The 733,335-nt window shown below is 62.2% G+C and carries 639 protein-coding genes, 5 tRNA genes, 1 pseudogene and 1 CRISPR repeat array (1 of these 646 running past the window's edge); of the genes and pseudogenes, 320 read left to right on the forward strand and 325 right to left on the reverse strand.

The features are described 5' to 3' along the window. On the reverse strand, positions 1–1,355 hold the 5' portion of the coding sequence (locus KF712_07455) for a hypothetical protein (GenBank protein ID MBX3740808.1). 451 nt of this gene lie to the left of the window's left edge; 1,355 of the gene's 1,806 nt are visible here — the first part of the coding sequence; the start codon lies at positions 1,353–1,355; its stop codon lies off the left edge, out of view. A 106-nt stretch (positions 1,356–1,461) separates the two neighbouring features. Between KF712_07455 and KF712_07460 the strand changes: the two genes are divergently transcribed. Continuing rightward, positions 1,462–1,875, forward strand: a complete 414-nt coding sequence (locus KF712_07460; GenBank protein ID MBX3740809.1) for an acyl-CoA thioesterase — start codon at positions 1,462–1,464, stop codon at positions 1,873–1,875. 124 nt (positions 1,876–1,999) lie between these two features. On the opposite strand, the gene mnmG is transcribed toward KF712_07460, so the two are convergent. Continuing rightward, complete coding sequence (gene mnmG / locus KF712_07465; protein MBX3740810.1) at positions 2,000–3,874, reverse strand: tRNA uridine-5-carboxymethylaminomethyl(34) synthesis enzyme MnmG; 1,875 nt, start codon at positions 3,872–3,874, stop codon at positions 2,000–2,002. 146 nt (positions 3,875–4,020) lie between these two features. On the opposite strand from mnmG, the gene KF712_07470 reads away from it, so the two are divergent. From KF712_07470 to KF712_07530, 13 genes are all read left to right on the forward strand, one after another. Continuing rightward, complete coding sequence (locus KF712_07470; protein MBX3740811.1) at positions 4,021–4,590, forward strand: hypothetical protein; 570 nt, start codon at positions 4,021–4,023, stop codon at positions 4,588–4,590. A 54-nt stretch (positions 4,591–4,644) separates the two neighbouring features. Further along, positions 4,645–5,721: a pyruvate dehydrogenase (acetyl-transferring) E1 component subunit alpha gene (pdhA, locus tag KF712_07475; GenBank protein MBX3740812.1), complete on the forward strand. Its 1,077-nt coding sequence runs from the start codon at positions 4,645–4,647 to the stop codon at positions 5,719–5,721. Between the two features lie 37 nt (positions 5,722–5,758). Beyond that, the gene (locus tag KF712_07480; protein MBX3740813.1) at positions 5,759–6,745 is read left to right on the forward strand and encodes an alpha-ketoacid dehydrogenase subunit beta; all 987 of its coding nucleotides are present in this window, start codon (positions 5,759–5,761) and stop codon (positions 6,743–6,745) included. A 104-nt stretch (positions 6,746–6,849) separates the two neighbouring features. Next, positions 6,850–7,077 carry an AbrB/MazE/SpoVT family DNA-binding domain-containing protein gene (locus KF712_07485; protein ID MBX3740814.1) on the forward strand — a complete coding sequence of 76 codons (228 nt, stop codon included), beginning with the start codon at positions 6,850–6,852 and terminating at the stop codon, positions 7,075–7,077. A 5-nt stretch (positions 7,078–7,082) separates the two neighbouring features. Next, positions 7,083–7,484 carry a type II toxin-antitoxin system death-on-curing family toxin gene (locus KF712_07490; GenBank protein MBX3740815.1) on the forward strand — a complete coding sequence of 134 codons (402 nt, stop codon included), beginning with the start codon at positions 7,083–7,085 and terminating at the stop codon, positions 7,482–7,484. A 41-nt stretch (positions 7,485–7,525) separates the two neighbouring features. Continuing rightward, positions 7,526–7,825, forward strand: a complete 300-nt coding sequence (locus KF712_07495) for a hypothetical protein (protein MBX3740816.1) — start codon at positions 7,526–7,528, stop codon at positions 7,823–7,825. Between the two features lie 166 nt (positions 7,826–7,991). Then, entirely contained in the window at positions 7,992–8,381 is a 390-nt protein-coding gene (locus KF712_07500) for a hypothetical protein (GenBank protein MBX3740817.1), read from the forward strand. A gap of 138 nt (positions 8,382–8,519) precedes the next feature. Further along, complete coding sequence (locus KF712_07505; protein MBX3740818.1) at positions 8,520–9,833, forward strand: 2-oxo acid dehydrogenase subunit E2; 1,314 nt, start codon at positions 8,520–8,522, stop codon at positions 9,831–9,833. Between the two features lie 73 nt (positions 9,834–9,906). After that, entirely contained in the window at positions 9,907–10,236 is a 330-nt protein-coding gene (locus tag KF712_07510; protein MBX3740819.1) for a low molecular weight protein tyrosine phosphatase family protein, read from the forward strand. A gap of 292 nt (positions 10,237–10,528) precedes the next feature. After that, positions 10,529–11,170, forward strand: a complete 642-nt coding sequence (locus tag KF712_07515; protein ID MBX3740820.1) for an SDR family NAD(P)-dependent oxidoreductase — start codon at positions 10,529–10,531, stop codon at positions 11,168–11,170. Between the two features lie 104 nt (positions 11,171–11,274). Then, positions 11,275–13,119, forward strand: a complete 1,845-nt coding sequence (locus KF712_07520; protein ID MBX3740821.1) for an FAD-dependent oxidoreductase — start codon at positions 11,275–11,277, stop codon at positions 13,117–13,119. After that, a complete protein-coding gene (locus tag KF712_07525) occupies positions 13,070–14,764 on the forward strand; it encodes an FMN-binding protein (protein ID MBX3740822.1) in 1,695 nt (564 codons plus the stop codon). Before KF712_07520 ends, KF712_07525 begins: the two co-directional genes overlap by 50 nt. Beyond that, positions 14,761–15,579: an FAD:protein FMN transferase gene (locus KF712_07530; protein MBX3740823.1), complete on the forward strand. Its 819-nt coding sequence runs from the start codon at positions 14,761–14,763 to the stop codon at positions 15,577–15,579. Before KF712_07525 ends, KF712_07530 begins: the two co-directional genes overlap by 4 nt. A 172-nt stretch (positions 15,580–15,751) precedes the next feature. Here the strand turns inward: KF712_07530 and KF712_07535 are convergent, their stop codons facing one another. The 7 genes from KF712_07535 to rlmN (KF712_07565) all read right to left on the reverse strand — a co-directional run bounded on the left by KF712_07535 (position 15,752) and on the right by rlmN (KF712_07565) (position 25,757). Continuing rightward, entirely contained in the window at positions 15,752–17,254 is a 1,503-nt protein-coding gene (locus KF712_07535; GenBank protein MBX3740824.1) for an SUMF1/EgtB/PvdO family nonheme iron enzyme, read from the reverse strand. Positions 17,255–17,273: 19 nt separating this feature from the next. Then, entirely contained in the window at positions 17,274–18,419 is a 1,146-nt protein-coding gene (locus KF712_07540) for a tetratricopeptide repeat protein (GenBank protein ID MBX3740825.1), read from the reverse strand. A 296-nt stretch (positions 18,420–18,715) separates the two neighbouring features. Continuing rightward, a complete protein-coding gene (locus tag KF712_07545; protein ID MBX3740826.1) occupies positions 18,716–20,479 on the reverse strand; it encodes a HAMP domain-containing histidine kinase in 1,764 nt (587 codons plus the stop codon). Next, positions 20,479–21,165: a response regulator transcription factor gene (locus tag KF712_07550; GenBank protein ID MBX3740827.1), complete on the reverse strand. Its 687-nt coding sequence runs from the start codon at positions 21,163–21,165 to the stop codon at positions 20,479–20,481. Before KF712_07550 ends, KF712_07545 begins: the two co-directional genes overlap by 1 nt. Positions 21,166–21,224: 59 nt before the next feature. Then, complete coding sequence (locus KF712_07555) at positions 21,225–22,388, reverse strand: VWA domain-containing protein (GenBank protein ID MBX3740828.1); 1,164 nt, start codon at positions 22,386–22,388, stop codon at positions 21,225–21,227. A gap of 127 nt (positions 22,389–22,515) precedes the next feature. Further along, positions 22,516–24,654 (reverse strand): hypothetical protein, encoded by a 2,139-nt coding sequence (locus KF712_07560; protein ID MBX3740829.1) that lies wholly within the window; start codon positions 24,652–24,654, stop codon positions 22,516–22,518. A gap of 20 nt (positions 24,655–24,674) precedes the next feature. Continuing rightward, on the reverse strand, positions 24,675–25,757 hold the full coding sequence (rlmN, locus tag KF712_07565) for a 23S rRNA (adenine(2503)-C(2))-methyltransferase RlmN (GenBank protein ID MBX3740830.1): 1,083 nt from the start codon (positions 25,755–25,757) through the stop codon (positions 24,675–24,677). 176 nt (positions 25,758–25,933) lie between these two features. Here rlmN (KF712_07565) and KF712_07570 point away from each other — a divergent pair, with 176 nt between their 5' ends. After that, on the forward strand, positions 25,934–29,128 hold the full coding sequence (locus KF712_07570) for a choice-of-anchor D domain-containing protein (protein MBX3740831.1): 3,195 nt from the start codon (positions 25,934–25,936) through the stop codon (positions 29,126–29,128). Between the two features lie 115 nt (positions 29,129–29,243). Continuing rightward, a complete protein-coding gene (locus KF712_07575; protein ID MBX3740832.1) occupies positions 29,244–29,903 on the forward strand; it encodes an intradiol ring-cleavage dioxygenase in 660 nt (219 codons plus the stop codon). On the opposite strand, the gene KF712_07580 is transcribed toward KF712_07575, so the two are convergent. Further along, positions 29,884–30,168 (reverse strand): hypothetical protein, encoded by a 285-nt coding sequence (locus tag KF712_07580; GenBank protein MBX3740833.1) that lies wholly within the window; start codon positions 30,166–30,168, stop codon positions 29,884–29,886. The genes KF712_07575 and KF712_07580 overlap by 20 nt on opposite strands. Positions 30,169–30,201: 33 nt before the next feature. Between KF712_07580 and KF712_07585 the strand changes: the two genes are divergently transcribed. Further along, positions 30,202–30,459, forward strand: coding sequence for a hypothetical protein (locus KF712_07585; protein MBX3740834.1), 258 nt, complete (start codon positions 30,202–30,204; stop codon positions 30,457–30,459). Here the strand turns inward: KF712_07585 and lepA are convergent, their stop codons facing one another. Further along, positions 30,460–32,259 carry a translation elongation factor 4 gene (gene lepA / locus KF712_07590; protein ID MBX3740835.1) on the reverse strand — a complete coding sequence of 600 codons (1,800 nt, stop codon included), beginning with the start codon at positions 32,257–32,259 and terminating at the stop codon, positions 30,460–30,462. Between the two features lie 350 nt (positions 32,260–32,609). Here lepA and KF712_07595 point away from each other — a divergent pair, with 350 nt between their 5' ends. Next, positions 32,610–33,704, forward strand: a complete 1,095-nt coding sequence (locus KF712_07595) for an HD domain-containing protein (GenBank protein ID MBX3740836.1) — start codon at positions 32,610–32,612, stop codon at positions 33,702–33,704. A gap of 12 nt (positions 33,705–33,716) precedes the next feature. Then, the gene (locus KF712_07600; protein MBX3740837.1) at positions 33,717–35,105 is read left to right on the forward strand and encodes a hypothetical protein; all 1,389 of its coding nucleotides are present in this window, start codon (positions 33,717–33,719) and stop codon (positions 35,103–35,105) included. A gap of 16 nt (positions 35,106–35,121) precedes the next feature. Here KF712_07600 and KF712_07605 read toward each other — a convergent pair whose 3' ends face one another. After that, positions 35,122–37,221 (reverse strand): M3 family metallopeptidase, encoded by a 2,100-nt coding sequence (locus tag KF712_07605; GenBank protein ID MBX3740838.1) that lies wholly within the window; start codon positions 37,219–37,221, stop codon positions 35,122–35,124. Between the two features lie 141 nt (positions 37,222–37,362). Here KF712_07605 and KF712_07610 point away from each other — a divergent pair, with 141 nt between their 5' ends. Further along, positions 37,363–37,815: a hypothetical protein gene (locus KF712_07610; GenBank protein MBX3740839.1), complete on the forward strand. Its 453-nt coding sequence runs from the start codon at positions 37,363–37,365 to the stop codon at positions 37,813–37,815. 4 nt (positions 37,816–37,819) lie between these two features. Here KF712_07610 and KF712_07615 read toward each other — a convergent pair whose 3' ends face one another. From KF712_07615 to KF712_07630, 4 genes are all read right to left on the reverse strand, one after another. Continuing rightward, positions 37,820–38,605, reverse strand: coding sequence for a helix-turn-helix transcriptional regulator (locus KF712_07615; protein MBX3740840.1), 786 nt, complete (start codon positions 38,603–38,605; stop codon positions 37,820–37,822). Between the two features lie 71 nt (positions 38,606–38,676). Then, a complete protein-coding gene (truA, locus tag KF712_07620) occupies positions 38,677–39,432 on the reverse strand; it encodes a tRNA pseudouridine(38-40) synthase TruA (GenBank protein MBX3740841.1) in 756 nt (251 codons plus the stop codon). Between the two features lie 23 nt (positions 39,433–39,455). Beyond that, positions 39,456–39,899 carry a Holliday junction resolvase RuvX gene (gene ruvX / locus KF712_07625; protein ID MBX3740842.1) on the reverse strand — a complete coding sequence of 148 codons (444 nt, stop codon included), beginning with the start codon at positions 39,897–39,899 and terminating at the stop codon, positions 39,456–39,458. Between the two features lie 3 nt (positions 39,900–39,902). Beyond that, a complete protein-coding gene (locus KF712_07630) occupies positions 39,903–40,985 on the reverse strand; it encodes an NTP transferase domain-containing protein (GenBank protein ID MBX3740843.1) in 1,083 nt (360 codons plus the stop codon). Between the two features lie 106 nt (positions 40,986–41,091). Here KF712_07630 and KF712_07635 point away from each other — a divergent pair, with 106 nt between their 5' ends. Then, positions 41,092–41,415 (forward strand): hypothetical protein, encoded by a 324-nt coding sequence (locus KF712_07635; protein ID MBX3740844.1) that lies wholly within the window; start codon positions 41,092–41,094, stop codon positions 41,413–41,415. Between the two features lie 6 nt (positions 41,416–41,421). Here KF712_07635 and KF712_07640 read toward each other — a convergent pair whose 3' ends face one another. Then, complete coding sequence (locus tag KF712_07640; GenBank protein ID MBX3740845.1) at positions 41,422–42,324, reverse strand: endonuclease/exonuclease/phosphatase family protein; 903 nt, start codon at positions 42,322–42,324, stop codon at positions 41,422–41,424. 147 nt (positions 42,325–42,471) lie between these two features. On the opposite strand from KF712_07640, the gene KF712_07645 reads away from it, so the two are divergent. Both KF712_07645 and KF712_07650 read left to right on the forward strand, forming a co-directional pair. Further along, positions 42,472–42,855, forward strand: a complete 384-nt coding sequence (locus tag KF712_07645; GenBank protein MBX3740846.1) for a hypothetical protein — start codon at positions 42,472–42,474, stop codon at positions 42,853–42,855. Positions 42,856–42,918: 63 nt separating this feature from the next. Beyond that, complete coding sequence (locus tag KF712_07650; GenBank protein MBX3740847.1) at positions 42,919–43,281, forward strand: antibiotic biosynthesis monooxygenase; 363 nt, start codon at positions 42,919–42,921, stop codon at positions 43,279–43,281. 5 nt (positions 43,282–43,286) lie between these two features. Here the strand turns inward: KF712_07650 and KF712_07655 are convergent, their stop codons facing one another. Next, a complete protein-coding gene (locus KF712_07655; protein MBX3740848.1) occupies positions 43,287–43,913 on the reverse strand; it encodes a DUF1080 domain-containing protein in 627 nt (208 codons plus the stop codon). A gap of 36 nt (positions 43,914–43,949) precedes the next feature. On the opposite strand from KF712_07655, the gene KF712_07660 reads away from it, so the two are divergent. Beyond that, positions 43,950–44,534, forward strand: a complete 585-nt coding sequence (locus KF712_07660) for a hypothetical protein (protein MBX3740849.1) — start codon at positions 43,950–43,952, stop codon at positions 44,532–44,534. Positions 44,535–44,696: 162 nt separating this feature from the next. Here the strand turns inward: KF712_07660 and KF712_07665 are convergent, their stop codons facing one another. Beyond that, positions 44,697–46,394, reverse strand: a complete 1,698-nt coding sequence (locus KF712_07665; GenBank protein MBX3740850.1) for a hypothetical protein — start codon at positions 46,392–46,394, stop codon at positions 44,697–44,699. Positions 46,395–46,555: 161 nt separating this feature from the next. Here KF712_07665 and KF712_07670 point away from each other — a divergent pair, with 161 nt between their 5' ends. Beyond that, positions 46,556–47,224 (forward strand): hypothetical protein, encoded by a 669-nt coding sequence (locus tag KF712_07670; protein MBX3740851.1) that lies wholly within the window; start codon positions 46,556–46,558, stop codon positions 47,222–47,224. 40 nt (positions 47,225–47,264) lie between these two features. Beyond that, positions 47,265–48,899: a DNRLRE domain-containing protein gene (locus tag KF712_07675; GenBank protein MBX3740852.1), complete on the forward strand. Its 1,635-nt coding sequence runs from the start codon at positions 47,265–47,267 to the stop codon at positions 48,897–48,899. A gap of 41 nt (positions 48,900–48,940) precedes the next feature. On the opposite strand, the gene KF712_07680 is transcribed toward KF712_07675, so the two are convergent. The 4 genes from KF712_07680 to KF712_07695 all read right to left on the reverse strand — a co-directional run bounded on the left by KF712_07680 (position 48,941) and on the right by KF712_07695 (position 52,973). After that, entirely contained in the window at positions 48,941–50,572 is a 1,632-nt protein-coding gene (locus tag KF712_07680; GenBank protein MBX3740853.1) for a LamG domain-containing protein, read from the reverse strand. 3 nt (positions 50,573–50,575) lie between these two features. Further along, a complete protein-coding gene (locus tag KF712_07685) occupies positions 50,576–51,124 on the reverse strand; it encodes a sigma-70 family RNA polymerase sigma factor (GenBank protein MBX3740854.1) in 549 nt (182 codons plus the stop codon). A 69-nt stretch (positions 51,125–51,193) separates the two neighbouring features. Beyond that, a complete protein-coding gene (locus tag KF712_07690) occupies positions 51,194–51,895 on the reverse strand; it encodes an rRNA pseudouridine synthase (protein ID MBX3740855.1) in 702 nt (233 codons plus the stop codon). Positions 51,896–51,905: 10 nt separating this feature from the next. Further along, on the reverse strand, positions 51,906–52,973 hold the full coding sequence (locus KF712_07695) for a class I SAM-dependent methyltransferase (protein MBX3740856.1): 1,068 nt from the start codon (positions 52,971–52,973) through the stop codon (positions 51,906–51,908). Positions 52,974–53,108: 135 nt separating this feature from the next. On the opposite strand from KF712_07695, the gene KF712_07700 reads away from it, so the two are divergent. From KF712_07700 to KF712_07740, 9 genes are all read left to right on the forward strand, one after another. Then, a complete protein-coding gene (locus KF712_07700; GenBank protein ID MBX3740857.1) occupies positions 53,109–54,107 on the forward strand; it encodes a 2-hydroxyacid dehydrogenase in 999 nt (332 codons plus the stop codon). A gap of 60 nt (positions 54,108–54,167) precedes the next feature. Further along, a complete protein-coding gene (locus KF712_07705) occupies positions 54,168–54,959 on the forward strand; it encodes a PEP-CTERM sorting domain-containing protein (GenBank protein ID MBX3740858.1) in 792 nt (263 codons plus the stop codon). An 83-nt stretch (positions 54,960–55,042) separates the two neighbouring features. Continuing rightward, complete coding sequence (locus KF712_07710) at positions 55,043–57,520, forward strand: TonB-dependent receptor (GenBank protein ID MBX3740859.1); 2,478 nt, start codon at positions 55,043–55,045, stop codon at positions 57,518–57,520. Between the two features lie 2 nt (positions 57,521–57,522). Further along, the gene (locus KF712_07715; GenBank protein ID MBX3740860.1) at positions 57,523–59,058 is read left to right on the forward strand and encodes a hypothetical protein; all 1,536 of its coding nucleotides are present in this window, start codon (positions 57,523–57,525) and stop codon (positions 59,056–59,058) included. After that, positions 59,055–62,153 carry a lamin tail domain-containing protein gene (locus KF712_07720; protein ID MBX3740861.1) on the forward strand — a complete coding sequence of 1,033 codons (3,099 nt, stop codon included), beginning with the start codon at positions 59,055–59,057 and terminating at the stop codon, positions 62,151–62,153. The genes KF712_07715 and KF712_07720 overlap by 4 nt, the downstream gene beginning before the upstream one ends. An 85-nt stretch (positions 62,154–62,238) precedes the next feature. Next, positions 62,239–62,889 (forward strand): lamin tail domain-containing protein, encoded by a 651-nt coding sequence (locus tag KF712_07725; GenBank protein ID MBX3740862.1) that lies wholly within the window; start codon positions 62,239–62,241, stop codon positions 62,887–62,889. A gap of 118 nt (positions 62,890–63,007) precedes the next feature. Continuing rightward, positions 63,008–64,843 carry a molecular chaperone HtpG gene (htpG, locus tag KF712_07730; GenBank protein MBX3740863.1) on the forward strand — a complete coding sequence of 612 codons (1,836 nt, stop codon included), beginning with the start codon at positions 63,008–63,010 and terminating at the stop codon, positions 64,841–64,843. Between the two features lie 297 nt (positions 64,844–65,140). Beyond that, the gene (locus KF712_07735; GenBank protein MBX3740864.1) at positions 65,141–66,514 is read left to right on the forward strand and encodes an Nramp family divalent metal transporter; all 1,374 of its coding nucleotides are present in this window, start codon (positions 65,141–65,143) and stop codon (positions 66,512–66,514) included. An 84-nt stretch (positions 66,515–66,598) separates the two neighbouring features. Next, a complete protein-coding gene (locus KF712_07740) occupies positions 66,599–67,360 on the forward strand; it encodes a hypothetical protein (GenBank protein MBX3740865.1) in 762 nt (253 codons plus the stop codon). Here KF712_07740 and KF712_07745 read toward each other — a convergent pair whose 3' ends face one another. Further along, the gene (locus tag KF712_07745) at positions 67,361–69,538 is read right to left on the reverse strand and encodes an FUSC family protein (protein ID MBX3740866.1); all 2,178 of its coding nucleotides are present in this window, start codon (positions 69,536–69,538) and stop codon (positions 67,361–67,363) included. Between the two features lie 287 nt (positions 69,539–69,825). Here KF712_07745 and KF712_07750 point away from each other — a divergent pair, with 287 nt between their 5' ends. The 5 genes from KF712_07750 (at position 69,826) to KF712_07770 (ending at position 74,981) form a co-directional block, all read left to right on the forward strand. Further along, a complete protein-coding gene (locus KF712_07750; protein ID MBX3740867.1) occupies positions 69,826–71,385 on the forward strand; it encodes a SulP family inorganic anion transporter in 1,560 nt (519 codons plus the stop codon). A gap of 84 nt (positions 71,386–71,469) precedes the next feature. After that, a complete protein-coding gene (locus KF712_07755; protein MBX3740868.1) occupies positions 71,470–71,610 on the forward strand; it encodes a hypothetical protein in 141 nt (46 codons plus the stop codon). Positions 71,611–71,688: 78 nt separating this feature from the next. Next, entirely contained in the window at positions 71,689–73,101 is a 1,413-nt protein-coding gene (locus KF712_07760; protein ID MBX3740869.1) for a PQQ-dependent sugar dehydrogenase, read from the forward strand. A 10-nt stretch (positions 73,102–73,111) separates the two neighbouring features. Then, on the forward strand, positions 73,112–73,984 hold the full coding sequence (locus KF712_07765) for an alpha/beta hydrolase (GenBank protein MBX3740870.1): 873 nt from the start codon (positions 73,112–73,114) through the stop codon (positions 73,982–73,984). Between the two features lie 244 nt (positions 73,985–74,228). Then, positions 74,229–74,981 (forward strand): dienelactone hydrolase family protein, encoded by a 753-nt coding sequence (locus KF712_07770; GenBank protein ID MBX3740871.1) that lies wholly within the window; start codon positions 74,229–74,231, stop codon positions 74,979–74,981. A gap of 167 nt (positions 74,982–75,148) precedes the next feature. Here KF712_07770 and KF712_07775 read toward each other — a convergent pair whose 3' ends face one another. Beyond that, the gene (locus tag KF712_07775) at positions 75,149–76,663 is read right to left on the reverse strand and encodes a sulfatase-like hydrolase/transferase (protein ID MBX3740872.1); all 1,515 of its coding nucleotides are present in this window, start codon (positions 76,661–76,663) and stop codon (positions 75,149–75,151) included. A 164-nt stretch (positions 76,664–76,827) separates the two neighbouring features. Here KF712_07775 and KF712_07780 point away from each other — a divergent pair, with 164 nt between their 5' ends. Then, positions 76,828–77,025 carry a hypothetical protein gene (locus KF712_07780; GenBank protein MBX3740873.1) on the forward strand — a complete coding sequence of 66 codons (198 nt, stop codon included), beginning with the start codon at positions 76,828–76,830 and terminating at the stop codon, positions 77,023–77,025. A gap of 21 nt (positions 77,026–77,046) precedes the next feature. On the opposite strand, the gene KF712_07785 is transcribed toward KF712_07780, so the two are convergent. Continuing rightward, positions 77,047–77,511: an NUDIX domain-containing protein gene (locus tag KF712_07785; protein ID MBX3740874.1), complete on the reverse strand. Its 465-nt coding sequence runs from the start codon at positions 77,509–77,511 to the stop codon at positions 77,047–77,049. Positions 77,512–77,616: 105 nt separating this feature from the next. Between KF712_07785 and KF712_07790 the strand changes: the two genes are divergently transcribed. Then, a complete protein-coding gene (locus tag KF712_07790; GenBank protein MBX3740875.1) occupies positions 77,617–78,156 on the forward strand; it encodes a hypothetical protein in 540 nt (179 codons plus the stop codon). Positions 78,157–78,199: 43 nt separating this feature from the next. On the opposite strand, the gene KF712_07795 is transcribed toward KF712_07790, so the two are convergent. Further along, positions 78,200–79,795 (reverse strand): hypothetical protein, encoded by a 1,596-nt coding sequence (locus tag KF712_07795; protein ID MBX3740876.1) that lies wholly within the window; start codon positions 79,793–79,795, stop codon positions 78,200–78,202. Continuing rightward, positions 79,792–80,379 carry a sigma-70 family RNA polymerase sigma factor gene (locus tag KF712_07800; GenBank protein MBX3740877.1) on the reverse strand — a complete coding sequence of 196 codons (588 nt, stop codon included), beginning with the start codon at positions 80,377–80,379 and terminating at the stop codon, positions 79,792–79,794. The genes KF712_07795 and KF712_07800 overlap by 4 nt, the downstream gene beginning before the upstream one ends. Before the next feature lie 178 nt (positions 80,380–80,557). Here KF712_07800 and KF712_07805 point away from each other — a divergent pair, with 178 nt between their 5' ends. Next, positions 80,558–81,301, forward strand: a complete 744-nt coding sequence (locus tag KF712_07805; GenBank protein ID MBX3740878.1) for a PEP-CTERM sorting domain-containing protein — start codon at positions 80,558–80,560, stop codon at positions 81,299–81,301. Positions 81,302–81,326: 25 nt separating this feature from the next. Here the strand turns inward: KF712_07805 and KF712_07810 are convergent, their stop codons facing one another. After that, on the reverse strand, positions 81,327–81,716 hold the full coding sequence (locus KF712_07810; GenBank protein ID MBX3740879.1) for a VOC family protein: 390 nt from the start codon (positions 81,714–81,716) through the stop codon (positions 81,327–81,329). A gap of 175 nt (positions 81,717–81,891) precedes the next feature. On the opposite strand from KF712_07810, the gene KF712_07815 reads away from it, so the two are divergent. From KF712_07815 to KF712_07830, 4 genes are all read left to right on the forward strand, one after another. Then, positions 81,892–82,512: a hypothetical protein gene (locus KF712_07815; protein ID MBX3740880.1), complete on the forward strand. Its 621-nt coding sequence runs from the start codon at positions 81,892–81,894 to the stop codon at positions 82,510–82,512. After that, positions 82,509–82,808, forward strand: coding sequence for a transcriptional regulator (locus KF712_07820; GenBank protein ID MBX3740881.1), 300 nt, complete (start codon positions 82,509–82,511; stop codon positions 82,806–82,808). The genes KF712_07815 and KF712_07820 overlap by 4 nt, the downstream gene beginning before the upstream one ends. A gap of 126 nt (positions 82,809–82,934) precedes the next feature. Beyond that, a complete protein-coding gene (locus tag KF712_07825) occupies positions 82,935–83,783 on the forward strand; it encodes a hypothetical protein (protein ID MBX3740882.1) in 849 nt (282 codons plus the stop codon). A gap of 159 nt (positions 83,784–83,942) precedes the next feature. Then, the gene (locus KF712_07830) at positions 83,943–84,392 is read left to right on the forward strand and encodes a universal stress protein (GenBank protein MBX3740883.1); all 450 of its coding nucleotides are present in this window, start codon (positions 83,943–83,945) and stop codon (positions 84,390–84,392) included. Positions 84,393–84,399: 7 nt separating this feature from the next. Here the strand turns inward: KF712_07830 and KF712_07835 are convergent, their stop codons facing one another. Beyond that, a complete protein-coding gene (locus KF712_07835) occupies positions 84,400–86,469 on the reverse strand; it encodes a S9 family peptidase (protein MBX3740884.1) in 2,070 nt (689 codons plus the stop codon). A 157-nt stretch (positions 86,470–86,626) separates the two neighbouring features. Between KF712_07835 and KF712_07840 the strand changes: the two genes are divergently transcribed. After that, a complete protein-coding gene (locus tag KF712_07840; protein MBX3740885.1) occupies positions 86,627–87,586 on the forward strand; it encodes an N-acetylmuramoyl-L-alanine amidase in 960 nt (319 codons plus the stop codon). A gap of 91 nt (positions 87,587–87,677) precedes the next feature. Here KF712_07840 and KF712_07845 read toward each other — a convergent pair whose 3' ends face one another. Further along, positions 87,678–88,292 (reverse strand): L,D-transpeptidase, encoded by a 615-nt coding sequence (locus KF712_07845; GenBank protein MBX3740886.1) that lies wholly within the window; start codon positions 88,290–88,292, stop codon positions 87,678–87,680. A gap of 222 nt (positions 88,293–88,514) precedes the next feature. On the opposite strand from KF712_07845, the gene KF712_07850 reads away from it, so the two are divergent. Further along, a complete protein-coding gene (locus KF712_07850) occupies positions 88,515–90,779 on the forward strand; it encodes an autotransporter-associated beta strand repeat-containing protein (protein MBX3740887.1) in 2,265 nt (754 codons plus the stop codon). A 133-nt stretch (positions 90,780–90,912) separates the two neighbouring features. Further along, on the forward strand, positions 90,913–91,872 hold the full coding sequence (locus tag KF712_07855) for a PEP-CTERM sorting domain-containing protein (protein MBX3740888.1): 960 nt from the start codon (positions 90,913–90,915) through the stop codon (positions 91,870–91,872). A 74-nt stretch (positions 91,873–91,946) separates the two neighbouring features. On the opposite strand, the gene lpdA is transcribed toward KF712_07855, so the two are convergent. The 3 genes from lpdA to KF712_07870 form a co-directional block, all read right to left on the reverse strand. Beyond that, on the reverse strand, positions 91,947–93,329 hold the full coding sequence (gene lpdA / locus KF712_07860; protein ID MBX3740889.1) for a dihydrolipoyl dehydrogenase: 1,383 nt from the start codon (positions 93,327–93,329) through the stop codon (positions 91,947–91,949). Positions 93,330–93,422: 93 nt separating this feature from the next. Further along, a complete protein-coding gene (locus tag KF712_07865; protein ID MBX3740890.1) occupies positions 93,423–94,319 on the reverse strand; it encodes a hypothetical protein in 897 nt (298 codons plus the stop codon). Continuing rightward, a complete protein-coding gene (locus tag KF712_07870; GenBank protein MBX3740891.1) occupies positions 94,316–97,219 on the reverse strand; it encodes a tetratricopeptide repeat protein in 2,904 nt (967 codons plus the stop codon). The genes KF712_07865 and KF712_07870 overlap by 4 nt, the downstream gene beginning before the upstream one ends. Before the next feature lie 115 nt (positions 97,220–97,334). Here KF712_07870 and KF712_07875 point away from each other — a divergent pair, with 115 nt between their 5' ends. Further along, entirely contained in the window at positions 97,335–97,970 is a 636-nt protein-coding gene (locus KF712_07875) for a hypothetical protein (protein MBX3740892.1), read from the forward strand. Here the strand turns inward: KF712_07875 and KF712_07880 are convergent. Genes KF712_07880 through KF712_07905 form a run of 6 tightly spaced genes read right to left on the reverse strand, consistent with a single transcriptional unit; the run spans position 97,965 to position 104,106 of the window. After that, on the reverse strand, positions 97,965–98,618 hold the full coding sequence (locus tag KF712_07880; protein ID MBX3740893.1) for a hypothetical protein: 654 nt from the start codon (positions 98,616–98,618) through the stop codon (positions 97,965–97,967). The two genes, KF712_07875 and KF712_07880, sit on opposite strands and share 6 nt — an antisense overlap. Further along, a complete protein-coding gene (locus tag KF712_07885; protein ID MBX3740894.1) occupies positions 98,615–99,361 on the reverse strand; it encodes a hypothetical protein in 747 nt (248 codons plus the stop codon). The genes KF712_07880 and KF712_07885 overlap by 4 nt, the downstream gene beginning before the upstream one ends. Then, complete coding sequence (locus KF712_07890) at positions 99,354–100,478, reverse strand: glycosyltransferase family 4 protein (protein ID MBX3740895.1); 1,125 nt, start codon at positions 100,476–100,478, stop codon at positions 99,354–99,356. The genes KF712_07885 and KF712_07890 overlap by 8 nt, the downstream gene beginning before the upstream one ends. Beyond that, positions 100,475–101,446, reverse strand: coding sequence for an SDR family NAD(P)-dependent oxidoreductase (locus KF712_07895; protein ID MBX3740896.1), 972 nt, complete (start codon positions 101,444–101,446; stop codon positions 100,475–100,477). The genes KF712_07890 and KF712_07895 overlap by 4 nt, the downstream gene beginning before the upstream one ends. A 42-nt stretch (positions 101,447–101,488) precedes the next feature. Next, positions 101,489–102,628 carry a hypothetical protein gene (locus KF712_07900; GenBank protein ID MBX3740897.1) on the reverse strand — a complete coding sequence of 380 codons (1,140 nt, stop codon included), beginning with the start codon at positions 102,626–102,628 and terminating at the stop codon, positions 101,489–101,491. After that, positions 102,628–104,106, reverse strand: a complete 1,479-nt coding sequence (locus KF712_07905) for an MBOAT family protein (GenBank protein ID MBX3740898.1) — start codon at positions 104,104–104,106, stop codon at positions 102,628–102,630. Before KF712_07905 ends, KF712_07900 begins: the two co-directional genes overlap by 1 nt. Before the next feature lie 142 nt (positions 104,107–104,248). Between KF712_07905 and KF712_07910 the strand changes: the two genes are divergently transcribed. Beyond that, entirely contained in the window at positions 104,249–104,914 is a 666-nt protein-coding gene (locus KF712_07910) for a hypothetical protein (GenBank protein ID MBX3740899.1), read from the forward strand. Here KF712_07910 and KF712_07915 read toward each other — a convergent pair. The 3 genes from KF712_07915 to KF712_07925 are packed head-to-tail and all read right to left on the reverse strand — an operon-like array spanning position 104,911 to position 108,103. Beyond that, positions 104,911–106,062 carry an aminotransferase class I/II-fold pyridoxal phosphate-dependent enzyme gene (locus tag KF712_07915; GenBank protein MBX3740900.1) on the reverse strand — a complete coding sequence of 384 codons (1,152 nt, stop codon included), beginning with the start codon at positions 106,060–106,062 and terminating at the stop codon, positions 104,911–104,913. The genes KF712_07910 and KF712_07915 overlap by 4 nt on opposite strands. 4 nt (positions 106,063–106,066) lie before the next feature. After that, entirely contained in the window at positions 106,067–107,065 is a 999-nt protein-coding gene (locus KF712_07920; GenBank protein MBX3740901.1) for an NAD-dependent 4,6-dehydratase LegB, read from the reverse strand. Between the two features lie 12 nt (positions 107,066–107,077). Beyond that, positions 107,078–108,103, reverse strand: a complete 1,026-nt coding sequence (locus tag KF712_07925) for a nucleotidyltransferase family protein (GenBank protein ID MBX3740902.1) — start codon at positions 108,101–108,103, stop codon at positions 107,078–107,080. A gap of 189 nt (positions 108,104–108,292) precedes the next feature. Here KF712_07925 and KF712_07930 point away from each other — a divergent pair, with 189 nt between their 5' ends. Then, complete coding sequence (locus KF712_07930) at positions 108,293–109,216, forward strand: Gfo/Idh/MocA family oxidoreductase (protein ID MBX3740903.1); 924 nt, start codon at positions 108,293–108,295, stop codon at positions 109,214–109,216. Next, a complete protein-coding gene (locus KF712_07935) occupies positions 109,200–109,940 on the forward strand; it encodes an SDR family oxidoreductase (GenBank protein ID MBX3740904.1) in 741 nt (246 codons plus the stop codon). The genes KF712_07930 and KF712_07935 overlap by 17 nt, the downstream gene beginning before the upstream one ends. Before the next feature lie 74 nt (positions 109,941–110,014). Here the strand turns inward: KF712_07935 and KF712_07940 are convergent, their stop codons facing one another. From KF712_07940 to neuC, 8 genes are all read right to left on the reverse strand, one after another. Next, on the reverse strand, positions 110,015–111,418 hold the full coding sequence (locus KF712_07940) for a hypothetical protein (protein MBX3740905.1): 1,404 nt from the start codon (positions 111,416–111,418) through the stop codon (positions 110,015–110,017). Beyond that, positions 111,418–112,125 (reverse strand): acylneuraminate cytidylyltransferase family protein, encoded by a 708-nt coding sequence (locus KF712_07945; protein ID MBX3740906.1) that lies wholly within the window; start codon positions 112,123–112,125, stop codon positions 111,418–111,420. The genes KF712_07940 and KF712_07945 overlap by 1 nt, the downstream gene beginning before the upstream one ends. Then, on the reverse strand, positions 112,122–113,351 hold the full coding sequence (locus KF712_07950; protein MBX3740907.1) for an N-acetyl sugar amidotransferase: 1,230 nt from the start codon (positions 113,349–113,351) through the stop codon (positions 112,122–112,124). Before KF712_07950 ends, KF712_07945 begins: the two co-directional genes overlap by 4 nt. Positions 113,352–113,354: 3 nt before the next feature. Then, entirely contained in the window at positions 113,355–114,059 is a 705-nt protein-coding gene (gene hisH / locus KF712_07955; protein ID MBX3740908.1) for an imidazole glycerol phosphate synthase subunit HisH, read from the reverse strand. Continuing rightward, positions 114,056–114,934 (reverse strand): imidazole glycerol phosphate synthase cyclase subunit, encoded by an 879-nt coding sequence (locus KF712_07960; GenBank protein ID MBX3740909.1) that lies wholly within the window; start codon positions 114,932–114,934, stop codon positions 114,056–114,058. The genes hisH and KF712_07960 overlap by 4 nt, the downstream gene beginning before the upstream one ends. Positions 114,935–115,037: 103 nt before the next feature. Further along, positions 115,038–115,676 (reverse strand): acetyltransferase, encoded by a 639-nt coding sequence (locus KF712_07965; protein MBX3740910.1) that lies wholly within the window; start codon positions 115,674–115,676, stop codon positions 115,038–115,040. Then, entirely contained in the window at positions 115,673–116,740 is a 1,068-nt protein-coding gene (gene neuB / locus KF712_07970) for an N-acetylneuraminate synthase (protein ID MBX3740911.1), read from the reverse strand. Before neuB ends, KF712_07965 begins: the two co-directional genes overlap by 4 nt. Then, positions 116,737–117,870 (reverse strand): UDP-N-acetylglucosamine 2-epimerase (hydrolyzing), encoded by a 1,134-nt coding sequence (gene neuC / locus KF712_07975; protein MBX3740912.1) that lies wholly within the window; start codon positions 117,868–117,870, stop codon positions 116,737–116,739. The genes neuB and neuC overlap by 4 nt, the downstream gene beginning before the upstream one ends. A gap of 185 nt (positions 117,871–118,055) precedes the next feature. Between neuC and KF712_07980 the strand changes: the two genes are divergently transcribed. Together KF712_07980 and KF712_07985 are read left to right on the forward strand one after the other, a co-directional pair. Next, positions 118,056–118,796 carry a class I SAM-dependent methyltransferase gene (locus KF712_07980; GenBank protein MBX3740913.1) on the forward strand — a complete coding sequence of 247 codons (741 nt, stop codon included), beginning with the start codon at positions 118,056–118,058 and terminating at the stop codon, positions 118,794–118,796. 66 nt (positions 118,797–118,862) lie between these two features. Continuing rightward, positions 118,863–119,579 (forward strand): FkbM family methyltransferase, encoded by a 717-nt coding sequence (locus KF712_07985; GenBank protein ID MBX3740914.1) that lies wholly within the window; start codon positions 118,863–118,865, stop codon positions 119,577–119,579. On the opposite strand, the gene KF712_07990 is transcribed toward KF712_07985, so the two are convergent. Then, positions 119,548–120,672 (reverse strand): glycosyltransferase family 4 protein, encoded by a 1,125-nt coding sequence (locus KF712_07990; GenBank protein MBX3740915.1) that lies wholly within the window; start codon positions 120,670–120,672, stop codon positions 119,548–119,550. The genes KF712_07985 and KF712_07990 overlap by 32 nt on opposite strands. A 74-nt stretch (positions 120,673–120,746) precedes the next feature. Between KF712_07990 and KF712_07995 the strand changes: the two genes are divergently transcribed. Continuing rightward, positions 120,747–121,673 carry a glycosyltransferase gene (locus KF712_07995; GenBank protein MBX3740916.1) on the forward strand — a complete coding sequence of 309 codons (927 nt, stop codon included), beginning with the start codon at positions 120,747–120,749 and terminating at the stop codon, positions 121,671–121,673. Between the two features lie 5 nt (positions 121,674–121,678). Here the strand turns inward: KF712_07995 and KF712_08000 are convergent, their stop codons facing one another. The 4 genes from KF712_08000 to KF712_08015 form a co-directional block, all read right to left on the reverse strand. Then, positions 121,679–122,362, reverse strand: coding sequence for a DUF4190 domain-containing protein (locus KF712_08000; protein MBX3740917.1), 684 nt, complete (start codon positions 122,360–122,362; stop codon positions 121,679–121,681). A gap of 61 nt (positions 122,363–122,423) precedes the next feature. Then, entirely contained in the window at positions 122,424–123,419 is a 996-nt protein-coding gene (locus KF712_08005; GenBank protein MBX3740918.1) for a beta-lactamase family protein, read from the reverse strand. Further along, complete coding sequence (locus KF712_08010; GenBank protein MBX3740919.1) at positions 123,416–123,979, reverse strand: AAA family ATPase; 564 nt, start codon at positions 123,977–123,979, stop codon at positions 123,416–123,418. The genes KF712_08005 and KF712_08010 overlap by 4 nt, the downstream gene beginning before the upstream one ends. Beyond that, positions 123,976–124,374, reverse strand: a complete 399-nt coding sequence (locus KF712_08015; GenBank protein ID MBX3740920.1) for a VOC family protein — start codon at positions 124,372–124,374, stop codon at positions 123,976–123,978. Before KF712_08015 ends, KF712_08010 begins: the two co-directional genes overlap by 4 nt. 123 nt (positions 124,375–124,497) lie before the next feature. Here KF712_08015 and KF712_08020 point away from each other — a divergent pair, with 123 nt between their 5' ends. Beyond that, positions 124,498–124,896, forward strand: coding sequence for a BlaI/MecI/CopY family transcriptional regulator (locus KF712_08020; protein MBX3740921.1), 399 nt, complete (start codon positions 124,498–124,500; stop codon positions 124,894–124,896). Next, positions 124,893–127,010, forward strand: a complete 2,118-nt coding sequence (locus tag KF712_08025) for a M56 family metallopeptidase (protein ID MBX3740922.1) — start codon at positions 124,893–124,895, stop codon at positions 127,008–127,010. Before KF712_08020 ends, KF712_08025 begins: the two co-directional genes overlap by 4 nt. A gap of 160 nt (positions 127,011–127,170) precedes the next feature. On the opposite strand, the gene dnaE is transcribed toward KF712_08025, so the two are convergent. Both dnaE and KF712_08035 read right to left on the reverse strand, forming a co-directional pair. Further along, a complete protein-coding gene (dnaE, locus tag KF712_08030; protein MBX3740923.1) occupies positions 127,171–130,650 on the reverse strand; it encodes a DNA polymerase III subunit alpha in 3,480 nt (1,159 codons plus the stop codon). A 67-nt stretch (positions 130,651–130,717) separates the two neighbouring features. Next, positions 130,718–131,497 carry a M23 family metallopeptidase gene (locus KF712_08035; GenBank protein MBX3740924.1) on the reverse strand — a complete coding sequence of 260 codons (780 nt, stop codon included), beginning with the start codon at positions 131,495–131,497 and terminating at the stop codon, positions 130,718–130,720. A 261-nt stretch (positions 131,498–131,758) separates the two neighbouring features. Between KF712_08035 and KF712_08040 the strand changes: the two genes are divergently transcribed. The 3 genes from KF712_08040 to KF712_08050 all read left to right on the forward strand — a co-directional run bounded on the left by KF712_08040 (position 131,759) and on the right by KF712_08050 (position 137,243). Next, on the forward strand, positions 131,759–133,846 hold the full coding sequence (locus tag KF712_08040; protein ID MBX3740925.1) for a TonB-dependent receptor: 2,088 nt from the start codon (positions 131,759–131,761) through the stop codon (positions 133,844–133,846). A gap of 121 nt (positions 133,847–133,967) precedes the next feature. Beyond that, entirely contained in the window at positions 133,968–136,472 is a 2,505-nt protein-coding gene (locus tag KF712_08045; protein ID MBX3740926.1) for a S8 family serine peptidase, read from the forward strand. 3 nt (positions 136,473–136,475) lie between these two features. Continuing rightward, complete coding sequence (locus KF712_08050) at positions 136,476–137,243, forward strand: murein L,D-transpeptidase (protein ID MBX3740927.1); 768 nt, start codon at positions 136,476–136,478, stop codon at positions 137,241–137,243. Between the two features lie 17 nt (positions 137,244–137,260). On the opposite strand, the gene KF712_08055 is transcribed toward KF712_08050, so the two are convergent. The 6 genes from KF712_08055 to KF712_08080 form a co-directional block, all read right to left on the reverse strand. Beyond that, positions 137,261–140,080: an autotransporter-associated beta strand repeat-containing protein gene (locus tag KF712_08055; GenBank protein ID MBX3740928.1), complete on the reverse strand. Its 2,820-nt coding sequence runs from the start codon at positions 140,078–140,080 to the stop codon at positions 137,261–137,263. A gap of 101 nt (positions 140,081–140,181) precedes the next feature. Next, positions 140,182–141,261 carry a peptidylprolyl isomerase gene (locus tag KF712_08060; GenBank protein ID MBX3740929.1) on the reverse strand — a complete coding sequence of 360 codons (1,080 nt, stop codon included), beginning with the start codon at positions 141,259–141,261 and terminating at the stop codon, positions 140,182–140,184. A gap of 69 nt (positions 141,262–141,330) precedes the next feature. Next, positions 141,331–142,455: a L,D-transpeptidase family protein gene (locus KF712_08065; protein ID MBX3740930.1), complete on the reverse strand. Its 1,125-nt coding sequence runs from the start codon at positions 142,453–142,455 to the stop codon at positions 141,331–141,333. Positions 142,456–142,470: 15 nt separating this feature from the next. Next, entirely contained in the window at positions 142,471–143,772 is a 1,302-nt protein-coding gene (hflX, locus tag KF712_08070; protein MBX3740931.1) for a GTPase HflX, read from the reverse strand. A gap of 63 nt (positions 143,773–143,835) precedes the next feature. Continuing rightward, positions 143,836–144,180, reverse strand: a complete 345-nt coding sequence (locus KF712_08075; GenBank protein ID MBX3740932.1) for a hypothetical protein — start codon at positions 144,178–144,180, stop codon at positions 143,836–143,838. Then, the gene (locus KF712_08080; GenBank protein ID MBX3740933.1) at positions 144,164–144,580 is read right to left on the reverse strand and encodes a hypothetical protein; all 417 of its coding nucleotides are present in this window, start codon (positions 144,578–144,580) and stop codon (positions 144,164–144,166) included. Before KF712_08080 ends, KF712_08075 begins: the two co-directional genes overlap by 17 nt. Positions 144,581–144,969: 389 nt before the next feature. On the opposite strand from KF712_08080, the gene lysS reads away from it, so the two are divergent. Further along, positions 144,970–146,445, forward strand: a complete 1,476-nt coding sequence (lysS, locus tag KF712_08085) for a lysine--tRNA ligase (protein MBX3740934.1) — start codon at positions 144,970–144,972, stop codon at positions 146,443–146,445. A gap of 192 nt (positions 146,446–146,637) precedes the next feature. Here the strand turns inward: lysS and KF712_08090 are convergent, their stop codons facing one another. Continuing rightward, positions 146,638–147,432 (reverse strand): metallophosphoesterase, encoded by a 795-nt coding sequence (locus KF712_08090; protein MBX3740935.1) that lies wholly within the window; start codon positions 147,430–147,432, stop codon positions 146,638–146,640. A 138-nt stretch (positions 147,433–147,570) separates the two neighbouring features. Here KF712_08090 and rplU point away from each other — a divergent pair, with 138 nt between their 5' ends. Then, positions 147,571–147,885 (forward strand): 50S ribosomal protein L21, encoded by a 315-nt coding sequence (gene rplU, locus KF712_08095; protein MBX3740936.1) that lies wholly within the window; start codon positions 147,571–147,573, stop codon positions 147,883–147,885. A 27-nt stretch (positions 147,886–147,912) separates the two neighbouring features. After that, complete coding sequence (gene rpmA / locus KF712_08100) at positions 147,913–148,167, forward strand: 50S ribosomal protein L27 (protein MBX3740937.1); 255 nt, start codon at positions 147,913–147,915, stop codon at positions 148,165–148,167. 294 nt (positions 148,168–148,461) lie between these two features. Here rpmA and KF712_08105 read toward each other — a convergent pair whose 3' ends face one another. Then, a complete protein-coding gene (locus KF712_08105) occupies positions 148,462–149,373 on the reverse strand; it encodes a hypothetical protein (protein MBX3740938.1) in 912 nt (303 codons plus the stop codon). Positions 149,374–149,378: 5 nt separating this feature from the next. After that, positions 149,379–149,963, reverse strand: a complete 585-nt coding sequence (locus KF712_08110; GenBank protein ID MBX3740939.1) for a DUF4254 domain-containing protein — start codon at positions 149,961–149,963, stop codon at positions 149,379–149,381. Positions 149,964–150,045: 82 nt separating this feature from the next. On the opposite strand from KF712_08110, the gene KF712_08115 reads away from it, so the two are divergent. Next, entirely contained in the window at positions 150,046–151,020 is a 975-nt protein-coding gene (locus KF712_08115; GenBank protein MBX3740940.1) for a glycosyltransferase family 9 protein, read from the forward strand. A gap of 46 nt (positions 151,021–151,066) precedes the next feature. Next, on the forward strand, positions 151,067–151,927 hold the full coding sequence (locus tag KF712_08120) for a C40 family peptidase (protein ID MBX3740941.1): 861 nt from the start codon (positions 151,067–151,069) through the stop codon (positions 151,925–151,927). 81 nt (positions 151,928–152,008) lie between these two features. Here the strand turns inward: KF712_08120 and KF712_08125 are convergent, their stop codons facing one another. The 3 genes from KF712_08125 to KF712_08135 form a co-directional block, all read right to left on the reverse strand. After that, a complete protein-coding gene (locus tag KF712_08125) occupies positions 152,009–154,375 on the reverse strand; it encodes a hypothetical protein (protein ID MBX3740942.1) in 2,367 nt (788 codons plus the stop codon). After that, positions 154,372–154,755, reverse strand: coding sequence for a BlaI/MecI/CopY family transcriptional regulator (locus KF712_08130; GenBank protein MBX3740943.1), 384 nt, complete (start codon positions 154,753–154,755; stop codon positions 154,372–154,374). Before KF712_08130 ends, KF712_08125 begins: the two co-directional genes overlap by 4 nt. Before the next feature lie 141 nt (positions 154,756–154,896). Then, positions 154,897–157,002: an FAD-dependent oxidoreductase gene (locus KF712_08135; GenBank protein ID MBX3740944.1), complete on the reverse strand. Its 2,106-nt coding sequence runs from the start codon at positions 157,000–157,002 to the stop codon at positions 154,897–154,899. A 206-nt stretch (positions 157,003–157,208) separates the two neighbouring features. On the opposite strand from KF712_08135, the gene KF712_08140 reads away from it, so the two are divergent. Continuing rightward, complete coding sequence (locus KF712_08140) at positions 157,209–160,238, forward strand: hypothetical protein (protein MBX3740945.1); 3,030 nt, start codon at positions 157,209–157,211, stop codon at positions 160,236–160,238. On the opposite strand, the gene KF712_08145 is transcribed toward KF712_08140, so the two are convergent. Next, positions 160,235–161,101: an alpha/beta hydrolase gene (locus KF712_08145; GenBank protein ID MBX3740946.1), complete on the reverse strand. Its 867-nt coding sequence runs from the start codon at positions 161,099–161,101 to the stop codon at positions 160,235–160,237. The two genes, KF712_08140 and KF712_08145, sit on opposite strands and share 4 nt — an antisense overlap. 47 nt (positions 161,102–161,148) lie before the next feature. Next, positions 161,149–161,976, reverse strand: a complete 828-nt coding sequence (locus tag KF712_08150; GenBank protein ID MBX3740947.1) for a LamG domain-containing protein — start codon at positions 161,974–161,976, stop codon at positions 161,149–161,151. A gap of 311 nt (positions 161,977–162,287) precedes the next feature. Here KF712_08150 and KF712_08155 point away from each other — a divergent pair, with 311 nt between their 5' ends. After that, complete coding sequence (locus KF712_08155) at positions 162,288–163,550, forward strand: SGNH/GDSL hydrolase family protein (GenBank protein ID MBX3740948.1); 1,263 nt, start codon at positions 162,288–162,290, stop codon at positions 163,548–163,550. Continuing rightward, positions 163,537–164,298 (forward strand): hypothetical protein, encoded by a 762-nt coding sequence (locus KF712_08160; GenBank protein MBX3740949.1) that lies wholly within the window; start codon positions 163,537–163,539, stop codon positions 164,296–164,298. Before KF712_08155 ends, KF712_08160 begins: the two co-directional genes overlap by 14 nt. A gap of 7 nt (positions 164,299–164,305) precedes the next feature. Here the strand turns inward: KF712_08160 and KF712_08165 are convergent, their stop codons facing one another. After that, positions 164,306–165,157, reverse strand: coding sequence for an RNA polymerase sigma-70 factor (locus tag KF712_08165; protein MBX3740950.1), 852 nt, complete (start codon positions 165,155–165,157; stop codon positions 164,306–164,308). Positions 165,158–165,176: 19 nt separating this feature from the next. Next, positions 165,177–165,647 carry a carboxymuconolactone decarboxylase family protein gene (locus KF712_08170; GenBank protein MBX3740951.1) on the reverse strand — a complete coding sequence of 157 codons (471 nt, stop codon included), beginning with the start codon at positions 165,645–165,647 and terminating at the stop codon, positions 165,177–165,179. Between the two features lie 121 nt (positions 165,648–165,768). Here KF712_08170 and KF712_08175 point away from each other — a divergent pair, with 121 nt between their 5' ends. Further along, entirely contained in the window at positions 165,769–166,722 is a 954-nt protein-coding gene (locus KF712_08175; protein MBX3740952.1) for a hypothetical protein, read from the forward strand. A 22-nt stretch (positions 166,723–166,744) separates the two neighbouring features. Here the strand turns inward: KF712_08175 and KF712_08180 are convergent, their stop codons facing one another. Next, positions 166,745–167,884: a hypothetical protein gene (locus KF712_08180; protein ID MBX3740953.1), complete on the reverse strand. Its 1,140-nt coding sequence runs from the start codon at positions 167,882–167,884 to the stop codon at positions 166,745–166,747. Between the two features lie 106 nt (positions 167,885–167,990). Between KF712_08180 and KF712_08185 the strand changes: the two genes are divergently transcribed. Then, positions 167,991–168,404 carry a hypothetical protein gene (locus KF712_08185; protein MBX3740954.1) on the forward strand — a complete coding sequence of 138 codons (414 nt, stop codon included), beginning with the start codon at positions 167,991–167,993 and terminating at the stop codon, positions 168,402–168,404. Between the two features lie 31 nt (positions 168,405–168,435). Here the strand turns inward: KF712_08185 and KF712_08190 are convergent, their stop codons facing one another. Together KF712_08190 and KF712_08195 are read right to left on the reverse strand one after the other, a co-directional pair. Next, on the reverse strand, positions 168,436–170,016 hold the full coding sequence (locus tag KF712_08190) for a hypothetical protein (GenBank protein ID MBX3740955.1): 1,581 nt from the start codon (positions 170,014–170,016) through the stop codon (positions 168,436–168,438). A 163-nt stretch (positions 170,017–170,179) separates the two neighbouring features. Beyond that, the gene (locus KF712_08195; GenBank protein MBX3740956.1) at positions 170,180–171,754 is read right to left on the reverse strand and encodes a hypothetical protein; all 1,575 of its coding nucleotides are present in this window, start codon (positions 171,752–171,754) and stop codon (positions 170,180–170,182) included. 95 nt (positions 171,755–171,849) lie between these two features. Between KF712_08195 and KF712_08200 the strand changes: the two genes are divergently transcribed. The 7 genes from KF712_08200 (at position 171,850) to KF712_08230 (ending at position 178,815) form a co-directional block, all read left to right on the forward strand. Continuing rightward, the gene (locus tag KF712_08200) at positions 171,850–172,863 is read left to right on the forward strand and encodes a hypothetical protein (protein ID MBX3740957.1); all 1,014 of its coding nucleotides are present in this window, start codon (positions 171,850–171,852) and stop codon (positions 172,861–172,863) included. A gap of 210 nt (positions 172,864–173,073) precedes the next feature. Next, positions 173,074–174,165 carry a hypothetical protein gene (locus KF712_08205; GenBank protein ID MBX3740958.1) on the forward strand — a complete coding sequence of 364 codons (1,092 nt, stop codon included), beginning with the start codon at positions 173,074–173,076 and terminating at the stop codon, positions 174,163–174,165. A gap of 61 nt (positions 174,166–174,226) precedes the next feature. Then, positions 174,227–174,466 (forward strand): hypothetical protein, encoded by a 240-nt coding sequence (locus KF712_08210; protein MBX3740959.1) that lies wholly within the window; start codon positions 174,227–174,229, stop codon positions 174,464–174,466. After that, entirely contained in the window at positions 174,457–174,864 is a 408-nt protein-coding gene (locus tag KF712_08215) for a PIN domain-containing protein (protein MBX3740960.1), read from the forward strand. The genes KF712_08210 and KF712_08215 overlap by 10 nt, the downstream gene beginning before the upstream one ends. 126 nt (positions 174,865–174,990) lie before the next feature. Next, positions 174,991–176,253: a hypothetical protein gene (locus tag KF712_08220; protein MBX3740961.1), complete on the forward strand. Its 1,263-nt coding sequence runs from the start codon at positions 174,991–174,993 to the stop codon at positions 176,251–176,253. A 342-nt stretch (positions 176,254–176,595) separates the two neighbouring features. After that, positions 176,596–177,579 carry a TIM barrel protein gene (locus tag KF712_08225; protein ID MBX3740962.1) on the forward strand — a complete coding sequence of 328 codons (984 nt, stop codon included), beginning with the start codon at positions 176,596–176,598 and terminating at the stop codon, positions 177,577–177,579. Positions 177,580–177,663: 84 nt separating this feature from the next. Then, entirely contained in the window at positions 177,664–178,815 is a 1,152-nt protein-coding gene (locus tag KF712_08230) for a Gfo/Idh/MocA family oxidoreductase (protein MBX3740963.1), read from the forward strand. A 69-nt stretch (positions 178,816–178,884) separates the two neighbouring features. Here the strand turns inward: KF712_08230 and KF712_08235 are convergent, their stop codons facing one another. Then, positions 178,885–180,156, reverse strand: coding sequence for a valine--pyruvate transaminase (locus KF712_08235; GenBank protein ID MBX3740964.1), 1,272 nt, complete (start codon positions 180,154–180,156; stop codon positions 178,885–178,887). 74 nt (positions 180,157–180,230) lie between these two features. On the opposite strand from KF712_08235, the gene KF712_08240 reads away from it, so the two are divergent. Further along, on the forward strand, positions 180,231–180,722 hold the full coding sequence (locus KF712_08240; GenBank protein ID MBX3740965.1) for a redoxin domain-containing protein: 492 nt from the start codon (positions 180,231–180,233) through the stop codon (positions 180,720–180,722). A gap of 51 nt (positions 180,723–180,773) precedes the next feature. Here the strand turns inward: KF712_08240 and KF712_08245 are convergent, their stop codons facing one another. After that, entirely contained in the window at positions 180,774–183,011 is a 2,238-nt protein-coding gene (locus tag KF712_08245; GenBank protein MBX3740966.1) for a choice-of-anchor D domain-containing protein, read from the reverse strand. A gap of 145 nt (positions 183,012–183,156) precedes the next feature. Here KF712_08245 and KF712_08250 point away from each other — a divergent pair, with 145 nt between their 5' ends. Continuing rightward, on the forward strand, positions 183,157–183,669 hold the full coding sequence (locus KF712_08250) for a DUF1003 domain-containing protein (protein ID MBX3740967.1): 513 nt from the start codon (positions 183,157–183,159) through the stop codon (positions 183,667–183,669). 17 nt (positions 183,670–183,686) lie between these two features. Here the strand turns inward: KF712_08250 and KF712_08255 are convergent, their stop codons facing one another. From KF712_08255 to KF712_08270, 4 genes are all read right to left on the reverse strand, one after another. Then, on the reverse strand, positions 183,687–184,610 hold the full coding sequence (locus KF712_08255; GenBank protein ID MBX3740968.1) for an alpha/beta fold hydrolase: 924 nt from the start codon (positions 184,608–184,610) through the stop codon (positions 183,687–183,689). A 45-nt stretch (positions 184,611–184,655) separates the two neighbouring features. Beyond that, entirely contained in the window at positions 184,656–186,059 is a 1,404-nt protein-coding gene (locus KF712_08260; GenBank protein ID MBX3740969.1) for an arylsulfatase, read from the reverse strand. A gap of 109 nt (positions 186,060–186,168) precedes the next feature. Next, a complete protein-coding gene (locus tag KF712_08265) occupies positions 186,169–186,828 on the reverse strand; it encodes a hypothetical protein (protein MBX3740970.1) in 660 nt (219 codons plus the stop codon). A 197-nt stretch (positions 186,829–187,025) separates the two neighbouring features. Then, complete coding sequence (locus KF712_08270; protein ID MBX3740971.1) at positions 187,026–188,099, reverse strand: VWA domain-containing protein; 1,074 nt, start codon at positions 188,097–188,099, stop codon at positions 187,026–187,028. A gap of 207 nt (positions 188,100–188,306) precedes the next feature. On the opposite strand from KF712_08270, the gene KF712_08275 reads away from it, so the two are divergent. The 3 genes from KF712_08275 to KF712_08285 all read left to right on the forward strand — a co-directional run bounded on the left by KF712_08275 (position 188,307) and on the right by KF712_08285 (position 191,111). Further along, entirely contained in the window at positions 188,307–189,029 is a 723-nt protein-coding gene (locus KF712_08275; GenBank protein MBX3740972.1) for a PEP-CTERM sorting domain-containing protein, read from the forward strand. Between the two features lie 48 nt (positions 189,030–189,077). Next, a complete protein-coding gene (locus tag KF712_08280; GenBank protein MBX3740973.1) occupies positions 189,078–190,187 on the forward strand; it encodes an AAA family ATPase in 1,110 nt (369 codons plus the stop codon). Between the two features lie 375 nt (positions 190,188–190,562). Then, complete coding sequence (locus KF712_08285) at positions 190,563–191,111, forward strand: hypothetical protein (GenBank protein MBX3740974.1); 549 nt, start codon at positions 190,563–190,565, stop codon at positions 191,109–191,111. Between the two features lie 81 nt (positions 191,112–191,192). On the opposite strand, the gene KF712_08290 is transcribed toward KF712_08285, so the two are convergent. From KF712_08290 to KF712_08315, 6 genes are all read right to left on the reverse strand, one after another. Beyond that, positions 191,193–192,236 carry a spermidine/putrescine ABC transporter substrate-binding protein gene (locus tag KF712_08290; GenBank protein MBX3740975.1) on the reverse strand — a complete coding sequence of 348 codons (1,044 nt, stop codon included), beginning with the start codon at positions 192,234–192,236 and terminating at the stop codon, positions 191,193–191,195. Between the two features lie 52 nt (positions 192,237–192,288). After that, complete coding sequence (locus tag KF712_08295) at positions 192,289–193,068, reverse strand: ABC transporter permease (protein ID MBX3740976.1); 780 nt, start codon at positions 193,066–193,068, stop codon at positions 192,289–192,291. Beyond that, complete coding sequence (locus KF712_08300; protein ID MBX3740977.1) at positions 193,065–193,892, reverse strand: ABC transporter permease; 828 nt, start codon at positions 193,890–193,892, stop codon at positions 193,065–193,067. The genes KF712_08295 and KF712_08300 overlap by 4 nt, the downstream gene beginning before the upstream one ends. Beyond that, positions 193,889–195,025 carry an ABC transporter ATP-binding protein gene (locus KF712_08305; GenBank protein MBX3740978.1) on the reverse strand — a complete coding sequence of 379 codons (1,137 nt, stop codon included), beginning with the start codon at positions 195,023–195,025 and terminating at the stop codon, positions 193,889–193,891. Before KF712_08305 ends, KF712_08300 begins: the two co-directional genes overlap by 4 nt. A 54-nt stretch (positions 195,026–195,079) precedes the next feature. Then, complete coding sequence (locus tag KF712_08310) at positions 195,080–195,397, reverse strand: hypothetical protein (GenBank protein MBX3740979.1); 318 nt, start codon at positions 195,395–195,397, stop codon at positions 195,080–195,082. Positions 195,398–195,709: 312 nt separating this feature from the next. Further along, positions 195,710–197,602, reverse strand: coding sequence for an ABC-F family ATP-binding cassette domain-containing protein (locus KF712_08315; GenBank protein ID MBX3740980.1), 1,893 nt, complete (start codon positions 197,600–197,602; stop codon positions 195,710–195,712). A 187-nt stretch (positions 197,603–197,789) separates the two neighbouring features. On the opposite strand from KF712_08315, the gene KF712_08320 reads away from it, so the two are divergent. From KF712_08320 to KF712_08330, 3 genes are all read left to right on the forward strand, one after another. Next, a complete protein-coding gene (locus KF712_08320; GenBank protein ID MBX3740981.1) occupies positions 197,790–198,125 on the forward strand; it encodes a hypothetical protein in 336 nt (111 codons plus the stop codon). 576 nt (positions 198,126–198,701) lie between these two features. After that, entirely contained in the window at positions 198,702–199,481 is a 780-nt protein-coding gene (locus KF712_08325) for a DUF4339 domain-containing protein (protein ID MBX3740982.1), read from the forward strand. Between the two features lie 105 nt (positions 199,482–199,586). Next, a complete protein-coding gene (locus tag KF712_08330) occupies positions 199,587–200,435 on the forward strand; it encodes a hypothetical protein (GenBank protein MBX3740983.1) in 849 nt (282 codons plus the stop codon). A gap of 324 nt (positions 200,436–200,759) precedes the next feature. Here the strand turns inward: KF712_08330 and KF712_08335 are convergent. From KF712_08335 to KF712_08350, 4 genes are all read right to left on the reverse strand, one after another. After that, positions 200,760–200,836, reverse strand: a tRNA-Pro gene (locus tag KF712_08335). A gap of 86 nt (positions 200,837–200,922) precedes the next feature. Then, the gene (locus KF712_08340) at positions 200,923–201,747 is read right to left on the reverse strand and encodes an HAD hydrolase family protein (GenBank protein MBX3740984.1); all 825 of its coding nucleotides are present in this window, start codon (positions 201,745–201,747) and stop codon (positions 200,923–200,925) included. 12 nt (positions 201,748–201,759) lie between these two features. After that, positions 201,760–202,119, reverse strand: coding sequence for a hypothetical protein (locus tag KF712_08345; protein MBX3740985.1), 360 nt, complete (start codon positions 202,117–202,119; stop codon positions 201,760–201,762). A gap of 23 nt (positions 202,120–202,142) precedes the next feature. After that, positions 202,143–202,820: a hypothetical protein gene (locus tag KF712_08350; protein ID MBX3740986.1), complete on the reverse strand. Its 678-nt coding sequence runs from the start codon at positions 202,818–202,820 to the stop codon at positions 202,143–202,145. Positions 202,821–202,870: 50 nt separating this feature from the next. On the opposite strand from KF712_08350, the gene KF712_08355 reads away from it, so the two are divergent. Further along, positions 202,871–203,143, forward strand: coding sequence for a TM2 domain-containing protein (locus tag KF712_08355; protein MBX3740987.1), 273 nt, complete (start codon positions 202,871–202,873; stop codon positions 203,141–203,143). 109 nt (positions 203,144–203,252) lie between these two features. Here the strand turns inward: KF712_08355 and KF712_08360 are convergent, their stop codons facing one another. Further along, positions 203,253–203,528, reverse strand: a complete 276-nt coding sequence (locus KF712_08360) for an HU family DNA-binding protein (protein ID MBX3740988.1) — start codon at positions 203,526–203,528, stop codon at positions 203,253–203,255. A 234-nt stretch (positions 203,529–203,762) separates the two neighbouring features. On the opposite strand from KF712_08360, the gene KF712_08365 reads away from it, so the two are divergent. The 9 genes from KF712_08365 to atpC all read left to right on the forward strand — a co-directional run bounded on the left by KF712_08365 (position 203,763) and on the right by atpC (position 211,997). Continuing rightward, positions 203,763–205,115: a hypothetical protein gene (locus tag KF712_08365; protein MBX3740989.1), complete on the forward strand. Its 1,353-nt coding sequence runs from the start codon at positions 203,763–203,765 to the stop codon at positions 205,113–205,115. Between the two features lie 125 nt (positions 205,116–205,240). Further along, positions 205,241–206,113 carry a F0F1 ATP synthase subunit A gene (gene atpB / locus KF712_08370; GenBank protein ID MBX3740990.1) on the forward strand — a complete coding sequence of 291 codons (873 nt, stop codon included), beginning with the start codon at positions 205,241–205,243 and terminating at the stop codon, positions 206,111–206,113. A gap of 74 nt (positions 206,114–206,187) precedes the next feature. After that, complete coding sequence (locus tag KF712_08375; protein MBX3740991.1) at positions 206,188–206,382, forward strand: ATPase; 195 nt, start codon at positions 206,188–206,190, stop codon at positions 206,380–206,382. A gap of 67 nt (positions 206,383–206,449) precedes the next feature. Continuing rightward, positions 206,450–206,992 (forward strand): ATP synthase F0 subunit B, encoded by a 543-nt coding sequence (locus tag KF712_08380; protein MBX3740992.1) that lies wholly within the window; start codon positions 206,450–206,452, stop codon positions 206,990–206,992. 29 nt (positions 206,993–207,021) lie between these two features. Then, on the forward strand, positions 207,022–207,414 hold the full coding sequence (locus tag KF712_08385; GenBank protein MBX3740993.1) for a F0F1 ATP synthase subunit delta: 393 nt from the start codon (positions 207,022–207,024) through the stop codon (positions 207,412–207,414). A 39-nt stretch (positions 207,415–207,453) separates the two neighbouring features. Then, a complete protein-coding gene (gene atpA / locus KF712_08390) occupies positions 207,454–208,995 on the forward strand; it encodes a F0F1 ATP synthase subunit alpha (protein MBX3740994.1) in 1,542 nt (513 codons plus the stop codon). 53 nt (positions 208,996–209,048) lie between these two features. Beyond that, positions 209,049–209,894 (forward strand): ATP synthase F1 subunit gamma, encoded by an 846-nt coding sequence (gene atpG / locus KF712_08395; GenBank protein ID MBX3740995.1) that lies wholly within the window; start codon positions 209,049–209,051, stop codon positions 209,892–209,894. 130 nt (positions 209,895–210,024) lie between these two features. Next, on the forward strand, positions 210,025–211,488 hold the full coding sequence (atpD, locus tag KF712_08400; GenBank protein ID MBX3740996.1) for a F0F1 ATP synthase subunit beta: 1,464 nt from the start codon (positions 210,025–210,027) through the stop codon (positions 211,486–211,488). A gap of 95 nt (positions 211,489–211,583) precedes the next feature. Next, positions 211,584–211,997, forward strand: coding sequence for an ATP synthase F1 subunit epsilon (gene atpC / locus KF712_08405; protein MBX3740997.1), 414 nt, complete (start codon positions 211,584–211,586; stop codon positions 211,995–211,997). A gap of 213 nt (positions 211,998–212,210) precedes the next feature. Here atpC and KF712_08410 read toward each other — a convergent pair whose 3' ends face one another. The 9 genes from KF712_08410 to KF712_08450 form a co-directional block, all read right to left on the reverse strand. Continuing rightward, entirely contained in the window at positions 212,211–214,241 is a 2,031-nt protein-coding gene (locus KF712_08410; protein ID MBX3740998.1) for a hypothetical protein, read from the reverse strand. Between the two features lie 116 nt (positions 214,242–214,357). Then, positions 214,358–215,692, reverse strand: coding sequence for a hypothetical protein (locus KF712_08415; protein MBX3740999.1), 1,335 nt, complete (start codon positions 215,690–215,692; stop codon positions 214,358–214,360). A gap of 47 nt (positions 215,693–215,739) precedes the next feature. Then, positions 215,740–217,794 carry a TonB-dependent receptor gene (locus tag KF712_08420; protein ID MBX3741000.1) on the reverse strand — a complete coding sequence of 685 codons (2,055 nt, stop codon included), beginning with the start codon at positions 217,792–217,794 and terminating at the stop codon, positions 215,740–215,742. A gap of 1 nt (position 217,795) precedes the next feature. Further along, entirely contained in the window at positions 217,796–218,851 is a 1,056-nt protein-coding gene (locus KF712_08425) for a Gfo/Idh/MocA family oxidoreductase (GenBank protein ID MBX3741001.1), read from the reverse strand. A 26-nt stretch (positions 218,852–218,877) separates the two neighbouring features. After that, a complete protein-coding gene (locus KF712_08430) occupies positions 218,878–219,849 on the reverse strand; it encodes a metallophosphoesterase (protein ID MBX3741002.1) in 972 nt (323 codons plus the stop codon). 24 nt (positions 219,850–219,873) lie between these two features. Continuing rightward, positions 219,874–221,436, reverse strand: a complete 1,563-nt coding sequence (locus tag KF712_08435) for a hypothetical protein (GenBank protein MBX3741003.1) — start codon at positions 221,434–221,436, stop codon at positions 219,874–219,876. Between the two features lie 64 nt (positions 221,437–221,500). Further along, entirely contained in the window at positions 221,501–222,772 is a 1,272-nt protein-coding gene (locus KF712_08440; protein ID MBX3741004.1) for a polysaccharide pyruvyl transferase family protein, read from the reverse strand. Positions 222,773–222,854: 82 nt separating this feature from the next. Then, on the reverse strand, positions 222,855–223,664 hold the full coding sequence (locus tag KF712_08445; GenBank protein MBX3741005.1) for an alpha/beta hydrolase: 810 nt from the start codon (positions 223,662–223,664) through the stop codon (positions 222,855–222,857). A gap of 105 nt (positions 223,665–223,769) precedes the next feature. Beyond that, entirely contained in the window at positions 223,770–225,863 is a 2,094-nt protein-coding gene (locus tag KF712_08450; protein ID MBX3741006.1) for a S8 family serine peptidase, read from the reverse strand. 300 nt (positions 225,864–226,163) lie between these two features. Here KF712_08450 and KF712_08455 point away from each other — a divergent pair, with 300 nt between their 5' ends. Next, complete coding sequence (locus KF712_08455; protein MBX3741007.1) at positions 226,164–227,129, forward strand: alpha/beta fold hydrolase; 966 nt, start codon at positions 226,164–226,166, stop codon at positions 227,127–227,129. A gap of 109 nt (positions 227,130–227,238) precedes the next feature. Further along, a complete protein-coding gene (locus KF712_08460) occupies positions 227,239–228,561 on the forward strand; it encodes an FAD-dependent oxidoreductase (GenBank protein MBX3741008.1) in 1,323 nt (440 codons plus the stop codon). A gap of 227 nt (positions 228,562–228,788) precedes the next feature. On the opposite strand, the gene KF712_08465 is transcribed toward KF712_08460, so the two are convergent. Then, positions 228,789–229,307, reverse strand: a complete 519-nt coding sequence (locus KF712_08465) for a C40 family peptidase (protein ID MBX3741009.1) — start codon at positions 229,305–229,307, stop codon at positions 228,789–228,791. A gap of 43 nt (positions 229,308–229,350) precedes the next feature. Next, positions 229,351–229,947 carry an RdgB/HAM1 family non-canonical purine NTP pyrophosphatase gene (gene rdgB, locus KF712_08470; GenBank protein ID MBX3741010.1) on the reverse strand — a complete coding sequence of 199 codons (597 nt, stop codon included), beginning with the start codon at positions 229,945–229,947 and terminating at the stop codon, positions 229,351–229,353. A gap of 79 nt (positions 229,948–230,026) precedes the next feature. On the opposite strand from rdgB, the gene KF712_08475 reads away from it, so the two are divergent. From KF712_08475 to KF712_08490, 4 genes are all read left to right on the forward strand, one after another. Further along, positions 230,027–230,485, forward strand: a complete 459-nt coding sequence (locus KF712_08475) for a thioredoxin family protein (protein MBX3741011.1) — start codon at positions 230,027–230,029, stop codon at positions 230,483–230,485. A 14-nt stretch (positions 230,486–230,499) separates the two neighbouring features. Further along, entirely contained in the window at positions 230,500–230,937 is a 438-nt protein-coding gene (locus tag KF712_08480) for a thioredoxin family protein (protein MBX3741012.1), read from the forward strand. Between the two features lie 111 nt (positions 230,938–231,048). Next, the gene (gene leuS, locus KF712_08485) at positions 231,049–233,583 is read left to right on the forward strand and encodes a leucine--tRNA ligase (GenBank protein MBX3741013.1); all 2,535 of its coding nucleotides are present in this window, start codon (positions 231,049–231,051) and stop codon (positions 233,581–233,583) included. Between the two features lie 3 nt (positions 233,584–233,586). Beyond that, positions 233,587–236,958, forward strand: a complete 3,372-nt coding sequence (locus KF712_08490; GenBank protein ID MBX3741014.1) for a DEAD/DEAH box helicase — start codon at positions 233,587–233,589, stop codon at positions 236,956–236,958. 13 nt (positions 236,959–236,971) lie between these two features. On the opposite strand, the gene KF712_08495 is transcribed toward KF712_08490, so the two are convergent. The 3 genes from KF712_08495 to KF712_08505 are packed head-to-tail and all read right to left on the reverse strand — an operon-like array spanning position 236,972 to position 241,022. Beyond that, a complete protein-coding gene (locus KF712_08495; GenBank protein ID MBX3741015.1) occupies positions 236,972–237,706 on the reverse strand; it encodes a rhomboid family intramembrane serine protease in 735 nt (244 codons plus the stop codon). A 51-nt stretch (positions 237,707–237,757) separates the two neighbouring features. Beyond that, complete coding sequence (locus KF712_08500; GenBank protein ID MBX3741016.1) at positions 237,758–240,307, reverse strand: ABC transporter permease; 2,550 nt, start codon at positions 240,305–240,307, stop codon at positions 237,758–237,760. Beyond that, the gene (locus KF712_08505) at positions 240,294–241,022 is read right to left on the reverse strand and encodes an ATP-binding cassette domain-containing protein (protein MBX3741017.1); all 729 of its coding nucleotides are present in this window, start codon (positions 241,020–241,022) and stop codon (positions 240,294–240,296) included. Before KF712_08505 ends, KF712_08500 begins: the two co-directional genes overlap by 14 nt. Here KF712_08505 and KF712_08510 point away from each other — a divergent pair. The 7 genes from KF712_08510 (at position 241,016) to KF712_08540 (ending at position 248,276) form a co-directional block, all read left to right on the forward strand. Further along, positions 241,016–241,669 (forward strand): arylesterase, encoded by a 654-nt coding sequence (locus tag KF712_08510; GenBank protein MBX3741018.1) that lies wholly within the window; start codon positions 241,016–241,018, stop codon positions 241,667–241,669. The genes KF712_08505 and KF712_08510 overlap by 7 nt on opposite strands. Positions 241,670–242,046: 377 nt before the next feature. Further along, the gene (locus KF712_08515; protein ID MBX3741019.1) at positions 242,047–243,729 is read left to right on the forward strand and encodes a DUF262 domain-containing protein; all 1,683 of its coding nucleotides are present in this window, start codon (positions 242,047–242,049) and stop codon (positions 243,727–243,729) included. Then, on the forward strand, positions 243,726–246,065 hold the full coding sequence (locus tag KF712_08520; protein ID MBX3741020.1) for a DUF262 domain-containing protein: 2,340 nt from the start codon (positions 243,726–243,728) through the stop codon (positions 246,063–246,065). Before KF712_08515 ends, KF712_08520 begins: the two co-directional genes overlap by 4 nt. 91 nt (positions 246,066–246,156) lie before the next feature. Then, complete coding sequence (locus tag KF712_08525; GenBank protein ID MBX3741021.1) at positions 246,157–246,498, forward strand: TM2 domain-containing protein; 342 nt, start codon at positions 246,157–246,159, stop codon at positions 246,496–246,498. Positions 246,499–246,521: 23 nt separating this feature from the next. After that, the gene (locus KF712_08530; GenBank protein ID MBX3741022.1) at positions 246,522–246,773 is read left to right on the forward strand and encodes a hypothetical protein; all 252 of its coding nucleotides are present in this window, start codon (positions 246,522–246,524) and stop codon (positions 246,771–246,773) included. Between the two features lies 1 nt (position 246,774). Then, on the forward strand, positions 246,775–247,740 hold the full coding sequence (locus KF712_08535) for a WYL domain-containing transcriptional regulator (GenBank protein ID MBX3741023.1): 966 nt from the start codon (positions 246,775–246,777) through the stop codon (positions 247,738–247,740). Then, on the forward strand, positions 247,737–248,276 hold the full coding sequence (locus KF712_08540; GenBank protein MBX3741024.1) for a 3'-5' exonuclease: 540 nt from the start codon (positions 247,737–247,739) through the stop codon (positions 248,274–248,276). The genes KF712_08535 and KF712_08540 overlap by 4 nt, the downstream gene beginning before the upstream one ends. Here the strand turns inward: KF712_08540 and KF712_08545 are convergent. From KF712_08545 to KF712_08580, 8 genes are all read right to left on the reverse strand, one after another. Further along, on the reverse strand, positions 248,270–248,758 hold the full coding sequence (locus KF712_08545; protein MBX3741025.1) for a hypothetical protein: 489 nt from the start codon (positions 248,756–248,758) through the stop codon (positions 248,270–248,272). The genes KF712_08540 and KF712_08545 overlap by 7 nt on opposite strands. 50 nt (positions 248,759–248,808) lie before the next feature. Beyond that, a complete protein-coding gene (locus KF712_08550; GenBank protein ID MBX3741026.1) occupies positions 248,809–249,348 on the reverse strand; it encodes a hypothetical protein in 540 nt (179 codons plus the stop codon). A 55-nt stretch (positions 249,349–249,403) separates the two neighbouring features. After that, positions 249,404–250,552: an FtsX-like permease family protein gene (locus KF712_08555; GenBank protein MBX3741027.1), complete on the reverse strand. Its 1,149-nt coding sequence runs from the start codon at positions 250,550–250,552 to the stop codon at positions 249,404–249,406. A gap of 60 nt (positions 250,553–250,612) precedes the next feature. Beyond that, the gene (locus KF712_08560) at positions 250,613–250,987 is read right to left on the reverse strand and encodes a four helix bundle protein (GenBank protein MBX3741028.1); all 375 of its coding nucleotides are present in this window, start codon (positions 250,985–250,987) and stop codon (positions 250,613–250,615) included. Positions 250,988–251,036: 49 nt separating this feature from the next. After that, the gene (locus KF712_08565; GenBank protein MBX3741029.1) at positions 251,037–252,176 is read right to left on the reverse strand and encodes an ABC transporter permease; all 1,140 of its coding nucleotides are present in this window, start codon (positions 252,174–252,176) and stop codon (positions 251,037–251,039) included. A 24-nt stretch (positions 252,177–252,200) separates the two neighbouring features. After that, on the reverse strand, positions 252,201–252,968 hold the full coding sequence (locus tag KF712_08570; GenBank protein MBX3741030.1) for an ABC transporter ATP-binding protein: 768 nt from the start codon (positions 252,966–252,968) through the stop codon (positions 252,201–252,203). Positions 252,969–252,980: 12 nt separating this feature from the next. Next, positions 252,981–254,366 (reverse strand): efflux RND transporter periplasmic adaptor subunit, encoded by a 1,386-nt coding sequence (locus tag KF712_08575; protein MBX3741031.1) that lies wholly within the window; start codon positions 254,364–254,366, stop codon positions 252,981–252,983. Positions 254,367–254,445: 79 nt separating this feature from the next. Further along, positions 254,446–254,853, reverse strand: a complete 408-nt coding sequence (locus KF712_08580) for a hypothetical protein (GenBank protein MBX3741032.1) — start codon at positions 254,851–254,853, stop codon at positions 254,446–254,448. Positions 254,854–254,922: 69 nt separating this feature from the next. Between KF712_08580 and KF712_08585 the strand changes: the two genes are divergently transcribed. Beyond that, entirely contained in the window at positions 254,923–255,564 is a 642-nt protein-coding gene (locus tag KF712_08585) for an HAD-IA family hydrolase (protein ID MBX3741033.1), read from the forward strand. A 3-nt stretch (positions 255,565–255,567) separates the two neighbouring features. Here the strand turns inward: KF712_08585 and lptB are convergent, their stop codons facing one another. From lptB to KF712_08610, 5 genes are all read right to left on the reverse strand, one after another. After that, complete coding sequence (gene lptB, locus KF712_08590) at positions 255,568–256,332, reverse strand: LPS export ABC transporter ATP-binding protein (protein ID MBX3741034.1); 765 nt, start codon at positions 256,330–256,332, stop codon at positions 255,568–255,570. Positions 256,333–256,363: 31 nt separating this feature from the next. Beyond that, a complete protein-coding gene (locus KF712_08595) occupies positions 256,364–257,686 on the reverse strand; it encodes a hypothetical protein (GenBank protein MBX3741035.1) in 1,323 nt (440 codons plus the stop codon). A gap of 14 nt (positions 257,687–257,700) precedes the next feature. After that, positions 257,701–258,516: a 3-deoxy-8-phosphooctulonate synthase gene (kdsA, locus tag KF712_08600; protein ID MBX3741036.1), complete on the reverse strand. Its 816-nt coding sequence runs from the start codon at positions 258,514–258,516 to the stop codon at positions 257,701–257,703. Between the two features lie 46 nt (positions 258,517–258,562). Beyond that, on the reverse strand, positions 258,563–258,823 hold the full coding sequence (locus tag KF712_08605) for a DUF1844 domain-containing protein (protein ID MBX3741037.1): 261 nt from the start codon (positions 258,821–258,823) through the stop codon (positions 258,563–258,565). A 66-nt stretch (positions 258,824–258,889) separates the two neighbouring features. Further along, positions 258,890–261,409 (reverse strand): insulinase family protein, encoded by a 2,520-nt coding sequence (locus KF712_08610; protein MBX3741038.1) that lies wholly within the window; start codon positions 261,407–261,409, stop codon positions 258,890–258,892. A 45-nt stretch (positions 261,410–261,454) separates the two neighbouring features. Between KF712_08610 and KF712_08615 the strand changes: the two genes are divergently transcribed. Continuing rightward, positions 261,455–261,925, forward strand: coding sequence for a hypothetical protein (locus tag KF712_08615; protein MBX3741039.1), 471 nt, complete (start codon positions 261,455–261,457; stop codon positions 261,923–261,925). Positions 261,926–261,935: 10 nt separating this feature from the next. Here the strand turns inward: KF712_08615 and KF712_08620 are convergent, their stop codons facing one another. Both KF712_08620 and lptD read right to left on the reverse strand, forming a co-directional pair. Continuing rightward, complete coding sequence (locus KF712_08620) at positions 261,936–262,580, reverse strand: NAD(P)H-dependent oxidoreductase (GenBank protein ID MBX3741040.1); 645 nt, start codon at positions 262,578–262,580, stop codon at positions 261,936–261,938. Between the two features lie 7 nt (positions 262,581–262,587). Then, positions 262,588–265,107, reverse strand: a complete 2,520-nt coding sequence (lptD, locus tag KF712_08625) for an LPS assembly protein LptD (protein ID MBX3741041.1) — start codon at positions 265,105–265,107, stop codon at positions 262,588–262,590. A gap of 129 nt (positions 265,108–265,236) precedes the next feature. Here lptD and rfbB point away from each other — a divergent pair, with 129 nt between their 5' ends. The 9 genes and pseudogenes from rfbB (at position 265,237) to KF712_08670 (ending at position 276,315) form a co-directional block, all read left to right on the forward strand. Then, on the forward strand, positions 265,237–266,286 hold the full coding sequence (rfbB, locus tag KF712_08630; protein ID MBX3741042.1) for a dTDP-glucose 4,6-dehydratase: 1,050 nt from the start codon (positions 265,237–265,239) through the stop codon (positions 266,284–266,286). Between the two features lie 218 nt (positions 266,287–266,504). Next, the gene (gene urtB, locus KF712_08635; GenBank protein MBX3741043.1) at positions 266,505–268,241 is read left to right on the forward strand and encodes an urea ABC transporter permease subunit UrtB; all 1,737 of its coding nucleotides are present in this window, start codon (positions 266,505–266,507) and stop codon (positions 268,239–268,241) included. A gap of 4 nt (positions 268,242–268,245) precedes the next feature. Next, on the forward strand, positions 268,246–269,367 hold the full coding sequence (urtC, locus tag KF712_08640; GenBank protein ID MBX3741044.1) for an urea ABC transporter permease subunit UrtC: 1,122 nt from the start codon (positions 268,246–268,248) through the stop codon (positions 269,365–269,367). A 21-nt stretch (positions 269,368–269,388) separates the two neighbouring features. After that, positions 269,389–270,159 (forward strand): urea ABC transporter ATP-binding protein UrtD, encoded by a 771-nt coding sequence (gene urtD, locus KF712_08645; protein ID MBX3741045.1) that lies wholly within the window; start codon positions 269,389–269,391, stop codon positions 270,157–270,159. A gap of 39 nt (positions 270,160–270,198) precedes the next feature. Then, positions 270,199–270,921, forward strand: coding sequence for an urea ABC transporter ATP-binding subunit UrtE (gene urtE, locus KF712_08650; protein MBX3741046.1), 723 nt, complete (start codon positions 270,199–270,201; stop codon positions 270,919–270,921). Positions 270,922–271,218: 297 nt separating this feature from the next. Then, the gene (locus tag KF712_08655) at positions 271,219–272,076 is read left to right on the forward strand and encodes a hypothetical protein (protein ID MBX3741047.1); all 858 of its coding nucleotides are present in this window, start codon (positions 271,219–271,221) and stop codon (positions 272,074–272,076) included. 195 nt (positions 272,077–272,271) lie between these two features. Then, a pseudogene (gene urtA, locus KF712_08660) lies at positions 272,272–273,456 on the forward strand (urea ABC transporter substrate-binding protein). 119 nt (positions 273,457–273,575) lie between these two features. Beyond that, positions 273,576–274,472: a TIGR01777 family oxidoreductase gene (locus tag KF712_08665; protein ID MBX3741048.1), complete on the forward strand. Its 897-nt coding sequence runs from the start codon at positions 273,576–273,578 to the stop codon at positions 274,470–274,472. A 97-nt stretch (positions 274,473–274,569) separates the two neighbouring features. Beyond that, positions 274,570–276,315 (forward strand): cation:proton antiporter, encoded by a 1,746-nt coding sequence (locus KF712_08670; GenBank protein MBX3741049.1) that lies wholly within the window; start codon positions 274,570–274,572, stop codon positions 276,313–276,315. A 54-nt stretch (positions 276,316–276,369) separates the two neighbouring features. On the opposite strand, the gene KF712_08675 is transcribed toward KF712_08670, so the two are convergent. After that, positions 276,370–277,722, reverse strand: a complete 1,353-nt coding sequence (locus KF712_08675; protein ID MBX3741050.1) for an amino acid permease — start codon at positions 277,720–277,722, stop codon at positions 276,370–276,372. A gap of 110 nt (positions 277,723–277,832) precedes the next feature. On the opposite strand from KF712_08675, the gene KF712_08680 reads away from it, so the two are divergent. From KF712_08680 to KF712_08705, 6 genes are all read left to right on the forward strand, one after another. Beyond that, on the forward strand, positions 277,833–279,320 hold the full coding sequence (locus tag KF712_08680; protein ID MBX3741051.1) for a DASS family sodium-coupled anion symporter: 1,488 nt from the start codon (positions 277,833–277,835) through the stop codon (positions 279,318–279,320). A gap of 33 nt (positions 279,321–279,353) precedes the next feature. After that, on the forward strand, positions 279,354–280,496 hold the full coding sequence (locus KF712_08685; protein ID MBX3741052.1) for a hypothetical protein: 1,143 nt from the start codon (positions 279,354–279,356) through the stop codon (positions 280,494–280,496). 61 nt (positions 280,497–280,557) lie between these two features. Beyond that, positions 280,558–281,439, forward strand: a complete 882-nt coding sequence (locus KF712_08690) for a haloacid dehalogenase-like hydrolase (GenBank protein ID MBX3741053.1) — start codon at positions 280,558–280,560, stop codon at positions 281,437–281,439. Between the two features lie 133 nt (positions 281,440–281,572). Beyond that, positions 281,573–282,598 carry a Fe(3+) ABC transporter substrate-binding protein gene (locus KF712_08695; GenBank protein MBX3741054.1) on the forward strand — a complete coding sequence of 342 codons (1,026 nt, stop codon included), beginning with the start codon at positions 281,573–281,575 and terminating at the stop codon, positions 282,596–282,598. A gap of 14 nt (positions 282,599–282,612) precedes the next feature. Then, entirely contained in the window at positions 282,613–284,247 is a 1,635-nt protein-coding gene (locus KF712_08700; GenBank protein ID MBX3741055.1) for an iron ABC transporter permease, read from the forward strand. Continuing rightward, positions 284,244–285,239, forward strand: a complete 996-nt coding sequence (locus tag KF712_08705; protein ID MBX3741056.1) for an ABC transporter ATP-binding protein — start codon at positions 284,244–284,246, stop codon at positions 285,237–285,239. The genes KF712_08700 and KF712_08705 overlap by 4 nt, the downstream gene beginning before the upstream one ends. 161 nt (positions 285,240–285,400) lie before the next feature. Here KF712_08705 and KF712_08710 read toward each other — a convergent pair whose 3' ends face one another. After that, complete coding sequence (locus tag KF712_08710) at positions 285,401–288,007, reverse strand: hypothetical protein (protein MBX3741057.1); 2,607 nt, start codon at positions 288,005–288,007, stop codon at positions 285,401–285,403. Positions 288,008–288,226: 219 nt separating this feature from the next. Here KF712_08710 and mpl point away from each other — a divergent pair, with 219 nt between their 5' ends. From mpl to KF712_08725, 3 genes are all read left to right on the forward strand, one after another. After that, on the forward strand, positions 288,227–289,612 hold the full coding sequence (gene mpl, locus KF712_08715) for a UDP-N-acetylmuramate:L-alanyl-gamma-D-glutamyl-meso-diaminopimelate ligase (GenBank protein ID MBX3741058.1): 1,386 nt from the start codon (positions 288,227–288,229) through the stop codon (positions 289,610–289,612). 283 nt (positions 289,613–289,895) lie between these two features. Further along, a complete protein-coding gene (locus KF712_08720) occupies positions 289,896–293,729 on the forward strand; it encodes an autotransporter-associated beta strand repeat-containing protein (protein MBX3741059.1) in 3,834 nt (1,277 codons plus the stop codon). A 93-nt stretch (positions 293,730–293,822) separates the two neighbouring features. After that, positions 293,823–294,680: a sugar phosphate isomerase/epimerase gene (locus KF712_08725; GenBank protein MBX3741060.1), complete on the forward strand. Its 858-nt coding sequence runs from the start codon at positions 293,823–293,825 to the stop codon at positions 294,678–294,680. A 308-nt stretch (positions 294,681–294,988) separates the two neighbouring features. On the opposite strand, the gene KF712_08730 is transcribed toward KF712_08725, so the two are convergent. The 4 genes from KF712_08730 to KF712_08745 form a co-directional block, all read right to left on the reverse strand. Next, a complete protein-coding gene (locus KF712_08730; GenBank protein ID MBX3741061.1) occupies positions 294,989–295,450 on the reverse strand; it encodes a hypothetical protein in 462 nt (153 codons plus the stop codon). After that, complete coding sequence (locus tag KF712_08735; protein MBX3741062.1) at positions 295,447–295,989, reverse strand: GNAT family N-acetyltransferase; 543 nt, start codon at positions 295,987–295,989, stop codon at positions 295,447–295,449. Before KF712_08735 ends, KF712_08730 begins: the two co-directional genes overlap by 4 nt. Before the next feature lie 130 nt (positions 295,990–296,119). Next, positions 296,120–297,751: an FAD-dependent oxidoreductase gene (locus KF712_08740; protein MBX3741063.1), complete on the reverse strand. Its 1,632-nt coding sequence runs from the start codon at positions 297,749–297,751 to the stop codon at positions 296,120–296,122. Next, on the reverse strand, positions 297,748–298,467 hold the full coding sequence (locus KF712_08745) for a hypothetical protein (protein MBX3741064.1): 720 nt from the start codon (positions 298,465–298,467) through the stop codon (positions 297,748–297,750). Before KF712_08745 ends, KF712_08740 begins: the two co-directional genes overlap by 4 nt. Positions 298,468–298,581: 114 nt before the next feature. On the opposite strand from KF712_08745, the gene KF712_08750 reads away from it, so the two are divergent. Both KF712_08750 and KF712_08755 read left to right on the forward strand, forming a co-directional pair. Further along, on the forward strand, positions 298,582–300,627 hold the full coding sequence (locus KF712_08750) for a sensor histidine kinase (protein MBX3741065.1): 2,046 nt from the start codon (positions 298,582–298,584) through the stop codon (positions 300,625–300,627). Continuing rightward, positions 300,624–301,253: a response regulator transcription factor gene (locus KF712_08755; GenBank protein MBX3741066.1), complete on the forward strand. Its 630-nt coding sequence runs from the start codon at positions 300,624–300,626 to the stop codon at positions 301,251–301,253. Before KF712_08750 ends, KF712_08755 begins: the two co-directional genes overlap by 4 nt. Positions 301,254–301,260: 7 nt before the next feature. Here the strand turns inward: KF712_08755 and rnc are convergent, their stop codons facing one another. Further along, positions 301,261–301,944: a ribonuclease III gene (gene rnc, locus KF712_08760; protein ID MBX3741067.1), complete on the reverse strand. Its 684-nt coding sequence runs from the start codon at positions 301,942–301,944 to the stop codon at positions 301,261–301,263. Positions 301,945–302,009: 65 nt separating this feature from the next. Next, positions 302,010–302,085: transfer RNA gene (locus KF712_08765), tRNA-His, on the reverse strand. A 154-nt stretch (positions 302,086–302,239) separates the two neighbouring features. On the opposite strand from KF712_08765, the gene KF712_08770 reads away from it, so the two are divergent. Beyond that, entirely contained in the window at positions 302,240–302,926 is a 687-nt protein-coding gene (locus KF712_08770) for an SGNH/GDSL hydrolase family protein (GenBank protein ID MBX3741068.1), read from the forward strand. A 15-nt stretch (positions 302,927–302,941) separates the two neighbouring features. Continuing rightward, complete coding sequence (locus tag KF712_08775; GenBank protein MBX3741069.1) at positions 302,942–303,637, forward strand: hypothetical protein; 696 nt, start codon at positions 302,942–302,944, stop codon at positions 303,635–303,637. A gap of 83 nt (positions 303,638–303,720) precedes the next feature. Here the strand turns inward: KF712_08775 and KF712_08780 are convergent, their stop codons facing one another. Together KF712_08780 and KF712_08785 are read right to left on the reverse strand one after the other, a co-directional pair. Further along, positions 303,721–305,835, reverse strand: a complete 2,115-nt coding sequence (locus KF712_08780) for a carbon starvation protein A (GenBank protein MBX3741070.1) — start codon at positions 305,833–305,835, stop codon at positions 303,721–303,723. A gap of 46 nt (positions 305,836–305,881) precedes the next feature. Next, on the reverse strand, positions 305,882–307,345 hold the full coding sequence (locus KF712_08785) for an MFS transporter (GenBank protein MBX3741071.1): 1,464 nt from the start codon (positions 307,343–307,345) through the stop codon (positions 305,882–305,884). A gap of 158 nt (positions 307,346–307,503) precedes the next feature. On the opposite strand from KF712_08785, the gene KF712_08790 reads away from it, so the two are divergent. The 3 genes from KF712_08790 (at position 307,504) to KF712_08800 (ending at position 310,421) form a co-directional block, all read left to right on the forward strand. Continuing rightward, on the forward strand, positions 307,504–308,859 hold the full coding sequence (locus tag KF712_08790) for an HlyC/CorC family transporter (protein MBX3741072.1): 1,356 nt from the start codon (positions 307,504–307,506) through the stop codon (positions 308,857–308,859). 21 nt (positions 308,860–308,880) lie between these two features. Further along, positions 308,881–309,954, forward strand: a complete 1,074-nt coding sequence (locus KF712_08795; GenBank protein MBX3741073.1) for a TerC family protein — start codon at positions 308,881–308,883, stop codon at positions 309,952–309,954. A gap of 101 nt (positions 309,955–310,055) precedes the next feature. Then, positions 310,056–310,421 carry a hypothetical protein gene (locus KF712_08800; protein MBX3741074.1) on the forward strand — a complete coding sequence of 122 codons (366 nt, stop codon included), beginning with the start codon at positions 310,056–310,058 and terminating at the stop codon, positions 310,419–310,421. A gap of 21 nt (positions 310,422–310,442) precedes the next feature. Here the strand turns inward: KF712_08800 and KF712_08805 are convergent, their stop codons facing one another. Genes KF712_08805 through KF712_08815 form a run of 3 tightly spaced genes read right to left on the reverse strand, consistent with a single transcriptional unit; the run spans position 310,443 to position 313,983 of the window. Beyond that, complete coding sequence (locus KF712_08805; GenBank protein ID MBX3741075.1) at positions 310,443–311,882, reverse strand: GTPase/DUF3482 domain-containing protein; 1,440 nt, start codon at positions 311,880–311,882, stop codon at positions 310,443–310,445. Further along, positions 311,879–313,258: a hypothetical protein gene (locus tag KF712_08810; protein ID MBX3741076.1), complete on the reverse strand. Its 1,380-nt coding sequence runs from the start codon at positions 313,256–313,258 to the stop codon at positions 311,879–311,881. Before KF712_08810 ends, KF712_08805 begins: the two co-directional genes overlap by 4 nt. Before the next feature lie 59 nt (positions 313,259–313,317). Then, positions 313,318–313,983 (reverse strand): hypothetical protein, encoded by a 666-nt coding sequence (locus KF712_08815; protein MBX3741077.1) that lies wholly within the window; start codon positions 313,981–313,983, stop codon positions 313,318–313,320. Positions 313,984–314,052: 69 nt separating this feature from the next. Here KF712_08815 and KF712_08820 point away from each other — a divergent pair, with 69 nt between their 5' ends. The 4 genes from KF712_08820 to KF712_08835 all read left to right on the forward strand — a co-directional run bounded on the left by KF712_08820 (position 314,053) and on the right by KF712_08835 (position 316,929). Then, positions 314,053–314,862, forward strand: a complete 810-nt coding sequence (locus KF712_08820; GenBank protein MBX3741078.1) for a DUF1287 domain-containing protein — start codon at positions 314,053–314,055, stop codon at positions 314,860–314,862. Positions 314,863–314,981: 119 nt separating this feature from the next. Continuing rightward, positions 314,982–315,746 carry a hypothetical protein gene (locus tag KF712_08825; protein ID MBX3741079.1) on the forward strand — a complete coding sequence of 255 codons (765 nt, stop codon included), beginning with the start codon at positions 314,982–314,984 and terminating at the stop codon, positions 315,744–315,746. Between the two features lie 91 nt (positions 315,747–315,837). Then, positions 315,838–316,437 carry a redoxin domain-containing protein gene (locus tag KF712_08830; protein MBX3741080.1) on the forward strand — a complete coding sequence of 200 codons (600 nt, stop codon included), beginning with the start codon at positions 315,838–315,840 and terminating at the stop codon, positions 316,435–316,437. A gap of 198 nt (positions 316,438–316,635) precedes the next feature. Then, complete coding sequence (locus tag KF712_08835; GenBank protein MBX3741081.1) at positions 316,636–316,929, forward strand: hypothetical protein; 294 nt, start codon at positions 316,636–316,638, stop codon at positions 316,927–316,929. A 34-nt stretch (positions 316,930–316,963) separates the two neighbouring features. Here the strand turns inward: KF712_08835 and KF712_08840 are convergent, their stop codons facing one another. The 3 genes from KF712_08840 to KF712_08850 are packed head-to-tail and all read right to left on the reverse strand — an operon-like array spanning position 316,964 to position 319,023. Next, on the reverse strand, positions 316,964–318,190 hold the full coding sequence (locus KF712_08840) for an aspartate kinase (protein ID MBX3741082.1): 1,227 nt from the start codon (positions 318,188–318,190) through the stop codon (positions 316,964–316,966). A 36-nt stretch (positions 318,191–318,226) separates the two neighbouring features. Then, a complete protein-coding gene (locus tag KF712_08845; protein MBX3741083.1) occupies positions 318,227–318,553 on the reverse strand; it encodes a hypothetical protein in 327 nt (108 codons plus the stop codon). A gap of 8 nt (positions 318,554–318,561) precedes the next feature. Then, positions 318,562–319,023, reverse strand: coding sequence for a GNAT family N-acetyltransferase (locus tag KF712_08850; protein MBX3741084.1), 462 nt, complete (start codon positions 319,021–319,023; stop codon positions 318,562–318,564). A gap of 206 nt (positions 319,024–319,229) precedes the next feature. On the opposite strand from KF712_08850, the gene murJ reads away from it, so the two are divergent. Beyond that, positions 319,230–320,828, forward strand: coding sequence for a murein biosynthesis integral membrane protein MurJ (murJ, locus tag KF712_08855; GenBank protein MBX3741085.1), 1,599 nt, complete (start codon positions 319,230–319,232; stop codon positions 320,826–320,828). A 2-nt stretch (positions 320,829–320,830) separates the two neighbouring features. Here the strand turns inward: murJ and KF712_08860 are convergent, their stop codons facing one another. After that, positions 320,831–323,485 carry a hypothetical protein gene (locus KF712_08860; protein MBX3741086.1) on the reverse strand — a complete coding sequence of 885 codons (2,655 nt, stop codon included), beginning with the start codon at positions 323,483–323,485 and terminating at the stop codon, positions 320,831–320,833. A gap of 177 nt (positions 323,486–323,662) precedes the next feature. On the opposite strand from KF712_08860, the gene KF712_08865 reads away from it, so the two are divergent. Genes KF712_08865 through KF712_08880 form a run of 4 tightly spaced genes read left to right on the forward strand, consistent with a single transcriptional unit; the run spans position 323,663 to position 326,566 of the window. Then, positions 323,663–324,295, forward strand: coding sequence for a hypothetical protein (locus KF712_08865; GenBank protein MBX3741087.1), 633 nt, complete (start codon positions 323,663–323,665; stop codon positions 324,293–324,295). After that, positions 324,292–324,819, forward strand: a complete 528-nt coding sequence (locus tag KF712_08870) for a type II secretion system protein (GenBank protein MBX3741088.1) — start codon at positions 324,292–324,294, stop codon at positions 324,817–324,819. The genes KF712_08865 and KF712_08870 overlap by 4 nt, the downstream gene beginning before the upstream one ends. Positions 324,820–324,824: 5 nt before the next feature. After that, positions 324,825–325,715 carry an ABC transporter ATP-binding protein gene (locus tag KF712_08875; GenBank protein MBX3741089.1) on the forward strand — a complete coding sequence of 297 codons (891 nt, stop codon included), beginning with the start codon at positions 324,825–324,827 and terminating at the stop codon, positions 325,713–325,715. A gap of 2 nt (positions 325,716–325,717) precedes the next feature. Further along, a complete protein-coding gene (locus tag KF712_08880) occupies positions 325,718–326,566 on the forward strand; it encodes an ABC transporter permease (protein MBX3741090.1) in 849 nt (282 codons plus the stop codon). Between the two features lie 3 nt (positions 326,567–326,569). Here KF712_08880 and KF712_08885 read toward each other — a convergent pair whose 3' ends face one another. From KF712_08885 to murG, 10 genes are all read right to left on the reverse strand, one after another. Then, positions 326,570–326,833, reverse strand: a complete 264-nt coding sequence (locus tag KF712_08885; GenBank protein MBX3741091.1) for a hypothetical protein — start codon at positions 326,831–326,833, stop codon at positions 326,570–326,572. Positions 326,834–326,923: 90 nt separating this feature from the next. Further along, a complete protein-coding gene (locus KF712_08890; GenBank protein MBX3741092.1) occupies positions 326,924–327,610 on the reverse strand; it encodes a hypothetical protein in 687 nt (228 codons plus the stop codon). Positions 327,611–327,798: 188 nt separating this feature from the next. Further along, positions 327,799–329,490 carry an apolipoprotein N-acyltransferase gene (gene lnt / locus KF712_08895; protein MBX3741093.1) on the reverse strand — a complete coding sequence of 564 codons (1,692 nt, stop codon included), beginning with the start codon at positions 329,488–329,490 and terminating at the stop codon, positions 327,799–327,801. A gap of 116 nt (positions 329,491–329,606) precedes the next feature. Further along, a complete protein-coding gene (locus KF712_08900; GenBank protein ID MBX3741094.1) occupies positions 329,607–331,298 on the reverse strand; it encodes a cell division FtsZ family protein in 1,692 nt (563 codons plus the stop codon). A 62-nt stretch (positions 331,299–331,360) separates the two neighbouring features. After that, positions 331,361–331,732 (reverse strand): four helix bundle protein, encoded by a 372-nt coding sequence (locus tag KF712_08905; protein ID MBX3741095.1) that lies wholly within the window; start codon positions 331,730–331,732, stop codon positions 331,361–331,363. Positions 331,733–331,772: 40 nt separating this feature from the next. Next, complete coding sequence (ftsA, locus tag KF712_08910) at positions 331,773–332,984, reverse strand: cell division protein FtsA (protein MBX3741096.1); 1,212 nt, start codon at positions 332,982–332,984, stop codon at positions 331,773–331,775. A gap of 15 nt (positions 332,985–332,999) precedes the next feature. After that, positions 333,000–333,971 (reverse strand): FtsQ-type POTRA domain-containing protein, encoded by a 972-nt coding sequence (locus tag KF712_08915; protein ID MBX3741097.1) that lies wholly within the window; start codon positions 333,969–333,971, stop codon positions 333,000–333,002. 31 nt (positions 333,972–334,002) lie between these two features. Next, positions 334,003–334,923 (reverse strand): D-alanine--D-alanine ligase, encoded by a 921-nt coding sequence (locus KF712_08920; protein MBX3741098.1) that lies wholly within the window; start codon positions 334,921–334,923, stop codon positions 334,003–334,005. Between the two features lie 5 nt (positions 334,924–334,928). Continuing rightward, positions 334,929–337,229: a UDP-N-acetylmuramate--L-alanine ligase gene (gene murC / locus KF712_08925; protein ID MBX3741099.1), complete on the reverse strand. Its 2,301-nt coding sequence runs from the start codon at positions 337,227–337,229 to the stop codon at positions 334,929–334,931. After that, positions 337,226–338,323 carry an undecaprenyldiphospho-muramoylpentapeptide beta-N-acetylglucosaminyltransferase gene (gene murG, locus KF712_08930; protein MBX3741100.1) on the reverse strand — a complete coding sequence of 366 codons (1,098 nt, stop codon included), beginning with the start codon at positions 338,321–338,323 and terminating at the stop codon, positions 337,226–337,228. Before murG ends, murC begins: the two co-directional genes overlap by 4 nt. A 290-nt stretch (positions 338,324–338,613) precedes the next feature. On the opposite strand from murG, the gene KF712_08935 reads away from it, so the two are divergent. Further along, complete coding sequence (locus tag KF712_08935) at positions 338,614–339,333, forward strand: 1-acyl-sn-glycerol-3-phosphate acyltransferase (GenBank protein MBX3741101.1); 720 nt, start codon at positions 338,614–338,616, stop codon at positions 339,331–339,333. Positions 339,334–339,391: 58 nt separating this feature from the next. On the opposite strand, the gene KF712_08940 is transcribed toward KF712_08935, so the two are convergent. The 4 genes from KF712_08940 to KF712_08955 all read right to left on the reverse strand — a co-directional run bounded on the left by KF712_08940 (position 339,392) and on the right by KF712_08955 (position 343,370). Next, positions 339,392–340,147 (reverse strand): PEP-CTERM sorting domain-containing protein, encoded by a 756-nt coding sequence (locus tag KF712_08940; GenBank protein ID MBX3741102.1) that lies wholly within the window; start codon positions 340,145–340,147, stop codon positions 339,392–339,394. A gap of 196 nt (positions 340,148–340,343) precedes the next feature. Next, positions 340,344–341,159, reverse strand: a complete 816-nt coding sequence (locus tag KF712_08945) for a hypothetical protein (protein ID MBX3741103.1) — start codon at positions 341,157–341,159, stop codon at positions 340,344–340,346. A 57-nt stretch (positions 341,160–341,216) separates the two neighbouring features. Then, positions 341,217–342,407, reverse strand: coding sequence for a hypothetical protein (locus tag KF712_08950; protein ID MBX3741104.1), 1,191 nt, complete (start codon positions 342,405–342,407; stop codon positions 341,217–341,219). A 96-nt stretch (positions 342,408–342,503) separates the two neighbouring features. Then, complete coding sequence (locus KF712_08955; GenBank protein MBX3741105.1) at positions 342,504–343,370, reverse strand: MYG1 family protein; 867 nt, start codon at positions 343,368–343,370, stop codon at positions 342,504–342,506. A gap of 139 nt (positions 343,371–343,509) precedes the next feature. On the opposite strand from KF712_08955, the gene KF712_08960 reads away from it, so the two are divergent. From KF712_08960 to vsr, 5 genes are all read left to right on the forward strand, one after another. Next, positions 343,510–344,103: a hypothetical protein gene (locus tag KF712_08960; GenBank protein MBX3741106.1), complete on the forward strand. Its 594-nt coding sequence runs from the start codon at positions 343,510–343,512 to the stop codon at positions 344,101–344,103. A gap of 107 nt (positions 344,104–344,210) precedes the next feature. Next, a complete protein-coding gene (gene typA / locus KF712_08965) occupies positions 344,211–346,055 on the forward strand; it encodes a translational GTPase TypA (protein MBX3741107.1) in 1,845 nt (614 codons plus the stop codon). Positions 346,056–346,269: 214 nt separating this feature from the next. Beyond that, entirely contained in the window at positions 346,270–346,800 is a 531-nt protein-coding gene (locus KF712_08970) for a hypothetical protein (GenBank protein ID MBX3741108.1), read from the forward strand. A 200-nt stretch (positions 346,801–347,000) separates the two neighbouring features. Continuing rightward, a complete protein-coding gene (locus tag KF712_08975) occupies positions 347,001–347,141 on the forward strand; it encodes a hypothetical protein (protein MBX3741109.1) in 141 nt (46 codons plus the stop codon). A 62-nt stretch (positions 347,142–347,203) separates the two neighbouring features. Beyond that, complete coding sequence (vsr, locus tag KF712_08980; protein ID MBX3741110.1) at positions 347,204–347,647, forward strand: DNA mismatch endonuclease Vsr; 444 nt, start codon at positions 347,204–347,206, stop codon at positions 347,645–347,647. Between the two features lie 71 nt (positions 347,648–347,718). Here vsr and KF712_08985 read toward each other — a convergent pair whose 3' ends face one another. From KF712_08985 to KF712_09010, 6 genes are all read right to left on the reverse strand, one after another. After that, entirely contained in the window at positions 347,719–348,630 is a 912-nt protein-coding gene (locus KF712_08985; GenBank protein MBX3741111.1) for a choice-of-anchor A family protein, read from the reverse strand. A gap of 188 nt (positions 348,631–348,818) precedes the next feature. Continuing rightward, complete coding sequence (locus KF712_08990) at positions 348,819–350,342, reverse strand: RtcB family protein (protein MBX3741112.1); 1,524 nt, start codon at positions 350,340–350,342, stop codon at positions 348,819–348,821. Between the two features lie 101 nt (positions 350,343–350,443). Beyond that, a complete protein-coding gene (locus KF712_08995) occupies positions 350,444–351,049 on the reverse strand; it encodes an HNH endonuclease (GenBank protein MBX3741113.1) in 606 nt (201 codons plus the stop codon). A 479-nt stretch (positions 351,050–351,528) separates the two neighbouring features. Next, on the reverse strand, positions 351,529–352,941 hold the full coding sequence (locus tag KF712_09000; protein MBX3741114.1) for a hypothetical protein: 1,413 nt from the start codon (positions 352,939–352,941) through the stop codon (positions 351,529–351,531). 116 nt (positions 352,942–353,057) lie between these two features. Then, a complete protein-coding gene (gene trxA, locus KF712_09005) occupies positions 353,058–353,378 on the reverse strand; it encodes a thioredoxin (GenBank protein MBX3741115.1) in 321 nt (106 codons plus the stop codon). Positions 353,379–353,629: 251 nt separating this feature from the next. Then, positions 353,630–354,262 carry a hypothetical protein gene (locus KF712_09010; GenBank protein ID MBX3741116.1) on the reverse strand — a complete coding sequence of 211 codons (633 nt, stop codon included), beginning with the start codon at positions 354,260–354,262 and terminating at the stop codon, positions 353,630–353,632. A 200-nt stretch (positions 354,263–354,462) separates the two neighbouring features. Here KF712_09010 and proS point away from each other — a divergent pair, with 200 nt between their 5' ends. The 4 genes from proS (at position 354,463) to KF712_09030 (ending at position 358,995) form a co-directional block, all read left to right on the forward strand. Then, on the forward strand, positions 354,463–355,998 hold the full coding sequence (gene proS / locus KF712_09015) for a proline--tRNA ligase (GenBank protein MBX3741117.1): 1,536 nt from the start codon (positions 354,463–354,465) through the stop codon (positions 355,996–355,998). 12 nt (positions 355,999–356,010) lie between these two features. Beyond that, a complete protein-coding gene (locus tag KF712_09020; GenBank protein ID MBX3741118.1) occupies positions 356,011–356,511 on the forward strand; it encodes a hypothetical protein in 501 nt (166 codons plus the stop codon). Between the two features lie 138 nt (positions 356,512–356,649). Then, complete coding sequence (locus KF712_09025) at positions 356,650–357,723, forward strand: hypothetical protein (GenBank protein MBX3741119.1); 1,074 nt, start codon at positions 356,650–356,652, stop codon at positions 357,721–357,723. 42 nt (positions 357,724–357,765) lie between these two features. After that, the gene (locus tag KF712_09030; GenBank protein MBX3741120.1) at positions 357,766–358,995 is read left to right on the forward strand and encodes a hypothetical protein; all 1,230 of its coding nucleotides are present in this window, start codon (positions 357,766–357,768) and stop codon (positions 358,993–358,995) included. A gap of 11 nt (positions 358,996–359,006) precedes the next feature. Here KF712_09030 and KF712_09035 read toward each other — a convergent pair whose 3' ends face one another. After that, the gene (locus tag KF712_09035) at positions 359,007–361,241 is read right to left on the reverse strand and encodes a GAF domain-containing protein (GenBank protein MBX3741121.1); all 2,235 of its coding nucleotides are present in this window, start codon (positions 361,239–361,241) and stop codon (positions 359,007–359,009) included. Beyond that, entirely contained in the window at positions 361,241–361,792 is a 552-nt protein-coding gene (locus KF712_09040) for a biliverdin-producing heme oxygenase (GenBank protein ID MBX3741122.1), read from the reverse strand. The genes KF712_09035 and KF712_09040 overlap by 1 nt, the downstream gene beginning before the upstream one ends. A 195-nt stretch (positions 361,793–361,987) precedes the next feature. On the opposite strand from KF712_09040, the gene KF712_09045 reads away from it, so the two are divergent. From KF712_09045 to KF712_09070, 6 genes are all read left to right on the forward strand, one after another. Further along, the gene (locus KF712_09045; GenBank protein ID MBX3741123.1) at positions 361,988–362,866 is read left to right on the forward strand and encodes a LysR family transcriptional regulator; all 879 of its coding nucleotides are present in this window, start codon (positions 361,988–361,990) and stop codon (positions 362,864–362,866) included. Positions 362,867–362,936: 70 nt separating this feature from the next. Then, entirely contained in the window at positions 362,937–363,608 is a 672-nt protein-coding gene (locus tag KF712_09050; protein MBX3741124.1) for a hypothetical protein, read from the forward strand. A gap of 149 nt (positions 363,609–363,757) precedes the next feature. Further along, a complete protein-coding gene (locus KF712_09055; GenBank protein MBX3741125.1) occupies positions 363,758–364,909 on the forward strand; it encodes a homoserine O-acetyltransferase in 1,152 nt (383 codons plus the stop codon). A 30-nt stretch (positions 364,910–364,939) separates the two neighbouring features. Continuing rightward, positions 364,940–365,536: a 23S rRNA (guanosine(2251)-2'-O)-methyltransferase RlmB gene (rlmB, locus tag KF712_09060; GenBank protein ID MBX3741126.1), complete on the forward strand. Its 597-nt coding sequence runs from the start codon at positions 364,940–364,942 to the stop codon at positions 365,534–365,536. Further along, positions 365,533–366,357: a metallophosphoesterase family protein gene (locus tag KF712_09065; protein MBX3741127.1), complete on the forward strand. Its 825-nt coding sequence runs from the start codon at positions 365,533–365,535 to the stop codon at positions 366,355–366,357. Before rlmB ends, KF712_09065 begins: the two co-directional genes overlap by 4 nt. Positions 366,358–366,434: 77 nt before the next feature. Beyond that, the gene (locus KF712_09070; GenBank protein MBX3741128.1) at positions 366,435–367,214 is read left to right on the forward strand and encodes a PEP-CTERM sorting domain-containing protein; all 780 of its coding nucleotides are present in this window, start codon (positions 366,435–366,437) and stop codon (positions 367,212–367,214) included. Between the two features lie 12 nt (positions 367,215–367,226). Here the strand turns inward: KF712_09070 and KF712_09075 are convergent. Next, positions 367,227–367,301: transfer RNA gene (locus KF712_09075), tRNA-Val, on the reverse strand. 98 nt (positions 367,302–367,399) lie between these two features. On the opposite strand from KF712_09075, the gene KF712_09080 reads away from it, so the two are divergent. The 5 genes from KF712_09080 (at position 367,400) to KF712_09100 (ending at position 372,084) form a co-directional block, all read left to right on the forward strand. Next, complete coding sequence (locus KF712_09080) at positions 367,400–367,864, forward strand: hypothetical protein (GenBank protein MBX3741129.1); 465 nt, start codon at positions 367,400–367,402, stop codon at positions 367,862–367,864. Positions 367,865–367,943: 79 nt separating this feature from the next. After that, positions 367,944–369,515, forward strand: a complete 1,572-nt coding sequence (locus KF712_09085; GenBank protein MBX3741130.1) for a trypsin-like serine protease — start codon at positions 367,944–367,946, stop codon at positions 369,513–369,515. 44 nt (positions 369,516–369,559) lie between these two features. Beyond that, complete coding sequence (locus tag KF712_09090) at positions 369,560–370,213, forward strand: hypothetical protein (GenBank protein MBX3741131.1); 654 nt, start codon at positions 369,560–369,562, stop codon at positions 370,211–370,213. Between the two features lie 33 nt (positions 370,214–370,246). Further along, positions 370,247–371,278, forward strand: coding sequence for a permease (locus tag KF712_09095; protein MBX3741132.1), 1,032 nt, complete (start codon positions 370,247–370,249; stop codon positions 371,276–371,278). Continuing rightward, a complete protein-coding gene (locus KF712_09100; protein ID MBX3741133.1) occupies positions 371,275–372,084 on the forward strand; it encodes a DUF1980 domain-containing protein in 810 nt (269 codons plus the stop codon). Before KF712_09095 ends, KF712_09100 begins: the two co-directional genes overlap by 4 nt. Before the next feature lie 332 nt (positions 372,085–372,416). Here KF712_09100 and KF712_09105 read toward each other — a convergent pair whose 3' ends face one another. From KF712_09105 to KF712_09135, 7 genes are all read right to left on the reverse strand, one after another. Further along, positions 372,417–372,875, reverse strand: a complete 459-nt coding sequence (locus KF712_09105; GenBank protein ID MBX3741134.1) for a cupin domain-containing protein — start codon at positions 372,873–372,875, stop codon at positions 372,417–372,419. Between the two features lie 73 nt (positions 372,876–372,948). Continuing rightward, on the reverse strand, positions 372,949–374,790 hold the full coding sequence (locus tag KF712_09110; GenBank protein MBX3741135.1) for a heparinase II/III family protein: 1,842 nt from the start codon (positions 374,788–374,790) through the stop codon (positions 372,949–372,951). 337 nt (positions 374,791–375,127) lie between these two features. Continuing rightward, the gene (locus KF712_09115) at positions 375,128–375,598 is read right to left on the reverse strand and encodes a single-stranded DNA-binding protein (protein ID MBX3741136.1); all 471 of its coding nucleotides are present in this window, start codon (positions 375,596–375,598) and stop codon (positions 375,128–375,130) included. A 64-nt stretch (positions 375,599–375,662) separates the two neighbouring features. Beyond that, positions 375,663–375,950, reverse strand: coding sequence for a 30S ribosomal protein S6 (gene rpsF / locus KF712_09120; GenBank protein MBX3741137.1), 288 nt, complete (start codon positions 375,948–375,950; stop codon positions 375,663–375,665). After that, on the reverse strand, positions 375,886–376,527 hold the full coding sequence (pth, locus tag KF712_09125) for an aminoacyl-tRNA hydrolase (protein ID MBX3741138.1): 642 nt from the start codon (positions 376,525–376,527) through the stop codon (positions 375,886–375,888). The genes rpsF and pth overlap by 65 nt, the downstream gene beginning before the upstream one ends. 82 nt (positions 376,528–376,609) lie before the next feature. Further along, the gene (locus KF712_09130) at positions 376,610–378,337 is read right to left on the reverse strand and encodes a chloride channel protein (GenBank protein MBX3741139.1); all 1,728 of its coding nucleotides are present in this window, start codon (positions 378,335–378,337) and stop codon (positions 376,610–376,612) included. Further along, a complete protein-coding gene (locus KF712_09135; GenBank protein ID MBX3741140.1) occupies positions 378,334–378,738 on the reverse strand; it encodes a MarR family transcriptional regulator in 405 nt (134 codons plus the stop codon). The genes KF712_09130 and KF712_09135 overlap by 4 nt, the downstream gene beginning before the upstream one ends. A gap of 93 nt (positions 378,739–378,831) precedes the next feature. Between KF712_09135 and KF712_09140 the strand changes: the two genes are divergently transcribed. Then, positions 378,832–379,626 carry an HPP family protein gene (locus tag KF712_09140; protein MBX3741141.1) on the forward strand — a complete coding sequence of 265 codons (795 nt, stop codon included), beginning with the start codon at positions 378,832–378,834 and terminating at the stop codon, positions 379,624–379,626. Here KF712_09140 and KF712_09145 read toward each other — a convergent pair. Continuing rightward, positions 379,568–380,158, reverse strand: coding sequence for a 50S ribosomal protein L25 (locus tag KF712_09145; GenBank protein ID MBX3741142.1), 591 nt, complete (start codon positions 380,156–380,158; stop codon positions 379,568–379,570). The genes KF712_09140 and KF712_09145 overlap by 59 nt on opposite strands. A gap of 163 nt (positions 380,159–380,321) precedes the next feature. On the opposite strand from KF712_09145, the gene KF712_09150 reads away from it, so the two are divergent. Continuing rightward, positions 380,322–380,990: a class I SAM-dependent methyltransferase gene (locus KF712_09150; protein MBX3741143.1), complete on the forward strand. Its 669-nt coding sequence runs from the start codon at positions 380,322–380,324 to the stop codon at positions 380,988–380,990. A 12-nt stretch (positions 380,991–381,002) separates the two neighbouring features. On the opposite strand, the gene KF712_09155 is transcribed toward KF712_09150, so the two are convergent. Further along, the gene (locus KF712_09155) at positions 381,003–381,926 is read right to left on the reverse strand and encodes a ribose-phosphate pyrophosphokinase (GenBank protein ID MBX3741144.1); all 924 of its coding nucleotides are present in this window, start codon (positions 381,924–381,926) and stop codon (positions 381,003–381,005) included. Positions 381,927–382,017: 91 nt separating this feature from the next. Between KF712_09155 and KF712_09160 the strand changes: the two genes are divergently transcribed. Then, a complete protein-coding gene (locus KF712_09160) occupies positions 382,018–383,025 on the forward strand; it encodes an exosortase/archaeosortase family protein (protein MBX3741145.1) in 1,008 nt (335 codons plus the stop codon). Continuing rightward, complete coding sequence (locus KF712_09165) at positions 383,022–383,756, forward strand: exosortase-associated EpsI family protein (GenBank protein ID MBX3741146.1); 735 nt, start codon at positions 383,022–383,024, stop codon at positions 383,754–383,756. The genes KF712_09160 and KF712_09165 overlap by 4 nt, the downstream gene beginning before the upstream one ends. Here the strand turns inward: KF712_09165 and KF712_09170 are convergent, their stop codons facing one another. From KF712_09170 to cysC, 20 genes are all read right to left on the reverse strand, one after another. Next, entirely contained in the window at positions 383,757–385,835 is a 2,079-nt protein-coding gene (locus KF712_09170) for an O-antigen ligase family protein (protein ID MBX3741147.1), read from the reverse strand. A 180-nt stretch (positions 385,836–386,015) separates the two neighbouring features. Beyond that, positions 386,016–387,422, reverse strand: coding sequence for a sugar transferase (locus tag KF712_09175; protein MBX3741148.1), 1,407 nt, complete (start codon positions 387,420–387,422; stop codon positions 386,016–386,018). A gap of 131 nt (positions 387,423–387,553) precedes the next feature. Further along, on the reverse strand, positions 387,554–388,435 hold the full coding sequence (locus tag KF712_09180; GenBank protein MBX3741149.1) for a glycosyltransferase: 882 nt from the start codon (positions 388,433–388,435) through the stop codon (positions 387,554–387,556). 68 nt (positions 388,436–388,503) lie between these two features. Then, on the reverse strand, positions 388,504–389,664 hold the full coding sequence (locus tag KF712_09185) for a glycosyltransferase family 4 protein (protein MBX3741150.1): 1,161 nt from the start codon (positions 389,662–389,664) through the stop codon (positions 388,504–388,506). 47 nt (positions 389,665–389,711) lie between these two features. After that, positions 389,712–390,773, reverse strand: a complete 1,062-nt coding sequence (locus KF712_09190) for an FkbM family methyltransferase (GenBank protein MBX3741151.1) — start codon at positions 390,771–390,773, stop codon at positions 389,712–389,714. Next, entirely contained in the window at positions 390,724–391,902 is a 1,179-nt protein-coding gene (locus KF712_09195) for a glycosyltransferase (GenBank protein MBX3741152.1), read from the reverse strand. The genes KF712_09190 and KF712_09195 overlap by 50 nt, the downstream gene beginning before the upstream one ends. Further along, positions 391,899–392,648 (reverse strand): class I SAM-dependent methyltransferase, encoded by a 750-nt coding sequence (locus KF712_09200; protein ID MBX3741153.1) that lies wholly within the window; start codon positions 392,646–392,648, stop codon positions 391,899–391,901. The genes KF712_09195 and KF712_09200 overlap by 4 nt, the downstream gene beginning before the upstream one ends. 35 nt (positions 392,649–392,683) lie before the next feature. Beyond that, complete coding sequence (locus tag KF712_09205; protein ID MBX3741154.1) at positions 392,684–394,066, reverse strand: hypothetical protein; 1,383 nt, start codon at positions 394,064–394,066, stop codon at positions 392,684–392,686. Between the two features lie 89 nt (positions 394,067–394,155). After that, on the reverse strand, positions 394,156–394,668 hold the full coding sequence (locus KF712_09210) for a GtrA family protein (protein MBX3741155.1): 513 nt from the start codon (positions 394,666–394,668) through the stop codon (positions 394,156–394,158). Further along, positions 394,665–395,474 (reverse strand): glycosyltransferase family 2 protein, encoded by an 810-nt coding sequence (locus tag KF712_09215; protein ID MBX3741156.1) that lies wholly within the window; start codon positions 395,472–395,474, stop codon positions 394,665–394,667. The genes KF712_09210 and KF712_09215 overlap by 4 nt, the downstream gene beginning before the upstream one ends. Beyond that, on the reverse strand, positions 395,471–396,466 hold the full coding sequence (locus tag KF712_09220) for a glycosyltransferase (protein ID MBX3741157.1): 996 nt from the start codon (positions 396,464–396,466) through the stop codon (positions 395,471–395,473). Before KF712_09220 ends, KF712_09215 begins: the two co-directional genes overlap by 4 nt. A gap of 11 nt (positions 396,467–396,477) precedes the next feature. Next, on the reverse strand, positions 396,478–397,578 hold the full coding sequence (locus KF712_09225) for an FAD-binding oxidoreductase (protein ID MBX3741158.1): 1,101 nt from the start codon (positions 397,576–397,578) through the stop codon (positions 396,478–396,480). Between the two features lie 5 nt (positions 397,579–397,583). Continuing rightward, positions 397,584–398,396, reverse strand: a complete 813-nt coding sequence (locus KF712_09230; protein ID MBX3741159.1) for a sugar phosphate isomerase/epimerase — start codon at positions 398,394–398,396, stop codon at positions 397,584–397,586. A gap of 3 nt (positions 398,397–398,399) precedes the next feature. Continuing rightward, positions 398,400–399,164, reverse strand: a complete 765-nt coding sequence (locus KF712_09235; GenBank protein MBX3741160.1) for an NAD(P)-dependent oxidoreductase — start codon at positions 399,162–399,164, stop codon at positions 398,400–398,402. A gap of 19 nt (positions 399,165–399,183) precedes the next feature. Further along, positions 399,184–400,887, reverse strand: coding sequence for a hypothetical protein (locus KF712_09240; protein MBX3741161.1), 1,704 nt, complete (start codon positions 400,885–400,887; stop codon positions 399,184–399,186). A gap of 264 nt (positions 400,888–401,151) precedes the next feature. Then, on the reverse strand, positions 401,152–402,672 hold the full coding sequence (locus KF712_09245; GenBank protein ID MBX3741162.1) for a hypothetical protein: 1,521 nt from the start codon (positions 402,670–402,672) through the stop codon (positions 401,152–401,154). Between the two features lie 104 nt (positions 402,673–402,776). Next, the gene (locus KF712_09250) at positions 402,777–403,367 is read right to left on the reverse strand and encodes a glycosyltransferase (protein ID MBX3741163.1); all 591 of its coding nucleotides are present in this window, start codon (positions 403,365–403,367) and stop codon (positions 402,777–402,779) included. A gap of 710 nt (positions 403,368–404,077) precedes the next feature. Beyond that, positions 404,078–405,322 (reverse strand): sulfate adenylyltransferase subunit CysN, encoded by a 1,245-nt coding sequence (gene cysN / locus KF712_09255; protein ID MBX3741164.1) that lies wholly within the window; start codon positions 405,320–405,322, stop codon positions 404,078–404,080. 55 nt (positions 405,323–405,377) lie between these two features. Next, positions 405,378–406,283 (reverse strand): sulfate adenylyltransferase subunit CysD, encoded by a 906-nt coding sequence (gene cysD, locus KF712_09260; protein ID MBX3741165.1) that lies wholly within the window; start codon positions 406,281–406,283, stop codon positions 405,378–405,380. A gap of 109 nt (positions 406,284–406,392) precedes the next feature. Then, positions 406,393–406,986 carry an adenylyl-sulfate kinase gene (gene cysC, locus KF712_09265; protein MBX3741166.1) on the reverse strand — a complete coding sequence of 198 codons (594 nt, stop codon included), beginning with the start codon at positions 406,984–406,986 and terminating at the stop codon, positions 406,393–406,395. Between the two features lie 117 nt (positions 406,987–407,103). Here cysC and KF712_09270 point away from each other — a divergent pair, with 117 nt between their 5' ends. From KF712_09270 to KF712_09285, 4 genes are read left to right on the forward strand one after another with little or no spacing between them, the layout of a single operon-like run. Continuing rightward, positions 407,104–407,796, forward strand: a complete 693-nt coding sequence (locus KF712_09270) for a hypothetical protein (GenBank protein ID MBX3741167.1) — start codon at positions 407,104–407,106, stop codon at positions 407,794–407,796. A gap of 12 nt (positions 407,797–407,808) precedes the next feature. Further along, positions 407,809–408,549 (forward strand): hypothetical protein, encoded by a 741-nt coding sequence (locus KF712_09275; GenBank protein MBX3741168.1) that lies wholly within the window; start codon positions 407,809–407,811, stop codon positions 408,547–408,549. Next, on the forward strand, positions 408,549–410,093 hold the full coding sequence (locus KF712_09280; GenBank protein MBX3741169.1) for a HAMP domain-containing histidine kinase: 1,545 nt from the start codon (positions 408,549–408,551) through the stop codon (positions 410,091–410,093). Before KF712_09275 ends, KF712_09280 begins: the two co-directional genes overlap by 1 nt. Positions 410,094–410,097: 4 nt before the next feature. Then, positions 410,098–410,775: a response regulator transcription factor gene (locus tag KF712_09285; protein MBX3741170.1), complete on the forward strand. Its 678-nt coding sequence runs from the start codon at positions 410,098–410,100 to the stop codon at positions 410,773–410,775. Here the strand turns inward: KF712_09285 and KF712_09290 are convergent. From KF712_09290 to KF712_09325, 8 genes are read right to left on the reverse strand one after another with little or no spacing between them, the layout of a single operon-like run. Next, the gene (locus KF712_09290) at positions 410,772–412,160 is read right to left on the reverse strand and encodes a UDP-glucose 6-dehydrogenase (GenBank protein ID MBX3741171.1); all 1,389 of its coding nucleotides are present in this window, start codon (positions 412,158–412,160) and stop codon (positions 410,772–410,774) included. The two genes, KF712_09285 and KF712_09290, sit on opposite strands and share 4 nt — an antisense overlap. A gap of 44 nt (positions 412,161–412,204) precedes the next feature. Further along, positions 412,205–412,984: a WecB/TagA/CpsF family glycosyltransferase gene (locus KF712_09295; GenBank protein ID MBX3741172.1), complete on the reverse strand. Its 780-nt coding sequence runs from the start codon at positions 412,982–412,984 to the stop codon at positions 412,205–412,207. Positions 412,985–413,008: 24 nt separating this feature from the next. After that, positions 413,009–414,010 carry an NAD-dependent epimerase/dehydratase family protein gene (locus tag KF712_09300; protein ID MBX3741173.1) on the reverse strand — a complete coding sequence of 334 codons (1,002 nt, stop codon included), beginning with the start codon at positions 414,008–414,010 and terminating at the stop codon, positions 413,009–413,011. A 36-nt stretch (positions 414,011–414,046) separates the two neighbouring features. Continuing rightward, on the reverse strand, positions 414,047–415,165 hold the full coding sequence (gene gmd / locus KF712_09305; GenBank protein MBX3741174.1) for a GDP-mannose 4,6-dehydratase: 1,119 nt from the start codon (positions 415,163–415,165) through the stop codon (positions 414,047–414,049). 16 nt (positions 415,166–415,181) lie between these two features. Next, positions 415,182–416,123, reverse strand: a complete 942-nt coding sequence (locus KF712_09310; protein MBX3741175.1) for a GDP-L-fucose synthase — start codon at positions 416,121–416,123, stop codon at positions 415,182–415,184. Between the two features lies 1 nt (position 416,124). After that, on the reverse strand, positions 416,125–417,300 hold the full coding sequence (locus tag KF712_09315; protein ID MBX3741176.1) for an FAD-dependent oxidoreductase: 1,176 nt from the start codon (positions 417,298–417,300) through the stop codon (positions 416,125–416,127). A gap of 12 nt (positions 417,301–417,312) precedes the next feature. After that, on the reverse strand, positions 417,313–417,867 hold the full coding sequence (locus KF712_09320; protein MBX3741177.1) for a hypothetical protein: 555 nt from the start codon (positions 417,865–417,867) through the stop codon (positions 417,313–417,315). After that, positions 417,864–418,379 carry a hypothetical protein gene (locus tag KF712_09325; GenBank protein ID MBX3741178.1) on the reverse strand — a complete coding sequence of 172 codons (516 nt, stop codon included), beginning with the start codon at positions 418,377–418,379 and terminating at the stop codon, positions 417,864–417,866. Before KF712_09325 ends, KF712_09320 begins: the two co-directional genes overlap by 4 nt. Before the next feature lie 99 nt (positions 418,380–418,478). On the opposite strand from KF712_09325, the gene KF712_09330 reads away from it, so the two are divergent. Then, on the forward strand, positions 418,479–419,411 hold the full coding sequence (locus KF712_09330; protein MBX3741179.1) for an SDR family oxidoreductase: 933 nt from the start codon (positions 418,479–418,481) through the stop codon (positions 419,409–419,411). A gap of 10 nt (positions 419,412–419,421) precedes the next feature. Here KF712_09330 and KF712_09335 read toward each other — a convergent pair whose 3' ends face one another. From KF712_09335 to KF712_09350, 4 genes are all read right to left on the reverse strand, one after another. Further along, positions 419,422–420,303, reverse strand: a complete 882-nt coding sequence (locus KF712_09335; GenBank protein MBX3741180.1) for a polyprenyl synthetase family protein — start codon at positions 420,301–420,303, stop codon at positions 419,422–419,424. Further along, the gene (locus tag KF712_09340; protein ID MBX3741181.1) at positions 420,294–420,602 is read right to left on the reverse strand and encodes a type II toxin-antitoxin system RelE/ParE family toxin; all 309 of its coding nucleotides are present in this window, start codon (positions 420,600–420,602) and stop codon (positions 420,294–420,296) included. The genes KF712_09335 and KF712_09340 overlap by 10 nt, the downstream gene beginning before the upstream one ends. After that, complete coding sequence (locus KF712_09345; protein ID MBX3741182.1) at positions 420,599–420,799, reverse strand: addiction module protein; 201 nt, start codon at positions 420,797–420,799, stop codon at positions 420,599–420,601. Before KF712_09345 ends, KF712_09340 begins: the two co-directional genes overlap by 4 nt. A gap of 74 nt (positions 420,800–420,873) precedes the next feature. Then, entirely contained in the window at positions 420,874–421,872 is a 999-nt protein-coding gene (locus KF712_09350) for an aspartate-semialdehyde dehydrogenase (GenBank protein MBX3741183.1), read from the reverse strand. 813 nt (positions 421,873–422,685) lie between these two features. On the opposite strand from KF712_09350, the gene KF712_09355 reads away from it, so the two are divergent. From KF712_09355 to KF712_09375, 5 genes are all read left to right on the forward strand, one after another. Next, entirely contained in the window at positions 422,686–423,831 is a 1,146-nt protein-coding gene (locus KF712_09355) for a hypothetical protein (GenBank protein MBX3741184.1), read from the forward strand. Between the two features lie 11 nt (positions 423,832–423,842). Next, entirely contained in the window at positions 423,843–425,234 is a 1,392-nt protein-coding gene (locus tag KF712_09360; GenBank protein ID MBX3741185.1) for a hypothetical protein, read from the forward strand. A 109-nt stretch (positions 425,235–425,343) separates the two neighbouring features. Continuing rightward, positions 425,344–426,132: a helix-turn-helix transcriptional regulator gene (locus tag KF712_09365; protein MBX3741186.1), complete on the forward strand. Its 789-nt coding sequence runs from the start codon at positions 425,344–425,346 to the stop codon at positions 426,130–426,132. Positions 426,133–426,209: 77 nt separating this feature from the next. Continuing rightward, a complete protein-coding gene (locus KF712_09370; GenBank protein ID MBX3741187.1) occupies positions 426,210–426,989 on the forward strand; it encodes a helix-turn-helix transcriptional regulator in 780 nt (259 codons plus the stop codon). A gap of 94 nt (positions 426,990–427,083) precedes the next feature. Further along, positions 427,084–428,760 (forward strand): putative manganese-dependent inorganic diphosphatase, encoded by a 1,677-nt coding sequence (locus tag KF712_09375; GenBank protein MBX3741188.1) that lies wholly within the window; start codon positions 427,084–427,086, stop codon positions 428,758–428,760. Here the strand turns inward: KF712_09375 and KF712_09380 are convergent. From KF712_09380 to rmuC, 3 genes are read right to left on the reverse strand one after another with little or no spacing between them, the layout of a single operon-like run. Beyond that, a complete protein-coding gene (locus KF712_09380) occupies positions 428,732–429,415 on the reverse strand; it encodes a hypothetical protein (GenBank protein ID MBX3741189.1) in 684 nt (227 codons plus the stop codon). The two genes, KF712_09375 and KF712_09380, sit on opposite strands and share 29 nt — an antisense overlap. Next, positions 429,412–430,566, reverse strand: a complete 1,155-nt coding sequence (gene rlmN, locus KF712_09385; protein MBX3741190.1) for a 23S rRNA (adenine(2503)-C(2))-methyltransferase RlmN — start codon at positions 430,564–430,566, stop codon at positions 429,412–429,414. The genes KF712_09380 and rlmN (KF712_09385) overlap by 4 nt, the downstream gene beginning before the upstream one ends. Further along, positions 430,511–432,112 carry a DNA recombination protein RmuC gene (rmuC, locus tag KF712_09390; GenBank protein MBX3741191.1) on the reverse strand — a complete coding sequence of 534 codons (1,602 nt, stop codon included), beginning with the start codon at positions 432,110–432,112 and terminating at the stop codon, positions 430,511–430,513. Before rmuC ends, rlmN (KF712_09385) begins: the two co-directional genes overlap by 56 nt. Before the next feature lie 107 nt (positions 432,113–432,219). Here rmuC and KF712_09395 point away from each other — a divergent pair, with 107 nt between their 5' ends. The 4 genes from KF712_09395 (at position 432,220) to KF712_09410 (ending at position 434,748) form a co-directional block, all read left to right on the forward strand. After that, positions 432,220–432,843, forward strand: a complete 624-nt coding sequence (locus KF712_09395) for a superoxide dismutase (GenBank protein MBX3741192.1) — start codon at positions 432,220–432,222, stop codon at positions 432,841–432,843. Between the two features lie 343 nt (positions 432,844–433,186). Continuing rightward, positions 433,187–433,993 carry a TIGR00730 family Rossman fold protein gene (locus tag KF712_09400; GenBank protein MBX3741193.1) on the forward strand — a complete coding sequence of 269 codons (807 nt, stop codon included), beginning with the start codon at positions 433,187–433,189 and terminating at the stop codon, positions 433,991–433,993. A 30-nt stretch (positions 433,994–434,023) separates the two neighbouring features. Next, positions 434,024–434,281 (forward strand): hypothetical protein, encoded by a 258-nt coding sequence (locus tag KF712_09405; GenBank protein MBX3741194.1) that lies wholly within the window; start codon positions 434,024–434,026, stop codon positions 434,279–434,281. Then, on the forward strand, positions 434,278–434,748 hold the full coding sequence (locus KF712_09410) for a PIN domain-containing protein (protein MBX3741195.1): 471 nt from the start codon (positions 434,278–434,280) through the stop codon (positions 434,746–434,748). Before KF712_09405 ends, KF712_09410 begins: the two co-directional genes overlap by 4 nt. Here the strand turns inward: KF712_09410 and KF712_09415 are convergent. Continuing rightward, positions 434,727–435,620 carry a uracil-DNA glycosylase gene (locus tag KF712_09415; GenBank protein MBX3741196.1) on the reverse strand — a complete coding sequence of 298 codons (894 nt, stop codon included), beginning with the start codon at positions 435,618–435,620 and terminating at the stop codon, positions 434,727–434,729. The genes KF712_09410 and KF712_09415 overlap by 22 nt on opposite strands. A gap of 78 nt (positions 435,621–435,698) precedes the next feature. On the opposite strand from KF712_09415, the gene KF712_09420 reads away from it, so the two are divergent. After that, positions 435,699–436,400, forward strand: a complete 702-nt coding sequence (locus KF712_09420) for a hypothetical protein (protein MBX3741197.1) — start codon at positions 435,699–435,701, stop codon at positions 436,398–436,400. Positions 436,401–436,409: 9 nt separating this feature from the next. On the opposite strand, the gene KF712_09425 is transcribed toward KF712_09420, so the two are convergent. Next, complete coding sequence (locus KF712_09425) at positions 436,410–437,294, reverse strand: tyrosine recombinase (GenBank protein MBX3741198.1); 885 nt, start codon at positions 437,292–437,294, stop codon at positions 436,410–436,412. Positions 437,295–437,388: 94 nt separating this feature from the next. Here KF712_09425 and KF712_09430 point away from each other — a divergent pair, with 94 nt between their 5' ends. After that, positions 437,389–437,541: a hypothetical protein gene (locus tag KF712_09430; GenBank protein MBX3741199.1), complete on the forward strand. Its 153-nt coding sequence runs from the start codon at positions 437,389–437,391 to the stop codon at positions 437,539–437,541. Here the strand turns inward: KF712_09430 and tsaE are convergent. Further along, positions 437,531–437,914 (reverse strand): tRNA (adenosine(37)-N6)-threonylcarbamoyltransferase complex ATPase subunit type 1 TsaE, encoded by a 384-nt coding sequence (gene tsaE / locus KF712_09435; protein MBX3741200.1) that lies wholly within the window; start codon positions 437,912–437,914, stop codon positions 437,531–437,533. The genes KF712_09430 and tsaE overlap by 11 nt on opposite strands. Before the next feature lie 43 nt (positions 437,915–437,957). Beyond that, entirely contained in the window at positions 437,958–438,668 is a 711-nt protein-coding gene (locus KF712_09440; GenBank protein MBX3741201.1) for a prepilin-type N-terminal cleavage/methylation domain-containing protein, read from the reverse strand. Between the two features lie 209 nt (positions 438,669–438,877). Here KF712_09440 and KF712_09445 point away from each other — a divergent pair. After that, positions 438,878–438,953 (forward strand) — tRNA-Ala (locus KF712_09445). Between the two features lie 234 nt (positions 438,954–439,187). Next, the gene (locus tag KF712_09450; protein ID MBX3741202.1) at positions 439,188–440,615 is read left to right on the forward strand and encodes a sulfatase; all 1,428 of its coding nucleotides are present in this window, start codon (positions 439,188–439,190) and stop codon (positions 440,613–440,615) included. Between the two features lie 272 nt (positions 440,616–440,887). Here the strand turns inward: KF712_09450 and KF712_09455 are convergent, their stop codons facing one another. The 5 genes from KF712_09455 to queF form a co-directional block, all read right to left on the reverse strand. After that, positions 440,888–442,312: a sulfatase gene (locus tag KF712_09455; GenBank protein ID MBX3741203.1), complete on the reverse strand. Its 1,425-nt coding sequence runs from the start codon at positions 442,310–442,312 to the stop codon at positions 440,888–440,890. A gap of 8 nt (positions 442,313–442,320) precedes the next feature. Continuing rightward, positions 442,321–444,390, reverse strand: a complete 2,070-nt coding sequence (locus tag KF712_09460) for an arylsulfatase (protein ID MBX3741204.1) — start codon at positions 444,388–444,390, stop codon at positions 442,321–442,323. A 16-nt stretch (positions 444,391–444,406) separates the two neighbouring features. Beyond that, the gene (locus tag KF712_09465) at positions 444,407–445,867 is read right to left on the reverse strand and encodes a sulfatase (protein ID MBX3741205.1); all 1,461 of its coding nucleotides are present in this window, start codon (positions 445,865–445,867) and stop codon (positions 444,407–444,409) included. 334 nt (positions 445,868–446,201) lie between these two features. Further along, on the reverse strand, positions 446,202–446,888 hold the full coding sequence (gene queC, locus KF712_09470) for a 7-cyano-7-deazaguanine synthase QueC (protein ID MBX3741206.1): 687 nt from the start codon (positions 446,886–446,888) through the stop codon (positions 446,202–446,204). Further along, positions 446,885–447,307 (reverse strand): preQ(1) synthase, encoded by a 423-nt coding sequence (gene queF, locus KF712_09475; protein ID MBX3741207.1) that lies wholly within the window; start codon positions 447,305–447,307, stop codon positions 446,885–446,887. Before queF ends, queC begins: the two co-directional genes overlap by 4 nt. Positions 447,308–447,448: 141 nt before the next feature. Between queF and galE the strand changes: the two genes are divergently transcribed. Beyond that, positions 447,449–448,462 (forward strand): UDP-glucose 4-epimerase GalE, encoded by a 1,014-nt coding sequence (gene galE / locus KF712_09480; GenBank protein ID MBX3741208.1) that lies wholly within the window; start codon positions 447,449–447,451, stop codon positions 448,460–448,462. Positions 448,463–448,469: 7 nt separating this feature from the next. Here galE and KF712_09485 read toward each other — a convergent pair whose 3' ends face one another. The 3 genes from KF712_09485 to KF712_09495 form a co-directional block, all read right to left on the reverse strand. Next, complete coding sequence (locus KF712_09485; GenBank protein ID MBX3741209.1) at positions 448,470–449,237, reverse strand: hypothetical protein; 768 nt, start codon at positions 449,235–449,237, stop codon at positions 448,470–448,472. 108 nt (positions 449,238–449,345) lie between these two features. After that, positions 449,346–450,785 (reverse strand): DUF1501 domain-containing protein, encoded by a 1,440-nt coding sequence (locus tag KF712_09490; GenBank protein ID MBX3741210.1) that lies wholly within the window; start codon positions 450,783–450,785, stop codon positions 449,346–449,348. 4 nt (positions 450,786–450,789) lie between these two features. Further along, positions 450,790–454,320 (reverse strand): PSD1 domain-containing protein, encoded by a 3,531-nt coding sequence (locus tag KF712_09495; GenBank protein MBX3741211.1) that lies wholly within the window; start codon positions 454,318–454,320, stop codon positions 450,790–450,792. A 205-nt stretch (positions 454,321–454,525) separates the two neighbouring features. On the opposite strand from KF712_09495, the gene KF712_09500 reads away from it, so the two are divergent. Continuing rightward, the gene (locus KF712_09500) at positions 454,526–454,951 is read left to right on the forward strand and encodes a hypothetical protein (protein ID MBX3741212.1); all 426 of its coding nucleotides are present in this window, start codon (positions 454,526–454,528) and stop codon (positions 454,949–454,951) included. 9 nt (positions 454,952–454,960) lie between these two features. On the opposite strand, the gene atzF is transcribed toward KF712_09500, so the two are convergent. The 8 genes from atzF to KF712_09540 form a co-directional block, all read right to left on the reverse strand. After that, positions 454,961–456,694, reverse strand: coding sequence for an allophanate hydrolase (gene atzF / locus KF712_09505; GenBank protein MBX3741213.1), 1,734 nt, complete (start codon positions 456,692–456,694; stop codon positions 454,961–454,963). Positions 456,695–456,700: 6 nt separating this feature from the next. Beyond that, complete coding sequence (gene uca / locus KF712_09510) at positions 456,701–460,279, reverse strand: urea carboxylase (protein ID MBX3741214.1); 3,579 nt, start codon at positions 460,277–460,279, stop codon at positions 456,701–456,703. Between the two features lie 4 nt (positions 460,280–460,283). Beyond that, complete coding sequence (locus KF712_09515) at positions 460,284–460,883, reverse strand: DUF1989 domain-containing protein (protein ID MBX3741215.1); 600 nt, start codon at positions 460,881–460,883, stop codon at positions 460,284–460,286. Beyond that, entirely contained in the window at positions 460,880–461,599 is a 720-nt protein-coding gene (locus KF712_09520) for an urea carboxylase-associated family protein (protein MBX3741216.1), read from the reverse strand. Before KF712_09520 ends, KF712_09515 begins: the two co-directional genes overlap by 4 nt. 25 nt (positions 461,600–461,624) lie before the next feature. Beyond that, positions 461,625–462,095, reverse strand: coding sequence for a nickel-responsive transcriptional regulator NikR (nikR, locus tag KF712_09525; protein ID MBX3741217.1), 471 nt, complete (start codon positions 462,093–462,095; stop codon positions 461,625–461,627). 95 nt (positions 462,096–462,190) lie between these two features. After that, entirely contained in the window at positions 462,191–463,096 is a 906-nt protein-coding gene (locus KF712_09530) for an ABC transporter ATP-binding protein (GenBank protein ID MBX3741218.1), read from the reverse strand. Continuing rightward, positions 463,093–464,487 (reverse strand): ABC transporter permease, encoded by a 1,395-nt coding sequence (locus tag KF712_09535; protein ID MBX3741219.1) that lies wholly within the window; start codon positions 464,485–464,487, stop codon positions 463,093–463,095. The genes KF712_09530 and KF712_09535 overlap by 4 nt, the downstream gene beginning before the upstream one ends. 19 nt (positions 464,488–464,506) lie before the next feature. Beyond that, complete coding sequence (locus KF712_09540) at positions 464,507–465,487, reverse strand: ABC transporter substrate-binding protein (GenBank protein ID MBX3741220.1); 981 nt, start codon at positions 465,485–465,487, stop codon at positions 464,507–464,509. 236 nt (positions 465,488–465,723) lie between these two features. On the opposite strand from KF712_09540, the gene KF712_09545 reads away from it, so the two are divergent. Together KF712_09545 and KF712_09550 are read left to right on the forward strand one after the other, a co-directional pair. Continuing rightward, entirely contained in the window at positions 465,724–468,873 is a 3,150-nt protein-coding gene (locus KF712_09545; GenBank protein MBX3741221.1) for a PSD1 domain-containing protein, read from the forward strand. 3 nt (positions 468,874–468,876) lie between these two features. Further along, entirely contained in the window at positions 468,877–470,289 is a 1,413-nt protein-coding gene (locus tag KF712_09550) for a DUF1501 domain-containing protein (GenBank protein MBX3741222.1), read from the forward strand. Between the two features lies 1 nt (position 470,290). On the opposite strand, the gene KF712_09555 is transcribed toward KF712_09550, so the two are convergent. Continuing rightward, entirely contained in the window at positions 470,291–471,733 is a 1,443-nt protein-coding gene (locus KF712_09555; GenBank protein MBX3741223.1) for a hypothetical protein, read from the reverse strand. 170 nt (positions 471,734–471,903) lie between these two features. On the opposite strand from KF712_09555, the gene KF712_09560 reads away from it, so the two are divergent. After that, positions 471,904–472,554 carry a hypothetical protein gene (locus KF712_09560; protein MBX3741224.1) on the forward strand — a complete coding sequence of 217 codons (651 nt, stop codon included), beginning with the start codon at positions 471,904–471,906 and terminating at the stop codon, positions 472,552–472,554. Positions 472,555–472,574: 20 nt separating this feature from the next. After that, a complete protein-coding gene (gene rimO / locus KF712_09565; GenBank protein MBX3741225.1) occupies positions 472,575–473,978 on the forward strand; it encodes a 30S ribosomal protein S12 methylthiotransferase RimO in 1,404 nt (467 codons plus the stop codon). 9 nt (positions 473,979–473,987) lie between these two features. On the opposite strand, the gene KF712_09570 is transcribed toward rimO, so the two are convergent. The 8 genes from KF712_09570 to KF712_09605 form a co-directional block, all read right to left on the reverse strand. Further along, entirely contained in the window at positions 473,988–474,698 is a 711-nt protein-coding gene (locus KF712_09570) for a DUF1275 domain-containing protein (GenBank protein MBX3741226.1), read from the reverse strand. A 36-nt stretch (positions 474,699–474,734) separates the two neighbouring features. Beyond that, positions 474,735–480,005 carry an autotransporter-associated beta strand repeat-containing protein gene (locus KF712_09575; GenBank protein ID MBX3741227.1) on the reverse strand — a complete coding sequence of 1,757 codons (5,271 nt, stop codon included), beginning with the start codon at positions 480,003–480,005 and terminating at the stop codon, positions 474,735–474,737. 76 nt (positions 480,006–480,081) lie between these two features. Next, positions 480,082–480,600, reverse strand: coding sequence for a hypothetical protein (locus KF712_09580; protein MBX3741228.1), 519 nt, complete (start codon positions 480,598–480,600; stop codon positions 480,082–480,084). Between the two features lie 10 nt (positions 480,601–480,610). Then, positions 480,611–480,781 carry a hypothetical protein gene (locus tag KF712_09585; protein MBX3741229.1) on the reverse strand — a complete coding sequence of 57 codons (171 nt, stop codon included), beginning with the start codon at positions 480,779–480,781 and terminating at the stop codon, positions 480,611–480,613. Between the two features lie 36 nt (positions 480,782–480,817). Next, positions 480,818–481,318: a DUF1643 domain-containing protein gene (locus KF712_09590; protein MBX3741230.1), complete on the reverse strand. Its 501-nt coding sequence runs from the start codon at positions 481,316–481,318 to the stop codon at positions 480,818–480,820. 20 nt (positions 481,319–481,338) lie between these two features. Further along, positions 481,339–481,476 (reverse strand): hypothetical protein, encoded by a 138-nt coding sequence (locus KF712_09595; GenBank protein ID MBX3741231.1) that lies wholly within the window; start codon positions 481,474–481,476, stop codon positions 481,339–481,341. Between the two features lie 340 nt (positions 481,477–481,816). Continuing rightward, complete coding sequence (locus KF712_09600; protein ID MBX3741232.1) at positions 481,817–482,668, reverse strand: hypothetical protein; 852 nt, start codon at positions 482,666–482,668, stop codon at positions 481,817–481,819. A 36-nt stretch (positions 482,669–482,704) separates the two neighbouring features. Further along, positions 482,705–483,763, reverse strand: a complete 1,059-nt coding sequence (locus KF712_09605) for a hypothetical protein (protein ID MBX3741233.1) — start codon at positions 483,761–483,763, stop codon at positions 482,705–482,707. 158 nt (positions 483,764–483,921) lie between these two features. Between KF712_09605 and rpsO the strand changes: the two genes are divergently transcribed. From rpsO to KF712_09640, 7 genes are all read left to right on the forward strand, one after another. After that, positions 483,922–484,176 carry a 30S ribosomal protein S15 gene (gene rpsO / locus KF712_09610; GenBank protein MBX3741234.1) on the forward strand — a complete coding sequence of 85 codons (255 nt, stop codon included), beginning with the start codon at positions 483,922–483,924 and terminating at the stop codon, positions 484,174–484,176. Positions 484,177–484,380: 204 nt separating this feature from the next. After that, positions 484,381–486,540 (forward strand): polyribonucleotide nucleotidyltransferase, encoded by a 2,160-nt coding sequence (locus tag KF712_09615; GenBank protein ID MBX3741235.1) that lies wholly within the window; start codon positions 484,381–484,383, stop codon positions 486,538–486,540. Between the two features lie 554 nt (positions 486,541–487,094). Then, a complete protein-coding gene (locus tag KF712_09620; GenBank protein ID MBX3741236.1) occupies positions 487,095–487,811 on the forward strand; it encodes a hypothetical protein in 717 nt (238 codons plus the stop codon). A 12-nt stretch (positions 487,812–487,823) separates the two neighbouring features. Next, positions 487,824–488,378, forward strand: a complete 555-nt coding sequence (locus KF712_09625) for a hypothetical protein (GenBank protein ID MBX3741237.1) — start codon at positions 487,824–487,826, stop codon at positions 488,376–488,378. Further along, positions 488,375–489,394 carry a hypothetical protein gene (locus KF712_09630; GenBank protein ID MBX3741238.1) on the forward strand — a complete coding sequence of 340 codons (1,020 nt, stop codon included), beginning with the start codon at positions 488,375–488,377 and terminating at the stop codon, positions 489,392–489,394. The genes KF712_09625 and KF712_09630 overlap by 4 nt, the downstream gene beginning before the upstream one ends. A gap of 57 nt (positions 489,395–489,451) precedes the next feature. After that, positions 489,452–489,814 carry a (2Fe-2S) ferredoxin domain-containing protein gene (locus tag KF712_09635; protein MBX3741239.1) on the forward strand — a complete coding sequence of 121 codons (363 nt, stop codon included), beginning with the start codon at positions 489,452–489,454 and terminating at the stop codon, positions 489,812–489,814. 55 nt (positions 489,815–489,869) lie between these two features. Further along, positions 489,870–492,389 (forward strand): BNR-4 repeat-containing protein, encoded by a 2,520-nt coding sequence (locus KF712_09640; GenBank protein MBX3741240.1) that lies wholly within the window; start codon positions 489,870–489,872, stop codon positions 492,387–492,389. A gap of 312 nt (positions 492,390–492,701) precedes the next feature. Here KF712_09640 and KF712_09645 read toward each other — a convergent pair whose 3' ends face one another. Then, complete coding sequence (locus tag KF712_09645) at positions 492,702–493,412, reverse strand: YebC/PmpR family DNA-binding transcriptional regulator (protein ID MBX3741241.1); 711 nt, start codon at positions 493,410–493,412, stop codon at positions 492,702–492,704. Positions 493,413–493,472: 60 nt separating this feature from the next. Further along, a complete protein-coding gene (locus KF712_09650; protein ID MBX3741242.1) occupies positions 493,473–494,672 on the reverse strand; it encodes a 1-acyl-sn-glycerol-3-phosphate acyltransferase in 1,200 nt (399 codons plus the stop codon). Positions 494,673–494,760: 88 nt separating this feature from the next. Between KF712_09650 and KF712_09655 the strand changes: the two genes are divergently transcribed. Continuing rightward, positions 494,761–495,798, forward strand: coding sequence for an LLM class flavin-dependent oxidoreductase (locus KF712_09655; protein ID MBX3741243.1), 1,038 nt, complete (start codon positions 494,761–494,763; stop codon positions 495,796–495,798). Positions 495,799–495,970: 172 nt separating this feature from the next. On the opposite strand, the gene KF712_09660 is transcribed toward KF712_09655, so the two are convergent. The 3 genes from KF712_09660 to KF712_09670 form a co-directional block, all read right to left on the reverse strand. Next, entirely contained in the window at positions 495,971–497,461 is a 1,491-nt protein-coding gene (locus tag KF712_09660; GenBank protein ID MBX3741244.1) for a homoserine dehydrogenase, read from the reverse strand. Further along, positions 497,388–498,332, reverse strand: coding sequence for an endonuclease/exonuclease/phosphatase family protein (locus KF712_09665; GenBank protein ID MBX3741245.1), 945 nt, complete (start codon positions 498,330–498,332; stop codon positions 497,388–497,390). Before KF712_09665 ends, KF712_09660 begins: the two co-directional genes overlap by 74 nt. Before the next feature lie 94 nt (positions 498,333–498,426). Further along, complete coding sequence (locus tag KF712_09670; protein ID MBX3741246.1) at positions 498,427–498,696, reverse strand: hypothetical protein; 270 nt, start codon at positions 498,694–498,696, stop codon at positions 498,427–498,429. Positions 498,697–498,778: 82 nt separating this feature from the next. Between KF712_09670 and KF712_09675 the strand changes: the two genes are divergently transcribed. Beyond that, positions 498,779–500,170, forward strand: coding sequence for an OmpA family protein (locus tag KF712_09675; protein ID MBX3741247.1), 1,392 nt, complete (start codon positions 498,779–498,781; stop codon positions 500,168–500,170). Positions 500,171–500,243: 73 nt separating this feature from the next. Continuing rightward, positions 500,244–502,682 (forward strand): hypothetical protein, encoded by a 2,439-nt coding sequence (locus KF712_09680; GenBank protein ID MBX3741248.1) that lies wholly within the window; start codon positions 500,244–500,246, stop codon positions 502,680–502,682. A gap of 44 nt (positions 502,683–502,726) precedes the next feature. Here KF712_09680 and smpB read toward each other — a convergent pair whose 3' ends face one another. The 3 genes from smpB to KF712_09695 all read right to left on the reverse strand — a co-directional run bounded on the left by smpB (position 502,727) and on the right by KF712_09695 (position 504,017). After that, positions 502,727–503,185 (reverse strand): SsrA-binding protein SmpB, encoded by a 459-nt coding sequence (smpB, locus tag KF712_09685; GenBank protein MBX3741249.1) that lies wholly within the window; start codon positions 503,183–503,185, stop codon positions 502,727–502,729. Between the two features lie 22 nt (positions 503,186–503,207). Further along, positions 503,208–503,420: a DNA-directed RNA polymerase subunit omega gene (locus tag KF712_09690; GenBank protein ID MBX3741250.1), complete on the reverse strand. Its 213-nt coding sequence runs from the start codon at positions 503,418–503,420 to the stop codon at positions 503,208–503,210. Between the two features lie 201 nt (positions 503,421–503,621). Continuing rightward, positions 503,622–504,017 carry a DUF3147 family protein gene (locus tag KF712_09695; GenBank protein ID MBX3741251.1) on the reverse strand — a complete coding sequence of 132 codons (396 nt, stop codon included), beginning with the start codon at positions 504,015–504,017 and terminating at the stop codon, positions 503,622–503,624. A gap of 43 nt (positions 504,018–504,060) precedes the next feature. Here KF712_09695 and KF712_09700 point away from each other — a divergent pair, with 43 nt between their 5' ends. Both KF712_09700 and KF712_09705 read left to right on the forward strand, forming a co-directional pair. Further along, complete coding sequence (locus KF712_09700) at positions 504,061–504,888, forward strand: hypothetical protein (GenBank protein ID MBX3741252.1); 828 nt, start codon at positions 504,061–504,063, stop codon at positions 504,886–504,888. 361 nt (positions 504,889–505,249) lie between these two features. Then, complete coding sequence (locus tag KF712_09705; GenBank protein ID MBX3741253.1) at positions 505,250–505,669, forward strand: Dabb family protein; 420 nt, start codon at positions 505,250–505,252, stop codon at positions 505,667–505,669. Between the two features lie 19 nt (positions 505,670–505,688). On the opposite strand, the gene mutS is transcribed toward KF712_09705, so the two are convergent. Then, the gene (gene mutS / locus KF712_09710) at positions 505,689–508,145 is read right to left on the reverse strand and encodes a DNA mismatch repair protein MutS (protein MBX3741254.1); all 2,457 of its coding nucleotides are present in this window, start codon (positions 508,143–508,145) and stop codon (positions 505,689–505,691) included. Between the two features lie 231 nt (positions 508,146–508,376). On the opposite strand from mutS, the gene KF712_09715 reads away from it, so the two are divergent. After that, complete coding sequence (locus KF712_09715; protein ID MBX3741255.1) at positions 508,377–509,186, forward strand: PEP-CTERM sorting domain-containing protein; 810 nt, start codon at positions 508,377–508,379, stop codon at positions 509,184–509,186. Positions 509,187–509,244: 58 nt separating this feature from the next. Here KF712_09715 and KF712_09720 read toward each other — a convergent pair whose 3' ends face one another. After that, entirely contained in the window at positions 509,245–510,822 is a 1,578-nt protein-coding gene (locus KF712_09720; protein MBX3741256.1) for a glycine--tRNA ligase, read from the reverse strand. Between the two features lie 143 nt (positions 510,823–510,965). Between KF712_09720 and KF712_09725 the strand changes: the two genes are divergently transcribed. From KF712_09725 to KF712_09750, 6 genes are all read left to right on the forward strand, one after another. Further along, complete coding sequence (locus KF712_09725; GenBank protein MBX3741257.1) at positions 510,966–511,544, forward strand: DNA-3-methyladenine glycosylase I; 579 nt, start codon at positions 510,966–510,968, stop codon at positions 511,542–511,544. 300 nt (positions 511,545–511,844) lie between these two features. After that, the gene (locus KF712_09730) at positions 511,845–512,099 is read left to right on the forward strand and encodes a hypothetical protein (protein MBX3741258.1); all 255 of its coding nucleotides are present in this window, start codon (positions 511,845–511,847) and stop codon (positions 512,097–512,099) included. Between the two features lie 85 nt (positions 512,100–512,184). Next, positions 512,185–512,550 (forward strand): hypothetical protein, encoded by a 366-nt coding sequence (locus KF712_09735; protein MBX3741259.1) that lies wholly within the window; start codon positions 512,185–512,187, stop codon positions 512,548–512,550. A gap of 120 nt (positions 512,551–512,670) precedes the next feature. Further along, the gene (locus KF712_09740; GenBank protein ID MBX3741260.1) at positions 512,671–512,988 is read left to right on the forward strand and encodes a DUF485 domain-containing protein; all 318 of its coding nucleotides are present in this window, start codon (positions 512,671–512,673) and stop codon (positions 512,986–512,988) included. Between the two features lie 13 nt (positions 512,989–513,001). Continuing rightward, positions 513,002–514,582, forward strand: a complete 1,581-nt coding sequence (locus KF712_09745; GenBank protein MBX3741261.1) for a sodium/solute symporter — start codon at positions 513,002–513,004, stop codon at positions 514,580–514,582. Between the two features lie 102 nt (positions 514,583–514,684). Beyond that, entirely contained in the window at positions 514,685–517,204 is a 2,520-nt protein-coding gene (locus tag KF712_09750) for an autotransporter-associated beta strand repeat-containing protein (protein MBX3741262.1), read from the forward strand. A gap of 23 nt (positions 517,205–517,227) precedes the next feature. Here KF712_09750 and KF712_09755 read toward each other — a convergent pair whose 3' ends face one another. Together KF712_09755 and KF712_09760 are read right to left on the reverse strand one after the other, a co-directional pair. Continuing rightward, positions 517,228–519,924 carry an ATP-dependent DNA ligase gene (locus tag KF712_09755; protein MBX3741263.1) on the reverse strand — a complete coding sequence of 899 codons (2,697 nt, stop codon included), beginning with the start codon at positions 519,922–519,924 and terminating at the stop codon, positions 517,228–517,230. Between the two features lie 68 nt (positions 519,925–519,992). Next, on the reverse strand, positions 519,993–520,181 hold the full coding sequence (locus KF712_09760; protein MBX3741264.1) for a hypothetical protein: 189 nt from the start codon (positions 520,179–520,181) through the stop codon (positions 519,993–519,995). A gap of 121 nt (positions 520,182–520,302) precedes the next feature. Between KF712_09760 and KF712_09765 the strand changes: the two genes are divergently transcribed. From KF712_09765 to KF712_09775, 3 genes are read left to right on the forward strand one after another with little or no spacing between them, the layout of a single operon-like run. Continuing rightward, the gene (locus KF712_09765; protein ID MBX3741265.1) at positions 520,303–521,034 is read left to right on the forward strand and encodes an ABC transporter ATP-binding protein; all 732 of its coding nucleotides are present in this window, start codon (positions 520,303–520,305) and stop codon (positions 521,032–521,034) included. Positions 521,035–521,040: 6 nt separating this feature from the next. Then, a complete protein-coding gene (locus tag KF712_09770) occupies positions 521,041–523,404 on the forward strand; it encodes an ABC transporter permease (GenBank protein MBX3741266.1) in 2,364 nt (787 codons plus the stop codon). A gap of 14 nt (positions 523,405–523,418) precedes the next feature. Next, the gene (locus KF712_09775) at positions 523,419–524,639 is read left to right on the forward strand and encodes an HlyD family efflux transporter periplasmic adaptor subunit (GenBank protein ID MBX3741267.1); all 1,221 of its coding nucleotides are present in this window, start codon (positions 523,419–523,421) and stop codon (positions 524,637–524,639) included. A gap of 590 nt (positions 524,640–525,229) precedes the next feature. Here the strand turns inward: KF712_09775 and KF712_09780 are convergent. After that, positions 525,230–525,415: a hypothetical protein gene (locus tag KF712_09780; GenBank protein ID MBX3741268.1), complete on the reverse strand. Its 186-nt coding sequence runs from the start codon at positions 525,413–525,415 to the stop codon at positions 525,230–525,232. Positions 525,416–525,682: 267 nt separating this feature from the next. On the opposite strand from KF712_09780, the gene KF712_09785 reads away from it, so the two are divergent. Further along, on the forward strand, positions 525,683–526,306 hold the full coding sequence (locus tag KF712_09785) for a DDE-type integrase/transposase/recombinase (protein MBX3741269.1): 624 nt from the start codon (positions 525,683–525,685) through the stop codon (positions 526,304–526,306). Between the two features lie 496 nt (positions 526,307–526,802). Here the strand turns inward: KF712_09785 and KF712_09790 are convergent, their stop codons facing one another. Beyond that, the gene (locus tag KF712_09790) at positions 526,803–527,228 is read right to left on the reverse strand and encodes a hypothetical protein (GenBank protein MBX3741270.1); all 426 of its coding nucleotides are present in this window, start codon (positions 527,226–527,228) and stop codon (positions 526,803–526,805) included. Next, the gene (locus KF712_09795) at positions 527,225–527,431 is read right to left on the reverse strand and encodes a hypothetical protein (protein MBX3741271.1); all 207 of its coding nucleotides are present in this window, start codon (positions 527,429–527,431) and stop codon (positions 527,225–527,227) included. The genes KF712_09790 and KF712_09795 overlap by 4 nt, the downstream gene beginning before the upstream one ends. Before the next feature lie 292 nt (positions 527,432–527,723). On the opposite strand from KF712_09795, the gene KF712_09800 reads away from it, so the two are divergent. Beyond that, on the forward strand, positions 527,724–527,981 hold the full coding sequence (locus KF712_09800; protein MBX3741272.1) for a helix-turn-helix transcriptional regulator: 258 nt from the start codon (positions 527,724–527,726) through the stop codon (positions 527,979–527,981). Here the strand turns inward: KF712_09800 and KF712_09805 are convergent. From KF712_09805 to KF712_09845, 9 genes are all read right to left on the reverse strand, one after another. Then, the gene (locus tag KF712_09805) at positions 527,956–528,201 is read right to left on the reverse strand and encodes a hypothetical protein (protein ID MBX3741273.1); all 246 of its coding nucleotides are present in this window, start codon (positions 528,199–528,201) and stop codon (positions 527,956–527,958) included. The genes KF712_09800 and KF712_09805 overlap by 26 nt on opposite strands. A gap of 251 nt (positions 528,202–528,452) precedes the next feature. Continuing rightward, on the reverse strand, positions 528,453–528,764 hold the full coding sequence (locus KF712_09810) for a hypothetical protein (GenBank protein ID MBX3741274.1): 312 nt from the start codon (positions 528,762–528,764) through the stop codon (positions 528,453–528,455). A 105-nt stretch (positions 528,765–528,869) separates the two neighbouring features. After that, a complete protein-coding gene (locus KF712_09815) occupies positions 528,870–529,688 on the reverse strand; it encodes a hypothetical protein (GenBank protein MBX3741275.1) in 819 nt (272 codons plus the stop codon). A gap of 17 nt (positions 529,689–529,705) precedes the next feature. Next, positions 529,706–530,434, reverse strand: coding sequence for a hypothetical protein (locus KF712_09820; protein MBX3741276.1), 729 nt, complete (start codon positions 530,432–530,434; stop codon positions 529,706–529,708). A gap of 68 nt (positions 530,435–530,502) precedes the next feature. After that, positions 530,503–531,429, reverse strand: a complete 927-nt coding sequence (locus KF712_09825) for a family 43 glycosylhydrolase (protein MBX3741277.1) — start codon at positions 531,427–531,429, stop codon at positions 530,503–530,505. Between the two features lie 4 nt (positions 531,430–531,433). Beyond that, a complete protein-coding gene (chrA, locus tag KF712_09830) occupies positions 531,434–532,741 on the reverse strand; it encodes a chromate efflux transporter (protein MBX3741278.1) in 1,308 nt (435 codons plus the stop codon). Continuing rightward, positions 532,738–535,110 (reverse strand): MMPL family transporter, encoded by a 2,373-nt coding sequence (locus KF712_09835; protein MBX3741279.1) that lies wholly within the window; start codon positions 535,108–535,110, stop codon positions 532,738–532,740. The genes chrA and KF712_09835 overlap by 4 nt, the downstream gene beginning before the upstream one ends. A 9-nt stretch (positions 535,111–535,119) precedes the next feature. Further along, positions 535,120–535,752 (reverse strand): hypothetical protein, encoded by a 633-nt coding sequence (locus KF712_09840; GenBank protein ID MBX3741280.1) that lies wholly within the window; start codon positions 535,750–535,752, stop codon positions 535,120–535,122. Positions 535,753–536,154: 402 nt separating this feature from the next. After that, positions 536,155–536,448, reverse strand: a complete 294-nt coding sequence (locus tag KF712_09845) for a hypothetical protein (GenBank protein ID MBX3741281.1) — start codon at positions 536,446–536,448, stop codon at positions 536,155–536,157. A gap of 219 nt (positions 536,449–536,667) precedes the next feature. Here KF712_09845 and KF712_09850 point away from each other — a divergent pair, with 219 nt between their 5' ends. Beyond that, positions 536,668–538,305, forward strand: coding sequence for a PAS domain S-box protein (locus tag KF712_09850; GenBank protein ID MBX3741282.1), 1,638 nt, complete (start codon positions 536,668–536,670; stop codon positions 538,303–538,305). A 17-nt stretch (positions 538,306–538,322) separates the two neighbouring features. Here the strand turns inward: KF712_09850 and KF712_09855 are convergent, their stop codons facing one another. Then, a complete protein-coding gene (locus KF712_09855; GenBank protein MBX3741283.1) occupies positions 538,323–538,703 on the reverse strand; it encodes a hypothetical protein in 381 nt (126 codons plus the stop codon). Positions 538,704–538,834: 131 nt separating this feature from the next. On the opposite strand from KF712_09855, the gene KF712_09860 reads away from it, so the two are divergent. Beyond that, a complete protein-coding gene (locus KF712_09860) occupies positions 538,835–539,494 on the forward strand; it encodes a response regulator transcription factor (protein ID MBX3741284.1) in 660 nt (219 codons plus the stop codon). A gap of 260 nt (positions 539,495–539,754) precedes the next feature. On the opposite strand, the gene KF712_09865 is transcribed toward KF712_09860, so the two are convergent. Next, the gene (locus KF712_09865; protein MBX3741285.1) at positions 539,755–542,244 is read right to left on the reverse strand and encodes a DUF1592 domain-containing protein; all 2,490 of its coding nucleotides are present in this window, start codon (positions 542,242–542,244) and stop codon (positions 539,755–539,757) included. Beyond that, on the reverse strand, positions 542,244–543,512 hold the full coding sequence (locus KF712_09870; protein ID MBX3741286.1) for a DUF1552 domain-containing protein: 1,269 nt from the start codon (positions 543,510–543,512) through the stop codon (positions 542,244–542,246). The genes KF712_09865 and KF712_09870 overlap by 1 nt, the downstream gene beginning before the upstream one ends. A gap of 905 nt (positions 543,513–544,417) precedes the next feature. Here KF712_09870 and KF712_09875 point away from each other — a divergent pair. From KF712_09875 to KF712_09910, 8 genes are all read left to right on the forward strand, one after another. After that, positions 544,418–545,113 (forward strand): hypothetical protein, encoded by a 696-nt coding sequence (locus tag KF712_09875; protein MBX3741287.1) that lies wholly within the window; start codon positions 544,418–544,420, stop codon positions 545,111–545,113. After that, complete coding sequence (locus tag KF712_09880) at positions 545,107–547,296, forward strand: hypothetical protein (GenBank protein ID MBX3741288.1); 2,190 nt, start codon at positions 545,107–545,109, stop codon at positions 547,294–547,296. The genes KF712_09875 and KF712_09880 overlap by 7 nt, the downstream gene beginning before the upstream one ends. A 48-nt stretch (positions 547,297–547,344) precedes the next feature. Next, entirely contained in the window at positions 547,345–548,256 is a 912-nt protein-coding gene (locus KF712_09885) for a type I CRISPR-associated protein Cas7 (protein MBX3741289.1), read from the forward strand. Further along, a complete protein-coding gene (locus KF712_09890; GenBank protein MBX3741290.1) occupies positions 548,253–550,562 on the forward strand; it encodes a CRISPR-associated endonuclease Cas3'' in 2,310 nt (769 codons plus the stop codon). Before KF712_09885 ends, KF712_09890 begins: the two co-directional genes overlap by 4 nt. A 10-nt stretch (positions 550,563–550,572) precedes the next feature. After that, positions 550,573–551,211 (forward strand): CRISPR-associated protein Cas4, encoded by a 639-nt coding sequence (gene cas4 / locus KF712_09895; GenBank protein ID MBX3741291.1) that lies wholly within the window; start codon positions 550,573–550,575, stop codon positions 551,209–551,211. Then, on the forward strand, positions 551,208–552,248 hold the full coding sequence (gene cas1c, locus KF712_09900) for a type I-C CRISPR-associated endonuclease Cas1 (GenBank protein MBX3741292.1): 1,041 nt from the start codon (positions 551,208–551,210) through the stop codon (positions 552,246–552,248). The genes cas4 and cas1c overlap by 4 nt, the downstream gene beginning before the upstream one ends. A gap of 18 nt (positions 552,249–552,266) precedes the next feature. Continuing rightward, positions 552,267–552,557, forward strand: coding sequence for a CRISPR-associated endonuclease Cas2 (gene cas2 / locus KF712_09905; GenBank protein MBX3741293.1), 291 nt, complete (start codon positions 552,267–552,269; stop codon positions 552,555–552,557). Positions 552,558–552,788: 231 nt separating this feature from the next. Next, positions 552,789–558,276: a CRISPR direct-repeat array (repeat unit 31 nt; unit sequence GTCGCCCCTTCACAGGGGCGCGGGTTGAAAC). Between the two features lie 65 nt (positions 558,277–558,341). After that, a complete protein-coding gene (locus KF712_09910) occupies positions 558,342–558,593 on the forward strand; it encodes a hypothetical protein (GenBank protein MBX3741294.1) in 252 nt (83 codons plus the stop codon). A 106-nt stretch (positions 558,594–558,699) separates the two neighbouring features. Here KF712_09910 and KF712_09915 read toward each other — a convergent pair whose 3' ends face one another. Genes KF712_09915 through KF712_09925 form a run of 3 tightly spaced genes read right to left on the reverse strand, consistent with a single transcriptional unit; the run spans position 558,700 to position 560,723 of the window. Next, positions 558,700–559,491 carry an iron-containing alcohol dehydrogenase gene (locus KF712_09915; GenBank protein ID MBX3741295.1) on the reverse strand — a complete coding sequence of 264 codons (792 nt, stop codon included), beginning with the start codon at positions 559,489–559,491 and terminating at the stop codon, positions 558,700–558,702. 45 nt (positions 559,492–559,536) lie between these two features. Then, positions 559,537–560,172 carry an aldehyde dehydrogenase family protein gene (locus KF712_09920; GenBank protein MBX3741296.1) on the reverse strand — a complete coding sequence of 212 codons (636 nt, stop codon included), beginning with the start codon at positions 560,170–560,172 and terminating at the stop codon, positions 559,537–559,539. Beyond that, entirely contained in the window at positions 560,109–560,723 is a 615-nt protein-coding gene (locus KF712_09925) for an aldehyde dehydrogenase family protein (GenBank protein MBX3741297.1), read from the reverse strand. The genes KF712_09920 and KF712_09925 overlap by 64 nt, the downstream gene beginning before the upstream one ends. A gap of 435 nt (positions 560,724–561,158) precedes the next feature. Here KF712_09925 and KF712_09930 point away from each other — a divergent pair, with 435 nt between their 5' ends. The 4 genes from KF712_09930 (at position 561,159) to KF712_09945 (ending at position 567,243) form a co-directional block, all read left to right on the forward strand. Further along, positions 561,159–561,977 carry a sensor histidine kinase gene (locus KF712_09930; GenBank protein MBX3741298.1) on the forward strand — a complete coding sequence of 273 codons (819 nt, stop codon included), beginning with the start codon at positions 561,159–561,161 and terminating at the stop codon, positions 561,975–561,977. Beyond that, positions 561,977–562,582 carry a response regulator transcription factor gene (locus KF712_09935; protein ID MBX3741299.1) on the forward strand — a complete coding sequence of 202 codons (606 nt, stop codon included), beginning with the start codon at positions 561,977–561,979 and terminating at the stop codon, positions 562,580–562,582. The genes KF712_09930 and KF712_09935 overlap by 1 nt, the downstream gene beginning before the upstream one ends. A 73-nt stretch (positions 562,583–562,655) precedes the next feature. After that, a complete protein-coding gene (locus tag KF712_09940) occupies positions 562,656–562,826 on the forward strand; it encodes a hypothetical protein (protein MBX3741300.1) in 171 nt (56 codons plus the stop codon). Positions 562,827–562,914: 88 nt separating this feature from the next. Further along, positions 562,915–567,243: an alpha/beta fold hydrolase gene (locus KF712_09945; GenBank protein MBX3741301.1), complete on the forward strand. Its 4,329-nt coding sequence runs from the start codon at positions 562,915–562,917 to the stop codon at positions 567,241–567,243. An 894-nt stretch (positions 567,244–568,137) separates the two neighbouring features. On the opposite strand, the gene KF712_09950 is transcribed toward KF712_09945, so the two are convergent. Continuing rightward, positions 568,138–568,212 (reverse strand) — tRNA-Cys (locus tag KF712_09950). 49 nt (positions 568,213–568,261) lie between these two features. After that, on the reverse strand, positions 568,262–569,554 hold the full coding sequence (gene bioA, locus KF712_09955; protein ID MBX3741302.1) for an adenosylmethionine--8-amino-7-oxononanoate transaminase: 1,293 nt from the start codon (positions 569,552–569,554) through the stop codon (positions 568,262–568,264). Between the two features lie 220 nt (positions 569,555–569,774). Here bioA and KF712_09960 point away from each other — a divergent pair, with 220 nt between their 5' ends. The 5 genes from KF712_09960 (at position 569,775) to KF712_09980 (ending at position 575,545) form a co-directional block, all read left to right on the forward strand. After that, on the forward strand, positions 569,775–571,418 hold the full coding sequence (locus KF712_09960) for a peptide chain release factor 3 (GenBank protein MBX3741303.1): 1,644 nt from the start codon (positions 569,775–569,777) through the stop codon (positions 571,416–571,418). Between the two features lie 80 nt (positions 571,419–571,498). Next, positions 571,499–572,023 (forward strand): DUF2062 domain-containing protein, encoded by a 525-nt coding sequence (locus KF712_09965; GenBank protein ID MBX3741304.1) that lies wholly within the window; start codon positions 571,499–571,501, stop codon positions 572,021–572,023. Between the two features lie 83 nt (positions 572,024–572,106). Next, entirely contained in the window at positions 572,107–573,585 is a 1,479-nt protein-coding gene (locus KF712_09970) for a hypothetical protein (GenBank protein ID MBX3741305.1), read from the forward strand. A 32-nt stretch (positions 573,586–573,617) separates the two neighbouring features. Then, positions 573,618–574,664, forward strand: coding sequence for a hypothetical protein (locus KF712_09975; GenBank protein MBX3741306.1), 1,047 nt, complete (start codon positions 573,618–573,620; stop codon positions 574,662–574,664). A gap of 41 nt (positions 574,665–574,705) precedes the next feature. Next, positions 574,706–575,545 (forward strand): alpha/beta hydrolase, encoded by an 840-nt coding sequence (locus KF712_09980; protein MBX3741307.1) that lies wholly within the window; start codon positions 574,706–574,708, stop codon positions 575,543–575,545. Between the two features lie 155 nt (positions 575,546–575,700). Here KF712_09980 and KF712_09985 read toward each other — a convergent pair whose 3' ends face one another. The 9 genes from KF712_09985 to KF712_10025 all read right to left on the reverse strand — a co-directional run bounded on the left by KF712_09985 (position 575,701) and on the right by KF712_10025 (position 585,386). Beyond that, positions 575,701–576,678, reverse strand: coding sequence for a 6-phosphofructokinase (locus tag KF712_09985; protein ID MBX3741308.1), 978 nt, complete (start codon positions 576,676–576,678; stop codon positions 575,701–575,703). A gap of 144 nt (positions 576,679–576,822) precedes the next feature. Continuing rightward, on the reverse strand, positions 576,823–578,124 hold the full coding sequence (locus tag KF712_09990; protein MBX3741309.1) for a hypothetical protein: 1,302 nt from the start codon (positions 578,122–578,124) through the stop codon (positions 576,823–576,825). Then, a complete protein-coding gene (locus KF712_09995) occupies positions 578,121–579,266 on the reverse strand; it encodes a hypothetical protein (GenBank protein ID MBX3741310.1) in 1,146 nt (381 codons plus the stop codon). Before KF712_09995 ends, KF712_09990 begins: the two co-directional genes overlap by 4 nt. 140 nt (positions 579,267–579,406) lie before the next feature. Continuing rightward, complete coding sequence (locus KF712_10000; GenBank protein MBX3741311.1) at positions 579,407–580,735, reverse strand: hypothetical protein; 1,329 nt, start codon at positions 580,733–580,735, stop codon at positions 579,407–579,409. A gap of 15 nt (positions 580,736–580,750) precedes the next feature. After that, the gene (locus KF712_10005) at positions 580,751–582,034 is read right to left on the reverse strand and encodes a hypothetical protein (protein ID MBX3741312.1); all 1,284 of its coding nucleotides are present in this window, start codon (positions 582,032–582,034) and stop codon (positions 580,751–580,753) included. Between the two features lie 257 nt (positions 582,035–582,291). After that, positions 582,292–583,248, reverse strand: a complete 957-nt coding sequence (locus tag KF712_10010) for a histone deacetylase (GenBank protein ID MBX3741313.1) — start codon at positions 583,246–583,248, stop codon at positions 582,292–582,294. A gap of 599 nt (positions 583,249–583,847) precedes the next feature. Next, the gene (locus KF712_10015; protein MBX3741314.1) at positions 583,848–584,090 is read right to left on the reverse strand and encodes a toxin-antitoxin system HicB family antitoxin; all 243 of its coding nucleotides are present in this window, start codon (positions 584,088–584,090) and stop codon (positions 583,848–583,850) included. A 5-nt stretch (positions 584,091–584,095) separates the two neighbouring features. Beyond that, positions 584,096–584,503, reverse strand: coding sequence for a putative toxin-antitoxin system toxin component, PIN family (locus KF712_10020; GenBank protein MBX3741315.1), 408 nt, complete (start codon positions 584,501–584,503; stop codon positions 584,096–584,098). 79 nt (positions 584,504–584,582) lie between these two features. Beyond that, positions 584,583–585,386, reverse strand: coding sequence for a hypothetical protein (locus tag KF712_10025; protein ID MBX3741316.1), 804 nt, complete (start codon positions 585,384–585,386; stop codon positions 584,583–584,585). A gap of 245 nt (positions 585,387–585,631) precedes the next feature. On the opposite strand from KF712_10025, the gene KF712_10030 reads away from it, so the two are divergent. The 4 genes from KF712_10030 (at position 585,632) to KF712_10045 (ending at position 589,570) form a co-directional block, all read left to right on the forward strand. After that, the gene (locus tag KF712_10030; GenBank protein MBX3741317.1) at positions 585,632–585,910 is read left to right on the forward strand and encodes a hypothetical protein; all 279 of its coding nucleotides are present in this window, start codon (positions 585,632–585,634) and stop codon (positions 585,908–585,910) included. A 188-nt stretch (positions 585,911–586,098) separates the two neighbouring features. Continuing rightward, positions 586,099–586,461, forward strand: coding sequence for a hypothetical protein (locus tag KF712_10035; protein MBX3741318.1), 363 nt, complete (start codon positions 586,099–586,101; stop codon positions 586,459–586,461). 153 nt (positions 586,462–586,614) lie between these two features. Beyond that, a complete protein-coding gene (locus tag KF712_10040; protein MBX3741319.1) occupies positions 586,615–587,301 on the forward strand; it encodes a tetratricopeptide repeat protein in 687 nt (228 codons plus the stop codon). Positions 587,302–587,308: 7 nt separating this feature from the next. Next, a complete protein-coding gene (locus KF712_10045; protein MBX3741320.1) occupies positions 587,309–589,570 on the forward strand; it encodes a ComEC/Rec2 family competence protein in 2,262 nt (753 codons plus the stop codon). A 12-nt stretch (positions 589,571–589,582) separates the two neighbouring features. Here the strand turns inward: KF712_10045 and trmB are convergent, their stop codons facing one another. Continuing rightward, positions 589,583–590,191, reverse strand: a complete 609-nt coding sequence (gene trmB, locus KF712_10050) for a tRNA (guanosine(46)-N7)-methyltransferase TrmB (GenBank protein MBX3741321.1) — start codon at positions 590,189–590,191, stop codon at positions 589,583–589,585. Between the two features lie 202 nt (positions 590,192–590,393). Between trmB and accB the strand changes: the two genes are divergently transcribed. The 10 genes from accB (at position 590,394) to KF712_10100 (ending at position 600,048) form a co-directional block, all read left to right on the forward strand. Continuing rightward, a complete protein-coding gene (accB, locus tag KF712_10055) occupies positions 590,394–590,861 on the forward strand; it encodes an acetyl-CoA carboxylase biotin carboxyl carrier protein (protein MBX3741322.1) in 468 nt (155 codons plus the stop codon). 91 nt (positions 590,862–590,952) lie between these two features. Then, complete coding sequence (gene accC / locus KF712_10060) at positions 590,953–592,302, forward strand: acetyl-CoA carboxylase biotin carboxylase subunit (GenBank protein ID MBX3741323.1); 1,350 nt, start codon at positions 590,953–590,955, stop codon at positions 592,300–592,302. A 161-nt stretch (positions 592,303–592,463) separates the two neighbouring features. Next, positions 592,464–593,090, forward strand: coding sequence for a thiamine phosphate synthase (gene thiE, locus KF712_10065; protein ID MBX3741324.1), 627 nt, complete (start codon positions 592,464–592,466; stop codon positions 593,088–593,090). Positions 593,091–593,098: 8 nt separating this feature from the next. Further along, positions 593,099–594,037 (forward strand): carbohydrate kinase, encoded by a 939-nt coding sequence (locus KF712_10070; GenBank protein ID MBX3741325.1) that lies wholly within the window; start codon positions 593,099–593,101, stop codon positions 594,035–594,037. Between the two features lie 299 nt (positions 594,038–594,336). Further along, a complete protein-coding gene (locus KF712_10075) occupies positions 594,337–595,428 on the forward strand; it encodes a TIGR02597 family protein (GenBank protein MBX3741326.1) in 1,092 nt (363 codons plus the stop codon). Positions 595,429–595,445: 17 nt separating this feature from the next. Further along, on the forward strand, positions 595,446–596,099 hold the full coding sequence (locus KF712_10080; GenBank protein MBX3741327.1) for a PEP-CTERM sorting domain-containing protein: 654 nt from the start codon (positions 595,446–595,448) through the stop codon (positions 596,097–596,099). 235 nt (positions 596,100–596,334) lie between these two features. Beyond that, a complete protein-coding gene (lepB, locus tag KF712_10085) occupies positions 596,335–597,552 on the forward strand; it encodes a signal peptidase I (GenBank protein ID MBX3741328.1) in 1,218 nt (405 codons plus the stop codon). 4 nt (positions 597,553–597,556) lie between these two features. Beyond that, positions 597,557–598,387 carry a squalene/phytoene synthase family protein gene (locus KF712_10090; protein ID MBX3741329.1) on the forward strand — a complete coding sequence of 277 codons (831 nt, stop codon included), beginning with the start codon at positions 597,557–597,559 and terminating at the stop codon, positions 598,385–598,387. A gap of 35 nt (positions 598,388–598,422) precedes the next feature. Further along, positions 598,423–598,878, forward strand: coding sequence for a hypothetical protein (locus tag KF712_10095; protein ID MBX3741330.1), 456 nt, complete (start codon positions 598,423–598,425; stop codon positions 598,876–598,878). A gap of 123 nt (positions 598,879–599,001) precedes the next feature. After that, the gene (locus KF712_10100; GenBank protein MBX3741331.1) at positions 599,002–600,048 is read left to right on the forward strand and encodes an N-acetylmuramoyl-L-alanine amidase; all 1,047 of its coding nucleotides are present in this window, start codon (positions 599,002–599,004) and stop codon (positions 600,046–600,048) included. Positions 600,049–600,056: 8 nt separating this feature from the next. Here the strand turns inward: KF712_10100 and folP are convergent, their stop codons facing one another. After that, the gene (gene folP / locus KF712_10105; protein MBX3741332.1) at positions 600,057–600,911 is read right to left on the reverse strand and encodes a dihydropteroate synthase; all 855 of its coding nucleotides are present in this window, start codon (positions 600,909–600,911) and stop codon (positions 600,057–600,059) included. A gap of 53 nt (positions 600,912–600,964) precedes the next feature. Here folP and KF712_10110 point away from each other — a divergent pair, with 53 nt between their 5' ends. After that, positions 600,965–601,546, forward strand: coding sequence for a hypothetical protein (locus tag KF712_10110; protein MBX3741333.1), 582 nt, complete (start codon positions 600,965–600,967; stop codon positions 601,544–601,546). 12 nt (positions 601,547–601,558) lie between these two features. Then, complete coding sequence (locus KF712_10115; protein ID MBX3741334.1) at positions 601,559–602,878, forward strand: hypothetical protein; 1,320 nt, start codon at positions 601,559–601,561, stop codon at positions 602,876–602,878. On the opposite strand, the gene KF712_10120 is transcribed toward KF712_10115, so the two are convergent. Further along, positions 602,864–603,427, reverse strand: coding sequence for a cytochrome c (locus tag KF712_10120; GenBank protein ID MBX3741335.1), 564 nt, complete (start codon positions 603,425–603,427; stop codon positions 602,864–602,866). The two genes, KF712_10115 and KF712_10120, sit on opposite strands and share 15 nt — an antisense overlap. Before the next feature lie 66 nt (positions 603,428–603,493). Continuing rightward, positions 603,494–607,438, reverse strand: a complete 3,945-nt coding sequence (locus tag KF712_10125) for a c-type cytochrome (GenBank protein ID MBX3741336.1) — start codon at positions 607,436–607,438, stop codon at positions 603,494–603,496. A 290-nt stretch (positions 607,439–607,728) separates the two neighbouring features. On the opposite strand from KF712_10125, the gene KF712_10130 reads away from it, so the two are divergent. From KF712_10130 to KF712_10140, 3 genes are all read left to right on the forward strand, one after another. Next, on the forward strand, positions 607,729–610,032 hold the full coding sequence (locus KF712_10130; protein ID MBX3741337.1) for a DUF1343 domain-containing protein: 2,304 nt from the start codon (positions 607,729–607,731) through the stop codon (positions 610,030–610,032). A 70-nt stretch (positions 610,033–610,102) separates the two neighbouring features. Continuing rightward, entirely contained in the window at positions 610,103–610,996 is an 894-nt protein-coding gene (locus tag KF712_10135; GenBank protein MBX3741338.1) for a neutral zinc metallopeptidase, read from the forward strand. A 23-nt stretch (positions 610,997–611,019) separates the two neighbouring features. Further along, positions 611,020–612,111, forward strand: a complete 1,092-nt coding sequence (locus KF712_10140; protein MBX3741339.1) for a Gfo/Idh/MocA family oxidoreductase — start codon at positions 611,020–611,022, stop codon at positions 612,109–612,111. A gap of 155 nt (positions 612,112–612,266) precedes the next feature. Here KF712_10140 and KF712_10145 read toward each other — a convergent pair whose 3' ends face one another. Next, positions 612,267–613,517, reverse strand: coding sequence for a rhomboid family intramembrane serine protease (locus KF712_10145; protein ID MBX3741340.1), 1,251 nt, complete (start codon positions 613,515–613,517; stop codon positions 612,267–612,269). A 13-nt stretch (positions 613,518–613,530) separates the two neighbouring features. Continuing rightward, on the reverse strand, positions 613,531–614,112 hold the full coding sequence (gene secG, locus KF712_10150; protein MBX3741341.1) for a preprotein translocase subunit SecG: 582 nt from the start codon (positions 614,110–614,112) through the stop codon (positions 613,531–613,533). Between the two features lie 133 nt (positions 614,113–614,245). Between secG and KF712_10155 the strand changes: the two genes are divergently transcribed. From KF712_10155 to KF712_10175, 5 genes are all read left to right on the forward strand, one after another. Beyond that, positions 614,246–615,262: a polysaccharide deacetylase family protein gene (locus KF712_10155; protein ID MBX3741342.1), complete on the forward strand. Its 1,017-nt coding sequence runs from the start codon at positions 614,246–614,248 to the stop codon at positions 615,260–615,262. A 16-nt stretch (positions 615,263–615,278) separates the two neighbouring features. Beyond that, positions 615,279–616,400, forward strand: coding sequence for a HupE/UreJ family protein (locus tag KF712_10160; protein MBX3741343.1), 1,122 nt, complete (start codon positions 615,279–615,281; stop codon positions 616,398–616,400). A 36-nt stretch (positions 616,401–616,436) separates the two neighbouring features. Continuing rightward, on the forward strand, positions 616,437–617,648 hold the full coding sequence (gene lpxK, locus KF712_10165) for a tetraacyldisaccharide 4'-kinase (protein ID MBX3741344.1): 1,212 nt from the start codon (positions 616,437–616,439) through the stop codon (positions 617,646–617,648). Between the two features lie 191 nt (positions 617,649–617,839). Beyond that, positions 617,840–619,036 carry an MFS transporter gene (locus KF712_10170; protein ID MBX3741345.1) on the forward strand — a complete coding sequence of 399 codons (1,197 nt, stop codon included), beginning with the start codon at positions 617,840–617,842 and terminating at the stop codon, positions 619,034–619,036. An 11-nt stretch (positions 619,037–619,047) separates the two neighbouring features. Further along, positions 619,048–620,469 carry a mandelate racemase/muconate lactonizing enzyme family protein gene (locus tag KF712_10175; protein MBX3741346.1) on the forward strand — a complete coding sequence of 474 codons (1,422 nt, stop codon included), beginning with the start codon at positions 619,048–619,050 and terminating at the stop codon, positions 620,467–620,469. A gap of 562 nt (positions 620,470–621,031) precedes the next feature. Here the strand turns inward: KF712_10175 and KF712_10180 are convergent. The 5 genes from KF712_10180 to KF712_10200 all read right to left on the reverse strand — a co-directional run bounded on the left by KF712_10180 (position 621,032) and on the right by KF712_10200 (position 626,180). Beyond that, positions 621,032–622,540, reverse strand: coding sequence for a hypothetical protein (locus tag KF712_10180; protein ID MBX3741347.1), 1,509 nt, complete (start codon positions 622,538–622,540; stop codon positions 621,032–621,034). Next, positions 622,537–623,406 (reverse strand): hypothetical protein, encoded by an 870-nt coding sequence (locus tag KF712_10185; protein ID MBX3741348.1) that lies wholly within the window; start codon positions 623,404–623,406, stop codon positions 622,537–622,539. The genes KF712_10180 and KF712_10185 overlap by 4 nt, the downstream gene beginning before the upstream one ends. Before the next feature lie 86 nt (positions 623,407–623,492). Then, positions 623,493–623,957 (reverse strand): rRNA maturation RNase YbeY, encoded by a 465-nt coding sequence (ybeY, locus tag KF712_10190; protein ID MBX3741349.1) that lies wholly within the window; start codon positions 623,955–623,957, stop codon positions 623,493–623,495. Between the two features lie 23 nt (positions 623,958–623,980). Then, positions 623,981–625,582, reverse strand: coding sequence for an HDIG domain-containing protein (locus tag KF712_10195; GenBank protein ID MBX3741350.1), 1,602 nt, complete (start codon positions 625,580–625,582; stop codon positions 623,981–623,983). A 277-nt stretch (positions 625,583–625,859) separates the two neighbouring features. Then, complete coding sequence (locus tag KF712_10200; protein ID MBX3741351.1) at positions 625,860–626,180, reverse strand: hypothetical protein; 321 nt, start codon at positions 626,178–626,180, stop codon at positions 625,860–625,862. 198 nt (positions 626,181–626,378) lie between these two features. Here KF712_10200 and KF712_10205 point away from each other — a divergent pair, with 198 nt between their 5' ends. Together KF712_10205 and KF712_10210 are read left to right on the forward strand one after the other, a co-directional pair. Continuing rightward, on the forward strand, positions 626,379–627,389 hold the full coding sequence (locus KF712_10205) for a D-2-hydroxyacid dehydrogenase (protein ID MBX3741352.1): 1,011 nt from the start codon (positions 626,379–626,381) through the stop codon (positions 627,387–627,389). A gap of 2 nt (positions 627,390–627,391) precedes the next feature. Next, entirely contained in the window at positions 627,392–627,808 is a 417-nt protein-coding gene (locus KF712_10210) for a hypothetical protein (GenBank protein MBX3741353.1), read from the forward strand. Positions 627,809–627,824: 16 nt separating this feature from the next. Here the strand turns inward: KF712_10210 and plsX are convergent, their stop codons facing one another. From plsX to KF712_10225, 3 genes are all read right to left on the reverse strand, one after another. Beyond that, positions 627,825–628,868 (reverse strand): phosphate acyltransferase PlsX, encoded by a 1,044-nt coding sequence (gene plsX, locus KF712_10215; GenBank protein MBX3741354.1) that lies wholly within the window; start codon positions 628,866–628,868, stop codon positions 627,825–627,827. Positions 628,869–628,971: 103 nt separating this feature from the next. Next, positions 628,972–629,154 carry a 50S ribosomal protein L32 gene (gene rpmF / locus KF712_10220; protein MBX3741355.1) on the reverse strand — a complete coding sequence of 61 codons (183 nt, stop codon included), beginning with the start codon at positions 629,152–629,154 and terminating at the stop codon, positions 628,972–628,974. A gap of 12 nt (positions 629,155–629,166) precedes the next feature. Further along, positions 629,167–629,667 (reverse strand): hypothetical protein, encoded by a 501-nt coding sequence (locus KF712_10225; protein ID MBX3741356.1) that lies wholly within the window; start codon positions 629,665–629,667, stop codon positions 629,167–629,169. A 521-nt stretch (positions 629,668–630,188) separates the two neighbouring features. Here KF712_10225 and KF712_10230 point away from each other — a divergent pair. The 4 genes from KF712_10230 (at position 630,189) to KF712_10245 (ending at position 638,277) form a co-directional block, all read left to right on the forward strand. Beyond that, positions 630,189–631,277 carry a ribonucleotide-diphosphate reductase subunit beta gene (locus tag KF712_10230; GenBank protein ID MBX3741357.1) on the forward strand — a complete coding sequence of 363 codons (1,089 nt, stop codon included), beginning with the start codon at positions 630,189–630,191 and terminating at the stop codon, positions 631,275–631,277. A gap of 98 nt (positions 631,278–631,375) precedes the next feature. After that, complete coding sequence (locus tag KF712_10235) at positions 631,376–634,657, forward strand: ribonucleoside-diphosphate reductase subunit alpha (GenBank protein ID MBX3741358.1); 3,282 nt, start codon at positions 631,376–631,378, stop codon at positions 634,655–634,657. 59 nt (positions 634,658–634,716) lie between these two features. Beyond that, on the forward strand, positions 634,717–637,080 hold the full coding sequence (locus KF712_10240; protein ID MBX3741359.1) for a protein kinase: 2,364 nt from the start codon (positions 634,717–634,719) through the stop codon (positions 637,078–637,080). A 231-nt stretch (positions 637,081–637,311) separates the two neighbouring features. Continuing rightward, the gene (locus KF712_10245) at positions 637,312–638,277 is read left to right on the forward strand and encodes a hypothetical protein (protein MBX3741360.1); all 966 of its coding nucleotides are present in this window, start codon (positions 637,312–637,314) and stop codon (positions 638,275–638,277) included. Positions 638,278–638,429: 152 nt separating this feature from the next. Here KF712_10245 and KF712_10250 read toward each other — a convergent pair whose 3' ends face one another. From KF712_10250 to KF712_10265, 4 genes are all read right to left on the reverse strand, one after another. Continuing rightward, entirely contained in the window at positions 638,430–638,837 is a 408-nt protein-coding gene (locus KF712_10250) for a DUF533 domain-containing protein (protein ID MBX3741361.1), read from the reverse strand. A 30-nt stretch (positions 638,838–638,867) separates the two neighbouring features. Continuing rightward, complete coding sequence (locus KF712_10255) at positions 638,868–639,530, reverse strand: c-type cytochrome (protein MBX3741362.1); 663 nt, start codon at positions 639,528–639,530, stop codon at positions 638,868–638,870. 508 nt (positions 639,531–640,038) lie between these two features. Next, entirely contained in the window at positions 640,039–640,788 is a 750-nt protein-coding gene (locus tag KF712_10260; protein ID MBX3741363.1) for a PEP-CTERM sorting domain-containing protein, read from the reverse strand. A gap of 143 nt (positions 640,789–640,931) precedes the next feature. Continuing rightward, positions 640,932–641,333 carry a translation initiation factor gene (locus tag KF712_10265; protein MBX3741364.1) on the reverse strand — a complete coding sequence of 134 codons (402 nt, stop codon included), beginning with the start codon at positions 641,331–641,333 and terminating at the stop codon, positions 640,932–640,934. A gap of 339 nt (positions 641,334–641,672) precedes the next feature. Here KF712_10265 and KF712_10270 point away from each other — a divergent pair, with 339 nt between their 5' ends. Together KF712_10270 and KF712_10275 are read left to right on the forward strand one after the other, a co-directional pair. Then, positions 641,673–642,257 (forward strand): hypothetical protein, encoded by a 585-nt coding sequence (locus KF712_10270; GenBank protein ID MBX3741365.1) that lies wholly within the window; start codon positions 641,673–641,675, stop codon positions 642,255–642,257. Between the two features lie 56 nt (positions 642,258–642,313). Further along, a complete protein-coding gene (locus tag KF712_10275) occupies positions 642,314–642,910 on the forward strand; it encodes a hypothetical protein (protein ID MBX3741366.1) in 597 nt (198 codons plus the stop codon). Between the two features lie 21 nt (positions 642,911–642,931). Here KF712_10275 and KF712_10280 read toward each other — a convergent pair whose 3' ends face one another. After that, positions 642,932–644,605 (reverse strand): hypothetical protein, encoded by a 1,674-nt coding sequence (locus KF712_10280; GenBank protein MBX3741367.1) that lies wholly within the window; start codon positions 644,603–644,605, stop codon positions 642,932–642,934. A 100-nt stretch (positions 644,606–644,705) separates the two neighbouring features. Here KF712_10280 and KF712_10285 point away from each other — a divergent pair, with 100 nt between their 5' ends. Further along, complete coding sequence (locus KF712_10285; GenBank protein MBX3741368.1) at positions 644,706–645,668, forward strand: diaminopimelate dehydrogenase; 963 nt, start codon at positions 644,706–644,708, stop codon at positions 645,666–645,668. Positions 645,669–645,710: 42 nt separating this feature from the next. Here KF712_10285 and KF712_10290 read toward each other — a convergent pair whose 3' ends face one another. Continuing rightward, positions 645,711–646,391 (reverse strand): SDR family oxidoreductase, encoded by a 681-nt coding sequence (locus KF712_10290; protein ID MBX3741369.1) that lies wholly within the window; start codon positions 646,389–646,391, stop codon positions 645,711–645,713. Positions 646,392–646,495: 104 nt separating this feature from the next. Here KF712_10290 and KF712_10295 point away from each other — a divergent pair, with 104 nt between their 5' ends. Together KF712_10295 and KF712_10300 are read left to right on the forward strand one after the other, a co-directional pair. Further along, complete coding sequence (locus KF712_10295; GenBank protein MBX3741370.1) at positions 646,496–647,374, forward strand: aminoglycoside phosphotransferase family protein; 879 nt, start codon at positions 646,496–646,498, stop codon at positions 647,372–647,374. Between the two features lie 91 nt (positions 647,375–647,465). After that, the gene (locus KF712_10300) at positions 647,466–649,454 is read left to right on the forward strand and encodes a sulfatase-like hydrolase/transferase (GenBank protein MBX3741371.1); all 1,989 of its coding nucleotides are present in this window, start codon (positions 647,466–647,468) and stop codon (positions 649,452–649,454) included. Positions 649,455–649,464: 10 nt separating this feature from the next. Here KF712_10300 and KF712_10305 read toward each other — a convergent pair whose 3' ends face one another. Then, complete coding sequence (locus KF712_10305; protein MBX3741372.1) at positions 649,465–650,322, reverse strand: prolyl oligopeptidase family serine peptidase; 858 nt, start codon at positions 650,320–650,322, stop codon at positions 649,465–649,467. 108 nt (positions 650,323–650,430) lie between these two features. Here KF712_10305 and trxA (KF712_10310) point away from each other — a divergent pair, with 108 nt between their 5' ends. Genes trxA (KF712_10310) through KF712_10320 form a run of 3 tightly spaced genes read left to right on the forward strand, consistent with a single transcriptional unit; the run spans position 650,431 to position 653,263 of the window. Further along, positions 650,431–651,111, forward strand: a complete 681-nt coding sequence (gene trxA, locus KF712_10310) for a thioredoxin (GenBank protein ID MBX3741373.1) — start codon at positions 650,431–650,433, stop codon at positions 651,109–651,111. Positions 651,112–651,152: 41 nt separating this feature from the next. Further along, positions 651,153–652,265 (forward strand): exo-alpha-sialidase, encoded by a 1,113-nt coding sequence (locus KF712_10315; GenBank protein ID MBX3741374.1) that lies wholly within the window; start codon positions 651,153–651,155, stop codon positions 652,263–652,265. A gap of 14 nt (positions 652,266–652,279) precedes the next feature. Continuing rightward, entirely contained in the window at positions 652,280–653,263 is a 984-nt protein-coding gene (locus KF712_10320; GenBank protein ID MBX3741375.1) for an amidohydrolase, read from the forward strand. 5 nt (positions 653,264–653,268) lie between these two features. Here the strand turns inward: KF712_10320 and KF712_10325 are convergent, their stop codons facing one another. Beyond that, positions 653,269–653,949, reverse strand: coding sequence for a hypothetical protein (locus tag KF712_10325; protein ID MBX3741376.1), 681 nt, complete (start codon positions 653,947–653,949; stop codon positions 653,269–653,271). A gap of 105 nt (positions 653,950–654,054) precedes the next feature. Next, a complete protein-coding gene (locus KF712_10330) occupies positions 654,055–654,933 on the reverse strand; it encodes a DUF2236 domain-containing protein (protein MBX3741377.1) in 879 nt (292 codons plus the stop codon). Positions 654,934–655,034: 101 nt separating this feature from the next. Here KF712_10330 and KF712_10335 point away from each other — a divergent pair, with 101 nt between their 5' ends. Beyond that, the gene (locus tag KF712_10335; protein ID MBX3741378.1) at positions 655,035–655,337 is read left to right on the forward strand and encodes an N-acetyltransferase; all 303 of its coding nucleotides are present in this window, start codon (positions 655,035–655,037) and stop codon (positions 655,335–655,337) included. Between the two features lie 34 nt (positions 655,338–655,371). Here KF712_10335 and KF712_10340 read toward each other — a convergent pair whose 3' ends face one another. Genes KF712_10340 through KF712_10355 form a run of 4 tightly spaced genes read right to left on the reverse strand, consistent with a single transcriptional unit; the run spans position 655,372 to position 658,081 of the window. Beyond that, positions 655,372–655,965 (reverse strand): methyltransferase domain-containing protein, encoded by a 594-nt coding sequence (locus tag KF712_10340; GenBank protein MBX3741379.1) that lies wholly within the window; start codon positions 655,963–655,965, stop codon positions 655,372–655,374. A gap of 5 nt (positions 655,966–655,970) precedes the next feature. Next, complete coding sequence (locus KF712_10345; GenBank protein MBX3741380.1) at positions 655,971–656,549, reverse strand: hypothetical protein; 579 nt, start codon at positions 656,547–656,549, stop codon at positions 655,971–655,973. A 60-nt stretch (positions 656,550–656,609) separates the two neighbouring features. Then, positions 656,610–657,374 (reverse strand): tRNA pseudouridine(38-40) synthase TruA, encoded by a 765-nt coding sequence (gene truA, locus KF712_10350; protein ID MBX3741381.1) that lies wholly within the window; start codon positions 657,372–657,374, stop codon positions 656,610–656,612. A gap of 2 nt (positions 657,375–657,376) precedes the next feature. Next, on the reverse strand, positions 657,377–658,081 hold the full coding sequence (locus tag KF712_10355) for an MOSC domain-containing protein (GenBank protein MBX3741382.1): 705 nt from the start codon (positions 658,079–658,081) through the stop codon (positions 657,377–657,379). Between the two features lie 55 nt (positions 658,082–658,136). Here KF712_10355 and KF712_10360 point away from each other — a divergent pair, with 55 nt between their 5' ends. Together KF712_10360 and KF712_10365 are read left to right on the forward strand one after the other, a co-directional pair. Beyond that, positions 658,137–659,090 carry a ThuA domain-containing protein gene (locus tag KF712_10360; GenBank protein ID MBX3741383.1) on the forward strand — a complete coding sequence of 318 codons (954 nt, stop codon included), beginning with the start codon at positions 658,137–658,139 and terminating at the stop codon, positions 659,088–659,090. Then, positions 659,090–659,437: a glyoxalase gene (locus KF712_10365; protein ID MBX3741384.1), complete on the forward strand. Its 348-nt coding sequence runs from the start codon at positions 659,090–659,092 to the stop codon at positions 659,435–659,437. The genes KF712_10360 and KF712_10365 overlap by 1 nt, the downstream gene beginning before the upstream one ends. On the opposite strand, the gene KF712_10370 is transcribed toward KF712_10365, so the two are convergent. The 3 genes from KF712_10370 to KF712_10380 all read right to left on the reverse strand — a co-directional run bounded on the left by KF712_10370 (position 659,438) and on the right by KF712_10380 (position 663,555). Then, positions 659,438–661,606 carry a YXWGXW repeat-containing protein gene (locus KF712_10370; protein ID MBX3741385.1) on the reverse strand — a complete coding sequence of 723 codons (2,169 nt, stop codon included), beginning with the start codon at positions 661,604–661,606 and terminating at the stop codon, positions 659,438–659,440. 32 nt (positions 661,607–661,638) lie between these two features. Next, positions 661,639–661,878: a hypothetical protein gene (locus KF712_10375; protein ID MBX3741386.1), complete on the reverse strand. Its 240-nt coding sequence runs from the start codon at positions 661,876–661,878 to the stop codon at positions 661,639–661,641. 183 nt (positions 661,879–662,061) lie between these two features. Further along, entirely contained in the window at positions 662,062–663,555 is a 1,494-nt protein-coding gene (locus KF712_10380) for a malate:quinone oxidoreductase (protein ID MBX3741387.1), read from the reverse strand. A 100-nt stretch (positions 663,556–663,655) separates the two neighbouring features. Here KF712_10380 and KF712_10385 point away from each other — a divergent pair, with 100 nt between their 5' ends. Beyond that, the gene (locus KF712_10385) at positions 663,656–664,345 is read left to right on the forward strand and encodes a hypothetical protein (GenBank protein MBX3741388.1); all 690 of its coding nucleotides are present in this window, start codon (positions 663,656–663,658) and stop codon (positions 664,343–664,345) included. Positions 664,346–664,354: 9 nt separating this feature from the next. Here KF712_10385 and KF712_10390 read toward each other — a convergent pair whose 3' ends face one another. Next, entirely contained in the window at positions 664,355–664,735 is a 381-nt protein-coding gene (locus tag KF712_10390) for a hypothetical protein (protein ID MBX3741389.1), read from the reverse strand. Positions 664,736–664,943: 208 nt separating this feature from the next. Here KF712_10390 and KF712_10395 point away from each other — a divergent pair, with 208 nt between their 5' ends. The 3 genes from KF712_10395 to KF712_10405 all read left to right on the forward strand — a co-directional run bounded on the left by KF712_10395 (position 664,944) and on the right by KF712_10405 (position 667,707). Further along, entirely contained in the window at positions 664,944–665,504 is a 561-nt protein-coding gene (locus KF712_10395; GenBank protein ID MBX3741390.1) for a hypothetical protein, read from the forward strand. A gap of 18 nt (positions 665,505–665,522) precedes the next feature. After that, on the forward strand, positions 665,523–667,040 hold the full coding sequence (locus KF712_10400; protein MBX3741391.1) for a flotillin family protein: 1,518 nt from the start codon (positions 665,523–665,525) through the stop codon (positions 667,038–667,040). A gap of 130 nt (positions 667,041–667,170) precedes the next feature. After that, positions 667,171–667,707 (forward strand): tyrosine-protein phosphatase, encoded by a 537-nt coding sequence (locus KF712_10405; GenBank protein ID MBX3741392.1) that lies wholly within the window; start codon positions 667,171–667,173, stop codon positions 667,705–667,707. Here KF712_10405 and KF712_10410 read toward each other — a convergent pair. Next, the gene (locus KF712_10410) at positions 667,691–667,879 is read right to left on the reverse strand and encodes a DUF4250 domain-containing protein (protein MBX3741393.1); all 189 of its coding nucleotides are present in this window, start codon (positions 667,877–667,879) and stop codon (positions 667,691–667,693) included. The two genes, KF712_10405 and KF712_10410, sit on opposite strands and share 17 nt — an antisense overlap. A gap of 259 nt (positions 667,880–668,138) precedes the next feature. Here KF712_10410 and KF712_10415 point away from each other — a divergent pair, with 259 nt between their 5' ends. Next, positions 668,139–668,999, forward strand: a complete 861-nt coding sequence (locus tag KF712_10415) for an alpha/beta hydrolase (GenBank protein ID MBX3741394.1) — start codon at positions 668,139–668,141, stop codon at positions 668,997–668,999. 9 nt (positions 669,000–669,008) lie between these two features. On the opposite strand, the gene KF712_10420 is transcribed toward KF712_10415, so the two are convergent. Further along, complete coding sequence (locus tag KF712_10420) at positions 669,009–669,428, reverse strand: DUF3127 domain-containing protein (GenBank protein ID MBX3741395.1); 420 nt, start codon at positions 669,426–669,428, stop codon at positions 669,009–669,011. 292 nt (positions 669,429–669,720) lie between these two features. Here KF712_10420 and KF712_10425 point away from each other — a divergent pair, with 292 nt between their 5' ends. The 3 genes from KF712_10425 (at position 669,721) to KF712_10435 (ending at position 672,263) form a co-directional block, all read left to right on the forward strand. Next, entirely contained in the window at positions 669,721–669,861 is a 141-nt protein-coding gene (locus tag KF712_10425) for a hypothetical protein (protein MBX3741396.1), read from the forward strand. 111 nt (positions 669,862–669,972) lie between these two features. Further along, positions 669,973–671,259: a PepSY domain-containing protein gene (locus tag KF712_10430; protein ID MBX3741397.1), complete on the forward strand. Its 1,287-nt coding sequence runs from the start codon at positions 669,973–669,975 to the stop codon at positions 671,257–671,259. Then, positions 671,256–672,263 carry a hypothetical protein gene (locus KF712_10435; protein ID MBX3741398.1) on the forward strand — a complete coding sequence of 336 codons (1,008 nt, stop codon included), beginning with the start codon at positions 671,256–671,258 and terminating at the stop codon, positions 672,261–672,263. The genes KF712_10430 and KF712_10435 overlap by 4 nt, the downstream gene beginning before the upstream one ends. A gap of 3 nt (positions 672,264–672,266) precedes the next feature. Here KF712_10435 and KF712_10440 read toward each other — a convergent pair whose 3' ends face one another. From KF712_10440 to KF712_10450, 3 genes are all read right to left on the reverse strand, one after another. Then, positions 672,267–672,956, reverse strand: a complete 690-nt coding sequence (locus KF712_10440) for a Fe2+-dependent dioxygenase (protein ID MBX3741399.1) — start codon at positions 672,954–672,956, stop codon at positions 672,267–672,269. A gap of 102 nt (positions 672,957–673,058) precedes the next feature. After that, positions 673,059–675,356 (reverse strand): TonB-dependent siderophore receptor, encoded by a 2,298-nt coding sequence (locus KF712_10445; protein MBX3741400.1) that lies wholly within the window; start codon positions 675,354–675,356, stop codon positions 673,059–673,061. A gap of 189 nt (positions 675,357–675,545) precedes the next feature. Then, complete coding sequence (locus tag KF712_10450) at positions 675,546–677,897, reverse strand: TonB-dependent receptor (protein MBX3741401.1); 2,352 nt, start codon at positions 677,895–677,897, stop codon at positions 675,546–675,548. A gap of 241 nt (positions 677,898–678,138) precedes the next feature. Here KF712_10450 and KF712_10455 point away from each other — a divergent pair, with 241 nt between their 5' ends. The 9 genes from KF712_10455 to KF712_10495 all read left to right on the forward strand — a co-directional run bounded on the left by KF712_10455 (position 678,139) and on the right by KF712_10495 (position 686,926). Then, positions 678,139–679,383: a hypothetical protein gene (locus KF712_10455; GenBank protein MBX3741402.1), complete on the forward strand. Its 1,245-nt coding sequence runs from the start codon at positions 678,139–678,141 to the stop codon at positions 679,381–679,383. A 68-nt stretch (positions 679,384–679,451) separates the two neighbouring features. After that, positions 679,452–680,261, forward strand: a complete 810-nt coding sequence (locus tag KF712_10460; GenBank protein ID MBX3741403.1) for a phosphate ABC transporter substrate-binding protein — start codon at positions 679,452–679,454, stop codon at positions 680,259–680,261. A 98-nt stretch (positions 680,262–680,359) separates the two neighbouring features. Then, complete coding sequence (gene pstC / locus KF712_10465; GenBank protein MBX3741404.1) at positions 680,360–682,261, forward strand: phosphate ABC transporter permease subunit PstC; 1,902 nt, start codon at positions 680,360–680,362, stop codon at positions 682,259–682,261. Between the two features lie 3 nt (positions 682,262–682,264). Continuing rightward, positions 682,265–683,392: a phosphate ABC transporter permease PstA gene (locus KF712_10470; protein MBX3741405.1), complete on the forward strand. Its 1,128-nt coding sequence runs from the start codon at positions 682,265–682,267 to the stop codon at positions 683,390–683,392. After that, positions 683,386–684,207 carry a phosphate ABC transporter ATP-binding protein gene (pstB, locus tag KF712_10475; protein MBX3741406.1) on the forward strand — a complete coding sequence of 274 codons (822 nt, stop codon included), beginning with the start codon at positions 683,386–683,388 and terminating at the stop codon, positions 684,205–684,207. Before KF712_10470 ends, pstB begins: the two co-directional genes overlap by 7 nt. Beyond that, on the forward strand, positions 684,185–685,009 hold the full coding sequence (locus KF712_10480) for a phosphate ABC transporter ATP-binding protein (protein MBX3741407.1): 825 nt from the start codon (positions 684,185–684,187) through the stop codon (positions 685,007–685,009). Before pstB ends, KF712_10480 begins: the two co-directional genes overlap by 23 nt. Before the next feature lie 17 nt (positions 685,010–685,026). After that, positions 685,027–685,707 (forward strand): phosphate signaling complex protein PhoU, encoded by a 681-nt coding sequence (gene phoU / locus KF712_10485; protein MBX3741408.1) that lies wholly within the window; start codon positions 685,027–685,029, stop codon positions 685,705–685,707. 266 nt (positions 685,708–685,973) lie between these two features. Then, positions 685,974–686,408: a hypothetical protein gene (locus KF712_10490; protein MBX3741409.1), complete on the forward strand. Its 435-nt coding sequence runs from the start codon at positions 685,974–685,976 to the stop codon at positions 686,406–686,408. Further along, positions 686,384–686,926: a hypothetical protein gene (locus tag KF712_10495; protein MBX3741410.1), complete on the forward strand. Its 543-nt coding sequence runs from the start codon at positions 686,384–686,386 to the stop codon at positions 686,924–686,926. Before KF712_10490 ends, KF712_10495 begins: the two co-directional genes overlap by 25 nt. A 143-nt stretch (positions 686,927–687,069) precedes the next feature. On the opposite strand, the gene KF712_10500 is transcribed toward KF712_10495, so the two are convergent. Continuing rightward, positions 687,070–688,920 carry a hypothetical protein gene (locus tag KF712_10500; protein MBX3741411.1) on the reverse strand — a complete coding sequence of 617 codons (1,851 nt, stop codon included), beginning with the start codon at positions 688,918–688,920 and terminating at the stop codon, positions 687,070–687,072. Positions 688,921–689,276: 356 nt separating this feature from the next. Here KF712_10500 and KF712_10505 point away from each other — a divergent pair, with 356 nt between their 5' ends. Then, positions 689,277–689,879: an HNH endonuclease gene (locus KF712_10505; GenBank protein ID MBX3741412.1), complete on the forward strand. Its 603-nt coding sequence runs from the start codon at positions 689,277–689,279 to the stop codon at positions 689,877–689,879. A 6-nt stretch (positions 689,880–689,885) separates the two neighbouring features. Here the strand turns inward: KF712_10505 and asnS are convergent, their stop codons facing one another. Further along, complete coding sequence (gene asnS / locus KF712_10510) at positions 689,886–691,247, reverse strand: asparagine--tRNA ligase (GenBank protein ID MBX3741413.1); 1,362 nt, start codon at positions 691,245–691,247, stop codon at positions 689,886–689,888. 71 nt (positions 691,248–691,318) lie between these two features. Next, a complete protein-coding gene (locus tag KF712_10515; protein ID MBX3741414.1) occupies positions 691,319–692,011 on the reverse strand; it encodes a YdcF family protein in 693 nt (230 codons plus the stop codon). A 230-nt stretch (positions 692,012–692,241) separates the two neighbouring features. Here KF712_10515 and KF712_10520 point away from each other — a divergent pair, with 230 nt between their 5' ends. After that, complete coding sequence (locus KF712_10520) at positions 692,242–694,941, forward strand: c-type cytochrome (protein MBX3741415.1); 2,700 nt, start codon at positions 692,242–692,244, stop codon at positions 694,939–694,941. Between the two features lie 88 nt (positions 694,942–695,029). Here the strand turns inward: KF712_10520 and KF712_10525 are convergent, their stop codons facing one another. Then, complete coding sequence (locus tag KF712_10525; GenBank protein ID MBX3741416.1) at positions 695,030–695,599, reverse strand: LysM peptidoglycan-binding domain-containing protein; 570 nt, start codon at positions 695,597–695,599, stop codon at positions 695,030–695,032. A gap of 203 nt (positions 695,600–695,802) precedes the next feature. On the opposite strand from KF712_10525, the gene KF712_10530 reads away from it, so the two are divergent. From KF712_10530 to KF712_10540, 3 genes are read left to right on the forward strand one after another with little or no spacing between them, the layout of a single operon-like run. Beyond that, the gene (locus KF712_10530) at positions 695,803–696,807 is read left to right on the forward strand and encodes a metallophosphoesterase (GenBank protein ID MBX3741417.1); all 1,005 of its coding nucleotides are present in this window, start codon (positions 695,803–695,805) and stop codon (positions 696,805–696,807) included. Continuing rightward, on the forward strand, positions 696,807–697,979 hold the full coding sequence (locus KF712_10535; GenBank protein ID MBX3741418.1) for a prolyl oligopeptidase family serine peptidase: 1,173 nt from the start codon (positions 696,807–696,809) through the stop codon (positions 697,977–697,979). The genes KF712_10530 and KF712_10535 overlap by 1 nt, the downstream gene beginning before the upstream one ends. Beyond that, complete coding sequence (locus tag KF712_10540; GenBank protein MBX3741419.1) at positions 697,976–698,974, forward strand: right-handed parallel beta-helix repeat-containing protein; 999 nt, start codon at positions 697,976–697,978, stop codon at positions 698,972–698,974. Before KF712_10535 ends, KF712_10540 begins: the two co-directional genes overlap by 4 nt. Before the next feature lie 188 nt (positions 698,975–699,162). Here the strand turns inward: KF712_10540 and KF712_10545 are convergent, their stop codons facing one another. Both KF712_10545 and KF712_10550 read right to left on the reverse strand, forming a co-directional pair. Further along, a complete protein-coding gene (locus KF712_10545; protein MBX3741420.1) occupies positions 699,163–699,816 on the reverse strand; it encodes a hypothetical protein in 654 nt (217 codons plus the stop codon). A 2-nt stretch (positions 699,817–699,818) separates the two neighbouring features. After that, positions 699,819–701,807: an alpha amylase C-terminal domain-containing protein gene (locus KF712_10550; GenBank protein MBX3741421.1), complete on the reverse strand. Its 1,989-nt coding sequence runs from the start codon at positions 701,805–701,807 to the stop codon at positions 699,819–699,821. A 127-nt stretch (positions 701,808–701,934) separates the two neighbouring features. Here KF712_10550 and KF712_10555 point away from each other — a divergent pair, with 127 nt between their 5' ends. From KF712_10555 to KF712_10575, 5 genes are all read left to right on the forward strand, one after another. After that, the gene (locus KF712_10555; protein ID MBX3741422.1) at positions 701,935–703,608 is read left to right on the forward strand and encodes a sodium:solute symporter; all 1,674 of its coding nucleotides are present in this window, start codon (positions 701,935–701,937) and stop codon (positions 703,606–703,608) included. 353 nt (positions 703,609–703,961) lie between these two features. Then, a complete protein-coding gene (dnaA, locus tag KF712_10560; protein ID MBX3741423.1) occupies positions 703,962–705,401 on the forward strand; it encodes a chromosomal replication initiator protein DnaA in 1,440 nt (479 codons plus the stop codon). Between the two features lie 112 nt (positions 705,402–705,513). Further along, entirely contained in the window at positions 705,514–706,611 is a 1,098-nt protein-coding gene (gene dnaN / locus KF712_10565) for a DNA polymerase III subunit beta (GenBank protein MBX3741424.1), read from the forward strand. A 126-nt stretch (positions 706,612–706,737) separates the two neighbouring features. Continuing rightward, positions 706,738–706,980, forward strand: coding sequence for a hypothetical protein (locus KF712_10570; GenBank protein MBX3741425.1), 243 nt, complete (start codon positions 706,738–706,740; stop codon positions 706,978–706,980). Further along, positions 706,977–708,083: a HupE/UreJ family protein gene (locus KF712_10575; protein MBX3741426.1), complete on the forward strand. Its 1,107-nt coding sequence runs from the start codon at positions 706,977–706,979 to the stop codon at positions 708,081–708,083. Before KF712_10570 ends, KF712_10575 begins: the two co-directional genes overlap by 4 nt. Here KF712_10575 and ruvA read toward each other — a convergent pair whose 3' ends face one another. Continuing rightward, positions 708,084–708,680, reverse strand: coding sequence for a Holliday junction branch migration protein RuvA (gene ruvA / locus KF712_10580; protein ID MBX3741427.1), 597 nt, complete (start codon positions 708,678–708,680; stop codon positions 708,084–708,086). Positions 708,681–708,711: 31 nt separating this feature from the next. Next, positions 708,712–709,590 (reverse strand): hypothetical protein, encoded by an 879-nt coding sequence (locus KF712_10585; protein ID MBX3741428.1) that lies wholly within the window; start codon positions 709,588–709,590, stop codon positions 708,712–708,714. A gap of 177 nt (positions 709,591–709,767) precedes the next feature. On the opposite strand from KF712_10585, the gene KF712_10590 reads away from it, so the two are divergent. Both KF712_10590 and KF712_10595 read left to right on the forward strand, forming a co-directional pair. Beyond that, positions 709,768–712,188 carry a DUF1592 domain-containing protein gene (locus tag KF712_10590; GenBank protein MBX3741429.1) on the forward strand — a complete coding sequence of 807 codons (2,421 nt, stop codon included), beginning with the start codon at positions 709,768–709,770 and terminating at the stop codon, positions 712,186–712,188. 5 nt (positions 712,189–712,193) lie between these two features. After that, complete coding sequence (locus KF712_10595; GenBank protein ID MBX3741430.1) at positions 712,194–713,477, forward strand: DUF1552 domain-containing protein; 1,284 nt, start codon at positions 712,194–712,196, stop codon at positions 713,475–713,477. 6 nt (positions 713,478–713,483) lie between these two features. Here KF712_10595 and KF712_10600 read toward each other — a convergent pair whose 3' ends face one another. Continuing rightward, complete coding sequence (locus tag KF712_10600) at positions 713,484–714,296, reverse strand: PEP-CTERM sorting domain-containing protein (protein ID MBX3741431.1); 813 nt, start codon at positions 714,294–714,296, stop codon at positions 713,484–713,486. A 139-nt stretch (positions 714,297–714,435) separates the two neighbouring features. Between KF712_10600 and KF712_10605 the strand changes: the two genes are divergently transcribed. The 8 genes from KF712_10605 to KF712_10640 all read left to right on the forward strand — a co-directional run bounded on the left by KF712_10605 (position 714,436) and on the right by KF712_10640 (position 725,907). Then, entirely contained in the window at positions 714,436–715,779 is a 1,344-nt protein-coding gene (locus tag KF712_10605) for a Gfo/Idh/MocA family oxidoreductase (protein ID MBX3741432.1), read from the forward strand. 131 nt (positions 715,780–715,910) lie between these two features. After that, positions 715,911–716,879 (forward strand): bile acid:sodium symporter family protein, encoded by a 969-nt coding sequence (locus KF712_10610; protein ID MBX3741433.1) that lies wholly within the window; start codon positions 715,911–715,913, stop codon positions 716,877–716,879. Between the two features lie 9 nt (positions 716,880–716,888). Then, on the forward strand, positions 716,889–717,965 hold the full coding sequence (locus KF712_10615; protein ID MBX3741434.1) for an aminoglycoside phosphotransferase family protein: 1,077 nt from the start codon (positions 716,889–716,891) through the stop codon (positions 717,963–717,965). A gap of 13 nt (positions 717,966–717,978) precedes the next feature. Then, positions 717,979–718,710: a hypothetical protein gene (locus KF712_10620; protein ID MBX3741435.1), complete on the forward strand. Its 732-nt coding sequence runs from the start codon at positions 717,979–717,981 to the stop codon at positions 718,708–718,710. Further along, the gene (locus KF712_10625) at positions 718,707–721,484 is read left to right on the forward strand and encodes an exo-alpha-sialidase (protein ID MBX3741436.1); all 2,778 of its coding nucleotides are present in this window, start codon (positions 718,707–718,709) and stop codon (positions 721,482–721,484) included. Before KF712_10620 ends, KF712_10625 begins: the two co-directional genes overlap by 4 nt. Positions 721,485–721,504: 20 nt before the next feature. Further along, positions 721,505–723,334, forward strand: coding sequence for a right-handed parallel beta-helix repeat-containing protein (locus KF712_10630; GenBank protein ID MBX3741437.1), 1,830 nt, complete (start codon positions 721,505–721,507; stop codon positions 723,332–723,334). 54 nt (positions 723,335–723,388) lie between these two features. After that, the gene (locus KF712_10635) at positions 723,389–724,159 is read left to right on the forward strand and encodes a helix-turn-helix domain-containing protein (GenBank protein ID MBX3741438.1); all 771 of its coding nucleotides are present in this window, start codon (positions 723,389–723,391) and stop codon (positions 724,157–724,159) included. A 104-nt stretch (positions 724,160–724,263) separates the two neighbouring features. Beyond that, entirely contained in the window at positions 724,264–725,907 is a 1,644-nt protein-coding gene (locus KF712_10640) for a leucine-rich repeat domain-containing protein (protein ID MBX3741439.1), read from the forward strand. 136 nt (positions 725,908–726,043) lie between these two features. Here KF712_10640 and KF712_10645 read toward each other — a convergent pair whose 3' ends face one another. After that, positions 726,044–727,366: a DUF1552 domain-containing protein gene (locus KF712_10645; protein MBX3741440.1), complete on the reverse strand. Its 1,323-nt coding sequence runs from the start codon at positions 727,364–727,366 to the stop codon at positions 726,044–726,046. Between the two features lie 83 nt (positions 727,367–727,449). Next, positions 727,450–729,645 (reverse strand): DUF1592 domain-containing protein, encoded by a 2,196-nt coding sequence (locus tag KF712_10650; GenBank protein ID MBX3741441.1) that lies wholly within the window; start codon positions 729,643–729,645, stop codon positions 727,450–727,452. Positions 729,646–729,701: 56 nt separating this feature from the next. Here KF712_10650 and KF712_10655 point away from each other — a divergent pair, with 56 nt between their 5' ends. The 4 genes from KF712_10655 (at position 729,702) to KF712_10670 (ending at position 732,818) form a co-directional block, all read left to right on the forward strand. Further along, positions 729,702–729,983 carry a hypothetical protein gene (locus tag KF712_10655; GenBank protein MBX3741442.1) on the forward strand — a complete coding sequence of 94 codons (282 nt, stop codon included), beginning with the start codon at positions 729,702–729,704 and terminating at the stop codon, positions 729,981–729,983. Between the two features lie 201 nt (positions 729,984–730,184). Beyond that, positions 730,185–730,550 (forward strand): metallopeptidase family protein, encoded by a 366-nt coding sequence (locus KF712_10660; protein ID MBX3741443.1) that lies wholly within the window; start codon positions 730,185–730,187, stop codon positions 730,548–730,550. A 108-nt stretch (positions 730,551–730,658) separates the two neighbouring features. Beyond that, positions 730,659–731,720, forward strand: coding sequence for an SPFH domain-containing protein (locus KF712_10665; GenBank protein MBX3741444.1), 1,062 nt, complete (start codon positions 730,659–730,661; stop codon positions 731,718–731,720). Positions 731,721–731,726: 6 nt separating this feature from the next. Beyond that, entirely contained in the window at positions 731,727–732,818 is a 1,092-nt protein-coding gene (locus KF712_10670; GenBank protein MBX3741445.1) for a zinc ribbon domain-containing protein, read from the forward strand. Positions 732,819–732,833: 15 nt separating this feature from the next. Here the strand turns inward: KF712_10670 and KF712_10675 are convergent, their stop codons facing one another. Continuing rightward, positions 732,834–733,133 (reverse strand): helix-turn-helix transcriptional regulator, encoded by a 300-nt coding sequence (locus KF712_10675; GenBank protein ID MBX3741446.1) that lies wholly within the window; start codon positions 733,131–733,133, stop codon positions 732,834–732,836. Positions 733,134–733,335: the final 202 nt, after the last annotated feature.

The raw sequence follows: 733,335 nt of genomic DNA on the forward strand, positions 1-733,335 counted from the left end.
GCCAGCCTCTGGCGCACGAACCGGTTGGTCACGTACTGACCGATCGGCAGGGTCGCTCCCTTGGCCCGCACTTCCTGAAAGCGGGCCAGGATTTCCGTGAGCGGGCTTTCGGTCGCCGCGGCGGACCGTTCGACCAGCTCCTGATGGTTGGACGCGAGCAGGACGTCGTACTTCAGGAAAAACTCCGGATTCTCCAATGCGAGGATCCAGGGCAGGTATTCGGCGGCATCCGCCGGGATCACCAGACGTCCGCCGGGGCCAGCGGACAAGGCGCGCAGCCGGTCCCAGACATCCGGTGGCGACTTGAACGAGCCATCCGGTTCCAGCCTTCCGATCACGATCCCGGCGGGAGCTTTTCCGGAAAGGGCTGCATCCAGCAACACGGCCGCCGATCCGGACAACGCATCGCGGTCCCGCGCCGGAAGGTAGGCGGTTTCCTCCCCCAGATTCAGGGTGACCTGGGATCCAGCCGGGAGCGCACCGTACTGCTTCACCAGCACCGCGTGCAGGGTGCGGTTCATCCGGTTGACCTGCGCGTTCTCCAGCGTGAAATCGATGGCAAAGGTCATGGGCTTCACAACGGGAGCCTCCGGTGGCGGAGATGGCAGGATGGAGGCCTTCATCCCCACGGTGGTAAGCTGGAGGCGTTCGTCGCCGGTGTCCTTGTCCAGCCCCCACAGGGGAGTCAGGATGGAGGTGGATTCCAACTGAAGCTTGGCTTGGGGCAACGGTACCTGCGGGGTCTGGGGAGTTCCATTCTCCGGGGTCGGCATGTTTTCTGCAACAACCTCTTTTTCAGTTGGTTGTATCTGATCAAAAGCCTTGAGGTCCGCGACCCAGGATTTCCAGGCACCCTTCTCCCCTTTTTCGAGCAGGGAAGCGGCATCCGGATGGGTGGGATCCGCCATGGAAATGACATCTCCAAGGCAAGCGGCCAGTGCCTGACCGTCCGGACCTGCCTCCGGGGACCGCAACCATTTGAGGGCGCCCCAGATCTCGGTGCGGCTCCGCTCCAGTTCGCGCTTCCCGGCCCTGCCACCCTGTGCGCCCTTGGCGGCTGCAGCCAAAGCCACACGAGCCTCGTCATTGGCGGGATTCAAGGCGAGGGCGAGAGCCAGCATCTGGGCCACGATCCTCCGGTCCGCCGCATTCTCCCGCCGCTGCGCGTGGCTCAATGACACCAGACCGGAAGAGAGACTGGTCATCAGATCCACCTCGATGGGCAGGCGATCCCGCCGGAAAGCCACCGGACCTTCCTTCGGCAATTCAAAGTGTCCCGCGGCGGCGGCCACATCCCCCACCGCCAGCACTCCGGCGATGATCCATCCTCCGCAACTGATTCGCCACGCAGCCATTTTCAAACGAGACTGGCCACTCCTACGACGAACCTCAAGCGAACATTGCAGCGGCATGGCGCAATCTCCTGATGACGATCCCTTGGCAAACGCCGCCCTTTGCGGCATGGGTTCTGCCATGCCGATTTCATTCCCGACGATGGAGACCCGCGAGGAGGTCATGTTTTTCGACACGGACTGCGGGGGTGTGGTCCACAACATCGCCTACCTGCGGATGATCGAAACCTGCCGCACCCGCCTGGCGGCAGGCATGGGCATGGATCTCCGCAGCATGTCGGAAACCCAGCTTTTCCCGGTGGTGACCCGGACGGAGATCGACTACCGCCGGCCCGCGAGGCTGGGTGACTGGCTGACCATCCGCGGGTCCGTGGCGGAGATTTCCAAAGCCCGGTTCTGGTGCCAGTTCGAGATGATCCGGGAAAGCGACGGCATCACCTTGGTCACCGCGCGGCAGTCGCTCGCACTGGTGCAGATGCCGGAAGGCAAGCCTGTCCGCCTGCCTGCGGAGTGGGTCGGATAGGAAGTTTCATCAACCACAGATGAACGCAGATAAACACAGATTGAAGACACAGATCTAATTTCTTAATCCGTGTTCATCTGCGTTCATCTGGGATTGATGATCTCCATTTGAGGAGGTGGCAGCTTCACTTATCTGTAGTCTCGCGTTCCAGCTTCTCCAGCCAGACGACCAGCATGGCGACATCCGCAGGGGTGATACCCGGGATGCGGCTGGCTTGGCCGATGGTCAGGGGCTTGACCTCGGTGAAACGGACCTGTGCTTCCTTTTTCAGACCACGGATTGACGCGTAGTCGAGATCCCCGGGAAGCCTCCGGTTCTCCTGCCGGGACATGCGGTTGATCTGCGCCTGCTGCCGTTCGAGGTGCCCTTCATACTTGAAATTGGTCTCGATCAGCGGCCAAAGTTCCACGTGGAACTCTTTAAGGAGGGCTTCCGGAAGGGTTTCCCATTGGTTCTCATTGCGGCGAAGCCAGAGATCCAGCTTCACTCCCTCGTGGGACGTCTGCCGCACCCATGGCTCCGCTCTGGCGAGTTCCGCCTGCTTTTCTTCGATCCGCCGCACCCTCTCCCCCGCCACGAGGCCGATCTCAGCGGCCTTCGGGGTGAGCCGGAGGTCGGCATTGTCCTGACGGAGGAGCAGCCGGTATTCAGCGCGGCTGGTGAACATGCGGTACGGCTCCGTGCAGCCGCGGGTCACGAGATCATCCACCATCACCCCGAGATAGGCTTCATCCCTGCCGAGGACGAAATCAGGGCGTCCCAAGGCTTTCAGCGCGGCATTCGCCCCGGCGATGAGTCCCTGCCCTGCCGCCTCTTCGTAGCCGGATGTTCCGTTGATCTGGCCTGCGAAATACAGACCACCGATCCGCTTTGTCTCAAGTGTTGGCAGCAACTGGGTGGGCGGGCAGTAATCATACTCCACCGCGTAGCCGGGCCGGAGGATCTCACATTTCTCAAGACCGGGGATGGTCCGCAGGAAAGCGAGCTGAACTTCATAAGGCAGGGAGGTGGAGACCCCGTTGACGTAGTATTCCAAGGTGTGCCGTCCCTCCGGCTCCAGGAAAACCTGATGGCGTTCCTTCTCGGCAAAACGGACCACCTTGTCCTCGATGGAGGGACAATATCGTGGCCCAACCCCCTCGATCACCCCGCAATACATGGGGGATTGGTCGAGGTTTCCCCGTATGATGTCGTGGGTGGCGGGGTTGGTGTAGGTGATCCAGCACGGCATTTGTTCCACGTGGAACGTCGGATCACCCCATGGATTCAATGTGAAAAGGTCGTCGTCCTGCCTGAGCAGGGTGTCGGCGATGTAGCTGAACTTCGGAATGGGACTATCCCCTTCCTGGCGTTCGCACTTGGAAAAGTCGAGGGAGCGGCCATTCAAGCGGCAGGGCGTGCCGGTCTTGAACCGCTCGACTTGGAAGCCGAGGCGCTTCAGCGAGTCGGACACGGTGGAGGTGGCGTCCCCCATCCGTCCGCCCTTTTCATTCCGCAGGCCGACGTGCATGAGGCCGCGCATGAAGGTCCCGGCACTGAGGATGACGGATTTCCCAACCAGCTCCATACCGAGCGATGTCATCACACCCGTGATGTGATCGTTCTCGACCAGAAGATGCGCCACATTGCCTTGATGGAGATCCACCCCCGGCATGCCCTCCAGCTCCCGCTTCATCCGGAACTGGTAGGCCTTCTTGTCGCATTGTGCGCGGGGCGCCCGGACGGAAGGCCCCTTGGAGGCGTTGAGCATGCGCCACTGGAGGGCGGTCGCGTCCGTATTCAGACCCATCGCACCGCCGAGGGCATCGATCTCCCGGACCATGTGGCCCTTTGCCAGACCACCGATCGCGGGGTTGCAGGACATCTGGCCGACCGTGTCCAAGTTCTGGGTAAGCACAGCGACCTCGCAGCCGAGACGGGCCGCCGCCAAGGCCGCCTCCACCCCGGCATGGCCGGCACCAATCACAATCACATCGTAGCTCTTCGGGTATCTGAACATCGGCCGGGGGCGCAGTTTAGCCGCAAACTTCCCCACCTCAAGCACCGATCCGGTCATGTTCCACGTGGAACATAAGTGGAGGCGAATCCTTTCAAACACAGGATTTTCCCCTCGCTCATGCCCGGGAAATCCTCCATCGTCGCCGCATGCACCGCTGGGTTCCCGTTCTCATCCTGATCGCCTTGCTGGCCGTCTTCCGCGTGCTGGGCAGCACCTTCTCGACGGTTCTTCCGAACTTCCAGCCGCTACTCGCACTGTTCTTGTGCAGCTTCATCTTTCTCCAGGGAAAACAACGCTGGCTGGTCCCCGGCATCGTCTGGCTGGTTACGGACCCGTTCACCAGCCTGCTCCAAGGACATGCCGTTTTCGGTTGGCACCACCTCGCCGTGGTCGCGGGCATCGCCACCACCCTCGGCGTTGCCGGGCTGATCCGCCGCAAGCCGACCGCTGGTCCGGTGCTGGCTGGCGCCGCCGCCTCCGCGGTCGTGTTCTATTTCCTGACGAACCTCATGGCTTTCGTCGCCGATCCACTCTACCCGAAGACCTTCGCCGGATTCATCCAGGCGCAGTGGAGCGGCCCCGTCGGCTTTGGTCCGACGTGGATCTTCCTGCGGAATCTGGTGGCCGCGAACGTGCTGTTCACCGCCCTCTTCCTCGCCGCCCGCTGGTCGGTGCCAGTCCCTGCCACCTCCCCTTCCCACATCCCTGCAAGATAAGTCTTGCCCACGCCTCCGCCGCTTTCTAAGTCCCTTTCTCCCAAACGCCAGTCCATGTCCAGCGCCACCTCGACCCCTCTCGATTTCTCGACCGCCGCGATCAACAAGAGCCTCACCGCTGAGCAGAAGATCGACCTCTTCACCCAGATGGTCCGCATCCGCCGGTTCGAGCAGGCTTCGCTCAAATACTACAATGCGGGCAAGATGGGCGGCTTTCTCCACCTTTACATCGGTCAGGAGTCTGTCGCCGTCGGCACCATCTCCCTCTGCGGCAAGGATGACCACGTGATCACCGCCTACCGCAACCACGGCCACGGCCTCGCTTCCGGCATGGGCATGAACGAGTGCATGGCGGAGAACTACGGCAAGCAGACGGGCTGCTCGAAAGGCAAGGGCGGTTCCATGCACTACTTCGCGCCGGACAAGAACTACTGGGGTGGCCATGGCATCGTCGCCGGCCAGACCCCGCTCGGTCTCGGCCTCGCCTACGGCGTGAAATACCTCGGCAAGAAAGGTGCCTGCCTTTGCTACCTCGGTGACGGCGCGGTCAACCAAGGTGCCTTCCACGAGTCCCTCAACCTCGCCTCCCTTTTCGACATCCCGGTGATCTTCGTCATCGAGAACAACGGTTACTCGATGGGCACCTCCCAGAAGCGTTCCTCCGCCTACAAGGGTTGCCTCGCCCAACGGGCCGAAGGCTACGACATGGAGTGGGACGTCATCAACGGCTCGGACGTCTATGAGGTCCGGGCCAAGACCCAGATCGCCCTGGAGCGTGCGCACAACGAAAGCCGCCCCACCCTGCTGGAGATCGACACCTACCGCTACTACGGCCACAGCGTCGCGGACGCCAATGCCAAGAAATACCGCACGCCGGAGGAGATCGAGAACTACAAGCAGAACCACGATCCGATCAACCTGTTCCGCAGCAAGCTCATTGCCGAAGGGGTTCTCACCGAAGAATCCGCCGAGGAGATCAGCAAGGCTGCCCAAGCTGAAGCCGCCGACGCCGTCAAGTTCGCGGAGGAGTCCCCGCCGCCGACCGTCGCCGACATCATGACCGACGTCTATTGGGAGACCGACAACAACACGGAAGCCTCCAAGATCGGCCGCCACTTCTTCAACGACTGATTTCCCATCAACCTTCACACCTCTCTCTTTTACTTACATGTCACGCATTCTTACCTACCGTGAAGCGCTCCGCGAAGGTCTCGATGAGGAACTCGCCCGCGACGAGAACGTCGTCCTGATGGGCGAGGAGGTCGCCCAATACAACGGTGCCTACAAGGTGACCGAAGGCCTCTGGAAAAAGTGGGGTGACAAGCGCATTGTCGATACCCCCATCTCCGAAGCTGGCTTCATCGGCATGGGCATCGGTGCCTCCATGCTGGGCGTCCGTCCGGTCATGGAGCTGATGTTCTGGTCCTTCCACTCCGTGGCCTTCGACCAGCTCGTCAACAATGCCGCCTGCGTCCGCTACATGTCCGGTGGCCTCGCCAACTGCCCGATCGTCGTCCGCGGTCCTGCCAACGGCGGCACCGGTGTGGGTGCCACGCACTCCCACATTCCGGAAGGCCTTTTCGCCGCATTCCCCGGTCTGAAGGTCTGCGCACCCGCGACCCCGGCTGATGCGAAAGGTCTGATCAAGGCCGCCATCCGCGACAACGACCCCGTCTATGTCATGGAGAACACCCTTCTCTACGGCACCACCGGTTCCGTGCCGGATCCCGCCGACGGTGACTTCGTCGTGCCGCTCGGCCTGGCCGACATCAAGCGCGAAGGCTCCGATGTCTCGCTCATCGCCCACGGCCGCTCCGTGATCCAAGCGCTCGCCGCCGCGGAGATCCTCAAGGAAAAGCACAACATCAACGCCGAGGTGCTCGACCTCCGCTCGATCCGCCCGCTCGACCAGGACGCCATCCTCAAGACCGTCAAGAAGACCAACCGCGTCGTCTTGGTGGATGAATCGAAAGGCTTCGGCGGTGTCTCCGCGATGGTTTCCCACCTCATCCAGGAACACGCCTTCGACTACCTCGACGCGCCGATCAAGCGGGTGACCACTATCGATGCGCCTGCGATCTACTCGCCGCACATTGAGAACGAACAGCTTCCGAATCCACGCCGGATCGTGGAGAAGGTGCTGGCCCTCGGTTGATCAATCGGCTGAAGCTCCAGAATTTCAAGACCCGGCGCGCTTTCCGTGTGCCGGGTTTTTTAGCATCTTGATTCCGTTTGAACATGAGTTATAACTCAACGGACATGAATGCGACTCTGAAGATCACAACCATCGGAAACTCGGCTGGAGTCATCCTTCCCAAGGAGGTTTTGGAAAAACTCCGGGTGAGCAAAGGCGACAGCATTACCCTTACGGAGACCCCCGATGGCCTTCTTCTGACTCCTTTCGATGAAACCGTCGCCCGCCAGATGGAGGTGGCTGAGCGGATCATGCGCGAGAACCGGAACATGCTCAGGAAACTCGCCCAGTAATCATTATGAGTGCTCCAGAACCTGAGTGGGTGGCGGGGACAACCTTGCGCCTCGTTCATCAGCGGCAGCTCGCCGAGCACGGTGGACTGCCGGGAATCCGGGACGAAGGACTCTTCCTCTCCGCCATCGCACGGCCGCAGCAACTTTGGTGCTACGGGGATCCGCCACCGGATCTCTGCCAGCTCGCCGCCAGCTACGCCCACGGTCTTGCCAAGAATCATCCCTTCCTCGACGGCAACAAGCGAACCGCTGCCATCGCCTGCGAACTTTTCCTCAACCTGAATGGTATCTTCTTCCTTGTGGGAGAAGAGGAGAAGTATCCCCACTTTCTCGCCCTCGCCGCCGGCGACCACACGGAGGAATCCTTCGCCGCCTGGCTGCGGTCGGTCACAGCGCCGGCCGCTTGAAAATCCTTGCACCCCGAACCTTCCATCCGAATTTAGGAGTTATGAAAGCGTCCCTTTTCCTGCCCCTCGCCCTGCTCACCGCCGCCTGCCAGCCGAAGAACGCTCCGGATCCACCACCGCCGGATGCCGCCGAAAAGCAGCCTTCCGATGCCGTCCCCACACCGGATTCTTTCGTCGGACTGACCCTTGAGGCGGCCGAGGCGAAGGCGAAGGAGGCCGACCTCCCCTGCCGTGTTGTTAGAAAGGACGGCGAGGACTTCCCCGTCACCCGCGACTACCGGCCGGAGCGCCTCAACTTCACCGTTGAAAAAGGAGTGGTGACAAAGGTGACCACCGGTTAGATTCAGGCCCTGCCATGGTGCTTTTTCATTGCCAAGACATCCGCGGCTTCTAGCATTTCCACCAATATGAAACGCATTGCCGTCCGTCTCGCACTCGCCGCCGTGGCGATCGCCCTCAGCTCCTGCTGCTGTCTCTTCTGATTTCCAACAAAAACTCGAACCCGTCATGAAAAACCTGCTGCTCCTCGTCTCCCTCGTCGCCGTTTCCCTCGGCTTCTCCTCCTGTTGCTCCATGTTCGGTGGTGCGCCAACCGCCGACTACCGCACCGTCACCAAGAAGGTGAAGACCTGCGGCTACGACATTGTCACCGAGCAAGTCCACACTCCGGGTGCCAAAGGCGGCATCACCGAGACCGTCGAGAAGAAGGTCCCCCGCTACAAGACCGTCACCAAGAAGGTCAAAGTGAGCTGCGGTTCCTGCGTCCGCTTCTATTGCCCGAAGAAAGGCTGCTGCGGCACCTCCCATGACAAGTTCCTCAAGATGGCGACCGTCCAGGGCGGAACCGGCAGCCCCCACATGGGCCTCGTTCCTTCCATGAAGCCACTGGCTCCCTGAGGCACCGGCCAGAACCCATCTCCAAAGCGCGGCGGCGATCCAAAGCCCCGCGCTTTTTCTTTTCCCCCTAGGCCTGAAAAGGCTGGAAAACCCCCGTTATTCTCCCATCTTCACCCCGACCCCATTTTCATCCAAGCCATGTCAGTGAACATCGAAATGCCAAAACTCTCGGACACCATGACCGAGGGCACCCTTATCAAATGGCACAAAAAAGTCGGCGATAACGTCGAGATCGGCGACATCCTCGCGGAGGTCGAAACTGACAAGGCAACGATGGAGATGGAAGCCTTCGACGAAGGCGTGCTGACGGAGATCCGCGTGCAGGAAGGCGACAAGGCGACCATCGGTTCAGTCCTGGCCGTTCTCGGTGGGGAATCCGGTGGCAGTGCTCCCGCACCTGAGAAAGCCGCCGCACCTGCCGAAGAAAAGGCAGCCGAGCCAAAAGCCGAAGCGGCACCTGCCGAAAGCGCTCCCGCACCGGCAGCCGCAGCCCGTGAAGACGGTGAGCGGATCAAGGCATCCCCTCTCGCACGCAAGATCGCCGCAGACCTCAATGTTGATCTCGGCAATGTCACCGGCAGTGGCCCGGCCGGCCGGATCGTGAAGAAGGACGTCGAAAGCGCCTCCTCCTCACCGGCGAAGAAACCTTCCAGCGACGCCGCAGCCGCAGCCGCCCTGGCCGCCTCCGCGAAAGGCAAGGCCTCCGCTCCTGCCGCAGCACCGGCACCTGCCGCCCAAGCGATCCTTCCGACCGCAAAAGAAGGCGACGAACGCATCGAACTTTCCAGCATGCGGAAGATCATCGCATCCCGCCTGCTGACTTCGAAGGTCACCATCCCCCATTTCTACCTCCACCTGGAAGTGGACGCCTCCCCGCTCATGACCCTCCGAAAGCAGGTCAACGACCAAGCGGAGAAAACCCACGGCAACAAGTTCTCCGTCAACGACTTCATCCTCCTGGCCACCATCCGTGCGGCAGAGGCGGTGCCCGCCATCAATGCTTCCTTCGCCGGTGACCACATCGTGAAGTTCAAGCACGTCGGCCTTTCCGTCGCCATCGCCATCGAGGACGGCCTCGTCACCCCGGTCATCAAGAAGGCGGAAACCCAGTCGCTGCTCGCCATTTCCCAGGCGGTCAAGGACTTCGCCAAGCGCGCCAAGGAGAAGAAACTCAAGCCGGACGAATTCGACGGCGGCACCATCACCGTCTCGAACCTGGGTGCCTGGGGCATCGAGTCCTTCGACGCGATCGTCAACCCGCCGCAAGCCGCCATCCTCTCCGTGGGAGCCGCCATCGAGAAGCCTGTCGTCAAGAACGGCCAGATCGTCCCCGGCCTCCGCATGAACATCGGCCTCTCCTGTGACCACCGCGTTGTCGATGGTGCCGTGGGAGCCGAGTTCCTCGCCCAGATCAAGAAGCTGCTGGAGCAACCCGCTCTCATGCTCCTCTGATCCCGGGAACGGATTCACCAATTCCCCAAGCGGCGGCTCCTTTCCGGGACCCGCCGCTTTCCGCATTCCCCCCATGGCCGCCAGAAAGCTCCTCTTCATCTGTTCGCAGAACAAACTCCGCAGCCCCACCGCGGAAACGATCTTCTCGGACACCCCCGGGATCGAGGTGGACTCCGCCGGACTGAACCATGACGCCATCGTTCCACTCAGCCCCGAGCAACTGCGTTGGGCAGACCTCATCCTGGTGATGGAGTCCACCCACCGGAACCGGCTGGCGAGGCACCACAGCGCCTCCCTGAAGGGCAAGCGGGTCGTTGTCCTGGGTATTCCGGACGACTACGACTACATGGATGAGGAGCTGGTCAGGATCCTGAAAGTGAAGTGTGCCCGTTATCTGCCGTGAGCCTCCCGTTTGATCCGCTCTCTGATGAATTCTTCATTTTTGACCTCATAAGATCATCTTCTTAATCGTGTGAACAACCTCCCGGAACGGCTGTTCCCCATTGCAGTGACCGGCGTTCCACGGAAAGAATAACGTGGGCAGTAACCTGCACCCTCCGGGAAAAAGTGGCTTTGGAAGGATCTGACAAACTTCCTTTTCCCAGACATTCGGAGGTTATCCACAGCCTTTGAACGGATCTCTGGGAATATCCCGGTGCTTGCCGCTCCGTGCCGTTCGTTGCAGCGTCGCGTTGGTGAAGAGAATCGTCATCACAGGTGGCCGGGGAGATCTCGGAAAGGAGATCGCCGCTGTGTTCAGCGAAGAAGGGTGGCAGGTTGATGCCCCCGGCCGCGACGTATTGGATGTCTCCGACGCGGCAAGGGTTGCGGAGTATTTCCAGTCTGGTCCGGTGGATCTCCTGGTGTGTTGCGCGGGGGTGATCTCTGACGCACTGGTGGCGAGAACGTCGCCGGAGGACTGGGACCGGATCGTGAAAGTGAACTTCGATGGAGCTGCCGCCGCGGCTGCCGCGGTATTGCCGGGCATGAGGGACCGGAGGGAAGGTCACATCGTCTTCATCTCCAGTCATTCCGCCATCCACCCGCCCGCGGGCCAGGCTGCCTATGCCACGGCAAAGGCCGCGTTGCTCGGACTGACAGCTTCCCTGGCCCGGATCCATGGTGGGGCGAACGTGCGGGTCAATGCCATCCTGCCTGGTTTTCTCGAAACGAAAATGACGGATGATGTCACACCACGCAGGCGTCATGAAATATCGGGCGAACACTGTTTGGGCCGTTTCAACACGGTCGGGGCGGTGGCTGGATTCGTCCGTTACCTGCATGACGGTCTGCCGCACACCAGCGGCCAGATCTTCCGGTTGGACAATCGGCCTTAGTTTCCACTTGCCGATGATTCGGCTTTCCCTGCTTTCTTTTTTTGAAAAACTAGCACTCCGCGTCGAGTATCACCACGCTCCTTAACCAAGCCCAGAGACAACACATGAAATTTCTTTTACCCATATGCCTCTCCGCCGCGTTGCCGTTGCACGCCGGCACTTTCCTCGTTGAAGCGGAACAGTTCACCGACAAGGGAGGCTGGGGAGTCGATACCCAGTTCATCGAGACCATGGGTTCTCCCTACCTGATCGCCCACGGCCTCGGCAAACCGGTGGCGGATGCCAACACCGAAGTCGAGGTCAAGGAAGCCGGCAACTACCGTGTCTGGGTCCGCACCATCGACTGGACCAAACGCCTCGGCCAGAAGGACAGCGCCGGACGCTTCCAAATCTCCATCGACGGCAAGCCGCTCGTCGCGGAACTCGGCAAGGACGACACCAAGTGGACCTGGCAGCCCGCCGGCAAGGTGGACCTGAAGGCCGGCAAGGTGAAGATCGCGCTCAAGGACCTCACCGGCTTCGACGGCCGTGCGGACGCAGTCCTTTTCAGCAGTGATGAGGCGTTCACCCCGCCGGGCGACGCCACCTTTGAGGAGCGGACCGCATGGAAGATCCCGGGTGTGCCAAGCGCCATCGAGGACACCGGGAACTACGACCTCGTCGTCGTGGGTGGTGGTTACGGCGGTCTGGGCGCTGCGATCTCCGCAGCCCGTATGGGTGCGAAGGTCGCGCTCATCCAGAACCGCCAGGTTCTCGGCGGCAATGGTTCCTCCGAGATCCGGGTCTGGGCGATGGGCAACTATCCGCCGAGCGAGTATCCGCTGGCCGACATCATCAAGGAGTTCGAGGACAAGGCATCCGCCTCCCCCGCTCCGGCGAAGGAATTCGTCGATGACAAGAAGATGGACGCCGTGAAAGCGGAGAAGAACATCACCCTTTACCTCGGCCACCATGCCTACGGCGTGGACATGAAGGAAGGCAAGATCGCCTCCGTCAAAGCCGTCGATGTGGAAGCCGGCAAGATCAAGCGCATCAACGGCCGTCTCTTCGCGGACTGCACCGGTCACGGTTTCATCGGCCTCTGGTCGAAAGCCGACACCGAGATGGCTGAAAAGGGCCGCATGGGCATGAGCAACATGTGGATGTGGGAGAACCAGGCCGAGCCGGTGAAATTCCCCGACCAGCCATGGATGCTGAAGTTCGACGCCAACAGCTTCCCTTATCCCCGTATCCGCCACGGCTTCGGCCACGCGGAATGGTTCTGGGAGAGCGGTTATGACGATCACCCGATCAACGACCTCGAAAACATCCGCGACCTGAACCTGCTCGCCTCGTTCAGCGCCTGGAACGCCATCAAGAACCACGGTGCCTACGCCGACCGTGACCCGAACAAGCACGAGAACGCCGCCCTCACCTGGCTCGCCTACGTGGGTGGCACCCGTGAAACCGTGCAGATCCTCGGTGATGTGGTGCTCTCCGGTGAGGAAATCGTCGGCAAGAAGGAATTCAACGACGCGACGGTGCTGACCACCTGGTCGATCGACCTCCACTACCCGCTTGAGAAGTACAAGGACTCGATCCCCGGCCGGCCGTTCATCTCCCGCGCCGTGCACGGCAAGGGTGTGGACAAGAACGTCGGCTACCCGATCCCCTACCGCACGCTCTACTCCCGCAACGTGCCGAACCTGTTCATGGCAGGCCGCAACATCAGCGTGAACCGCGACGCGCTCGGCACGATCCGCGTGATGAAGACCATCGGCATGATGGGTGTGACCGTCGGCCGCGCCGCCGCCCTGGCGACCGCGCGTGACTGCATGCCACGCGACATCTACACCAAGCACCTCGATGAAGTGAAGACGCTCTGGAAAAAGCCAGGCAAAGAACGCGTGGAGAACATCGATGAGCTGCGCAAGTCCCTCGACGACAAAGCCAAAACGCCTTCCCTCTGAGGGCAGGCGGCGGCTGAAAAAGTGGGCGATCGCCTGCTACCGGCTCGGCATCATTCTGGCGGCGCTCGCATGTCTGCGGGCGCTGCCGAAGGCCGGGCCTTCGCTTGACCCGGACCGCCTCCTCACGGAGGCGAAGTCCGTTTTCCCGAACACGGCATCGGTCGGGAACCCCAGCGAAGGGATCTATCCCCTGCTGGACGCCAATGGCGACACCCCAATCGGGTGGGCCACCTCGAATTTTCCCCAGGGAGCGAAGATCCAGGGCTACTCCGGACCGAGCGAGGTCCTCGTGATCTTTGACGCCAACCGCGCCGTGAAGGCGGTGCGTTTCCTGGACAGCGCGGACACCGCCGGACACGTGAAGATGGTCCGTGATGACCTCCCTTTCTGGGAACAGTGGACCGGCAAGGCGGAATCCACCCTCGGCAAGCTGCAGAGACCGCGCGTGGTTTCCGGCGCCACCATCACCAGCGAGGCCATCGCCCGCGGGATCGCGGCGCGTTTCGGTGCGGAGGGCATGGACGAATGGTTCCCGGAACCCCTGAAGCTGGAGTGGATCGCGAAGTGGTTTCCGGGAGCGGATGCCATCGCGGAAACCCGCGAGCCGGGTGCCTTCCACATCCTCAAGGGCGGCACTACGATGGGCACCGTACTCCGCAGCAGCCGGATGGGTGTTTCCGCCCGCGGTTTCAATGGCACCTCGGATGTCATCGTCTGTCTGGACGCATCCGGAGGGAAGATCCTGGGTGTGGGTTTCCTGGGGAGCCGTGACAACGTCCCGTACATCGATGATGTGCGGGAGGAGATGAAGTATGGTGACGGCTTCGCCGGAAAGAATGTGGCGGACGTCATGAAGGAGGATCCGGAGCAGTCGGAGAGCCTCTTTGTCAGCGGAGCGAGTGTCACCACCTACGCGGTGATCGAAAGTGTTCACGAAATGCTCCGCCGGCATGCCGCGGAGGAGGGCAAACATGGCTTTCCCTGGAAAAGCGCGCTCGCCTTCTCATGGATCGGCCTCGGTGTGGTGGTTGGCCTGGCGAAGTGGGGCAACAAGGCGAAGATCCGGCTCGGCTTCGCGGTCATTTCCGTGGCGGCCGGTGTGACGTTGGGCTGGATGGTCAGCCAGGACCAGTTGGTCGGCTGGGGTGAGAATGGCTTCAACCTGCGCGGCGCGCTGCCGCTGCTGGTGCTGACCGCAGTGGCGATGGTGGTGCCCGCCTTCACGGGAAAGAACATCTATTGCGCCCGGATCTGCCCCCATGGAGCCGCACAGACCCTCGCCGGGCAGGTGATCAAGAAGCGCTTTCCCCTGCCGCGGAAGGTCCATGCCGTCATGGAGCGGGTGCCGTGGCTCACGCTCGGCGTGATCTGGGTGCTGGCGTTCCTTGGCAGTGGCATTCCATTCGCCTACTTCGAGCCTTTCGAGACGTGGAGCAGCGGGTTCGTCGCTTTCATCCCGGCTGCCATTTTCACCATCGGCATCATCGGCGCGTTCTTCCTCCCGCAGGCGTATTGCCACTATGGCTGCCCCACCGGCGCCATGTTCAAGTTCCTGACCCATGCCCCGGGGAGGTGGACATCGAAGGATTCCATCGCGGGGACGCTTGTCCTCGCTTCCGTCGTGCTGGTAATCATCAAGCGATGAGCGGAAGGTCCATCGTGCTGCCGGGCTTCGTCCTGTTGGTGCTGGCGATGCTCGCCGTCATCCTGATCCGGAAATCCGGTGGTGGTGCGACCGCCATCCATGGATCGGCGATGGGCACCCGCTGGACGCTGGAGTGGCGGGGAAAGGCGCCGGAACCCGTCGCCCTGAAAGCCGAAGTCGCCGCCACGCTGGAGAAATGGGAGCAGGTGCTCAGCCAGTGGCGGGGGGATTCGGATCTTTCACGGTTCAACCGCGGGGAACCCGCCACGGTGGAGCTGTCACGGGTGCTGGAACTGGCGGACGGGATCAAACGGAAATCAGGGGGGGCATTCGACCATCATCTCCTGGCGGAGGTGCATGCGGCGGGATTCGGACCGGCGGGAAAAGGGGTGGATCTTTCCTCCATCGGCAAGGGATTCGCCGTGGACCGTGTTTGCGAACGTCTCCGCGGGCTGGGGATGGGTGACTTCGTGTTCGCCCTCGCCGGAGAGGTACGGGCCGTTGGCGGGCCGTGGCCGGTGGAGATCGAGAAGCCGCTGGTCGCGGAATCCGTGGCGGATCATGTGGTGATGCTGGAGAACCAGGCCGTTGCCACCAGCGGCAACTACCGCCAGTTCCGGCAGACGGACGCGGGGCTGGCCACCCACATCATCGATCCCGCGACGGGCCGGTCCGTCATCCGCCCGCCGTCATCTGTGACGGTCATCGCCGGGGACTGCGCGACGGCCTCCGCATGGGCTACTGCGGTTTTCGTACTAGGACCGGAGTACAAGGGGGATCTGCCGGAACTCCGGGTTTCCTGGCAGCATCCGTGAGGTGGAGGTGCCGGATGGGTCGCGGATTTCAGTCCGCCACGGAGAATCCTGCCAGCGAAGCCAAGCCGGCTGAAGCCGGCGCTCCGTCCGGGGGGAAGTCCTCCGGGGACCGGAGCTTGTCCGGCAGGGGCCATGCACCCCGCCGAAGGTCTTACGACCTTCGCTACGCCCGTCAGTTCTGGTCCGGGTCGAACACGACGCGGAAGCCCAGGTCCGGGCGGCGGAGGGAACGGTCCGCCGTCCACTCGCGGGAGAGCGCTCCCTGTGCGGGTTTCAGGTAGGAGCCGCCGATGATGACGCGCAGGCTTTCGCCCAGCGGGTTCGACGGATCGGGCGCGGGGAGGAGGATCCATTCGGAAACGGAGCCGGCCATGCCGACGATGCCGTCCGGAGTGCGGTCGGGCGTCTTGTCGGTGACGGCGGAGAGCCAGTTGCCGATCGGCAGCGAGGTGGGCTTGGCGACGGACTTGCGGAGTGCGGCGAACCATTCCTCCTGCGTTGGCAGGCGGGCGCTCTTCCACTCCGCGTAGGTCATGGCGTCCCACCAATCGACCCCGACGACGGGTGACTGCAGGGTGACGTTCCTGCCCTGCCAGGTGCCGTTGCCCTTTGCGGCGGCGAGGAGTGCGGCCCAGTCATCCGGCTCGTGGCCGTTCTTTTCCGCCGGCTGGCCTTCCGGGTCGAACAGTTTCTCGCGGCCCGACTTGGCGAGGATGGTCAGGGCGTCGAGAAATTCCTGGTATTCGCCGATGGTGGTTTCATGGGCGGAAATGCGGAAGGAACGCAGCGTTTCCTCCGTGCCATCCGGTGTGGGGTAGGTGCCCTCGGGGACCAGCACGGGGGCGGGCAGCGGGAGGCGGGCGGTTTGTTTGGTGACGGGCGGCTTGGTTTTGAAAGCGATGAACGCGATGGCGGCGAGGGCGGCACCGGTGATGATGGAGATCATCAGGATGGGCTTCCGCTTGGTGATGTCCCGTTTGCCGTAAGGCGCGCTGATGTTGGAGAGCGGTCCGGTGAGCTGTTCCTCGATCTGCTCGCAGAACGTCCTGACGTCCTGCCAGCCGATGGGTTCGACGATGCCCTCCCCCCTCATCCAGCCGAGCACGGACTGGATGCGGGTGGTGCCGGGCTGGTCCGGGGCGACCAGCGTGCGCAGCGCTTCGCCCATCTTCCGGATGTCGCGCAGGGACTGGTCCGGTGTCCGTCCTCCGGCGATGACCAGGTTCTTCAGGCGGATGACGTTGTGATCGTCCAGATGGATGGAATCCAGGTTCAGGTGGGAAGTGGCGAAACCGTGGGACTCATGGTACAGGTTCGCCTCCGCGATGCGGCGGAGGAACACGGCCATCTTTTCCGGAACAAAAGTCTCCTCCGCCAGCCGCCGGTCCTCGAAGGTGGCGCCGGGCAGGAACTCGTGGGCATAGAAGCACAGATCCCGCTCGATGACGGCTTCATAGACGGTCCCCACGTGGGGATGGTCCACGGCGGCCTTTGCCCGGATGTCCGCCAGGAAGGCGGCGCTGCGGGACGCCCGCTGCGGGTCCAGTTCATCCACCAGCACGCGGCGGCCCACGGAAACCTGCTCCGCGAGCCAGGTGGTGATGAGGGGGGTTTCGACCAACCGTTCGATCAGCAGATAGTCGCCGAGGCGGCGTTCTTCGTGGGAGGCATCCATGGGTGGCGGGTCGGAGAGATCAGTTGCCGGGGAGCGGAGGGAGCGATTCGATCGGGGGCACTTCCAGCGTCGGGAGCAGGGGCGCGTTGTAGTTGATGTCAGGCGGAAGCTGGTCGAAGGAAGGTTCCTGCGAGGGCATCTGCTGCGCGGGCTGGACCCTGGCGCGTCCCGCCAGATCGCGCGGCCAGGCCTGCACGTCGAGGATCTCACCCTTGTAAAAGAGGGAGACGATCTGGCCGTAGTATTTCTCCTGGCCGAAGAGGTGTCCCGTCGCGCCTTCCTGGGGCTGGATGGTGTAGGTCACACGCAGCGGTTCCTCGCCACCGGCGAAGTCGATGGGCATGGAGGGCCACTCGTCCTTGCTGGACTCCATGGCGGGGGAATCGGCCGCCTTCATGATCTCCCCCCTTGAGTTGCGGTTGAAGAACTCCACCTCCACGGAAATCTCAGCCGGGTCGATCTCCGCGTCGGGGCTTTTCTGGACGGGGATGGTGAGGATCACCCGCTCCCCTTTCTCCACCCGCGTGTCCTTGAAGATGCGCACGCGTCCGAGGGCCAGCTTGCCGAGGGCGTCGCCGGGTTGCTCGAAGCCGTCCCGCAGTTTCCCTGCGGCCAGTTCATAGAGTGCGCCCGCGCCGGAGACACCCATCTGGAAGACTTTTTCGTAGTGGGCGGAGGCTTTGTAAAAGGTGCCCATGGTTTCATGCATGAGGCCCAGCTCGTAGTGGACGCTCGGATCATCCGGCGACTGTTTCAGGGCTTCATCCAGCTTGGTGATGGCGGCCATGACGTCCCCTGCGACGCGGGCTTTCCGCGCCTCCCGCACCAGCCGTTCGGAAACCGGATCCGCGATCGCCGGTGCGGCGATGGGGGTCGGTTCGGGTGCGGGCACTGCGGGAGGTGGAGGGGCCGGGGCGACCGGTGGCCGGGCGACGATGGAGGCTTCATCCGGCACGGCCGGGTGTTTTGCCGGAACCTCCACCGGGACGATCTTCGTCACCTCCTTTTCGACGATGCGGACCTGCTTCGACTCCTCCAGCCTCGTGGCGAGGGCCATGCCCGCGATGACAAGCTGGCTGAAGCACACGACCCCCATCGCCCAGCAGGCGATCGGGAAAATCGGGGCTTTTGACGCCACAGGAGCTTTGCCTTCGGGTCCGGGCATTGTCGGGGGAAGATGGCAGGTAGGAACACGGTGTCAATCCGCCGTGGGAGGGATTCTAGGGCTGCCTTGCTTTGGAATCCGCCGGGATTTCAGAAGGAGCATCATGCGTGAAGAAGGTTCTGAAACCACTGATTGCACTGATTTACCGATTTCAGAAGAGTGGATGGAGCGTCAATTCCCACATTCCAGCCATGTTTGTAGGTCTTGGATCAGTAAATCAGTGCAATCAGTGGTAATCCTTTTCAAATTTTCCAGGGAGCTTCCAAAACGAGGTAGTCGTGGAAGGGATTCCGCCGTCAGGCCGGCAGGGAAAGGATGAAGGTCGCTCCCTGGCCGGGCGTGGATTCACAGGTGAGATCCCCGCCCATGCCCCGGGCGAGGCGGCGGGAGAGGGCGAGGCCCAGCCCCACTCCGGGCCGGCTTTCCGCCGCCTCGCGCGCGGACTTGTGGAAGGCGCGGAAGATCCGGCGGTGTTCGTCCGGCGGGATGCCCGGCCCATGGTCGGCTACGCGGATTTCGAGTTTCCCGCGGTTGCGGGCGATGGAAATGTCCAGGATGGCGGGGGAACCCGCGGCGGCGTATTTCGCGGCATTGTCCACGAGGTTGAAGAGGATGTGCTCGATGGCGGTGGAGTCGGCGCGCAGCGTTTCCGCCGCCGCCGGTCCGTCCAGTGGCATGTGCAGGGACATCCCGGCGGTGGCGAGGCGGGCTTCGAAGCGTTCCCTCATGGATGCGAGCAGATCCCCCGCCCGGCTGGAGGAAACGGCGGAGCGGGCGCTGCCGCGCTCGATGCGGGAAAAGGCGAGCACGTTTTCCACAAGGTGGGAAAGCCGGTCCGCCTCCCGGGACAGGACGCGCAGGTAGTCGCCGCGCTTTTCCGGCTTCACCGCGTTGCTCTCCAGCATGTCCGAGTAGAGGCGGAAGGTGGTGAGGGGTGTCCGCAGTTCATGGGTGACGGCGGAGACGAACGATGCGCGCCGCTCGCTGAGCCGCATGATGCCGAAGACCAGGAAGGACGCCGCCAGGATGGCCAGCAGCGCCGCCGCCCAGCCTGTACCCAGCGAGAGCAGGACCGCTGGTGCCGGGGTGGCGGGCATGCTCCGGAAATCCAGCGGCCCCGGCTCCAGCCGCAGTGGCAGGGAGGCCAGCACCAGTCCATCCGCCGAGGGTGCCATCGCGGGGATGAGGCGTGCGGCGGGGAGAAGGTCGCTGATTTCCCCGAGCAGCCGGGTTTGCAGGACATCCAGCCGCATCCAGGAACCGGTGATCGCACGCTGCGGGCCGGAGACCGAGCGCAGCAGGAACAGCTCCCCGCCGATCCAGACCGGCTTGGTGGCGGACATGATCTCCGTCGGCGGCGGGGCGGCGGCGGGAGGGTCCGGTGCCGGAAGGGATTCCGCCGGTGCCCCGGCGGCGGGAGCGGGAACCGTCTCCGCCAGGAGCGAATCCGCCAGTTCGGCCTCCGCTTTGCTTTCTTCGGCCTTCCTGCGCACGGGAGCCTTCTTCGGTGCCTGCGCGATTTCCTCGATGATCGCTTTCTGGCGCATGTTCGCGCCGTCGATCGCACGGTTGCGGCGTTCCAGGTCCAGATGGCCGGTGGCTTTCAGCGCACCTTCGTTTCTTGGTGCGGGAGCCTGCGCTTCATCTGGAGCGGCGTCGGTCCCGGCGGGGATGGATTTCCAGGTCGGCGAGGCATTCCCCACGCGGACGAAATAGCGCTCGAAGGATTCGCCGGGTTGGGTGATCGCCCGCTGCAACTCACCGGAGGCGGGGGTGCCGTCCGGCTGGGTGAGCTGGCCGTTGTCCTTCCACAGGAGCCGGGCGCGGATGAACTCCGCGGGGCCGCCGAGGCCTTCCTCCAGCAGCACGTCCGCGCCCATGGTGTCCATCCGCCACAGGGCCAGGCGCATCTTTTCCTGCAAGTCCGCCTGCCGCACCGCGGCGATGCGCTCCCGCTCGGACGCCATGGCATTCCGCGTCTGCCACGCCATCGCGCCGAGGATGGTGGCCGCGCAGAGGGCGAAGGCCGCCCAGACGAGCCATGTGCGTGGGGATCTCATCAGGTGGTCAGTTGGTAGCCCTTGCCGCGGATGGTTTTCAGATACGCCTGCTCCTTGTCCCCCAGTTTCGTCCGGAGGTGCATGATGTGCATGTCGATGGTCCGCGTTTCCGTCCGGTCCGGATCCAGCCCCCAGAGCTGGCGCAGGATTTCCTCCCGCGAGACGATCCTCCCGTTGGCGTCCAGCAGGTAGCGCAGCAGTTCCGCCTCCTTGTCGGAAAGATCCTCCCTGCGGTCCGGAAAGGCGAGCTGGCGGCGGCGGAAGTCCACCGTCCCGCCCGGGACGGCGCGTTCATCGGTGGGGGCGGCCCGCTCGCAGGTGCGCCGCAGCACGGCGTCCACACGGGCGAGCAGTTCCTTCATGCTGAACGGTTTCACCACGTAGTCATCCGCACCGGTGGTCAGGCCGCGCACGCGGTCATTCTCCTCCCCCCGTGCGGAGAGGATGATGACCGCCTGCCCGGGCCGCTTTTTCTTCAGCGCCTGCAGGATCTCGAAGCCGGACGGGCCGGGCATCACCAGATCCAGCAACAGCAGCCGGTAGTTCGACTTCAGCGCCATTTCCATCCCGACATGCCCGTCCGGTGCCTCCAGAGTACGATAACCGGCGTACTCCAGCACATCCACGATGCCCTGGCGGACGGCGGGGTCGTCTTCTACGACGAGGATGGGGATGTCGGGGAGCATGGGATGAAAGCCGGAACGAGGTTCACCATGGGAAATGTCCGGAGCAAAGTCGATCTTCCTCAGTTGCCGAAGACATAGCCTACCCGGCCAGCCTGTTCACGGGTGGTTTCCACCATCGCCTCATCCAGCGTTTTCTCCCCGGCCGTGGCCTGCTTCGCGCGTTCCTTGGCGATGAATCCATCGCGTGCGGCGCCGAGGTCGGCGATTTTCTTCTGGATGGCGGCGCGTTGCTTCGTCGCTTCCTCCACAAAGGCGGTGCGTTCTTCCGGCTTCATGCCACGCATGTTTTCCGGCAGGTCTTCGGCGGGGACCTTGGCCAGATCGATCGTCTTTTCCCGGACCGCATCGACCAGATCCCAGCTACGGTTGTCGTAGTTTTTGCTCGCCTTGGAAATGGCGCGCTCGACCGGAGCGGCGGCGGCGGTCTCGCTGGCGGCGTCGGTGTCCGCGGCGACCTGCTTCAACCTCGCCTCCTCACGTTTCCTGCCGTAGCCGATGTAGGTCTTGTTCAGTTCGATGCCGAGGTCGGAGATCTCCTTGTCCTGGGGCGCGGGGATGCTGGCAATCTTCCGGTCCTGGTCGATGACAAGGAATTTTCCCTCCGCGATGGCCGCGCCGTCATGCCAGGAACCCTGCATGCCTTCCTCCCGGCTGCCGCAGTGGATGGTGTTCACGACGATGCCCTTTGCCAGCGCGTCCTTGCAGGCCTGGCGGGCATCCACGGACCCCTGGGTGAACGGCTCGTTGCCAGCGATGAAGATGGCCTTGTAGGTGTTTTTGGACAGATCCCAGTTCAGGTCGGAGAGCGCGCGCTGGATCACCGCGCCGCAGTATTCCTCACCGCCGTTCGTTTTCAGGGAGAACAGCTCGCGGCTGAGTTCGTCCAGGTCGCGGCCCATCGGTTCAACGAGGCGGATGTATTGGTTCGCCACGCTGAGGCCGCTGTTGCCGTATTCGTAGAGGGCCACCTCGACGAAAGGTGTCTGGCCGTCGCGCTTCGCCTCGGTGAAGGAGTTGACGACTTTCCAGAGCTGGCTTTTCGCCTGGTCGATCAGGCCGTCCATGCTGCTGGAGGTATCGAGCAGGATGGCGATCTGGACCTTGTTGGACTCCGGCTTCGGGTCGGTCGGTTTTTTGTCTCCGGGCTTCGGATCTTCCGCAGCGTGCAGAGGGAGGGCGAGGGCGGCGAGAGCGCCGAGGATGTAGGTGTAGGTCGTTTTCATGACGACCGCATGATGGGGCCGCCCGCCGGTGCCGTCCGTAAAGGGAGTGTAAATTCGCTTCAGATCCGCGGTGGCGCTGGAACCACGTGGAATGCGGTCCCTGCCACCCGCTCCGGCAGAGTGAAACTCAGCGGTGCTCCTTCTCCAGCACCGCCGCCTTTTCCCAGGCGAACGGCGGGCGGTTGCCCAGGATCACGTCGTAGATCCCGTGGTTGGTCTTCGCCATCTCCTCCACCATCGGCTTCCATGGACGGTCGGCGACGCTGAAGATCCCGGAGTTCGCGCTTTCCCCGTTGTACTGGCTGAACCACCTGCCGGTCGCAGCCTGGTCGATGAGGGTGAACCACTCGATGCCGATCACGTTGCCGAGCGCGGCGGCCTGCTCGACGTAGTTGCGGTAGATGAGGCCGCGCTCCTGCTGGTTCCCCACCTGGCGGCCGCCGGAAAGACCGGAGTCCTTCGAGGAGGTCCAGTAGAACTCGGACAGCATGATCGGCTTGCCGCCGGTCCATTGGTGGATCTGGTTCAGGTGCTCCTTGTCCAGCTCATGGGTGTAGTAGTTGTAGGAGTTCACATCAACGTGTTTGCCGACGATCTCGCAGAGCTGCTGGTCTTTGATGGTGATCGGCTGGAAGCGGTAGCCGATGTTCATGTGGTTCTTGTCGTACTTGCGGAAGGTGGTGTTGATGAAGCTGAAAAGCTCCTCCAGGAAGACACCGGTGAAGGCCTTCACATCTTCCTTCGCCGCGGGAGTGGCGACGGCGAGACCCTTCGCGTTCAGCTCGTCGAAAGAAGCGGCGGTGGCTTTCCAGGCGGTGTTGTAGGCGGCGATGTCCGTGTATTTCTTCTTCAGGAAATCGACCAGGGCGCGCTTGCACGCGTGGTCGGCATTCAGGGACGGAATGACTTTCGGAAGCTCGTCATAGCGCGGCTCGTTGACGACGAAGTAGCCGATCAGCAACGGATCATCCGCCTTTGCGGGAAGTTTCTCGGCAAGGGTCTTCTCGATGATGGCGCGGCTTTTTTCATCGAAGGGATCCCAGACCTCGTGGGCACCGGGGATGGTCTTGAGGCCGGTGCTCCATCTGCCGAGCGGCAGGCTGGTCACGTAGGGGAAAGTCTTTTCCTTCGAGGCCGCAGGAACGGAGGAGAATGCGCCGATGCCGTTGAAGCCGAACTTCCGCACCCGGTCGATCATGCGGGAGCCGAAGGCCTGGTAGTCGTAAGGCTCGCCATACTTGCGGATGGTATTGGCGACGTAGAAGGAGAATGCGGTCGGGTCGTCCTTGCGGAAGGCGGTGGCGAAAAGCGGATCGTTCGCCTTCGGCAGCCACGCGTAGATGTTCTCACGGCCCTTGATGTAGGTGTAGTCGTCGCTGGGTTGGAAGCCGCAGAGGCCGAGGTGGAAGTGGAGGTTGCCTTCCGGATCGACCAGGTAGGATTTACCGCCCTTGGTCTCGATGTGGAAGAAGCCGGTCTTCTTGAAGCCGAGCTTCGCACCGCTGCCGGGGAGGCTGCCATAGGCTGTCAGAGCCGGTGGCTTGAAGCCTGCATAATAGGCGGCCTCGCCGGCGGCATCCGCCTTGAGTTCCGCCTCGTCCTTCACTTTGGCCGGCCAGTCTTCCTTGGCGAGCTGGCCGAAGGCATCGAGCACGGTGGTGTCGCCCTGGCCCCGGAGGAAGCCGATCTTGAGCTTCGAGGTCTTCGTCGAAGCGTTGATGTTGACGAAGGTTTTCAGCGAATAGGCCGCCATGCCCCACTCGCGGTTGTCGGTCAGTTGGATGAACGAATGGTCCGGGATCTTCAGGTCGAAGGTGTCTCCCGCCGCGTTGGAGAAGGAAACCGAGTTCCCGTTCGCGCTGAGGAAATGAGGTGGCGAGGCCTTCTCCAGAGGGAAGGCGCCTTCCTTGCCGCCGCCCTTCCACTTTCCGCCCCTGCCGAACGAAATGTTGATGGAGGTGGAGGTGGAGAAGGATTTCACATCATCCGTGAGGCCGGAAAAGGTGTAGGTGATGTCGCCCGCCTTGGTCGTTGCCACCTCGATGGTCGCTCCGCCTTGGTACTTGAGCGTGGCGGAGGCACCAACAGGACGGGCCTCGATGAGCGGCAGCGACTTGTTCGACTTCGTGCCGAGCGCGGGGTAGGAAAGATTGAAGTCCCCCATGCTTCCGGCGTCGATGCGGATGCCGCCGGTGCCGGGTTTCAGTTCCAGGGCGGATGCAACGCAGGTGATGCCGGCGAGCGCGGCGAGCGTGTGGGCTTTCATAAGAAAAAGGGAGCTGGCCTTTACGAAGCGGCGCGTGCCTTTTTATCGGCCTTCAACTGCCCGCACCCTGCCGCGACGTCGATGCCGCGGCGCTGGCGGAACGTGCAGGGAAACCCCGCTTCACGCAGGATGCGCTGGAATTTCACCCCGGCGGCATTGGCGGAGGTCCGCCCGTCGAAGCCGTTCGTCGGGTTGAGCGGGATGAGGTTCACGTGGGCGTCGATGCCCTGCAGCAACGCGGCCAGACGATGGGCGGTTTCCTCCGAATCGTTCTTTCCGGCGATGAGCGTCCAGCCGAAGAAGATGCGCCGCCCGGTGATGGAGCCGTATTGGCGGCACGCGTCGATCAAGGATTCCAGCGACCAGCGCTTGCTCACGGGGATGAGGGAGGAGCGTTCTTCCTCGGTGGAGCCGTGCAGGCTCACCGCGAGATTGTAGGGCCGGCCCTCCTCCGCCATCCGCAGGATGGAAGGGATGACGCCGACCGTGCTGACGGAAATCTTCGCCGGGCCGATGCTCGCCCCGCGCACGTCGGAGATGGTGGCGAGCGCGTGCATCACGGCGTCATAGTTATGGAGCGGCTCGCCCATGCCCATCATCACCAGGTTGCGCAGCCGCTTGTCCGGGGCGCTCTGTTTCAGCACGCGCCGCACGTGGTTCACCTGGGCGACGATCTCCCCGGGCCGCAGGTGGCGGACGAAGCCCATCTGCCCGGTGGCGCAGAACACGCAGCCCATGGCGCAACCGGCCTGGGTGCTCACGCAGGCGGTCTGGCGGCCATCGTAGCCCATCAGCACCGTCTCGATGGTCTGGCCGTCGCGCAGCCGGAGCAGGAATTTTTTCGTGAGTCCGTCCGAGCTGTGCGTTTCGTCCACGACTTCCGGAACATCCAGGAAGAAGCGCTTTCCCTCGCCCACGTTCCGCCCGATCCACTCCCGCAGCGGAGGGGAAAAATCCGCGCGCGCATGCAGGTCCGTCTCCGCCTCCCGGTGGAGCGCGCGCCACAGCGCCTTCGCATGGATGGGGTTCACGCCATCGGCGCACAGGATCCCTTCGAGTCCGGAAAAGCCGGGATCGTGGAGGGATAGCGGAGCGGCGTCCATGGGCGCAGTTGAATGCCGGAATGCGGGGGTATCAAGCGGAGAAAACCACCACCGGCATGGGAACCGTGCAAACGGACGTTTCCCGGATATAGGCAAAAAATAGCCGAAATCCCCGTGAACGGCTAAGATCCCAACCACCACTTGCGTTCAACACCCCGACCCCACACGCGAAACCGATGACCCCTCGCCGAATCATACCTCCCATTGCCCACGGTGCGCTGGCAGCATCCTTCCTGGCAGCTTTCCCCGCCTCCACCGCCCGCGCCCATGAGACCTGGGATCTCAGGAGTGGTGTGCTTTCCGGCAGCAGCGGCCCCACCCGTGCGGTTCATTCAGGCGGGCGGTTCCTTCTCTTCAGCTCCGGGGCAACCACCACCAGCACCTACTGGCACAGCGCCGCTGGCACGGCGGCCTGGTCGTTCGCCTCCCTGCCATCCCCTCCGAGCAACTACAATGTCCAGGGGGCGGCGGCGGGCAATGGCATGGTGGTCATCAGCGGACCCTCCAACACGATCTACACCACGACTACCGCATCCGTGGCCGGCCTCCCCGATACGGCGATCGACTGGACCAAGCGCAATCCCGTCTCCCGCTTCTCCTTCAACCCGGACCTCTACGGCGTGCGCTTCCTCAACGGCAGGTTCATCATGGGTGCGGCACCCTACACCGAGCCGAACCTCCCCCTCCAGTACAGCGAGATCCTGACCAGCACCGATGGCGAAACATGGACTTCCCACAGGATCATGGCGACGGCCCTGGGGAACACGACGTTCCAGCCGAGGGACTTCGCGTTCATGCCCGGCGGCTCACCCGGGACGGGCACCTGGATCGTCACCGCGAACAACAGTGAAAGGATCTACCGGCTTCCGGAGAACCTTTCTTCCGCCGCGTCGGTCACCCTGGCTTCCATAGGACTTTCCCAGCGCGTGGTCTTCGCCTCGGGGAAATTCGTCATGGTCAGCGCCAACGGAACCCTCCGCACCAGTACGAACGGGACAACGTGGACCACGCGCACTTTGCCAGTGGCCAGCTCCTCCCTCAATGACGTGTTCCATGACGGCGCACGGTTTGTGGTGGTCGGTTCCACGGTGACCGGAAGCAACCCGCAGCGGCCGGCCATCCTGCACAGCACGGACGGGGAGACATGGACGGAGGCCGCGACAGTTCCCTCGACAACCGCGGGCCTCACCAACGTGATCAGGGCCGACGGACTCTGGCTGGCGACGAGCGGGAACCGGACGGTGATCACCAGCGGCACCGCTTCCGTGGGACTGCCGGTCATCTCGGACGGACCGTTCCCGCAGGAAGCGAACGCCGGACAGACCGTGACGCTCTCCGCCACGGTGACCGGAAATCCGGCGTCCACCTATCAGTGGCTCCGGAATGGCACGGTGGTGGCGGACGGAACGACCGCCACCGGGTCCGTGGTCTCCGGCGCTTCCACCACCAGCATCACCATCACCGGCGTATCGGTCCCCGACGCGGGGGAATACATGCTGCGCGCCACGAACAACGTCGGTGTGACGAACTCCACCGCAGTCAGGCTCTCCGTTTCCGTCGCTTCGAATGGAGCCGTCCTGACCCCCTACGGGACTTCGAACACCCTTGGCGGAACGCTCGTTCCGGGGGCCTCACCGGTGCAGGCTGTGGGGGTGGCGGGATCGCCGGCCACATTCACCATCGGGTCCGGCATCGATTACCTGCCAAACACCTTCGTCAACCCTGTTACGTACAATCAGACGGGTGGAACGAATCCCGCCGGGACGAAGGTTCTGCTCGGAACCAGTTCCGGTGCCAACCCGCTGATGGTCTATGATCTCGCCACACGGAGCGGAACTTTGCTTCCTCCCGCCCCGCTTCCGCTGGGACCGGTGACGGCCGTGAACCTCTACCTGCCCATTTCCCTTGCGGAGAACGGGGATGTCACCGGCATCCTCCAAGACTCCATGGGACAGAACCGCGCGTTCCATTTCTCCGCCGCGACCTCCACCTACACCCTGCTCGGCAACGTGCCGAACGCGGGGAATGACATCGCCTCCAATCCCGGCGGCATCTCGGCGGACGGCCAGTCGATCTCCGGCTATGAACGCACCTCGTTTTTCGACGGGCCGTTCGTGTGGACCACCACCGGCGGATTCACCCTGCTGCCGTCACCGGCGGGCGGTGCGGCCAATGGTGACGTGCGCGGGATTTCTCCGAACGGCCGGTGGATCACAGGGTATGGCAACGCCTCCGTGCTCGCGGGATCGGGCCAGGGCGCGATCCGTTGGGACAGGGGCTCCCCGGTGGCTGGCCCACCAAAGGCGCTTGGCCTCCAGAAACGCGCGGGGGATACCTTCGCGGACGGACGCACGGTGAACGATGACGGCACGGTGGGCGGCAACGTCAGGGCGGGCTGGAGTTTCGCCGACAACCGCGCGGCGGTCTGGCTCCCGGACGGAGCGCTCGTGGTGATCCCCGACTACCTCCAGTCGAAGTACGGCCTCACCACCCCCGGCTTCACGCTCAGCCAGGTGACATCCATCTCCGCCGACCTGAGGACCGTGGCAGGCACGGCGAACAACTCCGCCGGGATGAGCGAAGGGTGGATACTCCGCCTTCCCGAACCCATCTCGGTGACCAGGGTTCCGGACATCGTGGTCCGCGCCAACACCGGATTCCTGAACAGCGGGATGCCGGTCAACTTCGGCACCCAGGCGGTCGGCGGCAGCCCCGGCCAGCAGACGCTCCAGGTGAGGAGCGATGGCAGTGGCACCCTCTCCTCCATCTCGATCTCGATCACCGGCGCGAACCACGGGGACTTCACCTATGTGCTTGATGGCGGGGCAAGTTCCTTCCCGGCCTCCATGCTGGTGGGCGAGCAGGCCCCCATCCACGTGAGATTCTCCCCGTTGCCGGGTGCGGCGGGAGCGCGGAGCGCCACCCTCACCATCACCAGCGATGATCCGGATGAAAATCCGTTCATCATCAACCTCAATGGGACGGCCACCGTCCCCGCGCCAACCGCCGCGGAGACGGCCATGCGTGACTACCTTGCCGCTGCCGGCGTGCCGGAGGACAAGCGTGGACCCCTGGATGATCCGGATCACGACGGGGTGGTGAACCTGATGGAATTCGCACTGGGACAGCCGCCGATGGGACAGTCCGCGCCGCTGGCATCCACCACCGCCGGAGGGAACCTCACACTCACCTACACCCGCGCGCGGCCGGACGTCGTGGACTATCTTGTCGTCTTCTCCTCCACGCTCGCCTCATGGAGCGAGGCGGGTGTTGACCAAGGGACACCCGATGGCGCGGGCGTGACCACCGCCACCATCCCGATGGGTTCGGGCCCGGGGTTCCTGAGGCTGCGCGTTTCCCTCAAGCCATAGGCACCGGTTGATTCTCCGGTCGGGAGTCCGGCATCATGCCGGACTCCCTTTTTTTGCATCCCGATGGAATAAATTTCCGGAGGACTTTCGCGCGGGATCAGTGTTGAATGCCGATATGCACACCCCCTTTCCCGGACGCCGGACCTTCATGCGGAACTTCGTGGTGGGTGCCGCGGGACTTTGGATCCCCGGAGCCTTCGCCGAGGCGCTCACGCTCACGCCACGCCAGACGGAGGGGCCGTTCTATCCCACGGATCTGCCGCTGGATACGGACAACGACCTCATCATCATCAATGATTCCACCAACCCGTCGCTCGGGGAGATCACCCATCTCAGCGGGCGCGTGCTGGACGAGAAAGGCGCTCCCATCCGCAACGCGCTGGTGGAGATCTGGCAGGCCGACCAGAACGGGGTCTATCTCCACAAGGGGAGCGATGGCGCGGAAAAGCGGGACGGAAACTTCCAGGGCTTCGGCCGGTTCCTCACCGGCTCCGCGGGCGAGTATTATTTCCGCACCATCAAGCCGGTGAAATATCCCGGCCGCGTGCCCCACATCCACTTCGCCGTGAAGATGAAGGGCCGCGAGAAATGGACCACCCAGCTCTACGTGAAGGGTGACCCGGCGAACGAAAAGGACTTCGTGATCCGCAACATCAAGGACGCCGCCCAGCGCGAGTCCGTCATCCGCGAGTTCAAGCCCATCCCCGGCAGCAAGGCGGGTGAACTGGCCGTGACCTTCGACATCGTGATGGGCTTCACGCCGCAGGATGGGTGAGTAAGGAGGAGGCACACTCCTGTGCCTCGGCGGCATTGGCGATGGGCGTGAGGGGCGGATCCTGGCAGGAAATCACTGTCTGCCTTGCGTTCCCATCGCAGCCGTTGAACAGGAATGGCAGAGCGACATCGAGCTGGTACTGGAGTTCGGATCGGACGACGTGGTCCGGGTCGAGGAAGTGCTGGGGCAGGACTACTATGTCTCCGCTGCACTGGGCGCGGGAATCCGGATCGGATCGGCAGCTCGCGGATGTGGAAAACCTCATTGCGACCGGTTGCGATACCGATTATCTGAGGACATGGTCAGCCGCATTGAACCTGACAGATACGCTGACACGGGTTTTGCCGTGAAAGACACCGCTCCGGAGATCAATGCCATGATCTTCGCCGCGATGATGCGCAGGACGCCGGAGGAGCGGCTGCTGATGGGCTTCGACATGATGGCCACCGCGCGGGAAATGGTCTGGAGCGGGATCGGCTCCCAGGGAACCGAAGAAGAGAGAAGGGACCGGTTCATGCAGCGGTTCCACGGAACGTCCCGCGCCGGGTGCCCGTGATCAATCCCCGCTCTTGAGCACGCGGATGAAGGCGTCCTGGGGGATGTTCACCTTGCCGAACATCTTCATCTTCTTCTTACCTTCCTTCTGCTTTTCCAGCAGCTTGCGCTTCCGGGAAATGTCACCGCCGTAGCACTTGGCGGTCACGTTTTTCCGCATGGCGGAGATGGACTCACGGGCGACGATCTTGCCGCCGACCGCAGCCTGGATGGCGACGACGAAAAGGTGCGGGGGAATGACATCCTTCAGCTTTCCGGCCAGCAGGCGGCCATAGGACTCCGCCTTGTCGCGGTGGACGATGGTGGAGAACGCCTCCACCGGATCCCCGGCGATGAGCATGTCCATCTTGACCATCTTCGCGGCGCGGTAGCCGGCGTGCTCATAATCCATGGAGCCGTAGCCGCGGGTCATGGACTTCATGCGGTCGTTGAAATCGACGAGGATCTCGCCCAGCGGCAGCACGCAGGAAAGCATGACGCGCATGTCGTCGATGGTTTCCGTGTTGGTGACATCACCGCGCTTTTCCATGACGAGCTGCATCATGTCGCCGATGTACTCGCCGGGCACCATGAGGTACACGTTCACGACCGGCTCGCGGATTTCCTGGATGGTCTGTGTTTCCGGGAAAAGGGTGGGGTTGTCCACGATCACCTCCGTGCCGTCCGTGAGCGTGACCTGATAGATCACGGACGGGTAGGTGGAGATGACGTTCATGTTGAACTCCCGGCGCAGACGCTCCTGGATGATCTCCATGTGCAGCAGGCCGAGGAAGCCGCAGCGGAAACCGAAGCCGAGCGCGGTGGAACTTTCCGAGGAGAAGGTGAAGGCGGCGTCGTTGATCTGGAGCTTCGCCATCGCGGCCTTCAGCGCCTCGTAGTCGGAGGATTCGACGGGATAGATGCCGGAGAAGACCATCGGCTGGATCTCCTTGTAACCCGGCAGCGGCTCCGGAGCCGGGTGGGTGTTGTCGGTGATGGTGTCGCCGATCTTCGCCTCATCGGCGGATTTCATGTTGGCGATGACGTAGCCCACATCCCCTGCTTGCAGCACGGTGCGGGCGGTCATTTTCGGGGTGAAAACCCCCACTTCCTTGACCTCGTAGGTCTTGTCCGTGGCCATCAGGCGCACCCGCTGTCCTTTCTTCACCGTGCCGGAAAAGACCCGGACATAGGAAACGACGCCGCGGTAGGTGTCATAGATCGAATCGAAAACGGAGCAGCGGAGGAGCTTGTCCTCGTTCTCCACCGGGGCTGGCACCCGTTGGACAACCGCTTCCAGGATATCCTCAATGCCGATGCCGGCCTTCGCGGAGGCCGGGATGGCGTCCTCTCCGGGAATGGCGAGGATGTCCTCGAGCTGCCTGCGGCACTTCGCGACGTCCGCCGCGGGAAGATCGATCTTGTTGAGGACCGGGATGATGACGAGATTCTGCTCGTGCGCCAGATGGAGGTTGGCAACCGTCTGTGCCTCAACGCCCTGGGCGGCGTCCACCATCAGTATCGCGCCTTCGCAGGCAGCCAGCGAGCGGGCGACTTCGTAGGAGAAATCGACGTGGCCGGGCGTGTCCAGCAGGTTGAGCTTGTAGGTCTTACCATCCTTCGCCTTGTACTCCATGGCGACGGGGTGGGACTTGATGGTGATGCCCTTTTCCCGCTCCAGATCCATGGCGTCCAGGAGCTGGGCCTTTTCATCCCGCTCGGCCACGGTGTTTGTCGCACCCATCAGGCGGTCGGAGAGCGTGGTCTTCCCGTGGTCGATGTGGGCGATGATGGAGAAATTTCGTGTCAGCTCGGTGGACATGGGCGGAAAACGGGATCGGCGCGGGGATGGAAAGCACGGATTACCGCACTTGGCACGAAAAATAAAGGGCGCAGGGGTGGGCGGGGGAGCCGGGAACCCCATTCTGCGACTGATTGAACCGCAGATGAACGCAGATGAACACGGATCAAGATTAAGATGTCCGGCTCTCCAAGATTACCGGCCCGATTGAGCGAGATGGACCGGGATTTTTTCATTCCAAACATTCACCTGCGTTTATCTGCGGTTGAAATACGCATCCCGCGCAGCTCCCGCTCCGGGTCCTCCAGCGTGGGGGGCAGATCCTTCGTGACAGGGAGATGGGTGCTGGCATGCTCCGGGGTGTGAGTCCCATGACCATTGCCGCCATCAAGGATCTGGCGGGCGAGATCCCCGTTTCCGCCGCCATCCATGCCCAGCTCCAGTCCCGGGCCACGAAGATGACCAAGGGAGGGAAGCCCTACCTGGAAGCGGTCTTCGCGGATTCCACGGGAAATTTCACCCTCAAGCTGTGGTCGGACTCCGTAGCGTTCGATTCCGCCTCCGCGCTGGAGGAAGGCGCCATCCTCCGGCTGGAAGCCGCCTGGACGCAGAACCAATACGGTGTCAACGCGAACGGGCTGGAGTGGTTCCGCCCGGATGGGGACGCCATCGCGGATTTCCTTTCCGGCGATCCCACCCTGCGGGCGAAACAGGAGGCGGACTACGGGCGGATCACCGCACTGTGTGACTCCATCCTCGACCCCCGTCTGCGGACCCTGTGCTTCCATTTCCTCGACACGATGGGGGACCGGTTCCGGAGAACCGGGGCGGCGAAGAAAAACCACCACGCCCGGCGCGGCGGTCTGGTCGAGCACGTTTCCCAGATGATGGCTTCCGCGGACGCGCTCTGCCCCGTCTATCCGGAGTTGAACCGTGACCTGTTGCTGACGGGAGTGCTGTTCCACGACAGCGGCAAGCTGTGGGAGAACACCTACCCGAAGTCCGGCTTTGCCCAGCAGATCAGCGTCTATGGGGAAATGCTCGGCCATATCCCGCTGGGGATCGAACTGGTGAACAAGCTGTGGCACGACATCTGTGCATCGGAGGAAGCATCGGGCTGGGAAGCGCTGGTGCCGAAAACGGAAAGCGTCCGCCTGCACCTGCTGCACCTCATCGGCAGCCACCACGGGCAGCTTGAGTTCGGCTCGCCGGTCCTGCCGCGCACCCCGGAGGCGCATGCCCTCCATTACATCGACAACCTGGACGCGAAGATGGAGATGATCCGCGAGGCCTATACCACCTCGAACGAGATCGCCCCCGGCATCTACGACCGCATGTTCCCCCTGCCCGCGAATCTCATCGAACCGCTGGAGGTGTTCGTGCCAGCGGAAACGGAAGCCGGTCCCGATTCCGCCGCCGGAGAAGCACGGGAAGAGAACGCGCCGGATGAGGTGGAGGCCGTCTAGCGGGAACGGGAAATGAAAGAGATGACCACCGGGGAAAATACGGCGTTCCGCGAAATCGAACTGACGGCACCGGCCCGTGCCTACCGGGCGGTGTCATTCATCCGTGAGCTTGCGCGGGTGGTCTGTTTTTTCGGCAGCCCGCTGGTGGCATGGATGTTCATCCAGCATTTCTTTCCGGATCTGCCCGGTGGGGGCAAATTCTGGGGCTGGCTGGCCGGGACGGTGTTCCTCTACCTCGTTTCCTATCTGGGGCTGACTTTTTCCGCCCTGACGATGAGGCCGGGATTGGCGGTGTTGTTTCTCGCCATCGTTGCCGGGCCGGCATTGTGGACGGTCGTCCCCTATGTATGGCAGACGAAGGACGCGCAGAGTTACGCGATCGTTTTCGGCGGGATCACCGTTCTGGCGCTGCCGTTCCTGTGGGCGGGACTGCAGACGGTGCGCCTCGGTCGGGCGGGGAGGGAGATCGCGCGGCCAAGTCCGCCGATCCGGTCGTTTTCCGGCTTTCTGAGGGAGGTTTTCGTCGTCTGGCCGGGCTTGAAGCGGTCTTTCTGGCGGATGGTAGGGGCTGACATCCTGACCTATACGGCGTCGCTGGCGCTCTGGACCGGCACGATGCTGCTCGCGATCTTGGGCTTTCTGGTGATCTGCCTGTTCCCTGTCTTTCTCCAGACCCATGGCCTCGGGGAGGTGACGGCGCAGGTGGCCGCGCTGGTGGTGCTGGCCTTCGTCACCGGGGCGGTCCAGAGCCTGCTCCGGAGTGCCGCCCGGTGGTTTTCGCGGGCGTCCTATGCCGACCAGGTGGAGCGCGACGGACGACCGCCGATCCTGTTCCTGCGTTCCTTCCAGGATGACCAGGTGCGGTTGCCGGAGCGCGGGTTCCTGCCCCGGTTCTGGCGGGCGGTCTTTTCCCCGGGCATCCGCGGGCGGCGGCTCGACCATTTCCTCATCGAGGGATTCAGCCGCTACGGTCCGGCGCTGGCGCTGGGGAACCCCGGGGAAAAAAACCTGCCGTTCGGCGCGGCGCGGGTTTATTGCACCCATGATACCTGGAAGGACAAGGTGGCGGAGATCGCGAACCGGGCGGACCATGTGCTGCTGGTCGCGGACAGCACGCCGGGGGTGGAGTGGGAGATCTACCATTTCCTCAAGCCGCCATGGCGGGAGAAAACGCTGTTCATCGTCGCGCCGAAATCGGCGGATCTGCGCGAGGCCCCGACGCTTGCCGCCGCCATCGCGAAAGAAGGTGTCGCTGATGGCGGGCCGCCGATCCTCGCCTGCTATTGGGACGACGATGGCCACCTGACGGTCCTCCGGGCGGACATGCCCAGGAGTCCGGAAGCGTTCATCGTGGCCATGCAGACATTCTTCCGGGCCAGGGCGAAGGCCCTGGCCACCTGATGAGGGAAAGACGGTGTCACGCCAGCACCGGCTCCGCGAGGCCGGCGCGGACGAGCAGCGGCTCCAGTTCCGGATCCCGGCCCATGAAGCGGCGGTAGAGTTCATCCGGGGCGAGGGAGTTCCCCTTGCTCAGGACGTGCTCGCGGAAGGCGCGGCCGGTTTCCCGGTTGAGGATGCCTTCCTTCTGGAAGCGGGTGAAGGCGTCCGCATCCAGCACCTCCGCCCACTTGTAGGAATAGTAGCCCGCGGCATAGCCGGTGGGGCTGCTGAAGAGGTGGCCGAAACGCCGCATCATCGACGGCGCGTCCGTCTTCAGCGGGGCGCGGTAGTCCGCGAGGATCTCCCGGTCCACTTCGTCCAGATCCTTGCCCGCATAGCGGTCGAGGTGGATGTGCAGTTCCAGGTCCGCCTTGGCGAAGCCGAGCTGGCGCATGAAGCCGGAGCCGCTCATGTAGTTCTTCGCCGCGATCATCTTGTCGAAGAGTTCCTTCGGGATCGGCGCGCCGGTTTCGTGGTGGCGGGCGAAGAGGTCCAGCGACTCCCGGTCCCAGCAGAAGTTCTCCATGATCTGCGACGGCAGCTCGACGAAATCCCATGCGACGTTCGTTCCGGCGAGCGATTTCACCGGCACGTCACTCAGCAGGCCGTGCAACAGATGGCCGAATTCATGGAAAATGGTCTCCACCTCATTGTGGGTCAGCAGGGCCGGATTCCCGTCCACGGGCGGGCTCATGTTGCCGATGATGAGGCCGAGGTGCGGCTCGCCTTCGCCGCCGGTGTGCAGGGAGTTCATCCATGCTCCGCCACGCTTCGACTCGCGCGGGTGCCAGTCCGCGTAGAACGAGCCGAGGTGCGCGCCCGTTTCCGCGTCATGGATCTCATAGAAGGCCACCTCCGGGTGCCAGACCTCCACAGCATCACCCTTCTCCTCCGGCGCGGTACCAGGTTCATAGTACACGGACTCCAGCTTTTTGATGGTGATGCCGAACAGCTTGGTGGCGATCTCGAACATGCCCGTCATCACGCCGTCCACGGGGAAATAGGGACGCAGCGCCTCGTCATCCAGGTCGTAGTTCTCCTTCCGCTGGCGCTCCGCCCAGTACGCCACCTGCCATGGTTCCAGCGGGCCTTCCGGCTCACCGGTCTTCCCGGCCTTGAACGCGGCGAGCTGGCGGTATTCCGCGAGGAACGCGGGCTTCACCCGTTCGTGGAGGTTCTCGATGAAGCCGAGGGCGGACTCGCCGGTGCGGGCCATGCGGCGCAGCAACGTGAGGTCCGCGAAATGTTTCTGGCCGAGGATGGCCGCCTTTTCCTGCCGCAGTTGCAGGATCTTCCAGACCAGCGAGGTGTTGTCGTACTCGCCGTAGCCACCCACCTTCGAGGAGGCCTCCCATACCTGCCTGCGGATGGAGTCGTCATGCAGGTGCTGCATGACGGGGAACATGGAGGGGAACTGGAGCGTGAAGCGCCACGCGGGCTTGTCATCGGTCGCCACGCCCTTCGCCTTGGCGTTCGCCAGCGCGCCCGCCTTCGCGGAGTCCGGCAGGCCGTCCAGCTTCGCCTCGTCATCGATCACCAGCTCCCATGCGTTGGTGGAGTCGAGCACGTGCTCGGAGTATTCCTTGGTCAGCTTGGAAAGCTCCGCCTCGATCTCCGCGATGCGCTTCTTCTCCGCTTCCGGAAGGTCCGCGCCGGATTGCCGGAAATCCGCCAGTGTTTCCTCCACATGGCGCTGTTTCACCGGGTCGAGCCGCTTCACGGCGTCGTTTTCCCCATACTCTTTCAGCACCGCCCACAGCTTGTCGTTGAGCGCGATGGAGGAATAGAAATCCGTCACCTCCGGCAGCATCTTGTTCAGCGCCTCCCGCTGGGCCGGAGAGTCGGACACGGAGTCCAGATGGTTCAGCCTGCCCCAGCCATGGTTGAGCGCGGTGCTGGCTTCCTCCAGCGCGAGGAAGGTGTTCTCATAGGTGGCTTCGTCGGCCCGCACCTCGCAGACCTTCGCGATGTTGGCCTTCGCGATCTCCAGCCCCAGGCGGATGTCAGGCTCCACCGCCTCCGGGACGAGCGTGGACCAGCGGACGTGGAAATCGGGCGCGAGGAATGGATTCATGATTCGTGAAAAGGGACGGGGAGGAGTTCCCCGCCATTCTCCGCGAGGATTCCCGTTTGTCGATTTTCTTTAGGTCCTTCCCGGAGCTGGCCGGCACACAACGTTTCTTGAAAATATCCGGCCACCGCCGTAGCAATCCATCCCATGAAGCTCCCTGTCATCCTGCTCGCCGCCGTTGCGATTCTCTCATCCTCCTGCGCGACACGCACGGCGTTCACTCCGGAGCGGAGCCAGATCACGGTGGGAATGCCGGCCAAGCTGTCCGACCGCGAGCGGTCCTACATTTCCAGTGTGGATGGCAGCCTGCGCGGGCAGGGCTACCTGCCGGTGCGCCACGGCACGGGGGACATGCGGCTTGATTTCGGGATCAGCGAAGGCCCCATCAACACGGACACCAGCATCCGCCTGATCGAAGGCCGGACGGTCATCGCCGAAGGTGAAGGCAGGGCTGCGGGCGCACCATTGATCGGGCGCGACAAAGTGGCGGAAAGATCCTTCAACCGCGCGTTCGAGGCATTCGAGGCGTCCCTTCCGCATTCCTCCTCCGCCGACCAACGCAGTGCGGAGGCGAAGGGGGATCAGGAATACGTTTATTGATCCGTCAGCGGTCCCCGCCGTCCCCCTTGCCGAGCTTGGCGATCAGCTCGGACTGGGAGTGGACGTCGAAATGGCGGAAGATTTCCTTCACGTAGCCGTTCACCGTCTGGAGGCTGATCCCCAGATGCGCCGCGACTTTCTTCCGGTCCCATCCGTCACAGAGTAGGTTGAGTACCGTCCGGTGCCGGGGATAGAGCCGGCTGATGATGCTCTTTTCCGGAAACTCCTCGTAATGCAGCCATGGCACCTCCGTGAGCAGGATATGGGCAATGCGGATCTCCCGCTCATCGAAATCCGGCCGTCCCCTCCGGCGGTAAAGGCCGATGCCGGTGGCTCCGCCGGTCTCCATGGGACGGAGGGAAAGCATGAGTGTGCCGATGTCCGCCCTTTCCCAGAACGGACCGGCATCCGATTGGAAGAGCGGATATTCCGGATCCTCGATCTGGCTGAGATTGCGGGTGATGTGGCTCCCCCGTTCGATCAGTTCCGATGCGATCCGGCGGTTCGCGTTGCCCAGAGCCGGATGGTTGATGGCCTGGAGGAACCATGAGAAGCGTTCGTCATCGAACCCGCCATGCAGGATGCCGGAGTGGCCGAGCCGTTTGCCCGGCTCGATGTCCGCCATGCACCACAGCCAGGAGTCCGCGCCGACGATGGGACACAGACCCTCCATCAGCCGCCTGCGGCAGGCATTGATGTCCCCGCGCATCGCGATCACCTCACCAAGCAGACGGACAATCGCGCGGATATCCTCCTCACTCAGCAACTGCTCGGGGGTGACGTCACGCATCCTGCCAGGATCATCTCCCGCAGGGGTTCATCCAAGAAGATTCAACGCACGTTGCAAATGCCACGATCACCTCAGTAAAGGACTTCCTGGAGGAAGAGTCCGTCCGAGGGAGCGCAGAGAGGGGATTTGCCGAGCGGCAGCCCCGCAGGCTGGTCGAGCATGGCCGCCAGGTCATCGATCCGCATCCTGCCTCCCGCGGCGTGGAGGGCGGCGCCGGTCATCAGGCGGACCATCTTGTAGAGGAAGCCATCGCCTTTCCAGGTGATGCGGTAGCCATCGGCAAGGGTTTCCAGATCCGCAGCGAGGATGGTGCGGGTGTAGTCCGTGTCCGGCAGCTCATTGCCACGGTACGCGGCGAAGGCGTGGAAATCATGCCTGCCGACGAAAAGGGCCAGCGCTTCCCCGAGCACACCGGCATCGAACAACCGCGGGATGTGCCATGCCGTCCCGGCCTTGAGCGGCGGCAGGACGGGATCCGTGCAGATGTCGTAGCGGTAGATCTTTCCGGTCGCCGAAAAGCGGGCGTGGAAGTCCGCGTCCACCTCCACGCACTCCATGACGCGCACGCTGGCGGGCAGCTTCGTGTTGAGCGCGGGCACCCAGTTGAAAGGGTTCATCGAAAGCTCCGGCGGAGCATCGAAATGCGCGGTCTGTCCGAGCGCATGCACCCCGGCATCCGTGCGGCCCGCGCCGTGGAGCCGGACCGGCTTCTTTGCAACCTCCTCCATCGCCTTCTCGATGAGGTCCTGCACGGTGTTGCCGCAGACCTGGGACTGCCAGCCGTTGAGGGCGCGGCCGTCGTAAGCGATGGTGAGTTTCAGGCGCATGATGTTCCGGAAAAATGGGGCGGTTAAAGGCCGCCGTATTCCATCCATGAGTTCAGGATCTCCACCGCCGCGGCTTGGTCGATGATGCCTTTCTGGTTCTTCGCTTTCTTCCCTGCCTCGCGCAGCTTCGCGGAGGCGGAGGAGGTCGTCAGTGTTTCATCGACGAAGACCACCGGGATTTCCGGCAGGCGTTCACGGAGTTCCTTGGCGAACTTGCGGACCTTGATCGAGGACGCGCCCTCACCACCATCCATCCGCAACGGGAGGCCGACGACCAGCGTGCGGATCTTCCGCATCTCCACGAGTTGGGCGATGCGCCCGATGGGGGCCGTCTTCGCCCGGTCGATGGTTTCCACCGGATGGGCGAGGATGCCGAAGTCATCCGTCGCGGCGATGCCGATCCGCGCGTCGCCATGATCGATCCCGAGGGCGGGATGCGGGCTTTGCGGATCGGATGGGTCCAGCATGGTTCAGAGCAGTTCCGGAGGCAGCAGGTCGGACAGCTTCTTGATCGCGTCCGCCTGGTGGCGGTTGGCGATGAGGAGGGCGTCATCCGTCTGGACGACGATGAGGTCGTCCACACCGAGCAGGGCGATATGGGTGCCCTTGCGCGCGTTGAAGACGATGTTGTTCTCGGAATCCAGTTCGGACACCGGTTGGTTGACGCGGTTGTTGTTCTTCGACTCCTGGAGGTAGTTGGCCACGGAGATCCATGAGCCGACGTCGTCCCAGTCGAAGGTGGCCTCGATGTTCAGCACACGATCCGCGCTTTCCATGAGCGCGTAGTCGATGGAGATGGGGGTCAGCTTCGGGAACTGGGCCTCCACGGTGGCCGGGATGTCCTTCGAGCGGCGGATTTCGGAAACGAAACCGGCGAGCTGCGGGGAGTGCTTCACCAACTGGTTGATGACGGTGGGCAGGGACCAGACGAACATGCCGGCATTCCAGGAGAATCCGCCCGCGGCGAGGAATTGCTCCGCCAGTTCCGGGTTCGGCTTCTCGCGGAAGCGTTTCACCTCGAAGGGGGAGTGCTCGCAGACCAAGCCGACGATGGAGGCGCGTTCGCCGCGCTCGATGTAACCGTAGGACGGGCAGGCCCAGGTGGGGCGCAGGCCGATGGTCACCAGGCCGTCCGCCTTTTCCGCGGTGGCCAGGGCATCCCGCATGACGGCTTGGTAGGCGTCCACATCCTGGATGAGCTGGTCCGCGGGCAGCACCATCATGACGGCCTCCGGATTCCGCGCGGCGATGAGGCCGATGCCCAGCGCGACCGCCGGTGCGGTGTCGCGCTTCGCGGGTTCCGCGAAAATGTTCTCCGGAGGGAGCTGGGGGGCGGCCTCGCGCACACCCTCCACCTGCTGGGTGTTGGTGAGGATGATGATGTTTTCAATGGGGACCAGGCCCTCCAGGCGGGCGATGGTCTGGGCGAGCAAGGTGCCGTTGTTGAAAAGATCCAGGAGCTGCTTCGGCTTGTTGTTCCTGCTCAGAGGCCAGAAGCGGGTGCCGGAACCACCAGCCAGAATGAGAGCGTACGTATCTTGGGGCGAAGGCATGTCGCCGGGACGCTAGGGAATCAAAGGATGGTGGAAAAGCGGGAATCCGTGGCGATTTGCTTTTTCCGGAGTTGTCGGAAGGCCGGGTTGGGGTTAACTCTCCCCCATGGCTGACGAGCACACCGACACGACCCCAGTTTGGATTGAAACCAGCGCGCTGACCGCACCTGCCCTGCTGGGCGCGGCCGCCGGTTTCCTTCTCGGGGACCTCATGCACCGCGGGGCACGCCGCGGCGTGGGCATCGGTCTGGCGGCAGCCGGAGTCGCCGCCCTTCTCCCGTTCGCTTTCGGTGGCGTGAAGGGCCTCGTCACCGGTCCGCGCAGCAAGCTGGGCGTCCGCCGCAAGATCCAGCGCATCCGTGACGCGGGCATCGGCACTCCGGATGTCGATCCGGTGGAGGAGGAACTGCGCGAGCAGGGCTTGCTCTGAGGTCACTCACGGGAAAACCACCCTGGCGATGACGGGGAAGTGGTCTGAGGAATAGGGAGGTGGTTCCAGCACGGCGCCTGCCTCCGTGACCTGTGCTCCTTTGGAAACGAAGATGTGATCGACCTTCCACCCGGCGTCCTTCCGGCCCCACAGGTGGAGCGTTTTCGGGGAGGTTCCTGACGGATGCAGCATGCGGAACGTATCGGTCATTCCGTTTTTCCACTGTTTCCGGCCCCCCGCGAGGTTCGCGGACACACCCCGGAGGTAATAGACGGCGGGGTTGGTTTCCACCGCGTTGAAGTCACCCAGCAGGATCACCGGTTCCTCCGGATGCTTCCGCGCGTCGATCCGGCTGGCGATGAAAACCGCCGCTTGTTCCCGCGAGCCTTGGTGCTGGTGGTCGAAATGGGTGTTCACCACATAAAAACCACGCCCGGTCGCCAGATCCACCAGCCGCATCCAGGTGGCGATGCGCGGCAGGGTGTTCCCCCAGGTGGCGGAACCCGGCTTTTCCGGCGTGCCGGAAAGCCAGTAGGTGCCGCCTTCAGCACGGTCTCTGGAAAAGCGGTCCTGCAGGTAGAAGATGCCGGCGTATTCACCCTGCGTCCGTCCGTTCTCCCGGCCCACGCCGAAAAATTCGTAATCCGGGAGGGAAGCGCGAAGGTCGGCCGCCTGGCCGTGGGTGAGTTCCTGCATGCCCATCACATCCGGCTGGATGCGCCGGATGAGGCGCACCGCATTTGCCACCCGCCGGGGCCATGCCCGGTCATCCAGGTCACGGGCGTTCTCGTTCCGGATGTTGAACGTGGTCGCCAGGATTTCGATTTTTCCGTCCTCACGGACCGGCACGGCCTTCGGCGCCTGCACCGCTTCCCGGCGGCGGCAGGATCCACACAAGGCCAACGCCATCAACAGGCAGGGAAGAATCGCACCATTTCTCATCACGGACCCGGCCCCACTGTCATCCGATTCTCCGATCTGGAAAGGGGGAATCCGGTCTAACGGAAAAATTCCCCGGCAACTTGCAAACCGCCCGCTCGGGGGATATTCTGGAGAATGACTGTCAATCTACACGAAGCCAGTTCCGAAGTGACCCGTGACCTTTCCCCCGAGTGGCTCGACCTCAGTTCCCGCGTCCGCCGTCTGGCGGCTGCCTCGTCCACGCCGGACGGCGCGCTCGCCCAGGAAGCCCTGCGGCTCTGCGAACATGTCGAGCGGCTGCACGCGGATGTGGAGCAACTCCTGGGTTCCCTGAGAGCAGGGACCGATCCGCTGCTCGGCTCCCTGGAGGCCCGTGCGTATGAGCCGGATGTCATCGACAAGGCGAACATCGAGATCCAGCGTGAGATGCACCAGAAAAGCGACCTCCAGCACATCATCAAGGCGCTGTTCATGTGGAAGGACGATCCCGTCCAGCGCGTCCGAGAGCGCGCGGACTGAGGCGGCAATGAGCCGGATTTCCCGCTTGGCCTCCGGCCCCGGGCGGTTGAGGTTGGAGGGACCATGAGTTCCCTATCGACCGCCGTCACCCTGCACCCTTACTTCCAGATCCATCCCGGCAAGGTGGAGGAATTCACCGCCGGATTCCCCGCGTTCATCGAGCGGACATCCACGGAAGCGGGCTGCCTCTACTACGACTTCACCTTGAACGGTGACCAGGCGTTCTGCCGCGAGGCCTACACCGATGGCGACGCCGCGCTGAACCACCTGCAAAACGTGGATGATCTGCTGAAGAAGGCGCTCTCCATCGCCACCCTGGTCCGTCTGGAGATCCATGGTCCCGAGAGTGAACTGGCGAAGATGCGCGGCCCGCTCGTCGGACTGAATCCGGCGTGGTTCGTCCATCAGGGCGGCCTGCCGAAGTAAGCGGCTCAGAGGTTTTTCCAGCGGGCGCCGCGGATCTCCGCGGCGCTCTGCCAACTGCCGAAGCCGAATGGCGCGCAAGCCGTGATCGGCCCGGGGCGCAGGGAGAGCTTCCGGTTGTCCGTGGAGACATCCACGACCTTCCCGCCGTCGATCCATGCTTCGATCTTGTCCGATGTGCAGACCAGGCGGATGCGGTACCATTTCCCGTTCTCGAACTGCATGGCGCTTCCGGTTTCGTTCTCGGCGGCATCCAGATCATCCAGCGAGGAAATCCCGACCAGTCCGCCGCCCCAGCCGCCGATGATGAAGGTCACGCAGTCCTCGCCCCGGGCGGGAAAGGTGACCGCGCCGAAGAAGTCGGTGCCATTCACGCGGCGGGCTTCGTACTCCAGTTCGAAGGGCGCGGCGGGAAGACCGCCGGTCCATTTCGCGGCGGTGAGTTGCTCGCCGAAGGGAAGCTGGAGCACGCCATTTTCCTCCGTCACCTCACCGCCTTCCGTGCCGGTCCATTTTCCGGTGAGGGGGATCCAGGCTGCGGCTGCAGGGGTCTCAGGCGGGGCCGGGGTGCCGCGCTTTTCACAGGCTCCGACAAGCGCCCCGGCGGTGAGGATCATCCAAGTTCTCCGTTTCATTCCCGCGAGAATAGGCGATGCTGCGCCAGAGAAAAGATGAACCCGCTGCATCTCCAGCTCCGCGATGGCACACCGGTCGTCATCCGCGCCCTTGTGCCGGACGACCGCGCCAGCCTGGCGGAGGCCTACCGGCGGGTGTCGGACGAGGCGCGCTACAACCGCTTCTGGACGCACACCGGCGAGGTCATCGGCGACGCGATGCTGGACCGCATCCTCGACCAGGATCCCATGCGGCACGTCACCTGGACGGTCCTGGATCCGACCCGGGAGTTCCCGCCGATGGGCGGCGCGAGCTGGTGGCGGAACGCGAACCGGCCGGAGGAGGCGGAGATTTCCGCACTGGTGCTGGATGACGACCAGCGGCGGGGGATCGGCACGTTGTTGCTGGCGATCATGTGGCTCACCGCCTTCCGCGCGGGGGTGAAGGAACTGGTGGGATACGCGCTGGTGGACAACCGCCAGGCTGCCGACTGGATGCTGGACTGCGGGGCCGCCGGAACCTGGGACGGCTACAAGCTCGTTTTCCGCTGGGATCTGGAAGACCTCGACCGGCTCCCGGAGACGCCGCGGGCCGCGGAGCTGGCCGGGTGGCTGGCGAAGCTGTCGCCGGAGTTTTTGTAAGGGGGGCATGGGGGCAGAACCCGCCATGTCCGCTTCGTTCCCATTCTTGTCCACCGGAGGTATTGGCGAATCAAGGGGGAGAGGTTTTCAGCTTTCAGGGAACAGAAGAGAACGGACCGCTCATCCGCCAATGCCGCCGGTGGACAGGAGTGTCCACCCTCCTTATTTCACCACCGGCTCGTTCACGAAGGTGCCTTGGTTCTCGATCCGGTTGCCTTCGTATTTCACGCCGGAGCTTTCCTTGATCCACACCACGGAGTCCTTGGGAATACGGTAGCTGGCTCCGGTGTCCGGCGCGGCTTCGGTGAGGGGGGAAACGAAGCGGTTGTTCCTGACGGTGAGTCCCTCGGCGGAGGAGACGACCAGATGCGGGCCCTGGCCGCCTTCGATGACGTTGTCCTCGATGACCACGTTCTTGAAGACGGGGGCGGAGCGCAGTTGGTTCTTCTCCCCGGTGGCGGTAAGCGAAAGGGCGCCGGCCTGGCTGGACCATGGTGCGGGACAGAACCACCCGGCGTTGCGGATCACGTTCTTCCGGATGACCAGATCCTCAATGCCCGCGGCGGCGCTTCCCGGCAGTTCGGGGCAGACGATGAAGGCGTGCGGGGTGTCCAGCGTGTTGCCCTCCACCAGGCCACCGGCTTTCAGCAGCAGGCGGCCCGGGCTGTGGAGGTGGTTGTTCCGGAAGACGAAGCCCTGGCCCATGCGGTCCGGGGAATAGACGGAATCCCCGGGTTTCAGGTCGGACGGCTGGTCCAGCGTCAGCACGATGCACTTCGGGCTCACCTTCCAGGCGTCCCAGGTCTTCGCGCTCGTGAGCTTTTCCGCGACTTCCGGCGCGAGACCGGCGTCCTTGCGCGGCACCACCTTGCGGGAGGTGATCTTCCATTCCGGCCCGTTCACACCGGCGCGGATGCGGTCGCCGTTCCGGACGCCCTCGGTGAATTCGTCACGGCTGGCGATGATGACCGTGCCGCCTTCGTTCTTCACCACCAGAAAATCGGATGACTGCACGCTCCAGGAGTCATCCCCGGCGTGGCTGATCTCACAGCCCTCCACCAGCGGACCCTTGCGGATCGTCTTGCTCTGGAACGCATCCCAGGAACTGCTCAGAAGGCGTTCCTCCGTCGCACCCTCCGGCTTCGGCCCGGGGACGATGCGGCATTTCGTGAAGGTCGATCCGCCCTCGCCATCCGCCTCCAGGATGCCCATGCCGGGAGCGCTGTGGACCGTCACATTGTGAAGGTGGATGCGCTCGGACTGGTCGATGGAAATCGCGTGCGGCGCACCCGCTTCCTGGCCGGTGCTGAGGGATGCCAGATCGCCGGGTTTAGCGGCCTTGGCGATGCCGTTGAGTTTCACCCGCACCACATCCCCGCCCACCATCTCGGCCGTGGTGCCCCAGAGGAAGGGCATGCCCTTTTTCCGGAAGCGGGTCTTCGGATCGATCACATCGATCCGTGAGTAGGGCTTCTTCGGGTAGCCCGCGTGGATCTTCACATCGATGGAGTTCCCATCCTCCGCCGCGGCGATGACCTCGCCCTGGGTGAAGGGCAGGGGATCATAGTCCACCGTCAGGCCCTGGAGGGTCACGCCGGCGCATTTGTCCATGCTGATGGCCCGCATCAGTTTCGTGCCCACCATGGTCACGCCGTCCGCGATGATCTCCACATCCTTCGCCCCGCTGATGGCCCACAGCTCACCGCCGCCACCCTTCGGGGTGATGCGGTAGGTTCCCGGCGGGATGACGACGCGTTTCTCGCCGCGCTGGATCGCGTCGTTGACCAACGGACGGAAATCCTCCTGCGCGGAAAGCAACGCCGCGGAGAGAAACAGGATCAGGGAGGTGAGTCGGTTCATCCTGAACCTGATTTCGCGGAATGGTGTCATGTGAAATGATTGTCGTGATCTCCCCGACCTAGCACATCCCGGCCATGGGTGCCGCTCCCTGCTTTCCCCGGGGTGGATGGATTTCCAAAATTTTTTGCTAAATTCCGCACGCTTCGGGCCATTACCGCTATATGAACCCATCCGGCGTTTTCCTTGCGGTAGTCCTTTTCGTCGCGTCCATCCCTTTCGCGGATGCAGCCACCACCCTTTCCCCCTCCACCCGCGGACGGGTCGGCTTCGTCGGCCCCCTGGACAGTCCCACGGGCTACATGGTCGCAACGGAATCTTCGGCGAGCCTCCCTGTCGGGGATGGAGCGACGAACAACACCGTCTTCTCCGCCCTGTTCAACTTCACGCTCAGCGCCCATACGGCCGAAGTTGCCAGCGCCACCCAGATCCTCTTCAACGTGACGATCTCCAGCATCAGTGCGAATCCTCCCTCGGAGATCCGGCTGGTGGCGTTGAGCAGCGATACCAATACGGTGTTCGGTTCCAGATCCACCGCCGCAGGGGATGTCGTCGCCACCCTCAACGTATCCACCCTCGCCATCGGCCAGACGATCTCCTTTGATGTGACCAGCTTTGTGAAGGCCGACGCTCTGGCCGGGGACTTCTCGTCCTACCGCCTGGAAAGCAACTTCACCGCCAACAACACGAATGGCGTCGGAGATATCCTTGTCTTCGGCACCATCGGCTCGAATGACGCGCACCTTGAGATGATCCCGGAACCCGGTTTGTCCGGCCTGCTGGCGGGTGCGGCGGCCGCTGTCCTGATGTTGAGGAAACGCAGGCTTTCCTGACCGTCCGTCCATCCCCAGGTCCCCACCAGCGTTCCTTCCCATGCCCGCCATCATCCGTTGTTTTCTGGCCGCGGTGGCGTTCACCGCAGCCGTCCACGCGAAAGTCTCCGTAACTCCCGTTGCGGACGGCCATGTGATGAATACCAGCGCGACGACCAGCTACGGATCGTCAGCCACGTTGGTGGCCAACAGCAGCAACGGCGTCCGCGTCATCTACCTCCGCTTCGACCTTTCCACGGTCAACCTCCCCGCCGCCCGCATCACGCTCGATCTGTTCTCCAATGGGGTGGGATTCGATTCCTTCAACCTCTACGGCCTCGTCACCGGGGAGGATTGGCAGGAGTCCTCCCTCCGCTGGAACAACGCGCCGGGCATCAAAAACGCCTACACGACCAACAGCGGCACGCTTTCCCAGATCATCGAGCCGGCGGCCCTCTACCTCGGGGGCACACCGCTCGCCTCCTTCAGCGCCCCCGGTGCGGCGGATTCCCGCAACCGCGCTTTCGACGTCACCTCCGGACCCGTCCATGACTTCATCGCCGCGGATGCCGACAAGGTGGTGACCTTCCTCATCGTGGAGCAGGACCCGCCGGACAGTTCCGGCCTGAGCTGGCATTCGCGCGAGGCTGCGAACGCCGCGCTGCGTCCCACGCTTTCCTTTTATCAGGCGGGAGACACGTGGGACCATCTCCGCGTCGTGCTGCTCGGCGGACAGTCCAATATGGATGGCCGCGCCGCCGGATCCGGCCTGCCCGCCCATCTCCAGCAACCTCAGGAAGATATTCCCTTCTACTATCATACCCATGGTTCTTCAGCGAATGCCGACTCTTCGCTGGGGCAACTCACCACCCTGCGTCCGGGCGCGACACAGATGCCCGCCGGAGGATTCGGCCCCGAAGTTTCCCTCGGCTACCATCTTTCCCGTGCCATCGGGGAGGCACCGCGCACCCGTCTGGCCATCATCAAGTATGCCCGTGGCGGGACGAACCTCCACACCCAGTGGAAGGCGGGCGGGGACTCCTCCGTCACCGGGGATGGGGATGTCTATCAGGTCTGGCAGCGTGTCGTCCGCAACGGGGTCTCCGGGCTTTCCAACGCGTTCCCCGATGCCCGGCTCGACATCGCCGCCATCGTCTGGATCCAGTCCGGAAGCGACATCACCTCCAGCCAGGCGGCCTCCGCGGCCTATGGCGACAACCAGCGCGCCTTCATCCATGATGTCCGCGCCACCATCCGGCCGAATCTGCCGTTCTATCTCGCCAGGGTTTCGGACCAACTCTTCGCCCACTCGAATCCTTCGGGACCGAACTACCAGAACTACCTCCTCGTCCGTGCCGGACAGGAAGCCGTCGCCGGAGACACCGCCGGAGTCCACCTTCTGGAGTTCGACGGCTCCTCCTACCCGGTCCTCAGTGATGGCCTCCACTTCGCGGCCGGAGGGTTGGTGAAAATCGGCGAGGAATACGCGGATCACCTCGCGCGCACCATCATCCTCCGTTCTTCCATCCTGCCCGGACCGACACTCCGCTGGAACGCCATTCCCGGCCGCGCCTATCAGGTGGAGCACAGCGGGGATCTTTCCTCCTGGTCCTCCATCTCCGCCGGTCCTGTCTCCGAATGGACGGATCCCGCACCTCCAGCCAGACGGTTCTACCGCATCGCCGAGGCTGACTGAGGTAAAGTGGCTTGGCAGGATGGTCCAGCCACTTTCCGCCATCACCACTGGATCGGTTCGGCAAGTTGGCCCGCCTCCGCCCGGCCCGCCACATAGTGCGCCCGGATCTCCTCCGTGGTGAAGGCCCGGCCCGCCACGGCCACTTCATCCACCTTGCCCCCCAGGCTTCTGCTGCCGCCGCGTTCGCTGTTATCGCCCGCAAGCGCGCTGCCGATCTGGGAGATCCCCGGAACCGCGGGGATGCGATGGCGCAACGGTTTGGTGGCGATCAGCCGCCCGTCCATCCATAGGGTGATCCGCTGCGCCCGTGAGTCGTACACCCCCGCGAGGTGGGTCCATTTTCCGAGCGCCTTGCCCATCACGCTCCCGCTCAGCGCGAGATCCCACCCGCTCGCCCAGCCGTCCGGTGAGAGGAATTCCTCGGCACCGGTCATCACCCCCATTCTCACCCGGCCCAGTTGGTCGATGTTCCAGTGGATGCAGCCCCGCTGCTTGTCCGCTTCCCCTCTCCAGATCGGGGCCAGGGCGGTTGGCAGATCCTCCAGCCGCAGCCACACCAGAAAGGTCATCGCGTCATATTCTCCGGGCAAGGACAGTCTCAGGCGGTCCTTGCTGGTGCGGAAGGTGACCGCGGACTTCTCCCCCCAGCGGCCGGTGTTCCACTCTCCGCCGATCAACGAGCCATCCGCCTGCGGTGCGGCACCCGGCACCATGTTCGGGACGCGCCCCTCCGGATTGCCCGGGTGGAAGAGATAATGCACCAGCATCCCCGGCTGGGTGCTGAACTTTTCCGTGAAGGCCTTCCAGGCTTCGAGATCCGCCTTCGCTTTTCCGGACACCTGGTTCCACACCGCCGCCGGATCGGGGAAGACGGCTGCGATCGCCGGAACGCCGCTCCAGTTCTTGCCCTCCATTTTCAGGGCCTTGCCGCTGCCCAGCCGCATCCCGGTGATCCCCAGTTCCGGTTGTTCGACGGAAACCTCGCCGTTGAAAACATGAACTTCCTTTCTTCCGTCCGCTTCCGCCATCAACCCGAACTCGGTCCCGAGGTCCGTCACCCCGAGTTCTCCGGAGGTCACCCTGAACCCCACGGCCATCGGCGGAACATTCATCCGCAGCGTGCCCAGGTTCATCTTCATCTCCATGGGTGAAACGAGCTGGAATTCCGCCGGCCCCTGGATCCATCCCCGGGTGCCGTTGTAGAAGTCGATCCGCACTGTTCCCGCCTTCAGCCTCAGGTTGCCGGTGGGCAGGGTGTCCCCGCTCAGCCGGTTGGCTCCGTCCTCCCACACCGCTCCGGAACTGAGGCCGAGCAGCGCCACCGGTTCCACCTCCACCGTGGTCTCCACCGCCGCCATTTCTCCGCCGTCATCCTTCAAGGCCAGCCAGAGAGGCAGTCCCGCCATGGCCGCGATGCCCGCGGCGACCGCCAGCTTCACCCATCCTCTTCCGCGGGTCCGCTCCCGCGTTTCCTCGACCATCATCAGCTCCCGGCCCAGCGAGGCCAGCGCCCACTCCGTTCCCAGCGCGTGTTGCTCCGCAGCCTCCCAGAACAGCTCGCGGGCCCGTGCCGAGGACAGCACCATCCTCTCCAGTTCCAGACGATCCTCCCCCTTCAGCGACTCATCGAAGTAATCGCCCAGCAGTACCCTGAATCGTTCTTCGTGAAACATGATCTATTCCCGTGCCTCCCATTTTCTCGCCACGCACTCCTGCAGCAGCGCCCGTGCCCTTGAAATGGCGACCCGCACCGCGCCCAGGCTCCATCCCATGAGCCGGGAGATTTCCTCCGGCAGATGTTCCCCGCGGTAGCGCAGCTCCATCACCTGCCGCGCTTTCGGCGCCAGATCCTCCATGCATTCCTCGAACAACCCCAGCCGCTCGGCCAGGTCGCTGCGGTCCGGCTCCGAAGCCATCAGGGCGGACATCGCCTCTTCCGACAGCGGCTCGAACCGCCGTGCCCCCGCCTTCAGCGCCTCAAGCGTCTTGTATGCGGCGATCCGGCATACCCATGCAGGAAAGTTCGAATCCTTCTCGAAGTCGCCCGCCTTCCGGCAAACGGTGAGGAAGGTTTCCTGCACCACATCCTCCGCCCAGTGCGCGTTGGGGATCCGCGCGAGGACGGAGGCCCTCACCACCGGCAGATACCTCACGAAAAGCCTCTGGACCCGTTCCAGTGCCTCCTCGTCCACCGCTGCGGCGGTGATTGTGTTCCGCTGGCCCATCTTATCAGGGTTAAATGGCCCGTGTTCCGGCGCATTTAGCAAAAAATCGTCAGGACGCCCACATTTCGCTCAGGTGAACAGATGGCGGTGATCCTCCGCGGACAGCACCCGCCATTCACCTTCTTCCAGATCGTCCGGCAGTTTCAGCCCGCCGATGGAAATGCGCTCCAGTTCCAGCACGTGGTTGCCCACGGCGGCGAACATGCGGCGCACTTGGTGGTAGCGGCCCTCATGGAGCGTGATGAGCGCTTCCTTTTCCCCGGTGACCTCCAGTTTCGCGGGCAGCAGCGGCTTTGTTTCGCTGTTCAGCATCAACTCTCCGGATGCGAAGATCTCCGCTTCATGGCCTTCCAGCGGGCGGTCGAGCGTCGCCCGATAGACTTTGAGGCAGTTCGATTTCGGGTGGATGATCTTGTGGAGCAGCTTCCCGTCATCCGTCATCAGCAGCAGGCCGGTGGTGTCCTTGTCCAGCCTGCCGATGGGATTGAGTCCCGGGTTGCGGTGGGCGAAGCGCTCCGGCAGCAGGTCGTAGATGGTGCTGCCGGGATCCTCCGCGCTGCACGTATAGCCGTCCGGCTTGTTGAGTAGGATGGTCAGCGGGGCCGGCGGATCGAGGGGTTCCCCGCGGAAAAGGATCCGGTTGTGGCCGGGCACTTCGCTTTCGCCCAGCACCCTCCCATCGGTGTCCGTGACAGCGCCGGTCCTGATGAGGCGCTGGACTTCCTTGCGGGAGCCGTAACCGAGGTTGGCGAGCAGTTTGACGAGTTTCATGACAGAGGGATCAGCGGCGGTCGGCGGAGAGGATCTTATAGACGGTGTCCTCCGCCAGCTTGCGGGCGGGCATGCCGAGCGCGGTGAGTTCCGCTTCGTAGGGAAGCTGGCGGTTGGCGACCAGCAGCAATTTTCCGCCACGGTTGAGGGAAGCCGCCGCCGTCCTGATGAACGTGCGGCCGAGATCCACATCCGTCGCCTGGCCGCTGTGGAACGGCGGATTCATGATGATGATATCATACTTCTCCGGCAGACCCTTCGTCACATCATGCCAGTGGAAGGCGAGGGGGATCTCATCCGCCACCATGCAGGCGGGGGACTCCAGTGAAAGCGGATCTTCCTTCGCTCCGATGCCGCGCTGATGTTCCGCAAGGTTCCGTTCCGCGCAGGCCAGCGCACGGGCGTCGGCTTCGTAGAGATCCACGGAGGTGATCTTCGGGCATCGTTTCAGGAGGGCGTCCGTGAGGTAGCCCCACCCCGCACCCAGATCCGCGGCCTTCCCGCGCAGCGAGGCGGGAAGCTGCGCCGCCAGCAACAATGAGCCGGGATCGATGTGGTCCGCGCTGAAGATGCCCGCCTCCGTGGTGAAGCGGGTGTCCGGGATGTTCCTCCGCCCTCCGAGTGACCGCCATTCCTCCAGCAGGCCCTGGTCCCATGACGGCGATTTCACCGCGTGGAACGCACGGCATTTGTGCTTCTGGATGGACCGGATCTCCCGGGCGGCGTGGGAAAGTTCCTTTTCAAAACGCGCCGCGCCCGCCGTGTTCGGCATCGCCACCAGCAGCGTGCCGCCCGGCTCCAGAAGATCATGGCCGAGCGCGAACCAATGGAGCGCCTCGTCACGGGACTTTCCCGGCAGGACCATCACCAGCGGCCAGGTGCCTTCCGGAGCGGCGATGCGGGGGAGGCCCGCGTTGTCCCACGCATCCGCCTTCGGCTTGAAAGGCTGCCAGCCGGTGACCTGCGGCCACCCCGCCAGGTCCGGGTGTGGTTCCGCGCCCAGGAACAACGCCCGCTCCGGGACGGGGAGGCCGTCCGCGGCGAACGCGAGCATCAGGGTTTCCAGCGCGGGATTCATGGGCGCAGGCTCTGGTTTCCGGCCCGCTTTGGCGAGAGCAAGTTGTGACGCATCCGTCGGACGGATGGTGGAAAATGAGCGGTTTTTGAAACGTGGCGCATTGTTTCACGGAGCCGCTGCTGGGATAGTGGCGGCATGATCTGCGCTGTCTTCGACACCAAGCCCTATGACCGTGAATTTCTCTCCGCCGCTGCTTCCGGCACGGCTCTGGAGCTGCGCTTCCTGGAGTTCCGTCTCGGGCAGGAGACGGTGTTTTCCTCTGAGGGAGCGCAGAGCGTCTGCGTGTTCGTGAACGACCGCGTGGACCGTCCGGTGGTGGAAGCCTTGGCGGAGAAAGGCATCCGCCACATTGCGTTGCGCTGCGCCGGATTCAACAATGTCGATCTGGAGGCGGCGAAGGAACACGGCATCACCGTCACACGGGTGCCCGCCTACTCCCCCCACGCCGTGGCGGAGCACACCGTGGCGCTGCTGATGACCCTCAACCGGAAGATCCACCGTGCGTACAACCGTGTGCGGGAGCAGAACTTTTCGCTCAACGGACTGGTGGGGTTCGACCTGCATGGAAAGACGGTGGGCATCGTCGGCACCGGGAAGATCGGCAGGATCACCGCCGCCATATTCCGCGGCTTCGGCTGCCGGGTGCTGGCGCAGGATCCGTATGAAAGCAAGGAGTGGGCCGCGGAGAACGGCGTCACCTACACCTCGCTCGATGAACTGCTCGCCGCGAGTGACATCGTCTCGCTCCACTCGCCATTGTTTCCGGAAACCTACCACCTGCTGGATGCCGGCCGGCTCGCACGGATGAAGCGCGGGGCCTACCTCATCAACACCAGCCGCGGGAAGCTGGTGGACACCGCTGCCCTCATCGGTGCGCTGAAAAGCGGCCACCTCGGCGGGGTTGCACTGGATGTGTATGAGGAGGAGGAAGGCATCTTCTTCGAGGACCACTCCGGCCATGTCCTGGGGGATGACATCCTCGCCCGTCTGCTCACGTTCCCCAATGTGCTCGTCACCTCCCACCAGGCATTCCTGACCCATGAGGCGCTGGAGGAGATCGCCCGCGTGACGGTGGAGAATTTGACCCGGGTAGTGGCAGGGAAGAATCCGTTGGAAAACACCTCGCTCGGGTGAGAGAATGAACGGCCCGCTCCGTAGGAGCTCCGCCATCCCGGTCACATCATGTTGTTTGTCATGAAAGCCCTTTTCTCCACCCTCCTCCTCGGCCTCGCCGTCCTTCCCGCTTCCGCCGCCACCGTCACCTTCGGCTTTGAGAGCAGGGATTTCACACCGGTATCCTCAGGTTCCGGCTACACCACGACGAATCTCAGCGAGGCGGGAGACCTCGCCACCAATGCCGTCTTCGGCGGTTTCACCGGGACCCTGGCGCCCACCGCCACCACCATCGTGCGCGCCTACCGGCCGACGAATATGGCGAATAGCGAAACACCCGACATCAACACCCACGTTTCCTATCTGACCTTCACCATCACCCCGGATGCCGGGCAGATGCTGGATCTCTCCACCGCCACCTTGTCTTTCAACCTCGGCTCCTTCACCGGCTTCTCCGCCAACCAGGACATGAAGGCGTTCGCGCGGGCGGGCTATTCGGTCAACGGGGGAACCTATACCGCCCTTGGCAGTGTCGTCAGTGCCATCGCCCCCCCGTATGCGGACGCGGCGGACAACTGGACCGGACAGAGTTCGTTCAACTCCACCGCCAACAAGTTCAAGATCGTGCAGACCTCTTCCGGAGCGCTGTCCTTGTCCGGCATCACCGGCCTCGCGGCAGGGGACTCCGTGACGTTCAGGATCGCACTGGGTGATACCTCCAGCTCGAATGCTTCCCTGACGGGCACCAGCCAGATCAAAGGGATCTACGTCGACCAGATCTCCGTGGACGGTTTTTCCGTGATTCCGGAGCCATCCGCGATGGCCCTGGTGGCGATGGGAGGCCTGGCCTTTTCGCTCCGCCGGCGGAGATAATGTGCGATTCCCCGGGAGGGTGTGTCCGAATCGTCACCTGCGGTGAATTGTGACGATCGCGACAGAAGGGCACCTAGTCCGGGTTGAAACGTATTTCCCCCGCGTTGCTGTTAATGGGTCTGGCGGCCGGTCAGGCTGTCCGGGCGCAGTCCGATGATCTGCTTGGCGGACTGGTCACGCCGGGCCTCGGCTTCCTTCCCCGGGAGATCCGGGAACTGATGATCTACGAGGAGCCGTGGCTGGGACGGACTTTCGCTCCCGCGGAATGGCGGACGGACTTCAGCGAGCGGGATGTCCGCAGGCGTGCGGCGGATGCTTATGCCATCGACCAGGCGGAGCTGAGGCGTCGCAGGATCGGCGGGTTGGCGGATATTCGCCTGCAGACCGATGAGGATCTGGATGGCCGGTGGTTCGACCTGAAGACGCACGCGGAATGGTTCGACCAGCGGGGTGGGGATCCATCCTGGCAATCGCGGCTCCGGTTCAAAGTGGAACTGCCGGAGATCGATGCGGGCATCATGTTCTTTTACCGGCACCGGGAGCGGAATGACTCCGCGCAGAGCGAGCGCTCGAAATGGGCGGGAGCCGTGAACATGCCGGAGGGCCGGGACACCGGCTTCATCTATGAGCACGAGCAGCGGTCCAGCCTGGAGGATGAGGTCATGGACGAAGTGGGTGCGGTTTTCCGGTGGGAACCGTCCGCCGCCACGCGCCTGCTCATCGGCGGCGTCTACCGCCAGCAGGAGGACCATCTCATCGAGCAGCGGCTTGAGTTCGATACCCGGGCGGGGACGGCGGATCTGCCGGGGAGTCCGCCACGGCGCGGCTATCCTTACCAGAGCGCGACAGACGTGGTGGAGGACGGCGTCGTGACGGGGGCGACCCTGATTCCGGGCTTCGGGCGGCTGGAACGCCAGCTCAAGGATGAGGTGGAGGACAAGGAGCGCATCTCCGGTTTCATTGATTTCCACCATGAATACGCGCCGGATTCATGGTTCGGTGTGAAAGGGGAATACGCCCGCCGCACGAACCGGGAGCCGAACCGCTTCGACATTGAGTTCGCCGAGAGGACGGACGCCATGTGGTCCTACCACATGGACGGGGACCGTCCGGTGTTCGTGCCCGGGCCGCTCGCGCCGAACTCGCTCGGCCTGAGGAAAGCGGAGTTCGAGAACAACCTGAAGCGGCGGGAGCACGCGGAGCTGGAGGCTCTGGTCCACCACGCCCTCATGCCAGGCCATTCCATCGAGGCGGGGATCTTCGCGCAACGCACGTCGGATTTCCGCGACATCGGCTACCAGCGGTGGGAGCCGCCGGTTTCACCGATGGCAGACGGCTTCGATCAGGTGGCGGGCGACGACATCGGTGACGTGCTGGGCATACCGCTGGGAGTGGGGATCGATCCTGACAAGGCACGTGCCTATTTCGCCTCCCTCGCCGGTGCGCTGCGGCTGATGAACGCGGAGACGCTGCTGAAAAACTTCGGCGAGGATTACGACATGACCCGGGACATCACCGGGGGCAATCTGCTATACCGCTGGGACCGCATGAACTGGCGGCTGCACGCCGGCGTCCGCTATGAATCCGCGCGGACCTACGGCAGCGCCTATGACGCCCAGTGGACCGGGGTGGAACCGGCCCTGCGTCCGCCCACCGTCCAGGCAGCCGTCCGCCGCACGGAATCCTCGAAGACGGAGAACGACCTGCTGCCCGCCGTGCTGCTGGAGTACCAGCCGGAGACTTCCTGGCACTTCGCCGCGAATCTCCGCCAGACCCTCCAGCGTCCCACGCTGCGGGAGTCCGCGCCTTCCTCCTACGTGCACGGGGATGACGGAGTCGCGCCGCTCGCGCGCCTGGGGAATCCCAATCTGGACTCCTCCCGGCAGACGCAGCTCATCCTCACGGCGAACCACGCCTTCGCCCCCGGCTCCATGATCCGGGTGAAGGCGGAAGCGTGGAAGGTGGACCAGCCGCTCACCTCCGCCTCCTGGTTCCAGTCTTATCAGCCGGACAACCCGGCCCTCAGCACCAGGCCGACCGCCAACTACCGCTTCGATCAGACGCTCAACGCGGACGATGGCGAGCTGCTCCGCCTCGGCCTCCACTACGCGCAGACCTTCCATTTCCTGCCGCACCCGTTCGACCAGATCGGTGCCTTCGCCTCATACGACTATACCCATAGTAGCCAAGAGCTGGAAGTGAACGGGACCCGGCGGGACACGCCGCTGAGCCACCAGCCGCGCCACCGCGGCGTGGCGGGCTTCTTCTACCGCAGCCACCGCTGGAAGGGCTTCGTCTCCGCGGACCTCCACAGCGACTACCTCGTCTCTGCCGGTGGTTCGCGCGAGGGCCTCTCCGGAGCGGGGGACCTGTGGGTGGACCAGCGCATCACCCTGAACGCCGGCCTTTCCTGGATGTTGAGGCCGGACCTGGAGATCTACACCGAGTTCAACAACATCACCAACGCCGCGTTCCGGATGTACGAGGGAACCCCGCGCCGCCAGACGCTGCTCGAGGAAACCGGTCCCTCCATGCGGATTGGCGCACACTGGACTTTCTGACGATGATCCCACGACTCACCGCGATTCTTCCGATCTGCCTGGCTCTGGCGGGACCTGCCAAGGCCGCCCTGGAGCTTGTTTCCGAACTGCGCCTGCCGAAGGGTGCCGGGGAGATCCTCACGCTGGATCCCGCGGGCGGGAATGTGTTCGGAACGGACGGCGCGAAGGGGCTGGTGAGGATCTCCCTTGCGGATCCATACAACCCGAAAGTGGAGGGAACCATCGACCTGCGGAAGATCCATCCCGGCGGACTCTCCGCGGTATCCTCCGTGGCGGCGGACCCCGCCGGGCGTGGGCTGGTGGCCGCCGCGCTGATCCCAAAGAACCCGATCTGTGATCGCGGTCTAGTCGTCCTCATCGACAGCCGCAGCGGCGAGGTGATCCACCGGATGGAAAGCGGCTGGCATCCAGACTGTGTCAGTTTTTCCAAGGACGGCCGCTGGCTGCTGGTCGCGAACGAAGGGGAGTTCCGGAAGTTCCAGCCGCAGACACCCGGCTCGCTGGGCGTCTGCGACCTTTCCGCTCTCAAGGATCTTTCGGGCGTTGGGAGGCTGGTGCTGAAGGATCATCCGCTGGGGCCGCGCGAGGTCGTCGCGGGCGTGCGGACACCGCATGAAAGCGATCCGTCACGCCGCCATCTGGATCTGGAACCGGAGTATGTCACCTCGGACGGCAGGCACGCCTACGTCTCCCTCCAGGAGAACAACGCCATCGCCGTGTTCGACCTGCGGGCCGGGGCCTGGTCACGCGTCATCCCGCTCGGTTCATGGCCGGTGCGGATGGACGTGTCCGACCGGGATGGCCCGTGGGGACGGCGGGCGGTCAATGTCACGAATCTCGTCGAAGCGATGCCCATGCCTGACACCATCTCGGTTATCGAAGCGGGTGGTCGCCTCCTGATCGCCTCCGCGAATGAAGGCGAAGGGGAGGAAGTGGCCCGCGTGAAGCATCTCGGCACGGACGGTCCCGCGCTGGCACCGGAGCTGAGGGCGGAACTGAAGAAGCAATTCGGGATCGACCCCCAGCAGGACGCCGCGTTGGGCAGACTCCAGGTTTCCAAGATCGACGGGCTGGATGCCAGCGGCCGCATCTCGAAGCTCCACGCGGCGGGAACACGTTCCTTTTCCCTGTGGGATGCCGCCACGGGCAGGCGCGTCTATGATTCCGGTTCCTATTTCGAGGACTTCGCCGCGGGCAACGATCCGGCCTCCTTCAACACCAACGGCGGAAAGTATTCCGAATGGGACCGCCGCTCCGACAACCGTGGCCCGGAGACCGAAGCCATCGCCACCGCCAGGGTGCGCGGCGTGCCGATGGTCTTCGTCGCGAACGAACGCCAGAACGGACTCTTCGCGTTCAACCTCTCCTCTCCTTCGAAGCCATCTCCGGTCGGCTACTACAACGGCAGGAGCGGCCGCCACTCCGCGCCTGAATGCATCCTGCCGGTCCCGGCGAAGGCCACGCGCCTCGGCCGGGATCTCGTCATCACCGCTTGGGAGGGCAGTTCCTCCATCACCATCCACCTCGTCACGCCATGATCCGCATCCTTTCGCTCCTCGCCCTCGGCGTCCCGGTCGCGTCGGCCAACATCCTCATCACGGAGGTCAACTCGAACGCCGCCGCCCCCGCCAGTTCGGACTTCTTCGAACTCCACAACCACGGCTCCGCTCCGGTCAACCTCAACGGCTGGCGGTGGAACGACAGTGACGGCAGGTTCTCCGAGGGCAAGGCCTTCGGAAACGTGACGATCCCGGCGGGCGGCGTGCTCGTCGTCTTCACCAGCAATGCGGGCGCTGCGACCTATCCCGCGGAGTCCGCGTTCCGCTCCGCCTGGAACAATCTCACGGCACCTGTCTATTACGACACGAACTTCAGCATCGGCCTCGGGGGAGGGGATGCGGTGATCCTTTTCAACGCCAGCGGCGTCGTCGCCGCCCACCTGAACTACGGCACCGCGAATGTGACCGCGGTCCAGGGTGACAACTCGACAATCTCCATCCCGCCGCTGACGAGGATCAACGGAAACACATCCGCCGGTGGTCACGCGGGTGTGTCCGTGGGTGGCACGGCCCAGGTTTCCGCCGTGTGGAGTCCGGGTTCCGGAACCACCAGCCCACGCTATGCCGCTGCCGCCGTTGACAGCCTCTCGGCCTTCGCGCAATCGGCCAACCCGGGCACCATCGGTTCGCCGGGTGTCGTGGGATCCGGCACCATCGGAAACGTCGCGCCGACTTTCTCCAGCGCACCGGTGATCTATGGAGTGGAGGGATTCGACCTCAGCAACTCCCTCCACCTGATCTCCGCCAGTGACCCGAACCCCGGGCAGACGGTGACCCTTTCCGTGGTCTCGAAACCCGCTTGGGTGACCGTCAACACGGGCAATGGATCCGTGGCCGGGATCCCGCCTGCGGCAGGTGACTATGAGATGGTGGTGCGCGCCACGGACAATGCCTCGCCCCCGCTGTCCGCGGACCAGACGATCACGATCACCGTTTTCGCGGAGAGCGCGCCGGTCCTGCTCAACGAATACAGCGCGGTCGCGGCAGGTGAATTTCTAGGCGGTGAAACCAGCACGGCGGTGGATACTTACTTCGGCCGCGTCGCCGGAAATGGCGGCGAGTGGTTCGAGCTGGTGGTGGTGGGGAACGGTACCGCGAACTCCAAGGTGGACATGCGCGGATGGAAGCTCGATGTGCTCGGCGACCTCGGCACACGGACCCTGGTGCTGAGCAATGATGCCTACTGGTCGAATGTCACCGCGGGTACCATCCTCACCTTCACCACCTCCAACACCGCGCAGGGCGGACTGGACACGCAGATCCACAAGACCAGTGCCCTCACCTCCACCGGCGTGCTGTGGTCGAACATCTGGATCTTTGATCCCTCCTTCATCTCCCAGCAGGAATCCACAGTGAACAACCGCATGGGCATCAGCAGCTCGAACACGCGCTTCGTGATCCGCGATGCGGCAGGGCGCGTGGTATTCGGTCCCGCGGGCGAAGGAATCGCCACCGGCGGCGTGCCACCGGACACCGTGGGTGTGAACTCCGGGGAAGTGGTGAAGCTGGAGGCTGATCCCATCCCTTTCATCGATCCCTATTACAGCCCGTACAATGATGGCACCACCTCGTCCTTCGGCGCGCCGAATCTGTGGGGCGGCGGTGGATCCGATCAGAAGTTCACCGCGTACCGGACGGCCAACAGTCCTCCGAGGTTCACTTCCTCCCCTCTGACCCGGGCCTACGGCAGCTACAGCCACACCTTCACCACCGCGGATCCGGACGGAAATGCGGTCACGCTCAGCGCGACGGGGCTTCCTTCCTTCCTCACGCTGACTCCGGGCGCTGGCGGCACCGCGACCCTGTCCTCCAATCGACCGCTCACGCTGGATGACGCCGGATTCCACACGGTCCGGATCGTCGCCAACGACGGCCAGGCCTCTAACAACATCACGCCCCAGGTCTTCACGCTCACGGTGTTCCACGACAAGCCGGCGGTGATCCTCAACGAATACAACGCGGTCTCCGCCGGGAGCCTGCTGGGTGGTCCGGAAGAGTCCTCTTCGGACACCCACTTCGGCCGCATCGCGGGGAACGGCGGCCGTTGGTTCGAGCTGGCAGTGACGGGCAACGGCGGGCCGGGAACGGTCGACCTGCGCGGATGGAGGATCGAGATCGGCTCCTCGCGCGGGGGTCATCCTTTCACGGCGGCCAATGTCATCACCCTCGCCGCCCATGGAGACTGGTCGGCGGTCCGGGCGGGTTCCCTGCTCACGTTCATCAATGCGAACACCGCCGGTGGCGGACTCGATACCCACATCCTGCGCCGTGACCGTTCGTCAACGCTGGGGGACTCTTGGTCGAATGTCTGGCTGGGCGACAGCGCCCGCCTGTCCGTCACCGGGGCAACGGTTTCCGGGAATGTCGTCGATGGCATCGCCATCGGAAATGATGACACGCAGTTCCTGATCCGGGACGCGTCCGGACGGATCGTCTTCGGCCCGGTGGGTGAGGGCATCGCTCCGGTCTCCGGCATCAGCGCGACGGAAGTGTTCGAACTGGAAGGGCATCCGTCGCCAGCCGTCGCCCCTTTCATCACCTCGGATGACACCTCAGTTCCACCGCGGGAAGGCTACGACGATGGAGCCTCCGGCTCCACCTTCGGCTGGCCGAACGAGTGGCACCGCGGTACCGGCGGCCCGCTGACGCTTCAGGATTTCACGCCGTATATCGGCGGTATCCCTGCCAGCGGATTCAGTCTCTGGATCTCTGCGTTCCCCGCCCTTGCGGACAAGACGGCCCGGGGGGACTCCGACCTGGACGGACGGGTCAACTACGCCGAATACGTCTTCGGCGGAAATCCCGGCGTGGCGGATGGTCCTTATGCACAGACTTTCGCCTCTGCGGCAGGCTCCGCCACCTGGGGCTTCGTCATGAGGGACGACAGTTCGATCCGCTACGTCCTGAAGCGTTCGGCGAATCTATCCGTCTGGACCCTGGCGGATGATCTCGCCGTTTCCTTCGCTCCGCATCCGGACATCCCCGGCTTCCTCCGCGGCACGGTGGCGCTGCCGCCGGTGCCCGCCGCCGGGAAAGAGTTCTTCCGCATCGAACTGGAGATCCCCGCGGAGTGATCCGTGGCGGATTCGTCACATGACGGCGATTCCCCGCATACGCGAAAAGCCGGTTGATACCCGCATCCGGATTCCCCGACCGAATATGAAAAAGAAAACACTCGTCTTCTGCCTGTCCCTGATGGGCGTTCTCACGCTCTCGTCGAACGCGGCGATGGTCATCACCGAATGGATGTACCAAGGCACCGGAACCGGCGGAGCCGGGGAGTTCATCGAGTTCACCAACACCGGGTCGAGCGCCATCGACATGAATGGATGGAGCTTCTGGGATTCCGTCACTCCGGTCCCGACCACCAGGATCGATCTTTCCGGATTCGGGATGGTTGCGCCGGGTCAATCGGTGATCCTTACGGATGCGACGGCGGAGGATTTCCGCACCGCATGGGGACTGGGAGCAGGTGTCGCGGTCATCGGCAGCCTCAGCCAGAACCTGGGACGTGCGGATGCGATCCAACTCTACAACGCCGCAGGCAGCCTGGTGGACCAACTGGTCTACAACGATCAGGGCACAGGCAATGTCAAAGGCCCCCGCACGCAGGGCACCAGCGCGATCACCACCCCTGCCAACTATGGGACGGACAACGCATCCGCATGGGTTCTTTCGACCGGCGACAGCCTGACCTGGACATCGACTCTCGGCACCGGCAGTCCCGGCGTCGCCGCCATCCCGGAGCCGTCTTCACTCGCCCTGCTGGGTTCCATGGGTGCGCTGGCGTTTCTCCGCCGCCGCCGCTGAATCGCGGAAACCGCATCTTTCATTCACCACGGGACGTTTCCGGAAGGGGGCGTCCCGTTTCCCGTGCTTGCCATAGCGGGCATGATGCGGTTTTTTCCGGCCACGAAACTCTCCCATCATGTCCACCGCATCCCCGCAGCAGCACACTTTCCAGGCCGAGGTCAAACAGCTCCTCGATATCGTCATCCACTCCCTCTACACGGATAAGGAAATCTTCGTCCGGGAGCTGGTTTCCAACGCGTCCGACGCTCTGGAGAAGATGCGCCTCAAGGAGCTGACCGAGTCCGATGTCTTCGAGAAGGGCAAGGCGCTGGAGATCACCATCACCGCGGATGAGGAGAACAAGACCCTCACCATCGCGGACTCCGGCATCGGCATGACGGAGGAGGAACTGGTGCGCAACCTCGGCACCATCGCCCACTCCGGCACGAAGGCCTTCCTCCAGGCGATGAAGGAAAAGGGCGAGGCCGGTCCTGAGGTCATCGGCCAGTTCGGCGTCGGCTTTTACAGCGCCTTCATGGCGGCGGACCGCGTGGAGGTCTACACCCGCTCCTGGGAGCCGGGCGCACCGGGCCTGAAGTGGGAGAGCGACGGCCAGGGCGGATATACGATCGAGCAGGCGGAGGACGTTTCCCGCGGCTCGAAGATGGTCCTGCACCTGAAGGACGAAGCTTTCGCGAAAAAGCACAAGGTCGAGGAGCTGCTGAAGAAATACTCGAACTTCGTTTCCTTCCCGATCCTCGTTGAAGGCGAGCGCGTCAACACCGTCGGCGCGATCTGGCTGAAGTCGAAGAACGAGGTGTCCAAGGAGGAATACGCGGAGTTCTACAAGTTCATCGGCCACGCGTGGGACGAGCCGTTCTACACCATGCACTTCAGCGCGGACGCGCCCATCACCATCAACGCGCTGCTCTTCACCCCGGGTGAGAACAACGAGCGCTTCGGCATGGGCCAGATGGAGCCGGGCGTCGCCCTCTACTGCAAGAAGGTGCTCATCGACCCGAAGCCGAAGGGCCTGCTGCCGGAGTGGCTGCGCTTTCTCAAGGGCGTGATCGACTCCGCCGACCTGCCGCTCAACATCTCCCGCGAGTCCATGCAGGACAGCGCGCTGGTGAAGAAGCTGAACCAGCTCATCACGAAGCGTTTCCTCAAGTTCCTCGAAAAGCAGGCCACGGACGAGCCGGAGAAATTCCGTGAGTTCCACGAGAAGTTCGGCCGCTTCCTCAAGGAAGGCATCGCCACCAGCTATGAGCACCAGGAAGCCCTCGCCGGGCTGCTGCGCTTCGAAAGCTCCATGACGGAGGCCGGCACGCTCACCAGCTTCGCCGACTACAACACCCGCGCGAAAGAAGAGCAGAAGGAGATCTACTACCTCACCGGTCCGTCCCGCGAGGTGATCGAGAGCGGTCCGTATCTGGAGGCGTTCAAGGCTCGCGGGCTGGAGGTCGCCTTCTTCACGGATCCCGTGGACAGCTACGTGCTCCAGTCGCTGCCGGAGTTCGCGGGCAAGACGCTCGTCGCCGCCGACCGCGCGGAGATCGAACTGGATGACCTTTCCGATGAGAAGGAAAAGCTCGGCGAAGCCGAGGCCAAGTCCCTCACCGAGTGGCTCCAGGAAAAGCTGGGCGGCAAGGTGGCATCGGTGAATGTCGGCAAGCGCCTGGTCGAAAGCCCGGTGGTCGCCCTCACGCCGAAGGACTCCCTCAACCCGCAGATGCGCGCGATGATGAAGTCCATGGGCCAGGAGATGCCGGAGGAAAAGCCGACGCTGGAGATCAACGCCGGGCACGGTCTGGTGAAGAAGCTTTCCTCGCTCAAGGACAGCGATCCGGAACTGGCGGAGGCCATCGGCGTCCAGCTCGCGGACCAGGCGCTGCTTGCCGCTGGTCTGGTGGAGAACCCACAGGCCGTCGCCGCACGGATGAACGCGCTGCTGGAGCGGGTTATCAAGTGAGGTTGCCTCCAGGCAACGGAACATTCCCTGCCGCCTCCATTTCACGCGACAGCGTCATGGAGTGCGGCGGCCCTCCGCCGCTTTGGGGGGAGGACGTCGCCCAGCCTTTGGAGGTGGCAGCCACTTGGGATGCCGAAATCATCCTTTGTTCCGGGAGAGTGGTGCCCGCCGCTGGAAAGCGGCAGAAGACTGCCGCCCTCCATGACGCTGCCGCGCACGGGGAGGACGCCCCGGTTGATGGTGACTGCCCCATGATTATTTCCTGCCCATCGGTTTGGGACTGGCTATGAAGGCATCATGCCAGATGCGCACGACAACCCCTACGTCCTGACCGCCGAACGCGCGGAGGCACCTCCTGCCACCTGGCTCGGGCGGACGAGATACCTCGGCCCGGGGTTGATCCTCACCGCCTCCATCGTCGGTTCCGGCGAGCTGATCGGCACCACCATCTTCGGCGCGCGCGCGGGCTTCATCTGCTTCTGGGTGATCCTGGTGAGCTGTCTGGTGAAGGTGGCGCTCCAGATCGAGTTCGGGAAATACGCGCTCTACACCGGCAAGAGCACCATGGCGGCGCTCAACGGACTGCCCGGCCCCAGGTTCGGCCGCGCGGGATGGGCCATCTGGGTGTGGCTGCTGGTCATGATGGTGAAGCTGCTCCAGGTCGGCGGCATCGTCGGTGGGGTGGCGACCTTGCTCGCCATGGCATTCCCCGCCGTGCCCGTGCTGGTGTGGCTGCCGGTCATCGTCGTCATCAACTGCGCGTTTGTTTCCCGGGGATATTCCGCCATCGAGAAGGGGTCCATCGTGATGACGGTGCTGTTCACCATCACCACCCTGCTTTCCTTGCTCGCGCTGCAATGGACGGGCCTCGCCGTCACCGGGGAGGAGCTGCTTTCCGGCCTCGCCTTCGGCCTGCCGAAGGAGGTGGTCTTCTATGCGTGGGCGGCCTTCGGCATCACCGGCATCGGCGGAGATGAGATCCTGGTCTATAACTACTGGCTCATCGAGAAAGGCTACGCCGCGAAGACCGGCCCGCGGGACGACTCGCCGGAGTGGGTGGCCCGTGCCAAAGGCTGGATCACCGTCATGAAAATGGACGCCCTCATTTCCATGGTGGTCTATACCGTGGTCACGGCGGCGTTCTACCTCCTCGGTGCGGCGGTACTCCACCGTCTCGGCCAGCTTCCCGAGGACAAGGACCTTTTGCAGCAGCTCAGCCTCATCTACACCCATTCGCTCGGCCCATGGGCGAAGTGGGTGTACCTCGTCGGCGCGATCGTCGTGCTGGCCTCCACCATGCTCGCCGCCACCGGTGCGTGGAGCCGCCAGTTCGCGGACGCGGCCGGACAGTTCGGCTTCATCAACTTCCTGGACAAGACGCAACGGGACAAGCTGGTCAGGATCTTCACCTGGCTCTTCCCATGCCTGTGGGCGCTGGTCTTCGTGTATTTCCGCAACAGCGCGATGATGGTCCTCATCGGCGGTGCGGCGACCATGGCGGTGCTGTTCGTCGTGGTATTCGCCTCCATCTGGTTCCGCTTCAGGACGTTGCCCGCATCGCTGAAGCCGGGCCGCGGCTATGACATCGCGCTGGCAGTCAGCATCCTCGCCATCCTTGCGGTCGGGGTGCAGGCGCTGGCCAGCGCCCTGCAGAAGATCCTGCAGGAGTGAACGGCATCGCGGCCAACTGCGGTTTGCTGCTTTACTTCTCATATTCCGGTCATTTGAATGGTGGGAAACCCATTTGATACCGGCATGCTACGACAAATCGCCCCCCTCTCCCTGCTTGGCCTGCTCCCTCTTCCGGCCGCCACCATCAGCTTCCAGGAGGGTGTCGGCCCGACCGTGGGATATGACCACATTTCGAAGGATATCCGGAGCCAGCCGGCCACCAACAACGGTTCGCAGACGCTGGTCGGCAACCAACCAGCCGGTGTCGGCCTGATCCGCACGCTGATGTCGTTCGGCCTGTCGGCGATTCCGGCGGGTTCGACCATCAACGGCATCAGCCTCACCCTCGTCACCGACGGCCAGGACCAGGGGGGGAACATGGCGGGGGTGGGTATCGTCAATCTGCATGAGATCATCCCGAATGGTCTCGCCGCCAACAACATGATCGATGGCGCCACCTGGAGCAACTGGTCCGCCACCGGTACCTGGACGACAGCGGGCGGTGATTACAGCCCCACGCCGCTGGCTTCCTCGACGCTCAACGACGCGAACAGCAACGGCAAGCTGGAGTGGGGGGAAACCGCCGTCTTTTCATCGACCCCGGCCTTCGTTGCCGCGGCACAGTCCGCATTCGATGCCGGCCTGCCGCTCGAGTTCATCCTCATCGCCCCCACGGCTGAGGCGGGTACTTCCAGTCAGAATTTCTTCCGGTTCGTCTCGGACAACCACACGACCACGAACCTCCGGCCGCTGCTGGTGATCGACTACACCATTCCGGAGCCATCCACGGCGGTTTTCGCATTGCTTTCGGCGGGCCTGCTCGTCCGCCGTGGACGCCGCCGTTGATCATCCCTCGTTTCCTGAACGGACGATCAGCAGCATCGCCTCCAGTTCCGTGACGATGCGGGCGAGCTGCGGGAAAATCCACGGCTCGCGGTGGCGGGCGGGGTCCGTGTGGAGCGGGTTGATTTCCGGAAGCCGGAATTTTCCGAGCCGTTCCAACCGTGCTTCGACGGATGAGGGGAGGACTCCGGTTTCCTCCCATTTGATGAGATCTTGGTACCCTCCGGTGCAGAGTTCCCTGAACTCGTCCAGAGCCTCCGGGTGGAGCGTTTTCTGGTTGTCCAGATGCAGCACGATCACGGAGAGCGCCTGGGTGATGCGCTGGTTGCCGTTGGCGAGCGCCGCCGCCTGCTGGAGGCCTGCCTGCTGGTTCTTCGGGTCCGCGATCATCCGCTTGAGCGAGGAAAAGGCGTCCGTGTTGGCTGACTCCGCGGCTTGGATGGCTTCCACCAGCGGTTCGTCATGCGGGCCGCCGTCCCGCAGGCGTTCCACGGTGAGCTGCAGGTAGGAAAGGTTCGAGCGCAGCGCCTTTTCCATGATGCGGGGGAAACGGCTGCGTTCCCACGCGGGCCAGAAGATCAACGCGGCCACCAGCGCGAGGATGCCCCCGGCCAGCGTGCTGCCCATCCGCTCCAGGGTGAATGCCAGCGTGACCGGTTGATGGGACTCCATCAGCAGCACGACCATGAGCGTGATGAAAATGACCGCGATGCCGTAGCGCCGCTTCTGGAAAAACCCGAACAGGGCGATGGTGATGGCGATGGCAGCCAGTACGACCGGCTTCGGCGGATGCAGCCAGAGGATGCTGCTGGCGATGAGTCCGCCGGCCAGGGTGCCGGACATCCGCTGGAACGCCTTTTCCCTCGTCGAGCCGAAGTCCGGCTGGAGTACGACGAGCATGGTGAATGGAACCCAGTAGCCGTGCGGGAAGCCGCTGAACTTGAAGAAGACCACGCCGATGAGGGCGAGCATGACCGCGCGGAACGTGTGCCGGACCAGCGCGGGATCCGGCTTTCCGGCGAAGTTGAGGCTGGCGGCGAGCGGCCGGAGCGCGAGGGTGCGGAGATCCTGAAGCTCCATCGGGAACGCGGCGCGGGAATCCGTGCGGTCCATCGTTTTCCCCAACGCGTCCCGGACGATGGGCAGTTGCTCCTCGATCTTGAGGACCAGGTGGGCGAGCTGGCGGGAGGAGGCGGGATCGTCGATGTGTGAGAGAAGCCGCGCACGGCTGGCGGCCAGCAGTTGTCCCACCCGCTTCATCCGCACCTCGAAGAGATTCCACTGTGAAGCCTGCCGGGACACCACGGCGAGGGCGACGGACCGGACGAGGTTCGTCAGCGAGTCCAGGGCGGGACTCATGCTTTGCGAGAGGGATTCCGTGCGTCCGTCATCCGGGAGGGAGCGGAACGCGGCCTTGAACGCGATGATCCGGAACCCGAGGCGCACGGCGGCGATGTTGAGCAGCTCCAGTTGCCGCAGCATGCCGCCGGAGGTGTGCTTCGCCGCGTGGAGCGTCGCCTGGGTGCGGTTGAGCGTGGCACGCAGCTCCACCTCGCGCTGGGTGATCATTTCACCCCCGGCACCGCGCTCCGGTGACATGGCCTCCAGCAGATCGGCGAGGGCCATCCAGCTCTCGGCCACCGTCCGGCGGAGCGGGTGCTGGGGATGGATCGGCCAGAGGATGACCTGCAGCAGGGTGCCGAAGAGGGCACCGGCGAGGGTGGCGGTGACGGGATTCAGCGTGGCATCCCCGGGGTCCGTCAGCGGAGGGGCCAGGGAGATGAAGAACAGCAGGCTGCTGGAAACCGCCAGTCCCGGCCCATAGTCCGTGCTGAGGTGCCGCCAGTATCCGCCCAGCGCGACGATCACCGCGGTCCCGAGCATTGCGATCACAAGGCTGGATACCCCGGGAACCGCGAGCGAAACCGCCAGCGTCAGGATCACGGAAATGGCGAGCAGCAGCCCCAGGCGGAGCGAGTAACCGCCGCGCACATCCACCAGCGCGATCGTGTTCGCCGCGATGCAGGCGTGCACCGGGTCCATGTGGATCCATCCCGCGGAAGTGGCGATGAGCGGGATCATGAAGGCCACGGTCGCGCGGATCGCCCGGTTCAGATCCGGTGACATCGACTCCCTTTCGAGGAAGCCAGCCAGCGATTGCCTCAGATCTTGGATGCGCATTTTCTTTCCCTTCCCAGCCTGAACCACAATCCGTTGGGCGCAAGGGGGGAATCCACGTGATCCTTCCGCAGCAAGTCGGAGCTTGACCCTGCCGCTCCCACGGTGCCTGCTGCGCGCCTTCCTTCCATGAGCGGCCACCCATGCATTTCCGGCGCTCCACACCTGTCCGGCGGCGGACAGGTCGGTCCCCCGTGACCGGATCATGATGATTCCCACTCCGGGCCGGGTTGGTCCGGTCCCTTGTTTCCGCGGACATGCGTCCGCAACTCTCCCATTTTCGAAGAATCATGTTTTCCAATTTGTTCCAAAAGAAGCGCGGCACGTGGAAGGACGACGCGCTGGCCGGCCTGACCACCGCGTTCGCACTCGTTCCCGGCTCCATCGCCTTCGCCTTCGTGGCCGGTGTGCCACCCATCTCCGGCCTCTACGCCGCCTTCCTCATCTGCCTCATCACGGCGGCCACCGGTGGCAGGCCGGGTATGATCTCCTCCGCGGCAGGATCGCTCGCCGTGGTCATGGTCGCGCTGGTGGCGGAGGGCAACCGCCGCGGCGGGGATGGCGCGGGATTCGAGTATCTCCTGCTGGCCGTCGTGCTGATGGGCGTGATCCAGGTCATCATCGGCGCGCTGAAATTGGGCCGCCTGATCCGGCTGGTGCCGCATCCGGTGATGATGGGTTTCGTCAACGGCCTCGCCATTGTCGTGTTCCTGTCCCAGCTCAAGATGTTCCGTGAGCGCGACGGCGCGGTGGTGGGGGATTGGCTGCAAGGCATGCCCCTGCTGGTCATGGGCGGGCTGGTCGTCCTGACCATGGCCATCGTCTATGTGCTGCCCAGGTTCACGAAGAAAGTGCCGTCGTCGCTGGTGGCCATCATCGTCGTCAGTCTGGTCGCCGCGTTCGGCATTTCCACCCAGACCGTCGGTGACCTTTCCAGCGTGAAAGGTGCTTTTCCCACGCCGCACCTGCCGAAGGTGCCGTGGACATGGGACACCTTCGCCTTCGTCCTGCCCTATGCCTTCATCCTCGCACTGGTGGGCCTCATCGAGACGCTGATGACGCTGCAGCTCATCGACGAGATCACGGAGACACGCGGCAAGGGCAACCGCGAGGCGCTGGCGCTCGGCGGCGCGAACATCGTTACCGGCTTTTTCAAAGGCATGGGGGGTTGCGCGCTGGTGGGGGAAAGCCTGATCAACATCGGCTCCGGCGGCCGGGGGAGGATGTCCGGCGTGTTCGCGGCGCTGGCGTTGCTCATCTTCATCCTGTTCGCGTCACCGCTCATCGACCGCATCCCCATCGCGGCGCTCACCGGCGTGATGTTCGTGGTGGTGATCGCGACGTTCGAGTGGTCCACGTTCAGGACCATCGGCAAGGTCCCGCTCAGTGATGTGCTGGTGATCGTGGCGGTCACCGCCATCACCGTGTGGCAGGATCTGGCGGTCGCCGTCATCAGCGGCGTGATCCTTTCCGCGCTGGTCTTCGCGTGGAAGAGCGCCAAGCACGTTCACCTCTCCGTGATGGCTGATTCGGAAGGGGAGAGGATCTACCGGATGGAGGGTCTGCTGTATTTCGGCTCGGTGCGGGACTTCGCGGAAAAGTTCAAGCCGTCGTTCGATCCGCAGCGGGTGGTGCTGGATTTCCATGACGCCCGGGTTTGCGACATGTCCGCGCTGGAGGCCATCCGTTCCCTCGCATCACGTTACCAAACGCTCGGGAAGACGCTGGAGGTCCGGCACCTTTCGCCCGACTGCCGGCGGATGCTGGACGGAGCGGGCGGGTTGATGACCATCGCGGTGGCGGAGGATGATCCGGAATACCTGGTGGCCCGGATCAACGGGAAGGTGTGAGCGTTTTCCCGGTGCGGGGAGATTCCCGCGCTCTCCCGCGCATCATGGCGGTGGCTTGTTCGTCTCCATCAGGCGGTGGATGTCTTGCTGTGGAAGCGCGGCATCGAGGAGATATGGAGCCTGCGCGAGCGCCTGGAACAGGCATCAGGGGAGGAAAGCGGCCTTGCGGAAGAATGGAACAAAACAACCACCCACAACCAAGACGCGATGGTGTCCGAATTGTGAGGCAACGGGGGGGCGAAGCGTGGTGGCCCGCCAAGATGGAAGATTGCCATCCGCCGCCGGTCCGGTAGGAATATCCGGATGCGTGCGATGCTGATGATCCTGGCGGCTTCGGGCACCCTGGCTTTTGGCCAGAAGGTGGAGGAGATTTATGGCAACTACTGCTCCGGATGCCACGGGGCGAAATTCGAGGGCGGGCAGGGCGGCTCGCTGGTGGACGGGATCTGGAAACACGGCGGCACGGACGCGGAGATTTTCAAATCCATCGCGAAGGGGAACCCGCCGCTGGGCATGACGCCATGGGAAGGCACGCTCACCAACGAGCAGATCCGCTCCATGGTCGTCTATCTCCGGGAACAGGAACGGAAGGCGGCGGTGCAGGGCATGGAGTTCCCCAAGCCCTCACCGGACACCGTGACGAAGACGGAGCTGCAGGACTACAAGATCGAGACGGTGGTCGCCAGCGGCCTCGAGATTCCCTGGGCCATCGCCTTCCTGCCGGATGGCCGGAAGCTCGTCACCGAGCGGCCCGGACGGCTCCGCATCCTGGACAAGGACGGGAAGCTGCAGCCGGAACCGGTGAAAAACACGCCGGAGGTCATTCATCACGGTCAGGGCGGATTGATGGAGGTCGCCCTGCACCCGGACTACGAAAAGAACGGCTGGGTCTATCTCGGCTTCGCGGACGGCACGGTGGAGAAGGTCGAGGGCAAGAAGGACCAGGCGAAGGTGATCACCTCCGTGGTGCGCGGGCGCATCAAGGACGGCACGTGGACGGACCAGGAGTGGATCTACCGCGCGGACCCGAAGTTCCGCAGCGGATCGGGCGTCCACTTCGGCACCCGCTTCATCTTTGACAAGGGCTACATCTACTTCGTCGTCGGTGAACGCGGCGGCATGATGGAGGCGCAGGACGTCACCCGTCCCAACGGAAAGATCTTCCGTCTGCATGACGACGGCCGCGTGCCGGAGGACAACCCGTTCGTGAAGACGAAGGACGCCATCCCCGGCATCTGGAGCTACGGCCACCGCAACCCCCAGGGCCTGGCGATGGATCCGCGTGACGGCGCGCTCTACAACACCGAGCACGGCCCGCGCGGCGGTGACGAGCTGAACCTCGTCCAGCCCGGCAAGAACTATGGCTGGCCCGTCATCACCTACGGCATGAACTATAACGGCACCCCCATCACCGGCATCACGGAGAAGGAAGGGATGGAGCAGCCGGTCATTTACTGGGTGCCGTCCATCGCCGCCAGCGGTCTGGATTTCTACACCGGAGACAAGTTTCCGAAATGGAAGAACGACCTCTTCGCCGGTGGTCTCGCCGCTCAGGAAGTGCGCCGCCTGAGGCTGGAGAACAAGAAAGTCGTCTCCCAGGAGATCGTCCTCAAAGGCATCGGCCGCGTGCGGGATGTCGCGGAAGGACCGGACGGCTTCATCTACGTGCTGCTCAACGGGCCTGACAGCATCGTCCGCATGGTTCCCGCGAACTGATTCCATTTCCATGAAACGTCTCTTCCTTCTGTTACTTGCCGCCGCGCTGCCGTTGTCCGCCCAGGACAAGCCGAAGTGGGTTCTCGTGAAGCCCGCGCTTCCCGAGGGCATCACCCTGCATGAGAATGTCGAGTGTTCCCACCCGGGTGACTTCTCCGTGCTGGTCAATGTCTATGTCCCGAAGAAGGCAGGGACCTACCCGGCCATCCTGCTCATCCACGGCGGTGGCTGGCAGAAGCGCCAGATCGAGCCTGACAAGCCGCTGGCCGAGAGGCTGGCGGAGCGTGGCTACGTCGTGACCCAGGTGGCCTACCGCCTTTCCACCGATGCGAAGTATCCCGCCGCCATCCATGACTGCAAGGCGGCCCTCCGTTTCATGCGGGCGAACGCGGCGAAGTACCGCCTCGATCCGGACCGCATCGGCGTGATGGGTGGGTCCGCCGGCGGTCACCTCAGTGCGCTGATGGGCATGACGGGGGACGTCAAGGAACTGGAAGGCAGCGGTGGAAATCCGGACCAGCCGACCAAGCTCAAGGCCTGCGTGGTGATGGCTGCGACCATGGACCTGCTGGAGGCCAACAAGGACAAGAACAGCGAAGGGCACGTGCTGTTCTTCGGCCCCATCTCGGAGAACCGTCCGCTCTACGCCCAGGCCTCGCCCATCGAGCATGTTTCCAAGGACAGCCCGCCGACGTTTTTCATCGAGGGGGAGAAGGACAGCCTGAAGATCGGCCGGGCGGCGATGCAGGAGAAGCTCCGGGCCGCAGGTGTCGCCACGGACCTCATCACGCTGAAAAATGCGCCGCACCCTTTCTGGATGAGCCAGCCTTGGCTGGATGAGACGGCGAAGGTGGCGGCGGATTGGTTCGACAAACACCTTTGAAGAGCACCCGCCATGGCGGCATTCGGTTTCAGACTCCGGCTGGGAAACGAGGATGTGGAGATCCGCGGGAATCTTCCGGAAGCAGGAGCACCCGCAGGCGGAACTGGGCTTCTTCCTCTCCCAGCCCGGGCGGGACTGATGGATGGCCATCATGTGGCTGGGCCATCTTGACCCTCGTTGCTTTCGCCCCCGCTGCGATTCACTTTCCCCTTCCTTCTATCAACGGAAAATCCACCATCCGGAGATGCGCCTGCTCCAGAGCCTGCTCGCCATGTCCCTCTCATCCACTGGATTCGCCGCTGAAACCATCGCCAGGGAGTGGGATGCGCCCAACGGCATCCACATCCCTTACCGCCTCGCCGTTCCGGAGAAGGTGGAGGAGGGGAAAGTCTATCCGCTCGTCCTTTTTCTCCATGGTGCGGGTGAGCGCGGTGACGACAACAAGAAGCACCTGAAGCACGGCATCAGCTCCATCCTCGCCGGTGCGGAGAAGCTCAACGAGCCTTGCTTCCTCATCGCGCCCCAATGCCCCGCCGAGCTGTGGTGGGCGGATCTCGACGCGGAGAAGCGGCGGCTGGTCGCGGCCAAGGAGCCGAACCCGCGGTTGGAGGCCGTGCTCGCGCTGGTGGAGGAATTTTCAAAAACCCACCCCGTAGATCCGAAGCGCTTCTATGTCACCGGCATCTCCATGGGTGGCTTCGGCACCTGGGACCTGATGGGCCGTGCGCCGGAGAAAATCGCCGCCGCTCTTCCCATCTGCGGCGGCGGGGATCCATCGATCGTTTCGCGTTACAAGGATGTGCCGGTCTGGACCTTCCACGGTGATGCGGACCCCACGGTGCCGGTTGCGGCGACCACGGATCTCATCGAGGCTCTGGAAAAAGCGGGCGGCAAGCCGAAGCTCACCATCTACCCTGGCGTGAAGCACGACTCCTGGACGATGACCTACGACAATCCGGAGGCCATCCGCTGGCTGTTTTCGCAGAAGCGGAAGTGAGCGCAGTGTAGCGTAATGGCTGCGCCATTACGGCTGGGAAGATTCTCCTCTCTCCCTGCAATGCAGCATGGAACGGATGATATCCATGATGGATTGAAATCGGGAGATCACACCGGTTCACCCAGCCGGAACGGCGCAGCCGCCCCGCTACGGAGAATGGGAATACTCTACGGCACCACCGGCTTCACCGGAGCCCCCGCCTCATCCACGGGATAGAGCGCCTTCTCCTCCTCCAGCGCGGTTGCGAGCGCCTTCATCATCCGGCTGAGGTTGGCGGGGTCGGATGAGGAAAGATCCTCCTGCTCGAAGGGGTCGTTCTTCAGATTGAAGAGCTGGTAGCGGGTGTTCCCGTTCTCAGCGTCGGGGAAATAGTGATAGGCCACTTTCCAGTCCCCTTCACGGTAGGTGGTGAAATGGTTGCTGCGGTGCGGCGCGTGCGGGTAGTGCATGAGGAATGCATCCGGATGGCTCCCGTCCGCCGCGCCCGTCAGCAGGGTATCGAGCTTCCGTCCGTCCATCTCGTAGGCTTCCGGAGCCGCAACCCCTGCAAGACCGGTGAGGGTGGGGAAGATGTCATGGATCGCCGCGAATTGTGTCTGCACCGCTCCCTGCTTCACGGGCAGTTTCTTCTGGTTCGCATTATCGGCGGACGGCTTTGCCCACGCGGCGATGAACGGGCTGCGCATGCCGCCCTCGTAGTGGGAGCCTTTCTTGCCGCGCAGCGGGGCGGCGCTGCCCACGTTGTGGGCCTCGCCCAGCGGGGAGTCCGAGCCGTTGTCACCCAGAAAAACGATCAGCGTGTCCTCCGCCACGCCCAGCTTTTCCAGATGGTCCATCAGGTCGCCCAGGGACTTGTCCATGCCCTCGACCAGCGTGGCGAACGCCTGCGCCTTCGGCGGTTTTCCACTATCCTTATAGTGGTCGGCGAACCTGGCATCGGACTCGAACGGAGTATGGACCGCGTAGTGTCCCAGATGGAGGAAAAACGGCTTCTTGTCCTTCACCGCCAGCTCCACCTGGGCGTTGGCTTCCAGCGTGAGCGCCTCCGTGAGGAAGATGTCCTGGCCGTGGTATTTCTCCAGGCCCTTCACGGCATTTGCCACCTGCTTCGTCTTCGCGCCGAAATCCAGAGTCCCCTTGTAGCTCGCGGGATGGCCGATGGGTCCACCGGCGATGTTCACATCAAACCCGAGGTTGAGCGGATCCGCGCCCTCGGAGTCCCCGGGACCGAAGTGCGCCTTGCCAACCTGGATGGTGCGGTAGCCGGCCTTTTGCAGCAGGCGCGGCAGGGTCACATCATCCTTCCGCAGCCCTTTCCAGTTCCACTCCGGCGGGCCGTTCGGTCCGCGGTTGTCGGTGGACTGGTTGATCCAGTTCGTCGTCCGGTGGCGGGCCGCGTTCTTTCCGGTGATGAGGGAGATGCGGCTCGGCGAGCAAAGGCTCATCGCGTTGAACTGGTTGAAGCGGATGCCCCGTTCGGCCAGGCGCTCCATGGAAGGTGTGCGGAAATAATCGTTGAGCGGATAGCGCTGCGGCTTGCCGGATACATCCGTCAGGAAGGGAACCGATGTGTCCATCACCCCCATGTCATCCACCAAGAAGATGATGATGTTCGGTTGGGCGGCGGAAACCGTGGCGGAAAGACAGAGGGCGAGGAAAAGGGCTTTCAGGAAATTCATCATCGGAAGGGGGGAAGGGTGGAGGGATACGGTTGCCGTTGCACGCACTCTTTCCCTGAGGGCGGAGGTGGAATGTGCGAATCCTTTTCCAACTGCGGCCCATGCGCGGTCCGGATAGGATGCCAGCGGATGGCGGGATCATCCGCCATGCCAAACCTTGGAAAGCCATGGAATGGATTCTGATCATATCAACCGGCTTCATCCTGTTCTTCGGTTTCGTGGTGTTCATCCTGAGACGCTTGACCGGAGAGGCCCGGGAGACCGGGAAGCACGACGGCTGGACCCCGGATAGCCAGGGATATTCCAGCACGGGTGGATCCGGCGGAACGTGGGATGGGGACTCCGGCGGTGGCGGCGATTGCTGACAAAGACAGCATCGGAGCCGGTCACAGCTCCACATCGAAGAAATCCAGCATCACCTGCCGGTACACGTCGCGCTTGAACTCCGGCAGCCACTCCAGGTCGAACTCCGTCGGGTGGATCCAGCGGTGGGCGCGGAACTCCCGGGGCCGTTGGTTCACGTTCACCGGTGGTGCGGAGTCCAGCAGCTCACAGAGGTAGTAGGTCTGCTCCTGGCCCTGGTTGCCGTGCTTCTGCAGCTTCTTCTGCCGCACCTGCTCCGGGTAGAGATAGCGGTAGCCGCTGCGCTTTTTCACGATCCGGAGATGCTTCGGCCCGATGCCGATCTCCTCCTTCACTTCGCGGAACAGCGCGCCTTCCAGTGACTCCCCCGCGTCCACTCCGCCCTGCGGGAACTGCCATGCCCCGGGGATGGTCCACCGCTCGCAGATCAGCAAGGAACCGTCAGCCCTCACGATCAGCGCGGCGACGTTCGACCGGTAGCGGACCATGGCTGGAACCCTGTGGGATTTCCGGAATCGTGACAATATTTAACTTGTCCGAAGCACTTTCCGAATGCTGGCCATCGCCACCGGATCCTGCCACATCTGTCAGGGATGAAGACCCATGCCCTTGTCCTGTCTGCGGTCCTTGCCGCATTCGTTTCCGTGGAGGCCCAGGTGACCCCGCCTTTCCAACCGAAAGACGATGCGGATCCGTCAAAGCCCTCCGAGGAACAGTCCGCGGTGAAGGGCTTCTGGCAGGCCCGGCTTGCCGGAGGGGAGTATGCCGTCGCCACCGAGCGCATCACCTCGGTCAGCCGCCATAGCTACGTGCTGGATGGCACGGTGCTTGTCGATGAGGTCACCATCGACACCACCGGGCAGGCGCTCGCCCGGTTCTATTTCCTGTCACCCCGCTCGGCGAAAAGCGGCGGCACGGCGGCGGAGCAGGGAAAGGGCTTTCTGGACGCAGGCGGCCAGGCGTCCGGAGCGGACGAAGATCACATGGTCATCAAGAAATACCCGGACACCACCCACGCGAAAACCATCGAATACCGCCTCGGCAGCGAGGCGGAGCTGACGAAGCTGTTCAACAGCGCGAAGCAGGCGTGGCAGTCCGGAAAGGGCGGGCAGTTCAGCGCGCGGATCAAGTGAGCGGGAGAGCCTGGTGATCCCATTTCATGGAAATCCGCGCGATTCAACGGAGGGTGTTGTGGCGCATGAGGCGGATCACTTCTTCGGAGGAAAGGGCGGAGTCGAAGATGAAGACTTCATCCACCGAACCGCGGAAGAAGCGTTTCGCATATTTGGAGGTGGCTGACGCGGCGTTCCGGCCGAGGCGGACGCCTTCGCCGGGAGGGGCGGAGGCGGTGTCGATGGGGGTGAAGGTCCGCCGTGAGACGCGCTCCAACCGACCATCCACGTAGAGGAGAACGTTGGTGGAGAGGTTGGGCTTGTCCCCGCCATACATGACGACGGCGACGTGATGCCAGCGGTCGTCGCGCAGGTCCGTGGTGCCGATGATCATTCCGCGGTTGAAAGTACCGACGCGCAGGGCGCCGGGGGCTCCGTCGTCCGCCACGCCATTCGCGGAAAGCTGCCAGATCGAGCCTTGCCTCGAGGTTCCCCACGAAAGGAAGCCGTGGCCCTGATCCGGACTGACATCCGGGGGAATCCGCACCCACATCGAGATGCTGCGGGTGGCGGAGCCGAGGATTCCGGGGAAGTCGGACTCGGCGGAAGCTCCGTCACCGTTGAAATAGAGCGCGGAGCCGAATTTGCCGGTGACCCAGGATGGCCCCTTGAGCGGGACCGGTGTGCCTTCCGGGTAGGCGCGGAATCGCAGTTCGGCCTCGCCGGGGGTGGCCAGGCCATTTCCGGAATCCGCGGAGATGAGGCCGTCGCCTTCGTCAAGACGCCAATGGATGAAGGGCCGGGGACGATTTTCCGGAGATTTCTCCGGGAGCGAATTCAGGAAAATGCCGGCATTGATCGGGATGGAGCGCGGGCCGGAGGATTCCAGCCGCGCGGCTTCGCCTTCGCGGAGCGACGAGGTGATGTGGTTTTCCGGCCTGACATCGACGAGGCCTTCGATGACATGGACCGAGGGATCGTCTCCCGAGGCTTCGATGCCGAAGGTGGTGCCGCGGTCAACGATGATGCCGCGGGTCGTGCGGACTTCGAGCCCATGGGCGGTAGGCGGGCAATGGACGACCAGCAGTCCGCGGTTGAGATCAATGGCCATGGGGCTGCGGATTTTGAAATCGAACGGGGCTTCGGCGAGAAGGGTGGCTCCGTTTTCCAGAAGAATCCGGGCGAGTCCGCTGCGGGCGCGGAGATGGGTGCCGGGAACGAGCGGGCCGGGGGGCCGGTCGCCGGTGTCCCATTCGATGGCTTCCGAGCCGGTGAGTTCCCCGGCCGGCCGGGCGGCGGATTTTTTCATCAGGGCCAGTGGAACGCACCCCAGGGTGATCGTGGCCGCGGCGAGTGAAATGCGTTTCACCATCGTCCCGCGGCGGGAATGGCGGAGCCGGATGACCGTCTGCTCCGCCAATGTGGCGGCTTCGTCCGCGCGGTGTTTTTGCAGGCTCTGGGTTACCTCGTCGGCTGCGGTCGCGGGCGCGGATGACTTGAGAACCACCGGCAGCAACCGGTCGACGAGGAGAGCCCGGAGGAGTTCGTCACGAGCGGCGGTGTCCTCGTGCCAGTGGCGGAGGATGCGGGCCGCGTCTTCGGCGGTGAGACGGTTTTCCGCCGTCTCCCGGGTGAGCCGATGCCATTCCTCCGGGTTCATAGCGGGCGGGGGGTGGGGGGCTGCGGGGAAAGTTTTTCCCGGATGCAATTGCCGATGAGATGCCGGAGGCGGTGGAGCTGCATGGAGACGGCGGAGGTTTTCCGCTCGAGCAGCGCGGCGAGCTCGTCGAGTGAAAGCTCATCCGCGTAACGGGCGAAGAGAAGCTGCCGGGCGGGTGATTCCAGTTGATCCAGGCAATGCCGCAGGGCTTCCAGCGGCGTCCGTTCGTCGAGGGGCTCGATCCATTGGCGGAGCGAGTCGTCGATCAGGTTCTGGAGTTCCTCGATGGCCCCCACTGGCAGCGCGCGGAATTTCCGGCGGTGGTTTCCGGAGAGATTGACGGCGATGCGCCGGAGCCAGGGGCGCATCGGCCGGCCGGGGGTGCACTGGTCGAGCTTTTTGAAGGCGAGCAGAAAAACCTCCTGGGTGAGGTCCTCGGCGTCGTGGGCATTTCCCATGCGGACGGCGAGGCAGGCGCGGACTGCGGCGTAGTGGTGTTCCACGAGGATTCCGAAGGCGGCGAGGTCGCCGTTTTGCGCCGCTGAGATCAGGCGGGATTCTTCGTTGGCGGCGATTTCACTCATAGGCGGAGGCGTGTAGTACTTCCTGATGTGTTGGGAAGAGGGATTCAGCACAATTTGCGATTTTTTTCCGTTCCGCCGTGCTGAAAAGGCTGCCCGAAAACATGTAGCCCTGACCACGGGGATAAAAATTCCGCAGGGTCATCCTCCTCTGCCAATCATTTCCAAACCTGAACCATCCATGATCCCCAAGACATCGCATCGTTTCTCCGGACTGCCGTCGCGTTCGATTCCCGTGTTCGCGGCTTTGCTCGCGGCATTGCCGCTGAAGGCCGCCGTCCTCCAGCCGGTTTCCTCTTCGGGGCTTGCGAAGAACGGGACATTGGTCACGACGACCGCGGCCACCCACCGCGTCGGGTCTGCGGCCACCGACGGGAATGGGCGTAACATGCTGGTGAGTTTCCAACTGCCGGATTTCGGGGCGGTTGCCAATCCGTTCACCTCGGCGAGTCTGGGCTTGTATCTGGACGGGAAGAGCGGCACCCCGTTTTCCTTCAATGTCGATCTTTACGGCCTTGCGGCGCAGGGCACTTCGGCTCTGCCGACGGGCGCGTATTACGAGGGGGCGACTGTCGATTCCAGTCCCGGCGTCAGTTTGATTCAGCAGGATTTTGCCATCACGACCACGAGCAACGGGTCGTCTGTCACGACCAGCGCCATCGTCGGCAATGTCAATCTGCTGAACTATCTCAATGCCCAATACGCGGGCGGTGCCGGCGCGCTGCAATATGTCGTTTTCCGGCTCAATCCGGATGTGGGAAATCCCGGAACTGCGGCGATCGGCTACAATTTCGGGTCCGCACAGAATCCAGGCAGTGCGGGCCTTCCTTCACTGACTTACGAGGCGATCCCGGAGTCGGCGACGGGGGCATTGCTGCTGGTTTCCGGCGGCTTTGTGATAGTCCGCCGCCGCCGGCGGAACTGACCTCACGCGAATTGCCGATCCTTGGTCAGACCACCTTTGCGCCACGCTCCAGGATCTCGACTTCATAGCCGTCGGGATCCGTCACGAACGCCATCTTGCGGCCGCCGGAGGTGAACTTCTCCCTCCAGCCGTCCGGCCAGATCTCGATGCCGGATTTCTCGACGCCGTCGCAGTACTCCACGATGTCCTCCACACCCAGACACGTGTGCATGAGGTCCTCCGGGCAGGTCGCCGTGTAGTCCGGTGAATAGGTCAGCTCCAGGAACACGTCGTTGCCGGGCAGGTTGAGGAAGGCCAGCTTGTTCCCTTGCGGGGAGTCTTTGAACTCGCCCAGCTCGTAGCCCAGCTTCTTGTAGAAGGCGATCGAGTTGTCGAGGTCACGGACACGGATGCGGGTATGCAGGAAACGGATCATGGGGGGAAGATGGAACATCGAACATCGAACGTCCAACATTGAACGTCGAAGAGACGATCAGGACGCGAACGCCAGGCGGACGCATTTGCATCACCGCCATTCTTCAATTCGACGTTCGATGTTGGACGCTCAAGATAGCTTGCCATCCTGCGGCTTTGTGTGGCAAAGCCTTGTCATGACGACACGCGAAGAAGCCGCCGAGCAGTTGCGGGTGATCCGGACCATGATGGAGCGGGCGACGATCTTCCGCGCGCTGTCCGGAGAGACGGCGCTCATCGGCGGTGCGGCGGCCCTTGCGGCGGCGTGGTTGTCCGAGGGCAGGCAGGGCTGGGCATGGGCCGGGTGGTGGCTTTTCGGAGCGGCGATGGTCCTGTTGTTCAACGCATGGCAGATCTTCCGCGCCAGCTCCTCCCACGCGAAACCGTTCTGGAACACCGGTCTCAAGCTGGCCATCCGCGGTGCGCTGCCCTCCATCGTCGCAGGAGGCTTTCTCGGGCTGCTCTTCGTCAGGGCGAAGAACGAGCCGGCGGCCGCGTGTCTATGGAGCCTCCACTATGGCCTGGCGCTGCTCGCCATCCGGGAGTTCGCGCCGCGTTCCATGGTCTGGCTCGGCTGGGCTTTTGTGATCTTCGGGGTGACCGGCCTGGCCGGGGTGGCTCAGGTCGTGGAGAGCATCGCCGGGCTGGCACCCATCAAGAACGGATCGCGGCTCATGGCGATTGCGTTCGGGGGTTTCCATCTGATTTATGGGGCTGTGATCGTCACGACGAAGGGCCGTGAGGAATCCGAAGCATGATCGATTTTTCCCAGCTCGACCGCACCATCCACGAAAAAGGCCGTCTCTCCATCATGACGCTGCTGGCTTCGAGGGCGGAGCCATGGGCATTCCAGGACCTCAAGGGGCAGCTCGACATGTCCGACGGGAACCTCATCACCCACCTCCGCACGCTGGAGAAAGCCGAGTTCATCTCCGGCGAAAAGCTCACCGGGGACGGCCGGCCCCAGACGCTCTATGCGCTCTCGGACGCCGGAAAGAAGGCCTTCGTCGCCTATCTGGGAGTGCTGGAGCAGATCCTGGATCTGGGCAAATGAGTTTTCCGCTTGCCTTCACCTAACTTTGTGGAGCAAAGTTAATCCATGGCAGGCACGTCCAACCTTGTGAAACCGAAACCAGCGGTGCCCCTTTTTTAACCAATTACTTTGTAGGACAAAGAAAAAATGAAAACAATGACGGAACCTTCGGTCAGACTGGCACCGGTCTTTGGCATGGATGTGGAAACGCGGAGCGCGCTCTGGCAGCTGGAGGAGCTGGCGAAGACCGACCGACTGGGCGTGGCGGGCCGTTTCATGCCGGATGTGGAAATCAGCCGCAGGCTGGCGGGGATCGGGATCATGGAGGACGTGGAGGAAGCGGACTTTTTCCGCTTCCGGAAGATTGTCATTCCTTTCTGTGGCATGTCACCGCTCAGGAGGAGGGAGTGGGAGAAGGCGGGCGTGCATCTGGTGGATCTCACCTCCCCGCAGGTGAAGCGGGCCCAGGTGGCGCTGGGGCTGCTGAGGATGGACGGGGCGCAGCCGCTGGTCATCGGCAGGCATGCGGATCCGGAGAGCAAGGGACTGGCGGGCGGGCATCCCAGCACCCGCATTCTTGAAGATACGACGGACACGGCGCGGCTGGTCTTTTCGCCTGCGTTCGGGGTGGTGTGCCAGACCACCCTTTCCCCGCGGAAGGTTTCGTGGCTCGTGCAGCAGCTCCGGCACCGCTACAACGATGCGAAGGTCACTTTCCTGGATACCCTTTCCCCCGGGATGTCCGCGCGGGAGCGGGCGCTGGAAAAGCTCATGGCGCAGAGTGACCGCGTGGTGATTGTCGGGCAACCCGGTGAGGCATCCTGTGAGGCGCTTGCGGAGACGGTGCTGAGGAAAGGCAGGACCGCGGAGGTGGTCGCATCCGCCGCGGAGGCCGCCCTCCTGCGCGTGGAGGGCGGGGAGAGGGTCGCGCTGACGGCCGGTGCATTTGCCCTGGATGAAACGATCCGTGCGGTGGCGGATACGCTGGCAGGGTAGCGAAGCCCGTGAGAGCTTCGGCAGGGTGGACGTCCTCCAACAAACCGGTTCCGGTCCTCCATGGGCTTCCCCCCCAACCGGAAGTCTCACGACTTCCGCAACCCTGCCGCTTCATGCCGGGTTGCGGAATCCGGTCAGCCGGGTTACGGTCAGGACGCCATGAAAATGATCGTCGCAGCCGTGGACTTCTCGAATGCAACTCCGGGCGTGCTCGCCACCGCCGGGAAGCTGGCGAAGGCGTTCGGTGCACAGCTCCACCTCATCCACATCATCGAGCCCCAGGTACCGTTCACCGCCTACGGCTTCACCCCGGAGGAATTCCCCGCGATGCCGCTCTATGACACGCAGGTCCGCACCCGTGCGGAGAAGAAGCTGGAGGAACTCCGCCAGGAACTCGGTGACGTCCCGGGGGTGAACACGCAGCTCGTGGACGGAAGCCCGCTCCACGCGACCATCGACTACGTGGAAAAGACCGGCGCCGACCTGGTCGTGCTGGGTTCGCACGGCCACGGCGTGGTGGCATCGCTGTTGTTGGGGAGTGTCGCGGAGGGGATGGTTCGGAAAGCCGTCATCCCCACACTGATCGTTCCCGTCAGGGAGAAGGAATGACCGCCGGTCATTTCCCGAGAACGTGTTCGAGGAACGCCCACTCGTCCGCCGCGCGGTCGATCACCTTTGACAGTGCGGTTCCAGCCCCGTGTCCGGCGCTGGTATCGATGCGGATGAGCACCGGCGGGCCGTCCTCTGCTTGGCATTCCTGCAGCCGTGCGGCGAACTTGAAGCTGTGGGCGGGCACCACCCGGTCATCATGGTCCGCCGTGGTGACCATCGTGGCCGGATAGCGGGTGCCGGGCTTCAGCGCGTGGTAGGGCGAGTAGCGGTGGAGCAGGGGAAAGTCCTCCGCGTTGTCAGAACTGCCGTACTCCTTCTCCCACGCCCAGCCGATGGTGAACTTCTGGAAGCGCAGCATGTCCATCACCCCCACCGCAGGCAGGGCCGCGCCGAACAGTTCCGGCCGCTGGGTCATGCACGCGCCCACCAGCAGCCCGCCGTTGCTGCCGCCCTGGATCGCCAGCTTGGACGGCTTCGTGTAGCCGTCCGCAACCAGCTTTTCCGCCGCGGCGATGAAGTCGTCGAAGACGTTCTGCTTGTTTCCCTTTCTGCCGCCCTCATGCCACTCACGGCCGTACTCGCCGCCACCGCGCAGGTTCACCGTCACCGAGATGCCGCCGCGCTCCAGCCACACCGCGCGGGAGATGGAGAAGCCGGGCTGCATGCTGATCTGGAAGCCGCCGTAACCGTAGAGCAGCGTCCGGTGGGAGCCATCCAGCTTGATGCCTTTCTTGTGGACGATGAACATCGGCACCCGCGTGCCGTCCTTGCTGGTGAAGAAAACCTGCTTCGTTTCATAGGCACTCCCGTCGAAGTCCACCTCCGGTTTCCTCCACAGCGTGCTTTCGCCCGTGGCGATGTTGAGGCGATAGACGGACGCCGGCTCCGTGAAACTGGTGAAGGCATAGAACACCTCCTTGTCCTCCTGCTTTCCGCCCAGCCCGCCGATGGAGCCGATGCCCGGCAGTTTGATCTCCGTCTTTCCGGTTCCGTCCGTGTCAAAGCGGTACAGCCGGTCGCTCGCGTCCTTCATATAGACGCAGAGCAGTTTCCCGCCGGACATGCTGACGGTATCCAGCAGATCCCCGGACTGCGGGATGATCTCCTTCCACGCGGATCTCTCCGGAGTCCGGGTATCGATGGCGATCACCCGTTTCCGCGGCGCGTCCAGATCCGTGTGGAAGTAGAAGACGGGGCCGATGTTGCCGATGAAATCATACTCCGCATCCCCATCCGGCAGCAGCACGGTGACCGGTGCTTGCGGATCACCCGCCGGGCGGTAGGCGATGCGGTTCTTCGGGTCCGTTCCCTGGGACAGATGGATGAGCAGATACGCGCCGTCCTCCGTGATCCATCCGCCCATGCCCCAGCGCGGCTGGTCCGGACGTTCATAGACCAGCACATCCTTTTCCTGCGGGGTGCCCAGCGTGTGGAAGTAGAGCTTCTGATTCTCGTTCACCTGGGTGAGTGCCGCGCCTTCCGGTGGGGTGGGGTAGCGGCTGTAGAAAAACCCGCTGCCATCCTTCGCCCAGGAGATGCCGCTGAACTTCACCCATTTCAGGTGATCTCCGTGGTCCTTGCCGGAGGAGACGTCGCGGATGCGGATCTCGTTCCAGTCACTGCCCCCGCCTGAGGTCGCGTAGGCCAGCAGCTTTCCGTCCTCGCTCGGCTCATAGCGGGAGAGGGAAACCGTGCCTTCCTTGGAAATCACATTCGGGTCCAGCAGCACGCGCCGTTCGCCCTCCAGCGAGGGGGCCGTGTAGAGCACCGCCTGCTCCTGGAGGCCGCTGTTCATGTTGTAGAACCACTGCCCTCCCTGTTCCTGGGGCAGCCCCATCCGCTCGAAGTTCCACAGATTTTTCAACCGCTCCCGGATGGTGTTCCGCTGCGGGATGGCGGAAAGGTATTTCCCCGTGACGGCGTTCTGGGCGGTCACCCAGGCTTTCGTTTCCGGGGAGTTGTCATCCTCCAGCCAGCGGTAGGCGTCCTCCACCTTCACCCCATGGTAGGTATCGGTGACGGGTTCTTTGCGGGTCGTGGGGTAGGAGATGGATTCGGCGTGCAGGGAAGCCATGAGCAGGAGTGGGACGCTGGTGGAAAGAGAGCGGATATCCATGGGATTGCCGTTGAGCGATACACCAGCCCACCGGGTTGCGACAGGGAAATGGTCCGTCGTCGCGAATACGATTTTGATCGATTCCAGCGGCGGATGCGGTATTCCCATGAATGCCATGAAAACCGCATCACTTGTTCTTGGATGGATGGGGGCACTTTTGTTGTCCGCCGTGACATCGGATGCCCGTGACCTCGGGGAGGAGTGGGATTGGGACGTGAAACGGGTCGGCGAGAACGACTACATCCCGTTCGGGAAGTTCGGGGAATTCTACGGCTTCGGTGATCTGGAGAGAAATGGCGGTGAGATCCGCCTTGAGAAGCGCGGCGCTCAGAGAAGCGAGATCGTGGTGAACTTCAGCGTCGGCTCGAAGGAATGCCACTTCAACAAGGTGAAGATCATCCTCAACAGGGAGATCATGGAGGAGGGCGGCGAGGTGTTCCTCTCGCGGGAAGATCTCAGCCGTCTCATCGACCCCATCTTGCGGCCCCACCAGATCGGAGGTTCCGGGGTGCCCCGTACCGTGATCCTGGACCCGACAGGTGGGGGAGATGCGGCGCGCCACGCTTGGGAGATCGCCGGGAAGGCGAGGACCAAGCTGGAGGAGCGCGGGATCAAGGTCGTCATGACCCGCGGGGAGGAAAAGGCCATGACGGTGGAGGAGCGCGTCGGTGCCGCCAACGAAGTCCAGGAGCCCGCGGTTTTCGTCAGCATCAATTTCCTGGATGAAAAGGACGGACCCAAGGGCATGCGAACCTCGGTGCTGGTGCCGCCCGTTGTCGGAACGGGGGAGGAAGCTGGAGAGATTTCCCGGCTCGGTGCTGCCTTGGGAATCAGCATTCATGGCGGCGTGCTGCGCAACCTGGGAGTGAACACCCAGGACAACGGCCTTTCATCGGACAAGCAGTCCGGCTTTGTCGGCCTCCGGCATCCCGCCATCACGCTGACGGCGGCCAACCTCGCGGACGAGTATCAGGCGAGACTGGCCGCGAACGAAAAATTCCAGGATGCGGTGGCCGATGGGATCGCCCTTGGCATCACGAAATACCAGATCGCCGTCAGCAGGAAACGGGAGTGATCGGGTTGCTGTGTTCCCTCCGGTGTGCCGGAAAGAAAAAACCTCCGCCGGTATCCGGTGGAGGTTTTCAAGTTGGATCGGGCGGCGTGGCTCAGAAATTCCACATCTTGCCCTTTTCCGCGTCCCTGAAGACCTGCGGGCTGAGCATGTAGGAATTCGGCGGGTTATCCAGCTTGCTGTCGTCGAGCACCGGCAGGGTCTTGCCGATGGTGGCATCTTCCGGCTGGGTGGTGGCGACGTTGATCGGCGTGCCGACACGGACGAGGTTGAACACCTTCCGGGCGGAGTTCAGTGGCATGCGGACGCAGCCGTGGGTCGCGGGGTAGGGTTTGATGAAGCCCCAGTGCGCGCCGTAGGACGGGCTGTAGAACTGGATCCAGTAGGTCATGGGGTAGCCCGCGCCCGGGCTGCTGACCCGGCGGCGGTTGGCGACCTTGGCCTGGACGGGGAAGGTGCCCTTCGGCGTCGGCGCGGAGGCGGTGCCCACGCATACCGGGGTGGCGAGCAGGACCTCACTGCCCTCCACCACATAGAGTTTCTGCGCGCTGGTGCTGATCTTCACCCGCACGGCGGACGGATTCGTCGCCTTCTTCACCGGTGGGTCGAAGGTGAAGGAACTCTTCGGTCCCTTGGAAACAGGGGCGGTACAGGAACTGAGGGCGGCGGCTGCGGCAGCGGCGAGGAGGAGACAGGGAAAGGATTTCATGGTCGGATGCGAGCGAGGGATGGGGTCTTCCGGGGAGGGGAAGGCGACGGGATATGGTGCCGCAATCGGCGTATTCTGCAAGGAGAAGACTCCGGGAAGTGCGCCAGTTGTAAGAAGAAGGGCCATCCTGCCGGGCAACTCTTTGCGTTCTATGGCCTTGGCAGGCGGGGCAAAGGTTTGGTAGCGGTAGCCCGCGTTTCCAAACCCCCTTCCCTCCGAGCCATGAAATTTTCACGAAATCCACTGCTCCTCCTCGCCGCCGTGGCGTCCCTTGCCGGGATCGCGCCCGTTGCCGCGCAGACCTATTATTGGAGAGGTGGAGCGGGGGAATGGACGACGGCGGGCAACTGGTCGGGTGCGGCTGATGGCAGTACCGCCGGAGCGGTTCCGGCAGGAGCCAACGCCGTGTTCAATACCGACGGCGTCTCCGGCGACCAGACGATCACGTTCGGCACGGACGGGTCGGTTGCTTCGCTGTTGTTCAGATCCGCAGGCATCACTTCCATCCTTGGCCCTGCCGCCGCCACCAACCTGGAGGTGGGTACCGGAGGCATCACCCTGGGAGCCGGTGCGGGTGGAGCCATCATCGGATCGGGGGCCAATGCGGGCGGCGTGCGGCTGCGGGTCGGCGCGGACCAGACGTGGTCGAACCAATCTTCCGGTGAGTTGCTGGTCAGGAACAGCGTCACCCCTTCCACCGCCACCGGCGGCGACAGGATCCTCACCCTTGGTGGCACGGGTATCATCCGTCTCAGCCAGCTCATCGAGGACACCGTGGACGGGTCGAACCGCGCGAAGCTCTCATTGGTCAAAACCGGGAGCGGTCTGCTGGATCTTTCCGGATCCAGCGCCACGACCTTTACCGGCGGCCTCACGATCCGGGGTGGCACGGTGAGCGTGAATGCCGACAACCGGCTCGGGGCCTCCAACTCCCTCGTGACCATCGATGGCGGGACGCTGCAGGTTACGGGCAACATCACCACCGGTACCGGCGTCCGGCCGATGACCATCGGCGCGGCGGGTGGAACCATCGAGGTCACCGGAGGCAACCAATTCCGGCATGACGGCACCATTGATGGTGCGGGGATGCTGACCAAGACCGGCGGCGGCACCCTGTGGCTGGTGAACGCAAAGACGCACGCTGGCGGCACCGCCTTCAACGGTGGGGACATCTATATTTATGACGACAACCGCCTTGGCAGTGGCGGGCTTTCTTTCGATGGCGGCACCCTGCGTTCCAGCGGTACCTTCACCATGAACCGGGCCACCGTGCTGAATGCCGGCGGCGGCACGTTCAACATCGAAACCGACAAGGTGGTGACCCAGCAGGGGGCGATCACGGGAGGGGGAAGCCTTTCAAAGACAGGCACCGGTGTGCTGGCCCTCCGGGCTGCCAGCAATTACACCGGAGGAACGACGATCAGCGAGGGGGTTCTCGACGTTGACGGCACCAACCGCCTGGGAACAGGCACGCTGACCATCAACGGAGGACGTCTCAGGTTGTCCTTCGGCACCGGCGAAGGTCCATTTTTCACCCAGTCCACGGTGCTCGGCGCGGCGGGGGGAAGCATCGAGGTGACCGGCTCCAACACCGTCCGCTATGATGGCGCCATCAGCGGTGGCACGCTTACCAAAACCGGTGGCGGCACCCTGTACTTGGTGGGGGCGAAGGCCTACTCCGGCGGAACGGTCTTCGGCGGTGGTACGGTGCTGGTGTATGACAACGACCGCCTTGGTACGGGAGGCCTCACCTTCAACGGCGGCGCGCTCCGCTCGAACGGGAATTTTGAAATGAACCGCGCCACAACCCTCCTGGCCGGTGGTGGCACCTTGAACATTGATACGAACTTCACCGTCACGCAGCACGGCGTGATCACGGGAGAAGGGAACTTCAACAAGAGCGGTGGCGGAACCGCGGTGGTGACCGCCGCCAACACCTACACCGGCACCACCACGGTCAACGCCGGTGTGCTGGAATCCAGGGGCTCCCTCAACTCCTCCACCGCCCTGCGGGTGAACGGTGGCACCTTCCGCTTCGGCGCGAGCGACATCATCGGCAATACCGCCGAGGTGACCCTCGGGGCCGGCTCCCTCCAGGTGGGCAACTTCAGCGACACGCTCGGCAAGCTTGCCGTCACGGCCGCCGCCACGGTGGACTTCAACGGAAACGTCGGCTCCACCATCGTTTTCGCGGACTCCCGCGACAAGGCGTGGACCGGTTCGCTGACGGTCCTGGGCTGGACCGGCCTGGTTGACGGCGGGGGGCTGGAGCGCCTCATGTTCGGGGATGGGTCCGGTGGCTTGGAGCAGGCCCAGGTGGATTCCATTTTCTTCTTCAACCCATCCGCACCGGGCCTGGAGGCCGGGACCTACAGCGCGAAGATCCTGTCCACCGGTGAGGTCGTCCCCCACGCCCTGATTCCGGAGCCATCAGCGGCATTGCTGGCGGTGCTGGGGGCCGGGCTGGCCATGCGCCGCCGCCGCTGAGAAAGTTTTGTCCGGATGAAAACCTCAGCCGTCAGTGGAGGGTGTTCCTTTTCCGGGAAAGTCGGGATCCGGCGCACGGTTCTCCTGCGGATTATGATGGAACTCCTTTTTCCTCTGCTGTAGTAGACCGAAAATGAATCTGCCGCTCCGTCCCTCCGGGTTGCTGCCAACCGCCCTCATTTCGGTCTGCGCCGCCGCCAGTGCCTCCGCCGCCTTGTTGGTGAACGAGACATATGACAGCTACACCCCCGTCAACTTTTCCTCCACAGGTACCGCCGCCATCGATACCGGCGTCGCCGCCAGCGCCCAAGGCCTGCAGGGGAACTACATCGTCAACAATCCCGGCGGGGGCAGCGGTTATTCCTTCGCCGCCGGTGGGCTCGCCTTCAGCACCTACAACACCACCAGCGGCAACCGGATGATCTACCGTGCGAACACCGGTGGCACCACCCTGGCCGTGCAGCTCAACCTCACCTCTTCCGTGAGCGGCACGCTTTACTCCAGCTACCTGTTCCGGGTGGACAATGCCGGGACCATCACCACCGGCAACGGCAGCTTCACCGAGGTGCGCGTCGCCACCAACCCCGGAGATGGCGGCGGGTCGAGCCGCTTCCGTTCCCAAGTGGAGGACAACAGCGCCCTCACCAGCATTGGCTTGGGCGTGTCCTATGCCGGATCGGCCACAACTACCGGCTCCTCCATCATACCCGCCACCGGCACCGTCTATATGGCCATCAATGTGTTCACGAATGTGGGCGTCACCGGTGCCACCGGCACGGCCACCCAATACGTGCTCACCGCCGCCCAGTACGACCAGTTCGCCATCAACGGCTATACGCTGGGCTTTCTCGATGGAGCGGGAAATGTGACCTCCAAGCTCTCTGCCAGCACCACGACCGTGGCGGGGCAGACTTTCGCCAATAACCAATACGTCCAGATCGGCGGCATCGGCAACACCTCCGGAGTCACCAACTTCGACGCCCTCAAGTTCGGCACGGACCTGCTCTCCGTCGTCACCATCCCGGAGCCTGCCTCCTCTTCGCTCGTCCTCCTCGGCGGACTGGGCTTTCTCATCCGCCGCCGCAGGCACTGAGTGGCTCACCTGAAACGGAAAAGCCCCCGACGGCGGACCGGCGGGGGCTTTCGTGAGTGATGGTGCGGTGGATCTCAGAAGTGGATCGCGTGGCCGTCGGCGGCCAGCGTTGCTTCGTGGATCACCTCCGACATGGTCGGGTGGGCATGGATGGTCGAGTGAATCTCCTCGGCGGTGAGTTCCTGGTCGAGCGCCAGGCCCATCTCCGCGATGAGTTCGGTGGCGTTGTCACCGATGAGGTGGGCGCCCAGCAGTTCGCCGTGCTTCTTGCCATAGAGCAGCTTGGCGAAGCCGTCCGGCTCACCGGCGGCGATGGCCTTGCCAATGGCGACGAACGGGATCTTGCCGACCTTGTATTCGATGCCTTCTTCCTTCAGCGCGCGCTCGGTCTTGCCTACGGAGGCGATCTGCGGGTGGCAATAGGTGCAGCCCGGGAAATTCGTCACCTTGCGTGGGGTGTGGCCGTCCACGTAGAGGCCTTCCACGCACTGGATCGCCTCGAAGGAAGCGGTGTGCGCGAGCAGCGGCGGTCCGGTGATGTCACCGATGGCGTAGACGTTGGCGAGGGAGGTCTCGTAGCGGTCGCCGACCCTGACGAAGCCACGGTCGGTCAGTTCCGGCTGCTGTCCTCCCGGGAGGACCGGCTGCACGCCGATGGCGACGAGCACGACGTCCGCGGAGAGCACGCCGTTTTCCTTCGCCCCTTCGACGGTGACCTCGACATGGGAACCCTTGTCCTCGGTCTTGGTGATCTTGTGGTTCGCCAGGCAGCGGATGCCCTGCTTGATGAAGGACTTCTCCAGCGCGTCGCCGATCTCGTCATCCTCGACGGGGACGAGGCGCGGTGCCATCTCGACGAGGGTCACCTTCGTGCCGAAGGCATTGTAGATGTAGGCGAACTCGACGCCGATGGCCCCGGCACCGATGATGATCATGCTCTTCGGCTGGTTGCCGAGGACCATCGCTTCCTTGGAGCCGATGACCGTAGTGCCGTTGAAGGGCAGCGGTGGCAGCGGGCGGGACTTCGCACCGGTGGAGATGATGATGTCCTTGGTGTCGGCGGTGCTCTTGGAGCCGTCGGCGGCGACGACCTCGACCTTGCCCGGAGCGACGATGGAGCCGTAGCCGCGGATGTAGTCCACCTTGTTCTTCTTGAACAGGAACTCGATGCCACCGGCCAGACGCTCGGACACCTTGCGGGAGCGGCCGATCACGGCGGACCAGTCATACTGGAGATTGTCGAAGGAGAAACCGAACTCCTTCGCGCGATGGGCGAGGGTGTGGTACAGCTCGGCGTTTTTCAGCAGGGCCTTCGTCGGGATACAGCCCCAGTTGAGGCAGGTGCCACCGGCGCGGTCCGCTTCGACACAGGCGACTTTTTTTCCAAGTTGGGCGGCGCGGATGGCGGCGACGTAGCCGGCCGGGCCGCCACCGATGACAATGAGATCGTAGGCCATGGTTTCGGAGGAGAGGTAAGTTTCGGCGGCAGCGTGGCGGGGGGACCCCGGCTTGTCAAAGGGGGATATGCCGGGAAAACGATCCGCCGGGGGTCATTTCAGCAACATCCCGAACTCCTCCGGCAGCGGGTCTCCGGCCCCCAGGGAAAGCTCGAACAGCTTCGCCACCGCACGGGCTTCCGCCAGGCGGGTCTGGCCGGGCGTCGGCTCCGCGGTGGCGGGTGGCTGTTTGAGGGCCTCCTTCACCGCCGGATCGGCCAGATGGATGCGCAGGATCGCCAGCGCGGACTTGCGGGCGATTTCCTCGGACGCCCCCACATCCGCCACCAAGGACGTGTTGTAGGCGTCCAGCGCTTCACCGGGACGGCCCAGCGCCTCCAGGGCCAGGGCGTGGCAGTAGGAAACCTGTGCCCGCTGGTAGCCGGGGAGACGCTGCTTCGCGCGGTCTTTGGCGAGGGTGTCCAGGCGGCCCCAGTTCTTGGTCCGCACCGCGTCCCAGAACACGTACATCTCGATCTGACGGAGGTGGTTTTCCCGCACCAGCGGGTCCTTGTTGAACGTCTTCAACTGCTCGGAGAGTCCTTCCAGGTCCCCCAGCTTCCGCAGGCACTCCAGTTCATGGAATGCGGAGAGCGTCCCCGGGTTGTCCGGCAGGTTGGATACGGGTTCCAGCGCCTTGGTGAGCGCGGCGAACGCGAGCTTCGCCTCCCGGTAACGGCGGTCCTGGAAAAGGTCGATCGCAGCCGCGTAGCCAGGCGGCTCGATGACGTGGACGGCGGCCAGGTCGGAAACCTTGAGGTCCTTCACCTCGTTGCTGTCCCGCGCCTCCCGGTAGCGGATGGAGACCTTGGTCGCGGTGACGATGTAGGCGCGCTGGCTGGACCCGTCAGGCCGGGTCAGCAGCGCCTCGAACGCAGCCTCGTTGGGGGCGGCGTGGACGCCTGCCGCCCATGCGGACATGAGCAGGAAATGGAGGATACCGCGCTTCATTTCACATCAGGTGAGGATCCATAGGTCCGGACGAGCTGGTCGATTTCCTTCCAGAGAGCGGATTCGTCCGCGGACATGCCGGGGATGTTGGGACGGGTCGCGTCCAGGTAGCGGGTGCCGCTTTCCAAGGCGATGTTGCGGTCGCCGGGCTGGTTGCGCGCCCACAGCAGTTCCATCCATGATTTGATGGCGAGCGCGGTCAGCCGCACCGCCGCATCCGGCGTGGACCAGACCTTGGAATAGGCGGAAATGGCTTCGTCCAACTTCCCGGTTTCCCGGAGGGAGCGGGCCAGGCACAGATTCACTTCCGGCGCGAATTTCGTGAAGTGGAGCTTCGCGTCATTGTAAAGGTGGGCGTTCTCCACCGCGGCGGCATGGTCGCCTTTCGCCACCATGGTCTCCACCATCCGGAACAGTGCGTATTCCCGTTCCGCACGGTTCTTCGACTGCCGGTGGATGGTTGTGAAATCGTCGATGGCCTTCTGCTTTTCCTCCGGTGAGGAGGAACGGGACCACGTGTCCCCGCGTCCGAAGAGGGAGGGGAAACGGTAGGTCGGCTCATTGCGGGAAATCGCCTCCTCATAGAACGGCAGGGCCTCGCGCGGGGCGGAGGTGTTTTCCCGCAGGTGGTCGGCAAGCTGGAGCAGGATGGGGGTGGGAAGCTGCTTCGGGGAGAGGGAGGATTTCAACTCCTGGAACAGCTTCATGATCCGGCCGTTGCACGCCTGCTGCACCGCCAGTTCCTTCGACTCGCTGCCCAGCCGCTCATAGGCGCTGATGACGGCCATCCGCAGCAGGGCGCGTGTCGCCTGGTCTTCCGGCGGGATGCCGGGGAACTCCGCGAAGTGCTTCTCAAGCTGCTCCGGGGTGTGGCGGGTGAGATAGGCCTGCGCGTATTCCTTGATGGCATTCTCCAGCGCGTAGGCACGGTCCGTTTTCGCCAGTTCACCGATGATGCCGGCCAGCCGTTCGAGCGCCTCGTTCTGGCGGTTGGCCGCGGTGAGTGGTTTCAACTGGGCGACCGCCATCTGCGGGCGGAAGGTGGAGGCTTCAGCGAAGTCCTTCCAGTAGCGGTCCGCGTATGCGGCGGCTTCCTTCGGGGAGCGTTCCCCGAGCATGGAAACCAGTTCGAAAAGCACCTCACCCGCCATCGGCCGGTTGTTCCGCTTCCCGGCGGCTTCCAGAGCCTTGAGGTAGGCCTTCTTTGCTTCCTCCGGCTGTCCCCTTGAGCGCTGGATGTTGCCTTCCAGGGCCAGTGCGGCCTCGGTGACCGCACTGTCGGGGAATGCTTTCCCTGCCACCGTGTCGGCCAGCGCTGCATCAAGCTCCCCGTTCGCGAAATGACAGGTCGCCCGGTCATGGAGGGCGAAGGGCATGAACGGATTCGTGCGCGGGTCCGGATACTTGGCGAGGAACGCGTCCAGCAGCGGCGTGGCCTCATCCCATTCCCTCAGCTTCGCCAGGTTCGCGGCGCGGAAATATTCCGCCGCCTGGGCGTTCGGACTGCCGGGGTATTTTGTGACATGCTCCTCCAGGGGTGTCTTCGCCTTGCCATACTGGCCCAGGTAGTGGAGCGAACCGCCGATGACATGGAGGCAGTGGTCATGCTCCGGAGTTCCCTCCTTCACCGTGCCGACGGTTGCGGAAGCGAGCTTCAGCGCGTCCTGGTACTTTCCACTCTGGAAAAGCGAGGAAAGCGTCAGTTGGCGGGCGATCGGCGCGCTGGCGGACGACGGGAATTCCTGGATGAACCGGGAGGTGCTTTCCGCCGTCGTCTCCATCGGCTCTCCCAGCGCGATGCCCAGGCGGATCAGGTTGAAGAGGTAGTCCTCCCTCCGGGCGGCGTCGGGAAAGTAGGAGACGAGCTGCCCGTAGGCGGCATGCGCACCGCGCAGGTTGCCGGCCTTTTCATGGATCATGGCCGCGGCCGCCAGCTTGACGATCTCGGCGGCACCGGCACCCCGGTAGTCCGCCTCCGTGGCGGCGAGCCGTGTTTCAAGTGATTTCCTGGTGATGAGTTCGTTGCCCTCGCTCATTTCCGCCAGCGGACCCAGCGACGCAATGCGGGCCCGCAGGTCATCCACCACGGACTCGCTCGACGGGACCAGCTGGTAGATTGCCAGCGCCGCCGCGGGCATCTCCGCCGCGAACACATCCGCGCCCAGTTTCATGTAGATGCTGGAAAACGTGCCCATCTCATACGGCTCGAAGGTGATGCCGCCACGGTTCTTGCCGATGAAGTCCAGCAGCGCCCGTTCGTTCTTCGTGGTGATGGCCGCCCCGACCAGCGCCTCGAAACCGGCGACGATCCCCGTATCCGGCGTCGGGAACTGCTCCTTGTTGCTGATGGCGATCTCCAGGTTCAGGTTTCCCGCCGGGATGCGGCCGAGCTTGTAGCTGCAGATGGCCACGTTGACGTAGAGCGCGCCCGCCGGATAGGTGTCCGTCACCTTGTCCCGTTCCTCCAGGAACTTGCGGAACTGGTTGACCGCCGTCTCCCACTGGCCCGCGCCCATGGCGGCCTCACCCCATTTGAGCAGCGCGCGTTTCTGGAAGACGTTGGCGTTTCCGTTCGACTGGCCGGGAGGGTTGGGAAAGTCGCGGTAGCAGGTCTCGAAGGATTTCGCGGCCTCCGCCCATTTGCGGAGCTTCAGCTCACAGAGCCCCTTGCGGAACCAGATCACGCCGAACTGCGGGCCGATGGTCCGCAACGGCTCCGCTTGGCCGAAGCGGGCGATGATCTGGTCGAGTGTCGCCAGCGCCTCCGGCCATTTGTCCGCGTTCATCTCCGCCATCGAGCGGTCCGCAAGCGCCGGGAATCCTTCCTCCTGGGCGCAGCCGGCCTGCGTCGCCACAATGGCAACGGGAATCGCCGTCAGCAGATGGAGGTGGGCCTTCATGTGAGCCGACCCCACAAAAACCTCCCCGGGGTGGACCCGCAAGGTTGTAACGGGCGTGGGCGAGGAATTTCGTCTTCCCTTGCATTCACCCCCGGCAGGCTTTAGCACCGGGCCAGTGGCAGGTGCGAAACTGATCAACCCCGGGAAGCCGTCCTGGAAGAAGACGCTGGTCCGGGCGATGATGATCTGCGCCGGGTCCGTGGCCATCCTGCTGCCCGCCTGGCTGCCGGGGCGCAGCGGGGCACCCATCGAGCGGGGCACGGTGGAGTTCCTGCAGGCTTCCCTGCTGGCGGCCGCCGCAGCCGTCATGCTGGGTGCGCTCGCCCACGCCGGACCGTTCCGGCCGGTCTGCCGGGTGCTCGCCTTCGGTCTGCTCGCCGCCGTGGTGGGGGAGCTGGAGGATTTCATTTCAGGCATCCTCGGCTGGCCGTTTCCGGAGGCATGGATCATCGGCGTGATCCTGCTCGCAGCCCTGATCACGGCCATGAAGCACCGCAAGGCGATGATGCTCTTTTTCGGCACGCTGGGCTATCATGCGGCGTCCGGCCTCATCGGCTCCGCACTGCTCATCCTCTACGTGTTCAACCGCGTGGTCGGCAGCAAGCGGTTCTGGCAAGCGTCGCTCGGGGATGCGTTCGACCCGAACATCCCCGTGATCTGCAAGAGCTACCTGGAGCTGCTGGCCTGCTATCTCATCTTCATCGGCTCCATCGGCTATGCGGTGACCCTGGCGCGCAGGCCCCCGCTATGACGCTCCGGCGATCCTCCGCAAGTTGCGGTCGATGCGGGCATACATCCGTTTCACCCGGCCCCGTTTGCTGAACCGGTTGAATGCCCGGCTCAGGGTCTTGAACGGAAGGATGGTCGAAAGGCCCAGCCCGTCGATCAGCACGAAGTGGTCCCCATGCCGTTCGTCGTGGCCATAGACGATGTTGTGGAGGTTGAAGTCGGCGACGATGAGGTCGCTGTCCACCACGGCGGTGACGAAGGTTTCCAGATCTTCCTTCACCTTGGCATTGAGGCCGCCTCGCACGACGATCTGGCCCAGGGTGGGAGCGGGATTGCCGTCCCGGTCGAGCACCGCCCGGACCACCATGCCGAGGCCGTAGTCGGTCTCCACGTAGCCGAGGATCTTCTGCGCGAAGGGCGGTGCGTCACCTCCACCCGCACACCCGGCGATGTATTCCTCCGTCTCACGGATGAAGGAGATGTATTGCCCGAACCGGCGGCGCTTCTTGTACCACGGCGCACCGGAACCCCAGCGCTCGTCGAGGATGTCCGGCCGGATGACCTTGACCAGCAGGGCCGGATCCCGCGGATGGCGGAAGACGAGGCGCATCCTGCCCTGGGCGAGCGGGGTTTCACCCTTGAGTTCCAGAAGTTCCGCCGGAGAGGTCATGCGTCGTCGAACACGTTGCGGAACGCCGCCGCCAGATGGGGCGTGTCATTCCAGTTTTTCATGAATCTGCGGCGGTCGCGGTCCCACAGTTGCTTCCATTCTTTCTCCGGTAGCAGGAAAGCGGTGGCGTCCAGGTCGATGAACGAGATGCGCCCGTCCGGCGTGACGATGATGTTGTTCTCCTTCAGGTCACCGTGGACCGCGCGGTGTCCCGCCATGATGGAGAAGGCTCCGCGCAGGGATCCGGCGACCCGGTGGAGGAGGGGATCATCCGCCGCCAGCCCGGCGGCGAACTCCGCCAGCGGAACACCGGCGGCGTGGCGGGTGGCCAAAAACGACCGGGAAAGCCAGAGTCCGCCGAGGGATTTCCATTCCGCGACCATCAATGGGGCCGGAGTGGGGATGCCGAGGAAACCGAAGGCCAACCCCGCGACCCAACTGCGGTGGCAGCGGGAGCCGAGCATGCCGTAGGTCAGGTGCTTCATGATGCTGGCAGGCTCGTAATACTTCAGCACCACCGGCTCTCCGCCGATGGGATAGGAACCGACGATGGCGCGGCTGCCGAACTTCAGGATTGTCATCCCGGCGGGGACACGGGAGGCGGCGTCTTCCAATTTCCCGGGCACTTCACCGGGAAAGATGGCGGAGTTCACCGCTGCCGTCGCCTTCCCCAGCGGGAGGGGTCTGGCGGAGGGGAGTTCCTTGAGAAAGGCGGCGAGGTCCGCCCGGGCCGCATCACCCACGCGTGGCCTCCTTCCTTTGGAGGAGTTCCGCCACCTTGCCGGCATTCGCTTCCGTGGTGTAGTTCAGCGCGGTTTCCCTGGCGGCCTTCCGCATCGCATCCCGGAGCTGCGGGTTCAGCCCGCAGAAGGCGGCCACCTTCGCGGCGATGGACTCCGCGCGCGGGGTGGGTTCCCCGGAGATCACATAGCCGTCGATTCCGTCCGTGATGACTTCGGACGAACCGTTCGTCGTGGTCGTCAGGGCGGGCAGGCCGCAGGCCAGCGCCTCCAGACACACGTTGGCGAAGGGGTCGTAGAAGGTGGGGAAAACGAAAAGGTCGGCCTCCTGATAGGCCTTGTGGATCTCCTTGGACGGCCCTTCGAAAGTGACGAGATCCGCGACGCCCAGACGTGCGGCGAGCCTCCGGTAAGGCTCCGGATTGTCCCTGCCGATGATCCGCAGCATGCATGGACGGGAGCGTTGTTTCAGCAGCGCGAGCGCCTCGATGAGCGTCCGCAGTCCCTTGCGCTGGAAATCCTGGCCGACGAAAAGGAGGCGCACTTCCCTGGATGAGGTGAGGCGCGTCCCGTCCGGCCGGAATTTCTCCAGATCCACGCCGTTGTAGATCACGTGGATGCGGTCCTCCGGGTAGTCGTAGTGCTCGCGGATGATGGTTTTCGAAAGCCGCGAGTTGGTGATGATCATCCGGGTGTTCGCCGGATCGAGGATGGCGCTCTCCAGCTCCAGGATGGCGCGGTGGCGGGGGTTCAGCGTCTGCAGGAAACGGTGGAGTTTCCCCGGGTAGCGGATCTTCATCCAGTAACGGTGGAGCGGGTCCGACACGCGGAACGCATCCGATGGGAAGGACCGCGAGAGGGCGAGGACGGCGTCCACTTCCAGCCCGGCCAGCGCCTTCTGGCTGTTCGCGTTGAAGGACCGGTTGCGGTTCCAGGAGGTGGACCGGTCCACCCCGATGGGGATGTGGACGAGGGCCGGATGGATGTCCGGGTCGAACTTCTCCGCGAGCACCCACACCTCATGTCCCATTTCCGCGAGCGAGCGGCAGAGATTGGCGGCATAACGCTCCGCACCGCCCTTGCGGTAGGAACATTCGGAGCGGATGACGGCGATCTTCATTTCAGGTCCGTGGAAGCCTCCTGCCACGCAGCGTATTTGCGGATTCCTTCGCGGATGGGGGTCCGGGGTTCGTAGCCCAGCACGCGGTGTGCCTTGGACACATCCGCGTAGGTTTTCGGCACGTCGCCCTGCTGGTCCGGAAGCTGGCGGATGGTCGCCTTCTTGCCGACGGCATCCTCCACCAGGGAAATGAGTTCCGCGAGGGTGGTGGTGGCGGAACCGCCCAGGTTGAAGATCTCGAACGCGGACACCTCAGTGTAGGCGGCGGCGGCGAGGATGCCCTCCACGATGTCCTCGACGTAGGTGTAGTCCCGTGCGGTGCTGCCGTCCCCGTATTGGTCGATGGGCTGTCCGTCCCGGATGCAGCGGGTGAACTTGGAGATCGCCAGGTCCGGGCGCTGGCGCGGACCATAGACGGTGAAGAACCGCAGGCAGGCGCAGTGGATGCCGAAGAGGTGGGAGTAGTTCGAGCAGATCTGCTCGCCCGCGATCTTGGTCGCGGCGTAGGGGGAGATGGTCCGGACGATGGGGTCCGTCTCGGAAAACGGAACCTTCTCGTTGATGCCATAGACCGAGGAGGAGGAGGCGAAGATGAACCGCTTCACCCCGTGATGGCGGCATGCGTCCAGCAGGTTGAAGGTGCCGTCGATGTTGGTGGTGAAATAAAGCTTCGGGTCGGAAATGGATGGCCGGACACCCGCCCGTGCCGCGAGGTGGATGACCGCGTCGAAACGGTGGGTGGAGAACATTTCCCCGACCAGGTCCGCATCCCGGATGTCTCCGCGGACGAGCGTGATCCTATCCCTGATGGCGGCGATGTTGCCCTCCTTGATCGCAGGATCGTAGAAGTCATTGAAATCGTCGATGACCACCACCTCGATCCCGCGGGCGAGCAGGGCCTCGCTGACGTGGGAGCCGATGAATCCGGCTCCGCCGGTGACGAGGACTTTGTGGAAGGGCAGCTTCATGCGTTCGCGGGACCCGGATGATGATCCGGGTGCCTGCCCGGGTCAAGGGACCAGAACGAGGGGGTCGGTGGAGGCGGACAGCAACGACCGGATGCTTTCGGTGTCGATGATTTCCGCTGCCCGTGGATCCGTCCCGGCCATCCGCAGCAGCATGTGGCCCGCCACCCGTTCCGATGAATGGAAGCCATCGATGAACTGCTCGTCGGTGGCTCCCTCCACGTTGGTGAAATCATGGAGCTGGAAGCCGTGGCGGGTGAAAATTCCGGAAAGGCGGGCCGCCAAGCCATCCATATATCCGTAGCGGGTGGGGGTTTCACGCATTTCCGCCACGACCGACGGGGCGTAGGCAGGCAGATAGCCGATCACCCGGATCTTCCGGGAGGCGCACCACGCCAGCAGCCTCTCCACCTCCTCGACGGATTCGGTTTTGATGGAATCCCCGTGGATGAAGCTGTCATCGGATTCCTCGATGCGTTCGAAGGTATCCGCGAGCCGGGCGTCGGTGGATCTCCCGGACGGAGGCACATCGATGACCGCCCCATAGCGGTAGGAACCGTCCTTGCGGAAGCCGCTGGCCTGCATCATGGCCGCCATCCCGATGCCGGGGGCGGCATCGTCCCCACGCAGGTGGATTTTTCCGCGTGTCAGGTCCTTCAGGACGGACGGCCAGACCCGCGCCAGCCGACCCCAGCGGTCTTCCCCATCGGTGAACTTTGCTTCGGCGATTTCCGGTGTGATGAGATCGGATTCGTAGTCGGAGCAACTGGAGTTGAAGTCGTATTGGTCCAGCGCCAGGAGGAGGTGCTTGGGCAGTGTATCCGGGGGCAGCCGTTCCAGCGCCTGGCGCGTGACCCAGACGTCATTGGAAAGCCGGCCTCCGTTGTAGAAGGAACGGCCGGGTTTGAAGAACTCACGCCGCATGTCCAGTGTGCGGGACGAGCCGACGACCAGAATCTCAGCTTTCTCCTGCCGGATGCGGGTGAACTTGTAGGGAGTATCCGGGCTGCTGTAGGCCACACCGAAGAGCATCTCCCCGGACGCACGGTCCTGGACCTCCACCGCATCGGTGAGATTGAACAATTCGCCAGCCGCCGCCGCAATGACCGAGGGGACGCCAACCGCCAGAACCGGCGGCAGAAGCAGGGAGCAGATCCAGAGGGTGTTGCGTTTTCCGGATTTCATCAGAACTGGAAGTAAATGAATTCGCTCACCCGCGGCATGTTCAGCAGAACCACGATCAGGATGATGCCCATGGCAAGGGCACCGGCGGGGGAGAGGATGGGGAGCAGGCGGAAGCGTCCGCGTTTTGCGAAGCGCTCCGGCTGATGGTCCAGCAAGGGGCGGAAATGCCGCAGCCACTGCTGGCTGTTCGGCGCGGAGAGAACGATCAGGAAGAGAATCCCCGTCATGGCGAACTGGTTCTCCTTGATGATCGACCACATGGGCCCCGGCGTGAATCCGTTGAGTCCCACCATGCCCTTGAGAATCGCCCCGGCGCTGTGGAAATCAGGGGCACGGAAGAACACCCACGCACCCATGACCCACAGGAAGGTCAGCCCCCAGCCGATGGGTGTGGGCAGGGCGGGGAGACCTTTTTTCTTCCTCAGTCCGCGCCACGTATGGTTGACCACCAGGCCGAAGCCGTGGAGGGCGCCCCACAGGACGAAGGTCCAGCCCGCGCCGTGCCACAGCCCGCCGATGAGCATGGTGCCCATCAGGGTGAGTGCGGTGCGGCTCGGGGTGCCGCGGCTGCCACCCATCGGGATATAGACATAGTTCCGCAGGAAGCGGGACAACGTGATGTGCCAGCGCCGCCAGAAGTCCACGATGCTGCCCGATTTGTAGGGTGAGTTGAAGTTCACCGGCAGCCGGAAGTTGAACATCAACGCCAGTCCGCAGGCCATGTCAGAATAGCCGGAAAAGTCGAAGTAGAGCTGCAGCGTGTAGGCGGTCACCCCCATCCAGGCGTCCGCCATGGCGGGTGCGCCACCCGCCGCCGCGGAGTCGAACAGCAGGTTGGAGATGGGGGCCACCCGGTCGGCGAAGACACCCTTCTTGCACAGGCCGATGAGGAAAAGGGCGACGCCGGGAGCGAAACGCCGCAGCCGCCAGACGGTGATGCGGTTTTTCACCTGCGGCAGCAGCTCGTTGTGATGGACGATGGGACCCGCGACCAGTTGCGGGAAGAAGGCCACCAGGAACGCATAGTCCAGGAACCTGTAGTCCGTCTTCGCCGGATCCCTCCTCACGTCACAGAGGAAGGCGATCTGCTGGAACGTGTGGAATGACAGGCCGATGGGCAGGATGATGGAAGGCAGCGTGCCGAACCCGCCGAACAGCGGGGACACCATCCCCAGCACGAAGAGGGCGTACTTGAAGTAACCCAGCACCAGCAGGTTCGCGATGATGCCCGCCGCGCACAGCATGCCCCGCGTCTTGTCGCCGCTGCGGATCATCACCCTGCTGAGCGCGTAGTTGCAGACGATGTGGGCGATGAGCAGCCACAGGAACCCCGGGTGCCAGTAGCCGTAGAAAAACAGGGAGGAGAACGTCAGCCACGCGATGCCCGCCGACTTCCCCACCTTGTTGCCCAGAAAATAGAACCCCGCGATGACCAGGGGAAGGAACAGCAGCAGGAACGGATAGGAATTGAAGAGCATTGTTGGAGCTCCGGGGGATTGGCGGATCGGAGGGGGGTCAAAAGGCAGCGGAGTCTCTTCCTGTCAGGCTTTCCCCGTCAATGCGATTCCGGTGGATGGGAGGGCTTGCATCCCGTGGCCGGAGGCCGGAGGCTTCCCGCACATGGACGTGAACGGGGACTACCTGTCATTGAAGGATTCCAGCCCCATCGCCAAAGGCGGCCTGCGGCTGGTCTTCCCCTATCCGGGTGATCCTTCGCGGTTGGTGAAGGTGATGCGTCCGGACAAGGTCGCCTCCCGTTATGGGGATGAGGGCGGGACTTGGTTCCGCAGGAACCGCCGCCACGGGGAGTACATCCTGTTCGTCCGGGAGATCCGCGAATACATCGCCGCCTATGCCAGCCATGGCAGGAGCCTGCCCTTCGTCCAGCGCATCCGCGGGATGGTGGAGACGGACCTGGGGTTGGGGCTGGTGCTGGATGCCGCCCGTGACCGGGAAGGGAATTTGGCCCCCACCCTGGCCAAAGTGATTTTCAACGGTGCGTTCAACCGGGAGGCCGAGGAGGCGCTGGCGACCTTTCTGCGCGAGATGCTGGAGTGCGACGTCGTTTTCGCGGACCTCCATGAGCGGAACCTAGTCCATGCCGCCGGGGAGGACGGAAAGCTCCGGTTCGTGATGATCGACGGGCTGGGGGAGTCGAATCTCCTGCCGCTGAAAAGCTGGTTCCCATCCCTCAACCGCAGCAGCAAGCGCAAGCGCATCGAGAGATTGGAGAAAAGGGTGGCAGGGCGCCTGGCGGCGTTCCGCTCCGGAAACCCCATCCCCTAGAATGCCTTGATCGCGGCGATGACGGTGGCCTGGTCTTCCTCCGTCAGGCTGGTGCTGCACGGGATGCTCAGCGCGTTCTCCACCAAGTGGCGGGAAAATTGGTCCGAGTGGATGTGGCAGGATGAAAGGAACGGCAGGCTGGACAGCAGCTTCCACAGCGGCCGGCTCTGGATGCCCTGCGAGGCGAGGTGCTGGAGCAGCGGCCGGGAGTTCCGGTCCAGCAGGATGGTGTGCAGCCAGTGATTGGAGGAAACATGGGGCACCGCCGGAACGCTGCCGAGGATGCCGGGGGTTCCACGGAACGCCTCGTCGTAGGCCGCGGCGATCCGCCGCTTGCTGGCGACGAAGCCGTCCATCTGGGCGAGCTGGGCCACGCCGAGCGCCGCCGCCATGTTCGTGAGGCGGTAGTTGTAGCCCACCTCGTCATGGTCGAACTCGATGACATTCGTTTTCGCCGTGGTGGAAAGATGGCGCGCCCGTGCCGCGACCGCAGGGTCGTTGGAGAAAATGGCGCCGCCACCTCCCGTGGTCATGATCTTGTTGCCGTTGAAACTGGTGCAGACCAGCCGCAGGATGCGGTCGTCGCCCTCCACCGGCGCACCGATGCCGCCGCCGTTCCATCTGGCTCCGAAGGCTTCCGCCGCATCCTCGATGAGCGGCAGGCCGAACTCCGCGGAGAGTGCCACCAACCGGCTGACATCCGCCATGCTGCCCAACAGGTGCACCGGGAGAAGCGCGGCCACGCGGCGGCCGGTGTGGCGGTTGGCCAGTCCGTCCGGGCCGGGGGAGCAGTCCTCGCGGAGGAACTTCTCCACCAGATCCAGGTCCCACTGCCAGGTGTCCGGGGAAACGTCGATGAACGTCGGCCAGGCGTGGCAATGGCGGATCGCGTTCGCCGGAGCCACGAAGGACAGCGCGGGCATCAGCACCTCGTCATCCGCCTCCACCCCGGCGAGGATCAGGGAAAGGTGCAGCGCGGAGGTCCCGGAAACGGTGACCACCGCCTGCGCGGCACCCACGTACTCCGCGGACATCGTCTCGAACTTTCCGACGAACTCCCCGGCGTAGGAGACCCATTCGCCTTCCACGCACTGCCTGACGAGTTCCCACTCGGCACCGCGGAGGTTGGGCACGCAAAGGGGGATCATGGCGTCAGTAGTTGTAGATGTTCGTCTTGTAGCCGGCCAGGTTCCCGGGTTCGCGGAACCATGCGATGGTTTCGTCCAGGCCGGATTCCAAGGTGTGGCCCGGTGCCCAGCCCGTCAGTTCCTTCAGCTTCACATTGCTGCCGAAAAGTCGCTCCACCTCGCTGTTCTTCGGGCGGATCCGTTCGTCGCTGGAGCGGATCACCGCCGCGGGGTTGATCCTGGCGATCAGCGATTGCGCGAGGTCGCCGACGGAGATCTCCGACTGGGTCGCGATGTTGATTTCCTGGCCGATGGCGGCGTCGCACTCCGCGATGGTGCGGAACCCGCGGGCGGTGTCCTTCACATAGACCAGATCCCGCGTCGGACTCAGGGAGCCGAGGGAGATCTCGTCCGCGCCGTTGAGGAGCTGGCCGATGATGGTGGGGATGACGGCCCGGGCGGACTGCCGTGGTCCGTAGGTGTTGAAAGGACGCACGATGGTCACCGGCAGCTCGAAGCTCCGGTAGTAGGCCTCCGCCATCCGGTCCGCGCCGATCTTGGTCGCGGAATATGGTGACTGCCCTTGGTAGGGATGGTTCTCATCGATGGGGACGTAGCGCGCGGTGCCATAGACCTCCGAGGTGGAGGTCACCAGGATCCTCTCCGTGCCCAGCCGCTTTCCTTCCTCCAGCACGTTGAGCGTGCCGGTGATGTTCGTGCCGACGTAGCTTTCCGGAGAGTAGTAGCTGTAGGGGATGCCGATCAGCGCGGCGAGGTGGAACACCACCTGGATGCCTTCCATCGCCCGCGCGACCGATCCGCGGTCGCGGATGTCCCCGCTGATGACCTCGATGCGGGAAAGGGTGTCCTTCCCCAGCGTGTCCAGCCAGCCCCAGGAGTTGAAGGAATTGTAATAGACGAAGGCGCGGACATCACATCCGGCGGCCAGCAGTTCCTCCACGAGGTGGCTGCCGATGAATCCGTCAGCACCGGTGACGAGGACTTTTTTGTTGGAGAGATCCATAAAGGTAAGGGTTCAGAAGTTGCCGCGGGCGGCATGCAGTTCCTCCGGCACGCCGACGTCCGCCCAGCCTTCCTCGATGACGTAGCCGCCGATCGGCTCGCCGTTCTCGAGGCAGGACTCGAACAGATTGGTGATCGGATAATGGTCGCCGGTCACCCGCGGGAGGATCGCGGGGGAAAACGCATAGATGCCCGCGTTGACGATCTCGCTCAGCAGCGGCTTTTCGCGGAACGCGGTGATGCTGCCTTCCTCCAGCGTGACGCAGCCGAAGGGAACCGTGTGTTGGTAGGGCGTCAGGCCCATCGTCGCCATGTAGCCGCCCTTTTCGTGGTGGCGGAGCAACCGGCGGATGGGGAAGTCCGTCACCAGGTCGCCGTTCATGACCAGCACGGGATGGGATGGCGCCTCAGGCAGCAGGGAGAGGGCGCCGCCACTGCCGAGGGGCTTTTCCTCCCGCAGGTAGTCGATCGAGCATCCGAAATGCGTTCCGTCGCCGAAGTGCTGCTCGATGACGTGGCTCAGGTAGTTCACCGAGATGTAGATTTTCCGGATACCGGCACCCACCAGATGGAGGATGATGCGCTCCAGGATGGGCCTGCCCGCCACCTTGAGCATCGGCTTCGGCACATCCTTGGTCAGCGCGCCCAGCCGTGTGCCTTTGCCGCCCGCCATGATGACGGCGACATTCGGCAGCACGCTTTTCGCCAGGATGTCCCCCAGACGGTGCACGCCCTGGAGGCGCATCTGGGCGTCCACGATCGGGATGTGCTCGATGCTCCGGGCACGGATCAGGTCGAGCACATGGGCGCGTGAGGTGTTTTCACCGACCCAGGTGAAGTCCCGGTTGATGTGGGGGGCGATGGGATCGTCCATGCCGGCTCCGTTGAGAAGCATGCGCCGCAGATCGCCGTCGGTCATCAGACCGACGAGCTGGCCCTCCGCATTATTGACCATCACGGCACCCGAAAGGTCGCCGGTGTTGATGCGATCCATTGTTTCCCTGACGGTGGAGGTCTCTGAAACAGTGCAGTTTTTCAAGGATTCCGTCATCCGCCCGGGAAGCTTGGGGAAGCGTTCCGGCAGTGTCAATGCCGCTCGGAATCCGTCGGTCGCGCCATAATGCCGTGGCGGGACTTGGGGGAGCGCCATGCCGGGAAATGTGTCCTTGGCAACCTCCCGGCGCGGGCTAGCCTCGGTGCGGTTGCGCGGCAGCATCCGGTCCAAATCATGAACGCGCTCATCATCGGATTCGGGTCGATCGCCCGCAAGCATCTCGCTGCTTTGCATGGGATCCATCCCGGAGCGACTGTCACCGCGCTGCGTTCCTCCTCCGCCCATGACCCGGTCCCCGGCGTGACCAGCATCGTTTCGCTGGACCAGCTCCCGCAGAGGCCGGACTTCGTCATCATTTCGAACCCGACGTCCCTGCATGGTGACTCCATCAGGAAGGCCGCGGAACTGGGCTGCCCGCTGTTTGTCGAGAAGCCGGTCCTTTCCAGCCTTTCCGACGCCCCGGACATCCAGCGGCTGGTCCGCGAAAGGAACCTGCTCACCTACACCGCGTGCAACCTCCGGTTCCACCCGGTCGTCCGTTTCCTGAAGCAATATCTGCAGGATCAGGCTCTGCGGGTGAACGAGGTGAACCTTTACTGCGGTTCCTACCTGCCGGACTGGCGGCCAGGCAAGGACTACCGCACCATCTACAGTGCCAACGAGGAGATGGGGGGCGGGGTACATCTCGACCTCATCCATGAGATCGACTGCTGCACCTGGTTGTTCGGCATGCCGGATTCGTCGGAGCGCCTCATGCGGCGGTGTTCCTCACTGGAGATTTCCGCAGCGGACTTCGCCTCCTACCGTCTGCTTTATCCCGGCTTCACCGCGGGCATCACCCTCAACTACTACCGGCGCGACCCGAAAAGGGAGATCGAGATCGTGACCGGATCCGGCACCATCCATGCGGACCTCCTCGCCTGCCGGGTGGAGGGGAATGGTGAGGTCCTTTTCCAGGCGGAGCCGGACATGGCGGGAACCTACACCGCGCAGATGCGCTATTTCCTGGAGCACCTTGAAAGCGGCTCGCAGCCGATGAATTCCATCGACGAGGCAATCGGAGTTCTTAGAATAGCGTTGCATGAGCAGGCTTCGTGACAAGGTGGTGGTGGTGACCGGGGGCAGCGGCCTGATCGGCCGGGCGCTTCTGGAGAACATCCGCCGGGAAGGCGGCACCCCGGTGAATGCGGACCTCAATCCCGCCGCGGGCGATGACTGGGACTTCGTCCGCTGCGACATCACCTCGGAGGATGACATCCGCTCGCTGGTGGAGCAGGTCGTGGCCCGCCACGGCCGGATCGACGGCTGGGTGAACAACGCCTACCCGCGCACGAAGGACTGGGGCGCCCATTTCGAGGACATCCCGGATGCTTCCTGGAAGCGGAACGTGGACGTCCAGATGAACAGCGTCTTCACCTGCTGCCAGCACGTGCTGAAGCACATGGGTGCCCGTGGCGGCGGCAGCATCGTCAACATCGCCTCCGTTTACGGCGTTGTCGGCCCGGACTTCGGGGTCTATGACGGCACGCCCATGACCATGCCGGCCGCGTATTCCGCCATCAAGGGCGGCATCGTGAATTTCACCCGCTACCTGGCCTCCTACTATGGTCCGCGGGGTGTCCGGGTGAACTGCGTGTCACCGGGTGGCGTGTTCGACCACCAGCCGGAAGAGTTTGTGAACCAGTATGTGAAGAAGACGCCGCTGCGCCGCATGGCCGCTCCGGAGGACATCACCCCGGCCGTCGCCTTCCTCCTCAGCGATGAGGCTTCCTACGTGACCGGCCACAACCTGATGGTCGATGGCGGTTGGACCTGTATCTGAGGAAGGGCTTCCGGCTCCCATGGTCCACGAACCCGCAACATCGGGCCTGAGCGGGGAACCTCCGCGCGGAGCGATCAGGACTGTGGGCCGGCTTGTCGGGAAGTCAGGGAGATCAGCCTCGGAGAGTGGAAGTGGACGTCCGGGCTGACGCCGAGAATCGACTCAAGCAGATCGAGCTTGGACCGGATCATGGCGGGATCCAGGGGAGGGAACTTGTTGCTGTCGCGCCGGATGCGGGGGAAAAGCGAGCTGATGGCCCGTGGAATCAAGGGGGAGTAGCGGATGGGATCGGAAAAGCGATGCCATCCCAGCAGCGGTGAGGAGCCGATGATGCCGACATCTTCCGCCTCCTCCTGGCATTGGTTGATGATCCTGGTGAACGCGGCGAAGGAGTCCCAGTTGGGATCGAAGTTGCGGATCATCGAGATGAGATGCTCGAGATTCCCGGGAGTGGTGGCGGAGACGTCCCCATGCCGGTCGATCCTGTGCACGGCCTCCGTGACCTCCTCCGGAGTGGTGCATGTCGTGCCCACGAGGTTGGGAAGGGTGAGCTCGAACCGCGGATCCCGGGTCGGCGCGAAGTTGATCACCGGAGTGTTGCTGAGGTGCGCCTCGATGGCGGTGGTGCAGCCGTTGTGGACGAGGATCTGGCAACTGCGCAGCCAGGCATTCAGCGAACCCTGGCGGGTGATGGTCACCCGGGGGATGTATTTCAGCAGCGACTCGTAGGCGTGGAGGTCCTCGCTGGGATGGGGCCGGAATACGATCCGGTGATCCGGGCAGGTGTTGCTCAGATGGTTGATGAGTTCGATGAAGGCGGCCTCGCGGCGGGCCTCGTGGCAGTATTGTTCGATGTAGTGGGTGCGGGTGGCGGTATCCTCCGGCTCCACTTTGTAGAACCGGAAGTTGACGTCACGTCCCGACACGTTGCTCGCCAGGATGTTGGTGTTGACGAGGATGAACTTCCCGTAAGTGGCACGGAGCTGGAGAACCTCCTCCTCGTAAAGCTTGTCGAAGGCGGGGCGGCAGAGGTCAAAGCGCGGATGGCCGGTGGCGGTGACATTGTCGGCGCATGCCGGCCGGAGCGAACGGTAGTGTTCCGCCTGGAAGGATCCCCAGGTACAGATATGCTCCCCGGCGTCAAGTTCCCGGATGATCAGTCGGTTGTCCAGGTCCACCTTCCAGCGGTCCGGGCCATGTTCGTAAATCGCACCTTCCTCGTCGAGATGGATGATGCGGTGGTTGAGATCCTTCCAGCGGCGATATTTCCACGGATACTTGCCGCCGGTGACGTTCTTTAGGACGGATACCACATTCCGGAGGCGGAGGGACAGTTTGAGGAGCACCTCATGATCCCCGATGATGATCTGCCAATCCGGCCGCAACACCATCAGGCCGAGGATCATGCGGAAATCGAGTTCCCTGACGATTGTTTCGACCGGGAACAGAAGGACTTTCCTGCGGAGGATGAGACCCATTAGTCTTGGTGTTGGCGTTTGAGGGCAAGGAACTCGGCGAACTCGAAATCCAGTGGTGTGTCGATGTCGATGGCCCGCTCCGCCGGGATGATCACGGCTTTCGTCACACCATCGAAGACGCCGTTGCGGGAAAGGATGAAGCCGGGTGTGGTGACGTAAGCCACCGTGGTGATATCGTACACTTCCGGCACGTCCTGCCGCCGGATCACCTCCCCCACTGGCTTGATCACCAATTCGGCCCGGTGTTCTCCATCGAGCTTCACCATGTTGAAATAGGGACTGCGGGCGGAGGGTGTCACGCAGAACACCAGATCCGCTCCGCCTTCCCCGAAGCGGGCGAAGCAGTTGGTGACATCTTCCGCGGAACGGAGCGGAGCGGTGGCGGGCAGGCTGATGAAACGGTCGAAGGATTCACCGAGTTTCTCCTGCACATGGGTCACCGCGTGCTGCCACGCCTTCCACTCCGACGCATGGTCGCCCGCAAGTTCCGCAGGCCTGAGAAAGGGAACCTCCGCGCCATGCTCCCGGGCGACGGCCGCGATTTCGGGATCATCGGTGGAGACGATGACTTTGGAGATTTCCGGGATGGAGAGCGCCAGATCAATGCTGTGCGCGATCAGCGGCTTTCCGGCAAGCAGGCGGACGTTCTTGCGCGGCACGCCTTTCGAGCCGCCCCGCGCGAAGATGAAGGCGAAGGTTTTCTTCATGCCCCGGCGGTTGCCGCTTCATCGCTCCAGACGGTCTTCCGGAGCGCCCACTGGCCGTCCTTCTTTTCCCAGAGGTGGGGGGAGCGGAACTCGTCGCAAAGACGGTCGAACTCCTCCTTGGTCATCTCAAGGTACTCCATGATCTCGTCGAAGTAACGGTCCGGGAACTCCCCGTCGAAGCGCTTGACGAGGGCGACGCCCTCCTCGCGGGTCAGGTGGTTGTTGCGGATCTCCTGGGATGCGTCGTAGCTCGCGCGGCCCAGACCGTATTTGATGTGGGTCGTGTAGTAGTGGAGGTCGTCGATCTTGTCGTCCAGGCTGTTGTACTTGCTGTAGGTGCCCTGGGTGCGGAAAGGACGGGCCTTGAACGCCGTGTGTTCGGCGGAATAGTAGTAGGCCTCCTGGGGCGTCCACTTCAGGTAGTAGCCGAGGTAGTGAACCTGGATGCCGGAGTTTTCCAGCACCGCTGGCTCGACCGGCAGGTAGGGTGCCAGGTCCCCCGGGGTGAGGCCGTGCTTTTCCTCCAGATCCTTCAGGCTGGTACCGGCGAGGTAGGTGTTCGCCGGGTCCTTCATGGCGTAGTAGTTGTTGCTGCGGAGGGAACTTTCGTTGTCGGCGACCGGGTTGCCGTACTCCGCTTCGTTCTCCCCGAAGAACACCAGCGGGATGCCCCACTTCGCGGCGATGCGGGGAGCCAGGTTTTTCTGTCCGAGGATGAAGGTCTGGAACGGGTGGAGCAGGTTCTGGATGGAAAGCCGGGTGAGGGTTTTCTGGACGCGGCCGTTCTGGTTGAAGCTGATGTTGTCGAAGCCGCCAACCTTGATCCAGTTCATGAAGTTCTCATAACCATAGGTGGTGTAGAGGATCGGCGGCCAGGTGACCGTCAGCGGGTTCATCTTGTACTTGTACTTCAGGACGTGGGCTGCATACACGCTGTCCTTGCCGCCGCTTCCCGGGCAGATGCAGTCGTAGCTGCCATCCTTGCTGCGGTGTTTGTCCAGCAGGGCCAGCAGTTCCTCCTCACGTTTCGTCCAGTCGATGACCGGCTTGTTCATCGCGTGGCGGCAGGCATCGCAGATGCCTTCTTCATCGATATGGAGGTAGGTCGCACCCTTGCGCTCCCGCGTGTGGGTGAACTCCGGGATCGAGCAAGGTCTCTGGTTGCTCATGACGCACCGGCGGCAGAAGCGGATTTCCGACGGCAGGTTGAAGTAGGTTTCGGACATGGCTTAGGAAATGGTGGAAGGGGAGTTGCTGATGATTTCTCGGATCTTGCGGTAAAATTGGATGCCTTGTTCGCCGCTGCGTTCCGGATGGAACTGGAAGGCAAAGGTCCGGTCCTTGTGGATGGATGAGCAGAATTCCTGATCCCCGTAGGTGGTTTTGGAAAGGATGATCTGTTCGTCCTCCGGGGTCACATAGAAGGAATGCACGAAGTACATCATCGCCTCGGTTCCGATGTCCTCCAGCGGAGTGCCCTGCCAGCGGGCGGCATTTCCGCCGGGTGGCACGGCCAGGTTCCAGCCAACGTGGGGGATCTTGAGCCGCCGGCCATCGGCCCCGGTCATGTCATGGAGCCGTTTCACGCTGCCCGGGACGATGCCCAGCCCTTTGGTGGAGCCGAACTCCTCGCTTTCGCTGAAGAGGAGCTGGAGGCCCAGACAGATGCCGAACAGGGGCTTTCCGGATTGTGAGTAATCCCTGAGCGGCTGGGAAAGATCCAGCCGGTTCAGGCATTCCATCGCATCAGCGAAGGCACCCACTCCGGGGAGGATCACCGCTTCAGCGGCTTCGATTTCCTTGGGTGAGGAGGTGATGAAGGCGTCGATGCCGCTGTGGCGGCACGCATGGAGCACGCTGAACAGGTTGCCGAGGCCGTAGTCGACAATCGCCGCCCGGACCGAAGGTTCGTTGACAGGAGTTCCAGCGCTCATCGGACAAGGGAAAGGTTGCGGCAGGCGATGCCCGCCGAGTGGAGGTGATCCTTCAGTTCAGGAATACCGCACGGCGTCAGCCGGCCTGCGGAAATGGGACCGCGCCTCCCTTGGAGGAACTCCACGTTGCCTTCGGTGGCAAACAGGGATTCGTCCGCCTTGGTGATGCGGGAGATCGTGTCGTAGTGGAACATGCCGGCGATCGCCACCGCGTCCGCCTTTCCTTTTTCGACCACCTCCTGCACATGCCGGGCGGAGCCGGCTCCACCCCCGGCGATCACGGGGATCGAAAGGCTGGAGGCGATTTGTCCGGTGATATCCAGGTCGAACCCCTCGCCGGTCCCCTCGCGGTCGATCGAAGTGATCATGACTTCGCCGGCCCCCAGATCCTCGGCCCTGCGCGCCCAGTCGTAGGCATCCACCCCGGAGGTTTCACGGCCGTAGTCGGTCAGGCACTCGTAGCGTCCGTTCGGTTGGCGGACCGCTTCGATGGAGATCACGATGGTGGACGAACCGAATGCCCGTGAGGCTTCGGAAATGAGTTTGGGGTCGGCGATGGCGGAGGTGTTGAGGGAAACCTTGTCCGCGCCCGCCCTCAGAACCTGGCGGATGTCATCCACCGACCTCAGCCCGCCGCCCACGCAGAAGGGGATGAAGATCTCTTCGGAAGTCCGCTTTACGATGTCCAGCAGGCTGTTGCGGCCGTAAAGGCTTGCCACCGCATCGATGTAAAGAAGCTCATCCGCGCCCTGTTCGTAGTAGAAACGGGCGAACGCCTCGGGTTTTCCCATGACCCTGAGGCCTTCAAAATGAATGCCTTTGACGAGATTCGGCCCCTTGATGTCCAGCCGGGGGATGATTCGGAGATTTTGCATGACAAAGCTGCCGGTGCCTTGGAAGCAGCGGCAAGAATGGGAAACCGGAGTCAAAGGCAGGCGGCAGGCGAATTCAAGAGGTATATCGCCGGGGCGGGTATCTTCACGCCCCCCCGCCCGGGATGGGTCTCGCCGGCACGCCGAACACCCGGTGGCCGGCTGCGACATCCCGCACCACCACGGATCCGGCTCCCACAAGTGCCTCTCCGCCAATGGTCAAACCTTGGATGATGGTGCATCCGACCCCAAGATGGGCTCCATCACCAACAACGACCGCTCCGGACAACACGGCCCCGGGAGCGATGTGAACATGGGAGCCGATCCTGCAGTCATGATCCACGGAGGACCGGCTGTTCAGGATGGTATTCACACCGATCCGGGTGCCTGGCTGGACGATCGCTCCCGCGAAAACAACGGTTCCCTCGCCTATCTCAACGTCGGGAGCCACCCAGGCGGTGGGATGAACCACGGTCCTGAAATCGTATCCCATGCCTTTGAACCGATGAAAAATTGCGGCACGGGCCGGGCCGGGCTGGATGCACCCGATCCCGAACACCAATTCCACCGACGATGGATCGTATCCGGCGATTGCCTCATCCCCGCCCAGTTGGGGGATCCCTGACATTTCGGGACGTGCCCCGCCGGTATCGGTGAAGCCGAGAACCGGCTGCCCGGCTGCCTGAAGGGTGCTCGCGACCACCTTGGCATGCCCGCCTCCGCCGATGATGATGACCGGCTTCATGAGGCTTCGATGGGTTCGTCCGGCAGGTAGTCCCTGGTCGCCGTCTTTTCCAGATAGGACCAGTAATGGAGCGGTGAAATGCCTCCGCCCGGACGCTTTGCGGTGAGATTCGCCGGGGTGAATGCCTCCCCTTTGCGGATGGCGGCTGCGGCCACCAGGCTCTTGCGGACGATGGGGAGGTTCTTCGCTTCCGATGGGGTGGGTTGCTTGGAGGCGCTTCCCAGTGCCACGCTGACCTGCCGCACACCCTCCACCAGCCGGGTGAACTCGGCGGGATCGAGGGAGGCCTTGTGGTCCGGGCCGGGAAGGTTGCGGTCCAGGGTCATGTGTTTCTCGATGATCGCGGCACCGCGGGCGGCGGCGGCGATGGCGACGGAGATGCCCGGCGTGTGGTCTGACAGGCCGCATGGCAGGCCAAAGGTGTCACGCAGCGTGTCCATGGCCCGCAGGTTGGTGTCCGGGAACGGCGACGGATACTCCGTCGTGCAGTGCAGCAGCGTGAGTTTCCCTTGCAGCGGCCTGAAGTCGGTGATGGCTGCGAAGTCCTGCACGGACGGATTGCCGGAGTCCGGGCTGTAGCCGTGGGCCAGCACGGAGACCGCCGTGTGGACCTCCTCCAGGGTGGCCATTCCGGTGGAAAGGATGACCGGCTTTCCGGAACGGGAGGCGGCATGGAGCAGCGGCGCGTTCGTCAGCTCGCCTGAGGGGATCTTCAGTTTCGGCACGCCCAGCTCCACCAGCAGGTCCAGGCTGCCGAGGTCGAACGGGGTGGAGATGAACTCGATCCCTTTTTCCCGGCAGCGGGCGATGAGTGCGAGGTGGTCCTCCCGGGAAAGCTCCAGTTTCTTCAGCATCTCGAGCTGGCTCTCGCTGGCCGAGGTGTTCTCCTGCTGGTAGTCCGCTTTCGACGCGGTGGCCGTCACCAGGCTGGCGCTGTTGAACGTCTGGAACTTCACCGCATCCGCGCCGGTCTCCGCCGCCGCATCTACCAGTTGCAGGGCGAGCGCCAGGGAGCCGTTGTGGTTCACGCCGGCCTCGGCGATGATGAAAACCTCGTCGTTCATGGGAGGGAGTGGAAGTGCTTGCGCAGCAGCGATGAGGGGGCCTCCAGGGAGCGGAGTGCTTCTACGATCCGTCCGGCGGACTGACCGTCCCCGTAGGGATTGGTGGTGGCGCTAGTGTCCATGCCGAACGCCCGGTGGATGGTAGTGGAAATGGCATCGGCATCCGCGGGGCAGTGGAGCACGGAGGAAGCATGAAGCCTGCCTTTCTGCCGGTCGCCGATGTTCACTGTCGGCGTCCGCAGCGTGGGCGCTTCATAGAGGCCGCTGGAGGAGTTCCCCACCACCGCATCCGCATGGGAGACCAGGCTCAGGTAGCGGACCAGGCCGAGGCTGGCGAAGGCCCGCGTGTGCTCCCGGGTGCCGGTGTATTCCTGCACCATGGCGGTGAGGGTGCGCCCGTCCGCGTCCGCGTTCGGCATGGTGAAAATGATGGTCGTTTCCGCGGGGTCGAAGGTGTCCAGCGCGTCGAGCAGTCGCTGCATCTGGGCGGACTGCGGCGCATCCTCCAGCGTGGCCGGGTGGAAGGTGACCGCCAACAGCCTGCGGTGGAGCGGGATGCCGAGCGATGCGGCGAGTTCGTCCCTCGACAGCAGCCGCGTGGAGAGGATGGCGTCGATACCCGGACTGCCGGTGACGATGACCCTCCGCGGATCCTCGCCCATCTGCCGGACCCTGGCAGCGGACTCCTCATTGGTGACGAAGTGGAGATGCGCCATCTTGGTGATGGCGTGGCGGATGCCCTCGTCCACCGCGCCTTCCGTCGTGTCCCCTCCGGCGATGTGGGCCAGCGGGATGCGGAGGAAGAGGCAGGCCTGCGCCACCGCCAGGATTTCAAAACGGTCCCCCAGCACCACCACGATGTCCGGCGGTGATTGGGAAAAGGCTTCCGCAAAGCCGATCAACCCGAGGCCGGTGGACTTCGCGATGGCCGCGGGGCTGTCTCCGGCCAGCAGCATCTCCACCCGGTCCTGGATCGGGAATCCGTCTTCCTCGATCACGCGGACGGTGGAACCGAACTCCGGGGCGAGGTGCATGCCGGTCACGTAGAGCCGCAGCTCCAGATCATCCGCCGCCTTGATCGCCCTCAGGACGGGAAGCAACAGGCCGTAGTCCGCCCGGGATCCGGTCACGACTCCTATTTTCCGCTTGGTTGCCACTGGTTTGCCCACCCGCTTTAACACCCTGATGCCGGATGCGACAACGTGAATCTGCCAGTGCCTCCGCCGCTTGCCGGGCGTTGTCCCTTGCATTCCGGGCTTGATAAGTTAAGGCCGCTTCACAACGCTCTGCCTTTCCCTAAGACAAATCCGCCACAATGAGTGTAGAGTCCAAAAAGGCCTTTGATCCCGCGCGTTATTTTCGAAAGCTCGGACGCTCGATCAAGAAGCGGATCTATTGGTGGAAGCTGAAGCGGAAGTTCACCGGCGGCTGGACACCGGGCACCGATGAGAAGGAATTCTCCCGCCGTTCCTATAACTCCTATGATGAGTATCTGGAGCACCAGCGCTCGAAGCTGAACATCATCGATCTCAAGACGTATGATGAGAAGTTCCGCGCCGCCCTCGGGAAGCGCCTCGCCGGATGGGGGATCCCGCTCCAGGGAAAGACGGCCCTCTGCCTGGCCGCGCGCATCGGCAGTGAGGTGAAGGCCTTCATCGACAACGGATGCTTCGCCATCGGCATCGACCTCAACCCCGGGGAGAACAACCACTACGTGGTGCATGGTGATTTCCACGCCCTCCAGTATGCGCCGGAGTCGGTCGATTTCGTGTTCACGAATTCGTTGGACCATGCGTTCGACATCAGCCGGATCGCCAAGGAGGTGCGGAAGGTGCTGAAGGCGGACGGACGCCTGATCATCGAGGCCATCGACGGCGAGGCGGAGGGCGAGCAACCGGGTTTCTTCGAGAGCTTCTCATGGTCCACCACGGATGACCTGGTGAGGTTGTTCGAGCGGGAAGGCTTCAAGCTCGTGAAGCGCGAGCCTTTCGAGTATCCATGGAAAGGCCGCCAGCTCCACCTGGTGAAAGCCGCGGATGCCCCCGTGGCGGGATGAACCCGGCCACCGCATGATCCGCAGGCTGGTGCCTGCGGCAGACCCTTATAAACAGATTTTACGAAGATGAGTTTGCGTGACCTTCCAACCCGCATCGGGCTGTGGCCCGAGTTCGCCCTGCTGGACGGGGTGAAGGTGCCCATCCGGGGATCTTTCCTCGCTCCCAGGATGCGCCGCCACCTCATGCGGGGTGGCTATGAACGGGCGGAGCGGAAGTTGCTCGCGCAGTTGATCGGGCCGGGCGACCGGGTGATCGAGCTGGGAGCTTCCCTGGGCATCGTTTCGACCCTTTTGGCGAAGAAAGTAGGGAAGGCCGGTGCGGTCTTGTCGGCCGAACCGAACAGCTTGCTGAAGCCCCATTTCGAACGCCAGCTCTCGGTGAACGGGGAGAAGGTGGAGCTGCTGGGTTTGCTGGGATGCCCCCTGTGGGATGGGCCGGTGCCGGAGGAGGTGGCGAGGCAACGGTTTTCCGCGGTGGCGAATTCCCTGTCCGGCCGGGCCGCAGGGGATGGGGGGGACTCCGTGCCATGGGTGACCTTGAAGGAACTGGCGGAACGCGGAGGCATGCCGGAGCCGACCGCCCTTGTCATCGACGTGGAGGGTGGGGAGCAGGTCTGGTGCGACCATGCGCCGAACTTCCCGCCGTCACTCCGAAAGATCATCGTCGAGGTCCACCCCCACCTGATCGGTGAGGTGAAGGCCGGAACCTGCATCCAGGCGCTGGTGCGCGAGGGCTTCGGGATCGCCGCGTTCAGCGGGACGGTGTTCGGCCTGACCCGCTGAGCAGGGAGAGGAGCCGCCGCGCGTGCTCCTGCGGTGAGAACTGCCGGAGGACGTGCTCACGCACCTTGGCGAATGCCGCCGAAGTGGACTCCGGATTTTCCCACGCGTGACGGATGACGGCGGTGAGGGAGGCGGCGGTGGATTCCGCGCTGACGAAGGTGGGCAGATGCCCGCCGTAAATGTCCTCCACCCCTTCGCAGGGGAAAGCGAAGGCGGGCTTGCCCGCCGTGACCGCCTCGACGAGGGAGCGGGGCAGGCCTTCGCGGAAGCTGGGCAGCAGCAGGGTATCCGCACGCTCCAGCAGGGAGGAAAGGCCTTCGAAGTTGCCGATCATCGCCACCCGGTCCTGGAGGCCGTGGGTGGAGATGGCCTTTTCCATCTGCGGCAGGTAATCCGGCTCGATGTCCCCGGCCAGCAGCAGGCCGAGACCGGCATGGCCCGCATCGGTGAGGGAACGCAGGACGTGCACTGCATCCACTTGGTTCTTCCGCGGGCTGAGTTTTCCCACGACCAGCAGCCAGCGGCGGACATCCGGGTAGGGCTGGAGGAGCTGGTCCAGCCGCCGGGTGTCCTCCGGGTTTTCAGCCGGGACGCTGACGGAGTTGAAGAGCACATGCACCTTGGGGGAGAACTCCGGATGCGGAGTGAGCGCTTCCGCGATGGTGGAGGAAACAGGGAGGATCAGCTCGTGGTCCTGCAACCGGTACTGGAGGGACTTCCGGATGGTGGCGATGCCGTCCCGCAGGATGACGGCGGAACGGCAGCCCAGCTCGCGGGAAAGGGCCGCCGCTTGGGGCGCCCACCACATTTCGTTGCTGATGATCCAGTCCGGCTTCGGGCCGGACAGGTTGCGGGCGATCGAGCGGATGGCGCCCTTGAACCGCAGGCGGTCGAAGAATTTCCGCCACTCCGGCAGTGGCGTGATGGTGACCGGCACGCCGATGCGGCCGCAGCGCTCGGTGAACTGGCCTTTTTCCGAGGAAATCACCCGCAGGCGGACGGAGCCGTCCGCGGACAATGCGGCGAGGCTTTCCGCGAGGCTGTTCTTCGAGCCGCCCCTGCCCGCGAATTTCTGGATGAAGACGATGTCCATTTCGTGCTGCGGGCATGTTGGGGACGGAGCAAGCGGTCTTGCAAGACCGGGGAAATATCAGAGACTGCCGCCGGATGAGGAAGGCATTGATCCTGGGGCGTAGCAACGGCGTGGGCCTGGACCGCGACGCGGCCCTGCTGGGCGCGGCTCTGGAAGGTGCGGGGATGACGGTGAAGACACCGCCCCTCAAAGGTTTGGGCGCGCTGCTTTCGCGTGAGTTCAAGGCGGACGCCGCCTTTCATCTGGAGCGCGTGGCCCCTTGGTGGAAACGCAAGGCGGGCTGCCATTTCCTGATCCCGAACCAGGAACGGTTCCCGGAGCGGTTGTTGGGCCGTCTGAAGATGATCGACCGGGTGCTGTGCAAGTCCCGGCATGCGGAGGAGATTTTCTCAAGGCACCATCCCGCGGTTTCCTACATCGGCTTCACCGCGGATGACCGGGTTCTGGAAAGTATGGCTCCGGACTACGGCCGGTTTTTCCATCTGGCGGGAAAGAGCACGCTGAAGAACACGGGGGTGTTGCTGGCACTCTGGGCCCGCCATCCGGAGTGGCCGGTGCTGACGCTCGTCCAGCATCCGGACAACGCACCCGCGTCCGTCCCGGCGAATGTGGAGTTGGTGAGCCGCTACCTGCCTGATGCGGAGCTGAGGGAGATGCAGAACCGCTGCGGCATCCACCTCTGCCCGTCGCTGTCGGAGGGATGGGGGCACTATATCACGGAGGCCATGTCATGCCGCGCCGTGACCGTGGTGACGGACGCCCCGCCGATGAACGAGCTGGTCGATGCCACCCGTGGAGTCGTCGTCCCCTACGGAAAGACCGAGGCCCGGCACCTGGGAACGAATTTCCATATCCGGGAAGATCTGCTTGAAGAAGCGATCTCACGCTTGATCGCCATGCCAGCGGAGGAAAAGGCCGCGCTGGGCACCGCCGCGCGGGCATGGTTCCTTGAGAACGACCGTGCGTTCCGGGAACGCGTCGCGGCGGTGGTGCGGGGGTAGAATCCTCAGCGCTCCGGAGCGGGAACTTTCACCGGAGGCTCCGGGGATGCCTTCAGTGCGCCGTCCACCACATACGGTTCCACGATGCGGACGGCACCGGCGGTGGTGAGGAGGATATGGTTCGCGTTCACGTCCGACAGGTGGCTTTTCAGTGGTGGTGAGATGAGCAGCGCGGCGGATGGATCCTCCGCATCCGCCGACCAGAAGTAGAGCCAATCCCCCGCATGGAGTCTGCGGACGGTGAGCAGCTCGCTCACGTTGGTGGTGTAGCCCATCGGGTCGAGCTGGCGGATGTCCGATGGGTAGGGGGCGGTGTCGGTTCCCTCTGCCTGGTGGTAGGCGACCAAGGCCGTGCCGATCTGGCGGACGTTGTTGAGGTAGGCCACTTCATGAGCCTTCTGTTGCGAGCGGATGAACAGCGGGGTGAGAAGCCCTGCCAGGAACGCGCCCACAAAGATCAGCACGAAGCTGCCGTAGCCCAGCCACAGGCCGGCCTTCGCCTGCCCCCTGCCTCCCAGCGCGCCGCCCGCCTTGCCGATCTGCGACAGGGCGATGTGGCCGAGGATGACCGCGGGCAGGAAGGTGGCCGCACAGGTGAGCGGGGAAAGGATGCCGCAGACCATGCTCGCCGTGGCCAGGCCGGATTTCGGAGCGGCGGGTGACACGGGCGCGATGGATGGCGGATGCATGGTGATAGGATTGGCGGGAAGTGGCGGAAATGTCGAGCCGGTGTCCCCGCCTTCCTCCCGCTCAGGACGCCAGCGCATTCAGATGTTCCATCGCGAGGCGGAAGACATCGAATGCCACCTCATCGCGATTGCAGAGGACGATGATGGAGGAGTTCGAATGGGGTGAGAATGCCACCCGTGCCGACACGCCCGGATCGCTGCCCGTGTGGCCCGGCCACATCCCGCCGCAGATGGGGGTGAGGTAGAAGCCATGTCCGTAGTCCGAGATCGCATTGATTCGGCCCTGCTCCTGCCACAGGAAGCTGCGCGCGGACTGGCTGAGAAAGTCTCCGCTCCGCAGGCAACCGAAGAAACTCTGTAGGTCGGCGGCCGTGGTCACGATCCCGCCATCCGGTCCGCCGATCCGCGGAAGGTGGCCCGCATTGGTCCTCCCGTCGGGCAGATAGCCGTTGGCGAAATCCGTTGGCGGGTCATCCATCGGCGGAAAGCCCGTGGACCGCAGGCCGGCGGGTTCGAGCACCCAATGGTCCATCGCCTCGGGATAGGACATCCCGGTCAGTTCCTCGATGGCCAGTCCCAGCAGGATGAATCCGGCCGAGCTGTAGGAGAACTCCCGCGGCGCTCCTTGCGGCGCTTTCAGGACGTAGGGCAGGAATGCTCCGGGGCGGTCCAGGCGGGCCACATCCATTCCGGCGAATGGCAGGTCCGAATCATCATTGATGTAGTCGCCAAGGCCCGAGCGATGGGAAAGCAGGGAGGCGAGCGACATCCGCTTATCGAAGTGTGCCGCAAGGGAAGGCACGACGTCGGCCAACGGTTGTGACAGTTGGCAGAGTCCCGCGTCCTCCAGCCTGGCGAGACAGGTTGCGGTGAACATTTTTCCGACGGATGCCGTGGCGAAACGTGTGACCAGGGTGTTGGGTCTGCCGGTGTCCCGGTCCGCCAGCCCACCCGCGAACTTCACAAGCGTTTCCCCATTGTGACGCACAACGGCGACGCCGCTGAATGCTTCCGAGAGGAGCAATGCGGTCAGGTTGCTTTCCGTCGAGATGTTCATGTAGGGGCCGTATCTGTCTGGTTGCGGATTCGCTCAAGCGCCTGCGGCTTCTTTCCCGAGTAAAAAAGCTGTTTCAGCTGTTCCACGTTCTGCTCCGTGGTGTGGGTGAAGGTGTTCACCTCATTGTCATAGTCTCCATGGCGGTGAACCCAGCCGAGCTGCATCTTAGCGAAACCAAGCTGGCGGTCGCCACGTGCTGCCTCACGACGTTCCAGTTCTTCGAGTGGACACCCGACTTTCACGAAAAACACATCGAAACCGCGTAATGCCTGTGCGATTTCGTCCATCCAGTCCGTGCGTTCGATGACATGATCAATGATCATCGGAAAGCCGCAGCCTGCGATGAGCGGCAGCGACCGATGGAAAGCCGAAAGCAGCGGCATGAGCAGTTTCGGGCGGATCAGGTCATCCTTGAGCGCCTCGTCTGGAGCCATGAAGATGAATTTGTCATTCGAGACATAAAGCGTCGGCTCGGGCATCGCCCGCTGGAGTGCGGTGGCAAGGGTGGTTTTTCCGGAACTGGAAGTTCCATTGAGAAGGATGGCGTGGGCGCGGTTCATGATGCGGGGGAGTGGGAGGGATCGCCAATGATCACCGCCTCGATGCGGTAGCCGTCCGGGTCGATGGCAAAGGCGGCGAAGTAATCCGGCCCGTATTCCGGATGGAGCCCGGCCCCGCCGTTGTCCGTTCCGTCGTGGGCGAGTGCGGCTTCATGGAAACGCAGGACCGCTTCCCGTGATGGCGCGCTGAAGGCGAGGTGGAATCCGTCGCCCGGCACGCTGGCATTCCCAGGTCGGAGCTTGAGGGCGAAAAGATCCTCCCGGTCGTTCAGCCCGTAGCCGATGAAGGTCGTGTCCTCCCACACGCGCCGGTAGCCGAGCGTCCGGAGCACGGCGTCATAGAATCCGGCGGAACGGTTGAGATCCGTCACGGCAAAGGAGAGATGGTGGATCATGTCCCCATCGTTTCCGGTCCGGGGAAAAATGTCGAGCGGCGGGATGGTGTGGATGATCAACTGACGACAAGTGTCGTCATTTTCGGATTGACGATGACGACAAATGTCGGCATTCCATATTCCATGAGTGGAAATTTCCTTCCCGCGTTGTCGGCGGCGGAACAGGCGCTGATGGATCTGGTCTGGAAGCACCAACCCGCTACGGTGGCCCGCCTGCTGGAACTGGTGAATGCCTCCCGCCCGGAGCCGATCACGCGCAACACGCTGCAGACCCAGCTTTCCCGGCTGGAGGCGAAGGGATGGATCCGCCGGGCGGAAGGGGAGAAGTCACTGGAATACTCCGCGGTGGTGAAGGAGAAGAAAGGCCGTGTCGGACTGCTGAAGGATCTGAAGGGCCGGATGTTCGGTGGCTCCGCCTTGTCGATGATGCGCTGCCTCGTGGAGGAGGGCGGGATTTCAAAGACGGAGATCGCCGAGCTGCGGAAGCTGTTGGATGAACATGGAAAGGGAGGAAAGCCATGAGCATGCTTTCTGAACTTCCAGCCTATTGGCTGAACTTCCTGCTGCACACCGCGCTGTTGTCGGTGTTCGTCGGCGGGTTGTGTCTCTTGCTGCGTGATCCCGGCAGGCGTGCTTTTGCCGCCGCAGCGGGCGCCCTTGCCATCGTGGTTCTGCCGTGGGTTTCGGCGTTGGGTTGGTTTCAGGAAATTCCTTCCCCGGCAGCCGGGCCTGCCGCTCCGGCGGAGGAACGCCCATGGAGCGGTTGGGTCATCCGGATCGACGGGACTTCTACGGCAAATACAGTAGTGGCGGATCCCATGCGGGAAGATCCTGTCCCGCGGCGCACATCGTTCGATTGGAAAGAAGGTATTGCGGGCGTGTGGATTGCCGGTGGTCTGGCCGGATTGGTGGTGGTTGCGGTGAGGACGGCCCGGCTCCGCAGGTGGACGGCTTCATTGCGCGGGCCGACGGATGGGGAATGGGCTTCGCTGGTGCCATTCGCATCCGGAGCGCGGAGCGGATTTCTCATTTCAGGAAACGGAACCGGACCGTGCGCGGTGGGCTTTTCCCGGATGCGGATGGTCGTGCCGGAATCGGTGTTGGGAGATGGATGCCACGGGAAGCTGCGCTGGGTGGTGCGGCATGAGGCGGAGCACATCCGTGCCGGGGATCCGTGGCTGGCGGTGCTCCTTTCCTTGGCGAAGTGCGTGGCATGGTGGAATCCTGTGGTCCACCTGCTGGCCCGGCGGTGGGCGGAGGACCGCGAGCGGGTTTGCGATGCACGTGCGCTCGCCATGCCGGACGAGGGACGGAGCTATGGTGAATTCCTGCTGGATCTGACAGAGGCATGGACCGCCCCGGCCGGTGTGCCGATGGCGGCCAGCGGCGGGGCGAAGCGACTGGCGAAACGTCTCCGCGCATTGGTGCGTGGGGAACACGTCGCCGCGCGTTCGGCTGCTTCGGCGGTGCTGACGCTGTTGTTCATCGCGGGCGGTGGACTGCTGGCTTCCTGTGCGGGAGTGAAGACCGGCGGGGGAGAAGTTTCCACAGGTGCGGCGGCAAAGCCGGATACCGAATATTGGATGAGGGTCGGAAACCCTGCGAAAGAACCCAAACCGACGCGTTCCCCACAGATCAGGATCACCGCAAGTTTCCTCCAGTCCGATGACCCATTCCCCGAGGCGGGATCCATCCTGAGCAACCTTGAGTGGCAGCTCATGATGCGCCGCGCGGTTCAGAAAGCGGGCACCCACTTGATGACCGCACCCTCCGTAATGGCGAAGGATGGAATGGCGACCTCGACCTATATCGTGCATACCGAACCCGGCAACAAAGACATCCCCGATGTGCGCAAGGTGCCATTCGTCGGACTATCGTTGGAGTCGGTCCCTGTGATCAAGGGCAGGGAGGTAAGTTTGTCCGTCGATTGCCTGTGGAACTACGAGCCGGGCCGGTCGCCCATGGAACTTACTGCCAGCTTTGATGGCAAATGGCCGGCACCTTCCAAAGATTTCGACTGGAAGACCGTCCGCTCGGCTTCCGCGAAGCAGACCCGGTTGTTGTCAGCGGGGGAGTACATGCTGATCTCCCTGAAAGGTCTGCCGGAGGGCGTCCACATCATGGCGATGTTCAAGGCGGAGCCGATCGATGCCGCCGGGAACGTGGTGAAGGATTTCGGCGTGAGAATCGAGGTGCCGCATCATGTCCAGGAAATGCCGGACTTCCGCATCCGGGGCGGCATTCTGGAGGTGCCCGATGACAAAGATGCCATGGACTATCTTCCCGTCCCCAAGGGGGACCTGAATACCGGAAAGGGTGAGCTATGGCGGAAGCAAACTCCAGAGCAGGTCCGGAAGCATGTCCAGCAACACCACAAGGATGCGAAGTGGACGGATCTGGAGCCGGTCATGATCCTGGGAGGTCTGCCGGAGGCGCGGTGGAGGGTTTCAGATTTCAAGATGAAGCTCGCTCCAGGGCAACGAAGCCGTGGCTTTGACGACCTGATGAGGACCTCGGCACCACTTGATCCGGCAAATGCCGCGATGCAGGGCTTCAACCGGTTGGAATACGTGAAGGAGGCCAAGGGGCAGCCCAACGAAACGCTCTTTTTCGTGATAGAAAGGTTGCCGCGGTGAGCGGGCAGGGGCCGCATTGCGGCATAGCCGCTATGTCAGCTTCGCTCCCATTCCATGCGGTCCGCTGGGGTGAATGTTTTCTCAGGTAGCAAGCTCCGGTTTCCTGCGGACTTCCCCACCACCGGAAGTCTCACGACTTCCGCTACGTTTCTCTGCCCGCTCAATCCTCCAGCCAGCGGTCGAGCTTTTCCTCCAAATCCAGGCCGCGTTTCACGGTGAAGGATTCGCCGACCTCCACGGTCACGCGCTTGCCCGCGCTGTTCTGGAAATGGAGATGGACCGGGGTGGTGCCGGGATGGGCGGCGAGGGCTTCCTTGATCTCGATGAGATCCCGCTCGCCATGGCGGGTCGTCCACAGCATCAGCTCGATGGGACCCTTTCCATTGGAGGCGGCGGTGCGGCGGGCCTTCAGTTCGGAAAGCTCGTAGCCGGTCAGGCGGCGGCCGCCGGTGCGGTCGTCCACCTGCACCGCGCATTTGAGGCGGATGATCTTTCCGGGGTCCACCAGTCCGGCGTCACGGGCGGGGACAAAGGTTTCCCCCCACAGCATGACTTCGGCGATGCCGGTGAAGTCCTCCAGCTTCATCACGCCGAAGGGTTTGCCGGTTTTCGTGACCTTCGACTCCAGGGAGCGCACCATGCCGGCGAAGGGGAAACGCTCGCGGGCGTTGGAAAGATCGAGATCGTCGATCAGGCCGATGCGGCGGTACTTCTCCGAGTCGATCACCTTGCGGAACTTGTCGAGCGGGTGGCCGGTCACATAGAAGCCGAGCAATTCCTTCTCGTGGGCGAGGCGGTCGTCTTTCGGCCATTCCTCGACGGCGTTTTCGCTGCGGCGTGACTTCACCGCCGGGGCGGAGGGGGCCATGTCCATCGCATCAAAGAGGGACACCTGGCCGGAGGCACGGTCTTTCTGCGCGGAGGAGGCGGAGGCGACCACCTGCTCCAGGCGGTTGAACATCCCGGCGCGGGTTTCGCCGGTCCAGTCGAGTGCCCCGGCCTTGATGAGGTTCTCGAGGATCCGCTTGTTGATCACCTTCGAGTCCAGCCGCGAGGCGAAGTCCTCCAGCGAGGTGAATGGCCCCTTCTTCTCGCGTTCCTCGATCGCCTGCGCCATCGCGCCCTCGCCGCAGTTCTTGATCGCGGCCAGGCCGTAGCGGACGCCGTCGGTGCCGCCCTTGGTCTTTTCCGGGGCGAAGCGGAGCTGCGACTGGTTGATGTCCGGCGGCAGGATCTCGATCTTCATACGGTGGCACTCGGCCACGAAGACGGCGATCTTGTCCGTGTTGTTGATTTCGTTGGAAAGCAGGCCGGCCAGGAACTCGACCGGGTGGTTCGCCTTCAGGTAGGCGGTCCAGTAAGAGATGTGGCCGTAGCAGGCGGAGTGGGACTTGTTGAAGCCGTAGCCCGCGAACATCTCGATCTTCTCGAAGATCTGGTTCGCGAGCTTCGCCTCGATGCCGTTGGTGCGCGCCGCGCCTTCCACGAACTTCGAGCGCTCCTCCGCCATCTTCTTCGGGTCCTTCTTGCCCATCGCGCGGCGGAGAAGGTCGGCGCCGCCGAGGGTGTAGCCCGCCAGCAGCTTCGCCGCGTTCTGCACCTGCTCCTGGTAGATCATGACGCCGTTGGTCGATCCGCAGACCTTCTCCAGCAGCGGGTGCTCGTACATCGGCTTCGTCCGGCCCTTTTTGACGTCGAGCATCTGGTCGATGAACTGCATCGCGCCCGGACGGTAGACGGCGATCAAGTCGATGATGTCGTCGATACTGGAAATGTCGTACTTCCGGCAGGTCTCCACCATGCCGCCGGATTCAAGCTGGAACACGCCCATCGTTTCGCCGCGGTTCAGGACGTCGAAGGTCGGCTGGTCGTCCAGCGGCACTTTCTCGATCTCGAAGCCCGGCGTGTGCTTCCTGATGTGCTCCACCGCATCCTGGATGACGGTAAGGTTCTTCAGACCCAGGAAGTCCATTTTCAGCAGGCCCACCTCGGTGATCGCGCCCATGTCATACTGGGTCACGACTTCGCCTTCGTTGCCGCGGGTCAGCGGCACGTGCTCGTCCAGCGGCCTGTCGCCGATCACGACGCCTGCGGCGTGGATGCCCACGTTACGGGTCAGGCCTTCCAGCTTCAGCGCGTATTCCCAGAGTTCCTGGTAGGTCGTGGAACTGGCGACCAGTTCTTTCAGGTCCGGCTTCGAGTCATACTCGCCCTTCAGCGAGACACCCGGCTTCGCCTCGATCATCTTCGCGATGCGGTCGGCCTCGCCGTAGGACACACCCATGACCCGCGCCACGTCCCGCAGCACACTCTTCGCGCCCAGGGTGCCGTAGGTGATGATGTGGGAAACACTGCGTTCACCGTACTTCTGGCGGACGTATTCAATGACCTCCGGGCGGCGTGACTGGCAGAAGTCGATGTCAACGTCGGGCGGGCTGACCCGCTCCGGGTTGAGGAACCGCTCGAACAGCAGGCCGAAACGCAGCGGGCAGATGTCGGTGATGCCCATCGCATAGGACGCGAGCGATCCGGCGGCGGATCCCCGCCCGGGGCCGACGGGGATGTTGTGGTCCCGCGCCCACTGGATGAAGTCCGCGGTGATGAGGAAGTAGGAGGCGAAGCCCAGCTTGTTGATGATGTCCACCTCATACTTCAGCCGCTCCTGCACCTCCGCCTCGCCGGCGCGCTCCACGCCATAGCGGCGCACCAGGCCGTCCTGGCAGATCTTCATCAGATACTCTTCCCGCGGGCTGCCGTCCGGCGTGCCGAACTGCGGGTATTTTTCGGACGAGGTGGAGTCCAGTTTGATGCTGACGTTGCACCGTTCCGCGATTTCCAGCGTCGCATCGCACGCACCGGGAACGTCCGCGAAAAGTTCCCGCATCTGCTCCGCCGTCTTGAAATAGACCTCCGGAGTGTAGCGCATCCGGTTCTCGTCGATGAGGAGGTTGCCGGTGCCGATGCAGATCATCACGTCATGGGCCTCATGGTCGTCACGGTTGAGGAAGTGGACGTCGTTCGCCGCCACTGGCTTCAGGCCGAACTCCTTTGCCAGCGCGAGCAGGCCGGGCCGGACCAGTTCCTGCTGCTCCAGTCCGTGGTTGTGGATCTCCACATAGACGTTGTTCCGGCCGTAGATATCGACCAGCTCCGCCATCGTCTCGCGGGCCTTGTCCATGTCCCCGGCGCGCAGCCATTCGTTCACCGGTCCGGAGATACAGCCCGTCAGGCAGATGATGCCCGCCGCGTGTTTCCGCAGGACGCTCCGGTCCACCCGCGGCTTTCCGTAGTAAAGTCCCTCCAGGTGGCCGATGGAGGTCAGCTTGCTCAGGTTGTTCCAGCCCTCATCCGTCTCAGCGAGGAGGGTCATGTGGGTTGCCCGCTTCCGGCCGACCAGCTCCTTCTTGTCCTCCATCGACTGCGGGGCGAGGTAGATCTCGCAGCCGAAGATCGGCTTCACGCCGCCTTTCTTGCAAGCCTGGTAGAACTCGATCGCGCCGTAAAGGTTGCCGTGGTCCGTCATCGCCACCGCCGGCATCCCCAGCTCCGCCGCCCGCTTGACCAGATCCTTGGTGCGGATCATGCCGTCGAGCAGGGAGTATTCGGTGTGCAGGTGGAGGTGGACGAAGGAATCGGACATCGGGCGGCCCGAGGATGGGGCAGACCGCCGGAACGTCCAAGCAGGATTGAAAGCAAGTTGTTCCCGCCTAGGGAGCCAAGGCTTTCGCCAGCGGGGAGGGGGAAATGGCTTCCAGCAGCGCCTTGCGGCGTTTGCCGATGGTTTCAGCCGGGTTCAGGAGGTCACCCTGCTGTTTCGCATAGCCGCCACCGGCGTCCACGACGTCTCCGGCGCGCAGCTCCAGGTGCAGATGCGCGGGGTATTGGCCGTCCGCCGTGCCGATGGTGCCGATCTTCGTCCCACGGGCGACCAAGGCGTCCTTCTTGACCTCGACTTTGTCCAGATGGCCATACACCGACTGCAGGGGTTTTCCTTCCGCGTCCTTGTGGGCGATGATCACGACGTTCCCCCAGGCGGGCGTGGAGGCTCCCGCGAAAACCACCAGCCCGTCGCCGATGGCGAAGACCGGATCCCCCAGGTTGGTGTTGTTGCCACCGATGCCGTAGAGGTCATCCCCCGTATGGTTGGCTCCACGTTTCTCGTTTTTCGCCCAGAAGGGCTGGGCGTTGTGGGTGAAGGCTCCGTTTTCGGTGCCAGCGGGAGGGTCCAGACGGATGGCCGCCGGGACGCTCATGGACTGCCATGGGGAAAGAGGGCGGAAATTCAGGTCCGGCGCTCCTTTTTCCGGCATTACCAGCGGGGAATCCGCGCTCTGGCTGCCGAACCGGGGGATCCGCCCCGCGCTGCCGCCGCTCACCTGCCAGATCGCGGTGCCCGTGATGGCCAAGGCCACGACCGCAGTGACGATGAAGGCCGGAACCGCGCTGGGGGAGGAAGGGGTGGTGTTTTCCATGATGAACGTGCTCATGGCACTACGCACCCGCCCGTCCGGAACTTTCCCAAGTCTTGATTTCCCAAGCTGGAAAGAAAACGCAGGCCTGCCCGCCGGTCAGCCCCCGGACTCCACATCCGGGGACGATGAGCTGTTGATCCGGTGAGCAGGCCTCCTAGAATTCCAACATGCCATGGCGGAGGGTTTCCGGCTACCCCCCAAAATAGGGGGTGAAATTCAGCCTTTCCGCAAGTTGAGCTAGAAACCGGTTGCGGAATGCAGGTATGGTCCGTCTTGATGAGCAAAGTACCGAAGTGGGCGGGACGGGGGATGGTTCCATTGGCGGCGGGGCTTTTTTTTCCAGGGGGGCTGCCGGCGGCGGAGGAGCAGGGAGGCAAGCCGCAGGAACTCGCCACACTGGAGGTCACAGGCACGCGCGGGGATGCATCCGCGGTTCCCGCGCCCATTTCCCCGTCAACGGCCCAGGTGGTTCCGGAGGGGATCATGAAAGACCTGGACCTGAAGGATCTGTCCGATGTCTCCCGGCTGGCTCCGAATGTGTCGGTAAGCCAGTCGGAAGTGAGCCGCGCCCCCAGCTTCGGCATCCGCGGCACCCAGGAACTCACCTTCCATGAGCTGGACGGAGGCCGGACCAGCGCCGCATACTACATTGATGACGTTCCTTTCCAGGACGCCTACGGACGGGAGTTCGGTATGTTCGCGGCGTCTGGCATCACGATCCACAAGGGGCCGCACGGCACACTTTTCGGAGCACCGGGACCTGCCGGTGTTTTCGATGTGACCACCCGCCGCCCGGAGGCCGGGCTGGAGGGGGAGGCCTCCTACACCTATGGCAGCCACGCCTTCCACCGCGGCACCCTGCACACCAGCGGGCAGGTGCGTCCGGGCCTGCTTTTCGGGGTCGATTTCCTCTACTCCGAGAGCGAGGGATGGTTCAGGGACCGCCTGACCGGAGACCCCTACGGAAAGTCCGAAAGCGCGGCGCTGCTGGCGAAGCTCATCTGGCAGGCCACCGACCAGCTCGAGTTCACCCTCACCGCCGGGCTGCAACGCCATGATGACGATCCTCCGGTGTTCATGCCATTCGGCAGCTCCGTTCCCCGCGACGTGAGCGCGGATCCGGATGCCTCCGCCACCGGCTGGGGGGCATTCCAGGCACTGCGGGCCGTGTGGAGGGAAGACGACTGGCAGATCAAATCCATCACCTCCCACCGGGATTCGCATTCCGAAGATGAGGATGCCGCCCTGTTGTTCGAAATTTTCAATCCGGGCACCCTGTTCCGGGACCGGGATCAGAATGTATCCGCGTGGACGCAGGAAATCCGTGCCGAATCGACGGACCCCTCCGCGCGCTTGCGCTGGCGGGCCGGCCTGTTTTTCTCCAACCGGAACTCCTACCTGGAGCATTTCATCCGCGGTCTCGGTCCGTGGGAGGGGCTCAATGAATTGCAATACGACCACCAGGAATGGGCCGCCTATGGTGAGATCACCCGTTCCATCGGGGACCATCTGGAACTGAGCGGCGGACTGCGGCTCCAGCTTTCACGCGACCATACCCGGTCTTCGTTCGATCCGTCGGCGGCCGCTGCGGGCCTCGGTGCCGTCGCCTTCACCACGGATGGCCGCGAGGACTACACCGCCGCCCTGCCGATGGCCGCGGTGGCGTGGAAATGGACGGAGACGCAGCGTTCCTACCTCCGTTTCAGCACCGCCATGCAGCCCGGTGGCCTCGCCATCGCGGCGGGTTCGTCCAACGAATATGATGCCCAGCACTCCGTCCACTATGAGCTGGGGCATGACAGTTCTTTCCGGGATGGAACGGTGGAGCTCCATGCCGCCGCCTACTACACGGACTACCGGGACTACCAGGCCTTCCAGTTCCACCCGGCCGGGCAGACGATCTTCAATGCGGAGGATGCCCATGCCTGGGGCCTGGAAGCGGAACTGCGGATCCGTCCCGCCGCCGGGCTCGAACTCTTCGCCGGAGCCGGATACACACACGCCCGCTATGATGACTATGATTCCTTCATCGGGGATTTTTCCGGCAAGCGCGTCGCCAAGATCCCGGTCTGCACCGTGAACGCCGGTGCCAGCTACCGGGCGGCATGGGGAGGCATGGCGGCCATCAACTGGCGTCTGGTCGGGAGGACTTCATTTGATGATGCCAATAATGTGACGCAGGGTTCCTATTCGCTGCTCGATGCGCGCCTCGGGTTCGAGAAAGGGAACTTCGGCATCTACGTTTTCGGCAGGAATCTGACGGATGAAGAATACTTCACCCACAGTTATGTCTTCTTCGGCCAGCCCGCCGCCAGCCCGGGTGCTCCGCGGATGATCGGCACGGAAATCCGGGCAACCTTCTGAGGGTTCGCACGATTGGCGTGGCGTTCGTCAGGAGGCTGGATGCCATGAAATCCACGTAAAATCCGGCAATGATTGCCATGCTTTCTAATATTCGTTAGGTCGGAGGCGTTCTTTCCCAAAGATGATGATGAGATTGCCGAATTTGTTGCTGGGTTCCGCGTTGGCCTTCCTGCCCATGCTGGTGGTGGCCGGAGAGGCTGAAGATTCACTGTTGGACGCTGCGGCGAAAGGGGACGCCCCGCGCATCGTCCTCGCGCTGTCGGAGGCAGGGCCGGACATCCGGGACGCGCAAGGACGCACCCCGCTGATGCTGGCCGCCCAGTCGGGTGATTTCGAGTCCGTCCGGCGGCTCCTCTGGGGCAAGGCGGACGCACGGCTGAAGGACAACCAGGGCAAGATCGCCCGCGACTATCTGGACATCAAGGGGGAGGCCTTCGCGCCGCTGGCGCTCATCCTCCGCTGTCATGCCTTCTGCCAGGAATACGGCCGCCCCGGTGGGAAGGCGAAGCACCCGAACCTCACGCTGGTGAACGACTTGTGGGTCGATCCCTCCCACCCGAAGCTCAAACCGCTCTACGCCGTCAACGAGGCGGAACTGAACGGGAAACCCGGCGTGGATGACGACAAGAACGGCTTCATCGACGATGTCTATGGCTGGAATCTCCGCCATGATGAGCCGCTGCGCGCGCCCCAGCTTTCCATCGACTCCTCCGAAGACACGCGCAACTACCTGGGCGGCCTGCTGAGGGACTTCGACGCGGCTTCCTCCGGCGGTGACCAGAAAACCGGGGCCATCCTCCGCGGCAGTTACAAGAACCCGCTCATCCGCCAGATCGGCTTCGACACCTTCGCGAACGTCAACATCGACCTCAACGACTTCGCCTACGCGGCGATGCTCCACTCCGCTTCCCACGGCACCCACGTCGCGGGCATCGTTGCGAACTACAGCGACCGGAAGGCCCGCATCATCGGTGCGGCCATCGGTTCCTCCGCGCCGACCACCAACCGGGTGTTCGATGACTTCGGGGCCATCGTGAAGCTGGCGGAGAAAACGCCCAGCTACGCGGAGTTCGTCTCCCTGGTACTGGACAGTTACCGCGGCCAGGCCATCGCCCAGGGCCGCCGTTCATCCGACTACCTCCGCGCCTGTGGAGCCGGGGTGGTGAACATGAGCTGGGGCTGGCCGCGCACCATCCATGAGAACATCGCGAACGCCCTTGCCGCCGCGTACAAGGAACACGGCCAGAACCCGGACACCATCGACAAGCCGGCCAATGCCCAGGACGCGCTGTTGATCGCGAACCTGCCGCTGGAGCTGACCATCGCCCATGCCGCCGCTTTCGCCCTGGCGTTCCATGAAAACCCGGACGTGCTCATCGTCATGGCCGCCGGAAACTCGAAGGAGAACAATGACGAGTTGCTGCCATCCCCGCAGTATCTCTCCCGCTTCTTCCCCCACGTGATGACCGTGGCCTCGGTCAATGAAAAGGGAACCCCATCCCCGTTCACGAACCACGGTGTGCGCTCCGTCCAGATCGCCGCGCTCGGTGAGCGGGTGGTTTCCACCATGCTCGCCGGTCTGGAGTGCCCGATGGACGGCACCTCGATGGCGTCCCCCGTGGTGGCTGGAACCGCCGCCGGGATCCGCGCGGATTTCCCGAATCTCTCCGCCACGGATGTGCGCCGCCTGCTCGAGGCGTCCGTCACGAAGTCCGAGGCGCTCTCCACGCTTGTCTCCACTTCCGGCATCCTGAACCCGGCGGCCGCCCGCCAGATGGCGTCGTCCTGGAGCCAGGACAACCTCGCCATGCTGGTGGAGGAAACCCGCCGCGCGAAGGTGGAGGGCCGGGACGGTCCGCAGCTCAATGTTCCTTTCCTTGCCAGTGAAAAATCCGGCAAATCTCCGGAAAAGGGCGCACCGCGCCGGATCACCTCCGTGGCGGGCTTTGGCAAGAACTGGAGGGCGGTCATGTCCCGCGGCACTCCGTACAACAACCAACGCCAGCTCGGTGTAGGGCCGTGGCCCACCGAGGAGGTGGACAAGGGCTGGAAGGAAGGCCTGCGCATCACCTCCGTCGCGGGTGAGCAGGGGGCGTGGAACGTCGTGATGAGCAGCGGGGTTCCCGGCATCCAGTCCGTCTTCGGCTTCAACCTCGACCAGGCGAAGATCTCCACGGCCATGGAGGAAGGCTACCGCATCACCGGCGTCGCCGGCTGGAAGAACGACTGGGTCGTCGTGATGAGCACGGAGACGAACCTCGGCCAGCAACGCTACACGCTGCCATCCCCGCTCAACGACAGCCGCAAGCAGTGGATCAAGGAACGCTGGGATGAGGGCTACCGCATCACCTCCGTGGGCGGGGATGATGATCCCCAGCACCCGGACGACGGCTGGTTCTTCGTCCTCACGAAGAACTCGGGAATCCAGGAGCAGGCGTACTCGGAGCCCGGCCCGTGGCCTGCCGAGTGGATCGCGGAGAACACGGAGAAGGGCTTCGCCATCACCTCCATCGCGGGTGCCGCCAACCACATGATCGTGGTCATGTCGAAGGGATCGCAGCTGACCGGCCAGGACAGTTCGCCCGAGGGAAGCTATCCCGTGCAGTGGATCCAGGAACGCTGGTGAACTTTGAAAACGCCGTGGCTTCTCCCCGTCCTTCTCATCCCCTGCTTCGCGCAGTGCGAGGACAAGCCGCGGCCACGCCCTGACTTCGTGCCTGCGGAGGTCCGCCTTTCCGCACACCCCCGCGCCGCCGCGGCGGCCGCCCGGGTGCGGCCCGTGCTTGAAAGGGACCTGTGGGAGAAGGACATGCGCCTCGGAGAGCCGGTGTTCCTCCGGGCCTTCAAGGAGGAACGAGTGCTCGAGGTGTTCGTGAAACGGAAAGGGGCGGAGAAATATGAGCTTTTCCGCAGTTACCACGTCGCCGGCACGTCAGGCTCGCCGGGGCCGAAGCTGGCGGAGGGCGATGGCCAGGTGCCGGAAGGTTTTTATTACACCGGTCTGAGGTCGCTGAACCCGGACAGCATGTACCACCTTTCGTTCAACATCGGCTACCCCAACGCCTACGACAGGTTCCACCAGCGGACGGGAAGCCATATCATGATCCATGGCAGCAACATCTCCATCGGCTGCCTGGCGATGACGGACGAAAAGATCGAGGAGATCTACACCATGGTGGATGCCGCGCTCCGCAACGGGCAGCCGTTTTTCCGCGTCCATGTCTTTCCGTTCCGCATGACGGAGGAACGCATGGTGCGGGCGGCGGAAGATCCCAACAAGCCGTTCTGGGACAACCTGAGGGAGGGCCATGACCTCTTTGAAAGGACCGGCCTCCCGCCCGAGACGGGCGTGGAGGAGGGGCGGTATTCTTTCAAAGCGGGGCCGTCCGCCCGGTGAGCCGCACCCGGCCCGGATCAGCGACGGCGGCGCACCAGCAACCCGGCCATGCCGGACAGGAGCAGCAGCGACGCGGATGGTTCCGGAATGAGCGCATCGGGAACCAGCTCCGTGCCGACGAACTTCGCGCTGTAGAGGCCTGCGGCCAGGCCATCCGGATTGGTGAAGGTTACGTCGGAAAGCGAGCCGGAGAGGCCGCCGGTGAAGACCAGTTTCTCACTGCCTCCGCCTGCGGTGTTGCCGTTCCAGTTGAGGATGTTCAGGGCGCCGCCCAGCGAGATCGTCCCGCTCGTGAAGGTCAGGTTGTTGTTGTCGCCGAGCAGATCCAGGATGCCTGCGCCGCTGACCGAAAGTACGCCCATGGAGTCGGTGAAGCCGGCGATCCGGAGGACGCCTTCCGCACCCAGGGTCACGGAGGCGTCATTCTTCACGACATTGTCGGCTCCGATGACAAACGTGCCACCCGTTGCGGAAATGGAAGAAGAGTTGGTCAGCCCGGTGGTGACGTTGAGCACCCCGCCGGTCACCGTGGTGGAACCTTCGTAGGTCTTCGCCGCGCCGGAGATCGTCCACGTTCCGGTTCCCGCCTTGGCGATGTGGGTCACACCTGTGCCTGCTGTATCCGCGATGGTTCCGGCCAGCTCCCCCGTGCCGGAGGTGCTGCCCTGGAGCGTGAGGGTTTTCGCACCGGTTGTGGAGTTGCCGGTGACGCCACCGTTGATCCTGAGATGGCCGGAGCCGGACTGCTCGATGATCCCGCCCCCGGTCGTATCCGAGCGCAGGACGATGCCGCGGGAGGTCGTCTCATTTGATGCTCCGGTGTAGAGGAGGCGGCCGGTGCCCCCGCCCTCGCCCAGGCTGATCGAGCTGGTGGTGGTGCTCCCAAGCTGTTGGGAAATGGAGGCAACGGAGACGGTCCCGTTGTCGATGCGGGTGGAGCCCGCGTAGGTATTGGTGCCGGAGAGCACCCACGTGCTGCCTCCGTTCTGGATGAGGGCGGAAGTGCCGGTGATGTTGCCGCTCACCGTTCCGTTGCCACCGCCCGTCAGAACGACGGCGTTGGCACCGGTGGTCGTGATGTTGCCGCTGACTTTGATGGAACCGCCCGAGTTGACGTTGATCCGTGCGTTGTCGGAAGTCGTGTTGATGCTGACGGCACCGGTCCATTCGTTGTCTCCCGAGGTGCTGGAAAGTCCTGCGATGACGCTGTTGACCGTGGCCGTTGACCCCGTGCCCAGGAAGGACAGGGATTCGCCGGCGATGGTGATGCCTCCACGGAGTTCCACGCCGCCGCCGCGTTCGACCGTTATGCCCGCCGCGTCGGAACCGAGGGCGCCGGAATGCTGGACAATGAGGGTGGTCCCGCCCTTGACGGTGGTGGCACCGGAGTAGTCGTTCGCGGAATTGAGGATGACCTTGCCGCCGCCCCCGTTCCCGACGGTGACGGTGTTGCCGCCGGAAAAGGCGTTGTCATTTCCAAAGGTGATGGTCCCGCCACCGCCGCCGATGAAGTAGCCGGATGATCCCGGAGTGATGGTGCCGGTGTAGGTCACGGGTGAACTGCCGACGTCCGCCCCCAGCGAAAGCGTCTGGAACTTTGCCGACGCGTCGAAATTCACATCCGAGTCCACCTGTAGGGCGAGGGCGCCGGTGGATGCGCCGGAAAGCCGTTCGTCCGCCAGGATGGGGGCAAGGGCGGTGGTGAACGCCCCGGCGACGGAAACCGCGCCGTTGTCGCCGATGACAAGGCTGTTCGCACCATTGGAGGGCAGCGACGCGGCATTGATGAACCGGACCAGTCCGCCGTTGATGGTGGTTGTTCCGCCATACGTATTGGTTCCCGCGACGCGGAGGACCGTGCCGATGCCGGGGCCGCTGCTGGTGGTGGTGAGCGAGAAGGTGTCCGCCCCGTCAGTGATGGCGCCATTGAGGGTGAGCGTGCCGACGGCCGCGGTGCCGGGACCATTCAGGGCGATGGAACGGTCCCCGGTCATCGCCAGTGCTCCGGACAGGACGAGGGTCTGGTTCCCCGTGTAGCCGAAGTCACCCGCCCAGTTGATGGCGTTGTTGATCGTGAGTGATGCGGTCCCCGAGGTATTGCCGATGTTCCCCCCGTTGATGGTGAACGTGCCACTGCCGAGGGCGTTGGCATTGTTGATGTTCAGGGTGCCGGCGTTCAGGGTGACTCCTCCGCCCATGGAGGAATTATTACCGGACAGGGTGAGCGTGCCGCTGCCGGTCTTGTTGAGGGCGATGACGCCCGGGCCGTTGCTGACCACTCCGCTGAGGTTGATGCCCGATGAGGCGATGTCGGTGAAGAGTTCCAGGGTTTTGGTCCCGGCGTTGCCTGCCGTAATCGCGCCGGAAAGGGTCAGGGTCCGGGCGGTCCCGGTCGTTATTGCGGCGAGGTTGCTGATCTTCACCGAAGCGCTGTCCAGCCTCAACGGAGCCGCGATCGTCTGGGCGGTGCTGCCCGACAGCGACTGGATCTCAGCGGTCGATGCGCCATTGTCCAGGATCAGGGTGGACCCCGCGGTGGTGCCGAAGGTGAAGCCGTTGGAATTGTTCGTATCGCCGATCTGCAGGATACCCACCGTGCGGTTGCCGCCGGTAAAGGTGATGGTGCTGGCGGCGGTGATGTTGGTGTTGATGATGGCCGTCGCGCCCTGTGCGTTCGGCACGACACCACCCACCCAGTTTGTGGCCGTGTTGTAGTCGCCTCCTGCGGTGGGGCTCCAGGTCTGCGCGGAAGCACCCGCGTTCAGGAAAATTCCGGCCGTGGCATAGCCGAGGATGGCCGTCCTGCGGGACAGGAGGAAAAGGGATTTGGGTTTCATTTTTTTGGGACGGGAGTCCGGGTAACGCCGTGGGATGAGCCGTGCTCCCGCGCGGAACACCACAGTGTCACCAGACAATCCGGTCCCCCGGCAATATCAAGCTATTTCACGGCCTCTGCCGTCGCCGGGCTGGAGTTTTCCTCTGGCTCCAGGATCCGGATCGGGACGGTGGCGGAAGCCCGCAGTTTCTCCCGGTGGGCCTTCACCGCGTCGTGGCGTTTCACCGTTTCCAGGGCGGAAAGGATCTCGGCCTTCGCATCATCAAAGGACCGCGGCTCGGCTCCCTTCCGGGTCATGATTTCCACCAGGTGCCATCCCAGCCGGGAACGCACGAGGGTGGGCTGCCCCACGGGCAGTGAGAACAGGGGTTCCGCCAGATCCGGGGAGAGCCGCGCACGGCTCATCCAGCCCAGATAGCCGCCCTCGTCCTTGGTGGACGGGTCCTGGCTGAATTCCTTCGCCAGGTTGGGGAAGTTCTTCTGCTTCGCATTCAGTTGCGCGAGCGCCTCTTCGAGCTTCTTCTTCGCTTCCTCCGGCTCGGTCTGGACGGTGGGGATGAAAATGTGGCGGGCCTCCACCCGCTCCGGCAGGGCCAGATCCTTCTCATGGGCCGTGAACCATTTCTTCGCCTCCTCCTCGGTCGGCGGAGCGGGGGTGACCTTTGCGGCCACGTATTTCTCGATCCGTATCTGGGATGCGATGCGATCCCGGAGATCTTTTTCGGAAGCAATTCCTTGGGCCTTCATCGTCGCATCGAGCGCTCCCTTGTCCCCGCCGAAGCGGGCGGTCAGCCGGCCCAGCCGCTCGTCGATTTCCGCGGCAGGTACTTCCGCGGGCTTTCCGGCGGCGTTCATTTCCGCCAGCAGGAGTTCGGATTCGATCAACTCTTCCAGGGCGGCCTTCTTTGCCGCGGTCTGTTCCTCAGGCGAAAGGCCGTCGAGGGTTTTCCCTTCGAGGGCCAGTCGCTCGAACACCGCCCGGTCGAGCTGGCTGCGGGAGATTGGTCGGTTCCCCGCCCGGGCGACCACGCCTTCCTTACGGGCTTTCTCGAGCGCCTGCGGGGTGTCAGGGCTGAAGGCTTGGCCAACCGCCCGGTTCAACGGGCCGTTGAAGAGGAAGAAATCCCCCGCCAGATAGGCGAGGAATGCGGCGCAGAGGGTGAGGCGGGCTTTGTGGGTCATTTCCGGGTGCGGGAAATGAACGCATCCACCGGCCCGAATGTTTCACCACGGAGTGGTGAAGGTTTCATTTCAGCGGATCTCCACCGTGCTGCCGGGGCGGATGATGTTCGGCAGGCGGATGGCGTCCCAGTTCGCCAGACGGATGCAGCCCGCGCTGCGTGCGCGGCCGATGGTCTCCGGGTCGGACGTCCCGTGCATGCCAATGCCGGAGCGGCTGGTGCCGCACCAGATGACGCCCACCGGGCTGTTGGGGCCGGCGGGGATCATGAGCGCGTTGGAGCTGCGCTTCCCGGTTTTGAGCAGGGATTCGTCGTACCGCCACCACGGGAGGACCACCATGTTTTTCAGTTCCCATGTGCCGAAGCGGATGAACTTCGGCTGTCCCGGGGTGATCGGGAAGGAGGCGACCAAGCCCTTGTTGCCACGTTTGGGGACGGGTGCGGCGTTCGGATTGTCGGGATCCGCGACGATCAGGGCGACCGGGGTTGCCTCGAAGATCCGCACCTGGTTGATCTTGGTATCCACCACCACGTGGCGCGCGCTCAGGTTGGGGTCCGCCTCGAATTTCGTTTCGACGAGGGCCTCCGCATGGAAGGGAGTCACGTTCGGCACCACGATGCTGTCGCGGGCCTTGAGGGAATAGATTTTTTTTCCGGGATTGAGCGCGACGAGGTAGGGGACATCACAGTGGTAGCGCTCTGACATGAACTCAGCGATGCTGCGGTAGGACATGCGCTTCCGCTTCGCTTGTTCGCTGCGGGAGGTGGGCAGCGTGGGATCCACCCAGTCCTTTACGGAGTCCGGCACCACGGCCGTGGCGAAGGGATTGGGGACAGCCTTGCGGGCGGCCTCCATCACCGCGTGCCAGTCGTCCGACGGGTGGCCGTTGACTTCATTCCACGCGAGCACCGCCAGCTCCGTGAAGCGGCCCGGCTTGCCATCGACGATGCCCGGGCCGAAATGGTTCTGATCAAGGAAAATCTGGAGCCGCACCGCATCGTCGCCGGTCGGTTTCCCTTCGGCGGAGGGCAGCGGGCCATCCAGTGCAGCGGTGGCCGGAGCGGCCTTGGATGGCGCGTTAGGGTCGCCCTCGGCGGGCAGCGCCTTTAGCACCGGATTCGGCTCCGGCACCGGTTGGGCGGTGGCGAGTGCGGTGAAGCCGGAGATGACGGCGAGCAGGGTGAGTCTCAACATGGAGGGATTCGGTGGTTAGACGGGGGCGGTGGAGAAAGATTCGAGGCGGCCGGAGATGGCGGCGGGGACCACGGCGCTGACCAGGATGTCATCCCCCTCATAGTCGGTGGAGAGCACCTTGGCATCCCGGTGCAGCAGGCTCACCAGATCCGCCCGGTGCTGGGGGATGCGGTAGTGCTGGCGGCGCACGCGGTCAGCAAGTTCACGGGAGCAGGCTTTCAGGATCTCATCCATGCCCAGGCCGTTGCGGGCGGAAACATGGAGGGCATCCGGGAACTTCAGGCGGAGTTCGGCCAGCGCTTCCGGGTCGGTGACGGCGTCGATCTTGTTCAGGACCGTGACCACGCGCTTTTCCTCCGCGCCCAGTTCCTTGAGCACTTCCAGCGTGGTGTCGTGGAAGCGGTGGATCTCCGGTGCGGTGGCGTCCAGCACATGGATCAGGAAATCCGCCAGCACGGCCTCCTCCAGCGTGGCCTTGAACGCCTCCACCAGCCGGTGGGGAAGGTTGCGGACGAAGCCGACCGTATCGGTGAGCAGCAACGGCTGGCCGTCCGGCAGCTCGATGCGCCGGGTGGTGGTGTCCAGAGTCGCGAAAAGCATGTCCTTCGCCAGCACTTCGGCGCCGCTCAGTTGGTTGAGCAGGGTCGATTTGCCGGCGTTCGTGTAGCCGACGATGGCGGCATGCGGAGTCTCCAGGCGCTCGCGTTCCTTGCGCTGGGTTTTCCGCTGCTTGCGCACGGCTTCCAGTTCCCGCTTCGCGCGGTCGATGGTGAGGTGGGCCAGGCGGCGGTCGATCTCGATCTGCTTCTCACCCATGCCCCGGGAGGCTCCGCCACCGGCGGCACCGCCGGAACCCGCGCCCTCGCGGTCGAGGTGCCCCCACATCCGGGCCAGCCGTGGCAGCGCGTACTGCATCCGCGCCAACTCCACCTGCAGGCGGGCTTCCTTTGTCTGCGCCCGCTTCGCGAAAATATCCAGGATGACCTCCTCACGGTCGATCACGCAAAGGTCTGCCAATTTTTCCCACTCCCGCTGCTGGGAGGGGTAGAGCGCGTTGTCGAAGACGATGACATCGCACTCATGGGCCTTCGCCAGTGCCACGATCTCATCCGCCTTGCCGGTCCCGCAGAGGAATTTCTTGTGCATCTCCCGGCTGCGCGCGAGGACCGACTCCACGACCTCGATGCCCAGCGTACGCACCAGTTCCCCCAGCTCCTCGAGCAGGGATTCCGATTCCGCCTCTTCGCGCGGGTCGAAATAAAGGCGCACCAGCAAGGCGCGCTCGACCATATCGGGTTTCTGTCTGACCTCGAACATCCGCAGGATTCCTACCACCGGTGGGAAGGTGGTGCGATGCGAATTTTTCGATCCGGATGGGGATCAGCGCCGCGACATTTCCCGCAGCCAGCGTTCGTGCGCCCAGATGCCCCAGACCACACCTGCGAGGCCGATGGTCAGGAGGAACGTCGGCAGGACAAAGGCCAGTTGAGCCAGGGAGTCTCCGGAAAGATCCAGCATCCCGGCGGCCAGCAGATGGGTGCGGAACAGCACGATGAGACGGGCTGCCAGGAGGGCGATGGCACCGGCTGCCATGGTGGAGCCTCCCCAGGATTTCCGCTGTTGGGCCAACCGGACCGCGGAAAGGCTGATCAGGCCGAGGCCGATCACTCCGAGACAGTCCATGAGAAAGCTGCCTTTGACGATGGTCTCAAACAACAGGCTCATGGACGGATACCGTGGGGGAATCGGGTGATACGGTGGCTGCAGCCTTCCGCGGGACGGGCTGGGGGAGAATCTTCGCGTGCATGGCCACGCCGATGCCGAATACCAACCAGCCGGTGTTCATCAGCACCAGCCGCACCGTGTGCCAGGCGAGTGCGACTTCCATATTGACGGTGTGCGGGTTGTGGATCGACTCGATCAATCCGGCCTCATAGGCGGGGAGAACCACGGCATAGCCGGCACCGAGCATCAGGCTGCCGGTGATCATCAGCCGTGTGGACCATTCCCGGGCGGTTCCTGCCAGCCGGAGCACGAAGACCACCAGCGAGATGCCCATCACGATCAGAAAGACCGGCCGCGCCGCGTCAATCGATGCAAGGGTTCCTATCGCTCCAGCGGCCATTCGGACCTACGTGATCACGTTATAACTCATTGAGCAATAATATATTATAAGGCAATACCTTGATTTCAATCCATCCATAAAATAAGGATGTATGAATGGATGGCTGGATGCTGAAATTGAGTTTTTCCTAAAGAGGTTCCCCGGACTCCTAGAGGTCAGAGGAATGCTCGACGTTGCAGAACCCTTCCCGCGCCTTGGATTTCGGACGAAATGAAGGCCTTGATCCCGGACGGGATGGGTTTCGGACATCTGATAATTTTTTATGGCAAGGGGGCTCGCCGGGCTGTCCTCGCGCGGCGAGAAGGGGGACTCCCAAGCGATCCGTCATGACCGCCCGTCCAGCAAACCCCTTGCGTCCTGTTGGAATTCCGCCTAAGCCCCGTCCCGTCATGAGCGAAGCCGCCCCGCAGCAGCCCCAATCCACCGAAGCCGAACTGATCGCCGTCCGCCGTGAGAAACTGGCGAAACTGCGCGAGCTGGGTGTGGATCCGTACGGTGCGCGCTTTGAGACCACCACGACTCCGGAGGCCCTGCGGGCTGAATTCACCGAAGGGGTTCAGGTCAAGGTGGCCGGTCGCCTCACCGCCATCCGGGACATGGGGAAATCCGTCTTCTTCCAGATCGCGGATGTGCACGGCTCGATCCAAGGCTACCTCGGCATCAAGGGTCTGAGCGAGGAAAAGGCCGCCGCCTGGAAGTGCCTGGACCGGGGTGACTGGATCGGCATCGAGGGAGAGACTTTCATCACCCGGACCGGGGAGCCGACCATCAAGGTGGCCGACTTCACCGTGCTTTCCAAGGCGCTGCGCCCCATGCCGGACAAGTGGCACGGCGTCGCCGACCGCGAGATCAAGTACCGCAAACGCCACCTCGACCTGATGGGGAATGAGGAGAGCGCGAAGCTGTTCGTGACCCGGTCGCTCATGCTGGCGGAGATCCGCCGCTTCTTCCAGGACCGTGGTTTCCTGGAGGTGGAGACGCCGATGTTGCAGGACGTGGCCGGTGGCGCAGCCGCCCGCCCGTTCGAGACGTTCCACAACGCGCTCGGCATGCCGCTGACCATGCGCATCGCGCCGGAGCTGTTCCTCAAGCGTCTGCTGGTCGGGGGGTTCACCAGGATTTTCGAACTCAACCGGAACTTCCGCAACGAGGGCATCTCCCGCCGCCACAACCCGGAGTTCACCATGCTGGAGGCTTACTGGGCCTTCTCCGACTTCACCGAAATGGCGGATCTCGTCGAGGAAATGACCTGCCATCTCGCGGAAAAGTTCTGCGGCGGCCTGAAGATCGAGCACAAGGATGAGGAGGGCAACGTGACCCGCACCATCGACCTCAGCCGTCCTTGGAAGCGCGCGCGGTATGATGATCTCATCGCCGGAGCCGCCGGTGCGGACTTCTTCACCATCACGCCGGAAGGCCGCCGCCAGCGTTGCGAAGAGCTGGGCGTGCAGATCTCCCCGGAGATGGAGGATCATGAGGTGGTCCAGCAGGTCTTCGAGAAGCTGGTGGAGGAAAAGACCTTCGACCCTTGCTTCGTCACCCATGTCGCCAGCGAGCTGGTGCCGCTGGCGAAGGTCTCACCGGGCGGCAAGACCGTGGAGGTCTATGAGCTCATCATCAACGGCCAGGAGATTTCCCCCGGCTACTCTGAACTCAATGATCCGGATGTCCAGCGGGAGCGCCTGGAAGTCCAGTCCGGCGAGGAGACGCACAAGATCGACTATGATTTCATCGAGACACTGGAGCATGGCATGCCACCCGCCGGGGGCATCGGCATCGGCATCGACCGTCTGGTGATGATGCTGACCGGCGCGCCGACCATCCGCGACGTGGTGCTGTTCCCGCTGCTGAAGCGGAAGGAGTAGGGAGGGTGGACATTGCGGCAGAGCCGCTATGTCCGCTTCGTTCCCATTCTTGTGCCCCGGCGGCAACGGAAACCATCAGCAGAGGCACTTTCTGATCCGCGTCCCTCATTCTCCATCACGACGGATGATGGTGGGTTCCCACGCATTCGCCAATGCCGTCGAGGGACAGGAGTGTCCCTCCTCCTTACTGCCTCAGTGCTTCAGCATCCGCTTGGCGGTGGACTCATCCAGCAGGCGTACGGCGGAAATTTCCGGCAGGCGGGCCTCCAGGATCTGGCGGGCGGTCTCCAGCGCGGGATAGGGTGTCCGGCGGAACTCGACGATGCGGGTGTCCGAGTCCCAGGTCACCCATGCCGCCCGCTCGTCCAGGTCGCGTGGCTGGCCGACCGAGCCGACCAATACCGCGCAGACCGCGCCTTCCGGCAGCAGGATCTTGGAGTAGTCCACCCGCTTTGCGATCACTCCCGCGGATGAGCGGCGAGTGAAAAACGTCTGCTGGTGGGTATGGCCGAAGAAGCCGATGCCGTAGCCCTTTTCTTCCAGGATGTCCATGGTGGGAGCCGCGTCCCCTGAGGTATGCAGGTAGGGCCAGGTTTCCGCGAAGTGCAAAGAGGCGTGGCTGAGGATGCCACCGGGAATCTCCATGTAACCGGGCAGTTCCGCCAGCCAGCGGGCATTGTCCGGGCTCAGGGTGCGCGCCGCATGGACCACGCCCGCCCACACCGGATTGTGGGTCCAGCCGTTGCCGCCGGGGATGTTCTCCTCATTGGCGATCACCGCGTTGGTGTAGTAGTCGTGGTTGCCCAGCACGCTGCGGCCGCCGTGGTGGCGCACCAGATCCACGCATTCCTCAGCCTTGGCGGCGTAACCCACCGTATCCCCTCCGAAATAGATCTCCGTGATCCCGGACTTCCGCACCTCTTCCAGAACCGCGGTCAGGGCCGGTAAATTTGCGTGGATGTCAGAAAGAATCGCGATTCTCGGCATTGCCAAGACCATAGGGGGGAGGTCCAGCCCATGCCAAGAGCGAGATTCTAAAAAAAATCCTTGCCCGCCCGCGGGGGTCGTGTTCTCTTCCCCGCCCCGTCCGAAAAGGCGGGGCTGAATTCTTTTCCCTATCCGGCCATGGCCTACGCAGTGATCAAAACCGGCGGTAAGCAATACCGCGTCCAACAAGGCGACACCCTCGACGTCGAGAAGCTCGATGTCGAAGTCGATTCCGAAATCACCTTCGATGAGATCCTTCTCTTCGGCGAAGGCGACAGCGTGAAAATCGGAGCCCCTTCGGTTGCCGGCGCTTCCGTCACCGCAAAGGTCATCAGCCAGGTCCGCGGACCCAAGGGCGTCGCTTTCAAATTCAAGCGCCGCAAGGGTTTCCACAAGACCATCGGTTTCCGCCGTGCACTCACCCGCCTGGAGATCACCTCCATCGCAGGCTAATCCTGAAACTTCCCACCCTCTCCTGACATGGCCCATAAAAAAGGACAAGGTTCCGTCAAGAACGGACGCGACTCCCGCAGCAAGCGCCTCGGCGTGAAAAAGTACGGCAACCAGGCTGTCATCGCCGGTAACATCCTCATCCGCCAGCGCGGAACGAAGGTGCATCCGGGTGTCGGCGTCGGCATCGGCCGCGACCACACGCTCTTCGCCCTCGTCGATGGCCGCGTCGCCTTTGACCGCGAAGGCCGCCGTGTGAACGTCGTCGCCGCCGCTGCGAACTGAGATCAGGAATTTCCTGAATTTTCCAAAAGCCGCTTCCTGGAAAGGAAGCGGCTTTTTTGTGGCTGGCCCATATTGGCCCAACCAAAGGAGCGCGGCGACATGGGGGCCTGACTACGGCCAATCTCTCGCCGCAAACCGTTGCCGGAGCATCTTGCCACGGTCTTTGATCCATGACCGTATCCGGATGGGGCATACTATTTTTGAAACACTCTGAGGGGTGAAATTTTGGATTTGCCGATCATCGCTTCAGGCTGATGATCGGTGCCTTTTGGGCATTTATCATTCCCTCCACCCTCAGCGATAGACATTCGGCAGTCCTTTGCCGCGCTTTTTGAATCGTCGGTGCATCCAGAAGTATTGTTCCGGCGCGCGCTGGATCTGTTCCTCGATCAGGCGGTTGATGCGGATGGCGTCCTCATTCGCGTCATCGGTCGGGAAATTTTCCAGGGCGGGCAGGATCTCCAGCCGGTAGCTGCCATCCGCCATGCGGAAGCCGAAGTAGGGGACCACGGCGGCCCCGGACATCTGGGCGATCTTGCTGGTGGCGGTGTTGGTCAGTGCGGGCACGCCGAAGAACGGCAGGATGGCGGCGAACTTGCTCTTTTTCCCCTGGTCCGGGGCATACCAGATGGTGGCGCCATCCCGGAGGCCGCGCAGCAGGCCGCGCAGGTCATCCATGGGGATGGCGGGCTTCATCTTGGCCACCCGGTGCTTGAACATCTCATGGGCGATGACCCGGTTGTCCGGCTCCCGGTAGAGGCCGCCCATGGGGATGTTGTCCACGAAGAAGCGTCCACAGATTTCTAGGGTGGTGAAATGGGCGGTCAGCAGCAGGACACCGCGTCCACCTTCGGAAGCGGCTTCCAGATGCTCCCGGCCGACGATGCTGAACGACGGCAATTTTTCATCGGGGCCCCACCAGGCCATCCCGGTTTCAAAAATTCCGATGCCCATCGATTCGTAATGGGCGAGTGCAAGGGCGCGGCGCTCCGCAGGGGACTTCTCTGGGAAGCACAACTCCAGGTTCACGGAGACGATCTTGCGCCGCAGCCGGATCACATGGAAAATGAGCCGGCCGAAGAATTTGCCAAGCCGCACCTGCGCGGGCCATGGCAGCTTGCATAGCTGCCGGAAAAGCCACACACCCGCCCAAGTGGGCCAGAGGGTGGGGCTGTGCAGGGGGACGGATCGGTCGCGGGACGCCATGGCGGTTACGCCTTTGCTCCGTAGAGCTGGGGATTGAGCGCCGGGTCGTTGTACATCTTGAACTGGTAGTAGACGCCGAAGGTCCGGCGGCCGGCGGCCACTTCATAGAGCAGTTCCGACAGGCTCTGCGTCAGGTCCGACCGCTGGAGGCGGATGCGGGCCAGCTTGGCGGAGCAGTTCGAGCGATGGGCGTCGTCCACGTCCGTCCGCACCGTTTCCTCGTGCATGTGGAAATCCTTGAGGGCGAGGATGGAAAGCCGGTCGATGATCATGCCGGGAGTCTCCGAGTTCCGGGGGACGCCGGATTCGGCGGGTTCCAGTTCGTTGACCAGCACCTCGTCCATTTTCTCGATGAAGTTGTTCCGTTCCTGGTTGTAGCGGTCGATCGCGCGCTTCGCCTGGTGGACCCGTTCCGATCCCAGATCATCCCGGCGGGCGATGTCCTCCTCATGCCAGAGCTCGAAGTTCCGCTGATGATTTTCCTGCACGAGCCGGAGGAATCCCTCGCCGGCGGCGGCGGGTGCGACTTCATGCCAGCGGGCGGTGAGGTCGAGCTGGAGGGCTGCGATTTCGTTGGGATCGAATTTCATCATGGGCTGGGAAGCGGCCGTTTGTCGGTCGTGGCGGGGCTTTAGGATTGCAGGCCCGGTGGGGGGAGGCAAGCCTGCGTCCGTGCCCGGAAACGAGAAGCCCGCCACCCCGAAAAGCCTGCTGGTCATCAAACCGTCGTCGCTCGGTGACATCGTCCACGGCCTCCAGGTGGTGCAGAATGTGGCCCGCCAGTGGCCGGACTGCCGGATCACCTGGGTGGTGAGGGACCGCTTCGCCGGATTGGTGGAGGCCGCCCCATTCGTCCACGAAACCATCCACTACCACCGGAAGGAAGGCGTCCGCGGGCTGTGGAACGTGATGAAGACGCTGCGCGGCCGGAAATTCGACCTCGCCTGGGACATGCAGGGCCTCGCCCGCTCCGGGCTGATGATCGCCGCCGCGAGGGCGCGGCAGAAGTGGGGCCGTGCGGACAGCCGCGAAGGTGCCTCCCTTTTCTATGATGAAGCCGTGGATCTGCCCGCAGGAGCCGGACCGCACCATGCGGTGCCGATCCTCCAGGGCTTCCTGAAGGCGGCGGGACTGGAACAGGAGATCCAGTACCCGCTGGAACTCAACGCCGGACCGTCTTTCCCATGGGCACCCTTTTTCGAGGAGGATCCCCGGAAGCTGTTCGTCATCTTCACGGACAGCCGTGGTGTGGGCAAGGAGTGGCCGAAGTTCGGCCAACTGACGCACCTGATCTGGCAGCACATCCCCGGCAGCCGGGTGGCATGGTGCGCCGGAAAGCCGGCCTCTCCCGGCGGAGACATCCCGGAAGGGCGCTTCCTCAACCTGACCGGCTGCCCGATGGATGAGATGATCGAGCTGGTCCGCCAGAAATCGACCTTCATCGGAAATGACAGCGGGCCGATGCATCTTTCCGCGGCCCTCGGCAACCGGGTGCTGGCCATTTTCGGCCCCACTTCGCCCTCGCGTTTCGGCCCGTGGCCGCCGGGATCCCCTCGCACCGAGTCGGTTGTGGCTCCGGGTGGGGTGCTGATGGACCTGACCCCGGAAACGGTGCTTGAAGCGGTGGAGCGGCTCATCTTCCGCTAGATGATCGCAGGTTGCGCGGAGCATCCGCCCGGCTTACGGTTGTTAGATGAAGGCTTGTCTCGCACTGCTGGTTCTCGCCGTGCTGCCGCTGCATGCGGAGACGACGAAGAAGAAGGCCGCGCCTTCAAAACCGAAGACGACGGCCACGACCAGCACCACCAAAGCAAAGGCGGTTCCGGCGGTGAAAAAGCCCGCCGCATCCACCAAGACCCCGGCGGAGAAAAAAGTCACCAAGCCGGACGGAAAGGTGACACCACCTGCCGGGGACAGCGCGCCGACGGAAGGCGCGGAGGCGGGAAAGAAAAGCCCGCACGGACCACCGGCGGTCATCGCCGCCACTGACCTTCTGGATTTCGACACGCTTCCGGAAGACCGCAGGAAGCTGATCGAAGGGGCGATCCGTGTGGCGAAGGAATCGCCATGGCTTCCCTACAAGTTCGGCGGATCAAGCCCGGCGGATGGCGGCTTCGACTGCTCCGGCGCGATGTATTTCGTGATGAACAAGGCGGGCCTGAAACCGCCGCGCACCTCCGCCGACCAATACCTGTGGGTAAAGGAAGCGGGTGGCCTCCATGAGACGTCGGGCACCGCGTTGACGTTGGAGCATCCATCCCTAGCGGCGCTGAAACCGGGGGACCTGCTTTTCTGGGAAGGTACTTACGCTCCGTCCGATGGACGGCCGGTGAACATCACCCACGTGGCCATTTATCTGGGCCGGGAGAAGAAGGACAAGCGGCCGGTCATGATCAATGCGACGGACGGCCGGTCCTACCGCGGCAAGCAGGCGAACGGCTATGGCGTGTATGATTTTTACCTGCCGAAGGAAGGTGGCAGGGCCAGATTCGCCGGATACGGAGCGCCGCCGGGAATCGAGGAGATCAAGGACGGAGCGGGGGGAACTCCGTGAGCGCGTGCATCGCCTCGTTGAAATATAGGTGGCTGCGGCGGGACGCCGAAGCCACGGTCCTGATGGCATTCCAACAGGCTCTCATGGGGTCATGTGCATCATGTCCTCCGATTCCAACCGGCGGGTATGACCTTCGTTCGGTTCCTGGACCACGGGTGGCGGCAACTCTCCGGTGATGGTTTCCAGAATCCTGCGGGCGACCGGACCCGCCACACCGGCACCGGATCCCGCGTGCTGCACCATGACGGCGATGGCATAGCGGGGTGCCTCCGCGGGGGCAAAGCCGGTGAACCAGGCGTTGTGGGATCTATGTCCCTTGAGCAAAGTTTGGGCGGTGCCGGTGGTTCCGGCGATCGCGACTTTTTCGCTCCGCATCCGGAAAATGGTGACACGCTCTTTCATGCCTTCCTGCAATTCCTTGATGCGGCTCTCCCTGATCTGATGTTCCCGGAGATCCGCCGACCACGTGACGGGCGAGGCCATGTCGAGCCGGGGAACAAAGACCTTCCCGCCATTGGCCACCGTGGCACTCATCGAGGCGATCTGGAGAGGTGTGGCGAAAGAGTAACCCTGGCCGATGCCCAACATCACCGTATCCATCTGATACCATCTGCCATCCGTGCGTGCACGTTCGGGGCGGTCCGGAGACGGGTAGAGGCCCGGTTGCTCCCGATTGAGACGGATGCCGGTTTTGCGTCCCAGGCCCAGCAGGCCGGCGGTAGCAGCGAGATCCGTGATGCCGACATCCAGGGAGAGCTGGTGGAAGTGGGAGCCGCAACCACAGGCCAGAGCCTCGCTGAAGTTCTGGTCACCATGGGATTCCTTGCTCTTGTTATGGAGCCAGCAGTTCAGCTCATGATTTCCGACTTTCACGGGGGCGCATCGGTACCGCTTGTGCTCGATGTTCCGCCGCGAGGCTGCCAGGGATGTGACGATCGTGAACGTGGAGCCTGGTGAAAATTCACTGATCGCACGGTTGAGGAATGGTTGTGTCGGATCCCGGGAGAGATCCTGGAAGTTCTCCATCTCATGGAAGCCAGCCGGATCAAATGACGGGACCGACGCGCTGGCCAGCACATCGCCGTTCGCAGGGTCCAGGATCACCACCGCGCCACGGCCGATGCCGGACTCCCGCAGCGTGCTTTCCACCACCGACTGGATGCGGGCATCCATGGTGGTCTTCACATCCTGCCCGGCCTGGAGTTCCGCATCATAGGACTCCTCGATCCCGGCGGTCCCTTTGCCACCGGCTTTCGGATTGCTCACGCCGATAAGGTGGACACCAAGTGCCTTGAATGGATGATGGCGAACCTTTTCATCCCCTTTGGTTTCCGCGAGGACGATGCCGTTGCGGTCGAGGATCCGCCCTCTCACGGCGGGTTTCATGATGAGGTCCGCCGCGCCGAGGATGGCGAGCGGGGCCGCCAGCAGAGTCGCCAGCAGCACGATGTTCCCAGCCCCACGCGGGGAGAGGGGGCGGCGGTTGAGCGTGCCATCCAGGATGCCGCGGATGCGCCGCTCCAGTCCGCTTTCACGCAGCATCATGGTCGCGGGGAGAAGGGCGGAGGCGGAAGGAAGATTGGCGGAGAAATCCAGCATCTCATCCGCATAGTCCGGCGCGGTGATGCCATGGGAGAGGACGAGGTCATCGCATGCGCATTCCTGCTCGGCGCGGAGCTGGTGGTGCGCCACCCAGGCGAGGGGGTTGAACCAATGGAGCGCGAGGGCGAAACGGGCGATGAACAGCGAGGCCGGGTCGTGCCTGCGGAGGTGGGAGAGTTCGTGCAGCAGGACGATGCGCAGCTTTTGTTCCGGCCATGAGGCGGCGGAAGCGGGCAGCAGGAGGCGGTGGCGGAAGACTCCCCACACCATGGGCATCCTGTCTTCCTGGGAAATCAGGACATTGATCTTCCGGTGGAGGCCGTGTTCCCGGGCGAGTGAGACGACTGCGTCGTGAAGTGGTCCCGCCTCGCAGCGGATGGCACGCCTGCCCAACCGCCGGAGCAGAAGCATGCCGCCAAGGGAGAACGCCAGCATGATCGCCGTGCCGCCCAGCCAGACCATGGCGGCGGCTTTTTTCCAGGAAAGGTCCGCCACTGTCTTCGTGGAGGCGGGGGCTGCCGCCTCTTGTGCGGGCGCCGACGACGGAAGGGGCAGCACCGTCTTTCCGGACGGAGCCGAGCTTGCATGGATGGAAGTGGGATAGACCGGCTCAGGAAGAGGTGCCACCGCCTGCGGGTCCGGCTGCCAGCGTGGCACCACCTTCCACTTCGGGATGACCGCCGCTGCCAGTGGGATGACGATGGCAGCCACCAACGTGCACAGAAGCACATGGTGCCTGGTGGCGGCGGAGGCGGCGCGCATCAGCAGGACCACGGCGCAGCCGGCGGTGAGGATTGCCAGGCCGCGCAGGGCGGTTTCGAGGGACAGGATCTCGGTCGGGTTCATGGGTTGCCTTTCTTCCTGGAGTCTTCGATGAGGGCCTTCATCCGGGCGAACTGCTCCGCGCTGACGTCCCGCTTCTTCGAGAAATGCGCGGCCAGCGCCTCGTCCACCGCGCCACCGAAGAAGGTGTCCAGCACGTGCTGCAACGCCTGTAGGCCCACCCGCGCCTTCGACTGCACTGGCAGATACACCACCTCCCGGCCTTCCTGCCGGCGGTTGAGGAATTTCTTCTCCTCCAGGATGTGCATCATCCGCCGCACCGCCATGGGCGTGGGGGGATCCGGCAGGCCCTCGGCGATCTGGTTCACCGTCGCCTCACCGAGCGAGAACACCAGGTCCATGATCTGCCGCTCACGGCGGCTGAGTTCCGATAAATCCGACATGCGTTAATTTCTTAACGCATGTCCGTGTGGCGGCAAGCCATTTCGTTAAAAAATTAACGGATGCGGGAGTGTCCCGCATCCATCCAAAAAAAGAGGCGGCAGGCAACCATGTCGCCTGCCGCCTGTCGGAACAAAGAGGGATTACTTCTTCAGGATGCGGACGGCGTCCACGATCACGAATCCGTCCGCGCCTTCGTTGCTGATGACGACGGAGATGCGCTGGTCTTCCTTGAGGCTGAGTTTGGTGACTTCCGTCCAGATGCCGTCGATCTTCGGGGCCGGGCGCTGGTCCACGGTGTGGGCCGAGGTCTGGTCCCCCACGATGATGTCCACCTTGGTTTTGGTGGAGCGGTTGTTGTTCGGCACGCCGGCGATCTGCACGGAGTATTCCCCTTCCTCCAATGAGGTGAGGTCGAAGGTGGCCTTCGCCTTGCCGTCCTTGGCCGCGCCGTCATGGCGGTAGCCGTCGTCAACGCCGCCGGGGATGATGCTCACTTCCCAGGTGCCTTCGAACCTTGCCTTCGAGTCATCGACGACGACGCCGTCCATCTTGGCGGAGGCGTTCGCCCCCGGACGCTTGCCGCTGGAGGCGTGGTCGAGGACCTGTTTGTCAGCAAGAAGGCGCTCCTTCAGCTTCGCGTAGTCCACCTTCTGGAGGGAGACGCCGTCCTTGATGGCGTGCATCACGGCGGTCGCGCCGCTCTGGCCGAGGATCATGAACACCGGCTCCATCCGGATGCTGCCGAAGGCGATGTGGCTGGAGCTGAGGGCGATGGGCACCACCAGGTTCGATGCCTCATCTTCTTTAGGGATGATGGACTTGTAGCTGATGGGGTAGGGCCTCACGCCGACCTCGATGTTGCCTTCGTTGCGGGCGTGGCCGTCCTTCGTCACGTAGCGCTGGGTGTTGTGGGAGTCCATGTTGTAGGCGCCCATGCCGACGGAGTCCTCCGCGCGCTCGAACTGCTGGCAGTACTGCTGCGTCATCACCACGTCGGAGATCATCCGCCGGCCCTCACGGACGTAGAGCTGCTCCTGCCAGCCACCGCCTTCCGGGAACTCGTCCTTGGTCATGCCCCACTTGGAGACGATGTTGCGGACCTTCTCCGGCACGCGCGGGTGGTTCGCCAGCGACCACATCAGGCCCTGGTGGTAGTTCAGGTGGGCCTCGCGGATCTGCTTCCGCTCGTCATAGGAACCCTGCGGCCATTCGTAGTTCTGGCCGATGAAGTCGGAGGCAACACCGTCGCGGTTGTTGGTGTCCGTCTTCTTGTTTGGCATGGAGGAGTTGATCCACGGGGTGCCGGCGTAGCCCGCCTCGTAGTTGCGGAAAAGCAGCTCGTACCATCCCTCGTTGTAGGGTTCCGGCTTCTTGAAAGGGATCCGGTTCGGGTCATGGTTTGTCAGGCACATGCGGAAGCAGTAAGCCTGGATGCGGTGGTCGCTGGCGTATTCCTCGCCCGGGCCTTTCGGGTCGATCCCGAAGAGGAGGCCGCTGGCCGGATCACCCGGCTTCACGTAGGGATCGACGCCTTTGACAATCTGGTGGTGGGTGGACTTCGCGATCTGGACGCCGTTGAGGGTCTCCCCGTAGATGGCCTTGCCCTCGCGGCCGATGGTGAAGCCCACGCCCGCCACTGCGAGCAGGTCACCCTCATAGGTGGCGTCCATGAACGCCTTGCCCTCATATTTCTTACCGGACTCCATCACGATCGCCGTGATCTTGTTGCCCTCTTTGACCACGCCCTTGCCGACGGTGCCGGGCTTGGCGATCCAGAAGCCGTCGCCGCGGTCCGTGGCCTTCCCTTCCCCGGTACGGTCCAGGCGCTCGTTGTAAACGATCTCCAGGTTGAACTCCTTCACCCAGTTCTTGTAGATGCCCAGCGCCGCGCTCGGCTCGAAGCCCCACTGGGTGTCCTCATGCGCTTCGGTGACGCTCTGGCCGTCTCCCTTGAAGTTGCCTTCCGGCTGCGGCATTGCCGTCCAAGCCTCCGGCCGGGCATACCATGATTTCACGTCTTGGTAGAATTTACGGGAAATGCCGCCGATCACCTGCTTGTTGCCGATGTCCGTCTGTCCCAAGCCCCCCGTGGTCAGGCCGCCGATCCGGTCCGTCGGCTCGATGATGATTACGGATCCGCCCATTTTTTTGACCTGCACCGCCGCCGCAATCGCCGCCGAGCTTCCACCGTAGATGACGAGGTCATGGACCTCCGCCGCGCCCGCCATCGCACATGATAGCGGCAAAATTTTGAAAATCAGAGACTTGTGCATACGGAGAAACTTGTAGTTCCAGATTATGGGTGCGTCAAGGTAACGATCGTTTGAAAGCGCCTGGCAACCAGGACTCCGGGTCCATCGGGAAACTGCAAAAGTAACGACACTTACGAGGTTGAAATGTGCGGCAAATGGTCCAAGATTGGCTTCTCAGCTCATTTTCTAAAAAAACCCCTATGAAAAATTCCGGCTCCCAACTGACCCGGGCGGCGTTCATTGCCCTCGGGTCGTCCGTGGCGTTATCGCTGCCACCCAGTGCCCAGGCACAACCTTCGTCCGCTTTCATTTTCGAGAATTACGACAACAACCCGACCGGGCGGGTGTTCCCGAACATTTCGACGATTTCGACCACCGCCACCTTCACGGGCGGCTATGGGTTGTCGGGGCGCTACACGTCAGGAGGAACGGCTTACAACGATGCCTTTCTGATCGAGGAAGGCGGTCTTCAGTTCGGAGCGCTGGCGCCGACGACCGCGGGAAAGAAGCTCCGCGCCAATGCATTCAACGCCAATGCGACCGCGATGTTTGTCAACATTGACGGGGGGCGGGCGGCGGGTGACACCTCGTTCGATTACTATCACCGGGTGTATTGCAGCTATCTGATCAATTTCAACCGGATCAGCACGCTGGCCGCGGCGCGGGCCGAAGTGCGCATCGGAGGCAATGCGACGAGCGCCTTCGAGATGCACGTGGACGGGCCGGCCAGCCCTGCATCCACCACGCTGGCCCAGCCGCGTCTGGGCTACCAACTGAACAATTTCAAATCCGCTCCCAGCCCCGCGACCCAAGGGTTGTCGGTGAACACAACCTATCTGATGGTCGGAAGGTTCACCCAAGTGGGGAATTACCTAGGGGCGAGCGGAAACTTCATTTTCGCCAATAATTCGAACAGTCTGGTGCTTCCGTCCACCGTTACCGCCTTCCCCAGCGGTTTGGAAGTGGGCCACCTCATCAAGGGTGATCCCGGTGCCGGAATCCCGGACAACTCGATCGTCACCGGCCTGGTGACCACTACTGAAGGCAGTGTCACCACCCGGACGGTTCTCATCGACAAGAACACGACCGCGGCCTCTCCGATGACCACGGACGAGACGCCGGTCCCCATCCCGGTGACGCTCAGCACCGCCACTATCGTCCAAGATCGTACTTTCACCTCCGTCGCACGGACGACGGCGGGCAGCAATATCCTCTCCAACCTTCCGTCGGGGCACAGGCTCGCCGTCGGGCAGATCGTGACTCATGCGAACCTCCCTCCAGGCACCATGGTGACCGGTATCTCGACCGCCACCTCCGTCACACTGAATAACCAAGCGACCATCACCGCGTCCGCCGACATCACGGTTACGTTGAGAAGCATCAATCCGGTGCGGGCCGAAATCACGTCAGGATCCCTGACCCTGACGGTGGATCGCATTCCCGAGATCGTTGAAGGCCCCAACTCGATTCCCGGGATCAGGGAGGGCCAGCTGGTTGAGGGGCCGGGTATTGACGAGGGTACCGTCGTCACCGCAGTGAACCATGAAACCCGGGTCATCACCCTCAGCAAGCAGACGACCGTCTCCGGTTCAGGTGTTGCGGTGAGATTCTTCGCCCGTTTCGCCGTTGCGGACATGTGGGCGCTCACGGAGGCGCAGTACGCCAACTTCATCGCAGCGGGAGGGACGGATGCCGTGTTGAATGCAGCGACGATCGGCAGTGCCGCCAACCAGGTCACCGTGAGGATTTCCGGCATCCAGTCGGTGGGAAGCTGGGAGTTCAACCAAGGAAAGAGATTTGAGATCGTGGCACACGGAAGCTCCGGCTCCCCCCAGACCTTCTTCCTGGATGAAATCCGTTATGGATGGAACATGCAGGCGGTTACCAGAAATACCCCCTATCTCGCCCAACCGGTTTCAGAGCCGAACACGGCGGGGGATGACATGAGCAGGAATTTCCTCGAGGTGAATGACGATGGTTTCGGTTGGAAATCCGGCTGGTACGAGGTTGAGGAAACCACGGGCACCCCGGGAGCTTATGTTTCCAGCCAAACCGATGGCGGCCCGCTCACGCCGGGTTCCGGAAGTTATCTGCAGATCTACCACCGGCCGGCTGTCAGTGCGGATCAAGGCACCAGAAGGAGACCGAACCCTGCGGTGGTGGACATGAGCCAGCCCTATACGGTGAAGTTCGACTACAAAACGGTCAGCGGCGATGGTGTGACCCAATTCGGAGACCGGATCCAGATCGGTGCGGACGGCCCCGCCGGAGTTGGGAGTAATCTCGGTCCGAATCCCTCGGATGCCACCAACCTCACTTGGTTGGTGGGCGTGGTTGGGGGAAATGACGGCACAAACCGCGTTTTCAATAGTGATGAAACGACGAATCCTGACGGAAATGCCAAGAATATCAACGTCGGCGGGGTGCCACATTGGTATTTCTTTGATTTCGATGCCGCGAATTTCATCACTCCCGCGACCCCGAACTATTTTGTTCCGAGAAACATGCAGAGCAGCGGTGTTCCCTACCAAGCGGGAATCACCTATTCGTTCCAGATCGAGGTCAACCCGCTGACCAACACCTACAAGGCCACGGTGACGGACCGGAGTCCCGGTGGCAAAACGGGGACTGTGTCCTATCTGAAGTTCCGCCGGCAGGTACCCGCCCATACCCTCTTCTGGGGAATTTCAAAACCCGCCAACAAGAGTCGTGTCGCTGCCTTGGACAATCTCCGGGTTTCCCAAGGGGTGCCCTATGTGGATCCGTTCCCGGAGTGGGCTGCGACTCCGGGCTTCGGCGTGCCGAGCGGATTGCGGGGGCGCAATGTCGATGCGAACGGCGACGGCCGCCTGAACTTCCTGGATTTCGCGCTTGATGGGAACCCGATGAGCGGTGCCCGCAACGCGAAGGAGATCCACGCGATCAGCAACGTGGGTGGGACGAACTACTACACCCTCACCATCCCTGTCCGAATCGGAGCGACGTTCAGTGCGACCACCGGCCCGAGCATTTCGACCCAGGTCGATGGCATCACCTACCGGATCCAGGGCAGCTATGATCTGACGAACTGGACGACCGGCCCGGATGTGGTTCCGCTGGCCTCGCCGCTCACCACCACCCCGGCCCTCAGCAGCGGATGGGAGTACAAGAGCTTCCGCCTGTCCTCCTCCACCACCGCCCAGCCGAAGGCATTCATCCGCGCGGTGGTGGACAACACCGTCACCCCTTAGTCGAGGAGTCCGCTGGACTTGAGCCAGTCTCCCACACGATCCGGCCAACTGTTCACCGGTTGGCCGGATTTTTTCATGCCATAGCCATGGCCGCCCTTCGCGTAGATGTGGAGTTCCGCGGGGAGGCCCAGCTTCTTGTATTCCAGATAGAGCAACGCGCTGCCTGCGGAGGTGATGCGGTCGTCATGGGCATGGACCAAGCAGATGGCGGGTGATTGTGGGGTTACGGCGAAGTCCGGCTTGAGCTGGAAGGAATCCTTCTCCGTCAGGTAGGCGGGATAGACGGGGATCGAGAAATTGGGGGTGGCATTCTCCGCTTCCAGCGCGGCGTCGCGCTGGTAGGTCCGCTCGTTCGCATGCAGGGTGGTCATCACACAGAGGTGGCCGCCGGCGGAAAAGCCCAGGATACCGATGCGGTCCGGCTTGATGCCCCACTCCGCCGCGCGGTGGCGGACGATACCCATCGCCCGCTGGGCGTCCTGGAGCGGGATCTCCCCCTGCTTGGTCCCCTTGCGGTCGGGCACGCGGTATTTCAGCAGCACGCCGGTGACGCCCAGGGTGTTCAGCCACTCGCAGACCTGGGTGCCTTCGTGCTCGATGGCGAGGATGTTGTAGCCACCGCCCGGGGCCACCAGCACGGCGGTGCCGTTCGGTTTCTCCGGCTTGTAGATGGAGATGGTCGGGTCGCTCACATCCGTGACCCGCAGCACGTCTGTCTCGTTCTTCGGCGGGATGGACTTCTCCGGCCCCATGGTGAATCCGGCGGGTTCCGGGGCGCCATCCGGCCACAGTTTGACGACGACGGGTTCGGCGGCCTGCAGGGCGCAGGCGGACGCGAGGAAGAGAAGCGGGATGAGTTTCATGGGAAGGGTGCCATACGATCCCCTCCCATTCCATCCTTCAAGCAATCTCAGCGCCCGGCCTCCGCCAGTGCGGCGATCTCCTCCTCCGCCAGCGCCCGCTTGAACACGGCCAGGCCGCCAATGGTTCCGCCGAAAAAATTCCCCCAGGAGCCGCCGCGGTGCACCGCGCCTACGGTGAAGTCGGAGCCGTCCGCGCCGCCGTCGAAGAGGCCGTCGGCATAGGGAAGCGGATTCCGCTGTTCCCAGGCATCCAGCTTTCCGTTCACGAAAACGCGCGAAGCCTTTCCGTCATAGCTCATCGCCAGACACTGCCATTCGCCGAGAGGGATCTTCGTCGCTCCGCTGGAGTAGGTGATGCAGTACTTGTTGCCGGGGGTGCCGCCGCCGATGGCGGAAACATGGCCGTGGATTCGGTTGTCCACCGGGTAGCGTTTCATTTCATCTGCCCGGGTGGCGGTGGGTGCGTTGAGGAAAAGGCAGTATTGCCGCTTCGCGCGGGTTTCATCCCACAGTCCGGCGATGGCCTGCCAAGCCTGCTTGTCGCGGCGCTTCACCCATGCCACCACGGTCACCTGCGCTTCCTTTCCGTGGAGATCGAGCGGCCCCACGTCCTTGCGGTCGATCTGGAAACGCTGGCCGTAGGCGATTTCCGCGGCGTGGGGGCCGAAGACCCCGCCCTCCACGCGTGCGACCTCGCCCTTCTTCTCCACCAGCGAGAGTGCCTGCGTGCCGCCCTTGGAGACGCGGGGGCTGCCCGCTGGTTCCTGGAAGTCCCAGAAGGCGATGAGATCCGGCGTCTTCAGCACACGGTCGGCATCGCCCGCGCACGCCATGCCGCCCAACAACACCAGAAAAGATCCGACCAGCAGTTTCATCCGGGAAGCTTGCATGATTCATGGCGTCCGCACAATCACCCGGAAGTGGCGTAGCAAGGTTTCCCCATCATGGGGGTTACTCTGGGGATTGAGGATGATTACCACTGATTTCACTGATTTACTGATTGAGAATGAGGATAATATTTCCGGAATGCTTCTGCTCCCATGCAGGATTTCTTCTGGAATCAGTAAATCAGTGAAATCAGTGGTATCGAAATCGGCCCATATCCGTTCGGACCCGAAATGAGGGAACTTGGGGTGGCGTCCGTGGCCGCTGGACAAGTCCGCCACCAGCAGCCAGAACTCCGAACATGCGAATCCTTCCCATCATCGCCGCGGCAGTTGCCGCCATCTCGCCACTGCATGCCCAGGAGCAGGCAAAGGCCAATGAACTGTCCGTCCGTGGCGGACTGCCGAACTTCTTCGACAAGCTGAAGAAAGGGGAGGAAGTCCGCGTCGGCTACCTGGGTGGCAGCATCACCGCCGCGAACGGCTGGAGGGTGAAATCCCTCAAGTGGCTGAAGGAACAGTATCCCGACGCGAAACTGTCCGAGATCAACGCGACCATCGGCGGCACGGGTTCCGATCTGGGGGTGTTCCGTGCCGACCAGGATGTCATTTCGAAGAAGCCGGACCTCTTGTTCGTCGAGTTCGCGGTGAATGACGGTGGCCCTGCGGAAAAGGTCCAGCGCTGCATGGAGGGGATCGTCCGGCAGACCTGGAAGGCGGACCCCACGACGGACATCTGCTTTGTCTATACCCTGTCCGAGCCGATGCTCCCGGCTTACAAGGATGGGAAATTCACCACCGTGGCGACCGCCATGGAGGGTGTGGCGGACCACTACCGGATCCCCAGCATCGCCTTCGGCCCGGAGGTCACGAAGCAGGTGCTGGACGGCTCCCTCATCTTCACCGGCAAGCCGGACCCGGCGAAGCCCGGCCAGCGCTTCTTCACCGGCGATGCCGTCCACCCGAATGATACCGGCCATGAGGTCTATCAGACCGTCATCGCCCGCAGCCTCACCGCCATGAAGGACTCCGGTACCGGTGGTCCGCACAAGCTCGCCGGGATGGAACCGCTGCGCGCGGACAACTGGGAGAACGCGAAGATCGTCCCCATCACCCAGTCGATGCTGAAGGGCAAGTGGACCAAGCAGGATCCCACCCAACCCGGACCGGCGAAAACATTCCATAACCGTGTGCCGGAACTCTGGAAAGCGGAGGAACCCGGTGCCTCCATCGAGTTCATCCTGGAAGGAACGGTCGCGCAGGTCTATGGACTGGTTGGCCCGGATGGCGGGGAAGTGGAGATCAAGGTGGATGAACTGGCTCCGAAGAAGGCGCTGCTCTTCGACAAGTACTGCACCTACCACCGCCTCGGGAAGATGGACCTTTTCTCCGCCCCGTCCGCCGACCGCCACACGATCTCCGTGACGCTCACCGCGAACATGCCGGACAAGGCGAAGATCCTTTCCGAGGAGAACCGCAAGAAGATGGAGGCGAATCCGGAGCCGTATGCGAAGGCGGTCTGGTATGCGGGATCCCTGCTGGTGCTGGGTGATGTCGCGGAGTGATGCCGCCGCCTGTTTCCTGATGATGAAAGCCGCGCTGTTCCTGTTTCCCGCTGTTTTCCTCGTTTCCTGTGCGGGACCCGGCGGCACCACCGCCAGTTCCCCGCTGGTGCTGCTGCCGGCGGAGCCGGAGAAGGGCACGGTTTTCAAATACTACCAGCCGCGCGCCGAATCCCCACGACGGAACAACTGGGCCGCCCCGCTCGATTTCTCCGGAGTCTCCTGGAATGATCCGAGATGCGCCACGCTCATCTCGCCTTCCCATGTGGTGATGGCCGCGCATTTCATCCGCGACGCCCATACGCCGGCCATGTTCCATGACCGGCTGGGCCAGCCGGAGGAGCGGTTCATCGTCTCCCACAAGGTGCTCACCGGTGTCGGCGACATCGCGGTGGGGAAGCTGAACATGCGCCTGCCGTCCGGATACAAGGCCTACCGCTTCGCCAACCCGGCGGACGTCACACCGGGTACGCCCGTCATCACCACGGACCAGACGCTCACCGCTTCCATCCACCAGGTGCGCGGGGTGTTCGGGAAAGGCATCGCGTTCGACTGGGTGCCATCCCTCGACCCCATCTACCGCCGGAATCTCATCCCGGGGGACAGCGGTCATCCGACTTTCATCCTGAAGAACGGGGAGCTGCTGCTGGTGGAGACCCACACCACCGGGGGGCCGGGTGCCGGGCCTTTCTACGGTGACCCGGAGGTCCAGCAGGCGATCCGCGCGGCGATGGCCGAGCTGGGGGATTGAGCGTGGCTCATGGAGCCACGCCCGCCAGTTTGTCGGGATTCCGGACGATGTAGATGGCCTTCAGCTTTCCGCCGCCGAAGGCGAATGTCATCGCACTGAGATTGCCGTCGCCGCCGCGGATGATGACGCCGGGCGATCCGTTGATGCGGACGAACCTCGCTGGCGGCGGGCTGTCCGGATGGAAGCGCCGCAGGCCGATGAACATGCGGCCGATCTTGTCCGGGCCGTGGATCGGCAGGATGGCGGCGCGCACCTTTCCCCCGCCATCGCTGTAAAGGACGGCATCCTCCGTCAGCATGGCGATCAGTTCCGTGAGTTCGCCGGTCTGCGTTGCCTGGATGAATTCCTTCACCAACCGCTCCGCCTCCTCGGTGGCGGTGGGTTGGGCCTCCTCGGCGCGGCTCAGGCGGGTCTTTGCCCGCGACACCATCTGGCGGCAATTCGCGGCGGACTTGCCGACGATCTCCGCGATGGCGTCGTAGTCGTGGCCGAAAGCCTCGCGCAGCAGGAACACCGCCCGCTCCACGGGCGACAGTTCCTCCAGCATCATCATGAAGGCGGTGCCCAGAGAGTCGGCCAGATCAACGGGGGAGCCGTCATTTTCCCCTATGATGGGTTCCGGCAGCCAGGTGCCCACGTACTCCTCCCGCTGGCGGCGGGCGGAGCGCATCTGGTCGATGCACAGGCGGGTGAGCGCGGTGGTGAGCCAGGCCTTCGGCTCCCGGATGGTTGAGGTATCCTCCAGCCGGTGCCAGCGGAGGTAGGTTTCCTGCACCATGTCCTCCGCCTCCGCCACGCGGCCGAGCATGCGGTAGGCGATGCTGAAAAGCAGGGCGCGGCACTCTTCGGGGGCTGACATCGTATCGCGCGGTTGGGGTTCACTGCAGCGGGGCCACGGGCAGGCGGAAGCCGACGCCGAAGCGATTCCACGCGTTGATGGTGGCGATGGCGAGGGTGATCTGCGGGATCTGTTCCTCGCTGAAATGGGCGCGGAGTTCGGCGAAATCGTCATCGGTCACACGGCCGCCGGGAAGTTCCGTGAGCAGCTCCGTCCAGCGCAGCACGGCCCGCTCCGCCGGGGTGTAGAGGTGGCGGACTTCCTGCCATACCGGCAGGAGGTTCAGCCGCTGGATGCTCTCCCCGCCTTTCAGCAGGTCGTTGAAATGCATGTCCATGCAGTAGGCGCAACCGTTGATCTGGGAGGCGCGGAGCTTGATGAGTTCGTAGAGCTTCGGGTCGATGCCCGAGGAACGGACGGCGCCTTCCAGAGCGATCATGGCCTTCATGGTGTCCGGCGCGGTTTTCCAGTGTTCGATACGGGCCTTCGGAATGGTGGCTTCTTCGTTCATACAACCTGATGACGGAACAGCCCGTGGGTTTGTGACAGGGGTGGTGGGAAATTTTCCGGCTCCGTGCCGGGATATGGAATTCTGTTTCCTCCACCCGTGGTTGGTCATAGGATGGCGGGACGTGAGTGGTACGACGACGAAGGGACAGATGCTGGTGGCCGCGCCGGTCCGGTGGGATGAGGCCTGCTTCTCCGTGCCGGCGGTGAGGGCGCTGGTGGCGTCCGGCCTGGCGGTCGGCGTGCTCTGCGAGGAACGGCAGGTGCCTTTCTGGGAAAGGCTCACCGGCATCCGTGTGACCGGCTTTCCTCCGAAGCCGGATGTGAAGAAGCTGGCCGCCGGGCTCGCGGGGGACTGGTCCGCTGCCCTGATCTGGGAGCCTGGCATCGCGGCGGACATCATCGTCCGCGCGCAGATCGCCAAACGCATCGGGCCGGAAAGCAAGGGCCTGCGGAAGGTGACGACCCATCCGGTGAATCTGGCGAAGGAACCCGGGCCGGTGGAACACCGCGTGCGGCTCTACCTTTCGCTGGTGGAGAAGCTGGGTGTCATCACGTCACGGCCGGAGTTTTTCGCTGCTTTGGAAAGCGTTGCGCCTCCCGTGGCCGGGAACGTCATGCTCTGCCCGGACTCCGACCTGGGCGTGACCTATGAGTGGCCGCTGGAGCGTTGGGTGGAGCTGGCCGGTGCGCTGAAGGAGGAGGGGGCAAAGCTGACCATTGCCGGGCTTTCCGGCACCCGCGGAAAGGGCAGGCTGCTCGCGGAAAAACTGGGGGAGAGCGAACGGTTCCTGGAGGCGCGGCCACTGGCGGGCGCTCTCGATCTGTTTGCCGCGCATGAGGTGGTCATCGCGGCGGAAAGCTCGCTGCCCCATGTGGCCGCCTTTGCCGGGGCCACCTGTGTGACCCTCTTCGGTCCCGGGGATCCGACTTCGCGCAGGCCGCTAGGCAGGCAGCACGGCATCGCCCGCCGCCATGTGGAATGCACGCCCTGTTTCCTCGAAAAATGCCCCATGGATCTGCGCTGCCAGGAGGAACTGGACGTGCAGCGGGTGATGGGTGTGGTGGGGGCGCTGTAGGGATTGCCACGACGCTACCCTTTCACCGGCGTGATTTCCGTGCCGCGGCGATCTGGGCCATCAGGCGGTGGAGGATGAGGCGGTGGTCGAGGCCGGTGGTGACCAGGGCCTGGTCGGCGGTGAGTGTCGCTTCCAGCACCTGCTGGAGTCCGCCCAGCTCGAAGTTCCCGGCGCTCTGGACCGCGAGGAAGATGGGGAAGACGTTCACGCCGGTGCCGTCCTTTTTCTGTGGCAACCACGCGCGGTCCGCCTCCGGCAGCCGGTTCAGCCCGCCGGCGAACGATTGGTAGTTGCCCGCCGGGATGTTGAGTTTCTCCACGATGAGCTTCGCCATGTAGAGGTTGCGGATCGTCGGGATCACGGATGCGCGCATGATGCCGATGGCGGATTCATCCGCCTCAAGTTGCTGGTCGATCAGCTCGATGGCGCGGAGGGCGTCGCCTTTCTGGATCGACTTCCCGATTTCGAAAACGACGGCGGCCCGGCTCAGCGGCACCATCTGACGGACATCCTCCTCCGTGACGGTGCGGCGTTCCTCGCCTAGGAAAAGATCGAGCTTCTCCAGCTCATTGCCGATCTGCTGGGACTGCTCGCCCGCGAGCAGGACGAAGAGTTCCAGCGCTTCAGGCTCGAACTTCAGGCCGAGTTCGGCGGAGCGCTTCGAGACGAGATGGCCCACCTGGTCCATCCAGTCGTCGCGGGAGGTGTCGATGCGGTCGTAGGTCTGCACGTCCGCCGCTTTTTCGATGAACTTCCAGAAGCCGCGGCGCTTGTCCACGCCCATGGCGGTGAGGAGGAACTTCACGCCGTCCGGCAGACCCTTTTCCAGCGTGGCACGGAGGGACTCGATGCCGGCCTCCGTCCGTTGGGACCGGCCGGTTACCGTGTCCGAGAAAAAGTTGGCGTTGCGCAGCCAGACCACCTTGTCCCCGCCGAACATGGGGATGGTCAGCAACGCCTGCACGGTGGAGGCGCAGATCTCATAGGCGGAGTCCGAATTGTCAGCGATGCCATCGATCGTCTCATGGGTGAAGCCATCATCCAGGCCGCCGGTCAGATCGTTGTGGAGGTGCAGCGCCTTTTCCCGGACCAAGCCTTCGTCCGTGCCGACGATGGCGAAGAAGTTGCCGGATTTCGGGGATGCTTTCGGTTTGGCGGCCACGGCGGGAGATTGGACGGTGCGCGCCGGACATCCAACTCCGAAGGTGTCCCGCCGGAAAACTTTCCGTTGAAAACCGGAGGGGCTTGGGCCGTAGTGGAGGTGACGTATGAAGAACCCCATATTCTCGATCGTTTTCGCCGCCCTCGCCCTGATCCCGGTGGGCGCATCCGCCGCCGAGCCGAACAAGGTGCATGAGCAGATGGAAAAGATGGACGACGCCTACAAGGCGTTCCGCAAGGAGACCGACCCCGCGAAAGGCGCGGAACTCGCCCGTGAGGCCCAAGCCTACGCCATCCAGAGCCTTTCCGAAGTGCCGCAGATGGTAAAGGACATCGCGGACCCTGCGGAGAAGGCGAAGGCGCTGGCCACCTACAAGAAGATGATGGCAAAGCTGGTCGCCTCCCTCTGCGAGGTGGAGGAAGCCTTCCTCAACGGCAAGATCGAGGACGTGGAAACCATCGTCGATTCCCTCAAGGACCAGAAGAAGGAAGGCCACGAAAAGTTCGTTCCTGAGGAGTGAATCCCCGCAGGACGGTGACTGCCTGGTGCCCTCAGCGGAGGTGCAGCTTGAGGATGCGTTTGATTTCCTCCGAACTCACCGGGCAGTCGGTCACGCCGTGACCCCATGGGACCACCTTTTCGGATTCCACGGGGTTCACGCAGGAGGAATGGTAGGGGACGACTCCGTCGGAACAGTCGGGGATCTGTCCCTTGCCCCGGTTGCCGACGATGGAGTGGAAGTGGATGTTCCGCGGCAGGGGCATCTTTGCCAGCGCCTTGATGCCACGGCTTTTGGGTGACAGGCTGCTGATGGAGGTGGGCATGCGGGGGGCGGCGCTCCCGGCTTCGGCGGACTCCTGCGCGGCATGGAGCGTGGCATCCAGCAGGTCCACGGTGAGGACCTTCGGCAGGCGGATGAAGTTGGAGGTCATCATCGCGAAGCGCATGTTCGCCATCGGGCTGCCCTGGTGGGGGACGGCGAGGAAGACGACGCGTTTCGGCTCCTTGAGCGGCTTGTAGAACATCCCGGCGCGGATGAGGTCGCGGGTGCTTTCGTTGACCTTCAGGTGGTCGAGCGGTTTGTCGAAATGCTCGTCATAAATCACGCGGCCGGGGTCGGTGATGCTGGAGCGGGTGATGAGGCCGCCCATGGAGTGGGCCAGGATGACCATCTTGTTGAGCTGGGTGTCATCCCCCCGGGTGCGGGCGTATTCCGTCGCGGCGTTGATGTACTCGCGGAAGCGGATGCCGGTGTAGAGCCAGGGATTTCCGGTGGGATAGTTGAACAGCCAGACCTGGTATTTCTCCCGGAACCATGGCTCCGGGGAGAGGTCGTTGATGATGTAGCGGAAGGCGTCCGGGCTGGATTTCAGTCCGTGGACCATCACGATGGGGATCTTCTTCGGATCGTAGGGCTGGAGGAAGTAGAGGCCGGTTTCCTCCATATAGCGTCCGGGCAGCAGCACGTTCTGGATGGTGAGGTCATCCAGGTTGCTCATGTTCCAGTAGAACACGTTGGGCGCGGTCCAGTCCGCGGCGAGCGGGCGGCGGGTTTCCGCGTAGTAGAAATCATCGTCGATCCAGCGCTTCACGAAGTGCCAGACCGGCTTCCCGTCCTTGTCGAAGCGGAGGGTGGCATTGACCGCATAGGGCATGCCGGTGGGCGGCTGGAACGCGGGGCGGGGGACATTGATGGGGGTGGTCTCCTTCCATCCGACCAGCGCGACGCCGATGCCGGGGGTGAGGTGGCGCCGCTTCTCCCGCCGGATCTTCACATCCGTGGCGGGGAAGAGGGCGTCGAACTCGCCGGGGTCCGCCTTGTGCCGCTTTGCGGGGAAGATGGTGGTGTCCATGGCGGCAGCCCTGTCTTGCCAGGAACCCCGGCCGCAGCGGAGCTGGTCGAACAACCGGGCGACGGCGGTGTTGTACTCCGCCTCCGCCTTCGGCCAGTCGGCCTTGCGCGATCCGTCGGCGAGCACCTGCCAGGAAGCTCTCGCGGACTCGACCAGCGTCGTGGCGGGTGCCCGGGACGCCCGCGGAACGCGGTGGCACTGCGGAGGCTGTGGAGCACCGCAGTGGGTGAGGCAAACGACGGCCAGAAAAGGCAGCGCGAAACGGACGATGACTTTCATTTGGCGGAGCGGTCGGAGAATGGAGGAGGAAAGGGAGGATTCCAAGATCGGATCTCATCTTGTAGCGGAAGTCGTGAGACTTCCGGCTGGGGGGAAGTCCATTGAAAACCGGAGCCAGTCTGGTCGTGGTGAACCCGCCCCGCCGAACCTCTCACGAGGTTCGCTACCGGACCGTGTCCCATGAGGAGATGCCGATGGTTTTCAGATAGGGGGCGCAGGCTGCGTCCTCCTTATCGGTTCCCAGTGCCTGATAGAGGTGCCAGATCGGCTTTTTCCCGTGCGGGTCGCCGGGTTCGTCGGGGAATTTCCGCAGGCCGATGCGGAGGCCGTATTCGTGGCGGTTGTCGATCCAGTTGTGATATTCCCATGCCTTGATGGAGGAGAGGCCGGACAGTTTCTTCCACGCATAGGCCATGCCCGCGGCCTGTTCCGCCAGGACGGCATCGGAGTAGTCCTTCGAGTTGAAGCCATTCTCAGAGAGGTGGACGGGGCGCACGTTTCCATGGTGGAGCAGCCGGGGTTGCTTCATGAAGACGTCCAACACCTCCAGATTCTTGGGGGTGATTTTCGCGGTGTCCGGGCTGTGGGTGGCTTGGTCATCCTCCCAGGTGCGGGGATTGAGCAGGGACTGGGGGTAGGGGTGGTAGGCCACGCCCCATGGGAAATCCCCCTCCGCCTCCCCGAAGCGGACCAGCAGATCGAGGAGGTTTTTCGAGCCATACCACTCCTTCTTCCCGGGATCCGCCCAGTGGTGCGTGAGGGAAATGAGGACGCGGGCGTGCGGGTCATACTGGCGTGCGATGAGATCCATCATCCGCATGGAGCGCAGGTAGAGGTCCATGAACTCGACGGCGGACTTGTCGCCCGCATTCGTCCACTCCTGGCCCGCATCCACCTCGTTGTGCATGATCCACTGGTGGACCCGGCCGTGCGGGGTGCCTGCCTTCGACCACCGCTCCGCCATCAGATTGAGGACCGCTCCGTAGAGGGAAATACCGTCCGGGGAGGTGACGTTGGGCATGGCGAAGATGCCCTCTTTCGTGGCGTCCGGGTGGCCCATCAGACGGACGACGTCGCTGTTTTCGCGCGCGGGGTTTCCCACCAGCAGGATGGCGGAAACCATCACGCCGTTCTTCTCCGCTTCCGCGAACGTCCGGTCGAGTTCGGCAAGACGGTCCTCCCGCGCGTGCCACGTCCGGCCATTCCTCTGGAACGGCACGGTGCCGGGACCGGGCTGGAGCGCGACGAGCGTATCGATCTTCACGTTCACGGTGACGGAGGAAATGCCCAGCGCCTCCAGCTCCCCGGGGATGCGGCCGGCGTTCCAGCCGCCGAGGCCTTTCTTCGACTTCAGGACGGCCGGTGGCAGGTCCGGTGCGCGGCAGGCGACCTCCTCCGCGTAGCGGGCGTGGGAGATGGCTTTCCCGTCCGCCACCAACTGCCAGCGGTGGGTCAGGCGGTCGCCACGGGGAACGGTCAGGCTGAACTTCCCCGGCTGGATGGTGGCGAGGATCTGCGGTGCCGTGGCGTCGTCATGACACCGTTCCATTGGCAGTGAGGCCAGGGATGCCTCCCGGTCGCTGGTGCCGGAAATGGTAATCTCCTTTTCCCCGACGGCCACCTGTTCGATCCGGGCGGAAAATTTCGCCGCCAGATACGACTCCAGGCGCTCGGACAGGTTCTCCGCTCCGGCAAGTGTGGCGGCCAGCGCCCAGCCGAGCGCCGCGATGGTTGGCATCCTCATGACGCGGCTCCCAACGCACGCGGGTGGGCCGATATTTCACCACACTTCCCGCTTCCCCCGGGCAAAGTTCCCGATAGTTTCTCCGGACCATGTCCGCGACACTTTCCCTCATTCCGAAAATCGAACTCGGCGTCGTGCCGACCCATATCAAATTCGTCGGCGGCCTCGTGCCGGATGACAAAGGTTCCTTCCCGCGCGACGAGGATGGCGTGGTGCTGACGGTGGCCGAGATGCGCCGCCTTTGTGAAACCTCCCCGGTGAAGATTTCCTGCGTGCAGATCCCCTACTTCGCCGGTGCTCGCGCCACCGAGGTGGACGAGCTGATCAGCGGCCTCCGCGAGCTGGATCTGGAGGTGCACCTCATCCTGATGGTCGGCGGAGCGAATCCGATGAACCCTGCGGACGAGGATGCCGTCGTCGCCCAACTGGTGCCGGCCCTGAAGGCCGCCGCCGAACACGGCGTGGCCCATGTTTCCTCCACCTCCATCGAAGAATGGATGAGCACCAACGAGACCCGCCGCGAAGGAGCGGACTATCAGGCAGCCATCGAGCAGAACGTGAAAGTCCACCTCCGCGCCTACAAGGAAGCGGGTCTGGCCGGTTCCGAGGTGAAGAACTGGCACATCGAGTTCCTGCGCCCGGGCGAGTTCAAGACCTTCAGCAGCATCCAGCGGGGCTGGGACTTCGTCGCCGCGGCGAACAAGGCGCTCGGCAAGAAGTTCTTCAAGCTGCTGGTCGATGCCGCCCACTGCGGTGATTCCGGCCTCAGCATCCCGGAAAACGAAAAGATCATCGCCGGCCTCGCCGCCGCGGATGAACTGGGCATCTTCCACTGCTCCTGCCCGACGACACGTGGCTGCTTCTCCACCGACGACGGCTGGATCGGCGCGCTGCTCGCCGCCGCCGCGAAGACCGGCAAGCTGGAGCACGTCTTCGTCGAGTTCTTCCACCACGAGGACCCCGCGCTGGAGCTTCTCCGCAATCTCGACCCCGGACACGGCATCGATACCCGCGACGGCCGCAGCTACACCGAGCTGACCGTCGATGGTCTGGTGCAGACCGCCCACCGCCTGAACAACTACGTGGCGCGCGGGGTGTTGTAAGGAGGAAGGACACTCCTGTCCTTCGGCGGCATTGGCGAATGAAGAAAAGGGTGAATCTTTCGCGGAGTGCTTTTTCTCGGCGCCCCGCTGCAAGCGGTGGACAAGAATGAGAGCGAAGCGGACATAGCGGCTTTGCCGCAATGTCCACCCTCCTTACTCTAGGCATCTTGATGCTTGAAACCCGCCGGGGAACTCCGAAGTCTCCCCACCATGGAAAGAATTCACGGTGCCGCATCTTATGTGTTGAAGTCGGACTTGGTGGAGGTGGCGGTCACGGGGGATGGCGGTCATCTCGCTCCGGTGAGCTTCAGGTTGGGGGACCGTGTGGTGTCCCCGTATGCGCTGGCGCCGTGGCTGCCGGATGAGGTGGACCAGGATCTGCCCGTACTGCTCAAAAATCTCCGCGGCGATTTCCTCTGCCTGCCCTTCGGCCCGCAGGAAGGCGGCCAGCCCCATGGTGAGACAGCGAATTTCCCGTGGGAGGTGCTGGAGAAAACCCCCGATACGTTGCTCCTTCATATGGATGCCGGGGACATCGGCGCGTGCGTGAAGAAAGCCATCACGCTCAAGCCGGGCCACACCGCACTTTACATCGACCACCGGATCAAGGGGCTGGAGGGAGATTTCAACTACGGCAACCATCCCATCCTCGACCTGTCCGGCGTGAAGGGCCGCGTGACCGTCAGCCCCTTCCGCTGGGCGTCCGTCTATCCGCCCTATTTCTCCGATCCGAAGGACGGCGCGAGCCAGGCACTCCGGCGCAACGCCACCTTCACGGATTTGAAGCACGTCCCGCTGCAAAACGGGCAGACCACGGACCTGACCCACTACCCGGCCCGCGCCGGAAATGATGATCTGGTGATGATGGTCAGCGTGCCCGCGACCGCGGAACAGCCGTTCGCCTGGTCGGCCGTGGTGTTCGACGGCTACGTCTGGTTCCAGCTCAAGAATCCCGCGGACTTCCCCGCGACCCTGTTCTGGCTGTCGAACGGTGGCCGCTCCGCCGCTCCGTGGAACAGCCGTCACACCGGCAGGCTGGGCGTGGAAGAGGTCTGCTCGCATTTCTGCGATGGCGTGGATGTCTCCCGCCAGGATCTGCTCAAGGAGCATGGCATCCCCACGACCCGGCATTTCTCGAAGGACGAAAAGGTTTCGCTCCGGATCATCCAGGGCGTTGCGGCGGTGCCGGAGGGCTTCGGCGCGGTGGCGGAGATCGTTCCTGCTGGAGATGGCACCATTTCCATCGCTGGGGAACACGGCCAGAACGTCAGCGCGGCGGTCGATTGGAAATTCGTGCTCTGACATTATTTGGAAAAAGTCAGACAATTCTTGAAAAAGATCTGACAAGCTGGATATTGGGAGCATGAAAATCAGCGTCGATCTATCCGAGGAGGAGCTGGAGGAAATCAGCCGGGTCACCGGCATGTCCAAGAAGGGTCCTGCCATCCGCAAGCTGGTGGTGGACGCCCTGCAGCTCCGTCGTCGCGCGGAGATCTCCGCCAAGTTCTTGTCCGGCGAATATTCCACAGAGTTGGAAGGCTACGAAGAAGCGAAAGCCTCCGACCGGTCGGAAGCATCTGACTTTGCCACCCTATGGCGCTGATCCTTGATTCCTCATTGTGGGTTGATTTCACCCGGAGAAAATCACCCGCCGCCCTGAAGGCGAAGATCCATCCATGGATCATGGATCCGCGCGCGGTTCTGTGCGAGATGGTTGCGTTCGAGGTGCTGCGGCACGCCACGGTCGCCGAGCGTGGTCCGCTCACGGCGCAGTTTTCCACTCTCCCGTTGCTGGCGACTCCGCCTACCCTCTGGCGGGAGGCCGCAAAGCTGGGCCAGGATTGCCGCGACAAGGGAACCAATGCGGGATCGATGGATCTTCTGATAGCCACCATCGCCCTTCATCACCGTGCGGAGCTGGTGACTTTTGATGCTGACTATCACGCGATCTCCGCTGTTTCAGGGTTGAAGGTCACGGTTCTCAGCAGGGCGATACCCTGATCAGATCCGAGAATGATGTCCCCGATCCTTTCCACTTGCGAGAAAACGGCTTGCCTCCGCCCGTCCATCCGCTGAAATACAGAAATACACGAAAAAAACCACGTTTTCCCACATTGCCCAAAATCCATGAGCCATCCGCGCACCACCGAAGACCTGACGACCACTTCGTCGAATCTCAAGGCCCTCATCGACGGCCATCTCGAAGACACCGGCGGCCTGCTCCGCCTTTCGCCGAACTGGGTTCCCCGTTCCTTCCTCCAGCCGGGCCGCCGCATCAAGCTGCACCCGGACGACACCTACGCCTACGGCCTGAGCCGCGGCGGCATCGACGAGCGCTGGTTCGGCTCCACCACGGAGACCGCGAACGAAGGCCGCGATGGTGACGAGGGACTGTCCTACGTCGTCGTGGGCAAGCAGCGCTTCACCCTGCGCGACGCCATCGCGGAGTCCGGCGCGGGCATCATCGGCAGCGCGCTTTGGGACAAGTACTCGAAGTGGCCGGTCTATTCGAAGTTCTTCGACAACATGGGGCCGATCCCGCACCACATGCACCAGAGCTCGGAGCAAGCCGCTCTGGTCGGTCAGGAAGGGAAGCCGGAGTCCTACTACTTCCCGCCTCAGCACAACAACGTCGGCAACAATTTCCCCTACACCTTCATGGGCTTCGAGCCCGGCACCACCCGCCAGCAGGTCTATGACTGCATCAAGAACTGGCACAAGGGTGACAACAAGATCCTCGCGCTTTCGAAGGCCTACAAGCTGGAACCCGGCACCGGCTGGCTGATCGATCCTTGTATCCTCCACGCCCCGGGTTCCCTCTGCACCTACGAACCACAGTGGGGTTCCGACGTGTTCGGCATGTACCAGAACCTCGTCGAAGGCCGCGAGGTGCCATGGTCCCTCCTTGTGAAGGACATGCCCGCCGACAAGCACCAGGACATCGACTTCATCATCGACCAGCTCGACTGGGAGAAGAACGTGGACCCGAACTTCAAGGACAACCACTACCTCGAGCCGGTCACCTCCCAGAAAGGCGAAGGCTACCACGACAAGTGGATCGTCTACGGCAAGGTGGACGGCTTCCAGTACTTCACCGCGAAGGAACTCACCGTCGAGCCCGGCCACAGCGCCACCATCAAGGACAACGGCGCGTCGTCGTCGATCGTGGTTCAGGGCGAGGGCTACGCCAATAAGCTGCGTCTCACCTGCCCGAAGCTGCTTCGTTTCAATGAGCTCTCGCAGGACGAGTTCTTCGCCACCGAAGAAGCATCGAAAGCAGGCATCACGTACAAGAACACTTCGGACACCGAGCCGCTGGTGATCCTCCGCTACTTCGGACCAGAGGTGAACCCGGATGCTCCTGCAATGGGCGCATATAAGAACAAGTGAGATACCTCCTCACATTCGCGGCGGCTCTCCTCGCTTGCTCCTGCGCTTTTCATGAGCCCAGGAGTGAGCGCGTGACTTTGCGCGAGGGCAGTGAGGTGGCGAGGATCAAGATCCGCGACGTTTACCCTGACAGTGTGGTCGTCTCGTGGCCTTACAGCGTGAAGCCCTCCCTGCTCAAGCCGGGACAAGCCGCTGAATACGATGAGCATCGCCTAACCTTGATCCGAATCAATCCCCGCGGACGCAGCGCTGATTTCGAACACACTTGGCGGTGATCCCGTCCGCATTTCATTTCGCTTCAAAAACACAAAACGAATCCTTCCCATGAAACTCCATAACGCCATGTGGCCCGGCCTTGTCGGGAAAGAACCCGGCACCGACCACCCGCCGATCCCGCTCGACCGCATGATCGAGCTGACCGTCAACGCGTCCGTCAACGGCCGCAAATTCGACGGTATCGACCTGTTCCTGTTCCATCCTCATACGGACCCGGACATTTCCGAAAGCGACCTGCGCGCCATGGCGGACAAGATCGCCGCCGCCGGCCTGAGCGTCGGTTCGCTCGTTGCTCCGGTTTGGCCGGGCACCGTCGGTGGCAGCGCCTTCGGCTCCGCGGAGGACCGGAAGAACTTCGTGCTGGCCATCGAGAAAGCCTGCCGCATCGCGAAGATCCTCAATGACCATGGCGTGCGGAAGTCCGGCGTGCTCCGGATCGACACCGCCGGCGGAGTGGATGCTTTCCTGGAAGACCCTGCGGGCAACACGAAGAAGATCGCCGAGACCTTCCGCGAGGCGGGCAAGATCGCCCAACAGAACGGTGAGCGCCTCGCCGCCGAGGGTGAGATCTGCTGGGGTGGCATGCACTCGTGGAAAGCGATGCTGGATACGCTGGAGGCGACCGGCATGCCGGACGTCGTCGGCTTCCAGGCGGACCTCGCCCACACCTACCTTTACCTCATGGGCTACAACGCCCCGGAGGCCGCGCTGCTCCAGCCCGGCTACACTGACGAGGAGTTCTGGCCGGCCTACAAGACGCTGACCGACGCGCTGCGCCCGTGGACCATCGACTTCCACGTCGCCCAGAACGACGGCACCGTCCACGGCACCGGCTCCCACGACAAGACGGGCCGCCACTGCCCGGCGGACGATCCGAACGGCAAGCTGGATATCGCGAAGGCCTCCACCTACTGGCTCAAGGACGCGGACAAGCGCGGCATCAAGCACATCTGTTGGGACGGCTGCATGTTCCCGAACGAGACGCTCGAGAAGCAGGAAACCTGGAACACCATCCTTGGCGCGATGATCAAGGTGGACGAAGCCATCTGATCACTGGGACCGCGGAATTCATTCCGCTCTTCCTTCCTTACCCAACCATCCAAGCGGACTGAAGTCCGCGCTCCATCCATTCCAATGTCCAAAAAAGAAATCCGCATCGGCCTCATCGGCTACGGCTTCATGGGCCGCACCCACTCGAACGCCTACTCCCAGCTCTCCCATTTCTTCGATACCGAGCACGTGCCCGTCCGCCAGGCGGTCTGCGGCCGTGACGAGGCGAAGGTGAAGGCCTTCGCCGAGAAGTGGGGCTACGCTTCCTACGAAACCGACTGGCGCGAGCTGGTGAAGCGCGAGGACATCGACGCCGTCGATATCTGCACGCCGAACGACTCCCACGCCGAGATCGCGCTCGAGTGCATCAAGCACGGCAAGATGATCCTCTGTGAGAAGCCGCTCGCGCTCGATGGTGTGCAGGGTGAGAAGATGGTCGAAGCCGTCGAGGCATCCGGCCTGCCGAACCTCGTCTGGTACAACTACCGCTTCCTCCCGGCTGTCACGCTGGCGAAGAACATCGTGGATGCCGGTGAACTCGGCCGCGTGTTCCACTACCGCGCGAACTTCCTGCAAGACTGGACCATTTCCGAAGAACTGCCGCAGGGTGGTGCCGGACTCTGGCGTCTGGATGCGGCGGCCGCAGGCTCCGGTGTGACCGGCGACCTGCTCGCCCACTGCATCGACACCGCCCGCTGGATCAACGGTGACATCGTCTCCGTGTCCGCGATGACGGAGACCTTCATCAAGGAGCGCGTCCACACCGCCACCGGAGAGAAGCACCCGGTGACCATCGACGACGCGTGCGCGTTCATCGCCCGCTTCGAGAACGGCTCGCTGGCGATCTTCGAATCGACCCGCTACGCCCGCGGCCACAAGGCGCTCTACACCTTCGAGATCAACGGCGAGAAGAAGTCACTGGCGTGGGATCTCCACGACATGAACTACCTCTCGTATTTCGACCACGGCGTTCCCGGCGACCGCCGCGGCTGGACGAACATCCACGCCACGGACGGGGACCATCCGTATTCCGGCAACTGGTGGGTTCCGGGCCTCTGCCTTGGCTATGAGCACTCCTTCACCCATGAGCTGGCGGAGTTCTTCAAGTCGCTCGACGATCCATCGGCGGAGAAGCGCTACCCGGACTTCCGCCACGCGCTGGGCACCCAGTACGTGTGCGACGCCGTGCTTGAGTCCGCGAAGACCAAGCAGTGGGTGGATGTGAAGAAAGCCTGAGGGTATTCTTTTCGACTGTCTTCATGGCCCCGGTCCGGTTCTTCCGGTCCGGGGCTTTTTCTCGCTCCATCAAGCCTCCTTCCATGCCCGCCGGACTTCCTCCGCGATGATGCGCAGGCCGTCACGGACGACCGCTTCATCCATCGCGTAGGACACGCGGATGCATTCGTGGCGGTGCTTCCAGTCCTGGTCATCGTCGCCGAAGAAGAAGTAGTGGCCGGGGATGACGAGCACCTCGCGTTGCTTGAGGCGCTGGTAGAGTTCCATCGAGGTGATGGGCAGACCGGGGAACCAGAACCACAGGAACAGCGCGCCCTCGCTGCGGTGCATGCGCCATGCGATGTCATCGCCGAAGGCCTCCTCCGCCGCCTGCCGGGCGAGCCGGTTTTTCTCCAGATAGAACGGCCCGACGACTTCCTTGCTCAGGCGGAGGATCTCCCCGGATTCGACGAGGGGCAGGGCGACCTGCTGGCCGATGTTCGGGTTGGACAGTCCCGCGATGGCACTGATGGATCCCAGCGCCCGGATGATCTGCAGAGGGCCGACGACGATGCCGGTGCGCGCGCCGGGCAGTCCGATTTTCGACAGGCTCAGCGTGAGGATCACATGCTCATCCCAGTGCGGGTTGATGTCGGAAAAGAGGATGCCGGGAAACGGCGCGCCGTAGGCGTTGTCGATGATGAGCGGGATGCCGTGGGCTTTCGCCAGGTCGGACAGGTGCCGGATCTCTTCATCGGTGAGAACGTTGCCGGTGGGGTTGGTGGGGCGTGAGGCGCAGATGGCGGCGATGTCGGGCGTGATCTCCAGCTTGTCGAAATCGACGCGGTATTTGAAACCGTGCTCGCTTTCCTCCTCGATGATGGGGCGGACCGCGCGGAAGAGACCCCCGCCGTGTCCCTGGTCCGCGTAGCCGATGTATTCCGGTACCAGGGGCAGCAGGATTTTTTTACGAGTGCCGTCCGGCATTTCGCCCGCCAGCAGGTTGAAGAGGAAGTAGAAGGCGGTCTGGCCACCGCTGGTGATGCCCACGTTTTCCGGCGTGATGTTCCAGCCGAACTGCTCCCGCAGCAAGGTGGCGATGGCGCGGATGAACTTCGGGTTTCCGTTCGGCGGATCATAGGAGGTCAGCGCGCGGTCAATGCCGCCCGGTTCATCCAGCAGTTCCTCCAGCCGCCTGCGCCAGACGGACTCCATCTCCGGGATGCGGGCCGGTTGTCCGCCGCCCAGCATCTTCAGGTCCGGGCCGCCGCCCGCGAGTGCGTGGCCGAGGTCGTCCATGAGTTCACCGATGCCGCTGCCACATCCGAGGCGGCGGCCGAAGTTGGAAAATTCGTATGACATGGGGATAGCTGGTTTGACCGGTGGTGAACCGCTTCTATACTCCGGGTCCAATCCCGAACAACTCCGAAACCACCATGTCCATCAAAGCCGGCGACCAAGCCCCTGATTTCACACTCGTCACGCTCGCCGAAGACGGGCCGCAACTCGTCAAACTGTCCGATGAGTACGCGAAGTCGAACGTCGTCCTCGTTTTCGTTCCCGCCGCGTTCACCGGCGTCTGCACCACGGAGCTGTGCGACCTGACCTCCGGCCTCTCCGCCTATGAGGAACTCGGCGCGAAGGTGTTCGGCATCTCCGGTGACAGCCCCTTCGCCCAAGGCGAGTGGGCGAAAAAGGAAGGCATCACCATCCCGCTGCTGAGCGACTACGAACACAAGGTGGCGGAAGCCTACGGCATCGCCTACACCAGCTTCCTGCCGGAGAAGAATCTCATCTTCGGTGGTGTGGCGAAGCGTTCCGCCTTCGTCATCGACAAAAACGGCGTCGTCCAATACGCCGAGGTTCAGGAGCATCCGAAGGACCTGCCCGACTTCGAAAAAGTGAAGGAAACCCTCAAGGGTCTCTGAACGACTTTTTTCCATGGGAAAGCCGCGGGTGCCCCCCGTGGCTTTTTCATTTTACGGGCGGATGATCTTCACCCGGTAGAAGCGCTTGGTGCCGGAGGCATCGGAGTCCGTGAAGGTCCGCTGGGTGCCGATGGCGGTCGTGGAGCCGACGGCGGGTGCCCAGTCGCCATTGAGGGAGGTGCTGGACCACACCTCATACGTCCGGTTGTTCAGGCACGGACCGAAGATGGCCTTGGGATAGGTGCCGGATTTGTCCACGCGGCAGGTGAAGGTGGAGGTGCGGTCGGTGGGGTTCATGCCGGCCACGAACTCGAAGAAGTTCGTCAGCCCGTCTCCGTCCGGGTCCTTGTCATCGGCGGCGTCACCGGTGTTGGCCGTCGTGTTGAAATGGGTCAGGCGGAAATATTCGAGCGCGGTGATCGCGGTGCCCGTGACGTTGAACTTGAAGGCGGGCAGAAACGGATCGTTCGTGTTGACGGTGACGACGGCGGACTTTGCCCCCGGGCTCGTCGGGTTGAAACGGATTTCCATCACTGCCGATCCACCCGCGGCGATGGGAGCGGCCGGGGGGATCAGGACGCTGAATTCGGACGCATTGGCGCCGGAGATTTCGACATCGACCGGAGTCATTTCCCCCTGGCCAATGTTCTGCAGGGTGAAGGCGGCATCCATCGGGGAACCGACGCCGGTCGTGGGGAAGGAGGTCGTGCTGTTGTGGATGATGGCCGAAGGTGGGTCGTCCCGCATCAGGCTGAGCTCCGGCATCATGTAGCCGATGGTGGAGGAGACGATGCTGGTGGATGCGTTGGCTTGACCAACCGCGATTCTAGCAGAGGCCCGTATCAGGGAGCCGGGAGGAATTGCCGCAGCCTTTGTCCAGTTTGCAGTGGCAGCTTCACGAGTCGCCATTCCGTCCGTATCCACGGGTTCCCATTTAAAGTCCGTATGCACAGATTGTTGTTCGAAGAGAACATTCTGGGTTTCGGGAGCGCTGCCACCGCGCACCCAGCGAATGATGCCATCCTCATAGGTGAGATTCTGAGTGGCGGAATAGTTGGTGAGCCGGGCAGCTCCTCGGCGGTTGGATCCATTGAAGGTGACGAACTCGCCGTGGAGCAGGATTTTTCCGTCAGCTTGCAATGAAATACCATAGACCCGCGGCGTACCATTGTGTACGGAATCAATCTTGGCATCAAAGGTTTCATCGAATGAGCCATCCGGGTAAAGTCGGGCAATTCCCCTACGAACCGCTGTAATCCAAAGCCCTCCTTGTTTCACTGGAGTTCGGATGTTAGTGAAATCCCCCGCGATAAGGATCCTTCCGTCGGCTTGGATTGCGATGCTTCTCACCGCGCCGTCGACGAAGGCAGAGCCGGAACTGAATTGATGGCGTGCGATGAAGTCCTCGTCGGGCTCGCCATTTGGCATAAGACGGGTAAGCCCTGCGGTCGGATATGCCGGAGTATTGAAAGGACCAAATATTCCACCCACAAGGATTCTCCCGTCAGCCTGAACCGCTGAACAATAAACTTGCTGGTTGACGCCATGGGTAAATGCCGGGGTGGTTACTCCTCCGTCGGGTGCAAGACGCTCCAGAAACCCGCTATTTACCCCTGACCCATTTAGGCCAACTAGTCCAAACGGTCCGTTGATAAGGAATTGACCTCCCTGAAGGAGAGTTGTGCTGTTAACGGAACCGCGCAGATAATATGGTTTGAAGGTAGAATCATTTACGCCGGTTCTGCTGATGCGTAGCAATCCTGCGTCCGCTGACAGAAGATAGCCGTTGCGGTGGCTGGTGACGCTTATGACATTTGCGAGTCCGTTCCAAGGTGAACCAAGCGTGAAGCTTGTATCCAAGGAACCGTCCGAGAAGTACCTTGCCACCAGTCTGCGAGGGGTATCGTTCGCTGATGTAAACAGGCCGGCAAAGAGAACTGTTCCGTCCGGTTCCGCCGAGGCATTAAGTACCCGACCTGCCAAATTGGGAGCGAAGCCAGTTAAAGCACCCCCATTTGTGAATTTGGCAACCCTTGACCGGGTCGAAAATGTTGGCTCCGTTGAGGATTTGATCTGAGTGAAAGTTCCGGTGGCAATAATATCCCCGTCTGAGGTAGTTACGAGGGACTCAATGATTTGCGGGTTCCCTGGAGTATCAGGAGTGACGGGGCTAAATGAGCTGTCCAAATTTCCATCCACAGTCACCTCTTGGGCTACGGCAGGGTGGATGGCCGCCGAGATCGCGATCATCGTGAGCAATCTGCTGGCTCTTGGAAGGCGGGTTTTCATAAAGTCATTGTATGGACATTTGAAGTCGTCCGGGCATGCAGCCTCCCGTTCTTCGGGGAGCCTGTCAAGGCGGGGAAATGGGCGGATTTGCCCCGGTCCCCGCGCTGCCCCTCGACGCGGAGTCTGCGGGAAGATACCATCAGACATGGAAAAGTCCGCTCCTTCCGGTCCGCCGCATCATTTCCGGTTCCACCGGTCGCTGTCCAATCTCGCACCGGTCTTCGGGGACGACTGGTTCTCGCTGAAGGCGGAGGGGTTCGCCCGCTTCTTCGGCACGCCGAAGTTCCTGATCGGCCAGACGACCTTTGTCGCTACCTGGATCATCCTCAACCTGACGGGCGTGGTCCGGTTTGATATCTATCCGTTCATCCTGCTGAATCTGGCGTTCAGCCTGCAGGCGGCGTATGCGGCGCCCCTCATCCTGCTGGCACAGACGCGGCAGGCGGACCGGGACAAGGCGCATGCGGACGCGGATGCCCGCCACCGGGAGGATCTGGCGCTGGCCACCCAGCAGCGGCAGGAGCAGGTGGCGGAGCTGTCCACGCAGATGCTGGAACTCCTGAAGCGGAACACGGAGCTGACGGCGATGACGAAGGCGATGAGCGAACGGATCGAGATCCTGACCGTCGAGATGCACGGCCGCATTTCGGGGAAATGACGGTATGGGGCCGCCGGTCAGCCCTTGAGGCTGGCCTCCAGCCAGGCGAGCACCTGCTTCCGGTAGGCGCCGTTGTCGCGGACGAGGGAGCCGCCGTGGGTGCCCTCCTCCACGGTGAACATGGTCTTCGGCTCATGGGCGTTCTCGAAGAGCGAGAGGCCCTGCTTGTAGGGCACCACCTCATCCTTGGTGCCATGGACGACGAGGAAAGGGACGGTGGGCAGCTTCGGGACGAAACCCAGCGGTGACAGCTCGTCGGTCACCAGGTCCTCCCCGAGCTGGCCGCCCACCACACGGGCCATCGCCCGGTAGGAGGCGAAGGTGCCGTCGATGATGATGGCGCACACGCCCGTGACGGGGCTTTCACCCAGCGCCGTGATGGACTTCGCGCCGCCGAGGCTGTGGCCGAAGGAAATGAGCCGCGTCCGGTCAACGTCCTTGCGCTGGCCGACGTAGGTGAAGGCGGCTTTCACGTCATCGATCATGCCGCGGCGGTCCACGGCCCCGGCGGATTTCCCGAAGCCACGGTAGTCGTACATCAGCACGTTGTAGCCTCCCTCCACCAGCCACATGGTGAAGCCCAGGTGGTGTCCGACGGACCCCGCGTTGCCATGGGAAAAAACGATGGTGCCCTTCGGCCGTTTCCCGCGGGCGGGCATGAACCAGCCGTGGAGGGCGGTGCCATCGGCGGAGTCAAAGCGGACGTCCTCGTATCTGAAGCCCCAAGTTTCCGGCGTGGCGGGTTCATCGTGTGTGGGCAGGTAGAACAGATGGTTGCCGCCCTTTTTCCCGAGGAGGGAGGTGGCCAGTTTCGAAAGCTGGCTGTCCGGCTTGTCGAGCGCCTTGCGGATCTCCTCCGCGGAGTCCAGCGGCTGGGGCGGAGCCTGGCCCTCCACCATGCCGGGGACCAGCAGGCCCGTAGCGAGAAGCCATCGTTTCATGATGGAAAATCGACACCCGGTTCCGCGATTTGTCGAGGAAAAGTCCTACTCGGCGCCAACCTGGGATTCATCCATCAGTTTCCGGAAGCGGGCGGCCAGTTCTTTCAGACGCCCCGGTTCCGAGGCGGCGAGGTCCGTCTTTTCGGAGGGATCCACGGCCAGATTGTAGAGTTCCTGCGCGTTGTTCTTTCCTCCGCGTTTCACATATTTCCAATCTCCCTGGCGCAGGGCGCCGTCCGGTTGGGATGCTCGCATGACCACTTCATTCCGGATGGGTTCCGCGGGTGTCTCGCCGAGCAGGAGCGGGGAGAGGTCCAGGCTGTCCGGAGCGGCTCCCGGCGGGATGTCCCCACCCGCGAGCGGCGCGAGGGTGGCGGGCAGGTCATTCAGCGCCAGCAGTGCGTCGGACACGGTCCCGGCCGGGATCCTGCCGGGCCATGAGACCATGAAGGGAGTGCGCACGCCCCCCTCGTAGATCACCCACTTGCCGCCGCGCAGGTGGGCGTTGGGGCGGTGGCCGTCGCCTGTGGTTTCGAACTGGGAACCGTTGTCAGAGGCGAAGATGACGAGCGTGTTCTCCCGCTGCCCGGTCTTTTTCAGTGCCGCCAGCAGCAGCCCGATGTGATGGTCAAGCTGGTGGACGTAGTCGCCGTAGTCACCGGCCTTGGTTTTCCCGCGGAACTCGGCCCCGACGGCGAGGGGGATGTGCGGCACATACGGCGCGAAGTAGAGGAAGAACGGTTCCTTTTCCTTCGCCCTGCGTCCGATGAAGCCGATGGCTTGGCTGGTGGCCAGCGGCAACAGGTCCTCCAGGTTCAGTGCCGGCAGGTCCTTGAATCCGGCGATCTCCAGCGGCTTGTAGAGTTCATGCTGGATACGGGCGGAAACGTGCCTTCCGTCCACCATCAGCAGCTCGCTGGAGCAGATCATGCCGCGCCATTCATCGAAGCCCCGGTCCATCGGGCCTTCCGTGATGGGGCGCTTCAGGTCGATGTTGGTGCCCTTGCCCTTGAAGTCGCCGCGGCCTTCCGGCGGTTTCCCGTCCGTGGTTGGGTATTCCGCGCCGAGGTGCCATTTTCCGAATCCGCCGGTGGCATAGCCCGCTTTCTTCAGCATGCCTGGCAGGGAGAGCTGGCCTTCCGGGATCATCGGGCGGTCCCAGTTCCCCAGCACGCCGCGTTTTTTCCAACTGCGCCAGGGATAGGCTCCGGTCATCAGGGCATAGCGGCTGGGTGAACAAACGGAGACCGGGCAGTAGGCGTTCGTGAACCGCATGCCGGAGGCGGCCAGCTTGTCGAGGTTCGGCGTGGGAATCCCGGACTCCAGCGCATAGCAGCCGGCATCCCCCCAGCCCAGGTCATCCGCCAGGACGATGACGATGTTCGGCCGCGGGGCATCCGCCGCCACCAGATGACCTGTCACGAAAAGCCAGAGCGGCAACCATTTCATGATCCGGGAGGATGGCAGGCAGGCTGGGAAACGGAACACGAAAAAGCCGGACGGTCGCCCGCCCGGCTTTCCCACAAATCAATGGATGCGCTGCTCCAGTGAAAATTCCTCAGAAGCTGAAGCGGAGGCCGGCGGAATAGAGGACCTGGTCCTTCACGATGTTGTCGTTCGAGCTGTCCAGTTCATAGGTGATGCCACCGAACGGCTGCACGTAGTCGAACGCTGTGACGAACACGTTGATGCCCACGGTGGCCACGTCCACCGCCCCGAGGACATCGTCGCTATCGACGCCGATGCTGTAGCCGAAGTGCGGGTTCAGCTCGACCCATGAGAAAGGAGCCCAGCGGAGGCCGATGTGGAGATCGACGTTGCCGAGGTTCTGGTCACCCAGAATGCCGAAGTCGAGGTCCGTGTACTTGTAGCCGATGCCGTAGTAGACATCGAGGGTGTCGGCCAGCGGGAGTGCGCCGCCGAAGCCTGCTTCGGCGCGCCACACGTCGACGTCGAAGTTGCCTCCGCCGATGAAGTTGGTGCGGATCTCCCCGTTTTCATAACGGACATAGCCGAAGAAGTTGTCGGTGAATTCGAAACGGCCGCTCACATAGAAGCCTTCGGTATCGAGGTCATCATCGAGGGCGAGAAGGGTTGCGAAGTCCCTGGGGAGGTCCGCTTTGCCGTTGAGGTAGCCGATGTCGATGTTCGTGTAGTTGAACTCGGTGGCCATCGCGGAGGCAGTCATCAGGGAGGCGAGCAACAATACTTTCTTCATGTATGGCAGGGGCTTTGGATATGGGTTGGATTTCCCGCACAACCGGCGGCGGGGGATAGGAAGACTACCTGCCATCTAACAGATTTGTCGATTATCTATTCGATCATAAAATACTCATTTTACGTCAGTTGACGCACTAGTGACTAAAAATTTCAGGAGGGCGCGGTGGAAGTTTTTGGAATTCCTCCGAAGAAGGTTCAACGCCCCGCCTTGCGGACCTTCCCATCCTTGCCGACGATGGTGAACGATCCTCCGGTGCGTTTGGCGAGGTCGGCCATGGGTTCTTCGGCTCCGGGTTCCATCATGGCGACGGTGTTGATGGTCACCTTCCGCGCCTTTGCCTTGGCGGCGATGCCTCGGGTGAGGCGCATCATGTCACGCTGTTCCATCACTCCGTCGGTCATGAAGAACACGACGTCAGGCGGTGGGTTCATGGCGATGGCCATTTCCAGCGGTCCTTCCCAGTCGGTGCCGCCGATGGTCTTCACGTCATCCACCAGGGACAGCGTGCGCTTCACTTCGGAGGGCTTCGCGTCCAGCCAGGGGACTTCCATGGTAGGGCCGCGGTGGGTCCATTCCCACAGGCTTTTGGAATCCCACTGGTAGGTCTTGCCGCGGGATTTCACGATCCCTCCATTCACCTCGTCACCGGGCAGCCAGACCGGGCCGGAGAAGCAGATGACGGAGTAGCGGGCGGTGGTGGGGAGTGCCTTGAGGGCTTTTGTGAGTTCGGAACGCATCAGCGCATCCTTTTCACCGGCCATGGTGACCGAGAAGTCGAGCACGTAGGCGATGCGGCCGGCGGGACGCATGTCGGCGATGGTGAAGATCCCCGGGCCGACACCATCACCGGCGACCTGCATTCCGCCTGTGCCGCCGAGATTGTCGGAAAGGTTTCTTCCGGGTTGGAACCCTCCACCGGATGCGGAACTGATGGAGCCGAGCGCGCTCAGTCCGGCCATGGTCTCCGGTTCCGGCAACGTGAAAGAGGACACCGTCCCCATCGCGGAGACGCGTGAAAGATCCGGGCGGGAGAGTGCCTCACGCTGCTTGCGGGAGGCCGTCTTTTCCCCCGCTGGCGGGCCTCCTTGATTCCCGAAGCGGATATCGGCCCTCGTCTCCTCCTCGGGGATCACCTGGAGGATCCAGACCACGCCGACCGCGAGCAGGGCACCATGGACGGCGATGGAGGTGATGAGCGATCCGCCGCCGATTTTCGAGCGGAAGGATTCGCGTGCGGGTTCAGTGTGGAGGTCGTTTTCCTGTTTCATGGAATTTGGGTTTCAGGGGAGAAACGACCACAGGCGGATTATCTTAGGATCATGACGCTTCCCAGCCCCCTGAGGAAATCCGTGAGAGTTTGGGATGGCCTGGAAGGTCAGTTTTGGGAAAATCGTGTCCAATTTTCGGTGCTGCCGTCCTTTATCCCGTGCATCCGCCGCGAAAAAGTGGTTGAAGCATCAAAACCCCTCCTCCCGATGATCCGAAAAATCCCTCTGTCCCTCCCGGTGCCGGCCGCCTTGGTTCTCGCCGTCTCATCCGCTTCCGCGACGATCGTCTTTCCCTTCGATAACACGGCCGCCACCTACCGGCCCGCCAATTTCATCGGCTGGAATTCCTACCATCTGAATGGAACGACGGTCACGGATCTCACCGCCACCGCGCCGGACGGGAGCACGGGTGGCGCCAATCAGATCGGAATCGGCAGCGCGAACGGAGTGGGCGGCACCCTCAGCTACCTCTTCTCGATCAGCGATGGTGCCAACCAGCGGTTCGCCGCGGTGGAATCCGTCTCATCGCCCGCCACCACCAGCGTGACCTGGCAGATGGGGAACAGCACCAACTCCACCACGGTGCGCCTCGTCGTCCAGACCGCCGGAAGCTGGTATGCCACCCAGACAGGCTACTCGACCGCCGCCACCACATTGGCCCAGTTCCAAGGCACCGGAGGTTCCGCGACATTGGTGAGCGTGGATTTCAGCACCGCCACCTGGTTTTCCTATGATCTCACCACGATGGTAGTGGGATCGACCGGGGTGGCCCTGCCTTCCAACGATCTCGCCGGCGTCGGGTTCCACATCTTCAACTCGGCGGACAACGCCGTCACCCGCCTCGACAATCTCACGCTCGTTCCGGAGCCATCCGCGGCCCTGCTTGGAACCCTCGCCGGATTTGGTTTTGCAATCCGGCGGAGGCGCTGACTACCGCGGGGAAGTTGACTTCCACGGTGGCGGGGGATTGATGAAGGCATGCTGGAAAGCCTGCACATCCGTGGCTACCGCTCGCTGCGGGATTTCCGCCTGCGGCTGGGTGGGGTGACGCTCGTCACCGGACGGAATGGGGTCGGGAAATCCAACCTTTACCGTGCGCTGTCCATGATCCAGCGGATGGCGGACGGCAGGTTCGCGGAGACCATCGGGGCGGAGGGTGGCATGCCCGCCATCCTGTGGGCGGGGGACCTGAGGAAGGATGAACCGCGGCGGGTGATGTGGAACCTGAAGCACAGTGACTTTGAGTTTGGCATCGAGTGCGGGCTGATCCCGGCGACTCCGGGAGATCCGTCCAAGTTCAAGACAGACCCTGACATCAAGATCGAGACGCTGCATTTCACGGCGAAAAGCCGGTTGATGGCGAAGCGGAAAGGACCGGCCATCGAGCTGCGCAATCCGGCGGGAAAGATGGAGCAGTCACCACTGCCATTCCATGCGCCGGAGTCGATGTTGTCGGAGGTACGGGATGCCATCAGCTACCCGGCCTTGGCGGCGGCGCGGGAGACCTTTCTGGAGTGGCGGTTCTACCATCAGTTCCGCTCGGATGCGGATTCGCCCATGCGGAGGCCTCAGGTGGGCTTCTGGTCGCCGGTGCTGTCCCATGACGGGGTGAACCTGGCGGCCACGCTCCAGAGCATCCGCGAGTCGGGAAAGGGAGGGCGGCTGGATGAAATCATCGGCTCCGCGTTTCCGGATGCGGAATGGAGTGCCGTGGACGGGCAGGGGAAATTCCAGCTCCATCTTGGCCAACCGCATGTGAAGCGCAGCTTCGATGCCAGTGAGCTGTCCGATGGCACGCTGCGCTTTTTCTGCCTCTGCGCCGCGCTGCTGACGGAGAAGTTACCACCTTTCCTGGTGCTCAACGAGCCGGAGACCAGCCTGCATGCGGATCTGCTGGAACCGCTGGCGGATCTCATCGCCGGAGTGCCGGAAACCACGCAACTGCTCATCGTCACCCACTCGGCGGCACTGGCGGATCTCATCGCGGAGAAGCGGGAAGCGCGCAGGGTGGAGCTGGTCAGCTACGAAGGTGAGACCCGTCCGGCGGATGAGGCGACGGGGCGCAGGGTATGGACGTTTGGTAATTAAATTACTAAATTGCCTAATTTAATAATTTAATGGTTGACGGACGGTCGATCCGCCGCTTTGTTTGCGCCGTCGCCCGGTTCGCCGCAGTGACGCACCCCAACCGCCACGTTCAATGAAACGCTCCTTCAAGTCCGCATACTCCATGCCCGCCGCCGTGGCCTGGATGTGTCGATGTGCTTGAAGCCGGGTCCGCGGCACCTTCGCCGCCCACCCATCCTTTTTTTCCTGAGGAACTTTTCCTCACACCCGTTTTCCGGGGATTCCATGGTTAGTCAGCGTGATTGGAGATCCGCCCCGGTGACCCCGGGGCGGATCCTCCAGCAAAGCCGGAACCCCACTTCTGTTTTCCGAATCATTTCCAACCAATCCAATTTCATGAACCTTCCATCTTTCCAATTCCTGCAACTCACCGAGTCCACCCTCACCACCATCTCCTCCCCGAAGCTCGATCTCATCGCGCGGACCTGGGAGCACATCGCCAGCCGCTATCTCCGCCGCCTGGAATCCAACCGCATCCTCGCCGGGCGCGTCCGCTCGATCCGCCTGCTGGCGGTGCATGACGCGATCCACGGCGTGATCGATCCGGGCAACGGCCACATCTACAAGAGTCCGTCCGAGGGCTACACCACGGAGGCGGCCTTCGCGGCGGCAGTGCGGGCATCCCACGATGTGCTGGTGTCCGTGTTCAATGATCCCGCCAGCGTCAGCGATCTGGGCCACCTGCTTGAGGAAAGCCTGGCGCTTGTCGGGAATGAAATCGAAAAGGCCGCGGGCGAAACCAGCGGGGCGGAGAGCGCGGCGGCGTACCTCCAGACCTTCGCGCCGTTGCTGGTGAACCACCACACGGCGGTGCGCCGGGCACCCGCGCTCCGGCCTGTATCGACACGCGAGCTCGCCGGGGTCGGGTGGCGCAGGTCCGCGTGATGGCGTGAAATCCCAACCTTCGTCCGAGGCCTCCATCCATTGGTGGAGGCTTCGTTCGAGGGTTGCTTCCTTTGCAGCGGATCAACTGTTCTTCACGCGGTCCCATTCCTTTGTCCACAGGGGCAGCTTGTCCCCGAGGTCGGCGATGGGTTCGCACTTGGCAAAGACCGCATCCGGCGGGAACAGCACTTCGCTGCCGCGAAAGTCTTCGGTGAGATGGGAATAGGCGGCTGAGTTCGGCGCGCGGTAGCCGATGGACTCCATGTTTTCCGCCGCGATCTCCGGACCGCTGACGAAGTCGATGAACTGGTGCGCCAGCGCGGCGTTTTTCGCGTCCCTCGGGATGCAGAGGTCGTCACAGGAGAAGGCGGCGCCTTCCTCCGGGATGAAAATGCGCACGTCCTCATTCTCGTCCGCCGCCTGCATGAGATCGCCCGCGTAGCCTTGGACGAGGAAGAATTCACCGGAGGCGATGCCGGACTTGTACTGCTCGTTCTCGAACTTCGCGATGTTCTTCTTCCAGGCGATGGCGATGTCCGCGGCCTTCGCGAGCTGCTCCGGATCGGTGGAGTTCAGCGATTGGCCCAGCACTTTGAGCGCGGCGCCGATGACTTCCCGCATGTCATCCAGCAGGGTGATGCGTCCTTTGAGATCCGCCCGGTCGAGGATGGCCCAGCTGTGTTTCGCGTCGCTGACCTTCGACGCCAGGTAGCCCAGACAGGTGGGGGCGGTCATGTAGGGGACGGAGATCTCCATCTTAGGGTCGAGTGCTTTGGGTAGATAGGCGGCGTCAATGTTCTTCAGGTTGGGGAGCAGGGAGTGGTCCAACGCTTGCAGCAGGCCCTTCCGCTTCAGGGCCTGGACGGCGTAGGAGGAGGGGACCAGCAGGTCGTAGCCGGAGGCACCCGCGTCCAGCTTGGCGAGCATCGCTTCGTTCGAGTCAAAGGTGTCGATCACCACCCGGCAGTTGTGGGCTTTCTCGAACTTCTCCTTCACCTCCGGCTTCAGGTAGTCGGACCAGGTGAAGATGGTGAGCGTTTGCGCGCCTCCGCTTTTCTTGCAGGACGGAAGGGTGGAGAGCGCGGCGAAAGCGGCGGACGAAGCGATGAATCGGCGGCGGTTCATGGTGATATGGGCGATAGGATATCAGGAGGGGAAAGTGGAGCAGGAAACGCACCTAATTTTCCACCTGCCGCCGCAGCAACCGGTGGGAAAGGGCGACCGCGGCGAAAGTGACGACCAGCATGAGGGAGGAAAGCGCGTTGATGACGGGCAGGTCCCGGCTTTTCTTGATCATGGAATAGACCAGCGTTGGCAGGGTGTCCGCCCCGGGGCCTTTGACGAAGAAGGTGACGACGTAGTCGTCGATGGAGAGGGTGAAGGCGAGCAGCCCGCCGGCGAGGATGCCCGGGGCGAGCAGGGGCAGGGCCACCTTCGTGAAGGTCTGGAAGCGGGACGCGCCGAGGTCGCGCGCGGCTTCCAGCAGGGTGAAGTCGAAGCCCTCCAGCCGCGCCAGCACCACCAGCGTGACATAGCTCATGCAGAAGGTGATGTGGGCCAGCGTGATGGTGGACATGCTGAGATCCACGCCGAGGGCGATGAACAGCAGCAGAAGGCTCATCCCCATCAGGATGTCAGGGATCACCAGCGGCACCGTGACCAGCAGGCGGTGGGCGTCCTGCAGGCGGGAGCGGTGGCGGTGCAGCGCGAAGGCGGCGGCGGTGCCGAGTGCCATGGAGGCGATGGCGGAAAGCACGGCGATCTTCAGGGAGGTGCCCAGCGCGGTGATGATGTCATCCCTTTCTGCGAGGCGTTCATACCACCGGAACGAAAAGCCCTGCCATTTCGCGGCGAAGCGCGACGAGTTGAAGGAATTCACCACCAGACCCAGGATGGGGAGGTAGAAGAACACCATCACGGCGATGGTGACGAGAAGCGGAACGCGGCTCTTTCTCATGCCTCCCTCCTTTTCCGTTTCAGGGCCATGGGTGCCATTACCAGCAAGGTCAGCGCGGCGGAGAGCGCGGCGGCCTGCGGCAGGTTCCTGTCGCTGAAGTTCCGCTGGGCGATCTTGTTGCCGATCATCTGGGAGTCCGCGCCGCCCACCATGTCCGGCACGACGTAGGAGCCCAGCATGGGGATGAAGATGACGATGAAGGCCGTGATGAGTCCCTGCCGGATGCCTGGGAGAAAAACGGAGGTGAAGGCGGTCATCGCCCTCGCCCCGAGATCACGGGCGGCGTCGAGGAGGCCGAAGTCGAATTTCTCCGCCGCAGCGAACAAGGGCAGGATGGCGAAGGGAAGGTAGGTGTAGATGCTCACCAGGATGACGGCGAACGGTCCGCCGAGCAGCCGGTCGTTTTCACCGAGCAGCCAGGTGGCGCGCAGCGCCTCCGCCAGCCATCCCTGGGCATGGAGGATCTGCTGCCAGGCGAAGACGCGGATGACGAAGTTCGTCCAGAACGGGACGATCACCAGCAGCAGCATGCGCGCCCGCCAGGCCGGACCCATGCGCACCATGGCATAGGCGACTGGCAGCGCGAGCACCAGGCAGAGGACGGTGACGGTGGCGCTCACCCAGACCGTCCGCCAGAGCAGCACGAGGTAGGAGGGATCCAGCAAGGCCCTGACGGCATCCAGGCTCCAGCCCGTCCCGACCTCGCCGCCATGCGCCGCCGGCTTGAAGGCGATGGCGAAAATCATCACCAGCGGGACGAGTACGAACGCCGTGAGCCAGAGGAAGCTCGGCGCGCTGTCCAGCCACTCGCGGGTGCGTTTCATGCTTCCGGCAGGGTCAGCAGGTTCTCGTCCTCCTCGCGGTACTGCTCCAGCAGGAAGCCATCGTTCGCGTGCCAGCGCAGCCAGACCTCGTCCCCCCATTTCGGCGGCGTTTCATCGAGCAGGAAATTCCGGTGCTGGACCTCCGCACAGAGCCTCAGTTCCCCGCAGCGGACCCAGTAGCGGGTGTGGGAACCAAAGTAGATCACATCCTCGATCTTTCCCTGCACGCTGTTTTCCAGGGGCGAGTCCGCAGGCTTTTTGCAACCCACCACGATCTTCTCCGGGCGGAGGGAAAGATGCACCCGGTCGCCTGCGCGGACGGGCTTGTCGTTGTCGATGATGATGGTTCCCAGTCCGTCCACACCGCAGCGGGAGAAGCTGCCGTCGATGACGCAGGTGACCTTTCCCTCGATGAAGTTCGTGTCCCCGATGAACGCGGCGACGAAGGAACTACGGGGAGTCTCGTAGATTTCGGCGGGCGGCCCGATCTGCTCGATGCGGCCCTTGTTCATCACGGCGATGCGGTCGGAGAAGGACATCGCCTCGCTCTGGTCGTGGGTGACGTAGATGAAGGTGATGCCCACCTCGTCATGGATGGCGTCCAGCTCCACCAGCAGGCGCTGGCGCAGTTTCAGGTCCAGCGCGGCCAGCGGTTCGTCCAGCAGGAGGACCTGCGGCTTGTTCACCAGCGCGCGGGCGATGGCCACGCGTTGCTTTTGACCGCCGGAGAGCTGGGCCGGTTTCTTATCCGCGTGGGCGGTCAGGTCCACCAGGGCCAGCATGCGGTCCACCTCCCTTTTGATCTCAGCGGCCGGGCGCTTGGCGATCTTCGGGCCGAAGCCGATGTTATCCCGCACGCTGAGGTGGGGGAACAGCGCATAGTTCTGGAACACGGTGTTCACCGGCCGCTGTTCCGGCGGCAGGTGGGTGATGTCCTTTCCATCGAGGAGGATCCGCCCGCTGTCCGGTGTCTCGAAGCCCGCCGCCATCCGCAGCAGCGTGGTCTTTCCGCAGCCGGAAGGACCGAGCAACGAAAAGCTCTCCCCCTTGCCGATCTCCAGAGTCACATCGGAAACAGCGGTGAACGAGCCGAAGCGGCGGGTGACGTTCTCGAAGATCAGGTGGCCGGGCATCCGGCAGCAGACTGGAGCACAAATGGGTCCATGTTAAGTAATCTTTGATGGACTCTAATATTCCAAAGAGCGGCAGAACTCGCGGAACGCATTGACTTCATCCTCGCTGGCGACTCCGGCGACGATGTGACCCGCAAGGCTCCGAACCACGATGCCCTGCGTCTCCTCTATCTCAATTCCCGTGATAACGTCGCGGATGATCGCCGTGAAAGTGTTGCCATTATAAAAACAAAAGGGTGCCATGCGGTGGCAGCGGCGACAGATTTCCACAGCCTCGGGAAGATCCATCGATTTCCGGTGCTGATCCTCCCATAGCTTGCGCGTCGCTTCGTAGCCATCGGATGTCGGCTTGTGCAGGGCATGTTTGGCCAAACAGAGGACCGCGTTCTGAGCCACCACGAAGTCCCATGAATAGAGGGCTAGCCAATCCCGTTCCGGCCCCATTACCTGGCTTTCCTGGATGTCTTGGCTTCCCGCAATTCGTCCACCCCGCTGCTTCTCAGAAACCCTCTGCCAGTCGTTGCATAGATTGGTGCGGCTGAGAACCGATCTTGGATCGCCAGGGCATCGGCCATCACCCTCTTGAAGACGGGATCCTCCAGAAGTTTGGGATCAATCGAAGGTGGATTGGCTTCCGACATGAATGAAGAATAGCTGCAATCCCTCTCCGGCGCAATCCGCGTTTCAGTTTGCCGCAGCCACCGCCTCCAGCTCCTCCCACCGTGCATAAACGGCCGCTGCCTTCGCTTTCGCGGCGTCGAGCTTTTCCACCAGTGCGGGAATGTCGTTGAAGTTCTTTGCCTGGAACTCGGGGTCGTTGAGTTGGGCTTCCAAAGTCGAAACATCCTCTTCGGCGGCGAGGATGGTGTCCTCGATGGACTCCAGTTCCTTCCGCTCCGCCAATGTCAGCTTGCGGGGTTTTCCGGAAGAAGTGGCGGTCTTCTGCTTTGAGGAGGTGAGCTGTGCATAGGCCGCGGCCTGGGCGCGCTGGGCGGCTTCGCGGGCCTGCCGCTTTTCCAGATAGTAGGAGTAGTTCCCCGCCTGGACGGTCACGCCATCATCCTCGAAGGAGATGATCTGGTCGCAGATGCGGTCAAGGAAGTAGCGGTCGTGGGAAACGACGAGCACGGAACCGTCGAAGTCGGCCAACGCCTCTTCCAGCATCCGCAGCGACTGGAGGTCCAGATCGTTGGTCGGCTCGTCCAGGACGATGAGGTTGCCGCCGTTCTTCAGCACCTTCGCGAGCATCAGGCGCGCGCGCTCGCCGCCGGAGAGGAGATCGACGCGCTCGTTGATGCGCTGGTCATTGAAAAGGAAACGCCGGAGATAAGCGCGGGCACCGAGTGTCTGGTTGCCGAACTGGACCTTCTCGTTGCCGTCGGAAATTTCGTCGAGCAGCGAGCCGGTGCCGTCGAGCTGCATGCGTGTCTGGTCGATGTAGTTCACCTTCACGCGCTTGCCGGTTACCGCGCTGCCTTCGGTGGGCTGGATCTGGCCGAGGCAGAGCTTGAGCAAGGTGGTCTTGCCGACCCCGTTGCGGCCGACGATGCCGGTGCACTGGCCCGGACGCAGGGAGAAGTCGAGGTGCCGGAACAACCAGCGGGGATGCGCGGCGGTGCCCACGTTCACGCCCGCGCCTTCCAGCTCGACGACGACATTTCCGAGATCGGGGGCGGGCGGGATGAGCAGGTCCATCTCCCGTTCCTCGGGCGGTGCCTCCAGTCCTTCCACGGCATAGAACTGGTCCATCCGGTGGCGGGATTTCGTGCCGCGTGCCTTCACCCCGGAGCGCACCCACTCCAGTTCGGTGCGGAGGAACCGCTGGCGGCGGCGCTCCGTCTGTTCTGCGATTTGCTGGCGGACGGCCTTCGACTCCAGGTAGGCGGTGTAGTTCCCGGGATGGGAGTAGGCCTTGCCGTTGTCGATCTCGATGATGCGGGTGGCGATCACGTCGAGGAAATAGCGGTCGTGGGTCACGAAGATGACGGCTCCGGGGAAAGTTTTCAGATAATCCTCCAGCCAACGGATGGACTCCGCGTCCAGATGGTTCGTCGGCTCGTCCAGCAGCAGCAGATCCGGTTGGCAGGCGAGCGCGCGGCACAGGGCGACGCGGCGTTTTTCACCACCGGAAAGCGGGGCGACGGGTGCCTCCAGCGGCGGCGCGCCGAGGGCGGTGACGGTGGCCTTGATGCGGGCGTCGAGATTCCAGCCGTCCGTGTGGTCGATGAAATGGAGGAGGTCCGCCAGTTCCGCCTCGGAGCCCTCGCCGTTTTCATAGCGGCGGATGGCGTCGACGATGTCGGCGGCCCCAGCGGCGATGTTCTCGTGGACGGACAGTCCGGGATCCAGTTCGAACTCCTGCGGCAGATAGCCAACGCGGATGCCGCGGCGGAGGGAAAGATCCCCGGAGTCCGCCTTCTGCTGGCCGGTGAGGATCTTCAGCAGGGAGGTCTTTCCGCAGCCATTCCGCCCCACCAGGCCGACCTTTTCCCCGGCGGAAACCGCGAGCGTCACGCCATCGAGGAGATTCTGGTATCCGTAGGACAAGCGGATTTCGTTGGCGGAGAGCAGGGACATGGGCAGCGGAGAGTGGAGGTGTCCGGCGGAAACGTCCATCGCGGAGATGAGGGGGGGGTACTTCCGGCCGGAAGCTTCAGGCCACAGCGTGATCTTGCAATCGGCGTGCCTTTGCCACAGAGTCTGATCCACATGCCAACCCATGCGGCACCCCGCTGTTGACGTTCGGCCAATCCACCAAGACGTCATGCCCGATCCCGCTCCGCCCGCCACCTACCGTGCCAGGGGAGGCGCGAGGATTGGCTGGGTGAACTATTCCTGGCCGCTGGCATCGCTCTCCGTGGATTCGTCGGGCCTGACGATCGTGACCTCGATGCTCGGGTTGTTCGAGACAGGACGTTATCGCTTCACCCCTGACCAGGTGACCCGGATTGAAAAATATGGCTTCATTCCTTTCGTTGGTGAAGGCATCCGGCTGCACCACACCGTGGCCGGCTACCCTGCGAAGATCGTTTTCTGGTGCAGGCCGGCTTCCGTGCTGGAGGGTATCGCTTCCACTGGCTGCTTCCAGGTGAGCGAATAACCTCAGGATTTCACCTCCCGATGGTCGGGCGGCGGGATTGCCTGCACTTCGCTCCGGCCAAGCGGAGTGTGGCTCCGCCGATTTTTTCTGAGGATGCTGCGAGCATCCGAAGGCTTTCGAATCCACGGCCTCTCCGTCCCGAACGAAACGCCAGAAATCGGTCATGATGTTTGGTTATCAGTGGGTTAGAATTCGGGAATTGAGAAAAAAGGAGGGATTCCCCTCTCTCTCTTTGATAGATCGTAACTTATTCGTTTTCAGTTCATGCTGAGTCAACTCGCCTCCTTCTTCCCCGTCCAAACCATCATGAAGAGGCCTATTCTCCACTTTCGAACGCTAATGGGCCTCCGTATCCTCGTCCTCCACTACGACCGGCGGCATCCCTCTCACGGGCTGAAACGAAAATGACCTGCGGCCAACCTTCCCTCATGGCCGAGTGCCCTTTGTTCTCCGTAATATTTCGACCAATTTAGCCATTGCCGATTGAGATTGAATCTCTCAGAGAGAATTTTCATATTTTCGTTAATCCGATATGGGAACTGCCGAGTTCCCTTGATAACACTGTTCGCCACATACATGAACTCCCCACACGCTTCCTTCCCTAAAGATACGGACCATGGTGTTGAGTGGCATACCTCGACAGATGGAAACCAAGCAGGACCATTCACTAGAGAAGAGATACACGATTTAATCGAACAACGTGACCTTTCCCGAAATACGCTCGTCTGGAACCGGGATCTTCCAGATTGGCTTCCTATTCTGAGCAGCGAGTTTGTAACCTTTTTCTCTACGCCCCCTCCTTTACCAAGCTCTACCACTAAACGAGAAAACACCGATAAGAAGTCATCCGGCAACAGCAATAAGATTCTCTCGCTCATTGGATCGGGATCTCTACTTTTGATTGCCGTTCTCCTGAGCCGATCATGTGGTGGTATGATTGGACAAAAAGCTGCCGAGAAGCATCTCGCAGATAGAAATAGAAATTCCATTCCTTCCAATCGCCCTTCCGGACCCGATCCTTTTGATTTGAGCGTGGAATCCATGCTTCCACAGATTGTTACTGAGATGAATGAGCGCCTCCCTATTAACGTGGATCGCGAGACACGTTTAGATCGACTATCAGCAGGTCCAGGGAAGAAAGTCACCTACCACTATTCTCTAATAAATCTTAGAATTTCTCAAATCGACGAGGGATCGTTTATACCACAACTGAGGGAGCAACTTGTAAATGGATACAGAAACGAGAAGGGAATGAGTTACTTTCGAGATAATGATGTCTCAATGGATTTTAAATACACAGACCCCGATGGCGCTTATTTCACAACAATCTCCGTAGGACCAAGTGACTTACGCTGAACCTCAATATCAAGATCCTGCAACTTGCGAATAAGTCGGTGGAGGCAACCGGCTAAAGCCGGTGCCTCACTCTGACGTTAGGCAGAACCATCAAGACGACAACTTATGAACGACGCGCTGATTACAGCCATAGCGACTGCACTCTTGGTCTTTGTGGGATTGGTTCAAGCTTGGATTTTATCCTCACAGAAGCGGCAAGTAAGGCTTCAGCTGATTACGGAATACCGAAAGCGATGGCAAGATAGTTACGAGGACTGGGCCAAGGTAGTTTTCATCGGGCACGGCCCAACCGAATTCTACCAGATCGTTGACGAAGCCTCTGCAAAAATACTTCAAGACAAAATCCAGTCTTCGGGCATGAGTGGACCGACTATTTGGGCCCTCGACAGCATTCGATCTGCATGTGGAGTAATGAGCGATGTTTCAATGCGCATAGTCCAGGGACAGCTTCATATTTCCGATGTATACCCAGTATTTGGGACAGAATTACTACGTCACAGCCGCCCTTTACGGAAGATTCTCGACTCTGACTACCGAGACGACTATTTTGACGAACAATTATCTCCCGAGCACTCGAAGGTTCGAAACGAGTTGCAAGATTGGTTGATTTATCACGACGGATCTCGGCGACGATGTCTGATTCTACTTGATTTGCTATGGGCTGAAGCGACTCGCCTAGAAGATTTACCTCCTTCTGATATTCGAAGTGCAGCGGAAGCAAAAATGAAAACTGGATACATCAATCGAACGCGTGTCTTCAGAGAAGCAATTCGACTAAACGGTGTTGTTTATATTTTTATGGCATGGAGATTGTCTAGATTCTTGTGCCGCGCCGAATATAAATCTCAATGGAATCGCTTGGGAATTGACAGGAGAAGACTTGATATCTTGGAATCAGCGTGGACCGAACGCCTACTTCGCAATCATCAAATTCAATCAAGCCATAACCAATAAGAACGGGTTCAAGGGTGAAGTGCAACGGAGTAAGTTCGGTTATGTCTTTTCCTCGACCCGTTTTTATCCGTAAGCTTCGGGAATTGTCTTGGGAAAGAGATTCCGCAGGCTGATCAAGGGTCGGGGCGGCGGGATTGCCTGCGCTTCGCTCCGGCCAAGCGAGGTGCGGCTTCGCCGGAGTTTTTTCCGAAGATGCTGCGAGCATCCGAAAGCTTTCGAACCCGGCTCCGCTTTGCTGCGCTTGGGTTCTCATCCCGCCTTGGGTGGAATGGGCGGGGGCGCGTTGCAAGATAGGAGGCGTGCTTCCCCACTGATGTTGTTTATTGGTCGGGGCGGCGGGATTCGAACCCACGGCCTCTTCGTCCCGAACGAAGCGCGCTACCAGGCTGCGCCACGCCCCGACACTTTGGGCTGACTTCTGGTCGGAAGTATCCCGGCCCAAATCTTGGAATTTTCGCCGCTGGTGCAAGCGGAAATTTTGATGAGATCACACCGGGCTTCCGTTCGCCCTGCCGTCGTCTCCGGTGAAGAAGTGACGCAGCGCTTCGATGGCTCCCTGGGCGTGGGAAGTGGTGCAGGGATAGCCCCCGGTGGCGGCGATTTTGCGGCGGATGGCCTCGACGGCGTTCGCCGGGCAGGCGGCCATCCTGGCGTGGGCGGGGTCGAGCATCTCGAAGTCGTTGTGGCTGTCGCCGATGGCGAAGCACCGGTCCGCTCCGAGGCCGTTCAGACGGGCGATCTCGGAAAGGCTGCTGCCTTTCTGGTAGTCCCGGTGGCCGAAGCGGAGGTAGATGGAGTTGCGCTGCCAGCCGAGGCGTGGTTCCGCCGCCGCCAACGGGGTGATGCGGCCGAGGATCCATTCCATTTCCTCATCGCTCTGGGAGATGATGCCGGCAGGGTCTCCCTGCAGTTCGATCCATTGTGCGCCGGTGTGTTCCTCGACTTCCTTGCGGATGGCCTTGAGAAGCTTCTTCGTGCTTTTGAAAAGCCGGTGGATTTCCTTTTCGCAGGTCTTGTTCCATTTCTCATGGGGCAACCAGCGGCCGAAAGGGTTGGGGAAATAGATCTCTCGTTCCCGGGCAACAACGTAGTCGGGAAGAAACGGAAAGCGGCTTTCGATGAAGCCCTCCACCATCTGCGCCATGGAGCGCCCGGTGTTGATGCCCCACACCGCACCGTGCGTCCCGCGCAGCGACTGGATGAGCGTGAAGAACTCCCCGGGCACCGGAGGCTCCGCCGCGGGGTCGTGGAGGGTGCCGTCGAAGTCGAATGACAGGATGACGGAGGGGGAGATGGGTGGCAGGGCTCGCATGGTGGGACGCGCTCAAACGTCGATGGCATCCACCACGCTGTCCACGATGGAATGGAGGATGTCCGTGGAGAGGCGGTCTGCCAGCCCGGAAAGCGTGCGGCGCACGCCAAGCAAGGAGAAGAACGCAAGGAACAAGCCTGCGAGGGCTTCGATCATCCGGACCCATTCTTCGTCCGACGGCCAGCCGGCGCAGGCGGATACGAACAGCAGCACCGCGGCAACGCCCATGGCGATGCGGGCGAAGGCGGGCAGGACCTGCACCTTCAGGGAGAGGATTTCCTCCGGCTGGAGGGGATGGTGGAGCTTTCCCGATTTCCTGATTCCCGCCTTGACCGCACGGCGGCGGATGGCCTCGACCCGGGCGGCTTTCATCGTCGGTGTGGGGATGCTACGGCTCAATCGACCGGGCGGCCTTTGCGGGCGAGCCAGATGGGCTGCATGCGCGGCCGCTTTGCATTGGGGGAGACGGGCACGGCGTGTTCCGCCACGTCGAATCCCGCCTGTTGCAGGCGCTTGTAGATGGTCGCGTGCGGGCGGGAGCTGGCGATGGCCAGCAGGCCGCCGGGCTGGAGTGCCTGATAGGCGGAGGAAAGCCAGGAACGGTCCTCCGGCCACGGGCGGTTCTTGGAATTGAGGGGGGCGGCATCCATGTGGATGAGGATGGCGTGGAGAGTGCCGCTCTGGCGGGCCAGCGCGGCGGGTCCGGCATCCGTCTCCAGGGAGACGCGGGCGTCGGTCTTGAACGCGCCGTCCGGGATGTGACGATGATGCCACGCGGGGATTTCCGGCAGCGGCTCGATCACGGTGAAAGTGCCCCGCTTCTGTGGCAGTTCTTTGGTGATGGCATCGAGGGCCTGGCCGAGCCCCAGGCCGATCAGCCAGATCTTCGGCTGACGGGCGGGGCGGAATGGTGCAGCGGCAAGGAATGCCAGCTCCTTTTCCGCGGCGGCGGTGGAGGGGCCGCAGATCTGCTGGCCGTGGACTAACAGATAGAGCCGGCCGTCATGCTCCTGGAGCAGGAGGTTGGTTCCGTCCTGCAGGGTGGTTTCTTCGAGGTTGTTTCTTGGCTTCATCGAGCTTGCGGCTTGCTTTCTTGGTGTGGTTCTAGTAGATGGCGGATACTATGTCCACAGAACCTGCTACTCCAGTTCCCGGAGCTGAAAAAAAGTTGGTCGCCGGCCTGCTCGGGATCTTCCTCAATTGCCTCGGGATCCACAAATTCTATCTCGGTTATAAAAAGGAGGGTTTGATCATGCTGCTGGTCAGCGTTCTTACCTGCGGAATCGGGGCCGTCGTCATGTGGCCCATCGGTCTTATTGAAGGTATTATCTACCTGACCAAGAGCGATGCGGAGTTCGTCGCCACGTATGTCACGGGCCGCAAGGGCTGGTTCTGACGCCCTCCGTGGCTGTTCCGGTTTTTGACATGACTTCCAAAATGAAAACCCCGGCCGGGTGGCCGGGGTTTTTCGGTATGGGTTTTTCAACAACGGATGTTTCCGCGGATCAAAGGCTGGCTTTGAGGACGGAGGATGGCTTGAAGCCGACGGACTTGGAGGCGGCGATCTTCATGGACTCTCCGGTCTTCGGGTTGCGGCCTTGGCGTGCGGCGCGCTTTTTCACCTCGAAGGTGCCGAAACCGATGATCTGGACCTTCTTGTCTTTCTTGACGCCCTTGGCGATGGAGTCGAGGACGGCCTCGACGGCTTCGTCGGCGGCGCGCTTGGTGACGTCTTTTCCGAGGGCTTTCTGGACGGCTTCTACGAGTTCGGCTTTGTTCATGGCAGACGTGTTTGTGAGAACGGGCCGGAAAATTGGCAAGAGAAAAGCTGATAGGCTGCGGGAGAATTTTTCCTAGAGCCTGCTTGACTTTCAGGGGGGGACGGACGTATGCGCGGACCTCCGGGCCGGGCGGGGAGGGCATCGCGCGGGATGGCGTGATTCTGTTAGATTCTGTTAGATTGGCTCATGCCGCGGAACATGGGGCCTGCTTGACCGCGGGTTTAGCATGCGGGGATGAAGGGAGCGCCGGATGGGCCTGACATCCTGGGCCGCGGGGTGTCCGCCGTCCTGGCGGCGGCGCGCGCGGTTCCGGAGCCGGAGGAGCTGGATGCGGAGCTCGCGTCCGCGGAACGGGCGGCGGCCAGGGGTTATTTCCTGCCTGACGAGGATGAGGCGGTGCGGCTACGGTATTTCCAGTACTTATCCGTCCGCGGCGCGCTGCTGGTGACGCTGGAGGACCTGGCGGTGGCGGCGGGGGACGGCGGCACGGACTGGCGGGGACGGCTGCCCGTGTTCGTGACGGCGTTCGCGGCGGCCTGCGTGCTCATGCGTGCGTCCGGATACGTGGTGAGGCTGGCGAAGGACCGGCCTGTGGTGTGGAAGAAGCTGGATGAGGGGGGTGCGGCGGCTGGCATCCCGCGGAAGACGTTCACCGCATTGTACAAGTCCGTCTCGGCCCGGAGGAATTGGCAGCGTTTCATCGCGGCGGCGGATTTCTATTTCAGGAACAGGGAGGAGATCAGGTCCCTGGCGGGAGATCCGGTGGTGGGGCGCATGGTCGCGCTGCTGGAGAAAGAGGAACCCATGATCGAGCGGCGGCGGAGCGAGGCGCTGAAGCGTTTCTTTTCCTACCGTTGGTTTTCCTTCCTGCGGCGTCACCGTTCCGCGTGGCGGCAGGTGATGTACGGTCTGTTCAAGGTGTCCGGCAGCGCCATCGCGGAGCTGCGGCAGCCGGGGGTGAAACCGGCGGGTGCGCCAAAGCGGATCACCTCCGGATTGCGGGAGGAGATCCTGGCGAAGGCAAAGCCGGGGGATGTCTTCGTGACCCGGCATGACGATGCGGTGAGCAACCTGTTCCTGCCGGGATTCTGGCCGCATGCCGCCCTTTACCTCGGTTCCTCCCGGGAATTGGAGGAGCTGGGCATCCTCCCCGGCCTGCCGGATGACGGGAGCAAGTGGTTCCTGGAGGCGAAGAAAGACGGCGTGAGGCTCCGTGCCTGCTCTGAAACGCTCGCTGTGGATGCTTGTGTGCTGCTGAGGTCCCCGCTCGCACCGGAGGAGCTGGCGGCCGCGGTGAAACGGGCGTTGCTCCATGAAGGGAAACCGTACGATTTCCTGTTCGACTACCGTTTCCAGGATGTTGTGGCCTGTACGGAGGTCATCTATCGTGGATTCCATGGGGTGGGGGTAGTTGCTTTTCATCTGGAGGAGGTGGGCGGGAGGCTCTGCCTGCCGGCGGAGGAGATGCTGAACCAGGCCTTGGATGCTGGTTTCAAAGTCATTGCGGCGGCGGGCTTGGGCGGAGGGAAAGTTCTGGCCGGGATCAAGGCGGAAGTGGCCTTCCATGGCAGTCGCCAGCCATTATAAAGTTATGTTAAATAACTGGGATTCAAACGTTTGTCCGAGCTTGTGAAAAATTTCACAAATAGGCCTTGCGAAAGATCTGGGCGTTATCATATGACCCACGCGCCCGACGCAATCGGGCTCACCACATGCGATTTTTCCTCACCTCATCGGCTGTCTGGCTCACAGGCCTCGTCTCCGCTTCCGCGGCTGCAGGTGGTCACCACGTTCTCCCGCTCGACGCGCAGCGGCTCCATGAGACCCTCCCGATCAACAACTCCATTCTGATGGTGTGGCTGGCGGTTGGATTGATCGTTCTGTTCTGCAAGGCTGCCACCCATAAGCTCGCCTTCATCCCTGTCGGTATCCAGAACGTGGCGGAGTGGGCCATGGAGTCCCTCTATAACTTTCTGGAAGGCCTGATGGGCGCGCACCTGATCAAGCGCACCTTCTGGTTCTTCGGCACGATCTTCTTCTTCATCCTGACCTCGAACTACCTGGGCCTCATCCCCGGTGTGGGAACCGTGGGACAGCACCTAGTGGATGCGCAGGGCAACCACGTCGGGTTCCTGCCATGGCTGCGCGGCGCCAACGCCGACCTCAACATGACCGCGGCGATGGCCTTTTCCTTCGCTGCCCTCTGGTTCTACTGGGCGGTCACCGAGAACGGCGTGAAAGGCTTCCTTTCCCACATCTTCGCGCCGAAGGGTGTCAGCGGCATCCTTTTCTGGCTGATGGTGCCTCTCTTCTTCTTCGTCGGCATCCTGGAGGTTGTCTCCATCGGCATCCGTCCGGTCGCCCTCAGCTTCCGTCTCTTCGGCAACATCTATGGTGGTGAGCAGACTCTGGAGGCGCTCATGGCGCTGGTCCCCATCAAGTGGCTCCACTTCCTGCCGGCGCTGCCATTCTACTTCATGGAGCTTCTGGTCGGATTCGTCCAGGCGCTCGTCTTCACCCTTCTCTGCGCCATTTTCCTCAAGCTGATCTGCGACCACGGCGATCACGACGAAGCGCATCACTGAAAAATTTCAGTGGTCTGACCATGGCAAAGACCGTGGGGGCCGCCGGAAACCAACATCAAACACAACACAAGATAATGTTTACCAAAGCATTCGCAGTCGCCGCCGCAGCAATCGCCGGTGGTATCGGTATCGGTCTCCTCGGCGCAAAGGCCGCTGAAGCCACCGGTCGCAACCCAGGTGCAGCCACTCCGATCCTCGTGATCTCGATCATTCTGGCCGCTCTTATCGAGGGTATCTTCATCCTCTCGGCCTTCGCTGTTCCGTTCTAAGTATTGCAAGTCCGCACACGCCCGATGAGGGCGTGTGCGGCACCCTTCTCCGCCGAACCCTCACGATATGAATCTCCTGCTCGCCGCCGCCGCTGACAATCCAAACGTCCTGGAAGGAATCTCCAAGACCTTCGGTTTGAATGTGCCTTTCTTCGCCGCCCAGGTGGTGAATTTCATCCTCGTGATCTGGGTGCTGAAGAAGTTCGCGTTCGGCCCGATCCAGCAGATCCTCAACGAGCGCCGTGAGCGGATCATCGCCGGTGAAGAGAAAGTGAAGCTCATCGAGAAACAACTCGCCGAGTCCGAAATCACCACCGCCGCCGCCATCGCCAAGGCAAACGAGGACGCATCCCGCCTCATCAACGAAGCGAAGGAAAGCTCCGCTGCATTCTCCGCCCAGAAGACCCAGGAAGCCATTGCTTCCGCCCAGCAGATCCTCGCCAAGGCTGAGACCGCCGCCCAGGCCGAGCGTGCCGCCATCAAGGCGGAACTCAAGGCGGAGTTCGGCCGCCTGGTGGCCGCCACGACCTCCCAGGTCACCGGCAAGGTCCTCAACGACGACGACCAGCGCCGCATCAACGACGAGGCGCTCGCCAAAGTCGAAGGCTGATCTTCCTCCACCCTTTCCGCCGCGCCTTCATGAAAGTTTCGAAAACCGCCGCCACCGCCGCCCGCCGCCTGTTCGGCCTCAGCCACACCGACGGCAGGCTGGACAACAACAAGCTGCGCACGGTTTTCACCCGGCTGGCCGAGGACAAGCCGCGCGAGTACCGCGCGATCCTCGCCGCCCTCCACCGCCTGGTCCGTCTCGATGTCGAGAAGCGCAAGGTGACCGTGGAAAGCGCCGTCGAACTGGACACCATCACCCGCCAGCGGGTCTTCAACGATCTTGCCCGCAAGTATGGCAATGATCTGGATGTCCAGTACCTCATCAACCCCGTCCTCCTCGGAGGACTCCGCATCCGCGTCGGTGATGACGTGTTCGACGGTTCCGTCCAGGGCCGCCTCGACCGCCTCGCCAAAGCATTCTGATTTCCGACCCTTCGCCACCGCCAACCAGACCCGTCTCCCATGAGCAGCATCCTCCAAGAACTCGAACAACAGATCGCCGGCATCACTTCGTCGGTCGAAAAAACCAATGTCGGCATCGTCCGCCAGGTCGGTGACGGCGTGGCGAAAGTCGAAGGTCTGTCCGACGTCTCGCTGAACGAAATGATCGAGTTCGACGGTGGTGTCACCGGCATCGCGCTCAACCTTGAGGAAAGCGAAGTGGGTGTCGTTCTTCTCGGCGACTACTCCGCCGTGACCGAAGGCGCGGAGTGCCGCAGCACCGGCAAGCTCCTCTCCGTTCCTGTCGGTGAAGCCCTCCTCGGCCGCGTGGTCAACGCCATCGGCCAGCCGATCGACGGCAAGGGTGAGATCGCCGCCTCCGCCAACTACCCGATGGAGAAGATCGCTCCGGGCATCATCAAGCGGAAGTCCGTTTCCGTCCCGGTGCAGACCGGCATCATGTCCATCGACGCGATGATCCCGATCGGCCGCGGCCAGCGGGAGCTGATCATCGGTGACCGTGCCACGGGCAAGACCACCATCGCGGTGGACACCATCATTTCCCAGGCGATCCAGAACAAGGCCGCCGAACAGGGCAAGCTGCAGAACCACAAGCCTCTGTATTGCATCTACGTCGCCATCGGCCAGAAGCTCTCCAACGTCGCCCGGACCCAGAAGATCCTCGAAGACGCCGGCGCGATGGAATACACCACCATCGTCTCCGCCTCCGCTTCGGACGCAGCCGCGATGCAGTTCCTGGCTCCCTACGCCGGTTGCGCCATCGCCGAATACCTCATGGACAAGGGTCAGGACTGTCTGATCGTGTTCGATGACCTTTCCAAGCACGCCGTCGCCTACCGCCAGGTGTCCCTGATTCTCCGCCGCCCATCCGGCCGCGAAGCTTATCCGGGTGACGTGTTCTACCTCCACAGCCGCCTCCTCGAGCGCTCCGCCCGTCTCTCCGAGAACGCCGGTGGTGGCTCCCTGACCGCGCTGCCGATCATCGAGACCCAGGCCGGTGACGTTTCCGCCTACATCCCGACCAACGTGATCTCCATCACCGACGGTCAGATCTTCCTGGAAACCGACCTCTTCTACCAAGGCATCCGCCCCGCGATCTCCGTGGGTCTCTCGGTGTCCCGCGTGGGTTCCGCCTGCCAGACCAAGACCATCAAGTCCGTCGCCGGTACCACCAAGCTGGACCTCGCCCAGTTCCGCGAGCTGCAGGCCTTCGCCCAGTTCGGCTCCGACCTGGACGCCTCCACCAAGAAGAAACTCGACCGCGGTGCCCGCATCGTGGAGCTCTTCAAGCAGAACCAATACAGCCCGCTCTCCATGGAGCTGGAGTCCGTGTATCTCTTCGCGATGCAGAACGGCTACTTCGACGACGTCGCCGTCGCCGATGTGAAGCGCTTCCAGCTCGCCCTCGGTGAATTCCTCACCACCCGCAAGAGCGAGCTCCTCGACAAGATCCGCAACGAAAAGCCGGATCTCAAGAAGGACGCGGCCTCCGTGGACGCCGTGAAGCAGGCCATCGCCGACTTCAAGACCTCCTGGAAATAATACGTCTCCCAGTTCCCCGGTTCCCCGCTTCCTGATTCTACCTTTCTCCCAAAATGGCAAACCTCCGCGACATCCGCCGGCGCATCAAGTCGGTCAAAAACACCGCGCAGATCACACGCGCGATGCAGCTTGTCGCAGCCGCCAAGATGAAGAAGGCGCAGGACCAGGCGCTGGCCGGACGTGACTACGCGACACAGCTCAACGGTGTCCTCCAGGACATCAGCGAGGGCTTCAGTGAGACGACCCACCCGCTCCTGGAAAAGCGTGAGGGCAACCGCGAGCTGGTCCTGGTGATCTCCACCGACAAGGGTCTCTGCGGACCGCTCAACACCAACCTTTCCCGGAAGCTCCGCGATTCGGTTTCCCCGGACGCGGACTACGTGACCGTCGGCCGCAAGCTGCGCATCATGCTGGAGAAGCTGGGCAAGGACATCATCGCCGACTTCTCGGTGAAGGACCCGGTTCCGTTCGCGGACGCCCGTGCCATCGCCAAGCTGCTGGCAAAGCAGTTCCTCGACGGCAAATACGACAAGGTCTCCATCGCCTACACCAAGTTCGTCAACACCCTCAGCCAGACGCCGGAAGTCGTCCAGCTCCTGCCGGTGGAGCCGCCGACCGGATATGCCGACGCGACGGATACCAACGAGTATCTCTTCGAGCCGACCACGGAGGAGGTGCTGGGTGCGATCCTGCCGCTTTACGTGAACTTCCGCGTGTTCCAGGCCCTCGTCGAGTCCCGCGCCTCCGAGCACTCCGCACGGATGGTTGCCATGAAGGCCGCCACCGACAACGCGAAGAAGTTCATCAAGGAACTCACCCTCGAATACAACAAGCTCCGCCAAGGCGCGATCACCGCCGAGCTGCTTGAGATCACCACTGCCATGAAGGCCATGGAGTAAGGAAGTTTATCAGTTGCCAGTTTTCGGTTTTCAGGGAAAACCGAACATTGTCAGCCGCTCCCGATCCACCTGCCCCTCCTGAAAACTTCGAACTGAAAACCAGCCAACTCCATCTTCTCCCTCTCTTCCCATGAGCAACCAAGGAACCATCGTCCAGATCATCGGCGCCGTCATCGACGCGGATTTCTCGAAAGCCGCCAAGCTGCCTGAAATCTACAACGCGCTGGAAATCCAATACGTCCTCAACGGTGTGGACACCAAGCTCGTGCTCGAGGTGCAGCAGCACCTTGGTGACGGATGGGTGCGCGCGGTCGCCATGTCCACCACGGACGGCCTGAAGCGCGGCATGGCCCTCACGGATACCGGCAAGGCCATCGCCGTGCCTGTCGGCAACCAGGTTCTTGGCCGTATCTTCAACGTGACCGGTGACCTCGTGGACGAAAACGTGCCGCTGGCCGACGCGAACTTCCGCTCCCCGATCCACCGCCCCGCGCCGACGCTCACCGAGCAGTCCGCGACGGCCGAAGTTCTTCCTACCGGCATCAAGGTCATCGACCTCATCTGCCCGCTGCTCAAGGGCGGCAAAGGCGGCATGTTCGGTGGTGCGGGCGTCGGCAAGACAGTCGTCATCATGGAGCTCATCAACAACATCGCGAAGGCGCACGGTGGTTTCTCCGTGTTCGCCGGTGTCGGTGAGCGGACCCGTGAGGGCAACGACCTCTACTGGGAAATGATCGAAGGCAACGTCATCGCCACCGAAAAGGACGAGAACGGCCACGTGAAGCTCAACGCCGACGGCACCCCGGTCCTCGCCGAAGGATCCAAGGTGGCCCTCTGCTACGGCCAGATGAACGAGCCTCCGGGTGCCCGTCTCCGCGTCGCGCTCTCTGCCCTGACCATGGCCGAGCACTTCCGTGACGAAGCCAACCAGGACGTGCTTCTTTTCGTTGACAACATCTTCCGTTTCTCCCAAGCCGGTTCCGAAGTGTCCGCGCTTCTCGGCCGGACGCCGTCCGCCGTGGGTTACCAGCCAACCCTCTCCGAGGAAATGGCCGGTCTCCAGGAGCGGATCACCTCCACCAACAAAGGCTCCATCACCTCCATCCAGGCGGTGTACGTCCCTGCGGACGACCTTACCGACCCGGCTCCGGCGAACACCTTCGCCCACCTTGACTCCACCGTCGTTCTTGAGCGCTCCCTCGCTGAGCAGGCGCTCTTCCCGGCCGTGGACCCGCTCGCCTCCACCTCGAAGGCACTCGCCCCCGAGATCGTTGGTGAAGAACACTACCGCGTCGCCCGTGGCGTCCAGCAGGTGCTCCAGCGCTACAAGGACCTCCAGGACATCATCGCCATCCTTGGTATGGACGAGCTTTCCGACCAGGACAAGCTGAGCGTGTTCCGCGCCCGGAAGATCCAGCGCTTCCTCACCCAGCCGTTCCATGTGGCGGAAGTCTTCACCAACGTCCCCGGCGTGCTCGTCTCCATCGAGGACACCGTCAAAGGCTTCGCCGAGATCCTCGACGGTAAGCTCGACACCGTGCCGGAAGGCAACTTCTACATGAAGGGCGGCATCGACAGCGTCGCACGCGACTAATCATCGGGTTTGCTGGTTTTCCAGTGTCCGGCTTTCAGGAAGGGATTCCCGGGGCCGGACCTGAAAACTGAAAACTAGGAACTGAAAACTTATCCATGTCTCTTCACCTCGAAATCGTCACCCCTGAGAAGAAGATCTTCTCGGACTCCGTTGATAACGTCTATCTGCCAGGTGCGGATGGCGAAATGGGCATCCTGCCCCAGCACGCGGGGCTGGTGACGGCTTTGAAGGCCGGTGAGCTTCGCTACCAGAAAGGCGGCGTCACCTCCACCTTGGCGATCGGCTCCGGCTTCGCCGAAGTGGACCAGAAGAAAGTCATCGTCCTGACGGACTCCGCCCTCGGTGAGGACGAGATCGACGAAGCAGCGACCGAAGCCGCCATGAAGCGTGCCGAGGAACAGCTCGCCGGTGTCGAACACAACCTCGACGCCGAGGAGGTTGCCCACCTGCAGAACGTCATCGCCCAGGCGGCGGCGGCCCTGCACTTCAAGCGCAAGCACCGGAACTGATTTCCGGAAAGCGGAAGATTCGAACAAAGGCGGCGGTCATCACGACCGCCGTTTTTGTTTTGGGGTTGTCGCTGAATGTTTGATGGAGATGGAGAGGGACTCCACCAGGTGCGGTCATGATCTGGTTGTTGGAACGCAGGTCCGGCATTCACATTTTTGGTGCCGATGGATTTGGGGATCTTTCCGTGAACCGCATCGGACACGACCCGGAAATCACTCGTGTCCCAGCGCCTCGCGCAGCTCCTCGTTGAGGCGGAGTGCGAGGGTCCGTTCATAGGTGAACTTGTAGCCGGGATCCCGGGCATCGATAAGGAATCGGTCCTGCGCGGTCCAATGATCGTCTTCTGCTTTGAACACTTGCATCAGGGCCATCGCCCAGATCATCGCCATGCCGAACATGGGTATCAGAATCCGCACCATCGTGGCGCCGTTCACGCGATCGGTCATCGTGCCGAACGGCCCCCTGAAAAATATAACCAGCAACCAGATCACGCAGGCTATCACCGGCAGGGCCATCATGCATGCGGCCGTTTTCCCGAAGCGTTGGGCTTCCACCCACCAACCGACGAGGGGAATATGCAAGAGGATGCCCAGCAGGCAGAGCCAGCCAATCCATGAGGTTCGGGACTGTCCCAGTCCGAAGACCCTGCCGAGACGATGGAGGCGCCAGCGCGTTGTCAGAACCGTGAGGGCAACCATTGCGAGGAAAAGGTCGATGAAATGTGCCGTTGGCAGGAGGTAATAAGTGCCGGTCAGATTATACTCGCGGGCACCCAGCGGGGTGAGCCTTGAAAAGGCGAGTACATACAGTGTTGGAAGGACGCAGGAGATACCCGCAATGATCGCCAGATCCTTCCAGCCCACCAGGCGGCTCATGCGGGTTCCGATCAACCGCACCGTCCGTGATGCGATGGCGCGGTGAAGGAGCAGGAGTCCGGCGCAGAGGCCGGAGAGAGTCCAGATGCCAAAGCACAGAGCGCGGGAGAAAAAGGCATGGTCGGCGTAGGTTCCGGGCAGGAGTTCGCCCAAGCGGATGTCAGGTGGCTCCTTTGCGCGGAAATGTGAAAATTCGATCAAATGCTGTCCGATCGGGAGTCTGATGGCCAGAGGGCCGCGCAAGTCTCGTGTCTTCTCCCTTTGGCTGATGAACTCGCGGCGGTCCTCCAGCCGTCTGTTCACTTCCCTGAAACGGGCGGCTTCCTCCTCCAGGCCCAGGACTCCGGCCGCGGTTTCCATCTGTCCGGAGATCCTTGTGATTTCCGTCTGCAGAATGATCGCCCCGAGGATGGTGGGATCATTGTCGGCCAGACGTTGCCGGATCATGATTTCCACGGCAGTGGCCAATTCCAGAAATGCCTTGCGGTCACCAGTGGCTGCCAGCCGCTCGGCTTCCGCTGAAACTGCCTGACCCAGACCATTGAGCTGGAAGGTGGTGAAGCCGGGAAAAACAAAAAATCCTGAATAGAAGCGCTCTTCCCGCGTGCTCCATGGTAGCAGTCCCATGCGTGCTTCGCTCATCTCACCCACACGGCTGCGGAAGTCCGGCTTCCGGCTTCCTTGCATCATCAGGCGGATGGCTTCCGCCAGCTTGGCTTCATCGTTGATTTTCCAAGCCACGGATTTGCCCGCCTTGATCTCCGCGCGGGTCCTCGGGATCTCTTTGACGATGTCCCGCGCCTCGCGCGCCGCTCTGAGATAGTCATAAAGTGAGTTGTCCGGATCGAACTCGGCCGCAAGTGATTCGAGGTCCGCCGGGAGCGATCCCTTCTCATTGGAGTGGACTGTCACATACTCCGCGAGAAACACAGGATCTGACGACGCCATCCGACGGAAAGTCTCCAGCCGCTGGTCAATGGAGACGTTCGACAGCGGTCCGAACAAGAGGATCCGATCCTGTTGGGACCACGGTTGCTCCTTCAGCTTCTCCAGGGCTCTGGCTTGCGACTTTTCATAATTGATCCAGATAGTTCCGTTAACCAACTGCCTGTAACCGTAGATATTGAGCGCATGGGGTATCGCAACGGCGATGCTCACAAGAACCACTAGTCCCGCGAGAATCCACCGCCATGGAGTTTTTGATGGATGGTGGTCAACCTCATTGAAGCGATCCATTACTTGCCGGATGATCCCCTGTCCCTGTTCGCGCAGGCATCCCCGCAGTTCACGGTCCGCCGCCAACCGCAGCTCCAGATCCGGAATTCCCCTGACCACGGTGGAGATGAGGTTCTCTGTGTCGTCCGGCATGGAGGGAAAGTTATGCCGTCGCCTTCCAATGATGAAAAGGCCAATACGGAATGTACCACGGTGCGCATGACGATGTCCGCCAAGCTGGTCCAGTGTCCGGTGCGGGCACTATATGTTCATTTCACGCCCAGCCGCTTTTCATGGGCTTTCCTCCAATCGTCGCCGAGTTCCTCGACGGACTTACCGGTCCATTCTTTCCACAGATCCGTGGAGTAGCCCTTGTGGATCGACAGGTTGAGCTTCCGCATCAGGTCCTTCTCATGGTTCCTGATCACCCAGTCCATGAAGTTCGCGCTGATGCGGTAGCTGCCGTCATACTTCGCGCGGGCGATGTTGCCCTTGGTGATCTCCGCGCCTTTCACCTCCGGTTCGTAGAGGAACCAGCGGATGTAGTCGCACGCGCCTTCCGTAACCCAGGTGGGCGGACGCTCGATCTTCGGCCGGGGATCTCCCGCGAACTGGACCACGTGGACGATCTCATGCACCGCACAGCCGATCGCCTCGCCAGTCCGGTTGTCGCGCATGAAGCTCGCGTTCAGGGTGATGCGGTTGCCGGTCGCATATCCCGGCACACCCTGTGCATGTCCCGGCAGGTTGGTGGCGTTCTTCAGGGCGAAATAAACGGTGTCCGGCGGGGTGTAGCCTTCCACCGGGATCATCCCGATGATCTTCGGATACCAGACCTCCATCACGGGTAGCAGCTTCTCCAGCGTCCATGCCCGCAGGTCGGGGGCTTCGGTGGAGTCGAGGATGTAGCGGTATCTCCCGTCCTTTGAGGTGACCGTGTCCACCAGCTTCCTCGGGATGTCCTCGGCTGGGGCGTTGGCATCGATGACATAGATCTCGTTGTAGAACGTGTTGGAAAGGGAGCCCGCGGGATCCGGTCGCTTGATGTCGAAAAGCAGGTGGCGGAATTTGGTCTTCTTGAAAATTCCGCCTTCAATAGAAACCTGATGACCCGGGCCACCGCCCGAGCGGGTATCCGCCGAGTGGACGAGCTGCCAGCCGCAGGACGTGGGATCCACACCCCGCTTCGGAGAAGCGGAGAAATTGACGGCGGTTCCTTGCGAAGCGTAGAGCTGATAGACCTGCGGTCCGCGCGACCCCGGATGGAGCGATGAAGTCCTGATCGTCCTGATCTGGATGGCCGATCCCAGGTCGACGGAGATCCGGCCGCCATCGGTGCCCGGCGCGAAGAAGAAGCTCGCACGGGGATCGTCGTCTTTCGTGGGCGGTTTGCCATCGTGGAGAACTTCAGGGGAAGCGCTGTTCCGGTCCGCGGTGCCATCCACGATTTTGAAGGTGGCTCCCGTCGCCGCGTCACTTTTCGCCGGCAGGAAATCCTGGCCGCAGGCCAATGTGGGCCAGAGTGCGACTATGGCAACGAACGGCAGGAACAGCGACGGGAAGGAGCTGGATTTCCGATATGAATGATTTCCGGTCGTCGGCATAGGGATAAGGCTATCCCGGGAAGCGATGCCGCCAATGGTTTTCGCTTTCAGAAACTCCACTCCACGCTCGCCCACAGCGCACGGGGTCCGGCGATGCTGCGTGTGCCGTCGCTGGCAAGGCCGGTCATGATTTCCTCATCGAGGAGGTTCTCCACCCGCAGGTGGTAGAGCAGGTTTTCCGATGCCTTCCACGTCGCGCCGATACGCGCGCTGGTGTAATCGCCGATGCGCCGCTGGACGAGCGCGTCGTCGAACTGGGACGCTCCGTATTCGTAACCAGCGGTGAGCGTGAGGCGTTCGATGGGCCGCCAGTCGAGGCCCGCGATGAGCCGCAGATCCGGTGCCTGGGGGAAGGGTTTGTCTTCGAGCAGAGGCTGATCGCTGGATTCGTGGAAATTGGTTTCCGTCCAGATGCCATCGAGGCGGACAGTCACCTCATCACTGGCTTTCCATTCGGCACCGACCTGGGCACCGAGCACGCGGGCTTTATCGACGTTCCGCCGCTGCGAGCCGGAACCACCGGCAGGAATGGTGCCGAAGATGGCGGCGATCTCCGCGGGATCGGTGACGGGCACGTTGGCGATGGCGTCCCTGATCCAGTGATGGAAGAGGGAGGCGCGGAAAGTGAGGGCATCCGCGGGCTTCCATTCAACGCCGCCTTCGATGCTGATGAAGCGCTCCGGGTCGAGCGCGGCGTTCGCTTCCACGATGTCGTTTTTCACACGAAACGGCCGGTGGAGTTCGTTGAGGGTGGGAAGGCGGAAGCTGGTCCCGGCGGAGGCGAAAGCCTCCACGCGGTCGTTGAACGCATGGCTGAAGGCGAGGGCGAAGGACGGCTCGATGCCATCGCGGTCATGCTGGCGGTCGTTGCGGAGAGTCGCACCGGTCAGGAGGGATTCCTCGATCCGGCGGCCATCGCGGAGCCACCAGGCATCGAGGCGGGCGCTGGCATCCAGGGTCGTTCGTGTGTCGATCTGGTAGCTGCCTGCGGCGAAGATCCCGGCGAAGCTCTGCTCACCTCCCGCCTCGCGGGCGCGGGTGAACCGTCCGGCCATGAAGGTGGCGTCTTCGTTCGTTTCGCCGGTGATGTGGCGGAAGTCCGCGCCACCCGTGACGGACCATTTTCCGCCCGGCTGCCAGTGGAGGGTGAGCGCGCCGCCGCTGCCGGTGGCGGGGACGTCATGCTGGTCGAGCGACGGCGTCTCCGTGGTGCGGGTGGCATCGACGGAGCTGAAGAATGAGGAGAAACTACGATGTTGGTAGTAGCCGAGCGCCTGCCAGGACAGCACGGGGTCCTCCGCCGTGACGCGCAGGGCCAGGTCCATTGCCTCCGTGGTGTTTCCCGTGAGGGGAGTGCCGTTGCCGCGTTCCTCCTCATACCATGAGATCATCGGCTCGACGGTGAGTCCGGGGCGGGGCTTCCATGCGAGCTTCAGGTCCGCGCTGAAAAGATCCAGATCCAGCCTGCGGTCCACGGCTCCGCGCTGGCTTTCCGCCACGCCGAAGAATCCGTCGGAACGCAGGGCGGACGCGTTGAAGAAAACGCCGAGGGTGCCGTCCTCATTGACGAACTGGTTCGCCGTGGAGCCGCCCAGGGTCCCGTGGCTGCCGCCACCGAGGCGCAACGTGTGCGCCTCCGTGAACGCATCCCGTGAGGAAAGCTGAACCACCCCGGCGGGGCTCTGATTCCCCCAGACGGCGGCTTTCGCGGACGGGATGATCTTCACGGAATCCACCGCCGCCGCATCGTAGCGCGCCCAGTACACCCAGCCGCCGAAGGGATCGTTCTGCGGCATACCGTCCAGCAGGACCAGCGTGCGGGATGCGGCGGTCGCTCCCGTGTTGCGGAGGCTCACCCCGGCGGATGTGGGATTGCCGAAGAGGGCGGTCTGCCTGCGGTAAAGCGAGAAGGATGGCTCCGAGGAAAGCATCTCATCCAGCGTGCGGGGGGAGCTTTCCCGGATGGCAGCGCGCTCCCACTCCGCGAGCGGCGCGGCGGCGGATGAGGTGGAGGGGAGACGCTCCGCCATCACCGTGATCTCGGGCAGCTCCCGTGCGGCGGCGGGGAGAACGGTGATCAGCAGGAAGGCGGCGTGTTTCATGTCATGGAACATCCATCCCGGATGACCGGAGGACGGTTTCGTGAACCACGATGTCGTGCATCGCGTCCCATGCCAGCGGTTTTTCTCCGCGGATCGCCTTTGCCATGTCGATGAACTCGGCGTCGTAGCGGCCCTTCGGCACCTCCAGCTTCAGCGTGTTGCGGCCTTTCCCGTAGGGTGGATGATCCTCCGTGAATGAGAGGATGACATTGCCGGACTCCAGCGGGGAGATCTCCATGCTGCCCTTTGTACCGATGACATGAAAGGCGCGGTGCGGCGAGCCGAAGGGATCGGCATGGTTGCAGCGCAGCGTGGCGGTCGCCTTCGCGTAGGATAGCACCGCGAGCTGGTTGTCCTTCATGCCGTCGTCCCGGGTGGGGGTGGAGAAGGCATGCACCGCCTGCGGCTTGCCGAGGAGGGTGACGACGGCGTCCGTGAGATGGCAGGCCAGCTCGAACATGCCGCCACCGGCCAGTGACGAGAGTTCCTTCCGCAGGCCAGCTTCCGCGAGCTTGCCCATAGAGGCGTCGATGCTGGCGATCTCTCCCAGCCAGCCCTCGCGGTGGGCTTGGAACAGCAACTGGAACGCCGGGTTGTAGCGCAGCATGTAGCCCATCTGCAGGTGCAGACCTTTTTCCCGCGCCAGCAGGCGGAACTTCCTGAAGTCCGCGTGGGACAGCGCCCCCGGCTTGTCGAGATGGACGTGCTTGCCCGCTTCCAGGCAGCGCATCGTCATCGCGGGAGCGTCCCCCAGCAGGGTCTCCACCGCGACGAGCTTCACATCAGAGGAAAGGAGCTGCTCCAGCGACAGCCGTGGCAGATCCGCATAGGCCTTGTTCCTCGCCGCACGCTGCCACAGCGCGTCATCCGGCTCACAGATGCCGGTGACCTGATAGAGGTTCGGCAGATTCCGCATCGCCTGCATCTTTCCGGCGGCATGGGAATGCCCGGTGCCGATCTGTGCGGCGGGGATGCGCGCGCCCGCAGGCTGTGCCGCCACCGTGCCCGCCCCCGCGAGAGCGAGCGCGGTGGTGGAAAGGAACTGGCGGCGCTGCATGGTGACGGGAGGTCCCAAAGTTTTGGTCAGCCGATGGTCACCTTCCCATCGGTATCCCGGCGGAAGGTGTGGAGGAGGTTGCCTTTCTCATCGATGAACCGCGTCGTGACCGCCTTGCGGTCCACATGGATGTGGTTGAAGCCGAGCTGCGCCCGGGCGAAGCCACGGTCCGTTTCCTTGACCTCGTGCAGGGCGCGCCCGCCTCCACCGGAGACGATGAAACTCGTCTCATATCCATCCACCTCCAGATGTTGCAGCGTATGGTCGTGCCCGGCGATGCAGTGGGAGATCCGGTGCTTCTTCAGGTGGGGACCCCATTCGGCGATGAGCTTCTCATTGTCCTTCCGCTTGCTGCTGGAGGTGAACAGCGGGAAATGGTTCACCATCCAGGTCCAGGGGGCGGTGGTCTTGCGTTGCAGCTCCTTTTCGAGGAACTCCCTCTGGGCCAACTGTTCCTCTTTGGTGATGATGGGATTCCCGTCGAGGACGATCATCCTCACCAACGGGCCGGTGGCGTCCTTGAGTTCCTCGACGTACCATTTCGCCGGGAGCTTCCAGCGCGATTTCGGGTTCTCGGCGGCATACCGGAGCTGCCAGTCCGCCTTGGTGAGCTGCGGCTTCTCCTTGCCGACATGCTCGTAGTCGTGGTTGCCGAGGCAGGCGTAGAAATTGCAACCCAGCGTCTTCTCCGGATACATCTCCTCGAAGCCGGTCCTGAACCGGTCCATGGTGAACTTGCCGTAGAAGTTGTCGCCGAGCGCGAGCACCCCCGCGAGCGGGGTTTTCAGATCCCGCGCATACGCGGACATCTGGTTGGCGACTTCGATCTGCTCCTTGTTGGCGGAGCCGAAATCGCCGAAGGCCAGCAGATGGAGGCCACCCTGTTTGGCAGGAAAGGCCCCGGGCTGCGCGCCCACACGGGATAACAGGTTCCCGGCGATGACGGCCGAGCTGAAGCAAACGGTCTTCCGGATGACGTCACGCCGGGTGATGTTCATGGTGGTGGGTTTTTGGATAGGTCGTTACTTCGGTTGGGTGACCAGCGGGAAGTCATCCGTGCGGAACGGGGTGAGCGGCAGGCCTTCCTGGCTGAAGATGTTGCACACCGGATTGTCCGCCCACGCGTAGCGCACGGCCACCGGGTTCGGCACCTTCGCGCTGCTGACGATGATGTTGGTCTTCACCGCGCCGGGCGCGAACTTCGCATCCGCCCAGACCCACTTCTTGTCCTCCCCGCAAATCGCGAAGCCCTTCAGCTCGTTCACATCCACCGTGCGGAGACCGGCTCCGGAGCCGATGTGGTCGATGGTCACGTTCACCTTGCCGTCCTTGATCTCATGGCCCTTGTACTCCGGGCTGCGGTGCGGGATGTCCTTGATGCCATAGTCCTGCACCAGTGCCCAGCGGGCCAGCCGCTCCGCCACATCACGCTTGTTGCGCGGGTGGATGTCGTTCGCCTCGCCGAGGTCGATGATGACCGCCTGCCCGGTGTTCTTCAGCGTGTTCATCGTCTTCGTCTGGGACTCGCGCAGTTCGGCCCACGCGCTGTCGCCCGGCTCCGGCTTCTCCGCCATGTAGTCGGCCAGTTGGACGAAGTAGAAAGGGAAATCCCCCTGCTTCCAGTCCTTGCGCCACTCGGAGATCATGAGGGTCATCAGCTCGTTGTACTGGTAGGCGCGTCCGGCGTTGGACTCACCCTGGTACCAGATCGCGCCCTTCATGCCGTAGCCGATGATCGGGTTGAGGCAGCCGGCGTAGAGGTTGCCCGGGCGGCCCTGGCCCTTCAGTTGGTTCTGCGGTGCGCGCGGTGCGGTGGGTGGATCCTCCCCGGCGGCCTTCGCGGCATCCCGCTTCGCTTCCCAGGCCTTCTTCTGCTCGTTGTACTTCGCGACGGCTTCGTCGTGGTTGTAGGTCGCTTCGATCTTCTTCCAGTTGTCCATCACGGCCTTGAAGCGTGGGTCCGCGTCGATCACGTCGCGCTTCACCCAAGCTTCCGCTGCGGAGCCGCCCCAAGCGTTGTCGATCAGGCCCACCGGCACGTCCAGGATCTTCTGGAGCAGGTTGCCGTAGAAATATCCGACCGCTGAGAAATCCGGCACGCTGTCCGGACCGGCGACGGCCCAGTTGCCCTTGAAGTCATCCTGCAGCTCCTGGGTGCCCACGTTCGGCACGGAAATGAGGCGCAGGTTGCCGTTCTTCGAGGCCAGCTTCTCCAGGTCGAAGTCCCAGCACATCCGCACCGACCAGCCCATGTTCGACTGGCCGGAGCATAGCCACACCTCACCGACGAGCACGTTCTTCACCTCCGCGGAGGTGGTGCCCTTGAAGGTCATGGTGGCGGGGGTGGCGTTCGCTGGCAGCGCGTCCAGGGAGACGGTCCACTTCCCCTTGTCGTCGGCCTTCGCCTTCTTCGTCTGGTTGCCGAAGGTGACGGTCACCTCGGTGCCGGGGGTATCCCAGCCCCAGATGGGGTTCGCCTGCTTCTGCTGCAGGACCATGTTGTCACCGATGATGGCGGGCAGTTTCAGCTCGGCGTGCGCCGCCAGGGCGGACGCGAGCAACAGCGTGGGGATGGTTTTTGTCATGGGATTGGGAGAATCAGGGGAAAAGGAAAACGCCGGTGCGTGACCGGCGTTTTCCGTTGGGGGATCAGGCGTTGATGACGCCCTTGAGGACGGTCATCTGGGATTTGGCACGCTCTTCCACGTAGGCCATCGCCTTCTTCACCTTCGCCTCGGCGGCGGGGTAGTCCTTGTGGATGCCCATCAGGATGTCGAACATCTTCGAGGCCGGGGTGCTGTCGAACTCGGGCGCCCATTCCTCCAGGCCGATGTCCTTGAACATCCAGCATTTCGGCGAGTGGAACTCGGAGAAGGTGTGCATCATCGGTGTGCCCATCGCCAGCGCCATGATCGGCGTGTGCGGCTCATGGCAGATGACGGTGTGGGCGCGCTGGTAGAAGGAGCAGGCTTCATCGACGTTCCAGAACTCATCGAAGTTGACGACGTGCTTCTTCAGGTCGTCCGGCAGCGGGTCATAGACGAACTGCTTGTTGTACTGCATCTCCTTGTAGACCTCCGGGGCGATGACGACCTTGTAGCCGGTCTCCTTCACCCACATGGCGATGAGATCCTGATAGACCTTCGCGCGGCGCACGTCGTCGGCGATCATCTCCGGGGTCGGGTTGAGGGGGTTGAGCTTCTGGGGCCGCTTGTCATCCACTCCGGGGGTCGTCGGGGAGTGGGTGCGGAGCTGGATGGTGATGAACTTTTTCGGCTCCAAGCCGTGTTTCGCCAGCCGGGCGAGGGCTTTTTCCTCGTCGCGCACGTCGATGCCGAAACAGCCGTCGGGACAGAACTCCATGACCGGCGGCTTGACCCCCGCGTCCTGGAGGGTCTTCAGCGTCGTCGAGTCACGGCAGTAGATGAAGGCGGCGCTGTTCAGCAGGGCGATGCGTTCTTCGGCGCCCTTTCCGGTCACCATGTCCGGGAAATACGACTGACCCTGCAGGCCCCATGGCTTGCCGATCTTGTTGCAGTATTTCATGAAGTCGGTGGGCTGGCCCATGCCGGGGCCGCGCAGGAAGAAGTCGGAGCGGGCGATGGCCTGCTGCACCGCGCCGTCCTTCTCGGACAGGGAGCCTTTCACGATCTCCACCTTCGGGAAGCGCTTCGCCAGCATGGCGTCCACTTCCTTGTTGGTGTGGGCGGCCCACAGGATGACGTTGGCCTCCGGGAGGTATTGTTCGAGGAAACGGAGTGTGCCGGGGGTGTGCCCGATGTCACCGATGTTCTTGGTCGCCCATGCGCTGTGGAGCAGGACGGTCTTCTTTTTCGTCTCCTGGGAATAGGCGACGGCTGGCAGGGATGCCGCACCGAGGGCGAGGCCGGAGGTTTTGAGGAAATTGCGTCTTGAGGTCATTTTTTGGAATGGGATTGAACGGGGAATAGAAGAAGAATCTTCCAGAAAAGTGAATGTCCGCAGGAGGAGGAAGGTCACATTTTCATTTCGCGGCGACGCGCTTGATGAAAGCGGCCACGGCGGGCATGGAACCCTTCCCGACCGTGCCGTGGTCGAAGCCCGCCAGCTCGTGGAACTCCGCGTCCGGGTGGCCCAGGTTCTTCAGCGTGATGTGGAACAGGTCGTTTTCCTCCACGCGGCTCTTGTATTCGATCTTCCGGTCGCCGGTGATCAGGCAGATCGGCGGCAGGTTCTTCGAGGCGAAGTAAAGCGGCGCGAATTCGTCGATCAGCGGGCGCAGCGCCTCTCCCGTGTCCCCGCGCAGCTTCTTCACGTGGAAGTGCGTCGTCACCTGCGCGCTCACCGGGATGATGCCGGCCAGCGATTGGTTCGAGATCTGGTGGGCGGCCAGCCACTTCGGGTCCATGCCCACCATCAGGGCCAGGTAGCCCCCGGCCGAGTGGCCGGAAATGAAGATCTTCTCCCGGTCACCGCCGTACTCCGCCGCATGGCGGAAAGCCCACGCCGTCGCGGCGGCGGCATCCTCCAGGGAGCAGGGGAACTTGCCCGGTGGGTCGAAGCGGTAGCTGGCCGTCACCACCACCACATTTTCATCCGGCAGGGCGGGAAACCCTCGCTTGCCGGAGGTCAGGCCACCGCCATGGAACCAGATCAGCACCGGCAGGTCTTTGGCCCCCGCCGGGCGGCGGACGTCCAGCTTGCACTGGGCTTTCTGGTATTCATCCGCCCGCTCCAGAGCGGCACCTTCATAATATGAGATGGCCTTGTCCGTGACCGGTTCGGCATGGGTGAGAGTGGCCATGGCCACGAAAAGGAGAAACAGGGCTTTCACTGCCTGCCAGTTGAGGGGAGCGGCCCCGGTGCGTCAAGCGGGCTGGAAAAATGGTAGGACCGGTCCGGACGGCTGCTACCGGCGTTCGGGCACATCCTTTGCATCTCAGTCCGCCAGCAGGTTCAGCCGGTAAAAACGCCTCGGCGTATCTTCCAGCGCATCCGGGTCCGTGACCTGGATGGTGGAGCCGGTGCCGGTCACGGGACCACCCAGCGGTGTCCATGGCGGAGCCAGCGTGTCGCTCCACTCGATCTGGTAGCGGCGCTCCGCGTTCGCGGAAAAGCCCAGCACCATGCCCGTCCCCGACGCCTGGAGGGAGGCAAACCCGAGACGGCTGCCGCCCGACCTCGGGTCCGTCCCACCGAGGAACTCCGCCAGGTTGTTGAAGCCGTCCCCGTCCGGATCTTCCGTGGCGGTCTGGGCCAGCGTGCCCAGCTTCTCCGTCTCCCACCAGTCCGGCAGGCCGTCGTTGTCCGTGTCGATCATCTTCAGCAGATCCAGCCTGCCTCCGCGGATCGTCCTGCCGGCCAGAGCCGGGACGGTGGTGGTGTGGTCCAGGATCCGGGAGATCCGTTGGGCCATGGTTTCCGTCGGGAAATTCAGCGCCGCAAAGGCGACCGCCGCGCTCACGTGGGGCGTCGCCATCGACGTCCCGCTGATGAACCGGTAGGCCACGGAGGGATGCGGTGCGTTCACCAGATTGCCCGTGGCGGGGAGGGAGGCCAGGATGGCATTGCCGGTTGCCAGCGTGACCTGCAGGGCGGGCAGCCAGTTTCCCGCCGCACCGAGTGTCCAGCCGCCCGTGTCGTCCACGTTGTTGTAGATGATGACGCCCACCGCTCCGGCTGTCCTTGCCCGCGTCACCTTGTCCGCGAACGTGTTGTTGCCCCTCTGGATGAGGGCGATGTTTCCGCTGACGGCGGGGGGAAAGGCGGCGCTGGTTTCCCCCGTGCCGCAGTGGTGGATGGTGCGTGTCAGGCCCGCCGGAGGGGTCAGGCCGGAAAACTCGATCTCCGCCGCCAGGTGGGTCGTGGAACCGATGGTGACGGTGGAGAGCCTCCCGCCCAGCGACACGGGCACGGTCGAGTAGATGTCCGTCCCCGGCGCGGCCAGATCCACCGTCGTCGCCCCGTAGTTGGAAAAGCTGGAAAGCCCGTTCCGTGGGTCGATGGACGCCACGGTGATGATATTTGGAAGCGCGTAGTTCGCCGGATACTGCGGGATCGCGTCGTTGTTGGTGGTGTCGTTGCCCGCCGCCGCGCACAGGACGATGCCCGCGTTCCCCAGCGCGGCGATGGCATTGAATTCCGCGGTGGTTTGGGAAAGCCCACCGTAGGAGGCGTTGAACGCCACGATGTTCACGCCCCGCTGCTTCTGCGCCACAGCGTAGTTGTACGCCGCGATGATGGCGGAGGTGGACATGTTCTCACCGTCCGTGGACAGCTTCATCGGCAGGATCTTCGCCTTGAACTGCAGGCCGATCACGCCCTGCGCGTTCCTCCCCGTGGCGGCGATGGTCCCCGCCACATGCGTCCCGTGAAAGCCGGAGTCCGTCATCGATGCCGTATTGGCGGCGAAGTCATAGCCATGCACGTCGTCCACGTAGCCGTTGCCGTCGTCATCGATGCCGTTGCCCGGGATCTCCGCCGGATTTGTCCACACATTCGGCGCCAGGTCCGGGTGGGTGATGTCCACGCCGGTATCCGCCACGCACACCACGATGTCCTGCGCGGGCGTGGTGGTCCGGGAAAGGTTCCACGCCTGGATGAAGCGCGTGTCCACCCCGCTGGTACCCGCGCTCAGGTTCGCCACCTGTCCGGTGTTCTCCAGTCCCCACAGCTTCGGGAAATGCGGATCGTTCGGGCGGATGAAGGAAACTTTCCGCAGATAGTTCGGCTCCGCCGTTTCCACGCTGGGGTCCGCTTTCAGTTCCGCGATCAGCGCGGCGGTCGTCCGGCTCTTGTCGCGGACCATCCCGTGCAGCTTCCCGCGGGACGCTCCCACCCGGTCATAGGTCTCCGCCAGCCGCATCTTCCGCCCCGCCATCTTCGTGCGGGCGGCCGCTTCCGGCACATCCGCACGGAAGGTCACCAGCACCTCCCCCTCCACATACGGATCCTCTTTCGCCGACGCCATCATCGAAAAGGCGGTCGCCAGCAAGGTCAGGCTGCGGAAAAGGATGGAAGCGTGTGGACGCATGGAACGGAGATCCGGAGCAGGTCATCTCCCGGAAGCGGACGGAACTTGCGCCGTTTTTAATGTAATTACAATGACAATTAGATTTCTCCGGATCGCCAACCCGTAGCACCCGAATCCGTGCAATCCGTTAATCCATCTGAAATCCGTGGTCAAAAAATGCCCGTCAGCCTGATACCCGCTCAGACCTGAAGGCATCCCATTTCAGCGAGCAGCAAAAATCCTGCCCCAATTTCATACATTCGCGTCCATTCGCGTTGATTCGCGGTTGAAAACCAAAAGCCGTCCCCGGATGCTCTCTCCGTGCCGCTGATCGAGCATTCCACCTACCGCGCCCCATGGTGGCTGCCGGGCGGCCACTTGCAGACCATCGTCCCCGCCCTCTTCCGGCGGGTGAAGCCGGTCACCACCCTGCGGGAGCGGCTGGAACTGGACGACGGGGACTTCCTCGACCTCGCGTGGGCGGGAAAAACGTCCAGACGCCTCGCCATCCTCTCCCACGGCCTGGAGGGCAGCAGCGATGCCGCCTACATCCAGGGCATGGCCCGCTCATTGGTCGCCGCCGGTTGGGACGCCCTCGCGTGGAACTTCCGCGGCTGTGGCACGGAGCCGAACCGGCTGCTCTCCTTCTACCACAGCGGCGCCACGGAGGACCTGGACGCCGTCATCCGCCACGTGCTCGCCGTCCACCCGGCGGAGGAGATCGACCTCATCGGCTTCAGCCTCGGCGGGAACCTCACGCTGAAATACCTCGGCGAGCCGCGCGAACGGCCGGAGCAACTCCGCCGCGCCCTCGCCTTCTCCGTCCCGTGCGATCTCGCGGACTCCGCCCGCAAGCTGTCGGACCCCGCCAACCGCCTCTACATGCGGCGTTTCCTGCGCTCCCTCCGCACCAAGCTCCGCGTGAAGGAATCCCTCTTCCCCGGCTCCCTCGATCTCGCCGGGCTGGACCAGATCGCCGACTTCCTCCAGTTCGACGACCGCTTCACCGCGCCCCTCCACGGCTTCAGGAACGCGGAGGACTACTGGATCCGCAGCAGTTGCCGCCAGTTCCTACCGCACATCCGCATCCCGACGTTGCTGGTGAATGCGCTCAACGATCCGTTCCTGGGGGAGAGATGCTATCCGAGGGAGGAGGCGCGGGAGAGCGAGTGGTTCTCGCTGGAGACGCCAGGGGATGGGGGGCACGTGTCATTCCCATCCCGAAATGGATCGTGGCCCCATGACCGGGCGCTGGAGTTCCTGGGGCGCCACGGGGTGCCCAGATAGGATGTTGGTTTCTTTATAAGAATTCATGCGGTGATCCGGTATCTGTAATTCTATGGGGCCATCACATGCTTCCCGGCGTCACTTCGTGAAAGTCTCGACAATCGCCGCGATGACGGCGGCTTCGGGACAAGCCCAGGCGGCACCGGTCGCGGTCGTGCCCAAGCGAAAGATATCCACCGACATCCTCATCTGCGGTGGTGGTTGTGCCGGAACCGCCGCCGCTCTTGCTGCGGCCCGGACAGGCGCGAAGGTCGTTCTCGTTGAAAAGGCTCCGTTCGCGGGAGGGATCATCACCAGCGTGGGGCTGCCGTATTTCGATGGCATCGCGGACATCAAGACGAAGCGGGTGGTGGTGAAGGGGATCGCGCTGGAGCTGCTGTCGAAGTCAGGCGTCTGCGCACCGGATGCGAAGACGGTGAAGATCCACAACCCGACGATTCCGAACACCTTCGAGTTCAAGATCCTCCTTGATCGCCTGCTGAAGGAGCGGAAGGAGAACCTGACCGTGCTGTTCAACACGATGGTCTGCGGGGTGAATTCCGATGGCGGACGGATCCGGAGCGTCACCGTGGCGAACAAGGACGGGCTGACCGAGATCGAGGCGAAGACGGTGATCGACTGCAGCGGCGACGCGGATGTGGCGGCGTGGGCGGGCGCGCCGTTCGAGCAGAACAAGGAGGTGCAGCCGCTGACGCTGCACTTCCGGATCGGCCATGTGAAATCGACCGCCACGTTGGGGAAGGACTGCAGGGAAGCGCTGGCAAAGGCGCAGGCGGCGGGTGAGCTGCCGCACTACTACGGACCTGGTATCATGTTCCTTTTCGGCAAGGATGAGATCTACGTCCACGGCGTGCGTGTCCCGGCGGACCCGACGAATGCGGCGGACCTTTCCCGCGCGGAGATGCAGGGCCGGGCGGATGCCCACGCCATGTTCCGCGCCTGGAAGCGGGACATACCCGCGTTTTCCGAATCCTATTTCCTGGAAGCCTACCCGTGGATCGGCGTGCGGGAATCCCGCCGCATCACCGGCCAGTATGTGCTCAACGAGGACGACCTGATGAAGGGCAATCGTTTCGACGACGCCATCGCCACCGGTTGCTGGTACCTGGACCTGCACCCGAACAAAACCACCGTCGGCAGTGCCAATGACTTCGCTCCGGAGAAGGTCCAGCCCGCGCCGTATGACATCCCCTACCGGTCCCTGCTGCCGCAGAAGATCGAGAACCTGCTCGTCGCGGGCCGTTGCCACTCCGCCACGCGCGGCGCGCACGCCTCCACCCGCGTGACCGTCACCGCCATGGCCATGGGCGAAGCCGCCGGTGTCGCCGCCGCGATGGTGGTGAAGGGAAACACCTCCGTACAGGAAATCAGCGGCGTCAATGTCCGTGAGGCCTTGGAAAAAGTCGGCGGCGGCCCCTTCACGGAGGCCTGACCATCCGGGAGTAGCGTCATGGCTGCGCCATGACGGCTGGGAGGATGTCAGCAGCCAACCGGTTCCGGCCTGCTCTCAAAATCCTCAGAAAAGGAATGCCGCTCACACCGATGATCCATGACGTCGTGGGATTGGGATCGATTATTCCAACCGTCATGGCGCAGCCATGCCGCTACCTCGGAGGAGAAAAGAAAAAGGGCGACAGAAGTGTCGCCCTTCTTTGCTGATCAGTATCCCGATGGATGCCGCATCACATGGCCCTTCCCGGCGCGGGTCTGTGGCTTCCAGCGTGGGCCGGAGCGTCCGCCGGGGCCGCCCGTGTCCAGGCGCAGGCCGGCGACGGTCATGAAGACGTGGCCTTTCCGCGTGTAGACCGTGATCCAGTCGCCTTCGCCTTTCTTGCCGTAGTTGAAGTAACCGCTGGAGGGCATGGAGCCTTTCAGCAGACCGGCCTCGCGGAGGACGTAGGAGACGGTGCCGGAGCAATCGTAGCCGGTATCGTTCTTCTTCGCATGGCCACCGCCCCATTTGTAGGGCTTGCTCTGGAGGCGGTTGCCTGCGGCGATCGCGCGCTTCACGGCGTCCGGAGCTTTGCGCGGGGCATAGGCCATACCGTCTTTGAGCAGGGCGGTTTCACCATGGCTGAAGCGGTAGGAGACAGGCTGCTTGGCCTTGACCTGGCTGGAGCAGGAAACGGCTCCGCCAACGAGGGGAAGGAGGGCGAGGAGTGTCAGAAAGCGTTTCACGATGGGGAAATTACTTAAATTGTTTTATATCGGCAAATATTTTTTAAAAATTAATATCCAACCAAGCGGTAATTTGTGATAGAGCGCGAGAGCGATGGCTCAGGGTGTTCTTCACCGCATCGCCGAGCTCGGAAAAAGTCCGGTCGTAACCCGTTGGTATGAAAAGGGGATCGTAACCGAAGCCCTCGCTGCCACGGGGTTCATCGATGATGTCGCCCTCGACCGCGCCGCTGAAGTTGGCGCGCTCTTTCCCGTCCTTCGCCAGGACCATGGTGCAGACGAAGCGGCCGCCGCGCTCGGTTTTCCCGGCCATTTCCGTCATCAGGCGGGCGTTGTTTTTCTCGTTGTTGCCCTCCTCGCCGCCGTAGCTGGATGACCAGACGCCGGGCGCACCGCCCAGGGCATCCACCTCCAGGCCGGAATCGTCTGACAACACCCAGCCGTCGATCAGGCGGCTGATGCCCTCCGCCTTCAGCCGGGCATTCTCCAGAAAGGTCGTTCCAGTCTCCTCGATCTCAGGGAATTCCGGAAATGCGGTCGCGTCCACGACCTCGAACCGTCCGCCCAGCATGGAGCGGATTTCGGCGGTTTTATGGGCGTTGCGGGTGGCGACGATGAGGCGCGGCGCGGGGGACGGCATGCCGCGTGGCTAGCGTTCCGGGCGCGGATGGCCAAGATTTTTTGAATAATATGGCCCTTTGCAACGCTATATAGGCACCATGAAAGCTGTCACCTGGCTTGCCGCGACCACCATGAGCCTCGCGGCCATCACCTCCACCGCCTTTGCCAATACCCTGGAGGGCTGGTCCACCGATGTGGAGGCGGCGCTCGCCGTTGCGAAAAAGGAGAAAAAGTCCGTGCTCGTGGAGTTCACCGGCTCCGATTGGTGCCCTCCTTGCATCATGATGCGCAAAAACGTCTTCTCGAAGAAGGAGTTCGTTGAGAAAGCGTCGAAGGACTACGTGCTGGTCGAGATCGATCTGCCGAAAGCGGACAAGGCGCTCGCCGCCCGCAACCAGATCGTCGCGGAGAAATACAAGATCGACGGCTTTCCGACGGTTGTCCTCCTGAACGGCGAGGGCAAGGAGTTCAGCCGCTTCTATGCGTCCGAGTATCCCGAAATGGACAAATTCCTGGCCCACATCGACAAGAAGCTGGAAAGCAAGAACCTGGACTGATAGACGCAGTGCCGATGAAAACCTTGTTCGCTTCCGTCGTGGCGCTGGTCGCCACCGCCGCCCTTTCCTTTTCCGCCGAGGTGGAATGGATGACCGACTTTGACGCCGCCAAGGCGAAGGCAAAGGCGGAGAAAAAAGTCCTGTTCGTGGATTTCACCGGCTCGGACTGGTGCGGCTGGTGCATCCGCCTGGACAAGGAAGTCTTCGCCCACAAGGAATTCCACGACTACGCCGCGGAGAACCTGGTGCTCGTGAAGCTGGACTTCCCGCGCAAGCTGAAACTCTCCCCTGAGCTGGAGAAGCAGAACAAGAGTCTGGCGAAAAAATACGACGTCCAGGGCTACCCGACCGTCAAGCTGCTGAAACCCAGCGGCAGTGAGATCGCGGAAACCGGCTACCAGGAAGGCGGCCCGGCCAAGTACGTCGAGCATCTCAAGAAGCTCCTGAAATAACCCGCCTGCCCGGGATCGTTTTTCCACCCACCCCGTCCGGCCCGGAGCCGCGGCGGGGTTTTGCTTTCCAAGCGGGGGCGGATTTCCCACAGTCCGCGACCTTTTCCCGCCATGTCCGACCGCCGCAAACCATTCCCATTCGACGAATTCGAGCCCAAGTGGCAGTCCCGCTGGGAATCCGAAAAGACCTTCCGTACGCCCGGACCGGGTGATGAGGGCTTTGACGCCAGCAAGCCGAAGTACTACGTGCTCGACATGTTCCCGTATCCCAGCGGCGCGGGCCTACACGTCGGCCACCCGGAGGGCTACACCGCCACGGACATCATCGGCCGCTACAAGCGGAAGAACGGCTTCAACGTCCTGCACCCCATGGGCTACGACTCGTTCGGACTGCCGGCGGAGCAGTATGCCATCAAGACCGGCCAGCACCCGGCCATCACCACCGCGGCGAACATCGAGAACTTCCGCCGCCAGCTGAAGTCGCTGGGCTTCGCCTACGACTGGGACCGCGAGATCGCCACCACCGATCCGGAATACGTCCGGTGGACCCAATGGATTTTCCTGCAACTGTATTCCTCGTACTTCGACGAGGAAGCGGGCAAGGCGAAGAACGTCTCCGAGCTGGAGGCGAAGGGCTGGACCCGCGCGCAGATCGATGACGTCCGCCTGGCCTACGTCGCCAATACCCCCGTCTGGTGGTCCCCGGACCTGGGCACCGTGCTGGCGAACGAAGAGGTGGAAGAGTGGAAATCGAAAGGCCACACCGTCGAGCGCCGCCCGCTGCGCCAGTGGATGCTGCGCATCACCAAGTACGCCCAGCGCCTGATCGATGAACTGGACACGCTCGACTGGCCGGATGGCATCAAGCTGCTGCAGAAGAACTGGATCGGCCGCAGCGAGGGCGCGGAAGTGAAGTTCGATGTCGGAGGCCGCGAGGTCGTCGTTTTCACCACCCGCCCGGACACCCTGTTCGGAGCCACCTACATGGTGCTGGCACCGGAGCATCCGTTCGTCCCCGAGATCACCACCGCGGAGCAGAAGGAAGCGGTGGAGGCCTATCAGAAAGCCATTTCCTCCAAGTCCGACCTGGATCGCGGTGACCTGAACAAGGACAAGTCCGGTGTCTTCACCGGCGCGTATGCGACCAATCCGGTGAACGGCGAAAAGATCCCCGTGTGGATCGCTGACTACGTGATGATGGGCTACGGCACCGGCGCGATCATGGCCGTGCCCGCGCATGACGAGCGCGACTACGAGTTCGCGACGAAATTCAGCCTGCCGGTGATCCAGGTGGTCCAGCCGGGAGACGATTCCGACTGGCAGGGCTACACCGCTCACGGCACCGCCGTGAACTCCGGCTTCCTCGACGGTCTCCCCACCTCCGAAGCCAAAGCAAAGATGATCGCCTGGCTGGGTGAAAACGGCAAAGGCACCAAGCGCGTGCAGTTCAAGCTGCGCGACTGGCTGTTCTCCCGCCAACGTTACTGGGGCGAGCCGTTCCCGATCACCTGGAAAGACGGCAACCACCACGCCATCCCGGAAAGCGAGCTGCCGCTGCTGGCTCCGCCGCTGGAGGACTACAAGCCGAGCGGCACGCCGGATCCGCTGCTGAGCAAGGCAACCGAGTGGGTCGAGCTGCCGGATGGCTCGCTGCGCGAAACGAACACCATGCCCCAGTGGGCGGGTTCGTGCTGGTACTACCTGCGCTACTGCGACCCGGGCAACACCGGCCGTTTCATTTCCAAGGAAGCCGAGGACTACTGGACGGACGACAAGCCGGGGATGGTCGATCTCTACGTCGGAGGTACGGAGCACGCCGTACTTCACCTGCTCTACGCCCGCTTCTGGCATAAGGTCTTGTTCGACCTCGGCCACGTCCGCACGCCGGAGCCGTTCCAGAAGCTGGTCAACCAGGGCCTGATCCTCGGTGAGGATGGCCAGAAGATGTCGAAGTCCCGCGGCAACGTGGTGAACCCGGACGACGTTGTGAAGGAATACGGCGCGGACGCGCTGCGCCTCTATGAAATGTTCATGGGTCCGCTGGAACAGGTGAAGCCATGGCAGATGAAGGGTGTGGAGGGTGTTGCACGCTTCCTCGCCCGCGTCTGGCGCGTCGCCTTCGAGGAAAAGGACGGTGACTGGACCGTTTCTCCGAAGATCCAGGACGTGCCCTGCACGGACAAGGAGCTGCTGCGCGTCGTCCACGAAACGATCAAGAAGGTCGGCGAGGACATCGAGAAGCTGAACTTCAACACCGCCATCTCCCAGATGATGATCTGCACGAACGCCTTCACCCAGGTGGAGGTCGTGCCGCTGAAGGAGTTCACCCAGTTCCTCACCGTGCTGGATCCCTTCGCCCCGCACCTCGCGGAGGAAATCAACGCCCGCCTCGGTTCCAGCGCCCAGCTTTCCGAGCTGCCATGGCCTGCCTACGATCCCGCCGCGCTCGTCCGCAACGAGATCGAGATCGTCGTCCAGGTGAACGGCAAGCTGCGCGACCGCCTGAGCGTCTCCAAGGACGCGGACGAGGAAGCGGTGAAGGCCGTCGCCTTCGAAAGCCCGAAGGTGAACGAGCATCTGGACGGCAAGACGATCCGCAAGGTCATCTACGTTCCTGGCAAGATCCTGAACGTCGTCGTAGGCTAGTCCATGAAACGGCTGGCCGCCATTGTCCGGAAGGAGCCGACCTTGGTCGAGTGGCTCCGTTCCGGGTTGTGGCGTTCCGGCTTTGACCGCGGCTCCCTCGGGAGGGCGCAGGGCTACCTTGATTTCGTTTCGGTCGTCGATACCGAACATGTTCCCGGGGAATCCGTGTCCTGCGCGGCCCGGGTGGAGGGCAACCGCGCCACCCCGTACCGGTCGCACGTCACCTTTGTCAGAACCTCCCGCGGATGGTTTCTCGATGCACTCTGTTCCTGTCCGGTGGGACTTTATTGCAAGCATGATGCGGCCATCATCCTGGCAATGCTCGAGGATGTCTCTCCGCCACCCCCGAGCGCGCCTGCAATGGTGAAAGTACCCATGCTGGAGCCGGGCATCCTCGACTGGCTGGGGGAGATGGGATCTGGGTTTTCATCCGCTGAGGGCGGGAAGAAGCTTTCCAAGGCCAATGAGGCCCGCTTCCTCGCGTTCTGTCTGAGGGAGGAGCGGTATTCGCTGGCCGGGCGGCGCACGTGGTATCTTTCGATGCGGGTCGGCCTCCGGAAGCGCGATGGGGTCACCATCCAGGAAACGATGGCGAATGCGGACCCTTCCAATCCGCCGAAGTACATGGCGAGGGAGGATTTCATCCCCGCGTCCCTCTACCACCAGCTCAAGAGACGGACCGGTGCGTGGAACGAGCTGCGGTGCGAAGGGAAAGGGTGGGAAGAGATGCTGGACGCCATGCTGGCGACGGGGAGATTTTATCTCTGGAACTCCCGACGCGCGGAGTGGCGGAATGCCGCCCAAGGTCCGGAGGTCGATGTGAAACCCGGATGGACCAGCGAGAAGGATGGAGCCATGAGGCCGGTGCTGGAATTCGCCGATGACCATCCGCGGTCCGTCCTGCCCTTGGTGCCGCCCTACTATGTCGATGAGGAGGCCGGGGAAATCGGCAGGCTGGCCGGTGGGCTGTCGCCGGGCTTGCTCACCTCCTGGCTGAAGGGGCCGAAGGTCGCCCCATCCCAGGTGGATTTGCTTTCCGCCCGGCTTTCCGAAATGTCGGCTGAACTGCCTGCCCCGAAACCCATGGAGACGGTGGAGCTGCCCGCGGTGGCACCCGTCCCCCATCTGCGGATCATCAGGAAGGGCATCTTCTCCTACGGATCTTCCTCTTCTGTCATCGCCGCGGAACTCCGCTTCCGCTACGGGGCGGGACCATTGCTGGAGCCGCTCGCGGCTTCCGGCGGCGGCGCGTCCCATTCGGAAGTCCAGGAAGGGAAAATCCGCATCCAGCCCCGCAGCGACAAGGCGGAGAAAGCCGCGCGTAGTTTCCTCATCTCTTCGGGCTTCCTGCCATTGCCGGAGGTCCTGCCCGCCAGTCTGCGTGACGCGGGCGCCGCATCCACCTATCTGCTCGCGGGGACCGACCCACACGACAAGGATGCCTGGCTCGATTTCGTCGAAAGGAAAGGAAAGGCCGCCCTGGTGGATGCCGGCTGGGTCGTCGAGGTCACCCGGGAGTCAGGGTTGATCGTGCGGGATGCCGGTGAGCTTTTCGCCGAACTGGAGGAGTCACCTGACCATGGCATCGACTGGTTCCGGTTCGATGCCGCCTTCGAGCTGGATGGGAAGCGGGTGACCCTCATCCCCATCATCGCGTCAGCCATCCGGATGAATCTCCCCACCGCGGACTCTCCGGATCTGCCGGAGCATTTCATGTTCCCGGCAGGTGATCTGGAGGATGGCATGATCCGATTCCCGGCGAAGCGCCTGCTGGAGTTCGTGGATCAGGTCAGGCACCTGTTCCAGGGAAATGCGGCGGAGGATGGACCTGTGCGGATCGACCGCCTCGCGGCGGCGGGCATCGCGGATTCCTTCGCGATGGATGACAGCGGGACGCTGCGTGCGCTCGCTGAGCTTTCGCGGAACCTGCGCGACATCAAAGGTCTTCCCGAGATCGCGGTTCCGGATGGGGTGCAGGCGGAGCTCCGTGAATACCAGAGGGAGGGCTTTCGCTGGCTGCGGTTCCTGGCGGACCATGGCTTGAACGGCATCCTCGCGGATGACATGGGCCTCGGGAAGACACTGCAGACGCTGGCGCACATCGCCGCGGAAAAGGAGCGGGGCGGCGGCCTGCCCTCGTTGGTCATCGCGCCGACGTCCGTCGTGCCGAACTGGCTGGCGGAAGCCGGGAAATTCACCCCGCATCTGAAAGTCATCACCCTCCATGGAAAGGACCGCGCCGCTTTGTTCTCCGGGATGGAGTCAGCGGATCTCGTCATCACGTCCTATGCCCTGGCGCACCGGGACATCGAGGTGTTGGCGGCCCGGGAGTGGGACCTTTGTGTCCTGGATGAAGCGCAATACATCAAGAACTCCAAGGCCGTCACCACCCGCAGCATCCGGCGGCTGAAGGCCCGCCAGCGCCTGTGCCTTTCGGGCACGCCCATGGAGAACCACCTCGGGGAGCTGTGGAGCCTCATGCACTTCCTCATGCCCGGCTTCCTGGGGGATGAAAACCATTTCAACTCGGCTTTCCGCCGTCCCATCGAACGGGACCGTTCCTCCGGCGTGCAGCGCGCCCTCAACCGCCGGATCGCGCCGTTGGTCCTGCGGCGGACAAAGGACCAGGTGGCGCGCGATTTGCCGGCGAAGACGGAGATCCTCCACACCATCGCGTTGTCGAAGAAGCAGACCGACCTCTACGAAAGCGTCCGCGCGGCCATGGACAGGCGGGTGCGGGATGCCATCGCGGAAAAGGGCCTCGCGAAGTCACACATCATCGTCCTGGATGCCCTCCTGAAGCTGCGCCAGATCTGCTGCCATCCGCCGTTGTTGAAAACCCCGGCTTCGGCGAAGGCGGACTCCGCGAAGCTGGATTTCCTGATGGATGACCTGCTCCCTACGTTGGTGGAGGAAGGTCGCCGCATCCTGCTTTTCTCCAGCTTCACCACCATGCTCGCGGAGATCGGGAAACGGCTGCAGAAGCTGGAGGTGCCGTTCCTCACCCTCACCGGCAGCACCCGGAACCGTGCGGAACTGGTGGGTGAGTTCCAGGAAGGCCGCATCCCCGTCTTCCTCATTTCGCTGAAGGCGGGCGGCACCGGCCTCAACCTGACTGCGGCGGATACCGTCATCCACTACGATCCGTGGTGGAATCCCGCGGCGGAAAACCAGGCGACCGACCGTGCCCACCGCATCGGCCAGGTGAAGCCCGTGTTCGTTCACAAGCTCGTCTGCGGAGGGTCCGTGGAGGAGCGCATCATCGAGCTGCAGAAGCACAAGGCCGCCCTCGTCCAGGCGCTGCTGGAGGAGGAAACAGCCAAGTTGAAGATCGACACGGAGACCCTGTCCCATCTTCTGGCTCCGCTGGCGTGAGGAAACTTCCGCCTCACGGCAGCCAGTTCTTTTTCCATGCCCACCAGATGACGACGCCGGCCAGCCCGCCGCCCAGGTGGGCGAGGGCGGAGACCGTGCCGTTCAGGAAGATCTGCTGGTGCAGCAGGAGGAACTGGAGGGCAAAGTAGAGGATGATGAAGGCCTTCACCGACATGCCGCGGGCGACGAACTTGCGGCCGAGGAGCAGCATTCCCGCATTCACCATCCAGCCGAACGGCAGCCACAGGATACGGGCATGTGGAAACAGCAGGGCGTAGAAGGTGACCACGCCAAAGACACCGCCGCTCGCACCGATGAGCGGGTGCACATTCGCGAGGCCGTGGAGGAAGGCTCCGGTGACGGATGAAGCGAAGAAAAGCCCCATGGTGCGCCTGCGGCCGAAGCGGCATTCCACGTTGTTGCCGAAAATGAGGAGGAAGTAGAGGTTGCCCGCCAGGTGGAGCGGATCCGCGTGGAGAAAGGTGTAGCCGAAGGCCCCCAGCCACCAGGTCAGTCCGGTGGATGCCGGATGGAAAACGAGCGGCCGCCAGACATCCGGATCCACCCAGAAGGCGATGCTGCAGAGCACCAGCAGGCTGGAGAAAATCCACGTGAACCAGGGCTTCTTGACCGTGATGGTCTGGCGGATCTCGACGGGCATGCCGACGAGGAACAGCCCATGGCGGAACCACTTGTTCTGGCTGGGGATGCGGTATCCTTCCGGGGGAAGCGACGGAGGGTTGCTCACGGCGGGAGGATGACCGGAACTTTTCCGCAGGGCAAGACAGCCGGAAAGGGATCAGGAATGGCGCAGGATCTCCAGCGGCGGATGGTTGGACACCCCGCGGCTCAGCCCCAGCCCACCGAGGATGGAAACCCCGATCACGGTGCCGAAGGTGGAAGCGATGAGAACGGGATCCGGCCACGGCGACGTCTTGAAGACATACACCGCCAGCGCCGCGTTCGCGCCCGCCGCCAGCACCACGCCGGTCAGCGCGGAAAGGAATCCGAGCGTCGCATATTCGACCGTGAGGATCGAGCGCACCTGCTTCGCGGACGCACCCAGCGTGCGGAGCAGCACGCTTTCCTTCAGCCGGACATCGCGGCCATTGAGCAGCGTGCCGATGACGATGGGCAGGCCTGCCAGCAGGGTGAAGCCGCCGAGGATCGTCACGACGAGCGAGATCTTCGAAAGGATCTCCTGCACGGTTTCGAGGATCTGCGTGAGGTCGATGGGCGTGACGTTGGCGTGTTCTCCGGCCAGCGCGCGCTGGAGTTTTCCGGACGCCGCCGCATCCGGCGTGCGGGTGGTGACCACGTTGAAACCGGGCGCGCCCTCCAGCGCGCCGGGCGGGAAGATCATGAAGAAATTCAGATTGAAGCGGCTCCAGTCCACCTTGCGGATGCTGGTGACCTTCGCCTCCACCGGCACGCCCTGCACATCCAGCGTTACGGCATCGCCCAGGTTCACGCGCATGTCCTTCGCGACCTTTTCCTCCAGCGACAGCGGCACGGGTCCGCCCGGCTCGGGGATGGTCTTGTGCCACTCTCCGGCGATGAGCTTCTCGGTGGGGTTGAGGTAGTCGCGGTAGGTGGAGCGGAACTCGCGGTTCGCCACCCATCGCGGGACTCCCTTCGCCTTTGCGGCGGGCACGCCGCGGATGGCCTGCACGCGCATCGTCACCATCGGTGCGTTCTCCAGCACCGGCAGCCCCTGGCCTTTCACCAGTGAAACGACGCCATCGACCTGATCCGGCTGGACGTCGATGAGGTAAAGGTTCGGATTCTCCGCGGAGTGGGTGATGCTCAGGCGCTGCTGGACCAGATTCCCTGCGAGCAGGATGGTGAGCAGCAGGAACGTGCCAAGGCCCAGCGAAAGCAGGAACAGCAGCGTCTGGTTGCCCGGCCGGTGGAGGTTGGAGATGCCCTGCCGCAGCAGGTAGGGCCACGACGGCCGGACGATCCGCCGGGTGATCGCCATCAGCCCGCGCGCCACGCCGATGATGACGAGGAACGCCGCCGCCAGTCCGCCGATGAGCGCCAGCCCGCGTTTCCAGTCCGGGTCATTCGTGAAGGCCAGCAGCGCCATCAGCCCGGCGAGCAGCAGATAGACAGGCAGCGTCCGCAGCGTGCCGCCGGTCAATGTGGCACCGGAGCGCAGCGTCGCGGCAGGGGACACCTGCCGGATCTTCAGCAGCGGGATGAGGGCGAAGCCGCAGCATACGGCGAACCCGGCCAATCCGGTGCGGGCGACCACCGCCCACTCCGGTGCGGGAGCCACGGAAATGGGCAGGCTGTCCTTGAACGCGGACAACACCCCGACCTGCAGCGCCACGCCGATGCCCGCACCCAGCGCCGCTCCCAGCATACCGAGCGCCGCCGTCTGCGCGATGTAGATGGCGGAGGCGAGCTGCCCCGGCGCGCCCAGACAGCGCAGGATGGCCACTGTGGGGATGCGCCGGTTCACATGCGACTGCACCGCACCCGCCACGCCCAGCGCACCCAGCGCCAGTGATGAAAGGGCGAGGATGCCCAGGAACCTTTGGAACAGATCCAGCGCATCGCCCAAATTTTCCTGCCGGTCCTCCGGCGTTTCCAGACGCCACGGCGTGCCGGGAAATTCCTTCCGGATATCGCGCTTCAGCTTTTCGGCGGAGGGCACCACGGGGATCTCCAGGTGGAGCTGGTGGGTCGCCATGCTGTTCGTCCCCAGCAGGCCGCTCTGCCGCAGGTCATCCAGCCGGACGTAGGCTTCCGGGGCAAAGCCGCTGAACCGGCTGGGCCGCGGCGCGCCCTTGTCGATCACGCCCAGGACTTTTAGCCGCAAGCTGCCGAGCCTCACCTCGTCGCCCACCTTCGCCTGGAACTGGTCGAGCAATGCCGGCTCCACCAGTACCCCGGACCTTTCGGAAAGACGCGCCCACGCATCCGCCGGAGTCGTCTTCACCGTTCCGTAGAACGGATAGCCGCCCTCCATGCCGCGCACCTGCACCAGCTTCGCACCCCCTGCGGGGAAAATCATCATCGAGGGAAACGCCGTCTCGCGGGCTACCCGCGTGGCCCGTCCGGACAGCCGCGTGATCGCGTCCTCCGCGATGGGTGAGCGGGAGGAGACCTGAAGATCGGAGCCGAGCAGCTCCTTTGCCTGGGTCGCGATGCCGGTCTGCACGCTGGCCTTCAGCGAGTGGATGGCCACCAGCGCGGCGATGCCGGAAACGATGGCCATCGAGAAAATCAGCAGGCGCACGCGCTGGGTGCGGCTGTCCCGCCATGCCATCCGCCATGTCCACGGATGGAGCAGCGCGCCGATGAGGGAGCCGGGCAGCGGACGGGGATCAGTCGATGGCATTTTGTTCCTCCGCGATGATGGTTCCGCCGCTCATCTTCACCACCCGCCGCGTCTTCGCCGCCAGCGCCGGATCATGGGTCACCAGCACCAGCGCCGTCCCCGCCTCACGGTTCAGGCGCAGCAGCATCTCCACGATCGGGCCGCTCGTTTCCGCGTCCAGGTTCCCCGTCGGCTCATCCGCGAAGAGGATCTTCGGCCGGTGGATGAAGGCACGGGCCAGAGCCACCCGCTGCTGCTCCCCGCCGGAAAGCTGCAGCGGATAGTGATCCAGCCGGTCGCCCAGTCCTACCTGGCGCAGCAGCTCCTCCGCCTCCTTCGGCCTTCCGCTTTCGCCGCGCAGTTCCAGTGGCACCAGCACGTTCTCCACCGCCGTGAGTGTGGGGATGAGCTGGAAGCTCTGGAAAACGAAGCCTACCAGCCGGTTCCGCAGCGCGGCCCGCGCATCCTGCGAAAGTTCGCCGAGCGCCTGCCCGTCCAGTTTCACCGTCCCGGCGGTGGCATCATCCAGTCCGGCGCAGAGACCTAACAAAGTCGTCTTCCCGCTCCCTGACGGCCCGATGATCGCCAGAGTGTCGCCCTCCTCCAGGCTCAGGTGGACGTCCCGCAGCACGGTCAGTTCATGGGAGGCGGTGCGGTGGACCTTTTTCAATCCATGGATCTCGAGAATGGGCGGTTTGACAGCCACTGGGGACGATTCTAGTCTGGCGGATGGCATGGATGAAATGGCTGGCGTTGGCGTTGCTGGTGGTGATCGGAACGGGCGCGGGAGTATCCACCGCGGCGGCGCAAAATGCAAACGGCGGAAAAAAGCGCCTCGTCGTCCTCGGTGACAGCATCACCGCCGGTTACGGCCTCGACGGCGGCACCTCGGAAGCCTACCCCGCCCTCATCCAGAAAAAGATCGATGATGCCGGCCTTGCCTGGACCGTCGCCAACGCCGGAGTCAGCGGAGACACCACCGCCGGCGGCCTGCGCCGGATCGACTGGGCGCTCGGCAAGGATGGCGCGGACGTCCTGCTCATCGCCCTCGGCGGCAACGACGGCCTGCGCGGCATCTCCCCGGAACAGACGGAGAAGAACCTGCTCGGCATCGTCGCCAAGGCGCGCGCGAAGAACCCGGACATGAAGATCGCCATCGCTGGCATGCAGATGCCCGCCAACATGGGCCAGGACTACACCGACTCATTCAAGGCCGTGTTCCCGAAAGTCGCGGAAACAGAAAAAACCGCTCTGATCCCGTTTTTGTTGGAAGGCGTCGGCGGCAACCCGGAACTGAATCAGGACGACCGCATCCACCCCACCGCAGAGGGGCAAAAGATCATCGCCGGGCATATCTGGGAAATCCTCAAGGGGCTGTTGTGAGACAAAAACCGCGCCGGTCGCCGGGTTTATGGAAACCCCGGACCGATTTTGACCGGGATCGTCTGATAGACAGGTCCCGTGAATTCATCGGAGCGGGATTGTTATACCATGGCCCTTATATCTAGCCACAATTCTGAATGGGTTCCCGGGGCTATTCGCGAACTCCCCGACGAAAACGAAAGTGGCGACTCTGCTGGCTGAAAAGGAGAAGATCGGAAAAGGAAGGAAGCCTTCCGCCAAGGAGCGGAATGAAAAGGCGGAGAGGAAAGTGAAACGCTTGGGCGAGTTGACTGGACCTTGCGGGAGAGCGCCGGATATCAATGCAAAACCGAATGTCCGAGACCATGGGAGGTGAAGTCAGAACAATTGAAAATTTGGTGAGGTGGCGCTTTCTCGTCCCTTTTTATCAGCGCGGATACCGCTGGCGGGAGCCGCAGGTGAAACAGCTTTTGGAAGATATCCACGAAGCCACCTCCAAGGATGCGAATGTCTTCTATTGCATTCAGCCGATCGTCGTTGCCCACCGCGATGGGGATTCCTGGGAACTCATCGATGGCCAGCAACGGCTCACGACCATCAATCTCATCCTGGCTGCTTATGGGGAGACGCCTCTTGAGATCCGCTATGAACGGTATGGTGTTGGCGGAGGGCCTGAAAGCTTTGACCTGCCGTTCGGGATGGAACCGATACCAGACTGGCATACCTTCGTGGAGCTTCACCCAGCGAAGAACACGGTGGACTATTTCCACCTTCATGAGGCTTGGAAAACCATCGGAGCATGGAAACAACAGCATGGGGGACGGGAATGGGTGGCCGCCGTTCTGAAGCGAACCAACGTGATCTGGTACCAGGTGGCCGGAGGGCATGCCATTTCCGAATTCATCCGCTTCAACAGCGGGAAAATCTCCCTGACGCCCTGTGAACTGCTCAAGGCTCTTTTCCTGTCCGTCGGCGGAGGCCCGGAGCGCGGGCGCAGTGAGGAGGAGATTTCCGGAGAGTGGGATCAGATGGAAGCGGCGCTGCACGACGAGGATTTCTGGCATTTCCTCAAACCCGGAGAACTGGCCTTACAGGCCCCTAACAGGATTGCTGTGGTCTTCGAATTGCTCCGTCCTTCATCGAAAGAGGACGGTCGCGCCGGGGACGCCTACTTCACGAAAGTTTCGAAGCATGTTGATGGTGCCTGCCTCATCGGGGATTGGCTGGAGGTAAGACACTGCTTCCTGACCTTGCAGGAGTGGTTCGCCGATCGGGACACCCGCCATCTCGTGGGTTTTCTTCGTTGGGCGCGTGGACGGGAAACCAGCCTGCGTTCCATGTGGGAAGCAGGGAAATCCGCCACCCGCGGGGGGTTCAGAGATTGGCTGAAGGGACGGATGCGGGAAATCATCCACCGTGGAGGACGGTCGGCCTCCTGGAAGGACGCGATCTACGGTCCTGATTCACATTACATCCAGGACCTGCTTCTCTGGTTCAACATCCGCAATCTGCCGCCAGGCATGAGCTATCCGTTTTCATTGCATGCCCGGGTGAAAGGTTGGAGCTTGGAACACATCCACGCGCGGAGTTCGCCGGAAGATGCGAACAAGGAGCAACAGCAAGAGTGGATCAACGGATGTATCAAACTGCTGGAGCGGACGAAAGCGGGTGCGTCTGACATGGGAGAGGAAATTGGACGACTCATCTCGCGGTTCGAAAAGCTGGCATCCGGTTATCCTGCCGCCGGAGATCTCCCGGAGGAGTTGAAGAAAGAGATGAATGACCTTTCCTCCCGGATCGGTGAATTCATTCCCTCCGGGATCGAGGAGGATCTGGACAGGGTGTGGAACCTCGCCCTTCTCGGTCGCTCTGAAAACAGTTCACTCTCCAACAATTTCTTCCATCAGAAGCGGGAGAAGATCCTGGGATTCGAAGGTGATCCGGAGAGGTTCATCCCTCCGGCCACCGTCCGCGTCTTCCTGAAGGCTTGGTCCGATGATCCGGGGGATCTGATGCTGTGGGCGGACAATGACCGCAAGGGTTACAAGACGTCCCTGGAGGCTGTTTTTGAAAATCCATGAATACGATTTCGGATATCACTTTATGGGAATTGCTTTCCGGTCATTCCGGCGGGCGGCACATCTCCCCGCGGATCCTCATTCCCCGCATCCAGCGCGACTACGCGCACGGTCGGGAAGACAAGGCTTCAGGGGAAATCCGTGGGGTTTTGCTGGATGATCTGGTCCGTTCGTTGCAACCCGATGGTGCCGATAAGACTCACGTGAAGTTGGGGCTGGTCTTTGGGGAGGAGAACGGCGGCGCGATCATTCTTTATGATGGCCAGCAGCGTTTTACGACCCTCTTCCTCCTTCATTGGTATGTGGCATGGCGGGCGAGGAAATTGGATGAGGCCGGGTCGGCCCTTTCTCACTTTTCCTACGACAGCCGCCTGCATTCCAGAGATTTCTGTCACATGCTGTGCAGCCGGTGGCGAGTCCCCGCGGTTGCGGGCCAGTCGCCCAGTGAAGGATTCATCGAATCCCCCTTGTTCAGCCTTGCGTGGCGGGCGGATCCCACGGTGAAAGGCATGCTCGTGGTTTTGGATGAGCTTCATTCCAAACTCAGCGGAGAAGATGCCTCCGCCTTATGGAAGGCGTTGAAGTCGGATCGGGCCCCCGGATTCAGTTGGCTCAAGCTTGAGGGGCAGACCAGCAGCGGAGATCTCTATATCCGTCTGAACAGCCGGGGGCGTCCGCTATCGGATTTCGAGAAGCTGAAAGCTTGGCTGGAAGACCATGCAAAGAAAGGGGGCTGGTCTGGCTTGCCTGAGGGTTGGCTGCACAAGCTGGACAACGAGTGGCTGGATCTCTTCTGGAAGCGGTCCGGATCGGATCCCCAATCCATGGATCGTGCCATGTTGGCCTTCTTTACGGGTAATGCCGTGTGTCTTACCCTCCGTGCTGGAGCAAAGATGGACGAAGGTCTGATAAAAAACGTCTACGACCAAAGTTTCCTTTCGGAAGACGAATGGTCGGTGATTTTCACCCAGCGGAGTGTCCGGGAACTTTTCGCGGTTCTCGAGCTGCTGGAGGATCCGGATGTCATCCAGAAAATGGATGAGTGGGGGGAACGTGGGAATGTCTTCCGGTTCGCCAAGCGGAATGACCGCCTCTCTGATCGGTGGATCGGCCGGATGCATGACGGGATGACTTATCAGGAATGGCTCCTGCTCCACGGCTTGCTGCACTTTTTGCTCCTGGATGCATCGTCGCCCGCGGAGTGGAATGAAAGCACGTTCGTGGGTTGGATGAGATTCGTCCGCAACCTCGCGTGGAACACTGAGCCTCTTGGACAAGGGACATTCGGGAATGCCGCCGTGGCCATCTCCGGCCTGGAGCCCTATCATCTCGATGACCGGTTGTTGGAAAAACCTCCCGGCCCTGTCGGCTTGTCCAAGAATCAATGGAGGGATGAGGTCTTGAAAGCAGATGTCCGCAGGGGGGGAAATGCCGATCCCGAAGTCTTGGCCAAAGCCGAAGATCAGGTCTTCCTGCGAGGGCAAATCGGATTTTTGATCGAGTTCTCGACCGAGGGAGGGAATTTCGATCCTGGGCGTTTCGCGTCTTATGTCGATACGATGGCGAGGCTGTTTCCAACCGGAAACGGACCCGACAACCGGATCCTGCTCCAGAGGGCATTGCTCTCAGCAGGGGACTTCGTGGCTGAATACTCGAACCATAAATGGACTCTTGGCGGTAACCGGGAGGAATGGCGCTGGATTTTCCGTGATCAGGCGGACCGCCACAAGAAGGACGGGACGAGAGCCGATCGTCCTATGGGTATCCTGCTGGACGAAGGGCCTTCGGTGGACCTCGAAGACTTCCTGAACGGGCATGAGAAAAATCTGGGCTGGGAGAACTGGCGGAAATGGATGGTCCGAACCCCCGAACCGATCGGGTTTTGCGGAGGTTCCCTTTTCGGATGGAAAGAGGAAGGCCACACCGTGATTCTGGTTCCCAATGTCAATTTCAGCTCCACGGCGGAACTCCGGACATACGTCCTTTTCAAATCCCACTTGGAGGGAGAAGGATCGGGATATCACTACGCTTATGGTAGAAACGAGCGGTCGCACCTGTATTGGCAGAGTCATTCCCACCGGTTGGAGCTCAGGTATATCGGGTATCTCGATGCCGCGGAGCCGTTCGCTTTCCGATTGCTTGGTAGGCGCGATGGCGAAGTGAGGCTGGACGGATTCAGAGAGGATGAGCGGTCACTGCTGCCTCTCGACGGATATGAGAGGGAAAACAAGTGGGCTTCCTACGGAATCCGGAGAACATCGGCCGTAGATCCATCTCTGCTTGCGGAAGAAATTAGGAAGATTGTGGGGACTCTCTCAAGGATGGAGGATGCCGGGTGAGCTGCCGCTGGTGGGTCCATTTTCTCATCTCAGGAATTTTCCATCCCGGACACCTTCTGTCCGCCACCGCCGGTTAGAAGTCGTCGCGAACATGACAACACCGACCGACGACGACATCCCGATCTTCATCCAGAAACAACTCCCCGATTCCCTGCTCCGGAAGATCCGCGGCATGGATGGGGTGGTCCGCCTTGACTTCGTGGAGGAGTTCAGGAAGCGGCGGAAGTCGCTGGGCCTGGCCTTCGTCCTGTTGGGTGCGGGATTCCATCGTGCCTACCTCGGGCAGATTTGGCTCACCCTTTTGTTCCTTGCGACCTTCGGCGGGTTTTTCGCATGGTGGATCATCGATCTCCTGCGCTTGCCGAGGATCGTGAAGGAGAAGAACCGTTCGATCGCCATCGAAGTCCTGCGGGATCTCCAGGTTCTGAATTGAAACCCCCACCAACCCACGAAGTTATGGCCAGATATTACTGCAAGTACTGCGGGCGCGACACATCAAGCGTCCAGTCCCTCACCTCCGCATCCTGCCCGCGTCACCCGGATGGCGCGAGCAAAGGGAAGCATGCCTTGTATGAGGGAGAGGAAAAATCCCGCTACACCTGCAAAAACTGCGGCAGGGACAGTTCATCACTTTCCTCCCTTGTCTCCGCATCTTGTCCGCGTCACCCGGACGGCGCGAACAAGGGAAAGCACCAGCCCGCACTCTGAGATGCCGAAAGCCGAGGCCATCCATCTCCTCAAATCCCTCTTCCGCGAGCGCGCACGTTGGAAGGCGCACGAACTCGCGGAGAGAATGGAGTGCAACGAACGCACCGTGCGGCGCTACATCCTGCACCTGACGGATGCGGAGCGGTGGCCCATCGACGCTGGAAAGAACGGTTACGCTTTGCGCGAGCCGTCGCGTGCGGAAACGAAACTCGTGGGGCCGGGCGAGGTCGCGTCGTTGGTGATGGCCCATGAGGCGCTGCGTGCCCTGGGTTCCTCGGAACTGGCGGGAAATCTCCGGGACGAACTCATGCACCTATGCCGGGGTTCCAGGGATCTCGGCAACACGGGCTGGCAGAACCTCGGGACAACCGTCCATCACGAGGCTGTTAGAGGAGAGGCCGTCATGGATGCGGATCTCTACGGTCGGATCACCCTGGCGATGTTGCAGCGGCAGATCCTCGACATCCGCTACCGCAGGATGGAGGAGAGCGGATCATTCACCGTGAGGATTTTTCCCCACAAGTGGATCTCGCGGGACCAGTGCTGGTATCTCATCGCGGAGGATCTGGAAAGGGGCGGGCAGCGGGCCTACGCGCTGCCACGCGTCTCGGGTGCTGCTGCGGTGGCGCGGCCTGCGGGATTCGTGGAGCCGGTCTTCGTGGACCACTATGAACACGCCTTCGGCATCTGGACCCCGTTCGATGCCGATGCGCCCTTGCACGAGGTGTGTGTGGAACTGACGGACTACTGGGCGGGCATCGCGCGGGAGCGGTGGTGGCATCCCAGCCAGAGGCTGGAGGAAATCTCACCTTCAAAGGTGCGCGTGCACTTCCGTGTGAACGAACTGGTGGAGGTGAAAAGTTGGGTCTTGAAATTCGGCGGTGCCGCGACCGTCATCGCTCCGTCAGCCCTTCGGGAAATGGTTCTGGAGGAAATCGCGGGAATGAAAGGCAACTACGACCTATGAGAGGTAATTTCAGATTTGGAGCATCACCGTTCTGTGTGGTGGACATCGAGACCACCGGCTTCTCCACGGACTACAACGAGATCACGGAAATCGCCGCCATCCGGGTGGACGAGAGCTTCGGGGTGGTGGAGGAGTTCAGTTCCCTGGTAAGGATTTCAGGGGCGGTGCCATGGCGGATCACCCAACTGACGGGCATCACCGGCAGGATGCTGCATGCCCATGGCAGGCCGCTGGATGCGGTGCTGCGGGAAGTCCACGCGTTCCTCGGTGGAAACGTCATGTTCGCCCACAATGCCGGCTTTGACAGCAGGTTCCTGGATGCGGGAGCACGCCGGAGCTCGCTCGGGTTCGGTTTCCCACTGGAATGTTCCATCCCCGTTTTCAAAAGGATGCTGCCGGGCCGGAGCAAATACGGCCTCCCTGTGCTGGCGGAGGCGTTGGGGGTGCCGGGTGGCGGGGAACACCGAGCGCTCGGCGACTGCCGGGTGCTGCTGGAGTGCCTGAAGAGAGCGTGCTCCGCCGTGCCGCGTCAGTGATGCACGAAGTTGTTCCGCTCCGGTCCGGCCCGGAACAGCTCCTGGACGGATGGCCGGAGCAGCACGATGAACGTGAAGACCCCCAGGATGGTGCCGAGCGGCATGTTCAGGCACGCCAACCCGCCGATCACCAGGCAGAATACGGGATACTTCCTCGCCGAAACCCAGCGGGCGGTGAGCAGACTGAGCACGGCCATCGCGATGATGATGAGAAAAAACACCAACCCGAATCCGAAGAAAAATCCTCCCATCATCTGATCGGGAAACGACCCTCCCGGAGGCGGGGTGGCCCCCTTCGGCGACATCGGGATCTTCCCGCTCATGATCGCTCCGCCGATCCCCATGTAGAGCAGCGCGAAGAGCGAGAAAAACGCGGTCAGGCCGGCATACACATAGAAGCCGATGGAAAGCATCCGCAGGTGGCTGGCATCCTGCATCATCTGGTAGGACGGCGGCTGCGGAGGGAGCGCGGGTGGATTCATCGCCGGGATTCAATCACATCCCGCGCGGCGTGCGAGGCGATTCGTCAATCTCACTCCGCCACATGGAGCGCGGTCGCGTTGATGATCAGCGCCTCCGGGGTGGAGGACTTGTCCACGGTGCCGGTCAGGGTCACGGTGCTCAGTTCCTTCAGGCCGTGCTCGCCCTTGATGGATCGCTTGAGGACCCGCTGGTCCTCCCCCAGCAGTTGGACGGTGGCGGTGCCTTCCCGCTTTGCTTCCGGAGTGTCGCAGCACGCGTCCCATGGGGTCTTGCAGTGATCGTCTGGCATCTTGTTGCACGGGGTGATCTTCGCCGGATCACCGAGGATGAATGCGGCGCGCCCCTCCACGAACGGCTTCTCACGGCCCATCACCAGACCGGTGAGGGTCACGGAATCGCCCGGTTTCGCGGAGGTCCGGACGGAGCTGATTGCCTGGGCGTCGGCAGGGGCGGTCGCGGTGAAATAGGTATCCAGCGAAATGGCCGGGGTGGCCTCCGCCTGGGTCTCCGCTTTCTTTTCACAGGAAGAAAGGAGGATGGCGCAGGCCGGGAGGATTGCGGAGGAAAGGTATCGGAAGAAAGGTTTCATGGCGCGGTGGATGGAAGGAAGCTAGTGGAGGTTTGCGGGGATTGCAGCGGTTTATTCAGGAGCGCAGGGCGGAGGGGAGAGGGGGTTTCAGGCAGCGGAAAGCAGGTGGCAGTGCCCCGACGATGCCCAGCAGCACACCCGTGACGATGCCCAGCAGGGCGATGCCCGGCGTGATGGTCACCGTGAACGCACCGATGGAAAACGGGATCGTCCGGCCATCCAGCAGCACCAGCGCCGCCGCCGATGCGACCAGCGTGCCGGTGAGGCTGGCCAGCACGCTTTCCTGGATCAGGCTCGCGAGGATGGCCGTGCGCGTGTAGCCGATGGCCTGCAGCGTCGCCAGTTCCTTGATGCGCGAGGCAAAGGCGGCGTAGAGCGTGTTCAACCCGCCGAAGATCGCCCCGGCGGCGACCAGCCCCGCGGTGATCCATGTCATGATCCGCAGCGGTTTGAAAAAGTTCGCCAGGTGGGCGTAGTAGTCGGACTCACGGAGCGCGGTCAGTTCCAGATCGAGCCGCTGCTTGGAAAACAGATCCGCTTCGGCGAAGTCATCCGGATCATCCAGCCGCAGCACCACGCAGGACACCGTTTCGCGCTGCGCCAGCATCCGGATGTCGGACAGCGGCGCCCAGATCTCCGATTCCATCACCGTGCCCGGTGCGGCGAAAACACCGGAGATGGTCACATGGGAGCCGTCGAGCAGCGCGGACGTCCCCGGGGTGAGATCTCCGGGCTTCAGTCCCAGCTTGCGGAAGGCCAACTTCCCCACCATCACCTCTCCGGCTTGGGGGAAGGTGCCTTCCAGCAGGCGCACCTCCGGGTGCACCTGCAGCGCCGCCGGAGTGACCCCGCGGAACAGCGCCTGCGCCTTGGATTTCCCCGCCACTTCCAGGTAGGTCATGTAGTGGATCTCCGTTGAGACAGCGGGACTGCCGAGCGTCTGCGAAACACCCGCCACCGCCGCACTGGCGATGCCCGCCGTGCGCTCCGCGATCTCGCTGCGCTGGATGGACTCCTCGCTGCCCGCTCCCAGCAGGATCGCGTTGCGCGCTGAGCCGGAAGCGGAAAGAACTTGCTTCATCCCTCCATTGAGCGCGGCCGCGGCCATCACCAGCAGCACGACGAGCGCGCTCCCGCCGACGGTCTGTGCGAGGCGGGACTTGTCACGGAACAGATTCCGGATGGCGTAGGTGAGGGGGAGCAAAGGAAGAGATGCGGGGTTCAGGTTACAGGATGCAGGTCACATGATGCAGGATGAAGAGCATCATTCGGAGCGATGGGATTTTTCGACGGATTGGATGAAACGGTTCAGCTTGGCACCCAGAAGTTCACAGTCAGCTTTCAGTTCGGAATAAAGATCTTCGGAGACCAGAGATCCGGTTTCGTGGAGGCATTCGATGTGATCGAGCGTCTCGTCGCAGGAGGCATGGGCATACACCAGAAACTTGATGAAATCCGCCTTGTAGCGACGCCGCCCGTAGCCTTCGACCAGATTTGAGCGGATCGACTTCACCGAACGCCTGATTTGCGAACCCTCCTCGTAAAGTTCGAACCGCGGCAGATCCTGCAACGTCATCCGATGGATCTTCACGGAAAGCTCCCGGGCCAACTGATAGATATCCAGATCCCGATAGCTCATAGGTCTGATAAGTAATCTTCATCCTGCATCTTGAATCCTGAAACCTGCATCATCCTCTGAGGCTTTTGACAATCGGTTGCCGCATCGCTTGGAACGCGGGATAGATCGAGGCAATCACACCCAGCGCCAAGGCTGCTGCGACGGCATACGCGGCGGTGATGAGATCCGGTCGGACGGCCAGCGTGTGGCCCTCGCTGCCCAGGGTGAAGCTCTGCCAGCGCAGGAATCCCCAGGCCAGCGCGGTGCCGGTGAAGCCTCCCAGCAGACCGAGCAGTCCTCCTTCGCTCATCACCAGGAAAAGGATGGCGCGGGAGGGATAGCCCAGCGTGCGGAGCACCGCGTTCTCCTTCACCCGGCCGCGGACCACCAGCAGGATCGAGTTCGCCACCAGGCCGATGACCGCGAGCACCGCTCCCAAGCCGAGCCAGCGGGTGAAGCCGATCAGCTCGATAAGCTGCCCCGCCGTCTCCGCGAAGAAGGCTTTCTCCGGCCGCGTGTTCGTAGGTTGCTGGTCGGACTTGAATCGTTCGTCGATGGCCTTGGAGACCGGCTTCAGATCCGCGGATGTTTCAACGCGGACGTTGAATTGCGTCACCACGCCCAGTCCGGTGCGGGAGGCCTGCTGCAGGAAAGGCAGCTTCACATAAGCCACGTTGTTGTCCTGGGCGAAGGGACTGGTGATGATGCCGGCCACGTGCACCGTGATGCCCACGGCATCGAACTTGTCGCCCGGCTTCAGGCCACGGCGGCGGGCGAACTGCTCGCCGAGCAAGGCTCCGTCGTCGCGCTTGTCGAACTCCGCCTGTGTGCCTTCGACCAGCTTGATCTCGGGCGCGAACTTCGTGAGCTGGCCTTCCGGCACCCCGCGGAAAGTGATGACGTCCAGGCTGGCCCCGCAGTTGTTGACGATGATCTGGATCGGGATGGCCTCACGCACTCCGGGGATGCGGCGGATCTCATTCACATAGTGTTCCGGCAGCCGTGAGGTCGCGGGACAGAATCGGTTTTCCCGATAGACGACCAAGGTCGTGTCCGCCGCGGTTTCCTCCGTCGCGGCGGCGAGCGAGCGCTGCAGCGTTTCCACCGCGGTGAAAAGGAACATGCCGGAGGCCACGCCGAGGATGGTCAGCAGCGTCCGCAGCCGGTGGCGGCTGAGCTGCTTCCATGCGAGTGGGATGAGATTGAACATGAAGAACGATCCAGGATGCGGGATTCAGGATGCAGGATGGAGGGATGCGGAGTTTGATCCTGCATCCTGTGGCTTGGATCCTGCATCGGCGGAAGATGCGGAGTGATCTCCGCCTTCCAGCAGGACACCCTTCTCAAGATGCAGCGTACGATCCGCCGCCGCCGCAGCGTTGGGGTCATGGGTGACCATCACGATGGTCTTGCCATGGTCCCGGGCCAGCGCGCGGAGCAGGCTGAGGATGTGGTTGGCGGATTCCCGGTCGAGGTCGCCGGTCGGTTCGTCCGCCACCAGCAGCGCCGGGTCAGCCACCAGGGCGCGGGCGATGGCGACGCGTTGCTCCTGCCCGCCGGACAGTTCGCCCGGGTTGTGGTGGCTGCGGTCCGCCAGACCCACCAGTGAAAGCGCGGCATCCACCTTCGCGCGGCGTTCCTTTTTCGACAGCGGGGAAAGCAACAGCGGCAGCTCCACGTTTTCGAAGGCGGTCAGCACCGGCACCAGGTGGTAGAGCTGGAAGATGTAGCCCACATTGGCCGCCCGCCATTTCGTGAGCTGGCGGCGGTTGAGGGTGGAGATGTCCGTGCCGCCGATGGTGAGGGTGCCTGCCGTCGGCGAGTCGATCCCGGAGATCAGGTTGAGCAGGGTGGTCTTGCCGGAGCCGGAAGGTCCCATCAGCGCGAGGAACTCGCCGCGCGGGACATCCAGATCCAGCTTCTCCAGAGGCGTCACCAGACTGGTGCCCTTTTTGTAGGACTTGGTGATGCCCCGGCAGGAAATGAGAGGTGGGTTGGACATGGTGCGGATGGCTCAGGGTTTTTGCCGTGGGTGGAGACGCTGGTTTTCCCGCAGGCCGGACGGGTCGAGGATGACCCATTCACCCGGGAGGATTCCTTGGTCGATGCGGTGGAGATTTTCCCGGCTGCCGGAGGAGACAACCTGCCTGCGGGACGCGCGTTTCGTGTCCGGATCGCAGACCCACACCGCACCTTCCTTGAGGGCATTGTCCGGGACATAGACCGCGACGGAGGTCGCCTCACCGGACGGTCCGGATGCCGTCGCGGTATCCAGAAATTCGACGCGGCACAGCATCTCCGGCCGCAGCCGGTCATCCGGCGCGGTGATGCGCACCTTCGCCTGCAGCGTGTTCCGCTGGAGGTCCGCTTCACCGGTGATGCGGGTCACCTCGCCTTCGAAGACCTGGTCCGGCAACAGGTTGCAGCGCACCTTCGCCTTCTGGCCCACGCTCAGTCCGGCGGCATCCGCCAGCGGCACATCCACCCGCACCTGGAGATGGGCCGGATCATAGAGCACCGCGATGGTGGAGCTGTCCTCTTCCTCCATGATCAGCATCTTCTTCTGCCCGGGGGCGGCGGTCAGCCGGAGCACGCGTCCATCCACCGGCGCGGTGATGCGGGTCCGGGAATGCATCAGCTTTGCCTTCTCCAGCGCCGCTTCGGCGGTATGGACCTTCGCCAGCATCGCGGCCGCCTCGTAGGCGATCTTCGTCAGTTGGTGCGTCATCTCCTCGATCTTCGCCTTGCGTGCGGTGAGGGCGGACTGGCGGCGGGAGTTCTCGAACCGGGCATTGATCCGCTCCAGTTCCACGGAACTCGTCTCCGCCTGCTCGAACCTGCGGAGCCTTTCCGCCGCCTCGTCCGCATTCGCCTGGTCGGCGGCCTGGCCGGCTCTTTCCGCCTCCAGTTGCGACAGCGTGATCTGTGTGTTCGTGCAGTGCGCCTCGAACTCGGCTTTCGCCATCTCATGCTCGGCGGTGGCTTCCGTCACCTCCAGCTTGGCGTCCGCCTCGATGAGAGTGGCCAGCAGGTCGCCTTTCTTCACGGTCTGGCCCTCCAGGACGTTCACTTGATCCACGACCCCGTCGGTCAGGGCGGTGGCCTTGATCGGCAGGGGATCCGGCTCGATCCAGCCGGACGCCTGGAAGATCATCCTGCCGGACTTGGCGGAAGCGGGGGAGGCCGTGGAGGATTTCTCCTCGACCGCGATTGCCGGAGTGACCCGTACGACCGTCGCCGGGATCAACCGGTCACGGAAAAGAAGCAGGAAAAGGAGGACGAAGCCCGCCAGGATGGCCAGTGGCAGCAGCAGCGCGGTGCGGCGCGCACGGGCGGCTCCGCCGGCCTCGGGTGCCGCCGGTTGGCTCAGGGTGGAAAGTTGGGAATGGATTTCAGACATGAAGTCGCTGGGAGAATGGTGAAACGAAGCCGTTTCCGGAACAACGGATACGGGGTGGACGGGTAAAATCCCGCACGTTTCAGATCAACAGCGACCGATGGGTCAGATAAAGCCGCGCCGGTTCCCCGGGTGGGGCACGGTCACGGGAGGAGGCATTCAGGCAGAGGGTCACGCCGATTTCCACCGGATCCGGCAGGGAAAAGGATGGCAGCGGCACCGCGAACAGGGCCGGGAGTGACGGCTGGTGGTCCGGATGGACCCCGTCCGGCACCACCTTGGCGGTGGCCACACAGGACGGATCCGCCGGAGCTTTTTCATCCGGGCAGTGGGAGCAGTCCTTTTTCTGGCTGCAGCAGTCATGTTCCATGAACGTCTGCGTGCGCGTGCAAAAACGCTGTGGTGATCCCGCCGCGGGCAGAACCAGCCCGAGGATCAGGAGCATGAACAACGCTTTCAGGCGGCGGGCCATCGCAGGAACGGCTAGCACGGAATGGGACGGAGGGCAAGAACCGGATATCGGCTTGCCGGGGCGGGCGGACGGGGCGAAACAACGGGCATGGCGATTGCGGCGGTATTGTTCGATTTCGATGGGGTGCTCGTGGATACGGAGTGGGCGATCTATGATGCGTGGCACCGCACTTTTATTTCAAATGGTCACCCGCTGCCGCTGGAAATCTACACCCAGTGCATCGGCTCGGACTTCGCCACCTGGTCGCCGAAGACCCATCTGGAGGAGCTGACCGGCTCCGCCTTCGACTGGCATGACCTCGACCGCCGCAGGCAGGAGGAAATCGTCCGTGACCTGGCGGATGAGGGGCCCATGTCCGGTGCCGTGGCCTTGCTCGGAAAGCTGAAGGCGCAGGGCATCCGGACCGCCGTGGTCTCCAGTTCCTCCCATCACTGGGTGGACGGATGGCTGGAGCGGCTGGATCTCACCGGCTGGTTCGAGACGGTCGTCTGCCGTGGCGACGCGGAGCGGATCAAGCCCGCCCCGGACCTGTATCTGGAAGCCATCCGCAGGCTCGGCCTCGCGGCGGACGAATGCCTCGTCATCGAGGACTCGCTCAATGGCATCAAGGCGGCGAACGCGGCGGGCATCCCCGTCTGGGCGGTGCCGAACCGGGTCACGGCCTGCCTCGACTTCTCGCTGGCGACACGCGTCTGCGCCTCGCTGGATGAGATCGCGGACGCCTTCTGAGGCTCACATGCTGAAGCCCTCGCCCAGGTAGTACTTCCGGGCGATCGGGTCGTTCACCAGTTCATCGGAGGCGCCCTCCAGGATCACGCGTCCGTCATGGATCAGGAACGCCCGGTCCGTGATGGTGAGCGTTTCCCGCACCGAGTGGTCCGTGATCAGGATGGCCAGGCCGTCCCTTTCCCGCAGTTCGCGGACGATCCGCTGGATGTCCTCCACCGCGATCGGGTCGATGCCCGCGAACGGCTCGTCCAGCATCAGCAGGGAGGGATCGGTGCAGAGCGAGCGGGCGATCGCCAGACGGCGTTTCTCACCACCGGAGAGGGTGATCGCCAGCGACTTCGCCAGTTTGGAAATCTTGAACCGTTCCAGCAGGTCGTGCGCCCGTTCGAGCCGTTGCTTCCGGTTCAGGTTCGGGCGCGTTTCCAGGATGGCCAGCAGGTTGTCCAGAACGGAGAGCTTGCGGAACACGGACTCCTCCTGCGGCAGGTAGCCCAGACCCAGCCGCGCGCGCCGGTGCATCGGCAGGCGGGAAATGTCGTGGCCGTTGAAGCTGACCGAACCCGCGTCCGGTGGGACCAGTCCGGCGATCATGTAGAAGGAAGTCGTCTTGCCCGCACCATTCGGGCCGAGCAGGCCGACGATCTCGCGCGGCTTCACCGAGATGGAGACACCATCCACCACCGCGCGGCCTGAGTAGGTCTTGCGCAGCCCGGAGGCGAAAAGCAGGGAGTCCTTGGCGTTGGAGCAGGTCGAGCCGGGATCGTGCATTGGGGAAAATATCAGGCGTTGGGGGAGGGACTCACTTCTTCTGTGGGACCACGAACTTCTGCTCGAATGGGGAGTTATCCGTGGTGAAGGTCATATCCTTCTTGATATAGATGCCGGCGTTGGGATCCTTGGCTTGCATCATGGATGTCCCTTGGATGATCCATGCATATCCGCCGCGCAGAACGATGTCACCGGTGACCAGATCGTAGCTGAAGTAGCTGGCGCTTGCCATGATGGACTCCTTTCCATTCCTGCCGGGAATCTCGATGGCCACCGCACCGGTGGCGACGATCTTCCGCGGATCACCGAGGTTCACACCTCCGAAATTCGCTTTCTCATCCTTTTTGTCAGCGTCGGCGGTAGGCGTCTTTTTGGGTTTGTTCGGGTCTTCGGGCTTCCGGTCGAAGAAAACCTTCAGTTCGTTCGCGCCTTTCAGGTTGATCTGCGGATTCTTGACCGTCACGCCCTTCAGATAGACGAGAACCGCGCTGGTCGGTGTCAGGTCAGGGTCCAGGTAGATGCCTCCCTGGCAGTTGATGACCGTGGCTTCCTCACCTGACTTGATTTCCGGGGGGCTGGGGAGCTGCACCTTCTCGGCAGGCGCGGCGTCGTTCGCGGCCAGCAGGTCCGCTTCCTCGAGGAACTGTGCGGTCGCCTTGTTCGCCTCTTCGGACGCCTGGAGGATCGAGCGCAGGTCGTTGCGCGCGTTCTTGGTCGCTTCCGCCGCGTCGGCGGCCATGGGCGCGGCATCTTCCGGCAGCGGGCCGGGAGCCTTGGGGGTCTGGGCGGCGAGCGGGAGGATGGCCGCGCCGAGGAGCGCGGTGGCGCGGAACTTCGGCCGGGAGGAGTTCATGGCGGTGGAGGGTGGGTTGGAGATGGTGGTGGAGGCGGGGCCTTTCAGGAAGCCCTTGTGGCGGTCCAGGGCGTAGATCAGGCCGGTGCCTTCGGCGACGACCCGTTCGGAGGTGATGACGACCTTTTCATCCGCATGCAGCAGGCTCTTTTTCTGGTCGTAGAGCGCATTCATCAGGTTGAGCCGGCCTTTCACCGACCGGTCCGGATTGAACGCCTCGATCAGAACGTCCTTTCCGGAGATGATTTCGGAGGAAACAAGGATCATTCTCTCGCATCTCAGCACGCTGGTGATCTTCCGGTTGCGGTCGTAGCGGGGGAACATGACCTTCTCCAGGATGCTTCCGTCCGGCAGCACGGAGATGGCTGGAATGGGCGAAGAGGATTCCTCCGCGCCCGGCTTCCCGGGAAGAAGGGAGCGCACCGAGCCGGAGCGGGGTGCCTCCTCCGCGGCGAGGATGCCGGGGACGAGAAGCAGCAGGGCTGGAAGGACGGAACGCAAAAGGGGTGGCGGGATCAGTGGGAAGCGTGATGGATCGAGATCAGTTTGACGAGCAGGTCTTCGATAAATTCGAGCGGGATCTGGTTCGGGCCGTCCGACACCGCGTTCGCCGGGTCCGAGTGGACCTCCATGAACAGGCCATCCACGCCGGTGGCCACCGCCGCACGGGCCAGGACCGGTGCCAGCACGCCGTCACCGCCGGTCGCTCCACCCAGGCCGCCCGGACGCTGGACCGAGTGCGTGGCGTCGAAAATGACCGGCAGGCCCTCTTCCCGCATCCAGTAGAGGGAGCGCATGTCCACCACCAGGTTGTTATAGCCGAAGGTGGTGCCCCGCTCCGTGAGGAGGAACTTCTCGCAGCCGAACGATCGCAGTTTGTTGGCGATGTTGACGGTGTCGAGCGGCGCGAGGAACTGCCCTTTCTTGACGTTCACCGCCCGCCCGGTCTTCGCGGCCGCTTCCAGCAGGTCCGTCTGGCGGCACAGGAAGGCGGGGATCTGCAGCAGGTCGATGTGGGCGGCGGCGATCTCCGCCTGGGCCTCGTTGTGGATGTCCGTCGTCACCGGCACGCCGAGCTCCCGGCTGATTTCACCGAGGATCCGGCAGCCTTCCTCGACCCCCGGGCCGCGGAACGACGAAACGGAGGTCCGGTTCGCCTTGTCGAAGGACGCCTTGAAAATGAAGTGGATGCCCGTCCGGTCGGCGATTTCCTTGAGGGATCTGGCCATGTCCCAGGCGAATTCCTCGGACTCCAGCGCACACGGGCCGAGGATGAAAAACGGGGCGGGGCCGCCCACCGGGACATTGCCGATTTGGAAAGGGGTGAACATGGATAAGTGGATGGTTTTCAGGTTTTAGTCCGAAGGGAAAGAAGGATCACTCATCCTCCGCGGCCTCGTAAAGGGGGCGCAGGTTGTTGAGCGCCATTTTGAGGAGCTGGTACTCGGTCGCGGTGAGGTTGCCCTGCGTTTTGTTCTCCAGCATCTCCAGCGAATCGATCACGGACTTCGCCGCCCGCAGGTTCACTTCCTTTTCCCCGGAAACCGGATTCGGGATCTGTCCCAGGAACAGGCCCGCGTTCTGGGCCTGGAGAATGACGAATTCGTTGAATCGGGCGTCCGGTTCGGGGGTGGGCATGGGGGGAATATGAACGTCCGGCGGCGGACGTCCAACTTTTGAAATGGGAAACGGAATGGGCGGGGATCAGCCGCCCGCCGCTTCCGGGAGGACCGTGATCCTGACGGGGGCGGCGGACAGCAGCCGTGCGGCGATTTCCTTCACCTTATCAGGTTCCAGCTCCTTGTAGATGGCCGCCTGCTTCCGGAATTGCTCCGCCTCCTGTCCGAACAACAGGTCGAGCGCGACCTGCCGGGCGGTCGAGGCGGGTGACTGCTGCTGGATGGCGAGGCTGCTCAGCACGGTGGCCCGGACCCGCCCGAAAGCGTCCTCCGGGATCCCATGTTCGGCGATCTTTTCGATCTCGGCCATCAGTTCGCGGCTGGCGAACTCCGCTTGTTCCGGGGAAGTGGCGAGGTAGAAGGTGAAATACCCGGCATCGAATCCGAGGAACTGGGTGGCACCCACCCGGTAGGCCAGGCCGAGTTCCTCCCGGATGCGGGTGAACAACGGACCCGCCATGTCCGTCGCGTATTCCTGGATCATGGAGAGCGCGTAGCGGTCCGCGCTGGTGACCGAAGCTCCCGGAAAGCCGATGGCCAGCACCGCCTGCTTCTTCGGCAGGTGCGCGGTGGCTTCCTGGCCGGTGGCCGGAAGGTTGCCCGGAGGCGTCCATGCCTCCCCGGAAGGAAGCCCGGTGAAGGCGGAGGAAAGGATGGATTTCGCCCGTTCCGGGTCAAAGTCACCGGCGATGGCGAGCGTCATGTTGCTGGCGGTGAAGTGCCTGGCATGATGGACCGCCAGTTCGGCACGGCCGAGTTGCGGCAGGCTGGCGAGGCTGCCGAGCGGATCGAGTCCGTAGCCCTCCCCTTGGAAAGCGAGCTGCCGGAGTTGGGAGAAGCCCGTGTGGAGCGGATCCTGCAGGGCTTCCTCCAGCGCGGCGAGCTGGCTGGCCTTTTCCCGTGCGATGGCGTCTTCCGGCAGTGACGGCCTTTGGATGACCTCCGCGAAAACTTCCGCGATGGTCTGGAAATCCGGGGCAAGCCCCCCTGCGGAAACCAGCAGGGCGTTGTTCCCCACACTGGCTCCGATGGATGCGCCGATGGACTCCAGGGTGCGGGCGATTTCCTCCGCGCTCCGGGTGGCCGTGCCCTTCGGCAGGCTGGAGGCGAGCAACTGGTTGATGCCGTTGGTCGCGGGGGTTTCCGACGGCAGTCCTGCCCGGATGGCAGCCTGCAGGTGGATGAGCGGCACCCGGTGGTCCGGCAACAGGGCGATCTGCAGGCCGTTGGGGAGGGTGAAGGTTTCGATGGCAGCCTTCGCCTGGGTGGACTTCGAGTGGCGCACAGGGGCGGGCGAGCCTTCCGGGTCGAGCAGGGTGAGGGTCACGCGGTCCCGGGTCAGGGTGGCCGCCGCACGGCGGACATCATCCGCCGTCACCTGCTGGATCTGGGCGAGGTAGCGCCGGGTGAAATCCAGGTCGCGGGTTTCATGCCAGTTGGACGCCAGATCGGACGCCCGGCCGGATGCCGTGGTCAGGGAGCGGAACTGGCTGGTGGCGGTCTGCCGTTTCGCCTTGGCCAGATCTTCCTCCAGATCCGCGTCCGGGATCAGGGAAAGCTCATGGTGGATTGCCTCGATGAGGGCATCCCGGTTTTCCAACGCCGCATCCGCACTGACGCCGAAGATCCCTTCGTGGCCGGGGCCGGTCCAGGCGTAGGCGGAGATTTCCAGCGCGAGTTCCTTCCGCTCCCGCAGGGCGAGGTGGAGGCGGGATGAACGGCCGCGCCCTAGGATGGCGGCCAGCAGGTCGAAGGCGGGGGAGTCCGCATGGTCGAGGGCGGGGGATTTCCACGCCAGGGAGATGCGGCTGGTGGGGATGGCGAAGGTTTCGCGGGCGAACCGCGGGCCGAGCTGCAGGTTGTCCTGCGGCACGACCGGATCCCGCCCGGCCGAGACCGTCCGGTCCGCCGTCAGTTCCGTGATCTGCCGGAGCGCTTCCGCGGGATCGAAGTCCCCCGAGATGACCAAAAAGGCCCGGTCTGGTGTGTAGCGCGTCCGGTGGTAGTCCAGCATGTCCTCGTGGGTCAGCGTGTCGAACAGATGGCGGTGGCCGATCACCGGGTGCCGCCGCGGGTCCCGGGTGAAGGCGGTGGACAGCAGCAGGCGCGTGGAGGCGTTGTCCGGATCATCCAGACCCATGTCGATCTCCCGCCGGATCACGTCCTTTTCCCGCTCGAACTCGGTCTGCGGGATCGTCGGATAAAACACCAGCCCGGTCAGGGTTTTGAGGAAGGTGGCCAGGGATTCGGACGGTCCGTCGATGTAGTACACCGTCCGGTCGAAGGTGGTGTAGGCATTCCAGTGCCCTCCGGCGGCCTGCACGGTGTCCGCCAGTTCATCCGCGCTGTGGTCACGGGTGCCTTTGAAAACCATGTGCTCCAGGAAATGGGACAGCCCGCTCCCCAGGTGGCGGTCTTCATGCACGCTGCCGGATTCCACCCAGATCTGCGCGCTCACCACGGGGGCGGCGGGATCCGGATCGAGGATGACCGTGAAGCCGTTCGGCAGGGTATCGACGGTGGCGGTGGTGGGCGGGTATTCCATGGATTTCAGCTTGGAGAGGGAATCGGAGATGCGTAGAAGCTCCCTATGCAACGATGGATCGTGATTGCGGTGGTGGGAGCGCTGTTGTTCGGGCTGGGCGGAGGATTCGCGTTGTGGAACTACCGGGAGAACCGGCCGAAGAAAGTATGGGTTCCGCTGGTTCTGAATGAAGAACTGCCGGAAGAGAAGCGCACGGAGCTGGCCGCGAAGATCAAGGCCGGGTTGCTGGAGGGTGCCATCCTGCGTGACGCCGTGAAAGACACCGGTCTCGCCGCAAAGCTGAAGCTGCCTTCGGATGAGGCTGCGGAAGCGGAGGTGAGGAAAAGGCTCATGGTGGAAGTGGGTGAGGCGGATGTTCCCACCGAGGCGGGGATCACCCGCAGGATGCCTTCCATCAACATCGGCATCAACGCCCAGCGGAAATCCTACGGTCCGATGGGCGAGGTGGCGATGCGGATCATGAAAGACGTTTGGAAAATGCTGGGCATCAAGGAGCCGGCGGCGCCGACGATCTGAGGCGTGGGGTTCAGATGTGGCGGATCACCGCCTCGCGGGCGAAACGGGCCTTGGGCATGCTGGCGTAGCGGTCGTCCTCCGCGCGGTATCCCGCCGCGCAGGCGACAACGGTTGCGTAGTCGGTTTCCTCCAGGCCCAGCACCCGGTCATATCCCGCCGGATTGATCCCTTCCAGCGGACAGGTGTCGATGCCGAGGACGGCGGCCGCGGCCATGAACTGGCCCAGGGCGATGTAGATCTGCCGGGTGTTCCACGCCCGCCGCTGGTCGTCATCCATCGGTGCGACGAAGCCGGAGATGATCGACTGGAGCGGTGCGAGGACCTCCAGCGGGGTGGACTGGACTTCCGCCAGCCGGGCGACCCAGCGGCTGATGTCCTCCTCGCCCAGATTCTTCTTCACCGTGAACACCACCAGATGGGAGGCGTCCGTCAACTGGGCCTGACCCCAGGATTCGGTGCGCAGGGCCGCGCGGATCTCAGGATTGCCGATGACGAGGAACTGCCACGGCTGGAGCCCGAAGGAGGATGGAGTGAGCGAAAGTGAATGCTCCAGCGTCTCCCAGATCTCCTCCGGAATGCGGCGGGTGGGATCGAACTTTTTCGTGGCATAGCGCCACTTCAGCGCGTCGAGGAGCGGAGTCTGGGATGGGGTCACGCCCGGATTATTCCGCATCAAGGGTGAAAGGCAAGGAGGCCGACGGCAAATCGCGCAGAGTGAGGCTGAACATGATGCCGAACTCGTCTTTCAGGCGGTTGTCCCGGTGGGTGATTCCCACTCCGGCGATCCATTTTCCGAGATCGCGGTGGAGGGTGTATTGCTGGACCTCCAGCGTGTTGTCATCCAGTTCCAGGATGTGTTTCGTGCCGACACCCCAGTTCTCCGCGATGCGGGTGTAGGTGCGGAGATCGATGCGGTTGGAGTCCTGGAACACCGGGTGGTTGTCCAGCGTCCGGTAGCCGATGGAAAAGTAGAAGTCCTGGGTCGCCTGGAAGGTCACCGACGTGGCGAACTCGGTGAAGCCCGATCCTCCGTCGAACAGCGGGAACTGGGTTTCCAGGTTCACCGTCATCCATGGCAGGGGTCTCCAGCCGAGGTCGTTGTAGAGGTTGGAGAAACTGCTGCCGGACTGCTCATCCTCCAGGAAGGTGTCCATGTAGGTGTCCAGGAACAGCCACTCGTAGGACTGGCCGTCCCGCTTGGTGATCAGCCGGTTCCTCGCACCCAGCCGGAGCGTGTTCCAGTCCTGGAAGTCATCGATGGCGGTGTAGCGGTTCGGTGAGAGCGGCCGCGGGCGGGTGGTGAAGGTGAGGCGGTCGATCTTCGGCTGCAGCTCGTCCAGTTCATCCGCGGAGAGGAGCGACCAGTTCGCGTAGGGCTGGAGGACGTGGAGCAGGCCGTCGATGCCCCACTTGTGGTTCTGGATGGAGACATAGTCCTTGGAGAACTTCAGCGACGCCTCCGCGCCGAGGTGGTAGATCATCCGGTCGAAGTTGCTGGCCGGGCCGTCCACGGAGTCGTAGCGGGTGTAGCCGATGCCGGCGTGCGGGACGAAGCTCAGCCAGCCGCCGAAGTTCATCGGCATCGAGAAGTCATGGAACGTGTGGAGGCGGGTGAAGCCGGTGTCGATCAGTTGGTGGCGGAGGGCATCCGCCTTGGCTAGGTTCACCGCCCCCCCGGCGTCCTGATAGGCGAGGATCTGGCGGGCCAGGATCAGCTCGTAGCCGCCCAGTTGGCTGAGGTAGCGCGGGCGGTCACCCACCGGGCCATCCAGAAGCGGCCGGATGATCGAATTTTTCCGGACATCGGATGTCTGGTCACCAAGGACCGAGAAAGACGTGCTGCCCTCGTGCAGGATCGGCAGCCCGAACAACGGGCCGCGCGCCTGGTCGTAGGCGATTTCCGGATGGCGGGTGTCCGTCCGGTAGAAATCATTCAGGCGGAAGCGCCCGTAGAGGGAGAGCAGGGATTTCTCATCCCGGCGGAAGATGCCCAGCGTGTTGTCCGGGAAAGGATCCTCACCATAGTTTTTCGGGTCGAAGTCCTCCAGATAGTAGAGGTCGCTGAGAAAGGTCAGGTTGGCGTCCGCGTGCCATTCCGCCTGGTCGGGGACTTCAAATGGAAAGCGCTGCTTCAACTGGAGCTGGTAGCGGTCCTCGTTCACGGAGTTCCGGTTCACCCCGGAGCGGGAGATGTCCGGGTTGAGGTCGTTCAGATAGTAGAGGCTGAGGCCCGTGATGTTGGTGTTCGAAGTGTCCGTGGCATCCTTCAGGGCGAGGCCGAACCCCACACCCCGGCGGGCGCGGAAGTCGAAATGCCATTTCGAGAGCAACCAGGGATCCGCCCCGGTGGACTCATCCCCGCCCAGCATGATGCCGTAGCTGTTGAGCAGGTAGGGACCCCAGTTCGTCCGGGCTCCGGGGATGAAATGGTAGCCCAGTTCGGAGTCGAGGGGCTGGCTGAGGTAGGGCAGCCAGAACACGGGCGTGTCCCCCGCGTAGAGCTTCATGTTCCGGAAGACGATCTTTTCCCCCGGATAGACATTCGTCTGACCGGCCCGCACCCAGTAGCTGGGGTCCTGGGAGTCGTCGGTCGTGATCCCGGCGTCCTCCCCCACGAAGACCTGCTTGCCGTTGATGGTCTGGACCTGGAATTTTCCGGCTTCGAGGAAAATGGGATCGACCGAGGCGCGCAGGCCGGTGGTGTCGAGCTGCTTGGTCTCGTAGAAATAAACCGTGCGGTCCCCTTTCTGGGCGAGATTGCCTTGATAGAGGGTGACGTTGCCCTCGAAGGTGATGGACTTCGCGACCATGTCCAGCACCGCGCTGTCGGCGAAAATCTCCAGCCCGTTGTCTCCGGTCAGCTTCACCGGTCCGCGGGCGCGGATCTTGTCCTTCACGTTGCCTTCCAGTCCGTTGTTGGTGAGTTTGATGTTCTCCGGCAGGGATGCCATCCCCTCCACCTGGGTGCCGAAGGCGATCTCCGGAGCGGGCACCGGGGTGATCATGTCCACGGCGGGGCCGACGTTGCCATCCGGCTGGATTTCAGGGGGATTCGGCGTGGCGGGCAGCGGTGCGGGAGCCGGGGCAGGCACTGCCGGGACGGGTGCGGGAACCGGCGCATCCTGTGCGTGGAGCGGGGAAAGGAGCAGCGGACCGGAGATCAGCGCGACGAGCTTGGACATCGCCGTGATAAGAGTTTGACGGGGGGCCGAAGTAAAGAGGGAAAGCCGGACGAACCCTGCGTCCGGCTGGTGGTCCTGTCTTGCCGCGCTCGATTTCTTACGGAGTTGTCCGGTGGAGGGAGAGGGGGAATGGCTCCGTCCCCTCTTTTCATTTGCCGGGAAGCCGCCTATGAATGTCCCGCCGTGAGCATCGCCACCCGTTCCATCATCGTCACCGGAGGCGCGGGCTTCATCGGCTCCCATCTCGTCCGCCGCCTGCTCGCGGACGGCCACCGCGTCCTGAACATCGACAAGCTCACGTATGCGGGGAATCTCCTCTCGCTTGCGGATGTCAGCGGCCACCCCGCCTACTCGTTCCTCCAGGCGGACATCGCCGACGCCCGCGTGATGCATGAGGCATTTTCGTCGTTCCGGCCGGACGTCGTTTTCCACCTCGCGGCGGAAAGCCATGTTGACCGGTCGATCACCGGGCCGATGGCGTTCATCGAAACCAACGTCACGGGGACGGCCACGCTTCTCCAGGCGGCCCTGGAGACATGGCACCGTCATCCGCGCCCGGAGGATTTCCGTTTCATCCACGTTTCGACCGACGAAGTGTTCGGTGCGCTGGGCGACGAAGGCGTGTTCACGGAAAGCAGCCCTTATCAACCGCGCTCACCCTACTCCGCCAGCAAGGCCGCCAGCGACCACCTGGTGCGCGCCTGGGGGGAAACCTACGGCCTGCCCTTCATCATCACCAACAGCTCCAACAACTACGGACCCAGCCAACACCCGGAAAAGTTGATCCCGCTGGCGATCACCCGCGCCCTCCGCGGCGAGCCGATCCCCATCTATGGCAACGGCACCCAGGTGCGGGACTGGCTGCACGTTCTCGACCACTGCGATGCCCTCGTCCGCGTGGCCACGCTCGGCCGCAACCACGAAACCTACCTCATCGGCGGTGGCAATGAGTGGCGGAACCTCGATCTCGTCCATGAACTGTGCCGGATTCTGGACCGGCTGGCCCCGAAGTCCTCCGGGGGCAGCTATGCGGAACAGATCACCTTCGTGGCGGACCGCCCCGGGCATGACTTCCGCTACGCGCTGGACGCCGCGAAGGTCCGTGCCCACACCGGCTGGGCACCGGATGTCACGCGCGAGGGATTCGCCTCCACCGTGGAGTGGTACCTCGGAAGGTAGCGGAGGTTGTGAGACCTTCGGTTGGGATGCTTTTCTATCATCCCACGATGCCGCAGCAGATGGATGCCGTCCATTTCCTGACGATAGCCGCAAGGCGGATGCCATTCACCCAGCCGAAGGTCTCACGGCCTCCGCTACCTCCATTGGTGCCTCATGAATTTCTTTCATCCTCCATAACAGGCTCATGGCATAGGCCATGCTAACTCCGGCATCTTCCGATGCTGAAGAAACTGTTCCACCTCGGCTCCGCCTTCGCGCCGCTGCTCGTCGCCTGTGTCCTCGCGGGGCATCTGCGTGCGCAGGAAGCGCCCTCCGCATCCCCGCGCCAGCTCATCGCCAACGCGGTTTCCGCCGCCACCCCGGATGAGCAGAAGGACCTGATCCTGGCGATGAGGGGCACTCCTTCCCCCGAGATTGTCGGGTGGCTGGAGAAGTGGAAGGGCGGGGAAATCTACGTCCACACCAGTGATGACGGGACGGCGGTCACCGCATTGCTCCTCACCGGCCAGCCGAATGCCGATGGGGCCAGCGCCGCGGTGAAGGTGGCGGACGGCACGCCCTTCACCGGCGCTGACGGGCAGCCCATTCTCATCAATCCGGATGAAGTCCCCGCAGCCGACACCACCTCCGCCATCCGCCGGGCGATGAAGGAAGTCTCCGATCTCGCCGCGCTCGCGGACCCGGATCCGGTCCGCCGCCTGCGTGCCGTCAAGGACTCCGCCATCGGCCAGAATCCGGAAAAGCTCCCCGGCCTGCAACTGCTGGAAAAGACGGAGAAAGACGGAAAAATCCAACGGGCGCTCCGCGAATCCATCGCTCTCATCCAGCTCAAATCTTCCGTTCCCGCGGAAAAAATCTCCGCCTGCAAGACCTTGGGCGAACTCCACTCCCTCGCCGCACAGGATGCCCTGCGGACGCTGCTCAAGGAGGCCCAGACCGCCAATGACAAGCCCCTCGCATCCGCCGCGCAGACCGCCATTGATTCCATCAACGGCCACGTTTCACGGATCAACGCCGCGGGAACCGCCTTCCGTGGTCTTTCCCTTGGTTCGGTGCTGCTGGTGGTCGCCATCGGCCTGGCCATCACCTTCGGCCTCATGGGGGTCATCAACATGGCCCACGGCGAGTTCATCGCGGTGGGGGCCTACACCACCTATGTCATCCAGAACGTCTTCGCCGCCGGCCTGAAACTCTCGCCCTTCGGCTTCTCCCTCAGCATCCCCGGCTTCAATGTGGCGGGCGGGGACAACACCTACTTCATCCTCGCCATCCCCGCGAGCTTCCTCATCGCCGCGCTGGTGGGCATCCTGCTGGAACGTTCTGTCATCCAGTTCCTCTACAAGCGGCCGCTGGAGTCCCTGCTGGCCACCTGGGGCATCTCGCTGGTCATGCAGCAGATCCTCAAGTTCGTTTTCGGGTCGAACAACGTGCAGGTCAACAGCCCCGCATGGCTCTCCGGGAACTGGACCGTGAATGACGTCATCTTCGGCTGGAACCGCCTGTTCGTCATCGGCTTCGCCGTCCTCATCATCGCCGGCACCTGGCTGGTGCTCAACAAGACCTCCCTCGGCCTGCTCATCCGCGCGGTGATGCAGAACCGCAACATGGCCGCCTGCATGGGCGTGAGGACGGAACGGGTGAACACGATGACCTTCGCCTTCGGCTGCGGCCTGGCCGGGCTGGCGGGCGCGTTCCTTTCCCAGATCGGCAACGTGGGGCCGACCATGGGCCAGCTCTACATCGTGGATTCCTTCATGACCGTCGTCGTGGGCGGTGTCGGCAACATCGTCGGCACGGTGATCAGCGCGCTGGGCATCGGCGTGGCGGACCAGACCTTCCAGCAATACCTCGGCAATCCGGTGATCGGCAAGATCCTCGTCCTCGGTGCGATCATCCTCTTCCTGCAATGGCGTCCCGCAGGCCTCTTCGTCACCCGGTCCCGCAGCCTCGACTAACCCAATGACCAAAACACCGCTCACCAGCCGGATCCATCTCCCGCTCCTCATCGCCTGCGCGATCATCCTCGTCATTGTCATCCCCCTGCTGCATTCGTTCGGGTTCATCTCGGACTTCACGCTGGGGAACTGGGGGAAATATCTCTGCTACGGCATCCTGGCGATCTCCATTGATTTGCTCTGGGGCTACACCGGCCTGCTCTGCCTGGGACAGGCCCTCTTCTTCACGCTGGGCGGCTACATGATGGGCATGCACCTCGTGCGCATGGCGGGGACCACGGAGCTGCCGACCTTCCTGACCATGGTCGGGCGCAATGACTGGCCGGTGTTTTTCCAGCCGTTCTCCAGCTTCACCTTCGCCCTGCTGGCCATGGTGCTGGTGCCGGGCGTCCTGGCCTACATCTTCGGCTACCTCGCCTTCCGGTCGCGCATCAAGGGCGTGTATTTCTCCATTCTCACCCAGGCGCTCACCTACGGCGCTGCGCTGCTGTTCTTCCGCAACGAACTGCTGATGGGCGGCAACAACGGCTTCACCAACTTCGACACGCTCCTCGGCTTCTCCCTGCGCGAAGTCGGCACCAAGCGCGGCCTCTACATCGCCACCGCCATCCTCCTGATCTCCGTCGTCGCGCTCTGCAAATGGCTGACCGGTTCCCGCTTCGGCCTGATCCAGCGGGCGATCCGGGATTCGGAAAACCGCGTGTTGTTCTCCGGCTACTCCACGGCGAACTTCAAGCTGTTCGTGTTCGTCATCAGCGCGGTCATCGCCAGCTTCGCGGGCGCGCTGTTCGTTCCACAGGTGGGCATCATCAACCCCAGCGAGATGGAGACGGGCAAGTCGCTGGAGGCCGTCGTCTGGGTCGCCCTCGGTGGGCGCGGCACCATCATCGGGCCGGTGCTGGGGGCGATCAGCGTGAATGCCCTCAAGAGCTGGGCATCCTCCGGAGCCACGGCGGATTTCTGGCCGCTGATCCTCGGCGGCTCCTTCGTCCTCGTCGTCCTTTTCATGCCAAAGGGGATCGTCGGCATCCCCGGCCAGGTCCGCGGACTGGTCACCAGACTCACCCGCAAGAAGGAAGAGGAGAAGCCCGCTCCCATCCCCACCTCCGCAACCCTGAAGCCCTGAGCCATGGACGTCTATCCCACCCTGCCACGCAAACCCTTCCTCCTCGCCGCGGAAGGCCTCACCCGCTCCTTCGACGGATTCAAGGCCATCAACGACCTGAATTTCTATCTGGATGAAGGGGAACTCCGCACCGTCATCGGCCCCAACGGAGCGGGCAAGACCACCTTCCTCGACCTGATCACCGGCCGCACCAAGCCGGACGTGGGCACCCTGAAGTGGGACGACGGCCAGCACGATCTGCTGAAGATGAGCGAGTATGAGATCTACCGCCTCGGCATCGGCAGGAAATTCCAGACGCCGACCGTCTACAACGACCACACCGTCACGGAGAACCTCATTCTCTCCCTCGCCGGCTCGCGCGGCATCTGGCACTCCCTTTTCGGCAAGGTGACCGCAGCGCAGAAGGAACGCATCGCGGAGATCCTCTCCATCATCAAGCTCTCCGACCACGCCCACCGCAAGGCCGGGATCCTCGCCCACGGCCAGAAGCAATGGCTGGAGATCGGCATGCTCCTCGCCCAGGACGCGCGCCTGCTGCTGGTGGATGAACCCGCCGCCGGCATGACGGATGAGGAAACCTACCGCACCGGAGAACTCCTGCTCTCCCTGGCGGGCAAGCACACCATCGTCGTCATCGAGCATGACATGACCTTCGTCCGCCAGATCTCCCAGGGCCGGAAAGTCACCGTCCTCCACCAGGGCCATGTGCTCTGCGAAGGCCCCGTCGATCAGGTCCAGTCCGATGAGCGCGTCATCGAAGTCTATCTCGGTCGCAAGTCCAAGGCCGCCTGATCCCAATCATCCCCTTCCCAATCCCCAATCTCTTTTCCGATGCCCGCCACCGCCATCCAGGAAAGCCTCCGCATCTCCAACCTCCGTGTCTCCATCGGCGGCAGCGCCATTCTCCGTGGCATCGATCTCTCGATCCGTCCCCAATCCGTGTTCTGCCTGATGGGCCGGAACGGCGTGGGCAAGTCCACCACCCTCAAGGCACTCACCGGCCTCTATCCGGCGGACTCCGGCAGCTTCATTCTGGATGGCCGGGACATCACCCGCCTCCCGGCCGCGTCCCGCGCCCGCACGGGCCTGGGCTATGTGCCCCAGGGGCGTGACATCTTCCCGCTGCTCACCGTGGAGGAGAACCTCTTCATCGGCGTGAAAGCCCGCGGGGAGAAGATCGACAAGGCCGAAGTGGACCGCATCTACACCCTCTTCCCCATCATCCGCGAGTTCCTCCACCGCAAGGGAGGCATGCTCTCCGGCGGCCAGCAGCAGCAACTCGCCATCGGCCGCGCCCTGCTCACGAAGCCGAAACTCCTGATCCTGGACGAGCCGACGGAGGGCATCCAGCCGAACATCATCGACCAGATCGGCGACGCCATCAGGATGCTCCGGGAAGAGGGCCGCATGAGCATCCTGCTCGTCGAACAGTACCTCGACTTCTGCAAGGAGCTTGGGGATGACTTCGCCATCCTGGAGCGTGGATCCGTGGCCGTTTCGGGAACGATGGACGAACTCACCGATGGCGTGGTGAAGGAGTTCCTCACCGTCTAGACAAGCCTCCCCCTTCCTTCCTCCTGATCTCCAGAGGGACGCATCCGCGTCCCTCTTTCCGTTTCCACGCCATCGCGGGAACGATTGCCAAAGTCACGGCATATCCGCCATTTCCACGCTTCATGCGCCAGATTCATATCAGGCGGAGCTACGGATGAATTCCTCTGATGGAAGGCTCTAACAACTACTATAAATTTAATAGAATCAGCCTTCCGTGGAAAATCATGGCACGGATCAAGCATTACACGGGAGCCAGACGATCAGACTGATCGCGCCATACCAATAAGCAGCCTAACCATGAAAAAACATCACAGTCGCACCCGCTTCGTCACCCCGCTCCTTGCGCTCGCCCTCTCCGCCGGGGCCATGGCTGGAGTCGTGGAAAGCACCACCACCACCACCACCGTCACCGCCGCCGAAAAGGAGGATTTCCTCACGGGAACCCTGAGCTTCGACGCGAATTCGCACTTCATCTCCTATGGATGGGATGTCTGGGGGGACGGCAGCTCCCTTTCCCGCTACGCGTTCAATCCGTCCCTTGAATTCGCATGGGAACTTCCCGGCGGCTTCACCGCGACCCTCGGCACCTGGTGGGATGTCAACGCGAAGCCCGTTGGCCTCGCTCCCGGCACTCCGGAATCGCCGATCGGCGGCAAGATCCAGGAGATCGATGTCTGGGCGGGCCTCGCCTACAACGTCGGGGACTTCACCGCCAAGGTCACCTACCAGAACTGGTTCTACGGAAGCGAGACAGAGGAAGTCCTTGATGTGGCTTTCTCCTATGACACGTTCCTCTCCCCGTCCCTCACCATCCACCAGCGTCTTGATGAAGGTGCGTCCGGCGGAAACACCGGCACCGTTGCCGTCCTCGGTCTCTCCCACAGCGTTGAGGCGGGTCCCGTGACCTTCTCCTTCCCGTTCAACGTCGCTTATTTCTTCCAGGACGACTATCATCCTGGCAGCACGGACAGCGGCTTCGGCTACGGCTCCCTCGGTGTCACCGCCTCCATGCCCATCTCCTTCATCAGCGATGCCTACGGTGACTGGTCCATCCACGCTGGCCTCACCTACTACGTGACCTCCAGCGATGTCGTCGGAAACGGCCGGAAGAACGACTTCCTCACCGCGAACGTCGGCGTCTCCATCGGCTTCTGATCCCATTTGTTTGTTGCGCTATCGGTTGCCACGGGGAGGGCTTGTTCCCCCACAGGGGCCGCAGGCTCTCCCCGTGTGTTTTTCCGTCCCACTCCAACTCCCTTCCCTCTTCTTCCAAGATAAACCATGATCTCCCGAATCGTACCCGCCGCCTTCGCGGCAGTCGCCCTCTCCGCCTCAGCCGTCCAGGCCCAGGAAACCGTCAAGGTCGGCGTCCTCCACTCCCTCTCCGGTACCATGGCGATCAGCGAAACCTCGCTGCGCGACGTGTTGCTCTTCACCTTCGATGAAATCAACGCCAACGGTGGTGTCCTCGGCAAAAAGATCGAGCCGGTGGTTGCGGACGGAGCATCGAACTGGCCGCTCTTCGCGGAGAAGGCGAAGCAGCTCCTCGACCAGGACAAGGTGGCCGTGACCTTCGGCTGCTGGACCTCCGTTTCCCGGAAGTCCGTCCTCCCTGTCTATGAGGAGAAGAAGGGCCTGCTCTTCTACCCGGTGCAGTATGAGGGTGAGGAGATGTCCCCGAACATTTTCTACACCGCGGAGGCGGTCAACCAGCAGGCCACCCCGGCCGTGGACTACCTCCTCGCGGAAGGTAAGAAGAAATTCTACCTCCTGGGTTCCGACTACGTCTATCCGCAGACCACCAACCTGGTTCTCCTCGAGTATCTCCTGAGCAAGGGAGTGCCGCTCGAGAACATCGGCGGGGGCTTCACCAAGGATGGTGACGGCAAGATCATCTCCGCCGGCAAATACACGCCCTTCGGCCACACCGACTACCAACAGATCGTTTCCGAGATCAAACAGTTCTGCGCCTCCGGTGACGCCGCCATCATCAGCACCCTGAACGGCGACACCAACGTGCCCTTCTTCAAGGAATACGCCGCCGCCGGCCTCACCGCCGAGACCGCCCCGGTCGTCTCCTTCTCCATCTCCGAGGATGAGTTCCGCGGCCTGCCTGCGAAGCAACTCGTCGGTCAGCTCGGCTGCTGGACCTACTTCCAGTCCATCAAGAGCCCGGCCAACGCCAAGTTCGTGAAGGACTTCGAGGCATGGCTGCAGAAGACCGACGTTCCCGGCATCGTCAAGGAAGGCCGCGTGACCTGCTCCCCGATGGTGCTGTCCTACAACGGTGTCTATCTCTGGAAAGCCGCGGTCGAGAAAGCCGGCAGCTTCGACGTGGACAAGGTTGTCGCGGCCCTCGAGTCCGGCATCTCCTTCGACGGTCCTGGCGGCAAGGTGACCACCCAGAAGAACCACCACCTCACCAAGAACGTGTTCATCGGCGAGTCCAAGGCCGACGGGCAGTTCAAGATCCTCAAGGAATACAAGGACGTTGTCGGTGAGCCCTTCCTGAAGGGCACCTTCAAGGCCAAGTAATTCCGGACTGCTTCACCCTCACACCCCTGTCCGGGTTATCCGGGCAGGGGTTTTTCGTGCCTGTCCTCCCGGGAATGATTCCGATTTACCCCGGGCGGAATCGGGCGATGCTAGCCGGTATGGCAGGGAAAACGAAAGCTGCGGTCGCAGGGGTGACCGGTTTGGTCGGGCGCGGTCTCCCCGTGCTGCTCGCGGAGCGGGGTTTTTCCGTCACGGGGATCAGCCGGGCCGGAACCGGGGATGTCCCGGGAGTGGATTGCTGGCAAAGGCCGGACGCCCTGGACCTCTCCGGCCATCAGGCGGTCATCAACCTGGCGGGCGAACCCGTGAACCAGAGATGGACGGAGGAGCGGAAGAAGCGCTTCCGGGAAAGCCGGGTTGCCTACACCGGAAAGCTCGTCGCCGCCATCGGCCGGCTGCCGGAAGGGGAGCGGCCGGAGGTCCTGGTGAATGCCTCCGCCGTCGGCTACTACGGCAACCGCGGGGATGAATTTCTGGCGGAATCCGCCGGACCCGGTGACGGCTATCTCGCGGACCTCTGCAAGGACTGGGAGGCCGCCGCCTTGGGGGCCGAAAAATTCGGCGTACGGGTGGTCATGGTCCGCATTGGGCTGGTTCTCGGAAAAGAAGGTGGGGCCTACCGGCAGTTGCGGGGCATTTTCCGCCTGGGGATCGGCGGCAGGCTGGGGGATGGCCGGCAGTGGATGCCATGGATCCACGTTGACGATCTCCGCCGGGGGATCGTCCACGCGGTGATCTCCCGTACCATCCACGGTCCCGTGAACGGCACCGCGCCCACACCGGAACGGAATGCGGATTTCACCAAAAAATTCGCCGCCGCCGTGCACCGGCCCGCATTTCTTCCTGTGCCTGGCTTTGCCCTGAAGCTGGCTTTCGGGGAGTTCGCGCAGGCCCTGCTGGACAGCAGCCGGGCGGTGCCCTCCGCGCTGGTGGCGGACGGTTTCGTGTTCCGCTTCGGCGCGCTGGAGGATGCCCTCGCCGATCTGGCGGAGTAGCATCCAGGTTCATGCCGGGCGGAGCGGTTCATAAGATTCCCTCATCCGGACGTTTTTGCTTTTCACAAGTTGGCTTGCCGGGGAATGATTTGAGACGATGACCGTATTCTCGATTCTGGCCGCGGGTGCGACCGATGTCTCGCCCCTTTTCGCCTTGCTCAGCCTGGTGCTGATCTTCGCGGTGCTGATGTCCCTGTTGCTGGCGAAGTTGAAACAAAACTTCCTCATCGGCTACCTGATCTGCGGCGTCATCATCGCGAACGCCGGCCTGCTGGGCTTCATCCCCGGGCAGGAGGCGGAGATGGACAAGGTCATCTCCCACCTCGCGGAACTGGGCATCATCTTGCTGATGTTCACCCTCGGGATCGAGTTCTCCCTTGCCGAGCTGAAGCACCTCTGGCGGGTGTCTTTGATGGGCGGCGGCATCCAGGTGGGCACCATCTCCCTGGTCGGCGCACTGATCATCTGGGCGTCCACCTCGTTTCCCGGAGCGGAGATCATCGTGCTCGCGGTGTCGGTGGCGCTCAGCTCCACCGCCGTGTCCATGAAGTCCTTCCAGGACATGGGCCAGCCGAACAATCCTTCCGCCAGGACCGCGCTGGCCATCGCCCTGTTCGATGACATCGTGGTCATCCTTTTCCTGCTCATCCTTCCTGCTCTCTATGGTGCCAGCAGCGACCATCCGGTGCCGGTGGAAATCGCGCTGGCCATCGGCAAGGGCGTGCTTTTCCTCGGCGGTGCGCTGCTCATCGGGAAATTCGGCATCACGCCGCTGCTGCACGCCGTCGCCCGCACCCGCAGCCGCGAGCTGTTCACGCTCGCCGTGGTCGCCCTCTGCGCGGGCATCGCCGTGCTGGGGGCGGCGCTGAACCTGTCGCCCGCGCTCGGCGCGTTCGCCGCCGGTGTGGTCGTCAGCGAGTCCATCTACCGCCACCGCATCATGGCGGACATCATGCCGTTCAAGGACCTGTTCCTTGCCATCTTCTTCGTCTCCGTCGGCCTCCAGATCAACCTGGAGATCGTGGTCGGTGACTGGATGCGGATCGTCGGCTTCAGCATCCTGATCCTGATGGTGAAAGGTTTCGTCGCCTACAATGTCGCGCGGATCTTCAAGCTGCGGCTGCGTCCCGCGCTCCTCACCGGTGCCGCCCTCGCCAGCTCCGGGGAGTTCTCCCTCGTCCTGCTGGCAAAGGCGGCGGACTACCGCCCGGCGGACGAGTCCATCCAGCAGCTCCTCCTCAGTTGCGCCGCGCTCACCATGGCCACCGTCCCGCTCCTCATGCGGGGCAGCGGCGGCTTCGGAAAGTTCCTGGAGACGAAATTTGGCCTCGATCAGCGAAAGCACCCGCAGGCGGAGAACCTCACCCCCTCCAGCCACATCAAGGAAATCTCCGACCACGCCGTGATCTGCGGTTACGGCCCGGTCGGCCAGGCCCTCAACGAGGCGCTGAAACGCTCCGGCGTGGAAACCCTGATCATGGAGCTGAACGCGGACACCGTCCGTTCCCTCAAGGCGAAGGGGCAGCCGGTCCTGTTCGCGGATGCCACCCATCCGGAGGCGCTGGAACTGGCGGGCATCCACCGCGCCCGCATGGTTGCCTTCACCTTCCCGTCCGTGGAGCTGACGAACGCGGCTGTCCCCATCGTCAGGGAGCACAACCCGGGCATCGTCATCATGGGACGGGTCAAGTTCGCTTCGGAGATCGAGGCGCTCCGCGACCTCGACATCGACGTCATCCACGACGAGGCGGAAAGCGCCGTCGCCATGATCCACTCCGCGAGGGAAATCTACCAGCGCGTCACCCTGACCGACCGGGAGATCCGCGAGATCGCCACGCAGTGATTTTCATGACCGTGGCTGCGGCGTCCCGCCGCAGCCACTTCCCGCCCCGCCGTTTCAGCGGACAGCCTTCGGCTTCAGCACCGCATGCATCACCAGGCTGGCGGCGATGATGGCGCCCGCCACCAGCGGGGCCACGTGGGCCGTCTGATCCGTTCCGGTGACGGCCCCATGGATGCGGGTCACGATCAGCACCAGGCACACCACCGACCCCAGCGCGGGCACGAACAGCGGGATCTCAAAGCCACCTTTCTCCTCGCCTTTCCGCAACTTCAGGATGACCAGCGAGGCATTCACGATCACGAAAACGGAAAGCAGCAGCAGCACGGTCGCCTCCGCGAGCTGCTTCACCCCTCCGGCGAGGATCAGCACGGTGACGATGCCCAGCAGCACGAACACCGCGATATGGGGCGTTCTCCGCACGGCATGCACCTTTCCCAGCACTTTCGGCATCAGCCCTTGGTGGCTCATGCCGTAGAGCAGGCGGGAACCCATCAGGTTGTTGAGCAGCGCCGTGTTGCCGATGGAGAAGATGGTGATGAACAGATAGACCCGGTCCAGTCCCGTGAACCACGGCGCGGCGCGGTGGGCCACCTCCATCAGCGGCGCGGGGCTTTTCGCCAGTTCCTGCCACGGCATCACGGATACCGCGGTGATGGCGACCGCCATGTAGATCACCGTCGCGCCGATCATCGCCCCCACCAGCCCGAAGGGGATCGAGCGGCGCGGATCCTTCACCTCCTCGCTCACGTTCAGGATGTCCTCGAAGCCGATAAACGAGAAAAACGTCAGCACCGCCCCCTGCAGGATCACGATGAAGCTGATGCCCGCGATGCCGATGCCCTCCGCCTGCGGTGGCACCTCCAGATAGTCCACGCTCCCCCAGAATTTCATCCCCACCGCGATGATGAACACCAGTCCCCCCACCTCGACGATGGTGCAGAAAAGGTTCGCCCACATGCTTTCCCGGATGCCCCGGTAGATCACCGCCGCGATGAACACGGCCAGCAGGATCGCCATCAGTTTCACCGGCAGGGCGATGCCCAGCTTGATGACCAGCGCCTCCGCGATGGCCTGCAGACCCGTGGCCATGCTGGTCAGGCCGCTCATCATCACGGAGATGCCCACCGCGTAGCTCAGCCAGCCTTTCCGCATCGCGCGGTCCGTGATGTAGGCCGCCCCTCCCGCCTTCGGGTAACGGCTGCCCAGGCTGGCGTAGGAGAGGCCCGTCAGCAGCGCGGCCACCATCGCAGCGATGAACGCCAGCCACACCGCGTTCCCCAGCGCTCCCGCCGCCTTGCCGATCAGCGCATAGACTCCTGCCCCCAGCATCGAGCCGAGGCCATAGAAGAGGATCTGCCACGGGCCGATCGTTTGCGCGAGTTTCGGTGAACCATCCGGACAAGACATGGGGCCACGCTAACGGATGTGTGCCGCCGCTGGAACGCAAATCGCCCCCATGGAGCCAAAAGCCATCGACTTCCGGTCCGGAATCCGTTCTTTCCTCACCAGCCAACGCCATGTCCCAGATGCCGACCATGCCCCCCATCCCAGATGATTCCGATGCCGAGGAAGGCTTCGGCTTTGTGAAAATCGCGGGCTGGGTTGGCGGACTCGGACTGCTGGCCGCCGCGTTTCTCAGCCCGCCGGTGCTCGGGCTTTCCCCGGAAGGCTCGAAGGTCGCACTCCTGTGTTTTGCCATGGCATTGCTGTGGATCACGGAAGGTCTGCCCATCCCGGCCACCGCGCTGCTGCCCATCGTGATGCTGCCTTTGTTGGGTGTCTCCACCGTCCGGGAGGCAGCCGCACCCTATGCGGACCCCATCATCTATCTCTTTATGGGCGGCTTCATGCTTTCCATCGCCATGGCCCGCTGGAACCTGCACCGCCGCATCGCCCTGCGCATCATCCGCATTTTCGGAACGAAGCCCCGCGCCCTGGTCCTCGGCTTCCTCGTCTCCGCCACCTGCATCAGCTTCGGCGTCAGCAACTCCGCCACCGCCATGATGCTGCTGCCCATCGCGCTGTCCGTCTATGCCCTCATCAAAGAGTCGCAGGGAGAGACGGCGAGCAAGCACTTTGGCGCGGCCCTCGTGCTCACCGTGGCATACGGCGCGAACATCGGCGGCATGGCCATCCTCACCAGCACCCCGCCCAACCTCATCCTCAAGGGTTACATGGAGAAGACCCACGGCATCGAGGTGTCCTTTTTCCAGTGGATGAAGCTCGGCATCCCGCTGGCGATGATCTCGCTGCCGCTGGTCTATTTCATCATCACCCGCTACTGCTTCAAGGTGGTCAACACCGAGGTCCCGGGGCTGAAGGAGGCGCTGGACAAGGAGGTGGAAAGCCTCGGCCCCATCACCAAGCCGGAGTTGGCCGTGCTCGGCGCCTTCATCCTCGCGGTCACCTGCTGGGTCAGCCGCGAATGGTGGAAAGGCATCTATCCCAACATCACGGATGAGGTCATCGCCATCGGCTCCGCCTGTTTGCTTTTCCTCATCCCGGTGAACCTGAAGAAAGGCATCTTCATCCTCGATTGGGAAAGCGTGAAGAAGCTCCCGTGGGGCGTGCTCGTCATCTTCGGCGGCGGCCTCAGCCTCGCCTCATCGTTCGAGAAAACGAAGCTCGCCGTGGCCATGGCATCCGCACTCCACGGCATGGCCGGCTGGCCTCCGCTGGCCATGGTCTTCCTGGTCGTCGCCATCATGATCGCCGCCACCGCGGTCACCAGCAACACCGCCACCGCCGCGGCCTTCCTTCCTGTCATCGGCGCATTGGCCGTCGCCATCGACCAACCGGTGCTGCTGCTCGCCGTGCCCGTCGCCATCGCCGCCAGCGCGGACTTCATGCTGCCGGTGGGCACCCCGCCGAATGCCATCGCCTACGGCTCGGGCCTCGTCAGCCTGCCGGAAATGATGCGGGCCGGCTTCCGTGTGAACATCCTGTTCGCCATCCTCATCCCCATCCTCATGTGGACCGTCGGCCGCTGGGCGTTCGGGATTTGATAGATCCCCGGCATTCCGGCCTTATCGTCCGGGATGAAACCCTTGCTCGCCCTCCTTCTTGGCATTTCCACCGCGCATGCGGACCTGGAGGCATGGAAGCACGCGGAGAAAAGCGCGGTGGCTCCGGACCAAGCCCGTCATTCCATCCATTCGTATTTCAACGTCTGCCCGGAAAGCCCGGACGGAAAGCACGTCCTCTACTACACCTCCGCCACGCCGGACGGGGAGAAAGGCGATCTGCGCATCCTCGAGCGGGCGACGGGGAAGGAAACCGTCATCGCGGAGGGCATCACCTGTGAGGACGCCCACCGCGCCGCCTGCCAGCAGTGGTCCGGCGGCGGGAAATACGTGCTCTACCACACCCTCACCGACGGCCGCTGGAGCGTCCGCGCTGTGGACATTTCCACGAAACAGGAACGGATGCTGGCGATGGACCGGCAGCTCGGCTACGGCTCCGCCACCGGGAAATACGCACCCGTCTATGGCTGCCACTGGAACCCCGGCGCGCACCGGAACCTGGAGATGATCGATGTGGCGACGGGAGAGATCACCACTCCCGTCACCGCCGCTCAGACCGTTGCGGAGTATGGGGACTGGATCGACAAAAAGCTCGGCTCACGGGATCTCACCATCTTCTTTCCCGTCGTCAGCCCGGACGAATCGAAGGTGTTTTTCAAACCGTGCATCCCCGGTGGCGGCGACAGCTACAAGGGCATGTCCGTCAGCAAGCGTGATGGAAAGGCGGTCTTTGACCTGAAGGAAGGGAAGTTCATCCGCATGGTGGAATCATGGGGGCATCCCTCCTGGTCGCCGGATTCCATGGGTATCTTCGAGAAAGCGAACATCCTGATGGATGTGGCCACCGGAAAGAACGGCCCGCGTTTTTCACCATCGTGCTTTTCGGACCATCCCACGCTCGCTCCGGATGCCTCCGTCTTCGTGACGGATGCGGATGTCACGAAACGTCCCTTCGGAAAACCCGGCCACTGGGCCATCGGTGTCGGCTCCACAACGGCGGATGAGTTCGTCGTGGTTGATCTTTTCGACAACACGAAGGGAGCGAAAAGCTGGCGGCGCAGCCACCCGCACCCCGCCTTCAGCGCCGATGGGAAGCGGATCTACTACAACGTCAGCGACGGACCCTGGACCCGCCTGATGGTGGCCGAGGTGAAGTGACTGGGACCGCGGAATTCATTCCGCTCTTGGCGTGCGGCCTTGGTGCTGGTTCGCTCTGCGCATGGCCGCCCCGCAGAACATCATCGCGCTGGTATATGACTATGACCAGACGCTCAGCCCCCGCTACATGCAGGATGATGTCTTGTTCCCGCAGTTCGGCATCAACCCGGAGCAATTCTGGAAAAAGTGCAACGCCCTGGTGAGCGACCAGAAATGGGACGGCGAGCTGGCCTACATGAAGTGCCTGCTCGACTACCTGGGCATGGACAACGTGACCAATGGCCGCCTCAGCGAGCTGGGCGGCGGGCTGCGCTTTTTCCCCGGCCTGCCGGAGCTTTTCGAGGAACTGCCGAAGGCCGCGCTGCGCCCGGAACATGAGATGGCGGGCATCAAGGTGGAGCACTACATCATCTCTTCCGGACTCAAGGCGCTGCTGGACGGCTCCCGCCTGAAGGACCACGTCCGCGCCATGTTCGGCTGCGAGTTCGGCGAGGATGCGGAGGGCCGCATCAGTTTCCCGAAGCGCGTCATCTCCCACACCTCGAAGACCCAGTTCCTCTTCCGCATCAACAAGGGCATGCTCCGCTATGATGAGGATGTGAACGATCACATGCCTGCCGACCAGCGGCCCATCCCCTTCGAGAACATGGTCTATGTGGGTGACGGCCCGACCGATGTTCCGTGCTTCACCGTCATGGCCCGCAACGGCGGCCAGGGCATTGCGGTTTATAACCCGGAGGACCCCTCCGGGCGTTCCTTCCGGAAATGCTTCCAGCTTTCCACCCACGCCGGGCGCGTGAAACACATCGCCCCGGCCGACTACCGCCAGGGCTCCCACCTCTGGCTGCTGCTCCAGGAAATGGTCACCGAGATCGCCGACCGTATCCTCTCCCGCCGCATCGACGAGCGCGAACGCTCGACGGTCGCCGCACCGAAGTTCTGAGGAGTTCCGGCCCGGGGAGGCATCGTGCGCCGCGGTTCGGATGCGGGGGTGAAACACCAGCCGCTTGGGAAAAGCAATCCACCGTCAAGGTTTTGGTTTGCCCGAATGGCATTTCGCGGCTCGATTCCGGGTGATGAAACCATCCCGCAAGCCTCTCCTCGTTCTGGCCGCCGTCACCGCGGCGTCATCCTTCTTCGGAGCACGTGCCGATGAACTCAACGTCTACTCCCACCGCCACTACACCGGGGACCAGGCGATCAACCGCCTCTTCACCGAGAAAACCGGCATCAAGGTCAACGTCGTGAACGCGGATGCGGACCAGCTCATCGAGCGGTTGAAAACCGAAGGCGCGAACAGCCCGGCGGACCTTCTCGTCACCGTGGATGCCGGACGTCTCCAGCGCGCCAAGGCGGAGGGCCTGCTCCAGCCTCTGGATTCGGAAGTGCTGAAAAACGCCTCCCCGAAGGAACTGCGCGATCCGGAAGGCTACTGGTATCCCTACACGCTCCGCGCCCGCGTCATCCTCGCCGCGAAGGACCGCGTGAAAGCCGGTGAGATCAAGACCTATGAGGACCTCGCGAAGCCTGAGTGGCGTGGCCGCCTGCTGGCGCGTTCCTCCACCAGCAGCTACAACCAGTCCCTGCTCGCCTCCATCGTGAGCGCGAACGGCAAGGATGAGGCCGCGAAGTGGGCGAAAGGCGTCGTCTCGAACTTCGCCCGCCCGCCGCAGGGTGGTGACCGCGACCAGATCAAGGCCGTGGCCTCCGGTCTGGCGGACGTCTGCATTTCCAACACCTACTACCTCGGACTGCTTCTGAACTCGAAGGACGAGGCGGACCGCAAGGCGGGTGAAGCCGTCACCGTGATCTTCCCGAACCAGGATGGCCGCGGCGCCCAGTGCAATGTCAGCGGCGCGGGTGTGACGAAGCACGCCAAGAACGTCGCCCAGGCGAAGGCCTACCTGGAGTTCCTCGTCAGCCCGGAGATCCAGAAGATGATCGCCAACAGCACCTACGAGCATCCGGTCAACGGTGACGTCACCCTCAGCCCGACCCACGAAAGTTGGGGCAAGTTCAAGATCGACACGGAAACCTTTCCGAAAATGTCGGAAAGCCAGCCGGAAGCGACAAGGATCTTTGACCAAGCGGGCTGGAAGTGATTCGGATGGGGCGGATGCCTGCCGATCGTTCCGCGAAACCCCTCCCGCCGCGCCATGCGGCCGGGAGACGTTTCGTGGTTGCCGGGGTCTGGCTCCCCGCCTTGGTGGTGCTGGTGCCCGTGCTGGTCGTCCTCTGGCGCGCGGGCATGCCCGGCGGGGAGGAGTGGACCCGCATCTCTGAGGAGCGTCTGCCCGGCTACCTGCGCCAGACGCTGATCCTGGTCGCCGGGGTCACCTCGCTCTCCATCGTTTTCGGGGTGCCCGCCGCGTGGTTCGTTTCCACTTGCCGTTTCCCGGGCCGCAGGTTTTTCGAGGTGGCCATGCTGCTGCCCATCGCCATGCCTGGCTTCATCGCCGCCGTGGCCTATGTCGATGCCTTCCGCGGGTTGATTCCTTTCTACATCTGGATCCGGAAAAACTTCGGAGTGGATGCCTTCCTGAAGTCGCAGGAGATCATGCCGTGGATCTTCGCCACGGTCGTCCTCGCGGCCACGCTGTTCCCCTATGTCTATCTGAGCTGCCGGGCGGTCTTCGCGCGGCAGGCGGCCGGTCCGCTGGAGGCGGCGCGCCTGCTGGGTGCGGGTGCCTTCCGCAGGTTCCTCACCATCGCGCTGCCGATGGCCCGCCCCGCTGTGGCGGCGGGTGCCGCGCTGGTGGCGATGGAGGCCGTGAATGACTACGGCGTGGTTTCCCATTTCGGCCTGTCGCCTCTCACCCCCGGCGTTTTCCGGGCGTGGAATGAAGGCCAGCTCGTTTCCGCCATGCGGCTCGCCGTGGTGCTCATGGCGGTGGTCGTCGTGCTGCTCGCCGCGGAGCGCTGGCAGCGTGGAGGGAAGAAATTTTCGTCGGACTCACCGGACATGCCGCTGACCCGTGCGGACGCCGGCATCACCGGAACGGCGCTGGCGTGGCTGGCCTGCGGCCTGCCGCTGGTCCTCGGCTTCGTCATCCCAGGCTGGCGGCTGCTGCGTTGGACCCTCGCTTCATGGGATGTCATGAACTGGCCGGACAACCTCCGCGCCGCGGGAAATTCCTTCCTGCTCGCCTCCGGTGCCGCCCTGCTGGTGGTGGTCGGGACCATCATCCTCGTCGGTGGCTGCCGCGCGTATGGCGGCCGGTGGTTGGTGCTCGCCCGACAGACCGGCATCCTCGGCTACGCCTATCCCAGCGCGATGGTGGCGGTGGGCACTGGAGTGCTCGTTTCCGTCCTCGCCTTCGACTTTCCCGGCTGGGCGTGGCTCGCGTTGAGCGCCTCCACCTTCGGCCTGTTCCTCGCCTACTTCATCCGCTTCCTCGCCGTGGGCATCCAGCCCGCGGCCGCCGCGTTCGAGCGCCTGCCCGCCAGCCTGCATGAGGCGGGCCGCATGCTCGGCACCGGTCCGCTGCGCACGCTGCGGGTGGTGGACCTGCCGCTCATCCGTCCCGCGCTGGTTGCCGGGGCCACGCTCGCGTTCATCGATGTTTTCAAGGAACTGACCATGACGCTGGTGCTGCGCCCGTTCAACTTCGAGACCCTCGCCACGCTCACCTTTCGCCTCACCGATGAGAGCCGCATCCCGGAAGCGGCGCTGCCCGGCCTGCTGATGGTCGCGCTCGGCCTGCTCGGCCTCATCCCACTCGTCCGCCTGATGCGCCCCGCCTCGAAATGAATCTCCTGGAAATCCACAACCTTTCGAAAACCTACCGCGGCGGAGTTCGGCCCGCCGTCCACGGCGCGTCCTTCGCCTCGGCTCCGGGGGAGATCATCTCGCTGGTCGGTGAGAGTGGCAGCGGGAAGACCACGCTCCTCCGCCTGATCGCCGGGCTGGAGTCGCCGGACGAAGGAACCATCACCCTGGCGGACCGCGTCATCTCCTCGCCAGGTCGTGGCATCCAGCCGGAGAAGCGCGGCATCGGCATGGTGTTCCAGCACCACGCGCTGTTCCCGCATCTCACGGTGGAGAAGAACATCTCCTATGGCATCCGCAAGCTGCCCCGGGCGGAGCGCGCGGAAACCGTCCGCTCCCTGCTGGAGCTCGTCGGCCTGCCCGGCTTCGGTGGCCGCTATCCGCACCAGCTTTCCGGCGGCGAACGCCAGCGTGTCGCCCTTGCCCGCGCCCTCGCGCCAAAGCCGGAACTCCTGCTCCTCGACGAGCCGTTCGCCAGCCTGGATGCGGGCCTGCGCGAGGAACTCCGTGAGGAAACCCGCCGCGTACTGAAACGCCACGGCAGCAGCGCCGTCTTCGTCACCCATGACACCGCGGACGCGCTCACCGTCGCCGACCGCATCGTCGTGCTCAACCAGGGGACCATCCAGCAGATCGGCACCCCTGCGGAAATCTATGGCCGCCCCGCGAATGCCTACGTCGCCTCCTTCTTCGGAGCCTGCAACTTCGTGCCGCCCGGGCAGTTGGCCACCTGCCTCCACATCGGCCCCGGTCCGGAAGCGGAAGGCCTCTGGCTCAGGCCGGAATCACTCGCCCTCGTCCAGTCCGGCGAAGGCATCACCGGAGTCATCACCACCGTCCGCTTCCGGGGCACCCACCATGAGATCATCCTCGACTGCCGTTGTGAGGTCCATGGTGTGTTCACCATCCAGCTCCACCACCCGGGAGACCAGCCGGTCGCGGTCGGCGAGACCTGGCTGATCGCCCGGCGGTGAACGTGGCTGCTGCGTCCCGCAGCAGGCCGTGACATCGGCGTCCCGCCGATGATCCATGGCAGCCATCCGGTTGCGGGGCCGCTGCCGCGTGATCTCGGCGCAAAAGCAAAGGGGCGGACGGTCATGGACCATCCGCCCCGGGAGGTGTTTGGCAGGGAGTGTTACTGCTTCGTCTTGTAGAGTCCCACACCGGCGGCCCACAGCTCGCGGGTGGCCGGGTTGAAGCGCAGCACCATCGGCTTCACGAAAGGGATGTCGCCGGTGATGTCGGTCCAGGTCGCGCCGTGGTCGGTGGACTTGTGGATGCCACCGATGGCCGTGTTGCCCCAGTTGATGTTGGAAACCCAGATCGTCTTCGGGTCGCCCGGATCGACTTCCAGTCCGACGGTGGACATGTGCTGCGGGAAGTTCGTCAGCTTCTTCCAGGTCTTGCCATGGTCGGTGCTGCGGTGCAGTTGCGCGCCGGAGGCATAGATGGCCCCGTCCGTGGAGACGTGGAGGTTCCAGACGAAGTTCTCGTTCGCAAAGACATTCTGCCAGGTGTTGCCGCCATCCTCGCTGCGCCAGATGCCTCCGCCCGCGCCGCAGGCACCCCAGAAGATCCGCTTGGAGTCCGTCGGGTCCACGGCCAGGCCGTAGAACATCCGGCGGCTGCCGGGCTGGTTGGGCATCTGCTTCCACGAAGCACCGCCGTCCGTCGATTTGAAGATCCCGCCGCCATTGTGGCCGTCCTCCGCATCACCATCGAGGCCCATGTAAACGATGTTGGGATCCTTCGGATCCACCGCCAGCGCGCGCGGGTAGCCCCGGCCCCACATTGTGCTTTTCTTCAGCCGCTTTTCGGGAAGCCCCTCCTTGATGATCTTGAACGTCTTGCCGCCATCCTCGCTGAGGACCGTGCTCTGGCTGCCATCGTCCCATGGGGAAACGGTGGCGATCACGCGTTCCTTGCCTGCCACTTCATTGACGGCAACGCGCCAGTTGTGGCCGCTGAAACCGCGCACATGGGAGAGCGGCCAGAGCTGCTGCCAGGTCTTTCCGCCGGAGTCGCTCACCAGCGTGCCCTCGTCCATGACCGAAACGAAAGTCCGGCCCTTGGAAAAGCGCACGTCCGTGATGACGGAGATGTCCGCCCCCGCGTCGCGCTCGGTCCAGGTCACGCCGCCGTCCGTGCTATGCGGGCACCGCCAGTTCGCGCTGATGAACAGCTCCTTCCCGTCGCGTGGATTCACCGCGATGTTGGTCGGCGCACTGAGCGCCGACATGCCGTTGAAGACGTTGTCCAGCGTCGGGTTCCCCACCGGATCCACCTTCAGCCTCGATGAGGATTTCCACGTCTTCCCTCCGTCCTCGGAGCGATAGAACTTCCCATTCCAACTGATGCTGCCGATCGCATAGACATGCAGCGGGTTCGTCGGGCTGACGACCACCTCCATGATTTCCATGCCCTTCTCGATGCCTTCCGAGGATGGCGCCCAGGTCTTGCCGCCGTCGGTGGACTTGTGGATGCCGTCCTTGTGGAAGGCCCCGTAGATGATGTCCGGGTTCGTCGGGTCGAAGGCGGAGCTGCCGGCCTGCGGCGGCGTGCCCACCCGGTTCCAGGTCTTGCCCGCATCCTTGCTCAGCAGCAGTCCGTCATTCTGGGTTCCTGCCAGCACCAGCGACGGGTTCTTCGATGAAATGTTCACCGCATACACGGTCCCGGCCGCCACCGGGCCGAGCTTGATGTTGCCGAAGAACTGCAGCGTCTTGTCCGTCTTGAAATCACGGATGGTCGCCTTCACCGGTTTGTCCGCCGGACCGCTGGTGAAGAAAAATTCTTTCAACTCCAGCACCGTCTGCTCCGCAGGCAGGTTGCCGGAAATGGCGAGATCGAAACGATCAATCGCCGCCCAGTCTGGGGTGGGGTTTTTCGCCGCCGCGTCCGGGTTCTTCTTCGCGTAGCCCGGCTCGACGATGAAATCCGCCGCGCCCATGACGATGTCCTGCCACTCCGTGCTTTTGTAATGCGGGGCCAGGTTCTTGCTCCGGTAGGTGATGCCGGACTTCGTCCGTGCCGTGAAATAGGAATCCTTCGCGGTCGATCCGTCGCCCTTCACCGTGAAGCCGACTCCGGAAAGTTCCGACGTGTTCGCCGTCGCCGGGACCGTCACCGGGATGGCGATGTCACCGAAGAATTCGGCGTTCACCTTCCCGTACTGCACGCGCAGCGAATCCCCGCCGCTTTCAGTTTCCTTCGACCAGGAGACGGTCCACGTCTCCCCGCCGTCCACGGATTTATAGACCTTCCCACCCGGACTCGCCGCGTAGAGGTTCTTCCCATTCGTCGGGTCCACCGCCAGCGCGCGCACGCTCTTGTCGCGCTCCGCGGTGATGCGGAGTTCCTTTTTCCCGGTGTTGGGCAGTGTCTTCCAGTTCTCCCCCGCGTCGGTGCTCTTGCTCACCCCGTCCTCGGTGATGGCATAGACCGTGTCGGGATTCGTCCGGTCCACGGCGACCGAATAGACGGCATAGGAAACCAGGCCGTTGTTGATCATCTTCCACTGCTTGCCGTGGTCGTCCGTCCGGTAGATCCCCGCGACATCGCCGCCGAGGTAGATGGTCCCTTTCTTCGTCGGGTGGTACTCCGCTGCCCAGAAAAAGCCGCCGCCGCCCCAGCCCGCCTGCTCCCATTTGGTTTCCGCGGCGATCAAGTGGCCGGGGGAGAGGATCGTGGAGGCCAGCAGCCCCCATTTCAGTGGTTTGGGTAGGTTTCGTAGCGAGGACATGGAGGATCGGGTTGGGGCAGTTGTCAGGGTCAGCCGTAACCTTCCGGAAGCGGAGATTCTTTCACAAATGGCTGCCGGGATCGCCCGACCTGCCCATATGGCCAAGAAGCCTGTTTTTTGATGGCCTCCGGTGTCCATTCCCAAAATGACGGGGAAACGGATGATTGACGTCCGGGCAGGGGCATCCACCATCCCGCGACTCACGCATTTTACCGCTACATGGCAGACAAGACCCGCTTCCACTTCACCGGCATCTGTGGCACCGCCATGGGGGCTGTCGCCGCCGCCATGAAACAACGCGGTTTCACCGTGACCGGTTCTGACGCCGCGGTGTATCCGCCCATGTCCGACTTCCTGCGGGGCCAGGGCATCACCATCGCGGAAGGCTACAAGGAGGAGAACATCCCGGCGGATGCGGATGTGGTCATCATCGGCAACGCCATTTCCCGCGGGAATCCGGAGGCGGAAGCCGCGCTCGACCGCAAGCTGCTCTACCATTCCCTGCCGGAGGTCATGAAGGAGTTCTTCCTCCGCGGGAAACGGAACCTCGTCGTCTCCGGCACCCACGGGAAAACCACCACCTCCTCCATGCTGGCGTCGGTCCTCCGTGACGCGGGGAAAAACCCCGGCTTCATGATCGGCGGCCTGCCGAAGAATCTCGGCTGCGGCGCTTATTTCCCGGACTCCGAATTCAACGTGCTGGAGGGCGACGAGTACGACACCGCCTTCTTCGACAAGCGCTCGAAGTTCCTCCACTACCTGCCGGACTGCGTCGTGGTGAACAACATCGAGTTCGACCACGCGGACATCTACAACTCGTTGGACGAGATCAAGCTGACCTTCCGCCGCCTGCTCAACATCGTCCCCCGCAGCGGTCGCGCCTTCGTCAATGGCGACGACCCCAACTGCCTGGACGTCTCCGCCAACGCGCCATGCCCGGTGACCCGCGTGGGCCTCGGCGAGAACTGCGACCTGCGGATCGAAAATGTAAGCTATGAGCCGGAGCGCAGCTCGTTCACCCTCGGTGGCGTGCCCTATTCCGTCCGCATGACGGGCGAATTCAACGTCCGGAATGCCGCGATGGCCGCCGCCGCCGCCACCTTCGCCGGGCTTTCCGCGGAGGAAATCCGCGCCGGGCTGGAGAATTTCGAGGGCGTCGCCCGCCGCCAGGAACTCAAGGGCGAGGTGAACGGCATCAAGGTGGTCGATGACTTCGCCCACCACCCCACCGCCATCAAGCTGGCGGTGCAGAGCCTGCGCCAGAAATTCAACGGCGACCGCCTGTGGGTGCTTTTCGAGCCGCGCTCGAACACCACCCGCCGTGCCGTTTTCCAGAATGAGTTGGCCGAAGCGCTGGCCACCGCCGACTGTGCCGTGGTCGCTGCCATCCCGGATCTCCACAAGATCCCGGAAAACGACCGCCTCGACCCCGTGAAGCTGGCGGACGACATCAGCCGACTGGGCGGCGAATGCGCCTACCTCGCGGATGTCGATGCCATCGTCGCCTACGTATCCGAGCGGGCCGCCAGCGGGGATGTCATCGCCGTCCTCAGCAACGGCGGCTTCGGCGGCATCCACGGCAAGCTGCTGGACGCCCTGGCCTGAAAAGGTAGGGCGCACTGGTGTTCGTGCCCGGCATCTCCGGCGGTCCGGAGTGAATTTATTCCCCACAAGTGGCCGGGCATCAGGAGCACCCGTTGGTCCAGCCCCGGGGGGAACGTCCCGGGAAACTTCGCGGTGGATGATGCTTTCGCCGGATTGCGGACGCTTATTTCCGCTGTTTTCCCCTTATTTGGCTGGAAAATTTGATTGCCGGGGGGCCGGTGAAAGATTGGGGTTGGGATCAAGCCCTTTTGGTGTATATACATTTCGAAAACCCCAAAACCCCATGAAACCCTCTCGTCTTCCCGCCTTCCTCCGTCGTGTCCTGGCGTTGGCTGCCCTGCCCCCCCTTGCTTCGTCCACGGCTCTGGCCGCCACCTGGTATTGGGATACCGACTCGGTCACCGCTGAAGCCCAGCAGGCCGCCGGGACATGGACCAACGGCGGCTCCACCTGGTGGGACGGCGCCGCCACCGTGCCGTGGAATAATGCGGCCGGAAACATCGCCCATTTCGGAACCAATACCGGCGCGGGGATCTCCGGTACGACCGATGCGAGCCGGTTGATCACCGTTTCCGGCACCGTGAACGCCGCGGGGCTGATTTTCAATGCGACGAGCTTGTCCAGCTACATCCTGAGCGATGGGCAGATTGCTTTGGCGGCCGGATCGACCATCGACGTGAAGGGATCAGATGGCACTGATACGAATACCAAGCGCCATCGGATCACCGGCGTCATTTCAGGGAACAACATCAACATCGCGCGCACAACGACAGCTACCCTGGCCATGCTCCGGTTGTCCGGCGGCAACTCCTGGACGGGAAACCTGACGCTCTCCGCGAACACGGGGAACGAGGGGATGTTTGTCGAAGCCCTCAACCCAGCCGCCCTCAACAACCTGTCCAGCGTCACCGTCGGGGAGCGTTCGAGCATGATTCTCGCCTCCGCGGCTCAATTCACCCCGAATTTCTCCATCACCGGCCTCGGCGCGGGCGGCAACCGGGGGGCGATCCGCTTTGATACCATCGGCGCCAGGCTCTCCGGCTCCGTGACCCTCACCGGAAATGCGACCGTCAACGCCAGCAGCGGCATTACCGCCACCATATCGGGGCCCATCATCCAAGGTAGCAACACACTGGACGTCAACAGATCAGGTGGTGGTATTCTGATCCTGAGCGCGAACAACAACCTCACCGGGCCGGTGACTGTATGGACCGGGAATCTGGCGTTGTCCGGCAACAACACGATTGCAGGAACCATTGCGGTCGGGGCCAACAGTCTGTCTCTCTCCGGTGACAACCAATTCGTCGGAACAGGGCAGATCACTCTCAACGGAGGATCGCTCACGCTCACCCGGCCGACTTCCGTTCAGGCCGCCGGGTCGATCCCGAATCCCATCATCCTTACCGGAGACGCCAACACCATTGTCGCCATGGTCGGCCCGGGTGGTTTCTCCGAGAGTGAGTATGCCGCCCTGCCCTCCATGGCAATCGGCGGCGGCGGGTCAGCCGCCTACGGTATGGGCGCTCTGGCAGACTTCACGTGGGACGGTGCTCTCTCCGGCACCCGGGCCTTTGCCAAGAGTGGCCCTGGCACCCTCACCCTTTTGGGGAGTCGCAGTGACAGCGGTGGAATCGTCATTCGTGAAGGCCCGCTCCGGTTCTACCACATCGCCAATGGAGGCCAGAACTCCTCGATCGGACGCTCCCCCTCCGCTGCGGCAAACCTGGTCCTCAGCGGCGGGCGCCTGATGTACGTCGGACCGGAAGCCCAGACCGACCGGCTGTTCACTCTGAGCGGCAATTCCGTGATCGATTCGTCCGGCCACGGTCCCCTCCGTTTCACCAATCCCGGCAGCATTGTCACCAGCGGCGCGAACCGCAACCTTACTCTCACCGGCTATGCACCGGGTGAGAACAGGATCGACAGCATCATCCCCAACACGGGCGGCGGGGTGTCCATCACCAAGCAGGGCACGGCGTCGTGGACGCTCACCGGCACGAATGCCCATACCGGCACCACCCGCAACAACGGCGGACTCCTCACATTGGACTATACCAACGGAGATCCCATCAGCACCGGTCAGGTGCATCTCAACGCGGGGGAGATCCGCATCAAGGGCAAACCGTCCGGCACCGAGGAAACCTTCAGCACGTTCCGGCTGGCGGTCAACCAGCACACCGCCGGCACGCTGAGATTCGAGGGAAGGGTGAACCTTACCATGACCTCTCTCGACGGTGCGGGACAGACCCAGCGGAATGACCTCATCGATATCTCAAGCAATCCGAACAATTCCATTTCGGTGGGGAGCACCACCAACCCCATCAGGGTGGTGGGCGGGGTGCTGCAGGCGAATACCTCCACCGAGACGAATGGACGCGCCAACATCATCCTGCGGGACAAGGATGGGACCTACGGCTTCCCGACATTGAGCGGAATAACCACGGGCAACCTGGTCAAAGCCACCCTGACCAACATCCCATCCGGCTCGACCGCCGCCTTCAACGATCTCACAAAGAATTACAGGGTCACGAAAGGGGACTATTCCGCCACCGGCGTTTGGAGCGGCAACCTTGAGAATCTGCTTTTCCACACCATCACCTTTGACTCAACCGCTCCCGATGTCTCCACCGACAATGAGATCATCCTGAACATGAATGGCACCCGGATGACGCCCACCTCGACCGGAAAAGGCATCCTGATCACGGGAAACAACAATGTGACGATCAACAACATTGACGATTTCAATTCCAACACCCAGCCGATCTGGTTCCACAACTATCTCCAGCCGAACGCCACCTTCAAGATAACCGGGGATTTCGACCAACAGTTCCTTATCATCGGCGGAAGCGGATTCACCGAATATTCAGGTTTCCTGCAAAAGACGGACAATTTCTTCGTCCATGGCTCCGCGGTGCGGATCTCACGCAACCAGATCCTTTTCGCGACGCAGGGGAACTTCCGGGTGGCCGCGGGTGGTGTCCTCGAGCTGGGCGCGGACTTCTTCCGGCTGGGGCTTTATCCCGAATGGGATGAGGTGGATTTCACGAAGCCGTTGAGGACCAGCCAGACCGGCGGCATCGCATTTTACGGGGATTCCGGGCTCAGCGCTTATTCCAATGCTGCGCCGACCCCTACGGTGCCGATCCCCAGGAGGGTGGTGCACTTCGCGAACACGGATAGCAGCGGCGTTCCGATCAGCCAGGATCTCACTTGGGGGGCTGAGCGCTTCCTCACCCAGCCGGATTCCGAGGCGGATGGGGACTACACCTTCAAGCTGTCCTCCGCCAGATCGAACGCCATGCTGGAACTGCGCAACAACATCAACCTGAACGGCCGCAGCCGGAACATCGAGGTGGCGAATGGCAGTGCGGCCGTTGACGCGCTGCTCAAGGGGGTCCTCAGTGGCAGTGATGCCTCAGGGATCATCAAGTCCGGAGCCGGCACGCTCCAGCTCGCAGGCCAGAACACCTACAAGGGGGAGACCCGCATCCAGGAGGGCAAACTCATCGCAGGGACCGGGAACCTGCATTCATCCTCCAGAATCTCCATCGCCACACCGGCCTCCGGCGGCACCGGCACGCTCCAGGTGACCAGTGATCTCTCCGTCGCCGCCGTCATGATCGACGGGGTTGCCCAGCCTGCGGGCAAGGTGACGCATGCCAGCGTCGACGGAGCCGGATCGCTCTATGTCGGCGCGATCATGACCCCCTACCAGCAGTGGGTCAGCAACAACAACCTGGGCACGGGTGAGTCCGCCGCCGACTACGACGCGGACTTCGACGGTGTGAAGAACGGCATCGAGTATGCCGTGGGCAGCAACCCGAAGGGTTCCACTCCATCGGTTCTGACTCAGGTGGCCGGCAGCCCCAGATCTGTCAGATTCAACCGTGCGACCAGCCCGGTCCGCAGCGACCTGACCCTCTATCTGGAAGCCAGCCCGGATCTGACGTCGTCCTCTTGGACGGTGTTGGCGACGAGCACCGCGGGTGCCGCGATGATCAGCAGCGTGGGCGCGAGCGCGACCGTGTCGGAGTCCGCAGGCACCGTCACCGTCACTGACAACAGGACTCCCGTTCCGGGGAAGGTGTTCTATCGCCTGAGGGCCCAAATCCCCTGACGCGGGGAGGATTCCCGGCATTTCAGCGGCGCGGCTCCCGGATTCGGGAGTTGCGCCGCTTCTCTTTTCGCTCACTCTTCCCCCGCAAATCCTATGAACCGACGCAAACTCCTCACGATGGTGCCTGCCGCTGCGGCCCTTCTTTCGCTCCGCTCGAAAGCCGCCCCCATCCCGGCCTCCGCCGCCACCCAGGCCGGCTTCGCCATTTCCGTCCAGTGCTGGTCGCTGAAGGAATTCACCCTTTTCGAAGCCATCGAGAAAGCCGCCTCCGCCGGTGCCACCGGAGTCGAGATCTTCCCCGGCCAGAAGCTCTCCCCCGAGGATGAGACCAAGGTGGGACCGGACATGGCGGATGACAAGATCGAGGCGCTGAAGGCCCATCTGGAGAAGAACAAGATCGCCGCCGTCAACTTCGGCGTCACCGGCATCGACAAGGATGAGGCAAAGGCCCGCCCGGTGTTCGAGTTCGCGAAAAAGCTCGGCCTCTACGGCGTCACCACCGAGTCGCTCGGCTCCCTTGATACCCTTGAGAAACTGGCGAAGGAATACGACGTGAAGGTCTGCTTCCACAACCATCCGAAGCCCACCGCCCTCTGGAACCCGGACACCATCTGGGACGCCATCAAGGACCGCCATGAGAACATCGGCTTCTGCGCGGACCTCGGCCACTGGGCCACCTCCGGGCTGGACCCTCTGGAGGTCATCAAAAAGATCGCCCCGCGCGTCCGTTCCTTCCACATGAAGGACCGCGAGATCGTCGGCAAGCCGAGCCGTGACCGTCCGTTCGGCACCGGCGTGATCGACAACTTCGCCATCCTCGATGAGGTCCGCAAACACGGCTTCGCCGGCAACGTCACCATCGAGTACGAATTCAACTGGAAGAACAACGTGACGGAGATCGCCCAGTGCGTCGGCTACCTCCGCGCCTACTCCGCCACCCGCAAGGGCTGATCCGCCCGCCGCATTCACGGAGCCCCGCCCGCGCCACCCCGCGGCCGGGGCTTTTTTATATCAACGGAGCGCGGACTTCAGTCCGCTCGGTTTCGCAAAGCCCTATCCTGGGTTGAGCCGAGAACTCGCGTGAGTGGCAGGGACCGCATTCCATGCGGTCAGGTTGGGGAAATGTCCCTCATCCCGGGATACCATCCATGTGGGCATCATCCCTGATTCTCTCTGAAAGAGGCCCATCAGCCACTGTCATCCCAAGGCATCAGCCGCCGTCCCCAGCCTGACCGCATGGAATGCGGTCCCTGCCACTGTCACTTATCCGTGATCCTCCTCAGCTTCGGCTTGAGCACCGTTCCATCCATCAGCACCACCCGATGGCTTTCGGCGTTATCGTCCACCTTCAGGGTGATGAGATAGTAACTGATCCTTTTCCCGGCCTTGTTGTCCTCCAACAGGTCGAGCTTCCGGACAGGCAGTCCACCGGATTCCGGCTTCGGCTCCACCGAAGCGGATGCCAACTCGATCGCCTTCGCGGCGGAAAGCGGGGGCATGCCCGATGCGTGGGGCAGCCGCGCGAGCAGCTCGGGGCTGATGAAGAATTCATAGATGAACTGGAGGTCATCCCCCTTCGGATCGGCCTTCAGTGTCGGGTCCAGCATCACTGCATCCGGCACCGCGACCGTAGGTCCTGCATGGAACAGGATCTCCTCCGCATGCGAGGAGCACGGGAACACCAAGCCCAGACATGCCAACGCTGGAATGAACGATTTCATGGTTCTGCCATCCTTTGCCAAATTTCCCGTGGAGTCCATTCCTTCCGCAGGCGGATCTCCGCCACCTCAGCCCCGCCGATTCGGATTTTCTTCGATGCGCCATCTGCCGTGAAGCCCAGCCGTTGGTAGAAACCGATCCCTCGTTGATTCTGTTCCAGCACCCACAGTGTGGTGGGAGATCCGGAGGGGAAATGGCCCTCCATGGCCTCCATCAATTTCTTTCCGCTGCCGCCGCCCCAGCAATCAGGGGAGACATAGATGGCGTGGATCTCGGATGTCGCCGCCCCATCGTCATCGCGGCTGCCGCCACCGGAAACCCAGCCGGTGATCGATCCTCCCCGAACGGATACCAGTGTGATACTTCCGCGTCCGGCGAGCTCGCGTTCCCAGAACGCGGTGTGTTTTTCGACGGAGAGAGCGGCAAGGTGTCCATCCGGCAGGATTCCGGCATACGCAGCCTGCCACGATTCAACGTGGATCTCCGCGATGGTCGGTGCATCGGCGGGAACGGCGTCGCGTATCTGGATTTCATCCGGCATTCGCATTCATTGGGAAAATCCGCCGGGCGGAAAATTTGTCTGCATGACGGTTGATGCTGGTGCGCCATGCGAAAGAAAAACCCGGACCCCTCGCGGAGGCCGGGTTTCGGGAAAAGTTGGTGAAGGACTCTTACTTCGGCTCCCACGCCAGCACCTGCCCGCGCTCCTTCAGGCGTGCCTGGAGTTTCGGGACATCCACTTCCTGCACCTTCTGTCCGGCCTTGACCGCCTGGGCCGCGGCGACGCCGGAGGACTCGCCCAGGACGGCGAAGACCGGCTCCATCCGCGCGGAGGCGTAGGCGATGTACGTGGCGCTGAAGCAGACGGGGACCAGCAGGTTCTCACATTGCTCCGCCTTCGGCGTGATCGAGCGGTAGGGAACCGGATAAGGATGCCCGGTGCCTTTCGGTCCGCCGATGAACATATTGCCCTCGGTGGCGACGCCGATCTCTCCGCTCTCCGGGTGCTTCGCCACGTAGCGGCGCGGCGGGTAGGTGTCCACGCCGTAGAGGGCGAGGCCGACGGCATCCTTCTCGTCCGTCTTGTTGAGCACGTCCTTGTGGGAAAGTTTGTAGGGAGCGTCCATCCGGCGGCTGATGCGGACATACAGTTGGTTCGGCCAGCCGTTGGTGTCCGGGTGCGTTTCCAGCTTCAGTCCCAGCTTCGCGGTTTTCTCCCGGAACTCCTGCGGAACGCGCGGGTCGGTGGACATGAAGTGGTGCAGTCCGGCGAGGTAGTCGCGGTGCTGCCTCCAGACCTTGGATTTGGTGGCGTAGTCGCCATCCTGATAGAAGCGGGAGAGGTTCAGCGGAGCCATCGTCACCAGCGAGTTGCGCTGGTAGTTGTATTCGCCGGAGTTCATCCAGCCGGGGAAGATCGCGGAAAGCCTCTCGTCGAGCTTCTTCGGATCAGCGGCGTGCTGCTTCTTCAGGTGCTCCACAAAGCGTCCCACCAGCTCGAACTGCGCCGCGTCATATCCCTCCGGGACGCCGAACTCCGCGCGCGCTTCGGGATCATCGGTGACGTAGAACCGGTAGTTGTAGGCTTGCGTGTAGTCGTCCGCAGCACCCAGCGGCTTGCCATGATCGGCATCGACCAGTGGCAGCACGCCGCTGGTGGGATCGCCGGGTTTCACGTAGGGATCGATGGGGGTCCAGTTGGTCTGCTTGCCCACGCCCGCCGGTTCCTCGTTGAACTCGGAGGCGGCTTCGCGGCCCACGGAGTAGGAAACCCCGGCCTTTGCCATCAGGTCGCCTTCATAGGATGCATCGATGAAAACCTTCGCCTGGATCTGCTTTTCAGGGGAACCGGGGAGCGCTTCCGGGATCGGGATGCCTTCCTTGTCGGGCGGGGCGTTCTCCAGCGTGAGCGTCGTGATTTTCGCTCCTTCCTTGGTGGTGGATTTCACCCGGTGCTCGCGGACGATCTCGATGTTCTCCGCCTTCAGCCATGCCTCGAAATCGCGGCGCAGCAGGCTGGGGAAATTCCCGAAGGTGAAAATCTTCGACTGCGTGAGGCCGCCGACGGCCCTCGGTTCCGGACAGTCCTGCTTCGTCTTGATGCCCGCGCCGAGGATGCCTCCGACCCAGCGGGACGGCTCGATGAGGATGACGCTCGCGCCTTCCTGCTTGGCCGCGATGGCCGCGTTGATGCCGGCGGGCGTCGCGCCATAGACGCAGACATCAGCCTTGATGGTGTCCTGGGCGTGGGCGGCGGCGATGAGCGCCGCGAGGAAAGGGATGGTTCGTAGGGATCGGATCATGATGTTCTGTGGATGCGTCTGCGGGTGAAGGGAAGAAGGAAAAGGAAGCCGGCGGTGAGAAGGGCGGAGGGTTCCGGAATGGTGGTGAGCTGCACGTTGTCGATCCGCACTCCGCCCGTGTCCGTGGTGGTCGAGCTGTTGTCGAAGCCATAGAGCCGGAACTCGACGGAGGTGAGGCCCTGGTAGGCGGGATTGGAAGCCAGGTTGATGAGGGCCAGGTGCGGCGACGAGCCGCCGGGCGGGGTGAAGCCATTGACTCCGGCGCCGCTGGCGACGAGGTAGGCCCCGGTGGTATAGATCGTGGTCGCGAAGGCATCGACACTGGACCGGACGAAGATGGTGCCTTCGATGTTGATGGAGCCGCCATAGTTGAAGCTCAGGGTGTCCAGGTTGAGCGTGCCGGTGACCGCCGTGACGGTGAAGGTCCAGTAGTCGTTGGCGGCGACGGTGGAGATTTCATCGGTGCCGTTGGTTTCCGCGGTGAACATCGCCGCGGAACGGTTGCCGGTGGTATAGTTGTAGGTGGAGTAGCGGAGGGCGCCACCGTTGATGCCGGAGCCGACGCCGAACGGCTGCGCCGTCGAGTTCGGATCCGTGTCCGATGATGTGGGGGTGGCGCTGCCACCATCGAACTGGTAGGACGCCACGGTGGCAGCGGGGGACATGGCAACCCCACCGAGGCAGGCCATGAGAATGAGGGCGGAGGTTTTTTTCATGGGTTTGCGGAACAGGATTCCGGAAGCTTGGATCAGGATGGTATTCCATGGGCAAGTGGTCCACTACACGGACGTGTAGTGGGCAGCCGCGAGATGATCCGTGATGTTCCTCCGATGCTCCGTGCCCTGAAGATCCCAGCCATCTTCGCCTGCCTGCAGGTGATGTCCGCGGGGCAGGTGCTGACCACCTCCGCGGAACTGCGCGCCATGGCACCCACGCGGCTGGCGGAGAAGCTGCCGGTGAAAATTTCCGGCGTGGTGACATCCGTGCGCGGGAAGGAGTATCCGGAGTTCATCATCCAGGATGAAACGGGAGGACTGGTCGCCAGCCTGAATGAGCGGGTGGGCGACAAGGTGGTGGCCGGGCAGCGGGTGGAGATCGAGGGCGTGACGAACGAACAGACGCCCAGCCCGCGGGTGAGGGTGAGAAAACTGTCGGCCGGACCCATCGTCGGACTGCCGGAGCCGATGAAGGTAAGCCCGCTGGAACTGAGGGACGGATCGAAGGACGCGAACTACATCGAGTTCCAGGGAGTCATTCGTGCTGCGAAGATCGAGGAAGGCGTGCCGCCGACGAGGTTGGTGCTGGATTTCGGCCCGGAAAGCAGGCGGCTGCGGGTGTGGGTATCGCACTTCGACGACGCGGTGCGGGCGAAGTTGGTGCCGGACGTGGAGGTGAGGGTGAGGGGCGTGTGCAACTCCTGGCGCGGGCCGAATTTCCAACCGTTCAGCACCTTCGTGACGGTGTCCGATCCGCAGGAAATCAAGGTGCTGAAAGAGGCGCCGGACGACTGGGAAAAGATGCGGGAGCGATCTCTGGAGGAGCTGCTGGTGCTGCCGGTGGATGATTTCATGGCGCACCGGGCGGTGGCGGGCGGGGTGGTCACGCTTTCGTGGCCCGACGGGCAGTTGGTCCTGCAGCGGGGCGGGCACGCCATCCGGCTGCGGACGGATGCGGCGGCCGCACTCCGGCTGGGGGACCGGGTGGTGGCGGCGGGATTCCCCTCGCTGGCGGGGGGCAGGGTGGTGCTGGAGAATGCGGAGGTGGAGCGGACCGGTGCGGCGGGTCTGGTGGAGCCGGAGGAGATTTCCCCCCAGCGGTTGCTGGACGAAAGCGGCGGCACGGACCGGGAGGCCCGGCTGCTGAGGATGGCGGGGAGATTCAAGGAAACGATCCGGGAGGGAGGCCGCCAGACGCTGGTGATCGCGGCGGAGAAGCGGGATTTCCGGGCGGTCCTGCCGGAAGGCGAAGTCCTGCCTGAGGGCTTGGAGCCCGGCGTGGAGGTGGTGGTGGAAGGCGTGTGCCGCGTGGGCTTCAGCGATGTGGCGGGACGCTACGGAAAGGGCGCGGATGTGTTCGACCTGCAACTGCCCGACGCGCGGGCCATCAAGATCGGCGGGAACCGGTCATGGCTGACGGTGGGCGGCGTGCTGATGGCGCTGGGGCCGGTGCTCGCGGGGGCGCTCCTGTGGGTGGTGGTGCTGCGGAGGAGGGTGGGGAAAAGGAGCGACCTGCTGGTGAGGGAAATCCGCGCGCGGCATGACGCGGAGCTGGTGGCTGCGGAGCGGATGCGCCTCGCCGCGGACCTGCACGATACGATTTCCCAGTCCCTTTCCGGAGCCGCGATGCAGCTTGAGGTCGCCGGAAACCTGGCGGAGGAGGGGATCGGTGCGGAGGATCATCTGGCGTTGGCGAAGCGGCTGCTCGACCGGGGCAGGGAGGATCTGCGGAGGACCGTCTGGGACCTGAGCCCCAGTGCCCTTGCCGGTGAGGATCTGGGCACCGCGCTCGAAAAGGTGGCGCGTGAAAGCGGTGCGGGTTGTGAGGTCACCGTCAACAGGTCCGGCGACATAGACTCCCTGCCGGAGCGGATCCGCATCCACCTTTTCCGTGCCGGGCAGGAAGCGTTGGCCAACGCACTGCGGCATGGCGGCGCGCGGAGGCTTGGGATCTCGGTCGGTGTGTCCGGCGGCATCGCCACGCTGGAGATCGTGGACGATGGCTGCGGCTTCGACCCCGCGACGGTTCCGGGACCGGATGAGGGGCATTTCGGCCTGCGTTCGCTCAAGGAAAGGATCGCCCGGCTGGGCGGCGCTCTGGAAGTCGCCAGCTCCCCGTCAGGCACCCGCATCACCGCCACCGTCCCGCTGGAATCATGAGTGCCTCACCCGTCATCCGTCTGCTGCTCGCGGACGACCACTACATCGTCCTGATGGGTCTGAAGTCGCTGTTGAAGCTGCGGAAGGAGTTCAAGGTGGTGGCCACCGCCGGGGACGGGGAGGAGGTCGTCGCGCTCTACCGCGAGCACCAGCCGGACATCGCCCTGCTGGACCTGCGGATGCCGAAGCTCGACGGCATCCAGGCCACGGAGCGGGTGCGCGCGGAGTTTCCGGATGCCAGGATCATCCTGTTGACCAGCTTTGACCGGGAGGAGGAAATCCACCAGGCGCTGAAGGCGGGGGTGGCCGGTTACCTTCTCAAGGAATCAAAGCTCCCGGAGCTGTCGGAGGCCATCCGGACCGTGTTTCGTGGAGGGAAGTGGTTTCCCAAGGAAATCCTCGACCTGGCAAGGGAGCGGGCCGCCCTGCCGGAGCTGTCGAAGCGCGAGGTGGAGGTTCTCGACCTCGTGGCGAAGGGCCTCACCAACAAGGAAATCGCGGGCGTGCTCGGCTTCAGTGAGGACGGGGCGAAGCACCACCTGCGGAAGATCTACGAAAAGCTGGGCGTCAACGTCCGTGCGGAGGCCATCAGCGAAGCCCTGCGGCGCGGCATCCTGCGGGAGTAGATCCCGTTCATTCCTCCCACATGCGGGAGCGCAGTGCCTCGGCGGCGGCGCGGGCCTCCGCTTCCTTTTTGCTCTTGCCCTTGCCGGTCGCGAGGATCTTGTCCCGCCAGGAAACCTCCGCCTGGAACACCCGGCGGTGGTCGGGCCCCGTCTCGCCGATGATGCGGTAGGAGGGGGCCTGCGGATGGAGGGCCTGCAGGCATTCCTGCAGTTCCCCTTTCGGATTGCGCTCCTCCGGGCTGGACGCCATCGCGCCGATCTCGCTTTCGAAAAGCCGCAGCACCAGCTTCGTCGCCGGGCCGGGGCCGGCATCCAGATAGACCGCGCCGATCAGCGACTCAAAGGCATCCGCCAGCGTCGAGAGACGGCGGCGGCCGCCGGTCGCTTCCTCGCCTTTCCCCAGCAGCACGTAGTCGCCCAGGTGGATCGCCATTGCGAAACGGGCGAGCGCGCGGCGTGAGACCACGCGGGAGCGCAGTTTGGTGAGCTTCCCTTCGGTGAAGTCAGGGAACATCCGGTAGAGTTCCTCCGTGACGATCAGTTGGAGGACGGCATCACCCAGGAATTCCAGCCGCTGGTTGTCGAAATGGGGCCTCTGTGACTCGTAGGCCAGACTGGGATGGGTAAGCGCTTCCGCCAGCAGAAGTGAATTGCGGAATTTGTATTGAATCCTGCTCTCTAGAGGCTGCATCGTTCAGTATCCAGGGGGTTCCTTCCCCCTTGTCCGGGACCACTACGGGTCCCCGATAAGAAAGATGGGGTGATCGACGGGACTCGAACCCGCGACAACCGGAATCACAATCCGGGGCTCTACCAACTGAGCTACGACCACCATTTGTTTCAGGCGGACGGGAGGACTAAGGGATGATCCCCGGTTTGCAAAGTGAAAAATATGAGGTTCATGGATTTCCCCCGGTGAAGTTCCGGCGGCGTCCTCCAAATCCCTCTCGACGGCGGCGGGAGCAGGTGGCATCCACTTGGATCTCATGAAACTCCGGCTCTGTCTCCTTCTCTGTCTTTTTACCGCCACTCCGGCCTTCGCCTCGAAGCTGGTCGATAACCTGAAGGCCGGAAAGGACCAGACCGTCGTCGTATATGGCACTAGCCTCACGGCGGGTGGAAAGTGGGTGGCCTCCACCAAGGAGTGGCTCTCCTCCATCAATCCGGACGCGAAGGTCAACATCATCAACGGCGGCCAGTCCGGCCAGAACTCGCTCGTTGGCTTGGCAAAGCTGGATGACGTGGTCATCGCGAAAAAGCCGGACACCGTGTTCATCGAGTTCGCCGTGAACGACGCCTTCCTTTATCCCGAGGAACAGAAGCGGGTGTCCGCAAAGCAGAGCGGGGAGAACCTCGAAACCATGATCAAAAGGATCCGCAAGGCGCTGCCGGATGCGGAGATCATCATCCAGACCATGAACCCGGCCTGGGATTCCCCGAAAGGCAACGGCTCCGCCTCCAAGCGCCCCGACCTGGCGGCTTGCTATGAGAGCTACCGGAAAGTCGCCGCCAAGCACGGCCTGCTGCTCATCGACCACCACAGGAACTGGGAACAGATCCGCGCGGAGAACGAGGACCTGTTCCGGACCTACGTCATGGACGGCATCCACCCGACGGCGGAGGCCTCGGTGAAAGTCACCTTTCCTGAAGTGAAGAAGATGCTGGAAAAATAATCCACCGGACGTCCCATGAAACCCAGATTCCTGATATCCGCCGGAGCCCTCCTGCTTGCCATGTCGGGCCTTTGCCCCGCCTCGCAGCTCGTTGACAATCTCAAGGCCGGAAAAGCCCAGACCGTCGTCGTCTATGGCACCAGCCTCACAAGGGGCGGCGAATGGACCAAGGCCCTGGAGGCCTGGCTGGTGACGGTGAATCCGGATGCGAAGGTCACCTTCATCAACAGCGGGCAGTCCGGGAAAAACTCGATCGTCGGGCTGCAGAAGCTCGACGAGGCCGTGATCGCGAACAAGCCGGACACGGTGATCATCGAGTTCGCGGTGAACGACGCGGGCAAGCATGAGGGTAAGCCAGCCGCCGTTTCGCAGGAGCAGTGCGGTAAGAACCTCGGAGAGATGATCGACCGGATCAAGAAGGCGCTGCCGGGCACGGAGATCGTCCTACAGACGATGAATCCGGCGTGGGACGCGCCGAACGGCAACCGCTCCGGATCCATTCGTCCGGAACTGCCGTCCTACTACGAGGTCTACCGGAAAGTCGCCGCGGAGCGCGGGCTGTTGCTGGTCGATCACCACAAGAACTGGCTGAAGATCCGCGAGGAGGACGAGGAGCTGTTCAAGACCTACGTCAAGGACGGCGTCCACCCGACGAAGGAGGCATCGGTGAAAGTCACCTTCCCGGCGCTGAAGGCGGCGCTGGAGAAGTGACCGGCGGAACTTCTCTCCCTATCAAATGAAAAAGGCGCGGTTCGCACCGCGCCTTTTTTTTGTGATTGGGACCGGGATCCGGATCAGGCCTTCTCGCCGTCGAGCGCGACGTAGGGGCCTTCGTGGAGGACCGGCTTCTTGGTGCCGTTGATGATCTTGATCCACTCGCGGGCGCAGCCGATGACGATGACCGCGACCAGCACCATGAACAGGGCCGTGATGCCGATGTCCATGCGGGCGTTGAACAGCGCCGTCTCCGCCGTCTTGATCTGTGCGGCGGTGAGGTTGGCGGCATTCTCCAGGATGGCCTTCTGCTTGCCCACTTCAGGCAGGAATCCGGCCGCCTTCGCGGAGAAGATCTTCATGTAGCCGGCGGTGAAGGTCACGCAGACCAGGAAGGCCAGCGGCACTCCCGTGCACCATGCGTACTTCGCGCGGCCCATCTTGATGATGACCGTGGTCCCCAGCGAGAAGGCGATGACCGCCAGAAGCTGGTTGGCGATGCCGAACAGCGGCCACAGGCTCTTCGCGATGCCGTTCGGGTCGATGGCTCCCTGGTAGAGGAAGTAACCCCAGGCCGCGACCAGCAGGCCGCTGGTGAGGACGTTGGCGCCCCAGGACTTCGTGTTGCCCAGCGGCTTGTAGAAGCCGCCCAGCAGGTCCTGCATGATGAAGCGGCCCACCCGGGTGCCGGCATCCAGCGTGGTGAGGATGAACAGCGCCTCGAACATGATGGCAAAGTGATACCAGAGGCCCAGCAGGCCGTGGCCGAGGCCGAACTTCTTGAAGACGGAGTCGAACATCACCGCCATGCCGACGGCGAAGGTGGGCGCGCCACCTGTCTTGCCGATGAGCGTGGGTTCCTCCATGTCGGCCGCCATCGTGTTCATCCGCTCCATCGTGATGGGGAATGCGGCGGTGCCGTCAGGATTCTTCACTGAGTTCACCCGGTCCACGGCCCCCTGCAGGGCGGCCTGGTTTTCCGGAGCGGAGATCGGCGCGTCGCTGAGGGCGACCGGCGTGTTGATGGCGAAGTATTCACCCGGCTGCAGGGAGCAGGCGGCGATGATGGCCATCAGCGCGACGAGCATCTCCGTGACCATGGAGCCGTAGCCCACCAGCCGGATGTGCTTTTCCCTTTCCAGCAGCTTCGGCGTCGTGCCGGAGGAAATCACCGAGTGGAAGCCGGAGATGGCACCGCAGGCGATGGTGATGCAGACGAAGGGGAAGACCGGACCGGGCACCACCCAGCCGCTGCCGTCCACGAACTGCGTCACGGCGGGCATCTGCAGCTTCGGCGCGATGATGACGACGAAGATCCCGAGGATGGCAACGGTCCCCAGCTTCATGAAGGTGCTGAGGTAGTCACGCGGCGCGAGCAGCAGCCAGACCGGCAGCACGGAGGCGAAGAAGCCGTAGATCATGATGGCCCAGGCCAGATCCGTGGAGGACCAGGTGAGGCTTTGGTAGAGGGCCGTTCCCGGCTTGATCAGGCCCCCGGCCCACACGCAGACCAGCAGGCCGATGACACCGGCGATGGTGACGGACTTCACGCTGACACCGCCGCGGATGGCCAGGCCCATGATCATCGCCAGCGGGATGGTCATCGCGATGGTGAACAGGCCCCACGGGCTGTGGGAGAGCGCCTTGACCACCACCAGGCCGAGCACGGCGAGGATGATCGTCATGATCGCCAGCAGGCTGAAGAGGGCGACGACGCCCACCACGGGGTTCACTTCCTCCTTGAGCATCTGGCCGAGCGACTTGCCCTCGCGGCGCATGGAGGAAAAGAGGATCACCGCGTCATGCACGCCGCCACCCAGCGTGGCGCCGATGAGGATCCAGAGCGTGCCGGGCAGGTAGCCGAACTGGGCGGCCAGCACCGGGCCGACAAGCGGGCCAGGACCGGCGATGGCGGCGAAGTGGTGGCCGAACACGACCCACTTGTTCGTGGGCACGTAGTCCTTGCCGTCCGCCTTGGTCACGGCAGGGGGGGCGCGGCGGTCATCGAGCACCAGCACCTTGGCCATCAGCCAGGCACTGTAGAAGCGGTAACTGACGGCGAACGCGCAGGCACCGGCCACGACGAGCCAGAGGGCGTTGACTTTCTCTCCGGTCTGGAAGGCGGCGATCGCCACGGCGGCGACGCCTAGCAGGGACACGGCGATCCAGATCAGGATCTTGACGAATTTGGGCATGGGAGCGGTTTTTAGTGGGATTCCAAGGCGGCGCAATGCGGAAATATCAGTCCTCAGGCAGCGGCTGGCCTTTCGTTTCCGGGAGGAACGGCAGGACGACCACGCCGAGCAGGAAGATCACGCACATCCAGGAGGCGGCGTCGCGGAAGGCATCGATCTTCGCGGCGGCCTTCAGCGCGGCGAGCGCGGAGTCCGATGCGGAGGCACCGGCGGCTTTCACCGCTTCCGCTTCCGCGGTTTTGGCGAAGGTGGCGATCATCGTGCCCAGCAGCAGCGGACCGAGCGCGGCCAGATAGCGGCCCACGTTGTAGCAGAAGGAAACACCCGTCGCGCGCAGGCGGGTCGGGAACAGCTCCGGAAGATAGATGGAGAATCCGGCGAACACCGTGAGGTGGAAGAAACCCATCAGGGGGGTCATCCACAGGATGTCCCAGCGGCCGTTGATGGTTCCCAGCTTCTGGAAGACGAAGACCGTCACCAGCAGGGAGCCGATGAATGAGATGGCGAAGGCTTTTTTCCGCCCCCAGGCTTCCGTGGCGCGGGTGAAGGCGAGCATCCCGGCGAACGCGCCGACGTTGAACACCAGCAGGTTGATGGACATCCAGGTCTGCTTGCCCTTGCTGATTTCCTGTGCTCCGGCTCCGGCTTCGCGGAGGCTGTTGGTGATGATGTCACCGACCAGATCGCTCGAGAAAACCCCGATGCCCCACAGGCCGACGACACCGGCACAGGAGAGGGTCATGCCCAGCAGCGCATGCTTGCGCCAGGTCGGGTGGCCGAAGAGGTCCTTGTAGGAACCGGCCTTTTTGCCCTGCGCGGTTGCCCGCTCGCGGGCCTCCAGCCATGCCGGCGGCTCTTTCATCCGCATCTGGATCACGGCGACCAGGAAGGCGGGCAGCGCGCCGATCACGAACAGCCATTTCCAATAGGTCGGGCTGTCACCGAAGTGGGTGAGGGCGATGGTGAGGCCGATGAGGCCCGCGCTCACGTTACCCACCGCTGAGAAGGACTGGAGCACTCCGAGCGCCCGCGGACGGACTTCACCGGGAACGGTATCCGCGACCAGAGCCACGGCCAGACCGAACACCCCGCCGACACCCAGACCGGTGATGAAACGGTAGATGCAGAAGTCGATGAAATGGACCGAAAGCGCCGAAAGTCCCGTCGCGATCGAGTAGAGCAACACGCAGGTGGAGAGCATCTTGGCCCTGCCGAACCGGTCACCGAGCGAACCGAAGATCATCCCGCCCGTGGCCCAGCCGAGGATGAAGATGGAGGTGGCGAGCGTTCCCGCCGTGGTGGTGATGAATCCCAGCTCGATGGTTTGGTTCTGGCCCAGCAGCGAGGTCATCGCGGGGCTGCGCGCCAGGTTGAAAAGCTGTTGGTCAAGGCAGTCGAAAAGCCACGCCAGGGTGGCTACGACGAACACGAGACGCTGATAGGGGCCGAGCTTGCCCCACCAGCTTTTGCCGGTGGGTACGGAGGGATGGGAAGGGTAGGGCTGTGACATCGTTCGGGGCTTCGTTTCAGGACTCCAGAGTGCCGGAGAGGTTCCGGCAAGTCCGAAAGAACGCCCATTCGGGGTGGTAGCTTTCGGGCGGGGGTGTAAAACCAAGGAAAAATTCAAATTGAAATGAACCCGTTCCGGGCCGACAATCGACGTCTTCAATGAGCTCAGTCCTGTTTGAGATCGTCCTGATCTTCGTCCTCCTCCTCGCAAACGGCGTGTTCGCCATGACGGAAATCGCGATCGTTTCCTCCCGCCGGGGAAAACTCCAGGCCATGGCGGAAGGCGGGAACAAGGGCGCGGCGAAGGCGCTGGAGCTGGCGGATACCCCGGAGCGCTTCCTTTCCACCGTCCAGATCGGCATCACCCTGATCGGCATCCTCGCCAGCATATTCGGGGGTGCCCGCATCGCGGACAAGCTCGCGGTCAGCATGGAGGGCATCCCCTGGCTCGGCCAGTTCGCGGACAACACGGCTTTCATCATTGTCATCGGCGCCCTGACCTATTTTTCACTCGTCATCGGGGAACTGGTGCCGAAGCGGCTGGCCATGCAGTATCCGGAGTCCATCGCCAGCGTCATGGCCAGGCCGATGGCGTTCATATCGAGGATCACCGCGATTTTCGTGTATTTCCTTTCCGGCTCCACGACTTTCATTCTCAGATTGTTGGGTCTGGGGTCGGCAACCGCCGAGGGAATGTCCAAAGATGAGTTCCGCGTGCTGATCCGCGAGGGCGTCATCGCTGGCACCATCGAGCAGGGCGAGTCCACCATGATGGAGGGCGTGCTGGCATTCGAGAAACTGGACGTCTATGACCTCATGATCCCGCGTCCGAAGGTGGTCTGGATCGATGTGGAGTCCAAACATGAGGACACCTGGCCGGTCATCGTCCGCAGTTCCCAGAGCTTTTTCCCCGTCTATCAGAAGGACCGGGACAACCTGGTGGGGGTGATTTCGATCAAGGATTGCTACGCCCAGCTTGCCGCCGGGGTGCCCATTTCCTTTCGCCACCTCATGCGCCCGCCGCTCTTGGTTCCGGAAGTGCAGAAAGCCAGCGCCACGCTGGAAACCTTCCGCGCCACCGGGGACCACGTCGCCTTCGTGGTGGATGAGTTCGGCGGTGTCATCGGCATGGTGACCCTCATCGACCTGATGGAGTCCATCGTCGGTGACGTGCCATCGGTGGAGGAGAGGCGGACGTTGTCGATCCAGCAACGGACCGACGGAAGCTGGCTCATCGACGGGCTTTTCGAGATCGAGAAACTCGGCCGCCACCTCGCCGGTTTCACCCATCCGGTGGAGGCCGGGGACGAATACCAGACCGTCGCCGGATTCTTCGGCGCGAAGCTGGCGCGGGTCCCCGTCGAAGGCGACATCATCCGCGACAGCGGCTGGATCTTCGAGATCGTGGACATGGACGGCATCCGCGTCGACAAGGTGATCGCCAGTGTCGATCCGGACGCGGTGAAGGAGGAGGAAGTGGAAAATGTGGAAGAGATTACAGTGGCGGGGAACTGAACCTGAGGGCAGCGTTCCGCAATGATTTGGGCCTGGTTGATCTTCCTCGGTTTCGTGTTACTCATGCTCGCGCTGGACCTCGGCGTGTTCCATCGCAAGTCCCACGTGGTGGGGATGAAGGAAGCCCTCAGTTGGTCCGCGGTGTGGATCACCCTCGGCCTCGCGTTCTCCGTGGCGGTGTATTTCGCCTATGAGAACCATTGGTTCGATCTGGGGAACACCCGCGACGCGGTGGACGGGGTGGTGAACAACGGCCGGTTGGCCGCCACCAAGTACCTCACCGGGTATGTGGTGGAGAAGTCCCTCAGCGTGGACAACATCTTCGTCATCGCCATGGTTTTCGGCTCGCTGGCGGTCCCCGCCCAGTACCAGCACCGGGTGTTGTTCTGGGGTATCCTCGGCGCGCTGGTGATGCGCGGCGCCATGATCGGCATCGGCGCGGCCCTCGTGCAGAATTTCCACTGGATCCTGTATGTCTTCGGTGTGTTCCTGATCATCACCGGACTGAAGATGCTCTTCATGAAGGAGAAGGAGGAGCACCCGGAGAACAACGCGCTGGTCCGCTTCCTCAAGAAACGCTTCCCCATCACCCGGGATTTCCACGGCCAGCACTTCCTCGTGAAGGCGGGCGCACCCACCTCCCAGGAGCCGGAGACCCCCGGTGCGGTGGTCGTTCCGGATCCCGTCGTGCAGGCGGCTCCCGCCGGAAAATGGCTGCTCACCCCGCTCGCGGTGGCGCTCATCCTGGTGGAGTTCACGGACGTCATCTTCGCGGTGGACTCCATCCCCGCCATCTTCGCCATCACGGCGGATCCCTTCCTGGTCTTCACCAGCAACGTCTTCGCCATCCTCGGCCTGCGTTCGCTCTACTTCGCCCTGGCGGGGATGATCGCGAAGTTCCGCTACCTCAAGCCCGCCCTCTCCCTCATCCTGCTGGTGGTCGGTGTGAAGATGCTCACCGCCAAGTACCTCAAGGCCTGGCTCGGGGAGTCCTTCAACTTCGTGGTGCTTGGCGTCATCCTCGCCCTCCTGGTGGCGGGTGTGGTCACCTCGCTCGTTGTGGGTGCGGAGGACGATGAAAAGAAAGGCGCTTGATCCGGGTGGTTGCCCCGTTTTCTCCACGCCAGCGTGGTCCGTTTTTCATGCGCTCGCGGGGGAGATTGACCGGACGTCCCGGCTCATCTAACACATGAGCCATGCGTCCTTTCTCTCTCATTGTGGTGGCGGCCTTGTGCCTGGGTTCCGTCGGTTGCCTGACCTCCGCTTCCAGCTCGGAGGCCGGTGATCAGGCGGTGCTGGACCGCTATGCGGAGGGCTTCGGAAGCCGCACGAAGGCGTTCCAGCCGAAGGGCTTCCGCTGGCCGAATGGCAAGGGCTACAGCACGGACGAGAAGGTGGTGGAAATCAGCCGTGTCGATTCCCGCACCAGCAGCTTCGGAAAACGTGAGATCAAGGCGCGTTTGACCATCGAAACCTCTCGCTGGGTGGAAGTGGACGGAAAAAGGCAGGGAAGCCCGAAGGTCAGCAAAAGGACCGAGGAGCGCTGGCTGCCCGCGGAGTGATGGTCATGGGGTGACTCCCTTTCAGACCTCCTCGAGCGCGGCGACCAGCGCTTGGAATACCTCCGGCTCCAGCGCGCGGTTCGGAGAGCCTTTCAGGCAGGAGTTGAACCACTTCGCCAGGACATCCCGGCGCTCGCGCGGGAAATGCCGTGTGAAGCCCTCCCCGGTGCCTTCCAGCACTTCCACATCCCGGCGCCCATGCGCACGGGCGAGCATCTGCCGGTAGCGGCTGAGGATGCCGTCCAACAGCACCCAGGGGAAATTCGGGTTCTTCGGCGGACCCATCGAGAGAGTCTTGCCTTCCCCGGCACCCAGCTTGATGCCGCCGGTCAGATCGATCCGCAGGTCCGGCAGGCTGCCGCCCTTGAACCACGCGGCGGCCCCTCCCAGCAGTCCGCCGAGGACGGTTCCCGCACCATGGGTCAGTCCGCCCGTCGCGGCATCCACCGCCAGACCTCCCGCCGCGCCGGTCAGGGCGGAGACGAGCGCCAGTTGGCCGCGCTTCAGGCCCCACTTCGTCCATGTTTCATCGCTTTCCAGGTCGATGCCATGGAAGGCATCGATGTTCGTGTCCGCCTTCAGCAGGTGATGGCGGTGGATCTTCAGCAGCGCGGCGAAGCAGTCCTTCTCGAGCGCGGACAGCTTTTCGAAGTACTGCTTTCCCAGCAGCTCCGCCTTCCGTTCCCGCCGGGATGGCAGGGTCAGGTCCCTCTCCTCCAGCGTCGCCTCCACCCGCAGGGAGAGTGCTTCCTCGAAGAAGCCGATGATGATCTCCGCGGATTCCTCCCGCCTCCGCTCCCACTCATCCTCCACCAGGCGGATGGTCTCCTCCAGTTTCCCCCGGTGGCGTTCCTCGATCTCCAGCAGGGACTTGAGAAGCCTCAGCCGTTCCTCGTAGCGGGCTTGGTGGGCGTCGAAGCTGCGGACGAGATTGAAGGTCCCGCCCAGGCTGGTCCGCCAGGCTTCCTCATCTGGTCCGGTGGCATCGGCACGCCGGTTCAGCAGCGCCAGCCGCGGCCGGCCGGTCCAGCGCAGGATCTCCATTTCCGCCAGGAAGTCATCCCGCAGCGGCTTCGCCGGATCGACCACATAGAGAACGCCCGCGCCTTCCAGCAGCGGCTCCAGCAGGCGCTTCTCGTCCCCGAAATCCTCGCCCGCCTCCGCCACGAAGCGGCGCAGCGTTTCCAGGTTCGGCGTGCCCTCCCCATGCAGGGAACGGATGACCCGCAGCGCCTCCACCGGCCGGGAGAAGCCCGGGGTGTCGATGAAACGGATGCACTCCCGGCCTCCGAAGATCACCCGGTGGGGCTGGCAACGCGTCGTTTCACCCGGGGTTGCGCTCACCCGGACCACGTCCTGGTCATCGATTTCCAGCAACGTGGCGATCACGGCGGACTTGCCCATGTTCACCCGCCCGACCACCGCGAACGCGGGGACGTCAGAGGTCACCAGGCCGTTCATGGCACCACCGTGATGGATTCCCTCCCGAAAATCTGGATCTTCGGGCGTTTGCCGAATTTGCCCGCTCCCACGCCGACCTTGCCGCGGATGCGGATCGTTTTGCCCACCAGTTTCGTAAGTTCATCAAAATCCAGCGGGCCGGTGGCATCCCTTGACATGACGAAGCCGCAGGCATCGTTGCGCTCGGTCATCTCGAACTGGAGGAAAATCTGCGTCTTGTCCGGATTGCGGGACACGCCTGTCAGCTTGCCCTCCAAGGTCACGTTCTGGTTGAGCTTTTTCAGCACCTCGTCGGAATCCTTCACCTGATACACGGTTCCGGAAGATGAATCTGCCGCGGGTGGGGTGGATGTGGGAGCCGGTTCCGCCGCCGCTGCGGCAGGAGCTTCTTTCTCTTCCTCTTCGTCGTACTGCGACGGCAACGGCGGGGCGTAGTCGAGCGCGGATTTGCGGACGGGTGGCTGGGCTGCCGCGGCGCGGGCCTGGAAGAACTTCTTGAATGGGACTTCGCCGGTTTTCGCGATCCATCCGCCGATGCCCAGGGCGATGAGGAGGCCGGTCACGCCCAGGATTGCCGGGGTCTTGGAAGCCTTTGCTTTTTGGATCGGGACCATCTGCACCTGGACGGTGGCGGCGCGCGGCACCATCGGACGGGTCGATTGCCGGACGAGGCGGGAAGTGGGAGGTGGTGGCGGAGCGCCCGTCGCGGCCGCCAGATTCTCACGCGTCTCCGCGAGGGTGGCCTGGAAGGCATGCTGTTTCAGCCATTTCAGCCACAGGGCGAGGCCGTTGCCCGTCTGGTCGTTCACCAGCTTGTTCTTCCACCCCATCAGGTCCTCGGTGAGCTGGATGAGGGGCTTCAGGCTGCGGCGTTCCTCATCGGACCCCAGCCATTTGAACGGGGAGATGCCGAAGGTGGTCCCGCGCTTTGCGTCATCCGGGGCTTCGATGATGGACGCGGGATCCGTTTCCACCCACACCGCCTGCTCCGCGAGCAACTCGGAAATCACCTCTGAAACCTCCAGGGCGCCCATGAGGATGTCGATGGCGCGGCGGGTCTGCAGCGGACCGCCGGCGAGTTGCTGTGAGATGGGGGTGCCTTCCACCCATTCGCTGACGATGAACGGCACGCCGTCCACCGGATCACAGCCGCCTGCGATGACACCCCGCAGGGCCGGGTGGATGGCGCAGGTGAACCGCTGCACCGCGATGTCGAAGGCGGTCCGCTCCTCTTCCTGCAAGCCTCCTTCACCCATCCCGCGCGGAAAAAAGCGGCGGACGGTCACATCGGTGCCAGCCTCCAGGTCCTTGGCGCGGAAAATCACGCCGGACGAATCCTGTGAGATGAGTTCCTCGATGTGGAAGCGGGCTGCCAAGGGAGATGAAATTACTGTTTTTCGCGGCCAAGCCAAGCGATCTTTGAGCCTCCTGCCAATCAGCGTGGAGGCACCGGCGCGAACTGGAGCTTACGGAAAAGGGACGGTTGGTGGAAATCCGGCTCCCCGCCCCCCAGGTCCGCCACGCTCATATACCGGGGTTCCGGATGGCCGAGGATGAAAGTCACATTGCCAACGGATTGCGGCCCGAAGTCGATCCGGGCGCGGAGCAGGTCCAGCGGGATGGAAAGCGCGGCCACCCATCCCCCGTCGGGAGCCAGTTCGGAGAACGCGGCGACCTCCGGCATGACGATGTCAGCCTCTTCCTCCCGGATTCTCGGCCCCTTGAACTCGCAGCTCCACCAGGCGGCGTTGGGGGAGAGGTTGAACTCGAAGTAGCGGTCCCCAGCCGGCGTCGCCAGGAACAGCTCCGCCACATCGTGCTGCCAGAGACCGGGCATGAACTTTCCGGGGCGCGACTGGGAGTGGAGAGAGGCCGGCTTCCGGTGCGTGGCGATGAACCACAGCCGCCGTCCGTCCATGGCCAGGGAGAACCCCGCCGGATCCTCCAACGGAACTCCATGCCAATCCTTTGTCAGACCCAGCAGCGGGACATCGAGGGAGCCCCAAGCGAGAGGGGTTTTGCTTTCGAAAACGGTCACATTCCGTGTCTGTCCTGCCGCGCCCGCCGTGTCCAGACCGGGGGTCTTAAAAAAATCTCGCACATCTTGGAAAATCATGGTCATCCGGTCCCGTAAATGCTACTGCGTCCCCGACCCCCAGAAGCATCGATCATGGCCCGCAAAGGATCAGGTTTTTACAATACCATCGAGTACATCGGTCCCCGTCCGCAGAAGCCCAAACGGCCGAACATTTTCGGCGGCTGGGTCATTCTGGTGATCGCGGGCGGCATCGCCTTCTGGTTCGGCAAGCCTCTCGTCCAGTCCCTCCAGGCGGCGCAGAACGGGACCACCCAGGAAGACACGAACTCCGTCATCGCGCGCCTGAGTGAATCCTCCTCGCCGGGCGACCGTCTCGCCGAAGTGGCCATCTCGCATTCCCGGGAGTCCGTTTCCTTCGATGCTTCCTACTACAAGATCGATTTCCCCGGCGGTGACGTGCCGGCCAACAAGGGCAAGGCGGAGGACGTGATCGTCCGCTGCTACCGCCGCCTGGGAGTGGACCTGCAGGCGCTGGTCAACCAGGACATGACCGCCAACTTCCAGGACTATCCGCCGCTTTTCGCAGCGACCGCCCCGGACCCGAACATCGACCACCGCCGGGCCGCGAACCTCCACCGCTTCTTCAGCCGCCATGGCGAAAAGCTGGAGAACACCCGGAATCCGGCGGATTACCGTCCCGGTGACATCGTCGTCTGGTCCCTTGCCAACGGCAAGACCCACATTGGCATCGTCGTCCCGAACCCTACCGGCAAGGCGAATGATCCATGGGTTGTCCATAACAACGGCGCTGGCGTGAAGTGGGAGAGCGGCCTGTTCGACTCCACCATCACCGGTCATTTCCGCTACTCCCCGAAGAGCCGTGACACCGCGTCAGCCCTCCCGCAAAAGGACGCGGACGCTCCGGAAATCGAAAGCTTCTGATGGTTTTTCCTGGAAGACGGGTTTTTCCTGGAAGACGCGGGGAAATCCCCGGCGGACTTCGCTTGCGAACAGGCCGCAGCCGCGCATGGTAGTGGTCGATGACCGCCCGTTCCCTGCTCATGTTCCCGTTTCTCGCGGCGCTTTCCCATGCCGCTCCCGTGAAATCCGGCCACGCCACCGCGGAGTGGATCACTGCTGCGACCACCATCGAAGGTGGGAAACCCATCCAGACCGGCATCCGCATGGTGATCGAGGAGGGTTGGCACAGCTATTGGACCAACCCGGGGGAGTCCGGCATGAAGCTGAAAGTGGCCTGGGATCTCCCCGAGGGATGGACCGCGGGCGAGGTGGGGTATCCGGCCCCGAAAAAATTCCTCACCGGTGAGCTGCCGGGCTATGGATACGAGAGGGAGGTGATCTTCCCCGTGACGCTCACTCCGCCTGCGGGAGCCTCCGGCTCCGTCCAGCTCGGCGCGAAGGTGTCGTGGCTCACCTGCAATGACGCTTCCTGCATCCCGGGCAAGGCGGAACTGAAGCTTTCACCTGCCGCTGGATCCGCGGAACATGCCGCTGCCATCGACAAGGCGCGTGCCCTGGTCCCAAAACCACTGGAAGGCCTGAAGCTGGAAGTTTCCGAAACGGCGGACGCCGTCGGCCTCACCCTGGAGACGCCGGAGGGATTCGATGCCGCGGGCTGGGAGGTTTTTCCCGCGACCGAGATGGCCTTGGATCATTACAAAGCCGTCGAATTCCGGAAGGACGCCGCCAAATGGACTGCCAAAGCGGGGAAAAACACCTATGCCGACGGGCCGCTCAAGGAACTGGTTTTGGTCCTGGTGAAGAAGGGCGAATCTCCCCTGGAAGTGGCTTGGAAGGCAAAATGATCACTTTTATGGAATAAAAACCATTGGACAAACGTCCCAACCTCGCCTCGGTTACGGGGCATTTTAAACGCCAAACCTAAATCATAACCCCATGAAACTACTCGCATACGCCACCCTCGCCGGAGCCTTCGCGCTCGCCTCCGTGACCGCCAAAGAGGTCGGAAAAGCAGCGCCTGAGTTCTCCGTCCAGGACACCGCTGGCAAGGAAGTCTCCCTCGCTGACCATAAGGGAAAAACCATCGTCCTCGAGTGGGTGAACTTCGGCTGCCCGTTCGTGAAAAAGCACTACGGCAGCGGCAACATGCAGAAACTGCAGGAAACCTACACCGCCAAGGAAGTGGTCTGGCTGACCGTCAGCTCCGCCAACAAGGACAAGGCGGACGTTTTCGTTGAAGGCTCCAAGCTCGCCGAAGCCGCCAAGGACCAGGGCAGCAAGGCCACCGCGATCCTCGTTGATGGCGATGGCAAGCTCGGCAAGAGCTACGGCGCGGAAGTCACCCCGCACATGATGATCATCGACAAGGAAGGCAAGCTCGCCTACCGCGGTGAGATCGACTCCCTCCACACCACCGAGCAGTCCGATGTCGCCAAGGCCGACAAGACCTTCGCCAACGCGCTCGACAATGTGCTCGCCGGCAAGCCGGTCGAGAACGCCAACAACAAGCCATACGGCTGCGGTGTGAAATACTGATTTCCGGTTCCCGCTTTGTTCCGGATGCCCTTCCACCCTCCGGGTGGAGGGGTTTCTTCGTTTTGGATTCCCCCCATGCGGTTCCGCTTGGATTCCAGCGGAGAAGCCGTCAGTTTTCCGTCCATGAACGGCTGGCACCGGAGACACGCATGGAGAGCTTTGTTTCTGGCGGTTTGTTGCCTGCTGCCTTCCTGCGGCTTGATCAAGATGCCATTCCGGGTGGCCGGGGCCGTGGTGGAGGGAACCTACGTCGGCGGGAAGAAAGTCGCCAAGAACACCTCGGATGCCTTGGAAAAGCGGAAACTCCGCAAGCAGAAGGAAGAGGAGGAGGCCGCGAAGAAGGATGCGAGGGGCAAAACCCCGCAGCAGAAGACCGCGGAGCCGCAGGCAGCGCCGCCGTCCGCGGATTCCCTCCCGGTCGATCAATCGCCCGCCATCCCCGTGGATGACACCATCCCCATCCCGGTGGAGCCGCTTGCCCTGCCGCAGTAGCCGCAGCAGCGCAGTCTTCTTTCCGCCAGGATGATCAGGCGGGTGCCTTGTCCAGCTCGAAGGCGTCGTGGACGGCGCGGGCGGCGTCCTCGATGTGGATCTCATCCACCGTCACGGCGATCTTGATTTCCGAGGTGGAGATCATGCCGATGTTGATGTTCTTGTCGCCCAGCGCCTTGAACATGGTGGCCGCGACTCCGGAGTGGGAGCGCATGCCGATGCCGACGGCGGAAAGCTTGGCGATGCCGGCCTCGGTCTCGATCTTCGCGTCCGGGGAAAGCTCCGCCAGCACCGGCTTCAGCGCGGCCTGGGCCTTGCCGAGGTCGCTGGAATGCATGGTGAACGAGTGGCGGGCCGCTCCGTCGTGGGCGATGTTGGACACGATCATGTCCAGGTTGATCTCGGCTTCGGCGAGCGCGCCGAGGATCTTGCCGGACATGCCGGGGGCATCTGGGATGCCGGCGATGGTGACGCGGGCCTGAGAGCGTTCGATGGAGATACCACGGATGACGACGTCTTCCATATTTGCGTGTTCTTCTAGCACCAGGGTGCCGGGGTTATCGTTGAGAGAGGAGCGGACTTCGAAAATGACGCCGAATTTCTTCGCGAACTCGACGGAGCGGGACTGCATGACCTTGGAGCCGGAGGACGCCATTTCCAGCATCTCGTCATAGGAAATTTCCGGCAGCTTGCGGGCGTTTTTGACGATCCGCGGGTCGCAGGTATAGACGCCATCCACATCCGTGAGGATCTGGCAGACGTCCGCTTTCAGCGCGGCGGCCACGGCGATGGCGGTCAGGTCGGACCCACCACGGCCCAGCGTGTGGATCATGCCTTCCTTGGTCACGCCTTGGAAACCGGCGACGACGAGGGTCTTGCCCTCGTCGAGCAGGCCCTTCATCAGGGAGCCGTTGATGTCGGCGATGCGGCCACGGGTGTGGGAACCGGTGGTCTGGATGCCCGCCTGGCGGCCGGTGATGGAGGCCGCAGGCACGCCGAGATCGTGCAATGCCATGGTCACCAGGGCGATGGATTGCTGCTCCCCGGTGGAAACGAGGACGTCCAGTTCGCGCTCGGAAGGATTCTCCGAGAGTTCCTTCGCCATCTTGATGAGGCCGTCGGTCACGCCGGACATCGCGGAAACGACGGCAACCACCTGGTTGCCCTCGTCGCGGGTGCGTTTCAGGCGCGAGGCGACATTTCGGATGCGATCAAGGCTACCGACGGAGGTTCCGCCGTATTTCTGGACGATGAGGGCCATGGGCGGCGGGGAGTCAAAGCGGCGCGGCGGGGAGTTTCAAGCCAAGATTGGTGGAGCGATCAATGGGGTGGCTCCGGTCGGGCATCCGCAGCGGCCAGTTCCCAGATTCCCGGGTCGAATCCGACGTGCCTCAGTTGCCCGGCGGATCATAGCCCGGCGCGAAAACCATGCCACAAGGAGCAGGGCGGCGATCACGGGAAACGTCAGATTGCCCCACGGCATCCATCCCACCAGCAACAACGTGCCACCGCCGCCGAAGAACATCCCGGTGAGTGCGATGCGGGCGTGGCACCGGACCTGCCGGATGACTGCCGCGCGGTCACTGCCGGTCATTTCTTCAAGGAGCGTGGAAATGGCGACCATGGTGGGTTTCAATCGAGTTCCAGTTTCATGAGCGTGACCTCTTTGTCGCGGTGCCGCTCATGCCCCATGACCGACCACCCCTGCCTTTCATAAAACGAGGCACGGTCCGGGGTGAACAGATAGAGCGTCGAAAAGCCCCGCTCCCTGGCAATCTCCACGATCCCCGAGCAGACAAGTGTCCCCGTTCCCCGGCTCCGTTTGCCCTCGGGCACGAACACGCTCGCCAGCCACGGGCTCAGGTCGGGTCGGCTATCCAGATCAAATTCTACCAGACGGGCGACGCCCATTGGTTCGTCGTCCTCCACGGCGATCAGGGTCGTGGGTAGTCCCCGGGCATCAGGCTCCTGACGCAGCGCATGCTCCGCGGTTTCGGGCGAACGGCCCGGTAGATGGCGGCCCCATTCGTTGTAAAGCCACCCGGCGACAGCAGGGATCAGCCCGGGGATGGTGTGTGAGGGTATGAGCTGCACGATTCCGATGGAATTACCCTGTATTCCTGTGGTTCTCAAGGTTCGTTGTTCCGGCAGCCTGATGGAGCGGTGCCGGACGGTTGCCGCACTCCATAAGCTGGCGCAATCCCCGGACACCCCCATCCACGCGTCATGGCGCGCGATAACCGAATCCCGTGGAAATGGTAGCCAGCCGCCGGGCACGCGGTTAGAACGGCCTCCGGAAAATGTCTGCCAAAGCGACTTGGAAAGTGAGCGCCGCCGTGATGGCGAGCCGGGTGCTGGGTTTGGTCCGCGATATGGTCTTCGCGGCGCTGTTCGGCGGCGGCTGGATGGCGGATGCCTTCAACCTCGCCTACCGGATCCCGAACCTGCTGCGCGACTTGTTTGCGGAGGGCGCGCTTTCCCAGGCGTTCGTCACCACTTTTTCCAAGCGCCTGAAAAGCGAGGGTGACAGCTCCGCCTGGCAGCTCGCCAACAAGATGGTGACGCTGACCGCCATCTTCATGGCCGGGGTTGCCCTGCTGGGGATCCTGGCCGCGCCGTGGATCGTGGATCTGCTCACCGCCCTCTCGAAATCCGGGGCGACCGACCGGGTCTATGATCCCGCCCAGATCGCGCTGATGGTGACCATGGTGCGGATCATGTATCCGTTCATCCTGGTGCTCTCGCTGGCAGCGCTGGTGATGGGGATGCTGAACGCGAAGAACGTCTTCGGCATGCCGGCGCTGGCTTCGTGCTTTTTCAATCTCGGCTCCATTATCGGCGGGGTGTCCATCGGCTGGTGGATGGATCCGGAGTGGGGTCCCCGCAGCCTCATCGGGTTTTCCATCGGGGTGGTGATCGGCGGGCTGGCCCAGTTGGCCTGCCAGTTTCCCGCCCTTTGGAAGACGGGCTACCGCTTCGTGGCGGACTTCAACTGGCGGGATTCCGGAGTCGCCCAGGTCCTGAAGTTGATGGGGCCGGCGGTGATCGCCGCGTCCGTCACCCAGGTGAACGTGGTGGTGAACTCCATGTTCGCCTACGGTGTCGGCGAGGGCGCGGTGAGCTGGCTGAACTACGCCTTCCGCCTGATGCAGCTCCCCATCGGCGTGTTCGGGGTGGCGGTGGCCACGGTGACCCTGCCCGCGTTGTCACGGGCGGCCATCGGTGGGATCTCGGCGGATTTCCGCCCCACGCTGGCGAAGGGCCTGCGGCTGGTCGCTTTCCTGGTGCTGCCCTCCACCATCGGCCTGGCGCTGCTGGCGGGGCCGATCATCAGCGTGCTTTTCGAGCGCGGATCCTTCGATGCGAACGACCGCGTGCAGACGGCCGCCGCGCTGCAGGCATACGGTTGCGGCCTGCTGTTCTACGCGTGGCTGAAGGTGCTGCAACCCGCCTTCTACGCCATCGACAAGCGCTGGCTGCCCATGATGATGAGCTTCGCCGCGCTGGGCCTGAACCTCGGCTTCAACTACCTCTTCGTATTCGTGCTGAAGTGGGGGCACGAGTCGCTGGCGATGACCACCAGCATCGTCGCGGGCGTGAATTTCCTCTGCCTGTATCTGGCGATGGCGAAGTTCTCCGGGGACCTCGGGACGCCGGAGTTGCTGAAGACATTCGCCAAGCTCGCCGTCGCGGGTGCCATCATGGGCGGCGTGTGCTGGACTTCGAACCAATTTGTATTCGGCAGCGATCCCACCCACTTCCATCTCATCCTCCGCATCGTCGTGCTGGGGGCGACCATCGGAGTTGCCGCCGCGATCTACTTCGCCATCACCAAGGTACTGCGGGTGGGCGAGGCGAACGAGGCGCTGGGCATGGTCCTGCGGCGGTTCAGGCGGTGAAGTTATTTTCGAAGTCTTAGCTTTGGGTTATTTATCTTGAGCTTCCTAATGCCGATCTGCGAAACATCTGTATCTCTTAAATCGAGGGTCGCGAGTTTAGGTATCTTAAGCAAATGAGCAACCGCTTCGTCTGTGATCCTGGTTCCGCGCAAAGAAATGAATTGAAGTTCATGGGAATCAGAAAGTGCCAGGATGGCATTATCGGATATTGACGTATTATCGAGATACAGCTTCGATAGATTCTTAAGACTCGATAGAGAGTCGATCCCATCATCCGTAATTTGAGTATCGCCTATCGCTAGGGTAGCTATCTCGGAAAGTTTCGAGAGATCCCGCAAACCCTTGTCATCTATTTGATTTTTGCTGAGGAATAAGTTCGTGAGGTTAGGCATCTTAGAAAGATAAATAAGACCATTGTTGGTAATTTTTGTCCCGCGAACTTGAAGGCTCGAAATTGATGGTATTTCAGAAATACTTCTGAGTGAATCGTCTGAAATCGAAGTGTAGCTTAATCCCAGTGTCGTGAGATTCGTTAAATTCGAAAAATATGATATGCATGAATCGGTGACAAACGAATGCGAGAGATCCAAAGTTTTCAGGCTTTTAAGTTTCGAGAGGTGGGTCGCCCCTTGATCACTGATCGAAGTGTGGGAAAAATATAGGTTCTCCAGATCATGGTGTCTGGAAAGAATCTCTAAGCCATTGTCTGTAATTTGTGTACCAACTGCCGAAACAGAGGATAGATTTCGCAATTTAATTAGCTGCGATAATGTGGAGTCGGTGATAAGTGTTCCATCAAGATCAATGTAAGAGATTTTGGGTAAAAGATGTATGGATGAAAGGTCCTCGTCACTTGCTTCAGCGGGTAAGAAAAGCTCATCAATGGATTCAATGTCTTTCGAATCGATGTTTTCATTATCAGATTTTCCTAGGCTTTCCATTATTGCCTGCCGCAAAATTGGAGATAATGATTCGATGATCTTATTGGCGGAAACAATCGACGACGATCCGTGAGTTGGAGAGCTTTGGGCCACCTCGGCCGAGAAAGGGATCCTTAGTATGGAAAATACGAATAAATTCTCAAAATGAGAAATAGGTATCGTTTGCCCTCGTTCTTGGGAGGGGCGGCTTGAGATGAGAGCATCGTACCATAGGCGTTCCTCGGGAAGATCGGATTTCTCAATATAAGAGTTATCAATTTCTGTGTAGCTATCCAATCTTTCCTTTTGTTCGGTAGTGCGAGTGGGGGGTTTAAAATCGGGGTTGGAACAAAGAAATAGCGAGAGATTCTGAATCCATAAAAGAAATTTCTGAGTTCGAAATAGGTAGGATGTAGTTTCTCTTCCTAATTGATGCGCGCTTTCTAAGTGTCGTTGAAGTAGATAAGTTGAGACGCCTTGCGCGAATAGCAGAGAAGTAACCTCAAGTGGAAGTTTTAATGTTTGAATGATCGCTTCATTGTCTGCTATCCAAGTCCTTGACGAGTCGTGAAGTCTGATATTGTCTGCTGCCATGCGGCCCCGCAGAATCGCGCTGTTAAGGAGTCTTTTGATTTCTCGCGGATTGTGGCGTGCGAGATGAGTCAGCCCGGCGTGTAATCTTTCTCGGGCTGAGGTCGGATCTGGTGCCGATTCTTCTTCCCCAAACATTTCGTCCAAATATCCTCCTGTCTGGCGATTTACTCCACTTAGGGTAATATTGAGAAAGTCTTTTATCTGTGTCTCGCTCGGAGACACATCAACCTCAACTTGAAAAATTTTATTCAGGTAGTGCTCACTCTTGTGAGCGTCGGCGAGCCCGTGATCGCTGTATCGCTTTTTAACAATGGCGTCTACTACAGTCCGATCCAATCCACAGATAAAAATTAGCGGTTTTATGCTGAGGTAGAGTTTGATAGCTTCCAATACCTCTAGGGTCACCTCCGGTAAGCATCTATCCAGATCGTCGATAAAAAGAGCCATTCGATCACTGCGAGAAACTCCGTCATCGTCACGTTTTGGTAGAAAGCGGGTTACCCAGTCTTCCAAGGTTGCCTCAAACTGATTGAGATACGGCTTTTGGGGATGATTGGCCCTTTCCCATTCTTGGTGGATGTCTTGAAATACTTCGCCTGAAATCTCAAATTTTCCTGCTTGTTCCGGTCCGAACGAAAATTTTGTGTGTCCCAAGGCATGGAGAAAACTGCGGCCTAAGAAAGCACCGAATTTGCGTGCGGCCTCCTTCAAGCCGTTAACTAGATGTTCTTTATCTGTGGCATTAACTCGGAACATCGCAAGGATGACCTCGGATATAATTCCTCGCCATACATCTTCTCGTGTATGATATTTCCAAGGCTCAAACCAAATAGCGTGAACATTTGGATGCCCGCCAACTCGGTCGTTGTTCATTGTGTTCCATTCGGAAAGCTTCGCGGCCAGCCATTTCATCGCAGAAGTCTTGCCCGTGCCCCAATCGCCGTAGATTGCGATAGTTAATGGGCACTTTGTCTCTTTGTGGCGGAGAATATCGAAGATAGCAGACAATCTCGAAGATAGTTCAAGGTTGTCGTGAAGCGAAAGATCATCTGGAGAATCATCTACAGGATGATCCGAGAGAATCGTCATCCGAGGGGGTTCAACTTTAAACCGGGGAGGAAGGGTGCCTGAACTGGAACTCATGCGTTCAATTAACTATTAGGTAGTCGTATCAGAACGGCAGAAAAACGGGAGAGAAAATGAGCGAAGCCGTTATCTTTTCGGATCCCGAAAGACCCGAGGGTAGGCGACATCTCATCTAAGATTATCGAATGTCACAAGCTTGCGCGTTGGCGATAGTGGTCTAGCTTCCGTGAAGCCATGGGACGCCGCTCCGTTGTGATCAAAGCCATCCTCGCGCTCGCGCTGGTCTGGGGCGTGGTGTGGGGCGTGAGGTCCTGGGCGGGCGCGCGGAAGATCACGGCGGAGAAGGTGAATCGGGAGATCGTGGCCGCGGACTTCGAGGACTGGTCGGGCGGGAAGGGGCAGTCGGATGATCCGGGGGAGCGGGAGCGGGAGATCCGGAGAATCGCCGGGATGATCAACCGGCTGGACTTCCATGAACGGGAGAAGAACCGCCAGAACCGGACCGGTGAGGAGTTTTTCCGGAAGCTCAGCGCGGAGGAGCGGTCCCTGTTCGTGGATCTGACGGTGATGGAGTCGATGAACCGTTTCATGGAGGCGCTGGATGGACTGGAACCGGCGGAGCGGAAGCGCTTCGTGCAGCAGGCGCTCAAGGAGATCGACGAGGGGAAAACGGCGGAGGAAATGGCGCGGGCGGAGGCGCTTGGGGATGATCTCCTCGACCGCATCAGCGAGGAGGGGATGCAGGCGTATTTCAAAAAGGCGAGCGCGGATACAAAGCTGGATCTGGCACCGCTGATGGAGGCGATGAACGAGGTGATGCAGGGCATGCGCGGGAACGATTTCGGAGGGATCGGCGGAAAGAGATGAAAGCGCGCGGAATGACCCTGACGGAGATGATGTTCGTGGTCGCCATCATCGCCATTCTCGCGGGGATCGGCTATCCGCTCGGCGTGAGGATGCTGGGACGGGCGCGGGAGTCCGCCTGCCTGACGAACCTGGCGGGCATCGGCGGGGCGCTGGATGTTTATCTGCGGGATCATGGCGGACGGTTGCCGGAACTCAGGCCCGGGCGGGGATCAAAGAAGATCGACGCCCCGGTGCTGGACACCGTCCTGCTGGAGTACACACAGACCGACCGCGTGTTCTGCTGCCCGGCGGGGGTGAAGGAGTTCAACAAGACCGGCTGCAGCTATTTCTGGAACTCCGCCATGAACGGATCCACGGTGGCGGACGCGACGTTCTTCAACATGCGCAACAGCCCGGAGACGATCCCCCTCGTCACGGACAAGGAAGCGTGGCACCCGCACGACACGAACATCCTCTATGCGGATGGCAGTGCCTCGAACAAGATCCGCTTCAAGATCGGGAATTCGCAGGAGAAAGGGAAATAGCGGCCATGCTCGAAGTGAACGGACTCTGGAAAACCTTCGGCGGCAAAGCGGCGCTGGAGGATGTTTCGTTCAGCGTGGGCAGGGGTGAGATCTTCGGCCTGTTGGGCCACAACGGAGCGGGCAAGAGCACGTCGCTGGGCATCATCCTCGGGATGGTTGCGGCGGATCGCGGGGAGGTGACGATCGATGGCATCTCCGTGGCGAAGGACCGGGCGCGCGCATTGGGAAAAGTTGGCGCGATCTTCGAGGCACCGGCATTCTACGATTACCTGAGCGGCTGGGAGAACCTGCGGCTGCTGATGAGCTACACCTGCCCGTTCGACGCGGGGATGGCCCGGGACGTCGTGCAGCGTGTGGGCCTGGCGGACCGCATTCATTCCAAGGTGCGGACCTACAGCCACGGGATGAGGCAGCGGCTCGCGCTCGCGCAGTCCCTGCTGCCGGAACCGGAAGTGCTGCTGCTGGACGAGCCGACCGACGGGCTGGACCCGGAAGGCATCAAATGGTTCCGCGACTTCATCCTCGGCTTGCGCGACGAGCGCGGGACGACCGTCCTTTTCAACTCCCACCTGCTCGCGGAGGTCGAGCTGATGTGCGACCGCGTGGCCATCCTCCGCAAGGGCAGGCGCGTGTTCGAGGGCAGCGTCGATGGCCTGAACGAGGACACCCCGGTCTATGAGGCGGACCTCCAGCCTTGGGGAACCGCCGTCGGCCTCATCCATGGAGCGGGTGGTGAAGTCCTGGGTGAGGGACGGCTGTCCCTGCCGCACGAGGTGGACCCGGCGGACTTTGTCGGAACCCTCGTCGGTGCGGGTGTGCGGGTCCGTGCGTTCGCGCCGGTGAAGCGGTCGCTGGAGGACCTCTACATGGAAATCCTGAATGGAGGGGAAAGGTAGCCATGCTGTTCCTGCAACAACTCCGGGGGGAACTCAGGAAGCTGTTCGCCAGGCCGCGGACCTGGATGGGCTACGGCGCGTTCCTGGTCATGGAGGCGGTGATCCTGTTCGTCTACAAGCTGGACCGCAGCCAGCAGGTCATGCGGGGGATGGTCGAGCGCAACGGTCTGGAGTTCGGCACCTACTACAGCTCCCTGACCATCACCTTCACCATCATGCTCATCAGCATGGTGCTGCTCGGCGCGATCTACTTCGCCCTGGTGGCCGGGGACATCGTGGCGAAGGAAAATGAAGACGGGAACCTGCGGCTGGTTTTCGCCCGGCCCATCAGCCGCTTCCGGCTGTTGCTGGTGAAGTATTCGGCGGTCTGCCTCTACACCTTCACCTTCGTGTTCTTTGTCGGCATCTCCGGATACCTGATGGCGGTCGCCGCCGTCGGATGGGAAGGAGGACTGCTGGTCATCGAGCAGAAGATGAAAGTCTTCGCCGCGTATCCGGAGTGGATCGACGGGGCGAAGCGGCTCGCGTTGGCGGCAACCGGCATCGGCCTCAGCATGATCACGCTTTCCTCCATCGCCTTCATGTTCTCCTGCCTGAAGATCAAGCCGGCGGCGGCGTCCATCATCACGCTGACCATCCTGTTCGTGGACATGATCCTGCAGGAGTTCCCGTTCTTCAAACCCTACGAAAGCTGGTTCGTCACCTGGCGGATGAGCGCGTGGGTGTTCCTGATGGAGCACCACATTTCCTGGCCGAAGGTCATCGAGTCCTACGCCTTCCTCAGCGGGCTGAACATCACGCTGTTCATCTTGGGCTGGCTGTCGTTCCAGACCCGGGATTTCAAGACGTGAGGGCTATGGTCCCAGGAGCGGCTGGTGGCCGGTCCACAGAAAATCGATGATGCATTTGGCGGCAAGGCCGAGGATCAGGAGCATGGCAATGCCGGAGATGATGGCGTCCATCCGACCGCTCCGGATGCTGCGGTGAAACAAGACGCAGCCGACGATGAAGGCTGGCAGGATGCCGACGGTGGTGATGAGGGAGAAATGCCCGCACATGCATGAGGTCATACCACCCCAGGTCGCGGCACTGGCTGCCAGCAGCCAGATGAGGAGCATCGGAGATCGGCCGGTCTTTTCACCGGAACGAAAAACGGCGGGCTTCATCATTTGATGAAGCCCGCCGCGTCCGGGAAAATCAAGATCCGATCACCAGTTGACGTTCACGCCACGGGTGTCGATGTGGGTGAAGCTGCCGTAGCCGCCGACACCGCCCTTGAAGAGGCCGCGGTCGCGGAGGTTGCGGGTGGCGGCGGTGATGGAGGAAGCCTTGGCGGGGAACTTCACATCCACGGCGACGTTCGCCTGGTGCCAGGAGCCGACCTTCGCGCCTTCGCACTGGGCGTTATAGACCGGGCAGCGGTAGGCGGAGACGATCTCGTCCACCGGCATGTTGAGATAAACGGCGATGCGGTCCACCACGCGGAGGGTGTAGCCCATGCGGGTCCACCACTGCTTCGGGGGCAGGCGGTTCCAGACGGCGCCCTTCTGCTTGGCGTGGGCTGCGATGACCTGCTGGGGTTCCAGGCGCTGGAGCTTGAGCGAGGCGAGGTAGCGGGTGTATTCCGGAAGGAGGGATCCCTGGATGCCTGCCCATTCACCGGGGATGCCGTTGAAGGAGGCTGCCTCGATCGCGTTGCCGGTCCTGCGGGCCGGGACACTGGAGCCGGACCTTACTTCCACGACGGGAGGGGTGTCCTTTTTCTGAAAGAGAAACGCGCTTGCTTGGGTAGAAGTAGCTGCAAGGCCGATGCTGGCGAGGCTGATGGTTCCGAGCGCGCCGCGACGTGTGGTCAGCGGGGATGTTTCCTTCGCGGAAGAGTCGTTGAAAAGCATGTGGTGCGTGCTGAGTGAAATTTTGGAAGGTGGTTAGCGAATCCCGTGCCAAATGCCTCGTCGGAGAGGTCCAGGGGCGCAAAATTCCCGGCTACGAAAGCAGACAAGCGGAGGGTCGCAAGAAAAAACGACCTAACCGCCTCTAACAGTCGGAAAGATCGCTTTTTGCGGTATTCACAATGTAACCCTTACATTTCCAATGGTTCGGCTTTTCCGCGTCGGAGCAGGAATGCCACAGCCAGTCCTCCGGCACCGGTGAGGATGATCCCCAGATCGCCCACCATTCCGTAGAGGGATTTGCCCGGACGGATTGGCACGGAAACCCGCGCAAGAAGTGTGCCATTGGTGAAATGGCTGCCTTTCCTGTCAGTCAGTGTCGTCGCCCGGCCGGTGGTGTCCACGCTGGCGGTGACGCCCGTGTTGGCGGACCGGAGCATCGGGCGGCGGAGTTCGATGGCCCGGAACTTCGCGTTCGCGAAGTGCTGGGCGGCTGCCGGGCTTTCCTTGAACCACCCGTCGTTGGTGACATTCACGATGACCTGCGGCCCGTTTTTCAGAAAGCGCCGGGTCAAACGCGGAACGGTATCCTCGAAGCAAACGGTGGGGATGATGCCGATCCGCGTCCCGGCGGCGGTGGCGGCGGTGAGGGGCTCGAAGGATTTGCCGGAGGCGAACGAGCCGCCATATTCCACGCCCGCCTGTTGCTGGTAGATCTTTTTCAGGAACGGGATCGAATCCACGAACGGGATCGTCTCGCCGAAGATGACCAGGTGATGCTTGCGGAAGGTCTGGAGTTCGTCGGCAGGGGACATGGCCACCAGGGAGTTGTAGGTGTTGCCGTCGGGTTTCGGCAGGAGGGCGTCGCCATCATTCGTGGCCTCCAGTTCGATGGCTCCGAACATGAGGGTGAAATCCCCGCCCTCGCGGACATTCCGGAGCGTATCGAGGTTTTCCTGCCAGGTCCCCCACCCTCCGTCATCCGTGCGCAGGAACCGGCCGGTGAGCGCGCTTTCCGGCCAGATGACCCAGTCCGGGAAAGTCTCCGCCGCCTTCGCTTTCTCCAGCGCTTCCAGCGTGGCGTCCTCGTAGGCCATGTGGATCTCCGCCGGGTCCCACAGGTAGCGGGCGGCATCCTGCGGGATATTGTTCTGGACGAGCAGCGCGCGCAGCGGAGTGGTGGCCCGTGATTCTTCCTGGTGGATGCGCATCCAACCGTAGAGCGGAACCAGCGCGATGATCAGATACCCGGTCACCGGATTTTTCCACCCGATGCGGTCGCTGCCCTTGTTCCTCGCCTTCCATCCGCCCGCCATCTGATAGCGCTGGATGTCCACCGCGAACAGACCACAGACCCAGACGACGAGCAGGGAAATCCCGCACACCCCCAGGAGATCCGCCGTCTGGGCGATGAGGGGGACATCATGGAAAGCGATCCCCAGTCCGTTCCAGCCGAAGCCGGTGAAAAGCCAGCTCCTGAGCCATTCGAGAAACGCGAAAACGGCGGCATTGGCAAAGGTGATGCCGACATGGGATTTCTCCTGCAGCAAGATGCGGGGCCTTCCCAAGGTGGTGGCGAAAGCTCCGAACGCACCCCAGAACAGGCCGAGATAAAGCGGCAGCACCACCGCGCCCAGCGGGGAGACGACGGACAGCCAGCGGAGCTGGATCGCGAAGCCGACGATACCCGCCAGCCATCCCAGGCCGAACCCTTTCCACGCCGCCCTGCGTTCGTCCGTGGTCCAGAGGACCGTGAGGAGCATGATGAGGGAGGGTAGAATAAGGACACCGTTCCTGCTGCCGGACGCCTCCCAACCGACGATGCCGCCGGCGAGCAGGACGGGTCCCACCCTGTGGAGGAGAATGCGCGGGATACGGGACATGGACGGAGGAGGTGGGTGGGGATCGGGATGAAAGCAGGGATGATGCCTGCCTCGCGGCGTCATGGCATCATCCGTTCAATGCGGATCCTCAGGTTCCGCCTGCGCCGCCAGTGTTCCTACTTCTTCTTCCGCAGGAAAGGCGGAAGGTCGAGATCCTCCCCGTTCACGACGTTCGGGCTCACCCCTTCGAAGCGGCCACGCGGTGCGGTGTCAAAGGAGAGTTCCGGTTGGGCCGTCGGGGTCTTCACGCCCAGCTTCAGTTTCGGTGGTTCGGCGGCGGGCTTGGCTTCGGCGGCGGGCACGTCCTCGAGATCCGGTGGAAACTCATCATCCGCGCGGGGCGCAGGGGGCTTGGGCGTCCAGAGGTTTTTCCCCGCGCCTGAATCGGCATCGGGGGCGAGCCGCATGACATTCTCCGGCTTCGGGACGGAGGCGGCGGGCAGGTGGGTCGCGGGTTTTTCCTCGGGTTCCGGCGCGGAGGGCGGGGCCGCCGCTTCGACGGGTGAGTCGGCGAAGGCTTCCGCGAAGGGCGGCTCGTCATCCCATACGTCAACCGCCGCCACCGGCTCCGGTTCAGGTTGTGGCTCCGGTTCCGGCTCGGGCAGGGGTTTGGCTTCCGGCTGCTGCTTTGAAGTGAACATCGGCTCCAGCTCTGTTTCTGGTTCCGGCTCCGGTTTTGACTCCTCAACCGGCGGGAGGGTGTCCGCGAATGTCGTTTCGGGCTCAGGTTTGGCGGTGATTGCCGGAGTGGAGAAGGAAGCAAAACTGTCGGACGGATCCAGCACCGGATTCTCCGGGAGGGATGACGACAGGGAATCCCTCGGTGCCGCACGGAGGTGGTCTTCCGGCAGGGCGCTGATGAGCGTCACGGAAAGGGAATCCCGCATCGCCGGGTCGATCGCCGCGCCGAAGAGAACATGCGCCTTTTCCGGAACGAACTTCTGGAGCCGCTGCATCAGCAGCTCGATTTCATAAAGGGTGAGGTCTTCCCCGCCGGAAAGGTGGACGAGCACGGTCTGGGCGTCCTTGAGCAGCGCGCCCTGGTCGAGCAGCGGGCTGGCCAGCGCGTTGCGCAGCGCCTTGGCGGCGCGGTCCTTGCCTTCCGCCAGGCCGGAGCCGAACAGGCAGCGGGAACGGTTCGTCCGCAGGGCGCTCATCAGATCGTCCAGCCCCACGTTGATCAGGCCCGGCCGGATCACCAGGCGGATGACCGCCTTGATGGATTCGCAGATCATCAGGTCCGCGGCGGCGAAGGCTTCGTGGATGCCCTGTTTCGCCAGCACCAGTTCGCCCATCCGGTTGTTGTCAAAGGTGACCAGCGCGTTCGAGAGGACCGCCAGCTCGTTGAGCGACGTTTCCGCCTGCTCCCGGCGGCGCTTGCCCTCGAAGAAGAACGGCATGGTGGCGAACACCACCACGAACGCGCCTTCCTCCCGGGCGATGCGGGTGACGATGGGAGCCGCGCCGGAGCCGGTGCCACCGCCGAGGCCGACACAGAGGAAAACGATGCGGCGGCCGCGCAGCGAGTCGCGGATCTCACTTTCCGCCTCAAGCATCGCCTGCTGGCCGAGTTCCGGATCACCGCCGGTGCCCAGGCCCTTCGTCAGGTTGCGGCCGAGCTGGATCTTTTCGCCGGCCACCGCGGCGGACAGCGTCCGGATGTCCGTGTTCAGCGCCAGGAGTTCGGCGCCCTCCATGCCATCGAGGGCGACGCGTTCGAGGATATTCGTCCCCCCACCACCGAGGCCGATGATTTTCACGCTCGAGGTGGGGATGGTTTGCTGGGGATCGCGGGTGTAGGAAATCATTTTGGGAAACTTTGGAACATTGAACATCGAACGTCCAACATCGAACGTCGAAGTGAAGAGAGCTATTTGCGGCGTTTTTCGGCGGTGTTGATGCTGGTGACGAAGATGCGGATCAATTGGTCGGTTTCATCGAGCAAGGGAGCCAGTTTCTGATCAGGGAGGATCTCGGACCGGATGATCAGTTTGAGCCAGCGTTGTGACTCGCGGAACTCCTTGAGGGCGAGGCGTAATTTGTGGATGAAATCAGCAGGGGATTCGGCGCCTTGGGCTTCACCGTGATGGGAAAGCGGAGCAGTCCCCGAGCGGAGAAGTTGGTTGCCTATGTGCCGGGCGGCAAAGTCCGGTCCCAGCGAGCGGGTGAGAGTGATGATCCGGGCACCGTAGTCCAAAAGACGATCCTCCAGATCGTAGGATGCTTTCGGGTCATCTTCCATTCGATGTTCGATGTTGGACGTTCAATGTTCGATGTTCCGGCTATCGTCCCATCCAGAAAAGACGCGCGATCCGTCCGAGGCAGCCAGGCGGTTTGGCGCGTTCGGTTTCCAGGATCTGGGCGTAACGGATGAGGCCGATGGCGGTGGCGAAGCGGGGGTCCTTGAAGTTGTTCTGCGAACCGCTGAAGTCGGAGGATTCCGGGCGGTAGATGTCGCGTCCGAAAACCTCGAACGCCAGCTCGCTGAAGCCGCGCATCTGGCTGGTGCCGCCGGTGAGGAAGATGCCCGCGCCGATGTTTTCGACCGCGCCTTCCGGCAGCCGTTGCTTCACCAGCTTGAGCGTTTCCTCCAGCCGCTGGCGGATGACCTCGTTGAGGATGCTGCGCTTCACCTCCACGTCCGCGAAGCCGCGTTCGTCGGTCAGCTTGGCGGTGCCGACGGCCTTCGCCGGATCCGCGGACGCGTCGCCTTCGGTGACCTTCAGGGCCTCCGCCTTTGAAAATGGCAGGCCGGTGACGAGGTGGATGTCATTCGTCACATGGTCGCCGCCCACGGGGATGCAGCCGGAAGCCGCGATCGAGCCGCCGAGGTAGAGGGCGTAGTCGGTGGTGCCGCCTCCGATGTCGATCACCAGCGCGCCGCGCTCGCGTTGCTCCGGGTCGAGCGCCATTTGCGCGGTGGCGATGGGGGCGAAAACGACGTCGTCCACTTCCAGCGGCATCTCACGGACCAGCTTGATACTGTTCTGGATGCGGTTGCCGATGCCGTGGACGATGTGGAAGTCGGCTTCCACGGTCTTGCCGAAGAGGCCGACGGGGGAGGTGTTGTGCTCCAGTCCATCCAGCCAGTAGTTGCGGATGATGTTGTGGATATAGACGTGGTCGGCCGGGATGTGGACATCCTTCGCGATGTCCCGGGCCTCCTGGACGTGTTCCGGAGCCACGGTCGGATCTCCCTCCGGGAGACGGAAGGTGCCGCGGTTGTTCACCCCCTGGATGTGGGAGCCGGTCACCGCCAGATACACGCTGCCGATCTCCACGTCGCTGGCATCCTCCGCCTTCACCAGCGCGTCCTTCAGGCAGGCGCGGGCCTGCGGGAAATCATTGATCTCCCCCTTGCGGACGCCCGCCGTGTTGGTGACTCCGATGCCCAGGATCTTGATCGCGGTGTCCGGCTTCACCTCGCCGACGACCATGCAGGTCTTGCTGGTTCCGATTTCGAGTCCGACGTGAATTTTCGAGCGGCGTGCCATGTTCGGGTGCGCGGATCAGCGGCTGTTGAGGAGGGTGTTCAGATCACGGGAACGCCGGTCGCGGCGCACGTCGTCCGCCGTCGGCTCAGGCACGATGAGCGCCTTCGGAGGAGGGGCGGAGCCGCGGAGCGTGACCGGGACGTTGATCTTCGGGATGAGATTGATGGTGGCGATGGAATAGTTGCCGCGGCTGGCGTGGTCGATGGCGGCGCGGAAATTGGAGATCTGGCGTTCGTGGTCGCCCAGGCCGAAGGTGGCGGCGAGGCCATCCCGCGTCACCAGCTCCAGCGACCAACTGTTCGCCTGCCGCAGGGATTCGATCCGGGCGATGGAGCCGGGGTCGGCTTTCGTGGCGGCATCCAGCAGGCGCATGCAGCGCGCGAGTTCAGGATGATCCACGGTCTTTCCGGAGGTGATCCCATGCTCACCCCCTCCGGGAAGCAGGATGACGGGAAGTTTCTCCGCGGTTTCGAACTGGACCGTGGTGCAGGGGAAGGCGTGGCCGTCGTGGTCGATGAGCAGGCCGCCCGGTTTGCGTTCGAACGGTTCGTTTCCGACCGCCGCCCATGCGCACGGAACACGGGAAAGCACGCGCACATGCAGGGTCCCGGGCAGGCGGCGCTCCACCTGTACGGCGGAAAGCGCGGGCACGCCACGCAAGCGTTCGGCCACTTGGTCGATGTCCAGGGTGAAGAGATTCACCTGGGGGTCGATGTCCGCGATCTGATAGACGCCGAACTCGTCGATGGCGCTGTTTTCATTGAGATCCACGGTCTGCAGGCGGAAGTCCGGGTTCTCATGGAACGCATGGCGGATGCCCTTCCATGCCCCCCAACCAGCGGCTCCGACCATACCGGCGATGAGCGCGTATTTCATGCACCTGCCGAAGATCCGGAGAAAGCCGAACCACGCGATGCGCGGCGACATCACGCGGACCTGGAGGACGCTTGATTGCGGGCGCTTGCTGGGTCTGGAGGTCTTCTTCATGGCGGTGGGGCGGGCGGTGGGGCCCGTGGTTCTAGCGTTCCACTTTCAGTGACAGTTCGGCGATGGTCTGGCAGAGGGCGGGGAAAGGGATGCCGGCGGCGGCAGCGGCCTTCGGCAGCAGGCTGGTCTCGGTCATGCCGGGGATGGTGTTCGCTTCGAGGACGAACGGACGGTTGTCTTTGTCGAGCAGGACGTCCACCCGGGCATAGACCTCGATGCCCAGCGCGTTGTAGGCGGCCAGTGCGGCTTCCTGCACCGCGCGGGTCGTATCCTCATCCAGCTCCGCGGGGCAGATATACTGGCTGCCTTTTCCGCCGGAAAGCCATGGATACTTGCTGGAGAAGTCATAGTCGCCGTCCGGCGGGATGATGTGGACGACCGGCAGCGGGGTGCCGTCAAGGATGCCCACGGTCAGTTCTTTGCCCTCGATGAATTCCTCGAGGAGCACCTCATCGTATTTCTCCGCGGCTTTCAGCAGCGCGGTTGGGACCTGGTCCTGTTCCTTCACGATCTGGATGCCCACGCTGGAGCCTTCCAGCGGCGGCTTGACCACCAGCGGCGCCTTGATGGTTGGGTTCGGCAGCAGGCCGGGGGAGAGGGAAAGGGTTTCCGAGCGGGCGGTGGGGACACCCGCCGCCACGAAGCGTTCCTTGGCGAGGGTCTTGTTGATGGCGAGCTTGCTGCTGGCGGAACCCGCACCGGTGTACGGGATGCCCCGTGCTTCCAGGAAATCCTGGAGCTGGCCGTCCTCGCCGAAGGTACCGTGGATGGCGTTGAAGGCCAGATCGGTTCCCTCGGGCAGATCAATCGTGGTGCCGGTCACATCGACTGCGACGGCGTCGTATCCCGCGTCGGTGAGAGCCTTGAGGATGGCCTTGCCGGTGGCGAGCGAAACGTCGCGTTCAGCGCCGGGACCGCCCATCAGGACGGCGATTTTCTTTCCTTGGAGCATGGCTTTCAGAAATCGGGTTCGTCTTCGCCGAGGATCTTGACCTCCGTTTCGAGATCGACGTAACGCTCGGCTTTGGCTTTGGCCTGGATGGATTCGATGAGGGTGAGGATCTCGGTGGCGGATGCGCCGCCGGTGTTGACGATGAAGTTTCCGTGCGACTCGGAAACGGCTGCCTTGCCGACGGAGGTGCCCTTCAGGCCCATGGAATCGACGAGGCGGCCCGCCGCGATGACTTCCGGATTCTTGAAGACACATCCAGCGGATGCGGCGATGGGCTGTGAACTACGGCGCTTTTCGCGGGATTCTTCCCACCGGGCCTTGATGTTTTCCGGTTTGTCCGGCTTGCCCTTGAAAACAGCTTGGAGCGCGAAGTTGCGGCGGAGTTCCGCCACGTTCCGGTAGCTGGCGACGATCTCGTCCCGCTCCCGGGTGCGGATCACGCCGTCCTCATCCAGGAAGGTGACGCGCACCACCTGGTCGAAGGTCTCGGAACCCATGGCACCCGCGTTCATCCTCAGTGCGCCGCCGACGTTTCCGGGGATGCCCTCCATCCATTCGAAGCCGCCGATGCCGTGGCCGCCGGCCGCGCTGGCCAGCTTCTTGAGCCGGACACCGGTTCCGGCCGTGACGTGGCCCTTGCCGTCCACGGTCACTTCGGAAAACACACCGCCAGTCGGGTGGATGACGGCACCGCGGATGCCGCCGTCCCGCACCAGCAGGTTCGAGCCACGGCCGACCACCCGCACGGGGATGCCGCGCTCCCGGCAATAGCTGACCAGGAAAGCGAAGGCGTAGAAGCTGTGCGGCTCCATCCAGTACTGCGCCGGTCCCCCGACGAGCATGGTGGTGTGCTTCTTCATCGGCTCGTAAAGACGGCCCTCGATCTCGCCTTCCGGCATCAGCGCGCGCATCTCCTCCAGCACCTTGAGGTCCGCGGAGATCTTCGTCCCGATTTCATGGACGTTGCCGGCGCCCAGCGTGATGAGCAGATCTCCCGGCTCCAGCGCGTTGCCCACGGCGTGGTGGGCGGTTGCCAGGTCCGGCACGTAGGTCACGCGGATGTCGCCGTGTTTCTCGACGGCGTCCACAAGGGTCTGCCCGGAAATGCCCTCGATGGGCTTCTCCGAAGCGGCATAGACGTCCGTGATGAAAATGCGGTCGGCGGCCTGCAGGACCTTGCCGAAGTCATCCGCCAGTGCCTGGGTGCGCGTGTAGCGGTGGGGCTGGAACAGGACGACCACCCGGCCCGGCTTCAGCGAGCGGGCGGTCTGCAGCGTGGCCGCCAGCTCGGACGGATGGTGGCCGTAGTCATCGACGATGCGGTAGTCCTTCGAGAGATACTTCGTTTCGAAGCGCCGCTTGGCTCCGGCGAAGGTGGCGAGCGCACGAGCGACCTTCGCGAACTCCGCGCCGCAACTGTCCGCCAGCGCGATCGCACCGAGGGCGTTGAGGATATTATGGTTCCCGGGAATGCCGAGCTCCACATCGCCCATAGGCTCGCCGTTTTTCATCACGCAGAAGGCGGAGGAACCCTTCAGGTCACGGATGTCGGAGGCGGTGTAGTCGGCGTCTTCCCAGCCGTAGGAAATGGCATTCGGGCGCTCCGAGCAGATCTCGTGCGCCACAGGGTCTTCCGCGCAATAGACGATCTTGCCGGTGGTCTGGTCCGCCAGCTTGGTGAAGACCTCCTTGATGTGATCCAGGTCGCGGTAGAAATCGAGGTGCTCCGCCTCGATGTTGAGGATGATCGAGTGCTCCGGATGATAAAGGGCGAGCGTGCCGTCGCTTTCATCCCCTTCCGCCACCATGTGGGTGCCGTCTTCGGACCATTTCGCGTTCGCTCCCAGGATCGGGATTTCCGCACCGACGTAGTGGCTCGGCTTTTGTCCCGCCTCACGCAGCACGTGGGCGGTCATGGAAGAGGTCGTGGTTTTTCCGTGGGTGCCGGAAATGACGATGCCCTTTTTCGTGTGGAGGATGGCGGCCAGGCACTCCGCGCGGCGCAGCAGGGGGATGCCCGCATCGTTCGCGGCGGCGTAGGCAGGGTTTTCCGGCCGGATGGCTGAGGAATAAACGACCAGATCCGCGTCCTTCACGGCCTCACCGGTCTGCGGCGACCAGAATTCCAGGCCGATCTTCTGCATCCGCTCGGTTTCCCGGGTGGTCACCCGGTCGCAGCCGCTCACCCGGTGGCCCATGCCCAGCAGCAGCAGCGCAAGGCCGCTCATGCCCGAACCGGCGACGCCGATGAGGTGGATGTGCAGCGGGTTGCTGCGGTCGGTGAGGCGCTGGCTGAGATCGGTCATGATGGGGAGACGGTGGCTTCGATGGCGCGGCAGACACGATCCGCGGCGTCCGGGATCGCGAGTGCGCGGGCGGCTTGTGCCATGCGCTCACGGGTTTGCAAGTCTGTCAAAATTCCGGTGGCCATTCCGGCCAGGGTGGCGGCGTCCAGATCCTTCTGCTGGATGAGGTGCGCGGCTCCTGCCTTGGCGAAAACTTCCGCGTTTTTTGTCTGGTGGTCGTCCGCGGCGAAGGGGAACGGCACCAGGATGGACGGAATCCCTGCAATGGCGATCTCCGTCAGGCTGGAGGCACCGGAGCGGGAGATGACCAGATCCGCCACGGCATACGCGGACGGCATCTGGTCGCAGAATCCCAGGATCTTGTGGTTCTCGCGTCCGCCGGCGATCTGGCTGACCGCTTCGAAGTCCAGGTTTCCGGCGATGTGGAGGATCTGGAAATCCGGCGGCAGCAGTTTGCCTGCTTCCGCGCACAGCCGGTTGAGTCCCTGCGCTCCCTGGCTGCCGCCCGTCACCACGATGGTCGGCCTGGAGGGATCCAGGCCGAAACGGGCGGCGGCTTCTTCACGGCTGGGCAGGGCCAGGATTTCCGGCCGGACCGGCGTACCCGTCAGTTCCGGATGATGTTTCGGGAAAAAGGCCTTGGCCGGCTCCAGTCCCAGGAAAACCTGGGTGCAGAAGCGGCTGGTCAGCACGTTCGCCCGGCCCGGCCGCGCGTTGGAGTCATGGATGAAGGTTTTCAGTCCCAGCTTGTGACCGGCGTACACGGGTGGCAGGGAAGTGAAGCCTCCCATACCCAGCACCGCGTCCGGCTGGTAGCTGCGGATCAGTTTTTTTGAGTGGCCGATGGCCTTCCAGAGCTTCAGCAGGAAAGGAATCATTTTCGGTGAGGTGGTCGCCGGCTTGGCAACCGCCTGCACCCGCTCGAACCGCAGGTGGCTGTATTTCGCGGACGCCTGGGAATCGATCTTCTTCTCCGAGATCAGCAGCATCGCGTCATGTCCGTTCGCCTTGAGAGCCTCTGCCACGGCGATCCCCGGGAACAGGTGGCCACCCGTGCCACCACAGGCGATGAGTATTTTGAGAGGCTTGGACACGTGGAGAAATTCGGTGGGGGCGATGATCGGAAAGCGCACATCGCCGGGGAAGAGGGGGATTTCCCCTGCGCTGGCGGAGATGTAAAACAAATCCTAATTATCAAGCAAACCCCAAAAGGGGGAATCCGGAGCTTTTTGGAAGGGCATTCCCGGTTTTTTCAGGATGTGGCAATGGGAAGGAACTTGCAAAATGCCCCTCATATGCTATGGGCTGCGCCGCCCGAATGGAAGTGGTTTCAGACATTGCGTTGCCGGTGGATCCCTCTCCCCGGATTGTTGAGGCTCCGGCCGTGCCGGACAGGAAGCGCCAGCATGCCCTGAGCATCCCGGTTTCCCATTCAAAGGCTCCGGGGCGTTTCTATGATGCGTGCCGGGTGTTCTGGCTGGGTATTTTCAAATGCACCATGCGGATCCATACCTGCGGCCTGGAAAAGATGGCGGGCCTGGAGGATGGGGTGTTGCTGGCGGTCAGCCATGTGAGCCACCTCGATCCCATCGTGGTCAGCGCGATGGTGGCGCGGCGGATCAGTTGGGTCTCGCGGATCGAGTTTTTCCAGAACTGGATTTCCAGAAAAGTGCTCTACCACGGCGGAGCGTTCCGGGTGGATCGCCGTGGCGCGGCGTTGCCCACCATCCGCGAGGGGTTGAAGCGCCTCGGGCGGGGTGAAGTGGTCGGCATTTTCCCCGAAGGGGAGGTCATGCAGGGCGAACGCTCCGTCCTGCGGGGAGCCTCGGTGAAGCGCGGCGTCTGTACGCTGGCGGCCCGTTCCGGTTGTCCCGTGGTGCCGGTGGTGGTGGTGGGGACGGACAGATTGAGGCATGTCGGTCCATGGCTTCCCGCAAAACGGGGCACGCTGTGGATGTTGGTTGGCGAGCCGTTGCAGGCTGGACCGGAAGATCATACCAAGGAAGGCCGCCGCAGGTTCGCGGCCCGTCTGGAAGCGGAATATGTGAAGCTCTACGCCGAAATCAGGCGGACCTTCAGCTTGCCGGAAACCATCGTTCCCTGAAAAAAGGAACGGCTCCAACATCCGCGCGGCGGACGTTGGAGCCGGAATATGGAATTCCTCAGCGGCGGCGGCGGAACGCCAGCCCGAGTCCTGCAATACCGGCGAGGAGACCGGCGGTCGGCTCCGGAACTACCGGTGTGGCGATCGCGAACGCGATGCCGCCGTTGTAACTGCTGTTGGCCAGGAAATTGACCGTGAACGAGTTTCCGGTGGCCTTGATCGGGATGATGGCTCCCCGGCTCACGCTCCCCACGGCATCGGATGCATACATCCCGGGGCTGATTTCGATCAGTGTGCCCGTAGCACCTCCGAAGTCGGACGGATGGATGTCGGCCGTGGGGGCCTCGAGGCCCGAAACCAACTCGATCCGCTGGATGTTGCCATCAGGACGGTTGTCGAGGCTGCGGATGAGGAACACGGACCCTGCGGGGAACATCCCCTCGTCGAGGGCCACCGACATGGTGAATCCCTGCAGCCCGGGGTGGTCGGGTGCCGTGGCACGGAGGGAGAATGTCGTTTCGTTGTCCCGGTGGAGCGTGTCTCCGTTGAGAAGTTCGGCCTCATAAGGCTCGCCGGTATAGTTGATGGCACCCGGGGCGAAGAAGCCGTTGTTGATACTGGTGAAGGTGATCGATCCGGTACCCAGTCCGTTTCCGAAATCGAGGGTGAGGACATTGTCCGGAGATGACGACCAGGAGCCTGTCAGGACATTGGACATATCGACGGTGTAAAGGTCGGTCTGTGCGTGGGCTTGCGAAATGAAGGCAGCCGACAGCAGCGAAACCAACCACAACGGGGTGGCGAGCGTTTTCATGGGGGGTGGGGGGATCTTTTGGGGACGGGGGGCGTCCGCAGAAAGCTGCCCCAAAAAAGGCTGAATTTTTTAGAAAAGTCAACCTTCTTTTGTTCGGATAGCCGTAATATGCAAAATTACCCGGCGGATCCTCAAATTCTCCGCGGGAAAGCGCGCTCATTCGGGGGCACGACTTCCGGGCGAAAATCCCCGGACCTCAGCAGAGGCGGATCATGTCCTTCACAAACTGGCCCCAGAGGAACAGCAGGCCGCGCTTCGAATACTTGAAATGGCCGTCGCCTGTCAGGCGGATGATGCCGGAGGCGAGGTTGTGTTCCACCTGGCTGCGCATTTCCTTCTCGATGCTGTCCTCAATCACTTCCGGGTCTGGCATGCGGAGGTCGTCCGCGACTTTCATCCGGACCAGGAACTCCTGATGGTTGGTGAGGATCTGGTGGAAGCAGCTCCGCTCGCACGGGACATGGTTCCAGCGGACGTTCGGCGGGCAGCGGAGGGTGGGAGCGAAGGGGAAATTCGTCGTCCTCCAGATGTTACCCTTCGAGTCATGCGAGGTGATCGAAATGAAGGCGAAGGTGACGTCGCACTGCTCGCACAGGCAGACGGCAGCGATGGCCCGTTCCTCCGGGTGCCAGAACAGGCGGAAGAACTGCTGCATGCCCGCCCATTCCCAGCCGCAGTCGGAGACATGCTCGAAGCCTGCCTCATCCATGGCGGAGGCGGCCTCCGTCGCGTTCGGGAAATGGGATGGATTCGGCAGCGACTTGTGGGAAAGCCGGTTGTCGAGCGGCAGCTTCATCCGCCGGACTCGGGTCAGCAGCTCGATCCACGGCAGCAGGAACCACATCGTCGCTCCCATCGCACCCACCACGACCTTCCCGCTGACGAAGTAGAACAGGAAGAAGGTGGCCCCGAGGAACAGGGCCGCACCCAGCTTCCGCAGCACGAACTGCCGGGAACTGCGCAGCGCAACGGCGAGGACGAACAAGCCGATGACGATCAGGGTTTCACGCATGGGTTGGGAGGCGGAATGGGAAATCTGCGGCCGGAGTGCCGCGGGTGCGAGAACTTTTCAATGGCCTTCCGCGAGGGCGTCCATCAGGTAGCGTGACGGGCGGAAATTCTCGATGAGCACCTCCCGCTGGTCCCCGCGTTTCATGCGGACCTGGCTGATGTTGAAGTTCGGCGTCTTGTGCGGCGCGAACAGGATGTCATCGTGGGTGGAGTTCTCGTGCTTCTTGAACATCTCCGGGATGATGTCCCCGCCGAGATGGTCGTCGCGGCCGGTGGCGAGGTGGCAGGTGCCCAGAACCTTCTCGTCCTGGATGTCCGCGCCGGAGACGGGCAGCACCTGGGTGCCGAAGCCCAGCTCCCCCAGCGTGCCGGTCATCGGGTCATCCTTGAGGCGGGCGTTGTGGGCATCAATGGTCGCCTGGTTGCCGGCGATGAGGGTGGAGGAAATGATGCGGCGGTCCGTGACCTCCAGCACGCCCAGGGTGCCGTCCTCATACTTCATCGGGAACTGGCCGCGGGCGTCGTTCGGGACGAAATAGACCTCGCCGGCAGGGAGGTTCGCCACATCCGGGGTGCGGCCATTGCAGAGGCCGTGGGATTTCTGCGCCTCCTGGTTGCCCAGGCCGAGCCAGGCGGTGAGTACGCGGCCGTCCTCGAGGGCGAAGTCGATCTCGATGGAGTCCGCCTTCGTCAGGGCGGTGCGGAGTTTTTCCGCATCGCGGGAAACTTCGTGGTAGTCCGCGGCCAGTCCGCTGTTGAGGATGATGTCATTCAGCCCGTGCAGCGTCGCGCCGCGGAAGCCGTATTCCTTGCACTTCGCGGTCAGAGGAGCCGTCGCGGAAAAGGTGGAGATGCAGAGGATGATGTCGTAGTTCGGGTAAATGTTGCGGTCCAGGGACAGGTGGTTGCCCGCGGTGTCCCAGACGTCGTCCGCCAGATCCAGGTTCGAGCCGTAGGTGCACTTGTAGGCGAACATCTCCCCGCCCGTCATGCCCAGCTTCTCCATGCTTCCCTTCCTGAGGCCCTCGTAGAAATGCTTGTGGGCGTTCTTCTGGACGGGAAAGCCTTCCTCATTGAGGAAGGCGAAGTCCTTGATGAGTCCCGCAGGCTCATCGAAGTCGATCAGGATACAGACCCGACAGCCCTCGGTCGGGGTGAAAACGGTATCCAGGAGCCGGGTGAGGTTGAACGGGGGGAACTTGCGGTTCTCCGGGTGGAGGAGGATTTCCTCGCGGAGGTAGTCCGGCAGGCTGGGAGCGGCGGCGTGAAGCATAGATGTTGCTAACTTAGGAACGATGCGGCATGCCGCAAGGGGCTATTTTGGAATGGTTCTGCCGGTGTTTTTTCAGACCCAGGAGCGGGTGAGCAGCTCCTTGAGCCGCTCCGCATCCGTGGCGGACGTCTTTGCCACGAACCCGCGGGCATGGGCGAAATGGACGTCGGCTTCCGCCTCGATGCGGGTGAAATCCAGCCCCGGATGGTCATTGTGGCGGGAAAGCGCATAGCCCGCACCACGGCGGTCCGGATACACCAGCCCGGCGATGCCCTGCTCCTCCGGCGGCAGGGACTGGATGTAGCGCCCCATCCCGGAGGACGGCTCGTCCGGCAGCGGCTCGATCCTAGGCATGGCCAGCACACGGAACGGGCCGGACTCATGGGCGATCTCCCAGACCTGCGCGTTCCGCGAGATGTAGTCCAGCCGCTCGCGCAGGTTCCGCAGGTAGGAAAGAAGATCATCACCGATCCATTTCATCGCCTCCCAAAGTGTGTCCCCCGGCGCGAGCGCGGTGGTGGAGGCGAACCTGCGCAGCAGCGTGAGGTCCACGGGCGACTGGAGTTTCGACAGCGTCTCCCGTTCCACGCCCAGCCAACGGGCGGTCTCCACCGGCCCACGGGTGTCGAACCATTCCGCGGGCTCCAGCCAGTCACAGAAGGCGCGGGCGTCATCGTAGATACCCAGATCCATCATCACCAGGCTCAGCGCGCACATCGGCGGATGGTCCTTCGGAAACTGGTGGTGGTCGAAGTTCCCGCGGGCGGCGTCATGCTCGCCCCCCACATCGACCACGGCGGTGGAAAGGTCGTCCAGATCCTCCCGGGTCGGCTCGCGGCGCACGACGGGCGCCTGGTGCACGGAGATGAGCAGGCAGCAGGCGAGGAACTCGTCTTTGTGGGAGCCGCCGGGGTGGGTCAGGATCAGGGAATAGCTCATGGGGCGATGGTTGGAGGAAAGGCACTTTAGACCCGGATCGGGACATGGGAAGAATTTTGCGGAAACAGGAAATGAAGGCTCACGCGCTTTTTGCCGGACTTTCATCGGATCTTCATCCATCCGGGTAAGCTATCCGGCCATGGACAACGAAACACTCCGCGCGGTGCTCCCACGGCAACTGCGCTTCTGGTCGCTCCACTGCACGCTCAATGCCCTGCCCAGCCTCGCCATCGCCCTCGGTTGGCTGGGCCTGTGGCAAAGTGGTCACGCCATCCTGGCCATGGTGTCCGCCATCGTTTCGTTCATCCTCCTATATACACTGGCGACTTCGCTGATCCGCCCGCTTGCTGACGACGGCAGCATCCTCTCGCGGGCGCTCAAGCTCGGGACGAAGATCCGCGTGTGGATCTCGGTAACCAGCTTGCCGGCCATTGCCACCGGCGGTGGAGCCTTTTTTACTCCGGACTTCTGGTGCGGCTTCGGAGCATCTGCGATCGTCAGATCGCTTGGGATCTTCTCGTCGACTGGACGGCTTCCGGGTGTTTTCAAGCCGGAACCCCCGCGGATCGGAGATGCGTCGTTCGGTTTGGTCTATCTCACCACCATGCTGGAGGGGCTGCTGCTCTCCATGCTCCTGTTCATGCTGTCCTTCTTTTGCGTGATTCTGCTCCAAAGACGGGACCGGAAAATGGCCTGCGCGTCCGGAAGTCCGGTTGGGGAAGCCGTGAATTGAGACGGATTCGCCGGAAAAGCTTGAAAATCACGCCTTGCCAGCGGCGGGAAAAGCGTGCATAGCCCCGGCCCCGCCCGCGCCGGGAGGTCCACTCATCGCCATTTCCCATGTCACTCAAGATCCGAAACCTCGCCATCATCGCCCACGTTGACCATGGGAAGACCACTCTCGTTGACCAGCTCCTCCAGGCTGGCGGCACCTACCGTGAGAACCAGGCGCAGCAGGAGCGGGCGATGGACTCCATGGACCTGGAAAAGGAAAAGGGCATCACCATCAAGGCGAAGAACACCTCCATCCACTGGGAAGGCTACACGATCAACATCGTGGACACCCCGGGCCACGCCGACTTCGGCGCGGAGGTGGAGCGCGTGATGAAGATGGTGGACGGCGTGCTTCTCGTCGTGGACGCCTTCGGCGGTCCGCAGGCCCAGACCCGCTTCGTTCTCCGCAAGGCTCTCGCCGAGGGCCTCAAGCCCATCGTCGTCATCAACAAGATCGACCGTCCGCTGGCCGACCCGATGAAAGTCCACGACCAGGTGCTGGAGCTGTTCCTCGACCTGGACGCGACAGAAGACCAGTTCAACGCCCCGTTCGCTTACGGCTCCGCCCGTGACGGCTATTTCATGGACAAGCCGGACGACGAGAAGGTGGACTGCATCCCCCTCCTCAAGAAGATCGTCGAGTTCATCCCCGAGCCGAAGGCCGATCCGGAAGCTCCTTTCTCCATGCTGGTCTCCAACATCGAGTGGGACAACTTCGTCGGCCGCGTGGCCGTCGGAAAGGTTCTCGGTGGCAGCGTCCAGAAGGGCGACACCGTCTGGCTGATCCGCAAGGACGGCACCAAGAAGCAATCGAAGGTCATGAAGACCTTCAGCTACTCCGGTCTTGCGACCACCGACTCCGAAGGTTGCTCCGCCGGCGGCATCGTCGGCGTTGCCGCAGGCATCGATGACGTCGATATCGGTGAGACCCTCGCCGGTTCCGCCGATGCGGAAGGCCTGCCCTTCGTCGAGATCGACCCGCCGACCGTGTCCATGCAGTTCTCCATCAACGACGGCCCGCTGGCCGGCAAGGAAGGCAAGCACGTCACCTCCCGCGCCATCCGCGAGCGCCTCATGCACGAGCTGAAGACCAACATCTCCATCCAGGTGGAGGACACCGACCAGGCCGGTGTGTTCAGCGTGTCCGCCCGTGGCGCCATGCAGATCGCCGTCCTTGTCGAGCAGATGCGCCGCGAGGGCTTCGAGGTCTGCGTTTCCCGTCCGACCGTGATCTACCGCCGCGATGAAAACGGCAAGCTGCTCGAGCCTTTCGAAACCCTCTACGTCGAGGCTCCCGGCGACTACGCCCAGGGCATCCTCAAGAGCATCTCCAACCGCAAGGGCCTGCTGGAGAACATGGACACGGAGGCTTCCGGCCGCGTGTTCATCCAGGCGTCCATCCCGACCCGCGGCCTCATCGGCTTCGAGACGGAGCTGGTCAACCTGACCTCCGGCCACGGCATCATGTCCCACCTCTTCAAGGAATACGCCGAGCACGCCGGTGATATCGTCACCCGCACCACCGGCACCCTGGTTTCCATGGACTCCGGCGCGGCCACCACCTATTCGCTGCAGGCTCTGGAAGAGCGCGGCATCCTCTTCGTCGGCCCGAACGACGCGGTCTATGCCGGCATGCTCGTCGGGGAGAACCCGCGCGTCGGCGACCTGCCGGTGAACCCGGTGAAGGAGAAGCACCTGGACAACATGCGCTCCTCCGGCAAGGACAAGACCTCCAAGCTCACCCCTCCGATCCGTTTCTCCCTTGAGCGCGCCATCGAATACATCGACGCCGACGAACTCGTGGAAGCGACTCCGAAGAACATCCGCCTGCGCAAGCGCATCCTGGACGCCAACGCCCGCAAGCGCGCCGCGAAGGGGCCGAGCGTCGAAGACCGCAGCAACCGCGGTTGATCGGCAGGAGGCACAAGTTCTCCCAATTTCAGAAAGGGCGGCATTCGTGCCGCCCTTTTTCGTCGGGTGGCGCTCCGGAATTTTCGGCTTCCTGGGCGCGGGCCTAATCGAATGGCTTGGTGTCGGTGGCGAAATGCTTCCCTGTTACTGCGCATTATTCATACTTATATCTTGCATGGATGGAGTGCACTTCCTACGTTCGCTTCTTAAACCCATGAACATTTCGCGCCCGCTTCTGCTGGTTTCAGGTACCTTGGTCTCGTTGATCGCCCATGGCGTGGCGGTATTGGGCGAAGCGGCACGAAATGCCGCCGGGCTTGGATTCAACGAACGGTTCGGCATCGACCGGCTGGCGGCGGGTTTGGGGAGAGTTACCTCCAGACAGTTCAAGGAGCTCCAGTTCGAGGTGTGGGAATACCTGTCCTTTGGGGGCATGGTCGTCGTGCTGGCTGCGGCCTTTGCCGGCATGGAGAGAGGCTCCAGATGGCTGCCGGTGGCCTACCTCGCCGTCCTGGTGGTGTTGGGGGGCTGGAAGGGACTTCTGATGGTGGTCTATCTGCCGGTTTTTCTCTTCAATCTGGTCTTCGAACCGCTGCCGATGGACGGGGAGTTCTTCGCCGACTCGGTCGCCCGTCACATGGGGGCGGGCGTCTGGTTGCTGGTGCTGTTGGTCTGGTCGCTCTCGGGCTTCATCAAGTGGCGTCCGAAGTGGCTGATGCCACCGCGCGTCCGCCACATCATCTGAGGAGGATCCGGGTGTTGGGCCATCCGGCGGAACCATATGGATTGGCACCCCGGGGGGGGCGGAGCGGTCCATCACCCTCGCGCTGTTCATCAGAAAGAGATGACGGCGTGGCGGTCCGCAGGGGGCTAAGAAAACCCGGGTCCATTCGTTTGAATAAACACACGGAGAATCCGTCTGAAAGAAAGCAGCCCCCGACCGTCATGAGATTCGCCATTCCATTCATCCTTTCCGCCGTGGCCCTTGGCGCGCTCGCCTGCTACTTCGGGAAGCTCAATCCCATCGAGCTGCCGCCTGGAATGGCGGAAAAGCACCGGACATCGGAGATCCTCTCCGCGAAGTGAGCGGTGCACCGTCCTTCATCATTTGAAATTCCGCTTCGTCCGGGTAGCGTCAGCCATCCTTCATGGCCGACGTCTTCACCCCTGAGAAACGCTCCTACGTGATGTCCCGCATCCGCGGCGGCAACACCAAGCCGGAACTGGCCCTGCGGTCCATGCTCCACCGGCTGGGCTACCGTTTCACCGTGAACGGACCGGGGAACAAGACGCTTCCCGGCCGGCCGGACCTCGTCCTGCCGAAACACCGCACCGTCATCTTCGTCCACGGCTGTTTCTGGCATGGTCATGAACATTGCCCGGACTTCCGCATCCCGGCCTCCCGCACCGACTGGTGGACCAGCAAGATCGGGGGCAACCGCGCCCGCGACCTCCGCGTGGAGAATGCCCTGCGCTCCATGGGCTGGCATGTCGTCACCATCTGGGCGTGCGCATTGAAGAATGCGAAAGCGAGGCTGTGGCTCGAACCCAGATTGGGAAAGCTGCTTGGAGCGCCATCTGCCGTCCCGTGAAGGGACGGGGCCGGTTGCCGGAACGGAGCGCGGACTTCAGTCCGCTTGGTTTCGCAAAGGCCCGGTTGGGTTCAGCGCCTGCGGCGCAGCAGAGCCAGCGCACCGGCCGCACCGATCAGTGCGAAGGCGGATGGTTCCGGCACCGCCATCGGCAGGTTGCCCTTGAAGGCGGAATATTCGAAGGTTCCGCCACCGGTCAGGGAGTCGGAGATCAGCGTGCCCTGGATGGTGCCGTTGCTGAATTTCACATGGGCGTCCGGAGCGAGGACGCTGCCAAGCACCGTCAGGCCCGCCAGATTGAGGGAAGTTGCCTCGTGGAAATTGAAGAGCACGTTGCTCTTGTCCGTCCCTTTGACGGACAGGCCCAGGTTCTGGAAGTTGATCAGGTCACCGGCCACGTTGATGACCACCGTGGAACCCGTCGGCGCGTTGATGGACATGCTGCTGGCGGACTGGAAGTCGGCCGCCTTGATGGTGAAGGTGTTCAGCGCACCGTCCGTGCCGGTGAAGACCAGGTTCCCGTAGCTCAGGGAGTAGTTGCTGTTCGCACCCATGTCCGCCAGCTTGTCGGAGAGCGCGCCGTATTGGGACTTCGCCGCTGCGAAGTCGATCAACTTGCCTTGGGAGGCGGTGCCGTCGGAGATCTTCACGTTCGTCAGTTTGGTGGTCCCGCCGACCAGCAGGCTGCCCTTGTGGACCACGCTGTTCGAGTAGTCGAGGTTGCCACCGACCACCAGCGAGTAGGTGGAGGAAGAGGGAAGCTGCTCGCCGAGGCCATAACCGGAGAAGGTCGCGCTGCCGCCGATGGCCGCCGCACCTTTCGACTGGGCGTTCGACTGGTTCACATCGCCGAAGACGAAGTAGCTGTAGCCGGAAGCCTCGCCGAGATTCTGGGCACCGGCCGTGGACACCGCGGCGACGAAGGCCAGGGCGAGAGACAGGCATGCGAGGAACCTGTGTGCGGAAAAACGGATGTGTTGCATGGGGGGAGCGCTCGGGGGAACGCGGGGTGGGGGGTTCGGGGGAACGGCGCTACATTCACCCAATCCCTTGGTTTTGTCGAACAGATCCGGCCATGAACGGGTCACGCAATCGCGTGTATCCCTACTCCCGTATGGGATCGGACGCTTTTAACTCAGAAGTCCAGCAAAGTTGTGCGTGAATCCAGCCTTCATTCGAAGTCATCCATCAGCGTCCGCCGGTTCTTCCTCCTTTCCTTCCGATGCTCGATCTGGCGGAGCTGCTTCGGGGTCAGTTCCTCCTCCTTGTCGCGCCATGACTTGCCTGAGTCACCGGCCATGATGCAGCCGAGCGGGCGGATCTCGCCGATGACTTCGGCGAGGTTGAACCTAGCGATCTGGGCTTTGACTTCGGCGGCGTTCTTGTAGGCGACAGGGGTTTCGCTGAGGTCCGGCTTTCCGCAGTACCAGCGGATGTCGAGGCCGGCGGTGGAGCGCTGGATGGCTTCCGCGGCCAGATCGCCGGGGTAGCGGCGGCGCAGTGCCGTGCGCGAGAGGTTCCGTCCCGCGCCGTGGGGGGCGAAGGAAAGGAAATCGGCATTGTCCGCGCCGAGCACGATGAGGATCGGCTCCGCCATGTTGAGCGGAATGAGGCCGAGCAAGGGCCTGCCATCGGCATCCCGCCATGCGGGCGTGGCTCCCTTTCCGTGGAAGAAGACATCCCCGCGCTGCCAGACGAAGTTGTGCTCGTTGGCGATTTCCGCGACGGAGGCCGCGCCGATGTTCTCCAGGAAACGGCGGTGGATCGCGCGGTGGTTCGCCTTCGTCCACAGGGCGACGTATTGCAGGGCCTCCCAATAGGCGGGACCGTCCCCGCTGCGGGCGTCCAGCCACGCCGCGCTGTCAGGCACGCGTTCCGCCTGGCGGGCGGTGTGCTTCACCGCGGCGATCTGGCCGCGCTTGAAGACGTGCGCGCCCAGGCCACGCGACCCGTGGTGGGTGACCAGCACACGCCGCCGTGTGCCCGCCACCAGCTTGTCCGCGAGCACGCCATGGCCGGTGAGGCGCAGCATGGCCGTCATCTCCGGTGTGATGTCGATCTCACCGATGAAGGCGAAATGGTTGCCGTCTCCCTGGTCCGCCATGTGCAGCTTCGCCCGCTCCTTCAGCCCGGTGAGGAAAGGATTCGTCCACACGTCCTCGTCGTGCACCGGGTCATCCACCAGCAGGTCGAGGTGGCGGTGGCCCGTGCCGAAGCGGGTCGCGGTGGTGAGTGCGTCCAGTTCCGCGCCGATGTCACTACGTTCATCGTAGAACGTGGCGAACATGGAGCAGCAGATGTCCGAGGAGTGCGCGGAGGGAATGATGGCGTTCTCCACGGCGATGGCTCCACCGACGGGGATGGACGCCTCCTTTCCGCCCATCGGGCAGGCGTCAGGGAGGATCGCGCCGCGGCTGATGACGGGCGTCTTCAGCAACGTCTGCATGTGGCGGCGGACCGCATACAGGTTCTCCTGCGCGTCCTTGCCGGATGCCTCGATGGCCTCCGCCAGCGGTGCGGGTGTTTCGCGCATCGCCAGCTTCGGCGGTGGTGCACCGAACTCGCGCCGGATGAGCTTGAGCACGTATTTCGGGTCGGTGAGGCCCTTGGCCTCCAGTTCGGAAAGCCGCCGCATCATCAGCGGAAGACGGTCGTCATCCGGGTAGGCGGCGTTGAGTTGTTCGGTGAGTTTCATATGGGACGCGTCGGAGCGCCGGCTTCAGCCGGCTCTGGTAATTCTGGATTCTTGTCGATGAAGCCTCTGGTAAGGGGACCGGCTGAAGCTGGCTCTCCATTTCAGGCGGAGGCCTTGTTGCCGGTGGGCTTGAGGAACAGATCCCAGTCGGGGATCCGGTGGAGGTTGTGGAGCATGTCGATGGCGGGCAGCGGCCGGGGTGGCCGCGGCTTGCGCAGCAGGGTGAGTCCGGCTTCCTCCGGCGTGCGCGCGCCCTTCCGGTGGTTGACGCGCCGGTCGGACAGGACGCAGTTCTCCCAGGAAGTGGAACCGCCGCGGGAGCGGGGGATGATGTGGTCGATGTTGCCCTCGCCCGGTGCCAGCGCACGGCCGGTGTACTGGCACCTGCCGCCATCCCGCTGCCAGATGCCGCGCGGACCGAGGCCCGGTTGGTGGACCGGCATCCGGTCGTAGCGGTTCAGCAGGATCACCGTGGGGATGCGGACGCGGCCTTTCGTCGTGCCGATGGTTGGAGTGCCATCGACTGTGGGAAGGGCGCGCCAAGCTTCCCAATCCAGCGGCTGGATGGACTCGCCGCCGGTGATGTCCAGCGCCCGGGCCGTCCCCGCACAAAGGTGCGTGAACGCTTCCGCGGGGGTGATCGCGTCGATGGCGGTCCAATGCCGGTTGAGGACGAGGACGGTTCGGTCTTGGAGGAAAGTGGTCATGGCGGAACAAGGTGGGGCTAGGAAAATCCGGAGCTGAAACCCCGGCGATGGAAGCGGGCGGGCGGAAACAAAAAACCCGCTCCGGTGAGGAAGCGGGTGGGGCGGAAATCCTTTGTCAGACGGGATTTCAGGCACCTCGCGGTGCCAGCCAGCTTCCTTCGTGGCCGGTCATGAAACGATGCGATGTCCCCAATGACATTCCGCTCCATGACGCGGCCGCGCGCTCTCCGGAGAGATAGCGTTTCGCGTTGGATGTGGGAATGGGGAGGCGCATGACAGTGCGAGTTGATAATCTAACAGATATGTCCCGTCAAGGATGGAGTAAGGAGGGTGGACACTCCTGTCCACCGGCTGCAATGGGAACTCATAGCAAAAGGATTTCAGGATGGATCCGCCCCTCACGCCCACCGCTAATGCCGCCGGAGGACAAGAATGGGAGCGAAGCGGACATAGCGGCTCTGCCGCAATGTCCTCCCTCCTTACGCCAGCTCCTTCAGATCCGCGCGGGTCGAACGATAGGAGGTGTCGAAGGCGAGGATCCCCGGATCCGGTTCGATGCTACGGGACTCGCAGTAGCTCCGGTAAAGGTCCGGCCACCAGTTGCGGTGTTCCGTCAGGCCTTCCGCCTTCCACTGGTCCCAGCAGTCGAGGATGCGTGCCCAGCATTCATCGCCATACTTCACCGCTTCCGCGGGGGTGGGCATGTCCGCAACGTACCATTCGCGGCCGATCTTCGAGTGCAGCACCTCGTCCGCCCAATCGTAGTCCTGGAAAGTGGCGGCGAGCGGCGAGTGCGCCTGGCGGCTCACCTCCCATTCATACCGCTTGCCCGTTTTCGGCATCAGCCCCTGCTCGATGAAATAGAGCACCGCATGGCGCTCCTTCGGCTTCAGCGTCAGGTTGAGCTGGCGGGACCAGGTGGAGTTGATCATCACATGCCGCGGCCAGTCGATGCCCTCGCTGGCGAATCCCACCTCGCCCATCATCGCGTGGCGGGCCTCATCCCAGAGCTGGCGGGTCATGTCCTGGTAGTATTTCCACGGCTTGCCCTTCGTCTCGGTGATGATCCCGGACATCATCTCCGGCACGTCGATCTCGCGCAGCCGCTTGTAGAACATCATCAGCACCTTCAGCTCCGGCGGCTTCGTTTCATCGTAGAGGAACTGCTCCGCGTTCACACCCATGTTGTAGGGATCCGGGAAGCGTTCATCGCGGTTGGGCGTCCCATCGTATTGGTAGGGCTTCGAGGAAAACCAGCGCGTCGGTTCACTCCCCATCGCGGGCGCGGAACCATCCAGCCCGCCTGCCGCAGCCAGGCAGACATGCAGCAGATCGCTCCATTGCCGGTCGCGCTCCGGTGGCAGCAGGGCGCGGCAGGCTGCCGTCCCGTAGGCGGTGATCTCCTCCAGATCCATCAGCGCGATGCGTGCGATGCGCATGGACGGCGCGTCCGCCAGCGGATGCACATCCGCCACATATTTCTCCAAGGCCGCCTTCAGTTCCGGAAAGGCGATCCGATAGACGCCCTCCACCAGATCCTCCGTGGTGGGGGAGCAGAGGATCTCATCGAAAAACACCGCCAGCGCGGGGTGGGGGATCTTCTCCAGCCCCAGCGGTGGCTCGCGCATTTCACCCACCCGCGCGCGGAAAAGCGTGTCCGCCTCCGCGGCCAGGTAGCCGTGGCGGCTGAATGCCATCTTCAGTTCATACAAAGGCTCCGCCGTCAGCCGGGCGATGACGATCCCGTGCAGCCGCCAGAACGCGTAGTGGAACCGCTTCAGCCGGTTCACCGACTCCCCGACGGCCAGCCCCTCCTTCAGCGCTTCTTCAAAGGTGGTGATGCCCGCGAGGGCCGGAAGCCCGCGGTGCGGCTGCGGAAAGGTGGGTTTCATGATGGGCGGATACCATGGATACGATCCGCCGCCGATGGAATTTCACACCACATCTTCCCAACGAAAAAGCCGGCCTGGATCACTCCGGGCCGGCTTTCGGGAAATGCGGCGGCGGATCAGGCCAGCGCCTGCAGCTTCGCCTTGAGCTGGTCCTTGGTGACGCTCGCTCCGACGATCTGGTCCTTCACCTCCCCGTTCTTGAAGAAAAGGAGCAGCGGGATGGAGCGGACGTTGAACTTCACGGCGAGGTCGCGCGCGTCATCGACGTTCACCTTGCCGACCTTGGCCTGGCCTTCCAGCTCGGCGGCGACCTGATCGATGACCGGGCCGATCATTTTGCAGGGACCGCACCATTCGGCCCAGAAATCGACGAGGACCGGCTTGTCGGAATCAAGGACCTCTTCTTGGAAGTTCGCGTCTGTAAGTTTCAGAGACATGGCGGGAAGATGGATGCGACTTGCCCCGCCGTCAAGGCGGGGTGCGGGGTGGGGAAAGGACTGCCCCGGGGGCGTCTGGATGCGAAAAGAGCCGCCCCGCGGTGAAGCGGGAGCGGCTCTGTTGAAATTCAGGGAAACGCACGAACTCAGATCAGCGGAAGCTGTCCGGCGGAAAAAGCCAGGAAAGCGACGATGCCGGCGAGCACGATGTTGAGGATGGTGAGAGCCATGGAATGTCGGTGGGTTTGGGATTATTCGAAGAGCTGGCCCCATTGGCCGGACTTTTCGTTGTCCGGTGCGCTGATCCAGGAACTGGCGGTGTCGAACTGGAAGTAGAGCACGACCAGAGCGGCCACGAAGCCGACGATGGAAAGGATGTTGGCGAGGCCGGACTCCTGGACTTCCTCCTCTTCCTCCTGACCGGAGCCGAAGCCCGCGGAGTAGGTGGGAGTCAGCGGGGAACTCGGTGGGGAGAGTTGGACGGTTGCCTTCGGCAGGGAAATGGTGGCACCTGCGGTGGGAGCGCCTGGCAGGGAAGGACGTGCCGCCGGAGCCGTCGGGGAGGCAGGGGATGCCACCGGGCCGGATTTCAGCGGGATCGTCGGAGCCGGTTTCGGGATGCCCGCACCGGGAGCGGTCTTGAGAGGGATGGTGGCCGCAGGAGCGGGGCGGGGTGCGCCGCCGGTGATTGGTGCGGTCGGGGCCGGAGGAGCGGTCCGGACGGTGGGGGCTGCCGGGGCCGTCGGAGTCGGTGGACGCACGGCGGGAGCGCCGCCTGGGGAGGCTGGAGGAGCGTCGGCGGCTTTCAGGGTCACGCGGACGGTTTCCTTTTTCAGCGGGATGCTGGAGGTCTGTTTCGACGGGGTTGGATCGTTTTCGCTCATTCGCTGGCGGGGTTTTTGGAAGCTGTAAGACGTGACTAAGGCGATTTGCCCCGGACGTGTCAAACCTCCAGCGCGGGAAATCTTTCAATGACGGCCGGATTTTTTAAAAACCTCCGCGGAAATCTCCGCAAACCGTTAGGAAAGTGAAGATTTTCATGGGATTCCCGGCCCCGCCCGGCTCACTATCCGCCCCGCCAACCATGTCCGAAAAGACCGCCATCAGCCCGACCCGTGCCCAGGATTTCCCCGAGTGGTACCAGCAAGTGATCAAAGCCGCCGACATGGCGGAAAATTCCGAGACCCGGGGTTGCATGGTCATCAAGCCGTGGGGCTACGGCATCTGGGAACTCATCCAGCAGCAGCTCGACCGCATGTTCAAGGCGACCGGGCACCAGAACGCCTACTTCCCCCTGCTCATCCCGCTTTCCTATCTGGAGAAAGAGGCGGAACACGCCGAGGGTTTCGCCACGGAGTGCGCTGTCGTCACCCACCATCGCCTTGAGGCCCAGAAAGACGACGTCACCGGAAAGACGAAGATGATCCCCACCGGAAAGCTGGAGGAACCCTACGTCATCCGCCCCACCTCGGAGACCATCATCGGCGCCGCCTTCTCCCGCTGGACCCAGTCCTACCGCGACCTGCCCCTGCTCATCAACCAGTGGGCGAACGTCATGCGCTGGGAGATGCGCCCCCGCCTGTTCCTCCGCACCGCGGAGTTCCTCTGGCAGGAAGGCCACACCGCCCATGAGACGAAGGAGGAGGCCATCGCGGAGACCAGGCTCATGCACGGCGTCTATGAGGAGTTCCTGCGCGACCACCTCGCCATCCCCGTCATCCCCGGGGAGAAGTCGGAGAACGAGCGCTTCCCCGGCGCGGACATGACCCTCACCGTCGAGGCCATGGTCCAGGACCGGAAGGCCATCCAGGCAGGCACCTCCCACTTCCTCGGCCAGAATTTCTCGAAGGCACAGGACATTTCCTTCACCGGCCGGGACGGCACGAAGCAGCACGCCTACACCACCTCATGGGGCGTCTCCACCCGCATGATCGGCACGCTCATCATGGCCCACGCGGATGACGACGGACTGGTGCTGCCACCCCGCGTCGCCACCCAGCAGATCGTCATCATCCCCGTCACCCCGAAGGAAGACACGAAGGAAGCCGTGCTCGCCTCCTGCCAGGCCCTCGCGGAAACCCTCCGCCAGAAGCTGTTCCACGGCGATCCCCTCCGCGTCCATGTCGATACCCGCGACATCGGCGGCGGCGTGAAGAAGTGGGAGTGGATCAAGAAAGGCGTGCCCATCCGCATCGAGATCGGCCCGCGCGATGTGGAGACCCGCAAGGTCTGCGTCCAGCGCCGTGACCAGGCCTTCGGCGAAAAGCAGTTCGCTGAGAAAGACGAGTTCATCCAGTCCGTGACCGACCTGCTCGACCAGATCCACCTTTCCCTCCTCACGAAGGCCACCGCCTTCCGCGACGCGAACATTGTCCCCTGCGAGTCGCTGGAGGAGTTCGAGAAACACTGGTCCCAGGACAGCTCCGGCTGGCTCTACACCCCATGGGGCGGAACTTCGGAAGAAGAGGAGCAGATTTCGAAGAAACTCAAGATCAGCATCCGCTGCATCCCCGTGGCGGAGGCGAAGCTTCCGGAGGCCATCACCGGGAAATCCGGCGGCAAGTGCTTCCTCACCGGCCGCGATGCGCAGGTCTGGGCCATCTGGGGCCGCAGCTATTGATCCCAAAATACCGTGAAGAGGCTCCTCTCCATTGGATGCGTGCTGCCGCTGGTGGCCCTGCTGCAGATTTCCTGCACGCAGGTCGTCGGTGAGCGTGTCGGCCATGCCGCGGATTCCGACATGGGAGGGGCGATCAAGGACCTCCGCAGGGCCTCCCGCGGGGACTTCCGGGAGACGGCCTATCCGTCGAACTCCATCACCAGGGCGAAGGAGTTCGTCGCAGCGGCACAGAGCGGCGATGTGGAAAAGATGATGGGCATGACCAGCGCCATCACCCTGCGGAATGATGGTGCCGGAAAAACCAGGAACGAGATCTACCCCAGTATCGTGCGCGGTCTTTCCGGAGCCAAAGTCGTCTGGAAGGGAAAACCACAGCCGATGACCGATGAAACCGGAAACAAGGGGTTTATCATCGCCGGAGAAGCCGTGAAGCAGGGAGTGACGCCATTTTTCATCGTCGTGTTGAACGAGGGTGGGAGGCACGTGGTGGTGAGCATCCGGAAGGAAATCTGACTGCCGGTATCCGCGGGATCCTCACCCCTCTTGTGAATTTCATTTAGTGGTTGCGCAATCTGTTGCCGGCCAAAGGAAAGGAATTGTCCGCCCGCCCGGAATCTGGTGTGTCTGACCAGCCGGTCCCTTTCCCTCCTCATGAAATTTCCCCTCATCGCTGGTCTAGGCCTCCTTTTTTCCATCCTTTCCGCCAGCGCGGCTCCACGCGAGTGGACGGATCAGGCGACCGGCCGGAAAGTCACCGGAGAGTTCGTCTCACTCGACGGCGATCAGGTCACCCTTTTGATCGGAGGCAAGGAATACAAGATGCCGGTGGCGAAGCTGTCTCCGGATGACCAGGCGTATCTGAAAGTCGTGGGTGAAATGCCCGCTCCGGCTCCTGAAGCTGTTGCTCCGCAGCCTGCCCCGGCGGCGGTTGGAAAATCTCAGAAGGTGGACATCACCCAGAAAGCCTATGCCGATTGGACCGGCTACTACTCGGGACGCTTTGGAAAGAAGCTCAAAGCCTTCTATGACAAGTCAAAGGGCATTGTCGATGCTGCGGAGGTCGATACCGGCCTCACCACGGAGACGGCGGTGGCGTGGGAGAAGTCCGCCGCCAATGGTACCGGCACCATGATTCTTTACGTGCCGCCGAACTACGATGGCTCGGAGGCGTTCGGCGTTCTCGTTTATATTTCGCCGGGAGATGGAGCAGTGAGCCTCCTGCCGGGATGGGACAATGTTTTCCAGGAAAAGAAGCTCATCTATTGCTCGCCATATGGCGCCGGCAACAAGCAGGGGGATATGCGCCGGATTGCCCTGGCTCTGGACTCCGTGGCAACCGTCCGCGCAGGATACAAGATTGATCCAAACCGTCTGCTCGTCTCGGGAACCTCCGGAGGAGGTGCCGAGGCCACCACCATCGGCGTGAACTATGCCGAATTTCTCGCCATCGATTGCTCCCGCGGCACCTACCCGGATCATGAATTGTGCTTTCCCTATCTGGACTCGGGAGACATCCGCGAGGTGGCCCGGCAAAAAAAGCGCTTCGCATGGGTCAGCGGGCCGAAGGACCGGAACTACGCCTCGATCAAAGGCGGTGTTGCCGCCTGGGAGGCGGCCGGGGTGAAATCGAAACTTTTCGAGGATCCCAACCAAGGTCACGCTGCTGCCACGGAAGATCTTCTGCGCCAGGCCATTACCTGGATCGAGGAAAAACCCACGAAGTGATTTCTGCCCTGCGACTTCCCAATGAAAACTCCATTGCTTTCAGTGTTAGCCCTCCTTCTCACGTCTCTTTTGGGAGGCGCGGCCCCGCGCGAGTGGACGGACCAGGCGACCGGCAGGAAAGTCACCGGAGAGTTCGTCTCGCTCGACGGCGATCAGGTCATCCTTTCCATCAATGGCAAGGAATACAAGATGCCGGTGGCGAAGTTGTCTCCGGATGACCAGGCGTATCTGAAGGTGGTCGGTGAAATGCCCGCTCCCACGCCAACCGCCGCTCCGGAAGCAACGCCCGCTGCCCCGGCGAAATCCACCTCGAAGATCCAGGGGCCGGTTGAGGTGGATGGATCCAGCTATTTCTACTACATCCCCGCCTCCGCTCCGGAGGGGGTGAAGCTGCCGCTGCTGACCTATACCGGATCCCTGGGTGCGGACGCGAACACCGTGAAGTCCATGATCGAGGGGGCGGAGATCTGCGGCTGGATGGTCGCCTGCTGTGTCCAGAGCAGCAACCGTGTGGATCCGGAACTGAACCAGACCCACCTGGCCAAGGTGGTGAAACACATGGTGGCGAACCAGCCCGTGGACCCGAAGCGTCTTTACTTCTCCGGCCACTCGGGAGGGGCCCGTATGGCATTCCGTGGCTGCAAGCGTCTGGATGGTGCCGGGGTCATCGCCTACATCGCCGGGGCTCAGGATGATGAGATCTCCAGGACGGACCGCTATTTCATCATCAGCGGCGCCACCGACTACAACCGCTATGACACGGCCACCACCTATAAGGCCGCGCGCAAGGTTTCCGCCTACCGGCTGCACACGGAGGGCCATACCAACGGCCCCGGTTGGCTCATGACGGAAGGCATGATGTGGCTCCAGTCATTCTGGGATGTGGACACCCAGAGCACCGCCCCGTCCCGCGCCGCCTTTGAAGCCGCCTCCATCGCGTGGATCGAGAAAACCAAGGGATCCGCCCCCCACCGCGCCGCATGGTGGGCACGGTTCCTCAAGACGCAGGGAGTGAGCGCCCCGCACCAGCCGAAGATCGCCGCGCTGGACGCCGAGCTTTCCCAGACTCCGTCGAACGAGGCCTACATCAAGGGCATCGCGGACATCGAGGAATTCGCGGACGATGTCCTGGCAAAGATCAGCATCTACAGCGAGAAGGGCCACACCACCCCGGAGATCCAGAAAAAGTGCGACAAGATGATCGAGGCGCATGCGGAGACACCCTGGATCAAGGACGTCTTCACCGCACTCAAGAACAAGACCGGCAACTGATCCGCAGCGGCTCAGTCGCGGCCGACCCGCGTCACCGTGAAGCGGAAGGCCGCGCCGGACGGGGGGGCTTCCTCCACCCACAGCTTGTGCCCCATGCGCTCGGCGACCTGGGCGCAGAACGCCAGGCCGATGCCCGTGCCGGATGACTCCGGCGAATCCCCGCGGTTGAAATACTCGAAAATCCTCCGCCGTTGTTCTGCCGGGATGCCCCTCCCGTCATCGCGCACGTGGACCACCGTTCCTTCTTCCGTCTCGACAAAGCCGACGTCGATGGTCAGCGGTCGTCCACCGTTGCGGGCGTGGATCAGCGCGTTGCGGATCAGGTTGCTGACCAGATGCCTCACCTGGGTGCGTGGTGCCAGGATCTCAGGCAGTTCGGAGATCCGGATGACGGCTCCATCCGTCAGGCCGGAAAGCTTCAGCTCCTCCGCGATGTCGTGCGCCATCTCCCCCAGGTCGAACGCTTCATCCGGCGTGTTGGTCTCCGTTTTGGAGAACGCCAGCATGTCGTTGGTGAACTTGGAAAGTCCGTCCAGCCGCTCCCGTCCCAGCGTCGCCAGTTGCTGCACGGCGGGGTCCAGTTGGGCCAGCCGCTCCTCCAGCAGGGACAGGGCGAAGATCCCCGTCTGGAGATGGTTCTTCACTTCATGTGCGACCAGACCGGCGAACCTTCGCAGGTCCTGGTTCGAGCGTGAAAGGATGATGTTCCGCTTCCGCAGGATCTCGAGGATGCCGGTCCTCACCTCGGAGGTGAGTGCCACGGTTTCCTCCGGCCAGGGTTCGGACTCGCCGCGGACTTCCTCCAGCCACGCGGTGAAACTGCTGCGGGGGCGGAGCGGACCGTCTCCTGGGGCGGTTCCGGGTTTCCGTGGGTCGCCCGCCCATGTCACCTGCCTGGCCATTTCTCCGCGGAACAGCACCAGCCAGTCGGTGGCACCCAGGTGGATGGCCACGATGCCGGCGGCGGTTGCCCCCGCATTTTCCAGTGCCCGGAACTCCCGGCACGCCTTTGATGAGATGCGGACGCCATCACCGGAGCCGTCGCCCAGCTCGCGGTGGAAATCCGCCAGCACCTGTTCATCCGGCGTGCTTCCATAGCGGAAGGAATCCGTCCCGCTGATCATGGAGGCACCGCTTGCCGCGAAGAGTTCCATGAACCGTGGCAGCATGGAGGGAAGGCTTCCCATCGGCTCGGAGTAGTCGCGCAGACCCGTCAGGATGGAGAGCGCCATCCGCCGTGCGGAGGCGATGCGGTGGTTCTCCAGGTTCCGCTGCTTCACCTTCAACTGCGCGGACAGGACGATGGCATAGAGGCAGGACGTCGCGCGGATGGCGTAGGAAACGAACCGGGCCGTGCGGTGGTGGCAGGCGATGAGGCCCCACAGCTTGTCCTCCACCACCAGTGAGATGCTGAGGGACGCCCCCACCCCCATGTTTTTCAGATACTGCACGTGGATCGGTGCCATCGCGCGCAGCACGGAGCGGCTCATGTCCAGCGGTGCGCCGGTGGCGGGATGCAGTTCCGGGACCAGAGGGACCGCTGCGGCCTCCACATCCTGCAGCAGCCGGACATGGTTCTTCAGGTAAAGGGCGCGCGCCTGTTCCGGGATGTCGGATGCGGGATAGTGCAGGCCCAGGAACGGCTCCATGTCCTCCTCCACGGACTCCGCGATGACTTCCCCGTGGAAGTCCGGAGCGAAACGATACACCATCACCCGGTCAAAGCCCGTGAAGGCCTTGATCTCCCGCGCCATCACCTCCGCGATTTTCACCACATCGGTCACTCCGGCGATCATTTCCAGCGAACGCTGGACGATCTGCAGATAGTTGTCGATACCCTCGGTCGATGGCCTGGCACCCGCTTCCTCGGAGGGATCCATCTCCAGCTCGAGGATGGTCCCTGCTCCGCCGGACACATGGGCGATGCCGTCGAAAAAGCGGATGCCCCCCTTCACGGGGATGGTCACGCGGAAGGGGTTCACGTAGGTGAAGGCAGCCTCCCGGATCAGCCGCTCGAAGGAGCCGCGTGTTTCCGGAACCACCAGGTCCAGCACCGGCTTGCCCAGCAGGGAAGCTGGATCCCTTTCCAGCAACTGCGATGCATTCGCGCTGACCTGCAGGATGCACAGGTCGTCATCCAGCGTGAACAGCACTCCATGCGGCTGGACGGAACCAGGGATGTGGATCGGTTCGGCGGCGCATCGGTCGATGGCGGCCTGGAGAGGATCTTGGGTCGGGACGTCCATTAGTGCTGGCCGAATGAGTGGATGAAACAGGCGAAGGTCCGCATGGCCGCCTCACGGGCAGCCACGAGGAATTCCGGAGTGGTGTCGATGCGGCTGAGCCATCCGGTGAATGAAGACCACATCGGGCTGTTTTCATCTCCGAATCCTCTCAGGAACGAGAGGCTGTCATCCGGGAGATCGCCGCGCCCGGCCAATTTCGCAAGCAGGATCCCGCCACCATGGATGCTCCCTTCCAGCACATACAGACAGCCGGTGGCGGTGCCCGCACCTGCCGCCGTGTGGTCAGTGAGTTCCGCGTGCGGGATGCCCAGCCGGTCCAGATCCATACCCAGGGAATGGTACCGCTGCTTCCTCAGCGCGGCGTCGGGCAGGGCCAGTTGATTGAGCTTCTCCCAGTCCAGCATCGGCCAGGCTGCGGCGAGTCCGTCGTGGAAGCGGGAGAGGTATCCGCCGTAGGCGGCGGTGTCGGACGTCGGGTCGGGAACAAGTCCATCAAGCTCCCGATGGAGGGCGGAGGTTGCGCTGCGGAGTTCCGGAAGGAGGTTGTTCATCCAAAATGCTGTTAGGGAAACGCCATCCGCCGCCCTGTCATCAGTGTGCACCGGGCCGGGCACAATCGGCAACGAAAGGTTTCCGATGGAGGCGTTAGCTTTTACCTAACGGACTTGCGTCAACGGTGGGGGATGCGAGGTTTAAGGTTGCCGCCCCCTCGGGTGGCTATAGATCGGAAAACAGTTTTGAGGGCCATGAACTTCAATCATCTGCATTATTTCCACGTCATCGCGACAGAGGGAACCCTCTCCCGCGCGGCCAAGAAACTCGGCCTCAGCCAGCCCACCTTGAGCGCGCAGCTCAGGAGTCTGGAGGAGTATTTCGGGCGGAAGCTGTTCGACCGTTCCAGCGGTTCGCTGCGGCTGAACGCGAACGGCCGGAAGACGATGGAAGTCACCCATGAAATGTTCCGACTGGGGGAGCGTCTCGAAAACCTCTTCCCGGGTGAGCGCCGGAGTCCGGTCACCCGGCTTGAAATCGGCATCGCCACCTCCGTCGTCCGCTCGTTCACGGTAGAGCGCTTCATCGGACTGTTCCGGAACAAGGACGTGCTGACGCGGGTCCGCCAGGGCGACCATGAATACCTCCACCACGAACTCCTCACCTCCGGGCTGGATCTTTTCATCACGGATACCCCGCCGGACAAAAGGGTCACGCGCGGCACCATCCACCGCCGCCTCAGCTCTCCGGATTTCGTGATGATCGCCTCTGTCAGGGCCGCCAGGAAGCTGACCGCGGGTCTGCCGGAGTCCCTGCATGGCCAGCCGTTCATCCACTACAGCTCCCACAGTGCCGCCCGTTTCGAGATCGACCAATATTTCCGCAAGCACCGCGTCGAGCCGGATGTGGTCGCGGAGGCGGATGACGTCTATCTCATCCGCGACGCGGTTCTGGAGGGCATCGGCTTTGGCATCGTGCCGGCCAGCGTCGTGGCGGAAACGGCGGATCGCCACAAGATCACCGTCATGGGAAAGGTCGAGGGCGTCTTCGAGGTCCATGCGGTGTACAACCGGAAGGATCCGACCAAGGAGGTCCTGGCCGCGCTCGATTTGCTGGCCGACCCCCAATCCTGACGTCGCGTCCATTTCCCTCCGCCGGATGAAGAAGATGGTGCCCGCCGGGACATCTGCTAGAGTCCGGACCATGGAAGCCGAGAATCCCTATTCCACCCCTGCCGTCCCGCCCGCACTCCCGAAGGATGACATCTCAAGGCAACTCGGTGGCATCCAGTATCCGCTGACCCTTTCCTTCAAGATTCTGGCCCTGGCGAGCCAAGCCACCGTCACCGATGCCAACGGCCGGGTGGTGCTCTACACCAAGCAGAAGCTCTTCAAGTTCCGCGAGCACGTCCAGATCTTCACCGACAAGTCGCAGACCACGCTGCTTGCCGAGATCAAGGCGAACAAGGTCATCGACTGGTCCGCCCGCTATTTCTCGACCGCCGCGGACGGAAAGGAAATCGGCAGCGTCGGCCGCCGCGGCTGGCGCTCGATCTGGAAGGCCCACTACGAGGTCTTCAATCCCGGGGACAACAACGCCGACTTTTCCATTCATGAGGAGAACGCCTGGGCCAAGGTGATGGACTCCATCCTCGGTGACATCCCCGTCCTCGGCATGTTCACCGGCTATTTCTTCCATCCCCGCTATCTCGCCAGCCGCTCGGGCGGTCCTCCGGCGATGCGCCTGACAAAGCAGGCCGCTTTCTGGGAAGGACGCTTCCAGATCGACAAGCTCACCGACCTTTCGCCCCGCGAGGAACTCAACCTGTTCCTTTCCTTCCTGATGCTGGTCCTGCTGGAGCGCCGCCGGGGTTGACGCAGGACCACCTGTTTGGCGGTGCTCTGTTCTTCTGAGCGGGTGGCAGGGACCGCATTCCATGCGGTCCGGTTGGGTGGATGTCCGCGGCGGTGGGAATATCGCTGCCCTTGCATCCCGGGGCAGGCTCTGCTTAGGGTCCGCCCATCATGTCAGCAGAAACGGTCACGAAGTTTTTCCACATCGGCAGTTCCGATGAGCCTGTGAGGCTCCGGGACGGCGCGATGCTGGGGGAAGTGACCATCGCCTATGAGACCCACGGCGAGCTGAATGCGGATGGCTCCAACGCCATCCTCCTGTTCCACGCCTTGTCCGGCTCCCATCACGCGGCGGGCATCACGCCGCGGATCGACGGTCTGGACGGCCTGTGGCAGCCGGAACTCCATGACGGCTGGTGGGAAAACATGATCGGTGAGGGCAAAGCCATCGATACCTCCAAATATTTCATCATCTGTGCCAACTATCTGGGCGGCTGCTACGGCAGCACCGGCCCTGGCTCCACCGATCCGGAGACCGGCCTTCCCTACGGCTCGAAGTTCCCTTCCGTCTCCGCGGCGGACCAGGCGGAGATGGTCCATGCCCTCATCGACAGCCTCGGCGTCGGCACGTTGGTCGCGGTGATCGGGCCGTCCGTCGGCGGTCTGGTGGCCACCACCTTCGCCACCCGCTTCCCGGACCGGGTGCGCAACGTCATCGCCATCGCCTCCGGCTTCAAGACCACCGTCCTCAACAAGCTGATCCTGTTCGAGCAGATCCTCGCCATCGAGAACGACCCGCATTTCAACGCCGGTGACTACTACGATGACGAGCCACCGCTCTACGGCCTCGCGCTCGCCCGCATGATCTCGCACAAGACCTTCGTCCACCTCGACTCCATCGAGAAACGCGCGCGACAGGACGTGGTGCAGCCGGATGACATCCTTGCCTGGTACCGCGTGCGGGACCAGTTCCAGAGCTATATGCTGCACCAGGGGAAGAAGTTCGTGAAGCGCTTCGACGCCAACACCTACCTCCGCATCATCGACATGTGGTCCCGCTACGACGCCGCCCATGAGGGGGATGCGGAAACGCCCGCGGACCTCTTCGAACGCTCCCACCTGGCAGGCCAGCGCTGGCTCGTTTTCTCCATCGACTCCGACTTCTGCTTCTATCCGGAAGAACAGGCGGAGCTGGTGAAACACCTGGAAACGGCGAAGGTGGACGTCATGCACATCACCGTCCACTCGGAGAAAGGGCACGATTCCTTCCTCTTGGAGCCGGACCTCTACACCCCGCACATTTCCTGGGTGCTGGGCCGCTGACCGTATCCATAAGCCCCATCCCGACCACCCATGAAGCCGCGCCCGCAACACGGAAACTTCAACAAACAGGCCCGCGAGAACCGCCACGTGAAGCCGCAGGAGCCGGAACAGGCTGTTCCGTCACTGGATGAGGACGACCTCATGGCCATCGTCCGGGAGCAGGCCGTGCCCTTCGTCCTCATCCTCGACTGTGTGCAGGACCCCCACAACCTCGGGGCCATCCTCCGCACGGCGGACGGCGCGGGTGTCCATGCCGTCGTCGCGCCGAAGGACAAGGCCGTCGGCATCACGGAAACCGTGCGCCGCATTTCCGTGGGGGCCGCCGACCATGTTCCTTTCGCCCAGGTCACCAATCTTGCCCGCACCATGGAACGGCTGAAGGAAGCCGGACTCTGGTTCGTCGGCACTTCGGACCGGGCGACGAAGTCGATCTATGAACAGGATCTGAAAGGCCCGCTCGCCCTCGTGCTAGGCGCGGAGGAAAAAGGCATGCGCCGCCTCACGGAAGAGAACTGCGACTTCCTCGTTTCCATCCCCATGGCCGGAAAGGTCGAGTGCCTCAACGTCTCCGTGGCGACCGGGGTGTGTCTCTTCGAGGCGGTGCGGCAGCGCCGGGTCGTCCCGTGAAAGAGCCGGTGCGGATCCTTTCCGATCTGCATCTCGGGCACCGTGTTTCCCGGATCGCGCGGGTGGAGGCGCTCCGCCCGCTGCTCGCGGGGGCGGGGACCGTCGTTTTCAACGGCGACACCTGGCAGGAACTGGCCACCGAACTGAGGTCAGATGCCGCCGGCATGCTGGACGAACTGAGGGCGCTCTGCCGGGAGGAAGGCTGCGACCCCGTTTTCCTGCCCGGAAACCATGATCCCGGCTGGCCCGGCGATGGTTATCTGGAACTGGAGGGCGGAAAAGTCGTCGTCACCCATGGTGACACCCTGTTGCGGTCCGGTGCTCCGTGGAAGCGCGAGATCCTGCTCGATCCGGAGCGGGTGGAAAAGCTCTGGGCGGCGCGGCCTGCGGCGGCGCATGACGCGCGGGAACGCCACCAGCTCGCGCGTGAAATCTCCATCTCCTACCCCGTGGTGAAGCACCCTGATGGCCGCAACCTGCTCCAGCGGTTGCTCGACGCCATCCATCCTCCGCAGCGAGCCGTGGAAATGTTGAAGGCATGGCGGACCCAGCCGGACATGGGGGTGGAGTTCCGCGACCGCTATTTCCCGAAGGCGGAGTTCCTCATCATCGGCCACTTCCACTGGGCCGGGACATGGCAGAGGGGGAACCTGCGCGTGATCAACACCGGCTCCTTCCTCAATCCGGGGCGGGCCCACTGGGTCGAGATCGCGGACGGTTGGGTCAGTTATGGCCGGATCGAGGAAAATGGGGAAAGCTGCCGCATGGGCCACCAGCAGGGCAGATGGCGCGGCGGAATATCGGCTCCGGGGAATTTCTGATTGGTTGGCTGCCGCTCCTTTGAATAAGATTTCGGCGCTGCGCTCCGTAAAAGAGCGAGTCACCCGTTTCCAGATTCATGATCCGTTCCATCCTTCCCTGCTTATTCGCCTTCTCAGCATCCGCCCAAGCGGCGATCCTCATCCAGGACAACTTCAACGACGCGACGGCAGCCCATATCAACGGGCGGGCTCCCAGCACCAACCTCGTGAATTCCAGCAACTGGACCGCCACCGAAGCCGCGGATGCCATGAAATTGGACGGGTCCGGACAGTTGATCCTGGGAACCAACAACAACCGGACGGCCGGGATCTCGCTTGGGAGCAATTACTTCACCACGAATCCCGGGATTTACGAACTGTCCTACACAATCACCCATCCGTCGAATTACGGAAATTCCTGGGTGGGTTTCGGTTTCACCGTCGGCCTGACCACAGAGCAGAACCTCACCGATTCAGGAACTGCGGCCGGTCCTTGGTTGTTCTACCGGGCAAACGGAGATGTCAACGTGAGACCGGGCGGCGGCACCACCGGCAACGTGCTCCTTTCCACCACCTTCACGGCTGGAGCTCCCGTCACCTTCAGATTTGTCCTGAACACGATCGCGACCCAGTGGACCTACGATCTCTATGTGAATGGTGTCCCCCAGGACGTCAATGGAGGTTCGGCTGGAACCAGCTACACGTATGCCTCCGGCTCCAACCCGGCTCTCGGCTACGTCGCCATCGGGACCGGAGCGAGCGGAACCAGCGGTACCTCCACGGGTGACAACTTCACGTTCGCCTTGGTCCCGGAGCCTTCCCACGCCCTGATGCTGGTGGCCTCCGCGGGGATGTTCGCGCTGCGCCGCCGCAGGTGAGCGGGGGAGAGATGGTACACGAGGACGGGATCGAACCGCCGACCAACCCGGTGTAAGCGGGTTGCTCTACCGCTGAGCTACTCGTGCAACGACGCCGGAGTCTGTGCGGAATCCTTCCGGCGGATCAAGTGCTGAATTGATGAGGGCTTGCCGGAAGGGGCTTGGAGTGGTTTCTTCCCGCCCGGATGCATCTCAGGTTATCGGATCACGAACTCGCCACGCTGGTGGAAATGGTCAGCCTCGCCGCGAATGTCGCGTCGTGGAACCAGAAAGAGGGTGCCAACGACCAGGTCACCGCCTTTGAGACACTGGAAAGCAAGATCCTTGAGAAAGCGGGACACTCCGGGCTCGGCGACTGGATCGAGTTTGATGAGGAAACCCAGCGGTTCCGGGTGAAGCAGGAGCGGGAGGAAAAGCTTTTCTACCACGAATGCTACGAGGAATTCCGCAATGAAAGCTTCTGGGATGAACTGGCGGTTCGCCTGTCCGACCGGGATCTCGCCCGTGCCATCGGCTTCAAGAACTGGGAGGCCATGACGGAGGAGCAGCGCCGCGCCCGCACCGCGGACCAGGAAAAGCGTTATTGGGAGGAGTTCTCCAAAAGGGGGGTGGACCGCGTTTTCATGATCCATCCGCAGGTCGAGGGCTGAAGCCGGCGATTCCCGGGTAGCCCGAAAACCCGGTTGTCGGAGTGGCGGACCCTCGCTTATGCTGCGGGCTTCCGTCTCCGTGAAATCCGGACCTTCCATCGTCCCGCTCTCTTTGTCCGCCCTTTTCCTGGTCGCGGGATGGTGCCATGGACTGGAGATCCGGGCCTACAGCGCCACCCGGCACGACCGCTTCACAGGGGACGTTGCCACCGCGCCCGCCTTCAATGATTCCGCCTGGTACGGGAGCCGGAACTTCTCGGGCGTCGGTTGGATTCCCGGGGAGGCCAGCCGCCAATTCGCGCTCGTCTCGCCGAAGCACGTCGTGTTCGCCCGTCATTTTTACCCCGGAGAAGGCACCACCATCCGCTTCCTCAATGCGGACGGGGACATCGTGGACCGCACCGTCACCGGCACGGAGTTCATCCTGAATGATGCCTCCCTGCCCACGGACCTGTGCCTGATGGAGCTGTCCGCACCCATCACCGCTGCGGAGAAAGTGCCCCATTTCCCGTATCTCAACCTCGCTTCGGAAAGTGCCTACACCGGGACATCCCTGACCGTGTTCGGCTGGACCATGAAGGCTGGCCGCGGTTCCATCCAGGCGTTCCAGAACTCCACCTCCGGTGACATCAACACCACCCGGTTGATGGTGTTCCGCTACCGCAGGTCCTCCGGAAACCAGGATGATGCCTATGTCGTCGGCGGGGATTCCGGCAGTCCCACCTTTGCCTCCGCCGGGGGGAATCCGGCCATCGTCGGCATCCACTCGCTGGCCGGGGAGACCACCACCTATTATTACGGGTATGATTCGTTCATCCCGGCCTATGTGGAGAAGCTGGACGCCCTGCTGGCACCGGACGGCTACCGCATGACGCCCGCCTATCCTCCGTCCGTCACGCTTTCATCCTCTCTGGTGCAGCCTGCCACACTCAGGCAGGCCCACGCCGGAAGCTGCCATTTCGACCTTTCCAACACCGGCGCGAATGACGCCGGAAACGCGCGCTTCACCCTTCACTTCCCGGCGGGGCAGGGACCGGATGCCATCTCCGCACCGGACTGGATCGCGGAATCCGCCGGACCGGAGGACTGGGTTTTCCGCCGGGCGAACCTCGCCACCGCTGCCACGGCACGTTTCACCGCCACATGGTCTGCGGTGCCTTCCGTCGCATCGTTGCTGGTGGAGGTGACCCGGGTCGCGGACGGTGCACCCTCCGCGATGCAGACTTTCGACCTCGAACCCGTCCCTTCCTTCAGGTCGTGGTCCGCCGGACTGGCGGATGCCACGGAGGCGGGTGACCCGGACGGGGACGGCGTGCCGAACCTGCTGGAGTACGCCTTCGGCGGAAACGGTGGCGTGCCATCCCTGCGGTCGGAAAGCGGCGGACTCCTCCTGCCGGAGATCTCCATGAGCGGAGACGGCGCCACCGTCCGGTTCCCGGTCCGGGCGGATGCCGCCAGGCGGGGGTTGGTCTATGCCATCGAGTTTTCGGAGGACCTGGAGGCCACAGGCTGGCAACCTGCGACGGTGGTGCTGGAAGATGCCACCGCGCCTCTGGATCCCCCGGTCGATGGTTTCCTCCTCAGGACCGTTTCATGGGATCGCACCGGACCCAGACAGTTTGCCAGGGTGAAAGTGACTCTTTCCGAGTGAGAAGGGGCTTGAATTGCGCGTGATTGTGGCGTTCCTGTCACATCATGTTGCCGGAATTGAAGGATTTCGATGCTTTGCTGGAGAGTTCGAAAGTACTCATGAAGGACCGGCACGGTCTCAAGGTCATCGCCACTCCGGATGGCAGGATCATGAAGTTCTTCCGCCGCAAGCGCCTTCTTTCCTCCGCCCTGTGGAACCCCTACGCCAAGCGTTTCGCGAAAAATGCCGCGCGCCTGACGCAGATGGGCATCCCCACCGTGGAGGTCACCGGCGTCTGGCGCATTTCATCCCTCAAAAGGGACGTCGTCGCCTACAAGCGTCTGGAAGGGGAATCCTTGCGGGATCTTGAAAAAACTCCGGAGCTTTTCGGTAAATTGGCGGCGTTCATTTCGCACCTTCATGAAAAAGGTGTCTTTTTCCGTTCCGTCCATTTCGGCAATATTCTGGAACTGCCCGACGGCCGCCTCGCCCTCATCGATATGGCGGATCTCACCTTCAAAGGGCGGCCCCTCACGGCGAACGAGCGACTGAGAAACTTCGGCCACCTCATGAAATACAGGGAGGACCAGGAGCCTCTGGAAGCATTCGGCGTGAAGCGGTTCATCACGCTGTACCAACAGGCGGCGGGCCATTCCGGAGCGTGGTCGGAGGCGTTCGGGCGGGACTTCGAGAAGAAGCTCGCCCAGCCCGCCGGTTGACAGGGGCGCATCCAGCTAGTTTGCTTCGCGGCGATGTCTCCCGATTCGCAACAGGACTTCGCGCTCGCGTTTCTGAGCATCCTTTTTGAAGGCGCCCCGTTCATCCTGCTGGGGACGCTCATCAGCGGCTTCATCGACATCTATCTGCCCGCGGGCACGATGGATCGGTTCCTCCCGAAAAACAAGATCCTCGCCGTGCTGACCGCCGGCCTGCTGGGTGCGGTTTTCCCGGTCTGTGAATGCGCCGTGGTCCCCGTCATCCGCCGCTTGGTGAAAAAAGGCCTGCCGGTTTCCTGCGCGCTCACCTACATGCTCGCCGCGCCCATCGTGAACCCCATCACCGCCTTGAGCACCTGGAAGGCTTTCCAGGGCCAGGGTGCGGGCATGATGACCAGCGGCCGCCTCATCCTCGGGTTCCTGATCGCCGTCCTCGTCGGACTCATCGTTTCCCGCATGCGGCTCTCCTCCGTCCTGAAGCCGAAGCTGGTGGAAAGCCTCTCCGCCCCCGATCCGGCCCCTGCCAAGGAAACCGACTGCTGTGATCATGACCACGCCGGACATGACCATCACCACGACCACGATCATGCGGACGGTTGCTGCGGCCATGACCATGGCCACGAACACCACCACCACCCAGCGGGTGAGGACAACCGGATGGTCGCCGCGTTCCGTTCCGCGATGAAGGACTTCGTGGAGGTGGGGGTTTATTTCACCATCGGTGTCGCCATCACCGCGCTGTTCAACACGGGCATCGCCCCCGGTGCGGAGTGGCTGGACAGCGTCGCCGGGAATCCGGTGGGCGCCCCCGCCGCGCTCATGGTGCTGGCCTTCGTCCTCAGCCTCTGCAGCACCTCGGACGCGTTCATCGCCGCCACCCTCCACAAGTTCACCTGGGGCGCGAAACTTGCCTTCCTCACCTACGGTCCGATGATGGATGTGAAGCTGCTGTTCCTTTACCAGACGGTGCTGAACAAGCGGTTCATCGCCGCCCTCGCCGTCGGTCTCTTCGTCGCCATCGGCGCCGCCTCCATCTTCTGGCAGGAAATCGTCCTGAAAACCCCATGAGCCCACGCAACCGACGCATCCTGTTTTCGCTCGCGCTGCTGATCTGGAGCGGGGTGATCCTCTATTTCTACGCCTCCGGCCGGATCACGAAGTACCTCGCCCCGGACTTCCGCCTCATCTCGCTCGGTGGTGGTCTCGGTCTGGCGGTGCTGGGTCTGTTCAATCTCCTCACCGCGGGCCAGCACGCGGACTGCGGCCATGACCATGGTGACGGGGATGCCCACGACCATGAGTCCGGGGACATGCACCCCCTCACCGCCTTCGCGCTGATGGTGGTGCCGGTCCTGCTTTCCGTCGCCTGGACGAAGGACAGGTACTCCGAAGCCGCCATCTCCCGGAAGACCATGACCGTGGATGAGGTGAGATCCCCCTTCATGGCCTCCATGCTCGGACCCATCACCCGCGAGGATCTGGAGAAAAACCACCGCAAGACGGAGGACGGCTACTACGAGATGTCCCTGATGGAACTCTTCTTCTCCAGCGGGGATGCGGAGCTGCAGAAGGCGCTGGGAGGCATGAAGGTCCAGACGGAAGGCCGCTGGGCGGAGGAGAGGGCGGACAACGACGCGGGAACGCGCAAGCGGCTCTACCGCATGTTCATCACCTGCTGCGCGGCGGACAGCCGCGCCATCCCGATCATCCTGGAGTTCGGCAAGGAGCCGCCGGAGTTTCCCGATGGTGGCTGGGTCCGGGTTTCCGGCACCATCACCTTCCCGAAAGGCAAAGCGGGCGTCCAGCCGGTGCTGGAGGTCGAGCAGTCGCTCGCCGCCGAGGAGCCTTACGAAGAAAGTTTCATGCGGAACTGACCAAATGTGGCCGGGCCATTTTGGCCCAGGCTGTTGTCTGGACGTCCCGCCACGGTCTTCCGATGATGGCGACTCCCGCAGAAGCCACACGCCTGATGAAATGCAATTCAACCACGGTTGAACGCAGATGGGCGCAGAGTGGAGAATTCCGTCCCCATCCTCTTCTTATCTGCGTCCATCTGCGTTCATTTGGCTCCGCCTATGTCCGCTACGCTTCCATTGTGGTTGATTCCATTCTTCCGGAATCGGCTGCATGAACCGGGTTTCGGTCCAAATTCTTGGCGGAGGGCCTGCACCTGGCGGTCATTCCTGATCCATAAAGGCATCGGCCCTCACTCCGCTTTTTTCTTCAGCATCCCGGGCGAGTTCCATTTGAAAACATGGTAGGTGGCGGGTGTCTCACCGGCATTGCGGATCGTGTGGGTTTCGTTCGCCGCCTGGAAGATGACCGAACCCGGCCCCAGCTTCCGCCATTCTCCGGCCACCAGCGCTTCGACCGTTCCCTCCTTCACGATCAGGATCTCCTCATCCGGATGCTCGTGCGGGGGATGTGAGGTCACTCCGGGCTTGAGGGTCGTCACATGGCATTCCAGTTCGTCCAGCGTGGCGGTGGGCGCTTGGAACACCTTCCGCGTCTCGCCCTTCGCGCTGGCCTTCACCGGCAGGTCGTTCCACTCGAATGCGACCGACTTCATCACCGCCGGAGGCGGGTCGCCCTGTGTGGCGGCGAACAAGGCGGAGGCGGTGCCAAAGGCCGCCACGGAAACGAACACATCACGGGGTTTGACCATGGGGCCATTTACAGGATGCGTGGCCGCAGGTCAGCAACAAGAATCAGTGCCCGGGCATCCGGGGTCGATCCCGTTACCACGACCCAAGAGTTCCGGCCGGAATGTCGGCATCCCCGGCACCGGTGGCCACCACCATGGAGCCTGGTTTCCCGGCTGCCGTTTCTGTCGTGATGACGATGCGCTTCAGGCCGGGATTCGCCTGGTCGTAGTCATTCGCCGGTTTGGAAAGATCCTGCACCGCGACGGTGAACGGGCTTTCCGCAGTCACCTCCAGACGGAGCGACTTTCCGCCGGACTCCAGCAGTGCCCCCTTGCTGTCCGTCGTGACCTTCGCCTTCGTCAGCCACTGGAACGTCATGGACACGGGCTTTTCCCCCGCCTGCCATTCATCCCGGATGACCACGCGGCCGTCCGGCATCATCCGCACGCCCCTGTGTGATGACTTCACCATTCCGGCATAGAGCGGGGTCAGGTCCAGCACCATCAGACGCTTGTCCGTGTCGGTCTTCACCACCCCTGCCGTTCCTTCCACGATCTGGTCCGCGCCGTTGAAGCGCGGGATGTTGTGGGCTTCGGATCCAAGTCGGAACACCTTCCAGCGCGGGCTGTCCTGCTTCGAGTTCCACAGGTCGATTCCGCGGGACTCCAGCGTATTGTAGGACTGTAGCCCCAGATCCTCCGCCCAGCGGATGCCGTCCTTTTCAAAGACGAACGATCCCACATCCATGTGGCCGTGGGAAATGGCGGGCTTGCCTCCCTTGAACGCCACGAAGGCGGCGTTCCGGTCGCCCCAGCGCTCGCGGAAAACCGCCAGCGGCACCTTTCCGCCACCCGCCCAGGACGGGGGAGGGGATTCACCCGTCTCCGCCTTCTTTCCGTCCCACCAGACCAGCGCCAGCGGCATCAGCCGGTCCAGCTTCCGCGGCTTCCTCTTCAGATCCTCCACGATGGTCAGATCCGCTTCCAGCAGGCCGGGGCGCTTCAGTTCCCTGGCGAACCAGAACAACGGCGTCTCGAATCCCCGCGTCTGCGTGTTGTCGGAAAAATTGTAATACCTCCCGGAGGGGGAGCACATCTGGACCATGAAGTCCGCCGTCTTCAGGAACCCCGGGAACTTCTCCAGTCCGAAGGTATCCCCCAGCGAGGTCTTCAGCGCATCCACCAGTGCGACGTGGAATCCAGTACCATAGGCCCAGTAGCCGGGACCCTCCGGGTAGATCCCGTCCGGAGCATAGGCCTTGGCCGCGTACTGCAGGTTATTGATCGCGCGGTCCACTATCCTCGTTGCCAGTTCAGGGTCACGTTCCGCCACGGCCAGCGCGCCGATGGCCATGCCGGAGTGGCATACCTGGTTCCAGTTGTTCGTGCCGGACACCCAGAACGGATCTTTGCCGCTGCGTGAGATCAGCGACGTCTTCAGTCCCTTCCCGATGATCGCACCCGAGATCAGATCCCGGTCCGCGGAAGTCAGATCGTCGTAAAGCCAGTCATACCCAATCCCCATGGCGAACGTCGCCTCCGCCACATCCAGAAAATGCGGCTGGTTCCAGTCCGTGAAGCCCGCCAGCGCCCGCATCTCCGCGATCGCCCGTTCCTTGTAGGCCGCGTTGTCCTCCAGCTTCCCCACCATCGCTGAAACGGTGATGCACTCCAGTGCCTGGCGGGACACGGACAGCAGCCGCTTTCCCGTCATGATTCGCTCCACCGGCTCCTGCTTGAGCAGCGAATCCGCCCGCGCCTTCAGCACCAGAAAAAAGTCCCGTGCAGGTCCTTCGTCAGCCACCTGTTTCCTGATCTCGTCGAAGCGGGCCGCATTCGCGAACAGCCGCGGGTGCGCGGGCAGTTTGTCGGGCGAAACACCTCCCATCGCACATCCCGCGAAGAGGAAAAGCATCAGGAAAAGGCGGCGTATCATCCCTGATGACTACGCCCGCCGGGCGGCATGTCTTGCTCCAACCGGTAGCCGCTTCCACGCACTGTCCCAGATGCCCCCCGGAGTCGCCGGATCAGGGCGCGCACCCGGGAACGGTTCCCGGAGGCTGAAGGGCTTCACTTGATGGTCGGCTGCGTCGCACTCAGTCCGGAGTTCCCGGATGATGGGTCATGGTTCCATCATGAGATCGAAGCAAATCACGGTGTCGTTGCTTGGTTCAGGTGGATGCCGGCATCGGCCACCCCTGAACAAAAAAGCGGAGCCTTCGTCAGGCTCCGCTTTCTCAAATGGAATGCAGGATGGGATTCCGTTCCGTGGATCAGAACGGGATGTCGTCCTCGTCGCCGTATTCTTCAGGGGGAGCCGCGGAGGCTCCCTGCGGACGGCCGCCTTGTTGGGGCGGGCGGGAGCTTTGCTGGCCGCCACCCTGCGGGATCTGGCCGCCGGAGCCGCCTTTGCCGTCGGGAAGGAACTGGAGGCTTTCCGCGACCACCTTCAGCTTGCTGCGCTTCTGGCCGGTCTGCTTGTCGTCCCACGTGTCCATCTGGAGGCGGCCCTCGATGTAGGCGCCGCGTCCTTTGGTCAGGTATTGCTGGGCGAGTTCCGCCTGGCGGCCCCACAACGTGATGTCCACGAAGGTGGTTTCTTCCTGGCGCTGGTTCTGCTCGTTGTTCCAGACGCGGTTGATGGCCAGCGCGATGTCCGCGACAGCGGTTCCCTTCGGGGTATATCTCAGCTCCGGGTCACGGGTGAGATTCCCGATGAGCATGACTTTGTTCAGGTTGGCCATGGCGGTGGAGACTAGGGATGATCGGGTTCCTGCGCAAGGACTGTTCCGGAGAACAGTCCGGAAATCAGGCCAGACGCTGGTAGTGTTGGAGGTGCACGTTGCCGTTCAGCTTGAGGCGTGCCTCGATCTTCTTGATCGCTTCGGCAGGCGCGCTGAGCGTGTAGTCCACATAGTGGCCGGCATCAACGTGGCGGGAGGTGTAGGCGAACTGCTTGCGGCCGATCTGGTTCACTTTCTCGATCTTCGCGCCTTCGCCTTCGATCTCCTTGGCGACGGCTTTGATGGTGTCATCGATCGTTCCGTCGATGTTCTTGGGATTGAGGATGATCAGGCCTTGGTACTTGCGGCTCATCTGCAGGAGTTGGTTTGGTGAGGGTATGGAAACGGTTCGCCGCGGCGGCGAGACCTTGGGAACGCGCAAGCTGCACCGCTGCGAGGGCGGTGGCAAGCGTGTTTTCCAGCACCGGGCGCTCATCCGGGGCGAATTTTCCCAGCACATGGCCGACCATTTCCCCCGGCTGGCTGCCGCCGATCCCCACCTTCAGCCGGGGAAAGGCATCCGTGTGCAGATGCTGGAGGATGGATTTGATCCCGTTGTGCCCCCCCGCGGAACCTTTTTCCCGGAATCTCAGCGTGCCGAGCGGCAGCGAAACATCGTCATAGACCACCAGGATGTTTTCCGGAGTCCATTTGTGGAACGAAAGGATCTGCTGGAGCGCCCGGCCGCTCAGATTCATGAAAGTCTGCGGCTTCAGTAGCATCGTGCCGTCCCCGGGGATCTTCGCCAGGTGGCTCTGCCATTTCGGCACGGACTGGAAAGCCGCGCCCGTCTCAGCGGCCAGCCTGTCCAGCACCATGAATCCGACATTGTGGCGGGTGTCTTCATATTGGCGGCCGGGATTCCCGAGCCCCACGATCAACTGGAACATGACGCAGGATGGATGGCGGGTGGCGGCCCGTCCAACCCGAAGACAGGGAGGGGGCGGATTCGCCGGTTCCCCGCGTGCTTTCTCATCGGGGTTTCACCCTCTCGTCTTCCAGACGTCTCCGTCTCGCTTCCAGGATTTCCCGGCGGCTGATGATCCCGCAAAGCCTCGGGGGATTGGACCGGTCCACCACCGGCAGCCGCCCGATCTCATGCAGGATCATGCGGTCCGCCGCTTCCGCCAGCGATTCATCCGGATGGATGGTGATGGGGTGGGTGATGGCGACTTCGAGGGCCGGTGGATCGGGATTCTCCTGGACGGCGGCGAAAATGTCCGCCCGTGAAACGACCCCCAGCAGCTCACGGTCATCCCCGATGATGGGGAACAACCGCGCCCGGCTCCAGCGGCTGGAGCTGGTGGAGATCAGATCCCCCAGCCCGCCCACGGTCATGTCCCGTCCAACCACCAGCGGATCGCGGATCATGAGTTCCTCCACCGTCCCGCCGTGGAGGGGATCCGGCTCGTAGTCCTCCGGCACCCGCACGCCGCTGCGGGCGAGCTTTTCCGTCATGATGGATTCCTTCATCAGCCATTTGGAAACCAGGATGGCGAATGCACAACCCAGCAGCAGCGGCCCGAACGTGGCGGTCGAATGGGTCGCCTCGAACGCGAAGGCGACCGAGGTCAGGAAGGCTCGTGAGGCTCCCGCAAAGATGGCCGCCATGCCGATCAATGCGGCGATCCCGAAAGGAAAGCCATCGAACCCCGGCAGGCCGGCCAGGGCGTGGGCGGTGAGAGCGCCGACCGCCCCGCCGATGGTCATCACGGGGGCCAGCGTCCCCCCGGCGGTGCCACTGCCCAGGCAGATCGACCAGGAAAGGAATTTCAGGACCAGCAGGGCGGTGAGGGCGGGCAGCAACATCCCGCCATCCAGAAGGGTCCGCAGGTTTCCGTAGCCAGGACCCATCGTCCGGGGATCCACCCAGCCGATCAGCCCCACCACCAGACCGCCGATGGCGGGCCACCACATCCAGTGGAAGGGAAGTTTTTCAAAGGCATGCTCGATGGCATGCAGCGTGTGGGTGAGGATGACCGCCGCAAGTCCGCACACCGCCCCGATGACGACCGAGCCGACCGCGAGCATGGGGCCCGGTGCATCCGGTGCGGGCAGGGGCAGCATGGGGAAAGGTTCACCGACCACACCGCGGACCGCCATCGCCGCTCCCGCCGCCATTGCAACCGGCAGCAGGCTCCGGCTGCGGAATTCGAACAGCAGCAGCTCGATCGCCAGCAATACTCCCGCCAGGGGTGTTCCGAACACCGCCGTCATCCCCGCCGCCGCACCTGCGGACAACAGGATCTTCCGTTCCGCCGCGCTGTGGGGCAGCCACTGGCCCGCCAGCGAACCGATCGCGCCACCTGTGGCGATGATCGGGCCTTCCGCTCCGAATGGTCCGCCGGTCCCGATGGAGAGGGCGGTGGACAGCGGTTTCAGGATGGCGACTTTCAGTGGGATCCGGCTGCCCCCCGTCATCACCCCCTGCATCGCTTCCGGGATACCGTGGCCGCGGATCGCCGGGCTCCCGAAACGGGCGATCAACCCGATGGCCAGCCCACCCAGTGCGGGAACGAAAATGGCCGGCCACCCGAAGGTGGCGAAACCGGGATCGCTTTCATGGAAGGAAAACCGGCCGTGGAACGAAAGTTGGGTGATCAGGTGGATCAGCTTCAGCAGGCCGATCCCGGCGAAGGCCACCACCACTCCGAGCGGGATCGCGGTCAGGGCAAGCTTCAGGCCGCTCCTCTCTTTCATGCATCGAGGCTGTGGAGGAGCCGCAGGATCTCCGGACTGAGCTGCCCCAGTTCGCGGCGGTGGATGTGGGTCAGGATCTCCAGCTTCGAGGAGCCGAGATCCGTCAGGCTTAGCAGGACCGCCCGCTTGTCCTCCTCGCTCGACTGGCGGGACACCAGGCCCGCCGCTTCCAGGCGCTGGGCCAATTCCACCGCGGTGTTGTGTTTCACCCGCAACCGCTCCGCCAGCCTCCCCACATTCGCCACGGAGCCGGGAGTGCCGCGGATCACCAGCAGCGCTTGGTGCTGCTGGGGCGTCAATCCTTCGGCCGCCGCCGCGTTCTCACTGAACTCCAGGAAGCATCTCAAGGCGTGCCGGAAGTCCGCCAGCGCGGTGTAGTCCGCATCGGAAAGTCGTTTCATCCGCGCTTGATCTATATCGTATCACGATATAAAGCAACCGCCCTCGCTCATGATTCGCATGAATTCCGCTCATTCTGAAGAAAATCCCCTCCCATGAGAAAATGGAGTGATCTGCTGGGCGTCGAACTGAGTGCCGTCAGTTGGAAAGAGAAGGGGATTTCCCTGCTGGGAGGTGTCCTCTCCATTCTTTTCCTCATCTTTTTCACCGGCCGCTGCATGCACCTCCCCCATGCCACCGGCTTGGTCGCATCAATGGGCGCGAGCGCCGTGTTGTTGTTTGCGGTTCCCCACGGCCAGTTGTCCCAGCCGTGGCCGGTCCTTGCGGGTCACGGCTTCTCAGCCCTCATCGGCGTGGCTTGCGCGAGATGGATTCCGGATCAAACGATGGCCGCCGCGGTGGCCGTCGGCCTTTCCATCGGGGTGATGCACTTTTTCAAATGCATCCATCCTCCCGGAGGAGCCACCGCCCTGACGGCGGTTCTGGGCGGCCCCGCCGTTCACGCCCTGGGATTTCACTTCGTGCTTTGTCCGGTGCTGGTGAACGGCCTGGTGATGGTCACCATCGCGGTGCTTTTCAACGGCTTCTTCATCTGGCGGAGGTATCCGGCGGCGCTCGCCTGGAAGCCTGCGGAGCAGCCCGGTTCCCCCACCCACGAGCAGGTGATCGCCGCGCTGCGGGAGCTGGATTCGTTCGTGGACATCTCGGAAGACGATCTGATACGGCTCAGCCGCTCGCTCATGGAACTTCAGGCATCCCTCCGTATCCTGGCACAAAAAAAGGCCCGGCGTGATGCCGGGCCTTTTGGGAAGGTGCTGAAAGTTCCGTCGATCAGGCGGAGGCGGCAGCCTCGGAGATCGCGGCACCGGACTTGCCGATGTGGGCGATGACGACTTCACCCGCGTGGGTGGCACGGACACCGGCAGGGAGCTTCACATCGCTGATGTGAAGGGAGTCACCCTCCTGGAGGTGGGCAACGTCGAACTCGAGGGTGTCCGGAAGATCGTTCGGGAGGCAGGTGATTTCCAGCGCGTGGATGTACTGCTCCAGAATGCCGCCGGCCTTCACCCCGGCAGGCTCACCGTTGAGGTGGGTCGGGATGTGGGCGGTGATTTCGGTCTTCTCGTCGATGGCGAGGAAATCGGCGTGCAGCGCGGCACCGGTGAGCGGGTCGTGCTGGATGGACTGCAGGAATGCGAGGCGGGTGCCTTCGCCTTCCACGTCGAGGTTGATCAGGATGTTCTCGGAGCTGCTGTGTGCGAGCAGTTCGCTGAAGGTCTTCGCGTCAACCTTGAGGTTGTGGGCCTCGACGGTGCGACCGTAGATGACGGATGGCAGCCAGCCTTCGCGGCGCATTTGTTTGAGGCGTCCGGATCCGCTGCGGGCGCGCGGTGCTGCTTTGAGTGATGCTTTCGTGGCCATGACAGGAGGCGTTCGTGTTCTGGGAAATGCCCGGCGGCAGGCCGCGGGCGGGGCGAGGGATGTAGCGGGCGGGCGGCCCGTTGTCAAAAATTTGTTTTATAAAGGTGTGCTTGACCCGTTTGGGGATTGTGAATACCCGGTGCGGGTCCAGTAGAACTTCAGCATGGAGAAGCGCCTTCCACTAATTCATCGTGTCTATGGTGCCATTTTCAAGATCTGGAGGGTGAAACGTTTTCGGCTGTTTGTTTCAAAGATCCGCCCGAAGAAGACGGATCGGGTGCTGGATATCGGCGGCTATCCCAATACATGGATCGCGCAACCCCCGGTTGTCCACAGCATCGATTCACTCAACGTGCATCCGGTTGACTGGGATCCGTCCCAAGCGCCGGAGCACCGTATCAACATTGTAACCGGTGATGGATGCGCCCTTGAAATGGATGACAAGAGCTACGATATTGCTTTTTCGAACAGTGTGATCGAGCACGTTGGGGAGTGGGATAGGCAGGTGGCATTTGCCAAAGAGGTGCGCCGCGTCGGCAAGGCTTTGTGGATACAGACGCCGGCGAAGGAATGCCCCGTGGAACCCCACTACCTCGCACTTTTCGTGCACTGGCTCCCGAAATCCGTCCAACGGCGTGTGCTGCGTCACTTCACCCTCTGGGGATGGATTGCCCGGCCAAGCAGGACTCAGATCGATGAGATGGTTGATACCACCCGGCTGCTCAGCAAAAAGGAGATGAAAACCCTCTTTCCGGATTGTGAAATCCACACCGAGAGGCTCTTGGGAATTATTCCCAAGTCCTATGTTGCTTTCAGAATCTCCGGAGAGTGATCTCCTCTGATCTCACATGAACAGCGAAGTGATCGACTGACCTCCGTTGATGCGGCGGATGGCCTCGGCCATCAGTGGCGCGATGCTCACGATGCTGACCTTTTCCCCTGCGGCTTGCGGGACGGAGTCGGTGGTGATCATTTCCTCAATGGCGGAGTTTTTGAGACGTTCGTGTCCCATTTCTCCGAGAATGGCGTGGGAAACCCCGGCGAAAATGCGCTTCGCCCCGTGTTTCCGGAGAATCTCCGCGGCTGCGGTGAGGGTGCCCGCGGTTTCGGTCATGTCATCCACCAGCAGGACATCCCGTCCTTCAACCTCGCCGATCACATTCATCGCTTCCACCCGGGTGGCGCTCACGCGGTGTTTCGCAACGATGGCCAACTCGGCGCCGAGGGCGTCCGCGTAGGCGCGGGCCATTTTCACCCCGCCAACGTCAGGAGAAACCACGGTGAGGTTGGTCGTGTCCGGGTGGCGTTCCTGAAGGTAGCTGAAAAGTGCGGACTTCGCGTAGAGATGGTCCACGGGGATGTCGAAGAATCCCTGTATCTGCGGGGCGTGCAGGTCCATGGTGAGAACCCGGTTGACTCCCGCCGCCGTCAGCAGATTGGCGACGAGTTTCGCGGTGATCGGCACACGGGGCTGGTCCTTCCGGTCCTGCCGGGCGTAACCGAAGAAGGGCATCACCGCGGTGATCCGCTCCGCGCTGGCACGGCGGGCGGCGTCCACCATGATCAGCAACTCCATGATGTTGTGGTTCGTGGGCGGGCAGGACGGCTGGATGATGAAAACATCCGCACCGCGGATGTTCTCGTTGATCCTGACGAAGGTTTCACCGTCCGGAAAAGCGGTCACGTGGACATCCGCGAGCGGCTGGCCGAGGCTTTTGGCGATGTTTTCGGAAAGGGTGCGGTGGGCGGTTCCACTGATCAGTTTCATGGGTCGGACGGCGGGGCGGGGGGATTGTTGACAGCGGTTTGGCCGTGGGCAATACTTTGCGCGGATTTCTCGAATCAAACCCCGCTGTTCCTTGCCTGAATCCTCCCTCCAGTCGTCCCATCCTAGCTTTGATGCTTCTGGATCCTCCGGCAAAAAGAAGCCGGATGTGTTCATGTGGGTGGCGGTGACGCTCAGTGCCGCCGTGATTTTCTGGTTTTATGCGGTGGTGGCACGCTTCGGTCCGGCCCGCGACCAATCCACCTTCGGATGGCTGAAGAGCGCTTGGAATGGTGAGACCGACTATGAGCATGGCATCCTTTTCCCCATCGTCATTGCAGGGTTGATCATTTACAAGTGGCGTGACCTGAAGGCGGCGGCCCGGGAGGGAAGTCTCTGGGGCTTGGCCGCTGTATTCGTGGGAGTCGTGTTTTTCGCCGCCGGTTACCGGACGCTCCAGCCGCGGGTGACGGCGGGGGCCCTGCCGTTCCTTCTCTGGGGGGCCGCCCTCTATCTGTGGGGCTGGCGGGTGGGGAGGATCCTGCTCTTTCCGCTTTTCTTCTTCTGGCTGGCGGTTCCCCTGCCCAGCTTCCAACAGGCGACCACCCATCTGCAGCTCATCGCCACTAAAATGGCCCATCACGGTTCGGCACTGTTCGGTGTCGAAACCTCTGTGGATGGAACCAAGGTGCTGCCGGTCAAGGGTAACTGGGAACCTCTGGACATCGCAGCCGGATGCAGCGGCATCCGCTCCCTGATGGCCCTGCTGATGATCTCCGCCGCATGGGCTTACGTGGCGAACATCGCGATGTGGAAGAAGATCCTCCTCTTCGTATCCGCCTTTCCCCTGGCCATCCTGGGAAATGCCCTGCGGGTTGTTTCCATCTTTGTGATCGCGGAGTATGGGAACGCGGAGTGGGCCAGCGGAACCTGGCATGATTGGTCCGGGTTGCTGCTGTTTTATCCGATCTCCCTGGCGCTGCTTCTTGGAATCCACACCCTCCTCGAAGGCGGGCTTCCTTGGAAGAGGGAGAAAAAAGTCGCCGTCCGGCGGACCGTCGGTGCCACTGTGGAATCCAACCAAACCCTTCCCGAGCGATGAACTGCAAACTCTTCTCCCTGCCCGTTCTCCTGGCCTTCGGTCTGGGCGGCATCTACCTCCTGCCCAGCGCTGGCAAGGTTGCCAACAGCGCCATACGGATGGAGCTGCCACAGGAGGAAGGGGAATGGATGTTCCGCAAGAACCTTCCCAGCAAGGAAGAACTCGGAGCTTTGGCCAAGGATACCGAGTTCTCTAAAGCGACCTGTTTCCGGGCCCGTCCCGGGGAATTCACTGAGGATGGCTATCGGAATGCGGACATCATCGACCTTTCCATCGTCCTGTCCGGATATGACTTGAACAACTCCATCCACCGCCCGGAGCGGTGCATGCGGGCGCAGGGGCATTACAACCTCTCCGGCAGCGATGTCACCATCAAGCTTTCGGACGGTCGCGAACTCACCGTCCGCCGGTTGCGTTCCACTCGGCCGAATCCCGGTGCATCACAGGGCGGAGCACACGAGCTCAAGTGTGTGAACTACTACTTTTTTGTGGGCCACGACCGGTTGGCGCATGACCATTTCCAGAGGACTTTGGTCGACATGCAGGACCGTCTGGTGCGTGGCATGGACCAGCGCTGGGCCTATGCTTCCTTTTCCATGTGCTTCGGCAGGATGCCTTGGTATCCGGATGCGGAAATCACCGAGGAGGAAGTGGACCGCAAGCTGGTCGAGTTCGTCTCCACCTTCGCGGAGCAGCAGATCAACTGGGAACAGATTCATCCGCAGAGCTGATCACTTCCCTTCATCAGGCGTGATCCTTGCATCCAGTAGGTACTGGATCCTCGCGCTGACAAATGAAAGGTGCTCGTCGCGTATATTCTGCTGCGCGGTGGGGAGATTGGTCGCAGCTCCAAGCCGCTGGCTGGCCTTTTGGAAGAGGGTCAATGCCTTGGATGGCTGGCGTTCCTTCCAAGCGGTTTCCGCCATTTTGCCTAGAAGAAGACCTGCCCTGAAGTCTGCCATCGGAACCCTGAGTCCTCCCGCCAAGCCATCATACTGCGCCAAGGCGCCGCTAAAATCCCCGGCCGCTTCATAGGACATGCCTACCCCGGTCACCAAGGCACGTTTGAGATCCACGCCCACCTGTTGATAGGGCATCCATGGAGTCTTCTCTTCCACCTTTGCGAATTGCCGGAGAGCTTCATCAAAGGAGCGGGAAGCCGCATCGAGTTCATTCTTCTCCAGTTCGGCCATCCCCCGGTTCACCAGATAATGGCAGAACTTGAAATGGGCCTGGTAGGCTGCCTCCATTCCTCCCTCAAGAGCCGCACCCTGCCGGTATTGGTGTTCCGCTCCCATGTCATCTCCGGCGAGGTTGAGCAAGCCTGCGAGATTGGTCCGGAGGCCGGGATCATACGGATGCAGCCGGATCGCTTCATGATAGTCCGAGATCGCCTCCTTGGTGAAGGGATCAGACGGGAGTGAAATCCCGGATGCCTTTGACATGATCTGAAGGGTGAACGATCTGTCATCGTAGAGGGTGGCTTGGGGCCAGATTGCGATGGCGTCCGACAAAGCGGCGATCTTCATTTCCGGGGATGTCTCCTCCGGGGCGGCGAAGTAGTTTTTCCAAAGTGATGAGAGCACCCGGGTCCCACGGGCACCCATCCAAAAGGAGGACAGGCAGACGATGATGCCGCTCATTACAAGGATTCCTTTGGAGAGGGATGTCCGGAATTTCGTCCGATCATCTCCGCTCTCCTGGACCGCCATTCTCGCCAGACAGATCCCTAGGAGCAGAACTCCGGGGAACAGGTGGAAAACAAAGCTGAAATTCGACTGGATGAACATCCCCGCCAATCCCGCGATGCCCCCAATATGGAATGCATCCTCCGGAGCACTCCGGGGGACGTTCCAATTGGAACAGGAACGTAGCACAACCCCGAGGCTGGTCCAGGACAGCAGGACGGTCAGCAGGACGGCTCCGACGATGCCATAGTCGGTTGCGGATTGAAGGAGTTCGTTGTGGACGTATTCGGGTCTTGCCGCACCTGTCCCGTGATCGACGGCGTTCCAGAACCGGTTGCACTCCCAACTGTAACTCCGGCTTCCCCCTCCGCTCCATGGATGGAGGTTGATGCACGACAGCGCGATGTCGTACAAGTGGAACCGCATCGACGATTCGATGACAGAAGCGGCATCCGTGACCGCCGTGCCGTCTGTCTGGAACCGGACGGTCTGGGCATCTCCCCAGCCTTTATAGACCCATCCCACGGCGGCCATGAACAACAGTGGCAGGGCGATCACCGCGACGGCGAATCCCTTGGAATCCCTCCGCTTGCTGATCAGCAGGCTGAGTATGGCGAAAACCACGAGTCCGCCGCCCACTGCGAGTATCCCGCCCCGGGAGCGGGTGTAGTAGACCGCGACCAGTCCTGCGACGGCTGACAGCGCCCATACAATCTGGGTGATCCTGGAGTAGGAACCGAACAGTGCGGATGCCCCCAAAAGGAAACCGGTGCCAATGAGGAAATTGGCACACTCATTGTAGTGACCGAAGAAGCCCGATGGCAAAGTCACCGGCCTCGAGGCAAAGATCGGATGGAAGCCGGGATCCCCGATTTGGCGGACGATGATTGCCACACTGGCGGTCAAGAGCCCTGACAAGGTCCAGAGGAAGATCTTCTCGGCGATTTTGTTGCCGGTGATGGTTGTCATCACCACAAATGCTCCAACGGTTCCTCCCAGGAGAAGCAGATCCGCGTCCCTGAGTTCAAGCACCGGCGAGATGGTCGCCCTCCATGCGAACCACAGGGCGGTGGCCACGCCGAGCAACAGCAGGCCCATGCTGAGCTTCGGCTTCTTCCGCAACAAAATTGGAATGGCAAAAGAAAGCGAAAGTCCAAGGGAAATCAAGGAAGGCCCCCAGGTCCATGGGCGCGTTTGGGGACCGATGGTCACAGCGAGGATCAACGCGACGCTGAAAAAAAGTGAGGAGAGGATCGCCATGTGGTGGAGTTCCGTACTGGTGTTCCGCGGCGGGGCGGCCGTTTACTTGGCGCCCCGGCCGAAAATGACGGCCGGAATGGTCTTCAGGAGAATGCGCACATCAAGCCCCAGAGACCAGTTGTCGATGTAACGGAGGTCCATTTTGACCCATTCATCGAAACTGGTGATCTGGTTGCGTCCGCCGGCCTGCCACTCGCAGGTGATGCCGGGCTTCACGCTCAGCCTTCTCCGGTGGGAGAGTTTCCCGAAGGCCTCGACTTCGTAAAGCGGGAGAGGGCGCGGCCCTACCAGACTCATATCTCCAAGCAATACATTGAGAAGCTGGGGCAGTTCATCGATGCTGAATTTCCGGAGGAAAGCTCCGAACTTGAAAATCCTCGGATCACGGTCGAGCTTGAAAACGGGGCCATCCATGTTGTTGCCATGGTCGTCCTTGATTTTCTGCAGAAGCTCCTCGGCGTTGGGAACCATCGTGCGGAATTTCCACATTTTGAATGGCTTGCCATAGCGTCCGGCCCTCATCTGGGAAAAGAAAACCGGGGCTCCCGGGCTCGTCAGCTTGATGCCAATGGCGGCAAAAATCCAGAACGGAGAAGTCAGGAGGATTACGAGGGCTGAGCCAGTGGTATCCATGAAACCCTTGAACATCAGCCCCCATGAAAGGTCCGGGGTGGAGCGGAGAACCAGCATCGGCTTGGATCCAACCGCATCAAAGACAGGCCGGGCGATCTGGCTGCGGATGAAAGCTGCGGCGATCCACGCTTCCACTCCCTGCAACTCACACACCTCCACCGCCCGTGAGACTTTCTCGAATTCGGTGTTTTTGGTGGAGAACAGGACACGTCCGATGGACTCGGTTTTGAGAATCTGGTAAAGTTCTTCGACAGAGCGGGTTCCGAGATCGAATCGTTCCACCACATTCCATTCGGAGGTGATCTCCGGCCCCAGTTCCTCCAGCAGTGCCGCGATTTCCGCAGGTTGTCCGGCGACGATCACTTTCTCCCGCCCGCTGCTGTTCTTTGCACGTCTTCTGAACCATGCCCTGGTGGCACTGTCACGAAGAAGCAGGAGAATGAAGACGAAAATGAGCCCGAAACCCAGAATCAGCCGCCGTGCGTCCACGACCTTCGCGAAAACGGAGAACATGGCGATCATCATCCCGATCACCGCCAGCCCTTGCAGCAGTTGAATGTAGGATCTCTTTTTCTGGCCATGTCTGATCCGGTCATAAAAGCCGAAGCGCTCGAGCACGAGGGGAGTGAAGGGTACTGCAATATACAGCACCCATGTCATCGTGGAGATTTCGTTGTCGCCCGGCTGTTGGCCGTATTGCCAGAAAAGGAGAAACTGGCGGAATGTTCCGGCCATCCAGAAAGCAAAAAACACGAGGGCCGCGTCCAGCAACTGGAGAGCCTGGAGGGTGAACGAGTCTTTTCTGCTGATTGCCATGTAAAAGGGTTTGCGGTGGAGCGCGGGGCTTGATTCTTGCTTGGAACGCCCGATTGGGCAATCGATTAACCGGGCTTCCCGGCGATCGTGAATGGAGGTAGCTGGGCGGTAAGTCCGCCAACTCCCCGCAATCAACCTCCCGGTCGTTTTCCCAATCTTCCTGTGATGGCGTCACGCACCGCCTCGATGAAGATCGCCGATGTGGGCTGGAATGGTCGGAACCAGCGGGCCAATAACAGAAAGTAGCCCGACGCCAGAATGAATGCGGTCACCCAACCGGACTCCCGGCGCTTGATCCAGACCATGTTGCGGATCCGGTAGTAGAGCTTGTTCGTGCCGAGATTGCGCTCAAGACACAGTTTGTAGTCTCCAAAAGATAGGGTGACGAGGGGACCCGCTATGGGATGCCGCAGGATGGAGGCGGATGACATCCAGAACCTGTAGCCCGCCTGCTCCAGCCGCCTTGGATACTCCTCATCCTCACCACGGAGGAACAGTTCCGCATTGACCGGTCCCACCTTCAGGTAAGCTTCCCTGGGAATCAGCGATCCAAGCCACGAGCGACGGATCTCATGCCAGTCGGTTTGACCGCTGGGAACCGAGTTGACCATTTTCCATTCCCCTGGCGAACGGCGGATCTCACAGGGCCAACTGACTCTGTCCGAACCTGGCTCCAGGACCATAGAAGTGCGGATGCCCGTGGCGGGGCCGTCCGCAGCGAGAAGCGCTGACAGGGCGTCGCGTTCAGGCCAGGAGTCGTCATCCAGAATCCACACATGATCGAAGCCTTCCGCGAAGGCCAGATCCATGGCGAGCTGGATCCCGCCGGCATTTCCGAGATTCTCAGCGGAGCGCAGGACCGATACTTCCAGCGGGAGGGCAAGTAATTCATTCTCAAGTGCCTCTGCGGATCCATCGGAAGAGGCGTTGTCGGTGATGTAAATCTTCCCGAGAGGTATGCTCTGGGCGGCCAGCAGCCGCAAACATTCACACGCCACCTCGCTGCGGTTCATCGTCGCAAAAACCGCAGCGACATGGTGTCCTCCAGAGGATGCCATCAATACGGATCGATGCTCCATGGTCATGGCCGTGGGAATCCCGGAATCTCCCGGTCGATGGTTGTGATGAATTCCGCGGTGCGCATCCCCAGCAGTTTCACATCGTAGAGCGTGGCCAATTCTCTTGCGGCGAGACCCATGGCTTTGGCCTTCCCCGGATTATCCAGAAATTCGCTCATCCTCAGAGCAAGTTCCTCGACGCTGTTGGCATCAATGGCGTGGCCGGTGACCCCTTCTTCCACCAAGGTTTCCACGGCTCCGGCCATCCGCCCGACGATCAATGGAAGGCCGCTCGCGGCCGCTTCATGGACCGTGACGGCGTAGGTATCGCCGCTGGTGGGAAGGATGTAGGCATTCGCATTCCGATATTCTTTTCGCAATCTTTCGCCTTCGACGAAACCACCGATGCTGAGCCATGGTTCCTTAAGTTCGGAGAGCCACGTGGAAAAAGGTCCACTTCCCAATACCCTCAGTTCGAAATCCTTTCTATCCGTTGCTAGCCGCTTGCAAGCCTCGACCACGATTTTAATGCCTTTTCGATCATCGAGCGCACCGGTGAAGAGAAAGCGGAATCGTTCCGGAGTCCGGCGTTCGGAGGGAAAATATTCATCCGTATCGATCGCGTGGGGTGCGAAGATGATGGGTGCGCCAGTGGGCTCAGATCGGCGGGTGGCTTCCTTGGTTTGTGCAATCACTCCTTGATAAAGAAAACCCGCCATTCGATGGAATCGTAGCCCCAGAGAAGAGCAGGCGTAGGCTGGGGGATGATCGCCAAGCTCGGTGGACAGGATGGAAACGCGATCTCTCACAGCAGCCCAAACTGAAGCTGCCAGGCAAAAGAGTGAATGCTCATGGGTCCAAACAACCTCCGGGTTGATCCGGTTGAGTTCCTTAATCAGTCGGAGATTGGGGATCTCAATGTCATTGATCCCGATGAGATGGACCACCCTGTTGATGCTTTTCCGCAGGAAAGAATCCTCCGGGATCCCGAGACCCACGAGTTCTAGCTCGCGATTGCCGGTCCCGGGATTTGCCCAAGGATGGTCCTTCGCTCCGACCATTGCAACGATCAACGTGACCCTCCATCCCCTGGCCTTCAGTGTTTTGGCGATCTCCGCATAGAAGCGGACGCGGTAAGGAGCCAATGCTTTTGACACAATGACCAGTGATCTTTCTTTTGGCATACCTTGAAATATGGGAAACAAATCGAATCGCACTTGGAGCGGGGCGCTCAGGATTTTCCGATTCCTGCGAGAAAAGCGGCGACGCCCTCAGGACGGAGGGATTCCCTCCCCCATACGCCCATTCCTCGGGAAAGATCCTCGAACCACCCGCAGGTGGATTGGGGAGCAAGGAATATCATTTTGACCGAAAGCCCGGGCAGGTCGGAGACGGCGCGTCCGTCCAGCGAATAGCTATAACCAAACAGTCCCTTGGGACGGCGGGAGACGGCGAAAATGAGGTATCCTGAAACATCCAGGAATTCCTCCAGCCCTTTCCATGTATTCGGCCTACCTTCTTCCAAATTGTATTCGACGAGGAAGACGGGCTGATGAACACGCGCGGTGGAAAGCGCCCCCCACAAAGCCAGGATGTCGAAACCTTCGATGTCGATTTTGACGGCCGCAGGCCGGAGCGCTTCTTTGTCCACGAAATCATCGATCGTAATTGTCTCGACCACGGTGGCATTTCCGTCTCCGCTTTCCTCCGGGACAATCATGTGACTTACCGATGATTCATCGCTGTCGCTGAATCCGGTGCTCCCATTTTGGTTGCTGACAGCTTTGGCGACAATTTTGACGTTGGAGAGGTCCTTCGCGGTTTCCTTGAGGTAAGGATGATTCCTTGAGTCCGGCTCAAATGCGGTCACGCGGGAACAAAGAGGACTGAGGAGGGCGGAATAGTAACCTATATGGGCGCCCACATCCAGAAAGTCCCCTTTGGTGGGGAGACTTTTCAGATAGGAAGCCAAGATATACTCCGAATTCCAATCCACATTCGCTTCCGTGACGAAGACATCGGAGGCGAAGAATTTTTCCCGGGGCAGCGGGAATCTGCTTCCCGTCGGAAGAGTGATCGTCGAAGGGGCTTTCCCCATGCGCCATGCCATACGCCTGAGGATGTAGTTGAAGATGCCGACTTCCTTGGCGAAGTGTAGATTCATAGTTGGACGGATTCCTTGTTTTGGAAATATGCGTTCGTTCCGGAAAGTGTATCCGGAGTCTGTATCCGGGGTGGCGTTTCTATCCGTTCCCCGCTTTGTCCTCTCCCCACTTCCTTCGGATCGCGGCATCGTAGTTGGCGGCCATCGCCGCGGCGTACGCATCAGCATTAAGGGCCTCGCCGATTTCCCGATGTGGTATGCGAATGATGCCGGATCTGATTTCCTCTCCGAGGATTGCTGCCATCCCGGCGGGTTCCCATGGGAGCAGACGGCCGTTCGTGCCCTCCCGGAGGATCATTTCGTGTCCAGGATGGGCGGTGAGATAGAGTCTGAGGCCGAGTGCCGCGGCCTCGATCTCCGCAAGCGAAAACGCCTCAAAATGCGAGGGCATGAAAAAGGCGTCGGCGGCGGAAAGATGCTTTTCCATATCCGGAACCAACCCCGCGAAGTGTAGGCCACCGGCATCGATGCCCAACCGGCTGAGGGACGCCCGGAAGCTCCGGATGGTTCCCGGTTTCCCGCCCAGCACAAGGAGCCGGACGGGATGGCCGGAGGCCCGCAGGGAGGCCACCGCCTGCGCGGCCTGACGCAGTCCTTTCCGTTCAAAGTGGCCGAACGCGCTGAATGAAAAGACGATGTCATCGTCTTTGAAATGGTAATGGCTTCTCATTTCATGGCGTATGGATTCCCTGTGATTCTGGTTGAAGCGGGCGGAATTGTAGGCGTTGGGAAGGTAGCGGATGATCGGAGCTACTGTGGAATCCCGGATGATCGGGGCTGATATCCCCCGGCTGACGCACCACCATTCGCCTGTTCTTCCGGGAAGAAGGGAGAGGCGTTCTTCACGCCGCAACAAGGGGCCTACAATTCGATCTTTCAGGGGCAGGCGCAAGAAATCAGGGCGTTCCAAGGCTGCTTCGGCGTAGGCGGTGTTCCAGAACTGGATGTAGCGGACATCGGTTTTAGGAAGATGGGTGCCGGTGCATTGGATCAGGGTTTCGGAGCGGTAACGGTCAGAAGTGCGATTCATCATTTTCCTGACCTTCAGGTCGTAAAAAATGGATTGGATGGCCCAGCGCTTGGTCACTGGTGTGATTCGCCTCCATTTCACCCATGACTCGTTGAGTTCGCAGTGGAAGCCCCAAATTTCGACTTCGTCGAAGCGCTGGGGCAGTACTGCAGGGGCTGCGGCCAGCCAACTCCGCATGGTCGGGCTTCGGGCGGAGACGGAGGAATCGACGATGAGGAGCCTTCTCATGATTCTCCGCCGATGAGATGAGGGAATCCTGGAGCTTGGACTTTCCGGAACAGGCAGGTGATGACGAACGGTGTTTGCTCCTTCCGCTGTTCGTCGGTCAACTTGGTTTCACGGTCCGCCCATCCCACCGGCAAGAACCTGCCTTTGAATGGAAGGGTTTCGGCGAGCATCACCCGCCTGACGGTAGGCCTGGTGTAGGAATAGCTGGTGCTGAGCCGCTCGAACCAAGGAGAAGGAAATAATGCCTCCAGATCGGCCTCGGTGTAACCTTCCCTGACATGGCCCACATTGGGATAAGGTTCGGGAGGATGGGGGACACTGATGATTAGATGCCCGTTCCGCTTGACGATCCTGCCCATTTCGGAAGCCGCTTTCTCATGCTCCACGATGTGCTCCAAGACTTGGGTTGAAAGGACACAATCAAAAGATTCATCCTTATGCGGGATTTCGGTCAAGGAACCCTGTTCCGTGGTAAAGCCCGGAAGTGATGTGAAATTGGCAATCAGAAGTTTGTAGAGGTCCGGATCATATTCAAAGCCATGACCCGCCTTGCAGTATCCGTTTTCGTTGACGAGCCGTAGCATTTGCCCTGCGCCAGCCCCTCCATCGAAAACGGTGTCTTGGGGACCAATGAGTTTGAAAGCGTCGAGAATACGCGGGAACTCAACCCGATAGCGGATTGTGTTCGATGTCAGGAGATTCCGGCGAGCCCATCCACGCAGACGGGATTTGAGATAGTTGATCATCAGGTGGTTGTTTTTGGGAAAGTGATTTGTATTTGTCAAATGGCGGGTAAATCCGATCTATTGATGTGATTTCCGTTTTTGATGAACGTCCGGTAGACCCTTTCAGTCCAGACGGCTCCGATTGTCGTCGCGAGGATGTAGGTGATGGCCGCCCCGATCAGCCCCCAAGCTTGGAGCAAGATCGAAAGGCCGCCAATGGTTGCAATGCCCTGGACCACGGCCAAGGGGGCGAATGCTTCCACGCAGAATGCTCTCAGGTAGGATGCCCGCATGTGGGTCCAGATGTAGGCTCCGCCACCACAGATAAACAGGCTCATGGCACCGGCGGGGGCGATCCGGTCTGACATGCTAGGCAAAAAATAACGAATGCCGACGGATGCCGCCAAAGCTCCGGTTGCCAGAAAGATCCACAGGCAGGAGGTGATCTTCAATCCTCTCTGATGGAGGGCCATGAGTTCGTCGAGATCATTCGATCCCGCAAGATTGCCGAGGCGGGGAAGTCTGGAGTTGTACCATACCAAGGCCACAGCCCACACCATGTTCGAAAGCTGCATGCTCATCCCTACCACACCTGCGGAGGCCGGGCCGAGTATCTGCATCGCCAGCAGGTTGTAAGCGGAGAAACAGACGAAATTGAGTCCCCATACAATCATCGTCCTTGACTGGAGAGGGAGGATTGTTTTGCGGAAATCCACCGTTCGGGAATCCGCGGAGCATAGCTGCCGGAGGAATACGGATCCCATACCCCGTGTGATCGGATAGGCGATGCAGAGGCGAACGGCTGACATTGAGGCTATTGCCCAAAGTCCGCCGCCCGCCGCCAAGGTTCCCAAGAATCCCAGCAGTGCACCAAGCTCCGTCCAGAATCTCCACCGGTTCGTGAGTGCGAGCTGGTTCGCCCCTTCGGCGCTCGAAACGATTCCCCAAGTCGCGATGCCAAGGGAACTGGCGGTAACAGTGACCCACCATTGGGCCACCCATTCAACATGAGTATGTGAGCCGAGGTGACGATGAAGAAAAATGAAACCCAGAATACCGATCACCAGAAACGTACCTAGTCCGATGAAAAGATAAATTTTCAGCGTGAATTTTGCTAAATCGAGGAATCCATTCCTGACGGCGCTGTCACCCATCACGCCAGTCGACGGTTTCAGATCCAGATTCGCATAACGATTGGCCAGAAGCTGGAGGGAGGATTGTCCGAAACCCAGATCAATCAAGCCTCTGAGCTGGAGGAGGCTTCCAAATACGTAATAAACTCCCTGTTGTTCAGGATCCAGAAAGCCGCCGATGGCCAGGATCACGAGCGGACCTAGCGCGATCGTCGTGAACCGCGACAGGGCGTGGTAGAAAACCGCACGATCTTGATAACCGTGCCGGATCAATTTCCGGCATACGGAATCAAGTGATGGCATCATGGCCAGAATTCAGGATTAACATTGTAGATGTGGCTCTTCAGTTGGCCGCTGCCGCACGAAGCAGATCCCCCAAATATTTTCCTCTGGTATCAGGAACTGAAAACGATGGTTTTCCGGGAAATGAAATTGACAAGGGTTGAGAGGATGATCACAGTCATCTTCACTACAAGATCGGGGGTGGAACTGTAGGAGATAAGCAGGAAGGCTGCGGTCTGGGCGACGGCGAAACATAGGGCGGCGCTCACGGTGAACAACGTGAATTCGCGTGCCCTCGAATGGCGCCCGGCTTTGAACACCCATCGGCGGTTAGTCTCGTAAGTGAAGGCGTTGGCGGTCAGGAACCCCATGGTGATTTCGAGAAGAAGCCAAGCGGGTCTGTTTTGCGGGTAGGCTTGCGGATCAAGCCAGACGACGCTTGCCCGGAAAAGCCAGCAACCGGAGAGAAAGACCGGAACGGAGAGGACACCAATGGCAAGATATTTGGCAAACTGCCACACGGGGGCGGCCTCGGTGCTGGCAAGATGAAGGGCGGCGGCTTTCCAGCTCTGTTTGTGCCCCAAGCGGAGGATCGCTCGGATTTCTTTGTCCGGAGAGGCTTTCATGGTTCGTCGGATGGGAGCCTGTAATTTCCCCGGCATACTGAGATGAGCTGGCGGAAAACAGAAAACAGGGCTCCTAACCCCCTGATTTTGGTGGGGGTTTTGCCAGCGGCAGGATAGGAGCGTGAGACGGGTATCTCGGTGACTTGATAGCCGCCCGCCGCCGCTTCGATCGCCAGATGATAATGGAGCTGGTAGCGGTCGAAGACCGGCCGGAAGACCGAGATCCGGGGATCTTGCAAGAGGCGCCGGCTGTAGCCACGGAATCCATTGGTGGTATCGGTGTATCGGAACCCGGCGGCTATGGACACCAGGGGCGCGTGGAGGAGATTGACCGCGAGATAGCGGATGAGCGGGGTGTTTTCGTGATGTCCCCCCGGCATGAACCGGCTGCCTTGGATATGGTCAAAACCTGCTTCGAGGGAGGCGACCATGGTCGGGATGGCTTCGAGCCCATCCTTGCCGTTTCCGTCGATGACCAAGATTCCGGCGTACCCTTCGGCAAGGGAGTAGTCGAACGCCATGCGCATCTGCGAACTCAGTTTCCCATCTCCTGACTTCACAAGCAGCGCTTTGCATTCCGTTTCCTCCATCAGCCGGAGGGGGAGCGACCCATCGGTGCTTCCTCCATCCGCGACGATGACATCGATCAAGGATGCGAAATTTCTCATGGCGGTGAGCTGCCGCTGGATCTTCTCACCTTCGTTGATGACAAAAACGCAGATGGCATATTGGCATTTTCGGGGCCTTTCCCATGCAACTTTGTACAGGGGGACCGAATCGCCGTTTCCTCGGTGGAAGGTGGTCATGGTTCTGATGATCCGGATTCTTTGACGATGCTGGATGCGACGGTGTCTTCCAGCAGGACGGAACTTCCGGCATCTTCCGAGATGAAATAGAGCGGGCGGCTCCTTACCTCGCCCAGAATGGTGCCGACATATTCGCCAAGGACAGCCAGAATGAGGCATATGAACAAAAACATGCCGCTTTGCTGCAACGATAGGGTCGTCCAGCCTTCCATGACGTCTTGTTTCATGAAGAAGATTCCCAGGACGTAGATGGCGTAGGCGAGGTTCAGGAGCGCCCCGACCAGACCTGCCATTGTGACCACCCGGAGAGGGTGCCGGCTGTGGGAGGCGATGAGATCGATTGCCATGGATGCCTCCGTGGCGAGGGGTTTGGCACGCGGGGCTTTCGCGGTTGATCGCCTTTCATAGGCAAAATATGCATGATGGTAACCGAGAGTGAGTGTGAGGATCTTCAAATAGCGGTGTTGCTCCTTGATCTGCAGCAAGGAATTGACGGACTGCCGGCTCATGACCCGGAAATCGTCCGCTCCGCGTCTGAGCGACAGGCCGAGCTGGCGACCGCAATAATTTCTGAAGATCCCACCGGCGAATTCCCGGATTCTTCCCCGGCTCATCGGGTTGGTTGCGACACCTTGGAGGATTCCCCCGGATTTGCGGCATGCTTCGATCATCGGAAGCACGGCGGAAGGAGGATCTGACGCTGGATCAAGGGTAACAACATAATCGCCGATCGTGGACTCCAGCCCGGCTGCGAGGAGAACGTCGCGGTCGAATGGCCGGGACATCCGCAGATAGCGGAGCCGCGGGATTTCCGAGAGAAGCTCGCGGGCCACCCGCGGCGTCTCGTCCGGGGAAGCGTTGTCGACGAGAATGATCTCGAAAAACTGGTAGCCGCGGAGCATCGCTCCGTCCAGCTCCTTGAGGAAGCTCGCGAGAATCGTCCCGTCGTTGTCGAGGGGAACTACTACGCTGATGACCGTTTGGGTGTCCATGAGTATAGGCTTCAGTTCATTCCGAGAATCCGGTCGAGCTCATCCTCAACGTCGAAGATGTTGTCGATTTTTCCCCCCATCACGTGGATGATGCGTGGCAATGATGGATCGCGCCGGAAGAGGATCGGCCGGCTGTCGTCGATCTCGGTTTGCGGAAGCAACGTTTTGACTTCCCATATGGAATCGACGTAAGTTGCGTTCTTGAGTGCTGGAATATAGCGGGTCGCATCGGCAATCATATAAGGATAGTGGGAGGATTTTCTGGTTTGGGAAAACCTCAGGTAAGGGTCGGTGACGGAGAAATCCCTTTCATGCCATGCTCCGTGAGGGGTGAAGCGTACGTGGCTGATGCTCGACAGATTTCTTGAAGGGTAGGGCATGAAAGAGAAGAAAGGGCCACACATGAAAGTGACGCCGATGTCCTCCAGTGCGGGTGGAAGCTGAATGAGCGCCATTTCGGCGAGTTCATGCTTCAGGGGAATGGGATTTAGGGAGCTGGATCGGCCAAGGAGGTTGAGCCCGCTGTAAGTGGCGTTCACCACCAGGGATGCGGCCTGTCTTCTCCCATCGCTCAACATCACCTCGACACCACCCGGAACCTGGGTGACGGAAGCCACCCGGATGCCGAGAAGGACCGGGATCCCCGCGTCTTCCAGACGCGATATGCAGATATCCCTCAGAATGGAGCAATCGAAAGCACATTCTTCCGCGAGCCATACTCGCTCGGTGAGATCCGGGTTGAAGAAGGCTGTGATTCTCTCCGGCGCGGGCCTCAGGGGAGCGCCTATTCGTTTCATGAACAGCTCGAATTGTGCGGCGTTGACTTTGGAATGGCGCCGGGCGATCGCGTAGACTTTCTCGAAGTCATCAACTATCGCTTCGCGGAACACTTCGCGGAAGCGGTTGTAGTTGTGCCGGGATCGATAGGCTGTAACAAGACTCCGGGGATAGTGATAGCCGCCATGAACCCGGGCTTGGTTCACGCGGGATGCCCTTTCGAGGAGCCTGCCTTCAGCTTCCACCACCAACGGGTGGTGGCCTTTTTCCCGGAGCATGAGGGCGATCATGCATCCGAAAAATCCTCCGCCAGCGACGATGACGTCAGGATTCATTCCGTTCATGGGGGGCTCTGATAGATATTCCGGAGTGAGCCGAGGGCGGTTCGGAGTGCTCCGAATTCATCCTCCTGTTTCTTCATTTCGAGGGCGATCCCACCGCTATACCCGATCGATCGGAGGGCGGAGGCGACCTGCCGATGGATGGGATCAGGCTCCTTCCAGTCCGAAAGGTCGGGCTGGCTGGCATGAACGTGGTGAACGAGATCCGCGGCTCGCTCCAATATCCCGGCAAACGATTCTCCGGAGATGGCAAGCCCCCCGGCGTCAAGGTGCAAACCGAAGCCAGGGCTGTCGACGGCCCGGACTAGCGTGATGGATTCTTCCAAGGAGATACAGAAATCAGCCCCGTATTGCTCCGGGTTCGGTTCAATGAGAAGGCGTGTATCGTTGGCCGAACAAAAGTCGCCCAGTTCCCTGAAAAACGGAATGGCGATTTCCAGGGCAACACACGGCTCAAGGTCGCCGCGGAGGCGGTTTCTCGGAGAACCAAAAACTAAGGATTTGGCGCCGCACCATCCGGCGACCTGTGCGGCCCTCATCAACCACCGCTTCAGGTTAGTGCGGGAACCCTGGTCAGCGAAAAGGAGCAGGCCGGACGTCCCAAAAAGCAGTGCCTGGAATGAAGAGATGTTGAATCCCTGACGGGCGTACCACCCCGCTTTGGCCCGGACGTCTGCTTCGTTCGCTTCAAGGAGATTGCCGAATGCCCGGACGGGGGCGAGTTCGACAGACTTGATGTCAAACTCTGAGAGCAACCGTAAGGCTGCTTCTTCGTTCGGTTCCGACCAAGCGATATGGGAGACGGACAACATGGGTCAAGAGGAGATGTCACGCAGAAAGCCTTCCAAGTCGCGGAGAACGGTTTCCTTGGAGTAGAGGTATCCGCCGCTCCCGTTCCACGCCGCATCATATCGGGAGCGCATGTCATAGGCTGGTGGAGGGGGGGGCTCTCCACCCAGGGCTTTGCCGGGGAAATAGAGGTCGCGGATTTCACCGGTGGCAACCGGTTCCGAGGAAACATTGAGCACGGGGATATCTCTTTCCCAGGCCCGGTTGATATCTCCCGCGAGTCTGCGGGTGTCATAGTATTGGAAAGATCCTTCGGGGTGGACTTTATCAAGCTGATTGTCCGACATCAGATCAAATATGACGTTCTTTTTCAGTCCGGGGCCGAAGAGACCCGGAAGGCGGAGGATGGTGACATTGGAGAACAAGGCTTGGATCGTCTCTTCCACTTCGAGGCGGTGGAGACCGTAGGGGTGATGCCCATCCAGCCCGATGGGAGTGTCCTCGTCCACCTCGCGGGGCGAGGGATATACATCGATGGTGGATATCAGCGTGAACATTCCCGCCTTGGCGTCCCGAAGGGCATCCAGCAAGGAATGGATTCTCGCCCGATCTTCATCTGGGTGGAGATTGGCCCACCATTTTACCGCCTGGACGCCCGCACAAATGATGTGTCCGAAATTCTGTCCGCGGATGTCATTTATATTGTTGGAGCGGAATCGTGCATCGGGGTTGAGGGTCCGGTCGAGGGTGCTGCCGACAAATCCACTATAGCCGATCAGGGCGGTTTTCATGAAATGGTTGGGGTTGAGATCATGTTCCGGCTTTCAATATACAAAAAATCACATCCTGATGCTTGGAAACGGGTTGGGCCTGAAGACCCGCCTTGGAGAGAATCGCGGTGATTTCGGCAGGCATCTCCTTATGGATGGCGAGCGTGATCCTGTTTTGGCCGGCCAGAGGCTTGAGCCGTGTGAGATAAGCTTCCAATTCCACCAAAGTGTTCGCAAAGACGAGGGGTCTTCCGCACTCATAGGTTTCCATCGCGAGATCAGCGGAACATCCGATCAGCAAGCCGTCAGGTGGGCAACTGGCGCGGATGGCGGGTCCTGCGCCCCGGAACCAATCTCTTTGCCGGGCTGAAATATTCTGTCCCGGTTTGAGTTGACGGACAGGAGTCAGCGTCCACTGACGCAAAGCGGTTCTCAGGACGCTGGGGAGATCGTAAGTTTCAGCGCCCAAGGCAAAAGGGAAATCGCTTCCAGGATTGATGTAGCCGGCCGGCAGGTGAGCTTGGCGTGGTGTGGCCGAAAGGACCCGTGGAAGAAGCATATGTCCGAAGAGGGAAAAGCAAGAGGTGCCGAGGCACAAAATGGCTGCGATGCTTCGGCGTTGGACTGAGCGGCCGACGGAAAAAATGTTGAATGCATATGCAGCGGGAGCAAGAAACAGAATGACGTAGAATCGATGGGCCGCCATGGCCATCTCGCCGCTGAGCACAAAAATGAACAGTAAGAAGGCGAGAATGAGCACCGCGAGAACTTGATGGCGAGGGGAGACAGCGGCGGGACGCCCGGGTAGCTTGAATTTCCAGGAAATCACCAGCGGCAACAGTGGGATCAGCGCCCATGATGAGCGGAGAGTCGCGAAAAACAGCGTGCCAGCTACGTCCCTTACAGAGGGGATCATCCTGGCCAGAATCCGTGATGAAGTTCCTGACAGCGGTGCGGCCAATGCGCCGCTGTCGTGAACTGCCGCTGAGTGGAGCAATTTGAACAGAACAAAAGCGGCGATGGTTCCAGAGCCGAACGCAAAGCACCATTTGATATCCCGGAAAAAGGAGGATCTGTCCCTTGTGACGGGTTGCAAAGCAAGCGCAACGAGCGCCACGGCCGGTACGATGAAGAAACAGCTCCAGTTCGTGGTGCCGACGAGGACGCCTGCGGAAAATGAACGCATCATCCAAAGATACCGCGCGCAGCGTCCGGCATCCAGCGCCGCGTTTCTCCAAAGAACCCAACTGAGCGCCCCGGCCAGCATCCCGAAAGGAATGAGCCGGTGGGAGAAAGCGGTGTTTGCCGAAGACCAGTAAGCGCCTGCCAAGCATATTGACAGAACGACGAAGGTGGCTGTGCAGGTTACGGCGGTGGCTTTGAGCAGACGGTAAAGAACTCCTGCCGAGCAAAGACCGATAAATATGTTCGTGATCATGACTCCCGCTTCGTAGGGGATGCCAGCCTTTGATGGAGCCGCCAACAGGTAACCATAAAGGACGGGCCATCCGGAGTAGGGCTTGCTCACGTCGGGAAGACTTACCGAATCCATGCTTGCAAGGCATAGCCATCCTCCTTGGGCGGCTTCTTGATAGGCGGGGTAATATTGGAGATCGATCCCCTCCCGATAGCCGAGTTTCCAAGACACCAGATGGAATGTGACGAACAGCAGAAGTAGACTCAGGACGAAAATCGGTCTGCAGGGTGATCCGGTTCCCCGGGAAATCGACGATAAATCGTTCATATTTGTTTTGTGTCTCCTTACAGTGGAGGGTTGCCGAAGGGATTCCGCTGGCCGGAAATTATGCGGATTTCAAGGCAGGCATCGGATTCAATTTCTTCGAGCCGTGTTCATCCGTTTCCATTTTTACGGAGAATCTGGACAGTCGGTTTGCCATCCCGCTTCGCTTCCCTTGAGGGATGGTTCCCCCCTTTCCATAAGGCTTGAGATTGTGAGAAGTGGGGTTGAAGAAGCTACCGAAAGGGACATTTCCGTGAAGAATGGCTGTCAGCGGCCCGCGAGGGCGGGAGTCCGTGGCTCCGGCAAGGGAGAGGAGGGGGCGGCCGGAACCCGGTTGGAGGAGCGGTGCCCGTTGGAAAGTTTCTTCAGGATGAAGACTCCGGATAGGACAGTCCACATCTGGAGATTCACAGGTGTCGCGGAAAAATTGCCGCCGGCGATGAACGCAAGGAGAACACCGGGAACGATGCAGCCGATGATGAACGCCCCATCCCTTTTTGTTTGGGTTCCGGAGGATTTATACACCACGCGGTGCAAGGAAAAGAGAATGCCTCCTCCCACCAAGAGGGTGACGAGCAAACCGACCGCTCCGAAGTTGATCACAATCCGGTTGATGATGTCATGGCTGTAATCGCTGGCAGTGTAGTCCGGTGCATTTGACATGAAGTCACTGCGGAGTACCCTCCCTGTGCCGAAGAGCGACCAGGAATCGGCGCGTCCCAAGCGTTCCCATCCCCGCAGACGGTCGGAGAAGGTGCTGACCATCAGCACGTTTTCCGCCCATTTGCCATCACCCCTGATGAGGTCGTTGATCTGGTAGATTCCTTTGTCCAGAAGATAGGCGGAGTTCAATACTCCGATGACGAAAAGCGATGCCGCGGAACCATAGAGCAGCAGAGTACCCCAGAAACTCCGGAAGGCGATGGCGAACAAAAAAACGATGGCTGGGTAGACGAGGGTCGTGCGCTGGTGGGAAAGAATGGCGGTTGTCAGGTAAAGCAATCCGAGCAGCAGGAACAATAACCTGCGTTTCGGGATCCGGACCGCCCTCCAGAGGCAGAAACAAGAGTAAATGCCGACGCAACTCAATGCGCTGGCGGAGCCGAAAAGTCCGAATATACGGGGATCCTTCATCATCATCTGCTCCGTGTGGACCATCGATAGGCCGGACAGAGCGTAACTCCACTCGATATTGTTGAAGCCGTTGAAATACTGCCAGATTCCCCAAGCGGCGGCTGGGGCCGCCACGGTGGCCTGCCAAGAGATGCAATCAACCCAGTCCTGGAATGTCTTGAATATCCCGTAGCAGATGGGGATCAAGGTGAGGTAGAGCGTGGTGGTGCCGGCCGTATAGACATTCTGGAGCATTCCGGCATCCCGTCCTTTGACGAGCATGATGATCGCCACGGTGGGAATGATCATGTAGAGAAGAAACCCGATCCCGCCGAAAGTGTACTGACGGCGGATCACGCCGTAGAAGTAGGAGATGTTGATGGCACAGATTGTCAGAAGAGGACCGATCAGGATTTCACTGACGGTTTGTGTGGACTGGACGCCGTAGAATACCCCGATCCTCTTGATTTCATCCGAGTACACCGCCTGCACGACAAGGAAATAGAGGGCGGCTTTGGGGTTCACCAGACCGAGAACAATCCCAAGGATGGTGATGAGTTTGCTGAGTCCTGAAATCCCCCCGGTGGGGTTGAGGAGGATGGAGATCGACGCCCATACGGCAACGACGATGGCGATCGCGATGGCGATGATCTGTCCAGGATTCTTGGAATTCATAGGGTTCCGGATGATGGGCCGGCAGAGATGCGCTCAACTTGGCTGCATACACCGCCTGATGCAACTGCCAAGAGTCTCCCGGAAATCCGTGGGCGTCGGAGCATTCATGGGATTTGGCAAGCTTCCAAGAGGATCTCACGCATGGAGTTCACGTGACATTCCGAGGTAAGTGATGCTTCGTATTTCCGCCTGCCCGCTTCTCCCATGGACTTGGAGAGTTCAGGATGGGCGGCTACCTTGGCCAAAGCATTGGCCAAGGCATCCACGTCTCGAATGGGAATGTGCAATCCGGTTTTTCCGCTCTCAACCAATGACCTGATCCCCCGCCAGTCGGTTGCCACCACGGGGAGCGATGCGGCCATCGCTTCGATCACCACCAGCGGGAGGTTTTCGGAACTGTAGTAGCTGGGGAATGCGAAAACGTCGTGGTTCGCCAACAGTTGCCATTTTTCCTGCCCATAGGCGGGGTGGGGCGCCGGGCAGTGCACATTGGGCGGGAGAGCGGCGATTTTGCTCTCAATCTCCTGTTTGCCGTCATCATTCGGCCAGTTGCCGATCAAGGACAAGCGGATCTTGGAGGGATAGGTGAGGGCCATCTTGCCCACGGCATCGATCAGGTCCAGCACTCCCTTTTCCTTGAAGAGGTTTCCGAGGAACAGAATCCGGAATTCTTCCGAAGGACTCCTTGAAGCCATCGCCGGAGGTGCATCCAAGCCGTTGGGGAGATCAAAGACGCGGTTTTCGGGATAGCTGGGGGCGGGACAACCGGGACCGAGCCGCAATGTCCAGGCTCCTCTCCCATAAGCAAGGCGACCAAGGAGTGAGCGGAGTTTGGATCCCTCAACGAATTCCTGGAGGTTGCCGGAATGATAATGGATCAGGGTCCGCTTGAAGAGCGGCCGGCAGAGGGAAAGAAAAGCCACGTCTCTGGTGAAGGGGATCCAGGCTCCGCTCCCCGCCGTATAATAAAGGACCGATGGTTGGTGGCGCAGCCATGCAGCCCAGGTTCTGAAGATCAGCAGGATCAGGCCGGATGCTTTGGAAATGGAAAATTTCCCTACCGATTTGAGCGTTTTGCTGGATCGGATCGGGATGAGGATCTTTTTGACAGGGGAAAGGTCCGCATCGAACAGCGCTTGGGTGGCGATTGATTGCCCATGGATGGGAGGGGGGACCACCCCTACCATGATCACGCTTACATCATGGGTGGCAGGGAGCATCGGAGGGAATCGGCACGCTGCCGCCCATGGTTGTTTCCTGGAACTGAGTCCGGGAAAACCTGCGGCAAGGTGTGGGAGAAATGATCGTTCTCCATGTGGAGAACGGTCGTGAACCTAGCCGGAGGGACTGTTTGTTCAAGAAAAAATGAACAAACTGGGAGCGCCGGATGATCCCGATTCCCTGATCAAACAATCATTCCCGCGGCGACGGTTTCATTGGTGCCGGGGTCGATCAGGATGAAAGAGCCGGTCGAGCGGTTGCGGCGGTAGCTGTCGTGGATGAGGGGAACGGCGGTGCGCAGGGTGATGCGGCCGATGTCATTCATGCTGAAAGAGTCCAATCCTTCGATCTTGTGCAGGGTATCAACATTCACGTGGTATTTCACGCTCTGGATGATGGCCTTGGTTTCCTGGGTGGTGTGGCGGATGACCAGCTTGGCGCGGGGCGGCATCGGCTTTGAGGAGAACCAGCAGATCATCGCCTCGATGTCCTGGGAGACAAGGGGGGGATTGTTGGCTTTGACCAAGGTGTCACCGCGGGAAATGTCGATCTCATCCGTGAGGGTGAGGCAGACGGATTGGGGGGCGAATGCTTCCTCGCGCTCGCCCTCGGGGCTGTGGATGGCTTTGATACGGCTGGTGAAACCGGAGGGCAGCACCGTGACTTCGTCGCCCGGTTTGAAGACGCCACCGGCAACGCGGCCCGCGAAGCCGCGGAAGTCGTGCCAGTCGTTGGACATCGGGCGGATGACCCACTGGACGGGAAAACGGGCATCGACGTGGTTTTCCTCACCGCCGACATAGACATGTTCCAGATGGTAAAGGAGGGAGGGACCTTGGTACCAAGGCATGTTCGTGGATTTGTCCACGACGTTGTCTCCGTTGAGGGCGGAGATGGGGATGGTGGTGATCTCAACGATGTTATCGAGGCGCGAGGCGAACTCGTGATAGTCCTTGATGATCTGGTTGTAGGTCTCTTCGGAGTAGTCCACGAGGTCCATCTTGTTCACCGCCACGACGAGGTGCTGGATGCGCAGCAGGTTGGCGATGAAAGAGTGGCGCTTCGTCTGTTCGATCACGCCTTTGCGGGCGTCGATGAGGATGATGGCGAGGTTCGCGGTGGATGCTCCGGTCACCATGTTGCGGGTGTACTGGATGTGGCCGGGCGTGTCGGCGATGATGAATTTCCGCTTGGGTGTGGCGAAGTAGCGGTAGGCGACGTCGATGGTGATGCCCTGTTCGCGCTCGGCTTTCAGACCATCGGTCAGCAGCGCGAGGTTGACGTGCTCATCCCCGCGGCGGCGGGAGGATTCCTCAACGGCTTCGAGTTGGTCTTCGAAGATGGATTTGGAATCGTAAAGGAGGCGGCCGATCAGGGTAGATTTGCCGTCATCGACGGAACCGGCGGTGGTGAAGCGGAGAAGGTCCATGGAAAGTGTGGGAAATTGGAAATTGGGAAATTGGAAATTTTCGGGGGATACCTGATCAGAAGTATCCTTCTTTTTTCCTGTCTTCCATGGCGGTTTCGGAACGTTTGTCGTCGGCACGGGTGCCGCGTTCGGTCTGGCGGGCGGCGGCGACTTCGGCGATGACTTCGTCAAGGTCGGCGGCCGGGGATTCCACGGCACCGGTGCAGGTGGCGTCACCGATGGTGCGGAACCGCACGGTGCGGATTTCGATCTTTTCGTGCTCCTGGGGTTTCAGGAAATCGGTGACGGCGAGAAGCTGGCCGTTACGCTCGAACACCTCACGCTGATGGGTGAAGTAGATGTTCGGAAGCGGGATTTTCTCGCGCTTGATGTACATCCAGATGTCCATCTCGGTGAAGTTCGACAGAGGGAAGACCCGGAAGTGTTCGCCGGGGTTCTTGCGGCCGTTGAAGAGGTTCCAGAGTTCCGGGCGCTGGTTCTTGGGATCCCACTGGCCGAAGTCATCCCGGTGGGAGAAGAAGCGTTCCTTCGCCCGGGCCTTTTCCTCGTCACGGCGTCCACCACCGAGGGCGGCGTCGTAGTCGTATTTCTCGATGGTATCGAGCAGGGTGACGGTCTGGAGCTTGTTGCGGGAGGCGTTCGGTCCCTTCTCCTCCACCACGCGGCCGGTGTCGATGGACTCCTGGACGGAGCCGACGATGAGGTTCGCGCGGATCAATTCCACGAACTCGTCGCGGTAGGTCATCGTTTCCGGGAAATTGTGCCCCGTGTCGATGTGGACGAGCGGGAAAGGCATGCGGGCCGGCCAGAATGCCTTGCGTGCGAGCCAAGCCATCACGATCGAATCCTTTCCTCCGGAGAAAAGAAGGGCGGGATTTTGGAACTGGGCAGCCGTTTCGCGGAGGATGAAAATAGCCTCCGCTTCGAGCTGATCGAGATGGCTCAGTTGATAATTAGGCATTTGGAGAGAAAGATCGCACGCCGGGGATCGGTGGTGCGCGCGAGTGGGTAGGCCTCTCCCTAGAAAAGGTCAAGGAATATAATTACCAACCTGAGTTGTTTGGTAATATTTAAGCGAGGGCGATGCGCTCGCGGATCGCCTCCAGAAGCTCGAAGGCAGAGTCCTCCACGGTGGAGGCTTCCGTATCGAGGATCAGGTCCGCATTCGCCGGAGGCTCGAAGGAGCCGTCCTTGCCGGTGAAGTGCTGGATTTCGCCGCGTGCTGCCTTGGCATAGAGGCCCTTCACATCGCGCTTCTCGCAGGCTTCGTAGCTTGCCTTGATGTAGACTTCGAAGAGATCGTCGCCGATCAGCCCGCGGGCCAGGTCCCGGAGTTCTCCGCGCGGAGTGATGGCGGAGACGAAGACGATGATTCCTTGGGACACGAGGATCTTCGCCACCTCGGCGATCCGCCGGATGTTCTCCAGCCGGTCCGTGTCGCTGAAGCCCAGATTCGCGTTGAGACCGGTGCGGAGATTGTCACCGTCCAGGATGACAGTGAAGCGGCCCTGTTGGTGGAGCACGCGTTCGGCTGCATTGGCGATGGTGGATTTTCCGGATCCGGAGAGGCCGCACATCCAGATGACCAGCCCTTGCTGCTTGAGCAGGCTCTGTTTGTCGCTGCGCTGGAGGAAACGGTGGAACTCTGGGTGGATGTTGGACATGGCGATTTGGTGACAGCGTAAGCCCTGACGGGGCAAAGAGAAGGGAAAATCGCCCGATGTTTTGACATCCTTTTGACACGGCGGTGCCGGCAGCCGTGCATGATGGAGGCCATGAAGATGAAACCACTCCTATTGATCATGCTTTCCGTGGGTCAGGTTCTCGCCCAGGTGGATCCTTTCAAAGGCGAGCCGGATCCCTCCCCGCCTCCTCCGAATCTCTTGATCCGCTACGAGGCGTTCTCGATGGATCTGAAGCAGGCTGCGGATCTGCAACGGCGAGATCCCACGGATGCCGCGCTGTATGAACAGGTGGTGGCTGCGGTTGCCGGAGGACACGCTACGCAGGAGTCTTTGATAGTACTGAGATCCAGATCGGGGCTGAAAGCCGTCGCGGACTCCAGCCGGGAGATCATCTATCCGACGGAATACATGCCCGTGTTCAGGAAGGACTTCACCGCCGGAAAGCCGCCCGTATCCACCGTGACATCGCTCCTGGGTACGGCCTTTGAAACCCGTGGCGCGGGAGATCGCCTGGAGATCGAGGTCATCCTCGGAGATGCTGGCAGGATTCACCTGAAGACCTTGGTTTCACACGTGAAGTTCCTCGGTACATCGAAATACGGACAGGGAGCCTCCGAAGCGGAAGTCCCGCTGTTTTCGGTCCAGAGCATCAACACGGCCGCGATGATCAAGGCGGGTGTCCCGTTCCTGCTCGGAAAGACCAACTCCAGCGAAGCCGCCGGGGAAGTGACCAAGCCGGACGGAAGGGTCTGGTTCTCATTCGCCACGGTGGACATCGCCCAACCCTAAGCCCAGAAAACCATGAAAATCCCACTGCTCATTCTCCTCCTGACCGCACCGCTTTGCCCGGCTCAAGATCCATTTGCCAGAGACCCCAATGAGCCTCCTCCTGATCCGGTGGCTCCCGGAGCCCCCAAGGTCATTTCAATGAACTATGAGGTCTATTCCCTGCCGATGGCGGATGCGGCGGCGCTGCTCCGGACGGCAGGTGGGGACGGTGCATTGTACAAGGAACTGGTGGCCCGCACGGCGACGGGCGGGGGGATCCTGGAGGGCGTGGCGGCGGTCCGCTGCATGTCCGGCCAGAGGGCGAGGACCACAGGTGGCCCGGAACAAATCTATCCCACCGAGTATCTGGGCAAGGTTTCGAAGAAACCCGCGGAGCGCGAAAAAGGCTCCGAGATCGATCCCACGACCTCCCATTCCGATGTGGTGCCCGCCCTGCCGGCTGCCTTTGAAACCCGCGAATGCGGAATGATCCTGGAGGTGGAGCCCCTCTGCGGTGAGACGGGTTCGTTCATCGAGTTGCGCATCGTCGCTTCGCACATCGCGATGACGGAGCGGCTGAAGTGGGGGCAGGGACTGTCGCAGGTGGATATGCCGGTTTTCGAATCGCAGCGGATCGATGCGGGCGGATGGGCCTTCGCCGGGCAGCCGTGCTTCCTGGGCACCATCAGTCGGCCTCCGGGCACGAAGGTGATTGAGTCATCGCCAAAGCGCGTCTGGTTTGCTTTCGTGACAGCTGACTTCGTGAAGAATTGATGCGGGGAATCTGGTTCACGCTCGGCCCGATGATCGTCGCCGCCCTTCTGGTGCTATGGGGTGGCGAGCGGTTGTCGCGGCGTGCCGTGGAGGAACGGGTTCCGGCGGACCGGGAAAGGTTGCTGGATTTTTCGGAAGCATTGCGGGGCAAGCTCTCGGAACTGGATGCGCTGTTCGCGGAGCATGTCACGCGGTTGGCGGGGCTGGCGGATTCCGATGACGAGGAAATGCTCCGGCAGGCATGCCAGCGGTTGGTGGGGATACGCACGTGCCATGTGTTCAGGGCGAATGGGCGGAAATGGGAGGTTTCCGGAAAGCCCGTGGAGCCGGATGGGGAACGGCCTCCGGACGTCAGGATCGAGGGGGAAGGTGCGGGGCTTGATCCTGGTCGGACGGTGCTGTTGCCAAAGGCGGGCAGAGCGGCGGAGCGGAATGCGGGGTGGCTGGGATCACCGGTGCCGGGGTACCGCGTGTTCTGGAGAACGACGCCTGCGGGTCACCGGATCGCTGTCACGGTGGACGAGGTGGAGCTGCAGGCGAAGCTAAGGGAGGATCTTGTGAAATGGGCCGGGGACTACTCGGCGCCGCTCCGCAACGGTGGGACCCTGTTCTCCCTGAGCGGACCTTCCGGAAGGACTTATCCTGTGGCGGCCACCGATGCCGGAGAGAGTCCTGCGGCGGTGGTCATCCCCCACCGTTCGGCATTGGGGGAATGGCAGGTCTCGGCGTGGGACCGGAGCCGGTTCCGGCAGGAGAGGGATGCCGCGACCATGGGGCTGGCGGTATTTTTTTCAGCGGTGCTTCTCTCTCTGGGGGCCTTCCTGTTTTTCGAAAGGAGGAGGAGCGTGAGGCTGGCGGAAGCGCGGGTTTCCTTCGTGAACCGTGTCTCGCACGAACTTGGAACCCCGCTGACGAACATCCTGCTGAATCTGGATCTCGTTTCGCGCTCGATGGAGCGGAATCCGGAGGAAGCACGGCGGAGATTGGGGATGGTGGCGGAAGAGGCCAGGAGGTTGGCGCGGTTGGTGGCGAATGTGCTGACGTTTTCGCGCGGTGGGCGGGATGACCGGAGAGGGCGGGTGGTATCCTGTGTCCCGGATGAGGTGATCGCCGCGGTGCTGGAGCAGTTCCAGCCTTCACTGGGCCGGCGGGGCATGCGGATCGAGTGGCAGGCCGATGCGGGAGGACGGGTGCTCGCGGATCCGGATGCGCTGTCACAGATCGTGTCGAATCTGATTTCGAACGTGGAGAAATACGCCGCTGGCGGCGGGTGGCTGGGGATGACGAGCACGCTCGCGGGAGGAAGGCTGCACGTGCGCGTGGCGGACCGAGGGCCGGGCATCCCGTCACGGCATGGTGAGCGGATTTTCGGGGCGTTCGAGAGGATCGAAACCGCCGTGAACGAAGGTGCGAGCGGGACCGGCCTGGGGCTTTCCATCGCACGTGATCTCGCGCGTCGGGGGGATGGTGAACTCAGCTTGGTGCCCGCTGCGATGGGAGCCGTGTTCGAACTCGATCTGCCCGCGTTTCCCTCTCCCGTGTAAATCTATGACCATCCTCATTGCCGAAGACGATCCCCTGACACTGGATGCGCTCGCCGCGTGCCTGGAGGAGGAGGGCTTTGCGACGTTGCGGGCACTTGATGGCCGGGAGGCGTTGCACCATTGGAAGGAAGGGAAAGCACAACTGTTGTGCCTGGATATCATGATGCCGGGGATCGATGGTTTCGAGGTCTGCCGTCAGGTGCGGAGAACGGATCGCCGGGTGCCCATCCTTTTCCTGTCCGCGAAGCGGGAGGAAGCGGACGTGGTGGCAGGCCTGGGAATCGGGGCGGATGATTTCATCCGCAAGCCATTCACCCGCGGCGAAGTTGTCGCGCGGGTACATGCGGCGCTGCGGAGATCCGGAGCGCAGGGAAATGGCGGAGATTCCTTCCCGATGGGGGACCTGCGGGTGTGGCCGGACCGCCTGGAGGCGGAGCGGGCGGGGAAAAAGATCGAACTCACCCAGCGGGAGGTCCGGATGCTGGCCCTTCTCCACCGGCAGGCGGGGAAGCCGGTCAGCAGGGATACTTTCCTCGATGAGTGCTGGGGTCTGGATTACTTCCCGGACTCCCGGACGCTCGACCAGCACGTGTTCACGCTGAGGAAGAAGATCGAAGCCGATCCGGCGCATCCATCCATCGTCGGGACGGTGCGCGGGATCGGTTACCGGTTCGGCGGTTAGATGCCTTTGCCGATGATGAACGCATCCAGGCCATGCTCCCTCAGCGCGGTACTGGAAAACACGGCCCGTCCGTCGAAAATGAAGGCGGGTTTCAGCATCAGATCGTGGAGCTTGTCCAGATCCAGGGTCTTGAACTCATCCCACTCGGTCAGCGTGGCGAGCGCGTGGGCACCGTTGGCCGCCTCGTACGGATCGGAGCAGATTTCCACGTTGGAAAGGACGAGGGACGGATCGATGCCCACCTCCACGAGGTCCCGGTGGATCGCGGCGGCATCCACCTGCGGATCATAGATCGCCAGTTGGGCACGCTCGTGGAGGAGGTCCCGGCAGACGTGGATGGCGGCGGACTCGCGGGTGTCGTTGGTGTCCTTCTTGAACGCGAAGCCAAGGATGGCGATGCGCTTTCCTGAGACCGTGTTGAAAAGCGTGCGGACGATTTTTTCGACGAAGCGGCTCTTCTGCCAATCGTTGATCTGGATCACCTGGTTCCAGTAGGCTGCAACTTCGGGCAGGCCGAAGGATTCGCAGAGATAGACCAGGTTGAGGATGTCCTTCTGGAAGCAGGAGCCGCCGAAGCCGACGGAGGCCTTGAGGAACTTCGGGCCGATGCGGGAGTCCATCCCGATGGCCTTGGCAACTTCGTCCACATCCGCGCCGGTGGCTTCGCAGAGGGCGGAGATTGAGTTGATGGAGGAAATCCGCTGGGCGAGGAAGGCGTTTGCCACCAACTTGGAAAGCTCCGATGACCAAAGATTGGTGGTGATGATGCGCTCCCGCGGCACCCAGTTCGCATAGACGGAAACCAAAGCCTCCACCGCGGCATAGCCTTCCGGGGTGGTTTCTCCGCCGATGAGGATGCGGTCCGGGTTGTTCAGGTCGCTGATGGCGGTCCCCTCGGCAAGGAACTCGGGATTGGAAAGAACTTGGAACTTCGCTCCATTGGGGGAGTTCGCGGCCAGGATGGTCTTGATCGCGCTGGCGGTTTTCACCGGGATGGTGGACTTCTCGACGATGATCTTGTCCCGGTCGGAAACTTCCGCGATCAGGCGTGCGGCGGACTCGATGTAGCGGAGATCCGCTGCCCGTCCGGCGCCGATTCCGTAGGACTTCGTCGGGGTGCCGACGGATACGAAGATGAGATCGGCTGCCGCGATGGCGGCCCGGATGTCCGTGGTGAAGTGAAGGTTCCTGCCTCTGGCAGAGAGCACCACCTCATCAAGTCCCGGCTCATACACCGGGAGCTCATCGGAGTTCCAGGCATCGATGCGCTTCTCGTTGAAGTCGGCCACGGTTACCTGGATGTCCGGGCATTTGGCGGCGATCATCGCCATGGTGGGGCCACCGACGTAGCCGGCTCCGAGACAGCAGATATTTTGGACTTTCATAAAAAACGGGGATTGGGGCATCCGGGCGGATGCATGGGGTGTGTTCAGAATTTTTTCAACTCCGTCATCTGCAGGAAGATCTGCCAGATGAAGCGGGGGTTATTGTAGAGATAGCGCCTCCATAGGCGCTTCGGTTCCATCAGCAGGCGGAAAAACCATTCCAGGCCGCGCTTCTGGAGCCAGGATGGAGCTTGCTTCACCAGTCCGGCATGGAAATCAAAGGCCGCGCCGACACCCAGCATGACCAGTCCGTGGTCCCAGCCGGCTGTCAGGTCGGGGAATTTTTCCAGGAAGGAATGCATGAACCTTTCCTGTTTTGGAGTACTGAGGCCGACCCAGAAAAAATGGGGCCTTGTTTCGCGGATGGTGGCGGCCAGTTGTTGCTCTTCTTCCGGAGTCAGGGGGCGGAACGGAGGGGTCACCTGGGCGACGACCCGGCTGCCGGGGAAACGTTCCTGGAGTTTCTCCGCGAGCTTGGTGGTGACTCCATCTCCGCCGCCGAAGTAGAAGTGACCCCGCTCCGGGCCGCAGGTGCCGGTGATCCCGAGCATCAGGTCCGGGCCATACACCCGGCCCATGTCCTCGAAGCCGTTCCATTTCCCCACCCAGACCATCGGCATGCCGTCAGGGACGGAAAGGAAGGAGCGGTTGTGGATCTCCTTCAACGCGGCGTCACGCTGGCTTTCCATGACTCCGTGGACCCCGGTCACGGTGACGTAACCGGAGAATCCCGGCCGCGAGGATGCGGCAAGGATGGTCTCCACGGCGCTGGGAAGGTCCAGGGGACTGATCCCCACGCCCAGCACGTTGCTGCGTGTCTCCATGGCGGATGACAAGGGTGGCCGATGTTATTGGATCACGTGCTCGCCGCGCTTCCTGCGGTCGAACTCCTGCTTGATCCAGTGGTAGGTTTTCTCCATCCCCGTGCGGAGGTCGATCGATGGTTCCCAGCCGAGGACTTCCTTGATCAGCGTGTTGTCGCTGTTGCGGCCGCGGACGCCTTGCGGGGCGTTGAGGTTGTAGCTGCGGTTCAGCTTCACGCCGGCGATGTCCTCGACGATGCCAAGCAACTGGTTGATGGTGACCAGTTCGGAACGGCCCAGGTTGAGCGGGTCGGTGTAGTCGGAGGCCATGAGCTTGTCGATGCCGGTGATGCAGTCATCGATATACATGAAGGAACGTGTCTGTTCCCCGTCACCCCAGATCTCGATGTTGAGGTCGTTCTTGTCGATGCACTCGATCACCTTGCGGCACATCGCGGCAGGAGCCTTCTCGCGTCCGCCGTCCCAGGTGCCGAAGGTGCCGTACACGTTGTGGAAACGATATACCTTCGAGACGAAGCCGAAGTCTTCCTCGAAGTTCTTGCACAGACGCTCGGAAAAGAGCTTCTCCCAGCCGTAGCCGTTCTCAGGCATCGCGGGGTAGGCGTCGCTTTCCTTGAGGGCGGTGACGTTCGAGTCCTTCTGGCGGTAGTCCGGGTAGACGCAGGCGCTGGAGGAGTAGAAATATTTCTTCACGCCGAAATGCTTCGCCGCTTCAAGCATGTGCGTGTTGATGAGCACGGAGAGCATGCACAGGCTCCGGTTGTTCTCGATGAATCCCATGCCGCCCATGTTGCAGGCCAGGCAGTAGACCTCGTCACAGCCTTCGGTCAGTTCGAAGGCTTTGTCGCGCAGCCCCATGTCGGCGACATGGTTTTCGGCGCCCTCGTGGTTCTGATACCATTGTGAGATGGGCTTGATATCCGCCACGACGACCTCATGGCCGCGTTCGAGGAGGACTCCGGCGAGATGGCCGCCGATGAAGCCGCCGCCGCCGGCGACGAGGATGCGTTTTTTGGTAGTGCTCATATTAGGGGAGGTCGTTGGAGAGTTTTTTTGGGGGGATTATTCCTGGGGAACGGCGATGTGGTGGCCGTGGTTTTCGAGAAGTGCGTGGCGCCGTGCCTTTTCCAGGTCGGAGGCCACCATTTCGGCGCACATTTCCTCGACCGAGATCCGGGGGGTCCAGCCCAGCTTCTCTTTCGCTTTCGTCGGATCGCCGAGCAGGGTTTCAACCTCCGCCGGCCGGAAATACCGTGGATCGACCCGGATGATCAGATCCCCGGGCTTAACCGCCGGAGCTTTCTCCGGATCGATGATCCTGGAAACCGTGGCGATCTCATCCACTCCTTCACCTGCGAAGGCGAGTTCGATGCCCGCTTCCAAGGCGGAGAGGCGGACGAACTCACGGACGGATATCTGTTTTCCGGTGGCGATGACAAAATCCTCCGGCGTGTCCTGCTGGAGCATCATCCACTGCATGCGGACGTAGTCCTTGGCATGGCCCCAGTCGCGCAGCGCGCCGAGATTGCCGAGATAAAGGCATTTTTCCAATCCCTGCGCGATGTTCGAGATGCCCCGCGTGATCTTCCGGGTCACGAAGGTCTCGCCGCGGCGTGGTGACTCGTGGTTGAACAGGATCCCGTTGCAGGCATAGATGCCATAGGCCTCGCGGTAATTCACCGTGATCCAGTAGGCATAAAGCTTCGCGACACCATAGGGCGAGCGGGGGTGGAAAGGGGTGGTCTCCTTCTGGGGGATTTCCTGCACCAGGCCATAGAGCTCGGAAGTCGAGGCCTGGTAGAAGCGGGTCTTCTTCTCCAGCCCGAGGAAACGGATGGCCTCCAGTAGCCTCAGCGTGCCGATGGCATCCACGTCGGCGGTGTATTCCGGAGCCTCGAAGGAAACAGCCACGTGCGACTGGGCTCCCAGATTGTAGATCTCATCGGGTTGGATCTGTGCGATCAGCCGGTTCAGGTTCGAGGTATCCGTGAGGTCGCCGTAGTGGAGGCGGAAGCGGGAATTCTCCACATGCGGGTCCTCGTAGATATGATCCACCCGCTCCGTGTTGAACAGTGAGGCGCGCCTTTTGATTCCGTGGACCTCGTAACCTTTCTCCAGCAGGAACTCCGCCAGATAGGATCCATCCTGCCCGGTGATGCCGGTGATGAGGGCACGTTTCATTTGAAGACAGGGAGGTTTATTGGGTGCGGGCGGTTCCCGAGGCGGTCGAGGAGAGGAAATCAGCGTATGCGGCGGAGAGTCCATCCCGGAATTCAATGGAGGGCGTCCAGCCGGTGGAGCGGATCAGCGAGGTATCCAGCAGTTTGCGCGGGGTGCCGTCGGGCTTGGCGGGGTCCGTCAGAATCGCCCCTTCGAAGCCCACGGTCCGGGCGATGAGCTTCGCCAGATCGAGGATGCTGATGTCCTCGCCGACGCCGACATTCACCCAGTCCGGCGGGTCATCGAGCCGCAGCAGGTGGAAACAGGCGTCCGCCAGATCGTCCACATGCAGGAATTCGCGCAGCGGGGTGCCCGTCCCCCAGATGGTGACGGATGGTGCGCCGGCGGCCTGCGCTTCGTGGAAGCGGCGGATCAGTGCCGGGATCACGTGGGAATTCTCCGGATGATAGTTGTCTCCCGGACCATAGAGATTGGTCGGCATCGCGCTGTGATAGAGCAGGCCATGCTGGGCGCGGTAATGCTGGCAGAGTTTCAATCCCGCGATTTTCGCCACCGCGTAGGCCTCGTTGGTCGTCTCCAGCGGGCTGGTGAGCAGGCAGCTTTCCGGCATCGGCTGGGGAGCATGCTTCGGATAGATGCAGGAGGAACCCAGGAACAAGACCCGCTCCACGCCCGCCCGCCTGCTGCCTTCCACCAGATTTGCCGCGATGGCGATGTTCTCGTAGATGAAATCCGCCGGATAGGTGGAGTTCGCATGGATGCCCCCGACCTTCGCCGCGGCGATGATCACCGTGTCCGGCTTTTCCCTGCCTAGGAATGCGAAGACCTCCGCCTGGTTGGTGAGATCCACCACATCCCTGCCGGCGGTGATGGTTTCATGGATGCCAAGCTGTCCGGCCTTGCGGACAAGCGCGGAGCCCACCATGCCGCGATGACCCGTGATGAAGAGCTTTTTCATATCAGGGACACGGTCTGCCGTAGCGGTTCAACAACCGGTCCGCCTCGGCCAGGGCCATTCCTGTCACTTGATCCATGTTGTAGTATCGGTAGGTGGCAAGGCGGCCGATGAAGCTCGTGTTTTCCTCCGTAGAGGTAAGCTGGGCATACCGGAGGTAGGCGGCGCGGCTGTCGGGTGCGGGGACGGGATAATACGGATCCCCTCCCGGAGTCCAGTCTTTCGGAAACTCCCGCATGATGCTGCTGGCCGCGATCTGCTGGCCGGTGGCGTGCTTGATTTCGACGATCCTTGTGAAGGGCACGCCCATTTCAGGGTAGTTGACCTGCATCGACGGTTGCCAGAACCCCCGCTTCCCGGCGATCGGTTCCCGCTCCCGGAGCTGCTCGGCGGAAAACGCCTCATGCTCGAACCGCAGCGAACGGTAGGGCAACGGCCCGAACCGATAGCCGAAATATTCGTCGATCGCCCCGGTGTAGATCAGGTGGCGGTGTTTCCACCGGCGGCGGGCCTCCTCTGAATCAATGCCCAGTTGCACCTCGATTCCCGGAGAAGCTGCCAGCAGGTTGTCGAAAAGGGCGGTGTAGCCTTTGTCCGGCAGGGCCTGGAACTCCTCCGTCAGATACCGGTTGTCCCGGTTCGTCCGGATCGGGATCCGGCCGCAGACGGATGGGTCCAGCTCGCGGGGATGGCGTTTCCACTGCTTCTGGGTGTAGCCCTCGAAGAACAGTTCGTAAAATTCCCGGCCAGCCTGGGAGAGGATCACTTCCTCGGAATCCTTCGGTTGGTTGACCGGCAGCCGGTTGGCCTCCAGCCATGCCGTGAATTCCTCCGGGGTTGAGGAACGTCCCATCAGTTCCTCGAAGGTGTTGAGGTTGATCGGGAAACTCCAGTAGCGTCCGCGTGCGAAGCTCTTGATGGTGTAGGCCACCTCGTGCCACGCGGTGAAGCGCGAGAGGTAATCGAGGATCCGCCGGGAATTGGTGCGGAAATAATGGGGGCCGTAGCGATGGGTGAGGACTCCCACTCCGTCCGTGCTGTCGAAGGCGTTGCCGGCGAGATGGGGCCGTCGGTCCACCACCACGCATCTCCACCCCGCCGCGGAAAGACGCTCCGCGGCGACCAGCCCGGAGAAGCCCGCGCCAATGATGAGGAAATCGGTGGAGAAGTCGGTTTGCAAGATCCTTCAGGTTCAGGGGAGTGGGCGTCGGGGCAGCACGATGGAGAAAAAATCCAGATCCACGGCATGTTCCTGTCCCAGAAATTCCAGCAGGATCTTCACCCGTTCCGTGGCGGAGAGAACCTCCACCACCGGACCGCGCATCCCTTGGAAGGGGCCGGAAGCGATTTCGACTTCGTCGCCGATTTCCAGAACGGGGGAGACGTTGAAAATTTCGGCGGCGCTCCCCCCATCCTGCGAACGCAGTTTCACCTCCTCCTTCAGGGATTCCACCAGGTTGTCCGGGACAGGGGGCACATCGCGGCCGAATTTCACCAACCCCCGGATGCCTTGGCTGAAGGTCACCGCGCGCTCCATCCGGGAAAGGCGGAAGCGGACGAGCAGGTAGCCGGGAAACAGCGGTTCCACCCACCAGATCTTGCCCCGGCTGGTCGCCTTCCTGTAGCGGATCCTGGGGCAGAAAACCTCAACTTCCTCCAAGCCGCGCAAGTACTCCGCCGCGATGTGTTCCCGCTTCGTCTGGGTACGGGCGCAATACCACGCCGGCTGGTCGGGATCGTGGATCATTGTCCGAGAATTTTCTGGAGCAGGGGCAGGACCTGGCGGCTGCGCCTCATCCACTGGTCCAAGCGCTCCACCCTTTCTTTCACGAACTCCTGCTTGTCCTGGCCGACGGACGGTATCGCTTCCTCAAGGCGCTTGATCTTCGATCTGCCGCTTTCGATATGGGGGCGGACTTGCTCCCGGATGAATCCCCCGACCAGTCTTTTCAACTCCACGGCCGGTTCGAAGTGGGTGCGGCGGTCGGTGATCCCCTCCGCTTCCCGGATGGCACCGAGGCTTTTCAACATCCGCAGCCCTTGGCTGGCGGAGCCTTTGCTGATCCCCAGCTTCACCACCAGGTCGTCAAGGGACAGCGGGGAGGGCGTGATGAACAAAAGTCCGTAGATTTCCCCGATGGACCGGGGGAGGCCAAGCACCCGCACGCCATCGACAAAAATGTCCACCACCTGCCGTTCGATCGGGTCGAGCAGGCTGTCTGCGGAGGAGTTGTTGTCCTGACTACCTAGGCCAGCCATGGGGGGATCTTGCCGGAAAGGGCGGTTTGTTCAAACTTTTTTGAACAAACCGGGGTTACTGGCTTGTCACCGCAGCCTTTTCCCGCTGGTTTTCCGTCCATGCGGATACTCATTACCGGTGGAGCGGGTTTTCTCGGGTCGCACCTCTGCGCGCGCCTTCTCAACGAGGGTAATGAGGTGATCTGCCTCGATAACTTCTTCACCGGCCGGAAGCGGAATGTCGCCCACCTGCTGAAGAATCCGGATTTTGAGCTGGTCCGCCATGACGTGACCAATCCGTTCCACTTCGAGGTGGACCAGATCTACAATCTGGCCTGCCCGGCCTCCCCGCCGCACTACCAGCACAACCCCATCAAGACGACGAAGACCTCGTTCCTCGGGGCCATGCATTCGCTGGGACTGGCGAAGAGGGTGGGGGCGCGTGTTTTCCAGGCTTCGACCTCGGAAGTTTATGGCGATCCGGAAGTGCATCCGCAGCCGGAGACCTACAAAGGTTGCGTGAACCCCATCGGCATCCGTTCCTGCTATGATGAAGGGAAGCGGGTGGCTGAGACCTTGTTCTTCGACTACCATCGCCAGCACGGAACTGAGATCCGTGTGGTGCGGATCTTCAACACCTACGGCCCGAACATGCTGCCGGATGACGGGCGTGTGGTTTCGAATTTCATCGTTCAGGCGCTGGCCGGGAAGGATCTCACGATCTACGGGGACGGCACCCAGACCCGTTCGTTCTGTTACGTTGACGATCTCCTCGAAGGCTTCGTCCGCCTGATGAACCATCCCACGTTGCAAGGCCCGGTGAACATCGGCAATCCGGGTGAGTTCACCATGTTGCAACTGGCGGAGATGGTTCTGAAAAAGGTCGGCGGCCCATCGAAGATCACCTTCCATCCCTTGCCGGGCGATGACCCGAAGCAGCGCCGCCCGGACATCACGCTGGCGAGCAATGAACTCGGCTGGCAGCCACAGGTTTCGCTGGACCAAGGTCTCGATCCGACGATCGAGTATTTCCGGAAACTGGTGAAGGGCTGAGAGCCGTTGCTCAATACTCCCGCTCCAGCAGGCTGGCCGCGATCTCCCGCAGGCGGGCGGCTTTTTTGCCCAGGGGTTCGAGTGCGGCAAGCGCCTGTCTGGTGAGCTTGGCGGCTTCCTTCCGGGAATCTTCCAGCCCAAGGACGGAGGGGTAGGTGGACTTTTCCACCGCAGCGTCCTTGCCGGCGGTCTTGCCCAGCACTTCCGTGCTCTGGGTGACGTCGAGGATGTCGTCGATCACCTGGAAGGCGAGGCCGAGGGCGTAGCCGAAATCAGTCAGCGCCTGGAGTTTTTCCGGTTTCGCGTTGGCTGTCATGCCCCCGAGCCGCAGCGAGGTGGTGAGAAGCGCGGCGGTCTTCGCCTCATGGATGCGGATCAGATCCTCCTTCCCGAGTTTTTTTCCTTCGCCTTCGAGGTCCAGCACCTGTCCGCCGATCAGCTTCAGGCTGCCGCCGGTGGTGGCTAGCTCGGCCACATATTCGCGGGCTCCGTAACGCTTCGTGGCCTTGGCCTGGGAAATGACGATGAAAGCCTCCGTGAGCAGCGCGTCGCCGCAGAGGACGGCCATGCCCTCGCCATACACCTTGTGGCACGTCGGGCGGCCACGGCGCAGGTCGTCGTCGTCCATGGCGGGAAGGTCGTCGTGGACAAGGGAGTAGGTATGCATCAGCTCCACCGCACAGGCAGGCGGGAGCGCGTCTTCCGCGGCACCGCCACAAGCTTCGGCGGCGGCGAGGCAGAGGATGGGACGGAGACGTTTCCCCCCGGCGAAGACGCTGTAGCGCATCGCGGAATGGATCGTGGAAGGAGACTGTTCTTCCTTGGGAAGAAAACGGTCGAGGGCCGCATCCGTTTCCGCGGCCATGGCTTTGAGATAGGTCTTCAGGTCCATAAGTCAGGTCCAAGGCTTTTCCGGTTTGTTTCAGGATCACGGTGGCAATCCAAGACCCGATGCATCAAGGTCACCGATGCTTCGTCAATCCGGTAGTAGATCGCGTAGGGAAAGCGCTTTGAAAGCAGGCGGTGGTAGCCGTGCACCTTCCGGTGGATGCCTGCATGGAGAATCAGTGATTCGATTTCGGAGAACAGGCAGTCCTGGAAATAGTCGCCCACGCCGGGTTCCTGGAGGTCATAGAACTCCCGTGCCGCTTCCAGATCCGCGACCGCTGTGGCAAGAATCCGGATTCTCATCGTCCCCCGGCCAAACGCCTCTTCGCCTCGGTCCAATCCAGAATCTCCTCGGTTCCTGCGGCGAGCCGCGCTTCGGTTTCCCGGAGCGCGGCCTGGTGCCAGGATGGAGATTCCATGGATTCAGGCTGGGATACCAGATCCGACCAAAGTGCTTCCATGAGCCGGAGCTTTTCAAGCCGCGGTAGAGCGAGTGCGATTTCCTCCAGGCTCATGATTTGATTCCTGTCAGATACCACGTGCCCCGACCGTCCTCAAGGTCCGATTTCGTGGATCAGAGGATCTCCGCGATCTGCACCGCATTGAGGGCAGCGCCCTTGCGTACCTGGTCGCCGACGACCCAGAGGTCGAGCGCGTTGTCCAGGACGAGGTTCTTCCGGATGCGGCCGACCAGGCAGTCGTCCTTGCCGGTCGTGTCGAGCGGCACGGGGAACAGCTTTTCGGCGGGATTGTCCACGACCTGGACGCCCGGCTTGCCCGCGTAGGCGGCGCGGGCGGATTCCGGATCGACCGGCTGCCTGAACTTCGCGGTGATGGAAACGGAGTGCGAGCGGTAGACCGGCACGCGGACGCAAGTGCAGGAAACCTTCAGCTCTGGGAAGCCGAGGATCTTGCGGCCCTCGTTCTGCATCTTCATCTCCTCCTTCGTGTAGCCGTTGTCCGTGAAGACATCGACCTGTGGGATGACGTTGAAGGCGATCTGGCGCGGGTAGACCTTGGTGGTGACCTCCAGGCCGTTGGCAATGGCCTTCACCTGCTCCTCAAGCTCGATGATGCCCTGCGCTCCCGAACCGGAAACCGCCTGGTAGCTGGAGGCGATGATCGACTCCAGGCCGAACTTTTCGTGCAGCGGTGCCAGCGCCATCAGCGAGATGATGGTGGTGCAGTTCGGGTTGGCGATGATGCCCTTCGGCGGATTCTTCGCGGCCGCCGGGTTGATCTCGGGCACGACGAGAGGGACGTCCGGATCCATGCGGAAGGCGGACGAGTTGTCGATGACGATGGCCCCGGCCTTGGCGGCGGAAGGGCCGTATTCCAGCGAAATGCCGCCTCCGGCACTGAAAAGCGCGATGTCGATGCCCGCGAAGGAGTCATGGGTGAGTTCCTTCACCTCGATTTCCTCGCCTTTGAAAACGAGCCGTTTGCCCGCCGAGCGGGCGGAAGCGAGCAGCGTGAGCTTCCCGACCGGGAAATTCCGCTGTTCGAGACAAAGAAGCATTTCAATGCCGACGGCACCCGTGGCACCAACGATCGCTACATGTGGCAGGCTCATTTTCAGTGACCGGCAGACTCAGGCCGGGGCGGGACAGTAGCGTTTCCCCTGCATCTGGCAACCCCATCGTTTCGGGAGGGGGAATCCCATATTCGGCTGGAGAAGCGGGACCGGAAAGGAAGGGGAATGCGTTTTGCGGGCGGTTCCGGACGATATCTGGTTCTCAGGTGAGTGCCGACTCGGTGATATCAGCCTGCTCGGCGCGGGCCGACATGGTTGGGTCCCGTCTGTTTCTTGATCTTTCACAACCCACCTGTTAGAAACATCCGGGTTGGTTGTGCCAGTTGCTATAAATCGGTCGGCTCTTTTCCCTAAGTCCATTGCTTCCCCCTCCCCATGAAACCCAGGATCTTCACTCCGATCATCGCCTGTCTGGTGACTTTTTCCGCTGAGGCGGCACCGCAAGGCCTTATCCTGTATGCGGATAATCCGGAGGTTCCATTGGAGAAAGTCGAATGCCTTGAGTTTGAAAGGATCGAGAAGTTGAGTGATGGATACAGGGTATTCATTCATACAGGATACATCCCTTCGAGAAGACTCCCCATCCATATCAGCAGTTACCGTCTTCGGGGCCTGATGCATTACAAACATCAGGTGGTGCAGCCGGGTGATGAGGAGTTCCAGAAAATCCTGGAGCTGTACGAGGAAACCGCGGCTGCCTCGCCGGCTGCAGGGGAATTTCTCTACCCCAAGACCATACGCATGAGACGCCACTTGCTGGCATATCAAGATCTACAAGCGCGGCCACCGAAAATGGAGAAACCGCCACAGGAGCCATCTCCCAACGGGGTCGATTTGACGTTTCCAGACGGCTTGACTCTCAGGAATTGCCGCGTTTCCAAAACAGAAGGGGACTCCGTCCACATCATCCATTCGGACGGTATCAAAAGATACGAGATTGCCACCCTGGATGAAAACACGGTCAACCTGCTGAAGCTGAAGCCGGTATCGCCCGCCCCGGCGGCGGTTGCCCGTGAAGGCGTGGACTATTTCCAATGGAGATCCTGGACGGTTGCGGGCAAGCCGGTGACAGCCCAGTTGGAAAGCTGGGTGAACGACCGCATGCACGTCACGCTCCGGGCGGCGGGGGGCAAGCGCATCGAAATGATCGTCGATGAGATGGGCGCGGCGGACAGGACCTTTGTCAGGGCGGCGATGGGGGCGGCGGATGAGGATGCGCTGAAGAGGGAGCCGTTGCTGGAAACCGCGCCGATCTTCAAGCCGGCCGGCTTCCCGGACCGCATGAAGATTCCTTCGATCGACCATCGGGAATACGGACAGAAGGGGGCGGACGCCTTTCCTGCCAGCTTCACCAACTTCGTCCTGTGGTGGGACCAGGAAGGTGCCCTGCCCATCAAGCTGGAGGGGCGGTTCGAGAGGAAAGCGGAGTGGGTTCAGACCTGGCTCGGCCGTTATTGCGGCACCCGGAACACGGTAGGCACCCGGATGGATGATGCCATCCAGGGATTCGGGAAATACTTCGATGAGAATCTCGCCGAACGGGCGGCCTTCAACCGCCATGTCACCTACGATATCAGCCCGGAGAGCCTCTCCAGGTATCCCATCGGCTGGAACGCGACCCTTCTCACCCTGGGCTTCAGGGTCAACCGGGACACCTACAGCCAGACCGTGTCCCTGATTTCCGCCTCTCCTGACGGTGCCATCGTTTTCGCCTTCAACGGAATCATCGCCCAGGGGCGGATCGTCATGTTGGAGAAAAAGGACAACTCCATCACCCGCCGTTTCGGAATCCATGGCGCCACCCAGGAGATCAACGCGACCACCTACGAGATCAAGCCTGATTCCGAGCTCAAGCTGCCGAATTACCTGAAGGGTTCCACGATCGTTCTGGATCCCGCCTTCAGGCACAAGCTGGTCGTTCTCAAGCCCTACATCTTCGCCGAGGAGGGGAAAAAATGCAGGGCTCCGGACGATCCGCTTTTCCCGCTGGCCAAATGAACCCGCCGACCATGGAAGGAATCACATTCATGATGGAGGGCAGGAAGGTGGAATCCCACGGCAAGCGGAAGGGCACCGGCCGGAAGGCGCTGGCTGCTTTTCTTGCAGCCGGGGCGATGGCGTTCATGACACCTGTCCTCTCCGCACAAGAGGCTCCCGGAGATCAGGTGGATGCCATGGATCCCGCGGAGATCTATTTCCGCAGTTATGTCGTGGCGGGGGAGTCGGAGAAGGCGGAGAAAGAAGGGGACTTCAACAGGGCGGCGGAAAGGATCGCGGAGGCGGTCATGCTGGTCGAACGCATCCGCCGGGACCACCCGGAATGGAAACCGGAAATGGTGGCGAGGCGCACGGAAGCCAACGCCGCCACGGTGGAGCGCATCCGCTCGAAGGCGGAATCCATCCTTGCGGGGGTCAACCAACCTGTTGAGCCGCTGCCGGAGGAGGAAGAGGAGATCATCCCTCAGGCCTCGCAGAAGAAGGCCGCCGTCCGGCCCCCACTGCGGAAACAGATGCCCGATAACTGGGAGAGCCCGCGGATCACCAACGAGTATTTCGACAAACGCAGCTTGTTCGACTCGCTGCTGAAAATGAAGACCCGGCCGGACCAGGTGCAGCTTCTTTGTTCCCAGTTCGGCCGTGCCCTGGAGCGGATGGAGCAGGCCTGCGGGGAGACGTCGCCGCAGTTGAGGAAATCCATCGCCCATGAAAAGGAACGCCTGCCGCAGGTCAGCAGCGGGTATCTTTCCTCTCCCATCCGGTTCGCCAGGGTAAGGCTGTCCAGGGACTGGATGGATGCGTCCTCGCATGACAAGGCGGTCCAGGACTTCCGCCGCCTCTTCGGCCAGCATCTGCCGGAGATTGCCGGTGACCGGCCGGATTTCCTCCCGGCATTCGGTGAGGGCACCGCGCTTTTGCAGAAGCCTTACCTCTGCCAGCTCGGTGAGTTCATCAGGCCCTTCCGGACCCTCAAGGGCTTCCGTTCGAAAACCAGCCGCATCTCCATCGGCGTGCCGGGCTTTCCCAAGGGGAGTTTCTATTACCATGGGTTCGACGGCGATTTCAACGCGTGGGGCGGAGGGGGAGGGGATTTCAACCGGATGGTGGTGGTGACGGATTCCTGGGACCAGGTCGTTGCGGTCCAGTTCACCAGTGAGTCCCCGAAGACATTCATCGATGGGGTGGATGTCGGGATGGGTATGTACAATTACGTCCAGTTCCGGAGAAAGGGCACGCCTTCCTACAAGGTCATCCACCAGACCGAAGCGGGGGCGGACGGGACGTTCAGGATCACCACGATGCTCCGCAGCCCTGACAAGCCAAAGGAAATCAATGTGCTCTACCTGCCGAAGCCCACGGTGATGCTGCTCCAATATTGCCTGGCGCCGAAGATGGGCCACTGAATCGGGAGGAGGCCGCGGTGAAGGGATCCCCGTGACCGGGAACGGAGGAGTTTTCCGATTGTCCGGGAAAAGCGGAAGGGTAGCTTTGGGCATCGGGATGGAAGACTTCGTGGAAGAGAAAGATGCGCGCGCGATGGTGCGGCTGGTGGCGGAGGTGGCGGCGCTGCGGGGCGACCATACCACTTCCAAACGCTATCTCATGAATGGCCTCAGGGAGCTGGCCGCTGCTGACAGTTGGGTTTGGGCCCTGGGCTATCTGGATCCTTCCCGTCCTCCGGTCTATGCCGCCTATCTTCATGAAGGTTTTGATGATGAAAGGTTCGCGCGTTATCTTCAGGCCATCGAGCATCCGGGAATGAAAGTCCTGACGGGGCCTTTCACCAGGGAGCTGATGGAGCGGGGGATCCAGCACACACGGACCAGGGAGCAGATCGACCACACGCGGAGGAGCCAGCAGGCGGACCTCCCGGAAGAGGCGGAGGCGGTCGCTGCCGCGAATGAACTTCTGTTGGCTGCGGATGTCTCATCCCTCATTGTATCCGCGCGTCCTGTGAATGAGGAATGCGTCAGCATCATCGGTGTGTATCGTCGGCCTGACCAACCCGCCTTCAGCGAACGTGACCGGATGGTGGCGCACATCCTTCTCACGGAGGCCTTCTGGCTGCATGCGGAGGGCTGGCCGGAAGATTTCGGGGCAAAGACCCCCGAACTGTCCCGGCCGCGGCGGCTGGTCCTCAACCTCCTGCTGGAGGGACACAGCCGGAAGATGATCGCCGATAAGCTGGGCCTTTCGATCCATACCGTGTCCGGCTACGTGAAGGACATCTACCGCAACTTCAACGTGCAGTCCCACGCGGAGCTGATGCGGCGTTTCACCCGGGGGACGGGAGCCGCTTAGGGAAGGTGACTGTCCGGGCAGGCCCTTTCCGGTTGTCCGCTCCTGCTTCCGGAGGTAGGGTGGGGATGGAGAGCGAAATGGAAGACTCTGTGGGAGAAAAGGATGCGCGTGCGATGGTGCGGCTGGTGGCGGAGGTGGCGGCGCTGAGAGGCGATCACACCACCTCCAAGCGCTATCTCATGGATGGATTGCTGGGGCTGGTCGGAGCGGACAGTTGGGTGTGGGCGTTGGGTTATCTGGATCCCTCGCGGCCACCGGTCTATGCATCTTATCTCCACGAAGGTTTCGATGAAGAACGGTTCGCGCGTTATCTCCAGGCGGTGGAACATCCGGGCATGAAGGTGCTGATGGGGCCATTCACCGAGGAACTCATGGAGCGGAAATCCCACATCACACGGACGCGGCAGCAGATCGACCGTCCGGGCGATTCCGCTTCCGCCGCCGTGGCCAACGATTTCTGGCTGGCGGCGGACATCGCCCCCATCATCCTTTCCGCGCGCCCGCTGAATGAGGAGTGCGTGAGCATCATCGCCCTTTACCGCAGGGCCGACCAACCCATGTTCAGCGAGCGGGAACGGAAGATCGCGCACATTCTCCTGACGGAGGCCTTTTGGCTGCACGCGGAGGGTTGGCCGGAGGATTTCGGGGCAAAGACCCCGGAGTTGTCCAGGCCGCGGCGGCTGGTCCTCAACCTCCTGCTGGAGGGACACAGCCGCAAGATGATCGCCGACCGGCTGAATCTCTCGATCCACACCGTGTCCGGCTACGTGAAGGACATCTACGCCAACTTCAACGTGCAGTCCCACGCGGAACTGATGCGGCGCTTCACCCGGGGGGCTGGGGGAGGAACCGACTGACATCCTGTTGGGCGGGCGTCTGGCATGCCCGCTGCATTGGGATAAATAATTGGTCGAAATCCGGGGGAACTCCGGTTAAATCTTCCGCCTGTTCATGCTTCCTTTCTACGTCATCGGCCACCGCAATCCGGATACGGACGCGATCTGTTCAGCCATCGGCCACGCCGCCCTGCTGCGGGCCTCCGGTGAAGTCCCGAATGCCATCGCCGCCCGTTGCGGGGATCTCCCTCAGAGGACCCGGTGGGTGCTGGACAAGGCGGACATCGAGCCGCCCGTGCTGTTGAACGATGTGAGGGTCTCCGCGGGCATGCTTTGCCGGCGGGACATCGTCCAGGTGGCGGAGAGCGATACCTTCCTGACCGCCTACCGCCGCTTGCTGTCCTTCGGGGTGCGCAGCGCCCCGGTCGTGGATGCGGCGGGCGGGCTGCGTGGGATGCTGCGCTATCTGGATCTGCTGGGCCTGCTGCTGCCCCCGGAGACGGATGGGATGAAGGTGCGGACCGTCCATGTTTCATTCTCAAAGGTGGTGGACACCCTCCAGGCCACCAGCGTGGGGGCAAACCTCCCGCCCGCGGAGTCCGAGGAGGAACTCATCCTGCTGGTGGGGGCGTCCTCGCAGAACACGGTGGACAAGCGCCTGAAGACGGCGAAGCAGGAAGGGCTTGTGGATCGCTTTCTCGTGATCTGCGGCGACCGCCCGATCGTCCAGCGTTACGCCATCGACCACGGCGCGCGCGGGTTGCTCGTCACCGGCGGAAATACCGTCACCCAGGACATCGCCGAGTACGCGAAGAAAAAGGGCGTGGTCGTGCTGCTCTGCCACCAGGACACCGCCAGTGCCTCCACCCTCCTGCGTTGCTCCCGCACGGTGAAGCACGTCATGACGTCCAACATCGTCACCATCGGTTCCAATGAGCCGGTTTCCCGCCTCCGCAAGCGTCTCACCGCGCTCGACCAGGATCTCTTTCCGGTGATGGAGCAGGGCAGCGGGAAAATGATCGGCGTTCTTTCCAAGTCGGACCTGGTGGACCCGCCGCGCATCCGGCTCGCGCTGGTGGACCACAACGAATACGCCCAGGCCGTGGCCGGGGTCGAGGAGGCGGAGATCACCGAAGTCATCGACCACCACCGGCTGGCGGGGAATCTCGTTTCACGGGAGCCCATCCGCTACCTCAACGAGCCGGTGGGCTCCACCTCCACCCTGGTGGCGCGGAAGTTCATGCACCGTGACCTCACCCCGGATGCGGGCGTGGCCATGTGCCTCTGCGCGGGCATCGTCTCGGACACGCTGTGCCTCACCTCTCCGACGACCACCCTGCTGGACAGGGAGATGCTCAACTGGCTCTGCAAGATCGCGGACATCGACGCGGAGGAATTCACCGAGGAATTCTTTGCCGTAGGTTCCCTGCTGGCCACGGGAACTCCGGAGGAGATCCTCAACGCCGACCGCAAGGAATTCACGGAGGACGGCATGACCGTCAGCATCTCCCAGGTGGAGGAAAGGGATCTGCATGGCTTCGGCCCGCGGCGGGAGGAACTGGAGTGCGTTCTGAAGGAGCTGGTCCGCTCGAAGGGCTACGCCTTCGGCGTTCTGGCCATCACCGATGTGGCCCGCCACCACAGCGTCATCCTCGCCGTGGGCGAGGAGCCGATCCTCAACCAGTTCCCCTTCAAGCGGACGGACACCCACTTGTTCGACGCTCCGGGCGTCGTCAGCCGGAAAAAGCAGATCTTCCCCGCGGTCAGCGAGGCGATCCAGAATTCGAGGTGAACGGAGCGTCGGGGCGGGATTTCCGCTGCTGGAGGTATCCGATCGCGGTGAGATGGAAATTGTGTATCTCAAACTCGCTTCCCCGGCGAACCCGGCATTTCAGTCTGCGATGGAGGAAGCGGAGTGTGATGATGCCCACCAGCAGCACGCCCATTAGAACCGCGGCCGAGGTCAGCACGGTGGAGGACATGGAGCCGAACGTGAGCTTGATGACGGAAACGATGAATACGAACTGGAAGGCCGTGACCAGGATACCGGAGGCAACGATCTTCCGGTTGGACGACGGGCTGGTGAAAACCCTGATGCGGACGGACGTCAGGAAGAAGCCGGAAACAAGGCAGACCAGCAGCCCCACGACGCCTGCTCCCGCGATCAAGCCACCGGCGGAATCCGCGGCGAATCCTCCACCCACAAGAGCCACCGCACTGGCCGGCATCAGCACGCTGCGCCACAGCGGGCAATGGCGGATGGAGATGGACCGCAGGGTCATTGTTCCGAATGAGGTGCCGTCGAACGGGTCGATCATCGGCAACTGGGCCTCCTGCCTCACCAGGAGCGTCCTCCCGTCCACACGCCAGCCGGAAGGTAACGGGGCGTCCGGCAGGTCGTCCGGAGAGTGATTGGAAACGGGAGGCGCGTAGGGATTTTCGCTCATCGCTGCTTCATCGGGGCCTCGATGATGCCTTCCTGCGTCTCCTGTTTCAGCCGGAGCTGGCCGCAGGCGGCGTCGATGTCGTGACCTTTCTCCAGCCGGAGCGTGGCGGAGACGCCGGCGTTCTTCAGGACATCCTGGAAGGCGCGGCAGTGGCTCACGGCGGGGCGTTTCCAGTCCAGCCCCTCGACGGTGTTGTAGGGGATGAGGTTCACCTTCGCGTGCAGCTTGCGGGCGTGGCGGGCGAGGATCGCCGCCTGCTCGAGCGAATCGTTCACCCCCTGGATGAGGATGTATTCCAGCGTGAGCTTCTGGTTTTTGCGGGAGTTCCAGTAGTCGAGCGCGTCGAACAGCTCCGCCACCGGCCACTTCTTGTTCACCGGCATGATCTGGTTCCGCACGTCGTCGGTCGCACCGTGGAGGGAGATGGCCAGGCGGATCTGCTGCGGATGCTCCGCCAGTTGGCGGATCTTCGGCACCAAGCCGGAGGTGGAGATGGTGAGATGGCGTGCGCCCAGGTGGAGCGACTTTTCGCCGGTGATCAGACCGATGGCGGCCAGCAGGTTGTCGAGGTTGGCCAGCGGCTCGCCCATGCCCATGAAGACCAGGTTGTCCACCCGCTCCCCGGAAAGCTGTTCCGCCGCCAGCACCTGCCCGGCGATTTCCGATGGATCGAGATTCCGTGTGAATCCCGCGAGGCCGGAGGCGCAGAACTTGCAGCCGTAGGCACACCCCACCTGGGATGAAACGCAGAGCGTCCGGCGGTCCGATTTTTCGCCGTAAAGCGCGGGGTTCGCCGGGATCAGCACGCTTTCCACGTAGCGGTGGTCATGCAGGCGGAAGAGGAATTTGCGCGTGGTGTCCTTCGATCCCTGGGTGTGGGTGTGTTCCAACGCTCCCAGGCGGAAATGCTGCGTGAGCTTCTCCCGCAAGGCCGCGGGCAGGTTGGTCATCGCGTCGATGGACGTGACCTTTTTCTTCCAGATCCATTCCATGATCTGCCCGGCCCGGAACGCGGGCTCACCGGCCTCCTTCAGAAAGGAAGAGATCTGGTCGATCGACTGGCCGGTCAGAGCGGGATGCATGGCTGGAGGGATATTAACCCAAAGCGGAGCGCAAGTCACTCGCCGCGCTGCGGGCACTGGCCGGGGCATCCGGCACGAAGGTGAAATCCTCGTCATTCGGGTCCAGTTCCGCGGCATCAGGAACGGTGATCGGCTCGGCGGCCTGATGGCTGGCGGCGATGTCGCGGGCCTTTGCCAGGGCTGCCAGCGCGTTCGCCGGGATCTGAGGGCGGACGGGCGGGGTGGGGGCTGGAGACGTTTCTTCCGGGGCAGCGAGGCGCGGGGTCTTGTCGATGGGTTCCAGGTTCTGGATCGAAGCGGAGTCCGGTGCGGCCTTCAGTTCCTCGAACTTGCGGGCGGCGGGCAGCACCCGCGTTTCCAGGGATCCGACGGCGCTGTTGTAGCTATCGACCGCATTGCCGAGCGAGCGGCCGACCTTGGCGAAATGCTCCGCCAGTTTGCCCAGGCGCTCGTGCAGGGTCTTGCCGAGCTGCGAAATCTCGCGGGCATTTTCCGCGATGGACTCCTGCCGCCAGCCGTAGGCCACCGCGCGGAGCAGGGCGATGAGCGTGGTGGGCGTAGCCAGGATCACGCCTTCCTTCACGCCTCGCTCGATCAGGGTGGCGTCGTGCTGGAGGGCGGCGGAGAAGAAGGACTCGCTGGGCAGGAACAGCACGGTGAACTCCGGAGCTTCCGCGAACTGCGCGCTGTAGTTCTTCGACGCGAGCTGCTGGATGTGCGTGCGCACCTGCTGGGCGTGGCGCTGGAGTGCCAGGTCCCGCTGGGCCTCGTCGTTGGCTTCCAGCGCGTCGAGGTAGGCATCCATCGGCGTCTTGGAATCGACCACGATGGTCTTGCCCGCGGGCAGCCGAACGATCAGGTCCGGGCGGAGGCGCCTGCCCTCGTCATTCGCGGTCTGGTGCTGGGTTTCGAAATCGCAATGTTCCTGCATCCCGGCCAGCTCGACCACCCGGCGGAGCTGGAGTTCCCCCCACTGGCCGCGGCCGGTGGGCTGGCGCAGCGCCTTCACCAGGGAAGCGGTCTCCCGCTGGAGGCCGAGCTGGCCTTCGCCCAGCGCACGGACCTGTTCCTTCAGCTCCGCATACGCGCCCTCGCGGGCTTTCTCGATCTCGCCGATGCGCAGCTCGAATTTCCCCAGCGACTCCGCCACCGGCCGGATGAGCGTCTCGATGGCGGTCTTGCGCTTCTCGATCTCGCCCTTCGCTTCCTCGGTCTGGGTGGAGAGGGACGACTTCGCGAGCTGCAGGAACTGTTCCGTGGAGGAGCGGAGGGCGTCCGCGGAGAGGGCCTTGAAGGTATCGGACAACTTGACCTCCGCCCGCTCGATGAGCGCCTGCTTCTCGGCGGCGGCCTTCATTTCCGCCTCATGGCGGGAGCGCGCCTCCGCCAGTTGGGTGCGGAAATTCTGCGCTTCGTTCTCATTCCGCTGGGCTTCCTCCGTGGTGCGGGCGAGCCGCGCCTCGATCTCCGCGGACCGCCTTTCCTCCGCCTTCACCCGTTCCTGGGCGGCGGAGACCTTCGCCTTGCCGATCAGGGAAGTGATGATCCATGCGATCAGAAATCCCACGGCGGCGGCGATGATCTGGGGAAGGTGCGGCTGGATTTCGGGAGGCATGGATTTGTCCTTGCGGGAAAGTGAATGCTGGCTTTCGTAATGGGTGTCGCGTTGCTTGTCCGTCCATTCGGCCGGAAGCACAAGACCCAATCCTACCTCTCACTATTATGGCCAGAACTCTCCCGGAACTCGGATACGCCTACGACGCGCTCGAACCCCACATCGACGCGAAGACGATGGAAATCCACCATTCGAAGCACCATCAGGCATACATCACGAACCTGAACAACGCCACCGCCGGCAAGGGCGACCTCGACGAGAAAAGCTCCGAGGAACTGGTGAAGGATCTCGGCTCCGTCCCGGAAGACATCCGGACCGCCGTCCGCAACAATGCCGGTGGTGATGTGAACCACGCGTTTTTCTGGAAAGTCATCGCTCCAGGTGGTGCCAAGGCCCCTTCCGGTGAACTCGCCGCCGCCATCGACGCCGCCTTCGGCTCCTTCGACGCGTTCAAGGAAGCATTTGCGAAAGCCGGTGCCACCCGCTTCGGCTCCGGCTGGGCGTGGCTCGTCAAAGGTGCGGACGGGAAGCTTTCCGTCGGCTCCACCGCCAACCAGGACAGCCCGATCATGGGCAAAGCCGTCGCAGGTATCGAAGGCACCCCGGTCATCGGCCTGGATGTCTGGGAGCACGCCTACTACCTCAACTACCAGAACAAGCGCCCGGACTACATCGCCGCATTCTGGAATGTCGTGAACTGGGACGTCGCCGCCAAAAACTTCGGCGCGTAATTTCCAAACCGGAATCCTTCATGCGAGCGGACGCGGCCTTTGTCGGCCGCGTCCGTTTGTTTTTCCCCCGACAGGACTCCGGTGCGGGCCAAAGCCGAAAATTCAGACGAAACGGGACGGTCACGCCGCTTTCAGGGCATGCCGCTGATGTTTGTTTTCGCGATATCGGCAAGGTATGTGTCGAAACGCCGGTCCGTACCCGCCCGTTGTTCTGGAAGCCCGGATTCACCGTGATTCCGGGAGAGCATCGTGGACGTGAAGGGAAGAAACCCATCAATTGCGGGATGGAGCTTTTGAAGGAAAAGGGGTTACAAGGCGTCCCATCATCATGTTAGATCCTGTCATGAAACCAAAGGCTCCCCAGAACCCCCAGCCCCCGGCCGTCAGCGAGGAAGAGATCCGCCAGCAGGAAGTCTTCGAGCTGGAGTCGCCTGACCGCACCTGGCTTTCCGGGCCGCGCTCACGCTGGCGTGATGCGATGACACTTTTCCACGTTTGCAGGGATTTCATCCGCGCGTTCCGCACGCTCCATTTCGCGGGGCCGTGTGTCACCATCTTCGGCTCCGCGAGGACGCCGGTCGGTTCTGACTTTTATAACATGGCGGTGGAAATGGGGGCGGCCTGTGCCCGTCTCGGCTTCACCACCATGACCGGCGGCGGCCCCGGTATCATGGAAGCGGGGAACAAGGGCGCCTATGAGGCGGGCGGTTGTTCCATCGGTGTGAACATCGAACTTCCCTTCGAGCAGCACCTGAATCCCTACGTCCACCGTTCGGTCACGATGCGCTATTTCTTCACCCGGAAGACCATCCTGGTGAAGTACTCCTACGCCTTCATCGTGCTGCCGGGTGGTTTCGGCTCTCTGGATGAGATGTTCGAGACCCTCACGCTGATCCAGACGGGCAAGCTGAGGAACTTCCCGCTCATCCTGATGGGCAAGGACTACTGGAAGCCGCTGATGGAACTGGTCTATCACATGGCGGAGGAAGGCACCATCAGCCCCGGGGATCCGGATCTGATCTTCGTCACCGACGACGTCGAAGATGCCGCCGCCCACCTCCAGCGCCATGCCGTCCGCCAGTTCGGCCTGCGCCGGAAAGCGGTCCCGAGAGCCATCAAGATCCTCGGCGAGAAGCCGGTGGAGAGTTGACTTTGTGTGATGTGGACATAATATGTCCACATGAAGACGGCCACCGTCCGTGAGTTGAGGAACGAGTTCGCCAAACTCGAAGCTTGGCTCGGTGAAGGCGAGGAAATCCGGATCGAGAAACGCGGTGAAGTCATCGCGGTTCTCAAGCCTGTCGGGCCGGATTCCCCGACGCCGTTCCGGATGCCGGACTTCGGGGCGAGGCAGAAGGCGATCTGGGGGGATCGTGTTTTCACCCGTCAGGAGATCGATGACATGCGCGCGGATGAGTTGGAGGGCGAGGAAGGATGAGAGTCTTTCCAGATACCTCCCTGCTTTGCGCCCTCTACCGCAGGCAGGTGAACAGTCCTGAAGCCATCGCATTCATGGAACGGCATGCCGCCGCGCTTCCGGTTTCAGGGTTGCTGCTGCTGGAGTTCCGGCAGTCCGTCCGGTTGCAGACCAGGTTGTTTTCCTTGGACCGCCGGAAAGGGTTCCCGGAGAGCGAAGGGGCGCGGATGTTGCGGGACCTCCAGTCCGACCTGACGGACGGCATTCTGAAAATCGAGGGGGTGGACTGGGCGGTGGTGTACCGGATTGCCGAGACCCTCAGCAGTGCCCATACCCGCGGGAGCGGGAACCGGCTTGTGGATATCCTCCATGTGGCGACGGCCCTGCACCTCGGCGCGGAGGAGTTCCTGACCTTTGATGCCAACCAGAAGGCGCTCGCCGAGTCTGAGGGGATGAGTGTCCCGTTTCAGGCTTTCGGCAGGAAATAACCCCGCTGCTTTTCCGAGATGGGCAGGCCCATTTTTTCCATCACCGCCAGCATGTCCTCCCACAGCAGGCGCTTCGCGTTGCCGGTGGCTCCGCTCTGGAGCAGGTAGCTGGGATGGTAGGTGACGCGGGCGGGGATGCCGCCCAGGTCGTGCCATTTTCCGCGCATGCCGGTGACGGCCCCTTGGAGGCCCAGCAGGCCTTCCGCCGCGGTGCCGCCGAGGGCGATGATGCATTCCGGCTTGATGATGTCGATTTCCGCGCGGACGAAAGGCATGCAGGAAGCCATTTCCTCCGGAGTCGGTTTCCGGTTGTTGGTCGTCTGCTTCGGCAGCGCCGGGCGGAATTTGACGATGTTCGAGATATAGACCTCCTCACGCCGGAGGCCCATGGCCTTGAGGATGTCATTCAGCTTCTGTCCGGCGGGTCCGACGAAGGGTTCGCGCTCCTTTTCCTCCTGATAGCCAGGGGCCTCACCCACCAGCATCAGCCGCGCGGCGGGATTTCCCACGGCGAACACCATGGTGTCCCTCAGCGTGCCCAGCGAACGCGCCGCCGGCCAGGACTCCGCCTGGCTGCGCAGGGACGCGAGCCGTTCCTCGCGGGAAATGCCTTCGGCCACCAGAACCCCGGGAACCGGAGAGGCACGCAGGGCCGGGGCTTCCGGCTCCAGATTGAAATGTTCCATCACGGCAGGGGCGGTGACAGAGGCCGCTGGGGCAGCCGCCTTTTTTCCCGCGCGTGCCCGCTCGAAAAGCTCCCGCAGGCCATCGCGAGCCTCGTCGTCCAGATGGATGTGGGACACGCCCCGTTCCTGTTCGGAACGGAGGAACTCGATGAGAAGATCGACGGGGCGCGACACGTCCAGAGGCATAGCGGGATGCCCGGAAAGGTGCAACCGCAGCTTGCCTTGAAATCCGCGGCGGAAAATTTTTGGAGGAAATTCCTTAAAATGAGCGTATCATCCGCCCGGCCGGATGGCCCGGAGATTATGAAGCGTGTATTGACTTTCCTGGCCATGGCCGGTGCCTGCATGGCCACCGCGTCCGCGGAAGTGCGGATTGATGAGAAGACTTTCGGCGAAAAACTCGGCGGCTGGACGAAGCGTTCCAACCAGGCCGCGGAGTACCCCCTGTCTGGCTCCAACTACCGCACCTACAAGCCGGAAGTTTCCCCGACACCGGATGGCGGCGTCTTCGTCTCCGTCCGCATCGACCACATCCGTGGCATGCTGGCGTCCGATGACCACGCCATCCTGGAGATCACCATCAACGACAAGGGGACCATCGTTTCCGCCCAGTCGAACATTGCGATCCAGGGCCGGGCGATCACCAGTGACGTGATCAAGGGCGGCACGGACACCGCAAGAGCCGCCGGAGCGGACCGTGCAGTGCAGATCGGCACGGATCTCGTGGCCGACCTTTCCGCGAAGCTGCTCCGCGAGAAGATTGTGGAGGCCGGGCGCGTTTCCTTTCCCTCCGTCCTGCGCCACAACTACAACCTGCTGTTCCAGTCCATCCGGACGGAGGAAATCGCGGCGGTGGCGGTTGAGGAAGCCCCCCCATCCGCGGAGCCGAAGCCAACTGGCCCGAAGCTGGAGGTGAAGCCCTACGGGGATTCCCCGAAGCCCCCTGAGATTCCGGTGAAACCCTGAACGATCCCCTCACCCGCGCGGGTGGAATTTCCGGTGGACTGCCTTCAGCCGCGCCCCATCCACATGGGTGTAGATCTGCGTCGTTGAAATGTCGGCATGGCCCAGCAGTTCCTGGATCACCCGCAGGTCCGCACCGCCCTCCAGCAGGTGGGTGGCGAAGGAATGCCGCAGCAGGTGGGGATAGACGTTCTGTTCGATCCCGGCGGCGGCGCACCGCTCTTTCACGATCTGGCGGACCCGGTCCGGTGACAGCGGCCCGCCGCGCACGCTCAGGAACACATGGGAGGAAGTGCGTTTCCCCACCAATGAAGTGCGCTCGTTCCGGAGATAATCCTGGAGGGCGGCGAGAGCCTTCCGCCCCGTTCTCACGATCCGCGTCTTGTTCCCCTTGCCGGTGATGCGGATGAAGCCCTCGTCGAAATCGATCAGCTCCAGCCGCAGCTTGCAGAGTTCGGAAAGCCGGAGGCCGGAGGAGTAGAAAAGTTCCAGCATCGCCTTGTCCCGGCGGGCCAGCGGCTGGTCCGGCGGGATGGAGTCGAGCAGTTGCCTGATGTGGTCCGCATGCAGGGTCTCCGGCAGATGGCTCTCCCCCCGTGGGGCGATCAGGGGCTCCGCGGGATCCATCGGCAGATGGTTTCGCCCGGCCAGCCAGCGGAAGAAAATTTTAAGGTGGACCGTGTGGATGCGCAGGGAGGATGCGGTGAGCCCGTCGCTTTTCCGCCGCACCAGAAAGGCGGCCAGCTCATCCGTGCCGATCTCCGCCAGCGGCTTGCCGTTCCGTTTCATCCACTCCTTCAGCGCATCCAGCGTCTGGCGGACGGAGAGTTGGTAGGCTTCCGAAAGGCCGCGCTCGATCGCCAGGAAGCGGATGAAGGATTCGGCCTCGGATTCCATCGGTTGCCCAGGGAGCGTGCCACCTGACGGGAGGCGGGGCAAACGCATTCCGGAGGCGGCTTGACTCCTTACCGGCGTCCAGCATTGTGCTGCCATGAAACGCATCCTCCTTTTCGCCACCCTCGTGGGAGGCGCGGCCGTGCTCGCATCCTGCAGCATGGCGGAAGGCCTGGCGAAGACGGTCAGCCGCACGGGGAACACCCTTACCCGCAGCGTCAGTAACGCCGGTGGGGCTCTCAGCCGTTGAGCGGGGACACCGTCCTGCCGCCGTCGGCATCGACGGAAAACGCCAGCCAGACCGCGTCCGGCGGGATCAGTTCCGGAAACTTGTCCGCCCACTCCGCCACCACCACGCCGCCTGCCTCGAGGTATTCGTCCCAGCCAAGGCTGATGAGTTCATCCGCAGAGTCCAGACGGTAGAAGTCGAAGTGGAAGATGGGCAGCCGTGCCGGATATTCGTGAACCAGCGAAAAGGTGGGGCTGGTCACATCCCCGCCTGCTCCCAGCGCGGCGGCGAAGCCTTTCGTCCAGTGGGTCTTCCCGGCTCCCAGCCCGCCCGTCAGGGCAAAGACCATCCCGGCGCTGGCACCCGCAGCGGCTTCCCGCCCGAGCTGCTCCATCCCGGCAGGGGAATCCGCCTTTCCGAACATGAAACGGGGGGGATCAGTTGTCCTTGCCGTCCTCCACCTTCGGGACTTCGTGCAGGCCCCTGGTCGCGTAAGCGAGTGGTGTCATCGTCTCGACATGGCCGTCCAGGAAAAGTACGGGGAGAGTGCCGCCCGCGAGGAACGGCAGGAGCTTCTTGTCCGAGCCTTCCGCCTTGTTGCCGGTGTAGGCCCAGGTCCAGTGCGGGCGGATGATCGGTGTTCTTTCCGGGTTGCGGACGGTGAGGAGGTTGACCGGGGTGCTCAACGCCACGTCAGGTTCGAGCTTCTCATCGCGGGTGAGGGCGATGTTCGTGGCAAGCTGGCCGTTCATTGCATAGCCCACGGAATCATGCTTCAGATCCTTCTTCGGGATCGTCGGGTTCACGAAGTCGCTGCTTTTCGTCTGCTTCCAGTATCCGTCCTTCAGCAGGTCATCGAGGCTCTTGCCGGAGGTCTGCTCCTCAAGCCAGGTGAACCAGTAGATGTCATCCTTCTCCTCGTTTTCGGAGGCGGGGGTCATCGGCGGCGGGATGCGGTTCGCGTGGTCGTTCGCGTAGAGGGTCAGGGAAGACGCCATCCGCTGCATGGACTGGACGGTCTTCGTCTGGGCGCTTTTTTTCAGGATTTTCGGAGCCATCACCGCCGCCAGCGTGGACAATATGGCGACGATGGAAATGACCACGAGGAGTTCGATGAGCGTGAAGCCGCGACGATGGGTTTTGATCATAAAAGTCGTCCGGAACCTAGGGGTGCGTTGAATTCAGGGCAAACAAAAAGTTGCCGGTGCCGGGCGGCGTTGATCCCGGGCGGGTGGGATCGCCCGGGGTGAACCGCTGCGGACTCCCAATGAAATTACCCGCCGGAAGGGTCGCCAATGTGGGGAAAATCCTTGCGCCCCGGCCCCGCTCATGCCAGCCATAACGTGTCCGGTTTTCCGGGGCATTAGCTCAGTTGGTAGAGCGCTTCGTTCGCAATGAAGAGGTCAGGAGTTCGAATCTCCTATGCTCCACCATCCTCAAGGGATGGTTGTTCAGGGGGGGATTGCGCCGGAGAATGGCGATGATGCCGGCATTCACGTTTTTCCGGTGAAATCGCTTTTCCTCTTCGCTCCGCGTTCCTTTCCGGGCTTGATGGCCCGGCGGTTCCGCTGCCTTCAATGGGGGATGTTTTCTTCCTGTTGGATGTGGGATAAACTGCCTGCCTGCGACCGGTCCGCCCGTAAGTCCGCAACCAACCCATCCGAATCATGAGACTATTGAAGTTCATCGCCCCGGTCTTTCTCGCAGCGCAGATGCTCTGCGCCGCGGAAAAGCCGAACATCCTGTTCATATTCACCGATGACCTCGGTGCCGCCGATCTGGCGTGCACGGGGTCCGATCTCTACCGGACACCAAACCTCGACAAGCTCGCGGCGCAGGGTGTGACCTTCACCCGTGGCTACTCCTCCGCACACGTCTGCTCCCCCACGAGGGCAGCCCTGCAGAGCGGAAAGACGCCCGCTCGCCTGCACATGACCGACTTCCTCCGTGGTCACCAGAAGCCGTATGCGAAGCTGTTGGTGCCGGACTGGACCATGGGTCTGCCCACCACGGAGAACAGCTTCGCCAAGGTGGTGAGGCCCCAGGGCTATGTGTCCGCCTGGTTCGGGAAATGGCATGCCGGTGAGGGAGCGCAGCAGCATGGCTATGACGCGGGCAACCAGAGCTGGAAGGAGAACACGAAGGACGAGCCGACAGATCCCAAGGGTGTCTTCACTCTCAACAAGGAAGCGATGGACTTCATCGAGAAAAACCCGGGCAAGCCGTTCTTCATCGGCATGTCGCACTACTCGCCGCACGGCCCGGTGCGTTTCGACCCGGCGGTGCGTGACGAATACCAGAAGATCGTTGATGCGAAGCCGGACCTCAAACAGAAGAACGCGGGCTACGCGGCGATGATCGAGGCGCTGGACGCCAGCATCGGCCAGATGCTCGACTTCCTCGACGAGAAGGACTTGGCGAAGAACACCATCGTCATCTTCACCTCGGACAACGGCGGTGAGCTGAACTTCACGAACAACGCTCCGCTCCGCATGGGCAAGGGCAGCCTCTATGAAGGTGGCGTCCGCGTTCCGGTCATCGCCCGCTGGCCCGGGCACCTGAAGCCGGGAACGACCAATGAAACCCGGGTGAGCAGCATCGACTTCCTGCCGACCATCGCGGCCCTCGTGGGTGCGCCGGTGCCATCGGGATTGGATGGAAAGGATCTTTCCGCCGCTTTTTCGAATGGCGAAACCCTCGACCGGGGCAACCTGTATTGGCACTACCCGCACTACCATGCGACCCGGCCATCCGGCTCGATCCTGAGCGGCGACTGGAAGCTCATCGAGTGGTTCGAGACGGGCAAGACGGAGCTTTACAACATCGCGGCCGACCCAAGGGAGGAAAAGGATCTCGCGGTGGAAAACCCGGAGAAGGCCGCGGCGTTGCTGGCGGACCTGAAGAAGTGGCGCGAAGAGGTGGGCGCGCAGATGATGAAGGAGAACCCGCAGTATGATCCGGCCCGCGAAACCGAAGGCCCGCCGAAAAAGGTGAACAAGAAGAAGGAGGAGGCGAAGGCCGAGAAGAAGAAGCCCGGCAACCCCGACAACCAGAAAAAGGAGAAGAAGCCGAAGGCGGAGAAAGCTCCGAAATAAGCCGGTGTGCGGAAGTTCCTCTGCGCGATGTTGCTCGTCCCCGCCGTGACGGTGCTGTGGGCTTACGAGCGGCCCGGAAGAACGCGGAACTGTCGGCGGAGGTGCGCGAAAGGAAAGCCATCACCGCGGAGCGCGTCCGCCTCGTAGGTGATCTACATCACACGCTGGAGCAGATCCTGACAGCCATCCACCTGCAGCTCCCCCAGCATCCGCGCCTCCGGCAATCCGGAAGCGGCGGGGCGGGATCCCTCGATCAGGTGATGAAAGTGGAATCAAGGTTCCGGCTCGCGCTGCGTCCGGCGCTTCGGCCTTTCCTTGCCGGACTCATCCGGATCCGCGGTGGATGGGATCTTGTAGCCGGTATCGAGCTTCTGCTTTTCCAGCCCGGCCTCCAGTTCCTTGCGGAGGCCGGCTTTGGCGGGATTGTTGTAGTGGTTGGTGGTCTCGTAGGGATCTTCCCCCAGGTCGAAGAGTTCGTTCCACTGCGGGTTTTCCGGGTAGGTGATGATTTTTCCCTTGGTGGAGCGCAGGCCCAGGATGGTGGGATTGCGGAAGTTCCGTTCGTAGAAGTATTCGTAGAGGAAGGATTCACGCCAATCTGCCGGTGGGCTTTCCTCCAGCAATGGACGGAGGCTGCGGCCCTGGAAGGACTCGGGCAATTTGATGCCGGCGAGGTCCACGATGGTGGGCGCGAGGTCGATGTTGAGGACATCGGGCGTGATCTCCTTGCCCGTGATCTTGTGGAACGGGGAGCGGATCAGCAGCGGTACGCGCAGGGATTCCTCATAGGCGGAGCGTTTGTCACCCAGCCCGTGTTCGCCGAGGTAGTAGCCGTTGTCACTGGTGAAGATGACGATGGTGTTCTTGTCGAGACCGAGCGCGTCCAGCTCATCCAGGATGCGGCCAAAGCTGCGGTCCGCGCTGGTGAGGGTGCGGAAGTAGTCCAGCATCTTCGGATTCCCGGGTGCGGTGTTGCGCGGCTCGTTGACACCCTCCGGGCGGAAAGGCGCGGGTGACTTCAGATTGGGGACAGGGTTCGCTTTCTCCCCGTCGTATTCCTCCTTGAAGTCCGCATGGGGTTCACGCGGGCCGTGCACGGACTTGAAGCCCACGGTCAGCAGGAACGGGCGGTTCTTGTTCTCCCGGAGGAAACCGATGGCGTGGTCCGCGGAAGCGTCATCGATCCATTTCGGCTCGATCACCTTCTTCACCTCACCGTCCTTGCGGATGGTCACGGGGCAATCGAAGAATTTCCCCTGGCCCTGGAAGCTGGCGGAGAAGTCGAAGCCGGGCCGCTCCGGTTGCGTTCCCATGTGCCACTTGCCGATGTAGCCGGTGTGGTAGCCGTTCGCCTTCAGGACGGAGGCATAGGTGATGCTGTCGGCGGGGAGCGGCGTGTGGTTGTTGGAGACGCCGTGGGTGTGGGCATACTGTCCCGTCAGCAGACTGGCCCTGCCGGGGGAGCAGAGAGACGTGGTGACGAAGGAGTTCCGGAAGATGGCTCCCTGTGACTTCAGGCGGTCGAGCACCGGTGTCTTCAGCCACGGGAAGCGGGCCTTGTCGCCCTGTTCCTTCTGCACGGCGGAGATGGCATCCCACCGCTGGTCATCCGTGAGGACGAACAGGAAGTTCGGCTTCACGGTTTCCGCGAACGCGGACAGCGAGGAGGCGATGAGGAGAAAAAGAGGGAATTTCATCGGAAGTGCTATTGCTTGCCGAGGTTGAGACGCACTCCGCCGATGCTGCCCTTGAATGGAGTGACGGTTTCGTAAGGGCCGACGAGGGCTCCGCTGTCGGTCCCCACGCTCAGGCCATCCCGCGGGTTGCTGCGGATCAGTCCGCTGAACTCCGCCGTCGCTTCCTTGCCCCCTGCGGAAAGGGTGACCTTGCCATCGGCGGCGAGCGTCGCTTTTGCCTCGACCCCTTTGCCGAACGGACCGGGGATCTGCGCGGTGGCGGTTTGGCCCGCGCTGCGGATGAAGAACACCAGCTTCCCTCCTTGGAGGGAAAGCGAGATGCCGTGGAGCGTTCCTCCTTGGGCAAAGATGATGCCCTCTTGTCCGTCCTCCGCATCAAAGGTGGCGGTCAGGGTGATCGCGCGTTGGGCCAGGTCCGGAGCCTCGTTGCCCTCCAGTTGGTCCCCCGCCTTCAGGTCGAAGTTCCGCTTGTTGCTTCCCTTCCGGCCTTGGCTGGCCGGACCGCGCCAGGCACCCAGCGGCAGGACGTTCGCCCGTGCCGCCCAGACATCCCATTTTGCGGACAGATCTTTCACCACCTCCGGTTTCGATGAAGCGAGGTCGTTCTGCTCGCTGCGGTCCTCGGCGAGGTCATAGAGCCGCCATGGCTGATTCTCCAGCGCGACGAGCTTCAGGTCCCCTTCGCGGATGGCGCGGTTCCCTTCGTGTTCCCAGAAGAGCGGCTGAGTGCGGGCCAGCTTTTCACCCTTGAAAGCGGGGAGCAGGCTCACGCCTTCCTTCGGGGTGATCCTGTTGCCCTTGAACTCCGCCGGATACTCCGCTCCGCCGATGTCGATGGCGGTGGCCAGGATGTCGATGAGGTGGCCGGGCTGGCTTTCCAGCGCGCCTTTCCGTTGGTCCTTGATGACGGCGGGCCAGTGGGCGATGAGCGGGGTCGAGATGCCGCCCTCATCCGTGTAGTGTTTGTACCGGACGAACGGGGTGTTGTTCAGCGTGGCCCATGTCTGGCCGATGAAAACGTCCGATTCCGCATCGCCGAGGTTCTTGCCATTGGCGCGTCCACGGAGGCCCGCCTCCGCGTTTCCGCCGTTGTCACTGAGGAAGAGGATCAGCGTGTTGTCGAGCTGGCCGCGCTCGCGCAGGCCGTCCACCAGGATACCCACTCCCTTGTCCATGCGTTCCAGCACGGCGGCATAGATGGCCATCAGGTGGTCGTAGTGATCCTTGTCCGCGGCGGAGAGGCTGTCCCAGGCGGGCACTTCCTCCGGGCGGGGAGAGAGAGGCCATTTCGGATCGATGAGGCCTTCGGAAATCTGCCGCTTGTAGCGTTCCTCGCGGAGCTTGTCCCAGCCCACCTTGAACTTGCCGCGCCAGCGGGCGATGTCCTCCGCAGGAGCCTGCAACGGGAAGTGCGGCGCGTTGAAGGCATTGTAGAGGAAGAACGGTTTCTTCTCCGCGAGCGCTTCGTCGATGAACTTCAGGCCGAAGGTCGGCCACAGGTCGCTGGCGTACCAGTCCTTTGGCAACGGGTCACCGTCGCGGCCCACATCCTTGCCGTTGTAGAAGATTTTCGTGTTCCTGGAATCGGGGAAAAAGAAGCCACCCGCAGCGGCGGAGAGCGTGCGGTGGAATCCGCGCTCCTCCGGCTTCACGCCGTGGTTCTGGCCCACGTGCCATTTTCCCGTCATGGCGGTGAAGTAGCCTGCCTGGCCCAGCACCTCCGGGATGGTGACGCAGGTGTTGTTCAGCCGGCCGGAGTAGCCGGGACGGACGTTGCCATTCTCATCCCGCCGTTCATCCGTCATGTGGCCGACCCCCGCCTGGTGGGCATAGAGGCCGGTCAGCAGGGAGGCGCGCGTCGGGCAGCAGCGGGCACCGTTGTAGAACTGGGTGAAGCGCAGGCCGTTCTTTGCGAGCGCGTCCAGGTTCGGAGTCTTCAGCTCGCTGCCGTAGGAACCGAGGTCCGACCAGCCCATGTCATCCACCAGGAAGACGACGATATTGGGCTTCGGTGGTTCCGCCGCATGGAGCGGCAGGGCGAGCGCGGAAAGGAGCAGGAAAAGGCGTGTGGGTCTCATCTGGGGAAAGGGGAAATCATTCATCATCCGCCGCGGCCTTCTTTTTCTTTTTGCCCTTCTTACCGGCTTTCGCGGGTTCGGACGGATCGTTCTTGGTGGGGAACTTCGCACCGACGTCCTTCCGCCAGCCGTTGAGCTTGGCCAGCAGGGAGGCTGCCTTCTCCGGTTGCGCGGAGGCGAGGTTGTTCTTCTCACTGAGATCGGCGGAGAGATCGTAAAGCTCCAGCGACCGGTCCTCCAGATTCTCGACGAGCTTCAGACTTCCCTCCCGGATGACGCTCACCGGCTTCGTCCGCCAGGTGTCGTTGCCGGAACCGAGGTAGCCGGGGAAGTGCCAGAAAAGGGCGTCACGCTTCAGCGCGGAGGATGGGTCTTTCAGCGCTGGCACATAGCTCACCCCGTCGAGCGGCTGGTTTTCCGGGGCCGGGGCACCGGAGAGTTCGAGCAGCGACGGATGGAGATCGACCGAGATGATGGGCGTCTCCGAAACGGAACCCGCGGGGATGACGCCCTTCCAGCGGAAGACGTAGGGAACGCGGATGCCCCCTTCATGGAGGGTGCCTTTCCCGCCGCGCAGCGGGGCGTTGTCCGTGGTGTCCTTTGCCTGGATGCCTTCGCGCTGGTAGCCGCCCACACCGCCGTTGTCGCTGGTGAAGACGATGAGCGTGTTTTCCGACAGACCCAGCTCGTCCAGCTTCGCCGTCACCCGGCCCACGCTTTCATCCACGCTGGCGATCATCGCCGCATAGACGGGATCCTTGTGCCCGCCGCTCGCATCCTTGTCCTTGAACTTGGCCACCAGCTCCGGCTTCGCCTGGAGAGGACTATGGACACCGTAGTGCGGCAGGTAGAGGAAGAACGGCCCGTCCTTGTGCCGCTCGATGAAATCCACTGCCTTGTCCGTCAGGAAATCCGCGAGGTAGGTGCCCTCCGGGTATTCCGTCGCGGGCGAGGTCTTGAAGTCATAGTGCCGCCCGGAGGAGACGATCGCCTCGTCAAAGCCCCGTTTCGATGGATGGCCGTCGCCGGAATCGCCGAGGTGCCATTTGCCGAACAAAGCCGTCGCATAGCCCGCTTTCTTCAGCGACTGAGCGATGGTGGTTTTCTCCGGCGGCAGGGCAGCGACGTTGTCCACCGGCCGCAGCGGACGGCTCTGCCAGTTGAAGCGGTCGATGTTGCCCACGGTGTAGACACCGGTGCGCGGGCCATATTGTCCGGAAAGGAGAGCCGCGCGGGTGGGCTGGCAGTTCGGCCCGGCGGTGTAGCCGCTGGTGAACCTCACCCCTTCCTTCGCCAGCCGGTCGATGTTCGGGGTTTCATAGTACTTGCTGCCGTAGGCGGAGACATCCGTGTAGCCGAGGTCATCGGCGAGGATGAACACGATGTTGGGCTTCTTCGCTTCGGCGAAAGCGCCGTTGCCCAGCAGGGCGAGAAGCGCGGGCACGAGGGAAACACGGCGGATCAAGGAGTTTGTCATCGGTAGCGGTCGGGAAATCGTGGACAATGGAACCTCGCCGGACGGCGGAAGTTTCGTGACATCTGCCGTCACTGGTGCGGATTGGGGAATCAGGGATGAATTCATGGAGAATCGGTCGGGTGCCGGTTCATCCAGAAGTCTGGTCTTCCACCGAGTGTCGCATGGCGGGGAAAAGGTTCCCGCCGGTAATGGGGTCCGGAGTGTTCCGTTGACCGGGGCGCACACGACCATCGCGGTCTTGCGCCCTCCGCGGGGCAGTTTGGAGGCCAGAACCGCAGGGGTCAAATCAAATCATACTAAATTAAGCATATTAGTATGATTAAGTCTCCGGCGCTCAGCTTTCCGGTCTGGCCGGAAGGGGCGGCGTGCTTTCGTAGATCGTCGGATCAGGGATTTCCGCCAGCAGGAACGCTTCACGGCGTTCCACGCAGGTCCCGCATACACCGCAGTGGATCTCCCGCCCCTTGTAGCACGACCACGTTTCCGCGAAGTCGATCCCCATATCCCGCCCGATCCGTGCGATGCCTGTTTTGTCCGTATCGATGAACGGCCGCAGGAGTTCCGTCCGGGCATACGTGCCTTCCTGGATGGCGGTGGCCATCCCTTGCATGAAACTTTCCCGGCAGTCCGGGTAGATGGCGTGGTCCCCGGAATGCGCCGCGATGACCAGCCCGTCCGCCCCGACGCTTTCCGCATACCCCGCCGCGATGGCCAGCATGATCCCGTTGCGGAACGGGACCACGGTCTTCTTCATGTTCTCCTCCGCGTAGTGTCCCTCCGGGATCTCGCCTCCGGACTGCAGCAGGTCGGACGTGAACAACTCGTCCATGAAACCCAGCGGCACCACATGGTGGGGCACGCCGCTCCGGTCAGCATGGAGTTTCGCGAAGGGGATCTCCCGGTGGTTGTGCTTCGAGCCGTAGTCGAACGAAAGGCAGCCGATCACCTCATGGTGGGCCAGCGCGTGGTGGAACGCCGTCACCGAGTCCATCCCCCCGCTCAACAGCACGCACACTTTCATCGTTCCGCCGTGTCAGGGTAGGTGGCTTCCGCCGTGAGCTGGATGCCGCCGCGCGGCGCGAATTCGCCGCGGACGATCAGTTGCGCGGGGTTCATCACCTTCACCAGGTCATCGAGAATCCGGTTCACGATCTCCTCGTTGAAGGAGGGCTGGTTGCGGAAGGAGGCCAGGTAGAACTTCAGGCTCTTCGTCTCCACGCAGGTCTGGGCCGGCACGTAGCGGATCAGGATCTTCGCGCTGTCCGGCTGCCCGGTCACAGGGCAGAGGGAGGAGAACTCCGGGCAGTTCAGCGTGATCCAGTAGTTCCGCCCCGGACGATGGTTCGGGAATACCTCCAGCACCGCCTCATCGGGGGACTGGGGTAGCCTCACGGATTTTCCCAACAGGGAAAGGTCATCGAGATCCTTGCGTTCTGCCATGCCCGGATTTTGTGGGATCAGGATACCCGGGTCCACCGAATAATGGCCCCGGATGGAAGAGAGCGCGGGACGGGTTTCCGGGCCGGTGCTTGACAGGGCCGCGGACGATGGGGCCTTGTTGGCCCAACGAACTACAGACTCATGTCCGAAGCGATTCTTGTAACAGGTGGGGCGGGATACATTGGTTCCCATACGGTGAGGCAACTCGCAGGGCTGGGCCGCAAGGTCGTGGTGCTGGACAGCTTGGTCTATGGCCACCGGGAGGCGATCATCGATCCTTCCGTGGAATTCGTCGAAGGGGAGGTGGGTGACCGCGCCCTCCTGCAGTCCCTTTTCGAAAAGCACCGTTTCGGTGCGGTCATCCATTTCGCTGCCTTCGCCTATGTCGGGGAGTCGGTGACCGACCCGCTGAAATACTACCGCAACAACACCGCGGAGCCGCTCACCCTGCTGGAGGTGATGCAGGACAGCGGCTGCAAGGCCTTCGTGTTTTCCTCCACCTGCGCCACTTACGGGGTGCCTGATGCCATCCCCATCACGGAAAGCAACCGCCAGGAACCGATCAACCCCTATGGCCGCAGCAAGCTGATGGTGGAGTGGATCCTGAAGGACTGCGACACGGCGTGGGGCCTGAAAAGCGTGTGCCTGCGTTATTTCAATGCCAGCGGATCATCCGCCGACGGCCTGATCGGGGAAGATCACAATCCGGAAACCCACCTCATCCCGCGGGTGCTGATGGCCTTGACCGGGGAGATCACGCACCTCGAGGTTTTCGGCACCGACTATGAAACACCGGACGGCACCTGCATCCGGGACTACATCCACGTGGAGGATCTGGCGGACGCCCACGGGCGAGCGGTGGACCATCTCCTGTCCGGCGGGGATTCCCTCCGGTGCAACCTGGGCACCGGCGTCGGTGTCTCCGTGAAGGAAATCATCGACGCGGCACAGGAAGTGACCGGCAAGGAAGTCCCGGTCAAATATGGACCCCGCCGTGAGGGGGATCCGCCCCGGTTGGTCGCGGACCCATCACTGGCTGCCGAAGTGCTCGGATGGACGGCCGGACACAAGGATGTCCGCGACATGCTCCGGCCCGCCTGGGCCTGGATGAGCGGACCCCGGAAAGGCAGATACGGTGACCCTGCTTCCGGTTAAGCTGGCTTCAGGGAAAATCCAAGTCGTGGAGAATGAAATCGAACGGGTAGATCCGGCCATCAGACGAGGCCAGGATGGCATTTTCGGGCCGGACATCCGTGGCAATGGCGGAGCCTTTTCTCCAAGTCTGGGTTTGTAGCATGACCAGTTCCGAGGGCGAGGAAAACGGTTCCCACCCCTCAGCTGCCATCCATGCGGACAAGGCTTCATGATCCGGGTTTTCACCGAGAAAAAAGGGCTGGGAAAGCACGAGGAAATCCCCGTTCCCGCCGATGAATTCCAGCTCAAGGCCGGTCGGGAAATGATGCTCCGCGAGCCAGAACCGGACCAGCGATTCGGCCAGCCTCCCCGGACGCAGCGCCCAGCGGCTTTCCGCGTCGCGGTCGATCTTCCAACCGAATCCGGCTTTTCCCGCCGTGCCGAGCAGTTTGACCACCCGCTGGTTTTCCGGATCGCCAAAGACGACCGCTTCGCCGCCACCACCGATCAACGTGAGTGGGCCGGTTGAGTCCGGATCGTGGAAATCGGCCAGACGCAGCGCGAGCGATCTCCCGAACTCCGGCGTCTCGCGGAAAAGGGCGCTCAGTTCGTCTTCGACCTGGCGACCCGCAAGTTTTTTGCCGAAGCCGCTTTGGTCAACGCATCTTCCGGCAGCACGGGTCCACTCCTTGATTCGAGAGTCGCCGAGCGCTGGCGGTTGCGGCGGGTTTGCTCCAGCATTACCTCTGCCGAAACCCACGGCTGATTCTTCGGTGCCATGCGGGAAGGCTAGCACCCGGGACAGGTTTTTCAAAGTGAAATCCGGCCATGTCATCGTGGCTCCATGGTTCCCGGGGAAGAGGTGATTTCAACCCGAATCGGTGGAAGGATGCCCCAGGTCCTGTCACACCAGCAGGTCCTTCACCACATGGCCGTGCACATCCGTCAGGCGGAAGTGGCGGCCGGAGTAGAGGTAGGTGAGGCGTTCATGGTCCAGGCCCAGGCAATGGAGAATGGTGGCCTGGACATCGTGGACGTGGACCGGATTTTCCACCACATGGTAGCCGAGTTCATCCGTTTGTCCGTAGGTCTGCCCGCCTTTGATGCCGCCGCCCGCCATCCAGATGGTGAAGGCGGACGGGTGGTGGTCACGGCCGAGTGAGCGGCCGAGGGAAGGATTGCTCTCCACCATCGGTGTGCGGCCGAACTCGCCGCCCCAGACGACCAGCGTCTCGTCCAGCAGCCCGCGTTGCTTGAGGTCGGTGACAAGGGCGGCGCTGGCCTGGTCGGTCTCCTTGCAGAGCTTGCCGTGGTTTCCGGCGAGGTCGGAATGCGCGTCCCAGCCCTCGTTGTAGATGTTGATGAAGCGCACGCCGCGTTCGATCATCCGGCGGGCCAGCAGGCAGGCGCGGGCATAGGTCGGCTTGTTGATGTCCTCGATCCCGTAGAGTTCGAGGATGTGCTTCGGTTCTCCGGACAGGTCGGTGAGTTCAGGCGCGCTCTGCTGGAGGCGGAAGGCCATTTCGTGGGAGGCGATGCGGGTCGCGATCTCCGGATCCCCGACCGCGTCGAGCTGCGTGCGGTTGAAGTCACCGATGAGGTCGAGCGTCTCGCGCTGGAGCTGGCGGTCCACACCTTTCGGGCTGGCGGTGTTGAGAATGGGGTCGCCGGAGTTCCGGAAGCGGACGCCGGAGTGGACGGTGGGGAGGAAGCCGCTCGCCCAGTTCGCCGCGCCACCACTGATGCCCGCACCGGTGCTGAGGACGACGAACGACGGCAGATCCTTGTTCATCGAGCCGAGGCCATAGGTGACCCATGAGCCGATGCTGGGGCGGCCGGGCTGGAGAAAGCCGGTGTTGAAGAAAATCTGCGCCGGAGCGTGGTTGAACTGGTCCGTTTTGACGGAGCGGACGAAGCAGAGATCGTCCGCGATCTTCGCGGTGTGCGGCAGCAGTTCGCTCACCCATGCGCCGGATTGTCCGTGTTGGGCGAACTTGAATTTGGAGGCCATCACCCCCGCGTCAGGGCGGATGAAAGCCAGCCGCTGGCCGCCGATGACGGACGGGGGCAGGGGTTTGCCATCGAGCTTCTCCAGTTCCGGTTTCGGGTCGAACAGGTCGAGCTGTGACGGAGCACCCGCCATGAAAAGGTGGATCACCGACTTCGCCTTGCCCTGGAAGTGGGCCTGGAGGGGCTGCGGAGCCATGGCGGAGGCGGCGCGGACCAGCGGATTCGCCATCAGGGAGGCGAGGCCGATCTTGCCCAGGCCCAGTCCGCACTCGCGGAGGAACCAGCGGCGGCTGACGGACCCGTGCGGATCGAAATATCGGCTCTGGCAGTTCATGGGGTCAGTTCTTGGTGATGGTTTCGTCCAGATTGAGGAGCACGCGGGCGACGGTCATCCAGGCGGTTTCTTCCGGCGTGGCCTTGTCCGGCATCAGTTCGCCGGACTTCAGTTCACCCTTCCGGATGCGTTCGAGCTGGGCGGTATGGAAGGCGGCGAGCTTCTTGGTTTCATCCGGAGTCGGCGGGCGCGTCAGGCAGCGTTGGAAGGCGTATGCCGCTTTCTCCTCCGGCGTTCCCGGGTGTGCTGCGATCTTCTTTCCGAGCGCGCGGGCGGTTTCGACGAAGACCTCGTCGTTGAGGAGGACGAGCGATTGGAGGGGCGTGTTCGACACCTCGCGGCGGGCGACGCAGGCTTCCCCGGTCGGCGCGTCGAAGGTCATGAATGAAGCGAAGGGCGACGAGCGTTTCGCGAAGGTGTAGAGGCCGCGGCGGTAGCGGTCCTCGCCTTCGCTGACTTTCCAGCTCATGCCGCCGTAGGCTCCCTCCGTGACGCTCGAAGGTTGTGGCGGCCGCACCGAGGGGCCGTAGAGCTTGCCGGAAAGTAGGCCGGACGCGCTGAGGGCGAGGTCCCGGATCATCTCCGCCTCGATCCGCAGGCGCGGCCCGCGGGCGAGAAGGCGGTTCTGTGGATCCTTCTCCAGCAGTTCGGGAGTGACGCGGGAGTCCTGCTTGTAGGTGGCGCTGGTGACGATGAGGCGGTGCAGCTTTTTCATCGACCAGCCGCCTTCCACGAAGGTCACGGCGAGCCAGTCGAGGAGTTCCGGGTGGCTGGGAACCTCACCCTGGAAACCGAAATCATCCAGTGTCTTCACCAGACCGGTGCCGAAGAATGCCTGCCACTGACGGTTGACCGTCACCCGCGCGGTGAGCGGGTTTTCCGGTGATACGAGCCATTTTGCGAATCCCAGCCGGTTCGCCGGTTGGTCCGGGGCGAGGGGAGGGAGGAAGGCGGGCACATGCGGCTGGATCTCCTGGGCGGGCTGGGTGAACTCGCCGCGGTTGTGCAGGCGTGTTTTGCGAAAATGCTCGGTGCGTTCGTGCATGACAAGCGTGCGCTGCGGGGCGAGCGGCTTGAACAGATCACGGATCGGCTTGCTGGCCGCGGCGAGCTGCGGGGCATCCAGAAGGAACTGGCGGAAAAGTTTCGCGTGTTCCTCCTTGGTGAGTTCGGATTTTGCGAGCGCTTCCTCCAGCTCCGGCGGCAGGACGCGGGCGGTCGTCTTTTGTGGCGCACTGGTGGCGGAGATGCGGAACTTGCCGAGGGTGGAAGCATAGTAGCGGCCCATCTTCAGCTCGATGACGAGATCACCGCTGGCGGGCAGGGGTTCCGCAAGCTGGATGACGGCGGTTTGGTCCTCGCCTGTCGCCTCTTTGATCGTCCATCCGGTGAGGTCGTTGCCATCGATCGCAAGCCTGGCATCGCCGGTGGTCGAGCTGGCATCCGCCAGTTTGATGTCCTTGCCATCCGCTTTCACCGTGAAGCCGTAGAGGAAGAAATCACCCGGCGTGCCTTCGTAATACACCTTGCCGGGGCCGAAGCCGGGGAGACGTTTGTCCGTCAGTGTTTCCAGCCGCAGCGCGGTGATGCCCGCCGGAGCGTTCCTGTAGGTGAGGGTGAAGCGGTCGTCTTTCGAGGTGTCACCGGAAACGAACACGGAGCCGTCCGGCTCATTGCTGAGGATGGATTCGTTGGAATCGAGCGCCGTGGCGGTGAGCGTGCTCCACGGCACGGTTTCGGCGCGGGCTTTCTCCAGCCACTGGCCGAACGCGAGATCGACCGCCTGCTGGCGGCGCTCGTCATTCGTGAGCTGTTGCGGTGGTGCGGTGAGTTCCTTGCCAAACGAAACACGGACACGGCCGATGGTGTGATGGGTGCCGAAATTCTGCACGAGGCGCACCTTGAACTCCCGCTCGCCCGGGGTGAGCGGCTTCTCCAGATGAAACACGGCGGCGCGATCTTTCTTGTGGGAACCACCCTCCACCTGCACCGCCCAACCGGTGTCCTCCTTGCCATCGATGGCAGCGGCCACCGGGTAGCCAGACTGCTCCGCATCGGCGGAGGCTTTGGAGAAAGCGATCCTCTCCCATTCTCCGGTGCCACCTTTCGGGCGGGTGAAAAGCTCCAGCTCGCTCAGGACGAAATTGCCATGGCCGGTGCGGCCGGGACCGCCGGAGACGATCTTCTTGTCCGCGAGTGTCTCGATCCGCACGCGGTCGGCATCCGCTGGATCCGCCGTAAGGAGCAGCTCGTAGGTTTCCTTTTCCGGGCCTTGCGCGGTGAACAGCGCCGAGTGGTCGGACTGGATCTTCGGCAGTTCCCCGGAGGCGGAGGTGACGGAAGAGAGGCGTGGAGTGGACCAATCCGCTTCCGCCGGTTTCTCCAGCGGCCACTTGGAAGGCAGTGCGGTGATCATTTTTTCCGCCTGCTCCGCGCGCTTCGCCTCGCGCTCCGGCAGCGTGGCATCCGGCAGGTCGTAGTTGATGTCATCGGCATTGTTGAGGAATGCCATGATGCCGAAATACTCCGTGTGGAGGATGGGATCGTATTTGTGGGTGTGGCACTGGGCGCAGCCCAGAGTGAGGCCCAGCCAGGTGGTCCCGGTGGTGGCCACGCGGTCCGCCATCGCATGGTAGCGGAACTCCAGCGGATCGTTCCCGCCCTCCTCATTGAGCATGCTGTTGCGGTGGAAGCCCGTGGCGGTGATGTCCTCCGCCGTGGCTCCCGGCAGCATGTCACCCGCGAGTTGTTTCACGGTGAACTGGTCGAACGGCATGTCCCCATTGAGGGCACGGATCACCCAGTCCCGGTAAGGCCAGATCTGACGCTCGCGGTCTTTCTCATAGCCGTTGGTGTCCGCATAGCGGGCGAGGTCCAGCCACCGCCGCGCCCATCGTTCGCCGTAGGCAGGGGATGTCAGCAGGCGGTCCACCACCTTTTCGTAGGCGTCCGGTGAGGTGTCTTTGGCGAAAGCCTCCGCTTCTTCCGGTGAAGGAGGCAGGCCGGTGAGGTCCAGCGTCACCCTCCGGATGAGTTGGTATTTTCCAGCTTCGGGGGAGGGCTTCAGATCCGCGGCTGCGAGTTTTCTGCCGATGAATTCATCGATGCCGTGTGGCTTTCCATCGGTCTTCGGGGGGGCGAAGGACCAGTGTGGCTGGTACTCCGCTCCTGCGGCGATCCATTGTTCCAGGATCTTCTTCTCCGCTTCCGTCAGCTCCATCTTCGCGCTGGCGGGCGGCATGCGGTCGTCCGGGTCCGCGGCGTGCAGCCGCTTGATGAATTCGCTTTCCGCGGGCTTGCCGGGGACGATGGCAATCTCACCGGATTTCCCTTCGCCCAGTGCGGCGTTCCGCTCATCGAGCCGGAGTTTTCCCTTACGGGTGTCCTCGTCCGGACCGTGGCACTTGAAGCAGCGGTTGGAGAGGATCGGCCGGACGTCGCGTGCGAAGTCGGGCTTCTCCGCGGCATGGGAAGAGGCGGCGACGGCGAACGCGGCGAACGCTCGTAACGCAGGATGGGTTTTGCGGGACCACATTTTGGGATTTACCATAGTAACCGTGACGCGGCGGGTTGCTTTCATGAATCCCGGATTTTCCCGCGCCGGACTCCAGCCCGCGGATGACACAAAGAAATCGCCGGATCGGGACGTTTGGGGTTCAATGCCTCCCATCATGCATCCAGTCCGCTTCATCCGCTTTTTTCCGGTGGCCGGTTTGGCCGTCGTTCTGTCACTCCCCGCCATGGCGGAACCGCTTCTCAAAAACGGCGGCTTCGACAAGGAACTGGCACCTTGGGAATGCGACGAAGGCAGGATCGTTGAGGATCCCAAGGAAAAGGGGAATTCGCTGCTGGAGGTGGAACTCGACGGCGGGGTTTTCGGGCTGGCCCAGGACTTCAAATGGCCGGCGGGGAAAAAGTCGCTGACACTTTCCTTCCGGGTGAAAGCCAGCGCCGCTTCGAAGGACGCGCCGGTCCAGTGGCGGCTGCGGCTTTACGATGCGGAGGGTAACTCCGAGCTCGCGGCAGGCGGAACGATCACGGAGAGCGGCGGATGGATCACCGTGACGAAGACCATCCAACGTCCGGAAGGAGCCGTCACTTCCCTGATGCTCGAAAGCAACCGTGGTGAAGGGAAGCTGTGGATCGACGATCTGAAACTTGAGTGAGCGGATTTTTCAGCGGGCGAGGTATGGCCGCCAGCCCCGGAGATGGGTGATTTCCTCCGCTCCATCCAGTGCCCGTGGCTCCGCGATGAAGCCGGGCAACGACTCTCCGGATGCCAGTGTCACTTTTCCGATGCCCAGCGGAGCGGGAATCCTGGAAACGAAGTCACCGAATGCGGCGGGATCGAGTGACCATACCTCGACCGCGATGGACGCTCCTTTTTCCGCGTCGTGGACCAGTGCCGGTCGTGCGGGGATCTTTTCTCCGGCAGGCATGGCAAACAACCGGTAATGCGGAGCCGTTTCCATTTTGCAAACGAGGGTGGCACCGCGGTCCGCAAGTTGGTGATGGAGGGCCAGCCCTTCCAGGTGCGCGCCACAGACCACGATGGGGATGCGGACGTTCTCTTCCGCCGGAGATTCCGGAAGCGGCTGTTTGGTGAATGTCCCGGCAAGCCGCAGCAGATCCTCATCCGTCCCGGTGGGGGCGGCGAGGGTCACGCCCCATGGCAGCCTGCCGCCCCGTGCGAATCCTGCCGGGATCGCGACGGCGGCCAGATCCAGCAGGTTCATGAAATTCGTGTATCGCCCGAGCACGGAGTTCGTGCGGATGGGATCGGCCAGCACCTCCTCCACCGTGTAGAGGCAGGGGGTGGTCGGCAGCAGCAGGAAGTCCACCGCCTGCCAGATGCCCTCCGCATCACGGGCGTGTTCACGGAGCTTGTATTGCGCCTTGAAAGTCGCGGAGGCATCCCAGCCCTTGGAGTTTTCCAGAATGGTTTTCGTCACCGGGTGGATGGCATCCGGATGGGCGGCGACGAAGTCACCGACGGCGGCCCAGCGCTCCGCCACCCACGGGCCTTCATAGAGCAGCTTCGCCGCTTCCACGAATGGAGTGAGATCGACTTCCACGGCGGTGCCGCCCATTTCCTCCAACCTGCGGACCGCGTCCGCATAGAGCGCGGGGGTATCCGGATCACCCGCGAAATCGAGCGCTGCGGGGACGCCGAACAGGAAACCCTCCGTCTCCAGGGAAACCGGTTCGACATCGCGTGAGAACGGATCGGCCGGATCGAACACGCCGATGATTTCGGAAATGATCGCCGCATCCTCCGGGGTGTTCGCGAACACGGAGACACAATCGAGCGAGCGGCAGGCGGGAACCATGCCACGGTTGCTGACGAGTCCGCGGGTCGGCTTCCAGCCGATGAGGTTCTGGAACGCGGCGGGCACCCGACCCGACCCGGCGGTGTCCGTGCCGAGCGAGAAGGCACAGAGTCCGGCGGCGAGAGCGGTGGCGCTGCCGGAGCTGGAACCTCCCGGCAGGTAGGCCATGTCAAAGACATTACGGGGAATCCCGTAGGGAGAACGGACCCCCACGAGGCCGGTGGCGAACTGGTCGAGGTTCGCCTTTCCCAGCGGGATCGCTCCCGCGCCGCGCAGCAGCCTCACCACCTCGGCGTCCTCTGCCGGGGTGTGGGAAAACTCCGGGCAACCGGCGGTGGTGGGCCAGCCGGCGACGTCGATGTTGTCCTTCACCACGAAAGGGATGCCCCACAGCGGGAGATCGGCCGGCATCGCCTCCACCTCTGCCGCTAGCCCGAGCCATTCCTCCTCCGCTGGCAGGTGGATGAAAATGGCCGGGTCGTTGTGGGCTTCGATCCGCTTCCGCAGCAGGGAGACCATGCCGGTCGGCGTCAGGGTTCCATCGGCATAGCTCTGTCTCAGGGAAGGAATGGTCAGCATGGGCGGTCAGAGGATTTTGGCGATGAGGAGGGGCTGGCCCGCTTTGACGGGGTTGCCTTCGCTGGTGAGGACTTCGATGATCTCCAGCATCTCGTCGGACTTCACCGGAATTTCCATCTTCATCGCCTCCAGCACAATCGCGGGATCGCCTTCGGCAAGTTTGTCCCCGGGCTTCACCTCGATCTTCCACACATTCCCCGTCACCGGGCTTTCCAGGACGATGGCACCTTCCGGGATCGTGATTTCCTGGTCGTCGGCTGTCTCCGCCTCCGCAGGGGAATCCAGGTGCAATCCGGCGTCCTCCCACCGCTGGCGTTCGTCGGCGAAGGCCTGGCGCTGGGTGGCGCGGAAGGCATCGATCTCGCCGGAGTGGATCTCCAGAAACGTCTCGTAGTCGGCGTAGCGGAAGACCGTCGGCTCGACGCGGATGCGGTGGCGGCCGAGCGGTACCTCCTCGCGGAGCTGGAGCAGTTCCTCCGGTGAAACTTCGTAGAACCTGAGCTGGTCGAAGAACCGGAGCAGCCACGGCTTCTCGAAATCCGGTGTCTGCCGCCAGCGGTTCCACATCTGGATGGTGCGGCCGGTGAACTGGTAGCCTCCCGGTCCCTCCATGCCATAGACGCAGAGGTAGGCACCGCCGATGCCGACGGCATTCTCCGGTGTCCATGTCCGGGCGGGGTTGTATTTCGTCGTGACCAGACGGTGCCGGGGATCCAGCGGGGTGGCGACGGGCGCGCCGAGATAGACATCACCCAGTCCCATGACCAGATAGCTGGCGTCGAAGAAGATCCGCTTCACGTCATCGATGGAATCCAGGCCGTTGATGCGGCGGATGAATTCCAGGTTGCTGGGGCACCATGGGGCCTTCGGGTTCACGCCAACCATGTAGCGGCGGATCGCTTCCTTCGTGCTCGGGTCATCCCAACTGATCGGCAGATGGACGATGCGGGCGGGTACCTCGATCTGTTCCAGCGGGGGCAGCGCGGCGATGCCGTGGCGGATGGTTTCCCGGAGCGTGTCGCGGGAGATCACCGTGCTGTCGAAATGGATCTGCAGCGAGCGGATGCCGGGTGTCAGGTCGATGATGCCTTTCAACTTCTGCTTCTGCAGCCATTGGTAGACGACGTGGGCCTTGAAGCGCAGCTTCAGGTCGAGGAGATGCGGGCCGAACTCGATGAGCAGGTAGCGGTCCCCCGCGCGGCGGATCACCACCTTGTCATCCCCTTCTCCGAAGGAGTCCAGGATCGCGGAGTGGAGATCCAGCGGAGCGGGTTCGGGGTCAGGCAGGGTGTCGATGCCACCGTCGAGAAATCCGGATACAGCCTCCCCCTGGCGGTCCGCCCACGCCTCGTCCACCGGGATGAAAGTGATCCTGTCACCCGGCCGGAGCTGGCCGAGCTTCCACAGTTCCGCATCCACCACCACGACCGGGCAGACGAAGCCGCCGAGGCTGGGGCCGTCCGGGCCGAGGATCACCGGCATGTCCCCGGTGAAGTCCACAGCGCCGATGGCGTAGGCATTGTCATGGAGGTTGGACGGATGAAGTCCTGCCTCACCGCCATCCGTGCGCGCCCACTTCGGCTTCGGGCCGATCAGCCGGACCCCGGTCCGGGCGGAGTTGTAGTGGACCTCCCATGAGGTGGCGAAGAAGGTGGTGATGTCCTCCGGGAGGAAAAATTCCGGTGCGCCGTGCGGCCCGTAGAGCACGCCGATCTTCCAATCGCGGGTGTAGGGGATGGGAGATTGATTATTGGAGATTGGAGATTGGAGATTGGGAGAAAAGATGCCGATGACATCCCCCGGCAACAGCGCCCTCCCTCCATGTCCTCCGAACCTTCCCAGCGTGAAGGTGGATTTACTGCCGAGATAATCCGGAGCCTCGATGCCTCCGGCGATGGCGAGGTAGGCGCGCAGGCCGCTTTCCTCGATTTTTCCGATCTTGAGGGTGTCGCCCGCAGCTACGGTGAATGCCGTATTCGGAGCGACGGATTCGCCGTTCTTCAGGATCAGGACGGGCGGCCCGGCGATGGCGACGGTGGCGGCGGTGTTGAAGCGCAGCGACGGTCCCGCCATCGTGATCTCGAGGGCGGCGGTGCCGTCCGGATTCCCGACCATGCGGTTGGCGCGGCGGAAAGTGAGGGAATCCATCGGCCCGGATGGCGGCACGCCCACCTCCCACAGCCCGGTCCGGCCCGGCCAGTCCTGGATGGTGGTCATGGTGCCGCTGGAAAGGACGTCGAAGGTGGTGGGATGGTAGCCGAAGGAGGCCATGTCCCGCATGGCGACCCCGCCATCGGTGAACGGCTGCCAGCGCGCCACCTGCCGGAGGTAGCGCAGGTTCGTCTCAATCCCGGAAACGCGTGAATCATCCAGAGCGACCTGCAGATCACGGATGGCCGTGGTGCGGTCCGCGGAATGGACCATGATCTTTCCGAGCAACGGGTCGTAGAACGGACTGACCTCCGTCCCGGCGGAGATCCAGTGGTCGGTGCGGGTGTTGACGGGAAACTCCACCTCCGTGAGCAGACCGGCGCTGGGGCGGAAGTTCTGGTTGGGGTCCTCCGCGTAGAGCCTGGCCTGGATGGCGTGGCCCTTCGGCTCCGGTGCCGTTGCGGGAAGCGTGAAGGTCGGATCGAGCGCGAGCCGAGCCATCCACTCCACCAGGTCGATGCCGGTGACCAGCTCCGTCACGCCGTGCTCCACCTGGAGCCGGGTGTTCACCTCCAGGAAATAGAACTCGGTACGGTCCGCATCGTAGATGAACTCCACCGTTCCGGCGGAGCGGTAGTTGAGGCTTTTCCCCAGCTCCACGGCGGCATGGTGCAGCGCGGTGCGGGTCGCGTCCGAAAGGAGCGGGGCGGGCGTTTCCTCGAAGACCTTCTGGTTGCGCCGCTGGACCGAGCAGTCGCGCTCACCAAGCGCCAGCACATGGCCGTTGCCGTCGCCGAAGATCTGCACCTCCACGTGGCGTCCGCGCTGGACGTAGCGTTCCAGGAAGACGGCTCCGGAACCGAAGCTGCGCTGGCTGAGCCGGACCACGGACTCGAACTCGCGGCGGAGCTCCTCTTCCGAATGGCAGATCTTCATGCCGATGCCGCCGCCACCCGCGGTCGATTTCAGCATCAGAGGATAGCCGAGCTTCTCCGCGGCGGCGATGGCGGCGTCCACATTTTCCAGCAGGTCGGTGCCCGGGACCAGCGGCACACCCGCGTCTCCGGCGAGGCGGCGCGCCTCATGCTTCAGGCCGAAGGCGATGATCTGCTCCGGCGTCGGTCCCAGCCAGCGGATGCTGTTGTCCTCGCAGAGCTTCGCGAATTCCGTGTTCTCGCTGAGCAGGCCGTAGCCGGGAAAGACGGCGGAGGCCCCCGCCTCCTTGGCGATCTCCAGCAGCCGGTCCTTCAGCAGATAGCTTTCCGAAACCGGGCCGGGGCCGAGGCGGTGGGCTTCATCCGCCAGATCGACATGCGGGGAGGCGGCGTCAGGATCGGAATAAACGGCGATGCTCTGGTAGCCGAGTTTTTTGAAGGTGCGGATCGCCCGTGCGGCGATCTCCCCCCGGTTTGCGATGAGGATTTTCGGGGTCATTTTTTCAGGAGATCGAGACTTCGACCGGAGTGGGGTTCCAGCCGTTGCAGGGGTTGTTGAGCTGGGGGCAGTTCGAGATCAGGCAGACCACATCCATGCGGGCCACCATCTCCACGTAACGTCCCGGGGCGGAGATGCCGTCGGCGAAGGTGAGTCCCCCGTCCGGGGAGACCGGCACGTTCATGAAGAAGTTGATGTTGCAGGTGATGTCGCGCTTCGTGAGTTCCACGTTCCACTCCTGCGCACCGCGGATGAAGCTGTCCCGGCAGGCGTGCATGCACTCCTTGTCATGGGCGTAGCGCATCGTGTTCGACTCGCGGGAACACGCGCCGCCCAGCGTGTCGTGGCGGCCGCAGGTGTCCTCCGTGATCTCCAGCATCACGTTCCCCTCCGTGCTCATGAGGCGGGTGCCGGTGGTGAGGTAGAGGGACGCCTGCTCCTGGATGGTCTGGTCCGCGCTGTAACGCTCCGTGGGATCCGCCGCGCTGAAGAAGAGGGTGTCCGCGGCCTGGTTTCCCTCCAGGTCCGTGATGCGGAGCGTCTGGCCCTTTTTGATTTCGTGGACCCACCAGTCGCCGGCGGGGATGACGTGCTTGTGGCTCATGGTCGTGAAAGGGCGAGGAAGGTTTCGTTGTTCTCGTGGGCGCGGAGGTTCTCGGGGCGGATGGCCAGCGAAGGATCATCCGGGGAGGGCGGAGCGCCGCCGGAGATCTGGAGCTCAACCTCGGTCGGGCGGTAGGCCGGAAGGGGATCCAGCGGGTGCTGGCAGGTGTTCAGGACGACCAGCGTGTCGAGTTCGAACCGCAACTCGATGTGGTCGCCGGGTTTCGAGTGGCCGGGGACGAAGCTGAGTTTCCCCGCCTCATCCGCCACCACCTTGCTGAAAAGGTTGGCGTTCGGAACCAGATCCTTTTTGCCGAGGCCCCACTTGCAGAGTTCGATGAGAAAGCAGTCGCGGGCATTCCGGTTCCAGTCGTTCCGCGCCTCCTGGTAGTTGTGCTCGCCGTATTTCTTCAGAACCAGCGCCGCGTTCGAGTGGCCGCAGACGGTGTCATGCCAACCGACGCTGTCGGAGGTGATGGAGGCCAGCAGCCGTCCCATGTCCGAGTGCAGGCAATAGGGCTCCCGCAGGTAAAAGATGTGCTGGCCCTTCAGGGTGTCCGGCATGTTGTAGCGTTCCTGCCGCTCCGTGGCGTGGTAGAGGAGCATGCCGACGTTCGCTCCGCCGGAGAGGTCGGTGAGGCGCAGGCGCTTGCCGCGCGAGATGATGCCGGACCACATGCCGGCTCCGGTGAGCGTGCGTGTGAAAATGGGATTCATGGTGGATGTCATGGGTGGGAAAGTTTCAGGCGTCCTTTTCGTCCGGCTCCGTCTGGATGGGCGGCAGCAGGGTGCGGGTGAGATTGAGGCGGCCCGCGATCATGCCTTTGATGCCGAGCAGCTTGTTCGCGATCATCCGCAGCCGCTTCGCCGGACCCTGCACCAGGATCACCTCCATGGTGCAGGAGTTCTCAAGGAACACCTGGAGGGAGCTGATGACTTCGCGGATGTGCTCGTGCTGGATGTCGGTGATCTGCTGTTTGATGCCGGTCCTCTTGTGGTCGTAGAAAAGGGTGATGGTTCCGGCCATCAGCGAGTTCCCCTTCAGGCTGTAGTAGTCGGAGATGTGCTGGTTGAGGACCTCGGCGATGGCATGGGAGCGGTTGACGAAACCGCGTTCCTCCATCAGTTCCTCAAACTGGTTGTGCAGCTCGTCCGAGATCGAGATGGTGACCCGATGGGCGAGTTTTTCTTTCGGTCGGCGGGCGCTCGGCATGCGGATCCCTGCAAAGCACGAACCCTGCCGGATTCAGGAATTCCGGAGAAATCGTATGATGAATGTGAAATGATCATCATACGATCCCCGGAGGCTCATTCGACGTTGTCCTCCACGTTGGTCAGGCGGGTGAAGGGCAGCTTGTCGAACACCGGTTCGGCATGGTCATCCTCCGGGTGGATGATGGTTTCGAGATGGCTCTTGGTGGCGAGGAATTCGGGCGAGCGGAGCTGCGAGTGGTCCCGCGGACGGGGGACGGGAACCTCCAGCACTTCCCGGATACGGCCGGGCCGGGGATCCAGGACGAGGATGCGATCGGAAAGGAAGATCGCTTCATCCAGGTCGTGGGTGATGAAGAAAATGGTGATGTCCACGTTCTTCCAGATCTGCAGGAGGTAGGCCTGCATCTGCTGGCGGGTCTGCGGATCCAGCGCGCCGAACGGTTCGTCCATCAGCAGGATGCGCGGCTCGTTGGCCAGCGCACGGGCGATCGCGGCGCGCTGCTTCATGCCACCGCTGAGCTGGTGGGGATAGGAATCCGCGAACTTGTCCAATCCCACGAGGGCCAGCCACTGGCGGGCTTCCGCTTCGTTGGTGAAGTCGCTTTTGCCTGCCATGCGCGGTCCGTACATCACGTTCTGCTTCACCGTCAGCCATGGGAAAAGCGTGTAGCTCTGGAAGACCATGCCGCGGTCACGGCCCGGACCCGTGATGGGTGTGCCATCGACCAGAACCTGTCCGGCGGACGGGGTTTCCAGACCGGCGAGGATGCGGATGAGCGTGGATTTCCCGCAGCCCGACTGGCCGAGCACACACATGAACTCCCGGCGGTGGACTGTCAGGTTGATGTCCTGCAGCGCGGTGACTTCTCCTGCCTTCGAGTCGAATCTCTTGTAAAGTCCGTTGATCTCCAGAATGGGTGGACGCTGGTAGATTTTCCCGAGCCTGGCTTTCACCGCAGGGGACTGGTCGAGATGGGAAAGGGTTTCCATCGTGCTCATTGCGGGAGGTTTCCGGAAGCGGGCGCGGCTGCCACCGGTGCGGGTTTGGATGGCTTGATCATCCGGATCATCGCAGGCACTCCGGAGAGGATCTTGTCCACGATGCCTTTCTTCGGCTGCTCCACCCATGGGAAGAAGTAGCGGGAAAGATGGGCCAGGATCTGGTCCATAAAGAAGCCGGACAGGCCGATCATCAGGATGGCGGGATAGACGATGTCGAACTGGAAGCGGCGGCCGTGGGTGTCGATGATTTCCGCCAGGCCGCTCTTGAAGCCGAGGAGTTCCGCGATGACCAGCCAGGTCCAGGCGGTGCTGAGCAGCAGGCGCAGATCCTTGTAGAGGTTCGGCAGGATGCCGGGGACGATCACCGTGCGGATGAGCTGGGCACGGCTGGCGCCGAGGGTCTGTGCGGCCTCCAGCAGGGACGGGTCCAGGCCGCGGGTGGTCTTGGCGATGGTCAGGATCGCGCAGGGCAGGGTGCCCAGGAAAACCAGCATCACCTTCGGTCCCATATCGAGGCCGAAGATAGCCATCAGCACCACGCCGAACGCGGGGGCGGGCATGTAGCTGAAGAAGTTCACGAACGGTTCCGTGAGCTTCGAGATGAAATCGAATGTCCCCGCGAGGATGCCGATCGGGATCGCAACCGCGATGGCGAGCAGGAAGCCGCAGATGATGGTCCGCCATGACTCGCCGTAGCGTTGCAGCAGCGTCTTCCGCTCGGCTCCGGTTTCGGTGTCATCGGCCTTCTTCGCCGTGATGCCTTTCCAGAAAGAGCGGGCAACGACATCCGGCGGGACGAGGAAGACGGGGCGGGAAACTTCCTCCGCCGCCTGTGGCAGCAACTTGAGCATCGGCTCCGTCGGCCAGCCGGTTCCGGCGGCGGAGAGCATCTCGGCATTCGCCTTCACGATGGCCAGGTTCCCGTCGGTGACGGGCTCCTTCTCCGCTTCCAGTTTTCCGGCGGCGAGGTCGATCCAGGTTTTCCGCAGGGCCTCGTCATCCATTTCCTGCCCGCGGGTGAGCCAGCCATTGGTGACGGCGATGGGGTGGATCTGGCGGACGATCTTTTTTCCCTGCCGCGCCGTGGCGGTGGCGGCTTGTCCGGACTCCCTCGCGGAGAGGATTTCTCCGTTGTCCTTTTCGACGGCATCCTGGAATTCCTTCCACGTCTCCGGGGTGAGGCGGTTGCCCGTGGTATAGACGCTCTGCAGCCGGGTGGTTTCCGCCGGGATGGTGATCTGGTAGGCGACCTTCCACCACGGCCCGTAGGCGGCGGCGCACCAGATGAGCAGCGGGAGGATGAAGGAGCACACCATCAGGAACGTGGCCCGGGTGTGCCCCAGATCTTTCCTCACCGCCCACCAGTCTCCGGAAGAAGCGAATTTCATGCGGGGCGGGGATGGGGAATCACTTCCCGAAGACTTCCTTTGAAAGCGATGGGTCGAAGTAGGAGTCGATGTCGCTCGGCTTCTCGTAGACTTTGAACTTCACGTTGAAGTCATCGACGATCTTGGAGGAACCGTAGATGGAACCGAGTCCGTCCGCCTTTTCCCACACCTTGAGCACTTCCGCGGGGCTGAGGATTTTCGTCCCGTCCAGCAGCGGTTCGTATTCGGCGGGTTTGACACCCACCCGTTCGGAAAGGATGGCGAGCGCGTCGTCCAGGTTGTCTTCCTTGGAAAGGTATTCGGTGATGCGGCCCCAGACCTTCACCACCTTGAGCCAGTCGGCGCGGCGGGACTTCACGCTGTCACGGTCGCAGAAAAGCCCGTCGTAGATGAGGCCGGGAACGTCCTTCGAGGTGAAGACCGGCTTCGACCCGGGGACCAGCTTGAGGGCCTGTCCGGAGTTCGGCTGCCACGCGGCGATGGCATCCACCTCCCCGGAGGCGAAGACCTGCGGGGTGTTGTTGGTGGGCGTGTTCTTGATGGTGATGTCCGCCTCCGCCATGCCGTTCAGCTCCAGACCTTTCAGCAGCAGCAGATGCTCCACGAAGCCTTCCTCCAGCGCGATCGTCTTGCCCTTCAGATCCTTCAGGCTCTTGTATTCCTTCTTGGCGACGATCATGTCGTTGCCGTTGGAGTAGTCGTTGATGAGGACGCAGACGGACGGCTTTCCGGTCGCTCCCGTGACGAGCGCGTCACCATTGGTCACGCACACCGCATCCAGCTTTCCGGCGGCATAGGCTTCCATGGATTTGACGTAGTCCATCCAGACGAAGTCCACCTCCACGCCTTCCTCCTTGAACCAGCCCTTCTTGATGCCGATCTCCCATGCGACCCAGCCGGGCCAGTCCGAGTAGCCGATTTTCAGCGGTTCCGCGGCGAGGTTGGCGAGGGAAGTCAGCGCGGCGAGCGCTGCGGCTAGGATCGTTTTGCTCAGTTTCATGGAGTGTGTGGCGTGGGGTTCGCGGACTCCCGGGAGGAGAACCGATACCGCCCCGACTAAGCATTGGTCATGCCACCGGCTCCGGAGATGACCGGGATCGTCATACGATCAGGTGCTCCGGTTCATACCGTCCCGACCTGCGGGGAAGCGGAAAATCGCACGTTCGCCAGAGTGAAAAGGGCGGGAAGCGAAAACTCGACAGCAGGTCCCACGTTTTAGGAGAAGTATCCAACCCAATGAGAGATCCCGAAAACCCCGGGGCATCGAAATCCCTTTCTGCCCGCGTTCTGCCGCCCATCGCGTGGGCGCTTGTCCTCACGGCGGGAGGTCTCGCCGGGGCGGCGGAGGAAACGGTGACCTTCAATTCCCACATCCGGCCGATCCTGTCGGACAAGTGCTTTTCCTGCCACGGATTTGATAAAACGACGCGGGAGGCCGGACTGCGGCTGGACACCGCGGAGGGGGCCTATGCGCCGCTGGAGGATGATTCCTCGCTGCATGCGATTGTGCCGGGCGACCCGAAGGCGAGCGAGGTCTGGCGGCGGATCACCACCAAGGACGAGGATGACGTGATGCCGCCGACGGATTTCCACAAGCCGCTCTCGCAGGATGAGATCGGGCTGATCACCCGCTGGATCGAGCAAGGGGCGAAGTATCAGGAACACTGGTCCTTCGCGCCGCTGGTGAAGCCGCAGGTTCCTTCCACCCGCCATACGGACAAGGTGGCCAATCCCGTCGATTCATTCGTGCTGGCGAATCTGGACAGCCTGAAAATCCAGCCCTCTCCGGAAGCGGACAAGGCGACGCTCCTGCGGCGGCTGTCGCTGGACCTGACCGGCCTCCCTCCATCGCCGGAGGAAGTCGCCGCCTTTCTGGCGGACACCCGGCCGGAAGCCTACGCCGCCCAGGTGGACCGGCTGCTGGCGTCCCCGCACTATGGCGAGCGGATGGCGGTGCCGTGGCTGGATGTCGTGAGGTTCGCGGACACGGTGGGGTACCACGGTGACCAGAACGCGCGCGTTTTTCCCTACCGCGACTATGTGATCGACGCCTTCAACACGAACAAGCGGTTCGATGTATTCACCATCGAGCAACTGGCGGGTGACCTGTTGCCGGATGCGACGGATGAACAGAGGATCGCCACCGGTTTCCTGCGGCTGAACCTGATGACCCGCGAGGGCGGCGCGCAGCCGAAGGAATACATGGCGAAATCCCTCGGCGACCGGGTGCGGGCCGTGGGCGCGGCGTGGCTCGGCCTGACGACCGGCTGCGCGGAGTGCCATGACCACAAGTTCGATCCTGTCACCGCGAAGGATTTCTATTCGCTGGGCGCTTTCTTCGCGGATGTGCGGCAGTGGGGAGTGTATGCGGACTACGGCTACACCCCGAACCCGGACCTACCGAAGGTGAACAATGACTGGCCCTTCCCGCCGGAGATTCAGGCACGGAATACGGCGCTGGTGAAGCGGATGGGATCGCTGAGGACACAGGCGGCGATGACGCTGGCGGAAACTCCGAAGAATGAAACTTTCGGACCATGGCTTGCCGGTGCGAAGGCGTTTATCGGGGAATTCCCGGATGGCTGGAAGCCGCTGGCGGATGGCGAGGCTTCATCGAAGCTGGAGACCCCGGCGGAAGTGCTGCCGGATCATTCGGTCCTGCTGACTGGTGAGGCGAAGAAGGATGAAGTGGTCACGGTGCGCTTTCCCTTGGGTGGCCAGACATTTTCCGCCATCCGCCTTGAGGCATTGCCCGATGAAAAGAATGCCGGAAAAGTCGGGCGCGGGATGGATGGAAAGTTCTCCGTCACCCCCACCTACGCCATCGGGGAGAAAGTCCTGAAGCTGGCCTATGCCCAGGCGGACCGCAGGACACCGCACAAGTATTCCAACGGCAGCCACGATCCGAAGCTGGAGGCGGAATGGCGCTCCGCCCCCGCGCTGTGGGAGGAACCGCAGGATGCGGCGTCCCATCCACAGACGGCGATTTACCAGCTCGCGGAGCCATTGGTCGCGGGAACGGATGATTTCCTGACCGTCACACTGGCGACCGCGGATCTCGGAAAATTTCGGATCAGCATCACGCCCTTCGGCGATCCCATCCCCGGTGAGCCGCAGGCCATGTCGCCGGAATTTGGCAAGGCGTTGCAGGCTGCGGCTCCCGGATCGGAGGATGAAAAGCTCCTGATTGCCGCATGGGCGCGGGCAACGGCGAAGGACGCCGCATTGCCGGAGGAGTTCCGGAAGCTGCGCGACGAGATCATCGCCTGCCGCGCGGGCTACGCGCACTCCGTCGTCGCGCAGACCCTGCCCGCTGACAAGACTCCGGCGGTCCACCTCCTGCCGCGGGGCGATTGGATGACCCAGGGCGAGGAGGTGCAGCCGGCGGTGCCGGAATTCCTTCCCCATGCCTCCGTGCGGAAAGACGGTGGCCGTCTGAACCGGCTGGACCTGGCGAAGTGGATGGTCGCGGAGGAAAACCCGCTGCCCGCCCGCCACTTCGTGAACCGGCTGTGGAAACAGTTTTTCGGCAAGGGACTTTCCAACGTGCTGGATGACATCGGCAACCAGGGTGAGTGGCCCGCGAATCCGGCGCTGCTTGATTGGCTGGCCTCGGAGTTCCGCGAATCCGATTGGGATGTGAAGCACTTGGTGAAACTCATGGTCATGAGCGGCACCTACCGTCAGGAATCCGGAAAGCGGGCGGACCTTGCGGAACATGATCCCGCGAACCGGCTGCTGGCAGCCCAGTCGCCGCGGCGGCTGGATGCGGAGTTCGTGCGCGACAACATCCTCTCCATCTCCGGCCTGCTCCCGGGTGATTTCGTCGGCGGGCCGAGCGTGAAGCCCTACCAGCCCGCCGGCTACTACGCGAACCTCAACTTCCCCCAGCGCGACTACGCGGCAAGCGCGGGCAGTGACCAATACCGGCGCGGCCTTTACACCCACTGGCAACGGACGTTCATGCACCCGATGATGGCCGGGTTCGACGCGCCAAGCCGTGAGGAATGCTCCGCGGACCGCCTCCAGTCGAACAGTCCCCAGCAGGCGCTGATTCTTCTCAATGATCCTTCGTTCATCGAGGCGGCGCGCGCATTCGCGGCCAGCCTGCTGGAGGAGGCTCCGGCCGCCACCGACGCGGACCGCATCAAGTCCGCGATTCTCCGCACGCTCGGCCGCGAACCCCGCGCGGGAGAGGTGGAGGGACTGGCGAAATTTCTCAACGGCCAGCGCGCCAAGCTGAAAGCCGGGGAGGACAACCCGGAGGAGTTCCTGAAAGTCGGGCAGTGGCAACCCGGCGCGACCTTTGAGCCGGTGGAACTGGCCGCATGGACGCAGACCTGCCGCGTGCTGCTGAACCTGCACGAAACCTTGACCCGCTACTGAGCCATGCACCCATTCGAACGATACCAGCAGGACTGGAGCAGGCGGACCTTCCTCAAGCAGAGCTTCGCCGGGCTGGGAAGCCTCGCGATGTCGAAGCTCATGGGCGCGGAGTCGCTGCCCTTCCTCCAGTCGCAGGGAGGCCTGCACCTGCCTGCAAAGGCAAAGCGCGTGGTGCACCTCTGCATGGCCGGTGGTCCGTCGCACCTGGAGTCATTCGACCCGAAGCCGGTGCTGGACAGGCTGAATGGCCAGCCGTTTCCGGAGTCCTTTACCGCGGGCCAGCAGCTCGCCCAGCTCCAGGGGGCGAAGCTGATCGCCCGCGGGTCTTTCACGAAGTTCAGGAAATGGGGCGCCTGCGGGACGGAAATTTCGGAGTTGTTCCCGCACATCGGCTCCATCGCGGATGACATTTGCGTGGTGCGTTCGATGGTGACGGAGCAGATCAACCATGATCCCGCCCACGCCTTCATGAACAGCGGCTCCATCCTGAAGGGTCGGCCGAGCATGGGTTCATGGTTGCTTTACGGGCTGGGGGCGGAGTCTCAGGACCTGCCCGGCTACGTCGTGATGGTGTCTCGGGGTGTGGAGCCGGACCAGCCGATCTCCGCGCGGCAGTGGAGCGCGGGCTTCCTTCCCAGCAAGTTCCAGGGGGTGCAGTTCCAGAGCAAGGGAAGTGCCGTCCACTACGTGGGGAATCCGGACGGCATCTGCCAGTCAACCCAGCGGCAGGTCATCGACGAGGTGCGGCGGATGAACGGCCTGCTGGACGGGGAGCGCATCGACCCGGAGATCGACACCCGGATTTCGCAATACGAGATGGCTTTCCGGATGCAGGCGTCCGTGCCGGAGCTGACGGACATGAAGAACGAGCCGCAGCACGTTCTGGACATGTACGGAGTGAAGGAACCCGGCGACGGATCATTCGCCAGCAACTGCCTGCTCGCGCGGCGGATGCTGGAGCGGGGCGTGCGTTTCGTGCAGCTCTATCACCGCGGCTGGGATCACCACGGCGGCATTGAGAAAAAGATGCCCGCCACGGCCTTGCTGACCGACCAAGCCTCCGCGGCGCTGGTGAAGGATCTGAAACAGCGCGGGATGCTGGAGGACACGCTGGTCATCTGGGGCGGCGAATTCGGCCGCACGCCAATGGGGCAGGGGAGCGGCCGGGACCACCACATCCGCGCCTTCAGCATCTGGATGGCCGGTGCGGGCATCAAGCCGGGCATCGTCGAAGGTGCGACGGATGATCTGGGTTACAACTCGGAAAAGGACATCGTCCAGGTGCGTGACCTCCACGCCACCATGCTCCACCAGTTCGGCATCGACCACGCGCGCTTCAGCACGAAGTTCCAGGGACTGGACTACAAGCTGACCGGGGTGAAACCCGCCTTCGTGGTGAAGGGCATCCTCGCCTGAATCACGGCAGGATCATAAAAAAGTGGCCGGCGTTCGCCCAGTCCGCCACCTGCAGCGGCACCCAGCGCAGCTCGAACCGCTGGCCCCAGGAATCGCTCACCGCGAGTTCGTTGGTCTTCTCGTTGTAGCCGATGATCATGCAGATGTGGCGGTTGTCTTCCGGCTTCGTCTTGCCCGCGAAGGAGGCGGCATCGGTCGCGATTTCCGTGGCGTAGGCGGTCCAGTCGGTGACGGAGCCTCGCTTCGCGGTGTTTTTGTCCGCCTGCTCGTTGTAGGCGTCCATCGAGCACATCGTCCACATCACCGGAATGCCGAGGTCGATGTAGCGCTTCACATCGCGGATCCGGAGGGCTTTCACATCCTCGTCCTTCGGGCGGCGGCCCTTGGTATAGACTTGGGAGCGGATGCCATCCAGGAGGTACTGCACCACCGTGCCGCCCCCCGCGTTGCTCTGGCCCACCATGGCCAGCAGATACATGTCGGCATCCATGCCCATGGTGCGCATCGCGCGCTCGAAGGTGGCGGGCACGCAGTAGCCCTTCGGCCCCTGGTCCACCATCGGGATCTCCGTGATATAGACGTCACCGTTGGGGTCTTTCTTCACGCTGTCCACCAGCCGCTTCTTGAGATCCTCATCCTTCATGCGGAGGGACTTTCCGCCCGCGTCCGCCGTTTCCGTGGAGACGATGGAAAGCCCGACATACTCACCTTCTTCATTGGAAAGCAGGAAGGAGTGGCCGTTCCAGTCCCAGCGGCGGATGGTGCGGCGGGTCTTTCCTTCGCCGAAACGCTGCTCCTTCGGCGCGCCGAGCACGGAGGTGAGCGCCTTCGAGACACTTTCCTCATCCATCTTCATCGCTTCCGCGAGGCTGGCGGCGGTGGCGGAGGTGCCGGCCTTGAAATGATCCTTCCCGAATCCCGCGGTGCTGCCGAAGTCGCCCTTGTTCGCATAGACGACGGAGACGCTGGTGACATTCCCTTCCTCGTTGGAATACAGCGCGACGGAATACGGCATGGTGCCGAACAACTGGTAGTCCTTCACGAAGGCGGCGTAGAGCCGCCAGCTCCGGCCATACTTCGACTGGGACTCCGGCTTGAGCTTCATGCCCTTCGCCATGTCCTCGGCCTTGCGCGTGGCGAAGGATTCCGAGGTGACGATCTCATGCCCGGCGGCGGTGTTCAGTGATCCGGCCGCATTCCCCGCCGTGGCGGCGGCTTCCGTGACGAACGCCTGGTCCGCCGCGCTCAGCTTGTCTTTCGGCAGTTCGAAAACCTTCCCGTCGCTGCGTTTCAGCTTCACGAGATCACCGGTCATCCCTTCGAACTTCGCCTGGATCTCCTGGCCGGTCGCGCTGCGGAACGTGCGGAACTCCTGTGCCATGGAGGGTGACGCCGTGCAGACGAGCAGCAACAGGGCGGAGAGCGGTGATTCCCAGCGTTTCATGGACTTAGGAAAGCCGGGAATCCGTCCGGGTCAATCCCCGAATCCGCTGCCACAGGCCGCCGCCGCCGGGGGATTTCCGGCGCACATTCCACAAAATGGCGGAGATGCGGGCGAACCCGCCGCGTTGACATCCGCCGCCCAGCCAGTACACGGTGCCGCACATGGACACGATGAAAATTATCCTTGGCGCGACGATCGCCCTTCTGCTCGGCGCGGTGGGCCTGTCATGGCATGGCATGCGCGAAGGGACGAAGGAGGCCTCCTCCGATGAAATCGCCCGTCTCAAGAAGCAGGTGGAGGAACTCCGTCTGGAGCAGGATCGCCTGCAGCTCGAAAAGCAGGCCCAGCAACTCCGGGCTTCCGAACCCGTCGCGCCGCCCGTCAGCTCCGTCGAAAGGGAGGCTCTGAAGGCCGAGCTGGCCGCCAAAGACGCCGAAATCGCCCGCATCGCCGAGGAAAAGGCGAAGGCGGAGCGGGATGCGAAGGTGAACCAGGATGAGGAAGGACTGCTCGGCCAGCGTGATCTCGAGAAAAGCGACAGCGAACTCCGCCGCGCCCGCCTGATCGGTGAGGCGCTTCTCATGGGCCGGGTGAAGGTTCTGGCCGGGGACGCGGAATCCGGCGTATTCGTGATCTTCGAGGTCCTGATGCCGGAGAATGTCCAGACGGGATCCGTTCTGGCGATCCGCCGGAAGACCGGGATCATCGGCCAGGTCAAGGTGTCGGAAATCACGGTTGAAGGTGGCATCGCGAACATCATGCCAGGCTACGGTGACTTCAAACCCGAGCCCGGGGACGAGCTGATCCTGCCTCCCCAGTAATCATTTTCCCTCTTTTCCCCATGTCCACCACCGTTGGCCTCATTTCACTCGGCTGCGCGAAGAACCTCATCGATTCCGAAGTCATGATCGGCCACCTCGCGCAGGCCGGCATGGCGCTCACTCCGGACCCGGAGCTTGCCGATGTTCTCATCGTCAACACCTGCTCGTTCATCGACATGGCGAAGAAGGAGTCCATCGACGCCGTCTTCGGCGCGGTGAACGCCCGCAAGGACAACCCGGAACTGGAGCGGCAGAAGATCATCGTCGCCGGTTGCCTTTCCCAGCGCTTCGCGAAGGACCTGCCCGGCATCATGCCGGAAGTGGACGCCTTCATCGGTCTCGACCAGATCACCAAGGTCGCGCCGATCATCGAGAACCTCCTCGGAAAGCAGAACCACGCGGAGGTCACGAAGGACGAAGGCCCCGCCGCCACGGATGATCCGCGCGACTTCGTCACGTTGAAGCCGCAGTACGTCCCGGACTACTCCACCCCGCGGATGCGCCTCACGCCGGACCACTTCGCTTATGTGAAGATCGCGGAAGGCTGCAACCACACCTGCACCTTCTGCATCATCCCGCAGATCCGCGGACGCCACCGCTCCCGCACCCAGGACAGCGTCGTCCGTGAGGTCGAGGCGCTGGTGAAGTCCGGTGTGAAGGAAATCAACCTCATCTCCCAGGACACCACCTACTTCGGCATGGACCAGTGGGAGGGCGACCGGCCGAAGCCGAACTCCCCGGTGGACTCCACCCGCGGCGAATCCCTCTCCACCCTGCTGCGTGAGATCAACAAGATCGAGGGCGACTTCTGGGTGCGCCTGCTCTACACCCATCCGGCCCATTGGTCGGACGAGCTGATCGCCACCATCGCCGAATGCGACAAGGTCGCGAAATACGTGGACATCCCGCTCCAGCACATCTCCGACCGCATGCTCACCGCCATGAAGCGGGTGACCAGCGGCGACTACATCCGCGACCTGCTGCGCCGTATGCGCGCGGGCATCCCGAACCTCGGCATCCGCACGACGTTCATCGTCGGCTTCCCCGGAGAGACCGAGGAGGATTTCAACGAACTGCTCGAGTTCATCGAGGAGTTCCGCTTCGAGCGCGCCGGCGTCTTCCAATACTCCAAGGAAGAAGGCACCCGCGCCAACAAGATGGACGGCCACCTCCACCACGCCACCCGCAAGAGCCGCTGGTCCCGCGCCATGGCCAAGCTCCAGAAGATCGCCGGAGAAACGAACCAGGAACAGGTCGGCAAGACCGTCCGCGTTCTGGTCGAGCAACCCGGCGTCGGCCGCACCGAATGGGACGCTCCTGAAATCGACGGCTCCGTCCATGTCGATGAGGACATCCCCGTCGGCGAGTTCGCCACCGTCACCATCAAGGACTGGCGCGGCTACGACCTGGTGGCGGCGAGATAAGCGCCGTCTTCAGGCCAGCCCGCCGGATGCTCCACGATCCCACCGCTTCCGGATCGTCCAGGCGATCCCTCCGGCGATGTAGATCACCCCGAGGACCAGCAGGAAACGCCCCGGTAGCCAGAGGTGGAGCAGCGTGCCGAACAAGGCTCCCAGAAAGAACGCTCCCAGCAGCATCACCGGAACTCCCAGTTTCCATGCCGCGATGTGGTGCCCCTTCAGGCGCATCCCCAGGTTTGTCCCCAGATCCGTCAGCAGGCCGGTGACGTGCGTGGTTCTGAGGACCATGCCCCGGTAATGGGTTGCCAGCGCGTTCTGCATCCCGCAGGCGCAGCTCGCCAGAAACACCGAGAGCCAGGGGATGCCCGTGAAGGTTCCGTGTGAAACCAGCAGCAGCCCCCCGATGGCGGTGATGGTGCGGCCGTAGGGGCGCGAGATTTCCAGCGTCGGATGATGGACGAAGAAGCCTGAGACCATCGCCCCGAAGATGAATCCTACGGTCGCCACCGCCAGATAGAGGGCTCCGGATTTCTCCCATCCATCGCCACCCAGGGACTGCATCGCCACCTTGGACACATCTCCGGTCAGGTGGCTCACCGAGGTTCCAAGATCAATCAGGAATCCGGCGTTCACCGCCGCTGCCAGGAATGCGAGGCAGCATCCTCCGAACACAATCCATCCCGCCTTCGGCTCCGGTGTCATCCTGCGGAGACTCTGGAACATCTCCGCGCGGGAACCAATCCGAATCCGGATCCGCCATCAGAACTTGATCGAGATATCCGCTGCGGTCGCCGGGCTGGAGAGGTTGATGCTGGAGTGGCGGTTGTATTTCAGGATACCGACCTTTCCTTTTACCATGATGGCGGCGTCCTGGACGGCGGCTTGGTCCGGCATGGTGGTGGCGCCTTCGACGACCACCACCTTGTCGAACGCGCCGGAGCCGCCGTTGCGCAGCATCACGAAAATCTCGTCTCCCGTGGTGGGGGTGTATCCGGCGGCGATGACCAGCTTCAGGGTCCCGCCCACCACGCCTGAGCCGGTCACCAGGACCTGGCCGTGCTGGCTTCCCGCGCCATCGCTTCCCGCGCCCACGGGGCCTTTCACATAGGCATGATAGGTGGACCCATCGAGAAGGGTGAGATCACCGTCGATGGTGAGCAGGTCAGGTGTGTCAACGAGTCCTCCCGCGAGGGTTCCGCCGGAAAGGATGGTGACGCCGCCTGCGGATGCCAGCCTGCCCTTCTGGCCGCAGAGGCGGCCACCGATGGTTGCGGTATTGATGCGGGTGTTCCGCGTGGCCATCTCGAAGATGCTGCCCGCCGAGGTGCTGAGGTTTTCGCAGGTCACCGGGGATGTCGCCTTGATGCTGAGGTAGGGCGTCTGGGATACGCTCAAGTCCGCACCGTCCACGTCGATAGCGGCATGGATGCCGAAGCGGCCCGTCCCGCTGAAGTTGAGCGCATGCCCTTGGCCGAGGATGGGGCCGTGCATGGCAAAAGTCGCTCCGTTGAGCGCCTGGATCCCCGCGTCATCCGTCAGGGTGATGCTGCTTGCGGTGTTGCCGCTGCCGCCGATGGAAAGAGCACCCTCTCCGTTAGGTCCGTTGCCGGCGATCCGGAGATCATGGGAGAATGCCACGCCGTGTGCCGTGTAGGAAATGTTCACGCGTGCTCCCGCAGCGACGTTGATCGGTCCGGTGCTGCCTTGGATGGCGGTGGAGATGTACTCCAGCGTGCCTTCATCGACGGCCACCGCGCCGGTGGAGCTACCCGCGCCGTTCAGCTTCAGGTAGCCGGGGCCGGATTTGCGGAACGGGCCGGAGCCGGTGAAGGTGCCGCTGCTGGTGACGGTCTTGCCCGCCGCCACCTCCATGCCCCCGCCGCCGCTGCCGAAGGTCAGTTCGCGCGTGAAGTTGATGGAGTTCGGGAAAGCCAGCGTGCCGCCCCCGTCGAGCGTGATCGGGGTTCCGCTTTCACCCATCACCGTCAGGTTCGGCAGTTCGAGCGTGGTGCCCGCGACCGTCAGCCGGGTGGAGTAGCTGGTTTGCGTTCCGGAGAGCCTCACCTTTGTTCCGGGCAGGCCGGTGAAGATGACGCCCGCGCTGCCGCGGATGGCGCTGGTGATCGTGGCATCCGGACCGGAGGCATAGATGTAGCCTTTGTTCGTGCCGAAATCGATCGCCCCGCCGGTGAGGGAGCCGTTGTTGAGGATCAGGCCGGCCTTGCCATCGGCACCGCTGAAGCTGAGCAAGCGGCTGGTCAGGATCAGGTTGTTCGTGTCCTGCACGCGGAGTCCCGTGACCGTCGCGTCGGCTGCCAGGGTGGTGGCTGCGGTGATGTTGGGGATCTCCCCGTTATCTGCCATCCACGCGCCCGATCGCTGGACGTAGCCCGTGTAAGGCTTGAAGCCACTGGTGGAGCCGTAGGCGGCGAAGTCACCGGTGCGGTCGCCCGCTGCCAGCAGGAAGGAGGGTGGGTAGGTGGCGCCGGGCGGCGTGTCCGCCTGGCCATCCAGCTTCAGCACGGTGTCCTGGCCCAGCGTTGCAACGAAGGTCGAGCCTTCACCGATGACGAAGGCGTCCGCGTTCGTCCCGGAACCGATGGTGGTGGTCAGCGTGTCCGCCGTGCCCTTGTCGAGGATCAGGCGGGCCGCGCCGTTGACCGTGAGTTTCGTTCCGGGGTTGCGGGCGATGGAAAAGTCCGCGTCGCCCGTGGCGGAGGAGTGCAGCGAGAGGGTTCCACCATTCAGGGTGATGTCGCCGTGGGTCACATCTCCGCCGCCCGTCGTGCGGAAGGTACCTCCGTTCACCACCAGGCCGCCGTTGAATTCCGCCGCGCTGCCGTTCCAGTCCAGCATCCCGGCCCCGGCCTTCACCAGCGCCTTGCCTGCCGCCACCCGGATGGGTCCGTCCACGGTGAGGGTGAACGCGCCGGTATCGATGACAGGCGCGGCTGCCGCCACCGTGAGTCCGCCCACCGTCTGGTCCGCGCCCAGTGAGATCCGCCCGCCCACGTTCAGCACCCCGCCGCCGAACGCGCCGGAGACGTTGGACCGGATTTCCCCGGAAGATGAGAGCGTGCCGGTGTAGGTCCCGGGGGCATTGAGGATCACCGAGCCGGTGCCGGTTACGGACAACGGACCGGAGCCGGACAGCGCACCGTTGAAGATGACCGTGCGCCCGCCGGTATCGAGCGTGCCTCCGCCGGAGGAAACGACGACCGGATTGTCCGCCACCACGGTGCCCGCCGCGCGGAGGGTGCCACCGTCGAACTCGATGGCCCCGCTGCCGAAGGCGGTCCGTGAGCTGCCCGGGATCTCCAGAATCCCTCCTTTCAGGATGGTGCCTCCGGTGTGCAGGTTGACCACGCCGAGACGCTGCGTGTTCGTGTCGATCTTCGTGATCGACCCCGACCCTCGGATCACGCCGGTGTGGTTCGTGGTGTAGCAGTCGGGGCGGTTGTGATTGCCCAGCGTCAGGTGATGACCTGCCAGATCGATGTTGCCCCAGCCATCCAGGCCGCCGAGCTTGAGGTCGGTGGCGGGCGTGAGCGCGTCATGCTTCTTCAGCGTGACGATGCTGTTTTGGAGCGCTCCGGCCGACTCCACCCGGACGGTTCCATGTTTGATCTCCGTGCGGCCGGTGAAGGTGTTGTCACCCGCCAGGGAAAGGGTGCCGTCGCCCACCATGATGAGCCGCCCCATGTTCACTCCCGCCACCAGTTCCGGCAGGCCGCTGGAGAAGTCCCGGTAGCCGGTGTCCACCAGGTCGCCGTTGAGCGCGACGTTTCCAGGCCCGGAAACCACCACACCGCCCGTGCCCAGCATGTCGGTCTTTCCGTTGATGACGATCTTTCCTCCCGCCTGCCACGGACGCAGGTAAAGGGCTGCGGAGCGGGTGTTGATGTCCGTGTTGAAGGTCGAGGTGGCCGCCGAGTACTGGTTGATGCCGTACATGGCGTAGCCGTTGGCGAGCCACTTGTTCACCGCTTCCAGTTCGATGGGGTTGCCATTGATCTCGTGATCCCCGGAGTCCGCGCCAAAGTTGATGCTGCGCACCCGCTTGGTCACCGGGATGTCGTTCTGGAACGTCCCGCCTGCCGTGGAGTTGAAGTCGAGCGTGTGCGTCTCATCCACGATGCCGGAAAATCCTCCCCCGCTCTGGTTCCAGTTGCCCGCTCCCGCCAGATGGAGTGCGCCGGGGGCGCTGACGGTGATGCTTTTCCCCGCTCCGGAAGCGGCGGTGGTGGTGAAGCTGGCGCTGGCCTGCCCCGCCGGGATGGTCAGCGTTCCCGTCGATCCGTCGAAGGATGGCGACCCCGTGAGCTGGTATTCCGCGGGGAATGAAGCGTTGCCTGTGACGCCGAACGATAGGTTCAGTGCATCTGTCATTGGCCCGGAGCGGGTGAACGTCCAGGTGGCGGTCCCACCGGACGATGGGATCTCCGTGTGGTCCAGGGTGAGCGTCACCCCGTTTCCGAAATCGACCGGCGCGGAAGGCGTGCCGTTCCCGGGGGACGCGGCTGCCATCATGCGGCTGGCTCGCAGGCGGAAAAACCGGCGGGTGGTATCGGATTGCGGCAAAGAGGCACGGACGGTCTCCACGCTGCCGGAGGTGGAGAGAATCTGCTCGGAAATGAGGTCTGTCCTCCAGTCATCCGGACGCAGCGTTTCCGACCATTCCACCACCGGAAATGCCGCCGCCGCCGTGTCACGGGTGTAGGTGAAATGGAATCCCTCCGCTCCCCGGGAAAGGATGCCGGGCACCGCATTTCGGGCACCGATCGGGCTGCCGGTGGCGTATTCCATCAGATTGGGGATGCCATCTCCGTCCTCGTCGTCCAGGTCCGCCACCTCTTTGCCTTTGTGGCGGATGGCGGAAAAGGAGGAGGGGGCGGATCCGATGCGGAGGGTGGCGGAACGGGAGGCGTCCGCCCCCTGCCAGGTGACGCGCTTCTCCACCGGCGCGATGAAGTGGATCGCCCGTCCGCTGAGGCCGTTGTGCTTGTTGTAGATCCAGCCGAGCTGCCCCACCTCCTTGTTGAAGGGCATGGGGTAGGCGGAGGCGTGGGGAAAGCCGCCCAGCAGCGTGGGGTAGTCCCCCGGTCCCCCGATCACGCCCCGGCCGGGCACCTCATTCTTTTCGATGCTGACGCTGGGCTCCCATGAGTAGGTCTGGAACGCGTCCGTCGTCACGAACTGGAGATCTTTTCCGTGGCTGCCGTTGAAGCCGAACATCACCAGCCATTTGTTCAGGTACCGGCTCCACAGCATGCCGGTGACACCGTACATGTTCCCATGGGTGAAGGTCTCGACGTTCGGCGCGCCCATGGCATAGCCATCGACCCCTGTCGCGATGTCGTAGGTGATGGTCTTCCTGCCGTTGTATTTCCCATGATCGATCCAATGGTGGGAGATTCTCACCAGCCGCGGCCGTGCGGGATCCGTGCGGGTGTCGATCGCGCAGATGCTCATCGCCCGCAGCGGGCCTTTCTTCCAGGTCTTCCCGTTGTCGATGGAGTAGATCGTCCGCGAGCCGTTCACCTCCCGCCCGGCCCAGTCCTCGATGTGGGTGAATCCGACCAGGTAGTTGTCGTCGATGACGTGTTCCTCCGTGGCGGATGGCGTGCTGTAGGTGGCGTCGTTCGGGTAGATCTCCAGGGTGACGGTCTGCCCACGCAAGGTCGGGTCGATGTCCACGGGCCGGTACACATCCTGGATCCAGTAGCCGCGTTCGTCAGGAGCATCTTCCGGCCCCCCGGGGATCCACTGGCCGTCCTTGCGGGTGTAGTCCAGAAGGAATCCGCCGCTGTGGCGGGACATCCACCAGCTCAGGTTCGTGTCCGGCTCGTTCGCCCCACCCCACACCAGGGGGAACTGCGCGTCCGGGAACCAGCCCGGTTTCGTGAACTTCGTGCCCGTTTCATCTCCCTCATAGACCGGGGTGATGGGACCGAGGATGCCGGACAGGTTGGCGGCTCCGGCGATTGCAGGAAATGTGGCCGCGGCAAGGATGAGGTGGCTCGGGGACATGGTGGGTTTTCCGGGGCTGGGTGTCTCCGGTAATAACTGATTTCCCGAATCCGCGGGATGTGACACGGGAAATCACTCACCCCGCCATCGGTGTGCCGGGAAAGTGATGCGCGTGCAGGAGGGCGAAAATCCGGAGCCTTTCGCGGAGCTGGATACCAACCTCCCTCCACTGCCGCCCGGCCACGGCCTCCCAAATGGCATCGACCGATGGCACAGGGATATCGCCCAAAGCCGGCCGCACGGCCTGCATCAGGGAAAGCGGCCTGGCCAAGCCTTGTGAGGCCACCTGCATCAGGTCGATGGTTTCCGGCCGTTTGAAGGGAATCCGCCCATGGATCAGTTCATAATCGAACCCCACGCAGTTGTAGCCCACCACCTGGGCCGCCCGCTGCAAATGCACCACCAGACAGGCGCATTCGTCACCGCGGAACATTCGGAAGCCTGAATGCGCATCGAACGTCGCGGCGACGGCCACTCCGCGGCGGCGGGTGGCGGCTTTGCCGAAACCTCCCGCTTCCGCGGCGGTTCTTTCCGGGATCACCTCCAGATAGAGATGCCGGACCCGGTCCGGTCCGGCGGATGGTCGGTCGGTCATGATGGATGGGCTAGGGTTTGCGGATTTCCTTCGGTGAAGCCACGACTTTGCATCCGGGATTCTGTTGCTCGAAGATTCTCCGTGCCATCACCGTGTCGGTGGCCTGGATGATGGCCTTCTGGGTCGCGGAGTTGGAGGAGCCTGTCAGGATGTAGGAGATTTCAAATGACCGGTGGGACATGACGGATGGGGTTGGAGGGTTGGGGGCTTGTTTGGATCAGATCAGGGGAAAAGGCCGGAGATCCCCGCGCAGGTAAAGGGGGTGGCCCGGAGAGCCATTGAGGTTGCGGGACAAGGCATGCATCGGCGGCAGCATCGCACGCACCGCCGCATCCCGCCCGAGGTGGGAACCATGTGCTCCCCAGGCGGCCAAGATCAGGTCCGCGCCGCGGACCAGGCGCTTCAGCGCGGCATCGTTGCCCGGGCCGATGGGATCCGGCTGGCGTTTCATTTCCGCCGGATCCGTGTCGCGCCAGGCGAAAAGATTGCCGATGCGGACTTCCCCGAATCCCCAGCGCTTGGCGTAGGCGATGCACCGCCGCACCGTGGGATCGGTTTCATCCTGGTCCGCGGTCGAGGGATTCAGGAGAATGAACAGGCAGGATGGACCATCCGACCAGCGGTAGGACCACGTGTAGCGGTAAAGCCCGCAGGGGGAAATCGTGGCGATATAGGATGACCCGGTGATGGGCCTGGCATGGCGTGCGGCGGTTTTCATAAGGGGTAGGGGGAGAATGGTCATTCGGAGCTTTCGGCCTGGATCTGTTTCCTCGCCGCCACCCGCTCCGCCTTCGCCTGCATCCGCTTGCCCCTCGGGCGCAGATGCCTCGCCCAGGAGCGGGTTTTTGCAAAGGTGTCTTTTCTTGCGTGGGCCATGGAGGATCGGGTTGGACAGCGTTACCGGAAGCGTTGTTTCCGTTGGCAGGCGACGGAGCGGAAGTTATCCGATTCCTCTTCCTCGTTCCGGGACAAAGTTTGTGGACAAACTGGTGGCGCAGTAAGGGTGAACATTGCGGCAGAGCCGCCATGTCCGCTTCGCTCCCATTCCTGCCCACCGGCGGCATTGGGAACACGGAGCAATGGCGTTTCCCATAGGTCGCCCCATGCTGCCGAGGGCCACTCCTGAGTGTCCCTTGCTCCACATGGATCCTATGCTTCCCATTCCTGCGAATGTCAGTCTCCCATCATCCGGGGAAAGTGGATGGGGTGCACTATGCTATTCGTCGTAATCAGTACACGCAAGTGAGCTTCTTCCAATGTTGCAATTCAATTTAATCCCATTGGAGATCCTTGGAGAAAAGCCAGGAGCGAGATTGTCGCAAAAGATGATTTCCAAATTATTATCTAATTTTCCGGTATCCCTCAATCTTGATATCAGGCAATTTCCTAAATATGATGTTGCGTTGTTTGCTCCATGAAAGACGATTGCTTCCAGATTTTTTGCGCCTTCAAATTCGTCAAATAATGATTCGATATAGGCAATGGGACATTTATAGCCCCAGCAGCGGATGAGAGCGGATTCTTCGATGGAATTGAAATCAAAGCTACTCCAGCTTTGACTGGTGATCCAAGGAAAGAAATTGGCGGCCACGAGGTGGAATTCAGTATCGTCGTCCATGTGGCCAGGGGGGCAACCGTTGTCTTTCAGATGGCCAATCACTCTGCCCAGTCGATCTCGCATTTTTGTATCGTCGCTGATTGGAATGCTGGAATTCAAATAAGATGATCCTTGTCCATAATTTATGCCAACTACGAGAACCACCGGCAGGTCTGCATCGGATGAATTGGAATCAATCACCGCGCCGGCGGCAACCAATCCGCTGTCGCGATTGTCGGGGGTCTGCAGTACGAGGCATGTATCGAGATAATCTGTTGATGATTTATAGCTCTTGGAAGTTAGGCCGCAGAAGCATTTTCCGGGCACACAAGGGAGGAATGTGTCGGGTTGGACTTTTTGGGAGGCGTTTCCGTTGATCTGGACTTGCTCGCCCGTTGTCGGTTCAAGAAGTTCACGGAATTTCTGTTGATTGAATTTTCCAAGAATATTTTCGATATCTTTTCGTTTCATGATTTTTGAATTTGGTTGGATATGGGATGATGAAGGTTATCTCAAAAGGTTCCTCGTTCTCCTGTAATCCGGCTCATCGATAAACCCAATCCGCTTGCAGATGTATTCATATCGTGCTTCGCCTTTCAATTTCCGGGACCGTGCCTCCTTGTCCGCTTCCTTCGCCCGGATCTTCAATTCATGGAGTTCATTCCTCCCGGTGGAGAATCCCGGGCCTTGCCTCATCACGCCACGGGCGTTGTGAAGGGCCTTGATCTTGTTCCAGTGCAGGTCGCGGCTCGCATCGAAGCTCATGTATCCGGGAATGAAGATCTGGGTGCCGAACGGGGTGAGGACCACGGACGGTTTCAGGAGCAGCGGCTTGTCCCCTGACATCCCCCACAGGTAGTACTTCCAGCAGAAAAGATCGAACAGCGCCTGGAACCGTGCTTTGGGGCTTGAGAATGCCGCGCCTTCCCCCCGTTCCCAATTCCGTTCGGGGATGAGCGTGCGATGAAAGAGGTCCCGGCCCTTCAGGTGGCGGCGGAATTGTTTTTTGAGAGCTTCCCAGTCATTGCGGAATTCAGCGGACTCACGCAGCCAGACATCATATTCCTCATATTTCTCCGGAGCTTTCAGATATTCATCGAAGCGGCCATCGTGGATCAGCCGTTCCGATTTCCGCACGACCTCCGGTTTGTCGAGAACGAGGCGATTGAGGCCACAGCTTTGATCATCCGTTTTACCTTCCCAGTGGCCGAGAATGATCGATGCGACGATCCCGGCTTCGGGCAGACGTTTTGCCGGAGGGCGTTCCAACTGCCCCCGCAGAAAGCCCGCATGGTTTTCCGGAAACGATGGAAAGGCGGAGCCACATTGCCAGAACGCGAAACAGCACCAGCCGAAGGCCTCCGCGAGGCGAAGGGTCTCCGGGGACTCATCCTTTTCCAGGAGTCCCGGCAGTTCCCCGAAGAGGAATTTCAGCAACTCCTTGGCTGATTTCTGGTCGCAGAAGGGCCTCTCCGCCAAAGCTCCGGGAAGCTCCTTTCTCCATTGCCCCCGCGAAAGACCGAACCGCTCCAGCCACCGGTCCTTGAACGATTCAATTTGGCTCACCGTTGTACCCTATCCGTTGCGTCAAGCGGTGGCGGCCTCCGCGTGGGGGGCAGGCGCGCCGAAACTTTACCTTGCCAAAAGTCCGGGCAGCCGCTTGATTTCCCGCCCAACCTCAACCAAGGACGGTCTGGCTCCGGCTGGATCCACCCTTCAAGACCATGGCCAAAGAAATCAACCTCGCCGAATACAAGCAACACGAAGGAGACACCGGCAGCTCCCCATATCAAGTTGCTCTCCTCACCAAGCGCATCGTCGAACTGACGGACCACCTGAACATCCACACCAAGGACTTCTCGTCCCGCCGTGGCCTTCTGAAAATGGTCGCCGTCCGCCGCAAGCACCTCGACTACATCAAGGCGCACAACCAAGAAGGCTACCAGAAGCTGATCGACAGCTTGGGCCTCCGCCGCTGAGGCAAAATCCACTCTCCGCAATGCAGCCACGGGATATCCCGTGGCTGTTTTGCAAAAACGGTTCCGCTTCCGTCACGGATGGGGGATCGTCAGACAAACCCTCCTCCGCCGACTGTTTCGGCCGCGGAACCCCGTCTGGAACCTGAAATCGCCCGCCTGACATCCGGTCATGCGGGCCGTACGCATAAGAAAAGAAGAACGAAAATGAGTATTCATACCATCACGAGCCAAGTCGGCTCGAACCCGATCACGATTGAAACCGGCAAACTTGCCAAACTCGCCGACGGTGCTGTTACCGTCCGCAGTGGTGACACCATCATCCTCGTCACCGCCGTCTCCGCCACCAAAGTGAAGGATGGCCAGACGTGGTTCCCACTCTCCGTGGAGTATAAGGAGAAAGCCTCCGCAGCCGGTGTTTTCCCCGGTGGCTACTTCAAGCGCGAAGGCCGCCCGACCGAAAAGGAAATCCTCACCTGCCGGATGACGGACCGCCCGCTGCGCCCGCTGTTCCCGAAGGGTTATTTCTACGACACCCAGATCATCGCCATCCTGCTCAGCGCCGACGGTGAGAACGACGCCGACATTCTCTCGATGAACGGCGCCTCCGCCGCACTTTGTCTTTCCGACATCCCGTTCGCAGGCCCCATCGGTGCCGTGCGCGTCGGCCGCGTCGATGGTCAGTTCGTCATCAACCCGACCCACGACGAGCGCGCCGAAAGCGACCTCGACCTCGTCTATGTCGGCAACAAGACCGACGTCATCATGATCGAAGGCCAGGCTGACGAACTCCCGGAAGACGAGTTCATCGCCGCCCTGCACCACGCCCAGGCCGCCGTCGTGAAGCTTATCGAAGCCCAGGAAGAACTCGTCCGTCTCGCCGGCAAGGCGAAGCGCGACTTCACCCCGGTCCTCGCCAAGGAGAACCTCCTCGAGATCGCCTACGAAATCGCCGGTGACCGCATCGAAGGCGCCATCTACGCGCCGACCAAGACCGAGCGTGCCAAGAAAGTCGGCGCCCTCCGCGACGAAGTGGAAGCCGCCATCAAGGAGCGCGCTCCGGATGCCACCGCCTTCGACGTCGAGCAGGCCTTCGAATACCTCCAGAAGAAAGCCTTCCGGATCTCCATCATGGACAAGGGCGTCCGCGCCGACGGCCGCTCCATCGGCGACCTCCGCACCCTCTACGGGGAAGTCAGCACCCTGCCACGCGTCCACGGCTCCGCCATCTTCTCTCGCGGAGAGACCCAGGCGCTCGCCATCACCACGCTGGCTCCGGCCGATGAGAAGCAGAACTTCGACAACTACTCCGGTGGTGAGTCCGAGAAGCGCTTCATCCTCCACTACAACTTCCCTCCCTTCTCCGTCGGTGAAACCGGTCGGATGGGTGGCATCAACCGCCGCGAAATCGGCCACGGATCGCTCGCCGAGCGCTCCATCGAGCCGGTCATCCCGGACGAAGCCGACTTCCCATACGCGATCCGCGTTTCCTCCGAAGTCACCGAGTCCAACGGCTCAACCTCCATGGCGACCGTCTGCGCCGGCACCATGGCCCTCCTTGACGCCGGTGTCCCGCTGATCCGCCCTGTTGGTGGTATCTCCGTCGGCCTCGTCACCGAGAACAACGAGGACGGCTCCCTCAAGTCCCACAAGATGCTCCTCGACATCATCGGTTCCGAAGACTTCTACGGCGACATGGACTTCAAGCTCTGCGGCACCAGCGAAGGTGTCACCGGCTACCAGCTCGACCTCAAGCTCCCCGGCCTGCCCCTCGGCATGCTGGAAGAGGCGATCCGGATCGCCAAGGACGGCCGCACCAAGGTGCTCGCCAAAATGGCCGAGTCCATCACCACCGCTGCTGAACTCAGCCCGCACGCACCGCGCATCGTCTCCGTAAAGATCCCCGCCGACCGCATCGGCGAGCTCATCGGACCTGGCGGCAAGAACATCAAGGGCATCCAGGCCGAGTCCGGCGCCGAGATCAACATCGAGGACGACGGCACCGTTCACATCTACGCTTCCAAGCAGCAGGGTCTCGACCGTGCGAAGGAGATGATCGACCGCATGTTCCAGGAGATCGAGGTGGGCAAGACCTACACCGGCCGCGTCGTTTCCATCACCGCCTTCGGCGCGTTCATGGAAGTGCTGCCCGGCAAGGACGGCCTCATCCACGTCTCCGAGCTGGCCGAAGGCCGCACCGAGAAGGTCGAGGACGTCGTCAAGAAGGGCGATGTCGTCACCGCCAAGTGCCTCGGCGTCGATGAGAAGGGCCGCGTGAAGATGTCCCGCCGTGCCTGGCTCCGCGACCAGAAGGCCGCAGAAGCCGAGGCGAACGCCCCGGCCGCCGAAGCCGCCGCCGCTGAATAATCCGCTGGGAGCGCCGGTCTTCAGACCGGCTCTTCTCCGCTTTCCAAAGCCGGCATCCGAAAGGGTGCCGGCTTCTCCTTTTTCTTGCCCGCATCATTAAGGTCCACAGGGGCCCGACGATCGTGAAAAAGTGATTGATGCCGCCGTCCGTGTCTATGGGGACGATGTGGCGGCAACCGCGGGCGTGCGCGCGTGGATGGAGCAATCGGAGCCCGCGTCCGGGAAACCCAGGTGAAACAGGACATACCTCGGAACGGTGCTGGTGCCGTTCTGGCGGTAAAAGATTCATGGCCGTCCGTGCCGGGATGGGGTGGACGCGGTGTTCGGCGTGGTGCTGAACGCGATCCGGCGGACGACGGTGAAAAGGCGTTTTTCCCGCTTGGGAGGCGGGATCCAGGGGATTTTACCCCCCATTTCTACCGTCATCGCGTTATGCCGGAATGTCCGGAATGGAGTATAAGTAAGGGCGTCAGGACGACAACTCCCGACACCCACCGATCAAAATGGCCCACCGGCCGGACCTGATCACCCAACTCCCCCCACCCGATATCGAAATGAAATCATTCCTTGCCAGCCTGGCAACACTGCTCATCGCCCTCGCCGGATCCGCCTCCGGCAACACGGGAGCGAACGTCCAGTGCTGGGCTCCCGGCATGACCGCCCCGATCACGCTCAACTCCCACGGCCAGGGCATCGGTGTCTATTGCGGCCGTCCTGAAAACTACGTGATCTACGGCGTCGCCGGCAGCATCACCCTGGGCAACCAGTGCGACGGTGCCTTCCCGGATCCGAACTCCTCGGACAATCGCTTCCGCCAGGGATGGTGGATCGGCGGCCTCGGCGCGCACACCAACATTTCCTCCCACGTGAAGCTCCAGGTGAACTGGGCGCAATACTACCCGAAGCGGGTTGAGGTCACCGGCGACCGCCCCGGCGTCAGCAGCGGTCCGGTCCGGCTTTATGGTGAAACCTGGGAGACCGCGAAAAAGTTCGGCTATCGGGAAACGACCGTCGTCTTCCACCTCGCCGGTTCCCAGGACTATGCGATCCCGAACCGCAATCCTTCCGGCTTCTTCTACGTCGTCGGTGAGATCAATCCGACCGCTGGCGAACCGACCGGAAAGCTCACCATCGACAGCAACTACCTCCTGCGCGGGAACATCACCCCCGTCGGCTACAGCATCACCCGCGGCAGCAGCACCAAGGGTCAGACCCCTCCCTTCACCGCCTACAATCCGGGGAATGAGGTGGTTTTCGCAAAGACGAATTGATATTCAGGAAATATGAAAAGCGCTCTCCCGCTTCTTGCGATCCTCGCCCTGCCATCCATGGCATCAGCACAGCAGCGCCCCGGAGGCGGGGGGCATGGCGAAGAGTTCATCCCGAAAAATCGCCCCGCCCCGGCGGCGGTCGTGACGACTGATGCCCAGCTTCTCGCGGCGCAGAAGGCACAGAAATTCGGCGGCCTTGCCCCGAAGGACCAGAAGCAGGAAACCTGGGAACTGGAGGCAAACTCCTCCTACCTCAAGTATGACGGCACGGTGACTTTGGTTCCGAAAGGCGCGATCCTCTTCGTGCCCGACCGCTTCAAGGAGGCGGTCGTCACCGGCATCTCCGGGAAGTTCAGCCTCTGGCATGAATTCTCCACCAAATACCGCGGTCTGGTGACTCCGTTCGAAATCACCGTCGAACAGGCATCGGGGGCCAAACCGATCGAAGAGGAACGGCTCGCCGTCGCCCGCCGCTCGGGGCTGATTCTTGTTGCGGTCTTCAATGGGAATCCCATTTCCGTTCATTCCAACGCTTCCGCAGCGTCAGGCAACACCTCCGCACCATGAAGAACTTCATCTCCACAGCCGCCATCGCGCTGATGTTGGTCACCCGCGGCGAATGCACGGATTTCATCCGTCAGATCCAGACCGTCAACGGGAACACGGTCATCTATGACATCCCCATCGCCAATGACAGTGGCACTGTGAATTCCCAGCCGATCACGTCCGCCACCGCCACATTCCAGCTTTATGCCACCGTCACGGCGAACAACACCACCAAGCTGGTGAAGCTGGATGAAAAGGCGACCGGGACCTACATGCCCACCGTCACCCTGCAGGCCACTTCGGAAGACCCGCACGTGCCGGCCCGCACCCGCGCGGACAGGGCTTACGGCATGAGGCTGAAGGTGGAGGGCATGCAGACGGATCCGGCCGTTCCCGACTATGCGAAGAGCGTGCGGATGAACCGCAGCTACGCGCTCTATGATGCCGTGAGCTACCAGCCGAACGGGACGGCGGGTGAGTATGCGGATGCCTTCAGCTTCTATCAGAACGGCGAGTATCAGAGCGCGGTCACTCAGCGCCTGCCGGTTGCCAGCCCCACCAAGGCGGTGGGCGAGGAATCCTTCACCGTCTATACCCGCACCAGCAGCGGTGCGGTGCAGAGCCAGTTGGCGAAGGCCACCATCAAGATCTGGCCCGTGGCCACCGCGGAGATCACCGGCATCGAGCCGGACCAGCTCTTCACCTCCGCACCGAAGAATGCCACGCTGATGGTGAAGGACATCTACCCCGGAGCGAAGATCTACGCGCAGATTTACAAGGGCAGGGAACTGCTGGGGACCGTCGGCAGGATCCTGCCGTCCACCGCCGTCGCCTACTCGGACGCGGTCGAGGTGCCGCAGAACCAGGCGCTGGTGATCGGTGATCTGGAGAGCTTCGTCAGCACCGACGGGGACTACACCATCGAGATGCTGACCATCACCCCCTTCAACAACGGCGCCCCGGAACGTCTGGCTCACGTCACCTTCCAACTGAAGCGCGCCATGTCCGTAAGGGCGATGATGGGCACCATGGAGTGAGCGGTTCTTGCGCGCTCCAAATCTTGCAAGCGGGTTCATGACGGCGATATTCCTGCCATGAACGAACTCCGGAAGGCTGCGGAATCCTTTGGCATCGGCCATCTCCGCCGCCACATCTTCCTCTGCGCGGATCAGACGGAGGCGAAGTGCTGCTCGAAGGAGGCGGGGCTTGCGTCGTGGGATTTCCTGAAGGCGCGGCTGAAGGAACTGGGCCTCGCCGGGGGCAGGGATTCGACGGTTTTCAGAACGAAGGCGAACTGCCTGCGGGTCTGCCTGAGCGGACCCATCGCGGTGGTCTATCCGGAGGGCATCTGGTATCACTCCTGCACGCCGGAAGTGTTGGAGAGGATCATCCAGGAGCACCTCATCGGTGGAAAGGCGGTGGAGGAGTTCGCCTTCGCCACTAATCCTTTCGTGTGAGTTTTCAGATTCCCGTTGCTAGGGGACAGGGGTTCCTGAATCTTGGATCAAACCCATGAAACCCCTCCCAACGGTCGTGGCATCGTGCTTCGTCCTTTGCGCCGCCTTGCAGGCCCAGGTGGAGCCTGTCGGCTTCTGGCGTTTTGAGGAGGCACCTGGTTTTCTGGGGGATTCATCGGGAAACGGACGTGCGTTGGCGGATGACGGAGGAGTCATCCCGCTGCCATCCGGAGGGCCGGGCGACGGGCAGGCGGCGGTTTTTTCAGGAAGCAACCGGCTCACCTTGCCTGACTCGGATTTGTGGCATTCCCCGCGTTTCACCATCGAGGCATATTTCCGGGCCACTGCGGTATCCACCGCCGCCACCCAGGTGATCGTGTCCCATCACAACAATACCGGCAACCAGCGCGGCTGGCACTTGGCGGAAGCGGGAGGGAAGCTCCGCTTCGCGAAATCGACGAACGGCTCCAGTCTGGCGACGGTGAACTCCTTCGATCTCATTGCCGGGAGGAACTACTACGCGGCGGCGATCCTGGATTCCGTGGCGGGTCAGGTGACCATGGTTCTGAAAGACCTGAGCGCTGGAGGAGCACCGCTCCATGAGACGGTGTCCATCGCGGGTGGGACGTTCAATGCGGACTCGATGTTCGCCATCGGCTCGACGGGGACCACAGCGGCGGGAACCTCTTTTTTCAAAGGGGTGATCGACAACGTGCGCTTCACCGCGGAGGCCCTGCCGACGACCCTGCTGCAGGAGCCGTTCGAAAGTGTGCCGATCATTCCGCAGAACCCCGTGGTCCGCACGAAGGCTGACGGCTACAAGGGCATCTGGTTCGCGCTCGGGCAGGTCTCCGCCTACGGGGACAAGTACTCCGGCGGACTGGGCACCTACACAACCAACCACCGGCCCATGGCCGTCTATTCGTCCGCGGCGAACAAGACGTTCTTCACCTACGGCGGCACCAGCGGCCCGGACAAACGCTACCTGCTCATCATGGCAGGGGAATACGACCACACCACCAACACCGTGACGAAACCCACCCTGGTGATGGACAAGAACGGCGTGGATGATCCGCACGACAACGCGTGCATCTCCATGGACCGGGATGGCTACATCTGGATCTTCGTTTCCGGCCGCGGCAACAGCCGCAAGGGCTTCACCTATCGCAGTGCGGAACCCTTCAGCACGGACGGCTTTTCGCGCATATCCCCGGCGGCGGGGGAAACCTACACCTATCCGCAGGTGTGGTATGATCCGGTGAAGGGCTTCATCCATCTCTTCACCATCTACAATGGCAGCCAGCGGGAGTTGTTCTGGCGCACCAGCGTGGACGGTGTGGCGTGGAGTGCGATCAAGCCGCTCGCGAAGATCCAGGGGCACTATCAGGCCAGCGGGAAAGATGGGAACCTCATCGCCACGTTCTTCAACCGCCACCCCGGCGGGAATGTGGATGCCCGCACGGATCTCTACTACATGCAGACCACGGACTGGGGGGAAACGTGGACCACCGCCGCCGGCACCCCGCTCACCCTGCCTCTCACCACGGCGGCGAATCCCGCCCGGGTGTTCAACTACTCCGCGTTGAACCGGCTGATGTATGGCATCGACATCGCCTTTGATGCGGACCACCACCCCGTCCTCCTCTATCTCACCAGCTCCGACCACCGTCCAGGTCCCGCCGGGGAACCCCGCACACTACACACCGCCCGCTGGACCGGCATGGAATGGATCATCCGGGACATGCCGCCCTCCGCAACGGCGGTTTCCAGCGCCGTGCACAACTATGCCAACGGAAGCCTGTGGATCGAGGATGGCATCTGGAACGTCATCGTGCCGACCGGCTCGGATCCGACCATCCGGGAGAGCAATCCGCAGCGGTTCTGGGGAGGCGGCGGTGAACTGGAGATGTGGAGTTCCTCCGACCAGGGCCTCACGTGGACCAAGACGCGCCATGTCACGGAGAACAGTCCCCGGAAGCACAACTACGTCCGCAAGCCGCAGGACGGGCATGGCAGATTTCATTCGTTCTGGGCGGATGGGAATCCGGAGGTGCTGACGGAGAGCCATCTCTATTTCGGTGCTGCCGGAGGCACCCGCGCATGGGAACTGCCCTACCACATGACCACGCCCACCGCGAAGCCGGTGGAGGTGAATCCTCCTTTCCTCCGCTGGCGGAAAACTTACTTCAACGCGACGGAGATGGATGATCCGCAGATCGGTGGCCCAAGTGGGGATACGGACAAGGACGGCGTTTCCAACTTGGCCGAGTATGCACGCGGAACCCATCCCCGCGTTCCCGATTTCGCTCCCTCCTTGACCGCTGATCTGGCGTCGGACGCGGATGGCCTCTACCTCGGCCTCACCTACCCGCGGAACAACGAGGCGTTCGACGTCATCCAGAAAATCGAGACCAGTGACTCCCTGCTGGGCTGGCAGGATGTGGAAGCGTCACTTTTCGAGATCTCCGTCGTGAAGAATGGCAATGTCATCCTGCACAGCCGCGGTCATCGCTCCGCCACGGGCCTGCCGGGTGAGAAGCGTTTCTACCGGCTGCGCTACACCATGGATGAGTAAGGAGGATGGACATTGCGGCATAGCCGCTATGTCCGCTTCGCTTCCATTCTTGTCCATCGACGGCATTGGCGAATCATGGAAAATTCACCGCGAAGACGTGAAGAGAGGAAAGAGGAGGATAGGATTCTTCGGGATTCTGGATTCGTAAGATTCGCGGTCAGCTTTCTTTCCAAAATATCCAATATCCCATATCCAATATCTTCTCTTCCTTGGCGAACTTGGCGTTGAACTTATTATTTTTTGCCAATGCCGCCGGAGGACAGGAATGGAAGCGAAGCGGACATAGCGGCTATGCCGCAATGTCCTCCCTCCTTACGCCAGATTCGTGAACACGGCCTGCACGTCGTCATCGTCCTCGATCAGGTCGAGGATCTTCTCCACTTCCTCCATCTGTTCTTCCGTCAGTTCGATCGGCTGGGTTGGCAGGCGTTGCAGGCCTGCCTTCGTCGGGGTGATGCCCTGGGCCTCCACCGCTGCGGAGAGGCTCGCGAAGCTGGAGTAATCACCGATCAGTGAAACCACGCCGTCTTCGACATCGAGCTCCTCAAGTCCGGCGTCGATGAGTTCCAGTTCCAGTTCCTCGAGATCCTTGTCAGCGGGCACGGGGAATTCGATGACCGTCTTGCGGTTGAACATGAAGTCGAGCTGCCCGGAGTTCACAAGCTGGCCGCCGTTCTTGTTGAAGATGATCTTCAGGTTGCCGACGGTGCGGTTGCCGTTGTCGGTGGCGCACTCCACGTAGAACAGGGAGCCGTGCGGGCCTTTGCCCTCATAGCTCATTTCCGTGATCTCGGAGGCATCCTTGCCGCTGGCGCGTTTGATGGCGGCTTCGACGTTTTCCTTGGAGAAATTCTGGGCCTTGGCGTTGTTGATCGCGACCCGCAGCGGGGCGTTGGAATCCGGATCAGGGCCGCCATTCTTCGCGGCGAGGGTGATGGATTTCGCGAGTTTCGGAAACACCTTGGACATGGAGGCCCAGCGGCTTTCCTTCGCGCGGCGGCGGCATTCGAAATGTCTTCCCATAGGTCAGTGACGGTTGATGGCGGATGATTGAAAGCGGGGATGCCGTAGTCGAGGGCGAATTCAGGGAGAGCCACCCGCCACCACGAAACCTTCCTCATCCACATGGGCTCCCTCAGGGAGTGGCAGACCTTCCGGGGCGGCGGGGCCTTTCACCATCCGGCCTTCGATGAACCATCCGGGCAGCAACCTGCCCCAGGTGCCCGGTTTGCTCCCCGCCTGGGCGGTGCCGGTCCGCGGTGTGGCGGGGTCCGGCATCGACATGGAGATCACCCGCCCGGCGATGGCCAGGCAGGGAAAGTGCCGGACAGGATCTTTTTCCAGGGGAACGGATGCACGGGAACTGAAGTCATAGAAATCCATCTCATGCCCGGCGGGGGCGATCTCCAGCCGCCTCCGCAGCGCCTCACCGCCCACCCACGGGCCGTGGCTGTCCACGATGGTGTCCTCAAAGTCCGCCCGTGCCCCGAACTCCTGCGAGAAGCCATCGAACAAGGCGGGCAGGGATTCCGCCAGCGAGTCGCTGCGGAGGGCCATGAACGGCTTCCTCCAGGGCAGCGCGTTCACCTGGCCGATCTGGTGGCCGTTGATCTCCACCGGCGTAGCGCCATCAGCAAAGCGCAACCGCAGCGCAGCCGCGGAGGCCCGTAGAAGCGCATCCCGGATGGTTCCGGTATTTGCCCCGGCAGGTGCCAGCGGTGGCCCGAAGGCGGAGTAGGCATCGTGCGGCAGCCGGTTGGGCTTTTTCCTGAAAAAGACATTCCGCTCGAAAGAGAAAACCGATCCCCATGCCCCATCGACCCACAGCGGCACCAGTGGCGCGTCCAGTTTTCCGGCGATCAGCTCCACGCCGCGTTTCAGCTCGTTGAGCGCGCCGGTGCGGGAGAGCTGGCCTTCCGCGAAGTAGCAGACGATATCCCCGCCATTGACCGCTTCCACCGTCATCCGCAGCGCTTCCCGGGACTGGCCCCTGCGGATGTTCACCGTGTTGAAGACGGAGCAGAACCAGCGGACCGGCGCGTATTTCAGCACCGCGTCATCCATTACGAACCGCACCGGCCGCGGGCAGGAAGCGGAGATGAAAAACGCGTCCGCGAAGGTCACATGGTTCGGCAGCAGCAGGGCGCCCCCCTCCGCAGGCACATTCTCCGCGCCCACCACACGCACGCGATACACCAGGCGGACGATGATCAATCCCACCGCCCGCAGCACGACGCGCTGAACGCGGATGTGGAGGGGGGGCTTCGCCTTCGGTTCGCTCATCGCGGGCGCAGGCTACGCAACCGCATGCCTTTCCGGCAAGGCCGGGCATGGAGGTTGCCATCCGCCGAATCCGTGCGAGATCAGGGGCATGAAACCAAAGAGCCTGCAGGACATCCCGCTTTCCGTGCTCGACCTGTCCCCGGTCATCGAGGGCGGGTCGATCGCCCAGAGCTTCCGCGACAGCGTGAGTCTGGCGCAGCATGTGGAAAAACTCGGCTACAATCGCTTCTGGCTGGCGGAGCATCACAACATGCCGGGCATCGCCAGCGCTGCCACCTCCGTGCTGGTGGGCCACGTTGCGGGGCAGACCTCCACCATCCGTGTCGGTTCCGGCGGCGTCATGCTGCCGAACCATTCCCCGCTCATCATCGCCGAGCATTACGGGACGCTGGCGGAGCTTTACCCCGACCGAATCGATCTCGGCTTGGGCCGCGCGCCCGGGACCGACCGCGCCACCGCGCACGCCATCGGCCGGGATCCCAACTCCGCCGACGAGTTTCCGCAGGAGGTCCAGCAGCTCATCCACTACCTGGGAGACCCCATCCCTGGCCAGAAAGTGAAGGCCGTCCCGGGCATGGGCACGAAGGTGCCCGTATGGCTGCTCGGCTCCAGCACCTTCAGCGCCCAGCTCGCCGCCTACCTCGGCCTGCCGTTCGCCTTCGCCGCCCACTTCGCGCCGAAGCTCCTCCACGAAGCCCTGCGGCTCTACCGGGCGAATTTCCAACCTTCCGAGCGCTGGCCGGAACCCTACGCCATGGTCGGGGTTCCCGTCATCGCCGCGCCCACGGATGAGGAGGCCGCCTTTCTCTCCACCTCCTCCCAGCAGATGATCCTCAACATCGTCCGCAACCAGCGGTCCATGGTACCGCCTCCCGTCGAAACCATGGAGGGAAAATGGTCGCTGTCAGAGCAGGCGGAAGTCCGCCAGTTCTTCGGTGCCGCCATCATCGGCGGGCCGGAATCCGTGAAATCGCAGTTGGAGGAATTCGTCGCCGCCACTGGCGCGGATGAACTCATCATCCACTCCCAGTTCCACCGCCACGAAGACCGCCTGCGGTCATACGAGATCGTGAAAGACTGTGGAGGGAGGACACTCTTGTCCTCCGGCGGCATTGGCGAATCATGAGCGATTTACCGCCAAGGCGCCAAGGTCGCGAAGTGAAGGGAAGGATCTTTTCTAGATTCGTTCGATTCGTAAGATTCGCGGTCAGCCTTCTCTCTTCCCTGAAAACTGAACACTAAAAACTTTTCTTCCTTTGTCTGCCATTGCAGCTGGTGGACAAGAGTGTCCACCCTCCTCACCCCAGCGATTCAATCCGGAACACCACCGGCACCGAGTTGACGCAATCCAGCGCACCGATCTCCGAAAGCGCCGTCTGCAACTGGCCGAAGGGGCAGGTGTGGAGAAGGAAAACCATGTCCACGAATTCCGCGTCCGGGTTCGCCGGATCGACAGGGGAGTGGATGCCGGAAATGCCGATGCGGTGGTCGGCCAGCACCTTGGCGATCTCCGCCACCACGCCCGGGCGGTCCGTCACGTCGAAACGCACGTAGTAGGCGGTGGAGGTTTCGGAGACGGGGACGAGCTTGCCGGTTTCCTTGTAGGGGAGGAAGCCACGGTGGCCGGTGGTGTGCTTGAGCGAGCGGGCGGCTTCCACGAGGTCCGCGACGACGGATGAGGCGGTCGGGTCCTGGCCCGCACCACGGCCGTAGAACAGCGACTCCCCGGCGGCGTCGCCATGGACGGCGACCGCGTTGAAGACCCCATGGACGCTGGCGAGGATGTTCGTCTTTGCGATGAAGGAGGGCTGCACGCGCAGTTCCACGTGGCTGTCCGCCTTTTCCCGGATGACGGCCAGCAGCTTCACCACGTAGCCGAGTTCCTTGGCGAAGGAAATGTCGGTCGGCTTGACCTGCTCGATCCCGGAAACGTGGACGTCCGCCGGGTCGATGGGGAATCCGTAGGCGAGGGTGGCGAGCAGGATGGCCTTGTGGGCGGCGTCCCAGCCATTCACATCCAGGGCAGGGTCCGCTTCCGCGTAGCCCAGGCCCTGCGCCTCCGCGAGGGCGGCTGCGAAGTCCAGCCCCGCGTCCGTCATGCGGCCCAGAATGTAGTTCGAGGTGCCGTTGATGATGCCGGAAAAGGAATGGATGCGGTTGCCGATGAACGAGTCCTGCACCGTGCGGATGATCGGGATGCCTCCGGCCACCGCCGCCTCGAAGTGGATCGGCGTGTCCATTTTCCGGGAAAGAGCGAACAGTTCGACTCCGCGCTCAGCGAGCAGGGCTTTGTTCCCGGTCACCACCGGCTTTTTCGCCCGCAAGGCCGCCGCGACGATCTCGAAAGCGTCGGTCGTGCCGCCGATCAGCTCGACGACGATCTCCACGGCAGGGTCCGCCACCAGTTCCTGCCAGTCCGTGGTCAGGATGTCGGCTGGCACCTCGGAGACGGTGGCGCGCACCTTCGCCCGGTCGCGGACGAGGATCTTCGGGATGTGCAGTGAAACTCCGCCGCCGGTCCGGTCGGTGATCAGTCCACCGTTGCGGTGCAGGATATTCCAAACGCCGGAGCCGACGGTTCCGAATCCGGCCAAGCCGATGCCAAGTGACGAGCAAGAGTTCACGCGGCGGAATGTGGCGGGCCGGACTTGGTTCTCCAAGCCGTATTTGCCGAAACTCAGGGGCCGTGGGCGTTCCGCGGGGAATGCCGGATGACTATTCCAGCGTGTATTCCACCACGACGGCCGCGTGGTCGGATGGCCAGGTGTTTTTCCTGACGGCGGCTTCATCGGCAGCAGCCCCCCAAGGGCCGGTGGTTGTTTCGACCCGGGTGGTGAAAACGCGGGCCGTTCTGGTCCTGACGCTTCCGCCCTTGTGGTAGATGACATCGATGCGGTCCTGTTTCTCTCCCTCCTTGTGGATCGGAGACCATGTGAAACCGGGATCCTTCACCGGGTCAGGGTGGACAGCCCGGAAAGAGTCGGTCATCCCCGCTGCGGTGACCTGGACGCTGGGCGACCATGCGACCGCTCCGACGCCGCCGTGCAGGTGGGACGCGGCGGTGGTCCAGTCCAGGTGGGAGGGGACATTGAAGTCACCGGTGAGGAAAACGGGGACGGTGTCCGCCGCATCGAGCCGGGCTTTCATGAAGCCGAGCATCGCCTTCATCTGGGCGGCGCGTTCCGACCGCTGCTCCTCCTGCTGGACGCTGTCCGCCGTGGCACCGGGTTTCATGGCGGCGTAGGGGCCGTAGAACCGGTGGTCCAGATGGCAGTTGAATACCACCACCTCACGGTTGGGGGCTTCCGAAACACGGATCCGGGCACCGATGAGACGCTCCATGGCTATGGATTCCAGAATGGGGAAGCGGCTCACGATCTGGGGCGAACCGGTCCCTTTCTCAGCGCGGAACCATCCCAGCTCACCGGCGATCCTCCCTGCCAGATCGGGCGAAGTTTCCTGCATCCCGATGATGTCCGCGCCGGACGCCTTGATGGAATCCACGCCTTTCCGGAACCCGTCGTCCACCTGTGACCAGCTTTTCCAGACGTTGTAGGTCATCACGCTGACGCGGATTTCTCCGGCCCGCGCACCTGCCACCGCGACAACGGCCGCCGTGAGGATGAAAAGGAACCGGTGCCGCCTGAAAGGGACTCGCATGCCTGGGATGGTGGCCTGGCAGGTGGACGACTCAAGTGATTCCACGCCGGAGGTGGACCCTGGGTATCAAGTGGTGTGGACGGGAAAAACGGACCTAGTCCTCGCGGAGCTGGCGTTCCGCTTCCAACCAGTCGCCGTGGGAATCGCCCGGCAGGCCGTTTTCAACCCGCCTCCGGTAGTTCAGGTAGGCGCTGCGGGCGACGGAGTCGATGGAAGGAGATGCTTTTTTCTCAGCCTTGGGAGCCGTTTTCGCAGTCTTCTTCGCCGCGGTTTTCTTGGGCGCCGCTTTTTTGGCAGGTGCTTCGGTGGATTCCTTCGCCGTTTTTTTGGCGGCGGCTTTTTTCGCGGTCTTCTTGGCGGCCATGGGCGTGTTGGTTTGAAGTGCGACCTCCATTATCACAAAATTCCGGTGATTGCCAGCGTGTTTCCCTCGCGTATAATCGGGCGTGTCTGATCGCTATTCATGGGAGCAGGGCAGTGCCGGGTCCTCATATCGTCCGACCAACCAGGATCATCTTGGCTGGTGGGCGGCTGCCGCCATGCTGGCGTCCATCCTGCTCCATGTCGTTGTCTTTTTCGCGCTGGACCAGGTGAAGTTCGCGCTCGGGATCCAGCCCGCCGATACCACGACCGAGCGGGTGTCGATCCTCAATCCCACGGAGGTCATTCCGGAGGACCGCTTCACCATCACGCCTCCGCCGGAGGATTTCGTGCCCCCGCCGCCTGCGGATACGGCGAAGCTTCTCGATGACGTGGATCTTCTGGATGCGGTGAAGGATCTGGATGTGGACATGGCTCCGCAGGTGGTGGAGACCACCGTTGCCATCCTTCCCTCGAATCCGGCCGCCTCCGGCTCCCCGACCGCCACCGCTCCCACCGTCTCCCCCGTCATCGACATCGCCGATGATCTGCCGGAACTCGGTCGCAGCGAGACGGAGATGAAACCCGCCGCCGTCGGTCAGGTGACCGTGGACCCCGGTTCGCTGAAAGCGGACTCCGAGTTTTCCGAATTCACCGATGATGTGATGAAGCGGGGCGCGAATGGCAAGGCGGAGAAGGGCAGCCTGGATGGCGTCACCTCGCTGGATGAACTGATCGGGCTTCCCGCCAACCAACTGCTTGGGAAAAAGACCATGCTCCCCAGCGACCTGCTGTTCGAGTTCAACAAGGCGGAACTGCGGGAAAGCGCGAAGGTGGGCCTCTTCAAGCTGGGCAGCCTGCTCGACAACAACCCCACCATGTATTGCTGGATCGAGGGCCACACCGACCTCATCGGCAGTGATCCGGCGAACCTGGAGCTTTCCATCCGCCGGGCGGAAGCCGTGAAGGAATACCTGGTGAAATCCATGTATTTCGACCCGGAAAAGATCATCACCCGGGGCTACGGCAGGTTCCAGCCCATCATCACCGCTGGGGACAAGGACCAGCAGGCCCCGAACCGTCGGGTGGAGATCAAGATGCGGAGGACGCCACCTACCGAGGAGCAGATGAAGATCGCTCCTCCGAAAGCCGCCGCGGTGGCGGAGCAAATGCCTCCCGCACCTCCGGCTCCGGCGCCTCCAGCGGCTCCCATGGAGGAACCTCCGCCTCCGAAGGCGCAGTTGGTCCGGCCCAGTCCGGAACGCGTCCGCATGCTGGAGGAGCGCGTCGTCCGGCCGCCGGCTCCAAAGCCCGAACCCACCGCTCCGAAAGCAATGCCTGTCGAACAGGCTCCCCCGGCCCCTCCCAGGGCCACCCCCGTCACGCCGGAGATGCCGGCCACTCCGCCTCCTGCACGGGCTGTTCCGGTGGAAGAGAATGAACCTAATATATTGAAAGCGCAGCCAGTTGCGGAATAACACGCAGAGTTTTTCGTGATTGACATGATATGCTGAGTAAATACATGGTGTGGACGAATTTTCTCGTCCTGCCATGAAAAACAAACTTTCCCTTTTGGTCTTGGCCACGCCGTTCTGGCTCGCGGCCACCATCTCCGGATCCGGCCAGATTTTCTCCGACCGGACCTACACCCTCGCCGCACCCGGTCATCCGGCCCCGGGAGGAACGGATACTTTCTCCAATGCGGGTTCCTTCGCGATGTCCAACCGTGGAGCGGCCTTCGATGCCCGTTTGACCAATGCGGATGTCATGGGTGTTTTCGTGGCGGATGCCTCCGGAGTCCGCGAGGTGATGAGACCGGGAGCCATCATTCCGGGCAAAGGAACAGTTGTGGGATGGTTGGATCGGGTGGAAACGAACCGATTTTCGGAAATTTCCCGATTTGTGAGGCTCCGCGGGCTGGACGGCATCGAGCGGGATGCGGTTGTCGCGGGGCGGTCTCCATCCACCCTCCGCGCCGTGGTGGTGGCCGGACAGACGGTGACCGACAAGAGCTACACCTTGTCCAGTACCTATCAGGCGGGGATCAATGACCAGGGACAGGTGGGGATCTGGGGGCTTGCCCCAGGCGGATGGGGGCTTTTCATCGGAAACCCGGATGGGACCGTCGCGGAGGTGGTGAGGGCCGGACAGGCCGCACCCGGAACCTCCCACACATTCACCTCGATCCATGGGTCGCTCCGCGACCGTGGGCAGATGCTCATCGCAGGGGAACTCAACCACCCGGACGTGCACAACAAATACTCCGTGTACCGCCGTTCCACCACCGGGTCCCTGGTGAAGATCGCCGTTTCGAGGGATTCCGCTCCCGGCACCAACCGCACTTTCAGCTGGATAAGCCCCCAGGACCTCAATGACGCCGGGGAGGCCGTGTTCTATGCCCACCTGAACGACACCTCCGGCAACCACACTGGTGGCGGCATCTTCAAGGGTCGGGATGCCGGCAGCGTGAAAGCGATCGCCTACCCCGGCCAGCAGGTGCCAGGTGGTCTCGGCACCTTCACCGCGTTCGACAGTTCGGTAGGGATCAATGCTTCCGGTGATGTCTCATTCGTCGGCTACTACAACGGAGGAAGCGCGCTGTTTGTCGGAAACGGTGTCACCCAGCGGCTGCTGGCGAAAACGGGGGACCTCACTCCCGGTGGCGCGACCATCACCGGATTCGCGATGAGCCGGCTCAGCGACAATGGCACTGTCATGTTCGGCGCGAAGTTGAATGGGAATCCGACCTACCAGGCGATCTTCCTCACCGACGGGCGGGATCTCGTCAAGGTCACCCAGGCCGGGGACACCGTGGATGGAAAGATGATGAGGGAGATCGGGATCGATCCGAAGGCCTATAATGCCTTCCAACAGGTGGCCTACCAGACGCGGTTCGAGGAGGATTCCGGCTACAGTGTCATGGTCTTCGCCCCGCGGCTGCGCTGGCGGGACCTCATCGGAGGCATCTGGGATGATTTCGGCCGCTGGACTGCCAGCCTGACGCCTGCGGAATACAACCACGTGGACATCATTCCGGACGTTGGCGTGCCGGTGGTAGGTCCAGCCGCGGAAGTCGGGATCGCTTCGCTGCGTGTCGGGGCCGGAGTCAGCGGTGTCACGGATTTCAAGCTTTCGACCGGAGCCATTACGGCGGAATCCGGTGTTCATATTGTGGAGCGCGGCCAGCTCAGCGGCAACGGACAGATCATCGGGGATGTCACGAACTCCTCCGTCGTGGCACCCGGCAACTCACCGGGAGAGATCAGGATCCGGGGCAACTACCGGCAGGAAAGCGCCGGAGTCCTTTCCGTTGAGATCGCCGGCACAGCCGAAGGGCAGTTTGACAAACTGGCGGTGGAAGGGGATGTCTCCCTTGCCGGTGGACTGGACATCCATGTGCCGGTGGACCTCCTGGAGCGTCTTTCGAAGGATGACCGGTTTCCGGTCCTCACCTCCACCGGAACCGTGAGCGGGACCTTTGCTGCAGCGCCCGAAGGAAGCAGGGTTGCAACCAAAGACGGCCTCGGATCGTTCATGGTCAGCTATGCGGGTGACCAGGCCATCCTTTCGGACTTCCAGCTTTCGGACACGGATGGCGACGGTGTTCCGGATCACTGGATGCTGGAACATTTCAACAGCCGCACCGCCTCCGCGGGTTTCCTGGGCGGGGATGACAGCGATGGTGACGGGATCAGCAACCGCGACGAGTATGTGGCGGGCACCAATCCCAAGGACAGGCTGAGCGCTCTGAAAACGTCCGTGACCGTCCCGCCGTCGGAACAGGCAGGACAGGGCGTGGCCGTTGCCGTCACCTTCCAGACCATTGCCGGACGGGTTTATGACATCCAGTACAGCCCCGACCTGAAGGAGAATGGCTGGGAGAACGTGAGAACCGGAATTGCCGGGGATGGATCGGTTAAAACCGAAGTGATTTCCACGGGAGCCACGCTGCGGGTTGCCGGGTTCTACCGGGTTGTGGTGTCCCGGTGAACCTTCGGTGAAAGGCGCGGCGGCGGCCAACGCCCGCCGTCGCGTCACCGTTGGTTGAAGCGGGACATCTCGCGCTGCGCTTCGCGCAGTTCGACCTTCTCCTTCAGGTCGTGGCGCTGGTCGGCATGGGTTTTCCCCTTGCCGACGCCGATCTCCACCTTCACGCGGCGGTCCTTCCAGTACATCCGGAGGAGTGGCAGGGTGCAGCCCTTGATGGCCACCGCAGCCGCCAGTTTCATGATCTCCCGCTTGTGGAGCAGCAACCGCCGCGGACGCTTGGCGGTGTGGTTGAACCACTCGCCGGCGGTCTGCCACGGCTGGATGTCACACCCGTAGAGGAAGATCTGGTTCTTCTCGATGCGTGCGAACGCGTCGGAAACATTGATCTTGCCCGCCCGGATGGATTTCACCTCCGTGCCTTTGAGTTCAAGGCCGGCTTCGTATTTCTCAAGGATATGGAAATCGCGCCCGGCCTTCCGGTTGGTGGCGATCTCGGAGCTCATGGCGATCCTTCCCGGGAGCGGGTCACTCGCCCGCGGCCTCGGCTTTGTTGACGAGCTTGATCTTGCCTTCGATGATCTCGGTCAGGGCGATGTCCGCCACGCCCATGCTGGGGCGGGTGGGCACCAGGGGAGAGCGTCCGCTGTTGAGTTGTCTGACGCGCTGGGAGACCAGGTTGATCAGGACCAGAGGGTCGGTGACGATATCGGAGGCCTTTTCGACAAGATCGCTTTTCATGGGAGAGCCGGGAAAGCGCGATTGGGGCCGCGTTTGCTCAAACGGAACTACGTTGTCTGGCAGTGACGGGGCTTGATCGCTCAAAACACAAGGAAGGGTTGGTCCGGTGGCAGAACCGGGACCGGTGGTCAAATCAGCAAACCGCCCCGCTGACAAGCCCAAACTTGCAAGGGGTGGGGAATTTGCCCGTGGGATGCGTGACTATTTCGGCATCAGGTCGATGCCGAAGCGGCGCAGGACGAAGACCATCGCCCAGAACAGCGCGGCGGTCAGCAGGCAGTTCGCCACCAGCGCCGTCCAGAATCCCCAGCCATTCCGCAGCATCCACGGAAAGACCAGGAACATCGGCAGGGTCGGGAGGACGAACCAGAAGGTGCCCTCCGAGTGGTTGGCGATGCGCTCCGGTGTCTGTTTCCCCTGGTGCATCCAGATCATCGCCAGCAGGGAGGTCAGCGGCAGGGCGATCAGCAGCGCGGAAAGCCGGTCGTTCACCAGTTGGATCTTGTTGACAATCAGGATGATGATGGCGGTGAGGAGGATTTTCACCACGTCGAAGGGCGTGATTCTGAGGATGCTGTCCCAAGGGATCTTGCTCATGGTTCGCTTGCCGTTTCATCCAGAATGGGCCTAGGATGGGATCATGCAAGCCGCCTCTTTCGCCTGTGCCGCCGCTGCCGCGGTCTTTCTCACCGCCTGTTCGACCGCGAACCCTCCCGCTCCTGCAGGTGCCCCCGCCGCCGTGGCCACCGGCCTGAGCGGTGCCCAGAAGGCGGCCATCGGCCGGAAGATCTGGCAGAATGAAAGCGGCGGGACGGTCAATGGCCTGACGGCGTGGAACAGCGGGGAGGGATTCCCGTCGCTGGGCATCGGGCACTTCATCTGGTATCCGGCGGGCCAGCGCGGACCATTCGAGGAAAGCTGGCCGCAGTTTGTCGCATTCGCCCAAGCGCAAGGGGCGAATCCTCCGGCGGTGGCGCGGCAGCGGCACAGCCCGTGGACCACGAAGGCGGAGTTCCAGCGGCAGTTCAACGGTCCGGAGCTTTCCGGTCTCCGGACGTGGCTGGCGGGGAACATCGGCGTGCAGACCGACTACATCATTTCCCGCTCCCGCGGTGCCCTGCCGAAGATCCTGGCCGCGGCCCCGCCATCGGAACGGGCGAAGATCGAGGCCAACTACCGGAAGGTGGCCACCACGCCGCAGGGGACCTATGCCTTGATCGACTACGTCAACTTCAAGGGAGAGGGGATCCAGGCCACCGAGCGTTACAATGGCATGGGCTGGGGCCTGATGCAGGTGCTGGGGAACATGCGTGAGGTTCCCGCCGGCCCCGCCGCGGCCAGCGAGTTCGCCGCCTCCGCCAAGCGGATGCTTTCCCGCCGCGTCCAGAATGCCCCTGCCGCCCGCAACGAGGGCAAGTGGCTCCCGGGCTGGCACAACCGCTGCGATACCTACGCGCGTCCGCTCTGACGCGGACCCGCCACCGGCAGAGGCTCTTTTCCCTTCGTGGAAAGGAGCCTTTCTTTTTACGCCGGCTCACGTTTCCGGGAAAAGAATAGGCGCGGGTCCGTTGCCAGACCCGCGCCGTAATCACCATATCGACAAGCAGAATGCAGTTTGGCTCCCCCCGGACCCTCGCCACACCCTGCTTGGAACAGGTTGGGAACAAAGTAACCATTCCATCCCGAATGGCAAATAATTAATGGAAATATAATACCTGTTTTTTGGAAATTCTAAGGCTGGAGCTTTTTTGAGGGGTTGCGCCGGGTATTTTCACTTTGCGGCAGATTCCTTTTGAAGTGGGTGCATGCTTTTTTAGGATCGGCGGATCATGAACCAGACCTCACGTAGAAAATTCATCGTCGGCGGTGCCCTTATGGGCGTGGCCGCAGCGGCATCCGCTGAAACCAAAACCGCACCCCCCGCCGGAAAGGCCACGGTGCCGAAGCTTGTACATCACGTGTTCTTCTGGCTGAAAAACCCGGACTCTTCGGAGGACCGCGCCGCGCTCATCGCCGGGATCAAGAAACTCGGCGAGATCGAATCCGTACGCGCGATCCACGTCGGCGTCCCGGCCTCCACCGAAAAGCGGGATGTCGTGGAGAACAGCTACCACGTTTCCGAGATGCTTTGTTTCGACGACGTCGAGGGCCAGAACGCCTATCAGGTGGACCCCGCCCACAAGAAATTTGTCGAGGAATGCTCGCACCTGTGGAGCAAGGTGGTCGTCTATGATGTGATGGCCGCCTGATTCCGCCAGCCGGGACGCATCAGAAATCCGCGAACAGATCCATCTGCGGCGGGTTCGCCCTCGGCAGGGAGTCCTGGACCGTGTTCTTCGCCTTCGGCCCCTGCTTCTTTGCCTCCGGTTTCACCGAGTGAAGCTCCAGGTGGGAAAGGATGGATTTCGCCCGGTCCAGCACCGGCTTCGGCAGTCCGGCGAGCCTGGCCACCTGGATGCCGTAGGACTTGTCCGCGGCTCCGGGCAGGATCTTGTGGAGGAAGATGATCTCGTCGTTCCACTCCCGCACGGCCACGTTGTAGTTGGCGACGGCCTGCTTGGTGTTCGCGAGGTCCGTCAGCTCATGGTAGTGGGTGGCGAACAGGGTCCGGCAGCCGGTGATGTCGTGGAGGTGTTCCGCGACCGCCCAGGCGATGGACAATCCGTCGAAGGTCGCGGTGCCCCGGCCGATCTCATCGAGAATGACCAGCGACAGGTCCGTGGCGTGGTTCAGGATCAGCGCCGTCTCGCTCATCTCCACCATGAAGGTGGACTGCCCCCTTGAAAGGTCGTCGGAGGCCCCCACGCGGCAGAAAATGCGGTCCACCAGACCGAGGGTGGCCGCATCCGCCGGAACATAGGCACCGATCTGGGCCATCACGGAAATCAGCGCGATCTGGCGGATGTAGGTGGATTTACCCGCCATGTTCGGGCCGGTCAGGATCTGCAGGCGGGCCGTGTCCGGATCCAGTTCCGTGTCGTTAGGGACGAATTTGGTGTCCACCAGCGTCTGTTCCAGCACCGGGTGGCGGCCGTTGGTGACGAAGAAAGCGCGGGAGTTCTCCAGCACCGGACGGCAGTGCCGGTGGAGCTGAGCCACCTCCGCCAGCGAGCAAAGGACATCCACCTGGGCGACCGCAGCGGCGGCTTCCTGGAGTTGGGTGAGGCGCTTCACCACCTCCCCGCGCAGCTCGATGAAAAGCTCCGCCTCCAGCTTCTTCGACCGTTCCTCCGCGCCCAGCACCTTGTTCTCCATCTCCTTCAGGCCGGGGGTGATGAACCGCTCGCAGTTCGCCATCGTCTGCTTCCGCGTGTAGTCGTCCGGGACTTTCGCCAGATGGGTGGAGGTGATCTCGATGAAGTAGCCGAAGACGTTGTTGAACTTGATCTTGAGCGAATCGATGCCGGTGCGCTTCCGCTCGTCTTCCTGCAGCCGGGCGATCCAGTCCTTCCCTCCGCGCGCGGCGGAGCGCAGCTCGTCCAGTTCCGCGGACCAGCCGTCGCGGATGATGCCGCCGTCCTTCAGGTTCGCGGGTGGTTCGTCCGCCAGCGCGAGGGAAAGGTGGTCCGTCAGGTCGCTGAAATCGTGAAGCCGCTCGACGAGGGAGAAATGGGTGGTGCCCAGCGAGGAAAGATCCTCTTTCAGCGCCGGGATATATCCCAGCGAGAGACACAGCGACTGGAGGTCGCGGGCATTTCCGGAGCCTTGCGAAAGCCGCGAGGTGGTCCGCTCGATGTCACGGATGCCTTTGAGTGATTCCCGGCATTTCGACAGCAGAAATGGCTCGGCGAGAAACGCGGCGATGACATCCTGCCGGGCGGTCAGCGTGGCCAGGTCCCGCAGCGGATGGAGGATCCAGTCGCGCAGCAGGCGCGCGCCCATCGGTGTGGCGGTGCGGTCGAGCACGCCCAGCAAGGTGTGCTGCTTGCCGCTCCGGGAGTCCACCAGGTCGAGGTTCCGCTGGGAGGACGCGTCGATCAGCACGTGGTGCTCGCTTTCCCTGACCCGCGGCGGGTTGAGGTGGCCGCATGGCCGGCGGAGCTGGTGGATCAGATAGTGGAGGATGGCACCCGCCGAGCCGGAGGCCGCGTGCAGGTCGGCGCAGCCGAAGCCGTCCAGCGAGTGGACGCCGAAGTGTTCCTTCAGCAACTGGGACGCATGTTCCGGCAGGAAAGAGTAGCCCTCGTAGGCCAGGCAGTTCACCAGATGGCCGAACTCGGATGTCTGGTGGTCCGGCACCAGCAGTTCGGACGGGCAGATGCGCGCCAGTTCGTCCAGAAGCTGGCCATTGTCCGTGAACTCGCAGATCGTGAACTCTCCGGTGGTGTGGTCGATGCAGGCGAGGCCCGCTTTTTTCCCATGGCGGAAAACGGCGGCGAGATAGTTCGGCCGCTCATCCTCCAGCAAGGTCAGGTCATCGATCGATCCCGGCGTGAGGATCCGTGCGATCTCCCGCTCCACCAGCTTGCCGGGGATCGGCTCGGATGTCTGCTCCGCGATGGCCACGCGCTTGCCCGCTTTCAAAAGACGGGCGAGGTAGGCTTGGGCGGCATGGTAGGGCACCCCGCACATCGGCGTGCCGCCGCGCTTGGTGAGGGCCACATTGAGGATCGGCGCGGCGGTCTTAGCGTCCTCGAAGAACATCTCGTAGAAGTCGCCCAGCCGGTAGAGCAGGATCACATCCCCCGGCAGCGATTTCCGCATGGCCTGGTACTGGGCCATCATCGGAGTGAGCGTCGGAGCGGACATCGCCGCAGAGGTTAGGCGGGGGGGCGGACGGGTCAAGGTCCGAGCCTTCGCACGCGTTGCCCGGGGCAAGACCCTTGGTGGGTTGTCATGAAACCGGAAGCCGGGCTGTCCCAACGGTTCTCACTGATCAGCAGGGAGCGACAGTTGCGGGTGCCGTAAGAATGCGCTGGTAAGAACGTAGATAAATGTATCCATTCATCGCAAATCATGAGATTTCTTCTCCCCGCGCTGCTTTCCTCCGCCGCAGTTCTGATTTCCCAGGTTCACGCCGCGTCGATCATGTTCGACTTCGGCCCCACCACGGTCGCGGGGGCGGACCTCGTTAACAGTCCTTGGCATACGGTTGATCCGACCGCGGGCACCAGCTGGAACAAGGTTACCGGCACGGACAACAACGCTGTGCCGGACGTCACTTCCGGGCTGGTCTTCTCGGATGGCAGCGGGGCGACCGGAGTGGGACTTAACTTCGGGGTGTCCTCCACCGCAGCCCTGCAGAACGTGAACCTCGCCACCCAGCCCACGCGTGTCTCCAACCTCGCCGGTGTGTATAGCACGGGTATCTATGGGGGGACATCCGTCGGCAGGGATGCCATCTTTCTGACCAATTCCTGGGCGATCGGCGGACAGGTGACGGGTCTTGCTGCGGGAACCTATGACATTTACCTCACGGCGCGGAACACCAGTTACAACACCAACGACTACAAGCAGACCGCCTACGCCGGTGCGGGTGTTGTCGGATCCAACTTCGACTATTCCGGTTATTTCAACAGCACGGTGACCTATCTGAAAACCTCCACCGCGCCCAATTCCTGGGTGCAGGGGGAGACCTACATGAAGCTGACGGTGACGCTTTCCGAGGGCCAGGCGCTCAACTTCGCCGTGATCGGTGAAAATACCGGTGCCGTGGACCGGGGTTTCCTCAACTCGCTCCAGATCGTGAGCGTGCCGGAACCATCCGCAGCTCTGCTGGGAATCGGTGCGCTGGGCGTGATGGCGGTCCGCCGCCGCAGGGCCTGAAACGACAACGCCGGTCCGAAGACCGGCGTTGGGAGAATCATGGAAGGTATGGGCGGGTTCAGCGCACCCGCTCCAGCAGCCATGGAAGCAGCGCGTCGATGGCGATGCGTTCCTGCTCCATGGAGTCACGGTGGCGGATGGTGACGGTGCCTTTCAGGGCCTCCGCGCCTTCGCCTTCCCCCTGGCCGATGGTTTCGAAATCGACGGTCACGCAGAAGGGAGTGCCGACCTCGTCCTGGCGGCGGTAGCGGCGGCCGACGGCGCCACCATCGTCGTAGGAAACGGTCATCCACTTTTGCAGGGAGCACTGGATTTCCCGGGCGATGGCGACCTGCTCCTCGTTCTTCTTGAGGAGCGGGAAGATGCCGACCTTCACCGGAGCCAGCGCGGGCTTGAAGCGCAGCACGGTGCGGACGTCCTCCTTGCCCTTCTCATCGGTGAGCGTCTCTTCGTCGAAGGCCTCGCAGATGAGCGCCAGCACGGTGCGGTCGCAACCGGCGGACGGCTCGACGACGTGGGGGAGGAACTTTTCCTTGGTCTCCTCGTCGAAGTAGAGGAGCGGCTTGCCGGCGGACTTCTGGTGCACACCCAGGTCGTAGTCGGTGCGGTAGGCCACACCTTCCAGTTCCTGCACGCCGAAGGGGAACTCGTATTCGATGTCGTAGGTCTTCTTCGAGTAGAAGGCACGCTCGCCATCCGGAATGTCGTTGATGTGCAGCTTCGTGCGCGGGATGCCGATTTCCTCGTAGAAGGCGAGGCGGGTTTCCAGCCACTCGTCGGTGAGGCGCATGCCATCGTCCGGGTGGCAGAAATACTCGATTTCCATCTGCTCGAACTCACGCGAGCGGAAAGTGAAGTTGCGCGGGTTGATCTCGTTGCGGAACGACTTGCCGACCTGGGCGATGCCGAAGGGCAGCTTCACCCGGTTGGAATCCAGCACGTTCTTGTACTGGACGAAGATCGACTGGGCCGTCTCCGGGCGGAGGTAGGCGATCTGCTCGCCCGTCGCGCCGAAGTTCGTCTGGAGCATCAGGTTGAACTGGCGTGGCTCGGTGAGGAGCGAACCGTTTTCAGGGTTGAAGCGGGTGGTGCCGGTGACTTCCTCGCGGCGCACCTCGTCCAGTTCCAGCTCCTTCGGGGAGATCTTCTTGTCCGGGTTGAACTCCGCGTAGTATTTGCGGGCGGTCTTGTGCGCCTCTCCGACTTCCTTTCCGGGGGCGATGAGCACGGCGAATTCGCGCTGCACGCTCCAGTTGGAGGCCGGGTGCTTTGCGCCGCTGAACCAGACGGCGGTGCCGTCTTGTTCGGGGATCTGGTCCGCGCGGAGGCGGGCTTTGGAAAGGAGGCAGTCGGACATCGGATCGCTGAAGCCGCCGACGTGGCCGGAGGCGACCAGCACCTGTTCCATCGTCAGGATCGAGCCATCCATGCCCAGCACGTCATCGCGCTCCTGCACGGTCTTGCGCCACCAATAGTCCTTCAGGTTGCGCTTCAGTTCAGCGCCCAGCGGGCCGTAGTCCCACACGCCGTTGAGGCCCCCGTACAGCTCGCCAGCCTGGAAGATGAATCCGCGGCGCTTGCAGAGCGACACGATTTTTTCCATGCGGGCGGGGTCGGTGTTGTCTTTGTTGGCCATAAGGGATCGGCGGGTTGGGGCGCGGATGGAAGCAGGCGGAGCGGCAGGGGGCAAGACGTGATTCGGAGGGGCTGTGGTTGAAATGCCGTCCCTCAGCCGAATCCACTTGCTCAAAGAGTTCTGATGAACACTATTTTCAGGCCATGAGTGACTTCCCTGATGGAAAATGCCGCTGCCCCTGGCTCCCTGCCGACCGGCCATTGTACACGCAATACCATGACGAGGAATGGGGCGTGCCTTCGCGCGATCCCCGGCATCTGTTCGAGATGATCTGCCTGGAGGGCATGCAGGCAGGGCTTTCCTGGTGGACCATCCTCCAGAAGCGGGAGCACTACCGGAAGGTGTTCCACCACTTCGACCCGGTGAAGGTGGCGAAGATGACGGACGCGCAACTGGAGAAGCTCGTGCTGGACCCGGGCATCATCCGCCACCGCGGAAAGATCTTCGCCATCCGCGCGAACGCGCAAGCCTGGCTGAAGCTGGAAAATCCCGTGGAGTTCCTCTGGAGCTTCATCGGAGGAAAGCCCAGGCGCAGCCAATTCAAGGTGATGGCGGATTTCCCGACCAAGACCCCGGAGTCCGACGCGCTCTCGAAGTCCCTGCGGAAGGCTGGTTTCAACTTCGTCGGCTCCACCACCATGTATGCCTTCATGCAGGCCGTGGGGATGGTGGAGGATCATACGATGGATTGCTTCCGGAAGAAGGAGATCCCGCGTGGTTGATGCGCACTTTGGCAGTGGTGTGTTCTCGGTGTGTTCCGCTGGGGGGGATTGCCTCGGTAAAGAAGAGAATTGCAAAAACCGCTTCTCAGGATAGCCTTTCACTGTGAGCGTTCAAGAGATCAAAAGTGAGCTCGAAAGCCTTCCGCTGGAGGAGCGCCGCCAACTCGCTGCGTTCCTTGTTGTGCTTAGGCACAGGGACTTGGCTGAATATCGATCAACCATTGCAAGGAAGATTGATGACTCTGACCCCGGGAACTGGCTTTCACTTGAGGAATACGATCAGCGTCTTGTTTCTTGAGGATGGATTACAGGCTTCTTATTTCGATGGATGTGGTGGAGTTCGTCGAGCGCCTCCCTGCTAGGTTCCGGAAAGCCATCAGATCATCGTTCTCTTCCATCGGCGAAGATCCGTTGGGATCTTCTGACGCTATTGACTACGACGACAGTGGGAGACTGCTGCACGTCGCCATCGTTGGCGATTTCGCACTGATGTATTGGATTGATGATGCTGACCGGCATGTGAAAATCCTGGATATCCATGCCGCAGACCGCTGAACATCGCACAAGGGACTCGAGAGAATTTTGATTCCCCATGTCGTGCATCCTCAGAGTCTCAGGCAAGTTTCTCGACACTCGCGCCTTGTTGGCCACCGTTCAGCTTGAGCCGGACCGGATCTGGCAAAAGGGCGAGCCCCGCGTGAAGTCCAAGCCGGATGGACGTCTGAACGAATCGTCCGGCGTGAACTTTGTCGTCAGTGACGCGGATTTCAGGGATTTCGATGTCCAGCTTCGGGATGCCATCGGTTTCATCAACGGCAATCGGCGTTGTCTGGAACTCATACGGGAATTTCCCTCGGTGGATTGGTTCGCCTTGGACTTCGGAATCGAGCTTCGCGATGCCGCCATCCATTCGGACATCCTCACTCCCGAATTCCTTCTGGCGGCGGCGTCCATCGGTATCTCGGTGGAGTTCTCCCATTATCCGCACCACCCCGATGCGGAATAAGCAAGCTGGCCGGGAGGGCCAGCTTGCCCCCGATCCCCGGCCTCCCCCAAATAACCCGTGCCTCCGGAAGTCCGTTGTTTGACACGGTCCGGCCGGGCTGTTAGTCGGTGGGGATACCCCATGGCAAACAACCCATCCACCCGGCCCGATTGGGAGGCCTTGTCCCGCAAGCCGGAGTTCCAGGAGCTCCTGGCGGCGAAGAAAAGGTTCACCATCCCGTGCTGCGTCTTCTTCCTCGTTTATTACTTCGCCCTTCTCTACTTCGTCGGCTGGCACCTGGACCTGATGAAGCAGCCGGTCTTCGGCAAGATCAACGTGGCCTACCTCTTCGCCCTCTCCCAGTTCTTCATGGCCTGGGGCATGGCGTGGATCTACATGCGGAAAGCCGCCACCTTCGACCGCGCCGCGGCGGAGATCATCAAACACGAAACCCACTGATTCCTTTCCGTCCATGACCATTGCAATGTTCCTCGCCTTCGTGATCGCCACGCTCGGCATCACCGTCTGGAGTGCGAAAAAGAATACCGGATCCAGCGCCTATTTCGCCGCCGGCCGTTCGATCAAAGGCTGGCAGAACGGCCTCGCCGTGGCCGGTGACTACATGTCCGCAGCCTCCTTCCTGGGGATTTCCGGGATGATCGCCTTCTTCGGCTACGACGGTTTCATGTATTCCGTCGGCTTCCTCGTCGCCTACCTCACCGTTCTTTTCGTGGTGGCGGAGCCTCTGCGGAACGCCGGCAAATACACCATGGCGGACCTGCTCGCATACCGCCTGAAGGCCCGCCCGGTCCGCGCCGCGGCGTCTGTCAGCACGCTGACCGTCTCCACCTTCTACATGGTGGCCCAGATGAGCGGCGCCGGCCTGCTGGTGAACATGCTGCTCAAGGAGGACTATCCCTGGATCTCCCAGAACATCGCCATCGCCGGAGTCGGCATCCTGATGATCGTTTATGTCATCTTCGGTGGCATGCACGGCACCACCTGGGTGCAGATCATCAAGGCGGTGCTGCTCATGGGTGCCACCATCCTGCTGAGCGTGCTGGTCATGCAGAAGTTCGGCTTCAGCTTCCCCGCCTTCTTCGACGCCGTCGCCTCCCACAAATACACCGATGCGAAAACCGGCATGGAGGTGACGAGGAACTTCCTCGATCCCGGGATGAAGTTCGGCATGGATGTGAGCAAGTGGGGTCCGCTGGACCTCATCTCGCTCGGTCTCGCGCTGGTACTTGGCACCGCCGGCCTGCCGCACGTCCTCGTCCGCTTCTACACCGTCCCGGACGCGAAGACCGCCCGTGTCTCGGTGGTGTGGGCCATGGTCATCATCGGCATCTTCTACATCCTCACCACCTTCCTCGGTTTCGGCGCGCTGACGCTCGTCCGTCCGCAGGAAATCCTCGGCTTCAATGAGAACATGTCCGCTCCCGAGCTGGCGCACGTGCTGGGCGGAAACATCTTCTTCGCCTTCATCTCGGCGGTCGCCTTCGCCACCATCCTCGCGGTGGTCGCCGGTCTGACGATCAGCGCCAGCACCTCGTTCGCCCACGACTTTTATTCCAACGTGCTCAAGCACGGCAAGGAGGTGTCCCAGGACACGGAGGTCAAGGTCGCCCGGATCGCCGCGTTCGTCGTCGGTGCCATGTCGATCGTCCTCGCGATCCTGCTGAAGGAAATCAACGTGGCGTTCCTTGTCGGCCTCGCCTTCGCCGTGGCCGCCTCGGCGAACCTTCCTGCCATCGTTCTCACCATCTTCTGGAAGAAGTTCAACACCAGCGGCGCGGTCTGGGGCCTCATGGCCGGGCTTTCCAGCAGCATCATCCTCATCATCCTCAGCCCGAGCGTGATGAAAAATCTGATGGGCATGGACGCGCTCTTCCCGCTCAACAACCCGGGTATCGTCAGCATCCCCATCGGCTTCATCGCCGCCATCGTGGGCAGTCTCATCAGCAAGGAGCCGGAGAGTGAGGAAAAGTTTGCGGAGTTCAGCGTCCGTGCCCACACCGGCCTTGGCGCGGAAAAGGCCATCGACCATTGACCTGCGGGCGTCCTGAGTTGGCTTGACACCGGGTCCTGGAGTTGATTCGTGTGGGAGTGTGAGGGGAGGGATTCTTTCCCCCCCCTTTGCGAAAAACCCCCGATGAAACCCAAGACTTTCTTCTGGCTGACCAGCCTCGTCGTCTCTTTCAGCAGTGTCCGCGCGGATGACCGCTATTGGACGAACTCCGCCGCGGATGGAAACTGGCAGACCGCCGCCAACTGGGCGGAGGATGAGGACGGTGCAGGGGCCGCGGTGGTCCCCGCCGCGCTGGACGACGTCTATTTCAGCGTCACTTCACTGACCACCGCGCAGACTGTTTCACTCAATGGCGCACCGTCACTCGGCTCGCTTCACTTCACCGGAACCTCCGGCACAATCACCCTTCAGGGAGGAGGGACGAACCGGACCCTCACATTGGCGGGTGGCATCACCGTCGCGTCGGGAGCGGGGGCGGTGACCATCGGTTCCGCGACTTCCGGCCAGAACGTGGCGGTTGCGATCTCAGGAAGCCAGAGCTGGACCAACGATTCCCCGAATTTGCTCACGATCCGCAACGGGGTGAGCAGCTCGGCCGCAGGTCCCCAGACCCTGACCATCGGTGGATCCGGCAACACCACTCTGGGCAGCTCGTTGTCAAACGGCGGCGGAGTGGTGTCCCTGACGAAAACCGGCACCGGCACGCTTGAGATGGCTTCCAGCAGCTATACCGGCGTGACCACCATTTCCGGGGGAACGCTGCGGGGAACGATCGGCAACGGCGGCGCGAACAGCGGCGTGGGGGCCTCCGGCGCGGCTTCCGAGAATCTGGTGTTCGATGGCGGCACCTTTGACTGGGCCGGCAGCGCCCACACCGGGATCAACCGCGGATTCACCCTCAACAGCAATGGCGGCACGATCCGGAATGACACGGGCTTCGGATTCCGCTTCGACGGGAAGGTCACCGGCAGCGGAGGCCTGACCAAGACCGGTTCCGGCTCCCTCGCCCTGGTGAACACGACGAACGACTACGCGGGGATCACCAGGATCGTGGAGGGCAACATTTCCGCCCGGATTGCGGCCGCGCTGGGGGCATCCACCGCCGGCAATGCGGCGAACGGGACGATCATCGAAAGCGCCGGGACCCTGATCCTTGATCCTGATGGAGCCAGCGGTGCGGGGGCGAATGTCACCTTCACCGAGCATCTCACGCTGCGTGGTGGGACGCTGAGCAACAACACCCGCAACAACAACTGGTCCGGAGGCATCGTACTGGAAGCGAACTCCATCCTTGCCTCGACGAGCGGCACGCTGACCGTGAACAGCGTCATTGCCCAGAGTGGAGGCACCTACGGCATCACCAAGACCGGTTCAGGCACCGTTTCGTTGACTTCCAACAATACCTTCACCGGGGTGGTGACCATCAGCGCGGGAACCCTGGTCGTGGGCAGTCTGGCGGCCGGCGGCAGCGCCAGTCCGCTTGGGGCGGCTTCCTCCGCCTCTTCCAACATTCTGCTCGACGGGGGGACGCTCGCTTTCAACGGTGTGGATGGATTCAACCGCGGGATGACGCTGGTATCGGGGAAAACCAGCGGCCTGAGCAGCACCGGCACCTTCCGCATCGATGGCGCGGTTGTGGGGGCGGGGAATCTCAACAAAACCGGCACCGGAACCATCGCTTTCACCAACGCCGCGAATAGCTACTCCGGAGTGACGAATGTGAACGCCGGCATCCTCAGCATCCGGAAAGGTGCGGGCACGGGCGGCAACTCCACCCTCGGCACTTCGACGGGAACCGCGGATGGCACCGTCATCAACAGCGGCGGCACGTTGCAGTTCGATCCGGGGGCCGGCACCGGTGGAGCCGGGACCAACCTCAATGTAACCGAGTTCTTCACGCTCAATGGCGGCACCCTGCGGTCCCAGTCCCTTGCGAACACCGTTTCCAGCGCCGTCGCCCTGACCGCGAACTCGACCGTTGCGGCGGCTGCGACCGCCAGCCTGAACATCGCGGCGGCCATCACGGAATCGGGTGGATCGTTCGGCATCAACAAGACCGATGCCGGGACGGTCATCATCAGCTCCACCGGAAATCAATTCACCGGAACGACCACCGTCACCGCCGGGACGCTTTCCGTGACCGGGGAGATCAATTCATCCACGGAAATCAGGATCAATGGTGGCACCTTTTCGGCTGGGGCTGCGGGAGTGATCGGAGATGCCGCCGCCGTCAACATGACCGGAGGCGTCCTCCAGTTCAACGGCTTCACGGAGATCCTCGGCGTGCTCGCTGTCACAGGGAACGCGCAGCTCGCGCTTGCCGGCGCCAACCCGAACATCATTACCTTCGGGGATTCTTCCGGCGCGGACTGGACGGGTGGTGCGCTCAGCATCACGGACTGGAACGGCTCAGGAACAGGTGGAGGGGCGGAACGGCTCCTGTTCGGAGGCGGTGCCCTCACCCCGGCACAGTTGGCCGCCATCACTTTCCTCAATCCCGCTGGATTTGACGAGGGCATCTACTCCGCCAAGCTGATTGGCGGCGAAGTCGTCCCGGATGCCCTCATTCCCGAACCTGCCGCCGGGATGCTTGCCCTCGTCGGCGCGACGGTTCTGGTTACCCGCCGCCGCAGGGTGGGATAGGAAAAGCCGCAACTCGGGCCGCTCTAACCGACCAGCGCCCGTGCGGACTGGAGCGTGTCGATCTCATCCAGCGTCTTGTCCCGCCGGATGGACTTGATGCGCGGGAACCGCAGCGCCAATCCGGAGTCGTGGCGGGCGGAGGGACGGATTGCGTCGAAGGCGATCTCAAGGATCAAGTTCGGCTCGACCAGGCGCTTGCGCCGTTCCGTCTGCAGCGTGTGGCGCTTGAAGTGTTCCGTCAGATCCTCGATCTCATCGTCGGTGAGGCCGGAGTAGGCCTTGCCCAGCACTTTCAACTCTCCGCTTTCCTCGTCCCTCACGGCGAAGGTGTAGTCGGACAGCACGTCGGAGCGCTTTCCATGTCCCTGCTCCGCGGCGACCACCACGCAATCGAGCGTCGGCATCACGCCCTTCAGTTTGATCCATGACTTCCCGCGGCGGCCGGGTGAATAGGGATCATCGGGATCCTTGGCGATCAATCCTTCGTGGCCGTCCTGCAGCGCTTGCTTGAACCGGGCTTCGATCTCGCCCGCATCGGCAGCCATGTGGACCGGGATGGCCTCGAAAGGGCCGGTGAGATTGAGATGGGTGAGGTGCGCGCGGCGTTCCGTCAGGGAGTTGGAAAGCAGGTCATCCCCGTTCAGCCACAGCACGTCGAACGCCACGAACCGCAGCGGGACGGAGAGATCGTGACTGGCGTCAGTGAGAAAAAGATCCGCGCTGGCCGTGGTGCGGCCCAGCCGTTTCTGCAGGTCGGCGAAACCCAGCTTGCGCCCCTTCGCATAGGCGATGAGTTCACCGTCGAGCACGAAGTCCCCTTCCAGCAACCTGGCGGCGGAAACCAGTTCCGGGAACTCATCATTGAGCGGCCGGAGATCCCGTGAAAAGAGGGCGACCTCATGGCCGGATTTATGGAGCTGGGCACGGATGCCATCGTACTTCGGCTCAAGCCAGACGGGCGGCGGAAACGGCAGTTGGTCGAACAGCGGCAGATCGCTGGCCACATCCCTTTCGAGCGGGGAAGCCAGCATGCACTTCACCGGCACCATCGGTTTCAATGCCGCCTCCTCCAGTTGTTGGTAGCGGGCGAGGACCGCGGTCTCACCGATGTTTCCCGTCAGCATGTTCGCATGCCGCACGTCCGCCGGGTCCGACTTGAATGCCAAGGCGATGGCGTCCTCCACCAGTCCCTCCTTGAGGCCGATCCTCAGATCGCCGGTCAGCAACTTGACCACCGTCTCCCCCTCCATGGGGTGCAGCGCCGCCAGCCGGGAGGACAGTTTCCCGATCCGGTCGAGCGAACCCTCCGCCTGCGCGAGCGAGAGAAAAAAATTCTCCAGCCCCGGGAGGTCCAGTGGCTCCGGTTTCAGAGGCAGTTCCTGTAATACCAGCCGGGCGGTGCGGGAGGTGTCGTTCTGGGCCAGGGAGATTTCGCGGTAGCGTTCCTCCCGGGTGCCGGGGATGGAAAGCAAAGCCCGCCGGATGGTGGAGGAACCCGCGTGCAGCGGACGGCGTCCGCCATGCCGGGGCAGGGCTTCGCCCGTCAGCCAGAATGCCGCCAGCCGCAGGTCATGGTCGCTTTCCAAGGCTCCCAGATAAGATGCCAGGAACTTGATCTTCGCCACCCGGCTGCTGGTTTCCCCCACCAGTCGGCACAGGTCGCTGAAGTCCGCCAGCGTGCAGATCACCCGGTTGTAGCGCGGACTGGAGGAAGTGGTCAGGCGTCGGGATGCCTCGCCCATGGAAAGCTCGAGCTGGTCGTTGCCGGTCGCGCTCCAGGCGTCCATCCGTTTCGTCCGCAGTTCGGCGGCGAACTCCAGCGCATAGCCGTGCACTGTCAGCACCCGCTTCGGCCGCACCCGCTGGATGCACTCCATCAGTCCCGGGTGGTCGGCATGGTCGGATAGCGGGATGGCCTCGTCCACCCGGTAGCGGTACTTCGCGCCCGGCTGCATCGCCCAGCCGCTCAGCATCGCCACCCGCTTCGCCTTCAAGCCGCGCAGCGCCTTTGAGCGGACCGCGTTCGGCGGGGCGATCAGCGCCATCCCGGCCGGGATGCTTCCTTCGAAGATCACCGGCTCCGGCAGATCCACCCCCGCATCGCGGCAGGCGGAGGTCATTTCCGCCACGCTCGGGTGCAGCATCACCGGCACGCCGTGCTCCGCCAGCAGGGCCAGCGCCTCCTGCGCTTTCCCCAGGGAGTAGCCCAGCAGCACCGGGGTCTCGCCATCCGCGAACGCGTCGTTCACGAAGCGCAGGATCGAGGATTCGATCTCCATCTGGTTGGGAAACTCGAACATCGGCAGGCCGAAGGTCGTCTCCATGATGAGCGTGTCCGCGTTGATGAAATTCACCGGCTCAGCCGTCCGTCCGCGCCGGGTCTTGAAGTCCCCGGTGTAGAGCAGGCTCGCGTTGTCCTTGATCCGGGCGACGTGGAGCATCGCGGAACCCGCGATGTGGCCCGCAGGCAGCAATCTCAGGCGGTAGCCGTTCTCGACGATCGGCACGTGGAAAGGCGTCGCCACCAACCGGTTTTCCGCCAGATGGAACCGTCTCCGCACCAGTTGTGCCGTCACGTCCGAGCAGATCACGGACTCATGCCGGGCGAAGTGGTCCGCGTGCGCGTGGGAAACAAAGGCACGCGGCTTCGCATCCCAAGGATCCAGCCACAGGTCCAGATCCGGCAGGTAAATGCCGCGGTTGAAACGAACTTCGATCAAATTGAATATATACTACCGAGGAAAGTGGAACCCGCCACGACGAAAACGTCAACCGGACTGGTTCAGCCTCAATAGACCGGTGCGCCACCATCGTCCTGGTAGCCACCGTATTGCTGCTCCTGCTGGCTCTGGGCGCGCTTCTCCTGGATCTTGTTTTTGGACCAGATGAAGCCCTCCTTGATGTCACGGCCCACGCCGATGGTGGTGTTGCATGAAGTCAGTGCGGCGGCGAGCAACAGGGCGCAGGCGAATTTCATGAGGGTGAATTTACGCCGGAAGAAACTTCGGGAAAGTTAAATTTTCTCCAACGGGGCCGCAACCTGTCCTCCCGGACCACTTCGGGTTTGACCACCGGAGGTTCCGGGCACTCATTGGGGCGTGCCAGATGAACCGGCTGCCCCTCGCGAAACCGAGCCCCTGTTCGTCGCCCGTGGGATCACGAAAGTTTATCCCGGTGAGATCGAGGTGGTCGCCCTGGCAGGAGTGGATCTGGAGCTTTATGAGGGGGAACTGGTGGTCCTGCTGGGACCATCCGGCAGTGGAAAATCCACCCTCCTGAACATCCTCGGCGGGCTGGACACCCCCACGGAAGGCTCCCTCCTTTACCGTGGCCAGGATCTGGCGAATGCGGATGAGCGGGCACTGACCAACTTCCGCCGGGATGCCGCCGGTTTCATTTTTCAGTTCTACAACCTCATCCCCAGCCTCACCTCCCGGGAGAACGTCGCGCTCATCACGGAGATCTCCCGTGACCCGATGGAGCCGGAGGAGGCGCTCGACATGGTGGGCCTGGGCGACCGCATGGACCATTTCCCGTCCCAGCTTTCCGGCGGCCAGCAGCAGCGGGTGGCCATCGCCCGCGCCATCGCGAAAAAGCCGGAAGTCCTGCTCTGCGATGAGCCGACCGGTGCGCTCGACGTGAAGACGGGCGTGACCGTACTGGAGGCGATCGAGCGGGTGAACCGGGATCTCGGCACGCTGGCGGTCATCATCACGCACAACGCGGTCATTGCCGGCATGGCGGACCGCGTCATCCATTTCTCCGACGGCAACATCACCCGGATCGACCGCAACGGGAAACGGAACCCCGTCGCCAGCCTCGATTGGTGATCCCCGATGCACCCGCTCGACAAAAAACTGGTCCGCGATCTGGGTTCCATGAAGGGCCAGATGATCGCCGTGGCGCTGGTGATGGCGTGCGGGCTGGCGGTCATGATCATGGCCCGCAGCCTGATCCACTCGCTGGATGTCACCCGCTTGCAGTACTATGCGGACCATCGCTTCGCGGAGGTTTTTTCCGATCTGAAACGCGCGCCGAACTCCCTCCGCCCGCGCCTTGCCGAGATCTCCGGCGTCGCCGCCGTGGAGACCAGCGTGAAAGGCAGCGCCGTGCTGGAGATCCCGGGCATGAAGGAGCCTGCGGACGGCACCATCCATTCGCTGCCGGACGACCGGCCGCAGACGCTCAACCTCCTGTTCATCCGCTCCGGCCGGCTGCCGCGTCCCGGAGCGAAGAATGAAGTCGTCATCGGTGAGGCGTTCGCGGAGGCCCATGGCTTCGGCCCGGGGGACTACATCGATGCGACCATCCGCGGTCTGCGCGAGCGGCTCTGGATCACCGGCGTCGTGCTTTCCCCGGAGTATGTCTTCGAGTCCCGGCCGGGGGACACCATGCCGGACAACAAGCGCTTCGGCGTCTTCTGGATGAGCGAGCGGGACCTCTCCATCGCGCTGGACCTGGATGGCGCGTTCAACCATGTGGCGGTGGACCTCGCGCCCGGTGCCTCCCAGCGGGCCGTCATGGCGGACATCGACCGGTTGCTGAAACCCTACGGCGGTCTCATCGCCTACGGCAGGAAAGACCATGCGTCCGCCCTCCGGCTGGATGACGAGCTGCGGATCCTCCGGGGATTCGCCGTCGTGTTCCCCGCCATTTTCCTCGGCATCGCCGCGTTCATGACCAGCGCCGCGATTTCCCGTCTGGTGAAGCTCCAGCGGGAGCAGATCGCGCAGTTGAAGGCTTTCGGCTACTCCTCCGCCGCGGTCGGCTGGCACTACATGAAGTTCGCGCTGGTCATCGTGGCGACCGCCACGTTCTTCGGCGGAGTTCTCGGGCTGATCCTCGCGACCAATGTGGTGAACCTCTACCACATGTTCTTCCGTTTCCCGTTGCTGGAGCTCCTGCCGGACTGGCGGGCCATCTCCGTTTCCCTGCTCATCAGCACCGGGGCGGTCGCCCTCGGTGTGTCCGGAGCGGTGCGCCTGGCGGTGAAGCTGGCCCCCGCGGAGGCCATGCGTCCGGAGCCGCCGACGGAGTTCAAGCCCACGCTCATCGAGCGGCTGGGCTTGGCGCATCTTTTCTCGCCGTCGTTCCGCATGGCCCTGCGCAACATCGAGCGGAAGCCCTTCCAGTCGCTGTTCACCGCGCTGGGCCTCGCGCTCGCCACCGCCATCCCCATCGTGCCGGGAGCCATGCGGGATGGCATCGCCTACCTGATGGACTTCCAGTGGTCCCACGTCCAGCGGCAGACGGCCACCCTCGGCCTGGTGGAGGCCGGTTCCGCCCACTCGCTCAACGCGATGCGGCACCTGCCGGGAGTGATGGACATCGAGCCGTTCCGCGCCGTCCCCGCCCGGATGATGTTCGGCCATCGCGAGCGCCGTGTCAGCATCAACGGCATCACCCTGGATCCGCGCTTGAACCGCCAGTTGGATGACAAGGGCCGCCCCGTCGCGCTTCCTCCCGGCGGCCTCCTTGTTTCCGCGAAGCTGGCGGAAATCCTCGGCGTCGTTCCCGGGGACATTGTGCGCCTTGAGGTCCAGGAGGGCCGGAGGCCGACGCTTGAGATCCCCATCGGCGGCACCATCACCGACTATGCCGGGGTGGCCGCCTACATGGACATCGACGCACTCCGGAGCGAGATGAAGGAAGGGCCGACCGTCAGCGGCGCGCATGTGTCCGTGGATTCCGCCAGTTGGGATCAGTTCCTTGAACGCATCCGGGAGACACCCGTCATCGCCTCCCTGTCCATCACCCAGACGGCCCGTGAGAGTTTCAGGAAATCCACCGGTGAGATGATGGACAGCATCCAGCTCATCTACTTCGGATTCTCGGTCATCGTTTCCTTTGGTGTCGTTTATAACGGCGCGCGCATCGCTCTGTCGGAGCGGGGGCGCGACCTCGCCACCCTGCGGGTTGTCGGCTTCACCCACCGGGAGGTGGCCGGTGTGCTCATCGGAGAGCTGGCCATGCTCACACTGGCGGCCATCCCCGCCGGGCTTCTTTTCGGCAGCGGCCTTGCCAACCTGCTGGTCGTGGGTGTCAGTACGGAGACGGTTCGCATGCCGCTCGTCCTCACCTCACGCACCTTCACCACCGCCGTGCTCATCGTGCTCGCCTCATCGACCTTTTCCTTTGCCATCGTCAGCCGCAGGATCAGGAACCTCGACCTCATCGGCGTGCTGAAGGCCCGCGACTGACCCACCCCTTTTCCATGAAATCCACCAAATCGAAAAAAGCCGGCCCCATCCGCAAGCTGGTTCCCTGGTTGATCGTCCTTCTGCTGGTTGCCGCGGTGATCTACGGCCTGATGCCGAAGCCGCTGGTCGTGGACACCGCGGAAGTGAAGCGCGGGCCGCTCACGGTCTCCGTGGTGGAGGAGGGCAAGACGCGCATCCGCCACCGCCATGTCATCTCCCCGCCGGTCGCGGGCTACCTCCGCCGGGTGGAACTGCGGGCCGGTGCGCCCATCGTCCGCGGAAAGACCGTGCTCGCCGTGATCCAGGCATCCACTTCGAACTTCCTCGACCCCCGGACGAAGGCGGAGGCGGAGGCCCGCATCAAGGCGTCCGAAGCCATCCGCGAAACCCGCCAGGCGGATCTCGACCGTGCCACCGCCGCCCTCGACCTCGCGGAGAAGCAACTCGACCGTCAGGAAAAACTCCGCCAGTCCGGAGCCGCCGCCGAGCAGGACTACGACATCGCCGCAGCGGAGGCCCAGGTCAGGAAGCGTGAGCGCAACGCCGCCGAGTTCGCGGTGCGCGCCGCCGCTTCCGATGTCGAGGTCGCCCGCGCCGCCCTGCTGCAGGCGCAGGCTCCGTCGGCGGATCAGGCGAAGCCCATCGAGGTGCTGGCTCCCGTCGATGGCTTCGTGCTCAACGTCTATGAGGAAAGCGAGCGCCCGGTCACGCCCGGCCTGCCGATCATGGAGGTGGGGGATGTCCAGGACCTGGAGGCGGAGATCGAGCTGCTTTCCAGTGATGCCGTCGGAATCGCCCCCGGGGCGGACGTTTCCATCGAGCAATGGGGCGGCGGCACCCCGCTCCGCGGAAAGGTCAGCGTCGTGGAGCCGGGTGGATTCACCAAGATTTCATCCCTCGGGGTGGAGGAGCAGCGCGTGAAGGTGCGCGTCGATTTCACCGATCCCGTGCCTGCGGGCCATACCTTCGGCGACCGCTACCGTGTGGAGGCCCGCATCGTCACCTGGAAGGGGGACGACGTCCTCCAGATCCCCACGGGCGCGCTTTACCGGAAGGGCAACCAGTGGATGACGTTCATCAGGGAAAATGGCATCGCCCGCGAAACCAAGGTGACTGTCGGCCAGAACAACGGCGTCTCAGCACAGATTCTCGACGGTCTGGAAGCGGGCAAGACGGTCATCCTCCATCCACCTGACAAGGTGGCCGACGGTGTGAAAGTCACCAACGGCAAGTGAAGCAACGGAGCGCGGACTTCAGTCCGCATCTTTGCAGCAGCAGATGAACTGGGATGTTGATCCGAATCACCTCTCCGGAAATCAGTGGATTGTCGATTGAAAATCGCTGGAGCTTGCGAAGTCAAGCGGACTGAAGTCCGGGTAGTGTCCTAATTTGACTCCTTAACTTTTCTTAAATTACTTAGCCGATAAGCTTCTACTCCAGCAAAGGTATCCGTGCTCTCCAAACCCGCATCCACCTATGCAAATGTCCGTTCCATCACTAAAAAAGATGGCGAAGTCGTGAAGAAATCCATGCTCGTCTTCTTTCAACGGAATCACTCTTGTGATTGTTTTTCCGATCAGTTGTTGCTCAAGATCTTTCATGCAGAGGACGCTTCAAGAATGGGTTGAATTGGCCAGAATCGAAGATGAGAGAAAAAAGGGACAAGATCCCTCCCAACGAATCTATTGTCCGATCTGCGCGATTTCGGAAAAGATTCCGATCCGTGGAACAGGTTCGATTACCAACTTTCTGAAAGAGAAAGTTCGAAACCATCTTCAGAATTTCCATTCTGAAATGATTAGTGACGAGGAGTAGGACCACCCTTTTATTTACCCCCACCGAGAACTTTTTCCCGGATCAGGTCTGACACTGTCTTTCCGGCCTTCTCCGCCTCGTCCAAGATCCGGTGCGCTTCCTCTTCAGTCACCCGTAGCTGGATGATCACGCCTTTGCGGTTTTCCGGGGAAGCCTTCGGTCTGCCACGCCTTTTCTGATTTTCTTTTTCTGTCATACAAAAATAGTTGACGGCGAGGAATTATTGTCATACGAATATCCCCGAAGCAAGCGAAACCGTATGGCAAACGTCCTTCCAACCGAAAAGAAGATCCTGGCAGTCTCCATGCTCTGCGAGGGCAACAGCATCCGCAGCATTGAGCGCATGACCGGAATCCACCGTGACACGATCATGCGCCTTGGCGTCCGTATGGGCGAAGGATGCGCGGCCATCATGGATGAGAAGATGAAGAGACTGGATCTCCCGAACATCCAAGTGGATGAAATGTGGGGATTCATCGGAGCCAAGCGGAAGACCGCCAAGGCGAACTCCATGGAGAACGCGGGCGACATCTGGGTTTGGGTGGCTCTGGATGCCGGAACCAAACTCGTTCCCTGCTTCACTGTCGGCAAGCGTGACCGCTACCACGCCAATGTGTTCATGGGTGATCTGGCCTCCCGCCTGAAATCCCGTCCGCAAATCTCTTCCGATGCTTTGTCCGCCTACACCGACGCTATCGAGCGGGCGTTCGGTGATGGAGTGGACTATGGGACGGTTATCAAAACCTTCACCCATACCGATCTGGAAGCGACCCGCCGCTATTCTCCCCCGGATGTTCTCAAGATCAAAAAAGAACGTGTGCAAGGCACTCCCGACATGGCTCTTGTCTCCACTTCCTATGTGGAGAAACAAAACCATACGGTTCGGATGCACTGCCGTAGACTTTCCCGCCTGACCAATGCTTTCAGCAAGAAGCGCGAGAATTTCGATGCAGCGATTGCTTTGCATTACGCCTATTACAACTTCTGCAAGATCCACGGGACGATCCGTTGCACTCCCGCAATGGAAGCCGGTGTGGAGAAATCCCGGTGGACGGTGGCCGATCTGGTGGAAAGGATTGAGGGATGAAGAGTGAGTATCTGGACAACTTGCGGGATGCGGTGGCATCCCTCCACGAATGTGCCTGCTTCCATTCCGGGACCACCCATGTCACGGAGACCTTCCAAGGAGAGACGGTCTGGGAAGGCGATGTGGAGACTTTCACCCTCACGGGACATGCCACGGCGGATGAAGCCTTCGCATGGGCCTTCCACAATGGAGAAGAGCCGCAATACGTGGCTGTATTGCGGCTCCCTCCGATTGATAAACCCTCCGATGCGGTCAGGGCCGCAATCGCTTCAGGTGCTTTCAGATGAGATTGCCCTAATAAGACGATTCTCCATCCCCACGGGAAGTTGATGGATCGTCCTTTTCATCCCATTTTCACAGTCATCACCCATCCAAGAAACATGGCATCCGCCTGTTCCTTGGTGCCTGCTCAGGGTGAGTTTTGGAAGTCTCCCGGATCGTTGGAATTCTTCCGCAAGGACTTGATAGATCCTGAGAGTATCTGAATCGGCAGCGTTCATTTCTCAGGTTTGATCACGCCGATTTTGTAGACCACCTTCCCTTCGTTGGCGTCAATCACGGGATCGGCAATACGGAGGTAGTAATTGCCCTGTTTGTCCACCAGATGCTTCCAAGGGTTGCCTTTGGTTTCGCGGGGGAACTCCACGATGGTTTCCTCACCACCGGCTTTACGGTGATAGAGGGCAATCCGATGTTGGGGAGTCTTCGCTTCATCGGGCGACTCATGTTTCCAGCCGGGATAGGCCACCCAATGACCTTCCACGTATTCGATGACGATGGTTTCCCCGGTCAGGAATGCACCGATGCGGGTGCCATCCTTTTTCTTGGAATCAATTTCAAATGTCCGCATTGGTATCTCCTTCTCTTGAGCGAAGGACAGAGCGGCGGATGCGAGAAGGAGTGGTAGGATCAGTGTTTTCATCGTGCGGAAATAACGGAGGTTTGGCGTCCTTTGTCGTTGTAGGTGAAGATCGAACTCCCCCGACGAATGCTCACCGTGGCAGAGGTGTAGCCGGTCAGCCCGTCATTCGGTCCACTTCCAGCGGGCAGCGTGAAAAGCTGCCTGCCCTTCTCGTCATAAACGAAGATCGATGATCCCTTCTTGAGTGCGTTTGCAATGGCCATGGTAGTTCTAGGTTTGGAGTTAGAGGCGGAAGGCAACTTTCACTTTCACGAAAAAGTTATCCAATGGTTCAGTTATTTCCGGAGCAATGAGCGTTAAGATCCCCCAAATGATCCTCGGAATGATGAGCAAAATTCGGATGCAGAGCCGGATGAGCCACCAGAGAAACGTGAACGGGAAGAAGATGATTTTGAACAGAGTTCTCATGGGAGGGTGATTTCGATTACCTGAAAGGAAGGGATTTTCGCAAGCTTTGTTTCTAGAATTCTAGAAACCAGATTCGGGATCTTTCCGTTGGAATATTCACGGGTGATCAGCGAGGAGGAAATCACCCGGCTAGGAAAAGGAATCGCGGCGGTTCTTCGGGATCAGCGGGAGAAGAAGGAGCTTTCCAAGAATGCACTGGCACAGAAAGCGGGGATCAGCGTCCAGAGCGTGGCCTTCATCGAGGATGCCGTGAACAGTCCTTCGGTTTCCACGTTGCTCCGGATCTGTGACGCGCTGGGAATCTCTCCGGAGAAGGTTTTTAGAGAAGCACGGAAGCGGGAATAAACTCCCGGTCATCGATAGCTGCGGCGAGCGAAGGATTGGTGTCCTCCAGTTCGGCCAGGAGCCGGTCCACCTGATAGGCTTTGTGCCGCTCGTGGAGGACTTCATAGGCCGCGTAGTCGTCCGAGAGGTGGAGGGCTTGGAAGGCATCAGAGAGGAGGCAACGGAGCGTCCATAGCTCGGCTTCAAGATGGAGACGGTAGCGGGCATCCTCTGCGGTCATCCCGCGCAGGATATTCTAGTTTTTAAGTTTCCCTTTTCCGGGAAAACAAGCGGTGCGGAGGGTAAATAGAAGAATGGAAAATCCTATTCTTGGTTTAGGTCACAGAGAAATAAATGCTGTGATGTTATCCGCCGTTCCGGAGTTTCAAAATGCGCCTGTTCTTTATCCTGAGGAGAGTTTCGGGAAAAATCCTCTGAGGGGCCAACCATCTCCCCCCAGAGTGAATGGCCGAGGTGTTTCGGGCGGCACTCTCAATCCAAATTCAAGAGAAATACGTCAGGCGCAATGAACGCCACAAAGATTTTTCCCGGATTAGCTCCGAGTTTTCTAATGATCTTCTCCACTTCTTTCGCAAGTGCTTCTGACGTCTCATGATCCTGGACGTCAGCTAAAATTGTGGTGTCAGGGAGGTTAAGAGTAACCCACCTCGGTATATTACTTTCCGTGTCACGTCCGGAAAGGGTATCGGTCGTATTAGTGAACTCCAACAGCCTAGTTTTGACGAGGCTGTTCTGATAGGGAGTAACGTCTTTGAGATCGTAAGCGATGATTGCGGTTTTCACTCATCCCTTCTACCAGATCCGTCAAGGGGTGATCCTTACTGATTTGGTAATTTAAGAAAAATTAAGGAGTCAAATTAGGACACTACCGAAGTCCGCGCTCCAGCATCACGAAACACGGCAGAACTCCAGCCACCGGTCGTGGGCATCGTAACCGGGGGTCTCGATCACCAGTTCCGGAACGCCCAGCGAGTTATAGACGCGCAGCACCGTCATCGGCTCCGCATCGATTTCCTTGCGGTGGAGCATGAGGGAGTGGCACAGACCGGGATCGATCTCCACCATGCTGGCGCAGTCGTCACCGGTGATGGTGATGTGCCCTTTGTTCAGCACCAGGTCCGCCGGAGTCAGGCTCAATGCGAAATGAAAGGAGGGGGAGTGGAGCCGGCAGTGGAGTTGGTGCCTCTGGCTGACACTGTGGGCCAGGATGCGTGCCAGCGGACTGTTGCCGGGGTCCTTGCGGCGGGCCTCCGCCGCACCCGCACAGCATGAGCATGCGGTGGGGCGGATCAGGTGGGATGCCCGCCAGTCATGGTATTGGCCGGAGGTGAGCGGCTGGGACGGATGGTGGTCCAGCGTGCGCCGGAAGGCCTCCAGGTCGCTGAGGGAAGGGATCGCGGCGAAGGAAACCGAGCGTGGCTCCCCGTGCGTGGCGATTTCCAGTGCCAGCGAAGGCCGGGCGTGGTGGTCGATCGCCACGCAGTGGAGGTGCTGCATCGCGTCAAGCGAGAGATTCATTCCCTGCTCGGGAAAAGAAAACCATCGGTCGTCACTTTGGAACGAGTCGGACAGGGAGGTGACCACCGCCATTTCCGCCATCCAGTTGCGGGCATGGAGATAGAGCGGAGTGGTGTTGCTGAGTCCGGAGAGGACGGTGGCCGGGGCCTCCTCGATGCGGCGGTAGCGGTGGGAAGTGAGGGAATTCATGGACGAGAGGGACTTTTTCAGGTGGTGTGGCAAAGGCGGAGGCAATGGGCTCCTGCCGGTGCAAGCCGGAACTCGGCGGCATTCACATCCGCATAGACGATGTGGCTCCTGCTGCGGTCGGCGATACGGAGGACGGACCCTTCGACATCCACGAAGGACGGGCTGAAGCAGACCTCGCTGCGTTGCGTGGTCGTGCGGATCTCCACCTCCAGCAGGCGGCAGGCCTGGAGCGCGCCGCTTGTTTCATGGACCATGGAGTCCGGGCAGCAGGGTGAGGGTTGCTTGCATTGTTCCCATTCATCCAGCCACGCACCCGCTCCCAGCCGGTGGCTTTCCAGGCAATCCAGCGCCACGCCGCCAAAACGCGCCAGCATGTCCCGCACCGCGGGGGAGTTCCAGTCATGGCCGTCCAGACGGACCGTGAACTCGATGGGTTTGCCCGGAGGACCCATCGCGAAAAGAGGGCATTGGTCCGGGAATTCCCTCAGCAGGTAGGCATGCTGTGGGGGCGCTAGGTCCGTCTCCAGCCCGCTGATGGCGTCGTGAAGGATGCTCCAGTCATGGGAACTGCTGCGGATGTGCAGGCCGAAGCGGGTGGCCTTCGCCAGGCTGAGGCCGGGGCGGCGCAGGATGAGCGTGCCTTTCCCCAGGGAGCAGAGGTGGTTCAGCAGCTCGTCCACCGGGCTGTGGAGACGGTAGGCGCAACTGCACGGCGCGGCGGGGCTTGTCTTCCATGAGCAGAACATGCCGCCATCCTACCCCTCCGGCTGCCGGCGCGCTCGCGGGGGATTGTTCCAGATGAGCGGAATCTTGCTCAATTTCCGGCGGCGGGAGTCATCACCACCGGCAGGATCAGGCCTTTCTCATCGTATTGGATCTTTTCCACGGCGATCTGCCGTCGGCCCCTGTAAGGGCCGGGGCGTTCCTTCGTTTCCCAACGATGATAGACGATGAACCATTGCCCATCAGGAGATTCCACGAAGGAATGGTGACCCGGTCCCTGCCGCTCCCCGTCCTTGGAAAGGATCATTCCCCGGTAATTCCACGGTCCCACAGGGGAGGGGGCGGTCGCATAGTGGACGGAGTATTCATCGCGGTTCCACCGGCCGTTGCTGTAGGAGAGGTAGTAGGTATCCCCGCGGCGGTGCATGAAGGATCCCTCGGTGAAATGGGACGGAGTGGTGGTCGGGACCTCCCGCCGGATTTTCACCGGTTCGTCCTCCAATTCGAAGATCCGGAGCCTGGCCCCGTCGCTGCCTCCCGTGTAGAGGTAGGTTTTTCCGTTCGCCGGATCGGTGAACGCCATCGGGTCGATCGCTTCGAAGCCATTTCCGCCGGTCAGCAGCGCGCCACCGCTGTCGCGGAAAGGGCCGGTGGGGGAGTCTCCCGTTGCGACGCCGATGTGGCTGGGAAAATGGACGCTCTGTGGTCCCACCGAGTAGTAGAAATAATAACGGCCGTTCTTTTCCAGCATGGAGGGTGCCCACGCCAGCCGCCTGGGGGCGGGGTCTTCCTTCACCCATGGCAGGTCCGACAGCTTCAGGATGACGGCTTCCCGCTTCCAATCCTTCAGATCCGTGGACCGATATGCGGCGAAGAGTGGCTCGGGAGCGCCCGACTCAGTGGGGTACATCCAGTAGGTTTCCCCCACGCGGATGACGTGGGGATCCGCCCCGGCGGGCAGCGGACTGCCCAGACCGGTGAGGCTGAGCAGGAAGGAAATCGATAGGGCCTGGATCATTCGGTCATGATCCTACGGCCAGCCGGTAGAGGATGCCAAGCCCCGCGCATGCGGCCAGTGTGGGGATCACCCCGGCCTTGAACCGCTCCATGGCCACCCATGAAGCCACGGCGACCACCGCCGCGAAGAAATCGAACGATCCACCCTCAGGCCACAGGGAGTGCCAGGTGAACCAGACCGCCAGGTTCAGGATCACGCCGACGACCGCGGCGGTCATCACCGTCATCATCGAAGAGATGCGCGGGCGGGTGCCGAGCGTTTCGACATGGGGCGCCCCTAGGAAGACGAAAAGGAAACAGGGAACGAAGGTCACCCAGGTGGTGATCCCCGCGCCCAATGTGGCGGCGGCCAGCGGGCTCCATCCTTCCGGAGGATTCTGCCATGCGGCGACAAAGCCCACGAACTGCAGCACCATGATCAGCGGGCCGGGCGTCGTCTCCGCCAGGCCCAGTCCGGCCATCATCTGCCGCTGGGTCAGCCAGCCGTAGTGGTCCACCGTCATCTGGGAGACGTAGGGCAGGACCGCATACGCCCCGCCAAAGGTGACCAGCGCCGCCTTGCTGAAAAACCAACCTTCCTGGAAATGCACCCCGCGCCAGCCCAGCCAGGCACCCACCGCCAGCAGCGGCACCCACCACAGCGCGAGGCAGGTGGTGGTGATGACCGCCGTCCGGCGGAAGCCGGCCTTCGGAGCGAGGGGGAGTTTCACCGCGGCTTCCTCTAGGGCGGCCCCGTCCGTCCCAGCCTCCGCCACCGGAACCCCTTTCCTCATGAATTTTCCTCCGGCCAGGCCCACCAGCGCCGCCACCGCCAGGATGATGACGAAGGAAACCTTGAACACGAAGATGGCGATGAACGCCGCCACCGTGACCAGCCACAGTCCCGGTGTCTTCAGCACCTTTGAGCCGATCCGCCTCACCGCCCCCGCGACGATGGCGATGACGGCGGGGATCAACCCGTAGAACATGCCCTCAACCCACGCCACGCCGCCTCCGGCCATGTAAAGCCAACTCAAACCCAGCAACAGGAAAACGGATGGCAGCACGAACAGGACCCCTGCCGCGATGCCTCCCTTCGCCCCGTGCAGCCGCCATCCCAGGTAGGTCGCCAGTTGCTGCGCTTCCGGGCCGGGCAGCAGCATGCAGAAATTCAACGCGTGGAGAAAGTGATCTTCCGCCATCCATTTCCGCCGCTCGACGATCTCCTTGTGCATGATGGAGATCTGGCCAGCCGGTCCGCCGAAGCTGATCCAGCCGAGCTTCCACCAGAACCGCAGGGCGTCCCGGAATGATGGTGCGGCATCTTCGTTCATGGGATCCGCCGTGTTTTCCAGCCCGGCAGCAGGAAGATGGAAACCGCCATGCTCAGCGAGATGCCGATCACCGCAACATAGCCCAGGCTCACCAGCGCCTCGCTCGATGAGGTGATGAGCGAGCCGAAGCCGATGACGTTGGACGCGCCGCAGAACAGCAGCGCCTTGCTGGTCCCGTTCCACAGTTCCTTGAAGCAGCCTCCCGTCCGCCGCAGCGTGAGAGTCACGTGGATGGCGTAGTCGATCCCCGTGCCCAGCAGCAGGGGAGTGGCCATCAGATTCACGAAGTTCCACCGCAGGCCGGTGACCTTCATGATCGCCAGCAGCATCAGCGTGCTGAAGACCATCGCGAACAGGGCCAGCAGGACATCCGCCGCGCGGCGGAAAATCAGGATCATCATCCCGACGAGCAGGATCCCCATCGGCATCAACATGCGCATCATGTCCTCGTCCACCAGCTTCGAGATCGCCGGTTTGAAAAGCGACCAACTGCTCAGCCAGATGCCATCACCCGCCAACTTGCTGAAGGCCGGATAGTCTTTCGCCGCAGGCTCGATGCCCGGACCGGAGGTCACGGAGCCGAGCACGTATCCTCCGCCCTTTTCGTCACGGTTAAGGAACAGCCGCATCACCTCCCGCGCGGACTCCAGTTGCGGAAAAACCAGTCCGGCTTCCGCAGACTGCCTCTCCATCGCGCTCAGCACGCCCCGGCCCAGTGCCAGGCCCTCCTCGGAAAATCCGGCGGCGTCCGCCTCCTTCAGCAACCGCTCCCGATCCCGTGCCATCGCGGAAACACGCGCACGGTTTTGTTCCTGGATCGCCGCGTCCGGCCACCAGCCGTCGGGCAGTTTCACCTCGTCCACCAGCCCGGCCTCTTTCGCTTCATCGACCCGGCGGTGTGCCTCGGCCAGCCGGGCCTGCATCTCGCCGTCGCTTTTCGCCTCCACCACCAGCCCCATGGTCTGGCTGTTCCAACCGGGGAACGCCTTTTGCATCCTGTCGAACGCCTCCATCGCCTGGCTGTTCCGGGGACGCATGATCTTCGAGTCGAAGTCGATGCCCGGCAGCCCGCTCACGAACAGCACCGTGAAGGACGCCACGGCAAGTACGGCCGTGATCGACCATGCCAGTTTCGAGCGCGGCAGCAGCCTGCCAGTCCCGACGGCGGGTGCCCGGTCCACGCCGAACTTCGCCACGAATGGAAGGTAAAGCACCAGCATCAGGATGGCCGCGGCCACCAATCCCACCGCCACGATGGTGCCGAGCTGCGCCATCCCGGGAAAGCCACCCAGATTGAGCGCGCAAAAGACGATGGCCGTGGTCACCGCGCCGAACAGCACCGGCCTGCCGCTCGCCTCGCGCAGCGGCTTCACCTTGTGTCCCGTGACCTTCGCCTCCTGGCAGATCACCAATCCATAATCCACCGCCAGACCGATCAGGATTTCCGCCGAACTGAGCGCGATGATGCTGAGTTTTCCATACATCCATCCCGCCACTCCCAACGCCACCGCGAAGACCAGCGTCAGGATCACCGTCAGTCCCAGCAACAGGCTCAACCGCCGCTGCATCCACCAGAATAACAGGCCGATGAGGCCCAGCGTGATCGCGATGGACCCGCTCAGGTCCGTCTCCATCGCCCGGCCGATCTCGGAGGAAAACGCCGGTTCGCCCGTGTAGCGGAGTTTCAGGTTCCCGCCATCCGCCTTCTGCCATGCCGCCACCTCAGCCTTCAGCTTGATCAGCCATGCCTCCGCGCTGCGGTAGCCGTCGATCACTTCCGGTGCTTCCACGAACAGCAGGTGTGCGCGGCCGTCCGCGCTCTCGAATGCCTCGCCTCCTTCTCCGGAGGAAGTCAGCGCCCCCACGGACGGATGGCGGAGAAAGCCCAGCGGATCATGGGATTTCATGACCATGTCCATGCCCTCCATCGCCGTGGCGATGTCGTCGAGGGAGGCCTTGATCGCCGCCTGAGAGTTTTCCGCAGAGAGTTTCGCTGCCTGTGCCTCCGCCACCGCCGGATCACCGTTGAGCCACAGGTAGGCCAGCAGCTCGGACAAACCTTCCGGCTCGCTCATCCACAGCGGCTGCCAGCGCGCCCGTTTCGCCACCCCCTTTTCCTCCAGATGTCCGCCCAGCGACTTCGCGGCCTCACCGAGCAGCCCTTCATCCTCTTCCCCGCCCTCGATGAGCATCACCAGCTCGTTGTTCCGGGAGAACGCCTCGTGGAAGACCTTCAGCCCCTTCACCTCCGGGAGATTTCCCGGCAGCATCGAAAGGATGTCCGTGTCAAAGCGCAGCCGCATCAGCCCCGCGGTGGCCGCGAGGATCGATACGACTAGCAGGATCGGCAATGCCAGACGGCGGAGCATGCGCCGAACTCAAGCGGACCGCGCCCCATCCGGCAATGCGGTTCCTCGGAATCGCCTGCGTCCGGTCAACAGGACGGCTCCCCCCGCGATGGCAAGCATCCCTCCAGAGGGTTCCGGGACAGGCGTCCAACCGGTGATATCGTAGTTGATGCCCTGATAAGTGATCACGGAGAGCGATCCGCTCGAAAGGAAATTGGGATCGATGAAGGTGATGGTGGACAACTCAAGCTGGTTCTCTCCGAGCCAAAGGATTTCGCCGGTGTCAGCGCCCGTCCAGGAAAGGTGGCTCCATGTCCCCCAATCCGTGGTCGAGGAATTCCCGAAAAGCAGGAGGCTCCCGGAGGTGAGGGTCAGACTCCCCAGGGAATCGCTGAAGCCGGAAAGGGAGCCGGTGGAAAGGATGACCTCGCCTGTGTAGATATTCCCACTGGAAAGCTCCAGGCTTCCGCTCCCTGATTTGCTGAGACCTCCCCAGTTGACCACACCGCTGCCATGGATGGAAGCTCCGCCTCCCGCGATGGTGAGGACTCCGGAGGAGCCGTATTCCGCCGGATAGGCCCCGGCAAACCCATAGCTGCGGAAACCCGCGGCATGCGAGGCTGCGGTGGCAGCAAGCAGGAAACCGAAAAGCGGGACTGTCATCGCGGAGGGGTGCATTTACTGATGGAACTCTGTGGGAGCGGGGAGGTTCAGGCAAGCAGCATCGTATTCCGCGGTCCCGCCATCCTGCCATTGGCGGTAGGACGGTTCCCAGCCCCTCCGACTGAAGGCGGATGTCTTCAACCTGACGTCGGATACCCGTGAGGCGGAGCCAGCCTGTTGGGGGCGTGATTTCCCCGGAACAGTCATTGCGGAGGGGGCGCGGAATCTCACCCTCCCGGCCGCGGGAAGTGTGGCGGAACCGCTGGATTCCAAGCTGCCATCCGCCCTGGCATGGTGTTCGTGGAGATCTCCGTGAAGGACAAGCAGGCAGAGGGGAGTGTTCTCCCGGAGTCTGCATGCCGGACCGTCGGGGGGGAGCATAGGAGCGTGGGAGCGGTTCCGTCAGGCCGTGCGCTGCATCGGGCGCTGCGTCTTGAAGGAATGCTCGATCTGCCGCAGCTCCGAATGCCCAAGGGAGCGGACAAGCCGCTGGAAACGGAGCCGGGCCCCCGACGAGCCGGTTTCCGCCGCCTGGCGGTAGAGGAAATACAGCCTCCGGTTGTTGTCCAGCGAATGGATCAACTGGTTCAGGGAAACGAATTCACCGGGAATGTTAGAGATGCGGCGGCGGCTCCTTTTGGTTGGAGGGATGACCCACAGCGGGGCGCACCGGTTTTTTTTGGCTTTTCCGGACATGTGTGTGTTTGGGGAAGCAGGATGGTGGGATGGAAGCCGTTCGGGGGGATGGCTTTTGTGGTGTGGCTGTGTCTTTCTCCCATGGATTCGAAGCTTGCACCATCGGACCTAGGACGGAGCAGAGGGGTGATGTGACTCCGACTTTGGGAGGAACCTATTTCCGTATTAATCGGGGTTTCCAGATGCGGGATGTTGTGCTAGCCCTCTGCCTAACAAGGCATGAGTCCAGAGTCCCGACCCTACAGCGAGCACCTCGATAGTCTGATTGAACGGATAGGGGTCGAGCCGCTGGACGACCTCGTCGGAAGGTTGCTGAAAACCAGCGCCACCACATTGGGTGTGGAGCGGGTCAGTTACTGGACCATCCAGGATGGAGGAAAGGCGATCCACAGGGAGCATCAATACTACCTCTCAACGGATGAGCTGGATAACTCCAGCCTGCTCCTCACGGATGTGATGCTCCCTGTCTATTTCTCATCGCTGCATCAGGATATGAGCCTGATTGTCTCGCCGGATGCGAAGAATGACCCCCGGCTCCTGGAGTTCCAGCAAGGGGGGTTCGGGTATCTCGGCATCGGTGCCATGCTGGACGCACCTGTCCACCGGCAGGGCCGCCTGTCCGGCATCATCTGCCATGAACATCTGGGCGGTCCGCGGGAGTGGACCGCACGGGACATCGATTTCGCCCGCCACGTCGCCCAATGGATCGCCCTGGCGATGGAGATCGACGACCGGCAGCAGACCCGGGAGGCGCTCCGTGAGAGCGAGGAGCGCTATCACCTCGTCATGGAGCATTCCCCGACCCCCACCGTGGTCGTGGATATACGGACCGGCCTGTTCGTGGATGGGAATGCCAGCGCGCTTTCCTTCTTCGGCGTGGACCGTGCGACGCTGTTGAAACATTCACCGGCGGATTTCAGTCCCGAAACGCAGCCTGACGGACTGCCTAGCAGGGAATCCTCCCGCGGGCATATCGAGAAAGCCCTGGCGGGTGAACACCCGAGCTTCGAGTGGATCCACCAGAACATCCACGGGGATGAAATCCCCACCTATGTCCATCTTTCCACGCTGCCTGACGGAGGTGCTCCCAAGATCATCGCCGCCATCACCGACAGGACCGAGCAGGCCCGCACGGAAAGGACCATCCGGCGGGCGCTGGAGAACGAACGTGAACTCAACGAGCTGAGGACCCGGTTCACCTCCATCGTCTCCCATGAGTTCCGGACACCGCTCGGCATCATCATGTCGGCCATCGAGCTCCTGCGGAACTACTTCGACCGCCTGGATCTGGAGCGCCGCAAGGAATTGTTCGAAGACATCCATTCCGCCACCCGCCGGATGGGTGTGTTGATGGAGCAGGTCCTGGTGCTGGGCCGCGCGGATGTCGGAAAGCTCACTTTCACCCCCGTGCCCATCGACCTGCCCACCGTCTGCGAGAAGCTGGTCGATGAGTCCCAATCCGCGACGGTCATGCGCTGCGTGGTGGACATCCATTTCGAGAACGACCTGTCCGGAGCCATGTCGGACGAGCCGCTTCTCCGCCACATCTTCACCAATCTCCTCTCCAATGCCGCGAAGTACTCGCCGGAAGGTTCCACGGTGGAGTTCAGGGTCCGCAGGGACGGTGATGACGCATTGTTCGATGTCATCGACCGGGGGATCGGGATACCCGAAGAAGATCAGCCGCGTATTTTCGAAGCTTTCCAGAGGGCTGGCAACGTAGGGGAGATCTCGGGAAGCGGCCTCGGCCTGCTGATCGCCAAGCGCTGTGTCGAAATGCACGGCGGCGAGATTGGGTTCGTTTCCACGCCCGGGGAAGGGACCACCTTCACGGTCCGGCTGCCGATATTCTCCTGAGTGAAAGCGAAAGGCGGTTAGCGGGAAACCTTCGGCCGGTAATCATCCACGACCTCGCAAAGCCGGATCCAGGCCGCCCGTGTTTCACCGTCGAAGCCTTTGCCCAGTACATTGGAAAGCATCAGGAGGAGGGCATCCGCCACATTCTTGAAATTGTCGGCGGTGGATTCGTATTCCAGGTGCTTCGCGCCCAGATCCTCGAGAGCCGGGATGAGTTCATCGGGCTTCTCCAACAGGCTCAACGCGTTGGCCAGCTTGTCCATCAGGGTGATTGCACGTGATTCGATGTCCGCGTCGAATGAAGCGCGCAATTCCGGGTTCAGTTTGAAGAGGTTCTGATAGAAGACCAGAGCCGCCACATGGCTCTGTCGTTCCAGAAGCGCGAAAGACTTCCGCAAACGGTGTTTCTGGTCCGGGGGCAGCACTCCTTCAGGAAAACATGAAATTTTCTTTCCGGCACTCCGACTTTGGTCGGATTAAATGGTGCATTTTTGCGGGCATGTGTAAAAAATGAACTCAGCCAACCGCCATGAAGAAGATTCTCGTAATTGAAGACCAAGCGCCGATGCGTCGCAACATCGCGCTGATGCTTGAGATGGAAGGATTTGCGGTGATCACCGCGGAGAACGGGAGGATCGGGGTGGAGCAGGCGTTGAAGGACTGTCCGGATCTCGTGATTTGTGACGTGATGATGCCGGAACTCGACGGCCACGGAGTGGTGCAGACCCTCCGGGCCTCTCCGGAGACCGCCACCGTGCCTTTTATTTTCCTCACGGCCCGCAGTGACAAAGGTGATCTCCGGATCGGCATGAACTTCGGGGCGGACGACTACCTGATCAAACCGGTGGTCCGGGAAGACCTGCTGGCCGCCGTTGAGGTCCGGCTCGCCCGCGCGGAAGCGATCGAAGCCCGGCTGCAGTCGGTCTCCGACGCGAACAACGTCGGCTTCAGCCCTGACTTCAGCTCCCATGAACCTCTGGGTGGTCTCGGCCTCACCAACCGAGAGGCGGAAGTGCTCCTCTGGGTGGCCCAAGGCAAGAGCAATGGCGATGTCGCGGGGATCCTCGGGATGAGCGAGAAAACCGTGAAGCAGCACATGGGCAGTATTTTCGAGAAGCTCGGCGTGGAGAACCGCAACGCGGCGGCCATGCTGGCGGTGGAGGTGTTGGGCCGGCCAAAGGTGAAGTGACGCCACGGTGGATGCGGGGATATCACCGCACCAATACACTGGATCACGTAAGAGACGATCCGCCATCCATCGGTTAGATTGACCCCGATTGCCTTCGGGGGGATACCCGATGTCAATTATATGTGTGTGTGAGGCGGATCGGTTGGCTGCCGGTCCGCCTCTTCACATCCGGAATGTGGCGCATCGGTCGCCGTCCGGAGATGCCGCGGCGGAAATTTGGCCGGGCCATCCTGATCCGGTGTTTTGGGCCGGTGCGGCCCTCACCTCGATCTGAAGACCTCGCTCTTCAGGCATCCGGCAACCAGCGAGCGGAGGCCATGGTTGTCCTTTTCCGCCGCCTTGATGATGTCCTCCACCGCGAAATCGTCCGCCGCTTCCATCAGGCGGCCGGTGCTGTAGGCCAGCATCTGGCGGACCAGATGGCGTGTGAAGAGTTCACTCCGGGTTTCCAGGATGATCTTCCGGAAGCCGGCGAAATCCTGGTAGCTCTCCCCGGATGGGAACTCACCGGTGGCATCGACCTTCGGAGCTTCGCCCTTCTTGGGCTTCGGGTAGTGGTCGCGCCAGCGGCCCACCGGGTCGAAGCTCTCCAGGCTGAAGCCCAGCGGATCGATCTTGCGGTGGCACTCCGCGCAGGTCTTGTCCGCGCTGTGCTTTGCCAGCCGCTCGCGGATGGTGGTGGCTCCGGTGACGTCCGGCTCGATGGCGGGCACCTCATCCGGTGGTGGCGGCGGATGGATGCCCAGCAGATTCTCGCTCACCCACACGCCGCGTGTGACGGGGGAGGTCTCCACCCCGTTGGCGCTCACGGTGAGCACCCCGGCCATCCCCAGCAGGCCGCCGCGGCGGGCGTTGCCCTTCAGGTTGACTTTGCGGAAGCCATCGGCCAGCCGCAGGGATTTATGCTCCGGCAGGCCGTAGAGTTTCGCCAGCTTCTTGTCCGCGAAGGTGTGGTCCGCGTGGAGGAAATCGTTCACCGATCCGTTCCGGGTGAGCAGGTCCCGGAAGAACAGTCTCACTTCCCCTTTCATCGAGGCTGGCAGATCCTCCGCGTAGTAGGAACGGTTCGTCTCGCGGGGTGGGGGCATGCCTCCCAGATCCCGCAGGCTCAGCCAGCTATCCGTGAAGCCCTGGATGAATCCGCTGACACGTTCGTCCGCCAGCATCCGCTGGATCTGCTTTTCCAGTTCCGCGTCCTGCGTGAGTTTCCCGGACTTTGCCGCTGCCAGCAGCTCCGCATCCGGTGGAGCGCTCCACAGTGCGTAGGACAACCGTGTCGCCAGATCGTAGGGCTTCAGTGCCTGCGACGGTTCCTCGGTGATCTCGCTCAGATAGATGAACGAAGGGGAGCAGAGGATGAGCTTCAGCGCATCCAGCGCGGCCTGCCGGGGAGTGGCCTTCTCCGCGAGACGCTTTTCATAAAGCGCGCGGACCGGCTGCCGGTCGCTGTCCGTGAGCGGCCGGCGGTAGGCCCTTTCCGCGAAGGTCTCCAGTTGCTCCAGTGCCCGGCTTTCCTGGAAGCCGTCCTTGCCGAACACGGCCTGTTCCTCCACGCCGCCGCCTTCTTCCTTGAGCGGGCCGTGGACCTTGATTTCGCTGATGCGGATGTGCGGCAGCTTCCCTTCCTCCAGCAGGATGGCGCGGCTCACGTCCGACTTCTCCGTGCGTCCGCCGAAGTCGTCCTTGTAGCGCTTGTTCACCTTGATGACGGAGGCGCGTGACTCATACGGTCCGTTCGGGAAAATGAAGCGTGGCGTCTGTCCGCCCTCCAGCCAGACGCGGAACTTCAGGCGCGTGGGCTTGTCGTCCGGCACGGTGGTGCTGGCCAGCAGCGGCTCGATGGACTGCGGATAGTGGATGTGCCCCTTGGTGACGTCACCGGGGACGACGCCGAGGGTGAACGGCTCGGAGAAGTCGATGCCGAATATCTCCGGATCGTAGTGCGTGTCCCGGTGCATGGCCTGCGCCTCCACCTCCAGGTCGTAAAGTCCGGAAACGGGGACGCCTTTCTTGAAGTCCTCGATGTGGCCGTAACCGCCCTGCCGGGTGTCCGTGTTCGGCTGCTCGTAGAGGTTCAGGTAGCGGTAGTTGAAGACCTTCTTGTGCGGTCCCTGCAGTTCCTCATACTGGACGAAGTTGCCGTTGAAGGTCCACGTCTGCGGCTCCATCGCCGGCTTGCCCAAGCGGGCCTCCACCAGCCGGTTCGCCGATTGGAAATATTGGTCCACCAGGAAGCTCGATGTCACCAGTGACTGGCCGATGGTGTCCAGATGCTGGCTGGTCTTTTCCTTCGGGAAGTCCGCCGTCAGCCCCAGCGTGTCCAGCCGCCTTCCGAAAAGCGTGGTGAGCGTGTTCTCATACTCCCGGCTGGAAAGCCGCCGCATCACCGTGCGTCCGCCGGAACTGGCGATCTTTCCGCGGGCCGCCTGGGAGCCTTCCCTTAGAAGCCGCAGCACCGCCAGACGCTCCTCGTCGTCCGGTTGGTCCGCTTTTTTCGGCGGCATCTCCTTCAGCGTGATCTGGTCGATGATCTCCTTCGCGGAAATCAGCGCCGCCTCTGAATCCAGCGGCAGCTTGAAAGTCTCGAACTCCCGGTCGCCTTTCTCCGACTCCTTGTCGTGGCAATCCAGGCAATATTTCCCGAGGAAATCCTGCAGCCGTGCCTGCTGGGAAGCCGTGTCCCCGGCAGAGGCGAAACCGGCGGCCGCCAGCATGGCGAGACCACTGACATGAATGCCTGGAAAGCGCATCACGAAAAGCGGCCGGTGCTGCTGCCGAACGAATCCGTCTCCACGCCCATCTTCTGGGCGATGTCCACGAAGAGGTTGCAGAGCGGCACCTTGTTGATGCCGTCGCGCGGCACCTCGCGGAACTCGCCGTGGCTGTAACCGCCGCCCGCGAGGATGATCGGCAGGTCGGAGTTCTTGTGTGTGTTCGCGTCGCCGATGCCGCTGCCGAAAAGCACTGTGGTGGAGTCCAGCAGCGACCGCTCCCCGTCCTGCATCTTCGAGATGCGGGTGAGGAACTTGCCGAAGTGCTCGATCTGGTATTTCTCCAGTGCGATCAGGTGGGCGATGGCCTCCGGGTCGTTCCCGTGGTGGGACAGGCCGTGGTAGGATTTGTCGATGCCCAGGTTCTGCGGCAGGAAGTCCCCGCCGATCTCCAGCGTGGCGATGCGGGTGGAGTCAGTCTGCAGCGCCAGCGCGATCAGCTCATACAGCAACGGCAGATCCTCCACCGTGTTGCGGTTCGCAGGCTTCTCGAAGGGAGCTTTCGGTTTCGGCTGGCTGGCCCAGCGCTTGCGCAGTTCCAGGCGCTTCTCCACATCGCGGACGGAGGTGAAATATTCGTCCAGCTTGTCCTTGTCCTCCTTGTTCACTTGGCGGGAAAGGCGGTTCGCGTCTTCCAGCACGGAGTCCAGGATGGAGGCCTGCACGTGGTTTTCCTGCACCCGGCGCACCTGCCGCTCCTTCGGGTCGCTGATGAAAAGTTGCTCGAAAAGCTGCGCCGGGCCGGTGATCGGCGGCACGCGGACGCCGGACTTCGTCCATGCGATCTGGCAGCCGCCGTGGATCCCGCCTTCGGAGCCGACCGTCAGCGACGGGAAGCGGGTTGCGAAGCCCACCTCGTCCGCGAGGTACTGGTCGATGCTGACATTTCCATCCGGCCGGTTCTGCGCCTCGGAATTCAGCACGCCGGAAAGGAAGGAGTGCACCGCGAAGTGTCCGCCCTTCACGCCGTGGTCCAGGCCCCGCAGCACGGTCATCTGGTGGCGGTTGTCCCACAGCGGCTCCAGCAGCGTTGTCTTCTCATAGCTGCGGCCCGTGGTGGTCGGGAAGAACTGCTTCACCTGGTAACCCAGCAGGTTGCCGATCGCCACGAAACGATTCGCTCCCGCACCGGCTCCCTTGGTCGCCTGCAGCGCGGCATTCGCCGCCGGATTGGCCATGAGCGACGGCAGTCCCGGCAGAGCGAGGGATGCCCCGAGGGACTGGAGGATGAAACGGCGGCGGTTCATGGGTTGGGGATTCCTGAGCGCTACGGCGGCCCCGGAGAGTTTCTTTCAGAATGAGGTCTGCCGCAAAGGGGGGCGCCTGAGCCGTTACCCCGGGATCAAATGGGAGAAAAAAAAACCGGGGCCGCCGAAATCCCTTTTTTTCAGCGGCCCCGGGCCCTCGGGGGGGCAATTGTGCTATCCCTTACACGAGGAAGACCATGGCACCAAACCGGCCCTCTTTCCATACCGCGATCACGTGTGATCCGATGGATTCTGGCAGGCTTCGATCCCTCCATTCGTGCCATGAAGCAGCTTCCTGTTGGGTTGCTGATGCTGGCGATCCGTGGTGCCGCAGGCGCAGGAGGAGCCAGTCCCCAAAAAAGGTGCGGGTTGCCTCATAGTGCTCCCGATGGAGGGGCGTGGGAGCAGTTGTTCACTTCATTCGGTGAGGAAGAGGGAAAGTGCCGGCGCGATGACTGCGAACCATGTCGGCTTCTCGTCCCGGGTCACGGCCATCTCAACAAGGTCGCTTTCTTATGTGCCAATTTTGCGGCAGCGATGTTTCCCCCGGGTAAGGACAGGGATTCCGGCGGAGGTGGATACCGATGGGCCGAAAGACCTATCGGTATCCAATCGAATTCATCGACACCAAACATATGTTTCAATCCGCGCTTGCAAGGGCGAAAGAACCCGACACCCGTTTGGGCCTGCGACTGATGGACTCAAACCAACTCTGTCCGAAAGGATGCCGCCATTCTGCGGAGCCTGCCCGTATGCCGGATTCGTGACTATTGTAGCACAGGATCCGGGAATATGCAGTAAAATCATTAGAGACCAACCATATGAAATTTTTACTTTACTACTCGAGGAATTCCAATCTACCTTGAGTATCACTTCTTCTATTTTTCTTACTTATTAATCAAAAAATGCCCTATACCGTCCAATTTGAAATCAGCGGACCTGCGGCAATGTTTGCACGTCCGGACACCGGGTCGACTCCGATAAGTTATTCTATTCCAACGTGGAGTGCATGCAAGTCTATCTTTGAAAGTGTGGCGAGAGGTTTTTTTTCGCGCGGAGGGCAACCTGCGGCGATCTTTTCTGCCACCGAAATTGAGATCTGGCAGCCGGTCAGGTTTGAGAAATACGTCACGAACTACCGCGGGCCATTAAGGAAGTCCGCCCAGATGGAAAAGAATGCTTCCTACCAGCTTCCGTCCACCATTTTGGTTGATGCATGCTTCCGAGTTACCGGAGAATGCATTCGCGTGCCCGGAGTGGCGGATGAATCAAATAATGCCCCCCATGCGCTGAAGGAAATGTTTGAACGTCGGCTCGCTCAGGGGCGGAGCAAGTATTCCGCAAGCTTGGGGTGGAAAGAATTTGTGCCGAGCTACTTTGGTCCATTCAGGGATGCGGTGCGGATGGGGGCGGACTACCGGCTCCAAGAGGACTTTCACGAAGATATTCCAGCCTACCTTATGAACATGTGGGATGCTCCGTCCCAAGGAAAGTATGGCCCCGTTTTTCGGCCGCTACAGATCAAGTCAGGTATCGCCAGGCTACCCCAGGTAATTGTCAGGAACGGTAAACTCGATGTAGAGAGGAACCACTCATGCTGAACGAACTGTATTTGCTGGCACTCAATCTTAAGAGTAGCGGAGTGGAGCAGGAGCCGGTGCATGTCGATTTCGGAGAGCCAGGACTTTCCTCCTATCAAAACTTCCACATCGCTCTGGAGGCTCCTGGGAGGATCGCCTTCGCAAGGCCTCTTGAAACCCCAGAATCTTTCTGGACCCTCAAGAAGGGGAATTTCAAATTCTTTCCCGCAGTCCGGCTTTCATCGCCGTTAGTGGATCTTCCGCCTGACGCCCCCCAGAGGGCTGACTTTAAAAAAACCACTGGCGAGGTGCTTTACAGATTACTTGAGGAAACGCCGTTGTCGCTGAACGAGTTCGAGTTTAAAAGCGAACGGGAGCAGGCGAGAAGGATACTCGCTTGGAAACATAAAGACAGTGAGAGCCTTGGAATTCTCAAGGACTTTGCAACGGCATTTGATGGGTTGGCCTCAAAGCCCCGGGAGTTTTCGCGACAGTTGGTCGACGCGCTTTCCCATACCTTGCAAGGTAATTTGGACGAGAGGGCGCTGAAGGCCTGTGAGGCACTGCTATGTGGACTACTCAAAGAGTCAAAGAATAAAACCCTGATGGTAGAAGCGAGGGTCCAACTCATATTTGACTGGCTTCCTGAAAATAAGCTGTCCGGAGTGTTGTATTCCCCTAGAATCAGGCGGTTGGCTTTGGATTGCCTGAATTCCGAAGAAGCTTCCTCACACAAAAAGGCACCTATCCAACAGTTCGAGTGCGCGCTGGAGAAGGAGGGGGAAATGTCTCCTATCTCCGGGCCGTTTCCGGATTGGGCCGCCCAACCCGTGATCGCGAAGGCGTTCAAGCCGTTTTCGAAATTTTCAGATGCGTCCTGCAATTTTCGCTATGGAAGGGCAGATAGTGAAGGATTTCCGATAGGGGAGAAAACGGCGAAAGCTCTAATTTCCGCCGGCAATTTCATCACTTCACGGGAGAAGATGGGAAAAAATTGGCGTCCACTTAAGAATGGCAGATTTGAGGAGAGGAATAAGAAGAAGGCGGAAGCTTCAGATGTTTTGATCGCAGTCCCGCTCTATCCTCATGCGGATTTCGCCACAGTGTCAATTTTGGCGGCACCAATGAGGGCCGATGAAGAGGAGAAAGAAGACGATGTGCCTTCCGCCGGCAAAGCGAAGGCGCGCTGGGTGGAGTTTCGCCAGATGGCGGAAAGTTATCTGCAGGCACTGGAGAAAAAAGCGGATGAGGAGGATCTCTCTTCGAGCTACATCAGCTTCCTGCTACTCCGCCAGATTTCTCCCGGCCAGGTCCAATTGGCTTACTCTGCGGCGCCCAGCAGAGAGCATCTTGCGGAGTGCATCAGAGAATGGCTGAGGGCCGGGGAAAATCTACCGCCATCGCTGCGTGTGCCGCTGCCTTCGGCCAAAGCGCCTTCAGGGATAGGGTCGTTTCCCCCTGCCATCCTTTATCCGGAGCAGGCTATCAGTAGCTTCCCCTATCAGTGGATGAGGGACGGTTTCGAGAGTTCGCCAGTCCAGGCTCCCCCCGTAGGGCGGCTCCTTGATCTTTTTTTCCTGAAGGACAGAACAACCGGAGACACTGCAAGGGAGTTGCTGGACGAGCTTTTTCCAAGAATCGCTCCTCTCCTTGTTGCTATGGGAAATGCACTGCACAGGGTGGATCAAGATGGAGGAGAGTTGCGGGAGTTCGTCCTGAAGCACTCCAAGTCCCAGCCGAGTCCGTGCTATCATTTTGCGCGCACGCTGTCACTTCTCGGACTTCTTCTCCATCACCTTAACCAAAAACGCGAAAATTACATGAACAGCACTCCATTTGAAATCGGCAAACTTCTTGCCATCATGGACTATCTCCATACATGTTATTGTATGGTGGTACGCGACGGTGACATTCCACCCTCATTGATTGGTAACGGATTGCTCGGCCGGTCGGCGGATTCTCCGGAAGAAGCCTTTGCCGAACTTCAGGAACGGAGCAGGATCTACATCGGATGGGCGCGATCAGTGACCCCGGGGAAGCTTGATGGAGTGAAGAAAAAGGCTGCGGAAGATGCTGTCGTTCTCCTGAAATTGGCTGATCCACTCTGTAATTCCCTGCATGAGGGTGAATTCTCTGAAGCTATGAATTCCGCAGAAAAAGCACATCTGTTTCTAGGTTATCTCTCCTTCTCTATGGGGAACTGAGCCTGAACTACGATCGATTGATAAGATCCCATAACCACCTATTTTGCCATGAGTAATCAATCCAATGAAATCCCGCGTGTTACCGGTCTGCTGGTGATCGAAGCCCGAAATTCAAACCCCAATGGTGATCCTGACCGTGAGAGTGATCCGCGTATGAGGTCTCACGATGGCCGCGGAATGATCAGCGATGTTTCTTTCAAACGAAAGTTGCGCGAACTTGTAATTGCGAAAGATGGCCCCGTCTGGCAAGAAATGAAATCCATGATGGGACTGGAGGACGCTGCATATGGGATCCATGTGGACCAGAATACCCGGGATAAGGCGAAATCTGCCAAGAAAGAAGGAGAGAAAAAAGATTTGGCGGGTAATCATTGGGATGTACGGGTTTTTGGAAGCACCGCCCTTGAAGAAAAAGATAACTTCATCCGGACGGGTGTAGTGCAGTTCGGGTTGGGTGTTTCCGCAGCCAAAATCCGTATCCAACGGGACACCAACACGGTGAAAGCGAACGTTGATGCGGGTAAGAACGCCGATAGGGGAATGGCTCCACTTGGATTCCGGGTTGTGGAACATGGTGTATATTCGATGCCCTTCATGATCAATCCAACGGCAGCGGTGAAGAGTGGCTGTGAGATCAAAGATATTGAGCTGCTTTGCCGCCTGATCCCATACGCTTATTCCCACAATATTTCGCGTGTCAGGCCGTTCGTGGAGGTGAGGCACGCGTGGTATTTCCAGCATGTCAACCGCTTGGGTTCAGCCTCTGACTTTGCCGTGATTGATTCACTCACCCCTTCAAAACCTGATCCCAAGGAACCTTCCTCGGCATGGGATGACTATGGCTATGAGGGGACGTCGGTAATTTCCCTGGCAAGGAACCGGTTCGACGGACGGTTCTCGAACTTTGGAGATCTGTGCGATCCGTCATTCATTACACAGCTGTTCAATCCTCCCCAATGAGAGAACCTCTTGCCCATAGCGCCAGGTTTGGCCGGGAAACGCAATCCTACGCGGCGCATGTGGGTGCTGTTCACGCCGGTGGGGTGGCACGGGGAGAGAGGATGCTGGCTTACTATCATCCATCCCGGACGTCGCCTGATGCCACCACGTTAAAGGATGTGTTGGAAAATGCCGGCTTCTTCCATGATCTCGGAAAGTTGGATCCCGGTTTCCAGGAGACTCTCCGCAACAACCATAAATCCGAAGATCATATCCGGCACGAGGATGCAGGCGTAGCTTGGCTTCTGGAAAACAGGGCACTGGAAGCGGCCGGCCTGGTTTCCGCACATCATCAGGGTTTGGTCCATTATAAGGTCCGCACGGACTCCCCGGAAAATGTAGGTGAGATCCGGGCTTCCACCTTCAGGATTGATTGTGCGAAGACTCAGACGGCGACGGCGCAGCGATTGGACGATTATCTGGCCGAGCACGAGAGATGGATGGATTCCCGGGCTGTGAAGGGAGCACTCCCAGCCGACGGGCTGACGGGCTTGACCCGAAGGCTTCTTCTTTCCTGTCTGGTGGATGCGGATCATTCGGATACGGCGGCCCACTATGGAAACGAGGCGCTCCCCCGGCCTGTTCAAACAAGATGGCAGGAACGCCTTGAGGCATTGGATCGATATGTGGAAGCACTCCCACGACCGGATCCGGCTAGTGCGGGTGAGGGAGAGATGAAGAGGCAGGAAATCCGCGATCGTCTCTATCACGCTTGCAGGGATGCTGGGACGGCCAATCCCATGCGCCGGTGCGATGCGGTGGTGGGCTCCGGGAAGACCACCGCGGTTATGGCACACCTGCTTCAGGTAGCGGCTACCCGGAACCTCCGGCACATTATCATTGTCGTCCCATATACGAACATCATCACTCAGACGGTAGGGGATCTCAGGGAGGCGATCTGCCTGGATGAGGAGAACCCTGAGGAGGTTGTCGCTGAGCATCACCATCAGGTGGAGTTTTCAAATGAGTCTATCCGGCACCTCTCAACCTTGTGGAGAGCACCTGTGATCGTAACCACCGCCGTACAATTTTTCGAGACTCTGGCCGCTAACAAGACCTGCCGCCTCCGCAAACTACACGAATTGCCGGGGTCTGCTGTGTGTCTCGATGAAGCGCATGCGGCTTTGCCGGTGACACTATGGCCAATTTGCTGGAGATGGTTGAAAGAATGGATAGAAAGGTGGGACGGTCATCTGGTCCTGGCTTCCGGGTCTCTCCCCTCATTCTGGAAAATAGATGAATTCCGTTTAATCGTGAAGGGGAAAAACCCCTCCGGCCTGGCCCAAGGCAACCCGGAGGATCTGGAGAATCTGGCGCCAGATCTCAAGCTGGAGTCTGAAACCGCGGAACATGCACGGGTGAAGTTCCAAACGATCAATGAGCCTCTGACTCCTGATGAACTCCTAGATAGGGTAGCTGCCGCTCCGGGGCCTCGCATCCTCGTTGTGAACACTGTTCATAGTGCGGCAATGCTCGCACACAAAATGAGAGAGGAAAATCGAGGCAAGGTGGTTCATCTTTCCACCGCCCTTACACCCGCCCATCGATCAGCCATCGTGGAGAGGATCAAGCGTCTTCTGCGCACTGAGCAAGAATGGACCCTTATAGCCACCAGTCTCGTGGAGGCCGGTATGAATTTTTCATTTGCGTCAGGTTTCCGGCAACGGGCATCCGTCGCTAGTTTGATCCAACTGGGTGGCCGCGTAAACCGCCATGGCGATCGGGTGGGACATTGCTTCGTCACGGATTTTGATTTTGTGCGGAACTCCCAAACTCCCGACAATCCGGCGCTCACCCACTCCAAGGCGGCACTTTCCAGATTGTTCGAACGGAAGTGGATATCGTCCGACAAACCGGCGGATCTTTCCAAGATCTGCCTAGCCGCGATGGAGGTGGAGTTCCAGAGCGATGCTCAGAAAGAGGCGCTTGGAATGGTGGAGGCGGAATGGTTTGCCAGAAATTATCCTGAGGTCGCTGAGAAATGCCGCATCATCCAGACAGAAGCGAAAGTTGTGGTGATCGATCCCAACGTCATTGCGAGAATCAAGCGGTGGGAAAAGGTATCCTCTCTGGAAGTTTCCCGCGGCAGTGTTCAGATCTATCCACATAAGATCACGAATTTAGCGTTGAAACGTCTTTCTCGGGAGAAAGAGCCTGAGCTTTACGAATGGCCGGAAGGTTACGTATATGAACAAGATTTCCTTGGTTATATGGCGCAGTTCATCGGCACCAAGGCTTCCGATCTTCCTTCCGGGCATTTCATCTGATTTTTAAACCATGTATCCGGAAGACCAGCTCATCCCGATCTCGGCATTGCAGCACTGGCTGTATTGCCCGCGGCAGTGCGCGCTGATCCACGTGGAGCGGGTCTGGGTGGAGAACCGCTTCACGGCGGAGGGGAGGGTGATGCACGCCCGGGCGCATGATGGCCCGGATGAATCCCGGCAGGGGGTGCGGATCACGCGCGGTCTGCCGGTGCGCTCGCTGCGCCTGGGTCTCTCCGGCGAGTGTGATGTGGTGGAGTTCCACGCCGGGGGACGCATCCTCCCCGTGGAATACAAAAGGGGGAAGCCGAAGGCCCACCGGGCGGATGAGGTGCAACTTTGTGCCCAGGCCCTGTGTCTGGAGGAAATGCGGGGTGCCACCATCTCCGGGGGCTGTCTCTACTATGGCGAGCGCCGCCGCCGGACGGAGATTGCCTTTGACGAAGAATTGCGGGAACTGGCAGCCACCACCGCGGCGGCCGTCCACGGATGTTTCGCCGATGGCATCACCCCATCGGCTGAATATGAGGCGCGGCGGTGTGATGCCTGCTCCCTCCTGGATCTTTGCCAGCCCCGCTCGCTGCGCTTCAGGCGCGGTGCCGCGGCATGGTTCAACCAGCGTCTCCGCACCAGCCTGTCGGAAGAACCATGAAACGCCACCTCAATACCCTTTTCGTCACCCTGGAAGGCTCCTATCTGCGGAAAGATGGGGCTGCGGTGGAAATCAGGCATGAGGGGGAAACGAAGCTGCGCGTGCCGTTGCACAACCTGGAGGGCATCGCGTGCTTCGGCTGGGATATCGGGGCTTCCGCCGCCCTCCTGGCCGCCTGTGCGGAAGCAGGCGTGGCACTTTCCTTCCATACCCCCCATGGCAAATTTCTTGCCGCCACCCGTGGCTTTACCTCCGGTAACATCCACCTCCGCCGGGAACAATACCGCCGTGCGGACGATGAGCCTTCTTCTGTCGCCATCGCCGCGAACATGCTGGCCGCCAAGTTGGCGAACAGCCGCCAGGTCATCATGCGCGCCGCGCGTGACCATGGCGGGAAATCTCCGGAGCGGGCCGCCGCCCTCGGGCAGGCGGCGGATCTCATCGCCGTGAGGATCGGCCTGCTGGGGCGCGCAACAACCCTTGACTCACTCCGTGGCATCGAGGGGGATGCCGCTTCCATCTACTTCGCCGCGTTTCCCCATCTGCTGGTGAACCACGATCCGGCAGTCGGTATTTCCGGGCGCTCCCGTCGTCCGCCGCTCGATCCCGTCAACGCCCTGCTTTCGTTTCTCTACACCCTCCTCATGCACGACTGCCGCGGCGCACTGGAGAGCTGCGGGCTGGATCCCCAGTGTGGTTTTCTCCACCGTGATCGTCCCGGACGTCCTTCGCTTGCGCTGGATCTCATGGAGGAGTTCCGTGCATTCCTCGCCGACCGGGTGGCGCTTACACTGATCAACCGGCAGCAGATCACCTCGTCCGACTTTCACACCGGGGAATCCGGAGCGGTCCTCCTCAAGGAAGATTCGCGCAAGCAGGTGCTCGTCGCCTGGCAGGAGCGCAAACAGGATGAGATCTCCCATCCCTTTCTCGATGAGCGGGTCACCGTCGGTATGCTGCCCCACCTTCAAGCCCGTCTTCTCGCACGGCACCTGCGGGGAGATCTGGACGCCTACCCGGCGTTTCTCGCAAAATGACATCCCTTCCCGCAGCCCATGTATATCCTGATCACCTATGATGTGAGTACCACCACTCCGGCCGGGAAATCCCGGTTGCGCCGCGCCGCGAAGGCTTGTCTGGACTATGGGCAGCGGGTACAGAATTCCGTCTTTGAGTGCAAGGTCGATCCGGCTCAACTGGTAACAATGAAGACGCGGCTTCTGGAGATCATCAACCCGGAGACCGACAGCCTGCGCTTTTATCACCTCGGGGCGAACTGGCAGCAGCGCGTCGAACATCACGGCGCGAAATCCGGCTACGACGTGAACGGGCCCCTCATCATCTAGGCCGGACATCCAACTTTGCAGGCAGGCACCGATCAGGCGCCCGGAAAGGCAGGCGCGAACCCGAAGTGGTCATTGAATCCTCGGAGGGTTCGCGTTCATTGTAACTGCCTTCCGATCAGTTCTTTGACATCCAAAAATGATGGAAAGTGGATTTCCAGGGAGCTGGAGACGGTTGGTTTCGCGGAAACATCTGTTCTTTCCTTAGCGGCGTATGGGCTTCAGGATACCGCGGTCGCCCCTTCACAGGGGCGCGGGTTGAAACGCCGCCATATCCACCGCCGCAACGCCCGACCTTGGTCGCCCCTTCACAGGGGCGCGGGTTGAAACCACGTAGCCCCAGGCCACACATCTCCTGAATGAGTCGCCCCTTCACAGGGGCGCGGGTTGAAACATCGAATACTGCCGCCAGGATGTCCGAGTCGAGTCGCCCCTTCACAGGGGCGCGGGTTGAAACACACTCACGTGCGGAGGGAGGAGACAACGCGGGTGTCGCCCCTTCACAGGGGCGCGGGTTGAAACACCGAGAGCGCGGGGGAATACATCGGCACCGCCCGTCGCCCCTTCACAGGGGCGCGGGTTGAAACGACATCGACGGCCGGAACACCGACATATGGGTCCAGTCGCCCCTTCACAGGGGCGCGGGTTGAAACACCGTCCACCAGATAGGTTCCGGCTCCGGGGTCGAGTCGCCCCTTCACAGGGGCGCGGGTTGAAACGATCCAGATCGGCCACAAGAACTGTAAGCGGGGCCGTCGCCCCTTCACAGGGGCGCGGGTTGAAACCCACTCAAACTGATGCCCTTCCAGCCACTCCAGAGTCGCCCCTTCACAGGGGCGCGGGTTGAAACACCCAGGGCTATTATTACCCGGGCGGCGGCGGTGGTCGCCCCTTCACAGGGGCGCGGGTTGAAACTCCAAATCGACATCCCAGACACCATGACCACCGAGTCGCCCCTTCACAGGGGCGCGGGTTGAAACGAGTGTTCCAGGTCGTCGGCCCAAAGCAGTTCCGTCGCCCCTTCACAGGGGCGCGGGTTGAAACGATCTCACGGATCAGCACAACAATCGCGCGCAGAGTCGCCCCTTCACAGGGGCGCGGGTTGAAACCACAACAGCACTCCCCAAGAGGCCATTGCCGCGAGTCGCCCCTTCACAGGGGCGCGGGTTGAAACATGTCGGACCGGATGTTTCCGGCCTGGCGGACGGGTCGCCCCTTCACAGGGGCGCGGGTTGAAACCGCGGTCCGTTACGATGCCGAGCAGTCGCTTTCCGGTCGCCCCTTCACAGGGGCGCGGGTTGAAACATCGGCAACGTGTATTTGATGAGCGGAACCCCGGGTCGCCCCTTCACAGGGGCGCGGGTTGAAACCCCGGAAGTCGGCCATTTCCACAAACTAACAGTTGTCGCCCCTTCACAGGGGCGCGGGTTGAAACAATTCGCCAAGCACATCATCGCCCAGAAGCTTGGGTCGCCCCTTCACAGGGGCGCGGGTTGAAACGGTTACTAGCATTCTAGTAACGTGTTCGCAATGGTCGCCCCTTCACAGGGGCGCGGGTTGAAACATATGGAGATTATCCAAATCAATCCGGGGTATGCGTCGCCCCTTCACAGGGGCGCGGGTTGAAACATCGGCGGAACCGTCCGCCAATGCGACAAGATTGGTCGCCCCTTCACAGGGGCGCGGGTTGAAACAAACAATCTCCACAAACAACAAACCGCAAAACAAAGTCGCCCCTTCACAGGGGCGCGGGTTGAAACGATACCGGACACTTCATGACCATGCTCAGGTTCAGTCGCCCCTTCACAGGGGCGCGGGTTGAAACGGCGAATACATCGTGCAGTCGCACGGCTCCGACAGTCGCCCCTTCACAGGGGCGCGGGTTGAAACCCTGGGATATGGGAAAGCCCATCGCCTCACCGGGTCGCCCCTTCACAGGGGCGCGGGTTGAAACATCCTCATGTGCGACGACCACTATCTCGTCAGCAAGTCGCCCCTTCACAGGGGCGCGGGTTGAAACATCCGCCTTTTCAAAGCCCGCTTCGCACCCATGGTGTCGCCCCTTCACAGGGGCGCGGGTTGAAACGCGGCCGTCACCGTGATCACCCGGTTCTGGGACGTCGCCCCTTCACAGGGGCGCGGGTTGAAACATCGACGGCGACTTCCTGCTGGGCGGGGGTGAGGGTCGCCCCTTCACAGGGGCGCGGGTTGAAACGGCGGCCTGGTAGGTGGTGATGATGGCAGCGATCGTCGCCCCTTCACAGGGGCGCGGGTTGAAACATCTGGATGTCGTAAAGACCATCGTGAAGTCTGTGTCGCCCCTTCACAGGGGCGCGGGTTGAAACGACTACTTCAAGACGACAGGACAGCAACAAAAGGGTCGCCCCTTCACAGGGGCGCGGGTTGAAACTACGCGAGGGAACACTTCACGAAGTTCCGGCTCCGTCGCCCCTTCACAGGGGCGCGGGTTGAAACACTGTCAAAATTTTCGCTAGACATTAAATAGGAAGGTCGCCCCTTCACAGGGGCGCGGGTTGAAACCTCGATGGATGTGGCCATGGAGGATGAGAAGGATGGTCGCCCCTTCACAGGGGCGCGGGTTGAAACCCGTCGAAGCAATCGGTGAGGTCACCGTCAGCGGTCGCCCCTTCACAGGGGCGCGGGTTGAAACGTCCTGGTGAACACCGATCCCTTCGGGGTGATCGGGTCGCCCCTTCACAGGGGCGCGGGTTGAAACTCTTCCTCCTTGGTCGGAAACGCGATGACGTTCGAGTCGCCCCTTCACAGGGGCGCGGGTTGAAACCAGTAGCGGCAGAGGGTCTTATGGTTCTGGTCTACGTCGCCCCTTCACAGGGGCGCGGGTTGAAACAGAAATTTTTCTTAACCTCGTTTTACCAGGCTGGAGTCGCCCCTTCACAGGGGCGCGGGTTGAAACTGGTCTACAATGCGCAGCAGCGCCGTTCCAGAGGGTCGCCCCTTCACAGGGGCGCGGGTTGAAACCCCCCAAGCTCCGCGAGTCCCTCACCCAACAGGGTCGCCCCTTCACAGGGGCGCGGGTTGAAACGCATGTGCTGGCCCCGGATCTGAGGAAGCCGTGTCGCCCCTTCACAGGGGCGCGGGTTGAAACGTGACGACATGCTGCGGATGCTCAAATCGCATCGTCGCCCCTTCACAGGGGCGCGGGTTGAAACGTTTGGCGGTCATGACAAAGCAGGGCTGAAGATAGTCGCCCCTTCACAGGGGCGCGGGTTGAAACGTCGATTCCGTGGAGGTGAAGCAAGCGGAGGGGTCGCCCCTTCACAGGGGCGCGGGTTGAAACATCACGGACGACCCGGAGGCGGTCCGCGACCAGTGTCGCCCCTTCACAGGGGCGCGGGTTGAAACGGGCAGAGTATGAGCAGGCTCGGTTGTCGATGAGTCGCCCCTTCACAGGGGCGCGGGTTGAAACAGCCACAGGCAGGTTGCCTTGCTTTCCGGGTGGCCGGTCGCCCCTTCACAGGGGCGCGGGTTGAAACAACTTTCCAGCCTTCGCATCCTTCAAGACCCTATGTCGCCCCTTCACAGGGGCGCGGGTTGAAACAGGTTGGCCTAGCTGAAGGGAACAATTTGATGATGTCGCCCCTTCACAGGGGCGCGGGTTGAAACGTCCGGGATGTGAGTGAACGAGATCCGCATGGGGTCGCCCCTTCACAGGGGCGCGGGTTGAAACACCATCGACGGAGAACAGGCGGCCAGGAACAGTGGTCGCCCCTTCACAGGGGCGCGGGTTGAAACGATGACCGGACGGAGAAGGTGCTCTCCACGCTGGAGTCGCCCCTTCACAGGGGCGCGGGTTGAAACATCCCCGGATGCTGCGGGAGGCCACCCTGATGGGGTCGCCCCTTCACAGGGGCGCGGGTTGAAACTTCCGGCGAGGCGGAAACGCCCACAATTCGCACCGTCGCCCCTTCACAGGGGCGCGGGTTGAAACATTGATTAGTTGTAGGTTGGTGAGTTCCAGTCCGCGTCGCCCCTTCACAGGGGCGCGGGTTGAAACCGGCATCACTGCCCTGGATGCCGTTCTTGGCCAGTCGCCCCTTCACAGGGGCGCGGGTTGAAACCTCGCGGCGCTGGTTGGATTCGTCGGTCCAGGTGTCGCCCCTTCACAGGGGCGCAGGTTGAAACGGCGACCGGTCCAGGTCCAGATGGTGAGGCCGTCGTCGCCCCTTCACAGGGGCGCGGGTTGAAACGGTCAACGGCGGCGAGGTAACGCCCTACCTCGGGTCGCCCCTTCACAGGGGCGCGGGTTGAAACGGATGACTGAATGACTGATAACGCGGGTCGATCTGTCGCCCCTTCACAGGGGCGCGGGTTGAAACGACCTGCTGGCGGACGGCACCATCTCCCTTTCCAGTCGCCCCTTCACAGGGGCGCGGGTTGAAACGATGTCGATCATCAGGTTGAGATCAGAATTCATGGTCGCCCCTTCACAGGGGCGCGGGTTGAAACTCCGCCGCCGTGAAAACCTTGTTGGAGGTGCCGTGTCGCCCCTTCACAGGGGCGCGGGTTGAAACGCCGTCCGGTCACTCGCCTTCCTCCCCCCGCGGAGTCGCCCCTTCACAGGGGCGCGGGTTGAAACGTCCCCTCGATCACCAGCCGCTCCAGCTCCTTCGGTCGCCCCTTCACAGGGGCGCGGGTTGAAACGCACCCAGCGGAAGCCATACCATTGACGGCGCAAGTCGCCCCTTCACAGGGGCGCGGGTTGAAACCCAGCAGGCGGGGCAACAAGGGATGGGGTCGGTCGTCGCCCCTTCACAGGGGCGCGGGTTGAAACCCAGCAGGCGGGGCAACAAGGGATGGGGTCGGTCGTCGCCCCTTCACAGGGGCGCGGGTTGAAACGCGGACCTTGTCTCCGTAGGCCTCCGCCTGCGCGGTCGCCCCTTCACAGGGGCGCGGGTTGAAACCTCACCATCCACGAGGAACACATCGGACAAACTTGTCGCCCCTTCACAGGGGCGCGGGTTGAAACAACAACTGAGGAGCTGCATGGAAACGACCGAAATGTCGCCCCTTCACAGGGGCGCGGGTTGAAACTTCCGCGAAGGCCGCTGGGCCGACGATCCCAAGAGTCGCCCCTTCACAGGGGCGCGGGTTGAAACATCGACGAAGGGCACCGGGCGTCGGATGTGCGGCGTCGCCCCTTCACAGGGGCGCGGGTTGAAACAGGAGTCGGCTGGGACGCGACGAGCGAATCCCTGGTCGCCCCTTCACAGGGGCGCGGGTTGAAACGTTTGGTGCGGGTGAAGTTGCCCTGGCGGTAGAAGTCGCCCCTTCACAGGGGCGCGGGTTGAAACTCGTCGAGGAGGGGCGGGGTTTTCCACGGGATGGTCGCCCCTTCACAGGGGCGCGGGTTGAAACATGATGGCGTCGGCGCGTTGCTGCGGGGAACGGAGGTCGCCCCTTCACAGGGGCGCGGGTTGAAACCATCTGCTGATGATCGGCCAGAGCAATGCGGCGGTCGCCCCTTCACAGGGGCGCGGGTTGAAACAGGAAGCTGATATAAAATTTGACGCTGCTGGTTGGTCGCCCCTTCACGGGGGCGCGGGTTGAAACCTACGGCCTGCCCGTCATCCTCGATGATGACGGGAGTCGCCTCTTCACGGGGGCGCGGGTTGAAACAGCACGCTGGCGCGGACCCGGCGGAGATCGCGGGTCGCCCCTTCACGGGGGCGCGGGTTGAAACACCAGTCCTTGCTGCCGATTTCGGGGAGTTCGATGGTCGCCCTTCACATCCACCGGTCCAGGCTTGTGAGGGATTATCTGGCATCCACGAAAGGCAAGATCATCGCGGAGCGGCTGCCCGCCTACGCGCCGGGGCTCAACCCGGCGGAATACATCTGGGCGCATCTCAAACAACACGAGATGGGCAACCTGCTGGTGAAGGAAGCTTGGCAGCTGTCGCATCACACCAGCGCGGCGTTGAGGAAAATGAGACGCAGGCCGAAGATCATCCGGGCGTGTTTCGCGCAAGCTTCATTATGGCCCAAATTATCACTTTAGTGCGCATGAGCCAATAATCAAGGCTCTCCACATTAGGGGTAATTGAACCATAATGGTAGCGAAGCGGACAGTGGCCCTGGGGCGGAAAGATAATGGCGCTTTGGAATCACCATGTCTGACGATAAAGCCGGATGATTTCTTCTGCATCCGGCACCTTGGGATTGTTGGCGGGGCTTCCGGAGGCGAGGGCGTCTCCGGCCATTCTCGGAAGAAAAGCTTCGAACACTTCTGCAGTCACTCCAGGACATTCGGACAGACGAGGGATGCGGAGGTCCTGATTAAGGGATTCGAACCATGACAGCAACTCATCGCCCGCGACCGGATCGGAAGTGCCCTCATCCGCGCAACCGACGGTCCGGGCGATGGTGGCGTATCTTTCCGAAGATGCAGGCAGGGAGTAGGCGGTGACGGCGGGTAGCAGGATGGCGTTCGACAGGCCGTGGGGCAGATGGAACACCGCACCGATGGGACGGCTCATGCCATGGACGAGGGCCTCGCTGCCGGTGCCTGCGGTGGTGGGTACGGCGATCAGAGGCAGGCCGGGGTGCGGGATTTTGTGCAGCCCCATGAACTCCGGCAGCGGTTGGGGATTCGATGGACGGATGGCGATGACTTTCGCGGTATCGATGGGTGAACCCCCGCCGATGGCGATGATGATATCGGCGCGATGGTCTTCGAGGGCGGCCAAGCCGGAAGCAACGTTTTCATCGGTGGGATCGGGCTGCACCTGATCGAAGACGGAGACGTCCAGTCCCTCGCGGATGAGGTCGGCGGAGATTTCCCCGATGACACCGAGCCGGACGACTCCGGGATCGGTGACGAGGAGCACGCGGGTGCCGCCGAACTCGCGGACGAGGCGGGGTAGATGATGGCGGGAGCCTCCTCCATGAAGAATCACGGATGGTGTATCGAAACGAAAGGGTTGGGGTGGAGTCTTCATTGTTCACCAGCCCATGGCCCGCATGTAGTTGTTGTCCCAGCGGGAGAGTACGCACTTTTGCCGCGTGTAAAACATGACGCCTTCGATGCCCTGCACATGGAGATCGCCGAAGAAGCTCTGGTTCCAGCCGGAGAAGCTGAAAAGGGCCATTGGGGCAGGCACGCCGACGTTCACGCCTAGCATGCCGGCCTGCATGGTCCGGACGAACTGCCGTGCGGCGGCCCCGCTGGATGTGAAAATGGAGGCCCCGTTGCCAAAGGTCAGGCGGTTCATCATTCCGATCGCTTCGTCGAGGGTTTGTGGACGGACCAAGGACAGAACGGGGCCGAAGATTTCCTCTTCGAAAAGTTTCATGCCGGGGCGGACCCGATCGATGAGAGCCGGTCCGGCGAAGAAGCCTTCTTCGGGAGATTGGCCGCGGGAGGTTCCATCGTAGGCGATCTCGGCACCTTCGGCGGAGGCGTGGGAGAGGAAATCGCGGACCCGGCTTCTGGCGCCGGAGTCGATGAGGGGACCCATCTCCGCGTGGTCATTGGCGCTGGTGTCGATCACCTTGAAGCGGGAGATCGCGCCGCTCACGCGGTCGCGCCATTCGTCGGCGGTGGATTCTCCGACTGGCATGAGGATGGATCCCGCCATGCAGCGTTGTCCGGCGCAGCCGTAGAAGAGCCGAGGATGGCGCGGAGGGTGGCATCGGGCTCGGCGTCAGGCATGACGAGCAGCACGTTCTTCGCTCCGCCCGCGGCCTGGACACGTTTGCCTTTTTGGCAGGCCAGCGAATAAACATGAGCGGCGACATGGGAGGAACCGACGAAGCTGACGGACGCGATGCCGGGGTGGGTGCAGATGCTGTCGACGATCTCACGGCCGCCGTGGATGATGTTGAGGACGCCATCGGGGAGTCCCGCTTCCGCGAACAGTTCGGCGAGACGGATGGCGGTCAGGGGAACTTTTTCGCTGGGCTTGAGGATGAAGGTATTTCCGCAGGTGATGGCGAGCGGATACATCCACATCGGGACCATCGCGGGGAAATTGAAGGGGGTGATGCCGGCGCAGACGCCGAGCGGGATCGTGGTGACATCTCCTTCTCCCGGTGAAGTGACGATTCGATCGCGCAGTCTTGATGCATTGAGGCAGTTCAGCCCGCAGCGGCCATCGCTCCAGCGGGTGAAGGTGAATGGAACGGTGATATTCTGTCGGCCAGGGAAGTTTTTCTACCTGCAGGATGGAGGTCGTGCGATCCGGGTGGAGACGCGCGATGGAGCGCAGCTTGCTCCAGGCGACCGTGTCGAGGTACTGGGTTATCCGGAAGTGAGGAGATACTTCGCCGAAATCACTGGTGCGGAGGTGATCAAGTTGGGGGAAGCCAAACTTCCCGAAGTGGTGAAGACTTCACGGGGACAGATTTTGAAACGTTGGCAACTGTCGGATTCATCGGGCGGGCTGGATGGGATGCGGGTGGAAATACGCGCGCGGCTTGAGAAGATCGAAACGCTGCCCGACGGGGGGAGTCGGCTTTTCTCCATCATGAAGGATATACGGTATTCGCCGAGTTGCCGGACAAGAGTGGAAATGAACCGAACCTTCAGCTTGGAAGCGAGTTAGCTGTTTCCGGAATCTGTGTGATGGAGCTTAACATCAGTTGGCCGGCCGTGGATTGGATCTTACCGGGGAATTTTCATCTGCTGGTTCAGGATCTGAATGACATCGTGGTGGTCCGGGAGGCCCCGTGGTGGACCCCGAGACGGATCTGGGTCGCTCTTTCGATGGTCGCGTTATCAGCGGCGGCGGCGGCGGGGTGGGTGATGATACTCCGTCGGCAAGTGGAGTTCCATGATACACTGGAGCAAGAGCTGACGGGGCTTTCGATCCAGATGGATGCGGCGTCGGATTCTCTTCCCGCCCGTCCGGATCATGCGTTGAAGGCGCTTGAATGCGCGAGGACGTTGCTGGATTACACAAGGGGTGAGGCGAGGCGGTCGATATGGGATCTGAGGGCGATGGCGATCCAGGAGAAAGGGTTGTTCGGGGCGCTGGAGTGGAGCGGGGAGCAATTTCGCGGAGCGGGTAGTCCTGATATCCGGTTTTCTTGCATCGGGGAAACCCGGAGGCTGGATTCGCGGGTGGAGAATCACTTGCTGCGCATCGCGACGGAATGTCTGACGAATGTGGTCAAGCATTCGGGAGCGTCGTCGGTGGATGTGAAACTGAGTTTTGAAGCGAGTGAAGTGATCTTGTCCGTGGAGGACGCCGGTGTTGGATTCGTGCTTCCGGGGCCGGAAGAACCGTTGAAGGGGCATTTTGGATTGCGGGGAATGAAGGAGAGGGCGAATCAGATCGGAGCGAAGCTTGAAGTGACCACCCGTGTTGGAGAAGGGACGCGAATCGAGGTGAGGGTTCCACTGGAGAAAAATTCCAAAGGAGTGCGAAAACAATCAGGGTAATGCTGGTGGATGATCATTTCATCGTTCGTGTGGGTCTGGCGGGTTCCCTGGCGCTTGAACCGGGAATTCAAATCGTGGCGGAGTGCGGGACCGGAGAGGAGGCTGTCGAAGTTTATACAAAGTGCATGCCTGATGTGTTGCTGATGGACTGGAGGCTTCCCGGGATGAACGGGGTGGAGGCGACTCAATGTATCCTTGGCAAGCATTCTTCCGGGAAAGTGATCATCCTGAGCGCATTCGAGGGGCAGGAGGATATCTATCGGGCCGTGGAGGCGGGTGTATCGGGTTACTTGCCGAAGTCGGTGAGAAGAAGGGAACTCTTGACGGCGATCCGGAAAGTGCATGGCGGAGATCATTATTTTCCGATCGATATATGGGAAAAGTTTAGCGAGAGGAAATCAGGGGCGGCACTCAGTGGGAAAGAGTTGGCGGTGCTGCGACTGATTGCCCGTGGTTTCTCGAATAAGGAGATCGCAAGCGATCTTAATGTGGCCGAAGTGATCGTGAAATTCTACGTGGGTAGCATACTGAAAAAAATGAATGTCTCGGATCGGACTCAGGCTGCGATGGAGGAACTCCAACGCGGGATCATGCATCTGGATTGATTGACTCCTGGAAATGGTACAAGTCTGGATGTTGATTCGGCCTTGGAGTGTGGCTGCGATCATGGCTGCCTGAATGGTGCCTCCGCTGGGCGTGGCTCTGGCCGCCACCCTTTTCAAGAACCGCTTCCCCCCCGATGAACGGCAGGCGACGAAGGCCAGCGCGGTGCCGGGCATCTCCTTCATCACCGAAGGTGCGATCCCCTACACCGCGGCGGACCGTGCCTGTACCAAAGATTGGAGATGAGCCGGTATGGCTCACCATGGGACAATGCACCCGAAAATCGGTTGTATCCAGGCTGTCCGGATCGCCCACATGCTGTTTGAATCCTCCCATGGTTTCCTTATTGGGGAGGATGGGTTCCAGCGGTGTGATGATGCTCTTGCTGCTGCCGGGATACTTTGGGCTGACGCCCCTCGCGGCGGCGGATGACCACACCACCCATACCCAGACGGTGAAGAGTCCGCGCGCGCAGCTTCAGGATGGTTTCGGCTATGCCCTGGCCATCTCCGGAGACACGGCGATCATCGGCGCCGCAGGAGACGATGAAGATGCTTACGGCGCGGGGGCCGCGTATGTTTATGTGAGGAAACCGGGTGGCTGGGAGCTACAGGCGAGGATCAGGAAACCCGGCATCCCGGAACACCAGGATCTCTTCGGCGGTGGCGTGGCCATCGATGGGGATACCATGGTGATCGGCGCTCCCCACGCTACGATTTTCGCCGAGGAAAGCAGGAGGAAGTCAGGTGCGGCGTATGTCTATGTGAGGACCGGCACCGTCTGGAACCTGCAGGGGGTCCTCGCCCCATCGAACACCCGTTTCCCCCCCAGCTTCGGTTCGCAGGTGGTGATCGAGGGAAACACCATCGTGGTGGGCGCCCCGAGGGACACCGGCGGCCGCAATGATGCCAATGGCGAGGTGGTGGATGAACCATGGGATCCGGAGGATCTGGCTCCTGACAGCGGAGCTGCCTACGTTTTCGTCCGCAACGGGACAACCTGGACACAGACCGCCTACCTGAAGGCTCCGGATGTCGTGTATGAACTCCAGGACTCCGGACGGCTGAACCGCCGGGCTGATGAGTTCGGCTCCGCGCTGGCCATCGAGGGAGGCACCATCGCGATCGGCGCCAGTGGCGTGAACCGCCATGTCAGGATCGAGGACAAGATCCAGATCTCCGCGAAGTCCTACGAGGCGGGTGCCGTGTATATCTTCAACAAACAGGGGGCGAAGTGGAAGATGTCCACGAAGCTGATGAGCCCGGACGCACAGGTGACCGACCGTGAATTCTTCGGCCAATCCGTCGCGCTGTCGGGAGGGACGCTGGCGGTCGGCGCGCCCCTCGCATCCACAGGCGTTTTCCAATCCGGAGCGGTCTACGTCTATCGCGGCGGCGGATCGAACTGGTCGATGATGAAACGCCTGCAGGCGGATAATGCGGATCCGCAGGACCAGTTCGGTCACAGGGTGGCCATCGGCGGACGGACCATCTGGGTGGGGGCGATCAATGAATCCGGCTCCGACTACGGCATCAACGGTGATGGCAGCCTCAACGACGATATCGTGAGCGGTGCGGTCTACGCCTTTGAAGGAGAAGGCGGCTCCTGGACGCAGAAGGCCTACATCAAGCCGGTGCGCGACCTCGGCACCGTCAACATCGGCAACTCGATCACCGTGGACGGCAAGGACACGTTGATAGGCCACAGCGCCTCAAAGGAAGTGTTTTTCTACAACTCCGAACCTCCGAAGCCGGTCATCTTCATCCACGGCGTGGCAGGCAGCGTGCTGCGCAGCGGAGGGAACGAAATCTGGCCTACGGTGGTCCCCACGAATGTCGCCGCGCTGAACCTGAACACCGGTCCCACCGATGTGGAGGCGGTCGATGTCGTCCGGGAATATGACGTTGGTGGCGCGGGGCTGAAGATCGAGCAGTTCTACGGTCCGTTCATCCGCTACATGGAGAAAAAGATCGGCCACCGGGAGTTCCCGCTGGAGGGGCAGCGCAGCCGCCTGACCTCCGACTACATGGCGACTACCTCGTTCGAACGGAAGCCGACGTTTTTTGTGTTCCCCTATGATTGGCGGAAGCCGAATGCCAGCCATATGGCCACGCTGCGGCAGTACATCCAGAACATCCGCCAACTGCACGGCGGGGCGAAGGTCAGCCTGGTGGTCCACAGCATGGGCGGGCTGGTGATGCGGCGGTACCTGCTGGAGTATGGCACGGAGGACATCGACAAGGTGGTCACCGTCGGCAGCCCCATCCTCGGTGCGCCGGAGGTGTCCCACCGGATGATCACGGGAAATTTCTTCGGCGTGGCACCGGTGGACTTCATCAACAACCGGGTGATGAAGGACGCCATCGCGACGATGACCGCGGTCCATGAGCTGCTGCCCTCCCCGCTCTACCACCAGCACTGGGGTTTCCCGCTATTCCAGGAAAAGAACGTGGACTTCAACAACAACGGGCTGTCGGACGAGGGCTATGACACCAGCCAGTTCCGCTCCATGGTGGACAATGAGGCCCCTTTCGCCACGCCCTCCATCAGCAACATCCAGTTCCACTCCTTCATGAACGGACGCCAGGGCGACTGGTCGGCGGATGACGGATCGGTGAAGTTCCTCCACATCGTCGGCAAGCAGGCGGTGGACCAGACGACGGTGTGCGTGGAGGTGGAGACGCGGTCCATCCTCACCGCACTGGACACACTGGTCACCCCCCACCCGACCCTCCGCTTCAACAAGGTCCATGGCGAAGGGGACGGCACGGTGCCCATCCTGAGTTCCCGCCGCCTGCCCCAATACCTCCCCCCCGGCGCGCTGATGCGCGAGATTTCCGAACCGACGCCCGGTGTCGGCTCCGGTGACCAACCGCCCGGAACGTCCGCGGAACACACCGGCCTGATGGCCAACGGACAGGTGCTGACGATGATCGCCGGGTTCCTGGAAACCGGCACGCTGGACGACGCGCCCTCACCGGCACCCGCGCCGACGCCGCCAGCGAAGAAGAACGCCCCGCGCAATACGCCACCTCCCACGCTGGCGGAGGCACTGGACAACACCGCCCTGCCGTGGGACCCCGGGTTCGAGTTCCCATGGACCGGACAGACCGCCGTCACCCATGACGGGGTGGATGCCGCCAGCAGCGCACCTGGCATCGGCAACAGCCAGGAAAGCGTGCTCTCCACCTCGGTCGAAGGCCCCGGCATCTTCTCCCTCTGGGTGAAGGTCCGCTCCAGCTTCGGTGGGGATGTCTTCCAGGTGAGGCTCAACAACGAGGACATGGAGGGGGGCGCCGTTTTCGGAGATGCGGACTGGCAGAAGATTGAGTTCGGGATACCGGAAGGCTCGCACAACCTCGCGCTCGTCCATATCAACCATGCCGAACCGTCGGGGGAGCAAGGCGTCTGGCTGGACGAGGTAACCTACGTCCGAACCGTACCGTCGATGCAGGTCACGGAGGCCGATGGCAACCCGCTGAACCATGACGACTCCACCATCCGCTTCGGCCGTGTGGCTCCCGGTGGATCCGCGCAGGTCACGCTGCAGGTCACCAACGGAGGGAACGTCCCGCTGGAAGATCTGGCCGTCACCCTGCAGGGGGAGGATGCCGCCCGCTTTTCCGCTGGCGCCCTGCCGGCCATCCTCGCTCCCGGTGCATCCGCCGCACTCACGGTCACCTACACCGCGCCCGCAGGTAGGACAGTCACACAGAACGCGTCACTCCTTTTCACCAGCAATGATCCCACCCGTCCTGAAATCGAGATCGGGCTGACAGGCTCCACTCCCCTCGGCCGCAGGAAGATCAACATTCTCGGCTCCGGGTTTGTGGATATCCTCGACGGCAACGGGATCGCAAACACCCGCGTCAGCGACATCGCCGCCGCGAAGGTCCCCGGAGTGGATGTGACCTACGGTGGCGAGGAACGCTGGGTCACCATCGAGACCGACAGCGGAAAGGACCTGGTCCTGTCCGACGATGCCACTGATGGCACCGTCGATATCGAGATCATCGAAACGGATGCCACAGGGACCCCCATCGCGTTCTGGCGTTACCGCGCCAATCCGGACGGCGGCGCATGGAGGCTGGCGGTTCCCGCATCACTTTCGCCCGCACTGGATGTCGATCAGAATGGGGACGATGCCTTCGCCCCCGGCGAGCGCGTCGCCCCCGTCCGCACGGACAGCGGCCCGGGCATCGACCTGACGCCACCGGAGGTCACCCTGCAGCTCTCCCGCTCCGGGGAGAACATCACGCTCCAGCTTTCCGGCAGCGATGACGCCGGCGGCATCGTCCTCCGCTACAGCATCGACGGAGGCGCGTTGCAGACCTTCACCGGTCCGCTCTCATTCCCCGCGGGCACGGCGGCCAGCGTCCGCGTCTTCGCGGAAGACACCGCGGGAAATCTCTCCGGCGTCATCGATACCGCCATCCAGCCACCGCTGGCCATCTCAAAGGACCAGCCCGGTTCGCTCAAGCTCCGCTGGCCGGTCGCCGATGGGTATTTCCTCCAGGAAAGCACCGACCTCACCAGCACGTCGTGGACGCGTTCGGATCTGAAAGCCATTCGTGATGGGGGGAGTTCCGTCGCTTCCATCCCGCTTGGATCGGATGCGCCGCGGAAGTTCTACCGGCTGATCGCGAGTCGGGTGAGGCGGTGACGAGTCTTGCATAGCGGGACGGCTGCGCCGTTCCGGCTGGGCGCGTATGATGCGAAGACCCGGAAGGTTTCCGAGCTCCAGCCGACCGTGCCCGAAACGGAGATTGTCAGCGGTATCGCACCGGAAAGCGCTTTCGTCGCACCGCTCATCCGGACTTGGGTTGATGGAGTAGGCAACGCGATCGTGGTGACGGATGAGGGCAGCCCCATTCCGGAAATCCAACCGCGAATGGACGCGAATGGAAGGTGGATCGATGCCGAATTTCGAAGTGGAGCGGCGATTTTCCGAATGGAGAGCATGGCCCCCAGCCCTGGTTCAGGGTGAATTCGCGTCCATTGGTGTTCACTCGCGGTTCGGATTTTCTGAAACAAGCCGACAAACATCCTGACCATTCCGAAATGAGGTGGCCCTGGAAGAGTAGTTACTAGTAGGCTAGTAATTGGGGCTGGAACGGCGACATTTGCGTGCCAGCTCCAGCAAGGACCAGGCTGACAACCAGCCGTCCTCATCTGGCTCGTAATCATCCCACGGTCCGGGATCTTCGATCGCGGTGTGAGGAGTGAAATTATCCGAAGGTTGCGATGAAGGGCACCGGATCTGTTCGAAGAGTTGGTTATTTTTGGTCTGATGGATGCAGGCTCCAACGTCACCAGGTGCCCCCTCGGACTCTGCTGAGTCAGTTGCAGATTTCAGGCCGGTCGGAGTGGTGTTCGGCTGCAATGGTAGGCGATGCGGCGATTCCTCGATGGGACTCCCGATTGTGTCTTTGCTGGGGACGGTTCCCGTGGCGTCAATGCCGGGATTCCCGCGCATGCTTTAATGAACTTCGTCGCACCGAAGGCCATGTTGGTGCTGCTGGAAACGATGTGCATCTAACGCACTAAAAATCAGCGATGGAGGCGGAGGAGGGAATCGAACCCTCGAATGACGGTTTTGCAAACCATTGCCTTACCACTTGGCTACTCCGCCATCGCTGTGTAACGCGGGGCCGAGTGATTACGCCCCGGGGCGGGGGTTGTCAATGCCCGGATTTACCCCAGAGGGATGAAATCGCGGCGTCAAGGGCGGAGATGGCGATATTCAGGCCCTCCTGGGTGATGCTGAGGGGGGGCATGAGGACGATAGTGTCGAGGATCGGGCGGGTGAGCAGACCGTGTTTCGCTGCTTCCCGGCAGACCGCTTCGCCGATTCTGGACGCCCGGGGGAAGCGTTGGCCGTCCGGCTGGCGCAGCTCGATTCCCGCGACAAATCCGCATTGCCGGACGTCGTGGATGACCGGGTGCCGGGACTTCATTTCCGCGAGCCGTTCCGCCAGGTGCCGGATCTTCGGTTGCAGGTTCTCCAGAGTGTTCTCCCGTGCGAACAGTTCCAGCGATGCCAGCGCGGCGGCGCAGCCAAGCGGATTCGCGGTGTAACTGTGGCCATAGTAGAACGCCTTTTCCGCGTCACCCAGGAAAGTGGAGTGGATTTCTTCCGTGGTGAGGGTGGCGGCCAGCGGCAGGTAGCCGCCCGTCAGGCCCTTGGCGAGGCAGAGGAAATCCGGAATGACTTCCTCATGCTGGCAGGCGAACATGCGGCCCGTGCGGCCGAAGCCGGTCATCACCTCATCCAGGATGAGATGCACGCCATTGGCGGAGCACCATTCCCGCAGCGTGCGGAGCATGCCCGGCGGCCATGGGCGCATCTCGTTCACGCCCTGGATCAGCGGCTCGATGATCACCGCCGCGATGTTCCCGGCGTCCACCGACGCGAGGTCGTTCACTGATGAAAGATGGACGGCGGGAAAGCCATGGGTCCGCGTCTGGAACCGTGCCACCCCACCGAGCGAGGAGGCCCCCAAGGTGTCCCCGTGATAGGCATCGTGGAAGGCGATGAAATGCGTCCGCTCCGGCGCGCCGGACTGGCGGTGCGACTGGAGGGACATCTTCAAGGCGCACTCGATGGCGGTCGATCCGTCGTCGGAGAAAAAGACCCGCTCCAGCGAACCGGCGGGAAAAAGCCCGGCCAGCTTTTCCGCCAGTTCCGCCGCCAGCGGATGGGTGAAACCGAGGAACGAAGAGTGTGAAATTTTCCCAAGTTGAGTGGAAATGGCGGCATTCAGCGTCGGGTGGTTGTGGCCGTGGATGTTCGTCCAGATCGACGAATTCCCGTCGATGTAGCGCCTGCCTTCGGAATCATGGAGCCACACGCCCTCCCCGTGGGTGATGACCACCGGCTCGCTCTCCGGCGCGCACCACTCGGCCTGCCGGGTGAACGGGTGCCAGCAGTGCGTCTTGTCGAGATGGAGCCAGCGGGCGGTGTCGTCGCGCATGAGGGGAGTGAAGAGGGAAGAATGGGAATTGGGAAGTTCGGTCCTGTGAAGGGGTTTTCCAACCGCGAATGGATGCCAATGAACGCGAATCAGGTGGAGTAATCCCGATCCATTTCTTGAAATTCGCGTTCATTGGCGTCCATTCGCGGTTTTTCGTTCCTTGCCCCGGCGTTGACGGGGCGCGGCGGGGGGGGTATGCGTGCGGGCCGCTTTTCCGCCGATGTCCATCTCCGCCTACGCCACTCCTTCTCCCCCGCTCGAGCGGGAGGTGAAACGCCGCCGTTCCTTTGCGATCATCTCGCACCCGGACGCGGGCAAGACCACGCTCACGGAAAAGTTCCTCCTCTACGGCGGCGCCCTCAATCTGGCTGGCTCCGTCACGGCGCGGAAAAACCAGCGCGCCACCACCTCCGACTGGATGGAACTGGAAAAGCAGCGGGGCATCTCCGTTTCCTCCACCGTCCTCCAGTTCGAGTACAAGGACTGCGTGGTGAACATCCTGGACACACCCGGTCACAAGGACTTCTCGGAGGACACCTACCGGGTGCTCACTGCGGTGGATGCCGCCGTGATGGTGGTGGATGCCGGCAAGGGCATCGAAAGCCAGACGCGCAAGCTGTTCGAGGTCTGCCGCCGCCGTGGCGTGCCGATCTTCACCTTCATGAACAAGCTGGACCGCCCGGCCCGGCCATCGCTCGACCTGCTGGACGAGCTGGAGAGCGTGCTGGGGATCGCCGCCTATCCCCTGAACTGGCCGCTGGGTGACGGTCCCCGTTTCAAGGGCGTCTATGACCGCGAGCACAAGCAGGTCCACCTGTTCGAGCGGACCGTCCACGGTGCCTACCGCGCTCCGGTGAGCGTGAAGGGCATCGAGGACGAGAGCGTGAAGAACGCCATGGACGAGAAGACCTACCAACAGGTCTGCGACGAGCTGGAGCTGCTGGAAGGCGCCGGTGCGGATTTCGACATCTCCGCCGTGCTGGCCGGGGAACTCACGCCCGTCTTCTTCGGTTCCGCCGCCAACAACTTCGGTGTCCAGCTCCTGCTCGACCGCTTCCTGGAGCTTTCCCCGCCGCCGCTGGTGAAGGAAACCGAGAACGGCCCGATCAACCCCGCCTCGGAAAAGTTCTCCGCCTTCGTCTTCAAGATCCAGGCGAACATGAACCCGAAGCACCGCGACCGTGTGGCCTTCATCCGCATCGTCTCCGGAAAGTTCGAGCGCGACATGAATGTGCTCAACACCCGCAGCGGGGAAAAGATGCGCCTTTCCAACTCCCAGCGCCTCTTCGCCCGCGACCGGGAGACGGTGGACGACGCTTTCGCCGGGGACGTCGTCGGCCTGGTGGGCAACCATGACCTGCTCATCGGTGACACGCTTGCGGAAAGCAAACAGGTCGTCTTTGACGAGATCCCGCGTTTCGCCCCGGAGTGCTTCTCCTGGCTGCACAACAAGAGCACCGCGAAGTACAAACGTTTCCGGGATGGCTTGGCCCAGCTTCTCAAGGAAGGCGTCGCCAGCGAGTTCACCCTGCTGGAGCAGACCGGCTCCCAGATCCCGCTGCTGGGTGCCGTGGGTCCGCTGCAGTTCGAGGTGCTCCAACACCGCCTGGAGGGCGAATACGCCGCCGAAACCCGGCTGGAACAGGCGGACTGGTCCATCGCCCGCTGGCTGAAGCCGAAGGAAGGCGACCCGCTCGCCCCGGAAGCACGGCCGTCGCTGTCGCTCGGCACCACACTGGCCCGGGATTCCAACGGCTGGCTCGTCGCCTTGCTCCCCAGCGAGTGGGCGTTCAAGACCTTCGCCGACAAGAACGAGGACTGGATCATCTCGGAGCAGCCGTTCCCGCCATTGGCCGCCGTTTGAGGCAAAGTGGTCGATAATCCGCTGCGGCGGCAGCCGCATCATCCGTTGTCATCGGGCGGAACTGATGCATCATTCCGCCGGTGGAAGGAAAGGACCAAGCGGACTCCGGAGATGCCGCCCGAAAACCGGGCTGGTGGAGGCGCTGGGTGGTGGATCCCGTGGTCGGCCAGCTCAAGCAGGGCATCTCTCCCGACAAGCTCGGCTGGACCATCGGCGCGGGCGTCACTCTCGGCGTTTTTCCCGTCCTCGGCACCCGCGCCTGGCTCTGCCTGCTGGCCGGGTGGTGGTTCAAGCTGAACCAACCCGTGCTGCATTCCTTCAAGAGCCTCGTCTATCCGCTGCATGTCGCCCTGATCATCCCGTTCATCCACCTCGGGCAGTGGCTGTATGGAAAGGAAGCGCTGCGTCTTTCGTTCGGGTTCCTGCGCACCCGGTTTGCGGCGGACCCGTGGGCCTTCTGGCAGGAGTTCGGCTGGATCATCCTCCGCGCTGCCAGCGCCTGGGTGTTGGTCGCGCCTTTCGTCCTCGTGGCGGTGAAGTTCGCTGTCACCCCCATCCTGCGGCGGGTAGGGCTGAAGGAAAAGCCGGGCCGGACAGCGCCTTGAGCGGATGAGAAACCGGTATGTGAAATTCCCATGAAACGCCAAAGATTGCTGTTCGGCTGCGGAGTCTTCGTTAGGGTGGCAGGATGATTCCCAAATTTTTGCCCGCTGCCTTGGTGTGGCTGGCGGCGTCCGGACCGGTGGCCGCCCTCACGCCGGAGGCGACCGCAGCTCTGGAGGAGGTCGTTTCCGCCATCCGTGAGGAGGTGGACTCACGGAAAGATCTGTCAAATGAGCAGCGCGCCAGAAGCGGGGCGATTGTTGCGCAGGTCGAGCAGATGGCCACGCTTGATCCCACACAGCTTGAACAAAGTTTGGGGGCCTACACCGGTTACTTCACCTCGAGGAAGGTGACCGACGCCATCGCCGCCCTGAAGACCGAGTTGGCAAATGAGCGGAAGGCTGGAGAGAAGGAGGAACTGGCCAAACTGACGGCAATGCAGGAGAGGATCTCCAAAGCCATCAGGACTGCGAAGGAACCGTCGGAGCTGGACGGATTGATCACCGAACTGGCGACCATGAGATCGAGACAGTACGGTGGCTATCCGCAGAAATCCGAAGAACTCCAGCGTCTTTATGCGGCCCTCGAACCTGCGAAACATTTCGTCGAACGCTGGCAGGACTACCTCGCGGGCATGAAGTCGGGGAACAGAAGCCAGGCCAGGCAGGCGCTCCAGGAACTGAAACAGGTCGGGCATGGTGGAGGCACCTACATTCCACGGTCGGAACTGCTGGAACTCCTCAACGCCATATCGGCCTCGCCGGGGCAGTTGGGCAGGATCCTCGATGGCATCCGCATGCTGGAGGACATCCGCCCGGCCATTGCCACCCTGCAGGGAATGACCGGCGACAATGACGGCCAGCGGGAGCGTGTCCACGAATACATCCCGCCGCTGGCTTCCCTGGACAAATCCTACCGTGAATTCAAATCGGGCCTCTCCATTTCGCTGGAACTCGATCAGTCCACCTTTTCCCGTCTGCCGCAGGATCTCACCTCCAAAGTGTTGGAACTGAGGGGGGAGCTGATCAAGCTGGCGCTCCCGCGCTATGTGAACCCATCGCGGGAACCACAGATCCTCCCCGGCGAAAGCGTGCTCGCTTTCCTTGACCGCATCGCGGAGGAGGCGAGGGCACGCGGCGATGCGGAAGAGGGATTCCGCATCAAGCAGGCGAAGCGGCTGCTCAGCCGCGGGGAATCCTTCAGATCCCAGGACACGGAAGGCCTCACCGCGTGGACAGCAGGACAGAATCAGGAAGCCGCCGAGCAGTGGGAACTCGCCGTCATTTCCTACCAGCAGGCGCTGAAGAGCGGAAGTGACCTTGTGCCCGCCACTCTCATCGGAGAGAAGCTGGCGGCCATCAGGAACGCCCATCCGGAGGCCTATGAAAGCGGGGTGGAGCGCTTCCTTTCGCCGTCATCCGGTTCCTCATTCTCCGCATTCGACCGCCGTGTTCCCGGGAGGGAAGACCAGAGCCGCAAGACAGGGCCCACATTGGTGATTCCCGCCGCGGGCGATTCCGGATCGAAGCCAGTGGAAACCAAGGAACCTGCGGAAAAGCAATGATCGCGCGCGCATTCCTGGGAAGTTGGGCAGGCGTGTCCCTGATCCTATCCGTGATGGCGGCGGGGAGTGCGGTCGCCGCTCCCCCGCCTGCCCTCGACGTGCTGCTGGCGGAGGCTCCGGAGACGGTGGCAGGTGCGGAGGATCCGGCACAACTGGACGCTCTCATTTCACGGTTGTCTGCGGTGAATACGGGCGGTGGTGGAGTGGATTCCCCCGAAGAACGGGAGATGAAACTGAAAGTCCTCGTCATGCGGGATCTGGTGACGCGCTGGCAGGACTATCTGTCTGCCGTGAAGGCTGACCGTCCGGCGGAGGCATTGAGGCTTCTCAATGACATGAAGTCGATGGGCCGCATCGACATGATCCTTCCCCGCTCCAGGATCCTCGGACTCATGGATGGGATTGCGGGAGCGGATGAGACTGACCGTATCGTCTCGGAAATCGGGTCGCTCGATCAGGTCGGGGATGCCATCACCAAATTGCAGAGTATCTGGCTGGAGGGCTACCCCATCGGCCGACAGATCAGCGGTCTCATCGTCATGTTGGCGGAGATCGAGCAGAGCTACCGCGACTACAAGAGCGGGCTGCCTTTCTCACTGCGCTTCAAGATCGACCTGCGGGATGTGGCGTCGAGGAATTCCTTGGCCAAGATCATCGAGCTGCGCTCGCAGATGGTATTGATCGGGCTGCCGGACTACGTCGGTGCACCCAGTGGGACGAAGGCGCTCGAAGGGGAACAGACGAGGGATTTCATCACCCGCATCGAGACGGAGGCGAGGGAGCGGGGCGACATCCCGGTTGTCGTGGAGTGCAGGAGGGTGAGGGCTTTTTTCAAGGCTTCGGGAGAGCCATCGTCACTTGATGAGGGTGGCGTGCAGAGCCTCCTTGCCGCGCGTAACCAGGAGCAGGCGGGACAATATGATCTCGCGGTGGTTTCCTATCAGATGGCCCTCAGACATGGGGGCGACCTGGTCCCGGCGGATTGGGTCGGAAGCCGTCTGAAGGTGATCGAGGCGGAGCATCCCGGGAAATTCCGTGAGGGGATGTCGCGCATCCCCGGTTTGCGCCCGGCGAAATAATGCGGATGGCCACCGCGTCGGCGCGAGGTAGGCTGGAACCCGTGAAGGGAATTCTGGAAAGCATCTCACGGGGGATGGTGGCGGCGGCGTTGCTGCTCACCGGGGCATGCACCATGATTCCCGCGCCGGAGGTGAAGACCGTCCGCAATGTCGTCTTTTCCCGGCCGGACTGGCCGAAGCCGATGATGGCCCATGTCGATCTCCCGGAAGGTGAGGGGCCTCATCCGGCGGTCCTTCTCCTCCATGGTGGTGGCCTTGCGGACAGCGGTGGGCGCTGGCAGATGGCGGGCATCGCTGGCAGGCTGGCGCGACGCGGCTACGTGGTGGTGAACTCCACCTACCGCACCGTGCCGAAGTACCAGCACCCGGTCCCGCTGGAAGACGTGCGGGAAGCACTCCGCTGGATGAGGAGCGATGCCGGAGCGGCCCATGGCATCGACCCGCAGCGGATCGCCGTGTTCGGCTACTCGGCAGGGGGGTATCTTGCTTCGCTCGCGGCGCTCACCGAATCTCCCGGGAAAGATCGGGTGAAGGCCATCGTCGCCGGTGGCGCTCCATCCGACATGATCTTCTATGCGGAGGGGGATCTGGTTCCGAAATATATGGGAGGACGTCTTTACGAAGTGCCGGAGCGTTTCTACGAAGCCTCTCCGACGAACTACGTGACGAAGGCCAGCCCGCCGATCTTCCTCTACTATGGCGCCAAGGACCGCCTCGTCAGGCCGGAGCATCCGCTGCTGATGACGGAAACGTACCGGAAAGCCGGGGCACACCATGAGGTGAGGGAAATCCCCCGCCTGGGCCACATCTCCGCCTTCCTTTTTTCAAGCCGGGAGGTGGATGAGGCCATCGGCTTCCTTGATGGGGTGTTGAAGCGGTGATACTGTGGAAACCGTAGCTGCGGCGTCCCGCCGCAGGCCGTGATTGTGGCGTCCCGCCGCAATTCTTTCCGGAGTTCACCTTGGCTACGCAACATCGGCGGGACGCCGATGCCACGGCCTGCTGCGGGACGCAGCAGCCACGTCTGCCGCTATGGCTAACACGCCAGCGGGGCCGCCAGCTTCAGCAACGTCTGGTCCAGCTTGTACTTCTGGTTCGCCACGGCATCGATCGGCAGGTGGCCGTAGGTTCCGTCGCGATAGACCATGATGGCATTCGTCTCCCCGCGGTCGAGGGCATCCACCGCGGCGACGGCGAACTTGTAGGCCATCACCCGGTCATGAACCGTCGGTGAGCCACCACGCTGCACGTGGCCCAGCACGGTGAGGCGTGCCTCCATGCCGATGGAGTCGTTGATGTAGCGCGTCAGATACTCGGACATCTTCACTCCCTCCGCGACGACGGCGACGACGTATTCCCGCCCCTGCCCGATCTCATGCTTCAGCCGCGCCCCGATCTGGTCCAGATCGTAGGGGATCTCAGGCACCAAGCAGACCTCCGCCCCGCAGGACAGGGCGCTGACCAAGGCCAGGTAGCCGCAGTGGCGTCCCATCACCTCGATCACGAACGCCCGCCGGAAGGACGAAGCCGTATCCCGGATGGAGTCGATGGACTGGCGGATGATGTTGAGCGCGGTATCCACACCCAGGCAGTAGTCCGTCCCGGCGATGTCGTTGTCGATGGTGGCGGGGATGCCAGCGAACGGCACGCCGAAGTCGGCGTAAAATTGGTTCAGCGCACGGAAAGATCCGTCGCCACCGATGACGATCAACTTCTCGATCCCGCGCGCCTTCAGGTTCTCGAACGCTTTCTGGCGGAAGCTGATGTCGAAGAATTCCTTCGAGCGGGAAGAACGGAGGACCGTGCCGCCCCGGTGGAGTATCCCGGAGACGCGCTCCCGCGTGGCGGGGAAGATCTTGTTTTCGATCAAGCCGTTGAGTCCGTCATAGATGAGGAAAGGCTCGTAGCCGCGCTGCGACGCGTATTCCACCGCACATTTGATCGCGGGATTCATGCCGGCGGAATCGCCTCCGGAGGTCATGATGGCGAGGCCGGGCTTGTTCAGGGTGCTCATGGGATCGTGGCAGGCATTTAAGCAGGTTGGGTGCCGGGTCTGCGCGAAATCCGGACTTTTCGCGGAGAAGTGGAAACGCCAGCCCTCCCGGGGAGGAGTGCAAATAACGCGTGTTTTTCCAACCGCTGGCGCGGACCTCCGGAGCTACGGACGGACACCATGCTGGCTGGCGAAGGCATCCGCTGCCGCCGCATCGGTGGTGCGCCATCGATCCAGAACCATTTTCATGGTCGTGGAGCGGGCGTCGCCTTCGGGCATCGTGGCAGCCCACTGTGCCGCCGCTTCCGGCTGGTGGCGGGCCAGTGTGAGTGCATGGCTTCGCACGGCGGACGTCTTCACGTCGGAGTCAGGTTGGCTTTCCAGCCAACCACCGGCCGCCATGTAGTCGGTCTGTGTCCAGTCTCCCACCAGCTCCGGAATCACCTGGGAAACGATGGCGCGGTCGCTGATGTTTTCATCGATCCAGCCCAGCCAGCGCGGCGCTTCGTCCTGCCGGACATGCCGCCTTACCCGGAAAATGTAGTCGGCCAGTTCCTTCTGGGAAAACCCTGCCTTGCCGATCCAGTCCACCGCTTCGTCATAGCCATGGCTGAAGGAGTTCGTGATCAGAGTCCTGTTCACCCCGAAGCGGAGGTTGTCCTGCACCTCCGCATTGCCGAACCTGGGCAAATGGTCGCGGAAAGCGGCCAGCGATTCCGATGCCTGTTCCAGCGTCCTCGCACTGGAGGCGATCGCTCCTGTTGCATGTTCGATATTCGGAACTCCCAGCCCTTTGATCATCCGGAAAGCCAGTTCAGGGTCGGTCTGTCCCAGCGCGCGCAACACCCGGTCTGTGATGATGTCCTTTTCCCGGTCGGAGAATGACGCTCCATGTTCTTCATACCACCGTATCACTTCCTCGGGGGCTTCCCCGGCTCCCCGGACCATCGCGTCCGAGGTGATTCTCATCTTCCATCCGGGATCCCCGATGAGAGTGGGGTCGGCCGAAATGATCTTGAGCACCTCCAACGGATGCCTCTCTGTGAGCGATTCCAACAACAGGCTGAGCAGGCTTTGGCGTGATTCCTCCCCCAACTCCGGAGCGCTGAGGATCCCGGCGATGAGATCCTTCATCTGCCCCGGTTCCAGGCCGGTCAGGCGTCTCTGCCAGTCGAGCATCGCATCCCGCCGGGCATCCAGCGTCGCGAGGTCATCCTTGTCGGAAGACGTATCCAGTCCCTTCGCGAATGCCAGCAGTCCGCCGAGGAGGGATCTGGTGTCGCTGGCTCCGGCGGACCGTGGACGTCCTGTGTCCCCGCGGGATTCAACTGTCTTTCCGGATGGGATGGATGCAGCCGCGGCCTTCCGTAGAGCCTCGTTGGCTTCCCCGGTCTTGCCACGGATGAACCGATCCGCGGCTGCTCCCCCGGCCAGGATGATGAAAGTCAGGATCAATGCGGTTTTCATGGGCCCATGAAGGGGTTCTTTTTGATCTGCTCGATGGACTTGCCGCGGAGTTCGGGATCCTTGATCCGCTCGGCCAGTGAAAGCATTTTCTCCCTGCCGTAGGAGTTCCCCCACATCATGAAACTGACCAGGATCTGATCATTGCCGGTCTCTCCATGATAATGGACGGCCAGTTCATAGGCTTTTGCTCCGGCGCTCGATCCATTGTTACCCAGATCGGCCAGCGCGGATCCCATCGCCGCGTCCGCTCTTTCCGGTGATTGCGTGACGGCCCATGCGCGGAATTTGTCCAGCTCCTCCACGTTCAACCGGTTGCCCTCCACCAGGTAGCGGAACTTGGTGGTTGCGGTGGCCGCCACTCCCGCGAGCCGTTCCCTCGGGGTGGCCGCGACCTCATCCAGGTATCCGTCGATGTTTCCATATCCCGGATGGGCGGCGAGGGATCTGATGGGCGCGGAAATGGCGGGGGTCTGGTTGTCAGCGGACAGCGTCGCCCGTACGAGTGCTCCGTAGTTGGTCAGTGCGGGATCGGGAAAGCCCTGCTTGCCGAGGCCCCCTGAGCCGATGTTGAATTCCGTGATAATCCTCGCGCGCTGCGCTTCCGGCAAGGCGGCGATGCGGGCGGTGGCCGCCGTGGCATCGGTGCCGATGAGAACCTTCAACATCGCCGCCTCCATGATCGTCCGTTGGTAATTCTCACCGGACAATGCCTTCGACGTGAAGTCTCCCGCTGCGATCTTTCCATCGAGCCATGCGGTGGCTGTGCCGGGATCCGTGCCCGCCCATTTCGAAAAAACATTGAATACGAAACGGCCACTCTGAATCTCCGCACCGCCCGGGCTTGTGAGGTGATCCAGCAGGGCCACCGGATCCTTGGCGGCAAGGGCGGTGAGCACTTGCTCGTTCATGGCCCAACGCTCGCGCACATCCACATCCAGTGCGGCGATCTCCGCCAGTGCGGCGAGCAATTTCTCCGGGGACATCTCCCGCAGCAGGAGTTCCGCACGGTGAAGCTCCAGCTTGGCGAAGATTCCCTTGCTCGGTTGGCCGTGGATTTCGGAAAGGCGTTGCCAGCCGATCTTCTGCCGGGATGCCGGAATTTCACGCGGGGGGCGGCGACCCTTTTCACTTCCATCCGCCATCAATGGGTTACCACCATCGCCGCTTGCTTGCTGATGGATTTGGAGCCGTTCGCTGGCGGTCTGAAGTTCACCCCAACTCCGGCTGAGCCAAAGGCCGACCACGGCAAAAGCCAAGGCAGGAGGGATGAAATGGATGGGTTTCATTTGATCCCATGCTTCTCCGCGAAAGCCGCCGCCGCATCGGCGTCCTTGCCCTTCAGTTCGCGGTGGATCCTTTTCAGGGTGTTGTCCCGTTCCTTACCCGCCGGCAGGGTGAGCGCCCATTGGGCGGCGGTTTCCGGCTCATAGGGCGCGACGGTCTCCGCGTAGGCCTGGATGGCGGTGTTCTTCGACGGACCATCCGGCTCGGCGACCAGCCACTCACCGGCGGCCTTGTAGTCGTCGCGTGTCCATTGGCTGACGATCTGTTTCACCTGTGATGCGGATTTCTCCGGCGGCATGGTTTCGGTGACCCAGCCGATCCACTTCGCCTTGTCCTCCGGTTTCGAGTTGTAGGTGACGCCATCGGAGAAAGCCTCCATCTCTTCCGGAGAGAGCTTGGCGGAGGTGATCCACGCGGTGGAACTCTCGAAGCCTTCCCCCGCCATCTGTGACGCGAGCTGGCTGATCGCCTGTTGTGTGGCATGGGTTCTGCCGTCCCCGGCGGGCAGGCCGGCCGCATATTCGCGGAAAGCCTCCAGAGTCGCGGTCCGCTGCGCAGGCGTCCGGGCGGCCTGCATGATGGCGTTCAGCGGATTGTTCATTTCCGGGGAAGAACCGTCCGAAAGCTCCGCCAGCAGTTGGAACGCCCGCTTCGGGTCGGTCTGTGCGACGCCGGAGATGAGGTGCTGTTTCGTCTGCCCGGTGATGAGGTCGGCATGCTTTTCCTTGTTCGCTCGCATCCACTCCAGGGCGGCGTCAGGATCTTTTTTCGCCCATTCCCCCAGTGCGCTGGAAACCATGTGCTTGCTCATGCGGTTGTCGGGAAACAGATCCGTCGATTCGGTGAAAAGCTCGAGTGCCGTGCGGGGATGTTCCTTTGACAGGGTCATCACGGAAAAGCCGATCAGTCCCTGGCGGATCTCATCGCTCAGTCCCGGAGCGTTGCGGAACTCCGCGATCAGCGCCTTGAGCTGGGCGGAGTCCAGCGAAGTCATCCGGTCCATCAGGGCCAGCACCCGCTCCTGGAAGCCGGCCATGTCCGCATTCGGATTTCCGCCCTGCTTCTGCATGGCTTCCATTTCTTTGGCGAAGGCTATGACTTCGGCCGCGGTGGCCTTGGCAGCGGCTTCCCGGTCCGGACGCCGGCGGTGGGCCGCGGTTGTCTCCGCTTCCGGACTCTCCGCTCCGGTGGTGATGCCCAGTCTTTCCGCCTCGGAGTACAGTGCCTGCCGCTCTGTCCGGATGGTGGAAATGCGGCTCTGGTTGCGCCAGCCGACGAGGCCGATGGCGACGGCGAGACCGGCGGTGATGATGAGGGTGTGTTTCATCTCAGGGGCGGCGGGTTATTGGAATTTCTTGAGCACTTCGGCCCGTTTCTTCTCGTCACGGATTTTTCCGGCGAGTTCTCGTGACGCCTCCTTGTTGGAACGCGCGGCCCATCCATCGAGGAAGGTGGTGAGGATCTCGTCGTTGCCGGTCGATTCGTGGTATTGCCCGGCGAGCTTCGCTGCATTGGTGAACTGCTTCCGGTCGTCGAATCCGGCCATGTCGGACAGTGCCTTGCCCGTCGCTTTGTCCTCAGATCCCGGGGCCTGCGCGGCGGCCCATGTCCGCATCTCATCGATCTGTACGGAGGTGACGGGCGCGGAGTGGTTCAAGGTGGACAGGCGTCCCTGTGCCGCCCTGGTGACGATGGCGGCACGCTCCGCCTCCGTGGCCTGGATGCGCTCCATGTAGGCAGCGACCTCCGCGTAGCCTTTCTCCGAGGCGAGCTTCGCCGCCGGCTGGCCGAGCGCGTCCGGTTTCTCCTTTTCAGATGCCTGCTCGCGGACGAGCTTGGCGAAGGCGGAGTGATCCTCTTCCTTCAGGTTGGAGAGTTCATGATGCTTGAGGATCTCACCGCGTTGTTCTTCGGGTAACTTCCCAAGCCTGCGGGATGCTTCATCCGGATCCGAGCTGATGAGGAGGGACAGCAGCGCCCCTTCGAACTGCGTGCGTGCCTGGCTTTTTCCGTTCAGCGCCTTGCTGTCGAACTTGCCCTCCGCGATCTGTCCGTCGAACCAGGCGGTCGCCGCCGCCGGATCTTTCTCCGCCCATTGCTTCAATGCGGAGGAAAGCTGCCAGCCCCAGATGCCATTCCTGTCATTCAGCCGGTCGAGGAAGCGGTTGAGCGCCAGCTCCGGCTCCTTCTGGGCCAGAGGCCCGGCCAGCATCTGCTCCAGCATCATCCGCTCCTGCACCGTCAGGTCCAGGGCGGCGATCTCATCCAGCGCATCCGCCAGTTCCTCCGCGGTCATCTTCTGCAGCCGCTGCTGGAGCCGGATCATTGATTTCATGTCCCCCATGCCGCCCCCCCGCTGCATCTGGCCCATCTGCCCGGCCAGTTCTTTCCAATCGAACGGTTCCTCCTTTGGTCCCTCTTTCTTCACGGTGGCCCGGGAACGCTCAGGTGTTGTCGCCGGGCGGTCGATGCCCTCGCCGCCCGGACGGGACCGCTGCGCGGAAATGCGGCTGCCGAGATCCTTGTTTTCCGTCTCGATCCTGGAAATGGTCGCCGTCTGCGAACCGAGCCAGATGGCTCCGCCGATGGCGACGACGAGGGGTGGGAGAGTGGTCCCGGGTTTCATGGGTTCCTATCCTTTAACCACATCGATCGCGGAAGGGAGAGGAAAAAACGAAACGCCGGGGGTAAAACGAAACGCGGAGGCGGGGAGGTCGCGGAGAGGAGTGCGGAGAAGTTTTTTGAAATCAGTGAATCAGTGCAATCAGTTGTCATCCTCTCCAATCAAGCACACGGATCACAACGGATTGCAGCCCCTCCGCGCCTCTCTCCGCGACCTCCCCGCCTCCGCGTTTCGTTCCAAAATAACCCGCCGGAAAGGTATCAAAGCCCGCGGTACTGTGCCGCCAGCCTCTTCGCCGTGGCGATGGTGTTGCGGTGCAGCTTTGCCGTGAATTCCGGCTGCCGGTTGTAGCCGCCTCCGTAGAGGATGGCCACCGGGATGCGGTTCTTGATGAAAGCGGAAAGCAGCACCTCGTCCCGCCGCTGGATGTCCTTCAGGGAAAGGTGCATCTGTCCGAAGCGGTCGTTGCGGTGGTTGTCAGCCCCGGAAATCCAGATCACCAGGTCCGGAGCGAAGTCATCCAGCGCCTTCGCCAGCGTGCCGAAAAGCTGCTGCAAGTACATCTCCCCCTCCACATAGCGGATGGTCTCCACATCCAGGGAGCCGGTGATCTTCTTCGTCGGGTAGTTCTTCCCGACGTGGATGGAGTAGGTGAAGACGCGCGGATCATTTCCCAGGATGGCCGCCGTCCCGTTCCCCTGGTGGGCGTCCGTGTCCACCACCATGATCTTGATGGCGGGCTGCTTTTCCTGAAGGTCGCGGATGGCGACGGCGATGTCGTTGAAGACGCAGTAGCCTTCGCCGTGCTCGCTGAAGGCATGGTGGGTGCCCCCGGCCAGGCAGACGCCCACGCCTTCCTCCAGCGCCGCGTGGCAGGCCCGGCGGGTCGCCTCCACCTCCGTCGCGCTGCGCGCGAAAAGTTTCCCGTCCACCGGCAGGCCCAGCAGGATCTGCTCCTTCCGGTCCAGCGCGCCGGACTGGATCTTGCCGATGTAGTCCCGCTCATGCACCCGCTGGAGCAGATGCACGTCCGCCGGGCGCACGTCGATGATCTCCTCCGGCTTCAGGATGCCGCCCTCCAGCAGCATGTCCTTCGACACCCGGAACTTCTCCATCGGGAACGGATGGCCCGCCGGCAGGGCGAGTTCGAAATCCTGTGAGTAGAAGCAGCGCATGGCATGAGCCTCACGGATGTTCCGCCGGGAGTCCAGAGGCATTGCGCGGAATGAGGGCTCGCCGCAGTTGCCTCATTTCCCGCGCCATTCAGTCGCCGGTCGTCGTCGGGCTCTTGTTCCGTCTTTGGGAGAAGAACGTCAGGGATCAGGCGTCGGAGAAAGCCGTTTTTCTGCATCCGCCTGTTTGTCCTGTGGTGTTTCTGGAAGGATTGTAGCGGAGTCAGTAACAGAAATTAACGCTACCGCGTCGGTTTCGAAATGGGCAAAATAGCTTGTCCAGCAATCGGAAACCTCTGTTGCAACCTCTGCTCCGCATTCGCAAACCTGATTAGGACCATCACACCCATCCCTGCCGCAGCACCCGCTATGACGTCGCGCTTCGGGATGGTAACCTAGTCCGAATCTGTCGTCCAAGTTGATAAGGCAGTGGCCGTTCAATCGCTCAGGTTGAATGTCATGCGCAATCCAGTAATGCCCCCGCGGAATCATGTTTTTGCAGTCAGGCCAATCAGGATCAAAGTCCACAGGCACTGGTTCCAGGCAGCCAGTGAGGAATCTTCCACAGTTGCTACACTGGATGCGGAATAACATGTGGGGCGGTGTGACCCGGACAAACGTCCGCTTGTTGGACTGTCGATAGGTTATTCAGACAGTTCATCTCCTGGATCAGGAGGGCATGAGGGGACGAGGTCGAGAATGCGTTCGAACTCTTTCAGATCCGCTCGCTCGGCGCGCTGCCTCAGATAATCCACGGTATCCAATGCCGAGAGCTTCTCAGCGGCGGCGGTGATGAGGAACTGATTCATCGAATACCCGTCCTTCGCCGCCAATTCCTTGATGGCACGGTGGAGGGATTCGGGAACCCGGATGGACATGGTAGCCATAGTCGTCAAATCATGGTTAGGGCTTGCGAAGGAGTGATGATGCGGATGCCAAGTGTTTCGGATCCTCGGAAATCTTTGGTGTTCTGGGTGATGATGAATGGAGCGCCCGCAGCCAGCGCCAGCTCAAGGACGAGGTCATCATCAGGATCGGTGAGAAACGGACGCCAAGTGTAGAAAATTTTCTGGTGCTGGGAGAGCCTGCACAAGCCATCAACCACCTTGATGATCTGAGTTGGAGCGAGAGAAGGGACGAGCCCGGGACGCAAGCAGACCTCTTCATATTCGACGGCAAGGGCAACGGACAATGCCAAGCGGATCTGGCCCGCGAGGACCGCGCGCAAAACACGGTGACTCGCTCCGTCGCTGGAGCGGAGAGCGGAAACCAGAACGCATGTATCGAGGATCGCATACACCAATTAGGTATTATCCGTGATACCATAGTCGGCGCAAGAGGTATTTTCAGTGACGATCGATCATTCGGCGATAGCCGCCTCATTTACCGCGCTTCATCGGCACACGGATCTCATCCGGCGGGTCCTTCCCGATCAGCACGGAAGCATCTTCATAGCCCTCGCTCCCGATGGTGAGGCGGAACGGGTTGTTGGCGATCCCTTCTAGATCCACGATCATGCCGTCGGTGGTCGCGGTGGTTCCTGCCCGGAAAAGGGGCAGCTCGACATTCCTGCTGGCCGGGGAGTTCGAAGAATCCTTCAGGCGGACCGCGTTCAGATTCTCTCCCGTTTCCGCATCGTAGGGGATCAGGCTGACCTTCACCGGATAGCTGCCGCGCAGGCTCTCCATACTCCACCATTCCAAAGTCTGGTGGAGGGTGGAGAAGAAGAACGAAACGACCAGGACCGCTGCCGCGATGCGAGAGGTGACGTCCTTATCCACGCGCTTTTCCCCCGCTGGGACCATTTTGCAACTGAACCACTCCCGCTGCGTCCTCCGTAGCAGCACGACAAGCGCGTAGATCGCCGCCACCGAGAGGAGGCCGCCTGAGATCATGTCCCGCAATGAGCCGGGATGGGTCCACGGGATCTTGCCCCCCGCGTAGAGGCCGGCATGGAGCAATCCGGGAAGCAGCAGCATCACGGAAATGACGATGCCGGCGATCCAGTGGCCCCGCCTGCGGCTGAGCAGCCCCCAGCCGATGAAGGCGATCAGGAAACCGAGATCCCATGACGAATGTCCGGCCAGCGCCCCGGCCACCATGCCCACAAACGTGAACGTCCCCCATCCCAGCAGGAGCGCCGCGGTGGTGACCACGTGGAACGGTGGGAGGGGCGGCTGCATTTCCTTCATCCCGGAAGGTTGGGGAAGCCGCCGGTCGGATGCAATGGCGGCAATCCGGCTACGGGTTTCCGTGGAGGTTTGCGCTGGCGGAGGTTCGATGGAATGGTAGTCTTGTCGTTAGTGCTGCTTTCTGCCGGTATTTTACGCAGTATTGCGGGAAAGGAGTCGCAATGGTATCCGCTTCCTCTGGTAAGGATCGAATTTTGTGTTTGGTGGTTTTAATACGAGCTGGCGGTCGATCGGTAATGAAAGCAGAAGAAGCATTTAATGTGATCAATAACCTGCACGTGAGGGAGGCGTTGAGAAGATTTCAGCCTCAATGGTCGATTGTATCCATCTCATCTGCCGGCGAGATTATGGGTGTTGCCACTTATAAGAACTGCCCTCAAACGAAGGAACAGTTGGATGTTTTCAACGAGTTTCCCGGTTCGATCCAAATCACTGCGTGGCCAGATAGGTTCAGCTCGGTCGAAGCGCTGGAAAAGGTTGTCAGGGAATCGGTTGATCTTGCCCGTAAATATTGAGAATGGCCGCTGCCTGCTTCAGTGGATCATGGGTGTCAGACAATGGCACCGCTGCGCACTCCCCCTCGTGCAGCCCTTGAGTGGGGGCCGCTCTCCTGAACCTGTTCGTCGCAAACTTGATGTTCCCCCCCCCGTTGATTTCTCGCTCCGTACTTGATTCCCATCCCGGGATTCCGGACGCTCCGTCCGTGTTTCAGATCGTCTTCAATGAAATCAGCGCGGCGGAGATCTCCGCTTTGGGCACGCTCGAGCAGCTCGAACTGCTGGAGGAGTTCAAGGTTTCCCAAAAAGACCTGGAGACCCTGAATGGTGAGCGCTTCGGCAAGATCGACCGCGACGGAAAGATCCTCTACCGTTTCCGGGCGAAGGACTACCGCATCTATTTCTCCGTGAAGGAAGGCTCCGTGATCGTCCACCGTGTTCTGCACAAGGGGACGTTCTCCGATTTCCTGTTCCGCTCGAAGATGCCACTCGGCGAAGACGAGGAGCTGGCGAAATCGAAGCACTTCTGGAAACTCATCGACGAAGGCCGGAACGCGAAGCGCCTGTGATGCCGCCCTGCCGGACTGGGACCGCGGGATTTATCCCGCCCCATGGAACCCGGCGAAACCAAGCGGAATGAATTCCGCGGTCCTGGCCACAACCCGACGCGATCCCGCTGATTTGATGCTGACAGCCGCGGGTGTCCGCTGCATTTTCCGGAAATGAGATGGCTCGGTCTGCTGCTGGCGCTCGCGGTTGTGGGGGGCAGTTGGTTCATGTTCTCCCGCTCCGGTGAGCGGCTGGAGGTGCTGGAGAGCCGCATCGACGCGCTGCTGGAATCCGGCGACCAGGAGGTCGAGATCCCCGGCCTGGAGAATGCGATCCATTCGCTGGAAACGACCCGCACGTTCAATGGCATCCTGTTGGCCATCGGCAGCGCCGCATTTCTCGGCACGCTGTTCGTGACCTTCATCCTGCCAAGCTGGGCCAGCCGTGTTTCCCAGTCCGTCTATGGCAGCAATGCGGAGGTGGACGAGCCGACCGTCCTCCACGAAGCCCGTGGGCTGGTTGCGAAAGGGGAGTATGACGCCGCCATCGCCGCTTTCCGGAAAGCCGTGGAGGAGGACCCCACCAACTGCCTGCCGTGGACGGAGATCGCCCGCATCCACTCCCGCCACCTCGACCAACCGGGGCAAGCGGTGGCCATCCTCAACGAGGCGCTCGCGTTCCGGGATTGGCCGCAGGAGGAGCAGTCCTTCCTCCTGTTCCGCTTGGCGGACCTCCACAATGAGGATCCGCAGGGCAGGGGACAGGCGGTGGCCATGCTGCGGCGGGTCATCCAGTCGTTCCCGGACTCCCGCCACGCCATGAACGCCCGCCAACGGCTGAAGGAGTGGGGAGCGGCCTGATCATTCCATGACCGGCCCGGCCATGATTTCCGCGATGAAGGACCGCACCGGGAAATTTTCCGGACGCCACCCCTTGTTCGCGGTGGCATGTGTGGCCGTCTGCGCGGTGGTTGCGGCGGACTGGCACTGGGTGGTCGGAGTTTTGGTCGCTCTCATCGGGGGAGGGTTCGGGTGGTTTTCCGGAAAGCCGGGACGTGGGATCGCCTGGCTGGTATGTGGGTTGGTAGCGGTGGCCGTGTTCTCGGTGCGGAATGATGGCCACCTGAGGGCGGAAAGTGGATTGGTCGATACCGGCGGGCGCTATGAAGCTGTCATCCTGGCGAATGCCAAAGGCGGTCCCGGCCGTTGGTCCGCTCCCGCCCGCATTTCCGAGGGACCGTGGAAAGGCACCCGGATCCAGTGGGAAGGTTCGGGCGACTTGCCGGTGGCCGGAGCCCGTGTCAGCGGGGGAGGGAACTTCGTGGAGCTGCGGGAGCCGCGGAATCCGGAGGAGTTCGATGAGGCGCAGTGGCTGCGGAGAAAGGGAGTGGCGGCGGTTTTCCGGTCACGGGACAATGCGGTCCACACCGGCCCGCTGGCGGCATTCGGGGCGGTGGTCCGCACGGGATTTCGGACCGGGGTGACCGAGGGTCTGGAGGAAGATTCGCGGCAGGCGAAGGTCATCCGTGCCATCGTCATCGGCGAGTCTCCGGCGGATGCGGATGAGCTGGTGGCCGCGTTCCGCAACAGCGGCACGCTCCACATTTTCTCCGTCAGCGGCATGCACGTGGCCATGGTGGGCGGCATCGCGTGGTTCGTCCTCCGGCAACTGCGGGTTTCCCGCCGCCGGGCGGTCCTGCTCATTCTGCCGTTGGTCTTCGGCTACTCATGGATCACCGGCAACAGCGCTCCGGCGGTCCGCTCCGCCTGGATGATGGCGGTGTTCCTCCTCGCCTTCAGTTTCCGGCGCCAGCCGGACCTGCTCAACGCACTGGGCGCGGTGCTGCTGGCGGCGGTGCTGTGGGACGGGAACCTGCTGTTCCAGCCGGGTGTGCAGATGTCCTATGGAGTGGTCGCCGCCATCGCGGTGGGGACTTCGTGGGCTTCCCGCTGGTTCGCCTGGATGGCGGAAAAGGAAGAGTATCTGCCGGACAGCCTCATGACCGGGTGGCAGGCGCGCTGGCTCCTGTGGCGGAAGCGGCTGGCCACCTCGCTGGGCGTCTCCACCGCGGCCTGGATCGGCTCGACCCCGCTGACCATCTGGCATTTCGGGCTGGTCACTCCGGTCGCGTTGATCGGCACCCTGTTTCTAAGTATCCCGGTGACACTGATGCTGGGGGCGGCGTTGTTTTCCGCCTCGATCCATCCGTTGGCACCCCGGGCGGCCGGATGGCTCAACATGGTGAATGGAAAGGTGGCGGATGTCTGCGTGGTGCTGGCGCAGGGGCTTTCCTCCATCCCTGGCTCTCATTTCACGACCAAGCCGTCGGGCGAGCCGATGCTGGTGGTCTATGATCTCGATTATGGGGCTGCCGCCGCGTGTTTCTCCGGTGGGCGGGAGGGAGCGGTGCTGCTGGACTGTGGGGATCCCCGGGCCTTCCGCTTCCGGGTCGCCCGGTCGCTGCGAGGCATGGGGATCGAGCCGGACTCGGTGGTCATCAGCCAGCCGGACGGCGGGCATCTGGGCGGTGCCTCCGATGTGTGGGAGGCATTTCCCATCCGCCAGGCATGGATGCCCGTTGAAAAGGCCCGCAGCCCCGTGTTCCGGGAGTGGCTCCGCGACGGACCGGACGCCGGGGTGAAAATCCTCAAAGCCGGGGAGGTGGATGAACTTCCCTTCCCGGATGGCGCACGGCTGGAGGTGCTGCACGTGCCTGACCCTGCTGCCCAGAATGCGCGCGCGTCCAGCCGGGTCGCGGTTTTCCGCCTCCACTGGCGGGGCTGGAAGGTGCTCCTGACCGGGGACGCAGGGATGATGGCGGAGGCACGCATGCTGGCATCCGGCAGGGACCTGTCCGCGGATGTGATCATCACCGGGAGGCATCCATCCGACCCGACGCTCGGCGCGGTGTTTCTGGATGCCGTGCGGCCGCAAGCCATCATCGCCCGCCACTCGGACTTCCCGGCGACCGAGCGGCTGGATCCCCGGCAGGTCGCTTTCTGGGAATCCCGCGGCATCACCGTGGTCCACCAGGGAAAAACCGGCGGCGTCACCATCCGCGTGGATGGCGACGGGGACCTGCTGCTGGAAGGATATGTGGACGGCTCCGTGGTCAGGCTCAGGCGCTGAATATGGCGGCGATCACCGGTCGCCGCTTCCCGCCGCTTCCGCTTTCCGCCCCCGCAGGCGGAACATGACCTTTCCTTCCGCCTCCCACTGGAGCTGGAAGTCCGTTTTCGGGTAGAAAAACGTGTCTTCCTCCCACTCCAGGCGCTCGAACTTGCCGAACGCCGCCACCTTTTGCTCCGCCCACCTGAAGTATTCCTCGTGGTCGGTCATGAAAAGAAACTCACCGCCCGGGACCAGTCCTCCCCACACCGCTTCCAGAAACTCCTGCTGCACGATGCGGCGCCGCTGGTGCTTGAACTTCGGCCACGGGTCCGGGCAGAGAAGGTGCAGGCGTGAGATGGACTCCGGCGGCAGGATCCACTCCACGGTGTAGCGGCTCTCCAGCCGCAGCACCCGGCAGTTCGTGAGCCCGCGCTTCGTCGCCTTTTTGCAGACCTTCCGCACCCGGCCCAGCAGGCGCTCCACGCCGAGAAAGTCCCGCTCCGGATGATGCGCCGCCATTTCCATGAGGAAGGAACCATCGCCGCAGCCCAGGTCCACCTCCAGCGGCCTGTCCTCCCGCACCAGGTCGGATTTCTCCAGTTTTCGGAAATAATGGTCCGGGACGAATTCGCCCGCCATCGCGGGGCGAGGGAGGACATTGAGAGGCTGGGAATCGCTCACGGCGGGAATCAACATCCGGCAACCGGGGCTTCCGCAACCTCAAATCCACTGTCCGGCGGAACTCCCGCTTGACGCTGTTTCCCTTCCACTCCTAGCCTTTCCAGCCGACGGGTGGCTTCTCTGGCCGCCTCTCACGACCCAACTCCCAATCTTCCCAACCGTGGACCTCCAGGAAATCCGCCGAATCGTCGAACTCATGAACGAGCACGGGCTCACCCATTTCGACCTCACCAAGAAGGACTTTCACCTCAAGCTGAAGAAAGGCGCGGACCTGGATGATCTCCGTGGCCTCCTTTCCGCCCTCCCCGCCCAGCAGGCCGCCGCCCCGGTCCACGTGGCTGCCGCCGCGACCGCTCCATCCGCCTCCACTCCGGCCGCGGCTCCTGCCGCCGAAGGCACCGAGATCACCTCACCGATGGTCGGCACCTTCTACCGCAAGCCCGCTCCGGACGCGCCGAACTTCGCGGAAGTCGGCACCGCCGTTTCCGAAGGCCAGACCCTCTGCATCATCGAGGCGATGAAGGTCATGAACGAGATCAAGGCCGAGAAATCCGGCACCATCTGCGCCGTGGTCGCCGAGGACGGCAAGCCCGTCCAATACGGTGACGTCCTTTTCCGCATCAAATAAGTTGATGGTTTCCGGGCGATAGTTGATGGCGGATCGCTCCGCCTCTTCCCGACTATCAACCATCAACTCCTTACTCTCAACTGTCTTCCCCATGTTCAAACGCGTCCTGGTCGCCAACCGCGGCGAAATCGCCCTCCGCATCATCCGCGCCTGCCGCGAACTCGGAGTTGAATCCGTCGCCGTCTATTCCGAGGCGGATGTCGATTCGATGCACGTCCAGCTCGCGGACCAGGCGGTCTGCATCGGGCCGGCCTCCAGCAAGGAATCCTACCTCAAGGCGGACCGCATCATCGCCGCCGCGGAGGTCACCGGCGCGGAGGCCATCCATCCCGGCTACGGATTCCTTTCGGAGAACGCCCGCTTCGCGGAAATCTGCGAGACTTCCGGCATCAAGTTCATCGGCCCGTCCGCCAAGGTCATCTCCATGATGGGGGACAAGGCGACCGCCCGCGCGACCGCCATCGCCAATAATGTCCCGATCACTCCGGGGTCGGACATCATGCCGACCGCCGAGGAAGCGCTGGCGAAGGCGAAGGAGATCGGCCTGCCGGTCATGATCAAGGCGACCGCTGGTGGCGGTGGCCGGGGCATGCGTCCCTGCTTCAAGGAAGAGGACTTCATTTCCCTGTTCCGCGCCGCGTCCAACGAGGCGATGGCCGCCTTTGGCAACGGCGAGTGTTACCTTGAGAAGCTGGTGCTCAATCCGCACCACATTGAGTTCCAGGTCATCGCGGACTCCCACGGCAACTTCATCCACCTCGGTGAGCGGGACTGCTCCATGCAGCGCCGCAACCAGAAGATCATCGAGGAGTGCCCGTCCCCGCTCATTTCCCCCGAGCTCCGCGCGCGGATGGGAGAGGCCTCCGTCAATCTGATCCGGAACATCGGCTACCAGAACGCCGGAACCATCGAGTACCTCGTCGATGAGGCGGGCGAGAATTTCTACTTCATGGAAATGAACACCCGGATCCAGGTGGAACACCCGGTGACGGAGGAGGTCATGGGTTGTGAACTCATCAAGGAGCAGATCCGCGTCGCCGCAGGGGAATCGCTGTCCCACCACGTTCTCCAGGCCCAGCCACGCGGCCACTCCATCGAGTGCCGGATCAACGCGGAAGACCCCTACAACAACTTCACCCCCAGTCCGGGCAACATCGACCTCTGGTATGCCCCCGGCGGCAAGGGCGTCCGCGTGGATACCCACGTCTATTCCGGCTACACCGTTCCTCCGCACTACGACTCGATGATCGCCAAGCTGATCGTCACCGGCGCCACCCGTGAGATCGCCATCGCCCGGATGAACCGGGCGCTCGGTGAGTTCATGATTCGCGGGATCAAGACCACCATCCCGTTCCAGCAGGAGATCATCAACCATCCTGACTTCAAGAGCGGCAACTACGACATCGGCTGGGTTGCCCGTTACCTGGAACAGCGGAAGTAAGGAGGACATTGCGGCTTTGCCGCTATGTCCGCTTCGCTCCCATTCCTGTCCTCCGGCTGCAACCGGAACCCAAAGCAAAAAGCTCCGGCTGCAACCGGAACCCGAAATCAAAAGCCCCGGCTGCTGCCGTAACCCGAGCAAAGGCTGCCCTTTACCACTCCATGTCTCTTTCCTCCGCCCGTCTCTATTGCATCCTGGATTTGGATTATGTCGCGCAGACGGAGGCGGGTCGGGTTGCTTCCCAACTGCTTGAGGGAGGAGCGGATATCCTGCAACTCCGGGGCAAGAACCATGATCTGGAAACGATCAGGAAGGTCGGGCAGTCACTACTGCCGCTTTGCCGCGCGGCGGGCGTGCCTTTCATCATCAACGATTATCCGGAACTGGCGGCGGAACTGAACGCGGACGGCGTCCATATCGGCCAGGATGACGGCTCCTTTGCCAAGGCCCGTGCCGTGGTGGGCGAGGGGAAAATCATCGGCCGCTCCACCCATTCGCTGGAGCAGGCGCGTTCGGCCCTCGCGGCGGGTTTTGATTACATTGGCTTCGGGCCTCTGTTCCCCACCCCCACCAAGCGCGGCAGGCCGGGCATCGGGCTGCTGAACATCTCATTCATGGAGGAGGAGATCGGTTCGAGGATCCCGGCATTCTGCATCGGGGGGATAGCCCCTGCCACGCTGCCGGAGGTGCTCGCCGCCGGTGCGCGCCGGGTTGTCGTGGTTTCCGCCTTGCTCCGGTCCCCGGATATCCGTTCCGCCACCCACCAACTCAAAACGCTCCTCGCCTGACCCGATTTATGTCCACATCATCCGCAGTCATCATCGGCGGCACCATCGCCATCGACCACGTCAAGACCCCCAACGCCGAAGCGGCCAACCTGCTCGGTGGTTCCGCCTCCTACGCCTCCATCGCGGCGTCCTATTACACCTCGCCGGTCCATCTGGTGGGCATCATCGGCAAGGACTTCCCGAAGGAACACGTGGAGCTCTTCAACTCCAAAGGCATCACCCTCGACGGCGTCGAGCGGTCCGAGGGCGACTCCTTCTCCTGGTCCGGCGAATATCATGAGAACATGAACGACCGCACCACCCGCCAAGTGGACATCAACGTCCTTGAGAACTGGTCGGTGAAGGTCCCCACCTCCATCGCGGACGCACCGGTGGTCGTGCTCGCTAACATGTCCCCGGAGAACCAGCTCCAGATGCTGGACGCCTGCACCGGTGCGAAGTTCGTCGTCGCGGACACCATGGACCTCTGGATCGCCATTGCGAACGAGAAACTCCATGAAGTGCTCAAGCGCATCGATCTCCTCGTCATCAACGAAAGCGAAGCCCGCGAGTTCGTGGGTACCAGCAACCTCATCGTCGCCGGCCGCCGCCTGCTGGAAAAGGGACCGAAGCACGTGGTGATCAAGCTCGGCGAGTTCGGAGCCATCCTCTTCACCGCCAGCGGAACCTCCTGCCCGCAGCTTTTCCGCTGCGCCGCCTTCCCGCTCACCGAAGTCGCCGACCCCACCGGTGCCGGGGATTCCTTCCTCGGTGCCCTCGCCGGCTACCTCGCGTCCACCGGGAAATCCGGGTATTCCTTCGAGGAGATCCGCCAAGCCGTCGTCCAGGGTTCCGTCGTCGCCTCCTTCACCTGTGAGGCGTTCTCAACCCGCCGCCTGCAAACCCTCAGCCGCGCCCAGATCGACGAGCGCCTCGCGTTCCTCAAATCGATCACCCATTGGCCATGACAATGTAAAGTCCGCGAAATGCGTCGGAATAGCGGCAAAATTGAACAGAATTTTGGTGATGATTTGGATTGGTTTTTGCTAATTCATTCTAATCCAGTGAATTAGATGGTGTGATTTCCGCGTTAAAAAATTGAAAAATACCGGACCGGTCTTCAATTTTTTACTTGCCGCTGGTGCCTGTCCCCTGCATGGTAACTGGCGAAAGCTTCATTGCGGCTAGGATAGTTTACGAAAACGTCACGGCCCAAAAAACCCTTAGAACTCGACAAACTCCCTCTCACATTCGAAATCATCCGCACATGAAATCAATCCTTTCATATTCCCTCTTGGCTGCGGCAATGGCCGCTGGTGTGGCCATCGGCCAGACGCCAACCACGGCGACCACCACTCCTGTTGGTTATACTTCAATTAGCTGCCTTCCAGGTTCTGATACGATCGTGGGTCTGCCTCTCCGTCTGAGTGCTTCGGCCGCTGGTGCTTTGACATCCGCTCCTTCAACTTCGGGTAGTCAGGCTGTTCTCACTGTGAGCGGCGCGTCTTTTGGTTCATTCGCTGGCACCCACTACGTGAAGTTCAAAGAGAGTGCCACCGCGAAAGGCAAATGGTTTCCTGTTGCTTCAAATACCGCCGATACATTGACTATTGATCTGAATGGTGTGACGCTGTCTGCGGCGATTGGGGACAAGATTGAAGTTCTCAAGTTTTGGACTTTGGCGGAATTGATCGATCCATCAACTGCCACTGATAATCCGGCCACTACTCCGAATGCTATTGTCGCATCTAGCAATATCGGACCTACTGGCCGTAAGACTGAGGTGCTCGTTCCTAACTTCCTTGCTACTGGCATTAATATTGCCCCTTCCACAGTTTATTTTATCCACGGTGGAATTTGGAAGAAGCAAGGCGGCGTGAATAACTCTTTCAATAACGATCAGCTGTGGCCTGATTCTTACATCATCATTCGCAATCCTGCATCGATTGGAAGCTCCACGAAGTTCGTTGTGTCCGGCGAGGTTGAGACTGGTAATTTCGAGGTTGCCGTCAATACGTTAGCTGCAGGTAAGCAGGATAATTTTGTTGCTCTTCCTCGGCCCATCGATACGAAGTTGAAAGATCTTGGTTTGGGTGGGACGGCGGCCTTTGTGTCTTCTGACGGAATCGGACCTACTCAAAGGAAGGACGAATTGCTCGTTTTCAACAATGCAGCAGCAGCATTGAACAAATCGGCCTCTGCCATCTACTTCTATCACGCCGGAATCTGGAAGAAGCAGGGTGGTGTTAACGCCGATTTTGGTGACGATGTGATCCCCGCTGGAGGTGGATTCATTCTTCGTAAATTCCAAAGCGGTACTGGCGCGACAGCAACATGGAATAATGCTCCCTCCTATTAATAACTAGTTCTTAGATCATGAAATTAAAATTGACTTCGATTCTCTTGCTATTGGGGGCGACGCTCCCTGCATCCGCAACTATCACCCTTACCACTGCTTTCGGTAATGCTTACACTGCAGCGGGTGCTACCGTCCCGAACGGGACATTATGGGCCTTGGTTGTTGATACAAATAATGACTCCTCTTTCATGGGTCAATTTGGTGTCAACACCAGTTTGAGTTTGGCGGGTGCTAACAATCTTTTTGCCACAGGAAATTCAATCGCATTGGGTACTTTGCTTGGTGGTGATACCGTCTTTGCAATGGGTGGATTTAATGCGGATGGCACCTCTTATGATCAGGCCAACCTGACAATCGGTCTTAATGGAGTCCAGCAGGGGCTAAAGTTTGCCTTTGTTTGGTTTCCTGGTGTTACGTTCACGACTGAAGGTGCGACCTACACTGTTGGAACCCAAGTTGGCGCATTGCATTCTAATACCGACGCTGTGGCACTTGGCGATATGGTGATTCCTGCTGATGGTGCGGTTTTGCCGACCGGTGCAGGCACTGCTGATGGAGCTGGAGGGACACTTCCTGCATCTCGTTTCACCGCAGTTCAGTTGATCCCGGAGCCATCCACGATGCTTCTTGGAGCATTTGGAGCTCTCGGTCTTCTTCGCCGCCGCCGCTGATTGCAGGAGCGTTGAACAAATTTCAAAAGGTGGGCTTCGGCCCGCCTTTTTTTGTTTTTGAGGGAATCGTGGTTCGGGGGATTGGGATTTGGGTGGGGCTTTATTCGTTTTTCTTGGAAAGGGCTGATCCAATGCTCTTATTCCGGGAGGTTTGTGGGGGGCTGTTCGGGGAGGCGGGAAGGATTGTTCCCATTGCTTGCTTGCGCGGGAGGAAGCGAGCGTTGAGAATCCGGGCATGTTCACGCCGAAGTGGAAGAAGGAGGCGAAGCTGCTTGCTAAGGGCGGGCGGAAGTTTGTGAATTACAAGCGGGATCTGCTGAAACCGGAACGGGTGGATGAGATCGAGTCGCGGCTGGATGATCTGCTGAAAGCGGTGAAGGAGAATGACCAGAAGAAGGCTGCTGAGGCCGGAAAGCAGCTCCGCGCGACTTGCGAAAATTCCCTGAAGTATGAGAAGCCGGTGGGATGGCTGGAGGAGAATGTCGAGGTGATGTTCGTGGCCATTGTCATCGCTCTGGGCCTGCGGGCCTATTACCTGCAACCGTTCCGGATTCCGACGGGTTCGATGCAGCCGACGTTGAACGGCATTGTCGGAACCTCGCTCAAACAAGCGGAATGGCCGTCGTTTCCACAGCGGATGGCGGAGTTTGCCCTCCGTGGGAGAAAATACGTGAAACTGGAGAACAAGGAGGACAAGCAGGTTCTGTTCACCGACGGCGGCGCGCTGATCGCGACGACGGATGTCCAGAAGTTCCACTTCTTCAGCCGGGGGGCGATTGTTTGTGCGGACCGTACCTTGATCCCGCTTCCGGCACCGGGAAATCCCTGCCAGAGCGCGGGATTGGTTCAAGCCGCCGTGGTCGCCCGCCAGAATGGCGGCATGCTTCCGGCCGGAACGGTTCTCTGCGAAGGTTACATCGATACCGGGGATCTCGTGCTGGTGAACAAGTTCTCCTATCACTTCCGGAAGCCGAAGCGGGGTGAAGTTTTTGTTTTCGATACCATCGGGATCAAGGGCATCCGCGAGAGGAGCGGAGACCAGGCGGATGGTTCCCACTACATCAAGCGTCTGTGTGGAGTGCCGGGGGATACGCTCTCCATTGAAACCCCGAATCTTCTGGTGGACGGAAAGGTGGCGCGAGAGCCGGGGATCCGGCGGGTTGCGGACGGTGTTGAGCCCCACCCGAAAGTCGGTTACGTGCCCGCAAGCGCCGAGGGTGTTCGTCCGGGCCAAATCCAACCGCCCCGGCAATACCTGAGCTTCAACGTCAGTCCGCTGGCATTGGCGAAGGACGCCCCCAGGGGGATGCGTGAATATGCCGCTCTGGGTGACAATACCCGCAACTCCCTGGATTCCCGCTATTGGGGGAGCGTGAAGGAGTTCAACCTGGTGGGGCCGGCGTTGTTCTCCTTGTGGCCGATCACCACGGGGCATTGGGGGCTCATCCATTGACGGCGTGTCCACGGCCTCCGAGATCACCCGTCGTGCGAAGTCGAATCTGGCTTTCGCGCTGAACATCCTGCCAAAGGAACGGCGGGAGGACATGGTGGTCTTCTACGCCTTTTGCCGTACGATGGATGACATCGCGGATGATCCGGCGGTGGAGGCATCCGCCCGTGCTTCGGCGTTGCGCGGATGGAAGGAGGGGTTGGAGCAAGGTTTCGCCAATCCCGGGGAATTCCAGCGGGAGGTGGTGGAGATGCGGGACAGGAACCATGTCCCGAACGATCTTTTGCTGGCCATCATTGATGGATGTGAAATGGATCTGAAGCCACAGCGTTTCGGGACGTGGAGTGACCTGGAGCAATACACCTGGAAGGTGGCGTGTGCCGTGGGTTTGGTGTCCGTCCGATTGTTCGGCTGCCAGGATCCGGCGGCGGACCGCTATGCGGTGGCGCTGGGGCATGCCCTGCAACTGACGAACATCCTGCGGGACATCGGGGAGGATCTTTCCAACGGACTCCGGATCTATCTGCCGCTCGCGGATCTCTCCCGCTTCCAATACACCGAGCGGGATCTCGTGGGCCGTGTGCATGACGGACGTTTCCTCGCATTGATGGAATACGAGGCCGGGCGCGCGGAGATGTATTTCAAGGAAGCGGAGGAATGCCTGCCGGCCATGGACCGGGAGGCGCTGCTGCCAGCCCGCATCATGGCTGAAATCTACCAAACGCTGCTGGTGAAGATGCGTGCGGACGGGTTCCGGGTGTTTGGAAAGCGCTATTCGATCTCCAAAGCGCGGAAATTGGCGATCCTCTCGAAGCATCTGATTGCACGGAAGAGATGAATCGAATAATCTGTGGAATCATCCGTTTCATCCCTATGAGAAAAATCCTCCTTTGTTCCATGGCAGGCACGCTGCTCCTCAGTTCCTGCACCCAGTACCAGGCGCAAGGGGCCGGGGTGGGGGCATTGGGCGGAGCCGCGGTGGGAGCGCTGGCGGGAAATGACCGCCGGGATGTCGCCACTGGCGCCATCGTCGGTGCCGCGCTGGGCACCGGAATCACGGCCGCACAGGAGAACGCGCGCAACCGGGCGACTCCTCCTGACGGCTACTACGACGACCGTGGCTATCGCGGGGAATATCGGGACGATTACCGCCAAGCTCCATCGGAGCGTTCCACTCCACGTCAGGACTATCCCTACGCCGAGCGGACGGGGAGTCCGAAGAGGGTGATCAGCCCTTATCCGCCATACAACGTCATCGACGTGGACGGCTTCCGTTCAGGCCAGCTTGCGAAGGATCCCTCCAACGGGAAAATTTTCCGTATCCCCTGAGAGATCCCGCTGGTTTAAAAGATGCCGGACCGGAAGAAAAGCGCCTGACCGGGCGAGAAAAGCCGTTGTCATCGCTGGCGCGAACGTCTAAAAGCGGAGTTGCAAGTGTCAAAACCCCGTAAGATGGCATCCAGCGCCCGTATTTTCCCTGCATTCCGCGGCTTCCTCGCAATGGCCGCGGCTGTGTGCGTGTCCATGTTGGCGGCCCCTGTGGCGATGGCCCAGGGCTGGCAGCTCACCAAGATCGAGGGCCGGGATTATGTCAGCATCGAGAGCGTCAAAAAATTCTACGGATTCCAGACCGCGGAGAAGAAGGGCAATTCGATCATCCTCAAATCGGTCAATGGGAAGAATGGCATCATCATGCAGCTTCAGATCGGTTCGCAGGAGTGCCTCCTCAACAAGGTGAAGTTCATCTTCACCCACAATGTGGAGCCGGGCGGAAGCCTCGGGATGATGTCTCAGATGGATCTGATCAAGCTGATCGAGCCGGTGTTGCGGCCGAACTTCATCCCGAATGCGGGTGACTTCAGGACGGTGATCCTGGATGCCGGGCACGGCGGCAAGGATCCGGGCGCGACGAATCCGCTGGGGACGGAGGCGAATTACAATCTCACCCTGGCCGGGAAGGCGAAGACCTTGTTGGAGAAGAAGGGTTTCAAGGTAATCCTGACCCGGAGCAGCGACCGCTATTATTCCCTGCAGGAAAGGGTGGAGATTGCCAATGCGGTGCGGGAGAATGCCATTTTCATCAGCCTGCATTTCAATTCGGGAGGGAGGGATGCACGTGGCATTGAGACGTTCACCCTTTCCCCTCCCGGCGTCGCCCACTATGGAGCGGGCTTCAAGTCCAGCGACGCCTTCGCCCGCCGCGGCAATGAGCATGACTCCGCGAACATCGCCTTGGCCACGGCCGTCCATGGCACCATTCTCCGCCACCTGCAGGGTAACACGTTCGACCGGGGCATCAAGCGCGCGAGGTTCAGTGTGCTCAGCGGGATCCGGCACCCGGCCATCCTGTTCGAGGGAGGCTTTATGAGCCACCCTTTTGAGGCGAGATTGATCGCCAACGAAAAATACCGGGATGCCTTGGCGCTCGGCATCGCCGAGGCGGTCCACAAGTACCAGATCGCGGTGACGAGAGCCCCCATTGCGAGGCCGAATCCCTGAGCCGGTTGTCAGGATGCCGGGGGCGGATTCCCGCCGCCGATGATCGCTTCCGTCAACCGCAAGGCCTCCAGATTGGCCTTCACGTTGTGGACACGGTGGAGAAGGACGCCTTTCTCCCTGCCCCATGAGGTGAGAGCGGCGGTAGGCCATTCACGCGCCTCCATGGTGGGTTCACCGAGCAGTTGCCCGAGGAACGACTTCCGCGAAACCCCCAGCAGCAGCGGACGTCCTTGGGCGGACAGTTGATCGAGCGAGCGGAGCAGGGCGAGATTGTGATCCAGTGTCTTGCCGAAGCCGATACCCGGATCGAAGCAGAGGGCTTCGGGATGGATTCCGGCGGAGGTCAGGGATTCATGGCGTTCCACGAAAAACTCCCGGACTTCCCGGACGACATCCTCATAGCTGGGGGCCAGTTGCATCGTCCTCGGCTGGCCCTGCATGTGCATGGCCACCACGCCGCATCCGGCGGCGGCGCAGACCGCCACCATCGCCGGATCCCGGAAACCGCTGACGTCATTGACGATGTCCGCCCCTGCGGAGAGAGCGGCTTCCGCCACTCCGGCCTTCGAGGTGTCGATGGAAATCCATCCCTCCCATTCGGCCCTCAGCGCGCGGATGACGGGGGTGGTCCGGGAAATCTCCTCTTCCTCCGGAACTTCCGCGGCTCCCGGGCGGGTGGACTCCCCGCCGATGTCGATGATTTCCGCGCCTTCCGAGATCATCCGCCGGGCGTGATTCATGGCGGTGCCGGGGCCGTCGTTCAGGCCACCGTCGGAGAATGAATCCGGGGTCGTGTTGAGGATTCCCATGATCCGCCCGCGGCGGGTCAGATCCATCGGGTGGCGGCGTGTTCTCCAGATCATGTGTTAGAACTGGCTGCTTGCAGTCCGGCAGCGGCGCGCCTAGTCTGGCCGCCATGATCCGGATCGCAAACTGGAAAATCATCTTGGCTTCCCTGTCTTTCCTTGGTGCCCAGGCTTACGCCAACGACCTCGATGCGGTTGATGGCCCGAACGTCCGGGTGATGAAAAACGAGGACGGCGGACAGACGATCTTCAGCCGTTCCGCGGACAAGCGGACCCTCACCAAGAAGACCTTCAAAGGCGGAAACCTCGCCATGGTCGCCATCTACCGCATGGATGCGCACGGGAACCCGATGAGCTGCAAGATCATCGACGGCCAGCAGAACGAACTGTTCAAGGTCAGCTACGGCTACCACCGGGAGACCGGGCAACTGCTGGAGGAACGCATGTTCGACTCCCGGGTGAAGCGCATCAACAAGGACACCGGCAAGGAGCAGCCCGTCCAGCGTCTGATCTACCTCCACGATGCCCAGGGAAACCGTGGCCAACCCATCGCCATCAACCTGCTGCCGGGCAAGAAATTCCAGGATGTGTTCGGTGAGAAGAACACCGCCCTGGATGTGAATCCATTCGACGATGGAAAGGCTGTGAAGCCCGCGAATCCGAATGCGCGCGGGGTGGGCAGGGGCAACTGATCGGGAGAGGCCGTGCTTTCTCCAAAGACGCTGCTCCCCCTCCTGATTGGCGCCGCCGTTGGGGCGGGAGGTATTTTCCAAGGCCTCCAGTGGAGGACGATGGGCGGCCCGGCCGGAGATACCGGCGGGCTTGAGAACCAGCTCCGCATCGCCACGGAGGAGAACAACATCCTCCGGCGTGAGAACGAATCACTGCGCTCCCTTGCCCAGGGCGGCGGGGAGGTCGCCGTGCCGCAGGAACTGGTGGACCGTGTTGAGAAGGAATACGGCCTCCGTTTCCGGTCCACGCCGGTCGTCCATCGCGTCGGCAGGGATGATCTGCGCGAGAGGATTTCCGCGTCTTTCGAAAGTGCCTTCGGGCCGGGAGGCTTGGATTATCGCCAGGAGGCGTATGGTTTGATCGGCTGGCTGATGCCGGAGGACAAGCTGCTGGTGCAGCTCACGGCGGTGAGAGCGGTGGGTGCGCGCGGCTGGTTCGACGGGGAAACGGGGGAGGGCTGGGTGACCGACCGGTTCCAGATGGAGAATGTTCCGGACCAGGCGGCCCTGCTGCGGGTGGTGGTGCGGATTCTCCTGCACCAGAATTTTCCGCCACCGGAGGAGTATCCCGGGGATGATGCGGCGCGGGCGCGGGAGGCCCTGCACCAAGGTGCGGCTTCCGCCAGCGAGGCGAAATACTACGCGGAGCAGGCGAGGATGAGCGGCTTCGTCCCTTTGTCGGACACTTCGGAGACCGAGCGGGTCATGGACCAACTCTCGCCCTTCATCCAGGAGCTGACGATGTTCCCGCTGACGGATGGCGCGGCCTATGTGAACGCGCTGAAAGGTGAAAGTCCGGAAAAACTGGTGGAGGGTTTCCGGAATCCTCCGCGGACGACACAGGCCATCCTCCTGCCGGGATCTGAAATGAAAGAGCCGGAACTGCTGGAGATGCCCGCGGTGGAAATGGATCCATTCATGAGTGACAGGGCCGGAGAACTCGGCCTGCGTCTGTGGCTTGAGGCTCTTGGTGATGCGGGAGCCGCGCTCGAAATTTCATCCGGCTGGAAGAACGACCGCTATCTGTTCTTCCCCGAAAGCGAAACCCACTCCGCCGTGGTGTGGGACGTGGTCCTGGAATCGAAGGAGACCGCGGACCGTTTCCAGGAGGCCGCCTTGAACCATGTCTCCGCCACCGCCATGAAAGACGACACCCCGGCGCTGGACGAACCTGTGGAGGCACTCAACAAACGGTTCCTGATGGTGTCCCGGGTCGGGGATGACCGGGTGCGTTTCCTCAACACGGTGAAGAAGGAAACGGCTCTCCGTCTGAAAGATTCAGGAGCGCCTTGAAAAGGCGAATATCCCTCCTCCGGCGGCGGCCGCCACGAGGGAGATCCACAACCAGGCCGGCGGACCGGACCGCGTTTCCAGTCCATCATATTTCCCGGAAGAACCCGATCCAGCCGGAGCGGCTGGCGACGGGGTGATGAGATCGGCCGCGGTGAGAGGGCCGCTGGCGGGGTCCTTCCGGAGTGCCGCCACCTCCGCGGGAGTGATGGCGGGGGCGTCATTGCCGAATGACGAACGGACGAAGGTGAGCACCGCTGCGATGTCTTCATCCGACTGGTGGCCGAGAGCGGGCATCCCTCCGGGGAAGTGGTAGTCCACCCCCTTCACCGTGATCGGCCCCTGGAGGCCGCGCAACTGGATGCGGATGAGGTTTTCTGGGGGACCGTTCACCCATTCGGAGCCGGCCAGTGGCGGCCCCAGGTTGGTGCCTTCCCCGCTCTGGCCGTGGCACGCGGCGCACAGCACATATTTGGAGAATCCCTCATTGGCGGGGACCCGGAGGGTGGACAGCGCGGAGGCCAGCAGGAGGATGGGAAGTGCTTTTGCCAAGGGAAGGGAAAGAAAAAGGCCGGAGTCCGTAGGAAACGGACTCCGGCCGGTGGTTGTTTCAGAAGCTCAGTTTGCTTTCGGCAGCGCCGGAGGGTTCTTCGGATCGTAGGGGATCGGTTTTGGACCCGGCTTCTGAGCCTTCGGTTCTTTCTGGAGGGTGGAGATCCATGCGACCAGATCGCGGACTTCGGTCGGCTTCAGGAGATACTCCATCGGCGGCATCGCGGAGGCGACGGGCGGGATCTCGGCGAGATCCGCCTTTTTCACGCGATACACCTTGCCGGAAACGTTGATGTCCAGATGTTCCTCGGTTTCGTCCGTCAGCATGCCGCCCAAGGTGGTCTTGTCCTTGAACGTCACGCTGACCACACCGAAGCCCGGAGCGATCTTCGCGCTCGGCAGGACGATCGACTCGAGGATATAGTGGTTGTCGTGCCGTTTGCCCATGCCGAACAGGTTCGGTCCGGCTTCTCCACCGGCGGCGTGGCTGTCATCGCTGGCGCGGTGGCAGCGCATGCACTGGCCGGCCGGATGGGAGGAGAACAGCGAGAAGCCGTTCTTCGCGTCCCCGCCTTCGAGGGCGATGTTCCACTTGGTGAGCGGATCGGCATTTTCGGCGATGGCCTTGTCGAAGGCGGCGATGGCCGCAGCGACGGCGGGATCTTTCCGGGTCTTAGCGCCTTCCAGCAGTTCGATGGCGGAGGCTGACTTGCCGGCGGCGGCCTGCAGGGCGGTGATGTGCTTCACGAAGAAGGCATCCACTTCCGTGCCGGGGATCGTCGCAAGGATGGTCCATGCCTTCTGGGAGCGCTCGGCGTTCTTGGATTCGGCAGCCGTCTGCAGCGGGGCGATGGCACCTTGGGGATCACTCTTGGACAGGCCGGTGAGTGCGGAAAGGGCGACTTCGTTCGCGGGGTCCGTGGCGATTTTCACCAGGAATGCGTTGAGGTCGGCGGGTTTCCGCTCCGCGAGCAGTTCCAGTCCTTTCGCACGGGCTTCCGCTGGCACCTTGTCGTTGGTGATCAGGCTGCGGAGGGTGCCTTCATCGAGCGACTTCGTATCCAGCTTGTAGTGCTCCATGAAGCCGAGGGCGGCGGTCAGGATGAAGCCGTCCTGTTTCAGGAGATCCGGCAGCGCGGCATTGAGGGTTGGCTGGATGTCCTTGACGTCCCGTGGCGGCAGTGGCCGGAAGTGGCCGGTGAGCTGGTCGTTGGTGTGAGGCTCCGTCCAGATGGAGATGAGGCGCAGCGCCTCTTCCCGCACTTCCTTCGGCATGGCGGCGGACGTCGCCACGTTCAGCACGCGCTGCAGGTTTTTCGCGTCCCCGATGCGGAACGAGTTATGGATCAGGCGGCGCATCATGAACGGCGTCCACTTCCGTGCCTCCAGGTTGTCGAGCAGCTTGGCGGCTTCCGGACGTTGCGCCACCAGATCGTTGTCATAGATCGCGCGGACGGCTTCGTCGGAGACGGCAGGGTCGGAGTCCAGGGCCATCAGGGAGACCTTCGGATCATGGAGGCGGCGCAGGGCCACCACCGCGGCGAGGCGGACGGCCGGGGAGTTGTCATCCTTCAGCGCGGAAACCATGACCCCCTTCCTGCCGAGCAGCTCCAGTGCATAGATGCCGGCGTGGCGGAGGAAGACATCCTTGTTGTTGTTCTCGCGGAGCATCTCACAGATGGCGTTGAACTGGCCGATGGCACCGAGACGGCCGATCGCGATGGCCGCCTCCGCGCGGACGCGGAGGGATTTGTCCGCGGTGAGGACGCCGAGCGGGAGTTCATCTCCCTGGATGCCTGCGGATGCGATCGCGCGGATGGCCTGCACCCGTGTCTCCTCGTCGTCATTCTCGAGGTAGGGGATGATGATCTGTGCGGCAGCCATTCTGGAACGCAGATCCGGCAGGGTGCCGAAGCCGTCACTGGACGGGGACGGAACCGCGCCGCGGCGCGCCAGGATCCCCAGTCCCCAGAGACCGTGGATGCGTTCGGTCTGCTCGACGGAACGGACGGCATCGGTGAAGGTCTTGAGCGCTTCCGGTTTCCGGGAAATCGCGATCTGCGCGCGCAGGCGCACCCGGAGGTCCGGGTGGCGGAGCAGCTTCAGGCATTCTTCCGCGCTCAGTTTGTCGATGCCTTCCTTGATCAGTTTTCCGGCTTCCGCGGCTTCCTTCGCGCGCCAGGTCTTGTCACCCGCGTCCAGTGCCAGGATCCGTCCCTTGTCGTGGGAGGTCCAGCCGTTCATGAAGTCGCTGATGAGCAGCTTCCCATCGTAGGAATACTCCACGTCGGTGACGCCCACACCCCAGACCAGCTTGCGGTTGTCGGTCATTTCCATGCCCGCGCCGCTGGGCTTCATCTCGAAGGAGAAGATGCCGGAGTTCGTGCTGCCGCCGCGGTAGTCGGTGATGATGAAGCGGTTCGCTTCGGTTTCGAGGAAGCCGGTGCCCGGATGGTAGGTGAGGCCGGACGGACCGGCGGTGAGGTGGGCGACAGGAGGGATGATGTAGGCAGGCTGAGTGTCGTTCTGGAGGTGCCAGATTTTCTCATCCATCCAGCGGCTCGGCGGGTGGACGGCCAGACCGATCTGGCGGTGGAAGGTGTGCATGGTCTGGTTCTCCATCTGCCAGCCGGTGTCACCGCCCTCCACCAGATAGACGACGCGGGCGGCGTCCCCCTGGTCGGAGTTGTTGTCCACGGAGAACGGGTTGCCCAGCGCGTCGAAGGCGATTTCCTTCGGATTGCGGAGGCCGGTGTGGAAGATCTCGAAGTTGGTGCCATCCGGATCGAAACGGAAGGCCACGCCCTCGTTCGGATAGTGGTATTTCTTGCCCTCCTTCGTGGTGAAGCTGAGGCCGCGGTCACCGAGGGTGCCGTAGATGCGGCCATCCGGTCCCAGGGCGAAGCCGTTGAGGTCGTGGCCGGAAATGGAAACACGGACGCCGAAGCCGTCTTCCACGACCTGTTTCTTGTCGGAGATGCCATCGCCGTTCTCATCCCGCAGCGCCCAGATCTTGGGAATACAGGCGAAGTAAGTCGTGCCTTCGAAGGCGAAGACGCCGGCACCGGTGCCATCGAGAACGTCGTTGAAGCCATCCGCGAAGACGGTGGAGGTTTCATAGATCCCATCGCCATCCTTGTCCACCAGCTTGCGGACCAGCTCGGATTTCTCAGTCAGGGATTTGATGCTGACTTTCTCATTCCATTTATCGTGCATTTTCCGGCGGTCGCCGGTGGTCTGGCTCTGGAGGTCGTCTAGGTACCAGTAGAGGTGCTCGCGGTTGTCCTGGACGCCGAAGCGGAAGCGGTGGGTTTCCGAAACGAAGATGTTGTTCTGCTCATCCACGGCAAGGGCCGTGGGGGAGATGGTTTTCTGGTCCTTCCAGTCCGCGATGACCTTCAGCGTGGTGTTCTCCGGAATGGTGACGCCCGGCATGTTCGGGTCGTTGACCAGGCCCGCGGAGTAGGCTTTCCCGCCGCGGGTGCTGGCGGGGAACTTCTGGTTCGGGTAGTCCGTGAAGATGAAATGGTCGGCGGCGATGATGCCCCAGGCTCCCTTCGCTTCATCCAGGATGCGGATCTGCGCTTTCTTGCCCTTGAAGTCCCGCACATCCCAGACGGTGGCGCGCATCTCCAGGTCGTTCTTGCCGACCGCCTCGCGGACGACTTTCCCATCCACCAAAAGTTGGACGGCGGTTTTGCCGGGCTGGTTGCCACCGCCGACGAGGAAGGCGATGTACGGTTCCGGCAGCGTGATCTCCGGGGAGGTGAGGGAGCCGGTCGCGTCATCACCACCATGGGCTGAGACGACGAGATACTCTCCGGAGTAGTTCTTGAACTCGCCCTTCATCTCCTGGGTTTTGCCGGAAACCGGAGCGACACCGAAGGCCTTGCCCTCGAATTTCCAGTCGTCGAAACCGTCGCTGTTGAAGGTCTGGAAAACTTTGGTGGCCGCGTGCAGCGGGGTGGTGACCGCCACGGTGGCGACAAGCGATTTGACGATTCGATTCATGCGGGATGGGTTGGAGAGTTGAAGAACTAATGCGGGGAAACCCGCTTGCCAAGGCGGGAGTAGGGGCCGGGAGCGTGGTGCGCCGGAGGCTGCCGGGGTCCATTATACCGGTGGAAACCGTGGAACCTTCGCCGTTTTTTCGCAAATTCTCCTCCAAAACCGAGGCGCAGTCCGCATCCGGCGGAGCGAAAGGCGGTGATGCCGGATGCCGTCCCTGCCTTCCTTTTCCGCCCACGCCGCCCCGCTGAATTTGGTTGGGAAATCTCCGGCTTCCGGATAGATCCCGGAGCATGCGGTTTTCCCTGATCCTTCTCCTGTTTTCCCAACTGACCCAGGCTTCGGAGCTGGTGGCAGGCCTCCGGCCGGACCGGCTGGAGGCGATGGACGCTGCGGTTGAGCGCACCATTTCGGAGGGGAAGATCCCCGGTGGTGTCCTATGGGTGGAAACCAAGGACGGATTGCACGCCAAGGCGTTCGGACAGCGGGCCCTCGTGCCGGCACGTGAGGGGATGACGGTGGACACCATTTTCGACGCCGCCTCGCTGACGAAGGTGGTGGCGACTACCACGGCGGTCATGAAGCTCCATGAGAGCGGTAAGATCGATCTGGAGGAAAAGCTCGTCCGCTACCTCCCGGAGATGGCGGAGGGCGGAAAGAATGCCATCACGGTCAGGCAGTTGCTGACCCATACCTCCGGACTGCGTGCGGGGATTTCCTCCAGGGGGGATTGGAGCGGTCTGGCGGGGGCATTGGGCGAGATCCGGAAGGAAGCGCCGACGGATGCTCCGGGCAGCGCCTACCGTTACAGTGACATCAATTTCATCCTGCTGGGAGCCATCGTGGAGCGGGTGTCCGGGGAAGGGCTGGATGTTTTCTGCGCCCGCGAGATTTTCACCCCGCTGGGCATGACGCGGAGCGGCTACCTGCCGAAGGTGGCGGCGGAGACCGCGCCGACGGAAAAGCTGGCGGACGGCACGGTCTTGCGGGGAGTGGTGCATGACCCCACCGCACGGAAAATGGGCGGGGTGGCGGGCCATGCGGGTCTCTTCACCACGGCGGAGGATCTGGCGAAGTTCGCGAGGATGATGCTCTCCGGCGGGGGCGCCATCCTGAAGCCGGAAACGGTCAAACTGATGACCTCCGTGCAGACGCCGGACTGGCTCCCCCGGCGGGGATTCGGTTGGGACATCGATTCTCCCTATGCCGGATTGCGGGGAAACCTGCTGCCCATCGGTGGATACGGCCATACCGGATGGACGGGAACGAGCCTGTGGATCGATCCCTTTTCCCGGACCTTCATCATTTTCCTGTCGAACCGGAACCATCCGTCCGGCGGAAATTCCCTCCTGCTCCAGCGGGAACTGGGGACGCTCGCAGCCCAGGCGGTGGCGGGCTACAATTTCCTCTACGTGCCGGATGCCCTGCCGGTGGACCCGAAGAAGAACCTGCCTCCTCCGTCCGCGCCGGTGCCTGTCCTGAATGGCGTGGACGTTCTGAAAAGGGAGGGCTTCGCCCGCCTGAAGGGCATGAAGCTCGGCCTGGTGACGAATCACACCGGCCAGGACCGGGAGCGCAACTCCACCATCGATCTGCTCCACAAGGCGGATGGGGTGGAATTGAAGGTTCTGTTCAGTCCGGAACACGGCATCCGCGGCGAGCAGGACCACGAGAAGATCACCGACACGAAGGACCAGGGCACGGGGCTGCCGGTGAAGAGTCTCTACGGGAAAACCCGTAGTCCCCTCCCTGCGGACCTGGAGGGGCTGGACGCGCTCGTCTTCGACATCCAGGACATCGGCTGCCGGTTCTACACCTACATCTCCACCATGGCGAACTGCATCGAACAGGCGGGGAAATCGAAGGTGAAGTTCATCGTGCTGGATCGGGTGAACCCCATCGGTGCGGCGGTCGAGGGGCCGGTGCTCACAGAGGAGCGCAGCTTCATCGCCACCCATGAGATCCCGGTGCGGCATGGCATGACGGTGGGGGAACTGGCGCTGATGATCAACGGCGAGCGGAAATACGGCGCGGAACTGGAGGTGGTGAAGTGTGAGGGCACAGGCCTCCAGTGGTATGACCGCTGCGGGCTGCCATGGCGGAATCCGTCGCCGAACATGAGGAGCCTGGATGCCGCCACGCTCTACCCCGGGGTTGGCTTGCTGGAGTTCTGCGACATCAGCGTGGGACGGGGGACGGATGCGCCGTTTTCACTGGTGGGCGCGCCGTATGTCGATGAACTGAAGTTCGCGGCGGAACTGACACGTGCCGGGCTGCCGGGCGTCGGGTTCGTGCCGGTCCGGTTCACCCCGGTGGCCAGCGTCTTCAAAGGGCGGGAATGTGGCGGCGTGCGTATCCAGGTGACCAACCGGGACGTGTTCCGTCCGGTGGACCTGGGGGTGGTGATGGCCTCGGCCTTTCACCGGCTTTATGGCAAGCAGGCGGGCATTTCAAAGATGCTCAAGCTGACGGGGGATCGGCCCACGGTGGATGCGGTCCTTGCCGGGAAAAGCCTGGATGAGATCCGCGTGGCGTGGGAGCCGGGGTTGCGGGCCTTCGCCGCCGTGCGGGCACCCTACCTGTTGTATCCACGGTGAGGCGTTGTTTTGCGTGCTTGCGGCTGGCGGAGGGATGGCATAGACCTTTACCCAACGACAAATAAAGATCATGGACTGGAAGGATCGCGAGGGAAGCCGGAACATCGAGGACGCACGGGGACGGACCGGTGGTGGAGGGGGATTCGGCGGAGGTGGCGGTGGGATGTTCGGCATCCTCACACTGATCGGCAGGACGTTCGGGATCAAAGGGATCCTAGTCGCGGTGGTGGCCGGGTTCGTTCTATGGAAATGCGGGATCATCAATCCACTCCAGCTTTCAGGCGGAGGTTCCGGTGGTGGCAGCGAATACGTGCAGACACCCGCGGACCAGGAGCGCTATGAGTTCGTCAGCCGCGTGCTCAAGGGCACGGAGAAAGTGTGGCAAGCCGAGTTCGCCCGGCATGGCATGCAATATGTGGAGCCGAAGCTGGTGGTGTTCCGGAGCAATGTTTCCACCGGCTGCGGCACCGGCAGTGCGGCGATGGGGCCGTTCTACTGCCCCGCGGACCAGAGGATCTACATCGACCTGACCTTCTTTGACGAGCTGGCGAGAACCTTCAACTCACCGGGTGACTTCGCCCAGGCCTATGTGATCGCCCATGAAGTGGGCCACCACGTCCAGAAACTGCTGGGGGATTCCGACAAGGTCGCGGCGATGCGGGGCAGGCCGGAGTATAACCAGTATTCCGTGCGGTTGGAGCTGCAGGCGGACTTTTATGCCGGCATGTGGGCGCGGCAGTCGGTGGAGTATTTCAATTTGGACAAGTCGGACATCGAGGAGGCCATGCGCGCCGCGAACGCCATCGGGGATGATGCGATCCAACAGAAGCAGCAGGGAAAGATCGTCCCCCATTCCTTCACCCACGGAACTTCGGAGCAGCGCATGAGGTGGTTCAAGAAAGGCCTCGACAGTGGGAAGATGGAGGACGGTGATACCTTCTCCATGCCCTACCCGAGCCTCTGACCCTGCCTTCCCCAAATCCATTCATGAACCGACGTCCATTCATCAAACTCGCCGTGGGGGCCTCGCTGGCCTCCGTCTATTCCAAAGCCCAGGAAGCGCAGCCGGAACCGAAGAAGCTCGGCTGGGCGCTGGTCGGCCTCGGCTCGCTGAGCAAGAACCAGATCGCGCCTGCGTTGCTGAAGTCGAAGCATTCCAGGCTGGCTGCCGTGGTGACCGGAACTCCGGCAAAGGGCGTGGAGTGGCGGGAGAAATACGGCCTCGCGGAGGACAAGGTCTATGACTACGGGAACTTCGACAAGATCATCGGGGACAAGGATGTGGATGTGGTCTATATCGTCCTGCCGAACTCGATGCACCATGAGTTCGTGCTGCGTGCGGCGAAGGCGGGCAAGCACGTCTTCTGCGAGAAACCGATGGCAAACACCGCGAAGGAATGCCGCGAGATGATCGCCGCCTGTGAGAAAGCCAAGGTGCTGCTGGGCGTGGCCTACCGCTGCCAGTTCGAGGAGCACCACCTGGAGGCGATCCGCTTCGGGCGGGAGAAGGTTTTCGGTGCCCTGAAGCATGTGAACGCGGAGTTCGGCTTCAAGATCGGCGATCCGAAGCAGTGGCGGCTGCGCAAGGATCTGGCGGGTGGCGGTGCCCTGATGGATGTGGGCGTCTATGCGCTCAATGCCTGCCGCTATCTCACCGGAGAGGAACCGGTGGAGATCTCCGCGCTGGAGACGAAGACGGACCCGGTGAAGTTCGCGGAGGTGGATGAAACCATCACCTGGCAGATGAAGTTCGCTTCCGGCATCACCGCCAACTGCATGACGACCTACAATTTCAACGGCGCTAACAACTTCACCGTGACCGCGGAGAAAGGGCGCTACGGCATGGGTCCCGCGTATGGCTACAGCGGCCAGACCGGGTGGACCTCGGATGCCAAGGTTCCGTTCGCCTTCCCTCCCTCCGACCACTTTGTGCTGGAGATGGACGCGTTCTCGGAAGCCATCCTCAACGGCAAGCCGTTCGCCGTTCCGGGCGAGGAAGGCTTGAAGGATCTGCTGGCCGTGGAAGCGATCTACCGTTCGATCAAGAGCGGCAAACCGGAGAAAGTGGAGCAGGCGTGAGGTAGCGAAGGTCGTGAGACCTTCGGTGGAGAATGGCCGGAGTCATCCCGAGATTCCTCTTCATCTACGAGCGGAGCTTCACGGGGTGGGAGTCTTCCGGATACGCCATTCCGGGATAGCAGGCTTCTTCCCAGCCGAGCCTCTCACGAGGTTCGCTACGCGGGCGCGCAGATCTTCCAGATGGCGAATGCTGCGGAGGCCGCACAGGCGGCGAGCGCGAGTGAGCCGCCGATGCGGTCGGTGAGCGTGGACTGCGGGCGATAGACCGAGGACGACTTCGGGAAAACGATCGCGGCGTAGAGCATGCCTGCCACCAGCCCTCCGGCGTGCGCGGCGTTGTCGATGAAGCGATGGCCGATCAGCCCGATGAGCGCGGTCAGGAAAACCGCCGCCGCCAGACGCCTGCGGGCGGAACGGGGGACCAGACGGGCATGCAGGGTTTCGAAGACGAGCAGGAACCCCAGCCAGCCCATGAGTCCGCCGGATGCTCCGACGGAGTCGGCATTCTTGAGGAATTGGGCGGATGCCTGCCCTCCGACGACGGCGGAGAAGAGGAACACCATCGGCAGGTGCGGCCAGCGGGCGAACACCTCCAGCCGCTTGCCGAGATAAAGGAGCGCCGCGGCATTCATCAGGAAATGGATGGGGTGCCCGTGCATGAACGGCGCGGTGAAAAGCCGCCACCATTCGCCGGCACGGTAGGCATCTTTCACCAATCCCGCGGCCTTGATGCTGGACTGCGGCCCGTCGGAGAGAAGCTGCGCGACACCGACGAGGGTGATCAATCCGAGGAAGATCAAGGTGAAGGGAGCCTTCCGCCGTTCCAGCCAAGTCTCGAACCGCATGGCGGGCACCGCTTCGGAAAGTCCCGCAGGGGTGCTGAAACGGCCCTGTTCATTGTAGCGTTTCCGCGCCTGATACCAAGGGATCAGCACGAACATGATCAGCAGCAGGAAGCCGATCTCGATGAATCCGTGGTTGAGCGTGGCGCGGAGCGCCTTGGCCAGTGAGTCCAGCGCCCCGAAGGACGAGGTGCCGCTCACATGGCGGTAGTTGCCGTAAAACACCCACGCGAAAATGATGCTGAAAAAGATCAGCCCGCGCCGCAGCCGCGCAGTGTAGTGGTCCAGATCCCCCCGCGCCCATTTCGCGCGGGAAGCGGCCACGGCTTGATTCAAGGCGGGGACTTCCTCCGGCAGCACCATCCGCGGTGTTTCCGGAGTCCAGACCAGGGAAACGCTGCCTCCTTCATCGGAGATGACGGCTTGGGAAAGCTCCTCCTGGGATGCACAAAGCGTGCGTTTGTCCTTGGAGTCGGCCCATCCCCAGCCTCCCGGAGATTCGGGAAAGGCGGTGTCGCGCGCCCAGACAGGCAACGCGGGGGTATCGGCGGCGGGATCGGTCACGCCGCTGGAAGCGTCACTGCCCCTCCGGTTTTTCTGACGGAGCCGGCGCAGGAGTGGATTCCGGAGCGGGGGCAGGTGCCTCCGGAGCAGGGGTTGGTGCCGGGGCTTCCGGGGCAGGGGTTGGTGCCGGGGCTTCCGGGGCAGGGGTTGGTGCCGGGGCTTCCGGGGCAGGGGTTGGTGCCGGTGCTTCCGGAGTGGCGGGAGTCACCGGTGCCGGAGTGGTTTCAGGAAGATCATCGGTGAGGGACTTCGGCTTCTCCGGTGCAGCGGGGGCGGCCGGTGCTTCTGCGGCGGGTTTGGCGGATTTCGGAACCAGCAGCGAGTTCTTCCTGTTCTGGAAACCGATGAGGATCGCCAGCAGAAGGCTGAGGATGAAGAATGCGGAGGCGAGATAAACGGTGCCGCGCTGGAGGACATTCGTGGTCCGGGCACCGAAGACCTGGTCGGTCACGCCAGCGCCGAAGGCGGCGCCGAGACCCTCCTGTTTCGGGCGCTGCATCAGGATGACGAGGGTCATCAGGACGCAGACGAAAACAAATACGACGAGCAACAGGTTGATGCTGATCGAGAGGTAATTGATCGCGGCGAAGGTCATGGGCGGCGGACTATGATGGTCGTTCCGGGGCTTGTAAAGCGGGGTTTTTCCGCCGGATTCCGGCTTCAAATCACACTTTTGCCCGCTCGAGGCCGTGCTTGCGGGGGGACAAATGCCTCCTATAAAGGCGGTCATGCGAGAGATCTCCGCTTTGACCCTTCCGTCAGCCGCCATCCACCGGGTGATGGGAATCCGGCGTTTGGCGGTGGCCGCATGTGCCCTCTTTGCCATCCAGCCCCTCCTGGCTGGGGAAATCGGCGAAACCCAGGTCCTGAAATGGAAGGACGGGAAGAAAGCGGTCTTCCTGCTGGCTTTCGATGACAGTTGCCCGACCCACCTCACCAACGTGATCCCGGAACTGGAGAAGCGGGGGATCGTCGGAAACTTCTACATCAACGCCGGAAAAGGCGCGTTACCTGGAAAAAAGGCCCAGTGGGAAAAGGCCGCTGCGAGTCCGGTCGTCGCGCTCCAGAACCATACCTTCACCCATGTGGGGGCGACGGATGTCGCCCAACTGGACGACGAATTCGCCAAAGCGAACGAAGCGATCAAGGCATTCACCCCGGAAAAGAAATGGCCGCGCCTGATCGGCTACGGCAAGCCCGGCGGGGTGCCGTGGAAGGTCACCGACGACGAGGTCGCCGCGCTTCTCGCAAAGCACCATCTGGTGGAGCGTCCTTCGTTCTGGGGGCCGCCGATCCACCAGAAATCCGCGGAGGAATGCGTCGCCACCATCGACAAAGCGCTCGCGGGCGGGGAGATGGGGCACCTCGACATGCACGGGGTCGGTGGTGACTGGCTGGTCACGCCGGTGGAATGGTTCACCGCCATTCTGGACAAGCTGGACGCTGAGAAGGAAAACATCTGGGTCGCGGACGTCGTCCACTACATCCAGTATAGGAAAGAGCGGGAAAGTGCGGAGGTGAAGGTGCTGCAGACCGTCCCCCGCGGAATCAGGCTCAGCCTCACCAGCAAGGAGGATCCGGCATTCTACGACCTGCCACTCACCCTGGAAACCGCCGTCCCGGCCGATTGGAAGGAGTGCACGGTCAAGCAAAGCGCGGTGGAGAAGACGGTGCCGGTGAAGGGTGGCCTCGTGCGTTACGATGCTGTCCCGGGATCTGAGGAGATCCGCCTGCTGGCGAAGTAATCCATTCACTCATTTCATGAAACTCCTCCGTTTCCTGCTCCTTTCGCTGGGATTGTTGCTGGCCATCCTGGCTCCCGTCGCCGCCCATGTCATCGACGCCGTGGAGTTCGAATTCCAGGCGGATGAGAAAGAGTGGCGCCTGCTCGGGGAGATCGACATCGCCTTCATGCTGCCGGAGATGAGGGGCGTGCCGGACGGACTGCCGCTGAGCCGGGCGAAAACCCTGCAGGCTCCGCCGGAGCAACTCGCCCGCTACCGCCGCGAGACGGAGAACACGCTCCGGAAAATGCTGCACCTCAGTTACAATGAGGAGACGGTAGGGTGGAGGATCGAGTTTCCCGATTTCAAAAAAGAGCCGTTCGATCTCCCCGATGATGCGGGGGATACGGCGCTTCTTTCGGTGAAGATCATCGCGGACGCCCGGCCGGGACCGGGCAGACTCGTGGCGCATTGGGAGGACGATCTGGAATCGGAATTCATCGCCGTGTATGATGAGGCGAATGCGCCTGTGGTGACCGCCGCGGCCGGCAGCTCGACCATCCTGTTCAAGGTGGATGCGGCGGGGACGGTGGAGCCGCCGAAAACGCGGCTCACCGAGTGGCTGCTGTCCGGTTTCCATCATGTCATCCCGCTCGGCCTGGATCACCTGCTTTTCATCCTCGGGCTTTTCCTGATGGCTCCGAAATGGAAGCCGCTGGTGGGCCAGTCCCTGCTCTTCACCCTCGCCCACTCCATCACGCTCGCCCTCGCCATCTTCGGCGTCATCTCGCTGCCCGGGAAGTGGGTGGAGGTCGCCATTGCCGCCAGCATCGCCTTCATCGGCATCGAGAATCTGTTCGTCCACCGCTTGGGGAAACAGCGGGTCATCCTCGTTTTCCTGTTCGGCCTCATCCATGGCTGCGGCTTTGCCAGCGTGCTGGGTGAGAAGCTGGAGGGGGTGAAGGGCAAGGCCCTCGCGCTGCCGCTGCTGGGGTTCAACATCGGGGTCGAGCTGGCTCAGATCACGGTGCTGGCCGCGGCGTTTCTCCTGCTGTGGCCGCTGCGCAGGTGGACGAAGGAGATCCAGATCGGAGGTTCCATCGTGGTCGCGCTGTGGGGGGTGAAGTGGGTGATCGAGCGGGCGTTTTTCGGCGCTTGATCCCCGGTCGCGGGCCGGACCATCGTCGTTGCGCCGATGAAGGAAATGCTCGCCGAACTCGAACGCTGGGGATCCGATGTGATCTTCGGCAGGGCGAAGGGTTTCCGCGCCGCGATGATGCGGCTGGCGATGACCACGCTGTCCGGCGTTTTCCGCCTGCTGGTGCAGACCCGCCTCGCGCTTTTCCGCACCGGGTGGAAGCAGCAGCGGCATCTGGGGACCCTCGTCATCGCCATCGGCAACATCACCGTGGGCGGTACGGGAAAGACACCGGTGACGGAATTCCTCGCGAAGACACTGCGCGACCGCGGGCGGCGGGTGGCGATCCTCTCGCGCGGCTACAAAAGCAAGAAACTGGACCGGCCCCAGAAATGGCGGCACAGGGACGGCTCCGCCGTTGACCCCGACAGGATGCCCAAGGTCGTCTCCACCGGATCGGCCCTCCTGCTCGACTCGAAATACGCGGGGGATGAGCCATTCATGCTGGCCAGGAACCTGGATGGAGTCCGCGTGGTGGTGGACAAGGACCGGGTCAAAGGCGGCCGTTTCGCCATCAACGAGCTGGACGCGGATACCCTGGTGCTGGATGATGGCATGCAATACCTGAACCTGGCCCATGGCATCGACATCGTGCTGGTGGATGCGGGTTCCCCATTCGGCACGGAGGCATTGCTGCCACGCGGCACCCTCCGCGAGCCGCCGAAAAACCTCCGCAGGGCGAGTTACATCTTCCTCACCAAGTGTGACAGTACATCGAACGAGGCGCTCATCAGGCGCATCCGGAAATACAACAGGACCGCGGAGATCGTGGAGACCACCCACGGGCCGATCTATCTGGAGAACCTGTTCACCCGGGAGCGCAAGCCGCTGCATTTCCTGAAGGGGAAATGGGTGGCCGCCATCAGCGCCATCGCCGTGCCGGAAGCGTTCGAGCGTTCCGTGGAGAAGCTTGGCGCGCGGGTGGAGGTGCGGCGGCATTTCTCCGACCACCACCGCTTCACGCGGAAGGATGTGGACCAGTTCATGCAGCGCTGTGTCGAGCGGGACATGGACCTGATGATCACCACCGAAAAGGACGCCGTCCGCTTCCCGCGCCCCACCGAACTGAACGTGCCGATCTATTTCCTGCGGATCGAGGTGGAGATCCTGAAGGGCAGGGAAGTGTGGGACAGGATGATCGACCGTCTGTGTGATCCGCAGCCGCCGCTGGAGCAGGCGCTGAGGAACAGGCATGCGTACCGGCCTTGACCCGGGGGCCATCCCGTTTTCCGGAATGAAGCTTTCCCCATGGTTACGGGTCGCCCCGTCCGGTGCTTCTTCTTGATAGATGAACGATGCCTGTGCCGTTATCTCGCCTTCCGGGAGAGTCCGGAGACTCTTTGGTGACCTCGAACGCAAACAAGAATTCCGGAGGAAAGAATGGCCCTTTATTGGCGCTGTTGGCCGCGTTTTTCGGATGGTTGTTCGACGGATTTGAGATCGGTTTGTTTCCGGTGGTGGCGCGACCCGCGCTGCTGGATATGCTGGGTTCAGGCAGTGAAGGTTTGGTTGGCGAGTGGATGGGAAAAATCACCGCGGCATTCCTGGTCGGAGCGGCATTGGGTGGTGTTGCGTTCGGATGGCTGGGAGACCGGATCGGAAGGGTAAGGGCGATGGCCTTGAGCATCTTGTGCTATTCCCTCTTCAGTGGGGCCGGATATTTCGCGCAGGTCCCGTGGCATCTGGCGGGGTTCCGGTTTGTGGCGGCGCTGGGCATGGGAGGGGAATGGGCGCTCGGGGTTGCGTTGGTGATGGAAGTCTGGCCGGAGAAACACCGGCCATGGCTGGCCGGTGCGATTGGCATGGCGGCGAATCTCGGGATGGTGCTGGTGGGATTGCTCGCGGCCATCGTTCATGTCACGCCGGATTCCTGGCGCTGGATGTTTCTCGTTGGCGCGTCGCCCGCGCTTTTGACGTTCCTCATCAGGCTTTTCGTGCCCGAATCAGAGCGTTGGGAGAAATCCAGGGCCGTTTCAGCCGATGTTGTTTCTCCGCTGCGGACGGTTCTCCGCCCGCCTTTGCTCGGCAGGACCCTCATCGGCATCGTCCTGTCTTCGGTGGCGCTGATCGGCACCTGGGCCTCGGTCCAGTGGATCCCTCTGTGGACGGACCAAATGAGCCAGGGAACGGTGCCGGGAGCCAAAGCGAACGCACAGATGGCATGCTCGTTCGGGGCCATGGCCGGCAGCCTCCTGGCACCCATCCTGGTCGGCCGTTACAGCAGGCGATGGGGATATTTCACGCTCTGCGCTTTGTCTTTGGGAGTCTGCGCTTTCCTTTTCCGCACCCAGTCCGAATACAACGTCACCTTTCTCGTCACGGTATTTGCGACGGGAGCCGTGACAGCCGCATTTTATGGATTTTTTCCGCTCTATCTCCCTGAATTGTTTCCAACAAGGGTCCGCGCGACGGGGCAGGGGCTTTGCTATAATGCGGGAAGGATCGTGGCCGCCGCCGGGGCCCTCACCGGAGGGGCCTTGGTGCAGCACTATGGAGGCTATGCCCAAATGGGGGCCACGATTTCCCTGATCTATCTGTTGGGAATGCTGGTGATCTGGCTGGCCCCGGAAACCAAAAACAGGGCGCTGCCTGACTGAACGCACCAGCCATGGATACGGACATCCGCGTCTCCGCCGCAGAGCTTTTCTTCCTCCCTGTAACCACCCGGGTGCCGTTGAAATTCGGCGGGGAGACACTGACCTCCATCACCTGTGCCCGTGTCCGCCTGGGGGTGACGAGGGCGGACGGGCGTGAAGCGGACGGGTGGGGCGAAACGCCTCTCAGCGTCCAATGGGTATGGCCGTCGGTGCTTTCCTATGAGGAGCGCCATACGGCCTTGTGCGATTTCTGCCGGCAGCTTGCCCGGGCGTGGCCACAATTTCCCGCCCAAGGGCACGCGATGGAAATAGGGCATGACTTCATCGAAGGTGAACTGGGCCGCCAACTGCGGATCTTCAATGACCGGCGGCCGGAGGGATCCGCCATGCCGTGGCTCGCGGCATTGGTCTGTGCTTCGGCCTTTGATCTTGCCCTGCATGATGCCTACGGAATGGCCAATGATGTGGCCACTTACCGGACCTACCGGGCTCCATGGATGAGCCGTGATCTGTCCTCATTTCTGAGTCCCGCGGAGGATCGTGGCGATCTGTCTTTCAAAGGGAGGTTTCCGGCGGACTTCCTGCTGCCCCAGCGGCGGGACGAGCTGATGGCGTGGCATCTGGTGGGTGGCCTGGATGCTATCGATGAAACAGACCTTGCCGGGGACGAACCGGAGGACGGTCATCCGGTGACCCTGATTGACTGGATCCGCCGGGATGGCCTGAAAGCCCTTAAAATCAAGCTCCGTGGGAATGACCTGGAGTGGGACTACCAGCGGCTTCTGAGGATCGGCAAGGTGGCGCTGGAAATGGGGCTTCTCTGGCTCACGGCGGATTTCAACTGCACGGTGACGGATCCCGCTTATGTCACGGATGTCCTCGACCGCCTGCGGGATGAGGAGCCTGGTGTGTTCGCGCTGATCCTCTATGTGGAACAGCCTTTCCCGTATGAACTGGATGAGCATCCCATTCCTGTCCATGCCGTGGCTTCGCGGAAGCCACTGTTTCTGGACGAAAGCGCGCACGATTGGCGGAATATCCGCCGCGGCCGGGAACTGGGATGGACCGGAGTGGCCCTAAAGACCTGCAAGACCCAGACCGGTGCTCTCCTCAGTCTGTGCTGGGCCCAGGCCCATGGGATGACCCTGATGGTGCAGGACCTGACCAATCCCATGTTGGCCCAAGTGCCCCATTGCCTGTTGGCGGCATACTCCCCGACGATCGCAGGAGTGGAAACCAACGCCATGCAGTTCTATCCGATGGCATCGGAGACGGAGGCAAGGATTCATCCCGGACTCTACCAACGGCGGAATGGCACCATCGATCTCCGCAGCGTCAGCGGTCCGGGCTTCGGACTGCGCGTGGATGAAATCGGGAGAGAGCTTCCTTCCCGGGGGAGCACCACAGATTCACCTCTGACGGCAGAGGGATAATGAAAAACCTAAACCGAAATTTTTTCTTTCTTCGCCTTCTGGAGTATCTGGTTACGCTCATTTCTGGATCGCTTGTGATGACCGCCATTACAAGAATCGCTCTTAGAGAAGGAGGTCCGCTTATCGCTATCCTTATTATTTTCCCAATTTGCCTGGGAGTGTTTTTCGTTTCTCTCTTGTCCTGTTATTTTTGGCGGTTCTTTCAGGCACACCAATCTGGGACCCGGTGGGGCTATTCGATTGGCTTGGCAATTTTGAGCGTCGGGTTTTCCGTTCCACTCTGCATGTGGATATCCCAAGTGCTGTTGGACCCCTACAGCTATGGCCCAGGACCATGAATCAATTATGCTAAACCGGTCAAAAAGCGGTGAGACGCTGGACCCGCCATGACCATAGGGTGGGGAGAGATGGTCATTTACGGGGGTGCTCCGAGGCGGACTGAAATCCCCACTTCATTTCTCCCTGTTCTGCTCTTTGCCTGGTGCCATTGCAGCCGGTGGACAGGAATGGGAGCGCAGTGGACATAGTGGCTTTGCCGCAATGTCCACCCTCCTTACGCCGCTCAGGGGGCCTTGTTCACCTGATACCAAGCCTTCGATCCGAGCAGGCTGTTGCCGGACTTCGCACGCAGGGAGGTGAGGTCGAGCAGGTGCAGATACTTTTCCTTCAACGGGCCACCGAGGTCGAGGGTGAGCGTCCGGCCATCCTCTGAAAGCGTCGCCTTGGCGGGCAGCTTCGTTTCATCGACTTTCGGCGAGCCGTAGTTGGCGTGGTACTTGTAGGTATGCCGTTTGGTGATGACGCCTGCGGTCGTGGCAGGATCCACCGGTTCGGAAAGTGTGACGGTGAAGCCTGCCGGTGTCGCCTTCACGCCGGAGATGGAGAAGAACGGCTTCCCATTCCATTTCACACGGGTGATGCCAAAGGAACCGGCCCAGGAGAGGGCGGTCTTTCCGACGTAGAGCGAACCGTCCTTGCCGAAGGCGAGGCGGTTGTTGCCGATGCCGAGCGGCGAGCCATCGAGGAACGGGACGAGGGCGGTCTGGAACTGCCCCGAAACCTCGTCATCCAGCACGCGGACGAGCCAGGGTTGGTTCATCTCGCCGATGAGCGTCTGCCGGTCGAACTCTTTGGGAAAAGCACCGTCCGGGATGATGACCGGCTCCGTGGGGGAGTTCGCCAGCTCCCCCTGCGGCATGAAGCCGACGGCGGGGGTCTGCATCCCGTCGAGTTCCTCCACCCGCATCTTCATGGGATCGCGGCCATCCCAGTCCTTGCGCCATACCAGCGACGCCGGGTGGCCGTAGAAGCCGTCTTTTTCGATCTCATAAAGCGGGCTGGTGGGCCGCCAGTCGCCCTGGTTGTCGGTGACGAGGAGGCGGCCATGGGCGTCGAAGCCGATGCCATTCGGCGAGCGGAAGCCACTGGCCCAGGGTTCGGACGTTTTGCCATCGGCGGAGAGCTTGATGACCCATCCGCGGTAGGGCACACGGGAGTACATCCGGCCCGCCAGCTTGCTGTTTTCCTTCCAGTTCTTCGCGTCCTTCATCTGGTCGAAGTCCGCCTGGCCGATCCCGGAAAACTCGCCCCGCAGTTCCGGCCGGATCGGAGCACCGCTCGAGGCTGCGCCCAGGACGATGAAAAGCGAGCCATCCTTGTCCCGCACGGGACCGTAGGCGAACTCGTGGTAGTTCCCCGTCATGCCGAAGCCGTCGAAGAAGGTCTCGTAACGCTCGGCTTTCCCGTCCTTGTCGGCATCCACCAGGCGGGTGAGTTCGGCCCGCTGCATCACCAGCAGGCTGCCGTCAGGCTGGGCCAGCATGCCCAATGGTTCCTGGAGTCCGCTGGCGAAAAGGGACCAGGATTTCGCTGCCGGATCGTAAATCATCACCTCGCCACGGTGGAAGGCGGCGGCGAGCCTGCCATCCGCCAGCACTTCGAGCGCGCCGACCTGGGGATCGATGCCCGGAGGATTCGGAAGCGCTTCGAGCATGAAGTGGTCCGTCCAGGTATCCGCCAGCGCGGGGGAAACGAGCAGCCCTGCAAGGGCGAGGAGGCGAAAAGGGATCATTGGAAACGGAAGGTGAGGGTGAAGGAGGCGGACTCCGACGGGGAAAGGGTGAGGCGGTTCTTGTCCCATTTGCCGGCGTCGCTGGTGATCTTCACGGATTTCTCCTGCGGAAACTCCAGCATGAGCGGGGAGGTCGGTGCCGGTGAGAGGGTGAGGTGGCGCTTGAAGCCTCCGGCCTCGGGCGTGAAGCGTTCGGTCATGTTTCTGTCGCCGACGGTGTAGCGGAACACCGGCAGGCCGCCGTCCATGTCATAGCCGTGGAACTTCGCCACGCCGTCAAAGAGAGGGGCTGGCTCCGTGTAGCGGACGGTGCCCTTGATCTTCGCCAGCGAACTGCCGTTGCCTTTCCAGTAAGGGTAGCCTTCGAGGAATCCGCCGGTCCATGCATAGCGCAGGCGGCATGCCCCGGCGTCCCAGCAAAGGGAGGTCTGGTCGTCCAAGGCGATGGCGATGGCCGCGGGGCCGGCGTTCGGCAGGAAGATCCGCTGGACCTGCGGCCGCGCGGCCTGGGTGGGGGACTGGGCGAAGGGATCGCCTTTCTCCACCTTCTTTTCCTTCACTCCTTCCGCGATGGCCATCATGTGGGCATGGATGGCCCGCAGTCCGGGTTCCCCCACGTGGACCATGGATGGCATGTCCACCGCGCCGGGCCGCTTCTTGCCGGGGGCGACGGCCCATTTCACGAAGTCATCCGGCTTCCCGAGGTAGAACTTGCGGATCTCCACCAGCGACGGGCCGACCAGCGATTGGTCGAGGAGGTGGCAGGCGGCGCAGTTGAGGGTATGGAGGCTGGCTCCGTCCGGCGGGCTTTGCGCGGAGCAGAGGGTGGAGGCGGCCAGGACGGCGGCGGCGAGATGCGGTTTCATCAAACGGGTATGCGGAAAATCGGTCCGGACGCGGGAATGCGTGGCCTGAGGAAACGATGCGCCGGAGGGGAAGATTTCAGCGGATATCAACCGAGGCGGGACTCGAGCGCGGGGGTCCATAGTTGCGCGACGATCTCCTCCTGCGCGGATTCCATCGCCTGACGTTCCGCCGGGTCCGCATCCTCATGTCCCGCGAGGTGCAGCAGGCCGTGGATGAAGTAGCGCAGAAGCTCGCGGGCCAGCGGCTCGCCATACTCCGCCGCCTGACGTTCCGCCACCTCCACGCCGATGACGATCTCCCCATGATGGAAGGTGATCACATCCGTCGCTCCCTCGATGTCCATGAACTCGCGGTGGACGCGGTCGCTCGTTTCATCATCCACGAGGGCGACTTCCAGCGTGGCCAGAAAGGAAAGCGGGCTGTCCGGCTGGGCGGCGCGGGCCAAGGCGAGGCCGGCGGCTTCACAGGCGATGCTTTCGTATGTGGTCAACCATGCCTCGGGGATCTCGATGGCTTCCTGGTTGTTGCCGATGATGATCTCAAGCGACATGGGTGGGTGTTGGGACGAAAGTTTCAGACGCTCTCCAGCCGCTGGGTGCGGCCGCCGCGGCTCAGGTCCGTCTTGTCCGTCGGGGTGGCGGGCCGCTGGATGTCGGACGCGCGCTTGCCACCTGCGGTGGTGTCATCCTTCGGATAGTCGATCCGGGTGTGCAGCATGCTGCGGAGGGTGCTGGCGAAGCTGTCCTTCACCGCCGCCAGTTCCTGCAGGGTGAGCGGGCACTCGTTGAGCTGGTTGTCGTTGAGGCGGGAGCGGACGATGTCCTCGACGAGCTGGCGGATCTTCGCCGGGGTGGGTTTCTGGAGGCAGCGGGAGGCGCTTTCGATGCCGTCCGCCAGGGAAATGATGGCGCTTTCCCGGGTGCTGGGGCGGGGGCCGGGGTAGCGGAAGTTCTTTTCGCCGATCTGGGGCAGGTCTTCCGGGTTCTCCAGCTTCCGGTCCACCTTGTCCAGTTCCGCTTTCTTCTGTTCCTGCGCGCGGCGGTAGAAGTAGGCCACCAGCGAATCGCCGTGGTGCTCCTGGATCACATCGATGATCCGGGGATTCAGCTTGTGCTTCACCGCGAGGTCCACCCCGTCCTTCACGTGGGCGATGATGATGAGCGCGCTCATGGTCGGCGTGAGCGCGTCATGGGGGTTCTCGTTGCCGTCGTGCTGGTTCTCGATGAAATAGGTCGGCTTCTTGAGCTTGCCCACATCGTGGAAGTAGGAACAGACCCGGCACATCGGGGCGTTCGCGCCGATTTTCTCCGCAGCGGCTTCGGCGAGGGAGGCGACGACCAAGCTGTGGTGGAAGGTGCCGGGGGCCTCGAGCTGCATCTGCCGCAGCAGCTTGTGGTTCAGGTCGCTCAGCTCCAGCCAACTGATGTCCGTGGTGAGGCGGAAGAAACCCTCGAAAACCGGGAGCAACCCGCTGATGAGCAGGGCGGTGACCACGCCCGTGCCGAACACGGCGGCGCAGCCTTTGCCCAGCAGGCGCAGGCTGTCCGCAGCCTGCGGGCCGAAGGCGGAGGACATGTCCAGCCTGCCGAGGATGAAGACCAGGATGAGCGTCACCGCGCCCACATAGAGACCCGCGCGGAGAAGCTGGACGCGCTTGCGGATCCGCTCCGTCAGCACGACGGCGGTCATCCCGCCGACCAGGCTGACGATGAGGAAACCGATGACATCCTCCCGCGGCACGAACAAACAGCCGATGAAGCTGACGAAGACCGTGGAGAATGATCCCACATTCCGGCCCAGCAGGACGCTGTGCAGCATGGGCACGAGGGCAAAGGGGATGAACAGGAAGCTGAACGCCTCCGGCAGCGAAGCGGAGGTGTTGAGGGAAAGGACCACCCGGACGATGGAAAGGTGGCCGATGAGTCCGCCGAGGACCAGAACCACCCGGCTGTTGCGCTGGCAGGAGTTCACATGGCTCTGGTGGAACATCACCAACGCCGTGAGGGCGACGACCGCCGCATACATGCCGCCCTTCACCGGATTATCCGCGAAGGTGGAGTCGATGGGGGCCTGGATCACCATGACGGCGATGGTCACCACGAAGGTGGCGTAGAGGGAGAGGCGCACCCAGAAACTCTCCTCCAGTGCCTGGATGACAGGATTCTCACTGTGCACACGGCGCTTTTTGCCGGACGACAGCCCTTGTCGGGCGAGACGCCAACGTTTGATTGCGTTGAGAAAACCCACGGTGGCTTGGAAGCGGTTGCAGTCGCGGGACCGGCCCGGGGGCGGACTCGCGTGGGGGCGACCCTACGCCCCTTTCCAGGCCTTGGCAATGGGCAAATCCGGGCTGCATCCGGGTCGGAAAGAGCGGTCAACCCTGCATGAAAAAGGGACCGGATCATACGATCCGGCCCCTTCGGTGTTGATGGGAAATGGGTCCCGTCAGCAATTACTTCTGCTCGCGGGTCTTGTCCGCTTCGTTCTCGATCGCGTCGGCGGCCTTTTCGGCATTGTCCCGTGCCGCATCGGCGGCCTTCTCGGCGTTTTCTGCTGCTGCAGGGTCGGTTTTCTTGAGGGCGTCGGCGGTATCCTCCGCGGCATCGGCGGCTTTCTCGGCATCCTTGCGGACCGCATCCGCTTGGTTTTCAAGGGCATCCGCTTTGTTCTCAAGGGCGTCCTCGCGCAGGTTTTCCTGTTTGGAATCACAAGAGGTGAAGAGGAAGGCCGCTGCGCTCGCTCCAAGGATCTGGGTGATGATGGTGGTTTTCATGGTGGTATAGTCGGTTGGTTGCCGGTAGGCCGGTTTGAGAAAACTAATTGCAGGGAGCGTGCCGCACCTGTTTTCAAAGACTTACGATAAATAAAGGAGGGATTTCCCGTGCGCGATGCCTCCGGATTCATGCTTTATGCAAGCCAGCGGGTAATGGTCCGGGATTGTCATTCCGCCCGGTCTGTGATCTCTGGTGGCATGTCTTGGAAAACTCCGTTCATGTGGTTGCTGGTATCGGGCGGGATGGCCACCGCCCAAGTGGTTCTCATGCCCGAGGGGATGAAAAAGGATGTGGACGCCCTGCTGGCTGACTATCCCGCATTGCGGCCCGCGTACTACGGGAAAGGAAAGGATGCGCTTTCCCAGGCGCAGGATGCGGAGGGGTTCATCGGTTCCCCGGACGCGGAATTCATGCGCACGGCGACGAAGCTGCGCTGGGTGCACATTTTCAGTGCGGGCATCGACAAGCAGCGTGAACTCCCGCGTTTCCAGGACGCTGGCATGACGGTGACGAGCCTCAAGATCCAGCAGGGGCCGGAGATCGCGGATCATGCCTTCGCCCTGCTGCTCGGCCTGAGCCGGAACATGGCGGCGTATTACACGGCGCAGGAGCAGGGGGAGTGGATCAAGTCCTCACGCGAGGGGCTGCCGCTCATCGAGCTGCGTGGCAAAACGATGCTGATCATCGGCTACGGCGGCATCGGCACCCAGGTGGGCGAGCGTGCGCGGGCCTTCGGCATGAAGGTGCTGGCGGTGGATGACAAGGACATCCCGATGACGGTCACGGTGGACCGGTTCGGCAAGCCGGATGAGCTGGATGCCATGCTGCCGGAGGCGGATGTGATCGTCAGTTGCGTCCCCCACACTCCGGAAACAGACGGGATGCTGGGCAAGGATCAGTTCAAGAAGATGAAGAAGGGCGCCTATTTCATCAATGTCTCCCGCGGCAGGATCGCGGACACCGCCGCCATGGTGGAGGCATTGCAAAGCGGCCATCTCGCCGGGGCGGGGCTGGATGTAGTGGACCCGGAGCCGCTGCCAAAGGAGAGCCCTCTGTGGAAGATGCCGAACGTCATCATCACCCCTCACATCGCGGGCGTGTCCGACGCCCGGAGCGCCCGTTCCAATGAGCTGATCTTGGACAACATTGTCCGGTTCTCGAAAGGGGTGCCGCTCAAGAACCAAGTGGACGCGGTGAAGGGCTACTGATCATGGAGACTCCGATCCCCAGGCGGAGGCTTCATCGCCGGGTGTTCATCGCCGCTGGCATCTACAACATCGCGTGGGGTCTTTTCGCCGCGGCGGACCCCCAGTGGTTGTTCCGCTTCGCCGGTATGCCGCCGCTGAACTACCCGCAGATCTACGCCTGTCTGGGCATGGTCGTCGGCCTGTATGGCATCCTCTATCTGGAGGTCGCGCGGGTGCCGGAGCGGGGCTGGCTGCTCGCCGCAGTAGGGTTGGTGGGGAAAGTCCTCGGCCCCATCGGGATGGCGGTGCTGGTTTTCCAAGGCACCTGGCCGCTCCGTTCGGCCATCCTGTGCCTGACGAACGATCTCATCTGGTGGATCCCGTTCGCGCTCTACCTGCGGGATTCCTGGAAGCCGTTCCGGGAATCCTTGGGAAAATAAGTTCCGTTGGAGGTGGTCAGACTTCGATCGCTGGAGGAGGGGGGCTGATGACAGGCCCGATGGCGGCCATCGCTTCCTCGATCTTCGCGTTGATGCGGTGCTCTGCGGTTTCCACGCCGACGCGGATGGCGTTCTTCACCGCCAGCGCGGAGGAGGAACCGTGGGCGATGATGACCACGCCATTCACCCCCAGCAGCGGGCTGCCGCCGTAGGTTTCATAGCTGCTTTTCTCCTTCAGCGCCTTGAACGCGCCTTGGGCGAGCACGGCTCCGGCGATCCGCAGGGGGTTGCCCTTGATCTCCGCTTTGAGCCATTTCGAGACGGCCTTGGCGGTGGCTTCCACGCTTTTGAGCACCACATTGCCGACGAAGCCGTCGCAGAGAACGACGTCGAGCTGGGTTTCGAAAAGATCATGTCCCTCGACATTGCCGATGAAATCGATGCCCGGGGTGGCCTTGAGGAGCTTGAAGGTTTCCTTCGTGAAGGCGGTGCCTTTCTCGTCTTCCTCGCCGTTCGACATGAGGCCGATCTTCGGACTCCTCACACCCAGCACGTGCTTGCAGAAAGCGGTGCCCATGACGGCGTAGGCGACGAGGTGCTCCGGCTTGGAATCCGGGTTCGCGCCGGCATCCAGGATGTGGCAGAGGCCGTGCTCGTTCGGGATCGCGGAGGCGATGCCCGCGCGGTCCACGCCTTTCAGGGTGCGGAGCTTCAGCGTGGCGGCGGCGACCGCCCCACCGGTGTTGCCGGCGGAGACGAAGGCGTCCGCCTTGCCTTCCTTCACCAGATCCATCGCGATGCTGATGGAAGATTGCTTCTTCTTGCGCACGGTCTTCGCGCCCGGCTCGGACATGCCGATGACCTCGGGGGCGTGGACGATGCTGACGCGCCTGTCGTTCAGGTTGAGTCCGTGTTTCTCGCACTCCGCCTTCAGGATGGCTTCATCTCCGACGAGGTAGAGGTGGGTGAGTTTCGGGTAGGCGGCGAGGGCGTCCTTTGCCCCTCCGATGTTCACGGCGGGGGCGCGGTCACCGCCCATGGCGTCGAGTGCGACTTTCATACAGATTCAGAAATGGGCCGGGGGCCGGAAGGAGCATACGAAAAATCACCGCGCAGGGAAGCTTCCCGGCGCGGCAATTTGAAAATAAATCTGTTGCCAGATTTCAGAGTGCCTCCACTTCGACCACCTGACGACCGCGGTAGTTACCGCAGGACGGGCAGGCGATGTGCGAAGGAACGCGGCTGCCACAGTCCGGGCAGCTCTTGAAGATTGGTGCCTTCCAGCGTTTCGCGCCTTGGCGCATTTTCTGACGGCTTTTGGATTGGCGGCGCTTTGGTACGGCCATGGTCGTGTTCTGTTAAGGTTGGTCCTTTAGGTCGAGGGAATCGAGAGCTGACCAGCGGTCATCACTCCCGGCGCGGGGCGGAGTGGGTAGACCATCTTCCCCCGGCTTGTCCACTGATAAATATCGGGAATCGATTTCGCACGGTTCCGGAACGTCCGCTTCATCGATCCGGGGATCGGCCGGAAAGTTGATCAGGATCTCCTCCCGCAGGGCTTCCGTGGCGTCGATTTCCCCTTGATTACCAATCTCCAGCGAGATTGCCGCGCCTTCCAGGCTGATGGTCTTGATGAAGCGCTTGAGGGTCACCACACAGGTGAATTCAAAAGGTGCGGAAATCGTTCCGGTGAGCAGCAGCTCCGAGCCGAAACGGTGGGCCCACAGGTCATAAACCAATGGCCCGGTGGCGGTGGCATCGTCCTCCGGCAGGTCAAAAACGGTTTCCGGCAGCTCTCCGGAGTAGGCTTTTCCCTCTTCCGGCAAGCTACCAAGTTCGATCAGCAATCGCTTGTTCATGGCGCTATCGTAACCCGGCTTCTTTCCCCGCCAAGTCAAACTCCCGCCCCATTCCCGGACAGTCCGTCCTCCGGTCACCCGCCCCGGTGGAGGATCCGTCCCTCGGACTCAAAATTTTTGAAGCTAAATATCAGGCTTTTGTCAGGGAAACCGGCCCCCGACCGACGGGTGGAGGAGAGGGAAGGGGAAACTTTTTCAAAAATTCGGCAGGTCCGGTTGGTGCGCGCCGGATCGAAAAATTTTCCACCCACTAGACCCGCCCTCCGCCCCCCCGGTGAGGCCCGATCCTCCTACAACCATCGACGGATTGGCAATGTGCATGCATTACGGAACCACCATATGTAGTATTGTGAATAATTTGTTAATACCACATGAGCAAACCTGACCCCGAATCGCATTGACCCGGCACCGTGACTGCTATCAGTATCTCCCCCCGGCGCGCCGAACCTTGATCTGAAGATTCAGACGCGCCGGAGGGATCTTCCCTACTAGCACCATCACCCGATTTTCATCCACGTCAAATGGCCGCCACCACCACTGTCACCGTCGGAAGCAAGACCTTCATCCTCGACCGCGAAAAAGCCGAAGCCGCCTTCGCCGCGAAAAAAGTCATCAACGGCAAGGACACCATGTTCTTCAACATCCTCCCGCTGAAATACCAGTGGGCGTACGACCTGTACAAGACGATGAAGAACAACCACTGGGAGCCGGAGGACATCACCATGCAGAAGGATGTCGAGCAGTGGCGCTCCGACGAGATCACCGACGTGGAGCGGTGGATCATCAAGATGGGCATCGGTTACTTCTCCGCCGCCGAGGGCATCGTCGGGGACAACGTGCAGCACGTCACCCGGGAGCTGGTCACCGCGCCGGAACTGAAGCTCGTCCTGGGCCGCCACGCCCATGAGGAGAACATCCACGCGGACAGCCTGGTCTACATGCTCTCGTCGCTCGGGTTGAACCCCCACGAATGCGAGGCCATGTTCGAGGACATCCCGACGATGAAGGACAAGAACCACTTCGTCGTCTCCAACTCCCGCGCCCTCCGCCGCGACATCGACCTCACCGTGCTGGAGAACAAGCAGGCCTTCGCCAAGAACATCTTCCTCTTCGGCCAAGTCATGGAAGGCACCCAGTTCTACGGCCTCTTCGGCATGATCCTCAGCCTCTACCGCCAGAACAAGTTCCCGGGCATCGGCCAGATGTTCCGCTACACCCTGCGCGACGAGTCCAACCACATCGAGGTCTTCCGCAACCTCCTCATGGACCTCATCGATGAAAACCCGGACATCTGGACCGAGGAATTCCGCGAGGATCTCCGCGCCACCATGGCCGAGGGCATCCGCCTTGAGAAACTCTTCATCCGCGACTGCCTGCCCGTCGCGGCCCTCGGCCTCAACTCCGGCGATTTCGAGACCTACATCGACTACATCGCCGACCGCCGCCTCGCCTCCTGCGGCCTCGCCCCCCTCAACCCCGGCACCTCCAATCCCTTCCCCTGGCTCGCCGAGATGATGGACATCAAAAAGGAAACCAACTTCTTCGAAGGCCGCGTCACGGAGTACCAGAAAGCCTCCGCGCTCAGCTCAGTCGACGACGACGAACTCTGACCCGTGGCTGTGGCGTCCCGCCGCAGGCCGTTTGAGGGGCGTCCCGCCCCGTTCTTAGACTCTCCGCCATCCCATTCACCCGTCCTAAAAAATTCGCCATGTACCGCTCCCTTAACCTCAACGAAGACCTGGCCCTCAAACAGGTCGTCACCGACCGCTTCTCCCTCGAAGACCGTGGCTTCGCCTGGCGCGAAGTCCTCCCTTCGGAAAAGCGCAGCCCCATCCCGGACATCACCATCACCCGCGGCACCACCGACACCCACTTCTCCTTGGAAGACGTCGCGGACGCCATCGGTGACTCCCTCACCGACCTCCTCATTTCCCGCAGTGAGGACGAGAAATCCATCTTCTCCGACGTCAACCGCAAGTTCGTCTCCGACGTCGCCCACTCCGTCGCCTCCTTCCTCACCAAGTCCCTGGACGACGGCGGCCGCCTCCGCCTTTCGGAGTCCGACCTTTACCTCCTCATCGAAAAGGCCCTCCTCGAGAACGAGGCCTACGACGTGGCGAAGTCCCTCGCCTTCCGCCGCTCCTTGGAGAAAACCGGCTCCGTCGATGTCAACGCCAACCCCCACGCCCTCCCCGTCCGCCTGATCCGCCGCAGCGGCAACGTCGTCCCGTGGTCGGAGACCAAGATCGAGATCGCCGTGCGGAAGGCCTTCCTCACCATCAAGGAAAACCCGGAGCCCGCCGTCGAGGTCGCGAAGGCCGTCACCGACCGCGTCCGCTGCGGTGACTCCTCCTTCGTCCACATCGAGGACGTCCAGGACATGGTCCAGGAGGAACTCATGCGCCAGGGCCACTTCAAGGCCGCCACCCACTACGTCCGCTACCGCGACGAGCGCGCCCGCCTGCGCCGTGAGGAAGAGGAAAACACCGACGACGCCAACCAGGAGTTCATGATCACCGTCACCACGGATGACGGCCAGTCCTCCTTCTGGGACGGCAGTGAGCTGCGCAAACGCATCGCCTACGCCTCCATCGGCCTCGACATCGACATGCCGGAAACCGAGATCGAGCGCGAGCTCCGCCGCTCCGTCGGCAGTGAGATCTCCGAAAAGGACCTCAAGAACACCATCATCCTCAACGCCAAGGCCCTCATCGAGAAAGACGCCGACTTCGACAAGTTCGCCGGCCGCATCCTCCTCTCCTACATCTATGAGGAAGTCCTCGACTGGAGCATCCAACGCGACGGCATCGACAAGCTCAAGGCCGCGCACAAGGCCGCCTTCAAGAGCTACCTGAAACACGGCGTCGCCATCAAGCGCCTGCACCCGGAGATCCTCGACGCCTACAACCTCGACAAGCTCGCCGAGGCCTTCGACCCCACCGCCGACCTCGACTTCGACTACCTCGGCATCCAGACCATGTATGACCGCTACCTCATCGTGGACAAGACCGGGGCAAAGCAGCGCCGCATCGAGACCCCGCAGTTCTTCTGGATGCGCGTCGCCATGGGCCTCTTCAAGAAAGAGGAAACCGCCCGGGAGGACTGGGCCATCCGCCTTTACAACCTGTACAAAGGCCGCCGCTTCTGCTCCTCCACGCCCACCCTCTTCAACTCCGGCACCCTCCACAGCCAGCTCTCCTCCTGCTACCTCTACAAGGTGGACGACTCCATCGAGTCCATCATGCAGCGCGGCATCGCGGAAAACGCCTACCTTTCCAAGTGGGCCGGCGGCCTCGGTGGATCATGGACCGCCGTCCGCGGCACCGGCGGCTACATCCAGGGCACCAATGGCGAGTCCCAGGGCATCATCCCGTTCCTGAAGCTCCACAACGACCAGCTCGTCGCCGTCAACCAGGGCGGGAAACGCCGCGGCTCCGGCTGCGCCTACCTGGAGACCTGGCACAACGACATCGAGGACTTCCTCGAGCTGCGGAAAAACACCGGTGACGAGCGCCGCCGCTGCCATGACATGAACACCGCCAACTGGATCCCCGACCTCTTCATGAAGCGCATGGAGGACCGGGAACAGTGGACCCTCTTCCGCTCGAACGAGGTCCCGGACCTCCACAATCTCTACGGCCAGGCCTTTGAGCGCCGCTACACGGAGTACGAACAGATGGCCGCCGATGGCAAGATCTGGGGCCGCCAGTTCCCCGCCCTGGAACTCTGGAAGAGCATGCTCAAGATGCTGTTCGAGACCGGCCACCCATGGATCACCTTCAAGGATCCCTGCAACGTCCGCTCCCCGCAGGACCACGTTGGCGTCATCCACTCGTCCAACCTCTGCACGGAGATCACGCTGAACACCTCGGATGAGGAAACCGCCGTCTGCAACCTCGGCTCCGTCATCCTGGACACCCACATCACCCGGGACGGCGCCCTGGACCATGAGATGCTGAAGGAGACCATCACCGTCGCCATCCGCGCCCTGGACAACGTCATCGACATCAACTTCTACCCCACCACCGCCGCCGCCACCGCCAACAGCCGCCACCGTCCCATCGGAATGGGCGTCATGGGCCTCCAGAACGCCCTCTACAAGCGGAACCTCGCCTTCGCCTCGGACGCCGCCGTCGAGTTCAATGACGAGTTCATGGAAGCCATCGCCTACTACGCCTACAGCGCCTCCAGCGACCTCGCCGCGGAGCGCGGCACCTACTCCACCTATCAGGGGAGCAAGTGGGACCGCGGCCTCATGCCACAGGACACCCTCGACCTCCTCGAGGACGAGCGCGGTCGGAAGATCGACGTCCCGCGCGGCGGAAAGATGGACTGGTCCGTCGTCCGGGAAAAGATCGCGAAGAACGGCATGCGGAACTCCAACGTCCTCGCCATCGCCCCCACCGCGACCATCTCGAACATCACCGGCACCACCCCCTGCATCGAGCCGAACTACAAGAACCTCTACGTGAAGTCCAACCTCTCCGGCGACTTCATCGTCCTCAACAGCGAGCTGGTGCGCGACCTCAAGAAGGCCAACCTCTGGAACCAGGAGATGCTCGACCAGCTCAAGTACTTCGACGGTGAGCTGGACTCCATCGAGGACATCCCGGAGCAGCTCAAGCAGAAGCACAAGACCGTCTTCGGCATCGGCCATGAGTTCATCATCGACGCCGCTGCCCGCCGCCAGAAGTGGATCGACCAGTCCCAGTCCGTGAACCTCTTCCTCGCCACCCCGGACATGAAGACCCTGTCACACATGTACCGCCGCGCCTGGGACAAGGGCCTCAAGACCACCTACTACCTCCGCACCCTCCAGGCGTCGAACATCGAGAAGGCGACCATCGACGTCAAAAAGGAACAACGCGGCGTCATGGCTGGTGCCACGGCCCCGGCAACGGCTCCGAAGCGGGAGTTCACCGCGGAGGAGAAGAACGCCTGCAGCATTGACGCGATGCTCAACGGCGGGACTTGTGAGGCTTGCCAGTAACTTCCTTGGTAAAAACGAAGTGTAAAGAACTTTAAATCGCGGACCATCTACCTCCTATCATGTCAAGTTACGAAGAACTGCCCGCGTTTAAAGCTCTTCACAAGCGACTTTCACTCGATGCGGATCGAGCGATTGTTTTTGTGGGTTCAGGGCTTAGCAGGGCGGCTGGCCTTCCTGATTGGACCGGATTGAAAAAACAAATTATTCAAGATTATCGCCTTGAAGCAGATACTACAGATGAACCGCTTCGCTCAGAAATAAAACGAAAATGCGATACGGCAGAGAATGTTGACGATCTGTGGCTTTCATTTTCTCTGATAAAAAAGATCAGACCCGAAGCGTCTTTTATTACCGCCATAAGAGGGGCTCTTAATGCTGTAAACAAGGACACCCCTCTAAATTATCATCGCATCTGGAAATTGGGAATAGCTGGGATTATTTCTCTCAATCTCGATGATTTTTCTAAAAAGGCTTATTCTGAAGTATTCTCCGGGCGGTCTCTAGAAGATTTCACAGGTAAAAATATATCAGATTTCGCTGATGTTTTAACAAGAGATGCCCCATTTTTATGTGATTTGCACGGTCGATTAGGGGAGTCTTCTTCTTGGGTCATGACTAAAGAAGAGCATGTGAAACTTCTCCAAACCAAGGGTTTTTCTGAATTTATAACAGCCTGTTTTCTATCAGGTACCGTAATTTTTGTCGGAATAGGGGCGGATGATACTGCCGCAGGGGGACTTCTCGAGAATCTGACTAAAGCTATTGGCGTCACAAATCTAGGGAGTCATTATTGGATAAGCGACCGTTCAGACTCCATCGCTACGAATTTTGCGGATAGAGTGGGTATAGGCCGAATACACTATTCTGGCGCCAACGGGCATGAAGAATTAGAGCAAATATTAGAGAAACTTGGTTCCAGCTATATCTTGCCTAAACCCCCTGTGGTGCTTCCTGCTGGCTCCAAACAGAGGCATTTCAGTCAGCCAAGCCTTGAGGAATTATTGGCTATAAACGATCCTAATCAATTAAGAATTCGCTTAAATGAGATAGCGACTCAAATTTTGGGGTCGTCAAGGCCTGATCGCGAGAAAAAGTATCAGGATTTTCTCGATGAGTATGAGATTGCAATTTCAAGAGCGTGGTTTATTCCAAAAGTCGCCAAGGCCCCATTCTTCGGATATGAACTAAAGCGACTAATTTCCGGAAGTGGAGCGTTTGGTCGAGTATATGAAGCAGTCGATAATAATGGTGGGAGCTTTGCCATTAAATTGATTCATAACGATGTTCATGATAAGCCTGAGTTATTAGAGGCTTTTCGACGAGGAGTTTCTTCCATGAAAATAGTTGCTAACCGGAACGTTCCAGGCGTTGTTTCGATAAAGCAGGCTTGGGAGCTTCCCGCTTCAATAGTGATGGACTTTGTTCCTGGCCTAAATCTCGAAGAATCGGTAGAAGTTCGTCAAATTATCGACTGGGGACAAAGACTTCAAGTTTTTCATCAATTAGCGAATGTTCTCCTGAGGGCGCATAGGCTTCCGGAAATTGTAGTGCATAGGGATGTTAGGCCGCCTAATGTAATTTTGAGGAATTTTTACGGTAAGGGTGACGATATTGATGTATCGTTAGTTGATTTTGACTTATCTTGGCATCGTGATGCATTTGGTCGATCAATTCAACAATCCGTTGGAGTCCATGGGTATTTTGCTCCCGAACAGTATACTCAAATAAATAAGGCAAGTTCAAGAAGTGCATTGGTCGACTCGTTTGGGCTAGCAATGACAATGTATTATGTTGTTACGGGCAAACATCCTGTTGTAGGATATACAGAGCGCACCTCTTGGGTCCCCGAGCTAGAGTCTTGGCGGATGATCTATCCTTGTACAACCTGGCAATCGTTGCCTACGCGGATATCTAGACTAATAAGGCAAGCCGCCCAACTAGAGCAAGCGAAGAGGGCAGATATGACGACAATGGTCCGGGAACTCGGAGCATTGTTGTTGCTTTATGAAAAGGACAAAATTCAAGATATCCGTATATTAATTGAGGAAATCGGTCATGTTTCACGATGCTTGAGAGGGGGCTACAGCTGGGATGAATTTGAGGGCGCTGCCACCTATGTTAGCCCTTCCGGGCTGATGGTTAGTCTACAAAGACAATCTGCGGACATTCTATGTCTAAATGCAGAGTGGAAAAATTTGGGAACTTCGCAGTATGAGTCGGTGAAAAAATACTTCACTGACGCAAAAGGAAAAATAGGAGCCGAGTTGAGAGCCAAAAAGTGGGAATGTGAAATTGACGGAAATTTCGATGGCTTAAGAGTTATTGCAAATAAGAAGTTGGTTCTCAGTTATATAAAGAAAAATGATGTGGATGATTTGGCGAAAATCGTTGACTTTATAATCGATTCTTTAACTTTCGCCTAATGGCGATTATTTTCGATGATTCCCATAATTTTTATTTCTGAGTGAGGAGGGGTAGGGGTAATCTGTCAGAAATTTTCAGGTTTAAGGATCGAGCTATAATCCAAACAATAAACTAGCCAAACGGTAATCCTCATTAAAGGGGGAGGTGATAATTTTAATTTGACGGAGATTGCAATTATATTATGTTTGATCTTTTTTGTTTTATTTTTCATAAGTAAATCACATCAATCAATGGAAATTCTGAAAAATAGATTCTTGTGGATTGCAATTATGTTAACCATTCTTGCTATGATCTGCGACGATTGGTCTGCGCAGGCGCCCCTTCAATTCAAAAATATCCAAATCGCTGTTGGAGGTGAGCTTGTAGAAAAAAGCATCATAGAAACACCTATGGCTAATAGGCTAGTGAGGTTGTTTTCTATTACAATATATAGTCTCGCGGCGGGCGTATTTATCTCTGCATTTGTTACGAATTTTATCGAAAGCCAGAGAGCAAGGGAACATCAGGACGAACTAAGACGGTTGGAAAATTCGCTTTCTTTGAGTGTATTTGAGGCGCTTTTCAAAAAGTTGGTGCCCGATGAAGTATTTGAATGTATAAAATCGGAATTTCTTCTCAATTCACTTATAAGAAGAGATGTTAACTTGATTTTTGATTTTTCCTACGGGGAAGAAAAGATTGTCTTAAAGCAGACTTTGTCATATAATCTTGAAAATTTGACCGATTCATCGATCTCAGACCCTATAGGCGCGATTGCAGAACAGCCGATGGGAGATGAGGAATCTGAGCTACTTTTGCGTGCCTCTTGCATCATCGATTCAAAGCATATTCTGGCGTATGATCGAATTGAGAAGCCTGCCGGTATTACCGAAACAACGGACGTCCATGGTAATCGGCTTACGGAAATAAATTTCGAAATACCGGCACGAAAATCTGCCGAAGTAACTCTTGTCTGGCGATCCTCATACAAAATATGTAAAAGTTGCTGCTATTTTAGGGATGCATTCTTCACGACATATCCAATTATAAATGGTTCGCTCATCGTAAATAAGCCTAGTGATATGAAATTTGATCTATTCCAAGTTAATTCAACGAAATTTGAAGTTTCGGTTGACGAGCCTGAGAGAATTATGTATAAGCTCCGAGGGGCGATGCTTTCTAAGCAAGGTCTTTTATTCACTTTTGGTCCCAGGTAAGGCGCGGGAATCAGAAGTTGAGATAGATGTCTTTGGTCTTCCATCGTCGCCGTGATTTCGCAAAAAGTGTTTGATTGGCGCGATCCGTCGATTGAAGCGGAAAATCTTTCATGAAGAGCCATGTCCTTGCGGCTTTTCAAGTCCTTTTCCGCTTAATGCTTACTGATGGTCACGCACAGGTGTCTGTTATCCCAGTCGCCGGGGAAGAGAGCATCATGCACCGTCTTCACCAACTGCTCATCGAGCTTGAGCGAACTGGCCAGGCGGCGGAGGAAGAGGTGCTCCGAGGGTGAGTCCAGGTCGATGGCGGTGAGGGCCGCGCCGTAGATCTCGCTGGCTTCCTCCGGGCCGTTGGCCAGACCGGCGATGTGCTCGACGGTGGGCGGGGCGTTGAGGGCGCTGGTCAGCCGGGCTTTTTCTGCAGGCTCCACCGGGGCCTGGTCGATGGCACCGGCCAGGGCGGTCATCTCGATGCTGTCGATGGTGCCGTCCGCCGCCGCGGCGGCGATCATGGCGAGGATCATCTTCATCGGCAGCTCGCCGGTGACCTTCACCTGCACGGCGGCGGTCTAGAGGGATAAATGTGGGGGCTACATCCCCTCCGCCAACTTCCGGATCGCGGCCTGGCTTTCGTCGGAAAGCCCGTCGAGCGGGTAGAAGGCATCTTTGCCGTTTTCCAAGGCGAAGTGGACTTTGCCGTCCTTGAGGCCTTTGAAGGTGGCGCGGATTTTCTGGCCGGCGCGGTTGGTCCATTCCTGCGGCCCGGGGGTAGGGGCGGCGGTGGGGATTTCGGCATCTTCTTCGCCCTCCTCGGTCACCAGGACGCCGTCTTTGAAGCGGAGGATCTTTTCGGGGTCCATGTCCTTGCTGCCTTTCTCACCCTTTTCGCGGCCGATGGCGGCGCCTTCGTGGATCCACCTGGCCACGGTCATGACTTCCTCCGGGGTGAGCGGATCGCCCTTGCCCTTGGGCGGCATGGCGCCTTTTTCCGCATGGGGCTTGGTGATGGTCACGAACAGGTAGCTGGCATCCCAGTCGCCGGGGATGACGACATCGTTTTTGGCGAAGCGTTTGTGGAAGCGCTCCAGGTCGTCGAGGCGCAGTCCGCCTTTCACTTCCTCGGACTCGGCGCTGTGGCAGTCGGCGCACTTCGCCTGGAAGATGGGCATGACGTCCTTTTCATAGTCGAGCGCCGCGGCGCGGCAGGTGAGGCACGCGGCGATGAGGAATGCGGTGAGGGCTGGGCGGCGCATGGGTTGGCGGCGGGGATGGGATCCGCCAACCACAGAGGAACGCAGATGAACCCGGATGGGAAGAAGATTGGGCCAGGTGTCCCGGCAGGGTCCCTACATTAGGGAGAAATCCAACCCCAATGGAAGCGAAGCGACATGGACGAACTGACTCCCCGAAATCCAACCGCAGATGAACGGGATGGACGCAGATGAACGTCAGGATGGATCTAAAACCCGCGTCCGGACCGCCAACTTCGGCTCCAAAAGTCCGAGGCGTACGATGAAAACAAAGATTTTGCGTGAATCTGCGTCCATCCCGTTCATTTGACGAAGGATTCCGCATGGTCAGTTCGTCCATGTCGCTTCGCTTCCATTGCGGTTGAAAAATGCAGGTATCAGGGAACTGCCCATCCCTAATGTAGGAGCCCTGGGTGTCCCGGATCACCTCTTTATGGAAATGATTCCAGATTATCCCTCCGGGGACGGATGTCCGCGGAGGTACTTGGGAAAACCCGCAGGAGGAATATTTTCAGCGCCGGCGGCGCAGGCCCAGCAGCGCCAGGCCGCCCACCAGGGCGATCGCGGAGGACGGTTCCGGGATGACTTCCACGCTCACGGCCTGAATGCCGACATGGGAGCTGAGGTAGGTGTTGTCCGTGGTCAGCGTGTAGGTCAGGTTCAGGGCCTGGCCCGCGGTGTCCGGGCGGAAGTCGTAGGTGAAGAGCCCGAGATTTCTCGAGTCGTTGCCGTGGACCATCGTCAGGCTCGGCGTGGTGGCTCCCGGCAGCGTGGCCGTCATGGTGCCGGTGGCTCCCTGGCCGGTCACCCACACGCTCACGCGGTAGGTCAGGCTGGGATCCCCGAGGATCGAGAGAGAGACCCCATGGCCGACAGCGTTCAGGTCCCCGGCGATCACGCCGCCCATGGTGGCGGGGCCGAAGGTGGTGGCGGCACCGGTACCCCCGGTGAACGAAAACGTGGTGGTGGTACCGCCGACGCCACGGATGGAGGTGGCCGTCCCACCCACGCCGATGGCGCTGATGTAGCCCGCGTTGCCGACGGTGGGGCCTCCGGATTTCCGGGAGGACGCGTCAATCGTGCCGCCGCCGGTCGCGGTGGTGGTGGAGGTGTAGTTCCAGGCCGCCCAGCCCAAGGTCCCGCGTGCGGAAAGATCGATGTTCGCGCCCAGGCCGCTGCTCGTCACCGATCCGGTCAGGACGGCCGCACCGGCCATGGAGAAAGGCGCGCAGAACACGCAGCAGAAGAGGAGGGGTTTCATGACAAGGAACTTGTCCGGTGTGTACCCGCTGAAAGGCAGACCGGCAAGGTGAAACTCGGTCAGGGCCGGGACTGGAGGTGCCGGAAGATCGCGGGAAGATGCGATGGATTCCCGTCTGCAGAGGAGGAAGCGCTGCCCCGGAATCACCCGCCCGCGAACACCGGCCTGAAGCCCGCTTCCGTGAGGATGCGTTTCATTTCCTCCCGCTTGTCGCCCTGGATCTCGATGCAGCCGTCCTTGACGGTGCCGCCGACGCTGCAAGCCTTCTGCATCTTCTTCGCCAGCTCCTGCTTTTCCGCAAGGCTGATGCCGATGAAATTTTTCGCCACGGTGATGCCCTTGCCGCCGCGGCTCTGGCGGATGATGTCCACCCGGCCGCGGTTCGTGTTCTGCCCGCGTTTGGACGTCTTCACCACCGCATCCGCGGCTGGCGTTTCCCGGGGCGCGGGACCCTCAGGCAGGCCACCCAGCCCCCCAAGCGCCGCGAAAGGATCTGTTGGCGGATTCTTTCCTCCGCCCGCATCGCCGCTGTGCTTTCCGCTCATGCCGCCATTCAACCACGGATGCCACGGAGTTCACGTCATTTCCTCCCGGTGGGCAGCGGGGAAGCTGCGCCATCGTTCCGCCAGAGATGACGGGAGGATTGCAGCGGACGGGGTTTATGGATATACGGGCTGCCATGAAATTTCCCCTGATCTGCTCGCTGTGCCTGGCCGGGTTCTCCCTCGCCACGGAGCCGGTGACTTTCCCCATGGAGGTCGGGACCCTGAAGACGGTGGGAGCGGGAAGCCGCACGTATGATGGGGTGAAGGTGGTCAGCAAGGACGCCGTGGGCATCAAGATCATGCACGAAGGCGGGGACCTCACGCATCGCCTACGAAAAGTTGCCGCCGGATCTGAAGCAGCGTTTCGCCGTCGATCCCGAAGCGGCGAAGGCCCAATTGCGCAAGGAAGCGGAACAGAACGCCGCGCATGACCTCGCCGTGGGGGACGGCATGCAGACGCCCGGACAGGAAGGGGCGAAGACCACTCCGTCGGAGGGGGGCAAACCCCAACCGTCAGGCAAAGGGGTGGAGGATTCCGATGAGGTGCTCATCGAAAGGATACTGGCCGAGGACAAGCCGGATGCCACGGGCAGGACGAAAGCGGAGAAGGTCGTGTTGATGAAGGGTTACGTCGCCCGCCTGAAGCAGCAGATGGCGAAACTGGATGAGGAACTCAAACTCCGGGAGGAGCGTTATTCCCGCGGCAGTGCCCGAGCCGCCGACCGAGGGAAATACTTTTCAAGGGACAGGCAGGACTTCACTGAGGGTGGAAAGGGTTATACCGAAAGCGGAAAAGCATCCCTGGCAAGACGCGAGGAAAAGATGGCGGGACATCACGCGAAGTATCACGCCGCGCGTAAGCAGATCTATGACAAGCTGAAGGATGCCGAGAAGGATCTTTTCGATCTGGAGTTCGGCAACTGACGGCAGGAGGCGATGCCTCTGGACAGGATCCCGCGGATAGGTAGCCTCCGCCTCCCATGAAACCTGCCCTCCTGTTGCTTTCCTTTCTGGTCGCCAGCCTGTTCACCACGAGCTGCGCCACCTTCCCGAAGAACCAGCTTCCCAAGGTTTCAGCCACTCCCGCCTCCGGAGCGAAAAAGGTATCCCTCACTTACTCCCTCAAGTCCGGCCATGACCTGACTGGCAGCCGCACGGAAGGCACGGCCCAGCAGAACGGCATCTATGAAAAGGCGCTGGTCTCCGCCATGGAGAAGAGCGGGCGTTTCTCCTCCGTGAAGTCCGGCAAGGGCGGTGCCGTCCATCTGGATGTGGACATGCTCAACCACGGCAACGGCGGGCTGGCCTTCGTCTCCGGTTTCATTTCCGGCTTCTCCCTCTTCACCATCCCGGGCGGTGGCTCTGACAACTACACCCTCACCGCCAATGCCCGGACCTCCTCCGGCAGATCCCGCGAATACCGTCTGGACGATGGCGTGACCACCGTCTTCTGGCTGCCGCTGATTTTTGCCGCGCCCTTCGCCAATCCGCAGCAGGTCATGCCGCAGGTGCAGGAAAACATGTTCGCGAATCTGGTCCCCGCATTGGAAAAAGACGGCCTCATCCCCCGGAACTGAGCGCGTCCGTTTCCCGGGGGATCAGTCCGTGGACCCTCCGGAGGCCTTCACCCGGAGAAATCCTTTGTTGCCGGTCATGGGGATCGAGCGCTGGATGGTTTCAAAGGGTTCCCAACCCGTGAGGGTGTCGGATGTCTCGATGTCGAAGTCGATGTCCACGCCGGTTCCTGTTTTGCGCAGCAGCACCCCGCCGAAGCGGAGATCCTGGATGCTGTTCTCGTCGTAGAGGCCGAAGTCGATGGGCGACGCCTGGATCTGGGACAGGTGGTTGGAGCGGATCGCGCCGGCGAGGGCGGAGTAATCCACCGAGGGATCGAGCCCGTATCCTGCCACCCAGGCATCCGGCACGCCGTCGTTGTTGGAATCCTGCCCCGGATCGATCAGCCGGAAGGTGATTTCCCCCGCCAGATCCGCGCTGCTTTCCTGCCAGGGGGCATCGGTCAGGGACGCGGGGTCCCGTGTGTCATCGGAAGCGGTGTAGGCGGTTCCGGATGGATAGGGGTTGTCGTTCCTGGCAACCACCGCGCAGTGGGTGTGGTTGCCGCTGGTGAGCCCGAGGTTCTCGATGGAGGCGTAGGCGATGTAGTGTTTCCCCGGGGTCACGGGCAGGTCCAGGCCGGGAAAGGTGATGGTTTCGTTCCCGCCGGTTTCCGGGATGGTCTTGGTGGTGGATTCAAACAACGCACCGCCTGTGGGCCGCCTGAGGAGCGGATCCCACTCCGCGATGGTGAGGATGAAATCCGCCGGCTTGTCAGCGGTGGGGTTGATCCCGTTGAACCTGGCGTCCCGGAAAACAAAGCTCACCGAGCCGAGTGCCTGCGCCGTCGGCGGAGCCAGAAAGGACTGTCCCACGGTATGCCGGTGGAGCGGTGCTTCGAACCCTTCGTCCACCACTCCATCCTGGTCGTCGTCGATGCTGTTGCCGGGGATGTCGCCATGGGTGCCGAATGGGATCTGGATGGGGGTTCCCCCGCCGGGATCCGCAGTGAGTCCGTCAGGAACGGGAGACGCTTCGAGGATCAGCGACAGATCCCTGGAGGGGCTGGCGAGCCATGCTTCGGCAGCCACTCCGCCGATGCCCGTGGTTCCGTTGGTCTTGGTGACAAGCTGCCCGCCCGCATAGGGATTCCCATCCCGGCTGGCCACGGCCAGCAGGGTGTGGTTTCCCCTGGAAGGGGCGGGATCCTGGAGGATGAGGAAGATCACATGGGGGGCGTTGGCCTGGAGGGAGATGTTTCCGGTGGGGATCACATGGTCGTGGAACTGCCCGTCTTGTGGCGGTGTGATCACTCCGGACTGGAACAGGACATTTCCCGTCGGGCGGAGTTCCGCTTCATCCCATGCCATCAGAACCACCTTGAAGGGGGCGTCGATGTCATGCTCGGGGACTGCTCCGGAAAATTTCGTGTCCACCGTGCGGACAGTGACCTGGCTGAGGATGGGAAAGCCGGGAGGCAGTCTGAACGTCTGTCCCACGATGTGATGGATCGAAACAGGATCCTCCTCATCCGTCACTCCGTCCTGATCATCGTCAACGGAGTTTCCGGGAGTTTCGCCGTGATAACCGAATGGCGTGAGGGAGGCGGAACCTGCGGAGCGGGTGTCGATCAAGGTGCTTCCCAGTGCCGGTCCGGCGAACATGAGGATGGCGGGGACGATCCGGGAGTTCATCGCCTGCCATGCTACCAGATCCATCTCCCGGGAATCAAGGATTCCTTTGCCATGGTGTGCCCTGGGATTTCCCCCCGGCCCGTGGCCATTGACAAAGGGACGGTCGGTCGCCTTAGTTCCGCCCATGAATCAAATTCATGTTGGGATCGTGGGCTATGGAAATCTTGGGCGGGGCGCGGAGGCGGCCATTTCGATCAGCCAGGACATGGAGCTGAAGGCGGTATTCAGCCGCCGTGAGCTGGATCATCCGCTGTATGCGGCGATGGACGGAATCCTGGCGTGGAAGGACAAGCTGGACGTGCTGATCCTCTGTGGCGGCTCCGCCACCGACCTGCCGGTGCAAGGACCGGAACTGGCGGAGCATTTTACGATCGTGGACAGCTTCGACACCCACGCCCGCATTCCGGAATACCATGCGACGGTGGACCGAGCGGCGGACAAAAGTGGGAAGATCGCCGTCATTTCCACCGGCTGGGATCCGGGCCTGTTCTCGATCATGCGCGTGCTGTTCGAGGCGGTACTGCCTCAGGGCAAGGAATACACGTTCTGGGGCAAAGGGGTAAGTCAGGGCCACTCCGATGCGATCCGCCGGGTGCCCGGTGTGCGGGATGGCCGGCAATACACCATCCCGTCGGACGCGGCGCTGGAACAGGTGCGCGGTGGCGGGAATCCGGATCTGTCCACCCGGGAAAAGCACACCCGCGTTTGCCATGTGGTGCTGGAAGACGGCGCGGATGCGGCGGCGGTGGAAAGCGAGATCGTCAGCATGCCGAACTACTTCGCGGACTATGACACCACCGTGAATTTCATCAGCCCGGAGGAACTGCAGCGCGACCATGCGGGCCTGCCGCACGGAGGATTCGTCCTGCGGTCCGGTGAGACGACGTCCGGCAACAAGCACCTGGTCGAGTTCGGCATCAAACTGGACAGCAATCCGGAGTTCACTTCCAGTGTGCTCATCGCCTATGCCCGCGCGGCGGTCCGTCTTTCCCGGCGCGGGGAAAGCGGCGCCCGCACCGTGTTCGATATTCCGGTGGGACTCCTTTCGCCGCATTCCGCGGAGGAGTTGAGGAAAGCCGCGCTGTGATCCTCCGGATGCCTCTTCGGTCAGGGTTGGACACTTCCGGCCCTACTGCGGGGCTGTCAGCGCCCTGCCATTGTCCTGTGGGCCGAGGTGTTCGAGAAACGGCACTGTCTTTTTCGCCCACGTGACGGGATCCGGGTAGTCATGGGCGTCCTCGCCGAAGCTGCTCTGGAGCATCTCCGTGTCGATGATGCCAGGGTTCAGCGCCACCGCGGCCATCCCGCGGGGGAGTTCCTGGGACAGCGCCTGGGTGAGTCCTTCCACGCCCCACTTCGTGCAGCAATAAGGCGCGACCTCCGGTGAGGTGGAACGGCCCCAGCCTGAGGAAAAATTCACCACCACCCCGCTGCCGCGGCCGGTCATCGCGGGGAGGAAGGCCCACAGCACATGGTGGATGCCTTTCAGGTTCACGTCGATGACGCGGGAGAATTCTTCCGGTGGCACCTCCCACAGCGGGGCGTTGGCGTTGATGACGGCCGCATTGTTCAGCAGCAGATCCGGTGCGCCGGGGCCGTCCATCACATCCTGGGCGAAGGCGGCGACCTCTGCGGAAGAGGTCACATCGCACTGCCGGATGAAATGCCCGTCCCCCAGCTCCTCCGCCAGCCGGGCGGCTGCATCCGCTTTCGTTCCACAGCCGGAGACTTTCCAGCCGCGGGCCGCGAACGAGCGGGCCATTGCGAGGCCCAAGCCACGCGTGCATCCGGTGATGAGGACGTGTTTCATGGCATATTCCCTACCTGATCTGTTGGGGGAATGCACCCGCATTCCATCAAACCGTTATCGCTTGATCGCAAGGCTCGCGCATGGTCCATCTCCGTGGCCTCCACATGCCACTCCAAGAACCCGCCGCCGCCATCCATGCCGCCACGGAAACCGCCAGGAACCATGGCGTGGTTCCGGACCGGTGTGAGATCCTCCAGCGGGCGAACACCCTGGTGTTGCGCCTGACGGAGACATTGGTCGCGCGTGTCGTGCTGGATCTGGATGGTCCGCGCCAAGGATTGGAGTGGTTCGGTCGGGAGAATGCCGTGGCCCGCCACCTCGCGGAGCTGGGGGCACCGGTCATCCCCATGCATCCGGACATCCCTCCCGGCCCGCATGAACACTCGGGCTACCCGATCAATTTCTGGCAATATGTCACGCGGGTGGACGCGGAGCCTTCGCCACGGGAGATCGGCCGGACCTTGTTCCGCTGCCACGAACTCCTGCGCTCGTTCCGCGGTGAACTTCCGGAGCTGGCCATCCTGGTGGAGAGTCTGAACCTTCTGGACACCTTGGAGGAAAAGTCCGCGTTCCCTGCCTCCGTCATCCGGTTGTTGCGGGAGCGGCTGGTTTCCTCGCTGGCGGCATTGCGGAGTTTTCCGATGCAGCCGCTGCATGGCGACGCCCATCCGGGCAACCTCATGAACACCACCGGCGGGCTGCTATGGACGGATTGGGAGGATACCTTTTCAGGTCCAGTGGAGTGGGACCTCGCCTCCATCATCTGGAATGCCCGGCTGCTGGATGAGGACCATGAAACGGCGGACGGCATCCTTTCCGCCTACGAGGCGGAAGGTGGCATCATCCATCCGGACGCGCTGCACCACGGCATGGTCGCACGGGCGGCGGTGATGACCACCTGGTATCCCATCCTCTATCCGGAACCATCTGCGGAGCGTCAGGAAAAGCTCCGGCGGCGGCTGGAGTGGCTGGAGACCTGCTGAGCGCGAGGCCTTTGTGGCGGGCGAGCGGGAACGTGTGACAAATGCGTTTCTCTTGCACATTTGCGGGCGGCTTCCACAGTTCTGCCCGCCCATGACCTCATCCGCGTCCCCAAGTCCCGGCTGGCACCGGTTCCTCACCCAACTCGCCATGGTGGTCCGCCTGATCCTGTGGATCCTCGTCTGCCTCTGCATTTCACGCGGGCTGCTGGTCTGGCTCAACCGCCACGCCATGGATGGTGCGACCACAGGTTTGGACTATCTCGAAGCCATGGCCGTCGGCCTGCGGTTCGATGGCCGGATCGCCGCATTCCTGGTGACCCCGTCCGTCATTCTCAGCGCGCTGTGTCTGAAATTCGATCTCACGAAGGCGACCCGCCGCACCACGCTGGCCGCGGGTTTCATTTTCACCATCCTGTGGCTGCTCCTCGGCACCATCACGCTCGGTTATTTCAGGGAGTATCACAACCAGTTCGACCCCCACGTGCTGGGCGTGGTCTATGATGACTTCGACGCGGTGGTGCAGACCATCTGGAAGACCTATCCGGTCGTGCGTGGCATCCTGGTGTTGCTGGCGCTCATGGCCGGTCTCTGCTGGCTGATGAGGCGCTGGGTGCTGCTGGATATCCCGAGCCGCTTTCCCGCCGCCCCCCGTGCGCTGCCGGGCAGAATCGCGTGGACGCTGGCGATTCTCTTTGTGCTGGTCGTGGGTCTCCGCGGGGCCGTGAAAGGAAGGCCCGTGCAGGAGAAAGACGCGGGCTGCACCGGTGACCAGGTGCTCAACCGCTGCGTGGTGAATCCGTTTTTCGCCCTGCACTACGCCATCGGCGCGCACCGCAGGTTGATGGACCAGGGTGGGCTGGACCAGTATCTGGACGAAAAGGAACTGATGTCCGCCTTTCGCGAGTTCGCCGGAACGGATGATCTGAAAACGGTGGACGACGCTTTCCTGAAGAAAGCCGCGGGACCGTCAGGACCGAGGCCGCAGCACATCTTCGTCGTGCTGCTCGAAAGCTATGACGGCTGGACGATGATGCCGGCGCATGCCGCGTGGGACATCGCGCCGAACATGCTGCGTCTCGGGGAGGAAGGGGCGCGGGTCACCCGGTTCGTCGCCGCCTCGCGCAGCACCATGACGTCGCTGTCATCCGTCATCTCCGGCCTGGCGGATGCCGGTGTCATCACCAACGAACGCTCCCGCCCCGGGCAGCCTCCGTTCGCCACTTCGGTCGCCGCGCAGATGAACGGCCTCGGTTTTGAAACGCACTTCTTCTACTCCGGTCTGGGCACCTGGCAGAGGGTGGAGGATTTCGCGAAAGAACAGGGCTTCAAGCACACCCACATGGGACCGGACATGCCCAACAGTCCCGGCTCGAACGAATGGGGCGTCACCGACCGTGACCTCTACCAATACATCGAGAAGACCATCCGCCCGGACGTTCCCAGCTTCAGCGTGATCATGACCGCCTCCAACCACCGGCCGTTCAGCATCGATCTGGCGAAGGAAGGTTGCGAGGTGAAGGTGCCGGCGACTGGCTACCCGGCCTTCGACGAGGGAAATGCCACCCTGCGGATGCTGGGCCACCACAAGTACTCCGACAAATGCGTGGGCGAGTTCGTGGAGCGGATGGATGCGAAAGCCCCCGGTTGCTTCTTCGCACTTACAGCGGACCACTGGGGGCGTGCGTTCCCCGGACCCCGCCCCACCATGATGGAGCAGGCCTTGGTTCCACTGGTCCTCTGGCAGAAAGGACGGACTTTCCCCGATCTCTCAGGCGTGGGAGGCAGCCACTATGATCTTGGAGCCACCGTCATCGAGCTGGTCGCCCCGCAGGGTGCATCCTATTACGCCATCGGGAGAAACCTCCTTGGGGCGAATCCTCCGGTCCACGCCCAGTCCCGGCTGTGGGACATCGGTCCGGATTCGATCGTCGCGATGGGAGGCGAGGGGCGGATGGAGACGCTGGATGGCAAGACCTTGGCCCAGCCTCCGGCGGATCTCCCGCAACAGCTCCGCCTCTACAATCTCGTCCACGGCCTGTCGTGGTGGAGGCTGATCGAAGGGAACGAATTCCCGAAGTAGGCTCCATCACTCAACGGTCCGGATTCGTCGGGGAAAGATGCCCCAGCATGAAACGCACCACCGGAGCGGGGTCGTCCAATCCGTGGGGGTGGTGGCCCGCGGCGTGATGGAGGACGGTGATGTCGCCGCCCAGCTCCCGGTAGCGCTTTGCCAGGATGGCGGTGTTTTCCGCCACCGGCACCACATCATCCGCATCCCCCACCACATGGAGGAGCGGAACCTTTGCCGCCGCGAGGCGTGCGAGTGGTTTTTCATCGAGGGCGTTTTCCTGGAATGCCTTCGCCTCCTCATCGCTTTTCCAGCCGTAGAGATTCTTCGCGTGCTGCCAGTCCTTCGGGCTTCCCTTGCCCTTGCCAAATCCGCCCGGCCAGCTTTTCAGGTCACAGACCGGTGCATCCCCGTAGATGAAGACGACCTTGTCCGGGTTCCGCTGTGCCCAGCGGTAGGCCATGAAACCGCCACGGGAAATGCCGATGAGCCCCACCTTCGCGGCGAACCCTTTTGAGACCATTACCTTGTGGAACTCGTCCATCAGCCGGAGCTGCTCCTCGCAGCCCAACCGGTTGAAATCACTGATGTGCGCGTGATGGATGCCCTTTTCCAGCAACTGCGGAACACCGGTCCGGTCCGTGAAGGCATCCGGAAACTCCGTGCACCAGGTCCACGGCCTGCCCGGCAGGGGATTGGCCGGTTCCACCACCCATGCCTTGTGGCCGGACACTTCGAATTTGTGCCGGGTATGGCCGCGCCATTGGTCCGTGGTCCCGGGGGCGGAGACGGTGGATGGTGCCTGCGCGCTTCCTGCAGTTGGGAGAAGGAACACCGCGAGGGCGACGAGCAGGGAGGTGATGGATCGGGAACGGCTCATGGAATGGGAATCACCCTCATACGGAAGGAGATCGGGATTGTTTGCTTCGGGTGTCCGGCCGGGATGGAAGCTCGACATTTCATTGGGTGGGGTGGACATTCAGGGCATATGAAGTGGTCCGTTCCATCCGCCTCCGTGTTGGCCCTGGTGATGATGACACTGCCTTCCTGTGAAAAGGTGAAGGAGATCGCGGACAAGGTCGCTCCCCAGAAACAAACGGAAGCGAAGGCCACTCCTCCTGAAGCCACCGAGAACCAGACGCCGCCGATGCTGGGGAAGCTGAAGGAAAAAATGGAGACGTACCGCGGTGCTGCCGTCACATCCCCTGCGGTGAGTAACCTGGGGGAGAATGATTACGAATCGTTCATCACCACACGTGGCAAGCTGGTGGTGGTGGACTACCATGCGGATTGGTGCGGTCCCTGCAAGATGCTGTCACCGGTGCTGGAGCGGCTGGCCGCTGAGTCCGGGGGGAAGGTGATCATCGGAAAGATCGATGTGGATGCGAACCCCACGCTCGCGGAAAAGGCGGGGATACGCAGCATCCCGGATGTGCGGGTTTTCCGGGATGGCAAGCAGGTGGATCGTTTCATCGGCGTGCTGAAGGAAGGCGACATCCGGAAGATGTTCGCGAAGCATTCCGCCGGATTGGAAACCAAGGCCCCGGCCGTGGCTGATGGCGGAGCGACCTCGCCCGCTGCCACCGGACCGGCGTCCGCGGCAGGGACATCCCCCACCTTCCAGCGCATGGACAAGAACTGGATGCCCCCGGGAATCCAGAAACGCTGAAAGCCGGCAAGACGGGGGATTCCGCGAGCGTTTCATCCGGAATGAAAACCCTCCTCATTTCGTTGTCCATCCTGTGCCGCGCGTCTTTCGCCGCCGCCCTGCCGGTTGTGGATCTCTCCGCGGATGTGGAGCGCCAGGTGGTGGTGGAGGCAGGCACCCCGGAGATCTATCAGGGTCACCCGACCACGGCTCTGCTGCGGGATGGCCGGACCCTCCTCGCCGTATGGACCCTGGGTCACGGCGGACCCTGCGGGCCGATGAAGAGGAGCGACGACGGCGGGAAAACCTGGAGCGCCTTGTTGCCGGTGCCGGAGGACTGGAAGACCGTCCGCAACTGCCCGGCGATCTACCAGCTTGCCGATCCGCAGGGGAAGACACGGCTCATCGTTTTCGCGGGGCAAGGGCCCGGCGGCTCCCGGCAGCCTGACAACGGGATGATGCACCAGTCGGTCTCAGAGGACGGCGGAAAGACATGGTCCGCCATGAAACCGAACGGCCTGGAATGCGTGATGCCCTTCTGCACCATCACGGCGGTCGAAGGAGGGAAGAAACTCATCGGCCTCACGAATATCCGCCGCCCCGGTGACATGGAGGATCGCTTTTCCAATATCCTCACCCAGAGCGAATCCACCGACGGCGGACTCACCTGGTCGCCCTGGCGGGTGATCCTCGACCTCCAGCCGCTGAGGGTCTGCGAGCCGGAGGTGATCCGCTCGCCGGATGGCCGCCAGTTGCTCTGCCTCTACCGGGAGAACCGGAAAAGGGAGGCGGGCTTCATGACCAGCGACGATGAGGGAAAGACATGGTCGCCGCCCCGGCGGCTGCCCCCGGCATTGGTGGGGGACCGGCACAAGGCGCGGTATGCTCCGGACGGCAGGCTGGTCATCTGTTTCCGGGACAAGTCGCCCGCCTTCGGGACGATGAATCATTTCGTCGCGTGGGTGGGCCGGTTCGAGGACATTCCGCACGAGGAACGGGGCATCCGGGTGAAGCTGCTCCATAGCCATGCCGGAGGGGACTGCGGCTATCCCGGCCTGGAGCTCCTGCCGGACGGCACCTTCGTCGCCACCACCTACATCAAATATCGTCCCGGTCCGGAAAAGCACTCGATCATCAGCACCCGTTTCCGGTTGGATGATCTGGAGAAACGATAGATCACACCCGCCCCATGACTCCCGCCACCCCCCCGCCTGTCATCGATTGCCACGTCCACCTGGTCGGAAACGGCAGGAAAGGCAGCGGGTGTTGGATCCGGATGAGCGGCTGGCATCGCTGGCTGGGTGGCTTCATGGCCAGGATGATCGGCATGCCCTTCAGCTTCGAGCATGAGGACTTCGATGCCACATACGTTTCCAGGCTCGCGGATTTCGTGAAGGAATCCACCGCCGACCAGATTCTCCTGCTTGCACAGGAAGAGGTCTACAACGAAGACGGGACGAAGCGGGACTTCGGCTCCTTCCATGTGCCGAACGACTACCTCTTCGAGGTCTGCTCGGGGAATCCCGCGTTCCTTCCCGCGGTTTCCATCCACCCCGCGCGCAAGGATGCGCTGGAGGAACTCGACCGCTGTCTCGCGAAGGGAGCACGCGCTTTGAAACTGCTGCCGAACTGTCTGGACGTGGACTGCTCCCGGCCTGCCTATGACGCATTCTGGGAAAAGATGGCGGAGGCGGGCCTGCCGATGCTCGCCCATACCGGCGGGGAGATGACCGTGCCCGTGGCCAACAAGCTCTATCAGGACCCACGCTACCTGGAGCGTCCGCTGGAGATCGGAGTGAAGATCATCGCCGCCCATGCCGCCAGCAACAGCAGCCTATGGGATGAGGACTACTTCGACGCGCTGGTGGAGATGATGCGGCGCCACCCGAACCTGTATGGGGACAGCAGCGCGCTGAACACCCCGGTGAGGAGTGCCGCGTTCGCAAAAATCCTGCGCTGCGATCTGGCGGACCGCTTCATCCACGGCAGTGATTTCCCGGTCCCGGTAGGCACCTGGTATGCCCGGATGCGCGGCTTGGTCGATGGACCGGCGAGGGCCGGGGCGGCCCGCATTCCGAATCTGATCGAGAGGGACCTTGCCCTGAAAAAATCAATGGGTTTCCCTGACGGGCACTTCACCCGTGTGGGCGGGATTCTCAGGAAGATCGGCTGAGCGATCTACTTCGCTTCTCCGGCGGGTGGTGAATCCTTGAGAAGACCGGCTTTCATCAGTTTGTCCGCCGTCGCAGCGAAGTTGCGGTTTCTTTCTCCCACGGAAGGACCGCCGCCTTCGCCCATCATCGCCCTCATCTCCTTGTCGAAGTATTCATCCTCATGCGCGGGCTGCTTGGTGGGGTCGATCCCCATCATTTTGGTCGCCTCATCGATTTGCCCCTTCCGGGAGCCGATCTTTGCGAGCGCTTCGTTATATTTCGCCTTCATGGCCTGGACGTCGGTCACGCTCTTGAGTTCGGAGACGACGACCTTGAATGCGGTCACCCGGTCCGGGTCGGACACGAACCATCCCGCACCGCCCACGGTCGTCCCGATGAACAAAACCATGGTGACGATGAAGGACCGGCGGTTGTTGCGCCTGCGCCGGGCGATTTTCTGGTCGATGATGCGGGCGAATTCCTCGCTGTCCGCATCGTAGGATCCCTGGGGGGCTTCCTGGGCAGGTTCGGGGGGACGGACGAACTGGAAGGCAGGTGTGGCTTGCTGCGGCGCGGCTCCATTCGTCGGGGGGGCATGTGCCGCGGTCTGGCCGGGCCGGGCGAACTGCCAGGTTTGTGGGGCTTGGCCGCCCGCATGCTGATGACCCGTTCCCTGCTGTTGGTTCCCCCCTTGACGATCTTGCATGGATCAGATCGATAAGTTCATATCATCCGATTGTAAATATGGCTTAAGCACGCAATCACGTATAAACACTGTTAGATATGCGGAGTTTGGAGGGATATGCCGAAGTTATGCGGAATTGGGTTGGGATATGATCCTTCTCCGGGCTTGGACCACCGGGCTTGAGTCCAGCTCCAGCCCGTCCGCCTGCCTCGCGAGGAAGCTGAGGACTTTCGTGGCGGTTGGATGCGGCAGCCTTCCGCCAAGGCCGAGTTTGGTCCGGATCTCAGGAGGCAGCAATCCCACGGATGCGGAGACGATGGTCCTGTTGAAACGTCGCAGCGGTGGTGGCAGCAGGGGCAGGGATTCCATGATGCCGATGAACTCGGAAAGGATTTCCGATGGTTCGAGCAGGGGAAGCGTCCCGGTGAAAAGCCCGATGAGTTCCTTCTCGGAAACAGGAGCCGCCTCCGCTCCATAGAGACATGAAATGGGGGCACCCTCTTCGTAATATCTGTCGCGTTCGGCTTGATCGAGCGGCTGCACATAATGGTGATATGCCTCCAGAAAACCGAAGGCGGCGGTCGCATGGACCCAGCGCAGCAGTTCGGGATCGTTGGCCTCGTAAGGGATGCCATCCGGGGTCGTTCCCCGCACCTGTTCATGCATGCGGCGCACTCCGGAAATCATCCGCGTGGCCTGGCTGCGGGCACCATAAACGGTGACCATCGCCGCCATGCCGGTCCGGCGCATGCGCCTCAGTGGATCGGTCCGGAACGTGGTGTGGTCCCACACCCCGGAACGGACCCTCGGCTCGGCGAGTTCCAGCAGCACCGCCGTGATGCCGCCGATGACCAGGGTCACGGGATTTGCGAAGACACGCCAGGAAACCGAGTCCGCCGGCACCAGCGCGGGTTCACCCGCAGGTTGGGAAAGATCCATTCCGCGTCCGCTGCCATCGTCCAACTGGCTGCGCAGCAGGGTTTCCAGCCGGGGTTTCAGAATCATCGGAATGGATGGCATGGATGCGGAGGTGGCGGCATCTTACCGCAATAATCGCGGTGCGGGAGGGATTTCGTGGGAGAGCGGACAATTTGACCCGGGCCGTCATGCGGGTTACCCGTGTGCGCATGGGGGAAATCACCGATCACACCGCCCGCCGGCGTTTCGAACTGGAAGAGGAAGGAAAACTGGCGTTCGCCGACTATCGGCGGGAAGGGGAGGTTCTCGTCCTGCCGCATGTGGAGTCGCACCCGGATCTCCGGGGGAAAGGAACCGCCGGACGCCTCATGGCAGGGGTTCTGGATCTTGCCAGAAAGCGGGGGCTCAAGGTGCTGCCCATCTGCGGTTATGCGGCGGCCTACATCCAGCGCCATCCGGAGTACCATGACCTGCTTTCCGGGGAGGATTGAATGCCGCTGACTCCCGGTTGTCCGCATGGCCTGATCACGGCGTGCGGCGCAGGATCATCACCCGTTCGCGGCCGATCCTGCCGGGAAAGCCGGTGACCGGCACCCATGAATCCAGCGGTGTGAAGCCCGCGGCGGAGAACAGGGCGCCGAGTTCGGCTGGCCCGATCCCGAATGGCGGTCCCGTTTCCCCTTCGTCCATCTCCGGGTTGATGAAAAAGACGCCTGCCAGGATGCCTCCCGGCCGGAGAACGGTTCCTGCGCCTTGCACATAGGACGGCCGCAGCGAGGGATCGAGGGCACAGAAACAGGTGTGTTCCCACACCACCTCGTAGGCATCCACGTGGGGAGGGGTGGGATTGAGGAAGTCCGCGACCCCGAACTCCGCCTCATGCCCGGGGTCGAGCGCCCGCGCCCGTGAGATGGCCAACGGGGCGATGTCCAGGCCCGTGGCGGATGCGGCCCGTTCCGCCAGCCATCGCACGTCATGCCCCGTCCCGCAGCCCGGCGCCACCACCTTCCGCCCGGAGAAGATCCCGGGATGGCGTCCCTCGATCTCCGCCAGCACCGGCGTGGGGATGCCCTTGTCCCATGGCGTGTCCTGTTCCTCGTAGCGCGCGTTCCAGTCCATGTCCGTCAGAATCCGCCCGGAGGATGCGGGAGTGTGTTCAGGAAAGCCGGGGAGCAGCCTTTGATCTTGAACCACCCGTTCTCGTAGCCCGCCACCTTGATGGGATTGGCGATGGCGAACGTGGCCAGGGAGGCCAGGAGCAAGCCCAGGCCGCCGCTGATGGGGACCATGATCGCATCCCCATCGTCCAGGCCGGTGGCTGTGGCGATCAGGCCGATGCAGGCCAAGAGGAGCGCCAGCCCGATGAATCTCCAGCGGATGATCTTTCCGCGGGTATCCCCATTCAGGCTGTAGGTGAGCTTCGCCTTCTTCCGGGTCAGAAACATGACAATGATCCCGATCAGATGGGTGAGCAGGATCAGGATGATGACCCACGGTGGTGTCCAGGTGATGGGCACTCTTTTTCTCCATCCGCTGCCGCCCACAGGCTCATTTGTCCTCAGGCAGACATCGGGAAGTTCCGCTCCATCCCGGACGACCAGAAACTTTCCGTCCCGGAAATATAGGGGGGAGGAAAGGTGGAAGGGAAGGGGCGGCGGCGTGGCCGATGGTGCCGCGTAGGGATTCATTTCGTTGCTGCTCATGAACGGCGGATCCGTGGTCTGGTGGAAATCTAACAGGAGAAGGTGGGGAGGCAAGGACCGTCAGCCGTTGCCGTAGAACACGCGCCAGAGGACCAGTCCATGCGCGGGTGCGTTCATCCCGCTGGCCCGTCGGTCCTGTTCCTCCAGCATCCCGAGGATGGCCGATGCCGGATATTTCCCCTGTCCGATCTGCACCAGCGTTCCCGCGATGCCGCGGCACATCTTGTAGAGGAATCCTCCCCCCTCGATGATGAGGGTCAGCTTCGGCCCCGCTTTCCGGATCCCGCAGCGGGTCAGGGTCCGCACCGCATCCTCCAGCGGAGCGCCACGGTTCGCGGTGAAGGAGCGGAAATCCCGCCGCCCGATGAGCTGGGCCGCGGCCTCCCGCATGGCGGTGACGTCCAGTGCCTGCGGGACATGCCATGCGCCATGGCGCAGCAGCGGGTTCATCGCGGGATGGTTCCAGATCTCGTAGCGGTATTGCTTTCCCGTGGCGTCGAAGCGGGCGTGGAAGCCGGGAGCCGCGCGGATGGCGGATCTCACGCGGATGTCCTCCGGCAGCAGCGCGTTGACCGCCAGGATCAGATGGCGCGCGGGCATCCGGAATTCGCTCCGCGGAACTTCGAAATGGGCGACCAGGCCGAAGGCGTGCACGCCCGCGTCCGTGCGGCTGGAGCTGGTGAGCTTTGGCGCACTGGGGAACAGCCGTGCGAGCGCCGCTTCAATGCGATCCTGCACGCCAAGGCCGGACTTCTGGCTCTGCCAGCCCTGCCATGCCGTCCCATCGTATGCGATGGTGAGTTTGAATTTGATCGTTCCGGCCATGGTCACTCCGGTTGTCCGGTCCGTGAGGAGGTGCCGGCGGCCTGTCCTTTCTCCGCCCGCAGCCACAGGCCGTCCTTCCAGCTCGCGGAGAGAAGGGGGCATTCCGCCAGTGCCTTCGCTGCGGCGAAGTCCGCTTTGTCCTGATGCATGGTCCGGTTGCAGTGGGTGATGGTGAATTCCCCATAGGGCCGCTCCAGCAGGACCAGTTTGTCGCCCGGGCGGACCTCGCCATGGCGGATGACGCGGAAATAGTAGCCGGTGAATCCGGTGCGCTCCACTTGCAGCGCCAGATCTTTCACCCGCCACCGCCGCGCGAGCTTCCAGCAGGGTTGGCGCGGTTGGGAAACCTGCACCTCCGCTCCCCCCAAGGAAAAGCGGTCGCCGATGCAGACCTGATCTTCAGCCAGACCCTCGACCGTGAGGTTTTCCCCGAACCCGCCGTGGCCGAACTCCGGGATCTCCAGTGTATTCCGCCAGTAGGGGTAGTGCTCCGCGGGGTAGACGCAGACCGCTTTTTCCGATCCGCCGTGGTAGCGGCGGTCCGCCTGCTCGTCCCCGCGGAAGCCCTCGTAGCCCAGCCATGCCGGGCCTTCCGTGGGAACTTTGGAAAAGCCGCTGGTCCATTCCTTGTCCCACCATTCGCCGGAACCTGTGGTCGCGAAAGCGCGGACCTTTCCCGTGTGCAGGGCGAGAACCTTTCCTGACATGCCCGGAGCATGAATTTTTGCTCGCTGGCGGGAAAGCGGAATTTACGCTGCGGACATGGTGAAACTCATCGCGTCCCTCACGGTGGCGGCCTTCTCGCTCTGCGCATCGGTTGATGCGGCCCCGCACAAGATCCTCTTCTTCACGAAATCCAGCGGCTTCGAGCATGACGTCATCTCCTGGAAAAAGGGCCAGCCCAGCCATGCCGAGAAAGTGTTCCTCGAACTCGGGGAGAAACATGGCTGGCAGTTCGAGTTCTCCAAGGACGGCTCGAAGTTCTCACCGGAGTATCTCGCCGGATTCGACACGGTGATCTTCTACACCACCGGCGACCTCACCTCACCCGGCACCGACAAGCAGCCGCCGATGACCATGGAAGGGAAGCAGGCGCTTTTCGACTATGTGAAGGGTGGCAAGGGATTCGTCGGCCTGCACTCCGCCTGTGACACGTTCCACACCAACAACGAGTCGAAGAAGGGACCGGAACGTTATTTGAACCACGGCAAGGATGCGGATCCCTACGTCTGCTTCATCGGCGGCGAATTCATCATCCACGGTGCGCAGCAGAAGGCGGAGAACAAGGTCATCAACCCGAAGTTCCCCGGCTTTGAGGAGGCGGGGGACAGCTTCAGCTTCCATGAGGAATGGTATTCGCTGAAGGACTTCAACCCGGACATCCACGCGCTGACCGTCATCGACTCCCCCTCCATGAAGGGCGCGATGTATGAGCGTCCGCCTTATCCGACCGGCTGGGCGCGCACCGAGGGCAAGGGCCGTGTCTATTACACCGCCATGGGCCACCGGGAGGACATTTGGACCAACGCCACGTTCCAGAACATCCTCGTCGGCGCGATCCGCTGGACCACCGGCGAGGTGCAGGCAGCGACCCCGCCGAACCTCAAGGAAGCCGCTCCCGGGGCGATGACCAATCCCGCCTATATCCCGCCTGCCCCGCCGAAGCCCAAGCCGGAAGCGAAAGCGGAGAAGAAAACCGAACCCGCCAAACCCTGATGAAAGTCGAGAAGGTCAAATACGTGCTGTGGGCTGCCGACTGGCAGCGCTGCCTGGCGTTCTACCGGGATCTGTTTGGTGGGGTGATCAGCTTCGAGTCGGAAACATGGAGCGAGATTGTTGTCGCGGGCGCCACCATCGGCGTCCATGGCGGCGGCGAGGGTAAGCGCACCTGGACGGGCTTGTCCTTCCAGCTCGATGACATCCGCGAAGGAATCTCCCGCCTCAAGGAATGCGGGGGAGAACTCGTTTCCGATCCGGTCGATACCCCGGAGGAACCGATCCATCTGGCGATGTGCATCGATCCGGAAGGAAACGAGTTCATGATGACGCAACGGCGTCATTGATCAGTCGCGACCTCCCCGGCGGCCTTCCGGGCGGCCGCCGCCGCCCGGGCCACCTTGTGGTCGGCTCGGAGCGGCTTGACGCTGCGGGGCTGCCTGACGTTGCGGGACAGCCTGACGTTGCGGGGCTGCCTGACGTTGCGGGGCTGCCTGACGTTGCGGGGCTGCCTGACGTTGCGGGACAGCCTGACGTTGCGGGACAGCCTGACGTTGCGGGACTGCCTGGCGTTGCGGGACTGCCTGGCGTTGCGGGACTGCCTGGCGTTGCGGGACTGCCTGGCGTTGCGGGACTGCTTGGCGTTGCGGGACTGCCTGGCGTTGTGGTATTTCGCGGCGCTCCGGGGTTGCCTCTCTCCGTTGTGGGACCACTTGGCGGGGTGGCTCGATCCTACGTGGTGGCTCAGCCTGGCGCTGGGGAGGAGAAGGACGCTCACGCCTTTCCACATCCGGGCGGCCAGGTGCCTGTGGGATGGTCCGTGGCTCGTTGTCGCGCCTCATGTTCGGTGGTGGATCGACACGATTCGGGTCGTCATTCTGCCGCTGCTGCTGGGGTGGCGAAACAACGCCCGGACGGCGGTCATCACGGTTGCGACCTGCGGTTTCTCCCGGAGAAGGGCGACCTGTTTCGGGACGGCGCTCCGGAGTGACATTCGGGCCGCGGTTTTCGCGCCCGGGCCCGGCGGTTTCTCCAGTGGACGGGCGACCTGTCTCCGGACGACGTTCAGGCGTCGCATCCGGCCCACGGCTCATGCCATCGGGAAGGCGGCGATCTCCCGGGCCACCTGCGGTTTCCCCACGGTTGGGTCCGCGCTCGTCGCGGCCTCCCGGGCGGACATCCCGCCGTGGCGGAGGGGCATCATTGCCGGTGAGTTGGTCGGGACGCTTCGCGACGACCGGTGAGCGTTGGAAGCGTTCGCGGATGAGTTGCGCGGCGGCACCATCCCGACCGGGGGTGCGGTCACCGCGAACTTCGAGTTGTTGCCTGTCGCGGGTAAATTTCCGCATGTCCTGTCGCTGTGAAACAATCCGGTCACGGGCATCACGGTCGAGTGCCTGGAAGCGCTGGCCGCGGTTGTCCCCACGATTGGAAACGAACCGGCTGAACGGCTCCGCAAATCTCATGTTGCCACGGTCGCCGCGTGGGCCTTCCGGGCGTCTCGCCAGCTCCGCCCAAGTGTGGGCCGGCCGTGCGTTCTCATTGTTGCGGAAGTATTCGAAATTGTCGCGGCGGCGTTGTTCCCAGCCGCGGTCGCCGCGGTGGCGCCACCGGTCATGGACATAGATCGGGTCATAACCACGGCGGCTGCCGTGGTAGTGGAAGGAAGCGTACCAACCGCGGTCACGGTAGCGGGTGGAGTAGTAGTCGCCGAAGTAGTAGTGGCAATAGCGCGGCCTGACGAACAGGTGGTCGATGAACACCGTGCTGAGAATCACCGTGGCGGGCGTGTAATAGTAGTCCGGCCGGGAATACACCACCCGGTCGAAATGGACGGGGGCGAACACCGTCCCGCGGCGGTTGATCTCATAGTCCCAGTAACCATCCACATAGACGTAGCCACGTGGGGTCCATACGTAGTGGCCGGGGATCCACACCCAGCTTTCCTGCGCGGGTTGCCAATAACCGGGCTGCCATGCATAGCGGTTGTCGTTGTAGATCCAGTTGCCGGATACCCACACTTGGTTGTCTCCGAGGGCATCGGAACTGGGGCCGTTTTCAAGCGCTTTTGGCGGGGCGGGCAGGTAGGTCACTTCCTCCGCATCTTCGGACGCCCAGTAACCGGAGATCCACTGCCACTGGGATCCGGCGGGATTCCAGTAACCCGGCACCCATTGGCGGCCGGGTGGAAGGTTCCGCCAGACGCCGCTGACCCAGATGAAATCGCTGCGGTCGTCATCCCACGCCCAGTAACCGGAGATCCAGGAAATGTTCTCACCGACGGGACGTTGGTCGGGCGGCAGTTCCTCGATCATCTCCGGCGGCTGCCGATCAACAATGATGCCTTGTTCAGGCTCGAAGCTCACCGAAGTGGCGAACGCCTCATGGACGGGACCCCGGGTGAGTTCCTCCACCCCCGCCTGCGGCTGTGCGGCCACATTCCGGGGAAGGAGGAAAATGCCGCAGGACAAGGAAAGGATCAGTGCGCCGATGAGGGCGCGGGAGTGGGATTTCATGACTTTATTTTCTCACGGGTTTCACCCACGGCTCAGCTTGCGTCGCTGGTCACCGTGGTTTCCTTGGTTCGTGGCGGAGCACCACCGCCGGTGGTGACCTCCGTCGCACTGGTGGTGTTGGACACCGAGCGGGCGGCGCCCATGATTCCGAGACCCCCGATGACGAGGCCGGTGACGATCAACCAGACTTGCGGAACCCCCATCACGGAAGCGCCGTAAAGAATCCCCGCGAGCAGAACCGCGGTTCCGAGTAGGTAGATGATTGCTTTCATGGTGAGGTCTGGTTTCGCAAACCCCATGCCATTTCGTCACATCAACGGGTTATGAGCCCTTTGCGCTGATCAAAATTGCGAATTGCGCGTTGATTGGCGGAATGGCAATGCGGTTTCCTCCGGTGGAGATAACCGTATGACGTGCGCCCTTCCGTGCTTATTCATCCCCGGTTGAACCGGAAGTCAGGCGATGCCCAGGGCACCATCCGCAGCAGTCCGCAGCTTCCGGTAAAGTTCCGGATCGTTTGCCAGACTTTTGCCATAGGAGGGTACCATTTCCTCCAATTTTTCCTTCCACCCTGGCAGGCGGTCTTTGAAGCATCTGCCAATGATGTCCAGCATGACATCCACCGCCGTGGAGGCTCCGGGGGAGGCACCCAGCAGCGCGGCGATCGAGCCATCACCCGCGGAGACGACTTCCGTGCCGAACTGGAGCACACCGCCTTTTTTCGCATCCTGCTTGATGATCTGCACCCGCTGGCCTGCGGTGAGCAGACGCCAGTCCTCCAGCTTCGCGTCCGGGAAAAATTCACGCAGCGCGTCAAGACGGTCCTGGGGATGCTGCATCACCTGTTCGATCAGGTAGCGGGTCAGGTCGATGTTGTCCTTACCGACGGCGAGCATCGGGATCAGGTTGGAGATTTTCACCGATCCCGGCAGGTCGAAGAACGAGCCGGATTTCAGGAACTTCGGCGAGAAGCCGGCGAACGGCCCGAAGAGGAGGGAGAGCTTCCCATCGATCACCCGGGTGTCCAGGTGCGGCACGGACATCGGTGGCGCACCGACGGCGGCCTTTCCGTACACCTTCGCATGGTGGCTTTCGACGACCTCCGGATTGTCGCAGACGAGAAACTGTCCGCTGACGGGGAATCCGCCGAAGCCTTTGCCTTCTTCGATCTTCGATTTCTGGAGAAGGGGAAGCGATGCGCCTCCCGCACCCACGAAGACGAACGGGGCGGTGACGGAGCGGTTGATGCCCTTTTCCAGGTTGCGCACCGTCAGCTCCCAGCGTCCGTCACGCTTCCGCTTGATGTCGTGGACCTGGTGGCGGGTGGCCACCTTCACGTTTTCCTTTGAAACGAGGAAATCCACCAGGCTGCGGGTGAGCGCGCCGAAGTTCACATCCGTGCCGCCTTCCACGCGGGTCGCGGCGATAGGCTCGGCGGCGTGGCGGCCCTGCAGCAGCAGCGGCGCCCATTCCCTGATCCGGCCACCGTCCTCGGAATACTCCATCTCGGCGAAAAAGTGATGCTTCGCCATCGTCTCATGGCGGCGCTTCAGGAACGCCTGGTCCTCCCGGCCGCGAACAAAGCTCATGTGCGGCACCTTCGTGATGAATTCTTCCGGGGAAGGGAGGACGCCCTGTGCCACGAGGTAGGACCAAAATTGCTTCGACAGCTCGAACGCCTCGTTGATTTCGATGGCCTTGGAAATGTCAACGGAGCCGTCGGGCTTTTCCTTCGTGTAGTTCAGCTCGCAGAGCGCGGCGTGGCCGGTGCCGGCGTTGTTCCATGGATTCGTGCTCTCTTTGGCGACCTCCGCCAACGCTTCCACGATCTGGATCTTCAGCGTGGGGTCCAAATGGTGGAGGAGAACGCCGAGGGTGGCGCTCATGATGCCCCCACCGATGAGAATGACGTCCGGTTCCGCGATCGTTTCTACACGTTTCATGGCCATGCGCGCGGCGCGATAGGCCTATCCCGGGTGCTTCGCAAGCCGATATGAGCGGGAAATGCGCTTGGCGGGGGAAACCGCCGCCGCCACTATCCCGGAGATCATGCTAGTGGAACTGAAATGCAACAACTGCGGGTCGCAGTTGAAGCCGGAGGACATCTCGCCGCAACTCTCCGCGGCGCGCTGTCATCATTGCAACGCGCTGTTCGCCCTGCCCGCCGCAGCCGGTGGCCGGACGATCGGGCGTCCGGATGTGGCGTTGCCCCGCGGCATGAGCATCGAGGAGCGGATGGACGGGCTGACCATCACCCGCCGCTGGCTGGAGGCGAAGGTGTGGTTCCTGCTGTTTTTCGCGGTGTTCTGGAACGGCTTCATGATCGTCTGGAACGTCATTTCCCTCTCCCAGGGAATCTGGATGATGTCGGTGTTCGGCCTACTGCATACCGGGGTAGGGTTGTTCCTGATCTATCTGGTGCTGGCGATGTTCCTCAACACGACCACGGTGAAGGTCACCTATGATGCGGTGGAAACCCGCAGCGGCCCGTTGCCGTGGAAGGGGAACAAGACCATTCCGAAGCATGAGGTGGAGCAGTTCTACTGCACCGAGAAAGTCCAGCATTCGAAGAACGGTTCCTCCGTCACCTACAAAGTGGAAGCCGTCCTGAAAGGAAACCGCCGGGAGACATTGGTGCAAGGCATCACGCACCACGACCAGGCGCTCTACATCGAGCAGCAGTTGGAGCGGCACCTGGGTATCCGGGATGTGTCCGTCGCCGGAGAACATGGCCGATGAGCGCCCGCATCAGCGGACAGCCACCTCTCCCTGCAGCTCGCTCCAGATCCACACTGCCTCACCTCCGGCTTCCTCCCGCTTTTCCCACAGAAACCAGCCGTAGGCCGGGGTCCAGTGGAGTTCATAGGTGTTCATTCTCCTTACCTGTCTGCCATTCTCGATGACCGGGTGGACCGCGATGATCCGCCTGACATGGTTCACCTCGAATGGGCCGGATTTCGTGGTGCCCTCCAGCACCATCGCCACGGCGATGGCAGGGGTGCGGTTCTGGCTCCGCAGGTTGATCAGCCTGGAGATCAGTGCATCGGACGGTTCACTGGCCGGTTCCGCGGCGATGGCGGACGGAGCCAGGGCAAGGCAACAAAGCGGCGGCAGGTGGATGGGTTTCATCGCCTGTTTCGACGGAATGCCCGGCGGATTTATTCTCCCATTCCGCGCGGATGTGATTTCGTACAGCTTCGGAGCGGTGGAAATGGCGTCGTTGTTTCCAACGGTATGCCGTGTAAAATGATGATGGTCATATCATTGTATGCTTTTGTGGGTTGATGGAATTCTCAAATTCCTTGCAAGTGGTTGGCGGGTTTCCCAATGTCGTATCGTGTTCGACTCTTGGTGGGATGCCCTGAACCTGGAACTCCGTGTCTTCTATGGCATCGGAATCATCGCCCTGTTGGTGCTGCTGCTCCAGCTCGCCCTGTCCGTCTTCGGCGGCATGGATGAGCACGATTTCGACCATGCGGGCGACCACTCGTCCGGACTCAGCTTTTTCTCCATCCGTGGCGTCACCGCCTTTTTCGTCGGCTTCGGCTGGTCCGGGGTCATCGCCCTGAATGCGGGGTGGGGACTCATCCCGGCCATCGCCGTTGGCATGACCGTAGGCGTGACGCTCATGCTGGGGATCTTCCTGCTGATGACGAGCATGCTGCGCCTCCAGTCCAGCGGGACGCTCGATTTCGCCAACGCGGTCGGCAAGATCGGCACGGTCTATGTCACCATCCCCGCCGGGCGGAAAGCCGGTGGTCAGGTGGAGGTTCTCCTCCAGGGCCGCCTCACGATGGCGGATGCCCTGTTCCGCGGTGAAGCCCCGCTTTCGCCCGGCACCAAGGTGACCGTCGTCGAAAAAATCGGGCACTCCACCCTCATTGTCGAACCCCTCTGACCCTCCCCTGAAAAAGCCATGCCTACACTGATCCTTGCAGCTGCGATCGTCATCGTCATCTTCACCGCGCTCATCGCCATCGCCGCGCGTTACAAGAAGTGCCCCTCCGACCGGGTGCTGGTGAAGTATGGCAAGGTCGGCGAAGGGAAATCCGCCGAGTGCTACCACGGCGGCGCCGCCTTCATCTGGCCCATCATCCAGGACTACCAATACCTCACACTCACGCCGCTCCCCATCGACATCCGTCTGGAAGGCGCACTGTCGAAGCAGAACATCCGGGTGAACACGCCCTCCACCTTCACCGTCGGCATTTCCACCGAACCGGGGGTGATGGAGAATGCGGCGGAGCGTCTGCTGGGTCTGACCATGCCGCAGATCAGCGAGCTGGCGAAGGACATCATCTTCGGCCAGATGCGCGTCGTTATCGCGACGATGGACATCGAGGAAATCAACTCTGACCGCGACAAGCTGATTGCGAACATTTCCCAAGGCGTTGAGGTGGAGCTGAAGAAAGTCGGCCTGCGCCTCATCAACGTGAACATCCAGGACATCACGGATGCTTCCGGCTACATCGACGCGCTCGGCCAGGAAGCCGCTTCCAAGGCCATCGCGGAGGCGAAGGTCAAGGTCGCCCAGGCGGACCGTGACGGTGAGATCGGTGCGGCGGCCGCGCAGCGGGACAAGCGGATCAGCGTTTCCGGCGCCAATGCCGAGGCCACCCGTGGTGAGAACACCGCGGAAGTGGAGATCGCCAACTCCAACGCCCAGCGCCGGAGCGCCCAGGCGGAAGCGGAGCGTCTGGCACAGGCGGCGGAGAAGGTCGCCCACGCGAAGATTCTTGAAGAGGCTTATGTCTCCGAGCAGTCCGCGGAGAAACAGCGTGCCGAGCGGGACAAGGCCACCCAGTTCGCCAACATCGTCGTCCCGGCGGAGGTGGCGAAGCAACGCCAGCTTGTGGAAGCGGATGCGGAGGCGGAAAAGGTGCGGCGGATCCAGCAGGGCAAGGCGGACGGTGTCCGTGCCGAGAAGCAGGCGGAGGCGGATGGTATCATCTTCGTGAAAGAGGCGGAGGCCGGTGGTTTGAAGGCACGCCTTATCGCCGAGGCGGATGGTCTGAGATCCCGCCTGCTCGCGGAAGCGGAAGGCGCGCAGGCGGTCCTCGTCGGAAAGGCGAAGGGCTTCGACGACCTCATCCGATCCTGCCAAGGCCCGGGAGGAGCACAGCAGCTCCTCATCACCGAGCTTCTCCCTCAGCTCGTCGAGGCGCAGGTCAAGGCCATCGCCAACCTCAAGATCGACAAACTCACCGTCTGGGACAGTGGCAAGGGGGCGGACGGAAAGAACAGCACCGCCGGATTCCTTTCCGGTCTCGCAGGATCGGTCCCGCCGCTCCACGAACTGGCGAAAAACGTCGGCGTCGAATTGCCTTCCTACCTGGGCAAGCTGGACGACCCGCAGGCCGACCGGCCATCCGTGCAGCCGCCGGCACCGGAAGCTCCGGTGACTGGAAACACGCAGTCCGTGGAAGGCATCTGACCTGACCTTTGGATATTCCGATCAACGGCGCACTCCGGAATGGGGGCGCCGTTTTTCTTTGTCGGGAGACTTTCCGCGTGATGGGAAAGGATGATTGCGCACAGGAGAGGGCGAGGCTATCCCCGTCAGGATGACCAAGGCCGTGCTCCGTCACCTTCTTTCCGCCGTGATGGCGTGCTTCATCGCGTCATGTGGTGCGGGCACGAACCTCCATCAGGTGGACGGGAACGTGTGGCGCTCCTCCCAGCCTGAGAAGCGGGACTTCCGTGCGCTGGAGAAGGACGGCATCCGGGAGGTGCTCAACCTGCGCCGCTATCATTCCGACGACGCCATTGCGGGGAACCTGGTGTGCCACCATGTCCGGATGACGGCGGGAAAGATCAATGACAAGAACATGCTGGAGGCGCTGCGCGTCCTGGCCGCGGCGAAGCAACCCATCGTCGTCCACTGCTGGCATGGCTCCGACCGGACGGGCGCGGTCATCGCGATGTACCGCATGGTCATCCAGCGGTGGCCGAGGGAGCAGGCCATCGCGGAAATGGTGGACCCGCGTTACGGCCATCATGCGGGTGTGTTCCCGAACGTCCGGGAATACCTGGAAAACGTGGATGTGGAAAAGATGCGCCGCCAGCTCCGGGCGGAGGGGCTGCTCAGCGGAACTGCTTGAGGGCGGGCTGGTAGGTATAGCCTGCTGTCTCCAGCTTTTCCTCCAGCGCCGCCTGGTCCAGGTCATGCGTTTTCACCAGATCGTCGAGTGATTCGCTGTGGTTGCGCAGTTCCGTATTCACCAGACCGAACAGCAGGTGGGGATCCATGGCGAGGTAGTTGGAGAGATCCATGGACCGAGGATGCATCCGTGGGGTTGATCCGCAAGTCCCTTGGGGCCGCTGGTCATTTCGGAGTCGGAAGGACTTGGGTGGATTTTGATGCCACTGATTTCACTGATTCCGGAAAAGCAGATGTAAGATTATGAATCAGTAAATCAGTGAAATCAGCGGTCATCCTTTTCCATGACCAGAGGTGCCACCCCAAATGGGAGCATGGTCCGTTGTGCCCTGCTTCCTTGACGCATGGCCGCCGCACCCTAGCGTCGGAGGGATGCGAGCCACGCTGATCCTTTCCTTCCTGGTTTCTTTTCTCGGGCTTTCCGCCATGGCCCAGGAACGCCAACCCCTCTGGCCGGAGGGGAAGGCCCCGGTGGGGGACGGTTCCTTTGATCCGGCGAATGCCTTCATCACCGTCCACAAGCCGGAGAAGCCGAATGGCGCGGCGGTCGTGATCTGCCCGGGTGGCGGCTACCGGATGCTGGTGACCGGTGCCGAGGGCCACGGCATCGCCAAATGGCTCAATGGCCACGGAGTGACGGGCATCGTCCTGGAGTACCGGCTCCCTGCCGGCCGGGCGTTCGTCCCGCTGCTGGACGCGCAGCGCGCGATCCGGACGACCCGTTCCCATGCGGCGGAGTGGGGGATCGATCCCGGAAAGATCGGCATCATCGGTTTTTCCGCCGGAGGACACCTCGCCTCCACCGCCGGAACCCACTTCGATGCGGGAAAGCCGGACGCGGAGGATGCCGTGGACCGTGTCTCCTGCCGCCCGGATTTCATGATCCTGGTCTATCCCGTCATCACCATGGACATCGCCACGCACGGCGGCTCCCGGGCGAATCTGCTCGGTGCGGATGCATCCGCGGAGCACATGGCGCTGTTCTCCAACGAGAAGCAGGTCACGGACAAAACCCCGCCGGCATTCCTCGCCCACGCGCTGGATGACAAGGCGGTCACCATCGAGAACAGCCGCCTGTTCCGGAAGGCCCTGGCTGACAAAAATATTCCCGTGGAGCTGGTGGAACTGGCCAGCGGCGGCCACGGACTCAACGGCTACAAAGGCCCGATGTGGGACGAGTGGCAGACCAAATCGGTCGCCTGGCTCAAGGGGCTGAAAGTGATTCCGGAATAAGACGGGCGATCAGAACGGGATATCGTCGTCGTCGAAGTCGTCTTCCTTCCGGAGGTCCGCAGGGGATGGTTCGGAAGACGGCTGGCTGTTCTGGCGTGGGGCGCTCCGCCGTTGTGGGGCGGACTGGTCGTACTCACTGTCGTTTCCACCGCCGCCATTTCCGCCACCGCCGCCCTGGATCTTCCAGGCGGAGAGGTTCACGTAGTATTTCCCGTTGTACTCGTTGCCCCGGATGTCGAAGTTCACCGTCACGTCCTGGCCGACCTTGTAGCCGTCCAGAAGTTGGCACTTGTCCTTCACCACCTCGAATTTCAGGTCCTGGGGATACTTGTCGGCGGCTGTGGTCACCACGAACTCCCTCTTGGAGAAACCGCTGGCGAAGGATTGGGTGTCGTAGATGACTTTGATTTTCCCTGCGGTTTCGTACATGGCGGCAGTCTCCCCGAAGCGGTCCCGATGTCGAAAGTTTTTTGTGATCCCGCATCCTTATCCCGGTCTTGGTTCCAAATGTCGCCAAGGATTGGGAGCACCTGGCGGCATGGTCCGGCATTTTTTAAGCACGGATTGAAGGATCAACGGATTACGCGGATTGGCTTCTTCAAAAGACCCGTGCAATCCGTTGATCCTTCAATCCGTGTCCAGAAAAAGCTTCGCAACCGATTGATGGCCGGAAATTGGTGTGATTGCTTGATTCAACACCTAACAGGGAAAATGATCCTCCATGGCCGATGCTTCTCCCTGCGACCGCTGCGGCGCTCCATCCGTGGCGGAAGCCGGGGACGAATCGCTCTGCGCCGACTGTTTCCATGAGGCGGGTTCCTGTTGCGGCCGGTTTGGCGGCGACGAACAGGAGGCTCCCTGACGGCGTCGCCTTTCCCCGGAGCCAGCGGAAAATCCTTCCGAACGCTGGTTTGGATTTGACCTCGCCCGGTAATTGAGACGCATTCGCATCACTTTCCCCTGCGGCACTCTCATGCGCTTCTTCAAAAAGTCCGTATTCTGGCTCCACCTGGCCACCGGTCTGGCGGCCGGCCTCATCATCCTGATCCTCGGCCTCACCGGAGTGATCATGTCGTTCGAGAGGCAGATCCTCGAAGCGAACCACGGGGTGAAAGTCACGAAGGCCACTCCGGAGCAGGTGGTGGCCGGTCCGGAGAAAATCCTCGGCAACCACGCGGGCACCAGCCCCGCGGCAAGTGGAGTCACTTACTACAGAGATCCGGAGATGCCCGCGTCCGTGCAGTTCGGACGGGGAAAGTCCGCCTACGCGGATCCCTACACGGGCGAGTCACTGGGCGAGGGGAACGCGAACCTGAAAGGCTTCTTCGCATGGGTCCTGCGGCTGCACCGTTGGCTCACCCTGCAGGGGGACTCCCGTGAGATCGGAGGAAACATCACCAAGGCGGCGAACCTGGTGTTCCTGTTCCTCGTCATTTCCGGCCTCTACCTGTGGTTCCCGAAGCGTCTGAGCCGCACCGCTTTCCGCGCCGTCGCAACCCTCCAGTTTCGCCTCAAGGGCCGTGCCCGGGACTGGAACTGGCACAACACGTTCGGCTTCTGGGCCTGCGTGCCTCTCTTCTTCATCGTGATCACCGGTCTGGTGATGTCCTATTCGTGGGCGAACAATCTCATCTACACGGCGGTGGGCGAAACCCCGCCACCTCCGCGCGGTGCCGGTGGCCCGCCGGCTGCCGGTGGTGCCCCCCGGGAAGGCGGCGAGCGCCGTGGCCCCCGTGGTGGCGATGGCGGCATGGCACGCGAAGGCCGGGCCGAAGGTGGTATGGCGGGGCGTGGAGGTGGCCGCGGTGGTGATGGGCCAGGCCATAGCCACGACCATGGCGGCGCTCCGGTCAGCCTCGCGGGGCTGGATGCGGGCTTTGAAAAGGTAAAGGCGGCCAGCCCCGGCTGGAGGACGATCATCGTGACCCTGCCCAAAGGCACCACCGCCGACTACTCGGTTTCCTACTCCCACCGCGGGCGTCCGGATCTGCGCCGCACCCTCACCGTGGACCTCACCTCCGGTGAGATCGTCAAAAATGAAGGCTTCGGCGCACAGACCACGGGGCGGAAGATCCGCACCTTCGCCCGCTGGGTGCATACCGGCGAGGCGCTGGGCTGGTTCGGCCAGTTGCTGATGGGCGTTGCATCCCTGGCGGCGGTGATTCTTGTCTGGACCGGATTCGCGTTGAGCTGGCGGCGCTTCTTCAAGAAGCGCAGGATCTCCGTGATGAAACAGGCCGAACTCAGGAAAGCGGCGTGAATCCGGAAGAACGCGCAACTTTGGTGGAGGAAACCACGCGCTGGATGGGCGCGGGGTTCGGTGCCATGGCAAACGGCGACTGGAACGGTGCGGCTGGTATTTTCCGCATGGCTGCGGAAAGCCGTGAACGGCTCCCCTGGCGGACGGATGAGGAGGCGGCCTGGTTGCTCTCAGCCACATGGCTGAACCTGGGGGACGTGCTGCTCCGCATGGAGGATCCGGCGGTGCTGGATGAGGCGATGCGGGCTTTCGACCGGACCATCGAAGTGATGGCGTGCATCGACCCATCAGGGAATCCGGCCTTTGTGGACCGGATCATCCTGACCTGGCTGAACCGTGCGGCGGCCTTTTATGGGATGGGGGACGCGGAGTCATCCCTGCGGGACTTTGCCACGGGGGAGGCCTTGCTGGCCGGGTGGGGTGAAGACTCCACGGCAACGAGGGCTTTCCTGGCGGCGATGTTGCGGGTGAACCGTGCCAGAACGCTGGTTCTGGCAGCGCGGGCGCTGGAGGCTTGGCAGGAAGCCGGGGCGGGCATCTCCCGCTTGCGTTCCATCCCGGCTGATCGGGAAACTTCAGTCGCCGGTATTCTCGCGCGGAGCGTCCGGTGCCGGGCGCTGGCAATGCTGCTGGATGAACCCGATGGAGCGGGAAAGGTCGGAGACTGGATCGCGGAGGCGACGGATTCCGCGGAGGAAGCCTTGGCCATGGTCCGGGCGACGGGATTCCGGGGGGGCTGGCTGGCCGATCTGGTGCGGTACGGGGCGATCATCTACCGCGTCTGCCAGCCTCATTTCCTCGGAGAGTTTCTGGCGGAATGGTTGGCGGGTGACGGACCGCTGGCCGGGGATCAGGAGTTGAGGGAAGAAATGCGCGGACAACTCTGGCTCACGCTGGCGGACGCCGAAAGGAAAGTCCTGGAGGCACCCCATGATACGGACTTCGTTGAGAAGCAGACCCGGGTGGTTCTGGCGGTGAAGGAAGGTCTGCGCCTCCTGGGGTGAACGTCACATCTCCGCCCACTGGCGGAGCAGGTTGTGATACACGCCGGTGAGCTGGGTGGTCGCCTCATGGACCAGAGGCTGGTCCGGCAGGCCGCCGTTCAGCCGCTGGATGGCGATGTCCATGTCGAACAACAGGGAGCGCCGTTCGTCCGAGCGGATCATGCTCTGCAGCCAGAAGAAGGAGCACAGGCGGGTACCGCTGGTCACCGGTTCCACACGGTGGAGGCTGGTGGAGGGGTAGAGCACCATTTCACCGGCGTTGAGCTTCACGCTCTTTGCTCCATAGGTGTCCTCGATGATGAGTTCCCCGCCTTCATACTCCTCCGGCTCGGCGAAGAAGAGGGTGCAGGAAAGATCGGTGCGGATGCGCCGTCCGTCCGGCATGGTGCGGACGGAAGCATCCACGTGGGTGCCGTAGGTCTGGCCGCCGGAGTAGCGGTTGAACATCGGCGGGAGGATGTGCAGCGGCAGTGCCGCGGACATGAAAAGGGGGTTGGATGCCAGTGCCTTGAGGATCGCCGCGCCCACTTGGCGGGCGGCCGGATGGTCGCCCGGGACCTGCATGTTGTCCTTCACCTTCATCGCCTGGTGGCCGGCCGTGGCGCGTCCGTCTTCCCAGAGGGCTTCTTCGAGGAGCTTGCGGCATTCCGCCACTTCAAGCGGGGCGAGCACGGACGGGATGGAAAGGATCATGGCGGAAGGATGAGAGGATCTGGAATGGAGTGAGAGGAAAAAATTCCGCCGCCCGGCGCAACCCGGACGGCGGAACAGCAACCAATTAACAAGAAGAGCGGATCAGAATTTCCAGTCGGCGCTGATGGTGTAGGCGCGTGGCGTGCCAAGGTAGGCGCGCGTGCCCGGATAGTTGGTGGTGGTGGTGTAGTGCTCGTCGAAGATGTTATCGACGTTCAGGCGGACCGTGACGTTCTCGGTGACTTCGTAGGCGACGAGCGCGTTGAAGACGATGTAGTCCGGCAGGTTGCCCGCGTTCACGTTGGCACCCGGGCTGCCGTTCGGAGTATTGGAAGGACGGCCGATGCTGGATTCCCCCATGTACTGGAGTCCGCCACCGATGGTGAGACCGATGGAGGGGAAGCGATAGGTGGTGAAGAGGTTGCCGCTCCAGCGGGGTGCGAACGCCATGGCTGCGTCCACTCCTGCTCCGACCTGGGTATTGCTCTCCATATAGGCGAGACCACCGAAGACCGCCCAGTTGTCGGTGATGGAACCGGCGACGCCGAGTTCCAGACCATAGACCGTCTGGTCACCGTAGCTCAGGTCCGGCTGGGTGCCGAAGGCGATGTTGGTGCGTTCCGAGTGGAAGGCCGCGGCGGTGGCGGTGAGCTTCTTGTTGAAGAACTCCCATTTGGTGCCCACCTCGTAGTTGATGGACTCCTGGGTCTTGGACTTCGCGGCGTTCTGACCTGCGACTCCGGGAACGGAGCCGCCGCCCCGGGACGCATCCGGGTTGGAGAGGAACTCGCCGCCCGGCGCCTGCTGGGTCAGACCGGCGGAGGCGTAGATGGAGCCGTTGTCCGTGGGTTTGAAGACGAGGCCGAGTTTTCCACCGAGGGTGAAATCATCGACGTCGTAGTCAGCCGCGGTGGTGGACCGGATTTCCGCGTCATAGTATTCAGCGCGGAGGCCGCCGGTGAGCTGCCATTGGGGGCTGAACTCGATGGTGTCATAGGCGTAGATGGCGACGGTATCCACGCGCACGTCGTCAAAGTTGACGGAATGCGGGTCGCCTGCCACGGGGCGTGGGCGGGACGGATCCGGATTGTAGATATCGACCAGCGAGGCGCCGCCGAGGTTGGCGATGTCACGACCGGCCCGTGATTCCTCACGGGCGATGTCAAGACCGGTGGCGATGGTGTGTTTCAACGCTCCGGTTTCGATCTGGTGGGTGAAGGTGGTGCTGTTCGAGATGACCTTGGTCTGGCGGTCGAATCCTTGCAGACGCGCGTCCACCGCGGTGGGGACCGCCGGTTGGGCGGGAGAGGTTCCGAAGGGAATGGTGTAGATCGCGAAACGGTCCGCATGGGAGAAGCGGGTTTGGTTCGAGAGGGTGCCTCCCCAGGAGAAATCATGGTCGATCCGGGCGAGGAGCGTGTGGGTGCTGACGTCGTCGAAGTCGGAGGTCCGGCCGTAGAAGGTGTCGCGCCTCACGTTTCCGGCGGGATCGAGGTGGGGCACGCCGGCTGCCGTGGGATGTACCCCCGGGGCGATGACGCCGGGAACGCCGTAGTCCGGGATGTTGTTCTGTTGGTAGTACTGGTAAGCGACCGTGAAACGGGTGTCCGTGCCGAGGCCGATGGCAACGGAAGGAGCGATGCCCCATGCGTTGTTTTCGGCATAGTTGCGGCCGACGACGCCACCTTCCTGGAAGAGGGCGTTGAGGCGGAACGCGGTGCCCTGGAGGGGGCTGTTGGCGACCACCTGGTTGATGTCCAGGGTGGTGCGGAAGCGGGAGTCGGCTTCGGTTTCGTCAAAACCGTAGCTGGCGGTACCGGCGTAGAAGCTTTCCAGACCGGGAGTCTTGGTCACCAGGTTGACATAACCCCCGGCGGTGCCGCGGCCGTTGTCGGCGGCGGGACCCTTCGCCACTTCGACGGATTCGACGTTGAAGATGTCCCGGGAGTTGTTGCCGTGATCGCGGCTGCCGTCCACGAAGACGTTGTTGGAGGACTCGAAGCCCCGCATGTTGAAGTTGGAAGCTCCGGCGACGAAGCCGTTTTCACCGGCGTTGTAGGTGATGCCGGGAGTGTTTTTCAGGACGTCGGCGAGATTGGTGGCAGCCTGCTGCTTGTAGACCGCCTGGGGGATCACCGTCACGGTTTGCGGGGTATTCACCAGAGGGGCGGTGAATTTCTGCGATTGCACGTTCTGCGGGTTGTATGCGCTGCCGCGCTGGGCCGTGACAGTCACCTCGCTGAGGGTTTCTCCGTCTCCCGAAGGTTTGTTGTCTTTTTTCTCTTCCTTCTTGGCTGGCTCCGCAGCGACGGATGGGACGACGGTGAGCAAGGTGGCCAGGGCAATCGCTTCGCGGGTCGAAACGATGTCCCTGATCGACGGTTTGGATGTTTGTTTCATGGGAATTGGCAATGGGTGCCCGCCACTTTCCGTCCGATGATCGTGCGGTTTTTGGCGAACAGCCGTGAGACTGAGTCTCAATAGCAAATTCCGTCAACCCCGGATTATTCCATTTTTTCCCGAAAAAGAAAAAACCGCCACCCGGCCGGAGCCGGATGACGGTCGATTTGCAACACAACCCGTTAAAGATCAGAACTTCCAGTCCGCGCTGATGGTGTAGGTGCGGGGTGGTCCTACGTTGGAACGCACGCCGCTCCAGTTGGAGGAAACCGCATAGACCTCGTCGAAGATGTTATCGACGTTCAGCCGGACGGTCACGTTCTGGGTCACCTCGTAAGCGAGCATGGTATTGAATACCAAGTAGTCATCCATCTTTCCGTAACGACCGTTGGGGACGATGCGCTCGGCATCGTCAGGACGTCCGATGTAGGATCCACTGACGTACTGCATTCCGCCGCCCACGGTGAGGCCGATCGGGAAACGGTAGGTCGTCCACAGGTTGCCGGTGTAGTTCGGGGTGAAAGCAAGCTCATCACCGTCGAAGGAGTTGTAGGCGGCGTTGTATTCCGGCTCTCCAGCTCCAGTGGAAGCATTGATTCTCTGTTGTTCCCATTTCGAGCTGACCTTCCGTTCACTGTCCATGATGAGGAGGCCACCGAAGACGGACCACTCGTCGGTGATCTGCCCGGCAACACCGAGTTCGATACCTTGGATGATCTGTTCGTGATAGCCCGTGTCCGTAGCTCCCCCTGCTGCAACCGTGGGTCGTCCGGAGATCGCCACATCGTGGCGTTCCGTGCGGAACAGGGCTGCGGTGGTGGAGAGGCGTCCGCCGAGGAAATCCCACTTGGTGCCGATCTCGTAGTTCAGGTTATACTGGGTCTTGGCATCCTTGTTGTTGATGCCAAGGCCGGCTCCTGGAAACCCGTTGCCACCTCCGCGGGATGCGTCTGAGTTGGAGAGGAATGACGCGGGTGGCTGGGATGAAAGGCCGGCGGAAGCATAGATGCTGCCATTCGATGCGGGCTTGTGCACGACCCCCAGCTTTCCTCCGAGGAATGTGTCGGATTTGCTGAAGTTCGCTCCACCGGGCACGCCCAGTTGGTTGCGGTCCACGAGATCGACCTTGTAATGGTCGGCGCGGATCCCGCCGGTGACCTGCCAGCGCTCGTTGATCTTGACCGTGTCATAGACGTAGAGGCCGTAGGTTTCCACATCCACCTGGCCGATTCCTTGGAACGCCGGGTTACCGATTCCCGGGTTATTATTGGGATCATGGGCATCCACACCCGCGCGGTTGGTTGAGCCGTAGCGCTGCGCGTCGGCATCTTCCCGGATGAATTCGAAGCCTGCGGATAGGGTGTGCTCGAGACTGCCTGTGGCGAATTCGTAGGAAAGGTTGGTGATGTTGGAGAAGCTGAAGTTCTCACGGTCATAGATGGTCCGCTCCTGCCGCACGGTGGTTCCTGCGGCGTTGTCAAAGCTATGCGGCATTGTGAAGTCCGTGCGCCGGTTCGTTTTCGCGATCCGGGTTTGGTTCGAAAGCGTCAGGTCCTCGTTGAAATCATGCTCGATCCGGGCGACGAACGCGTCCGTGATGGTGTCGTCATAGTCCGAGGTCAGGCCGTAGAAGGTGTCGCGGTGGGAGCGGTCCACACCTTCGAAGTTGTTTGCTCCACCTGCGGATATTCCGGTGGGAACTCCCCAATCCGGAATGTCGTTCTGTTCGACGTGCTGGTAGGAAAGGGTGTACCGCGTGTCGGTGCCGAGGCCAAAGGTGATGGTGGGGGCCAGACCCCAGCCGTTGGCTTCCGCGTAGTCGCGGCCAGCCACTCCACCCTCCTGGAGGAAGGCGTTCAACCGGAACGCCACGTTTCCGGAGAATGCTTGGTTCACATCGAACGCCGTGCGGAAGCGGGGGCTGGAGTCGGTTTCGTCGAAGGAATAGGAGGTGGTTCCTGAGTAGAAGTTTTCGGCCCGGGCAGTCTTGCTCACGAGGTTCACGTAACCTCCGGCGGTTCCATAGCCGTTGTCGGCCGCAGCGCCTTTGCCGATCTCGACACTCTCGAGGTTGAAAACATCCCGCGAGTAGCTGCCGCTGTCACGGACGCCATCCTGGAAGATGCTGCCCGAGGTATCGACTCCGCGCAGGCTGAAGTTGTTGGCGTTGGTGCCGAAGCCGTTCTCCCCTGCATTGTATGAGATGCCGGGGGTGTTCTTGAGGACGTCGGTGAGATTGCGGGCACCCTGCTGCTGGAAGACTTCCTTGGGGATCACCGAAAAGGTTTGCGGAGTGTCCACCAGAGGGGCGGTGAACTTCTGCGAATCGAGCTTTTCCACCTTGTAGGAGCCGCCGGGCTGGTTCTGCCGGTTGGCGGTCACCTGGACCTCGGGAAGGGTCTCGCCGGAAGGACCTTGTGTTTTCTTGTCCGGAGCGGCGGGGGCTTGGGCGGCGGCGTGCCCTGCGGTGAGGAAAGTCGCGAGGGCGAGGGCTTCCCTCGAACTCAGGACGGTTGGCAATGTGGAGGATTTGTCTTTCATGGGCATCAGGGTTCCAACCGCTGCTAACGGTTAGATCAGGTGAGACTGCGTCTCAAAAGCGCTTCATGTAAAGTCGGCGCCGATTGGAAAATCCGAGGAATTTTCCAATCGGTCTGAATGTGACATCTGTGTCACCGAACACCCCTTGGGCATGTGACAAAGTTTGGATTTAAGCATCGGTCGCCGGACGGAACCCAGGAAAGAGCGGTCAATCGTCCGGCCAAACACACCAATGCAACCTATGAAATCCATCCCTCACGCACTTTTCGCGGCAGGCCTTCTCGCCACCGGCGCGGCCAACGCGGAGGACAAAGGAGTCTTCTCCAAAGGCCTCACCGGAGAATCCGTCTATGACAAGATCTGGTCCGCCGCGACCCTCTACAAGGATGAGGACAACTCCGTGATCCAGGAGTTCTCCCTCCAGGGGCGCCTGCAGCTCCAGTATTTCAACCTGGACTCGAATGTCGGTGATCTCGACACGGAGGACTACAAGAACGCCTCCGACGCGAACAACGAACGCGTGTGGGGCGACCATTTCGAGGTCCGCCGCGCCCGCTTCGGCTTCAAGTCGAAGCTGTTCCGTGCCTTCAAGTTCGAGGGCCAGATCGACGTGGATACCGATGCCGACGCGAACCTCTACAAGGACATCTACGACCTTTATCTCACCTATGCCCCGAGCGATGCGATGAACATCTCCATCGGCAAGACCAAGGTGAAGTTCACCCGTGAGCAGGAAACCTCCTCCAAGGAAATCCTCACCTTCGAGCGGGGCCTCCTCGCCAACCTCCTCTTCCCGGGTGAACTGACGGGTGCCTGGGTGAACGGGAAGGGCATCGCCGGTGGCTGGCTCTATGAAGCCGGCATCTACGGCAGCGACCGCCAGCGGGACTTCTCCGAGTTCGATGCCGGAGCGGTGATCCTCGGGAAAATCGGCTATGACTATTCCTCCGCCGCGAGCCTGGATTCCGCGGTGGCCTCCCTGCACGTCATGTATAACACGGAGCCGGGCTACCTGGAGACGACGACCGCCAACAACTATACCCCGAGCGCTTCGCCGGCGTTCAAAACCTCGATCGCCCTCACCAACGACATCACCCATGGCCGCTTCGGCCTGATGACGGAGGCGATCTACGGCTTCGGCGACAACCGCGCGGATGTCTATGGCCTGACCATCATCCCGTCCTACTTCATCGCGGACGGCCTGCAGCTCGTCGGTCGCCTCCAGGTTGCCGCCAGCAACGGAGGCGACGGCATCACGCTGCCGGGCCGCTATGAGAACCTGACCAACAACGCGGTGGTGAACGCCGCGGACCGCCCGGCCCTGCCGGACCGGACCGGCAGCACCTACACCGCCGCCTACCTGGGCCTCAACTACTACCTCTACGGCCACAAGCTGAAGGTCATGACCGGCCTTGAGTACGCGAAGCTCGGTGGTGGCGACTACGAAGGCTACACCGCCATGACCGGACTCCGCATGTTCTTCTGATGCCGTGACGGAACCGTCACAAAGCTCCCATTCCAACTTACCGAAACCAGACAACTATCCAAATCGACATGAAACTCCTCAGCACTCTATTCGCCTCCGCGGCGCTCCTGACGATCGCCGGCGCGCAGACCCTCAGCATCAAGGGTTCCGACACCCTCGGTGCCAAGCTTGTCCCGCAGCTTTCCGAAGCCTTCAAGGCGGCAGGTAACAAAAACGTCAAATTCGAGATCGCGGCGGAAGGTTCCTCCACCGCTTTCCCGGCCCTCGCCAACGGCACCGCCCAGATCGGCATGTCTTCCCGCAAGGTGAAGGATGACGAGCGGACCTTCTGCCGCACCAAGGGCGTCTATCTCAAGGAGCACGCCGTCGCCCACGACATGATCGTGGTGGTGGTCAACAAGAACTCCCCGATCTCCAAGCTGACCAAGGACCAGGTCGCCAAGATCTTCACCGGCCAGGTGAAGGATTGGTCCGAGATCGGCGGCGCTCCCGGAAAGATCTCGATCTACACCCGCAACACCTCCTCCGGCACCTACAAGGACTGGCAGGGCCTTGCGATGGGTGGCCGTGACTACCCGTCCACTTCCCAGAAGATGGCCGGCAACGAGCAGATCGCCCAGGAAGTCGCCAAGAACAAGAATGGCATCGGCTACGTCGGCCTGGCCTACTCCAAGAGCAACGGCATCAAGTCCGTGAGCATCGACGGCGTCGAGCCGGTGGCCAGCAATGCCAAGAAATACGCCTACGCCCGCCTGTGCTACTTCTACGCTCCTGACAAGCCGAGCGCTGAGGCCCAGGCATTCATGGACTTCGTGGAGTCGGACGCCGGCCAGGCCATCGTCCGCCGCGTCGGATTCATCCCGACCAAAGACCTCTGATACGGTCTTGATTGTTTAGGTTGCTGCCGGGCATCGTGGACGCGCGCAGGTCCACGATGCCCCACCCCCTCGCGCGCGCACCTGAAGCCATTCACTGCATGAGTCGCCACGAATCCAGTCCACCGGAAAAAGGACACCGCTTCCAGAAAAGGGGATTCTCCTTTGAAAAGGGCATCCGCTACTTCTTCGCATCGAACGCAGGCCTCACGATCGTCATCCTGACGCTCATCATCGCGTTCCTTCTGAAGGAGGGCCTCGGGTTCTTCCCCGGCTACCGGCGGGAACTCGAAATCTACCGGATCGCCGGCCTGGAGTTCGTGGACATCTCCCGCAAGAACCTCACCTCCCATGAGGAAATCGCCAGTATCCTGAACCGCGCCTACTATGCCGAGATCAACGGCAAGGCGACGAAGGAAATGAAGCGCACGCTGGAGGCCAGCGAACTGTGGAACGCCTACAGCGAACGCGTCTCCCCGACGAGGGATTTGATTCTCAACAACGAAGGCATCGACCAGGAGTCCCAAGCACTGGTCGTCATGAAGGGGAACTACGAAGCGGCCCGCAAGAAGGCGCTCGAGTCCCTGCCGAAAACCCCGCACCTCACCGCTGAGGAGCGGACATCCCTGATTTCCTCGATTTCGGCAAGGACACTACAGGATTCCGAAGACCCTCCGCTGGTCACGAAGCTCAGCGAGGAATTTTCCGCCGCCCAGCAGAAGCACTCCGAGCCGCTTGGAGAAGCCCGTGCCACCATCGATGCCTTCCAGGAGGCGGGTGGCGAACTGGGCACCATCGTTTCCGAAATGACCGAGTCGGTCACCGTCACGAAGGCGGCTCTCTCAAAGGCTGACATCCTGGAGAAGGACCGCAAGACCCTCATGGCCGCCGCCGAAAAGGCGAAAGACCCCGTCGAGCGGGAGAAACTCATCGCCGAGGCGAAGGCCTCCCTTGCTGAGAAAGTCGATGTGGAGGGGCCGATCCAGCAATTGCTGCTCCGCAAGCAGGACTGCATCACCGTCCACCAAAACCTGAGGGCGAACGCCTCCGCGGTGCTGGCGAAACTGCCCGCTTCCTTCAGCGAAGGGGAGGCGAACCACCTGCTCAACGTGGCAAAGAAAGTGAGCCCCATTTATCTCGAAGACCTTGGCAAAACGCCCGCTGAGCTGGACGCCTGGCGCTACGACGAACCGGTCGGCCTGTTCGCCGCCGTCAAATCCTTCCTCACCGGCAAAGACTGGGTCACCGGCGGTGAGTGGCAGGACTTCTACGGGATCCTGCCGCTGTTCGTCGGCTCGCTCATGATCTCGCTGGTGGCGCTGGTCATCGGCATCCCGGTGGGTGTCGGCGCGGCCATCTACACCAACCAGTTCGCCTCAAAGAGGGAGCAGGGTCTGGTGAAGCCGGTCATCGAATTCATCCAGGCGATTCCGTCGGTGGTGCTCGGTTTCATCGGTATCCTTGTCCTGGGTACGGTTTTGCGGGACATCTCGATGAATGATTCCCTGGCATGGCTGCCCGGCTTCCCCATCGAGGAGCGGCTCAATATTTTCACCGCGGGCTGCCTGCTCGCCCTGATGAGCATCCCGACGATCTTCTCGCTCTCGGAGGATGCGCTCAACAACGTGCCCTCCGCCTACTCGGAGGCAGCGGAGGCGCTCGGGGCGTCGAAGATCCAGAACACTTTCCGCGTCATCATTCCCGCCGCCTTCTCCGGCATCCTGGCCGCGGTGCTGCTCGGTCTCGGCCGGGTCATCGGTGAGACGATGGTGGTGCTGCTGGTGGCGGGCAACCGGATCAAGATTCCGGACTTCACCGCCGGTCTCGGCACATTTTTCCAACCGGCGCACACCCTCACCGGCATCATCGCCCAGGAGCTGGGGGAGGTGCCTCTGGGCAGCGTCCACTACCGGGCCTTGTTCGTGGTGGGCATCCTCCTGTTCGCCATCGTGCTGGGCATCAATGCCACCGCCCGCCGGTTCTTCAAAAAGCAGCCTCACTGATCCATGTGGAATCCTGAAAAACTGATCCGTAAGGGGGCACCGAAAGGCTTTGTCAAAGGCGTGGCCGTCCGCGGAATCCTCGGCCTGACGACGTATTTCATCGTGCTCGTCGCCGTGGCGCTGTTCGCCAAGATCATCGTCGATGGAGCGCCGGTCCTGTTCAAAAGCGAGGCCCCGTATGTGGATTTCGATTTCCTCACCGCGAAGAACCAGACGCTCCACGTCTTCGATGATTCGGAAGGGACGAGGCACCAGCTCCCGGCCTCCGAGTACAACGAATACCTCTCCAAGCATCCGGACAAGCCGATCTACAACGAGTCCACCTACTCCTATTCCGGGGGCGGTATTGCGGGTCCCATCGCGGGAACGGCGCTGCTGACCATCGGCTCGATCATCCTGGCGCTGTTCTTCGGCGTGAGCGCGGCGATCTACCTGGCGGAGTATGCGAAGCAGAGTCCGTTCATCGACGCGGTGCGGCTGGCGATCCTCAACCTGGCGGGTGTTCCCTCCATCGTGTTCGGCCTGTTCGGCTTCTCGGTGTTCGTGCTGGCGGTACCGGTCATCACGGGGGAACCGTCGGACCGTTCCTTCCTGACGATCCCGATCTTCATCAATGACCTGTATATCAGCTTCCAGGGATGGAACTCCTCCCTGATGGCGGGCTGTGCGACACTGGCGTGCATGATCCTGCCGGTGATCATCACCGCATCGGAGGAATCCCTGAGGGCGGTGCCGCAGGGCTTCCGGGACGCTTCGCTGGCGATGGGGGCCACCCGCTGGCAGACCATCCGGAAGTGCGTGCTGCCGTATTCTCTGCCGGGCATCCTGACCTCGTCGCTGCTCTCCATCGCCCGTGTGGCGGGGGAAACCGCGCCCATCATGTTCACGGCGGCCGTCGCCGCGAAGGATGACTTCCCCTGGGAGGGCGTTTCCAATCCGTTGGACATCCTCTCCTCGCAGGTTCAGGCTTTGCCATACCATATCTACACGCTCGCCGCGCGGATCCCCGCTTCGGAATACACGCAGCGCGCGCAGTTCGGCTCCGTCTTCGTCTTCCTGTTGTTGGTGGCCCTGCTTTCCGCCGGCTCCATGATCCTGCGTGCCAAACTCCGCGCGAAACTCAAATGGTAACCACCTTGAAAGATCACAAGAACACCGGGGAGATCGTGCCGGCGCCACCCGCGGCCGCAGCGAGCGCCATCAGCATCCGCAACCTCAACTTCGCCTACGGCAAGAAGCAGGTCATCCATGATGTTTCCCTGGAAATTCCCGACCGGCAGGTTACGGCCTTCATCGGGCCGTCGGGTTGCGGAAAGTCGACCCTGCTCCGCTGCCTGAACCGGATCAACGACCGCATCGAGGGGGCGAAGATCACCTCCGGCTCCGTGAAGATCCATGACATCGACATCTACCGGCCGGATATCGACCTGCTGGAACTCCGCCGCCGCGTGGGGATGGTGTTCCAGAAATACAACCCGTTTGCGAAGTCGATCTACGAAAACGTCGTCTTCAGCCTCCGTGTGGCCGGGGTGACGAAGAAGAGCGAGCTGGATGAAGCCGCGGAGCGTTCCCTGCGCGGGGCCGTCCTCTGGGATGAGGTGAAGGACCGCCTGCATGCCAGCGCCTTCGGTCTGTCCGGCGGCCAGCAGCAGCGGCTCTGCATTGCGCGGGCCATCGCCAACCAGCCGGACATCCTCCTCATGGACGAGCCGTGCGCCGCGCTCGATCCGCTGGCGACCCTCAAGGTCGAGGAGCTGCTCATCGAACTGAAGAAAAATTACACCATCGTCATCGTCACCCACAATATGGGGCAGGCGACCCGTTGCTCGGACAAGACGGCGTTTTTCTACCTCGGTGAACTCATCGAGTTCGGGGAGACGATGCAGATTTTCGAGAATCCGAAGGAATCCAAAACCGAAGCCTATGTCACAGGATCTTTTGGCTGAGCCAGCCTCCATCGAAGCGCTTCGCGGCGAACCCGATCACCCGACCTACACTTCGATCGAGGTGTCGAAGGTGGATTTCCACTATGGGCACAGCCATGCGCTGAAGAACATCGACTTCAACATCCCCGCCCATGCGGTGACGGCGTTCATCGGTCCGTCCGGCTGCGGCAAATCCACCTTGCTGCGCTGCATCAACCGGATGAACGACGAGATCCCGGGCGCACGCATCACCAGCGGGAAGATCACCATCGACGGCATCGACATCAACGACCGCTCGGTGGATGTGGTGAAGCTGCGCCGGGACGTCGGCATGGTGTTCCAGAAGTCGAATCCGTTTCCACGCAGCATCTATGAGAACGTCGCCTACGGTCTCCGCCTTGCCGGGGAGCGGCGGAAATCCGTGCTCGACCAAGCGGTGGAGGAAGCCCTCCGCTCCGCCGCGCTGTGGGATGAGGTGAAAGACCGCCTGCAGGAGTCCGGCATGGGCCTGTCCGGCGGCCAGCAGCAGCGGCTGTGCATCGCCCGCACCATCGCGGTGAAGCCGCGGCTGATCCTGATGGATGAGCCGTGCAGCGCGCTCGACCCCATCGCGACGGCCAAGGTGGAGGATCTCATATGGGAACTCCGGAAGGAATTCACCATCGTCATCGTGACCCACAGCATGGCGCAGGCCTCGCGGGTTTCGGACATGACCGCGTTTTTCTTCATGGGCGAGCTGGTCGAGTTCGGCGATACCATGCAGATGTTCAACAACCCGAGATTGAAGAAAACAGAAGACTACATCAGCGGCCGGTTCGGCTGAAGAAAGAGACCAATTCCATGCCCAACGTCCATATCTTCCGCGACTTCGATGTCGCCATTTCCGCCCTCCGCTCCGAAGTCCTCTCGATGGCGGCGCAGGCACGTCACAACCTGGAGCGCGCGATCGCGTCCCTGCTCGAACGGAATGTCGAGCTGGCGAACGCCGTGATCGCCGATGATGATGAGGTGGATGAACTCGAGAGGAGGATCGACCGCCTCGGGGTGGATATCCTCGTGCGTTTCCATCCGGTCGCAACGGATCTGCGGCTGGTGGTTTCCTCGATGAAGATCTCCATGAACCTCGAGCGGATCTCCGATCATGCGACGAACATCGCGAAGCGGGCGAAGAAGATCAGCGCCGGTTCGGAGTTGCAGGAGGTGAACCTCATCGAGCCTCTCTACCTGCTGGCCGACCGCCTGCTGCGTGACGCCATCTCCGCCTACAGCGACCGCAACGCGGTTCTCGGGGCATCCCTGCACTCCAGGGACAAGGAGCTGGACAAGCTCCACCATGAGACGAACGCGCTCTACGGTTCCCGCCTGGAGACATCGGCCGGCCGCAGCCAGGAATACCTGCACCTGATCCTGATCGTCCGTTCGCTGGAGCGGGTCGGGGATCTGGCCACCAACATCGGTGAGGACGCCGTCTACATGGAGGCCGCGAAGGACCTCCGGCATGAGGAGAACAGGGAGCTTTGATTTCAGCAATAGCCTTTTAAGGTGCCCGGATCTGGCTACGGAACGGGAACTACTTCAAGATTGAGGTATAGCAGACAAGGCGATTGCTTTTTTTGCTGAACAGCTATTCTTCAAAGCGCCATGTCGGTAAGTCCTTTATTTTTGGCGCGTTGATCAAAAAAAATGGAACTCTCCAAGAGCTCTGGTAATCAGGCGTTAACACTCACGGATTTCATGCTGCCTGTGCTGACTTTGGATCCGCAAACCAGAACAGGATTCTTGTGAAAATGCGAGATCCGGGTATTAGTGGGCCGGTGAAAATTTTAAGAGATGGTATAAAAAATTGGTCGCTGGCGCACCGTCGGGCGGTATTGATTTTGAATGGTATCAGTTTGGGATTGATGTTTCTTGCTTTTAACTTTCCCAATGATCCAGAAGAGTTTGGGAATGTACCTTTGTCCAAATTTGAGATTCGCGGTTCCGGTTCCGTCGAGACAGCTGGCCCGGGCATGTTTGTGACTTCTGCGCTTCAGGTGGAATACCCTCCAACGATGCGGGAGAATCAAACACTACTCGTTAGTCTGAGCTATCAAGAGGTTATGAATGTCGTCGAAAATCCGCTGTTGAGGGGGGATTTGAAAGAGGATTTGGTGGCCCATCTTCTGATTCCTCTTCTCCTAGAATCAGCTCATATAAATTGGATAAAATTTCTGGAAAATTAAACATATCGGTCAAGTCTTCTGGATTTGAAGTAGAGCCCGATTCTGCAATTTTAGTTGAAAACGATAAACTTCCTCTCGAGATCAAATGGACTGTTAGTCCGAAGGGTGAAGGTGATCACATAATTCTTCTCCATATTTCTGAGGTGTTGGGATACGGTATGAGGTATGGTGAGTGGCGGTCGGCAAAAATAAATGGAAAATCAGTCGAACCTCTCGCCAGCGGAGATTATGAGCTTCCGATCAAGGTCTATACTTATTGGGGTGTTCCGAGAATCTTCGCATCTTGCGTGGCTGGAGTTTTTACTTTGATTGGGTTTATGCTGTCTTGGCCTATCGTTTTGGGATTCTTGGAACGAAGGCGAAAATCCACAAGCAATGCTGGGAAAATTTCAGTTTCTCAAAAATCTCGAACAATGAGGCAGGTGGATAATAAGAAGACCTTGCCAAGGCTTCCGAAAGAAGCGGCTGCTCCGAGAAAAGACGATTATGATGGCAAGAGTAACCAGAGAAAAAAATAACAGAAGTTGTAGATACCTCTCTCCAAATCGTTGCAAAGCGGATTCGATTCTCCGCAATGATTCGATGGTGATTGAGGTTCTCAAACTGGGTAAATATCTATCAGAGGATGTTCAACATAATATCGGAGGTATTGCGGCTCTATTCACGGAGCCAGGAACCGTTGCATCAGGCGGCCGAGGACCTGCTTGCCGCGATCGTTCGCGTGGACGACATCGCGTTTGAATGAATCAAGCGCGTAGCCGGACGAGTCGATGTAGGCTTTCCACGGCGTGGTCATGTCGAAGTAGCCGCACTTCTCTTCGGCGGCGAGTTTCGGCAGCGCGGCCTGGTAGGCCTTGTATTCCTCGCTCGGACCGGTTTTCGGGTTTGGCGGCGCGCCGAAGGTGGGGGAAAGGAGCAGGACTTCCAGATCGGGGAACTTCGCCCGGCACTGGTGGATCACGGAGCGGATCGCCTCGATGTCGCCTCGCTGGCTGATACCGCCGATGACGAGGAGGTCCGGGTTGTGGCGGAATACATACTGCTCCACGCGGTTGTCGTCCTTGTACCACCAGCAACCGGTGGAGCCACGGACACTGACGGTCTTCGTCACGTCGCATTTCGGGTAATCCTTCTCCAGCAGGTATTCGAAACTGGAGGAAGATGTGTCACCGATGATGCTGTCCCCCAGCATGACGATGTTGAGTTTCGGGCCGCCCTCCAGTTTGGCCTTTGTCTTCGCCAGATGGTTCCAGCGGTCGGCGGGCGGCTGCCATGTCACCGGCTTCATGGTCGCATAGATGGCATCGATGCGGGCGAGCGGATCCATGCCTTCGGTGGGATTCTTCACCTGTCCATCGACCAGGAAGTAACCCAGGCGGGTGAAGCGTCCCTTGCTGCCTTCCGGGGTGTCTTCCGCGATGCGGATCCTGAGCGTGCGCTCCGGGCCGGGGTCGAGGCCATCCACCAGCCTGAACGCCTGCGGCCGGGCGTAGTCCAGGCAGTATTTGTCAAAGAGCACCTTGTGTTTCCACTCCCCGCCATCCAGCGAGTATTCGATGTTCCCGGTATCGGGGCCGATGATGCAGTAGATCCCGGCCTGCGCTCCCTTGAACTTCAGCGTGATGGTGGAGCCGGGTTTGTCGCTCACCGCCAGGTGGGGGATCCTGTCGGTGGAACTGAGCTGCCAGCCCAGCCACCCGGCATCCAACTCCGCCCAGTCGTAGGAAATGAGGCGGGCATCCTGCAGCGGACGCTGGACCAGCGGTGCGGGGAGAGGTTTGGTTTCCGGAGAAACGGTGGCCGCCTTCCCGAAGAACGGTTTCAGGGCCTCCAGGTAGAGCGCGTAGCCGGCGTCCGTGGGATGCACGCTGTCCTTGGCGAATTCCTCCGCGGTGAGCTTTCCGGCGATGATCTGGTCCGCCGCGTACCGGGACATCGCCACGCTCGGGATGCCATAGTGTTCCGCGATTTTCTCATGGTAGCGGGTGGTGGCGGGGAGTTCGCCCCTTTTGAATTCCTCCAGTTGCCCGGTGGTCATCGTGTAGACGAAGAGGATGTCGGGCTTCGACGGGGTGCGCTCCCGTAGCTTGCGGACGATACCTTCCATGCTGGCGAGCACCTCGTTTTCAGGCAGTCCGCCGTCGTTCACGGCGAACTCGACGATCACCAGGTCCGGGCGCTGGTAGCCCACATCCTCCCAGCAGCGGTAGGCTCCGAGCCATGAACCGGTGCCGCCGATCGCCGCGTTGAACGGCTGGATCTTCGCCTTGGGATATTCCTTTTTCAGCCATTCCGTGAGCAGCGAGCGGTAGCTGAACTTCGGATCGGAGGATCCCGCACCCTCGGTGATGGAGCCGCCGAAGTAGCTGACGCGCACCGGTTCCTCACCGGGGTTCGCCACTTTTGCGAAGAAAGACGGCAGTCCGCCGCGGATCTGGAAAACCTCGCCGGCATGGGCGGAAGGGAGGGTGACGAGGCAGACCAACGCGGGAAGGAGCTTGTGCGGATGCATGGAAATGCCTCTACGGAGCAATGTGGGGAACCCTTGCGAGACCAGGGCCACCTCATTTCGGAATTGTCAGGACGGTTGTTGGCTCGTTTCAGGAATTCCGAACCGCGAATGAACACCAATGGACGCGAATTCACCGTGAATCAGGGTTGGGTGGTGATGCTACTCCATCCGGAAAATCCCCGCTCCATCTCCCAATCCGGGATCAGCCGACCTTCCATTCGTGTTCATTCGCGTCCATTCGCGGTTGGATTCCCGAAATGAGGTGGCCCTGCTTGCGAGACGATTCCGTATTGGCTTTTTCGTTGCCGTGGAGGAGGGACCTGCTACTTTCCGGGCGATTGGTTTGAAAAGGGTTTATGACTGCCGTACTAGAACTCCCCGTTCTGGTGCTGAACCGGTTTTGGCAGCCGATTCACACCTGTTCCGTCAGACGTGCGTTGCACCTCCTCTGTCTGGGCCATGCGCTCGTCGTCCAGGTGGATGGGGAGGAGTGCTACAAGGCGCATGACCTGGGCTCCTGGATGGACCACTCCGCGGAGGTCATCGATCCGGAGATGATCCACGGCGTCAGCATTTCGCTGCGGGTGCCGAAGATCGTCGTGCTGGGCATCTATGACAAGCAGCCGCGGCTGGAGGTGAAATTCACCCGGCGGAACGTGTTCCTGCGGGACAAGTTCACCTGCCAGTACTGCACGAAAATTCTGCCGGAAAACCAGCTCAACCTGGACCATGTGATGCCCCGTCAGAAAGGCGGAAAGACCACTTGGGAGAACATCGTGACCTCATGTGTGAAGTGCAACACGCGGAAGGCGAACAAGCTCCCCCAGGAGGCGGGCATGCACCCGCTCCACCCGCCCATCGCGCCGCGCTGGCGTCCGCTGTTCGGCCTGCGCGAGAACGGGCTGGGGGATGAGAGCTGGAACCGCTTCCTGCCGGATGAGGTGAGGAAAAGCGCGTGACCTGTTTCAGAACTCGCAGTTCCCAGGCGTGCGTGCGAACGGGATCACGTCGCGGATGTTCGTCATGCCGGTGACGAACATGAGCATCCGCTCGAAACCGAGACCGAAGCCCGCGTGCGGGACGCTGCCGTATTTCCGCAGGTCCGCGTACCAGCCGTAGGCCTCCGGATCGAGGTCGTGCTTCTTGAAATTCTCCATCAACACATCGTATCGCTCTTCGCGCTGGGAGCCGCCGACGATCTCGCCGATGCCCGGCACCAGCACGTCCATGGCGGTGACGGTCTTCCCGTCATCATTGAGGCGCATGTAGAACGGTTTGATCTCCTTCGGGTAGTTGAAGACGGTCACCGGCTGCTTGAAGTGTTCCTCGGTGAGCCAGCGTTCGTGTTCCGACTGGAGGTTGAGGCCGTATTCCACGGGATACTGGAACTGCTTTCCGCTTTTCAGCAGCAGCTCCACCGCATCCGTGTAGGAAATGCGTTCGAACGGGCGGCTGGCGACGAACTCCAGTCGCTCGCGCAGGCCCTTGTCCACGAACTTCCCGAAGATCTCCAAGTCCCCCTCGTTGTTTTCGAGGGCGTAGGTGACGAGATATTTCACCAGCGCTTCCGCGAGATCCATGTCTCCTTCCAGATCGCAGAAGGCGACTTCCGGCTCGATCATCCAGAACTCCGCGGCGTGGCGGGAGGTGTTGGAATTTTCCGCGCGGAAGGTGGGGCCGAAGGTGTAGATGTTGGAAAGGGCGCAGGCGAAGGTTTCGCCCTCGAGCTGGCCGCTCACGGTGAGGTAGGCGCGCTTGTTGAAGAAGTCCTCCGTGTCGCGGCTGATCTTGTCGTCAGGGAGGGTGGTCACGCGGAACATCTCGCCCGCACCCTCGCAGTCGCTGGCGGTGATGATCGGGGTGTGGACGTAGATGAAATCCCGCTCCTGGAAGAACTTGTGGATCGCGTAGGCGATGCGGCTGCGCATCCGGAAGACCGCGCCATAGAGATTCGTCCGCGGGCGGAGGTGGGCGATGGAGCGGAGGAATTCCTGGCTGTGGCCCTTTTTCTGCAGCGGGTAGTCGTCCGGTGCCTCGCCCAGCAGTCTCAGGGAGGTGGCGCGCATCTCCCATTTCTGTCCGGCGGCGGGGGAGGGGATGAGCTGGCCGCGGATCTCCACGGATGCACCGGTGTTCATCTTCGCGATCTGGTCGTAACCGGGGATGCCTTCGTCCGCGACGATCTGGAGGTTGCCCAGGCAGGTGCCGTCATTCAGCTCGATGAAGGAAAATCCCTTGGAATCCCGCCGGGTCCGGACCCAGCCGGCGACGTGGAGATCATCCGTGGGTTCCCCGCGTTTCAGGACATGCTTGATGAGCGACCGCATGTGCATTGGTTATGGGGGCGGCGGCGGTTTGTCAAAGCGTGTCGAAGGCGAGGCGGGAGACACTTTCTCCGTCAGTTGCCACTGACAAAAGTGAGGCCGAGCGCGATCACTTCGGTGATGACCTCCTTCGCGGATTTGCTGCTGAGAAACCAGCGGGACGGATCCGCTTCCGGGTCCGGGCAACTGATCACACCGATCTCCCATCCGTCGCCCAGTTCCTCCCTGAAGATCATCCGGCTGCGGCGGGCATGGGCCGCGCTGGTGATGAGGTCGGCGCGCTTGTCAGGGGAGAGCATGGGATTCTCCGCCACCTGGCCGGCCAGGGTGCGTGCCATCATGCGGGTTCTTTCCGTTCTGGAGGGTTCGCACGGGACGGACCGGATGCGGTCGGCTGGCACGCCCATCTTCGCCAAGGTGGCCGCCGCGTACTCCGCATAGGTCTTGTAGGGAAGATCCAGCGTGCCCCGGTCAAGCGGGACCCCGGTGCAGAAAACGACCGCCGCGTCCGTGGCTGCGGCATATTCCGCGGCCTTCTCCAGCGCGTGGTCGGGGATCCAGCCTTCCACGATCAGGGTCCTGGCCCCGGGAGCCGGTTCCGTCACCGCCAGCCACTCATAGAGATTGAGGAACGCGAAAACCGCCGGAATGCCGATGATCACGGCCGCGATCACACCGAGCCGCCAGGTGGGCAGCAGGATCCATCTCCGTCTGAGGAATTTTCCCTCACGTGGGGTGGATTTCCCAATGGCGGTGCCGTCTTCCATAGGACGCGGAGCCTCCCGGATCCGCGGGGAACAATCAAGGATCAGTGGGAACCGCCGCAGGCGGAAATTTTCCGGAATCCGGTGATGTTCCGGTCGTCCCGGGACAACAGGATAGGGGAGCGGATGGTTACAAACTCCGCCCTTCCGCCTCCGGAAAGGTCCATTGACCGGCCCGGAAAATCCTGAACATCCTTTTCCCACCGCAACCCGTTCCGACCGCGCACCAACCCATGAAATTCCGCCACCTTTTCCCGATCGTCGCCGCCGTTCCCGCCGCGCACGCCTGGACGCCATCCACCGAGCCTCCGATCACCCAGCTTGAGGCCTTCGTCTGCTCGGAGAAGGATTTCGAGATCACCGCCTGGGCGACCTCACCGATGTTCCACAACCCGGCGAACATGGACATCGACCATCTCGGGCGGATCTGGATCACGGAAGGGGTGAACTACCGCCACGTCTCCAACCGCCGCCCGGAGGGTGACCGCGTGGTGATGCTGGAGGACACCGATGGCGACGGAAAGGCGGACAAGTCCACCGTCTTTTACCAGGATCCGGAACTGACCACCCCGCTGGGCATCGCGGTCTTTGACAATGTGGTGATCGTTTCCCAGCCGCCGAATCTCCTGAAGCTCACCGATGTGGACCGCAACGGGAAGCTGGAGCTGGACAAGGGCGACAAGCGCGAGGTGATCCTGACCGGCTTCAACGGCTACAACCATGACCACTCCCTGCACTCCCTGACCGGTGGTCCGGACGGGAAATGGTACTTCAACCAAGGGAACATGTGCGGCCAGTTCACGGACGCTTCCGGGAAGACCTTCCGGATCGGCAGTCCATATGAGGACCGCCGCTTCGGCAAGGAAGCGGTGGATTCCCGGAAGATCGCCGGGGAGAAATCGGACGATGGCTTCGTCTATGTCGGCGGTTTCACCGTGCGGATGAACCCGGACGCCACCCATGCGGAGATCATCGGCCACAACTACCGGAACTCCTACGAACAGACGATCAACACGCTGGGCGACCTCTATCAGAATGACAACGATGACCCGCCGGCCTGCCGCGTGACCCACATCCTGGAGCGGGGCAACGCGGGCTTCGCCTCCCGTGACGGCAAGCGCAGTTGGAAAGCCGACCAGCGCCCCGGGCAGGACACGCCGACCGCTGAATGGCGCCAGTGGGACCCGGACACCATGCCCGCCGGGGATGTCTATGGTGGCGGTTCCCCCACCGGCATCGCTTTCTATGAGAACGGTGCGATGGGGGATGCGTTCAACGGCACCCTGCTCTCCTGCGAGCCGGGCAAAAACGTGGTGTTTTCCTACCGCCCGGAGATCAAGGGCGCGGGCCGCACGCTCGACCGGAAGGATTTCCTCACCACGAACACCTCCGGCGTGTTCGCCGGTTCGGACTTCGTCGGCGGCAACATCAAGGATCTGGACAAGAAGAAAAAGGAAGACATCCAGCATCTCCTCTTCCGTCCGTCTGACATCACGGTCGGTCCGGATGGCGCGCTCTATGTCTCTGACTGGACGGACCCCCGTGTGGGAGGTCACGGCACCCAGGATGAGGGTGCCGGCGGCATCATCTACCGCCTCGCGCCGAAGGGCTTCAAATCGGTGGTGCCGAAGATTGATCTCAACACCATCGACGGTGCCGTCGCCGCCCTGAAATCCCCGGCGGTGAACACCCGCTGGCTCGGCTTCCAGAAGCTGAAGTCCGAAGGTGCGAAGGCGTATGACGCCGTGGTCGCGGTACTGGACGACAAGAACCCCTTCATCGCCAACCGCGCGATCTGGCTGCTGCCGTATCTCGGCGAGAAGGGCGTGGCGAAACTCGATACCTTCGTCGCCAGCAAGGATGAGGCCCAGCGCCTGATCGCTTTCCGCGCGGTCCGCCGGACCGATGGAAAGGTCGATGCCCTGCCCTACGCGAAGAAACTGGCGAAAGATCCGTCATCCGCCATCCGTGCGGAAGCCGCCCAGGAAATGCGCTACCGCAGCTTTGACGAGGCGAAGGAAGTGCTCGTGGAAGTGGCGAGAGCCTACGACGGTGAAGACCGCGCCTATCTCTTCTCCATCGGTGCCGGTGCCGGCCAGAACACCGCCCAGCTCTGGAGCGCGCTGTCCGAGGCGCTCAAGCCCGGCGAGCCTTCCAAGTGGTCCGACACGTTCGCGCGTCTCACCTGGCGTCTGATGCCGGAAGCCGCGGTCCCGGCGTTGAAGGCCCGCGCTCTCGACGGCAGCCTCAGCGAGGAACAGCGGAAGATGGCGGTGGATACCATCGCTTTCATCAAGGCGGCTCCCTCCGTCGCGGCGATGCTCGATCTGGCCTCGAACGATTCACCGGTGAAGGACCAGGCGAAGTGGTGGCTCACCAACCGCAGCGAAGGGGAGTGGGCCTCGATGGGCGTCAAAGAGGAAATGCAGAAACGTGGTCTGATTGAGAAGCCGGTGGAGATCGTGGAAGTCACGGTTCCCGCCAAGCCTTCCTCCACCAAGTTCACCGCGGCGGACGTCCTTGCGCTCAAGGGCGATGCCGCGAAGGGCAAGCTGGCCGCCGCGCGCTGCGTCATGTGCCACAAGGTTGATGGCCAGGGTGTGGAGCATGGTCCGGATCTCAAAGGCTTCGGTTCCCGGCAGCCTGCCGAAGTCGTTGCCCGGGCCATCGTTGATCCGTCCGCGGAGATCGCGCTCGGCTTTGAAGGAGTCGCCATCCGCACCAAGGGCAACAAGTGGATCGACGGCCTGATCGTCGCCGACGGGGATCCTGTCACCATCCGCTCCACCGGTGGCATCGTCCAGAAAGTGGCGAAGAAGGACATCGCGGAGCGCAAGCAGATGGACCGTTCGCTGATGTTGAACGCGGACCAGCTCGGCCTGAGCGCCCAGGATGTGGCGGACATCGTCGAGTGGATGAAGGCCTATAAATAACGGGGTCCAGGCCCATGAAACGAAGAAGGCGGGCAATGATGCCCGCCTTTTTTCGTGCCGTTCCGGAGTTCTCCGGAAGCGGCGGCTGTTACCTGGGGATCACCAGGACTTTGCCCGGCTGGATCAGGGAACCCTTGATGCCGTTCGCCCGTTGGAGGGCGGCGACCGACGTCTTGTTGCGGGCGGCGATGGCGGAAAGGGTGTCGCCTTTCTTGATGGTGTAGCGGGAGGCAGCCGGCTTCGCGGCAGGCTTTTTCGCCGCCACGGTGGCCTTCGGCTTGGGCTTGGTGGACGCCGTGGTGGCGGCAGGCTTGCGGGCGGTGGAGGAAGAGGTGCTGGTTGTGGTTCTCACCGGGGTCGGTCTCGAAACGACCGGGGTCGGGGAGATGTTGCCGGGCTGGCGGGTGTTTGCCGCGGTCGGGATCGGCACGGAGTCCGCCGGTGGCTCGTCATTCATGACCAGCGCGTCACCCGGTGAGGATCCGCCGCGTTTCCATTTGGAAGGATTGTCCGCCCATTCCTCGATGTAGTTGCCACGGCTGTCGAACGGTCCGGTTCCGGAAGGATTGTTGTTGCTGGCCGTGGATCCCGTGGAACCGCAGCTCGCGAGCAGCAGCGCGGTGCAGCCCGCGGCGGTCATCTGGAGAGCCAATTTCATGGGCGCAACTATGGCGTTCTCCGCCGGTTTGGCAAAGCATTGTTAAATCGGCTGTATTTTTGTGAATACCATGTGTGGGGAAAATCAGGCGCTGTTCCCGGTCCGGTTCCCGCCCGGGAACGAAATCCAGGGACCCCGGAGACGGCATCCGGGCGAAGCTGTTGCAAGAGTGGACCGGCGATGGGCAGTATTCCTGTCAACCCATGAAAGAATCCTCCGCCCAGCCCTCGTTCCGCCGCCGGGACGTCATCAAGACCCTCGTCTTCAGCAGCGCTGCCCTCGGTGCGGGGTGGCCCTCCCGCTCCGCGGCTGCGGTGCCTGAGCTGAAGTTCGGAAAAGACGGCATCCATTTCCTCGCCGTCGGAGACTTCGGCACCGGCAACGCCGCGCAGAAACAGGTGGCGGAGCGGATGAACGACTTCGCCGGAAAACTGGGAAGCCCCCTGACGGCGGTCCTCGCGCTGGGCGACAATTTCTACAACCACCTGGAACCCGCCCGGTTCGGTCCGGGATTCGAGGAGATGTATTCCAAGGAACATCTCGACGTCCCCTTTTACGCCTGCCTGGGGAACCACGACTACGGTCCGTCCTACGATTCCAAGCAGGGGAGGGCGAAGGCCGACATGCAGCTCGAGTATGCGAAGGCAAACTCCGCCTCCCGCTGGAAGATGCCCGCGAAGTGGTATGCGACTGAGTTTCCCGCCGCCGGAAAGCCGCTCGTGAAGATCATCTACCTCGACTCGAACACGTTCGAGGGCGGGCTGACTCCCCAGGAAAAGGTCGATCAGAAACGCTGGCTGGAGGCGGAATTGAAAAAGGAAACCAAGGCGAAGTGGACATGGGTCGTCAGCCACTACCCGGTTTTTTCCGATACGACGAAGCGGAAGGACAACCAGGGACTGATCAAGAATTGGGGCGGTTACTTCCAGGAAAACCCGATCTCCCTCTATCTCTCCGGGCACGACCACAACCTCCAGCACCTCCAGGTGGAGGGCTACCAACCCAGCTTCCTTGTTTCCGGAGGTGGAGGCGCCAGGCTTTATGAGATCACGGACACCGGCCGCGGATTCTCCCGCCAGATCCTGGGTTTCAACCACATCCACGTGAACGACGAGCGGATCCTGGTCCAGCTCATCGACGGCGACGGCAACCGGATGCACGCATTCGAGAAAAGCCACAAGGGTGAGATCAAGATCCTAGAGGCCTGATGAAGACCGTTGCTTTGCTCGCCTGGTTGGGATTCGCGGTGGTTGCCGCCGCTTCGCCGTGGCCGGTCGATGAGCTGAAGAAAGTGCCTGTTTCCCACGCACTGCCGGACAAGGCGGTTGGTGAAGTGAAGGCGGTGTTCATCGATGGGCCGGACCATGATGGGAAGAAGACACGCTTTTTCGCCTACTACGGCATCCCGAAATCCCCGGACGGAGCCAAGGTGCCCGCGATGGTGCTGGTGCATGGTGGCGGCGGCTCGGCATTCTCCTCATGGGTGAAGCTGTGGGTGGACCGCGGCTATGCGGCGATCTCGATGGACACCTGTGGCTCGGTCAGCGGTGGGGGCTACCGGAACCATCCGCGCCACGAGATGGGTGGACCTCCCGGGTGGGGGGGCTTCGACCAGATCGACAAGCCGCTGAAGGACCAGTGGACCTATCACGCGGTTTCGGACGTGATGCTGGCCCATTCATGGATCCGGGCGCAGGACGGGGTGGATGCGGAGAAGACGGGCATCACCGGCATCTCGTGGGGAGGTTACCTGACGTGCATCGCCGCGGGTGTGGATGACCGTTTCAAGTTCGCCGTGCCCGTGTACGGATGTGGATTCCTCACGGACAATTCCGCCTGGCTGGACGCGTTCGGAAAGATGGGGCCGGAGAACAAGGAGAAGTGGCGGGTGAACTGGGATCCCTCCGCGCATCTGCCGCAGGCGAAGATGCCCATGCTGTGGGTCACAGGGACGAATGACTTCGCCTTCCCCATGGACTCCCTCCAGCGGTCCTACCAACTGCCGCAGGGCGAACGTTTCCTCGCGATCCGGCCGCGCATGCCGCACGGCCACGGAGCGGCGGGGGAGGCTCCGGCGGAGATCCACGCGATGGCGGACGCGGTGCTGAAGGGTGGCCCGGCCATGGCGAAGGTCACGCTCGGTGCGAGGGATGGCCGGAAGGTTTCCGCTGCATGGACCGGAGGCGGGAAGATGGTTTCCGCGGCGCTCAATTACACCACGGACGAAGGCCAGTGGCAGAAGCGCGTGTGGAAGGAAATCGCCGCGACGCCCGGTGACGGCCGCGTGGAGGCGGAATTGCCGGAAGGCACGAAGGTCTATTACTTCAACCTGCAGGACGGGAAGGGCCTCGTCGCCAGCAGCGAACACGAAACCCTATGAGAGCCATCCGCCTGTTTCTCCTTTCCGCCGCATCCGCTTTCGCGGCGGTGCATGAGGTGGCGGATTTCAAATCTCTGGAGAATGCCTGCGTGACCGCGGTGCCGGGGGATGAGATCGTCATCGCGAAGGGGACATACCGCATCACCGGCAACTCCAGGATCTGGATCACCGGACGTCCCGGGCCGGTGACGGTGCGCGGCGCGACGGGAAAGCCGGAGGATGTCATCATCGAGGGTGACGGGCAGGACGCCAAGTCGGTGCAGATGATCTTTGAACTCACCGATTCCCCGAAGTGGACGTTCCGGGACCTGACGGTGCGGAATTCCTACTACCATGGCTTCAAGCTCAACACTTCCTCCACCGACTGCGTCCTGCGGAACGTGGTGATGCGTGATCACGGCGAGTCCGGGGTCAAGGGCACCAGTGATCCGGACAAGGGCCACTACCCGGACCGCCTGCTGGTGGAGGACTGCGACATCGGCTTCACGAAAAAGACCGGCGGCACCCGCAGCGTGGTGGAGGGGATCGACGGGGTGGCCGTGAAGGACTGGGTCATCCGCAACAACCGCTTCGTGAACGTGCAGAAAAACGGCGGGCCAGCCTATGGCGCGTTCACCAAGGGGAACTCGATGGACACCATCATCGAGGGCAACCGCTTCGAGAACTGCTTCATCGGTGCGTCGTTCGGCGGTGGCGGCACCGGCGCGGCCTACTTCCGGGATCACGACCGCTCGCTGGAACATCGCTGGGGGGTGATCCGGAACAATGTCTTCATCAACTGCACGGACGCCGCCATCTACATCAACAAAGGGAACTCCTGCATCATCGGAGGCAACCGGATGACAGGCTGCGGGATGAACATCCAGCTCCGCTTCCCCGAAACGACCGGTTGGGTGGAGAAAGGGAATGTCACGGACAACAAGAAGGAACCGTTGGTGCGGCTCAGGGACGGGGCGGTGCTGCTCAAGGGAGAGCCGGCGAAGGGGAAGCAATAGGCCGGAGAGGTCCGTTCTTCCGTAGCGTGATGGCTGCGCCATCACGGCTGGGTGGATGGGTGAGGGCTTCCGATACCAATGACCCATCGGTGCCATCTTTTCACGGAACGGAGCAGTGGGGATCGTCGTGAATTTTCCCAACCGTAACGGCGCAGCCGTTACGCTACCCCTGTGGACAGACGTCCCGGCTATTCCAGTTCGAGGGTTCTGGTCGGCAGCGGCGGTGGCCCTTTGCCCTCTGGTGGAGGCTCGACGTCGATGTCATGCTCGAACAACTCCATCGCCGTCTTCGCGACCTTCACGGTGTCGTAGAAGGCATACGCGCCCACACCCAGAGCACCGACCACCGGCAGCCAGCGGGAGACGGCCTTGCCGAGCGATTTCTGGGTGATCTTCACGCCGATTTTCTTGGCGATCTTTTCCAGCACCTTCGGCGAAAGCTGGCGCACCAGATAGCGGTCACCCACTCGGACCACCACATCCCGCACGGCCATGGCCGCACCGTGGCGGAACAGGCAATAGACCATCTGCTCCCGGGAAAGGGCGGCGGTTTTTCCATAAACCCCTGCGATGTCCGCGACCATCTGGGTCTGGATCCTCCACATGGTGTGCAGCTCCGGCAGGATGGTCAGCCAGCCGATGGGGCCGGGCGGCAGGGCCAGTGCACCAGCGGCTGCCGCCGCTTTCGCGGCCGCGGAGTTCGCGATCGCCTGCGCGCTCTGATGGGGAGTGATGCTTTCCGACTGGCTGGTTTCGGGGATCTTGCCGAGGAACTTCAGGATCGCGTTGGCGATCTTGTGGCCCGGCTGGTCGGGATCGGGGATGACGGGGAGGTGGTCCATTTTCACATTTTCGCGAACACCAGTCCGGTGCGCGATGGAATATAGACATGGAGCCGGCCATCCGCATCCACCGGATAGTCGAATGAGTGATCGACCCGGCCGTGGCCGCCGAAGACCCGTGCGTCGCTGTCCAGGACGAGTTTCCGCGTTTCCGTCCCGGGGACGGCGAAGGTGAAATCGAAGACGGATTGGCTGACGGAGAAGCTCAGGACGAAGACGAGGTTCGCCCGCTCGAAGCAGAGGATCTTCCGCTCCCGGTCCACATGGAGATGCTGTGCGGGGGCGGCGGCGAGCAGGTCCGTCTCTTTGGCCAGGGTGATGAGCGCGCGGTCGAAGTCGGACAGCCAGTGGTATTTCAGCTCCGGGTTGTCCATCAGCGACCACTGTCTGCGGCAGTAGTGGTAGGACCAGCCGTTGCCCTCCCGCGGGAAGTCGATCCACTCCGGATGGCCGAACTCGTTGCCCATGAAATTCAGCCAGCCCTCACCTCCCACGGCCAGGGTGATCAGGCGGATGAGCTTGTGGATGGCGATGCCGCGCTCCACCACCGGGCTGCGGTCCTCCAGGCCCATGTGGTGGTACATGTCCTGGTCCATCAGGCGGAAGGCGAGGGTCTTGTCCCCCACCAGCGCCTGGTCGTGGCTTTCCGCGTAGGCGATGGTTTTTTCCCCGTACCGCCGGTTCGCAAGGATGCCGAAGATCTCATCCATGTCCCAGTCCTCGTCGCGGCTGTGTTTCAGCAGCTTGATCCAGTGGTCCGGGATGCCCATGGCGAGGCGGTGGGTGAAGCCGATGCCGCCGTCCTCCAGCGGCTTGCAGAGGCCGGGCATGCCGGACATGTCCTCCGCCACCACGATCGCGCCCGGTTTGATCTCCCGGATGAGCTGGTTGGCGAGCTGGAGGTAGAGGATGGCGTCGCCGTCCGCATCCGCACCGAAGTAGTCGTCGTAGGTGTTGAACGCCTTGTCGCCGCGGGAGTGGTAGAGCATCGAGGTCACGCCATCGAAGCGGAAGCCGTCGAAGCGGAACTCCTCCAGCCAGTAGCGGAGATTGGAGAGCAGGAACTGGCGGACCTCCGGCTTTCCGTAGTCGAAGCATTTCGAGTCCCACAGCGGGTGGTCGCCGCGTTCCCCCGCATGGAAATACTGGTTCCCGGAGCCGTCGAAGTCGCTCAGTCCCTCCGCGGTGTTTTTCACCGCATGGGAGTGGACGACGTCCAGCAGGACCGCCAGGCCCATGCCGTGGGCGGTGTCGATGAGGTATTTCAGGTCCTCCGGGGTGCCGAAGCGGGAGCAGGCGGCGAAGAAAGAGGAGACGTGGTAGCCGAAGGAGCCGTAGTAGGGATGCTCCTGCACCGCCATGATCTGCACGGCATTGTAGCCTGCCTTGACGATGCGCGGCAGGATGCCGTCCGCGAACTCCCGGTAGGTGTGGACGCGCGCCTCCTCCCCGGCCATGCCGACGTGCGTTTCATAAATCAGGGGAGCACCAACCGTGGAGGGATCGAATCCGTTTTTCCATTCGTAGGCCTGGGGCGGGTTCCAGATCTGGCCGCTGAAGTCATTGGTGGAGGGATCCTGGACCGCGCGGCGGATGCAGGCGGGGATCCGGTCGCGGCGGCTGCCGTCCGCACCGATGACGTGCAGCTTCACCCGCTGCCCGTGCTGGAGCGCGTCACCCGGCAGGCGGAGCTGCCAGACGCCGCCGCTGGACGGGGCGAGGGGGTGGCTTTCCCGGTTCCAGCCGTTGAAGTCGCCGGTGAGGAAGACGCCTTTCGCCGCCGGAGCCCACTCGCGGACCATCCACTGGTTGGACGCCGCATTGTGGAGGATGCCGGAAAATTTGTGGCCGGTGGCGTAGGCGGGCAGGGAGCCGGAGGTGCGCCGGATGTCCGCGAGGGTTGCCGCGAAGTGGTTCATCCTGCCCTCGATGGCGGCTAGGTGGGGGGTCAGCCAAGGATCGTCACGAACGAGTTTGGGAGCTTCCGACATCGGTGGAGACCATGCCGTTTCCGGATGGGGGCGGAAAGGCAAATGTACGGGAAATGCGGATCAACCCGGCATGGGAAATGCCGCTTATTAGCTTGGAACGGCGGTGCGGAAGCCTAGGTTGGCGGGCATGTCGGAATTCGGGTTGGATCTGTTCATCGTCGGCGTCTATTTCGCGGTCATCATCGGCATTGGCCTGTACGCGGCCAGGGGGCAGAAAACGATGGAGTCCTACGCGCTGGGCGACCGCTCCATGCCATGGTGGGCGGTGCTCGCCTCGATCCTCGCTTCGGAGATCTCCGCCGGCACGTTCCTCGGCACGCCCGGGGAGGGGTTCGCGAAGCGGAATTTCATCTACGCCCAGCTTGTCATCGGCACCATCCTCGCCCGGTTGCTGGTCGCCGCCATTTTCATCAAGCCGTTCTACAAATACAACGTCGTCAGCATCTATGAGTTCCTGGAGATCCGCTTCGGCCGCCTGACCCGGAGGCTGGCGTCCTTTGTGTTCCTGCTGACCCGCTCCCTGGCCAGCGGTTCGCGGATCTTCGTCGCGGCCATCCTGCTGGTGCTGGCGTGGGAGGTGGTCCATCCGGAATTCATGGCCATGCCGAAGGAGGAACGCTTCGTGCAGGAGATGTTCATCTACGCGGGGGCGGTGGTGCTCATCACCTTCCTGACCGCCATCTACACCACCCTCGGCGGGATCAAGGCCGTGGTCTGGACGGACCTCATCCAGGTTTCCCTGATGTTCGGTGCGGCGTTCTACGTGTTCTTCTGGCTGCTCGGGAAAACCGGTGGCTGGGAAGGTTTCGCCTCATCGGTCGCCACGCCGGTGGCGATCGATACGGGTATCCGTGAGGATCACAAATCGATCGGCGAATCCATCTACTTCATCCTGTCCCAGGAATACACGATCTGGGCCGCATTGCTCGGTTCCATCTTCACCACCCTCGCCACCCACGGCACCGACCAGGACATGGTGCAGCGCATGCTTACCTCCAAGGACGCGAAAAAAGGCCAGCGGGCCGTCATCGTCTCCGGTCTGGTGGACCTGCCGGTGGTGGTCGGTTTCCTCGCCATCGGCATCCTCATCTACCGCTTCTACGAGATGAACCCGACGCGCGCCCCCGAAGGGGATCCCGGGATCTTCGCCTGGTTCATGGTCCATGACCTCACGCCGGGCCTGCGGGGCCTCATTGCCGCCGGTCTCTTCGCCACCGCGATGGGTTCGCTCTCCACCGCACTCAACGCACTGGCGACCACCTACACGAAGGACTGGCACGTCGGCGTGTTCCGGCCGCATGCCACCTCGGAGGAACAGATGAAAGCCGCGAAGAAGGCCACGGTGGTGTTCTCCGTGCTCCTGGCGCTCATCGGCATCGGCACCGCCTTCGTGAAGCTGAAGAACCCGGAGCTGCGCATCATCCCGATCGTCCTTGGTTCCTTCGGCTACACCTATGGTTCGTTGCTGGGGATTTTCCTTGTGGGCATGCTCACGAAGAAGCGGGGCACCTGCACCGGCAACCTCATCGCCATGCTCAGCGGCTTCCTGGTGGTCGGCTTGCTGACGAATCTGCCGAACGACATCTGGAAGATGATCACCGGCGGGGAGATGTACAAGAATCCTCCGTGGCTGCCGATGATCTCGTTCACGTGGCGGATCATGGCGGGCACTCTGGTGACCGTGGGAGTCGCGCTTTGCTTCCCCATTCCGCGCGGGTGGAGGAAGCGGAAACGGAAACCGGAGTTCACTGCGGGACCGACCACTGTTCTAGTGAATACGGTGGACGTCGTAGATCGTTGAAGAACCTTGGGATCCGCGCCGGTGGTTGCCTGACGGCCCGCCCGCTTGCTCATTGAATGGCGAATCCGTCACATGCAGGATTCTCTCTGTTAGAGATTTACGCGAAGGGATCGGAGTTTGAAGACCTTGATGCTTTGGTTTGCTTTAGTATCCGGGAGATCAAGTTTTAAAAAAATTTAGCCGTGGAACGCTTGTGGAATGCCGGACTCCAGCAGGTGTCCTGAATGGGTTTTCTAAAAAAATTTTCCCTGTGCCGGATGGGTCTGCATGATGGTGCCCCAGCAGCGCTCGAGGGGCTTCCGAAACGAAGCGTGCGCCGCAAAGAAACTCAAAATTTTTCATACCAAAGCATCATGTTGGAAGGGCAGGGAGTATCGGTCGAAGAGAATGATCTAACAGGATACTCCGATGAGGGTTCCGCCGTACAGGGCGGTTGGGAGCGTGCGTGTGGGTTGCTGCGCTCGATGGTCGGCAATGATGCTTTCCAGCGTTGGTTCCGCGCCACCGAATGGCAGGGGCTGGAGGATGGTGTGGGCACGGTGGCCGTTCCGGGTGAGATCCACCAGGTCTGGATCGAGACGAATTACATGCCGGAGCTGAACATGGCGTTGAGCCAGGCTTTCGCTGATCTGCGCGAGGTGAAGGTGGTGGTGGGTGGAGCCTCCCCGGAGGCACCGGAGTCCGCCGCACCTGAAGCAGGGGAGTTTGTTTATCGGGCGCCGGCGAAGACCGCGGAAGAACAGGGTGAGGCACTGGAGCGCCGCATCAAGAATGCGGGGCTGAATCCTTCGTTCCGGTTCTCCAACTTCGTGGTCGGTGGCAACAGCCAGTTCGCCCATGCGGCGTGCGAGGCGGTGGCGAAGAAATCCGGCATCGGCTACAACCCGCTCTTCATCTACGGCGGTCCCGGTCTCGGCAAGACCCACCTCATGCAGGCGGTCGGCCATGAGCTGTTGCGCCGCAACCCGACCTCCCGGGTGATCTACCTCACCTGCGAGAAGTTCACCAACGAGTTCATCGATGCGGTCCGCAAGGGTGACATCGAGAAGTTCCGCCGCCGCTACCGCAGCTCCGACGTCCTGCTCATCGACGACGTCCAGTTCCTGGCCGGCAAGGACCGCTCCCAGGAGGAGTTTTTCCATACGTTCAACACCCTGCTGGACGGCCGCAACCAGGTGGTCCTCACCTGCGACCGCCCGGCCTGCGAGATCAAGAGCCTGGAGCCACGCCTCGTTTCCCGCTTCGAGTGCGGTCTCACCGTCGAGATCCAGCCGCCGCTCATGGAAACGCGGATGGCCATCCTCAAGAAGAAGGTCGCCGACTGGAAGGTGCGCGTGGACGAGACCGTGCTGGGATTCCTCGCCGAAAGGATCCGCACCAACGTCCGCCGCCTGGAAGGCGCGCTGATGCGGGTGGCCACCTACGCCTCCCTGGCCGGGGAATCCGTCGGTGTGGAGAAGGTGGAGCACCTCCTGAAGGACCTGCTCCGTGAAGAAGCGGGCCGGCAGGTGACCATCGACTCCATCCAGAAAGCCGTCGCCGAGCACTTCGACGTCCGGGTGGCGGACATGACCAGCCGCCGCCGTCCGGCGAGCATCGCCTTTCCCCGCCAGGTGGCCATGTATCTCAGCCGGAGCATGACGAAGGTCTCGCTGATGGAGATCGGCGAGCAATTCGGCGGACGGGACCACGGGACCGTCATCCATGCCTGCAAAAAGGTGGCTGGCCGGATGAAGGAGGAGGGCGAGGTCAGGCAGGTCGTGGACCGGATCGAGGCCCAGCTCCGGCGCTGAGCCGGGGGGATGCCGGAGGACGCGGAAGTACCTCCGGATTTCCAACAGAAGACTTGCCAAGAAAGGTTGAAAACGGAAACTACGGGCCAACTCGATCCGTAGTTTTCTCTCCATGAAGTTCCGTATTTCCAAGGAAGCGTTCCTCGATGGCCTGCAGAAGGTCCAACACGTCGTGAGCTCGCGCACGACCCTCCCGATTCTTTCCAACGTGCTGCTGGTGGCCAAGGGAGGCCGCCTGCAGTTCACCACGACGGACCTGGATGTGGGGATCACCGGATCCGTGGAAGCGCAGATCGAGAAGGAAGGTGCGACCACGCTTCCCGCCAAGCGCCTCGTGAGCATCGTCCGCGAGCTTCCGTCCAGCGAGGTCGAGGTGTCCGTGGATTCGAAGAACCACGCGGAAATCAAGAGCGGTCCTTCCCGTTTCAAGATCATCGGCCTGGGTGAAGCGGAATTCCCGCCGCTGCCGGACTTCGAGGGAGCGAAAACCTTCAAGATCCCCCAGAAGGATCTCCGCGACGGCCTGAAGAAGACTTCCTACGCGATCTCCACGGACGAGACCCGCTACGTCCTCAACGGCATCTTCGCCTCCTTCCGCGAGGGCAAGCTGACCCTGGTGGCCACCGATGGCCGCCGCCTCGCCATGGTCGATACGGATCTCGAGTTCCCGGCCTCCCATGAGACGGACGTCATCATCCCGACCAAGGCGGTGCAGGAACTGCAGCGTCTGCTCGGTGACGAGGGCGACGTGATCGTGAAGCTCAGCGACAACCAGATTTCCTTCCAGGTCGGCGACAACTTCCTCGCCAGCAAGCTCATCGAGGGCAACTACCCGAACTACCGCCAGGTCATCCCCGGCGACAGCAACGAGCGGGTCATCATCGCCCGTGAGGCGCTTCTCGAAACCGTGCGCCGCGTTTCCCTCCTGTCCTCCGACAAGTCGAACTCGGTCAAAATGGTCTTCAGCGAGAACAACATCCAGATCACCGCGAACTCCCCGGACGTTGGTGAGGCGGAGGAGTCGATGGATGTGGCCTACAACGGCCCGCGCATCCAGATCGCCTTCAACCCGGAGTTCCTCCAGGCCCCGCTGCGCGCCCTGGACAGCAACGACGTCTATCTCGACCTCATCGATGAGATGAGCCCCGGCGTCCTGCGCATCGAGGGTTCCTTCCTCTACGTGCTGATGCCGATGCGCGTCACGTCCTGAGGTTTTCCGCCTAGCTGACGATTCCCGATGGAAGCTCCGCCCTCCGCCGCCGTGGTCCATGTTGATCCCGTCTGTCGGAAAAAGCGGAGCTTCTGGATTTGGAATATTGCGGTCGGTTTCCTTCTGATGATCCTTTCGCCTGTCGTCGCCATGGTGGCGACCATGAGCGGAATGAAAGGTGCCTTCAGGGCTCTCGGCGCGGGCGGAGGGGATGTGGATGCTCTTGGAGAACACATCGGGAACGTGTTGGTGGCGACGACGATCGAGTTTGGAATATCGGTGGTCATGTTCATCTGGCTGGTGATCGCCATCGTGCGGCTGTGTATGTTGGCCGCACCTATGGGACCAAATCCGGGAGCAGCATTGTGAAACGGCTCGCGCTGTTTTTCGGATGTTGGCTGGCCTTGGTGGCGTCCGCGTCCGCGCATGTCGTCACCCAGCTCTATGCGGAGTCAAAGGGGACGCCGGAAGCATGGTCGATGGAGGTGCTTTTCGAGGCGGGCTTCGCCGTGCCCGCCATCCGTGAGGATCCCGTGGCCGCCGCGCCGGACCGCCAGTGGCTGCTGGACCGGGGACCGGAAGGATGGGCCGCGCTGCGCGCTGAAGCGGAGCGCTATCTGCGGGAGTGCCTGTCGGTGGAGGCAGCCGACCAAGCGGTGGAATGGAAGGCGACCTTCATCGATTTCGATTCGGATCCTCCGGCCTTTCCCGTCCTGCTCACGAACGGCGCCTACCTGCGGATCCAGGTCGATCCCGTCGTTCCGCTGGCGGAGCCCGTCATCCTGAAATGGGCGGCGGGTGAGGGGCGTCCCACGTTCATCCTGAAAACCGCCGGGGCGGACGGCGGCTACCTCACTTTGGAGCCGGGAGCGAGCGGGACGGTAGGGGGCGGCGTCGCGGAGGAACCGCAGACACGCGGTGCTTTGCTGACTTCATTCCGCCAGGGCTTCCTCCACGTCGTTCCCGAAGGCTGGGATCACGTCCTGTTTGTTCTCGGTCTTTTCTTCTACCGCAGGAAATGGCGTCCGCTTCTCAGCCAATCGCTGGCCTTCACCGCCGCGCACACCGTCACGCTGGGACTGGCCGCTGCGGGCATCGTCAAGGTTTCGGGAAACTGGGTGGAGCCGGTCATCGCCTTGAGTTTGGTGGCGGTGGCGTTGGAAAACCTCCGCGCATCGAAGGAGGCGGACGGACGGCTGAGGCTGGCCATCGTCTTCGGCTTCGGGTTGATCCACGGGTTGGGTTTCGCAGGGGCGCTCTCTGTCTGGTTGAAGCCGGGAGAAGGGTTTTTGCCGTCCCTGTTGATGGCGAACCTTGGCGTCGAGGCCGCACAGGCGGCGTTGCTGGCGGGAGCGTGGATTCTCACCATCGGCTGGAACCGGACACCGGCGTATCGCTGGGTGCGTCTGGCCGCCTGCCTGGGCATCGCCGGCATCGGTTCGTGGTGGGCGTTCGAGCGGATCTTCGGCTGATCAGCCCTGGAGCGTTCTCAGCGATCCGCGGATGAGGATTTCCGTCGTCGCCGCAGGATCCGTGTCCAGCACCTTGCGGACCGCCTTGCGTGCATCCACCTGCTTGTAACCCAGGGCGATCAATGCCAGTTCGGCATCCGCGGCGGCGGCGCTGACGGACCCGGATGCGGCATCCGTCCAGGTATCGACCACGCCCACCTTGTCCTTCAGTTCCAGGACGATCCGTTCTGCGGTCTTTTTCCCCACGCCCTTGAGTTTGGAAAGCGCGGCGGTATCTCCCGCCACGACCGCTTGCTTGAACCGGTTCGGCTCCATGCCGCTGAGCACGGCGACCGCCATCGTCGGACCCACACCGCTCACCCGGTCGATGAGAAGCAGGAAAATGTCCCGTTCCTCCTCGGTGGCGAAACCGAACAGCTTCTGGCCGAGCTGGCTGAAATGCAGGTGGGTGCGGAGATCCACCCGGGTGCCTTCGGAGGCGTGCAGCTTGTCGAAGGTGGAGAGCGGGACGAAAACCTCGTAACCCACACCACCCGCGTCCACCACCAGACGGTTCGGGTAGGCTTCGAGGACGGTTCCGCGCAATCGGGCGATCATGCCGCAGAGTCTGCCGGAGCCCGCAGGAGCGTCAATGAACGATTCGGCGGCGGACGAAGCAAAGGAGTCCGGAGAGGGCGGCGAGAAAGGCGGAGGATGGCTCCGGGATGATGTTGAGGTTATCGAGCGACCAGGTGAGCTGATCGGCGGTGGAATTGGTCGCACCACCGAAGACGAGGGTGGAGGCGGTGGAACCCGCGTTGACCTGGTTGCGGAAGTTCATGCCGCCGGGGACGACGGATGCCGAGTCGAAGGTGGCCGTGCCGTCTGTCATGATGACCCGGTAGGTCTGGGCGGTTGGATCGACGGTGACGGTGAAGGAGTAGATGACGTCCTGGGCCAGTTGGATGCCCGTCATCGTCATGTTGTTGGTGTTGAAAGCCCCGTTGGCGGTGGTGCTCTGGTTGTTGTAGAAATACCATTCGCCGTCGTTGAATGGATTGGAGTTCGCGGTGTCATCCGCACCGACGACTCCGATAAGCCAGGCGAAGCTGAGGTTCGAACCGAAATCAGCGGCACCCGTCCCGCTGGTGGCGCCGATGTGGATGCGGTCGTTGTAGTGGGTGAAGTTCGACATCGAACTGTCGAGCCGCCAGTCAAAGGTGAGGGTGTAGGGGGAGGCGGCGGTGGATCCCATGTTGCGGCGGATGCCCATGGTGGTGCTCTGGACCGCCGTGGTGACGGACAGGTAGCTGCCGCCGCCATTGAGCGGGGAGGTGGTGAGCAACGAGCCGTCCACGCGGGCGTTGCCGGCGGGAGTCCCGTTGGTTTCGCTTTCCACCCAGCCTGCGGCCCAGCCGGTGCCACCATTCGGGTAGGTGTCGAAATTATCCGTCAGTGCGGCGGACGAAAATCCGGTGAGCGTCACGGTGAAGGCCGCGACAAATTGATGGAAAGGGGAATTTTTCATCAGGGTTTGTTTGGGCATATGCGCGAAAACCCGGGGATTTCTCAAGGGAGAAGCTCAGAATGCCACGAAAGTGGTACGAATTTGCCAACGATTGGGAAATATCGCTCATTGCCGTTCGTAATCATCCCCGCCTTGGATCCCGCCCGTACCCGTTCCGTTGTTTTCTGCCTGTCATTGATGATTTCCTCCGTCTTCGGCGCGGGGATCGACCGCTCGTTTCTGGGCAGCCACTGCACGGACTGCCATGATGCGGAGGAGAAGAAAGGCGGCCTCGATCTGGTGGCGTTGGAATGGAAGCCGGGTGACCGGGCGAACCAAGCGACGTGGGTGAAGGTTTTCGATTTCATCGACAAGGGGGAGATGCCGCCGAAGAAGCGGAAGCAACGGCCGGATGTGGCGGAGGTGGAGGAGTTTCTGGGCTGGCTGGGGAAGGAACTCACGGCAGCCGACGTGAAGCGGGAGGCGGAGAACGGCCGGACGGTCCTCCGTCGGCTGAACCGGGTGGAGTATGAGCGCACGCTGCACGACCTGCTGGGCATCCGCACACCGCTGGCGGTCATGTTGCCGAACGACACTCCCATGCACGGGTTCGACACCGTGGCGGAGGGACTCCGGCTTTCCACCCTCCAGATGGAGAAATACCTGGAAGCGGCGGACAAGGCCATCGACGACGCGATCCGCCTGGGACCCGCGCCGGAGATGGTGAAGGATCGCTTTGACATGGTGGAGAACCAGGAGGTCCGCTGGCACCTGGAGAAGCCGGAGGCGAAGGGGGATGGCGCGGGTGGTGCGGGGCCGCACCGGCATCTCCTGCGCATGCTGCCGGACGGGGTCGTGTTCTTCAACACGGGCTATCCCTCGGCGCAGATCAAGCACCCGAAGGAAAAACCGCGGTCGCGGCCGGAAGGGATCTACAAGGTCCGCATCAGCGGGTATGCCTACCAGAGTCCGGGGGTGTCCGTCCCGATGCGTGTTTACAGCAGCAACTACAAGGACAAGCAGCTCCTCGGCTGGTTCGAGATGGAGCCTGACAAGCCGCAGGTGGTGGAATTCACGACCTTCATCCGTGGCGGGGATTTCATCCAGATCGAGCCGTCCAACACCGGTCAGGACAAGGAAGGGAAGAACGTCTATAACACACCCGTGAAGGACTTCACCGGATCCGGTCTGGCCCTGCAATGGGTGGAGGTCGAGGGGCCGTTGCTGGAGACATGGCCGCCTAAGGGCGTGGCGGCCTTGTTTGGCGACATCCCGGTGGCCGAACTGGATGAGGAGGCGAGGAAGAAGAACAAGAACGTCGCCTACGAAATCAGGCCGCAGGATCCGAAGGCGGACTCGAAGCGGGCGCTGGAGCAGTTCGCCGGGAAAGCCTTCCGCCGTCCGCTGGAGGCGGGTGAGGTGGACCGCTACGTCGGCTTGGTCCACGCGGCGCTGGATGAGGGCCAGTCGTTCATGGAGGCGATGCGCGTCGGCTTCCGCGCCATCCTCGTTTCCCCGCAGTTTCTTTTTTTCAAGGAGGACCATGGAAAGCTGGATGACCATGCGCTGGCCTCCCGGCTGTCCTACTTCCTCTGGAGCAGGCCGCCGGACGATGAGCTGCTGACGCTGGCTGCGGAGAAAAAACTGTCCCAGCCGGAAGTGCTGCGTGGTCAGGTGGAGAGGCTTCTCAAGGACGGAAAGTCCGCCGCGTTCGTGGAGGATTTCACGGGACAGTGGCTGGATCTCCGCAACATCGACGCGACGACGCCGGACACGAAGCTGTATCCGGAGGCGGATGAACTGCTCAGGCTTTCCATGCCGGAAGAGACAAAGGCGTATTTCGCCGAAATGTTGCAGGCGGACCTGCCGGTGACTGCGGTGGTGGATTCGGACTTCGCGATGGTGAACGGGCGTCTGGCGGAGCACTACCAGATCCCCGGAGTGGCAGGGCAGGAGATCCGGAAGGTGAAGCTGCCCCCGGACAGCCCGCGCGGCGGATTCCTCACCCAGGCGAGCGTTCTCAAGATCACGGCGAACGGAACCACCACCTCCCCCGTCATCCGCGGAGCGTGGGTGATGAAGCGCATCCTCGGCCAGCCGCCGTCGCCGCCGCCGCCCGGTGTCGGTTCCATCGAGCCGGACACCCGCGGAGCCACCACCGTGCGGGAGCAACTCGCCCTCCACCGGAACTCGGAAAGCTGCGCCGCCTGCCATGCGAAGATCGACCCGCCGGGCTTCGCGCTGGAGAGCTTCGACGTGATCGGCGGCTACCGGGAGCAATACCGTTCCCAGGGTGAGGGCGGGAAACTGATCGAGCTGTCGAACACCCGGATGAAGCGGAAGTATGTGAAATACGGCCAGCAGGTGGACGCGAGCGGGGATCTGGACGGGAAGTCCTTCGTGGATATCCGGGAGTTCAAGAAACTGATCCTGGAGAAGCCGGATCAGGTGATGACGGCCATGGCGGGCAAGCTGTTGACCTATTCCACGGGGGCCGGAGTCACCTTCGCGGATCGCACGGCGGTCGCGGAGATTTCACGCAAAACGAAAGAACAGGGCGGCGGGCTGCGAACCCTTGTTCACCAGGTTGTCGCCAGCCCGTTGTTCCAATCCAAATAAACGCCATGCACCTCCGTTCCGCCCCGTTTTCCCGCCGCACCTTCCTCCGTGGTACCGGTGTCACGATGGCGCTGCCATTCCTGGAGGCCATGCTGTCGCTGCGCGCGTTCGCCGCGGCGTCCGCCACCACCGCTCCGAAGCGCATGGTGGCCATCTGCACCAGCCTGGGCATCTATGGTCCCGCGCTTTTCCCGAAGGAGACGGGCAGGGGCTACGGCTCCACACCCTATCTGGATCTCCTGAAGGACTACCGCGACGATTTCACCATTTTCTCCGGACTTTCCCACCCGGAGCAGTCGGGGCCGGACGGCCATGCTTCCGAGCAGACCTGGCTGACCTCCGCCCGCCATCCGGGCATGGGCGGCTTCCGCAACACCATCTCCATCGACCAGTCCATCGCGGAAAAGATCGGCCTGCAGACGCGCTACTCCTCGCTGGTGCTGGGGACGAACGGCGTGAGCCAGAGCTACACCCGCAGCGGGGTGATGATCCCGGCGGATACGACGCCATCGAAGGTGTTCGCGAAGCTTTTCATCAACGGCAGCAAGGCGGAGGTGGAGAAGCAGATGCGCAAGCTCCGCGAAGGACGCAGCATCATGGACACCGTGGGGGAGGAGGCGAAGCGCTTCAGCTCGAAGGTGGGTGCCGGGGACAAGGACAAGCTCGATGAATACTTTACCTCCGTCCGTGAGATGGAGGGCCGTTTGGCCACGTCGGAGGAATGGGTCCAGAAACCGAAGCCTGACATGGAGGAGAAGATCTCCGCCGATGTCAGTGAGGCGAACGACATCATCGGCCGCACGCAGTTGCTTTTCGAGCTGGTGCCCCTGGCGCTCCAGACGGACAGCACGCGCCTCATCACCATCCTGATCCAGGGCCGCGGTGACGTCCCGCCTGTCCCGGGAGTGAACATGGACCACCACAACCTTTCCCACCACGGCCAGGATCCGGAAAAGATCCGCCAGCTCGAACTGATCGAGAAGGCGAAGCTCACCGCCTACGGCAAGCTGATCGGCTCGCTGAAGGGGAAATCGGAAAGCGGCGGCACGTTGCTTGACAACACCTCCGTCCTCTTCGGCAGCAATCTCGGAAATGCGAACAGCCACGACTGGCGGAACCTGCCCGTCCTGCTCGCAGGAGGGGGATTCCAGCACGGCCAGCACATCGCTTGCGATGCGAAGGACAACACCCCTCTCGCCAACCTCTTCGTGCAGGTCGCGCAGAAGATGGGCGTGGAGTTGGACGAGTTCGGCAGCAGCAGCAAGGCGTCCGTGCCCGGCTTCGCCTGAGTCAGGTTATCTCCGCCGTCTCCGGAGGGCGAAGACGCCGGCCATGCCCGCCATCAGCAGTGACGATGGCTCCGGAACCTGCACGATCTGGATGGCACTGAGAAAGCCGCGTGTCTGTCCGGATGTCCCGTCAACCGCGATATTCAGGAATCCGCCCTCCGCGATGGTGATGGTCTGCTTCAGGTAGTTCGTGTTGTCCACCCATGCGGTGTTCGCGCCGGTGCTCATGCTGATGGACTCGAAGGAGTAGCCGGAAAAATCAAAGTTTCCCGCGCTGGCGCTGGTTCCCAGATGAACCTGGAAAGTCTGCGCGCCCGAGGTGTTGGTGTTCCGGGTGAGGGTGTAGATGTCGTAGGTGCCCGCCGCCAAGCCTGAGATCTGCACCCCCAGTGCGATCCGGTTGGTGGTCGCGTTGTTGGCCGTGGAGTTGGAGAAAATCGCGTATCTGCCGACGGAATTGTTGGCATAGATGTTCGTGCTGAACGCCGTCCCTGTCACCGCGGCGTGCCCCCCGGGCTGTGCGGAGAGGTTGATGTTCGTCGATCCGGTCGAAGGCGCGACGCCGAGGTTGATCCCGAGCGGGGATGAAGCTCCTGCGGCGTCCACGATGCCGCTGGTGACGTCCGCGTTCGTGAGGTTGTTCCAGACGGTTCCCGAGAAGGAGGGGTTCTCCGTGTGGTATGGGCTGTTGGTCAGTTCCTGCGGGGTGGTCGGGACATTGAGCGGATCACCACCGTTGCCGAAGTTCAGGAAATACACGGCGCCTGATGCCTGGTTCAGGAGCAGCAGGCTGCAAAGGAAAACGGATGGGGGTTTCACGTTCGGAAAAAATGGGTTTCCGCTATCATGGGCGGGAGGAGCGGGATTTCAAGCAAGTTCGGCGATCTCCGGCTGCGGCGTCGGCTGGACGGAGTCAGAATCCTTGCGACCCCATGGCATCCGGGATAGATCACAGGGAATGAATCGCCGGAATTTCCTCCAGACCGCTGGCCTCGCGGCAGCCCCGTTCATCCTCACCCGGAAGTCACTGTTCGCGGAGGAGGTTTCGGACAAGAAACACCGCGTCGGACTGATCGGCTCCGGATGGTATGGCAAGTGCGACCTGCTCCGCCTGATCCAGGTTTCGCCGGTGGATGTGGTTTCACTCTGTGACGTGGACTCCGTGATGCTGAAGGAAGCGGGCGATCTGGTCGCCTCCCGCCAAGTGTCGAAGAAGGTTCCCCGGCTCTACGGGGACTACCGCGAGATGCTGAAGGAGAAGGACCTGGATGTGGTGATCATCGGCACGCCGGACCATTGGCACGCGCTGAACATGATCGCCGCGGTGGAGTCCGGCGCGGACGTCTATGTCCAGAAGCCGACCGGAGTGGATGTCGCGGAGAGCGCCGCCATGCTGGCCGCCGCGCGGAAGCACGGACGCGTCGTCCAGGTGGGCACGCAGCGCCGCAGCACGCCGCATTTGATCGAGGCGATGAACGACATCATCAAGGCGGGCAAGCTCGGCAAGATCTCCCACGTCGAGATCTATTGCTACTACCACATGCGTTCGAAGAAAAACGAACCTGCGGGAACGCCGCCTGTGAACTTCGACTATGAAATGTGGACCGGCCCCGCGCCCATGCGGCCCTACGTCCCGACCGTCCATCCGCGGAGTTGGCGGGCGTTCATGGAGTATGGCAACGGCATCGTCGGCGACATGTGCGTCCACATGCTGGACATGGTGCGGTGGATGCTGGATCTCGGCTCGCCGAAGAGCATCAGCAGCAGCGGTGGCATCTTCATGGACAAGGCCAGCGCGGCGAACATTTCCGACACGCAGACCGCGACCTTCGAGTTTGATGAACTGAACGTCATCTGGAACCACCGCTCCTGGGGTGACGCACCGGATCCCAAGTACCCGTGGGGGGCGACATTCTACGGTGAGAAGGGCACGCTGAAAGCGAGCGTTAATTCCTACGACTTCATCCCCCGGGCGAAGGGTGAGGCGGCCATCCACCGCGACTGCGTGATGGAGCTGGAGAAATACGTGGAGGACCAGACCGAGAAGGATCTGGAGAAGCACGTCGCCCCGGCCATTCGCGGCCACATGATCGACCTGCTGAAAAACATCCAGTCGCGTGGCAAGCCGGTGGCGGACATCGAGCAAGGCCACATCTCCAGCGCGGCGTGCGTGCTGGCGAACAATGCGATGAAACTGGGCAGGACGCTCCGCTGGGATGGCACGAAAGTCATCGGGGACGATGAGGCGAACGCGCTGCTCATGCGGCCCTACCGCGCGCCCTGGGTGCATCCCGGGGTCTGATCAGTGCGGGATGATCCCTGCCTGAAATGTTCTGAAACGATCATCCGTGTGTTCTGTCCGAATCCAACCGGCGGACATCGCCGCAACGGACTTGCCCTGTCACGGCATCCTGACCGTGATGGGACAACGACATGCACGGACTCATCAGCCGCTTCACCGATCTCTATCCCGTATGGGTGATCTCCTTTGCCGTCATCGGCCTCGTCAAGCCGGAGGCGATGACCTGGTTCAGCGGTCCGTGGGTGGTTTGGGCGCTCAGCGCGGTCATGCTGGGGATGGGGTTCACGCTGACCGTCGATGACTTCCGCCGCATCTTCAGGATGCCCGGTTGTGTCGCTGTCGGACTCATCGCCCACTACACCATCATGCCTCTCTCCGCGTGGGGCATTTCCCACCTCCTGAAACTGGATCCCGGTTTCGCCGTCGGCCTCATCCTCGTCGCGAGCTGTCCGTCCGGCACCGCGTCGAATGTCATCTGCTACCTGGCCCGTGCCAACGTCGCGCTCGCCGTCATCATCACACTTGCTTCGACGCTCGTCGCCTTCATCACCACACCATTGTGGTGCAAGGCGCTGGCCGGACAATACGTCCCGGTGGATGCCCTCCAACTTTGCCTTTCCACGCTCCAGATCGCGGTCATCCCCGTCCTCCTCGGAGTCTTCTGCAACTGGAAATTCCCCGCCGCCACCGCGAGGATCAAGCCCATCGGCCCGCTGGTGTCCGTCGTCGCGCTGATGTTCATCACAGGGAGCATCGTCGGGCAGAACGCCAGCTCCGTGATCGAGAACGCGGGCACGCTGGCCATCGCCGCTGTCCTGCTCCACGCGCTGGGCTTTGGGATCGGCTACGTTGTCGCGAAATTCATCCGCTATCCGGAGGACATCGCCCGCACCATCTCGATCGAGGTGGGCATGCAGAACGGCGGACTGGCCGCCGTGCTGGCGAAGCAGAATTTCCCGCTCCAGCCGCTGGCCGCGGTTCCCGCCGTGTTCAGCGCCATCACCCAGACGTTGCTCGGCAGCCTCCTCGCAACCTGGTGGCGGAAGCGGCCGGTCAGATCCTCCACTCCCGTGGAAACCATCGCCTCGGAAGAAGCCTGATCCACCGCCATGCCCTCTTCCACCCCACCGCTCCGTGCGGGCACCTACTACTGGAAATGTGACCGCCCCGCCGCGTTCCATGGCAGCTCCGGCCATGACCACGCCACCCTATCCCGGATGGTGGAGTCGTTGGTGGAGCGCCGGTTTTCAGCTCCTGCGGAAATCAGCGAGGGGCCGGGGCAGGGGAACCACGTCACTTTCACCGCCACCTGCGGAGGGCGGTCCCTTTTCATCCGCATCGACGACAGCCCGGAGCATGACGGCTACCTGGCCATCGAATCGCGGGTCCAGGAAACGGTGCGCGCGCTGGGTATCCCCACGCCGGAGATCCTCGCGGCCGATGCCTCAAGGACGGAGGTTCCCTTCGCCTGGCAGGTCATGCGCCGGATCGATGCGCCGGACATCAACCACCATTTCAAGGCAGGCACCCTCGATCTTCATTCCGTTTCGGAGGCCATCGGTGCCGCCATCGCAACCTGGCAATCTCTCAGTCCCGCGGGGTTCGGTCCCTTCAGATCCACCGAAGGCGCGTTGGAGGGATGGCACGCGACCTACGGCGACTACTTCTTCCTCCATCTCGACCGGCATCTCCATTTCCTCGAGCGGGAGTCGTTCCTGACTTCAGCGGAAACCTCCGCCATCCGCCAGGAGATCATCGCGCACCAAGCCCTGCTCGATCTGCCCCGGGGTTGCCTGGTGCACAAGGATCTCGCCTTCTGGAATATCCTCGGCACCCCCGATGAAATCCTCGCCTTCATTGACTGGGACGATGCCATTTCCGGAGATCCCATGGATGACTTCTCGCTGCTCGCCTGCTTTCACGGCGCGCAGGTCCTCGGGCCCGCCCTTGCATCCTACCAGACCCGGCGGGCGCTTCCCCCTGAGCACCAGCGCCGCTTCTGGCTGCATCTCTTGCGGAACATGCTGGTGAAGTCCGTCATCCGCATCGGCGCGGGTTACTTCGACCGGAGCAACAGTTTCTTCCTCATCAATGACGGTGTGGATCTGAAGACATTCACCCACCAGCGCCTCTGCCAAGCCCTCACCGGCCTGCGCGGGGACCTCCCCATTTCATCCCTCCGATAAACCACCTCCCTCCATGATCGGCTCCTGGCTTTCCATTGGCTCCCCGGTGATCGCGGAAATCGCGGCCCGCTCCGGCTTTGACTGGCTGCTTCTTGACCTGGAGCACGGCAACGCGACGGAGGCTGCCATCCCCGGCCAGCTCCGGGCCATCTCCGGCACCTCCGTGAAAGCCATCGTCCGGGTCGGCGCGCCGTATCCGGATCTCATCGCCCGCGTGCTCGACTGGGGTGCCGATGGCATCATGGCTCCGCGCATCAACTCCGCCGCGGAAGCGGAGGCATTGGTAAGTGCCGCCCACTACGCCCCCCGCGGCAACCGGGGATACTCCCGCAGTTCCCGCGCTTACGGCTACGGCCTCCAACCTCCGTCCTCCGCCGCGGAGATCACGCCCCCACTCATCATGGCGCAGATCGAAACCATCGAGGGCGTCCGTCATGCCTCGGAGATCGCCGCGGTGCCGGGCATCGACGTGCTCTTTGTGGGACCAGCGGATCTCCAGTTCGACCTCAATGCCCGGCCCGAAGCCGCCGCCTTCACCTACGCCGAATGCCTGGGGCGGGTGAATGAAGCCGCCCGCGCCCATGGTAAGGCTACCGGGATCCTCGTGCGGGACCATTCGCAGTATCATCACCATCTCGGACTCGGCTTCACCCACATCGCCATCGACTCCGACCTCTCCATCCTCCGCAACGGCTACCAGCAGATCCTCACCCTCGCACGAACCCAACCCATTCCGAACCCATGACGCGCCATCTTCTCCTGTCCGCCCTTTTCCTTTCCTGGAGCTTCGTTCGTGCCGAAAGCCCGGTGCCCCGGAGCATCCTCGACCTCACGCTCGAACCCACCGAAATCAACTTCAACCCCGGTCCGGAATATTCCGAGGAGCAGCAGGACTACGCCATGGTCATCGGCATGGACCGCACGCCGAAGGGCCGGCTGTGGGCCGCATGGGTCGGCGGCGGTGACAGTCCGCTCGCGTATTTCATCGCCGCCACCAGCGATGACGATGGGAAAACGTGGTCCCACCCGCGCATGGTCATCCGCCCTGGCCGGACGGTGACCGGGCTGAACCGCAGCGTCATCGTCGGCAACTTCTGGACGGATCCTACCGGGAAGCTCTGGATGTTCTATGACCAGTCGCTGGAGCAGTTCGATGGCCGGGCCGGTGTATGGGCCATCACTTGCGAGAATCCCGATGACGAAAAGCCCACCTGGTCCGCGCCCCGCCGCATCTGGCACGGCATGTCCCTCAACAAGCCCACCGTCCTCAGCAACGGCGACTGGATGCTGCCCATTTCCCTGTGGGACCGTGGGCACATCAAGCCGGTCTTTGGCGACGCCTACCCGGAACTGGATGACCAGCGCATGGCCCACTGGTTCGCCTCCAGCGACCGGGGGAAGACCTGGACCCGTCGCGGCGGCGTCGCGTTCCCGAAGCCCCGCTTTGACGAGCACATGCTGGTCGAACTCAAGGACGGACGCCTGCGGATGCTCGCCCGCAACGGCGATGGCATCATGGAGTCCTACTCCAATGACAAGGGCGGGACCTGGAGCGAGCCCGTGCCGTCGGAGATCAAAAATCCGAGTTCCCGCTTCTTCTTCCGCCGCCTGCAGTCCGGAAATCTCCTGCTCGTGAAAAACGGCCCGCTCGACCGGAAGTTCGAGCGCACCCACATGACCGCCTATCTTTCCGATGATGATGGGAAGACATGGAAAGGCGGGCTGGTCATCGACGAGCGTGAGGACGTTTCCTATCCGGACGGCTTCCAGGCACCGGACGGTCGCATTTACATCATCCACGACCGCGAACGCTCGAAGCAGCGCGAGATCCTCTTCGCGAAGTTCACGGAGGCGGATATCCTCGCCAAGGACTTCGTCACCGAAGGTTCAGCGGGAAAGATCCCTGTCTTCAAAGGGCGGGGGGCGCGGAAAGGTGCGTATCTTCCCAACAACGGCATCCAGCTTGCCGAGCAATGGCCGCCGAAGGATCTCGATCCGAAGTCCGCGGAACCCATGCCGGTGCCGTATCTGGAAAAGAAGAACATTCCCGCCGTCATCCCCATCAACATCGGCCGCCAGCTTTTCGTCGATGACTTCCTGATCGAAAGCACCGACCTCACCCGCACCTTCCACGCTGCGGAAAAGCTCGGTACCAACCCCGTCTTCAAGCCGGAGACCAAACAGGAACTCGAACCCACCGGGATCGAGGGACAGGACCAGGCCGTCACCTACCTCGGTCACGGCGGGGTGTTCTACAATCCTGCCAAGAGCCATTTCGAGATGTTCTACACCGCCAGTTGGCGCGGTGGGCTGGCGCTCGCCACCAGTCCGGATCTGATCCACTGGACCCGTCCGCAGCTCGGGCTTTCCGGGGACAATATCATCCTGCCAGCAGGAGCTGACTTCGCCGGGAAGGACAATGCCATCTGGCTCGATTTGGACGCAAAGGATCCGTCCCAACGCTACAAGGCCATCATCCAGCGCGGGAAAGGCCATACGCTCCATACCTCACCCGACGGCCTCGTCTGGTCGTCCGGCATCCCCGCAGGGGATTCAGGCGACTATTCGTCGTTCTTTCACAATCCGTTCCGAAACGTCTGGGTCCAGAGCATCAAGCGCAACACCGACCGTGGCCGCGCCCGTTACTACCATGAAAGCCGTGACTTCACCGGCTCCGCCGCGCGGGACAAGTCCGTCTATTGGACGAACGCCGACAAGCTCGATCCGCCCGATCCCGCGATCAATAATGCCCCCCAGCTTTACAGCCTCAACGCCGTCGCCTATGAGAGCATCCTCCTGGGCGAGCACTACGTCTTGCTCGGCCCCACGAACCGGGTTTGCGAGGAAGGGAAGTTTCCGAAGATCACCGAGCTGCATCTTGGCTTCAGCCGGGATGGCTTCCACTGGTCTCGGCCTGATGATCGCAGGCCCTTCATCGCCGCCAGCCGCCGGGATGGGCAGCATGACCGTGCCTATCTCCACGGTACCAACGGCGTCATGCTCGTCCATGATGACAAGCTCTGGTTCCCGTACTGCGGCTACTCCGGCATCGCGCCGAACGGACACCGCGGTATGTACACCGGTGCCTCCATCGGCATGGCCACCCTCCGCCGGGACGGCTTCGCATCCATGGATGCCACCGGGAAATCCGGCACCCTCACCACCCGGCCCGTCGCCTTCAACGGCCGCCATCTTTTCGTGAACGTCAGCAACCCGGGCGGGAAACTCCGTGTCGAGATTCTTGATGAAAAGGGAAAACCCATCGCTCCCTTCACCACGGAGAACTGCGTCACTATCAAGGCCGACAGCACGCTCCACGAAGTCACCTGGAAAGGCACGGAGAACCTCGATGGCATCCGTGGCAAATCCGTCCGCTTCCGTTTCCACCTCACGGATGGCAGCCTCTATTCCTTCTGGGTCAGCCAGGACGAAAAGGGCGCGTCCGGCGGCTACCTCGGCGGCGGTGGCTCCGCCTACGGCGGCATCATCGACACCAAAGGGAAGGATGCCCTCAAGTAACCCCCAACACCCGTCCCCGCATGAACACTTTTCTGAGAACGGCGAAAGTGACAGCCGTCATTCTCTCCTGCATCTCCCCGGCTCTGGCAGATACGGGAGTCTCCCTTGCTGATTATGCCGCCCACAAGAAGGGCGAAGACTGGGCGCCCGCCATCAGAAAAGCGTTTGCCGACTCGCCGACGGTGAGCGTCCCCGCAGGGCGTTACTCCACCTCCCGGGTGGAATTTTCCGATGGCATGATCCTACGCGGGGCGGGGGAAAGCACCGTGTTCGTTCCCCTCGGAACACGCCTTTTTGACATCAACGGCGAGGCCGGGAAAGAGGTGCCCGTTACTGCTGACATCGTGGACTTCTCAGACGGAATCGATCTTGAATCCGCCGATGGACTGGCTGCCGGGGATGACATCCTCATCCGCGGCCAGCGCAACTCCATGATCCGCGAGGGCACCGCCGGACTCCACTATGCAACGGATTGGGTGCTCGGCCGGACCCGGAAATCCAGTTGCTTCTACGGTGAGTTCGACACCGTCAAATCCATCGATGGTCCGAAAGTCACCACCGCCGGCAAGCGGATCTTTCCCGGCTACTTCAAGGACGATAGCCGCGAACCTCCGTCCCTCGGGAAGGATTTCGTCCAGCGGAAGTCCACCACTGTGAGCAAGCTGTCCCTGGTCAGGAACGTGACCCTCCGCGACTTCGCCGTGGAGGGGACCCGGGACTGCCACATGCCTTTCCGCGTCCGCTATGCGAAGGACTGCCTGCTGGAGAACATCGCTTTCACGACGAACACCGAATCGTTCAAGAAGGACGGCACGCCCGACCTTTCGGTGGTCTATGCGATCTACGTCCGGAACACCACCGTCCGCAATTTCCGGGTGGAGCTTTCGCCGGAGCTTCTGGCCGTCCTCGACGCCAAGGAAAAGGTCTATAAAAACTTCTCGAACTACAATCTGTTCAAGATCATCAGCAGCACGGCCAGCGGGCTGGAGGGATGCAGTGCCAACGGCGGAACCCATCCGTTCAATATCACCCGCAGCGCTTCGGTGGAGGCGGGAGGGGGCATCCCTTCGATCGGTTGTTTCATCCGTAACTGCACCGCGTCGAACTGCATCTGGTCCGGCATCAAGGTCCAGCAGGCCTGCTACGACACGGAGGTATCCGGGAACACGGTTACGGCCAGCGCCCAGGGCATCATCACCTGCGGCCGCAACACGCGGATCACGGACAACCGGCTCACGACCACAGTGTCCCACTCCGCAGACTACTACTACACGCATGTCGCGCGTGGAGGCACTATGGGAATCGGTGTCATCGAGGGCTACGCGTGCGGCAGCATCGTCAGGGACAACATCATCGATGGCTTCCGTTCCGGCCTTGCCATGGTCGATGGTTACGAGGACAAGAACTGCTTCGAGGAAGGCAACATCCTGTTTGAGAACAACGCCGTCAGCGGGTGCCTCCGCGGTTTCACCCTCTACAAGAATCCGCACTGCGTTTCGTTGGGGCGGAATGATCTGAAGGTTGTCATCCGGAACAACACCTTCTCGCGTGCGGCGGGGAAAGACAGCCAGCCTGCCTCCGGCATCCATTTGCCGGACCAGTCCGCCGGAGTGGAGATCCGCTCGAATGCTTTCCGCGGATTCGATGAAGGTGTATGGATGGGCGGGCTGGTCGATCTGATCGACATCAGCGGCAACGGATTCGAAGATTGCGGCGTTGGAATGACACTCGGGGAAATTTCTCCGGACGCCGCCGGTGCCATGGTCCGCATCAGGGAAAACGGCAATACGCTCACCCGGACATCAAAGGCGAGCCAGGGGCTCGGGCAGGCGCAGGTGAGGGGATTTTGACCTCGCTTCCCGAGCGGACCGGCGGTGCAATCCGGTATCAACCTGTAACCCGCCGTGGCTGGATTCGACAACCTGCAGGAACTGCATGACCTGTGCCGCCTCCGCTCCACGCTGGAGGCGTTCGCGGCGGTGCGCCTGGGTGGCCATCCGGACCGCAGTGCGCTGCACCAGATGTTCCTCGGCCATCTCGCCCTGATGAAGGATCACGCCATGCAGGGAGACTATCCGGCGTTCCATGCGGAGGACATGAAGCTGCACCGATCCCTGGTGGAAAGTGCTGGTGTCGCCGCGTTGTCGCACTGCTGGGAGGCCGTGGCGGGAGATCTCGGCGAATGGATCCGCCATGTGAAGAAGGTGTATTGGCCGAGCCTGATGACCCTCTACCGGGAGCATGAATTCCTCATCGAGGCCTGGGCTTCCGACGAGTCATGGGTTGCGGAGCAGGCCACGCACCACCACCTGGAAGCCGGATGGTTCCGGGTCGCGAGCGCGCAGGGACAGGTCGTGCGGGACATCCATCCGGTGGACCGGGCGACGTCGTTCATCTGCACCCACTATGCCAGCGGGATCGATGTCGAGTGGCTGGCGCAGAATGTCAGCTTCGTGAGTGCGAGCCACCTTACACGCCTGTTCAGGGAGCGGCTGGAAATTTCACCCCATGCCTTCCTGAAGCGCGTGCGGATGGAACGCGCCGCGGAGCTGCTGCGGACCCATGCCGATGCCGTGGAGCTGGTTGCCCGGAAGGTGGGCTACAGGAATGTCTCCCACTTCTGCCGCGACTTCCGCGGCAGCCACGGGATGACGCCGAACCAATACCGGAAATGACGGGTGGAAGGGAGATGCTCTCCCAGATTTTTCCGCAAATTTGTCACGATGGAGAGGCTGGGTCGTAATGCCCTAGGAAGGACGCATCCCCGACCGCTCCCAATATGATCTCATCCCCAACCACGAGGGTTCCCTCCTTGCTTTTGAAGGGCCTAGGTAGCTTTGCCCTCCGCCTGATCCTGTTCTTCAGCTTTTTCTTCAAGGGAGGCGTCCTCTTTGCGCAACAATCCGGTGGTTTCAACTACCGCAGTAATGGAACATTCGTCACCATCACCGGCTATTATGGTGACGGCGGTGCGGTGGTCATCCCGGGGGTGATTGCAGGGTTACCCGTCAGAGAAATCGATCGTCACGCGTTTTCCGGTCTGTGTTCAATATGGAGCGTCACGATTCCCTCCAGCGTGACGATCATTAGAGATTCGGTGTTTCTCGACTGCAAGAACCTGACCAGTGTGACGATTGGTTCAGGTGTGACAAATATCGGGCCGATGGCGTTTCGTAATTGTGTGAGCTTGATTGGCATAATGATTCCTTCGAGCGTGACGAGAATCCAATCGTTTGCATTTTCAAACTGTACGGGCCTGACCAGCGTGGCAATTCCGTCCGGAGTCACGAGCATCGAAGCTTACGTTTTCTCGGGCTGTACGGGTCTGACTGATGTGACGATTCCCTCCAGCGTGACAAGTATGGCTGAAGCAGTGTTTGCGGACTGCACGGGCCTCACTAACGTGGCTATTCCTTCAGGAGTGACGCACATTGGGACGGCTGCTTTTTCGGGTTGTGTCAGGCTGACCAGCATGGAGATTCCTCCCGGCGTTACCGACATATGGGGGTGGACGTTTTCAGGCTGTACTGCGTTGACCAATGTGACGATCCCCTCCAGCCTGACCGGAATCCGGGAGGGAGCGTTCTCCGGTTGTACGGCACTGACCTGTATGACGATCCCCTCCAGTGTGACAAGTATCGAGCGGGATGCGTTTCGTAACTGCGCGAGCCTCACCAGTGTGACGATCCCCTCCGGAGTGGTGCACATCGCGCAGGAGTCATTTTGGAACTGCACCAGCCTGACGAGCGTGACGATCTCTTCCGGAGTGACGTACATCGCGACGGACGCATTCCGCAACTGCACGAGTCTGACGAGTGTGACCATTCCCTCCAGCGTGAGGGAAATCTGGTCGGGGGCGTTTGCCGGCTGCACGGCCCTGACCGCCGCCATCTTCCAAGGGAACGCTCCCTACTTTTACAGCAACAACATTTTCTCCAACGCCGCCGCCGGCTTCACCGTTTACTACTATCAGGGATCGACCGGTTTCACGCAGGGTACGTGGAGAGGCTACCCGTGTGTGAGGCTGGGGGTACCGGGGACCGGCTTCTCCTCATGGCCTGTGCTGGCCAGTCTGCCCGCCGACAAACGCGGCCCGAATGATCGCAACGGCCCGCTCGACCTGCCGAATCTGCTCTCCTACGCGATGGGCCGCAATCCGCTCTCCGCCGTGCCCGGGGATCTCCCCGCTCTCGCCAAGCCTCCCGCCGGCAACCGCGCCACCTTCCGCTACCGCCGTGCGAAAAATGCACCTGGTGTCACCCTCGCGCCACAGATTTCCTCCGCCCTAGATTCATGGAACCAGGCGAGCATCCTCGCCAGCAAGATCATTCAAGACGGTGGCGATTGGGAAATGGTGGAGATCGAAGTCGCCGCTCCGCCCCACGGGCCGTTATTTTTCCGTCTGAAAGCCACGGAGCCATAGGGAATATCATACCATCCGTGGCACATTGGTGGCGGAAAATCGCAACCATTCACCTCGTCGTGATGGCACATCCATCGCTACGGAAGAGTGACAAGCTCTGGTGGCCGGCCTTGGGCCGATCAGCCGGTGACTGAGGTCAGGAAACCAAGTCCAGCGCGCCGCCATCTGACAGCGCCGTGTTGCCGAAGCTCTGGAGATCGTGGCCCATGGCCTTGGCGATGGTCATCCACAGGCGGTTGTGAGGCACCTTGTCCAGCACTAGCGAACGGCCCATGGTGAAGTCGCCGCCACCGCCGAGGAGCACCATCGGGATGTCGTCCAGGGTGTGGCTGTTGCCCTTGCCGAGTTCATTGGTCCAGACGAGCAGCGTGTTGTCCAGCATGCTGCCCTGTCCGCCAGGCTCGGGAGTGTCGGCCAGGCGCTTCGCGAGGTAGGCGAACTCTCCGGCGAACCAGAGGTTGATCTTCTCCAGCTTCGCCTGCGCGTCCGCGTTGTTGTCCGGCTCGTGGGAAAGCGTGTGGTGGCCTTCCTGCACGCCCAGCCAGTTCATGCGGGCCTCACCCACGGAGCGCATGTATTGCAGCGTGGCCACGCGGGCCATGTCGTTGGCGAAGGAGTTCACCAGCAGGTCGATCTGCATGCGGGAGATCTGCGGCGTATTGTCGTTGACCAGCTCGATGGTCGGGTCGATCTCCGGCATCGGGTGGCCCATGTCCTTCTGCTGGCTCTGGCGGGCGATCTCGCCCTCCATCTCGCGCACCAGGTTCATGTGCTCATCCAGCAGGGCACGGTCCTCGCTGCTGAGCTTGGTGGAAATGCGCTTGAGGTCGCCGCTCACGTGATCGAGCACGCTGACGAGACCCTCCTTGTCCTGCATCTTGCCATACAGCTTGCCGAGCATCTGGGAAGGATCGTCGATCGGGGCGACGGGCTTGTTGGCGCCGGCATAGGACATCCTGGTCCATGGGTCCGCGCGCTTTGGCACGGCCACGCCGAACTCCAGCGAGCCGAAGCGCGTCTGCGTCTCCGCCTTGCCCTGGAGGAAATTCTTGATCTCCTGGTCGATGGAGATGCCGCTGGCCCAGCCGGCCGGGGTGTCGGATCCACCCTGGATGTTGCCGGGGGCGAGTTCCGTCGCGGTCAGGAGGCAGGACATGCCGCGCATGTGGCGGTCGCCGTCACCCTGGATCTTGTTATAGACGCCCTTCAGGAGGAGGGTCTTGTCACGGAACGGGGCGAGCGGCTCAAGGATCGACTTGAACTGGAAATCATTGCCCACCGCGTCCGGCCAGAATTTCTCCTGAACCGTGCCGTTCGGGGAGAACATGATCACCAGCCGCTTCTTGCGCGGTGCTGCACCCTGGTTGCCATAGAGGCTGCCCAGTCCGCCAATGAAGGGCAGGGCTGCGGCGGAGATACCGAGGTGGCGGAGGAAATCGCGGCGTGGGATGGAGGTCATGGCGGGTGGGGCGGTGAAAAAGTGATGGGAACGGTTGGGAGGCGTGAGCCGGTGGTTTATTCCAGGAAAGTGATGGGATTCGTTCAGTTCGAGGCGGTTTCTTTCGGCGGAGCAGGTTGCATGCCTTGGGTCGTCGCGATGAGGGCGGACTCCACCAGCATGTCCCGCACATTATAGCCCCGCTCGGCGAACTTTTGGACGAGATTCTTCTCGGTATCCTTGCCGAAGGCGGCCAGCGGCTGCTTGTTGGTGTGGTGGAAGAGGTGCTTGATGAAGGTCTTCTTCGCGGTGTCGCTGCCGATGGCGAAGGCGGCGATGTCCTTCGGCGAGGCGATGCGGATGGTGCCGCCGTTGTCGTCCGGGTAATCGCTGGCCGTGTTGATCGGCTTGTTGTTGTCCATTTCCCGCCAGCGGCCGACGGCGTCATACTGCTCGAGGGCGAAGCCAAGGGGGTTGATCTCAGAGTGGCAGCCCATGCACGCGGCGGAGCGGGTGGCGTCCGTCACCTTTTCACGCATGGTCCAGCTCGGGTCAAAGTGGGCGTCCTTGAACTCCACGGCCTCCGGCGGGGGTTTGAGCGCGCGGCCTACGATGCTGCGGGTCAGGAAAACGCCACGGTGGATGGGCGAGGTGTCCTTGAAGTAGGCGAAGGAGGTCAGCAGGTAGGGATGGGTCAGCACCCCGGCGCGCTGGCTGCCCTCGAAGGCCACTTTCTTGAAGTCAGGGCCGACGGGATCTTTCTTGTAGAAAGCGGCGAGCCGGTCGTTGAGCACCATGTAGTCCGCGCTCAGGAGCCTCCGGTAGTCGCCGGAATCGTTCCAGACGATGTCATCGATGAAGAAGGTGAGCGAGCGGCGGAGATCGGAGAGCACCGCTTCGTTGAGATCCGGATAGGTCTTCGAATCCTTGGCGATGTTGTGGATGTCCTTCATTTCCAGCCAATGGTGGAAGAAGCCGTGGAGTTTTTCCTTTGCCCGTGGGTCCCACAGCATGCCGTTTGCGTAGGAGCGGATCTCCTCCTGGGTGCCGAGCTTGCCTTCGTTCGCCCTGCGGAACAGGTCCCGGCTGGGGACGGAGTCCCACATGGTCAGCGCGAGGCGGGAGGCGATGACCTGCTGGCTCGGTTTTTCCTCCTCGGAGGCGGATGGGTAGAGGAACCGCGGGGAGGTCAGGATCGCCAGCACCACTCGCTTGATGGCGATGTCCGGTTTGTCCGGGGTCGCGGCGAAGCGGGCTTCGATGAGGGAGTTGTATTCCTCGTCGGAGAGGTTCTGGCGGAAGGCGATGGAGGCGACGCCACGGAAGTAGCTCTTGATCTTGGGGATCCGCTCCGGGTCGTCCTTTTTCGTCCACATGAACGAATCGAGGCGCTCCGCGATGACGTCGGCGGCGCTCATGGAGGCGTTGGTGACGGAGTCGAACCAGGCCTTCGAGATGGAGGTGCCACGGGGATAGCCGTCGCTGGAGTCGTCCGCCGGGAATGGCGTGGAAACCACAAGGGTTTCCCGCGTTGAGTAGGGGACCAGATTGCGCTGGGGGATGATCTCCAGCACGCCGTTCGGTGCTTTCCAGAGCAGTTCGATGGAGGACGCCTTTTCCTTGAACTTGAAGTGCTCGAGGATGATTGGATAGGAGCGGCCGCCGAGCAGGAAGATGGTGCCTTTTTCCTCCCGGATGTCCGGTCCGGAGCTGACCCAGCCGTCGATGATGGGGTCGCGCCAGTTGTTGACGTGGAGCCGGACCCCGTTCTGGGATTTGATGACGAACTCATACACGCCGGTTTCCTCGGCGATGACCGAGCCTTCCCATCTGGAGGAGTATTCGTCGCTCGGCAGGACCTCCGGGACCGGGCTTTGCTCGCCCCAGTTGAAGGAAATGCGCCCGTCCTTCCGCATGACGGTGTTGCGGCCTCCGCCCATGCCCTGGAGGGCGGTAACTCCCTTGCTGGTGAAGCGGACGCTCAGGCCGCGCTCCTTCGACCATACCGGCTGGAAGTCGGCGAACAGATCCGCCACCGAGTTCCTGAACTGGGCGGCGGTGAGCCGGGAAAAGCTCTGCTTGACCGGTGGGGTGGACTTTTCCCGAGCCGCCTCGGAGTAGAACGCATGGTAGATGTAGTCGGCCACCTGGGCGGACTGCTCCGCATCCAGAAGCTCCTCCTCATCCTCCGGCATGGTCCGGTCGATGCGCTTGGCGAGGGACGCCAGCGTCCTGTCGCCATGGAGGGGGTCGTCATATTTGTTCTTCACCCCTTCTCCGTTCTGGCCGTGGCACTCCACGCAGTGTTTTTCCCAGATGATCTTTCCGGGATGGACGGCGGCTGCCTCGGGCTTCGGTGCTGGAGCGGGTGCTGGAGCGGGTGCTGGAGCGGGTGCTGGAGCGGGTGCTGGAGCGGGTGCTGGAGCGGGTGCTGGTGCTGGAGCGGGTGCTGGAGCCGGTGCTGGAGCCGGTGCTGGAGCCGGTGCTGGAGCCGGTGCTGGAGCCGGTGCTGGAGCCGGTGCTGGAGCCGGTGCTGGAGCGGGTGCTGGAGCCGGTGCTGGAGTTGCGGCAGGAGCAGGTGCGGGCGCGCCTTCCTTTGGGGCGGGGTCCTGGGCATGCAGGGGCAGGCCTGCCATGAAGATGGCGGCGACTGCGAAGGTGCTGGGAGTCAGGAATCTCATTGGAAAAACGCGCGCTGCCACTACGTGTCGCAGGCGGCGTGCCTTTCAGAATAAAGCCCGGTTTCGCCCGATCTACAAGGGGGCGCGGCATAGCACGATCGTGGGGCGGGTGATCATCCTTTGATTGAATCCCATCCGGAAATCCCGTAGAGCGGGGCATGGAATTTGAAACGCTGAGCGAGTGGGCGGATGAGGAAGTGAAGGCGGTCGTCCGCATCCTTCCTCCGGAAGTGCAGCAAGCGGCGGAAAAATGCGTGATCACTTTCGAAGCGAAGCCCGGCCACGGCGCGTTCGACACGGAGCTGGCGGGGGATGAGCTGGGTCTCTTTGAGGGTGTCTGTCTGCTTGATGAGCCTTCGCCGGAGGATCTGCCCCGGATCCGCATCTTCGTGGAGAACATCTGGGAATGGGTGGAGGAGGACGAACAGGACTTCCGTGACGAGGTCGGCACCACCTTCCTCCATGAACTCGGCCACTACCTCGGCTGGGATGAGGACGAGGTGAACGAGCGCGGTCTGGAGTGACGTCTCGTCCGGGGTTGAAAGCTCCCGATTGTTTGTAAGGGAATGGGATTTTCCTTCTCACCCATCACGGGAAATCCTTATCTGTCCCCAACGTTCAAAACCAAAACCATGGACATTCTCGGATTCATCAAAGGGGAGCTGCTGGAGATCATCGAATTCACGGACGACTCGCGCGACACCCTCGCGTGGCGCTTCCCTGACAATGACAAGGCGATCAAAAACGGCGCGCAGCTCATCGTCCGCGAAAGCCAGCAGGCCCAGTTCGTCTATCTCGGCCAATACGGCGATACCTTCGGCCCCGGCAAACACTCGCTGGTCACCGACAACATCCCCGTCCTGACCAAGCTCAAGGGGTGGAAGTATGGATTCCAGTCTCCGTTCAAGGCGGACGTCTATTACGTCACGACCCGCCTCTTCACCGGCAACAAGTGGGGCACCGCGAACCCCATCATGCTGCGGGACAAGGACTTCGGCGCGGTCCGCCTGAGGGCCTTCGGCACCTTCGATTTCCGGATCGTGGACGCTCCCACCTTCCTGCGTGAAGTGGCCGGGACGGATCACCATTTCCGCCTGGATGAGTTCGCGGACACCATGCGCTCCCGCATCGTCAGCATCTTCAGCAACGCCCTCGCCGCCTGCGGCGTGCCCGCGCTGGACCTCGCCGCCCGCTACACGGAACTGGGGGACTCCCTGCTGCCGCTCATCAACCCGCAGGTCATCTCCAAGTACGGCCTCGAGGTCACCACCTTCCTCATTGAGAACATTTCCGTCCCGCCGGAAGTGGAGGCCGCCATCGACAAGCGCTCCAGCATGTCCGCCATCGGCAACCTGAACGACTACGTGAAGTTCCAGCTCGCCGAGTCCATGACCAAGGGCGGCGGCGGTGGTGGTGGCAGCGGCGCGGATGCCGCGCAGATGGCCATGGGCTTCGGCCTCGCCCAGGAAATGATGAAGTCCATGTCCGGTCCGCCGCCACTCCCGGGTGCCGCGGCAGCCGTGGCCGCCCAGGCCGCGCCGGATCTCCTCTCACCCGCCCAGGCCGCCGAGCTTCTGGGGGTCACCGAGGCGGACGTCATCGCGTCCGTTGATGCCGGTGACCTGAAGGGCAAGAAAATCGGATCCGCCTACCGCATTTCCCGTGCGGCCATCGACGCGTTCCTTGCGGAATAAGTCGGTATGGCCGAAGTCAGCGCGCTGAGAAAGCATCCCTGCCCGGAATGTGGCGGGGATGCGGAGTGGAACCCGTCGAAGCAGGCGCTCGCCTGTCCGTACTGTGGTACCGTCCTGCCGTGGACTCCGGGGCAGGACCAGATCGGCGCGGCCATCCGGGAACATCCTCTGGAAGAGGCGCTGGCCATGGTCCCCGCGGAGGCGCGCGGGCTGAAGGAGGAGAAAAAATCGGTGAAATGCGAGAGCTGCCAGGCCATCAGCATCTTCGATCCCACCCGCGCCGCCCAGCGCTGCGACTTCTGCGGCTCCCCCTCCATCGTCCCGGTGGAGTCCATGCAGGACGTCATCACCCCGGAGAGCCTGCTGCCCGTCGTCATCCCCGCCACCCAGGTCCGGGACAAGCTGCGGCAGTGGTATGGCTCCCGGTGGTTCGCCCCGAACAAGCTGAAAAAGGCGGCGCTGACCGACACCCTCCACGGCATTTACCTGCCCTACTGGACCTTCGACGCCCATGCCAGCTCCAGTTGGTCGGCGGAGGCCGGCTATTACTACTACGTCTCCGTGAGTGACGGGAAAGGCGGCACCCGCCGGGAACGCCGCACCCGCTGGGAAAGTTGCTCCGGTCACCAGGCGAATTTCTTCGATGACGACCTCGTCCCCGGCACCGTCGGTGTCCACCTGAAGCTCCTGCGGAAAGTCGAGCCATTCCCCACCACCGACCAGCTCAAGCCCTACGAACCCGCTTTTGTCCGCGGATGGACCGTGGAGCGCTACCAGGTCGATCTCAGGAAAGCCTCCGAAACCAACCGCTCCCAGATGGACGCCACCATGTACCGCATCTGCGAGCGGGCCGTGCCGGGCGATACCCAGCGCGGACTCCGTGTTTCCACGAACTACAGCAGCCGCACCTTCAAGCACATCCTCGTCCCCGTCTGGCTTGCCTCCTACACCTATGGCTCGAAGTCGTTCCAGGTGGTGGTCAACGGCTTCACCGGCAACATGGCCGGGGAGCATCCGCTGAGCTGGGTGAAGATCTTCTTCGCCGTGCTGGCCGTCATCACGGTCATTGCCGTGATTTTCGCCCTCAGCAGGGGCTGAGGGGGGCGGATTGATTCAGCCCTTCAGGTTCTCCAGTTCGATGCGAACTTCTTTCATCAAGCGCTCCGGGACAATCTCAAACGCTTTCGACAATCGGAGCATCACGTCGAGGGTTGGAGTCATCTGCCCTTTCTCCAATCGGGAGATATAGCTGTTATCCAAGCCACTGTGTCCGCCCAATTCGACTTGCGACCACCGTTTGCGCAGCCGTCTTGTGGCAAGAACTTTTGCGAAGGCTTGCCGGATCTGACTGATTTCCTCCAAGGGGGAGATCTTATCTCCCTTGGGAGATGTGTCGCTTTGCGTATAATCCAAGGGAATGAAGGAAAACCATTGACGCTAAGATTGCGTGGCTGTTAGCCTGATTTTAATGGATTGCTGAAAAGCGGGTTGATGTTCGAAATCGAACACTTGATCTGACGGCTCCTCATTATCACTCCCTCTTATTGTGAAACCCCTCCCCCTTCTTTTTCTCTTCCTCGCGCCCCCGTGGTTTGCCCACGCGCAGGAAGCTTCC

This window comes from Akkermansiaceae bacterium (genome assembly GCA_019634595.1).
Lineage (GTDB): Bacteria > Verrucomicrobiota > Verrucomicrobiia > Verrucomicrobiales > Akkermansiaceae > Luteolibacter.

Bases quoted from the DNA above. Each gene is read 5' to 3' on its own strand.
- KF712_07460 (MBX3740809.1), top strand. From the start codon at position 1,462: ATGGGTTCTGCCATGCCGATTTCATTCCCGACGATGGAGACCCGCGAG.
- mnmG (MBX3740810.1), bottom strand. From the start codon at position 3,874: ATGTTCAGATACCCGAAGAGCTACGATGTGATTGTGATTGGTGCCGGC.
- KF712_07470 (MBX3740811.1), top strand. From the start codon at position 4,021: ATGCACCGCTGGGTTCCCGTTCTCATCCTGATCGCCTTGCTGGCCGTC.
- pdhA (MBX3740812.1), top strand. From the start codon at position 4,645: ATGTCCAGCGCCACCTCGACCCCTCTCGATTTCTCGACCGCCGCGATC.
- KF712_07480 (MBX3740813.1), top strand. From the start codon at position 5,759: ATGTCACGCATTCTTACCTACCGTGAAGCGCTCCGCGAAGGTCTCGAT.
- KF712_07485 (MBX3740814.1), top strand. From the start codon at position 6,850: ATGAATGCGACTCTGAAGATCACAACCATCGGAAACTCGGCTGGAGTC.
- KF712_07490 (MBX3740815.1), top strand. From the start codon at position 7,083: ATGAGTGCTCCAGAACCTGAGTGGGTGGCGGGGACAACCTTGCGCCTC.
- KF712_07495 (MBX3740816.1), top strand. From the start codon at position 7,526: ATGAAAGCGTCCCTTTTCCTGCCCCTCGCCCTGCTCACCGCCGCCTGC.
- KF712_07500 (MBX3740817.1), top strand. From the start codon at position 7,992: ATGAAAAACCTGCTGCTCCTCGTCTCCCTCGTCGCCGTTTCCCTCGGC.
- KF712_07505 (MBX3740818.1), top strand. From the start codon at position 8,520: ATGTCAGTGAACATCGAAATGCCAAAACTCTCGGACACCATGACCGAG.
- KF712_07510 (MBX3740819.1), top strand. From the start codon at position 9,907: ATGGCCGCCAGAAAGCTCCTCTTCATCTGTTCGCAGAACAAACTCCGC.
- KF712_07520 (MBX3740821.1), top strand. From the start codon at position 11,275: ATGAAATTTCTTTTACCCATATGCCTCTCCGCCGCGTTGCCGTTGCAC.
- KF712_07525 (MBX3740822.1), top strand. From the start codon at position 13,070: ATGAGCTGCGCAAGTCCCTCGACGACAAAGCCAAAACGCCTTCCCTCT.
- KF712_07530 (MBX3740823.1), top strand. From the start codon at position 14,761: ATGAGCGGAAGGTCCATCGTGCTGCCGGGCTTCGTCCTGTTGGTGCTG.
- KF712_07535 (MBX3740824.1), bottom strand. From the start codon at position 17,254: ATGGATGCCTCCCACGAAGAACGCCGCCTCGGCGACTATCTGCTGATC.
- KF712_07540 (MBX3740825.1), bottom strand. From the start codon at position 18,419: ATGCCCGGACCCGAAGGCAAAGCTCCTGTGGCGTCAAAAGCCCCGATT.
- KF712_07545 (MBX3740826.1), bottom strand. From the start codon at position 20,479: ATGAGATCCCCACGCACATGGCTCGTCTGGGCGGCCTTCGCCCTCTGC.
- KF712_07550 (MBX3740827.1), bottom strand. From the start codon at position 21,165: ATGCTCCCCGACATCCCCATCCTCGTCGTAGAAGACGACCCCGCCGTC.
- KF712_07555 (MBX3740828.1), bottom strand. From the start codon at position 22,388: ATGAAAACGACCTACACCTACATCCTCGGCGCTCTCGCCGCCCTCGCC.
- KF712_07560 (MBX3740829.1), bottom strand. From the start codon at position 24,654: ATGAAAGCCCACACGCTCGCCGCGCTCGCCGGCATCACCTGCGTTGCA.
- rlmN (MBX3740830.1), bottom strand. From the start codon at position 25,757: ATGGACGCCGCTCCGCTATCCCTCCACGATCCCGGCTTTTCCGGACTC.
- KF712_07570 (MBX3740831.1), top strand. From the start codon at position 25,934: ATGACCCCTCGCCGAATCATACCTCCCATTGCCCACGGTGCGCTGGCA.
- KF712_07575 (MBX3740832.1), top strand. From the start codon at position 29,244: ATGCACACCCCCTTTCCCGGACGCCGGACCTTCATGCGGAACTTCGTG.
- KF712_07580 (MBX3740833.1), bottom strand. From the start codon at position 30,168: ATGAGGTTTTCCACATCCGCGAGCTGCCGATCCGATCCGGATTCCCGC.
- KF712_07585 (MBX3740834.1), top strand. From the start codon at position 30,202: ATGGTCAGCCGCATTGAACCTGACAGATACGCTGACACGGGTTTTGCC.
- lepA (MBX3740835.1), bottom strand. From the start codon at position 32,259: ATGTCCACCGAGCTGACACGAAATTTCTCCATCATCGCCCACATCGAC.
- KF712_07595 (MBX3740836.1), top strand. From the start codon at position 32,610: ATGACCATTGCCGCCATCAAGGATCTGGCGGGCGAGATCCCCGTTTCC.
- KF712_07600 (MBX3740837.1), top strand. From the start codon at position 33,717: ATGAAAGAGATGACCACCGGGGAAAATACGGCGTTCCGCGAAATCGAA.
- KF712_07610 (MBX3740839.1), top strand. From the start codon at position 37,363: ATGAAGCTCCCTGTCATCCTGCTCGCCGCCGTTGCGATTCTCTCATCC.
- KF712_07615 (MBX3740840.1), bottom strand. From the start codon at position 38,605: ATGCGTGACGTCACCCCCGAGCAGTTGCTGAGTGAGGAGGATATCCGC.
- truA (MBX3740841.1), bottom strand. From the start codon at position 39,432: ATGCGCCTGAAACTCACCATCGCTTACGACGGCCGCGCCCTCAACGGC.
- ruvX (MBX3740842.1), bottom strand. From the start codon at position 39,899: ATGCTGGACCCATCCGATCCGCAAAGCCCGCATCCCGCCCTCGGGATC.
- KF712_07630 (MBX3740843.1), bottom strand. From the start codon at position 40,985: ATGCCTTCGCCCCAAGATACGTACGCTCTCATTCTGGCTGGTGGTTCC.
- KF712_07635 (MBX3740844.1), top strand. From the start codon at position 41,092: ATGGCTGACGAGCACACCGACACGACCCCAGTTTGGATTGAAACCAGC.
- KF712_07640 (MBX3740845.1), bottom strand. From the start codon at position 42,324: ATGGCGTTGGCCTTGTGTGGATCCTGCCGCCGCCGGGAAGCGGTGCAG.
- KF712_07645 (MBX3740846.1), top strand. From the start codon at position 42,472: ATGACTGTCAATCTACACGAAGCCAGTTCCGAAGTGACCCGTGACCTT.
- KF712_07650 (MBX3740847.1), top strand. From the start codon at position 42,919: ATGAGTTCCCTATCGACCGCCGTCACCCTGCACCCTTACTTCCAGATC.
- KF712_07655 (MBX3740848.1), bottom strand. From the start codon at position 43,913: ATGAAACGGAGAACTTGGATGATCCTCACCGCCGGGGCGCTTGTCGGA.
- KF712_07660 (MBX3740849.1), top strand. From the start codon at position 43,950: ATGAACCCGCTGCATCTCCAGCTCCGCGATGGCACACCGGTCGTCATC.
- KF712_07665 (MBX3740850.1), bottom strand. From the start codon at position 46,394: ATGAACCGACTCACCTCCCTGATCCTGTTTCTCTCCGCGGCGTTGCTT.
- KF712_07670 (MBX3740851.1), top strand. From the start codon at position 46,556: ATGAACCCATCCGGCGTTTTCCTTGCGGTAGTCCTTTTCGTCGCGTCC.
- KF712_07675 (MBX3740852.1), top strand. From the start codon at position 47,265: ATGCCCGCCATCATCCGTTGTTTTCTGGCCGCGGTGGCGTTCACCGCA.
- KF712_07680 (MBX3740853.1), bottom strand. From the start codon at position 50,572: ATGTTTCACGAAGAACGATTCAGGGTACTGCTGGGCGATTACTTCGAT.
- KF712_07685 (MBX3740854.1), bottom strand. From the start codon at position 51,124: ATGGGCCAGCGGAACACAATCACCGCCGCAGCGGTGGACGAGGAGGCA.
- KF712_07690 (MBX3740855.1), bottom strand. From the start codon at position 51,895: ATGAAACTCGTCAAACTGCTCGCCAACCTCGGTTACGGCTCCCGCAAG.
- KF712_07695 (MBX3740856.1), bottom strand. From the start codon at position 52,973: ATGAATCCCGCGCTGGAAACCCTGATGCTCGCGTTCGCCGCGGACGGC.
- KF712_07700 (MBX3740857.1), top strand. From the start codon at position 53,109: ATGATCTGCGCTGTCTTCGACACCAAGCCCTATGACCGTGAATTTCTC.
- KF712_07705 (MBX3740858.1), top strand. From the start codon at position 54,168: ATGAAAGCCCTTTTCTCCACCCTCCTCCTCGGCCTCGCCGTCCTTCCC.
- KF712_07715 (MBX3740860.1), top strand. From the start codon at position 57,523: ATGATCCCACGACTCACCGCGATTCTTCCGATCTGCCTGGCTCTGGCG.
- KF712_07720 (MBX3740861.1), top strand. From the start codon at position 59,055: ATGATCCGCATCCTTTCGCTCCTCGCCCTCGGCGTCCCGGTCGCGTCG.
- KF712_07725 (MBX3740862.1), top strand. From the start codon at position 62,239: ATGAAAAAGAAAACACTCGTCTTCTGCCTGTCCCTGATGGGCGTTCTC.
- htpG (MBX3740863.1), top strand. From the start codon at position 63,008: ATGTCCACCGCATCCCCGCAGCAGCACACTTTCCAGGCCGAGGTCAAA.
- KF712_07735 (MBX3740864.1), top strand. From the start codon at position 65,141: ATGCCAGATGCGCACGACAACCCCTACGTCCTGACCGCCGAACGCGCG.
- KF712_07740 (MBX3740865.1), top strand. From the start codon at position 66,599: ATGCTACGACAAATCGCCCCCCTCTCCCTGCTTGGCCTGCTCCCTCTT.
- KF712_07745 (MBX3740866.1), bottom strand. From the start codon at position 69,538: ATGCGCATCCAAGATCTGAGGCAATCGCTGGCTGGCTTCCTCGAAAGG.
- KF712_07750 (MBX3740867.1), top strand. From the start codon at position 69,826: ATGTTTTCCAATTTGTTCCAAAAGAAGCGCGGCACGTGGAAGGACGAC.
- KF712_07760 (MBX3740869.1), top strand. From the start codon at position 71,689: ATGCGTGCGATGCTGATGATCCTGGCGGCTTCGGGCACCCTGGCTTTT.
- KF712_07765 (MBX3740870.1), top strand. From the start codon at position 73,112: ATGAAACGTCTCTTCCTTCTGTTACTTGCCGCCGCGCTGCCGTTGTCC.
- KF712_07770 (MBX3740871.1), top strand. From the start codon at position 74,229: ATGCGCCTGCTCCAGAGCCTGCTCGCCATGTCCCTCTCATCCACTGGA.
- KF712_07775 (MBX3740872.1), bottom strand. From the start codon at position 76,663: ATGATGAATTTCCTGAAAGCCCTTTTCCTCGCCCTCTGTCTTTCCGCC.
- KF712_07780 (MBX3740873.1), top strand. From the start codon at position 76,828: ATGGAATGGATTCTGATCATATCAACCGGCTTCATCCTGTTCTTCGGT.
- KF712_07785 (MBX3740874.1), bottom strand. From the start codon at position 77,511: ATGGTCCGCTACCGGTCGAACGTCGCCGCGCTGATCGTGAGGGCTGAC.
- KF712_07790 (MBX3740875.1), top strand. From the start codon at position 77,617: ATGAAGACCCATGCCCTTGTCCTGTCTGCGGTCCTTGCCGCATTCGTT.
- KF712_07795 (MBX3740876.1), bottom strand. From the start codon at position 79,795: ATGAACCCGGAGGAATGGCATCGGCTCACCCGGGAGACGGCGGAAAAC.
- KF712_07800 (MBX3740877.1), bottom strand. From the start codon at position 80,379: ATGAGTGAAATCGCCGCCAACGAAGAATCCCGCCTGATCTCAGCGGCG.
- KF712_07805 (MBX3740878.1), top strand. From the start codon at position 80,558: ATGATCCCCAAGACATCGCATCGTTTCTCCGGACTGCCGTCGCGTTCG.
- KF712_07810 (MBX3740879.1), bottom strand. From the start codon at position 81,716: ATGATCCGTTTCCTGCATACCCGCATCCGTGTCCGTGACCTCGACAAC.
- KF712_07815 (MBX3740880.1), top strand. From the start codon at position 81,892: ATGACGACACGCGAAGAAGCCGCCGAGCAGTTGCGGGTGATCCGGACC.
- KF712_07820 (MBX3740881.1), top strand. From the start codon at position 82,509: ATGATCGATTTTTCCCAGCTCGACCGCACCATCCACGAAAAAGGCCGT.
- KF712_07825 (MBX3740882.1), top strand. From the start codon at position 82,935: ATGAAAACAATGACGGAACCTTCGGTCAGACTGGCACCGGTCTTTGGC.
- KF712_07830 (MBX3740883.1), top strand. From the start codon at position 83,943: ATGAAAATGATCGTCGCAGCCGTGGACTTCTCGAATGCAACTCCGGGC.
- KF712_07835 (MBX3740884.1), bottom strand. From the start codon at position 86,469: ATGGCTTCCCTGCACGCCGAATCCATCTCCTACCCCACGACCCGCAAA.
- KF712_07840 (MBX3740885.1), top strand. From the start codon at position 86,627: ATGAAAACCGCATCACTTGTTCTTGGATGGATGGGGGCACTTTTGTTG.
- KF712_07845 (MBX3740886.1), bottom strand. From the start codon at position 88,292: ATGAAATCCTTTCCCTGTCTCCTCCTCGCCGCTGCCGCAGCCGCCGCC.
- KF712_07850 (MBX3740887.1), top strand. From the start codon at position 88,515: ATGAAATTTTCACGAAATCCACTGCTCCTCCTCGCCGCCGTGGCGTCC.
- KF712_07855 (MBX3740888.1), top strand. From the start codon at position 90,913: ATGAATCTGCCGCTCCGTCCCTCCGGGTTGCTGCCAACCGCCCTCATT.
- lpdA (MBX3740889.1), bottom strand. From the start codon at position 93,329: ATGGCCTACGATCTCATTGTCATCGGTGGCGGCCCGGCCGGCTACGTC.
- KF712_07865 (MBX3740890.1), bottom strand. From the start codon at position 94,319: ATGAAGCGCGGTATCCTCCATTTCCTGCTCATGTCCGCATGGGCGGCA.
- KF712_07870 (MBX3740891.1), bottom strand. From the start codon at position 97,219: ATGAAGGCCCACCTCCATCTGCTGACGGCGATTCCCGTTGCCATTGTG.
- KF712_07880 (MBX3740893.1), bottom strand. From the start codon at position 98,618: ATGACCTCTCCGGCGGAACTTCTGGAACTCAAGGGTGAAACCCCGCTC.
- KF712_07890 (MBX3740895.1), bottom strand. From the start codon at position 100,478: ATGAAGATCGCCGTCATCCGCTCCGAATGTTCCTACCGCAAGGGCGGT.
- KF712_07895 (MBX3740896.1), bottom strand. From the start codon at position 101,446: ATGAAGCTGCCCTTCCACAAAGTCCTCGTCACCGGCGGAGCCGGATTC.
- KF712_07900 (MBX3740897.1), bottom strand. From the start codon at position 102,628: ATGAAATCCGGAAAACGCAACACCCTCTGGATCTGCTCCCTGCTTCTG.
- KF712_07905 (MBX3740898.1), bottom strand. From the start codon at position 104,106: ATGCTCTTCAATTCCTATCCGTTCCTGCTGCTGTTCCTTCCCCTGGTC.
- KF712_07910 (MBX3740899.1), top strand. From the start codon at position 104,249: ATGGACGTGAACGGGGACTACCTGTCATTGAAGGATTCCAGCCCCATC.
- KF712_07915 (MBX3740900.1), bottom strand. From the start codon at position 106,062: ATGATCCCCCTTTGCGTGCCCAACCTCCGCGGTGCCGAGTGGGAACTC.
- KF712_07920 (MBX3740901.1), bottom strand. From the start codon at position 107,065: ATGGATCTCTCCAACAAAAAAGTCCTCGTCACCGGTGCTGACGGATTC.
- KF712_07930 (MBX3740903.1), top strand. From the start codon at position 108,293: ATGAACGCGCTCATCATCGGATTCGGGTCGATCGCCCGCAAGCATCTC.
- KF712_07935 (MBX3740904.1), top strand. From the start codon at position 109,200: ATGAGCAGGCTTCGTGACAAGGTGGTGGTGGTGACCGGGGGCAGCGGC.
- KF712_07940 (MBX3740905.1), bottom strand. From the start codon at position 111,418: ATGGGTCTCATCCTCCGCAGGAAAGTCCTTCTGTTCCCGGTCGAAACA.
- KF712_07945 (MBX3740906.1), bottom strand. From the start codon at position 112,125: ATGAAGAAAACCTTCGCCTTCATCTTCGCGCGGGGCGGCTCGAAAGGC.
- KF712_07950 (MBX3740907.1), bottom strand. From the start codon at position 113,351: ATGTCCGAAACCTACTTCAACCTGCCGTCGGAAATCCGCTTCTGCCGC.
- hisH (MBX3740908.1), bottom strand. From the start codon at position 114,059: ATGAGCGCTGGAACTCCTGTCAACGAACCTTCGGTCCGGGCGGCGATT.
- KF712_07960 (MBX3740909.1), bottom strand. From the start codon at position 114,934: ATGCAAAATCTCCGAATCATCCCCCGGCTGGACATCAAGGGGCCGAAT.
- KF712_07965 (MBX3740910.1), bottom strand. From the start codon at position 115,676: ATGAAGCCGGTCATCATCATCGGCGGAGGCGGGCATGCCAAGGTGGTC.
- neuB (MBX3740911.1), bottom strand. From the start codon at position 116,740: ATGAACGACGAGGTTTTCATCATCGCCGAGGCCGGCGTGAACCACAAC.
- KF712_07980 (MBX3740913.1), top strand. From the start codon at position 118,056: ATGAGTGTAGAGTCCAAAAAGGCCTTTGATCCCGCGCGTTATTTTCGA.
- KF712_07985 (MBX3740914.1), top strand. From the start codon at position 118,863: ATGAGTTTGCGTGACCTTCCAACCCGCATCGGGCTGTGGCCCGAGTTC.
- KF712_07990 (MBX3740915.1), bottom strand. From the start codon at position 120,672: ATGGACATCGTCTTCATCCAGAAATTCGCGGGCAGGGGCGGCTCGAAG.
- KF712_07995 (MBX3740916.1), top strand. From the start codon at position 120,747: ATGAGGAAGGCATTGATCCTGGGGCGTAGCAACGGCGTGGGCCTGGAC.
- KF712_08000 (MBX3740917.1), bottom strand. From the start codon at position 122,362: ATGCATCCGCCATCCATCGCGCCCGTGTCACCCGCCGCTCCGAAATCC.
- KF712_08005 (MBX3740918.1), bottom strand. From the start codon at position 123,419: ATGAACATCTCGACGGAAAGCAACCTGACCGCATTGCTCCTCTCGGAA.
- KF712_08010 (MBX3740919.1), bottom strand. From the start codon at position 123,979: ATGAACCGCGCCCACGCCATCCTTCTCAATGGAACTTCCAGTTCCGGA.
- KF712_08015 (MBX3740920.1), bottom strand. From the start codon at position 124,374: ATGATCCACCATCTCTCCTTTGCCGTGACGGATCTCAACCGTTCCGCC.
- KF712_08020 (MBX3740921.1), top strand. From the start codon at position 124,498: ATGAGTGGAAATTTCCTTCCCGCGTTGTCGGCGGCGGAACAGGCGCTG.
- KF712_08025 (MBX3740922.1), top strand. From the start codon at position 124,893: ATGAGCATGCTTTCTGAACTTCCAGCCTATTGGCTGAACTTCCTGCTG.
- dnaE (MBX3740923.1), bottom strand. From the start codon at position 130,650: ATGTCCGATTCCTTCGTCCACCTCCACCTGCACACCGAATACTCCCTG.
- KF712_08035 (MBX3740924.1), bottom strand. From the start codon at position 131,497: ATGAGCACGTTCATCATGGAAAACACCACCCCTTCCTCCCCCAGCGCG.
- KF712_08040 (MBX3740925.1), top strand. From the start codon at position 131,759: ATGAGCAAAGTACCGAAGTGGGCGGGACGGGGGATGGTTCCATTGGCG.
- KF712_08045 (MBX3740926.1), top strand. From the start codon at position 133,968: ATGATGATGAGATTGCCGAATTTGTTGCTGGGTTCCGCGTTGGCCTTC.
- KF712_08055 (MBX3740928.1), bottom strand. From the start codon at position 140,080: ATGAAACCCAAATCCCTTTTCCTCCTGTCCCGCAGGACGGCCATCCTC.
- KF712_08060 (MBX3740929.1), bottom strand. From the start codon at position 141,261: ATGACCCACAAAGCCCGCCTCACCCTCTGCGCCGCATTCCTCGCCTAT.
- KF712_08065 (MBX3740930.1), bottom strand. From the start codon at position 142,455: ATGTTGAGACTCACCCTGCTCGCCGTCATCTCCGGCTTCACCGCACTC.
- hflX (MBX3740931.1), bottom strand. From the start codon at position 143,772: ATGTTCGAGGTCAGACAGAAACCCGATATGGTCGAGCGCGCCTTGCTG.
- KF712_08075 (MBX3740932.1), bottom strand. From the start codon at position 144,180: ATGAGCCTGTTGTTTGAGACCATCGTCAAAGGCAGCTTTCTCATGGAC.
- KF712_08080 (MBX3740933.1), bottom strand. From the start codon at position 144,580: ATGGCCGCTGGAGCGATAGGAACCCTTGCATCGATTGACGCGGCGCGG.
- lysS (MBX3740934.1), top strand. From the start codon at position 144,970: ATGAGCGAAGCCGCCCCGCAGCAGCCCCAATCCACCGAAGCCGAACTG.
- KF712_08090 (MBX3740935.1), bottom strand. From the start codon at position 147,432: ATGCCGAGAATCGCGATTCTTTCTGACATCCACGCAAATTTACCGGCC.
- rplU (MBX3740936.1), top strand. From the start codon at position 147,571: ATGGCCTACGCAGTGATCAAAACCGGCGGTAAGCAATACCGCGTCCAA.
- rpmA (MBX3740937.1), top strand. From the start codon at position 147,913: ATGGCCCATAAAAAAGGACAAGGTTCCGTCAAGAACGGACGCGACTCC.
- KF712_08105 (MBX3740938.1), bottom strand. From the start codon at position 149,373: ATGGCGTCCCGCGACCGATCCGTCCCCCTGCACAGCCCCACCCTCTGG.
- KF712_08110 (MBX3740939.1), bottom strand. From the start codon at position 149,963: ATGAAATTCGATCCCAACGAAATCGCAGCCCTCCAGCTCGACCTCACC.
- KF712_08120 (MBX3740941.1), top strand. From the start codon at position 151,067: ATGAAGGCTTGTCTCGCACTGCTGGTTCTCGCCGTGCTGCCGCTGCAT.
- KF712_08125 (MBX3740942.1), bottom strand. From the start codon at position 154,375: ATGAACCCGACCGAGATCCTGTCCCTCGAAACCGCCCTGCGCGGCCTG.
- KF712_08130 (MBX3740943.1), bottom strand. From the start codon at position 154,755: ATGTCGGATTTATCGGAACTCAGCCGCCGTGAGCGGCAGATCATGGAC.
- KF712_08140 (MBX3740945.1), top strand. From the start codon at position 157,209: ATGAAAAATTCCGGCTCCCAACTGACCCGGGCGGCGTTCATTGCCCTC.
- KF712_08145 (MBX3740946.1), bottom strand. From the start codon at position 161,101: ATGAAACTCATCCCGCTTCTCTTCCTCGCGTCCGCCTGCGCCCTGCAG.
- KF712_08150 (MBX3740947.1), bottom strand. From the start codon at position 161,976: ATGAAACTGCTGGTCGGATCTTTTCTGGTGTTGTTGGGCGGCATGGCG.
- KF712_08155 (MBX3740948.1), top strand. From the start codon at position 162,288: ATGCGAATCCTTCCCATCATCGCCGCGGCAGTTGCCGCCATCTCGCCA.
- KF712_08160 (MBX3740949.1), top strand. From the start codon at position 163,537: ATGTCGCGGAGTGATGCCGCCGCCTGTTTCCTGATGATGAAAGCCGCG.
- KF712_08165 (MBX3740950.1), bottom strand. From the start codon at position 165,157: ATGTCAGCCCCCGAAGAGTGCCGCGCCCTGCTTTTCAGCATCGCCTAC.
- KF712_08170 (MBX3740951.1), bottom strand. From the start codon at position 165,647: ATGAACGAAGAAGCCACCATTCCGAAGGCCCGTATCGAACACTGGAAA.
- KF712_08185 (MBX3740954.1), top strand. From the start codon at position 167,991: ATGAAGAACCCCATATTCTCGATCGTTTTCGCCGCCCTCGCCCTGATC.
- KF712_08190 (MBX3740955.1), bottom strand. From the start codon at position 170,016: ATGAAAGTCATCGTCCGTTTCGCGCTGCCTTTTCTGGCCGTCGTTTGC.
- KF712_08195 (MBX3740956.1), bottom strand. From the start codon at position 171,754: ATGCCAACCATCGCGGCGCTCGGCTGGGCGCTGGCCGCCACACTTGCC.
- KF712_08200 (MBX3740957.1), top strand. From the start codon at position 171,850: ATGTCCGCGACACTTTCCCTCATTCCGAAAATCGAACTCGGCGTCGTG.
- KF712_08205 (MBX3740958.1), top strand. From the start codon at position 173,074: ATGGAAAGAATTCACGGTGCCGCATCTTATGTGTTGAAGTCGGACTTG.
- KF712_08210 (MBX3740959.1), top strand. From the start codon at position 174,227: ATGAAAATCAGCGTCGATCTATCCGAGGAGGAGCTGGAGGAAATCAGC.
- KF712_08215 (MBX3740960.1), top strand. From the start codon at position 174,457: ATGGCGCTGATCCTTGATTCCTCATTGTGGGTTGATTTCACCCGGAGA.
- KF712_08220 (MBX3740961.1), top strand. From the start codon at position 174,991: ATGAGCCATCCGCGCACCACCGAAGACCTGACGACCACTTCGTCGAAT.
- KF712_08225 (MBX3740962.1), top strand. From the start codon at position 176,596: ATGTGGCCCGGCCTTGTCGGGAAAGAACCCGGCACCGACCACCCGCCG.
- KF712_08230 (MBX3740963.1), top strand. From the start codon at position 177,664: ATGTCCAAAAAAGAAATCCGCATCGGCCTCATCGGCTACGGCTTCATG.
- KF712_08235 (MBX3740964.1), bottom strand. From the start codon at position 180,156: ATGTCATACGAATTTTCCAACTTCGGCCGCCGCCTCGGATGTGGCAGC.
- KF712_08240 (MBX3740965.1), top strand. From the start codon at position 180,231: ATGTCCATCAAAGCCGGCGACCAAGCCCCTGATTTCACACTCGTCACG.
- KF712_08245 (MBX3740966.1), bottom strand. From the start codon at position 183,011: ATGAAAACCCGCCTTCCAAGAGCCAGCAGATTGCTCACGATGATCGCG.
- KF712_08250 (MBX3740967.1), top strand. From the start codon at position 183,157: ATGGAAAAGTCCGCTCCTTCCGGTCCGCCGCATCATTTCCGGTTCCAC.
- KF712_08255 (MBX3740968.1), bottom strand. From the start codon at position 184,610: ATGAAACGATGGCTTCTCGCTACGGGCCTGCTGGTCCCCGGCATGGTG.
- KF712_08260 (MBX3740969.1), bottom strand. From the start codon at position 186,059: ATGAAATGGTTGCCGCTCTGGCTTTTCGTGACAGGTCATCTGGTGGCG.
- KF712_08265 (MBX3740970.1), bottom strand. From the start codon at position 186,828: ATGAAGAAAGTATTGTTGCTCGCCTCCCTGATGACTGCCTCCGCGATG.
- KF712_08270 (MBX3740971.1), bottom strand. From the start codon at position 188,099: ATGAAACAGGAAAACGACCTCCACACTGAACCCGCACGCGAATCCTTC.
- KF712_08275 (MBX3740972.1), top strand. From the start codon at position 188,307: ATGATCCGAAAAATCCCTCTGTCCCTCCCGGTGCCGGCCGCCTTGGTT.
- KF712_08280 (MBX3740973.1), top strand. From the start codon at position 189,078: ATGCTGGAAAGCCTGCACATCCGTGGCTACCGCTCGCTGCGGGATTTC.
- KF712_08285 (MBX3740974.1), top strand. From the start codon at position 190,563: ATGAACCTTCCATCTTTCCAATTCCTGCAACTCACCGAGTCCACCCTC.
- KF712_08290 (MBX3740975.1), bottom strand. From the start codon at position 192,236: ATGAACCGCCGCCGATTCATCGCTTCGTCCGCCGCTTTCGCCGCGCTC.
- KF712_08295 (MBX3740976.1), bottom strand. From the start codon at position 193,068: ATGAGAAAGAGCCGCGTTCCGCTTCTCGTCACCATCGCCGTGATGGTG.
- KF712_08300 (MBX3740977.1), bottom strand. From the start codon at position 193,892: ATGAAACGCACCCGCGAGTGGCTGGACAGCGCGCCGAGCTTCCTCTGG.
- KF712_08305 (MBX3740978.1), bottom strand. From the start codon at position 195,025: ATGCCCGGCCACCTGATCTTCGAGAACGTCACCCGCCGCTTCGGCTCG.
- KF712_08315 (MBX3740980.1), bottom strand. From the start codon at position 197,602: ATGTCCCTGCTCTCCGCCAACGAAATCCGCTTGTCCTACGGATACCAG.
- KF712_08320 (MBX3740981.1), top strand. From the start codon at position 197,790: ATGCCCGATCCCGCTCCGCCCGCCACCTACCGTGCCAGGGGAGGCGCG.
- KF712_08325 (MBX3740982.1), top strand. From the start codon at position 198,702: ATGAACTCCCCACACGCTTCCTTCCCTAAAGATACGGACCATGGTGTT.
- KF712_08330 (MBX3740983.1), top strand. From the start codon at position 199,587: ATGAACGACGCGCTGATTACAGCCATAGCGACTGCACTCTTGGTCTTT.
- KF712_08340 (MBX3740984.1), bottom strand. From the start codon at position 201,747: ATGCGAGCCCTGCCACCCATCTCCCCCTCCGTCATCCTGTCATTCGAC.
- KF712_08345 (MBX3740985.1), bottom strand. From the start codon at position 202,119: ATGAAAGCCGCCCGGGTCGAGGCCATCCGCCGCCGTGCGGTCAAGGCG.
- KF712_08350 (MBX3740986.1), bottom strand. From the start codon at position 202,820: ATGAAGCCAAGAAACAACCTCGAAGAAACCACCCTGCAGGACGGAACC.
- KF712_08355 (MBX3740987.1), top strand. From the start codon at position 202,871: ATGTCCACAGAACCTGCTACTCCAGTTCCCGGAGCTGAAAAAAAGTTG.
- KF712_08360 (MBX3740988.1), bottom strand. From the start codon at position 203,528: ATGAACAAAGCCGAACTCGTAGAAGCCGTCCAGAAAGCCCTCGGAAAA.
- KF712_08365 (MBX3740989.1), top strand. From the start codon at position 203,763: ATGAAGGGAGCGCCGGATGGGCCTGACATCCTGGGCCGCGGGGTGTCC.
- atpB (MBX3740990.1), top strand. From the start codon at position 205,241: ATGCGATTTTTCCTCACCTCATCGGCTGTCTGGCTCACAGGCCTCGTC.
- KF712_08375 (MBX3740991.1), top strand. From the start codon at position 206,188: ATGTTTACCAAAGCATTCGCAGTCGCCGCCGCAGCAATCGCCGGTGGT.
- KF712_08380 (MBX3740992.1), top strand. From the start codon at position 206,450: ATGAATCTCCTGCTCGCCGCCGCCGCTGACAATCCAAACGTCCTGGAA.
- KF712_08385 (MBX3740993.1), top strand. From the start codon at position 207,022: ATGAAAGTTTCGAAAACCGCCGCCACCGCCGCCCGCCGCCTGTTCGGC.
- atpA (MBX3740994.1), top strand. From the start codon at position 207,454: ATGAGCAGCATCCTCCAAGAACTCGAACAACAGATCGCCGGCATCACT.
- atpG (MBX3740995.1), top strand. From the start codon at position 209,049: ATGGCAAACCTCCGCGACATCCGCCGGCGCATCAAGTCGGTCAAAAAC.
- atpD (MBX3740996.1), top strand. From the start codon at position 210,025: ATGAGCAACCAAGGAACCATCGTCCAGATCATCGGCGCCGTCATCGAC.
- atpC (MBX3740997.1), top strand. From the start codon at position 211,584: ATGTCTCTTCACCTCGAAATCGTCACCCCTGAGAAGAAGATCTTCTCG.
- KF712_08410 (MBX3740998.1), bottom strand. From the start codon at position 214,241: ATGCCGGACGACACAGAGAACCTCATCTCCACCGTGGTCAGGGGAATT.
- KF712_08415 (MBX3740999.1), bottom strand. From the start codon at position 215,692: ATGCCGACGACCGGAAATCATTCATATCGGAAATCCAGCTCCTTCCCG.
- KF712_08420 (MBX3741000.1), bottom strand. From the start codon at position 217,794: ATGAAACACGCCGCCTTCCTGCTGATCACCGTTCTCCCCGCCGCCGCA.
- KF712_08425 (MBX3741001.1), bottom strand. From the start codon at position 218,851: ATGCAGCGCCGCCAGTTCCTTTCCACCACCGCGCTCGCTCTCGCGGGG.
- KF712_08430 (MBX3741002.1), bottom strand. From the start codon at position 219,849: ATGAACATCACCCGGCGTGACGTCATCCGGAAGACCGTTTGCTTCAGC.
- KF712_08435 (MBX3741003.1), bottom strand. From the start codon at position 221,436: ATGACAAAAACCATCCCCACGCTGTTGCTCGCGTCCGCCCTGGCGGCG.
- KF712_08440 (MBX3741004.1), bottom strand. From the start codon at position 222,772: ATGACCTCAAGACGCAATTTCCTCAAAACCTCCGGCCTCGCCCTCGGT.
- KF712_08450 (MBX3741006.1), bottom strand. From the start codon at position 225,863: ATGCGTCCACACGCTTCCATCCTTTTCCGCAGCCTGACCTTGCTGGCG.
- KF712_08460 (MBX3741008.1), top strand. From the start codon at position 227,239: ATGACGGCGGCTTCGGGACAAGCCCAGGCGGCACCGGTCGCGGTCGTG.
- rdgB (MBX3741010.1), bottom strand. From the start codon at position 229,947: ATGCCGTCCCCCGCGCCGCGCCTCATCGTCGCCACCCGCAACGCCCAT.
- KF712_08475 (MBX3741011.1), top strand. From the start codon at position 230,027: ATGAAAGCTGTCACCTGGCTTGCCGCGACCACCATGAGCCTCGCGGCC.
- KF712_08480 (MBX3741012.1), top strand. From the start codon at position 230,500: ATGAAAACCTTGTTCGCTTCCGTCGTGGCGCTGGTCGCCACCGCCGCC.
- leuS (MBX3741013.1), top strand. From the start codon at position 231,049: ATGTCCGACCGCCGCAAACCATTCCCATTCGACGAATTCGAGCCCAAG.
- KF712_08490 (MBX3741014.1), top strand. From the start codon at position 233,587: ATGAAACGGCTGGCCGCCATTGTCCGGAAGGAGCCGACCTTGGTCGAG.
- KF712_08500 (MBX3741016.1), bottom strand. From the start codon at position 240,307: ATGCCATCGACTGATCCCCGTCCGCTGCCCGGCTCCCTCATCGGCGCG.
- KF712_08510 (MBX3741018.1), top strand. From the start codon at position 241,016: ATGGCATGGATGAAATGGCTGGCGTTGGCGTTGCTGGTGGTGATCGGA.
- KF712_08505 (MBX3741017.1), bottom strand. From the start codon at position 241,022: ATGCCATCCGCCAGACTAGAATCGTCCCCAGTGGCTGTCAAACCGCCC.
- KF712_08520 (MBX3741020.1), top strand. From the start codon at position 243,726: ATGAATACGATTTCGGATATCACTTTATGGGAATTGCTTTCCGGTCAT.
- KF712_08525 (MBX3741021.1), top strand. From the start codon at position 246,157: ATGACAACACCGACCGACGACGACATCCCGATCTTCATCCAGAAACAA.
- KF712_08530 (MBX3741022.1), top strand. From the start codon at position 246,522: ATGGCCAGATATTACTGCAAGTACTGCGGGCGCGACACATCAAGCGTC.
- KF712_08535 (MBX3741023.1), top strand. From the start codon at position 246,775: ATGCCGAAAGCCGAGGCCATCCATCTCCTCAAATCCCTCTTCCGCGAG.
- KF712_08540 (MBX3741024.1), top strand. From the start codon at position 247,737: ATGAGAGGTAATTTCAGATTTGGAGCATCACCGTTCTGTGTGGTGGAC.
- KF712_08545 (MBX3741025.1), bottom strand. From the start codon at position 248,758: ATGAATCCACCCGCGCTCCCTCCGCAGCCGCCGTCCTACCAGATGATG.
- KF712_08550 (MBX3741026.1), bottom strand. From the start codon at position 249,348: ATGAAACCTTTCTTCCGATACCTTTCCTCCGCAATCCTCCCGGCCTGC.
- KF712_08560 (MBX3741028.1), bottom strand. From the start codon at position 250,987: ATGAGCTATCGGGATCTGGATATCTATCAGTTGGCCCGGGAGCTTTCC.
- KF712_08565 (MBX3741029.1), bottom strand. From the start codon at position 252,176: ATGTTCAATCTCATCCCACTCGCATGGAAGCAGCTCAGCCGCCACCGG.
- KF712_08570 (MBX3741030.1), bottom strand. From the start codon at position 252,968: ATGTCCAACCCACCTCTCATTTCCTGCCGGGGCATCACCAAGTCCTAC.
- KF712_08575 (MBX3741031.1), bottom strand. From the start codon at position 254,366: ATGTCTGAAATCCATTCCCAACTTTCCACCCTGAGCCAACCGGCGGCA.
- KF712_08585 (MBX3741033.1), top strand. From the start codon at position 254,923: ATGGCGATTGCGGCGGTATTGTTCGATTTCGATGGGGTGCTCGTGGAT.
- lptB (MBX3741034.1), bottom strand. From the start codon at position 256,332: ATGCACGATCCCGGCTCGACCTGCTCCAACGCCAAGGACTCCCTGCTT.
- kdsA (MBX3741036.1), bottom strand. From the start codon at position 258,516: ATGTTCACCCCTTTCCAAATCGGCAATGTCCCGGTGGGCGGCCCCGCC.
- KF712_08605 (MBX3741037.1), bottom strand. From the start codon at position 258,823: ATGCCCACCCCCGAACCGGACGCCCGATTCAACGAATTCGTCATTCTC.
- KF712_08610 (MBX3741038.1), bottom strand. From the start codon at position 261,409: ATGGAATACCCGCCCACCACCGCCACCGTCGATACCCTGCCGAACGGC.
- KF712_08615 (MBX3741039.1), top strand. From the start codon at position 261,455: ATGCAACGATGGATCGTGATTGCGGTGGTGGGAGCGCTGTTGTTCGGG.
- lptD (MBX3741041.1), bottom strand. From the start codon at position 265,107: ATGTCCAAGCTCGTCGCGCTGATCTCCGGTCCGCTGCTCCTTTCCCCG.
- rfbB (MBX3741042.1), top strand. From the start codon at position 265,237: ATGGCTCCGTCCCCTCTTTTCATTTGCCGGGAAGCCGCCTATGAATGT.
- urtB (MBX3741043.1), top strand. From the start codon at position 266,505: ATGCTGAAGAAACTGTTCCACCTCGGCTCCGCCTTCGCGCCGCTGCTC.
- urtC (MBX3741044.1), top strand. From the start codon at position 268,246: ATGACCAAAACACCGCTCACCAGCCGGATCCATCTCCCGCTCCTCATC.
- urtE (MBX3741046.1), top strand. From the start codon at position 270,199: ATGCCCGCCACCGCCATCCAGGAAAGCCTCCGCATCTCCAACCTCCGT.
- KF712_08655 (MBX3741047.1), top strand. From the start codon at position 271,219: ATGAAAAAACATCACAGTCGCACCCGCTTCGTCACCCCGCTCCTTGCG.
- KF712_08665 (MBX3741048.1), top strand. From the start codon at position 273,576: ATGGCAGGGAAAACGAAAGCTGCGGTCGCAGGGGTGACCGGTTTGGTC.
- KF712_08670 (MBX3741049.1), top strand. From the start codon at position 274,570: ATGACCGTATTCTCGATTCTGGCCGCGGGTGCGACCGATGTCTCGCCC.
- KF712_08675 (MBX3741050.1), bottom strand. From the start codon at position 277,722: ATGTCTTGTCCGGATGGTTCACCGAAACTCGCGCAAACGATCGGCCCG.
- KF712_08680 (MBX3741051.1), top strand. From the start codon at position 277,833: ATGTCCCAGATGCCGACCATGCCCCCCATCCCAGATGATTCCGATGCC.
- KF712_08685 (MBX3741052.1), top strand. From the start codon at position 279,354: ATGAAACCCTTGCTCGCCCTCCTTCTTGGCATTTCCACCGCGCATGCG.
- KF712_08690 (MBX3741053.1), top strand. From the start codon at position 280,558: ATGGCCGCCCCGCAGAACATCATCGCGCTGGTATATGACTATGACCAG.
- KF712_08695 (MBX3741054.1), top strand. From the start codon at position 281,573: ATGAAACCATCCCGCAAGCCTCTCCTCGTTCTGGCCGCCGTCACCGCG.
- KF712_08700 (MBX3741055.1), top strand. From the start codon at position 282,613: ATGCCTGCCGATCGTTCCGCGAAACCCCTCCCGCCGCGCCATGCGGCC.
- KF712_08705 (MBX3741056.1), top strand. From the start codon at position 284,244: ATGAATCTCCTGGAAATCCACAACCTTTCGAAAACCTACCGCGGCGGA.
- KF712_08710 (MBX3741057.1), bottom strand. From the start codon at position 288,007: ATGTCCTCGCTACGAAACCTACCCAAACCACTGAAATGGGGGCTGCTG.
- mpl (MBX3741058.1), top strand. From the start codon at position 288,227: ATGGCAGACAAGACCCGCTTCCACTTCACCGGCATCTGTGGCACCGCC.
- KF712_08720 (MBX3741059.1), top strand. From the start codon at position 289,896: ATGAAACCCTCTCGTCTTCCCGCCTTCCTCCGTCGTGTCCTGGCGTTG.
- KF712_08725 (MBX3741060.1), top strand. From the start codon at position 293,823: ATGAACCGACGCAAACTCCTCACGATGGTGCCTGCCGCTGCGGCCCTT.
- KF712_08730 (MBX3741061.1), bottom strand. From the start codon at position 295,450: ATGAAATCGTTCATTCCAGCGTTGGCATGTCTGGGCTTGGTGTTCCCG.
- KF712_08735 (MBX3741062.1), bottom strand. From the start codon at position 295,989: ATGCCGGATGAAATCCAGATACGCGACGCCGTTCCCGCCGATGCACCG.
- KF712_08740 (MBX3741063.1), bottom strand. From the start codon at position 297,751: ATGATCCGATCCCTACGAACCATCCCTTTCCTCGCGGCGCTCATCGCC.
- KF712_08745 (MBX3741064.1), bottom strand. From the start codon at position 298,467: ATGAAAAAAACCTCCGCCCTCATTCTCATGGCCTGCCTCGGTGGGGTT.
- KF712_08750 (MBX3741065.1), top strand. From the start codon at position 298,582: ATGCTCCGTGCCCTGAAGATCCCAGCCATCTTCGCCTGCCTGCAGGTG.
- KF712_08755 (MBX3741066.1), top strand. From the start codon at position 300,624: ATGAGTGCCTCACCCGTCATCCGTCTGCTGCTCGCGGACGACCACTAC.
- rnc (MBX3741067.1), bottom strand. From the start codon at position 301,944: ATGCAGCCTCTAGAGAGCAGGATTCAATACAAATTCCGCAATTCACTT.
- KF712_08770 (MBX3741068.1), top strand. From the start codon at position 302,240: ATGAAACTCCGGCTCTGTCTCCTTCTCTGTCTTTTTACCGCCACTCCG.
- KF712_08775 (MBX3741069.1), top strand. From the start codon at position 302,942: ATGAAACCCAGATTCCTGATATCCGCCGGAGCCCTCCTGCTTGCCATG.
- KF712_08780 (MBX3741070.1), bottom strand. From the start codon at position 305,835: ATGCCCAAATTCGTCAAGATCCTGATCTGGATCGCCGTGTCCCTGCTA.
- KF712_08785 (MBX3741071.1), bottom strand. From the start codon at position 307,345: ATGTCACAGCCCTACCCTTCCCATCCCTCCGTACCCACCGGCAAAAGC.
- KF712_08790 (MBX3741072.1), top strand. From the start codon at position 307,504: ATGAGCTCAGTCCTGTTTGAGATCGTCCTGATCTTCGTCCTCCTCCTC.
- KF712_08795 (MBX3741073.1), top strand. From the start codon at position 308,881: ATGATTTGGGCCTGGTTGATCTTCCTCGGTTTCGTGTTACTCATGCTC.
- KF712_08800 (MBX3741074.1), top strand. From the start codon at position 310,056: ATGCGTCCTTTCTCTCTCATTGTGGTGGCGGCCTTGTGCCTGGGTTCC.
- KF712_08805 (MBX3741075.1), bottom strand. From the start codon at position 311,882: ATGAACGGCCTGGTGACCTCTGACGTCCCCGCGTTCGCGGTGGTCGGG.
- KF712_08820 (MBX3741078.1), top strand. From the start codon at position 314,053: ATGGCCCGCAAAGGATCAGGTTTTTACAATACCATCGAGTACATCGGT.
- KF712_08825 (MBX3741079.1), top strand. From the start codon at position 314,982: ATGTTCCCGTTTCTCGCGGCGCTTTCCCATGCCGCTCCCGTGAAATCC.
- KF712_08830 (MBX3741080.1), top strand. From the start codon at position 315,838: ATGAAACTACTCGCATACGCCACCCTCGCCGGAGCCTTCGCGCTCGCC.
- KF712_08840 (MBX3741082.1), bottom strand. From the start codon at position 318,190: ATGGCCCTCATCGTCCAGAAATACGGCGGAACCTCCGTCGGTAGCCTT.
- KF712_08845 (MBX3741083.1), bottom strand. From the start codon at position 318,553: ATGGTCGCCATTTCCACGCTCCTTGAAGAAATGACCGGCAGTGACCGC.
- murJ (MBX3741085.1), top strand. From the start codon at position 319,230: ATGTCTGCCAAAGCGACTTGGAAAGTGAGCGCCGCCGTGATGGCGAGC.
- KF712_08860 (MBX3741086.1), bottom strand. From the start codon at position 323,485: ATGAGTTCCAGTTCAGGCACCCTTCCTCCCCGGTTTAAAGTTGAACCC.
- KF712_08865 (MBX3741087.1), top strand. From the start codon at position 323,663: ATGGGACGCCGCTCCGTTGTGATCAAAGCCATCCTCGCGCTCGCGCTG.
- KF712_08870 (MBX3741088.1), top strand. From the start codon at position 324,292: ATGAAAGCGCGCGGAATGACCCTGACGGAGATGATGTTCGTGGTCGCC.
- KF712_08875 (MBX3741089.1), top strand. From the start codon at position 324,825: ATGCTCGAAGTGAACGGACTCTGGAAAACCTTCGGCGGCAAAGCGGCG.
- KF712_08880 (MBX3741090.1), top strand. From the start codon at position 325,718: ATGCTGTTCCTGCAACAACTCCGGGGGGAACTCAGGAAGCTGTTCGCC.
- KF712_08885 (MBX3741091.1), bottom strand. From the start codon at position 326,833: ATGCTCCTCATCTGGCTGCTGGCAGCCAGTGCCGCGACCTGGGGTGGT.
- KF712_08890 (MBX3741092.1), bottom strand. From the start codon at position 327,610: ATGCTTTTCAACGACTCTTCCGCGAAGGAAACATCCCCGCTGACCACA.
- lnt (MBX3741093.1), bottom strand. From the start codon at position 329,490: ATGTCCCGTATCCCGCGCATTCTCCTCCACAGGGTGGGACCCGTCCTG.
- KF712_08900 (MBX3741094.1), bottom strand. From the start codon at position 331,298: ATGATTTCCTACACCCGCGATCCCCAGCAAACCATCCCCACCTCGAGC.
- KF712_08905 (MBX3741095.1), bottom strand. From the start codon at position 331,732: ATGGAAGATGACCCGAAAGCATCCTACGATCTGGAGGATCGTCTTTTG.
- ftsA (MBX3741096.1), bottom strand. From the start codon at position 332,984: ATGGCACGCCGCTCGAAAATTCACGTCGGACTCGAAATCGGAACCAGC.
- KF712_08915 (MBX3741097.1), bottom strand. From the start codon at position 333,971: ATGAAGAAGACCTCCAGACCCAGCAAGCGCCCGCAATCAAGCGTCCTC.
- KF712_08920 (MBX3741098.1), bottom strand. From the start codon at position 334,923: ATGCTCCAAGGAAAGAAAATCGCCGTCCTGATGGGCGGTCCCGGCGCT.
- murC (MBX3741099.1), bottom strand. From the start codon at position 337,229: ATGACCGATCTCAGCCAGCGCCTCACCGACCGCAGCAACCCGCTGCAC.
- KF712_08940 (MBX3741102.1), bottom strand. From the start codon at position 340,147: ATGAAAACGCTCGCCACCCCGTTGTGGTTGGTTTCGCTGCTGTCGGCT.
- KF712_08945 (MBX3741103.1), bottom strand. From the start codon at position 341,159: ATGCGTGAAACCCTGATCGTCATCGGCTTGTTCGTCCTCGCCGTTGCG.
- KF712_08955 (MBX3741105.1), bottom strand. From the start codon at position 343,370: ATGAGCTATTCCCTGATCCTGACCCACCCCGGCGGCTCCCACAAAGAC.
- KF712_08960 (MBX3741106.1), top strand. From the start codon at position 343,510: ATGGACAACGAAACACTCCGCGCGGTGCTCCCACGGCAACTGCGCTTC.
- typA (MBX3741107.1), top strand. From the start codon at position 344,211: ATGTCACTCAAGATCCGAAACCTCGCCATCATCGCCCACGTTGACCAT.
- KF712_08970 (MBX3741108.1), top strand. From the start codon at position 346,270: ATGAACATTTCGCGCCCGCTTCTGCTGGTTTCAGGTACCTTGGTCTCG.
- KF712_08975 (MBX3741109.1), top strand. From the start codon at position 347,001: ATGAGATTCGCCATTCCATTCATCCTTTCCGCCGTGGCCCTTGGCGCG.
- vsr (MBX3741110.1), top strand. From the start codon at position 347,204: ATGGCCGACGTCTTCACCCCTGAGAAACGCTCCTACGTGATGTCCCGC.
- KF712_08985 (MBX3741111.1), bottom strand. From the start codon at position 348,630: ATGCAACACATCCGTTTTTCCGCACACAGGTTCCTCGCATGCCTGTCT.
- KF712_08990 (MBX3741112.1), bottom strand. From the start codon at position 350,342: ATGAAACTCACCGAACAACTCAACGCCGCCTACCCGGATGACGACCGT.
- KF712_08995 (MBX3741113.1), bottom strand. From the start codon at position 351,049: ATGACCACTTTCCTCCAAGACCGAACCGTCCTCGTCCTCAACCGGCAT.
- KF712_09000 (MBX3741114.1), bottom strand. From the start codon at position 352,941: ATGAAACCCACCTTTCCGCAGCCGCACCGCGGGCTTCCGGCCCTCGCG.
- trxA (MBX3741115.1), bottom strand. From the start codon at position 353,378: ATGTCTCTGAAACTTACAGACGCGAACTTCCAAGAAGAGGTCCTTGAT.
- KF712_09010 (MBX3741116.1), bottom strand. From the start codon at position 354,262: ATGAGCGAAAACGATCCAACCCCGTCGAAACAGACCTCCAGCATCCCG.
- proS (MBX3741117.1), top strand. From the start codon at position 354,463: ATGTCCGAAAAGACCGCCATCAGCCCGACCCGTGCCCAGGATTTCCCC.
- KF712_09025 (MBX3741119.1), top strand. From the start codon at position 356,650: ATGAAATTTCCCCTCATCGCTGGTCTAGGCCTCCTTTTTTCCATCCTT.
- KF712_09035 (MBX3741121.1), bottom strand. From the start codon at position 361,241: ATGGACGTCCCGACCCAAGATCCTCTCCAGGCCGCCATCGACCGATGC.
- KF712_09040 (MBX3741122.1), bottom strand. From the start codon at position 361,792: ATGAACAACCTCCTTCCGGAACTCCGCAGCGCAACCTCCGCCCTCCAT.
- KF712_09045 (MBX3741123.1), top strand. From the start codon at position 361,988: ATGAACTTCAATCATCTGCATTATTTCCACGTCATCGCGACAGAGGGA.
- KF712_09050 (MBX3741124.1), top strand. From the start codon at position 362,937: ATGGAAGCCGAGAATCCCTATTCCACCCCTGCCGTCCCGCCCGCACTC.
- KF712_09055 (MBX3741125.1), top strand. From the start codon at position 363,758: ATGTCAGCAGAAACGGTCACGAAGTTTTTCCACATCGGCAGTTCCGAT.
- rlmB (MBX3741126.1), top strand. From the start codon at position 364,940: ATGAAGCCGCGCCCGCAACACGGAAACTTCAACAAACAGGCCCGCGAG.
- KF712_09070 (MBX3741128.1), top strand. From the start codon at position 366,435: ATGATCCGTTCCATCCTTCCCTGCTTATTCGCCTTCTCAGCATCCGCC.
- KF712_09080 (MBX3741129.1), top strand. From the start codon at position 367,400: ATGCATCTCAGGTTATCGGATCACGAACTCGCCACGCTGGTGGAAATG.
- KF712_09090 (MBX3741131.1), top strand. From the start codon at position 369,560: ATGTTGCCGGAATTGAAGGATTTCGATGCTTTGCTGGAGAGTTCGAAA.
- KF712_09095 (MBX3741132.1), top strand. From the start codon at position 370,247: ATGTCTCCCGATTCGCAACAGGACTTCGCGCTCGCGTTTCTGAGCATC.
- KF712_09100 (MBX3741133.1), top strand. From the start codon at position 371,275: ATGAGCCCACGCAACCGACGCATCCTGTTTTCGCTCGCGCTGCTGATC.
- KF712_09105 (MBX3741134.1), bottom strand. From the start codon at position 372,875: ATGGTCAAACCCCGTGATGTGTTCGTTTCCGTGGCGGCCTTTGGCACC.
- KF712_09110 (MBX3741135.1), bottom strand. From the start codon at position 374,790: ATGATACGCCGCCTTTTCCTGATGCTTTTCCTCTTCGCGGGATGTGCG.
- KF712_09115 (MBX3741136.1), bottom strand. From the start codon at position 375,598: ATGGCCAACCTGAACAAAGTCATGCTCATCGGGAATCTCACCCGTGAC.
- rpsF (MBX3741137.1), bottom strand. From the start codon at position 375,950: ATGAGCCGCAAGTACCAAGGCCTGATCATCCTCAATCCCAAGAACATC.
- pth (MBX3741138.1), bottom strand. From the start codon at position 376,527: ATGTTCCAGTTGATCGTGGGGCTCGGGAATCCCGGCCGCCAATATGAA.
- KF712_09130 (MBX3741139.1), bottom strand. From the start codon at position 378,337: ATGAAAGAGAGGAGCGGCCTGAAGCTTGCCCTGACCGCGATCCCGCTC.
- KF712_09135 (MBX3741140.1), bottom strand. From the start codon at position 378,738: ATGAAACGACTTTCCGATGCGGACTACACCGCGCTGGCGGACTTCCGG.
- KF712_09140 (MBX3741141.1), top strand. From the start codon at position 378,832: ATGAGAAAATGGAGTGATCTGCTGGGCGTCGAACTGAGTGCCGTCAGT.
- KF712_09145 (MBX3741142.1), bottom strand. From the start codon at position 380,158: ATGGCCACGAAAGCATCACTCAAAGCAGCACCGCGCGCCCGCAGCGGA.
- KF712_09150 (MBX3741143.1), top strand. From the start codon at position 380,322: ATGGAGAAGCGCCTTCCACTAATTCATCGTGTCTATGGTGCCATTTTC.
- KF712_09155 (MBX3741144.1), bottom strand. From the start codon at position 381,926: ATGAAACTGATCAGTGGAACCGCCCACCGCACCCTTTCCGAAAACATC.
- KF712_09165 (MBX3741146.1), top strand. From the start codon at position 383,022: ATGAACTGCAAACTCTTCTCCCTGCCCGTTCTCCTGGCCTTCGGTCTG.
- KF712_09175 (MBX3741148.1), bottom strand. From the start codon at position 387,422: ATGGCAATCAGCAGAAAAGACTCGTTCACCCTCCAGGCTCTCCAGTTG.
- KF712_09180 (MBX3741149.1), bottom strand. From the start codon at position 388,435: ATGAACCGCAGCGAGGTGGCGTGTGAATGTTTGCGGCTGCTGGCCGCC.
- KF712_09185 (MBX3741150.1), bottom strand. From the start codon at position 389,664: ATGCCAAAAGAAAGATCACTGGTCATTGTGTCAAAAGCATTGGCTCCT.
- KF712_09190 (MBX3741151.1), bottom strand. From the start codon at position 390,773: ATGCCGCGATCCGAAGGAAGTGGGGAGAGGACAAAGCGGGGAACGGAT.
- KF712_09195 (MBX3741152.1), bottom strand. From the start codon at position 391,902: ATGAGAAGGCTCCTCATCGTCGATTCCTCCGTCTCCGCCCGAAGCCCG.
- KF712_09200 (MBX3741153.1), bottom strand. From the start codon at position 392,648: ATGATCAACTATCTCAAATCCCGTCTGCGTGGATGGGCTCGCCGGAAT.
- KF712_09205 (MBX3741154.1), bottom strand. From the start codon at position 394,066: ATGATGCCATCACTTGATTCCGTATGCCGGAAATTGATCCGGCACGGT.
- KF712_09210 (MBX3741155.1), bottom strand. From the start codon at position 394,668: ATGAAAGCCTCTCCGGACAAAGAAATCCGAGCGATCCTCCGCTTGGGG.
- KF712_09215 (MBX3741156.1), bottom strand. From the start codon at position 395,474: ATGACCACCTTCCACCGAGGAAACGGCGATTCGGTCCCCCTGTACAAA.
- KF712_09220 (MBX3741157.1), bottom strand. From the start codon at position 396,466: ATGGACACCCAAACGGTCATCAGCGTAGTAGTTCCCCTCGACAACGAC.
- KF712_09225 (MBX3741158.1), bottom strand. From the start codon at position 397,578: ATGAATCCTGACGTCATCGTCGCTGGCGGAGGATTTTTCGGATGCATG.
- KF712_09230 (MBX3741159.1), bottom strand. From the start codon at position 398,396: ATGTTGTCCGTCTCCCATATCGCTTGGTCGGAACCGAACGAAGAAGCA.
- KF712_09235 (MBX3741160.1), bottom strand. From the start codon at position 399,164: ATGAAAACCGCCCTGATCGGCTATAGTGGATTTGTCGGCAGCACCCTC.
- KF712_09240 (MBX3741161.1), bottom strand. From the start codon at position 400,887: ATGAACGATTTATCGTCGATTTCCCGGGGAACCGGATCACCCTGCAGA.
- KF712_09245 (MBX3741162.1), bottom strand. From the start codon at position 402,672: ATGAATTCCAAGAATCCTGGACAGATCATCGCCATCGCGATCGCCATC.
- KF712_09250 (MBX3741163.1), bottom strand. From the start codon at position 403,367: ATGGCTTCAAGGAGTCCTTCGGAAGAATTCCGGATTCTGTTCCTCGGA.
- cysN (MBX3741164.1), bottom strand. From the start codon at position 405,322: ATGGACCTTCTCCGCTTCACCACCGCCGGTTCCGTCGATGACGGCAAA.
- cysD (MBX3741165.1), bottom strand. From the start codon at position 406,283: ATGCCTAATTATCAACTGAGCCATCTCGATCAGCTCGAAGCGGAGGCT.
- cysC (MBX3741166.1), bottom strand. From the start codon at position 406,986: ATGTCCAACATCCACCCAGAGTTCCACCGTTTCCTCCAGCGCAGCGAC.
- KF712_09270 (MBX3741167.1), top strand. From the start codon at position 407,104: ATGAAACCACTCCTATTGATCATGCTTTCCGTGGGTCAGGTTCTCGCC.
- KF712_09275 (MBX3741168.1), top strand. From the start codon at position 407,809: ATGAAAATCCCACTGCTCATTCTCCTCCTGACCGCACCGCTTTGCCCG.
- KF712_09280 (MBX3741169.1), top strand. From the start codon at position 408,549: ATGCGGGGAATCTGGTTCACGCTCGGCCCGATGATCGTCGCCGCCCTT.
- KF712_09285 (MBX3741170.1), top strand. From the start codon at position 410,098: ATGACCATCCTCATTGCCGAAGACGATCCCCTGACACTGGATGCGCTC.
- KF712_09290 (MBX3741171.1), bottom strand. From the start codon at position 412,160: ATGAAAGTCCAAAATATCTGCTGTCTCGGAGCCGGCTACGTCGGTGGC.
- KF712_09295 (MBX3741172.1), bottom strand. From the start codon at position 412,984: ATGGAGACACGCAGCAACGTGCTGGGCGTGGGGATCAGTCCCCTGGAC.
- KF712_09300 (MBX3741173.1), bottom strand. From the start codon at position 414,010: ATGAGCACTACCAAAAAACGCATCCTCGTCGCCGGCGGCGGCGGCTTC.
- gmd (MBX3741174.1), bottom strand. From the start codon at position 415,165: ATGAAACGTGCCCTCATCACCGGCATCACCGGGCAGGATGGATCCTAT.
- KF712_09310 (MBX3741175.1), bottom strand. From the start codon at position 416,123: ATGAAAAAGCTCTTCATCACGGGTCATCGCGGCATGGTGGGCTCCGCG.
- KF712_09320 (MBX3741177.1), bottom strand. From the start codon at position 417,867: ATGATCCACGATCCCGACCAGCCGGCGTGGTATTGCGCCCGTACCCAG.
- KF712_09325 (MBX3741178.1), bottom strand. From the start codon at position 418,379: ATGGCTGGCCTAGGTAGTCAGGACAACAACTCCTCCGCAGACAGCCTG.
- KF712_09330 (MBX3741179.1), top strand. From the start codon at position 418,479: ATGCGGATACTCATTACCGGTGGAGCGGGTTTTCTCGGGTCGCACCTC.
- KF712_09335 (MBX3741180.1), bottom strand. From the start codon at position 420,303: ATGGACCTGAAGACCTATCTCAAAGCCATGGCCGCGGAAACGGATGCG.
- KF712_09340 (MBX3741181.1), bottom strand. From the start codon at position 420,602: ATGAGAATCCGGATTCTTGCCACAGCGGTCGCGGATCTGGAAGCGGCA.
- KF712_09350 (MBX3741183.1), bottom strand. From the start codon at position 421,872: ATGAGCCTGCCACATGTAGCGATCGTTGGTGCCACGGGTGCCGTCGGC.
- KF712_09360 (MBX3741185.1), top strand. From the start codon at position 423,843: ATGGAAGGAATCACATTCATGATGGAGGGCAGGAAGGTGGAATCCCAC.
- KF712_09370 (MBX3741187.1), top strand. From the start codon at position 426,210: ATGGAAGACTCTGTGGGAGAAAAGGATGCGCGTGCGATGGTGCGGCTG.
- KF712_09375 (MBX3741188.1), top strand. From the start codon at position 427,084: ATGCTTCCTTTCTACGTCATCGGCCACCGCAATCCGGATACGGACGCG.
- KF712_09380 (MBX3741189.1), bottom strand. From the start codon at position 429,415: ATGAGCGAAAATCCCTACGCGCCTCCCGTTTCCAATCACTCTCCGGAC.
- rlmN (MBX3741190.1), bottom strand. From the start codon at position 430,566: ATGCCCCGGCCAGTGCCCGCAGCGCGGCGAGTGACTTGCGCTCCGCTT.
- rmuC (MBX3741191.1), bottom strand. From the start codon at position 432,112: ATGCCTCCCGAAATCCAGCCGCACCTTCCCCAGATCATCGCCGCCGCC.
- KF712_09395 (MBX3741192.1), top strand. From the start codon at position 432,220: ATGGCCAGAACTCTCCCGGAACTCGGATACGCCTACGACGCGCTCGAA.
- KF712_09400 (MBX3741193.1), top strand. From the start codon at position 433,187: ATGAAACCAAAGGCTCCCCAGAACCCCCAGCCCCCGGCCGTCAGCGAG.
- KF712_09405 (MBX3741194.1), top strand. From the start codon at position 434,024: ATGAAGACGGCCACCGTCCGTGAGTTGAGGAACGAGTTCGCCAAACTC.
- KF712_09410 (MBX3741195.1), top strand. From the start codon at position 434,278: ATGAGAGTCTTTCCAGATACCTCCCTGCTTTGCGCCCTCTACCGCAGG.
- KF712_09415 (MBX3741196.1), bottom strand. From the start codon at position 435,620: ATGCCTCTGGACGTGTCGCGCCCCGTCGATCTTCTCATCGAGTTCCTC.
- KF712_09420 (MBX3741197.1), top strand. From the start codon at position 435,699: ATGAGCGTATCATCCGCCCGGCCGGATGGCCCGGAGATTATGAAGCGT.
- KF712_09425 (MBX3741198.1), bottom strand. From the start codon at position 437,294: ATGGAATCCGAGGCCGAATCCTTCATCCGCTTCCTGGCGATCGAGCGC.
- KF712_09430 (MBX3741199.1), top strand. From the start codon at position 437,389: ATGAAACGCATCCTCCTTTTCGCCACCCTCGTGGGAGGCGCGGCCGTG.
- tsaE (MBX3741200.1), bottom strand. From the start codon at position 437,914: ATGGAGCAGCTCGGGCGGGAAGCCGCTGCGGGTGCCAGCGCCGGGATG.
- KF712_09440 (MBX3741201.1), bottom strand. From the start codon at position 438,668: ATGATCAAAACCCATCGTCGCGGCTTCACGCTCATCGAACTCCTCGTG.
- KF712_09450 (MBX3741202.1), top strand. From the start codon at position 439,188: ATGAGACTATTGAAGTTCATCGCCCCGGTCTTTCTCGCAGCGCAGATG.
- KF712_09455 (MBX3741203.1), bottom strand. From the start codon at position 442,312: ATGAAATTCCCTCTTTTTCTCCTCATCGCCTCCTCGCTGTCCGCGTTC.
- KF712_09460 (MBX3741204.1), bottom strand. From the start codon at position 444,390: ATGAGACCCACACGCCTTTTCCTGCTCCTTTCCGCGCTCGCCCTGCCG.
- KF712_09465 (MBX3741205.1), bottom strand. From the start codon at position 445,867: ATGACAAACTCCTTGATCCGCCGTGTTTCCCTCGTGCCCGCGCTTCTC.
- queC (MBX3741206.1), bottom strand. From the start codon at position 446,888: ATGAAAGTGTGCGTGCTGTTGAGCGGGGGGATGGACTCGGTGACGGCG.
- queF (MBX3741207.1), bottom strand. From the start codon at position 447,307: ATGGCAGAACGCAAGGATCTCGATGACCTTTCCCTGTTGGGAAAATCC.
- galE (MBX3741208.1), top strand. From the start codon at position 447,449: ATGTCCGAAGCGATTCTTGTAACAGGTGGGGCGGGATACATTGGTTCC.
- KF712_09490 (MBX3741210.1), bottom strand. From the start codon at position 450,785: ATGAACTGCCAGAGCCGATATTTCGATCCGCACGGGTCCGTCAGCCGC.
- KF712_09495 (MBX3741211.1), bottom strand. From the start codon at position 454,320: ATGTGGTCCCGCAAAACCCATCCTGCGTTACGAGCGTTCGCCGCGTTC.
- KF712_09500 (MBX3741212.1), top strand. From the start codon at position 454,526: ATGGCGGAACCGCTTCTCAAAAACGGCGGCTTCGACAAGGAACTGGCA.
- atzF (MBX3741213.1), bottom strand. From the start codon at position 456,694: ATGCTGACCATTCCTTCCCTGAGACAGAGCTATGCCGATGGAACCCTG.
- uca (MBX3741214.1), bottom strand. From the start codon at position 460,279: ATGACCCCGAAAATCCTCATCGCAAACCGGGGGGAGATCGCCGCACGG.
- KF712_09515 (MBX3741215.1), bottom strand. From the start codon at position 460,883: ATGAGCCACAAGCACGTCATCCCCGCCGGCGACTGGTGGGTCCACGAA.
- KF712_09520 (MBX3741216.1), bottom strand. From the start codon at position 461,599: ATGAATCCCATTTTCACACGCACGCTCACCGGAGCCGGCATGTGGTCC.
- nikR (MBX3741217.1), bottom strand. From the start codon at position 462,095: ATGCCGAGCGCCCGCCGACCGAAAGAAAAACTCGCCCATCGGGTCACC.
- KF712_09530 (MBX3741218.1), bottom strand. From the start codon at position 463,096: ATGAGCACGATGGAAACCCTTTCCCATCTCGACCAGTCCCCTGCGGTG.
- KF712_09535 (MBX3741219.1), bottom strand. From the start codon at position 464,487: ATGAAATTCGCTTCTTCCGGAGACTGGTGGGCGGTGAGGAAAGATCTG.
- KF712_09540 (MBX3741220.1), bottom strand. From the start codon at position 465,487: ATGAAACTGAGCAAAACGATCCTAGCCGCAGCGCTCGCCGCGCTGACT.
- KF712_09545 (MBX3741221.1), top strand. From the start codon at position 465,724: ATGAGAGATCCCGAAAACCCCGGGGCATCGAAATCCCTTTCTGCCCGC.
- KF712_09550 (MBX3741222.1), top strand. From the start codon at position 468,877: ATGCACCCATTCGAACGATACCAGCAGGACTGGAGCAGGCGGACCTTC.
- KF712_09555 (MBX3741223.1), bottom strand. From the start codon at position 471,733: ATGAAACGCTGGGAATCACCGCTCTCCGCCCTGTTGCTGCTCGTCTGC.
- KF712_09560 (MBX3741224.1), top strand. From the start codon at position 471,904: ATGAAAATTATCCTTGGCGCGACGATCGCCCTTCTGCTCGGCGCGGTG.
- rimO (MBX3741225.1), top strand. From the start codon at position 472,575: ATGTCCACCACCGTTGGCCTCATTTCACTCGGCTGCGCGAAGAACCTC.
- KF712_09570 (MBX3741226.1), bottom strand. From the start codon at position 474,698: ATGTTCCAGAGTCTCCGCAGGATGACACCGGAGCCGAAGGCGGGATGG.
- KF712_09575 (MBX3741227.1), bottom strand. From the start codon at position 480,005: ATGTCCCCGAGCCACCTCATCCTTGCCGCGGCCACATTTCCTGCAATC.
- KF712_09580 (MBX3741228.1), bottom strand. From the start codon at position 480,600: ATGACCGACCGACCATCCGCCGGACCGGACCGGGTCCGGCATCTCTAT.
- KF712_09585 (MBX3741229.1), bottom strand. From the start codon at position 480,781: ATGTCCCACCGGTCATTTGAAATCTCCTACATCCTGACAGGCTCCTCC.
- KF712_09590 (MBX3741230.1), bottom strand. From the start codon at position 481,318: ATGAAAACCGCCGCACGCCATGCCAGGCCCATCACCGGGTCATCCTAT.
- KF712_09595 (MBX3741231.1), bottom strand. From the start codon at position 481,476: ATGGCCCACGCAAGAAAAGACACCTTTGCAAAAACCCGCTCCTGGGCG.
- KF712_09600 (MBX3741232.1), bottom strand. From the start codon at position 482,668: ATGAAACGAAAAGATATCGAAAATATTCTTGGAAAATTCAATCAACAG.
- rpsO (MBX3741234.1), top strand. From the start codon at position 483,922: ATGGCCAAAGAAATCAACCTCGCCGAATACAAGCAACACGAAGGAGAC.
- KF712_09615 (MBX3741235.1), top strand. From the start codon at position 484,381: ATGAGTATTCATACCATCACGAGCCAAGTCGGCTCGAACCCGATCACG.
- KF712_09620 (MBX3741236.1), top strand. From the start codon at position 487,095: ATGAAATCATTCCTTGCCAGCCTGGCAACACTGCTCATCGCCCTCGCC.
- KF712_09625 (MBX3741237.1), top strand. From the start codon at position 487,824: ATGAAAAGCGCTCTCCCGCTTCTTGCGATCCTCGCCCTGCCATCCATG.
- KF712_09630 (MBX3741238.1), top strand. From the start codon at position 488,375: ATGAAGAACTTCATCTCCACAGCCGCCATCGCGCTGATGTTGGTCACC.
- KF712_09635 (MBX3741239.1), top strand. From the start codon at position 489,452: ATGAACGAACTCCGGAAGGCTGCGGAATCCTTTGGCATCGGCCATCTC.
- KF712_09640 (MBX3741240.1), top strand. From the start codon at position 489,870: ATGAAACCCCTCCCAACGGTCGTGGCATCGTGCTTCGTCCTTTGCGCC.
- KF712_09645 (MBX3741241.1), bottom strand. From the start codon at position 493,412: ATGGGAAGACATTTCGAATGCCGCCGCCGCGCGAAGGAAAGCCGCTGG.
- KF712_09650 (MBX3741242.1), bottom strand. From the start codon at position 494,672: ATGAGCGAACCGAAGGCGAAGCCCCCCCTCCACATCCGCGTTCAGCGC.
- KF712_09655 (MBX3741243.1), top strand. From the start codon at position 494,761: ATGAAACCAAAGAGCCTGCAGGACATCCCGCTTTCCGTGCTCGACCTG.
- KF712_09660 (MBX3741244.1), bottom strand. From the start codon at position 497,461: ATGAAGCCGCCGTCAGGAAAAACACCTGGCCATCCGACCACGCGGCCG.
- KF712_09665 (MBX3741245.1), bottom strand. From the start codon at position 498,332: ATGCGAGTCCCTTTCAGGCGGCACCGGTTCCTTTTCATCCTCACGGCG.
- KF712_09670 (MBX3741246.1), bottom strand. From the start codon at position 498,696: ATGGCCGCCAAGAAGACCGCGAAAAAAGCCGCCGCCAAAAAAACGGCG.
- KF712_09680 (MBX3741248.1), top strand. From the start codon at position 500,244: ATGAAAAACAAACTTTCCCTTTTGGTCTTGGCCACGCCGTTCTGGCTC.
- smpB (MBX3741249.1), bottom strand. From the start codon at position 503,185: ATGAGCTCCGAGATCGCCACCAACCGGAAGGCCGGGCGCGATTTCCAT.
- KF712_09690 (MBX3741250.1), bottom strand. From the start codon at position 503,420: ATGAAAAGCGATCTTGTCGAAAAGGCCTCCGATATCGTCACCGACCCT.
- KF712_09695 (MBX3741251.1), bottom strand. From the start codon at position 504,017: ATGAGCAAGATCCCTTGGGACAGCATCCTCAGAATCACGCCCTTCGAC.
- KF712_09700 (MBX3741252.1), top strand. From the start codon at position 504,061: ATGCAAGCCGCCTCTTTCGCCTGTGCCGCCGCTGCCGCGGTCTTTCTC.
- KF712_09705 (MBX3741253.1), top strand. From the start codon at position 505,250: ATGAACCAGACCTCACGTAGAAAATTCATCGTCGGCGGTGCCCTTATG.
- mutS (MBX3741254.1), bottom strand. From the start codon at position 508,145: ATGATGGCCCAGTACCAGGCCATGCGGAAATCGCTGCCGGGGGATGTG.
- KF712_09715 (MBX3741255.1), top strand. From the start codon at position 508,377: ATGAGATTTCTTCTCCCCGCGCTGCTTTCCTCCGCCGCAGTTCTGATT.
- KF712_09720 (MBX3741256.1), bottom strand. From the start codon at position 510,822: ATGGCCAACAAAGACAACACCGACCCCGCCCGCATGGAAAAAATCGTG.
- KF712_09725 (MBX3741257.1), top strand. From the start codon at position 510,966: ATGAGTGACTTCCCTGATGGAAAATGCCGCTGCCCCTGGCTCCCTGCC.
- KF712_09730 (MBX3741258.1), top strand. From the start codon at position 511,845: ATGGATTACAGGCTTCTTATTTCGATGGATGTGGTGGAGTTCGTCGAG.
- KF712_09740 (MBX3741260.1), top strand. From the start codon at position 512,671: ATGGCAAACAACCCATCCACCCGGCCCGATTGGGAGGCCTTGTCCCGC.
- KF712_09745 (MBX3741261.1), top strand. From the start codon at position 513,002: ATGACCATTGCAATGTTCCTCGCCTTCGTGATCGCCACGCTCGGCATC.
- KF712_09750 (MBX3741262.1), top strand. From the start codon at position 514,685: ATGAAACCCAAGACTTTCTTCTGGCTGACCAGCCTCGTCGTCTCTTTC.
- KF712_09760 (MBX3741264.1), bottom strand. From the start codon at position 520,181: ATGAAATTCGCCTGCGCCCTGTTGCTCGCCGCCGCACTGACTTCATGC.
- KF712_09770 (MBX3741266.1), top strand. From the start codon at position 521,041: ATGCACCCGCTCGACAAAAAACTGGTCCGCGATCTGGGTTCCATGAAG.
- KF712_09775 (MBX3741267.1), top strand. From the start codon at position 523,419: ATGAAATCCACCAAATCGAAAAAAGCCGGCCCCATCCGCAAGCTGGTT.
- KF712_09780 (MBX3741268.1), bottom strand. From the start codon at position 525,415: ATGACAGAAAAAGAAAATCAGAAAAGGCGTGGCAGACCGAAGGCTTCC.
- KF712_09785 (MBX3741269.1), top strand. From the start codon at position 525,683: ATGTGGGGATTCATCGGAGCCAAGCGGAAGACCGCCAAGGCGAACTCC.
- KF712_09790 (MBX3741270.1), bottom strand. From the start codon at position 527,228: ATGAAAACACTGATCCTACCACTCCTTCTCGCATCCGCCGCTCTGTCC.
- KF712_09795 (MBX3741271.1), bottom strand. From the start codon at position 527,431: ATGGCCATTGCAAACGCACTCAAGAAGGGATCATCGATCTTCGTTTAT.
- KF712_09805 (MBX3741273.1), bottom strand. From the start codon at position 528,201: ATGACCGCAGAGGATGCCCGCTACCGTCTCCATCTTGAAGCCGAGCTA.
- KF712_09815 (MBX3741275.1), bottom strand. From the start codon at position 529,688: ATGAATTCCCTCACTTCCCACCGCTACCGCCGCATCGAGGAGGCCCCG.
- KF712_09820 (MBX3741276.1), bottom strand. From the start codon at position 530,434: ATGTTCTGCTCATGGAAGACAAGCCCCGCCGCGCCGTGCAGTTGCGCC.
- KF712_09825 (MBX3741277.1), bottom strand. From the start codon at position 531,429: ATGATCCAGGCCCTATCGATTTCCTTCCTGCTCAGCCTCACCGGTCTG.
- chrA (MBX3741278.1), bottom strand. From the start codon at position 532,741: ATGAACGAAGATGCCGCACCATCATTCCGGGACGCCCTGCGGTTCTGG.
- KF712_09835 (MBX3741279.1), bottom strand. From the start codon at position 535,110: ATGCTCCGCCGTCTGGCATTGCCGATCCTGCTAGTCGTATCGATCCTC.
- KF712_09840 (MBX3741280.1), bottom strand. From the start codon at position 535,752: ATGACAGTCCCGCTTTTCGGTTTCCTGCTTGCTGCCACCGCAGCCTCG.
- KF712_09845 (MBX3741281.1), bottom strand. From the start codon at position 536,448: ATGTCCGGAAAAGCCAAAAAAAACCGGTGCGCCCCGCTGTGGGTCATC.
- KF712_09850 (MBX3741282.1), top strand. From the start codon at position 536,668: ATGAGTCCAGAGTCCCGACCCTACAGCGAGCACCTCGATAGTCTGATT.
- KF712_09860 (MBX3741284.1), top strand. From the start codon at position 538,835: ATGAAGAAGATTCTCGTAATTGAAGACCAAGCGCCGATGCGTCGCAAC.
- KF712_09865 (MBX3741285.1), bottom strand. From the start codon at position 542,244: ATGCGCTTTCCAGGCATTCATGTCAGTGGTCTCGCCATGCTGGCGGCC.
- KF712_09870 (MBX3741286.1), bottom strand. From the start codon at position 543,512: ATGAACCGCCGCCGTTTCATCCTCCAGTCCCTCGGGGCATCCCTCGCT.
- KF712_09875 (MBX3741287.1), top strand. From the start codon at position 544,418: ATGCCCTATACCGTCCAATTTGAAATCAGCGGACCTGCGGCAATGTTT.
- KF712_09880 (MBX3741288.1), top strand. From the start codon at position 545,107: ATGCTGAACGAACTGTATTTGCTGGCACTCAATCTTAAGAGTAGCGGA.
- KF712_09885 (MBX3741289.1), top strand. From the start codon at position 547,345: ATGAGTAATCAATCCAATGAAATCCCGCGTGTTACCGGTCTGCTGGTG.
- KF712_09890 (MBX3741290.1), top strand. From the start codon at position 548,253: ATGAGAGAACCTCTTGCCCATAGCGCCAGGTTTGGCCGGGAAACGCAA.
- cas4 (MBX3741291.1), top strand. From the start codon at position 550,573: ATGTATCCGGAAGACCAGCTCATCCCGATCTCGGCATTGCAGCACTGG.
- cas1c (MBX3741292.1), top strand. From the start codon at position 551,208: ATGAAACGCCACCTCAATACCCTTTTCGTCACCCTGGAAGGCTCCTAT.
- cas2 (MBX3741293.1), top strand. From the start codon at position 552,267: ATGTATATCCTGATCACCTATGATGTGAGTACCACCACTCCGGCCGGG.
- KF712_09920 (MBX3741296.1), bottom strand. From the start codon at position 560,172: ATGGCGGGATCCATCCTCATGCCAGTCGGAGAATCCACCGCCGACGAA.
- KF712_09930 (MBX3741298.1), top strand. From the start codon at position 561,159: ATGGAGCTTAACATCAGTTGGCCGGCCGTGGATTGGATCTTACCGGGG.
- KF712_09935 (MBX3741299.1), top strand. From the start codon at position 561,977: ATGCTGGTGGATGATCATTTCATCGTTCGTGTGGGTCTGGCGGGTTCC.
- KF712_09940 (MBX3741300.1), top strand. From the start codon at position 562,656: ATGGTGCCTCCGCTGGGCGTGGCTCTGGCCGCCACCCTTTTCAAGAAC.
- KF712_09945 (MBX3741301.1), top strand. From the start codon at position 562,915: ATGGTTTCCTTATTGGGGAGGATGGGTTCCAGCGGTGTGATGATGCTC.
- bioA (MBX3741302.1), bottom strand. From the start codon at position 569,554: ATGCGCGACGACACCGCCCGCTGGCTCCATCTCGACAAGACGCACTGC.
- KF712_09960 (MBX3741303.1), top strand. From the start codon at position 569,775: ATGTCCATCTCCGCCTACGCCACTCCTTCTCCCCCGCTCGAGCGGGAG.
- KF712_09970 (MBX3741305.1), top strand. From the start codon at position 572,107: ATGATTCCCAAATTTTTGCCCGCTGCCTTGGTGTGGCTGGCGGCGTCC.
- KF712_09985 (MBX3741308.1), bottom strand. From the start codon at position 576,678: ATGAGCACCCTGAACAAGCCCGGCCTCGCCATCATGACCTCCGGAGGC.
- KF712_09990 (MBX3741309.1), bottom strand. From the start codon at position 578,124: ATGAAAACCGCATTGATCCTGACTTTCATCATCCTGGCCGGGGGAGCA.
- KF712_09995 (MBX3741310.1), bottom strand. From the start codon at position 579,266: ATGGCGGATGGAAGTGAAAAGGGTCGCCGCCCCCCGCGTGAAATTCCG.
- KF712_10000 (MBX3741311.1), bottom strand. From the start codon at position 580,735: ATGAAACACACCCTCATCATCACCGCCGGTCTCGCCGTCGCCATCGGC.
- KF712_10005 (MBX3741312.1), bottom strand. From the start codon at position 582,034: ATGAAACCCGGGACCACTCTCCCACCCCTCGTCGTCGCCATCGGCGGA.
- KF712_10010 (MBX3741313.1), bottom strand. From the start codon at position 583,248: ATGCCTCTGGACTCCCGGCGGAACATCCGTGAGGCTCATGCCATGCGC.
- KF712_10015 (MBX3741314.1), bottom strand. From the start codon at position 584,090: ATGGCTACCATGTCCATCCGGGTTCCCGAATCCCTCCACCGTGCCATC.
- KF712_10025 (MBX3741316.1), bottom strand. From the start codon at position 585,386: ATGCAGCCGCCCCTCCCACCGTTCCACGTGGTCACCACCGCGGCGCTC.
- KF712_10030 (MBX3741317.1), top strand. From the start codon at position 585,632: ATGAAAGCAGAAGAAGCATTTAATGTGATCAATAACCTGCACGTGAGG.
- KF712_10040 (MBX3741319.1), top strand. From the start codon at position 586,615: ATGAGATGGCTCGGTCTGCTGCTGGCGCTCGCGGTTGTGGGGGGCAGT.
- KF712_10045 (MBX3741320.1), top strand. From the start codon at position 587,309: ATGACCGGCCCGGCCATGATTTCCGCGATGAAGGACCGCACCGGGAAA.
- trmB (MBX3741321.1), bottom strand. From the start codon at position 590,191: ATGGCGGGCGAATTCGTCCCGGACCATTATTTCCGAAAACTGGAGAAA.
- accC (MBX3741323.1), top strand. From the start codon at position 590,953: ATGTTCAAACGCGTCCTGGTCGCCAACCGCGGCGAAATCGCCCTCCGC.
- thiE (MBX3741324.1), top strand. From the start codon at position 592,464: ATGTCTCTTTCCTCCGCCCGTCTCTATTGCATCCTGGATTTGGATTAT.
- KF712_10070 (MBX3741325.1), top strand. From the start codon at position 593,099: ATGTCCACATCATCCGCAGTCATCATCGGCGGCACCATCGCCATCGAC.
- KF712_10075 (MBX3741326.1), top strand. From the start codon at position 594,337: ATGAAATCAATCCTTTCATATTCCCTCTTGGCTGCGGCAATGGCCGCT.
- KF712_10080 (MBX3741327.1), top strand. From the start codon at position 595,446: ATGAAATTAAAATTGACTTCGATTCTCTTGCTATTGGGGGCGACGCTC.
- lepB (MBX3741328.1), top strand. From the start codon at position 596,335: ATGTTCACGCCGAAGTGGAAGAAGGAGGCGAAGCTGCTTGCTAAGGGC.
- KF712_10095 (MBX3741330.1), top strand. From the start codon at position 598,423: ATGAGAAAAATCCTCCTTTGTTCCATGGCAGGCACGCTGCTCCTCAGT.
- KF712_10100 (MBX3741331.1), top strand. From the start codon at position 599,002: ATGGCATCCAGCGCCCGTATTTTCCCTGCATTCCGCGGCTTCCTCGCA.
- folP (MBX3741332.1), bottom strand. From the start codon at position 600,911: ATGATCTGGAGAACACGCCGCCACCCGATGGATCTGACCCGCCGCGGG.
- KF712_10110 (MBX3741333.1), top strand. From the start codon at position 600,965: ATGATCCGGATCGCAAACTGGAAAATCATCTTGGCTTCCCTGTCTTTC.
- KF712_10125 (MBX3741336.1), bottom strand. From the start codon at position 607,438: ATGAATCGAATCGTCAAATCGCTTGTCGCCACCGTGGCGGTCACCACC.
- KF712_10130 (MBX3741337.1), top strand. From the start codon at position 607,729: ATGCGGTTTTCCCTGATCCTTCTCCTGTTTTCCCAACTGACCCAGGCT.
- KF712_10135 (MBX3741338.1), top strand. From the start codon at position 610,103: ATGGACTGGAAGGATCGCGAGGGAAGCCGGAACATCGAGGACGCACGG.
- KF712_10140 (MBX3741339.1), top strand. From the start codon at position 611,020: ATGAACCGACGTCCATTCATCAAACTCGCCGTGGGGGCCTCGCTGGCC.
- secG (MBX3741341.1), bottom strand. From the start codon at position 614,112: ATGACCTTCGCCGCGATCAATTACCTCTCGATCAGCATCAACCTGTTG.
- KF712_10155 (MBX3741342.1), top strand. From the start codon at position 614,246: ATGCGAGAGATCTCCGCTTTGACCCTTCCGTCAGCCGCCATCCACCGG.
- KF712_10160 (MBX3741343.1), top strand. From the start codon at position 615,279: ATGAAACTCCTCCGTTTCCTGCTCCTTTCGCTGGGATTGTTGCTGGCC.
- lpxK (MBX3741344.1), top strand. From the start codon at position 616,437: ATGAAGGAAATGCTCGCCGAACTCGAACGCTGGGGATCCGATGTGATC.
- KF712_10175 (MBX3741346.1), top strand. From the start codon at position 619,048: ATGGATACGGACATCCGCGTCTCCGCCGCAGAGCTTTTCTTCCTCCCT.
- KF712_10180 (MBX3741347.1), bottom strand. From the start codon at position 622,540: ATGATCCCTTTTCGCCTCCTCGCCCTTGCAGGGCTGCTCGTTTCCCCC.
- KF712_10185 (MBX3741348.1), bottom strand. From the start codon at position 623,406: ATGAAACCGCATCTCGCCGCCGCCGTCCTGGCCGCCTCCACCCTCTGC.
- ybeY (MBX3741349.1), bottom strand. From the start codon at position 623,957: ATGTCGCTTGAGATCATCATCGGCAACAACCAGGAAGCCATCGAGATC.
- KF712_10200 (MBX3741351.1), bottom strand. From the start codon at position 626,180: ATGAAAACCACCATCATCACCCAGATCCTTGGAGCGAGCGCAGCGGCC.
- KF712_10205 (MBX3741352.1), top strand. From the start codon at position 626,379: ATGTCTTGGAAAACTCCGTTCATGTGGTTGCTGGTATCGGGCGGGATG.
- KF712_10210 (MBX3741353.1), top strand. From the start codon at position 627,392: ATGGAGACTCCGATCCCCAGGCGGAGGCTTCATCGCCGGGTGTTCATC.
- plsX (MBX3741354.1), bottom strand. From the start codon at position 628,868: ATGAAAGTCGCACTCGACGCCATGGGCGGTGACCGCGCCCCCGCCGTG.
- rpmF (MBX3741355.1), bottom strand. From the start codon at position 629,154: ATGGCCGTACCAAAGCGCCGCCAATCCAAAAGCCGTCAGAAAATGCGC.
- KF712_10225 (MBX3741356.1), bottom strand. From the start codon at position 629,667: ATGAACAAGCGATTGCTGATCGAACTTGGTAGCTTGCCGGAAGAGGGA.
- KF712_10230 (MBX3741357.1), top strand. From the start codon at position 630,189: ATGGCCGCCACCACCACTGTCACCGTCGGAAGCAAGACCTTCATCCTC.
- KF712_10235 (MBX3741358.1), top strand. From the start codon at position 631,376: ATGTACCGCTCCCTTAACCTCAACGAAGACCTGGCCCTCAAACAGGTC.
- KF712_10240 (MBX3741359.1), top strand. From the start codon at position 634,717: ATGTCAAGTTACGAAGAACTGCCCGCGTTTAAAGCTCTTCACAAGCGA.
- KF712_10245 (MBX3741360.1), top strand. From the start codon at position 637,312: ATGGAAATTCTGAAAAATAGATTCTTGTGGATTGCAATTATGTTAACC.
- KF712_10255 (MBX3741362.1), bottom strand. From the start codon at position 639,530: ATGCGCCGCCCAGCCCTCACCGCATTCCTCATCGCCGCGTGCCTCACC.
- KF712_10260 (MBX3741363.1), bottom strand. From the start codon at position 640,788: ATGAAACCCCTCCTCTTCTGCTGCGTGTTCTGCGCGCCTTTCTCCATG.
- KF712_10265 (MBX3741364.1), bottom strand. From the start codon at position 641,333: ATGAGCGGAAAGCACAGCGGCGATGCGGGCGGAGGAAAGAATCCGCCA.
- KF712_10275 (MBX3741366.1), top strand. From the start codon at position 642,314: ATGAAACCTGCCCTCCTGTTGCTTTCCTTTCTGGTCGCCAGCCTGTTC.
- KF712_10280 (MBX3741367.1), bottom strand. From the start codon at position 644,605: ATGGATCTGGTAGCATGGCAGGCGATGAACTCCCGGATCGTCCCCGCC.
- KF712_10285 (MBX3741368.1), top strand. From the start codon at position 644,706: ATGAATCAAATTCATGTTGGGATCGTGGGCTATGGAAATCTTGGGCGG.
- KF712_10290 (MBX3741369.1), bottom strand. From the start codon at position 646,391: ATGAAACACGTCCTCATCACCGGATGCACGCGTGGCTTGGGCCTCGCA.
- KF712_10295 (MBX3741370.1), top strand. From the start codon at position 646,496: ATGCCACTCCAAGAACCCGCCGCCGCCATCCATGCCGCCACGGAAACC.
- KF712_10300 (MBX3741371.1), top strand. From the start codon at position 647,466: ATGACCTCATCCGCGTCCCCAAGTCCCGGCTGGCACCGGTTCCTCACC.
- KF712_10305 (MBX3741372.1), bottom strand. From the start codon at position 650,322: ATGAGCCGTTCCCGATCCATCACCTCCCTGCTCGTCGCCCTCGCGGTG.
- trxA (MBX3741373.1), top strand. From the start codon at position 650,431: ATGAAGTGGTCCGTTCCATCCGCCTCCGTGTTGGCCCTGGTGATGATG.
- KF712_10315 (MBX3741374.1), top strand. From the start codon at position 651,153: ATGAAAACCCTCCTCATTTCGTTGTCCATCCTGTGCCGCGCGTCTTTC.
- KF712_10320 (MBX3741375.1), top strand. From the start codon at position 652,280: ATGACTCCCGCCACCCCCCCGCCTGTCATCGATTGCCACGTCCACCTG.
- KF712_10325 (MBX3741376.1), bottom strand. From the start codon at position 653,949: ATGCAAGATCGTCAAGGGGGGAACCAACAGCAGGGAACGGGTCATCAG.
- KF712_10330 (MBX3741377.1), bottom strand. From the start codon at position 654,933: ATGATTCTGAAACCCCGGCTGGAAACCCTGCTGCGCAGCCAGTTGGAC.
- KF712_10335 (MBX3741378.1), top strand. From the start codon at position 655,035: ATGCGGGTTACCCGTGTGCGCATGGGGGAAATCACCGATCACACCGCC.
- KF712_10340 (MBX3741379.1), bottom strand. From the start codon at position 655,965: ATGGACTGGAACGCGCGCTACGAGGAACAGGACACGCCATGGGACAAG.
- KF712_10345 (MBX3741380.1), bottom strand. From the start codon at position 656,549: ATGAGCAGCAACGAAATGAATCCCTACGCGGCACCATCGGCCACGCCG.
- truA (MBX3741381.1), bottom strand. From the start codon at position 657,374: ATGGCCGGAACGATCAAATTCAAACTCACCATCGCATACGATGGGACG.
- KF712_10355 (MBX3741382.1), bottom strand. From the start codon at position 658,081: ATGTCAGGAAAGGTTCTCGCCCTGCACACGGGAAAGGTCCGCGCTTTC.
- KF712_10360 (MBX3741383.1), top strand. From the start codon at position 658,137: ATGGTGAAACTCATCGCGTCCCTCACGGTGGCGGCCTTCTCGCTCTGC.
- KF712_10365 (MBX3741384.1), top strand. From the start codon at position 659,090: ATGAAAGTCGAGAAGGTCAAATACGTGCTGTGGGCTGCCGACTGGCAG.
- KF712_10370 (MBX3741385.1), bottom strand. From the start codon at position 661,606: ATGAAATCCCACTCCCGCGCCCTCATCGGCGCACTGATCCTTTCCTTG.
- KF712_10375 (MBX3741386.1), bottom strand. From the start codon at position 661,878: ATGAAAGCAATCATCTACCTACTCGGAACCGCGGTTCTGCTCGCGGGG.
- KF712_10380 (MBX3741387.1), bottom strand. From the start codon at position 663,555: ATGGCCATGAAACGTGTAGAAACGATCGCGGAACCGGACGTCATTCTC.
- KF712_10385 (MBX3741388.1), top strand. From the start codon at position 663,656: ATGCTAGTGGAACTGAAATGCAACAACTGCGGGTCGCAGTTGAAGCCG.
- KF712_10390 (MBX3741389.1), bottom strand. From the start codon at position 664,735: ATGAAACCCATCCACCTGCCGCCGCTTTGTTGCCTTGCCCTGGCTCCG.
- KF712_10400 (MBX3741391.1), top strand. From the start codon at position 665,523: ATGCCTACACTGATCCTTGCAGCTGCGATCGTCATCGTCATCTTCACC.
- KF712_10405 (MBX3741392.1), top strand. From the start codon at position 667,171: ATGACCAAGGCCGTGCTCCGTCACCTTCTTTCCGCCGTGATGGCGTGC.
- KF712_10410 (MBX3741393.1), bottom strand. From the start codon at position 667,879: ATGGATCTCTCCAACTACCTCGCCATGGATCCCCACCTGCTGTTCGGT.
- KF712_10415 (MBX3741394.1), top strand. From the start codon at position 668,139: ATGCGAGCCACGCTGATCCTTTCCTTCCTGGTTTCTTTTCTCGGGCTT.
- KF712_10420 (MBX3741395.1), bottom strand. From the start codon at position 669,428: ATGTACGAAACCGCAGGGAAAATCAAAGTCATCTACGACACCCAATCC.
- KF712_10425 (MBX3741396.1), top strand. From the start codon at position 669,721: ATGGCCGATGCTTCTCCCTGCGACCGCTGCGGCGCTCCATCCGTGGCG.
- KF712_10430 (MBX3741397.1), top strand. From the start codon at position 669,973: ATGCGCTTCTTCAAAAAGTCCGTATTCTGGCTCCACCTGGCCACCGGT.
- KF712_10440 (MBX3741399.1), bottom strand. From the start codon at position 672,956: ATGATCCTTTCCATCCCGTCCGTGCTCGCCCCGCTTGAAGTGGCGGAA.
- KF712_10445 (MBX3741400.1), bottom strand. From the start codon at position 675,356: ATGAAACAAACATCCAAACCGTCGATCAGGGACATCGTTTCGACCCGC.
- KF712_10450 (MBX3741401.1), bottom strand. From the start codon at position 677,897: ATGAAAGACAAATCCTCCACATTGCCAACCGTCCTGAGTTCGAGGGAA.
- KF712_10455 (MBX3741402.1), top strand. From the start codon at position 678,139: ATGAAATCCATCCCTCACGCACTTTTCGCGGCAGGCCTTCTCGCCACC.
- KF712_10460 (MBX3741403.1), top strand. From the start codon at position 679,452: ATGAAACTCCTCAGCACTCTATTCGCCTCCGCGGCGCTCCTGACGATC.
- pstC (MBX3741404.1), top strand. From the start codon at position 680,360: ATGAGTCGCCACGAATCCAGTCCACCGGAAAAAGGACACCGCTTCCAG.
- KF712_10470 (MBX3741405.1), top strand. From the start codon at position 682,265: ATGTGGAATCCTGAAAAACTGATCCGTAAGGGGGCACCGAAAGGCTTT.
- pstB (MBX3741406.1), top strand. From the start codon at position 683,386: ATGGTAACCACCTTGAAAGATCACAAGAACACCGGGGAGATCGTGCCG.
- KF712_10480 (MBX3741407.1), top strand. From the start codon at position 684,185: ATGTCACAGGATCTTTTGGCTGAGCCAGCCTCCATCGAAGCGCTTCGC.
- phoU (MBX3741408.1), top strand. From the start codon at position 685,027: ATGCCCAACGTCCATATCTTCCGCGACTTCGATGTCGCCATTTCCGCC.
- KF712_10490 (MBX3741409.1), top strand. From the start codon at position 685,974: ATGCGAGATCCGGGTATTAGTGGGCCGGTGAAAATTTTAAGAGATGGT.
- KF712_10500 (MBX3741411.1), bottom strand. From the start codon at position 688,920: ATGCATCCGCACAAGCTCCTTCCCGCGTTGGTCTGCCTCGTCACCCTC.
- KF712_10505 (MBX3741412.1), top strand. From the start codon at position 689,277: ATGACTGCCGTACTAGAACTCCCCGTTCTGGTGCTGAACCGGTTTTGG.
- asnS (MBX3741413.1), bottom strand. From the start codon at position 691,247: ATGCGGTCGCTCATCAAGCATGTCCTGAAACGCGGGGAACCCACGGAT.
- KF712_10515 (MBX3741414.1), bottom strand. From the start codon at position 692,011: ATGGAAGACGGCACCGCCATTGGGAAATCCACCCCACGTGAGGGAAAA.
- KF712_10520 (MBX3741415.1), top strand. From the start codon at position 692,242: ATGAAATTCCGCCACCTTTTCCCGATCGTCGCCGCCGTTCCCGCCGCG.
- KF712_10525 (MBX3741416.1), bottom strand. From the start codon at position 695,599: ATGAAATTGGCTCTCCAGATGACCGCCGCGGGCTGCACCGCGCTGCTG.
- KF712_10530 (MBX3741417.1), top strand. From the start codon at position 695,803: ATGAAAGAATCCTCCGCCCAGCCCTCGTTCCGCCGCCGGGACGTCATC.
- KF712_10535 (MBX3741418.1), top strand. From the start codon at position 696,807: ATGAAGACCGTTGCTTTGCTCGCCTGGTTGGGATTCGCGGTGGTTGCC.
- KF712_10540 (MBX3741419.1), top strand. From the start codon at position 697,976: ATGAGAGCCATCCGCCTGTTTCTCCTTTCCGCCGCATCCGCTTTCGCG.
- KF712_10545 (MBX3741420.1), bottom strand. From the start codon at position 699,816: ATGGACCACCTCCCCGTCATCCCCGATCCCGACCAGCCGGGCCACAAG.
- KF712_10550 (MBX3741421.1), bottom strand. From the start codon at position 701,807: ATGTCGGAAGCTCCCAAACTCGTTCGTGACGATCCTTGGCTGACCCCC.
- KF712_10555 (MBX3741422.1), top strand. From the start codon at position 701,935: ATGTCGGAATTCGGGTTGGATCTGTTCATCGTCGGCGTCTATTTCGCG.
- dnaA (MBX3741423.1), top strand. From the start codon at position 703,962: ATGTTGGAAGGGCAGGGAGTATCGGTCGAAGAGAATGATCTAACAGGA.
- dnaN (MBX3741424.1), top strand. From the start codon at position 705,514: ATGAAGTTCCGTATTTCCAAGGAAGCGTTCCTCGATGGCCTGCAGAAG.
- KF712_10570 (MBX3741425.1), top strand. From the start codon at position 706,738: ATGATCCTTTCGCCTGTCGTCGCCATGGTGGCGACCATGAGCGGAATG.
- ruvA (MBX3741427.1), bottom strand. From the start codon at position 708,680: ATGATCGCCCGATTGCGCGGAACCGTCCTCGAAGCCTACCCGAACCGT.
- KF712_10585 (MBX3741428.1), bottom strand. From the start codon at position 709,590: ATGAAAAATTCCCCTTTCCATCAATTTGTCGCGGCCTTCACCGTGACG.
- KF712_10590 (MBX3741429.1), top strand. From the start codon at position 709,768: ATGATTTCCTCCGTCTTCGGCGCGGGGATCGACCGCTCGTTTCTGGGC.
- KF712_10595 (MBX3741430.1), top strand. From the start codon at position 712,194: ATGCACCTCCGTTCCGCCCCGTTTTCCCGCCGCACCTTCCTCCGTGGT.
- KF712_10605 (MBX3741432.1), top strand. From the start codon at position 714,436: ATGAATCGCCGGAATTTCCTCCAGACCGCTGGCCTCGCGGCAGCCCCG.
- KF712_10610 (MBX3741433.1), top strand. From the start codon at position 715,911: ATGCACGGACTCATCAGCCGCTTCACCGATCTCTATCCCGTATGGGTG.
- KF712_10615 (MBX3741434.1), top strand. From the start codon at position 716,889: ATGCCCTCTTCCACCCCACCGCTCCGTGCGGGCACCTACTACTGGAAA.
- KF712_10620 (MBX3741435.1), top strand. From the start codon at position 717,979: ATGATCGGCTCCTGGCTTTCCATTGGCTCCCCGGTGATCGCGGAAATC.
- KF712_10625 (MBX3741436.1), top strand. From the start codon at position 718,707: ATGACGCGCCATCTTCTCCTGTCCGCCCTTTTCCTTTCCTGGAGCTTC.
- KF712_10630 (MBX3741437.1), top strand. From the start codon at position 721,505: ATGAACACTTTTCTGAGAACGGCGAAAGTGACAGCCGTCATTCTCTCC.
- KF712_10640 (MBX3741439.1), top strand. From the start codon at position 724,264: ATGATCTCATCCCCAACCACGAGGGTTCCCTCCTTGCTTTTGAAGGGC.
- KF712_10645 (MBX3741440.1), bottom strand. From the start codon at position 727,366: ATGACCTCCATCCCACGCCGCGATTTCCTCCGCCACCTCGGTATCTCC.
- KF712_10660 (MBX3741443.1), top strand. From the start codon at position 730,185: ATGGAATTTGAAACGCTGAGCGAGTGGGCGGATGAGGAAGTGAAGGCG.
- KF712_10665 (MBX3741444.1), top strand. From the start codon at position 730,659: ATGGACATTCTCGGATTCATCAAAGGGGAGCTGCTGGAGATCATCGAA.
- KF712_10670 (MBX3741445.1), top strand. From the start codon at position 731,727: ATGGCCGAAGTCAGCGCGCTGAGAAAGCATCCCTGCCCGGAATGTGGC.